Annotated in this window: 875 protein-coding genes, 40 tRNA genes, 5 rRNA genes, 4 other RNA genes, 12 pseudogenes, 3 riboswitches and 4 other annotated features; of the genes and pseudogenes, 251 read left to right on the top strand and 685 right to left on the bottom strand. The window is 29.2% G+C overall.

The genetic code is table 11. From position 1 onward, the window contains the following. Positions 1-42: 42 nt before the first annotated feature. From asnB to thiC, 7 genes are all read left to right on the top strand, one after another. Entirely contained in the window at positions 43-1905 is a 1863-nt protein-coding gene (gene asnB, locus BN3265_RS05340) for an asparagine synthase (glutamine-hydrolyzing) (RefSeq protein WP_058990520.1), read from the top strand. Between the two features lie 298 nt (positions 1906-2203). Beyond that, entirely contained in the window at positions 2204-3616 is a 1413-nt protein-coding gene (locus BN3265_RS05335; protein WP_058990519.1) for an alanine/glycine:cation symporter family protein, read from the top strand. 98 nt (positions 3617-3714) lie between these two features. Continuing rightward, positions 3715-3884, top strand: a riboswitch (Lysine riboswitch). An 87-nt stretch (positions 3885-3971) separates the two neighbouring features. Then, positions 3972-5564, top strand: coding sequence for a Na+/H+ antiporter NhaC family protein (locus BN3265_RS05330; protein ID WP_058990518.1), 1593 nt, complete (start codon positions 3972-3974; stop codon positions 5562-5564). 156 nt (positions 5565-5720) lie between these two features. Further along, positions 5721-7133: an alanine/glycine:cation symporter family protein gene (locus tag BN3265_RS05325; RefSeq protein WP_058990517.1), complete on the top strand. Its 1413-nt coding sequence runs from the start codon at positions 5721-5723 to the stop codon at positions 7131-7133. 115 nt (positions 7134-7248) lie between these two features. Then, on the top strand, positions 7249-8205 hold the full coding sequence (locus BN3265_RS05320; RefSeq protein WP_058990516.1) for an L-lactate dehydrogenase: 957 nt from the start codon (positions 7249-7251) through the stop codon (positions 8203-8205). Continuing rightward, positions 8198-8530: a hypothetical protein gene (locus tag BN3265_RS05315; RefSeq protein ID WP_058990515.1), complete on the top strand. Its 333-nt coding sequence runs from the start codon at positions 8198-8200 to the stop codon at positions 8528-8530. Before BN3265_RS05320 ends, BN3265_RS05315 begins: the two co-directional genes overlap by 8 nt. 222 nt (positions 8531-8752) lie before the next feature. After that, complete coding sequence (gene thiC, locus BN3265_RS05310; RefSeq protein ID WP_058990514.1) at positions 8753-10048, top strand: phosphomethylpyrimidine synthase ThiC; 1296 nt, start codon at positions 8753-8755, stop codon at positions 10046-10048. A 29-nt stretch (positions 10049-10077) separates the two neighbouring features. Here thiC and BN3265_RS05305 read toward each other — a convergent pair whose 3' ends face one another. The 4 genes from BN3265_RS05305 to BN3265_RS05290 form a co-directional block, all read right to left on the bottom strand. Further along, positions 10078-10749, bottom strand: coding sequence for a YjjG family noncanonical pyrimidine nucleotidase (locus BN3265_RS05305; RefSeq protein ID WP_058990513.1), 672 nt, complete (start codon positions 10747-10749; stop codon positions 10078-10080). Next, on the bottom strand, positions 10746-12083 hold the full coding sequence (locus BN3265_RS05300) for an MATE family efflux transporter (RefSeq protein ID WP_058990512.1): 1338 nt from the start codon (positions 12081-12083) through the stop codon (positions 10746-10748). Before BN3265_RS05300 ends, BN3265_RS05305 begins: the two co-directional genes overlap by 4 nt. A 127-nt stretch (positions 12084-12210) precedes the next feature. Then, complete coding sequence (locus BN3265_RS05295) at positions 12211-14094, bottom strand: heavy metal translocating P-type ATPase (RefSeq protein WP_058990511.1); 1884 nt, start codon at positions 14092-14094, stop codon at positions 12211-12213. A gap of 9 nt (positions 14095-14103) precedes the next feature. Continuing rightward, entirely contained in the window at positions 14104-14322 is a 219-nt protein-coding gene (locus BN3265_RS05290) for a hypothetical protein (protein WP_058990510.1), read from the bottom strand. Between the two features lie 147 nt (positions 14323-14469). Here BN3265_RS05290 and BN3265_RS05285 point away from each other — a divergent pair, with 147 nt between their 5' ends. After that, positions 14470-14805: an ArsR/SmtB family transcription factor gene (locus BN3265_RS05285; protein ID WP_058990509.1), complete on the top strand. Its 336-nt coding sequence runs from the start codon at positions 14470-14472 to the stop codon at positions 14803-14805. Between the two features lie 62 nt (positions 14806-14867). On the opposite strand, the gene ypfJ is transcribed toward BN3265_RS05285, so the two are convergent. Then, entirely contained in the window at positions 14868-15728 is an 861-nt protein-coding gene (gene ypfJ / locus BN3265_RS05280) for a KPN_02809 family neutral zinc metallopeptidase (protein WP_058990508.1), read from the bottom strand. 124 nt (positions 15729-15852) lie between these two features. On the opposite strand from ypfJ, the gene BN3265_RS05275 reads away from it, so the two are divergent. The 15 genes and pseudogenes from BN3265_RS05275 (at position 15853) to BN3265_RS05205 (ending at position 29333) form a co-directional block, all read left to right on the top strand. Continuing rightward, positions 15853-16680 (top strand): exodeoxyribonuclease III, encoded by an 828-nt coding sequence (locus tag BN3265_RS05275; RefSeq protein WP_058990507.1) that lies wholly within the window; start codon positions 15853-15855, stop codon positions 16678-16680. Between the two features lie 120 nt (positions 16681-16800). Next, the gene (locus tag BN3265_RS05270) at positions 16801-17700 is read left to right on the top strand and encodes a diacylglycerol/lipid kinase family protein (RefSeq protein WP_058990506.1); all 900 of its coding nucleotides are present in this window, start codon (positions 16801-16803) and stop codon (positions 17698-17700) included. A gap of 86 nt (positions 17701-17786) precedes the next feature. Further along, positions 17787-18994 (top strand): annotated as a pseudogene (locus tag BN3265_RS05265) (quaternary amine ABC transporter ATP-binding protein). After that, positions 18987-19829 (top strand): ABC transporter permease, encoded by an 843-nt coding sequence (locus BN3265_RS05260; protein WP_058990505.1) that lies wholly within the window; start codon positions 18987-18989, stop codon positions 19827-19829. Before BN3265_RS05265 ends, BN3265_RS05260 begins: the two are co-directional and overlap by 8 nt. Positions 19830-19843: 14 nt before the next feature. Beyond that, on the top strand, positions 19844-20725 hold the full coding sequence (locus BN3265_RS05255) for a glycine betaine ABC transporter substrate-binding protein (protein WP_058991292.1): 882 nt from the start codon (positions 19844-19846) through the stop codon (positions 20723-20725). A 59-nt stretch (positions 20726-20784) separates the two neighbouring features. Continuing rightward, positions 20785-21591 carry a C39 family peptidase gene (locus BN3265_RS05250; protein ID WP_058990504.1) on the top strand — a complete coding sequence of 269 codons (807 nt, stop codon included), beginning with the start codon at positions 20785-20787 and terminating at the stop codon, positions 21589-21591. 10 nt (positions 21592-21601) lie between these two features. After that, entirely contained in the window at positions 21602-22873 is a 1272-nt protein-coding gene (locus BN3265_RS05245) for a ClC family H(+)/Cl(-) exchange transporter (RefSeq protein WP_058990503.1), read from the top strand. Between the two features lie 182 nt (positions 22874-23055). After that, positions 23056-24420 carry a branched-chain amino acid transport system II carrier protein gene (gene brnQ, locus BN3265_RS05240; protein ID WP_058990502.1) on the top strand — a complete coding sequence of 455 codons (1365 nt, stop codon included), beginning with the start codon at positions 23056-23058 and terminating at the stop codon, positions 24418-24420. 65 nt (positions 24421-24485) lie between these two features. Continuing rightward, positions 24486-24827, top strand: a complete 342-nt coding sequence (locus tag BN3265_RS05235; RefSeq protein WP_058990501.1) for a histidine triad nucleotide-binding protein — start codon at positions 24486-24488, stop codon at positions 24825-24827. A gap of 39 nt (positions 24828-24866) precedes the next feature. Beyond that, positions 24867-25046: a 30S ribosomal protein S21 gene (gene rpsU / locus BN3265_RS05230; protein WP_004838985.1), complete on the top strand. Its 180-nt coding sequence runs from the start codon at positions 24867-24869 to the stop codon at positions 25044-25046. Positions 25047-25180: 134 nt separating this feature from the next. Then, positions 25181-25293, top strand: a riboswitch (FMN riboswitch). 74 nt (positions 25294-25367) lie between these two features. Next, positions 25368-26447, top strand: a complete 1080-nt coding sequence (gene ribD, locus BN3265_RS05225) for a bifunctional diaminohydroxyphosphoribosylaminopyrimidine deaminase/5-amino-6-(5-phosphoribosylamino)uracil reductase RibD (protein WP_058990500.1) — start codon at positions 25368-25370, stop codon at positions 26445-26447. Beyond that, positions 26428-27051, top strand: a complete 624-nt coding sequence (locus BN3265_RS05220) for a riboflavin synthase (protein ID WP_058990499.1) — start codon at positions 26428-26430, stop codon at positions 27049-27051. The genes ribD and BN3265_RS05220 overlap by 20 nt, the downstream gene beginning before the upstream one ends. Before the next feature lie 6 nt (positions 27052-27057). Continuing rightward, positions 27058-28272, top strand: coding sequence for a bifunctional 3,4-dihydroxy-2-butanone-4-phosphate synthase/GTP cyclohydrolase II (locus BN3265_RS05215; RefSeq protein ID WP_058990498.1), 1215 nt, complete (start codon positions 27058-27060; stop codon positions 28270-28272). Next, positions 28273-28731 carry a 6,7-dimethyl-8-ribityllumazine synthase gene (ribH, locus tag BN3265_RS05210; RefSeq protein WP_004838691.1) on the top strand — a complete coding sequence of 153 codons (459 nt, stop codon included), beginning with the start codon at positions 28273-28275 and terminating at the stop codon, positions 28729-28731. Then, the gene (locus tag BN3265_RS05205) at positions 28728-29333 is read left to right on the top strand and encodes an HAD family hydrolase (protein ID WP_058990497.1); all 606 of its coding nucleotides are present in this window, start codon (positions 28728-28730) and stop codon (positions 29331-29333) included. The genes ribH and BN3265_RS05205 overlap by 4 nt, the downstream gene beginning before the upstream one ends. A gap of 27 nt (positions 29334-29360) precedes the next feature. Here the strand turns inward: BN3265_RS05205 and BN3265_RS05200 are convergent, their stop codons facing one another. Beyond that, positions 29361-29906 carry a DUF3793 family protein gene (locus tag BN3265_RS05200; RefSeq protein WP_058990496.1) on the bottom strand — a complete coding sequence of 182 codons (546 nt, stop codon included), beginning with the start codon at positions 29904-29906 and terminating at the stop codon, positions 29361-29363. Positions 29907-29910: 4 nt separating this feature from the next. Beyond that, complete coding sequence (locus BN3265_RS05195; protein ID WP_058990495.1) at positions 29911-30345, bottom strand: flavodoxin; 435 nt, start codon at positions 30343-30345, stop codon at positions 29911-29913. Between the two features lie 269 nt (positions 30346-30614). Here BN3265_RS05195 and dhaK point away from each other — a divergent pair, with 269 nt between their 5' ends. From dhaK to dhaM, 3 genes are read left to right on the top strand one after another with little or no spacing between them, the layout of a single operon-like run. Further along, positions 30615-31601, top strand: a complete 987-nt coding sequence (gene dhaK / locus BN3265_RS05190; protein WP_058990494.1) for a dihydroxyacetone kinase subunit DhaK — start codon at positions 30615-30617, stop codon at positions 31599-31601. A gap of 1 nt (position 31602) precedes the next feature. Beyond that, positions 31603-32202: a dihydroxyacetone kinase subunit DhaL gene (gene dhaL, locus BN3265_RS05185; protein WP_058990493.1), complete on the top strand. Its 600-nt coding sequence runs from the start codon at positions 31603-31605 to the stop codon at positions 32200-32202. Beyond that, on the top strand, positions 32195-32593 hold the full coding sequence (gene dhaM / locus BN3265_RS05180) for a dihydroxyacetone kinase phosphoryl donor subunit DhaM (protein WP_058990492.1): 399 nt from the start codon (positions 32195-32197) through the stop codon (positions 32591-32593). Before dhaL ends, dhaM begins: the two co-directional genes overlap by 8 nt. Here dhaM and rsmI read toward each other — a convergent pair. Together rsmI and BN3265_RS05170 are read right to left on the bottom strand one after the other, a co-directional pair. Next, the gene (gene rsmI, locus BN3265_RS05175) at positions 32585-33403 is read right to left on the bottom strand and encodes a 16S rRNA (cytidine(1402)-2'-O)-methyltransferase (protein ID WP_058990491.1); all 819 of its coding nucleotides are present in this window, start codon (positions 33401-33403) and stop codon (positions 32585-32587) included. The genes dhaM and rsmI overlap by 9 nt on opposite strands. After that, positions 33393-34094: a tRNA1(Val) (adenine(37)-N6)-methyltransferase gene (locus BN3265_RS05170; protein ID WP_058991291.1), complete on the bottom strand. Its 702-nt coding sequence runs from the start codon at positions 34092-34094 to the stop codon at positions 33393-33395. The genes rsmI and BN3265_RS05170 overlap by 11 nt, the downstream gene beginning before the upstream one ends. Before the next feature lie 122 nt (positions 34095-34216). Here BN3265_RS05170 and glmM point away from each other — a divergent pair, with 122 nt between their 5' ends. The 10 genes from glmM to BN3265_RS05120 all read left to right on the top strand — a co-directional run bounded on the left by glmM (position 34217) and on the right by BN3265_RS05120 (position 39891). Then, on the top strand, positions 34217-35557 hold the full coding sequence (gene glmM / locus BN3265_RS05165) for a phosphoglucosamine mutase (RefSeq protein ID WP_058990490.1): 1341 nt from the start codon (positions 34217-34219) through the stop codon (positions 35555-35557). Beyond that, complete coding sequence (locus tag BN3265_RS05160) at positions 35557-35877, top strand: hypothetical protein (RefSeq protein ID WP_058990489.1); 321 nt, start codon at positions 35557-35559, stop codon at positions 35875-35877. Before glmM ends, BN3265_RS05160 begins: the two co-directional genes overlap by 1 nt. A gap of 79 nt (positions 35878-35956) precedes the next feature. Beyond that, positions 35957-36106 carry a 50S ribosomal protein L33 gene (rpmG, locus tag BN3265_RS05155; RefSeq protein WP_004816546.1) on the top strand — a complete coding sequence of 50 codons (150 nt, stop codon included), beginning with the start codon at positions 35957-35959 and terminating at the stop codon, positions 36104-36106. Between the two features lie 14 nt (positions 36107-36120). Beyond that, positions 36121-36303, top strand: a complete 183-nt coding sequence (gene secE / locus BN3265_RS05150; protein ID WP_004838712.1) for a preprotein translocase subunit SecE — start codon at positions 36121-36123, stop codon at positions 36301-36303. Between the two features lie 7 nt (positions 36304-36310). After that, positions 36311-36904: a transcription termination/antitermination protein NusG gene (gene nusG / locus BN3265_RS05145; protein WP_058990488.1), complete on the top strand. Its 594-nt coding sequence runs from the start codon at positions 36311-36313 to the stop codon at positions 36902-36904. A gap of 62 nt (positions 36905-36966) precedes the next feature. Beyond that, complete coding sequence (rplK, locus tag BN3265_RS05140) at positions 36967-37401, top strand: 50S ribosomal protein L11 (protein ID WP_058990487.1); 435 nt, start codon at positions 36967-36969, stop codon at positions 37399-37401. Positions 37402-37438: 37 nt separating this feature from the next. Further along, entirely contained in the window at positions 37439-38149 is a 711-nt protein-coding gene (gene rplA, locus BN3265_RS05135) for a 50S ribosomal protein L1 (protein ID WP_058990486.1), read from the top strand. A 200-nt stretch (positions 38150-38349) separates the two neighbouring features. Continuing rightward, the gene (gene rplJ / locus BN3265_RS05130) at positions 38350-38898 is read left to right on the top strand and encodes a 50S ribosomal protein L10 (RefSeq protein ID WP_058990485.1); all 549 of its coding nucleotides are present in this window, start codon (positions 38350-38352) and stop codon (positions 38896-38898) included. Between the two features lie 45 nt (positions 38899-38943). Continuing rightward, positions 38944-39327 carry a 50S ribosomal protein L7/L12 gene (rplL, locus tag BN3265_RS05125; protein WP_058990484.1) on the top strand — a complete coding sequence of 128 codons (384 nt, stop codon included), beginning with the start codon at positions 38944-38946 and terminating at the stop codon, positions 39325-39327. A 114-nt stretch (positions 39328-39441) separates the two neighbouring features. Next, entirely contained in the window at positions 39442-39891 is a 450-nt protein-coding gene (locus tag BN3265_RS05120; RefSeq protein ID WP_058990483.1) for a Fur family transcriptional regulator, read from the top strand. 57 nt (positions 39892-39948) lie between these two features. Here BN3265_RS05120 and BN3265_RS05115 read toward each other — a convergent pair whose 3' ends face one another. Next, positions 39949-40659 (bottom strand): heparan-alpha-glucosaminide N-acetyltransferase domain-containing protein, encoded by a 711-nt coding sequence (locus BN3265_RS05115; protein WP_058990482.1) that lies wholly within the window; start codon positions 40657-40659, stop codon positions 39949-39951. A gap of 84 nt (positions 40660-40743) precedes the next feature. On the opposite strand from BN3265_RS05115, the gene BN3265_RS05110 reads away from it, so the two are divergent. The 4 genes from BN3265_RS05110 to pepD (BN3265_RS05095) all read left to right on the top strand — a co-directional run bounded on the left by BN3265_RS05110 (position 40744) and on the right by pepD (BN3265_RS05095) (position 46443). Then, complete coding sequence (locus BN3265_RS05110; protein WP_058990481.1) at positions 40744-42033, top strand: bifunctional folylpolyglutamate synthase/dihydrofolate synthase; 1290 nt, start codon at positions 40744-40746, stop codon at positions 42031-42033. A gap of 258 nt (positions 42034-42291) precedes the next feature. Beyond that, complete coding sequence (locus tag BN3265_RS05105) at positions 42292-43821, top strand: YfcC family protein (RefSeq protein WP_058990480.1); 1530 nt, start codon at positions 42292-42294, stop codon at positions 43819-43821. A 10-nt stretch (positions 43822-43831) separates the two neighbouring features. Then, on the top strand, positions 43832-45043 hold the full coding sequence (pepT, locus tag BN3265_RS05100; RefSeq protein WP_058990479.1) for a peptidase T: 1212 nt from the start codon (positions 43832-43834) through the stop codon (positions 45041-45043). Beyond that, complete coding sequence (pepD, locus tag BN3265_RS05095; RefSeq protein ID WP_058990478.1) at positions 45043-46443, top strand: beta-Ala-His dipeptidase; 1401 nt, start codon at positions 45043-45045, stop codon at positions 46441-46443. The genes pepT (BN3265_RS05100) and pepD (BN3265_RS05095) overlap by 1 nt, the downstream gene beginning before the upstream one ends. A 182-nt stretch (positions 46444-46625) precedes the next feature. Here pepD (BN3265_RS05095) and ssrA read toward each other — a convergent pair. Further along, positions 46626-46980, bottom strand: a transfer-messenger RNA (tmRNA) gene (ssrA, locus tag BN3265_RS09315). A gap of 141 nt (positions 46981-47121) precedes the next feature. Between ssrA and BN3265_RS05090 the strand changes: the two genes are divergently transcribed. The 9 genes from BN3265_RS05090 to BN3265_RS05050 all read left to right on the top strand — a co-directional run bounded on the left by BN3265_RS05090 (position 47122) and on the right by BN3265_RS05050 (position 60046). After that, complete coding sequence (locus BN3265_RS05090) at positions 47122-48255, top strand: glucose-1-phosphate adenylyltransferase (protein WP_058990477.1); 1134 nt, start codon at positions 47122-47124, stop codon at positions 48253-48255. 1 nt (position 48256) lies between these two features. After that, positions 48257-49372, top strand: coding sequence for a glucose-1-phosphate adenylyltransferase subunit GlgD (glgD, locus tag BN3265_RS05085; protein ID WP_058990476.1), 1116 nt, complete (start codon positions 48257-48259; stop codon positions 49370-49372). A gap of 10 nt (positions 49373-49382) precedes the next feature. Next, entirely contained in the window at positions 49383-50813 is a 1431-nt protein-coding gene (glgA, locus tag BN3265_RS05080) for a glycogen synthase GlgA (protein ID WP_058990475.1), read from the top strand. Between the two features lies 1 nt (position 50814). Next, positions 50815-53061: a glycogen/starch/alpha-glucan phosphorylase gene (locus BN3265_RS05075; RefSeq protein ID WP_058990474.1), complete on the top strand. Its 2247-nt coding sequence runs from the start codon at positions 50815-50817 to the stop codon at positions 53059-53061. Between the two features lie 5 nt (positions 53062-53066). Beyond that, on the top strand, positions 53067-54962 hold the full coding sequence (gene pulA, locus BN3265_RS05070; protein WP_058990473.1) for a type I pullulanase: 1896 nt from the start codon (positions 53067-53069) through the stop codon (positions 54960-54962). Further along, a complete protein-coding gene (locus BN3265_RS05065; RefSeq protein WP_058990472.1) occupies positions 54952-56643 on the top strand; it encodes a phospho-sugar mutase in 1692 nt (563 codons plus the stop codon). The genes pulA and BN3265_RS05065 overlap by 11 nt, the downstream gene beginning before the upstream one ends. Positions 56644-56792: 149 nt before the next feature. Continuing rightward, positions 56793-57296: an FHA domain-containing protein gene (locus BN3265_RS05060; protein WP_058990471.1), complete on the top strand. Its 504-nt coding sequence runs from the start codon at positions 56793-56795 to the stop codon at positions 57294-57296. Next, positions 57283-58560, top strand: a complete 1278-nt coding sequence (locus BN3265_RS05055) for an FtsW/RodA/SpoVE family cell cycle protein (protein WP_425338900.1) — start codon at positions 57283-57285, stop codon at positions 58558-58560. Before BN3265_RS05060 ends, BN3265_RS05055 begins: the two co-directional genes overlap by 14 nt. Continuing rightward, positions 58541-60046: a peptidoglycan D,D-transpeptidase FtsI family protein gene (locus BN3265_RS05050; protein WP_058990469.1), complete on the top strand. Its 1506-nt coding sequence runs from the start codon at positions 58541-58543 to the stop codon at positions 60044-60046. The genes BN3265_RS05055 and BN3265_RS05050 overlap by 20 nt, the downstream gene beginning before the upstream one ends. A 45-nt stretch (positions 60047-60091) precedes the next feature. Here the strand turns inward: BN3265_RS05050 and BN3265_RS05045 are convergent, their stop codons facing one another. Beyond that, complete coding sequence (locus BN3265_RS05045; RefSeq protein WP_058990468.1) at positions 60092-60877, bottom strand: NAD(+)/NADH kinase; 786 nt, start codon at positions 60875-60877, stop codon at positions 60092-60094. Positions 60878-60938: 61 nt separating this feature from the next. Between BN3265_RS05045 and BN3265_RS05040 the strand changes: the two genes are divergently transcribed. The 33 genes from BN3265_RS05040 (at position 60939) to BN3265_RS04885 (ending at position 88206) form a co-directional block, all read left to right on the top strand. Then, the gene (locus BN3265_RS05040) at positions 60939-61796 is read left to right on the top strand and encodes an RluA family pseudouridine synthase (protein WP_058990467.1); all 858 of its coding nucleotides are present in this window, start codon (positions 60939-60941) and stop codon (positions 61794-61796) included. 36 nt (positions 61797-61832) lie between these two features. Further along, a non-coding RNA gene (gene ssrS / locus BN3265_RS09310) (6S RNA) lies at positions 61833-62001 on the top strand. Between the two features lie 73 nt (positions 62002-62074). Then, on the top strand, positions 62075-62650 hold the full coding sequence (locus BN3265_RS05035; protein ID WP_058990466.1) for a YtxH domain-containing protein: 576 nt from the start codon (positions 62075-62077) through the stop codon (positions 62648-62650). Positions 62651-62660: 10 nt separating this feature from the next. After that, positions 62661-63104, top strand: a complete 444-nt coding sequence (locus BN3265_RS05030) for a hypothetical protein (RefSeq protein WP_058990465.1) — start codon at positions 62661-62663, stop codon at positions 63102-63104. A gap of 45 nt (positions 63105-63149) precedes the next feature. Continuing rightward, positions 63150-64157: a LacI family DNA-binding transcriptional regulator gene (locus BN3265_RS05025; RefSeq protein WP_058990464.1), complete on the top strand. Its 1008-nt coding sequence runs from the start codon at positions 63150-63152 to the stop codon at positions 64155-64157. Positions 64158-64213: 56 nt separating this feature from the next. Continuing rightward, positions 64214-64474 (top strand): HPr family phosphocarrier protein, encoded by a 261-nt coding sequence (locus tag BN3265_RS05020; RefSeq protein ID WP_058990463.1) that lies wholly within the window; start codon positions 64214-64216, stop codon positions 64472-64474. Between the two features lie 58 nt (positions 64475-64532). Beyond that, a complete protein-coding gene (gene ptsP, locus BN3265_RS05015; RefSeq protein WP_058990462.1) occupies positions 64533-66242 on the top strand; it encodes a phosphoenolpyruvate--protein phosphotransferase in 1710 nt (569 codons plus the stop codon). Positions 66243-66253: 11 nt separating this feature from the next. Continuing rightward, complete coding sequence (locus BN3265_RS05010; RefSeq protein ID WP_245191094.1) at positions 66254-67159, top strand: kanamycin kinase; 906 nt, start codon at positions 66254-66256, stop codon at positions 67157-67159. 175 nt (positions 67160-67334) lie between these two features. Further along, positions 67335-68186 (top strand): YitT family protein, encoded by an 852-nt coding sequence (locus BN3265_RS05005; RefSeq protein WP_058990460.1) that lies wholly within the window; start codon positions 67335-67337, stop codon positions 68184-68186. Between the two features lie 12 nt (positions 68187-68198). Then, entirely contained in the window at positions 68199-69008 is an 810-nt protein-coding gene (locus BN3265_RS05000; protein ID WP_425338899.1) for a S1 RNA-binding domain-containing protein, read from the top strand. Between the two features lies 1 nt (position 69009). Beyond that, entirely contained in the window at positions 69010-69756 is a 747-nt protein-coding gene (locus tag BN3265_RS04995; protein ID WP_058990459.1) for a peptidylprolyl isomerase, read from the top strand. 9 nt (positions 69757-69765) lie between these two features. After that, entirely contained in the window at positions 69766-71169 is a 1404-nt protein-coding gene (locus BN3265_RS04990; RefSeq protein WP_058990458.1) for a zinc-binding metallopeptidase family protein, read from the top strand. After that, positions 71169-71525, top strand: coding sequence for a DUF1292 domain-containing protein (locus tag BN3265_RS04985; RefSeq protein WP_058990457.1), 357 nt, complete (start codon positions 71169-71171; stop codon positions 71523-71525). Before BN3265_RS04990 ends, BN3265_RS04985 begins: the two co-directional genes overlap by 1 nt. After that, on the top strand, positions 71518-72474 hold the full coding sequence (gene mnmL / locus BN3265_RS04980) for a tRNA modification radical SAM protein MnmL/YtqA (protein ID WP_058990456.1): 957 nt from the start codon (positions 71518-71520) through the stop codon (positions 72472-72474). Before BN3265_RS04985 ends, mnmL begins: the two co-directional genes overlap by 8 nt. After that, positions 72471-72899, top strand: coding sequence for an ATP-binding protein (locus BN3265_RS04975; RefSeq protein WP_058990455.1), 429 nt, complete (start codon positions 72471-72473; stop codon positions 72897-72899). The genes mnmL and BN3265_RS04975 overlap by 4 nt, the downstream gene beginning before the upstream one ends. A gap of 36 nt (positions 72900-72935) precedes the next feature. Further along, a complete protein-coding gene (locus BN3265_RS04970) occupies positions 72936-73475 on the top strand; it encodes a DUF6648 family protein (RefSeq protein WP_058990454.1) in 540 nt (179 codons plus the stop codon). 1 nt (position 73476) lies between these two features. Further along, positions 73477-74433 carry an RluA family pseudouridine synthase gene (locus BN3265_RS04965; protein ID WP_058990453.1) on the top strand — a complete coding sequence of 319 codons (957 nt, stop codon included), beginning with the start codon at positions 73477-73479 and terminating at the stop codon, positions 74431-74433. After that, positions 74417-76045: a nucleoside kinase gene (locus BN3265_RS04960; RefSeq protein WP_058990452.1), complete on the top strand. Its 1629-nt coding sequence runs from the start codon at positions 74417-74419 to the stop codon at positions 76043-76045. The genes BN3265_RS04965 and BN3265_RS04960 overlap by 17 nt, the downstream gene beginning before the upstream one ends. After that, entirely contained in the window at positions 76038-76937 is a 900-nt protein-coding gene (locus BN3265_RS04955; RefSeq protein ID WP_058990451.1) for an ROK family protein, read from the top strand. Before BN3265_RS04960 ends, BN3265_RS04955 begins: the two co-directional genes overlap by 8 nt. Next, complete coding sequence (locus tag BN3265_RS04950; protein ID WP_058990450.1) at positions 76930-77625, top strand: response regulator transcription factor; 696 nt, start codon at positions 76930-76932, stop codon at positions 77623-77625. The genes BN3265_RS04955 and BN3265_RS04950 overlap by 8 nt, the downstream gene beginning before the upstream one ends. A 68-nt stretch (positions 77626-77693) precedes the next feature. Further along, entirely contained in the window at positions 77694-79055 is a 1362-nt protein-coding gene (locus BN3265_RS04945; protein WP_245191092.1) for a HAMP domain-containing sensor histidine kinase, read from the top strand. Further along, the gene (locus BN3265_RS04940) at positions 79052-80527 is read left to right on the top strand and encodes a hypothetical protein (RefSeq protein WP_058990448.1); all 1476 of its coding nucleotides are present in this window, start codon (positions 79052-79054) and stop codon (positions 80525-80527) included. The genes BN3265_RS04945 and BN3265_RS04940 overlap by 4 nt, the downstream gene beginning before the upstream one ends. Before the next feature lie 54 nt (positions 80528-80581). Then, positions 80582-81166, top strand: coding sequence for an RdgB/HAM1 family non-canonical purine NTP pyrophosphatase (gene rdgB, locus BN3265_RS04935; RefSeq protein ID WP_058990447.1), 585 nt, complete (start codon positions 80582-80584; stop codon positions 81164-81166). Continuing rightward, entirely contained in the window at positions 81167-81649 is a 483-nt protein-coding gene (locus BN3265_RS04930; RefSeq protein WP_058990446.1) for a metallophosphoesterase family protein, read from the top strand. 2 nt (positions 81650-81651) lie between these two features. Next, positions 81652-81999: a hypothetical protein gene (locus BN3265_RS04925; RefSeq protein ID WP_058990445.1), complete on the top strand. Its 348-nt coding sequence runs from the start codon at positions 81652-81654 to the stop codon at positions 81997-81999. Next, complete coding sequence (locus tag BN3265_RS04920; RefSeq protein ID WP_058990444.1) at positions 81986-82729, top strand: HAD family hydrolase; 744 nt, start codon at positions 81986-81988, stop codon at positions 82727-82729. The genes BN3265_RS04925 and BN3265_RS04920 overlap by 14 nt, the downstream gene beginning before the upstream one ends. 197 nt (positions 82730-82926) lie before the next feature. Then, positions 82927-83634, top strand: coding sequence for a hypothetical protein (locus BN3265_RS04915; RefSeq protein ID WP_058990443.1), 708 nt, complete (start codon positions 82927-82929; stop codon positions 83632-83634). A gap of 51 nt (positions 83635-83685) precedes the next feature. Next, positions 83686-84180, top strand: coding sequence for a crossover junction endodeoxyribonuclease RuvC (ruvC, locus tag BN3265_RS04910; protein ID WP_058990442.1), 495 nt, complete (start codon positions 83686-83688; stop codon positions 84178-84180). After that, complete coding sequence (gene ruvA, locus BN3265_RS04905; protein ID WP_049691054.1) at positions 84180-84773, top strand: Holliday junction branch migration protein RuvA; 594 nt, start codon at positions 84180-84182, stop codon at positions 84771-84773. The genes ruvC and ruvA overlap by 1 nt, the downstream gene beginning before the upstream one ends. A 9-nt stretch (positions 84774-84782) precedes the next feature. Further along, positions 84783-85790 (top strand): Holliday junction branch migration DNA helicase RuvB, encoded by a 1008-nt coding sequence (ruvB, locus tag BN3265_RS04900; RefSeq protein ID WP_058990441.1) that lies wholly within the window; start codon positions 84783-84785, stop codon positions 85788-85790. 1 nt (position 85791) lies between these two features. Continuing rightward, entirely contained in the window at positions 85792-86814 is a 1023-nt protein-coding gene (gene queA / locus BN3265_RS04895; protein WP_058990440.1) for a tRNA preQ1(34) S-adenosylmethionine ribosyltransferase-isomerase QueA, read from the top strand. Positions 86815-86822: 8 nt separating this feature from the next. Further along, the gene (tgt, locus tag BN3265_RS04890) at positions 86823-87947 is read left to right on the top strand and encodes a tRNA guanosine(34) transglycosylase Tgt (RefSeq protein ID WP_058990439.1); all 1125 of its coding nucleotides are present in this window, start codon (positions 86823-86825) and stop codon (positions 87945-87947) included. Then, positions 87937-88206 (top strand): preprotein translocase subunit YajC, encoded by a 270-nt coding sequence (locus BN3265_RS04885; protein ID WP_245191091.1) that lies wholly within the window; start codon positions 87937-87939, stop codon positions 88204-88206. The genes tgt and BN3265_RS04885 overlap by 11 nt, the downstream gene beginning before the upstream one ends. Before the next feature lie 47 nt (positions 88207-88253). Here BN3265_RS04885 and BN3265_RS04880 read toward each other — a convergent pair whose 3' ends face one another. After that, positions 88254-89636, bottom strand: a complete 1383-nt coding sequence (locus BN3265_RS04880; protein ID WP_058990437.1) for an alanine/glycine:cation symporter family protein — start codon at positions 89634-89636, stop codon at positions 88254-88256. A 170-nt stretch (positions 89637-89806) separates the two neighbouring features. Here BN3265_RS04880 and recJ point away from each other — a divergent pair, with 170 nt between their 5' ends. The 14 genes from recJ (at position 89807) to BN3265_RS04810 (ending at position 103074) form a co-directional block, all read left to right on the top strand. Next, positions 89807-91537, top strand: a complete 1731-nt coding sequence (recJ, locus tag BN3265_RS04875) for a single-stranded-DNA-specific exonuclease RecJ (protein WP_058990436.1) — start codon at positions 89807-89809, stop codon at positions 91535-91537. Between the two features lie 8 nt (positions 91538-91545). Continuing rightward, the gene (locus BN3265_RS04870) at positions 91546-93723 is read left to right on the top strand and encodes a RelA/SpoT family protein (RefSeq protein ID WP_058990435.1); all 2178 of its coding nucleotides are present in this window, start codon (positions 91546-91548) and stop codon (positions 93721-93723) included. Beyond that, positions 93723-94172, top strand: coding sequence for a D-aminoacyl-tRNA deacylase (dtd, locus tag BN3265_RS04865; protein ID WP_058990434.1), 450 nt, complete (start codon positions 93723-93725; stop codon positions 94170-94172). Before BN3265_RS04870 ends, dtd begins: the two co-directional genes overlap by 1 nt. Next, on the top strand, positions 94172-94777 hold the full coding sequence (locus tag BN3265_RS04860; RefSeq protein WP_058990433.1) for an MBL fold metallo-hydrolase: 606 nt from the start codon (positions 94172-94174) through the stop codon (positions 94775-94777). The genes dtd and BN3265_RS04860 overlap by 1 nt, the downstream gene beginning before the upstream one ends. A gap of 9 nt (positions 94778-94786) precedes the next feature. After that, positions 94787-96544 carry an aspartate--tRNA ligase gene (gene aspS / locus BN3265_RS04855; RefSeq protein WP_058990432.1) on the top strand — a complete coding sequence of 586 codons (1758 nt, stop codon included), beginning with the start codon at positions 94787-94789 and terminating at the stop codon, positions 96542-96544. A gap of 10 nt (positions 96545-96554) precedes the next feature. Then, a complete protein-coding gene (locus BN3265_RS04850) occupies positions 96555-96968 on the top strand; it encodes a SoxR reducing system RseC family protein (RefSeq protein WP_058990431.1) in 414 nt (137 codons plus the stop codon). Between the two features lie 64 nt (positions 96969-97032). Beyond that, positions 97033-98349 carry a ribosome biogenesis GTPase Der gene (gene der, locus BN3265_RS04845; RefSeq protein WP_058990430.1) on the top strand — a complete coding sequence of 439 codons (1317 nt, stop codon included), beginning with the start codon at positions 97033-97035 and terminating at the stop codon, positions 98347-98349. Then, positions 98346-98924: a glycerol-3-phosphate 1-O-acyltransferase PlsY gene (gene plsY, locus BN3265_RS04840; RefSeq protein WP_058990429.1), complete on the top strand. Its 579-nt coding sequence runs from the start codon at positions 98346-98348 to the stop codon at positions 98922-98924. The genes der and plsY overlap by 4 nt, the downstream gene beginning before the upstream one ends. A gap of 9 nt (positions 98925-98933) precedes the next feature. Beyond that, the gene (locus BN3265_RS04835; RefSeq protein WP_058990428.1) at positions 98934-99914 is read left to right on the top strand and encodes an NAD(P)H-dependent glycerol-3-phosphate dehydrogenase; all 981 of its coding nucleotides are present in this window, start codon (positions 98934-98936) and stop codon (positions 99912-99914) included. 11 nt (positions 99915-99925) lie between these two features. Then, a complete protein-coding gene (locus BN3265_RS04830) occupies positions 99926-100600 on the top strand; it encodes a YggS family pyridoxal phosphate-dependent enzyme (RefSeq protein WP_058990427.1) in 675 nt (224 codons plus the stop codon). Then, positions 100590-101165 (top strand): cell division protein SepF, encoded by a 576-nt coding sequence (locus BN3265_RS04825; RefSeq protein ID WP_058990426.1) that lies wholly within the window; start codon positions 100590-100592, stop codon positions 101163-101165. The genes BN3265_RS04830 and BN3265_RS04825 overlap by 11 nt, the downstream gene beginning before the upstream one ends. A 16-nt stretch (positions 101166-101181) precedes the next feature. Next, positions 101182-101949, top strand: a complete 768-nt coding sequence (locus tag BN3265_RS04820) for a YlmH/Sll1252 family protein (RefSeq protein ID WP_058990425.1) — start codon at positions 101182-101184, stop codon at positions 101947-101949. Beyond that, positions 101946-102413: a signal peptidase II gene (gene lspA / locus BN3265_RS04815; RefSeq protein WP_058990424.1), complete on the top strand. Its 468-nt coding sequence runs from the start codon at positions 101946-101948 to the stop codon at positions 102411-102413. The genes BN3265_RS04820 and lspA overlap by 4 nt, the downstream gene beginning before the upstream one ends. Next, positions 102391-103074, top strand: coding sequence for a uracil-DNA glycosylase (locus BN3265_RS04810; protein ID WP_058990423.1), 684 nt, complete (start codon positions 102391-102393; stop codon positions 103072-103074). The genes lspA and BN3265_RS04810 overlap by 23 nt, the downstream gene beginning before the upstream one ends. On the opposite strand, the gene BN3265_RS04805 is transcribed toward BN3265_RS04810, so the two are convergent. Then, entirely contained in the window at positions 103069-103986 is a 918-nt protein-coding gene (locus tag BN3265_RS04805) for a ribonuclease H-like domain-containing protein (RefSeq protein WP_058990422.1), read from the bottom strand. The two genes, BN3265_RS04810 and BN3265_RS04805, sit on opposite strands and share 6 nt — an antisense overlap. A gap of 73 nt (positions 103987-104059) precedes the next feature. On the opposite strand from BN3265_RS04805, the gene BN3265_RS04800 reads away from it, so the two are divergent. The 21 genes from BN3265_RS04800 to BN3265_RS04700 all read left to right on the top strand — a co-directional run bounded on the left by BN3265_RS04800 (position 104060) and on the right by BN3265_RS04700 (position 119805). Further along, entirely contained in the window at positions 104060-105178 is a 1119-nt protein-coding gene (locus BN3265_RS04800) for a cysteine desulfurase family protein (protein ID WP_058990421.1), read from the top strand. Further along, positions 105178-106344: a tRNA uracil 4-sulfurtransferase ThiI gene (gene thiI / locus BN3265_RS04795; RefSeq protein WP_058990420.1), complete on the top strand. Its 1167-nt coding sequence runs from the start codon at positions 105178-105180 to the stop codon at positions 106342-106344. The genes BN3265_RS04800 and thiI overlap by 1 nt, the downstream gene beginning before the upstream one ends. Positions 106345-106443: 99 nt before the next feature. Continuing rightward, positions 106444-106755 (top strand): 50S ribosomal protein L21, encoded by a 312-nt coding sequence (gene rplU, locus BN3265_RS04790; RefSeq protein ID WP_058990419.1) that lies wholly within the window; start codon positions 106444-106446, stop codon positions 106753-106755. Beyond that, a complete protein-coding gene (locus BN3265_RS04785; protein WP_058990418.1) occupies positions 106755-107066 on the top strand; it encodes a ribosomal-processing cysteine protease Prp in 312 nt (103 codons plus the stop codon). The genes rplU and BN3265_RS04785 overlap by 1 nt, the downstream gene beginning before the upstream one ends. A gap of 1 nt (position 107067) precedes the next feature. Beyond that, on the top strand, positions 107068-107361 hold the full coding sequence (gene rpmA, locus BN3265_RS04780) for a 50S ribosomal protein L27 (RefSeq protein ID WP_058990417.1): 294 nt from the start codon (positions 107068-107070) through the stop codon (positions 107359-107361). Positions 107362-107414: 53 nt separating this feature from the next. Continuing rightward, on the top strand, positions 107415-108698 hold the full coding sequence (gene obgE, locus BN3265_RS04775; RefSeq protein ID WP_058990416.1) for a GTPase ObgE: 1284 nt from the start codon (positions 107415-107417) through the stop codon (positions 108696-108698). An 8-nt stretch (positions 108699-108706) separates the two neighbouring features. Further along, the gene (gene yhbY, locus BN3265_RS04770) at positions 108707-108994 is read left to right on the top strand and encodes a ribosome assembly RNA-binding protein YhbY (protein WP_049691028.1); all 288 of its coding nucleotides are present in this window, start codon (positions 108707-108709) and stop codon (positions 108992-108994) included. Next, the gene (nadD, locus tag BN3265_RS04765; protein ID WP_058990415.1) at positions 108994-109587 is read left to right on the top strand and encodes a nicotinate (nicotinamide) nucleotide adenylyltransferase; all 594 of its coding nucleotides are present in this window, start codon (positions 108994-108996) and stop codon (positions 109585-109587) included. Before yhbY ends, nadD begins: the two co-directional genes overlap by 1 nt. Beyond that, positions 109580-110140, top strand: a complete 561-nt coding sequence (yqeK, locus tag BN3265_RS04760; RefSeq protein WP_058990414.1) for a bis(5'-nucleosyl)-tetraphosphatase (symmetrical) YqeK — start codon at positions 109580-109582, stop codon at positions 110138-110140. Before nadD ends, yqeK begins: the two co-directional genes overlap by 8 nt. Next, complete coding sequence (gene rsfS / locus BN3265_RS04755; protein ID WP_058990413.1) at positions 110133-110444, top strand: ribosome silencing factor; 312 nt, start codon at positions 110133-110135, stop codon at positions 110442-110444. Before yqeK ends, rsfS begins: the two co-directional genes overlap by 8 nt. Before the next feature lie 23 nt (positions 110445-110467). After that, the gene (locus BN3265_RS04750; RefSeq protein WP_058990412.1) at positions 110468-111103 is read left to right on the top strand and encodes a helix-hairpin-helix domain-containing protein; all 636 of its coding nucleotides are present in this window, start codon (positions 110468-110470) and stop codon (positions 111101-111103) included. 9 nt (positions 111104-111112) lie between these two features. Further along, positions 111113-111517, top strand: a complete 405-nt coding sequence (locus tag BN3265_RS04745) for an RrF2 family transcriptional regulator (protein ID WP_058990411.1) — start codon at positions 111113-111115, stop codon at positions 111515-111517. Between the two features lie 13 nt (positions 111518-111530). Next, positions 111531-114143 (top strand): alanine--tRNA ligase, encoded by a 2613-nt coding sequence (gene alaS, locus BN3265_RS04740; protein WP_058990410.1) that lies wholly within the window; start codon positions 111531-111533, stop codon positions 114141-114143. A 9-nt stretch (positions 114144-114152) separates the two neighbouring features. Beyond that, positions 114153-114410, top strand: a complete 258-nt coding sequence (locus BN3265_RS04735) for an IreB family regulatory phosphoprotein (protein WP_058990409.1) — start codon at positions 114153-114155, stop codon at positions 114408-114410. Next, complete coding sequence (gene ruvX, locus BN3265_RS04730; RefSeq protein WP_058990408.1) at positions 114403-114822, top strand: Holliday junction resolvase RuvX; 420 nt, start codon at positions 114403-114405, stop codon at positions 114820-114822. Before BN3265_RS04735 ends, ruvX begins: the two co-directional genes overlap by 8 nt. Next, positions 114815-115045 (top strand): DUF1292 domain-containing protein, encoded by a 231-nt coding sequence (locus BN3265_RS04725; RefSeq protein ID WP_058990407.1) that lies wholly within the window; start codon positions 114815-114817, stop codon positions 115043-115045. Before ruvX ends, BN3265_RS04725 begins: the two co-directional genes overlap by 8 nt. 1 nt (position 115046) lies before the next feature. Beyond that, positions 115047-115505 (top strand): Fur family transcriptional regulator, encoded by a 459-nt coding sequence (locus tag BN3265_RS04720; protein WP_058990406.1) that lies wholly within the window; start codon positions 115047-115049, stop codon positions 115503-115505. Next, complete coding sequence (locus BN3265_RS04715) at positions 115489-117165, top strand: ribonuclease J (RefSeq protein WP_058990405.1); 1677 nt, start codon at positions 115489-115491, stop codon at positions 117163-117165. The genes BN3265_RS04720 and BN3265_RS04715 overlap by 17 nt, the downstream gene beginning before the upstream one ends. Continuing rightward, positions 117155-117790 (top strand): O-methyltransferase, encoded by a 636-nt coding sequence (locus BN3265_RS04710; protein WP_058990404.1) that lies wholly within the window; start codon positions 117155-117157, stop codon positions 117788-117790. The genes BN3265_RS04715 and BN3265_RS04710 overlap by 11 nt, the downstream gene beginning before the upstream one ends. Further along, the gene (locus BN3265_RS04705; protein ID WP_058990403.1) at positions 117780-119009 is read left to right on the top strand and encodes a peptidase U32 family protein; all 1230 of its coding nucleotides are present in this window, start codon (positions 117780-117782) and stop codon (positions 119007-119009) included. The genes BN3265_RS04710 and BN3265_RS04705 overlap by 11 nt, the downstream gene beginning before the upstream one ends. 175 nt (positions 119010-119184) lie before the next feature. Beyond that, entirely contained in the window at positions 119185-119805 is a 621-nt protein-coding gene (locus BN3265_RS04700; RefSeq protein ID WP_058990402.1) for a class I SAM-dependent DNA methyltransferase, read from the top strand. A 50-nt stretch (positions 119806-119855) separates the two neighbouring features. On the opposite strand, the gene BN3265_RS04695 is transcribed toward BN3265_RS04700, so the two are convergent. Both BN3265_RS04695 and pepT (BN3265_RS04690) read right to left on the bottom strand, forming a co-directional pair. Further along, positions 119856-120092, bottom strand: coding sequence for a hypothetical protein (locus BN3265_RS04695; protein ID WP_058990401.1), 237 nt, complete (start codon positions 120090-120092; stop codon positions 119856-119858). Between the two features lie 70 nt (positions 120093-120162). Further along, positions 120163-121380 carry a peptidase T gene (gene pepT, locus BN3265_RS04690; RefSeq protein ID WP_058990400.1) on the bottom strand — a complete coding sequence of 406 codons (1218 nt, stop codon included), beginning with the start codon at positions 121378-121380 and terminating at the stop codon, positions 120163-120165. A gap of 127 nt (positions 121381-121507) precedes the next feature. Between pepT (BN3265_RS04690) and dut the strand changes: the two genes are divergently transcribed. The 6 genes from dut (at position 121508) to BN3265_RS04660 (ending at position 129293) form a co-directional block, all read left to right on the top strand. Then, positions 121508-121942, top strand: coding sequence for a dUTP diphosphatase (dut, locus tag BN3265_RS04685; protein ID WP_058990399.1), 435 nt, complete (start codon positions 121508-121510; stop codon positions 121940-121942). Next, a complete protein-coding gene (locus BN3265_RS04680) occupies positions 121942-122484 on the top strand; it encodes a hypothetical protein (RefSeq protein ID WP_058991289.1) in 543 nt (180 codons plus the stop codon). Before dut ends, BN3265_RS04680 begins: the two co-directional genes overlap by 1 nt. Positions 122485-122650: 166 nt before the next feature. Beyond that, complete coding sequence (gene mutS / locus BN3265_RS04675; RefSeq protein ID WP_058990398.1) at positions 122651-125260, top strand: DNA mismatch repair protein MutS; 2610 nt, start codon at positions 122651-122653, stop codon at positions 125258-125260. After that, entirely contained in the window at positions 125257-127074 is a 1818-nt protein-coding gene (mutL, locus tag BN3265_RS04670) for a DNA mismatch repair endonuclease MutL (protein ID WP_058990397.1), read from the top strand. The genes mutS and mutL overlap by 4 nt, the downstream gene beginning before the upstream one ends. Further along, positions 127064-128017 carry a tRNA (adenosine(37)-N6)-dimethylallyltransferase MiaA gene (gene miaA / locus BN3265_RS04665; RefSeq protein ID WP_058991288.1) on the top strand — a complete coding sequence of 318 codons (954 nt, stop codon included), beginning with the start codon at positions 127064-127066 and terminating at the stop codon, positions 128015-128017. Before mutL ends, miaA begins: the two co-directional genes overlap by 11 nt. Then, complete coding sequence (locus tag BN3265_RS04660; protein WP_058990396.1) at positions 128007-129293, top strand: methionine gamma-lyase family protein; 1287 nt, start codon at positions 128007-128009, stop codon at positions 129291-129293. The genes miaA and BN3265_RS04660 overlap by 11 nt, the downstream gene beginning before the upstream one ends. Before the next feature lie 70 nt (positions 129294-129363). Here BN3265_RS04660 and BN3265_RS04655 read toward each other — a convergent pair whose 3' ends face one another. The 14 genes from BN3265_RS04655 to gmk form a co-directional block, all read right to left on the bottom strand. Then, positions 129364-130359 (bottom strand): tyrosine recombinase XerC, encoded by a 996-nt coding sequence (locus BN3265_RS04655; RefSeq protein WP_058990395.1) that lies wholly within the window; start codon positions 130357-130359, stop codon positions 129364-129366. A gap of 428 nt (positions 130360-130787) precedes the next feature. Continuing rightward, the gene (locus BN3265_RS04650) at positions 130788-132629 is read right to left on the bottom strand and encodes a glycoside hydrolase family 73 protein (RefSeq protein ID WP_058990394.1); all 1842 of its coding nucleotides are present in this window, start codon (positions 132627-132629) and stop codon (positions 130788-130790) included. Positions 132630-132757: 128 nt separating this feature from the next. Then, positions 132758-134296 (bottom strand): ribonuclease Y, encoded by a 1539-nt coding sequence (rny, locus tag BN3265_RS04645; protein ID WP_058990393.1) that lies wholly within the window; start codon positions 134294-134296, stop codon positions 132758-132760. An 84-nt stretch (positions 134297-134380) separates the two neighbouring features. Beyond that, positions 134381-136123 carry an ABC transporter ATP-binding protein gene (locus tag BN3265_RS04640; RefSeq protein ID WP_058990392.1) on the bottom strand — a complete coding sequence of 581 codons (1743 nt, stop codon included), beginning with the start codon at positions 136121-136123 and terminating at the stop codon, positions 134381-134383. After that, positions 136116-137849, bottom strand: coding sequence for an ABC transporter ATP-binding protein (locus BN3265_RS04635; protein WP_058990391.1), 1734 nt, complete (start codon positions 137847-137849; stop codon positions 136116-136118). The genes BN3265_RS04640 and BN3265_RS04635 overlap by 8 nt, the downstream gene beginning before the upstream one ends. A 66-nt stretch (positions 137850-137915) precedes the next feature. Beyond that, positions 137916-138443 carry a serine O-acetyltransferase EpsC gene (gene epsC / locus BN3265_RS04630; RefSeq protein ID WP_058990390.1) on the bottom strand — a complete coding sequence of 176 codons (528 nt, stop codon included), beginning with the start codon at positions 138441-138443 and terminating at the stop codon, positions 137916-137918. A 1-nt stretch (position 138444) separates the two neighbouring features. Beyond that, positions 138445-139356: a cysteine synthase A gene (gene cysK / locus BN3265_RS04625; protein WP_058990389.1), complete on the bottom strand. Its 912-nt coding sequence runs from the start codon at positions 139354-139356 to the stop codon at positions 138445-138447. Positions 139357-139505: 149 nt separating this feature from the next. Beyond that, positions 139506-140177 carry a translation elongation factor Ts gene (gene tsf, locus BN3265_RS04620; protein ID WP_187367061.1) on the bottom strand — a complete coding sequence of 224 codons (672 nt, stop codon included), beginning with the start codon at positions 140175-140177 and terminating at the stop codon, positions 139506-139508. 10 nt (positions 140178-140187) lie between these two features. Further along, on the bottom strand, positions 140188-140973 hold the full coding sequence (rpsB, locus tag BN3265_RS04615) for a 30S ribosomal protein S2 (RefSeq protein ID WP_058990387.1): 786 nt from the start codon (positions 140971-140973) through the stop codon (positions 140188-140190). Between the two features lie 134 nt (positions 140974-141107). After that, positions 141108-142235: a signal recognition particle-docking protein FtsY gene (gene ftsY, locus BN3265_RS04610; RefSeq protein WP_058990386.1), complete on the bottom strand. Its 1128-nt coding sequence runs from the start codon at positions 142233-142235 to the stop codon at positions 141108-141110. Positions 142236-142244: 9 nt separating this feature from the next. Beyond that, complete coding sequence (gene priA / locus BN3265_RS04605; protein ID WP_058990385.1) at positions 142245-144623, bottom strand: primosomal protein N'; 2379 nt, start codon at positions 144621-144623, stop codon at positions 142245-142247. A gap of 8 nt (positions 144624-144631) precedes the next feature. After that, on the bottom strand, positions 144632-145804 hold the full coding sequence (gene coaBC / locus BN3265_RS04600; protein ID WP_058990384.1) for a bifunctional phosphopantothenoylcysteine decarboxylase/phosphopantothenate--cysteine ligase CoaBC: 1173 nt from the start codon (positions 145802-145804) through the stop codon (positions 144632-144634). Then, positions 145797-145985, bottom strand: coding sequence for a DNA-directed RNA polymerase subunit omega (rpoZ, locus tag BN3265_RS04595; protein WP_058990383.1), 189 nt, complete (start codon positions 145983-145985; stop codon positions 145797-145799). The genes coaBC and rpoZ overlap by 8 nt, the downstream gene beginning before the upstream one ends. Before the next feature lie 2 nt (positions 145986-145987). After that, the gene (gmk, locus tag BN3265_RS04590) at positions 145988-146584 is read right to left on the bottom strand and encodes a guanylate kinase (RefSeq protein WP_058990382.1); all 597 of its coding nucleotides are present in this window, start codon (positions 146582-146584) and stop codon (positions 145988-145990) included. Between the two features lie 98 nt (positions 146585-146682). On the opposite strand from gmk, the gene BN3265_RS04585 reads away from it, so the two are divergent. Then, positions 146683-148431, top strand: coding sequence for an Rqc2 family fibronectin-binding protein (locus BN3265_RS04585; protein ID WP_058990381.1), 1749 nt, complete (start codon positions 146683-146685; stop codon positions 148429-148431). A 51-nt stretch (positions 148432-148482) separates the two neighbouring features. Here the strand turns inward: BN3265_RS04585 and BN3265_RS04580 are convergent, their stop codons facing one another. The 10 genes from BN3265_RS04580 to rpiB all read right to left on the bottom strand — a co-directional run bounded on the left by BN3265_RS04580 (position 148483) and on the right by rpiB (position 160469). Continuing rightward, the gene (locus BN3265_RS04580; protein ID WP_004813313.1) at positions 148483-148764 is read right to left on the bottom strand and encodes an HU family DNA-binding protein; all 282 of its coding nucleotides are present in this window, start codon (positions 148762-148764) and stop codon (positions 148483-148485) included. A gap of 88 nt (positions 148765-148852) precedes the next feature. Continuing rightward, entirely contained in the window at positions 148853-149755 is a 903-nt protein-coding gene (locus BN3265_RS04575; protein ID WP_058990380.1) for a SurA N-terminal domain-containing protein, read from the bottom strand. Further along, complete coding sequence (locus BN3265_RS04570) at positions 149718-150740, bottom strand: peptidylprolyl isomerase (RefSeq protein ID WP_058990379.1); 1023 nt, start codon at positions 150738-150740, stop codon at positions 149718-149720. Before BN3265_RS04570 ends, BN3265_RS04575 begins: the two co-directional genes overlap by 38 nt. After that, complete coding sequence (gene mfd, locus BN3265_RS04565; protein WP_058990378.1) at positions 150737-154231, bottom strand: transcription-repair coupling factor; 3495 nt, start codon at positions 154229-154231, stop codon at positions 150737-150739. Before mfd ends, BN3265_RS04570 begins: the two co-directional genes overlap by 4 nt. Beyond that, positions 154224-154808, bottom strand: coding sequence for an aminoacyl-tRNA hydrolase (gene pth, locus BN3265_RS04560; RefSeq protein ID WP_058990377.1), 585 nt, complete (start codon positions 154806-154808; stop codon positions 154224-154226). Before pth ends, mfd begins: the two co-directional genes overlap by 8 nt. A 2-nt stretch (positions 154809-154810) precedes the next feature. Continuing rightward, positions 154811-155797 carry a ribose-phosphate diphosphokinase gene (locus BN3265_RS04555; RefSeq protein WP_058990376.1) on the bottom strand — a complete coding sequence of 329 codons (987 nt, stop codon included), beginning with the start codon at positions 155795-155797 and terminating at the stop codon, positions 154811-154813. 2 nt (positions 155798-155799) lie between these two features. Continuing rightward, positions 155800-157191: a bifunctional UDP-N-acetylglucosamine diphosphorylase/glucosamine-1-phosphate N-acetyltransferase GlmU gene (glmU, locus tag BN3265_RS04550; RefSeq protein ID WP_058990375.1), complete on the bottom strand. Its 1392-nt coding sequence runs from the start codon at positions 157189-157191 to the stop codon at positions 155800-155802. A 9-nt stretch (positions 157192-157200) separates the two neighbouring features. Continuing rightward, positions 157201-157920, bottom strand: a complete 720-nt coding sequence (gene deoD, locus BN3265_RS04545; protein WP_058990374.1) for a purine-nucleoside phosphorylase — start codon at positions 157918-157920, stop codon at positions 157201-157203. Positions 157921-158031: 111 nt separating this feature from the next. Beyond that, positions 158032-160026, bottom strand: coding sequence for a transketolase (gene tkt, locus BN3265_RS04540; RefSeq protein ID WP_058990373.1), 1995 nt, complete (start codon positions 160024-160026; stop codon positions 158032-158034). Further along, a complete protein-coding gene (gene rpiB, locus BN3265_RS04535; protein ID WP_058990372.1) occupies positions 160026-160469 on the bottom strand; it encodes a ribose 5-phosphate isomerase B in 444 nt (147 codons plus the stop codon). Before rpiB ends, tkt begins: the two co-directional genes overlap by 1 nt. Before the next feature lie 158 nt (positions 160470-160627). On the opposite strand from rpiB, the gene murC reads away from it, so the two are divergent. Further along, positions 160628-162016, top strand: coding sequence for a UDP-N-acetylmuramate--L-alanine ligase (gene murC / locus BN3265_RS04530; RefSeq protein WP_058990371.1), 1389 nt, complete (start codon positions 160628-160630; stop codon positions 162014-162016). Between the two features lie 212 nt (positions 162017-162228). Continuing rightward, positions 162229-162699, top strand: a complete 471-nt coding sequence (gene tnpA, locus BN3265_RS04525; RefSeq protein ID WP_058990370.1) for an IS200/IS605 family transposase — start codon at positions 162229-162231, stop codon at positions 162697-162699. A 104-nt stretch (positions 162700-162803) separates the two neighbouring features. Here tnpA and BN3265_RS04520 read toward each other — a convergent pair whose 3' ends face one another. From BN3265_RS04520 to nth, 40 genes are all read right to left on the bottom strand, one after another. Beyond that, complete coding sequence (locus BN3265_RS04520) at positions 162804-163673, bottom strand: ComEC/Rec2 family competence protein (RefSeq protein ID WP_058990369.1); 870 nt, start codon at positions 163671-163673, stop codon at positions 162804-162806. Next, the gene (locus tag BN3265_RS04515) at positions 163673-164017 is read right to left on the bottom strand and encodes a type II toxin-antitoxin system PemK/MazF family toxin (protein WP_058990368.1); all 345 of its coding nucleotides are present in this window, start codon (positions 164015-164017) and stop codon (positions 163673-163675) included. The genes BN3265_RS04520 and BN3265_RS04515 overlap by 1 nt, the downstream gene beginning before the upstream one ends. Next, the gene (gene alr / locus BN3265_RS04510) at positions 164007-165104 is read right to left on the bottom strand and encodes an alanine racemase (protein ID WP_058990367.1); all 1098 of its coding nucleotides are present in this window, start codon (positions 165102-165104) and stop codon (positions 164007-164009) included. The genes BN3265_RS04515 and alr overlap by 11 nt, the downstream gene beginning before the upstream one ends. A 1-nt stretch (position 165105) precedes the next feature. Beyond that, a complete protein-coding gene (locus tag BN3265_RS04505) occupies positions 165106-166293 on the bottom strand; it encodes an NAD(P)H-hydrate dehydratase (protein ID WP_058990366.1) in 1188 nt (395 codons plus the stop codon). After that, on the bottom strand, positions 166293-167570 hold the full coding sequence (locus tag BN3265_RS04500; RefSeq protein ID WP_058990365.1) for an amidohydrolase: 1278 nt from the start codon (positions 167568-167570) through the stop codon (positions 166293-166295). The genes BN3265_RS04505 and BN3265_RS04500 overlap by 1 nt, the downstream gene beginning before the upstream one ends. Before the next feature lie 28 nt (positions 167571-167598). Next, positions 167599-169020 (bottom strand): Asp-tRNA(Asn)/Glu-tRNA(Gln) amidotransferase subunit GatB, encoded by a 1422-nt coding sequence (gene gatB / locus BN3265_RS04495; RefSeq protein WP_058990364.1) that lies wholly within the window; start codon positions 169018-169020, stop codon positions 167599-167601. After that, entirely contained in the window at positions 169010-170419 is a 1410-nt protein-coding gene (gene gatA, locus BN3265_RS04490; RefSeq protein ID WP_058990363.1) for an Asp-tRNA(Asn)/Glu-tRNA(Gln) amidotransferase subunit GatA, read from the bottom strand. Before gatA ends, gatB begins: the two co-directional genes overlap by 11 nt. 9 nt (positions 170420-170428) lie before the next feature. Next, the gene (gene gatC, locus BN3265_RS04485) at positions 170429-170707 is read right to left on the bottom strand and encodes an Asp-tRNA(Asn)/Glu-tRNA(Gln) amidotransferase subunit GatC (RefSeq protein ID WP_058990362.1); all 279 of its coding nucleotides are present in this window, start codon (positions 170705-170707) and stop codon (positions 170429-170431) included. Between the two features lie 2 nt (positions 170708-170709). Next, positions 170710-172713 carry an NAD-dependent DNA ligase LigA gene (gene ligA, locus BN3265_RS04480; RefSeq protein WP_058990361.1) on the bottom strand — a complete coding sequence of 668 codons (2004 nt, stop codon included), beginning with the start codon at positions 172711-172713 and terminating at the stop codon, positions 170710-170712. A 1-nt stretch (position 172714) separates the two neighbouring features. Beyond that, the gene (locus BN3265_RS04475; protein ID WP_058990360.1) at positions 172715-174904 is read right to left on the bottom strand and encodes an ATP-dependent helicase; all 2190 of its coding nucleotides are present in this window, start codon (positions 174902-174904) and stop codon (positions 172715-172717) included. Between the two features lie 154 nt (positions 174905-175058). Continuing rightward, the gene (locus BN3265_RS04470) at positions 175059-175379 is read right to left on the bottom strand and encodes a YerC/YecD family TrpR-related protein (protein ID WP_058990359.1); all 321 of its coding nucleotides are present in this window, start codon (positions 175377-175379) and stop codon (positions 175059-175061) included. 9 nt (positions 175380-175388) lie between these two features. Then, complete coding sequence (locus BN3265_RS04465) at positions 175389-177038, bottom strand: formate--tetrahydrofolate ligase (protein ID WP_058990358.1); 1650 nt, start codon at positions 177036-177038, stop codon at positions 175389-175391. Between the two features lie 102 nt (positions 177039-177140). After that, positions 177141-177791 carry a type 1 glutamine amidotransferase gene (locus BN3265_RS04460; RefSeq protein ID WP_058990357.1) on the bottom strand — a complete coding sequence of 217 codons (651 nt, stop codon included), beginning with the start codon at positions 177789-177791 and terminating at the stop codon, positions 177141-177143. Then, positions 177788-179119 carry a MurT ligase domain-containing protein gene (locus tag BN3265_RS04455; RefSeq protein WP_058990356.1) on the bottom strand — a complete coding sequence of 444 codons (1332 nt, stop codon included), beginning with the start codon at positions 179117-179119 and terminating at the stop codon, positions 177788-177790. The genes BN3265_RS04460 and BN3265_RS04455 overlap by 4 nt, the downstream gene beginning before the upstream one ends. 141 nt (positions 179120-179260) lie before the next feature. Further along, a complete protein-coding gene (locus tag BN3265_RS04450) occupies positions 179261-179965 on the bottom strand; it encodes a glucosaminidase domain-containing protein (RefSeq protein WP_058990355.1) in 705 nt (234 codons plus the stop codon). Between the two features lie 74 nt (positions 179966-180039). Then, positions 180040-180609 carry an orotate phosphoribosyltransferase gene (pyrE, locus tag BN3265_RS04445; RefSeq protein WP_058990354.1) on the bottom strand — a complete coding sequence of 190 codons (570 nt, stop codon included), beginning with the start codon at positions 180607-180609 and terminating at the stop codon, positions 180040-180042. A gap of 8 nt (positions 180610-180617) precedes the next feature. Beyond that, positions 180618-181517 carry a dihydroorotate dehydrogenase gene (locus tag BN3265_RS04440; protein WP_058990353.1) on the bottom strand — a complete coding sequence of 300 codons (900 nt, stop codon included), beginning with the start codon at positions 181515-181517 and terminating at the stop codon, positions 180618-180620. Further along, on the bottom strand, positions 181517-182233 hold the full coding sequence (locus tag BN3265_RS04435; RefSeq protein WP_058990352.1) for a dihydroorotate dehydrogenase electron transfer subunit: 717 nt from the start codon (positions 182231-182233) through the stop codon (positions 181517-181519). Before BN3265_RS04435 ends, BN3265_RS04440 begins: the two co-directional genes overlap by 1 nt. Further along, entirely contained in the window at positions 182220-183086 is an 867-nt protein-coding gene (gene pyrF, locus BN3265_RS04430) for an orotidine-5'-phosphate decarboxylase (RefSeq protein WP_058990351.1), read from the bottom strand. Before pyrF ends, BN3265_RS04435 begins: the two co-directional genes overlap by 14 nt. Beyond that, positions 183061-184257, bottom strand: a complete 1197-nt coding sequence (locus BN3265_RS04425) for a dihydroorotase (RefSeq protein WP_058990350.1) — start codon at positions 184255-184257, stop codon at positions 183061-183063. Before BN3265_RS04425 ends, pyrF begins: the two co-directional genes overlap by 26 nt. Continuing rightward, positions 184257-184685 (bottom strand): aspartate carbamoyltransferase regulatory subunit, encoded by a 429-nt coding sequence (locus tag BN3265_RS04420; RefSeq protein ID WP_058990349.1) that lies wholly within the window; start codon positions 184683-184685, stop codon positions 184257-184259. The genes BN3265_RS04425 and BN3265_RS04420 overlap by 1 nt, the downstream gene beginning before the upstream one ends. Next, complete coding sequence (pyrB, locus tag BN3265_RS04415) at positions 184678-185607, bottom strand: aspartate carbamoyltransferase (protein ID WP_058990348.1); 930 nt, start codon at positions 185605-185607, stop codon at positions 184678-184680. Before pyrB ends, BN3265_RS04420 begins: the two co-directional genes overlap by 8 nt. Positions 185608-185666: 59 nt before the next feature. Then, positions 185667-186200, bottom strand: coding sequence for a class IV adenylate cyclase (locus BN3265_RS04410; protein ID WP_058990347.1), 534 nt, complete (start codon positions 186198-186200; stop codon positions 185667-185669). Beyond that, on the bottom strand, positions 186200-186880 hold the full coding sequence (locus BN3265_RS04405; RefSeq protein WP_058990346.1) for a metallophosphoesterase: 681 nt from the start codon (positions 186878-186880) through the stop codon (positions 186200-186202). The genes BN3265_RS04410 and BN3265_RS04405 overlap by 1 nt, the downstream gene beginning before the upstream one ends. Next, a complete protein-coding gene (locus tag BN3265_RS04400; protein ID WP_058990345.1) occupies positions 186877-188784 on the bottom strand; it encodes an ATP-binding protein in 1908 nt (635 codons plus the stop codon). Before BN3265_RS04400 ends, BN3265_RS04405 begins: the two co-directional genes overlap by 4 nt. Beyond that, on the bottom strand, positions 188777-189808 hold the full coding sequence (locus BN3265_RS04395) for a metallophosphoesterase family protein (RefSeq protein ID WP_058990344.1): 1032 nt from the start codon (positions 189806-189808) through the stop codon (positions 188777-188779). Before BN3265_RS04395 ends, BN3265_RS04400 begins: the two co-directional genes overlap by 8 nt. Then, on the bottom strand, positions 189805-190374 hold the full coding sequence (locus BN3265_RS04390) for a histidine phosphatase family protein (RefSeq protein WP_058990343.1): 570 nt from the start codon (positions 190372-190374) through the stop codon (positions 189805-189807). The genes BN3265_RS04395 and BN3265_RS04390 overlap by 4 nt, the downstream gene beginning before the upstream one ends. Positions 190375-190424: 50 nt before the next feature. Continuing rightward, entirely contained in the window at positions 190425-193919 is a 3495-nt protein-coding gene (locus tag BN3265_RS04385) for an FtsX-like permease family protein (protein ID WP_058990342.1), read from the bottom strand. A gap of 1 nt (position 193920) precedes the next feature. Beyond that, complete coding sequence (locus tag BN3265_RS04380; protein WP_058990341.1) at positions 193921-194622, bottom strand: ABC transporter ATP-binding protein; 702 nt, start codon at positions 194620-194622, stop codon at positions 193921-193923. A 4-nt stretch (positions 194623-194626) separates the two neighbouring features. Beyond that, positions 194627-195070, bottom strand: coding sequence for an SsrA-binding protein SmpB (gene smpB / locus BN3265_RS04375; RefSeq protein WP_058990340.1), 444 nt, complete (start codon positions 195068-195070; stop codon positions 194627-194629). Beyond that, positions 195051-197174, bottom strand: coding sequence for a ribonuclease R (rnr, locus tag BN3265_RS04370; RefSeq protein ID WP_058990339.1), 2124 nt, complete (start codon positions 197172-197174; stop codon positions 195051-195053). Before rnr ends, smpB begins: the two co-directional genes overlap by 20 nt. A 77-nt stretch (positions 197175-197251) precedes the next feature. Continuing rightward, positions 197252-197479 (bottom strand): preprotein translocase subunit SecG, encoded by a 228-nt coding sequence (gene secG / locus BN3265_RS04365; protein WP_058990338.1) that lies wholly within the window; start codon positions 197477-197479, stop codon positions 197252-197254. A 107-nt stretch (positions 197480-197586) separates the two neighbouring features. Further along, a complete protein-coding gene (eno, locus tag BN3265_RS04360) occupies positions 197587-198882 on the bottom strand; it encodes a phosphopyruvate hydratase (protein ID WP_058990337.1) in 1296 nt (431 codons plus the stop codon). A gap of 17 nt (positions 198883-198899) precedes the next feature. Continuing rightward, entirely contained in the window at positions 198900-199652 is a 753-nt protein-coding gene (gene tpiA, locus BN3265_RS04355; protein ID WP_058990336.1) for a triose-phosphate isomerase, read from the bottom strand. A gap of 9 nt (positions 199653-199661) precedes the next feature. Next, on the bottom strand, positions 199662-200858 hold the full coding sequence (locus tag BN3265_RS04350; RefSeq protein WP_058990335.1) for a phosphoglycerate kinase: 1197 nt from the start codon (positions 200856-200858) through the stop codon (positions 199662-199664). Between the two features lie 48 nt (positions 200859-200906). After that, a complete protein-coding gene (gene gap, locus BN3265_RS04345) occupies positions 200907-201914 on the bottom strand; it encodes a type I glyceraldehyde-3-phosphate dehydrogenase (protein WP_058990334.1) in 1008 nt (335 codons plus the stop codon). Positions 201915-201989: 75 nt separating this feature from the next. After that, on the bottom strand, positions 201990-202916 hold the full coding sequence (gene trxB, locus BN3265_RS04340) for a thioredoxin-disulfide reductase (protein ID WP_058990333.1): 927 nt from the start codon (positions 202914-202916) through the stop codon (positions 201990-201992). Next, positions 202917-203387 (bottom strand): tRNA (cytidine(34)-2'-O)-methyltransferase, encoded by a 471-nt coding sequence (locus BN3265_RS04335; protein WP_058990332.1) that lies wholly within the window; start codon positions 203385-203387, stop codon positions 202917-202919. Next, the gene (locus BN3265_RS04330) at positions 203380-204213 is read right to left on the bottom strand and encodes a Cof-type HAD-IIB family hydrolase (protein WP_058990331.1); all 834 of its coding nucleotides are present in this window, start codon (positions 204211-204213) and stop codon (positions 203380-203382) included. Before BN3265_RS04330 ends, BN3265_RS04335 begins: the two co-directional genes overlap by 8 nt. After that, positions 204210-204800: an endonuclease III gene (gene nth / locus BN3265_RS04325; protein ID WP_058990330.1), complete on the bottom strand. Its 591-nt coding sequence runs from the start codon at positions 204798-204800 to the stop codon at positions 204210-204212. Before nth ends, BN3265_RS04330 begins: the two co-directional genes overlap by 4 nt. A gap of 150 nt (positions 204801-204950) precedes the next feature. On the opposite strand from nth, the gene rodA reads away from it, so the two are divergent. Continuing rightward, positions 204951-206126, top strand: coding sequence for a rod shape-determining protein RodA (gene rodA, locus BN3265_RS04320; protein ID WP_058990329.1), 1176 nt, complete (start codon positions 204951-204953; stop codon positions 206124-206126). Positions 206127-206161: 35 nt separating this feature from the next. On the opposite strand, the gene BN3265_RS04315 is transcribed toward rodA, so the two are convergent. The 27 genes from BN3265_RS04315 to efp all read right to left on the bottom strand — a co-directional run bounded on the left by BN3265_RS04315 (position 206162) and on the right by efp (position 229106). Next, complete coding sequence (locus tag BN3265_RS04315; RefSeq protein WP_058990328.1) at positions 206162-206698, bottom strand: TIGR01440 family protein; 537 nt, start codon at positions 206696-206698, stop codon at positions 206162-206164. Between the two features lie 67 nt (positions 206699-206765). Next, positions 206766-207389, bottom strand: a complete 624-nt coding sequence (locus tag BN3265_RS04310) for a V-type ATP synthase subunit D (RefSeq protein WP_058990327.1) — start codon at positions 207387-207389, stop codon at positions 206766-206768. Next, positions 207382-208755 carry a V-type ATP synthase subunit B gene (locus tag BN3265_RS04305; RefSeq protein WP_058990326.1) on the bottom strand — a complete coding sequence of 458 codons (1374 nt, stop codon included), beginning with the start codon at positions 208753-208755 and terminating at the stop codon, positions 207382-207384. The genes BN3265_RS04310 and BN3265_RS04305 overlap by 8 nt, the downstream gene beginning before the upstream one ends. Beyond that, on the bottom strand, positions 208752-210503 hold the full coding sequence (locus BN3265_RS04300) for a V-type ATP synthase subunit A (protein ID WP_058990325.1): 1752 nt from the start codon (positions 210501-210503) through the stop codon (positions 208752-208754). Before BN3265_RS04300 ends, BN3265_RS04305 begins: the two co-directional genes overlap by 4 nt. Then, positions 210487-211107 (bottom strand): hypothetical protein, encoded by a 621-nt coding sequence (locus BN3265_RS04295; protein WP_058990324.1) that lies wholly within the window; start codon positions 211105-211107, stop codon positions 210487-210489. The genes BN3265_RS04300 and BN3265_RS04295 overlap by 17 nt, the downstream gene beginning before the upstream one ends. A gap of 14 nt (positions 211108-211121) precedes the next feature. Then, positions 211122-211358 carry a V-type ATP synthase subunit F gene (locus BN3265_RS04290; RefSeq protein ID WP_058990323.1) on the bottom strand — a complete coding sequence of 79 codons (237 nt, stop codon included), beginning with the start codon at positions 211356-211358 and terminating at the stop codon, positions 211122-211124. A 1-nt stretch (position 211359) separates the two neighbouring features. Beyond that, a complete protein-coding gene (locus BN3265_RS04285) occupies positions 211360-211785 on the bottom strand; it encodes an ATP synthase subunit C (protein ID WP_058990322.1) in 426 nt (141 codons plus the stop codon). Between the two features lie 10 nt (positions 211786-211795). Next, positions 211796-213211 (bottom strand): V-type ATP synthase subunit I, encoded by a 1416-nt coding sequence (locus BN3265_RS04280; RefSeq protein WP_058990321.1) that lies wholly within the window; start codon positions 213209-213211, stop codon positions 211796-211798. Positions 213212-213226: 15 nt separating this feature from the next. Continuing rightward, complete coding sequence (locus BN3265_RS04275) at positions 213227-214099, bottom strand: V-type ATP synthase subunit I domain-containing protein (protein WP_058990320.1); 873 nt, start codon at positions 214097-214099, stop codon at positions 213227-213229. A 4-nt stretch (positions 214100-214103) separates the two neighbouring features. Continuing rightward, positions 214104-215081, bottom strand: a complete 978-nt coding sequence (locus BN3265_RS04270; RefSeq protein WP_058990319.1) for a V0D/AC39 family V-type ATPase subunit — start codon at positions 215079-215081, stop codon at positions 214104-214106. A 21-nt stretch (positions 215082-215102) separates the two neighbouring features. After that, the gene (gene miaB / locus BN3265_RS04265) at positions 215103-216455 is read right to left on the bottom strand and encodes a tRNA (N6-isopentenyl adenosine(37)-C2)-methylthiotransferase MiaB (protein WP_058990318.1); all 1353 of its coding nucleotides are present in this window, start codon (positions 216453-216455) and stop codon (positions 215103-215105) included. Positions 216456-216525: 70 nt separating this feature from the next. Next, positions 216526-218601, bottom strand: coding sequence for a bifunctional 4-hydroxy-3-methylbut-2-enyl diphosphate reductase/30S ribosomal protein S1 (locus BN3265_RS04260; RefSeq protein WP_058990317.1), 2076 nt, complete (start codon positions 218599-218601; stop codon positions 216526-216528). A gap of 1 nt (position 218602) precedes the next feature. Beyond that, the gene (locus tag BN3265_RS04255) at positions 218603-219193 is read right to left on the bottom strand and encodes a lysophospholipid acyltransferase family protein (RefSeq protein ID WP_058990316.1); all 591 of its coding nucleotides are present in this window, start codon (positions 219191-219193) and stop codon (positions 218603-218605) included. Continuing rightward, positions 219183-219833, bottom strand: a complete 651-nt coding sequence (cmk, locus tag BN3265_RS04250) for a (d)CMP kinase (protein ID WP_058990315.1) — start codon at positions 219831-219833, stop codon at positions 219183-219185. The genes BN3265_RS04255 and cmk overlap by 11 nt, the downstream gene beginning before the upstream one ends. Further along, complete coding sequence (locus tag BN3265_RS04245) at positions 219826-221046, bottom strand: BaiN/RdsA family NAD(P)/FAD-dependent oxidoreductase (RefSeq protein ID WP_058990314.1); 1221 nt, start codon at positions 221044-221046, stop codon at positions 219826-219828. The genes cmk and BN3265_RS04245 overlap by 8 nt, the downstream gene beginning before the upstream one ends. 3 nt (positions 221047-221049) lie before the next feature. Continuing rightward, the gene (locus BN3265_RS04240) at positions 221050-221745 is read right to left on the bottom strand and encodes a pseudouridine synthase (RefSeq protein ID WP_058990313.1); all 696 of its coding nucleotides are present in this window, start codon (positions 221743-221745) and stop codon (positions 221050-221052) included. Beyond that, a complete protein-coding gene (gene scpB, locus BN3265_RS04235; RefSeq protein ID WP_058990312.1) occupies positions 221735-222271 on the bottom strand; it encodes an SMC-Scp complex subunit ScpB in 537 nt (178 codons plus the stop codon). The genes BN3265_RS04240 and scpB overlap by 11 nt, the downstream gene beginning before the upstream one ends. Further along, positions 222264-222977, bottom strand: a complete 714-nt coding sequence (locus tag BN3265_RS04230) for a segregation and condensation protein A (RefSeq protein ID WP_058990311.1) — start codon at positions 222975-222977, stop codon at positions 222264-222266. The genes scpB and BN3265_RS04230 overlap by 8 nt, the downstream gene beginning before the upstream one ends. After that, positions 222967-223506, bottom strand: coding sequence for an NUDIX hydrolase (locus tag BN3265_RS04225; protein ID WP_058990310.1), 540 nt, complete (start codon positions 223504-223506; stop codon positions 222967-222969). The genes BN3265_RS04230 and BN3265_RS04225 overlap by 11 nt, the downstream gene beginning before the upstream one ends. 1 nt (position 223507) lies before the next feature. Continuing rightward, positions 223508-225196 (bottom strand): DNA repair protein RecN, encoded by a 1689-nt coding sequence (gene recN, locus BN3265_RS04220; RefSeq protein ID WP_058990309.1) that lies wholly within the window; start codon positions 225194-225196, stop codon positions 223508-223510. Continuing rightward, complete coding sequence (locus tag BN3265_RS04215) at positions 225197-225649, bottom strand: arginine repressor (RefSeq protein ID WP_058990308.1); 453 nt, start codon at positions 225647-225649, stop codon at positions 225197-225199. It abuts the gene before it with no gap. Beyond that, on the bottom strand, positions 225646-226479 hold the full coding sequence (locus tag BN3265_RS04210; protein WP_245191090.1) for a polyprenyl synthetase family protein: 834 nt from the start codon (positions 226477-226479) through the stop codon (positions 225646-225648). Before BN3265_RS04210 ends, BN3265_RS04215 begins: the two co-directional genes overlap by 4 nt. Further along, entirely contained in the window at positions 226472-226666 is a 195-nt protein-coding gene (gene xseB / locus BN3265_RS04205; RefSeq protein ID WP_058990306.1) for an exodeoxyribonuclease VII small subunit, read from the bottom strand. Before xseB ends, BN3265_RS04210 begins: the two co-directional genes overlap by 8 nt. After that, entirely contained in the window at positions 226656-227837 is a 1182-nt protein-coding gene (gene xseA, locus BN3265_RS04200; RefSeq protein ID WP_058990305.1) for an exodeoxyribonuclease VII large subunit, read from the bottom strand. Before xseA ends, xseB begins: the two co-directional genes overlap by 11 nt. Next, entirely contained in the window at positions 227838-228227 is a 390-nt protein-coding gene (gene nusB, locus BN3265_RS04195; protein ID WP_058990304.1) for a transcription antitermination factor NusB, read from the bottom strand. Then, complete coding sequence (locus BN3265_RS04190) at positions 228227-228538, bottom strand: Asp23/Gls24 family envelope stress response protein (protein WP_058990303.1); 312 nt, start codon at positions 228536-228538, stop codon at positions 228227-228229. Before BN3265_RS04190 ends, nusB begins: the two co-directional genes overlap by 1 nt. A 10-nt stretch (positions 228539-228548) precedes the next feature. After that, on the bottom strand, positions 228549-229106 hold the full coding sequence (gene efp / locus BN3265_RS04185; RefSeq protein ID WP_058990302.1) for an elongation factor P: 558 nt from the start codon (positions 229104-229106) through the stop codon (positions 228549-228551). A gap of 140 nt (positions 229107-229246) precedes the next feature. On the opposite strand from efp, the gene BN3265_RS04180 reads away from it, so the two are divergent. After that, positions 229247-230422 carry a nucleotidyltransferase family protein gene (locus BN3265_RS04180; protein WP_058990301.1) on the top strand — a complete coding sequence of 392 codons (1176 nt, stop codon included), beginning with the start codon at positions 229247-229249 and terminating at the stop codon, positions 230420-230422. Between the two features lie 9 nt (positions 230423-230431). On the opposite strand, the gene BN3265_RS04175 is transcribed toward BN3265_RS04180, so the two are convergent. From BN3265_RS04175 to BN3265_RS04130, 10 genes are all read right to left on the bottom strand, one after another. Beyond that, complete coding sequence (locus BN3265_RS04175; protein ID WP_049690913.1) at positions 230432-230914, bottom strand: ATPase; 483 nt, start codon at positions 230912-230914, stop codon at positions 230432-230434. A 12-nt stretch (positions 230915-230926) separates the two neighbouring features. Then, entirely contained in the window at positions 230927-231406 is a 480-nt protein-coding gene (gene coaD, locus BN3265_RS04170; RefSeq protein WP_058990300.1) for a pantetheine-phosphate adenylyltransferase, read from the bottom strand. Next, positions 231384-231944 carry a 16S rRNA (guanine(966)-N(2))-methyltransferase RsmD gene (gene rsmD / locus BN3265_RS04165; protein ID WP_058990299.1) on the bottom strand — a complete coding sequence of 187 codons (561 nt, stop codon included), beginning with the start codon at positions 231942-231944 and terminating at the stop codon, positions 231384-231386. Before rsmD ends, coaD begins: the two co-directional genes overlap by 23 nt. Beyond that, on the bottom strand, positions 231944-233923 hold the full coding sequence (locus BN3265_RS04160; protein ID WP_058990298.1) for an ATP-dependent DNA helicase RecG: 1980 nt from the start codon (positions 233921-233923) through the stop codon (positions 231944-231946). The genes rsmD and BN3265_RS04160 overlap by 1 nt, the downstream gene beginning before the upstream one ends. Before the next feature lie 5 nt (positions 233924-233928). Next, positions 233929-235500, bottom strand: a complete 1572-nt coding sequence (locus tag BN3265_RS04155) for a DAK2 domain-containing protein (protein WP_058990297.1) — start codon at positions 235498-235500, stop codon at positions 233929-233931. A gap of 7 nt (positions 235501-235507) precedes the next feature. Further along, positions 235508-235861, bottom strand: coding sequence for an Asp23/Gls24 family envelope stress response protein (locus BN3265_RS04150; protein WP_058990296.1), 354 nt, complete (start codon positions 235859-235861; stop codon positions 235508-235510). Positions 235862-236057: 196 nt separating this feature from the next. Next, entirely contained in the window at positions 236058-239588 is a 3531-nt protein-coding gene (gene nifJ / locus BN3265_RS04145; protein ID WP_058990295.1) for a pyruvate:ferredoxin (flavodoxin) oxidoreductase, read from the bottom strand. A gap of 103 nt (positions 239589-239691) precedes the next feature. Then, the gene (hprK, locus tag BN3265_RS04140; RefSeq protein ID WP_058990294.1) at positions 239692-240624 is read right to left on the bottom strand and encodes an HPr(Ser) kinase/phosphatase; all 933 of its coding nucleotides are present in this window, start codon (positions 240622-240624) and stop codon (positions 239692-239694) included. A gap of 10 nt (positions 240625-240634) precedes the next feature. Further along, the gene (gene uvrC / locus BN3265_RS04135; protein ID WP_058990293.1) at positions 240635-242482 is read right to left on the bottom strand and encodes an excinuclease ABC subunit UvrC; all 1848 of its coding nucleotides are present in this window, start codon (positions 242480-242482) and stop codon (positions 240635-240637) included. After that, a complete protein-coding gene (locus BN3265_RS04130; RefSeq protein WP_058990292.1) occupies positions 242482-244251 on the bottom strand; it encodes an aminopeptidase P family protein in 1770 nt (589 codons plus the stop codon). The genes uvrC and BN3265_RS04130 overlap by 1 nt, the downstream gene beginning before the upstream one ends. A 139-nt stretch (positions 244252-244390) precedes the next feature. Between BN3265_RS04130 and ychF the strand changes: the two genes are divergently transcribed. Both ychF and BN3265_RS04120 read left to right on the top strand, forming a co-directional pair. Continuing rightward, positions 244391-245488 (top strand): redox-regulated ATPase YchF, encoded by a 1098-nt coding sequence (ychF, locus tag BN3265_RS04125; protein WP_058990291.1) that lies wholly within the window; start codon positions 244391-244393, stop codon positions 245486-245488. Between the two features lie 7 nt (positions 245489-245495). Beyond that, positions 245496-246101 carry a thymidine kinase gene (locus BN3265_RS04120; protein ID WP_058990290.1) on the top strand — a complete coding sequence of 202 codons (606 nt, stop codon included), beginning with the start codon at positions 245496-245498 and terminating at the stop codon, positions 246099-246101. A 369-nt stretch (positions 246102-246470) separates the two neighbouring features. Here BN3265_RS04120 and BN3265_RS04115 read toward each other — a convergent pair whose 3' ends face one another. The 4 genes from BN3265_RS04115 to BN3265_RS04100 all read right to left on the bottom strand — a co-directional run bounded on the left by BN3265_RS04115 (position 246471) and on the right by BN3265_RS04100 (position 251052). Then, positions 246471-247652, bottom strand: coding sequence for an acetyl-CoA C-acetyltransferase (locus BN3265_RS04115; protein WP_058990289.1), 1182 nt, complete (start codon positions 247650-247652; stop codon positions 246471-246473). Positions 247653-247868: 216 nt separating this feature from the next. Continuing rightward, on the bottom strand, positions 247869-249179 hold the full coding sequence (gene brnQ / locus BN3265_RS04110; protein WP_058990288.1) for a branched-chain amino acid transport system II carrier protein: 1311 nt from the start codon (positions 249177-249179) through the stop codon (positions 247869-247871). Between the two features lie 256 nt (positions 249180-249435). Further along, positions 249436-250236 carry a type I methionyl aminopeptidase gene (gene map / locus BN3265_RS04105; protein WP_058990287.1) on the bottom strand — a complete coding sequence of 267 codons (801 nt, stop codon included), beginning with the start codon at positions 250234-250236 and terminating at the stop codon, positions 249436-249438. Between the two features lie 18 nt (positions 250237-250254). Beyond that, complete coding sequence (locus tag BN3265_RS04100) at positions 250255-251052, bottom strand: nitroreductase family protein (protein ID WP_058990286.1); 798 nt, start codon at positions 251050-251052, stop codon at positions 250255-250257. A 104-nt stretch (positions 251053-251156) separates the two neighbouring features. Here BN3265_RS04100 and BN3265_RS04095 point away from each other — a divergent pair, with 104 nt between their 5' ends. Continuing rightward, entirely contained in the window at positions 251157-252974 is a 1818-nt protein-coding gene (locus BN3265_RS04095) for an ATP-dependent helicase (protein WP_058990285.1), read from the top strand. 19 nt (positions 252975-252993) lie between these two features. On the opposite strand, the gene hydF is transcribed toward BN3265_RS04095, so the two are convergent. From hydF to dnaX, 4 genes are read right to left on the bottom strand one after another with little or no spacing between them, the layout of a single operon-like run. Then, positions 252994-254136, bottom strand: a complete 1143-nt coding sequence (gene hydF, locus BN3265_RS04090; protein WP_058990284.1) for a [FeFe] hydrogenase H-cluster maturation GTPase HydF — start codon at positions 254134-254136, stop codon at positions 252994-252996. A gap of 28 nt (positions 254137-254164) precedes the next feature. Beyond that, positions 254165-254764, bottom strand: coding sequence for a recombination mediator RecR (recR, locus tag BN3265_RS04085; RefSeq protein ID WP_058990283.1), 600 nt, complete (start codon positions 254762-254764; stop codon positions 254165-254167). After that, a complete protein-coding gene (locus BN3265_RS04080; RefSeq protein ID WP_058990282.1) occupies positions 254764-255096 on the bottom strand; it encodes a YbaB/EbfC family nucleoid-associated protein in 333 nt (110 codons plus the stop codon). Before BN3265_RS04080 ends, recR begins: the two co-directional genes overlap by 1 nt. An 11-nt stretch (positions 255097-255107) precedes the next feature. Then, positions 255108-256847, bottom strand: a complete 1740-nt coding sequence (gene dnaX / locus BN3265_RS04075) for a DNA polymerase III subunit gamma/tau (protein WP_058990281.1) — start codon at positions 256845-256847, stop codon at positions 255108-255110. Positions 256848-256953: 106 nt separating this feature from the next. Here dnaX and BN3265_RS04070 point away from each other — a divergent pair. The 3 genes from BN3265_RS04070 to cbpB all read left to right on the top strand — a co-directional run bounded on the left by BN3265_RS04070 (position 256954) and on the right by cbpB (position 257843). Then, positions 256954-257044: transfer RNA gene (locus tag BN3265_RS04070), tRNA-Ser, on the top strand. Continuing rightward, an RNA gene (gene ffs / locus BN3265_RS09305) (signal recognition particle sRNA large type) lies at positions 257044-257310 on the top strand. Before BN3265_RS04070 ends, ffs begins: the two co-directional genes overlap by 1 nt. 65 nt (positions 257311-257375) lie before the next feature. Then, positions 257376-257843, top strand: coding sequence for a cyclic-di-AMP-binding protein CbpB (gene cbpB, locus BN3265_RS04065; RefSeq protein WP_058990280.1), 468 nt, complete (start codon positions 257376-257378; stop codon positions 257841-257843). Between the two features lie 36 nt (positions 257844-257879). On the opposite strand, the gene BN3265_RS04060 is transcribed toward cbpB, so the two are convergent. Next, positions 257880-259466 carry a GlgB N-terminal domain-containing protein gene (locus BN3265_RS04060; RefSeq protein WP_058990279.1) on the bottom strand — a complete coding sequence of 529 codons (1587 nt, stop codon included), beginning with the start codon at positions 259464-259466 and terminating at the stop codon, positions 257880-257882. 151 nt (positions 259467-259617) lie between these two features. On the opposite strand from BN3265_RS04060, the gene BN3265_RS04055 reads away from it, so the two are divergent. Beyond that, positions 259618-260463, top strand: coding sequence for an AraC family transcriptional regulator (locus tag BN3265_RS04055; protein ID WP_058990278.1), 846 nt, complete (start codon positions 259618-259620; stop codon positions 260461-260463). Between the two features lie 63 nt (positions 260464-260526). Here BN3265_RS04055 and BN3265_RS04050 read toward each other — a convergent pair whose 3' ends face one another. The 3 genes from BN3265_RS04050 to tuf form a co-directional block, all read right to left on the bottom strand. Beyond that, positions 260527-261156 carry an HlyC/CorC family transporter associated domain-containing protein gene (locus tag BN3265_RS04050; protein WP_058990277.1) on the bottom strand — a complete coding sequence of 210 codons (630 nt, stop codon included), beginning with the start codon at positions 261154-261156 and terminating at the stop codon, positions 260527-260529. A gap of 15 nt (positions 261157-261171) precedes the next feature. Then, the gene (locus tag BN3265_RS04045; protein WP_058990276.1) at positions 261172-262443 is read right to left on the bottom strand and encodes a putative glycoside hydrolase; all 1272 of its coding nucleotides are present in this window, start codon (positions 262441-262443) and stop codon (positions 261172-261174) included. Between the two features lie 63 nt (positions 262444-262506). Continuing rightward, positions 262507-263703 (bottom strand): elongation factor Tu, encoded by a 1197-nt coding sequence (gene tuf, locus BN3265_RS04040; RefSeq protein ID WP_058990275.1) that lies wholly within the window; start codon positions 263701-263703, stop codon positions 262507-262509. 138 nt (positions 263704-263841) lie between these two features. Here tuf and BN3265_RS04035 point away from each other — a divergent pair. Further along, positions 263842-263917 (top strand) — tRNA-Thr (locus tag BN3265_RS04035). 138 nt (positions 263918-264055) lie between these two features. Here the strand turns inward: BN3265_RS04035 and uraA are convergent. The 7 genes from uraA to BN3265_RS04000 form a co-directional block, all read right to left on the bottom strand. Continuing rightward, the gene (gene uraA / locus BN3265_RS04030) at positions 264056-265321 is read right to left on the bottom strand and encodes a uracil permease (RefSeq protein ID WP_058990274.1); all 1266 of its coding nucleotides are present in this window, start codon (positions 265319-265321) and stop codon (positions 264056-264058) included. A 169-nt stretch (positions 265322-265490) separates the two neighbouring features. Next, the gene (locus BN3265_RS04025) at positions 265491-265667 is read right to left on the bottom strand and encodes a ferredoxin family protein (RefSeq protein ID WP_058990273.1); all 177 of its coding nucleotides are present in this window, start codon (positions 265665-265667) and stop codon (positions 265491-265493) included. Positions 265668-265752: 85 nt separating this feature from the next. Then, a complete protein-coding gene (locus BN3265_RS04020; protein ID WP_058990272.1) occupies positions 265753-266571 on the bottom strand; it encodes a PSP1 domain-containing protein in 819 nt (272 codons plus the stop codon). Beyond that, on the bottom strand, positions 266546-267376 hold the full coding sequence (locus tag BN3265_RS04015; protein WP_058990271.1) for a DNA polymerase III subunit delta': 831 nt from the start codon (positions 267374-267376) through the stop codon (positions 266546-266548). The genes BN3265_RS04020 and BN3265_RS04015 overlap by 26 nt, the downstream gene beginning before the upstream one ends. A 1-nt stretch (position 267377) precedes the next feature. Beyond that, positions 267378-267707, bottom strand: coding sequence for a cyclic-di-AMP receptor (locus BN3265_RS04010; protein ID WP_058990270.1), 330 nt, complete (start codon positions 267705-267707; stop codon positions 267378-267380). Next, positions 267704-268333, bottom strand: coding sequence for a dTMP kinase (gene tmk, locus BN3265_RS04005; protein ID WP_058990269.1), 630 nt, complete (start codon positions 268331-268333; stop codon positions 267704-267706). The genes BN3265_RS04010 and tmk overlap by 4 nt, the downstream gene beginning before the upstream one ends. A 95-nt stretch (positions 268334-268428) precedes the next feature. Further along, the gene (locus BN3265_RS04000; RefSeq protein WP_058990268.1) at positions 268429-269073 is read right to left on the bottom strand and encodes a 50S ribosomal protein L25; all 645 of its coding nucleotides are present in this window, start codon (positions 269071-269073) and stop codon (positions 268429-268431) included. A 154-nt stretch (positions 269074-269227) separates the two neighbouring features. Between BN3265_RS04000 and tpx the strand changes: the two genes are divergently transcribed. Then, the gene (gene tpx, locus BN3265_RS03995) at positions 269228-269740 is read left to right on the top strand and encodes a thiol peroxidase (RefSeq protein ID WP_058990267.1); all 513 of its coding nucleotides are present in this window, start codon (positions 269228-269230) and stop codon (positions 269738-269740) included. A gap of 119 nt (positions 269741-269859) precedes the next feature. Here the strand turns inward: tpx and BN3265_RS03990 are convergent, their stop codons facing one another. The 11 genes from BN3265_RS03990 to BN3265_RS03945 form a co-directional block, all read right to left on the bottom strand. Beyond that, positions 269860-271074, bottom strand: coding sequence for a carboxylate--amine ligase (locus tag BN3265_RS03990; RefSeq protein ID WP_058990266.1), 1215 nt, complete (start codon positions 271072-271074; stop codon positions 269860-269862). Between the two features lie 67 nt (positions 271075-271141). Next, the gene (locus BN3265_RS03985; RefSeq protein WP_058990265.1) at positions 271142-271939 is read right to left on the bottom strand and encodes a bifunctional 5,10-methylenetetrahydrofolate dehydrogenase/5,10-methenyltetrahydrofolate cyclohydrolase; all 798 of its coding nucleotides are present in this window, start codon (positions 271937-271939) and stop codon (positions 271142-271144) included. 47 nt (positions 271940-271986) lie between these two features. Further along, positions 271987-273729 carry a C40 family peptidase gene (locus BN3265_RS03980; RefSeq protein ID WP_058990264.1) on the bottom strand — a complete coding sequence of 581 codons (1743 nt, stop codon included), beginning with the start codon at positions 273727-273729 and terminating at the stop codon, positions 271987-271989. A gap of 268 nt (positions 273730-273997) precedes the next feature. Continuing rightward, an RNA gene (gene rnpB, locus BN3265_RS09215) (RNase P RNA component class A) lies at positions 273998-274333 on the bottom strand. Between the two features lie 38 nt (positions 274334-274371). After that, a complete protein-coding gene (locus BN3265_RS03975) occupies positions 274372-275139 on the bottom strand; it encodes a Nif3-like dinuclear metal center hexameric protein (RefSeq protein WP_058990263.1) in 768 nt (255 codons plus the stop codon). Then, complete coding sequence (locus BN3265_RS03970) at positions 275117-275812, bottom strand: tRNA (adenine(22)-N(1))-methyltransferase (protein WP_058990262.1); 696 nt, start codon at positions 275810-275812, stop codon at positions 275117-275119. The genes BN3265_RS03975 and BN3265_RS03970 overlap by 23 nt, the downstream gene beginning before the upstream one ends. Before the next feature lies 1 nt (position 275813). Beyond that, positions 275814-277664, bottom strand: coding sequence for an RNA polymerase sigma factor RpoD (gene rpoD, locus BN3265_RS03965; protein WP_082664095.1), 1851 nt, complete (start codon positions 277662-277664; stop codon positions 275814-275816). A 26-nt stretch (positions 277665-277690) separates the two neighbouring features. After that, entirely contained in the window at positions 277691-279361 is a 1671-nt protein-coding gene (gene dnaG / locus BN3265_RS03960; RefSeq protein ID WP_058990261.1) for a DNA primase, read from the bottom strand. A gap of 102 nt (positions 279362-279463) precedes the next feature. Further along, positions 279464-280837, bottom strand: coding sequence for an aldehyde dehydrogenase family protein (locus tag BN3265_RS03955; protein ID WP_058990260.1), 1374 nt, complete (start codon positions 280835-280837; stop codon positions 279464-279466). Positions 280838-280961: 124 nt separating this feature from the next. Further along, positions 280962-281876 carry a 1-phosphofructokinase gene (gene pfkB / locus BN3265_RS03950; RefSeq protein WP_058990259.1) on the bottom strand — a complete coding sequence of 305 codons (915 nt, stop codon included), beginning with the start codon at positions 281874-281876 and terminating at the stop codon, positions 280962-280964. Further along, entirely contained in the window at positions 281873-282562 is a 690-nt protein-coding gene (locus tag BN3265_RS03945) for a DeoR/GlpR family DNA-binding transcription regulator (RefSeq protein ID WP_058990258.1), read from the bottom strand. The genes pfkB and BN3265_RS03945 overlap by 4 nt, the downstream gene beginning before the upstream one ends. Before the next feature lie 118 nt (positions 282563-282680). Between BN3265_RS03945 and BN3265_RS09300 the strand changes: the two genes are divergently transcribed. Next, positions 282681-283022: a phage holin family protein gene (locus BN3265_RS09300; protein WP_082664094.1), complete on the top strand. Its 342-nt coding sequence runs from the start codon at positions 282681-282683 to the stop codon at positions 283020-283022. 102 nt (positions 283023-283124) lie between these two features. Here BN3265_RS09300 and BN3265_RS03935 read toward each other — a convergent pair whose 3' ends face one another. Continuing rightward, a complete protein-coding gene (locus tag BN3265_RS03935) occupies positions 283125-283391 on the bottom strand; it encodes an acylphosphatase (protein WP_058990256.1) in 267 nt (88 codons plus the stop codon). Between the two features lie 112 nt (positions 283392-283503). Here BN3265_RS03935 and BN3265_RS03930 point away from each other — a divergent pair, with 112 nt between their 5' ends. The 3 genes from BN3265_RS03930 (at position 283504) to BN3265_RS03920 (ending at position 286813) form a co-directional block, all read left to right on the top strand. Next, on the top strand, positions 283504-286041 hold the full coding sequence (locus tag BN3265_RS03930) for a heavy metal translocating P-type ATPase (protein WP_058990255.1): 2538 nt from the start codon (positions 283504-283506) through the stop codon (positions 286039-286041). 1 nt (position 286042) lies between these two features. Further along, positions 286043-286312: a metal-sensing transcriptional repressor gene (locus BN3265_RS03925; protein WP_058990254.1), complete on the top strand. Its 270-nt coding sequence runs from the start codon at positions 286043-286045 to the stop codon at positions 286310-286312. Between the two features lie 78 nt (positions 286313-286390). Continuing rightward, a complete protein-coding gene (locus BN3265_RS03920) occupies positions 286391-286813 on the top strand; it encodes an Asp23/Gls24 family envelope stress response protein (RefSeq protein WP_058990253.1) in 423 nt (140 codons plus the stop codon). A gap of 57 nt (positions 286814-286870) precedes the next feature. Here the strand turns inward: BN3265_RS03920 and BN3265_RS03915 are convergent, their stop codons facing one another. Next, complete coding sequence (locus BN3265_RS03915) at positions 286871-287371, bottom strand: QueT transporter family protein (protein WP_058990252.1); 501 nt, start codon at positions 287369-287371, stop codon at positions 286871-286873. 153 nt (positions 287372-287524) lie between these two features. On the opposite strand from BN3265_RS03915, the gene BN3265_RS03910 reads away from it, so the two are divergent. The 3 genes from BN3265_RS03910 to BN3265_RS03900 all read left to right on the top strand — a co-directional run bounded on the left by BN3265_RS03910 (position 287525) and on the right by BN3265_RS03900 (position 289465). Then, positions 287525-288421, top strand: a complete 897-nt coding sequence (locus tag BN3265_RS03910) for a C39 family peptidase (protein ID WP_058990251.1) — start codon at positions 287525-287527, stop codon at positions 288419-288421. Between the two features lie 59 nt (positions 288422-288480). Further along, a tRNA-Lys gene (locus tag BN3265_RS03905) sits at positions 288481-288556 on the top strand. A 165-nt stretch (positions 288557-288721) separates the two neighbouring features. After that, positions 288722-289465: an ECF transporter S component gene (locus BN3265_RS03900; protein WP_058990250.1), complete on the top strand. Its 744-nt coding sequence runs from the start codon at positions 288722-288724 to the stop codon at positions 289463-289465. A gap of 49 nt (positions 289466-289514) precedes the next feature. On the opposite strand, the gene BN3265_RS03895 is transcribed toward BN3265_RS03900, so the two are convergent. The 10 genes from BN3265_RS03895 to BN3265_RS03850 form a co-directional block, all read right to left on the bottom strand. Further along, the gene (locus BN3265_RS03895) at positions 289515-289820 is read right to left on the bottom strand and encodes a DUF4298 domain-containing protein (protein ID WP_058990249.1); all 306 of its coding nucleotides are present in this window, start codon (positions 289818-289820) and stop codon (positions 289515-289517) included. A gap of 66 nt (positions 289821-289886) precedes the next feature. Beyond that, positions 289887-290825: an L-lactate dehydrogenase gene (locus BN3265_RS03890; RefSeq protein ID WP_058990248.1), complete on the bottom strand. Its 939-nt coding sequence runs from the start codon at positions 290823-290825 to the stop codon at positions 289887-289889. 84 nt (positions 290826-290909) lie between these two features. Further along, positions 290910-291437 (bottom strand): NUDIX hydrolase, encoded by a 528-nt coding sequence (locus BN3265_RS03885; RefSeq protein ID WP_058990247.1) that lies wholly within the window; start codon positions 291435-291437, stop codon positions 290910-290912. A 72-nt stretch (positions 291438-291509) separates the two neighbouring features. Beyond that, complete coding sequence (locus BN3265_RS03880) at positions 291510-291791, bottom strand: DUF1294 domain-containing protein (protein WP_058990246.1); 282 nt, start codon at positions 291789-291791, stop codon at positions 291510-291512. Beyond that, a complete protein-coding gene (locus tag BN3265_RS03875) occupies positions 291781-292677 on the bottom strand; it encodes an alpha/beta fold hydrolase (RefSeq protein WP_058990245.1) in 897 nt (298 codons plus the stop codon). The genes BN3265_RS03880 and BN3265_RS03875 overlap by 11 nt, the downstream gene beginning before the upstream one ends. A gap of 52 nt (positions 292678-292729) precedes the next feature. Continuing rightward, positions 292730-293920, bottom strand: a complete 1191-nt coding sequence (locus BN3265_RS03870; protein ID WP_058990244.1) for a cation:proton antiporter — start codon at positions 293918-293920, stop codon at positions 292730-292732. Positions 293921-293965: 45 nt separating this feature from the next. Beyond that, positions 293966-294038: riboswitch (Fluoride riboswitch) on the bottom strand. A gap of 23 nt (positions 294039-294061) precedes the next feature. Further along, on the bottom strand, positions 294062-294748 hold the full coding sequence (gene gloB / locus BN3265_RS03865) for a hydroxyacylglutathione hydrolase (RefSeq protein ID WP_058990243.1): 687 nt from the start codon (positions 294746-294748) through the stop codon (positions 294062-294064). A gap of 280 nt (positions 294749-295028) precedes the next feature. Continuing rightward, on the bottom strand, positions 295029-295928 hold the full coding sequence (gene sdaAA / locus BN3265_RS03860) for an L-serine ammonia-lyase, iron-sulfur-dependent, subunit alpha (RefSeq protein WP_058990242.1): 900 nt from the start codon (positions 295926-295928) through the stop codon (positions 295029-295031). After that, positions 295928-296593 carry an L-serine ammonia-lyase, iron-sulfur-dependent subunit beta gene (gene sdaAB / locus BN3265_RS03855; RefSeq protein ID WP_058990241.1) on the bottom strand — a complete coding sequence of 222 codons (666 nt, stop codon included), beginning with the start codon at positions 296591-296593 and terminating at the stop codon, positions 295928-295930. The genes sdaAA and sdaAB overlap by 1 nt, the downstream gene beginning before the upstream one ends. A gap of 131 nt (positions 296594-296724) precedes the next feature. Continuing rightward, a complete protein-coding gene (locus tag BN3265_RS03850; RefSeq protein ID WP_058990240.1) occupies positions 296725-297462 on the bottom strand; it encodes a YwaF family protein in 738 nt (245 codons plus the stop codon). 131 nt (positions 297463-297593) lie between these two features. Here BN3265_RS03850 and BN3265_RS03845 point away from each other — a divergent pair, with 131 nt between their 5' ends. Further along, entirely contained in the window at positions 297594-298148 is a 555-nt protein-coding gene (locus BN3265_RS03845; RefSeq protein WP_058990239.1) for a hypothetical protein, read from the top strand. 52 nt (positions 298149-298200) lie between these two features. Here BN3265_RS03845 and BN3265_RS03840 read toward each other — a convergent pair whose 3' ends face one another. Then, the gene (locus tag BN3265_RS03840; protein WP_058990238.1) at positions 298201-299211 is read right to left on the bottom strand and encodes a serine hydrolase; all 1011 of its coding nucleotides are present in this window, start codon (positions 299209-299211) and stop codon (positions 298201-298203) included. 78 nt (positions 299212-299289) lie between these two features. Continuing rightward, positions 299290-300330 (bottom strand): serine hydrolase, encoded by a 1041-nt coding sequence (locus BN3265_RS03835; protein WP_058990237.1) that lies wholly within the window; start codon positions 300328-300330, stop codon positions 299290-299292. 162 nt (positions 300331-300492) lie between these two features. Between BN3265_RS03835 and BN3265_RS03830 the strand changes: the two genes are divergently transcribed. Further along, positions 300493-301500, top strand: coding sequence for a potassium channel family protein (locus BN3265_RS03830; protein WP_058990236.1), 1008 nt, complete (start codon positions 300493-300495; stop codon positions 301498-301500). 1013 nt (positions 301501-302513) lie between these two features. Here the strand turns inward: BN3265_RS03830 and BN3265_RS03825 are convergent. The 18 genes and pseudogenes from BN3265_RS03825 to BN3265_RS03740 all read right to left on the bottom strand — a co-directional run bounded on the left by BN3265_RS03825 (position 302514) and on the right by BN3265_RS03740 (position 328406). Further along, complete coding sequence (locus BN3265_RS03825) at positions 302514-303461, bottom strand: sensor histidine kinase (protein ID WP_058990235.1); 948 nt, start codon at positions 303459-303461, stop codon at positions 302514-302516. Beyond that, positions 303451-304134, bottom strand: a complete 684-nt coding sequence (locus BN3265_RS03820; protein WP_058990234.1) for a response regulator transcription factor — start codon at positions 304132-304134, stop codon at positions 303451-303453. Before BN3265_RS03820 ends, BN3265_RS03825 begins: the two co-directional genes overlap by 11 nt. 9 nt (positions 304135-304143) lie before the next feature. Beyond that, the gene (locus tag BN3265_RS03815) at positions 304144-306027 is read right to left on the bottom strand and encodes a serine hydrolase domain-containing protein (RefSeq protein WP_058990233.1); all 1884 of its coding nucleotides are present in this window, start codon (positions 306025-306027) and stop codon (positions 304144-304146) included. 1005 nt (positions 306028-307032) lie between these two features. After that, a pseudogene (locus BN3265_RS09770) lies at positions 307033-308059 on the bottom strand (S66 family peptidase). Between the two features lie 165 nt (positions 308060-308224). Next, a complete protein-coding gene (locus BN3265_RS03805; RefSeq protein ID WP_058990232.1) occupies positions 308225-308746 on the bottom strand; it encodes a flavodoxin domain-containing protein in 522 nt (173 codons plus the stop codon). Positions 308747-308804: 58 nt separating this feature from the next. Beyond that, positions 308805-310172 carry a 23S rRNA (uracil(1939)-C(5))-methyltransferase RlmD gene (rlmD, locus tag BN3265_RS03800; RefSeq protein WP_058990231.1) on the bottom strand — a complete coding sequence of 456 codons (1368 nt, stop codon included), beginning with the start codon at positions 310170-310172 and terminating at the stop codon, positions 308805-308807. Next, positions 310173-312503, bottom strand: a complete 2331-nt coding sequence (locus tag BN3265_RS03795) for an ATP-dependent DNA helicase (RefSeq protein ID WP_058990230.1) — start codon at positions 312501-312503, stop codon at positions 310173-310175. Between the two features lie 491 nt (positions 312504-312994). Then, positions 312995-314461: an albumin-binding GA domain-containing protein gene (locus BN3265_RS03790; RefSeq protein WP_058990229.1), complete on the bottom strand. Its 1467-nt coding sequence runs from the start codon at positions 314459-314461 to the stop codon at positions 312995-312997. Positions 314462-314738: 277 nt separating this feature from the next. Then, positions 314739-315545 (bottom strand): TPM domain-containing protein, encoded by an 807-nt coding sequence (locus tag BN3265_RS03785; RefSeq protein ID WP_058990228.1) that lies wholly within the window; start codon positions 315543-315545, stop codon positions 314739-314741. A gap of 7 nt (positions 315546-315552) precedes the next feature. Beyond that, entirely contained in the window at positions 315553-316140 is a 588-nt protein-coding gene (locus tag BN3265_RS03780; RefSeq protein WP_058990227.1) for a LemA family protein, read from the bottom strand. Positions 316141-316166: 26 nt separating this feature from the next. After that, a complete protein-coding gene (gene nrdG / locus BN3265_RS03775; protein ID WP_058990226.1) occupies positions 316167-316667 on the bottom strand; it encodes an anaerobic ribonucleoside-triphosphate reductase activating protein in 501 nt (166 codons plus the stop codon). Between the two features lie 881 nt (positions 316668-317548). Next, positions 317549-319669 (bottom strand): anaerobic ribonucleoside-triphosphate reductase, encoded by a 2121-nt coding sequence (nrdD, locus tag BN3265_RS03770; protein WP_058990225.1) that lies wholly within the window; start codon positions 319667-319669, stop codon positions 317549-317551. A 244-nt stretch (positions 319670-319913) separates the two neighbouring features. Further along, positions 319914-322493, bottom strand: coding sequence for an ATP-dependent chaperone ClpB (clpB, locus tag BN3265_RS03765; RefSeq protein WP_058990224.1), 2580 nt, complete (start codon positions 322491-322493; stop codon positions 319914-319916). A 9-nt stretch (positions 322494-322502) separates the two neighbouring features. Further along, positions 322503-323456 (bottom strand): DnaJ C-terminal domain-containing protein, encoded by a 954-nt coding sequence (locus tag BN3265_RS03760; protein WP_058990223.1) that lies wholly within the window; start codon positions 323454-323456, stop codon positions 322503-322505. A gap of 378 nt (positions 323457-323834) precedes the next feature. Beyond that, a complete protein-coding gene (locus BN3265_RS03755; protein ID WP_058990222.1) occupies positions 323835-324353 on the bottom strand; it encodes an adenine phosphoribosyltransferase in 519 nt (172 codons plus the stop codon). A gap of 10 nt (positions 324354-324363) precedes the next feature. Beyond that, positions 324364-325269, bottom strand: coding sequence for an LCP family protein (locus tag BN3265_RS03750; RefSeq protein WP_058990221.1), 906 nt, complete (start codon positions 325267-325269; stop codon positions 324364-324366). Between the two features lie 9 nt (positions 325270-325278). Then, entirely contained in the window at positions 325279-325752 is a 474-nt protein-coding gene (locus tag BN3265_RS03745; RefSeq protein ID WP_058990220.1) for a COG2426 family protein, read from the bottom strand. Positions 325753-325844: 92 nt separating this feature from the next. Beyond that, positions 325845-328406: a sulfatase-like hydrolase/transferase gene (locus BN3265_RS03740; RefSeq protein WP_058990219.1), complete on the bottom strand. Its 2562-nt coding sequence runs from the start codon at positions 328404-328406 to the stop codon at positions 325845-325847. A gap of 174 nt (positions 328407-328580) precedes the next feature. On the opposite strand from BN3265_RS03740, the gene BN3265_RS03735 reads away from it, so the two are divergent. The 3 genes from BN3265_RS03735 (at position 328581) to scfB (ending at position 331561) form a co-directional block, all read left to right on the top strand. Beyond that, positions 328581-329921 (top strand): aminotransferase class V-fold PLP-dependent enzyme, encoded by a 1341-nt coding sequence (locus tag BN3265_RS03735; RefSeq protein ID WP_058990218.1) that lies wholly within the window; start codon positions 328581-328583, stop codon positions 329919-329921. A 52-nt stretch (positions 329922-329973) separates the two neighbouring features. Continuing rightward, a complete protein-coding gene (scfA, locus tag BN3265_RS03730; protein WP_004817312.1) occupies positions 329974-330123 on the top strand; it encodes a six-cysteine ranthipeptide SCIFF in 150 nt (49 codons plus the stop codon). Between the two features lie 64 nt (positions 330124-330187). Then, positions 330188-331561 carry a thioether cross-link-forming SCIFF peptide maturase gene (gene scfB / locus BN3265_RS03725; protein WP_058990217.1) on the top strand — a complete coding sequence of 458 codons (1374 nt, stop codon included), beginning with the start codon at positions 330188-330190 and terminating at the stop codon, positions 331559-331561. A gap of 208 nt (positions 331562-331769) precedes the next feature. Here the strand turns inward: scfB and BN3265_RS03720 are convergent, their stop codons facing one another. The 17 genes from BN3265_RS03720 to BN3265_RS03640 all read right to left on the bottom strand — a co-directional run bounded on the left by BN3265_RS03720 (position 331770) and on the right by BN3265_RS03640 (position 349620). Then, positions 331770-332402, bottom strand: a complete 633-nt coding sequence (locus BN3265_RS03720) for a ComF family protein (RefSeq protein ID WP_058990216.1) — start codon at positions 332400-332402, stop codon at positions 331770-331772. Further along, positions 332399-334552 carry an SF1B family DNA helicase RecD2 gene (gene recD2 / locus BN3265_RS03715; protein WP_058990215.1) on the bottom strand — a complete coding sequence of 718 codons (2154 nt, stop codon included), beginning with the start codon at positions 334550-334552 and terminating at the stop codon, positions 332399-332401. Before recD2 ends, BN3265_RS03720 begins: the two co-directional genes overlap by 4 nt. Positions 334553-334554: 2 nt before the next feature. Further along, positions 334555-335832 (bottom strand): UDP-N-acetylglucosamine 1-carboxyvinyltransferase, encoded by a 1278-nt coding sequence (gene murA, locus BN3265_RS03710; RefSeq protein ID WP_058990214.1) that lies wholly within the window; start codon positions 335830-335832, stop codon positions 334555-334557. Between the two features lie 14 nt (positions 335833-335846). Continuing rightward, positions 335847-336476: a uracil phosphoribosyltransferase gene (gene upp / locus BN3265_RS03705; RefSeq protein ID WP_058990213.1), complete on the bottom strand. Its 630-nt coding sequence runs from the start codon at positions 336474-336476 to the stop codon at positions 335847-335849. A gap of 10 nt (positions 336477-336486) precedes the next feature. Further along, on the bottom strand, positions 336487-337524 hold the full coding sequence (locus BN3265_RS03700) for an L-threonylcarbamoyladenylate synthase (protein WP_058990212.1): 1038 nt from the start codon (positions 337522-337524) through the stop codon (positions 336487-336489). Then, positions 337496-338500: a cation diffusion facilitator family transporter gene (locus tag BN3265_RS03695; protein WP_058990211.1), complete on the bottom strand. Its 1005-nt coding sequence runs from the start codon at positions 338498-338500 to the stop codon at positions 337496-337498. The genes BN3265_RS03700 and BN3265_RS03695 overlap by 29 nt, the downstream gene beginning before the upstream one ends. After that, positions 338501-339574, bottom strand: coding sequence for a peptide chain release factor 1 (gene prfA, locus BN3265_RS03690; RefSeq protein ID WP_058990210.1), 1074 nt, complete (start codon positions 339572-339574; stop codon positions 338501-338503). Between the two features lie 9 nt (positions 339575-339583). Beyond that, entirely contained in the window at positions 339584-340375 is a 792-nt protein-coding gene (prmC, locus tag BN3265_RS03685; RefSeq protein WP_058990209.1) for a peptide chain release factor N(5)-glutamine methyltransferase, read from the bottom strand. A 35-nt stretch (positions 340376-340410) separates the two neighbouring features. Beyond that, on the bottom strand, positions 340411-340617 hold the full coding sequence (gene rpmE, locus BN3265_RS03680; protein WP_049690726.1) for a 50S ribosomal protein L31: 207 nt from the start codon (positions 340615-340617) through the stop codon (positions 340411-340413). A gap of 64 nt (positions 340618-340681) precedes the next feature. Next, positions 340682-341272 carry a TVP38/TMEM64 family protein gene (locus BN3265_RS03675; RefSeq protein WP_058990208.1) on the bottom strand — a complete coding sequence of 197 codons (591 nt, stop codon included), beginning with the start codon at positions 341270-341272 and terminating at the stop codon, positions 340682-340684. Between the two features lie 57 nt (positions 341273-341329). Continuing rightward, positions 341330-342679: a transcription termination factor Rho gene (rho, locus tag BN3265_RS03670; protein WP_058990207.1), complete on the bottom strand. Its 1350-nt coding sequence runs from the start codon at positions 342677-342679 to the stop codon at positions 341330-341332. A 54-nt stretch (positions 342680-342733) separates the two neighbouring features. Continuing rightward, positions 342734-343603, bottom strand: coding sequence for a class II fructose-1,6-bisphosphate aldolase (gene fba / locus BN3265_RS03665; protein ID WP_058990206.1), 870 nt, complete (start codon positions 343601-343603; stop codon positions 342734-342736). Positions 343604-343623: 20 nt separating this feature from the next. Then, a complete protein-coding gene (locus BN3265_RS03660) occupies positions 343624-343911 on the bottom strand; it encodes a thioredoxin domain-containing protein (protein WP_058990205.1) in 288 nt (95 codons plus the stop codon). Beyond that, the gene (locus BN3265_RS03655; protein WP_058990204.1) at positions 343902-345620 is read right to left on the bottom strand and encodes a proline--tRNA ligase; all 1719 of its coding nucleotides are present in this window, start codon (positions 345618-345620) and stop codon (positions 343902-343904) included. Before BN3265_RS03655 ends, BN3265_RS03660 begins: the two co-directional genes overlap by 10 nt. Positions 345621-345686: 66 nt before the next feature. After that, a complete protein-coding gene (locus BN3265_RS03650; RefSeq protein ID WP_058990203.1) occupies positions 345687-346178 on the bottom strand; it encodes a PTS sugar transporter subunit IIA in 492 nt (163 codons plus the stop codon). 2 nt (positions 346179-346180) lie between these two features. Next, positions 346181-348268: a Tex-like N-terminal domain-containing protein gene (locus BN3265_RS03645; protein ID WP_058990202.1), complete on the bottom strand. Its 2088-nt coding sequence runs from the start codon at positions 348266-348268 to the stop codon at positions 346181-346183. 185 nt (positions 348269-348453) lie between these two features. Next, complete coding sequence (locus BN3265_RS03640; protein ID WP_058990201.1) at positions 348454-349620, bottom strand: hypothetical protein; 1167 nt, start codon at positions 349618-349620, stop codon at positions 348454-348456. A 95-nt stretch (positions 349621-349715) separates the two neighbouring features. Between BN3265_RS03640 and BN3265_RS03635 the strand changes: the two genes are divergently transcribed. Next, positions 349716-349791: transfer RNA gene (locus tag BN3265_RS03635), tRNA-Thr, on the top strand. Positions 349792-349871: 80 nt separating this feature from the next. Here BN3265_RS03635 and mtaB read toward each other — a convergent pair. The 8 genes from mtaB to lepB form a co-directional block, all read right to left on the bottom strand. Next, on the bottom strand, positions 349872-351170 hold the full coding sequence (gene mtaB, locus BN3265_RS03630; RefSeq protein WP_058990200.1) for a tRNA (N(6)-L-threonylcarbamoyladenosine(37)-C(2))-methylthiotransferase MtaB: 1299 nt from the start codon (positions 351168-351170) through the stop codon (positions 349872-349874). Then, positions 351170-352282: a molecular chaperone DnaJ gene (gene dnaJ, locus BN3265_RS03625; protein ID WP_058990199.1), complete on the bottom strand. Its 1113-nt coding sequence runs from the start codon at positions 352280-352282 to the stop codon at positions 351170-351172. Before dnaJ ends, mtaB begins: the two co-directional genes overlap by 1 nt. A 382-nt stretch (positions 352283-352664) precedes the next feature. Continuing rightward, positions 352665-354485: a molecular chaperone DnaK gene (gene dnaK, locus BN3265_RS03620; protein WP_058990198.1), complete on the bottom strand. Its 1821-nt coding sequence runs from the start codon at positions 354483-354485 to the stop codon at positions 352665-352667. 12 nt (positions 354486-354497) lie between these two features. After that, complete coding sequence (gene grpE / locus BN3265_RS03615) at positions 354498-355043, bottom strand: nucleotide exchange factor GrpE (protein WP_058990197.1); 546 nt, start codon at positions 355041-355043, stop codon at positions 354498-354500. Positions 355044-355060: 17 nt separating this feature from the next. Then, positions 355061-356059: a heat-inducible transcriptional repressor HrcA gene (gene hrcA / locus BN3265_RS03610; protein WP_058990196.1), complete on the bottom strand. Its 999-nt coding sequence runs from the start codon at positions 356057-356059 to the stop codon at positions 355061-355063. A 74-nt stretch (positions 356060-356133) separates the two neighbouring features. Further along, positions 356134-357258 carry a radical SAM family heme chaperone HemW gene (gene hemW, locus BN3265_RS03605; RefSeq protein ID WP_058990195.1) on the bottom strand — a complete coding sequence of 375 codons (1125 nt, stop codon included), beginning with the start codon at positions 357256-357258 and terminating at the stop codon, positions 356134-356136. A gap of 378 nt (positions 357259-357636) precedes the next feature. Further along, entirely contained in the window at positions 357637-359442 is a 1806-nt protein-coding gene (gene lepA / locus BN3265_RS03600) for a translation elongation factor 4 (protein WP_058990194.1), read from the bottom strand. Then, positions 359442-359990: a signal peptidase I gene (gene lepB / locus BN3265_RS03595; RefSeq protein ID WP_058990193.1), complete on the bottom strand. Its 549-nt coding sequence runs from the start codon at positions 359988-359990 to the stop codon at positions 359442-359444. Before lepB ends, lepA begins: the two co-directional genes overlap by 1 nt. A gap of 140 nt (positions 359991-360130) precedes the next feature. Here lepB and rpsT point away from each other — a divergent pair, with 140 nt between their 5' ends. Next, positions 360131-360397, top strand: coding sequence for a 30S ribosomal protein S20 (gene rpsT / locus BN3265_RS03590; RefSeq protein WP_004839050.1), 267 nt, complete (start codon positions 360131-360133; stop codon positions 360395-360397). Positions 360398-360464: 67 nt separating this feature from the next. On the opposite strand, the gene holA is transcribed toward rpsT, so the two are convergent. Beyond that, on the bottom strand, positions 360465-361478 hold the full coding sequence (holA, locus tag BN3265_RS03585; RefSeq protein WP_058990192.1) for a DNA polymerase III subunit delta: 1014 nt from the start codon (positions 361476-361478) through the stop codon (positions 360465-360467). After that, entirely contained in the window at positions 361475-363649 is a 2175-nt protein-coding gene (locus BN3265_RS03580) for a DNA internalization-related competence protein ComEC/Rec2 (RefSeq protein ID WP_058990191.1), read from the bottom strand. The genes holA and BN3265_RS03580 overlap by 4 nt, the downstream gene beginning before the upstream one ends. 54 nt (positions 363650-363703) lie before the next feature. On the opposite strand from BN3265_RS03580, the gene BN3265_RS03575 reads away from it, so the two are divergent. Beyond that, positions 363704-364450, top strand: coding sequence for a hypothetical protein (locus tag BN3265_RS03575; protein ID WP_058990190.1), 747 nt, complete (start codon positions 363704-363706; stop codon positions 364448-364450). A gap of 34 nt (positions 364451-364484) precedes the next feature. Here the strand turns inward: BN3265_RS03575 and leuS are convergent, their stop codons facing one another. The 16 genes from leuS to hflX all read right to left on the bottom strand — a co-directional run bounded on the left by leuS (position 364485) and on the right by hflX (position 380740). Continuing rightward, positions 364485-366893, bottom strand: a complete 2409-nt coding sequence (gene leuS, locus BN3265_RS03570; protein WP_058990189.1) for a leucine--tRNA ligase — start codon at positions 366891-366893, stop codon at positions 364485-364487. A 9-nt stretch (positions 366894-366902) separates the two neighbouring features. Then, complete coding sequence (gene asnS / locus BN3265_RS03565) at positions 366903-368291, bottom strand: asparagine--tRNA ligase (protein ID WP_058990188.1); 1389 nt, start codon at positions 368289-368291, stop codon at positions 366903-366905. Continuing rightward, positions 368272-369603: a replication-associated recombination protein A gene (locus BN3265_RS03560; RefSeq protein WP_058990187.1), complete on the bottom strand. Its 1332-nt coding sequence runs from the start codon at positions 369601-369603 to the stop codon at positions 368272-368274. Before BN3265_RS03560 ends, asnS begins: the two co-directional genes overlap by 20 nt. A 133-nt stretch (positions 369604-369736) precedes the next feature. Continuing rightward, positions 369737-370192 (bottom strand): transcriptional regulator NrdR, encoded by a 456-nt coding sequence (gene nrdR / locus BN3265_RS03555; protein WP_058990186.1) that lies wholly within the window; start codon positions 370190-370192, stop codon positions 369737-369739. A 1-nt stretch (position 370193) separates the two neighbouring features. Beyond that, a complete protein-coding gene (ftsZ, locus tag BN3265_RS03550; RefSeq protein ID WP_058990185.1) occupies positions 370194-371276 on the bottom strand; it encodes a cell division protein FtsZ in 1083 nt (360 codons plus the stop codon). A 33-nt stretch (positions 371277-371309) separates the two neighbouring features. Beyond that, positions 371310-372089, bottom strand: a complete 780-nt coding sequence (locus tag BN3265_RS03545) for a cell division protein FtsQ/DivIB (RefSeq protein ID WP_058990184.1) — start codon at positions 372087-372089, stop codon at positions 371310-371312. Then, positions 372079-373176 carry an undecaprenyldiphospho-muramoylpentapeptide beta-N-acetylglucosaminyltransferase gene (gene murG, locus BN3265_RS03540; RefSeq protein WP_058990183.1) on the bottom strand — a complete coding sequence of 366 codons (1098 nt, stop codon included), beginning with the start codon at positions 373174-373176 and terminating at the stop codon, positions 372079-372081. The genes BN3265_RS03545 and murG overlap by 11 nt, the downstream gene beginning before the upstream one ends. Then, positions 373173-374492, bottom strand: coding sequence for a UDP-N-acetylmuramoyl-L-alanine--D-glutamate ligase (gene murD, locus BN3265_RS03535; RefSeq protein WP_058990182.1), 1320 nt, complete (start codon positions 374490-374492; stop codon positions 373173-373175). The genes murG and murD overlap by 4 nt, the downstream gene beginning before the upstream one ends. Then, a complete protein-coding gene (mraY, locus tag BN3265_RS03530; protein WP_058990181.1) occupies positions 374489-375439 on the bottom strand; it encodes a phospho-N-acetylmuramoyl-pentapeptide-transferase in 951 nt (316 codons plus the stop codon). The genes murD and mraY overlap by 4 nt, the downstream gene beginning before the upstream one ends. Positions 375440-375444: 5 nt before the next feature. Next, a complete protein-coding gene (locus BN3265_RS03525) occupies positions 375445-375843 on the bottom strand; it encodes a hypothetical protein (RefSeq protein WP_058990180.1) in 399 nt (132 codons plus the stop codon). 1 nt (position 375844) lies between these two features. After that, entirely contained in the window at positions 375845-376765 is a 921-nt protein-coding gene (gene rsmH, locus BN3265_RS03520; protein ID WP_058990179.1) for a 16S rRNA (cytosine(1402)-N(4))-methyltransferase RsmH, read from the bottom strand. Between the two features lies 1 nt (position 376766). Beyond that, positions 376767-377180 (bottom strand): division/cell wall cluster transcriptional repressor MraZ, encoded by a 414-nt coding sequence (gene mraZ / locus BN3265_RS03515; protein WP_049690694.1) that lies wholly within the window; start codon positions 377178-377180, stop codon positions 376767-376769. A gap of 187 nt (positions 377181-377367) precedes the next feature. After that, positions 377368-378129, bottom strand: coding sequence for a prolipoprotein diacylglyceryl transferase (gene lgt, locus BN3265_RS03510; protein WP_058990178.1), 762 nt, complete (start codon positions 378127-378129; stop codon positions 377368-377370). Between the two features lies 1 nt (position 378130). Then, positions 378131-378868: a YebC/PmpR family DNA-binding transcriptional regulator gene (locus BN3265_RS03505; protein WP_058990177.1), complete on the bottom strand. Its 738-nt coding sequence runs from the start codon at positions 378866-378868 to the stop codon at positions 378131-378133. 14 nt (positions 378869-378882) lie between these two features. Beyond that, positions 378883-379530, bottom strand: coding sequence for a YigZ family protein (locus BN3265_RS03500; protein WP_058990176.1), 648 nt, complete (start codon positions 379528-379530; stop codon positions 378883-378885). Then, positions 379505-380740: a GTPase HflX gene (gene hflX, locus BN3265_RS03495; RefSeq protein ID WP_058990175.1), complete on the bottom strand. Its 1236-nt coding sequence runs from the start codon at positions 380738-380740 to the stop codon at positions 379505-379507. Before hflX ends, BN3265_RS03500 begins: the two co-directional genes overlap by 26 nt. 181 nt (positions 380741-380921) lie before the next feature. Between hflX and BN3265_RS03490 the strand changes: the two genes are divergently transcribed. Next, positions 380922-383825, top strand: a complete 2904-nt coding sequence (locus BN3265_RS03490) for a transglycosylase domain-containing protein (protein WP_058990174.1) — start codon at positions 380922-380924, stop codon at positions 383823-383825. A gap of 43 nt (positions 383826-383868) precedes the next feature. Here the strand turns inward: BN3265_RS03490 and BN3265_RS03485 are convergent, their stop codons facing one another. The 3 genes from BN3265_RS03485 to BN3265_RS03475 form a co-directional block, all read right to left on the bottom strand. Further along, positions 383869-384375: an AAA family ATPase gene (locus tag BN3265_RS03485; protein WP_058990173.1), complete on the bottom strand. Its 507-nt coding sequence runs from the start codon at positions 384373-384375 to the stop codon at positions 383869-383871. A gap of 50 nt (positions 384376-384425) precedes the next feature. After that, positions 384426-385292 carry a thymidylate synthase gene (gene thyA / locus BN3265_RS03480; protein WP_058990172.1) on the bottom strand — a complete coding sequence of 289 codons (867 nt, stop codon included), beginning with the start codon at positions 385290-385292 and terminating at the stop codon, positions 384426-384428. Positions 385293-385357: 65 nt separating this feature from the next. Next, positions 385358-385603, bottom strand: a complete 246-nt coding sequence (locus tag BN3265_RS03475) for a GlsB/YeaQ/YmgE family stress response membrane protein (RefSeq protein ID WP_058990171.1) — start codon at positions 385601-385603, stop codon at positions 385358-385360. 163 nt (positions 385604-385766) lie between these two features. Here BN3265_RS03475 and BN3265_RS03470 point away from each other — a divergent pair, with 163 nt between their 5' ends. From BN3265_RS03470 to BN3265_RS03460, 3 genes are all read left to right on the top strand, one after another. Further along, the gene (locus BN3265_RS03470) at positions 385767-386480 is read left to right on the top strand and encodes a response regulator transcription factor (protein WP_058990170.1); all 714 of its coding nucleotides are present in this window, start codon (positions 385767-385769) and stop codon (positions 386478-386480) included. Next, positions 386461-387777 carry a sensor histidine kinase gene (locus tag BN3265_RS03465; RefSeq protein ID WP_058990169.1) on the top strand — a complete coding sequence of 439 codons (1317 nt, stop codon included), beginning with the start codon at positions 386461-386463 and terminating at the stop codon, positions 387775-387777. The genes BN3265_RS03470 and BN3265_RS03465 overlap by 20 nt, the downstream gene beginning before the upstream one ends. Before the next feature lie 69 nt (positions 387778-387846). Further along, a complete protein-coding gene (locus BN3265_RS03460; protein ID WP_058990168.1) occupies positions 387847-389241 on the top strand; it encodes a hypothetical protein in 1395 nt (464 codons plus the stop codon). A gap of 54 nt (positions 389242-389295) precedes the next feature. Here BN3265_RS03460 and BN3265_RS03455 read toward each other — a convergent pair whose 3' ends face one another. After that, a complete protein-coding gene (locus BN3265_RS03455; protein WP_058990167.1) occupies positions 389296-390366 on the bottom strand; it encodes a hypothetical protein in 1071 nt (356 codons plus the stop codon). A 172-nt stretch (positions 390367-390538) separates the two neighbouring features. Next, a complete protein-coding gene (locus tag BN3265_RS03450) occupies positions 390539-391474 on the bottom strand; it encodes a hypothetical protein (RefSeq protein WP_058990166.1) in 936 nt (311 codons plus the stop codon). A gap of 156 nt (positions 391475-391630) precedes the next feature. On the opposite strand from BN3265_RS03450, the gene wrbA reads away from it, so the two are divergent. Further along, on the top strand, positions 391631-392221 hold the full coding sequence (wrbA, locus tag BN3265_RS03445) for an NAD(P)H:quinone oxidoreductase (protein ID WP_058990165.1): 591 nt from the start codon (positions 391631-391633) through the stop codon (positions 392219-392221). Positions 392222-392447: 226 nt separating this feature from the next. Here wrbA and BN3265_RS09730 read toward each other — a convergent pair whose 3' ends face one another. Both BN3265_RS09730 and BN3265_RS03440 read right to left on the bottom strand, forming a co-directional pair. Then, on the bottom strand, positions 392448-392576 hold the full coding sequence (locus tag BN3265_RS09730) for an LDCC motif putative metal-binding protein (protein WP_280641732.1): 129 nt from the start codon (positions 392574-392576) through the stop codon (positions 392448-392450). 81 nt (positions 392577-392657) lie between these two features. Continuing rightward, a complete protein-coding gene (locus BN3265_RS03440; protein ID WP_058990164.1) occupies positions 392658-393149 on the bottom strand; it encodes a macro domain-containing protein in 492 nt (163 codons plus the stop codon). 182 nt (positions 393150-393331) lie between these two features. Here BN3265_RS03440 and BN3265_RS03435 point away from each other — a divergent pair, with 182 nt between their 5' ends. Further along, positions 393332-393604, top strand: coding sequence for a YkvA family protein (locus tag BN3265_RS03435; RefSeq protein ID WP_058990163.1), 273 nt, complete (start codon positions 393332-393334; stop codon positions 393602-393604). A 73-nt stretch (positions 393605-393677) separates the two neighbouring features. On the opposite strand, the gene BN3265_RS03430 is transcribed toward BN3265_RS03435, so the two are convergent. The 8 genes from BN3265_RS03430 to BN3265_RS03395 form a co-directional block, all read right to left on the bottom strand. Then, positions 393678-395309, bottom strand: coding sequence for a hypothetical protein (locus BN3265_RS03430; RefSeq protein WP_058990162.1), 1632 nt, complete (start codon positions 395307-395309; stop codon positions 393678-393680). Beyond that, a complete protein-coding gene (locus BN3265_RS03425; RefSeq protein WP_058990161.1) occupies positions 395302-396057 on the bottom strand; it encodes an ABC transporter ATP-binding protein in 756 nt (251 codons plus the stop codon). The genes BN3265_RS03430 and BN3265_RS03425 overlap by 8 nt, the downstream gene beginning before the upstream one ends. 112 nt (positions 396058-396169) lie before the next feature. After that, positions 396170-396811, bottom strand: coding sequence for a pyroglutamyl-peptidase I (pcp, locus tag BN3265_RS03420; RefSeq protein WP_058990160.1), 642 nt, complete (start codon positions 396809-396811; stop codon positions 396170-396172). After that, positions 396786-398093, bottom strand: coding sequence for an amidohydrolase (locus BN3265_RS03415; RefSeq protein WP_058990159.1), 1308 nt, complete (start codon positions 398091-398093; stop codon positions 396786-396788). The genes pcp and BN3265_RS03415 overlap by 26 nt, the downstream gene beginning before the upstream one ends. Positions 398094-398131: 38 nt before the next feature. Then, the gene (locus tag BN3265_RS03410; protein WP_058990158.1) at positions 398132-399139 is read right to left on the bottom strand and encodes an alpha/beta fold hydrolase; all 1008 of its coding nucleotides are present in this window, start codon (positions 399137-399139) and stop codon (positions 398132-398134) included. 1 nt (position 399140) lies between these two features. Beyond that, positions 399141-399341 carry a cold-shock protein gene (locus BN3265_RS03405; protein ID WP_058990157.1) on the bottom strand — a complete coding sequence of 67 codons (201 nt, stop codon included), beginning with the start codon at positions 399339-399341 and terminating at the stop codon, positions 399141-399143. 2 nt (positions 399342-399343) lie between these two features. Then, positions 399344-400072, bottom strand: coding sequence for a class I SAM-dependent DNA methyltransferase (locus BN3265_RS03400; protein ID WP_058990156.1), 729 nt, complete (start codon positions 400070-400072; stop codon positions 399344-399346). Next, complete coding sequence (locus BN3265_RS03395) at positions 400072-402699, bottom strand: valine--tRNA ligase (protein WP_058990155.1); 2628 nt, start codon at positions 402697-402699, stop codon at positions 400072-400074. Before BN3265_RS03395 ends, BN3265_RS03400 begins: the two co-directional genes overlap by 1 nt. Positions 402700-403145: 446 nt before the next feature. Between BN3265_RS03395 and BN3265_RS03390 the strand changes: the two genes are divergently transcribed. Beyond that, entirely contained in the window at positions 403146-403967 is an 822-nt protein-coding gene (locus BN3265_RS03390; RefSeq protein WP_058990154.1) for a pyruvate, water dikinase regulatory protein, read from the top strand. Beyond that, positions 403960-406590, top strand: coding sequence for a pyruvate, phosphate dikinase (gene ppdK, locus BN3265_RS03385; protein ID WP_058990153.1), 2631 nt, complete (start codon positions 403960-403962; stop codon positions 406588-406590). Before BN3265_RS03390 ends, ppdK begins: the two co-directional genes overlap by 8 nt. An 83-nt stretch (positions 406591-406673) precedes the next feature. Here ppdK and BN3265_RS03380 read toward each other — a convergent pair whose 3' ends face one another. Genes BN3265_RS03380 through BN3265_RS03370 form a run of 3 tightly spaced genes read right to left on the bottom strand, consistent with a single transcriptional unit; the run spans position 406674 to position 408643 of the window. Further along, a complete protein-coding gene (locus BN3265_RS03380; RefSeq protein ID WP_058990152.1) occupies positions 406674-407621 on the bottom strand; it encodes a TlpA family protein disulfide reductase in 948 nt (315 codons plus the stop codon). A gap of 10 nt (positions 407622-407631) precedes the next feature. Next, complete coding sequence (locus BN3265_RS03375; protein ID WP_058990151.1) at positions 407632-408534, bottom strand: 4Fe-4S binding protein; 903 nt, start codon at positions 408532-408534, stop codon at positions 407632-407634. Beyond that, entirely contained in the window at positions 408521-408643 is a 123-nt protein-coding gene (locus tag BN3265_RS03370; protein ID WP_280641763.1) for a CD1871A family CXXC motif-containing protein, read from the bottom strand. The genes BN3265_RS03375 and BN3265_RS03370 overlap by 14 nt, the downstream gene beginning before the upstream one ends. 138 nt (positions 408644-408781) lie before the next feature. Here BN3265_RS03370 and BN3265_RS03365 point away from each other — a divergent pair, with 138 nt between their 5' ends. Both BN3265_RS03365 and BN3265_RS03360 read left to right on the top strand, forming a co-directional pair. Continuing rightward, positions 408782-409456, top strand: coding sequence for a response regulator transcription factor (locus BN3265_RS03365; protein ID WP_058990149.1), 675 nt, complete (start codon positions 408782-408784; stop codon positions 409454-409456). Further along, positions 409453-410577 (top strand): HAMP domain-containing sensor histidine kinase, encoded by a 1125-nt coding sequence (locus BN3265_RS03360; protein ID WP_058990148.1) that lies wholly within the window; start codon positions 409453-409455, stop codon positions 410575-410577. Before BN3265_RS03365 ends, BN3265_RS03360 begins: the two co-directional genes overlap by 4 nt. A 49-nt stretch (positions 410578-410626) precedes the next feature. Here the strand turns inward: BN3265_RS03360 and BN3265_RS03355 are convergent, their stop codons facing one another. The 9 genes from BN3265_RS03355 to hpf form a co-directional block, all read right to left on the bottom strand. After that, positions 410627-411877: a dicarboxylate/amino acid:cation symporter gene (locus BN3265_RS03355; protein ID WP_058990147.1), complete on the bottom strand. Its 1251-nt coding sequence runs from the start codon at positions 411875-411877 to the stop codon at positions 410627-410629. A gap of 134 nt (positions 411878-412011) precedes the next feature. Beyond that, entirely contained in the window at positions 412012-413109 is a 1098-nt protein-coding gene (trpS, locus tag BN3265_RS03350) for a tryptophan--tRNA ligase (RefSeq protein WP_058990146.1), read from the bottom strand. Between the two features lie 36 nt (positions 413110-413145). Beyond that, on the bottom strand, positions 413146-414255 hold the full coding sequence (gene prfB, locus BN3265_RS03345) for a peptide chain release factor 2 (RefSeq protein WP_058990145.1): 1110 nt from the start codon (positions 414253-414255) through the stop codon (positions 413146-413148). Next, positions 414256-416970: a preprotein translocase subunit SecA gene (gene secA, locus BN3265_RS03340; RefSeq protein WP_058990144.1), complete on the bottom strand. Its 2715-nt coding sequence runs from the start codon at positions 416968-416970 to the stop codon at positions 414256-414258. A gap of 129 nt (positions 416971-417099) precedes the next feature. Continuing rightward, positions 417100-417528 carry a type II 3-dehydroquinate dehydratase gene (aroQ, locus tag BN3265_RS03335; protein ID WP_058990143.1) on the bottom strand — a complete coding sequence of 143 codons (429 nt, stop codon included), beginning with the start codon at positions 417526-417528 and terminating at the stop codon, positions 417100-417102. Next, the gene (locus BN3265_RS03330) at positions 417509-418996 is read right to left on the bottom strand and encodes a shikimate kinase (RefSeq protein WP_058990142.1); all 1488 of its coding nucleotides are present in this window, start codon (positions 418994-418996) and stop codon (positions 417509-417511) included. Before BN3265_RS03330 ends, aroQ begins: the two co-directional genes overlap by 20 nt. Further along, a complete protein-coding gene (gene aroA / locus BN3265_RS03325; RefSeq protein ID WP_058990141.1) occupies positions 418997-420226 on the bottom strand; it encodes a 3-phosphoshikimate 1-carboxyvinyltransferase in 1230 nt (409 codons plus the stop codon). Further along, on the bottom strand, positions 420213-421244 hold the full coding sequence (gene aroB, locus BN3265_RS03320; protein ID WP_058990140.1) for a 3-dehydroquinate synthase: 1032 nt from the start codon (positions 421242-421244) through the stop codon (positions 420213-420215). The genes aroA and aroB overlap by 14 nt, the downstream gene beginning before the upstream one ends. A 111-nt stretch (positions 421245-421355) precedes the next feature. Beyond that, a complete protein-coding gene (gene hpf / locus BN3265_RS03315) occupies positions 421356-421889 on the bottom strand; it encodes a ribosome hibernation-promoting factor, HPF/YfiA family (protein ID WP_058990139.1) in 534 nt (177 codons plus the stop codon). 113 nt (positions 421890-422002) lie between these two features. On the opposite strand from hpf, the gene BN3265_RS03310 reads away from it, so the two are divergent. Genes BN3265_RS03310 through BN3265_RS03295 form a run of 4 tightly spaced genes read left to right on the top strand, consistent with a single transcriptional unit; the run spans position 422003 to position 426013 of the window. Further along, positions 422003-423913: an alpha/beta hydrolase family protein gene (locus BN3265_RS03310; protein ID WP_058990138.1), complete on the top strand. Its 1911-nt coding sequence runs from the start codon at positions 422003-422005 to the stop codon at positions 423911-423913. Further along, positions 423910-424785, top strand: a complete 876-nt coding sequence (locus BN3265_RS03305; protein WP_058990137.1) for a YihY/virulence factor BrkB family protein — start codon at positions 423910-423912, stop codon at positions 424783-424785. The genes BN3265_RS03310 and BN3265_RS03305 overlap by 4 nt, the downstream gene beginning before the upstream one ends. After that, positions 424785-425477, top strand: coding sequence for a radical SAM protein (locus BN3265_RS03300; protein ID WP_058990136.1), 693 nt, complete (start codon positions 424785-424787; stop codon positions 425475-425477). Before BN3265_RS03305 ends, BN3265_RS03300 begins: the two co-directional genes overlap by 1 nt. Further along, positions 425477-426013 carry a 5-formyltetrahydrofolate cyclo-ligase gene (locus BN3265_RS03295; RefSeq protein ID WP_058990135.1) on the top strand — a complete coding sequence of 179 codons (537 nt, stop codon included), beginning with the start codon at positions 425477-425479 and terminating at the stop codon, positions 426011-426013. The genes BN3265_RS03300 and BN3265_RS03295 overlap by 1 nt, the downstream gene beginning before the upstream one ends. Positions 426014-426552: 539 nt before the next feature. Here BN3265_RS03295 and serS read toward each other — a convergent pair. The 12 genes from serS to BN3265_RS03230 all read right to left on the bottom strand — a co-directional run bounded on the left by serS (position 426553) and on the right by BN3265_RS03230 (position 438623). Next, positions 426553-427842 carry a serine--tRNA ligase gene (serS, locus tag BN3265_RS03285; RefSeq protein WP_058990133.1) on the bottom strand — a complete coding sequence of 430 codons (1290 nt, stop codon included), beginning with the start codon at positions 427840-427842 and terminating at the stop codon, positions 426553-426555. Positions 427843-427880: 38 nt separating this feature from the next. Beyond that, positions 427881-428047: a binding site (T-box leader), on the bottom strand. Between the two features lie 35 nt (positions 428048-428082). Continuing rightward, entirely contained in the window at positions 428083-428745 is a 663-nt protein-coding gene (locus BN3265_RS03280; protein WP_058990132.1) for an NAD(P)H-hydrate epimerase, read from the bottom strand. 8 nt (positions 428746-428753) lie between these two features. Continuing rightward, positions 428754-429713, bottom strand: coding sequence for an ATP-binding protein (locus BN3265_RS03275; RefSeq protein WP_058990131.1), 960 nt, complete (start codon positions 429711-429713; stop codon positions 428754-428756). Continuing rightward, positions 429710-430471 (bottom strand): DnaD domain-containing protein, encoded by a 762-nt coding sequence (locus BN3265_RS03270; RefSeq protein WP_058990130.1) that lies wholly within the window; start codon positions 430469-430471, stop codon positions 429710-429712. Before BN3265_RS03270 ends, BN3265_RS03275 begins: the two co-directional genes overlap by 4 nt. Further along, positions 430461-431024 (bottom strand): GNAT family N-acetyltransferase, encoded by a 564-nt coding sequence (locus BN3265_RS03265; protein WP_058990129.1) that lies wholly within the window; start codon positions 431022-431024, stop codon positions 430461-430463. The genes BN3265_RS03270 and BN3265_RS03265 overlap by 11 nt, the downstream gene beginning before the upstream one ends. A 1-nt stretch (position 431025) precedes the next feature. Then, a complete protein-coding gene (gene dnaB / locus BN3265_RS03260; protein WP_058990128.1) occupies positions 431026-432348 on the bottom strand; it encodes a replicative DNA helicase in 1323 nt (440 codons plus the stop codon). Beyond that, a complete protein-coding gene (gene rplI / locus BN3265_RS03255) occupies positions 432348-432788 on the bottom strand; it encodes a 50S ribosomal protein L9 (protein ID WP_058990127.1) in 441 nt (146 codons plus the stop codon). Before rplI ends, dnaB begins: the two co-directional genes overlap by 1 nt. Next, the gene (locus BN3265_RS03250; protein WP_058990126.1) at positions 432769-434772 is read right to left on the bottom strand and encodes a DHH family phosphoesterase; all 2004 of its coding nucleotides are present in this window, start codon (positions 434770-434772) and stop codon (positions 432769-432771) included. Before BN3265_RS03250 ends, rplI begins: the two co-directional genes overlap by 20 nt. Beyond that, entirely contained in the window at positions 434769-435656 is an 888-nt protein-coding gene (locus BN3265_RS03245; RefSeq protein WP_058990125.1) for a DUF2232 domain-containing protein, read from the bottom strand. The genes BN3265_RS03250 and BN3265_RS03245 overlap by 4 nt, the downstream gene beginning before the upstream one ends. 117 nt (positions 435657-435773) lie before the next feature. Beyond that, entirely contained in the window at positions 435774-436520 is a 747-nt protein-coding gene (locus BN3265_RS03240) for an ABC transporter ATP-binding protein (protein ID WP_058990124.1), read from the bottom strand. A 1-nt stretch (position 436521) separates the two neighbouring features. Beyond that, entirely contained in the window at positions 436522-437487 is a 966-nt protein-coding gene (locus BN3265_RS03235) for an ABC transporter permease (protein WP_058990123.1), read from the bottom strand. 20 nt (positions 437488-437507) lie between these two features. Then, positions 437508-438623 (bottom strand): ABC transporter substrate-binding protein, encoded by a 1116-nt coding sequence (locus tag BN3265_RS03230; RefSeq protein ID WP_058990122.1) that lies wholly within the window; start codon positions 438621-438623, stop codon positions 437508-437510. Between the two features lie 51 nt (positions 438624-438674). After that, positions 438675-438895, bottom strand: a binding site (T-box leader). Between the two features lie 173 nt (positions 438896-439068). Between BN3265_RS03230 and BN3265_RS03225 the strand changes: the two genes are divergently transcribed. Next, positions 439069-441189, top strand: coding sequence for a metallophosphoesterase family protein (locus tag BN3265_RS03225; protein ID WP_058990121.1), 2121 nt, complete (start codon positions 439069-439071; stop codon positions 441187-441189). A 49-nt stretch (positions 441190-441238) separates the two neighbouring features. Here the strand turns inward: BN3265_RS03225 and BN3265_RS03220 are convergent, their stop codons facing one another. From BN3265_RS03220 to BN3265_RS03185, 8 genes are all read right to left on the bottom strand, one after another. Beyond that, a complete protein-coding gene (locus tag BN3265_RS03220; RefSeq protein WP_058990120.1) occupies positions 441239-441829 on the bottom strand; it encodes a putative periplasmic lipoprotein in 591 nt (196 codons plus the stop codon). A gap of 50 nt (positions 441830-441879) precedes the next feature. After that, positions 441880-442656, bottom strand: coding sequence for an enoyl-CoA hydratase-related protein (locus tag BN3265_RS03215; RefSeq protein ID WP_058990119.1), 777 nt, complete (start codon positions 442654-442656; stop codon positions 441880-441882). A 154-nt stretch (positions 442657-442810) separates the two neighbouring features. Then, on the bottom strand, positions 442811-444289 hold the full coding sequence (locus BN3265_RS03210) for a DUF1846 domain-containing protein (RefSeq protein ID WP_058990118.1): 1479 nt from the start codon (positions 444287-444289) through the stop codon (positions 442811-442813). An 84-nt stretch (positions 444290-444373) separates the two neighbouring features. Beyond that, complete coding sequence (locus BN3265_RS03205) at positions 444374-445522, bottom strand: FAD:protein FMN transferase (protein WP_245191088.1); 1149 nt, start codon at positions 445520-445522, stop codon at positions 444374-444376. 2 nt (positions 445523-445524) lie between these two features. Further along, positions 445525-445995, bottom strand: a complete 471-nt coding sequence (locus tag BN3265_RS03200; RefSeq protein WP_058990117.1) for a hypothetical protein — start codon at positions 445993-445995, stop codon at positions 445525-445527. Next, entirely contained in the window at positions 445988-447793 is a 1806-nt protein-coding gene (gene glgB / locus BN3265_RS03195; RefSeq protein WP_058990116.1) for a 1,4-alpha-glucan branching protein GlgB, read from the bottom strand. Before glgB ends, BN3265_RS03200 begins: the two co-directional genes overlap by 8 nt. A gap of 1 nt (position 447794) precedes the next feature. After that, a complete protein-coding gene (udk, locus tag BN3265_RS03190; protein ID WP_058990115.1) occupies positions 447795-448409 on the bottom strand; it encodes a uridine kinase in 615 nt (204 codons plus the stop codon). 1 nt (position 448410) lies between these two features. Continuing rightward, positions 448411-449355 carry an NAD(P)-dependent oxidoreductase gene (locus BN3265_RS03185; protein ID WP_058990114.1) on the bottom strand — a complete coding sequence of 315 codons (945 nt, stop codon included), beginning with the start codon at positions 449353-449355 and terminating at the stop codon, positions 448411-448413. 89 nt (positions 449356-449444) lie between these two features. On the opposite strand from BN3265_RS03185, the gene BN3265_RS03180 reads away from it, so the two are divergent. Then, positions 449445-449843, top strand: a complete 399-nt coding sequence (locus BN3265_RS03180; protein WP_058990113.1) for a VOC family protein — start codon at positions 449445-449447, stop codon at positions 449841-449843. 32 nt (positions 449844-449875) lie between these two features. On the opposite strand, the gene BN3265_RS03175 is transcribed toward BN3265_RS03180, so the two are convergent. The 5 genes from BN3265_RS03175 to BN3265_RS03155 all read right to left on the bottom strand — a co-directional run bounded on the left by BN3265_RS03175 (position 449876) and on the right by BN3265_RS03155 (position 453424). Then, positions 449876-450358 (bottom strand): nucleoside deaminase, encoded by a 483-nt coding sequence (locus BN3265_RS03175; RefSeq protein ID WP_058990112.1) that lies wholly within the window; start codon positions 450356-450358, stop codon positions 449876-449878. A gap of 74 nt (positions 450359-450432) precedes the next feature. Continuing rightward, a tRNA-Arg gene (locus BN3265_RS03170) sits at positions 450433-450509 on the bottom strand. Between the two features lie 189 nt (positions 450510-450698). Next, positions 450699-451925, bottom strand: a complete 1227-nt coding sequence (locus tag BN3265_RS03165) for a D-alanyl-D-alanine carboxypeptidase family protein (RefSeq protein WP_058990111.1) — start codon at positions 451923-451925, stop codon at positions 450699-450701. An 8-nt stretch (positions 451926-451933) separates the two neighbouring features. Beyond that, entirely contained in the window at positions 451934-452767 is an 834-nt protein-coding gene (locus BN3265_RS03160; protein WP_058991285.1) for an aminoglycoside 6-adenylyltransferase, read from the bottom strand. 75 nt (positions 452768-452842) lie between these two features. After that, positions 452843-453424: an NUDIX hydrolase gene (locus BN3265_RS03155; RefSeq protein WP_058990110.1), complete on the bottom strand. Its 582-nt coding sequence runs from the start codon at positions 453422-453424 to the stop codon at positions 452843-452845. Positions 453425-453551: 127 nt separating this feature from the next. Here BN3265_RS03155 and mscL point away from each other — a divergent pair, with 127 nt between their 5' ends. Further along, on the top strand, positions 453552-453959 hold the full coding sequence (gene mscL, locus BN3265_RS03150) for a large conductance mechanosensitive channel protein MscL (protein WP_058990109.1): 408 nt from the start codon (positions 453552-453554) through the stop codon (positions 453957-453959). A gap of 325 nt (positions 453960-454284) precedes the next feature. Here the strand turns inward: mscL and topA are convergent, their stop codons facing one another. From topA to ylqF, 5 genes are read right to left on the bottom strand one after another with little or no spacing between them, the layout of a single operon-like run. Further along, entirely contained in the window at positions 454285-456342 is a 2058-nt protein-coding gene (topA, locus tag BN3265_RS03145) for a type I DNA topoisomerase (protein WP_058990108.1), read from the bottom strand. After that, positions 456343-457422, bottom strand: coding sequence for a DNA-processing protein DprA (gene dprA / locus BN3265_RS03140; protein WP_058990107.1), 1080 nt, complete (start codon positions 457420-457422; stop codon positions 456343-456345). Next, a complete protein-coding gene (locus tag BN3265_RS03135; protein WP_058990106.1) occupies positions 457423-457779 on the bottom strand; it encodes a YraN family protein in 357 nt (118 codons plus the stop codon). Further along, positions 457776-458408 (bottom strand): ribonuclease HII, encoded by a 633-nt coding sequence (locus BN3265_RS03130; protein ID WP_058990105.1) that lies wholly within the window; start codon positions 458406-458408, stop codon positions 457776-457778. Before BN3265_RS03130 ends, BN3265_RS03135 begins: the two co-directional genes overlap by 4 nt. Then, positions 458395-459231, bottom strand: a complete 837-nt coding sequence (gene ylqF / locus BN3265_RS03125) for a ribosome biogenesis GTPase YlqF (RefSeq protein ID WP_058990104.1) — start codon at positions 459229-459231, stop codon at positions 458395-458397. The genes BN3265_RS03130 and ylqF overlap by 14 nt, the downstream gene beginning before the upstream one ends. Before the next feature lie 244 nt (positions 459232-459475). Here ylqF and BN3265_RS03120 point away from each other — a divergent pair, with 244 nt between their 5' ends. From BN3265_RS03120 to BN3265_RS03100, 5 genes are all read left to right on the top strand, one after another. Continuing rightward, positions 459476-459643, top strand: a complete 168-nt coding sequence (locus BN3265_RS03120) for a helix-turn-helix domain-containing protein (protein WP_280641762.1) — start codon at positions 459476-459478, stop codon at positions 459641-459643. 65 nt (positions 459644-459708) lie between these two features. Then, entirely contained in the window at positions 459709-460362 is a 654-nt protein-coding gene (locus BN3265_RS03115) for a response regulator transcription factor (protein ID WP_058991284.1), read from the top strand. Further along, on the top strand, positions 460350-461222 hold the full coding sequence (locus BN3265_RS03110) for a sensor histidine kinase (RefSeq protein ID WP_058990102.1): 873 nt from the start codon (positions 460350-460352) through the stop codon (positions 461220-461222). The genes BN3265_RS03115 and BN3265_RS03110 overlap by 13 nt, the downstream gene beginning before the upstream one ends. An 88-nt stretch (positions 461223-461310) precedes the next feature. Next, positions 461311-461988: an ABC transporter ATP-binding protein gene (locus tag BN3265_RS03105; RefSeq protein WP_058990101.1), complete on the top strand. Its 678-nt coding sequence runs from the start codon at positions 461311-461313 to the stop codon at positions 461986-461988. After that, positions 461951-464452: an FtsX-like permease family protein gene (locus tag BN3265_RS03100; protein ID WP_058990100.1), complete on the top strand. Its 2502-nt coding sequence runs from the start codon at positions 461951-461953 to the stop codon at positions 464450-464452. The genes BN3265_RS03105 and BN3265_RS03100 overlap by 38 nt, the downstream gene beginning before the upstream one ends. Positions 464453-464585: 133 nt before the next feature. Here the strand turns inward: BN3265_RS03100 and rplS are convergent, their stop codons facing one another. The 16 genes from rplS to BN3265_RS03020 form a co-directional block, all read right to left on the bottom strand. Then, positions 464586-464933: a 50S ribosomal protein L19 gene (gene rplS, locus BN3265_RS03095; RefSeq protein WP_004816243.1), complete on the bottom strand. Its 348-nt coding sequence runs from the start codon at positions 464931-464933 to the stop codon at positions 464586-464588. Further along, positions 464905-465624, bottom strand: coding sequence for a tRNA (guanosine(37)-N1)-methyltransferase TrmD (trmD, locus tag BN3265_RS03090; RefSeq protein WP_019117403.1), 720 nt, complete (start codon positions 465622-465624; stop codon positions 464905-464907). The genes rplS and trmD overlap by 29 nt, the downstream gene beginning before the upstream one ends. Then, entirely contained in the window at positions 465617-466102 is a 486-nt protein-coding gene (gene rimM, locus BN3265_RS03085) for a ribosome maturation factor RimM (RefSeq protein WP_058990099.1), read from the bottom strand. The genes trmD and rimM overlap by 8 nt, the downstream gene beginning before the upstream one ends. Then, positions 466099-466323 (bottom strand): KH domain-containing protein, encoded by a 225-nt coding sequence (locus BN3265_RS03080; protein ID WP_058990098.1) that lies wholly within the window; start codon positions 466321-466323, stop codon positions 466099-466101. Before BN3265_RS03080 ends, rimM begins: the two co-directional genes overlap by 4 nt. Positions 466324-466327: 4 nt before the next feature. Continuing rightward, entirely contained in the window at positions 466328-466573 is a 246-nt protein-coding gene (gene rpsP, locus BN3265_RS03075; RefSeq protein WP_019117400.1) for a 30S ribosomal protein S16, read from the bottom strand. Between the two features lie 16 nt (positions 466574-466589). Then, positions 466590-467927, bottom strand: coding sequence for a signal recognition particle protein (ffh, locus tag BN3265_RS03070; protein WP_058990097.1), 1338 nt, complete (start codon positions 467925-467927; stop codon positions 466590-466592). 11 nt (positions 467928-467938) lie between these two features. After that, on the bottom strand, positions 467939-468262 hold the full coding sequence (gene ylxM, locus BN3265_RS03065; RefSeq protein WP_058990096.1) for a YlxM family DNA-binding protein: 324 nt from the start codon (positions 468260-468262) through the stop codon (positions 467939-467941). 247 nt (positions 468263-468509) lie between these two features. Beyond that, positions 468510-470987, bottom strand: a complete 2478-nt coding sequence (locus BN3265_RS03060) for an FtsX-like permease family protein (RefSeq protein WP_058990095.1) — start codon at positions 470985-470987, stop codon at positions 468510-468512. Then, entirely contained in the window at positions 470974-471663 is a 690-nt protein-coding gene (locus BN3265_RS03055) for an ABC transporter ATP-binding protein (protein ID WP_058990094.1), read from the bottom strand. Before BN3265_RS03055 ends, BN3265_RS03060 begins: the two co-directional genes overlap by 14 nt. 100 nt (positions 471664-471763) lie before the next feature. Further along, the gene (locus tag BN3265_RS03050) at positions 471764-472741 is read right to left on the bottom strand and encodes a sensor histidine kinase (protein ID WP_058990093.1); all 978 of its coding nucleotides are present in this window, start codon (positions 472739-472741) and stop codon (positions 471764-471766) included. Further along, on the bottom strand, positions 472734-473393 hold the full coding sequence (locus tag BN3265_RS03045) for a response regulator transcription factor (protein ID WP_058990092.1): 660 nt from the start codon (positions 473391-473393) through the stop codon (positions 472734-472736). Before BN3265_RS03045 ends, BN3265_RS03050 begins: the two co-directional genes overlap by 8 nt. 428 nt (positions 473394-473821) lie before the next feature. After that, a complete protein-coding gene (locus BN3265_RS03040; RefSeq protein ID WP_058990091.1) occupies positions 473822-475042 on the bottom strand; it encodes a S1C family serine protease in 1221 nt (406 codons plus the stop codon). 158 nt (positions 475043-475200) lie between these two features. Then, positions 475201-476706, bottom strand: coding sequence for a YfcC family protein (locus tag BN3265_RS03035; protein WP_058990090.1), 1506 nt, complete (start codon positions 476704-476706; stop codon positions 475201-475203). A gap of 9 nt (positions 476707-476715) precedes the next feature. Continuing rightward, positions 476716-477651: a carbamate kinase gene (gene arcC, locus BN3265_RS03030; protein WP_058990089.1), complete on the bottom strand. Its 936-nt coding sequence runs from the start codon at positions 477649-477651 to the stop codon at positions 476716-476718. A 26-nt stretch (positions 477652-477677) separates the two neighbouring features. Then, a complete protein-coding gene (gene argF / locus BN3265_RS03025) occupies positions 477678-478682 on the bottom strand; it encodes an ornithine carbamoyltransferase (RefSeq protein WP_058990088.1) in 1005 nt (334 codons plus the stop codon). A 66-nt stretch (positions 478683-478748) separates the two neighbouring features. Continuing rightward, the gene (locus tag BN3265_RS03020) at positions 478749-479975 is read right to left on the bottom strand and encodes an arginine deiminase (protein ID WP_058990087.1); all 1227 of its coding nucleotides are present in this window, start codon (positions 479973-479975) and stop codon (positions 478749-478751) included. A gap of 295 nt (positions 479976-480270) precedes the next feature. Here BN3265_RS03020 and BN3265_RS03015 point away from each other — a divergent pair, with 295 nt between their 5' ends. Beyond that, positions 480271-481533 carry a helix-turn-helix domain-containing protein gene (locus tag BN3265_RS03015; RefSeq protein WP_058990086.1) on the top strand — a complete coding sequence of 421 codons (1263 nt, stop codon included), beginning with the start codon at positions 480271-480273 and terminating at the stop codon, positions 481531-481533. Positions 481534-481544: 11 nt separating this feature from the next. Further along, the gene (locus BN3265_RS03010; RefSeq protein ID WP_058990085.1) at positions 481545-482249 is read left to right on the top strand and encodes a B3/B4 domain-containing protein; all 705 of its coding nucleotides are present in this window, start codon (positions 481545-481547) and stop codon (positions 482247-482249) included. 310 nt (positions 482250-482559) lie between these two features. Here the strand turns inward: BN3265_RS03010 and BN3265_RS03005 are convergent. From BN3265_RS03005 to BN3265_RS02845, 33 genes and pseudogenes are all read right to left on the bottom strand, one after another. Continuing rightward, positions 482560-482636: transfer RNA gene (locus tag BN3265_RS03005), tRNA-Arg, on the bottom strand. A gap of 20 nt (positions 482637-482656) precedes the next feature. Continuing rightward, positions 482657-482733, bottom strand: a tRNA-Arg gene (locus BN3265_RS03000). Positions 482734-482760: 27 nt separating this feature from the next. Continuing rightward, positions 482761-482837 (bottom strand) — tRNA-Arg (locus BN3265_RS02995). Positions 482838-482864: 27 nt separating this feature from the next. Beyond that, positions 482865-482941: transfer RNA gene (locus BN3265_RS02990), tRNA-Arg, on the bottom strand. Positions 482942-483030: 89 nt separating this feature from the next. Next, positions 483031-483104 (bottom strand) — tRNA-Gly (locus BN3265_RS02985). A gap of 7 nt (positions 483105-483111) precedes the next feature. Next, a tRNA-Gly gene (locus BN3265_RS02980) sits at positions 483112-483186 on the bottom strand. Between the two features lie 87 nt (positions 483187-483273). Further along, a tRNA-Thr gene (locus BN3265_RS02975) sits at positions 483274-483349 on the bottom strand. A gap of 50 nt (positions 483350-483399) precedes the next feature. Then, positions 483400-483476: transfer RNA gene (locus tag BN3265_RS02970), tRNA-Asp, on the bottom strand. A gap of 29 nt (positions 483477-483505) precedes the next feature. Next, a tRNA-Val gene (locus BN3265_RS02965) sits at positions 483506-483581 on the bottom strand. A 260-nt stretch (positions 483582-483841) separates the two neighbouring features. Continuing rightward, positions 483842-483916: transfer RNA gene (locus BN3265_RS02960), tRNA-Glu, on the bottom strand. Between the two features lie 286 nt (positions 483917-484202). Beyond that, positions 484203-484277, bottom strand: a tRNA-Glu gene (locus BN3265_RS02955). Between the two features lie 44 nt (positions 484278-484321). Continuing rightward, positions 484322-484398 (bottom strand) — tRNA-Met (locus tag BN3265_RS02950). A gap of 3 nt (positions 484399-484401) precedes the next feature. After that, positions 484402-484478, bottom strand: a tRNA-Met gene (locus BN3265_RS02945). A 65-nt stretch (positions 484479-484543) separates the two neighbouring features. Next, positions 484544-484618 (bottom strand) — tRNA-Asn (locus tag BN3265_RS02940). A gap of 80 nt (positions 484619-484698) precedes the next feature. Then, a 5S ribosomal RNA gene (gene rrf, locus BN3265_RS02935) occupies positions 484699-484815 on the bottom strand. A 269-nt stretch (positions 484816-485084) separates the two neighbouring features. Beyond that, positions 485085-488159, bottom strand: a 23S ribosomal RNA gene (locus BN3265_RS02930). 327 nt (positions 488160-488486) lie between these two features. Beyond that, a tRNA-Ala gene (locus tag BN3265_RS02925) sits at positions 488487-488562 on the bottom strand. A gap of 101 nt (positions 488563-488663) precedes the next feature. Further along, a 16S ribosomal RNA gene (locus tag BN3265_RS02920) occupies positions 488664-490190 on the bottom strand. 362 nt (positions 490191-490552) lie between these two features. Then, positions 490553-491008 carry a redoxin domain-containing protein gene (locus BN3265_RS02915; RefSeq protein ID WP_058990084.1) on the bottom strand — a complete coding sequence of 152 codons (456 nt, stop codon included), beginning with the start codon at positions 491006-491008 and terminating at the stop codon, positions 490553-490555. Positions 491009-491019: 11 nt separating this feature from the next. After that, entirely contained in the window at positions 491020-491394 is a 375-nt protein-coding gene (locus BN3265_RS02910; RefSeq protein WP_058990083.1) for a RidA family protein, read from the bottom strand. A 99-nt stretch (positions 491395-491493) separates the two neighbouring features. After that, positions 491494-492594, bottom strand: a complete 1101-nt coding sequence (locus BN3265_RS02905) for a tetratricopeptide repeat protein (RefSeq protein WP_058990082.1) — start codon at positions 492592-492594, stop codon at positions 491494-491496. Between the two features lies 1 nt (position 492595). After that, a complete protein-coding gene (locus BN3265_RS02900) occupies positions 492596-493297 on the bottom strand; it encodes a hypothetical protein (protein ID WP_058990081.1) in 702 nt (233 codons plus the stop codon). Continuing rightward, the gene (gene argS, locus BN3265_RS02895; RefSeq protein WP_058990080.1) at positions 493297-494997 is read right to left on the bottom strand and encodes an arginine--tRNA ligase; all 1701 of its coding nucleotides are present in this window, start codon (positions 494995-494997) and stop codon (positions 493297-493299) included. Before argS ends, BN3265_RS02900 begins: the two co-directional genes overlap by 1 nt. A gap of 13 nt (positions 494998-495010) precedes the next feature. Beyond that, positions 495011-497356, bottom strand: coding sequence for an endonuclease MutS2 (locus BN3265_RS02890; protein WP_058990079.1), 2346 nt, complete (start codon positions 497354-497356; stop codon positions 495011-495013). After that, positions 497356-499572, bottom strand: coding sequence for a peptidase U32 family protein (locus BN3265_RS02885; protein ID WP_058990078.1), 2217 nt, complete (start codon positions 499570-499572; stop codon positions 497356-497358). Before BN3265_RS02885 ends, BN3265_RS02890 begins: the two co-directional genes overlap by 1 nt. Further along, positions 499572-500096, bottom strand: coding sequence for a cell division protein ZapA (locus BN3265_RS02880; RefSeq protein WP_058990077.1), 525 nt, complete (start codon positions 500094-500096; stop codon positions 499572-499574). The genes BN3265_RS02885 and BN3265_RS02880 overlap by 1 nt, the downstream gene beginning before the upstream one ends. 8 nt (positions 500097-500104) lie before the next feature. After that, on the bottom strand, positions 500105-502483 hold the full coding sequence (gene pheT, locus BN3265_RS02875; protein WP_058990076.1) for a phenylalanine--tRNA ligase subunit beta: 2379 nt from the start codon (positions 502481-502483) through the stop codon (positions 500105-500107). An 8-nt stretch (positions 502484-502491) separates the two neighbouring features. Continuing rightward, complete coding sequence (pheS, locus tag BN3265_RS02870; RefSeq protein WP_058990075.1) at positions 502492-503514, bottom strand: phenylalanine--tRNA ligase subunit alpha; 1023 nt, start codon at positions 503512-503514, stop codon at positions 502492-502494. 217 nt (positions 503515-503731) lie between these two features. Next, positions 503732-504457, bottom strand: a complete 726-nt coding sequence (locus BN3265_RS02865) for a TrmH family RNA methyltransferase (RefSeq protein WP_058990074.1) — start codon at positions 504455-504457, stop codon at positions 503732-503734. Continuing rightward, complete coding sequence (rplT, locus tag BN3265_RS02860) at positions 504457-504810, bottom strand: 50S ribosomal protein L20 (protein ID WP_004815624.1); 354 nt, start codon at positions 504808-504810, stop codon at positions 504457-504459. The genes BN3265_RS02865 and rplT overlap by 1 nt, the downstream gene beginning before the upstream one ends. A 12-nt stretch (positions 504811-504822) precedes the next feature. Then, positions 504823-505023, bottom strand: a complete 201-nt coding sequence (gene rpmI / locus BN3265_RS02855) for a 50S ribosomal protein L35 (protein WP_004815623.1) — start codon at positions 505021-505023, stop codon at positions 504823-504825. 9 nt (positions 505024-505032) lie between these two features. After that, positions 505033-505586 (bottom strand): annotated as a pseudogene (infC, locus tag BN3265_RS02850) (translation initiation factor IF-3). Between the two features lie 163 nt (positions 505587-505749). Then, complete coding sequence (locus tag BN3265_RS02845; protein ID WP_058990072.1) at positions 505750-507126, bottom strand: NAD(P)/FAD-dependent oxidoreductase; 1377 nt, start codon at positions 507124-507126, stop codon at positions 505750-505752. 136 nt (positions 507127-507262) lie between these two features. Here BN3265_RS02845 and BN3265_RS02840 point away from each other — a divergent pair, with 136 nt between their 5' ends. Continuing rightward, on the top strand, positions 507263-507904 hold the full coding sequence (locus tag BN3265_RS02840; protein ID WP_058990071.1) for an SdpI family protein: 642 nt from the start codon (positions 507263-507265) through the stop codon (positions 507902-507904). A 358-nt stretch (positions 507905-508262) separates the two neighbouring features. Continuing rightward, positions 508263-510005, top strand: a complete 1743-nt coding sequence (locus tag BN3265_RS02835) for a hypothetical protein (protein WP_058990070.1) — start codon at positions 508263-508265, stop codon at positions 510003-510005. Between the two features lie 1010 nt (positions 510006-511015). On the opposite strand, the gene BN3265_RS02830 is transcribed toward BN3265_RS02835, so the two are convergent. The 19 genes and pseudogenes from BN3265_RS02830 to BN3265_RS02750 form a co-directional block, all read right to left on the bottom strand. Further along, the gene (locus BN3265_RS02830) at positions 511016-511561 is read right to left on the bottom strand and encodes a GNAT family N-acetyltransferase (RefSeq protein WP_058990069.1); all 546 of its coding nucleotides are present in this window, start codon (positions 511559-511561) and stop codon (positions 511016-511018) included. A 297-nt stretch (positions 511562-511858) separates the two neighbouring features. Beyond that, a pseudogene (locus BN3265_RS09725) lies at positions 511859-511987 on the bottom strand (helix-turn-helix domain-containing protein); the annotation flags it as partial. Between the two features lie 315 nt (positions 511988-512302). Further along, positions 512303-512587, bottom strand: a complete 285-nt coding sequence (locus tag BN3265_RS02825) for a hypothetical protein (RefSeq protein WP_245191086.1) — start codon at positions 512585-512587, stop codon at positions 512303-512305. A gap of 534 nt (positions 512588-513121) precedes the next feature. Then, positions 513122-513805 carry a Type 1 glutamine amidotransferase-like domain-containing protein gene (locus tag BN3265_RS02820; RefSeq protein ID WP_058990068.1) on the bottom strand — a complete coding sequence of 228 codons (684 nt, stop codon included), beginning with the start codon at positions 513803-513805 and terminating at the stop codon, positions 513122-513124. 272 nt (positions 513806-514077) lie between these two features. Beyond that, positions 514078-514929, bottom strand: coding sequence for a MerR family transcriptional regulator (locus BN3265_RS02815; RefSeq protein ID WP_058990067.1), 852 nt, complete (start codon positions 514927-514929; stop codon positions 514078-514080). A gap of 744 nt (positions 514930-515673) precedes the next feature. After that, positions 515674-516150 (bottom strand): ATP-binding cassette domain-containing protein, encoded by a 477-nt coding sequence (locus BN3265_RS09645; RefSeq protein ID WP_245191112.1) that lies wholly within the window; start codon positions 516148-516150, stop codon positions 515674-515676. Between the two features lie 191 nt (positions 516151-516341). Continuing rightward, positions 516342-517196 (bottom strand): ATP-binding cassette domain-containing protein, encoded by an 855-nt coding sequence (locus tag BN3265_RS09640; RefSeq protein WP_245191085.1) that lies wholly within the window; start codon positions 517194-517196, stop codon positions 516342-516344. Positions 517197-517434: 238 nt separating this feature from the next. Then, positions 517435-517689, bottom strand: a complete 255-nt coding sequence (locus tag BN3265_RS02805) for a hypothetical protein (protein ID WP_148363005.1) — start codon at positions 517687-517689, stop codon at positions 517435-517437. A 242-nt stretch (positions 517690-517931) separates the two neighbouring features. Next, a complete protein-coding gene (locus tag BN3265_RS02800) occupies positions 517932-518732 on the bottom strand; it encodes a class I SAM-dependent methyltransferase (protein ID WP_058990065.1) in 801 nt (266 codons plus the stop codon). A gap of 62 nt (positions 518733-518794) precedes the next feature. Further along, positions 518795-520732: a hypothetical protein gene (locus BN3265_RS02795; protein WP_058990064.1), complete on the bottom strand. Its 1938-nt coding sequence runs from the start codon at positions 520730-520732 to the stop codon at positions 518795-518797. Between the two features lie 560 nt (positions 520733-521292). Then, entirely contained in the window at positions 521293-522132 is an 840-nt protein-coding gene (locus BN3265_RS02785; protein ID WP_058990062.1) for a KilA-N domain-containing protein, read from the bottom strand. 255 nt (positions 522133-522387) lie between these two features. Continuing rightward, a complete protein-coding gene (locus tag BN3265_RS02780; protein WP_058990061.1) occupies positions 522388-523068 on the bottom strand; it encodes a hypothetical protein in 681 nt (226 codons plus the stop codon). Between the two features lie 307 nt (positions 523069-523375). Further along, positions 523376-523504: a winged helix-turn-helix transcriptional regulator gene (locus BN3265_RS09285; protein WP_082664091.1), complete on the bottom strand. Its 129-nt coding sequence runs from the start codon at positions 523502-523504 to the stop codon at positions 523376-523378. Positions 523505-524434: 930 nt separating this feature from the next. Further along, complete coding sequence (locus BN3265_RS02775; RefSeq protein ID WP_209436021.1) at positions 524435-524764, bottom strand: N-6 DNA methylase; 330 nt, start codon at positions 524762-524764, stop codon at positions 524435-524437. A 119-nt stretch (positions 524765-524883) separates the two neighbouring features. Then, entirely contained in the window at positions 524884-528480 is a 3597-nt protein-coding gene (locus BN3265_RS02770) for a hypothetical protein (RefSeq protein ID WP_058990059.1), read from the bottom strand. Positions 528481-528746: 266 nt separating this feature from the next. After that, a complete protein-coding gene (locus tag BN3265_RS09545; protein WP_058990058.1) occupies positions 528747-529274 on the bottom strand; it encodes an N-6 DNA methylase in 528 nt (175 codons plus the stop codon). 76 nt (positions 529275-529350) lie between these two features. After that, the gene (locus BN3265_RS09540) at positions 529351-529590 is read right to left on the bottom strand and encodes a hypothetical protein (protein ID WP_209436020.1); all 240 of its coding nucleotides are present in this window, start codon (positions 529588-529590) and stop codon (positions 529351-529353) included. Positions 529591-529682: 92 nt separating this feature from the next. Then, the gene (locus tag BN3265_RS02755; RefSeq protein WP_058990057.1) at positions 529683-529898 is read right to left on the bottom strand and encodes a helix-turn-helix domain-containing protein; all 216 of its coding nucleotides are present in this window, start codon (positions 529896-529898) and stop codon (positions 529683-529685) included. Between the two features lie 112 nt (positions 529899-530010). Then, positions 530011-530219 (bottom strand): annotated as a pseudogene (locus tag BN3265_RS02750) (plasmid mobilization relaxosome protein MobC); the annotation flags it as partial. Positions 530220-530748: 529 nt separating this feature from the next. Between BN3265_RS02750 and BN3265_RS09765 the strand changes: the two are divergent. The 5 genes and pseudogenes from BN3265_RS09765 to BN3265_RS09635 all read left to right on the top strand — a co-directional run. After that, a pseudogene (locus BN3265_RS09765) lies at positions 530749-531013 on the top strand (DNA-binding protein); the annotation flags it as partial. A 233-nt stretch (positions 531014-531246) separates the two neighbouring features. Beyond that, positions 531247-532002 (top strand): TraX family protein, encoded by a 756-nt coding sequence (locus BN3265_RS02745; protein WP_058990056.1) that lies wholly within the window; start codon positions 531247-531249, stop codon positions 532000-532002. Between the two features lie 142 nt (positions 532003-532144). Continuing rightward, positions 532145-532309, top strand: a complete 165-nt coding sequence (locus tag BN3265_RS09585; protein WP_187367053.1) for a hypothetical protein — start codon at positions 532145-532147, stop codon at positions 532307-532309. After that, positions 532310-532738 carry an ABC transporter permease family protein gene (locus BN3265_RS02740; protein ID WP_058990055.1) on the top strand — a complete coding sequence of 143 codons (429 nt, stop codon included), beginning with the start codon at positions 532310-532312 and terminating at the stop codon, positions 532736-532738. Between the two features lie 46 nt (positions 532739-532784). After that, a pseudogene (locus tag BN3265_RS09635) lies at positions 532785-533028 on the top strand (hypothetical protein). Positions 533029-533102: 74 nt separating this feature from the next. Here BN3265_RS09635 and BN3265_RS02735 read toward each other — a convergent pair. From BN3265_RS02735 to BN3265_RS02710, 6 genes are all read right to left on the bottom strand, one after another. Then, positions 533103-534434 (bottom strand): relaxase/mobilization nuclease domain-containing protein, encoded by a 1332-nt coding sequence (locus BN3265_RS02735; protein WP_058990054.1) that lies wholly within the window; start codon positions 534432-534434, stop codon positions 533103-533105. Position 534435: 1 nt separating this feature from the next. Beyond that, positions 534436-534792 carry a plasmid mobilization protein gene (locus BN3265_RS02730; RefSeq protein ID WP_058990053.1) on the bottom strand — a complete coding sequence of 119 codons (357 nt, stop codon included), beginning with the start codon at positions 534790-534792 and terminating at the stop codon, positions 534436-534438. Between the two features lie 336 nt (positions 534793-535128). Next, entirely contained in the window at positions 535129-536580 is a 1452-nt protein-coding gene (locus tag BN3265_RS02725; protein ID WP_058990052.1) for a VapE domain-containing protein, read from the bottom strand. 147 nt (positions 536581-536727) lie between these two features. Further along, on the bottom strand, positions 536728-537090 hold the full coding sequence (locus BN3265_RS02720) for a plasmid mobilization protein (RefSeq protein ID WP_058990051.1): 363 nt from the start codon (positions 537088-537090) through the stop codon (positions 536728-536730). Further along, positions 537083-538207 carry a site-specific integrase gene (locus BN3265_RS02715; RefSeq protein WP_058990050.1) on the bottom strand — a complete coding sequence of 375 codons (1125 nt, stop codon included), beginning with the start codon at positions 538205-538207 and terminating at the stop codon, positions 537083-537085. Before BN3265_RS02715 ends, BN3265_RS02720 begins: the two co-directional genes overlap by 8 nt. A 1-nt stretch (position 538208) precedes the next feature. Continuing rightward, positions 538209-538403 (bottom strand): hypothetical protein, encoded by a 195-nt coding sequence (locus BN3265_RS02710; protein ID WP_058990049.1) that lies wholly within the window; start codon positions 538401-538403, stop codon positions 538209-538211. Positions 538404-538663: 260 nt separating this feature from the next. Here BN3265_RS02710 and BN3265_RS02705 point away from each other — a divergent pair, with 260 nt between their 5' ends. After that, complete coding sequence (locus tag BN3265_RS02705; protein ID WP_058990048.1) at positions 538664-539113, top strand: helix-turn-helix domain-containing protein; 450 nt, start codon at positions 538664-538666, stop codon at positions 539111-539113. A 15-nt stretch (positions 539114-539128) separates the two neighbouring features. After that, positions 539129-539347, top strand: coding sequence for a hypothetical protein (locus BN3265_RS02700; RefSeq protein ID WP_058990047.1), 219 nt, complete (start codon positions 539129-539131; stop codon positions 539345-539347). Positions 539348-539540: 193 nt separating this feature from the next. On the opposite strand, the gene guaA is transcribed toward BN3265_RS02700, so the two are convergent. From guaA to BN3265_RS02615, 17 genes are all read right to left on the bottom strand, one after another. Then, the gene (gene guaA, locus BN3265_RS02695; protein WP_058990046.1) at positions 539541-541076 is read right to left on the bottom strand and encodes a glutamine-hydrolyzing GMP synthase; all 1536 of its coding nucleotides are present in this window, start codon (positions 541074-541076) and stop codon (positions 539541-539543) included. A 9-nt stretch (positions 541077-541085) separates the two neighbouring features. Beyond that, positions 541086-541601 (bottom strand): GNAT family N-acetyltransferase, encoded by a 516-nt coding sequence (locus tag BN3265_RS02690; RefSeq protein WP_058990045.1) that lies wholly within the window; start codon positions 541599-541601, stop codon positions 541086-541088. A 45-nt stretch (positions 541602-541646) separates the two neighbouring features. Next, a complete protein-coding gene (locus tag BN3265_RS02685; protein WP_058990044.1) occupies positions 541647-542459 on the bottom strand; it encodes a pyruvate, water dikinase regulatory protein in 813 nt (270 codons plus the stop codon). 8 nt (positions 542460-542467) lie between these two features. After that, positions 542468-544537 (bottom strand): glycine--tRNA ligase subunit beta, encoded by a 2070-nt coding sequence (gene glyS / locus BN3265_RS02680; protein ID WP_058990043.1) that lies wholly within the window; start codon positions 544535-544537, stop codon positions 542468-542470. Further along, positions 544537-545412, bottom strand: a complete 876-nt coding sequence (gene glyQ, locus BN3265_RS02675; RefSeq protein ID WP_058990042.1) for a glycine--tRNA ligase subunit alpha — start codon at positions 545410-545412, stop codon at positions 544537-544539. Before glyQ ends, glyS begins: the two co-directional genes overlap by 1 nt. A 12-nt stretch (positions 545413-545424) precedes the next feature. Further along, on the bottom strand, positions 545425-546183 hold the full coding sequence (gene recO, locus BN3265_RS02670) for a DNA repair protein RecO (RefSeq protein WP_058990041.1): 759 nt from the start codon (positions 546181-546183) through the stop codon (positions 545425-545427). Then, a complete protein-coding gene (era, locus tag BN3265_RS02665) occupies positions 546170-547051 on the bottom strand; it encodes a GTPase Era (protein WP_058990040.1) in 882 nt (293 codons plus the stop codon). The genes recO and era overlap by 14 nt, the downstream gene beginning before the upstream one ends. Next, the gene (gene cdd, locus BN3265_RS02660; RefSeq protein ID WP_058990039.1) at positions 547048-547452 is read right to left on the bottom strand and encodes a cytidine deaminase; all 405 of its coding nucleotides are present in this window, start codon (positions 547450-547452) and stop codon (positions 547048-547050) included. Before cdd ends, era begins: the two co-directional genes overlap by 4 nt. Continuing rightward, entirely contained in the window at positions 547449-548267 is an 819-nt protein-coding gene (locus BN3265_RS02655; RefSeq protein WP_058990038.1) for a diacylglycerol kinase, read from the bottom strand. The genes cdd and BN3265_RS02655 overlap by 4 nt, the downstream gene beginning before the upstream one ends. Further along, positions 548264-548728, bottom strand: coding sequence for an rRNA maturation RNase YbeY (ybeY, locus tag BN3265_RS02650; RefSeq protein ID WP_058990037.1), 465 nt, complete (start codon positions 548726-548728; stop codon positions 548264-548266). Before ybeY ends, BN3265_RS02655 begins: the two co-directional genes overlap by 4 nt. Next, positions 548709-549647 carry a PhoH family protein gene (locus tag BN3265_RS02645; protein ID WP_058990036.1) on the bottom strand — a complete coding sequence of 313 codons (939 nt, stop codon included), beginning with the start codon at positions 549645-549647 and terminating at the stop codon, positions 548709-548711. The genes ybeY and BN3265_RS02645 overlap by 20 nt, the downstream gene beginning before the upstream one ends. Before the next feature lie 100 nt (positions 549648-549747). Continuing rightward, the gene (locus BN3265_RS02640) at positions 549748-550185 is read right to left on the bottom strand and encodes a hypothetical protein (RefSeq protein ID WP_058990035.1); all 438 of its coding nucleotides are present in this window, start codon (positions 550183-550185) and stop codon (positions 549748-549750) included. Then, positions 550185-551126, bottom strand: a complete 942-nt coding sequence (gene floA / locus BN3265_RS02635) for a flotillin-like protein FloA (RefSeq protein WP_058990034.1) — start codon at positions 551124-551126, stop codon at positions 550185-550187. The genes BN3265_RS02640 and floA overlap by 1 nt, the downstream gene beginning before the upstream one ends. After that, positions 551117-551749 carry an NfeD family protein gene (locus BN3265_RS02630; protein WP_058990033.1) on the bottom strand — a complete coding sequence of 211 codons (633 nt, stop codon included), beginning with the start codon at positions 551747-551749 and terminating at the stop codon, positions 551117-551119. Before BN3265_RS02630 ends, floA begins: the two co-directional genes overlap by 10 nt. Before the next feature lie 112 nt (positions 551750-551861). Next, entirely contained in the window at positions 551862-554339 is a 2478-nt protein-coding gene (locus BN3265_RS02625; protein WP_058990032.1) for a S8 family serine peptidase, read from the bottom strand. 93 nt (positions 554340-554432) lie between these two features. Beyond that, a complete protein-coding gene (gene fni, locus BN3265_RS02620; protein ID WP_058990031.1) occupies positions 554433-555452 on the bottom strand; it encodes a type 2 isopentenyl-diphosphate Delta-isomerase in 1020 nt (339 codons plus the stop codon). A gap of 11 nt (positions 555453-555463) precedes the next feature. Then, on the bottom strand, positions 555464-556621 hold the full coding sequence (locus tag BN3265_RS02615) for an LCP family protein (protein ID WP_058990030.1): 1158 nt from the start codon (positions 556619-556621) through the stop codon (positions 555464-555466). A gap of 87 nt (positions 556622-556708) precedes the next feature. Between BN3265_RS02615 and BN3265_RS02610 the strand changes: the two genes are divergently transcribed. Further along, positions 556709-557533 (top strand): Cof-type HAD-IIB family hydrolase, encoded by an 825-nt coding sequence (locus tag BN3265_RS02610; protein WP_058990029.1) that lies wholly within the window; start codon positions 556709-556711, stop codon positions 557531-557533. Between the two features lie 221 nt (positions 557534-557754). Here the strand turns inward: BN3265_RS02610 and BN3265_RS02605 are convergent, their stop codons facing one another. The 8 genes from BN3265_RS02605 to pepD (BN3265_RS02570) all read right to left on the bottom strand — a co-directional run bounded on the left by BN3265_RS02605 (position 557755) and on the right by pepD (BN3265_RS02570) (position 565167). Next, positions 557755-557961: a hypothetical protein gene (locus tag BN3265_RS02605; RefSeq protein ID WP_058990028.1), complete on the bottom strand. Its 207-nt coding sequence runs from the start codon at positions 557959-557961 to the stop codon at positions 557755-557757. Next, complete coding sequence (sufU, locus tag BN3265_RS02600) at positions 557951-558385, bottom strand: Fe-S cluster assembly sulfur transfer protein SufU (protein WP_004839286.1); 435 nt, start codon at positions 558383-558385, stop codon at positions 557951-557953. Before sufU ends, BN3265_RS02605 begins: the two co-directional genes overlap by 11 nt. Next, a complete protein-coding gene (locus BN3265_RS02595) occupies positions 558385-559605 on the bottom strand; it encodes a cysteine desulfurase (RefSeq protein ID WP_058990027.1) in 1221 nt (406 codons plus the stop codon). Before BN3265_RS02595 ends, sufU begins: the two co-directional genes overlap by 1 nt. A gap of 1 nt (position 559606) precedes the next feature. After that, positions 559607-560653 carry a SufD family Fe-S cluster assembly protein gene (locus BN3265_RS02590; RefSeq protein WP_058990026.1) on the bottom strand — a complete coding sequence of 349 codons (1047 nt, stop codon included), beginning with the start codon at positions 560651-560653 and terminating at the stop codon, positions 559607-559609. Next, entirely contained in the window at positions 560653-562068 is a 1416-nt protein-coding gene (sufB, locus tag BN3265_RS02585) for a Fe-S cluster assembly protein SufB (protein ID WP_058991283.1), read from the bottom strand. The genes BN3265_RS02590 and sufB overlap by 1 nt, the downstream gene beginning before the upstream one ends. A 1-nt stretch (position 562069) precedes the next feature. After that, the gene (gene sufC / locus BN3265_RS02580) at positions 562070-562801 is read right to left on the bottom strand and encodes a Fe-S cluster assembly ATPase SufC (protein ID WP_058990025.1); all 732 of its coding nucleotides are present in this window, start codon (positions 562799-562801) and stop codon (positions 562070-562072) included. 424 nt (positions 562802-563225) lie between these two features. Further along, positions 563226-563492 (bottom strand): HPr family phosphocarrier protein, encoded by a 267-nt coding sequence (locus tag BN3265_RS02575; protein WP_058990024.1) that lies wholly within the window; start codon positions 563490-563492, stop codon positions 563226-563228. A gap of 256 nt (positions 563493-563748) precedes the next feature. Further along, positions 563749-565167 carry a beta-Ala-His dipeptidase gene (gene pepD / locus BN3265_RS02570; protein WP_058990023.1) on the bottom strand — a complete coding sequence of 473 codons (1419 nt, stop codon included), beginning with the start codon at positions 565165-565167 and terminating at the stop codon, positions 563749-563751. A 171-nt stretch (positions 565168-565338) separates the two neighbouring features. On the opposite strand from pepD (BN3265_RS02570), the gene BN3265_RS02565 reads away from it, so the two are divergent. The 11 genes from BN3265_RS02565 (at position 565339) to BN3265_RS09470 (ending at position 574113) form a co-directional block, all read left to right on the top strand. Beyond that, positions 565339-566385, top strand: coding sequence for a D-alanine--D-alanine ligase family protein (locus BN3265_RS02565; RefSeq protein WP_058990022.1), 1047 nt, complete (start codon positions 565339-565341; stop codon positions 566383-566385). Next, on the top strand, positions 566382-567761 hold the full coding sequence (locus tag BN3265_RS02560) for a UDP-N-acetylmuramoyl-tripeptide--D-alanyl-D-alanine ligase (RefSeq protein WP_058990021.1): 1380 nt from the start codon (positions 566382-566384) through the stop codon (positions 567759-567761). The genes BN3265_RS02565 and BN3265_RS02560 overlap by 4 nt, the downstream gene beginning before the upstream one ends. A 52-nt stretch (positions 567762-567813) precedes the next feature. After that, on the top strand, positions 567814-568746 hold the full coding sequence (locus BN3265_RS02555) for a 1-phosphofructokinase family hexose kinase (protein ID WP_058990020.1): 933 nt from the start codon (positions 567814-567816) through the stop codon (positions 568744-568746). Positions 568747-568829: 83 nt separating this feature from the next. Further along, complete coding sequence (locus BN3265_RS02550) at positions 568830-570074, top strand: YkvI family membrane protein (RefSeq protein ID WP_058990019.1); 1245 nt, start codon at positions 568830-568832, stop codon at positions 570072-570074. Positions 570075-571601: 1527 nt separating this feature from the next. Further along, positions 571602-571748: a hypothetical protein gene (locus tag BN3265_RS09475; RefSeq protein WP_157667247.1), complete on the top strand. Its 147-nt coding sequence runs from the start codon at positions 571602-571604 to the stop codon at positions 571746-571748. A 131-nt stretch (positions 571749-571879) separates the two neighbouring features. Beyond that, a complete protein-coding gene (locus BN3265_RS02545; protein ID WP_058990018.1) occupies positions 571880-572065 on the top strand; it encodes a hypothetical protein in 186 nt (61 codons plus the stop codon). Positions 572066-572125: 60 nt separating this feature from the next. Next, the gene (locus BN3265_RS02540) at positions 572126-572308 is read left to right on the top strand and encodes a hypothetical protein (protein ID WP_058990017.1); all 183 of its coding nucleotides are present in this window, start codon (positions 572126-572128) and stop codon (positions 572306-572308) included. Between the two features lie 346 nt (positions 572309-572654). Continuing rightward, positions 572655-572996, top strand: coding sequence for a hypothetical protein (locus tag BN3265_RS02535; RefSeq protein WP_058990016.1), 342 nt, complete (start codon positions 572655-572657; stop codon positions 572994-572996). Positions 572997-573022: 26 nt separating this feature from the next. After that, positions 573023-573424: a hypothetical protein gene (locus BN3265_RS02530; RefSeq protein WP_058990014.1), complete on the top strand. Its 402-nt coding sequence runs from the start codon at positions 573023-573025 to the stop codon at positions 573422-573424. A 68-nt stretch (positions 573425-573492) separates the two neighbouring features. Next, positions 573493-573933 carry a hypothetical protein gene (locus BN3265_RS02525; RefSeq protein ID WP_058990012.1) on the top strand — a complete coding sequence of 147 codons (441 nt, stop codon included), beginning with the start codon at positions 573493-573495 and terminating at the stop codon, positions 573931-573933. 15 nt (positions 573934-573948) lie between these two features. Further along, the gene (locus tag BN3265_RS09470) at positions 573949-574113 is read left to right on the top strand and encodes a hypothetical protein (RefSeq protein WP_157667246.1); all 165 of its coding nucleotides are present in this window, start codon (positions 573949-573951) and stop codon (positions 574111-574113) included. 964 nt (positions 574114-575077) lie between these two features. Here the strand turns inward: BN3265_RS09470 and BN3265_RS02520 are convergent. The 24 genes from BN3265_RS02520 to BN3265_RS02420 all read right to left on the bottom strand — a co-directional run bounded on the left by BN3265_RS02520 (position 575078) and on the right by BN3265_RS02420 (position 594918). Further along, positions 575078-575521 carry a hypothetical protein gene (locus BN3265_RS02520; RefSeq protein ID WP_058990010.1) on the bottom strand — a complete coding sequence of 148 codons (444 nt, stop codon included), beginning with the start codon at positions 575519-575521 and terminating at the stop codon, positions 575078-575080. An 88-nt stretch (positions 575522-575609) separates the two neighbouring features. Next, entirely contained in the window at positions 575610-575891 is a 282-nt protein-coding gene (locus BN3265_RS09630; protein ID WP_245191083.1) for a hypothetical protein, read from the bottom strand. 15 nt (positions 575892-575906) lie between these two features. Continuing rightward, positions 575907-576050, bottom strand: coding sequence for a hypothetical protein (locus tag BN3265_RS09625; RefSeq protein ID WP_245191082.1), 144 nt, complete (start codon positions 576048-576050; stop codon positions 575907-575909). A 319-nt stretch (positions 576051-576369) separates the two neighbouring features. Next, positions 576370-576537: a hypothetical protein gene (locus tag BN3265_RS09465; protein WP_157667245.1), complete on the bottom strand. Its 168-nt coding sequence runs from the start codon at positions 576535-576537 to the stop codon at positions 576370-576372. Positions 576538-576547: 10 nt separating this feature from the next. Further along, positions 576548-576919, bottom strand: a complete 372-nt coding sequence (locus tag BN3265_RS02510; protein ID WP_058990008.1) for a hypothetical protein — start codon at positions 576917-576919, stop codon at positions 576548-576550. A gap of 58 nt (positions 576920-576977) precedes the next feature. Beyond that, positions 576978-577325, bottom strand: a complete 348-nt coding sequence (locus BN3265_RS02505; RefSeq protein WP_058991282.1) for a toxin-antitoxin system HicB family antitoxin — start codon at positions 577323-577325, stop codon at positions 576978-576980. A gap of 42 nt (positions 577326-577367) precedes the next feature. Beyond that, entirely contained in the window at positions 577368-577604 is a 237-nt protein-coding gene (locus BN3265_RS02500; protein ID WP_058990006.1) for a type II toxin-antitoxin system HicA family toxin, read from the bottom strand. 161 nt (positions 577605-577765) lie between these two features. After that, positions 577766-578710: an N-acetylmuramoyl-L-alanine amidase gene (locus tag BN3265_RS02495; protein ID WP_058990004.1), complete on the bottom strand. Its 945-nt coding sequence runs from the start codon at positions 578708-578710 to the stop codon at positions 577766-577768. 111 nt (positions 578711-578821) lie between these two features. Further along, entirely contained in the window at positions 578822-579187 is a 366-nt protein-coding gene (locus tag BN3265_RS02490; protein WP_058990002.1) for a hypothetical protein, read from the bottom strand. 57 nt (positions 579188-579244) lie between these two features. Next, the gene (locus tag BN3265_RS09720; protein WP_280641729.1) at positions 579245-579376 is read right to left on the bottom strand and encodes a hypothetical protein; all 132 of its coding nucleotides are present in this window, start codon (positions 579374-579376) and stop codon (positions 579245-579247) included. Between the two features lie 14 nt (positions 579377-579390). Beyond that, positions 579391-579669, bottom strand: coding sequence for a hypothetical protein (locus tag BN3265_RS02485; protein WP_058989999.1), 279 nt, complete (start codon positions 579667-579669; stop codon positions 579391-579393). A 20-nt stretch (positions 579670-579689) separates the two neighbouring features. Continuing rightward, the gene (locus tag BN3265_RS02480; RefSeq protein WP_058989997.1) at positions 579690-581810 is read right to left on the bottom strand and encodes a collagen-like triple helix repeat-containing protein; all 2121 of its coding nucleotides are present in this window, start codon (positions 581808-581810) and stop codon (positions 579690-579692) included. Positions 581811-581822: 12 nt separating this feature from the next. After that, positions 581823-582065: a hypothetical protein gene (locus BN3265_RS02475; protein WP_058989994.1), complete on the bottom strand. Its 243-nt coding sequence runs from the start codon at positions 582063-582065 to the stop codon at positions 581823-581825. Between the two features lie 88 nt (positions 582066-582153). Further along, positions 582154-582411: a hypothetical protein gene (locus BN3265_RS02470; RefSeq protein WP_058989993.1), complete on the bottom strand. Its 258-nt coding sequence runs from the start codon at positions 582409-582411 to the stop codon at positions 582154-582156. Further along, the gene (locus BN3265_RS02465) at positions 582404-582730 is read right to left on the bottom strand and encodes a hypothetical protein (RefSeq protein ID WP_058989991.1); all 327 of its coding nucleotides are present in this window, start codon (positions 582728-582730) and stop codon (positions 582404-582406) included. The genes BN3265_RS02470 and BN3265_RS02465 overlap by 8 nt, the downstream gene beginning before the upstream one ends. Further along, positions 582715-585648 (bottom strand): phage tail spike protein, encoded by a 2934-nt coding sequence (locus BN3265_RS02460; protein WP_058989989.1) that lies wholly within the window; start codon positions 585646-585648, stop codon positions 582715-582717. The genes BN3265_RS02465 and BN3265_RS02460 overlap by 16 nt, the downstream gene beginning before the upstream one ends. 5 nt (positions 585649-585653) lie before the next feature. Continuing rightward, the gene (locus BN3265_RS02455) at positions 585654-586379 is read right to left on the bottom strand and encodes a distal tail protein Dit (protein ID WP_058989987.1); all 726 of its coding nucleotides are present in this window, start codon (positions 586377-586379) and stop codon (positions 585654-585656) included. After that, the gene (locus BN3265_RS02450) at positions 586372-587964 is read right to left on the bottom strand and encodes a phage tail tape measure protein (RefSeq protein ID WP_058989985.1); all 1593 of its coding nucleotides are present in this window, start codon (positions 587962-587964) and stop codon (positions 586372-586374) included. Before BN3265_RS02450 ends, BN3265_RS02455 begins: the two co-directional genes overlap by 8 nt. A gap of 127 nt (positions 587965-588091) precedes the next feature. Further along, positions 588092-589585 (bottom strand): recombinase family protein, encoded by a 1494-nt coding sequence (locus tag BN3265_RS02445; protein ID WP_058989983.1) that lies wholly within the window; start codon positions 589583-589585, stop codon positions 588092-588094. Then, positions 589578-591248, bottom strand: a complete 1671-nt coding sequence (locus tag BN3265_RS02440) for a recombinase family protein (RefSeq protein ID WP_058989981.1) — start codon at positions 591246-591248, stop codon at positions 589578-589580. The genes BN3265_RS02445 and BN3265_RS02440 overlap by 8 nt, the downstream gene beginning before the upstream one ends. Next, positions 591248-592918 (bottom strand): recombinase family protein, encoded by a 1671-nt coding sequence (locus tag BN3265_RS02435; protein ID WP_058989979.1) that lies wholly within the window; start codon positions 592916-592918, stop codon positions 591248-591250. The genes BN3265_RS02440 and BN3265_RS02435 overlap by 1 nt, the downstream gene beginning before the upstream one ends. 100 nt (positions 592919-593018) lie before the next feature. Continuing rightward, positions 593019-593240: a hypothetical protein gene (locus BN3265_RS09535; protein WP_000924587.1), complete on the bottom strand. Its 222-nt coding sequence runs from the start codon at positions 593238-593240 to the stop codon at positions 593019-593021. Positions 593241-593716: 476 nt separating this feature from the next. Continuing rightward, a complete protein-coding gene (locus BN3265_RS02425; RefSeq protein WP_058989976.1) occupies positions 593717-594127 on the bottom strand; it encodes an RNA polymerase sigma factor in 411 nt (136 codons plus the stop codon). A 269-nt stretch (positions 594128-594396) separates the two neighbouring features. Next, positions 594397-594918, bottom strand: a complete 522-nt coding sequence (locus BN3265_RS02420; protein ID WP_342411873.1) for a hypothetical protein — start codon at positions 594916-594918, stop codon at positions 594397-594399. A 188-nt stretch (positions 594919-595106) separates the two neighbouring features. Between BN3265_RS02420 and BN3265_RS02415 the strand changes: the two genes are divergently transcribed. Genes BN3265_RS02415 through BN3265_RS02400 form a run of 4 tightly spaced genes read left to right on the top strand, consistent with a single transcriptional unit; the run spans position 595107 to position 597631 of the window. Beyond that, on the top strand, positions 595107-595508 hold the full coding sequence (locus BN3265_RS02415; RefSeq protein WP_004026815.1) for a helix-turn-helix domain-containing protein: 402 nt from the start codon (positions 595107-595109) through the stop codon (positions 595506-595508). Between the two features lie 8 nt (positions 595509-595516). Then, positions 595517-596065, top strand: a complete 549-nt coding sequence (locus tag BN3265_RS02410; RefSeq protein ID WP_058989974.1) for an ImmA/IrrE family metallo-endopeptidase — start codon at positions 595517-595519, stop codon at positions 596063-596065. 8 nt (positions 596066-596073) lie between these two features. Further along, positions 596074-596556 (top strand): ligand-gated ion channel, encoded by a 483-nt coding sequence (locus BN3265_RS02405; protein ID WP_058989972.1) that lies wholly within the window; start codon positions 596074-596076, stop codon positions 596554-596556. Next, positions 596549-597631 (top strand): virulence RhuM family protein, encoded by a 1083-nt coding sequence (locus BN3265_RS02400; RefSeq protein ID WP_058989971.1) that lies wholly within the window; start codon positions 596549-596551, stop codon positions 597629-597631. Before BN3265_RS02405 ends, BN3265_RS02400 begins: the two co-directional genes overlap by 8 nt. A gap of 129 nt (positions 597632-597760) precedes the next feature. Here the strand turns inward: BN3265_RS02400 and BN3265_RS02395 are convergent. The 18 genes and pseudogenes from BN3265_RS02395 to BN3265_RS02310 all read right to left on the bottom strand — a co-directional run. Beyond that, a pseudogene (locus BN3265_RS02395) lies at positions 597761-597956 on the bottom strand (sigma-70 family RNA polymerase sigma factor); the annotation flags it as partial. Between the two features lie 28 nt (positions 597957-597984). Further along, positions 597985-599430: an ABC transporter ATP-binding protein gene (locus BN3265_RS02390; RefSeq protein ID WP_058989969.1), complete on the bottom strand. Its 1446-nt coding sequence runs from the start codon at positions 599428-599430 to the stop codon at positions 597985-597987. Positions 599431-599441: 11 nt separating this feature from the next. Continuing rightward, positions 599442-600167: an energy-coupling factor transporter transmembrane component T gene (locus BN3265_RS02385; RefSeq protein WP_058989967.1), complete on the bottom strand. Its 726-nt coding sequence runs from the start codon at positions 600165-600167 to the stop codon at positions 599442-599444. Beyond that, positions 600167-600748 (bottom strand): MptD family putative ECF transporter S component, encoded by a 582-nt coding sequence (locus tag BN3265_RS02380; RefSeq protein ID WP_058989966.1) that lies wholly within the window; start codon positions 600746-600748, stop codon positions 600167-600169. The genes BN3265_RS02385 and BN3265_RS02380 overlap by 1 nt, the downstream gene beginning before the upstream one ends. After that, complete coding sequence (locus BN3265_RS02375) at positions 600714-602498, bottom strand: ABC transporter ATP-binding protein (RefSeq protein WP_058989965.1); 1785 nt, start codon at positions 602496-602498, stop codon at positions 600714-600716. Before BN3265_RS02375 ends, BN3265_RS02380 begins: the two co-directional genes overlap by 35 nt. Beyond that, positions 602499-604217, bottom strand: a complete 1719-nt coding sequence (locus BN3265_RS02370; RefSeq protein ID WP_058991280.1) for an ABC transporter ATP-binding protein — start codon at positions 604215-604217, stop codon at positions 602499-602501. It lies immediately after the preceding gene. Positions 604218-604221: 4 nt separating this feature from the next. Continuing rightward, positions 604222-604836 carry a TetR/AcrR family transcriptional regulator gene (locus tag BN3265_RS02365; RefSeq protein WP_058989964.1) on the bottom strand — a complete coding sequence of 205 codons (615 nt, stop codon included), beginning with the start codon at positions 604834-604836 and terminating at the stop codon, positions 604222-604224. A 376-nt stretch (positions 604837-605212) separates the two neighbouring features. Then, positions 605213-610531 (bottom strand): condensation domain-containing protein, encoded by a 5319-nt coding sequence (locus BN3265_RS02360; RefSeq protein ID WP_058989963.1) that lies wholly within the window; start codon positions 610529-610531, stop codon positions 605213-605215. Between the two features lie 6 nt (positions 610532-610537). Then, on the bottom strand, positions 610538-611605 hold the full coding sequence (locus BN3265_RS02355) for a Gfo/Idh/MocA family oxidoreductase (protein ID WP_094777020.1): 1068 nt from the start codon (positions 611603-611605) through the stop codon (positions 610538-610540). Next, positions 611606-612676, bottom strand: a complete 1071-nt coding sequence (locus BN3265_RS02350) for a Rossmann-fold NAD(P)-binding domain-containing protein (protein WP_058989962.1) — start codon at positions 612674-612676, stop codon at positions 611606-611608. Continuing rightward, entirely contained in the window at positions 612673-614103 is a 1431-nt protein-coding gene (locus BN3265_RS02345; protein ID WP_058989961.1) for an acyl carrier protein, read from the bottom strand. The genes BN3265_RS02350 and BN3265_RS02345 overlap by 4 nt, the downstream gene beginning before the upstream one ends. Positions 614104-614116: 13 nt before the next feature. After that, the gene (locus BN3265_RS02340; protein ID WP_058989960.1) at positions 614117-615565 is read right to left on the bottom strand and encodes a condensation domain-containing protein; all 1449 of its coding nucleotides are present in this window, start codon (positions 615563-615565) and stop codon (positions 614117-614119) included. A 3-nt stretch (positions 615566-615568) separates the two neighbouring features. After that, positions 615569-616636: a Gfo/Idh/MocA family oxidoreductase gene (locus tag BN3265_RS02335; RefSeq protein WP_245191080.1), complete on the bottom strand. Its 1068-nt coding sequence runs from the start codon at positions 616634-616636 to the stop codon at positions 615569-615571. Beyond that, positions 616636-622776 (bottom strand): non-ribosomal peptide synthetase, encoded by a 6141-nt coding sequence (locus tag BN3265_RS02330; RefSeq protein WP_058991277.1) that lies wholly within the window; start codon positions 622774-622776, stop codon positions 616636-616638. The genes BN3265_RS02335 and BN3265_RS02330 overlap by 1 nt, the downstream gene beginning before the upstream one ends. Before the next feature lie 14 nt (positions 622777-622790). Then, entirely contained in the window at positions 622791-624392 is a 1602-nt protein-coding gene (locus BN3265_RS02325; protein ID WP_058989959.1) for an AMP-binding protein, read from the bottom strand. Continuing rightward, positions 624392-625084: a 4'-phosphopantetheinyl transferase family protein gene (locus BN3265_RS02320; protein ID WP_058989958.1), complete on the bottom strand. Its 693-nt coding sequence runs from the start codon at positions 625082-625084 to the stop codon at positions 624392-624394. The genes BN3265_RS02325 and BN3265_RS02320 overlap by 1 nt, the downstream gene beginning before the upstream one ends. Beyond that, positions 625074-625826, bottom strand: a complete 753-nt coding sequence (locus BN3265_RS02315; protein ID WP_058989957.1) for a thioesterase II family protein — start codon at positions 625824-625826, stop codon at positions 625074-625076. Before BN3265_RS02315 ends, BN3265_RS02320 begins: the two co-directional genes overlap by 11 nt. 161 nt (positions 625827-625987) lie before the next feature. After that, positions 625988-626359, bottom strand: coding sequence for a metal-dependent transcriptional regulator (locus BN3265_RS02310; protein WP_082664088.1), 372 nt, complete (start codon positions 626357-626359; stop codon positions 625988-625990). A gap of 374 nt (positions 626360-626733) precedes the next feature. On the opposite strand from BN3265_RS02310, the gene BN3265_RS02305 reads away from it, so the two are divergent. After that, complete coding sequence (locus tag BN3265_RS02305) at positions 626734-627090, top strand: plasmid mobilization protein (RefSeq protein ID WP_009432026.1); 357 nt, start codon at positions 626734-626736, stop codon at positions 627088-627090. Position 627091: 1 nt separating this feature from the next. After that, a complete protein-coding gene (locus tag BN3265_RS02300) occupies positions 627092-628423 on the top strand; it encodes a relaxase/mobilization nuclease domain-containing protein (protein ID WP_058989955.1) in 1332 nt (443 codons plus the stop codon). Positions 628424-628487: 64 nt separating this feature from the next. Here BN3265_RS02300 and BN3265_RS02295 read toward each other — a convergent pair whose 3' ends face one another. Genes BN3265_RS02295 through BN3265_RS02270 form a run of 6 tightly spaced genes read right to left on the bottom strand, consistent with a single transcriptional unit; the run spans position 628488 to position 633420 of the window. Continuing rightward, on the bottom strand, positions 628488-630080 hold the full coding sequence (locus BN3265_RS02295) for an ATP-binding cassette domain-containing protein (protein WP_058989954.1): 1593 nt from the start codon (positions 630078-630080) through the stop codon (positions 628488-628490). 22 nt (positions 630081-630102) lie between these two features. Then, on the bottom strand, positions 630103-630993 hold the full coding sequence (locus BN3265_RS02290) for an ABC transporter ATP-binding protein (RefSeq protein WP_058989953.1): 891 nt from the start codon (positions 630991-630993) through the stop codon (positions 630103-630105). Between the two features lie 8 nt (positions 630994-631001). Continuing rightward, positions 631002-631736 carry a hypothetical protein gene (locus tag BN3265_RS02285; protein ID WP_058989952.1) on the bottom strand — a complete coding sequence of 245 codons (735 nt, stop codon included), beginning with the start codon at positions 631734-631736 and terminating at the stop codon, positions 631002-631004. Between the two features lie 7 nt (positions 631737-631743). Beyond that, positions 631744-632529 carry a DUF4097 family beta strand repeat-containing protein gene (locus BN3265_RS02280; protein ID WP_058989951.1) on the bottom strand — a complete coding sequence of 262 codons (786 nt, stop codon included), beginning with the start codon at positions 632527-632529 and terminating at the stop codon, positions 631744-631746. A gap of 14 nt (positions 632530-632543) precedes the next feature. Then, positions 632544-633080, bottom strand: coding sequence for a DUF1700 domain-containing protein (locus BN3265_RS02275; RefSeq protein WP_058989950.1), 537 nt, complete (start codon positions 633078-633080; stop codon positions 632544-632546). After that, positions 633073-633420: a PadR family transcriptional regulator gene (locus tag BN3265_RS02270; protein WP_234411444.1), complete on the bottom strand. Its 348-nt coding sequence runs from the start codon at positions 633418-633420 to the stop codon at positions 633073-633075. Before BN3265_RS02270 ends, BN3265_RS02275 begins: the two co-directional genes overlap by 8 nt. Before the next feature lie 284 nt (positions 633421-633704). Here BN3265_RS02270 and lanKC point away from each other — a divergent pair, with 284 nt between their 5' ends. The 3 genes from lanKC (at position 633705) to BN3265_RS09580 (ending at position 636466) form a co-directional block, all read left to right on the top strand. Further along, the gene (gene lanKC, locus BN3265_RS02265; protein WP_058989949.1) at positions 633705-635804 is read left to right on the top strand and encodes a class III lanthionine synthetase LanKC; all 2100 of its coding nucleotides are present in this window, start codon (positions 633705-633707) and stop codon (positions 635802-635804) included. A gap of 59 nt (positions 635805-635863) precedes the next feature. After that, positions 635864-636256: a lanthionine synthetase LanC family protein gene (locus BN3265_RS02260; RefSeq protein WP_058989948.1), complete on the top strand. Its 393-nt coding sequence runs from the start codon at positions 635864-635866 to the stop codon at positions 636254-636256. Between the two features lie 87 nt (positions 636257-636343). Further along, on the top strand, positions 636344-636466 hold the full coding sequence (locus BN3265_RS09580; RefSeq protein WP_187367052.1) for a class III lanthipeptide: 123 nt from the start codon (positions 636344-636346) through the stop codon (positions 636464-636466). 240 nt (positions 636467-636706) lie between these two features. On the opposite strand, the gene BN3265_RS02255 is transcribed toward BN3265_RS09580, so the two are convergent. From BN3265_RS02255 to BN3265_RS01950, 69 genes and pseudogenes are all read right to left on the bottom strand, one after another. Further along, on the bottom strand, positions 636707-637363 hold the full coding sequence (locus BN3265_RS02255) for a hypothetical protein (protein ID WP_058989947.1): 657 nt from the start codon (positions 637361-637363) through the stop codon (positions 636707-636709). Between the two features lie 43 nt (positions 637364-637406). Beyond that, positions 637407-638735 carry a hypothetical protein gene (locus BN3265_RS02250; RefSeq protein ID WP_058989946.1) on the bottom strand — a complete coding sequence of 443 codons (1329 nt, stop codon included), beginning with the start codon at positions 638733-638735 and terminating at the stop codon, positions 637407-637409. Between the two features lie 133 nt (positions 638736-638868). Beyond that, on the bottom strand, positions 638869-640539 hold the full coding sequence (gene ltrA, locus BN3265_RS02245) for a group II intron reverse transcriptase/maturase (RefSeq protein WP_058989945.1): 1671 nt from the start codon (positions 640537-640539) through the stop codon (positions 638869-638871). Between the two features lie 69 nt (positions 640540-640608). After that, positions 640609-640746, bottom strand: a complete 138-nt coding sequence (locus tag BN3265_RS09575; protein ID WP_019034341.1) for a hypothetical protein — start codon at positions 640744-640746, stop codon at positions 640609-640611. A 369-nt stretch (positions 640747-641115) separates the two neighbouring features. Beyond that, positions 641116-645585: pseudogene (locus BN3265_RS02240) on the bottom strand (helicase-related protein); the annotation flags it as partial. A gap of 1792 nt (positions 645586-647377) precedes the next feature. Continuing rightward, positions 647378-648343 carry a DNA cytosine methyltransferase gene (locus BN3265_RS02235; RefSeq protein WP_058989943.1) on the bottom strand — a complete coding sequence of 322 codons (966 nt, stop codon included), beginning with the start codon at positions 648341-648343 and terminating at the stop codon, positions 647378-647380. Then, complete coding sequence (locus tag BN3265_RS02230) at positions 648336-650057, bottom strand: DNA topoisomerase 3 (protein ID WP_058989942.1); 1722 nt, start codon at positions 650055-650057, stop codon at positions 648336-648338. Before BN3265_RS02230 ends, BN3265_RS02235 begins: the two co-directional genes overlap by 8 nt. Positions 650058-650150: 93 nt before the next feature. After that, positions 650151-651134 carry a nucleotidyl transferase AbiEii/AbiGii toxin family protein gene (locus BN3265_RS02225; protein ID WP_058989941.1) on the bottom strand — a complete coding sequence of 328 codons (984 nt, stop codon included), beginning with the start codon at positions 651132-651134 and terminating at the stop codon, positions 650151-650153. Continuing rightward, positions 651127-651738: a DUF6088 family protein gene (locus BN3265_RS02220; RefSeq protein WP_058989940.1), complete on the bottom strand. Its 612-nt coding sequence runs from the start codon at positions 651736-651738 to the stop codon at positions 651127-651129. Before BN3265_RS02220 ends, BN3265_RS02225 begins: the two co-directional genes overlap by 8 nt. A 73-nt stretch (positions 651739-651811) precedes the next feature. Next, positions 651812-652672: a CD1107 family mobile element protein gene (locus BN3265_RS02215; protein ID WP_058989939.1), complete on the bottom strand. Its 861-nt coding sequence runs from the start codon at positions 652670-652672 to the stop codon at positions 651812-651814. 14 nt (positions 652673-652686) lie between these two features. After that, a complete protein-coding gene (locus tag BN3265_RS02210) occupies positions 652687-654270 on the bottom strand; it encodes a stalk domain-containing protein (protein ID WP_058989938.1) in 1584 nt (527 codons plus the stop codon). Then, positions 654257-654496, bottom strand: coding sequence for a hypothetical protein (locus tag BN3265_RS02205; protein ID WP_058989937.1), 240 nt, complete (start codon positions 654494-654496; stop codon positions 654257-654259). Before BN3265_RS02205 ends, BN3265_RS02210 begins: the two co-directional genes overlap by 14 nt. A gap of 14 nt (positions 654497-654510) precedes the next feature. Further along, entirely contained in the window at positions 654511-657090 is a 2580-nt protein-coding gene (locus tag BN3265_RS02200; protein WP_058989936.1) for a C40 family peptidase, read from the bottom strand. A gap of 7 nt (positions 657091-657097) precedes the next feature. Continuing rightward, positions 657098-659521, bottom strand: coding sequence for a VirB4-like conjugal transfer ATPase, CD1110 family (locus BN3265_RS02195; protein WP_082664087.1), 2424 nt, complete (start codon positions 659519-659521; stop codon positions 657098-657100). After that, the gene (locus tag BN3265_RS02190) at positions 659412-659822 is read right to left on the bottom strand and encodes a PrgI family protein (protein WP_011528974.1); all 411 of its coding nucleotides are present in this window, start codon (positions 659820-659822) and stop codon (positions 659412-659414) included. Before BN3265_RS02190 ends, BN3265_RS02195 begins: the two co-directional genes overlap by 110 nt. Position 659823: 1 nt before the next feature. Next, entirely contained in the window at positions 659824-660114 is a 291-nt protein-coding gene (locus BN3265_RS02185) for a hypothetical protein (protein WP_058989935.1), read from the bottom strand. Between the two features lie 9 nt (positions 660115-660123). After that, positions 660124-660987: a VirB6/TrbL-like conjugal transfer protein, CD1112 family gene (locus BN3265_RS02180; RefSeq protein ID WP_019138740.1), complete on the bottom strand. Its 864-nt coding sequence runs from the start codon at positions 660985-660987 to the stop codon at positions 660124-660126. 10 nt (positions 660988-660997) lie between these two features. After that, positions 660998-661213, bottom strand: a complete 216-nt coding sequence (locus BN3265_RS02175) for a Maff2 family mobile element protein (RefSeq protein WP_000394203.1) — start codon at positions 661211-661213, stop codon at positions 660998-661000. A 1-nt stretch (position 661214) separates the two neighbouring features. Continuing rightward, on the bottom strand, positions 661215-661526 hold the full coding sequence (locus BN3265_RS02170) for a hypothetical protein (RefSeq protein WP_058989934.1): 312 nt from the start codon (positions 661524-661526) through the stop codon (positions 661215-661217). Positions 661527-661716: 190 nt separating this feature from the next. Then, complete coding sequence (locus BN3265_RS02165; RefSeq protein ID WP_002839727.1) at positions 661717-661992, bottom strand: hypothetical protein; 276 nt, start codon at positions 661990-661992, stop codon at positions 661717-661719. An 18-nt stretch (positions 661993-662010) separates the two neighbouring features. Next, complete coding sequence (locus BN3265_RS02160; RefSeq protein ID WP_058989933.1) at positions 662011-663807, bottom strand: VirD4-like conjugal transfer protein, CD1115 family; 1797 nt, start codon at positions 663805-663807, stop codon at positions 662011-662013. Next, positions 663800-664534 carry a phage antirepressor Ant gene (locus BN3265_RS02155; protein WP_000625112.1) on the bottom strand — a complete coding sequence of 245 codons (735 nt, stop codon included), beginning with the start codon at positions 664532-664534 and terminating at the stop codon, positions 663800-663802. Before BN3265_RS02155 ends, BN3265_RS02160 begins: the two co-directional genes overlap by 8 nt. Continuing rightward, complete coding sequence (locus BN3265_RS02150) at positions 664531-665016, bottom strand: PcfB family protein (protein WP_000606597.1); 486 nt, start codon at positions 665014-665016, stop codon at positions 664531-664533. Before BN3265_RS02150 ends, BN3265_RS02155 begins: the two co-directional genes overlap by 4 nt. Further along, positions 665009-665836 (bottom strand): ATP-binding protein, encoded by an 828-nt coding sequence (locus BN3265_RS02145; RefSeq protein WP_000793094.1) that lies wholly within the window; start codon positions 665834-665836, stop codon positions 665009-665011. Before BN3265_RS02145 ends, BN3265_RS02150 begins: the two co-directional genes overlap by 8 nt. Further along, a complete protein-coding gene (locus BN3265_RS02140; RefSeq protein WP_001008418.1) occupies positions 665833-666606 on the bottom strand; it encodes a replication initiator protein A in 774 nt (257 codons plus the stop codon). The genes BN3265_RS02145 and BN3265_RS02140 overlap by 4 nt, the downstream gene beginning before the upstream one ends. 159 nt (positions 666607-666765) lie before the next feature. Then, the gene (locus BN3265_RS02135; protein ID WP_058989932.1) at positions 666766-669027 is read right to left on the bottom strand and encodes a phage tail tape measure protein; all 2262 of its coding nucleotides are present in this window, start codon (positions 669025-669027) and stop codon (positions 666766-666768) included. A 19-nt stretch (positions 669028-669046) separates the two neighbouring features. Further along, the gene (locus BN3265_RS09460; protein WP_157667244.1) at positions 669047-669205 is read right to left on the bottom strand and encodes a hypothetical protein; all 159 of its coding nucleotides are present in this window, start codon (positions 669203-669205) and stop codon (positions 669047-669049) included. 29 nt (positions 669206-669234) lie between these two features. After that, the gene (locus tag BN3265_RS02130; RefSeq protein WP_058989931.1) at positions 669235-669684 is read right to left on the bottom strand and encodes a hypothetical protein; all 450 of its coding nucleotides are present in this window, start codon (positions 669682-669684) and stop codon (positions 669235-669237) included. A gap of 3 nt (positions 669685-669687) precedes the next feature. After that, positions 669688-670272, bottom strand: a complete 585-nt coding sequence (locus tag BN3265_RS02125) for a major tail protein (protein WP_058989930.1) — start codon at positions 670270-670272, stop codon at positions 669688-669690. Between the two features lie 68 nt (positions 670273-670340). Continuing rightward, positions 670341-670643 carry a hypothetical protein gene (locus BN3265_RS02120; protein WP_058989929.1) on the bottom strand — a complete coding sequence of 101 codons (303 nt, stop codon included), beginning with the start codon at positions 670641-670643 and terminating at the stop codon, positions 670341-670343. Further along, positions 670640-671041 (bottom strand): hypothetical protein, encoded by a 402-nt coding sequence (locus BN3265_RS02115; RefSeq protein WP_058989928.1) that lies wholly within the window; start codon positions 671039-671041, stop codon positions 670640-670642. The genes BN3265_RS02120 and BN3265_RS02115 overlap by 4 nt, the downstream gene beginning before the upstream one ends. Then, the gene (locus BN3265_RS02110) at positions 671038-671511 is read right to left on the bottom strand and encodes a hypothetical protein (RefSeq protein ID WP_058989927.1); all 474 of its coding nucleotides are present in this window, start codon (positions 671509-671511) and stop codon (positions 671038-671040) included. The genes BN3265_RS02115 and BN3265_RS02110 overlap by 4 nt, the downstream gene beginning before the upstream one ends. Continuing rightward, positions 671512-671808 (bottom strand): hypothetical protein, encoded by a 297-nt coding sequence (locus BN3265_RS02105; RefSeq protein ID WP_058989926.1) that lies wholly within the window; start codon positions 671806-671808, stop codon positions 671512-671514. A gap of 10 nt (positions 671809-671818) precedes the next feature. Beyond that, positions 671819-673186: a phage major capsid protein gene (locus tag BN3265_RS02100; protein WP_058989925.1), complete on the bottom strand. Its 1368-nt coding sequence runs from the start codon at positions 673184-673186 to the stop codon at positions 671819-671821. Further along, complete coding sequence (locus BN3265_RS02095) at positions 673161-673736, bottom strand: HK97 family phage prohead protease (RefSeq protein ID WP_148363003.1); 576 nt, start codon at positions 673734-673736, stop codon at positions 673161-673163. Before BN3265_RS02095 ends, BN3265_RS02100 begins: the two co-directional genes overlap by 26 nt. After that, positions 673696-675030, bottom strand: a complete 1335-nt coding sequence (locus BN3265_RS02090) for a phage portal protein (protein WP_058989923.1) — start codon at positions 675028-675030, stop codon at positions 673696-673698. Before BN3265_RS02090 ends, BN3265_RS02095 begins: the two co-directional genes overlap by 41 nt. Further along, positions 675027-676268 carry a DNA cytosine methyltransferase gene (locus tag BN3265_RS02085; protein ID WP_058989922.1) on the bottom strand — a complete coding sequence of 414 codons (1242 nt, stop codon included), beginning with the start codon at positions 676266-676268 and terminating at the stop codon, positions 675027-675029. The genes BN3265_RS02090 and BN3265_RS02085 overlap by 4 nt, the downstream gene beginning before the upstream one ends. A gap of 1 nt (position 676269) precedes the next feature. Beyond that, entirely contained in the window at positions 676270-676530 is a 261-nt protein-coding gene (locus BN3265_RS02080; RefSeq protein ID WP_058989921.1) for a hypothetical protein, read from the bottom strand. Between the two features lie 10 nt (positions 676531-676540). Next, a complete protein-coding gene (locus BN3265_RS02075; RefSeq protein ID WP_209436019.1) occupies positions 676541-678262 on the bottom strand; it encodes a terminase large subunit in 1722 nt (573 codons plus the stop codon). Between the two features lie 5 nt (positions 678263-678267). Continuing rightward, positions 678268-678624 (bottom strand): P27 family phage terminase small subunit, encoded by a 357-nt coding sequence (locus BN3265_RS02070; protein ID WP_058989919.1) that lies wholly within the window; start codon positions 678622-678624, stop codon positions 678268-678270. Then, positions 678605-678946 (bottom strand): HNH endonuclease, encoded by a 342-nt coding sequence (locus BN3265_RS02065; protein ID WP_058989918.1) that lies wholly within the window; start codon positions 678944-678946, stop codon positions 678605-678607. Before BN3265_RS02065 ends, BN3265_RS02070 begins: the two co-directional genes overlap by 20 nt. Before the next feature lie 373 nt (positions 678947-679319). Beyond that, on the bottom strand, positions 679320-679757 hold the full coding sequence (locus BN3265_RS02060; RefSeq protein ID WP_058989917.1) for a hypothetical protein: 438 nt from the start codon (positions 679755-679757) through the stop codon (positions 679320-679322). 16 nt (positions 679758-679773) lie between these two features. After that, the gene (locus tag BN3265_RS02055) at positions 679774-679977 is read right to left on the bottom strand and encodes a DUF3310 domain-containing protein (RefSeq protein WP_058989916.1); all 204 of its coding nucleotides are present in this window, start codon (positions 679975-679977) and stop codon (positions 679774-679776) included. Continuing rightward, a complete protein-coding gene (locus BN3265_RS09455) occupies positions 679964-680104 on the bottom strand; it encodes a hypothetical protein (RefSeq protein ID WP_157667243.1) in 141 nt (46 codons plus the stop codon). Before BN3265_RS09455 ends, BN3265_RS02055 begins: the two co-directional genes overlap by 14 nt. 11 nt (positions 680105-680115) lie before the next feature. Next, positions 680116-680448 (bottom strand): hypothetical protein, encoded by a 333-nt coding sequence (locus tag BN3265_RS02050; RefSeq protein ID WP_058989915.1) that lies wholly within the window; start codon positions 680446-680448, stop codon positions 680116-680118. A 1-nt stretch (position 680449) separates the two neighbouring features. Further along, on the bottom strand, positions 680450-680617 hold the full coding sequence (locus BN3265_RS09450) for a hypothetical protein (protein WP_157667242.1): 168 nt from the start codon (positions 680615-680617) through the stop codon (positions 680450-680452). A 1-nt stretch (position 680618) separates the two neighbouring features. Beyond that, entirely contained in the window at positions 680619-681212 is a 594-nt protein-coding gene (gene thyX / locus BN3265_RS02045; protein ID WP_058989914.1) for an FAD-dependent thymidylate synthase, read from the bottom strand. Positions 681213-681214: 2 nt separating this feature from the next. Next, complete coding sequence (locus BN3265_RS02040; protein ID WP_058989913.1) at positions 681215-681763, bottom strand: hypothetical protein; 549 nt, start codon at positions 681761-681763, stop codon at positions 681215-681217. Between the two features lie 2 nt (positions 681764-681765). Then, positions 681766-682023 carry a hypothetical protein gene (locus BN3265_RS02035; RefSeq protein ID WP_058989912.1) on the bottom strand — a complete coding sequence of 86 codons (258 nt, stop codon included), beginning with the start codon at positions 682021-682023 and terminating at the stop codon, positions 681766-681768. 9 nt (positions 682024-682032) lie between these two features. Then, entirely contained in the window at positions 682033-682401 is a 369-nt protein-coding gene (locus tag BN3265_RS02030) for a hypothetical protein (RefSeq protein ID WP_058989911.1), read from the bottom strand. Continuing rightward, positions 682402-682746, bottom strand: coding sequence for a MazG-like family protein (locus tag BN3265_RS02025; protein ID WP_058989910.1), 345 nt, complete (start codon positions 682744-682746; stop codon positions 682402-682404). Then, positions 682739-682888, bottom strand: coding sequence for a hypothetical protein (locus BN3265_RS09445; protein WP_157667241.1), 150 nt, complete (start codon positions 682886-682888; stop codon positions 682739-682741). Before BN3265_RS09445 ends, BN3265_RS02025 begins: the two co-directional genes overlap by 8 nt. Continuing rightward, positions 682888-683058 (bottom strand): hypothetical protein, encoded by a 171-nt coding sequence (locus BN3265_RS09440; protein ID WP_157667240.1) that lies wholly within the window; start codon positions 683056-683058, stop codon positions 682888-682890. The genes BN3265_RS09445 and BN3265_RS09440 overlap by 1 nt, the downstream gene beginning before the upstream one ends. Beyond that, positions 683055-683504 (bottom strand): hypothetical protein, encoded by a 450-nt coding sequence (locus tag BN3265_RS02020; protein ID WP_058989909.1) that lies wholly within the window; start codon positions 683502-683504, stop codon positions 683055-683057. The genes BN3265_RS09440 and BN3265_RS02020 overlap by 4 nt, the downstream gene beginning before the upstream one ends. 14 nt (positions 683505-683518) lie before the next feature. Continuing rightward, positions 683519-683791 (bottom strand): hypothetical protein, encoded by a 273-nt coding sequence (locus BN3265_RS02015; protein ID WP_058989908.1) that lies wholly within the window; start codon positions 683789-683791, stop codon positions 683519-683521. 91 nt (positions 683792-683882) lie between these two features. Then, positions 683883-684038 carry a hypothetical protein gene (locus tag BN3265_RS09435; RefSeq protein WP_157667239.1) on the bottom strand — a complete coding sequence of 52 codons (156 nt, stop codon included), beginning with the start codon at positions 684036-684038 and terminating at the stop codon, positions 683883-683885. Continuing rightward, a complete protein-coding gene (locus BN3265_RS02010) occupies positions 684035-684250 on the bottom strand; it encodes a hypothetical protein (protein WP_058989907.1) in 216 nt (71 codons plus the stop codon). Before BN3265_RS02010 ends, BN3265_RS09435 begins: the two co-directional genes overlap by 4 nt. A gap of 2 nt (positions 684251-684252) precedes the next feature. Beyond that, entirely contained in the window at positions 684253-684462 is a 210-nt protein-coding gene (locus tag BN3265_RS02005; protein ID WP_058989906.1) for a hypothetical protein, read from the bottom strand. Positions 684463-684787: 325 nt separating this feature from the next. Beyond that, positions 684788-686602, bottom strand: coding sequence for a phage/plasmid primase, P4 family (locus BN3265_RS02000; RefSeq protein WP_058989905.1), 1815 nt, complete (start codon positions 686600-686602; stop codon positions 684788-684790). Positions 686603-686628: 26 nt separating this feature from the next. Beyond that, complete coding sequence (locus tag BN3265_RS01995) at positions 686629-688410, bottom strand: DNA polymerase domain-containing protein (RefSeq protein ID WP_058989904.1); 1782 nt, start codon at positions 688408-688410, stop codon at positions 686629-686631. A gap of 13 nt (positions 688411-688423) precedes the next feature. Beyond that, complete coding sequence (locus BN3265_RS01990; RefSeq protein ID WP_058989903.1) at positions 688424-689062, bottom strand: hypothetical protein; 639 nt, start codon at positions 689060-689062, stop codon at positions 688424-688426. Further along, positions 689062-689832: a DUF1351 domain-containing protein gene (locus BN3265_RS01985; protein ID WP_058989902.1), complete on the bottom strand. Its 771-nt coding sequence runs from the start codon at positions 689830-689832 to the stop codon at positions 689062-689064. Before BN3265_RS01985 ends, BN3265_RS01990 begins: the two co-directional genes overlap by 1 nt. Further along, on the bottom strand, positions 689822-690073 hold the full coding sequence (locus BN3265_RS01980; RefSeq protein ID WP_058989901.1) for a hypothetical protein: 252 nt from the start codon (positions 690071-690073) through the stop codon (positions 689822-689824). The genes BN3265_RS01985 and BN3265_RS01980 overlap by 11 nt, the downstream gene beginning before the upstream one ends. A gap of 9 nt (positions 690074-690082) precedes the next feature. Next, positions 690083-690637: an MBL fold metallo-hydrolase gene (locus BN3265_RS01975; protein ID WP_245191078.1), complete on the bottom strand. Its 555-nt coding sequence runs from the start codon at positions 690635-690637 to the stop codon at positions 690083-690085. A 65-nt stretch (positions 690638-690702) separates the two neighbouring features. Continuing rightward, positions 690703-690903 (bottom strand): hypothetical protein, encoded by a 201-nt coding sequence (locus BN3265_RS01970; protein WP_058989900.1) that lies wholly within the window; start codon positions 690901-690903, stop codon positions 690703-690705. A gap of 67 nt (positions 690904-690970) precedes the next feature. Further along, on the bottom strand, positions 690971-691186 hold the full coding sequence (locus BN3265_RS01965) for a hypothetical protein (RefSeq protein ID WP_058989899.1): 216 nt from the start codon (positions 691184-691186) through the stop codon (positions 690971-690973). 9 nt (positions 691187-691195) lie between these two features. Then, complete coding sequence (locus tag BN3265_RS01960) at positions 691196-691525, bottom strand: hypothetical protein (RefSeq protein WP_058989898.1); 330 nt, start codon at positions 691523-691525, stop codon at positions 691196-691198. Further along, positions 691515-691808 (bottom strand): hypothetical protein, encoded by a 294-nt coding sequence (locus tag BN3265_RS01955; protein ID WP_058989897.1) that lies wholly within the window; start codon positions 691806-691808, stop codon positions 691515-691517. Before BN3265_RS01955 ends, BN3265_RS01960 begins: the two co-directional genes overlap by 11 nt. A 27-nt stretch (positions 691809-691835) precedes the next feature. After that, positions 691836-692063 carry a helix-turn-helix domain-containing protein gene (locus tag BN3265_RS01950; protein ID WP_058989896.1) on the bottom strand — a complete coding sequence of 76 codons (228 nt, stop codon included), beginning with the start codon at positions 692061-692063 and terminating at the stop codon, positions 691836-691838. A 166-nt stretch (positions 692064-692229) separates the two neighbouring features. Between BN3265_RS01950 and BN3265_RS01945 the strand changes: the two genes are divergently transcribed. The 3 genes from BN3265_RS01945 (at position 692230) to BN3265_RS01935 (ending at position 695760) form a co-directional block, all read left to right on the top strand. Next, complete coding sequence (locus tag BN3265_RS01945) at positions 692230-692934, top strand: XRE family transcriptional regulator (RefSeq protein WP_058989895.1); 705 nt, start codon at positions 692230-692232, stop codon at positions 692932-692934. 22 nt (positions 692935-692956) lie between these two features. Further along, entirely contained in the window at positions 692957-694546 is a 1590-nt protein-coding gene (locus tag BN3265_RS01940; RefSeq protein ID WP_058989894.1) for an SNIPE associated domain-containing protein, read from the top strand. A 191-nt stretch (positions 694547-694737) separates the two neighbouring features. Further along, positions 694738-695760 carry a site-specific integrase gene (locus BN3265_RS01935; protein ID WP_058989893.1) on the top strand — a complete coding sequence of 341 codons (1023 nt, stop codon included), beginning with the start codon at positions 694738-694740 and terminating at the stop codon, positions 695758-695760. A gap of 71 nt (positions 695761-695831) precedes the next feature. Here the strand turns inward: BN3265_RS01935 and mgtE are convergent, their stop codons facing one another. From mgtE to uvrB, 6 genes are all read right to left on the bottom strand, one after another. Continuing rightward, on the bottom strand, positions 695832-697190 hold the full coding sequence (gene mgtE / locus BN3265_RS01930; RefSeq protein WP_058989892.1) for a magnesium transporter: 1359 nt from the start codon (positions 697188-697190) through the stop codon (positions 695832-695834). 4 nt (positions 697191-697194) lie between these two features. After that, positions 697195-698400, bottom strand: coding sequence for a S41 family peptidase (locus BN3265_RS01925; RefSeq protein ID WP_058989891.1), 1206 nt, complete (start codon positions 698398-698400; stop codon positions 697195-697197). Positions 698401-698562: 162 nt separating this feature from the next. Continuing rightward, on the bottom strand, positions 698563-699147 hold the full coding sequence (locus tag BN3265_RS01920) for a DJ-1 family glyoxalase III (RefSeq protein ID WP_058989890.1): 585 nt from the start codon (positions 699145-699147) through the stop codon (positions 698563-698565). 1165 nt (positions 699148-700312) lie between these two features. After that, positions 700313-705172 (bottom strand): Ig-like domain-containing protein, encoded by a 4860-nt coding sequence (locus tag BN3265_RS01915; protein ID WP_058989889.1) that lies wholly within the window; start codon positions 705170-705172, stop codon positions 700313-700315. A 634-nt stretch (positions 705173-705806) separates the two neighbouring features. Then, positions 705807-708620, bottom strand: coding sequence for an excinuclease ABC subunit UvrA (uvrA, locus tag BN3265_RS01910; protein WP_058989888.1), 2814 nt, complete (start codon positions 708618-708620; stop codon positions 705807-705809). A gap of 236 nt (positions 708621-708856) precedes the next feature. Further along, complete coding sequence (gene uvrB, locus BN3265_RS01905) at positions 708857-710836, bottom strand: excinuclease ABC subunit UvrB (protein ID WP_058989887.1); 1980 nt, start codon at positions 710834-710836, stop codon at positions 708857-708859. 397 nt (positions 710837-711233) lie between these two features. On the opposite strand from uvrB, the gene BN3265_RS01900 reads away from it, so the two are divergent. After that, positions 711234-713081, top strand: a complete 1848-nt coding sequence (locus tag BN3265_RS01900) for an HAD-IC family P-type ATPase (protein ID WP_058989886.1) — start codon at positions 711234-711236, stop codon at positions 713079-713081. A 30-nt stretch (positions 713082-713111) separates the two neighbouring features. Here the strand turns inward: BN3265_RS01900 and BN3265_RS01895 are convergent, their stop codons facing one another. Beyond that, complete coding sequence (locus tag BN3265_RS01895) at positions 713112-713876, bottom strand: hypothetical protein (protein ID WP_058989885.1); 765 nt, start codon at positions 713874-713876, stop codon at positions 713112-713114. 109 nt (positions 713877-713985) lie between these two features. On the opposite strand from BN3265_RS01895, the gene BN3265_RS01890 reads away from it, so the two are divergent. Then, a complete protein-coding gene (locus tag BN3265_RS01890; RefSeq protein WP_058989884.1) occupies positions 713986-714261 on the top strand; it encodes a GNAT family N-acetyltransferase in 276 nt (91 codons plus the stop codon). A gap of 41 nt (positions 714262-714302) precedes the next feature. On the opposite strand, the gene BN3265_RS01885 is transcribed toward BN3265_RS01890, so the two are convergent. Both BN3265_RS01885 and BN3265_RS01880 read right to left on the bottom strand, forming a co-directional pair. Beyond that, on the bottom strand, positions 714303-715433 hold the full coding sequence (locus BN3265_RS01885) for an MFS transporter (RefSeq protein ID WP_058989883.1): 1131 nt from the start codon (positions 715431-715433) through the stop codon (positions 714303-714305). Further along, positions 715430-716026: an HD domain-containing protein gene (locus tag BN3265_RS01880; protein WP_058989882.1), complete on the bottom strand. Its 597-nt coding sequence runs from the start codon at positions 716024-716026 to the stop codon at positions 715430-715432. Before BN3265_RS01880 ends, BN3265_RS01885 begins: the two co-directional genes overlap by 4 nt. An 80-nt stretch (positions 716027-716106) precedes the next feature. Here BN3265_RS01880 and glsA point away from each other — a divergent pair, with 80 nt between their 5' ends. After that, positions 716107-717036, top strand: a complete 930-nt coding sequence (gene glsA / locus BN3265_RS01875) for a glutaminase A (RefSeq protein ID WP_058989881.1) — start codon at positions 716107-716109, stop codon at positions 717034-717036. A gap of 870 nt (positions 717037-717906) precedes the next feature. Here glsA and BN3265_RS01870 read toward each other — a convergent pair. Beyond that, positions 717907-719970, bottom strand: coding sequence for a glutamine synthetase III domain-containing protein (locus BN3265_RS01870; RefSeq protein WP_058989880.1), 2064 nt, complete (start codon positions 719968-719970; stop codon positions 717907-717909). Between the two features lie 172 nt (positions 719971-720142). Between BN3265_RS01870 and BN3265_RS01865 the strand changes: the two genes are divergently transcribed. Then, positions 720143-721195: a C40 family peptidase gene (locus BN3265_RS01865; RefSeq protein WP_058989879.1), complete on the top strand. Its 1053-nt coding sequence runs from the start codon at positions 720143-720145 to the stop codon at positions 721193-721195. 111 nt (positions 721196-721306) lie between these two features. Then, positions 721307-722578 carry a Glu/Leu/Phe/Val family dehydrogenase gene (locus BN3265_RS01860; RefSeq protein WP_058989878.1) on the top strand — a complete coding sequence of 424 codons (1272 nt, stop codon included), beginning with the start codon at positions 721307-721309 and terminating at the stop codon, positions 722576-722578. Between the two features lie 189 nt (positions 722579-722767). Here the strand turns inward: BN3265_RS01860 and BN3265_RS01855 are convergent, their stop codons facing one another. Together BN3265_RS01855 and BN3265_RS01850 are read right to left on the bottom strand one after the other, a co-directional pair. Beyond that, positions 722768-723751, bottom strand: a complete 984-nt coding sequence (locus BN3265_RS01855; protein ID WP_058989877.1) for a DUF1002 domain-containing protein — start codon at positions 723749-723751, stop codon at positions 722768-722770. A 9-nt stretch (positions 723752-723760) separates the two neighbouring features. After that, the gene (locus BN3265_RS01850) at positions 723761-724549 is read right to left on the bottom strand and encodes an Mrp/NBP35 family ATP-binding protein (protein WP_058989876.1); all 789 of its coding nucleotides are present in this window, start codon (positions 724547-724549) and stop codon (positions 723761-723763) included. Positions 724550-724764: 215 nt separating this feature from the next. Beyond that, positions 724765-725032, top strand: a binding site (T-box leader). Positions 725033-725105: 73 nt separating this feature from the next. Here BN3265_RS01850 and BN3265_RS01845 point away from each other — a divergent pair. Both BN3265_RS01845 and BN3265_RS01840 read left to right on the top strand, forming a co-directional pair. Then, positions 725106-726668 (top strand): ABC transporter substrate-binding protein/permease, encoded by a 1563-nt coding sequence (locus BN3265_RS01845; RefSeq protein WP_058989875.1) that lies wholly within the window; start codon positions 725106-725108, stop codon positions 726666-726668. Then, positions 726661-727395 carry an amino acid ABC transporter ATP-binding protein gene (locus tag BN3265_RS01840; protein ID WP_058989874.1) on the top strand — a complete coding sequence of 245 codons (735 nt, stop codon included), beginning with the start codon at positions 726661-726663 and terminating at the stop codon, positions 727393-727395. The genes BN3265_RS01845 and BN3265_RS01840 overlap by 8 nt, the downstream gene beginning before the upstream one ends. Before the next feature lie 291 nt (positions 727396-727686). Here the strand turns inward: BN3265_RS01840 and hcp are convergent, their stop codons facing one another. Next, entirely contained in the window at positions 727687-729303 is a 1617-nt protein-coding gene (hcp, locus tag BN3265_RS01835; RefSeq protein ID WP_058989873.1) for a hydroxylamine reductase, read from the bottom strand. 92 nt (positions 729304-729395) lie between these two features. Continuing rightward, a complete protein-coding gene (locus BN3265_RS09270; protein WP_082664084.1) occupies positions 729396-730874 on the bottom strand; it encodes a hypothetical protein in 1479 nt (492 codons plus the stop codon). Between the two features lie 257 nt (positions 730875-731131). Here BN3265_RS09270 and BN3265_RS01825 point away from each other — a divergent pair, with 257 nt between their 5' ends. From BN3265_RS01825 to BN3265_RS01815, 3 genes are read left to right on the top strand one after another with little or no spacing between them, the layout of a single operon-like run. Then, complete coding sequence (locus tag BN3265_RS01825) at positions 731132-731962, top strand: PRD domain-containing protein (protein WP_058989872.1); 831 nt, start codon at positions 731132-731134, stop codon at positions 731960-731962. A gap of 24 nt (positions 731963-731986) precedes the next feature. Beyond that, positions 731987-733546, top strand: coding sequence for a PTS transporter subunit EIIC (locus tag BN3265_RS01820; protein WP_058989871.1), 1560 nt, complete (start codon positions 731987-731989; stop codon positions 733544-733546). Positions 733547-733558: 12 nt separating this feature from the next. Further along, complete coding sequence (locus tag BN3265_RS01815) at positions 733559-734893, top strand: 6-phospho-alpha-glucosidase (protein WP_058989870.1); 1335 nt, start codon at positions 733559-733561, stop codon at positions 734891-734893. 247 nt (positions 734894-735140) lie between these two features. On the opposite strand, the gene BN3265_RS01810 is transcribed toward BN3265_RS01815, so the two are convergent. The 5 genes from BN3265_RS01810 to BN3265_RS01790 form a co-directional block, all read right to left on the bottom strand. Next, positions 735141-735740 carry a hypothetical protein gene (locus BN3265_RS01810; protein WP_058989869.1) on the bottom strand — a complete coding sequence of 200 codons (600 nt, stop codon included), beginning with the start codon at positions 735738-735740 and terminating at the stop codon, positions 735141-735143. 83 nt (positions 735741-735823) lie between these two features. Beyond that, on the bottom strand, positions 735824-737098 hold the full coding sequence (locus BN3265_RS01805; protein WP_058989868.1) for a PTS sugar transporter subunit IIC: 1275 nt from the start codon (positions 737096-737098) through the stop codon (positions 735824-735826). A gap of 55 nt (positions 737099-737153) precedes the next feature. Then, on the bottom strand, positions 737154-737423 hold the full coding sequence (locus tag BN3265_RS01800) for a PTS sugar transporter subunit IIB (RefSeq protein WP_245191077.1): 270 nt from the start codon (positions 737421-737423) through the stop codon (positions 737154-737156). A gap of 22 nt (positions 737424-737445) precedes the next feature. Then, complete coding sequence (locus BN3265_RS01795; protein ID WP_058989866.1) at positions 737446-737790, bottom strand: PTS lactose/cellobiose transporter subunit IIA; 345 nt, start codon at positions 737788-737790, stop codon at positions 737446-737448. A gap of 2 nt (positions 737791-737792) precedes the next feature. Then, a complete protein-coding gene (locus tag BN3265_RS01790; RefSeq protein WP_058989865.1) occupies positions 737793-739676 on the bottom strand; it encodes a BglG family transcription antiterminator in 1884 nt (627 codons plus the stop codon). Between the two features lie 140 nt (positions 739677-739816). On the opposite strand from BN3265_RS01790, the gene BN3265_RS01785 reads away from it, so the two are divergent. Together BN3265_RS01785 and ald are read left to right on the top strand one after the other, a co-directional pair. Continuing rightward, positions 739817-740632: a Cof-type HAD-IIB family hydrolase gene (locus BN3265_RS01785; protein WP_058989864.1), complete on the top strand. Its 816-nt coding sequence runs from the start codon at positions 739817-739819 to the stop codon at positions 740630-740632. A 65-nt stretch (positions 740633-740697) separates the two neighbouring features. After that, a complete protein-coding gene (gene ald / locus BN3265_RS01780; protein ID WP_058989863.1) occupies positions 740698-741810 on the top strand; it encodes an alanine dehydrogenase in 1113 nt (370 codons plus the stop codon). 55 nt (positions 741811-741865) lie between these two features. On the opposite strand, the gene BN3265_RS01775 is transcribed toward ald, so the two are convergent. The 7 genes from BN3265_RS01775 to BN3265_RS01745 all read right to left on the bottom strand — a co-directional run bounded on the left by BN3265_RS01775 (position 741866) and on the right by BN3265_RS01745 (position 747964). Beyond that, the gene (locus BN3265_RS01775; RefSeq protein ID WP_058989862.1) at positions 741866-742195 is read right to left on the bottom strand and encodes an SdpI family protein; all 330 of its coding nucleotides are present in this window, start codon (positions 742193-742195) and stop codon (positions 741866-741868) included. A gap of 146 nt (positions 742196-742341) precedes the next feature. Next, complete coding sequence (locus BN3265_RS01770; protein ID WP_058989861.1) at positions 742342-742917, bottom strand: class II aldolase/adducin family protein; 576 nt, start codon at positions 742915-742917, stop codon at positions 742342-742344. Between the two features lie 2 nt (positions 742918-742919). Next, complete coding sequence (gene otnK, locus BN3265_RS01765) at positions 742920-744182, bottom strand: 3-oxo-tetronate kinase (protein WP_058989860.1); 1263 nt, start codon at positions 744180-744182, stop codon at positions 742920-742922. A 13-nt stretch (positions 744183-744195) separates the two neighbouring features. After that, entirely contained in the window at positions 744196-745455 is a 1260-nt protein-coding gene (locus BN3265_RS01760; RefSeq protein ID WP_058989859.1) for a TRAP transporter large permease, read from the bottom strand. After that, positions 745448-745921: a TRAP transporter small permease gene (locus tag BN3265_RS01755; protein ID WP_058989858.1), complete on the bottom strand. Its 474-nt coding sequence runs from the start codon at positions 745919-745921 to the stop codon at positions 745448-745450. Before BN3265_RS01755 ends, BN3265_RS01760 begins: the two co-directional genes overlap by 8 nt. 1 nt (position 745922) lies before the next feature. Continuing rightward, on the bottom strand, positions 745923-746912 hold the full coding sequence (locus BN3265_RS01750) for a TRAP transporter substrate-binding protein (protein WP_058989857.1): 990 nt from the start codon (positions 746910-746912) through the stop codon (positions 745923-745925). Between the two features lie 11 nt (positions 746913-746923). Continuing rightward, positions 746924-747964, bottom strand: a complete 1041-nt coding sequence (locus BN3265_RS01745; RefSeq protein ID WP_058989856.1) for a zinc-dependent alcohol dehydrogenase — start codon at positions 747962-747964, stop codon at positions 746924-746926. Between the two features lie 168 nt (positions 747965-748132). On the opposite strand from BN3265_RS01745, the gene BN3265_RS01740 reads away from it, so the two are divergent. Continuing rightward, on the top strand, positions 748133-748867 hold the full coding sequence (locus BN3265_RS01740; protein WP_058989855.1) for a GntR family transcriptional regulator: 735 nt from the start codon (positions 748133-748135) through the stop codon (positions 748865-748867). Between the two features lie 201 nt (positions 748868-749068). On the opposite strand, the gene BN3265_RS01735 is transcribed toward BN3265_RS01740, so the two are convergent. The 8 genes from BN3265_RS01735 to fsa form a co-directional block, all read right to left on the bottom strand. After that, positions 749069-749803 carry a GntR family transcriptional regulator gene (locus BN3265_RS01735; protein ID WP_058989854.1) on the bottom strand — a complete coding sequence of 245 codons (735 nt, stop codon included), beginning with the start codon at positions 749801-749803 and terminating at the stop codon, positions 749069-749071. After that, complete coding sequence (locus BN3265_RS01730; RefSeq protein WP_058989853.1) at positions 749787-750569, bottom strand: nucleoside phosphorylase; 783 nt, start codon at positions 750567-750569, stop codon at positions 749787-749789. Before BN3265_RS01730 ends, BN3265_RS01735 begins: the two co-directional genes overlap by 17 nt. Before the next feature lies 1 nt (position 750570). After that, positions 750571-751341: a nucleoside phosphorylase gene (locus tag BN3265_RS01725; RefSeq protein ID WP_058989852.1), complete on the bottom strand. Its 771-nt coding sequence runs from the start codon at positions 751339-751341 to the stop codon at positions 750571-750573. A gap of 1 nt (position 751342) precedes the next feature. Then, positions 751343-752218, bottom strand: coding sequence for an ABC transporter permease (locus tag BN3265_RS01720; protein ID WP_245191111.1), 876 nt, complete (start codon positions 752216-752218; stop codon positions 751343-751345). Between the two features lie 29 nt (positions 752219-752247). Beyond that, a complete protein-coding gene (locus tag BN3265_RS01715; RefSeq protein ID WP_058989850.1) occupies positions 752248-753303 on the bottom strand; it encodes an ABC transporter permease in 1056 nt (351 codons plus the stop codon). Continuing rightward, positions 753290-754789 carry an ABC transporter ATP-binding protein gene (locus tag BN3265_RS01710; protein ID WP_245191076.1) on the bottom strand — a complete coding sequence of 500 codons (1500 nt, stop codon included), beginning with the start codon at positions 754787-754789 and terminating at the stop codon, positions 753290-753292. Before BN3265_RS01710 ends, BN3265_RS01715 begins: the two co-directional genes overlap by 14 nt. A gap of 18 nt (positions 754790-754807) precedes the next feature. Then, positions 754808-755875: a BMP family lipoprotein gene (locus BN3265_RS01705; protein ID WP_058989848.1), complete on the bottom strand. Its 1068-nt coding sequence runs from the start codon at positions 755873-755875 to the stop codon at positions 754808-754810. Between the two features lie 355 nt (positions 755876-756230). Beyond that, positions 756231-756878: a fructose-6-phosphate aldolase gene (fsa, locus tag BN3265_RS01700; protein ID WP_058989847.1), complete on the bottom strand. Its 648-nt coding sequence runs from the start codon at positions 756876-756878 to the stop codon at positions 756231-756233. 115 nt (positions 756879-756993) lie between these two features. Here fsa and BN3265_RS01695 point away from each other — a divergent pair, with 115 nt between their 5' ends. Next, positions 756994-757482 carry a dihydrofolate reductase gene (locus BN3265_RS01695; protein ID WP_058989846.1) on the top strand — a complete coding sequence of 163 codons (489 nt, stop codon included), beginning with the start codon at positions 756994-756996 and terminating at the stop codon, positions 757480-757482. Further along, a complete protein-coding gene (locus tag BN3265_RS01690; protein WP_058989845.1) occupies positions 757479-757718 on the top strand; it encodes a hypothetical protein in 240 nt (79 codons plus the stop codon). Before BN3265_RS01695 ends, BN3265_RS01690 begins: the two co-directional genes overlap by 4 nt. 207 nt (positions 757719-757925) lie before the next feature. On the opposite strand, the gene BN3265_RS01685 is transcribed toward BN3265_RS01690, so the two are convergent. The 9 genes from BN3265_RS01685 to cls form a co-directional block, all read right to left on the bottom strand. Continuing rightward, positions 757926-759146 carry a diphosphate--fructose-6-phosphate 1-phosphotransferase gene (locus BN3265_RS01685; RefSeq protein ID WP_058989844.1) on the bottom strand — a complete coding sequence of 407 codons (1221 nt, stop codon included), beginning with the start codon at positions 759144-759146 and terminating at the stop codon, positions 757926-757928. A gap of 83 nt (positions 759147-759229) precedes the next feature. Then, positions 759230-759826, bottom strand: a complete 597-nt coding sequence (locus BN3265_RS01680; RefSeq protein WP_058989843.1) for a hypothetical protein — start codon at positions 759824-759826, stop codon at positions 759230-759232. After that, positions 759819-760517: an acyl-[acyl-carrier-protein] thioesterase gene (locus tag BN3265_RS01675; protein WP_058989842.1), complete on the bottom strand. Its 699-nt coding sequence runs from the start codon at positions 760515-760517 to the stop codon at positions 759819-759821. Before BN3265_RS01675 ends, BN3265_RS01680 begins: the two co-directional genes overlap by 8 nt. A gap of 1 nt (position 760518) precedes the next feature. After that, positions 760519-762153, bottom strand: coding sequence for an ABC1 kinase family protein (locus BN3265_RS01670; protein WP_058989841.1), 1635 nt, complete (start codon positions 762151-762153; stop codon positions 760519-760521). Positions 762154-762156: 3 nt separating this feature from the next. Further along, on the bottom strand, positions 762157-762597 hold the full coding sequence (locus BN3265_RS01665; RefSeq protein ID WP_058989840.1) for a deoxycytidylate deaminase: 441 nt from the start codon (positions 762595-762597) through the stop codon (positions 762157-762159). Positions 762598-762716: 119 nt separating this feature from the next. Next, positions 762717-763970, bottom strand: a complete 1254-nt coding sequence (locus BN3265_RS01660) for an ABC transporter permease (RefSeq protein ID WP_058989839.1) — start codon at positions 763968-763970, stop codon at positions 762717-762719. Then, positions 763970-764833, bottom strand: coding sequence for an ATP-binding cassette domain-containing protein (locus BN3265_RS01655; RefSeq protein WP_058989838.1), 864 nt, complete (start codon positions 764831-764833; stop codon positions 763970-763972). The genes BN3265_RS01660 and BN3265_RS01655 overlap by 1 nt, the downstream gene beginning before the upstream one ends. Continuing rightward, positions 764805-765197 carry a GntR family transcriptional regulator gene (locus BN3265_RS01650; protein ID WP_058989837.1) on the bottom strand — a complete coding sequence of 131 codons (393 nt, stop codon included), beginning with the start codon at positions 765195-765197 and terminating at the stop codon, positions 764805-764807. The genes BN3265_RS01655 and BN3265_RS01650 overlap by 29 nt, the downstream gene beginning before the upstream one ends. Positions 765198-765366: 169 nt before the next feature. Next, positions 765367-766968, bottom strand: coding sequence for a cardiolipin synthase (cls, locus tag BN3265_RS01645; RefSeq protein WP_058989836.1), 1602 nt, complete (start codon positions 766966-766968; stop codon positions 765367-765369). A 155-nt stretch (positions 766969-767123) separates the two neighbouring features. Here cls and BN3265_RS01640 point away from each other — a divergent pair, with 155 nt between their 5' ends. The 3 genes from BN3265_RS01640 to BN3265_RS01630 all read left to right on the top strand — a co-directional run bounded on the left by BN3265_RS01640 (position 767124) and on the right by BN3265_RS01630 (position 769630). Next, positions 767124-767912, top strand: a complete 789-nt coding sequence (locus BN3265_RS01640) for a bifunctional hydroxymethylpyrimidine kinase/phosphomethylpyrimidine kinase (RefSeq protein ID WP_058989835.1) — start codon at positions 767124-767126, stop codon at positions 767910-767912. A 16-nt stretch (positions 767913-767928) separates the two neighbouring features. Further along, positions 767929-769269 carry an MATE family efflux transporter gene (locus BN3265_RS01635; protein ID WP_058989834.1) on the top strand — a complete coding sequence of 447 codons (1341 nt, stop codon included), beginning with the start codon at positions 767929-767931 and terminating at the stop codon, positions 769267-769269. A 139-nt stretch (positions 769270-769408) separates the two neighbouring features. Next, a complete protein-coding gene (locus tag BN3265_RS01630) occupies positions 769409-769630 on the top strand; it encodes a hypothetical protein (RefSeq protein ID WP_058989833.1) in 222 nt (73 codons plus the stop codon). 160 nt (positions 769631-769790) lie between these two features. Here the strand turns inward: BN3265_RS01630 and BN3265_RS01625 are convergent, their stop codons facing one another. The 4 genes from BN3265_RS01625 to BN3265_RS01610 all read right to left on the bottom strand — a co-directional run bounded on the left by BN3265_RS01625 (position 769791) and on the right by BN3265_RS01610 (position 773755). After that, positions 769791-770030: a Veg family protein gene (locus BN3265_RS01625; RefSeq protein ID WP_058989832.1), complete on the bottom strand. Its 240-nt coding sequence runs from the start codon at positions 770028-770030 to the stop codon at positions 769791-769793. 92 nt (positions 770031-770122) lie between these two features. Then, complete coding sequence (locus BN3265_RS01620) at positions 770123-771508, bottom strand: aminopeptidase (RefSeq protein ID WP_187367051.1); 1386 nt, start codon at positions 771506-771508, stop codon at positions 770123-770125. Positions 771509-771516: 8 nt separating this feature from the next. Continuing rightward, the gene (gene htpG, locus BN3265_RS01615) at positions 771517-773361 is read right to left on the bottom strand and encodes a molecular chaperone HtpG (RefSeq protein WP_058989830.1); all 1845 of its coding nucleotides are present in this window, start codon (positions 773359-773361) and stop codon (positions 771517-771519) included. Between the two features lie 61 nt (positions 773362-773422). After that, positions 773423-773755 (bottom strand): hypothetical protein, encoded by a 333-nt coding sequence (locus BN3265_RS01610; RefSeq protein ID WP_058989829.1) that lies wholly within the window; start codon positions 773753-773755, stop codon positions 773423-773425. A gap of 98 nt (positions 773756-773853) precedes the next feature. Here BN3265_RS01610 and BN3265_RS01605 point away from each other — a divergent pair, with 98 nt between their 5' ends. After that, positions 773854-774069 (top strand): DUF1858 domain-containing protein, encoded by a 216-nt coding sequence (locus BN3265_RS01605; protein ID WP_058989828.1) that lies wholly within the window; start codon positions 773854-773856, stop codon positions 774067-774069. A 50-nt stretch (positions 774070-774119) separates the two neighbouring features. Here BN3265_RS01605 and BN3265_RS01600 read toward each other — a convergent pair whose 3' ends face one another. From BN3265_RS01600 to BN3265_RS01575, 6 genes are all read right to left on the bottom strand, one after another. Further along, the gene (locus BN3265_RS01600) at positions 774120-775529 is read right to left on the bottom strand and encodes an alanine/glycine:cation symporter family protein (protein WP_058989827.1); all 1410 of its coding nucleotides are present in this window, start codon (positions 775527-775529) and stop codon (positions 774120-774122) included. A 211-nt stretch (positions 775530-775740) separates the two neighbouring features. After that, on the bottom strand, positions 775741-776730 hold the full coding sequence (locus BN3265_RS01595) for a prephenate dehydratase (RefSeq protein ID WP_245191074.1): 990 nt from the start codon (positions 776728-776730) through the stop codon (positions 775741-775743). Between the two features lie 4 nt (positions 776731-776734). Next, the gene (gene aroC / locus BN3265_RS01590) at positions 776735-777811 is read right to left on the bottom strand and encodes a chorismate synthase (protein ID WP_058989825.1); all 1077 of its coding nucleotides are present in this window, start codon (positions 777809-777811) and stop codon (positions 776735-776737) included. A 1-nt stretch (position 777812) separates the two neighbouring features. After that, the gene (gene aroF, locus BN3265_RS01585; RefSeq protein ID WP_058989824.1) at positions 777813-778823 is read right to left on the bottom strand and encodes a 3-deoxy-7-phosphoheptulonate synthase; all 1011 of its coding nucleotides are present in this window, start codon (positions 778821-778823) and stop codon (positions 777813-777815) included. 238 nt (positions 778824-779061) lie between these two features. Next, positions 779062-780717 carry a putative manganese-dependent inorganic diphosphatase gene (locus BN3265_RS01580; RefSeq protein WP_058989823.1) on the bottom strand — a complete coding sequence of 552 codons (1656 nt, stop codon included), beginning with the start codon at positions 780715-780717 and terminating at the stop codon, positions 779062-779064. Positions 780718-780724: 7 nt separating this feature from the next. Beyond that, positions 780725-781978, bottom strand: a complete 1254-nt coding sequence (locus tag BN3265_RS01575; RefSeq protein WP_058989822.1) for a hemolysin family protein — start codon at positions 781976-781978, stop codon at positions 780725-780727. Positions 781979-782079: 101 nt separating this feature from the next. Between BN3265_RS01575 and BN3265_RS01570 the strand changes: the two genes are divergently transcribed. After that, positions 782080-783405 (top strand): NCS2 family permease, encoded by a 1326-nt coding sequence (locus BN3265_RS01570; RefSeq protein WP_058989821.1) that lies wholly within the window; start codon positions 782080-782082, stop codon positions 783403-783405. 68 nt (positions 783406-783473) lie between these two features. On the opposite strand, the gene BN3265_RS01565 is transcribed toward BN3265_RS01570, so the two are convergent. Continuing rightward, complete coding sequence (locus tag BN3265_RS01565) at positions 783474-783773, bottom strand: MTH1187 family thiamine-binding protein (protein WP_058989820.1); 300 nt, start codon at positions 783771-783773, stop codon at positions 783474-783476. A gap of 368 nt (positions 783774-784141) precedes the next feature. Here BN3265_RS01565 and BN3265_RS01560 point away from each other — a divergent pair, with 368 nt between their 5' ends. Next, positions 784142-784714 carry a xanthine phosphoribosyltransferase gene (locus BN3265_RS01560; protein ID WP_058989819.1) on the top strand — a complete coding sequence of 191 codons (573 nt, stop codon included), beginning with the start codon at positions 784142-784144 and terminating at the stop codon, positions 784712-784714. Positions 784715-784887: 173 nt separating this feature from the next. Here the strand turns inward: BN3265_RS01560 and BN3265_RS01555 are convergent, their stop codons facing one another. The 13 genes from BN3265_RS01555 to BN3265_RS01495 form a co-directional block, all read right to left on the bottom strand. Continuing rightward, positions 784888-786213, bottom strand: a complete 1326-nt coding sequence (locus BN3265_RS01555) for a Na+/H+ antiporter NhaC family protein (protein ID WP_058989818.1) — start codon at positions 786211-786213, stop codon at positions 784888-784890. Between the two features lie 157 nt (positions 786214-786370). Next, positions 786371-786958, bottom strand: a complete 588-nt coding sequence (gene yihA / locus BN3265_RS01550) for a ribosome biogenesis GTP-binding protein YihA/YsxC (protein ID WP_058989817.1) — start codon at positions 786956-786958, stop codon at positions 786371-786373. Then, positions 786955-789285, bottom strand: coding sequence for an endopeptidase La (lon, locus tag BN3265_RS01545; RefSeq protein ID WP_058989816.1), 2331 nt, complete (start codon positions 789283-789285; stop codon positions 786955-786957). Before lon ends, yihA begins: the two co-directional genes overlap by 4 nt. Before the next feature lie 44 nt (positions 789286-789329). Next, positions 789330-790538 (bottom strand): ATP-dependent Clp protease ATP-binding subunit ClpX, encoded by a 1209-nt coding sequence (gene clpX / locus BN3265_RS01540; RefSeq protein WP_058989815.1) that lies wholly within the window; start codon positions 790536-790538, stop codon positions 789330-789332. Between the two features lie 2 nt (positions 790539-790540). After that, positions 790541-791128 carry an ATP-dependent Clp endopeptidase proteolytic subunit ClpP gene (gene clpP / locus BN3265_RS01535; RefSeq protein ID WP_049690495.1) on the bottom strand — a complete coding sequence of 196 codons (588 nt, stop codon included), beginning with the start codon at positions 791126-791128 and terminating at the stop codon, positions 790541-790543. 33 nt (positions 791129-791161) lie between these two features. After that, entirely contained in the window at positions 791162-792499 is a 1338-nt protein-coding gene (gene tig / locus BN3265_RS01530; RefSeq protein WP_058989814.1) for a trigger factor, read from the bottom strand. A gap of 49 nt (positions 792500-792548) precedes the next feature. Continuing rightward, on the bottom strand, positions 792549-793877 hold the full coding sequence (locus BN3265_RS01525) for a CCA tRNA nucleotidyltransferase (RefSeq protein WP_058989813.1): 1329 nt from the start codon (positions 793875-793877) through the stop codon (positions 792549-792551). Then, entirely contained in the window at positions 793877-794809 is a 933-nt protein-coding gene (locus BN3265_RS01520) for a CdaR family protein (RefSeq protein WP_058989812.1), read from the bottom strand. Before BN3265_RS01520 ends, BN3265_RS01525 begins: the two co-directional genes overlap by 1 nt. Next, positions 794799-795617, bottom strand: coding sequence for a diadenylate cyclase CdaA (gene cdaA / locus BN3265_RS01515; protein ID WP_058989811.1), 819 nt, complete (start codon positions 795615-795617; stop codon positions 794799-794801). Before cdaA ends, BN3265_RS01520 begins: the two co-directional genes overlap by 11 nt. A gap of 324 nt (positions 795618-795941) precedes the next feature. Next, positions 795942-796736 carry a ZIP family metal transporter gene (locus tag BN3265_RS01510; RefSeq protein WP_058989810.1) on the bottom strand — a complete coding sequence of 265 codons (795 nt, stop codon included), beginning with the start codon at positions 796734-796736 and terminating at the stop codon, positions 795942-795944. A 16-nt stretch (positions 796737-796752) separates the two neighbouring features. After that, positions 796753-799116, bottom strand: a complete 2364-nt coding sequence (locus tag BN3265_RS01505) for a glycogen/starch/alpha-glucan phosphorylase (RefSeq protein ID WP_058989809.1) — start codon at positions 799114-799116, stop codon at positions 796753-796755. An 86-nt stretch (positions 799117-799202) separates the two neighbouring features. Further along, positions 799203-799817, bottom strand: coding sequence for a hypothetical protein (locus BN3265_RS01500; protein ID WP_058989808.1), 615 nt, complete (start codon positions 799815-799817; stop codon positions 799203-799205). Then, complete coding sequence (locus BN3265_RS01495; protein ID WP_058989807.1) at positions 799818-801014, bottom strand: AI-2E family transporter; 1197 nt, start codon at positions 801012-801014, stop codon at positions 799818-799820. A 99-nt stretch (positions 801015-801113) separates the two neighbouring features. Between BN3265_RS01495 and BN3265_RS01490 the strand changes: the two genes are divergently transcribed. Next, on the top strand, positions 801114-801737 hold the full coding sequence (locus BN3265_RS01490; RefSeq protein WP_058989806.1) for a thiamine diphosphokinase: 624 nt from the start codon (positions 801114-801116) through the stop codon (positions 801735-801737). Between the two features lie 16 nt (positions 801738-801753). Here the strand turns inward: BN3265_RS01490 and BN3265_RS01485 are convergent, their stop codons facing one another. From BN3265_RS01485 to BN3265_RS01445, 9 genes are all read right to left on the bottom strand, one after another. Beyond that, positions 801754-802107, bottom strand: a complete 354-nt coding sequence (locus tag BN3265_RS01485) for a Spx/MgsR family RNA polymerase-binding regulatory protein (protein WP_058989805.1) — start codon at positions 802105-802107, stop codon at positions 801754-801756. Positions 802108-802166: 59 nt separating this feature from the next. Continuing rightward, positions 802167-802610, bottom strand: a complete 444-nt coding sequence (locus tag BN3265_RS01480; RefSeq protein WP_058989804.1) for an Asp23/Gls24 family envelope stress response protein — start codon at positions 802608-802610, stop codon at positions 802167-802169. A gap of 20 nt (positions 802611-802630) precedes the next feature. Further along, the gene (locus BN3265_RS01475) at positions 802631-802951 is read right to left on the bottom strand and encodes a DUF2273 domain-containing protein (protein ID WP_058989803.1); all 321 of its coding nucleotides are present in this window, start codon (positions 802949-802951) and stop codon (positions 802631-802633) included. 8 nt (positions 802952-802959) lie between these two features. Continuing rightward, the gene (gene amaP, locus BN3265_RS01470; protein WP_058989802.1) at positions 802960-803499 is read right to left on the bottom strand and encodes an alkaline shock response membrane anchor protein AmaP; all 540 of its coding nucleotides are present in this window, start codon (positions 803497-803499) and stop codon (positions 802960-802962) included. Between the two features lie 54 nt (positions 803500-803553). Beyond that, positions 803554-805476: a ribosomal protection-like ABC-F family protein gene (gene abc-f / locus BN3265_RS01465; protein ID WP_058989801.1), complete on the bottom strand. Its 1923-nt coding sequence runs from the start codon at positions 805474-805476 to the stop codon at positions 803554-803556. Between the two features lie 7 nt (positions 805477-805483). Further along, positions 805484-806122, bottom strand: coding sequence for a redox-sensing transcriptional repressor Rex (locus BN3265_RS01460; RefSeq protein WP_058989800.1), 639 nt, complete (start codon positions 806120-806122; stop codon positions 805484-805486). A gap of 11 nt (positions 806123-806133) precedes the next feature. Then, positions 806134-806571, bottom strand: a complete 438-nt coding sequence (locus BN3265_RS01455; RefSeq protein WP_058989799.1) for a hypothetical protein — start codon at positions 806569-806571, stop codon at positions 806134-806136. Next, entirely contained in the window at positions 806568-808406 is a 1839-nt protein-coding gene (gene typA / locus BN3265_RS01450) for a translational GTPase TypA (RefSeq protein ID WP_058989798.1), read from the bottom strand. The genes BN3265_RS01455 and typA overlap by 4 nt, the downstream gene beginning before the upstream one ends. A 118-nt stretch (positions 808407-808524) precedes the next feature. Then, positions 808525-808923: an ATP-binding protein gene (locus BN3265_RS01445; RefSeq protein ID WP_058989797.1), complete on the bottom strand. Its 399-nt coding sequence runs from the start codon at positions 808921-808923 to the stop codon at positions 808525-808527. 156 nt (positions 808924-809079) lie between these two features. Here BN3265_RS01445 and rd point away from each other — a divergent pair, with 156 nt between their 5' ends. Then, positions 809080-809238 (top strand): rubredoxin, encoded by a 159-nt coding sequence (gene rd, locus BN3265_RS01440; RefSeq protein WP_049690477.1) that lies wholly within the window; start codon positions 809080-809082, stop codon positions 809236-809238. Between the two features lie 60 nt (positions 809239-809298). Further along, entirely contained in the window at positions 809299-809895 is a 597-nt protein-coding gene (locus BN3265_RS01435) for a VTT domain-containing protein (RefSeq protein WP_058989796.1), read from the top strand. A 55-nt stretch (positions 809896-809950) separates the two neighbouring features. Here BN3265_RS01435 and BN3265_RS01430 read toward each other — a convergent pair whose 3' ends face one another. The 12 genes from BN3265_RS01430 to BN3265_RS01380 all read right to left on the bottom strand — a co-directional run bounded on the left by BN3265_RS01430 (position 809951) and on the right by BN3265_RS01380 (position 817688). Then, complete coding sequence (locus BN3265_RS01430) at positions 809951-810781, bottom strand: glycosyltransferase family 8 protein (RefSeq protein WP_058989795.1); 831 nt, start codon at positions 810779-810781, stop codon at positions 809951-809953. 12 nt (positions 810782-810793) lie between these two features. Further along, entirely contained in the window at positions 810794-811768 is a 975-nt protein-coding gene (locus BN3265_RS01425) for a YitT family protein (protein ID WP_058989794.1), read from the bottom strand. A 55-nt stretch (positions 811769-811823) separates the two neighbouring features. Then, the gene (locus BN3265_RS01420; protein ID WP_058989793.1) at positions 811824-813005 is read right to left on the bottom strand and encodes a coenzyme F420-0:L-glutamate ligase; all 1182 of its coding nucleotides are present in this window, start codon (positions 813003-813005) and stop codon (positions 811824-811826) included. Between the two features lie 67 nt (positions 813006-813072). Further along, positions 813073-813447, bottom strand: a complete 375-nt coding sequence (locus BN3265_RS01415) for a hypothetical protein (protein WP_058989792.1) — start codon at positions 813445-813447, stop codon at positions 813073-813075. 2 nt (positions 813448-813449) lie between these two features. Beyond that, positions 813450-814187, bottom strand: coding sequence for an NAD-dependent protein deacylase (locus tag BN3265_RS01410; RefSeq protein ID WP_058989791.1), 738 nt, complete (start codon positions 814185-814187; stop codon positions 813450-813452). 25 nt (positions 814188-814212) lie between these two features. After that, the gene (locus BN3265_RS09525; protein ID WP_167338295.1) at positions 814213-814377 is read right to left on the bottom strand and encodes a hypothetical protein; all 165 of its coding nucleotides are present in this window, start codon (positions 814375-814377) and stop codon (positions 814213-814215) included. A 7-nt stretch (positions 814378-814384) separates the two neighbouring features. Further along, positions 814385-815119, bottom strand: coding sequence for an ABC transporter permease (locus tag BN3265_RS01405; RefSeq protein ID WP_058989790.1), 735 nt, complete (start codon positions 815117-815119; stop codon positions 814385-814387). Positions 815120-815128: 9 nt separating this feature from the next. Continuing rightward, positions 815129-815917, bottom strand: coding sequence for a hypothetical protein (locus BN3265_RS01400; RefSeq protein ID WP_058989789.1), 789 nt, complete (start codon positions 815915-815917; stop codon positions 815129-815131). After that, a complete protein-coding gene (locus BN3265_RS01395) occupies positions 815914-816612 on the bottom strand; it encodes an ABC transporter ATP-binding protein (RefSeq protein ID WP_058989788.1) in 699 nt (232 codons plus the stop codon). The genes BN3265_RS01400 and BN3265_RS01395 overlap by 4 nt, the downstream gene beginning before the upstream one ends. Beyond that, positions 816605-816955: a hypothetical protein gene (locus tag BN3265_RS01390; protein WP_058989787.1), complete on the bottom strand. Its 351-nt coding sequence runs from the start codon at positions 816953-816955 to the stop codon at positions 816605-816607. The genes BN3265_RS01395 and BN3265_RS01390 overlap by 8 nt, the downstream gene beginning before the upstream one ends. 10 nt (positions 816956-816965) lie before the next feature. Next, positions 816966-817238 carry a barstar family protein gene (locus tag BN3265_RS01385; RefSeq protein WP_058989786.1) on the bottom strand — a complete coding sequence of 91 codons (273 nt, stop codon included), beginning with the start codon at positions 817236-817238 and terminating at the stop codon, positions 816966-816968. Continuing rightward, on the bottom strand, positions 817239-817688 hold the full coding sequence (locus BN3265_RS01380; protein WP_058989785.1) for a ribonuclease domain-containing protein: 450 nt from the start codon (positions 817686-817688) through the stop codon (positions 817239-817241). 43 nt (positions 817689-817731) lie between these two features. Here BN3265_RS01380 and BN3265_RS01375 point away from each other — a divergent pair, with 43 nt between their 5' ends. Together BN3265_RS01375 and BN3265_RS01370 are read left to right on the top strand one after the other, a co-directional pair. Continuing rightward, positions 817732-818199, top strand: a complete 468-nt coding sequence (locus BN3265_RS01375) for a 2-thiouracil desulfurase family protein (RefSeq protein ID WP_082664083.1) — start codon at positions 817732-817734, stop codon at positions 818197-818199. Positions 818200-818267: 68 nt separating this feature from the next. Then, positions 818268-818344 (top strand) — tRNA-Pro (locus BN3265_RS01370). 467 nt (positions 818345-818811) lie between these two features. On the opposite strand, the gene BN3265_RS01365 is transcribed toward BN3265_RS01370, so the two are convergent. The 5 genes from BN3265_RS01365 to BN3265_RS01345 form a co-directional block, all read right to left on the bottom strand. After that, positions 818812-819747 carry an ABC transporter permease gene (locus BN3265_RS01365; RefSeq protein WP_058989783.1) on the bottom strand — a complete coding sequence of 312 codons (936 nt, stop codon included), beginning with the start codon at positions 819745-819747 and terminating at the stop codon, positions 818812-818814. After that, positions 819740-820852 carry an ABC transporter permease gene (locus BN3265_RS01360; protein WP_058989782.1) on the bottom strand — a complete coding sequence of 371 codons (1113 nt, stop codon included), beginning with the start codon at positions 820850-820852 and terminating at the stop codon, positions 819740-819742. The genes BN3265_RS01365 and BN3265_RS01360 overlap by 8 nt, the downstream gene beginning before the upstream one ends. Beyond that, positions 820845-822368: an ABC transporter ATP-binding protein gene (locus BN3265_RS01355; protein WP_058989781.1), complete on the bottom strand. Its 1524-nt coding sequence runs from the start codon at positions 822366-822368 to the stop codon at positions 820845-820847. The genes BN3265_RS01360 and BN3265_RS01355 overlap by 8 nt, the downstream gene beginning before the upstream one ends. Before the next feature lie 123 nt (positions 822369-822491). Next, on the bottom strand, positions 822492-823556 hold the full coding sequence (locus BN3265_RS01350; protein WP_058989780.1) for a BMP family lipoprotein: 1065 nt from the start codon (positions 823554-823556) through the stop codon (positions 822492-822494). A gap of 99 nt (positions 823557-823655) precedes the next feature. Next, the gene (locus BN3265_RS01345) at positions 823656-824687 is read right to left on the bottom strand and encodes a M42 family metallopeptidase (protein WP_058989779.1); all 1032 of its coding nucleotides are present in this window, start codon (positions 824685-824687) and stop codon (positions 823656-823658) included. A 219-nt stretch (positions 824688-824906) separates the two neighbouring features. Between BN3265_RS01345 and BN3265_RS01340 the strand changes: the two genes are divergently transcribed. From BN3265_RS01340 to BN3265_RS01325, 4 genes are all read left to right on the top strand, one after another. Then, a complete protein-coding gene (locus tag BN3265_RS01340; protein ID WP_058989778.1) occupies positions 824907-825623 on the top strand; it encodes an MIP/aquaporin family protein in 717 nt (238 codons plus the stop codon). Positions 825624-825656: 33 nt separating this feature from the next. Further along, on the top strand, positions 825657-827132 hold the full coding sequence (locus BN3265_RS01335; RefSeq protein WP_058989777.1) for an NAD(P)/FAD-dependent oxidoreductase: 1476 nt from the start codon (positions 825657-825659) through the stop codon (positions 827130-827132). 100 nt (positions 827133-827232) lie between these two features. Next, positions 827233-827709: a transposase gene (locus BN3265_RS01330; RefSeq protein ID WP_058989776.1), complete on the top strand. Its 477-nt coding sequence runs from the start codon at positions 827233-827235 to the stop codon at positions 827707-827709. Between the two features lie 292 nt (positions 827710-828001). Further along, positions 828002-828679 carry an IS3 family transposase gene (locus BN3265_RS01325; protein WP_082664082.1) on the top strand — a complete coding sequence of 226 codons (678 nt, stop codon included), beginning with the start codon at positions 828002-828004 and terminating at the stop codon, positions 828677-828679. Positions 828680-828837: 158 nt separating this feature from the next. Here the strand turns inward: BN3265_RS01325 and BN3265_RS01320 are convergent, their stop codons facing one another. Genes BN3265_RS01320 through BN3265_RS01300 form a run of 5 tightly spaced genes read right to left on the bottom strand, consistent with a single transcriptional unit; the run spans position 828838 to position 834442 of the window. Continuing rightward, the gene (locus BN3265_RS01320) at positions 828838-830496 is read right to left on the bottom strand and encodes a peptide ABC transporter substrate-binding protein (RefSeq protein ID WP_058989774.1); all 1659 of its coding nucleotides are present in this window, start codon (positions 830494-830496) and stop codon (positions 828838-828840) included. Then, positions 830480-831481 carry an ABC transporter ATP-binding protein gene (locus BN3265_RS01315; protein ID WP_058989773.1) on the bottom strand — a complete coding sequence of 334 codons (1002 nt, stop codon included), beginning with the start codon at positions 831479-831481 and terminating at the stop codon, positions 830480-830482. The genes BN3265_RS01320 and BN3265_RS01315 overlap by 17 nt, the downstream gene beginning before the upstream one ends. Further along, a complete protein-coding gene (locus BN3265_RS01310; RefSeq protein WP_058989772.1) occupies positions 831471-832478 on the bottom strand; it encodes an ABC transporter ATP-binding protein in 1008 nt (335 codons plus the stop codon). Before BN3265_RS01310 ends, BN3265_RS01315 begins: the two co-directional genes overlap by 11 nt. 7 nt (positions 832479-832485) lie before the next feature. After that, the gene (locus tag BN3265_RS01305) at positions 832486-833511 is read right to left on the bottom strand and encodes an ABC transporter permease (RefSeq protein ID WP_058989771.1); all 1026 of its coding nucleotides are present in this window, start codon (positions 833509-833511) and stop codon (positions 832486-832488) included. 1 nt (position 833512) lies between these two features. Continuing rightward, positions 833513-834442, bottom strand: a complete 930-nt coding sequence (locus BN3265_RS01300; RefSeq protein ID WP_058989770.1) for an ABC transporter permease — start codon at positions 834440-834442, stop codon at positions 833513-833515. 333 nt (positions 834443-834775) lie between these two features. Here BN3265_RS01300 and BN3265_RS01295 point away from each other — a divergent pair, with 333 nt between their 5' ends. Then, positions 834776-835216, top strand: a complete 441-nt coding sequence (locus tag BN3265_RS01295) for a LytTR family DNA-binding domain-containing protein (RefSeq protein WP_058989769.1) — start codon at positions 834776-834778, stop codon at positions 835214-835216. Between the two features lie 9 nt (positions 835217-835225). Next, positions 835226-835651 (top strand): DUF3021 family protein, encoded by a 426-nt coding sequence (locus BN3265_RS01290; protein WP_058989768.1) that lies wholly within the window; start codon positions 835226-835228, stop codon positions 835649-835651. A 126-nt stretch (positions 835652-835777) separates the two neighbouring features. On the opposite strand, the gene BN3265_RS01285 is transcribed toward BN3265_RS01290, so the two are convergent. The 11 genes from BN3265_RS01285 to BN3265_RS01230 form a co-directional block, all read right to left on the bottom strand. Further along, a complete protein-coding gene (locus tag BN3265_RS01285) occupies positions 835778-836611 on the bottom strand; it encodes an IS3 family transposase (RefSeq protein ID WP_082664081.1) in 834 nt (277 codons plus the stop codon). A 99-nt stretch (positions 836612-836710) separates the two neighbouring features. Next, the gene (locus BN3265_RS01280) at positions 836711-837232 is read right to left on the bottom strand and encodes a helix-turn-helix domain-containing protein (protein ID WP_058989767.1); all 522 of its coding nucleotides are present in this window, start codon (positions 837230-837232) and stop codon (positions 836711-836713) included. 98 nt (positions 837233-837330) lie between these two features. After that, a complete protein-coding gene (locus tag BN3265_RS01275) occupies positions 837331-837690 on the bottom strand; it encodes a DUF1667 domain-containing protein (protein WP_058989766.1) in 360 nt (119 codons plus the stop codon). Further along, entirely contained in the window at positions 837687-838946 is a 1260-nt protein-coding gene (locus BN3265_RS01270) for an NAD(P)/FAD-dependent oxidoreductase (protein ID WP_058989765.1), read from the bottom strand. The genes BN3265_RS01275 and BN3265_RS01270 overlap by 4 nt, the downstream gene beginning before the upstream one ends. 11 nt (positions 838947-838957) lie before the next feature. Next, complete coding sequence (locus BN3265_RS01265) at positions 838958-840379, bottom strand: NAD(P)/FAD-dependent oxidoreductase (RefSeq protein ID WP_058989764.1); 1422 nt, start codon at positions 840377-840379, stop codon at positions 838958-838960. Positions 840380-840508: 129 nt separating this feature from the next. Further along, entirely contained in the window at positions 840509-842014 is a 1506-nt protein-coding gene (glpK, locus tag BN3265_RS01260) for a glycerol kinase GlpK (RefSeq protein WP_058989763.1), read from the bottom strand. A gap of 10 nt (positions 842015-842024) precedes the next feature. Beyond that, on the bottom strand, positions 842025-842597 hold the full coding sequence (locus tag BN3265_RS01255) for a glycerol-3-phosphate responsive antiterminator (protein WP_058989762.1): 573 nt from the start codon (positions 842595-842597) through the stop codon (positions 842025-842027). A gap of 269 nt (positions 842598-842866) precedes the next feature. Continuing rightward, entirely contained in the window at positions 842867-843574 is a 708-nt protein-coding gene (locus BN3265_RS01245) for a pseudouridine synthase (RefSeq protein ID WP_058989760.1), read from the bottom strand. Then, the gene (locus tag BN3265_RS01240; protein WP_058989759.1) at positions 843555-843890 is read right to left on the bottom strand and encodes a PadR family transcriptional regulator; all 336 of its coding nucleotides are present in this window, start codon (positions 843888-843890) and stop codon (positions 843555-843557) included. Before BN3265_RS01240 ends, BN3265_RS01245 begins: the two co-directional genes overlap by 20 nt. Positions 843891-843930: 40 nt before the next feature. After that, positions 843931-846519, bottom strand: a complete 2589-nt coding sequence (locus BN3265_RS01235) for an ATP-dependent DNA helicase (RefSeq protein WP_058989758.1) — start codon at positions 846517-846519, stop codon at positions 843931-843933. Further along, positions 846513-847019 (bottom strand): GNAT family N-acetyltransferase, encoded by a 507-nt coding sequence (locus tag BN3265_RS01230; protein WP_245191073.1) that lies wholly within the window; start codon positions 847017-847019, stop codon positions 846513-846515. Before BN3265_RS01230 ends, BN3265_RS01235 begins: the two co-directional genes overlap by 7 nt. Before the next feature lie 347 nt (positions 847020-847366). Here BN3265_RS01230 and BN3265_RS09715 point away from each other — a divergent pair, with 347 nt between their 5' ends. Together BN3265_RS09715 and BN3265_RS01225 are read left to right on the top strand one after the other, a co-directional pair. Next, a complete protein-coding gene (locus BN3265_RS09715; protein ID WP_148362999.1) occupies positions 847367-847498 on the top strand; it encodes an IS110 family transposase in 132 nt (43 codons plus the stop codon). Positions 847499-847535: 37 nt separating this feature from the next. Continuing rightward, the gene (locus tag BN3265_RS01225) at positions 847536-848528 is read left to right on the top strand and encodes a transposase (protein ID WP_094777019.1); all 993 of its coding nucleotides are present in this window, start codon (positions 847536-847538) and stop codon (positions 848526-848528) included. Positions 848529-848702: 174 nt separating this feature from the next. On the opposite strand, the pseudogene BN3265_RS01220 reads toward BN3265_RS01225, so the two are convergent. The 31 genes and pseudogenes from BN3265_RS01220 to srtB all read right to left on the bottom strand — a co-directional run. Next, a pseudogene (locus tag BN3265_RS01220) lies at positions 848703-849512 on the bottom strand (IS256 family transposase); the annotation flags it as partial. A 124-nt stretch (positions 849513-849636) separates the two neighbouring features. Further along, positions 849637-850995 carry a dicarboxylate/amino acid:cation symporter gene (locus BN3265_RS01215; protein WP_058989756.1) on the bottom strand — a complete coding sequence of 453 codons (1359 nt, stop codon included), beginning with the start codon at positions 850993-850995 and terminating at the stop codon, positions 849637-849639. A 20-nt stretch (positions 850996-851015) separates the two neighbouring features. Next, positions 851016-851780 carry a DeoR/GlpR family DNA-binding transcription regulator gene (locus tag BN3265_RS01210; protein WP_058989755.1) on the bottom strand — a complete coding sequence of 255 codons (765 nt, stop codon included), beginning with the start codon at positions 851778-851780 and terminating at the stop codon, positions 851016-851018. A gap of 60 nt (positions 851781-851840) precedes the next feature. After that, positions 851841-852836: an aldo/keto reductase gene (locus BN3265_RS01205; protein WP_058989754.1), complete on the bottom strand. Its 996-nt coding sequence runs from the start codon at positions 852834-852836 to the stop codon at positions 851841-851843. A gap of 2 nt (positions 852837-852838) precedes the next feature. After that, a complete protein-coding gene (locus tag BN3265_RS01200) occupies positions 852839-853801 on the bottom strand; it encodes a carbohydrate kinase family protein (RefSeq protein ID WP_058989753.1) in 963 nt (320 codons plus the stop codon). A gap of 1 nt (position 853802) precedes the next feature. Beyond that, the gene (locus BN3265_RS01195; RefSeq protein WP_058989752.1) at positions 853803-854639 is read right to left on the bottom strand and encodes a class II fructose-bisphosphate aldolase; all 837 of its coding nucleotides are present in this window, start codon (positions 854637-854639) and stop codon (positions 853803-853805) included. 15 nt (positions 854640-854654) lie between these two features. Continuing rightward, a complete protein-coding gene (locus BN3265_RS01190) occupies positions 854655-855701 on the bottom strand; it encodes an NAD(P)-dependent alcohol dehydrogenase (RefSeq protein ID WP_058989751.1) in 1047 nt (348 codons plus the stop codon). A 19-nt stretch (positions 855702-855720) separates the two neighbouring features. Further along, positions 855721-857088 (bottom strand): MFS transporter, encoded by a 1368-nt coding sequence (locus tag BN3265_RS01185; RefSeq protein WP_058989750.1) that lies wholly within the window; start codon positions 857086-857088, stop codon positions 855721-855723. Positions 857089-857110: 22 nt separating this feature from the next. Then, positions 857111-857788 (bottom strand): beta/alpha barrel domain-containing protein, encoded by a 678-nt coding sequence (locus BN3265_RS01180; protein ID WP_058989749.1) that lies wholly within the window; start codon positions 857786-857788, stop codon positions 857111-857113. 11 nt (positions 857789-857799) lie between these two features. Beyond that, a complete protein-coding gene (locus BN3265_RS01175; RefSeq protein WP_058989748.1) occupies positions 857800-858903 on the bottom strand; it encodes a zinc-binding dehydrogenase in 1104 nt (367 codons plus the stop codon). A 375-nt stretch (positions 858904-859278) separates the two neighbouring features. Next, a complete protein-coding gene (locus BN3265_RS09760) occupies positions 859279-859434 on the bottom strand; it encodes a hypothetical protein (protein WP_342411785.1) in 156 nt (51 codons plus the stop codon). 140 nt (positions 859435-859574) lie between these two features. Next, entirely contained in the window at positions 859575-859832 is a 258-nt protein-coding gene (locus tag BN3265_RS09755; protein ID WP_342411784.1) for a hypothetical protein, read from the bottom strand. Between the two features lie 72 nt (positions 859833-859904). Beyond that, positions 859905-860087: a hypothetical protein gene (locus tag BN3265_RS09750; RefSeq protein WP_342411783.1), complete on the bottom strand. Its 183-nt coding sequence runs from the start codon at positions 860085-860087 to the stop codon at positions 859905-859907. A gap of 101 nt (positions 860088-860188) precedes the next feature. Further along, positions 860189-860767 (bottom strand): annotated as a pseudogene (locus tag BN3265_RS01165) (alpha/beta fold hydrolase); the annotation flags it as partial. Between the two features lie 469 nt (positions 860768-861236). After that, complete coding sequence (locus tag BN3265_RS09745; RefSeq protein WP_342411872.1) at positions 861237-861587, bottom strand: IS3 family transposase; 351 nt, start codon at positions 861585-861587, stop codon at positions 861237-861239. Positions 861588-861910: 323 nt separating this feature from the next. Then, complete coding sequence (locus tag BN3265_RS09740) at positions 861911-862009, bottom strand: IS3 family transposase (RefSeq protein ID WP_342411782.1); 99 nt, start codon at positions 862007-862009, stop codon at positions 861911-861913. A 142-nt stretch (positions 862010-862151) separates the two neighbouring features. Continuing rightward, positions 862152-862322 (bottom strand): hypothetical protein, encoded by a 171-nt coding sequence (locus BN3265_RS09515; RefSeq protein WP_167338298.1) that lies wholly within the window; start codon positions 862320-862322, stop codon positions 862152-862154. 693 nt (positions 862323-863015) lie between these two features. Beyond that, positions 863016-863870 (bottom strand): MetQ/NlpA family ABC transporter substrate-binding protein, encoded by an 855-nt coding sequence (locus BN3265_RS01155; protein WP_058989747.1) that lies wholly within the window; start codon positions 863868-863870, stop codon positions 863016-863018. 26 nt (positions 863871-863896) lie between these two features. After that, positions 863897-864769 carry a MetQ/NlpA family ABC transporter substrate-binding protein gene (locus BN3265_RS01150; protein ID WP_058989746.1) on the bottom strand — a complete coding sequence of 291 codons (873 nt, stop codon included), beginning with the start codon at positions 864767-864769 and terminating at the stop codon, positions 863897-863899. 18 nt (positions 864770-864787) lie between these two features. Continuing rightward, entirely contained in the window at positions 864788-865453 is a 666-nt protein-coding gene (locus tag BN3265_RS01145) for a methionine ABC transporter permease (protein ID WP_058989745.1), read from the bottom strand. Continuing rightward, positions 865440-866468 carry a methionine ABC transporter ATP-binding protein gene (locus BN3265_RS01140; RefSeq protein ID WP_058989744.1) on the bottom strand — a complete coding sequence of 343 codons (1029 nt, stop codon included), beginning with the start codon at positions 866466-866468 and terminating at the stop codon, positions 865440-865442. The genes BN3265_RS01145 and BN3265_RS01140 overlap by 14 nt, the downstream gene beginning before the upstream one ends. A 1-nt stretch (position 866469) precedes the next feature. After that, positions 866470-867678: a M20 metallopeptidase family protein gene (locus tag BN3265_RS01135; protein ID WP_082664079.1), complete on the bottom strand. Its 1209-nt coding sequence runs from the start codon at positions 867676-867678 to the stop codon at positions 866470-866472. A 61-nt stretch (positions 867679-867739) separates the two neighbouring features. Continuing rightward, positions 867740-867963: a binding site (T-box leader), on the bottom strand. 269 nt (positions 867964-868232) lie between these two features. Further along, on the bottom strand, positions 868233-870053 hold the full coding sequence (gene glmS / locus BN3265_RS01130; protein ID WP_058989743.1) for a glutamine--fructose-6-phosphate transaminase (isomerizing): 1821 nt from the start codon (positions 870051-870053) through the stop codon (positions 868233-868235). Positions 870054-870404: 351 nt separating this feature from the next. Then, the gene (gene nifJ, locus BN3265_RS01125) at positions 870405-873938 is read right to left on the bottom strand and encodes a pyruvate:ferredoxin (flavodoxin) oxidoreductase (protein WP_058989742.1); all 3534 of its coding nucleotides are present in this window, start codon (positions 873936-873938) and stop codon (positions 870405-870407) included. Positions 873939-874034: 96 nt separating this feature from the next. Next, the gene (locus BN3265_RS01120) at positions 874035-875258 is read right to left on the bottom strand and encodes a dicarboxylate/amino acid:cation symporter (RefSeq protein ID WP_058989741.1); all 1224 of its coding nucleotides are present in this window, start codon (positions 875256-875258) and stop codon (positions 874035-874037) included. A 255-nt stretch (positions 875259-875513) separates the two neighbouring features. Then, entirely contained in the window at positions 875514-877037 is a 1524-nt protein-coding gene (locus tag BN3265_RS09420; RefSeq protein WP_148362998.1) for an ATP-binding cassette domain-containing protein, read from the bottom strand. Positions 877038-877215: 178 nt separating this feature from the next. Next, positions 877216-883653 carry an SHIRT domain-containing protein gene (locus tag BN3265_RS09385; RefSeq protein WP_094777018.1) on the bottom strand — a complete coding sequence of 2146 codons (6438 nt, stop codon included), beginning with the start codon at positions 883651-883653 and terminating at the stop codon, positions 877216-877218. Positions 883654-884111: 458 nt separating this feature from the next. Then, complete coding sequence (groL, locus tag BN3265_RS01105; RefSeq protein ID WP_058989740.1) at positions 884112-885728, bottom strand: chaperonin GroEL; 1617 nt, start codon at positions 885726-885728, stop codon at positions 884112-884114. A 9-nt stretch (positions 885729-885737) separates the two neighbouring features. Next, positions 885738-886019 carry a co-chaperone GroES gene (locus tag BN3265_RS01100; protein WP_004816894.1) on the bottom strand — a complete coding sequence of 94 codons (282 nt, stop codon included), beginning with the start codon at positions 886017-886019 and terminating at the stop codon, positions 885738-885740. A gap of 83 nt (positions 886020-886102) precedes the next feature. Continuing rightward, a complete protein-coding gene (locus BN3265_RS01095; RefSeq protein WP_058989739.1) occupies positions 886103-887008 on the bottom strand; it encodes a DNA-3-methyladenine glycosylase family protein in 906 nt (301 codons plus the stop codon). Between the two features lie 8 nt (positions 887009-887016). Beyond that, positions 887017-887784, bottom strand: a complete 768-nt coding sequence (gene srtB / locus BN3265_RS01090; protein WP_058989738.1) for a class B sortase — start codon at positions 887782-887784, stop codon at positions 887017-887019. An 81-nt stretch (positions 887785-887865) separates the two neighbouring features. Here srtB and BN3265_RS01085 point away from each other — a divergent pair, with 81 nt between their 5' ends. Together BN3265_RS01085 and BN3265_RS01080 are read left to right on the top strand one after the other, a co-directional pair. Continuing rightward, positions 887866-888093: a glutaredoxin family protein gene (locus BN3265_RS01085; protein ID WP_058989737.1), complete on the top strand. Its 228-nt coding sequence runs from the start codon at positions 887866-887868 to the stop codon at positions 888091-888093. Between the two features lie 102 nt (positions 888094-888195). Further along, the gene (locus BN3265_RS01080) at positions 888196-889014 is read left to right on the top strand and encodes an HAD family hydrolase (protein WP_058989736.1); all 819 of its coding nucleotides are present in this window, start codon (positions 888196-888198) and stop codon (positions 889012-889014) included. Between the two features lie 109 nt (positions 889015-889123). Here the strand turns inward: BN3265_RS01080 and BN3265_RS01075 are convergent, their stop codons facing one another. The 11 genes from BN3265_RS01075 to BN3265_RS01025 are packed head-to-tail and all read right to left on the bottom strand — an operon-like array spanning position 889124 to position 898618. Beyond that, positions 889124-890656: an FGGY-family carbohydrate kinase gene (locus BN3265_RS01075; RefSeq protein WP_058989735.1), complete on the bottom strand. Its 1533-nt coding sequence runs from the start codon at positions 890654-890656 to the stop codon at positions 889124-889126. Between the two features lie 3 nt (positions 890657-890659). Next, positions 890660-891493 carry a BtpA/SgcQ family protein gene (locus BN3265_RS01070; protein WP_058989734.1) on the bottom strand — a complete coding sequence of 278 codons (834 nt, stop codon included), beginning with the start codon at positions 891491-891493 and terminating at the stop codon, positions 890660-890662. Positions 891494-891503: 10 nt separating this feature from the next. Next, positions 891504-892340, bottom strand: a complete 837-nt coding sequence (locus BN3265_RS01065) for a sugar phosphate isomerase/epimerase family protein (protein ID WP_058989733.1) — start codon at positions 892338-892340, stop codon at positions 891504-891506. 27 nt (positions 892341-892367) lie between these two features. After that, positions 892368-893126 carry a GntR family transcriptional regulator gene (locus BN3265_RS01060; RefSeq protein ID WP_058989732.1) on the bottom strand — a complete coding sequence of 253 codons (759 nt, stop codon included), beginning with the start codon at positions 893124-893126 and terminating at the stop codon, positions 892368-892370. Position 893127: 1 nt separating this feature from the next. Beyond that, complete coding sequence (frlD, locus tag BN3265_RS01055) at positions 893128-893922, bottom strand: fructoselysine 6-kinase (RefSeq protein ID WP_058989731.1); 795 nt, start codon at positions 893920-893922, stop codon at positions 893128-893130. Then, positions 893919-894674, bottom strand: a complete 756-nt coding sequence (locus tag BN3265_RS01050) for a GntR family transcriptional regulator (RefSeq protein WP_058989730.1) — start codon at positions 894672-894674, stop codon at positions 893919-893921. Before BN3265_RS01050 ends, frlD (BN3265_RS01055) begins: the two co-directional genes overlap by 4 nt. A 12-nt stretch (positions 894675-894686) precedes the next feature. Beyond that, on the bottom strand, positions 894687-895109 hold the full coding sequence (locus tag BN3265_RS01045) for a secondary thiamine-phosphate synthase enzyme YjbQ (RefSeq protein WP_058989729.1): 423 nt from the start codon (positions 895107-895109) through the stop codon (positions 894687-894689). Continuing rightward, complete coding sequence (locus BN3265_RS01040) at positions 895102-895956, bottom strand: amidohydrolase family protein (protein WP_058989728.1); 855 nt, start codon at positions 895954-895956, stop codon at positions 895102-895104. The genes BN3265_RS01045 and BN3265_RS01040 overlap by 8 nt, the downstream gene beginning before the upstream one ends. Further along, a complete protein-coding gene (gene frlC / locus BN3265_RS01035; RefSeq protein WP_058989727.1) occupies positions 895956-896768 on the bottom strand; it encodes a fructoselysine 3-epimerase in 813 nt (270 codons plus the stop codon). Before frlC ends, BN3265_RS01040 begins: the two co-directional genes overlap by 1 nt. A gap of 15 nt (positions 896769-896783) precedes the next feature. Further along, positions 896784-897608, bottom strand: a complete 825-nt coding sequence (gene frlD, locus BN3265_RS01030) for a fructoselysine 6-kinase (protein ID WP_058989726.1) — start codon at positions 897606-897608, stop codon at positions 896784-896786. 14 nt (positions 897609-897622) lie between these two features. Further along, a complete protein-coding gene (locus BN3265_RS01025; RefSeq protein ID WP_058989725.1) occupies positions 897623-898618 on the bottom strand; it encodes an SIS domain-containing protein in 996 nt (331 codons plus the stop codon). A 196-nt stretch (positions 898619-898814) separates the two neighbouring features. Here BN3265_RS01025 and BN3265_RS01020 point away from each other — a divergent pair, with 196 nt between their 5' ends. The 3 genes from BN3265_RS01020 to BN3265_RS01010 are packed head-to-tail and all read left to right on the top strand — an operon-like array spanning position 898815 to position 902477. Further along, entirely contained in the window at positions 898815-900323 is a 1509-nt protein-coding gene (locus tag BN3265_RS01020) for an amidohydrolase family protein (protein ID WP_058989724.1), read from the top strand. 13 nt (positions 900324-900336) lie between these two features. Further along, complete coding sequence (locus BN3265_RS01015) at positions 900337-901665, top strand: amino acid permease (RefSeq protein WP_058989723.1); 1329 nt, start codon at positions 900337-900339, stop codon at positions 901663-901665. A gap of 47 nt (positions 901666-901712) precedes the next feature. Next, complete coding sequence (locus BN3265_RS01010; RefSeq protein WP_058989722.1) at positions 901713-902477, top strand: alpha/beta hydrolase; 765 nt, start codon at positions 901713-901715, stop codon at positions 902475-902477. Between the two features lie 54 nt (positions 902478-902531). On the opposite strand, the gene BN3265_RS01005 is transcribed toward BN3265_RS01010, so the two are convergent. The 14 genes and pseudogenes from BN3265_RS01005 to BN3265_RS00950 form a co-directional block, all read right to left on the bottom strand. Further along, positions 902532-902762: a hypothetical protein gene (locus tag BN3265_RS01005; RefSeq protein WP_058989721.1), complete on the bottom strand. Its 231-nt coding sequence runs from the start codon at positions 902760-902762 to the stop codon at positions 902532-902534. 4 nt (positions 902763-902766) lie between these two features. Beyond that, positions 902767-902943, bottom strand: coding sequence for a hypothetical protein (locus tag BN3265_RS09510; RefSeq protein ID WP_167338294.1), 177 nt, complete (start codon positions 902941-902943; stop codon positions 902767-902769). A gap of 103 nt (positions 902944-903046) precedes the next feature. Further along, a complete protein-coding gene (locus tag BN3265_RS01000) occupies positions 903047-903748 on the bottom strand; it encodes an aldose epimerase family protein (protein WP_058989720.1) in 702 nt (233 codons plus the stop codon). Between the two features lie 53 nt (positions 903749-903801). Then, a complete protein-coding gene (locus BN3265_RS00995) occupies positions 903802-904287 on the bottom strand; it encodes a ferritin (protein WP_058989719.1) in 486 nt (161 codons plus the stop codon). Further along, positions 904280-904582, bottom strand: a complete 303-nt coding sequence (locus tag BN3265_RS00990; protein ID WP_058989718.1) for a hypothetical protein — start codon at positions 904580-904582, stop codon at positions 904280-904282. Before BN3265_RS00990 ends, BN3265_RS00995 begins: the two co-directional genes overlap by 8 nt. 49 nt (positions 904583-904631) lie before the next feature. Continuing rightward, positions 904632-905261, bottom strand: a complete 630-nt coding sequence (locus BN3265_RS00985) for an epoxyqueuosine reductase QueH (RefSeq protein ID WP_058989717.1) — start codon at positions 905259-905261, stop codon at positions 904632-904634. A 6-nt stretch (positions 905262-905267) separates the two neighbouring features. After that, positions 905268-905822, bottom strand: a complete 555-nt coding sequence (locus BN3265_RS00980; protein WP_058989716.1) for a chromate transporter — start codon at positions 905820-905822, stop codon at positions 905268-905270. Beyond that, positions 905812-906369, bottom strand: coding sequence for a chromate transporter (locus BN3265_RS00975; RefSeq protein WP_058989715.1), 558 nt, complete (start codon positions 906367-906369; stop codon positions 905812-905814). The genes BN3265_RS00980 and BN3265_RS00975 overlap by 11 nt, the downstream gene beginning before the upstream one ends. Positions 906370-906512: 143 nt before the next feature. Continuing rightward, positions 906513-906905, bottom strand: coding sequence for a 30S ribosomal protein S9 (gene rpsI, locus BN3265_RS00970; protein WP_058989714.1), 393 nt, complete (start codon positions 906903-906905; stop codon positions 906513-906515). Between the two features lie 11 nt (positions 906906-906916). Continuing rightward, positions 906917-907357 carry a 50S ribosomal protein L13 gene (rplM, locus tag BN3265_RS00965; protein WP_058989713.1) on the bottom strand — a complete coding sequence of 147 codons (441 nt, stop codon included), beginning with the start codon at positions 907355-907357 and terminating at the stop codon, positions 906917-906919. Positions 907358-907528: 171 nt separating this feature from the next. Then, entirely contained in the window at positions 907529-908272 is a 744-nt protein-coding gene (locus BN3265_RS00960) for a sirohydrochlorin cobaltochelatase (RefSeq protein WP_058989712.1), read from the bottom strand. Between the two features lies 1 nt (position 908273). Continuing rightward, positions 908274-908552: pseudogene (locus BN3265_RS09225) on the bottom strand (bifunctional hydroxymethylpyrimidine kinase/phosphomethylpyrimidine kinase); the annotation flags it as partial. A gap of 49 nt (positions 908553-908601) precedes the next feature. Next, positions 908602-908952 (bottom strand): hypothetical protein, encoded by a 351-nt coding sequence (locus BN3265_RS00955; RefSeq protein WP_058989711.1) that lies wholly within the window; start codon positions 908950-908952, stop codon positions 908602-908604. Positions 908953-908954: 2 nt separating this feature from the next. After that, positions 908955-909428, bottom strand: a complete 474-nt coding sequence (locus BN3265_RS00950; RefSeq protein ID WP_058989710.1) for a DUF6568 family protein — start codon at positions 909426-909428, stop codon at positions 908955-908957. A 249-nt stretch (positions 909429-909677) separates the two neighbouring features. Between BN3265_RS00950 and BN3265_RS00945 the strand changes: the two genes are divergently transcribed. Further along, positions 909678-910562 (top strand): helix-turn-helix domain-containing protein, encoded by an 885-nt coding sequence (locus BN3265_RS00945; protein ID WP_058989709.1) that lies wholly within the window; start codon positions 909678-909680, stop codon positions 910560-910562. A gap of 91 nt (positions 910563-910653) precedes the next feature. Here BN3265_RS00945 and thiD read toward each other — a convergent pair whose 3' ends face one another. Then, a complete protein-coding gene (thiD, locus tag BN3265_RS00940; protein ID WP_058989708.1) occupies positions 910654-911463 on the bottom strand; it encodes a bifunctional hydroxymethylpyrimidine kinase/phosphomethylpyrimidine kinase in 810 nt (269 codons plus the stop codon). A 248-nt stretch (positions 911464-911711) separates the two neighbouring features. On the opposite strand from thiD, the gene BN3265_RS00935 reads away from it, so the two are divergent. Together BN3265_RS00935 and BN3265_RS00930 are read left to right on the top strand one after the other, a co-directional pair. Next, a complete protein-coding gene (locus tag BN3265_RS00935) occupies positions 911712-912395 on the top strand; it encodes a DUF554 domain-containing protein (protein ID WP_058989707.1) in 684 nt (227 codons plus the stop codon). A gap of 8 nt (positions 912396-912403) precedes the next feature. After that, the gene (locus BN3265_RS00930) at positions 912404-913087 is read left to right on the top strand and encodes a DUF554 domain-containing protein (protein ID WP_058989706.1); all 684 of its coding nucleotides are present in this window, start codon (positions 912404-912406) and stop codon (positions 913085-913087) included. Positions 913088-913144: 57 nt separating this feature from the next. On the opposite strand, the gene BN3265_RS00925 is transcribed toward BN3265_RS00930, so the two are convergent. The 24 genes from BN3265_RS00925 to BN3265_RS00810 all read right to left on the bottom strand — a co-directional run. Continuing rightward, positions 913145-913870, bottom strand: a complete 726-nt coding sequence (locus BN3265_RS00925) for a helix-turn-helix domain-containing protein (RefSeq protein ID WP_058989705.1) — start codon at positions 913868-913870, stop codon at positions 913145-913147. 167 nt (positions 913871-914037) lie between these two features. Continuing rightward, complete coding sequence (locus BN3265_RS00920) at positions 914038-915498, bottom strand: TrkH family potassium uptake protein (protein WP_058989704.1); 1461 nt, start codon at positions 915496-915498, stop codon at positions 914038-914040. 2 nt (positions 915499-915500) lie between these two features. After that, positions 915501-916868, bottom strand: coding sequence for a Trk system potassium transporter TrkA (gene trkA / locus BN3265_RS00915; RefSeq protein WP_058989703.1), 1368 nt, complete (start codon positions 916866-916868; stop codon positions 915501-915503). Between the two features lie 294 nt (positions 916869-917162). After that, positions 917163-917239 (bottom strand) — tRNA-Ile (locus tag BN3265_RS00910). Positions 917240-917304: 65 nt separating this feature from the next. Further along, positions 917305-917381 (bottom strand) — tRNA-Ile (locus BN3265_RS00905). Positions 917382-917397: 16 nt separating this feature from the next. Next, a tRNA-Trp gene (locus tag BN3265_RS00900) sits at positions 917398-917473 on the bottom strand. A 35-nt stretch (positions 917474-917508) separates the two neighbouring features. Continuing rightward, positions 917509-917584 (bottom strand) — tRNA-Phe (locus tag BN3265_RS00895). A 3-nt stretch (positions 917585-917587) separates the two neighbouring features. Continuing rightward, positions 917588-917681: transfer RNA gene (locus BN3265_RS00890), tRNA-Ser, on the bottom strand. A gap of 32 nt (positions 917682-917713) precedes the next feature. Beyond that, a tRNA-Ser gene (locus BN3265_RS00885) sits at positions 917714-917804 on the bottom strand. Between the two features lie 6 nt (positions 917805-917810). Then, positions 917811-917886: transfer RNA gene (locus BN3265_RS00880), tRNA-Lys, on the bottom strand. Between the two features lie 85 nt (positions 917887-917971). Then, a tRNA-Lys gene (locus BN3265_RS00875) sits at positions 917972-918047 on the bottom strand. Positions 918048-918052: 5 nt separating this feature from the next. Beyond that, a tRNA-Gln gene (locus BN3265_RS00870) sits at positions 918053-918128 on the bottom strand. A 3-nt stretch (positions 918129-918131) separates the two neighbouring features. Beyond that, positions 918132-918208: transfer RNA gene (locus tag BN3265_RS00865), tRNA-Arg, on the bottom strand. Positions 918209-918212: 4 nt separating this feature from the next. After that, positions 918213-918286 (bottom strand) — tRNA-Gly (locus tag BN3265_RS00860). A 4-nt stretch (positions 918287-918290) separates the two neighbouring features. Continuing rightward, a tRNA-Tyr gene (locus tag BN3265_RS00855) sits at positions 918291-918376 on the bottom strand. Between the two features lie 71 nt (positions 918377-918447). Continuing rightward, positions 918448-918523 (bottom strand) — tRNA-Thr (locus tag BN3265_RS00850). A gap of 26 nt (positions 918524-918549) precedes the next feature. Continuing rightward, a tRNA-Asp gene (locus tag BN3265_RS00845) sits at positions 918550-918626 on the bottom strand. A gap of 29 nt (positions 918627-918655) precedes the next feature. Continuing rightward, positions 918656-918731 (bottom strand) — tRNA-Val (locus BN3265_RS00840). 170 nt (positions 918732-918901) lie between these two features. Then, positions 918902-918976 (bottom strand) — tRNA-Glu (locus BN3265_RS00835). Between the two features lie 200 nt (positions 918977-919176). Then, a tRNA-Met gene (locus BN3265_RS00830) sits at positions 919177-919253 on the bottom strand. Between the two features lie 4 nt (positions 919254-919257). Continuing rightward, a tRNA-Leu gene (locus BN3265_RS00825) sits at positions 919258-919346 on the bottom strand. A gap of 3 nt (positions 919347-919349) precedes the next feature. After that, a tRNA-Asn gene (locus tag BN3265_RS00820) sits at positions 919350-919424 on the bottom strand. Between the two features lie 91 nt (positions 919425-919515). Then, positions 919516-919632 (bottom strand): 5S ribosomal RNA (gene rrf, locus BN3265_RS00815). Between the two features lie 48 nt (positions 919633-919680). Next, positions 919681-922746 (bottom strand): 23S ribosomal RNA (locus BN3265_RS00810); the annotation flags it as partial.

Raw genomic sequence — 922746 nt, 5'->3', positions numbered from 1 at the left:
GACATAGTTAATATATATAAAAAATATAGAGAGGAGTAGAGTATGTGTGGATTTGTTGGATTTTACTCTAATAAAGAATATGATAAATCAGTTATAGAGAATATGAGTCAAAAAATTGAACATAGAGGGCCAGATAGTTCCGGATACTTTTTAGATGAAAAAGTAAAAATAGGTTTTAGAAGGCTTAGTTTTGTAGATGTAAAATGTGGAGAACAGCCAATTTCAAATGAAAATGATGATATTGTGATTGTTTTTAATGGTGAAATATATAATTATCTTAATCTAAGAAAAGATTTAATAGAGAAGGGTTATAAATTTAAAACTAAGACTGATACAGAAGTAATTTTACTTGGCTATCAAGAATATGGCATTGAAGGTATTCTTTCAAAATTAAGAGGAATGTTTGCTTTTACAATCTATGATAAGAGAGAAAATAAAATAATAGGTGCAAGAGATCACTTTGGAATTAAACCATATTATTACTGTAATTATCCAGATAATTCAACATTTTTATTTTCTTCTGAAATAAAATCTTTTTTAGCCTTTCCTGATTTTAAAAAAGAAGTCAACGATAGAGCTCTAAAAAATTATTTAGTATTTCAATACAATCCTCTTGAAGAAACTTTTTTCAAAAATGTTATGAAACTAAAAGCGGGTCATTATTTTATTTATGAAAATGGAAATTTAAATATAAACAGATTTTTCAAGCCGGAATTTGACTATATTGATGAGAGTGAATCAGAAGTTGTAAAAAGAATTGATGATGCCGTTCAAGAATCAGTAGCTGCTCATAAAACAGGAGAATTTGAAATTGGTAGCTTTCTTTCAGGTGGTGTTGATTCAAGCTATATTGTTGCATCAACAGTTCCAAATAAAACATTTAGTGTAGGATTTGATATGAAAGGGCTTGACAATCCAGATTTCAATGAAACTAATTTAGCTAAAAAATTATCTAGTATATTAAATATCGAAAATTTTTCAAAAACAATTTCAAAAGAAGAATTTTTTGAAGGAATAAATAAAGTACAATATTTTTCTGATGAACCACACGCAAACTTATCTTCCGTTCCTTTATATTTTCTATCAAAATTAGCAAGTGAACACGTAAAAGTAGTATATTCAGGTGAAGGTGCAGACGAATTGTTTGGTGGTTATTATGAATATTATGATAATCTATTATCACGTATTTATAAAAAATTACCTTTTTCACTAAGAAGATATATTTATGAAAAAACTAAAGATAAGCCACACTTTAAGGGTCAATACATTGTAAATAAGCATGGAAGAAAAGTTGAGGATAGATTTATAGGTCAAGCATTTATAATGGATGATGATACAGCAAATTCTTTATTAAAAGAAAAATATAAAAATAATACTAAAGCAACTGATTTAACAAAAAAATATTTTGATGATGTCAAAGATATGGATGATATAACAAAATATTTATATCTTGATATGAATATGTGGTTAGTAGAAGATATTTTATTAAAAGCTGACAAGATGACCATGGCAAATTCTTTGGAACTTAGAGTACCTTTTTTAGATATAAAAATGTGGGATGTTGCAAGAAGTATTCAACCAAAATATAAAGTGAAAAATGGAAAAACAAAATATGCATTCAGGAAAGCAAGTATGACTAAAATTCCTGAAGAGTGCTCAAAAAGGAAAAAAGTTGGATTTGTAGTGCCATTTTCAAAGTGGGTTAAAGAAGAAAAATATTACAATATGATTAAAGATACTTTTAATGAGCCTTTTGTTGATGAGTTTTTTGATAAGGATAAAATTTTAGAATTACTTGACAAACATTACAAAGGTATATCTAATGAAGGCAGAAAAATATACACTATATATACATTTTTGGTATGGTACAAAATTTATTTTTTAAATGATGGATTAGCAGCTTAGAATAAATATTTTTATTTTCATACAAAAACAATTTTATTATAAAAGTAAATTAAAAACTTCTGATTCGCTAAATTTAGCTAATTAGAAGTTTTTTTATCTTAGAAATAAATTTAATAAAAAAATCTTAGGAATAATTTATCTGTTAATTTTTAAATAGATGGGAAAGTTATTTAAGGATATTTTTAATATTATAATTTTTAATTTAAATTTACTCAAAATTTATTTTATGATATAATTTTACTAAATTATCAATACTTTAATGCAAGCTTGTATTATTGTGTTAAATTTAGGAGGGAATATGTTAGTAAAAATTAGTAAATTTATTGGACCTATTAATAGTGTTCTTTATTATCCAATTTTAATAATTTTGCTTCTTGCGATTGGAATTTATTTTACATTTAGAACTAAATTCTTGCAAGTTAGATTATTAAAAGAGGCTATAAACGTTGTAATGGAAAAACCGGAAGAAGAAGGTTCTGTTTCATCTTTTCAAGCTTTGATGGTTTCTACTGCATCTAGGGTTGGTTCTGGAAATATTGTAGGAATTTCTACGGCGATTTGTCTTGGTGGATACGGTGCTGTTTTTTGGATGTGGATTGTTGCAATAATTGGTGGAGCAAGTGCTTTTATTGAATCAACTCTTGCTCAAATTTATAAAAAAAGAGATGAAAATAATAAATCTTATGGTGGCCCTGCTTATTACATTGAACAAGGTTTAAAATCTAGAAAATTGGGAATTGTTTTTGCTATAAGTTTAATTTTAACTTATGCAATTGGCTTTAATATGCTTGCATCTTTTAATCTTCAAACATCTTTTATGACTTATGAATTTTATGATCCAAACAAAACACCTTTTATTATAGGATTAATTCTTGCAATTATTACAGGGATTTGTATATTTGGTGGTGGAGATAGGATAATTAAATTCACATCAACTCTTGTTCCTTTTATGGGAATTATTTATATTCTAGTTGCTCTTGTAATGATTGTTGTAAATATCTCATATTTACCAAGTGTTTTTTCACATATTTTTGAAGATGCTTTCAATTTTAAGGCGATTTTTGCAGGTCTTGCATCATCTTCTATGATGTATGGAATAAAAAGAGGACTTTACTCAAACGAAGCTGGTATTGGTTCTGCACCAAATGCAGCTGCAAGTGCAAATATTTCTCACCCTGTTAAACAAGGACTTGTTCAAATGCTATCAGTATTTATTGATACACTTTTGATCTGCTCAGCTACAGCTTTTATGTGTCTAAGTTCAGGAATTGAACCAAACGAAGCATTAAGTGGTGCGCCATATGTTCAAGAAAGTTTATCAACTTTATTAGGTGGATTTGGAAATTATTTTATTTCTTTCTCTCTTGCCTTGTTTACTTTTACAACTTTAATTGGAAATTTATTTTATGTAGATAGTAACCTTTCTTATATAAATAAAAAAACTCCATCAAAAACTTTTATGACAATTTTTAGAATATTTGCAATTGTTGTAATAATGTTGGGAGCAATGAGTGAGGTTAAACTTGCGTGGGATGTGTCAGATTTATTAATGGGTATTATGGCTTTAATAAATCTTCCTTCAATTTTATTATTATCTAAAAAAGCAATAAATTGTCTTAAAGATTATGAAAATCAAAAATCTAAAGGAAAAAATCCAGTATTTAAATCAAAAAATATTGGTATAAATGAGAAACTCGATTATTGGAATTAATTTCAAAAAAATAAATAATTTTTAATCACTAGCTTATTAAAGTTTGTTGCAATTTGACAAAAAATGCGAATAATGGTAGGATTTTTATTGCAATTGAAAAGCTTGATAGAGGAGCGGAAAACATTAGTAAAATATTTTTTATGGGAATTGGAAATATTTGAAAGGGTGATTCACCGAGGGATTTTAAGTTTGCCCAGAGCTTAAGGTTACCGGGACGATTGGAGAATATCTGTCGGACTGCCAATTTTTTTGGTGAGCTGTCGTGGTTTATAATTATTATATATTTATATTTTATATTTAAGTCATGGCATTTGTCATGACTTTTTTTGCAATTTAAATCGAGAGGAGTTTTAAAATGAACAAGAAAAGAAAATTACCACAGCTTTTGGTAATTTCTTTAGTACCCATTATAGTTTCAATATTTATTGTAGGAAGTGGTATTGAAACATATGCAAGTATTTGGGCTTTACTTCCGCCAGTTGTAGCTATAGTTATGGCTCTTATAACAAAGGAAGTATATTCTTCACTTTTTTTGGGGATAGTGATTGGAGCAATTTTAGGATCTAAAAAATCTATTGCTATATTTTTAGACAATGTAGTTGTAAAAGGCTTAACAGAATCAATTTCTCAAACTTCAGGAATTTTTATTTTCTTAATTGTTTTGGGAATATTGGTGGTTTTAATAAATCAATCAGGAGGCTCCAGAGCTTTTGGCCAGTGGGCCGATAAAAAAATAAAATCAAGAAAGGGCTCACAACTTGCAACATATTGCTTGTGTTTGATGCTTTTTATAGATGATTATTTTAATTGCCTTACTTCAGGATCTGTTATGAAACCAATCACAGATTCTCACAAGATTTCTAGGGCAAAGCTTGCCTATCTTATTGATGCTACGGCAGCACCAATTTGTATGATTGCCCCAATTTCATCATGGGCTGCGGCAGTATCGGGTTATGCTCAGGGAACAGGTCTTTCAGGAATAGAATTATTTATTAGGGCAATTCCTTATAATTTTTATTCACTTTTAACTTTGTGTTTTGTTATATCTTTAATATTGTTTGGAAATGACTATGGCCCAATGAAAGAATTTGAAGATAGGGCAATAAATGATGGAGATTTAGGTCACATAGTAGATTCAAATGTAAGTGCAGAAGATGGACATCCAAATGGAAAAGTTTTGGACTTAGTTTTTCCGATTTTAAGTCTAATTATTATTTCAGTTCTATGCTTAATTCACATTGGTGGATTTTTTGATAAATCTAGTGAATTTTATATGGATTTTGTAAATTCATTTGCAAATACTGATTCAACAGTTGCCCTACCAATGGGAGCAATTATTTCCTTAATTATAACTATTATTTATTTTCTTGTAAGAAAAGTAATAAGTTTTGAAAAATCAATGGATGCAATTCCAGAAGGATTTCAATCAATGGTTCCAGCAATTTTAATTTTAACTATGGCAACAAGCCTTAAAAACATTTCAAATGATTTATTAGGTTCTACAAAATTTGTTGGAAATCTTATGGAAAATGCAGCGAGCGATCTAAGTACATTTTTGCCAGCAGTAATTTTTGTTGTAGCAATTTTATTGGCTTTTGCAACTGGTACAAGTTGGGGAACTTTTGGAATTTTGATTCCAATTGTAGCATCAATGTTTGATCCGACTGATCCATTATTTTTCATTGGAATTTCTGCTTGCCTTTCAGGAGCAGTTTGTGGAGATCATATTTCTCCAATTTCAGATACAACTATAATGTCATCAGCTGGAGCAGGATGTCTTCATGTTGATCATGTAAGAACTCAGCTACCATATGGAATAACAGTTGCTAGCATTGCGACAATTTCATTTATAATTGCAGGCTTTACTCATTCAGCCTTGATTTCTTTAGCTTTTGGAGTAGTTGCAATAATTATATTTATGATATTTTTGAAAAATAAAAATAAATAGAAAAAATTAATAGATCTTATGCAAAATTTTTGTTTAATGATTTTGCGTAAGGTCTTTTTTAATGAATAAAACATTTACAAGTTGGATTAATCAAGTATAATTAGTTTTTAGCAAAAAAATAATAATATATAGACATTTGCAAGAAAGAGAGGATTTATGTTTATATTAGATAATATAATAGATATTGCTGATTTTTTATGGAGCAATATTATCGGCTATGTTTTGCTGGGAGTTGGGCTGTATTATACAATTAGATTAGGCTTTCCACAAATTAAATATGCTAAAGATATAAAAGATGTTTTGAAGAAAAATTTGAAAAGTGATGACAATGTTTCAGGATTTGGTGCCTTGGCAGCAGCTGTTGGTGGACAAGTTGGAACAGGATCATTAGTTGGAGTAGCATCAGCTCTTGTTGCTGGTGGACCAGGTGCAATTTTTTGGATGTGGGTTACTTCAATTTTAGGAATGGTAATTACTTTTGCAGAAACAGTTTTAGGTCAAGTTTATAGGGTGAAATTATCTGATGGAACCTATAGAGGGGGCCCTGCTTATTATATTAGAAATGGTTTAGGTAAAAAAGTTTTAGGAATTATTACTGCATTTTTGTACATAATTGGTGTAGGACTTTGTATAGCCTTTATGCAAACAAATTCTATTGCCAAGGGTTTTCAAGGTGTAATTGAATTTAACCCAATAATCGTAGGAGCAGTAGTTACTATTTTAGCTGGAATCATAACAATTGGTGGAGTAAAAAGACTTACTAAAGTTACAGGATTTTTGGTTCCAATTATGGCAGCTTTTTATGTTCTAGTTGTTTTTATAATTATAATAACAAATATTACAAAAATTCCTACAGTTTTTGCACTAATTTTCAAATCAGCTTTTAGTCCACAAGCTGCAGTTGGCGGAATAATTGGTCACAGTGTAATGGATGCTTTTAGAAATGGTGTTGCAAGAGGATTGTTCTCAAATGATGCTGGTAATGGTATTGCAGGTATTATGCATTCATCAGCAGATGTCGATCATCCTGCAGAACAAGGATTTTTGGGAATGTTTGGAACATTTGTTACAACTTGTATAATTTGTACTCTTACAGCTTTTGCAATTTTATTAACTGGAGTTTTGGGAAATGGATCTGATGGAATTAATCTTGTTCAAGATGCTTTCTCATATGAAATTGGTTATGTAGGAAGATGGGTTGTTGCACTAGCTATGGCATTTTTTGGATTTACAACTTTAATTGCCGATTTATTTTATGGTGAAGCAAATATAATCCATATTTTTAAAGACAAATACAAAATACCACTTTGGATTTATAGACTTTTTGCAGCAGTAATGTTTATAGTTTCTACAAAAATGTCTCTTGAAATTGTTTGGGGACTTATAGATGTATTTGTGGGAATTTTAGTATTTATTAACGTAATCACCTTAATATTTTTATTCAAATCTGTAAAGACAGTTTTGGATGACTACGAAGACCAAAAACAAAAAGGAAAAAAACCTGTTTGGAATAAGGAAGATAATGTTCTTTATTCAGATGAGGGTGAATATAAAAATTTTGAAATATAATTTAGTCCTAGTTTATCTAGGGCTTTTTTATTTGGAAAATCTTAAAATAATTTATTATTTTTATTTATCTACAATAAAAGTATAATAAGCTTAGAAATAATACATGGAGGTATTTATGAATAAGTTAGGTAGAAAAGTTGTTTTAATTGGAAGTGGATATGTAGGATCATCATATGCTTATGCTTTGGTAAATTCTGGTCTTGCTACAAGTCTTTCAATTATTGATATTGAAAAAGAAAAGGCTGTTGCAGATGTAAATGATTTAATGGATGCAAGTTGCAAAACAGAATCTCCAACTTTGGTTAAAGAAGGAGTTTATGAAGATTGCAAAGATGCTGATTTAGTAGTTTTATGCTATGGAAATAGCCAAAAAAATCTTACAAACAGACTTGATGATATAAAAATTGCAACTAGGATGGTTCTTGATACAATTCCAAAAGTTATTGAAAATGGTTATGATGGAGTAATTTTGCTTGCAACAAATCCGGTTGATGTTATTTCAAAAGTAGTACAAAAAGTTTCAGGCCTTCCTCATAATAAAATTGTTGGAAGTGGAACAAATCTTGATACTGCAAGGTTCATTCAATATTTGGCAAAAGAAGTAAATTGTAATCCAAAAGATGTTGAGGCATATGTAATAGGAGAACATGGAAATTCATCAGTTGCTTTGTGGTCAAATGCAAGGATTAAGGGAATTTCTATTGATAAATTTTTAGATAATATTGAAGATGAAGATAAATTTAAAGAAGAAGTTTCTGAAAATATTAGGGACAAGGCTTTTCAAATTATAAAAGGAAAAGGTGCTACTCATTTTGGGATAGCAAATTGCTTGGTTGATTTTACAAGGGCAATTTTACTTGATGAAAAAAGAATTATTATGACTTCAGCTTTTCTTGATGGGGAATATAATAATAAGGGTTTATACACAGGGGTTCCAGCAGTTATTGGAGCAAATGGATGTGAGAAAATTCTTGAGATGGAAATTTCTGACAAAGAACAAAAAATGTTTGATAAATCATGTAAGGACCTTGAAGAAAATTATAAATTAGCAAAAGAGGTTTTAGGTGAATAAACTATATTATAAATATTTTCTTTATGGAGTTTGTGATATAATTATTTGTTTTTTTCTTTACAAAACTATTAATATTTATGCTGGACTTTTTGGATTATTTTTATCTAATTTGTCCAAGGCATTTTATGAAAAATCTTTTTATAAAAATATAGATAAGTTTAAAAGCTTGGCAAAAAATTCTAATTTAAGTTTCAAAGAATTATCAGATATTTGCAAAATGGATGAATATGATATAAAAATTCTTCTTGGAAATGAAAATAAGGGATTTAAAGCAGAAAATATAAATAAAGCTATAAAAAATTTAGAAAATTATTTAAATAAATAAATAGGGTCATATTATTATGGCTCTATTTTTTTGTAAAAATTTAAGCTTTATTTTACTTAATTTGTTTTTTTTAATATAATGGTAATTGTAAATTAATGATCTATGGGAGCTATGTGCTGAGAGGAAGTTCGACTTCGACCATCAAACCGGACAGGATAATGCCTGCAAGGGATGAAGCATATTTATTCTCCTATAAGTAATTTTAGGAGGTTTTTTTAATTTATGAAGTATAAGACACAGATGGAAGCTGCAAAACATGGTTTTGTAACTGAAGAAATGAAAATTGTTGCCAAAAAAGAAAACGTTAGTGAAGAATTTCTTTTAGAAAAAATTGCCAAAGGTGAAATTGTAATTCCAAGAAATAAAAATCACAATTCCATTTCCCCAGAAGGAATTGGTACAGGATTAAAGACAAAAATAAATGTAAATTTGGGAATTTCAAAAGACTTAAATGACCTTGATCTTGAGATGCAAAAAGTTGATATGGCTCTTAAAATGGGAGCTGAATCAATTATGGATTTATCAAATTATGGTAAAACTCAAGAATTTAGAAAAAGATTGATTGAAAAATCTACTGCAATGATTGGGACTGTTCCTATGTATGATGCTGTTGGATTTTTGGATAAGGGTCTAAGTTTTATAAAAGCCCATGAATTTTTGGATGTAGTAAGAAATCACGCTGAAAACGGAGTTGATTTTGTTACAATTCATTGTGGAATTAATAATGCTAATGCAGAAATTTTTATGAGAAATAGAAGGATAAATGAAATTGTATCTCGTGGTGGATCACTTTTATTTGGTTGGATGAAAATGAATGATAGGGAAAATCCATTCTACGAATATTATGATGAACTTTTGGATATTTTAAGAGAATATGATGTTACCTTATCACTTGGAGATTCTTTAAGACCAGGTGGAATTCATGATGCAACAGATCCTGCTCAAATTGCAGAATTAATCACCTTAGGTGAGCTTACAAAAAGAGCTTGGGAGAAGGATGTTCAAGTTATTATTGAAGGACCAGGACACGTTCCAATTAATGATATTGAAATGAATATGAAGCTTGAAAAAAAATTGTGTCATAATGCACCATTTTATGTTTTGGGACCTTTGGTTTGTGATATTGCTCCAGGATATGACCATATTACAAGTGCAATAGGAGGAGCAATTGCGGCAAGTCACGGGGCAGATTTCCTTTGCTATGTAACTCCAGCAGAACATTTAAAACTTCCAGATGTGGATGATGTTAAAGAAGGAATTGTTGCAGCAAAAATTGCAGCTCATGCAGGCGATATTGCAAAATTAAAAGATGCAAGAAAATGGGATCTTGAAATGAGTAAGAAAAGACAAAAACTTGATTGGGAAGGAATGTTTGAACTTGCAATCGATCCTGAAAAATGTAGAGAGTACAGAGCATCTTCAAATCCAGAAGAAGAGGAAACATGTACTATGTGTGGGGCAATGTGCTCAGCTAGAAATATGAATTTAATTCTTGAAGGAAAAGATATAAAATTATAGAATTAAAAAGTGCGAGTTTGTCGCACTTTTTATAATATATTTTTAATTTCAGATAAATTTTTTACTTGGTAAGTGAAGCTTTTATCTGAAATTTTTTTGTTCTCTTTATTAAAATAAATAGATTTGATTTTTGAATTTTTTGCACCAATTATGTCAGATTTTATACTATCTCCAATCATTATTAAATCATCGTTTGAATATTTTGTAATGTCCATTATTTTTTTAAAAAATCTTTTATCTGGTTTTTCATAGCCAATTTTATCTGATACAAAAATATCTGTGAAATATTTATAAAGATTTGATTTTTTTATCCTATTTAACTGCATATCATAAAGGCCGTTACTTGCAGCATAAATTTGATATTTATTCGATAAATAATATAACAAATCTTCAATCCCATCTACCATCTCGACTTCATCATATAGAAATTCTACAAATAAATCGTTAAATATCTTTTTTTCTATATCAAGTTTAAAATATTTACTCATCATATTTGATCTGTGGGTAAAAACTTCCTCAATATTAATTTCTCCCAATTTTTGCTTACTCCACAAAATATCATTTACCTTATTAAAATAAGAAAAATCTTTTTCTTTATAGGATAAATCTAGTTTTTTTAAAGTTTTTTTAAAGGCATTTTTAGAACATTTTTCAAAATCAAAAATTGTATCATCAATATCTATTAAAACTGCTTTAATCATATTAATAACTTGAAATCCTTTCTTTTTATTAGTTGATAATAGGTAAAGGAAATAATAAAGTTTGAAAGCCATCCCAAAGGGACTGCATACCAAACCATAGCAATTCCATATTTTGGTGCCAATATTTTTGCAAGTACTACTCTAATAAATAAATTTATAATATTTGAACTTGTAAAAACTTTCACATCACCAATTCCTCTTAAAACCCCATCGACAGCCATTTTTAATCCGACAAATGAGAAGAAAAAAGCTATAAATTTTAGGTAAGCTTGACCAGTATCAACTGATAATTTTGAAGCATTTTTATTTAAAAACATTGAAATTATTTGGTGATAATTGAGTCTTAGGTATATACAAATAATAATAGATATAGTAATTACCATTAGCATAGATATCCTTAAGCCTTTTTTTATTCTTTCTAATTTTTTTGCTCCAAGATTTTGAGAGCTAAAAGCACTTGTAGCATTTCCTATTGCATTCATTGGAACTATACAAAGTGTTTCAACTCTTAATGCCGCTGAAAAACCTGCTAATATTTCTGTACCAAAAGAATTTACTACAGATTGGACTAAAACTTGTCCAATAGTGACTGTAGATTGTTGTATGATTGAAGGAATTGCAAGATGTGCCATATTACTTAATTCTTTAAAACTAAATATTCCTATAGATTTTATTTTGAAATTTTTGATTAATTTTAGAAAAACAATTAAAGAAAAAATAGAGGAAATACCTTGGGCAAGTAAGGTTGCGTAGGCTGCTCCTTTAATTCCAAAATTTAAATCTCTTACAAAATAAACATCCAAAAAAACATTTAAAGTCGATGAAAAAATCAAAAAATACAAGGGGATTTTTGATTCTCCCAATGAATTAAAAAGTGAGGATATTATATTGTACATAAATAAAAATGGAAGTCCATAAAAATATATGTCAAGATATATAATTGCAAGGTCTAGAACTTCTTCGGGAGTATTTAAAAGTAAGAGTATTTCTTTTGAAAATTTCAAGCCAAAAAGGGAAAGAAGGATTGAAAGTATTAAAAAAGAGATAATCGCAGTATATATAGCAAGTTTCATTCTAGGATAATATTTTTTGCCAAAATATCTAGAAATTGCAACACTTGCTCCAACACCGCCACCAATTGCTATACAAATAAAAATTGTAGTAAGAGCAAATGATGCACCAATTGATGCTAGGGCCTTTTCTCCAACAAATTTTCCCACAACAGCAGAATCTACTATTGTATATATTTGTTGAAAAAAACTAGCTATTATCATTGGTATAGAAAATTTTACTAGAGCTTTGCTCGGGGATTGATCAATCAAATAGTTATTCATAAATATCTTTTCCTTTGTGTAATCTAGTAAAGTATAAAGCTTAAAAAAAATTATGTCAAATTGGACAAAATAAAAGCACAAAGAAAAACTTTGCACTTTTATAAAAATTATTATTTAATTTATTAACTTATTTTAAATACATACATCTCATAGCATTTAAAACAGCTATAATAGTTACGCCAACATCAGCAAAAATTGCAGCCCACATTGATGTTAGTCCAAGTGCTCCGAGAATTAAAACTATAATTTTCACTCCAATAGAAAAATATATGTTTTCTTTTACAATTCTTAGGCATTTTTTTGAAATTTTTATTGCCGTTGGAATTTTTCCAGGATCATCGTCCATTAAAACAACATCAGCAGCCTCTATTGCTGCATCTGAGCCCATAGCTCCCATGGCAATTCCTATATCAGCTCGAGTTAGAGCAGGGGCATCATTTATTCCATCACCAACAAAGGCAATTTTTTTATTTTCATCATCTTTTTTATCCAAAATTTCATCAAGAATTTTTACCTTGTCTTGAGGAAGTAATTCGCTGTAAAATTCATCCAAAGATAAATTTTTTGCAACATTTTCTCCAACTTCTTTTGAATCCCCAGTAAGCATAATTGTTTTGCTTATATTATTTTTTTTCAAATCACAAATAGCTTTTTTTGAATTTTCTTTTATTGTATCTGATATTACAATGTGACCTTGGTAAACATTATTTATTGCAAGATGAATTATGGTTCCAATTTTTTCACAAGCTTTCCATTCTATATTAAATTTATCCATTAATTTTGAATTTCCAAGGTAGACCACATCACCATTTACTTTTGCACTTATTCCATAGCCTGAAATTTCTTTTATATCACTAACCTTACAATCATCCTTTTCATTTGGATAGGCTTTTCTCAAAGAATCTGCAATAGGGTGGGTTGAATATCTTTCAACGTGACTTGCTATATGAAGAAGTTCTTCTTTAGATAATTTTTCTGGATGAACAGCTGTTACTTCAAAAGTTCCCTTTGTCAAGGTTCCAGTTTTATCAAAAATAATTTGGTCAACATTTGATAAAACTTCCATGAAATTTGATCCCTTTACAAGAATTCCCTTTTTGCTTGCAGATCCAATTCCTGCAAAAAATGAAAGAGGAATTGAAATAACCAAGGCACATGGGCAAGATATAATTAAAAATATCAAAGCCCTATAAATCCAAGATGAAAAATTTGGACTATTTCCCATAAAAAATGAAAATATTCCTGGTAAAAATGCCAAAGCTAGGGCGAGATATACAACTACTGGTGTATAAATTCTTGCAAATTTTGTAATAAAATCCTCAGATTTTGATTTTCTTTCTGATGCATCTTCAATTAATTCTAAAACTTTTGTAACGGTAGATTCTCCAAATTCTTTTGTAGTTTTAATTTTTAATAAACCATTTAAATTAATTGATCCTGAATATATTTCAGATCCTTCTCTTACATCCTTTGGAACAGACTCACCTGTCAAGGCTTTTGTATCAAGTGAAGATTGTCCATCAATTACAATTCCATCTAAAGGAACTTTTTCTCCAGGCTTAATTACAATTGTTGATCCAATTTCAACATCGTCTGGATCAACTTCTTCTATATTTCCATTTTCATCTTCAATATTTGCAAAATCTGGAGCTATATCCATAAGATCTGCAATAGATTTTCTGCTTTTACCAACAGCATATGATTGGAAAAATTCTCCAATTTGATAAAAAAGCATAACAGCAACAGCTTCCACAAAATCCCCACTTTTTGTATAAAAAGCAAGAATTATTGCTCCAATTGTTGCAATAGACATCAAAAGAGATTCATCAAAAGCCTGTTTATTTTTAATTCCATTAAAAGCCTCAAGTAAAACGTCATATCCAACCAAAAGATAGGAAATTAAATACATTATACTTGTAAAAATATTATTAAAATTTAGAAAATGTAGGATAATTAAGATTAAGGCTGATAAGATTATCCTAGATAAATTTTTCTTTTGTTTTTTAGTCATGATTTTTCCTTAAAAATAAATCTCACAGTCTTTTTCAATTTTTCTGCAATTTGTTAAAACATTTTTCATGACTTCTTTTTCATCTACACCATCTTCAAATGTTACTTTCATTTTTAACATCATAAAATTAATGGTGCAGTCTTTGACTCCATTTGTATTTTTTGCTTCAATTTCCATTTTATTTGCACATGAAGGGCAATCCACTTCAATTTTGTATGATTTTTTCATAAATTTCTCCTTTAAAAATATTTACGATTAAACATTCATTTAATTGTATCTAAGTTCATAATACAAGAGTCCTTATAAAAAGTCAAGATTAAATAATTATTTAATTGTTTTTTGATTTTGTGGTAAAGTATTATTAAGGAGAGAAAAATGAAACTACCACACAAACATCATAAAAACGATGATAAAATTGATTTTTTATTAGAAGAAAATAAGGCTGATGATATTTCTAAAGCTTTTAAACAATTAGGAGATCCAAAAAGGCTTCAAATATTTTGGCTTTTGTGCCACAGAAAAGAATGTGTAATAAATATTGCTGCAATTATGAACATGTCATCTCCAGCAGTAAGCCATCATTTAAAAATTTTAAAAAATGCAGGACTTATTATTTCAAATAGAGAAGGAAAAGAAATGTTTTACAAGGCCAATGATAATAAACTTAGTGAATTTATGTATAATATTATTTTAAAAAGTAAAAATTTATAACAAAGGAGCCTTTAAAATTATGGTTTGATTTCATAATTTTAAAAGACTCCTTTGTTTTTTATTTAATTTATATTTATTTGAATTTTGTATTCTAAATTTTTGTAAAAATCCATAGAGTGTTCAATATCATGATATTTATATCCCATATCAAAAGCATTTTTTCTATCCTTACTTGAACCATGGGTAAATTTATCTGGATTTATATTTGATCCTGACATTTTTTGAATTTTATCATCACCAATTGATGAAGCTGCTCGCATCGCTTCTTCTATATCTCCTGCTTCCAAATATCCTTTTTCTTTTGAATAGTAAGCATATACTCCTGCAAAATAATCAGCTTGCAATTCTTGAGCAACTGAATATTTGTTGTATTCTCTTTCTGGCAATTCCTTTTGAAGTTGTTGAGTTTGATTTAAAATTCCCAATTCGTTTTGAACATGATGACCAACTTCGTGGGCAAGCACATAAGCAAAAGCAAAATCACCTCCAGCTCCAAAAGTATTTTTTAATTCATCATAAAAAGATACATCAATATAAACAGCCTGATCGAGAGGACAATAAAATGGTCCCATACCAGATTGCGCTATCCCACAAGCTGATTTTGTAGAACCAGTATAAAGAGTCATATTTGGTTCATTGTAAGTTAAATTATATTCTTGAAATTTTTCGTGCCACATATCTTCAGTATCTGCAAGAACAACTGATAAAAAATCTTCTAATTCTTTTTGTCCTTCAGAGATTTTTTCCTCGTACTGACTGTTTTGTCCTTGATCAACATTTTGATTATTTATAACAGATGGATCCGCACCTAAAAAATAAAGAACTAAGACTAAAATTAATCCCCCAATTCCTCCACCAAAAGCAATGGGTGCACTAGAACCTCTATTTACATTGGAACTTTTTCTTCTATTTTTCCATTTCATATTAACCTCCAAAATTATCTCTAATAAAATAATACCCTAAATGTAGTTTAATATTTTATAAATTGTAATATTTTAAAGTATTGGTAAAATATTTGTAATAATGAGTAAAAGAAAAGGAGAATAAATGAAGTTTATTTCATGGAATATAGATTCCCTAAACGCTGCTCTTACAAGCGATTCAAATAGGGCAAAAATGTCAAGAGAAGTTTTAAATACAATTGTAAAAGAAGATGCTGATATAATTTGTTTGCAAGAAACAAAATTACCAAGAACAGGTCCAAGCAAAAAACACAAGGAAATTTTAGAAAGTTATTTTCCAGAATATGATTACGCGTGGATAAGTTCTCAAGAACCTGCAAGAAAATCATATGCAGGCTGTATGACTCTTTACAAAAAAAATTACAAATCTCAAATCTCTTATCCAATTTTAGATGCACCAGATACAATGGATCAAGAAGCAAGGATAATTACTTTAGAATTTGAAGAATTTTATCTTACTCAAGTTTATACACCAAATGCAGGAAACGGATTAAATAGACTTTCTTTAAGAGAAATTTGGGATGAAAAATATGCAAATTATTTAGAAAATCTAGATAAAGAAAAGCCAGTAATAGCTTGTGGAGATTTTAATGTTGCCCACAAAGAAATTGACCTAAAACATCCAGAAAATAATCATGAATCAGCAGGATTTACTGATGAAGAAAGACAAGGATTTACAAATTTATTAAATAGAGGTTTTATTGATACTTTTAGGCATATACATGGAGATGTTGAAGGAAAATACACCTGGTGGGCTCAAAGAGTAAAAACAAGTAAAATTAATAATTCAGGCTGGAGAATAGATTATTTTATTGTATCAGATAGGATAAAGGAAAAAATAAAAGAATCTGATATGATAGATTCTGGAGATAGGCAAGACCATACTCCAATTTATTTAAAAATAGATATATAAAAATTTTTACAGAATATCTTTAAGACTATTTAAGAAGATATTCTGTTTTTTTATTTGATACAAAATTTGGGTATAAAATTTAAATAAGAAAAATTTTAATTACTTATTTAAGGAGAAATTATGAAAAAATGTATGATAATTGAAAATCCCAATTCTGGTGATGGTAATAATGATGAATTTATAGAAATTTTAAAGAAAAAATTAGAAGATGAATTTGACCAAGTAATAGATAAAAAAACTGAAAAAGAAAATGATGGGGAAAATTTTGCAAGAAAAGCTTGTGATGATAAATTCGATTCAATATTTGTTGTAGGTGGAGATGGTACATTCAATGAAGTTATAAATGGGGTCTCAAAAATGGAATATAGACCTAAAATAGGACTATTACCTGGAGGAACAAATAATACCTATATGCAATTAATTGGTGGATCAAATGATTTGAAAGAAGCAATAGATAATTTATCATTTGAAAAAACAAAAAAAGTCGATATAGGAAAATGCAATGACACATATTTTTCTTATTATGTATGTTTTGGAAAATTAATAGAAGCAACTACATCAACCAAATCTGAAGAAAAAGAAAAATTAGGTGGCTTTGCCTATGTTAAAAATATAATGAAAACTATTCCAAATGATGAAACTGTAAAAATAGAAATAGAATATGAAGATAAATTTTTTGAATGCGATGCATCTTTACTTTATGTAATGACAGTAAATAAAATTGGAAATTTAGAATTTTCTCAAGATGATGGAAGTTTAAGCGATGGTGAGTTAAATGTGTTCATAATGACTGAAGAGGGACTTCTATCAAAAGTAAATGCTGCAAAAGATATGTTATTTGGGAAAGTTGATGAAAATGAAAATGTAAAATCTTTCACTTGCAAAAAACTTTCTATTAAAAATCTAGAAGAAAAAGAAATTGATCTTGATATGGACGGAGAAGTAAAAGAAAAACTTCCATGTGATATTGAAATTTTAGAAAAACATATAGAAATCTATCTTCCAACCAACAATAATTAAATATAAAACATATTTAATTATTATTGAATATCTTGAAATAATTGATTATAAACAGTATAACGAATCATGACTTAAGTTTATAAAAAATGTTAGGAGGTATTTTGTCTGTAAAAATAAAAGTAAGAGAATTGACAAAAATTTTTGGAAATAATCCAAAAAAAGGGATAGATTTATTAAAAGAAGGAAAATCAAAAAAAGAAATTTTAGATCAAACCGGACTTACGGTTGGAGTAAATAGGTGCTCATTCGATGTTGAAGATGGAGAATTATTTGTAATAATGGGTCTATCTGGTTCAGGAAAATCAACTTTAATTAGATTGATAAATAGAATGATAGAACCTACATATGGAGATATTTTTATTGATGATGAAAATATTTCAGAATTGAACGAGGAAGATTTAAGAAATGCAAGACGAGAAAAAATGTCTATGGTTTTTCAAAATTTTGCACTTTTTCCTCATTACACTATTTTGAAAATGCAGCCTATGGACTTACAATAAAAAACGGAAAAAGTGAAAAAGCAAACAAAAAAGCAATGGAAGCTTTAAAGCTTGTTGGTCTTGAAGGATATGAAGATCAATATCCTGACCAATTATCTGGAGGTATGCAACAAAGAGTAGGACTTGCTCGTGCTCTTGCAACTGATACAGATATTTTAATTATGGATGAGGCTTTCTCAGCCTTAGATCCTTTAATTAGAAAAGAAATGCAAGATGAACTTGTTTACTTGCAAAGTGAAATGAAAAAAACTGTTTTATTTATAACTCATGATTTGAATGAAGCTTTAAAAATTGGAGATAAAATTGCAGTTATGAAAGACGGATCACTTCTTCAAGTTGACACTCCAGAAAGACTTTTATCTCACCCTAAAAATGATTTTATCAGAGAATTTGTCCAAGATGTTGATAGGTCAAAAGTTCTTACAGCAAGTAATGTAATGATTAGACCAGATACAATTAATATTAATAGGCACGGACCAAAGGCGGCCCTTTCAAAAATGCTTAGAAGTGGAAATTCTAGTATTTTTGTTGTAAATAACAAAAGAGAGCTTTTGGGTTATGTTCTTGCAGAAGACGCTTCAAATGCTTATGCAAAAGGACAAAAAAATCTAGATGGAATTTTAAAAGATGATATGTTAAAAATTGGCATGGATTATCCTTTGGAAGATATTGTTGTTGATATTCAAGATGCAAAAATTCCAATTTGTGTTATGGATGGAGATATTTTTAAGGGAATAATCATAAAAGGAACAGTTCTTGCAGCATTATCAAGAGATGAGGTGGAAAATGAATAATATACCAAGCATACCCTTAGTAGAATTTATTGATAAGTTAGTAGATTGGTTAAGAATTCATGCAGCCTTTATTTTTAATCCAATTAGAGATTTTATAAATTTCATGGTGGAATTTTTTATAAAAATATTTTCAATTTTTCCTCCATTAATTTTTATAATTTTAGTAACACTTTTAGCTTTTTATTTGACGAAAAAAATCAAAGGAATTACAATTTTTGCCCCAATTTCATTACTTTTGATTTGGAATTTAAAATATTGGGATGAGATGATTATAACTTTATCTATTGTTATAACTTCAGCTCTTATTGCTATAATTCTTGGAGTTCCTTTGGGAATTTGGACTTCAAAAAATAAAACTGCAGAAAAAATTATTATGCCTATTCTAGATTTTATGCAAACTATGCCGGCCTTTGTTTATTTGATTCCAGCAGTTTCATTTTTTGGAATAGGAATGGCACCAGGAGTTATTTCTTCTGTAATATTTGCTATGCCACCAGCAGTAAGGATGACAAATCTTGGAATAAAAGAAGTGCCAAATGATTTGGTAGAAGCGGCTGATTCTTTTGGATCAACTTCTAAACAAAAATTATTTGAGCTTGAACTTCCTATGGCAAAACCATCAATAATGGCAGGAGTTAACCAAACTTTGATGCTAACTTTATCAATGGTGGTTGTAGCTTCAATGATAGGAGCTCCTGGCCTTGGAAATGTAATTTATACATCAGTATCAAGAAATGATGTTGGAGTAGGTTTTGCATCAGGGATTGCCATAGTTATTCTTGCAGTTATTCTTGATAGGTTAACTCAAGCTTTCAGCAAGAAAAATTCTAGATGAAAGTAGGTGATAGAGTGATTAAGAAAAAAATAATTTCTATAATTACAATCCTTGCTTTAATACTTGTTGGATGTAATTCAAATGATGAAAATAATAAAGAAGTAAATTTTGATTATGCACCAAATGATTATGTCATTGGAATCGAGCCAGGATCTGGGACAATGCTTGCAGCAAACCAGGCTATGGAAGATTATGGACTAGATCAAAAATTAACTACAGGTTCATCTTCAGTTATGACTCAACTTCTTGGAGATGCAATAAGACAAAAAGCTCCAATTGTTGTAACGGGTTGGACTCCTCACTGGAAATTTGCAAAATATGATTTGAAATTTTTGAAAGATCCAAAGGGATCTTTTGGAAAGCCTGAAGAAATTCATACTCTAGCAAGAAAAGATCTAAAAAAAGATAAGCCGAATGCTTATAAATTGTTGGATAATTTTTATTGGACAGTGGATGATATGCAAGAAGTTTTAGTCGACTTAAACGATGGCATGGATATAAAAGATGCTTCTAGAAAATGGGTCGATAATAATCAAGATAGGGTTCAAAAAATGTATGAGGGAGTTGACAGATCAAATGGTGAAGTTATAAGTCTTGCTCATGCAACTTGGGATAGTGAGCTTTCTAGTGCCTACGTTTTAAAAAATATTTTGGAAGATTACGGATTTGAAGTAAGGATGATGGCAGTTGAAGTTGGTCCTTTGTTTGCAGCTATTGCATATGGCTCAGCCGATGTTACACCGTCAGCTTGGCTTCCTCAAACTCACAAAAATTATATAGAAAAATACGGAGATATGATTGATGATTTGGGTCCAAATTTAAAAAATGCAAAAATAGGATTTGTAGTTCCAGCTTATATGGAGATAGATTCAATAGATGAATTAAAAGATTATTAAGATTAGTCGTGATTATTCACGGCTTTTTTTATTTTTTAAATTTATGATATTATAAAGATATGAAAAAATTTTTTAAAACTATTTTTACTTTGATTTTTCTGTTTATAATTTTCCTTTCAGTAAAATCACTTTCAACTGGTGGAGGGGTTGATGATTTGCTTGGTCTTGTTTTTAGCCAGGATAAAACTGATGATATGGATAAATTATATAAAAATATAGAAAAACATAAAGATGATAACGATAAAACTAATTGGATATATGAAAATTTTGATAATCTTTCAGATAAAGAGATTTATCTTGTTGGCAATGATATAGATACTAGTGAATTTGTTTATAATTTAGAAAATAAGATTTGGGATTTCGAGTATTATCCTGGAGAAAGTGAAAATTTTAATAGAAAAACTCCATATTTTCTCCAATGGGATAACAGGTGGGCTTATAATATTTTGGGAAATTCAAATATAGGTTTTGCTGGATGTGGTCCTACTTCTATGGCCATGGTTTTAAAAAGATTAAATCCAGATTCTGATATATCTCCTATAAATATTGCCCAAGATGCAAATTCTTATATGGGACCAGATGGAATTGAATGGAAATTTTTTGAAGATGAAGCCCACAAATATGGTCATAATATTGAAAATATTTCTAATAATAAAAAAGATATAGTAGATGCTCTTGATAGGGGAAGTCTTATTGTTTCTGTAAATAAAGGAAATTTTACTTTATTTGGTCATATTTTGGTTATTGATTCTTATAAATTTGGAAGATTTGTTATAAATGATCCAAATTCTATAAAAAATTCAAAAAAAACTTGGTCGTACGGAACTTTAGAAGATCAAATAGCAAATATTTGGTTGGTTTATTAAAGAGGTTAGGATGAAAAAAAGAATATCTTATAAATTATTATTAATTTCAATTGTAATAGGCCTTTGTGCAGGACTTGTTGTAAGTTTGTTTAGGATTTTAATTCCTAAAATAATGGGACTTATTTTAAATTTGCTAGAATTTGGGCAAGAAAGTTTTATTAAATCTATTATTTTTGTTTGTGTTTTTATTTTTATTGGCTTTTTGGTTTCAATTTCTGTAGATAAGGAGCCAATGATTGGTGGAAGTGGAATTCCTCAAATTTCTGGAAAACTTTTAAATAAATTGGATTATAGTGCTATATCTTGTCTTATAAATAAAATTTTTGGAGGAATACTTGCTATAGGTTCTGGCCTAACTTTGGGAAGAGAAGGCCCTTCAGTTCAAATTGGAGGATCTTTGGGTGAGGTCATGGCTCATATTTTCAAATTAGATGAAGAGGATACGAAAATAATGATTATTGGATCATCTGCTTCTGGTATTACAAGTGCCTTTACAGCACCAATTTCTGCCATAGCCTTTGCCCTTGAAGAGTTGATGAAAAAAACTTCAAGAATAAATTTTATTTACATAACATCAACTATTATTTCATCAAGCATTGTTACAAGCCTTATTATTGGAAATAATCCAGTAATAAAAATAAATAATCATTTAAATTTACCAATGAGTTTTTGGATTCACCTAATTTTACTTGGAATTTTGGTTGGATTTTCTTCTCTTTTATTTAATAAGGGAATATTGTATGGGAAAAGAATCTATAAAAAATTACCAATTTCACAAAGAATAAAATCAATATTTCCATTTTTTATTACAAGTTTATTTTTACTTTTTGATTCTAGACTTTTGGGAAGTGGAGAAAATTTTATAGCTCTCGCCCAAGGAGAAAATGTTAGCTTATGGACTTTGATTTACTTTTATTTTATGAAATTGTTGCTTTTGCTAATAGCTTTTTGTTCTGGAATTCCAGGAGGTATATTTTTCCCCTTGTTAGCAATGGGATCTTTATTGGGAAATTTTTATGGATCAATTTTATTTGATTTAAATTTAATTGGACAAAATGAAATTATAATTTTTTCAATGCTTGCTATGGCAGCTCATTTTGCATCAATTGTAAGGGCGCCGCTTACTGGTATGTTTTTAATAATAGAAATGACAGGCGGAAGAATTGATTTTTTCCTACCTATAATAATAGTTTGCCTTGTAGCTTATCTTGTTACAGAAAATTTCCATAATGAACCAATATATGAATCTTTACTTGATATAATGGTGAAAAATAATTCTTAATAAAAATTTGAGACTGATTGAATTTTATTCTAATTTAATCAGTCTTTTTTATGAAATTTTGTAAAATTTTTCTAATATATATATTTTAAAATTTTATGGACTTGTGTTATAATTTTTTTAAATATATTTTGTATAAAATTAGGAATAATTATATAAATATAAATTTTATTTAGGGGAATGATATGAAAAAGAAACTTAATTTCAACCAGACTTTATTGGTTGGATCCTTATTATTTGGTCTATATTTTGGAGCAGGAAATTTAATTTTTCCAATCGAATTGGGACAAAATTCAGGATATAACTTATATAAAGTTGTTTTAGGCTTTATAATAAGTGGGGTAGGACTTCCGCTTTTGGGAGTTGTAGCAAGTGCTATTTCGAAAAATGACAGCTTATTTGAAATGGGAAAGACTGTGGGAAATAAATTTGCGTATTTTTTTACAACAGCCTTGTATTTGACAATTGGACCATTTTTTGCAATTCCAAGAACATCTACTGTAGCCTTTGAGGTAGGAATTGCATCAAATATTTCAGAAGAAAAAATAAAATTATTTTTATTTATTTTTTCATTGATATTCTTTCTTATAGTTTTAGCATTTGCTTTAAAGCCAGGAAAAATCATGGATAATATTGGAAAAATTTTGACTCCTACATTTTTGATTCTTTTATCAATTTTGGTTTTATTTTCAATTTTTAAACCAATGGGAGCTCTTGGTCAAAATGAACCGATAAAAATTTATCGAAATAATCCCTTGTTTAAAGGAATTCTTGATGGATATAACACTATGGATGCTCTAGCAAGTCTTGCTTTTGCAATAATTATAATTTCAAGTATTAGAAATCTTGGAGTAACAGATTCAAATCAAGTTGCCAAGGAAACTTTAAAAAGCGGACTTATTTGTCTAATAGCTATGAGTACGGTTTATGTTTCACTTGCCTTCATGTCTTCATCATCTGTAAATATTATGGATCTTGGTAATAATGGTGGAAGGATTTTATCCCATATTTCTTTTTATTATTTAGGGAATTTTGGTAAAATTTTGCTTGCAGCTATTGTAATAGTAGCATGTTTAAAAACAGCAATCGGTTTAATTATTGCTTGCTCTCAAATTTTTATGGAGATGTATCCAAATTCACTTTCATATAAAACATATGCAATAATTTTTACCTTTATTTCATTTTTAATAGCAAATCTAGGCCTTCAAAAAATAATCAGCCTATCAATACCAGTTTTGATGTACTTGTATCCACTTGCTATTGTTTTGATATTTTTGTCCTTGGCGTATCCATTAATTGGGAAAAATAAAAAAATATTTACTTTTACAATTTTATTTACAGCAATATTTTCTATATTTGATTTTTTAAAGGCTTTGCCAGAAAATATTTCAAAAACAGAATCTATAAGTAAAATTGTTGATTTTGCAAAAGATTATCTACCAGCTTTTGATTTAGGATTTGGTTGGTTTGTTCCAGCTTTAGTCGGATTAATTTTGGCTTTAATAATAATTTTTGTAAAAAAAGAAAAGTTAAAAGAAATAAATTTGTAAAAATAATAAAAAAATTTTACCTTTTTATTAAAATATGATATTATATTTATCAATGGGGGTGAAGTATGGACTGTGTATTTTGCAAGATTGCTGATGGAGAGATACCATCAGATGTAATCTATGAAGATCAAAAAGTAATTGCATTTAATGATCTAGATCCACAAGCACCTATCCATTTTCTTGTTATACCAAAAAAACACATAGAAAGTTTGGCTAAATTAGACGAAGAAGATAAAGATATAGTTTCTCATATCTTTATGGTTATTAAAAAAATAACTGAAGATCTAAATGTAGCAGAAGATGGCTACAGAATAGTCAACAACACAGGAGAGGACGGAGGACAAACTGTTAAGCACATGCATTTTCATGTTTTAGCAAAAAGGTCCTTACAATGGCCACCAGGTTGATTTCAAACTTAATTGTGTGATACGAGAGGGGGGATAGAGATGACAGAGATTAAAGTTGGAGAAAATGAATCAATTGACAGTGCAATTAAAAGATTCAAAAGACAATGCGCAAGATCCGGTGTTCTTACAGAATACAGAAAAAGAGAACACTACGAAAAGCCAAGCCTAAAGAGAAAAAAGAAATCTGAGGCAGCAAAGAGAAAAAAAAGAAGAAAATAGTAATTTAAGGCCCGTTCGGGTCTTTTTTTATTGGAAAATTTAAGTGATTTGAATGAGCTTTAAATAATTTTATTCTATGTAAACGATTGACAAAATTAAAATTTGTATTATAATAAAAGTGTAAATAAAATAACACAATTCTTCAGGGCGGGGTGTGATTCCCCACCGGCGGTAAAGTCCGCGAGCTTTTTGCTGAATAGGTGAAATTCCTATACCGACAGTATAGTCTGGATGAGAGAAGATTTATTAATTTTTCTTTTGAAATAATCAGGGTCCCTGGAAGGGATCTTTTCTTTTGCCTAGAATTGTGGAGGAGGCAAGATGAATGATAAATATTATATGAGAAAATGTTTTGAACTTGCAAAAAAAGCAAGTGGAAAAACTTTAAGAAATCCACTCGTTGGTGCAGTTCTTGTAAAAAATGAAAAAATTATATCAACAGGCTTTCACCCTGAATATGGGAAAGTCCATGCTGAGGTTGATTGTTTTAATAAGCTAAAAGAAAATGCAGATGGAGCTGTTTTATATGTAAATTTAGAGCCATGTTCTCACTATGGAAAGCAAGGTCCTTGTACTTTAGAAATTATAAAAAGAAATATTAAAAAAGTTATAATTTCGAATATTGATACAAATCCAAAAGTAGATGGCTTAAAAGTTTTAAGAGAAAATGGTATTGAAGTTCAAACAGGTTTACTTGAAGATGAGGGAAAAAAATTAAATGAAAAATTTTTCTTTAATATCAAATATAACAGACCATTAATCGCTCTTAAATATGCCCAAACATTGGATGGGAAAATTTCTTCAAGTACAAATGATTCAAAATGGATTTCAAATGAATTTTCTAGAGAATATGTTCACAAATTAAGAAATGATTATGATGCAATAATTGTAGGAAAAAATACCTTGATTCACGATAATCCTTCCTTAAATTCAAGGGTAGAAGGAGGAGTTGATCCAGTTAGAATAATTGTTGATACAAATCTTGAAATTGAAAAAAATTATAAGAATTACAAGATTTTTAGTTTGGATAGTGATAAAAAAACTTATATAGCTACATGCAAAGATAGTGATAATCCTGATTTAAATATAATTAAATGCAAAATGAAAAATAATCATGTTGACCTTGTGGATTTGGTAAATAAGCTTTATGAAATGAATATAGGATCAATTTTAGTTGAAGGTGGATCAAAGCTAAATTATGGATTTTTAGAAGAAGGTTTGGTTGATAAAATTTATGAATTTATTTCACCAAAAGTCATAGGAGGATTTGATTCAAAATCTCCTTTTTATGGAAAAGGAGTTGATAAAATTAAGGATGCCTATGAGTTTGAAATAGAAGATGTAAAAAGATTTGATGATAATATTATGATTGAGGCTAAAAATGTTCACTGGAATATCTGAAGAAATGGGAAAAATTTTATCTTTTAAAAAGATAAATGACCATGTTCAAATTGAGGTTGAAGCAAATATTGTTTTAGAAGGTACAAAACTTGGGGACTCAATAATGACTGATGGGGTTTGTCTTACTGTGACAGAAATTAATGATAAAACTTATAAGGCAGATCTTATGAATGAAAGTTTAAAAATGACCAAATTTAATAATTCTTATGTAAACAAAAAAGTAAATCTAGAAAGAGCCCTAAGACTTTCCGATAGACTTGACGGTCATATAGTCCAAGGTCATGTTGATGGAGTTGGTAAAATTAAAAATATTAGAGAAAATGTATTTACAATTTCAGCAAGTCCAGAAATTTGCTCTTTGATTGTAAAAAAAGGTTCTGTAGCTCTTGATGGAATTTCTCTTACCGTTTCAGATGATAAGAACACAAGTTTTCAGGTTGCTCTTATTCCTGAAACACTTGAAAGAACTAATTTTAAATATAAAAAAATTGGTGATGAAATAAATATTGAAACTGATATTATAAATAGATTTATCCAAAAATCTATGGCATATAAAAAAGAAGAAAGGTTGGATAGAAACTTTTTATTGGAAAATGGTTTTTAAAAAAATATGGAAGAGATTATAAAAGCATTACAAAATAACGAGATAATTATAGTAACAGATAATGAAGATAGGGAAAATGAAGCTGATATGATTTGTGCTGGTGAAAATGTAACTGGCGAGATGATAAATATCATGGCAAAATATGGCAGAGGTTTGATTTGTACTCCAATTGGAAAAAATATTGCCAAACAATTTGATCTTAATATGATGGTTGAAAATAACACTGATAACCACCAAACAGCCTTCACAGTTTCAATTGATCATGTTAATACAAAAACAGGAATTTCAGCTTTTGAAAGAGCAGAAACCATAAGAGCTCTTGCTGATGATAATACTAAAGCAAGTGATTTTAGAAGACCTGGTCATGTATTTCCTCTTGTTGCAAAAGATGGGGGAGTTTTGGAAAGAGATGGTCACACTGAAGCTACAATAGATTTGATGAAAATTTCGAATTTAAAAGAAATCGGCTTATGTTGTGAAATTATGGCTGATGATGGTCATATGTTAAGAGGAAAAGCTGTAGTTGAGCTTGCTGAAAAACTAGGAATGAAAATGACAAGCGTTGCAGAAATTAAAAAATATATCAAAGAAAATAAGATAGATTTTTCAAAAAATGAAGAAGATTTTTTAGAAAAAACAAATATAATCAACCTTCCAACAGACCATGGAAAATTTAAGGCTATAAGTTTTTATGACAAAATTGAAAATAAAGAACACCTTGCTTTGATAAAGGGAAAAGTTGATGGAGAAAATATTTTAACAAGAATTCATTCAGAATGTTTGACTGGTGATGTATTCGCATCAAATAGGTGTGATTGTGGAAATCAACTGCACAAGGCAATGGAGATGATTGATGATAATGGATCAGGAATAATTCTTTATCTAAGACAAGAAGGAAGAGGAATTGGTTTATTTAATAAAATAAAGGCTTATCATCTTCAAGAAGAAGGATACGATACTGTAGATGCAAATTTAAAACTAGGTTTTGCTCCAGATTTAAGAAATTATAAGATAGCTTGTTTGATGTTAAAGGAATTAGGAGTAAAATCAATTGATTTAATGACTAATAATCCTGATAAAATCGAACAAGTGGAAAAATACGATATAAAAGTAAATAAAAGAGTTCCAATAGAAATTCATTCAAACCATATAGATAGGGTTTATTTGAAAACAAAAGCTGACAGAATGGGTCATGATTTAAGAGAATTTAAGGAGAGATAAATGAAAGAATATAGTGCAAATTTAGTATCAAATGGAAAAAAATATGCAATTGTAGTTGCAAGATTTAATCATTTTATAACAGATAGGCTCGTGGAAGGTTGTCTTGATACACTAAAAAGACATGAAGTAAAAGATGAAGAAATAGAACTTGTAAGAGTTCCGGGTGCTTTTGAAATTCCTCTTGCAGCAAAAAAATTGGCACATAAGGATTATGATGCTGTAATTTGTTTGGGAGCAGTTATAAGAGGAGATACTTCTCATTATGATTATGTTTGTTCTGAAGTTTCAAAAGGAATTGCAAATGTATCTCTTGAAAGTGGAAAACCAATTATTTTTGGAGTTGTAACAACAGATACAATCGAGCAAGCTGTTCAAAGAGCGGGAACAAAAGCAGGAAACAAGGGAAGTGATGCAGCTATATCTGCAATTGAAATGGCAAATCTAATGGATCTTATATGAAAATAATTTTTGACTTTGATGGTACTATCCATAAAAGTGACGAAATTTATGAAAAAGCATTTTATGATTGCCTAAAAAAATATAAAATTAAAAAACCAAGTCTTGACCCAAAATCATATCTTGGCTATCCTCCAAGAAAAATTTGGGACGATTTTCTAGACGATTCCTATGATAAAGAAAAATTAATAGAAACAACAGGAAATTTCATGATAGAAAACATGAAAGATTTTGGTTCTTTATACGATGATACAGAAAAAGTATTAAATATCCTAAAAAATAAACACGAACTGATAATTTTATCATCTTGCTCTAAAAAATATATAGATAGTGCAAGAAAAATATACAATTTAGATTCTTATTTTGAAAAATATCTGGTAGGTGAAAACTACGATTATAAATCAAAAGCTGAAATTATAAAAATAGAAAAAATCGATAAATTTGTAATAGTAGGAGATAGGCTCTCCGATGTTAAAGCTGGAATTTTAAATAATAATATATCCATTTTTGCAAAATACGGCTACGGAAAAGAAAAAGAAGGAGAGCTTGCAGATATTAAAATAGAAAAAATAAGTGATCTTTTAAAAATAAAGGCCTTGAGTTAAAACTCAAAGCCTTTTTTATGTGAATTGTTAACTAAGGCAAAGTTTACTTATATCTTTGTAACGTTCGAACAGGATTTTATAAGATTTTTTTATGTTATTGTAATTATTAAAAATTTTCATTTTTTGATCTTCGTTGGCATAGACTTTCCAATATCCATTTATAAGAAATTTACTTCCCTTATTTTCAATAAAACCAATTACATCTTCTAATGGATATCCAAGAAAAATGCCGATTTCGTGTGGAAAATTTTCGATTTTATATCTTAATTTCAAATGATTTATGCATTGGTTTAGGTCATTTGTTTTGTAGCCAAATGACTCTAGGAGAGATTTTGTTTTTGTTTCATTTAATACGTATTTTAGCTTGTGAGGTCTGTATGCATAAATTTGAGCAGAAGATTTATTGTTATTAAGTATTTCCACGTAGACATTTTTTTCATTAAGTACTTGGTTCCACTCAAAAACCATTTTTTCTATATTTATATTTTTAGTATTTTTAAAAGTAAACAAACTGGCTAATTTTTTATTAGCTAAAGTTTGCGATGCATAATCAATTAACAATTCTTCGTTCATAATTTTAACCTAAGGCTTTAGATAAATCTATTGCTGCCTTTCTACATTCTTCCAAAGCTTCATCATTAGGATTATCATAGGCAATAAGACCGTCACGAACTAAATTTATACCATCATTTTTACATCTATCTTGCCAAATATCCATCCATTCGCCATCAGCCCATTGGTAAGATCCAAAAATCAAAACAGGTTTATTTGAAAGAAAATTTTCAACATTTTCAAACATTGGTTCAAATTCAGTTTCTTCTAATTCTTCACTACCCATAGCAGGGCAACCAAAAGCAAATCCATCATATTCTTCGATTAAATCTTTTGTGAAAGAATTTGGATCAAGCATTTCTACATCTAAATTATTTTTTTTAAGTTCTTCAAAAATTTCATTGGCCATAGCTTCAGTATTTCCAGTACCAGACCAATAAACAATAGCAACTTTCTTCATAAAATTAAATTTTCTCCTTTAAAATCAAAATATTTATTTGATATTGATAACCTATATCAATATCTAAGCAAATAATATATTATTTTTCTCATTGTGTCAAGCGATTTTTTATTTATTTTTATAATATTATAAAAAAATATTGAGATTGCATTGTTTTCCAAAAGATTTTTCTAGATTTATCTTTTAATTTTTTATTCTAATCTTATTGTAAAAACAAGAATTATAATTTTTTTATTTGGGTATATTCTTACTAAGAAAGGGTGGTATTTATGAAAAAAATAATTAATGATAAGGATCTGATTTTAAGTCAAATGTTAAAAGGACTTCAAAAAGCAAATGATGACAAGGTAAAAATAAACGAAGACTTAAAAATTGTTTACAGAAAAGATCTGCCAATTAAAGGAAAGGTAGGTTTAATTTCTGGAGGTGGAAGTGGCCACGAACCAGCTCACGCAGGCTATGTTGGTGATGGTATGCTAGATTGTGCAATTTGTGGAGAAATTTTTACATCTCCAACACCTGACCAAGTTTTAGAAGCGATAAAACTTGCTGATTCTGGGGAAGGTGTCTTTATGGTTGTAAAAAATTATACGGGCGATGTCATGAATTTTGAAATGGCAAAAGATATGGCAGAGATGGAAGGCATCAAAGTAGATTATATTATTGTAAATGATGATGTTGCAGTTGAAGATTCTACCTATACAACTGGAAGAAGAGGAATTGCGGGAACTGTTTTTGTTCACAAAGTTTTGGGCGCTATGGCAAGAGAAGGAAAAAGTTTAGATGAAATGAAAGCTATGGCAGAAAAAATTGTAAAAAATATAAAATCTATGGGTATGGCTATTAAACCTTGTATTAATCCAATTTCCGGAAAAGAAAGCTTTGAATTATCTGAAGAAGATATGGAAATTGGAATTGGAATTCACGGTGAACCTGGTATAAAACAAGAAAAAATTAAAAGTGCTGATGAAATTTCAAAAGAGCTTTTAGACTATATTTTAAAAGATTTTGAAAATCTTGATGGAGATTTTGTTTTGATGGTTAATGGCATGGGTCAAACAACCGAAATGGAACTATTTGTCGTAAATAATTTCTGTCATGATTATTTGAAAGAAAAAAATATAAATATTAAAAAAACATTCCTTGGTAATTTTATGACTAGTATGGATATGGCTGGATTTTCTTTGACCTTGTTTAAGGTTGATGAGGAAATTTTAAAATTATTAGAAGAAGATGTAGTTATTGTTAGGGGATAAGATGGATATAGAAAAAATAAAAAATAGGATAATAAATTTATCGGACACCATAATAGAAAACGAAGAATATCTTACAGATTTGGACAGGGCAATTGGTGATGGTGATCATGGTTATAATATGGCTAAAGGGTTTAGAAAAGTTAAAGTTGCTATGAATGAAGATTTTAGGGATTTAAAAACTCTCTTTAATAAAATTGCCATGACTTTAATTTCAAATGTTGGAGGGGCAAGTGGTCCTTTGTATGGAACTTTTTTTATGAAATTTGCTCAATCTTTGGATGGAGAAATAAGTTTGAATAAGGATACTTTTTCAAAAGCTTTTTCTGATGGAGTTGATGGGGTAATTATGAGAGGTAAGGCTCAAGTTGGAGATAAAACTATGGTTGATGTACTCTCACCAGTGTCAGAAGCTTTGAAAAATAATTTGAGTTTTGATGAAATTTTAAAACTTGCAGAAGAAAAAATGGAAGCAACCAAAGATATTAAGGCACGAAAAGGTAGGGCTGCATATCTTGGAGAAAGATCAATAGGACATATTGATCCGGGTGCTTATTCATCTTTTTTGTGTATAAAAAGTACAATAGGAGAAATAGATGGTTAATATTTTATTAGCAAGCCACAGCAAAAAATTAGCAGAAGGTCTAAGAGAAATTCTTCTTCAAATGGCACCAGGAGTAGAAATTATTACAAGTGGTGGCGATAATGATGGTAATATTGGATCTAATTTTGATGAAATAAATGAGCTTATAGGAAAATATGCTAAAGATGATGGACTTGTTGTATTTTTTGATTTGGGTTCATCTATGCTTAATTGTCAAATGGCTATAGATATGCTTGATGAAGAAAAAAAATCCAAAGTTTATCTTGCAGGCACACCTTTAATTGAAACAAGTGTTCAAACAGCAGTAAATGCATCAGCAGGACAAAGTTTGGATGAAATAGTTTCTTATTTAAAAACTTATCCGGTAAATAAATTGGATAATTTAGTCTAAACTTATGACAAAATCATAAATTTCATTTTTTGAAAAAGGGGTGGATTTTTTCAAGGATTTTACTATATCTTTGGTAGATTCACCTTCTTTTTTCATTTTTAAAATCTTATCTTTATAGGAAGTGATATCTAAATTCTCTTCCTTCTTATTTTTTTCTAAAATCAGAACAAATTCCCCCTTCAAGGTTAAATCTTCTATATTAATATCTTTAATTTTAAAAATCTGATATTGCTCAAATTTTTTGCTAAGCTCTCTTGTAATAGCAAGATTTCTTTGAGGAAATATTTTTTTAAAATCATTTATGGTATTTTCTAAATTATGGGGAGTATCAAATAAAATACAAGTCTTATTTTCTTTTTCTAACTCATTATATAATTTTTTCTTGTCAGAGTTTTTCTTCGGAATAAAACCATAAAAAGAAAATTTATCATTGTCAAAACTACTTGCAATTAAGGCTGTAAGGATAGAAGATGGACCAGGTAAAACTGTGTAAGAAATATTTTCCTTAATGCATTCTTTAATCAAAATATGGCCTGGATCAGAAATCCCAGGCATACCTTGGTCAGTAATAACAGCATAAGTCATGCCTTCTTTTACATTTTTTATAATTTCTTCAGATTTTTGTTTTTCATTAAATTTGTGGTAGGAAGTAAGCTTTTTATTTATATCAAAATAATTTAAAAGCTTTTTGCTTTCTCTTGTATCTTCGCAAGCAATAATATCTACATTTTTTAATACATTTATTGCCCTAATTGTCATATCTTCCAAATTTCCAATTGGGGTTGGAACAAAATAAATACTATAGTCCATTTATTTCATTGACCTCCTTAGTATAATTGCTATTTTCATCATAAATTACAAGGGGGTTTTCAAATTTTAACCCATCATTTGCATTTTTTACAAATTCCATAAGAACAAAAACAGGTTTCTCGAAAGCTTTTGATTGAACGAACTTTATTCTTTTTAATTTTAAATTTCCACTTTCTTTTATAATATCAACAAGTCTTTCAGGCTTATGAATCATAAATAATTTGCCCTTATCTTTCAAAACTTTATTTGAAAATTTAAAAATATCAGAAAGATTCATTTTTATTTCTTGTCTTGAAATTAAAAATTCTTCATCCTTGTTTTTAATATTTGCTCCCTTTTTATAATAGGGAGGGTTTGTAATAATATAGTCTGTAAAATTCTCCTTAAAATTAAGCTTATTTAAATCATCATTAATAACTTCAATCTTATCAATAGAATTTATTTTTAAATTTTCCTTTAAAAGTTTTGCTTTTTCTTTTTGAATTTCAATTGAATAAACCTTATCTAAATCATAATAATAAAAAGATGCGAGAGATAAAATTCCACTTCCAGCTCCAATATCAATTAATCTTCTATTTTTTTTCATTTTTGCAAAATTTGCAAGAAGAATTGAATCAATTCCAAAAGAGTAAGATTTATCCACATGTTTCATATATAAATTTGTTTTTGGTATATAATCTAACTTTTCCATATCTAAATTATATATTAATGAAAAAATTAAGCAAAAAAATTTAACTATTCTCATTTTATAATAAATTACTTGAATCAATGGGCTTAGTAATTTATAATTAAATGTGAAAATAGGAGGAAAGTATGAAATATTTTGGAACAGATGGATTTAGGGGAGAAGCAAACCAAGACTTAACTCTTTATCATGCAATTAGAATCGGAAGATTTTTAGGATATTATTTTAATAAAGAAAACAATGGAAATGGAAAAATAGTAATAGGAAAAGATACAAGAAGATCATCATATATGTTTGAAGATGCTTTATCAGCAGGGATAACTTCATCAGGATCAGATGCTTATTTACTTCATGTTACAACAACACCTTCAGTATCATATGTGGTTAGAAGTGAAGATTTTGATTGTGGTGTAATGATAACAGCAAGCCATAATCCTTATCATGATAATGGAATTAAAATTATAAATTCTGATGGGGAAAAAATGGATGATGAATTTTTGGAAAAATTAGAAGCTTATATAGATTCAGATATAAAAGATATTGATTTAAAAATCGGTGAAGAAATTGGAAGAACTCATGATTTTATAGGTGGAAGAAATAGATATATTGCTTTTCTTATTCAAACAGTAAGTAAATCATTTAAAGGAAAAAAAGTTGGACTTGATTGTGCAAATGGTGCCGCATCATCAATAGTAAAAAGTGTTTATGATGCACTTGGAGCTGAAACTTTTGTTATTAATAACAATCCAAATGGATTCAATATAAATGTAGATTGTGGGTCAACTCATATTGAAGTTTTACAAAAATATGTAAAAGATAACAAACTTGATTGTGGATTTGCCTATGATGGAGACGCTGATAGGTGTATAGCTGTTGATGAAAATGGAGAAGTAGTTGATGGAGATGCAATTCTTTATATATGTGGAAAACACATGAAAGAAGAAGGAAATCTCGAATCAAATACAATTGTAACAACAATCATGTCAAATATTGGACTATACAAGGCTTTGGATAAATTAGGAATAAATTATTCAAAAACCCAAGTTGGAGATAAGTATGTTCATATAGAAATGAGCGAAAATGGTTATGAGTTAGGTGGAGAACAATCTGGACACATTATTTTTTCAAAATATGCAAACACTGGCGATGGAATTCTAACTTCACTTAGATTAATGGAAGCTATGATTGACAATAAAGCTAGCTTATCAGAGTTAAAAAGAGAGTTGAAAATTTACCCACAAGTATTAAAAAATGTAAGAGTAAAAGATAAAAGTGCAGTTTTATCAGATGAGTCTATAAAAAATATTATAGAAAAAGAAAGCCAAGACTTAAAAGATTCTGGAAGAATTTTAGTTAGAGAAAGCGGAACAGAACCATTAATCCGTGTTATGGCAGAAGCTGAAACAAAAGAAATAGCAAACGAAAAAGTAGATAATATAGTAGAAGCTATAGAAAAAAGTGGACTATAATGAAAGATTATCTTACAGGTAGAGAAATAAATATAAAAGAAGCTGTACTTGTAGTAGGAAATAAAATCTATTCAAAAAATTCTTATATAAGCATGGATACCAGAAAATTAGAAGGCTATCCACCAAAAGTTTTTTACGATAAAAATCACAATTTTTTAGGAAAAATGTATGATCAAAATGTTTACGAATTAGAAGACATAGAAGAAATACTTCTTGAATATAGTGATACATGTTTTTCAAATCATGACTTAGATGATCTTAGAGAATTTTTAATAAATAAAAGAAAAAAACTTTACAAAAGCTTAGAAAAAAGTCAATAAAAAATATTGACATTAAATAAAATTGATGGTAACATATATGTTTGTATGGGACTATCCATATAAATTAGGAGGTGTTTTAATGGCAGATAAAGTAAAACTAGAATGCACAGTTTGCAAAAATAGAAATTACGATACTACAAAAAACAAAAAAAACACTCAAGAAAGACTTGAGCTTAAAAAGTATTGTCCTTTCTGTAAAAAACACACTGTTCATAAAGAAACAAAATAGTAAGGAGTTTTTAAATGGCTAAGAAAAAAGACGGATTTTTTAAATCTGTTAGTAGAGAATTCAAAAAAATCACATGGCCAACAAAAAATGAAACTTTAAATTACTCATTACTTGTTATTATTGTCAGTGTGATTACAGGACTTCTCATTTGGTTATTAGATATAGTCTTTGGAAACATGCTTGGATTTTTGATGTAGGTAAGATATGACAGATTTATCTAATAACAATAGTTCAAATGAACCAAACAATACTAAAGAAGAAATTGATTCTAAAGATTCAGAAAAACAACCAAAATGGTATGTAGTTCACACATATACCGGCTACGAAAATAGGGTTAAAGATAAAATCCAAATGATGATTGATAACGAACAAAATCCTGATATCATCGATGTAACAGTGCCGGAAGAAGAGTATGTTGAAGTAAAAAATGAATCAAAGAAACTTAAAACTAGAAAATTATTTCCAGGTTATGTAATGGTTAAGATGAATATTACAAATAGATCTTGGTATATAATAAGAAATACTCAAGGTGTTACAGGATTTGTCGGACCAGATTCTAAACCAGTTCCTCTTACAAAAAGAGAAGTTAGAAAATTTGGAATAAAAGAAGACAAACCAGTATTTAATATTGATTTAAATATTGGAGACAATGTAAATATAATTCAAGGACCATTCCAAGACCTAGTAGCAGAAATAAAAGAAATTGATCCTGAAAAACAAACAATTAAAGCTTTAATTGATATGTTTGGAAGAGATACGATAATAGATTTAAGTTTCGCAGATATTGAGACAATTTAAACTGGCTTACGTAATGTAAGTGGGAGGGGTAACCCGCCAAAAACCACAAAGGAGGATTTAATATGCCAGCAAAAGAAAAAGAAGTACAAGCAAAGGTTAAATTACAAGTACCAGCAGGAAAAGCTACACCAGCACCTCCAGTAGGTACAGCACTAGGACCACACGGAATTAACATTATGGAATTCGTGCAAGCATTTAACGCAAAAACAGCTGATCAAGCAGGAATGATAATACCGGTTGAAATGACAATTTATAAGGATAGATCTTTTGATTTTATCACAAAAACACCACCAGCACCAGTATTAATCAAAAAAGCAATTGGACTTGATAAAGCAAGTGGAGAACCAAACAAAAATAAAGTTGGTTCAATAAAACTTGATCAAATTAAAGAAATAGCTGAAACTAAAATGCAAGATTTAAATGCTGCAAGCCTAGAAGCTGCAATGAGCATGATAAAAGGTACATGCAGAAGCATGGGAATTACTGTAGAAGAATAAGTGGAAGAGGAAACTCGTTATACCACAAGGAGGCAACATGGCTAAAAAAGGTAAAAAATATATAGAATCAAAAAAGGCTTTTGATACTCAAAAAGAATATGATTTATCAGAAGCATTAGATATAGTTGAAAAAACTGCAAAAGCAAACTTTGATGAAACAGTAGAATTACACGTAAGATTAGGTGTAGATTCTAGACATGCTGACCAACAAGTAAGAGGTACAGTAGTACTTCCACACGGAACTGGTAGAGATGTTAAAGTACTTGCAATTGTTAAAGACGATAAAGTTGAAGAAGCTTTAAACGCAGGTGCAGACTACGCAGGTAGTGAAGAATATACAGACAAAATTCAAAAAGAAAACTGGTTGGATTTTGATGTAATTATTACAAGCCCTGATATGATGGGACAAGTAGGAAGACTTGGTAGAGTTTTAGGACCTCAAGGATTAATGCCAAACCCAAAATCAGGTACTGTAACAAATGATATTGCTAATGCAATTAAAGAAGTAAAAGCAGGTAAAGTAGAATACAGGACAGACAAAAATAACCTTGTTCACGTACCAACTGGAAAAGTATCATTCGGAAAAGAAAAATTGTCAGACAATTTAAAAGCTTTAATGACAGCAATTGTTAAAGCTAAACCAGCTTCAGCAAAAGGAAAATATTTAAGATCAATTACTATTGCATCTACAATGGGTCCTGGAGTAAAATTATCTCCAGCTAGAGCAATGGATATGGTTGAAAAATAAAAAAATATTTGACAAGATATTTTTATAGTGATATACTATCATAGTCAAATAAATAGGCTACCAAAGACTACGGAGACTTTTTAGTTTAATTATTCCGTATAGGTGGGAATAAGAAACTACATCCCCACCGATGTAGGCATATAAGTATGCCTAATTGTGGGGATTTTTATATACCTACCAAAAGCCATAGGAGGTGAAATATGTCTGAAAAAGCTATACAACAAAAACAAGTAATTGTTAATGAAATAGTTAAAAAAATTGAAAATGCTAAATCAGTAACTCTTGTTCAGTTTGATAAAATGGACGTAAAAGAAATTACTGATTTACGTAACAATTTTAGAGATGCAAATACAGAATACAAAGTATACAAAAATACTATGATGAGATTTGCATTCCAACAACTTGGATTTGATCAATTTACAGAAGAGCTAAAAGGTTCTAACGCACTTATTTTTTCAAACGAAGAAATGGTTGATGGACCAAAAGTAGCTAGAAAATATATTGATCAAGATGAAGCAAACCAAGAAAAACTTATAATCAAATCTGGTGTAGTAGATGGAAATTACCAAACTCCAGATGAAATGCTAGCAATAGCTAAATTACCAGGACAACAAGAACTTGCTTCTATGCTTGTTAATACACTTCAAGCACCAATTAGAAAACTTGCTGGTGATTTATCACAAATCAATGCTAAACTTGTTTATGCACTTGATGCAGTTAGAGAGAAAAAAGAAAACGAAGCAGCTTAATTGCTTAATATTAAAATAATTAATTAAAATATCGGAGGATTTAAAATGTCAGAAAAAGTAACAAATTTATTAGAAGAAATTAAAGAACTTACAGTATTAGAACTATCAGAATTAGTAAAAGCATTAGAAGAAGAATTTGATGTAACAGCTCAAGCAACAGTTGCAGCAGCTCCAGTAGCAGGTGCAGCAGGAGCAGCAGATGCTGGTGCAGCAGAAAAATCAGAATTTGATGTTGTATTAAAATCAGCAGGAGCTTCAAAAATCAACGTAATCAAATTAGTTAAAGAAGTTACAGGACTTGGACTTAAAGATGCAAAAGCTTTAGTTGACGGTGCTCCAAAAGCAGTTAAAGAAGGCGTAGCTAAAGACGAAGCTGAAGAATTAAAATCAAAATTAGAAGAAGCTGGTGCAGAAGTAGAATTAGCATAGTTTCTATATTTAAAAGGGCTCAGTTTGAGCCTTTTTTTGTGTCTAAAAATTGACAGACATTATTATATAATGTATATTAATATTGAAGGATTCTAATTTTGGAAAGAGGATAATATGAAAGAAATTATAGATTCTCTTGAAAATGTCGATCAAAACGAAAAATATGAAATTGAAAAACATATTTTAAAAAAACATGGTATTAGAGTTAGTCACCAAAGACTTATGATTTTAGATTATTTAGTAAATAATAGAAATCACCCAACAGCTGATGATATTTACAAATCTTTGAAATCAAAAGATCCTATTCTTTCTCAAGCTACTGTTTATAATACTTTAAACTTATTTGTTGCAAATAATATAGCTAGTGAATTAGATTTTAATCAAAGTAGAAAAAGATATGATTTTTATCAAAAACACCATTCTCACTTTATTTGTGAAAATTGTGGAAATATTATTGACTTGAACATTGATATCGACAATCTAAAATTAGAAGGATTAGAAAACTATAAAATAAATAGTGTGGATCTAACAATTAGGGGAGTTTGTCCAAATTGTGAGAAATAAGTAAAAGCAGTTGCAAATTATAATTTTAATTTTGCAACTGCTTTTTTATTTGAATTTTTATATAATTTCAAAAATAAAATAGACAAGTCCATATATTATTACTTGGTGAAGAATATATATTTTAAGAGAATTTTGTCCTATTTTTGCTAAAGTTGAATTTCTTCCATATTTATTGTAAAAATTATTTTCAATTAAAATTTTTCCGAAAATATATCCACTAATATAGGCAAAAAACCAAGGAATTATAGGAAAATAATCTGTGGAGTGAAATGTTTTTGATGGAAATCCTAGAATAAATAAATTTTTTTCATATAAAATTGAATTTATCGCTAGATATAATATTTTTTGGTTAGCTAAATTGTAAGTTAGGATGAATAATAGGACAAAAATAGGCAATAATTTATTAGATATTTTCAAATATTTTTGAACAAAGGATATTAATACCATTGATAGTCCAAGACCGTTTAAAACTCCAAATATTATCAGTTGATCTGGTATAAAAAAATATGTTATTAGGCTAATTAAAATTCCTAATAGAGAAATTATTATTCCTCTTTTTAAATTTTTTTTCCAATCTAGAAAATTTGAGCTTATTCCAGATATTATAAAAAATGATATGGCAATTGATAGTTGCCATATTTTGTTTATGTAAAAATTATTGTACCAAAGAAGGTCTTTGTATAAGCTTATATCATAAAAAAGGTGGAATAAAACCATAGATATAATTGTAAACCCTCTAAACTTATCTAAAATATAGTTTCTTTTCATTTTAAATCCTCAATCTATATGTTTATTATTATTTTACTTTATTTTTTAATATTATATAATATTTGTGTTAAGAAAGAGGTAAAGATGATTAAAGATAAAGATTATTATTTGGATTGGATATACGATAGAGGAAATTCTGCTGGAAAAAGAAGGGACTTATCAGCAATAAAGGCCTTATTAAATGAACTCAATAATCCTCAAGATAAATTAAGGGTTATTCATATTGCAGGAACAAATGGAAAGGGTTCAACTGCCAATTTTATAGCAAGTACTTTGGCTCAAAAAGTTAGGTGTGGACTTTTTACTTCTCCTTATATGGTTGAAATTAATGAAGAGGTCAAAATAAATGGAAAGTCTATTAGTGATCAAGATTTTTTCTATTATATAGAAATGATTAAGCCAATTTGTGAAAAGCTTGATAAAATAGAATTAAAAAATACTTATTTTGAAGTTATGACAGCTTTAATGTATAAGTATTTTTATGATAAAAAAGTGGATGTATGTGTAGTTGAAACTGGACTTGGTGGAAGATTGGATTCTACAAATATTGTAAAAAAACCTCTAGCAAGTCTTATTACAACAATTTCTATGGACCACACTAATATTTTGGGAAATACTCTCGAAGAGATAGCTCAAAACAAGGCGGGAATAATAAAAGAAAATGTACCTGTATTTGTTTATCCTCAAAAAAAACTGGCTTTAGATATTATTAGAAAAGAAGCTTGTGAAAAAAATGCAAGAATATATGATTTTAAATTTGATGAAATAAAGATAAAAAATGAAAATGAAAGTTTCAATGAATTTGATTTTAGGTCTTATAAAAATATAAAAACTTCTTTGATTGGAAAAGTTCAAATATATAATGCATGTAATGCTATAAATTTATTGGATTATTTTAAGGATGAATTTAATCTAGATGAAGAAACAATTAAAAGAGGAATTTATGAAAGTACCAATCCTGGACGTTTGCAAATAATTTCTAAAGATCCAAAAGTTTTGATTGATGGAAGTCACAACAAAGAATCAATTGATGCCCTAATAAATTCTTTGAAAAATTTTCATTATGACAAACTTATTGTTGGCTTTTCTGTTTTAAAAGATAAGAATTATAGGTATATTATTGATAAATTATCAAAACTTGCTGATGAAATTGTTATAACAAGTGTCGATAATCCTAGGGCTTTTGAAATTGATGAACTTGAAAAAATTGTAAAAGAAAATTTTTTAAATGTAAGAGCGTTTAAAGATATAAAAAAAGCATATGAATACACAAAATCAAAGGCAGGTTCTAATGATTTAGTGTTGTGGTGTGGGTCTTTGTATCTTGTTGGAGAAATTTTGAAGTTTGAAAATTTTTATAAAAATCTATATTAATTAATAAATACCAAATTTTTAAATTTGAATTTGGTATTTTTATTTTGTTAAAATATAAGATGTGAATATTTTAAGTATTTGTATTATTTTTATTAAAAACTATTAATAAAAATCGAAAATAGATAATATAATGTGATAAAATATTATATACAAAAATTACTTGCAAAAGTAGGTCAAACTTTTAGCGTGATTATAATAAATTACTAAATTATTGACAATCTTGCCGAAAAAATGTATGCTTATTCCTGGAGGTAGTATATGAATAATATATTTAATAAAAAAAAGAAGAAGAAAGTTAAATTTCCTTCAGCTTTTACTGTTTTGTTTATTGTATTGGTATTAGCTGCAATTTTAACTTATATAGTTCCTGCAGGTTCTTATGATAGGTTAGAATATAACAAGGAAGAAAATGTATTCCTAAAAACAGGAATTGATGGTAGTGAAGATAAGTTTCCAGCAAAACAAGAGACTTTGGATAAGTTAAAAGTAACTGTTCCACTAAAAAGTTTCGTTAATGAAGATATTAAAAAACCTGTAGCAATACCAGGTTCTTATCATAAACTAGACCAACACCCTCAAGGATTTTTGAAAGTTGCCAGGGCACCAATTGATGGTATAGCAGATTCTATTGGAATTATTGTTTTTGTTTTAATTCTTGGTGGTTGTATTGGTGTTTTAAATAAGACTGGAACTTTTGATGCAGGAATTGCTGCTTTATCTAAACTTACTGAGGGAAAAGAGTTTTTGATGGTAGCAATTTTATCTAGCATTGTTGCTCTCGGTGGAACAACATTTGGAATGGCAGAAGAAACTATAGCCTTTTATCCAATTTTATTGCCAATATTTTTAGCTTCTGGTTTTGATGCTATTGTAACGATTGCTGCAATTTATATGGGTTCATCAATTGGAACAATGTTTTCAACAACAAATGCTTTTTCAGTTGTTGTTGCATCAAATGCAGCGGGTATTTCTTTTAAAGAAGGCATGGGAATAAGAATTATAAGTTTAATTTTAGCCCAAGCCATCACACTTTGGTATATCTATAGATATTCAAAAAAAGTAAAGGAAGATCCATCCAAATCTATAGTGGCAGAAGACATGCCAAGAATTAAAGACCAATATTTAAAAGGATATGACCCTGAAAATGTAGCTCCATTTAATTTTAGAAGAATAGCCATGCTTGTAGTATTTATGCTAGCTTTTCCAATTATGATTTATGGAGTTATGAATCTTGATTGGTGGTTTGAAGAGATGTCAACCTTGTTTTTGGTTGTAGGAATTTTGCTAATAGTTTTATCTGGCTTATCAGAACAAGATGCAGTTGGATCATTTCTAGATGGTGCTGCTGATTTGGTTTCGGTTGCATTAATTATTGGAGTTGCTAGGGGAATAAATATAATACTAGACGATGGAATGATTTCTGATACAATGTTATATAATGCATCAAACATAATTAGTGGAATTAATGGAGTATTATTCTCATCAGTACAAATGATTCTATTTTCATTCCTTGGAATATTTATCCCATCATCTTCAGGACTTGCGACCTTATCAATGCCAATTATAGCTCCACTTGCAGATACCGTTTCACTAGGAAGAGATGTTGTAGTTTCAGCCTACAATTTCGGTCAAGGCTGGATGGCAATAATTGCACCAACAGGATTAATTTTGGCAACATTGGAGATGGTAGATGTTTCATATAACAAATGGGTTAAATTTATTGCACCATTGATGGGAATATTATTAGTTTTAGCTATAGTTATGTTAGGAATTCAAACTGTAATATAAGGGGAGAGTTATGTTAGATAAATTTTTAAAATATGTAAAATATGATACCCAAAGTGATGATAAAAACGAATCTTGTCCATCAACCCAAGGACAAATTGAACTTGCAAAAGTTATAGTTGAAGATTTGAAAAATCTTGGAATAGAAAATGCCCATGTAGATGAAAATGGATATGTTTATGCTTCAATAGAAGGAACAGTAAAAAATATTCCTACAATAGGTTTTATTTCTCACATGGACACTGCTCTTGAAATTACTGGAAAAAATGTAAATCCACAAATAATTGAATCATATGAAGGTGGAGACATAATTTTAAATGATAAATATAAATTGAGAGAAGATGAATATCCATTTTTGAAGGAATTAATAGGTCATAAATTAGTTACAACAGATGGAACAACCTTACTTGGAGCTGATGATAAAGCTGGAATTGCAATAATAATGGAAGTTGCAAAATTCTTTATGGAAAACAGAGACCTAAAATTCGGCGATATTAAAATAGGTTTTACACCAGATGAAGAAATTGGAAGAGGAGCAGACTTGTTTGATGTAGAAAAATTTGGAGCTGACTTTGCCTATACAATTGATGGTGGGCCTGTTGCTGAGTTAGAATATGAAAATTTCAATGCAGCAACAGCAAAAATCCATATAGAAGGAAAATCAGTTCATCCAGGTTCTGCAAAAAATGTCTTGATAAATGCACTTTTACTTGGACAAGAATTAAACTCAATGCTTCCAGTAAATGAAAGACCAGAATATTCAGAAGGATATGAAGGATTTTTCATGTTGGATGAAATAAATGGAACTTCTGCAGAAGTTGATATAGTTTATTTAATTAGAGATTTTTTCACAGATTCATTTAATGAAAAGAAAAAAATCCTACAAGATATAGTAGATTTTCTAAATAAAAAATACGGACAAAGAATAGATTTAGAAATTGAAGATTCTTATTATAATATGAAAGAAAAAATTAAGCCATGTATGGAAATAGTTGATCTTGCTAAAAAATCAATCAAAAAAGCAGGCATGGATCCAATTGTAAAACCTATTAGAGGTGGTACTGATGGAGCAAGTCTTTCTTATAAGGGACTTCCAACACCAAATTTATTTACAGGTGGATATAATTTCCATGGAAGATACGAACTTCTCTCAGTAGATATAATGGAAAAATCTTTTGAAGTTTTGAAAAATATTGTACAATTAAATGTAGAGGAGGGGAAATAATGGAAAAATTACAACCACAAAGAGTATTTTATTACTTTAAAAAATTAATGGACATCCCTAGACCAAGTTTTCACGAAAAAGAGGTTTCAGATTTTTTAGTAAAAACAGGAAAAGAATTAAATCTTGAAACCTACCAAGATGAAAATTTAAACGTAATATTAAAAAGAAAAGCATCAAAAGGCTATGAAAATGCACCAAAGGTAATTTTACAAGGACATATGGACATGGTTGCATCAAAAACTGATGATTCAGACCATGATTTCTTAAAAGATCCAATAAAACCTATACTTGATGGAAAATATTTAACAGCAGATAAAACCACACTTGGAGCAGATAACGGAATTGCAGTAGCAATGGGATTAAGCTTACTTGAAGATGAAAATTATGTAGGACCACAAATTGAATTATTGGTAACAACAGAAGAAGAAACTTCAATGGCAGGAGCTTTGAATTTAGCTGACGATGTTCTTGAAGGCGAATATTTAATAAACATTGACTCAGAAGAAGAAGGAGTCCTAACAGTTGGATCGGCTGGAGGAATTACATTTTTCATTTCTGAGAAAATCGGAAAAGAAGAAGATAAAGATGGATTTGAAATAAAAGTTTCAGGTCTACTTGGTGGTCACTCTGGTATGGATATCAACGATAACAGAGGAAATGCTATAAAAGTTTTTGCACATATTTTGGATAATTTAAATTCAGATATAACCATTGGAGAATTTACAAGTGGAAGCCTTGATAATATTATTCCATCATCAGGAAGCGTAAAAGTTTACGGAGCAAAACTAGAAGAAATAGAAGAAGCCAAGAAAAAAGCTTTAGATAAGTTTAAAGATGTAAAAGGCGAATTAAAAATTGACATTAATGAAGCAAGCGGAAAAAGCTATTCAAAAGAATTATCAGAAAAAATAGTTAAAATGATAGCAAATGTAGCTTGTGGAACAAATACAATGATGAAAGATGGAGTAACTGTAGAATCTTCAGATAACTTAGCCTTAATAAAAGAAGAAGATGGATTTGTAAAAAGTGAAATTTCCTTAAGATCATCAGAAAATCACGTTTTAGATGAATTATCAGATAGGATAAAGAAAACATTAGAAGATTTAAATATAAATTACACAATAGATTCAATTTATCCTGGTTGGGAATACAAAGAAGATTCAAAATTAAGACCACTAGCTCAAAAAGTTTATAAAGAATTTGAAGGAAAAGAATTCGACACAATAGTAATTCACGCTGGACTAGAATGCGGTGCATTTTACGAAAAATATCCAAATTTAGATATAATTTCAATAGGACCAAATATAAGTGGAGCCCATTCACCAGAAGAAAAAGTAGAAATAGAATCAGTACAAAGAGTTTATGATTATCTAAAAGAATTACTAAAAGAAATAAAATAGAAAATATTAAAATTATTTTTAAAATATAAGAATATTTAAAAAGGACACTAAAAACAAAAAATTGTTTTGAGTGTCTTTTTTAATAATAAAAATAAAATTATGAAAATCAATTTTTATTTTTTAGTATTAAAATGTTATCAGAAAAAAATAAAACCTTGAAAAATCAAGGCTTATAATATGTATGGTGGAGATGACGGGATTTGAACCCGTGTCCGCACAAGTTTTAATAAAAGCATCTACAAGTTTAGTAAGTATTTAATTTTCATCTAGCACTTATCTACTTACAAATAACTTACTAGACTAGCTTCATAATACTAAATACACTCAAAGCTTTGTGCATTAGTTGCCACATAAATTATGAAACAAATAACAACTACTGTGACCTAATCGTTATTTGCTGCTTGCCTAAATTAGGCAGCTAATGCGAATTGTCTTTCGCTATTATTGTTTGCTTTTATATTTAATTTTCAATTTTACGAATTGATAAACGACTTGCAACTTAAATCTTAACAAGCACGTCGAAACCAAAACATCCCCGTAAGTAATGATAATATTATACTAAATTTTAATTTTATGTCAAAATTTATGAAAAGCCTTTAAGTGAATTAAATTTTAATTTTTTGGGTATTATTATATCAAGTCATTCAGATTAAAAATCTTGGACAGATAGGAGGACTTATGAGAAATAATAATAAAATTGCAGCTATGCTTCTTGCTGGTGGTCAAGGATCTAGGTTGAAAGCCTTAACTAAGGAAATGGCAAAACCAGTTGTTCCATTTGGTGGAAAATATAAAATAATTGATTTTGCTTTATCAAATGCAACAAATTCTGAAATTAGGGATATTGGAGTACTTACTCAATATAAACCACAATTATTAAATAAGCACTTGGGAATCGGTGCAGCTTGGGATTATGATAGAAATTTTGGTGGTCTAAGAATTTTAACTCCATATTATACTGAAGAAGGTGGAAAATGGTTTGAAGGAACTGCCGGAGCAATTTTTGTAAATATTAATTATCTTGATAGTATTGACCCTGAATATGTTCTTATTCTTTCAGGTGATCATATTTATAAGATGGATTATACTAAACTTCTTGATGAACATATAGAAAAAGGTGCTGATGCAACTATTGCTGTTATGGAAGTTGATTGGGATGAGGCATCAAGATTTGGAATAATGAATACTGATGATGAGGGAAGGATTGTAGAATTTGAGGAAAAACCTGAAAATCCTAAATCAAATCTTGCTTCTATGGGAATTTATATTTTCAATTGGAAAGTATTGAGAGAAGCTTTGATTGAAGATCACAAAAATTCTGAATCTACAAATGATTTTGGTCATGATATTATTCCTTATTTATTAAATAATAGTAGGGATTTATTTGTCTATAAATTTGATGGATATTGGAAAGATGTTGGTACTGTTAAATCTTATTGGCAAGCAAATCTCGATTTGATTGATCCTGAAAATCCTCTTAATATACAAGATGATTCTTGGAAAATATATACAACTGCTCTTAACTTACCTCCTCATAGAGTTGGAAGTCATGGCGTTTTAAACGATGCCTTAATAAATGAAGGTTGTATTATTGATGGAGAGGTAAATAATTCTGTATTATTTTCTAATGTAAAAATTGAAGAAAATGCTTGTGTAAATAATTGCGTGATTTTATCTGGTGTTACTATAAAAGAGGGAGTAAAGGTATATAATTGTGTAATTACTGAAAATATGGAAATAAATGAAAATATTGGAGATAAAAACTCTACAACAGTTTATCTTGTAAGTAAAGATGGTATAGAGGAGGATTAGTATGCAAAATATACTTGCTTTGATTTATAGTTCAGAATTTGATGAGAAAAATTATGATACTCTTTGTAAATATAGACCTGATTATATGTTGCCTTTTGCTTGTAGGTACAGGGTTATAGATTTTACCTTATCAAATATTACTAATCACAATATTTCAAGTGTAATTTTATATGGTGGAGAGCCTTTAAGATCTACTCTTGATCATGTTGGAGATGGTAGGAATTGGGAATTAAACAGAAGAAGTGGTGGATTGATGATAAATCCCCCAGTTTATAATAGGTCAAGACTTGCTAATGAAATAGAGACTTATTATAATACCATGAAACATTTTATGCAAAATAAACGTGAATATGTTTATATTACTAATCCTATGTATATTTCTAAGGTTAATATTTCAGATGCCTATGAGCAAATGAAAGATGAAGATCTTGATGCTTTAATTTTTACTCAAAAAATAAAAGATGATTATGGATATTATTTAAATAGAAGAATTATCAATACTGATGAAAAGGAAATTCCAATTAGTGTAGGGACAAATCTTGGTCTTGAAGATGAAATCAACTTATTTACTGGCTCAATTTTGATTAAAAAAGATATATTCATAGATTTATTAAGATATTCAATTGAAAAAAATAATGCTACTAATATTTTGGATGCTTTATTTAAATATCCTAAGAAGAAAACTTTAGGTTTGTATAGGTCAAAAGAAAGATTGAGCGTAATAATGGATACTTTAACCTATTTTGAGGCAAGTTTTAATCTTTTGGATAGGGATTATTTTGATGAAGTTTTCTATGAACAAGGCATGGTTTATACAAAAAGCAAGGATGAACCTTCAACAGAATATTTAAAAGGATCAAAGGTTAGAAATTCTTTGGTTGCAAATGGTGCTTTAATTGAAGGAGAAATTGAAAATTCTATAATTTTTAGGGGTGTTACAGTTAAAAAAGGTGCAGTAATTAAAAATTCTATTATCTTCCAAAATTCTGAAATTGGTGAGGGAGCTATTTTAAACCATGTTATTACTGATAAAGACACAAAGGTACATGAAGATGTAAGATTGTTTGGAAATAGAACACATCCTTACTTGACAGATAAGGGAGAGCACATTAATTAAGGAGATTTGAATGAAAGTATTATTTTTAACAAGTGAAGCCGATCCCTTTATAAAAACTGGAGGACTTGCTGATGTAGCTGGTTCTCTTCCAAAGGAGCTTGTAAAAAAAGGTATAGATATTAGAGTTGTAATGCCTTTGTATACAAGTATTGATCAGATTTATAAAAATAAGATGGAAAAAATTAAAGAATTTTACGTTGACCTTGATTGGAAACACCAATATGCTGGGGTTTATAGTTTAAAATGGGATAATGTTACATTTTATTTTATAGACAATCTAGAATATTTTGATAGACCAAACGCTTATGGTTACGATGATGATGCTGAAAGATTTATATTTTTCTCAAAAGCTGCAACCCTGCTTGGTAAAGAAATAGATTTTAAACCAGATATAATTCATTCTAATGATTGGCATACTGCTTTAGTAAATATTTATGTAAATGATTTTAGAAAAGGTGATCATTATTTTGATGATATAAGAACCTTATTTACAATTCATAACCTAAAATACCAAGGGGTTTTTGATTCGGGCTATCTTACCCTAACTGGTCTTGATGGATATTATTTCAATGAACATGACCTAAAATATTTTGATGCTATTAATTTTATGAAAGGTGGAATTGTTCACTCAACTGCTTTTAATACAGTTAGTGGTAATTATGCACAAGAGATTAAATATCCATTTTATGGAGAAGGTCTTGATGGAATAGTTAGAGAGTATGAAAATAAACTTTCTGGAATTGTAAATGGAATTGATTACGAAGTTTGGAATCCAAAAACTGACAAGAATATTTATAAAAATTATGATTTAAAATCTATAAAAGATAAAGTAAAAAACAAAACGGAACTTCAAAAAGAATATGGGTTACCAGTAAATGAAAATGTCCCAATGATTGCAATTTGTTCAAGACTAACTTCTATGAAAGGATTTGATCTTGTAAGGTATATTTTAGATGAATTGTTACAAGAAGATATACAACTGGTTGTTCTTGGAACTGGGGATTATACTTACGAGGAGATGTTTAAATATTTTGAGTGGAAATATCCTGACAAGGTTGCTGCAAGAATTTATTATGATGGAAAAGAAAGTCACAAGTTGTATGCTGCAAGTGATTTATTTATGATGCCATCAATTTCTGAGCCTTGTGGAATTAGTCAATTGATAGCTATGAGATACGGATCTTTGCCAATTGTCAGAGAAGCAGGTGGATTAAAAGATACGGTAAATGCTTACAATAAATATACTGGTGAAGGGACAGGATTTTCTTTTGAAAATATAAATGCCCATGAATTACTTTTTGCTAGTAAAAATGCTATAGATTTATATAAAAATAATAAAAAAGCCTTCAACAAGCTTGTTGAAAATGCTATGAAAGAAAAAAATGACTGGGAAGAATCTTCAAAAAAATATATTAAATTATATGAAGATATAAAGGCATAAAATGAATAAAAATAATAATTTTATCTTAAAAAGAATACAAAATTTTTTGTATTCTTTTTATGCTAAAGAGATAGAAGATGCAAGACTTGGTGAAATTTATGATGGACTTGTGAAAGCCTTGATGCAAGATATAGGAAAAAATTGGTCTAAATCAAAAAAAACTTTTAAAAATAAAGAGGTTTACTTATTATCATTTGAATATAGTCCAGGAAAATTTATTGAAAATTCTATAGAATCTTTGGATTACAAAAAGGAAGTTAATGAGTGTTTAAAATTATTGAATATTTCTATGGAAGATTTGCTAAATTATGAAAAGGAAGCTAGTCTTGGAAATAGTGATATAGGAATAGGCTCTTGGTATTTAATGAATGAGTTGAGTAAAAATAAAATAAAATCCATGGCTTATGCTCTTAGATATGAAAGTGGAGGAATGAAGCAAGTTATTAAAGACGGAAGGCAATTTATAAATCCTAATGAATGGCTTTCTGTTGGAAATAAATGGGAGCACAAAAAAGCTTTTTCTTATATTCTAAATATTGAAGGAAAAAAAACAAAGGCAGTAGCTTACGATATGCCGATTTTTAATAATGAAAATAATTTTGTAAACACACTTAGATTGCGGAAAGCTGAATCAATTAATAAAATAGATTACTTAAATTTATCGAGCGGCGATTTTAAAAGTGCTTACGATGATTATATAAATAATAATTCATTGACTCAATTTTTGTATTTAGATAATTCTACTTACGAGGGAAAGCTTTTTAGGTTAAAACAGGAATATTTTTATTCGGTTTCAACTATTCAAGATATTTTTAGAAGATATTTTAAAAAAAATCATGATATAAAAGACATTAAAAACAAAATCAAAATAATTCTTGCTGATATTCATCCTAGCCTTGCAATAATTGAATTTATAAGGGCTTTAAACCAAGGGTATAATCTTGAAATTAATGAATGTATTGAAATAAGTAAAAAAGTATTTGTTCATATAGGATTCTTATTAACTTCTGATTCAAAAGAATCCTATGATCTTTCAATGATAAAATCAATAGATAGTTCTCTTTATGATATTATTTTAAAATTAGATGATTTTGTAAAAGAAAATCAAAATTTATCAATAATTGAATATGGGCAATTAAAATACGATAGAATTAATTATTGCTTTGTTGATAGCTACTACTATCTATCAAAAATTTTCATTGATAATTATAAGGAAGAAGGAGTAAAGTTTTCTTATTTAAATTTTGGTGTTGATAGGTATTTATATTCTGATTCAAATAATTTATTGTTTAAAAAAAGTTTAGAAAATTATGGTATAAATATTACTAATAAAGACAGTGTAAGAAAACTAGGAAATTTCAAAAATTATAAAGCCTTTTATGATGAAATGGAAGAGGTTAAATTTAAAAACAAGCTTAATTTAATTAAAGAATTTAAGTTAAATGAGTTTGATAGGGTAAATCCGTATTCTATTTTTGACATGCAACTTGCAATGTTTCACGAGGCAAAAAGACAATTGTTAAATGCTATATCTATAGCTAGCATCTATTATAAATTAAAAGACAATTCAAATATCTTAATATCTCCAACAACTTATATTTTTTCAGGTAAGGCAAATGATGGATATTTTATGGCTAAAGAAATTATAAAATTTATCCTAGCTTTAAAGCATATGATTGACAAAGATAAGTTAATTAAGGAGAAATTAAAGATAATTTTTATAGAAGATGCAAATGTAGAGAGGTTGAGAAAAATTTATCCTGCATGCGATATTTATAGCAATTTAAGTCTACCAATATTTGATAATCAAAGTTTTCATATGTTAAACTCAATTTTTAATTTATCAAATGTTCTTTCAAGTAAGGGGGGGATAATTTCAAATATTGATAAGGAAAATGAAATTTATACCTTTGGACAAGCTTATGAAGAAATTGAAAAAATAAAAAATGAAAATACTTATGATGCTCGTGAATTCTATTACAAAAATGATATAATCAAAAGGACGATTGATAATTTGATTAATGAAGATTATTCTAATTTGCCATATAACTTCAAAAATATTTATGACTATTTGATTTCTTATAATGATTCATTTTTTATATTTAAAGACCATGATTCTTTGCTAGATATGAGATTTGAAATTTCTAAGGATTATTTGGACAAGAAAAAATGGATTGATAAGGAAATTGATAATATACTTTGGGCAAATGAATTTAATCTTGATAAAAATTTGGAAAAGTTTAAATAGGAAATATGACATACACTTACGATGATATAAAGGATATAAAATTAGGAGCAAACTACACAAAAAATTACACTGAATTTAGGGTTTTTGCACCAAAAAGAAAAAAAATTGACTTATTAATTACAGATGATTATAGAAAAGTTAGAAAAGAAAAATTTTCTATGATCAAAAAAGAATTTGATATATTTTACTGTAAAATTGAAAGAGATTTGGATGGATTTTTTTATTCTTATTTAGTTGAAGATAAATATGAAGTTTATGAAGTTACAGATCCTTATTCTAAAGCTTCTTCAATTAATAGCCTAATTTCTTCTGTAGTTGATTTTGAAAAAACAAATCCTAAAAACTTTAAAAAGTTTTCGCCAAAAATTTGTGAGAACGAAGCAATAATTTATGAATTAAATGTTAAAGATTTTACAGCAAATAAAAATTCAAATGTAAAAAACAGGGGTAAATTTTTAGGACTTTCAGAAGAAGATACTGAACTTGATGGAAAAAAAACTGGCTTATCTCATTTAAAAGAATTAGGAGTTACACATGTTCAACTTTTGCCAGTCTATGATTTTATTTCAACCTTTGAAGAAAATGAAAAGTTTTTTGATGATGATAATTATAATTGGGGCTATGATCCAGAATTGTATTTTAATGTTGAAGGATCATATGCAACAAATCCATATAATCCCCAAAATAGAATTTTTGAATTTAAAAAAATGGTAAATAAAATCCATGAAGCTGGTATGCATGTGGTTATGGATGTTGTTTATAACCATACTTTTAAAACTATTGATTCAAATTTAGAAATTTTAGCCCCATCTTATTATCACAGGAAAAATTCTGATGGAAGTTTTTCAAATGGATCTGGCGTTGGCAATGAATTTAAAAGTGAAAATCCTTTTGCTAGAAAATTAATAATTGATTCATTAAAACACTGGGTTTTGGAATATGATATAGATGGATTTAGGTTTGATTTGATGGCTTTAATTGATATCGATACAATGAAAATTGCAATTAGTGAGCTTAAAAAAATTAAACCTTATCTAATAATTTATGGTGAGCCTTGGATGGGTGGAGATTCGGTTTTACCAAGGGAAAAACAAATTTTAACAGGAAGTCAAAGATCAAATGGATTTGCGGTTTTTAATGATAGGTTTAGAAATGCTATTAAAGGCGATAATGATGGATATGCCAAGGGCTTTATCCAAGGAAATTTTGCTTTAAAAAATCAAATAGAAATTGGTATAAGTGGAAGTATTGATTTTGATGAAAAAAGAATAGGATTTGTGGATAATGCCAGTGAGACAATTAATTATTTTGCCTGTCATGATAATCTAATTTATCTGGATAAATTAAAAATTTCTTTGACAGACCATGATGATTTAGAATATATTTCAAGATTGGGTTTTGCGATTTTGTTTTTATCTTTTGGAAAGCCATTTATCTACGAAGGAACGGAATTTAATAATTCAAAATCTAATAACAGTAACTCTTACAATTCGCCTTTATCAATAAACGGAATTGATTGGAAAGATAAAGTTGATAATTTTCAAACTTTTAATTTTGTTAAAGACTTAATTTCGCTTAGAAAAAAATTAGAGGTTTTTCAGCTTGTAAAAAAAGATGATATAAGAGAAGTTCTGACTTTTGTAGAAGATTTAGAGGATAATCTTATAGCTTACAAGATTTGTTTTAAAAATAAGAAAATATATGTAGTTTTTAATGGATTAAAAGATGATGTAGATCTTGATGATTTTAAAAGAAAGAAAATTTTTGGAGAAGAAGTTTCGCTTGTTAAAATATTTGATAAAAAGGGTAAAATTAATAAAAAGATAAAAGTTTCTGAATTAGATCATTTCAGCAAACATTCTGTAAATGTTTATATAAGAGGAGAAAATTATGGATTATAAAAAAGTTTACGAAACTTGGCTAAATAATGAATTTTTTGACCAAAAAACTAAAGATGAACTAAAAAAAATTGAAAATGATGAAAATGAAATTGAAGATAGATTTTACCAAGAATTAGCTTTTGGTACTGCAGGGTTAAGGGGAAAGCTAGGAGCTGGTACAAATAGGATGAACCAATACACAGTTGCCAAGGCTACTCAAGCTTTTGCGGATACAATCTCTGATATGGGAGAAGACGCAAAAGAAAGAGGGGTTGTAATTTGTTATGATGTTAGACATAAATCTGATGAATTTTCAAAAATAACTTCTGAAGTTTTTGCTGCTAACGGAATTAAAGTAAATATTTTCAAGGAAATTCAACCAACACCTGTTTGTTCATATGCAATTAGAAAATTAAAAACAATTGGTGGGGTAATGGTTACAGCTAGCCACAATCCAAGAGAATATAATGGCTACAAGGCTTACGGTTCAGACGGAAGTCAAATTCTTGAAGATATTGCAGTAAAAATTCAAAATTATATGAAAGAATATGAAGATTATTCTAAAATAAAAAGAATTGATTTTGATAAGGCAATTAATGAAGGACTAATTTCCTGGATAGATGATTCTTTGATTGAAGATTATGTAAAAGATGTTTTGGATTGTGCAATTAATGAAGATGTAGACAAAAAAGTTAAAATTGTATATACACCATTAAATGGATGTGGAAATAAATTGGTTAGAAGAATCCTTGATGAAAGAGGTTTTGAAAATATTTTTATAGTAAAAGAGCAAGAAAATCCAGATCCAGATTTTACAACTGTTGGTTACCCAAATCCAGAAGATCCAAAAGCATTTAAATTATCAGAAAAACTAGGAGAAGAAAAAAATGCTGAATTATTACTTGCAACAGATCCGGATTCTGATAGGTGTGCGGTTGAAGTTTTGGATAAAAATGGAAATTATCAATTTTTAACTGGAAATCAAATAGGATCTTTACTTACAAATTATATTTTGACAGCCCTAAAAGAAAATAATGAATTGCCTAATGATGGGGCGATTGTAAAAACAATAGTTTCAACAGACTTAGTAAAACCAATTGCAAAAAGTTTTGGCGTTGATGTTTATGAAGTTTTAACTGGGTTTAAAAATATTTATGAAGTTGCAAATAATTTTGAAAGAGTTGGAAAAGGCGAATTTATTTTTGGTTTTGAAGAGAGTATAGGTTATAATTATAAGACTTTTGTAAGAGATAAGGATGCTGTAAACTCAGCTATGCTTATTAGTGAAATGACAGCTTATTATAAAAATAAAGGAAAATCATTATTAGATGTTCTTGATGATATTTACCAAAAATTTGGCTTTTATTCAAATGAAGTTCAATCAATAGTTCTTGAAGGACTTGATGGAGCTCAAAAAATAAAAAGAATAATGGAATCTATTAGAACAAATCCACTTAAAGAAATTTCTGGACTAAAGGTTAAAAAGATTGTAGATTATTTAAATGACGAAACAGGACTTCCAAAATCTAATGTTTTGAAATATTATTTGGAAGATGATTCTTGGTTTGTATTAAGACCATCAGGAACAGAACCAAAAATAAAATTATACCTAAATGCAATAGATAAAAGCAAAAAAGAGTCTGATGAAAAAAGAGATAAAATTAAAAATGAAGTAAATAATATTATTAATCAAATAGATTAAAAATTTTTATACCTAGGAGCAAAATAAAGCTTCTAGGTATTTTTTATTTTAAATTATGCAGAACTTTTATATTAGATATTTTTAATAGGGATATTTTCAAGAATTAGAAATTTTTGATAAAATAAATAAATAAGAAGTAAGGAGGCATTATGGATCAATTTTTCAACTTTATAGATAAAGTATTTTCAATTCAAGTATTTGGAAATATGACTCTATATCAATTATTGTCTACAATTTTAAAATATGTATTTGTTGTTATAGTTTTATACTTTATCTATTCAATTATTAGAATAATTTATTATGATGTTAGATATGCAATAAAAAAAGAGCAAATATCTGATACATATTTACAATTCATAAACCAAAACCAAGAAAATAAATTTAAAATACAAGAATATTACTATATTGGGGAAAATAATACAATAGGAAGAAACGATAAGAATACTATTTGTATAAAAGACAAATTTTTATCAAGTTTTCATGCAAGAATTATTTTAGACCAAGGAATATATTTCTTAGAAGACTTAAATTCTTCAAATGGAACTTTTTTAAACGATGAAAGAATAAACGAAGCTATTGAATTAAAAAATAAAGATATAATAAAATTTGGAGAATTAAAATTTTTATTTATAAACGGTGATGAAGATGATTAAAAAAGAAAATATAAATATCATCAACCAAAAAAAATATAAAAATAACGCCTTGTTTCTTTTATTTGTGTTTGAATTTTTGACTTTAAGCTTGTCTATGATTTTCAATGCAGATAAATTACAAAGTGGGGATTTTTATGCTTATTTAACAATTCTTGTAACTACAATGCTATCTACTATTTTAGCTAATAAACTAACAAGAAGTGATAGCATTTTATTATTGATTGTAAATATGTTATTTTCAATAGGAGTTGCTATGATTTATAGGCTTGATCCATCTTTGGGCAAAAAACAACTTTTATTTTATTTAGTGGGTATAATAGTATATTTTTTAACTTATTTTATCTTACAAAAATATAAAAATTGGGATGAGCATATTATTTTTTATTTTGTAATCTCTATAGTACTATTTGTAGCAACTTTGGTATTTGGGTTTGCATCTGGCGGAGCAAAAAACTGGATAGTTATAGGTCCTTTTACCTTACAACCTTCAGAATTTATAAAAGTTCCTTTTATATTTTTTGTATCAAGTTTTTACGCCCATTACAATAAATTTAGAAAAAAAGTTTTTGGTAAATATTATTTAAGTCTAGGAATATATGCTTTTATTATGATGTTTTTTATTCAAAAAGAATTGGGAACAGCTTTGATATTTTTTGGGACAATGATACTTACACAATTTGTATATGAAAGAGATAGGAAATTAATTCTTTTAAATTTGATTTTTATAGTTTTAGGATCTATTCTTGCATATTTCTTATTTTCACACATTAGAGTAAGGGTAGAAACTTGGCTTGATCCCTGGTCTGTTATTGATGATAGGGGTTACCAAATAACTCAATCATTATTTGCTCTAGCTAGCGGTGGATTATTTGGAACAGGAATAGGACTTGGAAGACCTGACTATATACCTGTTGCAGAGAGTGATTTTATTTTTCCTGCAATTTGTGAAGAATATGGAATTTTTATGGGAATTGCTGTAGTTTTACTATTTTTAATTTTAGTATATAGGGCTATAAAAATTGCACTTCAACAAGAAGAGAAATTTTTTTCAATTCTTGCTTTTGGAATTGGAGGATTATTTGCTCTTCAAACCCTAATTATTTTGGGGGGAGTTTTAAAACTTATACCTTTGACTGGAGTTACTCTCCCATTTATTTCAGCAGGAGGATCCTCAATGGTTTCAGGATTTATATTACTTGCATGTCTACAATATTGCGGGCAAAAAATAGAAAATGGTGAAGAAGATGAAAAAAAAGAAAGATAAAGAAAAGCCATTTATCCAAAAAATCTTAGATATGGAAAAAAAACAAAGACTAAAAGAAGAAGATGAGAAGCATATATTAAAAAAATCTACAATGAATAAAAGATTGATTTATGTTTTGATGCTTTTTATTGCAATGTTTTTGTTTATAGTTTTATACTTGGTATATTTTCAATTGTTTAGAGCTCAAACTTTAGCTGATAATAATCATAACAAAAGAAATTGGGTCAATGAAAATGAAATAAAAAGAGGAAATATCTATGATAGAAATGGTAAAGTCTTGGTTTACAATGAAAAGGATGAAAATGGAAATAAAATAAGAGTTTATAATAAGGGGATTATAAATTCAGCCTTTACTGGTTATAATTCAGTTCAATACGGGAAAAGTGGATTGGAGAAAACCTATAATAATGAATTATTAAATGTATCGGATCAACCAACTTCAAAAATTAGGGATATGGTAGAAAAAACTGGAGTTGGGAATAATTTGAACTTAACAATTGATCAAACCATACAAGAAATTGCCTACAATAGTTTAGGAGATCATATTGGTTCAATTGTTGTAATGGATCCAAGAAATGGTGAAGTCTTAGCAATGGTTTCAAAACCATCATATGATCCAAATACTCTAGATCAAGATTGGAATACATTAATTCAAAACAATGATGCCCCTTTATTAAATAGGTCAAGCCAAGGAGGTTACAGACCAGGTTCAACTATGAAAATAGTAAGCTCAGATGTGATTTTAAGAAGCGGAATAAATACAAATTACTACGATAGTGGAACTGTAAAAATCCAAAATTATGATATAAAAAATTATGGAGATTATTCATATGGTAATGTGAATTTAAGAACAGCTTTAATTAATTCACTTAACACATATTTTGCAGCCAAAGTTGATGAAATCGGAAAAAAACCTTATAAAGAAGTTGCTGAAAAATATATGTTCAATAAAAACTATAAATTTGATATTGAAAAAATAAATGCAAAAATTCCATTTGATGATTTGAATCAAGTTGATATGGCAATGACAGGATTTGGTTATGGAAAAACAAGAGTTACTCCACTCCATATGGCAATGATTGCTTCAACCATTGCAAATGATGGAAAAATGATGCAACCAAGACTTGTAAGAAATGTAGTAAATAAAGATGGAAAAGTTGTAAAAGAAAGTAAAAGCGAAGTTCTATCCGATGTAACAAGTTCAGATATTGCAAATACTATAAGAGATTATATGGTTGATGTTGTAAATTATGGAACAGCAAACAAAGCATATCTGCAATCTGTCCAAATAGCAGGAAAATCTGGAACAGTAGACAAAAAAGGTGGAGGAGTTGATGTTTGGTTTGTAGGATTTGCTCCAGCCTATGATCCAAAACTTGCCTTTGCGATTGTAGTCGAGGACTCTGATGAAATAGCTGGTGGAGTTGCGGTACCAATCGGAGGAGAAATGATAAACAGCATCATAAACAATGTCAATTTAAACTAAAATTAAAATGGTTATTAGGTTTAAGACTAATAACCGTTTTTTAATTTATAAAAGTTTATTTTTAATATTTGACCAATAATGATTTTTATTTAATATTACTTTTTTTAGTTCTTTGTTTGAAATTTTTGTTGTGATTTTAAAATTATTAGACCTATATTCATTTCCATCAAATAAAAATACTGTGTGGTAATTATCTCTTTTACTTACATTTATTTCTATTTCTGCATTTTTAGGAAGGATTATTGGTGCTTTTAATGACCTGTTTAAGCTTGAAAAAACTGGAGCTATAGGAGTAAGTTGAAATCCTTCTAATGATTGGTGTAAAATTGCACCGTTTGATGATAAATTGTAGGCAGTAGATCCGTGAGGTGTTGAAATTATAAGACCATCTCCTGAAAAATTCTCAATAAAATTTCCATCTATAAAAAGCCTTAGCCTTACTATTTGATTTCTATTACTTTTTACTACAACTTCATTTACTGCATTAATTTGATTTTTGCCAATATTAGATTCAAGCATTGGAAGTTTTTCTATATAATATTTTTTTTCTGAAAATTTCCTTACAAAATCTTCTATATTATCAGGATTAACTTCTTGATAAAAACCTAAGTGTCCAGTATTTATTCCAATAAAAGGAATTGATGAAAATTTTGATAATTTCACAGCATTTAAAAAGGTTCCATCCCCACCAATAACAAGGTTTAAGCAAGCGTTTGGATTGAAGTTTAAAGAAACATCATAGCCAAAATCTTTAAGTATTGATTTGGTTTTATTATAAATATTTTTACTATACCTGGATTTGTTTTTAAAAATATTAATTGTTTTGTTCATTGTTACTTACCTTTCTTAAGATATAATTAATTATAACATAAAAACATAATTTGAGGGAAAGATGAGAAATATAGAATTTAAAGCAGATAGAAAAGTAAAACTGAAAGATTTTCTTTTAAGTAAGGGGATTTCTAATAGGGCATATAGAAAAATTATAAAGGATTATATTTTAGTAAATGAAAAAAAGGTTAGAAATAATGTTGATTTAAATTTTGATGATCTTGTAAGAATAATTATTGAAGATGAAAATTTAAATTATGAGCCAATTGACAAAAATATAAAAATTTTATATGAAGATGAAGATATATTGGCTGTAGAAAAACCTTCAAATTTAACTGTAAATTCAAAAGGACAAGAAAATTTATCTAATTATCTAGCAAATTATTTTAAAAATAATAATATAAAATCTCAAGTAAGACTTATAAATAGGCTTGATATGAACACATCAGGAATAATGTTAATAGCAAAAAATCCTTATGCTCAAGCTTATTATCAAAAATTAATAGAAAACAATGAGTTTAATAAGGAATACCTAGCGCTTGTTCAAGGAAATCTAAAAATAGATGAATATATCTATTTGAAAATAAAATATGATGAAAAAAATAAAATTATGAAAGTTTCACAAGAAGGTAATAATATAAAAACCTATTTTAAAACCTTAAAATCTTATGATGATTTTTCTTTAATTTATTGTAAAATTTTTACAGGAAAAACTCATCAAATAAGAATATCTTTAGCAAATTTAAATTATCCTATTTTAGGTGATAAACTTTATGGATCAAATTATGATATGAATAGATTTTTGCTTCATGCCTTTAAAGTTAAATTTAAAAGATTTAGAGATGGTGAAAAAATAACGATATTATCAAGACCTGATTTTGATAAATACCTAAATTCTAACAATCTAAGATACGATTAGATATTTGCAATTATGCTTTTCATGTTATATAATAAAATTATTCCAAGGAGCAAGGTCCAAATTTAAACCTACAACATTTATAAGGGATTGCGGAGTTTTGACTTTGATGGCAAGCCTCCTTTGAGTGGAAGTCAGAAATTTCAAACAGCAAACCCACCTTCACTTACGCGAAGGTATTAAATATAAGGGCCACCTTGGATTTTTTATTTTATGTTAATTTATCCGGCAGATGGGTATAAAGTATTAGAACCAATATTAAATAATAAGGAGAGTTAAATATGAGTATAGCAGATTATATTGAAAGTAAAGCACAAAGAAAACAAAGAGAAATTAAATATGAAATTTGGAAAGTGAAAAATCATGATAGCAGAATGAGAGCTCAAGGAGCTTTTGTTGGAGCTGTTGCAGGAGTAGCTGCTGGATTGTTACTTGCTCCAAAATCTGGCAAAAATTTAAGAAAAGATATTAAAGATTCAGTTGAAAATTCAGTAAACCAAGTGAAAAATACAACAAATGATTTTGTTGAAAATGCTAAAGATTCTTATGTAGATTTTAAAGATAGAGCTTACACTGAACTTCAACCAATAGAAGAAGGTTTTGAAGAAGGAAAAGAAGTTGTTAGAAAAACTGTTGATAAAACTAAAGAAAATTTAAAAGACAACGCAAAAGATGTAAAAAAAGAGGCTGATAAATTAAAAGATGATGCTAAGGACGTTAAAGATGCTGCAAAAGATGGAGCAAAAGAAGCAGCTAAAGACGTTAAAGAAGGAAAAGATGAAGTTAAAGATGTAGCTAATGATACTAAAAAGAAAGCTGGAGAAGTAAAAAGAGCTGAAGATAAAAAAAATAAGTAAGGGGTAGATAATGGTTACATTAAATTTAAGATTAATAGGTGATATTATCTTAGTTGTAGTAGGCATAATCGCTATTATATTTCTTGCTCTATTTTTGAAAAAAGCTTCTAGCTTAGTTCAATCAATTCAAAAAATAGTAGATAAAAATCAAGATAATTTAGATGATGTAATAACTAAATTACCAAGTTTAGTCGATCAAGCAAATATTTTAGTAGAAAATGTAAACGGGTTGGTTTCTGATCCAAATTTAAAGATGGCTATATCCAATGCAAATCTAGCCATTTCCAATGTAAGCGATATAACTGTAGATATAAAAGATACAGTAAATTATGTTGGAGAAGGCGTAGTCGATACAACTGATACATTTGGAGAAGGAATTGCTTCAATAAATGATTACGCATCATTAATTATGGATGTTTTTGACATAGTTAAAAATGTAATATCAGGAAGATAGGCCATCGAAAGATGGCCTTTATTATTGTTAAAGAAAGGAGATTATATGGCACAACCTACAATAAAAGATGTAGCAAAACTTGCGGGTGTTTCAATTTCGACTGTATCAAGAGTAATGAATGATTCAAAACCTGTTAGTCCAGAAGCTAGAAAAAAAGTATTAGATGCAATAAATAAACTAGATTTTAAACCAAACGAATTAGCAAGAAGTTTGGTTATGAGAAAATCAAACCTTATTGGAGTAATAGTTGAGGATATAGGAATAGAATATATGGCTCAACTTATAAGGGGCGTTGAAGAAATAGGCCACTTATACAAATATGATATAATTCTTTCAAGTACTTATGGAGATGATAATGCTCTAGAAAATGCCATTGACTTTTTGTCAACCAAACAAGTTGAAGGAATTGTAGTAATAAGTGAAGATATATCCGCAGAAATTTTAGTTAAATTAAGAGATAATAAAATACCATTTCTATTATTAGATAAGTTACATGATTTCAAAAAAATAAATACTGTTAAAATTGATTATGAAAAAGAAGAGTATGAATTAACTAAATACTTATATGAACAAGGTAACGAAAATATAGCCTATGTAACACTAAAAGATCATAACTATTTAACAGATATAAAGATTGCAGGATATGAGAAATTTATTAATGAAAATAATTTAAAATCTATTATTATAGAAGCTGATGGAAAAAATAGTGATGATGGGTATAATATTGGAGAAGAGGTTATATCTAAAGCTAAAAGTGAAAATGTAAGTGCTATAAGCTTTTACAATGATCAAACAGCCGTTGGCTTTATATCATATTGTTTAGATAATAATATAAAAATTCCTGACGATTATTCAGTAGTAGGATTTGGTAATTTTGAAATATCAAGAGTATACAGACCAAAACTAACTACTGTTTCTATACCAAATTACGATATAGGGGCGATAGGAATAAGAGCTTTGATCAAAAGAATAAGAGGCGAAGAAGATATACTTGAAAATGATTGGGTATTGGATGCACAATTAATTGAAAGAGATAGCACAAAAAAGCATTAGTTGAATGTAACTTATTTAAATGTTAAAATAATAATATAATAATTTAGGAGGCAATTATGGCAGAAAGAAAAATTGTTGTAACTAACGAAACAGGTCTTCACGCAAGACCAGCAGCATCCTTGGTTCAATTTGTAAAAAATTACCCAGGTGATGTAAAATTAGTTAAAGATGGAAAAGAAGCTAACGCAAAGAGCATATTTAATGTTATGAGTCTTGGAATTTCAAAAGGTACAGAAATTGGTATTATAGTTGAAGGTGAAGACGAAGAAGCATTTGCTGATAAATTAACTGATTTTATAGATAACTTAGCAGAATAATTAATTATGGGGTACTTTTTGTACCCCTATATTTTTATAATTGAAAGGAAATTTTAATATGACAGATAAATTAAAAGGTATTATAGCTTCAAGCGGGGTAGCTATAGGAAAACTTTTTCTATTTGATAAAGAAGAATTAGTTATTGATAAAATTAAAATCAGTGATGAAGAAGTAGATATACACACAAAAAAAGTAGAAGATGCTATAAAATCTTATTTTACTGACCTTGATAACAAAGAAAAAAACGAAAAAAATGAAGAAGTTTTAAATATAGTTAGGGCTCACAAAGAACTTTTACAAGATCCATATTTTTCAGATACAATCAAAGAAAAAATACAAAATGAAAATAAAAATGCAGAGCTTGCTACAAGCGAAACTGTAGAACAAATGGTTATGGTTATGTCAGCTCTTGAAGATGAATACCTAAAAGAAAGAGCAGATGATTATAAAGATATAGGATTTCAAGTTCTTTGTAAAATTAAAAATGTAGTTCCAAAGGATTTGTCAAAATTAGATGAAGAATGTATTGTTATTTCTAAAGAACTAACTCCATCTGATACATCTAATATGGATAAAGAAAAAGTTTTAGGATTTGCTACTGATTTAGGCGGAAAAACTTCTCACGTTTCAATAATTGCACAAAATATAGATATTCCAGCTCTTGTAGGTATGCAAGATGTTTCTACAAAAATTAATGGTGATGAACTTGCAATAATTGATGGAAATCAAGGTCTACTAATTGTTAATCCAAGTGAAGAAGAAATCAAATCATATAAAGAACTTATTGAAAAAGAGAAAGAAGAAAGACAAAGACTAGAAAAGGTTAAAAACCTAGAAGCTAAAACTTTGGATGGAAAAGTTTGTGAGGTTTCTGCAAATATTGGAAATATTGAAGATTTAAAAGTTGCAATAGAGCATGGATGTGACGGAGTAGGCTTATTTAGAACAGAATTTCTTTATATGGAAAATGATCATTTCCCAACAGAAGAAGAACAATACGAAGTTTACAAAGAAGCTACACAAATGCTTGGAGAAAAACCTTTGGTAGTAAGAACTTTAGATATAGGTGGAGACAAGGGACTTGATTATTATGATTTTCCTAAAGAAGAGAATCCATTTTTAGGCTATAGAGCTATAAGATTTTGCTTAGACCACCAAGATATATTTAAAGATCAATTAAGAGCGCTTTTAAGAGCATCTGCATATGGAAATTTAAAAATAATGCTTCCTTTTGTAATCTCAACCGATGAAATTAAACAAACTAGAGCAATTCTAGAAGAATTGAAAAAAGATCTTGATAAAGAAGGAATTGCTTACAATAAAGATATAGATCTTGGAATTATGGTTGAAACCTCAGCTTCAATTATTATGGCAGATAAATTAATAAAATATTCTGATTTCTTTTCAATAGGAACAAACGATCTTACCCAATACACTTTAGCTTGTGATAGGGGAAATGAAAATATTTCAGATATTTATGATAACTTTAACCCAGCTGTAATTAGATCTATAAAACATGTTATAGATGAAAGCCATAAGGCAGGGAAATGGACTGGTATGTGCGGTCAATTTGCTTCAGATACTAAAGCTACAAAATTATTATTAGGTCTTGGTTTAGATGAATTTTCAGGATCAGCTTCTAAGTTACCTAAAGTTAAAGATATAATTAGAAATTCTAACTTTAAAGATGAAGAAAAATTTGCTTCAACTATTTTAGATTTAGAAGATGTAAGAGAGGTAAAGGAGTCTGTAGAAAAGCACAATTAATGGATATAAATATGAATGACAAATCTCTTGATATTATTAAAAGAAGCAAATTTTTTGCAAATAAAATTAATCAGATATCCTTAATAGATGAAATAGCATCTAATAAATTAAGAATTATTATAAAAGACAAGTCCTATGTTTTGGGTTTATATGCAATTAATGAGTTTGATAAATTAAAAAAAGAAGAAATTATTAATAATTATCTTAAAAACATAGAATTGTTAGATACCTTGGATTTATATGAGATTGGTATTATGCCTGATATCAATAAATCATATAAGGTATTTGAATATAGAAACGAAATTTCTTTGGGAGAATATCTTGATAAAGTAAGCAAAGAAAAAAGATATGAAATTGGTTTTAAATTTGGAAAAATTTTGAAAAATATCCATGCTAAAAAAATTGAAGAAGATAAGGGATTTGATTGGTATAAAGATATAGATACAAAAGTCAATTTCTTACTTTATAGGCATGGTTTAAATAAAATTAATGATAGTGATTATATTTTAATTGATTATTTATCTTCAAATAAATATATATGTAAAAATACAGCATCAAATTCTCTGTATCAAAATATAAATGAAAAAAATATTAGGATATTTGATGAAAATGAAATTGATATTAGAGGTCTTAAGGAAATAAAAATAGGTGATGGTGTAAGTGATTTTGTAAATATTAACAAAATTGCCATAAAATATCCTGAATTCTCAAAAGGAGTTTTGGATTCATACCATGATAGTGATATAATTTCTAGAAAATTTTATAGACTTTTAAGTTTTTACCAAGCTTATTATATATTAGAATCTTTGGTAAATATAAGAGATAAGGAAAAATCATATTTAACAGAGGAAGAAATAGATGAAATTTTAAAAATGTATGATAATTTTTCTGAAATTATTCCTTCTTGGGCAAAATAAAATTTAATAAAGGTTGTTGCAATTAAGGCTTATGATTTTACATGATTTTATAAGCCTAGACTTCTTTTGCAATAACCTTTTTTTATTTCTAAAAACTCGTCTTGTATTGCTTTATTGTAGAAAATAAAAAAATATGATAAAATTTAAATAAATATTTACAAAAGGGAAAGACGTTATGGTTAAAAATTTCAAAAAAACTTTTAATATAGTTTTAAATTCTATATTATTAGCGTTCGGCTTATATTTTTTCTTAGTACAACATAAAATTGCACCTGGTGGAGTCACTGGCATTTCACTAATTATGGCAAATTTATTTACTATTTTAACAGTCGGACAGTGGTCTTTGCTATTAAATATTATCTTATTTATTCTAGCATTTTTTTTAATGGGAAAGGATTTTGGTAAAAAAACTGTATTGTCAGCAACTATAATATCCTTAACCATAATGTTTTTTGAAAAATATTTTCCAGATACAATTTTATCAAATGATATGATTATTAATATAATATTTGGGGCAGGTATTGAATCTTATGCTTTAAGTTGCATATTTTTTAATGATTCTTCATCTGGTGGTACTGATATTATTGCTGCTATTTTTAATAAATATTTTAAAATAAGTCTAGCAAAATCTTTGTTTGCCATAGATTTTCTAGTTGTTATGCTTTCTATAAAAGAATTTGGCATAGAAGTTGCCTTGTATGCAGTTTTGTGTGTTGTTATCCAATCGTTTGGTTTCAATTATTTCATTCAAGGCTTAGGTAGAAAAATTGCTATTACTGTTATAAGTGATTATAGTAATGAAATCAACCAAATGATTTTGGGTAAATATAAAAGGGGAGTTACCTTATATAAGGCTGAGGGTGGATATTCTCACAAGAAAAGAGATATAATACTCACGGTAGTTCCTTTTAGAAAGTACATCAGTATTAAAGATGATATATTAAAAATTGATAAAAACGCATTTGTTTTCACTCATTCAATTTCTGAAGTTTTGGGTGAAGGATTTACCTATGAGGTTTTTGAATAAAGAGGAGTGATTTTGATAAAAAAATTAAAAATAAAAAGAATTAGTAAGAATAAAGCATACATTCAAACCAAGTTTGGGGATGCTGTAATAGATAAAAATGATATTGGAAATTATAGACAAGGTGAAAATATAGAAGCTTATATCTATTATGATAAAAATAATACCTTAAGAGCAAGTAGAAATTTAGAATTAGAAAATGGAAAGATATATTCTCTTAAGTGTATAGATGTTAAAAGGAATGGCGCATATTTTATTTTCCAAGATAGAATAAAATTACTAATGCCAGCTAGTGAAAAATCTTATAGAATAATAAAGGATATGACATATCCAGTTGGAGTACTTTTTGACAATCAAAATATGCCAATTCTTACAAGTAAAATTAGAAATTTATTATCTACAAATCATAATTTAAAAGAAAATGATATTGTAGAAGGAAGAATTTATTCTATAAACAAGCATATAGGTGCTTTTATAGCTATAAATAATCAATATGATTCACTAATTAGAATAAATGAGTTAAAAGGAGTTCATATTGAAGGTGAACTTTTAAAGCTAAGAGTAAAAAAAGTAAGGGAAGATGGAAAGATTGAATTATCTAATAGAAGAAGGTCTTATCTTGAAATAGATGATGACTGCCAAAAAATATTAGATTATTTAGAAGAAAATGGCGGAAAATTGAATTTAGGAGATAAGTCTTCACCAGATAAAATTTTTAAAGTTTTTGGTTTTTCAAAATCTGCCTACAAAAGAGCAATAGGAAGACTATACAAAGATAAATATATAAGTATATATCCTAAAAAAATAGAATTATTGGAGAGGTAAAATGACAGAAAAAAATAAAGATATATTAGCTAAAGTAAATGGAAAAGAAATTAAACAAAGTGATGTAATTACTTTTATTTCACAAATGCAAGGTGGTCAACAATTTATGAACCCACAAGGAATTCATCAAATAGCAGATGAATTAATTAACCAAGAATTAATGTATATAGATGCAAAAGAAAATAATCTTGACCAAGATAAAGAATTTAAAGACCAACTTGAAATCACAAAAGAAAATATGTTAAAAAATTATGCTATGCACTTGTTATTTGATAGCATAAAAGTTAGTGATGAGGAAATAAAAGAATATTATGAAAATAATAAAGAAGTTGTAAAGAAACCAAAATCATATAAAGCAAGCCATATTTTAGTAGAAGATGAAAAAAGTGCGAATGATATTTTAGAGGAAATTGAAAATGGCCTAAGTTTTTCAGATGCAGCAGATAAATATTCTACAGATAAGGCTAGCAAAGGTGGAGATTTAGGAGAATTTCCAAAAGGAGCTATGGTAAAAGAATTTGAAGATGCACTTGATGAACTTAAAGAAGGTGAAATCTCAAAACCTGTAAAGACTCAATTTGGTTATCACATAATAAAACTTGATCATACCCATGATGAATATCTACCAGAATTAGATGAAATTAAAGATAGAATCCATGACACTCTTCTAATGATAAAAAGACAAGAAAAATATTTAGAAAAAACAAATCAAATAAGAGAGAAAGTAGAAGTCAAAAAATATTATTAAGGAATTTATATGGAAAGCTCAAATTATTCCAATAAGTTAAAAACAATAGCAAAAGATTTAGGTGAATATATCAAAGTAATTGATGATAAAAAATCGCTTATTAAATTTGTCTTGTCAAAAGCCAAAGAAAAGAGATTAACTATACTTTTAATAAATGATTGCTATTATATTAAAAATGAAAATCCAAAAGCTGTTTTACACTTAAATATTAGTTATAAAATTAACTCCTCTTCTTTCATAAATGTTAAGGAAGAGGAAGATTTTTCGTTTGAAACAAACTTAAACACAACTGAAATTAGTGGAATTTTAAATATATGTATGCTTTTAGAAGAAGGTTTAGGCAATTTTGATATATTATTAACAAATAATTACATAAGTGATTATAATAGAGATTTTTCAATTTTAAGATCTGTAATAAGGTCTAAAAATATTATTAATTTAAATTTAAATGAAACTGATTGTATTGCGGAAAGTTTTGCATCACATACTATAAGCACAGCAGAAATACCTATAAATAGAGTAGAAATAAACGAAGAAAATTTTTTACAAGAAAATTCTGTTTATAGGATAAGTTTAGATAATATTGTCGGAAATAATTATTCTAATGATTTTAATAATAATTTTAAAAATCCTGTCAAAATGTTAATTACATTCATTAGAAAAATTAAGTCAAAAGTAGACCTTGATATTGTGAATATCGAAGGTGGAGGCAAAAATGATAGGATGCCTTCATATTGTTTTGTTGACTTAGTATGCAAAAATGAATTTGAGAATGACCTATTAGATGTTTTTAATTTATTTGTAAGCGAGTATCTTTCTACAAATTTTAAATTTGAACCAAATTTAAAATTTGATATAAAAAAAATAGATTATTTGAAATTTTATCCTATGACCCAAGAATCTTATGAACATATATCGTCATTTGTAGAATTATCTTTAAATGGGACTTATTCAGTTGATAGCAACACAAAAACAACCATAGCCTCTTCTATTTTGACAAGAGTAAGGACTTCAAGTTATAAATTAAATTCAGTCATGATTTTTAGGTCCCTATCTGAAGATAGCCTAGAACAAATGCTTGATAAAACAAAACTTGCATCAGATATAAATGGTGGGGAATTTAGAAATAGATTATCCATACCTTCCTGGCAAAATAAAAATAATTCTTTAGCAATAGTTTTTAAAGATTCTTATGATCAACTCTTTAAAACCAATTTAAAGATAATAAAAACACAATATTCTTTAGACTGTAATGTAATTTTTTATAAATTTGATGTTAATATGATATCAATTGGGGTAAAATATAAACAAGTAGATGTAAAAACATTTGCTAGTGATTTTAAAGATATTTTAAAAACATTTTCTTTATTAAAGGATGTTTTGTTTAAACTAGATAAAAATATGGAGAAGTGATGTCAAAAAAATTAGAAATTCACAATCATGAAATTGAATTTGAAAAAAATGAAGGAAAAGCAATTATAGAATTGCAACTTGATGAAAATCCCAGACAATGTTATTTAATAGATATTTTTGCAGTAGATAATAATGATTATATAGCATTGGTTGATAGTGAAAATAGCGAATTGATAATTTTATTATACGAGCTTGTTGATGATCAAACTGGAGAAATAAAATTAAATTCATTAGAAGATGAAGAAAAACTTGATGAAATTTACCATTTATTTTCACATTATTGGGATTATGATACAATTGATGAAATTGTAAGTGAATATGAAAGTGATTTAGAAGATAGTGATTTAGATGAATAGGGACTTACCTTATTTTCCTATATCAAAATATTATAAATCCAAATATGGAGAAAAGGTATATAAACTGCCTATAAAATTATCTTTAACTTGTCCAAATAGGGACGGAGAAAAAAGTACAGAAGGTTGTATTTTTTGCTCTGAAAGTGGAGGAAGCTTTGAAAATTTACCTTCATTTATGACTGTAGATAAACAGTTAGAAATTAATAAAGAATACATAGGTAGTAGATATAAAGCAAAAAAGTTCATAGCTTACTTTCAAAACTTTTCAAATACCTATATGGAGTTTGATAAATTTAAAAATGTAATAAATGCTTGCAATAAAGATTATATAGTAGCTATATCAATATCTACAAGAAGTGATTGTATCACTTATAAAAAATTAGATTTTTTAAAAGAATTCTCAAATAAAACTGGGATAGATATAGTTATAGAGTTAGGTTTACAAACAGCAAATTATAAATCTTTAAAAATTTTAAATAGATGTGAGGATTTAGCTGATTTTATTAAAGCTTGTAATATGATTAATGAGTACGGATTTAGAATATGTACTCATGTAATTTTATCCCTGCCATGGGATGATGAAGAAGATATTATAGAAACTGCTAGAATTATTAATGTACTTGGAATTAAAGAGGTAAAAATTCATTCTTTATTTGTTATAAAAAATACAAAACTTGATAAAATGTATGAAAATAATGAATTTGTTATGCCAACAAAAAATGATTATCAAAAAAATGTAATCTTATTTCTAAGAAATATTAATAAGGATATAGCTATTCAAAGACTTGTAGGTAGAGCTCCAAAAGAGGATTCTGTTTTTTGTAACTGGAACTCATCTTGGTGGATGATTAGGGATGAAATTGTAAAATATATGAACGAAAATAATATTTTTCAAGGCGATTTGACTTGCCAAAAAGAATATAAAAAATTAAAGGGAGAGATGAAATGATTTATTTAGTATTAGGACCTTCAGGAAGTGGAAAAACAAAATGGCTAATTGACCAAGCTAATGATGAAAAAGGAAAAGGTAATACAAACATTGTATTTGTTGACAGTGACAATGATCAAATTTATTCACTAGATCATTCTGTAAGATTAATTGATGCCTCAAACTTTTTCATTGATTCAGTAGAATCTTTTAGAGGCTTTATAGCTGGAATATTAGCAAGAGATTATGATATTGGAAAAATATATATTGATGGTATCTATGATATAGTTGATATAAATAGTGAAAATATTGAGAAACTTTCAGATGACTTAACTAAACTTTCAAAAGAATGCAATGTGGACATCTACCTTGGCCTAGATTGTAAGTCAAGTGATATACCTGAATCTCTTGATGCAGAAATTCACGAAACAAAATTATTAGATTAAATTTAAGCCGTCTCCTTGAGACGGTTTTTTGATATTATGTTAGATGAAGAAAAAAAATTAGAAACTTTCAATAAATGGAGAAAGGAAAGCATTGATTTATTAACTGAGAAAAAAATCGGGAAGAATGAATTTTTAGAAATTAACTATAACTATTTGGTCAAATTAGATTTAAAACCATTTTCAAATATATCGACTGTGCTGCAAGCTGTTTATAACTATCAGTACTACAATATTATGGCAAAAAGATCTAACCAAATGGCCTTAAATTTGATTTCTAAAAAGAAAAAAAAATATCAACAAGAAATAAATAATAGGGAAAATTATTATTATTTAAAAGATATAGCAACAGAAAAATTATTAGACTTAATAGAATATAAGGATATAGAAGCCTATTATATAAAATTAAAATCTAAAAGACTAACAGGTGAGATTTTTGAAATATATCTTAAAGATTTTGATAAGTTGATATTACATTCAAAAAATAAAAATCTTTTAAAGAAACTTCAAGATAATAAATGTTTTTTAGAAGAAGCTAAAATTTCTATGATTGATTCTTATGTGAATAAATCTTATTAGTATGATAGAAGTTAAAATAAACGAAAATGATTCAAATCAAAGATTTGATAGATTTTTAAGAAAATATTTAAAAAATGCTCCCCTATCAATTATTCAAAAAAATATAAGAAAGAAAAACTTTAAAATAAATGATAAAAGAGCAAAAAAAGATGATTTTGTAAAATGTGGCGATATCATTAGAATGTATATTAAAGATGAAGACTACCAAAAATGGGTTAGAAAAGATGATTTTAAGGCAAGTGATTTTGATCTTGATATAATTTATGAAGATGATAATATTCTTATAATTGATAAAAAGTCAGGAGTCCTATCTCATGCTGCAAATTCAAGCGATTATGGTAAAAATTTGGTTGACCAAATGACTTCATATTTATATAAAACAAATAAAGTAAACAGTAGAGATTTAACATTTAGACCAAGTATTGTAAATAGGCTTGACAGAAACACAGCAGGTCTTATTATTGGAGCCAAAAATTCAAAGGCCTTAAGAAGTTTAAATGATGCAATTCATCATGGAAAAATAAATAAATTTTATTTAACCATAGTTGAAGGCAAGATAAGCAAAGATTTTAATATTGATACAAATATAAGTAAATATGAAAATAAAAATATGGTAAAAGAAAACAAAGATGGGAAGAGAATAATAACAAAATTTCATCCACTTGAAAGTAAAAATAATTTTACTCTTCTAGAGTGTGAACTTATTACAGGGAAAACTCACCAAATTAGATATTCTTTAAACAAAAACTCTACACCAATTATTGGTGATAGAAAATATAATAACTCAAATATCAATTATAAAAAGATAAATCTTAAAAATCAAGCCCTACTTGCTTACAAATTGGAATTTGGGAGAATTGAAAATTTAGAATATTTAGAAAACAAAATCTTTATCTCAAGGCAAGTTGAAAAAATTAATAAGCTAAAAGAGGAAGTTTTTAATGGAAGTTTTAATTAACGATAAAATTATAGAAACAAACAAAAAAATATTATATGAAATTATTCAAGAAATATATCCATCAAACTACAAAAACTATATTCTTGCAAATGTAAATGAAGAGATAAGAGACTTAAATTGTGAAGTTTTTCCTAATGATAAGATTGATTTAATAGATAAATTTAGTCATATAGCAAATCTTACTTATGAATCAAGTATAGCTCTAGTTTGTATATTGGCAATTAAAAAAATTTATAAGAATATTGAAGTAAAAGTTGAATATTCTGTAAATAATTGCCTATATTTATCTATAGATAACTTTAAAATTTTACATAAAGACTTGTCAAAAATTAAATATGAAATGGATAATATAATAAAAAAAGATATTTCTTTTTTTAGAAGATCTTATTCCAAAGATAAGGCTTTAAAAATTTTCAAAGACAATAATCAATTAGATAAAGTTGATTTATTAAAAAGTATAGATTGCCAAAATATTGGTATATATGAAATTAATGGTAGTTTTTTTACTTTCACTAATTTTTTGTGTCCAAAATCTTCATGGATTGAAGATTTTAATTTGGTTTATTATTATCCTGGCCTTTTAATTAATTACAAAAAAAATAATAATTCTGAATTATTAGATTTTAAAGAGCAAATAAACATACCAAAAATTTATGAAAGATCAAAAAGATGGACAAATTTATTGGGCATAAATTATGCAAGTGATTTAAATAATTTGGTAAAAAATAATAAAATCGAAAGTTTGATTAATGTAAATGAAACATATTATAATAATCAATTAAGTAAGTGTGCTAAGGATATCATAGATAATAATATGAATATAGTAATGCTTGCTGGTCCTTCATCTTCTGGTAAAACTACTACTGCAAAAAAACTTGCTATTCAACTTGCAGTTTTAGGAAAAGATGCTTTTGTTATTTCTACTGATGACTATTTTGTAGATAGGAATAAAACACCTCTTGATGAAAATGGAAATAAAGATTTTGAGAGTATAGATGCGATAGATTTAGATTCTTTAAATGAAGATTTATTAGATTTTTTAGAGGGAAAAGAAGTTGTTTTACCATCTTTTAATTTTATAAAAGGAATCAGAACCCTATCAAATAAAAAGATAAAAATGAAGGAAAATACTGTCTTGATTATTGAGGGGATTCATGCCCTAAATCCAAAACTTACAGATTATATTCCAGAAAAAAATAAATATAAGATTTATGTTTCAGTTTTGACTGGTATAAATATTGATTCTACAAATAGAATTTCATCAACTGAGACGAGACTTATTAGAAGAATAGTTAGAGATAACAAGTATAGAGGATACAACACTTTTGAAACATTAAAATCTTGGGACAAGGTTAAATATGGTGAGGAAAAGTATATATTCCCATTTCAAAATAGAGCAGATTTTTACGTTGATTCGTCTTTGATTTATGAATATAATGCTTTAAAAAAATATGCAATAGAATGTTTAAATCAAGTACCGAAAACTTCAAAATATTATTATATGGTTAATAGATTGCAAAATATTTTATCATGTTTTATTCAAATGGAAGATACAAAAATGATAGATGATCATTCAATACTTAGAGAATTTATAGGAGAAGATAATGACTAAAACAATAGGATTAGATATAGGTGGAACAAAAATACAAGGTGCAGTAATTGATGAAAATGGTGAGATTTTAAAAACTTATAGGCTAGAAACTTGCGCTAGAGAAGGAAAAGATAAGGTATTAGAAAATATTTCTAAGATCATAGATTTTTTAAAAACTGATGAAATTGAAGCTATTGGTGTTGGTACTCCAGGCTTTATCGATTCAGAAAATGGAATAGTAACTTTTGCTGGAAATATTGATGGTTGGACTGGACTTAATTTAAAAAAAGAAATTGAAAAAATATCTAATCTCCCAGTTTTTATTGAAAATGATGCAAATATTGCTTTAGTTTGTGAAAAGTGGCTTGGAGCAGGTAAAGGTTTCAAAGATATTGTAATGATTACAATTGGAACTGGACTTGGAGGAGCTGTATATAATGAAAAAATGGGATTGTTGTCAGGAAGCCATTTTCAAGGAGCCGAATTGGGTCATCTTATTCTACATCCGAATGGTGAATATTGTACTTGTGGACAAAGTGGTTGTGCTGAAAGTTATTGTTCTGGAACAGCTCTTGTAAGACACTACGAAGAATTGACAAGAAATAGATTAAGTGGTGCAGAAATATTTAAAATATCTGAAAAAGATGAGAATGCTAAAAAGGTAATTGATAGATTTACAAGTGATTTAGCATGGTTTTTAACAAGTTTAAGAAATGTTTTTGACCCTGAGCTTATAATAATTGGCGGAGGAGTTATAAATTCTAAAGATTATTGGTGGGATGAAGTTTTGAAAAATTTCAAAAATTATTGTCACTTATCTGAAGAAATTGAAATAAAACCTGCTAAGTTTTTAAATGATGCTGGAGTAATTGGTGCGGGAAGAATTGCAATGGAAAGGCTTGGAAATGAGTGATAAAATCTTAATTTGTGATGACGAAGAACACATTAGACAATTTATGAAAATAAATCTAGAATATGCTGGATTTGATATAGTTGAAGCTGGTACTGGTGAAGAAGCATTAAAATTAGCTGATGAAGAAGAACCTTCAGTTTTTATTTTAGACATAATGCTTCCAGGAATAAGTGGATATGAAGTATGCGATAGCATTAGAAAAAAATATCCTAAGGTTGGAATAATTATGGTTTCAGCTAAAAGTCAAGATATTGATAAAATATTAGGACTTGAAAGAGGTTGTGATGATTACATCATAAAACCATTTAATCCTCAAGAATTAATTTTAAGAGTTAAGTCTCTCATGAGAAGAGTTAAATTTAGTGATGAGGAAAAGGAAGAGAAAAATGAAAATGTTCTTGAAGATGGAGTGTTTAAATTAGACCTTTATTCTAGAAATTTCTACAAAAATAATATAGAGATTGATGTTACTCCAACAGAATTTATTATTTTAAAAAATTTCATTTTAAATAAGGGTAAGGCCATGAGCAGAATGGAAATAATGAAAGATACATGGGGAGATAATTATAGCACAGATACAAAAATTGTTGATGTAAATATAAGAAGAATAAGAGCAAAAATAGAAGAAAATCCAGCTAAACCTGAGTATATTGAAACAGTTTGGGGAACAGGTTACAGATGGAGATAAAAAAGAAAAAAAAATCATTATTTAAAATTAATTTTAATAGTATAACCTTTAGTATTATGAAGATAATAATGATTTTTGTAACAGTGGTGATTATAGGATTTGAATTTTTTTCATATAGGTCAATTACAAATTATTATGAATCTGCTCTAGTAGGAGCTATGCTAAATCAAGCTAAATATAACCAAGTTTTATACTCAAATTATTTGTCAAGGTATGACTTATCAGAAATTGTGATTGGTGATAAAAATTCTTTTTATAGAAACAATGTTAGCCAAGTTCAAATTTTAGATAATTCGTCTAATGTTTTATTTGATTCACTTGGTTCTACAAAAATAGGTAGTAAGATTAAAACATCCGATGTTTCAAATGCAAACAAAGGAGAGTATTCCTATCAAAAACTTTTTAATGATAAAACTGGAGAAGAAGTAATAGCCTTGTCATATCCCTTAAGTGATAATCAAAAACAAATAGGAACTATTAGGTTAATATCCTCGACAAAAAAGGTGAAAGAAAATGTAAATAATCAAATGCTTATATTTTTGTTTTTTGGATTAGTAATTTTTATTATAACTTTAATAGTTTCCTATTATGCGTCCAAAAGATGGATTGTTCCTATTAAAAATTTAACTAAGGTTGGTGAGAAACTAGCTCAAGGAGATTTTAAGGCTAAAGCTAATGAAAACGGTAAAAATGAAATTTCTGAACTTGGACAAACTCTCAATTACATGAGTGAGAGTATTGTAAAAAGAGAGGATATGAAAAATGAATTTATTTCTTCAGTTTCACATGAATTAAGAACACCGCTTACATCTATAAAGGGATGGGCAATAACTTTACAATCAAAAGACATTCAAAAAAATGAAGATATGCTAAATCAAGGTTTAACTATAATTGAAAATGAAGGTGAAAGATTATCCTTGATGGTAGAAGATTTATTAAATTTTTCAAGATTATCCTCTTCATCTTTCAAATATGAAAAAGAAGATTTGAATATTGTTGAGATAGTAAAAGAAGTTTATCACCAACTTTATCCAAGAAGCTTAAATGAAAAAATAAATTTTGAGTTTAAAACAGCCTATGAAGAAATTTTAGTTCGTTGCGATAAAAACAAAATGAAAGAAGTTTTTATAAACATTATAGATAATGCTATGAAATTTACATCAAAAGAAGGAAATATTGATGTTATAATAAGCAGGGACGAAGATTTTGTAAATATTGAAGTAAAAGATGATGGAGAAGGAATAAAAGAAGATGAAATTTCTTTTGTATCAAGTAAGTTTTTTAAAGGTTCTTCTTCAAAAAGTCAAACAGGCTTAGGCCTTTCAATTTGTGAAGAAATAGTAAAGGCTCATGATGGTAAATTGATTATTAAGAGTAAATATACTGTTGGGACATCTGTTTCTGTAGTTTTGCCGAGGGTTAAGATATGAAAAAATTTAAAAAAATAATTTTACTTCTATTTATTTTTATCTTGACATCTTGTAGTTTTGGCAGACCTGAAGATGTTACAGAATTGATTGAGCCACCTATAGTTGAAGATCCAATTTTAAAAGGAACTTGGAAGGTTAGTGAAATAAAAGAATCAACAGAAAATGATAATTCTATTAGCGTATCAGTTGGAGATGAATTATATATTGACAAAAATTTGGTAGCTTTGAATGATGATTATGCATATCCTCCAAAATTTTCATCAAAATTTGTAAATTTAAAATCATATCTAGAAAGTAGGTCAGTTGATTTTGATTTTTCGAAAAATTCCTATGTAAAAATTTTATCTGCAAGTCAAGGGCAATTGTATTCAAGAGATTTTATTATTTTAGAAAAGAATAAAATAGCCTACCTTCAAAATGATTGTGCAGTAATTTTGAAAAAGATAGATAAGTCTGTAAAAAGAAGTGTAATAAAAAAGTATGCAAAAAAAGCTTCAAAAGAAAGGACTACTTCAAAAACTGGAGAAAAAATTGAAGAAGATATAAGTGTATTAATTGGTGTAAGGGAAAGGATTGACACTAATAATTCTCATCCAAATTATTATTACTACACATATTGTATTAGAATTGAACCAAATAAAATGGCAAGGATTGAAAAAGCTGAACATATATTCTTCCCCTTAAAAGAGGAGTTTTGGAGACTTAAGTGTGAGACTAATAACAAAAGTAAAAATTACAATACTATAATGGCATATCCGGTAAAAATTGAAAATCAAATTAACGATAGTAAACACAAAGGAAAGTATAAATTTTTAAATGATGAAATTGATTTAAAAATTAATTATGTTGATGAGGATTATGTTTCCTTTGATTACACACTAGTTAGCGATAAACTTCCTATAAATAAGTACGCTGTCTTAAAAACTGATGAAATTGCTAAAGATTCTTTTTTAACTATTAATGAATTTACAGGAGATAGTACAAGTAAACAAACATTTAAAAATATCATTTATGATCAAATTAGTAAAAATATAGGCTCTGTAGATGAAAACAAAATTTCTTACGATTTTACAAATTTTGGTTTTATAAGAAATTTAGGTCTATGGCAATTACAATCATCTTATCAAATGGAAAAAGATGACAATTTGGAACAAAAATCTTTTCCAATAGACATGGCTTTGAAAGATGATTTTATAAATCAAGATAACAAAGACCTTACAATCGATAAGGTGAAAAATATAAATAATCAAGCAAAAGATTATTTTGAACTTGCAAACGGACAATATGTTGCTATTCAAAGTCCTGATGAAATTTTATTTTATTCAATAAAAAACGGACTAATTGATCCAAATCCAAAATTTTCTATCCAATTGTCAAATTCAACTGATATAGTTATGTTTGAACAAGGCCTAGGTTCTTACGCAGAAAAATGGGAAAAATCTTTTAATGATAACAATATAATTATTCACTAAAATAAAAATTGACTAGGATTTAAAATTTTTGATAAGATTATTTAAGAGGTGAAAATGAAAATAGTGCTTGCAACATCCAACAAGGATAAGGTTAGAGAAATTAAAGAAATTTTAGGAGAAAGTATAGATATTTATACTACAGATGATTTTGATTTGGGGAAATTTGAAGTTGAGGAAGACGGAGATACTTTAAAAGAGAATGCCTATAAAAAAGCAAAATATTTGTATAATATTTTAAAAATGCCAACTTTAGCTGATGATACAGGTTTATTTGTAAAATCATTAAATTTAAGGCCTGGCGTTTATTCTCATAGATATGCTGGAGAAAATCCAACTTACAAGGACAATAGAAATAAATTATTAAATGAATTGAAAGAATTTGATAATAGAGATGCTTATTTTAAAACAAGTGTTTGCTTTATTGATAAAGATGGAAAAGATTATTATTTTGATGGCAAAATTGATGGACAAATTTGCGAAAAAGAATATGGAGATAAAGATTTTGGCTATGATCAAATTTTTAGAGTCAAAGAAATTGGAAAAACATTTGGTCAAATGACTTATGAAGAAAAAAATTTATACAGTCACAGATATTTGGCTTTAGAAAAGTTTAAAAATTTTTTGTTGAAAGAAGATTAAATGAGGATATTGGTAACAAGTGATACTCACGGAGATTTTTATTCAGTTTTAGACTATATAGAAGAAAATTCTATAGATTTCATGATTCATGCTGGAGACTATACAGAAGATGCTGAAAGTATTTCAAGATACACAGGCATAAATTATTTTACAGTCAAAGGAAATAATGATTATGGGGATTATAAAAATTCTTTCGAACAAATAATCCCCTTAGGTGAAATAAATATTTTATTAGTTCATGGTCACAAAGAAGGAGTATATTTTTCAAAAAATCAACTTATTCAAAAGGCTATGGACTATGACTGTAACCTTGTAATATTTGGTCATACTCATATGTATTATTTTGAATATCTTGAGGATTTTGATATATATTTGCTTAATCCTGGATCTCCATCTCTTCCTAGAGATAATAAAGCAGGTTTTGTAATTTTAGAAATTGATGAAAAAATCAAAGTAAAAAAAGTAGATTTAACAAAGGAATAAATATGGCAGGTTTAATAAGCTTAGTAGCAGATAATATTTCAAAACTTATAGTTTTACCGATTTTATCTATAATTATAATAGGATTGACTTACTTTGTAAGTAGACATAATGATGAAAAAATTGTGAAATTTTATCCATCATTTATAGTTGGAATTGTAGGTCTAGCTATAGGAATAGTTGCATTTTTTAGTTTGACAAGTGCAATTGGACTTAACTTGGCTTGGATTAGTGTAATTTTACTTTCCAATGCATTAATAGGAATACTTTTTGCAGGAATTATTGGTCTTTTTGATGATGTAAAAGATTATTACAAAGAAAGTGAAAAGGTGAAAAGAAATGGGAAAAAATAAGGCTGCATTTTTTGATATTGATGGAACCTTATTTAGAAACTCACTATTAATAGAGCATTATTTTCTTATGACAGAAGATGGAATTCTCGATAAGGAAAATTGGATTAAAAATGTAAAGCCCCTATACCAAAAATACCAAGATAGGAAGGGTCCATATGAGGATTATTTAGATAAGGCTTCATTACTTTATCAAAAAAATCTTGTAGGAATTGACAAAGATACTATAAACTTATATGCAAAAAAAGTAATTGAAATTAATAAAAGTAAAATTTATAGGGTAACAAAAAATGCTTTGGAATTTCATAAAAATGAAGGATATAAAATATTTGTTATTTCTGGATCTCCAGATTTTTTGGTAAGAGACTTTGCTAAAATTTATGGGGCGGATGATACAATAGCAACAAAATATATTTTTGATGATACGAACAAATTTACAGGAAGAATCCTACCAATGTGGGATAGCAAAAATAAGAAAAAATCTATTAATTTTTTAACAAAAAAATATAATATAGACTTAGATAAATCCCATGCTTATGGAGATACAAATGGTGATTTTTCTATGTTTGAAAAAGTAGGAACTGCTCATGCTATAAATCCAAGTTTTGAGCTAATAAACAGACTTTTTGGTGATAAAAATTTAAGAGAAAAAACAAAAATTCACGTAGAAAGAAAAGATGTAAATTATAATTTTTTGTTAAGAGATTTGAAAGTGAATTTTCATCAATTTTAAATTTTTTTTTGATGAATAAAATTAAATCGAATTATTTTAAATAGCTAGATTGTAATTAATTTATACAAAATTTGGTAAATATTGTATAAATTATACATTTGTTTTAGCTATTTTTATTTTTCTATAAATAAATATAAATAAATTTATTCGATTTTATGTTAAAATTTATTTACAGACTATAAAGAGGGATAAGAAATATGACATCAAGTGCGGAAAAAAAACCAATAATTGAAAAACTTGAATATGATTATTTAATTAATGAGGATATATCCTCACTTAATACATTGATGTCACTTTATGATAATAAAAATTTTAGTAATTATAAGAAAAATAAATTTTTTATAAAACCTTATATATTAAAAAATTTGAAAAAGAATTTTTGGTATTTATCTGATATAGATCAAATAATAATAAGCTTAGATAAATCAATTGGTAAAGATTTAGATAGGTTTGAATTTCTATTAACTTTAAAAAGTGAGTATAAGGCATTCAAGGATAAAGAATTAATTGATGACTTAGAGTACCTCGCTATTAATTATTATGGGGTGTCTTTTTTATTTGAGGAAAATCAAATTTTTACTGAAGATAATTCTTATGTAAGAAATGCAAAAGAAAACTATCTTAAAAAAATATACAATAACAAAGAATTGATTTCAAAAATTAGAAAAAGTGTTAAAAATTATTCTGATACATATTTAAAGTTAAAAGTTTTAAATCTTGATGTAAATACCAATAAACAATTAGCTTTTGATATTGATATGATTTACACTGAGGATATAACATTAAAGCAGGCTTTAGAAATAAACGACAAACTAGTAAGTCTTCTTTATAACATAGCTATTGATGTGTATGCTGATTATTATTGGAAGGGACTTTGTATAGAAGTTGTAAATAGGTATCATTAAAATAAAAGGGCGACTAGCCCTTTTTTAATTGTAAGTTTAAGAAAGGTTAGTATGATTATTTTAGGAATTGATCCTGGTATTGCTATTATGGGCTACGGAGTTTTAGAAGTAAATGGAAATAGGTATAAAGTTTTAGAAAATGGTGTAATTACTACTTCTGCTAAAACAAAAACACCAAAAAGGCTTGAAATTTTATATAATAATTTAAATGATATAATAAAAGAATTTAAGCCAGATGAATTTGCTATTGAGGAATTATTTTTTAATCAAAACGTAAAAACTGCAATTACTGTAGGTCATGCTAGAGGAATTCAAGTTTTGTGTGCCCAAGTAAATGATTTACCAATTTACGAATACACTCCTCTTCAAATAAAGCAAGCCATAACAGGATTTGGTAGGGCAAATAAAAGACAAATGCAAGAAACAGTTACAACTTTACTAAATTTAAGTGAGATTCCAAAACCAGATGATGCTGCTGATGCCTTGGCAGTTTCTCTTACTCACGCCTTTAGTCAAAGATTTAAAGAACAATTTAGGATGAATTAATGATTAGTTATATAATAGGTGAAATTAAATATATCGGTGAAGATAGTTTTGTTATTGAAAATAATAATATTGGTTATTTGATTAATTCTTCATTTAATACTATAAAAACTTTGGAAATAAATAATGAGTTTAAAATTTTTACCAAGATGAATGTAAGGGAAGATGACATTTCTCTTTTTGGTTTTTCATCAAAAGATGAACTTGAAGTTTTTGAACTATTGACAAGTGTATCAACCATAGGTCCCAAAAATGCCATTGCAGTTTTATCAACTTTAAATGTAGATAAGATCAAACTTGCTATAGTAAATAATGATATTGATACCTTGACCAAGGCAAAGGGAATTGGCAAAAAAACTGCATCAAGAATTATTCTTGAGCTTGTTGATAAGGTTAAGAAAATGGCGATAAACGAAGATTTAACAATTTCAGATACAAAGATTACAGGATCTAATAATGAAATAGAAGTAGCAAGAGAAGCTTTAGTAAATCTTGGATATCAAAGAAATAGTATTGATAAAGTTTTATCTTCACTTAAAGATTCTGACCTAAGCCTTGAAGAGATAATAAAAGAAGCTTTAAAGCGAATGATTTAGGATGAGCTTATGTACGATCAAAATGAGAGAATAGTTGGCTCTAATGAGCAAATAAATGATAAATACAAGGAAATAACCATAAGACCTAAGTGGTTAAAAGATTATATAGGTCAAGACAAGGCTAAGGAAAAATTGAAAATTTTTATAGAATCTTCAAAAAAAAGACAAGAACCCCTTGATCATGTTTTATTACAAGGTCCTCCAGGACTTGGTAAAACAACTCTTTCTAATATTATTGCCAATGAATTGGGAGTAAATATTAGAATTACAAGTGGACCTGCTATAGAAAGACCATCAGACCTTGCAAGTATTCTTACAAATCTTGATAAGGGAGATGTGTTATTTATTGATGAAATTCACAGAATAAATAGGTCGGTTGAAGAAATTTTATATCCTGCTATGGAAGATTTTGCCCTTGATATTATTGTAGGAAAAGGACCAAATGCACAATCAATTAGGATTGATTTGGAAAAATTTACTTTAGTTGGAGCTACAACCAGGGCCGGTATGCTTTCAGCTCCTTTGAGAGATAGGTTTGGAGTTTTGTTATCTTTAAACTTATATGATACAAAAGATTTGACAAAAATTGTAAAAAGATCAGCAGATATTTTAAATATTCCAATAGAAGATAAGGGAGCCTTTGAAATTGCAAGAAGAAGTAGAGGAACTCCAAGAATTGCAAATAGACTTTTAAAAAGAGTAAGGGACTATGCAATTGTTAAAAAGGATGAAGTTATTGATTATGAAACTTCTTGCGAAGGTCTTGAACTTCTTGAAGTAGACCACATGGGCCTTGATAGTATGGATAAAAAAATAGTCCTTACTATGTATGAAAATTTTGATGGAGGTCCAGTTGGAATTGATACAATTGCTGCGTCAACTGGAATAGAAAATGTTACTATAGAAGATGTTTATGAGCCATATTTATTACAAATTGGATTTTTAACAAGAACTCCAAGGGGTAGAATTCTTACAAAAAAAGCTTATGAACATTATGGATTGAAATTTGAGGATTAAGATGAGAACAGAAGATTTTGATTATTATTTACCAGAAGAATTAATAGCCCAACACCCGGCTGATAAGAGAGATTTTTCTAGGTTAATGGTTGTAGACAGAAAAACGGGTCAAAGAGAAGATAAACATTTTTATGATATTATAGATTATTTAAATGAAGGAGATCTTCTTGTAATGAATGATACAAGAGTTATCCCTGCAAGACTTTTCGGACATAGAGAAGGAAAAGAAGAAGAAATCGAAGTATTTTTACTTGAAAATATCGAAAAAGATAAGTGGGAAGTTCTAGTTAGACCTGGAAAGAAGATGAAAATTGGAACGAAATGTATTTTTTCTGATGAATTAAGTCTTGAGGTTGTTGATATAAAAGAAGACGGCAATAGGATTGTAGAATTTTCTTATGATGGAATTTTTCAAGAAATTTTAGACAGGCTTGGAAATATGCCTTTGCCACCTTATATAAAAGAAAAATTAAAAGATAAGGAAAGATATCAAACAGTTTACTCTAAAAATCCAGGTTCAGTTGCAGCACCAACAGCTGGCCTTCATTTTACAAAAGAATTACTTAAAAAAATTGAGGAAAAGGGTGTAAAATTAGCCTATATAACTTTAAATGTAGGGCTTGGAACTTTTAGACCAGTAAAAGTTGACGATGTAAAAAATCACAAAATGCATTCTGAATTTTATCAAATAAGCAAAGAAACAGCGGATTTAATAAATGAAACTAAGAAAAATAATAAGAGAATTATTTCAACAGGTACTACAACAACAAGAACACTTGAATCTGTTTACAAAAAAAATGGGGAAATAAAAGAAGATTCTGGATGGACAGATATTTTCATTTATCCAGGATTTGAATTTAAGGTTATTGATTGCCAAATAACTAATTTTCATTTGCCAAAATCTACACTAATAATGCTGGTTTCAGCTCTTGCAAGTAAAGAAATAATTTTGGATGCCTATAAGAATGCTGTTGATAAAAAATATAGGTTCTTTAGCTTTGGCGATGCTATGTTTTTAAAATAGGAGATAAGATGCCGATAAAATATGAATTAATAAAAAAAGATAAATATTCCAATGCAAGGTGTGGAATAATTCACACAGACCATGGAGATATACCAACACCAATTTTTATGCCAGTTGGAACAAAGGCTACAGTAAAAACTATGAGTGTTGAAGAATTAAAAGAAATTGATGCAAAAATAATTTTGGGAAATACCTACCATTTATATTTAAGACCAGGTATGGACATTATGAAAAAAGCCGGTGGTCTTCATAAATTTATGAATTGGAATGGGCCAATACTTACAGATAGTGGTGGATTTCAAGTATTTTCTTTGTCAGATACAAGGGATATTTCTGAAAAAGGTGTAGTTTTTAGGTCTCATATTGATGGGTCAAAACATTTATTTACACCAGAAAAATCAATTGAAATTCAAAATGATATTCATTCAGACATTATGATGAGTTTTGATGAATGTATCCCTTATCCTGCAGATTATAAATATGTAGAAGAATCTGTAGAAAGAACAATAAGATGGGCAAAAAGAGGACTTGATTATCACAAAAAAAATTCCCACAAAGACCAATCCTTATTTGGAATTATCCAAGGTGGAATGTTTGAGGATTTAAGAAAAAGATCTGTTGAAGAAACTTGTGCTATGGATTTTGATGGTTATTCTCTTGGTGGTTTATCAGTGGGAGAACCAAAAGAGGAAATGATAAGACTTTTAAAATATACAACTCCTCTTTTACCAGAAGATAAACCAAGATATAACATGGGAGTAGGAAGTCCTGATTATTTATTTGAATCTTTCGAGGCTGGAATTGATATGGCTGATTGTGTGCTTCCAACAAGAATTGCAAGAAATGGAACTGCAATAACATCTGAGGGCAGACTTGTTGTAAGAAATGCAAAATACAAGGAAGATTTCACACCCCTTGACCATGATTGTGATTGCTATACTTGTAGAAATTACTCAAGAGCCTATATTAGACACCTAGTTAATGTGAATGAAATTTTGGGAGCAAGGCTTTTGACCTACCATAACTTATATTTCCTACTTAAATTGTGTGAAAATATAAGAAAATCTATAATGGAAGATAGGTTTTTAGAATTTAAAAAAGAATTTTATAAAAAGTATGGATATGAATCTTAAATTAGAATATATTATTTTAATAATTTTAGCCTTGATGTTTTATTTTTATTCTTTAAAAGATGATTTGGATAAGAAAAAGAATAAAAAATTTATCAAAAAAAATCTTAAAGTAGGTTCAAAAATTTTAACCGAAAGTAAAATTATTGGAGAGGTAATAGAACTTAACACAAGAGATTGCCTAATTATTAGCGGCAAAGATGAAAAATATTCTTATTTTTTAATTGAAACTGATAGTATAGAAAAAATATTAGAAATTTAAAAGCTTTTCTAGATTGTTTAAAAACAGTCTAGAAAAGCTTTATTTTTTTAATAATTTTTAAGTAAAAATTTATATTCCTCTGGACTTTTTCGTATTTTTTCAGGATCTTTGAAGAAGTCTTCACTTAATTTTACAACAATTGGAGCAAGATTTATTAGGGCAAATAGGTTAGGAAGTGCCATAAAACCATTTAATATATTTGCAATAATCCAAACTAAACCAAGATCCATATTCGCACCTAGAAAAACAAAAATAACATAAATAATCCTATAAGGAATAATAATTTTATCTCCAAATAAATATCTAAGAGCAGTTTCTCCATAATAAGCCCAGCCTAAAATTGTTGAAAAAGCAAATAGGCTTAATCCTATGCTTACAATTAAATTTCCAAAGCTAGATCCTGTGGCAAAAGCTCTTGCAACAAGACTTGCTGCATTTTTTGTATCAGTAATATCAACATTTGTAGAAAGAATTACGAGAGCTGTCATTGTACAAATTATAATTGTATCAACGAAAACTTCACTAATGCCCCAAAGACCCTGACGAACTGGATGATCAGTTGATGCACAAGCGTGAGCCATTGGAGATGAACCAAGGCCTGCTTCATTTGTAAAAACTCCTCTTGCAACTCCTGCAGAAACAACTGCTTTTACAGAAAGGCCTGCAAAAGATCCTCCAAGACTTTTTGGATTAAAAGCTCCAACAAAAATAGACTTAAATGCTGGTATAATATTTGCCTTATTTAAAAATAAAATCCACAAACAACCCATTATGTATAAAAATGACATAAATGGAACTAATTTTTCGGTAACTTTGCTTATGGAATTAATTCCACCAACTATCACAATTCCAGCCAAAATACATAAAACAAGACCAGTAATTACTGTATTTATACCAAAAGAATCGTGTAAGACTCCTGAAATTGCATTTGCTTGAGTAGAATCTCCAATACCAAATACGGCAATTCCAGCAAAAATTGCAAAAGTTTTTGCTAGTTTTTTGTTATTTAATCCTTTTTCTATATAATACATGGGTCCGCCAATATATTGACCATTTCTCTTTTCTCTATAGGCAAGAGCCAAGGTGACTTCAGAAAATTTTGTAGCCATTCCCAATAAAGCTGCAAGCCACATCCAAAAAATGGCACCAGGTCCACCTAAAATTATAGCAAGTGAAACTCCTACAATATTTCCAGTTCCAACAGTAGCTGCAAGGGCAGTTGCCAAGGCCCCAAAAGGACTTATGTCGCCTTTATGATCTTCATTTGGTTTTTCAAAAATTTTTCCAAGTGTATTTTTAAGTGCATAGGGTAACTTTCTAAATTGTATAGCCTTTGTTTTAATACTTATGTATATTCCAGTGCCAGCTATTCCAATTATTAAAGGAAAGCCCCACAATAAATTTTCAAAACTTTTTAATAACTCAATCATTTTTTTCTCCAAAAAATTATTTTTTATTATTTTATTTCTATTTTTATAAAATTCAAAATAATTTATAAATTATCAAAATTTTACATTTTTATAATAATTTTTTCATGATTTTATCTATATCTTTATATTGATTCTAAAAATGGTATAATTTATTCATAAGAGAGGGAATTATGACCAAATGGTATATATATAATAAGAAAAATAATTATTTAGCGAATTTAAAAAATAAAAATATTACCAAATTAGAAGCATTAATACTTGCAAATAGAGATATAGTGGAGGCTGATTTAGTTGAAAGTTTTATAAATCCAAGCCTTGATAAACTTCACGACCCATATTTATTAAAAGATATGAAAAAAGCCATTGATATAATTATTGAAACTATGGAAAACGGTGAATCTATTAGAATATTTGGAGATTATGATCAAGATGGAATAAGCTCAACTATGACACTTCTTGATGGTTTATTGTATTTTTATGATGATATAAGTTATGACATTCCAGATAGGATTATAGATGGATATGGAATTAGCGATAGGATGATTGATAGGGCAATTGAAGATAGGGTTAGCCTTGTAATTACCTGTGATAATGGAATCACTGCTATTGATCAAGTTAAAAAATTAAAAGAAAATAATATAAAAGTTATAGTAACTGACCACCACCAAGTTTCAAAAGTGGAAGATGGGGAATGGGTAAAGCAAATTTTACCCCAAGCTGATTGTGTTATAAATCCAAAAAGATTAGATAATACCTATCCATTTGATGATTTGTGTGGGGCTGGAGTTGCCTTTAAATTAATGCAAGCCTTATACCAAAGACTTGAGGGTGATTTGGATTATTTATATGGTCTTTTGGAATATGTTGCTATGGGAACAGTTTGTGATATTGTTTCTTTAACAGACGAAAACAGAATTTTTGTAATAGAGGGTTTAAAAAGAATTAATAATACGGAAAAATTAGCTATAAAAGCCTTGGTTGAGGAAAATTCTTGGAATAAAGAAATAAGTGCTTATACCTTAGGTTTTATTATAGGTCCTTGCATGAATGCAACTGGAAGACTCTCTACTGCAAAACTTGCAATAGATATGTTAATGGAAGACGATATAGAAAAAATCCACACCTATGCCAAAAAACTTGTGAGTTTAAACAACGAAAGAAAAGATTTAACTAATATTGGTCTTGAAAAAACTTTAGAAATTATAAAAAATAAAAAATATTATAACGACGACATTATTATTGTAGATGTAGATAACATTGAAGAAAGTGTTTGTGGAATTATTGCTGGAAGAATTAAAGAAAAATTCAATAAGCCAACTATAATTATGACCGAATCAAGTGATAAGGGAATATTAAAGGGCTCTGGAAGAAGTATTGAAGCCTATAATATTTACAAGGAAGTTTTTGAAATAAAGGATTTTCTTGAATCTTTTGGTGGTCACCCTATGGCATGTGGACTTTCAATAAAAAAATACATGGTAGATGAATTTAGGAAAAAACTTAACGAAAAATCTAAATTAAACAAGGAAGATTTTGAAAATATTATAAATATTGATGCTCAAATTCCAATTGAAAAACTTTCACTTGAATTTGCCCAAAGTTTAGAAAGATTAGAGCCTTTTGGTAAGGATAATCCAAAGGCAAAATTTGCAGACAAAAATCTTCTTATTAAAAATCTAAACATGATAGGAAAAAACAAGAATACTATGAAAATGACTCTTAATAAAAACGGTCGTGATATTGACGCTATAATGTTTAATGCAAAAAAAGAATATAAATTTTTAAATGATAAATTTAATTCAAATATTTTGGGAAATAAAATTGATGCTGTCTTTTATCCTGACATAAATGAATTTAGGGGTCAAAAAAATTTACAATTAAGGTTGATTGATATAAGGTAGGTGATATTATGGCAAAAGACTTTCAAAAAGAATTTTTAAATTTTAAGGAAATTATTTTAAAAAATAATGAAAATGCAGATCTTAATTTAATAAAAAAAGCATATGATTTTGCTGAATATCATCATAGGGGTCAAAAAAGAAACTCCGGAGAAGATTATTTTATTCATCCTATTGCAGTTGCAGAGACTTTATCAAACATGCAATTAGACGATCAAACAATTTGTGCAGGTTTAATGCATGATGTTTTGGAAGATACTCCAGTTACAGAAGATCAAATGAAAGATCTTTTTGGAGAAGAAATTACTTTTTTGGTAGATGGAGTAACAAAGCTTAAAAAGTTAAATTATAAAACAAGAGAAGAAAAACAAGCTGAAAACATAAGAAAAATGGTCTTGGCAATGAGTAATGATGTTAGGGTTATTTTGATAAAACTTGCTGATCGTTTGCACAATATGAGGACTTTGGAATATAAGACTGAAAAAAAACAAAAGCAAACTGCAAGCGAAACCTTGGAAATATATGTACCTCTTGCTCATAGACTTGGAATTTATACTATGAAATGGGAGCTTGAAGACTTATGTTTTAGGTATCAAAAACCTGAAGAATATTATGAGCTTGCTCAAATGGTCCACAACAAAAGAAGGGAAAGAGAAGCCTATATCAATGAAATAATTGATACTTTAAACAAGGCCCTTTCGACTTCAAAAATTAATTATGAAATTTCAGGTAGGCCAAAGGGCTTGTATTCAATTTATAAAAAAATGAGTAGAAATAAAATTGAATTTAACGAAATTTATGATATGACAGCTGTTAGAGTTCTGGTTGATACGGTTGCAGATTGTTATGAAGTTTTAGGAAAAGTTCATTCAATTTGGAGGCCAATACCAAATAGAATTAAGGATTATATTGGTCAACCAAAACCAAATGGATATAGGTCTTTGCATACAACAGTATTTGGTGAAGATTCAAAACCATTCGAAGTTCAAATAAGAACAAGACAAATGCATTATGAATGTGAATATGGTATTGCAGCTCACTGGAAATATAAAGAAAACAAGAGCAAGTCGACAGAATTTGATGAAAAACTCACCTTTATAAGGCAAATTATGGAATGGCAAAAAGAAGGTGGCAAAGATGTTGATAGCAAGGAATTTCTTGACACCTTAAAAGGAGATTTTTTCTCAAAAGAAATCTATATATATTCACCAAAAGGCGAAATATATTCCCTACCAGTAAATTCTTGTGCTATAGATTTTGCATATAGGGTTCATACAGAAGTTGGAAATAAATGCGTTGGAGCAAAGGTTAATGGAAAAATCGTACCATTTTCTCATAAATTAAACACAGGTGATGTAGTAGAAATTCTTACAAGCAAAAACTCCCAAGGACCATCTAGAGATTGGCTAAATATGGTCCAATCTAACCAGGCTAAAAATAAAATCAAACAATTTTTCAAAAGATACAGAAAAGAAGAAAACATTGAAATTGGAAAAGATTCTTTATTCAGAGAGCTTAGAAAAAATAAAGAAATTTATAAAAGAGATATCAAAGATGAGTGGCTTGAAGAAATTGCAAATGATTTAGGCTATCCAACAAAAGATGAAATGTTTGCATCAATTGGATTTGGAAAAACTAATACCGATCAAGTTGTTCAAAAATTAGTGAAAAAACACAAAGATGAATTGCCGAAACAAATTGAAGAAATTGATATCACAAGATCAAACAGCAAAAAATCTTTTTCAAATGAAGTAAGGGTAAGCGATCTTGATGATCAAGTAGATGTGAAATTTGCAAAATGTTGTAATCCAGTTCCAGGAGATCAAATTGTAGGATATATAACAAAGGGCAAGGGAATTAGTGTTCACGTTAGAAATTGTCCAAATATCACAAATTTAAAATCTCCAGAAAGATTGATTGATGTTTATTGGCAAAACAATTCTAATGATATATTCCCAGTTAGAATTCAAATTACTACAAAAGATAAGACAGGCATTATTTTTGAAATAACCAAATTAATATCAGCTGAAAATGTAAGTATAGAAGCTATGAATGTACGAAGCAATGAAAACCACGAAGGAATAATAGATCTTACAGTTTTGGTTCCAAATACAGAAAAATTAAATGAATTGATCATGAAATTAAAAACAATAAAAATGATAGAAAGTATTTATAGGGTGAAAAGTTAATGAGAGCAATTGTACAGAAAGTAAAAAAAGCAAGTGTAAAAGTTTCTGATGAGTTGATTTCAGAAATTGGACAGGGTTTATTGGTTTTTGTAGCAGTAACCGATTCTGATACTGAAAAAGATATTGATTATATTAAAAAGAAAATTGAAAAACTAAGAATATTTGAAGATGACCAAGGAAAAATGAACTTATCAGTAGAAGATGAGGGAGGAGAATTATTAATTGTAAGTCAATTTACCCTTTATGGGGATGCTAGAAAAGGAAATAGACCTTCTTTTATAAATTCATCTAGTGCCGAAAAGGCTGAAAAATATTATGAAATATTAATACAAAAATTAAAAGATGATGGATTTAATGTAAAAACTGGAAAATTCCAAACTCATATGGAAGTTTCATTGATAAATGATGGGCCAGTGACAATTCAGCTAGATAGTGAAAGGTTATATTAATGCATATAAGAAAAATAACAGAAGGACCGATGATGGCGAACTCTTATGTGGTTTATGATGATGAAAATAATGGATTTTTAATTGATCCAGTTTATCCAGGCGGAAAAATTGAAAATTATATAGATAAGAATAAAATTAATATAGGATTTATTTTGTTAACTCATACACATTTTGACCATGTATTGGGGCTTGAATATTTTAAAAATAAATTAAATGTAGAAGTTTATGCAAGCGAGGATAGTAAAGATATAGCGAATGACCCAGACTATAATTTATCAAGGGGATATTGTGATTTGGATTTAAAAATTGACTATTATTTAAAAGATGGAGAAGTTTTTTCTGATTATAAGATAAAGGCTATAAAAACTCCAGGTCATAGCTTAGATTCGATGTCATATAAAATAGATGATGATATTTTTTCTGGAGATACCTTATTTAATTTATCAATAGGAAGAAGCGATTTTCCAGGTGGGAATTTTAATACATTAATAAATTCAATAAAAAATAAAATTTTTATATATGATGACGATACAAAAATTCATCCAGGACATGGAGAATCTACAAGTATTGTTTTTGAAAAAGAAAATAATCCATTTTTAATTTAGGAGGTTAGTATGGAATTTAAAAGAAGCCACATGTGTGGTGAGCTTAGAGAAGAAAATATTGGAGAAGAAGTTGTACTTATGGGCTGGGTTGCCAAAAAAAGAAATCTTGGATCTTTGGTTTTCATAGATCTTAGAGATAAAACTGGTATAACTCAAATCGTAACACGTGAAGAAGATGAAAAAAATTATAAAACTGTAAAAGATGTAGCTGGTGAATATGTTCTTGAAGTAAAAGGTGAAGTTAGGGAAAGAGAATCAAAAAATCCTGACATCCCTACAGGAAATATTGAAATAGTAGCTGAAAAAATAAATGTTTTAGATAAGGCAAAAACACCTCCTATTTATATAAAAGAAAATGATGATGTAAGTGAAAATTTGAAATTAAAATACAGATATCTTGATATGAGAAAACAATCAGTTCAAAAAAATCTAAAATTGAGATCTGATATTGTTAGAAGTATGAGAGAGTATATGTATGATAATAAATTTACAGAAGTTGAAACACCATTTTTAACAAAACCAACTCCAGAAGGAGCAAGAGATTATCTAGTTCCATCAAGAGTTAACCAAGGTAAATTTTATGCCTTGCCACAATCTCCTCAATTAATGAAACAATTGTTGATGATTGGTTCTTTAGATAGGTATTTTCAAATTGTAAAATGTTTTAGAGATGAAGATTTAAGGGCAAACAGACAACCAGAATTTACCCAACTTGATATAGAAATGAGTTTTTCTGATCAAGATGATGTAATAAAAGTAAATGAAGGACTTTTAAAAACACTTTTTGATAAATTTACTGATTATGATTTAAAATTACCAATTCAAAGAATGGATTATTCAGAAGCTATGAATTCATATGGTTCTGATAAACCAGATTTAAGATATGGATATAAGATTAATGATATTTCAGAAATATTTAAAGATTCTGACTTTAAAGTTTTCACAGATAATATTAAAGAAGGTCATTCTGTAAGAGCAATCAATTTTAAAGGACAAGCATCAAATTATTCAAGAAAACAATTAGATAAACTAACGGATTTTGTAAAAGATTATGGACTTAAAGGCCTAAGTTTTATTAAATTTAATAATAAAGATGATATAAACTCATCAATAAAAAAATTCTTAACTGAAGAAATTGTAGAAAATTTGATAGAAAAATTAGATATTTCTGATAATGATTTAATTTTAATTGGAGCTGACAAGGATAAAACAGTTCTTGAAGGACTTGGAGCTTTAAGAAGAAAAGTTGCAAAAGATCAAAATCTTTACGAAAAAGAATATGCTTTTTGTTGGGTAGTAAATTTCCCTATGTTTGAATATAGCGAAGAAGAAGATAGGTATGTTTCTCAACACCATCCATTTACTATGCCAAATGAAGAAGATATTGATTTGTTATTAACAGAACCTGAAAAAGTAAGAACTCAAGCCTACGATATAGTTATCAACGGAGATGAAATGGGTGGAGGTTCTGTAAGAATTAATAATCAAGAGCTTCAAGAAAAAGTATTTAAGGCTTTAAAATTATCTGATGAAGATATAAAACAAAAATTCGGTTTCTTTATAGAAGCTTTACAATACGGAACACCTCCACACGCAGGTCTTGCATATGGACTTGATAGAATGGTAATGTTATTTGCAAAAACTGATAATATAAAAGATATAATAGCATTTCCAAAAACTCAATCAGCAACTTGCCCATTGACTCAAGCTCCAAGTATAGTTGATGAAAATAGCTTAAATGAATTAAGTATAGAGGTGAAAGAATAAGGGAGGATTCATGCAAACTATTAGTAAAAAAGGAATAGTTGTAGAAAATTTAAATGGTAATGTTAAAGTAATGATACAAAAAGAATCAGGATGTGGTTCTTGTTCTTCATGTGGTGGTTGTGAAATAAAACCATCATATTATACTACATTTACCAACGAGAATCTTAATCCTGGAGACTTTGTATATCTAGATTCTGATATAAAAACTGTAAATAAACTGTCTTATTTTACTTATTTGTTCCCAGTTTTTATGATGATTACAGGAGCTATTTTGGCAAATACTGTTTTTAAAGATAAGTTTCTAGATAATAACTTGCTTACTTTTTTATTTATATTTTTATTTTTGGCCCTATCTATATTTGTATTAAGAATAATGGATAAGGGATATGAAAATAAGGATATAATTACAATAAGAAAAGCTTAATATAGATAAGGTTAGCCTTGCTAACTTTATCTATTTATTTATCTTAAATTAAATGGAGAAAAAAATGAACGCACCAATTGTTACACTAGTTGGTAGAACAAATGTAGGAAAATCTACCTTGTTCAATCGACTAGTAGGAAAAAGAAAAGCTATAACTGAAGATATCAATGGAGTTACTAGAGATAGGGTTTATGACAAGGTTGAATGGTTAAATCATGAATTTATTTTAGCTGACACAGGTGGACTTGATATATCAAATAAAGATCTAATGAATGTTGAAATTAAATCACAAGTTGAAAAAGCCTTATTAGAAAGCGATTTGATTTTATTTGTGGTTGATGGAAGAGAAGGAATTAATCCTCACGATTATGAAATAGCTAATGAAATTAGAAAATATAATAAAAAAGTTATAATAGTTGCAAATAAAATTGATGGATCAATAATTCCAGATCATATTTATGATTTTTACCAATTTGGTTTTGACGATTTAATTTCGATTTCAGCAGAAGGATCAAAAAATCTTGGAGATTTATTGGATAAAATAGTTGACTCAATAGATTTTTCAAAATTTGATACAGATTTAGAGGCTACAAGGATTGCAATTATAGGAAAGCCAAACGCTGGAAAATCATCTTTGGTAAATCATTTATTAAATGAAGAAAGAATGATTGTTACAGATATTGCAGGCACTACAAGAGATGCTATAGATTCTTACTGGCAATACAATGGAAATAATTATGTTTTAATTGATACAGCAGGACTTAGAAGAAAAAATAAGGTTAATGATAATATTGAATATTATGCTAATCAAAGAACTTTTGATGCTGTAGATAGCTCTGAAATTTGTTTATTTTTAATAGATGCAAGTGTGGGAGTTACAGAACAAGATACAAAGATTGCAGGATATGCTCACAATAAGAAAAAAGCAATAATAATTGCCGTAAACAAGTGGGATAAGGTTGAAAAAGAAACAAATACTATGAGGAATATGGAAAAAGAAATTAGAAATAAATTATCTTTTGCCCTATATGCTCCAATAATTTTTATATCAGTTTTAAAAGGTCAAAGAATTACAGATCTTTTAAATTTAATTGAAATTGTAAATAGTAACTATCATACAAGAATAAAAACAGGTGTGTTAAATACAATCTTACAAGATGCAATAATGATGACAGCACCTCCTCAAGATAAGGGTAAAAGACTTAAAATTTATTATATTTCCCAAGTTCAAACAGCCCCACCTAAGTTTTTATTACATGTAAATGATAAAGAATTGATGCACTTTTCTTATCAAAGATATTTAGAAAATCAAATTAGACAAAATTATAGCCTTCAAGGCGTACCTTTTACTTTTGAAGTTAAAGAAAGGAAAGAAAAATGAAATTTGTTTTAGTTGCAATTTTTTCATATTTACTTGGATCTATACCTTTCTCTTATATAATAGCAAAAAAATTTTTTAAAAAAGATATAAGGAGTATGGGAAGTGGAAATCCAGGTACTACAAATGTTTTTAGAAATTTTGGAGCTCTTGCAGGATGCTTTTGTTTATTTTTAGACATGGCAAAAGGATTTGTTGCAGTATATTTTTCTACTTTTTTATTAGGTGAAAAATTTGGATTAATTGCTTTTGTTTCTGTAGTTTTGGGACATGTATTTTCAATATTTTTAAAATTCAAAGGTGGAAAAGGGGTGGCAACATCAGCTGGAGCTTTGATAGCTTACAATATTAGTATATTTTTGTGCTTACTTCTTGTATTTTTGATAATATTTTTATTAACAAGAACAGTTTCAAAAGCATCATTAACCGCAAGCTTACTAGCTCCCTTTATTTCTTATTATTTCCAAGGTTTTAGCCCTTTCACAATAATAATATCATTAGTTGCCCTTACTATTATAATTGAGCATAGGGCAAATATAGTTAGGATAATAAACCATCAAGAAAAGAAAATGTTTTAAAGGAGTAATATGAAAATTTCAATAATAGGTGCAGGAAGCTGGGCAAGTGCTATTGCAGATTTCCTGTCAAAAGATAATGAAGTTTTAATGTATGCTAGAAATATTGAAGATGTAAATAATATAAATAATTTACACATTAACAAAAAATATTTCGAGGATATAAAATTAAGTGAGAATATAAAAGCAACAAATAATTTAAATGAATTATTAGAAAATAAAATTATTATAAATGCTATTCCTACTCAAAATATTAGAGAAGTATTAAGTAAAATTAAAGATGGTCTTGATGGAAAAATATTAATTAATTTGTCAAAGGGAATAGAAATTTCAACTTTAAAAAGAGTTTCTGAGATAGTTTATGAACTTAATCAAAATTGCACTTATGCTATTTTAACTGGACCAAGCCATGCAGAAGAAGTTATTAGAAAAATGCCAACTGCTTTAGTTTGTGCTTGTAAGAATGAAAAAATTGCTATAAAAATTCAAGACTTATTTACAAAAGATTATTTGAGAGTATATACTTCAACTGATGTTGTTGGAGCTGAACTTGGGGGAGCTGTTAAAAATGTTCTAGCCTTTGGAATTGGTATGGTAACAGGTCTAGGATTTGGAGATAATACCAAGGCTGCAATAATGACTAGAGGAATTTATGAAATGAATAAATTTGCTATAAGCCAGGGAGCTGATAGGAAAACTATAAGTGGTCTTTGTGGAATAGGGGATTTGATTGTTACAGCAACAAGTATGCACTCAAGAAATAATAGGTGTGGAATATTGTTTGGTAAGGGATATTCTTTGGATGAGGCTTGTAGAGAAGTTAAAACTGTTGTAGAAGGAATACCAACTACAAAGGCTCTTTATAAATTATCAAAAAAAGAAAACATTGAACTACCTATTACAAATGAAATATATAAGGTTATTTTTGAAGACAAAAATCCTAGAGATTCTGTAGAAGTTTTGATGAATAGGGACAAAAAAAGTGAATATTGATTGGATGTGCTATGAATATAAAAGAAAATATAGATGATTTAAAAAAAGATTTAGAAAATTACGACGCTATGCTTTTGGCTGTTACAAAAACTCATGGAATAGATAAAATTATGGAAGTTTATGATTACGGCCTAAGAGATTTTGGAGAAAATAAGGTACAAGAATTAATAGAAAAAAAAGAAAGGATGCCAGATGATATAAATTGGCATTTAATCGGGCACTTACAAACTAACAAGGTAAATAAAATTGTTGGAGAAGTTTGTTTAATTCATTCTGTTGATTCATTAAAAATTTTAAATAAAATTAATAACAGAGCCAAATCTTTGTCAATTGTTCAAGATTGCTTGATTCAAATTAATGTATCAAAAGAAGAAAGTAAGTCAGGTTTTTATGTTGATGAAATCGATAATTTAATAAAAGAAGCTAGTAAATTGGAAAATATAAAAATTAAAGGGTTAATGACTATGGCACCTAATACAGAGGATGAAACTCTTATTAGAAATTGCTTTAGAGAGCTTAAAAAAATATTCGATAATTTATCCAATTTAAGTTATAATAATATTGAAATGAAATATCTTTCAATGGGGATGACTCATGATTATAAAATTGCCCTTGAAGAAGGAGCAAATATAATTAGAGTAGGATCAAAAATATTTGGTAAAAGGATGTACAAAAATGTTAGATAAATTTAAAGAATTTATAGGAATTGACGATGATTATGATGAATATGATGAAGAAATTGATGATGAAAAAGAAGTAGAAAAAGCTAGTGATATTACAGAGAAAACTTATAGTCCTAGTTCCACCTATGATTTTAATAGCTCAGTAAGTAAGGATGAAGAAAGATCAACCACTTACTCATCATTTTCAAATGATTATTCTTCTAATAACAAAAGTAGAAAAATTAGGGGAGGAGACAATATAGTAAGTATGAATTCAAATAATAGAAGTTTTGGTCAAAGCTCAGCTAGTTCTTTTAGAATTTCTATTCAAGAACCATTAAGCTATGATGAAGATGGCCCAAAAATTGTTGATGATATCTTAGATAAAAAAGTTGTAGTTTTAAATCTTGAAATGTTAGAAGTTGATAAGAAAAGACAAATTTTAGACTTCGTATCAGGCGCTGTTTATGCTCTAGAAGGAACAGTTGAGAAAGTATCAAAAGGTATTTTTGTAATTTGTCCTAAGGGAGTAGATATAGACAATTATGTAGAAGATCAAATTTCAAGTGGAAATTATAACCAATTGTAAATTTTAAAAATCTTTTATGAAATTAGAATATAATATAGATTTTGTTGAAGATAAGTCTGTAAAGGCAAATATAAAAAAAGCTATCTCTTTATTAGAAAAATCATTTTATACAAGAAAAGAAGTTTCAAGTTTTTTTCTAAACCCATTTGAACTTTCAGTATTAAATGATATAGCAAAAATTAATAATATAGAGATAGTTTTTTTGTCATGCAATAAAGAAAGTGAAAGAAATATATTCGTAGCAAATCCATATTCAAATGAAATTGATTCTAAAGACTATATTAGTGTTTTAGAATTTAAACAAAATAATATTACTCATCCTGATGTTCTTGGAGCTCTTTTAAATTTAGGACTTGAGAGAAATGATATAGGGGATATTTACATTGGGAATGGGCTTTGTGAATTTGTAGTTTTAAATAAAGATAAGGACTTTGTAAAATTTAATTTGACCAAAATTAAAAAAGAAAGAGTAAGTCTTGATTTTAAAAAAGATAATATTTTATCTAAAAATAAAATAGAATATATTGAAAAAAGAGGCTTTATTTCTTCTTTAAGACTTGATAATATAGTTAGTGAATTTGTAAATCTTTCAAGATCAAAAGCTAAAACTTTAATAAAAAGACGCTTAGTTAAGGTGAATTTTCAAATAATAGATAATCCATCAAAAATTATTGAAGAAAATTCACTCATATCTATTAGAAAAGAAGGAAGATTTATATTTGACAAAGTTATAGGAAAAAGCAAAAAAGATAATTACCATATAGAATATAGGAAGTATAAATGATTTACACAATTTTAATAATGGCTGGAATAATACTAGATAGACTTAGCAAAGCCTATGCAATTTCCCATTTTATAGAAAATCCTATTTTTACAAATTTTATAAATTTAATTTATGTAGAAAATAGGGGAGCTGCTTTTGGGATTTTACAAAATAAAAGAATATTTTTTCTTATTTTAACCATAGCCGTAGTTTTTTATTTGTTGTATTATTTCATTAGAAATTTAAAAAGCAACCCTAAACTATTAAATATAGCCTTATCACTCATAGTTTCTGGTGCATTGGGAAATTTCTATGACAGATTATTTCATGGATTTGTTGTAGATTTTATAGAATTTTCATTTTTTAATTTTCCAGTTTTTAATATAGCAGACATACTAGTTACTACCGGATCAATCTTATTAATTATTTTTATAGGATTTGGAAAAATGGATGGAGAAAAAAATGACAGTTCAAATAGGAAATGATTGGGATGAGATTTTAAAAGACGAATGGAAAAAAGATTATTATTTAAATTTAAGAAAAAATCTAATCCATGAATATAAAAATCATACAATTTATCCAAGCATGTATGATATTTTTAATGCACTAAAAAAAGTTCCTTATAAAGACGTGAAAGTTGTGATTTTGGGTCAAGATCCTTACCACGGTCAAGGTCAAGCTCATGGTTTTTCTTTTTCTGTTCAAAAAGGAGTAAAAACTCCTCCGTCCTTATTAAATATTTATAAAGAATTGCACGATGATTTAGGATTATATATTCCAAACAATGGAAATTTAATAAAATGGGCTGACCAAGGAGTTTTATTATTAAATTCAACTTTAACAGTTAGAGCCCATCAAGCAAATTCCCACAAGGATATTGGTTGGTCTATTTTAACTGACAATATTATTAAACTTTTAAATGATAGAGAAAAGCCTATAGTTTTTCTTCTTTGGGGGAAATTTGCCCAATCAAAAGAAATTTTGATTACAAATAAGAGACATTTAATAATTAAAAGTGCTCACCCATCACCATTTGCAGCTCACAGAGGATTTTTTGGTTCAAAACCATTTTCAAAAACTAATGATTTTTTAATAAAAAACAATATGAGTCCAATTGATTGGCAAATAGAAAACCTAGACTTATAAATCTAGGTTTTTTTCTATTAAAAATTTCATGATATTTAAAATATTTTCACAAGAATATATTCCATCTTCCATAATTGATATAAGATTTTTGTTTATTTTATATTTGCCCTTATTTTCAAGATTAAAATTATTTATAGTAACAAAACCTGAAGAATTTTTTGACAATTTCCCATATAAAACCATTATCTTAAGTTTGATAAGCTTATCTTTTATTAAAAAAGAATAATTTTCTCCTTGAAATAATGAACTTTTTAAATTCTTATTAGAAAAAAATTCAAAATGACCAATATCTTTATCGATATAAGCACTGTCTAAGTGAATTTTATAATCACTAATTTCAAATGAAAGTTTGTCGTTTATCAAGTCATCAAGATTTGAAATAGCCTCTGTCGCAATCAAATCATTTTTATTATGAATCAAAATAGGCCAGGGATTATTTCTATTTTTAAATTTTTCACTAAGCTTACTTATAACCTTGTATCTTGATGGATCGTTTCTTTCAATTCCAACAATTTTTTCAATATCACTAAGCTTCATTGATTCAAATTTAATTAATTTACTTTTAGATTTAATAAATTTATATAAGTCTATATTTTCTGGAAAAACTGGATCTAATTTATTTTCAATTAGCCTAATATTTAAAAATGGAAGATCGAAGATTTCTCCATTGTAGGTAATTAATTTTTTATCTTTTATTTTTTCTTTATAAATTTGTAGCAATCTATTTTCTTCTTCGTCGTTTTTTGAAAAATATTGGTCTATAAAGAATTTATTTTTTTCATAATTAAAATATATTAGTCCTAAAACTACAAGCTTATCTCTTTTTGGATCAAGTCCTGTAGTTTCAATATCTAAAATACATTCATCTTTTTTTAAATTTTTCCCATAAAAAGGGTATCTAACACATAACATAATTTTACTATACCTTATATTTGCTTTATTTTCCCTATAATAATATAATAAATAAGTTAAAGGATGTGATAAAATGATATACTTAGACAATGCAGCTACTACTAGAATGTATGATGAAGTTATAGACATAGAAAAAGATTTTGAAAAAAAATATTTTGCAAATCCATCAGCCCTACATAGTTTTGGAATGGATGTTGAAAATAAAGTAAAAGAAGCAAGAAAAATAATTGCAAATTATATAAACTCAAATGAAAATGAAACTTATTTTACAAAGGGAGCAACTGAATCAAATAATATAATAATAAACTCCCTTGCAAGTGAAAAAAATACTGCTATTACCACAAAATTGGAACATTCATCTGTAATTGATGCTTTTGATAATTCATCTTTCAAAGAAGTTAAATTAATTTCAAATGATAATCAAGGATTTATAGATTTTGATTCTTTAGAAAGCTTGATAGATAAAGATACTAGGCTTGTTTCAATTATTTATGTCCAAAATGAGATTGGAAGTATCCAAGATATAAGAAAAATTTCAGATATTATTAAAAGAAAAAATAAAGAAATTTTATTTCACATAGATGCGACTCAAGCTTTGGGGAAAATTTCTTGTGATGTGAAAAAATTAGGTGTAGATGCCATGAGTTTTTCATCTCACAAAGTTCATGGACCAAAAGGAATAGGTGGCTTATATATAAAAAATTCTTTTAAAAGTAAAATAAAGCCTGTATTATTTGGAGGAAGACAAGAAATTTTCTCATCTGGAACTACTAATGCTCCAGCAATTTATAGCTTTGCAAAGGCTCTAGAATTATCAAATAAAAAAGAAGATTTTTCCTATATAAAAGACTTAAATACTTATTTAAGAGAAAAAATTGAAAATACAATTTCAGATATTCATATAAATTCAGCCGATGAAAATTCTAGTCCCTATATTTTAAATATTGCTTTTAAAAATATAAAATCAGAGGTTTTGCTTCATATGCTAGAGTCAGATGATATTTTTGTAGCAAGTGGTTCAGCTTGTTCAAAAGGAAATAATAGTAGAATTTTATCTGCCATAAATTTGGATGAAAAATATATGGATGGAGCTATAAGATTTTCATTTTCACATGATATTAGTAAAAAAGATTTAGACCTTGTAGTAGAGAAATTAAACCAATACGTAGAAGAAATAAGAAAGGTGTTTTAATGGAAGATTTACTATCAGTAAGTTTTGGAGAGTTATTTTTAAAAGGAAAAAATAGAAATAAATTTTTCAAAGCAGCAATCGACAATATAAAAAGAAATATAGAAGATATTGGCTATGAAGATATGTATCTTGAAAGCTCAAAGTTATATATAAAAGCCAATAAAAATGACTTTGAAAATCTAATAAAAGAAATAAAAAAAGTTTTTGGCATAATTTATATTTCAGAAATTAAAAGATGTGAGAAAAATAAGGAATCCATAGAAAATGCTCTAAAAGAAATTTTAGATAATATGGACATTAAAAATAAAACTTTTAAAGTTATAACAAATAGGGTTGATAAGTCCTTTGAAGTAAAATCTCCAGAATTTTCACAAATGATGGGTGGATTTATTTTAAAAAACTATGCAAAGGATAATAATTTAAAAGTTGATGTTCACAATCCGGATTTTAAAGTATTTATCGATATCAAAAAATATGCCTATGTTTATGCAAATAGGCACGAAGGAATAGGTGGACTACCAATAGGATTAAGTGGAAACGGACTTTTATTGCTTTCAGGAGGAATTGATTCTCCGGTTGCAGGATTTATGATGGCAAAAAGAGGTATGAAAATTGATTGTCTACATTTTCACTCCTATCCATTTACTTCAAAAAGAGCCTTACAGAAAGCATTAGATTTAGGAAAAATCCTATCCCAATATACTGGAAAAATGAGGATTTATTCTGTCAATATGGCAGAAATTTATAAGGCTATAAATAAAAATTGTAGAAGAAATCAAACTACAATTTTATCTAGAAGATTTATGATGAGAATCGGTGAAAAAATTTCAGCTAAAAATAATTATAATGCTTTAATTACAGGAGAAAGTTTGGGACAAGTTGCAAGTCAAACTGTTGAGTCTATGACAGTAATTGAAGATGCAACAAATCTTCCTATATTTAAACCCCTACTTGCACTTGATAAAACAGAAATAATTGATAGGGCATTATTTATTGGATCATATGAAAAAAGCATAGAACCATTTGATGATTGTTGTTCAATTTTTGCTCCATCAAATCCAATTACAAAACCAAAACTAAAATATATAAAAGAAAGTGAAAGTAAATTGGATATAGAAGAGCTTGAAAATCATGCTATTGAAAATATGGAAATATTTGATATATAAGTTGACAAAACTTGTATTTATTGGTAATATATTAAGGTAAACCGCTCAGTATGGGTACTGATCACCTTGACTGGCGAGAATCTAAATAGGAGGTGTACTATGTACGCTATAATTAAGACAGGTGGAAAACAATATAAAGTATCAGAAGGCGATCTTGTTAGAGTAGAAAAACTTAATGCAGAAATAGGAGATAGTGTAAGCTTTGAAGATGTACTATTAGTTAAAAATGATAGTGATTTAAAAGTTGGAACTCCAACAGTTGAAAATGCAAAAGTTGAAGCAACTGTAAAAGATCAAGCTAAAGACAAAAAAATAGTTGTGTTTAAATATAGACCTAAAAAAGCATCAAAAACTAAAAAAGGTCATAGACAACCATATACTTTAGTTGAAATTAACAATATTTCTTGTTAATGATTGATGTTACTTTATTTATAAAAAACGAAGAAAGATTAGGGTTTGCAATACAAGGACATGCAAATTTTGATCAGCATGGATATGATATAGTTTGTGCTGCAGTATCAATTTTGTCATACACAGCAGTAAATACCTTAGATTATTATGAAGTAGAATTTGATTTTTTTGATGATGATAATGAAATGAAAATTTCACTTAAAAATCCTAATGAAAAATCAGAAATTATTTTAAATGATTTTGAAATAGGTATAAAAACTTTACTCACAAATTATAATGAATATGTTAATTTAAATTATAGGGAGGTTTAGGATGTTTTTAAACATAAACTTACAAAGATTTTCTAGTAAAAAAGGAGTATCTTCTTCAAAAAACGGTAGAGACTCTAATGCTAAAAGACTTGGCGTTAAAAGAGCCGATGGACAAACAGTAAATGCTGGTACCATTATCGTTAGACAAAGAGGAACAAAAATTCACCCAGGCGAGAATGTAAAAAAGGGTGGAGATGATACACTTTTTGCATCATGCAGTGGTGTAGTTAAATTTGAAAGAAAAGGAAAAAATAGAAAACAAGTTTCTGTATATCCAAAGCAAGACATTGCTTAATAGAAAACCAGCTTGCCCACGGGCAAGCTTTTTTTGTAAAAAGGAAATTTACAATGATAGATTATGCAAAAATTGAACTTCAAGCCGGAAAAGGTGGAGATGGTGCAGTAGCCTTTCGTAGAGAAAAATACGAACCTACAGGTGGACCTGCCGGTGGAGATGGTGGAGATGGAGCAAGCGTATATATAAAAGCAACAAATTCCCTATCAACCCTTGAAGAATATAAATATAAAACTAAATATAAAGCTCCTAACGGTGAAGATGGAATGGGTAAAAAAAGATTTGGAAAAAAGGGCGAAGACTTATATTTACTTGTCCCAGTTGGAACTGTTATTAGAGAAAATACAAGTGGAAAAATTATAAAAGATTTGAAAAAAAACGGTGAAGAGTTTCTAATAGCAAAAGGTGGAAAGGGTGGAAAAGGTAATGTTCATTACAAATCTTCCACAAGACAAGCGCCAAGATTTGCTCAAAAAGGAAAAGAAGGCCAAAAAATCGAAGTAAGTTTAGAACTTAAAATTTTGGCTGATGTAGGCTTAGTTGGTTTACCTAATGTAGGAAAATCCACATTGATATCTGTAATTTCAAAAGCAAAACCAAAAATTGCAAATTATCATTTTACAACCCTTGATCCAAATTTAGGTGTAGTAAAAATTGATAAGGAAAGATCATTTATAGTTGCAGATATACCAGGCTTAATTGAAGGTGCAAATGAAGGCTTAGGTCTAGGACATGACTTTTTAAAACATGTTCAAAGATGTAAAATTCTTGTTCATTTGGTAGATATTTCAGGATTTGAAGGAAGAGATCCTATAGAAGATTTCGAACTTATAAATAATGAATTAAAATTATTCGATGAGAATCTTTACAACAAATACCAAATTGTTGCCCTTAACAAGTCTGACCTTGATTATAATGAAAATTACAAAAAATTTGAAGAAAAATACTCAGATAAATATAAAATATTTAGAATTTCAGCAGCCACAACTAGTGGAATAAAAGAGTTGATTGATGAAGTTTCAAAAGTTTTATATAATTTTGAAGATGAAAAATACAATCTTGATGAAGAAGTTGATGAAGCTTATCTTGATGAGTTTTATGATATGTCTCTTGCAAGTGATGAACTAAACTTTGAAATAGAAGATGGAATTTATGTTTGCAGTGGCTATAGAATTGATAAGCTTTTAGAAAAAGTAAACTTAGATGATTACGATAGTCGTATGTATTTTGAAAGAAATCTTAGAGAAATGGGAGTTTTAGACAAATTTATTGAAATGGGAATCAAAGAAGGAGATTCTGTAGCTATTGGAGATATAGTCTTTGACTATTATGAATAGGAGAAAATATGATATCAGGAAAACAAAGATCTTATTTAAAATCTTTAGCTCATGATTTAAAACCTATTATAAACATAGGAAAAAATTCACTAACTGATGAAGTTATTGAAGCAATTGATGAAGCTTTAGAAAAAAGAGAATTGATAAAAATAAAAATATTAAATAATAACTTGGACGACAATGATGAAATTGTTGATGAGGTTATAGAAAAACTAAACTGTGAATTTGTTTCTCATTTGGGTAATATTTTTACCATATACAGAGAAAGCAAGAAAAATAAAAAGATAGACTTATAATGAGAATAGGTTTATTTGGTGGTACATTTGATCCAATCCATATAGGACATATGATCATTATGGAAAATGTGATGAATTTTATGAATTTGGATAAAATTTATATACTTCCAAATTCAAATCCACCCCATAAGTTAGAAAATAAAAAAACAAATATAAATTTAAGGTTAAAAATGATAGAAAAATCTATCAAAAATAATCCTAAATTAAGTATTAATGATTATGATTTTAAAGACAATAAAATTCATTATACCTATAAAACCATAAATCATTTTAAAATTACTTATCCTAACGACGAATTTTTCTTTATCATGGGTGAGGACTCATTTATGGATATAGAAAAATGGAAAAACTACCAAGAAATACTTGATAAAAATTTAATTATTTTTAAAAGAGAAAGTGGTAAAAATTCTTCACTCTTATCTAAAATTAATAAGATAAAAAAGTATAATAAAAATATATATTTGATTGATAATTTAGCTTTAGACATTTCATCAACATTAATAAGAAATTTGGTGAAAAATAACAAAAGTATCAGGTATCTTGTAGATGATGATGTTATAAAAATAATTGAAGAGGAGAATTTATATGTTTGATTTTTCAAAATATGAGGATAAGTTAAAAAAAGATATTGGTGAAAAAAGATTTAACCATGTTCTGAGAGTTAAAGACATGGCTCTTAAATTAAATACAAATATAGATATAGAAAAAATTAAAACTGCCGCATTACTTCATGATTGTGCAAAATATAATGAAAAATATTATTTAGAAAAATATAAAAAGTATTGCGAATTTTCAGATGAAGTCATTTATAATAAATCAATCTTACATTCATTTTTAGGACCAATTGTTGCTAAATACGAATATGGTGTAGATGATATTGAAGTTTTAAATGCAATTAAATATCACACAACTGGAAGAGAAAACATGACAGATTTTGAAAAAATAATTTTTCTTGCAGATGCTTGCGAAGAAAAAAGAGATTATGAAGGTGTAAATGAGTTAAGAAAACTTGCTTTTAAGGATTTAGATGCAGCAGTTTTATTTAGTTTAGATGCTACCATAAAGTCCTTAGTTGATCGAAAAATAATTATTTTTCCATTGACAATTAAGGCTAGAAATTATTTATTAAGGAAGAAAAATGGGTAAATTAGATATAATAGTAAAAACTTTAGAAGATAAACAAGCCTATGATATTAAAGTCATTGATCTTGAAAATAAATCATCCGTAGCCGATTATTTTGTACTTGCTACTGGAAATTCAATAAATCAAAACAAGGCTTTAATAGAATATGTTGAAGAAAATCTAGAAAAAGAAGGATTTGATGTTTTATCTGTAGAAGGTTTAAGAGAAGGTAAATGGATTTTGATGGACTGTGGTGATGTAATAGTTCATATATTTTCATCTAATCAAAGGGAATTTTATAATATAGAAGATTTATGGGAGTCATAAATTATCGTTAATTGAGGTATTTTATGGAAACTGATAGAAAAGATAAGCTTATTATAGCTTTGATAATTGGAATTGTTATTGTTTTATCTCATAATTTTGTAAGTAGTAAAAAAAGTGATGAACTTGTATTTGAAAATATAAGTTCATCACTTAATGATCAAAAACAAGCTAAACCTATAAATAATAATGATAACAAAGAAAAAACTGAAAAATCCACTATTAAAAAAGTACATATAAGTGGGCAGATAAATAAACCAGGAGTTTATGAAATAAATGATGATTATAGGTTAGAAGATTTAGTTAATGATGCAGGTGGTCTAACAGAAAATGCTGATTTAAATAAAATTAATTTAGCCTTAAAGCTTGAAGATCAGATGAGGATTATTATCCCTAATATAAATGATAAAGATAATATTGAAAATAATATGACAACTCAATTAATAAGTCCAATAAATGAAAATGATAATAAAAAAGTAAACATAAATACAGCTGACCAAAGTGAGCTTATGACCCTACCTAATATAGGTGAAAAAAGAGCGAACGCTATTATTGAATATAGACAAAAAAATAAATTTAACAAGATTGAAGATATAAAAAATGTATCTGGAATAGGTGATAAATATTTTGAAGCTATGAAAGATATGATTGTAGTAAATTGAGGAGTGGATATGAAATTATCAACTAGGGGTAGGTATGGCCTAAGGGCTATACATTATTTAGCAGAAAATGAAGATAATGGTTATATTTCAGTTTCTGATATTTCAAATGCCTTAAATTTGCCAGAAAATTACTTGGAACAATTAATTAGAATACTCAAAAGAAATAATTTGGTAATATCAGCAAGAGGAGCCAAGGGAGGATATAAACTTTCTAGAAAATCAAACGAAATTACAGTTGGAGATGTATTAAGAGTACTTGAAGGAGAAATGACTTCAAGTGAATGTGTTGCTGATAGAGAAAATTGCAATAACGAGGACTGCGAAGCATATTATGTTTTTGCAAAAATAGATGATGCAATCAATAAAGCAGTCAATTCAATAACTATTAAAGATATGGTTAATGAAAAACTATAAATAGGAGAAATTTATGAGAAAACTTGGAATGAACGAACTTAGAAAAGAATATTTAGACTTTTTTGGATCTAAAAAAAATCATACAGTATTAAAATCATTTTCATTAGTGCCTGAAGATGATGATTCATTACTTTTAATCAATGCTGGAATGGCACCTCTAAAAAAATATTTCACTGGTGAAAAGAAAATGAAAAATAATAGAGCTACATCTTCTCAAAGATGTATAAGAACCGGTGATATTGAAAGAGTTGGTATCACAGAAAGACATGGAACCTATTTTGAAATGCTTGGAAACTTTTCTTTTGGAGATTATTTTAAAAGAGAAGCAATACATTGGGCGTACGAATTTCTAACTGAAAATCTTGAAATTGATAAAGATCTTTTGTGGGTTTCAGTTTACAAAAAAGATGATGAAGCATTTAAAATATGGAATGAAGAAATAGGACTTTCCAAAGATAGAATTTTAAGATTTGGAAAAGAAGATAATTTCTGGGAACTTGAAGTTGGTCCTTGTGGTCCAGACTCAGAAATTTTTGTTGATAGGGGAATAGAAAAAGCAATTGACGAAAATGATAATAAACCTGGAAATGATGATTCAGATAGGTTTATGGAAGTTTGGAACTTAGTTTTTACTCAATTTAATAAAAATATTAATAAAGAATACACTCCTCTTGCTCATCCTAATATAGATACCGGAATGGGACTTGAAAGAATGGCAATGGTACTTCAAAATAAAGATAATATTTTTGAGATTGACGTAAATCAAAATATTATAAAAGAAATTGAAGATTTATCAAATAAAAAATATAAAAAAGATAAAAAAGATGATATTTCAATAAGAGTAATTGCAGATCATTCAAAGGCTATGACTTTTATGGTTTCTGATGGAATTAGACCATCAAATGAAAAAAGAGGTTATGTTCTAAGAAGATTAATAAGAAGAGCATATAGGCATGGTAAACTTTTAGGTATAAAGGGAGAATTTTTATCATCAGTTATTGAATATGTTATAGATTCTTATAAGGTTGAATATGACGAATTGGAAAAAAATAAAGAAAAAATTATTAGTGTTATAGAAAAAGAAGAAGAAAATTTCCAAAAAACAATTGATAGTGGATTGGACATTTTAAATGAATATATAAAAGATTTAAAAGATAAAAATAAAGATACTTTAAATGGAGAAGATGCTTTTAAATTGTATGACACTTATGGATTCCCATTAGACCTTACAAAAGAAATTCTTACAGAAAATAATTTAAAAGTTGATAGAGAAGAATTTGATAAACACATGGAAAATCAAAGGAATTTAGCGAGAAATGCTAGAAAAGCTGATGCTGGTTGGTCACTTGAATCAATAAATGTTGATGAATTTAATGAAACAGAATTTATTGGATATGATAATTTAGAAGTTAATGCAAATATAATTGGACTATTTGACAATAAAGAAAAAGTAAACTTTATAAAAGAAGGTCATAAGGGTATAATTATTAGTGATAAGACTTCTTTTTACGCTGAAGGCGGTGGACAAGTTGCTGATACTGGATATGTAATTACAGATTCAGCTAAAGCAAAAGTTTACAATGTTCAAAAGAAAAAAGATGTAATTATTCATTATGTAGAAGTTATCCAAGGTGAAATATCTAAAAGTTGTGCTTTATTTAAAGTAGACAAGGAAAGAAGATTAGATATAACCAGAAACCATACTGCAACTCATCTTTTAGACCAAGCTCTTAGAAATGTATTAAATAATGATGTTAAACAAGCAGGATCTTTAGTCGATGAAAATAGGCTAAGATTTGATTTTACTTATCCAAATGCATTGACAGATGAAGAAATTAAAAATATTGAAGATGAAATAAATGAAAAAATAAGAGAGCAATTATCAGTAAATAAGAAAATAATGTCTTATAAAGAATCTGAAAAAATTGGAGCTATAGGTTTATTTGAAGATAAATATAAAGATATGGTAAGAGTTGTTTCAATAGCTGATTATTCAAAAGAATTGTGTGGTGGTTGTCATGTCAACAATACATCTGAGGTTTTAATGTTTAAAATAATTCAAGAATCTTCAGCAGCTTCTGGAATAAGAAGAATTGAAGCAATAACAGGTAGAAAAGTTTATGAATATTTAAATAAAAATCTTGGATTAATCAACGTAATTTCAAAAGCTTTAAAAACAAATCCAAGCAATATTTTATCAAGAGCTGAGTCATTAAATGAAGAAATTAAAAATCTTAAATCTGATATTCAAAAATTAAAAGAATTTAATGAAAAAGATATTTACAAAGATATAGAAAACGAAGTAAAAGATGCTAATGGCATAAAAGTACTAGTTCATAAATTCGAAAATGAAGATCTTGATACATTAAGAAATTTTGAAGAAAGAATTAAAGATAAATATAAGGATTTGATAATTTTATTTGCAACTGTACAAAATAATAAAATTATTTTTACAGCTTCTGTTTCTGACTCATTAACTGATAGATATAGTGCAGGTAAAATAGTAAAAGAGGTAAGTAAAATAACTGGTGGAAATGGTGGAGGAAAGAAAAATTTTGCTCAAGCTGGAGGAAAAGATATTTCTAAGCTAGATGAAGCTTTAGAAAAAGTTTATGATTTAATATAAGGAGAAATTATGTCAGAGAAAAACTTCAACGAAACTATGCGTTTTGATCCTCAAGAGGAAAAAAAAGTTGATATAAGGGAAACTATTACTAAAGTTTATGAAGCTTTAGAAGAAAAAGGATACAAACCTACAAATCAAATTATAGGATATCTTATAAGTGGCGACCCTACTTATATTACAGGTCACAAAAACGCGAGAAAACTTATAAGACAGGTTGATAGAGACACAATTCTAGAAGAAATATTAAAATATTATATAAATGAGTAGAATTATGGGAATAGACTTGGGTGATAAAACAATTGGTGTTGCATTAAGCGATCCTTTTTTTATCACCGCCCAAGCCTATGTTACAATTAAAAGAAAAAAAACAAATTTAGACATAAAAAAACTTATAGAAATTATTGATGATAAAGAAGTAAATTTAATAGTTATTGGCCTTCCCAAAAACATGAATAACACCTTAGGTCCTCAAGCCATGAAGGTGATTTCTTTTGTCGATTTATTGAAAAAATCCACTGATATTGAAATTAAGTATCAAGATGAGAGAATGACAACAATTCAATCTGATCAAATCTTAAGTGATATGAACGTTGATAAAAAAAATAGAAAAAAATATATAGATAAGATTGCCGCCTCTTTTATTTTACAAACCTACCTAGATGGGAGAAATAATGGATAAGATAATTTTAACAGATGAAAATAATAAAGAAGTTGAATTTAACATAATAGACACATTCGGAGTAGACGATAAAGACTATGCTGTTTTGGAACCATTAAATGAAGATTTTTTATTAATTTATGAAATTATAAAAAATGATGATACTATAAATTTTAAAACAATAGATAATGATAGAGAATTGGACGAGATAATAAGAATATACGAAAATATGAAAGAAGATTAACATGAACATTGAACAATTAAAAAAAATATTTGAAAAAAATGGGCACAAATTTACAAAGCAAAGGCAAATAATATTCAATGCTCTTAAAAATTCTAATTCAAAACATTTGACACCAGAAGAGTTATTTTCTATGGTTCATCAAGAAAATAAACAAGTTGGTATAGCAACAGTTTATAGAACTCTTAACATTTTTGAAGACTTAGGAATTGTTAACAAGCAAGAATTTACAGATTCTGTTAATACTTATGAGCTTATTAGCCAAAACGATGCTCATCACGACCATTTAATTTGTACAAATTGTGGCAAAATTGTCGAAGAAAAAATACTTGATAATGATAAATTAGCAAAAAGCTTAAAAGAAAAATATAATTTTGAATTAGACTATTATTCTTTAAGAATATATGGTATTTGCTCCGAATGTGATAATGATTTAAGGAGTAAAAATGAGAATGCAAAATAAACTAAAAGTTATCCCATTGGGAGGACTTGGTGAAATAGGTAAGAACTGTACGGTTGTTGAATACAAAAATGAAATGATTATGATAGACTGTGGTCTAACATTTCCAGATGAAGATATGCTAGGTGTTGACATAGTAATACCAGACTTTACCTATATTGAGGAAAATAAAGAAAAATTAAAAGGTATTTTTATAACTCATGGTCATGAAGACCATATTGGAGCTATAGCTTATCTTTTAAAGACAATAGATACCAATGTTTATTGTTCAAAGCTAACTAAAGGGTTATTAGAAAATAAGTTTAAAGAACATGGTTTAAATCCAAATAGACTTAAGATGGTTAATGTTAATAATACTGTAAAAGTTGGAAATTTAAGTGCAGAATTTATAAGAGTAAGCCATTCTATTCCAGATTCATGTGCTATAGCTGTAAAATCTCCAATAGGTACAATACTATTTACAGGCGATTTTAAAATGGATTTTACACCAATCGATGGTGAACCTACAGATATACAAAAACTTGCTTCACTTGGTAGAAAGGGACTATTATGCCTGTTTTCTGACTCTACAAATGTAGAAATTGAAGGAAGCTCAATGAGTGAGATGAAAGTTGGAGAAACTTTCATAAATTTATTTGGACAAGCTCCTGGTAGAATTATAGTTGCAACTTTTGCATCAAATCTTCATAGGGTTCAACAAGTAATATATGCTGCTGAAAAATATAATAAAAAAGTTGTTTTATCTGGTAGATCTATGCTAAATAACGTAAAAATCGCAAGTAGCTTAGGTTATTTAAAAATTAGAAATAACACTTTAATTGATATGAAAAGCATAAAAGATTACTCTGATGATCAAATAGTAATCTTGTCAACAGGAACCCAAGGTGAACCACTTTCTGCTCTAACAAGAATGGCAAATAATGAGCATAAACAAGTGCATTTAAATTCTACAGATACCGTGATTTTATCATCTTCTGCTATACCTGGAAATGAAATGTCAATAAATAATACAATTAATAACCTAACTAAAATTGGTTGTAATATTATTTATAATTCTTTGGCAAAAGTTCATGCTTCAGGTCACGCTTGTCAAGAAGAAATTAAATTAATGCACCAATTAACCACACCAAAATATTTTATTCCAGCTCATGGCGAGCCTCGCCAACTAAAAAAACACAAAGAGATAGCAATGGATATGGGGATGAATAAAGAAAATATTTTAATAGGTCAAAATGGTGATGTATTTGAATTTACGAAAAAATCTGCAAGAATAAATGGAAAAGTTCAAGCAGGTAATGTCCTTGTGGACGGTTCAGGAATAGGAGATGTTGGAAATATTGTTCTTAAAGATAGGAAGCACTTGTCTGAAGATGGACTTTTAGTTGTAAGTTTAACTATTGAAAAACATAGTCAAAAAGTTTTATCAAATCCTGAGATTGTTTCTAGAGGATTTATCTATGTAAAAGAAAATCAAGACTTAATTGAAAACTCAAAAGATATTGTTTTAAGAACTATGAAGAAGTGTCAAAAAAATGATATCCACGCTATAAGTCAAATAAAATATCAAATAAGGGAAGCTTTAAAATCTTATATATACAATCAAACAGGAAGAGATCCTATGATTTTACCAGTTTTAATAGAAGTAGAGAGTAATGAATATTAATTATAATCATATCGTTGATTATCTAAATAATATTTATATTGATGAAGATTTTATTGAAATAAGAAATTATGGAATTGAAAATAATATTCCTATAATGAAAAAAGAAAGTAAAGAATTTTTAAAGACCATAATTTCTATGTCAAAACCAAAAAATATTTTAGAAATAGGAACAGCTATTGGTTATTCTTCTTTACTTTTTTCAAAATATTCTAATGCAAAAATAACAACTATAGAAAAAAGTAGAAAGATGGCTGATATAGCTAAATATAATTTTAAAAAATATAATAAAGAAATAAACTTAATAAATATGGATGCAAAAAAAGCCTTGACTAATTTGAATCAAGGCTTTGATTTTGTTTTTATAGATGCAAATAAATCTCAGTATGAATATTATTTTAATAAATCATTAGAATTATTAAATGAAAATGGTCTGATTGTTTGTGACAACATCCTTTTTAGAGGAGAAATTACAAATGATGATCTTATAAATAGAAGACATATTACTATGGTTAAAAATTTGAGAAAATTTTTGTCACATATTACAAATTTAGATGATTATGTTACAAGTATAATACCAATTGGAGATGGTATTAGTTTAAGTACAAGGAGAATTGATGAAAGATAAAGTAGAATTATTAGCACCAGCTGGTGATATGGAAAAATTAAAAGCTGCTATAAAATTTGGAGCAAATGCAGTTTATATGGCAGGAAATAATTTTGGCCTTAGAAAAAATTCTAAAAACTTTGATAAAAACGAGCTAAAACAGGCAGTTGATTATGCTCATGAACACGATGTAAGATGCCATATTACTATGAATATAGTCCCTCACGATAATGATCTTGATGGAATTGTTGAATATATTAAATACCTTGATGAAATTGGAGTTGATGCTCTTATAATTTCTGATCCTGGTATCTTTAATATAGCAAAAGAAAATTCTAATATAGACTTACACATTTCAACTCAAGCATCAGTTACAAATTCACACACAATTAATTTTTGGTATAATTTAGGTGCAAAAAGAGTAATTCTTGCAAGAGAATTATCTCTTGATGAAATAATTGAAATTAGAAAAAATGTTCCAAAAGATTTAGAAATAGAATGTTTTATTCACGGAGCTATGTGCATTTCATATTCTGGAAGATGCTTACTTAGTAATTATATGACAGGAAGAGATGCAAACAGGGGAGATTGTGCCCATGCTTGTAGGTGGAAATATGCCCTTCAAGAAGAAAAAAGACCTGGGGAATACTATCCAATAGGTGAAGATGAAAATGGAACCTTTATTATGAATTCTAAAGATTTATGCCTAATTGATGAAATTGATAAGTTAATTGAGGCTGGAGTGGATTCATTTAAAATTGAAGGTAGGATGAAAACTGTATTTTATGTTGCTACAGTTATCAGAAGCTATAGGCAAGCAATAGATGCTTATTATAATGGAACTTATAGTGAAGAAGTTTCAAAAAAATATATGGAAGAAATAAAAAAAGCTAGCCATAGGCACTTCACAAAAGGATTTTTCTACAATAAAGCAGATTCAAATTCTCAAATTTATGAAAATTCATCTTACATTAGAAATTATGATTTTATTGCTGTCGTTCTTGATTATGATAAAGAAAACAAAATTGCAAAACTTGAAGAAAGAAATAAATTTATAGTAGGAGATGAGGTTGAATTTTTTGGAAATACCCCAGATTTTATTAATTTCAAAATTAAAAGCATGAAAGATTCCAAAGGAAATGATATAGAAGTAGCCAACAAAGCAAAACAAATAGTTTATATAAAGATTGACCATGAACTTAAAAAAGGTGATATGGTAAGACGTAAAATTGAAGAATAATTTTTAATATTAAATATTTATTTTTGATTATTTAAAATATTTGTATATACCTTCTGATTATGATAAATAAAAACTAATCAGGAGGATTTTTTATGCCAAAATATGATATTAACTTTATCTTATTTATAAAAATCAGTATAATGATAAAAATAATTTAATTAATATGGAGGATAATTTGTTAAATAGTAAAGGCTTTGATTTGTGGGCTGATGAATATGATAAAAGTGTCGAACTATCTGATGATGAAAGCTCATATCCTTTTGCAGGATATAAAAAAATACTCAATGAAATATACAATAGTATATTAAATAAATCTTATAAAAATATCTTAGATATAGGATTTGGTACAGGAACTTTAATTTCAAAGTTATATGATCATGATTGTACAATATATGGGCAAGATTTTTCTAAAAAAATGATAGAAATTTCACAAGCTAAAATGCCTTATGCTAAACTTTATTATGGTGATATTTCTAATGGATTGGTAAATCCATTGCTAAATTATAAATATGATGCAATAATTGCTACATACTCACTTCATCATCTAAGTGATAAAAATAAAATTATATTTTTGAATAATTTACTAAAACAATTATATGATGGTGGATGCATATACATTGGTGATATAGCTTTTGAAAATCGTGCTCTACATAATAAGTGTATGAATGAATTTAGAAATGAATGGGATAAAGATGAAATTTATTTTGTAGTTGATGAGCTATCTTTTCATTTCCCTAAATTACATTTTAAAAAAATATCTGAATGCTCAGGATTAATTACAATTAAAGAGAAATGATTTATATCAAAACTAAAAAGAGGCTGTAATTTTTACAGCCTCTAACTTAATTATTTATCTTTTGAAGGATTTTCTGAGAAATCTGATCTAGTTCTTCTAGCTTCAACTCCAACGTTTGAGTTTTCATCAGCTTCATCACTTATACTTCTTAAATTCTCTTGATCTGCGTGTGCTTTTTTATCTAAAGATTCGCTTCCATCAGCTTTGTTAGCTTCTCTAGATTTTTTATCAAGTTCTTTATCTCCTCTGTATTGATTGTCATTGCTTATTTCGTTTTTATCAGTCATTATTTTCTCCTTTTAATATAAAATTAGAATCTTATTATTAGTATACCCGTTCGTTTATAATTTAACCAATTTATTTTCTATTTATTTCCTTAATTATTTCTACAATGACTTCAGATGACTTTTTCATATCTTCTATTGGTACGAGCTCATAGATACCATGGAAATTATAGCCACCTGTAAATAAGTTTGGGCAAGGTAGACCCATAAAAGATAATTTTGAACCATCTGTACCACCTCTAATAGGTTGTTCTATAACTTCTATATCTAAATTTTCCATAGCATTTTTAGCGTAGTCAACTATTTGCATGTGATCTTTTAAAATATCTCCCATATTATAATATGTATCAGACATATCAATTGAAATAATATTTCCATATTTTTTATTTAAAAAATCTACACAGTCTTTTAGGAAATTTTTCATATTTTCAAATTCTTTTCTATCAAAATCTCTTATTATATAAACTAAATTTGTATCTTCAATACTTCCTGCAATTGAAATCATATGATAAAAGCCCTCATATCCTTCTGTGTGCTCCGGCCTTTTATTTTGACCTAATAGGTCGTCTAATTCTTTTGCTACTGTTATAGAGTTAATCATGGTGTTTTTTGCTGTTCCAGGATGAACAGATTTACCTTTTATAGTAATTTTTGCCTCAGCTGCATTAAAGGATTCGTATTCCAATTCTCCAAGTTTTCCTCCATCTAGGGTGTAGGCGAAATCTGCATCAAAAAAATCTACATCAAAACTATCACATCCAGTTCCAATTTCCTCATCTGGTGTAAAGGCTATTTTAATATCACCATGTTCAATTTCTGGATTTTTGATTAAATATTCAACGGCATCCATTATAGCTGCAATTCCTGCCTTATCATCTGCACCTAATAGCATTTCACCATTTGTTGTTATTAGAGTTTTTCCTATTAAATCTTTTAAAAATGGAAAATCTTTTTCTTTTATATAAATATTTTCCTTTAATTTTATATCTCCACCTTCATATTTTCTAATTTGAGGATTCTTTATTCCTCCAGGCATTTCTGGTGAAGTATCCATATGAGCAATAAAGCCAACTTTTGGAAGTTTTTTATCTGTATTTGCTTTTAAAGATGAAAAAACAAATCCTTCATTATTAATATAAGCATCTAAGCCTAAATCATTTAATTCATTTTTTAAAATTTTTCCTAATTCAATTTGACCTTCACTTGTTGGTTTTATTATATTTTTTTTGGATTCATCACTTCTTGAATCAACTGCAATATATTTTAAAAATCTTTTAGTAATATTTTCCATTCTATCCTCCTACAAGACAATTATACTACTTAAAAAATTTTAAATATAGAAATTAAGAATTAGGATTTTAATTTAAATTCGAACAAATATATGATAAAATGTAAATGATAATTAGATAGGAGTTATTATGTCAAATAAAATTTTAAAAATAAAAACTGATAGTATATTACCTGAATATAAAACTGAGCATTCTGCTGGTATGGACATATATTCTGCAAATGAAAAAGATATTATTATTAAACCTGGAGAGGTTGGAAAAATTGAGACGGATTTAAAGGTAGAAATTCCTGAGGGATATTTTGCTGCAATTTATCCAAGATCTTCAACAGGCGTAAAAAGGAATTTAATGCTTGCTAATTCTACTGGAATTATTGATAGTGATTATAGGGGAGAAATAAAATTATTTTTCTATAATTTTGGTAATAAAGACCAAATAATCAAAAAAAATGAAAGATTAGCTCAAATGGTTATCCAAGCTTATGAAAAAGTTCAAATTAAAAAAGTTGACGATTTATGTGATAGTGAAAGAGGAGAGGGTGGATTCGGTTCAACCGGAAAATGATGAGAAACAGAAAAAATAATAATATTTCAAGACTTTTTAGTAAAAATAAATATAATTTTATCCTTTTTATAATTGTACTTATAATTTCTATATTTTTATTTTCAAAGCTTGCATCTTACATTTCAAATAGGTCTATTTTAGAATATGATACGGAAATTATTACGATTAAGAATAAAGATAGCGAGATTGATGCTTTGACCTTAAAAGATATAAGAAAAATGGGTCAAAGTGAAATGAAAATAGTAACAAACAAGGGTGAGGAATTTAAAGTAGCAGGTGTTTCTATTGAAAAAATCTTGACAAGAGAAAAAATTAATCCAAATTTAAATAATACAATTGAGTTTTCTGATGAATTTGGACACAAAACTAATATGAGTATGGAAACTGCCTTGGAAGTTAATAGGGTTTTACTGGTTTATAAGATTGATAATAAAGCTAATATGGACTACAAAAAAGATCTTGGAAGTTTTATTATAATTGATAAACAAGAAAAAGACTCTAGTAAGTGGATAAAAAATATTCAAGTAATAAATATTAAATGAGGCTTTTAAAATTTTTAATTTATTGTTTCAAATTAGAAGCATCCAATAATCTTAAAATTTTAAGATTATATAAGGATAGTTTTTATTGAGACAATAATTTTTTTTGCACTAGTCTTATTTTTTTTGAATTTTACCGTATGATATAATAGTCAAAGGATGTGATTAAATGAATTCAGATTTTAAATATGACAAACTAACACCAATGCTTAGACACTATGTTGATGTTAAAAATGATTTTAAAGATTCCCTTCTTTTATATAGGGTGGGGGATTTTTATGAAGCATTTTTTGATGATGCAATAACTATAAGTAAAAATCTCCAGCTTGCTCTTACGGGCAAAGAATGTGGCCACGATAAAAGAGCTCCTATGTGTGGAGTGCCTCACCATGTTATAGATACCTATATAAATAAATTAGTTCAAAATGGTTTTAAAGTTGCCTTGTGCGATCAAGTTGAAGATCCCAAAAAAGCTAAGGGACTTGTGAAAAGAGCAATTACCAGGGTTATAAGTCCTGGAACTATTGTTGATTTGGAATCACTAGATAAAAAAGAAAATAACTTTCTTCTTTCTATTTTTGAAAATAAATTTGGTCTTGGTGCTTGTTTTTCAGATATTTCTACTGGAAAATTGATGGCTTTTGAAATAAAAAATAACCCAAGTATAAGTGCAAATAAATTAATTGATGAAATAGAAAAAATTTCCCCATCAGAAATTATTATAAATTCAAACTTTTCAAATAAAAAAGTTTTAAATTACCTAAATTTAAACAAGGATATATTAATTAATAAAATTGAAGATAGCAAAGACTATGAAAAATTATCTCAAAATGTTTATACAAATTTAGGAATGAAAAACTTTAAAAAGGTAGAAAATTTAAGAATTTCTTTGATTGCTATATCTAATTTACTTGATTATATTTATAGCTATCACAAAGAAAAACTTGCCCATATAAATGATATAGAAATCCTTGATATATCTTCATACTTGCAATTAGATGCAAATACCAGAAGAAATTTGGAACTTCATACAAATATTGACAAAAAAGGAAAGGAAAATTCTTTATTTAAATTGATAGACAAGGCTGATACAGTTATGGGTTCAAGACTTTTAAATGAATGGCTTGAAAGACCCCTAATAGAAAAAGAAAAAATTGATAAGCGCCTAGATTTAGTTGAATTTTTCTTTTTAAATCCCGACCTATCAAGTAAAGTTTCGTATTTTTTGGATGATATCTTTGATCTTGAAAGAATAATAGGAAAAATTTCTTATCAAAGAGCAAATGCAAGAGATTTTATTTCCTTAAAAACTTCTATAAGAAATATTCCAGAATTTAAAAGATTTTTGCAAGGTCTTGATAATAAAGATATAGTATCTTTTTCAAAAAATATTCCTGATGTTTCAAATATTTATAACATACTCGATAAAGCTATTGTAAATGACCCACCAATATTAATTACTGAAGGTGGAATTATAAAAGAAGGATTTAATAATGACTTAGATAAGTTAAAAAAATCTTCTTTATCTGCAGAAAATGATTTGCTTTTATATGAAAATGAAGAAAAAGAAAAAACTGGCATAAATAAATTAAAAATAAATTATAACAAAAACAATGGATATTCCATTGAAATTACAAAATCAAACCTACACTTGGTTCCAGAAAACTATATTAGAAAACAAACCTTAAAAAATCAAGAAAGATATACAACCGAAAGACTAGAAGAACTTTCAAATCTAATTTTAGGTTCAAGCGATAAGATTAATAGCCTTGAGTATGAAATATTTGGAGAAATTAGGGATTTTATTTTAAGCCAAGCAAAAACCCTCCAATATTTGTCTAAACTTATTGCAATAATAGATTCCATAAATTCCCTATCAAAGCTTGCAAGAGAAAACAATTATACAAAACCAAAAATTACAAAAGATAATCTCATAAAAATTAAAGATGGAAGACACCCTGTAATTGAGAAAAAACTTAAGGAAAATGAGTTTATTTCAAACGATACAGATATTGGAGAAGATGATAATTTAATCCAAATAATTACAGGTCCAAATATGGCAGGAAAATCAACTTATATGAGGCAGATGGCCCTTATAATAATTCTTGCCCAAATGGGATCTTTTGTTCCTTGTACAGAAGCTAGCATTTCGATTTGTGATAAAGTTTTTACTAGAATTGGAGCAAGCGATAATATCTCAAAAGGCGAATCAACTTTTATGCTAGAGATGAATGAAGTTAGCAATATTTTAAAAAATTCTACAGACAAATCCTTTATAATTTTAGATGAAGTAGGTAGGGGGACAAGCTCAGATGATGGTTTATCTATTGCAATGAGCCTAGTTGATTATTTAAGTAAAAAGAAAAAGGCTAAAACTGTTTTTGCAACACATTTTCATGAACTTACAATACTTGAAAATAAGCTTGATAATGTTATTAATTTAAAAATTGATATACTTGAAGAAAATGATAATCTTGTATTTTTAAGAAAAATTTCAAGAGGCAAATCTGATAGGTCTTATGGAATTGAAGTTGCAAGAATGTCGGGCTTACCTGAAGAAATAATTGAAAATGCAAAAGTATTTATGAATAAACTTGATCAAAGTGATGAAATATTCAAAGATAGCCATAAAATTGTTAAATCTTCAATTGATGATATAAAAGATATTGAAATTGAAAAGATTAAAAACTTTAGCGATTCTATCAATATAAATGAATTAACCCCCTTAGAGGCTATAAATATTTTAAATAATTTGATAGGAAAAATTAAGGAGATATGATGAAAATCATAGAACTAGACAAGAAAACCATAGAAAAAATTGCAGCAGGAGAAGTAATTGAATCTCCTGTTTCTATAGTAAAAGAATTAGTTGAAAATTCAATAGATGCAGGAGCAAAAAATATAATTGTAGAAATTAAAAATGGGGGAAAATCTTATATTAGAGTAACTGATGATGGGATTGGAATAGAAAAAGATGATTTTAAAAAAGCCTTTAAAAGACATGCCACATCAAAAATAAAAAATTTTTCAGACCTCTACGATTTGTTTACCCTAGGATTTAGGGGCGAAGCTCTATCATCAATTCTTGCTTGTGCAAATGTAAAGGCAATTTCTAAAACAAAAGATCAAGAAATTGGAAAAGAAATAATTTTTCAAAATGGAAATATGGTATCTTTTAATTCTATAGCTACAAATATAGGAACTAGTATAGAAGTTTATGATTTATTTTTAAATCTTCCTGTTAGGCGAAAATTTTTAGGATCAGATATAAATGAGTCAAATAAAATTTCAAAAATAATCCAAGCCCTAGCCCTAGGTTATGATAAGGTATCTTTTAAATTTATAAAAGATAATAGGATTATTTTTCAAACCTTAATAAATGAAGACTTAGAAAATAAAATTTATAAGTTATTAGATGAAAATTTAAAGGATAATCTTATTGAAATAAATATTGAAAATTCCTTATATAAGGTAAAAGGCTATATTTCAAAAGCTAATTACTATAGGGGAAATAGGTCTATGGAGTATATTTTCGTAAATAATAGGCTTATTGAAAATGAAAGTATAAGTAGGGCTATTGAAGGTGAATACAAAACCTTAATACCAAGCCAAAGATTTCCAGGATTTTTTATTTTTATTGAAACAAATGCAAGTAATATTGATGTAAATATCCATCCAAATAAAAAAGAAATCAAATTTACCTATGAAAATGAATTAATTGATTTGTTAAAAGAAAATATAAGCGAAAAGTTATATGAAAATTCTAGTATAAAAGAGCTTAGAGTAAATGATATTAAGAAAAAAGAGTTAAATTTTTATGATGATTATAGTGAGATTTTAAATACCTATAATAAGGTTAACGAAGAAGAAAATTCTTATGATATATCTTACGAAATTGAAAATAAAGATACAGAAAATAAGGAAATTCAAAATAGGGAAAATAACTTTTTTAATGGATATGAACTTAATTTTATAGAAGATAAAATGCCACAAAATACTCTAGTTAAGGAAGAAACAAAATCTAATAAGGTTGATATTTCTAATTTATCTTATACTTGTTCGATTTTTAATAGGTATTCTTTATTTACTTATAATGATAAAATCTTAATACTTGATCATAGGAGGGCTGATCAAAGGATTAAGTTCGACCAATATATGAAAAATTTTAAGAGTGATTCCATTTCTTCCCAACAATTATTAGAACAAAAAATAATTAAAGTTAGCCTTGAAGAATACAACAAATACATGCAAAAAAAGGATTTATTTATAAAAATGGGCTTTGATATAGAAGAATTCTCCTTTGATAAACTGGTAATTAGGTCAGTTCCCCTTGTATTTGAAAATCCAGAAAATAATGATTTTTTCTACGATCTACTTGATATTGATTTAGAAGATGAAGAATATTTTAAAGAAAAAATAGGAAAACTTATAAATAAAAATATCTTTAGAAAAGGTGATACTATTAATAAGTCAGAAGCTCTTGCAAGTATTGAAAAATTAAATTCTTGCCATAATCCTTATAAAACCTATGATGGAAAAAATACCCTTATTATGATAGAAGAAAATGAATTGGAGAAATATTTTGACAGATAAAGTTTTAATTATTACAGGTCCAACAGCATCTGGTAAAAGTGATTTTGCCATAAAGCTTGCCAAAAAATTTGATGGTGAAATCATCTCCGCTGATAGCCAACAAATTTATAAAGACATGGATATCGGAACCAATAAAATTGCTGAATTTGAAATGGAAGGAATTTGTCATTATGGACTTGATATAAAATATCCAAACGAGGATTATTCCGTGCAAGAATTTAAAGATATGGCAAGATCTTTAATTAATAAAATAAATTCTAGAGGAAAACTTCCTATAATTGCAGGTGGAACTGGATTTTATATAGATTCTATTTTATTTGACTTAAATTATGGAACAAGTAAAAAGGATGAAAATCTAAGAAAAGAACTTACAAATTTGGCAAATATAAAAGGAAACGAATATATTTATCAAAAACTTATTGAAATTGATCCAATAGAGGCAAAAAAATATCATCAAAATGAAGTTCAAAGAATTATAAGAGCTATTGAAACTTTTAAATTAACTGGAGAAAAACCAAGTTATTTAAGAAGAGGTTTCAAAAAACTAAATGAGGATATAAGTCCAATTTTATTTTTTATAAACTATAAGGATAGGTCAAAACTTTACGATAAAATAAATTTAAGGGTTGATAAAATGTTTGAAGTGGGTTTAGAAGATGAATTTAAAAACCTACTTGATAAATATAAATTAGATTCAAAATCAAAATCCCTCCAAGCGATTGGTTATAAAGAGTTTTTTCCTTATATAGAAAATGAAATTTCATTTGATACTCTTGTTTCAGAAATCAAAAAAAATACCAGACGTTATGCCAAAAGACAAATAACTTGGATGAAAAAATACCTAGATTATGATTTTTCACATTTATTTTATAGGGATGAAAAATCAGATAAAGAAATTTTATCAGGTATGGATAAAATAATAAAGGAGATTTATGATTTATAATAAATTATATGGAATTGATAAAAATATAGAAAATTATATAGAAAAAATAGACCAAGATTTAGAAAATAGATTTAAAGAGCTTGATAAAATCAGTGAATATAATCAAATAAAAGTTTTAAAAGCCTTTAGTGATAACAATCTTTCAAGCATACATTTTAATTCAGCAACAGGTTATGGATACGCCGACATAGGAAGAGATGTAGTTGAAGATATTTTTTCTACAATTTTTAAGGCAGAGGATTCTCTAGTTAGGCCAAATATAGTATCAGGAACCCATGCAATTTCTTTGGTTTTATTTTCTCTTTTAAATTATGGAGATAAAATTTTGTCTATTAATGGAGATCCATATGATACCTTACAACAAGTTATAGGAATTGAAGGAAATAAAAAAGGAAATCTCATATCTAAGGGTATAAAATACGAAAAATTAGATTTAAAAAATGAGCAAGAAATCCAATATGATAAAATAAAAGATGTATTAGATGATAAAACAAAGCTTGTTATGATTCAAAGATCTACAGGCTATACCAATAGAAGGGCCTTTAGCATTGAAGAAATCGAAAAAGCAATCAAAGAAATTAGAAGAGTAAATGAAAATGCAATTATTTTTGTCGACAATTGTTACGGAGAATTTACAGAGACAAGAGAACCTATCGAAATAGGGGCAGATATTATGGCAGGATCTCTTATAAAAAATCTTGGTGGGGGAATAGCTATAACAGGCGGATATATTTCAGGAAAAAAAGATTTAGTAGAATACTGTTCAAATACCCTGACAGCTCCAGGGATTGGTAAAGATGAGGGCTTAAGTTTTGGAACTACGAGAAATGTTTTACAAGGCTTATATTTTTCAAGCAAAACTACTATAGAATCTATAAAAGTTGCTCTCTTATTTGCAAAAGTTTTTGATGATTTAAATTATGAAATAATACCAAAAATAGATGATCCAAGAAGCGATATTGTTCAAGCAATAAAATTACATTCTAGTGAAAAATTAAGATTATTTTGTAAGGCAGTCCAAGAATCTTGTAGTGTCGATGCAAATTTAACACCAATTGCAGATGATATGCCAGGATACGAAGATCCTGTTATAATGTCATCAGGAGGCTTTGTAGAAGGAGCAACATCAGAATTATCATGTGACGGACCTTTAAGAGAACCTTATACAGTTTATTTACAAGGAGGCCTAAATAAATACCACGGAAAACTTGCCTTAATGAAAGTTTTGGAAAAATTTATGGATAATAATTTTCTTGATATTAATTCAATAATCTAATTTTATAGCTTATCTTATTTTAAAATAAAAATAATAATTAAAAAATCTAATCTGACTAATTTAAGTTAGATTAGATTTTTAAATTTGATAAGGGATTTTTATTTACAGCATTTTTCAAATCTTCATTATCAAGATGAGTGTAAATTTGAGTAGTTGATACACTTTCATGTCCTAAAACATCTTTTAAGGCTCTTATGTCAACATTCCCATATTTATACATCAAAGTTGCTGCAGTATGCCTTAGTTTGTGGGTAGAGTAGACGCTAGTATCAAAACCTGCTTTTTTTAGATATTTTTCAACAGTAGATTGAACAGCTCTATTAGAAATCCTATTTTTTCTTGTAGATATAAAAAGGGCATCAATCTTTTTATCCTTCAAATAATTTTTCCTAATAATTATATAATTATCAAGTAAATCTATGCAATTTTTTGTCAAATATATAGTTCTTTCTTTATTACCTTTTCCAATAATAGAAAAGTGATCATCTTTAATATCGCTTAAATTTACACTAACAAGTTCTGATAGACGCATTCCAGTTGTAAGAAAGGTAAAAACAATAGCCATGTCACGATTTCTCAAAAATTCATTTTTTTCATCGGCTATAGTAGAAAGTAAAAGCTCGGTTTCGCTTAGGGTTAGATAAACCGGTTGACGTTTTTGAATTTTAGGATTACTTAGTTTTTCACTGATATTATTATCAATCATTTCAATTTCTTGGTGTAAATACTTATAAAAAGATCTTAAAGCAGAGATTTTTCTTGATCTTGTAGAAGTATTATCATTTAGCTCATTATCAAGATATGAGATGTAAGCATACATATCTTGAATATTAATATCATTTATAAAAGATTTAGTAAAAATTTTATTAGAATCTATAATTGATTTTTCTAAATCTTTATTAAATTTATCTAAATCATCAAAATAAACTTTCCTTAAAATTTGAAAAGAAATAAAATTAATAAGATCATAATTATATTCACTAATAGTTTTTTTTGAAAGTCCTCTAATAGATTTAAGATAAGATAAATAATCTTTTAAAATCAAAGGGGTTTGGATTTTTTTCATAAAATTCTCCTAATTTGTTTGAACTAGGGTTATTATAGCATAAATTAAAGAAAAATCCAAATTATTGCACAAAATTATTATTTTGTGCAATAATTTGGATTTCAAATACCCCTTCTCAACTATAATTACATAAGGCTTATTTTTTATAAAATCTTAAAATTTTATATTAAAACATTTAGTATTTTAAACATCTTTTTATCCAAAAATCTTCATTCTATCAATAAAAATATAATCCAAAAAATTTAAAGCTCTAATTTGCGATTTAAGCGATTTTATATTTTTACCAATACTATTCTATGGTTAAAATTTATATATTTTTTCAAATATACCAATAAAATTTTAAATCAATTACTTTTCTCTTTTTATTTAATCTATAGAACAAAAAATAAAAAAATCGGATAAAGTTTTACCCTTATCCGATAAATTAATTATTTTCTTTTTTTACTAGAAAATAAAGCCATACTTGAAGCAGATAAAGTCACTAGGACTGAACTTAAAGATCCAACTCCTGTTTGTACATTATCAGATTTAATATTTTTATATGAAGACTCAGTTTTAACTTTATTTTCTGTTACTTGTTGGTTTTTTCTATAATTTTTATTTTCAGATTTATCTATTTTATTTTTATCAACTAAATCATCAGACTTAGATTTCAATATAGTTTTAGTAGATTTTTCTGCATTTAAATTACTTGGTTTTTTACTATCAACTTTTTTTGAACCTTTGTCTATTAAAGGTTTTGTAACACTTAAAGAACTTCCTACTTTACTAATAGAAATAGGACTGGATATTTCAATTTTATTTTCAGATTCTTTTTTTACGTTTTCAATTGCTTTTAGTTTTTCAAGATTTTTCGCCTTATTTGTTCTTGTTGTAATAGTCTTTTTAATAGAAGTCTTCTTTGAAGAAGAAGCAGAAGAAATATTTTTAACTTCTTTTTTAACTATTACAGGGTTAGATCTTTTAAAAGCCTTACTTACACTGTTAGTTGTTTTAGATGCTTTTAAGTTTGTACTTGAGTCATTATTCTTAACTACTATAGTTTTTGTTTTTTCTATTGTTGAGCCTAAATATTTATTAGCAACATCAGATAAGCTTGAACCAGAAATTACATTAAGAACCTTATTAACATACCTACTATCAGTAGCATAGCCAGCATTTTTAATTCTTTGAATTTGTTCTTTATAATCTTTAGCTTTATTTACACCGAAACTACTATAATAATTACCAGTTAATAAATTTAAATATTGCCTAATACTTTGCTCATATGTATCAAACTTTCTAAATTCATCACTTATTCTTATTGTTTTTCCATCTATTTCTTCATAAGTTTTATATACTACGCCTTTTCCTTTTCCGCGTTCAGAATAAGGAACTTTTACACCAAATAAATTTTTATTATACTTAGCAAGTCCAGATTGTCCCCAGCCTGACTCAAGAATAGCTTGACCCATCATAACTTCTGGGAAAATATTATATTCTTTAGCAAGATTTGAGTGACTTGCTAACATTTCTAGAAATTCTTTCTTATTACTATAATCATTTATATATTTAGGTTTTTCAACATTAGCTTGGAAAGTGCTTACAGATATTTTTTTATCTTGTGAAGAACTTTGAACATTTTCTTTTTCGCTAACTTCAGATATTTCTAAAACATTATTATCAACGGACTTATTCTCTTCTAATAATATTGGTTCCTCTTTAGATTTAGATTCATCTTCTATTAAATCAGTAGAAGGTTCATTATTTTCTTCGTTTGAATTCTCCAAACTCACTTCTTCAATTTTTTTATCTTCGCTTGCTAAATTATTATCTTCTAAAGTATTATTTTGGTCAATATTTCCATCTACAATATTTTCTTCTTCATTTTTTTCTAAATTTAGACTTTCGCTTTCTTCTGAATCTTCTGAAGAGGAAACTTCTAGAGGCAAGGTATTCTCTATTTCTTTTTCCTCTATTTTTTTATCATTTTTCTTATCTAAATTATTAATTACATCTTGAACAGTTGACTTATCAATAGATTTTTCTTCATTATTTTCATCATTTTTTTCTACTTTTTCATCTGAATTTGCCTTTTCTTTTTCAGATAATTCTGTTTCATCTATGCTTTCATCTTCTAATTCATCTTTTTTTTCAACTATAACCTTTTCAATATTTTTTAAATTATTATCTTTAGCTGAAGAATTAGAAAATATTCCACCGCTTGCAAGCAGTAAAACTAAAGCACCACTTGTAATTTTTGTTATATTTCTGTTATTATTTTGTTTCATTTACAACTCCTTAAGCTCTTATTACTATAATGATATAATCTTTTGTAATAATTGTCAATTTAAATATATAGATATGTCTTTTTTGTAATATTTATTCGCAAAAAAAGAGAGGCTCAAGCCTCTCTAAATTACTTAGCATATTCAATTGCTTTTGATTCTCTTATTACATTAACTTTTATTTGACCAGGATATTCTAGTTCATTTTCAATTTTTTGTGCGATTTCTCTAGCAATCACAACCATTTGATCATCTGATATTTTTTCTGGTTTTATCATAACCCTTAATTCTCTTCCTGCTTGTACAGCAAAAGTTTTTTCGATTCCATCAAATGAATTTGCTATTTCTTCTAGATTTTCTAGTCTCTTAATATAATTTTCTAAGCTTTCTCTTCTTGCTCCTGGCCTTGCTGCTGATATGGCATCTGATGCTTGTACTAAAATTGCAGCTATACAATTAGCCTCTACATCTCCATGGTGAGATTCTATACAATTTATTACATTTTTATTTTCACCATATTTTCTTGCAGCTTCGACCCCGATAGAAATATGAGTTCCTTCTACTTCATGATCTATGGCTTTGCCCAAATCATGTAATAGGCCTCCTCTTTTGGCATCCTTATCATCAAGACCCAATTCCTGCGCTAGCATTCCAGCAATTTTTGCAACTTCTATTGAATGTTTTAAAACATTTTGTCCATAAGAAGTCCTAAATTTAAGCTTTCCTACAAGTCTTACAAGTTGTGGGTGAAGATTGTGTATGCCTACTTCTTCGATCGCCCATTGTCCATCTTCAATTATTCTTTGTTCAACTTCATCTTCTGCTTTCATTAGCATTTCTTCGATTCTTGAAGGATTTATTCTTCCATCAAGAATTAATCTTTCCAATGCTACTTTTGCAATTTCTCTTCTTATTGGTTCAAATGCAGAAATTACTACCGCTTCTGGTGTATCATCAATTATCATATCTGTTCCTGATAACTGTTCAAAAGCTCTTATATTTCTACCTTCTCTACCAATTATGCGCCCTTTCATTTCATCATTTGGCAATGAAACTACAGTAACTGTACTTTCAGCTACTTCATCAGCCGCATATCTTTGAATTGTTGTTGCTATAATTTCTGAAGCTAATTTTTTACTTTCATTTTTAGTTTTTTCTTCAAACTCTTTAATAATTTTAGCTTGCTCATGAACAACATCATTCTTTAAGCTTTGAAGTAAAATATCTTTGGCCTCATTTGTTGTAAGACCTGCAATATCTTGTAACTTCAACTCTTGCTCTTCGATAAGTTTCTCAATTCTGTCTTCTTTTTGTTTTAACTTTTTTTGGTCACTAGAGATTTCATCAGATTTCTTATCTAATAATAAGGATCTTTTGTCTAGACTCTCTTCTTTTTTTAAAAGATGAACTTCTTTTGTAGCAAGTTCATTACTCTTTTTGTTAATTTCTTGCTCGCTTTCCATTTTGCGTTTAGAAATCTCATCTTTAGCACTTATCAATGCATCTTTTTTCAGGGATTCAGCATCCCTGTTTGCTTCCTCAATAATTCTTGCAGAATAATCTTCTGCAGAAGAAATTTTTGATTCACCTACTTTTTTTCTACAAAGATAGCCTATAAAAAAAGCTAATATTATGAAGGCGACAGATAGAATAATTTGATTAAAATTCATTTTATCACCTCCTGTAATTAGGATTTACATCCTATAAATAATTATATCATAAATCTATATTTATACGAAAAAGTTTTTCTTAATTTATTTCTCTTTCATTTGTTTTAGATACATTTTCTTGTATTCTCCATTTAATCCCATCAAATAATCATGATTTCCACTTTCTAGAATTTTCCCATGAGATAAGACTATTATTTTGTCAACATTTTTAATAGTAGATAATCTGTGAGCAACTATAAATGTTGTTCTATCTTTTTTTAATTCATTAATCCCTTTTTGGATTATATTTTCAGTTTCTGTATCAATATTTGAAGTTGCTTCATCTAAAATCAAAATTTTGGGATCCCTGATATAGGCTCTAGCAAATGAAATTAATTGTTTTTCACCCTGACTTAAATTTGATCCATTTTCTAAAATATCACTATCAACCCCTCTATCTATAAGCTTTTGCCCTCCAACTTTTTTTAGAGAATCTATAACTTCTTTGTCTGAAAAATTTTGACCTAGGCTGATATTTTCCTTGATGCTTGCTTTAAACAAAAATGCATCTTGTAAAACTACAGCCATATCTTTTCTCAAATTATCTCTATTGATTTTATTTATATCTGTATTTCCTATTAAAATTTTTCCTTCTCTTGGAGAATAAAAATTTAAAAGTAAATTTATAAGTGTTGATTTTCCAGAACCTGTTTGACCAACAAAGGCTATTGATGATCCGTTTTTTACTTTAAAGCTAAGCCTTCTTATAACATCTTCATCTCCATCATAAGAGAAATATATATCTTTAAAATAAATGTCTTTATTAAGGTCTATTTCTTTATCTTCCAATTTATCCATAGATTTCATTTCCAACAATTCAAATATATGATTTGCTGAACTAAGAGCATCCTCTACATCACCAAATCTCATTATTATTGTATTCATATTATTAAAAATCTTGGTTGTATAATCAATTGCCATATACAAGGATCCAATACTTACAAGATAAATTTTTGTAATTGAACCAAGACCGAAATAAATTAACACTATAATTATTGCCAAAAATTGAATTATGTCCATAGCCCTGTATCCAGAATATGATCTTAATTTTGATAATTTAATATTTAAATCGTAAATTTTTTTATTTACATTTTCAAACTTTTTAAAAATAAAATTTTCCCTATTAAATACCTGAATAACTTCCATATTTTGAATATATTCATTTATCTTAGCATTAATATCAGCCGTGTAAATCTTTATATCTTTTGTATAAGCATATGTTTTATTTAGATAACTTCTAAAAATAATAAATACAAGGGGAATTAGTATTAAAAGCATAAGGGCTGCTATAGTATCTGTAAATAAAAGTGTAATATAAAGTCCAACTATTAATATAATTGCATTTATAATATCAGAAAATAAAAGTTGAAACATAATTTTTAATTTGTTTGTATCATTTGTTATTCTTGATGCAATTTTTCCTGATGGAAGAGTATCAAAATATGATATAGGAAAAGTTGAGACCTTATCATATACATCCTTTTGCACTCTTGCCGCAATTTTATTTGCAGAAATTTGAAAATAAACTCTGGACCTATTTAGTAAAATCCCCGATAAGACAAAAACTATAAAATACAAGGCTAACAATAAGGCAATTTTTTTAAAATTTTCCCTATCCATATCAGATTTTAATACATTGTTTATAATATATCCAATTATCATAGGTCCAATTATTTCCAGTACAGTTCTTAAAAAAGAAAAAATAAAACCAATTGATAAAAATTTCTTTTCACTAAGAGCATATATTTTTAATTTTCTATAATTTTCTTTATTTTTCGTCTTAATCATTTTTATCACCTAAAATTTGATTTTCATATTGACTTTTATACCACTTTCCATTTTTCATAAGCTCATAATGATTTCCCATTTCAACAATTTTTCCATTTTTTAATACAATTATATTATCACAATTTTGTACTTGACTGATTCTATGGGCTATTATTATTGTAGTTTTATTTTGTCTGTATTCTTTAAGTTTATTAAGTATGTTTTTTTCTGTATTGGCATCTACCGCACTCATAGCATCATCTAAAATTAAAATTTCAGGATTTTTTAAAACTGCCCTTGCTATTGATAGTCTCTGTTTTTGTCCACCAGATAAAGAAACCCCTTTTTCTCCTGTTATTGTGTCAAGACCTTTAGGAAATTCATCAATATCTTTTTTAAAGTCTGCTATGTCAATTGCTAAATTTAGATCTTTTTCACTTGCATCTTCTTTTGCAAATAAAATATTATTTTTCAAAGTATCTGAAAAAATCATATGTTGTTGAGGTACATAACCAATATTCTCTTTTAAACTTTTAAAAGAAATATCCGATGAAATATCTTCATTAAAATATATAGTCGATTTATCAACCTTATATAAGTCTAGTATTTGTTTTATAAGTGTAGTTTTTCCAGAAGAAGTTTTTCCTAATATTCCCAAAGAAGTAGAATTTTTGATTTTTAAGCTTATCTCATTTAATATATTTTCCTTTGAACTTGGATATTTAAAACTGTGATTATCAAATTCAATATCCAAAGGAAATTCTACATTTTTCTTATTTTCTGAATTTTTAATTTCTTCTTTATAATCAAGAGTTTCACTAATTCTATCCATAGCAGCACTTGCTTGTTGTTTTACATTTATAAAATCTCCCAAAGCATACATTGGCCAAACTAACATATTTAAATAATAAGTAAATGAAACTATTTGTCCAATAGAAATTTTTCCAATGCTCATTAGATAAGATCCAAAACCTATAGCAATAATAAATGTAAGGGAAGTAATTATTCTTTCAACAGGAGCAAGAAGAGCTTGATATTTTGCAAGAATAATATTATTATCGGCTAGTTTATCAGCATTATTGTAAAATATTCTTCTTCTATTCCCTACAATATTAAATACTCTAATAAGCCTAATCCCTTCAGCATCTTCTAGAACACTATCATTTAATTTATCAAATGATTGGTTTACCTTCTTAGATTTATCATAAATTTTATCCCCTATTTTAAAATATATAAAAGCTATAAAAGGTAGGGGTAAAATAGAAAGTAAAGTCAATTTAAAATCTATGGTAAAAATCATAACTAAAACAATACTTAAAGGAAGGATTGTAGCATCAATTAATGATAAAGTTCCATATCCCGCCATTATTGAAATTTGTGAAATATCATTAGTAGATTTTCCCATAAGAGACCCTGTAGAATTATTTTCAAAAAATTCTTGAGATTGGGATAAAAACTTCTTCATCAATTTATTTCTAGTTAAATATTCAATAGTCCCACTTGCCTTGAAAACATTGTAAGACCATCCCATGGCTAGCAAATACTTTAACAAAATAACAAAAATAGTAAATGAAATTATCTTAATAAAATTTTCTAGATCAATTGAATTATTGTAGATTAAATCTATTAATTTACCTATTATATATGGCAAAAATAAAGAAACTATATCACTTAATAATAAAAATATAATTCCAATTATATAGGATTTTTTATAGTATTTTATAAACCATTTAAATTTCTTATACATATTTACCTCTAAAATTAAAGAGCTGTTAATTTAAATAATCTTAAATTCAGAATTAACAGCTCTTTTTTAATTATGCCTATGTTTAATTATCTTTGCTGGAGCACCGACTGCAGTACAATCATCAGGTACATTTTCTAAAACTACAGAATTCGCTCCAATTTTACAGTCATTTCCAATTGTAATATTTCCTAATAAAATTGCTCCAGCGCCAATTAACACATTATTACCAACACTTGGATGTCTTTTAACTCTTTTATTTACTAAACCACCAAGAGTAACTCCATGATACATTAAAACATCATCACCGATTTCAGCAGTTTCTCCTATTACTACACCCATTCCGTGATCTATGTAGCATCTCCTACCAATTTTTGCTCCAGGATGAATTTCTATTCCAGTTTCTCTTCTAGCTTCTAGGCTAATTTCATTCGCCTTAGAAAATTCGCCCTCAAGATATAATTTATGAGCCTTGTAATGCGCTAACAAGGCCCTTATACCTGGAGAAAATCTAATTGCATCTCCAGCCTTAGTTAGGGCAGGATCTTTTTTTAAGGCTGCCCTAACTAATTCATCTTTATATTCTTCAAAAGTCATATTAATCTAAATTGTACAATTCTGTTGATAAATATCTTTCACCAGTATCTGGTAAAACAGTAACAACTACCTTTCCTTCACCAATTTTATCAGCTATTTCAATAGCACCAGCTACATTAGCTCCTGATGAAATTCCAACAGCTAAAGCTTCATTTTTTGCAAGTTCTCTAGACATTTTAATAGCATCATCGCCTTTTATATCGACAATTCCATCTACTATATCAAAATCTAGGTTTTTAGGAATGAAATTTCCACCAATCCCTTGGATTTTATGTCCTGAAGCTTTTCCACCAGAAAGTAAAGGACTTTCAGCAGGCTCAATTGCATAAATTTTTACATTTTCATTATTTTCTTTTAATCTCTTACCAACACCTGTTACAGTTCCACCTGTACCAACTCCAGCTATAAAAGCATCTGGAGATATTTCTTCCAAAATTTCAACACCTGTTGTTTCGTAGTGAGCTTTAATATTTGCAGGATTTGAAAATTGATCTGGCATAAAATATCCATCTTTTTTTGATAATTCAACTGCCTTATCAACCGATCCTTGTAAAGCATTTTCAGTAGTTCTTATAACTTCTGCACCGTAAGCTTCAGCAAGTTTTGATCTTTCTATGCTCATAGAACTTGGCATTGTCAAAATGCACTTGTATCCCTTTGCCGCAGCAAGAGCAGCCAAAGCTACACCAGTATTTCCACTTGTAGGTTCAACTATTGTGTCACCTTTTTTCAATTTTCCAGATTTTTCAGCTTCCTCAATCATATATAAAGCTATTCTATCTTTAATTGATCCAGCAAGGTTATTTTTCTCAACCTTAACATATATATCAGCTCTTCCCTCTTTTTTAAGAGAATTTAATTTTAAAAGAGGTGTATTTCCTATTAATTCTTGTGCGTTTTTATTTATTGTCATTTTAACTCCTTTTAAAAATTAAAAGTATTTTATCAGTTATCCTAAACATTATATTAGAAAAAAAATTTCTTTCAATTAATTCATAGTAAAAAGATATGAATTCTTTGTAAAAAAAAGAAAGCCAAGAGGCTTTCCTTTAAATTTTATTATTAAGCATTCATTTGGCTTTGAACTTCTTTAGCGAAATCTTCTTCTTTTTTCTCTAAACCTTCACCAACTTCAAATCTAGCAAATCTTCTAATTTTAATATTTTCTCCTACATTATTAGCAGTATCTCTTAAATATTGTTCAATTGTTAAATCTGGATTTTTAATATATTGTTGGTCTAACAAGCATACTTCTTTGAAATATTTTTTAAGTCTACCTTCAACTTTTTTGTGAGCTATCATTTCTTTTTTGTCTTCAGGCATATTTTCATTAGCTTCATTCATAGCTTGTTTGATTAATATTTCTTTTTGTTCTGCCACATCTTTTTCATCAGCATCTTCCTCTGAAATATAAAGTGGATTTAAAGCAGCTATATGCATAGCGATATTTCTAGCAAATTCTTTAACAGTATCAGTGTTTGCTGAGAAATCTGTTTCTGTATTAATTTCAACAATAACACCTATTTTATCATTATGAATGTATGAACCAATTACTCCTTCTGCAGCTATTCTATCAGCTTTTTTATCTAGAGTAGCTTGTCCTTTTTCCTTTAATAGTTTTATAGCATTATCTATATTACCATCGGTTTCAGTTAAAGCTTTTTTACAATCCATCATTCCAGCGCCAGTTTTTTCTCTTAATTCTTTTACTAATTTTGCACTTACTGCCATAATATCCTCCTAATTATTCCTCTATTGATTCTTCTTCATTTTCTTCAGATGATTGTTCAGATTCTTCTTCATCAGTCTCTGCTTCTTCGAAGTCTTCCTCACTTACAGCGAATTCGCTACCTTGGTTTCCTTCTATAACAGCATCTGCCATTAGTGAAGTTATAAGTTTTACAGCTCTTATAGCATCATCATTTCCTGGTATAGCTATATCTACAACATCTGGATCACAGTTTGTATCAACAATTGATATAACAGGAATTCCTAAAATTCTTGCTTCGTGAACTGCTATTTCTTCGTTTGATGGATCAACTACAAATAATACATCTGGTAGCTCTTCCATATCTTTGATACCACCAAGATTTTTTTCTAATTTATCCATTTCTTTATTTAATTGTAAAACTTCTTTTTTAGGTAGAAGATCAAATGTTCCATCTTCTTCCATTGTTTCATATTTTTTAAGTTTGTTTACAGAATTTCTGATTGTGTTAAAGTTTGTCAACATTCCACCTAACCATCTGTTAGATACATAATATTGACCACATCTTTTAGCTTCTTGTTCTATGGAATCTTGAGCTTGTTTTTTTGTTCCTACGAATAAAATATTTCCACCTTCGCTAGCAATATCTCTAATTGTTTCGTAAGCTTTTTCAATTTGACCTGCAGTTTTTGCTAAATCTATAATATAGATTCCATTTCTTTCTGTGAAGATGAATTTTTTCATTTTTGGGTTCCATCTTCTTGTTTGGTGACCGAAATGTACACCAGCTTCTAATAATTTTTTCATTGATACTATTGACATATATCTTACCTCCGTTTATTTTCTTCCATCTTTTTCACCTAGATTTTAAACCAATTTAAATTAGCAACGCAAACCTATCCAAAGATGTGCATAGTACTTATGTAATATACCATAAATTTTAATATATTACAAGTTTATTCAAACATTGCTTCCACAAATGATTTTGAATCAAATTTTTCTAAATTATTTATTCCTTCTCCTACTCCAATATACTTAACTGGTACTTCAAGTTCAACTTGAAGAGGGAAAATCACGCCACCTTTTGCAGTTCCATCAAGTTTTGTTAAGATTAATCCGCTTATATCACAAACATTTTTAAATTCTCTAAGTTGGCTTATAGCATTTTGTCCTGTCGTTGCATCTAACACCAATAAATTTTCTCTATTTGCATTATTAGCGTGAGTTGAAATTGTTCTATTTATTTTTTCAAGCTCATTCATAAGATTTTTTTTGTTATGAAGTCTTCCAGCTGTATCACAAATTAATACGTCTGAACCATTGGCTTTTGCTGCTTGTATAGCATCAAAAATTACGGCAGATGGATCTGACCCTTCTTTATGAGCAATCATTTGTGTATTTGATTGTTTTGCCCATAAGTCAAGTTGCTCTATTGCTGCTGCTCTAAAAGTATCAGCAGCTGCTAAGGTAACCTTGTGACCTTCTTTTTTTAGGTTATAAGCAAGTTTTCCGATAGTTGTAGTTTTTCCTACACCATTTACTCCAATAACCAAAATAACACTTAGCTTTTCTTTTGATACATTTAATTTATTTTCTAAATTTTTTTCATCTAATTTATTTTCCATTATTTCTTTTAATAAAGGAAAAATTTCTTCTGAATTTTTGATTGATCTTTCTTTTATTTCATCTTTTAATTGATCTACAATTTCGATTGTAGATTGCATTCCTATATCAGCAGATATTAAAATTTCTTCTAATTCATCATATAAATCATCGTCAATTTTTACATTGGCAGTAAATAAGTTTTTAAGATTTGATGAAAATTGTTCTCTAGTTTTTGATAAACCCTTAGATAATTTAGCAAAAAAACCTAAGTCCTCATCTTGATCTTTTTTTTCTTCAAAATTATTATTAGCTAATTGTTCATTTTCTATTAAATTTTCTTCTACATCATCTTTATTATATTCTTCATCTATGTTTTCTTTTAGTTGATCAGAAGTTTCTTCATTTTGAAAAGGCTCTTTTTCTAATTTTTCATTATCAACTTCTTCATCTTTATTTTTTTTCTTAAAAAATTCAAACATTTTATCTCCTTAATTTATATCGCTTGGATTTAATGCTACTAGTATACTTGTATCTTTACTTTTATTTATAAAATAATTTTTAAGTCTTACAAGAAAATCAGAAATTTCTTCTAATTTTTCATCTTTTAATTTTATAATTATATTGTATCTGTATTTGTTATTAATGCGAGATATTTTACATGGATTTGGTCCAATTATTTTTACTTCTCTATCTTTTTCGTATTCTAAATCGAGATAATATTTTATTTTTTTTGAAATATCCATACATTTTATTCTTGACTCATCTAATACTTTTATAGTTATCAAATTTACAAAAGGCGGATATTCAAATGCTTTTCTTGATTCAATTTCATAATTATAAAATCCTTGGTAATCATTTTTACTTGCAGCATTTATTACAAAATTATCAGGTCTATAAGTTTGTATTATAACTTCTCCTTTTTTATCTGCCCTACCAGCTCTTCCTGAAACTTGAGTTAAAAGCTCAAAACTTGTTTCATAAGCAGTATAGTCATCAATATTTAATGATAAGTCTGCACTGATTATTCCAACTAAAGTAACATTATCAAAATCAAGCCCTTTCGCAATCATTTGAGTTCCTATGAGTATATCTACTTTATTATCCTTCATATTTTTATACATCAAGTTATAAGTCGACTTATCTTTTGCAGTCATAGAATCCATTCTAATAACTTTAGCTTTTGGAAATAATTCTTTTATCTCCTCTTCCAATTTTTCAGTTCCTGCTCCAAATTCTTTGATTTTTTTTGATCCACATGCAGGACAAATTTGAGGTTGATTTTTAGTCCTTCCACAATAATGGCAAACTAGCTTTGATACATTTTTATGATAAGTCATCGAAACATCGCAAGCTTCACATTTAATAACATAGCCGCAGTGCCTGCAAAAAGTAAATGAATTGTGACCAATTTTATTTAAAAATAAAATAACTTGTTCATCTCTTTTTAATTTTTCATTTATTTTTTCATATAAAATCGAGCTTATCATAGAATAGTTTGAATTTTTCAATTCTTCTCTCATATCTACTATATGAACTTTTGGAAGCTTGCCATTTACCCTTTCTTTTAGTTCAAGTAAATTATATTCTCCATCCAAAGTTTTTGTCATAGTTTTTATCGATGGGGTTGCTGATGCAAAAATCAAAGTTGCCTTGTTATAATCTCTCCTAAACAAAGCTAATTCATCTGTGTGAAATTTTGGATCTTGGGAAGATATATAACTTTTATCATGTTCTTCATCAATTATTATGAGACCAAGATTTTTAAATGGTGCAAATATTGCACTTCTTGCCCCAACAACGATTTTAACTTCTCCATTTTTTATCATTCTCCATTGTTGAAATCTTTCTTTTTGACTAAGCCTTGAATGCATTATGGCAATTTTTTGCTTAAATCTTCCTTGAAATCTTTCTATAGTCTGAGGAGTTAAAGAAATTTCTGGAACAAGTATTATTGAATCTTTTCCTTTTTTCAAATTTTCTTCAACAACTTGTAGAAAAACCTCAGTTTTTCCACTTCCAGTAACTCCTTTTAATAAAAATGAAGAATCCGGATTTTTTATTATTTTTTTAAAAGCTGAATTTTGTTCGTCATTTAAGGTGAATTTATGATATTTTTCAATATTCTTTACCAAAGCCTTGTTGACTTCAATTTTTCTAATATTTAGGATATTTTTTTTAACTAAAGAATCAAAAGAGTTTTTACTAGATTTGGTTTTACTTAAAAGTTCTTTATATTCAACTTCTGTATTTTTTCTTAAATAATTTATAATATCTTTTTGTTTTATAGCGTTTTTTGATATTTTACTATCATCAAAATTTTCTTTTAAACTCACAAAAATATCATAATTTATTTTTTGGTTTGAACTTATATCAAAATATGAATTTATTAGCCCCTTATCCTTGTATTCATCTAAAATATCCTTATTTAAGTCATACTTATTTAAAAGCTCATCCAAGGATCTTTTGCTTTCAAAAACATTGTAAAATTTATCTTTTTTATCTAATTTTTTTGTTTTATAAAAATATTCTTTTATTTCTTTTATATTTCCAGCAGGTAGTACTTGTCTAATACAAGATCTTAGTGGTGAAAGATATCTTTTATTCATAAAAAAAGCTAGATTTATTAGCTCATTATCAACTAAGGCTTTTGAATCTATGATTTCTACTACATCTTTAGTTTCAAAATCATCATCAATATTTTCTACTATATCGTAAACAAAGGCAATAGTATTCTTATTGCCTTTGCCAAATGGGACAATAACCCTCATCCCTTTTTTTATTTTATTTTTAAATTTATCAGGTATATGATAAGTAAAAGACCTATCCAAAAATCTACTTTTACTATCAAGTATTACATAACAATACAATTTATCACCTAGACTAAAAGATCTAAAATTCTATTTGCCAGTTCTTTCTTTGTCATTATATCAAGTTTTTCAACCTTATCTTTTGAGAGAATTGATGCAATATTTGTATCAACATCAAATCCTGCTCCTTTCTTTTTAAGATCATTAGCTATAATATAATCAGCTTTTTTAGATTCTAATTTGATTTTCGCATTTTTAATAAGATCATCTGTTTCTGCAGCAAAACCAATTAAAATTTGCTTATCTTTTTTATTTCCAAAATATTTTAAAATATCTATATTTTCAATCAATTCCAAATTTAAATTGTCGCCATTTTTTTTGATTTTTTTATCGCTTACTTCTCTAACCTTATAGTCTGTTGGAGCTGCTGACATTATCAAAGCATCGCAATTATCAAAATCCATTTCGATTGCATCTTTTAAATCCTTATTTGTTCTAATATTAACTTTATCAATACCAGATGTATCCATAGGATTTACAGGTCCTGAAACTAATTTTACATCAGCTCCCCTTTTGAAAGCTTCGATGGCAATATTATATCCCATTTTCCCACTTGATTTATTTGTGATAAATCTTACATAATCTATTGGTTCCACTGTTGGGCCTGCAGAAACAATAATTTTCTTTCCCTTTAAATCTTTTTTTGTAAAATAATAATCAAGATATCTAACTATATTTTCAGGCTCTTCCATTCTTCCGTCTCCCCTAGTATCACATGCTAGAAGACCAGAATTAGGATTAATTATATGTACTCCTCTTTCTTTTATTATTTTTAAATTATTTTGGGTCGACTCATTGTTTAGCATATTTGTATTCATAGTTGGTGCAACTATAATATCTTTGTCACAAGCTAAAATAGATGCTGTAAGCATGTTATCTGCTATTCCATAGGTCATTTTTGCAAGTGTATTCGCACTTAAAGGCGCAAGTAAAAAAACATCCGCCCATTTTGGAAGTTCAATATGATAAACTTTGTCATGATGACCTTCAAACATGTCAGAATAAACAATACATTTGCCCATTGTTTCAAATGACAAAGGACTTACAAATTCACAAGCTGCCTTTGTCATTATTATTTTTAAATTTGCTCCTTCTTTTTTTAATCTAGAGCATAGTTCTAAAGTTTTATAGGCCGCTATTCCCCCACTTACACCAAGGAGAATATTTTTACCCTTAATCATTTTTCTTAACTTTTCCTTCCATTATTTCATGTAAAGCTTGAGTAACAGGTTTATCTTCATTATCTTTGGTCAATAAATCTGAACCATTTACAATTCTTCTTGCCCTTTTTGCTGCCATCATGCAAATTTCATATCTGCTTGAACTTATTTCTGATAATTCTTTAAAAGATGGATTATTCATATTTACTCCTTTTCAAAATCTATATCTTCTCTAAAAACCCTATGTTTTTCTGCATTTATTATTTCATTAACTAAATTTATAGCAGAATTCAAATGATCATTTACAACTAAATAATCATAATTTTTTATATAAGATAATTCTTTTCTCGCATTATTCATCCTTAAATTGATGTCACTTTCTGTTTCAGTTCCTCTGTTAACTATCCTATTTTTTAGTTCGCTAAGGCTAGGAGGCGCTAGAAAAATATAAACCCCATTATCAATATTTTTCTTAACATTTAATGCTCCTTGAACATCTATTTCTAAAATAACTATCTTACCTTCATTGATTTTTTCTTCAACAAAATCTTTTGGTGTACCATAATAATTATCATGAACTTTTGCGTACTCTAAAAATTTATCTTCTTCAATCATTTTTTCAAATTCTTCATGACTCTTAAAAAAATAGCTTACCCCTTCTATCTCACCAGGTCTACTTTTCCTAGTTGTAACAGAAACTGAATAAACTAAGTTTTTCTGTGTATTCATAAGATCATGCAACACTGTTCCTTTTCCAACACCTGAAGGTCCAGATATTACTAATAAAAATCCTTTTTTCATCGTGCCTCCTTATTAGTACTATTTTACTTTATGGAAAAATTTAGTTCAAGTTTATTATCTGATATAATTATAGATATAAAAAATAAAGAGGTGATTTAATGAGTTTTGATGGTTTAGTTACAAAATCCATAACTTATGAAATAAAAAAATTATTGCTGGGTGGTAAAATTCAAAAAATAAGCCAACCTTCAAAAAATGATATAATTTTTAATATATATTCTGTAGGAAAAAGTTACAAATTATTATTAAGTGCAAATAATAACGAGGCGAGGGTTCATATAACTGATAAAAAATATGAAAATCCAATAAGCCCCCCAAATTTTTGTATGGTCTTAAGAAAGCATTTAAATCAAAGTAAGATTGTTGATATTGACCAATATAAACTAGATAGGGTTATAATCTTTCACATTTCATCAGTTGATGAGATGGGATTTGATATTTCAAATAAATTAATTGTTGAAATTATGGGAAAATATTCTAACATAATTTTAACCGATGAAAATTACAAGATAATTGATTCTATAAAAAGAGTAAATTTAAAAATGTCTTCTGTTAGACAAATACTACCAGGACTTTCTTATAATTTTATTGAAAGTGAGAAAATAAATATTTTAGATTCTGATTTTTCTGATGATATATTAAAATTAGACAAAAATATACCAGATAATCAAAATCCACAAAAGTTTTTATACCAAACTTACCTAGGATTTTCTCCTACTATTGCTAAAGAGTTAATCTACAGATCCAATATTGATCCTAGAATTAATTGGGGTCTTGTAAGTGAAGATGAGAAACATTTGTTAAACCAAAATCTTTATAAGCTAAGAAATAATCTTATAGAAGATTCATATAATCCTGTTTTATATAAGGACAGTAGAAAGTACAAAGAATTCTACTTTACAGAATTAAAATCTCTAGGATTTGAAAAAGTAGACTACGAAAAAATGAGTTGTGCTATTGAAACTTTCTATGAAAGTAACAAGTCTAATGACAGATTAAGACAAATTAAAAATAATTTAATAAGAAAAATTAACAATCAAATTAAAACTGTAAATAAAAAAATAAGTATTTTAAATAAAAATTTGGCAAAAGAATCTAATATGGAATCTTATAGGATGAAAGGTGACCTATTAGCTGCAAATGTTAATAAACTAAAAAAAGGAGATAAAGAAATTATCCTTAATAATTTTTATGATGAAAATAAAAAAATAAAAATTAATCTTGATGATAGAAAAAATCCTTGGGAAAATGTTGATTCTTATTATAAAAGATATAAAAAAATTAAAAATTCTATAGATTTTGCAAAAATCGACCTTCCAAAAGAAGAAGATTTCCTAAGCTATTTAGAACAATTAAGAGATTTTGTTGAAAGAAGTGAAAGTATAAACGATTTGGATGAAATAAAAGAAGAATTAATAGAAAATAAGATAATAAAAAATACTAGTAGAAACAAGAAAAAAAATAAATCTAAATCAAAACCAATACAATTTAAAACTCTTGATGATAGCACAATCTTTGTTGGAAAAAATTCAAGACAAAATGATTATATAACCTTAAAACTTGCAGGTAAAAATGACTATTTCTTCCATGTGAGAAATGCACCAGGAAGTCATGTTATTTTGAAAACTAATTCGCTGACAGAAAATGATATAAAAATAGCTTCTTATCTTGCAGCAGAAAATTCATCACAAGCTAAATCAAATAAGGTTGATGTAGATTATACTGAAAAAAAGAATGTAAGAAAAGAAAAAGGCGCTAAACTTGGTATGGTCTATTATGAAAACTTCAATACAATTACAGTTGATATGACTAACAATCCAAGTAAGCTCTATAAAAAAATAAAATAAATACAGAAAAACCCAGAAATAAGATTCTGGGTTTTATATATAATCAAATTATTATTTATTATTTACTGCTTCTTTTAAAGTTTTACCTGCTTTGAAAACTGGTGCTTTTGAAGCTGGAATTTTAATAACTTCGTCAGGTTTTCTAGGATTTCTTCCTTCTCTTGCTTTTCTGTCTCTAGTTTCAAATGTACCGAATCCTACAAGTTGAACTTTTTCTTCTTTTTGAAGTGATTCTGTTACTGTTTCAATAAAAGCATTTAAAGCTCTTTCAGCTTCAACTTTTTTAAGTCCACTTTTTTCTGAGATATTAACTAATAATTCTGATTTATTCATATATCCTCCTTATAAATCAATCTTAATCTTATTCTGCTTAACTCTAAATTAGATTATACATAAATATTTTATTTATTTCAAGCATTTATCAAATAAAAAGCTTGATATTTGAATTTTTTATAAGTTTTTCCAAATATTTATTATATTCATTTTCTAAATAAATCTCTTTTGCATCAAGAAGTAAATTCTTTTTATTTTTGCTTTCCGAATTAATCATTAAAATAATATAAGAATCTTTAAATTTAAATACATTTCCAATAACATTTACTTTTGATAATGATGATTTTTTAAGCAAGGGATCATCTTCATATACAAAATCTGACCTATACACATCATAATTTTTAATTCTTAATTTCATTTTCTTCTTGAAATCCTCAGAATTTTTAATAGATTCCCTTACTTTTATAGCTTCATTTTTATCATCAAAAATCAAACAATCATACTTGTATTTTTTTTGGAGATTTTTATTCTCCTCAAAATATTTAAGTATTTCAGAATCTTTAATATTATTATTGTTTAAAAAATAATCATAATGCTTTTTTCTTATAGAATCTTGGTAGGTAATTTCATCAAATTCATCTTCACTAACACCAAATGTTTTTACATTTTCTAGTAAAGAATCCTTTGAAGAAATTTGTTCTATAAGTTTGTCGATTGTTTCTTTTGAATCATTTTTGGTAACTTTAACCTTGTTTTTCTTCAAATCATTTACCATTACCTGGTCAATAACAAGAGAATCTAGAAGATTAGATTCTAATTTTTTATAATTGGAATTCCCTTTTTTAGATTTTTCTTCTAAAAAATTGTCACCATACTTTTTTATATAATATTTTTGATAGTAGCTTAATTCTTTTTCAAATAACTCTTTAGATATACCTTCATTATCCACAACAGCTACATACTTATCCTTATCAAATTTTTTTGAACAGGAAGTTAAAAAAATACAAAAAACACTAATTATTAGAATTACTATTTTCTTTTTGTTCTTCATCTTTTTTAGAATTTTCAGTTGAGTTCTTGTCCTTTTCTGTTTCTTTCTTTTGAGGACCATCTTCTGTAACAACTTTTGCCTTGTTAAATAATTTAGTCAAATAATCAGCATATTTTTTATCATTTAATTTTTTAGAAATTTCTTCTTTTAATGCTTCAGGAGAATCTTTTTTATCTTCAACTTTTATAATATGAAATCCATAAGACGTCTTAACAGGACCAGAAATTTCACCTTTTTTCATAGCAAAAGCTTTATCTGCAAATTCTTTAACCATTTTATCTTTTGTAAAATATCCTAGATCTCCACCTTTGCTTGAATTTGCTGTATCTTTTGAATATTCTTTAGCAAGTTTTGCAAAATCCTCACCATTATCAAGTTTTTCTTTTACTTCTTTTGCAGTATTTTCATCAGCTAATAAGATATGACTAGCTTTAACTTGAGCTAAAGAGTCTTTATTTTCTTCATAATATTTTTTTAATTCTTTCTCATCAACAGGATTTTTTTCTTCAAACCAAGCTCTGTGTTTTTGATAAATTTCATCTTTTTTTATTGTTTCTTTAAATTTATCACTGCTCATATTGTAATCTTCAAGCATTTTATCAAATTTTTCTTGGCCACCAAATTGTTGAATGTATTGTAAAAATTTATCGTTGAGTTCCTTATCATCAACTTTTACCTTATTTTTTTTCATATCATCTGCGATAAGTTTATCTTGAACCAACATTTGTACAATAGAAGGTTTTAGTTGTTGTTGGCTTGCAAGCATAGCAGAGTAAAAACTCATTTCATCTTTATAAGCATCTTTTGTTATTTTTTCTCCACTAACTAAAGCGACTGCATCATCAGGTAATTTTTCACCTTTTGCACTTTCTGAAGTTTCGGTTTGATTAGAACCAGTATCTTTCTTGTCCTTATCTGCATTATTTCCACAAGCACTTAAAGCAAAACTAGTTGCTAAAACCAAGGCTATTAATTTTTTATTCATTTTTTCTCCTTAACATTTTTTATAACTTTTAATAATTCGTAACAGTCTAACAATTTTGTATTTTTATTTGGTAATTTAAAAGATGGATTTTGAGATAAGTCAAATGAAATCTCATTGTGATAATCTTCATTTATTTTGGACAATTCTTCAAAAGTAAATTTATTTCTATCTTCATAAGAAATTTTTATTTCATTTTTAACTTCCCTAATTTCATCAAAACCTAATTGATCAGCAAGTGATTTTATCAAAGATACATACATAAGATTATCAACCATCAAAGGTATATCTCCATACCTATCAATTAAATCTTCAACTAATAAACTATAATCTTCTAAATTTTCAATTCGTGAAATTCTAGTATAAATTTCAATTTTTTGACTAGAATCTTCAATATATGAATCCGGAATGTAAGCATCGACTTTTAAATCTATATATACATCATTATAATCTTTCCTATAGATTTCTTTTCCACTTGCCTTATTTACAGCTTGTTGCAAGAACTTAACGTACAAATCATATCCAATAGCTTCGACTTGACCACTTTGACTTTCGCCTAAAATATTTCCTGCTCCCCTAAGCTCTAAATCTCTCATGGCTATCTTATAACCACTACCAAAATCAGAAAAATCTTTTATAGATTTTAATCTTTTTTCACCTATTTCAGTTAATATTTTTCCTTTTGCATAAGTAAAATAAGCATAAGAAGACCTAGATGAACGACCAATCCTACCCTTTAACTGGTAAAGTTGGCTCAGTCCCATCATGTCAGAATCATAAACTATAATTGTGTTTACATTTTGTATATCCATTCCCGTTTCAATAATAGTCGTTGCTAGTAAAATATCAGTTTGACCACTTACAAAATCTTCCATAATTTTTTCTAAACTTTTTGCAGACATTTGACCATGTGCGATTTCTATATTAGCATCAGGTATTAATTCTTTTAAATGATTATATATTTTTTCAATATTGTAAACTCTGTTATATACAAAATAAACTTGTCCATCTCTATCAAGCTCTTTTTCAATTGCTCTTTTTATAATTGATTCATCATATTCTAATACATAGGTATTTACAGGAAGCCTTCTTTCAGGAGGTTCATCTAAAGTTGACATATCTCTAATTCCTGTAAGAGACATTTGTAAAGTTCTAGGAATTGGAGTTGCAGATAAGGTGAGGACATCTATATTTTCTTTTAGTTTTTTTAGTTTATCCTTATGTCTAACACCAAATCTTTGTTCTTCATCGATAATTAACAAACCTAATTTTTTAAATTTAATATCTTTTGATAAAAGTCTATGAGTTCCTACAATAATATCTACTTTTCCACTTTTTAGGTTCTTTATATTTTTATCTTGGTCTTTTTTGCTGACAAACCTAGATAAAAGAGCACACTCGACCGGAAAATCTTTGAATCTTTCTTTCATTGTTGAAAAATGTTGGCTTGCAAGAATTGTTGTTGGGACTAGAAAACAAACTTGATATCCATCCATTATAGCTTTAAAAGCTGCTCTTAGGGCAACTTCAGTTTTTCCATAACCAACATCTCCGCACAAAAGCCTATCCATAGGTTTTATATCTTCCATATCATTTTTTATTTCATCAATTGACCTATTTTGACTGTCAGTTTCTTCATAAACAAATGAATCTTCAAATTCTTTTTGCCAAGTTGTATCTTTACTAAAAGCATGACCTTTGGCTTTTGATCTTTTAGCATAAAGTTCTACCAAATCATCTGCTATCTCATCAACTGCCTTTTTTGCTCTTTGCTTAGCTTTTTTCCATTGATTGCTTCCAAGCGATGAAATTTTAGGCTTATCCCCCTTGTTACCAATGTATTTACTTACCAAATCCATTTGATCAACCGGAACAAATACCTTGTCATTTCCCTTATACTCAATTACAAAATAATCTTTTTTTGTATTATTTACCTCTATTTGGGAAATTCCCTTATAAATTCCTATTCCGTTATTTTCATGAACAACATAATCACCAATTTCAATATCGGAATAATTTATTATATCCTTAGCACTAACAGGCTTTTTAGTCTTTTTTCTATTTCTATGTTTTTCTTTTCCAAAAATATCCCTGTGGGAATATAAATTTATTTTAAAATCTATAAAAATATAGCCTCTTGATATTGAATTTTCGGCTAAAATAATATTGTTCTTATTTAAATCACTATCAAGACCTAGTGCATAGCTATTGATGTTATTTTCATTAAATATATCCTTAATATTTGTAAGTGATTTTTCATCAGATGCAAAAATAAGAACTTTTTCATTGTTTTTTATGATTGATTTTATATTTAAAACAAAATTTTCTATATTTTTATTGAAATTTTCTTGTTCAATAGATTTTAATTCTATGATTTTTCTTGCCTTAATCAGATTATTATTTTTTAAAAGAGATGAAGAATTTATTATTGGATAAAATTTTATATTTGTAAAAATTTCTTTGATATCTAATTTAATATTTTTAAAAGATGAAAAAACTTCTTCATTTTCCATCTGACTAGTTAAATCTAGATCTAATTTTTCCTTATAATCTTTGAAATTATCTATTGACCTATTTAAATCTTGAAAAATAAATAATGAATCCTTATCAATATAATTAAAAAAACTATCAAAATTGTTTTTTCTATAAGGAGTAATCAAATCCTCATTTGCTATATATAAGCTATCTTTAAGATAAGAAATAATTTGCCTATATTTATCTTTTAATTTTACAAGTTTCCCATCATCAGATATTGCAGATAAATCATTTTCAATTTCTTTAATTACATTATCATAATCATTCTTATCATAAATTAATTCTTTTGTAGGTCTTACTATGATTTCATCTATATTTTCTAATGATCTTTGTGTATCTTTATCAAAAAATCTAATAGAATCAATTTCTGTATCAAATAGCTCTATCCTAATTGGATTATCATATTCAATTGGCCAGAAATCTATGATTGATCCTCTAATTGAAAATTCTCCCTTAGACTCAACCAATTTTGAAAAATCATAATTTAATTCAATAAATGACTCTTTTATTTTCCTTAAATCAATTTCACTTTCTATATCAATTTTAAAAGATTTATTTTCAAATATTTTTTTTGGTGTTAATTTATTTCTAAGTCCATCTAAACTTGTAGTTATAATAAATTTCTCACCATTAATAAGTCTAATTAAAACTTCTAATCTTTTTATTTCATTGTTTTTTTCAAGATTTTTAATATTATAATAATTTATTTCAGTTGATGGAAAATACATGCATGTATCTTCTACAAAAGAATTAATATCATCACACATAAGCTTGGCTTTTTTTTCATTTTCACAAATTATAACCAAACTTTTTTTAGTATAATGAAAAATCGTCTCATATATATGAGATTTACTTTCATCAGTCAATCCATGTAAAAAAATAGGAGATAAATTTTTATAATTTTCTATAATTTCTTTTACTTGACCAATATTATAAATTTCATTAATAAGACTATTCATTATCTTCAACTAACCTTTTAGAATTATACATACTCATAGTTTTATCTATTCCTTCTTCTAAAATCATCTCAATTGATTCTCCTACAAGCATTATTTCTTCTTCTAGGATTTTTGCTTCGTTTTTTGAAAATCCACTCAAAACAAAATTAGCTAGATCCATATAAGATGGTTTTTTTCCAACTGCAACTTTTATTCTTGGAAAATCATCAAATTCTAAATTATAAATTATTGACTTCATTCCATTGTGAGTCCCAGCTGAGCCTTTTTTTCTAATTCTAATACTTCCAAAATCAATATCTATATCATCATAGATAACTATGAGCTTATCGTGTTCAAAATCAAAATATTTGTATATTTCTCTTATAGCTTCTCCTGAATTATTCATATAAGTTTGAGGTTTTACAAGCATAACTTTATGGCCAGAAATTACTCCCTGGCCAATCAAAGATTTAAATTTAATTTTTCTCACATCTATACTATATTTTCTAGCTAAATAATCTATACTTATAAAGCCAGCATTATGTCTTGTATTCTCATACTGTATCCCAGGATTACCCAAGCCTACAATATAATACATATCTATTTACCATCCTCAAATAAACCACTTATTGATTCATATGTGTTGATTCTATTGATGGCTTCTGCTAATAAAGGAGCTATTGATATTTGCTTTATTTTATCAATTTTCTTTTCTTCTGGTAATTTTATTGTATCTGTTATTATTACTTCTTTTACACAAGAATTTTCTAAGTTTTGACAAGCATTAGCACTCAATACACCATGAGTTGCTGCTATTGAAACTTCTTTTGCTCCGTGTTCTTTTAGATAATTCGCTGCATTACAAATTGTTCCGGCAGTGTCAATCATATCGTCAACAAGGATACAGTGTTTACCCTCAAAATCACCTATAACATTCATAACCTCAGATACATTTGGTTTTGGACGTCTTTTTTCAATAATCGCTATTGTTAATTTTAAATAATCAGCAAAGCTCCTTGCTCTTGTAACTCCACCCAAGTCAGGGCTTACAACTACATATTCATCTGGTTTATTATAAGCTTTTTCTTTAAAATAAGATGATAGTAATCTAATTGCAGTGAAATGATCAAGTGGTATGTCAAAATAACCTTGAATTTGTCCAGCATGAAGATCCATTGTAATAACCCTATCAGCACCTGAAACTGTTATTAAATTCGCTACAAGTTTTGCACTAATTGGCTCTCTTCCCCTTGTTTTTCTGTCTTGTCTTGCATATCCATAATATGGAACTACAACATTCACATATCTTGCAGAAGCCCTTTTGCAAGCATCTGTCATGATTAATAATTCCATCAAATTATCATTTGTAGGATAAGAAGTAGGTTGAATTATATAAACGTCTTTTCCTCTTACAGCTTCATTTATTTTTACATTTATTTCACTATCTGCAAATTTTTTAACTTCAACTTTTCCTAATTCTATCCCTAAAGATTTTGCTACAGCTTCAGCCAAATCTGGATTTGAATTTCCTGCAAATACTATCAACTCGCCTCTTGTAATATGTGATGAACTTGAACATTCACTCATTTTTATTTTTGCTCCTTTAACTTTTCTAAATCTCTTTTTTTCTTTTTCTCAACATAACCCGGTATATTTTTTTGATCAGCTCTTTCTATTGAGAGGACCCCCTCTTCAACATCTTTTGTAATCGTTGAACCTGCTGCAATATAGCCTTCTTTTTTAACATGAACTGGTGCTACAATATTTGAATTTGATCCTATAAATGCCCCATCTTCTACTTTTGATCTGTGTTTAAATTTACCATCGTAATTTACAAAAATTACTCCACAACCAACATTTATATCTTTTCCAAGATCACTATCTCCAATGTAAGCTAAATGTCCAGCTTTTGTATTGTCATCAACATTAGCATTTTTAACTTCTACAAAATTTCCTATATGAACATTTTTACCTAATTTGGCTTTTGGTCTTAGATGTGAAAATGGTCCTATATCAGTTTTTTCATCAACAAAAGATTTTTCGATTACAGAATTGTCAATTTTTACATTATTTTTTATAATAGAATCCTCAATCCTTGATGAACCTTCTATTATACAATTTTCTCCAATTTCTGTAGTTCCCAAAATTTTGCAAGGCCCAGAAATTATAGTATCTTTTCCAATTTTTACTCCCATTTCAATATCTACTATACTAGGATTTTCAATTATTACACCATTTAGCATATGATAATCATTTATTCTTTCTCTCAATAATTTAGCAGCATTAGCTAACTCTTTTTTATTATTAATTCCGTAAAATTGATCTGGATTATCAGCTCGATAAGCTTCTACTTTTTTCCCATCTTTAATTAAAATTTCTATGCAATCTGTTAGATAATATTCATTTGATTTGTTATTAGTATCTATTTTTTTCAAGGAATTTTTTAAATCTTCTCCTTTAAAAGCATAAATACCTACATTAATTTCATTTACCAATCTTTCATCTTCACTTGCATCTTTTTCTTCAACTATTTTTTGAAAATCATTATCTTGTCTAATTATTCTTCCATATCCTTTTGGATTATCAATATTAGTTGACATAACTGTTAGGTTATTATTATTTTCTTTATGAAAATTTATAAATTTTTCAAGTGAATTTTTTGTAATTAGTGGGATATCTCCATTTAAAATCAAACAATCATCAGTGTCATCAATTAAATCTATTGCCATGCTAACAGCATAAGCTGTTCCGTAAGGAAAATCATCTCCTATTTTTTGTTCCTTTATTTCAAGTTCAGGATATTTTTCCTTCAATAAATCTTTATTTTTTCCACCAATAATTATAGTTTTTGAATTTTTAAAATCACATGCGTCAACAATATATGAAATTAATTCTCTATTTAAAATTTTAGTCATTACTTTTGAAGTACTAGATTTCATTCTAGTTCCTTCGCCTGCTGCAAGTATAATATTTTTTAACATCAGCACTCCTTATTCTGGCGCAACTTCTAGGGCTAGTTTCATCATTTGAGTGTAAGCACTTTGTCTATTTTCTGCACTATCAGCTTCGTTTGAAACCAAAGAATCAGAGATAGTGAAAATTCCCAAAGCCTTTTTTCCGTATTTTCTTGCTAGAGTAAATAAGCCATAGGATTCCATTTCAACACACAAAACTCCATATCTTTGTAAATTATCAAAAACTTTTGGATCCATTTCACTATAAAATTGGTCTGATGAATGTACTTGACCGCAATGTGTTGTATATCCTAATTCTTGACTTTTTTGATATGCTTTTAGCAATAATTCAAAATCAGGCGTAGGAGAAAAATTAATATTTCCAAACAAATTATCATTAATTGATGACTCGCTACAAGCACTTGTTGCAAGAACTATATCGTGTAATTTTATATTTTCTTGCATACTTCCTGCACTACCAATTCTTATAATTGTTTTTACGTCATAAAAATTAAATAACTCATTAAAATAAATCATAGATGATGGAATTCCCATTCCACTTCCCATTACTGAAACTTTTTTTCCATTATAAAAACCAGTGTATCCTAACATTCCCCTTGTTTCTGTAAATTGTTTTACGTCTTCTAGGAAATTTTCAGCTATATACTTAGCTCTTAAGGGATCTCCTGGCATCAAAACTGTGTTTGCTATTTCGTCTTTACTTTTTGCTGAAATATGCGGTGTTGGTATTGTCATAGTCACTCCTTTTTAAATATTTCTAATAATATAATATCACTTTTTAAATTTTTTTTAAAATAAAACGGGCTGTTACAAATATGTTAAATAATTTTGTAACAGCCTCTTATGTTAATTAAATTTTTCTATATATTTTTTTGCAATCTCTTCTTTTGTAAATCCTAATTCTTTTTTAACACCTTTAAAGTTTCCGGATATTCCAAATCTGTCTATTGAAATATTTAAACCACCTTTTCCAGTAAATTCACTCCATCCAAAAGATGTTGCCATTTCGATTGAAGCTCTATTTTTAATATTTTCTGGCAAGATTTTTTCCTTGTAAGATTTATCTTGCTTTCTAAATAATTCCATTGATGGCATTGATACAACTCTAACATCAATATCGGATTTTCTTAATTCTTCTTTTGTTTCCAAAGCAAGTTCTACTTCACTACCTGTTGCTATTAAAATACCATCTGGAATTTCTTTATCAGAATCTTCAATTATATAAGCTCCTTTTGAAATATCTGATAGATTTTCTGTTCCCTTAAGATTTTTTACTCCTTGTCGAGTTAGAGCAATTACTACTGGTGAATCTTTGCTTTCTAAAGCTATTTTCCAAGAAAGTCTTACTTCATTTGCATCAGCAGGTCTAAGCATAATTGTATTTGGAATTGATCTTATCATTGCCAATTGTTCAATTGGTTGGTGAGTTGGCCCATCTTCTCCTACAGCTACTGAATCATGAGTAAACACATAGGTAAGTGGAATTTGTGAAAGAGCTGAGATTCTAAGTCCTGCTTTCAAATAGTCTGAAAATACAAAAAATGTTGAAACATGGTGGAAAGTTCCTCCGTGTGCTACAATTGCATTTGCAATTACACTCATTGCAAATTCTCTAACTCCATACCAGACATTTCTGCCTTGTGGGTTTTCGTCAGAAAATCTTTCGCTATTTTTTATATTGGTCTTGTTTGAAGAAAATAAATCTGCACTTCCTCCCCAGAAATTCTTAGTAATTTTTGCTATATCTTGGATTATTTCTCCACTTGATGCACGACTTGCTAGACTTTCATCATTTGAAGAATATTTTTTAACTTGGTCAATCCAATTTTCTGGTAATTTTCTTTCAAATCCATTCAAATATTCTTTGTAATCTTCTGGATATTTTTCCTTATATGAATTTAAAGTATTTTTCCATTTTTCATATGATTTTTGTCCATTTTTTATTATATTTTCATTAAATATATCATAAACATCATCAGAAATTTCAAAATCTTCATATTCCCAATTATAGGCTTTCTTTACTTCTGTGAAATCTTCATTTCCTATTGGAGCACCATGAACTTTATTTGTTCCTTGATTTTTTGAACCATATCCTATTACAGTTTTTACTTCGATAAAAGTTGGACCATTTTTGTTTTCTTTAGCTTTTATTATTGCTTCATAAATTTCTTCAAGATTATTTCCATCAGAAACTTTAATGTAATTCCAATTTTGTGATTTTACTCTTTGTTCAATATTTTCAGAAAAAGATGTGTTCAAATTTCCATCAAGGCAAATATCATTTGAATCGTGCAAAATTATTAATTTATTTAAATTTAAATGGCCAGCAAGTGACATAGATTCATAGGATATTCCTTCCATTAAATCTCCATCACCACAAATTGCATAAGTATAATGATCAACTATATTTAAATCGTCCTTATTATACATTGCTGCAAGATGTTTTTCTGCTATGGCAAATCCAACTGCATTTGCAATTCCTTGACCCAAAGGTCCTGTTGTTACTTCTACTCCATCTGTGTGTTTTCTTTCAGGATGACCTGGAGTTTTTGAACCGATTTGTCTGAAGTTTTTCAAATCTTCAATACTTAAATCATATCCTGATAAGTGCAATAAGGAATAAAGCATAGCAGATCCATGGCCTGCTGATAAAACAAATCTATCCCTGTTATGCCAATCACTTTTTTTAGGATTAACATTTAATATTTTATTCCATAAAACGTAAGCCATTGGACTTGCTCCCATTGGAAGGCCTGGATGACCACTATTTGCTTTTTCAATTTGTGCTACTGATAAACATCTTATGGCATTTACAGCCTTTAAATCTTTTTTATCAAACATTAATTATTCTCCTCAATTTCTTTAATTTTATTAATTCTATTAAGATGACGTCCACCTTCAAACTCAGTTTTCGAAAACACTTCTACAATCATTTTTGCAAGTTCAGAACCAATAACTCTTGATCCAATACATAAAACATTACTGTTATTATGAGCCCTGCACATTTTTGCAGAATATACATCTGATAGGCAAGCCGCTCTAATTCCTTTAAATTTATTTGCAGCAAGGCTCATTCCAATTCCAGTTCCACAAATTAAAATGGCAAAATCTGCTTCTTTATTTAAAACTTTTTCGCAAGCTATTTTTGCAAAATCAGAATAATCACAAGAATCTTTTGTAAAAGTTCCAACTTTTTCAACTTCATGTCCAAGTTCTAATAATTTTTCTTCAACACTATCAACTAAGTCTATTCCACCATGATCGTTTGCAATTATATATTTCATTAATAACCTCTCTAACTATTTACTTCTAAATAAAGATTATCATTTTATAAGTTTACTGTCAATTTAGTTATTATTTTGAAATATACTTAATAAATGGTTAAAGTCCAAATTTTATGGTATAATATATAGGCGAAAATTATAAAAACAAAGGAGCATCAATGTTCGAATTTAATATAAATGATTTTAAATATAAAAATATACATATGATAGGTATAGGTGGCATATCAATGAGTGGTATCGCCATTTTATTAAGCAATAATGGCTATAATGTTACAGGATCAGACCTTTCAATTTCTGAAACTAGCAAGCATTTAGATAAAAATGGAATTAAATATGTAATTGGACAAAAAAAAGAAAATATTAAAAACCCAGATTTAGTTATATATACAGATGCAATTTCTGATGATAATGAGGAACTAATTGCAGCAAGAGAATTAGGAGTACCTGTTGTTACTCGTGGAGTTTTCTTGGGAAGTTTGATGAAAAATTACAAAAATTCAATTGCAATTTCTGGTTCTCATGGAAAAAGTACTACTACAAGTATGATTTCTAAAATTCTTATGAATTCTACAAAAAATCCTACTATTTTACTGGGTGGAGACCTTGATGAAATTGAAGGAAATGTTCATGTTGGTGATAAGGATATATTAGTTACAGAAGCTTGTGAATACAAGGGGAATATCAGATATTATTACCCATCAATAGGAATTATTTTAAACATTGATGAAGATCATCTTGATTATTATAAAGACATAAATGATATAGTTGAAACTTTTAAATTTTACTTGAGAAATCAAAGCAAAGATTCAAAAACTATTTTAAATTTAAATGAAGAAAATAATAAATTAGTTATAGATGCAGTTCAAGGTGAATTGATTACTTATGGTCAAAATAACCCTGAAGCTGATTATAATGCAACAAATATAAGCTTTGACGAAGATGGAAAACCAAAATTTGATTTAATTATGAAAAATGGACAAACAGAACATTTTGAATTATCAATTTTGGGAAGACATAATATAAATAATGCTTGTGCATCTATAATTGCAACACTTGAAACAGGAGTTGATATCGAAACAATAAAAAAATGTATACAAGCTTATACTGGACTTGAAAGAAGAATGCAATTAATCGGAAATGTTAATGATTGTAATATTATTTTAGATTACGGTCACCATCCTTCCGAAATCAAAGTAAATTTAAATGCCTTGGCTGAGCATACTAAGGGAAGATTAGTTTGTGTATGGCAACCTCATACCTATACAAGAACAAAGAGATTATTCAATGAATTTGTAAAATGTTTTGACGATGCAGATGAAGTCATAATTACAGATATTTTTGCAGCTCGTGAAGCTTTTGACCCTAGTATTTCAAGTAAGGATGTTGTTGATGCTTTGGTTAAATCTGGGAAAAATGCAAAATATATTCCGACCTTTGAAAGTGTAAAAGAATATATATTAACAGATATCAAAAAAGACGATCAAGTTATAGTTACAGGAAGTGGAGATTCTGATAACTTGGCAAAAATGATTGCGGGAGTTATGTAAAAATAAAAAGCAAGTTTTAAAAATCGATATGATTTTCTAGACTTGCTTTTTTCTTTTTGTCCACTTAAGTGAGTTGAGCGAACGAAAGAGAGCGAAACAAAAAACCACCTGCTATGCAGGTGGAGGGATTTAGCTTTAGCTTCAAGCACCAAGAAAACCTCCTTAAAGTATAATTGTGATAGTCACATGCACAATTAAACAAGGAGGTAATCATGGATAAAAATACTTTATCGCATACAAGCTGGAGATGCAAATATCATATAGTTTTTGCACCGAAATATAGAAGACAAGTAATATATAGGCAACTACGAAAAGATATAGGAAGTATACTACGAGAACTATGTTCAAGAAAAGGAATAAATATAATTGAAGCAGAGCTATGTCCAGATCATGTTCATATGTTGGTAGAAATTCCACCGAAATACTCAATATCACAAATAATGGGATATTTAAAAGGAAAAAGTTCATTAATAATATTTGATAGACACGCCAACTTAAAATATAAATATGGAAACAGACACTTTTGGTGTAGAGGATATTATGTAGATACAGTGGGAAGAAATGAAAAGAAAATAAAAGAATATATACAAAGTCAATTAAAAGAAGACTATTACACTGACCAAATAAGTATAAAGGAATACTATGACCCGTTTACGGGAGAGTCAGTAAATAAAAACAAATAAAAAAACTGCTTAAGCAGTAGTTGGGAAAGTGGTGCATGTGAAGGAATACTCGACAGCCCCAATAGGGGCGTGCCGGTATTCGCGCCTTATAGGCGCTGTGCAAACTACCAGCTAAGCTGGTAGTTTTGATTTGTATTTATTTTTATTTTATTTCCATGACATTTTATTATTATATTTCCATCAAAATCAGTTCTTAAAATTTTTATATTTTTCTTATTTAATAAATTTAAAACTTCATTTGATGGGTGTCCGTACCTATTATTTTTTCCAACAGAAATAATTGCAAGTTTAGGATTAACTTCTTTTAAAAATTCTTTTGAACTTGAATATTTGCTACCATGGTGACCTAACATCAAAACATCACTTTTTAAATTATATCCTGAGTAAATCAATTGGTCTTCTACATTTTTACTTGCATCTGCAGGAAATAAAAAAGACATATTCCCATAGGAAATTTTTACTACTATAGAATTATCATTATCTACGCCATTTCTATAAACTTTTGGCCATAGAATCTCTATCTTTGCATCTCCTAAATAAAATTTATCACCCTGTTTAGGATTAATTACATTAGCATTTGATTTTGATAAACTTCTTGTAAAAGATTTATAAATTTTAGTTTCTTTTTTATAAGAAGGAGTAAGAACATTTATAACTTCATAATTTTCTAGGATAGAAATTAATCCAGCTATATGATCTTCATCATAGTGGCTTGCAATCATATAATCAATTTTTTTAAGATTTTTATTTTTTATGTAATTATAATAATACCTACTTTTTGACCTGTTACCACCATCAATTAATAGATTTTTATTTTTGCTTCTTACAAGAACGGCATTACCTTGACCTACATCTATATAATTAATTTCAAGCTCATCTAAATTTTTATATGTATTTTCTTTTATATTTATAAGCAAGAAAATCAAAACAACAGATAAGATTATTATTAAAAGATTTTTAAATTTTATTTTCATTAATCTATGCCAACAGAAATTGCAATTGCTGCATCAATTTTTAGCATAACTGATTTATCAAAAGATCCCAACTTATCCCTAAGTCTTCTTTTATCTATTGTTCTTAACTGTTCAAGAAGGGCAACACTATTTTTTGGTAGTCCAAATTCATTCGCACTCAATGAAACGTGGGTTGGAAGTTTTGATTTTTTTAATTGACTGGTAACAGGAACAACAATTATGGTTGGAGAGTATTTGTTTCCCATATCATTTTGTACTACAATAACAGGTCTAACTCCACCCTGCTCGCTTCCTACAACTGGAGAGAGGTCTGCATAAAACAAATCTCCTCTTTTAACCTTCATGATATTCTCCTAAAAGCTTAGATTTATATATTCTAGGAACTCTTTTTGAAATAGAAGTCATAAGTTCATAGGGAATTGTATTTATTTTTTTTGCTTCCTTATAAATATCAGGATAAAGAGTAATATAATCACCAATTTTACAATCAATATCACTTACATCAATCATCATTTGATCCATACAAACTCTTCCAACTACCTTAGTTAGCTTTCCATTTACCAAGACTTCCCCAATATTTGAAAATGATCTTTTAAATCCATCGGCATATCCTATAGCAACTGTAGCAACTTTCATATCTTTTTCAGCTACAAAAGTTCTTCCATATGAAATACTTGTTCCCTTTTTTACTTTTTTTACAAAAGAAATTTGCGCTTTGAATTCAAAGGCTTGCTCTAATTTTATTTTAGAAACTTCCTTTATATAATCAGATGGATAAATTCCATATAAAGAAATCCCAACTCTCAACAAATCTGATTTAAAATCATACTCCATTGATGCCGCAGAATTTGCTATATGAACCAATTTCAGATCAAAATCTTCTTTTATTTGATTTATTATATATGTAAATTTTTTATATTGTTCTTTAGTATAAGTCAAGTCTTTCTCATCAGCTGTTGCAAAATGAGAAATAGCTCCAATAAAATTAAGGTTTTCTAAGACTTTTAATTGTTTAATTTTTTCTATTTCAAAATCTCTAAAACCAATTCTTGTATGACCCGTATCAAGGCCGATATGGCAATTTATTTTCCCATTTAAACTATCATTAATTTTTTTTGCATAATCTAGGTCATAAATTACAACATCTATTCCAAGTTTTACACATTCTTTATACTTATCTAAAGGTAAATATCCCAAAATAAGAATTGGAGTTTTTATACCATTTTCCCTTAAATATTTGGCCTCTTTAAATTGGGCTACTGCTATATAATCTATGTAATTTTTTACGTAATTTGCTACTTCTAAAGATCCAAGTCCATAAGCATCTGCCTTTAAAACTGCACAGAATTTTGATTTTTGAGCTTTTTTCTTTATTGACTTTATATTATTTAATATTTTATCTAAATCCACTAGTAAATAATTTTCTTCCATATTAACTCCTCATTAATTTATAGACCTTGGGTAGGTTTTTAATTATATCACTTGCAATTAATGAATCCTCACAATTTTTCGATGCATAAATATCTCCAGCAAGTCCATGAATATAAACTGATAAGACAGCTGCATCAAAGGCTTCCATATTTGATAAATTAGAAAGTATTATTCCAGTTAAAACATCACCACTACCTGCAGTAGCCATACCACTATTTCCAGAATCATTTATGTAAAGTTTATAACCATCAGTAACGATGGTGTTTTTACCTTTTAAAACCAAAACAATACTATGTTTTTTTGCAAAATCTTTTGCTACTTTTTCTCTATTGTTTTTTATATAATCTAAAGGTAAATTTGAAATTCTAGAAAACTCCATCTCGTGTGGAGTAAGGACAAGATTATTTTTTTTATCAATTATATCAATATTTTCTTTTAATGCATTTATTCCATCTGCATCTATTACAATGTTTCTATCAAAATTCTTTATTATTATTTCAATTAATTTATCAAGATTTTCTCCCTTGCCCATGCCAGGACCAATAGCTAGAGCGCTCTTGTTTTTTATTAAAGATAAAATTTTTTCTGCAATTTCTTTTTCATAATAAAAATAATCGCAATCTACTTCTTCTATTATACATTCCGTAGACTTTATTTGTAAAATATTTGAAATAGATGATGGGCAGATTACATAAGATAGACCTGCACCTGATCTTAAAGATGCACTTGAAGATAAAAAAACAGAACCTGCCATTCCTTTTTTTCCACCAATTATTGCAACTTTTCCAAAATCTCCTTTGTGGGAATTGCTTGGCCTATTTTTTAATAATTTCTTGATATCCTTATTTATTTTAAAATTTACTCCATTTTTTTTACAAACTGCTATAGCATAATTTCCATCATGACTTATACTTAATTCTGCATTTGTTTTTTTTCCGTTTATAAAAACTATGGGTTTATTATCAATGTGTTTGATTTCAATTTTTTTTCTTAATATGTAGGCTAAATTAAAGTTATAAGCTTTAATTATAGCTTCTTTTCCTGCAAATATTCCAGCAAAAGTTTGTAAGGAATTTGCTTTTGAATTAGAATAATGAAATTCATTATCAGTAAATATTTTACTCGCAAAATCTTTTTTTTCTAATTTATTTTTAAATTTTTTTATATCTACTATATCGATTCCAATCATTATCTTTTCCTTAAATTTTTAAATGATTCTTCTGATTTTTTTATTATTTCATCTAAATCAAGATAAGTAAATTTTTTATTTTCATAAACAAGATCACCATTAATTATTACATAGGATACGTCTGTATCAAATGTTGAATAGCACAAGGAAGATATAAGATTATTTTGTGGAGTATGGTTAGGATTATTTAAATCAATTAGTATAATATCTGCTAATTTTCCTTCTTCCAAAGTCCCAATTTTATCATCAAGGCCTAGAGCCTTTGCCCCATTTATAGTTGCCATTTTTAATACATCATAAGCTTTTAAATTTTTTGGATCCTTATATTTTGAAACAAGGGAAGTTAGAGAAATTTCCTTTAACATTGATAGATTGTTATTGCTTGCTGATGAATCTGTTCCCATACAAAGGTTTATTCCCTTATTAATTATTCTTGTACAATCAAGAAAACCAGAAGATAATTTTAGGTTACTAGATGGATTATGAGCTATGCTAACGTCATATTTTGATAAAATTTCAAGATCTTTATCTGATATGTGAACTCCATGAGCAGCTATTGTTTTATTTTCAAAAATTCCACATTCTTCAAAAACTTCCGTAGGACTTTGATTAAATCTTTTCATACAATCGTCATTTTCAACTTTTGTCTCTGAAAGGTGAATATGAATTGGCATCTTATATTTTTTTGCGTATTTGTTTATTTCCTTTAAATAATTTTTATCTGTTGTATAAACTGCGTGAGGTCCTAAAGCTATATTTATTCTTCCATCTTGACTATTTTCATATTTTTTAAAAAGATCAATATTCTCTTTTATTTTTCCATAGTCTTTATCTTCAATGGTAAGTCCTCTTGAAATTTTTGCTCTCATTTTTGATTTTTCTAGGGCTTTTATAGTTTGATCTTCAAAATAATACATATCTGCAAAAGTTGTAGTTCCTGTCATAATCATTTCAGCTTGAGATAAGAGTGAGGCCCAATAAACATCTTCTGCAATTAATTTATCTTCCAAAGGCCAAATTTTTTCATTCAGCCAGGTCATTAATTCTACATCATCACTAAAATTTCTAAATAAACTCATACCTACATGAGTATGAGCATTTACAAAACCTGGCATAGCTAGATAATTTTTTCCTTCAATTTTTTTATCATAAGTAAAATCTAGTTTTTCTTTTGTAATTTTGCTTATCTTATCATTTTCAATATAAATATTTGCATTTTTAATTTCTTCACCATCTGCCATGGTTAGAATTTTTACATTTTCTATAAGTATATTCATAACAAATAAGAGCGGCCAAAGCCAGCTCTTACATCTCTCCTATTCTTTCTTTTAATAAGGCATTTAATTGTTGAGGATTAGCCTTACCCTTGGTTTTTTTCATACATTGACCAACCAAAAATCCAAAGGCCCTGTCTTTTCCGTTTTTAATATCTTGAACAGATTGGGCATTTTCACTTAATACTTCTTTTACAATATCTTCTAGGAAGTTTTCATCGTTAATTTGAAGAAGATTTCTTTCTTTAGCAAGTTTTTCTGGATTTTCATTTGATTCAAAAATTTCTCTTAAAAGTTTTTTACCAACATTGTTATTAATTTTATTAGATAAAACTAAATTTATTAATTTTGCAAAATTTTCTACAGACAAATTCATTTGGTCAGCTTCAATCTCACTTTCATTTAAACGTCTTGAAAGTTCTGTTAAAATCCAATTTGAAACTTCCTTAGGATTTTTTACTAAATCATTTGTTTTTTCAAATAGATTTGCAAGTTTTCTATCATTTGACAAAAGTCCTGCGTCATAATCTGAAAGTTTGTATTCATCCATATACCTTTTTGCTTTTGCTTCTGGAAGTTCTGGTAAATTTTCTTTTATTTCACTAATAAATTCTTTGCTTAATTCAATTCTTGGAATATCTGCTTCAATCGAAAATCTGTAATCATTGGCAGTTTCTTTTGTTCTCATTGAAATTGTAGTTTGAGAATCATCATCCCATCTTCTAGTTTCTTTTACAGATTCTTCTCCATTTTCAAGCATTTTTTTGTGTCTATCAGTTTCAAATAAGAGAGCATCTTCAATAGCCTTAATTGAATTTAGATTTTTAATTTCAGAAATTGCTGTCCTTTCACCATTTTCAAGATTTTCTAGATTTATATTTACGTCGCAACGCATTTGTCCTTCTGCCATAATACAATCAGAAACGTCTAAAAATCTTAAAGTTTGAGCTAATTTTTCAACAAATTCTCTTGCTTGTTTTGCAGATTTTAAATCTGGTTCTGTTACAATTTCAATTAGAGGAAGTCCTGCTCTATTGTAATCCATTAGGGTGTTGTTATTTTCATCATGATTTGATTTTGCAGTATCTTCTTCCATGTGTATAGAATTTAATCTTATTTCATCCCCATCACTTAAAATAATATGGCCACCTACTGCATATGGTTCATCTTGTTGAGTTATTTGATATCCCTTTACTAGATCTGGATAAAAATATTTTTTCCTATCCATTTTCATAGATTCTCTTATATCACAATCAAGAGCAAGACCTGCTTTTATTGCATATCTTACAGCTTCTTTGTTTATTAAAGGTAAAGTTCCTGGATGACCTAAACAGATTGGACAAGTATTTGTGTTTGGTACAGCTCCAAATTCATTTTTACAGGAACAAAACATTTTTGTTTTTGTAGATAATTCTACGTGAATTTCTAATCCTATAATAGTTCTAGTTTTCATTTCTTTTCCTTTCGAAAGCTTCACAAGCATTTATTATATCTTTATCTTTAAATCTATCTCCAATAATTTGAATACTTCCAGATATTCCTTTTCTAACTGGAATAGATATTCCACAAGATCCTGTTAAATTTACACACACATTAAAAATATCTGATGTAAAATCTTTTAGAGGATCATCGGTATATACTCCTAATTTTGATGGAAGATCTACAGTTGTTGGAGTAATTAATAAATCATAGTTTTTAAATATTTCTTTAAATTCTTCCACTATTAATGTTCTTAATTTTAGTCCTTGCTTGTAAATTCTTTGATCATCTTCACTTGATAAATACATAGTTCCAAGGGCAATTCTTCTTTGGACATTTTCTCCAAAACCTTCTGACCTATTTTTAATAAATAATTCTTCAACATTCTTGTATTCTTTAGTTTGGTGACCATACCTAATTCCATCAAACCTTGATAAATTGCTTGAAACTTCTGAACTCATTACAACATTATAAACTTCATTTGCATATTTAGAATATTTTAAATCTATTGGACAAATCTCTGCACCCATTTCTTTTAAAATTTCTATTGCTTTTTTATAATCGTCCTCAACTTCTTTTTCTAAATTATATACATTATTTTCATTTTTAATTACAGCAATTTTTTTGCCAGAAAAATCATAATTTTCTTTTTCATAATTATACTCTTTAAGAGTTGCTGTCATATCAAATTTATCTGGGCTTTGACTTGCTGATGCAAGAAATCTTAAATCACTTACATTTTTTGCAAATAAAGAAACTTGGTCAAGGCTATTTGCCATTGAAACAACCCCATACCTACTCATAAGAGAATAAGTTGGTTTGTAACCAATAATATTACAGTAGCTTGCAGGTTGTCTTACAGATCCACCGGTATCTGTTCCTAGAGAAACTAATACATCACCTTTTGCTACACTAACTGCAGAACCTGATGAAGATCCTCCTGGAATTAAATTTTGATCTAGGGGATTTTTTATTGGTCCAAAATATGAAGTTTCACCAGATCCTCCCATAGCAAATTCATCCATATTTGTTTTTACAATTATTATGGCATCTTCTTTTAGTAAATTTTCTATAACTGTGGCGTTATAAACAGGTTCAAAATCTTCAAGCATTTTTGATGCACAAGTTAATTTCATATTTTTATAAGAAATATTATCTTTTACACTTACAGGAATACCAAATAATTTTCCCAATTCTTCCCCGTTTTTTAATTTTTCATCTAAAAATTTTGCTCTTTCTAGACTATCCTCTTCATTAAAAGAAATATAAGCATTAAATTCATCATTTTTAATTTTATCTAAAACATTTTTTGTATTTTCGTAGACTGAAATTTCTTTATTTTTAAATTTATTAATAGTATTTTGAATATCCATATTTACTCCTTAAAGTTTCCAATCCAACCTAAAATAACCATATTCTGTATCTTTAGCATTTTTAAGAGCATCATCCCTGTCAAGAGACTTACCCACGATATCTTCTCTTAAAATTGCATCGTGATTATCTAACATTTCTGTCATTTGTACATTTTCACAATCCACATCAAATATGTGGTCTATAAAATCTAAAATTGTATTATATTTATCGGAAATTTTGTCTATATCTTGGTTGGATAAATCAAGATTTGCTAGTCGATAAATTCTTGTAACTTCACTTTTATCCATAATTACTCCTCTAATTTTTTTATAAATTCGTATAAATCATCATTTTCTAAAACTTTTATACCTAATTGATCTGCCTTCTCTTTTTTGCTTCCTGGTTTTTCTCCACACAAAACAAGGTCTGTGTTTTTTGAAACAGATGATGTAACATCTCCATTATGATCTAAAATCAATTTTTTTATATCATTTCTCTTATAATTTTCAATGCTTCCTGTAATAACTATCTTCATCCCATCTAAAGAATTACTCGTATTTTTTTCTTCAGTTTTTTTAATATTAATTCCCTTTTCTAAAAGTTTATCAATAGAAACTTTTATATTGGGATCGTGGAAAAATTCAACTATATCGTGGGAAGTTTTTTCACCAATATCTTCAACTTCAACTAATTCTTCTTCTGTTGCATTTCTCAAATTTTCCAGACTTTTAAATTTTTCCTGTAAATCTCTTGCGGTCTTAACACCAACATTTGGAATTCCGATTGCATATATAAAATGATTTAGTTCACAATTTTTGCTATTTTCAATTGCACTTAATAAATTGTTGGTTTTTTTATCTTTGAATGATTCCAAATTTATTAAATCTTCATATTTTAAATCATACAAATCATAAATCTCTTTAATACCAAGTTTATTAATAAATAATTCCGCAGTTTTTTCTGACAAACCTTCTATGTCCATTGCATCTCTTGATGCAAAATGAACCATCCTAGCCTTTAATTGAGGTGTACAAGATATTGAATTTGGACAATATATGTGAACATTTCCCTCAATTAATTCGCTGTGACAATAAGGACACTTCGTTGGTTTTTCAATTTCTACAGTATTTTCTTGGTTTTCATCTACAACACCAAGAATTTCAGGAATCACGTCATTTGACCTCCTTATAAATACTTTTGATCCTATTTTAACTTTTTTTCTTAAAATATCATCGTAATTATTTAAAGTTGCTCTTCTTACAGTTACTCCAGAAATATCTACCGGCTCAAGAATAGCTGATGGTGTAACTTTACCAGTTCTACCAACATTCCAGCTTACATCTAAAAGCTTTGTCGTGTATTCTTCTGCTTCATACTTATAAGCAATTGACCATCTAGGAAATTTATTTGTATAACCTAAAACTTCTTGAGTTTTTACATCATTTACTTTTATGACTACACCGTCTGTCAAAACATCTATATGGTGTCTTTCTTCTTTTATAAAATCTATTTCTTTTACTATATCGTCAAATTTTCTTATTACTTTTTTGTATGGATAGACTGGTAATTTTTGATCTTTTAAAAATTCCAACTTTTCTTCTTCTGTTTTAAAATTAAGGCTATTAGTTGAAATTTGATAAAAATAAGCCTTTAAATTTCTCTTTCTAGTCTGACTTGTATCAAGATTTCTGATTGCCCCTGCTGCAGCATTTCTTGCGTTTTTTAAAGGAATTTCATTTTCTTCATTGTATTTTTTTAAACTTGATAAAGGCATTACTGCTTCACCTTGGATTTCAATTAAAGATTTTTCCTTAATTTTTGTAGGGATTGTTGGAATTGTCAAAACTTGTTTAGTTACATCTTCTCCTACTATCCCATTTCCTCTTGTAGATGCAGTTTGTAATATTCCATTTTCATAGGTCAAATTAATAGTTAAACCATCAAACTTATATTCTGTAATAAATTCTAATTCATCAAGTTTTTCATCGTGTGTTTCGTTGTATTGGTCACGAAGTTTTTTTGTCCTTATAACCCAATCTTTAAGCTGGTCAATATTTTGAGACTTATCTTGAGAATATAATCTTGAAATATGGAAGTGTTTTTCAAACTTATCTAAAATTGTTCCGCCGACCCTTTGGGTTGGAGAAAATTTATTTATATATCCAGTTTTATTTTCAAGATTTCTAAGCTCATCGTATAACTTATCATATTCACCATCAGAAACTATAGGATCATCCAAAGTATAGTAATGATAATTTAAGTTATTGATTTTATCAATCAGCTCATCTATTTTAATCTTATCTTTCTTATTCATCTTAAATCCTTTTTATTGGGGCATAATCTTGATTTAGTTTTTTTAAACCCTTCTTATCAAAAGCTACTACAAGTTCATTTCCATCATCTGATTTTTTTATTTGAACTATCATTCCTTGACCCCATTTTGTATGAATAATTTTATCACCAATTTGAAATTCTTCATTTGATGATTCTTTTACAGTATTTTTCTTTAAGACACTCTCTCTTGCCTTATCTCTCATGTATGATTCATTGCTTTTCATTTTTACATAGGGAGAATAAGCAGGGGTTTTGTCTTGGTCTATTTTTTTAATAGAAGATTCAATTTCTTTTAAAAATCTTGAAGGTTTATAATAAACAGCTTGGCCAAATTGCCTTCTAATTTCTGCACTAGAAAGATACAATTTCTCCATAGCCCTTGTTATTGCAACATAGCAAAGTCTTCTTTCTTCTTCAATATTTCCTTCATCAATAGATCTTTTTGAGGGGAATAATCCATCATCCATACCAACAACAAAACATACCTTAAATTCAAGGCCCTTTGCAGAGTGAATAGTCATAAGTGAAATTGAATCATCACTATCTTCAGTTTTATCCAAATCTGATAAAAGTGATAAATTTTCCAAATAATCGTGGATATTATCTTCCGGATTATTTGATTGATATTCTGCGGCTGAGGAAATAAATTCATTTAAATTGTCTATCCTTGACCTGTTTTCTACAGAATAAGATTCTTCCAAAGCTTTTATGTATCCACTCTTATCAAGTATCTCTTCTATCAATTCCACAATGTCATAGTCCTTGTAATTATCAAAAATTTTTGCTAATGGATTATAAAATTTTTCACAAGCACTTTTTAATTTTGTAGGAAGAGTTGAAAATAAAGACGGATCACAAACAAGCTCTGTTAAAGAAAAACCTAATTTATTAGCTTCATTTTCTAATTTTTCTACAGTTTTATTACCAATTCCTTTTTTAGGTTCATTAATAATTCTTTTTAAACTTATATCATCTTTTGGATTTACTAAAACTTTTAGGTAGGAAACTAGGTCTTTTATTTCTTTTCTATCATAGAATTTAAGTCCACCAACTACCTTATAATCAAGTAAATTTTTCATAAGATATTCTTCAAAAACCCTTGATTGAGCATTCGTCCTATATAAAATTGCCATATCTTTTAATCTATAGCCATCATTTAATAAAGAATTTATTTCATCTATTACGAATTTTCCTTCTTCAGATTCAACTGATGACTTTTTATACAAAACTTCCGAACCATCATTTTTTGATGTCCAAAGATTTTTGTCTTTTCTTTCAGTATTGTTTTTGATTAATTTATTGGCAACATTAATAATATTAGAAGTTGACCTATAATTCTCTTCAAGTTTTATAGTTTTTGCGTCCTTAAAGTCTTTTTCAAAATCTAAAATATTATTAATATCTGCCCCCCTAAAACTATAAATTGATTGATCAGCATCCCCAACAACTCTAACGTTATTGTGAACTTTACCAATAAATTTAATTAATTCATACTGACTTTTGTTTGTATCTTGATATTCATCTACATATACATATTCAAATTTATTTTGATAGTATTTCAAAGTATCAGAATCTGTCGCAAACAAATCTAAGGTTTTTAATATTAAATCATCAAAATCTAGAGAATTATATTCAAATTTTTTCTTCTCATAATTTTTGTAAATATTATAATATTCCTCTTGCTTAGCATAAAATGTATTTATATTTAAAAAATCTTTAGTACTTATTGATTTGTTTTTACAAAAACTTATAACATTTAAGGCCTCTTTTGGACTAATATCATCTTTGTAATTCAAATCATTTATAATTTCTTTTACCAAAGTTTTTTGATCATTTGTATCATAAATAGTGAAATTATTATCATATCCAATTTTATTAATATTCATTCTTAAAATTCTTGCACAAATAGAGTGAAAAGTACCAATCCACAAGTGAGAAACATCTTCATCTAAAAGATCTGATATTCTTTCTTTCATTTCATTGGCAGCCTTATTTGTAAAAGTAATAGCCAAAATATTAACCGGATTTACATTTTTTTCCTTTATCAAATATGCAATACTTGTAGTTAATACTCTGGTTTTTCCACTTCCAGCTCCAGCTACAACAAGAAGGGGACCTTTGTCATGTAAAACCGCCTCTTTTTGTTTATCATTTAAATTAGATAAGTCCATTCTTCACATCCTTTCATCCTTATAATTATACCATAAGAGTTAGACTAATCTAAGATATGAAATGAATTTATATTTTTCTTTCAATGATATTTAAAAAATTTTAAAAAGAAAAACGAACCTATCTTAATAGATAAATTCGTTTAATTTTTAAAATTTATTTTTTATCTTTTTCTTCTTTTAAATTATTTGCAATTAATTTTTCAAGAACCAAATCATATCCATCACTTCCATAGTGTAAGGACCTATTTACTCTTGAAATTGTTGCTGTTGATGCTCCAGTTTGCTCTTCTATTTCGCTATATGTTTTTCTTATTTTTAATAATTTAGCAACTTGTAATCTTTGTGAAATTGATTGAAGCTCTCTTGCTGTACAAGCATCTTCAAAAAAATTGTAACACTCGTCTCTATCTTTTAACATCAAGATAGCATCAAAAAATTCATCTAATTCTTTACTTTGTAATTTTGAATCTGTCATTTTCTTCTCCTAAAATAATCCTATGATATTTCCATTTTCGTCAATATCTATGTCATATGCTGCAGGTCTTTTTGGAAGTCCTGGCATAGTTAAAATATTTTGAGTTAGGGCAACTATAAAGCCTGCTCCTTGATTTAGTTTAATATCATTAATTGTAATCTCATATTCACTATCCGGATTTAAATTTTTCGGATCATCTGATAGGGAATATTGAGTTTTTGCAATACATATTGGCAAATTATTTGAGTTTAAATCATTTATCCTTTTAATTTCATTTAAGGCCTTTTTAGAAAATTTTACTCCACTCGCCCTATAAATTTCTTTGGCAATTATTTCAATTTTTTCTTCTATAGCTAGATTTTCATCGTATAAAACTCTAAAATCATTATCTTCTTGGCTTTTTTCTATGATATATTTACAAATATCAAGACAGCCTTCTGATCCTTTGTGATATACATCACATTCAAAAGCTTTTAATGATAAGTCTTCTACAAGTTTTTCCAAAGTTTTTAATTCATTTTCTGTATCTTGGTCAAATTTATTGATTGCCACAACAATATTATTTGAAAACTTCTTTAAATTTTCTAAGTGGATTTTTAAATTTTCAAATCCTTTTTTAAGATTTTCGATATTTTCTTGGTCAATATTTTTTAAATCTTGACCTCCATGATATTTTAAGGCTCTTACAGTTGCTACAACTACAGTCATATTTGGTTTTATTCCTGCTTTTCTACATTTAATATCGTAGAATTTTTCAGCACCAAGATCTGCACCAAAGCCTGCTTCTGTTACAGCAAAATCTGATAATGAAAGGGCAGTTTTTGTAGCTATAATTGAGTTACAACCATGGGCTATATTTGCAAATGGTCCACCATGAATTATTGCAGGTGTGTTTTCTAAAGTTTGGCATAAATTTGGTTTTAATGCATCTTTCATCAAAACACAAACTGGTCCTGTTGCTTTAATATCATCAACAGTAACAGCCTTTCCTTCAAAATCGTAGGCAACAATCATTTTTGAAACTTTTTTCTTAAAATCAAATAAATCATTACTTAGACAAAATACTGCCATCATTTCTGTTGCAACAGTTATATCAAATCCATCTTGTCTTACAATTCCGTTTGTCTTTTTACCTAAACCTACAACAACTTCTCTTAAGGCCCTATCATTTAAATCCACACATCTTTTCCAAACTATATTGTTTAGATCTATGTTTTTTTCATTTCCTTGATAGATATGATTATCAATCATAGCAGCAACCAAATTAACTGCACTTGTTATTGCATGAAAATCACCAGTAAAATGAAGATTTATATCTTCCATTGGAATAACTTGGGAATAACCTGCTCCACAAGCTCCACCTTTAATACCAAAAGAAGGTCCTAATGAAGGCTCTCTTAAAACTGAAATAGATTTTTTTCCAAGCTTATTCAAACCCATTGACAAGGCAACGTTCATTGTAGTTTTTCCTTCACCAAATGGTGTAGGAGAAATTGCAGTTACTAAAACAAGTTTTGAATCCTTATTTTTGTCAAATACAGGATTAATCTTGGCCTTGTATTTACCATATTTTTCATAATCAGTAATATTTAGATAATTGGCAATTTCGTCAATATCTTTTATCTCAGCTTCTCTAGCAATCTCAATATCTTTTTTCATTTAAACTCCTATAATTACAATATGTTTTGCTTTTCAAATATATTATATCAACTTTTCACATTCAGTGCAATAGTTTATTAAAGTGAATTAAAATTTATTTATTCATCTTTTCCTATTTTCTATAATTTCTATGAAGGTATTTGCCAAATTTTCGTTACGAGCAAGCAAGGGACCATGTAAATATGATGCAAAAGCATTTTTGTATCTAAATCCTTCAGTAGAATCTTCACCATTGTTTCCGTTTCCAGAAATAACACTCGCAAATGCTTGGTTTTTATCTTTTAGATAAGTAACTCCCCCATGATTTTCAAACCCCTGATAAATCTCACCATTTGTCAAATCCTTTATTTCAATATTACCTACGAACCTATTTCCATCTTCCTGATTTTTTGTATAATAATCAAAAATTTTAAGGCCTTCTATTTTTTTATTGTAAGCATCATAATAATATTGACCCATAAGTTGAAAACCACCACAAATCGCAAGAAAAAGTCCATCATTTTCAATATATTTTTTAATATTTTCTTTTTTATTTTCCAAATCTTTTTCTACAATAGATTGTTCATAGTCTTGACCGCCACCAAAAAATACAAAATCATATTTATAAGGATCAAATTTATCATCTAAACTTATTACATCAAGATTTACTTGGTGGCCTTTTTTTTCGGCAAAATATTTTAGGGCCATTACATTTCCGACATCGCCGTAGGTATTTAACAAATTTCCATATAAATGGCATATGTTTATAATCATTTAAGTTTTAAAACCTCCCTTAGCCTCAACATGGCAGTATAGGTAGAAAGTATATAAATTTTTTCAGTTTCTTCATCTTTTATATTTTCCAAAATTTCATTTTCAAAATCAAATTCTTTTATCTTTCCTTCAAATATATCGGCAATTTCAAGTCTTCTTTTCATATCTTTTTTTCTTGTTCCTGAAACTTTCATACTTCTTATATTTAATTTTTTTAATCTTTCATAATAAGAATCATAAATCCAGGATACATCTGTACCATCAGCGTAATTATCATTTAATAAACAATATAAGCTAATTGGTTCATTTTCTAATAGCATAAGATTTATTATTTGATTTAAACCCGTTGGATTTTTGACTAGATTTATAATTAATTCTTTATTTTCAATATTAATTACTTCTTGCCTTCCAAAAACATGTTCTTGAAATTTTAAACCATCAAATATTTTTTCATATGGAATTTCTAATTCTTTTGCCAAAGCTATAGCACTTAGGGCATTGTAAATATTATAAAATCCTCCAATTTGAGTTTGGTATTTTTCACCATTTACCATAAATTTTGAAAAATTAGCATCCATGGATAAAATTTGGCTAATATTATAAGAAAGATCAGGTGAATGAAAATCACAATTTGGACATGAAAAATCACCTAATGAAGAATAATTTACCAATCTATATTTTAAAATTGAATTACATTTTGGACATAAAATTCCATCACTATTAAATTCAGCTTCCTTTTCGTACTTATCACTAACTTTATTATCTTCTCTAATTCCATAATAAATTGGTTTATATTCTTTTAAATCATCATAAGAAAAAATAGGTAAATCACCATTTGCGATGATTTTTACATTTTCACAATTTTTAAGTCCATCCATAATTTTTTTATAAACATTATAAATTTCCCCAAACCTATCCATTTGATCTCTAAAAATATTTGTCAAAATAACATAATCAGGCTTTAAAAATTTACTTATTTTAACTAGGTTAGCCTCGTCTACCTCCAAGACTGCAATTGTATCCTCATTTTTTGGAACGTCTAATAAAACTGTTATAATTCCTTGAATCATATTTGAACCAGAATCATTAGTAAAAACATGTTTATAATGTTTTCTTAAAATATTAGTAACAAAATGAGTTGTCATAGTCTTACCGTTTGTACCAGTTACAAAAATAAATTTCGTATTCTCGCTTAAAGCGCTCAAAATATCATTATCCAAGTTATAGGCAATTTTTCCTGGCAAACTTGTAGCCTTATGGTTTGTCAATTTAAGTAATATTTTACTAAATTTTGCAATTTTTATAATTAATTTATCTTTTATATTCATAAAAAAATTATAACAGATTAAAGGGTGAAAAGTCTATAATATTTTTATTCAAAATATTTTAAATAATTAGATTATATAATTTGATCTTTCAAATTAAATTATTAAAAAAATTCACAAAAAAATAGACTAAAAAAATTCAGCCTATTTCTCTTCAAGTATATTTGTACAAACTTCTTTCATCATATAGTCCACTTTTTCTGACCAAGCTGGGTCGCTTGCATATAATTTTCCTATAGATTTTGTAGATATACCATTATAAAATTTTCCATCTTCACTTAAGTAATTTTCTTTCAAAAATTTTGCAACGTGATTAATTGATTCACCCTTGCTTTTAAATTTGTTTGCTGCATTTATAGGATCTTGGTCTATAGCATTAAATCCAAAAAGATTATTTTTTGCCTTAGCAAGATATGAATGACCATTGCCAGTTTCATGTTTTGCCATAGCCATTAACAAAATGGCATTTACACCATATTTTTCCTCAGCTTTTTTAAATTCAACTCCTAGACCTTTTAAATTTGTATTTTTAAGTCCAAATTCAAGTTCATCAGCAGTTAAATTTGTTTTATTTGTCAAATAAAGCATTGAAGTTTTGCTAATTTTATCAGAACCATTATTTTTTAATTCTTCTAAATCTTTTTCTAATTTTTCAAATCTTTCTATTCTAGATTGTTTTAAAGAAAGGGTTTCGTTGCTAATTTCATTTACTCCAGTAATCAAACTATCTCTTTTATCTTTGTTTTTTGCAGCTAAAGATGATTTATCTAAACCTGTTGCAATAACTAGCACAAGAACAATAGCTAAAAAAGATAAAAATGATATTTTAAATCTCTTATTTCTTATCATTTAATCTCCTTATGTAAATAATTGTAACAAAACAGTTACAGCTATTATATCATTCTTTTGCTAGAATGCAAATACTATTTTCTAGAACCAGGTTTTACTGCTGGGTTATCTTTTAAGTCATCAGGTAAATTATCTGGATCGAATGTATCAATTTGAACTTCTGTAGCTGAAATTAATTCTAAACCATTGATTTCATCTTTTCCTGACCTATTTACAATTGATGTAAGAGCATTAACTTTTCCACCAAAGCTTTCTATTACATCAACAGTTTCGAATGAAGATTTTCCTGTTGTTACAACATCTTCAACAATAATAACATTCATTCCTTCTTTAATTTCAAATCCTCTTCTTAGAGTCATAATATTATCAACTCTTTCAGTAAATATTGCATTTACCCCTAAAGCCCTTGCAACTTCATAGGCAATTATAATTCCGCCCATAGCAGGTCCTACACACAAGTCAACCTTTATTCCAGCTTCTTTTATTTTTTCTGCAATAATTTTTGCAACTTCTTCACAATAAACTGGGTTTTCTATTAACTTTGCACATTGAATATATTTTCTTGAGTGTTTTCCACTTGATAATAAAAAGTGTCCTTCCAAAAGCGCATCTGATTTTTTTAATAATTCAATTGTTCTATCCATACCTTCTCCTAAATAATTTTTCTTATCTCATCTAATGAATCTAGATTTTCTCTTTGCATATATTTTTCTAAATCATCAACTATATTTATCATTGTATTAAAGTCTACAAAATTGCTAGTTCCAACTTGTACAGCACTTGCTCCTGCCATAATAAATTCCAAGCAGTCCCTGTAATTTGAAATTCCACCCATACCAATTATTGGTAAATTTGTAGCATTACTTGCTTCATAAACCATTCTTAAAGCAATTGGTTTTATACAAGGTCCTGATAAACCTGCAGTTTTATTTTCAAAAACAGCTTTTTTATTATCAACATCAATTGCAAGAGCATTAAAAGTATTCACCAAAGATATACAGTCAGCTCCTGAGTTTTCAGCAATTTTTACAAATTCTTTTATATCCCCTACATTTGGAGAAAGTTTTACCATTAAAACTTTTTTTGTAATTTTCCTAACTTTCTCTATAACTTCGCAAGCTTTTTTTGGATCTGTACCGAAAGCCATTCCACCTTCTTTTACATTTGGACATGAAATATTTAATTCAATTATTGGAACACTTGTTTTATCAAGTAATTGTGCTCCTTTAACATAATCATCTACGCTATGACCGCCTAGATTTGCTATGGTTACTGCATCTTTAGTTTCTAAAAATGGTAATTCTTTTTCTATAAAATATTCTATTCCAGGATTTTGAAGGCCAATAGAATTCATAATTCCAGCAGCAGTTTCATAAATTCTTATACCCTTATTTCCCAAATTTTTATGTAGGGTTAGTCCTTTTGAAGAAATTCCTCCAAGTTTATTTATATCAATATAATCCGCAAATTCTTTTCCAAAACCAAAAGTTCCACTTGCAGCTATCACTGGATTATTAAATTCAATTCCACAAATATTAACTTTTAAACTCATTAGAAAATCTCCTTTGAATCGAAAACTGGACCATCTTTGCAAACTCTAATAAAATCACCATGAAAATTTTCTACTGTGCAACCAAGGCAAGCACCAATACCACAAGCCATATGGGCTTCCATTGAAATTTGAATTTCAGAATTTTTATTTTTATTTGCCAAAGTTTTTAACATTTGATTGGGTCCACAAGCGTATATAACATCATATTTTTCTGTATCAATTTTATCGGTTATAAAAATTTTATCTTTTTTATCGATAGTTACAGTTGTAGAATTTACATAATCTTTAAAATAATCTGTAAAATATTCTTCATCGCTAAATCCTGCATAAAAATCAGCTTTCAAGTCAAGAGATTTTGCTAAATATAAAAGTGGAGCAATTCCAATTCCTCCAGCAACTATTGCAGCTTTTTTTCCATTTTTAATTTCAAATCCATTTCCCAAAGGACCGAGTAATTTCACTTTTGATCCTTCTTTTAAATCACTTAAAATTTTTGTTCCTACACCCTTTACTTGGTATAAAAAAGACATGGAATCTTCATCTTGATCACAAACACCAAAAGGCCTTGAAAGAAGTGGTGAATTTCTAAAGCTATCGCATCTAAGCATGAAAAATTGACCAGGCTTTGCATTTAATTTAGTTTTTAACTTACAAAAATAAATATCATCCTTTATTTTTTTATTAAAAATTACAGCAGCTTCTCTATAAGATTCCATTATCTTGGATTTCCTTTCTAGTTTCTATACATTTTTCCCTAGCATAAAAACCTACTTTGTCTTCTCCATCCTCAAAATTCAAATAATTTTTAAGAATTGCCCTAGAAGAATTTACAACTCCTCCATTTAATGAATTTAACAATTTATAAACATTTAAAGAATCAGCTTTTTGAGCTCCAAAGCCAGGAATCAAGAAAAACATATCCTCATATTTTTTTCTAATTTTTTCAACTTCTTCCTTGTGAGTTGCACCAACCACAAGACCAATTGGACCATAGCCTGAATTATCAACTAATTCATCATTTACTTCTTTTAATTTATCCCCAATTGTATAAAATAATTCGCTATCATCTTTTAATCTTAAGCATTCAAAATCATTTGCTCCTGGATTTGAAGTTCTTAAAAGAACAAACACTCCCTTGTCCTTATTTTTTATAAATTCAAGATATGGTGAAATTGAATCCATTCCCATATAAGGATTTAAAGTCATAAAATCAGCTTCAAAATCTCCAGAAAAATGAGCTTTGGCATATTGACTAGCACTTTGAGCTATATCTGATCTTTTTACATCGGCAATTGATAATAAATCATTATCTCTTAAATATTTTAAAGTATTTTTGTAAGCAAGCATTCCTTCTATGCCGTATGATTCATAGTAGGCAATTTGAAGTTTATAAATTGCACAAACATCTTTTGTATTATCGATAATTTCTTTATTAAAGTCAAACAAGCTTTCACTTATACTTTTATTTTCTTTCATTTTTTCTGGAATATAATCAAGTGATGTATCAAGTCCTACACAAACAAATCCATTTTCTTCAATTTTTTTATAAAGTCTTTCCATTAAGGTCATATTTTAAAATTCCTTTCTTATAAACTCTAACAATTTCACCTTGAAGTTTTTGATTTAAAAATAATGAATTTTTTGATTTTGACAATATATCTTCTTCTTTATATTCATATATTTTATCCAAATCTATAAGGGTAAAATCTGCCATATATCCTTCTTCTATTTTTCCTTTTTTAATTTCTAAAAGTTTTGAAGGATTGGTTGACATTAGCCTTACTAAATCATTTAATGAAATAATTCCAGTTTTTACAAGGCTCATGTATGAAGTTGAAAAGGCAGTTTCAAGTCCGATAAATCCAGGTTTTCCTTCTTCCTTTTCTTTTTTTGTATGAGGAGCATGGTCAGTTGCTATACAATCTACATATCCCTTTTTTATCATGTCCAATAAGGCTTTTTTATCTTTTTCTTTTCTTATTGGGGGATTTACTTTTAAATCATCCCTATCAGAAAAATAAATATGGTGTGGTGTTACTTCACAAGTAATATTTGCACCCAAATCTTTAAAATATCTTATAGCCTCGATTGCTCCTTTTGTTGAAACATGAGAAAAATGAACTGGAACATCCATTTTATAAGAAAGATATGCATCTCTTAAAGTCATCAAATCTTCTGCAATTTCATAATCATATTTTGAAATTTCTTTGCACTCTTCGTGAAGGGTAAATTTCAAATTATTTTCCTTTGCAATTTTTATTGCTTGATACATGGAAAAATCATCATCTACTCCCTTACCATCATTTGACAAAAATAAAAGACCTTCTGGCAAATCTTTTAAATGACTTAGATCATCACTTTTGAAATCTTTTGTTATCGAATAAACTTGCTTAATATCAATTAAATCTAATTCTTGTCCTCTTTTTATAATATCTTGGTAGACTTCTTTGTTTGATACTATTGGATTTGTGTTTGGCATCAAATTTACAGTTGTATATCCACCTTTAAGGGCAGTCATTGATCCAGTTTTTAAATCTTCCTTGTAGGTAAAGCCTGGATCTCTAAAATGTGTATGCATGTCCACAAAAGAAGGAACCAAGACAAGACCATTACAGTCTATAATCTCAGTTTCCTCATCCTTTTCAAATTCTTTTGTTATAAATCCGTCTTCTACAAAGATGTCCCTTCTTGATATATTTATATCATCAACAGCAACAAGATTTGTAAAAATTTTCTTCATTATTCCTCCACATCATAAATGTGATCGCAATATGCACATTTGTACATTTTTTCTTCTCTATCAATTAAGATAAATTTGCTTTCAATATTTCTTTCAGTTGTAGATACGCAAGTTGGATTTTGACATTTTAAAATTCCCTTGCTTACTTCTGGTAATTCTAATTGTTTTTTCTCAACAACTTTTTCATCTTCAATGAAATTAACAGTTGCATCAGGTGCTATAATTGCTACTGCATCAAGATTTATATCAAGATTATTTGCAATTTTAACTATATCTTTTCTTCCTTGAGAAGGAGAACTTGCATTTAAAATTAAGGCAACCTCATCTTCAATTTCATCTAAGTGTAAAAGATTAAAAATTTTAATTCCCAATCCTCTTTTTATATGATCTATTACAATTCCTTTTTTAAGTGAAGTAATCTCAAGCATTATTTGCCTCCAATAATTTTATAATTAGTGCCATTCTTGCATACATTCCGCATTTAACTTGTTGAAAATACAAAGCTCTTGGATCAGAATCCACATCTTTATCAATTTCATTTACTCTTGGAAGTGGATGTAGGATTGCAAGATCTTTTTTAGCATTTGCTAATTTATCTCTTGTCAATACGTAAGAATCTTTTAATCTTGTGTATTGGTTATCTGAGAAAAATCTTTCTTTTTGAATTCTTGTCATATATAAAATATCAAGATCATCAAGAGAATTATCTAAAGATCTTTTTTCAACATATTCTATATTGTTTTTTTCAAAAACACTTTTTTTGATGTAATTTGGTAATTTTAATTCTTCTGGAGAAATTAAAACATATTCGTTATTATCAAACATAGTCATTACTTTTAAAAGTGAATGAACAGTTCTACCGTATTTTAAATCTCCACAAATACCAATTTTAAGTCCTTCTAATCTCTTTTTATAAGTAGAAATTGTTAGGATATCTGTTAGAGTTTGTGTTGGGTGTTGGTGACCTCCATCACCTGCATTTATAATTGGACAGTCAGAAGTTTCTGATGATAATTTTGCAGCTCCTTCTTGAGGGTGGCGCATAGCAATTACATCAACATATTGACTTACAGTTCTAATTGTATCTTGTAAGCTTTCTCCCTTAGCTTGGCTTGATGCTTTAGGATTTGAAAATCCCTCAACGCTTCCTCCAAGTCTTAACATTGCTGATTCAAAAGAAAGTCTTGTTCTAGTAGAAGGCTCAAAAAAAAGAGTCCCTAATAGCTTTCCATTACAATAATTGGAAAACTTATCAGGACTCTTCATTATGTCTTCTGCTAAATCAATTATTTCAAGTAAATCATCTTTAAACAAATCTTCTGCACTTAATAAATTTTTAATCTTTAGCATTTAGACACTCCTTTTTTTGTTTTTTTAATTATACCAAATGAATTTATACTCGTCAATATTTATTTACGTTTTTCGATTAATTCATTAATCGATTCACTTGTAACATTTTTTCTATCAATTTCAAATTCATCTAAAATTTCTTCCAATAAATTTACATTTGTAAATTCAATTTCCATGTAAGGATCTGGATATACATCTTTTGACCAAATATCTATATCAAATCTTTGACCCTTATAAGAATAAGAAATTCTTTTTTTATCTCCAACATATCTTTCAACTAAACCTATTTCTTCCAAAATTTTAATCATATTTGAGGTTGAATTAATAGTTGTAGTATATTCATTATTTACTCTTATATTGTCTTTGTTATCTACAGATTCCTTAAAAGTAAGCTCTGTTGCTTCCCTTTTATCATTTATAGTTTTTTCTCTAATCCTTAAATATCCATTAGGAAATTCTTTAGAATTTTTTGGAGCAAAAGTATGATTTGTTTGGATTTCTACTCCCAAAAACTCTGCACCTTTGTTCTTTAATTTTTCTTCCATTTCTTCGATATCAATATTTAATACCTTAATTTCTAATTCTCTGTCCATTAACTTATCCTTTCTGGCATAAAATCTATATAATCTCCTGCCACACATTTTATTCCTATATCATCTGCTATACCCTCAAAAATTTGTTTATGTCCCGGGCCGTGCAAATGTCCATACAAAACACATTCTACTTGATAGTCCTTGCATATTCCAAAAAATTCATTTAATGACTTATCACTATTTAAGGGTGGATAATGTAAGATTACTATTTTTTTACTATTTTCCTTGTTAAAATCAAGTGAATTTTTAAGCCTTTGAAGCTCTCTTTTAAAAACTTTCTCGTCATGATCAGTAAATTCGCTGTTATCCCTACTTATCCATCCTCTCGTTCCACAAATATCGTATCCTTCTACAAAAAAAGAATTATTTTGAAGAAATTTTATACTTTTTAAATCCAAATCATTTAGTTTTTTTAAGGATGACCGCCAATAATCATGGTTTCCCTTCAATAGAATTTTTTCACCATTTAAATCATCTATTTTTTTAAGATCAATGTAAGCTTCATCTATATTCATAGCCCAAGAAATATCACCAACAATTAAAACTGTATCCTTATCTTTTACAATTTTGTTCCAATTATTAAATATTTTTTCTTGGTAATTTTCCCAAGCTTTGCCAAATACTTCCATGGACTTTTTTTCTGTATAGTCAAGATGTAAATCTCCTATTGCATATATCATATTTGCTCCATATTTATAAAATTTATTTCAATTCCCTCTCCATCAAAAGTATTTTTTTCTCTTTTGTGGCAGGTAAAATATATTATTTGAAATTTTCTAGATAAATCCAATAAATTCAATAAGGCCATTCTTAACCTATTATTATCGTAATTTATAAAAGCATCATCAAAAATCATAAATGAATTATCCAATAGATTATTAGAAAGGGCAAATCTTAATGAAAAATTCACTTGATCAAAAAAACCCACAGATAGCTTATCTATTCCAATTATTTCATTTTCTGACGTTACAATTATAGGTTCAAGCTCATCATCATAATCAATTTCTTTATATTTTCCTTTTGAAATTTGCCTAATAATTTGACTTATTAATATAGACATTTGATTTTTATTATAAGATAGTTTATCTTTATTAGAATTAATAATATCAATTGCCATATTAGATGCTTTAATTTCAATTTCTAAGTTAGATTTCTTTTTCTTTAAAATTTTTATATCATCAATTAGGTCAAGCTCGCTTGAAATAATATCTTCTACACTTGAAAGTTTCTTTTCTAATTTTAAATTTTCTTCTATTAGTTTATCATAAGCTGATTCATAAAATTTTATTTTATTTTCAATATCTACAATATCTAAATTACTAGCTTCTAAATCAATAGCTTTCTCATATTTTTCTTGGCTAGATAAAATATTTAAAATTTCTAAAGTTTTGTCTCTTTCAACTTTTAATTTTTCATACTCTTTATAATCATCTTTTGCCCTATCGTAGGATGTTTTAGAAGAGACAGAAATTTTAGAAAATTCATTTTTTATTTTTATATTTAAATCATTTATTTTTTCTTTTTCATTAATATCTTTATTTTTATTTATAAAATAAAAAAACAAAAAAAGAGGAAATATTAATAAAATTATATAATATCTTTTACTTAAAAATCCTAAAAAAAGAAATAAAATTGAAAAAATTATAGGTAAATAATAATTTTTCTTATAATTTTTTTGATAAAAACTTGCTTTTTCTTCTAGTAATTTATCAACTTTATCAAAATAAAAATCATTAATATCCTCAAAACTTTTGTACTTTTCTAATTTTTTTTCAATAATTTTTAAGGAATCTTTCCTAGATTTTTCTTCTATATAATTTGAATTTGCCCTATATTTTCTAAAATTATCCCTAGATTCTTTTAAACTTTCTAAATTCTTTTTTATTTCACTTATTTTTTTTCTTTGATCTTTTAATTTTATTATGTCTAAATCATAGGTTTTTCTTATCTCTTTTATTTTTTCTACTTCTTTCGTTTTTTCTTCAAGAAGTTTTATATTTTTTGCATAAGGTTTAGTATAGGCTCTTGGACTTCCGATTGTTTCAAGATTTTTTTCTATATTTGAAATAGCCTTAAGTTTTGAAAAAACCAAATCTTTTGAAGGATTTTTTAAAAAATCTATTATTACTTTTTTTGAATCTTTATCAAGTTTTTGAACTTGGTAGTTAGATAAGATATTTTTGTATAAGCTATAATTTAATTTTAAAAAATATTCTCCTGGATAATTCAAATTAGATTTTTTTGATGAGATTTCAGTATTTTTTTCTAAATTATAAATCTTATATGACCCATCATCAAAATTCCTATCTATCCTATAATCATCACCCTCAAAGGATAAAATCATACTCCCTGAATATTTAAATGATCCTATAGGTTTATATTTTTCTTTTTTGTAGGAAAATCTAATTTTTTTATCCCCCTCATCAAATCCATAAAAAATCCCCTCTATAAAATCAGATATAGTCGATTTACCACTTTCATTATCTCCATAAATTAGGTTGAAATTTTCCTTAAAGGATATAGATTTATTTTGAAATCTACCAAAAGATGTCATATTTAATTTTTTTATAAAAATATTATTCATCCTTACTCCTTAAAATAGCATCAAAACCAATCTCCAAAGCCCTTTTATTTACAGGATCATCCATATCTAAATTATCAAAATGCTTATAAAATTCTCCAAGTATAGTAGATTCATAAACTCTTGCTAGGTCTTTGTAATAATTTTTATTTTTTATACGATTAATTTTTAAATAAGACAAATTTAGCTTATCTTTTAAAATATTTTCATTTAAAGAAAATTTATCGTAATTTGATAAATTAATAGTCAAAAAATTATATTTTTTTCCTAATTTTTCTTCTAAATATTTTTCAAAATCTTCCTTAGTTTTAAAATCATTTAAGTCAAGGTCAAAGGTATTAAAAGACATTCGGGATGAATTTATGAATTTTACACCATTTTCATCAATAAGATTATAACCAAATTCTCCCTTATCTTTAAAACTCATAGGTTCAATACTTCCAACGTAAAAAATTTTATCAGAAAACTTTTCTTTTTTATGAATATGACCCAGGCCCACATAATCAAAACCCATGTTTGAAATTTTTTCCAAATCCAGATTCATATAGTTTGTATTATTTTGCTTAAAAACTCCATGACCTATAAAAATATTGAAATAATCATGATTTAAGCTTAGATTATAGTTAAATCTTTTATCAAATATCCTATCCTTATAAGAAATTCCATAAATCCTAACATTTTTATGCTGGAAAAATTCTATTCTTTCATTTGAAAAAATATGGAAATTTTTTGGCTTATCAGAAAAAAATATTTCATTTTTCCCATCTATATAGTCATGATTTCCACAAAGATAATAAACATCTTTTGAAAAATCTTTTATTATTTCAAACAATTTTTGGTAATCTTTTAAGGTAAAAAAATCTCTTTCAAAAAGATCTCCAGAAATCAGCAAAAAATCTTTATCCTTATTTTCCTTTAAATTTTTTTCAAAACTATCCCATTTTATTTTTCTAATAAGCTTACTATTAGATGAGTCAAAATCAAGCTTGTCTGATAAATGAACATCAGAAATATGAATAAATTTCATATCAAATTCACACACTCTATCATTTTTTTATTATCATTTATATTGAAAACTGTAAGAGAGCCATTATCTATCCAAAAGTTTTTAAAATTTCCTAGATCTTTTAAAATTGTAAAAAGTGATGACCTTATTGCAATTCCGTGACTTATACACAAAATATTTCCATCAAATGAAGATTTTTCTTCCATAAAATCATTAACTCTTTTTATCAAATCTTCTATACTTTCCCCATTTGGATATTTTGTTGAATAAGGATTTTTCTTTAATTTTTCATAAAATTCCTTATATTTTTCTCTAGTTTCTAAAACTTTTTGCCCTTTAAAATCTCCAAAATCTAATTCATTTAATCTTTCATCTTCAATAAATTCATTAAAGCCCAAATATTTTGCAGTTTCTTGGCTTCTTATAAGTTTTGATGTGTAAACTTTATCTATTTTATATTTTTCTAAATTTTTTTTACTTTTATCTAAATCAATGTAGGCATTTTTTGAAATTCTAGTTTGTGGAGTAGAAAATCTAAAATCCTTGTTTGATTCAGTTAATCCATGTCTTAAAAATATTATTTTCATATAATCACCTATTTTATTATAACATATAAAAAAGCAGGCTCGAATGCTTTTTATTCGCCTGCTTTCATTGCTTCTGCCATATTTATTTTTTTTAATTTAAAATGAACTACTATCATTATTAAAAATGATGTAAACAAGGTTATAAAGGCTGATATTATATATGGTGATAAATGAGTCTTGTGAGATATATAAATTCCTTCAGGTGCAACAACATTTAAAACGTATACTAACATAAGATAACCCAAAATATATCCAAGAATTATCCCAAGTATTGTCAAAATATAAGTTTCCCTATAAATATAAGCTGTAGTTTCTCTTGGGAAAAATCCCAAAACCTTTGTCGTTGCTAGTTCTTTTTTCCTTTCGCTTACATTTATATTTGTCAAATTATATAAAACAACAACAGCAAGAATCATTGATACAAGAGTAATTATTCCAATTACCAAATTTAAATTTGCCATCAAAACATCCATGGTTTCATAAAATTTATTTGGTTCTACAAGAGAAAGACTCGCCTTGTTATTTAAAATTTTATTCCTAGTTTTCTCATTTGCCCTAACAAGATCGGCATTTGCTATAAATTTTTTCGAGAAAATTTTTTCATAAGCTTTTTTTGACATATAAATATAATCATCTATATAATTTTCAGCAACACCACTTACACCAACTTTTATATTATCCTTGTCAGTTTCAAATTTTAAATCTTCATTTAAATTTATTTTATTAGACAAATTTTTACTAATTATTACACTTTTTTCATCAAGTTTAATTTTTTTCTTATTCTTATCCCTTATTTTAATAAAATCATCAACTTTAGAAGGATTATCAAAGACCATTAAATTTACTTTCATATTTCCATTTTCACTATCTACATCTGCCTTTTGGTAAAGAATTTTCATAGACTCTGAATTTTTTAGGATATTTTCGTAAGAATTTTTATCTTTCTCATCTGCATTTTTGTCAAAAATAGAAATAAAATCGTATTTGGTTATATCTTGTCTTTGAAGCTTTGATGTGTCTTTTACAGAATCAGTCATAGCAAAACCAAAAAATAAAAGTGCAGTGCATCCACCAATTCCAAAAATTGTCATAAGCATCCTAGACTTATACCTAAACAAATTTCTAAAGGTGATTTTTGTCATAAAAGATAGTCTCATCCAGATAAATTTGATTTTTTCAAGAAATATTCTTGATCCTTTTTTTGGAGCCTTGGCTCTTAATAAATCTGCAGTTTGCTCTTTTACTTCGCTTATGCTTGTAAAATAAACTGTCATTGAAATTAAAAAAACCGATAAGAAAATTGTAAATAAAACAATCAAGTTTGAATTAATATAAGAAAGTGATAAAACATCAAATCCCGAAGAGTAAGCTTTAAAAATAACCTTACAAATTATATATTTTCCTAAAATAGCTCCAGTAATTGATCCAAAAATTGTAGGAATCAAAGCATAAATGAAAAATTTTCTTCCTATATCAAAATTACTATAACCCAAAGCTTTTAAGGTTCCATTTTGAATCCTTTGCTCTTCAATATATCTTTTTATCGTAGTTATAGAAACTAAAAGGGCAATAAAATAGAAAAATGTAGGAAAAACTTTTGATAATTCATCCATATTTAAACTATTTTTATAGTAAGTATCTATGGATTTATTTAAAAATATTGTCTCGATTTCATAGCTTGGATCTACAAGTTTAACCAAATTTTGACGAGCCTTTTTGATTTTTTCATATCCGTCATCAATATCCTTTTTGGCATTACTTGAATTTTTTTCATATTCTATATTTGCCTTATCAAGATTTTTTTGATTTTCTAAAAGCTTATTGAAAGCCTGGTCAAGTTTTTCTCTTCCCCTTATTTTTTCTTCATTTAATTTTCTTTTTCCACTATTATAAGAAACAAGACCCTCATTTAATTTTTTTTCATTTTGATCAAGATCTTTTTTTGCTTGATTTAACTTATTTGATCCATTTAACTTTTCTTGATCAAATTTCCTTTTAGATTCTTTATAAAGTAAATTTTTTTCATCCAAACTTGCTTTTGCCTTGTTTAATTTTTCCAAATTTTCATTTATAGGGGCCATAGCTTGGTCATAGGCCTTATCAATCTTGTTTTTTGTAAAAAAATATTCTTGGTTTAAACTTTCAAGAGATTTTTCACTTTGGTTAATTTTTTCTTGTAAATAATTTTTTTCTTGATTTAGCTTTTCTAATTCTTTTTTTAAAGTTTGTATTTCATCTTTATTATTTGAACTTTGATTTGATAAGCTTTCTAATTTTATTTTTAAATTTTCAATTTTAGAATCAATTTCTTTTACTTTATTTTTATTGCTTGATAAGTTAGAATTTTCTTTACTAATTTTTTCTTCTAAATCTTCAACCATAGCTTTTTTGTCAGCAAAGGACTTATCAACTAAATCTTTGCTTGAATTAATTTTTTCATAATTTTTATTTATTTCATCATAAGCTTGGTCAAGTTTAATCTTAGAGTCTTTTAATTTTTCTTCATTTTCTTTTATTTTTTCATAAAAAGTAGATAAATTTCTATAATAAAGATTTTTCCCATCATTTAGCTTTTTAAATCCACTATCTATTTGACTTTTTGACTTAGCTAATTGATTTTCTCCATCTCTAATTTTAAAATTAAAATCGTCTTCTGCCTTATTATAATCTTCAAGTCCCTTATTTAATTTTTCATTTGCTTCAATAAGTTTATCTTTTCCTTCTTTTAATTTTTTTTCCCCATCTGATAATTTTTTTTCTTTTTCATCAAGTTTTGAATTTGCTTCATCTTTTGTTTTTTTCAAAACTTGGCTTGGACGATTTTTAAAATCTTTTCTTAAATTATCTCTTTTTTTCTTTACAAAAGACTTATAATCATCAGAAAATCTATCCATATTTTTTGTTTTTTTATAAGAAATATCAACTTGATTATAATTATCGGTTCTAAAATTTTCCTTGTCTAAGTAGGCAAAGGCAAAAACCATCTCCTTGCCCTTTATTGATACATCTCTTATATCATCCATCAAATATTCAGAAGAATTTGCAAATCCAACAACCTTATACTTTTTAATTTTTAATAAATCACCTATTTTTTCATCATCAATAGTCTCAAAACTAATGAAATCTCCAATTTTATAGTCTTTTTTTAAAAGTTCATCAAGGATTATTTCATTGGATTTTTTAATTTTTCTTCCCTTTTTTATGTTTAATTTTCTTAGATTTTCATCGTAGGATTTTACAGAAATTAACTTATCTTTGGCAAAAAGATCCAAATTTTTTTTATAGGATATTTTATCAATATCCTCATCTTTTTCAATTATTAACCTATCTTCATTTTTTATCCCATAACTTGCCCTAACAATAATATCAGGATGCCTATTTTTATTTAAAGTTTCATTTAGAGTTTTTCTCATAGATGGTCCTGACAAAAAAAGGGCAACAACAACCATTGAAGCGAGGCCAATCATAACAAAAATCGAAAATATCTTGCCTTTAGTATTTTTTATATCCCTAAAAATCGACTTATAATAATTATTTTTTTTCATTTTACCACTCTATATTTTCAACATTTTTTGGATTTTCATTTTTATAAGAATTTACAATCATTCCATCTTTTAATTCGAAAACCTTATCCGCAATATCTTTTATTGCACCATTGTGAGTTATTATAATTACAGTTGTATTTAGGTTTTTTGCAGTATCTTGAAGTAATTTTAAAATTGATTTTCCAGTTTTATAATCTAGAGCACCAGTTGGCTCATCGCATAATAAAAGTTTAGGATTTTTGGCTATAGCTCTAGCTATGGCAACTCTTTGTTGCTCTCCACCAGAAAGTTGAGATGGGAAAGAGTCCTTTCTATTTGAAAGACCAACTTCATCAAGAGCCACATTAGCATTCATATTATTTTTTGCAATTTCACTAGCTAATTCTACATTTTCAATACTAGTTAGATTTGGAATTAAATTATAAAATTGAAAAACAAAACCTACATCATCTCTCCTATACCTTGTGAGGTCTTTTTCCTTCATTTTTGATAGGTTCTTATTATCTACAATAATTTCCCCATCACTTAAAGTGTCCATTCCACCAATCAAATTTAGAAGGGTAGTTTTACCCGCACCACTTGCACCAACAATTATAACAAGCTCACCTTGGTCAATTGATAAATTTATGTCCTTGTTAGCTATAATTTTATTTTTACCAACTGTAAAATATTTATAAACATTTTTTAATTCTATATATGCCATAATATCAATAATTTTTAAGTGCTCTTTCTATTTTTCTTTTAGCATCATTTTTCTTTATTGTTTCTCTCTTATCATAGATTTTTTTACCCTTTGCAAGAGCAATTTCCGCCTTTATCAAGCCTTCTTTTAGGTAAATTTTATTTACTATCATAGTATAGCCTGCTTGAGAAACTTTTCCAATTAATTTATCAATTTCTTTTTTATGAAGTAAAAGTTTTCTAGTCCTGATTGGGTCAATATTTTTTTCGTAAGATTGTTTATATGGAGTTACATTCATGTTATAAATAAATAATTCTCCCTTATAATCTCCAACGTGAGATTCTTTTATTGAAACTTTACCTTCTCTAATACTTTTTACTTCATTTCCCTTTAATTCAATTCCAGCCTCATATTTTTCTTCCAAAAAATAATCATGCCTTGCTTTTTTATTATTTGCTAGTATTTTCAAATAATCCCTCCATCAAATCAAAATCTATATTTCTTTTCTCAAGATCAACATTTTTAACTTCTATTAAAACTTTTTGACCTATCTTATATCTTTTATTATTTTCAGTATTTACACAAGTCAGTTTATCTTCAATATACTCAAAATGATCTTCAGAAAATTTATACATAAAACATCCTTCAACAGTATTTTCAAGCTCTATAAATATGCCAAAATCTGTAATTGATGAAATTATCCCTTCAAATTTTTCGCCAATATATCTTTTCATATATTTACACTTATATAAATCTTCAACATCTCTTTCACATTCTTCGCTGTTTCTTTCTGTTATAGATAAGTGTTCTGCATTCTTTGATAATTTTTTCTCCAATGATGCTTGGTTAATATTCGAAAGTTTATTATCTACAAAATCTTTTACAAGTCTATGAACTATAAGGTCAGGATATCTTCTTATGGGAGCTGTAAAATGTGTATAAAATTTAGTCGCAAGTCCAAAATGCATATCCCTATAATTTACATATTTTGCCTTAGTCATAGTTCTTAACATTAGCATATTTACAAGGCTTTCATCATCTTTTCCTGAAACTTCTTTTAATATTTCTTGAAAATCTTTTGGGTGAAGTTCTTTTCCTTTTATATTATAACCTAATGTATTTAAAATATTTTTAAATGATTCAACCTTTTCATCTTTTGGTTTTTCATGAATCCTATAAAGAGAAGGAAAGTCCATAAAGGCAAATAAACTTGCTATAGTTTCATTTGATACCAGCATAAATTCCTCAATCATTTTGTTAGCAGGTCCTCTTTCAAGAATTGAAATATTTAAAACTTCACCATCATCACTAACATCAATTTGACTTTCTGTAAAATTAAAATCTATTGATCCTCTTTTTTCTCTTTTTTTCCTTAAAATTTTATATAATTCATCAAACAAGTTCAATTTTTCTAATAAAATTTCATCTTCATATGTTTTTTCTTTTCCTTCTAGATAATCATTTACATCATCATAAACTAGCCTATAATCTGATTTTATTATGGACTTATATATTTTATAATCAATTACCTTTCCAGTATCATTTATTCTCATTTTTAAACTAAGAGCAAGCCTATTTTCATTTGGATTTAAAGAGCATATTCCATTTGAAAGTTCTTCTGGAAGCATTGGCAAAACGAGATTATAAAGATAGGTAGAATTTCCTCTTTCATAGGCTTCCTTATCAATTGCACTTTTTTCTTTTACATAATGGCTTACATCAGCTATATGGACATATAAAATATAATCTTTATCGTCTTTTTCTATAGAAATTGCATCGTCATAGTCTTTGGAATCTCTACCATCAATTGTAACTGTAAATAAGTCCCTCAAATCTTTTCTATCTTTAACTTTTTCTAAATCCACTTCTTTTTCTATAAAAACTGCTTCTTTTTTTGTTTTTTTAGAAAAATTGTCTTTTAATCCATGAGATCTTATTATAGAATACAAATCCACATTCGAATCATCTTTGTTGCCCAAAACTTCAATAATTTTTCCCTCAGGCGACCCATTTTTAGGATATTTTATTATTTCTACAACTACCTTATCATTGGTTTTAGCTTTTTTAGAATATTTCTCATCCACATATATATCTGTTAAAATACTATCATTATCGCTAATTACAAAGCCAAATCCCTTGTTTTTTTGATACAAACCTACAATTTTATTTGCACTTCTTTCAATAATTTCTACAACTTTTCCTTCAGCATTTTTCCCATATTCCTTGTTTTTTATAATTTTAATCTTAACCCTATCTTTATTGTTTGCAGAATTAAGGTTTTTTTGAGAAATAAAAACATCTTTGTAGTCCTTATTATCTGAAATAAAAAATCCATAACCACCTTGGGCAAGAGAAATTTCTCCAATTAAAGATTTATCTTCAATATTTAAGGGATGAATTTTCTTTTTTGAACTAATCTTTATTTCATTATCTTTAGCCATATTTTTTATTATTTTTTTTACATCTTTTTTTATATACTTATCACAATCCAAATACTTTAGCATTTCTTTTATAGTCATTGGTTTATAATTTTCATCATTTACTATATTTAAAATTAAATCTTTAAAATTCATATTTTCTCCTATTAAAAAAGAGGCTAGTAAAAGCCTTTTTAATCTTTCTTACAAATTAAAAATCTTTACTAAACCCCTTAGCTTATTGCAAGTAGTATTATGCTTAATAAAAATAGGACAACTCCTGCAAAAATTACAACTTTATCTAACATTTCATTTTTTGATCTATGAGCGCTTCTACCAAACACGTTTGTTTCTTGGCCAGCAAGTGTTCCAAGTCCATCAGTTTTTGGTTCTTGTAAGGTTACAGCTATAACCAAAACTACAGAAGCTATCATCAATAATACTGATAATACTGTTGTCATCTGACACCTCCGTTTTCATACTATTTAATAATATCACAAAAAATTAAATATTACAATTAAAAAGAGGGGCTTTGTATTATTTTACCCCTCTAATTGTAATAATAATATTATTTTTTAATATTATAGAAAGCCTTTAGACCTTTAAATTGTGCTGTATCAAACAATTCATCTTCAATTCTTAGAAGTTGGTTGTATTTAGCTACCCTATCAGTTCTTGATGGGGCACCAGTTTTGATTTGTCCAGCATTTACAGCTACAACTAAATCTGAAATTGTTGTATCTTCTGTTTCACCAGATCTATGAGAAACTACTGCGGTATATCCTGCTTCTTTTGCCATTTCAATAGCATTTAAGGTTTCTGTTAATGAACCGATTTGATTTACCTTTATAAGAATTGAGTTAGCTACGCCTTCTTTGATTCCTTTTTCAAGTTTTTTAGTATTTGTTACGAATAAGTCATCACCTACTAATTGAACTTTTTTGCCAAGTCTTTGTGTAAGTTTTGCCCATCCTTCCCAGTCATTTTCATCAAGACCGTCTTCGATAGAAATAATTGGATATTTTTCTACTAATTCTTCTAACCAGTCGATCATTTCATCTTCTGTTTTAACTGTTCCTTCTCCATCTAAATGATATTTTCCATCTTCTTTGTTGTAAAATTCACTAGATGCACAGTCCATAGCTATATAAACATCTTTTCCTGGTTCATATCCAGCTTCTTTTATAGCTTCACAAATAATTTCTAGAGCTTCTTCATTTGATTTTAAGTTTGGAGCAAATCCACCTTCATCACCTACAGCTGTATTGTAGCCTTTGTTTGAAAGAACTTTTTTAAGGCTGTGGAATACTTCTGCACCCATTTGTAAAGCGTGTGAAAAACTTTCAGCTCCTAGTGGAAAAATCATAAATTCTTGGATATCTACTGAGTTATCAGCATGTTCTCCACCATTTAAGATATTCATCATTGGTGTTGGAAGAAGCTTTGCATTTGTTCCTCCAATATAATTATATAGTGAAACACCTTGTTCATCAGCTGCAGCTTTTGCTACTGCTAGAGAAACACCTAAAATTGCATTTGCACCTAATTTTGCTTTATTTTCTGTTCCATCAAGTTCAATCATTGCTCTATCAATACCAACTTGATCAGAAACATCGTAGGTAAATTCTAATTCTTCAGCTATAATTTCATTTACATTATCAACTGCTTTAAGAACAGATTTTCCTAAATAATAATCTTTATCTCCATCTCTTAATTCAACAGCTTCCCATTCACCTGTTGATGCTCCTGATGGTACACTTGCTCTACCAAAACCACCATCTTCTGTTACAACCTCAACTTCTACTGTTGGATTTCCTCTTGAATCTAAAATTTGTCTAGCATATACACTTGTTATTAAGCTCATAATATCTCCTTATATTTTTATTTTTTGTGATTAATTAATTGTTCAAAGTCACTTGCTTTAAGGCTTGCTCCACCTATTAGTCCACCATCAATATTTTCTTTTGCTAATAATTCTTTTACATTAGCTGGTTTCATTGATCCACCATATTGAATTCTAATTTTTTCTGCACAATTTTCACAGAAAGCTTCTTTTATATAATTTCTTATAAAAGCACACATATCATCAGCATCTTCTGCTGAAGCTGTTTTTCCTGTTCCTATAGCCCAGATTGGTTCATAGGCAATTATAACTTTTGTTATATCTGATCCTTCAATGCTTTTAAGGTCTTTTTCAAGTTGATCTTTTACTTTTTCTTCTTGTTTGTTAGCTTCCCTTTCTTCTAAAGTTTCACCAACACAAAGAATTGGAACTATATCGTGATCAAGAGCTGATAGAACTTTTTTGTTTATTAATTCATCATCTTCATTAAAGTATTCACGTCTTTCAGAATGACCCAAAATTACGTAATCAGCTTTTATGTCATTTAACATTTTTGGAGAAATTTCTCCAGTAAAAGCTCCGCTTTCTTCAAAGTACATGTTTTGAGCACCAAATTTAATATCTGAATCTTTTAAAATCTCACTTGCAAGCAAAAGATCTATTGCTGGTACACAAACACCTTTTTCTACACTTTCATCAAGGTCAAGTTCTACTAATTCTTCTAGCAAAGATTTTGCTTCGCTAGGAGTCATATTCATTTTCCAATTTCCTACTATTACAGGTGTACGCATATTTACTCCTTATTTTTCATCTATACAATCAATTCCTGGTAGAGTTTTTCCTTCTAAAAATTCAAGACTTGCTCCACCACCTGTTGATACGTGAGTTATTTTATCCTTATATCCTGCTTCTTCGATAGCAAGAGCACTATCTCCTCCACCAACAATTGTTGTAGCTGAAGATTCTGCTAAAGCTTTTGCAACTTCATTAGTTCCATTTGCAAATACTTTTATTTCAAATACTCCCATAGGTCCATTCCATACAACAGTTTTAGCATCTTTTATAATATCTGCATATTCTTTTGCTGTTTTTGGTCCTATATCTAGTGCTTCTTTATCTTCTGGAATATCATCGATATCTACTATTTCAGTTTCAGCATCTTCTTTAATATCATCAGCTATGACAACATCTTTTGGTAATAGAATTTTTACATTGTTAGCTTCAGCTTTTTTGATTAATTCTAAAGATAAATCCATCTTATCTTCTTCAAGTAGAGATTTTCCTATTTCTTTTCCTTGAGCTTTAAGGAAAGTATAAGCCATTCCTCCACCGATTAAAATATAATCAACTTTTGAAATTAAATTTTCAATTACACCAATTTTATCTGAAACTTTTGCTCCACCTAGGATTGAAACAAATGGTTTTTCTGGATTTTCTAGAGCCTTGCCCATAATTTTTATTTCTTTTTCAATTAAAAATCCTACGGCACTTTCAAGATTACTTGCTACACCAACGTTTGATGCGTGAGCTCTATGACTTGTTCCAAAAGCATCATTTACAAATAAATCAGCAAGTGATGATAATTCTTTTGCAAATTCTGGATCATTTTTTGTTTCGCCTTTTACATATCTTGTATTTTCAAGTAAGGCAAGATTTCCATTTTCAAGTTTTTCTACTTCTGCTTTTACTTTTTCATCAACTACTGTGTCTGATGGTAAAAAATGGAATTTTTCTCCATAATGATTTTCTAACCATTTCGCTACTGGTTTTAGTGAAAATTCTGGATTTGCTTCTCCTTTTGGTCTTCCCAAATGGCTCATCAAAATAACTTTTGCATTATTTTCTAATAGGTAGTCAATTGTTGGAAGGGCAGCTTTTATTCTTGTATCATCAGAAATTGTGTTATTTCCATCTTTTGATAAAGGAACATTAAAGTCTACTCTTACTAAAACTTTTTTTCCGTCTACATTTAAGTCTTTTACTGTTTTTTTATTCATAATTCTCCTCTAAAAAAAAGGCGAGAATATATCTCGCCTGTTCAATTCTTAAAGATTTGCTAAATAATCTAGTGTTCTTACTAGGTTAGATACATATCCCATTTCATTGTCATACCATGCAACAGTTTTAACAAGTTGTGTTCCGTTTGCTCCTTCAACTATTTTTGTAAGTTGTGAGTCAAATACTGAACCTGCTGGGTATCCAATTATATCGCTTGATACAACATCGTCTTCTGTATAAGCAAATGCATCTGATGAGTATTTTTTCATTGCTGCGTTAACTTCTTCTACAGTAACTTTCTTTTCAAGTACTGAATAAAGTTCTGTAATTGATCCTGTTATTGTTGGAACTCTTAATGCAGATCCATCAATTTTTCCTTCAACTTCTGGAAGTACTTTTCCTACTGCTTTTGCAGCTCCTGTTGATGCTGGGATTGTATTTTGTGCTGCAGCTCTTCCACCTCTTAAATCTTTTTTAGAAGCTGGTGTATCTTGAATAGCTTGTGTTGCTGTGTAAGCGTGGATTGTTGACATTTGTCCTGAAACAAATCCAAATTCATTTTTCAATACATTAACCATTGGTGCCAAGCAGTTTGTTGTACAGCTTGCTCCAGAAACTACTGTTTCTGATCCATCAAGGATTTCATGGTTTACGCCATATACGATTGTTTTTAAGTCACCTTTTCCTGGTGCAGAAATTAGAACTTTTTTAGCTCCAGCTTTGATGTGTGCTTCAGCTTTTTCTTTTTCTGTAAAGAATCCTGTACATTCAAGCACAATATCAACACCTAATTCTTTCCAAGGAAGATCTTCTGGATTTCTTTCAGCAAAAACTTTTATATCTTTACCATTAATTTTAAATCCATCATCTGTTAATTCAGCATCTCCGTTAAATCTTCCTTGAGCTGTATCATATTTAAATGCATATAATAAACCTTTTTTGTCAATAAGGTCATTGATTGCTACAACTTCAATATTTTCTTCAACTTCAGAAATTCTTCTTAGTGTTAGACGTCCTATTCTTCCAAATCCATTAATAGCTACTTTTGTTGTCATTATTTCCTCCTAAGTGCTTTTCATGTGTTTTACAATTATTATTTTACTGATTGTCGTTTTTTTGTCAAGTTAGTTCTACCACTTACCATCTTCAATGTATTTATTAGCTATTTCACTTGCAATACATCCATCACTTGCAGCTGTTACCATTTGTCTAATTTTTTTAACCCTAGTGTCACCTACTGCAAATACGCCCTTAACATTTGTTTTCATGTCTTCATCTGTTAGAATATATCCGTTTTCAAGTTTTATTTGGTCTTTAAATAAATCTGTTTGAGGAATATTTCCTATATATACAAATACCCCAATTGGACTATCATCAATATTTTTTATTGATTTTAATTCATTATTTTGGGTGTTTTTCAAGATTAATTCTTTTACTTCGCTATCGCCTTTAATTTCTTCAACTGTATAATTTAGTAAAAATGAAATTTTTTCATTTTCTTTACACCTATCAATTACAGTTTGACTTGCCCTAAGTCCTTCTCTTCTGTGGATTATAGTTACACTTTTTCCAAATTTTGTTAAAAATAAAGCCTCTTCGAGGGCAGCTTCTCCTCCACCAACTACATATATATCTAGACCTTGGTAAAATGGACCGTCGCAAGTTGAACAATATGAAACGCCAAGATTTGCAAATTCTTTTTCGCCTTTTACATTTAATTTTCTGTGACTTGCACCTGTTGATAAAATTACAACTTTTGCTTCATAAACTTCATCTTTTGTATAAACTTTTTTAATATCTCCCAAAAGTTCAACTTTTGTAACTTCTTGGTACTTTATATCACAGAATTCTTTAGCTTGCTCTTCCATCCTATCTGATAAGGCAAGTCCTCCAGCATCTTTCATTGATCCTGGATAATTTTCCACATGCTCAGTTGTAGCGATTTGTCCGCCTGCTATATCTTTTTCTAAAATTAATGTTTTTAACTTTGCTCTTCCTGCATAAAGTCCTGCTGTAAGTCCAGCTGGACCTGCACCTATTATAATTACATCTAACATTTAATCACCCCTATTTATTAAAAAATTATTTTGCCTAAGTCCTTCATATAAAACTATGGCAACAGAATTTGCTAAATTTAATGACCTATTTAATTTATTAGTCATTGGAATTGTATAAACCCTATCCTTAAACTTTTCCAAAATTTCTTTATCAATTCCTTCTTTTTCCCTACCAAAAATTATAAAATCTCCATCTTTGTATGAAATATCTGCATAATTTTTATCACTTCCAGTTTCAATTAGATAGATATTTTTATCCTTAACATATGTTAAAAATTCTTCCATAGAATCATGAACTACTAAATCAAGCTTATCCCAATAATCAATTCCTGCTTTTTTTAAACTTTTATCAGAAAAATCAAATTTAAAAGGTCTTATTAAATGAAGTCTTGATTCTGTAAGAACGCAAGTTCTAGAAATATTTCCTACATTTCCTGGATGTTCTGGCGAAATTAATACTACGTTAAACATTAGAATTTTTCTCCAAAACTATATTTATTGCCTCTACAAGGCCAAAATCATCATTAGTAGAAACTATATAATCAGATATTTCTTTTACTTCATCAATTGCATTTCCCACAGCAAAAGATAGGCCTACATTTTTAAGCATAGGTATATCATTGTCTTGATCACCAATAGCTGCCATTTCTTCATTACTTATACCCAAAAAATTACCAATTTCACTTAGAGCGTTAAATTTATTTACATTTTTTTGCATAATTTCTATCATTCCATATGATGATGTAGTTGGATATAAATCCATAAGATTAACTTTTTCCAAGATTTTTCTTTCTTCTTCTGGGTTTTTCATATTTGGAAATATTTGAAATTTAAAGGCTGAATTATTTCTTAATTCTAATTCTTTTAACGGGTCAGTTGAAAAAGAAAAATTTACTTGATAGTTCATTCCGTATGAAGAATTATTTTCTAAATGATCAAATCTTTCAGGCCAAATTCTGTTTGAATAGTATGTGTCTAGGTCATAAAACTGATAAAAAAGTTTATTTTCTTCACTAAATTTAATTAGCTCTTCAACTTCTTCATGTTTTAGAGGATTTTCATATATAATTTTTTCCTTATCTATATAGGCTAAGGCCCCATTATTTGTAACTAATGGATTATCAATTCCTGTTAAACCCATTAAATATCCAACAGATGGTCTAGCTCTTCCTGATGTAAAAACAAATTTTATTCCGTTTTCATCCAATTTTTTTAAGGCTTTAATTGTCTCATCTCTTAAAATTGAATTACTATCAAGACTTGTTCCATCCAAGTCCATGGCAAATAATTTAATCATCTTCTCTCCTTATAATCTTCGCACAAATCTTTTAAATCACATTCCTCACAAAGAGGATTTCTAGCCTTACAAATTTTTCTCCCATGAGCAATAATTTGATGGTGAAGCTTTGACCATTTTTCCTTTGGCAAATTTTTTCTCAAATCTTTTTCTGTGTTTAAAACGTCCTTGCTATTTGCAAGTCCAAGCCTATTTGAAACTCTTTGAACATGGGTGTCAACTGCAATTGCATCAATTCCAAAAGCATTGCTCATTACAACATTAGCAGTCTTTCTTCCAACTCCTGGAAGTTTTAATAAGTCTTCCATATTATTTGGAACTTTTCCATCAAATTCTCTTATTAACATTATTGATGCGTTTTTAATATTTTTCGCCTTATTTTTGTATAAACCGCAAGTTTTTATATACTCTTCAATTTCTTTTATATCCATTTTTGCAAAATCTTCTGGCGTATTTTTAAATTTGAACATATGACCTGTAACTTTATTTACCCTAACATCAGTGCATTGGGCGGATAAAATCGTCGCAACCAAAAGTTCAAATGGAGTTGTAAAATCCAAAAAACTTTTGTCCAAATTTGGATACATACAATCAAGCTTTCTTACAAGATCTTTTATTTGAATTTTATTTAAAATAATATCACCTCTTATCGTTTTATCATTATACCCTTAATCTAAAATATTAATTGAAGAAATTTTGCGTCTATTATATAATTGATTTTGAATTGGAGTGATTTAATGTTTAATATTAAGAAAAAAGATTTCAAAAAATTTGACTGGCTTTTGTTTATAAGCGTAACTTTTTTGAGCATATTTGGACTTTGTGTCCTTTATTCTGCCTTTTCAGGAGATTTTTTAGCAATTAGAAGTCAAATTTTTGCAAGCATTCTAGGTTTTTTATTTATAATTTTAATTTGTACAATGGACATGGATGTTTTAAAAAAAGCAGCCTATCCTATTTATGGAATTTCCCTACTCCTCTTAATTTTAACAATTTTTCTAGGACAAGGAGCTGAAAGATGGGGTTCAAATTCCTGGTTAATACTTGGACCTGTTCAAATACAGCCATCAGAAATTACAAAAGTTGGAATTATTTTTGCCCTAGCAGCTTATTTGGAAAAATACAAAAATGACATAAATGATCCGTCAAGATTATTAAAAACTTTAGCCTTTGCCTTTGCACCAATAATTTTTATTTTGTTGCAGCCAGATTTTGGTACAGCAATGGTTTATATTTTCTTTATTGCTGTAATGTTATTTTTGGCAGGTCTTTCTTGGAAGTGGATTATTGGACTTTTGTCAGTAGCTATAGTTGGAGCCTTGTTATTGTTTTTAAATTTAGAAGGATATAAGGCAGATAGAATTCATGACTTTTTAGACCCATCGAGAGATACATCTGGAAGTGGTTGGCAACAACAACAAGGACTTATAGCAATTGGTTCTGGAATGTTTACAGGAAGAGGTTTTATGAAAGGAACCCAAGCCCAATACGGATACATTCCTGAAAAAGAAAGTGATTTTATTTTTTCAGTTCTTGCAGAAGAATTAGGCTTTATTGGAGCCCTTTTTATGTTGATAGCCTTTGTAATTATGATTTATAGGCTTTTAATTATAAGCAAAAAATCTAAAAACACTTTCATTTCTCTAATGGTTTCTGGAATTTGTGCTATGTTTTTTGTCCATATCTTTGAAAATGTGGCAATGACCATAGGACTTATGCCTGTAACAGGAATTCCTCTACCATTTTTCTCATCAGGAGGAACATTTTTATTAATTTGTTTTATAAATATTGGACTTGCTTTATCAGCATCAATGCAAAAATCATCCTATGATATAGAAGACACTAGCGATTATGAAACAATAAAATTTAAAAATACAAAAAATAGAAAAATAAATTTATCTAGAAACAAATAAAAAAATCCTTGCAAAAATTAATTTGCAAGGTTTTTTTATTCATATCTTGCCCTTATTCCACCAATTAATTTGGGTCTTGACCTTAAAGCAGTCAAATGAGCAGATCCAATATTTTTTATTTCCAACCTAAGTGGAACTTGAACAAATTTAATATGCATACCAATATTAGCATCTCCAATATCCATACCAAAATCTCCACTTATATGTTCAATTACAAGAGGATCTTTAAAATTTTTATAAGCAGCCGTTGCAAAAGATCCGCCAGCATGAATTTGTGGTACAACAGAAACAATCTCATACCTATCTCTTAATGCAAGTTCTCTTTCAATGACAATGGCCCTGTTTATATGCTCACATCCTCCAACAGCTAGGAATATTTTTTTCTCATTTAAAATTTCAAGCAGAGTTTTTACAACTACCTCACCAATTTCTTCACTAGAATGTGAACCGATTTTATAGCCACAAATTTCAGAAGAAGATCCACCAAGAACAAAAACTTCCCCCTCTTTAGCATTAGATTTTTCTAAAATTTCTAAACAAGCTTTCTTAACTTCATTTTTTATATCTTCCATAATCCCTCCTAATCCTTATATTAGAAATATACCCATAAAAAAAGATAGATGACATAATCATCTACCTTTACTTATTAACTTTTTTATCTTTAATTATTTTTGTCTTAGAAAATTCTTCTCTTTCTCTTTCTTCAATTTGACCTGAAATTAATTTTATAATAGCTTCGTAATTTGGAATTTGAACTTTTTCTAAAGAATTTACTTTTTTAGAAGTCTTTTTTATCTCAGTGTCCAAATTTTTTATCGTAGTATCAAGTTCAGCTAATTTATAAACTTTCTCCTTCAAATCATTTAAAGAAAGTAAAGCTTCATCAAACAAAGAATTTGTTAGATTTAATGAATATGATAAGTCTAGTTTCTTTTCATCAAAATTTATCTCAAAAATCTTAGTTTGCATAAACTTTTTTTCTTTAAGAGTAATTGATTCATCTAAGGGAACAGATAAGGCAATAGATTTTAGCCTATCTTCCCCAGTTGTAACTATAGCTTTTTTTATATTTTTTTTAACGACTTTTATATAAGAATTTACTACTTTATTCAGTTCATTTCTTTGATTTATTTTGGCGTTATATTGACCAATCAAGGCTTTTCTTTTCTTATCAAGAATATCATAGCCTTCTTTGATAAGACTAAGTTGATTTTTTGCCTTCATCAAATTTGCCTTAGTTGGAGCAAATTTAGTTTCAGTCATTTTTAACTCCCAAGAATTTTTCTTTATTTTCTGGACTTACCCTATGAATTTCTTCAATAGGTAAAATTTTCAAAATATCCCATCCTAAATCCAAAGATTCTTCAAGACTTCTATTATCATAAGAATCTTGACTTAAAAATCTATTTTCAAAATCTTTTCCAAATTCCAAATATGACTTATCAACATCAGACAAATCATCTTCCCCAACAATTTGAGAAATACTTCTGATTTCTTGAACTTTTGAATAAGATTCATATAATTGGTTCATCAAATCTTCGTGATCTTGTCTAGTATATCCTTCACCAATTCCATCTTTCATAAGTCTTGAAAGAGAAGGAAGAATATTTATTGGTGGATAAATTCCTTTTTGATCTAAACTCCTATCAATTACAATTTGTCCTTCGGTTATATAACCAGTTAAATCTGGAATTGGATGAGTTATATCATCGTTTGGCATGGTTAAAATAGGAATCAAGGTAACTGATCCATTAACTCCTTCAATCATGCCAGCTCTTTCATATAAACTTGCAAGATCTGAATATAAATATCCAGGATATCCCTTACGAGAAGGAACTTCTTGTCTTATAGAAGAAACTTCACGAAGAGCTTCAGAATAAGAAGTTATGTCTGTAATTATTACCAAAACGTGTTTATTTTTTTCAAAAGCTAAATATTCAGCAGCTGTAAGTGCACATTTTGGAGTAATTAATCTTTCCATAATTGGATCATCTGCCAAATTTTCATACATTACTACCTTATCTTTTACACCTGCTTTGGTAAAAGCATCTTCAAAAAACATGGCTTCATCTTTTTTGATTCCCATAGCAGCAAAAACAAAGCAAAAATCCTCATCAGTTTTTAATTTTGCTTGTCTAACAATTTGTGCAGCAATTTCATTATGTGGCATTCCAGATCCAGAAAAAATAGGAAGTTTTTGTCCACGAATTAAAGTTGTCAAAATATCAATTGATGAAATTCCTGTTTGGATAAAGTTTCTAGGATACTCTCTTGCTACAGGATTTAGTGGATTACCTTCAACTGAATAAAATTTCTCAGAATAAATTTCTCCACCATCATCAATAGGTCGTCCTATTCCATTAAAAGTTCTACCCAAAATAGATTCATTTAAGGGAATTTCTAGAGGTTTTTCCTCAAATTCTACAACAATATCATTTAGAGAAAAATCTTGAGTATTACCATAAACTTCAACTGTTACAGTATCATCATCAATTTTTACAACTTGCCCTATAAAATCCTCTCCCAGAGTATGAACTTTTACAACTGCGTTGTAGGCAATATCTTCAACTTTTTCAATTTCAATTATTGACGCCTCTATTTTTTTAATTCTAGTATATTGCTTTCTCATTTTTCACCTTCTTCTAATGTTTGAAAATATGAGCGAATATAATTGTTTAATTCTACAAATTTTTCATTTTCATCATTTTTAATATCATATTTCATTGAGTTAATCTTAGAGATTAAAGATTTATTATAAAGATTTTTATAAGATATGCCCTTATCTATCGCTTCATTTGAAAATTTATAATAATTTTCTATAACTTTTAACATTTGTATTTGCTTATCCAATGGTACATATTTATCAATATCATTAAAAGCATTTTGTTGAAGATATGCTATTTTTAAAATACTGGCAACATCCAAAAGATTTTTTTGCTTATTTGATAAAGAATCTTTTCCAACAAGCATTACAATTGATTGAAGCTTATCTTCTTCCGTTAAAATTTCCATCATTTTATTTCTAAGTGAAACTATATCTTCGCCTGTAATATTTTCATAATAATCTGACATTTGATTTAGGTAGTTTGAATATGATGTTAGCCAATTTATAGCTGGGTAATGTCTAGAATAGGCAAGATTTTTATCAAGACCCAAAAATACATTTACACTTCTTCTAGTATTTTCTGTTACAGGTTCAGAAAAATCTCCACCTGTCGGAGAAACTGCACCAATCAAAGTAACAGATCCACGACTGCCATTTAAATTTTCAAAATCTCCTGCTCTTTCATAAAATTGTGAAAGTCTTGAACCAAGATAAGCAGGATATCCTTCTTCAGCTGGGATTTCTTCAAGTCTTGCAGAAATTTCTCTTAAGGCTTCTGCCCACCTTGAAGTAGAATCTGCCATCAAAGCAACATCATAACCCATATCTCTAAAATACTCAGCCATAGTAATTCCAGTATAAATACTTGCCTCTCTTGCAGCTACTGGCATATTTGAAGTGTTTGCAATAAGAATTGTTCTCTCCATCAGACCTCTTCCAGTATTTGGATCAATAAGATCAGGAAAATCTTCAAGAACTTGGGTCATTTCATTTCCACGTTCACCACATCCGATATAAATAATTATATCGGCGTTGGAATATTGAGCTAATTGGTGTTGAAGCATTGTTTTTCCAGTTCCAAAACCACCTGGAATCGCAACTGTTCCTCCCTTTGCAATAGGGAAAAATATATCCAAAACTCTTTGACCTGTAAGAAGAAGTTCCTTTAAAGATTTTGACCTTTTAATAGGTCTTTGGATTCTTACTGGCCAATATTGATATAGTTTTAAATTTTCAATCTTTTCATCAGTTTTGACTTTTACAACTACATCTTCAATTGTATATTTTCCATCAGCTGAAACTTCTACAACTTCACCGTCAAAATTTGACATAAGCCTATGCTCAATTATGGGACTTTCATCAATAGTTGCATAAATTTGGCCTTTTTTTATTTTATCACCAACTTTAACCTTTATTTTTACATCCCATTTTTTCTCTTCATCAAGATTTGAAAGGCCAAGTCCTGATGGAATAAAAGATCCGTGTTTTGCTGCAATTTTATCAAGAGGTCTTTGAATTCCATCGAACATATTTCCAATCATGCCAGGTCCAAGTCTTACTGATAAGGGCCTACCAGTTTTAATTATTTCATCATTTACCTTAAGACCAGATGTATCTTCATAAACTTGGATTGTTGCATAAGATCCATTAATGGATACAACCTCACCGATAAGTTTTAAATCACCAACGGTAACCATCTCTCTAATTTTTAAATCTGATGCATTTCTTGCTTCTATTACTGGACCATTTATTGTTTTAATTGTTGGAGTCATCACCATCCTCCATTTCTTTTTCAAACTCATCAGAAATTATTTTATAAAATTTACTTCCAATTTCGTATTTATAATTATCTAATTTTTTTTCTAAAGAATAATCATATTGGTAGGTAAAATCTTTATTTTTTATAACAAATCCACCAATTTTAGAATCATCCATCATATCTGTATTAAAATCAAACAAATTTTGGTCAGATTTTTTAACACATAAAATTAAATCTTTATTATCTTCTGATAAATTTTTATATACTTCATTTGCTTCTTTCACAAGTTTTCTCTTATATTCATCACTATTGCTGTAAGTTTTTAACTCTTCTTTTATCTCTTCAATTAATTGGTTTAATAGTGATTGTTTAAACTTGTAATAAGAAGTTTTTTTTATTTGAGAAGTATTTGCTATCTTTTCATTTTTTCTCGCTTTAGCAAATTCTTCTCTTTTTTCCATATATTTATTATAATTATTTTCTAAATTATTTTTTATTTCATTTAAAGTTTTTGAAGAATATTCAGTTGAGTCATACAATTGCTTTTCACTTTTTCTTTTTTCATTTGACCAAACCATTTTTCTAAAACTTGAAATTTTTGCACTTAAATCAAGCATTTAAGTCTCCTTTACTAATCCAAAACTACCACTAAAGGAGTAGCATTTTCAACCCTATAATTTTCAACTTCTTCTTTAATTTTTTCATAACAATCTTTCGAGAAAATAATTAAAGCCAAGTCTTTTTCTTTAGTAAATTTTTTGAAATTATAAGATATTTCTTCTTTATTTTCTACAATTTGACCATCTATCCCTCCCAGCCTAAAACCAAGAAGAAAAGACATATCATTTGTTATAATTTTTGCTTTCATTTTAAGCGAATAAAATCATTATAGAAATAATTACACCAAAGATTGCAATACCTTCAGCAAGTCCTACGAAAATTATTGTTCTACCAAGAATTGAAGCATCTTCTGATATTGCTCCAAGAGCAGCTGATCCTACTTGTCCTACTGCATATCCTGTACCTATTGTTGCAAGACCTGTTGATAAGGCTGCACCTATATATTTTAAACCATTACCAGCCTCGCTCGCATTTCCTGCTGCAGCTGCCCTTACACCGTTTGGTAAAACTAAAACCAAAATCATTACCATTATTGGTACAAATGTTGATAAATTAATTTTTAATGCTTTTCTAATTTTTTCTTTTGATGTGTCTTCGTTATTTTTTAATAAGTATAAACCTGAATAAATTGTTATTACTACGCATGCTAATGCTAATATTGAAATTAAAATCATTACTATCTCCTTATAATTTACTTATTGGACTAAACTTTTGTCCATCTCCCTTGTAATATTTACTAAACATTTCGTAAAATTCTAGCCTTAATCCTTGAATGAAAACTATCATTCCTTCAAGACCAATAATTAAAATATTTCCAAATATTAAAATTATTATTCCTATAAATCCACCACCGACAAGTTTGCTCATAACTTCAAATGCCATATATAAACCAACGTGATTTATTGCAAAAGCACCAACCCTTGTAAAGGAAACTAGATTTGAGAAAACTGAAAGCAAGGCTTCAATTATAGAAAATGAACTTTCAATATAATAATCAGAACTTGATTGATCATATATTGGATACATATCTAAAAGTCTTCTTGAAATTGGTTGCTTAAATATCATCAAAACTATTGATGAAATAAGTAAGATTATAGAAACAGGCATAGGTATAGGATTTACTTTTACTATATTTAGGATAATTAAAATAAATGAAATCATCATAATTAATCCTGCTATACCCTCTTTTCCAAAAACTCCTTCTTCCAAATCTTTTTGCTTGTGAAGTTTGTTATATATTCCTAAAATATAGGATATGAGAAGTAAAATAACTCCAAAAGCAACTGAAGCAACTAAGACTTTTAAAATATTATCAAATGGTTTTATTAATAATGTTGGTATTAAATCTTCAATTCCAAAAAAGGACCCATACATCAAACCAAAAAATGATGCTGAAAACCCTATTCTTCTTACTAATTGACCAAAGATTTTACTTTTCTTTTCTATTAAAAAGCTAGCTAGAACAAATATAAGACCTTGTCCCAAATCTCCAAACATCAATCCATACAAGAGCATGTAAGTTATTGCAAAAAATCCTGTCGGATCAAGTTCATTGTAATTTGGAGCACCATACATATTTACCAAAAATTCAAATGGCCTAGCTATCTTATTGTTTTTTAACTTAGTAGGTGGATTAGCTATTGTCTGGCTATTTTTTTTTTGGTCGACTAAGCTATCTTCATACTTGTCGACTGTATCCTTTACCACTTGTAATTTAGATTGTGGAACCCATCCTGATAAATAAAAATATTTTCTTCCCTTTAGCATTTTTTCCTTAAGTTTAGAAGATTTTTTATAGAAATCAATTGTCTTTGGAAGATTTTTCAAGTCTTCTATATTTTCTTCTTTAATTTTTTCAAGATTCTTGTCAATTTCTTTAAGCTTTTCTTGATTTTCTTTATATTCTTTTTTAATTTGCTCAAGACTTGACTTTTCTGGAATTTCTTTATCAATAAATCCAAGAGATGATATTGTTCTATTTACTTCATCTTCTACGCTTTTAGGATAAACTAAGAGGTAGTCTTCATTACCACTTTCAATTGATTGATTTAAATTATTATTATTTTTATCTTTAAAACCCAATCTCTCCAATAATTTCATAAAACCTCCTTTCTCCTAACTAATAATTTTTTCAAAAAATTCTTTAACTATGCTATCTTTCATAGAATCAAAAATTTTTCCACTTTCTAATTTTCTCTTATCATAGAATTTTTCTATTTCTTTATTTTTCAAATCAGCTTGTTTTAAAATGTCATCATAAATTTTACTCGAATCATCTTTAGTTTTCTTTTCATATTGTTTGCTCAAATCAACACTTACATTATTGACGTTATCTTTTTCATTTTTGATAATATTATCAGTATCACTTCTTAATTTACTTGTTTCATCATCAATACTATAGATACTCTTTAAAGCTTCCTTATTTATATTAATATCTGGATCATTTTTTTGTAAGTGAATAATTAATGACGGTATAGATTCGTAGTTATTTTTTAAAATAAACCTACCATCCTTACTAACTTCTCCAAGCCTGTAATTAAAATAATTTAGATTTCTTATCTTATTAATATTTATTTCTTCATTTTCCAAGGCTTGTAGGTTATTAATGTATTGTTCGAGCTTTTGGTTTCTTTCTTCTAATTCTTTTTTCTTTTCTATATTTTCTTCAAAAACTTTTAGTAAATCTCTAAGTTTTTCTTCATTAATTCTTTTGCCGTCAGATGAATCTTCAAGGTTTAAAAATTCTTCTATATCTTCAAGATCTTTTATAAAGGAAGAATCAACTTTTTCAAAACTTTCTAGATCATTAAAATCTTCAGTTTTATCAATATTTTCTTCGCTTGCCCTAATAGAAAATTCTCTGTTTTGTATTTGTCTAAAAGCATCAACTTGGTCAAATTCATCTATATCTATCAAATCTTCAAGAAAATCGTCTAGGTTTTCAAGTCTTGCCATAATATTAACCAAGTGCATTTTTTCGACAGCCATATTATCACCTCTTTATTATATAGTGCTTCTTTTCATCCTTATCAAAAGTTTCATCAAATTCTAAAATACTAGTTATATTTTTATTTGAAATTGTCATCATATCAACCATATAAATTAACTTTAATAAATCAAACTTTGAATTTCCCAATTTTTTGGAATTTTCACTTAGTAAATCTTCTTTTGCCTTATAAAAATTATAAGTCGATAAGAATAAATCTTTATATTGACTATTTAAAATCTCTTCTTTAAACTCATCCAATGATAAATTTGACATTTTCTTTAAATCGTCAGTTTTAAAATATTTACCACCTTCAATCAAATAATTGAATATTTCATAATCATTTAATACAAAGTAGTTTTTTAACCTAAATACCATTTCTATATTAAAAATATCAATCTTTTTTCCGATAAAATCTCTAAGCTCATTTTCAATTTTTTTTGGAAGTTTTTTACATTCATACAAAAGGTCCCTATAATAAAATTTGTTTAGAGCATTTGAAATTAAAAATATTATGGAATCCCTATCCATGTTTTCATTTAAAAACGGAAAGAGGGTTCTATAATATCTTGTTTGTTTAGATTTTTCTATGAAACTTTTAAAATCATCATCTTTTGATACATTTATATCATGAGAAAATTTTTCTCTTTTAATAATATCCAAACTGTCCGTTAAATGATCATTGATTATAGCTTGAACTATTAATTGCATAAGCTGAACTTCAAAACTTGAAATATATTTTAAAAAGAAATTTTTCTCTTCACCTTTTAAAAATTTCAAAAATGAATGTATATCATCGTATAATTTGTTTGAAAGATATATCTCTAAATCTTTTTTCGAATTAACGTTAGGTATTTCACTGTTATTATTTCGAATTATATCTATTTTTCTTTCAAAACTATCTTCATATAATAAATCTCTGCAAATTTCTTTACTAGGTAATTTGCCATATTTAGCCTTTGCTTTAACTACATAAGCTTTCATAAAGCCTTCTTTCTTAAATTCTTAAACTAAGTGACCTGATATTGTAAATGAAGTGTTATCTGTTATTTTTACCTTGACTATTTGCCCTATTAATTTCTTATCTGCTTTTACATGAACAAGTTTAAATGTATCTGTTCTACCAGTCAAAACATCTTTATTATTTTTACTTTCAGATTCTAATAAGACTTCAACAACTTTTCCAACATATTCCTTATTTTTTTCATTAAATATTGGATAAAGGGTATCCAGTAATCTATCAAACCTATCTTGAACAATTTTATCATCAATCGGATCAAGTTTTGCAGCTTTTGTCTTTGGTCTTGGAGAATATTTAAAGGTAAAGGCTGTATCAAAACCAACTTTTCTACAAACATCTAAAGTTTCTTGGAAGTCTTCTTCAGTTTCTGTAGGATAGCCCACAATAATATCTGTAGAAATTGCAATATCTGGAATTTCTTCTTTTAATTTCCTAGCTTTTTCTAAATATTGTTCCTTATTATACTTTCTATTCATATCTTTTAGAACTTTATCAGATCCTGATTGCATAGGTAGGTGAAAATAATTACATATATTGTCATTTTCTTTCATTACCCTTATTAAATCATCGGATAAATCTTTTGGATGGCTTGTTGTAAATCTTAATCTTTGAAGACCTTCAATTTCTGCACATCTTTCCAAAAGTTCAGGAAAAGTTACATTAAAATCAGACTTATTTCCATAAGAATTAACATTTTGTCCCAAAAGAGTCACTTCTTTATATCCATTTTTAACCAAATTTTCAATTTCTTCAATAATATGAGATGGCCTTCTGCTTTCTTCTCTTCCTCTTGATTGAGGAACTATACAATATGAACAGAAATTATCACATCCTGTCATAATATTTACATAAGCTTGAAAATTATTTTTACTGTTATAGTTTACATAATCATCTTTGACATTATCTTCAGATACATCTATTACTCTCTCTCCGGTTTCTAAATATTTAAATAAAAGATCTGGCAGAGAATTTATATTTTTTGTCCCAAAAATTATATCAACTTCTCTATGTTTTTTTTCTATAACTTCTCTAGCAACGCTTGTTTGCATCATGCAACCTGAAACTGCTATAATTTTTTCTGGATTTTCTTCTTTTAATTTTTTCAAACTAGAAACTTGACCATAAAGTTTTAATTCTGCATTTTCTCTAACAAGACATGTATTAAATAAAATAAAATCTGCCTGGTTCCTATTTTCTGTAAAAGTATATCCTAAATCTTCGAGGATATAAGATATTCTTTCAGAATCATGCTCATTCATCTGGCAACCGAAGGTTGTTATATTATATTTTTTCCCTTTAAAATAATTCTTATATTTTTCGTTATTTTTAAATTGCATATATCTCCTTAAAGCTAAAAAAGAGATGATTTAAACCATCTCTTTTTGTGTAATTGTAATTTATCAGCTATTATTCTTCAGTAGAATCTTCGTCTTCTATTTCTATACCTGATAATACTTCTTCTATAGCAAATCCAATGTTATTGTTTAAGTCGTTATCACCAAATTCATTATTTGATTCTTTCTTTTCAGCTTTTCTTTTAGCTTTAGCATTAGATCTGTTTTTGTTTTCTTCAAAATTTCTTCTTGGTTTTCTTTCACTTCTTTCTGGAGCTTCTTTTAAAGCTTTCATTGAAAGACCAATTTTTTCTTCTTCTGGGTCGATGCTTAAGATTTTTACTTCTACTTCATCACCAACATTTAATTCATCAGATGGTTTTTCAACGTGATCCCATGAAATTTCAGAAACGTGAATTAAACCTTCAACACCTTCGCTTACTTCTACAAAAGCACCAAAGTCAAGTAAGTTTACAACTTTACCTGTAATAACGTCGCCTACTTCATGTTCATTTGCAAATTCAGCAAATGGTTTTTCAAGAAGTTGTTTTCTTCCAAGTGAAATTCTATTTTTTTCTTTATTAAGTTTTAATATTTTAACTTCAATATCATCGCCAATGTTTAGTACATCTCTTGGGTGTTCAACTCTTGTCCAAGCTATATCAGATACGTGAAGTAATCCATCAAGGCTTCCTATTTCAATAAAAGCACCAAAATCAGTTAATCTTGCTACTTTTCCTGTTATAACTTGTCCTTCTTCTAATTCATCCCATTGTTCATCAAGTTTTTCTTCAACTATATCTTTTCTTGATAAAACTAGACGATTTTTTCTTTCATCAATTGAAATGATTTTAAGATCCCAATGTTCACCAACAAATTTTTTGAAGTTTTTAACAAAATATGGTGCAATTTGGCTTGCAGGAACAAATCCATTAATTCCCATAACTTTTGCAGTTAAACCACCTTTATTTGATCCTGTTATATCACCTTCAACAGTTTCTTCGTTTTCATAAGCTTCTCTAAGAGTTTTCCAGTTTTTCATTCCTTCTACTCTTCTTGTAGATAAAGCTACGTTTCCTTCACCATCATCAAGTTTTATAACGTAAACTTCAACTTCTTGACCTATTTCAAAGTGATCTTTTGGATTTTCTCTTTGTTCTTCACTCATTTCGTCAAGTTTTACAATACCATCTGCACGATATTGAATGTCTACAAAAACTTCATCATCTTTCACATCAATAATTGTTCCATCAATAACATCTCTTGGGTATATTTTTTTCATACTATCTTCAATGCTATTCATTAATTCTTCGTTTGTTAAATCATCCATCCTATTAACTACCTCCTCGATAACCTGATCTGGTGTGGACGCACCAGCGATTACCCCTATTATATTAAAATTTGAGAGCTTTTGCAAAGGTAGATCTTTAACAGTTTCTATTCTTTTAACATTTTTACAATACTTTTGTGCTATTTGATAAAGCTTGTTTGTATTTGAACTATTAAAACCACCAACAACAATCATACAATCAACTTCTTTTGAAAGGCTCTTACATGCTTCCTGCCTTAATCTTGTAGCATTGCAGATTGTATTTTCTATTACTACATCATCATTCGTCTTCTCTAACTCATGAGCAATATTCTCAAAAAAATCAATTCTGTTTGTTGTTTGACTAACAACATAAAGTTTTGACATATTTGTAATATTTTTTGCTTCAGTCTCATTCTTAATTATTATACCATTATTTACATAAGATGCCATAGCTTTTATTTCAGGATGGTCTTTATCCCCAATAATTATTATGGTATAACCTTCATTTTCTTTTTCTTTTATTTTTTTATAAATATTTAAAAGAACTGGACAAGTTGCATCTATTACTTCATTAGAGTTTTCTCTAAGATTTTCTTTTAATTTTTCACTTACCCCGTGACTTCTTATAATAATTTGTGAATTTTTTAAATTTAAAGCTTTTTTTTCATCAATTACACCAACGCCTTTTTCTTCAAGCATTTTTACTTGACTAGGATTATGAACCAAGGGTCCAAGTGTGTATGTTTTTATATTTTTTTCGCTTGCTTTGTTTGCAAGATCTACACTTCTTCTAACTCCATTGCAAAAGCCAGAATTTTTTGCTACTATTATTTTCATCTCAAACCTTTCTTAAAAATTTGTGATTTTCATACATTTTCTCATAAGTTTCATCCATTATTTTTTCCATAGCTTCTTTTGATTTTAAATTTTTAAAATCTTCGATTTTTACAAGATTTTTTATATATAAGTCTGTTTTGAAAAATGGCTTATAAGAAGATATGATTTCTATTGTTAATATATCAGTTTTTGATTTAAGTGCAATGTATCCTGCTCCATCTTTTATGTTTTCTCTTTTTATTTCTTTTACTCTTGTTCCTTCTGGAAATATTCCCAAAATTTTTCCAGATTTAATAAGTTTTATTGAATCTCTTAAAACTGATAAATCTTTTCCATCTCTTTGAGCTGGTATGGCTTTTAAAAATTTTAAAATATTTTTTAAAACTGGAACTTCAAATAACTCTTTTTTTGCAATAAAGTGAACTTGCCTATCTAAGGCAAGGGCTATAAAAACTGGATCAAGCAAAGACTTATGATTTGCACATACTATAAATTTTTCATTTTCAGGTATTTTTTCAATCCCATGAACCCTTATCCTAAACAAGGGAGTTGCTATTATCCTTAAAAAAGAATATATAAGTCTATAAAACATCTTCTTTATCCATTTTTTCTAAAATTTCATCTATTGTTTCATCTATTGTAAGGTTTGATGAATCAATTTCTATAGCGTCATCTGCTTTTTTTAGGGGAGAAATTTCTCTGTGAGAGTCTATATAGTCTCTTTTTTCTATATCTTTTTGAATTTCTTCTAAAGATTTATCAATTTCATTTTGTTCATAACGCCTTTTTGCCCTAATCTCACTTGAAGCTACTAGGAAAAATTTATATTTTGCATTTGGAAAAACTACTGTTCCTATATCTCGTCCATCAAGAATTATAGACTTATTTTCTGAAATTTTTCTTTGCAAATCTACCAAATATTTACGTACAAGGGGAATTGATGAAACCCAAGATACATTTTCAGTTACAATTTTATTTCTAATTTCTTCGCTTACATCTTTTCCATTTAAAAACACCCTATCTCCATTTATATCTATTTTTATATTTTTAAGAAGATTAAGGTCAATTTGGTCTTCATTTTCTATACCATTTTCTAAAAAATATAGGGTTAGGGCCCTGTACATTGAACCTGTATTTAGGTATGAAATTTTTAATTTTTTCGCCAAAATATTTGCTATTGTACTTTTTCCTGATCCGCTTGGACCATCCAAAGCTATAATAAAATTACTCATTAATCCTCCTTAAATCTTTTGCACAGGCAAATGCTTGTGAAAATGCTATTTGTAAATTATAACCACCAGTAAGACAATCTACATCAGTTACTTCTCCAACAAAATAAAGACCTGAAACTTTTTTAGATTCCATACTTTTTGGATCAAGCTCTTTGCAGTCTACTCCTCCTGAAGTTATAACTGCATTTTTAATTGGAGAAAGTCCTGCAAAATTCAAATTAAAGTGCTTGATTTCATCAATTAGCCTATGCCTTTCTTCTTTTGTAATTTGATTTGCTTTGGTGTGATAGTCTATTTGAGCTCTTTTTAAAATTACATAAACAAAGGCATTTAAAAGCAATTTTTTTAAAATATTTCCAATATCCTTGTTAGAATTATTTTCAAAATCTCTTATTAACCTATTATCGAGTTTTTCAAAATCAAGACTTGCTTTTAGGTCAATATAAATATTTTTCACCTTTTGCCTATTAATTAATGATGACATAGTTAAAACAATAGGTCCCGTAATGAAATTTTTCCCTATAAGCATCTCGCCAAATTCACTATAATTTTTCTTTTCACACTCTACATTTAAACTTACATTTTTTAAAGATATTCCATTTAATGAATCCAAATCATGGTCTGAAATTTTTATGGGACAAAGTCCTGGCTTTTGATCAATAATCTTATGGGAGAAAGCTTTAGCAAATTTATAGCCATCACCATTTGATCCTGTAAGTGGGTAAGAAAGTCCTCCTGTTGCAATTACTACTTTATCAAATTCATAAGTTTTCTTGTTTGTTTCTACAATAAATTTATTTGACTCTTTTTTAATTTTTTGAACATTTTCATTTAATTTTAAGTCTATTTTTTTATCATCTAATAATTTTTCAAATAATTTTATCACATCACTAGATTTTTCACTTTTTGGAAAAACTCTGTCTCCTCTTTGAACTGTAAGTTTTAAACCATGATTTTCAAGATAATCCATAAGAGCATAATTATCAAAATTTGTAAATGATGAATACATAAATTTCTTATTAGTCAAAATATTGTCTAAAAATTCATCAAAAAATTTAGCATTTGTAATATTACACCTGCCTTTTCCAGTTATAAATAATTTTTTTCCAATTTTTTCATTTTTTTCTATCAAGGTGATTCTATTTTTTTCATTTTTAACATTTATAGCAGTAAAAATCCCGCTAGCTCCTGCTCCAATTATTCCTATTTCCATAATTTATAAACTTTCTAAATATTCTAATTCTCTTTGATTAAGCTTTCTATATTCCCCATCTTTTAAATTTCCAAGTTCAATTTCTCCAATTTTTATTCTTTTTAAATCCAAAACTTTTGCCCCAAAATACCCAAACATTCTTCTAACCTGCCTATTATAACCTTGGTGAATTATAACCTTATATAAAATTTGATTTTTATTAATCAAGGATATTTTCGCCTTACTTGTTATCTCATTTTCGGATAATTTTATTGAATTTTTAAATTTTTCCTCTTGATCTTTTGATAAAAGCCTATCGACTTTTACCAGATATGTTTTATTAATTTCCTTACTTGGGTGGATTATTTTGTTGGTAATATTTCCATCATTTGTTATTAACATAAGGCCGTGGCTATCTTTGTCAAGTCTTCCTGCACAAAAAAATCTCCCATCAATTTTAATCAACTCATTTAAGTCTTTTTTATTGTGGGGATCGTAATTTGATGAAATATATCCTATGGGCTTATTTAATTTATAATAAAATTTTTCTTGTATTTTTAAAATTTCGCCATTTACCTTAACTTCATCATCATCTTTTACCTGGTAAGATAAGTCTTCAAGCTTTTTTCCATTTACAAAAACAAGGCCATTTTTTATATATTCTTCGCTTTTTCTTCTTGAAGCAAGACCTGTTTTTGCTATAAATTTATTAATCCTCATCTAATTCACCTGCTATTTCTTCATCAATTTTTGGCAATTGGTCAAGGCTTGAAATATTAAAATATTTCAAAAACAAATCTGTTGTTACATAAATTATTGGCTTTCCAATCTTATCAAGCCTACCATTTTCTTTTATTAATTTTTTATCCAAAAGAGAATCAATTGTTGATTGAGATTTAACTCCTCTTATTTTATCAATTTCAGCCCTAGTTATTGGTTGTTTGTAGGCTATTATTGAAAGGGTTTCGAGTGAAGAATTGGATAGATTTTTTTCAGATTTTTTTACTATATTTGAAATATATTTTTCATGATTTGCCCTTGTTGAAAATTGATATTTGTTTTCATAATTTTTAATAATAAGACCAGATGAATTTTCATTTCTTTCAACCATCATTTCATTTATTGCCTTTCTTATTTCAGATTTTTCAGCGTCATAAATGATTTTTGAAAGTTCATTAATATCAATTGGCTCACCCCAAATATATAAAATTTCTTCAATAATTCCTTTTAAATAAGTATCATTCATCATTTTCCCTTTTTAATATTAAAAACTCATTTGTATTTTCTTCTTCTAAGTAAATTTCTTTCAATCTTACAAGCTCCAATAAGGCCAAAAAGGTCCCAATACAAGCTGATTTTGATTTTATTTCATCAGTTATTTTATTTAACCTTATTGATTTTGTAAATTTCAAAGTATTTCGTATTTTTTTAATATAATCATTTACATCAAGTCTTTTTATTGATTTAATCAAATCAGGTTTTTCTATTTTTTCATTTTTATAGGCCTTGATTAATTTTGTAAATTCATTTTTTAAAATATTTACATCTTTTGCTATTATTTCATCTTCACTTTTATATTGTGATAGGTCTTCTTGGTATTTTGTAAAATATGATTTCGCCTCATTTTCTAAATTTTTCAAATCATCTTCTACACTTTTTATTTTTTTGTATTCTATAAGATAAGAAATAAAATCTTCCTCTATAGTATCATCCTCATCCTTTGGCATTAATTTGCTGGATTTTATATATAACAAAATAGAAGATATATAAATAAACTCGCTTAATTGACCAAGAGGAATATCCATTTCATTGATAGCCTCCATATAAGGGCTTGTTATATCTTCTATTTTTATGTCATAAATATCTACTTTTTGTTTTTCTATAAGTTTTAACAAAACATCAAAAGGTCCTGTGTAAACTTCTAAATCAATATTTAAACTATTATTTTTCATCAATTAATCTTTTTGCATACATTACAGCTATAATTGTTTTTGCATCTGTAATTTCACCATTTATAACCATGTTATAAATATCGTCTATTTTAAATGATTTTCTTTCCAAAAATTCATCTTCATCTTCTTCTAATTTTGATTCTTCTAAATTTTTTGCCAAAAAGAAAGATAATTTGTCATTTGTAAAACCTGGAGATGCATGCATATCAAATAAATATTCTATATCCAAAGGCTTATAACCAATTTCTTCTTGCAATTCTCTTTTTGCAGTGTCAATTGGTTTTTCATTGGCTTCAACAAGACCTGCTGGAATTTCTAGGGTAAATTCATCTATAGCTTTTCTGTATTGGCGAACCAAATAAATAGAATCTTCGCCATCAAAAGCAATAATTCCTACTCCCTTCATATGGTCAACTATTTCTCTTTTTGAATATTTTTTATCAGGCATTTCTACAGTTTCAACTCTTAGTGAAAGAATTTTACCTTCATAAATATTGTCCACTTTTATCGTTTTTTCATAATTATCCATATTATTTTCCTTTTCTTAAATCATTAGCCATTTCAATCATTTCTTTGGCAGATTCTATGGTTTTGTCAGTTATATCAACCCCTGCCAATAATCTTGCTATCTCTTTTGTCCTATCTTCTCCCTTAATATTTGTAGATTTAGATATGGTCAAATCTTTTTCATCATATTTTTCTATTAGGATATGATTTGTTGAAAGAGATGCGATTTGTGGAAGATGGCTTATGGCAAGAATTTGCCTTTCTTTTGATAAATCAAGAATTTTTTCTCCAACAATTTGTGCAGTTCTTCCACTTATTCCTTGATCAATTTCATCAAATATCATGGTATCAATTTTATCATAATCCGCAAATATTTTTTTAAAGGATAAAACTATACGAGAAACTTCTCCACCAGAGGCAGTTTTTGACAAGGATTTTAAATCTTCACCCTTGTTGGTTTTGATTAGAAAATCTATGTCATCAATTCCATTTGAATCTATATTTTTTTTCTTAAATAAAACCTTAAAATCTCCATTTACTATATTTAGTGATTGAATTTCGCTTTTAATTTCTTTTTCTAGATTTTTCGACTTATCTTTTCTTATTTTTGAAAGTTCTTTAGACTTTTCTTCTAATTTTTTATCAATTTCTCTAATATCTTTGTCGATATTTTTCTTAAAATCTGAAATTTTTTCTAATTCTTTAAGTCTTAAAGAAATTTTATCGTAATATTTTAAAATATCTTCTATATTATTACCATATTTTCTTTTCAAATCAAAAAGTTTTTGATTTATCATCTCAAGTTCATAAAGTCTTTCAGGATTTTGATCAAGATTTTCCTTATAAGAATCAAGCTCAGAATAAACTTCATTTGCCAAATCAATTAGAGTATAAATTTTATCATTAACTTCTTCTATACTCTTATCAATTCCAGAAAATTCTGATAGATTTGAGGAAAGATTCGCAAGAAGAGAGCTTATACTTACTTGGTCATAGTCAAATGAAGAAATTAATTCTTCACTTTTTTCTATACTTTCCCTAAGCTCAGTAATAGAATTTAATTTCTTATATTCTTGGTCTATTTCTTCTTCATTTATATTTAATAAATCAATTTGTTCAATATCATCAATTTGATAATTTATTAGCTCTTTTTCCCTTAAAACTTCTTCGTCACTCAAATTGAAATTTTCAAATTTTTTTAGTAAATTGTTTTTTTCCTTATATAATTTACTAATTTCATTTTTCAACTTAATATCATTGTCATTTTTTTTGTAGGCATCAATTATATCTAGGTAGTTATCCTTATCCATAAATATATTTGAATCACCTTGCTTATAAATATCTATAAGTAAAACTGAAATTTCCTTAACCAAAGAAAGATTTGTAACTCTTCCATTAATTCTAATGGATGATGATTGTTGGTCTATGGTTCTTGTAATTATTAGCTTATTATCATCAAAAGTTATATCTTTGCTTTCTAATTTTTTTATGGTTTCATTATCTAGGTCAAAAACTGCTTCAATAATTGTTTTATCATCAAATTTTCCAATTATATCCTTGTTAGCTCTTTTTCCCAAAACTATATTTATAGCTTCAAGTATCAAACTTTTACCAGAACCAGTTTCTCCAGACAAAACATTAAATCCGCTATCAAAAAACAAATGATCTCTTTTAATAATTACTAGGTTATTAATAAATAACTCAGCTAACACTTACTTCACCATACTTCTTAAAGTTTCAATTAAATCGTCAATTTCGTCAATATTTTTTGGTGTTATAAATATTGTATCAAGACCTGTTACAATTCCACCAATATTTTCAAGTTTTGCATTTGTAATAAATAGACCACAAACAGTTGCAGTATAAGAAATAGTTTTTATTACAACTAATTGGTAAGACCTTTCTACAGAAAGAACAGATTCCTTAAATATCTTTTCCATTCTTTCATTTAAAGAATCATAAACTGTATCAATTACAGTATATTTATAATCGTAATCATCAGTTTGTACTTTTGAAATTCTAAGCTCCTTTATATCTCTAGATATGGTAGCTTGGGTTGCATCTACTCCTTGAGCTTTTAATAAGTTTGAAAGTTGACTCTGTGTTTTTACTTCATTATTTTGAATAATATCTAAAATAAGTCTTTGTCTAGTATACTTTTTCATTTAATCCTCTCTGTTAAATAATCAATTAAATAAATATGAAAATCATTGTCCTTAAAGTCTTTAATATTTTCTTTTGCTTTTTTATTAAAGTCTAACAGTAATTTTTTTGCCTCATCCATAGAAATACAGGATAAAATATTTAATTCAATTTCATCATATTTGTCCAAAATATCATCTTGTAATTGAAAAGAAAGTCCCAAATAATAAGCATAGTCTTCAAGTTTTTTGATTTTCTCATCACTAGCTTTCGCATAAAGACCTGCCATTACCAAAGCTGCCATAAAAAGTCTAGCAGTTTTGTTTTTATATACGTCTAAAACGTAGGATAAATCTACATTTTTACAAGCTTTTATATCAAAAACTTGCCCCTTTATCATTCCTTCTTTACCACAAGCCTTTGCCAAATATTTTCCAGGCAAAAGAAAACGTTGGTCATATATACTCAAATCTAGGACATTTTCAAAAGCGAAAGTAAGTAGACTATCTCCTACTAAAACTGCTAAATCTTCTCCAAATTTTTTATGAACTGTAAGCTTTCCTCTCCTGTAATCATCATTATCCATACAAGGCATATCATCGTGAACCAAAGAATATGCATGTACCATTTCAAGTGATAGGGCAAGATCAATTATTTTTTCATCAATTGCCTCTTTTCCCAAAAGCATTTTTACAGTTTCTAAAAATACAATAGGTCTAATTCTTTTTCCTGAATCACTTGCATAAATCAAGGCTTCTTTTAAAGGATTATCATCCTCAAATTTTTTTGCCATTGCCTTGTCGATAAGATTTTTATCATTTATTAAAATTTCATCAAATATTTCTTTATTCATTTTCGTCATTATTAATTATTTCAACCTTCGCCTTATAATCATTGATTTTTTTATTTAGTTTATCATAAATTTCTTTGGCCTCTTTGTAAATTTCAAGGCTTTTATCAATATTATCCTTATTATCTTCTAAATCTTTGAGCAAAGATTCCATTTTTTTGTAATTTTCTTCAAAAGTATTATCCATCATAAATCTCAGCTTTCACTTCTCCATCTGCAAATATTATTTTTACCTTATCCTCATTTTTTAAAGAATATTTAGAATAAATAAATTTTTCATCCATGTCCTTAACAAAAATACTTTTTTTTCTAATATCCAAAATAGATTTCAAAGAATCAAGTTTTAAGCCCAATATCGAAAGATTTTTTTCTTTTTCTCCTATATTGTTTTCGATATTATTTTTTATTTTTTCAAAAATATTATCTAGACTTTTAGCCTTATAATCTAATAAATTATCAAGGCTATAGGAGTTAAGCTTTACTTTCATATTTTTAAGCTTTAATTCTTTAATTTCAATATTTCTATCTAGGGTCTTTTTTATATCTATAAAAATTTTATTTATTTGATCCCTAATTTTTTTGTAATTTCTAACCAAAAATGAGCCTGCCTCTGTCGGTGTTTGTAAAGATAAATCACTTACTAAGTCTGTCAAAGACAAGTCAATTTTGTGGCCTATGGCAGAAATTATTGGACTTTTGGCATGATAAATTTTTTCTACAAGATCTTTTTCATTAAAAACTTTCAAATCTTCCTTGCTCCCACCACCACGGGTTAGGACAATTGCATCCAGATTTTTTTTATCAAGAATATCTATGGCATTAATTATTTCATCTTTTGCACTTAATCCTTGAACTTTAACTGGATACAAAAATATGTTTATGTCAGATATTTCTTTGTTTATAACTGAAAGAAAATCAACTATGGCAGCTGATTTGTCTGATGTTATAAGTCCAATATTTTTAGGATAATCGCATATAACTTTCTTTATACTTTCATCAAAATAACCTTTTTTATAAAAGTCTTCCTTTAGCTTTAAAAATTTAATATAATCTTCTGACAGTCCCTTATTTTCTATATTTTTTACTGATATAGAAATCTTAGAAAAAAAGCTGTTGTATATAAGATTTCCATCAACAACAACTTCGTCTCCATTATTGTATTGGTCTAAATTTTTATCTTCATAATAATAAATTACACAATCAATAATTTCATTATCTTCTTTTAGTGAAAAATATATGTGATTGTGAGAAATTTTGTAATTGGCTATTTCACCTTTAATACTTATATTTTGAAATAAGGGATCGTGTTTAAAGGAAGTTTTTATATATTGATTAAGCTGTTTTACACTTAAAGATTTCAATTATTTTCTCTTTTCTGCAATTTTTCCTAATACACTGTTTATAAACTTATAACCATCGCTTGTAGAATATTCTTTTGCTATATTTACAGCTTCATTGATAGATACACTTACTGGAATTTCCAAATTTTCAAATTCATTTACACTCAAAAATAAAATTGCCCTATCAACTTTTGAAAGTCTTTTTAGTCCACTTGATCCTATTTGACCCGTAATTATTTTTTCTAGTTTTTCAAAATTTTCCACATAGGCTTTTAAAGATTCATATAAAAATGAATCTTTACCTAAATCTATTTCATGATTAATAAGGGCTTGGTCGATATCTTCAATATTTTTAATTTGGTCTTCAAAAATTAATTTGAATGCCCAATCTCTTTGCTTTTTTCTATTCATTATAATACTAAACTATTAACTTCGACATTGACTCTTTTTACTTTTAAGCCAGTCATAGTTTCAACTTGTCTTTTTACATTTTCTTGAACATTTTTAATAGTTTTTCTTACATTTACATCTGCATTAAGCACAAGATTTAAGTCAATAATTACAAAACCATCCATTACAGATATTTTTGTATTTTTAGCTTCTTTATTGGATTTTGTATTTGTTTCAATTACACCATTTATTTCAAGAGAAGCTTTGTTTGCTATAGCTTCAATTGTTTCATTTGCAATTTTAACACTTCCAAATTTAAAACTTCTTGTCATTCTTTCTCCTTTATACTCTGGATAAATATTCCCCTTTTCTTGTATCAATTTTTATAACATCTCCCTCATTTACAAAAACTGGTACATTTATAATTGCTCCTGTTTCAACTTCTGCAGGTTTTGTTACATTCGTTGCTGTATCACCCTTTATTGCTGGTTCAGTTTTAATAACTTCAAGCTCTACAAAATTTGGTGCTTCAATAGAAAATGGTTTGTTCTTATAAAATCTCATTGTAGCTGTATCATTTTCTTTTATATAAGGAATTGCTTCAGAAACTGCATCCTTATCTACAGGAATTTGTTCAAAAGTTTCTGGATCCATGAAATAATACAATTGTCCATCATTGTATAAGTATTGCATTTCTTTTGTAGAAATTATAGCTTGTTCAAACTTTTCATTTGGGTTAAAAGTTACATCCTTATTTCCACCTTGCATTACAGATTTTATTTTTGCCCTAACAAAAGCTGCACCCTTACCTGGTTTTACGTGTTGGAAATCAATTACTTGATAAACGTCCCCATCATATTCAAAAGTTATTCCTTTTCTTAAATCATTTGCTGAAATCATATATCCTCCTAATCGGTCTTTTTATAATATTATACCACTATTATTAGCTTTTTTAAATTTAAATGTAAAATTATGTAATAAATAGAAATATTTTTTCACTATATTTTTTTCTATTTGATATAATAAATAAAGGAGTTATTATGAAAAAATTAGCAATAATATCAGAATACAATCCGTTTCACAACGGCCACAATTTTATACAAAAAAAAGCAAGAGAAATTACAAATGCAAATTTAGTAATTTCTATAATGAGTGGAGACTTTGTTCAAAGAGGTGAAATCAGTCTTATTGATAAATATAAAAGGGCAAATTCAGCCATGATTTCAGCAGATCTTGTAATAGAAATGCCTTCATTCATTTCTTTACAGTCTGCAAATTTATTTGCCCAAAAAAATATAGAAATTTTAAACAAATTAAAAGTTGATTATCTTGGATTTGGAATTGAAAATATAAATGAGAAAGATTTTTTTAAAACTTGTGAAAATTTATTTGATAATAAAGATGAGATAAATAAGGATATAAAAAATTATCTAAAACAAGGAATGTCCTATGCAAAAGCCTCCTACCTTTCATCCATTAAATATGTCGAAAATAAAAATTTTTTTTCAGCTAATAATATTCTTGCCTTAGAATATTTTAGGGCAATTAAAAATTTAAATTCAAATATTAAGCCCCTTCCCATAAAAAGACAAAAATCTATGAACAAGGATAAAAGCTTGAAGGCTGATTTTTTTGCATCATCAAGCTCTATTAGAAATAATATAAATGATTTAAAAATAAAAGAGTACTTGCCAGAAATTTCCTACAAATTTATCAATGAATTTAAAAACCAATATTCTTTTTTTCCTAATAATAATTATTTGTATAATCTTTTTTCTTACAAAATTTTAATAGAAGAAAGAGATATGACAGATATTTTGTGTTTTGAGGAAGGAATGGATAATTATTTAATAAAAATGGTTAGAGAAAATAAATCTTATGAAGATTTCATTAAGAATTCTTCAAGTCAAAGATTTACAAGTTCAAGAATAAAAAGACTTATGATAAATTATTTACTAGACAATAAAATTTTTTTAAATGAAATTGATATTAATTTCATAAAAGTGCTTGCCTTTAACGAAAAAGCCTTAGCCTTATTTAAAGAAACTGACCTTGATATTATAATTCAAAAAAAAGATACAGAAAAATTAGATGAGGACAATAAAATAATTTATAAGCAAATTATCAAAGCCTCTAACCTATATTCACAAGTTTTAGGCAGAGACTTTGATTACGATTACAAGCAAAAAATTTCAATAAAAAAATCCTCAAGCTAGAGGATTTTTTTATTTTTGATTTAATATATGTTGTTTATTTTTTTCCAATGATTGAGCCAATTGGTTGAAGTTTTCACTTGATTTTGTAAATAATTGGTCAATGTATTGGTAAGATTGTTGTTTAATTTTATTAGCCTCTTGGTTTGCCTCTTCAAGAATTCTTTGAGCTTCTTGTCTTGCTTGGGCTGTTATTTGATGTTCTGAAATCATTCTTTGATATTGACTTTTTGCTTGTTCTTTGAAATTTTTAATTTCATTATTTGCATTTTCAACTTTAGATCTTGCTTCGTTATCTGCTTCTTGAAGAATTCTTTCTTTTTCATCGTTAATCCATTGAGCATTTTTAATTTCTGTTGGTAGAGAATCTCTCATGTCCCTAACTATTTCAAAAATTTCGTCTGGATCTACAGAAACTTTTCTTGAAAATGGTACTGAACTAGCATTGTCCATTATATCTTCAATTTCATCAATAAGTTCATTAATATTTGCCATTATTTTTTCCTCCTAGATTATTTTTTCATATATAGCTTTTTTTACATTTTTTGATACAAATTTAGATACATCTCCACCAAAACTAGCTAGCTCTCTTACTCCGCTTGAACTTATAAACGAGAATTTTGGGTCAGAAAGTAAAAATATAGTTTCAAGACCTGGGTAAAGATTAGTATTGAATTGAGCAATATTCATCTCATACTCATAATCTGCAATAGCCCTAATTCCCCTAACTATTATTTTTGAATTTTCTTTTTTCGCAAAATCGACCAATAAACCTTCAAATGTTTTTACTTTTACATTTTCTAATTTATATTCTTCAATATCTTTTTCTATTAATTGTTTTCTCTCTTTAATTGAGAAAAGAGAGTGCTTGGCTTCATTTATCAATATAGCAATGACTACCTCATCAAACATATCATTTAATCTTTTAATTATATCTAAATGTCCGATTGTAATAGGATCAAAGCTACCTGGATATATCACTTTCATAGCAATAAATTTTTATGATTTTCCTTCCATATTTTTTTTCTTTAATTAAATTCAAATTAGTCATATGAGAAAAATCAATATCCCTATCTGATTCGCTTATTATTATACCATTTTTATTCAACAAATGGTAGGCTAATATAGTTTCTAGACTAATTTTCAAATAATCTTCTTTGTAAGGAGGATCCAAATATATGTAGTCAAAAGTTTTATTATCATTTTTTAAAATTTCTAAAACTTTTCTAAAATCCCCTCTTATACATTTAGCATTTTCACTTTTTATCTTCTCAATATTTTCTTTGAGTATCCTATAATTAGAATTATTTAATTCACCAAAAACAACTTCCTTTGCCCCATGAGATAAAAATTCAAACCCCATTTGTCCAGTACATGAAAACAAATCAAGAACTGTAAAATCTTTTTTAAAAGGATAAAGCATAGCCATTACAGCTTCCTTGACCTTGTTATCTGTTGGTCTTGAATTATTTGATTTTGGTGACTTTAAATTAAATCCCTTATATTTTCCAGCTACTACTCTCATTAATTTAATACTATCCTCTTATCTATATTAAAATATTTTTCCAAGTAAGTAAAGTTTACTCCATCAAAATTGTTATTTTTTAAATAAGTAAAAATTTTAAAACAAAGATCAATTTCATCTTCTTTTAGATTTAAATAATTTAAATCATCAAGATTTTTCCCGTGTTGGATTGTAGATAAAATTTTACCTGCTCCCCTTAATTTTAAATCTTTTTTTGCAATTTCAAAACCATCATTTGAATTTTTAATAATATTTAGCTTAGATCTTTCATCAATTTTTTTGCTTATCAAATAACAATAGGATTTGTGTTCTCCCCTACCAATTCTTCCCCTAAGTTGGTGAAGAGATGATAAACCAAAATTATTAGCATTGTAAATTATCATACAATTTGCATTAGATACATCTATTCCAACTTCAATTACAGTCGTAGAAATTAAAATATCAATTTTACCATCTGAAAAATCCTTTAAAATTTTCTCTTTTTGATCAGCTTTGAGTTTTCCATGAAGTTTTTCAATACGAGCATTTTTAAAATTTTTCTTATAGCGTTTGTATAAGTTTTCTAGGCTATTTTCATCATCACTATCAATAGAATCACTCACGACATAAATTTGTCTGCCCTTTTCGATAAAATTATTGATTTTTAAAAATAAACTAGCTTCCATAGATAAAAGAACAAGCTCTGTTATAATTTCTCCTCTTCCTTTTGGAAGTTCTGTAATTTGAGATAAGTCTAAGAGCTTTTTCATCTTCAAAAAAAGTGTCCTTGGAATTGGAGTAGCTGTCATTGTTAGATAGTTTGCATCATTTCCCTTTTCATATAAGGCCTGTCTTTGTCTAACTCCAAATCTATGCTGCTCATCAGCAACTATTAGCTTCAAATTTTTAAATTCTAAATCTTCAACAATAAGGGCGTGGGTTCCAATAACTATATCAACTTCCCCTTTTTTAATTTTTTCTTTAATTTCAACCTTATTTTTTACAGATGAGGTCAAAAGACAAACTTTTAAACCAAAACTTTCAATAAGTTTTTTATTCTTTTCATATTGTTGAATAGCCAAAACTTCTGTAGGCACCATCATGCAAGTTTGATAGGAATTTATAGAAAAAATAATCATAGCAATCAAGGCTACTATTGTTTTTCCACTCCCTACATCTCCACACAAAAGCCTATTCATAATTGAATTGCTAGTAGAATCTTCTAAAATATCTATCAAAGCCTTATATTGACTAGGAGTCAATTTAAAATCAAGCCTATTTAAAATAATATCCAAATCAAAATCTAATTTTAAATCTTGGTAGGAATTTTCTTTTTGCATTATATATATAAAAATCAATTCCTTCAAAAAATCAATAATTTTTATTTGACTCTTAGCTTTTTTTAATTTTTCTATACTAGTTGGAAAATGAATTTCTCTAAGATTTGTAAGTTTATCAGAAAAACCAAATTGATCAAGAACTTTTTTATCTAGTAAAACTTCTTCTTGATTAAAACTATCTAAGGCCTGACCAATAAAATCTGATAAATTTTTATTATTTATTGACTTTGTTAAAGGATAAATTGGAACTATATTTCCAATTCTATTATCCTCAAGACTTGAAAACTCTGGATTATGACACTCAAATTCATAACCATTTTTTACGATCTTTGTATAAAATTTATATGTTTTTCCAATTTTTAAGGATCTTGGCGAAAATTTATCGTTAAAAAATACTATTTTTATCCTTTTATCATTTTCGCTAGCATAAAGATAAGAAATAGAAAATTTTTTACTATAATTTGTATAAACTTTTGATTCAATTTTCCATTCATAATAGTGTTTATTTCCATCAAGACCATGGGATAAGTCAAATTTTTTTGACCTATCCTCATACTCCCTAGGATAATAATTATATAAATCTTCAACCTTATAAATAGATAATTTAGATAAATATTCTTTTTTCTTTTTTCCTATACCCTTAAGATCCAAAAGATCCATCTATCCTACTCCAAGGTAATTGTATAATAATATAAAGGTTGTCCACCGTAAATTAATTCAACATCACAGTCTTTGAATTTCTTTTGAACAAATTTTTGAAGTTTTTTTGCCTCTTTATCTTCTATATCCTCACCATAATAAATAGTAATTAAAGATGTATCAGAATCTACAGCTTTTTCTAAAGCTTCCCTTGCGGTTTTTTCGATAGTTTTTTTGCTAGTTACAATATTGTTGTCAACTATACCTATAAATTCATCTTTTTTAATTTCTATATTATTAACATTAGTGTCTCTAACAGCTATAGTAACTTCACAAATTCTAACATCTTCAATAGCATCATTGAAATTTTCCATATTTTCATCTAATGACTCATCTTCATCAAAAGATAAGAGTGCAGAAAAGGACTCAGGAATAGACCTTGTTTCAACAACCCTACAAGTCTTATCAGATAAATCACAAGCTTGTTTAGCACTCATTATGATATTTTTGTTATTTGGAAAAATTATTACATTCTCACTATCAACTTTTTCAATAGCTTTATAAATATCTTCAGTTGAAGGGTTCATTGTTTGCCCACCAGCTATAATCTTATCAATATTTAAACTTTCAAATACTTTATCATAGCCTTCTCCCCTAGAAACAGCTATAAAACCATATTTTTTAGCAGGCTTTTTGTTGATTTTAATATCATTTAAAACATCAGGATTTGTATTTTCAACATTCATAGTTAAAACTTGTCCATATGAAGAAACTTTTTCTAATAAATCTTTAATACTATCACAATCAAAAGAAAGATTTAAAATTCCATTGTCAAAAGATTCAGACAAAGAAGTAGATAATTCATTTAATTTCTCAACCAATTCATCTTTTTCATCTTCTCCAATGCTAATAGATAAGTCAACATTATAATCCTTTGATGGCAAATCCTCAATTTCAATTTCTGATAGGTCAGTTTCAATATCAATATCACTATTTAAAGCTTTCAAAGCTCCTTCAAGCAAAAACATCAAACCTTGTCCACCAGAGTCAACAACCTTAGCTTCTTTTAATACTGGAAGTAAATTTGGAGTATTAAGAAGTGCTTTTTCACCTGCTCCTATAATTTTAAATAAGTATTTATCAATATCAATATTATTTTCAAAAGAATTCTCAGCCTCTTCAGCCATCAGTCTTGATACAGTCAAAATGGTACCTTCAGTAGGCTTCATTACAGCTTTATATGCGGTTTTATTTGCAGTATTAAAAATTTCTTTTATAATTTCTCCATCTATTGTATCATGTCCTTTCAAGGCTTTAGACATACCGCGACAAAGTTGGGATAAAATTACACCAGAGTTTCCCCTAGCTCCCATCAAAGTTCCTTGACTTAAAGCTTTAGCTATATCATAGCAAGATGATGATTCAATTTCCTTTACTCTTTCTACACCAGATTTCATTGTCATAGTCATGTTAGTACCTGTGTCACCATCAGGAACAGGGAATACATTTAAACTATCGACAACATCCCTTTTTTCATTAAGAAGTTCAAAAGCTTTAATTATTAAAGTTTTGAACTTGTTACTATCGATTTTCTTCATAATTCTCCTAACTTCTTATTCCTTGAACTAAAATATTTACATTTGATACACCAACATTAAGAGAATGTTCTACATTATATTTAACATTTTCAATAATATTTTGGCACACAACCGCTATTCTTACACCATAATTTAAAAATAATGATATATCTATTGTTACAGATCCATCTATATTCCTAACAACTTTTACGCCTCTGTTCATATTTTCTATGCCTAAAAGTTTATATAATCCATCTTTAGTGCTTCTGCTGGCAAGACCTACAACCCCGTAGGATTCCATTACAGAAGCTGCAGCAATATTTGCAATTACTGTTTCTGAAATACTAACTTTACCGTAATTGTTTTTATACTTAATTGCCATAAACTCCTCCATTTTAGTTTTAATATATAAAATATTATACCACAAATAAGAAATTATTATAATTTAGTAAAAATTTTCATTGAATTTTAAAATTTCCAAATAATAAATTTAAAACAAAAACCAATTTTTCATTTTAAATTTCCGCACAAAAAAAGGATGAGCTAAGTCATCCTTTTTGATTTTTATTTAATTTATCTTATTTACCAGCTAATCTCTTATATGTTTCATATCTATCTTTAGCAGCTTTTTCTGCTTCTTGATATAATTGGTCAGCTGTTTCAGGGAATGATCTCTTAAGTGAAGAGTATCTAACTTCTCCTTGGATAAATTCTTGGAATGATTCTTTAGGTTCTTTAGAATCTAATTGGAATGGATTCTTTCCTTCATCAGCAAGTCTTGGATCGAATCTCCATAAGTGCCAGTAACCTGCATCAACAGCTTGTTTTTCTCTAAATTGAGATTTACCCATACCAATTCTGATACCGTGGTTGATACATGGTGCGTAGCAGATGATTAGAGATGGTCCATCATAGCTTTCAGCTTCCTTCATAGCTTTGATTGTTTGGTTATGGTTTGCTCCCATAGCAACTTGTGCTACATAAACATATCCGTATGAAGTCATCATTAGACCAAGGTCTTTCTTTCTAACCTTTTTACCAGATGCAGCAAATTGTGCTACTGCTGATAGTGGTGTAGCTTTAGATGATTGTCCACCTGTATTTGAATAAACTTCTGTATCAAATACTAAGATATTGATGTTTTCTCCACTTGCAAGTACGTGGTCAACTCCACCAAATCCAATATCATAGCTCCATCCGTCTCCACCGAAGATCCAAACTGATTTTTTGATCATATAATCTTTTAGTGTATAAATTTTATGAAGTAAATCTTTAGCTTTTTCATCACTTACAGATTTAGCTTTATCTTCAAGGTTAAGGATTTTTGCTGTAGCTTCTTTAGATGCTTTAACATCTTCTTTTCCTTCTAACCATGCTTTAAATGCTTCGCTTAATTCAGAATCTGATTCAAGTTCGTTAAATTCATTCATGTAAGTTTCAAGAAGTAATTTGTTTGAATCAGCTGCAAGCTTCATACCATATCCGTATTCAGCTGCATCTTCAAATAATGAGTTACCCCAAGCTGGACCTTGTCCACAAGCATTTGTTGTATAAGGTGTTGCTGGTGCTGAAGCTCCCCAAATTGATGAACATCCTGTAGCGTTAGCTATATACATTCTGTCACCAAATAATTGAGTAACAAGTTTAGCATATGGTGTTTCTCCACAGCCTGCACAAGCTCCTGAGAACTCAAGTAATGGTTGTTTGAATTGAGATCCTTTTAATGTCATTGGATCCATAACGTCTTCTTTGTATCCAACTTTTTCGTGTGCGTATTCCCAATTGTCTTTTTCTTTTTCAACTTCTTCTTCGAAAGGTTTCATTAGAAGAGCTTTCTTTGGAGCTGGACATACATCAGCGCAGTTTCCACAACCTGTACAATCAAGTGGTGAAATTTGGATTCTAAAATCATATCCATCCATTCCCTTACCAATAGCTTTCTTTGTTTCAAATCCTTCTGGTGCATTAGCTTTTTCTTCTTCTGTTACTAAGAAAGGTCTAATTACAGCGTGTGGACAAACATATGAACATTGGTTACATTGGATACAATTGTCAATTTGCCATTCTGGTACGTTAAGAGCAATTCCTCTTTTTTCGTATTGAGTTGTACCTGGTTCAAAGTCTCCATTTGTTCTATCTTTAAATACTGAAACTGGAAGATCATCTTCTTTTTGTTCAATCATTGGTTTAACAATGTTTTTGATGAATTCTGGAAGTTCTTTTTCTTCTTTAACTTCATCTTTTGCATCTTTCCAAGATTCTGGAACATTTACTTTAACTACTGCGTCAATTCCTTTATCAACTGCTTTGTAGTTCATGTTTACTATATCATCACCTTTGTGACCATATGCTTTAACTATAGAATCTTTTAAGAATTTAACTGCTTGATCTATTGGAATTACATTTGCAAGGTTGAAGAATGCTGATTGCATAATCATATTTGTTCTTGAACCAAGTCCAATATTTTCAGCAATATGTGATGCATCAATTATATTGAAATCAATATTGTGTTCAGCAATATATTTTTTCATTTTTGCTGGTAAATGTTCTTCTAAATCTTCTTCTGACCATGGACAGTTTAATAAGAAAGTTCCACCATCTTTTAGTCCATCTAATAAATCATATTGATTAACATAAGCAGGTTTTGAACATGAAATGAAGTCAGCTTCATCTAATAGGTATGTTGATCTAATTGGGTTTTTTCCAAATCTTAAGTGAGATACTGTAAGTCCACCAGATTTTTTAGAATCGTAGTCAAAATATCCTTGAGCATACATGTCTGTATTGTCACCGATGATTTTGATTGCTTGTTTATTAGCTCCTACAGTTCCGTCAGATCCGAATCCCCAGAATTTACATCTACTTGTTCCTTCTTGTCTGATTCTTAAATCAGTTCTATCAAGAGATTTGTGTGTTAAATCATCAACTATAGAGATTGTAAAGTCATCTTTCATTTCTCCTTCAAGATTTTTAAATACTGCTTCAATATCTGCAGGTATTGTATCTTTTGATGAAAGACCATATCTACCACCAATTATTTGTGGTTTATCTTCAATATCATAGTAAGCTGATTTAACATCTAATAGTAATGGTTCTCCAATTGAACCTTTTTCTTTTGTTCTATCTAAAACAGCAATTTTCTTAACTGTTTTTGGTATAGCTTTTAGTAAGTGGTCTTTTGAGAATGGTCTGAATAAGTGAACTTCAACCATACCTACTTTTTTACCATCTTCTACTAATTTATCAATTGCTTCTTCAGCTGCTTGGCAAACTGAACCCATAGCTATTATGATTTCTTCTGCATCATCGGCACCATAGTAATTGAATAATCCGTAATTTGTACCGATTAATTCATTAATTTTGTTCATGTAGTTTTCTGTTATACCAACTATATTTGTATAAGCTGGGTTTGAAGCTTCCATTCTTTGGAAGAAAATATTCTTTTCAGCTGTACCAATAGTTTTTGGTCTTTCTGGGTTTAATGATTCATTTTTGAAAGCATCTACTGCTTCATAATCTACCAATGGAGCTAATGTATCATAATCCCAAACTTGAATTTTTTGAATTTCGTGACTTGTTCTAAATCCATCAAAGAAATGGCAGAATGGAATTCTTCCTTCAATAGCTGCTAAGTGAGCTACTGGTGCCAAGTCCATTACTTGTTGAACTGATCCTGAGCATAGCATAGCAAATCCTGTTTGTCTTGCTGCCATAACATCAGAATGGTCACCATAAATTGAAAGTGCGTGAGTTGCTAAAGTTCTAGCTGCAACATGGAAAACACCTGGTAATCTTTCTCCAGCAATCTTATACATATTAGGAATCATTAATAATAATCCTTGACTTGCTGTGTATGTAGTAGTAAGTGCTCCTGCTGCAAGTGCACCGTGAACTGCTCCTGCTGCACCAGCTTCTGATTGCATTTCTTTTACTTGAACTGGTCTACCAAATACGTTTTTTCTACCGTTTGCTGCCCAAACATCTACTGCTTCTGGCATTGGTGATGAAGGTGTAATAGGATAGATTGTTGCTACATCTGTAAACGCATAAGATACGTGAGCAGCTGCAGTATTACCATCCATAGTCTTCATAGCTCTATTAATTGTCATCTAAGACCTCCTAAAAATTATATGAATCAATTATCGTTAACACTATTTTAAGTATAATCATTATCTTGTCATTAGTCAAGTAAATATCAAATATTTTCACAAGCTAATTATCATTGCTAGAATCTTTAAATAAATTATCAGTCATAACTTTTGCTGCATTATAGCCCATTGATTTTTCTCTTTGATTCATTGCAGCAACTTCTATAATCATCGCTAAATTTCTTCCAGCCCTAACTGGAATTAGTATTTTTGGAATTTCTACATTTAGAATTTCTGTAAAATGATCATCAAGTCCAAGTCTATCATATTCGTAATCTTCTCTCCAATGTTCAAGTTCTATTACCAAATCAATTTCTGTTGAAACTTTTACAGATCCTGTTCCATATAATCTTCTTACATCAACAATTCCAAGTCCTCTGATCTCAGTATAGTGCCTAATGTTTTCTGGCGCTTGTCCTACAACTTTATTGTCATAAGCTGCCATTTCTACCACATCATCTGCAACTAGCCTGTGTCCTCTGTTTACAAGGTCTAGTGCTGTTTCACTTTTACCAACAGAACTTTCTCCAAGTATTAAAACTCCTACACCAAAAACTTCCAATAATTCGCCGTGAACTTGAGTCCTATCTGCAAAAATATATTCTAGTTCTTGAGAAATAATTGAAGTTAATTTTGTTGTTGGCAATTTTGATCTTAATATTGTTATATCGTAATAATCTGCTAAATCTAAGATATCTTTTGGAAGTTTTGCGTTGTATGAAAAAAGAATAGCTGGCATTTTGTAAGATAAAATCCCCCTAAATCTTTCATATTGCATTTTATTATCAAGACTTGTTAAGTAAGTGTATTCAACACTACCAATAATTTGAAGTCTTTTATATGGAAATTCTTCCAAATATCCCGTCAATTGAAGACCTGGTCTATTGATATCTGGACTTTGCAAAATGACTTCATCATAATCTGTCGATTTATGAACTATTTCAAGGCCCAAAATATCAACCACATCTTTTAATTTTACACTTGTTTGTTTTCCCATTTTTTCCTCTTTAATTATTTAATTTGAAATATTTTATTATTTCAAGAGCTTGATTTTCTCCAATCAAATCTACTTCCATCAATTCTTCAAGGCTTGCTTTTTTTATATTTTTTATACTTTTAAAATGCCTTAAAAGATTTTCTTTTTTTCTTTTTCCTATACCATTAATTTTGTCAAGCTCAGATTTTTTCATAGTTTGACTCATTAATTTTCTATGATAATTTATGGCAAATCTGTGAGCTTCTTCTTGAATTTCATAGATTAATTTGTAGACTGGATCTCGTTTTTTTATTGGTATTTCTTCATTTTCATAGATAATAGCTCTTGTTGTATGCTTATCGTCTTTAACAAGACCTGCAACTTCGATTGAAAAATTTAATTTTTCCAAGACTTTTTTTGCGGACTTTACTTGACCCTTGCCTCCGTCCATCAAAATTAAATCTGGGAGTTTTCCAAATCCTGTATAGGTGTTATTATTTTTAATTTCTTTTTTTGCCCTTTGAAATCTTCTTGTAAGAACCTCTTCAAGTGAATGATAATCATCCGGGCCTTCTATAGTTTTTATTTTAAATTTTCTATACTCTTTTCTTTCAGCTATTCCATTTTGAAATACAACCATTGATCCAACTGATTGGACTCCCGATGTATTTGAAATATCGTATGCTTCAATCCTATTTATAGCTTTTAAATTTAAAATCTCTTTTAAGCCATTTAGACCAGAATGTTTTTTTCTTTCTTTTTCTTCAAGCCTTTTTTCATATTTTTTCATCATGTCACTTGCATTTCTGTAAGCCATATCCACTAAGTCTTTTTTGTTTCCAAGTTTTGGGCAAGTTATGCTAACTTTTTTCCCTTTTTTATTTTCTATAAATGATTTTAAAAGCTTTTGATCTGATGGCATGGTTCTAACCAAAATTTCTTTTGGTACATACATTAGATTTAGGTAAAATTGTTTCATAAATGATGACATAATATCTGCATCATCTTCCCTATAATCATCTTTTATTATAAAGTGTTCCCTATCGACAATTTTCCCATCTCTCATAAAAAACACCTGCATGGTAACATAAAATATCCCCTTAGACATGGCAATAATATCCATATCATCTCCATTTGTAGTGGTAACTTTTTGTTTTTGAGAAATGGTTGACAAGGCCCTATGGTAATCTCTGTATTTTGCAGCATTTTCAAAATCCAAGCTAGCACTTGCCTTGTTCATTTTTTCTATTACTAAATTTGGTATATGGTCTGATTTATTTTCTAAAAAATCCTTTATTTTTTTTATATTCTCCATATACTCAACTTCATTTTCATTTCCAATACAGGGAGCCTTACACCTGTGGATGTAATAATTTAGGCAAGGTCTATCTAGCTTTTGACCCTTGTCAAAATTCAAATTGCAGGTTCTAAAGGGATAAAGACTGTGAAACAATTCTATTACATCATTTACTGCATAGGCATCAGGATAAGGGCCAAAGTAAAAGCCCTTATCTTTTTTTACATTTCTTACCTTTTGAATTCTTGGAAATTTCTCATTTGTTATTTTTATATATGGGTACTGCTTATCATCTCTTAAAACAATATTGTATCTCGGTCTGTTTTTCTTTATTAGATTTGATTCTAATACTAGAGCTTCGACCTCATTTTCTACAATTATATATTCAAAATGATCTATATGACTTACCATGGCAAGGACTTTTCTGCCCTTATTTTTGTTATTATCAAAATATTGACTTACACGTTTTTTTAAATTTATAGCCTTTCCAACATAGATTATTTCATCTTGGCTATTTCTCATTATATACACGCCTGGTAAGCCTGGTAACTCTTTTAGTTTTTCTTTTATTTGATTATTCATCAAATTTCTTTACAACTTTCTATTAAATATTCTAAATCTGATCCTTCAAGATATGGAGATAAAAGTTCTTGGCATTTTTTGTTATAGGAATTAATCCATTCTATCTCCCATTTATCAAGCATTTCTATATTTATTGGTCTAGTATCTATTGGAACATAGGTTAGGCATTCAAATTTCATAAATTTACCAAATTCATTTTCCAAATCTTTTTTAACATAAACTTCACTTTCAATTCTTACCCCGTGTTTGTTTGCTATATATAAACCGGGTTCTATTGAAGTAGTCATATTTTCTAATAATTCAATATCATTAAATTGGGAAATATTATTTGGACCTTCGTGAACTGTTAGACTAAATCCAACTCCATGGCCTGTTCCGTGGAAATAATCTTTTCCAGCTTTCCACAATGGATATTTTGCTATTGCATCTAGCCTTTGTCCCTTGGTTTTTTCTTTAAATCTTGCACTCATCAAGGCGATGTGAGATTTTAAAACTAGGGTATAATTTTCTTTTTCTTCTTCTGTAAGTTCTCCAAGGGCAATTGTCCTTGTTATATCTGTAGTTCCTTCTTTGTAATGGGCTCCAGAATCTACCAACAAGAGTGATTTTTCTTCTAAAGTTTTTGATGAAAGTGATGTTGGTTCATAATGAACAATAGCTCCATTTTCTTTGTAACCTGCAATTGTTTCAAAGGAGTCTTCTATATATGATTCGTTTTCTTTTCTTAAATCTTGCAATTTTTTGCTAGCTATAAGCTCAGTCAAAGATCCTGTACTTGTTCCAACTTCAACCCAATTGAAAAATTTAACAAGACTTACCCCATCAATAATATAGGCTTTTTTCTCATTTTCTATTTCTGTTTCGTTTTTTACAGCCTTCATTTGAGTTGATATATTTATTCCACTTGTTATTCTCACGTTTGAATTAATTGAATCAAAAATTGCAACATTTGTTCTTTCTGGATCTATATAAATCCTATTTTTGCCCTTAATATTTTTTAATAGAGTATAAATATAATCGTAGGAATGAACTTTAACCTTATTTTCTTTTAGATATACCAAAACTTCATCATCTAATTTGTCTTGGTCTATGCAAAGATGAATTTCATCCATTGAAACCAACAAATATGATAAAACTACTGGAGTATAGCCAATATCATTTCCCCTAATATTTAAAAGGTAACAAATATCTTCTGGAGAGCCTATAAAGTTATAATCACACTCTTTTTTCTTAAGTTCTTCTCTAAGTCTATTTATTTTTGATTCTAAACTTTCTCCAACATATTTTAAATCATAAATCCAAACTTTTTCTTTTGGAAGGCTTGGTCTATTTTCCCAAATTTGAGAAATATAGTCTATATCATAAACCAAGGCACGTGATCCCATATTTTCGCTTAAAGATTTGTAATCTTTAACAGAATAACAATTTCCATCAAAACCAATTTTTCCAAATTCTCCTACTTCTTCTAGTAAAAATTCTTCCATTGTAGGATCTTCTTCAAAACCTTGTTTATAAAATTCAAATTCAGAAAATTTCAATTCATTTTCAGCTTGTAAAAAATATCTAGAATCAGTCCAAAGCCTTGCCTTATCTTTTGTAACAACACAAACTCCTGCAGATCCTGTAAAACCCGAAATAAATTCGCGAGTTTTGTAATAATCACTGATATATTCTGATTGGTGAGGATCAGAAGTATTTATAATATATGCATCTATTTTTCTAGCAGCCATTAGCTCTCTGAGCTTTTCTAGTCTTTGATTAATATTCATAATTTCTCCTTTAATTTTTATCTTTTAAATATTATACCATTGTTAGAAAATTAAAGAAAAATATAGAATTGATTTTTTCAATCTCTTTCTATATAATTAATAATGCTAAATAAAGAATAAATAAAGAAAGAGTGATTAAATGAAATTAGGAATAGTTGGCCTACCAAATGTAGGCAAATCAACTTTATTTAATGCTATTACAAAAGCTGGAGCAGAAATCGCAAATTATCCTTTCTGCACAATAGATCCAAACGTAGGACTTGTAAATGTTCCAGATTATAGAGTTGATTATCTTGCAAAAATGCACAATTCAAAAAAAATTGTACCAGCAGCTATAGAATTTTATGATATAGCAGGACTTGTAAAAGGAGCAAGCAAGGGTGAAGGATTGGGAAATAAATTTTTATCAAATATTAGAGAAACTGATGCAATAGTAGAAGTTTTGCGTTGTTTTAATGATCCAAATGTAACCCATGTTGACGGAAATATTGACCCATTAAGAGATATTGAAACAATAAATTTTGAGCTTATTCTTTCAGACCTTGAACTTGTTGAAAAAGTTTTGGCAAAAAGAGAAAAAGTTGCAAAATCTGATAAATCAGCAAGAAGTGAAGTTGAATTATTAAAAAGAATAAAAGAAGTTTTGGAAGAAGGAAAATCTGCCAGAGTTTTAAATTTGCACGATGAAGAAAAGGCTCTTCTTAAAACCTACCAACTTCTTTCAACAAAACCAATAATTTATGTTTGCAATGTCGATGAAAGCGATGTTGCAAATAACGGTGATGATAATGAATTTGTTCAAAAAGTTAGAGAATTTGCAAAGGAAGAAAATGCCCAAGTTTCTGTAGTAAGTGCAAAAATTGAACAAGAAATATCTGAGCTTGAAAGTGATGAAGAAAAGAAAGAATTTTTGGAAATGATTGGTCTTAGCGAATCAGGTTGCGATCAAGTAATAAAAGATTCTTACAAAACTTTAAATTTGATTTCGTTTTTGACAACTGGAGAAGATGAAACTAGAGCTTGGACAATTACAAATGGAACAAAGGCAGTTGATGCTGCTGGAAAAATTCACACAGATATACAAAGAGGTTTTATCAAAGCAGAAATCGTAAGTTTTGATACCCTAAAAGAATATGGTAATATGGCAAAAGTAAAAGAACATGGTCAACTTCGTATGGAAGGAAAAGACTATGTGATGAAAGATGGAGATATTACCAACTTCAAATTCAATGTTTAGGTGAAATATGAAAAAACAAGCAAAACTTATAGTTCACACAGGATCAATGTTTTCTGGAAAAACCACTTCCTTATGGCGTGAATTGTATAGGATGAAAGTTGCAGGCTATAAAACCATCGCCTTTAAACCATCAGTCGATTCAAGGCACAAAGATGAAAAAATAATAAGCCACGATAATCTTGAACTTGATGCAATAAAAATAGAATCTATAAAAGAAATTTTAGAATATGCCCAAAACAATGAAATTGATGCAATAGGAATTGATGAAGTTCAATTTTTCCCAGACGAACCATCAAAAATAGTAGATTATTTTATAAAACTTATGCAAAATCACATTACAATTGTTGTATCAGGACTTGATATGGATTATAAGGCAAGACCTTTTGAAATTGTAAAAGAGTTAATGCCAATAGCTGACGAGTTAATAAAACACCATGCAATTTGTGCTTCATGCGGTGAAGATGCTTGGGTTTCATTTAGAAAATCTTACAATGAAGATAGGATTGAAATAGGAGCCCAAGACTCCTACGAACCCTTGTGTAGATCATGCTACAATAGAAAAATGAAAGATAGAGAAAAAAATAAAAATCAAATTTCACTAGATCAAATTTAACTACTCATTTTGACTAGTTCAGACTGTTGAAAAACTAAAAAATGTCCATTTCTACCGAACGTAGTGAGCAGAGAAATCTCATGAGATCTCTCCGTGCGTTCGCTTCAGTCACACTAAAACATGTTTGCTTTGCAAACTTTTTCGTGCTTTAGCACTTAGTTTTAGGAATAAATATGCCAAATCAAGTCATATTTATCTAGTCGAGATGGGTTTTAGCGTAATTTTGTTTTAAATTAATAATGAATTAATAAACTGACTTTGTCTACGCTCTGTACTACTCATTTTGAGTAGTTTTATTTTTGAAAAAATTTATATTTACAAACAAAAAAGGCTGCTTTTTATAGCAACCTTTTTTTATTTATAAAATTATTATCTTTCAACTACTAGAGCTGTTCCCATTCCTCCACCTATACAAAGTGTAGCGAGTCCTTTTTTAGAATCTCTTTTTTCCATTTCATATAATAGTGTTGTAAGAATTCTTGCTCCTGATCCTCCGATTGGGTGACCTATTGCAATTGCTCCACCATTTACATTTGTTTTTTCTGGATCAAATCCCATTTCATTTCTTACAGCGTATGATTGAGCTGCGAAAGCTTCGTTTGATTCAACTAAATCAAGATCTTCAACTTTCCAACCTGCTTTTTCAAGAGCTTTTTTACTTGATGGAATTGGACCTGTTCCCATAACTTTTGGATCAACTCCTGCAGATGCATAGCTTACGATTGTAGCTAGTGGCTTAACGCCTAATTCTTTAGCTTTTTCTTCACTCATAACTACAAGACAAGCTGCTCCATCGTTAATTCCTGATGCGTTAGCTGCTGTAACTGTACCATCTTTGATAAATGCTGGTCTTAATTTAGAAATTCCTTCTTGTGTAACACCGTCTCTAATATATTCGTCATCTTCAACAACTGTTACATTTCCTTTTCTATCTTTAATTTCTACTGGAGCGATTTCATCTTTAAATCTTCCTTCAGCACGAGCCTTGCTTGCTCTTTGTTGACTTACTGCTGCAAGATCATCTTGCATTTCTCTAGTAATTCCATATTTTTCAGCTACATTTTCAGCTGTAACTCCCATATGGTAGTCATTATAAACATCCCAAAGACCGTCAGTAATCATTTCGTCAACAAATTTTTTGTTGCCCATTCTTGCTCCCCATCTAGCTTCGTTTAATAAGAATGGAGCATTTGACATGCTTTCTGCACCACCTGCAAGAACTACATCAACATCTCCTGCTAAAATCATTTGAGCTGCTAATGAAACTGTTCTAAGACCAGATCCACAAACTTTGTTGATTGTCATAGCTGGAGTTGTTTGAGGGATTCCAGCACCAAGTGAAATTTGTCTAGCAACGTTTTGTCCAAGTCCTGCTTGTAAAACGCAACCTAAAACTGTTTCATCAATATCTTCTGGTTTGATTCCTGCTCTTTCGATAGCTGCTTTTGCTGCAACTATACCTAAATCTACAGCACTTTTTGTTTTTAATGCACCACCAAAGCTTCCAACTGGAGTTCTAGCTGCACTTGCAATTACTACTTTTCTTGTCATAATTTCCCCTTTCAATTTTATATCTGATAATTTGTTATCTTAACTTACAATATAATTATAACATGTAGTTAAAAATTTATCAAACATTTTTTGAAACTTTCTTTTGGATTTTGAAATCCTTTTTCTTATATTTCTACTTACAATAAAAATATACAGGATAAAAAAAATTTTGCAAAAAATTAAATAAAAAAACATCCAAAAATTTGGATGCAAAAATTATTTATTTTTATTTAATTTTAGATACAAGCTTGTAATTATTATAGTTACAAGTACTGGCACTACCCATGGGAAATCCACTATGTTTAAAGAAATTATTTTCACAAATCCTTTTAAGATTGATTCTAAAGCTTTTAATATTGAAATATTTACATTAAACATATCTGATAAAATTTCCATCAAACTAACAAAGGCATCTATAAAAGAAACTATTGCTACTACTATAAATGAATTTCTTATCACGATTTTATTTATATGATCTTTTTCAAATAAGTTAAATATAACCAAAATAACAGCCAACGGATAAACAAATTGTAAAAATGGTCCTGTTAATCTAATTATTGATTCTACTCCAAGAGCTGAAAGCAATAAGGAAACCAAAGCTATTATAATTGCAAAAAATTTATATGAAACTTTGTCTTTTGTAAACTCAGAAAATATATTTGATATTGATGAAATCAACCCAATAGAAGTTGTAAAACATGCCATAATAATTGCTACAATTAGAACAAACTTACCTTTATTTCCTAATACTTTTTCAGCTATATAATTTAACAAAGTAACTCTTGAATCTGTATTAATACTTGTTGAAACACTTGCTCCCAAAAATGTCAAAGAAATATAAACAAAAGCAAGTCCCAAAACAGCTATTAATGATGCTTGGATAGTTTTTTTCAAAAGTTCATTTTTGTAGCCTTTATTTATAACACTTTCAACAATAATCGGTGTAAAGGCTAAAGCTGCCAAAGCATCCATAGTATTGTATCCTTCAAGCATAGAATCTGAAAATATTTTTCCTACATTTAAATTAATTTCTTTTATTTGACCAATTGGACTTGATACACCAACTATTATCATTATTAATAATGAAATTAATAAAAGTGGTGTCAAAAATTTACCTATAGTGTCTACAACCGAATTTTTTGCCAAGGCCAAAAATAAGGATAGACCAAAAAATATCAAGGTAAACACAAAAATATTTATATTAAATCCTGCAGATTGGACCATTTCAAAACTTGTTGCAGCTGTCCTTGGTATTGCTCCAAGAGGTCCAATGCAAAGAGCAATAATTAAAATAATTGCTTTTGAAAGTTTATTTCCAGCAAGAGAAGTAAAAGTAAAAATATTTCCTTGTCTTTTTGCCATACTAACTACAGCTAATAAAGTTAGCCCAACTCCTACAATTGTGAAGGCAATTGATGCTAATAACCACTTATCTCCATAAGTATATCCCAACATTGGTGGAAATATTAAATTTCCCGCCCCAAAAAACATTGCAAATAATGCAAATCCTATAACTAATATATCCATAACTCCTCCTTAGTATATTTTATATTTTACCATTTTTTTGATTACTTATTAAGTCTTTTTTAAAGTTTTTTTCATTTTTTTTTATATTTTCTTGCAAATTATGAGATTTACTTATGGATATTTTTATTAATTATAAATTTGAAAACATTTTATTATGAATTTTTATTATTTATTTTCACTTATTTGCTTTAATTTGGTATAATTTACCTTTTTGAAAAAATTTATTTTTTTATAAAAAAAATAGGAGATTTCTCTCCTATTTATATGCTTCTATAAATTTTTTATCTTCATCTGTTAAAGAAAACTTATTTTGGTCAGTTATTATTTCCGCCCCATCTTTTCTTATAACGAGTTGGTGTTCAAATTGTGAACAAACTGAACCATCTTTAGTTCTTGCTGTCCATCCATTTGCATCCATTTTTGATTTCCAATCGCCTACTGCAATCATAGGTTCGATTGTAAATACCATATTTTCTTCTATCCTAGGACCAAATCCTTTTTTACCATAGTGTGGAACTTGTGGATCTTCGTGCATTTCTTTTCCTATACCATGACCAATAAAATCTCTTATAACTGAAAAACCATTTTCGCCTTCAACGTATTCTTGGATTGCATGGCCTATATCACCAATTCTATTTCCCGGTTTTGCAGCTTCTATTCCTTTGTAAAGAGCCTTTAAATTTACATCAACTAATTTTTTATTTTCTTCACTTAATTTTCCAATTTTATAGGTCCAACATGAATCTGCAAGTCCACCCTTGTAATCTATAACATTATCTATTGAGACTACATCTCCTTCTTTCAATTTGTAATCTGAAGGAAATCCGTGGCAAATTTCATCGTTTACAGATATGCAAAGTGTATATGGAAAACCTTGATAACCTAATTGAGCAGGTCTTGCCTTTTTATGCTTTATAAATTTATTTGCAAAATCATCAAGAAATTTTGTTGTAATTCCAGGTCTTATTATTTCTTTTATTGCAAGGTGTGTTTGGCAAAGAATTTCTGAAGCCCCATACATTTTTTCTATATCATTTTGTGTATAAAGTCTTATCATTAAGATTCCTTCTATATTTTATAATTCTTTTTGAGCAATGAATTGGAATTTATCTTGGTCTAATTTTACGTCTACGTCCCAATTTGAATTTATAGAAATATCTTTTGTTAATTGGTCAAAATAATACATTACAATTCCTGCATCTACTAAATTTGCTTCGTCTTTGTAATCTTCTAGGTATAATTTTACAAGATTATCAATCAAAACAAATCTCCAAGGTTGTGAATTGTATGATGATGGTGCAAATCTTAGGTATGAGAATAAATCATCAAGTCCTCTTTGAGATAATTCTTCAACGCTTGCTTTGTGATCAAGGCTATCAATAAATACAAATTCATTTATTCCTTTTCTATCATCATATCTGTGTTCTCTAACTTCTTCTTTTGAAGCTTCACCTATTGCAAGAATTGACATGATTTTTCCTTCAGCATTTACAAATGCTGATTTTAAAATATCATCGCTTACTCCACTTACTGTAACATAGCATGAGCCAAGTCCTTCTTCTTCTAATTTTGTAATTAATTCTTCAAGGCCATAAGCTCCTTTTACTAAGGCATTTTTGTTGTCGTTTTTAATTTCAAGTCCAACATATAATGGAGCCTTAATCATAACTCCCTTGTAACCTGCATTTCCTTTTAATTTGAAATAAACTTCTTCGCCTTTTTTGTTTACTTGGTAGTTAAGATCGCTTTCACCAAATCTATTTTGAATTTCAGTAATAATTTGGTAAATTTTTTTGATTTTTGTATCATCTACATTTTGACCTTTAAAATCTCTTGTAGAAGTTCTTGTTTTTAAAAAATTTGTAGTTAACATAATTCCTCCCGTTTTTAAATATTATACCTTAAATAGGTAATTATTAAATAAATTTATTAGCTAAGCTTAAGCAAATTCTTATACTTATATGATAAAATATAAATATGAAATTTACAAGCAAACAATTACAAGCAGCAAATCATTTGGATGGTCCCTTGTTAGTTTTAGCAATTCCTGGATCTGGAAAAACTACTATGCTTTTAGAAAGAATTAAGATTTTATCCAAAAATATTGATCCTTCAAAAATTTTAAGTTTAACTTTTTCTAAGATTCAAGCTAGGGATATGAAAAAAAGATTTGATGGCAAAAAATCAAATTTTATGACCATCCATGCTTTTTGCTATCTTATAATTAGAAATTATTTAAAAAAATACAATAGAAGTGTAAATCTTATTGAAGATGAAAAAATTTATAACAAGTACAATCTTGTTGGTGAAATTTATAAGAAGATTAATAATAAAAAAATTTCCAAAGAAGATTTGAATTTATTTTTTCAAAAAATATCTTTTATGAAAAACTCCCTCCTTGATCCTTCTTATCTTGACGAGGTGGAAATATCAAATATCAAAAAAATTTATTTTGAATATGAAAAAGTAAAAAAAGAAAAACACCTTTTAGATTTTGATGATATGCAAGTTTATGCCTTGAAATTATTGGAAGATAAGGCTTTACTCAAATCTATTAAAAATAAATACAAATACTTTCAACTTGATGAGGGGCAAGATACTTCCCTTTTGCAATTTAAAATTCTAGAAAAAATTGTTTGGCCTGAAAATAACCTTATGGTTGTTGCTGATGATGACCAATCTATTTATTCTTTTAGGGCTGCAGATCCAACTTATCTTTTAAATTTTAAAAATGTTTATAAGGATGCAAAAATTTTAAGCCTTGATACAAATCATAGGTCCTGTGAAAATATAATAAATTTAGGGGAAAATTTTATTGGACAAAATAAAAATAGGTACAAAAAAACTTTTAAAGTTTCTAGAAAAATCCCTGGACAAATAAAAACCAAAACTTTTTCTGATTTTTCTAAGGAATATGACTTTATCTTAGAAAATCTTAATAAAAAAGAAAACACTGGAATTTTATTTAGAAATAATATATCTGCGATTTCTTTAATTTCATATTTTTTAGAAAATAATATAGATTTTACAATTGGTTCTAACATAATGGATTTTTTTGACTCAAAAATTTTTGTTGATATGGTAAATATAATTAAATTTTCAAAAGATTTTTCAAATGTCGAAATTTTTTCCGATATTTACTATAAAATCTCAACTTATTTATCAAAAGAAGACATTGAAAGATTAAAGTACAAGGCTATTAATGAAAATATTTTTGATTTTTATGAAAATTCTCAAATTGAAGATTTCAAAAAAGATAGTCTTTTTAATATTGAAAAGAAATTGAAACATATAAGAAAACTTCCAATGGACAAAAAAATTTCTTTTATTTACAAGAGTCTATCCTATAATTCTTATATAAATATGATTAGTAGAAAACACAATGAGGAAACTATAAACAAGGACATTTACATAGAAAGTTTAATGTATTTTTCTAAATCTTGCAAAAATCTTGAAGAAATTTATGAAAAAATTGACCTTATAGAAAAAAAATCAAAGTCTTTAATAGAATCTAATATAAAGCTTTCAACTATCCATTCTTCCAAAGGTTTAGAATATGATAAAGTTTTTATAATTGACTTGGTTAAAAATGAATTTCCTATTATTTTGGATGAAGAAAATTATTTGGAAAGGCTTGAGGAAGAAAGAAGAATTTTTTATGTAGGTCTTACCAGGGCAAAAAATAGCCTTTACTTACTGAGCCTCAAAAAACGAAACAAAAAAAGTGTAAATCCATCTATTTTTTACAAAAATAGCCAAGAAATAATAAAAAATAGCCTTGGACCAAAGAAATAAATTCTTTGACCCAAGGCCTTTATTTATAAATTTTATCCAAAATTCCATTTAAATATGCCAAAACTATCCCATAATTTGTCATGGGAATATTTTTTTCTTTCGCCATTTTTATTCTTTCCATGACATATTTTTTATTAAACATACAAGCTCCACATTGGATTATAAGATCATATTTTTCAATATTTTCAAAATCCTCTCCCCTTGTAAAGTCAATTTCTACATCCTTATATTTTTTTTTCAAAAGTTTTGGAATTTTTACTGTTCCTATATCTTCAGTCATTGGTGGATGGGAGCAAGCTTCTGCAATTAGTATTTTTTTTGCTCCTTGATCAAGTTTTTTGACTGATTCTACATAATATTTTATATCCCCTTTGAATGCTGAAAATAAAACTGAAAATGAAGTCAGTTTTATATCCTTATCCAAAATATTATAAACTTCTTTAAAATATTGGGAATCAGTTATTACAAGGTCAGGTTTTTTCTTAAATGAATTTAAAGTATTTTCCAAATTTTCAAGATTTGTGGAAACCGCTGTAGCATTTTTGTCTATAATTTCTCTTATAGTCATAACCTGCGGCTTTACCAACCTAAATTTTGGTGCTTCAGCATCTTGGGGAATGACTAATAAAACCAAATCATTTGCCTTTACAAGATTTTTTGTTATAGTCTTATCTTCAATTTCAAATTTTGACCTAACTTTATCAAAAAATTTCTCCCTATCACCCTTTTCCTTCAAATTTATAAGCAAGGGATCAAGTCTTTCAAATTTTTTAAAAATTTCTTTACCAATTTCCAAATCCTGCTTACTCGCAATAAATAAAATATTTTTATGCTTATTTTTTAAATCCAAAAGATTATCAATTTCATCTTCTAGTGATAGAAAATATAAAATCACATCAGCTTTTTCGATTGTCTTTTTTGTTTTTGAAATTCTTTTTTCATATAAACTTGTCTGATCATCAAAACCCGCCGTATCAAAAAATAAAACCGGACCAAAATCGTGAATTTCCATAGCCTTTTTTATAGGATCTGTTGTTGTCCCCTTTTTGCTTGATACAATCGAAACATCTTGGTCACATATAAAATTTAAAAAGGAAGATTTTCCTGAATTAGTCTTTCCTAACAAAACAAGACTAAGTCTTTCTGAATTATAAGCTTTCATATTTTTCCTTAAATTTTTCTACAATAAATCAAATTTCTCTTCTATCTTCCAAGGCTCTTTCTAAAGTGAGCTGGTCAAAATATTCCAAATTTGAACCGACAGGAATTCCAGAAGCAATTTTTGAAACTTTGATATTTTTTCCTTCTAACAAATGAGCTAAAAACAAAGAAGTTGTTTCTCCCTCGATTGTAGAAGAAATCGCCAAAATAATTTCTTTAATATTTTCCTTATCAATCCTGTCTAATAATTTATCAATAGATAAATCTTCAGCCTTTACATTATCAGAAGGAGAAATTAGTCCTCCCAAAATATGATATTTTCCGTGAAAAACTGAAGATTTTTCAATGGCATATAAATTTTTTACATCTTCAATTACACAAATTATACTATCTTCTCTTGAAACATCCTTACAAATTCCACAAACTTCATCTTCTGTTAAATTTCCACAAATTTTACAAGGATGAATTTTGGATTTCACTTCAAGAAGAGCATTTGAAAATTCTTCTACACTATCCAAATCCTTTCCTACTATACTCATCGCAAGTCTTTCGGCACTTTTTTTACCAATTGTAGGAAGTTTTTGGAATTGTTCAATTAATTTAGTTAAACTTTCAGGATACAAGCTCATTACATTAGTCCAGGAATATTAATATTTCCTGTTAATTTTCCCATTTCTCTTTGTGTATATTCGTCAGCTTTTTTCAAAGCATCATTTACTGCTGCAACAACCAAATCTTCTAGCATTTCAGTATCTTCAGGATCAACTACATCCTCGTCAATGTTTATTTTAACTAATTCTTTTTTTCCATTTACAACAGCTTCGATAACCCCACCACCTGCGGTTGAAGAAAATTCTTTTTCTTCAATTTCTTGTTGGGCTTTTGCCATTTCTTTTTGCATTTTTTGTACTTTTTTCATCATATTATTCATATTTCCACCTGGAAATCCGCCTCTTGCCATAATATTCTCCTTTATTCTTCAATTATTAAATCATTATCAAAAACTTCTTTTAGTTTTTTTATTACATCGTCTTGTGGATCTTTTTTAGATCCTCCTATACTATTATTCTTGTTAGAAATTTTTTTGTCAATAGATGATACTTTTAGGTCAAATTCTTTTCCAGTAACCGCCTTTAAAATTTCTTTCATTCTTGGTTTTGATTCTTCTAAAAATTGGTAATACAAAACATTAGAATAATAAACTATGAATTTTTCATTTAAAATATCATAATTAAAACCTTCATCTTTAAACATAGCCCTTAAAATTGGTGAGGATGTTGATGAAAGTTCACTTACAAAAAGTTCTTCTTGATCTTTGTCTAGAACAAAACTTTCTTCACTCTTCTCCTCTAAATTTACATTTTCATCCTTTTCAATAAGATTTTCATGATTATTTTTTTCTTCTTCTATTATTTTTTTATCATCTGAAATCTTATTATTTTCAAAAGATTTTTCTAGACTTTCTTCATTATTTATTTTTTCTTTTTTAATAGGATTAGAATTTTCTTTTACTATAAATTTATCCGGATTAAAATTTTCAAATTTTTGATCAACCAATTTATTAATTATGTCGATTATATTTTCTTTTTTTTCTTCTTCTAATTTTTTTATTCTTGATAGAATATTTTCTTCATCTTTTAAATTTATCAGTCTTAAAATTGCCATTTCCATAAGAAGAGAAGAATTATCAGATAATTTCATCCTATTTGAATAATCATTTAAAATTTCAAGATATCCAACTAGCCTTTCTGATGAAATTTTTTCAATTTTTTCTTTTATTAGATCAAGATAATCTAAATTTTCTATATATTTTTCATTTTGGCTTGTCTTATAAACCATAATATCCCTAAAATATCCAACAAGCCCATCCAATATATCCTCATCATCCTTGTCATTTTCTCTTAAATAAAAAAGTAAATCCAAGGATTCTTTTTGATTATAAGAAATTATATTATCAACTAATTTATCCAAAGATTTAAAATCAACCAAACCCAAAATATTTTCTACATCTTTTAGGGAAAAATATTCTTTTTCTATTGATAAAACTTGGTCCAAAATAGAAAGCGCATCTCTCATAGCTCCCTTGGCTTTTTTTACAATAAGATCTTTTCCCTCTTCTTGCATAGAAATATTTCTGTCAGATAAAATTATATTAATTTGCTTAATTATATCTTCTCTGCCAATTTTATTAAATTCAAATTTTTGAACTCTTGATAAAATAGTTTTTGGAATTTTTTCAATTTCTGTTGTAGCAAGAATAAAAACCAAATGACTTGGTGGCTCTTCCATAATTTTTAATAAAGCGTTAAAAGCCTCTCTTGTAATCATGTGGGCCTCGTCAATAATATAGACCTTGTATTTCAAATTATTTGGTGGATAAACAACAGTTTCTTTCAAATTTCTAATATCATCAATTCTTCTGTTACTTGCAGCATCCATTTCTACAACATCCATTGTCGATTCTTCTTCTATGGATTTACAATTTTCGCACTCACCGCAAGGTGATGAGTCTTTAGGATTAAGACAATTAATTGCCTTGGCAAAAATTTTTGCACAAGTCGTCTTTCCACATCCTCTTTCTCCAGCAAATAAATATGCGTGAGATATTTGACCAGATTTAATCTGATTTTTCAAAACATTTACAACCCTATCCTGACCCAAAACATCAGAAAATTTTTGGGGTCTGTATTCTCTATATAAAGCTTTTGCCATAATCTTTCCTTTCCCTAAAGATTATACCATAGTGAAAATATTTTTTTAATTTAAAAATTTATTTGAATTTTTTTGAAAATAAAGTATAGTTTTTATCTGTAAGCATGGAGAGCTGTCCGAGCGGCTTAAGGAGCACGATTGGAAATCGTGTATACATTGATAGTGTATCAAGGGTTCAAATCCCTTGCTCTCCGCCATGCACTAGATGGGGAGTTAGCGGTGCCCTGTAACCTGCAATCCGCTATAGCAGGATTGAATTCCCAAGTTAGGATTTTAAAATATATAGTCTGCCTCAAATAAGCGGTGTTGATTGATGGGTCTTACGCAATAAGAAACTATGAACCATGTCAGGACGGGAACGTAGCAGCATTAAGTAGATCTTCTTATGTGCCGTAAGGTCACCTGTCATGAGCTGGCTGTTTGAGTAACGTATAAATTTTATTATACAAGCTTGGGTGTGCTTACATAATATACTCTAATAAGGCCTTTTGTTTTAACAAAAGGCTATTTTTTTAAGAAGGAGTAAAAATGATTGGTGAAAAATTAAAAAAATTATTTAATCAACCTACTGCAAATCTTATAACTCCAGCAAGTGAAGTTGCAGTTGTAAGAGAAGATGACACACTTTTACATGCCATAATTGTTCTTTCAAATAGGTCATATCAAACTATTCCTGTTCTTGATGATAAAGACAGGGTCAGAGGGTTAATTTCAATTTCAAAAATTGTAATTTCTTCAGAAGATGTTACATTTTTTAATGAAGAAATTCTAACTCAAACAAAGGTAAGTGAAGTTATGGATCAAATTGTCCCAATATTGTTTGACGACTCAGACCTTGAAGACATACTTAGACTTATTATAAATAATAATTTTATATGTATAACTCACAGAAACGGATATTTTGTTGGAATAATCACAAGAAAAACAATTTTGGAAAGATTTACAAATATTGCCCATAATTTAGAAAACGAATATAAATTAATTGAAAAAGAATAAAAAATACTCTTGCAAAAATTTTTGCAAGAGCTTTTTTTATTTTATCCTAAAAATCCCAGATCCATAGGCAGGTATAATATTTTTATTTTTTAAATTTTCATCAAAACTTGTCAAAACTGCCTTTGTTTTATTTAGGTAGCCTATCCTATATTCCAAGTCAGTCAGATTAATTATAATTAAATATTCAAAATTTTTTCCTTTCATTTTAAAAGCAAAAAGCGAATAACCTTCAATATCTAAAACTTTTGTCTGGCAATTTTTTTCATATAAATCCTTATTATCTTTGAAAAAATTGGAAATTTTCTTATAAAATTTATTAAAATCTTTTTCATTTTGATTTTTCACTTTAAAATCTATCTCTTTATCAAAACTATAAGTTTCCAAAGATCCAATTTCATCTTCCATAAATAGAATTTTTTTAGAATTCAAGGTATAAGTAAGCAAAAACAAGGTCTTTAATTGGTCATATTTTTTATTATCTGAGTGCATTTTCATAGCAAGACTTGCTCCCTCGCCCAAACTATCAAAATAATTAAAACCAAGTAGAAATTTCCTATAATCATTTTCAATCAAATTCTTTACTATATAAGAATAATCATGCCTTTGATAAGGATATTTTTGCATAATTTTTATAATTTTTGCCATAGTTTTATCATAGATATAGGAAAATCCTAAATCAAGACCAACATCATCTTTCCAAATTGAATTATAAAAACCAAGACTTAATTTATTTAAACTTTTTATATGAGAATTCATTATTTTAATAATTTCTATCCAACTATGGTTAAATCCTCTTGACTTATCCCCTTGCCAAAATATCAAATTTTCTAAATTAATAAGAGATAAGCCATCAATATTAAATTCATCAAATAAATAATCAATAAATGATAAAATAAATGATTTTACAATTTTTTTATCTGAATCTATATTTATTTTCCCATCATAATTATATAAAATATCATCATAATCATAATTATACATATTTGTTCCATCAAATCTAAGCAAAGATTTTTCATTAGGATAAAAAGAAGATATTTCTACATCCATGATTATTCCTATATTATTTTTATGGCACCTATCAATAAAGATTTTTAAATCTTCTAAATCAAGTAACTTTTTATTATAAGAAAAACTGTCAGTAAAAATTTCCATAATTTTAAAATGAGTAAAGTTATTTTCTTTTATATAATCAATAAATTTATCATTTGTAAAAAATTTCTTATCTATATTTCTAAAATTTATTTCATAAATATTTAAATTTTTATTTTCCTTGATTTTATAAGAATAATCAAAAGACTTATCGAAAACCATGGAATTTTCAAATTTTTCATCTGATATTTTAGAAAATGGATCTAATTTATAAGATTTTCTCCCGTTTTTATCCTCAATAATATATAAATACCTATCAAATTCTTTAACATTTTTTATAGTTTTTGAAAAAACTCCAGTTGAATATTTTCTAAGTTTTTCCTCTTTCCAACCATTAAAATCACCGACTATGTAAATATTTTTTGCATTTGGCCCAAGTGTCCTAAATATATAGGAATTTTCACTTTTTTTATGATTTCCAAAAAACTTATAGCCATCAAAAGATTCCCCATTCAAATATTTTCTAGTATCCATCTTTATTCCTTCCTATATTTAATATAAAATAATCATCTATTAATTCATTATTCATTATATCATATATGCTTCTTAGTCCAAGAAATCATCTTGTAGTAAAGTGATTTTTTATGTATAATATATATATGAAAAAAGAAAAGGAAAACATTTTATGGAAATTTTAGATAAACACGGAAACGATAAGTCAGACATGCAAAATATCTATCTGAAAGTGCTATATGCAAAAAAGTTTTCTACTTCCAATAATATAAATTCTAGGATTCATTTTCATCCATTTACAGAATTTTATTTTATTTTAGATGGAAAAGGAAAATTTTCAATTGAAGATAGGGTTATAGATACAAGTAAAGATGATTTTTTTATCATTAATTCAAATGTTGGCCACAGCATATATTCATCTAAAGAAGAAAATTTAGTTTATATATCTTTTGGGGTAGACAGTATTTTTGTAAAAAATCTTTTAAATGACAATAATATTGAAGAAGATAAGTACATATATAAAAACATAGAAGAAAATCAAGAATATTTTATAAAATCCTTTGATATTATTAATGAAGAATTCAATTCTAATGATATATTTGCTCAATCAATGGCAAATGCAAAGGCAAGCGAATTTGTTATATCTTTACTTAGAAAATTCAAAGACGAGATAATTATCACAAATGACATTAAAATCAACAAGCAAATTGATTACATTAAAAATTTCATTGATAATAATTACTCAGAAGATATTAAGCTCGAAAGTCTATCAAAAATGGCCTATATGAATAAATTTCATTTGATTGCAGAATTCAAACAATCATACAGGGTTACCCCTATCGATTATTTAATTTTAAAAAGAATAGAAGTCACAAAAAACCTACTCATTAGCACAAACCATTCAATGGAAGAAATATCATCTATAGTAGGCTTTAATTCCCAATCATATTTTAACCAAGTTTTTAGAAAAAAAGTAGGCTTAACCCCTTCCCAATTTAGGAAAAATCACAGAATATAAATTCAAAAAAATGACTGTTGCAAAACTATGAATAATCATAATTATGCAACAGTCCATTTTATATTATTTTAATTCTTCAATTCTAATTCTTTTAATAACCCCATCTTTCATGCTTATAATCTTAAATTTATAAGATCCATATATTAGCCTGGTATTTTCTTTTAATTCATTTATACCTTCAAGCTTAGCAATTTCATAAACCAAACCACCCAAAGTGTTTGACATATCCTGAGGTATATCTAATTTGTAATCTTGTTTTATCTTTTTTACTGTCATAGCAGCCGAATAAGTATTATCAATTTTTGCCATTAAGCTATCATCTTTAACAACAAATTTTATTATAACAAATATTAATCCTATTGATAAAGATCCAACTAAAATATCAAGCAAATCTACTGAATATAAAAGCATTTTCCTAGCTATTACAAATAAAATCAAGGTGAGGATAGCTTCGTGAGATCTGGTTAAAATCATCTCAATTAGCTCAATTCCCACAACCAATAAAAGTGCAAATTTCAAAAATTCATTTAACAAATCGTAATTTTGTTTAAAATCTGAAGCCTTAATTACAGAAATTGCATATTTAACAAGAATCGGTATTGACAAAATTAAAGAAAATAAAATACTTATACATATAACAATTTCAACGGCTTTAATAGCCACCTCAATTTTTTCCTTTATTTTTTTTTCCATAAAATCTACTTTCTTTTAATAATCAACGCCCTTTGTATATTTTGAACTTGCATTCCAAAGTAAAAATTCATTTTGACCAGAATCATAGATAGCATTTATTTGAGCTTCGACAGCTTCCTTATCATATTCCATATAATTTCCACTTCCAATCCAAGAAGCTGTAAAATCTTGAATCCAAGGTCTTGATTGAGGCTTATGTTCAATTTCAGAAAATTCTTTTTGTTCTTCTTTTAAATATCTTTTTACAAGCTCATAAGGTTCTAGATCCGGCTTTTCAATATCAAAAGAATAAAATCCCCAATGAGATGGATAAATCATAGAACTCATTACATCCGCTTGATTAGAAATTTCTTTAAAATCTTGACCGATTCCATCAGCTCTTCCAACCTGCATAGAATAGCCAAAAACATCAACCCCACATGGAGTATCATAGTCTTGAAGCATCTCTCTTGCCTCTTTTACAAAACTAGTGATGGCATCAACCCTCTTGTCACCATCTTTCATATTAATATTTTCCCATTTTCCTTTAGAATAATCTAAATCATCGCCCATATTCTCAAATCCTTCAGCAAATCTAACATAATCAAATTGAATTTCATCAAATCCGACTTGTGCTGCTAGTTCAGCAATTTTTAGATTATAATTTCTAACCTCATCCATATATGGATTAATAAAAGATTCTCCAAGTCCATTTACCAACAAAGATCCATTTTCTAATTTAAAGCCCCAATCAGGATGTTTTTCAGAAATTACAGAATCTTTGAAAGTTGTAATCCTAGCAATCACATATATACCTTTTGAGTGCATCTTTGAGATAAAATCTTCTGCATCAATAATTTTATCAGTAGCATACTTTATATCCTTATCATTAGATTTAAAATCACAAGTAATGTTGCCCCAGTCATCTTTGACATCAATAACAACTGTATTAAGTTTTGTACTAGTAATTAAATCAAGGATTTTTTTATAAGTTTTTGGATCGGCTGCCGAATAAGGATTTAAATATATACCTTTGACCCCATCTTTTGGATAATATTTAGATTTTTTTTCATTCAATGACTTTAACCTAGAAGTATCATAATCCATATTATAATCATCAGGTGCAACTCCAACAAGATAAGGTTCTCCTTTGGTTTTTTTCTCTTTTTTATTATTTATAGTTAAATTAGAATTTATATTAGAAAATGAATTACTATCATCTTGTTTTTTGTCATTTTTTAAAGAGCAAGATGAGAAAGTAATAGAAATTAAAAACAAAAATAATAAATATATTTTTTTATTTTTCATATAAACTCCTAGCCAAAATAAATTAAAAAAAGAGCAAGTCTAAAAGACTCGCTCTAAATAATATTATTGAATTACTTTAGAAACAACTCCTGAAGCAACTGTTCTTCCACCTTCTCTTACTGCGAATCTTAATCCTTCTTCAAGAGCGATTGGTTTTTGTAATTTGATTTTGAATGTTGCGTTGTCTCCTGGCATTACCATTTCTGTTCCTTCTTCTAGTTGGATATCTCCTGTTACGTCTGTTGTTCTGAAGAAGAATTGTGGTCTATAGCCTGAGAAGAATGGGGTATGTCTTCCTCCTTCTTCTTTTGTTAGTACGTATACTTGACCTTCGAATTCTGTGTGTGGGTGTACTGAGCCTGGTGCTGCTATTACTTGTCCTCTTTGGATTTCGTTTCTTTGTACTCCTCTTAGTAGTAATGCACAGTTATCTCCTGATTCTGTTACGTCTAGTGATTTGTGGAACATTTCGATTCCTGTTACTACTACTTCTCTTGTTTTGTCTGTTAATCCTACGATTTCTACTGTTGATCCTAGTTTTAGGGTTCCTCTTTCTACTCTTCCTGTTGCTACTGTTCCTCTTCCTGAGATTGTCATTACGTCTTCTACTGGCATTAGGAATGGTTGGTCGTTATCTCTTTCTGGTATGTCGAAGTATTCGTCTACTGCATCCATTAGAGCTAATATTTTGTCTGACCATTCGCCTTCTCCGCCTTCTTGTAATGATTTTAATGCAGATCCTACTATTACTGGTGCATCATCTCCGTCGAAGTCGTATTCTGATAGTAGATCTCTTACTTCCATTTCTACTAATTCGATTAGTTCTGGATCGTCTACTTGGTCTTCTTTGTTTAGGAATACTGCGATTTTTGGTACTCCTACTTGTCTTGCTAGTAGGATGTGTTCTCTTGTTTGTGGCATTGGACCGTCTGCAGCTGATACTACTAGGATTGCTCCGTCCATTTGGGCTGCTCCTGTGATCATGTTTTTAACGTAGTCAGCGTGGCCTGGTGCATCTATGTGTGCGTAGTGTCTGTTTTCTGTTTCGTATTCTACTACTGATGTGTTGATTGTGATTCCACGTTCTCTTTCTTCTGGTGCTTTATCGATGTGTTCGTAGTCTACGTATTCACCTGTTCCATATTTTTTGTTTAATGCTTGGGTGATTGCTGCTGTTGTTGTTGTTTTACCGTGGTCTACGTGTCCAATTGTACCAATATTAATATGTGGTTTACTTCTTTCAAATGTTTCTTTACTCATTATTTCCTCCTAAATATTATAAAAATACTATACCATAAATTTTATATTTTTACTACAATTACATTCATTATACCGTTTATTTTGCATATTTAAAAATAATTTGCAAAAATATTTTTTCTATGGTATATTATTTCCAGTGCCACTTTAGCTCAGTCGGTAGAGCGCATCCATGGTAAGGATGAGGTCCTCAGTTCGATCCTGGGAAGTGGCTCCATTTTTTTGCCCATTTTTAATTTAAAATCTTTAATTTTGAATTTTAAAATAGACTTTGTTTTTCTTACTATATTTATTAAATTAAAAGAGACCGTTAAAATATGAATTGATTTCATTTTTTATTGGTCTCTTTTAAATTCTATTGATTTATTAAATTTAATTTTCTTAGCAAGGTTAAAAATGCTGATAGTAAAACTGCCACTACTGAAGCTAGTACCATACCTTGTAATTGAATGGATCCAAATTTTATTGATAAGCCTGAAAGTCCTGCTATAAATATTGTTGAGGTTAGGATTAAATTTATTGATTTTGAATAGTCTACTTTTTGGTCTACTAATAATCTAATTCCGCTTGTTCCTATCATTCCGTATAACAAGAAGGTTACTCCTCCTATTACATCTCCAGGTATTGTTTGAATTAAGGCTGCAAGTGGTCCGACAAAGGCCATTAATATTGATATAACTGCTGCAGCTCCTATTACTTGAACTGAATATACTCCTGTTATTGCCATAACTCCTATATTTTCTCCATAAGTTGTTGTTGGAACTCCTCCGACTAATCCTGATAGGGCTGATGAGAAGTTATCTGCAAATATTGACCTGTGTAAGCCTGGATCTTCTAATAAATTTCTTCCTATAATATTACTTGTTACAACTTGGTGTGAGATATGTTCACTTGTTATTACGAGTATTACTGGTAGCATTGATAGAATTGCTTCTATTGAAAATTTTGGTGCTGAAAAGTTTGGTAGGGTAAATAGTTTTGCTTGTAAAACTGGTGTAAAATCTACCATTCCAAAAAATAATGAACAAATATATCCAACCACTATGGCAATTAGAATTGGTATGGTTGAAAAAAATCCTCTAAAGGAAACTGAACCGATAATTGCTGTAAATAGGGTAATTCCAAATATTATAAAATCTTTATAACTTGCTGTATCTGTCATTAGGTTTGCTCCGATTGAACCGCCTGTTACTGTGTTTCCTGCAAGCTCAAATCCTATTAGGGCAACAACAGATCCCATGGCTGCTGGTGGCAATACTACGTCAATCCATCCGATTCCAAATTTATATATTATATATGCCAAAAAGCATCCTAGAATTCCGACCACAATAAAAGCACCTTGAGCGTATTGAAATCCTTGACTTGCTATAATAGCTGTTCCTGGTGCTAAAAATGCAAATGATGATCCCAAATAAGCTGGTGCTTTCTTTTTGGTAAATAATATAAATAATAATGTTCCTATACCATTCATAAATAGTACAATTCCTGGATTTATTTTAAATAAAATAGGAACTAAGACACTTGCTCCAAACATTGCAAATGTATGTTGAATTGAAAGTGGTAACAACAATTTAAATGGTAACTTGTCTTCTACATGGTAAATTTTTTTAGAATTTTTCATAATACCTCCTTGTATACATCAAGAGTTATATTAGCAAAAATTGTATTAATTGTCAATATTTTTTGTAATTATTAATTTTTTAAATTTTATTTCAAAAAAATAAAATTTTATTTTTAGGCATAATAAAAGACCCAGCCGAAGCTGAGTCTAAATTTTTTATGTATATATCTTATTCTGCTGGTGAGATTGCTTCTACTGGGCAAACTGCTGCACAAGATCCACAGTCGATACAAGCATCTTCGTCTATAACGTAAGCTGCGTCTCCTTGTTCAATTGCTTGAACTGGACATTCACCTTCGCATGATCCACATGATATACATGTATTTTCATCTATTCTATAAGCCATAATTTTACCTCCTAATTTCTTATATCATTATTATAGTAGTTAATTTTATTAATGTCAAATGATAGTAAATCTCAATTTTTTATTTCTATTTATCCATTACTCTTCTTATATCTTTTGGACAGTAAGATTTTTCGATTTCTGTATCATCTTCTTCGATTCTAACCCTTATTTTACATTTTTCTTTAACATAATTATTTTCAACAACTACCCCTATTCCATCTTCTGTTTGTATTTTTTGTCCAACTTTTGGCATAGCTTTTTTGGCTATTTTATAATTTTCATTTTCGTAGGATAAACAACACATTAATCTTCCACAAAGACCTGAAATTTTATTTGGATCTAGGGTTATATCTTGCTCTTTTGCCATTTTTATTGATAATGGTTGAAAATCACTCAAAAATCTTGCACAGCAACATTTTTGTCCACAAATTCCAACACTTGAAACCAATTTTGCATGATCTCTTACTCCAATTTGTCTAAGTTCAATTCTGTTTCTATAAATTGATGCAAGTTCTTTTACTAATTTCCTAAAGTCCACCCTATTATTTGATGAAAAATAAATTAGCAATTTTTTTCTATCGAAGGTAAATTCTGCTTCTATAGCATGAAGGTTTAAGCCAAGCTTATCTGCCTTTTTTTGGCATATTTCTACAGCTTCTTTGGCATCTTCCTTGTTTTTTTCGTCGGTTAAAAGGTCATTTTTATTGGCTTTTCTTATTATTTCATTTAAATCATGGTCAAACTCATCTTCTTTTATTTCTTTTATGGAAGTTTTAATCATTCCCATCTCCATACAAGAATTAGAGTTTACTATAACCCTATCACCAATTTCTAAGTCAAAATCCAGTGGATTATAATAATATATTTTTCCAGTTTTTTTAAAGCTTATCCCTACTACCTTCAATACTTTTCCCCTCTCTATAAATAAAAATAAGGAAATTTTCAACTGACATGTCGAAATTTGCATTATTTTTTAATCCTTTTGTTATTTGCTCAATTTTTTTTATTATCCTATCAATAGAATCAAAAGGTAATTTTTCTATTTTTCTAAGATAAAAGAGTATTTTCTGATTTTCATTTAAATTATCTGTATAGTATTTTAATTTTATCAAATTATTAAAAAAATTTAAAATTTCTCCAAATAATTCTTCTTTATAGTCTTTCGCTTTGATAAAAAAATCCTTATTTTTATAATAAAAAGAAAAATTTCCAGAAATTATTTCACTTAATATATAGGATAGTTTTTCCCTATCTACATATTCATTTTCCACCTGACTTTTAAAATTAATTATTTGACATCTTGACCTTATAGTTTTGAGCAAGCTATGAGCATTATTTGCTGTAAAAATAAGGATAATATAAGATTTTGCCTCTTCAATACTTTTTAAAAGAGCATTTGAGCTTTCTATGCTCAAATTTTCACTATCCTTAATCACATAAATTTTAATTTTCCCATTTGTAGGTCTAAGATACATATCTTTAATTAAAAACCTTATGGTTTTTATACTTATATTTTTTTCTTTTTCATCTTTTTCAATTATTTCAAAATCAGGATTTTCTTCAAGCTTTGTATCAATACCATATTTGTTAAAGACACTCGTAGAAAATTCCAATGCCTTTTCTAGATTATAAGTGGAATTTCTAGATTCAAAAATATAGGCATTGGAAAGTTTGTCATTTTCTATTTGATTTTTTAAAATCTCTGTCATTTCAGATTCTTATATATTGGTCAACATCTAAAATAAATACTGTAGCTCCCCCAACATTTACATCTACTGGCGCACTTGTTGCCAAAAGTGGAGAATCTGCTGTTGGATTTATAACTGATGATTGGGTTGTTCTTTTTTTGCAATTATCTTCAATAATTTGTTTTACTTCTTCAAGATTTTCTTCTTCGATTCCTATAAGAAGAGTAGTATTTCCTTCTCTTAAAAATCCACCTGTTGTCGCAAGTTTTGTAACCCTATATCTTTTTTCTGTCAAAGAATCCATCAAAAAATTTGCGTCTGCATCTTGAACTATAGCTATTAAAAGTTTCATTTTTTCTCCTTTAAATAAGTCTTAATTACATCTAAACAATTATTAACAACTGTTTCTACATCTTTATTAGCATCTATTGGTATAATTTCATCCTTAAATTTTTTAGATAAATCAATATAACCATCATAAGTTTTTTTGTGAAAAGAATCATCCTCATTTTCCAAACGATCAGATACGAAATTTCTCCTTTTCCTATCAATGGCAGTTTTGTAGTCTATATTTAAAAACAAAGTTAAATCGGCTCTTATTTCTCCAATGGCAAAATCATTTATATTTTTAACCTCGTCAATACCAAGACCTCTTCCAATACCTTGGTATAAGATAGAACTCATTACAAACCTATCACAAAGAATAATTGATCCCTTTTCCAACAAAGGTCTTAGTTTTTCTTCAACCAATTGAGCCCTGCTTGCAGCATACAATAAGGCTTCACACCTTGCTGACATTTCTACATTTTCATTATCTAAAATAATTTCTCTTATTTTTTCTGAAATTTCCGTTCCGCCAGGTTCTCTAAACTTATATATATCATACCCATCTTGCAAAAGTTTATTATAAACTTTCTCCAAAACAGTAGTTTTGCCAGAACCATCCGGACCTTCAAATACAATTAATAAACCTTTCATAATATTATTATACAATAAATTGAAAAAAGATTAAAATTTGAAAAAAATTAAATTTTCGCAAAAAAAAAGACCATAAAGGCCTTTGTTTCTTAGACTTATTCTTCGTCTTCTTTTTCTTCAGTTTCATCAACAGTTGGTACGTCAGCTGCAGATTCACCTTCTTCATCTTCAACAATAACTTCTTCTTGAGGTTCTTGAAGTGAACAAACAACTTCATCATCTTCAAGTAGGATATTGATATTTTCATCTTTAGCAATATCAAGATCAGCAACTGTGAAAGCATCACCAATTTGCATTTCAGTTACAACAACTTCAGCATATTGTGGGATGTACATTGGTAAACATTCAACTTCAACAGTATCAATATTTTGAACAAGAACTGAAGGTTCAACCCTAATATCATCTCTTCCACTTAAGTAAACTGGAACTGTAACTCTGATTGCTTCTTTTGCGTTGATTGCTTGGAAATCTACATGGAAAAATTGAGATTTAAATGGGTGCATTTGATAATCTTTAATAAGTACTGGTACCTTTTCTCCATCAAGATCTAAGTCAATAATTGTAGATGTACCTGCTTGAGATAATACTTTTTCAAAATCTCTTGAAGTAAATTGTACATTTATATTTTCTTTATCTTTACCATATACAACACCTGGTACAATAGCTTGTTGTCTAAGTTTATTAACTTTATTTTTTCCGACAGCTTCTCTATTTTCTGCTTTTAAAACTATATCTGCCATTGTTTCCTCCTTATTTTATCTAACTTTCATACTGATTAATTATACCTTATTTAAAAGGATTTGACAATAATAATATTATTATTTAAATTTTTTTAAAAAAATCAAAAAATTGGGTATATAAATATAGAAACAATTATACATTTAGGAGGTATAAATGACAGAAAGAAAGAAAAAATTCGGTGAAGAAGAAATCACAGTAATCGGAGAAGAATTAAAGGTTGGAGATATTGCACCTGATTTTAAAGCAATAAATAACGACTTATCAGAATACAATTTTTACAAGGAAGAAGAAGGAAAAATAAAAATTCTTTCAGTAGTACCATCACTTGATACATCTGTTTGTGAAATTCAAACAACAAAATTCAACAAGGCTGCTGCAGAAATCAGTCCTGACGTATCAATTGTAACAATATCAAACGACCTACCATTTGCACAATCAAGATTTTGCTCAGCAAAAGGAATAGACCAAGTAAAAACAGTATCAGACTACAATTACCTAGATTTTGCTGAAAAATATGCAACCTTAATCAAGGAATTAAAACTACAAAACAGAGCAGTATTCGTTGTAGACAAAGATAACAAATTAGCTCACGTAGAATATCTAGAACAAAACACAGAACTACCAGACTATAAAGCTGCAATAGAAGCTGCAAAAAAATTAGTATAAAAAAATAAATCTTTAAAATCACAAAAATTCACAAAAAATAGCTAGAATAATCTAGCTATTTTTTTATAATAAAAAGCAAACCCAAATTGAGTTTGCCCTTAAATTTATTATAATAATTCTCACAAAGCTTGTTCATTAAAATATTTTTTATAATATTTGATAGTAGAAATTCTTCTTTTCATATAAGCTAAATATCTTTTAAAATTCTTATCATTTTCATACCAAGTTGTAAATACATATCCTTTACTTAGCATTTTATAAGCTAAATCCTTATCTTTTTTATTCACATATTTTTTTAAAACAGATGGATCAACATACAACCAAAGACCATTTTCATATTCGTAATAACAAGGTTCATCTTTTTTATAAACCAAATCATCAACAAGATATTTAACGAAATTATTATTAGTAGCATTCATATAAAAACTAGACCTTCCTTGCCTAATATTTATTTCAAATACCTTATATTTTCCATCCCTAACATCATATTTTAAATCAAAATTTGCAAATCCAGTATAAGAAATTTCTTCTAAAAACTTTTTATATTGTTGGTAAATTTTTTCATCTCCTATAGTAACAATTGCATTATAATTTCCAATATTAAGTGGCAAAACTTCATCTAGTAAACACTTACCAAGGCTCATCATTTTAACTTTTGAATTACTATCAACATAAGCATTCAAAACATACATATCTGAGCTATCTCCTGGTATAAAATCTTGAGCTATCATCTTACCAGTATAACCTGATTTATAAATTTGATTTAAAGTTTTAACCAGTTCAGAATTATCATGTATTTTATAAGCTTTTTTCTTTCCTTCAAAATGAGTATTATAATACTCAATTGAATCATTAGCTTTAAGAGCTATTGGATAAGACAATTTTGATTCGATTTTATTAACAGATTCATTTGTATTATCATTTGTGATAACTGTGTCAGGATAATCTAGCCCATATTTATCACATATATTATAAAAATCTATTTTATTTTCTAATTTTTCTTGGGTATATTTATCTACATAATTAATTAAATAATAATCCTTCAATTTTTCTTTATTATTAACGACCAATGAAGTATAACCATCAGAACAAGAAATCAGAATCAAATCATAATCTTGATACATTTTTTTTATTTTTAAAAGTTCTTCAACAAATATATCATCATTTTCAAAATTTTCATTTGTATATACATCACAAATTTTAGAATATCTCGTATCTCTTAGAGGTTTTATGCCCATACAAATTGATTTTATACCATAAAGCTTGTGTGCACTTCTTGCAACACCATAGGCATTCAAATCTGTTCCTAATATAACAAGTTTAAAATTTTTCATATACTACTACCTTTCAATTTTATTTAACATTAGTTGATTATGTCTATCATTATACCCTAAACTTTTCCTAATTTTTACTACACAATAAACTTTCTAATAAAGATAAAGTAGTAATAGATCCTACACCATTTCTACAAGTAACTACATCTAAATCTAAACCTTCTATACTAGTATAATCAATGTCACCAAACATTTTTCCATCAATAAAACTTACGCCAACATCTATCAATATTTGTCCATCCCTAAAATAATCTCTATTATAATAATTAGCCTTTCCTATAGCACTTATAAAAATATCACAATTTCTGATTTTCTCCCTTTGATTTTTAGTTTTAGAATTAAAAACAGTGACTGTGGCTTTTTTTGCATTTAAATAATTAAATAATGGCTTTCCAATAACATTATTTGAATTAGCTATAATAACATCTTTACCAGTAAGATCAACTTTTAAAAACTCTAAAAACCTTATACATGACTTAGCTGTCTGAGGTAAATTTGTAAAATCTTTATCCATAATTTTTCCCAAAGAACTATATGTAAATCCATCGAGATCAAAAAAAGGCATATTTTCCCTAAGAAATACAAAATCCGTTTTTTCAGATAAGGGCTGCAATATAATAAATCCATCAATATCATTTAAATTTTTACAATAATTTAAAATTGAATTGTGATCATCTCTATTTGAAAATTTTTTATCTACATATTTAACCTTAAATTCATCACACCTTTTTATAATAGAATTTTTATATTGCAAAACAGAAGAGTCATTACCTTGCGAAATAATAAGAAGCTTCTTGTCATGATTAAGCTTATTTATTTTTTCTATTAAATTATTTTTAATAATATCACTATTAATTATTCTCATTTTTTCCTCATAAAAAAACGCCCCTAAGGACGTTTTATCATTGTTTATTAGAATATTCTTCTAGCTCCTACTATTGATGATTTACACCATGGAGCATTTATATTTCCAGTTATAACACCTGTACTTGGTGTAGAAGCATGAACAAAATTTCCACTAGAATCAGTAACTATTGCTACGTGTTCTATAGATGCTCCGCCATTGTATGAGAATAATAAAATATCTCCTGCTTGTAAACTATTCAAGCTAACAGAGTATCCGTTACCTGCTTGAGCATAACTTGTTCTAGCCAAATTAACTCCTACTTGTTTGTAAGCATATTGTACCAATCCTGAACAATCAAATCCATTAGGACTTGTTCCTCCCCAAACATATGGTCTACCTAGCATAGATGATGCTATATTTGCTACAGCTTGTCCACTTGCTGATACTTGTGGAGCTTGTTGAGCAGATGCTTGTTGAGCTTGTACATTGCTAGCTTGTCTATTATTTTGCACTACTTGTTGTGGTTTTGATACTTCTGTATTTGATAATAAGTTTGCACTTATATATCCTGTTTGTCCGTTATAATTTACTTTTAACCAACCGTTAGCTAGCTGTCCACTAACTTTATCTCCCATAGTATAATTTCCAATAATATTATTTGAAGTTGATGCTCCTGCTCTAACGTTTAGTGCAGCTGTATTAACCCAACCAGTATATGCTTGAGATTGAACTTTATTTTCTTGTTTTGCAGGTGCTGGAGTTTGTTGATCATTTTGAGCCTTTGTTTCTTGTTTATTTTCAACTACAGGCTTTTTAACTTCTGTATTTGAAAGGTAATCAGATGCAATGTAAGCAACTTGACCGTTATGATTGATTTTTAACCATCCATTTTCAAGTGTTCCTGATACTTTTTCACCCTTAGTCAAAGCTCCAAGTATGTTAGAATCTGTATTCGCACCGCTTCTTAAGTTTAAAGCATAGGTATTTACCCATCCTGTAAAACTTGTTGGTTGAGATACTTGATTTTCAGCTTCTTTTTGAGCTTTTGCTGCTTCAGCTTTTTTAGCTTCTTCTTGAGCTTTTGCTTCTTGGGCTTTTCTTGCCTCTTCTTGAGCTTTTGCTTCTTCGGCTTTTTTAGCTTCTTCTTGGGCCTTTGCTTCTTCAGCTTTTCTTGCTTCTTCTTGGGCAATAATTTCTTCAGTGCTTGCTTGTACTACTTCAGTATTTGCTACAGCTTGATCAGATAAAAAGTCTAATTTTATGTATCCATTATCAGTTTTTAACCAACCATCTTCAACTATACCTTTAACTTTGGTATTCTTACTTAATACATCTATTACGTTATTTTCTTGATCTGATTTTGAAGACCTAAGATTTAAAGAGTCTACAGCTACAAATTTTTCGATTATAGGGCTTTCTTCTAAAACTTGGCCAACTGTATTTTCTTCCTTATTATCTTCAGCTTTATTTTCTTCTATTTTCTTATCTACAGCTTCAACTATAGCATCTTCACTAGATGATTCAAAAATAGAAGGATCTGCTAAATTTCTAACTTTTGATAGCTTAGCATCTTTATTATTTTCATTTTTTTCTGCAAATTTTGTATTTTTAACTTCATTAGAATAATCTTTTTTTACAGATTTAACTTTGGACGCATATTCTTTTTCAATGAAAGATACATTATTATCTAATACTTTCTTTGATTGATCTTCTTTATCTAAATTGTTAATCGTTGAAGCGTAAGCTGTTGCGCCAATTGTTACTGCAGCCAACACTCCTATAGTCGATCCAATATTTTTTTTACTCATTTGTTTCCTCCGTCAAAATATAATTTTTTACTCTGTTATGAAATCTAAACTAATGATATATCTTTTTAACAAAATAGTCAATAATAAGTTACAAAAAAATTACACTTTTCCCTATATTTTTTATATTAATTTGTGAAAACACTTGTATAAACCCAATTTATATAAATATTTTAAAAAATAAATTTATTTTCGTAACTTATTTTAAATTTTTTTATGAATTGTAACAATAAAAAAACTACCCATATAAAAATGGATAGTCAAATTAAAAATTAAGAGTAAATCTGTAAGCCGTGTTCTGTTAAAAATAATCATCTATCTAGGCTAATTGTCACCAATTAGCTCAAGCGAACTACCATACTGGACCGTTTCGAGTAGAAATCCTAATGTCCCTTTTGTTCTTGCACCGGATGGGGTTTACACAGCATAATTATCACTAATTATCTGGTGAGCTCTTACCTCACCGTTCCACCCTTACCAAAAAATTTTGGCGGTATACTTTCTTTTGCACTTGCCTGAAGGTCACCCTTACTAGACGTTATCTAGCATCCTTACTCTGTGGTGCACGGACTTTCCTCGTACTTGACGCGATTATTCAATTTACTCCATTAAATATTTTATCACTTTTTTTTATTTTGTAAAGATTTAGAAAAATTCTCTAAAAGAATCTTCTTGAGAATATGTGTAGATTCCAGTTGCAAAATTATTTTCTAATAAATTTTCAATCATATAAATAACATGGTTTTCACTTGCAAAATGTCCTGGATCTATAATATTTATATCTTTACAATTGTCCAAAGCATCGTGGTATTTAACATCGCTTGTAAGAATTAAATCACAGTTTTTATCAATTGCATCTTTAATAAATTCACTCCCAGCTCCTCCGCAAAGTGCAACTTTTTTAATTTTTTTATCTTTATTTCCATAAAGTATCAGGCCCTTGCACTTTAATTTTTCTTTTACATATTCTGCAAAATCAGCTGAAGATATTTCGTCAACAAAACCAAATCTAGCCATTGGTGTCTCATTTTCTGTATCAAGATTGGAAATTTTTTTAAGCTCTAATATTTTTGCTAAATTATCATTAACCCCACCAGCTCCAATGTCTAAATTTGTGTGCATGGCATATACACTTATATCATTTTTTATTAATTTTTCTATTTTTTTGTTGTAATTTTTTCTAAAATCAAGAGATTTTATTGGAGAAAAAATAAAAGGATGATGATTTATTATTAAATTACAAGATTTTTCTTTAGCTTTTTCAATTGTTTGATCATCAAGATCCAAGGAAATCATTATATTTTTAAGGTTGTTTTCTAAATTTCCAATTTGAAGACCTGAATTATCCCAATCTTCCTGTATGTCTAAAGGAAATTTTTCTTCCAAAAAATTAACTATATCTTTTATCTTCATAATTTTTCACCTCTTTAATTGCTTTTAGTCTTTCTTCAATTAAGTCGAGTCCTTCTTTATTTTCAGAAAATTTTTCTATGTTTTCTTTAAATTTTAAATTTTTTCTATAAATTTGCTCTAGTCTTTTCTTTAATAAAGGGTTCTCATCTTGATATATAAATTTCCCAAAATAAATTTCACCCAAGGATAGTTTCCTATCTTTTCCATTTTTAAATCTTATTATATCGTAGTGTTTCCTACCATCTTTAATAAGAAAATCTTTATCAATATAAAAATTATTTTCATTTAAAAATTTTCTGAGTTTTTCATTTCCTATATTTCCTTCACAAATTACATAATCAAGTTTTCTCACTTTTTCAATATTTTTATTTAAAATTTCAATTATTGTGACAGCGCCCATACCTGCGATTATTGCAATTTGATTTTCTTTTACTTCTACCTTGTCTAAACCATCACAAACTTTGGTTTTTATTATTTTTTTTAAATTTTCATCTAATTTATCTTCTAGCTTTTGAAGGCTTTTTTTTGAGATATCTGTTGCTAGTATATCTTTAGATATTTCATTTTTTGCTAAATATAAAGGGACCAATCCATGATCAGTCCCTATATCAATTACGCTTTTACCTTCTTCGACTAGATTTGCAATTTTTTCTAATCTTTTAGTAATTTTCATTTTATAAAAAGTCTTTCAATAATTCACTCTTATTAGGCGATTTTAATTTTCTTAGTGCCTTTGCTTCTATTTGTCTAATTCTTTCACGTGTTACGTCAAATTCTTTTCCAACTTCTTCAAGAGTTCTTGGAGTTCCATCAATTAATCCAAATCTTAATTGCAAAACTCTTTTCTCTCTTGCTCCAAGACAAGATAAAACGTCATTTAATTGGTCTCTTAACATTGAATAGTTTGCTGCATCATCTGGATTTATAGCTGTATCATCTTCAATAAAATCTCCCAAATGACTATCTTCTTCTTCACCTATTGGTGTTTCTAAGCTTACAGGTTCTTGGGCAATTTTTCTAATTTCTTGAACTTTCTCAACTTCAATTCCCATTTGCTCAGCAATTTCTTCATTTGAAGGATCTCTTCCTAAATCTTGAACTAATTGTCTTTGAATTCTAACTAATTTATTTATAGTTTCAACCATATGAACAGGAATTCTTATTGTTCTTGCTTGGTCGGCTATTGCTCTTGTTATAGCTTGTCTTATCCACCAAGTTGCATAGGTTGAAAATTTAAATCCTCTATTATAGTCGTATTTATCTACAGCCTTCATAAGACCCATATTTCCTTCTTGGATCAAATCTAAAAAGCTCATTCCACGGCCTACATATTTTTTTGCAATTGATACAACAAGCCTTAAGTTTGTTTCAGCCAATTTTTGTTTTGCCCTATTTGCATCAAAAATCGCCCTATTTAATACTTTTATATCTTCAGCATCAAAGCCATGGTCTTCAAAAATTTTATTGCAAAGATTTTTTGTTTTTGCAAATCTTTCCAAATCTCTTACACTAGATTCTGATAAAGGCTTATATTCATAAACTTGTTTAGCCTTATTAGAAAAATTAATTAAATCATTTATTAATAATTTGTCATTAGTTTTTAGAATTTCATTTTCCGCGCCCTTTTTATAAAGATCTGAAAAAGCCAAATAAATTAATGAAACAATATCATCGGATTCCTTAGTTGCAACCAGATTTCCAAAATTATCAAACAAATCGCACAAAATATTTGCTTCTTTTTCACTTAATTCTTTGTCTGCTATAGATTTTTGGGCTATATCACAAATTAAAATTTTGGACCTTATAGCTTCCAATTGGTCTTCTGTTAACTCTTGATTTAACATATTTTCAAATTGATGACCAATTTCTATTAAAGAAAGAAGATTTGTCTTTGTTTCCTCATCAAATTCTTTATTTTCTAAAATTAATTGATTTGCTCCAAGTATGGTTAGGGAAACATCACCATAAAAAATATCCAAGGCTAGTTTTATTTTATTTTGTTTGGTGAGTTTTTTGCCGCTTTTACTCCTGAAAGCAATATCTCCAAGCTCCATTTTTTTAGCCAAAAATATTTCTTCATGAGCATCCAAAAGCTTTACCTTACCAATTTCTTTCAAATACATTTTTACTGGATCGTCCAATTTAAGACCTGTAATGGTATCTTCTTGAATAATCTTTCTTTCTAACCTTTGCTTACTAGTCACTTTTTTCATGTGATCTTCAAGTTTTTCGTCAGAAAAATCCTCGTCCTCATCTTCTAAATCATCTATTATTTCTTCATCTTCCTCTATATCTTCGTCTTCGTCCAAGACAGTTCTTTGTTCTTCAACAATCTCTATTCCATTGGATATAATTTGGCCTATAACATATTTTTTGCTTTCATCTTCCATTTCTTTAAAACTCTCAAAAGTGTAAACTTGTTTGTATGTTACAACACCTTCTTGAGATTCACTTATAGATTTAAATTCATCTATAATTTCTCGTAGAAGATCATCCTCTAGCATTTTCTCGTTATCACTTGTCATAAGTCTCCCCTCCAGCTTTGAAGTGATTAGTCTTTATTTTTCAACTTTTCCAAAAGTTTTCTTCTATTTTCAAGATTAATTTTTTCTTTCAATTCATAAGCTAATATTTTATTCGACTTGTTTTTAATATAATCTATTATAAATTGATAATCATTTGAAAAATTTTCACTTATCCTATCAAAACCATTTTTATCAATATATGCTTTTACTTCTTTTAATCTATCATCAACCAATGCTTGATCGAAAAAATCTTCAAATTCCTTGTAATCATCTCTTTGATTAAGATATAATCTTAGGGTTTCAAGTTCATTAATTGGAATTTCATAATTTTTTCTTTCAACAATTATTTTTTGTTTTTGGTGAAAATTTTTAAAATTATTATCGTTTGAAAAATTATCTTTATTATTTTTATAAGTCTTTTTGTAGTTATCATTATACTTTAAGACGGATTCTTTTAAAGTAGCCTTATCTATATTAAAGAGTTTGCTAACATTATTTATAAAAATTTCTCTAGTAAGATCTGACTTAATAGATGCCAAAAATTCGATAAATAAATTTAATTTTTCAAATTTCTCATTATCCTTGCTTTTTGCATACAAGTCAAGAATTTTATTGTACTTGTAATTATAAACATCACTAGCCTCATCCATTTTTTTAATAAAGGCATCTTTGCCATATTTTTTTACAAAATCATCTGGATCAAGACCTTTTTCAAGGGAAATTATATTTGGTTTTATTCCTTCATCTAAAAGTATTTCGATTGCCCTATCAGTTGCTTTAATTCCAGCATTGTCCTCGTCATAGCAAATATAAACATTTTTGGCGTATCTTTTCAAAAGTTTTGCTTGATCATTTGTAAGACTTGTTCCAAGACTTGCCACAGCTTGATCGATTCCTTGGTTATTTAGACCAATTACATCCATATAACCTTCAACCAAAATAATATCCTTACTTGCCTGTTTTTTAAAAATATTTAAACCATAAAGGTTGTATCTTTTTTTAAAAACCTTACTTTCAGGTGAATTTAAATATTTTGGCATGGTAGAATCTATGCTCCTTCCACCAAAGCCAATCACTTTTCCATAGTGATTTATAATAGGAAAAATCAACCTATTTCTGTACTTATCATAATATTTTCCGTTTTGAGATTTTTTTATTAAACCCAAATTTTCAATATCATCCAGCAGATAATCTTTCTTTTTTACATAATTTAATAAGTCATCCCAAGAATTTTTGGCATAACCTAACATAAAAGTATTTACAATATTTGACCTAAAGCCCCTATTTTTTAAATAAATTTGTCCGGTCTTATCAGTCAATAAATTTTTGTAAAAATACATCATAATATCTTTGTTAATATCATAATACCTATTTAAAATTTTATTTTCCTTTGAAGATTTTGAATCATCAAGTTTTATGCCAGCCTTATTTGCCAAATACTTCATGGCATCTATATAGGAAAGTCCTTCTTTGTGCATAATAAAAGAAACAACATCACCGCCTTCGCCACAACCGAAGCAATGAAATAATTGTTTCTTGTCATCAACTGTAAAGGATGGTGTCTTTTCGTTGTGAAAAGGACACAAACCCTTATAAGAGTTACCAGATTTTTTTAAATCTACATAATCTCCAATAATTGCCACAATATCTGAATTTTCTAAAATTTGATTTTTTTTCTCATCAGATATAAACACCATTAAACCACCCCTTGATATAAACCCTATTATACTTTTGTAAAATTTTTCTTCAATAAATTAAAATAAAAAGCAAAAAATAAAAATCCTAAAAAATTAGGATTCTCATTTAAAAATTTTTTTGATTATTTTTTCTTGACCTTTTGAATATGGAGGATATTTTATTTTTATATCGATATTATTTGACCTAAGCATTATAGATTTCCTATTTGAAAAATTCATAAAGCCAAATTTCCCATGATATCCTCCCATTCCACTTTCTCCAACTCCTCCAAATTCTATATTAGGATTTGTTAAATGCATGATTGTATCATTAATACAAACTCCACCAGATGACAAATCATAGGTAAGTCTATCAATATGGTCTTGGTCTTCGCTAAAAATATACATAGAAAGTGGCTTGTCCATTTTTTGTAATTTTTTAATTATTTCAAAAATATCTTCATATTCAATAACAGGAAGAATTGGCCCAAAAATTTCCTCCTCCATAATTTTATTTGAAAAATCTACATTATTAATTATGGTTGGCTCAATTTTTAAAGTTTTAGAATTATAAAGTCCTCCCGTATAAATATCTTGTCCTTCCATCAAATAAACAAGCCTATCTAAAGCTTTTTTGTCAATTATTCTTGGATAATCAGGATTTTCTAAAGCCCTATCACCAAAAAATTCAAATATAGCTTGCTTCATTAGTCTTAGAAGTTCATTTTTCACATCCTTGTGGACCAATAAATAATCTGGAGCCACACAAGTTTGGCCGCTGTTTAAAAGTTTTCCCCAAATAATTCTTTTTGCAGCAAATTTCAAATTTGCAGTCTCATCAACTATACAAGGAGATTTGCCACCAAGTTCAAGAGTAACTTTGGTCAAATTTTCACTTGCTTTTTTCATTATAGTTCTTCCAACTTTCGAAGAACCTGTAAAAAATATATGGTCATACTTATAAGATAAAAGCTCGTCATGGCTTATTTTTTCATTGTCAACGCAATAAATAAAAGACCTATCAAAATTTTTATCCAAAATTTTTTTTAGAATTTTCGAAGTGTAAACTGCCTTTCTTGAAGTTTTCAAAATTACTGTATTTCCACTTGCTATTGCATTTATTATTGGGTTAATCGCCAACAAAAACGGATAATTCCAAGGAGAAATCACAAGAGTTATACCCAAAGGTTCATATCTTGTAAAGGATTTTCCAGGCATAGCTTCCATATTTGTAATCTCTCTTTTATCTTTCATCCATTCAGATAAATTTTTTAAAGCAAAATCTATTTCTGAGTGAGCACCTGCAATTTCAGAAAAATAAGCTTCTGTTGCTGATTTATTTAAATCCATTTTTAAAGCATGTAAAATTTCATTCTTATTTTTATTTATAGATTTTTTTAAATTTATCAAGGCTTTTTTTCTAAAATCTTCTGTATTGGTTAAGCCCGTATTAAAAAATATTTTTTGCTCTTCAATAACTTTTTCTAATGTTTTCATATTTACCTCTCTTTTTCTTCCTATACCCAATTTTTCCCAAATAAAAAACACCAACTTAAAATTAAGCTGGTGAATATTTTAAAATTAAGTTTATTGATTTATAATTTTCTTTTTAATAAATCTTTTATTTCCATTCTTCAACCTCAACTTTCTCGAGTATTTTATAAATCAATTCTTTTTCTGCAATATCTGGACTAAAGGCTGTTGCACTTCCACAAGCTACAGCAAGTTTATATGAATCAACTTTTGAAAGTCCCTTCATATATCCATAAATATATCCAGCAACCATGCTATCTCCGCTTCCTACAGAATTAATTAATTTTCCTTCAATTGGTTTTGCCTTATATGCAATATTGTTATCTACAAAAATTGACCCATCTTTTCCAAGAGAAACAATTACATTTTCTGCTCCTTGGTCAATTAATTTTCTTGCATACTTTACAATTTTTTCATCACTATCAATTTCATCCTCAAAAATTTCACCAAGCTCATCCCTGTTTGGCTTTACCAAAAATGGTTTGTAGGATGAAAGATTAAATAGTTTTTTGCCAGATGTATCAAGGGCAAATCTTACATTTTCCATTTCAAGTAAATTAACAATAACCCTATAAAAATCATCTCCCAAAGATTTTGGGATTGATCCTGAAATTATAACAAAATCATCTTCTTTAAGATTATCCAAATAATTTAAAAACTCTTCAATCTCTTCTTCTTTAATCTCAGGTCCTTGAGCATTAATTTCGGTTTCTTTATCATATTTTATTTTTACATTTATCCTAGAATCATCAGAAATTTTTGTAAATTCTTCATCAATCCCTAAATTTTCTAATTTATTTTTAATAAATTCTCCAGTAAAACCTCCCAAAAATCCAATATTTATTGATTTTTCTCCAAGATTTTTTAAGAGTTTGGAAACCATTATTCCCTTTCCACCTGGATATTTTTCTTCACTTTTACTTCTTATAGTTTGTCCATCTTCAAATTTTTCAATTCTTAGAACATAATCAATAGATGGATTTAAAGTAAGTGTATAAATCATAAATCCTCCGTAATTAAATCTACATCTTCTATATCACATATTTTAGAAAAATAAACTTTGCCAAATTTCGACTTATCAATTAAAATTATTGATCTTTTTGATTTTTTTATTGCAGTATTTTTAATTATTGCTTCATCTGGATCATGAGTTGTAAATTCCCCATCACAGTATCCATTTGCTCCGATAAAGCATAGGTCAAAACTATACTTTAATAAATTTTCCAAAGCTTGCTCACCGATTACTACATTTGTCTTGCTTTTTATATTTCCACCTAGAAAAATTGTTTTAATATTATTTTTTGCGAGTTTTTCCAAATGCATAATCCCATTTGTAACTACAATAATATCTTTTGATAGGTAATCTATAATTTGATGTACAGTAGTTCCTGCATCCAAATAAATATATTTACTATCAAAAATTTCCCTTGAGGCCTTTTTGGCAATTTTTATTTTACTTTCAATATTTGAAACAACATTTTTATCATAAGATTTTTCTTCAAATTCAATGTTTGCAAGAATCGCTCCACCATGAACTCTTTTGATATACCCCCTTTTTTCGAGATAATCTAAATCTCTTCTCAAAGTGGACTCACTAACATTAAGATTTGTTATTAAAAACTTATTAGAAATTTGCCTTTGTTTTTTTAAAATATTTAAAATAATTTCAATTCTTTTTTCAAATATCATTTGCTAATATTATAATAGTATTTCTATCAAAGTCAATCATTTTCTTTCATTTTCTTTCAAAAATTTGATTTTAATTACTTTTCTTGTAAAATTTATAAAAACAAAAGGAGGTGATAAAGTGGCAATTTTAGTTGAATGGATAGTAAATGCTATTAGTTTGTACGTACTTGATTTCTTATTTTCAGGAATTTCTTTTACTGAAACAAAGGCTCTATTGATTACTGCCTTATTATTGGTTTTTGTAAATGCAATAATTAAACCAATTTTAAAATTATTATCTCTTCCATTGACAATATTAACTTTGGGTTTATTTTCTTTTATTGTAAATGCTATAGTTTTAGAAATAACATTTAACCTTGCAAGTGGAGCAAGCATCAATTCATTTTGGACTGCTTTATTTGCATCAATAATTCTTGCAATAATAAATCCAGCAATAAGCAACTTTTTTGATAAAAAATAATGGACATTTGCAAAAATTTATTACTTTAATTTTACAAGCTCTCTAAAAATTTATAGAGAGCTTATAATTTTTAAAGAAAATAATTTTGCATATGTCCATTTTTTATGATAATTTAAATTCTTTTTCATCTTTTTCTATTTCTTTTTCTTTTATTTTTATATCATCAATTCTAATAAACCTATCGTGTGCCAACCTATCCAAAAAAATATCTATTTTTTCTTGATTTCCTTGAACATTTACTTCAACATCTCCATCATATAAATTATAAACATCTCCTGTAAGTCCAAGTTCGTTTGCAATCATATAAGATTTATACCTAAAACCTACCCCTTGAACTCTTCCTTTAAAAATCATATTATATCTTTTCATTTTTTTCTCCTTGATTATTTTCTACCCATAAATAATTTTTATCCTTTACAAAAATTAATTAAGCAATATAATAGAGATATATACCCCCACAGGGTGTTAGTAAGGAGGTAAAATGAAAGAACGCTTTGATGTTACTGGAATGACTTGTGCATCTTGCCAAGCAAACGTAGAAAAAGCTGTAAGAAAATTAGGTGTAGATGATGTAAATGTAAATCTTGTTTCAGAAACTATGAATGTTTCCTATGACAAGGAAAAAATTTCTGAAAATGATATTATAGAAGCTGTAGAAAAAATTGGCTATGGAGCAAGTCCAAAAAATAATAAAAAGGAAAAAAATAAAAATAAAAAAAATAATTTTAATGAAGAAATTGAAGTTAAAAATAGGTTAATTATTTCGTTTTTATTTATGATTCCTTTGATGTATGTTTCCATGGGCCACATGATTTCTCTTCCCCTTCCAAAATTTTTGACAGGAATTGAAGGTAGTGTGAATTTTGCCTTTGTGCAATTTTTGTTGGCCCTTCCTATTATTTTTGTAAATAGGATTTTTTATATTTCTGGTTTCAAGGGATTAGTTAATAAGGCTCCCAACATGGATACCTTGGTTGGTCTTGGATCTTTTGCAGGACTTATTTATGGGATTTTTGCCATAATGAGAATGGCGTACGGCCTTGGTTTTGGAGATCTTGAAATAGTTGAAAACTATAGGCATAATTTATATTTTGAATCTGCGGCTATGATTTTAACCTTGATTACTCTTGGAAAATATTTTGAAAAAAGATCTAAAGGTCAAACAAAAAAATCTTTGGAATCTTTGATGGATCTTGCTCCAAAAAAAGCAAGAGTTTTGAAAAATAATCAAGAAGTTGAAGTTTTGGTAGAAGATTTAAAAAAAGGAGATTTGATTTTAGTTCGTCCTGGTGAATCAATAGCAGTTGATGGGATTATAAAAGAAGGATCATCCCTTGTAGACGAAGCTGCAATAACAGGCGAATCAATGCCAGTAAATAAAAATGTTGGCGATGAAGTTATTTCTGCAACTATAAACAAACAAGGATCTTTTGTTTTTGAAGCTACAAAAGTTGGAGAAGATACAACCCTTTCTAAAATAATTGAGCTTGTAAATGATGCTAATGAAACAAAGGCCCCAATTGCAAAACTTGCCGATAAAATTTCTGCAGTTTTTGTGCCAGCTGTAATAATAATTTCAATACTCACATTTATAACTTGGATGTTTTTGGGATATGGATTTGAATTTTCTTTAAACCTTGCAATTTCTGTTTTGGTTATTTCTTGCCCTTGCGCTTTAGGACTTGCAACTCCAATGGCAATTATGGTTGCTACTGGAAAAAGTGCTCAGTTTGGACTTTTATTTAAAAATGCTGAAAGTCTAGAAAATCTTCACAAGGTTGATACAATTTTACTTGATAAAACTGGAACAATTACTGAAGGAAAACCAAAAGTTACAGACATTAAAACAGAAATAGATGAAAAAGAATTTATAAAAATTATAAGCTCAATTGAAAATAATAGCGAACATCCCCTATCAAATGCAATAAATGAATTTGCAAAGGAAAAAAATATAGGGGCAGAAAAAATTGAAGAATTCGAATCAATTTCCGGCAAGGGAATTAAGGCAAAATATAAAAATAAAATTTATTTTGGTGGAAATATTTCTTTAATGAGAGATAAAAATATTAACTTAAATTCTTATGAAAAAATTGCTGATAAATTTTCAAATGAAGGAAAAACTTCCATGTATTTTTCTGACGAAAAAAATGTAATAGGAATTGTAGCTGTCCAAGATAGGCCAAAAACTTTGTCAAAAATTGCAATAGATGAGATGAAAAAAATGGGCTATGAAGTTAGGATGATAACAGGAGATAATGAAAAAACCGCTGAAGCTATAAGAAAATCATTAAATATTGATGAAAAATATGCAGAAGTCTTGCCTCAAGATAAGGAAAAAGAAGTTAAAAAACTTCAAAATAAGGGTAAAAAAGTATTGATGGTTGGAGATGGAATTAATGATGCACCAGCCCTTGCAAGAAGTGATGTTTCCATGGCTATTGGAAATGGCACTGATGTTGCAATCGAATCAGCTGATGTAATCTTAATAAAAAATAATATCTTAGATATTGTTTCAGCCATAAAACTTTCAAAAGCAACCATAAAAACAATAAAAGAAAATCTATTTTGGGCCTTTTTCTATAATGTTATTGGAATTCCCCTTGCTGCTGGTTTATTGTATCCAACTTTTGGATTGAAACTTTCACCAATGTTTGGTGCCTTTGCCATGAGTTTATCATCAGTATTTGTTTGTTTGAATTCTTTAAGACTTAGAGGATTTAAGGCTGATTTTGAAAATGAAGAAAAAATAAAAGAAATTTTAGAAGAAGAAAAAAATAATAAGGAGAAAAAAATGAGTGAACTAAACAAAATGATAGTAAGAGTAAATAATATGAGCTGCAACCATTGCAAAAATCGTGTAGAAGAAGTTTTGAAAAATATTGCAGGAATTGAAAATGCAGAAGTAAATTTAGATGAAAAACTTGCAAATGTAGATTTTTTCGGATCAGTTGATGAAGAAGAAATAAAAGAAAAAATAAATGATGCAGGATATGAGTTTGTAGGTATAGAGTATAAATAAAATGCAGGCTGATAAAGATAAAACATTAAGAAAATTAAAAACTGTCAAAGGACAAATTGACGGGCTCATTAAAATGGTAGAAGATGATAGGTATTGTATAGATATCTCAAATCAATTAATGGCATCAATTTCAATTTTAAAAAATATAAATTCAGATGTCCTCTCCTCCCATCTCCAACACTGTGTCTACCATGCCCTAGATGAAAAAAACAAAGATGGAATAGAAAAAATTGAAGAGATTGAAAAAATTATAAAAAAATTATCCAAATAAGATGTTTGTTTAACAATTTTTGGGGTAACTATGTAAAGTAGGAAGTAGTTAATACTAAAAAATTTAAAGGAGAAAATTATGGATAAAATTGAAAACAAAGACATTCAAGCTGAATACGCTAATGAAGTAAGTGAATATACAATTAATGATAATGTAATTGCAAAAATCGCAAAAAAAGTTTTAGTAAAAACTGATGGTGTTTTGGAATTAAAGAAAAATGTATTTTCATCAATAGCTGATAACTTTACAGATGGAGAAAACACTTCAGGAATCTCAATTGATGTTGATGACGCTAAAAATGCAGTAGTTAATACAAAAATAATTCTTGAATATGGTAAAAAAGCTCAAGAAGTTTTCGCTTCATTAGATAGAAATATCAAAAAAGAAGTTTTCACACTTACAGGAATAAACGTACAAGCTGTAAAAGCAGAAATAGTTGACGTTTTAACAAAAGAAGAATTTGAAGAAAAAAATTCAAAAGATAAAGAAGAAGACAAATAGTAAAGTTAAAAAATATAAATTTAAAGAGTGCGAAATGCACTCTTTTTTTTTTATTTTTTAAAAACTTTTAATCATGTTCATTAAACCAGTATTTTTTTCTAGAATTTTAAAAATTAAAACACCAATTATAGATACAACAATAAATTCACTCATCATAAATTGTAAAAGCATTATAATAAATGCAGTTGATGAATCTAATAAAAAATAAGTTCCTATAGCTGGTATAAACATAAATAAAACTGGGAATAATGATGCTATAAATAAATTTTTTTGTCTAATAATTAGGGAAAATGCCAAAAATGAAGCAAAAGTTCCAAAAATCACATCAAATACTGCTATATCTGAAGCAAAATTAGCCAAAAAACATCCCAACAAAAGTCCTGGTATAAATCTTCTGTTATAAAATACCAATAAAACTAATATTTCACTAAACCTCAATTGAATTGGCCCATATGCTAGTGATGGGAACATTAAAGTAATTACAGCATAAAGGGCTGCGATTGCAGCTGACTTAACTAAAAAATTTGTATCCTTAAAATTATATCTTTGATTAGACATATATACCTCCTTGATATTTTTTTGGATGGGTCCCAAGTAAACATCCTTTAATCATTATAACAAAATTTTTTAAAAAATAAAGTTTCAATATTCTAAATACTTATAATTTTTTATTATTTTCTGATATAATTATTGATAAGAAAAGGTGAAAATATGAAAAAAATTATACTAATCTTATTAATAATTTTTCCACTAACATCTTGCTCAAAAAAAGAAAACAGTGGAATAAAAAACGAAAATTTTTCAAATACATTAAGAGATGTTGAATACATTACAAAAAAATATGTTAATTATGATAAAGATGCCAAGGCAAATATGCTTTCTATTATAGATAATGATGAATATTTCCAAGCAAGGATAAAAACTAACAAGGAAAAAGAATTAAAGTCATATATAAAAGAAAAATCTTCTGGAAATAATAAATTAAAATGGATTTATGATAATTTTGATAAATTAAATTATGGAGAAAAAGTTTTAGTTGGAAATGACGACGATGCTTGTGATTATGTTTATAATTGTCACAATAATAAAAAAGATTTTAATTTTTTTGATGGGCAAAGTCTTAATCTACATAGAAAAACCCCCTACTATCTCCAGTGGGATAATAGGTGGGCTTATGATAATTTAATAGGTGACGATAATATAGGAATTGCAGGTTGTGGTCCTACTTCAATGGCCATGGTTTTATCTAGACTTTTTGATGATGAAAAAATAAATCCAAAATTAATAGCCCAAGATGCAAAAAATCATATGACTGAAGATGGCGTATATTGGTCTTTTTTTGAATTTGAAGCTGATAAATATAAAGTCAAAATTGAAGATATTGAAAATACTGAAAAAGATTTAAAAAATGCTTTAAAAAAGGGTCCAATAGTTGTTTCTGTAAAACAGGGATATTTTACGACTGGTGGTCATATTATGGTAATTGATTCTATGAAGGATGATAAATTATTAATTAATGATCCAAATTCTATAAAAAATTCAAAAATCGAATGGCCATATAAAGATATACAAGATCAATTTGTAAAACTTTGGTTAATGTATAAATAATTTTTAATCTTGTTGACAAAATATTTTTAAAATGGTATTATTAATAAGTCAGCAAGTTAGTGCCATTAGCTCAGTTGGTAGAGCACCTGACTCTTAATCAGGGTGTCCAGGGTTCGAATCCCTGATGGCGCACCAATTTTAAAGTCTCCCCAAAATGATTTAATCATTTTGGGGAGACTTTTTTTATTTACAATTTTAGAATTTATAATTTCTTAGTTAATTTTTAGACATTTTCATTTTTTTCCTATATAATATTAATGGTAATGAACGATATCTACATGAATCGTATCAGGAGGTAATATGAATAATAAAGAAAAAACACGTAAGATGGTAACTGTGGCTATGCTCGGTGCAATCACTATAGTTTTAGGATTGACTCCAATGGGATATATTCCCCTAGGCCTAATAAGCATAACAACTATGCACATTCCAGTAATTATTGCAGCAATTTTGGAAGGACCAATTGTTGGAGGTCTTGTTGGCTTTATCTTTGGTCTATCTTCAATAGCAAATGCAATGCTTAGACCTGGTCCAATTTCATTTGTATTTTATAATCCAATAATTTCAGTCTTACCAAGAATTTTAATAGGAATTTTTGCAGGACTAACATTTTTGGCATTAAAAGACAAAAATAATGAAAAAATAAGAAAAGTTTCCTTAATTTTATGGACAATTTTAACAGGATTTTTGCTATATTTGGTTTTTTATAACATAGGACATCAAGCAAAAATTTATCAAATAGTTATTTCAATACTTATTACAATTATTGCAATTTGTATGCTTTATTTGACTTTTAAAAATAAGAATTCAAATCTTTCAGTTGCTATTGCATCTTTTGTTGGAACTATGACTAATACACTTTTTGTAATGGGCTTTATTTATTTGTTTTATGCAGAAAAATATGTAACAGCCTTGGGAATTTCAGTTGAAGCTGCAAGAAGCACAATTTTCGGAGCAATTATAACAAATGGACTCCCAGAAGCAATTATGTCAATAGTTTTGGTTTCTGCTATAGTAAAAGCTGTATCTGCAAGAAGAAAATAAAAAATATCCCTCGGCAAAAAAATTTGCTGAGGGATTTTAAATTTAAAAGTTAATTATTCTTAATTATATCTGTTGCAAGTTCAAGCATATCTACTGCCAAATAATAATTGTCACCAAGAAGATCATAAACCAAATCTTCTGAAAATATTCCTTGACTTATTTCAGGATCAATTTCTCCTTGGTTTGATTTCTCAAGATCATCCATATACTCTTTTGAAGAATAATAATCAGAAAGTTTCTTGTAATCTTTTTGACTTTCCTTAAATTTTTCAAGAGCTTGTCTAAATTCTTCTACAGCTTTGGAATTTTTGTTTAAAATTTCTTCCATTTCTTTGATTTTTTTAATATCTGTCATTTTTTCCATCCTTTATTAGATATTTTCACCTAAAATATCTACCCATTTTTTAGATTTTAAATTATTTTATATGTTGGATTTTTTAATTATTTCCTTTAAGGTTTTAGCACTTTCTTTCATTCTTTCATCTTCAGTATCTGTAAGTGGAACTTCCAAAACCCATTTCACTCCATCTTTTCCAATAACTGAAGGAACTCCAATATAAATATCATTTAAACCATATTCCCCATCAAGGTATGATGAAGTTGAAAATACAGAATTTTGATCATTTATTATGGCTTCAACTATCCTTGTAAGAGCCATTCCGATTCCATAAAATGTTGCACCTTTTTTGTCAATTATTTCATAAGCTGCATTTTTCACCTTATCAAAAGTATCCAATAATTCTTTTTCATCAGTATCACTGTGAGTTTTTACCCATTCGTACAAAGGCATTCCACCAACATTTGTGTGTGACCAAACTGCAAATTCGCTATCTCCATGCTCACCCATAATAAAAGCTTCAACACTTCTTGGATCAATTCCTATTAAATTTGCAATTTCTTTTTTAAATCTTGATGAATCAAGAGTTGTGCCGGTTCCTATAACCTTGTTTGCTGGAAATTTTGAATATTTCCAAGTTGCATATGTTAAAATATCAACAGGATTTGATGCTACTAAAAATATTCCATCAAAACCACTTGCAACAATTTTCCCAATCATATCTTTAAAAATTTTGAGATTTTTTTCTATTAAATCAAGCCTTGATTCCCCAGATTTTTGTGGAATTCCAGCTGTAATTACAACAACTTCAGCATCTTTGCAATCATTATAACTAGCCTTGTAAATTTGCTTTGGGTTTGTAAAAGAAAGCACATCGGAAAGATCCATTGCATCTCCCTCAGCTTTTTTTTCATTTATATCAATTATTCCCAATTCTCTTCCTACACCGAGAATTGTAGAGGCATAAGCAAAAGAACTTCCTACAGCTCCATCACCTACTAAAATTATTTTACTATCTTTCATTATTCCTCCTATATTTAATTCTTAGTTTTTTGCTATGAATTCTTTTTTATTATACTCTTTTAAGAAGGAAAATGATAATTATTCTTAATTATTTGTAAATAAATTTGAATTATCTCTCAAATAAAATAATAAATTAATGTAATCTTTTTGGTAAGGTACAAATTCATTCTCATCAATTATTTTCAACAATTCTTTCCTACTTACAAATTTTGCATCAGCTACTTCCTCTTCTTGTAATTTCAATTTTTTTAAATCAATATTTTTATTTTTTATTATATAAACATCATCTATCCTAAAACCCGTATTAATCGAAATATTGGGATAAGCATTTGAAAAATCATATTTAATACCAAGCTCCTCTGACAATTCTCTTGAAGCTGCAAGTTGAGAACTTTCTCCACTTGCAACTGCTCCAGAAACTGTTAAATCCCACAAATTTGGCCAAGATCTTTTAGATTTTGTTCTTTTTTGAATCAAAAGCCTTCCTTTTTTATCAAAAATTAAAACGTGAATAATAAGCCTATAAAGACCTCTTGGTACTATATCTCTTCTTTCTATTATATCTCCAGTTTTTTTCCTAAAATTATCATACAAATCTACATATTCTTTCATTATTCTCTCCTTCATTTCTTAAATATACTTACCCATTTTTAAAATTTAAAAGCGGCATCTTAATGCCGCAAATTAAAAACTAATTTTATTAAAAAAATAAAATCCAAGAAAAATATGTAATACTATAAAAATTGGAAGGGATATCATGAATTTTTTGTGACGAGTCTTATGATGAATTAATTTCATAAAAATATACATAAAAAATGCTCCCCCAATAAAGGCAAATAATAAAAGAATATTTTCTCTTATTCTTTTTCTTTTAAATTTTTTTGAAGCAATTTTATCATAAATTACAAGAAAAACTGAAATTATAGAAACACATACAAAATATAGTATTAAAAATTTAATTTTCATTTTTTATCAAATCTTCAAAAATTTCTATAAATTTTTCTTTTTCATCAACAAAAACAGCATGACCTGAATTTTCAAATTTTATAAAATTTACCTTGTTTGGAAAATATTCTATGCTTTTATAGGCATCATCAATTGGTACAACCATATCCTTGTCACCATGAATCCAAGTGACCTTTTTATTTATTTTTTCAATTAAGCCACTTCCATTTTCACTGGTATTATTATAGGTCACCATAGCAAGAAGAGACTCCAAAAAGCACCTTTGTTTCAAGAAATCTTCAGCCATTTTTCTTAAGTCATCAGGGTTTGGATCATTAACATTATAAATAGTTTGCCTAAATAAATCTTCGAAAAAATCAATATCATGATCCTTTATCCCATTTAAAATAGGAACTGTAAAAGAATGATCGTGTTTGATATTAAAATTTTTCAAAAAATTTGGAAGTTTTAATTTTTTATTCTCATCATTTACTTCCTTATCTTTCGGCATTACAAAGCCTTTGACCCCAACAGATGAAATCAAAATTAATTGTCTTATTTTTTCAGAAAAAAGTCCTGCAAAATCCATAGCAACCTGACCACCCAAAGACCATCCAACAAGAGAAAAATCTTCAATATTTAAAGCATCAATAAAATATTTCAAATCTTTCGCCCAGTCTTTCATTTCCTTGTGTTTATTTTCATAAGAACTTTCCCCATAACCAATTAAATCTGGTGCAAAAACTTCAATATTTTCACCAAGACTTTCCAATAAATCTTCAAAAAATTGGGAAGATGATTGAAATCCGTGAATTAAAACAAGTTTATTTTTTCCATACCCCACATGTCTATAAGCCATGGTTTCACCATTTTCTAATTTTATTTTTTTAAATTCTATTTTACTCATTTTTTTCCTCTATTAACCATAATATAATGATATTTTATCAAATTTATCCTCATCAATCTAATAATTTTTTATAGAAATTATCAATAAAAATCGCTCCGATTGGGGCAGTCAACAATATCCCCAAAACTGCCATTGATAAAATTATATCTCCACTAGAAAGTCCATTTGCAAGGGGAACTGCTCCAATGGCTGCTTGGACAGTTGCCTTTGGCATGTAAGAAAAAACTGTAAATAATTTTTCTTTTTTATTTAACTTTGACCCTGAAATTGAAATTAAAGTTCCACAAGATCTAATAATTAAAGCCAAAAACACCATTATTACCGATAAAAATCCTAATTTTGATATATAGGAAATATTTACTTCAGCTCCAACCAAAACAAATAACAGAATTTCAGCAAAAATCCATAATTTCCCAAATTTTTCAGAAAGTCTTGAAGAAACTTCATCATTTGCCTTAATTTTAAAGACACAACTCATAGCAATTACAGCCAAAAGTCCTGAAAAAGCAATTTTTTCCTTAATTAAATTTTCCATTGCAACAAGCAAAAAAGAAAGTGCAAGAATTATTATAACTTTTGTAGAGTTTCTAATCATATCGTCTTTTTTATAAAAATACTCAAAAACAAGGTATAAAATATATCCAATAATAGATCCAAACAAAATTCCCAAAATTATAGAAATCGGCACATTAAAAAGATTTATTAAACTTACATCTTCCCCCTTTGCCATTGACAAAAATGATGAAAATAAAACAAGAACAAATATATCATCACAAGATGAACCTGCAAGAATCATTTGGGGTATTGATTTATTTACTCCTCTTTTTTCTTCAATTAATTTTACCATCCTAGGGACTACAACTGCAGGCGAAACTGCTGCAAGAACTGATCCCATCAAAAGTGCATCGATTGGTCTAATTTTGAAAAAAATTCTTGCAAAAATAAAATAAGCTAATATTTCAAAACTTGCTGGCAAAAATGACAACAATATTGCAGATTTTCCTGCCTTTTTCAAGTCAGAAATATCCAAAGAAAGTCCCGCCTTAATTAAAATAATAATCAAAGCAATTTGCCTAAGCTCAGCAGAAATCGACAGAGTTTTAGGATCAATTAAATTTAAGACGTGAGGTCCCAAAATAATTCCTGTAAAAAGCATACCAATCAAAGCTGGTATTTTTAATTTTTGACATAAAAAGCCAAAGATAAGTCCAAAAATAATAATTAGACCAAGTGATATTAACATAAACCCTCCTTTTGGGACAAAAAAACTGATGAAATCTGTCCCCTAATAGTTACAGAAGTCATCAGCATAAACGCGGTTTTAGAAAAATCTAAGGGAGAACTTCATTCCCTTTAAGTATTATAAATTTTTTTATATTTTTAGTCAATTTTTAATTTTAATAAATTCCTTGAATTCATCTAAATCTTTTGCCATAAAAAATGGATTAATCAAAAATTCTTTTCCTACACTTGTTGGAAGACTAGGAAATCCCTTTGAAATTTTTTCTTTAGCCTCCATTATTGCATCATCCATTATTTTATCCTTAATAATTCTTTTTGATGATTCAATACAATCAATAGTATATTCGTGGGCTGGATAAATCAAAGTTTCCTTATTTAAATTTTTAATTTTTTGAACAGATTCAAAAGAACTTTGGTAATCACCTGTAAATACCCTGCCACAACCAGAAGAAAAAATTGTATCTCCACAAAATAAATTATTTTCAACCAAATATGAAATATGCTCTTCAGTATGGCCATTTGTTTTTAAAACTGTAATCTTATATCCAAAAATTTCAAACTCATCTTCATCTTTTAAAGTTTTATCATTTAAATTTTCAGTTTCACTTGGTCCATAAACTATTGCTTCTTTAAATTTTTCCTTCAATTCTTTTACTCCACCAACATGATCCATATGCTTGTGGGTCAAAAAAATAGCATATAAATTTTTATCTTCTAAATATTTAAAACAAGGGCCTGCCTCGCCTGGATCAACTAAAATTACATTTTTTCCTTTTTCAATTGTCCAAATATAGTTATCTTCAAAAGCTCTAATAAAATTAATATTCATAAAAACTCCTCTCAAAAGATTTATACCCAAAAATTAAAATAAAAAAAGTAGGCAAAAGCCTACTAGAGTCATAGAAAAATCAATTTAGTAATTCATCAAGAGTTTAAAAATAAAATTACGCATTAACTCATCTCGACCGACCAGAGTAAGTGGAGAAATTTCTTAGATTTCCCCACTCGTTTCACACTAAAATTGTGATAAACAACAGAAAATGACAGTTATTTATCTGGTCGAAATTCTTAAAATTTTACTTTGTCGTCATTTTACTAGACAAAACCTATTATTTATCTTCTTTTGTAGCATCATTTCCAAGAGCGAAAAATTTCTTTCTTATTTTTCTTCCAGTTTCTGTTCCTGCTATTCCACCAATTCCTGTTTCTCTTAAAGCTTCTGGTAAAGTTGCTCCAACTTCTCCAGCTGCCTTACAAACTTCATCAAATGGAACAATACTTGTGATTCCTGCCATAGCCATATCTGCAGATATAAAGGCATTTACAACTCCCGATGCATTTCTAAATGTACAAGGATATTCTACAAGTCCTGCAATTGGATCACAAACTAATCCTAAAACATGTAAGAAAGCAAAACTTGCTGCATGAAAACAAACTTCTGGGCTTTGATCATAAAGAAAACATGCTGCAGCAGCTCCCATAGCCGCTCCCGATCCAGTTTCGGCTTGACATCCACCCTCAGCGCCTGCAAAAGATCCATAATAACCAATTATTTTTCCAATTCCAATTGCAGTAAGCATGGCATCAACCATTTTTTCATCAGAAAATCCTTCACGTTTTTTCAAAGAATACAAAATTGCTGGCAAAATTCCAGAAGAGCCCGCTGTTGGACTTGCAACAATTTCTCCCATAGCTGCACTAATTTCAAGAGTTGAAAAGGCCATAGCCATAGCTTCTGTTACAAAATTTCCTGTAATAGATTTTCCTTCTTTCGAATAAGCATTCATTTTTTTGGCAAATCCATCAATCATTCCCATGGCAGTTTTTGTTTCATGATTTAAATTTCCTGTTGCAGATTCTTCCATTACCTTAAACATTTCAGTCAAATTAAATAAAATATCATCCTTATTAATTTGCGATGATTTTAATTCTTCTTCAAGAACTAAATCTTTTATGTGAAGACCTCTTCTTTCACATTCTTCTATAACTTCTCCTGCTTTTCTAAACATTATCTAACCCCTTCTATATAATTTGCATAATCGTATCTTTTATTATTAATAATTTCTTCAATTATACTTTTTTCAAGTTTTTCATTTAATTCTACAATTAAAGTAACCTCATCATCAGCCTTTACTGTTTTCATACTTTCAATATTATAATCATTGGTTGCCAAAAGTTTACTTACTTCATAAATTACACCCTTTTGTTCCCTATACCTTAAAATTATTGTTGGGAATTTTCCATTATAAGAAATTGATACGTCGTTAATTTCTATAATTTCTATATTTCCTCCACCGATTGATGATCCGGTAACTGATGAAGTGGTTCCATCAGGATAATAAAAAACAATTTTTGCAGTATTTGGATGTACAGGTCCCAAGTCATCTTTTATAAAATGATATTCAAGGCCTTCTTCATCTGCGATTTTAAAAGAATCCCTAAGTCTTTTATCATTTGGTTTAAATCCCAAAACTCCTGCAAGAAGCGCCTTATCAGTTCCGTGTCCCTTGTAAGTTTGGGCAAATGATCCGTGAAGATGAAAATCTACCCTAGTAAAACCATCTTTTACAATTGATATAGCAACTTGTCCAATTCTTGCAGCTCCCGCTGTGTGAGATGAGGATGGCCCTATCATAATTGGTCCAATTATATCAAAAACTCCATATTCTTTCATAATACCTCCATTAGTATAAAAAAACCTTTGCATAGTTAGTATAATTAATTTACTTCTTAATATTATCCTACTCTTTTTATAAAAAAAATAAAAGCCAAGAAAAATTATTTTGTAAATTTTACAAAATAAAATCACTTGACTTCAATCAAATTAAATTTTTTAAAAATATAATAATTTAAAATAATCGATAAATTATATAAGATTGCTGCCAAAACAAAATATAAATATCCTGGTAATTTTTTTAACAAACCAGTAAAAATCGGACTGTATGATAAGTAAGCGTAATTTAATCCAAATTTCAAATTAACAATCTCAGTAATTATCAAAAATATATTTACAAAAATAAATAAAAATTTCAGATTTTCCTTACTAAGCTTAAGCTCATCAACAAAAAGAAAAAATAAGGAAACCAAAAAAACTAAATAATGGGTCAAAAAGAAATTCACATACATTATGTGTGGCCAAGAATATGGACTTAAGTCTGGATAAAGCATTCCAATCAAACCACCAATCAAACCCCAAAAAATAGTTAAAATTTTTAAATTTCTATTATTAAGTAAGAAGGCAAAAAATCCACTATAAATACTTACCCTACAAGTATAAAGAGGAAGGGCCTCACTGATTGTGTCATGTCTTATAAATGATAGGAAAAATAAAAAACTCAGCTGTTGAAAAGCTAATAAAAATATAAAAGAATTTCTTATAATCTTATACAATTTTTTATTTTCTCTAATATTTTTTCTATGCCTATAGATCAAAATTCCCATAAATATCATGAAAATAAACAAGAAAAAATGTAATAATCCATATGAATTAAAGACAAAACCGTCTTCTTTTTTTCTAAAAAATACCTTTAAAAAATCCTTCATTAAAACTCCTTAATTTCCTTGTCATTATATAATAATTTTTTATTTACGTCTATGATTTGAATGTTTTAAAAAATTATATTTAGGTTAAATATAATATTAAAGAATTTTATTTATTTTAAGAGGAGAAGAAAATGAAAAATAGTAATCTAAAATTGAAAAATATAAGTATAATCTTATGTCTAATATTTAAATTTATAGTTTTGGGCTTATCGTTTATATTTTTAACCCGATTTTCAAGTTTGATTAGATCTTTTTCTGATTTAGGAAAAATAAATTTAAAAACTTTACCCAAAGACTTATCATCAATTGTAAATATATATTATTTAATTCTTCTTTTTTTAACTTTAAGCCTTGTTTTATTTGCTATAAGTTTGATAAATAAAAATATCAAAGGTTTTGATACAATCGAGATTGGAGCAAATATCTTCTCTCTAATTTTCTACATCATCTCCTTTGTTTTAATAAAACCTGCTCTTGGATTAATAAAAAATATAGTTAGAGGTTTTAAAGGTCTTGATACATTTGAATATTTTTCCTATATAAAAAAATTTCTTGGAAAAGCTAATTTTTTAATAGATAAAATTGACGGACCTATAAAAATATTTTTTACAATCTTCACAGTTTTGGCAATAATTATGATGGCTATTTCAATTATATTGATGTTAAAAAGACTATTAAGAAAATAATTTAAACGATAAAAATCCCTTAAATTATCAAAAATAAATTTAAGGGATTTTCTCAATTTTTATTATATTTTATAAAGAGCTCAGTAATTCTTTGACCAAGATTTTGCATGGCATCAAATTGTGGACCAGAACCATGACTTACAGGATTCGGATACTTACTTAAAAAAGAAATAGCAAAAACCTCATCTCCTACGCCGATAATTGCAATGTCATTTTCAACACCTTTATTTGGAATTTCACCAGATTTTGAAAGTCCTCTGGCACCTTGTGGCAATTTTCCTAATAATTTAAACTTTGATGTAGAATCATTTTCTGCCATAGCTTTCATAATTTTGTTGGAATGATCTCTATTTACAAATTTTCCAAAATAAATATCTCTAAGACCCATATTCAAATCATTGGCTCTAGCAAGATTTTCCTTACCTTCATGAAGCATTTTTCTATAAAGACCAGTTTCATTTTCTCCAGTAATTTTTTTGATAGTATCTCCAACATTTTTACTTGCTGAATCCATATCATTATTTCCAATCAAATCAATCAACCTATTTGTAGACTCGTTGTTAGAATCTCTTAACATCAAATAAATGTCATTTTCAACAATTTTTTCATCCAAAACACCCTCTTCAACTTGCCTATAAGCCTCAAGGGCGATAAAAATTTTTATAGTTGAAGCAGCAGGTAGACTCTCTTTTTTAGAATTAGAATTTTTAAAAATAGAAATTTTATAATTCCCCTTCAAAGAATCAACAGAAACCTGCCAATCCCCCTCCAAATTTTTACACTCTTCATCAATAATTTTTTCAATTTCCTTAGAAATTTCATCATTTTTTGAAGATTTTTCTTCTTTAGTTTTTTTAGTTTTATTTTTTACAATATTTTCATCAAGGTCCTTATCAGATTTATACAAATTTTCAATCTCATTTAAATATTTATCAGATTTAAACCCAACTACAGCCTTACTTTTATATAATTTATCAGACTTAGAAGATTTCAAAGTAAAAGCAAAAGTTGAAATAAAAACAGTTAAAAAAATACTTGTCATAATTTTTATGTTTTTTTTCATAATTTCCCCATTAATATTTTTATTAATATATGACAGTCTAAAATAATACAGAATTTAAATATAATAAAAACTTTTAAATTATTCATTATCTTTGTCAAAGTTCATATAAGCTTCAGATATTCTTTTTCCTAAATTTTGCATAGCTATAGCTTGTTCACCATATTTATGGCTAACAGGGCCAGGATGTTCACCCAAAAATGAAATAGCAAAAACACTATCCCCAACATCAATTATAGCTGCATCGTTTTCTACTCCACCATCAGGATATTCTCCAGATTTGTTTAATCCCTTTGCACCTTTGGGTAATTTCCCCAATAGTTTAAATTTAGAAGTTGTAGTATTATTTGCCATTGCCTTAATCATTTTTTTAGAATGCTCTTCGTTAACAATTTTCCCCTCATATATTGCAATCAAACCCTTATTTAAATCTTTAGCACTAGCAACATTATTCTTTCCTCTTTGGTTCATTCTAGTATAAAGACCAGTCCTATTTGCTCCAGTGATTTTATAAATAATTCTTCCAACATTTTTACTAGCCTTATCCATATTATTGTCACCAATTAAATCAATTAATCTATTAGTTGCTTCATTATCAGAATTTCTAAGCATCAAATAAAGATCTTCATCTACATCTTTTTCAGCTAAAATTCCCTCTTCAACTTGCCTATAAGTCTCTATACCTACAAAAATTTTTATAGTTGAAGCAGAAGATTGATTAATATTTTTAGGTGAAGACTTTCTTTCAATAGAAATATTAGATTTTCCCCTGATACTATCAACAGCAACTTGCCAATTACCATCTAAATTTTCAGTTTCCTCAGAAATTATTTTATTTATTTCCTTATAAAGATAATCATCTTCCTTGCTTGAATTTTCATTTTTTATATTATCTAATTTAGAATCCTTTTCTTGAACCTTAAAATTATTAGAATCATAAATCATCTCAATTTCATTTAAATATCTGTCTGATTTAAATCCAATCACACTATTTTTCCCAGAAAGTTTCCTAGACATATTTTTTTTACTCTCATCTGCCTTAGAAAAATTAAAGATTGAAGTAAAAATAAAAATAATTAAAATAAAGGTAAAACTAGATAAGATTTTCCTATTTTTATTCATAGTCCCCCCAAAATATGTATTACTAATTTAATGCTAGACTATAAACAAATATGTGTCAAATTTTATTAAAAATATATAACTAAATAGATTTAATTTATACCATGAATAAAGCACCCAATTTAGCCATCTAGTATTTTATAATCAAATCAATAAGGAAAGCTTATGGAAGAGAAAAGAAAACTTAAATTTATTTTATATGCCTTTATACTTTTGTTAGTTATTGGTGTGGTTGGTTATATGAAATTACTTGAAGTAGATTTTATTGATGCCTTATACATGACAGTCATAACTATATCAACTGTAGGTTTTACTGAAGTCGGTATAACTAGTGATCAATCCGAATTTTTTTCAGTATTTATGATATTTTTAGGCGTTGGTATAGTTGGATATGCATTTACAACAATTGTTGCTATGTTTGTTGAAGGTAAATTTGCAGATTTATGGAAGGGAAATAAAATGGAAAGAAAAATTTCTGCTCTAAGTGATCACTATATAATTTGTGGATCGGGAGAGCTTGCAGAAGTTATTATTCAAAAATTTATGAATGAAAATTTAAATTTTGTAGTTATTACAGATAAGCGTGAAGACCTTGACGATTATAGTCATCACAATATTTTGGTGGTTGAAGGTCATTCTACTGAAGAAGAAGTTTTAGAAAAAGCTGGAGTCACAAAAGCTAAGGGACTGATTTCAACTCTCGATTCCGAGGTAGATAATATAGTAACCGTCCTTACTGCAAGAAATCTTAATAAAAAAATATATATAATTGCAAATTCCATTACAAAATCTGGAAGCAAAAAATTATTAAAAGTTGGTGCAAATAAAACACTATCAGCTGTAGAAATAAGTGGAAAAAGAATGGCATCATTGATGATAAAACTAAATATAATCTCATTTTTAAATGTAGCAACAAGAATTGGAGATGTAGAGCTTGATCTTGAAGAAGTTATTGTAAAAAAAGACTCATACTTAGAAAACAAAAATTTACTTCAAGCACAAATCCCTAAAAAAACTGGACTTATTGTCCTAGCTATAAAAAAGATTGAAGACGAGACCATGATTTTCAATCCACCTGTTGATTATACATTTAAAATAGGAGATGTTCTTATAGTTCTCGGAAGAGAAGAACAAGTTGACAAATTAAGACATCTGGGTGATGAAATAAAATAAGACTATTAGTCAATAATGCCTCAGAGCGTAGACAAAGTATGAATGTAGATAATATTTTATTTTAAAATAAAATTTAAACTACGTACCATCTCGACTAGATGATTGTGCCTTGGCTTAGCACAATCATCCCTAAAACTAAGTGAGAAATCACGAAGAAGGCTTGTAAATCAAATGTGTTTTAGTGTGAGTGAAACGAAGTCATGGAGAAATCTAGTGAGATTTCTACCCACCACTAGATTAGGTCTAAATGAAATTTTTTTAGTATGTTAACAGTCTGAGACTATTAACCAAGTAGTAGCCTTTTTCATATTCTATAAAAACCATCTCTAATAATTTTGAAAACTCCTTAAATTTTACTCTATAAATATTATAACTTCCTTCAATTAAATAAATTTTTCCGTTTTTATTTTCATAAGAATTTTTACTTTTAATATATAGCAAATCCTACTCTTTTTTGAAAGAAAAAATATTTTTTAATATTTTAATATAGATAAATCTTTAAGCTTATTCCAATTTATTTTATAATTTAAACCTTGATGTTATTCTATTTGAAAATTTGTATATAAGATATAGCTAATCTATGATTTTATCTTATTATTATAATCATCATTAGTAGCTATAAAAAATTTCGATTTTCAATATATAATTTGTCAAGATTTATAAAATCATGATTTTTGAATTAAGGCAACTGCTTCTGTTTGGCTTGAGTGGTCAGTATGGATAAAATTTAATATTTTAAGGAAGTCTAGTATGTGAAAATATATTCATAAGTATATTTCTTATGTTTTAAATTATCTCTAAATCTAAATTTACTTATAATATATCATTACCACCTATACAAATAATTACAATAAATAACATGTTTATACTTTTTCTCAACTTCTACACCTCAAATCATAATCACAATTTTTACTACATAAATATAGTAGACAAGATTTATCGAAAATTATTTATTATTTTTTGTTTTGATATTACATAGTCTTTTGAAAAACGACTTTTTAAAATATCTTTGATTATATCTTCAATGTAAATTCTTTATTATATTTACCTATAGTATTCTTTAGCTCAATTGTTCCTCCATGTCTCTCTACAATTCTTTTACTAATAACAAGCCCCAGACCTGTACCTTTCCCACCTGTTCGATTTTTATTGGATGTAACAAATGCTTTAAAAATATCTTTATCTTTTGAGATTTCTTCTCCATTATCTCTTATAGAAATAAATGAATTTTTATCTTTGTTATATAAACTAACACATACTTTGCTTCCTTTTTTATTATGAGTATAAGAATTTATTATTAAATTTTCTATAGCCCTTTTTATCTCTTTTTTATCTGCTATAACTGGTATAGGATAATCTGGTATATTTACTTCGATATCAATGTTTTTATCTTCAAAATCTTCAAAATGATCTGCTATCAAATTTCTTAATAAAATTGTTAAATCAAATTCTTCTTTTTTTAATTCATAATCTATTGTTCCAAGTTTTGAATACTCAAACATTGTATTAAGTAGATCATTTGTATATTTAGTTTTATTATAGATTAAGTTGTATGTTGGCTTTAGATCTTTTTGAGGAATCTTCTCATCCATTAAAGCTCTAGAAAATCCCTGAATAGAAGTCATAGGGGTTTTCAAATCGTGTGCAATAGCTGCAAATATCATATTATATTCATTAAGTCTTTTTTTACTTTCATTTTCTAAAACTTTGTTAGTAAATTTATAAAACATATAGGCACTTACAAATAATGGAAATACAGATATTACAAGGTAGAAAGCTATTGTAATGTACATAAAAGTAGATTGACTTATATCTAAAAGCTTGCTTATGTTTTTTGAAGATTCGTCAACCCAATTCATCAATTCATCTGCTAAAGTTTCTAATAACCAAAGTATTGATATGTTTATTATAAAGCTTTTAATTATTTTATTTCTAACAAATTTATTTTCATCACTTTTCATATCTATAACCAAGCCCTCTTATTGTCACAATATGCTCATGTCCAATTTTAGATCTCAGTTTGCTGATAATAACCCTAATAGTGTTGTCGTCAACAACTGAAGTCTCTGACCAAGCATATTCGTAAATTTGTTCGTTTGTAAAAACTCTTCGTGGGTTTTTCATAAATAACTTTAGAACTTTAAACTCACTACCGGTTAAGTTAATAATATTACCATTTTTCTCAAGTGTACATTGGTGGATATTTAGACTAATCTCTCCTATAGTTATCTTTGGCTTGTCTTTATTTACTAAACTGTGTTCATTTCTTCTAAATTCTCCTTTTACCTTTGCCACTAACTCTAAAGGCTCAAAAGGCTTTGTAAGGTAATCATCAGCACCTAGTTCTAGTCCTAAAATCTTATCACTTAGATGAACTTTTGCCGAAATTACAATAATAGGAATATATTTTTCATACTTTTTATTTTTATCTCTAATGTGTTTTATGAGTTCATATCCGTTTATCTTTGGCATCATAATATCTATTATCGCAAGGTCGATATCTTTTTTTTCTAAAATCTCCTTTGCTTCATCTCCGTCATAAGCACAAAACAACTCATAATTATCTGATTCCAGGTATAGACTGACTAACTTTACAATTTCCACTTCATCATCAGCTATTAATATTTTTTTCATATTTTCTCCTTATAAATTCCAAAAATTATAAAACTTAAATAATATGACAAATATGGTGAAAACAAAAGAAATAAATCCTCCAAATAGTAAATATATTTTTTCTTTTCCTGATTTTCCATTAGAAGATATCATAAACAACTTAAGTCCATTAATTAATGATACAAGTCCCATTACTGCAATAACGATTCCGGTTATAACTGCATTTTTTGGCGTGAATACCTTGTCACTTGCTAAATAAAATAATATGCCAACCGTAATAATACCCCATAATACTTGTATTATGGCAATGTTCTTATTGAAGTTTACAGTTTTATTCTTTATATTTTTAAATATTAAAAAGATAAACTTTCCAACTAATAAAATTAGGCTTATTATTCCTAAGAATATTGCTATGCATAAGAATAAAAACATTGATTTATTCGATTTGTGGGCAACGTAGTCGGTAGACATCATCTCAAGCCTATTATCGTTCGCTTTGGTTTTTGATTTGTGCATAAACATTTCTAAACCATTTCCATTATCCATAAGATATGAATTTTTATCAATTTTAAAAATATTTGTATCGCCTATACTAAAGCCAAAAAGATTTAGTGAATACTTGTCTCTAGCTACTTTCTTTATAGGTAAGATTCCCCCTATGTACTGCTGAAATTTACCCATGCCCTCTGATATATTTCTCTTTTGAATATAAAAACCTGAAATATCATCAGATGAAACACCACTAGTATCTATTCCTTTCCTATCTTTAATACTTCCGTATAATACTTTAGGCAATCCATAATTAAATATGGTTTCACCAGGCTCATTGGTCATTATTACAATTCCAGTATTCGATTTTGGATTGAAAACTAGATTAGAAGAGCATCCCATAGTATTACCGGCATGCCCTAGAACTTGAACTCCATATTCTAAAGTCCACAGACCGTGGCAATTTTTACTTATATTGCTATCTGAATAATGTGAAGTCGGCTCAAACATTTCACGTCTAGTTTCTTCTTTTTTAAACAATGGATTTTCTTTTGAAACAAAGGCTTGTCCAAATTTTGCAAAATCATGTAAAGTACCTACACAGGCACCTGCAGGGTATAGCTGTACGTAAGAACGTGCTGTTCCTAAATCTTGATTATCTTCTATTTTTTCACCCCTATAATAACAATATAACTCATTTCTTCTATCCTTAACATAGTGATTGTCTAAAAATTTAGGGTCTATTGAGGTATGACTCATGTTTAGAGGTTTGAAAATATGATTATTCACATAGGATGTATAGCTTTCCTTGCTCACATTTTCTACAATCAATGCAGCAAGTGCTGTCCCCCAATTTGAATACGCTGTGTATTCACCGACATGGTATGCTTGGTATGGCTCACATGATTTGACGGCTTCTTCAAGATTACTATATAACTGATCTTCAGTTGCTAACTGGTTTTCATAGAAACTTTCTTGAAAACCTGCATTATGACTCATGAGGTTTTTAATGGTAATTTTCTCATCTTTATATCTTATCTTTTTTAAAAATTCATCTGGAAGATAAACTCTTATATCTTCGTCTAGATCAATCTTACCTTCTTCATACAACTGCATGACAGAGACCCAAACCAAAAGCTTGGAAGAGCTCCCCCAATCGTAGACGGTATCAAAGTCTGCTAAAGCTTTATTTTCTATGTTTTTATAGCCATAAGTTTTTTCAAGTGAGATTCTATCTCCATTAAAAACAGCTATCTGACAAGATACAAGACCATCCTTATATTTTTCTACATATTTGTCTATGTTTATTTCTATCTTTTTAATATCCTCATCTTTATTATATAACTCTTTTCCATAACTATTTTCAGAATTCAGTAAAACTACAAATAAAGTTATAATGATAAACACCCAAATATTCCTTTTCATTATGTTCTCCTCTTTAATATTAAATTGATTATAAAATTTAACCTTAAATTAATTATAAAAGATGGACATTAACAAAACTTAAACCAAGTATTAACTCAATATTAATTTTTTGATTCATGAACATTTGCTATTATTTAATGTAGGCTGAATTATAAAGTTATCAGAGTTGATGAATTTAAAGATTTTCGGACCACTTTTAGTTTATCATTTACAATAAAGTTAGAAGAAAAGAAAATCAAGAAAAGCAAAAAAAATCAGAAGTAAGTATAACATTGGAACTTCCATACGTAAAAGACCAAGTAAAATTAAAATGAAAATTCAAATGGATTGTTGAAGGAATATTATCCAAAAAAACTGATTTGACTAAATTTGAAATTGGAGAGTTAATTAAAAATATAAATGGAGTTTAATAATAGACTTGGAAAATGTATATATTATCAAACTCCATTTGATGTATTAATCACGAACTTAATTTGCTCCAATTGTTGCAATATCACTTTCAATTCAATACAAAAGACCTCTAAATTGAACTTTTAAGCTGATTTTAGGGGGCTCATTACATTATGTATCATATTAAGAAAAATAAAAATAGCCTTATAAAATGAACTGTTTACTAATCAATCTCAACATTATGTCCAGATTTAAATACTACTTTCATGTTTTCTTCATAAACTATAAACTTTTATGTTAATTTTATAACTAAATCTTCATCTTAAATCTCCTTGTAATTGTTTATATTTTTATTGATTATTTAATCTTTTTTACTAAAAATATTCAAAAAAAGACTTTTAGAGTTCATTAATTATCCTAAAAGTCTTATAAAATTCTATTTAATTTTTTCAAGAAAAGCAGCTGATTCTACATGGCTTGAGTGATTAGTATGGATAAAATTTAATTTTTTTCAAAAGCCTAGTATGTGGGAATATGCCAATCAATAAACATCTTATAATTTACTAAATCATTCTAAAGTAGGAAAAAACAGTTCATGGCTTAGCTCAATTTTGTTTAATAATTGAAGGATATAGTTTGTTTACTTACATTTACTTTTGCTTCTATCCCAAAAGGAATTATACATCTTGGAGTTGAGTGTCCAATATTTATATTATAAACAATAGGTAAATCTTTATTGGTAATTTCTTCTAATAAAATAGATTTATACTCCTCATAATAGATTTCATTTTGAGGTTTCCCTACTAGTATTCCTGATAATTTATGAAATATCCCGTAGTCTTTTAGAGCAAGTATCATTTTCCTATATAAATCTGGTTTTGTTTTTTCTTCGCTTGATTCTATAAGTAAAATCTTATTCTCCCATGCCTCAAGGCTTGGAAATAACTCATATTTGCTACAAATTTCTACTGTATCTTCAAATCTAGAATTATCGATCATATCATATATTGATTCTATGCATACGCCTAAAATTTTTCCACTAAATATAGGATTTCCTCTCAAAAGCTCAAAACCAGTATTACTATGGCTTTTCATTCCTTTTCCAATAGCTTTCTCGCTAAAATCTTCCCTTGCCTCATACCAAACTTCACTAGGATGTATCACATTTATTTTCCCTGTTTTTATAAGTTCTAAAAAGTATTTTTCTGTATAAGCTAACATATCAGCAGATAGTTCGCACACATCTGGCAAGAAAGCCTGACCATAAAATGTTTTTATGTAAGCTTATTTAGTATAAAGTGATTTATTGTTGAGTCAGAAAAGCCTAAAAAAAGTTTTTGTTTAACAATATTTTTTAATCTATCTCTTTCGAACAGATAAGGTGCTAATCTATAAGTATCTTCTCCACCAATAGCACATAAAATCATATCAATAGTGTCATCTTCAAAAGCAAATATCAAATCATCTGCCCTAGTTTCTGGATGATTTTTTAAAAAATCAATACCTTTCAAAGAATTAGGTAAAAACTCTATTTCTACTCCTAGCTTATTTAATCTGTCTAATCCTATTTTTATTTCATGCTCAATAAAACTTTCCCCAAAACACCATTAGATAAACTAACAATTCCTAATTTCTTAATCATTTTTCCTCCTTGTAGACACTTATTTTCTTGATAGCAACACAACAGCTTCGCAGTGGTTTGAGAATATAGTGTGGATAACATTTGAGTTTTTTAATCCTTGTATGCCAGCATAAGTCGACGTGTTGGAGCATAATAAATGCTCCTAATGGTATTTTTAATTATCTTTTAAAAACTATATTTTTTTACATATTCTATAATAGGCTCCAGTTCAGATAAGTCAACAAAATCAACTTTACTTCCATAAGTATTGATCATGGTTTTATTCTCATCGTTAGACTCCTCTTTCGGCATGTTCTTTATTTTCATGTACAGTAGTCTCATCATAACTTTGTGATGCAATTTTAAATGTTTATAATCGATGCCGCCACGTAAATGAAAAACTTTTGTTATGTCAAAATCAAGCTTCTCTTCGGATAATTTTATAGATTTCTTGATACTTTTTATGTTTTCAGATTTGTTTGGATCTGAAAGCCCTACTGTAACTAGAATAAAATTTTTAGGTAGTCCTTTTATTTTTTCTAGTCCCTTAACACCACCTGCATAAAGGCTCCCAAAGTATACAATGAAATCTTCACTTTTAAACCGATCGATGTTTTTGTAACTTATAGACTTTGTATTAAAACTATTTGCGAAACTTTCAGCGTATCTTTGTGCGTGTCCATACACAGAACCATAAACAACCTTCACTAAGATCCCCTCCTTGTTTTAATGAATTTTACATCTTACTTTTGTACAATCTTTCTCCTTATTTCCTTGACATCAATACTACTGTCTCAACATGTCTTGACCTAGGAAATTGGTCAAAGGCTTGGTAGTTTTTTATTTTGTAGCCGTTTTCTTTGAAAATTTCTAGGTCTCTTACTTGGGTTTTGGGATTACATGAGATGTAGATAAATTCTTCTGGGTCTATGTCCATTATTTTTTTGATTGCTTTTGGATTTATTCCTTCTCTTGGTGGATCTAGGACTACTATGTCGTATTTCCCTTTTACTTGCTCGATTTTTTCTAAAACGTCTCCTGCTATGAAGTCTATATTTTCGATTTGATTTTCTTTTGCGTTGTCAAAGGCTTTTTCTACTGCTTCTTCTACTATTTCTATTCCCACAGCCTTATTTGCGGCTTTTGCAAATAATTGGGTTATGGTTCCTGTTCCTGAATATAGGTCTAGGACGTTTTTGTTTTTATCTAGGCTCGATAATTCTATGGCTTTTTGGTAGATTTTTTCTGCTGTAAATACATTTGGTTGGAAGAATGAAAATGGGGAAATTTGAAATTTCAAATCGTTCATTTTTTCTTCTATGTATTTTTTCCCAAATAAAAGCTCCATTGAATCTACTTTTACTGCATCTGACAAGCTGTCATTAATCACATGATAAATCGAAACAATTCTTCCCTTGGTTTTGGCATTTAAAAGACTATTGGCAAATAAATCTCTTCTCATCGGATCAAAGGACTTATCTGAACTTGTCACAAGTATGACCATTATCTCTCCAGTGTGCATGGCTTTTCTTACTATTAAATTACGCAAAAGTCCTGTGTGAGCTTTTTTGTGGTAAAAGCTTGTATTTCTTTTTCTGAAATATTCTTGAACATATTTTCTAATTGTCTCAAAATCATTATCGACAATATTACACCCATCTGTATCGACAATTTCGTAAAATCTATTTTGCCTGTGAAGTCCCAAAACAAGTGGTCCGTCCTTGTAAGAATCTCCAAAAGTGTATTCCATTTTATTTCTGTATTCCTTGATTTTTGGGCTTCTAACAATGGATAAATCTGAAACATCTATGTGAGAATTTTTCAAAAGTTTTTTTATCATGTTATGCTTTAATAGAAGTTCTGTTTCATATCCCATTTTTTGGTAAGAACATCCTCCACATATTCCTGCATGAGGGCAAAATTCTTTGGAATTTTCAATTTTTGATTCTTCCAAAACTTCCATAAATTTTCCTTTTTTATTTTTTCCCCTGTTTTTGGTTATTTTCACCCTTACTTTTTGTCCCAAAACTCCGCCCTTAAATTGGACTGTTTTTTCTTCGTCAATTTTTCCTATAGAAATATTTGGATAAGACATATCAATTATTTCTACATCTTTTATCGCTTTTTCTCTCATCTATTCTCCTCTATTCCAAAATCTTTCAACCAAGATTTTTAATTCTTTTTTATTTTTTACTTCTCTTATATTTGACCAATGTCTTGGATATAGCCTTCTGTACTTATCCCACAAAAACCTATCATCCACCAAATAAATTATTCCCCTGTCCTTTTCTCCTCTTATTAGTCTTCCTGCTGCTTGGAAAATTTTATTTAAGCCTGGATAGGTGTAAGAATAATCAAAACCGTTGTGGGATATTTGGTCAAAATGATTTTTTATAAGATTTCTCTCATCACTAACTCCTGGCATTCCAACTGAAATCACCATTGAACCAATTAGCCTATCTCCTTTTAGGTCGACTCCTTCAGAAAATATTCCACCCAAAACCAAAAATGCAGTCTTTTCGCTTTCATAAGTAAAATTTTGCAAAAATTTGTGTCTTTCTATCGGGGACATGGACCTTTCTTGAACTAAAATATCATCATTATAATTTTCCTTGTAATATTCATAAACATCTGTTAGGTAAGAAAATGAAGGGAAAAATATAAAATAATTTCCCTTTTTTGCATTTATAAATTCGTGGATAAGATCGGCTATATCTATTAAATTATTATTCCTGTCCTTGTATCTAGTTGAAATCGGACTTGCAAAAAGAGCAAAGTTTTTTTTGTCAAAAGGTAAATCCAAGTGAACTTTCAAACTATCAGTAGCTCCAAGCATTTTTCTGTAAAAATTCATGGGAGAAAGGGTTGCTGAAAAAAATATACTTGATCTTGCAAGTTTATACTTTTCTTTTAAAACTTTCGAAGGATCAATACACTTAATTTCATAAATTTTCTCCATAGAATTTTCATCATAGGTCAAGGTTTGATAAAATCCCTCCATGAAATTATCAGAAATTTTTAAATGATGGTTTATTTCAAAAAACATATCTTCTATTTTATCATAATCATCTCTTTTTTTATCCTTTATCAAAATTTTTTCCAATTTTTTTGATAAAGTCATGAGTTTTTTGTCAAAATCATCATTATTATCAGTCGAATAATAAAATAATTTTTTCCCATAATTTTTATACATCTTTTCAAATTCATCCAAAATTGAGTCAATTGATTTAATAATTTTTAAGTCCTTTTTCAAATCCATGGAACTTCTTAATTCTTTAAAATTAGAATCAACAAAAGTGTGAGAAAACATACTTCTTGACCTTTCCAAAAGATTGTGAGCCTCATCAATTAAAAACAAATACTCATCAACATTTTCATCAAAAAATCTTCTCAAATAAACATTTGGATCAAAAACATAATTGTAATCGCAAATTATAAGGTCAGAATAAAGTGCTATATCAAGCTCAAATTCAAGAGGACAAAGTCGGTGTTTTTCTGAATAGGAAGTTATGATATCATAGTCCATTATATCTTCGTTTTCCAAAATATCTTTTAATCCATCATTTACCCTATCAAAATGCCCCCTTGCAAAGGGACAATCTTCAGGATTGCAGGAAATCTCATCATTTAAACAAATCTTCTCCTTGCTTGTAATTGAAATTGCCTTAATCGATAGATTTTTTTCTTTCAACAAATACAAGGACTTTAAAGCTTCTTTTGCAGTTGTATTTTTTGAAGTAAGGTAGAAAATTTTATCAGTCAAGCCTTCACCCAAAGATTTAACTGCAGGAAAAATTGTAGAAATAGTCTTTCCAGTTCCAGTCGGAGCATCAACGAATAAATTTTTCTTATCAAGAATCGCCCTATAAACAGCAACAGCCATCTTCCTTTGCCCTTTTCTGTACCCATCATAGGGAAAAGTCAAATTATTTGCACTGATGTTTCTTTTTTTAAGGTTTTTGGATAAAATTTTTGAGAAATTAATATATTCTTTTAATAAATTTATGTAAAATTCGTAAAGCTCGTCAAGACTTTTCTCTTTTTCAAAAGTTTTTGTCTTGTAATCATCTAATGAAACATAAGTAAGTCTTATAGTAATATTTTTCAAATCATTTTTTACACCATAAAAATACCCATAGCAAAAAGCTTGAGCCCAGTGTAGTTTATTTGAATCATCTAATTTATCGAGATTTCTTGTGGTAGATTTTATTTCATCAATAATTATTTTTCCATCTTTTTTCAAAAGACCATCCGCCCTACCCTCAACGTGAAATTCCATCTCGTCAATTTTAGTAATATTTTTAAGATAAAATTCAGCTTGGTAGTTTTTATCATAAGATTTTTGAATTTTTTGATGGGCTTTAATTCCTTCGACCATCCTATTATTGTCCCTAAAAGAATTATCAATATCCCCACTTCTCATAACAAATTCTATAAGTTTTCTAACAGAAGTTTTTATATGCATTTAATCACCTTAATTTATTATATCATTTTTAATATAATAATTTGAAATCAAAGGAAAATTTCAAAATAAAATTATTAATATTAGAAGATTTTATTATATTAACATAAAAATTCTTCGCCCTCATCTTGAGCGTAGTCGAGAGATCTCTTGAGATCTCCGTGCAGTCGCCTCGCTCCTACTAAAACACTTTTGCTTCGTAAACATCTCCGTGCTTATGAAAACTCATTTACTGCGTAAATTCTTCCGTGCTCTCGCACTAGTTTTCAGGATTTATAACCGAAATCAACGGTTATAAATCTGCACTAGTTTTAGGGATGATTGTGCCAAATCAAGGCACAATCATCTAGTCGATATGGTAGGTGGCGTAGTTTTATTTTGATATAGTATTATTTGATTTTTCATAATTTTTTTAATAAGAAATAAAAAAGCACAAAAAAATATCCCTCTCAGGATATTTTCTTGAGAGAGATATAATTTTTATTTAAAATAAATTATTTTCTTTTTGATTTGAAAAGAGCTGCTGATGCTGCTGCAAGAGTTGCTACAACACCTGTAAGTCCTGCTACACCTGTTTGAACGTTGTTAGCTTTTCTATTTTCTTTTTTAACTTCTTTTGATTCTTTTGTTTCTTTAACTTTTCCGTTTTCATCAACTTTTGAGAAATCAAATAGTTTTGCAAATTTATCTTGATCTTTTTCTAAAGCTGCTAAAAATTCTTTTGAAGATTTATCATCTTTAATAAGCTTAATAAATTCATCCCAGATGTCTTTGTTTTCAGGATCTTTTTCAGCTTCTTCTTTGATTTTACTAAAGTCAAATAAATCACTTATATCTTTATCATCATCTTTGTTAGCTAAATCTTTAATTTTTTCAATATCAAGTAAATCATCAAGTGATGGTTTTTTATCATCTTCAGGCTTTTTATCGTCTTCTGAGTTTTCAGGTTCTTCTGGATCAACTGGTTTTTCTGCGTGAGCTTTTAAAATTTCAGCTTTCAAAGCTTCTACGCCTTCAACTGTTTTAGCTTTGTTGATTTGGTCAAAATAGATTTGTCCTGTGATTCCTGCTGCTTTTAATTCTTCGATTGCTTCTTTTTTAGCATTTGCAAGATTCCATTCGTCTATTGTTACTTTTTTATCATCAGAAGGTTTTTCTTCTTTTTTCTTTTGTAATTCTAACCATTGATCAATAGTTAATCTTCTTGTTTTTGAAGCTTCTTTTTCATTCCAATCATCTATTGTTGTTAGGTTTTCTTTTGCCCATTCAAGACCTGCATCTTTAGCTTGTTCTACATCATAAACAGTTGTTGCTTCATTAACTCTTTTTACAAATTCATTTTTACTGTTACCAAGTCCAGCTTTTTGAAGTTCAGCTAATGCTGCTGCTTTTGCATCTGCCAAAGGTTTTTTTGCAGCTTCTTCTTTTGCTTTTGCTTCTGCTTCTTTTTTATTGTAATCATCTATGCTTATTAAACCGTTTGATTTTGCAGATTTAAGCGCAGCTTCTTTAGCTTGTTCTACAGAATATAAATCTGCAGCATTATCTATTTGACTATTATAAGCATCTAAATGAAGTCCAGCTGCTTTAAGTTCAGCTTTTGCTGCCAATTTTGCTTTTCCTAAAGGTGTTTTAGCTAATTCTTGATTTTTCTTATTTTGGTTAGCTAAAATTTCATTTGTTTTTTGTTCAATATTATAAACATTATTTGGATAAGCAAGAACATCTTTTTGATTTTCAAATGGTACGCCAGCATCATCTAATTGTTTTTTAGCTTTAGCTTGAGCTTCACTGATTTTTTGTGCATCTGTTTTTCCAGGCGCATCATTTGTTCCAACTGATTCAGTAGCTGGTTTTGCTGGTGCTGCTTCTTCAGCTTTTGTAAAGTTAGGTGCAAGAACACTAACTGATAGTGCTAGGGCTACAACTGAACCCAATACTAATTTTTTATTATTTTTCATAATTCACTCCTTAATATTATTTTTATATCACCATTATATATATATATATATATAAAGTCAAGTAAAAATATTTGAAATATAAATACTTCTTTTACTAAATTTAAAATTTTTACTCTAAAAAATATTTTTTCTACCGCCATTATATATTTCAAGGGAAAATATTGAAAATATTGGTATTTATATCGAAGTTAATATATATAATTTTTCAAAAATATTTTAATCAAAAAAAGAGAATTTTGTAAAATAATTTTAAAATTATTACAAAATCCTCTTAAATTTATATTCCTCTGCTAGCTCCGCCGCCTCCGGATGATCCTCCTCCACCGGAAAATCCTCCTCCAGAAAATCCGCCAGAGCCTCCGGAAAATCCTCCAAAAGATCCTCCTCCAAAGCCCCCGAATCCACCGCCGAAGCCTCCATATCCTCCGCTTCTAAAACCTCCTCTTCCTGAGAAAAGTCTTGAGAATATGATAAAAATTATAAATATTATTATTAATGTTCTTAAATCTATTTCGTCGTCTTCATCTTCTCTTAGCCTGTCAGCATATTCGTCATAATCACCAGTCAATTCTACTTGGTATTCTTCTAGAATTTGTGAAACGATGGCGTTGAAGCCTTCTGTTATTCCTTTGGAAAAATCACCCTCTCTCATATAATCTAGCATATATTCGTCGATAATTCTTCCAACCTTACCATCATTTAATCTTCCTTCTAATCCGTAGCCTGTGATAATTGAAATATCTTTTTTATCTTGGCCTTTTCTTTGGGAGATTAAAATCAAAACTCCATTATCTTTTTCCTTATCTCCAATTTTCCATTTATTTAAAAGATCTGTTCCAACTTGCATGGGTTGGTCTTCTACATCTTTTAAGGAAACATAAATCACTTGAGCTCCTGTTTTTTGTTCAAGTTCTTTGTTTACTTTTGTAAGATGGTCCTTGGTTTCTTGGTCAATCAAATTGAGTTCGTCGTAGTAGTAAGTGTTTGGTGATTCTGGCAAATCATCTGAAAAAGATGTGGAAGGTAGAAAAAGAAGAATAAAGGCAAATAAAATAGTTACTATTATATTCTTTCTTTTTCTCATAGTCTACCTAGCTACCGAAATTTACCTGTGGAGCATCTTGGGCTGATGCGTCAGCTTCAAAATATTCTGCCTTATCAAATCCCATCATTGATGCAAAAATACTTGTAGGAAATGATTTAACTTTTGTATTGTAAGCCTTAACCTCTGAGTTATAATTTTTTCTTTCTACTGAAATTCTATTTTCAGTTCCGGCAAGCTCATCCATAAGTTGGGTAAATTGTTTATCAGCCTTTAAATCTGGATAGGCTTCAGCTACTACATTGATATTTCTTATAGCTTGAGACATTTGTTCATTTGCCTCTGCCAATTCTTTTGGTCCTTTTGCATTTTTTATTCCTGCTCTTGCATTTGTTACTTCTGTTAAAGTGTCTTTTTCGTGTTTTGAATATCCTTTTACAGTATTTACAAGATTTGGAATTAAGTCCGCTCTTCTTTGAACAACATTTTGAACTTGTGCATAGGATTCGTCAAGTTGTTCTTTTTGTTTTACAAGTCCGTTATATGATGGAACCAAAATTATTATTGCTAGTGCAATTATTGCAACTATTGCAATAACAATTCCGCTTACACCTTTTCTTTTTTTATTTATTTCCATTTAATCCTCCTAAAATTATTTCTATTTTAATTATACCCATCTAGGAGGATTACTTTTCCTCTTTCTAAAGATTTTTTAATATCAATTGTTCTTTGATTTGATGAACCTTTGAATTTTAATCTTAAATCCTTTAATTCTTCTACAAAAAGTCCATCCACCAAAACATCACACATTGATAAAAGTTCTTTTGCATTTTCAATATTCACTAAAATTTCATACAAAAATCCAGAAAAAATCCAAATTGATTTGTCAGATTCTTTTTTGATTTTTTTTACGATTTGGATTAAATCTTCTGTAGATTCAAAAGGCTCTCCTCCCAAAATTGTAAGTCCTTCTATTTCATCTTTTTTTAAATATGAAATTATCTCTTGAGTTTGTTTTTCTGTCCACAAATTTCCAAAATTTGGATCCATATATTCTTCATTAAAACAATTTTTGCAATTTGCATGACAGCCTGTGACAAAAAACGAAGTCCTAATCCCTGGACCATTTGCCACATCATATTTTCTAATTTGCCCGTATCTCATAAATCCTCCATAAAAAAAGTCTACTAATGTAGACTCCGGCATAGACAAAATAAGTTTAAAAATTTATTGATAATATAATAATAAAATTATGCTACTACCCATCTCGAGCGTAGTCGAGAGATCTCATGAGATTTCTCGACTCACTACGTACGATAAATCAGGATGAACAAGAAAAACGTGTGGTTATTTATCTGATCGAAATGAGTGAAATTTAAGTTTGTCTACAGTTTGTAATATGTTATTATATATTTTTTGTTTATCACAAAGTTTTTCACTTTCTAAAATCAATTCTTCGTTATGTTAGGGCGGAGGAAATGGGGGAGTTTCGATTCTCCCCCTTTTTCCTCCCCCTAACAACCCCCACTTTTTTGCCCCCCTACAACCGACCATTGCATGGAGCTTTTCATGTAAGAAGCTTCGCTTCTTTCAAGTTTTTAAAATTATTTTCCAAATATAATAAACTTAAATTTATAAAATAAAAATCAATTCATTTTTTATACATTTATCATATTAATTAAGCGATCGGAGAAATTTCATGAGATCTCTCCATGCAGTCACTTTGCTCCTTTAGTCGAGATGGTAGGTAGCTTAATTTTTATTTTAAAATAAAATATTATCTACATTTACAATTTATATACAATCTAAGTCTACTTATGTAGACTCAGAATGTTGATAAAGTATACAAATCCTCATGCTAAGAATATCATACGGAAAAAATTGATTTGATTTCAAATTTTAAAATTCGTCAAAAATCGCATTGTTTGAGCGTTAGCGAGTTTGCGATTTTAGAATTTTAAAATTTAGAAATCAACAATTTTTGAAGTTAGATATACGTGCTTGAGGGTTTGTTTACGCTATGTGTTTATTAATGTAGACTTTTATTATATATGCAAAACTCTTGCTTTTATTTCTTTAGTTCTTCCTTCATTCCAGAAATTTTCTCCCAAATATCCGCAAGTTCTTCTTACTACTGTAAGTTTTGATCTTTCTTTATTTCCACATTGTGGACAATACCATTGGTTGTCGTCATTTAAAAGCATTTCTCCATCATAACCACATTCTGCGCAATAGTCAGATTTTGTATTAAATTCTGCATATTGGATATGGTCATAAATATATTCAACTATTGTTCCAAGAGCTTTTAAATTGTTTGCCATATTTGGAATTTCTACATAGGAAATACAACCACCTGATGACATATCTTGAAATTTTGATTCAAAATCAAATTTTTCAAAGGCAGAAATATTTTCTCTTACATCAACATGGAAAGAATTTGTATAATATCCCTTGTCAGTTACATCTTCAATCTCTCCAAATCTTTTTCTATCGATTGATGCGAACCTATTTGTAAGATTTTCTGCTGGTGTTCCATAAACTGCAAATTGAAGTCCGGTTTCTTTTATCCATTCTTCTTTTTTCTTATTTAAAAGATCCATTATTTTAAAGGCAAATTCTTTTCCTTCTTTACTTGTATGGCTTACTCCTTTTACAAGTTTACATGCTTCATAAATTCCAATATATCCAATTGTAACTGTTGCGTAGGCATTTTTTAAAAGTGGTTCTATTCTTTGGTGAGGTTTAAGTCTTGCTATTGCTCCGTGTTGAAAATGGATTGGTGATGAGTCGCTTGTTACATCTTTTAAGTGCTCATACCTTAATATCCCAACTCTTTTTACAAGATCCATTCTTTTATTTAAAATTTCAAAGAATTTTTCTTCATTATTTTTTGCAAGAATTCCAATTTGTGGGAGATTTATTGTACAAACCCCAATATTAAATCTGCCGTCAAATTTATAGTTTCCATTTTCATCCTTGTATGGTGGCAAAAATGCCCTGCATCCCATTGGAGAAAAAACATTTCCTTCGTAATTTTCTCTCATTTTTTTTGCTGAGATATAATCTGGGTACATTCTTTTTGCCGTACATTTTATAGATAATTCTGTAAGGTAATGATATTTGCTTCCCTTTTTTACATTATTTTCATCCAAAACATAGATTAATTTTGGGAAAGCTGGTGTAACATAAACCCCTGCTTCGTTTTTTATTCCTTGAAGTCTTTGTTTTAATATTTCTTCAATTATTCTTACAGTTTGGTCCAAGTATGGATCATTTTCATCAGTGTGCATAAACAAAGTAACAAAAGGTGCTTGCCCGTTTGATGTCATAAGAGTATTTATTTGGTATTGGATAGTTTGAATTCCAGATTCCAAATCTCTTTGGGTAAGTTTTTCAGCCATAGCCTTTATTTCTTCTTCACTTGATAAAATTTCTTTTGCCAATTTATAATTTTTCTTGTAAGAAACTTCTAAATATTTTGAAAGACATGAAATATTTATAGATTGACCTCCATATTGGTTTGAGGCAATTTGGGCAATAATTTGGGTCATAACATTACAAGCTACTTGGAAAGATTTTGGCGTTTCTATTGTCTTTCCATTTATAACTGTTCCCTTATCAAGCATATCTTTCATATTTACCAAACAGCAATTAAAAATTGGTTGGATTAAATAATCAAGATCGTGGATATGTATTGCTCCATTTTCGTGAGCTTCAACAAGGTCTGCGTCAATTAATTTTCTTTTTGCCAAATCTTTTGACACTTCTCCTGCTATCAAATCTCTTTGGGTTGAAGCAATCAATGGATTTTTGTTGGAATTTTCATCCATTACATCAATATTTGTTCTTTCAAGTAGGCCGATTATATCATCGTCTGTAGTATTTGCTGCTCTTTTGTAGGCTTGGACTGACCTATAAGCCTCGTATGATTTTGCTGTAGCGGGATTTTTCTTATCAATTAGTTTGTAATAAACTTGGTCTTCAATTTGATAAATTGAAATTTCTCTTTTATCTTTTGCCCTGTCTTCTATTTCATTTGCAATTTCTTCTGCCTGATTTTCTATGTAAACACCATTTGGTGAATTCATAGCTTTTTCTATAGCTATTTTTATTTTATCTTTGTCAAAATTTACTTTTTGACCATTTCTTTTAACAACTTTAACCATATAGCACTCCTTTTTTAATACTCTTCTAGTATACCATATATAGATATATCAAAACAAGAGGACACTATATATTGTGTTTTTTAGTTTTTTTGCATGTATATTTCTTTCCAATCTTTGGGATTTTTTACTGGTCTTTGTATAAATATAATTTGAAAAATAATTTTTAAAAATAAATTTTCCCAATTTAAAGGCAAAGAAAAAGAGAAAATCTCAAAAAGAAATTTTCTCTTTTTATATTTATTCTTTAATTTTTAACTTCATATACCAATTCATTATTTTTATCTAAATCTATAATGACATGATCGCCTTCCATAATATTTCCTTCGATAATTTTTCTTCCTAGATTTGTTTCAATATTTGCTTGTAAGAATCTTTTGATTGGTCTTGCACCATATTCTACGTCATAGGATTTCTCTAAGATATATTCGTGAGCAGGCTTGCTAAGTTCGATTGTAATATCACGATCTTCAAGTCTTCTTGAAATATCTGCAATTAATAGGTCAATAATTTTAAATATTTGATCACTTGTTAGTGGCTTAAACATAACTATGTCATCAATTCTGTTTAAAAATTCTGGCTTAAAATAATTTCTAAGTGATGAATCGACAAGTTTTCTGTTTTCTTCATCAATTGTTCCATCTTCTTTTAGTCCATCTATCAAATAAGTTGAACCAATATTTGAAGTCATAATTATAATTGTATTTTTGAAATTAACAGTTCTTCCTTGGCTATCTGTTAGTCTTCCGTCATCTAAAACTTGAAGCAAAATATTGAAAACATCTGGGTGAGCTTTTTCAATTTCGTCAAATAAAATTACTGAATAAGGATTACGTCTTACAGCCTCAGTCAATTGTCCGCCTTCTTCGTAACCAACATAACCTGGAGCTGCACCGATTAATCTTGATACAGAATATTTTTCCATATATTCTGACATATCAATTCTAATCATATTTTTTTCGCTATCAAACATGGCTTCTGCAAGTGATTTTGCAAGCTCTGTTTTACCAACTCCCGTTGGTCCAAGGAAAATGAATGAGCCAATTGGTTTATTTATATCTTTTAGTCCAGATCTTGCCCTTATTATTGCATCTGATACACTATCAACTGCTTCATCTTGACCAATAACTCTTTCGTGTAACTTGTCAGCAAGTCCCAAAATCTTACTTCTTTCACTTTCTACAAGTTTATTTACAGGAATGTTTGTCCAATTTGAAACTACATCTGCAATGTCCTCATCTGTTACTTCTTCTTTTATTGAAGAATTATTTTCTTGGTCTTTTTCTTTTTCTTTTAATTTATTTTCAAGTTCTGTAAGTTTTCCATATTTAAGCTCAGATAATTTTTCAAAATCGTAATTTCTTTCAGCTTTTTCGATTTCAACTTTTACCTTGTCAATTTCTTCTTTAATATCTTTTACAGAATTTATTGAATCTTTTTGACTTTTCCACTTATTAAAATCAGCCTTATATCTTTCATTGGCATCTGCCAATTCTTTTTCCAATGATTCTAGTCTTTTCTTGCTCTTTTCGTCATCTTCTTTTTTAAGAGCTGCAATTTCAATTTGGACTTGTAAAATTCTTCTTTTTTCCTCATCCAAATATTCTGGCATTGTATCAATTTCAGTTCTTACAGTTGCGCAAGCTTCATCCATCAAATCTATTGCCTTATCTGGCAAAAATCTGTCAGTTATATAGCGATTTGAAAGCTCTGCTGCAGCTATAACTGCTTGGTCTTGGATTCTAATTCCATGATAAATTTCATATTTATCCTTGATACCCCTTAAAATTGAAATTGTATCTTCAACACTTGGCTCATCTACCAAAACTTTTTGAAATCTTCTTTCAAGAGCTCCGTCTTTTTCTATATATTCTCTGTATTCATTTAAGGTTGTTGCACCAATTACTTTTATTTCTCCACGAGCAAGCATAGGTTTCATTATATTTGAAGCATCCATTGAACCTTCAGTCTTACCAGCCCCAACAATTGTGTGAAGCTCGTCGATAAACATAATTATTTGTCCTTCAGATTTTTTTACTTCATCAATAACCGACTTTAATCTTTCTTCAAATTGTCCCCTGTATTTTGCTCCTGCAACTAAGCTTGCCATATCAAGGGCGAAAATTGTCCTTCCTTGAAGTGGTTCAGGCACATCTTTATTTACAATTCTTTGAGCAAGTCCTTCTACAATTGCAGTTTTACCAACACCAGGTTTACCAATTAAAACCGGATTGTTTTTCTTTCTTCTAGAAAGAATTCTTTGGCAATTTCTAATTTCAGTATCACGTCCAATAACTGGGTCGATTTTTCCTTCTCTTGCTTCTTTAGTCAAATTTCTACCATATTTTTCCAAAGGATTATTTGTTTCTTCTGGATTATCACTTGTAACTTTTTGACCATTTCTGACCTTTTTGAGCTCATTTGAAAAATTTTTAGTATTTAAGCCGATTTCCTTAAAATAATCGCTTAATTCTGTATCTTCGTTTAAAATAGTTAAGAAGATGTGTTCAGTTGAGATGAATGAGTCACCCATTTTCTTTGCGCAATCTTCACTCTTTAATAAAATTCTTTGAAAAATTGTATTTGGATAAATATTTGCTGAACCAGATTGGCTTGGCAAACTTTCCATTTTTTCTTCCATTTTGTTAAGCACTTTTTTGTACAAGCCCATATTAGCTAAAACTTGGCTTACGAAAGAATTTGAATCTTCAACCAAGGCATAAGCTAGGTGGATAATGCCAACTTCTGGGTTGGCATTTTTGATAGCTAGTTGACTTGCTTCATTAATAGCTTCTGTAGATTTTTGAGTAAATTTGTTAAAATCCATAATATCCTCCTAATTTAATTCTTTTAATTTTTTATATAGGTCAATTTGATCTTCACTTAAATTTTTTGGATTATCAATAAGAATTTCTATATAAAGATCTCCAATTTTTCCTTTTAAATCCTTATATCCCTTACCTTTAATCCTAATTTTGTTTCCAGCTTCAATTTTTTCTGGAATATTTATTTTAAATTTTCCATTTGGACTATCGACAGTGATTTTTTCACCAAAGTAAGCATCCCAAGGAGAAATTCTTTCTCTTTTTATAATATCTAGTCCTTCTAGCCTGTAAGTCGAATCCCCCTCAATTTCTACTTTTACATAAATATCAGCATTCAAATTATATTTTGAACCATCAATTTTTAAATTTTTCCCACTTGTCATTCCACTTGGAATATTTATATTAATTTCTTTTATAGAATTTGTTTCTTTGTCTTTTATTTTTAGTGTCCTAGACACACCACTCATTGCTTCATCTAGTGATATATTAACCTTAGCTTTAATTTTTGACTTTTTTGCTTTTGTAAATCCATTTTTAAAACTTGATCCGAATCCTCCAAAATTTGTGGATGAAGAGCTTTGAGAAGATCTTCCTCCTCCAAACAAGGTTTCAAAAAAATCTGAAAATCCAGACGATCCCCCTGTACTACTTGTGTAGGTATAAGATCCATTTCCAGCTCCAAAATTTGAAAATATATCTGAAAAACCATATTGAGATGGGTCAAAATTTTGACCTTGGCTAAAGTTTCCACTTTGTCCAAACATATCATATTGTTTTCTCTTATTTTCATCAGATAAAACTTCATAAGCTTCATTTATTTTTGCAAATTTTTTGCTGGCCTTTTTATCATCAGGATGAAGGTCAGGGTGGTATTTTTTTGCAAGCTTTCTATAAGCTTTCTTAATTTCATCGGCATTTGCCTTTTTATCTACACCTAATATTTCATAATAATCTTGATATTTCATAAAACCTCCATCATTCTCTGACCATCTTTGACCTTAATCTTACTATACTAAGTTCCATTAACTTTGCAAGGAAATTATATTAATTTTTAAAAATATTTTAATAAAATTTTTAAAAAATTTTCAAAATAAAAAACCTTCAAATTAATGAAGGCTAAAGGTATTTACAAAGTAAACAAATCCTCATGCTAAGAATATCATACGGAAAAAATTGATTTGATTTCAAATTTTAAAATTCGTCAAAAATCGCACTGTTTGAGAGCGTAGCTCGAGTTTGCGATTTTAGAATTTTGAAATTTAGAAATCAACAATTTTTGGAGTCCGATATTCGTGCTTGAGGGTTTGTCAACATATATACTTCCAAATTAATGAAGGTTTATTTTAATGATCATATTCTATTATTGAAATTACATTATAGTCTTTTAATTCTTCACGAGCTTTAAGGCTTGTAAGTTCTATTAAAAATTCTAAGCAAACAACTTCTCCACCTAGAGATTCTACAAGGCTTGCGCAAGCTTTTGCGGAACCTCCTGTTGCAATCAAGTCATCTACTATTACAACTTTGTCGCCTTTTTCTAAAGAATCTTCATGAATTTCTATTGTGCTTTGACCATACTCAAGATCGTATGACAATGATTTTATTTCTCCTGGAAGTTTTCCTGGTTTTCTTACTGGGATAAATCCTACATTTAATCTATCAGCAAGGGCTGCTCCAAAAATAAATCCTCTTGATTCGATTCCAATAATATAATCAAATTCAAAATCTTTTAATTTTTCTTCCATGAGGTCTAAAGTTTCTTGGTAGGCCTCTTTGTTTTTTAGAAGGGTTGTTATGTCCTTAAATGAAATTCCTTCTTGTGGGTAGTCTTCAATTACTCTAATAGTTGATTTGATATCCATATTTTCTCCTTTATTCTCCTAATAAATAATTGTACAATATTTTGTTTCTAATATCTATAGTTTTTTCATTATCTGGTATATAATAAGATATTCCATCTATCATATCAGGATATCCTGGTATAGTTTGGGTATTTATTTCTGCATCATCAATATTTCTAAAGGCCCAAGCGAAAGATAAAATTGTTGACATTTTTATATTTGAATCCATATTATCATTAACCTTTGAAATTACTCCTGGAATTTTTATTATATTTTTGACTTTTGTCATATTTTTTATAAATTGTACGACAAAATCTTGTTGGCAAGAAATTCTTCCCAAATCTGCATTTGCATAACCTTTTCTAAACCTACAATAATCAAGAGCTTCTTTTCCATTGAAATGGTGAAGGCCAGGCTCAATTTCTTGTGCCTCAGCAATTTGTTCAGGAACGTCTATATCGACTCCTCCCAATTTATCTACTCCATCTTCTACTGCCTTAAAACTAATTTCTGCATAGTAGTCAAGATCTATATACAAAAAATCTCTTATAGTTCTAATTGTATCTCCCATTCCCCCGTAGGAATGAGCTGCATTAATTTTATCTAGATTTCCATCAACATAAACTCTTGTATCTCTAGGAATTGATATTATATCTATTGTTTTGCTATTTTTATTCATTAAAACAAGCATAAGTGTATCGGTTCTTGTATTTACTTTTTCACCTGTTGAATCAACTCCAGCAAAAAGAAATAACAATTCATCTTTGTTTTTTTGTTTAATTTTATTTTCATCTGAAAGATCATTTCCAGTAAATTTATTTTCATCATTTACAACTTGTGATGAAATAAATCCTTTGACTAGTGTAAAAGCAGCAAATACTGTAATTATCATCAGTAATATTAATAATGCTTTTAATAATATTTTTTTAATTTTCATCTATTCTCCTTAAAAGAAAAAACTTGAAAAAGTATAAATAATTAGACCAGCTATTAGGTTTCCCACAGCTATTGTAAGTAGAGATTTTTTCTTATTTAAACCAAGAATTGATGCAATCAAAGATCCCATCCAAACTCCAGTTCCTGGTAAAGGAATGGCTACAAATAAAAACAAACCTAAATATTCATATTTTTTTATATTTCCTTCTTTTTTTTTCGCTTTTTTTTCTGCCCATCCTGCTAATTTTTTTAGACTGTCTTTTGTTTTCATATAAGAAATAATTGGCATAATCCATAAAAGAATAAAAATTGCAGGAATTGTTGATCCTATAATTGAATATAAATAAGCATCTATTGGCTTAAACCCCATGGCAAGCCCTATTGGTATTGAACCTTTAAGTTCAATAAGTGGCAGCATACTTATAATTAATAAGGCTATCTCATTAGAAAAAGTCGATCTAATTAAATCTATTAGATTTTGCATTAATTCTCCTTCTTTTCTTTTTGTAATTATTATATCACATTATTTGACCAACAAAAAAACCGAAATCAAGATTTACTTGATTTCGGAAAATTTTATTTAGAAGCTTCATTGAAATATTTATCTGATTTTGTATCTTGCTTCATTTCATAATAAATTAATGAATTTAATTTATTATTTCTTTTTATAAACTCTTCATCTTTACTAACTTCAAGACCATCGTTATTAAATATTTGTTTAGTTGTAAGAATTGGATAATCCTTGTGCATATCTAACATATATTTTTCATAAGCTGATAATTTTATTCCACCAGCTTTTTCCAATAAATATGGAGTTAGATAATTTAAAGACATATTTACATCTTTTTCTTCAGCTATATCATAATTTGCCCAGATAGTAAATGGAGTATAGAACACATCTTTGTTTGTATAATTATCGCTTGATTTTATAAGTTTCATAAAGACATCGTAGTTTTGTGGTTGATGGTCACCAAAAATACAAAGAATTGTTGGTTCATCATATGATTTGAAAAATTCTACAAGATTTTTTAAATCCTCATCAGATTTTTTTAGTAAATTTACATAATGGCTAGTACCCTTGTCATCACCATTATTTTCATTTAATACTTTTATATCTCCAGGAACATTTGAAGTGTAGCCTCCATGGTTTTGCATGGTAACAAGATAAGCAAAAAGTGGTTTATCATCTGACTTATTTTCAAATTGTTCTTTGATTTTATCAAATGCAACTGAATCTTTCATAAAGTTATTTGTTGATTCAAAACTTTCTGGACTATTATCATAGTCTCCCAAAAATGCTATATTCTTAAATCCTAAATTTGGCCAAACTTCTTGTCTAGAATAATTTGTTGGCTTGTTTGGATGAGTTATAAATGTATTGTAACCTTGATTTTCCAAAACTCTTCCTACAGATGTGTGTCCTTCTTTTACATATTGTTGGAAAGGATAGGCTCCTAGTGGGAAGAATGTCAAAGGAACGGAAGTTAGGGCTTCATATTCTGAGTTTACTGTTCCTCCACCCAAAACTGAAACATAAGAATTTCCTTGGATTGCATTTTCATCTAGAGATCTTTGGAAAGCAATAGGATTTTCGCTTAATTTTAAATTTCCTTTTCCATAATAATCTGCTAGGGCTTCTGATTGAATCATTACAATATTTGGTTTTTTATTTTCTTTTGTTCCTATATCTTTGTTGTAATATTCTTCAAGAGTATCTTCAACTTCTTTTTCATCATAACCTTTTGGTGCTGTAAGAATTTGGTTTGCAAAAATTCTATAGAAACTATAAGGTGAACCTTCTACATAATAAGTTCTAGATGGTCTCCATAAGTTTACTCCTACACCGTTTTGTTTTATAAAATAATTTACACTAACAACAGTTATCAAGGCAAATATTGCAGAATATCCTGCCAATTGTTTTACATAAGATATTTTTGAAATTTTAATTTTTCCTTCATTTATTGAAGAAATTATCAATAACCACAAGCTTGCAAGTGAAAATGCCATTAATGAATGACCATTTAATTCTATAACTGTATCTTTTGCTACGTCAGCTGCAACACCAAGTGAACCCAAAAACGCAGGTATAAGTGGTGAATCTCTCAAAATATACAAGGCATCATTAGCTATACCAAATGCAATTGATAAAACTAAGATAAACATCATTGATAATCTTTTTTTTCTTATTACTATATATATTAATACTTGAATCAAAAATAGGATTAGAGCATTAATTAAAATATAAATAAGCTCCATTGATCCGAAATTTGGATTGTAGGCAGATTCTAATATATAAAATGACATAAATGGATTTAGGATAAATAAAATCCAATTTGTAATATCAAGAGCCTTAATATTTGATTTTCTCTTGTAAATACTTTTCATTCCAAGTGATGCCAAAAATACAATTGAAACAAATAAAATCAAATCTTGATATGTATAAGGGGCATGGAAGAATGTAAAAAATTCTTCTTCTGGAATGTGTGCTTTTAGTTTGCTAAGACCAAAAATAGATAAGCCCAAGATTATAAAATTCAAAACATAATCTTTGCCTATGCATAAAATTTCTTTTTTCTTATCAGAGGCCTCTTCTATTCTCCTAATTAAATTATATATAAAGAAAGAAAATAGAATTATTGATCCGATAAAAATCAATGTTTGTGTAAGAATTGATAAAAAGTCTGTATAATTTATATCTACATATGATCTGTTATCAGATGAGCTAGCATACATTGTCATTGTATGGTCTTTTAGATAAGTCATAACAGCTGTAGAATATTTTGGACTTGTTTCAAAGTTTACACTTAGTTTATTAAACATCAAGCTTGGACTTGGTTTAATAGATAATTTATTTCCCTTGCTATATCCATTTGTTTGGACTGGGTAACCCGTATCGGTTTTTGCCTTTGTCCATCCTTTCATTTCAACCTTATCAAGGTCTAATAGTTTATCACCAATATAAATTGAATTTATTTTGAAATTATCAGAATATTGGCTAACAGGTTCAGATTGGCTGATTTCTATGTTTTCATTTGTATAAACTTTGTAAGAAAAATCTTCAATAAAGCTTTGCATAAAAAGCATTATTACCAAAGATATAACAAATGAAGATATTTTTAATTTTTTATCTCTTTTCATTTTTTCCTCGCTTTTCTAATATTAATTTTGTATTTATAAGATGTTAAATTCATGTTAACTTTTTCGATACAATTATACATTATATCACAGATTATGTAAATATCATGTCATATTTTTAAAAAAAATTTATAAAAATTTTTGTAGTATAATATTTTTAATAGAAAGGATAAAAAAATGCTAAATGAAAAATTAGATTTATATATAAAAGAAGATTATTATCCCTTTGCCATGCCAGGGCATAAGAGGAATAAAAAAATCTTAAATAAAAAAATTTCCTACGATAGGGATATAACTGAAATTAGGGATTTTGATAATTTAAATAATCCAAAAAGTCTTTTTAAAAATATGGAAAAAAAGCTTGCTCAAATTTATAATGCTGATGATTTTATAATATCAACAAATGGTTCAACTTGTGGAATTCTTGCAAGCCTTAGGGCACTTACAAAAAATAATAAAAAAATCCTTGTCCAAAGAAATTCCCACAAGTCTGTTTTTAATGCTATTGAAGTTTTTGATCTTGATCCTGACTATATAAGGGTAAAAATAGATGAAAATGATATGGCCTACGATATTGATTATGAAGATTTAAAGGAAAAAATCGAAAAAAATTCTTATTCTTTGATTTTTATAACATCTCCAACTTATGAGGGCTATATGGTCAATTTGAAAAAAATCCAAAAAATTATTAAGGATAAAAATATTTTTTTACTTCTTGATATGGCTCATGGTTCTCATACAATTTTGTCAGAATATAAAAATAATTTTTCCTATGACCTTGCCATAACATCTTTTCACAAAAATTTGTCTGCCCTTACTCCTTCAAGTGGGATTATAATAAAGAATAAAAATATAGATAAAAAAGAAATCAGAAGAAATATGGCAATTTTCCAAACCTCTTCCCCATCCTATCTTATAAGTGGATCAATTGATGATATGGTTGAAAAATTTCCTAGATTTTTTGACCTTTGGGATGATTTAGTTAAAAATTTAAATTCTTTGTACCAAACAAAACTTAAAAATTTAAAATTTATAAATTCTAAAAATAAGGATATTTCAAAAATTCTTATTTCTTGTAAAAATACAAATATAAATGGAAATGACCTTGCTGATTTATTATATAAAGAAAAAATTGAAATCGAGATGGCAAGTGCGACTTATGTGATTCTAATTTCCAGTATTTTTGATACAAAAGAAGGTTTTGAAAGGCTAAAAAATGCCCTCATAAAAATTGATAAAAAAATAAAGTATAAAAAATCTGATTTTTCTTTTGAATTTGTAGAATGCCAGAAAAAATATTCCATTAGTGAAAGTTTTTCAAAAGAAAATCACCTTGAAAAAATAGAAAAATCTCAAGGAAAAATTTCAGCTTCATATGTTTACGCCTATCCCCCTGGAATTCCTCTTTTAATTCCCGGAGAGATAATAAATCAAAAAATAATTGACCAAATCAAATATCTTGATAACTTAGGTTTTGACCTATCTATAGATGATTCTTCGATTCCTCTTATAGATTGACAAAAAAAGTCTATTTTGATATTATTAATCTATAGAAAAAAAGGAGATACATATGAAAAGAATTATTACTTTGAATACAAGAAATCTTCACAAAAGCAAAAAAGACGGCGGCTGTGGCGAATGTCAAACATCTTGCCAATCAGCTTGCAAAACATCTTGTGGAGTTGCTAACCAAGAATGTGTTAACACAAAAAATAAATAAGGGCAAGCCCCTTATTTTTTTATTGTATAATTCTTACTATTTTACTATAAATTAAGGAGAAAAAATGATACACCAATATAAGGCAAAAGGCTATAATATTGTTTTGGATGTTTATTCTGGATCAGTTCACTTGGTTGATGAAATTTCCTATGATATTATTAGTCTTTTAAATAAAGATATAGAAAAAGAAAAAATTGAAGAAGAAATTATGGGTCTTCACAAAATAAATAAGGACCAATTTGATGAAGCCTATGAAGAAGTTAAAAATTTAGTTTCAGAAAAAGTTTTATTTTCAGAGGATGATTTCAAAGACTTGACCATTGATTTAGACAAAAGAAAAACTTACCTTAAGGCAATGTGCTTAAATGTAAGTCACACTTGCAATTTATCTTGTGAATATTGCTTTGCCAAAGAAGGCCGCTACCATGGACCTGAAGCAATCATGACAGATGAAGTTTCAAAAAAAGCCATAGATTTTCTTTTAGAAAATTCTGGATCTCACTATAATTTAGATATAGATTTTTTTGGTGGAGAACCGCTTTTGAATTGGGATTTGGTAAAAAATACCGTCGATTATGCAAGAAGTAAAGAAAAAGAATTTAATAAGCATTTTAATTTCACTTTGACCACAAATGGAATGCTTTTAGATGATGAAAAAATTGAATATCTTAATGAAAATATGAAAAATGTTGTGCTTTCTCTTGACGGAAGAAAGGAAAAACACGATGAGTTTAGGAAAACTTCTGATGGAAGAGGATCTTTCGATAAAATTGTTCCAAATTTTCAAAAATTAGTAAAATCTCGTGGGGACAAGGAATATTACATGAGAGGAACCTTTACTGCAAATAATTTAGATTTCACTGAAGATATAAAAACTTACCTAGATTTAGGTTTTAAAAGAACATCACTTGAGCCAGTTGTTGGAAATAATGAAGAAGATTATGCTTTAAAAGAAGCACACCTTCCAAGAATTTATCAAGAATATGAAAAACTTGCAGATATGATGATTGATGCAATTGATAAGGATGATAAATTTATTTTCTATCATTATATGATAGATTTAAACAATGGTCCTTGCGTTTACAAGAGAATTTCCGGATGTGGATCCGGATCAGAATATATGGCAGTAACTCCAACAGGAGACTTATTCCCTTGCCACCAATTTGTTGGAAATGATGATTTTAAAATAGGAAATGTATTTGAAGGAATAAAAAATGAAGAAATAATCAAAGATTTTAAGAAAAATAATTTATATAGCCAAGAAAAATGCAAAGACTGCTGGGCACAAATGTATTGTTCAGGAGGATGTGCAGCAAATAATTATAATGCAGGCGGCGATATAAATAAAATTTACGATTATGGTTGCAAAGTTTTCAAAAAAAGAATAGAAATGGCCCTAGCCGTAAAAATCCACGAATTTTTGAAAGAAAATGCATAAAAAATAAGGTGGCTTGCACCTTCAGAATGTTGACAAACTAAAAATTTTCCCATTTCGACCGAGTGTAACGAGCGGAGAAATCTCATGGGATCTCTCCATGCGTTCGTTTCACTCACTTAGTCGAGATGGGCAGTAGCGTAATTTTATTTTTAAATTAATAATAAATTACTAAACTAACTTTGTCTACGCTCTAAAGGTGCCCCGCACCTTATTTTTTTACCCTATGACTTGAAGCTATGGCTATAGCTTCAAGTTTTTTGGGATTTGATTTTTCTATTGTTCTTATAATTTCTTTTACCGTATTTGAACTTGTAATAATATCATCAAAAATCAAAACCTTTTTCCCAGTCAAATCTCCTTTAAATTCAAAGGAGTTTCTCAAATTTTTTGCCCTATCCTCAAGAGATAATTTGTGTTGAGCTTTTGTATTTTTGATTTTTTTAAAGCCTTTAAGATAGGTCATATCAGTATTTTTTATGAAATAATCACAGATTAATTTCACATGGTCAAATCCTCTTAAATTTAAAACGGAATTTGATGATGGACAAGTCAAAATATAATCAAAATCATCCATATTCTTCTCTTTTAAAAATTCATAAAGCATTTGACCAAAAACCTTATACAAAGAAGTATTCCTATTAAATTTATAATCAGAAATTAAGTGAGATATAAAAGAATTATAAAAATATAAGGACCTCGCCTTATAATTTAAAATTTCAAATTCATTGTCAACATAATCAAGCTTTGAAAGGCAATTTTCACACAAGAAAAATTTCTCTCTTTCTTCTTCCTTGCAAAAAAGGCACAAATTATCATCCAAAAATAAAAAATCCCCAATCATTTTAAGGCCTCTGACAATTCTTTTATCCAAAAACTCAAATTAGTCAATCTTTTTGACTCATTATTATTTCTTACCATTTGTTTTAAAATTCTTTTTTCACCAAGTAAAACCACCAATTTTTTCGCCCTTGTAATAGCTGTATACAATAAATTTCTATTTAAAAGCATATAAGCTGTGCTCATCATTGGAATTAAAACACAATCAAATTCAGATCCTTGAGATTTATGAATTGTAATTGCATAAGAAAGATCTAAATCTTTTATGTCTTCTTTCTTGTAAGATACAATATTTCCATCATAAAATTCAACTTTTAATTCTTCTCTTTCTTTATCAATATCAAAAATTCTTCCAATATCTCCATTGTAGACCCCATCTTCAAAATTTCCTGGATCTAGGCTTACAAGGTCATAATTATTTCTAACCTGCATTACCTTATCATTTAATTTGAAAATTTTATTATTAATTTTAATAGATTTTGGATTTTTATTTAACTCTTTTTGGCAAATATCATTAATGTTAACTACACCCCACAAAGATTTTTTACCTGGAGCAAGAATTTGAATATCATTAATTGGGTCAAGCTTATAATAATTTGGAAGCCTGAACTTAACTAAATCGAGCAAATCTTTTTCAAAATTTTTAGAATTTGAATCTATAAAGAAAAAATCTTTATTTTTTTGATTTAAAATTGGATACGAGCCATCATTTATCCTGTGTGCATTTACAACAATATTGCTCTCCTTGGCCTGCCTAAATATTTTTTTAAGCCTAACAGATTTTATGTCCGTATCCAAAATATCTTTTAAAACATTCCCAGGACCAACGCTAGGAAGTTGATTATGATCTCCAACCAAAATTAAGGCTGTATTTGTTGATAAGGCTTTCAATAATTTATCCATCAATTTTATATCAATCATTGACGCTTCATCAACAATTACATAATCACATTCCAAAGGATTATCTTCATTATATTCTGGAATTGGACTATCAGGTTTAATTCCAATAAGTCTATGGATTGTAAGAGCAGAATTTTCTGTTGATTCTTGCATTCTCTTTGCAGCTCTTCCTGTTGGAGCCGCAAGATTATATTTTAATCCATTTTCATCCAAAATATTACAAATTGCTTTTATAATTGTAGTTTTTCCAGTTCCTGGACCTCCAGTAATTACCAAAAGCATATTATTAAAAGCCTCTTTAATTGCAATTTCTTGCTCTTTCGAAAAAGCATCCAAGTCTTCATTAATTTCTATATCAAATATGTATTTTTCATTTTGAAGTCTTGAAAGATTAATTGCTGTAGATTTTTCAGCCTTATAAATATCCTTATCATAAACAAAGTCGTCATCAGCAATTTTCATTATTTGAATTTTTGATTTTAAAAGATCTTCATTAATTTGTTCATCTATTTTATTTTTATCAACTTTTATCAAGTCAAAAGTTTTATTTATCAAATCTTCTTTTTTAATAGCACAAGACCCGCTCATCTCTGCATCATTTTTTAAAATATAAGAAAGTGCTGCTGAAATTCTAAATTTAGAATCATTTTCCATTTGCATGTTTATGGCTATATTATCAGCCATTACAAAACCAACCCCTGAAATATCTTCAGATAATTTGTAAGGATTTGTTTTTACTATAGAAATTGTATTGTCACCGTAGGCCTTATAAATTTTATTTGCCAAATTAAATGAAATATTTAAACCTTGAAGATATAAGAGAGCTTCTCTGCTATCTTTAGCTTCAATTGTAGATTCTTTTATTTTTTCAAGTTTTTTCTTTCCAATTCCATGAATTGATAAAAGTTTATTAGGTTCATTAAAAACAATGTCAATTGCTTGGTCACCAAATTTTTCATAAATTAATTCGGCAGTTTTTTTTCCAATTGATTCAATATTTCCGCTAGAAAGATAGGAAATAATTGCTTTTTTACCAGAAGGTTTTTTTATCCTAGCACCTTCTACATTTATTTGCTCCCCATATTTATCATGATAAATTAATTCTCCCTCAACAAGAATTTGATCATTTTCATTAAAAAAAGGCATAATTCCAGTACAAGTTATAGGTGAGTCAGAAGTTTCCAAGGATAATACTGTGTATCCATTTTCTTCATTTCTATAAATTATACTTTTAATTATGCCTTCAAATTTCATTATTAATTTACCTGTTTTCTTTCAATAAGAGCTCCAAGTTTTGTAAACTTTTCGATTAGATAACTATATCCCCTATCTATATGGTAGATATCAGATATTTTTGTTTCTCCATCTGCAACAAGACCTGCAAGAATTAAAGCAGCCCCTGCTCTTAAATCTGTAGCTTTTACTTCAGCTCCATGAAGCTTATCAACTCCAACAATTACAGCCCTGTTTCCTTCGGTAATTATTGCAGCTCCCATTTTCTTAAGCTCATCAACGTGCATAAACCTATTTTCAAATACAGTTTCTACAACTGATGATTCACCTTTACAAACTGTCATTAAAGCCATAAACTGAGATTGAGCATCTGTAGGAAAACCTGGATAAGGGAGGGTTTTAATATTTGTGGATTTTAATTTTCCATCAGCCTTAACCCTAATCATATCTTCATCTTCAATTTCTTCAACTTGTGCACCCATTTCAATTAATTTTGCTATAATTGGCCTAATGTGAGAACCTAAGACATTTTTCACCAAGATATCTCCACCAGTAATAGCTGCTGCAAGCATATAAGTTGCAGCCTCAATCCTATCTGGAACTATGGTGTGTCTTGTTCCTCTTAATTTTTCTACACCTTTAATAGTGATATTAGATGTTCCTGCTCCAATTATACTTGCTCCCATTTTTGATAAAAATGAAGCAAGATCTACAATTTCTGGTTCTTTGGCTGCGTTTTCAATTACAGTTTCGCCTTCAGCCATAGTCGCTGCCATCATTATATTTTCTGTTGCTCCTACTGAAGGAAAATCTAAATAGATTACATTTCCTTTTAAACCATTTTTTGTTCTAGAAGATATTTCTTCATGACTCATTATAGTTTCAGCACCAAGAGCTTCAAAACCTTTTAAATGCAAGTCAATTGGTCTTTTTCCAATATTACATCCACCCGGAGCTTTTGTTATTGCATGACCAAATCTTGATAAAAGTGGACCCATTACTATAAAAGATGCTCTCATTTTATCCATTAAGTCAAAAGGAGTTTCATATTTATCAACCTTTGAAGAATCAATTCTAAGACTTGTTTCTGTAATATATTCAACCTTAGCATTTAAACTTCTTAAAATTTCAACCATTACTTCAATATCTTTAAGCTTTGGAACCTCATCTAAAATTACTTCCTCTGTTGCTAAAAGACTTGCAGCAAGGATTGGAAGAGCAGAATTTTTTGCTCCAGAAATATAAACTTCTCCCTTTAACGGCCCATTTTCTCTTACTACTAATATTTCTTCTTTACTCATATTATCCTATCCTCTTATTTGGTACCAAATAATCTGTCTCCAGCATCTCCAAGTCCTGGAACAATATAGCAATCATCATTTAATTTTTCATCTAATTGAGCTATAAAAATATCCACATCTGGGTGTTCTTCTTGAACTTTTTTGATCCCTTCAGGAGCTGCGATTATATTTAATAATTTTAAAGAAGTACATCCTTTTTCTTTTAATCTTTGGATAGCATCACAAGCTGAACCACCTGTTGCAAGCATTGGATCAATTACCAACATATCTCTTTTGTTAGAATCTTTAGGAATTTTTAAATAATATTCTATAGGTTTCATTGTCTTTTCATCCCTATACATTCCTATATGACCAACTCTTGCTGCTGGGAAAACTTCAATTAGTCCATCAACCATACCAAGACCTGCTCTAAGAATTGGAATTATTCCTAATTTTTTTCCTGAAAGTTGATAACCTTTTGTTTTACAAATTGGTGTTTCTATATCATATTCTTCTAAGGTAAAATCCTTACTTGCTTCATATGCTAGAAGAATTGTTATTTCTCTTATTATTGATCTAAATTCATTAGAACCTGTATTTTTATCTCTTAAAATTGAAATTTTATGTTTGATCACTGGATGATCTAAAACTGTTACTTTACCCATCATTTCTCCTTTACACATTAAAAATATTTCCAGATGCTGATTTTTTCATCCTATTCATTATACTCTTTCCAAGCCCAATGTCTTCAACTCCTTGGGCAAGAATAATATCTACATTTTTTCTATCCAAATCCCTAAGAGCTTCAAAAAGAACATGGCTCATCTCGATTAAATTATCCCTGTTTCCCAAAGAAAGTGTAGTATAGGAAGAAAATTTTTCAGTATACTTATCAAAAACTAATATTCCTACTTTTTTTCCTTCATTTTTATATTTTAAAGCTAAATCATTTATTTTTTCAATACTTTTATCTCCAACAAAAACTTGCATTTTTGCCTTAGGCGCATAATGTTTATATTTTTGACCAGGAGATCTTGGAACTTTTGAATCATCAACCAATGAATCATCCAAACATACATTTGGAATAAATTTTTTAATATATTCGTAAGTATAATAGCCTGGTCTTAAAATACAAGGATTTTCCAAACTCATATCTATTACTGTTGATTCAATCCCAATATCAGAACTTCCTCCATCAATTATCAGAGGAATTCTTTCATTCATATCAAAATAAACATCCTTGGCGTTTGTTGGAGAAGGTCTACCCGAAATATTTGCAGAAGGAGCTGCAATTGGTGTGTCACAAAATTTTATAAATTCTCTTGCAAGTTTATCTTTTGGTCTTCTAACAGCAACCGTACCTCCCCCTCCTGTAATTATATCAGGAATTATAGGGCTTTTTTTAAGTATTACTGTAAGAGGACCCGGCCAAAGATTTTTAATCAAAAATTTTGTCCTATAGTCAACCTTTTCAACTAATTCGTCAAGCTTATAATCTTCGTCAATATGAAGAATTAAAGGATTGTCTTCTGGCCTATTTTTTGCCTTAAAAATTTTCTTGGCTGCACTTGGATTTAATCCATCTGCTCCCAAGCCATAAACCGTCTCAGTTGGGAAAGCAACTAGCTCTCCTTTTTTTATAATATCAGCTGCATGGTTTAGGATATTTTCATCTATATTTTCTCTATCTACTTTCAATATCTCTGTTTGCATTTTTCACTGACTTTCTTAAATTTTCAATTATTTTTTTATTTTCATCGTTTTCAATTAAACAATAGGTTGGATCCATGTGGATTGTTATAGAAATATTTAGCTCTTTTAGAAGCCTCATTTCAACATTAGTAACTGCTTGATGCATAATTCCAACACTAATATTTGAAGGAACTTCCACATCACAACTTCCAACAAGTTTCCCTCTACCGTATTCGTGGATTTTTAAATCGTGATAGCCACGTATAAAATCCCCCGATAAAATTATATCTTCAATTTCTTTGTGAAGTTCCTTGCTGATTCCTTTTCCCAAAAGCTTATCAATAGTATCCAAAAATAAATCTAAACCTGGTTTAAATACTATAATTGAAAGAATTATTCCAAGTAAAGCATCTAGGTTAAAACTGATATATTTTTGCAAAATAACCGCAATTATTATTGATATTGTTGAAAGAATATCATTTCTTGCATCAATCATTACAGCAAAATTTAGTTTTGAATCTAATTTTTTATCTAAGTTCCTATTTAAAAAATAAATGTAGAATTTAAAGCCTAGGGAGAATATCAAAATTATTATACTTAATCTTGAAAGTTTTGGTAAATTTCCCTTATAAAAACTATCTATAGAATTTGTAAACAATAAAAATCCTACAAGCATAATAAGAATTGAAACAAGAAAACTAGCTATATATTCACTTCTTCCATGACCATATGGGTGGTTGGCATCTGCTGGCTTACTGCTTGCCTTTGCTCCTATTAAGGTGATTAGGCTTGTAAGGGCATCGCTCATATTATTAAAAGCATCTCCCAAAATTGCTGATGATGATGCTATTAATCCTATGCTTACTTTTATTATAAATAAAAATATATTTATTAAAATTCCTATAAGACCTGATAGCGAGATCAATTTTAATCTTACATTTTGATCTTCGATAGACTTGTAATTTTCTACAAATCTTTTTGCAAGAATTTCAAACAATTATTCCTCTCCCATTGTCTTTAATTTTCTAGTTTGGTCTTCTGTAATCAATGATTCTATCATTTCTTCAATATTTCCATCTAAAAAATCATCTAATTGATAAATAGTTTTATTTATCCTGTGATCTGTAATTCTTCCCTGTGGATAATTGTAAGTTCTAATTCTTTCAGACCTATCTCCAGTTCCAACTTGAGATTTTCTGTTATCTGAAATTTCTTTTTGTCTTTTTTGTTCTTCTATTTCATATAATCTTGCCCTTAAAACTCTCATTGCCTTATCTTTATTTTTTATTTGAGATTTTTCATCTTGGCAAGTTACCACAAGACCTGTTGGAATATGGGTTAGTCTTACAGCAGAATCTGTTGTGTTTACACTTTGTCCACCGTTTCCACTTGACCTATATACATCTGTTCTTATATCATTTGGATCAATTTTTATATCAACTTCATCTGCTTCTGGCAAAACAGCAACTGTAGCTGTTGAAGTGTGAATTCTTCCACCTGATTCTGTTTCTGGAACTCTTTGGACTCTGTGAACTCCAGATTCATATTTTAATTTTGAATAAGCTCCTTCACCTCTTACAATAAAAGTTGCTTCTTTCATTCCTCCGATTCCTTGGCTTGATACATCAATATCTTCAGTTTTGTAGCCTTGTTTATCAGCATACATATGATACATTCTGTAAAGATTTCCAGCAAAAAGACCAGCTTCTTCTCCACCAGCTCCTGCCCTGATTTCTACAATTACATCCTTGTGATCGTTAGGATCTGTTGGGATAAGTAAAATTTTTAAATCTTCATTGTATTTTTCAAGATTTTTTTTATTTTCATCAATTTCAGATTTTAAAAGATCAATCATTTCTTTATCTTCAGCTTCTTTTAAAAGCTCGGTATTTTCATTAATCATATCTTCTGCATCTGTTATTTCGTTGTATTTTTCAACAATTGGTTTTAGTTGATTGTATTCTCTTGAAACTTTTTTAAACCTATCTGTATCTGACAAAACTTCAGGATCAGCAAGTTTTTTTTCTAATTCTTTGAAATTTTCTCTCATATGTTCTAGATTTTCTAACATATATCCTCCTTAGATACAAGCCTTAATTATTCTATCAAAATCATTAAAATCCTTATAGGACTCAATATTCTTATATCCATATTCATTTAGTAAATTTATTATAGGTTCTTTTTGGTCATAACCTATCTCTAGATATATTTTACCATTTTTATTAAGAAAGTTTTTTGCATTTTTAATAATTTCTTTATAAAAGTCTAGCCCATCTTCTCCGCCGTACAAGGCATTTTGAGGTTCGTAGGATAATTTCTCATCCAAATTATCAAAATCTTTTTTATTAATATAAGGTGGGTTTGAGACAATAAGCTCAAATTTTTCCTTTATATTTGAAAATATATCACTTTTCTTAAAATCTACATTATTAATATTTAACTTAATTTTATTTTCATTTGCAAGATCTATGGCATCTTTTGATATATCTACCCCAAGAACTTTAGAATCTTTAATATTTTTTGAAAGAGCAAGAGAAATTGCTCCACTTCCTGTGCCTATATCAAGAATTTTTTTCTTATCATTTTCATCTTTTATTATAAGATCTACTAAAATTTCTGTTTCATACCTTGGTATTAGAGCCCTTTTATCAACCAATAAATCCAGACCATAAAAATTCCACTTGCCAATTGCATATTGGAGTGGATATCCTTTATTAATCTTATCTTGTATTTTCAAAATTTTTCTTTCAATATTTTTATCCAAAACTTTTTCTTGGTCTAAAAACAAAAGATTTTTCTTTGTATTTAATAAATATGTAAGGGCAATGATCAAGTCATCATTATCCTTTTCTAAAATATCTCTAATTTTCATAAATACATATAAAAAATAAGGTTAGATACCTAACCTTATTTATTTCTTCCATATTTTTTATTGAATTTTTCAACATTACCACCACGGTCAGAAAATCTTTGTTTTCCTGTATAGAATGGATGGCATTGTGAACATACTTCAACTTTTATTTCTTCTTCTGTTGATCCAACAGTAAATTCATTACCACATGATGTGCAAGTAACTTTTGCTTGGTGGTATGCTGGATGTAGTTCTTTTTTCATATAAACACCTCTTCTTGTCTCTTTCAATAAGCAATAATGATTATACCATATGAATATTTATCTTTCAAGCAAAACTTTTAAATATTGTTTTGATTCCTAAAACAAGTCCCATCGAATAAATAAATATTGAAGGAGGCTTACAAAAAATAATTATTTTTACAAAAGTTATTAATTTCATATCGGTAAGTCCTGAAAAATAGCACAAAAAATCATCAGGAGCTACTGGAAGTAAAATAGCCCATGCAAAAAATTTATCATATTTTTCGTGATTTAACCACTTATCATATTTTTTAAAATTTTCTTCGCCAAAAATAGCAAGGACAACTTCCTTACCAAAAAATCTTGAAATTAAAAATACTATAATAGATCCAATACAAATAGAAATATAATTATAAACAAAGCCCCACAAAGGACCAAACATAACTACGCCAAAGGCTGTAGTAATTCCACCAGGTATTACTGGAATTATAATTTGGATTATTTGCAAAAGCATAAAGATAAGTGGAGCCCAAATTCCATATTGTTGCAAAAATTTTTGAAGACTTGCAACGGATGTAAATATTCCCATCTTATAACCCTTGTAACCCAGATAAACGGAAATCAAAATTATAAGAATACTTGTAATATTTATAATAGTTTTTGCTTTAACTTTCATAAAAATTCCTAACTTAATTATTACATCTTCATTATAACTTATATAACAAATTTATGGTTAATTTTTGTAAGTTTTGTTGATTATTTCTATAAATTCTTCATTTGATTTGCATTTTTTCATTAAATTTATCAATTCACTTGTAAAATCAGCCTTATCTTTCATATCAGAATTTCTAAGTTTATATACTGCTTCAAGCTCTTTTTCATTTAATAGCAAATTATCTTTTCTAGTTGATGATTTTTCTATATCAATTGCAGGGAAAATTCTTCTTTGGGCAAGTTTTCTGTCAAGATGCAATTCCATATTTCCAGTTCCCTTAAATTCTTCATAAACCATATCATCCATTCTAGAACCTGTATCAACAAGAGCCGTAGCAATAATTGTAAGTGATCCACCATTTTCTATATTTCTTGCAGCACCAAAAAATTTCTTTGGTCCAACAAGGGCTAAAGGATCAAGACCTCCTGAAAGAGTTCTGCCTGATTGTGGTGTCATAATATTATAGGCTCTAGCAAGTCTTGTGATTGAATCTAGTAAAATCACAACGTCCTTATTGTCTTCCACAAGTCTTTTTGCTCTTTCTAGAACCATCTCTTGCATATAAATATGATTTTGTGGTGGCTTATCAAAAGTTGACGCAGCTACTTCTGTTCTTGTAAGCTCATTATCTTTATCCCTGTATTGGTTTACAAATCTTTTGAAATCTGTAACTTCTTCTGGTCTTTCATCAATTAATAAAACCAAAATTTTTAAGTCATCAAAATTTTTTTCAAGAGCATATTCAATATCTTTAATCAAAGTTGTCTTTCCGGCTTTTGGTTGAGATACAATAAGTCCTCTTTGTCCTCTACCGATTGGGGCAATTATATCAATAATTCTTTGGGAAATTTTATCATTACTTGTTTCAAGTTTTAATCTTTGGTTTGGGTAAATTGGTGTGAGTGATTCAAAATTAGACCTATTAAAAGCATCTGCTGCTCTTAGGCCATTAACATCTGAAACGAAAATTAGGGGTGAAAATTTATCTTTATCTTTTTTTACTCTTGCAATTCCTTTAATAAAATCGCCTGTTTTTAGTCTAAACATTTTTACTTGTTTAGGAGAAACATATATATCATCATTACTAGATTCATAAAGTTCAGTTCTTAAAAATCCAAAACCATCTTCATGAAGATCTAAAAGTCCTTCGCAATTAAATTTTTCGCCAAGATCAAAATTTTCATTTTCGTCATTCTCTTCCTTGATGGAATTTTTATCTTCTTCTAAATCTTCATGACTCTTGTATGTATCTTTTATTATTTCTATAAGATCACTTTTTCTATAGGATGAAAGAGATTTTATCGAAAGTTCCTTGCCGATTTCTCTTAATTCATCCAATTTCATTTTTTCTAAGTTCTTTATATCCATTTTTTTCCTTTGTATATAAAAATATACGGAGCCCTAAGGCTCCGATTTTATTTTTTATTTTTCTGCTGAATTTTCACATTCGAAAAATTCTATTTTTTCTCTTACCTTATCTTTGATTGCTTCATAACCTGGTTTTAAAACTTTTCTTGGGTCAAATCCCTTACCTACTTTGTCTTTTCCTTCTTCGAAATATTTTCTTGTTGCCTCTGTAAATACGATTTGGCATTCAGTGTTGATGTTGATTTTAGAAACTCCTCTTTCAATAGCTTTTTTAACTTGCTCTTCAGGAATTCCTGTACCACCGTGTAAAACTAGAGGAATTTTTCCAACTGCATTTTTGATTTCTTCAAGTCTTTCAAAGTTAAGTCCTTGCCAATCTTTTGGATATACTCCGTGAATATTTCCAATTCCTGCTGCTAAGAAATCAACTCCAAGTGAAGCAACTTGTTTACATTCTTCAGGATCTGCTAATTCTCCTGCAGAAACAACTCCATCTTCCTCTCCGCCGATTCCGCCAACTTCAGCTTCTATAGAAACATTTTTAGAGTGGCAAAGCTCTACTAATTCTTTTGTTTTTTCAATATTTTCATCTATTGGAAGACTTGATCCATCAAACATTATTGAAGTAAATCCAGCATCTAGTGCTTTTTTTGCACCTTCATATGTTCCGTGATCTAAGTGAAGAGCAACTGGAACTGTGATATTTAAATCTTTATCAAGTCCTTCAACCATTTTAGCAACTACATTAAATCCACCCATATATTTTGCAGCACCTTCAGATACTCCCAAAATAACTGCAGATTTTTTTTCTTCACAGGTTTCAAGAATTGCCTTTGTCCATTCAAGGTTATTTATATTGAATTGTCCAATTCCATAACCATTTTCGTAAGCTTTGTCTAACATTTCTTTCGCATTAACTAACATATTCACTCCTTAAATATTTCTTAATTATTTATCGTAAAATCATTTTTCCTTAGACTATTTTTAGTAATAGTTACTAAAGATGGTATTTGATTAATACCCAATTTTTTTACTAATTCCCCATTTTTATCAATATCTATTATGATTTTTTTTATATTATTATATGAGTCTTCTTCCTCTTTTAGAAATTCTTCTTTCATATTTTGAGAAAAATTTGACCAATTTGCATGAAATAGGGCAATTATTTTTTTATTATCTAGTAAAATATTTTCCAAAAATTCTTTTGAAATTTTATAATCAACTACTTGCATAAGTCTTCTTTTATTGAACTTATTATTTTTTCAATAGCTTCATCAGTTGACATTTTTAAATTTTCCATATCTGATCTTTTTGAAAATTCTACTATATCATCCTTGGCATCTTTTCCAACTGTAATCCTATAAGGAACTCCAACAAGGTCTCTGTCGTTAAATTTAACTCCAGCTCTTTCTTTTCTATCGTCAAGCATTACCTCTATGCCTTGATCTAATAATTTATTATAGATTTTTTCTGCTATTTCTTTTTGTTCTTCTTTATTTTTATTTACAAGAGTAATCCACGCTTCAAATGGTGCAACTTTTGTTGGCCAAATTATTCCATTATCATCATAGTGTTGCTCGATTATTGCTGAAATTGATCTTGTAATTCCAATTCCATATGATCCCATTATAAATGGTTTTTGTTTTCCATTTTCATCCAAGAAATAAGCTTCAAGGCTTTCTGAATATTTTGTTCCCAATTGGAAGATATTTCCAACTTCTATTCCACGAGCAATTTGAAGTTTTTCCTTTCCATCAAGTGAAAGGTCACCTTCTTTTGCTGTTAAAAGATCTTCAGCAACTTCCCCATCAAAATCTCTTTTGTAATTTGCATTTATATAATGGTGGTCGGTTTTATTTGCCCCAATTACTAGGTTTTTGTATCTTGTAATAGATTTATCAACAATTACTCTAACGTCTTCTTTTAAATCCTTTGGACCTGTAAAGCCAGGTTCTGCTCCAGTAATTTTTCTGATTGTTTCATCATCCATCATTTCGATTTCATGTTCTGGGACTTTTAGGTAAGAAATTAATTTTGCCATATTTAATTCCCTATCTCCAGGAACTATAACAAGAACTGGATTTCCTTGGACTAATAAATCAACAGCTTTTGCACATTTATTTTGATCTATTTTTAGAAAATTAGAAACTTCTTCGATTGTTTTTGCATCTTTAGTTTCTACTAATTCTAATTCTTTTTCACATTCATTTTCATCAATGTCTAAGAAAAATTTTGCAGATTCATCAGTTGCTGCATAATTTGAATTTTCTGTATAGAAAATTTCGCCTTCACCTGTTTCTGCAAGAGCCATAAATTCATGACTTGTATTTCCGCCCATTGCTCCTGAATCACCCTCTACGATTTTATAATCAAGATCTAGGGCATCAAAAACTTCTACATAAGCATCCCACATTTTTTTGTAGGATTTTTCTAAACCTTCATAATCCACATCAAAAGAATAGGCATCTTTCATTATAAAATCTCTTGACCTATTTATTCCAAATCTTGGTCTTTTTTCATCCCTAAATTTTGAAACTATTTGATATAAATTCAATGGAAGTTGTTTGTAAGAATTTATTTCATCTTTGATTAAAGTTGTAAATTGCTCTTCAGCTGTTGGTCCGAGGCAATATTCCCTGTCGTGTCTATCCTTTATTTTAAACATTTCAGGTCCAAAATTTTCCCATCGTCCAGATTTTTCCCAAATCTCTTTACTTTGTAAAACTGATGTTGAAACTTCTATAGAATCATATTTTTCCATAGATTTTCTTACAATATCTTCTATTTTATTTATTACTCTCATGCCAAGAGGTAAGTAGGAATAAACTCCTGATGAAGTTTTTCTTATAAAAGCTCCCCTTACCAAAAGCTTGTGACTTTGTGTTTCTGCATCTTGAGGATCATCTCTTAATGTAGGCATATAATAGTTCGATAATCTCATTTATCCTCCAACTTTTTGTATTTTTTTATCCTTAAAAATATTATCACAGTTAGTTTTTTTAATCAATTATTCTACAATTGTAACTGTTTGAACTTCTTCGCCACATTTTGCGTCAAAGTTTATTTCTGATAAAATATTTTTTTCAAGATTTGCAACTATGCAAGGTGTGATTATTGAAGGAACCCTGTCCTTTATTTTTTCTATATCTACCGATAAAACCTTATCGCCCTTATTTACCTTATCTCCAACTTTAACATGTGGAGTAAAGCCTTCGCCTTTTAATTCTACAGTTTCAAGTCCAAAATGAACCAAAACTTCTATTCCTTCATCTGTTTTTATTCCAATTGCATGGTATCCATCTGGTTGAAGAGTAACTTCTCCATCAACTGGAGCGTAAACTTCTCCATCTTCAGGCAAAACTGCAAAACCGTCACCAACCATTTTTTCTGCAAAAACTGGATCTGGAACTTCTTCTAATTTTACAACTTTTCCATTAACTGGACTTGCTATTGAAACTTTCTTTTCTACCTTTTTTTTCTTTTTAAAAAAATCAAACATTTTTACTCCTTTAAATCTTTCATTGATAAACCGATTCTCTCTCTTTTTTTATCAATTTCAATTACTCTTACTCTTATTATATCAGAATTTGTAACAATCTCATTAGGATCCTTTATAAATTTATCACTAATATTTGAAATATGAACAAGACCGTCAATTCCTACTCCAATATCTACAAAGCAACCAAATTCTGTAATATTTCTTACAGTTCCTTCTAAGATATCTCCCTCATTAAGATCATCGATTGATAAGACTTCACTTTTTGTAACAACTTCTGGAAGTTCATCCCTAGGATCTCGTCCTGGTTTTTTTAGCTCTTCTATTATATCCTTTAAAGTTAATACCCCAACTTCGAGATCTTTAGCACATTTTTCTAAATTTATTTCATCTAAATTATAGTCTACAAGTTTTTTTGCAATTTTATAACTTTCTGGATGGACTGCAGTGTTATCTAAAAAATTTGGTGAATCAGGAAATCTCAAAAACCCTGCTGCCATCTTGTAAGTTTTATCACCAAGTCCCTTAACTTTTTTTAAATCACGTCTTTCGATTATTTGTCCATTTTTAAAATCTTCTTCAATTCTTTTTGCAAGATTTAAATTTAAACCTGAGACATAGGATAATAATTTGTAAGATGCATTATTTATATTTACACCAACTTCATTTACACTATCTTCCACAACTTTTGAAAGCTCTTCGTCCAATTTTTTTTGATTTATATCGTGTTGGTATTGACCAACGCCCAAGTGTTTTGGATCAATTTTTACAAGCTCTGCCATAGGATCTTGGAGCCTTCTTGCCATAGAAACTGCACCTCTTATTGTTACATCAAGGTCAGGAAATTCTTCTTCACCAAGCTTTGATGCAGAATAAACTGAAGCCCCTGCTTCATTTACAATTGCATAAGAAACTCCATCAACTTCTTTTAATAAATTATTAACAACAATTTCAGTTTCCCTACTTGCAGTTGCATTTCCCAAGGCAATTATATCTACATCATATTTTTCAATTAATTTTTTTAATGTTTCAATTGCTTCTTTTTCTTTTGAATGAGGTTTTACAGGATAAATTACAGCTTGGTCCAAATATTTTCCATGCTTATCAATTACTGCAACCTTACAACCAGTTCTAAAACCTGGATCAAGACCGATTATATTTTTATCCTTTATTGGTCTTTGTAAGATATATGGTTTTAAATTTTTTGAAAAAACCTTTATTGATTCTTCTTCAGCCTTTTCAGTTAATTTATTTTTAATTTCTGTACTAATGCCTGGAAGCAAAAGTCTTTTATAAGAATCTTCAATGGCTTTTTTTATCAAATCTTCTGTATAATCGTTATTTGATTTATAAAGATTTTTAATTAAAGTTAGGTTGTAAGTATCTGTAAATTCTAATTTTACAGTCAAATCACCATTTTTTTCTGCCCTATTTAAGGCTAAAATTTGAAAAGGCTTGAGATTTTTGATTTTTTCATTAAAACCATAATAATTTTCATAAGTTAAATCTTCATCTTCCTTTTTTTCTGCCAAAATTCTTGCCCTAACAAGCCCATCTCTTCTTATAATATTTTTTGCCTCGATATTGTTTGCCACATCTTCTGCCAAAATGTCCAAGGACTTGTTTATAGCATCATTTTCATCTTCGATTCCTTCTTTTATGTATTTTTTTGCAAGGGAAAGTGCGTCTTCTTCATTTTGAGCCTTCATCAAAATTTCATCCAAAAGATCCATTAGACCAAGCTCTTTTGCCTTATCTGCTCTTGTTTTTCTTTTTTTCTTAAAAGGAGCATATATATCTTCAAGTTCAGTCAAAGTTTTGGCTTGATCAATTTTTTCTTTTAATTCATCATCAAGTTTTTCTTGATTTTCTAAAGAAGATAGAATTTCTTCTTTTCTTTTTTCAAAATTTCTAAGCCTTGTTAAACCACTTTCAATATCTCTAATTTCAGTATCTTTTAAGTCACCAGTTTTTTCTTTTCTATACCTTGCAATGAAAGCAACAGTAGAGCCTTCATCAAGCAATTTTATAACTTCATCAATCCTATTTTGATTGATATTTAATTCATTGGAAAGAATTTTAGAAATTTCCATTATTACCTCACTAACTTCATCTTAAATTACAAAAGGGACTCTTGAAAATTTATGACCATTCATAGTTTTTCAAAAGCACCTTTAAAAATTAAAATATTTATTTAAATATAAATATACTATACTCTTTTTTCAAAAAATAAAAAAGCTCTTACAAAATCCATAATTGATTTTGTAAAAGCTTTAGTTTAATTTTGTGTTATATAATTTATTTTATATTTTGGGAAATTCATAGAAATTGTTCTTCCTTGAAATTTATCTCCAAAATCCCTATCAAGTTCATATAGGTTTGATGGGTCATAAAAAACTACTCTTGAATTTTTTGATTTTTGTGGAACTAAATCCAGTTGGAATTTATATTTTGACCTGTTTTTTGAATAGTCCAAAAGTAAATCTATAAATCTTCCATAATCATAGTCATTGTAATTTTCAAATTCCAAATCAACCTTATACTCGCTGTCTTGTCTAATATCTGCAATACATTTATCAGACTTATATGATTTTTTAACCCCATCCGATAAATTTGTCAAAGAAATCATAGTAACAAGTTTGCTATTTTTATCATTAATCAAATTTATCAAATCAGTCTGATCCATTGTATCTCTAAAATCATCCAAATTTATAGGATCGAATGAATTCTTATTAAGCTCTTCTTTGATATCATCCAAGTTAAGTTTTCTAGTTTGAGTTTTATCAAAATCTTCCTCAACTTTTTCTTCCTTTTTCAAAACTTTCCTATCAGAATTTTTGCTTTTTTGAGGAGAATTTTTCTTAAAAGGTATGTTTAAATCATCAAATCTCATCCTACCCTTATTTTCTTTCAATGTGTCGATTCTTTTGTAAGTATTATACAAAGTTGTAAATACCATAAATAAAAAAGATAGGCTTGTAAGTAAATGTAGGATATTTTTATAAACTCCCTCGTCAGGATTAAATAAATTTAATACAAGCATCAACAAAAAAGGAAGAGATCCTGTATAAGAAAAGAATCTTTTTATAGGATTATTTCCAGATTTTTCTTTTTTTATTGGATTTTTATCTTTAAAAAGCTCTCTTTTTCTTTTTTCTTTCAAAATTCTTTTAATATTTTTATAGGCAAAAATAACAAATCCTAAAGCATAAAGTATATAAATTATAAGTTTAATGTTAGGATAATTTAAGTATATATCAAAAGGTAAAACCCTTAAAATCATATCGAAAATAAAGGTCATAGCTAATAAAAATATACCAGCCTTTAATAAAATTTTTGATATCAAAAATAAAATAACAAGACCAATAATGATTATTACAATTGCTAAAGGAAAGTTTATTCTATTTAAAATATCAAATATTCCATCATAATTTAAATTATTCATATTACCACCTTTGAGATAATTATACCAAATAAAAAAGAAATTTAAAATCTATACATATTGAATAAAAAGTAAATTTTCGTATAATAATTTCGTAGGCTGGAATAGCTCAATCGGTAGAGCAATTGTATCGTAAACAAAAGGTTGCGGGTTCAAGTCCTGTTTCCAGCTCCAAATAAATAAAGGCTCTTGCAAAATTAATCAATTTTCTTATTTTGCAACAGCCTTTTAAATTTCAAAATTCTTATAAATTTTTAATCTATAATATTTCCAATCAAATAATCATCAATTCTTTGAGTGATTTTTACATTTTTTATTTCATTTATTTCTACATTATCTTTAGTATGAACTCTTAAATAATTTGTAGAATATCCTGACCTATATCCATCAAGCTCTGTTTTTGTTTCAAATAAAACTGATAAAGTTTTTCCAATTTGCTTATCCAAAAATGCATGAGAAATTTCTTTTTCAATTATTGATAATTCCTTGGATCTTCTTTTTTTAATATTGCCATCAACTTGGTTTTTCATATCAGCAGCCTTGGTCCCATCCCTTTTTGAATATTTGAAAAGATGAGTTTTTGAAAATTTTATTTCTTTAACAAAATTTTTAGTTTCCTCATGATTTTTTTCGCTTTCATTTGGAAAACCTACGATTATATCAGTTGTAAGTCCTGCATTTGGGAAATATTCCCTAATCAAATCTACCTTTTCTTTAAAGATTTTTGTATCATATTTTCTATTCATAAGCTTTAAAACATCATCAGAACCTGATTGTAGGGATAAATGAAAATGATCACAAGCTTTTCTTGTATCTTTCATTCTTTGTAAAAATTCCCTATCAATATGTCTTGGCTCCATTGATGATAGTCTAATTCTTTCAATTCCCTCAATTTTTGCAATGTGTTCAATCACATCAATTAAAGAAATATCTAAATCAAAATCTTTTCCATAGCTTGCAACATGAATTCCTGTAAGGACAATTTCTTTGTATCCGTTATCCCTAAGTCTTTTTGCCTCATCAATAATTGAAACCAAATCTCTTGATGCAATATTTCCTCTTGCATAAGGAATCAAACAATATGAACAGTACATATTGCAACCATCTTGTATTTTTATATAGGCACGAGTCATATCACTTTGATTTGAAATTTCCAAATCTTCAATTACTTCTCCAATTGAAAATTCTTCTACATCTTCCATCTTTTCATTATTTTTAATAAAATTTTCGCAAAGATCAACAACTTCTTCCTTGTTACGAGATCCTAAAATTATATCTACGCCTTCAATTTTTTTAACTTCATCAGCTTTTACTTGTGAATAACAACCAATAACTGCAATTATGGCATCTTTATTTTCTTTTCTAGCTTTTGAAATAGTTTGTCTTGATTTTCTATCGCTCATATTTGTTACTGTGCAAGTATTTATAACGTAAATATCAGCGCTTTTTTCTTTTTTTTCAAAACCTCTTTTTTTAAATAATTCTTCAATAGCTTCAGATTCATATTGGTTAACCTTACAGCCTAGAGTTTTTATATTAAATGTTTTACTCATTAATCAAACAAATCCTTCAATTTTTCAAAAAAGTTCTTATCTTCTTTTACCTCATCACCAGATATTTCAGCAAAATCTTTTAATTTTTCTTTTTGTTCTTTAGTTAATTTTGTAGGAGTAATAACTTTTACATAGAAATAAAGATCTCCTTGCCTTTTAAGCCTGTCAGATTTTATACCTTCATTTTTAATTCTAAACTTAGTTCCAGTTTGAGTTCCTGCTGGGATGTGATATTCTTGGGTTGTTGTTAAAGTTGGGACATCAATGTTTCCACCTAAAGCTGCTGTTGCAAAAGAAATTGGCATCTCATAATAAATATCAAGTCCATCTCTTTTGAAAATATCGTGCTCTTCAACTTTTAAGATTATATATAAATCTCCATAAGATCCACCGTTTTCACCAACATTTCCTTTTCCAACTACTCTCATTACAGAATCATTTTCAACACCAGATGGAATATCAATTTTTATTTTTTCATTTTTGATTTTTTTACCTGTTCCTTCGCAATCTGGACATTTTTCTTCAATAATTTCTCCGGATCCGTGGCAGTTGTCACAAGTAGTTTGGCGAGAAACTGTTCCAAATGGGGTTTGGCTAATATTATTTATTACACCAGATCCATTACACTTAGGGCAAGTTTTGATTTTACTTTCATCCTTTGCGCCTTTTCCGTGACAAGTTTCACATTCAACTTCTCTTCTAACTTGGATTTCTTTAGAAATTCCAAAAGCTGATTCTTGGAAAGTTAATTTTACTACTTGTTGAATATCAGATCCTTTTCTCGGTCTTTTTCCATTTTGACTTCTTCCTTGGGAGAAAATATCTCCAAATATATCTCCAAATATATCTCCAAACCCACCAAAATCACCAGAAAATCCACCAGATCCACCGTTTTCAAATGCAGCTGATCCATAGGTATCGTATTGACGTTTTTTTTGAGGATCTGATAAAATTTCGTAGGCTTCTGAAATTTCTTTAAATTTTTCTTGGGCCTCTTCGTCATCTGGATTTAAATCTGGATGGTATTTTTTTGCAAGTTTCCTATATTTTCTTTTTAATTCATCTTCGCTGACATTTTTGTCAACTTCGAGTAATTCATATGGGTCTTTCATTTATCCTCCAATATAAAAAAAATAAATTATTGCTAATTTATTCAGACTGTCGACAAGCTAAATTTTCACGCATTTCGAACGAACGCAGTGAGTCAAGAAATCTCATGAGATCTCTCCATGCGTTCGTTTCACTCACTTAGTCGAGATGGGTTTTAGCATGATTTTATTTTTAAATTATTAATAAATTATTAAACTGACTTTGTCTACGCTCTGAATAAATTATTGCTAATTTATTTGTCCTATCTTAATTTATAATTTTATCTTTTTATACAAGCTCAACTATTATACCGCTTTGATAAAAAAATTAAATTATATTTTAAAATTTTAAGCAAAAATAAAGAATAAGAAGCAAGGCTTCCTATTCTTTAAATTTTATTTATTTTTATTCTTCGTCATCATCTACAACTTCATAATCAGCATCTACTACATCATCGTCAGCTTTTCCAGCATCTTGTCCTTCTTGACTTGCTTGAGCATTTTTATACATTGCTTCACTCATTGAGTAGATTTCTTGTTGTAGAGCTTCTGTTTTTGCTTTGATATCTTCTGTATTGTCAGCTTTAATACTTGCTTCTAGATCTTTGATTTTTTCTTCAATCTTATCTTTTTCGCCACCTTCAACTTTTGCTTCTTCAAGAGTTTTTCTTGCTTGGTAAACTAATGATTCAGCATTGTTTTTAACTTCAATACTTTCTTTTTTCTTTTTATCATCTTCAGCAAATTTTTCAGCTTCTTTTACTTTTTTATCTATTTCTTCATCAGTTAGGTTTGTTGATGATGTGATAGTAATTTTTTGTTCTTTTCCACTTCCTTGGTCTTTTGCAGATACATTTACAATACCATTTGCATCAATATCGAATGTAACTTCAATTTGTGGAACTCCACGTCTTGCTGCAGGAATTCCTGTAAGTTGGAATCTACCAAGTGTGGTGTTATCTGCTGCCATTTCTCTTTCACCTTGTACAACGTGAATATCTACATCAGTTTGTCCGTCTGCAGCTGTTGTAAAGATTTGAGATTTTTTAGTTGGAATTGTTGTATTTCTTTCGATTAATTTTGTAGCAACTCCACCAAGAGTTTCAATTCCTAATGAAAGTGGTGTTACATCAAGAAGTAATAAATCTTTAACTTCTCCTGTTAAAACTCCACCTTGAATTGCAGCACCAAGTGCAACACATTCGTCTGGGTTTATATCTCTTTGTGGTTCTTTTCCAATTATATTTTTAACTAGATCTTGAACTGCAGGTATTCTTGATGATCCACCTACAAGTAAAACTTTTTCGATATCGCTTGATGATAATGAAGCATCTTTTAGGGCATCTTCCACTGGTTTTCTTGTTGCTTCAACTAAATCGTGTGTCAATTCATCAAATTTTGCTCTTGTAACTGTCAAATCTAAGTGAACTGGTTGTCCATCTACTGCTGTAATAAATGGTAGATTTACATTTGTTGTTTTTGTTGATGATAATTCTTTTTTAGCTTTTTCTGCTGCATCTTTTAATCTTTGCATAGCTGTAAGATCTTTTGTTAAATCTACGCCAGTTTCTTTTTTAAATTCAGCTGCTAGATATTCAACTAATCTATTATCAAAGTCATCTCCACCTAATTTATTATTTCCTCTTGTAGATAAAACTTCAAATACTCCATCGCCTACTTCTAGAATTGATACGTCAAATGTACCACCACCAAGGTCATAAACCATAATTTTTGCTTGGTCAGTTTCTTTGTCCATTCCGTATGCAAGGGCTGCTGCTGTTGGTTCGTTTATAATTCTTTTTACATTTAAGCCTGCAATTTTTCCAGCGTCTTTTGTAGCTTGTCTTTGAGCATCTGTAAAGTAAGCAGGAACTGTTATTACTGCATCTGTTACTGTATCGTTTAAATAGCCTTCTGCATCTGATTTTAATTTTTGTAAAATCATTGCTGAAACTTCTTCTGGTGTATAAGAATTTCCATCAATTTCATTTGTTTTATAATCAGATCCCATTTCTCTTTTTATTGATGAGATTGTTCTATCTGGATTTGTTATTGCTTGTCTTTTTGCAGTTTCTCCAACAAGTCTTTCTCCATCTTTTGTAAATGCTACAACTGATGGTGTTGTTCTATTTCCCTCAGTATTTGGGATTATTGTTGAATCCCCACCTTCCATAACGGCAACTGCTGAGTTTGTTGTTCCTAAATCAATTCCTATAATTTTTGCCATATTAATTTCCTCCTATTTTGCAACTTTAACCATGCTTGGTCTTATAACTCTATCATTTAGTTTGTATCCTTTTTGATAGGTTTCTATAATATAATTTGATTTGAAATCTTCGTTTTCTTCTGTTTGAAAAGCGTGGTGGAAGTTTGGATCAAATTCTACTCCATCAGATTCGATTTCTTCCAAGCCTTCTTTTTCCAAAACTTTCCAAAAAGAATCTCTTATCATTACGATTCCTTTTACAAAAGAATCTTCTTCATCCTGATCTTTAAGTGCTCTATCAAAATTATCTAAAACTGGTAAAAGTTCTTCGATTAAATTTGATGAAGCAAACTTTTTAAAATCAGCTCTTGCTTTTTCTTCTCTTTTTTTGAAATTAGTAAAATCTGCTAATAGTCTTTGATATTTTTCTTTGTACTCATTATCATCGTCATTTGGCAATTCTTCTTCAACATTACCATCTTCATCAACTATTTCAGCATCAATTTCTTCTAATTCTTCTTCTATATTTTCATTTAAATCTTCTTTTACATTTTCATCATGCTTTTTTTCATTGTCCACCTTAAACACCTACCTTATTATTTGCTAAGTAAATCTGATATTAGTTTGATGTCAGAAATAACTTCCTTATAATCAATTCTTGTAAGTCCTATTATTCCAATTTGGCCTACAATGTCTTTGTCATAATTAAAATGTGAAGTTATGATTGTATTATCTTTCAATTCATTTATCTCATTTTCATCACCAATAGTAATTTGCAATTCATTGTTGGAATTTTCAATCAATTCCCAAATTCTTTCCTTACTATCAAATATCTTAATAAACTCTTTAGCCTTAATTGGATCTTCAAATTCTTTGAAATTAAAGATATTGCCTAGTCCTTTTATAATAACTTCTTTGGTCAAATCACTTAAAGAATCATTGTTGATTTTTTTCTCCAAAATATCCAACAAATTTTCATACTTCTTAAAGCCAGAATTTTTGATTTTTTCAAAAATTTCTGAAAGATTTTTTAAACTTTCTCCCTCAATATCTTGTTTTAAAGTTTTTGAAATTTCAAATAATTTCTCATCATCAATTTCTTCACTTATATAAATTCTATCGCTTATTAAACTTCCGTTATCATAAACTACAATAAACAAAAGCATGTTGGGGTCAATTTTTAAAAGCTCTAAATTAATTACCTTAGTAATATTGTTTCTTATGGTGTAAGAAACGGCTGTAAGATTTGTCATTTTGGACAGAAGTAGCGTCGCAGTCTCCACAATTTTTGAAACATTGCCATATCTTTTATCAAGAATTTTTTCTAAATTTTCATCTTCTTTCTCATTTAATGAATTTTCTAATAAATTATTTACATAAAGTCTGTAACCTTTATCGGATGGGTATCTTCCTCCAGATGTGTGAGCTTTTTCTAAAAGTCCCATCTTTTCAAGAGTGCTCATCTCATTTCTAATTGTTGCAGACGAAATATCTAGTGAATATTCATTAAGCAATGAATTTGAACCAATAGGCTCTCCAAGATTAACGTATGAGTTTATAATGGAAAAGAGTATCATCTTCTTTCTCTCGTTCATTATTTTCACCTCATTTAGCACTCCAATTATCTGACTGCTAATTATAATATACTAGGTAATTTCCTTTTTGCAAGTTATATTATTTCAATATAAAATTCATTTGATAAATCAAAACCCTTGTGGGTAAATCTTAAATTTTGATCAATTTCAAAAAATCCCTCATTATAAAATTTTTCAATGATTTCACTATACTTTTCTAAGATAGAATGCCCAAAAATATTTTCAAATTCTTTTAAGTTAATCCCTTCTACTTCTCTTAATTTAAAAATTATATATTCTTTTTCCCTTTCTTCATTTGAAATAAATTCCCTAAATTCTATTGGAAATTTTCCTTTATTAATTAATTTTTCATATTTTACAAAATTTTTTACATTATTATATCTAATATTTGACAAAAATCCTGATGCCCCAAGTCCAAAGGCAAGGTATCCCCCTTCTGACCAATATTTTTTATTGTGGTAGGATTCAAAGCCTTTTTTTGAAAAATTAGAAATTTCATACCTATTTAGGCCAATATCTTCTAAATAATTTTCAATATAAGAAAAAATATCTCTTTCCAAATCATCATCCATAAGTTTTAGCTTGTCTTTTTTATAAAGGCTATAAAAATGTGAGCCTTTTTCGAGAATTAAAGAATAATAAGATAAATGTTCTGGATTTATTTTTTTTATTATTTCTAAATCCTTTTTTATAGAATCAAAATTTCCACTTGGTAGATTTAAAATCATATCCAAAGAAAGATTATCAAAACCTGCTTTTCTAATATTTTCTATATCCTTTAGGACAATTTCCTTGTTGTGGTCTCTGCCAATTTTTTTTAAAACCTCATCATCAAAAGATTGAACGCCAAGAGAAATCCTATTTATACCTAAATTTTTGTAAGCTTTTAATTTATCCAAGGTCAAAGAATTTGGGTTTGCTTCAATCGTAAATTCTTTGACCTGACTTAAATCAAATTTTTTAAGTAAATCTACAAGCTCTTTAATATATTTAAAATCAACATAAGTTGGAGTTCCCCCACCAATATAAATTGAATCAATTTCTACATCCATATTTTTTTGGTATAATTTTATTTCTTTTTTTAAATTTTCAAAATAAGGCTTTATCCAAGATTCTAAATTCGGAAAAGCAGTAAAATCGCAATAAAAACATTTTTTCTTACAAAAAGGAATGTGAATATAGATTCCAATTTTTTCCATATTTTCTCCTTAAATTTTTCAAAAATAAAAAAGCCTTACTAACTTCACTTAATTAATTTAGAAAACCTTCATGCAAAGAATATCATACGGAAAAAATTTACTTGATTTCAAATTAAAAAATTCGTTAAAAATCAGACTCTAAAATTTAAAGCAATGATAATTCATTAAATAAATTAATTTCAATTATATTTTAATTATTCGCTTTATTTAGAGGGATAAATATTAAAATCGTGCCACTGGCACAATTTTAAGCTATTTATCTGTCATCGCGTTAGCGAGTTTACGGTTTTTAGAAGTTTTTGATTTAGAAATCAAAAATTTTTGTAGTCAGATATTCGTGCTTGAAGGTTTTTCTAAGTTTGAAGCTAGGTAAAAGCTTTATTCATCATCATATTTCAATACAGCAAGGAAGGCATCTTGTGGAATTTGTACGCTTCCTAATTGTCTCATTCTCTTCTTTCCTTCTTTTTGTTTTTCTAGAAGTTTTTTCTTTCTTGATATATCTCCACCGTAACATTTTGCAATTACATCTTTTCTCAAAGCTCTTACAGTTTCTCTTGCTATAACTTTTGAATCAATTGTAGCTTGAATTGGAATTGCAAATTGTTGTCTTGGAATTTGATCTTTTAATTTTTCAACAATTGACCTTCCCCTTTGATAGGCAAAATCCTTGTGAACAATTGTAGATAAAGCGTCAACCTTATCTTCATTGATTTTTATATCAAGTTTTATTAAATTACTTTCTTCATAATCTACAACTTCATAATCCAAAGAAGCATATCCTTTTGATCTTGATTTTAAAGAATCAAAAAAATTATAAATCACTTCATTTAAAGGAATTTTATATTTTATTATGACCCTATTTTCATCCATATAGGACATATCAATTAGCTCGCCCCTTCTTGATTGGGCAAGTTCCATTACTGGTCCTATATATTCTTTTGGTGTCATAATTTCAGAAATTGTTATTGGTTCTTTTACATAATCTATTTCTGATGGTGGTGGAAAATCATTAGGATTTTCTAATTTTTGCTCTTCGTGGCCTTTTGTTTTTACCCTATAAATTACTGAAGGAGCTGTAGCAATAATGTCCAAATCATATTCTCTTTCAAGTCTTTCAGTAATAATATCCATATGCAAAAGTCCCAAAAATCCACACCTTAGTCCAACGCCCAAGGCTTGAGAATTTTCTTGTTCAAATACTAAAGATGCATCGTTAACTTGAAGCTTTTCCAAAGAATCTTTTAATTTATTAAATGATTCGCCCTCAGCAGGATAAATTCCAGAATAAACCATAGGCAAAACTTCTTTGTAGCCAGATAGAGCTTTTTGTGTTGGATTATTTTTTAAGGTAATTGTATCACCAACTCTTGCATTTCTAATATCTTTAATGCTTGCTTCAATAAATCCTACATCTCCACTTTTTAATTCTTTCGTTTCAATCCTATTTTTCATAGTATAACCAACGCCAGTTACTTCGTAGGATTTTCCGCTTGCCATCATCAAAATTTCATCTCCAGCCTTTACACTTCCTTCAAAAATTCTAACATAGCAAATAACTCCCCTATAGGAATCATAATATGAATCAAAAATCAAAGCTTTTAAAGGCTTATCATCATGATCTTCTGGGGCTGGAACATTTTCTATAATATCTTCAAGAACATCTTCAATATTTAATCCAGTTTTGGCAGAAATTAATGGAATATTTTCTGTATCAAGGCCAATTTGATTTTCTATTTCTTCTTTTGTTTCTTCAACTCTTGCACTTGGAAGATCAATTTTATTTAAAACTGGCAAAATTTCCAAATCTTGTTCAAGTGCAAGATAAGTATTTGCCAAAGTTTGAGCTTCAACTCCTTGAGAAGCATCAACAACTAAAATCGCACCTTCGCAAGCTTTTAAAGATCTTGAAACTTCATAAGTAAAGTCAACATGGCCAGGGGTATCAATTAAATTTAAATCATAAATTTTTCCGTCTTTGGCCTTATATTTTAACTTTACAGATTTTAATTTTATGGTAATTCCTCTTTCTTGCTCAAGCTCCATACTATCGAGCATTTGATCATTTATTTCTCTTTTTGCAACAGACTGAGTTTTTTCTATTAGTCTATCTGCAAGAGTAGATTTTCCATGATCAATGTGGGCAATAATCGAAAAATTTCTTATATTTTCTTTTTTATTCATTATCTATTTTCCTTATCTACAAATCCTATATCATAAATTGGGAAAAACCTTAAAAAAGCGTGTCCAACTATTCTTTCTTCTGAAATTGGTCCAAAATTTCTAGAATCATTACTTGCGTTTGGAAGTCTATTATCTCCCATTACAAAATATTCCCCATCTTTAACTTCCCATGAAGAATTTTCATTTGTCGTTAAAGTTTCTTCGCTATTTATATAATTTTCCTCATAAATTTCACCATTAACATATACACTGCCATTTTTTACTTCAATATTATCTCCTGGCATACCTACAATTCTTTTTATATATAAAGTATCGGCTTGGTCGGGAGCTTCAATTATTACAATATCCGCCCTATTATAGCCCTTAAAATGTTTTGAAACCTTGTCAACAAATAGCATATCGCCACTATGTAAAGTATTTAACATAGAATTTCCTTCAACTTTTGTAGCATCCATTATAAAAATTTTAATAAAAAATGCAATGATTAATGCAAATAGTATAGTTTTTACCCAATCAAGAAATTCCAAATCTTTAGTTTTTTCTGTCATATCACACCTCTCTCATTTTATAATTATAAACGAATCTTACAAAAGTTCCAAATATTTTAAGATTTAATAATTATAAAGATTTGTAATAAATATAGTTTTATGGTAAAATAAATCAGTCGATATAAATTGGGGGTGAAAAAATGGCAAACATTAAATCAGCTATAAAAAGAATTGATGTAACAAGAAAACAAACTGCTAGAAATAAATCAGCAAAATCAGAAATAAAAACTTACGTTAAAAAATTTGAAGAAGCTATTGCAAATAATGATAGCGAAAAAGCTAATGAACTTTTCAAAACTGTTGATAAAAAAGTAAAACAAGCAGCAGCTAAAAACATAATTCACAAAAATCAAGCTAGTAGAACAACTTCAAGATTAGCTAAAAAATTAAATTCATTAAACGCTTAATTTTTAATCGGTTCATTCAAACTTGCGACTTAGATAAGTCGCCAAGATTAGAATGAGTCGATTTTTTTTATTTAGAAAATTTCTCAATAAAAATAAGCATATGTAAATTCATATCAAAATCTTCACTTTTTTGTTTCAAATCACAAGAATAAAGAAAATCTTGAAATTCAAATAATTCTTCCAAAGAAAAATTTCCAATAAAGCCCTTGTCTTTTCTAAGCTCAAAACTTGAAATACCTAAAGCTTTTTGTATAAAAGAATCATTATAAGAATCTTTTAATAAAATTTTTATGCCAAGTAAATTTCTAATATGCCTAACAAGCATGTAAAAAATTTTAAATATTTCATCCATATCCTTTGCCATATGTAAGTATGTATTCATGGCAGTTTTGGTATCCCTTTTTGATAATGAATCTGTAAGATTAAAAATATTTAAATCTAAAACTTGGTCTAATTGTTCATGAACATCAACAAGTAAAACCTCGCTTTTATCTGAATTTGCAATAATTTTATCAACAGTATTAATTACCTCATAAAGATCAATTTGAGAATTTTTATTTAAATATGAAAACCTATCAATAATTTCATTTATATAAGATTTCTTTATTTTTTTCCCATTTTTTACAAATCTTTTTCCAATAAAAGAAACTAACTCATTATTATTTAGCCTATCAATTTCAACAATCTCACCAGATTTTTTAATGGCCTTATAAAATTTTCCCTTAAAGACACTTTCTTCAGGAATTATTATGAAAGTCAAAAAATCTCCTATATTTTCCATATCTTTTATAATAAGATTACAAAGATCTTCATAATCTTTGATATTATTTTTTGAAAGATCAATATTTCTCCAAATAAGAACTTTTTTCTCCTCCATTATAGGATAGGTATCCATGGCAGTTTTTATGTCCTCAAGGCTCTTTTTTCCCTTAATTTCAATATAATTAAAATCAGGAAAAGATATTAAATCCTTTGCTTGGTCTATTATTGTTTCTTTTAAATATTCTTCTTTAGAATCAATCAAATAAATTCCCTTACTTTTTTTATTAAAAAGCTCAGTCATAAATTCCTTATAATTCATCTGAAAAATCCTCCTTTCACATATTTTTTTATTTTAAATGAATTTTTGTAAAAATCAATTTGGCAAAATCCATCAGTCTGAGTATTGTAAATCTTTGTATTTTTCAAATTTTCTAATACTTCTTTTGAAGGATGTCCGTATGTATTTTTCCTTCCAGCAGAAATTAGGGCGACTTTGGGACTTGTTATCTCTACAAATTTTTTTGAAGTTGAATTTTTAGATCCATGGTGGGAAACTTTTAAAATATCAATATCTCTTGCAATTTTTTCTTCCCTTTCCATAGGCAAATCCCCCATAGTTAAAATTTTAAAGCCATTTATTTCAATTAAAAGAGGAATAGAATTTGAATTTTCATCACCCGAGAAATTCTCCAAAGATTGGACTGTAAAATTTTTACCCCTATAAAGATTTCCCTCTTTCATTTCCAAAAATTTATAATTTTTTCCTAAGTTTTTATTATACTTATTTGAAATTATTACTCCAAGGTCAAATTCCTTACTTAATTTATCCAAAGCGCCCATATGGTCTCGGTCTTCATGAGAAATAAAAACTGCCTTTATTTTTTTAACTCCCTTTGCTTTTAAATAAGGGATGGCAATTTTTTCTGTAGAAGAATATTTTTTGTAAGAAACTTCCCCACAATCAAATAAATAAAAATCTCCCCCATCTTCCAAAACAAAAAAATCCCCCTGACCAATATCAAGCATTTGAAATGAAGTCGGCTTATTATTATTCCTAATTATTGAAAAGATCACAATAAAAATTGATAAGACCAAGAAATTTTTCGCCCTTAACTTTTTATTTTTAAATTTTACTATAATAAACAAAAGAATTAAAAAATAAAAACTAATTAGAATTGACTCTTTTGGAAAATCAATTAAAAAAATTTTAAAAGCATTCAAAAATATTCCTACATCTAAAATTGACTTTATCAAAAAGTCCAAAACCATAAAAAATATGGACAAAAATCCTCCTAAAATTGGATATAAAAAAATAAGGCCAAAAATTAGGTAAAGACTTACAGTAAAAACTGGAACAAGTATAAAGTTTGCAAAAAAACTTAGCAAATTTATATATCCATAATAATAAATTATATGAAAGGCCAAAGCTACTTGTAAAGTTCCAAGGAAAATCATGTATTTTTTCAAATAAGAATACTTTTTTCCTCTGACAAGTTTTGGATAAATTACATAAATTGCAAAGCCTGCCAAAAAAGATAAGATAAATCCGCTATTAAAAATCGCGAAGGGATTTATAAGTAAAATAATTAGCATGGCTAAAATTAAATTTTTCTCCACATCTTTTCCTTTTTTAAATAAAAAGGCCAAAAAAGATAGGATATACATTATTAAAACCCTCATAACCGAAAAGGGAAAAGATATCAAATACCCATAAAAAAGGCAAAGTCCAAGAGAGATTGGATAAGCGATTTTATATGAAATATTAGATTTGATTAACAAAAATAAAATAAGACCCATAAGAAGGTCTATGTGAAGACCTGAAATTGCCAAAATATGAACAAGGCCCAATTTAGAAAGTACTTCTTTCTTTTCATATTTTTCTGAAAGAATTACAGATTTTACAAACAAAAAAGACTCTTTGGATAAATTTCCCCCAAAAACTTTATCAATATAGGCCCTAAAATTTCTTTTAATTTTTAAAAATAGTGAAGAAGATTGACCCAGTTTTTCATATGATTTTATATCAAGTTTAGTTTTTATTTTTTTTGAAAGTAGGTATTTTCTATAAGAAAATAAATAAGGATTGGTGTTAGAATTAGGCCAAGAAATGTCACAATTTGCCCTTATCCTATCCCCGATTTGAAAATTTTTATCAGAAACAAAAGAAGACTTCTCTCCTATATTCTCATTTTTAGCCAAAACATAATATGTGTAAGAATCTTGATTTTTTATTTTATCAACAACTAGTAAATTTAAATCCTGATTCTCATACTTATCTAGTTTATAAGAAGAAAAAGAAAAAGATGCCAAAAAAATACCTAAGGAAAATCCTAAAAAAATAAAAGAAATGGAAGATTTTTTATAGAAAGAAAAAATTCCACATACAAATAAGCCTATAATCACAAACAAAAAATTATAAGCTTCAAAATATGTGAAAATTCCAATTCCTGAAATTAATGATATAAGTAAAAAAAATAGATTTTTTCTCATAAGATTCTCCTGAATTTATTATAACATATGATATAATGATTTAGAGGTAATTTTATGAAGGATTTGTTATATATTAGTCACCCACAAATAAATCAATTAAGTGCAAATATTGTAAAAAGAAAATATGAAGATGAGAATACGAAAATTATTTTAGATAGGAGTATTTTTATGCCAAAATCTTCCTATTTGTTGGACGAAAATCCAAAAATTTCTGAAAATGAACTTTTGGATGTTGAGTTTATAAATGGAAATTTGGTTCACACAATAAAAAATAAACCCAAAAAATCTTCTGTTAAGCTTTACATAGACAAGGAAAAAAGAGAAAAAAACTTAAGCTACAACACTACTTTTTATATTTTTAAGTCACTTTTTAGAAGATTTTATAATACAGACCAAGTAAGTTTAAAAATCAAAAAAACTCATGGTCAAATAAAAGTTTCAAATTTTTATGAAGATTTTGAATCTGATAATTTTTTAAAAATTTTTAATAAAATTATTGATTTGGGACTAAAAATAAATAAGGATAAAGATTTTATTTGGATAAATGGTTTAGATAAATTTGAAAATTCTGGAGTTTATTTTAATAATACAAAATATCTAGATGGAATTTTTATTTATTCAGTTGAACAAATCGATAAAAATCTCTTCATTGATTTTATTACAGGATCTGACTATAAAAATTTCACAAAAAATAATATAGAAATTATTGAAAAAATTGAAAAAATTTCATTTGAAGAAATATCTTCTTCAGAAAAAATTAGAAAAATAATTTCAATAATTCAAAAATCTAAGCATATTTAAAAGGCCCTTGCAACAATTTGCAAGAGCCTTCTTTTTATTTTACAAGTAAATTCAATATTTTTCCTGGTACGTATATTACCTTGAATATATCTTTACCATCTATATATTTTTGTATATTTTGATCATTTTCTGCATTTGTTACTGCATCTTCTTGATCAGCATCTTTTGAAATTTTTATTGTAGCCCTAACTTTTCCGTTTACTTGAACAGGAAGCTCGATTGAATCATATTCAAGTTTACTTTCATCATAACTTGGCCAGCTTGTCCCATTCAATTCACCTTCAAAACCAATTTCTTCCCATAATTCTTCAGTTAAGTGAGGAGCAACAGGATTTAACAAAATTAAATAAGTTTTGAAATCTTTTTTGGTAATTTTGCCGATATTTCTCATCTCATTTAATAAGGTCATAAGAGCTGCTATGGCTGTATTATATTTTAATGATTCATAATCTTCACTTACTTTTTTAATTGTTTGGTTAATTAAAATTTCGATTTCTTTTGTATAAGAATCCCCATCTTCAACTAAATCATAAAGATTAAATACTCTTTCCAAATATTTTCTACAACCTTTAACCCCTTCATCTGACCATGGAGCTGTTGATCTGAAATCTCCAATAAACATTTCATAACATCTTAAAGTATCTGCCCCATAATCTCTTACAATATCATCAGGATTTACAACATTTCCTCTGGATTTTGACATTTTTTGATGGTCTTCTCCCAAAATCATTCCGTGAGAAGTTCTTTTTAGATATGGTTCTTTTGTAGGAACTTTTCCTATATCATATAAAAATTTGTGCCAAAATCTTGAATATAATAAGTGAAGAGTTGTATGTTCCATTCCCCCATTGTACCAATCAACTGGTGTATAATAATCTAAACTTTCCTTACTTGCAAGATCTTCATTATTATTTGGATCTGTATATCTTAAATAATACCAAGAAGATCCAGCCCATTGTGGCATGGTGTCAGTTTCTCTTTTTGCAGGCTTTCCACAAATTGGACAAGTAGTATTTACAAATTCATCAATTTTTGAAAGTGGACTTTCACCATCATCTGTTACTTCATAAGAATCAACATCTGGTAATTTTATTGGAAGATTTTCTTCCTTTTCAGCAACCCATCCGTGCTCTTCACAATAAATCATTGGGATTGGTTCTCCCCAATATCTTTGTCTAGAAAATACCCAATCTCTTAATTTATAATTTACCTTAGCAGAACCAAGATTTTTTTCTTCAACAAATTCTATCATTTTCTTTTTAGCATCTTCTACAGTTAGCCCATTTAAGAAATCTGAATTTATCAAAAGTCCCTTATCGATTGAAGTTGTTGGCAAATCTTCATCGCCTGTATCAATTACAGGAATAATTGGCATCTCAAATTTTTGTGCAAATTCAAAATCTCTTTCATCATGAGCAGGAACTGCCATTATAGCTCCAGTTCCATATGAAATTAAAACATAATCTGAAATCCAAATTGGAATTTCTTTTCCATTTACAGGATTTATTGCAGAAATTCCATCAAGTTTTACACCAGTTTTTTCCTTTGTAAGCTCACTTCTTTCAAAATCAGATTTTTTCTTTGCAAAATCTTGATATTCTTTTACATCATTTAAATTTTTAATTTCATCTTTAAATTCTTCAAGCATTGGATGTTCTGGTGCAATTACCATATATGTTGCCCCAAAAATTGTATCAGGTCTTGTTGTGTAGACATTTAATTTATAATCTTTGTCTTTTAAAGAAAAGTTTATTTCTGCACCATGACTTCTTCCAATCCAATTTTTTTGTTGAGTTTTTATTTTTTCTTCATAATCAACTTCATCCAAATCATCAATAAGTCTATCGGCATATTCTGTGATTTTTAGCATCCATTGATTTTTAACTTTGTGAGTAACTTCAGATCCACATCTTTCACATTTTCCATCAACAACTTCTTCATTTGCAAGACCAACCTTACAAGATGGACACCAGTTTACTGGCATTTCTTTTTTATAAGCAAGTCCATTTTTATATAGTTGAATGAAAATCCATTGAGTCCATTTGTAATAATTTGGATCAGTTGTATTTACTTCTTTTGACCAATCAAATGAAAATCCAATTGATTTCATTTGAGCCTTGAAATTTTTAATATTATCCCTAGTTACAATTGCAGGATGTATATGATTTTTTATAGCATAATTTTCTGTAGGAAGCCCAAAAGCATCCCAGCCCATTGGATAAATTACATTCTCGCCTTGAAGTCTTCTCTTTCTCGCAACAATATCCAAAGCTGTGTATGGTCTTGGGTGACCCACGTGAAGTCCTTGGCCTGATGGGTAAGGAAATTCTACAAGTGGGTAGAATTTTTTCTTATTTTTATCAAGTTCTGATTTAAATGTCTCATTTTCATCCCATTTTTCTTGCCATTTTTTTTCAATGGCATTTGGATTATATTCTCTCATAAATTCTCCTTAGTTTTTTGCTGCAAAAGATTTTACTGTCCTTGGATAAGGGATTACGTCACGGATATTTTTCATTCCAGTTAAATACATTACTGCTCTTTCAAATCCAAGACCATAGCCTGAGTGAACAACTGTTCCGTATCTTCTTAAATCTAGATAATTTTGATAATCTTCAATCTTTAGACCATTATCTTCCATAGATTTTACAAGCTCATCGTATCTTTCTTCCCTTTGGCTTCCACCAATTAATTCACCAACAGCAGGAACCAACATATCAAAAGCTGCTACAGTTTTTCCATCTTCATTTCTTCTCATATAAAATGCCTTAATATCTTTTGGATAATCTGTTACAAAAACTGGACCATCAACGATTTTTTCTGACAAATATCTTTCATGTTCAGTTTGAAGATCCATTCCCCATTTTACAGGATATTCAAAATCAACATCAGCTTCTTGTAATTTTTCTATGGCTTCTGTGTATGTCATTCTTGCAAATTTAGCATCCTTAATTTTTGTAAGTCTTTCAATTAAAGTATCATCAATTCTTTTATTGAAAAATTCCATTTCATCTTTACAATTTTCAAGTACATAGCTTATCATATATCTCATCATCTCTTCTGCAACATCCATACAAACATTGTAATCTGCAAAGGCAATTTCAGGTTCAAGCATCCAAAATTCTGCAGCATGTCTTGGTGTGTTTGACTCTTCAGCCCTAAATGTTGGACCAAAAGTATAAATATTTGATAAGGCAAGGGCATAATCTTCGGCTTCAAGTTGGCCTGAAACTGTTAAATAAGATTTTTTACCAAAGAAATCTTTAGAATAATCAACTTTTCCATTTTCATCAAGATCTGGCTTATCCAAGTTTTGTATTGTTACTTGGAACATTTCTCCAGCACCTTCTGTATCAGATGCAGTAATTAGTGGAGCATTTAAGTAAATAAAGCCTTTTTCTTGGAAAAATTTATGAAGTGCGAAAGCAAGTTTTGATCTTAATCTAAAAACTGCCCTGTAAGTATTTGTTCTAACCCTAAGATGAGGAATAGTTCTCATATACTCAAGAGATTGCTTTTGTTTTTGAATAGGAAATTTCTCATCGCTGTGACCTAACACTTCTACAGATTTTGCTTGAAGTTCATAAGCTTGTTTTGCATTATTTGTTTTTACAAGAATTCCATTTATTTTTAATGATGCAGAAAGATGCTCTTTTTGTAAATCTTCAAAATTTTCTAAATCTTTTCCAACAACAACTTGTAAATTTTTAAAAATTGTTCCATCATTTAGTTCAATAAAACCTACATTTTTTGTAAATCTTGCTTGTCTTATCCAGCCTTCTACTGTAATTTCTTGATCGATGTATTTTTCAACATCTTTTTTAATCTCTGATAATTTCATCCTTATTTCCTCTCTTAATTTTTTCTAAATTTTCATTAAGTATTTTTTCATAACCTATATCTTTTGACTTATAAAACTTTTCATTTAAAAATCCATCTGGAAGATAATCTTGTTTTACATAACCATCATAATCATGTGGATACAAATAGGTATCCTTTACAAGATTTTTACTTGCCTTGTAGTGAGTATCTTTAAGTTTATTTGGCACTTCAAGATCTCTTTCATTTTTTACAAAATCCATGGCCTTATTTATGGCAAGATAAGTAGAATTATTTTTCTTTGCCAAAGACAAATAAATACAAGTCTCGGCCAAAATAATTCTAGCTTCTGGCATACCAACAGTATTTATTGCTGTAAAAGTATTTGTAGCAAGGCTTAAAGCGTATGGATCAGCAAGAGAAATATCTTCTGATGCAAAAATAATCATTCTTCTTGCTATAAATTTAATATCTTCACCGCTATTTAACATTTTTGCTAAATAGAAAACGGCAGCATCAGGATCTGAACCTCTCATAGATTTTATAAAGGCAGATATAGTGTCATAGTGTCTATCTCCATTTCTATCATAAATTGAAATCTTTTTTTGAATTGAATTTAAGATACTTTGACGATCAACTTCTATTATACCTTCTTTATCATCTTGTGAAAATATAGCAATTTCCATTGCATTTAACAAGGCCCTACAATCTCCATTTGAATATTTAACAAGAGTATTTTTTGCATCTTCATATATTTTTATATTTTTATTTTGCAAAATCCTATCCTTAGTAAGAGCCATATCAATTAGCTTGTATAAATCTTTATCAGTATGAGACTTTAATTCAAAAACATACATTCTTGATATAAGGGCCTTATTTACTTCAAAATATGGATTTTCGGTTGTTGCTCCAATTAAAATAATTGTAGAATCTTCTACAAAAGGCAGAAGGTAATCTTGTTGAGATTTATTAAACCTGTGAATCTCATCTATAAATAAAATTGTTTTTTTATTTTCAAATTTTAAATTATCTTTTGCTATTTCTATTTTTTTCTTTAAATCATTAATTCCACTTGCAACTGCTGAAACTTTTTCAAAGGCCATATTGGTAGAATTTGAAATGATTTTTGCAAGAGTTGTTTTTCCAACACCTGGAGGTCCATAAAAAATAGAAGAATAAATCCTATCAGATTTTATCATTCTTCTTATAATTTTACCTTCTCCTAATAAATGGTCTTGCCCCAAAAAATCTTCAATTTTTTCAGGTCGCATCCTATCAGCCAAGGGAGCAGATTTTTCTAATTGTCTTTGTCTATTTAATTCAAATAAATCCATTTTATCCAATCTTTCAAAAAAAGGACTAATGCTTATGATAAAATCAAAAGAAAATTTAAAGTTTTAATAAAATATTAAAGTTTTAATTTTCTATTTTTGATTCTATCAATTTTACGCAAAAGCCCTAAATTTCCTAATTTTTTTCTTTTAAATTTTTAATTTCTTTATAGAAACTCTCAACATCTTTAAATTCCCTATAAACTGATGCAAATCTCACATAAGCTACAGGATCTATTTTTTTTAGATGTTCCATGACAAATTTTCCAATGGTAGTAGATGATACTTCCTTTTTACCAATATGATTTATAGAAACTTCAACTTGATCAGCTATTTTTTCAATTTCTTCCATACTTACCGGTCTTTTCTCGCAAGATTTTACAATTCCACTAATTAGTTTTGACCTATCAAAAGATTCTCTGGTGTTATCTTTTTTTACAACCATCAAAGTTTGATCCTCATATCTTTCGTATGTTGAAAATCTTTTATTGCAAGTTTGGCAAAGTCTTCTTCTTCTGATAGCATGATTATCTTCTGTTGCTCTAGAATCTATAACTTTTGTATCATTTGAGTCGCAATATGGACACTTCATTTTATTTTAAGAAGTCTGGAAGATCTATATCGTCAAATGGATTTGAAGATTTTTGACTTCTTTGTGCTGGTCTTTGACTTGCACCTTGTGAAGGTCTTCTAGTTTCTATTGTTTCTCTTCTTTGATTATCTTGGTCAAATCCTGTAGCTATTACTGTAATTTTAATATCATCTCCTAATGATTCATCACTTCCTACACCAAATATAATGTTAGCATCTGAATCAATATGTTCTCTGATTAATTCTGCTGCTTCGTTAGCTTCCATTAGACCAACTTCTGCTGCTGTTACATTTAATAAAACAGCGTTAGCTCCTTCAATTGATGTTTCAAGAAGTGGAGAATTTACTGCAGCTTTTGCAGCATCAACAGCTCTGTTTTCACCGCTTGCTCTACCAATTCCCATGTGAGCTATTCCTTGATCAGACATAATTGATTTAACATCAGCAAAGTCAAGGTTAATAACATTTGGTATAGCTATAAGTTCAGAAATACCACTTACAGCATCCATAAGTACTTGGTCGGCCATCTTAAATGCGTCTACCATTGAAGTTCTTTTTTCTACAATTTGTAAAAGTCTATCGTTTGGAATTGTAATTAATGTATCAACGCTTTCTTTTAAAGCTTCTATTCCACCTTCTGCAGATGTTTGTCTTTTTCTTCCTTCAAATGTGAAAGGACGAGTTACAACACCTACTGTAAGTATGCCTTGTTCTTTTGCTTTTCTTGCTACAACAGGGGCTGCTCCAGTACCAGTTCCACCACCCATTCCGGCAGTGATAAATACCATGTCTGCTCCCTTGAGTGATTCATCAATTTCTGATTCACTTTCTTCAGCAGCTTTTTCACCAATTTCAGGATTAGCTCCGGCTCCAAGTCCTCTTGTAAGCTTTGCACCAATTTGTAATTTTATGTCAGCATTTGCTTCATTTAAAGTTTGAAGGTCTGTGTTTAGTGCTATAAATTCTACTCCAGAAAGGCCGCCCTCTCTCATCCTACTTATAGCATTATTTCCACCTCCACCAACTCCAATTACTTTTATTTTGGCTAAGGCGTTATTTTCTACTTCCATGTTAATATTTGCCATTTTCCTCCCCCGTTTCATTAAGAATAATATTTTTTAATTATTTTCATCTTTTTCGTCAAGACTTTTTTCTTCAACTTCAACTACTGGATTCTTGCCTTTATCAAAACTTATAGAATAAGCTTTTAATTTCTTATTTTCTAAATCTTTTAAAACTGAATCAAGCAGTTTAAGTTTATAATTATAATTTTTTAAATCTCCGAAATTAATCTGAATATCATTTATTATTATACCAATTTCATGATAGTTTTCCAAGTCTATTTCTTTTATGTCTTTGGCATATTTTAGCTTTTGTATTGATTCAATAAATTCGATTATATTTTTATCAGTGCTAAATTTTTTCCCTATTTGTGGTTTACTTTTTAAACCCTTTATTTTTAATAAAGAATTATTTTCAACTTTTGAAGTTTTATCCAATACTTTTCCAGTATTTGCAATCAAATAATTGTCTTTTTTGAAGCGTGCAATCATATATGGATATTCTTCTTTAACTGTTACAGTTATTTTATCAGGCCATTTTTTTTCTATTGAAACGCTTTTTATTAGCTCTTCTTTTTTAAGGTTTTCTATACCTTCTTTTTCGTCATATAAAATTATATTTGTTCCCATAGGATTATTTAACTTATCCAATATTCTCTCTTTTGTCAAAATAGCATTTCCCTTAATATAGACTTGAGAAATTTTATAATAATCGTGGTTAAATAAATTAAATACTAAAATTAAGCCAATAATAAATAATAAAAAAATTACATAAAAGGGTGTAAAAACTTTATTTTTTCTTTTTAATTTTTTTCTTTTCCTATTTTTATTTTTCATTATCTATTCCCATTAGTTTTTTTATCAAATTATAAATATCCTCACTCGCATTTGGATTTTGCAAAAGAGATGCTTTTTCTCCCATATCTTTTAATTTTTCTTTATCTTCCACTATATTTAAGATATTGTCGTAAAGAATTTTTCCATTTAATTCTTTTTCCAAAATCATAGAACAAGCACCTTTTTCAAGATATGATCTTGCATTATATTCTTGGTGGTTTTCTGTTGTGTAAGCTTTTGGTATTAAAATTGAAGCTTTTTTGAGATTTGAAATTTCACTTAAACTCATTGCCCCTGACGATGCTATTACTAGATCGCTTACTGCATAAAATAAATCTATATTGTCAATATAAGGAAATGCCTTTATATATTTATTTTCTTTGGTATTTTTTATAAAATCATCATAATTTTTAGAACCTGTTTGGTGTAGAAGATAAAATTTCCCATCCATAAAATCACTCATTTGACTTACAGCTTCATTTAAAATTTTAGATCCATTTGATCCACCAAAAGAAAATACTACTGGTCTATCTTTTTTTATGCCAAGTTTTTCTAAATCTTTTTGACTGAAGGAAGTATTAAAACTTGTTCTTACTGGATTTCCTGTAAGATATACATTGTCTTGATTTTTCAAATGTTTTTTCGCCTCTTCAAATGATATACATACAAGGTCAACTTTGTTTGATAAAAATCTTGTTGTAACTCCAGGGAAAGAATTTGATTCATGAATCAAAGTTTTTACATGTTTTTTACTTGCTTGGTAAAGAATCGGGGCACAAACATATCCTCCTGTTCCTATAACAAGGTCTGGTTTAAATTCTTTTATAATTTTTTTTGCTTCATTAAACCCCTTAAAATTTGTCAAAAGTGATTTAAAAAGCCTCTTGGATATTTTTCTTGGAAGGCCCATAGCATCAATAGCTTTAAATTTATATCCATATTTCTTTACTATTCTTTTTTCTGGTCCATCATTTAGGCCAACATATAAAATTTCCAAATTTTCTATTTCTTCTTCTAATTTTTGGCACATGGCTATAGCGGGATAAATGTGTCCACCTGTTCCACCACCAGATACTATAACTTTCATATATTTTCCTTTTCTAAAACTCTATTTTTAAAGTCATCTCCTCTTTGCATATAATTATCATACATGCCCCAGCTTGCACTTGCTGGTGATAATAAGACCGTATCGAAATCTTTCATGATTTCAAAAGATTTGTCTACTGCTTCTTTCATATCATGAACTTCATAATAATTTATTTTATATTTTTTACAAAGATCTTCTAGAATTCCTTTAGTTTGACCCAATAAAATCATTGCTTTAATCTTTCCTTTTGAATTTTCAAACAAAGGAGAATAATCAATTTTTTTATCATAGCCACCAGCTATCAAAATAATATTTTTATCAAAACTATTTATAGCTTTTATGGCACTATCTACATTTGTGGCCTTTGAATCATTAAAAAACAAAACATTTTTTATTTTTTTTACAAATTCAAGCCTATGACTAATTGCCTTAAAAGTTTTTGTGTGTTTGATAATTTCATCTAAATTAAGGCCAAACAAATATAGGCAAAGAATTGCACATGATGCGTTTAATAAATTGTGATCTCCTACAATATTTAAGTCTTCTCTATTTAATAAAAAAATTTCTTTTTCATCTTTTAAATAAAGACTATCATTTTTTAAGTAAATTCCTCTTTGAACTTCTTCCTTTATAGAAAATTCATAAATTTTACCCTTAAACTTATCCTTATTCTTATTCTTTCTTAAAATTTCATCATCATGATTAAGGACTAAATAGTCATTTTCATCTTGGTTTATGGCAAGTTTTAATTTATCTTCAATATAATTTTCAAATGAACCATGCCAATCTATGTGATCAGGTGTAATATTTAAAATTCCACCTATATGGGGCTTAAAATATTTAGTGTTATGAAGTTGAAATGATGAAATTTCTTCAACAAATACTCCTTTTTTATTTTGCATTTGCCAAAGAATTCCTTCTCCGATATTTCCAACACTTATAGCTTTTTTTCCACTTTCATTTAAAACATAAGTTATGAGAGAAGTGGTTGTAGTTTTTCCATTTGTTCCTGTAATTGCTATAGTTTTTTTATCAGAAAAAATTCTTTGTGATAATTCAATGTCTGTAATTATTTCATTATTTTTTTCTAATATTTTAATAATTTCATCATCCGGCCTTATTCCAGGGGATTTTACTACAAAATCATATTTGTTTTCAATTTTTATATCAGAAATAGGGCTATAATTATAGCCCTCTAATCTTTCGTCATTAATTTTATTTTTATCATAGGTATATACTTTAAAGCCTAATTTATCTAAGGTCTTTACTGTTGATATTCCTGTAATTCCTAATCCATATACTAATACTTTTTTCATAATACTGCGAGTAAAGTAATCAAAGATAAAATCACTGATACTATTGTGAAACCAGTAACTATTTTTGGTTCTTTGTATCCTTTCAATTCATAATGATGGTGGATTGGAGTCATTAAAAATATTCTCTTTTTATTTCTAAATTTATATGAAGCCACTTGAATTATTACACTCAATGATTCAGCCACATAAACCCCTCCAAGAATAATCAAAAATATAGGAATTCCCATATTTATTGCAAGTCCAACTACAGCTCCACCAATTGCCATTGAACCTGTATCTCCCATAAACACACTTGCAGGGTTCGAATTATAAAATAAAAATCCTAAAACTCCTCCAAGCATAATACTTGCGAATAGTTTATCTTCAATATTTTGGCTTAAAATAATTAAAGTCAAAAATACTGGTATAGAAACTTGACTAGAAAGTCCATCAAGACCATCTGTCAAATTTACCGCATTTGATGTCCCAATCATAATAAACATCATTATTGGAATTCCTAAAATTGAAACATTTAACCTAGTATCTGTAAAAGGAATCCATAATTTTGTAATTGTATCATTTTGGAAAACAAAACATAAAACTGCAATTATAAAAGATACTACAATTTGAAGTATTATTTTTTGTCTTGCAGTAAGGCCTAGAGATCTTTTTAAAACTAATTTTCTAAAATCATCAATAAAACCAATTGCTCCAAATCCAAATGTTGATAATAGTAATATAAAAGTTTTCATAGAAAAAGGAACAAATATCAATGTCAAAACAAGTGCTGATAATAAAAATATAATACCACCCATGGTTGGTGTACCTGCTTTTCCATAATGACTTTTTGGTCCTTCTTGTCTAATATTTTGTCCAATATGACTTGATCTTAAAATAGGAATTATAATTTTTCCCAAAATCAAAGTTAATACCAAACTTATTAAAATAATTAAAATTGTATTTTCCATTTCTCCTACCTATCAATATTAAGATATACAACATTATCTTTATTTTCATAAATCATTCCAAGATTTTCCATCGCATATCTTTGAATTTCTTTCAAATTAACAGAATCTTCAAGGTCTTTATTTAACCTATCCCTAGTTAATTGATAAGATGTATATTGACTTTGTAATTTATTATACTCGTTTCTTCTATTATTCAATTTTATATAATTATGTATAGTAATAAAAGCCATAAAAATAAAAGATAAAAATAATAAAGCTAAGACTCTAACCTTAAACTTCCTATCTTTTTTTTGAAGTTTATTACACCTAAACTTAATATCATAAGAAGTTTGATTATGCAAACTTAGCTTTAATCTTTTATTTAAATTTTTATTAACTTTTCTTTTTTTCAAAGCGCTTGCCATATCAAACCCTCTCACAAACTCTAAGCTTAGCACTATGTGACCTACTATTTACTTTAAGTTCTTCTTTTTTTGATAAAATAGGTTTTTTGCTAATTAATTTCACCTTTTTTTCGTGATTGCAGACACACACAGGAAAATCAGGTGGACAAATACATTTTTTACTCATCTCTTTAAATTTATTTTTAACGATCCTGTCTTCCAAAGAATGAAAAGTTATTACACATAATCTTCCATTTTTGTTAAGACGATCTACAATTTTTTCTAAAGTATTTTCCAAAACTTCAAGTTCTCTATTAACTTCGATTCTCAAAGCTTGGAATACTCTTTTTTCAGGATGAGCTTCGTTAGTATTTACAGATTTCATAACAATATTTCGGAGTTGTAAAGTTGTATTAATTTCGTGCATTTTTCTGTAATCTACTATTGCCTTTGCAATTGTTTTGGAATATCTTTCCTCGCCATATTTTGAGAAAATTTCCCAAAGCTCATCCAAAGAGTAATCATTGACAATTTGTTTTGCTGTTAACTCATTATCTTCGTTCATCCTCATATCCAAAGGACCGTCTTTCATATAAGAAAAACCTCTATCTCCATTGTCAATTTGGTAAGAACTTACGCCAATATCCATCAAAGCGCCATCTATCCTATTAAAACCAGCTTCATCAAGAACATTTTCAATATTTTCAAAATTCTCATTAAAATATAAGACATTAGAAAAATCTTTCAAATTTTCTCTCGCTGCTTTGATAGCATCCTTATCTTGATCTAAGCCAATTAAAAGACCCTTTGGTGATAATTTTTTTAAAATTTCTTTAGAATGGCCTCCCTTACCCAAAGTTAGGTCAGCATATATCCCATCTTCTTTTATATTTAAGTTTTCTATTGTTTCATTTAATAAAACTGATTTGTGAGAAAATTCCATATTACTGATCCATAATTTCTGATAAGTTCACTTCAACATCACCAATATAATCGTTCCAATTATCCAAATCCCAAATTTCTATGTTTGAATTATTGCCGATTATAATAGCCTCTTTGTTTAAATTAGCATAGTCGCGTAATTGCTTATTTAATAAAACTCGCCCTTGTTTATCCAAATAAGCCTTGATAGTGGAAGAAAAAAACAATCTTTTTATCGCCCTATTGTTTTTATTTTGGTAGGATAATTCTTCGTACTTTTTGGCACGTTTTTCAAATTCTTCAATAGTGTATAAAACTAATGAACGTTCTGGGCCCTTGGTTACATAAAATTCATTGCCAAGATCATCTCTAAATTCACTTGGCATCATTATTCTATTTTTAGAATCTAATTTATGAATGAATTCTCCTAGAAACATGACCCACCTTCTACCACTTATTTCCACTTCACATATATTTTATACTAAAATCTCTAAATTGTAAAGGATTATAAAATTATTTTTTTCTAATTTTTCTTAAAATTTTCTAATTTTTTTAAATATTTTTAAAAAAGTGGTATGAATTCCCAAAATAAAAAAATTTAAAGAAAAAAACAGCCGAAGCTGTTTAATTTTTTCTATATGGTTTTAAGTTTATATTTTTATATTTTACAAATAAATATATTCCTATGATTAAATAAATTATACTTGTAAGCTGAGCCATCCTGAATTGTCCTATCATTAATGAATCTGTTCTTAGTCCTTCCACAAAAAATCTCAATATTCCATAGGTCATAAAATAAATTCCTGTTTGAATTCCTTTTTTCGGATTTTTTTTCCTATAATTTATTAAAAATAAAAATATTAAAAAATCTCCAACTGATTCATATAAAAATGTAGGGTGAACTTTTACTCCATCGACTATTATTGCCCATGGTAAATTTGTTGGTGTCCCATGAGCTTCTCCATTTACAAAATTACCCCACCTTCCAATAGCTTGACCGAAGGCCAATGATGGTGCCAAAACGTCCAATAAATCTATGAGAGGGACTTCTTTTTTCTTTGCATAGAAATAAATACCGATTATCGCAAATAAAATTCCACCATGGATAGCAAGTCCTCCAGCTCTGAAATTTAAAATTTGAATTGGATCATTTTTGTACATATCCCATTCAAAAATTACATACCAGGCTCTTGCTCCTATTATTGCAAGTGGCAAAATTACAAAAAGTAAATCGTAAATAAAATCTTCTTCAAATCCTCTTTTTACAAATTCTTTTTGAGCAAATTTTGCTCCAATTAAAACTCCTGTAATTATTAATATTGCATACCAGTAAATATCAATTCCAAAAACTGAAAAAGCCACTCTGTCTATATCAAAATTTAACATACTATTCTTCTATATTATCAGGGACATTCCAATTTGTATAAACTTCTTGAACATCATCGTTATCTTCAAGTGCATCAATTAATTTCATTATTTGTTTATTATTTGATTCTTGTGCATCAATTAAATTATCAGCTAAATATGAAATATCTGCTTTAGCAAGTTTATAATTTTCTTCTTTTACTCCGTCAAGAACTGTTTGGAAATCTTCAACGCTTGTAATTATTTGGTAAACATCATCTTCGTCTGAAACATCTTCTGCTCCAAGTTCTATTACATTTAACATCAAATCATCAAAATCAATTCCTTCTTTTTCTATTTCAATTAATCCTTTTCTATTAAACATAAACATAACTGATCCATCAGTTCCAAGATTTCCACCGTTTTTATCAAAAATATGCCTAATATCCGGAGCTGTCCTATTTTTATTATCTGTAAGACAATCTACAATTACAGCTACTCCGTCTTTTGCATAGCCTTCGTAAATTATTCTTTCGAAATTTGCTCCATTTGTATCGCCGCTTGCTTTTTTTATTGCTCTTTCGATATTATCATTTGGCATATTTTCTGCTTTTGCTTTATCAATTGCAGCTTTTAAGGCTGGATTATAATCTGGATTATCTCCACCTTCTCTTACTGCAACTGAAATATTCCTACCTAATTTTGTAAAAATTTTTCCACGTCTTGCATCTTCACTACCTTTTTTATTTTTAATTTTGCTCCACTTATTATGTCCTGACATATTTCCTCCTATTTTTAATCTTCATATAACATTATTTCATCAATTTTTTCTATTTTTATATTTGATGAAGTCATATCAATAAGTTTTTTCTTAAAATTTTCAAAATCTTCCTTTTTAATATATAAATTTATTCTAACATTTTCAAGAAAGTCCTTTTCTATAATAATATATTTTTCTTCATTTAGGAAGTTCTCTATTATTCCTAGTAAATTATAATCGAAAATTATTTTACTTTCTACAAAAACTTTTCGACAAGTAATATTTCCATCAAGGCAATCTGAAACTCCCTTTGTATAGGCTCTTACTAGCCCCCCTTTACCCAATTTTTTCCCTCCAAAATATCTTGTAACTACTGCTACAAGATTAAAAAGTTTTTCTTTTTCTAAAACTGAAAGCATTGGAAGACCCGCTGATCCTTGAGGCTCTCCGTCATCTGAATATCTTTTTATTTCTGGCTTTTCATTTATTATATAAGAATGGCAATTGTGATTTGCATCCTTGTATTTTTCTTTAATTTTTTCAATAAATGAAAGAGCCTCATCTTCTGATTCTACATATTTTATATTTGTGATAAAGACAGATTTTTCTATCTCAAATTCATCTTTAATTTCACCTTCTATAGTTTTATAATTTTCACTAATTTTTCTCGATATATCTCTCATATTTATTGTAATCTTTCCTTGAAATATCAAATTCTAAAATCGAAGAATTTTCATCATAATCTTTTTTATCTATATCATAATTTGTCATTATATAGTCTAAAATTTTACCATCATGGTAGGGAATTTTCATTGAAACTTTTATATAATCATCTTTTATGACCTCAACAATTTTTTCCTTTAGTTTTTCTATATCATCATCGTTTTTTGCTGATATATAAATTTTTTCTTCCCTATTTTTATAACCCAATAGTAAAGTCTCATTTTCTATTTTATCTATTTTATTAAAAACATAAAGAATTTTTTTATCACCAATATCAATATCATCCAAGGCTTTATCTATTGTATTTAATTGGGTCTCAATATCATATGATGAATCAATCACAACTAAAAGCATGTCTGAAAATTTTATTTCTTCAAGAGTTGTAAGAAAAGAATCATTTAATTCTTTTGATAAATTATCAATAAAACCAACTGTATCAGTCAAAGTAACCTTGGTATTTGAAAAATCCAGTCTTCTTGTTGATGTATCCAATGTTGCAAATAATAAATCATCAGAATAAACATATTTTTCCTTGCCAAATATTTTTAGCATATTATTTAAAATTGTAGATTTTCCGGCATTGGTGTAGCCTAAAAGTGATATATTTAAAATTTTTTCTCTTGATTTTCTATTAACACTCTTCGTTTTTTCCAAATCTTTTAATTTAGCTTCAAGACTTCTTATATCACGGACTATTGCTCTTTTATCTGTTTCAAGCATGGTTTCACCTGGTCCCCTTGTACCAATCCCACCAGATTGACGAGAAAGATAGGCAAACCATTTGTTAATTCTTGGTAATTGATATTTTAATTGAGCAAGTTTTATTTTCAATTTTGCTTCTTTAGTATTTGCTCTTTGGGCAAAAATATCCAAAATTAAAGTAGTCCAATCAACTACATGAAGTTTCATTCTCTCTTCAAGATTTCTAAGTTGAGATGCAGAAAGTTCAACGTCAAAAACTACAGTTTTTACATCTAATTTTTTTGCTATATCTTCAATTTCAGAAACTTTCCCCGAGCCAATATAATAGGCTGGATTTACTTTTGAAATAACTTGGCTAATTTTTGCAACAGATTTTCCGCCTGCTGTATTAATTAAAGATTCTAGTTCAAATTCTTTATTTGGATTTTCATTTTTTTCAAAAACATTTACTTGTATAACTTCTTGCATAAACTTCCTTTCTACAATAGATTATACAATTATTTGATTTAAATAAAAGATTTGTAAAATAATAAGCAATAATTAATTTGAATTGATAGATTAAATTTATAAAAAATGATAAAATAAGAATAAGATTTAATTTATGATTAATTTTAAATAAAAAATAAAGACTTTAAGCAAGGAGGTCAAAATGAATAAAAAAATTTCCTCTATAGTTTTAAAAGTTTTACTTATAGCTTTATTTGCCTTTGGCATTTTGGCAACTGTATTTGCGGGATTAGTTGGCGGAGGAATTTTCGAGGTTATGAAAAAATCTCCAAAAGTTAATCCAGAAAATATAAAATACGAAATGAGTGAAAATTCGACTATAGTTGATAAAGATGGAAATGAAATTGATTCAATAAAAACAAATGAAAATAGGGATATTGTAGAAATAGACAAGGTTCCTGATAATTTAAAAAATGCATTTGTAGCAGTTGAGGACAGAAGATTTTATAAGCACGGAGGTATTGATCCAATATCAATACTTGGATCTGCTTTTGAAAATTTAAAAAGTGGGTCAATTGTTAGAGGTGGATCTACCCTAACCCAACAGCTTGCAAGAAATACTTATCTTTCAAACGATCAAACTTACGAAAGAAAAATAAAGGAAATTTATATTGCCCTAGAAATCGAAAAATCTTTAAGCAAGGATGAAATACTCGAAGCTTATATGAACAGAGTTTTTCTAGGACAAAATGTCTATGGTGTTCAGGCAGCAGCCCAAACATATTTTTCAAAAGATGTAAGTGAACTAACTCTTGCAGAATGTGCAGCTATAGCAGGAATTGTACAATCACCCACAGAATTTGCTTTATTTAAAACCGTCCCAACTTCCGAAGTAACTAACCAAAAAGTTTTTGGCGAGTTTTCTATTGATGGGCAAAAATATTCAGCAATTTATAACGAAAAACCATTTGAAAGACAAAAAGATGTTCTTTTAAAAATGAAAGAAGAAAATTACATTTCTGATAAAGAATATAAAGAAGCTTTAAGTGAAAATGTAGCAGAACATATTAAACCACCAAAAGATAAAAAACCATTAATGGCATCATATTTTAATACACTTTTGGAAAAACAAGTCGTAGAAAAGCTTGAAGATATTTATGATATTAGTGAAAAACAAGCTTATAATAAGCTTTATTATGGTGGTTTAAAAATAACAACAACAATTGATACAAAAATCCAAGACCAAGTTGAGAAAATTTATGATAATTTTTCAGAATATATTATGGGAAATACTCAAGGCTGGTATAATGCTCCTCTTCTTGACCTAAGATATGATAATTATTCAAATATAATTAATGAACAAGGCCAAGTTTTATATTTTGCAAAATCAAATTTATTAAATGATAATAATGATTTAACTTTAAGAAATGACGAAGCATATTTTGATGAAAATAATAATTTCATCATAAATTCAAACAAATTAAGCCTTGATCAAACAAATATAATTTTGAAAAACTTTTATACTTTAGACGATCAAAATTCAAATCTTAGAACTCATAAAACTGGTTTTATACAATTTAGCTCAAACGATAATATTAAAAAAGCAGAAGATGGCTCAATAATTATCACCGAAGCTTATCTTAAAAAACATAAGGATTTTATAATTACAAATGAATCGGGAACATACTCATTAAATAAATCTTACTATGATATTGATCTTGAAGGAGTAATTCAACCTCAATCTGCAGCTGTTGTAATGGATCATAAAAATGGTGAAATAAAAGCTGTTGTCGGCGGACGTAATCAACAAGGTTTAAAAATTTTAAACAGAGCAATTGACCAACCAAGGCAACCTGCATCAACTATGAAGCCACTTGCAACTTATACACCTGCAATTGATAAGGGATATAGTTTAGCAACTGGAATTGACGATGTTCCTTTTATGAGAAAAGAAAATGGCGAAATTTGGCCGGAAAATGTTTATAAGTCTTACAAAGGAATGGTTTCATTAAGAGATTCAATTGTATTTTCAATAAATACTAATGCTGTTCGTACCTTGAAAGATGTAGGAATTGATAATTCAAAAAAATATTTGAAAAATTTTGGCTTGATAAAAGAAAATGGTGATGATAATTTTGTCACAAAAGAAGAAAATCCAAAAAATAACGATGAAAATCTTGCAGCCATGGGTATTGGAGCTATGACAAATGGAATGACTTTAGTTGATATGACTGCAGCCTACGCAGCTTTAGCAAATGGCGGTGAGTACATTGAACCTCTATCATTTTCAAAAATTGAAGATAATAAGGGAAAAGTTATTTTTGATGAAAAAGACAAAAAGAAAAACAAAGTTACAAGCTCACAAACTGCTTATCAAATTACATCAGCTTTAAAATCAACTGCAGAATATTATCAAACAATTAGTCCTATCGGAATTGATTATGGAACAAAAACTGGTTCAAGTGATAATAATATTGACTTTTGGTCTATAGGTTATAGTCCTTACTATACTGTTGGAGTGTGGATGGGATCTGATGATCAAAATATTTATCAAAATGATTATTCAACAACAAGAGCTGAAGTTATTTGGAAAAATATAAATAATCAAATTTTAGATGGATATGAACAAGCTAAATTTGAAGAGCCTGATGGAATAATCCATGCAAAAGTTGATACAATAAGCGGAAAACTTCCAACTCAAGCGTCCTACTCAGATCCAAGAAATACTGTAAAAGATGAAATCTTTACAAAAGATAATCTACCAAAAAAAGAAGACGACATGCATGTTTGGATAACTGTAGATTCTAGAAATAATCTTCTTGCATCAAGTAAAACTCCAAAGCGTTTCCGAGCTGTTAGAGCTTTCGTAGATAGGAAGAATTCTTATGATCCAAATAAATGGGATGGAATTATTCCTGAAGATTGGAAATATAATATTCCATATAGATATTCTAATTTGGGCGAAGAAAAACCAAAATCTGATAAAAAATCTGGAAAAGATAAGGATGAAGATGATAACGAAAAAGATAAAAACAATAAAAATAGCCAAAATGAACAAAATAACCAAAACAATTTAAATAACCGATTCAATCAAAATAATAGGTAAAATTAAATTATAATATTAAAAAAAGAGCCCTGTGGCTCTTTTTTTATGCTATTGATTGTAAAAATAAATCTTTTTTATTATCGTTGTCTATTATCACAATCTTTTTTTCAAGTTTCAATTTATTTAATTTTTCTAAAATTTTATTTCTTTCTTTCTTATTAAAATTTAAAAGCCAAGTTATATAATCTTTGTTTAACTTCTCTGTCCTATCAAGGCTAGGGTCATCTTCGTTATTTTTTTCTGTTAAAGATCTTTTTACTGATCTTTTCAAATTTGTTACTGGTGGAAAATCTAAAAAAATAATTGTATCGCTGGCTTCTAATCTTAAATCCAAAGTATCGGGATAGTAGCCGTCAAAAATAAACGAATCATTTTCTTCTATTATATTTTTTTGAATAGATAAAAATTCTTCATCACTGATATGCTCATTATCATTTATCCACCAAATTTTATTTAAGTAAAAAACTTCTATGTCAAGCTTGTCTCCAAGTTCTTTGGCAAGAGTTGATTTTCCGGAACCTCCGGATCCAATTATAGTTATTTTTTCCATAATTCCTCCATACCGATTGACTATACTTAAAATTTATTACATTTCAACACCTAAAGCGCTATGTCAATATCATACTTTGTTTGGTCTGGATAATAATCTAATAATTTAAAATCATCAATTGTAAAATCCTCAAAATTTTTAATTTCCGGATTAATTTCAAGTCTTGGTTTGCTTTTTTCATTTACTTTTATTTCCATAATTTTTTCAACACTTGGTATATGTTTTTTATATATATGATAGTTTTGTATAAAATGAACAAATTCTCCTGCCTTGTATCCTGTGACTTGAGCTATCATTCTTAATAAAACGTAATATTGAAAAGCATTTATTCCACCAGGAGCTGCAGCTGCCAAAAAATCTCCACTTCTTTGAATCAAAGTCAGATTTAAATAATCGCCACTTACAGTCCACATTGTTAAAAATGCACATGGAATTAAAGTCATATCAGCCATGTCATCTACATCAATAAGATTCATTATTAGTCTTCTGTTCAAAGGATTATTTTTTATTTGATCGATAAGTCTATCAATTTGATTTGTCATCTTTCCAGTTTCTGGTGACTTAAATTTTTTATTTATTTGATATCCGTAAGCTGTTCCCAAATTTCCTTTTTCATTTTTCCAAGAATCCCAGTACTTAACCTTGTATTTTTCTTCCAATAAATTTACATCATTTGACCTATCTTGATAAATCCACAAAATTTCTTTAATTGCCGATTTCCAAGCAATTTTTCTTAAACTAATTAGAGGCACTTCTCCTTTCTCATAACTTACAACTTGTTGGGGCAAAAATTTTGTGTATGCACTTTCTCCATCTTCCCAAACAGGTCTTACCTCTTTGTTTAATTTTTCTTCATCGTACCCTTTTTCCAAAATTTCTTTTGCAATTTCTATATATTTTTTATCTACATTATTCATGAATTCATTATATCATGAAAAATTTAAAAGAAAAAAGGCTGGTCAAGCCAGCCTAAAATTTTCACCTATTTATTTTTCTTTGTAATTAAATTATAAACATAAATTAAAATTACAGATCCCAAAATTCCTGAAATTAAGCTTCCAATAAATCCTGATACGTTTATATTTACTATGCCAAGTATCCAAGAACCAATAGCTCCTCCAATAATTCCTACAACTATATTTGCTATAGCCCCCATTTGAGCATCTGTTTTCATAATCATACTTGCGATCCAACCGCAAAGTGCACCTATTATAATTGAACTAATCATATTTCTCTCCTTTAATTTAAAATTTGTATTTTCTTTTACTTTATTATAATACCCATTCTATTTGATTTCCATCATTTTTTTATTTTTACATAATATAAACTAAATAATAAGATATATTAAGCTTGAATAATTAATAAGGTATAATAGATTTGAGGTGAAATCAATGAATGATATAAATATACTGATTGTAGAAGATGAAAAAGGTATTTCAAAAATTATAAAATCTTATCTTGAAAAAGAAGGTTATAATGTTTTTCAAGCCTATGATGGAAAAGAGGGCTTAAATTATTTTGAAAATGAAGAAATCGACTTAATTTTACTTGATCTTATGATTCCAGAAATTTCTGGTGAAGAATTAATAAAAGAAATTAGAAATAAATCTAATGTTCCTGTAATTATGGTTACTGCAAAAGTTAATGAAGAAGATATAATTAATGGTCTAAAGCTTGGTGCTGATGATTATATGACAAAGCCTTTCTCTCCAAAGGAATTGGTTCAAAGAATAAAAACTGTTTTAAGAAGAATTGAAAAATATAATATTCCAAGGGCTGACATTATAAAAACAACTGACGGCAGACTTGAAATGGATCTTGAATACAATAGATTTTTTAAAGATGGGAAAGAAATTTCTCTTACAAAAAATGAATTTCAAATCGTTAAAACTTTATTTTCAAATCCAAACAAAATTTTTACAAGAGAAGAAATTATAGAAATTACTTTTGGTTTTGATTATGATGCCTACGACAGGGCAATTGACACTCATATTAAAAATATTAGACAAAAAATAGAAGATAATCCAAAAAAACCATCTTATATTAAAACAATTTATGGTATGGGATATAAATCTGGTGGTGTTGATGACGTCTCTACGAAATAAAATTGTTAGAAATTTTGTTGCGGGTATTTTCGCCTGTATTTTGGTATTTTCAATTGCAATTTCTTACTTGTTAAGTGTTTACACTAAAAATTTTATTGCAAGCACTGAAGATAATATGCCCATACAAATTAAAAAGCAATTTGAAAATCTTCTTGCTGACAAAGATTTATATACAATGAAAGAAAGACTTGGAAAATTTTCTAAGTCTTTAAACATTGATATAGAAATTTTAAATAAAGATAAGGAAGCTGTCATGAGTTTTAAGGGCAGAGATGATGATGAAACCGCTCTTACTACTACAAAAAGTTATGATATTATTAATCCTAACTTAAATGAATATAGGGGCCAGTTGATTATTACCTATGATACTGGAGAAATGGCTGCAAATGAACTTATAAATAATTTTAGAAATTCAATAATTATAGCTATTGTCATATCTTTATCTATTGGAATTGTAATAGCCTTAATTCTTTCAACAAATATAACAAATCCAATAAAACAAATATCTGATGCAACTTTGAAAATCAAAGATGGAGAATATGACATCAAATTAGAAGAAAGTAAAATCATAGAACTTGAAAATTTGCAAAATAATATAAGGTATCTTTCAAGAAATTTAAAAAATCAAAAATATGTAAGAAAACAATATGCCCAAGATATTTCTCATGAGCTAAGGACTCCAATCACTAATCTTCAACTTTATATTGAAGCAATTAAAGATGGAGTTATAGAGGTCGATGATCAAACCCTGTCCTCCCTTCTTGAAGAAATTCACAGGCTAGAAGGTCTTGTTGTAAATTTAAACAAGTCTTTTAATGATAATTCCGAATATTTTAAAATAAATAAAAAAGAATTCGACTTATCACAACATATAAAATTAATTCTTGAAACTATAAAACCAAGGCTTAATAAACTAGATATTTCCTTGATTGAAGAAATTAAAGATGGGATAATAATTAATTCTGATAAGGATAAAATTAGCCAAGTTGTTCAAAATTTAATTTCAAATGCAATAAAAGCAATAAAAGATGACGGTTTAATAAGGGTAAGCTTGCACGAAGATAAAAATAATATTTATATAGATGTGAAAGATAATGGTGTTGGAATTTCTGACGAGAAAAAAGAGATTATTTTTGAAAGATTTTATAGGATTGATGATGCCAGAAACACAAAAATAAACGGTCACGGTTTGGGGCTTTCAATTAGCAAAAATTTTGTGGAAAGTCTAGGTGGCAAAATAAAATTAAAATCAAAACCTGGTAAGGGCTCAACTTTTTCTGTGATTTTTCCTAAATAATTATGTATTCATTTAAGATTTATTTGTATATTTACATAATTATTTGATATATTATAATACAGGTGAATTATGAAAAGAAAAAGAGACAGATATAAAAAAAATCAATCCGCATCAAGAAATAAAAAAGAAAAAGTCAGAAAAAAAGATATAAAAATAAGATCTCAAAGTCCAAATATTAGAAAAAGATCAAAAAAAAGAATGAAAGACTTAAAAAGAAAATACATGAGAAGAAGAATAGGACTTGTTTTAGCCCTTATTTTTATAATTTTTTTATCTACAAAAACTCTTATGAGAAAAATTAATAAGTATGACAATTACACTTATCCAAAATTTAGACAAGAAGTTATGGATTCTATAACTAAGGAAATTTTTGTTGGAAATACTGAGGATAGGTCACTTACAAGTGCAGAAAAAATTTCTGATTTTAATAAACTTTCTTATTATATTTCAAGAAATTATGCTATTGATAAGGAAAATGAAAAAAATTATAAGATATTAATTGATCAAACTGAAACTTTTAAAAAAAAGGTTAAAAATTCTAAATCTGACCAAGAATTTTTTGATATTATTTCATCATATCTTTCAATTTTGGATGATAACAGGACACATCTTCTTGATGTAAAAACTTATAATAGTATTTTCCCTTACTATAAGGAGCACAGAAAATCTCCAAGAGGAAAAATTTTAGGAGATGCCCAAGTTGTAAATAGGTATAAAAGATTACTTGAAAAAAAAGACAAACTTTTAGGACTTGATGTTAAAGAAAATAATAAAATTTTAGAGTTAAATATGACTAACTTTAATTCAAATAATATAAAAGAAGACAAAGAAAAAATCAGACAAATCTTAAAAAATAATCAAAATATTTCTTATATTTTTATAAATTTAAGCCAGAATGAATCAATTGATGATAAATATGCAAATGAAATTCTTCCTTTATTAATTCATAAGGACTACAATTTTGAAAAAGTTGTTTTTTATAGGGGAAATCTCTTAAAACAAAGTCTTTCTTATATGAAAAATAACAAGGATAAGATTCCTACCTCTTCTTCATTTATAGAAAATCAAGCTATAAAATTCCCCGAAGATACAAAAGAAATTAATAAAGAAAACTATATGTATTACGACCAAATAAAAACTGAAATAAAAAAAGATCAAAATATGCCAAACAAAAAAATATATGTCCTAACAAATGACAATACAAAAAACGAACCTATAAGATTTGCAAATATTTTGAAAAATACATCCGATGCCACCATCGTAAAAAATGGTTTTGAAGGCGATAATACAAGAAATGATATAATTTATCATTTGAGATCTGATATAATTAAACTTGATCATTCAGGACTTTTAATTTCAATAAATTCTTCAAAGTCTTTAAATGAAGATGATAAATATTTAAAATACGATCAAATTATAAATGCAAAAGATCCTTACAAAAAAGTTTTATCAATGATTAAATAAAAAATTTCAAAGAAAAATCCTAAAGGAAATCTCCTCTAGGATTTTTTATTTGTCTTAAATATTATTTACGTAATTTTCACCCATTTTTGCTGTATAAACTTCAATTGCAAGTCCAACTATTAGGAATAAAAATACTAAAACAGCTCCTACTGAGGCTTTATTTGATGCAGATTCTGCTCCATCTTTTGCCTTTTCAACATTTTCATCTAAATCTTTTTTAGCATCTTTAATACCATCTTTTGCATTTTCAATTTGTTTGCTTGCTTCTTTTGAAGCCTTGTCCATTCCATCATAAATATTATTTACAGCTTCTTCGCTTTCTTTTGCAGAAAGGCTAGAATTTTTATAAACCTCTTCTTGTATTGTTTCTTTATCTACTGAATCAGTAATTGTTTTTGCTTTCTTTTCTAAAGAATTTGATAAATCATCTAGGATTTCATCAGAATTTTCTGGATTTGTTAAAAGTTCTTTTCCAGCTTTTGCAATTTCATCTTTTGATTCTTCAAGTTGAGATTTTAAATATCCAGGTTGAAGCTCTTTAACATCTGTTTCCTTTAAAGCATCTTCAATATTTTTTTCCAATTCCTTTGTATCAACATCAGAAATAGAATCTCCAACACTTGATAGAACATTTCCTGCTCCATCAGCAGCAGTACTTGCTACACTTCCTGCTATATCTCCACTTGTACTTGCTACAGTTTTTACAGCAGATCCTGCAAGGCCAAGTGCAGATGAAATCATGCTAGTTACTAATCCAAATAATAACATTATTGATAAAGCCCAACTCATAAATCCATGAAGTAAAGATTGTCCTTTTGAAAATGCCCCAGAAATAAAACCAGAAACTGCAAATGAAATTATTAAAATAATTATTGTAGCAATTCCCATTCCTATTCCCATAGATTGGAAAGGATTTTGATTATTTGGTGAAAATATTCCAAGTCCTAAGGCTCCAACAAGTAAACTTAGTACAGTAAATACAGATGCAAAAGAAATCGCACCGGCAATTATTGCTCCCCAAGAAATACTATTATCTTTAGAATAATCGTCCTTATATCTAACTCTTCTATTCTCTCTACGATCAGATATTCTGTCTTTTCTATTTTCTTTTAAGTTTTCAGTCATTTTTTCCTCCTCTTTTTGATTTTATAAAATCATTACTTTTTCATTATACTAGAAAAGTTTTAATAATCAATTTCATTTATATTGTTTTTTTCATTTTTTTAATATTAAAATAAATTTTTTTGATATTTACGATGATTTAATAAAATATTTTAAATTTTTTATTTAAATTATTTTAAAATCTCATTTTTTTATATTTATATTGGCTTTGAGCCTCTTCAATTTCTCTAATCATATCTCTGCCCTTTAACATTTTTTTAATATTTTTAACATCCAAAATCAAAACATCAGCTGCTATAAGCTCATTTTTTGATTCTTCTTTTAAAAATGAAGTGTTAATTACAAGGACAGGTCTTACTCTTTCATCTTTTAAATTTTTAAAATTGTGGGCAAGCTCTCTTGCAAAGCCCTTGTCGATATCTCTTTGAGACTTATAATCTCTAATTTCGATTGCATATCGCCTATCATTTTTCTTTGCATATAGGTCAAATTTATTACTTCTTTCAAAATCTTCTTGGTAGGGCTCAACCCAATATTTAGTATTTTTTAAAGCTTTTGAAATTAATTTTTGGTTGGTCAAATCTTCATTTAACATTCTTAGAGCTTTTAAAAGATTTTTTGGTTTTATTTTGAAAATTCCTGTGGTTTTTGTTTGATCTTTCCCAATAATTTTTTCATCAAAACCAACCATCAAATCATCAACAATATTAAAACATCCATGGGCAATGGCATTTCTAATATGTCTTAAAAGGGATTCCGTCTTTGTTTCCCCATCAGATTGGGTTAAAATTAATTTTTGAGAATTTGTACAAATTCGTTTTTTGTATTCATTTGCCAATTTTTCATCAATTTCTTCTGTAAAAAGACAGTCCTCATCTCTAAGATCCATATAAGTCATAATTTCGACGAAAGTATAATAATCATATTCCTTATTTGAAATCAATTCATTTGATTTTGATTGAATTGAGGAGATATCTGGAACATACCACAACAAATAAGCTATGGCCTCCCACATATCTCTTGACATTTTTATGGGAACTTCCTTATGTATTAATGAATATTCTTTTGGATTTTTGCACTTATCTTTTTCAAATTTTTCTGTTAATTCCATTTTTACTTCCTTTATTATTTTTCATTATAAATTTACCCATAAAATAAATTTTCAATTCATCAAATTAAATAAAATTAAAAATAATTGTTTAATTTTTTTATTTATGGTTATATTTATAAGGACCTAAATGAAAATAAAATTTAAAAGGAGTAAAGAATGAAACTTGCAATTATATATTATTCACAAACTGGCCACAATTTTCAAATGGCAAAATGGGCCAAGGAAGAAGCCGAAAAAAACGGAGCTGAAGTTAGGCTTTTAAAGGTTAAAGAATATCTTGATGAAAGTGGAGCTGAAGAAAATCCAGGATGGAAAAAATATTTGGAAGATTCTAAAGAAATACAAGAAGCTACATCCGATGATTTAATCTGGGCTGACGCAATAATTTTCTCATCACCAACAAGATTTGGAAATATTTCCTTCCAATTAAAGGCATTTTTGGATGCACAAGGAGGAGTTTGGGCTAAAGGCTTATTAACTAATAAAGTAATTTCTGCAATGACTTCTGCCCAAAATAATAACGGTGGACAAGAAGGAACAATAAAAGCAATTTATACAAGTGCTGCTCACTGGGGAGGAATAATTGTTCCAGTTGGATACACTGATGATTCAATTTATGCTCAAGGTGGAAATCCTTACGGAGCAAGCGGAACTACAACAAACGAAGGATTTGCAAATGAAATTGAAAAAGCTGTAAAGGCACAAGCGAGAAGAGTTGTAGAAGTTACAAAAAAACTTGTAGATTAAAAACATAAAAAAATGACCCACTGGGGTCATTCAGACTGTTGACAAACTGCATTTTCACCCATTTCGAGTGAACGTAGTGAGTCGAGAAATCTCATGAGATCTCTCCATGCGTTCGTTACACTCACTTAGTCGAGATGGGTTTTAGAGTAATTTTATTTTTAAATCATTAATGAATTATTAAACTGACTTTGTCTACGCTCTGAATGACCCGCCAAGGTCATTTTTTTTATTTATATTCTCTTTTGTTCATTGAACAACAATCTAATTTTTCATTTCCAAAAGATTTTTTATTTTCTTTTGCTAAATTTTTCAAAAATTTTTCCCATCTATTTTTTATTGAATCAAAAATTTTCATATTATCCCTCCTCGGCTAATAACTTTTAACTTTTCTACAATAATATTTATACCGGAAAAAATTATTTCTTTCAAATTTTACTTATCCCATAATTAAAGATAAGATATCTTTTCCAAAAGTAGAAAGATAAACTTCCATTTCATTATCTTTTAAAAATTCATCGATTGTTCTTTTAGCTACAAAAAACGCATCTTTTTCAGGAAATCCATAAATACCTGCAGAAATTAAAGGAAAGGCTATAGATTTTATTCCATTATCTTTTGCAAGTTTTAAAGAATTTCTATAAGCATCTGATAAAATTTTTTCGCAAGCTTCCTTATACATTTCATTATAAATTGGACCTACTGCATGGATTATATATTTTTGATAAAGATCAAATCCATCTGTAATTACAGCATCTCCCGGCTTAATTGGGGATAAGATTTGGCAAGCTTCTTTTAGCTTTTCTCTTCCAGCTTTTTCAAAAATTTGACCACAAATTCCCCCACCTTCAAGCAAATCTATATTTGCTGCATTTACAATTGCATCAACTTTTAATTTTAAAATATCAATATCAACTACTTGTAATGTCATAATAACTCCTTACTAATATTATAACTTGAAAATTAAAAAAATCATAATATACTAATCTTGTAGGATTAATTTAAAATGAAGTTTAATAAAATTAATTTACAATTACATTTTTTATAGTATAATTAAAATGAAAATAAAAAAACTTAATTTTATTTTATAAAAAAGAAAGTAAGGGATAAATAATGAAAAATAAATTTTCAAAAATAACAAATTTTATACCAGTATATTTTAGGGCTATGAAAGATAAAAATACTCCAAAAATCGCAAAACTTTTGGGACTTGGAGCAATTTTATATGCAGTAATGCCTGCTGATTTGATAAATGATATGATTCCGTTTTTGGGAATTTTGGATGATGCAATCGTCCTTCCATTTCTAATTTATATAACAAGCAAAATGATTCCTGATTCAGTAATGGAAAAAGAAAAAATTGAATATGTAGAAGAAAATAAATAAAAAAGACCTACTCTGAAGAGAACCCCAAAATCTGGAATACGGATTGAGGGGTTCACTTCACTCGGGTCCTTTTTTATTGTTTAATTTTAAAAGTTTTTGGAGCAAATTTATATATTAAAAAACTTGCAAGTCCTACAAATCCTATTATAAAAATTGAAATTATTAACATAAATTTAATCTCTCCAATTTTTGTTGCCAAAGCCGGAAGTCCAAATATAAATATATAATACAAAAACATATTCATTAAAACTAAAACTACAGATTTTTGTTTTCCTTCTTTATCAAAAGGTTGAATTATATAATATTGAAACAAGGGCAAAATTGTAAAAAATATTGCATTTAATAAGATATAAAAAATTGGCAGGGATAAATTATAATTAGTTGTTGTCAAATATTTTATAGCTATGCCAATATAAATTATAAACATAGCCCCCATAGGAATAGCCATGAGTTTAAAAATAGAAGTAAATCTTAGCCAAAACATTTTTAACAAATTTTTATCTTCCCTATAAAAATTGTAATACAAAAGCGATGAGTCACAATTTTTATAAAAAGCCATCAAAATTATATCTTGTTTAAATAAAATATATGAAATTATTGGTATTGCATATATTAAAATTTTATAAACTTCATAGCTCTTTATTGTTAGACTTGAAAAAATAAAAAACACTGCAATTCCAAGAGCAAAAAATATTCCGCTTTTTATTATTGTTGGTTTTAATAGATGTCTTTTGTGCCTTTTAAAAAACAGATTATTTAAATAGACAAAGCCTTCTCCCTTTATTTTTTCATTTTTATTTATATCCTTGTTTTTAATTTTTACAACATTATTTTGCACATCTTTCGAATCTTCTACCGCTAGTTTATATACCCTTATTGTTTTTTCAATTATTTTGTCATAGCTCTTGAAATTTTTAAAATAATTCACAACAAAAGGAAATAAAATTAAATTTATAAAGAAATATCCAAGACTTAAAACTTTAAAATCAAGTTTTATTATTAATACTAACAAACTTATCGCCAAATCCAAAATTAAAATGAAAATAATTTGTAAAAATGGTCTATCTTCAAAAAATGATTTTTCTCTTTTTTCATATATTTTTGTCCAAAATCCCGTAATATTTATATTATAAAAATAAATACCAAGACTAAATAAAAATGTGTAAATAGGATTTATATTTGCAAAAATTTTACCAAAAATCACAAATCCCAAAGTCCTTCCAATAAAAATCAAAAATGGCTCTAAATACAAAAATATATGTGCCAAGTCATTTGGAAAAAAATTGAAATTTTTACTTAAATCAGAAAAGACATTCCCATTATCTGTTAATAATGATGATGTTATCATATTTGTAATATAAAAACTAAAAGGAAAGCAAGTAAGTATAACTGATCCAAGACTTAAATCAAAATCACTCCTAAAAAATAAGGGAGATTTATCAGAAATTTCAAATAATAACTTTAACAGAGTCCTTGAAATAAAAATCGCAAAACCAAAGGTTAAAATTGATTTTATAAATTGCCAAATTATTGAAAAAATAGGAACAAATGTATTTATGATTTCTTTTAAATCGTAAAAATAATACTTATCTCCTAAGTGTTTTCCAATTAAAGGAATTTTTCTTATCCCATAAACTATCCCATTAAAAACTTTGGTGATTTTTATTCTTTCAATCAATAGAAATTTTGAAAAATATCTACTCATCTTCATCACCCAAATTTTCATCATCTATATTTATATCAATATTTTCAACATTTTTACTTGTCAAAAGCCTTATTATTTTATCTTCAAAATCCTTATCTTCTGAAACCATCTTATCAACTTTTTGCAATTTTTTATCATGTAGAAGGACAATATCATCGCAAATATCTTTTGCAAGTTGCAAAATATGGGTTGAAAAAATAATTATATGGTCCTTGTGAATATCTCTGATTATTTTTTTCATTTCAAGTTGAACAACTACATCAAGACTTGTAAGAGGCTCATCCATCAAAATAACCTTTGGTTTTAAAATCAAAAACATAAGCATTTGAAGTTTGTTTTTCATTCCGGTTGAATAATCTTGGATAAGCCTATCGGTATCTTCTATATCAAAATCCACAAGAGAAAAATATTCTTCTACCGATCTTTCATTTTTAATATTTTCTTTATTAGCCTCTACAAAAAATTTTATAAATTCTCGTCCCGTAAGAAATTTAGGAAGATCTGGCTCTGCAACCATAAAAAACACATCCCTAAAATCGAGCTCTTTCTTTCCATTTTCATCTATAAGATAAATATTTCCAGAATCTTTTTTGATTTGTTCACTAATTAAAGAAAAAAGTGTAGTTTTTCCTGCACCATTTCTTCCCAAAAGAGCATAAACAACCCCCTGGTCAAAAGTGTAATCTATATTTTTCAAAACTTCTTTTTTACCAAAAGTCTTGGAAAGATTTTTTATTTCAAGTTTCATAAAATCTCCTTTAATAAGATTATATTTGTTTTATTAATAATATTATTTTTTTAATAATTATCATTTTTATTATAACAAAAAAAGAAGCAAGCTCAAAACTTGCTTCCAAATTTTATGAAATTTTCCCACCAGAAATTTTTACATCTTCTCCATCATAATTAATTATTGTCTTTATGGCAATATTAATTGCTTTTAAAGAATTTTCCAAATCCATTGATGAAATATTGGTTTTATCTAAAACTTGTTCAGGTAAATATGGAATATGGATAAAGCCTGCTCTTATATTTTTATATTTTTTTGCCAAATACAAGGCCTCATACATCAAATGATTACAAACAAAAGTACCTGCTGAATTTGAAATTTCTGCAGGAATATTTTCTTTTTTTATCTCTTCAACTATTTTTTTAATTGGCAAATTTGAAAAATAAGCATTTTCACCATCATCTCTTATTTTTTCATCAATTGGTTTTTCTCCTGAATTGTCTGAAATTCTTGCATCATCAATATTAATTGCAATCCTTTCAACTGAAATTGAGCTTCTTCCACCAGCTTGTCCTATACACAAAATTACATCTGGCCTTATTTTTTTGATATTTTCTTCTAAAATTTCTCCAGATTTTTTGAAAACTGTTGGAATTTCTAATTTAAATATTTGACCTTTATCAATTTTTTCATCAACTTTTTTTACAAGTTCAATAGATGGGTTTATTTTTTCTTTATCAAAAGGATCAAATCCTGTAAGCAAAATTTTCATTTTTCATCCTTTCATAACCAATATGATCAATTTTTTCAATATATTTTACAAAATCAACCAATAGATTGACCCCTCTTAACATATCTTTTTCATTTATATCGAAATTTTCACTGTGGTGGCTGTCTTTTAAATTTGATCCCAAAATAAAATGAACAGTTTTCCCACCAGCTTTTCTTACTTCATTTAATAAATAAGCAATATCTTCAGATCCTTTTAATTGACCATCAACAAGTTTATAGGATTTTTCCTTATAATACTCTCTTAAATTTTTTATAAAATTTTTATCATAAGGCATAAGAGATGGAGCTTGGCCCTTTATTTCAATTTCGTAGGAGCAATCATAAGAAATTGCTGATCCCTTTATAATCCTATTTACTCCATTATACAAGTAAGAAATTATTTGATCATTTTCTCCCCTTATTTCCATTTCAATTTTTGCCCTATTTGCAATAATATTTCTTCCACTTCCTGCATTTAATTTTCCAACATTAATTCTAGCCTCTCCCATAGAATGTTGGGCAAGACTATTAAAATTTAAAACTGCACTTGATGCAGCAAGAAGAGCATTGTGTCCTTTTTCAGGACTTGCTCCAGCATGAGATGCCTTACCCTTAAAAATAATATCAATTTTTTTTGTAGCAAGAAAGCCATGACTTCCAACTCCAATTTGACCGCTTTTTACATCCATGCCAATATGGAGTCCTGCCATATAGTCAAAATTATCAATTATGGGATTATTCATCAAAGAATAAGCTCCCCTTACTCCTTCTTCTGCAGGTTGGAAAATAAAAATTATTTTCCCTCTTAGTTTTTCTTTCATTGATGAAAGAATTTTTGCAAGCTCAATTCCAATTGACATGTGAGCATCATGGCCACAAGCGTGCATGGCAAAAGAATTTTTTGATGAAAAATTTAAAATATTTGGAAGATGGCCCTTTGAATCTGTTTCCTCTAATTCATTTGCATCAATGTCAAATCTAAAGCCAATATTTGGTCCTGGTTTTTTTGTATCCAAAACTGCAATTAGTCCTGTATAAGAATCTAAAATTTCATCCTTTTTTTCTATATCAGAAATTTCAATAGAATTTTTATAAGAATCAATTTTTTCTTTTTCTGGAAGTCCCATTCTTTTATTAAAATAAATTTCTTTTCCATAAAAAAGTTTAAGGTCATACGGCTTTAATTCTTCAATTATTTTTGCAGTTGTCAAAAATTCCATCCATGCAGGTTCTGCATATTTGTGAAAGTGTCTTCTTAATCTTACAAGATCTTCTTCAATCATTATAAATCCTTTTTTTCATTAAAAAAATGAGTCTATACTCATTTTTTAAAAAACATATCTATATCTTCAAAAACTTCCATCCTGTTGTCTTCATTTAAAACTTCATGTTTCATATGGTCATAAGTTTTAAAATATAGATTTTTGTAACCAATAGATGATAAAATATTTTTTGTATTCATTAACCCCTTATCTCCTCCAGTTACATCATCATCAACTCCATTTAAGGAAGCTATTTGTAAATCTTTATTTTTAACTTTGTATTTATTATTTTTGTTTAAATTATTAACAAGAGTAAACAAACAAACATTACTTCTTGCCAAAAATCCACTTAAACGCATTGGATCATTATCTTTCATCCTAACATTTTCTTCATTGTAAGAAATCCAAGAAGAATCTTTTGAAGAAATTCCAGATAAGGCATCAAGAAGATGTGATTTTCTCTTCTCACCCAAATAAAATGTGACAATATTTCCAATAAAAATTCCAAGTTTTGCAATTGGAATATAAGCTACAGTTCCTGTCAAAACTAATTTATCAATAGTATAATCATATTTTTGCAAATAATTTCTGCAAATCAATGAACCCATAGAATGACCCAACATATAAACTTTTTTATCTTTGTAATACATTCTTATATATTTATTTATAACAAATTGATCATCAATTAGTTCATCTTTTTCCTTTATAAATCCAGAAGGATGGTCTTCAGAGATAGATTTTCCGTGTCCTCTGTTATCAGAAATCACAACCGCATAGCCTCTTTCATTTAAAAATTTAACAAAATGTAGATAATTAAGTGAATGTTCAAGCATACCATGGACAATTTGAACAACAGCTTTTGGATTTTCAACATCAAAACGGTTAGCATAAATATCAAAACCGTCTGAATTTGTAAGAATTACCTTGCACCTATTATCATTTATTAAACTTTCTTCTTTTATAAAAAATCTTGACCCATTTTTTAAATCAAGATAAGTTTTTTTCTTGTACAAATAATAAATTTGAGGAAGAAAAATCAAAAATAAAATCAAAATAAAATATTTCATCTTAGCCCCTTTTTTTCACATTAAAGGCAGTATCTCCCCTGCCCAAATCTTTCACATCAAATTCAACACTTGCCCCATTTTCAATAGTTTTATAATCCTTATCAGAAATTATTTCAGAATAATGAAAAAAATAGTCGCCACTTTCTGATTCTATAAAACCAAATCCCTTTTTTTCATCAAAAAATTTAACCTTTCCTTCCATTTTTACTCCTTTTTCGCCTTAAATAAAATCCTCAAAGTATCATCCTTAATTTTTCCCATATCATCTTCATCAAAAATTTCAATTTCAGAAAAATTATTTTCTTTTAAATTTTTTTCCATAAAATCTACAGAATATATTCTTTCAACCTGATTTTCAATTATTCTTTGGTATGTTCCATCCTCATTTTCAACAAAAAAGTTTAGTTCCATATCAATAATATCATCGGTTTTAATATTATCCCAAGTGTAAAAAATATCCTCATATTCATAAATATAAGATTTTGATCCAAAAACTTCTTCCATTTTATATTCTGAATTTATATCAAAAACCAAAAGTCCACCCTTTTTCAAATTTTTATAAGAATTTTCCATCAATTTTTTCAAATCTTTTTCATCCAAAATATAATTTATAGAATCAAGCAAGATTACAATTAAATCATAGGAATTTTCATTTTGAAAATTTACCATATCATAATTATACAAAGATACATTTTCTTCTTGATATTTTTTCGAAAAAACTTCGAGCATAGATTTTGATAAATCTAAAGCATCAATTTTTTCAAAAAAATCAAAAAAATGATTGGTTAGCATGCCCGTCCCGCACGCTAACTCCAACATTTTTTCTTTTTTAATCTTATTTTTATTGACCAAAGATTTTATGTTTTCTGCATATTTTCCATAATCTAGGTCAAAAGATAATTTATCATAAATATAAGCAAAATCTTTATACATTATTTATCTTCTATTTCCTTGTAAGATTCTTGAGTTTTTACAAGTAAGTCTTTATATTTTTCTAATTTTTCTCGTTCTTCATTTACAACAGCTTCTGGTGCTTTTGAAACAAAGCCTTGATTGTTAAGTTTACCTTCTGCCCTTTTAATTTCAGATTCAAGTTTTTTGATTTCATCTTTTAATCTCTTTCTTTCCTTGTCATAATCAATTAGATTTTCTAAAGGAATATAAATTTTAAAATCATTGAAAATCAAACTTACTGCATCTTCAACTTCTTTGTCCTCATCTATTATTGAAATTTCTCCAGATTTTGAAAGATTTACAAATTGACCCTTCAAAATTTCTAGGAAATTTCTTGTATTTTCATCAGATGAATAAATTATCAAATCTTGTCTTGTTTTTGATCCAAGATTTAAAGTTTGTCTTTGATTTCTGATAGCTTTTATAGCCTCAATTGCTCCATCAACAACTCTTGCCTCGCTGTCAAAATTAAAATCATCCCTAACTTGTGGCCAAGACTCAACTATAAGCATATCTTTTTTGTTTGGCAATTGCTTATAAATTTCTTCAGTAATAAATGGCATAAATGGATGAAGAAGTGAAATCATATCTTTTAAAACATAAAGTAGAACTTTTTTAACTGTTGATTTTTTATTTTCATCATCAGAATTTAATCTTTCCTTGGCAAATTCAATATACCAATCGCAAAATTCTTCCCAAATAAAATCTTCAATCCTGCTTGCAGCAAGTCCAATTTCATATTTGTCCAAATTATTAGAAACTTCCTCAACTACATTATTTAATCTTTTTAGAATCCACTTATCTTCAAGACTTAAATCTAAATTTTTAAATTCAAGATCATCAGATTCATCAATATTCATCAATACAAATCTTGTTGCATTCCATAATTTGTTTGCAAAATTTCTGCTTGCTACAATTCTTTTTTCGTCATAGCGCATATCATTTCCAGGAGAATTTCCTGTAATAATTGTAAATCTAAGGGCATCTGCTCCGTATTTATTTACAACATCAATTGGATCAACCCCATTTCCAAGAGACTTACTCATCTTTCTTCCTTGAGGATCTCTAATTAGGCCTGTGAAAAGTACATGGTCAAAAGGAGTTTTATTTGTATTATAAAGAGAAGAAAATACCATTCTTATAACCCAGAAAAATATAATATCATAACCTGTTACAAGGATATCTGTTGGGAAGAAATATTTATAATCTTCAGTTTCTTCTGGCCAACCCAAGGTTGCAAAAGGCCAAAGAGCTGATGAAAACCAAGTGTCAAGAGTGTCTTCTTCTTGAGTGACTTTTTTTCCATCCAAATATCCATTTTCATCTGGATCATCTTCTGAAACAATAATTTCTCCATCTTCAGTGTAGAAAACTGGAAGTCTGTGACCCCACCATAATTGTCTAGAAATACACCAATCTCTAATATTTTCTAGCCAATTCATGTAGGTTTTTCCTAAAGAATCTGGAATTAAATTCAAATCTCCATTTTTATAAACTTCGATTGCATCTTTTGCCAAATCTTCCATTTTAACAAACCATTGTTTTGAAATTAATGGTTCAATTACAACATTTGTTCTTTCACTGTATCCAACTGCGTGCTCAATTGTTTCAGTTTTTACCAAAAGATTTTCTTTTTCCAAATCTTCAATCATTAACTTACGAGCTTCATACCTATCAAGACCAGAATATTTTCCATACCCTTCTTTAATTTTTGCACCTTCATCAATAACTATACATTGACCAAGTTTATGTCTTTTTCCAACTTCAAAATCGTTAGGATCATGAGAAGGAGTGATTTTTACACAACCTGTACCAAATTCCATATCAACATAGGAATCTTCAATCAAAGGAATTTTACGTCCAACAAGTGGCAAAATTAAATTTTTCCCAATTTTTCCTTTAAACCTTTCGTCTTCTGGATTAACAGCAACAGCCAAATCTCCAAGCATGGTTTCAGGTCTTGTTGTAGCAATGGTTATGAAATCATCGCTATCTTCAAAGAAATATTTTATATACCATAAGTGACCTTCTTGGTCTTTGTGATAAACTTCTGCATCTGAAAGAGCAGTTTTTGCCTCAGGATCCCAATTTACAATCCTATTTCCCCTATAAATCAAGCCGTCATCATACATTTTTTTGAAAACTTTTCTTACAGCTCTTGTAAGATTTTTATCCATAGTAAAGGAATCACGATCCCAATCACAAGAAACTCCAACAGTTCTTAATTGTCTTTTTATTGTTCCACCGTATTCTTCTGTCCAGTCCCAACATTCTTCCAAAAATTTATCACGACCTAAATCATCTTTAGATTTACCTTCATTTTTGATTTTTTCTACAACTTTTGCTTCAGTAGAAATTGAGGCGTGATCTGTTCCTGGAATCCAACAAGCTTCATAGCCTTGCATTCTTTTATATCTAATAATAATATCTTGGATTGTATTATTTAGGGCATGGCCTAAGTGCAATTTTCCTGTTATATTTGGTGGTGGCATAACTATTGTAAATGGTTTTTTATTTTCATTTACTCTAGCTTTAAAATATCCACCATCTTCCCATCTTTTATAAATTTCTTTTTCAAATTTTTGTGGTTCGTATTTTGTTTGCATAAATTCTCCTTGATTTCAAATTAAAAATTAAAAATAAATAATAAAAAAAGTAACACAACTCTCAAGGACGAGATTATCGCGTTACCACCTATCTTCCTTTTTTTTAAAAAAAAGGCTCTTATTTGCATACATGCATGCTACATTAAACTATTTCAAAACAACCTTCATAGTTTCAATTTAAAGACTTTCACCATCCGTCTTCTCTCTAAAAAATTTCCCCTACTACTCCTTTTTGTCAAAGTTTTATATTCATTTCTTTTTTTTATTATATTTTAAAAAAAGTTTTTGTCAATTTTATCAGATTTTAAAGCTAGAAAAGAAATTTATTTATTTACAAATAATTAATAATTATTAGTTTTTTTGTTTGAAAAATGTTTTCAGCTCTTGGATTTTTATTTAAAAATGCTATAATATTAATAGAATCTTATATTTAAAGAGGTGATAGGATGAAGCTTAGTGTAAACATTATCTCTGACACAAGTGGTTACGCTACAGAAAAAATTGTGAAGGTATCCCTTAGTCAATTTGATGTTGAAACAATTACAAATATATATCCAGATGTAAGGGATATAAATTCCTTGAAGGATATATTAAATTTCATAATTGAAACTGGCGATAATGTTATAATCTATCACTCATTCCAAGATTCAAGGATGAACGTTTATATCAATGACTTTTGTGAACTAAATAATATTACTTATGTTGATATAACCGGCTATTCAATAAGGACTATTTCTAAAAAACTTGATTTAGAACCAAAATATGCTTTTTCTGATGAGTCCCTTTATGAAACTGACCGATTTAAAACATTAAATTCTTTAGATTTTGCCATAAAATATGATGATGGCAAAGATTTTAGATCGCTAAAAGCCTGTGATATAGCAATTATTGGTGTATCTCGTTCTTCTAAAACTCCCTTATCAATTTATATGGCAAGCAAGGGATACAAAGTTTGTAATATTCCAATACTTTTAAACACTAGCCTACCTGATGAACTTTTTGAAATCGATAAGAATAAAATATTCGGCTTAACTATCGATAAAAATATTTTAAAATCTTTTAGGGATGAAAGGCTAAAAAGTCTAAATTTATTTGGCAAAAGTCAGTATTCTGATTTGAGAAATATCCAAAAAGAATTAGACTATGCAAAAGAGATAATGGATGATTTGGATTGTATAATAATTGATGTTACAAATAGATCTATAGAAGAAACGGCTGATATTATAATCAATCATATTAACAGTAGGAAAGGGGAAAAAAATGACTGAAAAATATGTTTACAATTTTAACGAAGGAGACAAGGACATGCGCTCTTTGCTCGGTGGTAAAGGCGCAAATTTAGCAGAAATGACAAATATGGGAATAAATGTACCATATGGTTTCACAGTTACAACTGAAGCTTGTGCAAGATTTTATGAAGAAGATCAAAAAATCTGGGAAGATCTTAATGAAGAAATTTCAAAGCACATCAAAGACCTTGAAAATCACAACGAAAAAACTTTTGGATCAACTGAAGATCCTCTCCTTGTATCAGTAAGAAGTGGTGCTCCAATTTCTATGCCAGGTATGATGGATACAATCCTTAATCTTGGCTTAAATGATGACGCTGTTATTGGACTTAGCAAAAAAACAAATAATGAAAGATTTGCCTACGATTCATACAGAAGATTTATTCAAATGTTTGCTGACGTAGCAATGGGAATTAATAAAAATAATTTTGAAAAGGTTCTTAGTGCTAAAAAAGATGAAAAAGGCGTTAGTGAAGATACAGAACTTACTGCTGAAGATTTGAAAGATGTAGTAGAAAAATATAAAAAGGTTTATAAAGATATTGAGGGCGAAGATTTCCCACAAGAGCCAAGAGAACAATTAAACAAAGCTATAACTGCTGTATTTGCTTCTTGGAATAACGAACGTGCAATTTTATATAGAAGATTAAATGATATTGATGACTCTATGGGAACTGCTGTAAATGTTCAATCAATGGTATTTGGAAACATGGGAGATACTTCTGGAACTGGTGTTGCATTTTCAAGAAACCCAGCTACTGGTGAAAACAAACTATTTGGTGAATATTTAATGAATGCCCAAGGTGAAGACGTTGTTGCTGGAGTTAGAACACCAAAAGAAATTCAAACTTTAAAAGATTCTTTACCAGAAGTTTTTGATCAATTCCATGATACTGCTGAAAAACTTGAACAACATTACAAAGATATGCAAGATATGGAATTTACTATCCAAGAAGGTAAATTATTCCTACTTCAAACAAGAAATGGTAAAAGAACTGCAAAAGCTGCTGTAAAAGTTGCTGTTGATATGGTTCATGAAGGTCTTCTTGATGAAAAAGAAGCAATTTTAAGAATTGATCCAAAAGATCTTGATGGTCTTCTCCACCCAACTCTTTCTCAAAAATCTATAAAAGAAAATAAGGCTATTGCAAAAGGTCTTGCTGCAAGTCCAGGAGCTGCAGTTGGTTACATTGCCTTTACTGCAAAAGAAGCTAAAAAAAGAGCTGCAAAAGGTGTTGATGTAATCCTTGTTCGTGAAGAAACTTCTCCAGAAGATCTTGAAGGAATGGTTTCAGCAAGTGGTATTCTTACAGCTAGAGGTGGTATGACAAGCCATGCTGCAGTAGTTGCAAGAGGAATGGGAAAATGTTGTGTATCTGGAGCTCATGATATTTATGTTGACGAAGATGAAAGATTTGTAAGAATTGATGGAAAGAAATATTCTGACCAAGATGTTCTATCAATAGATGGTTCAACTGGAAATATTTATGCTGGAGCACTTGAAACTGAAAGTCCAAAACTTGAAGGAAACTTCGGCGAATTTATGGGATGGGTTGATAAATATCGTGACATGAAAGTTAGAACAAATGCTGATACTCCTCACGATGCTGAACAAGCTCTTCAATTTGGAGCTGAAGGAATTGGTTTGTGTAGAACTGAACACATGTTCTTTAAAGCTGACAGAATTTTCCAAGTTAGAAAAATGATTTTGGCTCACAATGCTGAAACTAGAAAAGAAGCTCTTGATAAAATTCTTCCAATGCAAGAAGATGATTTCTATCAAATTTATTCTATAATGGGAGAAAGACCTGTAACAGTAAGACTTCTTGATCCACCTCTTCACGAATTTTTACCAAGAGGACAAGAAGAAATTAGAACTCTTGCTGAAGATTTAAATATGGAAATTACTGAAGTTAAGAAAAGAATCCTTGACCTTGAAGAAGTAAACCCAATGCTTGGATTTAGAGGACTTAGACTTGGCGTTAGATATCCAGAAATTTCAAAAATGCAAGCTCGTGCAATAATTCAAGCTGCTATCCATTGCAATGAAGATGGAATAAAAGTTGTTCCTGAAATAATGATTCCACTTTCATCTGATGTAAAGGAACTTGCTTATGTTAAATCTCAAGTAAGAGAAGAAATTGAAAAAGTTTTCGAAGAAAAAGGAAAGAAAATTGACTACTTGTTAGGTACAATGATCGAAATTCCTAGAGCTGCAATAACAGCTGATGAAATCGGTGAAATCACTGACTTCTTCTCATTCGGTACAAACGACTTAACACAAATGACCTTTGGTCTTTCAAGGGATGATGCTGGTAAATTCTTAGATCTTTATTTAGACAAAGATATTTTTGCCAAAGATCCATTCCAAGTTTTAGATCAAAAAGGTGTTGGTTTCTTGGTTGAAACTGCTGTAGAACGTGGTAAAAAAGCAAATCCAAACCTACACTTAGGAATCTGTGGAGAACACGGTGGAGAATCTACAACTGTAAAATATTTGTACAATGTCGGTCTTGATTATGTATCTTGTTCACCATTTAGAGTTCCAATAGCAAAACTTGCTGCAGCTCAAGAAGCTATAGAAAATCCTAGAAATAAATAATTTTTAACATAAAAATACCAGAGTTTAAAACTCTGGTATTTTTATTGTTTTCAAGAAGGATAAATTAAATCTAAGTTTAAATCTTATATTTCGTCTTTTATAATTTTTTCCATCATATCTTTTACTTTGTTGTAGGTATCTTCTTTATCTATTGCTCCAACAATTGGATCTCCTACAATATTTCCTTCACTATCTACAAGTATTGATGTTGGATATGACATAATTGTTTCAGTGTATTTTTCAAGTTCGCTGTCTTTGTTTATTGTTATATTTCTATATTTTGCTCCTTGTTTTTTTAGGATTTTTTTGGCTTCTTTTATTGTATCTTCATCCCCTACTTTGGCTTCTGAATTTATTCCTATAACTTGTCCGCCCATTTTTTCTACTTCTTCATTTAATTGTTGTAATTTTGGAATTTCGCCTACGCATGGTGCACATCCATTAAACCAGAAATTTACAAGAGTTAATTTTTTGTCTTTAAAAATATCTTTTGTTACTTCTTTTCCATCAAAATCTTTTGATTTAAATTCTGGAAAGGCTTTTAATTCTTTGGTTGATGCTTCTTCTTTTTTATTGTAACCATTGTTAAATTGGCTATCTATGCCCTTTTTTTTGTTTATAATTTTCTCGATTTTTCCAATTTCCTCTACATCTTTTTTAAGTAGATCATAATCTTCTTTTGAGAGTTCATCTTTTGATTTTTCTACCAAATCTAGAAGGTACATATCGTAAGATACGCTAGCTTCCCCTGCTACTTGACTCTTATCAGCTTTTGAAAATGCAACTTGCCATTGCTTGTTATGACTTTCAATAATTTTATTTTGTTTTTCCATCAACTCCTCAACGGACTCATCTGTTGATGATGGATTTTCATTACTTGTTTTATTTGATTCTTTTTTATCTGTCATATTGCTTTCAATACTTTTATTGTTGCTTGACATTTCATTTTTATCTTCCTTTTTTGAACAAGCTGTAAAACTTAATGCCAAAGCTAAAGCTAAGGCTGATATTTTTAATTTATTATATTTCATTTTTTTCTCCTTAATTAATTTCTTTTTTTATTTTTTCTTTTTCTACTTCTTTTTTATCAAATCCATATTGATATTTTAAAGCACAAGTCGGACATGATTTTATACACATTCCACACCTTATACATTCTGTGTGATTTTGGTCTTTTCTAACATCTACATCCATTTTGCACGCTTTTTGACATTTTTTACAAGATATGCACTTATTATTATCAAAATTTATTTTAAATAGGGAAATTTTATTAAATAATGCATAAAATGCTCCCAATGGACAAATCCACTTGCAAAAGGGTCTAAAAAATATTATTGATAGGATTATACTTATTATTAAAATTGTAAGTTTTAGGTTAAATAATGATCCTAGGCTTGCCCTTATTGATGAATCTACAATAGAAAGTGGAATTGCTCCTTCCAAAACTCCTGCAGGGCAAATATACTTACAAAAATATGGATTACCCATGCCCAAATCATTTACTAAAAAAACTGGTAAAATTATAACTGTAAGTACAAGTATCAAATATTTTATGTATCTCAGTGGCTTTAATTTTTTTGTTGAAAACTTTTTTGATGGGATTTTATGTAAAATTTCTTGGATAAAACCAAAAGGACACAAAAATCCACAAACAAGTCTTCCAACCATGACTCCAACAAAAATCAAAAATCCACTCACATAATAGGAAAATTTGAACTTTGATGAACCTGCTACTGCCTGATAGGCTCCTATGGGACATGCTCCAGAAGCTGCAGGACATGAATAACAATTTAGACCCGGCACGCAAATCTTTTTAAAATCCCCTCTGTAGATTACCCCTTTAAAAAAGTTAGGTATGTGAATATTTGTGAGAAAGCTTGCTAATAATTGAATAAACCGCCTATATTTTGCTAAAATATTTAATTTTATTTTATCCAATACCAACACACTCCAAACATAGTTTTATGGCCTTACTTAAAACCGTATCAACTTCTCCACGAAAGGCACCGTAAGTAATAAAAACTATACTCAAAATCAAAAATCCTATTTGCATATTTTTCTTTTTTCTTATTTCTATAACAATCACCTCTTTACAAATTAATAATAACATAGGTCATATAAATTTTCTGTTAAGATTTTCTTAACAGATATTTTATTTTGATTTGATATAATACTTATAAAAGGAGAAAAAATGAAAATTTTAATTGTAGAAGATGAAAAAATATTAAATGAGACTATTAGTAAATCTTTGAAAAAAGCAGGATATGAGGTCGAATCAGCTTTTGATGGCTTTGATGCTATGGAGATGATAGAAATTGAATCCTACGACCTTGTAGTTTTGGATTTAAATCTTCCAAACATGGATGGGATGGAAATTTTGAAAAATTTAAGAAAAGGAGATGAGGAAACAAAAGTTTTAATTCTTTCTGCAAGAAGCCAAATCCAAGATAAGGTTGAAGGTCTTGATGCAGGAGCCAATGATTTTTTGCAAAAGCCCTTTCATTTGGACGAATTAAAGGCAAGAGTAAGGTCTTTAACTCGAAGAAATTTTATCCAAAATCAAACAAATCTTACCTTTGATAGGATAAAATTTGATAGCAAAAAAAGACTTACCTTTGTTGACGAAAAAGAATTAAGATTAACAAGAAAAGAATCTGGAATTTTAGAATATTTACTTTTAAACCAAGGCCGCCCTATAAGTCAAGAAGAATTGATTGACCATGTTTGGGATTCTAGCGTTGATTTGTTGAGCAATTCAATAAGAGTTCACATTTCAGCTCTTAGGAAAAAATTAAAAAATGGACTTGGCTATGATCCAATTGAAAATAGAATTGGTGTGGGATATCTTTTGAGGAAAATAAAATGAAAAAAATGTCATTAAGGCTTAGAATTGCCATTTTAACAAGTATTTTGATTGCTCTTACAAGTTTGACCATGAACTTTTTTATGAACAAAACCGCTTATTTTTATATAGATTCTCTGGGTGGCTATGTAGATAAGATAGAAGATAAAAAAGATTTATATATAAATATTGATGAAGACAAGATTGATGAATTTCAAAATACTTTTTCAGACCAAGTTACAAGTTCCAAAAACAATTTTTCCAAAAAAGCCTGGATTATTACAAGTTTGGTTACTATTTTTGGAGGAATTATTTCATATTTTTTAAGCGGAAAATTTTTAGAACCTTTGGATAAATTTTCCAGGCAAATCGAACAAATCCAACTTAAAAATATTACAGACTACGAAGTTAAAGAAAATCCAATAAAAGAATTTCAAAAATTAACCAAATCTTTTAATCAGATGCTTGAAAGATTAAACGAATCTTATAAAAACGAAAGGGAATTTACAGCAAGAGCCGCCCACGAACTAAGGACTCCCCTTACCATAATAAATTCCCAAATAGATTTATTTGAAGAAAAAAATATGGATGAAAAAGAAGTAAGTAATCTTATGACAATGATAAAAAACGAATCAGATAGGCTATCAAAACTTGTAACAAGTCTGTTGGATTTAAGCGAATTAAGGTCAGTTTCAAGAAACGAAAAAATTGAGCTTTCCTCTTTAATAGAAGAAGCAATTCAAGATTTATCATATATAGCCGATAAAAAAGATATAGATATAGAAAATAATTGCAAGGAAATTTATATAGAAGGAAGTGATATTTTAATTTATAGGGCTTTTTATAACCTAATTGAAAATTCCATAAAATACAACAAAAACCACGGTTATATAAAAATATATTCAAAAGTAAAAAAAGATTTTGTAGAAATTTTTGTAGAAGATAGTGGAGTTGGTATAGACTTAAAAGAAAAAGATAATATTTTTAAGGCCTTTTATAGGATAGAAGGAAATGAAGAAAAAGGATCAGGCCTTGGTCTATCCCTTGTAAAAGAAACAATAAAAATCCATGGAGGAGAAATAAAAGTTTTAAATAAAGAACAAGGCAGCTTAATAAAAGTTAGTCTTCCAATTTCAAATTTGTAAAATTTAATTTAAAAGACAAAAAAACTAGGCACAGGGCCTAGTTTTTTAATTAAATTTCTTTAGCATTTATAATTTCATCATCGAAACCATCTTTGTAGTCATTATTTTTAACTATATGTTTATTAAATATTTTATCTATACCAACTGAGATTGCTGTATCTCCTGATATATTTGCTGCGGTTCCAAATGAATCTTGGGTTAGGTAAAGTGTGATCAACAATGATGCAAGTTCACCTTCTGAAGGAATTCCTACAACTGGTAAAAATGGTAGAGCACTCATTACAGCTCCACCTGGTGCTCCTGGTGCTGCAACCATAGCTATTCCCAAAATTGCCATATATCTTAACATCAATAAATAAGAATGATCCATTCCATACATGGTTAAAATTGTAAATGTACAAGCTGTGATTGTAATCATTGATCCTGGCATGTGAACTGTAGCTCCAAGAGGGATAACAAAATCTCTTATTCCCTTGCTAACACTGTTTTGTTTAGCACACTCTAAGTTTACAGGAATTGTAGCAACAGATGATTGAGTTCCAACTGCTGTTAAATATCCCTTGATTTGGTTTTTTATTAAAACAAGAGGATTTTTCTTTGTATAAAGACCATTTATTATAAATAAAGCAGATATGTATAATAAGTGAAGGGCAATTACACATAAGAATATTTTCCAGAATATTGATAAAACTGCAAAAACAGATCCAGTGAAGGCCATTTTTGAGAAATTACCAAAAATAAAAAATGGTAATAATGGAACAATTGCTGTTGATAAAACTTTTGTAATTATATCATTAAATTCCCCTATTAAACCATAAGAATATTCACCCTTACCATGTTTTCTTAACCAAGAAATTGAAATTCCCATCATAAAGGCAAAAATAATTGCTGATGTAACATCAAAAAATGGTGTGATAGGTACTTCAAAAAATGGATTAACTTCAATTTTACTTGAAGCTTGAATTTTAGAAACCTGATCTTGACTAATAAAAGCTGGGAAAATATTAGAACTCATTAAATAAGATAAAGAACCACCAACTATAGTTGATGTATAAGCAATAAGAACTGTTACTGCAAGTAACCTTCCAGCTCCTTCTCCAAGATCAGCTATTCCTTTAGTAACAAAAGCGATAATCATAAGTGGAATAACAAAGTTTAAAAATGCACCGAAAATAGATGAGAATGTAACTGCAATTCTTACAAACCATTCAGGCAAATATAAACCTGCTAAAGTACCTAAGGCAATCGCTATCAATAATTTAGGTATTAAACCAAGTTTTTTCTTTTGAGATTTACTCATATAAATTTAAACACTCCTTTTTTTAGCTATATTTTTATGTACAATATATAGCTCGTTTCATGACTACCTTTTCATTATAAGTCAAAAAATAAAAAAGTGCAAATTAATTTGCACTTTTTTTAACAAATTTCTATTTAATTTTCGTATTCATGATCATATTTTATTTGAAGTTCAGAAATTAATTTTTTATCATCAAAGTAATTTATTCCCATAGCTTCTTTGACCTGGTCAAGTTTCATTTTTCCATAATCACTTGCTTCTTTTGAACCATTTTCCATAATTTCAAAAAGTTTAGAAATATCTTTTGCGTAATATGCTCTTCTTTGTCTAATTGGTTCTAGAAAATCTTCTAATACTTTATTTAAGAATTTTTTAATTTTTACATCACCAAGGCCACCTCTTCTGTAGTGGTCTTTTAATTCATCCAAATTTTTATATTCTGGCAAGAATTTTTCAAAATGATAATCTTCACAAAAAGCATCAAGATAGGTAAAGACAGTATTTCCTTCAACCTTTCCATGATCAGATACCTTTATATGACCTGGATCTGTAAACATGGCCATAACTTTTTTCTTTACTTCATTTTTTGAATCTGATAAGTAAATACAATTATTCAAGGACTTACTCATTTTGGCATTTCCATCAATTCCAGGAAGTCTTCTGCAAACTTTATTTTCTGGAATTACAGCCTTAGGTTCCCTAAAAATTTCTTTATAAGTGCTATTAAATGATCTAACTAATTCTCTTGCTTGCTCAAGCATCGGCTCTTGGTCTTCCCCAACTGGAACGATATTTGAGTCAAATAAAATTATGTCTGAAGTTTGGCTTACAGGATAAATTAAAAATCCTGTTGGAAGGCTTGTTTCAAAATTTTTAGATTTTATTTCGCTTTTAACTGTAGGATTTCTTTCAAGTCTTGATAGGGTAACTAAATTTAATAAATAAAAAGTTAACTCTGTAAGCTCTTTTACATATGATTGAACAAAAAATGTTACCTTATTTGGATCAAGTCCAACTGATAAGTAATCAAGCATAACTTCTGTAATATTTTCTCTGATTTTTTTTGGATTATCAAAATTATCTGTGAGGGCTTGGGCATCGGCAATCATTACGTACATTTTGTCATAATTTCCCTCATTTTGAATTTTAACCCTATTTCTCAAAGATCCAACATAATGACCCAAGTGGAGTTTTCCTGTTGGTCTGTCACCAGTTAATATTATATCTTTCATTTTTTCTCCTTGTTTTAATAAAAAATAAGGGAAAGATTATTCCCTTCCCTTATTAGCTAAATATTCATCTATAAATCCGTCAATATCTCCATCCATTACACTTTCTACATTTCCAACTTCAAAATTTGTTCTATGATCTTTAACCAAAGTGTATGGGTGAAATACGTAAGATCTTATTTGACTTCCCCAAGCTATTTGGGTGTAATTTCCTTGAATATCTTCAATTTTTTCCCTGTGTTCTTCTTCTTTTATTTGGGTAAGTTTTGCCAAAAGAAGTTTCATCGCAGTTTCTTTATTTTGAGTTTGACTTCTTTCAGCCTGACTTGATGCTATGACTCCTGTAGGAATATGGGTAATTCTAACAGCAGAATCAGTTTTATTTACGTGTTGACCACCAGCCCCACTTGACCTATAAGTGTCAATTCTTAAATCTTTTGGATCAATTTCAACACTCATATCGTCATTTAACTCTGGGAAAATATCAACTGAAGCAAAAGAAGTATGGCGTCGTTTTGATGAATCAAAAGGAGAAATTCTAACAAGTCTGTGGACTCCCTTTTCCCCTTTTAAGTATCCATAAGCAAAAGGACCTTTGACGTGAATTGTGGCAGATTTAATACCACCTGCTTCTTCATTATTTAAATCTGTAATATCAAATTTAAAATTACGTCTTTCAAAAAACCTGGTATACATTCTCATAAGCATCTCTGCCCAATCAGTCGCTTCAAGTCCACCAGCCCCTGCGTGAATTACAAGATAAGCGTTATTTTTATCATATTCTCCATCAAGCTCAGTTTTTATTTTAAAAGATCCAATTTCTTTTCTTAAAGAATTTAAGATTTCTTCTATTTCATCCAAACTTTCCAAATCTTCATTGCTTTCTTCAATTATATCCAAAAGATCAGACTGATCTTTTAAATCATCTTCAAATTTACTAAAAGTTTTGAAATTTTCTTTTTTATCGGAAAGGTCTGCCATTATTTCTTGGGCTTTTTGGCTATCATCCCAAAAGTCTTCTTTTAAAGTTTCTTTTTCGATTTCTTTAATTTCTGCATTTATCTTTTTAGGGTCAAGATGGGATCCAATCATCTCTAGATTTTTGTCAAGTTCTTTAATGATTTCTCTTAACTCATAAATTTCTGCCATCTAATTACCCTTAATATTTCCTTTTTTGGCTTCTCTTTTCAATCTTCTTCTTTCTGCTCTGTTGGTAGCCTCTTCTGGGTTTTCTGGATTTTCAAATCCTTCTTCTTCAGGTTTTAATACTTGTTTTCTTTCAATATTTTGTCTTATTTCAACACCCATCATAAGCCTTACAGTTTCTTCTTGGATGGCATTTGTCATCTCTTCGTACATATCAAATCCAGTATTTGTATAAGCTCTTACAGGATCATCATTTCCCATTGCTCTTACGCCAATTTCTTTTCTCATTTGATCCATTGAATCGATGTGTTCCATCCATTTTGTATCTATAACCCTTAATAAAACAACTCTTTCAACTTCTCTCATATTTTCTTCACCAAATTGTTTTTCTTTTTCTTCATATTTATTTAGAGTTGTTTGGTAAATATAATCTATGAGTTTTTCTTGAGTAAAATCATTTATATTTTCAAATCTTAAAAGTTCAACTGGAATTGCTATTGATTTTAAATGGTTAAGTAGGGCTACCATTTCCCAATTTTCAGGTTTTACTTGTGGGTTTGTAAATGAATAAACGGCTTGGGTGATTGAATCTTTAATCATTCCAAGAATTGAATCTCTCATGTTTTCCCCATAAAGAACTTGTTTTCTTTCATTGTAGATAATTGTTCTTTGTTTATTCATAACATCGTCGTATTGAAGAACTCTTTTTCTTGTTGCAAAGTTATTTGCTTCTACTCTTGTTTGAGCTTTTTCAATTGATCTTGTAACCATTTTTGAAACAATTGGTTCATCTTCTGGATAATTGTAGTTTTCTACAAATTTTGAAATTTGCTCTCCAACATTAAGTCTAATTAAATCATCTTTTAATGAAATGAAAAATCTTGATCTACCTGGATCTCCTTGTCTTCCTGAACGTCCTCTCAATTGGTTATCGATTCTTCTAGATTCGTGTCTTTCTGAACCAATTATATAAAGTCCACCAACTGCTCTTACTTTTTCAGCTTCTTCATCAATACCTGGTTTTACTAGAGATTTATAATGTTTATATTTTTTTCTAGCTTCTAAGATTTCTTGGTTATCTGTTTCTTGGAAGGAGTCAACTTGTTCTAATAATTCTTCAGAAATTCCTTCTCTTTTTAATCTTTGTTTTGCCATGTGATCGGCATTTCCACCAAGCATAATATCAGTACCACGTCCTGCCATGTTTGTAGCGATTGTTACTGAACCAAATCTACCAGCTTGAGCAACTATATCAGCTTCTCTTTCGTGGTTTTTAGCATTTAGCACAACGTGTTTAATTTTTTCTTTTTTAAGAGCTTTTGATAATTTTTCAGAATTTTCAATTGAAATTGTACCAACAAGGATTGGTTGACCTGTTGCATGAACTTTTTTAATTTCTTCAATTATTGCATTATATTTTCCGTTTTCGTTTATATAAACGTGATCAACATCATCAACTCTTTGGATTGGTCTATTTGTAGGAATTTCTACAACGTCAAGATTGTAAATTTCTGAAAACTCTTCTTCTTCTGTTTTTGCAGTACCAGTCATTCCTGACAATTTATCATACATCCTAAAATAATTTTGGAAGGTAATTGTTGCAAGAGTTTTTGATTCTGATTGAACTTCAACTCCTTCTTTTGCTTCAATTGCTTGGTGAAGACCATCTGAATATCTTCTTCCTTGCATGATACGACCTGTAAATTCATCTACAATCATTACCTCGCCATTATTAACAACATAGTCAATATCTCTTGTCATTGTTGTATTTGCTTTTAGGGCATTGTTAATATAGTGGGCAAGCTCTAAGTGTTCTGGGTCTGATAAGTTTTCAATTCCAAAGAATTTTTCAGCTTTTGCTGTACCTTGTTCTGTAAGGTTTGATGATTTTCTCTTTTCATCAACCAAAAAGTCTACTTTTTCTACAACAAATTCCCTATCAAAAGGATCTTGGTCCAAATCTTCGTTTGGATCTAAAATTCTTCCCTCAAGACCTTTAATAAACTCATCTGCTTTTTTATAAGTATCTGTAGATTCGTCTCCTTCTCCAGAAATAATAAGTGGAGTTCTCGCCTCATCTATCAAAATTGAATCGACCTCATCGACTATGGCATAATGAAGTCCTCTTTGAACCATGTTGTCTTTATAAATAACCATGTTATCTCTTAGGTAATCAAAACCAAATTGGTTGTTTGTTCCATAAGTTATATCACAATTATAATTTTTTTGTCTTTCAGAATTTGTAAGTCCATAAATAATGCAACCTACACTAAGACCTAAAAATGTATAAATTTTTCCCATCCACTCTTGGTCACGCTTTGCTAGGTAATCATTTACTGTTACTATATGGACTCCTTTTCCATCAAGTGCATTCAAATATGCAGGAAGAGTTTCTACTAAAGTTTTTCCTTCTCCTGTTTTCATTTCTGCAATTTGTCCATTATGTAGAACAATTCCTCCGAGTAATTGAACAGGATAGTGTTTCATTCCCAAAACTCTATCACTTGCTTCCCTTACTGTTGCAAATGCTTCTACCAAAATATCATCAAGACTTTCACCGTTTTTTAGTCTTTCTCTAAATTCATCTGTTTTTGCTTGTAACTGTTTATCTGTTAATTTTTGCATGTCTTCATCTAGTGCTAAAATTTTGTCAACTAATTTTTGGTTGTTGGCAATTTCTTTTTGACTAAATGATTTAAATATATTAAATAACGCCAAATCTTTCACCTCTAATTCACTCTATATCCTACCCTTTTTTTGTCCTTTTATCAACGAGTAAGATTAAACTATCACTTATATAATATTAAATGAAAATTTATCAAATGTAAAATAAATTATTCAATTTATTCAAAAATTTTCTTTAAAATATTTAATCGCATCAATATAGCCGTCAAATCCCTTGCCTTTTATGGTTTTTTTTGCAAAATAAGATACGTAGGATTTTTTTCTAAATTCTTCTCTGTTTTCAATATCAGTCAAATGCACTTCAACTGTTGGAATATTTACAGCCTTTAACGCATCCAAAATTGCAATTGATGTGTGGGTGTAAGCTGCAGGATTTATAATAATTCCATCGTATAAATTGTAAGCTTCTTGAATTTTATTTATAATTTGCCCTTCAGAATTTGAATGGTAAATTTCTATTTCTATATTATTTTCATTTGCAAAATCTTTTATATATTTTATCAAATCCTTGTAATTTTTATTTCCATAGAGATTTTTCTCTCTTATTCCAATCATATTTATGTTTGGCCCATTAATAACTAATATTCTCATAAAATTTCTCCTCGATTTTCTTTGCACAAGTTTCTAAATTATTATTTTCCACTTCAAAGTCCTTAAATTTATCATATAAATTTTTTCTTCTATTATAAATATCAATAATTTTATATTTTTTTGAAAGAGGCCTTCCATCAAGTGCTAATTTTTCTAAATCTCTTTTTACATTTACAATCAGAGAATTTTCTTTAAGCCTATAATAATTTTCTTCTTTTTCAACAATTCCACCGCCACAACTTATAACTAGGCCTGTTTTTTTTGAAAATTCTTTAAGTATTTGGCTTTCCTTATCTCTAAACTCATCTTCTCCATATTTTTTGAAAAATTCTTCTATATTTCCGTAATTTTTTTCAAATTCTAGGTCAAGGTCAACAAATTTTCTATTCATATTTTTAGCCAAAATTTTTCCAAGAGATGTTTTTCCTGATCCTGGCATTCCAATTATGGCGAGATTTGTTTGATCTTTCAATAAGGAATTTCTAATACTATTAATCATAGAATCATCTAATTTTTTATCCAAAAATAATTCACAAGCTTTTACAGCTTGGGCAATTAACATATCAATCCCACAAGCATATTTTATATTTTTTAATTTTCCATCAATTAAAATTTTTGTCATGTTTGGATTATAAATTAAATCCACAACAGCCTCTAAATTTTCAAAATTATAAAGCCTTATATCTTTTAAAAACTCTCCATTATTTGGATACATACCAACTGGAGTTGTATTTACAATTATTTCAAAATCCCTATAATCTTTTTCATCTTTAAACAATGGCTTAAATCTTCTTGATAAAAATACAATTTCTTTTGCGCCCATATCTTTCAAAACTTCTTCTACCGTTTTTGATGAGGCACCCTTTCCCAAAATTAGACATTTTTTTCCATTAACTTCAATTTTGTTTTTTTTAAGATTAAAGAAAAATCCGAAATAGTCAGTATTATAGCCGTAAAGTTTTCCGTTTTTATTTACTATTGTATTTACTGCTCCAATTTTTTTTGCCTTATCCGATATATAATCAAGGTATTTTATTACAGTTTTTTTGTAGGGAATGGTTACATTTATCCCCTTAAAATCTTTTTTTTCAAAAAATTCGTCCAAATCTTCTTCATTTTTTTCAAAATATTTGTAAGAATAAAGGCCGATTTTTTCATGAATTATTTTTGAATAAGAATGACCTAATTTTTTTCCCAAAAGTCCATAATTTTCATTTTCTTTTTGTAGGTTTTTGGATTGGTCCATTATTTCTTGGTAAATTTCTACAAAATATTTTCCGTATTTTGGATTATCTTCTTTGATTTTTTCTAATATTTCTTTTTCTCTAACTGGATCATAAATTTTTTTATTGTGAGAAATTTTATATTCCCTAACTTTTTTTGAAAGGTCGAATCTTTTTTCCAATAAATTTATAATTTCTTCATCAATTTTATTAATTTGATTTCTAATTTCTTTTAAATCTTCCATTTAAGCTCCTAAATACTCGATTTTTCCTCCTAATTTTTCAAAAGTTTTAAAAAATGAAGGATAAGATTTATTTACTGCCTTGTAATTTTTTATAATAATGTCATTTTTTGCCATTAAGGATCCTATACTTGCTGCCATAACGATTCTGTGATCGTTAAAGGAGTCGACTTCTCCTCCTATGATTTTTCCAGAAATTTCTAGTCCATCTCCAACAATTTCACACTTTGCACCCAAATCATTTAGCATTTTTGAAGTTGATTTTAACCTATCACTTTCTTTTAGCCTTAATCTTTTTCCATTTACTATAGAAGATTTATTATCAAGAAAAGTAAGTAAGACTGCTACTATAGGACAAAGATCTGGAATTTGGGAAATGTCTATGGTTAGTTTTTCATTTTCTCTTTTACATTTTTTTATTTTTTTGCAAATTTCTACAATTTCCCTATCTTTTTGCAAGGAATCTTCCTTTAAATTATTTATTTTTATCTTAGAATTTATAAGATTTGCCCCATAAAAAAAGGCCGAATTTGACCAATCGCCTTCTACATAATAATTTTTTGTAGATTTTATTTGTGGATTTTCTATAAAATAGGAATTATCTCCTTTTTTAACATCAACTCCAAAGTCCTTTAAAACTTTTCTTGTTATATCAATATAGCCAATTGATTCTGGTTTTTCTTTTAGTTTTATATAGGTTTTTCCAGCTAATTTGCTTGCAGCAAGCATGATTGAGCTTATGTATTGGCTAGATTTATTTTCCAAAAATTCAAATTTGCCCGATTTTAATTCTCCTTTTACTGAATATGGAATTTTGTCAGATGAAATTTCTAGACCGTTTTTTCTTAGATTATTTATTAATTCGAGATTCGGCCTTTGACCAAGTCTTTTTTCCCCGACGATTTTTGTACTTTTTGAAAAATGAGAGCAAACTCCAGTAAAAAATCTCAAAGAAGATCCTGATTCATACATGTCTATAATAGAATTTTCTCTTTTTTCTTTTGGGGGATTTATTTTTACAAAATTTTCATTTTTTTCGATTTCTACTCCCAAATTTTTTAAAGCCTCTATTGTAACATTTATATCTTTTGAAAATTCATTTATATAAACATTTGTTGGATCATCGCTAAGTCCTGCCAAAATCAAGGCTCTGTGAGCAAAAGATTTTGAAGAAATAGCATCAATTTCTCCTTCAAGCCTTGATGGGTGGATTAAAATATTATCTGTTCTCATAAATTTTCCTTAAATCCTTAAAATCTATATTTAAAATCTCGCAAGTTCCAAGTTTTTTTACAACAATAATGTTGATTTTATCTTTTCTTGATTTTTTATCTAATTTGCAAATTTTTATAATCTCGTCTGTATCAAAATCTATATTATAATCTAGGTCATATTTTTTTAAAACTTTTACAAAATCATCGTAAAATTCTTTGTAAAAATTTTTGACCATAATTTTCATACCAAGAGCAACCGCATGACCGTGACTAATTTTAAAATTTGAATTTATTTCAATTGCATGGGCAAAGGTGTGGCCATAATTTAAAATTTGCCTAATACCAAAATCTTTTTCATCTTCTTTAACCACATCTTTTTTTATATCCAAGCATTTTTTTATAATTGATGGGAGATTTTCATAAGTTTTACTTACATTTTCTTTTGAAATTTCATCAAAAATAGACTTATCCCTAATCATTCCATATTTAATTGCTTCAGCCAAACCGTCCTTAAAATAATAATCAGACAAAGTTTTTAAAAACTCTGTATCTATAAAAACTTTTTTGGGTTGGTAAAAGCTTCCACAAAGATTCTTACCTGCCTTTAAATTTACTGCAGTTTTTCCTCCAACCGATGAGTCAATTGAAGATAAAAATGTCGTAGGAACCATTATAAAATCAAGTCCTCTTAAATATAAAGAAGCTGAAAGAGCTGAAATATCTCCAACAACTCCACCACCAAAAGCAATAAACAAATCATTTCTTCTGTATTCATTTTCTGCTGCAAATTCTAAAATTTTTACCAAATTTTCAGTAGACTTTGATTCTTCTCCATTTTCTAAAATAAATTTTTTATAAGAAAATCCTTCTAGCTCTTTTTCAAGTTTTTCTCCATGAATTTTATATACCAAATCGTCGCTTATCACTAAAATTTTTGAATTTTTATAATTTTCTATTAAATACCTATTTAATTTTTCTATAATATTTGAACCTATTTCTATGTCGTAGGGATTTTCCAAATCTACACTTAATTTCATATTTTTCTCTTTCTTTTTTATAAAATATTTTCAAAATTTACTTAAATATATTATATCAAATTATAGGCAAAAAAATACTGCTGCAAATTAACTTGCAGCAGTTAAATTATTTTATTCAGGAATAATTAATCCGTAATGTCCATCTTTTCTTTTATATACAAGTCTAGTTTTCATTTCCTCATCGTCAAGGTATATAAAGAAATCATGATTTAAAAGTTCCATTTGCATACAAGCTTCCTCATCGCTCATAGGTCTTAGGACTATTTCTTTTTCTCTTTTGATTTTTGGAAGGTTTTCTTCCTTTTCTTCTTCATAACTTTCAAATGATTCAAATTTGATTGACTCGCCGTTTCTTCTATTTCTTTGAAGTTTTGTTTTTTGTTTTCTAATTTGACGAACCAAGGCATCAATTACCTTATCAATTCCAGTTGAGAAATTATCATTTACCTCTTCTGCCCTTAAAATTGTTCCGCCTTTTAGAAAAATGGTTGATTCAACTTTTTTTAAATTACCTTCGGTAGAAAATTTGAGGTCCATTTCTTCTTCCTTGTTGAAATATTTGTCAAGCCTATCAAATTTTTCTTGAGCTTCTTCTTTTAAGCTTTCATAAACATTTATGTTTTTGCCTTTAATATTAAGTTTCATATTGAACCTCCATCGTTTTGATATTATATATATACCCTTATAAAGTTTATGTAAACCTTTAGTTTTTTCTTTATTAAAATATATTGTATAATGAGATAAAATGAGGAGGAAATATGGAGAAAACAAAAATTAATGATATTTTGACTTACGATTTTTATTCAAATCTTGAAATATCAAATGATCAAAAATTTCTTGCATTTTTAAAAACAAATGCAAATTTTAATAAAAACAAATATAATTCCTATCTTTATCTTTTCGATATAGAAAAAAACAAAAAATATAAGATTTCTGAAAATAGTTCAATAAATCAATTTATTTTCGATGAAGATGATAATTTAATTTATAAGGAAAAATCAGACGATGAATTTGATTATTTTTATAAAAAAGACAGGTCTATGGCAGTAGGAGAACTTGATTTTAAAATAAATAAAAATGTATCCTACCTTAAAGACTTAAAAAATGGATATTATCTAATAAAAGCAAGTGAAAAAAAAGAAAAAAAACAAATAGAAGAAGAAAAGGAAAATTCTTTTTACAAAGAAATTACAAAGCTTCCTTTTTACTTTAATGGTTCTGGCTTTATAAAAAATGACCCAGTAAGTCTTTATTTATACAAAAAAGATGACAAAAGTTTAAAAAAATTAAGAGAATTTTCTAATGAAAATTTAAATGCCTTTGCCATTAATGAAAAGAAAAATAAACTTGCCCTTGTTGTTGGAAAAAATGACAATGAAGTTTCAAGGCTAAGAGAAGATTTAATAATTTTAGATTTAGAAAAAATGGAAGAAAAAACCATAATAGAAAATATTTTTTCCTATTATGATGTATTTTTTGATGAAAATGATAATTTGATTTTTGTTGGAACTGATATGAAAAAAGGCGGAATAAATGAAGATGCCTTTATTTATAAAAGTGACCTATCAGGAAATTTCGAAAAAATTTCCCCAGAAGATTTTGACAAATCCTTTGGAAATTCTATAGGAAGTGATGCAAGAGTTGAATCTTTTAAGACTTTCTCATACAAAAATCAAAAACTTTACTTTATAGTTACAGAAAAAGAAGAATCAAAACTTTATTCATTAGACAAAAATAAAAATTTAAAACTAGAAATTTCAGGTTGTGTTGAAGATTTTGTGGTTTCTGATGAAAATATTTATTATTTTGCCATGACAGAAGATAGACTTTCCCACCTAAAAGATAAAAAAAGTGGAGAAATTTTACTTGATAATAAAATTAATTCATCTATTGGACAAATAGAAGAATTCTACTATGAATCAAACGGAGATAAAATTAGAGGCTATGTCCTTCTTCCAGTAGATTTTGATGAAAACAAAAAATATCCAACACTTTTATCAATCCACGGTGGTCCAAAAACTGAACTTTCAAATATTTTCCACCACGAACACCAAGTTTTTGCAAATGATGGATATATAATTATTTATACAAACCCTCACGGTTCAAGCGGAAATGGTGTAAAATTTTCTGATATAAGAGGAAAATATGGTTCAATTGACTACCAAGATTTGATGAATTTTACAGATTTAGCAATAAAAAAATTCCCACAAATTGATAAAAATAAAATGGGAGTTTATGGAGGATCTTACGGTGGTTTTATGACAAATTGGATTATTTCTCACACAAACAGGTTTAAGGCTGCAAATTCTCAAAGATCTATTTCAAATTGGACTTCATTTTATGGAACTTCTGATATTGGATATTATTTTGGACCAGACCAAACAGGAGCAAATCCTTGGGATAATTTAGAAAAAATGTGGGATCAATCTCCAATAAAATATGCCAAAAATGTAAAAACTCCAACTATGTTTATTCACTCTGATGAAGATTATAGGTGTCCATTGGAACAAGGTCTTCAAATGTATACAAGAATAAAAGAAAACGGAGTCGAATCAAAAATGTATATTTTCCACGGAGAAAATCACGAATTATCGAGATCAGGAAAGCCAAAAGCAAGAATAAAAAGACTTGAAGCAATAAAAGAATGGTTTGATAGGTTTTTAAAATGAAAATAAATCAGAGAAATTTTAAAAAATTCATTGTGAATTTAATCGAAAGGATAAAAAATCATGACCTGATGACCCTTGCCTCTTCCCTTTCATATTATTTTTTGTCAGCTGCCATACCCATGCTTTTAGTTTTATCAAACTTGGTTACAAGATATATGAAAGGAAACGAGGATGTTGTAATTGATTATATAAAACTTTTACCAGATTCAATAAGAGGAGTAATAATGGCTATTGTAAAATCTATTATTGATTCCTCTTCAGTTTCTACAATTTCAACCATAACTTTAATATTCGCCCTCTGGTCAGCGTCAAAAGGAGTTTCAAAATTAATTCTTGCTATTAATGTAGCCTATGGTCTTGAGGACGATCATTCATTAATAAAAAATAAAATATTTGGATTTTTGTACACTTTCGTATTAATTTTTATCCTTATTTTTATTTTTTTATTAAGAATCTATTCTAAGGGAATATTTAATTTGATTGATGATGTTCTAAAACTTGTAAATTCCGACTTTTCTATAAAAGAATTTTCTTGGTTAGTAAATCTAATTTCTGGAATTGTTCCACCACTAATTTTAATATTTGGCCTAAGCCTTCTTTACAAATTTGCCCCCTACAATGACTCTGTAAAAATAAGTTTTAAAGATGCTTTGGTTGGATCAATTTCAACAGGAATTATGATTACAATAACAAGTTTTGCCTATTCATTTTTCTTAAATAATTTAAGCAATATGTCAGTAATTTATGGAGCTCTTGCTGGAATAATAGCCCTTTTGGTTTGGATGCTTTTATTTTCCCTTACTATAATTTTGGGAGCAGAAATTACAGCAGCTTATATGAAAACAAAAAACACTTTTAGGAAGTTAAAATAATGGAAAGATACGCAGAAATTGATAAAAAATATAAAAGAGAAATAGTACTTTTAAAAGCAAGACCTTGCAAGTGGGGAAAATGTAGGTTTTGCGATTATATAGAAGATAATGAGCTTGATAAAGAAAAAATTGACCAAATAAATAAAAAAATTTTGGAAAAAGTCACAGGAAAATACGGAGTTCTTGAAGTTATAGATTCAGCATCATTTTTTGAATTAACAGAAAATACAAAAAAAATGATAAAAGACCTTGTCGATTCAAAAAATATCCACACCCTATTTTTCGAATGTCATTGGATCTATAGGAAAAAAGTCCATGAAATTAGAGAATATTTTAAAAACCAAAAAATAATTCTTAAAACTGGAGTAGAAACTTTTGACAATGATTTTCGTGAAAATTATTTAAAAAAAGGAGCAAGCTTTAAAACTTACGAAGATGTTTTAAAATATTTTGATTCTCCTTGCATTATGGTTGGAATAAAAGGACAAACAAAAGAAATGATTGAAAATGATATGAATATAATTTTAAATCATTTCTCCCATGCAACTGTAAATGTTTTTAATGAAAATTCAACCGATGTAAAAAGAGATGATGAACTTTTGGCCTGGTTTTTAGAAAAATATCATGAAAAATTAAAGCAAAATCCAAAAATTGACTATCTTTATAATATAACAGATTTTGGAGTCGGCTGATGAAAAATGAGCTTAGACGTTATTTTATAAATAACAGAAAAAAAATCAGTAAAGATAATAAAAAAATTTGGGATAAAAAAATAAAAGAAAAGGTCATAGAAAGTGATTTTTATAAAAATGCCAAATCAATTTTTATTTATTATTCAACAGATGATGAAATTGATACAAAAGAAATAATAAAAAAAGCATTTTTGGATAAAAAGGAAGTTTATATACCAAAGATTATAGGAAAACATCAAATGAAGGCAGTTTTACTAAGATCATTTGATGATCTTGTTAATGGAAAATATAAAATTAAAACATCAAAATTAGAAATAACAAAGGAAAAAATCAACCTTACTATAGTTCCAGGCCTTTCATTTGATGAAAATAAATACAGACTTGGTTATGGCGGAGGATTTTATGATAATTATATAAAAAATCACAAGTCCTTTTACATCGGTTTATTTTACCAAATAAATAAATCTTACAAATTAAATTTTGATCATTTTGACCAAAAATTAGATTTAATAATTACAGATAAAAAAATATTCTAAGAAAAAACTCTAAAGTTTAATTAAAAGCTTTAGAGTTTTTCTGTATATTTTAAAAAATTATAGATATTATAGAAAAAATAGAAACACAAATTATAAGTAGATTCCAAAATAAAGACTTATTTTTATATACCAAAACAAAATTTACAAAAAATATAATATAAAAAATAAATGTGATTAATTTAGCTAAATTTTCAGGCACCTTATATCCAAAGTAAGAACTAACTATAAGAAAAATCATAGCTATAGCAAAAATCGCTCTTATAATTTTATAATATAAATTATCCTTTAGCATTTCAAAATTCATATTATTCCTCCCATAATGAAATATTTTTAATTTTGAGTTTTTATTATTGACTTATATTATAATTTTATTATAAAGAAAATTATAATCATTCTCAATACTTTTTGAGAAAATTTTTGCTAATAATTTATCATTACTTAACTGTATAAAATTCTTGTTTATCTAAATAAGACAGCAAAGTTAAGTTTTTCCTAACTTTGCTATCTTTTAATTTTTTATTTAAAGCTAAATAATACTATTATTTATTTTTTGGAACAAGTTTTTCCATTCCGCCCATATACATTTGTAGTGGTTTTGGAATTTTAACTGATCCGTCTTCTTGTAATAAGTTTTCTAAAAATGCAATTAACATTCTTGGAGGAGCTACTACTGTATTATTTAATGTGTGGGCAAAATAATTTCCTTTTTCTCCTCTTAATCTTATTTTAAGTCTTCTTGCTTGAGCATCTCCAAGATTTGAGCATGAACCAACTTCAAAATATTTTCCTTGTCTTGGGCTCCATGCTTCAACGTCACAAGATTTTACTTTTAAATCTGCCAAGTCTCCTGAACAACATTCGAGTGTTCTTACAGGAATTTCTAAAGATCTGAAAAATTCTACAGTATTTTGCCACAATTCATCATAAAATTTCTTTGAATCTTCTGGTTTACAAATTATAACCATTTCTTGTTTTTCAAATTGGTGAATTCTATAAACTCCACGTTCTTCAATTCCGTGAGCTCCAACTTCTTTTCTAAAACATGGTGAATATGAAGTCATTTTTAATGGCATATCATCTTCGTCTGTGATAGAATTTATAAATTTACCAATCATTGAGTGTTCACTTGTTCCGATTAAATATAAATCTTCTCCTTCGATTTTATACATCATATCTTCCATTTCAGAAAAGCTCATTACGCCTGTAACAACGTCAGATCTAATCATAAATGGAGGAATGTGGTATTCATATCCCTTATCAATCATAAAATCTCTTGCATAAGAAAGAATTGCTGAATGAAGTCTTGCTATATCTCCTTTTAAATAATAAAAACCAGCACCTGATGTATCCCTTGCAGAATCTAAATCAATTCCATTAAATGTTTCCATAATGTCAACATGGTAAGGAACTTCATAATCTGGAGTTACATTTTCACCAAATCTTTCTATTTCTACATTTTCTGTATCATCTTTTCCTATTGGAACTGAATCGTCAATCATTTGTGGAATGACTTGCATTTTTTCTTTTAATTGGTCTTGGAATTTTCTTGTGTCTTCTTCAATTTGAACAAGTTTTTCATTTATATCTGAAACCTCTTCTTTTACTTTTTCAGCCTCATCTTTTTTTCCTTGACCCATAAGAGCACCAATTTGCTTTGAAGTTTTATTTCTTTTTGCCCTTAAATTATCTCCCTCAGTTTTTACATCCCTTAATTTTTCATCAAGTTCAATAACCTCATCTACCAAAACTAATTTTTCATCTTGGAATTTTTTCTTAATATTTTCCTTAACTAGTTCTGGATTTTCTCTAACAAATTTTATGTCTAACATTTTTCCTCCTAAATTTTTTACAAAAAAATCCCGTCCCAAAAAGGGACGAGATTATCGCGGTACCACCCAATTTAATGAAATAAATTCATTCACTTTAAAATTTATAAGCTCAAAGACGGATTCATTAACTTTCACCAAAGATTTTCACCAACCATCTTCTCTCTAAAGGCTATTTTTAATTACTACTTCTCATCACAGCTTTATTCAATTAATTCTAATATACTTTTATTTTTGTTTTTTTCAAATATTTATAAATTTTTCGATTGCGATTTTTGGAAGGCCTATATCACAAACTACAGTTTTATCTCTAAAATAATTGTCTTCATAAAGACCCTTTTTTAAAATTTGCATGCAAACAATTAAATCACTATCAACATAAGATCCATAATTATTTTCACCATTTGCATCAAAACCTGAAGGAATATCTATGGAAATTGTGTAGATATTTTTTTCATTTATTAATTCAATAATATTTGCATAAATTCCAGAAACAGGTCTATTTAAACCAGTTCCAAAAATCCCATCAATAATTGTATTAACCTTATCAAGATTTTCCCTCAAAAAATTCATATCTTCAATAGTTTCAATTGGATAAATTTCTTTCGTAAGATTTTTACAAGCATTATAATTAATTATAAAATCCTTGCTCGCCTTATTTTTATTTCCAATAATATAAATATGGCAATTTTTTCCAAGTGCTAGCAAATTTCTTGCAAGAGCAAGTCCATCAGCACCATTATTTCCACAAGAAACAATAATTGCAAAAGAGTGCCTAATATCAAGATTAATATTTTCCATCACAGAAAGTGCTGCCCTTTCAACCAAACAAAGAGATGGAATTTTAATCTCGTTTATGGCATAGCTATCAATATTTTGCATGGTTTGTCTATCTACTACAAGCATAATATCTCCTAAAATAAAAGTCTTAAATCTTCTCCAAAAATTTCCATTACATCGCTTGAACCAATTATTCTTGAAAAAATCCTATCCCCATAAAACTCCATAAGCTCATCTTCAGAATAATTTGATGAAAAAATTATAGGTTTTTTGTTAATAATCCTATCATTAACAATTTCAAATAAATTTGATTCATTAGAATTTCTATCATTTTCACTTCCTAAATCATCAATTATCAAAAGATCAGACTCGAAAATTAAATCATACATTCCCTTTAATTCTTCTTTCCTTTCAGAAAAGGCATACATATAATCGTTCATAAAAGAAAATAATTTTGTGGCTGTAAGATAAAGGACTGAATAATTTTTATCCAAAATCTCCTTTGCTATAGAATTTATCAAAAAAGTTTTTCCCCTTCCAACATCTCCAAAAATATAAAGATTTCTGTAAGATTTTGGAAAATTATCAGCATAGGCCTTGGCCTCATTTGCAACTCTTTTTATATTTTCATAAGGACTTATTGGATAATTTTCGTATATATTTTTTGAATATAAATTTGGATTAAAAGTCCTAAAATTTTCTCTTTGAACAAGTCTACTTATATTTGATTGGGTATATTTTTTCTCAATTATAAGTTTTTTCCTACAAGAACAGGTTTTTGTATTTACAAAACCAGTGTCTTTGCAAATTTCACAATAATAGTGGATTTTTAAATAATCTTTTGGATAGGAATTTTTTACTAAAATTTCCTCTTTTTCCCTATCAAGATCCCTTAATTTTCTTTTAAATTCTTCTACATCCATTCCACCTTGGGCGATTTTTGCTCCTTGCTGACCAAGTGATGCAATAGTTTTATCAATCACCATAATTCTTGGAAATTTTTCGTAGATTTCTTTTTTTCTTTTTTCTTGATTTTTCAAACTATCAATTCTTCTTTTTTCAATTATTCTTGAAATATTATCATTGGGACTCATTTTCTATCCCCTCCTTCAAGAATTCTTCTAAATCTTTCTTCTCTTGCCTTTTCGGCAAAAGATTTTTCATTTGGATTTCTATTTTTTGACCTATAAACTTTCTTTGCACTCTTATATTTTCTTGGAGATTTTTCCCTCAATAATTTTGCTCTTTCTTCTTTTATTTTTAAATCATTTAAAGAAAAAACACTTTGGTCTCTCCAAGTTTTTAAAAATCCCATTACATATTTAACATCAACATTATTAACTTCTTTTGCCTGCCTAAAAGCTTCAGTAACAAGCTCAGGATCTTGCTTATATTCTTCCAAAGTTTCTTGGATTCTTCTAATATCTTGGGGAGTTAATTGTCTTTGGATAATTCTTTCAACCTGGTCAAACATAACAGATTTTCTTTTTGAAATATCAAGCATGGTTTCAGCTCCCACTTCATTAGAATTTCCAAAGTAAGCTTGTCTTAGAGAAATTATTTCAAAATAAAAACTCCCATCGCCCCTATCTTTTTTCCTAAACACACCCATATTTATCCAATATGAAATTATTTCATTCATTTTCTCATCATCGAAAAGGAGTTGTTTTTTTATTTTTTCTAAATCAACTTCTCCACTAGATTTTAAATCCTTATATATAAGCAAAAAAACTTTTAGGCTATCACCGTCTGCCATGGGAACATATGTATTTAAAAACATATTTTCAAATGAAGTTTCCCCCATATCCAAACTTAAATTTTGAATTTTAAATTCCAAATTATTACCTTCCATCTTTTCTTATTTTCATTTTTGTAATTAAACTATAAATTTTTCCATTTCTTGTAAAAAAATATTGGTCATCTGGAAAAACTTCCTGATTTTCAAAAATTTCTGTAGTATTTCCAATTTTTTTAAAACCCAATTTTTCGTACAAAGAAATTGCCCTTTTATTAAAATTATTTACATCAAGGTTTAGCTCGTAAAATTTTAAATCATTAAAATAATAATCAAGTAAAATTTTCATAGCCTTATAGCCAAAACCCTTCGATGTATATTTTGGATCAAAAACAATGCCCAATTCACTTTTTCTTAAAATTGGATTGTAATTTTTTAGACCAATAAAGGCAATAAATTCATCGTTATCAATTTTTCTTACTGCAAAATATCTTTTTCTATAAATATTTACATTCATAAACCAAACTTCGCAGTCAATTTGAGAAAAATTTCCATAATTATAGCCTTTTAGTCTTTCATCATCGTTCATTGACCATTTTCTTAAATCATAGGCATCATCTAAGTCTAATTTTTTTAAATATATGTCTTCGTCTTTTCCAATTATTTTCATTTTAATCTTCGTGTTTTAAATCTTTAAAAGTCGTACATTGTTTGTGGAAAAATAATTCCATAAGCCCTGTCGGTCCATTTCTATGCTTTGCCAGAATTACTTTTGCAACATTTGGATTATCGTCTTCATCATAATAATCTTCTCTAAACAAAAGCATAACAACATCAGCATCTTGCTCGATTGCTCCAGATTCACGAAGGTCTGATAAAATTGGCTTGTGGTCAGATCTTTTGTCGGCCTCACGAGATAATTGGGCAAGAGATAAAACCGGACAATTTATTTCTTTTGATAAAGATTTTAATCCTCTTGAAATTTGTGCAATTTCTTGTTGCCTATTATCAAATCTTCCCTCGCCTGTCATAAGTTGCAAATAATCAATTACAATTAAATCTAAACCTTCTTCAGCTTTTAACCTTTTGCACTTACTCCTAAGCTCTGATAAAGTTATGCCTGGAGTTTCATCAACATAAATTTCTTTTTCCTTAATTTTTGTAATTGCATTTATTATTTCAATCCACTCGTCAGCTTCCAAATTTCCTGTAATTATTTTTTCAAGATCAATCATTGAAACCATAGAAATTAATCTTTGATTTAATTGGTAGGTTGACATTTCTAGTGAAAAAAATGCAACCGATTTTCCAGCATTTGCCGCATTCCAACCCATAGTAAGTCCAAGGGCAGTTTTTCCCATGGCAGGTCTTGCTGCAAGTAAAATTAATTGTGCATTTTGAAGACCTGATAATTTGTTGTCTACACTTGAAATTCCTGTAGTAACTCCTGTGATTTTTCCATCATTTAAACTTAAAAGCTCCAATTGTTTGATTGTTTCATCCATAGTTTCAGAAACTCTTACAAGACCTTTTTCAAGATTTTTTTGGCTTATTTCAAAAATTTTTGATTCTGCCATCTCGATTACTTCTTTGGCATCCTTTTTTTGCTCGTAAGATTTTCCAACTATTTCATCGCAAGCTCCAATTAAAGCCCTAAGCAAGGCTTTTTCTTTGACATTTTCACAGTATTGGTCCATGTTTGGAGTATAAAATGAGGAGAGTGTTATCTCTAAAATAAACTTCTCTCCCCCAACTTCTTCCAAGATGTTTTCTGATTTTAATTTTGAAATAAGACTTACTTCATCTATTTTTATATCTTTTTGATACATATTAACTAAAGTCTTATAAATTCTTTGGCATCTTGAATCATAAAACTCATAGGGCTTTACCAATTGTATAGCCTGGTCTATGGTTTCACTTTTTTTAATTATACAACCAATTATGGCCATTTCTGAATTAATGTCACTAGGCATTTGCCTGAGAGACTCTTCCATTATTCAGCCTCTACATTCACTTTTAATTTTGCAGAAATTTGTTGGTAGAGTTTAATTACAACTTCATATCTTCCTAAGGAATCAATATCAGCCTTTTCAATTTTTTTCTTATCAACTTCTATATTTTTCTCATCAAGAGCTTTTTTGATATCCATATTTGTAATTGAACCAAATAATTTTCCATTTTCTCCAGCTTTTACCTTGATTGTTACTTCAGTATTTTCAATTTTTTCTTTATTTTCATTAGCTTCTTTAATATTTTTATCTTCTTCTTTTTGAAGCTCTTTTAAGTGTTCATTAAGTTTAGCTAAATTTTCTTTATTTGCTTCTACACCAAGATTATTTGGTAAAATATAATTTCTAAAGTAACCTTGTTTGACATTTACTACTTCACCTTTTTTACCAATTTTTTTAACATCTTCAGTTAATATTATCTTCATCTTGTAATTCCTCCTCTAAATATTCCTTAATTGCTTTTTTAAGCATAAGTTCTGCTTCTTCAATACTCATATCAAGTTGGGTTGCGGCTGAGGTCAAATGTCCTCCTCCTCCAATTCTTTCCAAAATTAATTGAACTGAAATATCTCCCAAGCTCCTTCCTGATATGTGAATTTTATCGTTTGATTTTGTCAAAACAAAACTTGCCTTAACACCTTTTATGTTTAATAAATCATCAGCTGCTTGACTTGCTATTAAAGTTGATCCATCCATTTCCCTATTAAAATGACCAATTGCTATAAAATCATAAACAACTGTCGAATCAGCTATAACTTCTGATTTATATTTAACTATTTCAAAATCATCTTTGAACATTCTTTTAATGATTATAGAATCTGCTCCCCATCTTTTTAAAATTGATGCGGCTTCAAAAGTTCTTACTCCAGTTTGGTAAACAAAATTTTTAGTATCAACAGTTAAACCTGCAAGAAGGGCTTCTGCAACTGGAACCCTGGCCTTAAATGATTCATCAAAATAATTTAAAATTTCTGTTACAAGCTCACTTGCACTTGATGCATAAGGTTCAATGTAAGAAATTGTAGCATTTCTTATATAATCATTTCCCCTTCTGTGATGATCAATTATTACAATTTGATCTGTTTTATCCAAAAGTGATGGAGCTTCTGTAGAATTTTTTCTATGATTATCGGTTACAATTACCAATGATCCTTGGTCCATTAACTCCAAAGCCTTAATTTCTGTAACTATATCTTCCCTAAAACCTTGTAAATCTTCAACTGTTCTATTATATATATTTTCAATTGGTTTGTTTACATCATTTAAAACGAAATAACAATCTTTTCCAATACTTTTTATTCCCTCATAAATTCCAAGAGCTGATCCAAAAGAATCCATGTCTGGATTGTTGTGGCCCATGACAAAAACTTTTGATGAATTTTCTACCATTCTTTTTAAAGCTTGAGAAATAACACGACTTCTTACTTTAGAAATTTTTTCTGTAGCTTTTGATTTTCCTCCAAAATATTCGTAATTATCTCCTTCTTTAATTACAACTTGATCTCCCCCACGGGATAGGGCAATATCTATTGAAATTCTGGATTCTTCGTAAATATCAAATGGTTTTGATCCTGATAAACCTACACCAACTGATAGGGTTGGTTGGATAGAATTTCCTTTTTTGACATCCCTTACCATATCCAAAATTTTAAATTTACTGTCATAAATCTTTTTATAATCTTCATAATGAATCATTACCATGTACCTATCATTTTCATATTTTCTGACCATGGCACCATATTTGTCAAAATAATTCATTATTAGCCTATCAATTTCTCCAGTAAGTGATGACCTGTCACTTGCCTTTGTTGATTGTCTTAAATCATCAAAATTATCAATATACATCGTTAAAACTACAAGTCTTCTGTCTTTAAATATTTTTTTAATATTTTCATCACTTGTATTGTCAATTCCATAGACAAAGGTAAGCTCATCATCAAATTTGTCTCTTTTTATTGTAGAATAGTAAAATTCATAAACCTTATCATAAATATCTACCCTAATAGGATCAGTTGATTTTTTTGTAAAATCAATTGAATTAAAGTCTGCTATAAAATTATTTACGCTTTTTCCTATTAAATTTTTGGCTTCGAATAATTCTTTAAAATTAGAATTGTGCCATTTAATTATTTTTCCGTCTTCCAAGATTACTATAGGAAATGGCATTTGAAATACTACGTTTTTAGTTATTTCATCAAAAGAATAATCCATCTCATCTATATAGGCTTGAAAATAATCTTCATTATGATCATCAATTTTTTTTATATAAAAATATAACAAAGCCACAAAAATTAGACCAATTGTTGCAAATATTTTTTCATAAAAAAATAAGACTAAAGAAATAATAAGAGGCACTATCAATATAAATATATAATTTTCTTTTGTAAAATACCTTAATTTATCTTTCATCTTATCCTCACTTTTTTTCTAAAATTAACAAATGTATCAATAAAACCAATAAGGGCGATTATTTCTCCTGCATAGGAAAATAATATAAACATTAAAAACCAGTTAAAGACTCTTGACAATCTGTTTTTCCTTAATGCTACAAAATAATCTATAAGTAAAATTCCATTCAAAGAAAATATTAATTTAAAAGTCATGATTGAATTTAAATATATAAATTCTTCTGAAAATCCTAAGACTTTACTTAAAAGTATTGCAAGAATCAAAGAAGCAAAAATAAGTTTTAAATCTTTAACTTCAATTCTTATCGTATTAATCCTTCTTAAATCCCTTATATTTTCATCTCTATAATTTAAGTAATTTCTGACCAATTTTAAAGAAATCATACTATAAATTAAAGAAAAGAAAACCATAAGCGATGGCATAGTTTTTAGACTTTTTCTTATTATTTCCTTATCAAATTTAAAATCTTGTTCAACAAATACTTGCTCTACGTTTTTTACTAAATCATTTATTTTAAAGTCTGTCTTAGTGTAAAGATACCCAATAATCGCCAAAGATAAAACTGAAAATATTAGTGTAAGAATTTTTATAGAATCCTTGTCAGTTTTATTTCTTTTAATTATGTAAAAAATTACAAGCCCAGAAATTAACATTGGAAGCATCAAAAAATAAGCTAATTTTCTATCAATTAAAGCCAAAATTAATCCGCTTACAAATAAAAATATTGGTTTATTTTTATCATCCAAGTCCCACAATTTTATCGCCGTAAAAATCGGCACACAAAATGCAAAAATCAAATAATATGTAGAAAGAAAAATAAGTCCTACATTTATAAGTCCAAAGATTATTGCACTCACCTTTTCATTTTTTTTAAAATCAACCATAAAAATCCTTTCTATTTTTTTAGGATGTTTATCACATAGATTATACGATTTTTAATAAAAAAAAGCTAACCTAAAAATAAGGTTAGCAATAATTTGAATTTTTATTTTAAAAATAAACTAATAATTTAAAATTTTTAAAATTTTATTTCTATATTCAATAAATTTTTCACTTGTCCTATCTCTTGGATAATCCAAATTTATATCTACTACTTCTTTAATCCTTCCAGGTCTTGGCTCCATTATTATAATTTTTGTAGACATATAAACAGCTTCTTCAACATCATGGGTCACCATAATCATAAGATTTTTAATTTCTTGCCACAAATTTAAAATTTCATCTTGCATATTCATTCTTGTAAAAGCATCAAGGCTTCCCAAAGGCTCATCAAGCAAAAATATTTCTGGTTTTGCAATCATAGTCCTAATTAATGAAACTCTTTGGGCCATTCCTCCTGATAATTCTTTTGGATAAGAATTTTTAAATTCAACAAGTCCTATTTTTTGTAGCATATGATCAATTTCTTTCTCGTCAATTTTCTCTTCATTTTTTAATGATCCAGAAAACCCTACATTTTCACCAACACTAAGCCAAGGAAAAAGTGTAGGTTTTTGAAATACCATTCCCTTTCTTGATGATGGTTTATCTATAATTTCCTTATCTAACAAAATTTCACCTTGACTTGGTTTTATTAGGCCTGAAATTAATCTTAACATGGTTGATTTTCCACAACCTGATGGTCCAACTATTGAAACAAATTCATTATTTTTTATTGATAAATTTATATTTTTTAGGGCGTGAGTTTTTTCATCTTCGTCGATTTTTTCAAAAACTTTTGATACGTTTTTTAATTCTAATTTTTCCATTCTACACTTCCTTTTGCCAACTTAAGGCCTTATTAGAAATCTTTTTTAAAATTACATTTACTATTATAAAGGTAAAGGCCAAAATAATTATTGCTCCATACATTGAAGAATAATCTGCCCATGAAGATTTCCAAGTTATATACCAACCAAGTCCAGATTCTACACCAAGCATTTCTGCAACGATTAGGGATGTACAAGCTGAGCTCATGGCTGAAATTAATCCTTGAAAAATATTTGGGCTTGCTGATGGAAGAGCAATTTTTCTTACCAATTCATTTTCACTTGCTCCCAAAGTTTTGGCAGCTTCATAATAGGATTTGTCTACATTTTTAATTCCTGTCATTGTTGCAAGAGTTGTTTGAAACCAAACTCCAAGTCCAATTATAAAAACAGCTCCCCCAAAAAGACTTGTTGCAAGAACCATAACTACAGGAATCCAAGTTGTTGTAGGAATTGGTCCAAACAATTTCAATAATGGATCAATCCAATAATCAACTTTTTTTGAATATCCTGCAAAAATTCCAGTAGTAATTCCTATAATTGATCCTATGAAATATCCTGTAAATAGTAATTTCAAACTTGCAAGAGTTGATTCAAGTAAAAATCCCTTATCAGCAATCATTGAATTCATAATCATATCAAGCCATGCAAAATATGGCAAAGGCAAAATCGCAAATTTCAAAGTTAAAAGATCAAAAATTATTAAAAGTGCAAAGACAAAGGCAAATAAGGGAGCCTTGTATGCCAAATTTTCGCTTAACTTTTCATTTTTAAATGAAATTATGAAAAATATCCCATAAAGGGCCAGTAAACTTATCAAAAAATATAAATATACTGGCGTAGCTAGCATTTCTTTGTCATAGTTTGGAAAATATAAATATTCTAAAATTGAAATAATCCCAAAAATTATTGGCAAAATTTTTCTAATAATTAGTTTTTTTCCATTATCATCTTTAATCTCTTCCATATTTTATCCTTTTTAAAATTTTATTTTTCATCATAGAAACTTCCCATTGGAAGCCAATATGATTTCATTAACTCATCGACACTTCTTTCGTCTTCAATTAGACCTATTTCTTTGTAATCTGTAAAAATTGATTTTAAAGTTTTTTCTGCAAGATCATTTTTTACAGAATAATCATAAGATTTTATAAGCTCAAGTCCTGCATCAAAGTCTCCACTTGCTAGGTTATTATCATATAATTTTTGAGTAGCTTCTTTCGGATTATTTTGCATATAAGAATTTGCTTCTTGGATAGAACTAGCAATCTTTTCAGCTATTAATGGATTTTCTTTTGCAAATTTTCCATTAAAGGCAAGGACACAGCAAACTTCTTTTCCAAAATCTTCATCGTGAGTCATAGATCTAATCGCTCTAATTTCTCCCTTATCAACAAATTTTTTAGCAAATTGATCATCCAAAACTGCAGAATCAATTTCTCCATCTTTCATTGCTTGGATAACTGCTGCATTATCAACTTGTTTGTAGCTAATCTTGTCAGGATCTACATTATCGTGGTTGAAAAATCTTAGAGCTGTATTGTGGTTTGAATTTCCGATTCCATTTGTAATTGCAAGATTTTTTCCTTCAAGCTCTTTTGTTTTTGTGATTTTGCTTTCATTTAAAACATAAAGTGACTTACATCCTGTGTGAGATGCTGAAGAAAATACTATATCAAGTCCTTTTGTAGCTGGAACAACCATAGCTGCAAATTCTCCAACCAAACCATCAAGTTTTCCACTTCCAAGAGCATCTTTTGGATTTTTTGTATTTACAAATTCAACTTCAATATCACGATCTTCAAAATATCCATTTAAATTTGCTATATTTGGTCCTCCCAAGCACAAGTCACCAGAATATCCTAATTTTATTTTGTCCTGGTATCTTGGTTCTTCTTTTATATCTTTTTTTGCATTTTCCTTTGCTATTTTTTGAACATCTTCAAATTTTTTATCTTTTTTACTTCTTTTATTTGAAAATGTGCTTTTGTTTTCGGATAAATTATTTGTTGAATTTTCTCCGGTATTTATTTGACTTTGGCATCCTGTAAATATAAGAGATCCAATTAATAACGCTCCAATAATTTTTGATTTGATTTTCATAAATCCTCCTAAATATTTTTATATAAAAAACAATAGAAAAAGCCCGTCCTAACAAAGGACGAGCTACCGTGATTCCACCTTTTTATTTTCACTAAATAATAAAAATCTCTCAGGGTCTATTAACCCTTATCTCTATAACGGGAGAAACCGCTGCAGCCTAATATCGGTGCAGAACTCAAAGATGCATTTCAATTTGTTTTAACTTGGTTAATCTCAGCAAATAACCTCTCTGTAAAGTATGACAAACCTACTCTTCTTTTCATTGCTTTTTTATACTACGAAACTATTATACAAATCCATAGTAATTTAGTCAAGATTGAATTTTAATTTTTTGAAAAATATTTTTAAAAATTCTACTTTTTATTTTAAAAATACACATTTAAAATATATTTTAATTCCTTATATAGGGTATATTTAAATTAAGAAGAAAAGGGAAGTGGAATTTATGAAAAATGAAAAAAATATAAAATTAAGCATTATCTCTGACACTCATATTTTGGCAAGGGAATTGATGGCTGATAATAAAGAATTTAATATGGCTATTAAATATGATAGAAAATTTTTAGTTGAAGGACAAGGACTTTTAAAAGAGGCTTTGAAACTTTCAAGTTTAAATGATAGCAAATATATAATAATTCCAGGCGATTTGACAAAAGATGGAGAAAAACTTTCTCATTTTGAAGCAAAAGAAATTTTACAAACTTGGATAGAAGAAGATCCTTCAAGAAGAATTTTTTTGATTCCAGGAAACCACGACATAAACAATAAGCAAGCTTTTGACTATAAAAATTTAAAAAATACAGATTGGATCGAGCCAAAAGAGTTTTTTGAAATTTATGATTTTTTATACAAGGATAAAGTTTTAGAATTTTATAAGGATGCAGAAATTTTTAAATCCTACATTGATTTTATTAATAAAAAATACAACAGAAATTTCAAAAATTCCTATTATGGACAAGGATATGGATCATATGTTGCAAGAATAAACACAAATTTAAAAGAAAAAAATTCCCTATCCTTAATCTTTCTTGATACTTCAATTTATTCTGCAGATTACGAACAAAATCACAAGGACGGCAAAAATAATGTTGTTGGTGCCCTTGATAAAAATTTAATAAAATGGGCAATAGAAAAAATAGATGAGGCCAAAAAAAGAGCTGACATGGTTTTTGTAATTTCTCACCATGCTTTTATACCAAATTTTAGAGACCAAAGACTGGTTTTGGGACCATTTATAATAAAAAATTGGAACGAAAAATATAAAGATAGTGATCCAAGAGTTAATGATAAACTTCCAATAGAAGTTTTGGCTGATATGGGAGTGAAATTTTTATTTACAGGTCACTTGCACGAAAATGGAACTGCAAAATATAAGTCAGCTTTGGGAAATGAAATATTTAATATTCAAACAGGTTCAACCGTGACCTATCCCCTCCCAATAAGACACCTAAATATTTTAGATGATGTAAAAGAATTCCAAGGCTTCTCTCTTGATTCAAAAACCCAACTAATAAAATCATTCACCTTTACAAATTTATCAGGTGAGACAATAAAAGTTGATAATTCAATAGCCTATGCCCTAAAAAATCAATTGTCCTTAAAGGATGTTTTGTTTAATTATGTTCATTCAATGGCAAAAAATCCGTTAATTGCTGAAATGGATATAAAAAATTTTGCACTTGAAAGGCTAAATTCAAATTTAAAAATAAGGCTTCCAGAAAATGGATATATAAATGAACTTTTAAAAATTTATAAAAATATCTTTCCTATTCACATAAAAAAATTAGGTTTTATAAATATTCTTGAAGCTGATGGGGAAGTTTTTATAAAAATTGATTCATACAAGTCTCATGCCTTAATTAAAGCAAAAAATTTGGAAGAATGTTTAGACGTCTTAATAAAACAATTTGAAGAAAAAATAATGACTACCGATAATATGATTTATTATTACGATAAAATCATGAAAAAAGGTCTTTCTATGAAAATTTCAAAAGATGGCCATACTATTTATGATTTTGCAAATTATATTTACCAATATAGGGCCCTTGATGAAAAAAGTACTCCTTCTTTTGTAGTAGAATTTATGGCAAAATTAAATAATCCACAATATTCAATCACAGATGAGTTTATAGATTATTGCCAAGAAGAAATAAATGAAATTTTTGAATTTTTAACAAAAAATATAAGATTTGAAATAGACGGATCAAAAGATGCCTTTTTTGACAAGCTAGTTTCCATAAAGGGATTATTTTTTAGAAGTCTAATAAGGTATTTAAAAAGAAAATCAAACACACTTTTTGATCTTTTGACCTTTATATCTAAATTTATTGTCAAAAAAAGAAGGGTTCAAGGAGTTGACCTTGCAAAATATATAGTAAATTATCATAAAGTGACAAGTATCAAACAAAATTTAGGTAAAAAAATGTTTGGCAGGGCAAACCTAAGATCATATATAATAGATTTGGTAAAATCAATCAATAATGAAGTTATAGAAACTTATGAAAATGAAGATTTAAACGAAAGAGATCACTATTTCTCTTATGTGGAATATGAAGATAAAAAATAAAAAGCTCTTGCAAAAAATTTTAACCATTAAATTTTTTGCAAGAGTTTTTTTAACTTGCTATTATAATTTCTTTTGCAAGAGAATCCTCAACATTTATAATAAATGCTAGCCCACTTCCCATGCATTTATTTACATAATCTAAAAATTCTTTTTGATTCATATACTCAGGTTCTGCAAGACCACTTCTTGCAAATAATTTTACATTCTCATCAAGTTTAAACTTGTATTCTCCTTGGTCAAAAACTGTATCTCCACTTCCTTCTTTCAAATTTTCATTATAATTTAAAACACCAGTGAAAACTAAGTATCCATCTTCAAATTTTACATCGTCAATATATCCAAATTTAGGATCTGCTTGAGACTTGTCAATTAAAACTGCTGAATAAGATCCAGTATCAGTTAAAATATTCAAATCATCTTTCTTATCTTCATTAGCCTTATTTTCAGTTTTTTCAGATGAAATTTTTTGAGTATTATTACTATCTAAAGAAGATTCATTAGCTGAAATATTTTCACTTGAAATATTTGAAATAATTGCTTCATTAGTATTTGAATCATTTTCTATAATTCTTGTAGATTTTTTTGAACATCCAGATAAAATAAGGGCCAAAAAAAGTAAATATATAAATTTATTTTTCATAATTTTTCCTTTTAAAAAAAGCCCAGATAAACTGGGCTAGTAAATTTCAATTAAAAATCAGATAAATCTGCTTTTCTTTTTTCTAGGAAGGCTGTCATTCCTTCTTTTTTGTCATGAGTTTCAAAAGTTGATGCGAAAGTATTTGCTTCTAATTGGATTCCTGTGTGAAGGTCAGATTCTAATCCAAGATTTATAACTTGTTTTGCAAGAGTTATAGCATATGATGCTTTTGAAATAATTTTTTCTGCCATTTTTGTACAATAATCAATTAATTCTTCTTTTTCAACAACATGATTAACAAGACCAATTCTGTAAGCTTCATCAGCTTTTATAGAATCTGTTGTAAAGATTAATTCTTTTGCAATTCCTTTTCCAACAAGTCTTGGGAGTCTTTGAGTTCCACCAAATCCTGGAATAATTCCAAGTCCAACTTCTGGTTGACCAAATAGAGCATTTTTAGAAGCTACTCTGATATCACAAGCCATAGAAATTTCACAACCACCACCAAGAGCAAAACCATTTACAGCTGCAATTGTAACTTGTGGCATTTCTTCAAGCATATTGAAAGTTTCATAAGCAAGCATGCTCATTGCTCTTCCTTCTTGAGGTGTAGCATTTACCATTTCAGAAATATCAGCACCAGCTACGAAAGATTTTTCTCCGCCACCTGTAAGAATTAAAACTTTTACATCTTTTCTTTGTCTTATATCTGAAAAAGTTTCATTCAATTCCTTCAAAGTTTCTGAATTTAAAGCATTTAAAGCTTTTGGTCTATCAATTGTTACATAAGCAATTTCATTTTTTACATCTACTTTTACGTTATTCATATTTTCTCCTTTAAGATTTTTTTAAAAACGCTTTCTATAAATTCATCTTATAACATTGATTAATTTTTGTCAAGCAAATATAGTAAATAAAATTATAAATTTATTTGAAATTTACAAAAATTTTGCAAATAAAAATCCCAATTTTGGGGATTTTTTAAATATTTAAATGCTCTTGTGATAAAACTGGGTCTTGAGTGAAATTAAAATGCATTTTTAATAGTGTTTTTTTGTCGCTTTCATCCAAAATTATTGTTGAGTGAGCGTCAAGTCCCTTTAATTTATTTAAATTTTCAAGAGCCAAGTGACTTACAGGATTTGTTGTTGCTGATATTGAAAGAGCAATCAATACATCATTTACAGATAAGGATTCGTCTCTTTCTTTTAATATATCTTCTTTTAGTTTTATTACAGGCTCTAGGATATGTGGAGATATTAATGGTATTTCATCATTTATTCCAGAAATTTCTTTCAAGGCATTTAAAATACATGCTGCAGGTGATGACATCAATTTTGATTTTTTTCCTGTAACAATTTTTCCTTTGCCAAGTTCGATTGCAAAAATTTCTGCATTTTTTTCTTTTTGTTTTTCTCTTGCTTTTTCTGCAACTTTCCTGTCGCTTTTTTCAAGATTTAAACCACTCATCAAAATTTCAATTTTTTCTACTGGCTTATAATCAGATTTTGCAAGTTTATAGTCAACAAGAGCGTTATAATATCTTCTTATTATTTCATTTTTACTAGCTTCTATAGTTTTTTCTTCGTCATCTATACAAAAACCAACCATATTTACTCCCATATCTGTTGGTGATTTGTAAGGGCAAGAGCCAGAAATTTTTTCAAACATTTGTTTTAAAATTGGAAAAGCTTCAACGTCCCTATTATAATTTACAGTTGTTTCTCCATAAGCTTCAAGATGATAAGGATCAATCATATTTACATCATTTAAATCTGCTGTTGCAGCTTCATAGGCAATATTTACCGGATGTTTTAAAGGAAGGTTCCAAACTGGAAAAGTTTCAAATTTTGCATAACCTGCGTTTACTCCTCTTTCATTTTCAAGATACATTTGTGAAAGACAAGTTGCAAGCTTTCCACTTCCTGGTCCCGGTCCAGTTAAAACTACTAAATCTCTTGTGGTTTCTATATAATCATTTTTCCCAAATCCATCCTTACTTATAATGTGAGGAATATTATTTGGATAGCCTTCAATATCATAGGTTCTATAATTTTTTATATTTAAGCTATCAAGATATTTTCCATATTTTATAGCTGATGGTTGGTTATCAAATTGAGTAATTACGACAGAATTTACAAAAAATCCCAAGTCCTCAAAAGAGTTTTTAAGTCTTATTACTTCGCTATCATAGCCTATATCAAGATCTGATCTTATTTTATTTGATTCAATATCATTTGCATTTATTACAATTACAATTTCTGTAATATCTTTTAATTTTTTTAACATTTGTAATTTAGAATCTGGCAAAAATCCTGGCAAAACTCTTGATGCGTGAGCATCATCAAATAATTTTCCACCAAATTCTAGGTACAATTTATCAAATTCTTTAATCCTCTCTTCAATTCTTTCCGATTGGATTTTTATATATTTATCGTTATTAAAAGCATTTTCTACCATTCTTACCTCCTAATATAGATAATATTATATACTAGTTGAAAAAAATTTTGAATATCTAAATAAAAAAAGATGCGATTTCGCATCTTAATTTTCTTCATCTATTTCATATTTGTCCCAATTGTCAGTTTTAAATGTATTGCCATCTTTATCAATCCAGTAAGCTTCTGCCTTAAATTTTTTAGCTAATTTTTTTCCTTCTTCTAAGTCTTTTATAAAAAGCGCTGTTGAAAGAGCATCTGCATCAGCAATATCATCGGTAATTACAGAAACTGATTTAAATTTTGTAGAAGGATAGTTTGTTGCAGGATCTATTATATGGTGATATCTTTTACCATTTAATTCAAAATATCTTTCATAGTCTCCGCTGGTTACAACTGAAGTATTTTTTACAGAAACTATAGAGGCGTATGGGTGATCTTCTGAAAGAGAAGGATCCTTTATTGCAATTTTAAAAAGTGCAGATTTTCTTGTTGGATTTTCTCCAATTATTGCAACATCTCCACCAACTGATAAAATTCCTGTTTTTAGGCCCTTTTCCATTAATTCTTTTTTGATAAGCTCTGTTGCATAGCCTTTTCCAATTCCACCAATATCAATTTGAACTTCCTTGTCATTGATGTAGGCTGTTTTGTTTTTTTCATCAATTTCTATGGCATCAATATTTTTATGCTTTGCAGCTTCTTCTAATTCCTTGTCGCTTGGAAGTTTTATTTTATCTTTGTCTTTTTCGTAAGCTTCTCTTAAATCTAGCCAGATTTTTAGAACCCTACCATAGGCTATATCAATATCCCCATCAGTTTTCTCGTACCATTTCTTTCCTTCTTTTAGTAGGTCTATTATTTTTTGATCAACCTTAACTTTTTCTTTTCCAGCATTTTCATTTATAGTGGTAAAATTATTTACATTTTCAAATTTATCATAATTATTGAAGAGTTTATGATATTCTGCCATTCTTTTATCAACTAAATCCTTGTACTTATTAAATTCTTCTTCGTTTTTACAATAAGCCGTAAAAGTTGTAATTGTGTCAAAATAATCATAAATTGTTACATCATATTTTTTTAGTCCCTCTTCATTTGAGATATTAGAACTATTAACATCTTCTTGGCTAAACTCACTTTTTATATTACTTTTTGCCTCAGGTTCTACTTTTTCAATTTTTTTATTACAAGATGAAAGTGCTAGACTTAATCCTAGCACTAAAACACTCAATTTTATTTTTTTATTTTTCAAAACTAATTCCTACTGTATAAATCTATTACTTCCATGTCTTTGTTTACTTTTATATTTTCTTCACTAGCCCAGTTTAAAAGGATAGCTCCAGCTATTTTTTCCCTAAATTCTTGAAGTTTATTTTCAAGTCCTAGCTCATAAATTAAATCCAAAAATTCTTCGTCAGCTGAGTATTCATTGTAATTTTCAAATAGCCTGTCCTTATCAACGCTATCCAAATAATCCATAAAAACTTCCCTAGCAAGTTTTTTATTTACAGCTTCACGACCAGGCATACAAACAAATTCATCCATATTATTTTCAATATCAATATAGGATTCCTCAATATCTTCATTGTCATTAATGTCATCATTAATTCTAACTAAATCTAAAGTGTCAAGATTTAGCCAAATATTTTTCAAATATGAATTATCCCAAATTGTCCATTTTTCTACCAACCAAGAAAGATTGATAGCTTCCTTATTCCTACTCATTTTTTATTATTTCAAAAACTACAGCCTCATATTCCCAAAGCTCCAGCTTAAGATCTTCCCCCTTACTAATTTTTATATTTTCTCTTTTATATTTATCTCCGCCATATTTTTCACCCAAATTATTTATTTTTTCAACAAAAATCAATTCTTCATCATAAAAAATAGGATAAGATTTTTTGTAAGTATTCGTCATATTTAATACTATCAAAAATCTTTGATCTTCTGCAAGTCTTTCATAGGCAAAAACAGAATTTTCATTATCATCAACTACCTTCCACAAAAATCCTTTTTCATCAAAATCATATTTATAAAAACTAGGATTTTCCTTGTAAAGATAATTTAAATCTCTTATAAAATTTCTGAAAGCTGAATGTATGGGAAATTTCAAAATATCCCAATTTAGAGATTTATTTTCATCCCATTCATCAAAAGTTGCAAATTCATTGCCCATAAAATTTAATTTCTTTCCAGGATGGGTCATTTGGTATGTGTTTAATAATTTCAACTGTTTAAACCTATCTTCATAAAAACCATTCATCTTGTTAATCATAGGTTTTTTTAAGTGAACTACCTCATCATGGCTTAATGGCAAGAGAAAATTTTCCCTATAAAAATAAAACATAGAAAAATTAATTTTTTCTTGGTACATATGCCTATTTATTGAATCAATTTCAAAATATTTGCAAGTATCATTCATCCAACCAAGATCCCACTTGTAATCAAAACCAAGACTATCTTTAGAATTTTTACAAGTTACAAATTCATAATCCGAAGAATCTTCAGCAATTTTCATAAAATTTGGATAATCTTTTGAAAGATCATGATTTAATTCTTTTAAAAATTTAATATTATTTTGATTTTCTCCCCTGTATTTATTTCCATCATAAAAAATCATATTAGAAACAGCATCAATTCTTATCCCATCAAAATGACATTTTTCAATCCAAAAATTGATTGCCGATTTCATAAAACTTCTCACATGACCCTTGGAATAATCAAAATTCAAACTGCCCCACTCTGAATATTGTAAATCTTTATAATCAGATTCATAAAGGCTGTGCCCATCAAAATATTTTAGGGCATAATAATCTTCTGCAAAATGAACTATTACAAAATCTAAAATCACTCCAATATCATTTTGGTGGCAAAGGTCTACAAATTTTTGCAAATCATTTATAGAGCCATACCTTGATGATAGAGCAAAAAATCCTGAAACTTGATAGCCCCAAGATGGATAATATGGGTGTTCTGTAATTGGCATAAGTTCAATATGGGTATAGCCCATATCCTTTACATAAGAAATTAATTTGTCAACTATATCCAAAAAATTTGGAGTAGAATTATACCTTAACCAGCTTCCAGGATGAATTTCATAAATATTTACAGGCTTATCCAAATTCTTTTCTCTTTTTTCCATCCATTTTTCATCCGAAAAATTATAGGAAGTATCGATGATTTTGGTAGCAAATTCTGGGGACTCATCAAAAAAATTTCCATAAGGATCAAACTTTTCAAACTTAATCCCATTTGATTCGATCACATATTTATAATAATCTCCAATTTTTGCTTTTATAAATTTATAAAAATATCCATATTTTTCATTTTTAAACATGGGAATATCTTTCCAATTTGAAAAATCTCCCTTTATATAAACCATATCAGCTCTTGGTGCGAAAAGCCTAAAAAGATAACCATCATCTTTTTTTATTGCCCCAAAAATTTTATGGCCTTCTTTGGAATTTCCATTTAAATAAGATTCAATTTCCTCATAATTTACATCAAATAATTTCACATCCATATCATTCCTCAATCAAATCTTCAATGTGTTTTATCAAAATTTCAATTCCTCTTGTGTTTTTTGCACCCCTTGGAATTATAATATCGGCGTATTTTTTGGTTGGTTCAACATATTTTTCATGCATAGGTTTAACTTGCTTTATATATTGGGTCAAAACAGATTCCAAACTTCTTGACCTTTCCTTGGTATCTCTTAAAATTCTTCTTTGAAGTCTTACATCGCTATCCGCATCAATAAATACACAAGTATCCAAAATATCCCTGATTCTTTTATCATACAAAACCAAAATCCCCTCAATTAAAATTATTTTTTTGGGAGATACATGGATAGTTTCTTTACTTCTGGTGTGAATATTATAATCATAAATTGGCATATCAATATCCTTACCAGATTTCAAATCCAAAAGATCTCTTATAAACATTTCATTATCAAAAGAATCCGGTCTATCATAATTTAATTTTTCCCTATCTTCAAATGGCAAATCATCATGAGCCTTATAATAATTATCGTGGCCGATAACATACAAATCCTTTGAAAAATAATTTTTGATATATTCAACTATTGTAGATTTTCCACTAGCAGATCCGCCTGCTATAGCTATAATTTTTGTATCCATTTTAATTAACTCTATTTACAATTTCACCATCAAGAAACTTATACAAGTTGTCAAAAACAATTTCACACCTTATATCCATAGCCTCTTTTGTAAAAAATCCAACATGATTTGTAAGAAGAACATTTTTTGCATTTCTTAAAGGATAGTCAGCATCAATCGGTGGTTCCATATCAAAAACATCAATTCCTGCCCTTAATTTATCCTCATTTAATAATTTTGCCAAATAATCATTGTCAACAATAGGACCCCTTGCACAATTTATTAAAATAGCCTTATCCTTCATAAAATCAAGCTCATTTTTGCCGATAAATCCAATAGTTTTTTCATTTTGAGGAAGGTGAATAGAAACAATATCAGAATTTTTCAAAAGCTCATCAAGGCTAACATATTTTGCCCCAAGATTTTTAACATTTTCCTTTTCATTTCGACTGTAAGCTAAAATATTTGCACCAAAAACCTTAAACAATTCAATAACTCTTGTACCAATTTTTCCAGTACCAATAATACCAACAGTTTTTCCCTTAATAATTTGACCAAGAAGATTAAAAGACTCATCTTCAAACATATTTTTTTTATTTTGATCAAATTTTCTCAAAAGAGAAATTGTAAGACCAATAACAAGCTCAGCCACAGAATCATCAGAATATCCACTGGCATTTTCAACTATAATATCTTTTTCATTACAAGCATCAATATCCACATGATTAAAACCAGTAAAAGCTACATCAATCAATTTTAAATTTGTATTATCTATAACTTTTTTTGAAAATTTATTATTAGTAATAATAGCAACATCACTGTTTTTTAATCTTTCAATTATTTCATCATCAGAAGCTGCACTTTTTTCAAAATACTCAAATTCATGGCCTAAAGCCTCAATTTTTTTCTTGTGATTTTCAATTATTTTATTATCAACAATTAAAGGATCAATCAAAGAAATTTTCATTTAAACCTCCAATTTTATTTTCTTTCATAATTTTTTATCTTGATATTATTATACTATTATGTTAAATTTAAATAAAGAAAGGAATTATTATGGCAGTTGGCATATCATTTAAAAATGGGAAATGTTTGGAAGCAATAAAATATTATTGCGATATTTTTGATCTTGATCCACCTGATAAATTAATCAAATATTCTGATTTTGAACAGTATAATTTTCCAGAAGAAGTAAGGGATAGGATTTACAATTCAAAATTAGAAATTTATGGAAATAATGTATATTTATTTGACACAACCGATGACAAGCATTGGATTAGTGGCAATAATGGAAGAATAGTAATAGAAACAAATAGCGAAAATTTATATAAGGCTTATTCAAAATTAGAAAAAGAATCAAAAGTTTTGATGCAACCTCAAAGAATTAATAAGAAATTATTTACAACTTTTATAGATAAGTACAATGTTTTTTGGCAAATTATTGCTACAGTTTAATTAAAAATTTATTTCAAAAAAAGATTCCTAACTTATAAGCTAAGAATCTTTTTTTCTTTCTTTTTTCTTTCTCTCAATTTTTTAAAAAAACTTTGTAAAATTTCTAGGCTTTCTTCTTCCATTAGTCCAAATTCTGCATCTAGGAAATGTAGTTGACTCCTATCTCCTGTAATATTTGTATTTGATCCGCATGCTCCTCTTTTTACATCGGCTAGGGCTATTACTAATCTTTTTATTCTAGAATTTATTATTGCTCCTGCGCACATGGAACATGGCTCCATTGTTACATACATAGTGCAATCTTCCAACCTAAAATCTCCTATATATTTACTAGCCTGATCTATTGCAAGAATTTCTGCATGTTTAAGAGCTGATTTTCCCTTGTAGGTATAGTTGTGGCTTCTGGCAATTATTTTTTCATCTTTTACTATCACACAGCCTATGGGAACTTCTTCTTCAAGCCTTGCAAGTTTTGCTTCGTTTATTGCTTCTCTCATATAAAAATAATCGTCCATATTTTCCTCTCATTTTTTATTTTAAAATATAAAAAAAGACTATTGCTAATTTATTTTGCAATAGCCTAATATTTTGGCGTCCTGAAGAGGATTCGAACCTCCGACACCCGCCTTAGGAGGGCGGTGCTCTATCCAGCTGAGCTACCAGGACCTACTCCAACATTATAGCAAAAATGACATAAAATGTAAAACTTTTTATAAGATTGTTGAAAAGTATTCAAATCTTCATGCGAAAAATATAATCGAAAAATAATTTGATCTGAAATTTAAAAATCAATAATTTTAAAATTTTGATATTTATGCTTGAAGATTTGTCTACCCTCCAAAAAAATAATAATTTCTATCTTGCTATTATACATTCTACCAAAAAATTGCAAGCATCTGTGATGGTTCTTTTTATTTTTGTAAAATTTGATGCTTTTTCTTGGTCTTTTTTGCTGATTAAATTTACTTGGTAAGATTTATCCTTATAACTTATGTAGGATTTTCCTAGAACATCGCCTTTTTTTATTGGTGCTTTTATATTTTTATTTATTTCTGTTTTTACACTTGGCATGTCCTTGTCTTTTGTTATAAATCCAACGTTTTTATCTGGATATAATTCTACATATCCCTCTTTTACTGAATTTACCTTTATTGAATCGCTTGGAAGATTTGTATCTGCTAATTTTTTGTAATTAAAATATCTTGATACATAATAAATTAAATCTACCATAGCTGAATCTCTAAATTCATTTTCTTCAGCACCCATTACAATTCCTATTGCTCTGAATTCATTTTTCGGATCAAATTTGTTCATGTCGATTGTTGTTGTAAGGCAATGACCTGCTTCTTCAGTTGTTCCTGTTTTTAATCCGTCCACACCCTTTACTTCATCTCTTAAAGGAATTGTTGATTTTTTGTGGATATTTTTTTCATTATTATCAATTCCATCAAGCTTTGTATATTCTAAAATATCCGGATATTTTTCAAGAATTATTCTTGTAAGTTCAAATAAGTCCTTGGCTGATGATGAATTTTGTGTGCCATCTTCTGTATTTATGCCTGATGCATTGTAATATTTTTGGCTTTTTAAATTTAATTCTTGGGCCTTTTTGTTCATTTCTTTTGCAAACTCATCTTCACTTCCTGAAATTTTACTTGCCAAAAGATTTGCACAATCATTACCACTTACAACCATAAGACCTGTTATTAATTCTTTTACTGTATAACTTTCTCCCTCTTTGATTCCCATTGAAGAATATTCGGGTCCAGTTAAACTTTCTGCCTCTTTTGTTCCCTTTACTTTTGTATCGTAGGAAATTTTTCCACTGTCAATAGCTTCTCTTGTAAGTAAGAAGGTCATAAGCTTACTCATGGAAGCAATTGGATAAGGCTTATCTGCATTTTTTTGATAAAAAATATCTCCACTTTCTTGATTTCCTATAAGATAGGCCTTAACATATTGGTCGGCTCCAACAATATTATCCCCTTCTTTTGCAACTGTATCATCTGCAAAAGATGTAAGAGGAGAAAATACAAATAAAAAAGCCAAGACAAATATGAAAAATCTACTATTTTTTTTCATCTATCCCCCTAAACTTGTAATGATTCCATTTTTTTGAAATTCTTTCTCAAAAGTTTCAATGTATATACATCGTCTTTTTTTGGATAAGAAAATTCAAATTTTTCAGCTAATTTCATACCAACTTTTCTAAATAATTGACAAGCTGCAAAAATCGAACTATAAAACTCCATAATATCACTAGACCTAAAAGTCAAAATCAATTCTTCCTTAAGATCAGCCTCCAAGGTATGGATAAAGTTTTTTCCACTTTCACCCGCATCCATTCCCTGGTTAAATTTATCAATTATATACCAATTAAGCGTTTTATAAAGCTCATCTCTCATAGCTTGCATCTTAAATCCAGCACTTATCATATCCCTTGACATTAAATTAAATGAAACATCCAAAGCCAGAGAGAAAAAGTTTTTTCCACATTCATCAAATTCAAATTCCCTAGGAAGTTTATAAACAAGATTAGCATTTTCTACTTCTTCTTTAAGATTTATCTCATCACAAACAAACTCAATATTTCCTGGGCAAAGTTTTATAAATTCACCCGCCCTATCTTCCACAAGAATATTTATGGAAATTTTTGTTGAATCATTGGTATAAATCTCAAATTTTGTAAATTGCTGATTTTTTTTATCAAATTCAAAAGAATCCTTTCTCTTGTTAATTATTGCATAATCATCAAAAACTTTTTCTAAGTCTTCTTTGATTTTTGAAATTATAATTTCAGAAAAAACAGCATAAACATTTGTAAAATATTCATTATTATTTTCTTCTTTTATGAAAAAAATCGCCTTGACCTTTTCATTTGATTTAGAATAATCTTTAAATTTTTCTATAATATAACTTTTCATAACCACATCTTTCTCTTAAACAAATATTAGTCTTATATACTAATTTTACCACAAATAGCAAATCTTTATAAGAAATTAATTCTCATAAGATTTCAAAAAGTCTTTCAAAACTTGTGCAGTCATTCCCCAAATTACTGGTTTAGTATCATAAAAATAAAAAGTGTGATACCTTTGCCAGAAATTATAATTTTTTCCATTTGGAATTTTTTCAAAAGGAAAATCATCTGGCAAATCCATATTTAGCTTGGCCCTATATTTTTCTGGAGGATTATTTTTTAAATAATCAATTGAAACTGTAAAAATAGAATCAACTTCCATATTATAAGAAATATTTTCAAAATCTTTGTTAATCCTTCCATAATATGCTTTTATAATCCTATTTGAAGAAGACAAAATCATAGAAGAATAACCCGAAAGTGAAATATCTTTTTCATCTAAATTCAACTCTTCCCTACATTCTCTTATAGCTGCCATTTCAAAATTTTCACCCTCATGAAGCCCTCCTCCAGGAAGAGAAACTTCCCCAGCTTGCGAAATCATTTTGCTTCTAACTTCAAACAAAATATGGTCTTTTCCATCAATATTTATTATAGGAATAAAAACTGCATATTTTGATAATTTTTTATAAAATTCATCATCAACTTGTAAATTTTTCATAAATATACTCCTGATATCTTTTCATATATACTCTATATAGTCATTATACTATTTTAAAAATATTTTCTATCATGGATATTTTCGGAATAGTTAGTATAATGAAAAAGAATAAAAAAAAGGAGTTATTATGTGGAAAGAATTTAAAGAATTTATATCAAAAGGAAATGTAATTGATCTTGCAATTGGTCTTATAATGGGGTCTGCTTTTACTGCAATTGTAAATGCAGTTGTAGATGGAATTTTAATGCCAATTATTTCAGGCCTTACAGCAGGAGTTGATTACGAAGATTTAGCAGTTAATTTTTTTGGAGCAAAATTACAAATAGGTAGCGTTATTAATGCAGTTATAACATTTTTAATTATTGCCCTATTCTTATTTTTAATTGTTAAAGCTTTAAATAAAGCAAAAAAAGAAGAAGTTGTAGAAGAAACAACAAAAATTTGTCCTCATTGCAAAAGTGAAATAGACATAGAAGCAACAAGATGTCCTCACTGTACATCAAAACTTGAAGGATTTTCTGAAGAAATTAAATAATTTTCAAAAAAATAAAGCAGGCCTAAAAGCCTGCTCAGAGCGTAGACAAAGTCAGTTTAATGACTCATTAATGATTTAAAAATAAAATTACGCTAAAACCCATCTCGACTAGATAAATATGCCTTGATTTGGCATATTTATCCCTAAAACTAAATGCGAAAGCACGAAAAAGTTTGTGTAACAAATAAGTTTTAGTGTGAGTGAAACGAACGCATGGAGAGATCTCATGAGATTTCTCGACTCACTACGTTCGCTCGAAATGGGTGAAAATTTAGTTTTTCTACAATCAGAGCAGGCTTAAAGCCTGCTTTTTCTATACAAAATTTTATCTTCTTTTTTCCTTTACATAATCACAAGAATTGCATTTTATTTCATCTGTCGACCTATTTTTTTTGTGAACTAAAAGGTCTCCGCATTCTGGACATTTTTCTCCTGTTGGTGGATCCCATGTTGCGTAATCACATTTTGGAAAATTTGAACAACCGTAAAATCTTTTGCCTCTTTTTGAAACTTTTTCTATAATTTCTCCATCTTCACATTCTGGACATTTTACCCCAGTTGTTTTTATTATTGATTTTGTAAAATCACAATCTGGGAAATTTGTACATCCAATAAATTTTCCATTTCTTCCGTGTTTTTCTGCAAGAGGATGGCCACATTTTGGACATTTTTCATCCAAAATTTTATCTTTTACCTTATAATCTGTTGTATCTTTTGAAACTTGTTTTAAATCTTTTTCAAATCCCTTATAAAAAGATTTTAAAACATCCTTCCAATAAACTTCATCTTGGGCGATTTTATCTAGCTCATCTTCCATTTTCGCTGTAAATTCTACATTTATTATATCGTCAAAACTTTCTTGTAAAAAATCATTTACTCTTATTCCAAGTTTTGTCGGAATAATTTTTCTTTGTTCTAATTCAACGTAGTTTCTTGAAATGATTGAAGCTATTGTTGATGAATAGGTTGATGGTCTTCCTATTCCATATTCTTCCAAAGTTTTTACAAGACTTGCTTCTGTATAATTTGCTGGTGGTTTTGTAAAATGTTGGTCTTTTTTGATATCAATAGCTTTTATAATATCTCCTTTTTTTAAATCTGGAAGTATATTTTCATTTTCTTTTGCATTTGAAACTTTCATAAATCCATCAAACAAGGTTATTTTTCCATTTGTTTTAAAAATCACCCCGTTTGTGTCAAAAGAAATGGATGTTGACAAATATTCATAATCTGTCATCTGACTTGCTACAACCCTTGTCCAAATTAATTTATAAAGTTTATATTGTTGGTCAGTTAAATATTCTTTTACGCTAATTGGATCATTATAAATTGATGTTGGTCTAATTGCTTCGTGGGCATCTTGGCTAGTTTTTGATTTTTTGGAATATGATTTTCCTTTTGAAGCGTATTTTTCTCCAAATTTTTCCTTTATATATGATAAACTTTCTCCAATAATTTCATTTGAAAGTCTTGTCGCATCAGTTCTCATATAGGTAATAAGACCTACTCTTCCCTTTTGACCAAGATCAATTCCTTCAAACAATTGTTGGGCAAGTGCCATGGTGTATTTGGTTGAAAATCCTAGTTTATTTGAAGCATCTTGTTGGAGGGTTGAAGTTGTGTAAGGCTTTTGAGCCTTTCTTTTCTTTTTTGTTTTTTGAATATCAATAACTTCAAACTTATCCTTATCAATCCTATTTAGGATTTTTTCTGCCCCATTTTCATTTGAAATTTTCATTTTTTTGGATTTTGATCCATAAAATTCTGATTCAAATTCAATTTTATTTTCCTTGTGTTTGGCAGTAATTGTCCAATATTCTTCAGGTACAAAAGAATCAATTTCTCTTTGCTTATCAACAATTAATTTTAAAGCAACTGATTGGACCCTTCCTGCAGAAAGTCCCGACTTTACTCTTTTCCACAAAATCGGTGAAATTTCATAACCTACAATCCTATCCATAACCCTTCTTGCTTGTTGGCTATCAACCAAATTTTGGTCAATTTTTCTTGGATTTTTGATAGCATTTTTCACATTATTTTTTGTTATTTCGTGAAATTCTACCCTGTTTAATTCATTTTCATCAAGACCCAAAAGATATTGCAAATGCCAACTTATAGCTTCACCTTCCCTATCAGGGTCTGTTGCAAGAAAAACTTTATCTACACTTTCAGCTTCTTTTTTTAAGGCATTTATAGTTTTTGCCTTTCCACGAACTTTTATATATTTTGGTTCAAAATTATTTTCTATATCCACTCCAAGTTTTGACTTTGGCAAATCCCTAAGATGACCATAGGTTGCTCTTACCTTATAATTTGATCCCAACATCCTAGTGATTGACTTAGCCTTGGTTGGAGATTCTACTATTACTAAATTTTTTGCCATTTAATCCCCTTTACACACATACTCATTGTTTCCCATATTTTCTATATAATCATTTAATTCCAAAAATATCAAAATATAATTTACATCCTCAATCGACATTGATAGATTTTGCGAAATCTCATCTGCATTTGAAGATGGCTTGTCGATTATATACTTTACTACATTTGCCGCATCTTTATCAAGTCCATCAAGATTAATTTTGTTTTTCTTATTATTTATATTTTTAAAATCTTCAATTTCATCTATTATATCACTTGCATCCATTACAAGTTTGGATCCTTCTTGAATTAGTTTATTGCATCCTTTTGAATAAATCGAATTTATATTTCCTGGAAGACAAAACACTTCCCTTCCCTGTTCAAGGGCAAAATTTGTTGTAATCATAGTTCCAGATTTTTCTTTTGCTTCAATAACACAAACTCCCTTGCTAAGTCCTGATATTATCCTATTTCTTCTTGGAAAATTGTAGGCATTTGGCGGAGTTTCTAAGGGAAATTCTGAAATAATTACTCCCTTTTCTTGGATTTTTTCATACAAATATTTATTTGCCTTGGGATAAATTATATCAAGACCTGAACCTATTACCCCAATTGTTTTTATATTATTTTCAAGGCTAACCTTATGGCTAATTGCATCAATTCCATAGGCAAGTCCTGAAACCGTCCTTATATTTGTATCCTTAAAACCTTCAACAATTTTTTTGCATGCCCATTTTCCATAGTCGGTGCATTTTCTTGCCCCCACAAAAGCTATGGCGTTTTTATCTTCTTTTTCCAAATTTCCCTTGTAATAAAAAAGAGATGGCCTATCTTCTATGTAGGATAAATTAATCGGATAATTTTCGTCATAAATTGTACAAATTTTATAAGAATCTTTAAAAACTTTTTCCCTATAGGTTTTAAAATTTTCTAAATTCTTAGAAGAAAATATCTTTTCCTTATTTATCTTAGATAAATTTTCAAAAATTTTCCTATCAAGGTCAAAAAAATTATCCAGATCAAGATTTTCACAAAAATCCAAAATTATTTTGTTGGATAAGTTTATAAAATTAAAATATAATAATAAGTCTTTTTTGTCCATCTAATCACCAAAAGCGTTTTTTATGTAATGAATTATCTTTTCTTCAAGATAAACTTCGCACACATCAAAAGAAATCAAAAAATCGCCCAAATCTTTTTCCATTATATAGGATTGGGCTGTTTTTTTAATTCTTTCTTGTTTATAATAATCAACATCCAAACTTGCAGGTTTAAATTCGTCATTTTTTCTTGTTTTAACTTCCACAAAGGTCAAAATATCATCCTTTATACAAATAATATCAATTTCTCCGTAAGATTTTAGGAAATTTCTCTCTAAAATTTGATAGCCTTTTTTCTCTAAATATCTTTTTGCTATATCCTCCCCAAAATCTCCTATTGATCTTCTTTTACTTTTCATAAAAAAGACAGCTGCCTTTCATGAAATTTTCTTAGAAAAGTTTTTCTATGAATTGGACATTCCCCAAATTTTTCAAGGCCTTCATAGTGTTTTTTTGTACCATATCCTGCATTTGTTTCAAAAGAATAATATGGATAAATTTTTGAAAAATTTTCCATAATTTTATCCCTCCTAACCTTAGCAAGAATTGATGCACAAGAAATTGCATATTCATATAAATCGCCTTTTACTATATTTAATTGCTTAATATTTGTATCAATTCTTTCAGCATCAATCAAAACAATTTGAGGTTTTTTTTCAAGGCCTTCAAGAGCATTTTTCATAGCAAGCCTTGTCGCCTCTTTTATATTTATTTTATCAATAAGGATATTATTTGCATAACCAAAAGAAAAAGAAATTGAATCATCTATGATTTTTTGGTAGAGTTCTTTCATTTTCTTTTTGGATAATTTTTTGGAATCTGTGACTCCTTCGATATGAGAATCTTTTTTCATAATAACTGCACAAGCAACAACAGGTCCTGCCAAAGGACCCCTTCCAACTTCATCTATTCCTGCAATTAAATCATATTTTTCGTGTATTTGATTTTTTATTTGGTCGTTAAATTCAGAATACCTAGGCTTTTTCAATTGTTATCCTTCCTAATTTCCCACTTCTAAAATCGTTAAAAATTAAATTTGCACACCTTGTATAATCAACTTCGCCTTTTCTAATAATTGCCCCTCTTTTTATTCCAATTTCTCCATAAATTTCAAGAGCAGACTTATCAGAGTCTATCTTATACCTTTCTTCTAAATTTTTTGGATAAGATTCTTTCATAAATTCAATAAATTTAAGGCATAATTCCTCAATATTTAAAATTTCATCTTTGATTGCATTGGTAAAAGATAGGTTAAGACCTGAATCTCCTTCAAGTTTTGGCCACAAAACACCAGGAGTGTCCAAAAGTAAAATATTTTCATTTGTTTTTATCCATTGTTTTTGTTGAGTAACTCCAGGCCTATTTCCAACCCTGGCACCCTTTCTTTTGGCAATATTATTAATAAAAGTAGACTTTCCAGAATTTGGAACACCAACAACCATCATCCTAATATTTTCATTTTCAATACTTTTTTCTTCGTTTTTCTTAAATTTGTCAGACAAAATTTCTTTTGCAATATTATAAATTTCTTTTGTATTAATTTTTTCTTTAGAATTCATTTTTATAGCTTTAACCCCATCAGCTGCAAATTTTTTTATCCATTTTTCATTTTCAACAGGGTCTGATAGGTCAGTTTTATTCATTATAATAATCCTATCTTTTTTTTCAGTAATTTCTGAAATCAAAGGATTTCTAGATGATTTTGGAATTCTTGCATCTATTACTTCTAAAACTATATCAACAAGTTTTAATGAATTTATAATTTCTTCTTTGGTCTTTTTCATATGACCCGGATACCAATTTATATTCATATATCCTCCTAATCTTTATTTTATATTTTATCACAAATATTTGTGAATTTATAAAATAAAACACCTTTTATATCTTAATTAAAATTTATTTCATTTATAAAAATTACGCAAAATCTCCAAAGCAAGATATTTATAAAGATTAAATCTTAAATATGATATAATGTTATAGAAAAACTGTTGAAAATATAAGAATAAATCTAGGTAAATTATATGATTTTCCTATGATAAATTATGAAAAAAATTAATAGATGAAAAGATGAATAAACTAGATTTACAAAAAGCTATAAACACAACTCCTCATACCATAGCTAAAATGGGACGAGATGAGAACGTGAGTATGGAAATACTTGGCAGGATATGTAGGTATTTTAAATGTGATATATCTGATGTATTGGAGTATAGAGATGAGTGAAAACTTACATAAGAATTCGATACTATATTCGTAATTATGGAATCTAATTAATGACGGTAGAAACTATGAAAAAGATATTAATAATTGAAGATGATAAAAATTTAAATAAAGGACTTTCCATAGCCTTGAATAAAGATTATGAAGTTTTTTCTGTAAACACAATTAGTGAAGCTAAAAATTTTATTGATGATGCGGATTTGATATTACTTGATATGAATTTGCCAGATGGAGACGGTCTTGAAATAATAAAATACACTAGAGAAACTTCATCAATTCCTATTATAGTTTTATCAGCCATAGATCTTGAAGCATATATCATTTCAGCCATAAATTTAGGTGCAGATGATTATTTAACCAAGCCTTTTTCTTTAGGAATCCTAGAAGCAAAGATAAAAAGAGCTTTTGAAAAAATAGTTTCTAGTGATTTAAATCTTTATAAGAAAGATGGTCTAGACTTTAATTTCAATGAAAATACTTTCTATGTAGACAATAAAAATATAGATCTCACAAGGACAGAGACAAAAATTTTATACTACCTGATAAAAAATAAGTCTCAAGTTATTACTAAGGAATTACTATTTGATTTTGTTTGGGGAATAGATGATGAATTTATTGATCAAAATACACTGAGTGTCAACATTTCTAGAATAAGAAATAAATTAAAGCCCTATGACCCAATAGAAACAGTCTTTGGAGTTGGATATAAATGGAATTTTTAATAGGTCTTTTAGTTCTTATAATTGGAATTATTTTATACAAATATATTGTCTTGAGAAATGAAATGCGTGAACTTTCAGACTATATTGATAAGGCTTTGGATGGGAATTTAGAAATTACAGAATTTGATGAAAAGGAATTGTCTAAAATAAAATCAAAACTCATCAAATTTTTATATGCAAGCCAAGTAAAAGAAGCTAAGATAAATACAGAAAAAAATAAAACAAAAGATTTAATAGCAGATATATCACACCAAACCAAGACACCCATTACCAACCTTTCTTTATACATTAGTCTTTTAGAAGATGATCCCAAAGAAGAGTATCTTGAAATTATAAAGTATGAGCTTAATAAACTAGAATTTTTAATACAAAACCTAGTAAAATCTTCTAGGCTCGAATCTGATATTATTTCCTTACAAAAACATCAAGCAAATTTAAAAGACATAGTAGAAGATGTTTTGAGAGAATTTAAAGTAATATTGGATGAAAAATGTATAATCATAAATTTAAAAGACGAAGACTTAATTTTCAATTTGGACGAAATATGGCTTAAAGAAGCTATCCACAATCTTTTAGATAATGCTATAAAATACTCTCCCAATGGTTCTACTATTAATATTTCAGTTTATAAATCTTACCTAAATTACAATTTAGACATAGAAAATGAGTGCAAAGACCTATCAGAAGAAACTCTGCCAAAGATATTTGAAAGATTTTATAGAGGTGCAAATTCCGTTTCAAAAGATGGTTTGGGTTTAGGCCTATTTATAGCCAGAGAAATTATAGAAAAACATAGTGGAAATATAAGAGCATCTTTGGAGGAAAATAGAATAAAATTTTCAGTAGACTTCCCCTTGTGAGAAGTCTTTTTTCTTACAAAACTGTAAGAAGTCTTGTAAGCACTTTGTAAGATGTGAATGTTATATTAAATATAAAGAGGTGATAGATATGTTAAAAGTAGAAAATTTAAAAAGATATTATAAAACAAATGATGTGGAAGTAAGAGCTCTTGACGGAGTATCGTTCGAAGTAAAAAAAGGAGAATTTATTTCTATAATTGGAGCAAGCGGATCCGGTAAATCAACTTTATTACATTTACTAGGCGGACTTGATTATCCTACAAACGGGAAAGTTTTGATTGATGATACTGACATTTATGCTTTAAAAGATGATGAGAGAACTATTTTTAGAAGAAGAAATATTGGTTTTGTCTTTCAAGCATATAATCTTTTACCTATGCTAAATGTATATGAGAATATAATTATTCCCTTTGGTCTAGATGGGGATGCGGTAGATAAAAAATATGTTGATTCTGTAATAGATATACTTGAGATAAGCGATCAAAAATATAAAATGCCAAATGAATTATCAGGTGGACAGCAACAAAGGGTTGCCATAGCAAGAGCCTTGGTTACCAAACCATCTTTAATTCTAGCTGACGAACCTACAGGAAATTTAGATTCAAAATCTTCTTCCCAAGTTGTTTACTTATTAAAAAAAATAAATAAAGAGCTTGGAAATACTATTCTTATGATTACTCACGATGATGCTGTCGCTCAAGCTGCAGAAAAAACTCTAAGAATAGAAGATGGAAGACTGGTGGAAAATAATGAAAGTCAAAAATAAAGCTTACATAAGGAGTTTAGCAAAAAATATTTTAAATGCGAATAAAAGCAGGAGAAATATTCTCTTATTAGCAATCGCTTTGACTTCTATACTTTTTACAAGTTTATTTTCCGTAGCCTTAGGCTTAGGGAAAAGTATGGAAAGCCAAACAATGAAAACTATTGGAACAATCAGCCATGGTTCTTTTAAAGATATTTGTGATGAAGATGTAGAAATATTAACCCAGGATAAGGATATAAAGGATTTTTCAGTAAGAGAGAAAGTTGGAATTCTTGATGATGAAAAAGTTATGGCAGAACTATCTTATATGGATAAAAAAGGATTTGAATGGTCTCTAATAGAAAAAGTTAAGGGGAAGTTTCCAGAAAAAGAAAATCAAGTATTTATAGATATAGCTACTGCTAAAAAATTAGGTTATAAGGGTGAAATAGGAGAAGAAATAGAAGTTCCTTTTAAAATAGAAAAAGCTTACACAGGAGAGATTATCGAAAAGAAAAGTGATAAATTTATTATATCGGGGACTTTTCAAAATCCTATTGACTCCAATGTTGGTGTAGGTCAAATCTATTTATCCAAAGCTTATGTAGATAAATTATCGGTTCCAAAAAATAATAGCGATTTGGGAGTAATGTTAAATAATTCTTTTAAGATAGGGGATAAGCTTTTAAAAATTGCAGAGAGAAATGGTTATAAAGTGGTGGATAATCCTGGAAATTTATCTGAAAAGGAAATAAGGATTGGTGTTAACTTCGCCTATCTTTTATCTGGTGATAGTAGTTTTGATTTTAATACATTTCTACCATACTTAGCTTTTTTGATTTTGGTAATAGTCGCAGGATACTTAATAATAAATAATATTTTTAAGATATCCGTAAATGAAGATATTAAACTTCTGGGACTTTTAAAAACAATTGGAATGACAAAACCACAAATCAAAAAACTTGTTCATCTTGAGTCTTTAGCAGTCGCACTTCCTTCAATAATAATTGGAGATATAATTGGAATTTCTATCGGAAAAATCATTTTAAACAAAATATTTGTAAGTAATGAGATGTTAACGGATGTAAAATTATCACCCGCAGTAATAATATTAATTATCTTATTTTCAACAGCCTTTACTTTGCTTACAGTATTTCTATCAGTTATGAGACCTGCTAGGTTCGCAGCAAAAGTTTCTCCAATAGATGCCAGCAGATACAACGAAATCCAGATAAAAAAGAAATATAAAAGCGAGGATATTTCTCTAGGAAAGCTTGCTAGAAGACAAGTATTTTCCAATAAATTTAGATTTATATCGATAATTCTTTCTATGAGTTTATCTGCTGTTATTTTGAACAGCGTTTTAACTTATACTGGTAATATTGATCTTGAAAAAGGGATTTCTGATATAATCGTAACGGATTATAATATAGCAAGTCCAAAATATTTCAGATATATGTACTCAGGAAGTGAGGACGGTATTAATGAAAAGTATATTGGTGAAATAGAAAACCATAAAGGATTTAAAAGTGGAGGTGCCTTATATTCATACGGTTATGAGTACACATATCCGGATATAAAAATAGAAGACAATAAAGTTGCTCCAATATTATTGGGAATAGATGATTATTTAATAAATAAACAAAAATTTATAGATGGAGAGTTTGATAAGGAAAAATGGAAAACAGGAAATTATGTTATTATAGGGGAAAAAATAAGAAATGATTCTGACTATAAAATCGGTGATAAGATAAGGATAAATGTAAATAATAAAATTAAAGAAGTCCAAGTTATGGGCAAAGTTGAATATAATTTTTCCAATGGACTTAGATATTTCCCTGTAGTTAAGGAAGATATAAATGACGAATCTAGTCTTACTTTAGGTTTGGAATATATTTATATGAATCCGAGTGAGTACAAAGAACTCACAGGCGATAATAGTATAATGTCCTATGGATTTGATGTAGAAGATAGTGAAAAGGAAAATTTTGATAAGTTATTAAAATCTTTTGAAAATAACCCAGACTTTTCCTATGACTCAAGGGATCTTCAAATAAAGTCTTTTAAAGATTTCAAAAATCTTATAGAATTTGTGGGTTATAGTTTATCTATAGTATTGTTTTTAATTTCTGTACTGAATTTTATAAATGTTATTGCTACTGAAATTTTGAGAAATATGGTTAACTTATCAATTCTTGAAGCAATTGGAATGACAAAGAAAAATATTAAAAAATATTTGGTGAAAAAGAATTTGATCTATTCTTTATGTGGCTTAGTATTTTCATTCATCATTATGCTTCTTGTAGATAAATTTATCTTGATGGATTTTATGAAACAAACTAAATGGACTTCCTATAAATTTGTGATCATGCCACTTATCATTGTAAATTTTGTAAATATAATCATTGGGATAATATTTACAGGTAGGTTCTATGAAAAGCATAGTCAAGACAGTCTTGTAGATAGAATAAGAAGTTTAGAATAACAATTTTTATGTTAACCAGAAATAAAAAAGGCTGTGAGTATTAAAACTCATAGCCTTTTATCTTGCCACCTAAAGACTCTCTAAATCAGTTTTTCTAAAATCCCTAATTCAACGAGCATTTCGGCCCTTATTATTAATAATTTGTTTTTTCTTTAACTTTAGCAGCCTTACCTTGACGTCCTCTTAGGTAATTTAGTTTTGCACGTCTTACCTTACCACGTCTAACGATTTTGAATGCTTCAAGTCTTGGTGAGTGATAAAGGAATGTTCTTTCTACTCCTACACCATAAGAAAGTCTTCTTAGTGTGAAAGTTTTTCCAAGATTTCCTTCATTTATTTTGATTACTACACCTTCAAAGTCTTGGAGTCTTGTTTTGTCTCCTTCTTTGATTCTGTAGCTTACTCTTACAGTATCTCCAACTCTAAAGTCTGGATTATCTTCACGTAGTTGTTCATTTTCTATTTTTTTGATTAATTCCATCGTGATCCTCCTTGATATATCTATCGTATAAATCTCTTCTTACTCTTTTGGTTTTTTGAAGAGATGATTTTTTTTGCCACTCTTCTACTAATTTATGATTTCCACTATAAAGTTCTTTTGGAACCATATATCCATTAAAATTTCTTGGTTTTGTGTACTCATCATATTGTAGTAGACCATTGTAGTGTGAATCTGTAACTAATGATTCTTTTTTCCCAACAACTCCCCCAATAAATCTTGAAAGAGAATCTATTAATACCATGGCAGGGATTTCGCCACCGGTTAAAACATAATCTCCAATTGAAACTTCATAATCAACATAGTGGTTGGTAATTCTTGCATCAATTCCTTCGTAGTGACCACAAATAATTACCAAGTCTTCAAAATCTGCAAATTTGATTGCTAATTTTTGGTTTAGGATTTCTCCTGCTGCAGACATGTAGACTACTTTTGATTTTGAACTTTTGTTAGCTATTAGGGCATCATAAATTGGCTGAGGTCTCATAAGCATTCCTGCTGCCCCTCCAAAGACTGTATCATCAACCCTGTTGTGTTTGTCCTTGCTATAATCTCTTATATCAACAAGATTAATTTCAATTAGTCCTTTTTCGATTGCCTTTCCTATGACTCCATAGCTTTTTAGAAATTCGAAAGATTCGGGAAAAAGTGTAAGTATAGTTATTTTATTCATAATCTTTGAAGTTTTCCACTTCTATTTTTTTATTTTCTAAGTCAACATTTTTTACTGTAGCATTTAAGGCTGGAAAATAAATTTCCTTTCCGTCTTTTTCTATGACATAGATATCATTTGGATATACTCCAGTGATAACATCCTTTATAAAACCAAGATTTTGATTTTTTTCATAGACTTTTAGGCCAATCAAATCAAATAAATAATATTCACCATCATTTAATTTTTCCAAGTCTTTATCCTCGATAGTAAGTTCGTGTCCAATAAACTTTTCTACCTCATTAATATCATCATAGTCCTTGAGTTTTATGATAATACTACCCTTGTGCTTGAAAGATGATTCAATTGTAACTTCTTTTCCATCAAGTAAAAGTTTTGATCCTTTTTCAAATCTTTTTTCATTGTCTGAATAAGATTTTATTTTTAGATTTCCTTTTATCCCATGTGTTGTAAGTATTTCTGCTACAGTTATTTTCATATTCTTATATTAACCTTAACATCTTCTTTAACTGCACAAGCACGAGCAATAGTTCTAATGGAATTAATAATATTTCCACCCTTTCCTATAACTCTTCCCTTGTCAGCTTCAGCTACGTTAATTTTTATGTTAACTTCTCCGTTGTCTTCTTCTAATATTATTCCTACAGCATCCTTGTTTTCAACAAGTTCTGTGACTATTAGTTTGACTAATTCTTTCATTTTATTAAGCTAAAACGTTGTTGTCGTTAAATAATTTTTCAACAATTGATGTTGGTTTTGCACCATTTTTGATCCATTGTTTAGCTTTTTCGTTGTCAATTTTGAATTCTTTTGGTTCAGATACTGGATTATATGTTCCAATTTCTTCGATGAATTTTCCATCTCTTGGACTTCTAGAATCTGCTACAACTACTCTGTAAAATGGTCTTTTCTTTTGTCCCATTCTTTTTAATCTAATTTTAACTGCCATCATAACCTCCGTTTTTTTAGAAGAAAGGCATATTGAATTTTCTTTTGCCTTTTCTTCCCTTTTTCATATTAGTAAATTGTTTCATCATTTTCTTTAGTTCTTTGAATTGCTTTAATAATTTATTTAATTCATTAATATCAACCCCAGATCCCTTGGAAATTCTTTCTTTACGACTTTTGCCAATAATCTCAGGTTTTTCTCTTTCTTCTTTTGTCATAGAAGATATTAAAGCTTCAATCCTTACAAATCCTTTTTCATCAACATTTACATTTTTAAGCATCTTGTTGTTTACTCCAGGAATCATAGCAAGTAAATCTTCAAGCGGTCCCATATTTCTTATTTGATTTATTTGTTCAACAAAATCATCAAGAGTATAGGATTGGTTTCGCATTTTTTCTTCAAGCTCTTTTGCATCTTTCAAAGAAACTTGCTTTTCTGCCTTTTCAATAAGAGATAAGACATCTCCCATACCAAGTATTCTTGATGCCATCCTATCTGGATGAAAGGCTTCAAGATCATCAAGCTTTTCGCCTGTACCAATAAATTTAATTGGTTTTCCTACAACTTGTCTAATTGAAAGGGCTGCTCCACCTCTTGCATCTCCATCAAGTTTGGTTAGTATAACACCAGTAATATCAAGATAATCATCAAATGTTTTTGCAACATTTACAGATTCTTGACCAACCATAGCATCAACTACCAAAAGTATCTCGTCAGGTTTTACAGCTTTTTTAATATTTTTAAGCTCATCCATCAAACCTTCATCGATTTGAAGGCGTCCGGCCGTATCCATAATAACAACATCATTGTTATTTCTTCTAGCATATTCCTTGGCTTCATTTGCTGTTTTTACTGGATCTTGCTTTCCTTTTTCAAAAACTTCAACCTCAGCTTTCTTACCTACAACTTTTAATTGCTCAATAGCTGCAGGCCTATAAACATCAAGGGCTACTAGGAGAGGATTTCTGCCTTCCTTTTTTAATTTCCTGACAAGTTTACCAGAGTGAGTTGTCTTACCTGAACCTTGCAAACCTACCATCAACACAACATGTGGAGTAGATCCCTTAAGCTCAAGCTTAGAATTTTCCTTACCCATAAGATTTGTAAGTTCTTCATTTACAATCTTAATAACAGTTTGACCTGGAGTAAGAGATTCCATAACATCTTGACCCATAGATCTTTCTTTGATTTTTTTGACAAATTCCTTAACCACCTTGTAGTTAACGTCAGCTTCAAGCAAAGAAAGCTTAATCTCTCTGGCTGCATTATTGATGTCTTTTTCGCTTAATTTTCCTTTTCCAGTAAGTTTACCTAAAGTATCTTGTAACTTCTCAGAAAGATTTGAAAAAATCATATTTTCACATCCTAAATATTATTTATCATTTCATCGATCATATCGATAGCTTCACTTTGATTTGAACTTTCGATCAACTCTCTTAACAAAGATAAGTCATCTCTAAGTTTATTCTTCTTCTTTATTAAAGAAAGCTCATTTTCAAACTCAAATAACTTGTCAACTGACCTTTGAATCATATCAGATATGGCCTGTTTAGATTTATTGTTATTTTGGGCTATCTCGTTTAATGATAAATCTTCATTGTAATAACAATTTATGACGTCTTTTTGTTTTTCATTCAAAAGCGATCCATAAGTGTCAAACAATCTTGCAACTTGTACTAATTTTTCCATATTCTCACCTGTCAAGTAATTTTCTTGACCTATAAAGTATACTAGAAAAATATATCAAAGTCAAGCTTTTTTGTTGACCCAATAAAATCTTGAAATCTCAATAAAAAATTCCCTTTAGTTAACAAAAAAAATCCAAAATACTCTTTGGATTAGTGATTTTAAAACTGATTTTATAGTCTTTATGTGAAAAGATTAAAGACTATGAATTTTCATAACTCATAGCCTTTTTATTATACACTATTGAAAATCAATCTGAATTTTCATTTACTGTTTTAAGTCCACTTTTTATAGCAAGTAATACACCTACAACCATAAAGATAAATACTATTATAAGAGGTATATAATTTATATTTACAAGCAGTCCTTTTATTCCAAATCCCAATTTATAATTACTCCTATAGGCTCTTAATACAACTCCTATAGCAAACATAAAGATGTAGGTTAAGAAAATATTTTTAAACAATATTTTTCCTTCTCCAAAGACCATCTTTTCCATTTGCTTTTCTGTCATACCTGTAGTTGATAGGAGTTTAAAATCATTGGCTCTCGCTCTTAGGTTTCCTTTGAAACTATTGTAGGCATTGGAAAGAGCAATTGTTATTAGAATGATTTGGATGGCTAGATTCAATAGCTTTTCATTTCTTATTAGTTCTTTATCCATGGCTGCTTTAATAATTTCTGTAGAAGTGCCATGGTCAGATTTTGGAACATAGGTTGAAATCACCTTTTCAGCATCATCAAAAACTTTTTCTTTATCTTTATCAGCCTTTATTTTTACAAAATAGTAATAAACTGGATTACCTTTATCTATTCCATATTCATCAATAAAATTTTTCATAGTACTTTCACTTGTAAAAATAGATATTTGATTGTCATTATAAGCTTCTATATTATAAGGCATTTCATTGATGCTTGAATCTATATTTATAGAAATGGGCTTACCATTTGCATTATATTTTAGAGTTACTTTTCCTGTATCCTTATCTGAAATTTTTATATATTCATTAAAAGAATAAGGACTTTTACTATCTTTTGGAATTTTATTTAGTAGTAAATACTTTGCATTCGAAATATTATTTTCATTTAAAAGTTTCTCAAAATCCTCATCTGTTAAGGCGTATATATTGGAATATAATTTATCTTCTGATATTTTATCACTATTTAAAGCTTCCTTTAAATTCTTAGAAATAAATTCCTTATTATCACCAAGGTAAAATTTTGTATCAACTCTTTGGTATACGTGCAATTGGTCTATGCCTTCAACTTTTTCTATATCATGAACAAAGTTTTTATCCAAAAAATCGTCTACATAAATACTAGATTCAAAATTGTAAGGACTTTGGTAGTTATTATATTTTTCCTCTAAACTTCTATATGCCTGACTTACTAAAACTGTCGACAATACAAAAGCTGATAGAGCTATTGATATCACAATAATTTTATAGGTTGATTGATAAGACCTGTAATAATCTTTTGCTAAAGTCCTTTCTATAGATCCATTTATTATTGATTTTCCTAATTTAATATTTTTTTCTGTAATCCCATTTAAGCCTTCGACAACATTTATCTTTGCACTTTTCTTTGCAGGAAGCAGCGCTGAAAAATAAACCATTAACAAGGATAACAAAATAATTATTAAAATAGATATAGGGCTTGGAAATATGAAATGGAAATCAAAAGATTTTACACTTTGACCTAAAATATTTGATATGTTTTGATAAGATTTTGTATTATTAAGCCACATCAAATATAAGAGTAAATTTGCAGAAGCCAAAGATAAGATTGTCCCCAAGGCTATTGGTAAAGTTGAAAGTTTAAAAGCTTTCTTTCGAATTAATTGCTTTACCTGCTTATCTGTCATGCCTGTGCTTTTTAATAGAGCAATTTCCTTTAAATCCCTATTATTCCACACATTAAAAGCCCCATAAATGATAAAAGCAAAGAGTAGACAAAGTAAGAAAGCTGCTCCATATTCTTCTAAAGCTGAATTAACAACACTTTTTGGTGGAATGATTCCTTTTGGATAGACCATTTTATATTCTAAGATATCTTTATTATAAAATACTCTACCAGTATCTAGGGCATGGTTCTCATCAATATTCATTTCTGACAATATTTCTCTAGTCTTTGTATAGGTATCTCTTATATTTTTATACCAAATCTGTGCTTCTATTCCATCATTTTTTTCAAACATGACTTTTTTATCATCACTTTCAGATAAACCTACAAACATAGCCTCTTCAAATGAATAACTAAAATCATCATAAGTACCAACTATTTTATAAGTTTTATCACGAACATTTATTTCAGAACCCAAATCATATTCTTTATTTTTTATTAAAAATCTCTCTGGTACTAAAAGTTCATTTGCTTTTTCTGGCTTTTTTCCTTTCTTAATATTATAACCTAAAAGACTTGCAGGATCTCCATTTTCATAGATAACTGCATTTAAGTCTGTTTTTATTAGTTTATTGAAAGAAATTTTTTCTATATCTTTATCGTTTTTTAATTTATCATAAAAACCTTCGTCAATTCCAGTTATCTTCACATGATAATCTCCAAAAGTTTCCTTTACATACTCATACTTATCAGTTTTTAACGAGTTGAAAATAAAAATAACAGTTCCTAGTAGCATGACTGCCAAAAGTATTGATATTTTAATAGCAAAACTGTCTTTCTTATTATTTTTTACAGCTCCATCAGATAGGTCATTAATAATTTTCATAAGTTCCATCTCCTAAGAAATTTAACCTACCATCTACCATTCTATAGACCTTATCACAAGAATTTGCTACTTTTTCATCATGAGTTATTATCATAATTGTAGAATTTAATCTCTTATTTACAAGTCTGAAAAGTCCTGTGATTTCTTCTGAGTTTTTCCTATCAAGATTTCCTGTAGGCTCATCTGCTAGAATGATGGCAGGTCTTGTAATCAAACTTCTGGCAATGGCAACCCTTTGTTGCTCTCCACCTGATAATTGCTTTGGATACCTATCGAGTTTTCCTTCTATTCCTAGTATTGACAAAATTTCCTTTAAATATTCTTCATCTACTTTTTTATTGTCTAATAAAAGAGGAAGTAGGATGTTTTTTCTCACATTAATATTTGGAATTAGGTTAAAAAATTGGTAGACAACTCCAATATTTCTTCTACGAAATACTGTCATTTCATCTTTGTTAAACTTGGTAATATTTTTATCTTGAATAAATATATCACCACTTGTTGGTGTATCTACTCCTGCAAGTAAATGAAGTAGCGTAGATTTGCCAGAGCCACTGTCTCCAATAATGGCAACAAGGTCTCCTTTTTCTAATTCAAAGTTTACATCCGAAAGGGCATTTACTTCTACTTCGCCCTTATATGTTTTTGTTAAATCAACTGTTTTTACTATATTCATATTGTATCCTCCTTAACTTGTCTATATAATATTAGACTTAAGTGACTAGAAAGTGACTAGAAAAAAGACCATGTCTTATTTTTAGACACAGTCTTAAAATTTAATTATAAAATCTCAGTTCAAAGGAATTTGATTTTTTACCTTTGTGATATAAAAGTTCTCCATTTTGTCTTTCCATTACAGATTTTGCCATAGGAAGTCCGATTCCATAGCCTTTTGAATTTGGATCCGCTTTATAAAAACGCCTAAAAACTTTTTCTAACATTTGTTTATCTAAGCCATTTGAGAAATCTTCCACAAAAATACTCTTATATAAATTCGTTTCTTTTAGATGAATTTCAATATGTCTATCTTCTGTTGCTTCTAGACCATTTTTCATCACATTAAATGCTGCTTCATAGGTCCATTTCTTATCGCATATAAGATCAAAATCTTCTCCATAAAGAGGAATTTCAATATTATCATTAATAAAATAATCTTTAAGATTTTGTATTGTATCTCTAATTAATCCTCGAGCTGAAATAGTATCTTTTGCCATTTCTATTGTACCAGAATCAAGGGCTGCAAGTTTTAATAAAATATCAGACAAATTGTGGAGTCTAAGTAAATTATCTCTAAGTCTTTCTGTATATTCTTCTGAAATGTTGTCATCTTCGTCTTCTAATAAGTCCAGTAATAATAAAGATCCAGTTAATGGTGTTTTAATTTGATGAGCAATGTCTTCAGTATATTCTCTTAAAGTTTCCTTATTTTTCTCTGCATTTTCAGCTATTCTCTTGTTTTCTATAATAATTTTAATAATCTCATCTCTGAGTTTTCCAAATTCATCGTCTATAATTTCGTAATTGTCTGAGTCTAGATCAAGTGAATGGAGAAGGTTAAATATATTATTAATCTTATCCTCAAGATTCTTTTCTTTTTTCTTTTCAATTTTTGAAATAGCTATAAACAGAATTATATTTATAAGTAAAAAACCTATAAGAGTTAGAATATCAAATCTTGGATTAAGATAAATTACAAGCAAAGACATTAGTAAATTTAAAATTAAAACAAGTAAAATGTCTTTGTTTTTATTCATTGTCCCACCTATATCCTATTCCTCTAAGAGTTTTTATATGTTTACCGTAATCTCCAAGTTTATATCTGAGTCTTTTTATGGTGACAGTTAGGGTATTATCATTAACTTCATAAAAATCATAACCCCAAACATAATCTAAAATTCGCTCTCTTAGTAGATTTATATTTTGGTTTTCTAAAAGCATTTCCAATACAGCAAACTCTTTCAAATTCAAATCTAAATCTTTTCCATCTATTGACGCTTGTTTTGAAATGAGATCTAAAGATAAATTTTCAAAAGTCAGTTCGTCAACCTTCTTTATTTTTCTGCTAAACACATTGTCTATTCTCGCCTTTAAAACAGGAAGAGAAAAAGGTTTTGCAATATAATCATCTGCTCCTTGGGAAAGACCTTTTATTACATACTCGTCTTCATTTTTTACAGTAAGCATTATTACAGGAAGGTCAGAAAATTCTCTCATCCACTTTAAAAAATCAAATCCAGAACCATCTGGAAGGTTAGCATCAAGAATAATTAAATCAAAATCATTAAAATTTATATCATATGCTTGAGAAAGAGCATTACAAACAATTGTTTCAATATTGTATTTATTTAAGTAAGTTTTAACAGCAAAAGCAATTGTGCTGTCATCTTCAATCATTAATATTTCCAATTTAAAACTCCAATACTTCCGATAAGTCGCATTTAAAATGCCTGCAAATCCAAATATTTCCATAATAACTTTCTCATCTCCAACCATTTTATATGTATGAGTAGGTTTTTTATAGCTTTTTGTAGGTCTAATTTATTTATCTTTTCATCAATTAATTTACCCATGATTTATTATAGAAAAATCCTATTTTACTTAACAGCATGTTTTTCTGTTATATTATACTGCTTTTTAAATCTTAATCTTTTCTAATTTCCTTTTGCTGATTTTATTTCTTATTTATAATCATTTTAATTTATTTTCTTAGGTTCATTATAATATTTTTTAGCCGTTTTAAAATTTTCTATTAAAAAATCAGCACAAAGCTTAAAAACTTCATGCTGATTAATTTTTTAAAAATTAAAATTTATTCAAATTTAAAAAAATAATTTTTATGGTCTTAGCCAATCTGGTAGTATTTGACTATTTTCTTCATCATCTTCCTTGTTTTCATTTTTTGGGTTTGCTTCTTTGAATTCTTCTATATTTGATGAATCAGTTGTAAATTTAAAATCAAATTCTTTTGTATCTCCTGCTCTTACTATTTCAATTTTGCATGTATCGCCTACATTATAATTTAGAAGAATTTTCTTTAAATTTGACATATCCTTTACTCTTTGTCCATCGATTTCTGTAATTATGTCACCTTTTCTGAAATAATTTTTTGCATCATCAGAAATAGATTGAACATAAACCCCATCTTCGCTTCCTACTGTTTTTGGATCAATATTATTGGATTGTAATAATAAATCCAAATTTATTCCTGTAATTCCAAGATAAACCGAATTAAATTTACCGTTTTTAGCAATTTCTTTTATTACTTTTTTTGCTAAATTTACAGGAATTGCAAAACCAATTCCATCTGAATTTCCTGCTTTAGCTGTATTTATTCCAACTAATTCTCCCCTTGAATTTAACAAGGCTCCTCCAGAATTTCCTGAATTTATTGCAGCATCGGTTTGCATTAGCCCGTCCATTCTTGCTCCATTTTGAAATGAAACAGTCCTACCAAGTCCTGAAATTATTCCACTTGTAACTGTTGATTGTAGTTCAAGACCTAATGGATTTCCGATTGCCACCGCCTTATCTCCAACATTTACCTTATCACTGTCTCCCAAATCTATTGGGCTTAAATTGTTTGCTTCAACTTTTATTACAGCAAGGTCAAGGGTTGTATCATTCCAAACAAGTTTCGCTTTTTTTGTTTTATCGTCTGAGAATAAAACATTAATTTCACTGGCATCACTGTTGCTTACAACGTGTGAATTTGTCAAAATATATCCGTCTTTTGTAACAATTGATCCTGAGCCAACTCCTTCAACATAACCAGTTTGTGGACCAAAAATAGTATTTTGAGTTGCTTTTGTTTTAGTTGTAATTCCAACTACAGAATCTATGCTTTTTTTAACAACAGCTCTTTCCATTGTTATATCATCAGTAGGATTGATATTTACAACACTTTTATTTTTAGATTCTTTCGGTATTTCATTTTTATTTTCATTTTTCAAAGAACTGCCTAAAAGTGAAAAAACTAAAAATCCACCCAAAACAGCTCCAATAAGTCCTGAAAGAAAATTCGAAAATCCACCAGAACCATTATTTCTTCTAGCCATAATTCCTCCTTTAAACTCTACTATATTATTATATAAAAAATTGTAAACAATATGTTATAATTTTAAATTATAAATTTCTATATATTTATTAAAAATTTTCAAAAATTTTGCACAAAAAAACAAACCCAGAAAAATCTGAGTTTGTTTTGAAATTTTTATTACATTACAGACATTGCAATTGATAAAATAATTATATTTGCAATCATCACTATAAAGAATGGTTTCTTTACCCATTTTAAATATGATGAATATTCTACTTTTGCTGCTGCAAGACCACCCATTACAACTCCTGATGTTGGTGTTACAAAGTTTACTAGTCCGCAGGCACCACAGAATATCATAATCATTATATTAGGATCATATCCTAATTGATGAGCAAGAGATCCCATAATTGGAATTGATAAAGCTGCAAGTCCTGATGTTGATGGTACTAAGAATGATAATACCATATAAATCAAGTAAGCAAGTGGAGCAAATACGAATGGTGATACTCCTCTTAATAATTTTGCTGAATTTTGTAGTATATAGAAATCTAAGTGGGTAGCACTCATTACTACTGTAATTCCTCTTGCTACTGCTATGATTAAACCTACCGATAATAAATCAGCAGCTCCAGCTATAAATCCATCTACAAATTCTTTTTCACCAACTTTAGCAACTATAGCAATAACTATACTTGATAAAGTAAATAGTGCTGCTAAATCTTTAAAGTACCAGTATCCTAAAGGTGATCCTGTTAAGAAATCTGACCAACCAAATACTTTTAAGTATGCATCTTCATCTCCGTGGAAGTTAATATCAACGTATGAGATAAGTGAAACTATCATTATTACAAATGTTATTGCAAATACAGTTAAAACTGCTTTATGAGTTCCAGTAAATTCTAACTCCTCTTCGTTATCTTTTGAGAAGTGTTCTTCCATTGCATGTTTTTCATCTAAACTTAATACTGAATTTTCTTTATTTTCTAATAATTTCTTAGCATAATTTAATACAAATTTTATAACAATTAAATCTGTTGATAACCAAAGGATAACACCTATTACCATTACTGTTGTGGCATTTGATTTTATTCCTACAGATTCTAGAGCTCCCATAGCTGCTGATGTTGCAAATGGGTTGATTGTTGAACCAAGTACTCCGGCTCCAGCTCCAAGAAGAACTGTACCAACTGCTACCATTGTATCAAGTCCTGCTGCAACCATTGCTGCTGTGATTAATGGATAAAAACCAATTGTTTCTTCTGCCATTCCGTAAGTAGATCCACCTACTGAGAATAGGAACATTAATACTGCAATTAGTCTTCCTTCTTTACCTTTATTTTTTCTTACCAATGAACGAATTCCAGCTTCCATAGCGCCAGTGCTCATAACTATACCAATAAATCCACCAATACATAAAATAAATATAATAAGATCAGCGGCATCCATAAATCCATTAGGAATAGCCATAACAAAGTCACTTAAGCTTGCACTTTGTACAGTAACTGTTTCTCCTGCCTTAACTGCATTAATAAGGTCCCCATATTTTCCTGGATCTAATGATTTAATTATATCTTTTTCAATAGGTTGACCACTTGCTACTAATGTAATTAGACATACAACAGCTAGAACTATCATTAAGATAGAAAACGCACTAAGTGATTTTTTCTTCTTCTTTTCCATAGAAAACTCCTATTTTTTGATTATAGTTCCTGTTTTTCCTTCTAATGCTTCAGCTGCTTTTTCTAAAGATGTAATTAGTGCTTGGCCTTGATCTGAATTTTCAACAAATTCTAAACAAGCTTCTACTTTTGGAAGCATTGAACCAGGTGCAAAGTGTCCTTCTTCAATGTATTGTTTAGCTTGATCAATTGTCATTTCTTTAATTTCTTCTTGATTTGGTTTGTTGAAGTTAATCATAACCCTGTCTACTGCTGTTAGAATTACTAACATATCAGCGTTTAATTCTTTTGCTAATAAAGCAGATGATCTATCTTTATCGATTACAGCTGGCACACCTTGTAACCCTTCCTCTGTGTTTATTACTGGTACACCACCTCCACCTACTGTTATTACAATATTTCCGTTTGAAACTAAATTTTCTACAACGTTTATTTCAACGATTTCTTTTGGTATTGGGCTTGCTACAACTCTTCTGTATCCTCTACCAGCATCTTCAACGTATTCATATCCGTTTTCTTTTTCTTTAGCTTCAGCCTCTTCTTTTGTTAAGAAACTTCCTATTGGTTTTGTAGGTTTGTTGAAAGCTTCATCGTCTTTATCAACTAAAACTTGTGTTACTACACATGCAATTTCAGAATCTTTTCCTCTTCTTTTAAGTTCATTTCTGATTGATTGTGATAAATGATATCCAATGTATCCTTGGCTCATTGCTCCACATTCAGGAAAAGGCATTTCAGGTGTATTTCCACCATTATTTGCTGAAAATTCCATAGCATTATTTATCATTCCTACTTGTGGACCATTTCCGTGTCCAACAGCAACGTCATAATTTTCTGATAAATCTACTATTGTTTTAGCTGTCTTTTTAACTAATTCTAATTGCTCTTCAGGGGTATTGCCTAAAGCATTACCCCCGAGAGCGATAACTAATCTTTTTTTTGTCATCTGTTATATATTATCCGTTTCTTTTTCTACTTTAATGTTGCATACATTATAGCTTTGATTGTATGCATTCTATTTTCTGCTTGATCAAATACTTTACTTTGTTTACCTAAGAATACTTCGTCTTTTACTTCCATTCCGTCAAGATCGTATTTGTCTCCGAATTTTTCGTTAACGTCAATTCCTGTAGTTGTTTCTAAATCGTGGAATGATGGTAGACAGTGTAGGAAGATTGCATCATCATCAGCAAGGTCCATAACTTTTTGGTTTACTTGGAATGGGTGAAGAATTTCAATTCTCTTTTCCCAAACTTCTTTTGGTTCTCCCATTGATACCCAAATATCTGTGTAAACTGCGTGAGCACCTTTTGCTGCTTCTTCTACGTTTTCTGTAAATTCAACTTTTGATCCGTGAACTTTTGCAAATTCTTTAGCTTCTGCAACTAATTTTTCATCTGCCCATAATTCTTTTGGACCACAACCTGTGTAGTTAATTCCAAGTTTAGCACATGCAACCATTAGTGAGTTACTTACGTTATTTCTGCAGTCACCCATGAATACAAAGTTTAATCCTTTAAGGTATCCAAAGTTTTCTTTGATTGTTAGCATATCTGCTATCATTTGTGTTGGGTGGAAATCATCTGTAAGACCATTCCATACTGGAACTCCAGAGTATTTAGCCAATTTTTCAACTAAGCTTTGATCAAATCCTCTGTATTCGATTCCGTCATAGAATCTTCCAAGTACTTTTGCTGTATCTTCTATTGATTCTTTGTGTCCCATTTGGCTTGAACCTGGATCAAGGTATGTTACTCCCATTCCAAGGTCCATTCCTGCAACTTCAAATGAACAACGTGTTCTTGTTGAAGTTTTTTCAAATAATAATACTATATTTTTTCCTTCTAGATATCTGTGAGGTGTTCTTGTTAGTTTTAATTTTTTAAATTGTTCACCTAAATCGATTAGGTATTTGATTTCATCTTCTGATAGGAATTTTAATCCTAGTATACTTTGTCCTTGTAAATTTACTGGCATTGTTTTTTTCTCCTTAAATGTTTTTCTTTATTAATTTTTTATTTAGTTACTAACTTACTTTTTTTCTTATAGTTCTCTTTCAAGAGGCATTGACATACATCTTGGACCACCACGACCTACTGTAAGGTTGGATGCGTCTAATTCTAGTACTTCAATTCCTTCTTTTCTTAGTACTTCATTTGTTACAATATTTCTCTTGTAAACTAAAACTTTTCCTGGAGCAAGTGTTAATGTGTTTGATCCATCATTCCATTGTTCTCTTTCAGCAGCTATTGGGTCTCCACCACCACATGGGATTAGACGAACTTTTTCAATTCCTAATGCTTTTGCTAGGATTTCATCTAATTTTCCTGATGCTGTTTCAATGTGTAATTCATTCTTTTCAGCATCTTTTGTTATGATTTTAACTTCCATTTCTTTGATTATAGCTGGATGGTATGTGAATGCATCATAATCAATTTGTGTAAATACTGTATCTAAGTGCATGAAAGCTCTGTTTTCATCAATCTTTAATGCATAGATTTTTTCGATTTTATTTTCTACATCACCAAAGAATAATTTTTCAGCTAATAATTTGATTGCTTCATATTGTGTTCTTTGTGAAATACCAATTAATAGTGTTGTTTCATTACCGTTGAATGTATCTCCACCTTCTATATGGTATTCATTTTTTCTACCATAAAGATCTGGAACTTCTTTATATTCTGGGTGGAATCTAAAGATATAATCACAGTAGATTGTTTCTCTATTTCTTGTTACAGAATACATTCTATTGATAACTGCACCGTTTCCTACTGATGCAAATGGATCTCTTGTAAAGTATAGGTTTGGCATTGGGTTAATTGCAAGATATGATTTTCCTACAACCATTTCATGAAGATCTTCTTCTGTGAAAAGTCCTAGTTCTTTTAATGTTAAACCAGCCATTGTTTTTTCAACAAATTCTTTTGTATCTTCAATTTTTTCTAAATATTCTTTAGCTTTTGCAAGGATTTCTTTATCTTCACATCCTGTTTCACTTAAATATTGTTCTAAGAAAGTTTCTCTTAATCCATCATTAGCATCTAGTGTTTCAGCCATTAAATCTTCAAGATAAACAACTTCTACACCGTTGTCTCTCATGATATCTGTAAATCTATCATGTTCTTCTTGAGCTAATTTTAAATCTGGAATATCATCGAATAATAATTCCTCAAGAGTTGATGGTGTTAAATTTAATAATTCTTCACCTGGTCTGTGTACCAAAACTTTTTTTAGTGGCTTAATCTCACTTGTTACTTGTATTTTTGTCATACTTCCTCCTAAAATATATATAAATAGAGTGAACTTTAAATTAAAAAAAGGCTACGCTTAAATACCTTTTTATAATAAATTATTCATCACTCATATCGTTTACATCAATAGTATACTCTTATCATTTTATTTTTCACGACAAATTTTTGATTCTTTATTGTAAAATATATTCAAATGAAAAGATTTTCATAAGGAATATTTTGAAAAATTATTAGTAAATGGCTAAAAATTAGTAAAATGAGTCAAAATATTATATAATATAGATAAATAAGAAATTAAGATAAAGAGGTTATTTATGGTTATAAGTAATATACAAACCAAAATTTCTGCAATTTCAGATTTATCTAAAATTTGTAGTTTCGAAGTAGAATTTCAAGATAAGTCTACTACCAGTTTAATTCATAGCACAGCTAGGCTTCTCTTATTTAAAAAAGGTAAGGGAAAATTTATGATAAATGGTATTGAATATTTTATAGAAGAAAATACTATGATTTCCATTTTACCATGGGATATTACTACAATTACAGATGTAAGTGAAGATTTAGAATTTTATAAAATAGTATATAATTTTCAAATAATCAATGACGATCTTAGAAATATTTGCAATTTCAGGAAAGATCAAATAAATTCTATCGAATTATTATCAAAAAATCCAATAAAAATTTTAGATGATAAGTCTTACGAAGATATAAAAAATTCTTTTATAGAAATAAAAAATGAAGTTGGCAACGACTCCTTCCAAGAAAAAGTCCAAGAAAAACCATATTCAGATGAATATCTTATATCCTCAATTATTAGGATTTTAATCAAGTTTTTAAGATTTGATAATAAGTGTGAACTAACTACAAATGAAAATTATGATCATCAAACTAAAATCAATCAAATTCTAAGATATATGTATTCACATATGGGCGAAAAACTTACTTTAGATAGGCTTGCATCAACATTTTTTATCAGCAAGTCGTCTCTGACAAAGTATTTAGAAGAAAACACCAGTTTTACTTTTTCTGAATTGCTAAATAGGATAAGATTTTCAAAAGCAATAGACTTGTTGATGTTTTCAGAAAAAAGCCTAAATGATATAGCAAAAAGCGTGGGATACACCGACTCATCACATTTTTCAAAAATTTTTGAAAATACAGAAGGGATTAATCCAGGAGAGTTCAAAAAATATTACAATATTAAGCAAGTAAGCTTAAAACAAAATGAATCTGAACTTTTAGACAAGGTTATTAAATACGAAATCAAAAATTTTACAAATTCAGATCTTACAATAGGAAAAGTTGCAAAGAAATTTGGAATATCAACATCAGAAGTAAACAGACTTATCTATTTTCAATTTGAAAAAAATTTCTATGAATTTTTAGATTCACTAAGAATTTCAAAATCCTGCGAACTATTAAAAACAACAGACTTAAAAATAATAGATATAGCTATGAAGGTCGGGTACAATTCTACAAGAACCTTCCAAAGAGCTTTTAGGAGAATTCTTGGCCTATCACCTAATGATTTTAGGACAACAATAAACTTCCAAGACTCTGAAGGAAATATAATATAAAGGAGAAAAATATGAAATTTATTGCAAGCGAATCTTTTTGGGAGCTTTTCCCAGAAGCTGAAATAGGGCTCATCCTATTTAAAGACATAAAAATGGAAGAAAAATCAAATAGAGAAATAAAAGATAAACTTGATGAAGCTCACGATAAGGCCCTAACTTATCTAACAAAACCAGTATTGAGCGAAAATCCAGTAATAAAAGTATGGAGAGATGCCTTCAAATTATTCAAAACAAAAAAAGGTGCACGTTCATCAATTGAAGCACTACTCAAAAGAGTTTCAAAAGATCAAGACGTTGGAAGCATCAATCCTCTAGTAGATATCTATAATACTACATCATTAAATTATGCACTACCATGCGGGGCTGAAGATATAGACAAATTTGTCGGAGATTTAAGGCTCGAAATCACCCAAGGCGGAGATGATTTTCAACCTATAGGAGATGATAAAAATTCACCAACCCTAGAAGGAGAATTATGCTATAAAGATGATGAAGGTGCCATTTGTAGATGCTTCAACTGGAGAGATGGTCAAAGAACCATGATCACAGAAGATACAAAAAATGCTATCCTTTTTATGGAAAATATTGATCCAGAAAGAAAAGAAGACCTAAAAGAGGCAATAAACTACCTAGCAGAAAATCTAGAAAATCACCTAGAAGGAAAAGTAGAAATTCACTTTTTAACAAAAGACAATGCAAGCGTAGAAATAAAATAAATTAAATAAAAAAACTGAAATAAAGCAGAATGAACTGACCTCAAAAAGTTAGACCTAAAAACTAATTTAAAGAGGTCAGTTTTTTATTTGAAAATTAGAAAATTTGATTATAAAAAAATATATAGGAAAATCAATCTAAAACAAATATTCACTATAAACTCAAAAAAATAAACGAAATTCTATAAAAATAATTACAACAAAATCTAAAATAAATTTATAATATCAAAAAATAAATAATAAGGTAATATAAAACGTAACAATAAAAAAAAGATAGCTTATAGACATTAAAAATAAGCTATCTTTTAAAATATGGCGCGGCATTGAGGATTCGAACCCCAGGCCTACTGGTCCGTAGCCAGTCGCTCTATCCAACTGAGCTAATACCGCTCAATATATAAATAAAATATTGGCGCGCCTGAGAGGAGTCGAACCTCTGACACACGGATTAGAAGTCCGTTGCTCTATCCAGCTGAGCTACAGGCGCAAGTTAAAAATAAAATATAAAAAAATTTGGCGCGCCTGAGAGGAGTCGAACCTCTGACACACGGATTAGAAGTCCGTTGCTCTATCCAGCTGAGCTACAGGCGCAGGTTCAAAATAAAATAAAAAGATATTTGGCGCGCCTGAGAGGAGTCGAACCTCTGACACACGGATTAGAAGTCCGTTGCTCTATCCAGCTGAGCTACAGGCGCAAGTTAAAAGTAAATATCTATTATCTAATCAATACTTTAATCTAGTACAATTATACCATAAATTTTTAAAAAATAAAAATATATTAAAATGGAGCGGGTGAAGGGAATCGGACCCTCGCAACCAGCTTGGAAGGCTGGGGCTCTACCACTGAGCTACACCCGCAAATTTTTGGAGCGGAAGACGGGATTCGAACCCGCGACCCTCGCCTTGGCAAGGCGATACTCTACCACTGAGCCACTTCCGCAAAAAATAAATTATGAAATTGATTTCATTTTTTTATAAAAAATTTTAACCAAGCTATATCTTTATCCAGTTTTATTCACAATAAAATTGGAGCTGATGATAGGACTTGAACCTACAACCTATTGATTACAAATCAATTGCTCTACCAATTGAGCTACATCAGCACATTGGATTTCTACTGAAATCCAAGTCCTGTATCAGCCGGACAAGCATTTGGCGACTTAGATGGGATTCGAACCCACGACCTCCGCCGTGACAGGGCGGCATTCTAACCAGCTGAACTACTAAGCCATAAAAGGTTAAAATAATAAAAAATGTATTGGTGGAAGTAACAGGGCTCGAACCTGTGACCCCCTGCTTGTAAGGCAGATGCTCTCCCAACTGAGCTATACTTCCATATGTGACCCTACTGGGATTTGAACCCTGTCCCCTGTGGGGTTTAAAATCTGAAAGATTTTAAATCTTCGAGATGAGCCCTTGGGCGAATCCGAAGAACAATACCGTCGTGACACGGTGGTTTCCCTCTAAAACGAAGGATAAAACTTTTTTTGTATAAAGTTTAAAAGTCGGCTTGTTGACAAAGTTTCAGGAAACTTTGAAACACTGCGACATCTGACCTTCATACCATTTGCTTTGCAAATGGTGATAGGTCATTATGGTGACCCTACCGGGATTTGAACCCGGGATACCGCCGTGAAAGGGCGATGTCTTAACCGCTTGACCATAGGGCCTCAATTAATATTATATTTAAAAACATACTTTTTTTAATCTTGCAGCAAGCTGCAAATGTCTTAGTCGCTTGTTGACAAAGTTGTTTACAACTTTGAAACACCGCGACATCTGACCTACCAACAATTTATTTCATAAATTGGGTTAGGATCATGAACCGCTTTCTAGACCTATCCCAATGAGCTTAAGCAAATTGTTGGAAGGTCTGATGCAACTCATTTCCCAGGAGGCTTTAGCCGACTGGCTAGAAATGATCTGCTGACCATAGGGCCTTATAAGAAAAAATAGTGGTGACTCCACCGGGATTTGAACCCGGGATACCAGCGTGAGAGGCTGGTGTCTTAACCACTTGACCATGGAGCCAAAAAGCTCCATGCTGGTTAATAAGCTAAGAGCTTATAAAAAAATGGTAGCGAAGAAGAGACTTGAACTCTTGACACTCCGGGTATGAACCGAATGCTCTAGCCAACTGAGCTACTTCGCCACATGGTTGCGGGAGTAGGATTTGAACCTACGACCTCCGGGTTATGAGCCCGACGAGCCACCAAGCTGCTCCATCCCGCGATATAACTTATAAAAAGTAAATGAATTGAGCTACTTGTTTACTCTAATAAATCAAAGAATAATATTGGCGCTCAGGGTGGGGCTCGAACCCACAACCTACCGGTTAACAGCCGGGTGCTCCACCATTGAGCTACCTAAGCACTACAACTAAAAAAATCTTATACAAATATCCTCTATTAATTATAATAGAAGATTAATTATAATAGAAGATATTTTATAAGTTTGGCAACTTCCTAGTCTCCCGGGAGGTCTCCCTCCGAGTACCATCGGCGTTAGAAGGCTTAACTTCTGTGTTCGGTATGGAAACAGGTGTATCCCTTCTGCTATTGTCACCATATTCTCTTGTAGAGTTTCAAATCACGTAGTGATTTGCAAATCTTCGAGATGAGCCCTTGGGCGAATCCGAAGAAATAAGCGAGTTACGCAGTTTCGAGCGCACTCTACTCCACTTGTTTTTAAGCTTATCGGCGTTTCAAAGTTGCTTGAAACTTTGTCAGCAAGCCGACGAACATTTTTTAACCTAATTTTTTTATTCTCGCTTCGCTGCGAGTGCTCCGCACGGGTCCTCTATGAGCCGGACGGGCTTAATAATAGCTATAAATATTTCCAGTCAAGATATAAAGTTTAGTATCCATTAGCTTAATACATTACTGCACTTACACCTTGGACCTATCTAAGGTATTTTCTTTACCTACTCTGAGAAATCTTATCTTGAGGCATGCTTCGTACTTAGATGCTTTCAGTACTTATCATTCCCGCACTTAGCTACCGAGCCATGCTAGTGGCCTAACAACTCGTACACCATTGGTGCGTCCATCCCGGTCCTCTCGTACTAAGGACAGCTCCTCTCAAATTTCTTACGCCCACGCTGGATAGGGCCCGCACTGTCTCACGACGTTCTGAACCCAGCTCGCGTGCCTCTTTAATGGGCGAACAGCCCAACCCTTGGGACCTACTCCAGCCCCAGGATGAGACGAGCCGACATCGAGGTGCCAAACCTCCCCGTCGATGTGGACTCTTGGGGGAGATAAGCCTGTTATCCCCGGGGTAGCTTTTATCCGTTGAGCGATGGCCCTTCCATGCGGTACCACCGGATCACTAAGTCCGTCTTTCGACTCTGCTTGAGTTGTAGCTCTCGCAGTTAAGCTCGCTTGTGCCTTTATACTCTACGAATGGTTTCCGTCCATTCTGAGCGAACCTTTGAACGCCTCCGTTACTTTTTAGGAGGCGACCGCCCCAGTCAAACTGCCCAACTGACAATGTCCCATGCCCTGATTCAAGGGCTATGGTTAGAACTTTGATATTAAAAGGTTGGTATCCCACCAGTGACTCCATCTAGATTGGCATCCAGATTTCCAAGTCTCCCAACTATCCTGTACATTTAATCTCAAAATCCAATATCAGCCTACAGTAAAGCTCCACGGGGTCTTTCCGTCCTAGCGTGGGTAAGTCGCATCTTCACGACTACTACAATTTCACCGGATCCTTTGTTGAGACAGTGCCCAAATCGTTACACCTTTCGTGCGGGTCGGAACTTACCCGACAAGGAATTTCGCTACCTTAGGACCGTTATAGTTACGGCCGCCGTTTACTGGGGCTTAAGTTCTAGCCTTCGATTGCTCTAAGCCTTCCCCTTAACCTTCCAGCACCGGGCAGGTGTCAGCTCCTATACTTCATCTTGCGATTTTGCAGAAACTTGTGTTTTTGGTAAACAGTCGCTTGGGCCTGGTTTCTGTGGCCTGATCGCTCAGGCTCCCCTTCTCCCGAAGTTACGGGGACATTTTGCCGAGTTCCTTAACAAAGGTTCTTCCGCGCGTCTTGGTATTCTCTACCTCCCTACCTGTGTCGGTTTTGGTACGGGCGCTTTGGTCTGGATAGTGACTTTTCTTGGCAACCTGGAATCATCAACTTCTCTACTTATGTTTTCGATACCTATGGGCTTTCAGAATTTTTGAAAAGCGGATTTGCCTACTTTTCTTCCTACGGCTTTAGACCATCATCCATCGGATGGCTTTGATTATCCTTTTGCGTCATCACGTCTCTCTTAACGACTTCAAGCGGTACAGGAATATAAACCTGTTATCCATCGCCTACGCCTTTCGGCCTTGGCTTAGGTCCCGACTTTCCCTGAGGGGACGAGCCTTGCTCAGGAGTCCTTAGGGTTTCGACGGGAGTGATTCTCACACTCCTTCTCGCTACTCATGCCAGCATTCTCTCTTGTATTAAATCCACTTTTGCTTGCGCCTTGGCTTCGTCTCTAATACAATGCTCCTCTACCACTAATAGAGGTATTAAGTTTAGCTATGAGTCCTAGTTCTTTTAATGTTAAACCAGCCATTGTTTTTTCAACAAATTCTTTTGCTAATACTTTGACTTTAGATTGGTTTTTTGATAATTTTTATTTAATTTTTTTTCTTAATCTTTCTTTATGTCTATTTCTGAAATTTCTTTTTCTTTAGCTTCAGCCTCTTCTTTTGTTAAGAAACTTCCTAGTCTCATTTGTAAACTTAATCCCTCTATTAATCCGAAGCTTCGGTATTGAATTTAGCCCCGTTCATTTTCGGCGCAAACCCACTTGACCAGTGAGCTATTACGCATTCTTTAAATGCATGGCTGCTTCTAAGCCAACGTCCTGGTTGTCTTAGTAGATTCACATCCTTTTCCACTTAATTCAAATTTTGGGACCTTAGCTGTCGGTCTGGGCTGTTTCCCTTTCGACTTAGAAGCTTATCCCCCTAAGTCTGACTCCCTGACTTGATTTTTTGGCATTCGGAGTTTGATAGGTTTTGGTACGGTAATCCGCCCTAGACCATTCAGTGCTCTACCTCCTAAAATCTTAGGTCAGAGGCTAGCCCTAAAGCTATTTCGAGGAGAACCAGCTATCTCCGGGTTCGTTTGGTTTTTCGCCCCTATCCACAGTTCATCCGATGCGTTTTAAACCGCACCCGGTTCGAGCCTCCATTGAATTTTACTTCAACTTCACTCTGACCATGGATAGATCACCCGGTTTCGGGTCTATTCTAACTTACTTTGGCCCTATTAAGACTCGCTTTCGCTACGGCTTCTGATCTTAAATCATTAACCTCGCAATTTAGAATAACTCGCTGGCCCATTCTACAAAAGGTACGACATCACGTTCGTTCACGCTCTGTCTGCTTGTAGGCACTAGGTTTCAGGTTCTATTTCACTCCCCTTTCGGGGTTCTTTTCACCTTTCCCTCACGGTACTTGTTCACTATCGGTCACATGTTAGTATTTAGCCTTAGGGGATGGGCCCCCTATCTTCACACCGGGTTACTCGTGCCCGGTGATACTTTCCCTCTCGTTTAGTAATGCTTTCGCCTACAAGACTTTCACTTTCTTTGGTTTATCTTTTCAGATAATTCGACTAACATTACCAAATCGCTAATGAGTTAGGCTCTTTTCCTTTCGCTCGCCGCTACTTAGAAAATCGATGTTTCTTTCTTTTCCTCCTGCTACTTAGATGTTTCAGTTCGCAGGGTGTCGCCTTACTAAGCTATGTATTCACTTAGTAATGATTGTGTCTTCCACAACCGGGTTGCCCCATTCGGAGACCTAGGGGTCAATGCTTTTTGTGAGCTTTCCCTAGTTTTCGTTCACTTACGTCCTTTTTCGCCTTCATGTGCCAAGGCATCCACCTTGTGCCCTTTCTTTCTTGACTGGAAATATTTATAGCTATTTAATTTTATTAGGTTCTAACGGAACTCTTCAGCGAATTTATGAGCTGATGATATTCCTTATGCAGGGATTTTTGGTTTTCCAAAAATCATCGCATTAATGCCCTGTTCGAGTTTTGTCTGGTTATTTACTGTAACCTAGCGTTATTTTTCTTATTTGCTTCGCAAATGTCGAAAAAATATGAAAGATTTTTCTTCGGTTTAATGTTTTTAAAAAACTTACCGTAACTTTTCGTAATTTTTCTCGTTTTCTTTGAAAACTTTGAAAAATTATGAAAGATTTTCAATCTTTCACCTCTCGATTATGGGCTTGGTGGAGATGAAGAGATTCGAACTCTTGACCCCCTGCGTGCAAGGCAGGTGCTCTCCCAACTGAGCTACACCCCCATGTAACCTTTAAATTTTACTACAAAGTTTACTTTGCCCAAACAAAGTTTTTTTATTCATTTTCTTTGGTAAAAGTCAGCGTACCGACTTTTTACTCTTAGAAAGGAGGTGATCCAGCCGCACCTTCCGATACGGCTACCTTGTTACGACTTCACCCCAGTTACTGACCCTACCTTCGACTGCTGCGTCCTAAAAGGTTCGCTCACAGGCTTCGGGTATTGCCAACTCCCATGGTGTGACGGGCGGTGTGTACAAGACCCGGGAACGCATTCACCGCGACATTCTGATTCGCGATTACTAGCAACTCCAACTTCATGTACTCGAGTTGCAGAGTACAATCCGAACTGGGACAGGTTTTGTGAGTTTCGCTCCAGATCGCTCTTTCGCTGCCCTGTGTACCTGCCATTGTAGCACGTGTGTAGCCCAAGTCATAAAGGGCATGATGATTTGACGTCGTCCCCACCTTCCTCCGGTTTATCACCGGCAGTATCGCTAGAGTCCCCAACTTAATGATGGTAACTAACGATAGGGGTTGCGCTCGTTATGGGACTTAACCCAACATCTCACGACACGAGCTGACGACAACCATGCACCACCTGTAATACAGCTCACCGAAGTGATAAGGAATTATCTCTAACTCCCTCCGTATTATGTCAAGACTTGGTAAGGTTCTTCGCGTTGCGTCGAATTAAACCACATGCTCCGCTGCTTGTGCGGGTCCCCGTCAATTCCTTTGAGTTTCACACTTGCGTGCGTACTCCCCAGGCGGAGTGTTTAATGCGTTAGCTGCGGCTCCCAGATTATTCCAAGAACCTAACACTCATCGTTTACAGCGTGGACTACCAGGGTATCTAATCCTGTTTGCTACCCACGCTTTCGTACCTCAGCGTCAGATGATGACCAGAAAGTCGCCTTCGCCACCGGTATTCTTCCTAATATCTGCGCATTTCACCGCTACACTAGGAATTCCACTTTCCCTTCCATCTCTCAAGCCTACCAGTTTTAAAAGCTTTATATAGTTGAGCTATATTATTTCACTTCTAACTTAATAGGCCGCCTACGTACCCTTTACGCCCAATGATTCCGGACAACGCTCGGTCCATACGTATTACCGCGGCTGCTGGCACGTATTTAGCCGGACCTTATTCTTACGGTACTGTCATTTTCATCCCGTAAAAAAGATTTTTACAACCCGAAGGCCTTCTAAATCACGCGGCGTCGCTGCATCAGGGTTTCCCCCATTGTGCAAAATTCCCCACTGCTGCCTCCCGTAGGAGTTTGGGCCGTGTCTCAGTCCCAATGTGGCCGTACACTCTCTCAAGCCGGCTACTGATCGTCGCCTTGGTGAGCTTTTATCTCACCAACTAGCTAATCAGACGCAAGTCCATCTTATACCGATAAATCTTTGGTCACTATATCATGCGATATTTTGACTTTATAGGGTATTATTCTTCGTTTCCAAAGGCTATCCCCTTGTGTAAGGCAGGTTACTCACGTGTTACTCACCCGTTCGCCACTAATCCACTTATTTTCATTCCGAAGAAATCAAACAAGTTTCATCGTTCGACTTGCATGTGTTATGCACGCCGCCAGCGTTTATCCTGAGCCAGGATCAAACTCTCAATTATAGTTTGATCTTGACTTTTGTCATTTTCGTTTGGTCTCAAAGTTATTAACTTTGTAGTAGTATTTATTTGTTTTTAAAGGTTCTTTGTCAGTTGTTGCTGACTATTTAAGTCTACCACCTTTTTTTTCGCTTGTCAAGTTTTTTTGTAAATATTTTTCTTTTTATTTACTTTTCTCGACTGCTTTTCTGGTGTCGACTTTTTTATTATATCTCGTTTATTTTTATTGTCAAGTTTTTTTGAAAAGTTTTTTGAATTTTTTTCTCAATCTTCTTTCTCTTTTGACTTAAACGAGTTAAAAAAAATATAGCTGTTTGAAACAGCTATATTAGTATATTATTATTTTTTTATTTTGTCAAATATTTTTATAGATTTTCTATTACTTCTTCTATATCTGGTAATTGTGCTTGTGGATATTCTTTTGACCACTTAACAATTCCCTCTTCATCTATAATTATATTTGCTCTTTTGCTTGCTGAATTTTCTTCATTGAATATTCCGTAAGCTTTTGCTACTTCTCCTAAAGGAAAAAAGTCTGATGCAAATTTTACGTTGTCTATATTTAATACTGCAGCCCATGCTTTTTTTGATGGTTGTGGATCTATTGATAGTCCTATTACTACAGTTTCTCCTTTTTCTTGAATTCTATCGAAATTTCTTTCTAAAGATCTCATTTGATCTGCGCATACTGATGTGAATGCTAGTGGGTGAGATGAAAGTATAACTTTTTTTCCTCTATATTTTTCTAAATTTACATCTTCTGCGTTTTGATCTTTTATATTAAATAATGGTGCTTTTTCACCTTTTTTTATTATTGACATTTATTCTCCGATTATAATTCTGCTATTGCTTCTATTTCTAGTAGTCCATTTTTTGGAAGTTTTCCTACTTCTACACAGCTTCTTGCTGGTTTGTGGTCTCCAAAAAATTCTGCATAAGCTTCATTTACTGCAGCAAAGTCATTTACGTCATCTAAGAAAATATTTACTTTTACGATTTTTTCTACTGATGAGCCCCCTGCTTCTACTATTGCTTTTACATTTTCTAATGATTGTCTTGTTGCTTTTTTAACGTCATCTGAAATTAATTCACCTGTTTCTGGAACCAATGGTAGTTGTCCTGATGAATATACAAAGCCGTTTGATACTATTCCTTGTGAATATGCTCCTACTGCTCCTGGTGCATTTTTTGTTTCAATTATTTTCATAATTTCCTCCTTAATAGTAAACGTTATTATATTATAAACATACTTTTTTTCTATTTTTATTCAACTGAAATAAAAAAAATCTCAAAATTTAATTTGAGATTAATTTATGTTGAATTGATTTTTTATTATTTGTAGATTTCTTGTAATTTCATCGCTTAAATCGTCGTAACTTTCTAGATTTTCTATATCTTCTTTTGCTTTGTTGATGTTATTTAATGATAAATTTATTTGTAATCTATTGTAAATCATTCTTGGATCTTCTGGATATTTTTTTAGACCTTGATTTATTATTCCTATTGCTTCAGTTGGTTTTTCTGATGCGTATAGGCTTATTGAATAATCATTATAAAGTTCTCTAAATTCTCCGCCTTTTTCTAGGGAATTTTCAAAGGCTAGGTTTGAATTTTCGTATTGTCCTATATTTTGATAGGCTACTCCTAAATAATAGTAGGCATCTGCTCTTTTTGTTTTTGATAAGAGCCTGGTTAGAATCTGTATTGCCTTGTCAAAGTTTCCTTTTCCGATATAGTAAAGTCCTTCTTCGATTTCTGCATTATCAAAAATCATTTTGATTTTATCTCTTATTTCATCTTGTGCTTCTATATCTTTTGTTCTTTGGAGGGCATTTTCATAATAGGATCTTGCTTTTATATATTCTCCAAGATTTGCGTATATATTTCCTAATTCATAATATGAAAGTGGAAAATCTTCGTCTTGGCTTATTATATCTTGTAAAATCCTAAGGGCTTCTTTAATAAATTCATCCTTATATTCTGTATCTTCATAGGCTTTTGGCCACAAAATTCTAGCATAATTATAGGCATTATACTTATCAAATGGATTTATGATATAGCCACCTCTTAAAAGAAGAAGGGCTTTTTCATTTTTTTTGTCCAAATTTTTTAGGGCTTTTTGGCTTGTGTAGGCTCCTATATTTTTTATATAATTTTCTATAATTTTTATATAAGTATCTTTGTACTTAAAATCCTTGTCTATGGCAAGATTTATTATTAATCCATCCAAAATTATATCTAGATTTATTTTGCTTTCAAATTCTCCACTTATTACGTTTTCTGATAAGTCTTCTGTATAAAGTGCTAGGGGAGTTTGGTTTAATAAATCATATGATGCTTCTTTTTTTAGGTCTATATATCCAAGTTTGTCTGTAAAATTCAAAAAATATTGGTCTATTTTTGCCATTTTATCCTCTCATGAATTTTCTTTGTCCGTAGGAATGTTTTGATAATATCTTATACAAGTGTCCTTTAAATAATAAGAATAGAGTCTCCCAAATTGCTAATAGCATTACATATATAAATTCATTTCCTAAAACCAAAGTATTTACTACAATTTTATTTATTAAAAATGTTTCTACTAAGGTATATATTAGGGCGTAAATCCCCCATATAAAAATATTATTTTTTACAAAATTAAATGAATCTATAAGTATGGTAAATCCATAAACGCTATCTATATAAACAAGTTCTATTACAGCTGATGTGAAAAATTTAAATAGGATTTTTAATGTATTTGATATTGTTGGATCAAATCCGCTCAACAAATTGTCAAATATCAGTTCAACTATATAAATTGAAAACATAGCAGCCATTATAAGATAGAAAAAATTCGATATGGAATTTTCTATGGATTTTTTTCCTGTATTATTGTAAAGAACTATTGATCTTAAAGCTTGAGCTACAAAACATAAAATCAAAATTTCTATTAGATAATTTATTAATGATGCTAGGTAAGAAGAGTTTAAAACTGATAAACCCTTCATGCCTTCAAATATAGACCTAACTATCAAAGATATGAAAAGAATATAGGATTTTTTTATTTTTTTTACACTTTCTGAAAATGCGTATTTAGAACATTCTAAAAAATCTATAATTCTTTCATTCATTACATTTGTTCCACTGTTTTTATTCCTAATATTCCCAAACCGTTTTTAATTACTATTGATGTAGCTTTAGTTAAGGCAAGTCTTTCTTCTTTTAATTTTTCATCATCTACTAATATTTGTGTAGAATTGTAAAATTTATTGAATTTTTGAGCAATTTCCATAACTTTTCTTGCTACTACTGATGGTTCTAGTCTGTCTTTAGCAAGGATTACTGCATCTTGGAAACTTTCTAAAGATTTAATCAAGCTATATTCTTCATCTGAATTTAGTTTTTCAAATGTCATTTGTCCAATTTCTTCTTTTCCAGCTTTTCTTAAAACTGATTTAGCTCTTGCGTATGTGTAGTGTACGTATGGACCTGTTTCACCTTCGAAGTTTAATAATTCATCCCAGTCAAAAACATAGTCTTTGATTCTTGAGTTGTATAATTCTTGGAATTTAACTGCACCAATTCCTACAATTTTTGCAGCTTCTTCTAAGTCTTCAATTTGGTTGTCTCTATCTTTCATGATTGAATATGTTTTTTCAATTGTTTTATTTAAAACATCTTCCAAGAAAACAACGTGTCCTCTTCTTGTTGAAAGAACTTGGTCTTTTAGTGAAACCATACCAAATTGTACGTGTAAAATTTCATCACTTACATCTTCGTGTCCCATTAGGTATAAAATTTTCTTTAATTGTTGGAAATGTAATTTTTGTTGGCTTCCTACAACGTAGATGTTTTTGTCTAGTCCGTAAGTTCTATGTCTATAAAGTGCTGTTGCAACGTCTCTTGTGATATAAGCTGAAGATCCGTTTGATTTTATTAGCATTGATGGTGGTAGATTGAATTCACTCAAATCTACTATATAAGCTCCATCAGATTCTACCAAAAGATTTTTTTCTTTTAATTCTTCAAGAGCAGCTGGCATCCATTGTGAATGGTAGCTTTCTCCGTGGTAGTTGTCATATTTTATATCAAGCATTCCATAAACTTTATCAAATTCTCTCAAAGATAAGTCTTTAAACCATTGCCATAGTCTCATAGCTTCTTCTTCGCCATCTTCAAGATTTTTGAATTCTTCTCTTGCTTTTTCTTGGTATTCTTCGTTATCTTCCGCTTCTTTTGTATATCTTACATATAAATTTAAAAGTTCGTTGATAGGGTCTTTATCGATTGCTTCCTTGTCTCCCCAAAGTTTGTAAGCTGCAATCATTACACCAAATTGGGTACCATAATCTCCAATGTAGTTTGAAGCTGTAACATTGTATCCAAGGTATTCGTAAATGTTTCTGATAACATCTCCAATAACAGTTGATCTAATGTGACCTATGTGGAAAGGCTTAGCAATATTTACAGATGAAAACTCAACAAGTTCATTGATTCCTTTTCCCATATCACTTTTTCCGTAGTCATCTTCTTTTTCTAAAACTTCGTTAATAACATCGTTAGATACTTTTTGTCTATCTAAAAAGAAGTTTACATAGGCATTTTCATTTTCTATTTTTTCTACACCTTCAATTTCTAAACCCTTTGCTATTTCTTCTGCAATAAGTTTAGGATTTTTTCTCATAGTTCTTGCTAGAGTAAAGCATGGAAATGCAAAATCTCCCATATTTTCTTGAGGTGGAATTTCAATTAAATCATAAATTTTTTCATAATCCAAGCCTAGGTCTTTTTCTTCTAGCTTTTTAGCTATTAATTCTTTAAAATTTTTCATATTTCCTCCAATATTATTTGAATTTTACAATTGTAACTCCATATCCACCTTCTTTTTCATTTCCAGGTCTATAGGAGTCGATCATTTTATTATTTTTTAAATAATCGTTTATGCCATTTCTCAAAGCACCAGTCCCCTTGCCGTGGATGATTTTTGCTTGGTCAAGGCCTGAGAGCATAGCATCATCTAGGTATTTATCAAAATTTCTCAAAGCCTCATCATATCTTTGGCCCCTCAAATCAAGAGTTGGTGAAATGTGCATGGCTTTTTTTGCTTTATAAATTCTGTTAGTATTTTCTTTAGTCTTATTTTCTGACTTAACTTTTGTAACATTTTTAATATTAGAATCCATTTTCAAAATACCCATTTGTACTTTTATATTACCCTTTTCGTCGGGATTTTCAATTACTTGAGCCTTTTCATTTAAGCCCGCAATTATAACTGTATCTCCAACTTTTAAATCCTCTGGTGCATTTTTACTTATTTCTTCTTTTATTATTCCATCTTCTTTATCAATTTTTGAAGATTTATATTTATTTCTTATATCATTTAAGGACCTATCTATATCTGAAATATTGGCATTTTTTGATTTTTTTGCAATTTTTAGCATTTCTTGGCTCGCCATATTTGCTTCTTCCAAAATTTTATTCGCCTTATCTTCTGCTTTTTCAATTATTTCTTTTTCTTCTTTTTTTATTTTTTCTGATAAAGCCAAAAGATCATTTCTTGCTCTTTTTATTTTTTTCTTATAGTCTTCTATCTCTTGATTTTTTATTTCCATTTCTTTTTTATTTTGGTCAAGCTCTTCAAGGATAGTATTAAAATTTTTATTATCTTCAGAAAGAATCAATTGAGCGTTTGCTAATATTTCCTTATTTAAACCAAGTCTTTTTGAAATTTCAAAAGCATTTGATTTCCCAGGAGTTCCTATAATTAATTTGTAAGTTGGTGATAGACTTTCAAGGTCAAATTCAACGCTTGCATTCATAACTCCTTCTTTTTCTAAGGCGTAATACTTTAATTCTGAATAATGGGTAGTTGCAAAGGTCATTACATTTTTATTTTTCAAAAATTCCAAAATAGAAATTGCAAGAGCAGCTCCTTCTGTTGGATCTGTACCACTTCCAACCTCATCTAATAAAACCAAAGAATTTTCGCTGACATTTTCGGTGATTTTTACAATATTTGTAAGTGATGCCGAAAAAGTTGAAAGGCTCATCTCTATTGATTGAGTATCGCCAATATCTAAAAATATATCGTCAAAAACATTTACCAAACTATCTTCATCACATGGAATATAAAATCCTGCTTGGGCCATCAGAGAAACAAGACCCACGGTTTTAAGTGATACGGTTTTTCCTCCTGTATTTGGTCCTGTAATTATTAAAGTCTTGTAGCCATCTCCAATTATCACATCAATTGGGACAACTTTTCCCTTTAAAAGCGGATGGCGAGCTGCCTTTAAATTTATAATTTTTTTGTCAGTAAGTTTTGGCATGGTGTATTCATGTGCCAAAAAATATTTTACCTTTGCTTGCAAGAAATCTATTCTTTGAATTAATTTTTGATTTTCTAAAATTTCTTGGTCAAAGCCTTCAACAAATCTTGAAAGCCTATCCAAAATTCTTCTAATTTCATCGCTTTCTTCTATTTGTAAATTTGAAAGGTCATTGTTTAATTCTACAATGGCATTTGGTTCAATAAAAAGGGTATTTCCAGATTGGGACCTATCGTGGATTATTCCATTTAAAACTGCTTTTTTATTAGTTTTTACTGGAAGAACATATCTTCCGTCCCTAATTGAAACAACCTTATCTTGGAGAGATTCGTCAAATTTTGGAGATGAAATATAAAAGGACAATTTATTTTTAATTTCAGCTTCTTTTTTTCCCATTTTTTTCCTGATTGACCTTAAATTTGAAGAAGCATTATCTGCTATTTCATCTTCTGATATAATTGACCTTTCGATTTCATCTTTTATAAAATCATTTACTGAAATCCTATCAAACAAGTCTTTTATGTAAGGATTTTCAATATTTTCCCCATATTCTTTCAAATAATTGCTAACCCTAAGTAAGTCCAAAACTTTTAAAAGCTCAAAGGGTTCTAATATTCCTTTTTTTCTTACATATCCAATAATTTCTTTTAAATCGAAAAGGCCAAAAATATCTATATTTCCATTTTCTACAATGACCTCTTCCATGGCCTTGGTTTTGTCGAGTTCATCTTTTATTTCTTTTATATTATTTTTAGGTTTTATTTTTGAGATTTCTTTTTTAACAAGTTCACTTCTTGCATAAGTTTGGAGTTTTTCAAGAATTTTTCCAAACTCTAAAACTTCTAAGGTTTTTTCCTGCATTAAATAACACCCCTGTCATATCCAAGATTGTTAATCTTATTTTTTCTTATATTTTTTAAATCTTTCTCATCTCTTACAAGATACAATAAAGATACTGATTTTTCAATTTTTTTAAGGTCAATGTTAGCACTTTCATTTGAATAAATTCGAGAAAGTCCATCCCTTCTTTTTATATCAAAAACATTGTCCTCTTCATCTTTTATTTTAGAATCAGAAAATTTACAGGACTCGCATCCCTTAAGTCCACATTTTTTTATGGCAGAAAATGGACAATGGCGCATATTCATAAGTTCAATTGGACCATATGCCAAAATTTCTGTAGGGTATCTTCTTGAATTTTTGTTTATATTTTCGAAAGAATTTTCAACCGAAGATGAGATCATTGAAGAAAAATCACTATAAAAATCAAAAGCATAGGAATTAAAAACATTTAAGTATCTACCAATCCTAATTTCAAATCCATTTTTTATAAGTTCATCTTTTAAGACAAAATCTTTGTAATTATTAAAAACTACTCCCTTAAAATTTTTCTCTTTCAAAAAAGAAATAAAATCAAGATCATATTTTTGATCAGCATCCATAATATAAAAAATATTTAGCCCATCAAATTTTTTGTCGTATTTTCTCAAATAAATATTATCAAAATCTTTTAATAAGGAAATATCAATGTCATTTGACAAAAGTTCAATGTTTTTTTCTCTTTTAAAATTCTTCTTATCTTTTAATTTTCTTTTTTTGATTTTTACAGGTTTATTTTTATAAAAGTCAAGTCTTCTTTCATTTAAAATTTCAACCGCTCTTCTTCTCATGGAATTTATATCTTTTTTTCTCAAAAATATATTTTGGTCGATATCAATTTCAACCTTACCAGCTTCATAAATTGTATTTCCAAGTTTTGTAAGATTTTCTTTTATATTCTCTTTTCCTAAAGAAATATTTTTTCCTTCTTCTACTAAATTTTCACCCTCACAGGAAATTTTTGTGTCTTTATATTTGAGGGTAATTTTTGGATTTTGTCCAATTTTTGCTTCAAATTTTATGTCCAAAGGCAAATTTTTGTAAGAATTTAGGCCTTGGTCTAGGCTTTCTTTTAGAATTTTTGAAGAAAGAAGATAAATTTTTGACCCAATTTTTGCATCTTTAAAATCTTTTAATTCCAATTCTTGATTTTTTTTCAAATCCTCTGTCAAGGTCAAAGGAAGTTTTCTATTTTTTTCGGTTGTAACTTGAAGAATTGATTCTTTTACCAAGTTTGAATTTGATTTAAAAAATCTCTTGCCCTTTTTTTCATAAACTTCGCCGATTTGTCTGTGTTTGTTTTCATTTTCAAGGGCAAGATAGGAGGATTTTTGACCAAAAATGAAGCCATTTGTGTAAGACCTATTTGAAATATCTCTTAATTGGTCCTTATAATAGAAGTTTTTCTCTAACTTTTGCCTATAATTTTTTACAGTATTATAAACGTACTCATCAGTTTTCATACGTCCTTCAATTTTTAAGGAATCAACGCCTGCCTTTATCAAATCATCAGTAAAATCTATGGTTGATAAATCTTTCATTGAAAGATAGTAATCTTCTCCCAAAACTTTCCCGTCATTTATAAGCTGATATTTTTTCCTACAAATTCCTGCACACCTGCCCCTGTTTGCAGATCTTTTTCCAAGATATGATGACATCAAACATTCTCCAGAAAAAGATACGCAAAGAGATCCATGAACAAAAACCTCTGTATCAATATCTAATTTGCAAATTTTTTCAATTTCAGAAATTTCGCTTTCTCTTGCAACAACTACCCTGTCAAAACCTAGTTTTTTTGCTGTAAGTGCCCCCTCATAATCTTTTATTGCCATCTGGGTTGAAGCGTGAAATTCTAATTTGTGATTAGCATTTTTATTTATATCTTTAATCAAAGAATATAGACCAATATCTTGGATCAAAATTGCATCTGCTCCGTATTCAAAAAGATTTTCAATATAAAAAATAGCCTTGTCAATTTCTTCATCTTTTATAAGGGTATTTATTGTTATAAAAACTTTCTTATCAAACAAATGCACATAATCAATTACTTCTTCTATGTTTTCTAAGGAAAAATTTTTGGCATAGGCCCTTGCCCCAAAATCGTCAAGTGCCAAATAAAAACTGCAAGCCCCTGCAGAAAGTCCAGCGTAAAGCATGGACATTTTCCCAACAGGAGCTAATATTTCAACATCTCTCATTATAAATCTCTTTTCAAATCTTCATTTTCTTTTTGAAGGTCTAAATTTTCTTCTTGTAAGGCCAAGAGATTTTCCCTTAATTTTTGAAGATTTTCATCTTTGGATTTATTTATTTTGTTTTTCTTATCAATTTCTGCATTAAGCCTATTTATTGTAGAGTTTAAGCCATCAATTTTTTTCATTGATTCCATAAAATCTTTTTTAGATTTTTCAAAATCATCTTTAATGTTTTGATTTTCTTCTTCTAAATTTTCATAAGCTTCTTTTATTTTTGGATAATTCTCAATTGGCTCCTCGGCTTCTTTTCTTAAATTTTTGTGCTTTATCAAAAGTTTATACATTTCATCAGCGATATTTAAAGATGCCAAAACCAATTGGTTTTCACGAGTTAGCTTGTCATTGTCGATTTCTCTTATTTTTTTGTCGACATAAGCTGCTATTTGTTCAATTTGATTTTTATCTTGGTCACTTATCAAAGTGTAGTCCATGCCAGCAATATTAACAACAATTTTATTATCTGCCACTTTAACTCCTAACTACGCAAGTTTATATTTTCCTTACTTAAATCTTCTAAAAATTCTTTTTCAATTTTTTCTACTTCTTCATCTTTTAATGTTCCATCATTTTTACCGTAGGAAACTTTGTAAGAAATTGATTTTTGTCCCTCATCGATTTGACTTCCAGTATAAATATCAAAAATTTCAATATTTCTTACCAAACCATTAGCTCTTGAAATAATTATATCTTCAATCATTTGACTTTCTACATTCCTGTCACAAGTAAATGAATAATCACGAAGGATTGATGGGAATTTTGAAAGAGCCTTATATTTTACTTGGTCAATTTTTTTATCCTTTATCATAGAAAGGTCAATTTCAAGAGCCAAGGCAGGATTTTTGATTTTAAATTCTTCCATAACTTCATAGGAAATTTGTCCCATAATACCAATTTTTTCTCCATCAAGATAAATATTTGCACATCTTCCTGGGTGGAAAGTTTTGATATTTTCTTCAGTTTCAAATCTAAATCCATAAAAACCAGTTTTATTCATAGCCTTGATAAAGAAATCTTTCAAATCATAGAAAGAATAATCACCATAAAGACCCATGGTCAAATATTGTTTTTCTTCTGGAAGTTCTTTCCCATCTTTAATGAAGGAAGTTCCTATTTCATAAAATCTCAAGTCATTTTGTTTTTTGGAAATATTTTTATAAAAAGTATCAAGCATATTTGAAAGAAGAGTCGTTCTCATTACTGAGTAATCTTCTCCCAAAGGATTTATAATTTTTATATAATCCCTTAATTTTGAATTTTCATAAACCAACAATTTGTCATAATCTCTTGGAGAAATAAAAGAATAAGTTGTAATTTCTGAGAATTTTTGTCCAAATAAATTATTTTTCAATTCATCTTTTAAAAGTCTCATTGAAGTCTTCTCTCCTCTTTGTAAAGATGAATAAAGTGGTTTTGACTCAACTTTTCCCATTCCATAAAGTCTTGCAACTTCTTCGATTAAATCAGCCTCAATTGAAATATCCATTCTGAAATTTGGAATATTTGCTTCAATTGTGTCATCATCAATTTCTTTAACATCAAATTCTAAAGCTTTTAAATAAGAAATAGCCTCATCTTTTGAAAAATCTCTTCCAATTAAGGAATTTAATCTAGAAATTCTAAGTTTTACCTTGTTTTCTGGACTTTCTTTTATTCCTTCATCAAAATGATCTTCTAAAACTTCCCCAATTCCAAGATCTGTTATTAGTTTCATAACTCTTTTTGATGCAAATTCTGCATTTTCTACAGAAATTTCTTTTTCAAATCTTGAAGAAGCCTCACTCCTTAAATTTAAAAATTTAGAAGATTTTCTAATATTATTAGAATCAAAATTAGCAGCTTCTAGAAGAATGGTTTTTGTGTTTTCTGTAATTTCACTATCCATAGATCCCATAATTCCTGCAAGACCAATTGCCTCTTTTCCATCAGAAATTACCAAAACTTCTTCATTTAATTTTCTTTCTTCTCCATCAAGAGTTTTAATTATCTCTCCATCTTTTGCATCTCTTACAATAATTTTTCTATCATGTAAAGTTTCAAGATCATAAGCGTGAAGGGGTTGACCTGTTTCAAGCATTACAAAATTTGTAATATCTACAACATTATTTACAGGTCTCATTCCAGCAAGCATCAAACAATTTTTTAGCCATTGAGGAGATTCGCCAATTTTTACATTTTTAATAATTCTTCCTGTAAATCTTTTACAATTTTTAGATTTAATTTCAATTCCATTAAAATAATTTTCTTTTTCATCAGAAACTGTTGGATATTCTAATGATGGATAGGTGATTTTTTTATCAAAAGATGCAGCAGATTCTCTTGCCATTCCAATAATTGAAAGACAATCTGGTCTATTTGGAGTAATTTCATATTCAATTACTGGAGTATTTGAAAATAAAACTTCAACTGCTGGAGTTCCTGGTTTAAATTCACCAGATAAAACTATAACTCCATCCTTTGATCTTTTTTCAATAACAGAATCATCATAGCCAACTTCCTTGTATGATGTAAGCATGCCTTGGCTTACAATTCCAAAAAATTCATGGTCATCAATTTTTTGTCCGTTAATTTCTGTTCCTGATTTTATTACTATAAGGTAGTCACCTTCTTTAGTATTTTTTGCAGAAGTTACTATAGTAATCTCTTCTCCAACATCAATTGTAAGGACAAATAATTTGTCGGCATTTGGATGTTTTTCTTGTTTTAAAACTTTTCCTACAACAAGTCCATCAAGTTTATCAGAAATAAAATTTACACTTTCTACGTGTGAGCCTGTTTCTGATAATCTGTCTGTAATTGTTTTTAAATCTTCGTCTAATTTTATATAATCATTTTGCCAAATTAAAGGTACTAACATAATCCCTCCTAGAATTGCTCAATAAATCTTTTGTCATTATCAAATAGTAATCTAATATCATCTAGTCCGTACTTAACCATGGCAATTCTATCAACTCCAAGACCAAAGGCAAAACCAGTATATTTTTCACTATCTATTCCACAATTTTCAAGTACATTTGGATGAACCATTCCTCCACCCAAAAGTTCCATTGACCAACCAGTATTTGAACAAGCAGGACAGCCCTTGCCTCCACAAATTGGACAAGTTACGTCAACTTCAAGAGATGGTTCTGTAAATGGGAAATGGTGAGGACGATAACGCATTTTCATTTCATCACCAAACATTTCTTTTATAAAAGTTTCAAGAGTTGCTTTTAAATTTGCAAGTGATACATTTTCATCAACAACCAAACATTCCAATTGGTGAAACATTGGTGAGTGAGTTGCATCAACTTCATCATTTCTAAAAACTCTTCCAGCTGAAACCATTTTTATTGGAAGTTTTCCTTCATTCATCACACGAATTTGCATACTTGATGTGTGAGGACGAAGAAGAGTATTTTCATTTATATAAAAAGTATCAGAAAGAGATCTTGACGGGTGATTTTTTGGCGAATTTAAATCGTCAAAAACATTTTTCACTGTATCAATTTCTGGTCCTTCTACAACGTCAAAGCCCATATTTTGGAAAATTTCTTCAAGCTCTGCCATAGTTTGATTTATAACTGAAAAATGTCCGCTAGAATATAGGTCAAAATTTGCAGTTACATCAATTTTTTCTTCTTTTATTTTTTTATCTAGAAGAATTTTTTTAATTTCTTCTTTTCTCTCTTCAAGTTTATTCTCAACTTCTTTTGAAGTTTGGTTTATAAGTTTTCCTGCCATTGGCTTTTCTTCGTTTGGTAATTTTGAAATATTTTTCTTTAATGAAGTTATTTCACCTTTTTTACCAAGATATTTAACTCTTAAATCGTCAAGAGATTTTAAATCTTCACTTTTTTCTATGGCCAATGTGGCTTCTTTTACCAAGGCCTCTAATTTTTCTTTCATTTTTTCTCCTTTAATTTTTGGTACAAAAAAACTGCCCTATAAAAGGACAGACTTATCTGCGGTACCACCTAATTTGATTGTAATAATCCACTCGAAAATTATAACGCATTACCGTATCAACTACTTTATTCGTATCAAAGCTAGGCGGTGAATTACTATACCGTTACAAGATGGCCTCTCATCATCTACCACTTGCTTTACTTGAATAGCATAGCTTTTATCCGCTTTGGCTAAAATTATTCATCAATATTGATGCAGCTATAGCTGCATTTAATGATTCGATTTTTCCATCCATTTTTATGGATACAAAATCATTTGATAAATCTTTTAAAGATTTGCTGATTCCATTAGCCTCGTTTCCTATAGCTAATATTATTTTATCACAAGATTTATAATAATCTACCGATTTTCCATTCATGTCAGCCAAAATTAATTTGTAATCTTTAAAATTTTTCAAATCATCTATATTTAATTCTAAAAAATTTAACCTAAAAATAGATCCCATGCTGGCTCTTATAGTTTTTTCATTGTATAAATCTACACAATTGTTTACTAAAATTATATCCTTAAAGGAAAAAGCTTCAGCACTTCTTATAATTGTGCCAAGATTTCCCGGATCTTGCATATGATCTAAAAGTAAAATTTTATCAGAAGAAATTTCTTTTTCTTTTTTTATTTTGAGTAAGGCTGAAACGCCTTCAGGATTTTCAAGCAAAGATAGCTTATCAAATAATTTATTTGAAAAAACTATCTTTTTGAAATCAGTCTCATAATCTTTCATATCCTCATTTACAAAAACAAATTCACATTCAAAATCATCTGGGATTTGTTCTACTATTTTTATTGATTCAACTATGAAAGAATTAAACTTTTTCCTGTATTTCTTCTTTTTTAATTTATTTAAATACTTATATTTTTCGTTAGATTCTGATTTTATAATCATTAAGCTGCTTGGTTAGCAATCTCTACTAATTTTGTAAATTCTTCTGGATTTGATACAGCAATTTCTGCAAGCATTTTTCTGTTTATATCAATGTTTGCTTTTTTAAGATTGCCCATTAATTTTGAGTAGCTTGTTCCGTTTGCTCTTGCTGCTGCATTTATTCTTGCAATCCACAATTTTCTGAAATCTCTTTTTCTTCTCTTTCTTCCAATGTATGCATATTGTAAAGATTTCATTACTGCTTGGTTTGCAGTTTTGAAAAGTAATGATTTAGAACCGTAGTAACCTTTAGCTTGTTTAAGAACTTTTTTATGTCTTTTTTTTGCGTTTAACGCTCTTTTAACTCTTGCCATTATTTCCTCCTATTAGATATTTAATAATCTTTTGATGTTTTTAGCATCACCTTTTGCAGCTATTGTTGATTTTCTTAATCTTCTTTTTCTTGCTGGTGTTTTCTTAGCTGTAAGGTGTCCCTTGTAAGCCTTATGTCTTTTTATTTTTCCACTGCCTGTAACTTTAAATCTTTTTGCAGCTGCTCTTTTTGTTTTAATTTTGTTTTTAGCCATATTTTCCTCCTAATTTTCTTCTGTATTTGGTGAGATAAATAATACAAGTGATCTTCCTTCCATAGCTGGTTTTTTATCAACTTGTGCACAATCTCCAACAAATTCCATGAATTTATCTAATAAATCATAGCCTAAATTTTTATGACCCAATTCTCTACCTTTAAATCTTACAGAAACTTTAACTTTGTCGCCATTGTTTAAAAATTTCTTTGTTTGATTAGCCTTAGTTGATAAATCATGATCTTCGATATTTAAGCTAAATCTTGTTTCTTTTGTTTGAGTTGTTTTTTGTTTTTTCTTATTTTCTTTAGCTTTTTTCTCTTGGTCGTATTTGAACTTTCCATAATCCATAATTCTTGCAACTGGTGGCTTAGCATTTGGTGACATCAATACTAGATCCAAATGTTTATCGAAAGCTCTATCCAACGCTTCGTTTTTTGATACAACTCCAATTTGTGATCCGTCTTCGTCTATAAGTCTAAGCTTATTGTCTCTAATTTCGTCATTAATTTTTAACTCTTTTATAACTTACCTCCAAAATATTCGCATAAAAAAATGGGCACTTAAAGTACCCATTAAAATACAAAATATAATTAGAAAATTTTTCTAACAAGAGATTGTAACCTGAAAACTTCAGTCGGCAGGTGAGTATTGGGTACTTCTTAACTCTCTTTTGTTATGATACATGAATTTCTAATTCTTGTCAAATTTTTATTTTGATTTTTTCTAATTTCTTTCATTTAATATTCTTGCCATCTCTACACCAGATGCTGATGCTTGAGATAGGGAATGTGTTACACCTGATCCGTCCCCAAGAACAAATAAATTTTCCTTGCTTGTTTCGAATTTATCATTAACTTCTACAACTGAGTTGTAAAATTTAACTTCAATTCCATATAAAAGTGTATCGTCGTTTGCCATTCCTGGGGCAATTTTATCAAGAGCATAAATCATTTCGATTATATCGTCTAGTTGTCTTTTTGGCATTACTAATGATAAATCTCCAGCTGTAGCATTTAGGGTTGGTCTTAAGAAAGATTTTTTCATTCTTCTTTCTGATGATCTTCTTCCCTTTACAAGATCTCCAAATCTTTGCATCAAAACTCCGCCACCGAGCATATTTGAAACTCTTGCAATTGATTCACCGTATTCATTTGAATCTTTGAATGGTTCTGTAAATTTATTTGTAACTAAAAGTGCAAAGTTTGTATTTTCTGTCTGTAATTCTGGGTTTGCGTATGAATGTCCGTTTACTGTCATAATTCCATTTGTATTTTCTGTTACAACTTCTCCGTATGGATTCATACAAAATGTTCTTACAAGGTCATTGTATTGTTTTGTTTGATAAACAATTTTTGCCTCATAAACTTTATCAGTTATGTGTTTAAAAACTTCTGCTGGAACTTCTACACGAACTCCTATATCCACCCTATTTTTTTTCATTTCTACATCAAATTCTTGGCAAGTTTCTGAAATCCATTTAGAACCAGATCTTCCTGCAGCAAGAACAAGATATTTACATTTTATTGTCTCATTCTTGTCAGTTTTTACAAAATAATATCCGTCTTCAAAATCTACACTTATAACTTTTGTCATAAATTCAAAATCTATGGTATCTTTTACATAATCGTAGATTTTTTGTAAAATTTCTCTATTTCTTTCTGTACCAAAATGACGAACTTTTGCTGTTAATAAGTGAAGATCATTTCTTAGACATTCTCTTTTTAGGCCAGTATTTTCTGTAGAATAAAGTTTAGCATCTCCCTTATCAAAACTCATCAAAACAGAATCTACATATTCCATTAATTCCAAAGCCTTCTTTTCGCCAATATAATTATGTAAATCTCCACCAAAATTTGTTGTAATATTATATTTTCCATCAGATAAGGTTCCTGCTCCACCAAATCCATACATTATATTACAAGGTTTACATCCAATACAAGAATCAACTTTTCCTTCTGAAATAGGACATTTTCTAGCTTGAACTTTTCTTCCTTCATCTATTACACAAACTTTTTTATCTGAATTTAATTTAGTAAATTCGTAGGCCATAAAAGATCCACTAGCGCCACTGCCTACTACTACAACATCATATTCTCTCATAACATTCCTTTCTTTATTTCACATACATAATTATTATAGCATTTATAATAATAAAAATGAAATAAAACTTATTTTGATATACTTTTAGCCCAAAATTTAATATAATAAAGCTAGAAAAATTAAAAAGGAGGTCAAAATGAAAGAAAATAAAAAAAATCTTCTTATTTCTGGAATTATTTTTGCCTTGTCAATTATAATTGCCATAATTTTTTATGACAGATTGCCAGAAAGAATTCCAATTTCTTATGATTTAAATTCAAACGCTAATTTATATGCCAACAAAACCAAGGCACTTTTGTTTGTTATTATTTTTATGATTTTAATTTATATAGCACTTTTTTTAATAATTAGCCTTGATCCTAAATCTGACAAGCACGATCAATCTTACAAGCACATATTTTTATTATTTATTCCCGTTTTAAATTTTTTGATTGTAACTTTAACAGTTTGGAAAACTTTTAATGATGATATTGATGTAGGAAGAATTTTGTTGGTATTATTTTCAATTTTAGTTACTGTTAGTGGAATATTTATGCCAAAGATAAAAAGAAACTACACTATGGGTTTTAGAACTTCTTGGGCTATGGAAGATGATTTTGTTTGGAAAAAAACTCAAAAATTTGCAGGAATTTTGTTTTTTCTTAGTGGGATTTTATCATTAGTATTTTTAACAATTTCTCTAGATTTTGGTTTTTATTCTTTTATTGGATCCTTGGTAATCTCTTGCTTACTAACTTTTATTTATTCATATATTATTTACAGAAAAAATTCCAAATAAATTTAAGGTTCCTTGAAAGAAATTCTAGTTTAGAATGATAAAATTAATTTGATTTTAAAATATTATTTAATTTGATTTCAATATTTTATTTTTGTAGTCATGTTGCAAGCTATCTTTAACATAAAAAGTTAAAGATATTAGACTAGTAAAACCATATATAATCAATCTTGAAACTCTTTCTTCTATTAGTCTTTTTTAAAATTAAATATACATTTATATAGCTTTTCGAAAAAATTTTCACCCTCAATAAATTGTAAATTTTATTCGAAAAGTTTTTTTCTTGTTTTTTACTTTAATTTGATATATAATTAGTAAAATTATAAATAAAAATGGAAAAGAATAAAGAAAGTGAGAAAAAATGAGTAAAGAATTTTCAATAACTGGCAACAAGGCTATCCTTAATTTGTCAGAGCAATTTTTTAATGATGTAAATGAGCTTTTAAATAGTGAATCTTTTCTTGATTTGACAAAATCATTTATAAATTATCACAAGAAAGATTCAACAAGGGTTTATGCTTATATAGAACAATTTTTTATAAACTCTTCAGTGGACTCCCTTGCAAGAGAACTTGTAGATATTCTAAAACTTCTTACAGTTATGAATATTGATGAGATTTCTTCGAAAATTAATAAATATCACAATTTAAATAAGGAAAAAGATGGTGTATTAAAAATTGTTGAAGAATTTTATAATTATTGGAGAAATTTGGAAAGATATTCAATCATCGAACAAAAAGAAGATTCTAGAGGGGTTGGAGTTGTAAATTTTGTTGAAATAAATGAAAAATTAAAAAATATGATTCTTCAAGCCTATAGAAGAATCGAGATGAGCGTTTTGGGAGAATGGCCAAAAGTTTACAGACAAGTACCAGCCGCTGCCGATGCCTCAATTATGATTAGAAAATTTGACAAAAAATATCCAGAAATTTACCAAAGTTTAAATGATATACCTTTTATAACCCAAGTTATGATCGAAACCCCATACATAACCTACACAAAATCAAACAAAAGAGATGGAGTTTTTGAGGAAGTTTATGAAAATCCAATTTTAGATTCTAACATAAATTCCCCTCACTTTTTTTGCTATCCTGCAAAAGTTGGAGATAATTTAATTTATATTTATTTTCACAGAGATTTACTAACCCACGGTGTTTCTGCATCAAACCTTTTTGAGCTAGCAGATGTAAAAGAAATCGAAAATAAAAAACCAGACGCTATATATATTTACGGCCCAAAAGATAAGGGCGAAAGAAAAAATTCTTTTTATTATGATAAAGAAAATAAATTATATGTAGGATACGTTGCATATTCTGATGAAGTTGATTATTTTGGATATTTGAAGAAAATGGTTCTTACTTTAAATAATGTTATAAATATTAGAAAAGAATATTTACCTATCCACGGTGCTGGACTTTCTGTAGTTTTACAAAATAATAAAACAGTAAATATAGTAATTCTTGGTGACAGTGGAGCAGGAAAAAGTGAATCGATAGAAGCTTTCAGAACTCTTGCCAAAGATTATATAAAAGAAATGACCATAGTCTTTGACGATATGGGCTCATTTAGAATAAAAAACGGAAAAGTTTACGCTTACGGAACAGAAATTGGTGCTTTTGTAAGGCTTGATGACCTTGATGCAGGATACGCATTTAAACAAATTGACAGGTCAATTTTTATGAATCCAGATAAAATAAATTCAAGATTAATCATGCCAGTTGCAACTTTTGATGAAATAAATTTAGGATACCAAGTAGATTTTTTCCTATACGCTGATAATTATTCAGCAGTTCTTGATGGCTGTGATTCAATTGAAATTTTTGATACAAAAGAAGAAGCCCTAAGAATTTTTAAAAGAGGTGCAAGACTTGCCAAAGGAACAACAACAGAAACAGGCCTTGTACAAACATATTTCGCAAATCCATTTGGCCCAGTTCAAAAAAGAAAAGAATGCGACAAACTTTTGGATAAATATTTTGACAACTTATTTGAAAATAATATAAAAGTAGGAACAATAAAAACCCAATTAGGCCTAAGCCACATGGAATTCGAAGGCCCAAGATCCGCAGCCATCGAGCTTTTTGAATTAATTAAAAATATGTAAAAAAGGACCTATAATAAAATCAAGACTAGCAGCTCAACTGACAGTTTACAAAGTGCCTCTAAATCTCAAATAGGAACATTCATATTGGTGTTATCGAATATTCTATCACACGCACCCCAAATACTTAAACTGCTTTTTAATTTACTAACTAACCAGTAAACAGATAACAGCATTCCTTTACACTTATTGACTTATGAATTAATCTTATTTTAATTGATTTAGCATACATTGCTTGTCTTCTATATTTGGGTGCAAACTTCACATGATATTTGCATTTTCACCTATTATACTATAGACTATTCTTATCCAATTTAACCTCCTTGTTTTAATTGTGCATGTGATTAACACAATTATATAACAAGGGGTTTTTTGGTGCTTGTAGCTAAAGCTTTTCATCCATCTGCATAGCAGGTGTTTTTTTGTTTTTCTCTCTTACGTTCGCTCAACTTCCTAAAGTGAAAACAAAAAAATGCAAGATGAATTATCAATCTTGCATTTAATATCCAAAATCCTGGAAGGGTTTTGGAAGGGAACTGGGTTAATTTCAATGATTTTTAATCATTTCACACCACGATAAATGTGTATTTTTAGGCATCTCCCTTTCAAGTAATCTTGTATCTTTATTCCCATTAGTAATAAAAAAATCAAAATGCTCCTTTTCGTCGCATTTTACTTTTTTAATTACAGAAGGGCCAGACCTAAAATTTTTGAAATTTCATTTCAAAAATTTGGTCATGACATAAAAATAGCTCTTCTATCTATTTTTATTCCCATTCTTCTTTTCCAAACGTCCGATATATCCCAACTATTCAAAATAAAAGATTCTATTTTTTCTAATACCACTAAATCCACCTAATTATAGGACGTTTTCAAGTTTTAAGTACAGTCCCAGCACAAGCACCACAATATAAATCCTATAGTATTATTAATGCTTTCAAACACTATTTTTTCTATCTATTGATCGTATTATTAATCGCTTTAACAGAAAAATTTATACTTTGGAAATTTATTTAGATACTTTTTACCATCGTTATATTATTGTAACGTGTTCCATCCCTCAAAATAAATGCTCCTGGAATTTCCCCCACTTTGACGAATCCTAGTTTCTCATAAAGAATCTGACCTCTTTTATTACCTGAGAAATAGTCCAGTTCAATTTGGGTAAGGCCCCATTCCTTAGCATAGTCTTCAAGACAAAGGAGCATCTTCTTTCCTATTCCTAAGTTCCAAAATTCTTTCAGCACTGTAACAGCGACATAACCTCGATGACGCATTTTTATTTTTTTTGATCTTGAAATCTGAGCACTTGCAATCAATCTTCCATCAAACTCTGCTATAATCATAAGAATGTCCTCAGATTCATTAAAACCTTTTATCATCTTCTCTTCCTGTTCAACAGTCAGAGCTATTTCTTCTGGATAAGAGGTTAAAAAGTTAGATTCTCCCATAACAGTCTTCAAATATTCAATAGTTTCTGCAGCATCTTTTACTTGAATTTCTCTAATTTGGCAAATCCTACCATCTTTCATTTCAAAACTTACTGGTATGTATTTCATATTTATCCCTCCCTTGTTTTTTATTGTAATATTTTTTCTAAATCATTTTATAAATTTACTGTAAAAATCATTCCATCCTTATTTTTATTTTTTATTTCTACTAATATAACTAATCTATCATTTTCAAATCTTATGTCTAAGTATTGATGGTTTGTAACTGTGTCTCCTTTTTGGTAATCTTTTATATTTTTTCAAACTGTTTTAAGTTCTTGAACATAACTAAATTCTCATGATTCAGTATTACCAATCTGATACATCTCACCTATTTTTTGAATAATTTCGTATCTATTCATTTTATTACCTAACATAAGCAATAATTTCTTCAACCTTACACTCAAGAACACAACAAATCTTTGCTATAGTTTTCAAATCAATTCTTTTAACTTTTTTATTGCAATAAGAATTAAGTTGCGTCCTTTGAAGATTTGCTTCTTTCGACTATCAACTATCAACCTTACTAATTAAAACATTTATTTATTTTCATTATAGCATAAGGAAGTTTTTTAAATCTCATAAGTTGCAAAAAAAAAAGGATAAGCTCATGCCTATCCTTTAGTAGAAATTTTATTAAACTTATTAAGTTTATATCTCCCATTCATTCTTTTAAAAATATTTTACAAAGAACAATATTATTGAGATTACAATTAGTATCTTTCCGATTATTCTTAATGACTCATATTATTTTAAAAAATTAAAATTCAAAAACATTAGCCTAAAGTAATAGAGTTTTAATAATTTTTGCTAATACCAAGCAACTATACATTCATCTCTGAAATCATTAGTTCCAAGAAATTCTTCAAGTTTAGATAAAGCTTTTTCTGCATATACATAACCACCATAATCTTTATCAGGATTACAAATGGGTAGTTCTTCCTCAGTATATGGCTCTTCGCCATTTTCAACTCGCATCTTATTAATACTATCCCTCATATCATTAAGCTCTGCTCCAAAGATTTCTCTATAGAAATCATTTTGTGAGCTTTGTTTAAGAAAAACTTTTCTTTCTTTCAAATCTGCGACAATCATACCTGGAAATTCAGTTTCCCCTTCCGGATAATATTCATAAATAACTTCCTCAAGTTAAAATGAAATCTTCTCTAAAATAACCATTGTACACCCATTTTTACATTATAAATAAAAGCTCTAGTCCCTAAGATTAGAGCTTTTATTTTTTTAACAGCTTGGAACTATTATTCAATTTATTCTTTTTTACTTCCAGTACCATTTTAGTACCAGTAGCCATTTTGTACTATCTACATAACTTGTAATTAAGGAATTTTAGAAATTTTTAACGCTGTCCTCTCGAAAACTCTTGTGAGTTTTCTCACTTAGTTTTTCGGACTCACTTCGTTCGCCTCGAAAATGACCGATGCTTTGGCATCGGTCACCCATAGATAGTGGGACTATTCCCATTCTTCTTTTCCAAACGTCCGATATATCCCAAACCATTCAAAATACTAGATTCTATTTTTTCTAATACAACTACATCCACCTAATTAAAGGACGTTTTCAAATTTTGAGTCCCGTCCCAGTTCCAGTCCCAGTACTGGAGAAAAAGTATTATAATAATACTTCTTTATTCAAACATGTATCACTCCAAGAAAGTTTATATGCGTTTTTATTATGGTTAGATTTAATAACGTTAATCTCATAATTCTCCCAAACAATTGCTACCTGATTTTCTATTGCTATAGCAGACGTTATCTGTCCAGAATAGAATTCATCAAAACCTACTCTTTCTGGCTCATCATAATGAGGACAATGTAAATAAGGAATAATGCCTAGACCTTTAACCCATTTATGTTTTGGGTTTTCAATATCTTCTATAAACTCACTATCACTATGACCTGCAATAAACCAACATATAGAACCAGCACTTAAACCAGAGAGTACCTTTCCGCTTTTATAAGCTCTAATTAGTGCCTTATCTACAGAATATCGTCTCCAAACTTGCATCATATAAGCAGTATTTCCACCACCAACATAGATGATGTCCGCATTTTCTATCTTTTGATTCATCTCTTCCTTGTTTACTTTTGCGTTAGATAAATACAAGGTATCAGTTTTACATCCTAAGCTCTCGTATAAATTATTGATGGTATCTACATAAGTCTCAGCATCTTTACTTGCTGTCGGAATGAATAGAAAATTTGGATTTTCTTTTTTTGATGACTGGACAATAAATTTATCTATCTCGTATGTTTCATTTTGGGATATTTCTCCGCCACCAATAGCTATTATCATAATTTATCTCCTCTTTGTAAAATTATTTCATTGATAGAAACACATTACTCTTCACGTTCTCTTAACTTTTTATCTCTGGCACTATTATATAACAAAATCCTAAAATGGTAGTTTCTATATACCCTCTCTTTACTAGTATAATTATAACAAAAAAGCCTATTTTGGGACAAAGATATAATAAAATAACATTGTGATATATTAAACTTTTAAAAATTCTTGCCTGTATTATGTTTGCTAGCTTTTGATTTTACCAAGTGAGTGCTTACCTATGATTATTGATTTTTATTATTTAGATACTCTTCATTTGCCTTTAGCAACTTCTTATAGTAATTGTCATAAGTCTTGCTAAATTTTCTAATAAGTGGAATTGCTATTTCATAATACTGATTTTCCTTCATAAAGTTTTGTAACTTATCCTGGATCTGTTTAATCATGCTATTTTGATACTCTTCACTATTTTTATAACTTTCATATTGAGAAATTACACCCTCATTATCTTTCATCCACTTTTCTGGATTCTCAATAGCATCGAGTTTAGCCTGGTTTATATCCTTTAAAGTTTTCATATCAAAGGGTGAGCTAATCTTCTCAATATATTTTTTCTCTTCTTCAGTTAATTCAAAGGCAGGAAGTCTATCAAGATAATCTATATATTTGTAAAACGAATCCTTACCGTCATTTTCTAATGGCTCATTCAAAAATGGTTGATAGGTAGCAAATAACATTTGTCCAAAATACCCTGGAAAAGCAATTTCTAGTTTTTCATAGATAGTTTCTTTCATCTCAAGTAGTGAAACTTTCTCATTGATTAGTTTATTGCTTTCACCCCTAACAATCATTTCTAGTATTACTTTTCTTTTTTCATCAAGGTCCAATTGATGCTGCTTTTTTCTTAAAACAGATGACAGAGTATCTCCACCTGATGATATACACTGATCAATATCTGAGACACTCATTCCCAATTTTCTAAATATAGATACCGTTTTCAGAATTTCTAAATCCTTTATACTATAGTCTCTATAACCATTCTCAGATTTCTGAGGATGGATCAATCCTTTTTCCTCATAATACTCTATTGCCTTCCTAGTTAGTCCCGTTTCTTTTTGAATTTCACTTCTTAACATGGTTTCTACCTCCTTTAGTTAAAAGATAACACGGTCCCCAGAGGTCAAGTCAAGCCCTATACATTATATAAAATCCCCACTTATATAAAACAAAACAGAGCCTCAACATTTTGCGAAGCGCTTATTTTCTTTTCTCTTAAGACTTATTAAACTGACGCTCAAACCGACATTTTATTGTCGCATTATTTATTTGTTTGCTAAGTTATATAAAATATATACACGCAAAAGACCGCAGCTTGAAGCTACAGTCTATTTTTTTCCCAAATGTAAAATGATTGGAACTATAATTAAGTTTATTCTTTTTTACAAATGTTCCCATTTTAATCCAAGTTACAGTTTTTTATCTTCTGTAACTATTGAATTTTGATGTAGTACTTTTGTATAGGTCTTTGACTATTCTGTTCTCTTAGAAGATTTTCAAGTTTCTTCCCTTAGTTTAATTTACTCATTGGATTCGTTCTAGTTGGACTTTAGGACTATTAAAAATCTCTTCGTGATTTCCAATCCCATTAAAGATATTTTCAGGACACTTGGTCCTTGATTTTATTTCTCAAAGAATACCTATAGTGGATTCTAAGTATTTCGAGAATCTGATTACCATCCTCCTTCATCTATATATTTAGGTATCTAGAAACATAGTTTGCTTGACGATTCTCTATTTTTCTAATATTATTCTACTTGCTATATTTGTTAGAGGTAGATTTGCTTAATCCTATTGTTGCTAAATGCAAATAATCAAAATGATTACTTGACTCTTTTTATCCCATAAGGACCTAGTTCATAGACCTTATCAAAAACTTCATCTATAAAATCCCTATCATGAGAAACGGCAATTATCGCTCCCTTATAATTTCTTAGAGCTTTGTTTATCTCAGGTTTAGAGAGCGGTGATAGGTTTCTAGTTGGTTCGTCTAGGACTAGAACTTCTGCCTTATCTAAATTCATTTTAGAGAAAAATAGTTTTGCTTTTTGCCCTCCAGATAGGTCTGATATATTTCTATACATTTCTTCTCTTTTAAAGTTTAGGCTAGCTAGAAGATTTGAGGCTTTGGTATGATTATCTTTTATAAATGAGTCAGATATATATTCTATAGCATTTATATCTTTTTTCTCATATTCAAAGTAAGATTGCGGCATATATCCTACTTTAAGATTTAAACTTTGGCATTGATCTTTTAATTTTTTCAAAAGTGTAGTCTTGCCAACTCCATTTTTTCCAATGATACATATCTTTTCAGGACCTTTTATTTTTAAATTTATATCCTTAGCTAAGACCTTATCCCCTGCCCTTAGACTATCTAATTTGTATTCTAGGATTTGCTTGCTATTAGCTATTTTTATACTATTATCAAAGAAAATATCTATAGGAGCTTCATAATCAGGTTTTTTTGTAAGCTTTGCTTCCTCTTTTTCTAGTCTTCTTCCAATAGATTTACAGTATGCATTTTCTCCTTTAGCAACCTACCTTCCACATCATTTTTTGTAGCTCTAATGTCATGCTGGACTGCATCGTGGACTCTCTTATATCTGTATATTTTTTTATCAAATTCTTCTCTTTCCTTGCAGGCTCTATTTGTTTCCGAATCTATAAAGTTTTGTCTTTTTCTTATATATTCATCGTAAGTATTATTAGATACTGTATGTTTGGCCTCACTCCTTCTTCTAACTTGTTCTAGGTGTATTATCCTATTTGATATATTTGAAAGTAAATTTGTATCATGTGATACAAAGATATAGGGAATTTCTAAATATTTCATAAAACTTTCAAGCCAAGATAACGATTCATAATCAAGGTCATTGCTAGGCTCATCAAATAGGAAAATAGTTGGATTTTTTAATAGTTCAACTACTAAAATAAACTTTATTTTCTCACCACCAGAAAGCTCTCTCATTTTTATATCATTTGATAAAATATCAGATGATAAATTAAAGTCTGCTAGGTATTTATAAAGTTTGTTATAGTCTATAAGCTCTACATCTACTTTACTAAAGAGATATTCATTAGCTGTCAAATCAAAATATTCTTCTTCCAAACTTTGCGGTAAATACCCCACTATTTCATTTCCCAGATATATTGTTCCACTAACATCACAGTAATTTTTTACATCATCTATATTAACAATTGATTTTAAGAGTATAGACTTCCCATTACCTTCTTCACCTATAAGACCTACCCTATCACCATCATTTAAGGTAAAATCAAAGTTCTTTAGAATCATCCTATCATCTTCTATTAATTTTATAGTTAAATCTCTTATCTCTAACATAAATCCTCCTTAAGGATGTATGCCATATCAAAAATAAAATACAAAAAAGGCCTACTCACATAAGTGAATAGACCTTCTCTTCGCGTAAACAAAGCAATCTTATTCACAACATGGCACACTAAAACTAGCCTAAATAGGCTAAAAATAGTATCAAAATTTCCATATTGCTTATAAAATCACTATAAATTTACCTCCGTATGTATTTGTTGATGATAATATACTGCTCTTATTTTATTGGTCAAATATTTGTTTTTAGCTTAGTTTTTCTTTCAATATTTTTTATAACAAAGTCTTTATCTTGTAAGTCACATATTTGACTATAAGTATTGCCATACGCCCTTATTGTCAATTCTAGGTCATTATTTTTACCTGACTTAATGTCAACACCCTTTACCTTATCAAAACTAACAAATTTTAAAATTGGACTTGATCCTAAGAAAATATTGAAGCCATCTTTTCTGATACCCGGAAAGAACATTACGGTATATATCAATAATACTGCTGTGATAGCAATTGCATATCATAAGACCGTATTATCAAGCCTATAGCACAAACCACTAGCAAGTAAAGCAAATATAGCTAATATAAATCCAAATATCGGCTTCTTTTTTGTATTTATTATATTATTTCTATGTATTATGAAATTATAGATTGTTGGGACTATAAACATTAGTAATACAATACTTTTTAACAATTTTATATCTCCTTTTTACAAAAAATTAAGCTATAAAACATTTATTTCCTGCATACAAATAAATAATGATTGCTAGCCCCTAGTAATTCTTCCTTGTCACAATGATTTAAGTGCCAATCTATGTATCTTTGATAAGATAAATCACTCATTTCATTGATTTGATCGCTTAAGATTTCAGAAAAACCACTTGATCCAATTTTCTTTATTATATTAAGATTTTCTTTCTCTATCATTTCAATACATTCTGATAGGGTAAAGAATACAAATGGCCTATTAATAAGCCTTTGTTTATCATTTATATATGTGTTACTTTCAAAAAAATTGCAATCAAACTTTGTTTCGGTCATAGGGATCATATCATGGTTAATAAAAGAGATTAGAATGTGACCATCATCTTTTAAAACTCGCATGGCTTGTTTTAAAGTTTCTACCCTATCTTTTTCATCTGACAAATAATACATAGGTCCAAAAAGCAATACTACATCAAAATATTTATAATTTAAATCATTCATCTCAAGCGAGCTTTTATTCTCAACAATAATATTTTTTAAATTCTTATCTTTAACTTTTGCAGCAATCTGCTTGTAATTATTGCTTGCAGGCTCAAAAGCAACTACTTCAGCAACTTCATCTGCCAATGGCACGCTATAAACACCTGTTCCAGCACCAATATCTAATATTTTTGACTCCTTATTTATTAATTTTGAGACTTCACGTAAGGTGGTAATCTTCTCAACCTGACCAGCTTTACTTTGTAGCCTTTTTTCTTCATCAAAAATATTATATAATTCTTCATTTCTTTTTAGATCATCATCTATTTCTAAAATTTTTTTAATATCCATAATTGAAATCTATCCCTGCTATTCTATTGAAATATTATTATATATTAAGACTAAGTATTCTTTTATTCTTCAGATTTGTTCCAAGTATCATTATTTCTACAAAATTCTTCATTTATTTTAATTATTATAAGTGCATAAATTTTTAAAAGTTTAAAATAATCAATTTCATTTTCTTTTTCATTTTCAGCGTAATAACTACCATGCAAATATTTATTTCTTAAAGATAATCCATTATCAAATGATCTATCATTTAATATATAATTAAGATAATCTACCTCACTCTTAGAGAAAAGTGTACCTTCAATATTTATTTTTTTATCTTCCATAATTTTTTTTAAAAACTTATTATTTTTGTAATAAGTTAAACAAATAACGTCGTTATAGTAATAATAATTTAATAAATTAAAAGCATTATTGTTAAATCTTAATATTCTATCTTCTAATATTATTATTTCTTCTTCGATTAGTAATTTTATATAGCCTTTTTGGTAGTTAGCGAAATCATCAATAGTAAAGCTTCCTAAATTTATTAGTTCTGCAAAACTATTATAATCTAACTTGATATCTTTATTATACGCAAGTGGAGATTGATTAGAAAATAGCAAATGTATAATAAATTTTAATTCACTATCCTTGATATATGCATACTTTTTATTATTAAAACTAGGAATATTCTCAAGTAGAGGTGTATTTCTTGTTATTCTTACTAAATCAGGATTTAGTTCTCCTTCATTTACAAAAATAGTGAATTGTTTCAAAATAGAATCGAGTTGCTCGCAAATTGTTTTTATTTTCTCAATATAACTTGATTTTTCAGTTGGTATATTTAGCTTAAATCCGGTAGCATTAAATTCTTCATTCAAGTAGTTTTCGAAGAACCATTTAAATACATCCTCCAATGAAACATTTAGATTTTTTAATTCATTGTAATATGCCATAATCTCTAAATCAGATTTACTTTCTTTAAACTCAAAATATAAACCTTTTTTATAATATCGCTCACCCTTAATAATTGAAAGATTTTCAAGAGGACTTATTTCATAATCTTTCGAAGGAAAACTAGATATAAAACAAGAATCTGTAAATTCAAATAGAAAAATAAAATTATTTAATATTGTAGGATAGTCTAAATTTTCTGTTATCCATTTTCGATCATAAATTAATTTAGGCTCAAAAGTATTACTGGTATCAATTAACATATAATCATCTATATCTGCAAATCCAACTGTAGCTCCAATTTTAATTCCAGATTTATTACTAATATGTATCGAAACTAGTTCCTCATACTTATTTTTTGCTTCTAACCTAATTTTGTCCGTTACTATTGAATTATCCCCAGATCTAGCACGGTATATTAAATCCAAGTAATTAGGATTGGCTTCTCTTGAATTAACATAATCTCTTATGATATTCCTTTCTTCACTTATTGATAACGAGACAGGCAGATATATTTTTATATAGCTAGAAGGTTTTGACTTTAAATGATAGGATATTAATAATTCAGCGCTTCCCTCATAACTTAAAATATAATCTTTTATTTTATCATCAAATTTTTTAACAATATTTTTATGTCTTAATATATATTCTAAGTTAACGCGCTTATTTCTCAAAAATTCTGCAAAACTATAACTATTAAATTTTTCATAAATTTTGAACTTGGATATTATTTCCCATAAATTATCTAAATATAAATAACTAATGTCATCATAAAAATTTGATATATCATCTAATTCAATATTGTTAAAATACTTCGCTACTACACGCATTATTCCATTTGATTTTATTTTTATATTATTATAATACTCATCAGACCAACTAGTTAATCTAACATCTGATTTAATCAATAAATGAACATTGTATAGCTCAAGTATATAGTTTATATTATTATCTGTTTTGTAAAAATCTATTGACTGTATAATTTCTTCAGATTTTTCTAAATTCCAACCCAAACTTAAATCATTGTCACTGTAATATTTTACACCAACGTATTCTGATCCCAATTATATCTCCTGCTATAAGTTTTATTTATATAAAAAATTTAGTGTTAATATTAAAATAATAGAGACTGAATATATATTAGTCCTCCCGAAAATCCCTTTAGGATTTTCTCGCTCAGTTCTCTGGATTCACTTGAAGCTTCGTCCTATTTTCGGGTAAAACTCCCCATCGGGAAGTTTTACTCCCATTCTCGACTCGAAATCGTTGATGCTCCTATTCGTCACATCAGCGATTTCTCGCCTAAGAAGGGCAGATCTTCCATTCTTGAAACTAAAGATTCAATAATGGGGTCCTGACATAAAATAGCTTTTCTTACCTGCAGAAGGGTTTTCGTCATTTCTACTGCGCGACTTTGTCGCTTGAGAAATGATGAAAAACGTAAAAACATCGCTTGCGATGTTTTTACTCCCATTCTTCTTTTCCAAATGTCCGATATATCCCAAACTGTTCAAAATACTAGATTATATTTTTTAGAGTATCACCAAATCCACCTAATTATAGGACATTTTCAGATTTTTAGTCCCGTCCCAGTCCCAGTACCAGAGAAAAATCTATAATAATTTTACTTAGAAAGTTTTTTAATATCTAATTGGTTTAATTTCTCTAAAGATATAAGTTGGGTCTTTGCAAGATTTCTAAGTTCAATCATTCTTTCTTTTTGCTCCATCCCTTTTTCTATTAATATTGCATTATAGGATTCCATATTAGCAAGTACTAATAGTTCATTAAGACTTGCATAATCTCTCATGTTTCCTTTTAAGTCAGGATTTTCTTCACGCCACTGTTTTGCTCTTTTATTAAAGAGTGCCACATTAAGCATATCTGCTTCACTTGCATATTTAAATGATAACTGCTCATCTGTAAGGTCTTTTAATAAATACTCTTTAATGGCATCTGTATGAATCTTATAATTGATTTTAGATATTTCTCTATGTAGATTCCAAGATAATGATAATTTTGAATTTTCATCTTCTTTAAGTCTTTGATAATCTTTAATTATATAGAGTTCAAATTCTGCAGATATCCATGAAGCAAATTTAAAAGCTATATCTTTATGAGCATATGTGCCACCATATCTACCTAACTTTACGAATAAACCAACTGCATTCGTGGTTTTCTGCCATTTTTGAGGTGATAAAGTAAAAGCGTTACTACCAGCCTCTTTTAAATACCCCTCGAATTCGAGGGGGTTAAAATCTGGATTATTTAACTGCTCCCAAATACCAAGATATTCTATTGTATTATAGTTTCGCATCCAATTTGAAACAACTACATTGGGTTCTTCCTTGTTTTTATATTTTGCTATATCAGTAAGACTTATATAGTCATTTTTAAAATCTTCTGTATATACTTCAATATCAAAGCCTTTAGCAGAAATTTTTTCTTTTTTAATTTTTGACAATACACTCCCTCCTTCTCCTAGCTTAATCTTTATTACTTGTATTATAACATAAAAAATGGACAGAGCACCGTATGAGTCCTGGCTTAATATCAATATATTTTTAGTATAGTAACGGAGACTAAATATAGAACTAGTTTCACATTATATTTGTTTCTTAAAATAATCTTTGAACTATGAAACTACTCCTATAAAGTATTAAATTTATCATTTTTTTCATTAAAAGGTAGTAGTAATTCGCCATTAATAAAAAATTATTCATTCTGATAATTCTAATGAATAATCAGACGTTTTGCAGATACCTTCATATCCTATGATCAAATTCCAATTATACTTAGAATTAGAATCATCTTGTTGGATATAAAAAGTAAATGTTACTAAACACGAAAAATTTAAAACCTCATTTGACCAATACATTTTTTTAGATAAACTATACATACTTTGTTTTCCTAGTTTTAACTCAGGAGTATCATAATCTGCTTTGTGTAATGGAATGATATAATTAAGTTTTCCTCTTTTATGAGGTCCTATATCTAAGCCATCACCTTCCAACTTTCCATCAAATTTTTCGAATGTTACAGAATTAGCGTATTTATCAGATGTGTTTTCTATTTCAAAATTACAATCAGCAGTTCCAACTGATAAAGCTTCTTTCATATCTTTACAAGCATCTCCATCGTTATTAAAATCGATACTAATAAGTTTTATTTTAAAACTTGACATTTTGTCTTTTATTGATAATTCTAATTCTTTTTTTGCTGTTTCCAAAGCTTCTTTGGCAATTTGATTGGAACGCTCTGCCTTGTCATTTGCCTCATCCGAAATACTATTAGCTTCCGACGCCTTATAGATTGAGATTATGGATAATAACAAAGCTATTATACCTACTAAAATACCTATCCAATCAGGATTTAAAATTTTATCAATTGTTATAGTCATACTTAATTCTCCATAAATTAAAATTTATATTTATTATACCTAATATTAGCAAATATTATAACACGCCTAAAATATCTAATATTTTACTTAACTAACTATTTTTTTCTCTATATCTTAATTATACCCAATAACAAGGGGTGTAAATTCCATATAAATCAGTTTCTATTGATTTGATACTAATACAATAATTTATTAAGTAAAAATACATAGAGTTGAATTATAATGCTTTAAATTAAAATTAACATTTTTATCCAACTACAATCCAATTTTCATCACGCTTTGATCCAATTCTTTCTACCATTTTCTTTTATTTTAAAGATTTAAATGCCCTTTCGATTGTCCTATTTGTTACACCAATTTTTTCTGAAAGTTCAATTGATGTTAAACTTGGATTTTCTATCAAAAATTCAGTCACTTTCTTCTCCGTCTTATTCAAATCGACATTTTATTGTCGCATAATTAATTTATTTGCTAAGTTACATAAAATATATACACGCAAAAAGACCGCAGTTTGAAGCTACGGTATAATTTTTTTGTCCAAATGTAACATAATTGGACCTATTATTTAGTTTATTCTTTTTTACAAATGTTCCCATTTTAATCCCAGTTACAGTTTTTAATCTTCTGTAACCATTGATTTTTGACGTCGTAATTTTATAGAAGTCATTAACTATAATATCCTCTCGAGGCCTTTGGCCTCTCGCTTAGTTTTTCGGACTCAGCTTTGCTTCGTCTCGAAAATGACCGATACTTTGGCATCGGTCACCCATAGATAGTGGGACTATTCCCATTAGCGAATCAGAAAAGCCAACGCTCCTATTCGTCGCGTCGGCTTTTCTTCCCTGCAGAAGGGTTTCCATCCATTTATACTGCGGTGCTTCGCACCTTGATAAATGGTGGAAAACGTAAAAACATCGCTTGCGATGTTTTTACTCCCATTCTTCTTTTCCAAACGTCCGATTTATCCCAAACCATTCAAAATACTAGATTCTATTTTTTAGAGTACCACTAAATCCACCTAATTATAGGATGTTTTCAAATTTTTAGTCCCGTCCCAGTCCCAGTACCGGGGAAAATTTGCATCCTTTTAATGCTTATTTGATTTTAAAATTCTAATTATAATTATCTAAGTAATTTATAATAGTATTCTAAAATTTTATATTGCTCTTTTATTTCTACAATTTGCATATTTTTTTTTATGTGATCAAAATCTAAGTTTCCTGAATCATCAATTGGTAACAGTATTTTTTGTCGTTTTATCCTTGATGAATTAAATTTATATCCATATGCATATTTTTCTTTTTGTTGAAGTATCGTTTGTTTTATCTGTCATTGTAGATTAAGGAACAATAACTGCCGCTCTACCTCATTCAACAAGAGAATCTAATAAATGCTCTGTAAAAGATATTTCGTAGAGATTTTGATTATCTTTAGAACCTTGAGAATATGGAGTATTCATCACCCTTACAGTGCAATCTTTTAGTTGAAGTTTGGCGGGATTTTGTTTTAAAAAATCTTCATTTTCTAGATTACTATTGCCGTCACCCCTTAATATCATATTTGTCGTTGCTATTGTAAACATATATGATTGCAGCTCAATTCCCATGAATTGATGCTCTCTAATTTGACTTTTTGTAAAATAATCATCCGTTTTTTGTAGCATATTGTGCATATCTGCTATTAAAAAACCTGCCATTCCACAAGAAAAAATATTAAGCTAATATCAAAATTAATATCGCCAATAATAACCTCATTTTAGTAGTTTATTAATCAGAAGTAATTATTATATGTATTGATACTTTAATAATTCTACTATTAGTCATATGTTTCATGCCGAGATTTTTTGATTCTATCTACCATTTCTGAATAAGAAACTATGGGAAAAGATACATTTTTATACCTAGAAAAAAATACTTTGTTCACACACATGAAGGGTTTTATTTTATATTCTTCAGGATTTGTATAGCCTAATTGTTTAAGAACAACCGATAAGTTTTTATTTAAGTAATCAATTCTTTTTTGAAATTTCTCATCTTCTTTTTGTTCATTAAAGAATCGATTTTGTTGAGTATACATATCAAAAAAAGTTGAAACTAACATAATAACTTTGCACTCAACAATCCAAACATTTTTATTTATTTCATCGATCGCAAAAACATCATAATCCCCTAATTCCTGTGGGTGAACTTTATCTAGTTTCTTAAGCTCAAAATTTGTTTTTATTAATTCAAAATTTTGATTACTAAATATATTTTTTAAATCATATACTATTTTATTTTCGTATTCTCTTTTCCAGTTAAATATTGTCTGAACAGTGTTTGGCAAATTTGATCTATAAGGTAGCATGAAATCAAATAATCCATTAATCCACTCTCTTTTGAGATTATCAAAAGTTATTGGTGAAAATATTATTTCTTCACCATAGCTAAATATTGGCCTTACATCAAATCTATTCTCTCTGTCATTTTTATTTCCTATAGGCAAATAGAAGTCAGCTTTGTCATTAATGGTTTTTAAGTTTTTTTCATCAATGATTAGATACTTAAGATACTTATCAGCGTCACTTAGTTCAATTGATAAATCAATAATATTTATAAAATCGTTTAGTAAAACATCTCTCGACGAAGAGTACACATTAGATCCAACTTTCTGTACTATTTGTTCGTCAAACCCTTTACTGAAATAGGATAATAGATCCAGAAAAATTTCAAAATCTAAACCAGTATCTTTTGCAAATGAAATTTTAATTTTTCCAAAATAATTGCTATCAATAACTTCATCCCTACTCAAACCAATATTGTTATTATAGATTCTCTTTATTAATTCATTATTTTCTTCTTCAGTGTTAAAAGGTATTGTATCTACCGTAAAATCTTCACTAACTTCAACATATGATTCATCTTGGGTAAAGTAGCACATATCAGCAACATCACTAAGCACAATGAGCCAATTCGCATAAGCAAGAGCAAACAAAATGCTATCATTTTCAGGCTCTATTTTGCTTTCATTATTTAGATATAAGTTTGTTTCTATTATATATAATACTTTTCTAGTTTCGTATTTGGATTTTTCACGTTGATTAATAATTCTTTCTCTAACCTCAATATCTTTTTTTAGATCTAGATTTTGATAAGACCCATAGCGCGCTCTATTTATATGAATACTATGAAGCAAAGATGAATAATAATCTAATAATATGCGATGCAGAGCAATTCCTGAAAATTTTGAAACTTCTTTTTCAAAATCCTCTATTAAATACTTTTGCATACTTCGTATAATTCTGTTCGCATCCTTACCTTTATAAACGCCTGGAGAAATATTATTAGAGTTACATAAAATTGCTATCCTTTTTCGAACTTCATGAAAGTGATGTGATTCAGGAGAATAAAGTTTATAATAATCATTCCAGATATAATCAATTCCTGTAGTAAACACACCAATCATTTTAGGACATTTTGATAAAGATAAAATTTTAGATTTAAATTTTGAACTAAGTTTTGGTCTACGCTCTAACATTGGCAAAAATATCTCTTCCAAAATTTTTAGCTCTACACTTCGATTAGTTGCTGATTCTAAATCAGCAAAAATCTTAACCTTGTCCTTAACTACAAATTTAATTAGCCACTTTCCGCCATAATAAAAAGCATCACTATAACAATAAACTCTATCCTCATTAAGAAAAGACGTAGGTTCTATATTTTTTGCATATTCAATAGGCATAAACATTAATTGTATGCGATTTTCTAAAAATATTTCTTTTAAAGAATTTACTCCTTCATCTATTATCTCATCTAACACTTGATGTATTTGCCTATAATCTTCTATGTTTTTTAAATCTTTGTAAAATTCAATATTATTTGATTGAAAAATATAGTTATCTTGATCTAAAGGAATCAATCTTCCTCCGAAACCTGTTCCATATTTCGAAAAAATTTCGAAACTATCAGATTCAAATTCTACTATTTTCCAAGCAAATGGCTCACAAAACTGATAATCATCTGAAATAAATGGGTATGCTTTCAATTCATTTTTAAAATATTCCACAACGCCAACATTTTCAGTATCATAACCAACATCAAGCATACTAAACTTAATAGCTCCTTTAGAAATGTAACGTTGTTGGTTTTTCCATGTGAAAAAGAATGCTGCATCACTTCCGAAACCTAAAACTTGTTCAAACTCATTTTCTGAACTATATGTAAGATATTCAAAAAGCTCATCGATATTATCCATAAAATTCAAATAATAGATTACATCCAGTGCTGTGCATTTTTTTCTGCTATTCTGTTCTTCCAAAATAACATTCATTTGATTAGGATTTGAGAAACTGTCATATAACAAAAACACAATTGGAAAATCATTTTTAATGGAAAAACCTCTTAATATTCCTGACTCAAAGCGATCATATATTTCACCAAATTCAAGTTGATTTGATTTGTGCAACTCATTTATCCTATCTATTTCTTTTGTCAGAGTTTTTTCGGTATACTCATCTTTATTAATTGCAATAACAACCCCATTATTTCCTTTTGCTACAAATGTATATACTGGCGTATCTTCACTTGGTTTTCCGTCAAAAAATAATTTTGCAGGTGCATACATTTCACAATTAACAGATCTATCTAATTCAAAAAGACTAAAGACTCTCTCAAAAATGCCGTTATTAACAACAACTATTTTCTCCTCATCTGTTAGTCTACTTTCCCATAAGTCATATAAATCTACTAATATAGAAGCATTAAAAACTGGATAAATATCGCTTTCTTTAATTATAAAATGCTTTTTTTCTATTAAATGATTTGCATCAAATATGCATGATAAATCGTGGATGTTATACTTAGAAACTTCTTCATTAAAAAAAATTTTTGTTTTGTCATACAACTCAGATGATGGAAGAACAAACCTAGGCTCATCAGCTCCATCATTTTTATTGACATCAATAAAATATTCGATAACATTTGATGAATACTCAAAAACTAAAGTTAATTCCTTTTCTTGATTAGTCATTCTTGCAACAGATGGCAAAAAATTAATACAAGCAAAAACGTTGTTATGGCCAGTTCCAACTATGACTCTATAGAATACATTTTTATAATTAATTCTCACATCACCAAAATCTTCTACAGTATAATCATCAAATATTGTAGGTTTACAGATGGCATAGATTTTTGAAAAAAACTCCGAAAATTCACTATAAGTCTTTATTTCCTTTGTTCCTTCATTTTTATGCTCGAAAAGACAAGCATTTAATGCAAGACAAGATTCTAACGTTGACCTATTATTTATACAAATATTAATGCAGAAAATAGCCTGAACTAAATCCTCGAATAAATACTTATCAGTAATTTTAATCAACTTGTTTATTCTATTATATATACTCGGAAAAGCTTCTGAAGTTGTTTTTTCTAACATATGTAATCCTCCTTTTAATTACTCATAATTTGGATTTAAAGTTTAGATTCATAACAAATATTAATAATCTCTTATAATCACTTTCTATGCAAAATCTATCTAATGCATATTGTGTTTCTCTACCACAATTTTAGTAAAATTTAGTATATTTCTTATATAAGATTCAATTGCTCTTCTAATTTCTATCATTTATATTATCCTTATTTTCTTGTTAATTTCTTCCTATACTGATGTGCTGTTTAGAACAATTATGTGCCATAATTACTCTAAACAGCACACCAATGATTTATTTTATTATTTAATAGAGAGCTTGAAAACCTTGATTCTTCGTGAATATTTGCCGTTTTCATAATTATGACACGAAACCCACAACAAGGATCCATTACTGTATCTGATGGCTTAAGATCTAACAAGTCACGAAAAAGTTCAGTTATATGTCTAGGGGTTATTATTCCCAAAGCCTGACCGTTACCGCCAGAATAAGACATAAACTCCCCATAAAATAGTCCTAAATAATCTTCACCATTTTTATGGTATCTAATTGATTGATATATACTTTTATATAAAAACTCAGTATAGTGCTTATTTGGAGTTTTCCCTAAATTGGATTCAATTTGATTTATTTTTGTAGTACCTTTTATAACAGAAAATTGATTCAATAATTGATCTCTTTTTACGTCAGGTGACACACGTGCTCTATTAAGATTATCTCTTATGGCATCATAAATTTTTTCGCCATCAGTCTTATTAGAATCCCCAGTAAGCATTTCAATGGAAAAATTCCCATATTCCATTTCTCTTAAAGCTAATAAAATACCTGATACAATTCTATGTTTCTTTTCATTTCCTGATACACCAATTGCTAATACTTTATGTATATGAGGTATTTTTTATAAGATGTTTCCCATAAAACAATGCACCACTAACTGCATAATCACAAATAGATAAAACATCTTCTGCTATAATTCTATCATCTGTCCTTTTTTCATGCATAGAAAAAGAATTTTTATATTCTATGACAATTATAAAATCTTTGACTATCCCAACATATTCTGGAAATCCAACTTTGCCGTTTCCTCTTTTGGACGCAATTTTAAGCGCATCATCCATTTCCTTTATTGTAGAGCCTTGTGAATCTAAATTTAATTATGCTTCTTTAAGTAAATCATAGACCCATAAATCTGTACTCTTTTCTTTTAATTTTATATTTCATACTCCATAATGTCTTCAACTTTACACTCAAGAACATAACAAATTTTTGCTAAGGTTTCTAAGTCAATTCTTTTAACCTTATTATTGCAATAAGAATTAAGTTGTGTCCTTTGAAGATTTGCTTCTTTTTCTAACTTGTTTTTGCTTATATTTTTCTCTTCTAAAACTTGGTCTATTTTAAAAATAATATTGCCAAAGTTTTGCATTAATCTCTCTCCCTTGTCATTTTAAAAATCGGCTTTTCATTTAAATATATTCTATCATATTTTAAAAACTTCTTACAGGTCTAAGATGCTTTTAAAAAGTGATTCTATTTATTTATTTCTTTCTTAATAACAAGGAGTGTATATCCCATATTTCTTTTGACAATTTTCCTATTTTTTCTCTCATATAACCAATATCTTTCTTATAAATAACACCCGTTATATTAGTTGCTTTTGCAATTTGGTTTATATTATTGTCGCATTTGATACTAACCATTGAAGATCTCTAAATGGCTCTAGGACTACAATGTAAATTTCTTTTTTTCATCTTTTAAATATATTTTTAGTAGATTTTTTAAATTTATTTTATACTAGATGTCGCTTTTAATTGTACAACCTATCAAATAAAAAAGACCATAACACTTAAGTTATGATCTAATTTTTTGTCCAAATGTAAACCACTTGGAACTATTATTCAATTTATTCTTTTTTACTTCCAGTACCATTTGAGTACCAGTATCCATTTTCCATTCTCTTTATAGCTTGTAATTAAGCCATTTTAGAAAATTTTACGATTACTCCCATTCTTCTTTTCCAAATGTACAGTATATCCCAAATCGTTCAAAATACTAGGTTCTATTTTTTCTATTATCACTAAATCCACCTAATTACAGGACGTTTTCAAATTTTTAGTCCCGTCCCAGTCCCAGTACCGGAGAAATATCGTTTTAATATAATATCTCTTAAGCTTGTTTATCAAGTTTTCAAATTAATGTCACTTCGAATTTAGTTCATTTTTACTTTTTGCTTAGAGGGTTTAAATCTAAATATATTACATGGTAATTATCCATTCTATGTATATAAGACAAAAGATCTACAGAACCTAAAGTAAGGAGATTTTGTTAAAATATTTGGTCAAGTAAAAACAAGAATTTATAACAAAGGGAAAGAACATAAGAATGTCCGTATTTTGTCTTCTAAGCCCTTAAAAGCAAAAGAACAAGGTAAAGAGTCAAGAGAAGGATAAAAAGTCAATATTAGGGCAAATAAAAAGCTTTAAGACAGATGACAAAACTAAGTCAACTAAGAAAGACCATAGCAAAGGTGCAGAAAGATAAATATCGGCAGTCTTCGGACTGCCTTTATTTTTTTGCTCAGTTTAACGCGGTAAATCATACGATTGAAAGGAATCTGTGTTATATGCTATAATTAGGTGGATAATCTATATATTTAAAAAGGTAAAATATAGAATTGGAGAAAGATATGGAAGAAAGTGAAATTTATCATCCTTCTTTCGATATAGATTTTTTGTATTCTTATGATTTTAAAACTATCAAGCTAGGGGGATATTATGAAAAGGTTTAATGGATTTCAATTGAAACTATTTATGGCAATGCTTATGGTTCTTGATCATTTAGATCATATTCCGGGACTTTTACCACCATGGTGGGCAGAAAGCTTTCATGTCATAACAAGATGTGTTGCACCATTTTTTGCTTACATGGCAGTTGAAGGCTTTCTTCATACCCGAAGCAGGTTGAAATATAATGGGCGTCTGTTTTTGTGGGCAGGCATTATGTTTGTGGGTAACTTTGGAGTGAACCATCTGTTAAATGTAGATTCCCTGACAATTGACAATAATATTTTCTTTACATTGGCGATGGGAGTGCTTGCATTAAACGTATGGTGCTATCCTGTAAAAAGTGACAAGATCAGTTCGAAAGTAATATTAGCATTGCGTATTCTGGTTGCAGTTCCGATTACTGTTTATGCATGCCTAGCATATGAAGGCAGCCAGGCTGTCGTTCCATTTATGCTCATTTGTTATTTTTTGCGTAATAAAGTAAACATTCGAAATATTGCTATTTGTGTGTTGTCTGTATTGCTGTTCATTCTAACTTTTGAGATTTATCCATCTATGGACACAACCATAAAGATGATGATGTTCAACAGTGACTGGTTGGTTTTCACAGCATTACCATTTATGTATTTATATAATGGAGAACAGGGACCAAAAACAAAATTCAGCAAATATTTCTTCTATATATTCTATCCAGCTCATTTGTGGATACTGGCCTTGATCGGGTACATTACCACTATTGTATAAGTAGGCAGAAAATTAAAACAATATTAAAAGTTTATCATATTGAAAAAATATTATGGAAATAAGGGAAATATCAGCAACACCGTTGATGATATAGCTTTGACGTAAATGAAGGAGAATACATTGGTATTATGTGTGCATCCTTATGGATGAGTCAAAAGATGAAGAACTTATTAATGCTCCGTATGTATTAAATATGAATGTAAAAGACTCGGAGATGAGAAATGTAAAGGATTATTTGGATAATAAGATAAGAGAATCGATAATGCCAAATGAAAAGTACGATATTAACACAAAAGCAGATATTTAAATGAATCGAAAAAGTGATCTAGAATCTTTAAAGAAAGTCGAATTTGCGATGGTTTTCATTATTTTTATTCTTAATGTGACAAATGGTTATTCATCCATTAATTTAAGTCTTATGAGTAGAAAGAAGGAAATTGGCAGCCTTTATTCATGCGGTATGGACGTAGATGAGTTAAAGAATATTTATCGAAAAGAGTTTATAGGAGAGCAAATAAAATCATTTATTGTTGCGGGAATAACCACATTAGGAGTCATGATTGTAATATCTCGTATAGCTCCTAATTTAAGTCTAAATATATTAATAAGATATTATGACTATAAATTATTTCTTGGATTTTCTATTGTGGTTTACGCAATCAACTTACTAATCTATAAATTTTCTTTAAAGAGAATTTTAGACAGACCAACAATCGATTTGATTAGAACAGAATAATTTCAAAGAAAGAGGAGTATTTATTAAATAGAAATTAAGCAAGAAGATATTTCTACTTGGACTTGTAATATTTGTTATTTCTTACCTACTTACAGTAGAAATATTTGAAAGCTATACAAGTCTTAGACAAACTAGACTCACTTTAATGTTTGTCTGCCCAATTATTGGACTAATAGGTTTAATATTTGGGATAAAGGAAAAGGATAAATTGTTTAATGGCTTTAAATGTCCTTTTGATCTTATTACTTCCTATAGCAATGTTTGCTAGTCATATAGTAGGATTTCTTTAAGTAAGATAATAAGTTTAGAGTAAAATTTTGTAAATAATCTTAAAAAAGCTATAGGCTTATTCGCTTATAGCTTTTTATCTCTCCACTTCCTTCCCATAATAATTTTCATAATTCTTCCTATACTGAACAAGGTCAAAAAATTGTTCTTTATTCAAAGAATACTCTTGCATAAGGGTGTTCTTTTTTTCTTGCAATTTATCGAGTTTGGTTAGTATTTCTTTTGTGTTTGGTAGTTTTTTATAGTTAACTAAAATTTCTTTAGCGGCTATTTTATAGACTGAAAGCTCACTATAATATTCTTCTGCAAATTGCTTATCTTCAGGATTTTTCTTGTAGTATTTATAGATTTCACGATACTTATTTATAGTATTTATATTTTCCATATCTTGGGATAAACTCTTCATTTCAGTTTCAATTTTCTTTATTTTATCTAACAAGTCTTGTCTATCATCGGCAGATTTTTTTATTAGATCATCGAGTTGAGTAATTGAATTAATTCCTTGTTCTCTCAGTTTGATTATTGAATCAGCCATTGTTTTGATATTATGTTTTCTTGCCCAAACTTCATAACCTTTAGAGGATTGAACTTTTTTATTAGTAGATATATCAATAATATTTCCTACACGTTTTTTAATAGGATTAGCTTTGTTTTTTATAGCTAAATCTATTCTTTCTTTGATATTTTCTTCGGTATAATCTTCTCCGATAGTCTTCGCTCTTGTAAATCTTTGCTTATCTTTATGACGAAAAGCAATGTGTTTACCAAACTTAATTTCATAATCAAGAGATTTCATATTTTCTAAAAATTCTTCCCACGATTTAGACTTATTAATCATTCTATCTATATCAAATTGCAGTTTAGACTTCCATGAGTTTCCTTTCTTGTTTTGGTCATATTCGTACCAAGACTTACCAGCAGTTTTATATTTTCTTTTGTAAGCTTCATAATATTCATCAATGACTGAAAGCTTATTTTCTTTACATAATTCATCACTTTGATACCTGATTTTATGGTAAGTTTTTTTGTTAGATTGGTAGCACTTACCAGTATTGTAATTAACATTATTAAAAATAATATGGTTATGGATATGCCCTCTATCTATATGAGTTGCTAGAACAAATTCATAATCTTCTTTTAAAATTTCATTACATAATTCCATCCCAATTTCGTGAGCTTTTATAGGATCAACCTCTCCTGGTAGAAAAGATTGAATTAAATGTCTAGCCAGAACTGTACCTTTAGTATCATTATCTTCTCGTGTTTTCATAAATTGAATATGGGCAGTAGCTGGATGACATTTGAATGAAGATACCAAGACTTTTTCATCAGTTTTTTCGCTCTTAGTAATGTAATCTATTGCCAAATTTAGAGTTGATTTTATAGGATGTATTTTTGTAATTGCCATATTAATCACCAGAACTTTCTTTTGATTTATTAAGGAGTAAGGAATGGATCTGCCATATTTCTCTTGATAATTTTTCTATCTGTCTATTCATTGATTCAATTTCATTCTTGTAAATAACACCAGTTGTATTAGTTGCTTTTGCAATCTGGTTTATATTATTTGTTGCATTTGAAAGTAACCATTGAAGATCTCTAAATGGTTCTAAATCTACTATATAAATTTCTTTTTCCAATACACATTTCCTAAGAAAGTGAGACATAGTTTTACAATTTGCAAGTTTCATTTTCTTTTCAAATATTTCTTTTTCTTCGTCTGTTAAATATATTTTTAGTTGATTTTTTCTTGTTCTATTATCCATATATTTCTCCTTTACTCATATTTTTTGGGGTCTTAGGGTTCTCCCTAACAAGGTAAAAATCGTAAAATTATATAGCCTTAAAGTCTATTGATTTTTTGATTTTTTCGTAAGTGGGTACTCACTTACTGTGCTTGCTATTATTAACAAGTCTAAAATTTATTTTTTAATATTTTTTCAAATAGGAATTAATAAGTGTAACTGTAACTTATAAAATAAAAACTTCCAAAATTAGGCGAGCTTGTTTTAAGAGTCTATGACAACTCCTTATTATCAAGCCATTAATTTATGTAATCCTAATTTAAGAAGATTTATAACGATTGGTTACAGGTTACAAAGTTACATTTGTATCTTTACTTGATTTGCAGTATCTATTTCTAATTGATTTTCTTTTTTCCATTCTTCTGGCAATAAATTCTTGTCAACTTCTATAAAGTCAGTTTCATTTTCTTTTTTCTTTTCATAGTATAGTTTTACTGGAATTGAGACTCCACTTGGTGATATTCTCTTGGTCTTTGATGACCTAACTGGAATCCACTCTTGAAAATAATTATCCATAATCTCTGAAAAAGATTTTGATTTTATTTGGTAGCCTTGCATGGTTAGTTCTTTGAAACAAGTTATATTTGGATCTGCACTTTTTGGCTTATATTCTTCTAAGAAATATCTAATGTCTTCCACATCTGGGTTTAGATATTTGAATTTTTCTTGTTCCTTATACAAGTCTTTTAAAAGATTTTTTGGTATAGTCCATGCGTGAGTCTTGTTTTTAAAGATTTCATACCCTAAGGCTAGAGCCTGATTAAAATCTTCTCTTATAAGAGATATATATTCTTTATCTGAAATTTTTTCTTTATTATTTTTATCTGGATATATAGTCCTTACTCTTTTATTTGGGTTGCATTCCACAGGCAAATATCTTCTTTCTCCAGTATGATCATTAAGAAAAGTTCTTTCGTTTAATGTCCCTATAAAGATGCAAGTTCTTGGCACGTCTGTTGCATATTTTTCGTAGGGTATCCTTATCCTATCGCTTAATTTTGATAAAAAAGATTTAGCTTCATTAGCCGATTTTGCATTTCTTAAAGCAACAAATTCTTCGATTTCAACAACAGTTTTACCCATAAGATTCATTATAGCATCCTTGCCTTGAATGTTTTCAATTGTGCAAAACCAATCATTTGTTATGGACAAGTATCTTGCAAAAGTCGATTTGCCTATACCTTGTCCACCAACTAAAACAATCATCTCATCAAACTTAGCTCCTGGATTGAAAATTCTTTTTATCATGCCCAATATCATATGTTCCATTATCCAATTGTTAAGCTCTGTATCATCCGCTCCTAAATACCTTGGTAAAAGTTTTCTAATGGCATTTTTATCTCCATTCCATTTTAGATTTTGAAGATATTGCTTTGGCGGACTCACTTCATATTGGTGAGCTACAAAACGAATAGCTTCCCACATTTTGTTTGAGTTATAATTTATTCCAAAATGTTTTTCTATCTCTAAGCCTAGTCTATTGTTTAAAGAATCATCCCAAAGTCGTATTTGATTTTCCTTTATATTTCTTTCTCCAATAATTTTCCCCTGGAATTTTATTTCATTGGTAAATTTATCAAAGAATATTTGTCCATCAATGATCTTTTGGTTTTGGCAATATTTTGGATTTAAAATAGCAGTTACAATATTCCCAGTAATTTGTCTAACCGTTCCCTTATCTGTCGTTTGTAAGTCTAATAAGGCGTAAGTCTGATCTATTTCTGGGAATTTTAATTTAATATCTGTCATAAAACTCACTCCTTTTCTTTTTACAAGTAACTAATCTCTTCAAATTTTTATATTTGTTTTTCATTTTATCCTCCTGTCTGGTATAAATAAGACTCCTGTGGTAAAATGAACTTGTCTAGAGAACACTTCTCACAGGAGTGTATGCCTTTACTCTTTGTAGTAGGGGCTTTTTTCTTTTTTGATTTCTTCATATATTTCTAAAACATAGATTAAAATATCAGCTTCATAGTCATTTAGTTTTCCAAACTTTTTAATGACTTTTGCTAGTTGAAATATTTCCTTGGCAATATTATCAGAAAGTCTGTAATCACTTACTAACTTAACTTCGTGATTTAATAGCATTTGTAGAAAATAATCTTGTTTTTTAAGTCCACTTATTGCAATTTTTTTGTTTATTAGATCATATTCTTCTTCAGATACTCTAAAATTTAAAATTCGATTTCTTTTTCTATTTTTCTCTTTATTTCGATTTTTTTGTGAAATGTCATCTAATGAATGTCTTCTAAACATCTTTATCGTCCTCTTCTAATAAATCTTTCCAATCATTTGCCTTATTACTTCTTACTTGCGTTAAAGACAGAGCCATCTCTTTTTGCTTGCTAGGGAAAAGGTGAGCATATCTATAGGTGATGTCAATCGATTCATGTCCAACCCTATCAGCTATTGCAGTTGCAGAAAATCCAAGTTCAATCAATAGTGAAACATGAGAATGCCTTAAATCATGTATTCTAATTCTTTTTACTTGAGATTTCTTAGATCCCCTATCCATTTCATGGTGGAGGTAGCTCTTAGAAAAATTAAATATTAAGTCTTTTGGTTTTATCTTATAAAAACTATCTATATATTCTTTGATCTCATCATTTAAAAATTCAGGCATAACTATTGTCCTAATGCTTTTTTTAGTCTTAGGGGCTGTTATTACATTTTTCCCATCAATCCTTTGTAAAGATTCATCAATTTTTAATGTATGCCTTTCAAAATCAAATTTCTCTTTTGTTAAGGCTAATAATTCTCCCATTCTAAGACCACACCAATACAAAAGTTCAAAAGCATAGAATGATTCAGGTTTATCTTTAATGGCTTCTATAAATCTTTCATATTCATCTTGAGTCCAAAATAGCATTTCATCAGCTTCTTTTTCTCCCATAGATCCAACATCACGAGCAACATTAGTTTTTAAATTGTAGTACCTACAGGCATGATTTAAGATACTAGATAACTGGGCATGAATAGTTCTCAAATAAGTAGGAGAGTAGTTTTTACCATTCTTATCCTTAATCTTCATAAGCTCATTTTGCCATTGAATTATGGTTACATTACTTATCTCATTAAGCATTAGATCACCTATATAGGGAAGTATTTTTTGATTTACAATTGCTTCTTTTGTCCTCCAAGTATTTTCTCTTATTCTTGGTTTTCTATCTCTCTTATAAAGTTCAAAAAACTCCCTAAAGCTCATTTCAATTGATTCAGAATGTTGATTTAAGAATTCTTGTTCCCATTTTAATGCTTCTTTTTTTGTTGAAAATCCACGTTTTTTCTTAGTTAATTTTTCTCCTTTCCAGTTGGTATAATAAAACCTGCAATACCAAGTCTTATTTTCACTTTCATCTCTGTATGCTGGCACTTTAAACCTCCTTTGTATTAGTTGGTTTATAGCAATACTTTTCCATAAAGTATTCTCTATTTACCTTTCCTCTTTGTATACGATAGCCTAATTTAAGTAAGTCTTGATTCATATCGTTTATTATCTGATATGCTGTTGTCCTACTTACATCAAGAAATTCTTGTACATCTTTTGCATTCATAAAAATACCTTTCATAATGTCCTCCTTTTATAGTTTGAAGGTTCTACATCCTCAAAAGGGCGAGCATTAATTTATATATCTTACAATTTCCGTTCAATATCGAACTGTATGTATATATAATAACAGTTCATATTTGTTCTGTCAAGTTTTTTCTATTTATTTTTTTCTAAAATATTCAAATGTTTGCAGATATTTGTAACAGAACAGTTTTGTTGAGCTTTTGTTCATTTTGTGATAAAATATTTATAGTTATTGTGAAATAAGGAGGATTTAGTTTGATTTCGGGAGAAAAATTAAAAAAGTTAAGACTTATGCGAAACTTAACTCAAAAAGAACTTGCCATTAAGTCTGGTTTGACAGATGCTGCTATAAGAAATTACGAGCTTGGAAATAGATCTCCAAGTAATGAACAATTACAAAAAATATCTGAAGCACTTGATTGTGATATATCAGCATTAATTAATCATGAACCTAATTCTATTTTTGAAATAATGCATATAATCTTTGATTATGAAAAAGATATGAAGTTTAGACCGTTGGCAGGTGATGGAGAAATTACTGGACTTTTATCAAATGATGTAGACTTCAATAATTTTCTTATAGAATGGAATGAGATGAGAAAAAAACATTACAACGATGAAATAACAGACGAGGAATTTGAAGATTGGAAGTTGTCTTTTCCTAAGAAATCAAGATTTTTGAAAAATAAAACAAAGCATGAGTAAAGAAAGGATTTTTATATGATTATATATACTACAAATGAATGGAAAGGGTATGGCAAACAAAATTATTATTGGAATGAATACAGGTTAGAATGCAATGAAGTTAGAAAATATAAATGCAATAGACATAAATTTTTTGATGGCAAAGAGAACAATTGGGAAGAAAGCGAAGAACTTATAGAGTCTTGGGCACTTTATGATCCTAATATGCCAGAATGGCTACATCAATATCTATAATATAATTCACTACATAGACGCAAAAAGACCGAAGCACTCACGCTACGGTCTAATTTTTTTGTATTCATTTGTAAAGCCACTTTGAGCTATTATTGGATTTATTCTTTTTGAAACCTTTACCCAATTTTGTCCCATTTGCTCATTCTAACAAGCTATAAACCTTGAAAACAAGCCGTTTTCAGTAAAATATATCCTATTCCCATTCAATTGTTCCTGGTGGTTTTGAGGTTATGTCGTAGACTATTCTTCCTACTCCTTTTACTTCGTTTATCATTCTATTTGATAGGGTTTGTTGGAGTTCGTATGGCATGTCGAAAGCTTCTACTGTCATTGCGTCTTTGCTTGATACTGCTCTTACTACTACTACGTAGTCGTAGGATCTTTCGTCGCCTTTTACTCCTACTGTTCTTAGTGGGGTAAATACTGTGAAATATTGCCAGATATCTCTGTTTAATCCTGCATTTTTTACTTCTTCTCTTAGAATTGCGTCGGTTTCTCTTACTATTTCTAATTTTTCTTCTGTTATATCTCCTATAACTCTTATTGCAAGTCCTGGTCCTGGGAATGGTTGTCTCCATACCATTTCTTCTGGAACGCCAATGCTTTCTCCAAGTGCTCTAACCTCGTCTTTGAAAAGTTCTCTTAGTGGTTCTACTACTCCTTCAAAAAGCATATCTTCTGGAAGTCCGCCTACATTGTGGTGGGATTTTATTACTGAACCTTTTCCTTTTCCACTTTCTATTACGTCTGGATATATTGTTCCTTGTACTAAATATTTTGCATCACCAAATTTTTTGGCTTCTCTTTCGAAAACTTCTATGAAGTGGTTTCCTATTATTTTTCTTTTTTCTTCTGGTTCTTCTACGCCTTTTAAAAGTTCAAGAAAATCTTTTGAAGCATCTACCATTTTTACGTTTAAGCCAATTTGTTTATATTGTTCCATGACTGATTTTGCTTCGTCTTTTCTTAATAAACCGTGATCTACGAAAATACATTGAAGATTATCTCCAATTGCCTTGTGAACAAGTGTTGCTGCTATTGTTGAGTCTACTCCACCAGATAGGCCGCAAATCATTTTTTCGCCAGCGTATTTTTCTTTTATATTTTCTATTGTTTCTTGGGCCAAGTCTTTCATTATCCAGGTTTTTTTTGCCTTACAAATATTTAAAACGAAATTTTCTAATATTTGAAATCCATATTCGGAATGGGCAACTTCTGGGTGAAATTGTACGGCATAAATATTTTTTTCTTCGTTTTCAAATCCTGCTATTGGGCAATTTAATGACCAGGCAGTTTTTTTGAAACCTTCGCCTATTTTTGTAACTTGGTCTCTGTGGTTCATCCAAATTATTGACTCTTGGGCTACATTTTCATATAATTTTGATCTTTGGTCAACAAATAAAGGAGTTTTTCCGTATTCTCCTTTTTCTGCCTCGCTTATTTCTCCATCAAAATGAAAAGCTAGAGCTTGCATTCCATAACAAATTCCAAGAATTGGTACGTTTAAATTTAAAATTTCTGGATTTAATTTTAGGCTGTCGTCACTGTGGATTGATTGTGGACCACCTGTCAATATTATTCCGTCTAAATTTTCAAGATCAAGAGTTTTTAAATCCACATCACAATCATGTAATGTTGCATAAACTCCCATCTCCCTTATTCTTCTTACAATAAGTTGGTTATATTGGCCACCAAAGTCCAATACCATAATTTCGGATTTTTTTTCCATCTATCCCTCCTATATTTCTCCAAATATTGCAAAATATTTCATATAATCAAGATTATCCATCTTGTAGTAGCTATACTTCGTATCTTCATCATACTTTTTAAAGTGTAAATTTTCTATAATAGATTTAAAAGCTCCATTATTTTTTTCTGCCTTTAAATAAATTTCTTTTTTCTCACCAAGGGTAAAGAAATAATCTATGACTGCTTCTAGAGCTTCTCTCGCATATCCCCTATTTCTTAGTGATTTATTTATAATTATAAAAAGACCTACTCCGTCGTTTTTATCAAAGGCTTTAACAACTCCTATTGAATCGTTCATTCCTTTTTTTACAATGTGCCAAAAATTATAATCTTCTTTTACTTTATAATATTTTGCAGTTTTTCCTATTAATTCTTCTTTTGTTTCTGTATTTGTAAAATAAAAAAATTTTGGATCTTCTATAAATTCTAAATTTTTTTCTAAATCTGCCTTTTCAAATTTTCTAATAATAAGTCGTCTTGATAGTATAAGTTTGGTGTTTTCCATAAGCCTCCCTCACATAAAAAATAAGCTGCAAAGGCAGCATATTTTTTAAGAAAAATTCTTTTTGTAATATTCTAGCACATCAGTTGCTGTTTGTTCAATTGTATTTAATGATACATCAAAAACTTTACAATCTAAATCTTCAAATACACCTTTTGCATATTCTAATTCTCTGTTGATCCTCTCCTTATCAAAATATTCGCTTTTTGATTTTAAGCCAAGACCTTTTGACCTGTCTTCTCTAATTTTTGATAATTTATCAGGATCTATGGTAAGGCCTATGATTCTTTTTGGATCAATTTCAAAAACTTCTTCTGGTAGTCTAATTTCTGGAACCAAAGGAAGATTAAACACCTTGTAGTCCTTAGTTGCAAGAAGCATAGTTACTGGGGTTTTTGATGTTCTTGAAACTCCAAGTAACAATATATCTGCCTCTTTTATTCCTCTTGGATCTTTTCCATCATCATATTTTACAGCAAATTCAATGGACTCGATCATAGAAAAGTAATCTTTTGATAATTTTCTTGTGAGTTTTTTCTCTCTTAGGGCCTTTTGTCCTGTAACTTGTTCAAAAAGTGAAAGTGCAGGTCCCAATATATCTATAACCTTGATATTTTCTTCTTGAGCTTTTTGTATCAAATATTCTTCGAGTTTTTTCTCGGCTATAGTTTGGATTATTATTGAATCTTTTGGAATTTTCTCAACAATTTTGTTGATTTTTTCTTCGCTATCTATATTAAATTTTCTCTTAACATCAAATTCTACATTTGGAAAATGAGTAACTACTGATTTTGCGAATGTTTCAGCTGTTGCTCCAGTAGAATCACTGATTATATAAACATTCAAAACATCACAAGCCATATTATCTCCTATTTAACTAAATCTTTTATATTAAATATTCTAGAAATATTTTTAGCTAGTTTATTTAATAAGGCCAACCTATTATTTTTAATTTCTTCATCTTCAACCATTATCATTGTGTTATCTAGATATTCATTACCAATTTGTCTTGTTGATGCAATTTCGTCAAGGGCCTTTTCATACAATTTTTGACTTAAATATTTTTCACAATCTAGCCCTTCTATCGCATCATAGTATTCTTTTTCTAGGCCTTGGTCTAATTTTTCTACATCAACATCTACACTTTCAAAATCTTTGGTGAAATTATTAATTCTTGTGAAATAATTTAGAATTTCTTCACTATTTTCTTTTTCAACAAATTCTTCCAAAGTTTTTACTTTTTCTATAACTGATAAGATGTTTGTTTCTCCAGTAGAAAGAACTGCATTTACTAAATCATATCTGTATCCCTTATCAATCATCATATTTTTAAGTCTATCTATGAAAAATTCTGTGATTTTTTCTAGAGTTTTATCATAATCAAAGGAAATTTCATTTTTTTCTGTGTAAACAAATAAGGAATCTTTGATCAAATCTTTTAAATCAACATTAATTTTATTATCTGCAAGAATATTTATAATACCAATTGCTGATCTTCTAAGTCCAAATGGATCTTGGCTTCCTGTTACATAATTTTCAATTATGTATAAACCTGTGATTGTATCGATTTTATCTGCTATTGAAAGAACTATTCCTGCTACTGATTTTGGCAAAGAATCCTCTGAGCTTCTTGGCTTATAAGCTTCTTCGATTGCATTTGCAACTTGACTGTTTTCTCCAGAATTTTTGGCATAAATTCTTCCCATAGTTCCTTGAAGTTCTGTAAATTCAATAACCATTTTTGTTACAAGGTCAGCTTTTGAAAGATAGGCTGCTCTTAATAAATTATCTGATACGTCTTCACCAAGTTTGAATTCCTCAAGATAATTTTTGGAAAGAGATATAAGTCTTTCAGTTTTTTGATAAACCGAACCAAGTCCTTCAAAAAATGTAAGTCTTTTTAGCTCTTCTACATATTCTTCTAGCTTTTTATTATTATCTATATCATAGAAAAATTTTGCATCTTCAAGTCTTGCTGTAAGAACTTTTTTATTTCCATTTATTACATTTTCTTTGGCATAATCGTCACCATTTCTTACCAACAAGAAATATGGCATAAGATTTTCATGATCATCTACAATTGGAAAATATCTTTGGTGATCTTTCATTGGAGTTATTATTACTTCTTTTGGTAATTTTAAATATTCGTGATCAAGCTCACCCAACAAAACTGTAGGATATTCTACTATATTTATAACTTCTTCAAGCAAGTCTTCATCTTTTAAGAATTGTCCGCCGATTTCTTTGGCATAGCGATTTAGGCCTCTTAAAATTATTTCTCTTCTTTCTTTATAGGATAAAATTACATAATTTTCTCTCAAAAGATCTAAGTAGGAATCAATTTTATCTACTATTATTTCACTTTTTCCTAAAACCCTGTGACCCTTTGTTGTATTTGAAACTTTTATTCCTTCAGCTTCAAATTCTAAAATTTCATCATCTAAAAGGGATAAGAAATATCTGATTGGTCTTGCAAATCTAATTGATTTTCCTCCCCATCTCATAGATCTTGGAAAATTTAATGATTTTACAAGTTCATATACGTTTTTTTGTAAAACTTCTTTTATTGATGGGCTCTCTTCTTTTTTTTCTACATAAATATATTCTTCGCCCTTAAAATCTTTGATTATTACATCAGATACTTCAGCTTTTTGTCCTCGCAAAAATCCTAAAAGTGCCTTTGATGGATTTCCTTCTTGGTCATAGGCGATTTTTTTGGAAGGTCCTTTTACGCTTATAAGCTCATCTGATATGTTTTCACTTAGTCCATCAAGTAAAATTGCAAATCTTCTTGGAGTTGATTCTACTTTTATTTCTTCTAAGCTTAACTTATTTTCTTCAATTAACTTTTTAAATTTTTCTTCAAGCTGGTTTTTTGTTGAATTTATATAAGCTGAAGGGAATTCTTCAACTCCTATTTCTAATAAATATTTGCTCATTACTTATCCTTTCTTAAAAGTGGATATCCTAGTTCTTCTCTTTTTTCTATATATGCTTTTGCAACCTTACTAGAAATATCTCTTACTCTTTTAATATAGTGACTTCTTTCTGATGCTGAAATTGCTCCCATGGCATCTAATGTGTTGAAAGTGTGGGATGATTTTAAAACATTATCGTAAGCTGGATAAACAAGTCCCTTGTCAATTAATCTATTTGCTTCCTTTTCATAAATTTCAAATAATTGTTCCAAAACTTCACTATCAGCATCTTCAAATGAATACTTTGAATTTTCATATTCTGGTAATTTGAAAACATCTGAATATTTCAAATCTTTTGACCACTCTATATCAAAAACATTATCTACATTTTGTAAATACATACAAACTCTTTCAAGACCCATGGTTATTTCTCCACTTTCAAGCTCGCAGTTTATTCCGCCAACTTGTTGGAAATAAGTAAATTGGGTTATTTCCATTCCATCAAGCCAAACTTCCCAGCCAAGTCCCCAAGCTCCAAGAGTTGGTGATTGCCAATTGTCTTCTACAAATCTTATGTCGTGTTCTTTTGGATTAATTCCAATTACCTCAAGACTTTTTAAATATAAATCTTGGATATTTTCTGGAGTTGGTTTTAGTAAAACTTGTAGTTGATGATGTTGGTATAATCTGTTAGGATTTTCTCCATACCTACCATCAGCTGGTCTTCTTGATGGTTCTACATAAACAACTTTCCAAGGCTCTTTTCCCAAAGATCTCAAAAAAGTATGAGGATTCATTGTTCCTGCTCCTTTTTCTGAGTCATAAGGAAGCATAATTGATGCACCTTGTTCTTCCCAATATTTTATTAATTTTAGCATTAAATCTTCAAAATACATTTTCTCTCCTAATTATTTGACTAAATTTATTACCCAATCAAGTGAGCTAAATCTTTTAATTTCTAAACATTCTAATACATAGCTTGTTACCAAATTTATCATCTTTTTCTTTTCAATTTTCAAATTAATTTTTGAAACCTGGTCGGTTGGAGTATAGATTAATTTTAAAATATACAAATACTCATCTCTTGTAAGATATACTATATCCTTTTTTATTTTCTTGCAAGATGAATCAACCATTCCCCCATCTTTTACAGAAAAATAAGCATCATTAGGATTAATTTTTAATCCGCACAAGGAACATTCTTTTAAATTTGGTTTAAAACCCGAAAAAGATATGTACTTTAATAAAAAGCAAAGGAAAATATTAAAATAATTTTCGCTTGCTTTTTCAAAGCTATCAAAAGTCTTGTCCATTAAATTATAGACAAAATCTTTTTGGTCAAAATCAATTGTTCTCAGCAATAAATCACAAATTGCCGATTTGTATACTATTATATCAAAATTTTTGTTTGATTTCGAATAAGATTTTAATAATGACGCATCTCTTATTCCAAAAAATTTTTCTCCAGACTTATAAAGATTGTATGATGCTTTGACAAATCTTTGGGTTGAAGAAAGATTAGGATTTTTTTTATTTAAAACTCCCTTGGCAATTATGGAAATTTTTCCCATATCTTTTGTAAAAACTTCTATGATTTTACTTGATTCTCTGTAAGAAAATTCCCTTAAAACGAAACCTTCTACATTTGAATTATCATTTGTAACCAAACCTGTTCACCAATTTTTGTTTTTTACGCCAGTCTTTTTCGACCTTAACCCACAATTTCAAATTTATTTTGCTATCCATAAAAACTTCGATTTCTTTTCTTGCTTCCATGCCGATTTTTTTGATTTTACTACCGTTTTTTCCTATTACAATTTCCTTGTGACTTGGCCTTTCCAAAATAAGACTTGCATATATATCGTATAAATTTTTGCCATCTCTTTTTTTGAATTCATCTATTCTTACAAAAATTCCATGGGGAATTTCATTTGATAAATTTTTCAAAGCTTTTTCCCTGATAATTTCTGATACGATAAATCTTTCGTTTTTGTCAGTTATCATATCTGATGGATAGTAAAGTGGCCCTTCTGGCAAAATTTCCTTTACTGTTTCAATATATTTTCCAATATTTTCATCGTTTAAAGCTGAAATTGGAATTATGTAATCAAAAGTATTCAAGCCTATGTAGGTTTTTTTTATTTGATCAATTTCTCCTTCTTCTAAAAGGTCGCATTTGTTTATAAGAAGAATTTTTGGAACCTTTACTTTTTCTAAAATTTCCAAAATCATCTTATCAAGCCTTCCTATTTTAAGGGAATTATCTACTATAAATGTCACCAAATCTGAATCTTTGAGGCTATCTTCTGAAACTTCCAAAAGATGTTCTTGAAGTTTATTTCTTGGTGTTTGGATACCTGGTGTGTCAAGAAAAATTATTTGTGAATTTTCGTCGTTATATATTATTTTTATTTCATCTCTTGTGGTTTGGGGCTTGTTTGAAATTATTGAAATTTTTTCTCCTAAAATTTTTTCCATCAATGTAGATTTTCCTACATTCGCCCTTCCTACTACCGATACAAATCCTGATTTCATTTCTCCTCCAAATCTTTTTTTGAAAAGTTATATGGAAGAATGTCATCAAGTCCATATATCTTGTAATTATTTACTGAATTTGCTATTACAATTTTTGATTCTGAATCTAAAAATTCTGCCATAAATTGTCTGCAAACTCCACAAGGATAGGTCATTGTGCTATCACCTGTAATTACTATTGTGTCAATTTCTCTATCTCCAGCACTTATTGCTGATGATAGGGCAGATCTTTCTGCACAAAGTGTTACAGAATAAGCTGCATTTTCAATATTTACTCCCTTGTAAATATTTCCTTTTTTTGTTAAAACCACGCTTGATACCCTAAAATTTGAATAAGGTGAATAGGAATTTTTTTTATTTTCTATGGCTAGTTTTATTAATTCTTTTAAATCTTTTTTCATGAAAAAACTCCAAATATTAAAAGTGCTACAGCTGTTCCCAAAATTGCTCCCCTAATAATTTCTGGGAGGGAATGTATATTTGCTTCGAAACGACTTTCTGCAACTATAACAGCAAGTCCATAAAATACAAAAATCAAAAAACCTTCATCTATTCTCATAGATCCAATTGTTGCAAGGCAAAATGCTATTGATGTGTGACCTGAAACAAATCCTCCATGAAAAGCTGTTCCGTGTCCCTTATAAAAAATCCCCTTTAAAAATATGGTTAAAATAATTACGATTGAAACTGTAATAAGGGCAAGGTGGGACGGTTTTCTGGAAATTCTTAAAACAACTGATGAGGAAAAATTTGCAACCTTATCAAAAAATACCAAATAAGCAATAAAAATTGTATTTAAGGCTGAAACAAAAGTTGCAGCTGCAGACAAGTCCTTGCTGGCTTTAGCTTCTTTTGATTTTTTGCCTCCTCCACCAAGATTTACCGCTTGTTCCAAGGAAGTATTTAAAAGTTCACAAGAAATTACAAAGGCAATCGAGAAAACCAAAAACATCATTTCAACTCTTGAAACATTTAAAAACAAAGAAACTAAAAGAACAAGAACAGAAGTTATTATATGAAATTTCATGTTTTTTTCATTATTTATTGCAAAAACCAAGCCCTCAAAAGCATAGTCAAAGCCTTTTACGAATTTTTCTCCAGGACTTTTTGCACTAGGAACATATTTTTGGGCTTGGTCTTCCCTTTCCTTTTCTTCTTTCAATTCTTTTTTTACTTGGTCTTTTATTTGATCAATTAATTGTTTTTCATCTTTCATTTGAATACTCCAAGATTTTTCATAACTTCTTTTTCCTTAGCTCTCATAATTTTTTTGTCATTTTCTTCAATATGATCATAACCCAAAAGATGAAGGATAGAATGGCAGGTCAAATACATTATTTCTCTTTCAAAAGAATGTCCCAAGTATTTTGCTTGTTTTCTTGCAACATCAAGGCAAATTACAACATCACCAAGCATAAGATATGGTTTTTCAAGTAAAGTTTTCCTATCTTCATTAAAAAAATCTTCAATTGGAAAAGATAAAACATCAGTCACCCTATCAATTGATCTGAAATCTTTATTTAATTGTCTTATTTTTTCTTCATCAACAAAAGAAAGAGAAATTTCACATTTTTTTTCATCAACATTTTCAAGTTTTAAAACTTCTAAAATAACTTTTTCAATATCTTTTTCAAGATTTAAATCTTTCTTTGTTTCATTATTTATTATCAGATTCATTTTTTTCTTTTTCCTTATCGGCCTTGTCGTAGGCTTCAATTATTCTTTGAACTAAAGGATGTCTTACTACATCAATTGCAGTAAATTCCATAAATTCTATTCCTCTTACATTTCTAAGAATTCTTGATGCAGATTTTAATCCTGAATTTTTTCCACGAGGAAGGTCAATTTGAGTTATATCTCCAGTTATAATCGCCTTTGAACCGTAGCCAAGTCTTGTCAAAAACATCTTCATTTGCTCAAAAGTTGTATTTTGTGCTTCATCCAAAATTACAAAAGAATTATCAAGAGTTCTTCCTCTCATGTAAGCAAGAGGTGCAACTTCGATTACTCCTTTTTCGACCAAATTTTGATAAGTTTCAAAACCAAAAATTTCAAAAAGTGCATCGTAGAGAGGTCTTAAATATGGATCTACCTTATCTTGCAAATCTCCTGGCAAAAATCCTAAACTTTCTCCCGCTTCAACGGCAGGCCTTGTAAGAATAATTCTATTTACCTCATTATTTTTGAAAGCTCTTATCGCCATGGCAACTGCCAAATATGTTTTTCCAGTTCCGGCAGGTCCAATCCCAAAAACTACATCATTATTTTCAATCATGCTCACATAAGATTTTTGGCCCAAGGTTTTTGGTTTGATTGGTTTTCCATTTGCAGTTGTAACTATGACTTGATCAAGTGTGGATTTTACTATTTCCTTATTTTCACGAACAAGTAAGTCAGAGAAATATTTCAATTTTTGAAAGTCAATACTTCCCTCTTTTTTTATAACTTCAATAATTTCATTTATAAGTTTTTTTGTTAGATGTAAATTTACTTCATCTCCCACCAAACTTATATTTCCATTTTCAGTTTTAATTTTTACATCAAATCTATTTTCTATATATTTTCTATTTTTATCAAAATTACCGAATAAACCCATAATTAATTCGGTATTATTTATTTCTAAAATTTCCTTAATTTTAATCACTCCTTTGAGATTATTATACCATCTTAATAGCAAAAGAAAAAAGATGAGAAACTCATCTTTTCGCTTTTGGCTTTCCTATTATTTCTGAATAAATTATTGCCTTTTTTAATTCATTTTTATTTAATTTTATTTTTTCATCATCTGAAAAATTATTTTCAATTTTTTTGGAAATTTTTTTTGAATTTTCCCTTAATTTTTCTTTTTTTAACTTATCATAGTAGGCAAGCTTTCTATCTTCTCTTTCTATACCCTTATAAGTTTTTTGGTAAGATTTTTTATGACTTTTTTTTGGGTCATCTGCAAGATATGACATAGCCTTTCCAAAAGCCATCTTGTTTTTTGGTTTTTTTAGATTATTATTTTCTTTTTTTTCTATATTTTTTAACCAAGTATCAAAATCAGGAGTTTCCTTTCCCTCTTCTTTATTACTTTCTTTGTCTAGTTTGTAAATAAATTTATAAAACTTGGTTCTGAAATTATCTTTTGCCATTAAAATTCATCTCTACTATCAGATTCTGATATTTTATTTCTCATTTGAGTATCGGCGTTGATATTTTTCATATTATAATAATCTAAAACTCCAAGATTTCCGCTTTCAAGTGCCTTGGCAATAGCAAGTGGTACTTTTGATTGGGCTTCGACAACTTTCGCCCTGTTTTCTTGTTCAAGGGCAATAGCTTGGGCACGTCTTTCTTCGGCCTTTGCTTGGGCAATATTTTTGTCAGCTTCTGCTTGATCTCTTTGTAATTCTGCCCCAACATTTCGTCCTACATCAACATCTGCAATATCAATTGATAAAATTTCAAAGGCTGTTCCTGAATCAAGTCCCTTTTCCAAAACTGTTTGGGAAATATTATCTGGATTTTCTAAAACTTCTGCATGAGTGTGAGATGAACCAACTGTTGTTACAATTCCTTCTCCAACTCTTGCTATAATTGTTTCTTCTCCTGCTCCTCCTACAAGTCTTTCTATATTTGCTCTTACAGTAACTTTTGCAATAACTTTAACTTCAATTCCGTTTTTTGCTACGGCTGCAATAGTTGGTGTATTTATTACTTTTGGATTTACAGAAACTTGAACAGCTTCAAAAACATTTCTTCCTGCAAGATTCATTGCAGCTGCTTGTTGGAAAGTTAAATCTATATTTGCCCTTTCAGCAGCTATCAAAGCATCTACAACTTGGTTTACATCTCCTCCTGAAAGGTAATGACTTTCCAAATCTGAACTTGAAATTTGAATGCCTGCTTGGTGAGATTTAATTAAAGCGTAAATAATATATCTAGGATTTACTCTCCTAAATCTCATTGCTACAAGAGATCCCATTGAAACTGGAACTCCTGATGATCTTGCTGTAATCCAAAGTCCTATTGGGACAAGGGACAAAAATACTATTACAAAAATTACTATTAAAGCTGGAATTATTATTGGCATTTTGTATCCTCCTTAACATAAATGTTTCCATCTTTTATTTCAACTACTTCAACTTCTACATCTTTTTTGATAAAATCACCATAAGTTTTACCATCGTAGATTTTTCCATCAATTATTATTCTTCCTGTCGGTCTTAAAATACTGAGAGTTTTTCCTTTTTTACCACATAGATAAGTGTAATCTTTTTTCGAATTAAATCCCCTTTCTTTTGTTTGCGTACTTGTCAAAATTGACTTATTAAATAAATCTGCTGAAAATCCTAATTTTATAAAAACAGTAACGCTAATAAAAACTGACGCCGCAGTAACTAATAAAACTATTATTCCAAACAAAGAATTATTTAAAGAATCCATTAGAGAATAAATTGTTAAAATTATTCCCAAGCTTCCCAAAATACCAAAACTTGGTGTAATTAGCTCTATAACAAGTAATAAAATACCAGAAATAAAAGCTATTATGGTAATAAGATCAGCCTCGCCCCTATCAAGGCCCGTTTTATAAAAATAAATAAAAAGACCAAGTGCTATAAGGCCAAATAATATTTTTTTATCTGTAAAAAATATAGCCACAATACAAATAAATGCAAGGCTAAAAGATAGGGCTAATAAAATATCACTTAACATAAAATCCCTTTCTTGATTAATTAAAATTATATTTCCCTTAATTTTATACCCAAAAATAAATAAAAAAAGAGAGAAAAAATTTCTCTCTAAAAATTTTATTTAATTTTTACAATTAATTTAATTTTGCAAAATTAGCTTCCAACAATTCATAAATATTATTATAATTTTCAGTTGAAATATTTATATAATCGACTCCCTCTTGACCAATATCGTGACCCTGTCTATTATATTTTATAATTTTATTTTTTGTATCAATCGAATAATTATTGTCAAAACCAAACCACCAATAAAGCCAATCTGCTTCAACAAATAATTTATTATCAATAATTTCTGCAGCGTAATTGTTATTTAGAAAACATACATTTTCTTCTTTCATATAATCTTTTTTTGCAAATGAGAAGACTCCATATTCTGGAAAATATTGGTAGGTATAGCCCGGATTATTTTCTGAACTGTCAATATTATCTGGGAATAAGCCAAAATAATATGTTCCATCTGAGTTTTCTTTTATATATTTTCCAGAATATTTGGAATCTATAAAATAAGATGAATCTTTCAAATAAATTTCATTTAATTTTCCTACATCAACAAAATAAACATCTCCCATATCCAAAATAGAAATTTCTCCTTGATCTTTTCCGTCTTGGATTATTTTATATGAATTTTCGTCAGAATTTTCATCTTCATTTTCATCAGAATTTTCATTTGAGGCATCTTCATTTTCAATTATCCTTAAATTTCCCTCTTTACTTTCATCAGATTTATTTTCTCGGATTATTTTTTTATCCTTGTTCTTTTTTTCTTCTTTTTTATCTGATATTTTTTTCTTTGCAAGTTCAGTTATTTTCTTTGCATCTACTAATTTTGAATTTTCTCCATTAAATTCATCAATAACATCAAAATTAGTTGAATTTATTATTAATTCTTTTGCAAGCTCTCCATTCATTTTTTCTGGATAAGCTCCATAAAGATTTGCTGCAAGACCTGAAATGAAGGCAGCTGATGCTGATGTTCCCTTCCATAATTTTAACTCACCATTTTTATAATATCCAGGAACTTTTTCACCGGGACCAACTACATCTACATTTCTTGTTGTTGTAAAATTTGCATAAGTTAATTTTTTATTATGTTTTAAATTTGGTGAAGCTGCGCCAACCATAATTACCCTATTTTTTAAATCCTTATCAATATCATTTAAAATGCATGTTTTATTTATTTTAACATTTGAAAATCTTTCTATTTCCCTTATCTCATTTCCTTGGTTTCCAGCTGATTTTACAAGGAGAAAATCTTTGTTATTTTCTTTTAATTTTTTTAAGGCTAAGTTTAACCTTTCAGCTGAATCTTTATGGGTTTTCTTTATATTTTTTGCATATTCTTCTACATTTTCGGAATTTATTTTTTCATTATTGTTTATAATTTTACTTAATTTTCCCTTTTTAAAATCTTTCTTAATATCTTTTTTATTAGCGTTAATATAATATAAACTTTCAGCATCATATCCCCAGCTTATATTAAAAATTTTAATTTTATTTTGAGATTGATCAATCCTATAAGAAATTAAATATCCTAGCAAACTTTGGTCAAATATGGTCGGAGAAACTTTTACATCCTTGCCAACTCCACTAAATCCAACATTGTTGTGTTTTGCAGCTAAAGTTGATGAAACAAGATAGGCATGAAGTTTTTTATTATCATCTGATTCTTCACTTTTATTATCATTTGAATTTTTACTTTTTTTATCTTCAAGATTTTCAGAACTTAAATCTTCAAAATCAATATCTTTTTTGAGATTTGAAGACGAATCTAAAATAGAATTATTGATTATTCCATTTTCAAATACTCCAACATTTGTCGCTTCTTTCGAATCTAGATTTTTCCACATATATGCTAAATTAGTAATTTTATAAGACCAATATGGATCATCATTTAAAAATTTTGAATCAGCATCCTTATCAATTTCAAAGCCTGAATCAATTTTATAGTCTTTCCACAAATTATTTCTATCAAATTTTTTACCCTTTATTTTGAAATTATCTTCAGGATAAGAAAATTCTTCGTTTTCAATTGGAATTAACCTATGAAGACCAGCAAGTAAAACTCCATTTTCTTTTTTTATTTTTTCTGAAATTTTTTCAAGTTCTTTGCTTGATTTATTTGGAATATTTATTTGATAACCACCCCAAGTGTCACATTTTCCTACAATTTTCGCTCCGTACTTATCAAATATTTTTTCATCAAACTTATTTAAATCAACATCAACAAAAATTTCCCCATCAACATATTCCCCGAAGTCATCTTCTTTAATATTTTCCCTTCCTGGAATAGTTACAAAATTTTTCTTATCAGAAAATTCAAGCTTTTGACTTTTTTCCGGATAATTTTCCTTCATGGATTTTCTTTTTTCGATATATTTGACCTTATCTTTGCTATTTGAATCTTCATTTGATGATAATTCTATATTATTAGAATCTTTATCAGTTTCATTAATGTTTTTCTTAGAATTAAACAGACCTCTCCCAAAATATATAAACACAAAACTAAATAGGACTAAAACAATCCCAATAATAAACTTTTTATAAGATTTCATTTTCTCCTCCCTGCTATTCTTTACTTAATTATAACAATAAAAATAATTTTTTTCATTTTTAATGAGCAAATAAAAAAAGGAGAATTTCTTCTCCTAATCTTCTACTAATTCTTTTAACCTTCCCGTAAGTTTATATGGGACATTTTTTAATTCATTTATATTTTTAACCCCAACAAGAGCCATGAATATTTTTATTTTTGTTTGAAGTTCTTTTAAATATTTTAAGGCATAATCATAATCGCCTCTTAAAAGAAAGGACAAAACTTCTCCAGAAATTGCACACATGTCTGCCCCAATTATTATAGACTTACAAACATCACTTGCATTTCTTATTCCCCCACTTGAAATCAAAAAGAAATCATCTGATAAGCTCCTTACATCAAGAATTGATTTTGCTGTAGGAATTCCCCATGAATAAAATTCTGAATAATCCTTATCAAATATTCTCATATCTTCAATTTCTATAAAATTTGTTCCGCCTTTTCCAGCAACATCAATATATTTTACTCCTAAATCCAAAAGTTTTTGACCAACTTCCTTGCTCATGCCAAAACCAACTTCTTTTACAATAAGTGGAACCGAAAGATTTTTACTGATATTTGCTAAATTTTTATAATTATTGGAAAAATCTCTCTCACCTTCGTCCATAACAAGTTCTTGAGCTATGTTGAGATGGGCTTGAACTGCTTTTGCTCCAATCAAATCTTTGGCAAATTCAAAATTTTCTAAATTATTTTCTAAACCTAGATTTCCAATTTTTATTATATCTTCCTTCTCTTTTAATAGGGAGAAAGATCCTCTTGCTTCCAAATCTTTTATAGCAATAGACTCACTGCCAACTGCCATTGGAATATTTAATTCTCTACAAATATTTGATAAATCTTCGTTTATATCCTCGCTAATTTCTGTTCCGCCAGTCATAGCATTTACCATAACCGGCATAGAAATTTTCTCACCTAAAAATTCTATAGAAGTATCAATTTCATCAAAATTAACATGGCTTAAGGCATTATGTTCAATATAAACATTATTTAGTAAAGTTTTTGACCTAAATTCACTTCTAAGATAATTTTCAATATGTTCGTCTTTTCTTTCTCTTCTTTTTTCATCCATTATTTCACCTATTAATTATCATCCGTAAAACTATTCAAATCATCGTCAAAATAATTTCTATCATCAATTATATCTGTCTCTTCTTCATTCAAATCATCTTCTTGGTAATCATCTTCATTTTCTCCAAAATCATTTTGATTTTCTAAATCTTGATTTTTTTGAATTTCTTGATGATTTTCATTTAAATTTTGATAATCTTCATTTGATAAGTTTTCATCATTAGAAAATCCAAAATTTTCATATTCTCTGTACCAGCTATCTTCCTTATTCCAATTTTTCAATTTATATTTTGAAAATACTTTATCAACTATATCCCAAGTTTTTTCATAATCCGGAATATAGTAACTTATACCATCAATCATACTTGGGATCCCTGGAACTGTATAGGTTGAAAATTTATCTGAAGAAAAATTAGAAATTTTACTAGCCATATCAAGTATTGTCGCCATCGGTAGATTTGTTTTCACATCTTTAAAATAAGATTCAACCAAAGAAGTCATGCTAATTGATTCTGATTTTTTTACCATTTCATTGACCATAGCTTTTAAAAATTGTTGTTGAGCATTAACCCTTCCAAGATCAGCATTTTCGTATATTTTTCTAGTTCTCAGATACCACAATACATCTTCACCATTCATTTTATTCATTCCTGGTTTTATATGAGTGTTATCTTCATCAATTTTAACACCTTTTGGAACATTGTAATTAACTCCACCCATACCATCAACTATATTTTTAACTGCATCAAAATTAACTTCAGCATAATAATCTATATCAAGACCCAAAAAATCTCTCAAAGTTTTTAAGGTAAGTTCAATTCCACCATAAGCATGAGCGTGATTTACTTTTGTAAACTCATCCCTAACTTTCACCCTAGAGTCTCTTGGAATTGACAAAAGATCAACTTTTCCAGTTTTAGAATTGATTTTACAAAGCATAATCGTATCAGTTCTAGTTGGCTCAGGGTTTTCTTTATTTTGGCTTGCATCAACGCCAACCAAAAGAACAAGTATCTCATCATCTACTTTTTTTCCTTTATTGCTAACAGCTGCTTCCGTTCCATAATCTTTTATATTTTTTTTATCTTGTAATCTATTTAAATAAGCATTAGAAGTAAAATAAACAAAAAATGCTAAAAAAACTGTAATCAAAAATCTTTTAAACTTCATAATATCTCCTTCTCATCTTGTAATTATAGCACAAAAAAAGCCTTAATAAAAATAAGAAAATGTAAAAATATATGATATAATCAAGTTATGATTAAACTAATAACAATTGATATAGACGGAACCTTGCTTACTAATACAAGGCGTCTTCCCAAAAAAAATAAAGAAATGATATTAAAGGCAAAAAAAATGGGTGCCCACATAGCCCTTGTTAGTGGAAGACCATTTTCTGGAATTCTTCCTTATGTCAAAGAACTCGACCTAGAACATGAAGGTCATTTTTCAATTTCCCAAAATGGATCATATATTTTTGACAACTACACTAAGGAAGTAATTACAGGAGTTTTCCAAAAACCAAAAGATTTAATAGAGCTTGATAAGTCTTTAAAAAATTTTAAAGTTCAAGTTTCAGCCATGGATGATGATAGTTTTTATACAAGACATAAAAATCCAAATATTTTGACAAGACTTGATTCTTTTATAACAAAATTAAAACTTCAAAAAATTCCCTATGAAAATTTTGATGAAGATAAAAATTTTGGTAGGTTTTTAGTTATGGGCTGGCCTTGGAATATTGAAAAAGTCATGGACAATATGCCAAAATTTGTAAATGAAAATTATTATTATGCAAAAACTGCCCCTGTTTTAATTGAAGTTATGAACAAAAATGCAAACAAGGGAAATGCCATAAAATTAATGAGCGAAAAACTCGGTTTTAAAATCGATGAAATTATGGCAATCGGAAACGAAATGAACGACATTCCTATGCTAGATATGGCAGGATTTTCTGTAGCAATGGAAAACGCCAACGATTACCTAAAACCCCACGCAGATTATATAACCTTATCAAATAATAAGGCAGGAGTTGGAGAAGTTATAGAAAAATTAATAGAAAATAATTTTGAAAAATTTTAAATAAAAAAGCATTCCTAGATTGACTAAGAATGCTCAGACTATTGACAAACTAAATTTTCAACCATTTCGAGCGAACGTAGTGAGTCGAGAAATCTCATGAGATCTCTCCATGCGTTCGTTTCACTCACTTAGTCGAGATGGTACTTAGCTTAATTTTTATTTCAAAATAAGATATTATCTAAATTCATACTTTGTCCACGCTCTGTGCATTCCTAGATTGACTAAGAATGCTTTTTGTTATCTTTAAATTTTTTGTATTTTACATAGGCATTTGCGCCCATTAATATTGATACCAATAAAATTATCCACCAATATTTTTTGTCACTTATATATTGAATTATAGTTAGGATTATCAAAAGCACAAAAGTTATTGCACTTGTTACAAATTCTAATAGCCTATAATTTTTGAAAATATTATTATTTGACATCTTTATCTATCACTTCGTCCAAAGTTTTCCAAGATAAAAGAGCACATTTTACTCTTTGTGGCATATTTGAAATATTTTGGAAAGCTGCAGCATCTCCAATTTTTTCCAAATCTTCATCGCTTATATCTTCTCTTTTTATCATTCCGATATAAATTTTTGCCATTTCCTTTGCTTCTTCAATTGTTTTTCCTACAATTTCATCGCACATTACAGAAGTTGCAGCTTGACTTATTGCACAGCCGTGTCCTGTAAAAGCTGCCTCTGTTATTACATTTCCGTCATGTTTTAATTCCAAAACAATTTCATCTCCACATGAAGGATTGTGTCCTGGCTCTTTTATGTCTGGATTTTCTAAATTTCTTTTATTTTTTTGATTTCTAGAATTTTCAAGAATTACTTGAGTATAAACATCATTTAAGTCCATTAAAGTCCCATCACCTTTCTTACATTTTTAAGCTCTTTTGCAAAATATTCTACTTCTTCTTTAGTATTATATATGGCAAATGACGCTCTGCAAGTTGAAGATACATCAAGGTAAGTGTGAAGTGGCATAGCACAATGGTGGCCGCTTCTTACAGCAATTCCTTTCATATCCAAAATTGTTGCAACATCGTGTGGATGAATATCATCAAAAGTAAAGGCTACAACTGATCCTGTATTTCTTTTTTCTGGGAAAAATACTTTTATATGATCAATGTCTTTAATCAAATCGTAGGCATATCTTGCAAGTTTATTTTCGTGTTCATAAATATTTTCTAGACCAATTTCATTTATAAAATCAATTGCAGCAGAAAGACCTACAACTCCACCTACATCTTGAGTTCCTGCTTCAAATTTTTGGGCAGGTTTTGCAAAAGTAGATTCTTGCTCATAAACATATTCAATCATATCTCCACCGAGATTGTATGGTTTTAAATCTTCAAGCAAGTCATATTTCCCATACAAAATTCCAATTCCCATTGGTCCATACATTTTGTGGGCAGAAAAAGCAAGAAAATCACAATCCAAATCTTTTACATCAATTTTTTTGTGAGGAGCAAGTTGGCAAGCATCAACAATTGAAATTGCTCCTGCTTGGTGGGCAAGTTTTGTAATTAATTTTTGATCAGTCATCTCTCCAGTCACATTTGATGAGGCCGTGATTGAAACAATTTTTGTTTTATCTGTGATTTTTTCTTTTAATTCATCATAATTTAAAGAATAATCATCATTTAAATAAACATATTTTAAAATCGCCCCAGTTTCTTTGCAAACTCTTTGCCAAGGAACTAAATTTGCGTGGTGTTCTAAAATTGAAATTACAATTTCATCACCTTTTTTCAAATTTTCTCTCGCATAAGAATAAGCAATAAGATTTAAAGATTCTGTCGCATTTCTTGTATAAATTATTTCTTCAGATCTTTGTGCATTTATAAAATCTCTAACTTTTTCCCTCGTATTTTCAAAAGCTTCTGTCGCCTTCCAAGATAAAAAGTGAGCTCCCCTGTGAGGATTTGCATTTGAATATTTGTAATAATCAGCTTGAGCATTTATAACTGAAATAGGATTTTGGCTAGTTGCCGCAGAATCTAGGTAAATAACTTTTTTTCCAGTATTTTTTTCGTCCAAAAATGGAAATTCTTTTCTTATTTTTTCTATATCCATCTTAATCCCTCGTATTCATTGCATGAACTTTATATCTTACTTTTTCTCTCAATTCTTCATGGTCAATTTTATCAATTGTTGGAGCAAAATTTGCCTCAAGCATCAAACTTTCTGCCTTTCTTTTGGAAAATCCTCTGCTCATTATATAAAATAACATGGACTTATCAAATCTTCCCACACTTGCAGCGTGCTCCCCTGCTACGTCTTTTTCTTCATTTAATAACACGGGAGCTGACCTATTGATGGCATCTGGACTTAGCATTACTGCATAATCCCCAATTTTTCCATCTGCGTGTTCGCAACCTCTTTTAAGATCAACAACACCCTTCCATCTTTTTTCAGCTTTTCCTTTAAGGGCACCATTAAACATACAATTTGATTTTGTAACTTTTGCCTTGTGGTCATTGAAGGCACCAATATCTAAAAAGTCATCATTTTGTTTGAAATAAACTCCATTTTCTTCAAGATTTGATTCTTCTCCATCAAGGAAGTTTCTAATATTTACATAAGACTTGTCTGCACCAAGTTCAATATAAGAAATATCAAAATTTGCCCTGTCACCTATAATTGATGAAATTTGTTGTAGATTAAGAGAATTTTCTAATAAATCAACAACTACAACCAATTTTACAAAAGAATCTTCTTCAAGATTTACCCTTATTAAAGAATTTAGGTAAGATGAATCTCCTTCACTTTGAGAAAAATTAATTAAAAATGAAGATTTTGATCCTTTTTTTGCATTTATATCAATTTTATTTACCAATTGATTTGAATTTTCGTCAAGATTTAAATTAATAAATTCTAAATCTTTTTCTCCATCAATATCCCTGTAAATATCTAAATTATTAAAATTTTTATTTTCTATTAAAAAATCTTTTGAAAGTCCGTAATTTTTTTCCCTAAAAATTTCATCTAAAGATTTGTTTTCTTTATTTGAGCTTTCAAAATTTTTGTATTCTTTTTTCTCGTTTAAACTTGGAGCTTTTTCGCTATAATTTAACTTGGTGTATGACCAAGTAGGCTCTCTCATTACATTTACTTTTTCCATCAGCCATTTGCTCCTTCCAATTCCATATCAATCAAATTATTCATCTCAACTGCATATTCCAAAGGCAATTCTTTTGCAACTGGCTCTGCAAATCCTCTTACTATCATAGATTTTGCTTCGTTTTCTGGAATTCCCCTGCTCATCAAATAAAATATTTGTTTTTGGTCAAGAGATCCAATTTTTGCCTCGTGTCCGCAATCAACCTCATCATTTCTAATATCAAGAGTTGGAATTGTATCTGACTTTGATTCGCGTGATAACATCAAGTTTTCACAATCAACAGTTGACTTTGATCCCTTGGCATTTTTGCCAATTTTTACATAAGATCTTGTCATAGATTTTCCATTTCCTTGAGTTATAGATTTTGTAAGAGCGGTTGAGTAAGTGTTTGGTGCGTTGTGAATCATTGAACAGCCATTGTCAATATATTGGCCGTTTGATGCGTAGGTTATTCCTGTATATTCTGCTCTTGCGCCTTCGCCATTTAAAATTGTTGTCGGATAAAGCATTGAAACTTTTGAACCAAAAGATCCAGAAATCCATTCAACTTGACCATTTTCTTCAACGATTGCTCTTTTTGTATTAAGATTGTACATATTTCTTGACCAGTTTTCTATTGTAGAAAATCTTACTTCAGCATCCTTGTGAACAAATATTTCTACACTTCCTGCGTGAAGATTTACAACATTATATCTTGGTGCAGAACAACCTTCTATAAAATGAACTTTGGCTCCTTCTTCTGCAATAATCATTGTGTGTTCAAATTGTCCAGCTCCTGGAGCATTCAACCTATAATAAGATTGGAGAGGAATATCTACATTTACTCCCTTTGGCACATAAATTAAAGAACCACCAGACCAAACTGCTCCATGAAGAGCTGCATATTTGTGTAGTGTTGGTGGAATTGCTCTTTGAAAATATTTGTGAACAATTTCTTCGTGTTCTCTTAAAGCTGTATCAAAATCTGTAAAAATTACTCCTTGATCTGATAAATGTTTTTGAATTGAATGGTAAACTTCCTCACTGTCATATTGAGCCCCAACTCCTGCAAGAGATTCTTGCTCAGCTTGAGGAATTCCTAGCCTATCAAAAGTATCTTTTATATCTTGAGGAAGAGCATCCCAATTGCTTTTTTTATCAGTTTTTGGCTTAACATAAGTTGTTATATCTGCCATATTTAATTCAGAAAGATCTGGTCCCCAAGATGGATTTTCTGTTTGTTCAAAAATTAAAAGAGATTGTAGTCTTCTTTTTAGCATCCATTCTGGTTCATTTTTCTTTTTTGATAATTCTTCTACTATTTCTTTATTCAAACCCTTGTCGGAAATGTCTGAGTATTCAAATTTGTCAATGACATCATAAATACCCCTATCAATATCCTTAAAGGATGATTCATCAAATTTCTTTTCTGTCATATTAAACCCACTCATATCCTTCTTTTTCAATTTTTTCCATTAGAGTCGCATCAGATGTTTTTTTGATTACACCGTCTTTTAAAACGTGAACATAATCAACATCAATATTTTCTAATAATTCATTGTGGTGAGTTACAACTATAACTGCATTGTCTTCGTTTAAATAATTTTTGATTCCTTCACTTACAATTCTAACTGCGTCAACGTCAAGTCCTGAATCAGTTTCATCAAGCATAGCAAGTTTTGGATTTAAAATTTTTAATTGCAAAATTTCAGATTTTTTTCTTTCTCCACCAGAAAATCCAACATTTACATATCTGTTTGCATATTCCTCAGATAATTTTAAATCATCCATTTCCTTTGTAAGTTCTTTATTAAAACCTAAAATTGATGGTTTTTTGCCTGTCACTTCTTCCTTTGCTTGCTTTAGAAAATCTCTAAGTTTTACACCATTAATTGCATCAGGTGATTGGAAAGACATAAAAATTCCTGCCTTTGCTCTTTTATCAGTTGTAAGATCTGTAATATCTTCACCTTCAAAAAATATTTTTCCTTCTGTTACATCATAAACTGGATTTGCCATTACGGCGTTCATTAATGTAGATTTTCCTGAACCATTTGATCCCATTATTACATGGACTTCTCCAGCATTAACTTTTAAATTTATACCTTTTAATATTTCAGTATCTCCAACTGAAACATGTAAATTTTCAACTTTTAATAATTCTTTCATCGCTTACCTCTTTTTTTATATTTTGAGAAAATAAATTTATATACATTAAAAGTATACTACTTTGGTACGGATTGTCAAAACTTGAAATATTAACATTCTAATATGAAAATTTTGACAATATTTTTTGCAATTTTTATATTTTATTTATTTTCATATTTTTAAATTTCTCCAAAGAAAAAGCACTTAAAAAAAGTGCTCTCCCATAAATATTAAATTATTTCTAAAAATTATTATGTAATTTTTAATAATCACTTTAGAATGTACCTAACTACAATTTTCCTATTTTGAAAAGATAGATAACCGCCAGTTTCACTTATTTATCCCGATTTAACACATCTAGTTATTAGAGATTGTAAAGCATAATTTAATTATAAAAATTATTCATTATTTATAATTAGACTTTTTTTACTCTCTAATGTAACTTTCAATAATTACTTAATTTATTTTCAACCAAATCAACAAGGCTTTTTACAGCTTCTTCTTCCCCATCGCCTTGGGCTTTAATTACTATTTCTTCACCCTTGCCAGCGCTCATAGATAAAACTGACATTATTGATTTGGCATTATAAACTCTTCCTTCTTTTTCTACATTTATATCGCACGCATGCTTTACAGCTTCTCTTATAAAGATAGAAGCAGGCCTTGCATGTAAACCGATTTCATTTACAAGTGTAACTTTTTCCTCGTACATATTCCCTCCGTAAATATTGATAAATAAAAATTTATAACTGTTATTTTTTTAACTATATTTCTTGAACTTAAATTTATTATACACGTTTTCCTAACAAAATACAATACTTGAATTTTTGAAAATAAAGTTTAAAAAAATATTAATTTTATAGAAAATGATTTCCTCATCTTTAAATATTATAGCATTTAATGAAATTTATACAAGGATATTTTATATTTCTTATAAGCAAAAATATAAAGAGGCCGAAGCCTCTTTTTTATTTTAATTCTTTTAAAATTTCTACCAAGAATTTATAATTATTTTCTGTTGATTTTATATTTACTCTTTCTTCTGGTGAATGAGCTCCTTGGATTTCTGGGCCGAATGAAACCATTTGAGTTTCTTTCATATCTTGTTTTAGAAGTCCACATTCAAGTCCACCGTGAGTTGTTAAAACTTGTGGTTTTTCTCCATTTAATTTTTCCCAAACATTTTTCATTATCTCCAAAAGTTCACTGTCTTCTCTTTCCCAACCAGGGTATTCGTTTATACTTTCAACTTTCGCTCCAAAGAGTTCCACTTGGTTTTTAATTACATCACGTCTAAATCTTTTAGCTGATGTAACTTCGCTTCTTGCAAGAATTGTGAAGGTGATTTTTTCTTCATCTTCTTCAACTAATCCAAGATTTGAACTTGTTACAAGATTTCCATCGTATTTTTTAACTGGACCATCTGCAACAATTAAATTTGCTTTTACAATTTTTTCTGACAAGTCTTTTGTTAAAACTTCTCCATCAAAGTGACATTCTTTTATTATAATCTCGCCTTTTGGGTCAGAATTTTTGTATTCGTGAAGAATTTCATCTTTTACTTTTGAAAGATTTTTTATAGCATCTTTTGCATTTTTTACTTCTATTATTGCAAATGCTTCTGATGGAATTGCATTTCTTTTTACTCCACCTGAAATTTTTCCGATTTTATATGAGTCTAATTCGTTTATAATTCTTACAAGACCCTTGATTGCGTTTAATCTGTACTTATCAATTTCCATTCCAGAATGGCCACCTTGGAAATTTTTAAGTTCTATGGAAATAAATTCTCCGTCTTTTTTTTCGTATTCTTTTTCAAATGAATATTTTATATCCATTCCACCGGCACAGCCAATGGTTAAAATTCCTTCTTCTTCGCTGTCAATATTTAATAAATATTTTGGATTTCCCAATTTTTTTGTATCTAGATTATTTACTCCAACCATGGAAGTTTCTTCTCCTGTTGTAATCAAAACAGAGATTGGTCCATGTGAAACTTCTTCATCATCCAAAATTGCAAGAGCATAGGCAACTGCAATTCCATCATCTGCCCCAAGAGTTGTCTTGTTTGCTGTAAGCCACTCTCCATCTACAACAAGTTCAATTGGATCTTTTGAAAAATCGTGTTCTGATCCGTTTTCTTTTACACAAACCATATCCATGTGTCCTTGGAGTAAAACTTCTGGATAATTTTCGTAGCCCTTACTTGCTTCTTTCTTTATATATACATTCAAAACATCATCTTGCCAATATTCTAAATTTCTTTTTTTTGCAAAATCTACCAAAAAATCTGAAATTTCTTTTTCATTTCCGCTTTCTCTTGGTATATTTGAAATTTCTTTAAACCAATGAAAAACTTCTTTTGGTTGTAAATCTTTATATTCCATAAATCCTCCTAATATTTTCTTTATCCATTATACTTTGAATTGCAAAAATAAAAATGAAAAAATTTAAAATAAAATAATAAATATTTATTTCAACCCAATAAATTCTCCTTTTATTTGCTCTAATTTCCAATATGTAGTAAAATTTTTATATAAAATTAGATGGAGAAAGAAATGATTAATACTTATTTATTATGCGGTGGACCTTCAAGTGAGCATGATATTGCCCTAAGAAGTGCCCTTAATATTTCAAAAAATTTAGACAAAGAAAAATATAATTTAAAAATTGTATATATTGACAAAAAAGGAAGATTTTCAAAAGCTTTTGATTTTATAGATACAAAAGACGAATTTGATCTTGTAAAAACTTGCAAGGAAAATATTCTCGAATCAATTTCTGATTTTCTTTTAGAATTAAAAGATAAGGACAAGGACAAAACAATAATTATTCCATGTGTTCACGGAACCTATGGAGAAGATGGAACAATCCAAGGATTTTTGGATGCAATTGATGTGGCATATATTGGAAATGGACTCTTATCTTCTTCTGTTTGTATGGATAAGGTTACTGCAAATGACATTTTTGAAAAAAATAAATTAAAACAAGCAAGATATCTTTATGCAAATGAAGAATCTTTTGATGAAGATTTTGCAAAAAAATGTGAGGAATATATAAAATTTCCAATGATAGTAAAACCTTCAGCAAATGGATCATCAGTTGGAGTAAATAAGGCAGAAAATATTGAGGATATTTTAAAATTTGGAAAAGAAGCTTTAAAATATGATGAAAAAATCCTAATTGAAGAGGCAATTATCGGTCAAGAAGTAGAAATTGCCATAATCGGCGACAACGAACTTAAAGCTTCAAAGCCAGGAGCTTATGTCACAGACCATATCTTCCTTGACTATGATGCAAAATATTTTGATAAGGGCACTAAAGAAATGCTTCCTTATCCAATGGATGAAAAACTTGAAAAAGATTTGCTAGAATTTGCAAAAAAATGCTACAAGGCTTGTGGCTGCCAAGGTTTTGCCAGAGTTGATGTATTTTTAAGAGATGATGAATTTTATATAAATGAAATAAATACCTTCCCAGGTTTTACCCCTACTTCATTTTTTGCAAGACTTTGTAAAATTAGCTTTGATATAGAATTTCAAAATATCCTAGATATGCTTATCGATGAAGGGTTCAAAACTTTTCAAAAAAGGAGATTTAAATGATTGAAAAAAGATTAGATGAAATTGCAAAAATGTTAGGTGGAGAAATTTCCGATGACAAGTTTAATGACACAAAAATCAAGGGAGTTTCTATAGATTCTCGTACAATCAAAAAAGATAATCTCTATATCCCTATTGTTGGGGAAAAATTTGATGGAAGAATATTTATTGAAGAATGCCAAAATGCTGGAGCTCCTGCATTTTTGATTGATGAAAATTATAAGATTCCAAAATCAGTTTCAATTCCCTTTGTAAAAGTTTCTGATACAAAAAAAGCCCTACAAGATTTGGCAAAAGCCTACAGGGATGAACTTGATATAAAAATTATTGCAATTACCGGATCAAATGGAAAAACAACTTCTAAAAACTTGATTCATTCAGTTTTATCAGAAAAATATAAGGTTCAAAAAACCCAAGGAAATCACAATAATAATATAGGCCTTCCCCTAACGCTTTTGGAGTTTTCAAAAGATACAGAAATAGCCGTAGTTGAAATGGGAACTGAAGATTTTGGAGAAATTTCAGAACTAACCCATATAGCAAGCCCTGATATGGCGATGATTACAAATATTGGCGATGCTCATCTTTTAAAATTAAAATCAAGAGAAGGAATCGCAAAAGCAAAACTCGAAATTCTTGAAGGCCTAAAAGACGATGGAATTTTTATTTATAATGGTGATGACGAAATGTTAAAAAAAGTTCTCCCATCTTATAAAATAAAACAAAAAACTATAAGTTTTGGAACAAGCGATGAAGTTGACTTTAAAGTTAGTCCAAAAGAATTTTCAAGCACCTATACAAAATTTACTTATGATAATGAAGATTATACAGTACCACTTTTAGGAACTCATCAAGTTTTAAACGGGGCCTTGGCAGTTTTGATTGGAAAATTATTTAACCTTTCCTACAAAGAAATTAATGGTGGTCTTTCTCTCGCATCTAACAATGCAAACAGGAACGAATTAATTGAAAGAAATGGCTTTGATATTCTTGATGATGCCTACAAATCAAATCCTCAATCTTTAAAACAAGGACTTGAGCTTGCAGGATATTTGGATGGATATGCAAATAAAATTGTAGTTTTGGGAGATATGTTAGAGCTTGGTGATGGAGAAAAAAATCTCCACTACAAGTCAGGACTTGATATAGATCCAAAAAAAATAAATTATTGCTTATTTTTTGGCCCACTTTGTAAAGAAATGTACAGGGCAAGCCTAGAAAATTTCCCAGAAGATAGGAGTTTTTATTTTGAAAATAAAAATGACCTAATTGATAAATTAAAACTTCTCATTACAAAATCAAGCCTTGTTTTTGTAAAGGGCTCAAGAGGAGTTCACATGGAAGAAGTTATAGAAGCAATTTATGATATAAGAGTGTAAAGTAATATTAGAAAAGATAGAAAAGATTAGAAAATAAAAATTTGGAGGAATTATGATTTACACAGTTACCTTAAACCCATCTGTAGATGTAATTTTAGAAGTGAAAAACCTAAATATCGGTGACAAAAACCATGTTTCAGATGAATTTACCCTTCCAGGTGGAAAGGCTCTTAACGTTTCAAGAGTTTTATCCCAATTAAAAATCCCAACAGTTGCGACAGGATTTATCGGAGGTCACCAAGGAAAATTTATCGAAGAATGGCTTGATAAAGAAAATATCATGACCGATTTTGTAAATATTGAAGAAGAAAGCAGAACAAATATAAAATTATTATTGGATAATGAAGAAACAACAATAAATTCCAAAGGACCAAACGTTAGCCACTACGAAGTTGATGAGCTTTTATATTATTTATCAAGAGTTGGCGAAGGAGATACCATAGTTATGGGAGGATCTGTCCCACCAATGGAAGAAAAAGTTGACGAAGATATTTATTCAAGAATGGTTTCAATAGCAAAGGCAAATGGATCCCAATTTATAGCAGATATTCCTGCAGAGTATTTACCAGCAGTAATAAAAGAAGGACCAATTCTTGTAAAACCAAACGTAGAAGATTTGATGGAAATTTTTGGAACAAAAATTGAAACAATAGAAGATATGGATAAGTACGGTAAAAAAATTATAGAAATGGGAGCCCAAAATGCCATAGTTTCCTATGGAAAAAAAGGATCTATGTTCTTTTCCCAAGACGGCCACTCATATATTTCTGAAGAAATTCACATAAATGAAGTGGTAAATTCTGTAGCTTGCCGTGATGCAATGATTGGTGGATTTATAGGAACTTTGGTAAGATCAAGCGATACAATCGAAGCCTACAAAGTTGCCGTAGCATCCGCAACAGCCACAGCAGAAGTTCTAGACCTTCCAACAAGAGAAGAAATAGAAAAAATAATACCAAAAGTTGTAATAAATCAATTTTCTTAAATAAAAAGGGACTCTTGCAAAACTATTAATAATAAGCAACTGTCCCTATATTTATTTTAAAAAATTTTACAAAAGGAGAAAAAATGAACAAAAAAACTATAAGCATAATGCTTGCCTATGTTGGCGTTTTAACAGGAGCCGGACTTGCAAGCGGACAAGAGCTTATGCAATATTTTATTTCCTTTGGAAAAGCTGGACTTTTTGGACTAGCAGCCATAGGAATCTTACACATCTTGGTCGGAGGAATAATCCTTCAACTTGGTTCTCACTATTTAGCAGAAAGTCACATAGACGTTCTCGAAGAAGTTTCAAATAAATATATGACAAAATTTATGGATTACGCCCTAATAATAAATTGTTTTTTGATGGGCTTTGTAATGATAGCAGGAGCAGGTTCAAACTTAAACCAACAATTTGGATTTAAGCCATGGGTTGGAGCTTTGGTCTGTACAATTATGATAATTATTATAGGAATGTTAGATTTTGATAAAGTTACAAGAGTAATCGGATCCTTTACCCCACTTATAATTATTTTCGCAATTATCGGAGGAATATTTACCTTTGTAACCATAAAACCAGATTGGCAAAGTCTAGACCAAATTGGACAAACAGTAAAATCTACACTCCCAAATATAACCCTTTCTACACTAAATTATTTTGGTTTGTGTATGATAAGTGCAATTTCCATGGCCTTTGTACTTGGAGGAAGTAAAACTGATTCAGCAGAAGCAGGACTTGGAGGTATACTTGGAGGACTTATGGTTGCGATTCTTACAAACCTTGTTGGATTTACCTTATTTTTTAATCTTCCCAAAATAAAAGATGCCGATATACCAATGCAAATTGTTTTAGAAAGAATACATCCTATTTTAGGTCTTATAATGTCTTTTATTATATTTGGAATGATTTTCAACACTGCAATATCCTTATTCTATTCCGCAGCAAGGAGATTTTCAGATACAGAAAATAAATTTAGAAGAAATTTAATAATATTTACCCTAATAGGCTTTGGACTTTCATTTTTAGGATTTAAAAAATTAATGTCAATTTTATACCCAATCCTTGGATATTTAGGATTAATCCTTACAATTACCCTTGTAATAGCTTGGTTTAGAGAAAGAGAAGAAATAAAACGAGAAATAAGAAGAAGATTTGCAATTTCAGTTCTAACAAGAAGAAAACTTGATGATGACCTAGAATTTGGAAAAATGGAAAAAGATAAACTAAACCGACTTGCAGAAAACTCAATTATAGATAACAAAGAAATAAAAGAAGCAGTTCATGAAGAAGTAAAAGAAGAACTAGAAGAAGAAGAAGAAGACGAATAATAATAAAAATACCAGATAATAAGCACAAAAAGCTTATAATCTGGTGTTTTTTTGACCTTAAACGATTTTTAATAAAATTTAAACTTTAGCTTAAAAATAAATACAGTATTCATCCATCTCGAGCCTGGTCGAGAGATCTCTTTAATTAACTTCATCTATAAATTTACAAAATCCATGAGATCTCTCCACTCCTTACAGTCGGTCGAGATGGGTTCTCTTCGTTTGTATTTTTTTATGATATAACAATTTTAAAAATATCTAAGATAATAATAATTAAAACTTTAGCATAAAATAAATGCAATAATAACCCATCTCGAGCCTGTCGAGAGATCTCCTAATTAACTTCATCCATAAATTAACCAAATCCATAAGATCCATCCACTCCGGTCGGGATGAAGATTTCTTCGTTTGAGTTTTAGATAAAAAAAGTTTTTAAAAATTTCTCAGATAATGATTTTAATTTGAACTTTAGCTCAAAAACAAATACAGCACTCACCCATCTCGAGCCTGTCGAGAGATCTCTTTTATTAATTTTATCTATAAGCCAACTAAATTCATGAGATCCCTCCACTTCGATCGGGATGGGATTTCTTTGTTATAGTTTGTACATAAAAACACTTTTCAAAATTTCACAGATAATAATTTAAACTTCAGCTCAAAAATGAAGAGAACCATTACCCATCTCGAGCCTTGTCGAGAGATCTCTTTGAATTAACTTTATCCATAAATTTACCAAATCCATGAGATCCCTCCACTTCGGTCGGGATGGAAATTTCTTCGTTTGAGTTTTTATTATAAAAATTATTCCTCAAAATTTCCCAAATAAAAAAGCCTACTAATTAAAGTAAGCTTTCTTTTATATTCCCATTATATATCGTTGTATTAACAAATTATCATATTCCATTGCAAGCATTGAATTTTAAAGCTTTAGTAAAAATCACTATTCACAAGATATGACAGAATACAGTAGTAAATTTGACGCTTATGTGACGGATTTTTGACGGTATAATTGATATTTAGAATTATCTTAACTCATAATTTACGATTTAAGACAAATTAAAACACAAGATAACCTAAAGTATGCTACAACCCTAATAACACTCATATAGCTTATTACACGAACTATATGAGTGTTTTTTGTTAAGGGTCGGAATCCCCTAACTTAAATTTAGACCTCAAACTTGGAAATAGTTGCCCCGAACCGTTCCTATAGACAATAAAACAGGAACCCGAGGTGGGGGGACTATTTTTTCCCACGATCTCCCCCGCTTTAATTTTTTTGAAATTTTATTTTTTTTTAATTTATTTTATTTTATTTTGTTTTAATTTAAATTATTTTATTATCTTTATTATTTATTAATACTTATATATTTATATTACTTATATACATATACTTATACTTATCTTTATACTTTATTATCTTTAATACTATTACTATTACTATTACTTAAATAATAATTAAATAAAAGTTTGACTTATGGTTACACATAAGTTATAATGATATTAAGAAAGGAGGATATAAAAAATATGGCAAGAGAAAGGAACGAATCAGAAGAGTTGACAAGACTTGAATTTTTAGGCTTTTTATTATCTCTAAAAGAATTGTTGGACAATAATAAAATAGAAGAAGTTAAAAAGCTAATAGATGAGCTAATAAAAGAAGCTAAAAGATGAGCACACAAAAAAAAAGACAGGGTGAACGCTAAATAAAACCCTATCTTAGTTAAGTTATTATTATACCTTGGTGGGTTCTTGCCCCCGCCTTGGTAGTATTAATATACCTTATATAAAAGAAAGGGCAAGAAATGAAAGATAAAAAGAAAATGGGACGACCAACAGACGACCCAAAAAAATACCAAACAAGAATAAGAATGACAGAAGAAGAAAAACAGATCCTTGAATTTTGTGCCAACAAATTAAACAAAACTAAAACCGATATTATTAATATGGGAGTTAAAAAAGTTTTTGAAGAAATAAATAAGATTACTTGACAAATGTATTACATCATGGTATTATATAATTAACAAAGATAAAGAAACCGAGGTGAGACAATGACAGAGAAAAGGAAAAGAAGAAAAAAGAACTTGCGCGATATAAGTGTGAGTATGAGGATAACCAAAGAAGAGAAGAAACAGCTTGACGACTTAGCTGATAGGTTAGAATTAACTTTAACCGAAACATTACTCGAAGGTATACAAGCACTTGATGAGAAATATAGACTTTTAAAAAAATAAAAAAAAGTTTTAAAATTACTTGACAAACGTATTACATTATGGTACTATATAATTAACAAAGGAAAGATAAACAAAAACAATAAATTGACTTAGGTTTTTGAAAAATTATCTCCTAGTAAAAGAAATAGAAACCATAATAAGAAAGTCGATAGACTGTAAAAAAGTAAATAAAAAAGATAGCCGATACTACCAATATCGACTATCTAATAAAAATAAAGTAGTTTGGTCGCCACTTTATAACATATAGACAGGACTTTTGAAGTACCTATAAACGCCTATACGCTTATAAAGATTATACGATAAAACTACTTTATAAGCAAACTAAAAATTATAAAGGAGTAAAACAATGACAACCTATAACGAATATTTAAAAAACTATTTAGAGAATTTAAGCAATTATGAACTTTTAGAAGTAAATAACCAATATAACGAATACGAGCAAATTTATTTTAATGATGAAGATTTTTTTGAAATGTTTTCTAATGGCTACGAGGTAGCTAAAGCTATATTTTACGGCGATTATAACTACCCTCACGCATTTGTAAAAATAAATGATTTTGGAGAACTTGAAAGTGCTGACTTTGTAGAGTTATTAATCGATATTGATGATCTAGCCTACATTTTAGAAGACGCTGATTATTTAAAAGACGAATATGAAGAACAAAAAGAACAAGAAGAAAACTTTTAAACAATATATAAGAAAGGAGCAGAACCATGAAAGAAATAATCTTAAACAAAAATGAAAATAATTGGAAAAAACTAGAAGAATTATTAAACATAAACCAAGAACGCTGCAGGACAAGAACCCTTAACCTAGAAGATATTAAAAAACTTATCGAAAAAATTGAAAAAAGATTAAATGATTTAGGTTTGCCAAAATGTTATAGAAATAATTTAAAAGTTCATTGTAATCCATTTAGAGAAGAATTTGCACAAGCTTATAAATATACCCCAAGCGGCACCAATATAGATCTTGTTTATAAAAATAATAATTGGAGAGTTTTGAACGCTTATAGAGCCGACTGCAAAGGAAACAACGGTAAAGCTTTAGAATTTATATTTACAGATAACCAAAAAGAAAGAATTTTAAACGGTATAAAATATATAGGATTTTAAGAAGAATATAAAAAAAGGTAGGATTGAACCCCTACCCTATTGTTAAGAAAACAAGATAGGAGAAAACAATGAAAACTTTGCAACTACAAAAAAATATAATAGATAGACTTTATAAAGAAGAAATAATTTTACAACAAGAAGACAATGAGAACATATATTTTTCCGATGCTTTTACAATTTGGATAATAAATAAAAATGAAAATTTTATTAATATAGAAAAGGTAAAATCCGTTGAAAATTTGACAAATTATGTAAATTATTTTAATAAAGAAAAAAGCCTTACGGTAGATAATTTAAGTTTGCTATTAGATAAAAAATACAATGGTAAAATAATAGCAGGAGAATGTGAAGAAAAAAAGTTTTATTTTAAAAAAGATAATTTGAAATACTTTGATAACAATTATACACTATGTAAAATGGATAATAATCCATTTAACCCTATTTATGTTTTGGAAAATGATGTTTTAAAAGGTTTATTCATGCCAATAAATATTGATAATATAAAATAAGGAGAAATAAAAACAATGCAGCCAATAAAACAAATAAAAAGAGATTTAAAAGATTGTACAAGCTTTAAAGATATAGATATATTAATACAAGATTATTTAATAAAAGATAAACCAAAGGACAAAAAAGAAACATATAATAAATATAAAGATATAATATATAAAATCTTAAAAGATAAATAACATAGACTTATATAAAAGCACCTTAAAAAGTGCTTTTTTTGTATATCATAAAAAACCAAGACCCTAATTTACGTTTTAAGACAAGTTAAAAATTAATTAATACTAATGTACCTTTAAAAATATAGGTGATATAAGTTAAAATAAAAAGAATGTAAATTTTTGTAATAAAATAATAAGACGATAAAAGAAAATAATAAAATAATAAAATAAATAGATCGAGATAAAAAAAATAAAATAGATGAGGATAAAAAAATTAATGGAAAAAATAAAACAAAAATATATAAAAAAAAAAAAAATAAAAATAATAATATTATATTAATAAAAATAATAATATTATATTAATATAGTTATAAAATTTAATAAAACAATAAAAAAATTTAACGATCTAATTTTTTAAAACTTTAGGAAAATAAAAAGAAAATAAAATAATTAAATAATGAAATAATAAAAGTAAAAGTAAAAATTAATAAAATAAAATAATAAAATAATAGAAATAATATTATAATCATCATGAAAAAACTTGACACAATTAAAAACAACTATTACAATTAAATCAATAAAACATACCTTTATTATTAACGTGAAACGTGTTGAAATACTAAAAATTAAAATGATTATTTGATTAGTAACGTAAGACGTATTGAAATGTTAAAAAAGAAAAATGTTTCATTGATTATTAACATTTGATGTATTGAAATGTTAAAAATTAAAACGTTTCATTGATTGCTAACATAAGATGTTACAAAACAAAAGGACTGTCAATTCAGTCCTCTTTTTTATTGTTATTATTTATAAGCCAATTTAGATCCTACATAAGCTAATCTCTACATAAGCCAAATCAACATCATTCATAAGCCAAAATGAGTTTTGTGATATTTGATAAGCCAAAATGAGTTTTCCTCATAAGCCAAATTGTGATAAGCCAAATATCATTAATTATATACAACGAATCACATAAGCCAAATTACTTTCTCAACCCCAATAAATAAAATCTTATATCATCACTTGTAACCTTACCCTCTTCAATCAAAGAGTTGGCAATCATAAAGACTTTAGCAGTGCGTTCACTTTTAATAAAGTGATTATATTTAAAAAACAAATTGTGATAATCACTACTTATTTTATTATAATCTCTCCCAAGAATTAAGTTGTGAGTGAAAGTCATATCTTCAGCCTTTATCTTTTTTCCATAAAGTTTTCTCATTATATTAATAAACCTACCCATGGAATAGAATATTTCCTCGTGGGAATATGATCTACCGTTTTCATTATCATAATCCTTTTCTAAATTATCAATAATATCTTCAATACTTCTTTGAGGAAATCTTTTTGATTTTCCATAATTATATTCTCCTTTTGTAAACTCCCTACAATTTACTCCTGTAAGCCTTGCAAATAAGCCAATCATTCATATTTTAACGTATAAGCCAATTAAATAATAAAGTATACCAATAGTATTCCTAACAAAATAACTTTCGTGTTATAATTTACCCTTATCACTCTAAATTACTTTCCAAAGCTTCTACTATTATATCTTTTCCTTTTTCCCCTTTTTCTCCTTTCAGTTCTTTCTTCTGACTTATTGTTAAATTTTCGAATAAATCAACAACTACAACCAATTTTACAAGAGAAGCTTCTTCAAGTTCAAATAGCTTTTCATTCTTAGCAGTTTCAAGAATTTCTCTAACTCTATTCTCACCTTCATCAATTGATATCGGTGTTATCTTGGAACTACCTGTCCAGTTATTATTTCCGGAAGGAACTGCATAACTTGACATTGGTCCACCAGAACCCTATAATAAAAATTTACCTGATTTATTTTTGTAACATTCTTCAATTTCGTATTCAAATTCTCCATACCTGTGTCCATTGGTCCATTCTCCTATAAGTTCAGCTTTTTCAGTATCATATCTTTTTCCATTAATAACTTTGTTCATTGTTTGCCCCCTTGTTTTTATTATTTTATTATCTTTATTATTTATTAATACTTATATATTTATATTATTAATATATACGACGTAAATATAATAAATAAGCCAATTTACCCTACATACAATAAAAATACCCACAAAAAAAGACACCCCAGGAGCATAGATAATTAATCTAGCTTAATTCCTTCCCAAGTGTCTTTCGTATTAGTCTGTCGTAACAAAACTAATTGATCATTAATATTATACTTTAAAATATAAAAAATCCCATCATAAAAGATGGGAAATTTTGAATATCTTTCGTGCAAACGGATACTATTATTATACCCTAAACAAAAAATTCTACCATATTTAAGGTAGGAAAACTTGCAGTCGGCTTTAGCACTATCAGTTCACAGTATCTGTCATAATTAACCACAAAAAAAAGACCACCAGCCAAAAGCCAGTGGTCATTGTAGAAATTTTTGGTAAAAACTACACATAGTCTACCTAACATTTATATTATACTATTTTCGTCTATCAACTTCATCTTCAATCCCGTTTGAGATATATTCATCTAAATCTCCCAAGGCTTCATTTAACAGTTGTTTTCCCTCATCTCCGAGAACTTTCAAAACCGTTTCAAATACTTCTTCTTTAATTTGTTTTCCAAAAGAAGCTGTAAAAGTTCCATCTTCTTTTGCATTATTAACTATAACTTGGTTTGCTGCTCCTACGGCTCTTTCTATAATCTTATTTAACCTATCTAAAACGTGATTTACTTTCTCATTTTTTATTTCTTTTGTATATTCTTTACTATAATTAAGAAATGTAATTATAGAATATGCAATCGCAACAGCTAGCATGCCAATTATAAACATTTTTAAGTTATTATCCATATTATCTCCTTTTTTATCCACTAAAAAAGCGACTACAAATGTAATCGCTTAAAGTCTTTTATTTACTTAATTTATATAAAATTAATTGATTTAATGATGTATTTTCTATTTCCGCTTGTTCTGACAAAAATTTGTGTAAACTTTTTGGAATCCTAGCTAAAATTCTACCTGAATACTTCTCTTCTATGGGTTCAGGAATATCTTCTCCATCTTTTAGCCTATCTTCGATTGACATCTCTAACACTTCATAGATGTTTTTGTACAATTCTTCAATAGTATTTCCTACTGTTTTTACATCATATAACTCTTCTACCCTACCCACATAATAATGTCCTGTTTCATCGTTTATTTCTTTTGTAACAATTGAATAAGGTAGTGATAAATAATAGTGCAAATTTTTCTTCATTGTTATTATATACAAATGGGGTGCTAATTTTGTAGATAAGTCCTAAGACTCATCTACAATTTTTAATATATCATCAACAAAATATCTTTTCATAGGATTTTCAGATAATACTAAAGTAAACCACATTCCATCACTTTTTCTTTTAAAGTGTTTATGTGAACCTTTAGTATTTCTGTGCTCAAAACCTAAGTATAATAATATTTTTTCGGCATCTTTTGGATTTATGCCGTTAGGTTGATTCCTCATTTTTTCAATGAGCTTAACATCTTTATTTCCCATTTGCACCTCCTTTACTATATGATACTATATATAATATCATAAGTCAAGTAAATAATAAAAAAAAAGAACAGCTTGAGCGTACTGTTCTTGTGCATATGGGAATGTGTCTGTTAAGTTATCTATATAATACTATATATAATACTATTAGTCAACTATTTTAATTAGAATCTTATCCAAGGTGTAGTATCTCCACTTAATCTCCTACAAGCAACATATCTTCTTTGTCCAGAACTTGCCCCAATGTATGAGATCCAACGATAACCATCACCTTCCCAAACTTGGTCATAGTGTATCTCCTTACCTACAGGATATTGTGCCACAATCTCGGCACTTGTACTTGGTGCTGACCTAACATTACAAACATCTAGAGTTACACCTGTCCAGTTCTCGTTCTTAATAAATACACCACCATTAGAGCTTGCATTTGCATTTTTAATAACAGGATAAACTTGTTTTCCATTATTATCAAACACCTTGTATCTGTTCTTTTTTGCCAAATCTATTGCACTATTAAGATTTTTGAAAGCTCCTTTTTGACTTTTACTATCTCCCCAAGATTTTCTTACTCTATAAAGATTAGATGAGCTTGTAGTTTTTTCTCCTCTTAATCTTTTGTTTACTTCTTGTGCAATATAGGAAAATTTGCTGCCTAAATATGGTCCCGGACAAGATGTTTGAGCATACCACTTGTGCATTTGTAAAACTCCGTCTTTGCCTCCAGTATAGGTACAATTTTTAATCTTGTTTCGTCTACATATATCAGTAACAAGGTCTATAAGAGTGTTCAAAACCCTATCCGATACAAGCCAATTGCCACCATATTGACAGTTAGATACTTCTATAGTAACGGCACGATTATCACACCATGCAGATGATGTAGTCCACGCTCTATTACATTCGTCCACGACTAAAACAATCTTATTATCTACACCAATTCCATAATTACAAGACGCTTGCCTAGATGTAGACTTAAACACATTACCAATACCAGCAGCAGTTAAAACTCCAGCTGTATGGTGGATAGCTATCTTGGTTATAGGATGAGTTCTTCTTCCACTATGATTAGGACTATAATCTGCAAAACTAACTAAACTACTATTACTCATAATTCCTCCTTGTGAAGTTCCTTGTGAAATTCAATTGTTGAAATTTCAACATTATTTCTATTTCGTGTTATTTAATGTGTACATAAAAAGGACTAGCATAATACTAGTCCCCTATCGTTTTAAACTTCTCACTTCTTCCTTTATTTCTTCTGCCATTGCTTTCGTTGCCAATTCCTTGGTGGTGGAATGTAATAGGTCGATTTTATCGTCTATTTTATCCACTCTCGCATTTAGATCATCAAAACTTTGTTTAGAATCACAAGAGTGCTTGTTCAAACTCGTTTCGTGTAAGTCCAGTCTTGATGTATTTTTTGCAATGATTTCCGTTAGCTTATCATTAATTTCGTTGCTTCTTTCAAACTGCTTATCTTGGTTTTTTTGCCAAACTCTTCTGTCTGAGATGTAAAAATACAAAAATAAACCTGCAATTACTATTAATATTCCATATTCGCTAATCGCTTTTGCTAATTCTAACACAATTCTCTCACTTCCTTTCGGTTTTTTATATAAAAAAGAGAATTTTCACTCCCTTAATTATTCAGCTAGAAAACCTAAACCAAGTTTTTCTAACTCTACTCTAACTTTTTCTTTTAAAGGTGCAGGTACATTTTTAAATTCAAGTAAACCCACAGTTATCCTATAAGCCAAAAATTCAACTATTTTCATTTTATCACCCCTTTCTATACCTCATACATTTTAAGTATTATTTCTTGTAACAAATCTTCAGTAGAGTTTTGAGCCTTTGTCATAAGTTCAAGCTCTTGTTGCTTTACTTCCAAATATTCATGTAAGGACATCTGTACTTCGTCATAAATATAAAGTTCAGAAATCTTTGCCTTATTTTCTTCATTTTTATCTTCATAAACTCTAACATTAGAGTGAATGTACACAGTATCTTTTCCTATAATAAGATTTTTGCTAGCTTCCTTTGAGCCAATTACATTTTTTAATTTTCTCATTAAAACCTCCTATAATATCTTTAAAGGAACATCAAACGACTAGAATTATGGTGATTAAATATATCATTTAACATTACTGTGCTAATAAAAAAAGCACCTACATTCTCATCTCCCCATGAACCGCCAACCACTAAACAATTGTCTATATTATCAATGGTTATAAGTGCAAGGTCACAATAATAGGTAGTTGAACTTCCTTCATCTAACTCTGGTATGAATCCCATTTCAGTATTACCTATAACGCTTTTGATATATGACATATTTATATTCTTAGCATTATAAGAGTTATATCCAAAAATAGTATTATCAAAATTATCAGTTCCAATCCATATTTTATTATTTTTAATTATAATCCCATCACAATATTGAGAATAATTACCAAAGAAATCTTCTATCCATTGAAATCTTATTTTTGTTTTATTGTCTATACTACCAAAATCTATACCCTTATCGTTAGTTTTACCAGTTAATCTATTAATTGGTATATCATCAGGATCATTAGGACTATCATTATTATAAATATAACCTGTGCCAATAGAGGATTGTGAATTTAAATTTCCATATTTAAGTACATACATAGCTTGCAAAAAAGTCCATTGATAGAAGGCTAATAGTTCATACCCTATACCATTTGCTTGTGCTAATGTTCTACTATCTTCTATATTTTTGTTTATTATAGGAGCTTTCCCTGTTATAGACCTTAGCTTCCCACTTTCTTCAAATCCTAAATAAGCACCAAGATAGAAATTATCTTTTCTTTCATTTCCTCTAGTGTGTGCATAGTATTTAAAATTAGGATCATCAGTCTTATTTGTCATTGACACATAAACCTTTTCTCCAACTTTTTTAATCCTTAAACCCTTTCGTGGAAATCTTACCATAACATCCCCATCTTCAGGCTTTAAATCATTAAGTTCGCTATCTTCAAGCCCCCTAACTTCCTTACCATCCTTAAACAAGACTAATTGACTTTGAAAAAACTCATCCCATTCAGGACTACCTTTTTCCATCATCTTCGCATCATCTTCATAGGTGATACAAGTTAGAGGATTTGAATTTGATTGGTCTATTACAGCTGTCATCACGCGGGGTGGATAAAGCTTATCATGTAATTTTTGTATATTGCTAGCAAGAACTCTCCCCTGTTCAGCCGATAAAGCCTTATTACTACCTCCACTAGTCAAGTCATCTACAATAGGTACTTTAAGCATATTAACTTGATCTTCCGTAAGATCCTCAAACTTAACAGTCCCATCTTGACCCTTCTTAACGATAGCAGTATTTCCATCACTAAAACTAATTTCAGTATTTCCATCATCAAGAATCCTATAAGATTCTACATTTACACTCTTTCCATCTTCAATCCTCATACTCTTACCGTCAGTAAACTTAACAGTAGTAGTAAAACCACTTTTTGTAATAGAAGAAGTTGTAGTAGAATCTCCTTTAAGTTCTTTCTTTTGAATTTCTGTTAGGTCATCAAAGGTTAAGTCTTTTCCTTTTTCCCCTTTTTCTCCTTTAAGTTCTTTCTTCTGACTTATTGTTAATTCTTCATATTTAAGTGGATCCCCTTTTTCTCCTTTAACACCTTGTATTCCCTGTGGACCCGTTTTACCTTGTATCCCTTGAGGACCAGTATTACCAGTTTTACCTCGATTAATTTGAACCCTACTATTATCATTAAATGTTATCAGAGTATTACCTTCATTATCGTATTCAGTTTTTATAATTTTACTAGCGTTACCAATCAATCCTTGTGAACCTTTTTCTCCTTTGTCTCCTTTTTCTCCTTTGTCTCCTTTTTCTCCTTTGTCTCCTTTGTCTCCTTTTTCTCCTTTGTCTCCTTTAATAGATAATCTTTCTTCTTGTGTTAAATTTTTAAAATCTATTCTACCTCTCGCATTTACTCCAGTAGATTGACCTCCTATAAGCCAAAATCCATTCTTATCTATTGTAGGTGTATCACCGTCTTTAACTTCAATCTTATTTCCATCAGAAAAAGTTATTTCACTAACACCATTTTCTCTTTTCACATTAGATATCTTTAGTTTCAATTCTTCAAGATTGTTAGCAAGCCTTCCGACTTCAACAGCCAAAGTATAATCATCATAAGAATTTACCAATATTTTATAATCACTCATCAAATCACCCCACTAATAAGTCACATCTTTATTTACAATAAGACTTCCTAATACTAAAGTTTTACAATTACCATTAGAATTTCCATCTGATAATTCAATATCAATAGCATAAGTTCCATAAAGATTTTTCATTTGACTAGAACTAAATTTAATCACATATTTTCCACTACCAGAAACAGAACAAGAAGAACTAATTTTATCACTTGCATCTTCGTTTCTTCTTATAGTTGAAATTAATGTTCTTGCATTATTCATTGGTATTTTGTCTATAAATATATATATAAATTGAAATCATCCCCTCTGGTTGTTTCAAAGATATATTTACTATCATTATTAATCATGATTATTCACCTTTACTAACAACACTATGCTCTTCCAATATCTCAAATTTCCATTTTTTTCCTATAGCTTTGCTCAAATTTTCTTGAGACAATTTAAAACCCTTAGCATCTTCGATAGTTTTAAATTTATAAACATTATTCATCTCACCTATCCAATAAATATTTCCAGAATATTCATCAATTTGTGCCAAATCTTCTCTACCTTCCTCATTTGTCCTACATATAAGATATTTCTTTTCATCACAAATAAATTTACTCATCTTTACCCTCCTCAAAATCAATAATAGCTTCCAAATAAAAAACGTCTTGCATGGACAACTTCAACTCTTCCAATTCAGACGCTTTTAATTTTTCAATATCTATTTCATTTTCTATTTTCATCACTTGGTCAATCTCTTCTTGATTTTCTTCTTTTCCCTTGAGTGCTTCTTGTATAATCGAAGCCTCATCTTCAAGTTTTTTCTTAATCTTAAAAAGCTTAAATGCAAGTTTAGCGTTCATTTCTTCGTTACATATTTTATTGAATATGCTATTTATCCAATATATTTGTTCGTTTTTTAATTTCATATTTTTTGCCAATACCCCACTTCTCGTGAAAAATTAATTACATATTTATTTCTCATACTACTATGTGATATAGAAAATGTATCTGATGACACATATATATTATAATAAATTCCCGGGTGTCCACTTTCTAAAGTAAAATAGTTACGAGCTGTAATTTGATTACAGCTTATTTTGTTAGAAGATATATTACCAACAACTTGTAAATTCTCTTTTAAATAAACATCTTCATATAAATTTATCGGTGCTTCCCAGTTAGGATACCCCCCCTTAGTAGCCTTTTTGTACTTATCAAATAAGATATAAGGTTTATAATTTAGAAAATGAGGATCTATATAAGAAATACTTATAGCCGAACTTATATCGTGTCTTAAATCAAGTCTATATGTTTTATTTCCATAATTTTGAATTATCCCTAAAGTACCTAACTTAGTGCTGCCGTTATAATTTTGAAAAAAATCTATTTCTTGATCGTGCATGTATATAGCTCTACCATATCCGTTATAAGTTGAAAAATCTCCTGTCAAACTCACATCCCCATCTAAATTAATCTTACTAGCCTTAATTTTAACACTTTCAGCCGATTGATTAATAGTCGATATTATACCATTCTTAGAAACCTTACTTTCAATCTTGTCAGCTTGAATCGACAAACTAGCTTGTAAGTTTTGTACCGCTATATCCCTGGCACTGTTTGATTGATTTATTATCGATAATCTATTATCAAAAACTGTTTTAACTTCTTTAACCTTAAAATCAATAGAACTTTCTGTTTGACTGATTTTTGTTTCAGCACTAGAAACCCTACTTTCTAAACTTGAAACAGACTTAGAAACATTAGAAACCTCACTTTCAATTAAATCCTTTGTTTGTGTTTTGGTAGAATAATTGTTTTGAACATATGATTTCATATTTGAATTATTACTATCAATCTTGTTGTTTACAACCTTAATCTGACTTGCAACACTACTTGTAATAGAGCTTTCAGTCTGACTTATTTGTGATTTCAAAGTTCCGATTGTTTTAAGATTGTTGCTATTATAAGTTTCAATTTTTCCATCAAGGTTAACCCTATTATTTTCAACAACATTGGAAAGTCCTTCCATTTTTGCATTAATAGTAGACTCAAACTTACCTTGACCAACCTTAAAATCTTGACTTACTATATCTATCTTCTTGTCAACAGTTTCAATTTTAACTCCTATATCATTAAAACCCTTGTCAGTCCTATCTGACAAGATGGAGTTTTTATTTTCAAGATCACTTATATTGTTATTAATATCACCTATACTACCATTTATATTATTAATATCTTTTGTAAAATCATCCTTCATTCCATTGATACTGTTATTAATATTTTGTACTTGATAGTTATTAGACAAATCAATATCAACATTTCTTAAATGTAGAGTCTTCCCATCCCAATACATAGAATAATTAGTCCTAGACTCCCCTATAAGAAAAGTTCCATCTTCAAGGTTAAAAAATACCTTACCACCTCTTAGAACACCTGCCCTAATTAAATTGGCAGTAAAACCATCACCATCACCAAAGGTCTCATAAGCAAAAGAACCATCAGCATTTTTGTGATTAGCTATAGCAATCTTCCCACCTTTAAGATTAATAGCTTGAGTTGGATTACCTTCTTTTGGGGCATTTAGAATTAGAAGTCCTTCCCCTTCTTCTGCATAAACCCAACCTCCAGTCTCATTTAATTCCCTATTAAACTTATCAAGGATTTTTTGTATATAAGACGATTTAACTCCATTGGCAAGCTTATCAAGTTCTTGATTAAATTTACTTCTTTCATTTTCAAAAACTGATTTTAACTTTTCATAACTGGCAAAATTGTCTGATAAATCCTTGATAAAATTACCAAGGACAATCTCACTATCTTCAATTTCTTCAATTGGATTATCCTTAATAGAAATAACCCTCGTTTGAACCCTTGTATCAATTTCCTTGTCAATCACATAAACAACATCACCAAGGTCAACACCTTCTCCAATATATCCTTCATACCTTGATACATCTTCAACATTTAATTCGTATGTGATTTTAGGTTTAGATACTTCTTTGAGTTTTTCTTTAGTTAGTCTTAATAACTCATGTTTATCTTCACAATCTGGAAAATTAGCTTGACCAAATATGTGTCTTCTTTCCTTACCAAGTCCATATTTAAGCCTTGCTTCATTATCTTCAACATAAGTTTTTCCACCATTTATTTCAGAAAAATCAATCTTTCTACCATAGTCAGCTCCACCTATTTTATTTTCATTTCTTGACGGTGTACCGTCTTCTTTTACAATTTCTTCACCCTTACCATAACCGTGAAGGGCAGTGGCTAAATCCTTAATAGATGTTGTTTTCTTTATACCTCCTGTATCTTTCTTATAAGTAAATCTCTTACCAACATCATGACCAATTTTATTTCTTAAATCAATATACCTATGTAAAATTCCAGTCTTATCAACTTCAATTCTTACATTAATTTCAGCTCCATATTGGTCAAGTATTTTCCATAAACAAGATTTTACACTTTCCCTATAAAGGTTGAAAGATTTTTTAGGAAAGTCATCAACATAACCAACTTCAAATCTTGTTCCTTCAAGTATTCTTCTTAAAACACTAGAACAAGTCGCATTTCTAGGTTTCAAATCGTCAATAAAATACCAATATAATTCACTTGTAGAATCTTCACAATAAACAGAATAAGTAACATCAGCATTTTCGTGATTTTTAAAATAATCAATGATTATATATTCATTCCATAACCCGTTCTTGTCTTTAAAGACTATTCTTTGTCCATACTCAACTTCTTTATCTGTTTCAAGTTCCAGAGTATTAAGTCCGTTAAGCTCTCTTTTTCTTTCAACATTGTTGTATTTTAAAGAAGCTATAAGTTTTTCATCTCTATCATATAACATTAACATTTACATCACCTATCATATAAATACTTCTCATAAAATTCCAAACTTATAGGATTAGTAGCCTTTATAGTATCTCCATTTCTTATTTCAAAAAAATCAGAATAAGGATTTAGTCTGTCCATTGCTCTATTTCCTTTAAAAGTGACAATTTCTTTTTCACAATCAATAATAAATTTTTGACTTGTGCCAGAAAGAATCTCAATAAATTCCCCACTTCTCATATTTGTAATCTTGTTAGAAGAACCAGTAAAAGTAAATACTCCCTTAATTGGTAAAACAGAATTTAAAGAAATTTCCTTACTTGTAAAATTCTTATAATAATCATTCTTAAATTGACTTCTCCCAAGTCCACTTGGAACTTTAAATTCTAAATCCATATAAGCACGTTCATTTCTAAACTTTTCATAAGAATTTACACCAACAAGAACAGCATCGTACCAAACTCTATTTCTTCTGTAATTCAAAGGACATAACTTTTTGCTATACATCATCTCCATTAAGTCAAAGATCATATCATCAATTTTTCGTCTTACATTATTGTAAAGCCTAATAGAAACAGTTATAGTTAAGGAATCAAATAAAGAGTCTTTATATAAGACTCCATCCCTACCGTTTATTTCTTTTTCAATTACACTCATTGGCGTTAAAAAAGGTCTGTCAATCTTTTCAATTACACCAAACTTACCAAATTCAACTCCATTAAAAATCAAACTATTTTCAAAAAGTCTAGCCAAGACCAACACCCCTTTTCTTACTTTCTATCAGTCTGTATAACTTTCTTGCAACTTTTTCAATATCTTCTTCATTTCTTACATTAAAAGTATTGCCTGTAATAGTAACACCACCGTTACCACCAGCCTTAACCATTGCATTAGCAACAATTCCATCAAGTTTTTCAATAGGTAAAACAGCTTCGGGACCAGCTTCCCCAACTCCATGAAAACCAGAACCAGTCGCAAATATAGTAGGTCTAGTGAAAATTGCACCTTTTTTGTGCCATGAAATTCCACTTGGAATAGAAAAATCCATACCTAGCACACTATGAGTTTCCCATTCAATTTCCGGTCTAGGTATTCTAGGCATAGGTAAAGTAAAATCAAACATTCCCTTAACTGTTTCAACTAAATTTTCAAAAACACTTGTAACAGCATTACTTATACCATCTTTAACCCAATTCCAACCACGATGAAAACCGTCTGATATCCTACCCGGCAATTCCGTAAAGGCTTTAACATAACTATCTATATTTTCTTTAGCATGCCTTCCTATTTTTTCAAAACCTTCTTTTTGATCTTCAATCCATCCGTCAAAATCTCTTTTAACAGCCGCAAAACCATCTTTAAAACTCTTTTTAAAATCTTTCCACCAGCCATCAATAGCTTTTCCAGTCTCATCAAAGAATATTTGCCATCCTGTTTTAATTTGACCAGTTTCCCAATCAACTTCTTTAACATGCTCGCCAGCTTGTAATTTTGCTTCTTCAACTATTTTGTTATGAGAATCTTCGGCGGCTTTTACAGTTTCATCTCTAGTATTTTTAGCATCTTCAATTATTTTATAGGCAGCTTCAGTACTTTCTTTAGTTCCATCAGCCTTTAATTGGTTAGCAATTCTTATACGCTCATCATATTCTTCCTCGGCTTTTTTAATGGTTTCATCTCTAGTGGTGATTGAATCTTGTACCAACTTAGAAGCTTGTTCAGCAGAAAGTTCTCCCGCTTGGTCTTTCATTCTCTGACGAATTATATTGTATTCTTGTTCACTTTCAGAAAGAATCCTAATTCCATCATCTTTCATAAGATTTTGAATAGTGGTTATTTCTTGTCTTTCACCTTCTGTTAGAGTTCTCTTTTCATTCTTAGCAGTTTCAAGAATTTCTCTAACCCTATTCTCACCTTCTTGAACTCTAGTCAATTGGTCATCATAACTTTGTTGAACCCTGTTTATAGTATCAATAACATCTTGGTCTTTGATTCTTCCCATTTCGGTATACATTTTAGTCAAAGAATCAAGAGCGGGTTGTTTGTTTTCTTCAATCTTTTTAGATATTTGACCACCCATATTCTCAAAATTACCAGCAATACTATCAACAGTTTCTTGACTTACAACCTCGCCTGTAGACTTTAGTCTAGTTAAAGACCTTTCAGCTTCATCACTTAGTTCAAGAAATCCACCGACAGCCTTTTTAGTTCCTTCACTAACTTTATCACCAAAGATATCACTTTGAATTGCACTTTCACTCATGTGGTCATTTAATTTTTTAAGTGCAAAAATAGCAGCAACTCCTATAACAGCAATTAATCCAGTAGTTGGATTCAATAATACTCCCGATAACTTAGAAAGCACACCTGCAAATAAACCAGCTCCACCCTCTCATGTCAAGCTTATGACAAAAAAGAGGTTATTGTTATGTAATTTAAAAGAGAGTGATTGCTCACTCCCTTTACTACTTCCATATTATGTTCAACACTTCGTTTCCTTCACAGAATACTGAGTCTATATATTTCTCCATCAATTCTCTGGTAAGTTTAGTGTTGTCTATTATTTCTTTTTCTTCTTTTGCTTTTTGTATTTTTTCTTTTATTGCTTGTATTTCTTCATCTATCAAATTTTTAGAGTCAATGAATTTTTGTCTATTCATCTTGCCTAATTTATACTTCTCAAAATTTTGCATTTTCTTAGCTTCAAGATCTTCGATAGATTTTTCCATAGGTTTAATTTTTATTTTTTCATCTTTGTTCGAATCTTCTAGACCATATTTTTCCTTTATTGCTTCAAATACTTGCTCTTCAAGGCTTCCTGCTCTTGAGTTCTTGTGTTTTACATTATTACACTTACATATCCTACAAGTAAAATATGTGTGTACTCTAAGACTTCCATCAGGTCTTTTGTGTTTAGATTGAATACAGCCTAGAATGTGCTTACAAGTTGGACATTTTGCAAAACCTTGCAGTGGAGATTTTTTCCTCCATTCATAATCGGTGTTTTTACCTTTCATAAATAGATTCTTCTCTTTAATCTTCTGAACTTTTTCAAAGTCTTCTTTAGATATAATAGCTTCATGGTTATTCTCAACTCTTCCCCACTCTTCTTTTGGTTTGAATTTAAAGGAAGATGGATTTAACACTGACTTATCTTGCATATTGAAAGTATAAGTTCCAGTGTAATTTTCATTTGCTAATACATCTATTACATTGCCATTAGTCCAAGTTGGTCTAGGTTTTTTCTCAGTTCTAATTATTGAATATTCGAAATCAAGATTTGTTAATTCGCTCTTTCTTTTTGATGGTGTTGGAATTTTTTCTTCATTTAATATCTTAGCTATATTTCTTGAAGATATACCATCAAGTGCAAGTTTAAAAATCTTCTTTACTATCCAAGCAGTTTCTTCGTCAACTATGATTTTATGTTTATCATTAGGATCTTTCATATATCCCAATGGTGGACTCCAAGCTAAAAACTTTCCTTGCTTTTTAAGTGTGGTCATAGATGACTTTACCTTCTCAGAAATATCTTTTGTATAGAAATCATATAATAGTCCTTTGAATTGAATATCTAAATCTGTTCCATTTCCCTTTTCTTTGTTGCTATCATAGCCATCATTTATGGCAATGAATCTTACTCCTAGGAATGGAAATATATTTTCAAGATAATCTCCAAGTGTTATATAATCTCTCATAAATCTGGACAAGTCTTTTACAATTATCGTCTGGATCTTATTTTTCTTTACATCTTCAAGCATTCTTTGAAAGGCTGGTCTATTTTCATTTGTTCCAGAATATCCGTCATCAACATATTCTTCTCTTGTGAAGTTTTTAAATTCTTCATTCTTATCGAGATAATCATTTAGATATGCTCTTTGATTTATGATACTTTCACTTTCATCAGTCTTTATCATATCTTCAACGGATAATCTGATATAAAGAGCAATCTTACTCATCGTCTGTTCCTCCTACTAAATTATCTATATTGAATTTAAAGACTATTTCAAATTCGTGTTTATCATAAACTATTATTTTTTCAATCAAGCTATGGATTAAATCTCCAGGTAGCTTTTCCAAATTCTTTGAAGCATATAAATCATTTATCCATTTTGTTGATTTTATTCTTTCTTTTTTAAGTTTTGATATATTAACTTCAATTGCTGAAATCTCGTTATCAAATGTAGCCATATGACTTTGAGCAATCTCTCTTCTTAATAGATACTCATCTCTATCAATCTTACCTAGACTGTAGTCTTCATAGGCTCTTTGAATGATATTTTCTTCATTTAGATTTTTTCTTTTAAGATTTTCTATGTCTGTATTAAAAGTATCTATTGCTTTATTAAATCTAGCTTTAATTCGGTTAACAAATTTTGTCTTGCTAGTTGTCTTAATAATAAACTCAGAAATCTTATCACTAATAGCCTGATCTAAATCTCTTTCCATAATGAATACTGATTTTTCAGGTTTTATACTTCCGCTAAATCTTTCGTTCTGAAATGAATAGTAAAGTCTATCTCTATTCTTACCATAGATACGAGTTCTTCTATTAAGTTCTTTGCCAGTATTATTATTGATTACAAGACCTTTAAATCTGTTCTCGTAGTCCCTGTTTTCAAAATTGTGCATTGGCGAACTGAAAACATGATTTTTCTTTCTCTCTCGTCTTTCTTGTAATATTCTTTCGTGAACTTCCTTAGAAATGATTGCTTCATGTGCATTCTCACAAATTATATACTGACTTTCATCTACAAAATGTTGTTTAATTCCTTTAGCTAGATTTTGTTGCTTAACTCCTTGTACTAAAGTCCCCGTATAAACTGGATTTGTTAGCATTTTAGAAATTGTCCCTTTATTCCATTCAGGATCATCATTTTCTCTGTAAATTCTCCCAGTTTTATAGTAAATCATTCCAGGAGCATATCCCTTTTCATTAAAATGCTTTGCGACTTCATATTGGCTTTTGCCTTGAAGAGTTAAATCAAACATCTCTTCAACAATAAATCTAACATTTTCATCAATTACAAGTTTTTGACCTTCTTTAGATTTTTTAATCTTGTATCCATAAGGTGGAACAGAACCAATAAAGTATCCGTTTCTTGCCCTATTGTGTTTTGAGGTTTTTATCTTAACTGAAATATCCTTAGCATACATATCGTTGATAATATTTTTAAGTGTAACCTCAAAAGATTTCTTTGAGTCTGTTTCTTTAACTGTGTCTAATTTATCATTAACTGAAATAAATCTAACACCTAGAAATGGAAACACTTTATCAATCAATCTTCCCATTTCGAGATATTCTCTTCCAAGTCTTGATAAATCTCTGATAATAATGCAATTGATTCTTCTATCCCTAATATCTTGCATCATATTCTGAAATGATGGTCTTTCAAAGTTTGTCCCACTATATTCATAGTCAGTGTAAACTTCTAATACATCTATATTTTCTTTTAATGCATATTCTTTACAAGATAGGATTTGAGTTTCTATTGAGTATGATTTTTCTCTCCACTCTTCTGTTCTTTCGTTAGATAGTCTTGTATAAATTCCGGCCTTAAATACTTTTCTTTCTGTCTTTTCGCTTTTCTTTTCAATATATCTTTTGGAAGTTCTTGCCATTATAAAACACCTCCAACTAATTGCATTGGAGTCTTATTTTCAAGAGAATTTCCAAATACCTTATTTATTGAATTCAAATTCTTCTTTACTTCGGACTTGCTTTCACTTTCTTCTTTTATAAGGGTCTTCAGTAAGTTAACTGTTTCCAAATTATTAAAGACAAAATTAATCTCATTGTTTTCTCCGATTTCAATTCTATCTATAAAAGATACAATTGTTAGTCTATTTAGACTGCTTAAATCAATGGGAACAATTTCGGAAACCAAACTGTCCTTGTTTTTCATCTTTTCTTGCAAGTTAGCAAGTATATTTTTCTTTGTAGCAATTTGTTTCTCTATTTCCCTGATCTTAATAAGATAATTTTTTCTGAACCTTTCAAACTCTTCAGAAGTTATAAGTTCATCTTCTAAGTCCATATATAAAGATTGTCTAAGTCTTTCATACTTTCTCTTTTCTGAGTTTAAGCTTTCAAAGTCAATATTAAATGTAACTTTTGATACATCTAACTTATTAACTTGACTTAGCAATTCATTATATTTTTTTAAATAATCTTTAAGTGCAAAAAGAGTTATATCCAGTAGATAGTCTTCTTTTATACTATGTCTTGTGCAATCTCCTTTGTTATTATAGTGAGAACAAATATAAAAAATATTATATCCATTCTTGGACTTAACCTTTCTTCTAACCATTGAAGATCCACAATCTTTGCAATAAAGCATTCCTGATAAAATATGTGGTATATCTGCCGATTGCTTTACATCTCGTAGCATCATCTTATTAGCCAAAGCATAAATGCTTTTTGAAATAATAGGCTTATGAGAGTCGTTTATTACAATCCAATCTTCTTCATTTACTTCTACTTCTCTCTTAGACTTGTAATTTAGTTTTCTAGTTTTTCCTTGTTCAAGCACTCCTATATAGACCTTGTTTGTAATAATCCTATTGACCATTTTTGCGTCCCATTTAGAGTCTTTAATAATAAAACCAGTAGTATGATTATCGCCAGAATTTTCTTTATGCTTAGATGGTGTTACACAACCTATGCTATTTAAAAAATCTGCAATAGCTTTAGACGAATAACCGTCTATCTTCATATTGAAGATTCTTTCAATTATGTGCGAAACTTCTGTATCAACGACTAACTTATGTTTGTTTTTGCAATCCTTCTTATAACCAAAAGGAGCAAATGCACCAATAAATTCACCATTCTTCCTTTTAATTTCTTTGGAAGATTTAACCTTCATAGAAATATCCCTACAATAAGAATCATTAATAAAGTTCCTTATTGGAAGAATTAGGTGTGTATCGCTTACATCTGCATTTTCACTGTCATAGTTATCGTTTACGGATATAAACCTTATACCTTTTTCTGGAAATATCTTTTGTAGATATTTTCCTGATTCGATATAATCTCTCCCAAAACGGGATAAGTCCTTCACAATAATTGTTTTAAACTTCTTCTCTTCAAGATCTTGAATCATCTTCTTAAATTTTGGTCTGTCATAATTAGATCCTGAAAAGCCATCGTCTACATATTCAGCAACAACTTTAAAATCATTGTCCCTTGCATATGATTTAATAATCTGTCTTTGATTTGAAATAGAATTACTTTCTGTGCTATCTCCATCCTCTCTCGATAAACGAAGATACATACAAGCAAATTTTTCCATCACAAAACCTCCTTAATTTGTATTTGGGCAAATAGTCATTAAGGAGTTCTTCTACCACTTATATTTTACCGCACCCAAGTTTTTAAGTCAGCACCCCAGCTTATAGTCTTATACAAGCTCTACATAAATAAAGTTCAACAATATCTAGTAAGTCTAGGGACTCTTTATCACTTTGAGTGTAAGTAATTTTTTTAGAATAATCTTCTTTTGATATTTGCTCTTTAGGTTTATATTTCTTCTTTTCTTTTGTATTCATAGGTTTTACCTCACAATATAAAATTAAAGTTTTTTGACATTGACAAGTGCCTTGGATTAGCAACATAGGAATCTCACCTCCGCCTCTATTCAGGATGAGCCGGCTTCAACCTTAGAAGTATCATTATCCTCATTTTCTTCGTAGCGAATAGGGTATCCCTCCCTATATTCAAACTCTTACTTATCGCTCCCTTTCTTCTTCCCTTGCTTTTAGCTTAGCAGTACTTGTTTTGCCGAATTATTCAGCAGAAAGATCTTGGCGGATAGGTTATCACGCTCCAAAAATGATTAATGTCTTGTCTTGGTCTATTCAGTTGTTAAGGTTCAAAATTTATTGAGAGTTATTAATCTTTTTAAAATTTGACCATCAGAAAATACTTATCTTGATGAAACAAAATTGTTTAAAATTACCCTCTTATACTTAACAGTGAAAAGAAGCCTTTCTTGCTAACCAATTTTCAAAAATAAATTTGGTTAAATGAAAAGGTCCAATTCCCACTGCATAAGTAACAGTGAAAATTAGACCCTCTTGGTAACTGTCATCTAAAAGTCTTCTAACATTTCCTTTAGTTTTTCTAAGACTTTATTACGCCTTTTAATAACGGCTGGATTAGAAATATTCAGTTTAGCGGCTACTTCTCTAATTGTTTCTTCTTTATAAAAAAGACTTTCTATCAAATCCCTTTCAACAGGATTGAGTTTAGAAATAGCTCTTCTTACTTCTTCAATCATTTCCTTTGTTTCGATAATTTTTTCAACATCAAATTCCAGATCTTCTAAATTTTCTTCAAAATTACCATCATGATCATAGGAACAAAAAAAGAAACAGTTATTTAACCTGTCTCTTCTCGTTTGATATTTCTCTTTGTTCAATTCACTATGATAAGCAAGATATACTTCCTTGCTAACAAATACTTTCTTTCCTTCTACAAATAAATAATATTCTTTGTCCATTAATTTTTCCTCCTTGTTGACATGAATTTCTTTTGTTTGAAAATGAAATTCACACAAGGAGGACTTCTAATTCTATGCATATATTCTCCTGGGCATAAAAAAAGACCGAAAGAAAATAAATTCTTTCAGTCAATAAATGCCAATATTAAATTTAGGTGCAAACCACCCATCATGGATATTATATATGCACTTAAGTACACATAAAATTCGTATATGGTACTTTTTTCATTCGGAAATAGTACGCAATAAGTACGTCATAAATTAATTTCTTAGATGTTCATTATTTCTTCAATGCTACGACCGTCTTTAAGTTGGCTAATAGCAGTCGGTAAAGTATATCCCCAAATTATTACACCTACCAATGCAATTGCTTCCTTCTTTCTTTGATAATAAACAGTTCTCTCTAAAGACACACTTCTCATACAAGCTTCATCAGTAATCTTTTTTTCAGAAATGTAGTAGTTATAAATAATCTTATGATAGATTTCTCCATACTCTGGATATACTTTTAGCCTGACACAAGCGTCATAAATTATTAAAAGCATAAGCTTGCTATCCATTACATTGGCTACTCTGTTATTAAACTTTTCTTCAACTCTTTCTGGAGCAAATGTAGAAAGATACAAGTAAGCAGATTCTGAAGTTGATCCATAGTTTTCTTTACTCTCAAACATCATAAAATTTGCCCTACTATCTACTGCCCAGGTAACTTGTCTATATAAACTTAAAATAAGTTTTGCAGCTGAACTAATCTCTTCATATTTCAAGTTACTATCTGCATACATGTCCATTATATTCTTTAAAGTTTTACTTATTCTCAATCTAATCACCCCAATACAACTTATTTACAAACTTGAATGTTTGTGCTATAATATGAATATAAGTTCAGTTTGTATTATATCTCAAATTGAAAAATAATTCAAGCACTATTGTTCGTATTAAAAGTTATAAATGCACATTAGTTCAGGAGGTTAAAGTTATGGCTTTTGCGGATAGATTAAAGGAATTTCGTGAAAAAGAAAAATTAAGTCAAGCAGATTTTGCAAAAATGATAGGAATAAGTACAAGAACTCTTGTACATTATGAAGACGGAGAAAGATACCCAAGAGATGTCGAGGTTTACAAAAAAATAGCTGAAGTTATGGACTGTGATTACAATTATCTTTTAGAAGAAAGTGACGAGTTTTTAAATAGAGTTTATAACATGGGTGGCAAAAGAGAATTAGAAAAAGCTAGAGCATTAACTGAAGGTCTAAGTTCTTTATTTGCAGGTGGAGAAATTTCTGACGAAGATAAAGATGCTGCTTTTGAAGCTATTACTCGTGCTTATTGGGAGGCTAAAAGAGAAAACAAGAAATACGGTCGCAAGAAAAAAGATTAGGTGATTTTATGAGCATGAATCGCTATATATATGATAAGGTTAATCGACTTATAAAAAAATATAAGACACGAGATCCTATCGAATTAATAGAAGCTTTGAATATTAACCTGGTATATCTACCTGAAACAAAAATACTTTTAGGAATGTACCATTATATTCAAAGGAACAGATTTATTTTTATCAGTAGCAACACAAATTTTAATAGAAAGACTATACTAGCACATGAATTAGGTCACGATCAACTTCACAGAGATTATTGTATGAGTGGCGGAGCTTTCCATGACCAAACAGTGCTAAACCCTACAAATAAATTTGAAACTGAAGCTAATATTTTTGCAGCTCATTTATTAATAAGTGATGAAGATATCCTAGATAATATCAATGATCAAGTTTGTGATTATGAAATCGCTGGACAGTTAGGCGTAGATATAAATTTACTAAATCTAAAAATTTCTGAGTTAGCAAAAATGGGCAAGTTTAATAAACCAGTTAATGTTAATATACCTCAGGGAGATTTTCTTAAAAATTATCGCCCTGAACATAATGATTATTATTAGGAGACTCTATGGGAATTTTTATTGCAGGATATTTTTTATTAATCCTTTCTGGAATAGTTTTCTACTATCTCATCTCTACCTACTCTGTAAAAATCTCAGCATTTTTGATTGATTTTATAGTTGTAGGTTTAGGGTTTTATATATCCATAAAAGATAAGTTAGATAACAAATTAGCTATTCCCCTTTCAATCACAGTAGTAATACTTTATGGAATATTGCTAGTTTTAATAAATCGAAAGCTACCAAAGGTTAGCAGGTTTTTAAACTATATAATTGCTTTTATAGGATCATCAGTTGCCCTATGGTTGGCACTTGATTTTATAACAAACACTCTAGCCGCTTTTAAAATAATAGGTCAAACTTACCATCAATTACCAATCACAAAAAGTATGATGATAAATTCCTTTATACATTATGTAATTGTATTCTTGATTAGTATTCCAGTGTTTAAAGGTAGAATGAAATTTATACTTGGAGGAAATTATGAGTAGAGAAATGGATAAAAACAAAGACGAAAATCAAGAAAAAAAAGAACTTCAAATTAGATCATCTGCTGCTGAATACTTGACTTTTATTGCAGCTAACGGTGATGATCAAGAAGCTATCGAAATTAGATATGAAGATGAAAATATTTGGCTAACTCAAAAGATGATGGCAGCTCTTTATGATGTCAGTACTGCAGCAATAAATCAGCACTTAAAAAAAATATTTGATGACAATGAATTACAAGAAGAAGCAACTATTAAGAATTTCTTAATAGTTCAAAAAGAAGGTTCTAGAAATGTTTCAAGAGAAACAAAACACTACAACCTACAAGCAATTATTGCAGTAGGGTTTAAAGTAAATAATGAACGTGCCGTCCAATTTAGAAAGTGGGCAAATCAAATTGTAAAAGATTTTACAATTAAAGGTTGGGCAATGGATGATGAAAGACTAAAAAATTCTGGCACAAGGCTTACCAAGGATTATTTCGAAAAATTACTTGTAAAAATTCGTGAGATTAGATTATCTGAGAGAAGATTCTATCAAAAAATCACAGATATTTATGCCACATCTTTAGACTATGATCCATCTGCAAAAGCAACAAAAAGGTTTTTTGCCGCTATTCAAAATAAATTGCACTATGCAATTCATGGAAAAACTGCAGCCGAATTAATTGTAGATAGAGCCAATCACAAAACTAAAAATATGGGGCTTACAACTTGGGAAGGATCCCCAGATTCAAAAATTCATAAATATGATGTAGTCGTTGCAAAAAATTATCTAAACGAAGAAGAATTAAATCAAATGCAAAGAATTGTTTCATCATATTTGGACATGGCAGAAATGCAAGCAGAAAGACATATCCCTATGACTATGGAAGATTGGGAAAAAAGATTAAATGGCTTTTTACAATTATGGGATAAAGAAATCTTAAATGATGCAGGAAAAGTCTCTGCAGCTCTTGCTAAAAAACACGCAGAGAGTGAATTTGAAAAATATAGAATAATACAAGATAGACTCTACAAAAGTGATTTTGATAAGTTCCTAGAACTCGAGGATAATACTAAAGATTTAGAAAAATAACTTAATATACGCTTAATGCTTATAAGGGGCTGTAAATAATTTTTTGTATCAACCTAAATCCTGATTAAAGGATAAGGGTTGATACATTTTTTATGCTTCAATCATCATTTGTGTACCTACAACCTTTTATACATCAACAATTTTATCTTCTATATTTTCTTCAAGATTTCCATCATGATTTAGGGACGAAAAAAGAGCAAGTGGTTTTTCTTGTCCACCTACTCTAAATATTTTTCGTGTTCTCTTTCTTGCCAGTAGATTTTGTATATCTGCTCGCTTACTTTGATTTTTTTCCACCGACATAAAGGTAATATTCTTTTGTCATTTATCTTTCCTACATTCTTTTTTTGTCTTTATGTTTTAAAGAAATCATTTAATTTGTGAATATTTTCTTCAGTATAGTTTCCTGACCATTCCACATGTCCGTTTTCCAAAAAAATAAAATAATCACAACACTCCTTTAGTAATTCAGGATCATGAGTGATGAGGAAAATAGTTTTATCTTTCATCTGCTTTAAACTTTGAGCCACATCTAACATATTATGATAATCCAGACCAGAGGTAGGTTCATCTAATATTAGTATGCGACTGTTTGAAGCAAGGGCACTAGCTAAAGCTACTCTTTGCTTTTGTCCTCCAGATAGCGACATGGGATGGAGCTCTTTTAATTCCAACAAATTTAATTGAGCTAAAATCTCATCTACTTGTCCACTTATTTCATCTGAACTAAGGCTAACTGAAATTTCCTCTTTGACACTCTCTGTAAAGAGTTGGTTATTCACATCTTGCATGACCATATAAGAAATCTCAAGCCTTTCTTTGCAATCGTAGCTTTTTCCTTCTAAGGTCATTATCCCTGTTGATTCTTCTGCAATACCACACAGACAATTGGCAAAGGTAGATTTTCCGGCACCATTTTTCCCAAGAATTCCTATTATATGTTTTCTAGGAAGATCTAGATGATTGATTTCTAATCCAACCACTTTATTGTAATATACACAAAAATTATCAAGTGCTATTTCATTGGTATACTCAATGTCTTTACTCTCAAACTTAGGAATATGAGAAGATCTTAATCCCATCTCGTGCAACTTCTTGTCTGAAATATCCTTAAATTCCTCAATGCTATAATCCTTGCTAATTCGACCATCTTTCATATAAATAACTCGGTCGACCAAGTCCATTAAATAATATAACCTATGTTCAGCTATAATAATTGTTTTGCCTTGTTGTTTCCAATATTTAAGTATATTTTTTAAATCATCAATGCTTTCAATGTCTAAATTTGATGAAGGCTCATCTAAAACTAAAATAGGGGCTTCCATCACAGCTGTAGATGCACAAGCAATTTTTTGCTTTTCACCACCTGATAAATTAAATAAATTCCTATCTAACAGTTCATGAATGTTTAATGCATAAGCTACTTTTCCTATCCTGTCAAGCATCTCCATTCTATCAACACCCATATTCTCAAGTCCAAAAGCTATTTCACTTGTAGAATCCACATTAAAAAATTGTGATTTTGGGTTTTGAAATACAGAGCCGACTACCTTTGAAAGTGATTGAATGCTAGTTTGTCCTACTTTTTCTCCATTGATCTCCACTTCACCTTGTAAATCTCCAGTATAATATTCAGAGGAAAGGCCATTAATTAGTCTCGTAAGAGTAGTTTTCCCACATCCAGACTCACCTGTTAGTAGCACAAATTCTCCTTCTTCAATGGATAAACTTATATTAAAAACGCCACCTTGTCTTTCTTTGCTCTTATAGGTAAAGCTAGCATTGTTAAATTTTATCATCTCTTTCCCCCTCATACTAAAGACCAAACTATCAATCCTATAATCAATAGAAAAATCAAAAAATCATATTTGCTAAATTTAACCTCAACAAGGCTCGTTCTGCCTTGAACATTATCTAATCCTCTTGTTAATGCTGAAGCAGAAAGTTCATCACCTATTTTGACAACAGAAAACAGGAGCGGGATAATTCTGTACTCTAAAAACAATGATGGATTGGCTTTTGTTTTTTTACTATTAAAACGTATCCCCCTCATTCGCATAGCATTTGATATTGCCTTATTTTCTTCCTTTAGAGTAGGTATGAAACGAAACACTACAGAAACAGGAATAATAAACGCAGTTGGAATTTTCCACTTTACCATAGCTGCTATAAATTCATTTGGTTTGGTGGAACTAATCGTATAGTATCCCATCATGAAAATAGGAAAAAGCCTTATGACTAATGAGTTGAGCAATACATTAATCATGTTTAATATGGATGGTAATTCATACATATTTTTAGTTTTGCTTGAAATAACAGCCAAAACAAATAAAATTCCATATATGGCTGCAGCTTTGTAATTTTTATTAGATACAAGCAAGAATATAGCGATAGAAACTATCGCTATATCTATACCTATATTGTCGTAGACAAAAAACATTATTGTGCTAATGAATATCATAAATAATATTTTTGTTCTCGGATCTAAATAAAAGCCTTTCTTTACTGGGGGAACATAAGTTTTGTAAGCCTCCATTAAGCAATTCCAGCTCTTTCAAAATGTTTTTTCAACATTTTCTTGCCTATATTAGCACCTATCACTGCTCCAACAAACATGATGCCAATTGCAGCAATTCCCATCCATGGTGGCATATATTTCGCTAAATCGGTAGCAAATTGTTCACCCATTTGTTGTTTTACTCCTTCCATATAGGTATCTGCCATAACCCACATTGGCATCTGACAGCCTAACTCAGCACATGAAAACAACCAAAATCCTATTGTATTAACTTTAAAACTTTTATACTTTTTAGTATTCATAACTACATCAGCAATAATTGCCATTGGAATATACACGGCTGGTGCTAACCAAGTGTAACCCATAAAATACCAAAATACTCCTAAAATGATTCCCATTAGAGATACCATTCCAAACTTTTCTACCTTGGTTAGAAATAGCATAAATGGAATACCTGTTAATATTGGGATTAATATAAATATGGTAGGATAAAGTATTGGCACAGCCCCTATCATTCCTGTTACGAAAAATATGACTAAGTAAATAGCCGTATAAATTCCTACGTTAATTAAATCCTTTGCTGTTAATCGATTTTTCATTGAAATCCTCCTTATTTTGTTTAATCTTCCAGCTTTCTGTTTCTTCTCTTGCTTCTATAAATTTCTTATAAGTGCCTTCTTTTCTAATTAAATCTTCATGTTTTCCCACCTCCTCAATTATCCCATCTCGCAAAACAATAATTTGATCCGCATTTCGAATCGTTTTTAATCGATGGGCAATCATAATCACGGTTTTGTCCTTCGTTAAACTTTCCATGGCGTTCTGAAGCTTATCCTCATTTTCAGGATCTACATTGGCCGTTGCTTCATCAAAAATAATTATGGGTGCATCTTTTATCATGGCTCTGGCAATAGATATTCTTTGTTTTTCTCCGCCTGAAAGAGAGGTGCCACCTTCGCCTATGATGGTTTGATAGCCTTCTGGCAAATTCATAATAAAGTCATGGCATTGAGCCTTTTTTGCCGCTTCTATGACTTCTTCCTTCTTAGCTTGCGGTTTGCCAAATTTTATATTTTTTTCAATGGTATCTTGGAAAAGATAAACATTTTGGAATACGGTGCTAATTAAATCCATTAAGGATTCAAGCGTGTAGTTTTTAATATTGATATCTCCAATCGATATGCTGCCTTGATCCACGTCCCAAAATCTAGAAATAAGCGAACACATGGTGCTCTTACCAGATCCACTTGGTCCAATAATGGCTGTCATAGCCTTTTCTGGAATATGAATGGAAACCTCCCTTAAAATAGGTATTTTATCATAAGAAAAGCTAACATTATTGAATTCAATATCTGTATGATGAGGTGTAATCTTCTTGCCCTCAATATCCATCTGAGGCATATTTTCTGTTGTTTCTACTTGTTCTATAGAACTTGTTGCAACTCTTAATGTCGCCATGGCGGATCCTGCGGATTGAATACTTGCAAACACTAGGAATGACATGATGATACACATAATTGCTTTCAATAAATCTATAGTGCCATTGATATAAAAATAAAGTGAAAAGACAATCATGGCTACACTGGAAATTCTTAAAACGAGCTCTTGCCCGATGGTATAGGGTGTAAATAATTTCTCCAAGGCTAGATTGGCTGAGCGACTTTCTTCTAGTGCCGAACGTACGGTTTGGTCTCCTTTTCCTGTTAAATTAAAGGATTTAATGACCGCCATTCCCTGGATATATTCCAAGATTGTTTCAACTAAAAGAGATTGTGCCTCTTGCCTTTTTGGAGCAAGTGTCCTCGACTTTTTTTCCATGACAGAAGTGATATATAGATATAAAACCGTTCCTGCTATAACAATAAGCCCATTTCTCCACTCGAAAAATAAAATCATCAGAGTGAACACAAATGAGTTAATGAAGCCACTCATCATGACAACTAAAACCATAGGAGCTGTATTCTCAACGTCATCTAGAACAGTTGTTAAAACACCAGTCACTTTTCCAATATTATTTTCATTAAAGAATCCCATTGGAACCATCTTCAGCATTTTTCCTATACTTATTCTTCGATTAGCTACCATAAAATACCCGGCATGCGTTTGATCTAATTGAGCAAAATAGTTGGCAGAAGACCTTCCGACAATACTGACCAACAGCATAAGAAAAACCTTCAGTGCTATAAAGGAATTAAAATCTTTTGTCACCAAGGCTTGAAGCACAAAGTAAATGGCTCCTATTTGTAACATATTGAAGATGGCATACACAAATTCAAAAATAACAGACTTGTTTAAATTTATTCGTTCCTTATCTGCAAATGCCCATATCTTTCGAAGTCCACTTAACATCTATGCCACCTCCTTTCCACAGATATGTGCTTCCCACATGGCTTGATAAAGTTTATTTTCTTTAAGAAGTTCTTCATGATTGCCACTTGCTACAAGTTTGCCATGATCGATGAGATAGATCTGATCTGCATTGGTTATTGTTGATAACCTATGAGCAATCATAATGATAGTTTTCCCCTGAATAAGCTTATTAATTGCTTTTTGTAAAACTTGCTCATTTTCAGGATCAATATAAGCCGTCGCTTCATCTAATATTATAATTGGAGCATCTTTTATCATGGCTCTAGCAATGGTGAGCCTCTGTTTTTCACCGCCTGATAAATGATTTCCTCCACTCCCTACTTTGGTCTGATATCCATGCTCTAAGGACATAATAAAATCATGACAACCGGAAGCTTTGGCAATTTCAATCACCTCTTCATCGCTAGCCGAAGGCTTGCCCATTCGAATATTTTCCATAATTGTATCGTTAAAAAGGAAAATATCCTGCGAAACAAAAGCAACTAAGTCATAGAGTTGTTCAAGTGGAATATTGAATAAATTAATTCCACCGATCGATATTTCTCCCTGTTCCACGTCCCAAAAACCAGCAATTAACTTGGCAATGGTTGACTTTCCTGAACCACTTGGTCCAACAAAGGCATTTAAACTTCGCTCTTGAATTTCCATATCGATTCCTTTAATAACTTCTTCTCCTGGTTCATAGGAGAAATGTAGATTCTTGATAGCAATATCATGATTTTTTAAATGAACTCTTTCTATACGATGGACTTGTTCTGTCCCATTTAAGATTTCATCAATTCGTCCAACGGTTGTCCCTGTTTGAGCTAAGGCATCGACAAAGTTAATAGCAGCTAGTAAGGGACCGGCTATACCAAGGGAAAGGATGATGGTCGTAATAAAGGTTGACATCTCTAAACTTCCATTAATAAACATGAGCCAACCAACAGGTAATACCGTAATCAAAGTTGTTGGTGAAATGTTCTTGGATAAGGACACCGGCATTTGACATTTTTTCATCCAATGATAATAAAACGAAGCATTAGCTATCACCTTTTCGGTGAATTTCCCATATGATTTTTCGCCTTGATTAAAAGTTTTAATCACTTCAATTCCGCCAACATACTCAACAATTGTTTTATTCATTTCGGTATTGGTCGCAACCGACTTACTATAATCTTCTGCATAATCTTTCATAATCAATGACATAAAAAACATACCTACCGGAATTGAAATGAGTGACAATAAAGCCATTCTCCAATCTAAAATTAATAGATAGATGAAGATGGATACAGGCCCTAAAATATTCGCCGTCATCTCAGGCAATAAGTGAGCCAAAGGTCGCTCCATTTTTTCTACTTGATCAACAATGGTTGTCTTTAAATCACCACTATGGGTATCAATAATCGTACCAAGAGGCATTTTAGGCAGCTTTTCCAAGAGCATGATTCGTACATTCCTTAGAACAGAGAAGGTTGCTTTATGGGACTCTGCCAAGGCCTTGGCATAAAAAATTGGTTTTAAGCAATAACCAATCAAGATTAGAAAACACCAAGGTAGGTAGGAGGAAAAATCTTTATTTCCAACAAACAAACCATAAACAATTTTGCTTACGCCAAAATAAGGCAACATACCTAAAAGGACCCCAATAACCGCCAAGAAAACGGAAAGCTTGAGACCTTTATGTTCTCCTTTTGCCAGCTTCCATAGGCGTTTCATATAATTATTTTTCAATGGAACCCCCCTTTCCTTTTTTCTCAATTTTTGCAAAATAACTTTCTAACATAAGAAGCAAATACTCTCTATTTTTAAGATAATTCTCTCTTGCATTTAAAATTTCACATCCCAATAAGCTTGAATTAATAATGTTCGTCAGAAAATCAAATTCTTCCTCCGTTGGTGGTATATAGTTGAACTTCCTTAAAAGTTGACTAAATTCTTGTATCGTCATTGCTTTTAATTTTTCATATAGCTTATTAAGTTTTGCATCATTTTTTATTTCGCACAAAAACATGACATATACAGGAATATATTTATTATATGCTAGCATTTTTTCTACCCATATCTCTGCCATAATCTGTGGATTAATTGTATTTCCAAAGCTTTCAACATCCTTTTGAATACTTTTCCCTCTTAAGAAAGTTCCATCTTTCATAAGGTCATATAGAATTTCATATGTGGAAGAATAATGATGATATAATCCGCCTGCCGATAAACCACTTGCTTCTCTAATTTCATCCATCGTTATGTTCTTAAAACCTTGCGATAAAAACAAATCTATGGCATAATTCTGAATCTGCTTTTTTCTTTCTTCCTTGTTCATCCTAACCCTAGACATGGTACTATCTCTCCTTCTTCACATGTATATACCGAGAGTTTTCTCTGTATATATTTTATTCTTACCCAACTATTTTGTCAATAACTATTATCACTATCAGTTGCTATTATAAACGCTTCCAAGAGATTACAACCTCTCACTTAAGTCAACTCTTATATGAAATTCATTCGCTATTAAAGTCGTTTAGTCTCATAACCGTTTATGAAGTTCCTATAAGTTATTTATAAAAATTGTTTTATACCAAACTTAGAAGCTGTTTGTTGATTGAAAACACTATATCTTTTGTTATTGTTATATATCTTCAATTTTTCATAAATTTTATTATTTTCAATTTGCTCATATTTTACTAAACTTTGCTTAAATTTTAGACTTATAATCACAAACACTTCTTGAAATTGGATTGAAGTGCCAAAGATAGTTTATTAATACATTCTTCATCTTTAATTATGGAAAAATGATTTCCATCAATGTAAAAAACATTAATAGTGCCTAAGATGATATTTTTTAAATTTTTTAGTAACAAATCCAAATGCTTATATTCTCCCAAATTATTTTTTGTAATGTAATAGTCTATATCTCCATAGTATAGGTCAGGAACATACTTTTGAGCTTCAAATGTATGTTTAAAAATTCTATATGAAAACATTAAGAATTCTTTTTCTATTAATTTACCTGTAGTTAGATATACTATATCCGAATACAGTTTGAATCGTTCTTGATATTTCATCTTTCTAAAATCCAAAAGCAATATATCTTTACAATTGAATCCTTCAAGTGTTGTAAGATTTTCAATCTTGAATATTTGCCCAATGGTTGTTTTTTTATTTATATTCTTCATTTGACTATTAATGCCTTCTGCATGTAACCCGTACGATTGCATAAAAATCATTTCCAAATAAATGTCATTATAGTCATTTTTAGGTATAATTCCGCTTTCTATCATGGATAGATTAACAACATCTATCCCTGATTCTAAGCAACGCTTAGCCAATTCTAAAGCAATCATTCCTCCAAAACTATGACCTATTATCTGTACTACACTAGGGTTGTATTTTGCAATTTCATCAAAATACAAATATGATAGCTTTTCTATCATTGTTTTATCAGTCATTTCCAAAAACTGTTCTTTATCTAGGATTTCTAATAATACAATATCTCCCAGACTTTGTTCAGCTAGCTTCGATGCTAGGATATCAAGATTTGTTCCAAAATCAGAAACCCCAGATACTATTATTCTCATAATGCCAGATGAATTTGCACATTTATATCTTTCGCTTTTTAAAAGAGGCTTCTTGTTTAAATGTGTTCTCTCATCGTTCCTAATCATTGGTCTTTTAAAAAGCTCGAGTTGTTTAGATATTTCATAGACTGTTGGATTTTTAATAATCTCCCTTAATAATTTTTCAAACGGAATAGAAGAATCTATGTGATTTATTATCTTCGTTGTAATCCTTGCAATCAAAAGAGAGTCTGCTCCTAAATCATAAAAATTACTATAGATGTCAATTTCTTTTCGATTTAAAACTTTAGAACAAATTTTAACTATTTCAGCTTGCATTGTATTAATATCTCTATTTTCTATGTTAACCAACAAATTTTCTTCCATTGGTTTTCTTGACTCAAAAGATTTTATTATTTTTTGTATATCTTGATTGCTTTGATTGTTTGATAAGTGTTCCAATTCAATCGGAACAATATTGTTTGGCATCATATGGCTCGGTAAGCTTCCTTTAAGATGTTTCTTTATCTCGTCTGTATTTACTTCTTGTTTATTCTTTTTAAATTGTTTTACAAAGAAATAGACGCCTGTATTGTTTTTTATAAGTTTAGTATTTGGGAAACTTAATGTTTGCGAATAATGATCTATATTGTCAAGCGCATATATCCATTTATCAGCACTCATGAAAAATACATATTTTCTTAAATCATCGTTTTGAGGTTGCTCCATCATGAATGCTTGAGAAGTTAAAATCCACGGTTCATTCTCAGCTGGTTCAGAGAATACTAAAAAACCTTTAGGAGATATGATTTTTCGCAAATTTATAAGAGTTTCTTTTATGTTTCTAGCATTTTCAATTACATAAGCACCTATTACCAGGTCAAAATAGTTTTCCTTTATCCCTTGCGCAATAGGGTCTTCGTCAATATCATATTTATATATATAAACATTCTCTTTTTTTCCAAACCTTTTTTTAGCATCTGGGAAAAAGTATTTTAAACTATCAGTGAAATGATACTCATATGACTCACCTTTTAAAACATCTAGTAGTTTTCTAGTTGTAGAGCCTGTTCCTGCTCCAATTTCTAATATTCTAATTTTGTCTTTGTTGAAGTTTTTCATATACCATCTCAACACATTGATAAAGTAATCGTTAATAAGTTTAGATGAAGAATTGAATCTATATAGTGCTTCAGTATACCTATTTGAGGCATCTGGATATAAAAGTTTAACAGGATCAATTTTCCCCTTCGCAATGTCTAAAATATTATCCGAATTAATTTTTATATATTTTAATAAATTTATGTTTCCATACTCATTCTTCCACATATCAAACAATTTTTCCCATTCTATTTCTAAATTATTCATCTTTAAATGTTCATTTATTATATAAGTATCGTCTATTTTTCGAATTAACCCAATATTTTCTAATTCAAAAAGCCAACGATCAATCATCCATACATATTTAGAATCTATGTTAGAATAGTTGGCATGGTTGACAAAAAAACTTCCTCTTTGGTCTTGTAATATATTTAATTTGATTAGCATGTTCAATATTTTATTCATTACTATAATGTCTCTTTTTTTGCACATCTTACTATAATTGTCATCATTAAAAACATGCTTATATTTTCTACTTGTTTCATCTAAAATATGAATTAAATCCATCTTTTTATTATTCTTGTTTTTATACTCATAATCTTCTTTTAGAGTAACGATAGCATTAAGATCGCTGGCATCTTTTTTCTTCGTTAAATGTAAATAAACGGAACCTATTCCATCCTCATTGATCAATTGTCTTCTCACTTCTTGAAGATTAAATGTCCTCCTTTTAATTTTCACTTTTTCATCTATACTTCCTTTTAATTTAATACGGTTGTTTTCGTCATAATATGCACAGTAATTTGAGTTATATATATAATTTGATAGCGTCTCATCTTGAGGATAATTCTCTTTTAATGCAGATAGTATTCCAAAAGAATAAGGCAAGCATAAATTTTGATTTCTGTCAAGTATAAAGACTTTATCTTTATCAAATGGATATATAGTACTATCTTTTATAAACATTTCATAATCAAAATATGCATAACCTATGCCATCTATTCTATCTTCAACAAAAATATTCACTATTTTAGCTTTAGGAAAAAATTGCTTTAATTGAGTCATTACATTAAAATCTACGTTCTCATCTGCTATGATTATTGTCCTTAAATCACTAAGTGAATTTATACCATTTTTAAATAAATAATTGATATACATTTTTGCTGATTCATTATCCAGTTCTAAGATATTAATCTTATGCTTTTTTACGACATCATGCATCTTTTCTCCAGACATTTCTGATTTGTCATCCAAAAATGTCATTGTACTTCCAGTACGAACAATTCCTATTAAATTAATAATAGTTTTATATAGCGAATTTCTTTTAAAATCAAGATATTGATCGTCTTCAGAGAATTCATAGACTTTACTATGATTTTTATTTTTTTCTATTAAGTCCTCAACGTTAATATATTTTTTAGATTTTAATATTTCGTTTTCTCTTAAAAATAAAATAATGTGATTTTTATCTGAATTCAGTTTATTACAATGAACTTCATCTATATATTTCTCTACCAAACAAGCTTCAATTCTTTCTCCATATACGCATTGTATATCTTTTTTCTCATCGACATTACATATATTTATCGATGTTTTTTCACTCTCTTTATCTGTTATATTGAATATTATAATCGAATTAATATTCAATAGTGTGCTTAATAAGGTTGAAATCATAGCCTCTATCTTACTATTTACTATGAATATGATAACTTTGTTCTCGGAATACTTTTCAAGTTTTAATTTGTTTCTTATTTTAAGATATATGTCATATACGCTTGAATAACTTAATACTTTTTCTTTGCTCTCTATTATCGCTTTATTTTTATAAATTTTTAAACTATTCAATATTTCTTCAATTGTAGTTTGTCTATCTAAGCAGTGTTTCCCAATATAATAGGTTTCATCAATGTTCGTATCATATAACAAATTAAAAACAGAATTTCCCCAAGTGTCTTTATTTGTAGCCAAATTATTTAAAATCTCCTCAAAACATTTAAACATTAATTTAATCATTTTTAGATTAAATACGTTTTCTCTTACATCCCAATTTATTTGCAAGCCTAAGTTAGTGTCCATAACTTGACAATCTATAAACACTTGAGGAGTTTGGGTTATGCCATACTGATACACTCCAATCAGCCTATCTTTTATCAACCCTATTGCACTTGTAAAAACATAAGGTAAAATAAAATTTCTAGCATCATCTAATTTTGAAATTTGCCTCAAAACTTCAACACCAGAAACAATTGAATTGTCAAGATTTTCAAATAATTGCTTATTTATACTTTTCGCAAACTCATAAAAACTTCTATCCGTTTCTTTAACTGATAGTATAGATGTACTTGTAAAATCGCCAATCAAGTGATCAAGTGATTCAGCAACCTCTTTTCTATCAAATATTGTTAAATTTAAGCTAAAGTCCTTAGAGTAGCTCCAATTTTGCAGAATAACAGCATATGCAGCTAAAACTACAGCTGTTGGAGTTAAACCATATTCTCTTGTCATTTTTCTTAAATTTTCCCATTTACTTGGTTCTATACAAAGACTAAATCTCTTAAAAGAAGGTTTTTCCCGATTGTAAGTAGTATTTATATATAATTCTGGTGGACCATCTATTTCAGTTATTTTCTCCTTCCAATATTGATATGATTTTTTATAGTTATCAGAATTTTTCTTTTCGTCTTCTTTTTTTCTATAATCCCTAAAAGAAATATTTGGCTTGAAATTTATGCCTTTCTCTATGTTTAAATCAAAGTATATGTTCTCAAATTCTTTCAGTAATTTCCAAATACTTGACCAATCAGCTATCATAAAATCCATCGAAAAATGTAGAATAGAGTTTTTTTCTTTTTCAGAAACTCCTATATCAAACATAGGCCATTGTTCAACCTCGTAAACTTTATTTTCTAACTTCCTTCTAATGCTTTCAGTAGATTCCTTCATCAATTTATAATGTGGAACACTGTCTTGTATTTTTTGAAAACCATCTTTGTAAATAATAGCTCTTAACATATCATGTTTTTCAATTAAAGCATTCCAGACTCGTTCTACTTTTTCAGTGTCTAAATTAGGATATAAAAACTCTTGATATATGTGACAAGATGTATTTCCATATTCATAGCCATCGCCTCTCCCTAGTAAATAAGCTGACTGTATATCGGATAGTGGGAATTTTTCATTTTTAATTCTTAAATCGACATTTTCCTCTTGTTTTAAATAATTAATTATATCTCTCTTATTTTCTTTCAATTCTTTTAATAAAGATTCCGGCAAATCTTTTTTTAAAGTTCTGTATTTTAGTTTAGTATCTTGAATGTATAGATCAACCCCCATTTTTTTACATTTTTCAATTAACTGTTTAGAATAATTGCTCATATTTAATTATCTCCTTCCATTATTGTATAAAGAATATATATTGCAGAATTGTTTAAATGTTTTTATATTTTCATCAGTAATCTTTGCATATCCTGCTGCGTCTTGTAAAGTTTTCCAGTTTTTTGATACAATTAGTTCCCTATTAACTCTACTGCTGTTCATACGTGCATTGATAATATAATTCTTTGCTTCTAAAATTTCTTTAGTAATGGCATCTATCCATATTTGACTATATATATCATTTATACTTAAGGGGTACCCTTCAAATAAATTTATATATGCTAGCTCATCCTTTAGATAATTATTATAATTGTTGAACTTAATATATGATCGCGGTCTCCATGAAACACACCCATATGTATCATTCAACGATAGAGTCCCATCAGTAAAATAAAAATCTATTTTATGCATAAGATGCATATTATAATCTGGATACTCAGGATTAAATCTGTTATTATATTCTATATTTATGGGAATATCCCCAAGTTTACCGTACAATATGTCAAATGGCTGGGTACAGGAATCACATTCGACTTTTTTAATATCTAGCTTGCCATATGCACCCGCCATTATTAATATATCAATGGCTGTATACGATACCTGCACAGAAAAAGAAGCATTTATATATAATAGTTTGGAAAGTTTTTTTATAGCTTTAGAATATTCAATAAAGCTTCGTATATTCTCAAAATGCGAGAATATGTTTGCAGTCATATAAACAACTCTATTGTCTATAGCTAATTCCAAGCATGTTCGTTGATGATTATAATATACTGGTTGCTCTTGAATAACATTGATTTTTTTATTCAAAAGTTTGTGACATATCTCCGTACTTTCTCCTCCAACCCCCTCTGATCTCAATATTACACAAGCTAAATCTATATCATCAGGTAAATCCTCTAAATTTGTATAAAGTGGTATGTTATATTTATCTGCCAAATTCTTAGACCTGACGCTTCCCTTTGCAAAAATGCCAGAAATTTTGAAATCTTTGCTATTTCTGTTTATTGCCTCTACATAATATGATCCAAAAGTAGAGCCACATACTATAACCTTTAATACATTGTTTTTCACTTATATTTCTCCCTCTGATACTCTAATTTCCGAAAGTGATGTATCGTCAATAACCTCATAGTATAGATGTTCATTTACACTCAATATTATATCTAATATTTTATTAGACTCTCCAAACGACAACATATCAAATATCCCACGCGTATTATTTTTATTAAGTAACAATATTGCAGTTGCAACAGCTACAGAAGATGTTATTTCTAAAGAGGAATCACCTTTCAAAATCATACATTTTTTTAATATGTGATTACTAAGTACTCCTTTTATATCAAGCAAAATGCAACAATTTGAGTCTATGTTTCTTGTATCTTTTTCAGACGCTTCAATGAGTTTTTTTATATCGTTTTCTGAAGCTGCCTTTCTAAATTTCCCACTCATCAAAAATCTATAAGTTTCTCCTTCAGGCATGCAGATACTAAAACTTGCATTTTTTAAACCTAATTTTCTACTAAGTTGTAATGTCCTGAAATCCATGTATGATATCATGTTTAAATTCATTGCAAACATATTGAATTTTGGGTAAATTTTTTGTTTATCTATAACTTGTAATTTTCTGTTTTTTATTTCAGTCATTGGATAGATGTTTTTGCCATTTATATAATTCAAGTATGATTTAGCTGATGAATATGAAAATTTATCACATACGACATAATATAAAGCTAAGTCAGTCACGTAATCAAATTTTTGAGAAATTATAACTGGAAGAGCTTCTGATAGACCGGGAGAAACTCCTACTCCGTGACATATTAACGATTTATTTATTTCTGGTAATTCAATATCTTCGTAATGTGTTAAATCAACAAGCTTTCCTCCATAATACTCCACTGCCTCTAATAGATTTTTTATACCTTTCTTATCAGAGTAGGAGCAATTTATAATAGAATCACAATTTTTTACAAACTTAAAGCAAGATTCTTTATCTGATAAATCTATATAGCAAGAATTCCTTAAACTATTGTTAAGTGGCTTATTATTTCTAAAGCCAACTTTAATGTTTTTAATGCCATAATTTGACAATAATTTATAGCATAAGTTTCCTACATCGCCGTTTGCACCGATTATGCCAATCATATTTCTCCCTCAATAACTTCATCATTGTTATATTCTTTTTCTTCAATTAAGGATAGCATATCCTTGAAGTTAGCATTAGAAAATATATCTGAAAGATTTAGGTCAAAACCAAATTCTTCTTTTATGCTCAAAATTAATTTTGTAGCAAGTAAACTATCCCCTCCTAATTTAAAATAATTTGAGTTTTCATCTATTTCTTTTTGAATTTCTAAGTTATCTTGCCATAATTTACTTAGTCTCTCTAATTTTCTATAATAATTATTTATTTTTTTATAGTTTACTTCTTGAAGTTCAATTTCTTTTCTGTGAGGATCTATATTTACTTTGTTTAAGTCAATGTCATCATTTAATATAACGACTATACTATCTCCCATAAGGTTGTTATTCTTTAAAAATTTTTGTATTCCGGACTTGAAATCACTTTTTGATTTTATAAATGCACAGAATGTATCATCTTTAATTGATATATTACTCTCATCAGCAGTGATATTCATGCTTTTAAAAATTGTTTCAAGATAATTCGTATTATAAAAAAATTCATTGCGTATTTTATTATTTATACATAAGTATTGCTCTTGAAAAAATATGGCTATCAGTACTGAAATCGGATCCATATTAATAAAATCCGTCAAATAAAGAATTCCATTTTCATTTAAAGTCAGACTCAATAAATTTATCGTTAATTCAATATCTTTAAACTGATGACCTACATTGACCATAAATAGATAGTCATATTTTCCAACTATTTCTCCAGAAATAGAATCGCCTAAAAACTTCCATTTTAAAAAATTAATGTTCTTATATTTTTCTTTTAAGTAAGAGTTAGTTAATGAAGTTCCACCTATTAAATCTACTTGCTCTACTTCGTTAAGGTTATTTAACAACCATTTTAAAAATACACCTTGACCAGGATTTACTATTCCGACTTTTCCTGCACTCTTTGCAATGGTTAAGTTGATTTCTTCAACAACTTCTTTATAGTATTCTTTTATGGTAGAATTATTAAAACTAATAACCTCAGGAGATATTTTTTTATCTAACAATAAGTAGTATTTATTATCATTATCTTCTAAAATATCTATAAATAGATTTACTTTATCAGTTAATGTTTTCGCTAAAGAATTGCTTTCTACTTTTTTATCTAATAATTCTGTCTCCTTGAATCCCATAATATATTTTTCCCAATAATTAATGATTCTGCTGTTTCTTTCATCTACGTTTATAGATTTTTCATTTATTTTGAAAAGTAAACTTTTTATAAATTTCTTAACAATATATGTTCTCTCTATTATATGCTTATCTTCAATTCCATTTATTGTTTCTAAATACAGACCGTTGTCATTTTGTTTCATCGTTAAAGGTCTAACATATATTAGATTATCTTTTTTCTCACAAGGCACACGTATAAAATTGACCTTTTCTTTCATATCAATTTCCTCCTTAAAAATCTCCCCCACAGACTTGAAATATGATTTGTTTATAATTTTCTATAATTTTATTTATGTAACTATAATCAAATAATTCCTTTATATAATCAAATGAAATTTTCATCTCGTTATCTATCATTCTTACATGATGATCCAATACAACTTGTGGTGTTTGACTCAAAGAATACTCTTCTTTAAATCCATTTAAAATTGAAGTGTAGTTCTCGCCAATCATACATGTCATAACAATCGGGAAAAACCTTTCTTTTCCTAACCCTGTTTTCCTTGCTTTATTTAAAATATTTACTCCATCATAAGCTCTGAATTCAAGTATTTTAAATATTTGATTCTGAGTGTTTTGTACCGCTTCTATGAAATTATCTTGCTTATCTTTGTATTCAATTAATCCAATGTTGGTAAATTCACCTAAAACATCATCAATATTATTGTTCAAAGGTAATTTCCCAAATATCGTAATATTTATAGATAATTCTTTTTGACGACTCATATCTGATAAAACTTTCATATATACAGTCATTACAGCAGATGTTAGTGTAACTTTATGAAGCCTAGAGTATCTTTCAAGTGCGGTTACTATATCTTTCCCAAAAGTATATTCTTGTCTAACAAATGTCGTTGAATCAAGATCTTGAAAATTTTTCTTATAAGCTAATTTCGGACCGTCACTAATATCCAAGATCCTATTTTCCCAATACTTTTCTGCTTTTTGAAGTATTTTTTGGTTTTTTATCATATAACTTTCAAGATCATGAATATAATCCTTATAGTCATATTTAGCCTTTTCCAATTTTTGCCCCGAATATATGCTAAAAAGATTATTAATTAATTTTCCGGCACACCAGGCATCCAATATGGAGCAATCAAAGCTAAAGTGTAAGATGTCATCAGAGTCATTGCTTTTGCCAACTATAATAGTAAACATAGGCCAGTAATCATAACCATATATTTTACGAGATAAATTTTCTCTTGCATTTAATTTATCCTCTTCCCTAGCTAGATTATATGTTTGAACTTTATATTTAGGCATTTTATTAAGTATTATTCCCTGGCCAGTTGATAATATTATCATTCTAAGAGCATCATTTTGTTGTATTAAGACATTTACAGCATTTTCTAATTTTACTACATCAATATTCTCTTTCGAAAATTCAATGTAATAATGTGCATTTACTTTATTTAAAATTTGATTTTTTGATTGCCCTGCCATATATGCCAATTGCATCGAACTTAAATCCACATAATTATCTTTTATATATAGTAGGAAATTAGAAATCTGTTCTTTATGGTTCCTTATCTCATTTAAAACGTCATGCGATATAACAGATTTTTTAATTTTATACTTAAGGTTTTTATCTTCCATGTAAAGATAAAGACCTTTTTCTTTTAAATTTTTTAAATAATTAAATACCTGCAAGTCATTAGGTTTTTTAATTTTTTCCATTCTTCACCTCAAAGAATTTAAGCCTTTTATGTGATTGATATACTTTACATCAAATTCAACTAATTTAGGAAATTTAATATCCTTGCTTAAATCGCCCCATTTTTCCGAAATTAATAACTCTCTTTGTAAATCTAATATATTCATCTTATGATTTATTATTTCTTCAATAAATTCATCTATCTCCCTTTTTATGGATTCCGGAAATGTTTTTTCCAATAGATAGGAATATCTTTCTACTTTTTCATCAGTTAAAATCAAGTTCATTTGCATCAATGTATCGGTTCGCTTATCTCCAATTTGATATGCCATAGCGTCTGAAATATTCATTCGACTTCTCCAAATAACAGACCCGAAAGTATCATTAAGTTCTAGCCTTCCTGAATTAAAGAAGTATACAATCCTATGCAACAAATGCATATGATTATTATGATCTTTATCGGAGACTTCATTATGAACCTGTATGAAAACATCTGATCTTCCATTTGAAATTCTGATATTATTAAATGGATATCTTTGAATGCTTTCAAGTTTTTCTACTGTATAGTTTCGAGGATTGTTAAGTGATTTAGTTAAGATGGATGAAAGACCATATAATCCTTGAGAAGACGATAAAACACTTCCATATAGAAATGTATCATTAACATTAAGGTAATGGCTTGCTTCGCAAAATTTTTTTATATTTTCTAAATATGGATATAAATTACCAACTTTATAAAAAACATTATTTATTCTAGCCATTTTATAACATTCGGAAATTTCATTATGGTTTATTGGATGCTCTTGCATTACATTGACTCCCTTTTTTAAAAAATATTTAGAGATCTCTGTTCCTTCTCCCCCAAGAACTCCTGATTTTATTACAACGAACGCAATATCAATATTATCAGGAATGGCATCAAAATCAGTAAACAAAGGCACATTATAAACTTTTGAACATTCTATGGATCGCATGCTACCTTTTGCATATATTCCTATAAGTTCGAGATTATCGCTCATACTTATTGCTCGCATGTATAATTGTCCAAAAGTAGACCCACAAACGATTGCTTTTAATCTCATATTTCCCTTCATTATTCTTTCTCCAAGTAATCACTAATTTTTAATACGATATTATATATTGTTGAATTTTCTAAAAATTCGCCAAAGTCAATCTGATAGTTATATCTTTCTAATATTTTATTTGAAAGTTGAATCATATTCAGGGAAGTTCCACCTAAGGAAAAAAAATTATCTTCAATCCCTATCTCATCTAATCCTAATACTTCTCTCCATAAAATTTTTACTTCCTTCTCCAGCTCGGTATTATAAATGCGTTTTTCGTTTGTTTTATCTATCTCTTTTTTCTCATCTAGGTCTCTTTCTATATAGCTAAGCTCAATATTTTTCTTATCCGCAACATTTTTGTCTTCATTATTTAAATTTAGATTTCTATTCAATTCGGCAAAATCTTTAATTCGCTTTGCTTCATTAAGGGAAAACTCTTTAATCATATTTACATAATTCTTAAAACAACCATTCACTTGTGCGCTATCAAATAGACCCTTAACATAGTCCCATACTAATAATAAGTTTCCATCAATTTCCAAAACTTGATGATCTAACCAAACTTGTGGAGTTTGACTTATTGAATATGAATTATTCCATAAAAAATCATTTGTTGAAATTTCGCCCATTCCTAAGCCACTTGTGAATACAATTGGAGCTACTTGTTCTACTTTCTTAATTTTCCTAATCTCCCTCATAAAATCTATTGAAGAATAAGACGAATGAGCCATATCATTTAATAACTGAGTTTGAATTTCTTTTGCATTTTCAATTATTGATTTTTCTTTATTTATATTTACTTCTAATAAGCAAAGTTCTGTGAAATCACCCATTATGTCATTGATTTGAGGATGGATATTTTCTCTTACAAATTGAGTTACATTTATTACAAATCTATCTGTATTAGAATACTTACTTATAATTATAGAAAATATTGTTAGCAATATAGATGTTGGAGTTAAATTATTATTCTTTCCTATTTCCTTTATTTCCAACCAATCTTTTTTATTTATTTTTTCTTTTATTCTAGAAAATTTTTGATTAGTATTAGATATATCCGTTCTAACTCTTAGAAAATTTGTATCAACTGGAAAAGAATCTAGTCTATCTATCCAGTATTTTCTATCTTCTTCTAATTTGACTTTTCTATTTTCTTTTTTATATAGAACGTAGTCTCTAAAGGAAATATCAATATTTTTCTCCACAAAATTCCCATCATATCTTAACTTAATTTCCTTTAAAAATTTAAACATACTCCAGCCATCTAATATTGTATTATCTATGCCAATATATAGCCTATATAAATTATCGCCGATTTTTACAACTTTGAAATCAAAGTTTGGAAATTTACTTAAATCAATTATTCTATGTGATAAATCATCTCTTATTTGTTTTAAAGTTCTATCTTTCAATTCATCATCTAGATAAGTCAAATCGTTAAAATTTATAAGAAATTCTGGATTATTTTCTAATATTTGTTGTTTACCAGAATCTAAAATAATTGTCCTAAGACTTTGATGAAATTTTATCATTTGATTTATAGCATTTTGTAATTTTATAAAATCCAAGTTTTCGATATCAAATTCAAAATAACAATGAGTAGACACATTTCCTAACTTATAAGCACCCTGCCTACCAATCCAATAAGCCATTTGTACATCTGTTAGAGGAAATGGTTCATATAAGCTATCTTTATCAGGAACTATTAATTGTTCATTTTCAACTTCTTTACACTTATTATTGTTTATAAATATAGCCAATTTATTAACAGTTGGATTTTCAAATATATCTCTAATAGATAGTTTTATTCCTAGCTTATTCCTTATTTTCCCAATTATAGAAGTCGCTATTAGAGAATCTCCACCAATAGAAAAATAATTATTGTCTACACCTATATTTTCGTTATTAAAAATATCCTTCCATATTTTTAGTATAGTAAGCTCCAATTCATTTTTAGGTTTTACATTATAACTAATTTCTAATTTTTCTTTTTTATTTTCATTCTTTAACTTATTTTTCAATTTCTTCCTATCAACTTTTCCATTTTTATTTAATGGAATGTCATCTACTTTATAGAAATTAGCAGGAATCATATAGCTTGGTATTTCATGTGATAAATAACTTCTTAATTTTTCAAAGGTAGACTTGTTTTCTTTTAAGTTAGCTATTATAAAAGTTATAAAATTAGAGCATTCTGTCCTTTTTTCACCGTTTATATAGAGGACTTCACAATCATTATTGTCAAAATCATCTGGTCTTACTTCGTTAAATGGCTGCTCATTTATTATATCTGCTGTAATAATAGGCAGTAGGTTATTATTTTTTAATTCATTACCAATAATAAGTCCATTAACTTTCAACACTTTTAGTACTCCTTCTATAAGAGTCTTTTTGGCATTACTTCTGTGAATCGAGTTTAAAGCTATAGCAATATCAAAATTATCTTCATCTAAAGAAGTTTCTAAGTTATCATTTATACAAACATATTTAAATTTACTATCATTCTCCAAATCAGATAGATTATTTCTAAAGTAGATAGAACTATCAGCATAAATATACTCACTAATAAACTCTTTAAGCTGTTTAAAAATAGTAGTAGTAAGTTCACTATTTCTAGTTCCATATTCTAAGATTTTTATATTTTTATTATTTAATCTTGCATAAGCCTTTATTGAATTTATAATGCTATTAATTGATTCTTCATAGCCTAAAAGTTCTTCTGTAAATTTTGACATATAGGATTTATTTGAATCTGAATAAAAGGCTTCTATAGGATCTTTTTCTCCCGACAAAATCTTTATAAGCTCCAATTCTAAATTCTTTAAATAATTGCCTATTTCATTATTGCAACTATCTTCATTTATAAAAATCTCATCTTCTCTAAATGAATATTTTTCATTCTTAAATTCTAAATATTTTAAAGATAAAAGTTTATTTATCCAATTTTCAATTATAAATCTATTCCTTTTTGAATCCTTAATTTTATTATAAATATCAACAATTGAGTAGCTATTATTTACTAAATCAAGTTCAAAGCTTTTAAAGACATTTATAATAGTTTTGGCAACCAGGCTATTTATTTTTTCATTTTGTACCCTTATATCCTCATAAGAGATTTCTTCTACTTCCTCAATAAAAGAAGTGTCTATTTTTTCTAAATATCTATTTGTACTAAAGTTATCAGAATCCTTGTCAACTTTTACAAAGGCTACTAAATTTTTGCTATTTGCTTTTTCTATAAAATCAACTACTACTTTTTCAACACCATCAAATTTACTTATAGCATCTTCAACTTCTCCAAGTTCAATTCTATGACCTTTAATTTTTACTTGAGTGTCTTTTCTTCCGAGAAATTCAATAGTACCATCATTCCAAAATCTTCCATTATCTCCAGTTCTATACCATCTAAGTCCATCTTCTTCAAAATATTTTCTATTAGTTAGGTCTTCATCTCCATGGTAGCATTTAGCAACACCAACTCCACCAATTAGAAGTTCTCCCTTAACATAATTAGGGCATATTCTACCTAATTCATCTACTACTCTATAGACTTGGTTTTTAAGTGGTTTTCCATATGGAATTGATATCCAGTCTTTTGGTATTTCCCTTGGTACGTTTAAATAATTTGACCATATAGATGCTTCTGTTGCTCCACCCATAGCAACAACTATAGAATTTTCTTTTTCGCTTATCTTATAAAATCTTCCTGGCAAGTCTTTTGCTATCCAATCTCCTGATAACATAACAATTCTAAGTGGTAAGTTTTTCTTTTCACCCTCTGCCATAGTTACAAGCATGTCAAAAAGTATAGGTACAGAGTCCCATATACTTACCTTATATTTTTCAATAATTTTAATCCATTCATCAGGATTACGATAATTATCTTCATTAGTTGTTATTAGAGTTCCACCTACACCAAGTATTCCAAAAATATCATATACTGATAAGTCAAAGTCTATTGCTGACACCATAAGTAACGTATCATTTGAATTAATAGAATATTTTTCATTTAAATCATTAATAGTATTAATGGCACTTGTGTGCATGATCTCAACACCCTTTGGCACTCCTGTAGTACCTGATGTCATTATTATATAGGCTGAGTCAAAAGGACTTACTTCTATAGGCTTATCAAGGCCTAAGAATTTGTCTATAGTCTTGTCTAAATCAATTAAAGAAACTTCTCCCGTATCTAGTTTGCAATCTTCTATTGTTTTATTATCACTGATTACAAACTTTATACCTATTTGTTCGTATATTTTACTTCGCCTTTCACTAGGTTGATTTATTCCAATAGCAACATATGCTGCTCCAGCAAAGAGTATTCCAAATATAGCATAAACTTGCTTGCTTGATCTCGGGAGAGTAATGCCTACATATTCTCCCTTTTTTATTCCATTTTCCTTTAAATATCCTGCTATATTTAAGGATTTTTCATATAAGTCCATATAGGATATTTCTTCTTTAGTTTCTGAATCTATAATTGCAATTTTTTCTGGATTTTCTTTTACATTTTTTATAAATCCATCATATAATCTCTCATCAGGAAAGTTTAATGGAAGAATTGATTGAAGCTCTTTTTCTCTTGCTAGTTTTTGATTTTCTGATAGCACATCAAATTTGCTTTCCCAATTTTCTTTTTCTGTTAGTATTAAAAGTTGTTCTTCTAAAGAATTTAACATGTCATCTAACATTTTTTCAGGGAAAAGTTCATCTACACTGTCCCAGCATAATACTAAATCTCCATCTTTTATATAAGATTGGAAATCTAACCATACTCCTGGAGTTTGTGAAACCATATATGTAATTTTGCCCAAAGCTTTCCTTGAAATTTCAGTCTCTAGTGGATAGTCTATGTTGCACGCAAAAACTAAAGGTGCAACATTAAGACTTGTACCCTGTGATTTTGATATATCTCTTTGAACTTGAACTCCACTATAAGATGAATGACTAGCATTGTCTATAAAGGTTTTGCTTATTCTATTCAAAGTTTCTAGGAAAGAAGTATCATTTTTTCTTTCATGCTCTACTAATAAGATATTTGTAAAGTCTGCCACCATATCTTTCAAGTTTTCGTTTGAAAGATCTCTATTGAATAATGGTAAGTTTATAAAAAACTTATCTTGGTTAGTCCATCTTTCTAAAATTAAAGCATACGCAGTTAATAAAACCATTGATGGAGTAGATTTATAGCTTGCTGCAAACTCTTTTATTTTGCTCCATTTATCTTTTTCAATAACTCGTTTTCTTCTAGTAAATCTTGTTTCTTTGATTTGTTCAGGAGCTTTCTTTAATGGTAAATCAGGTCTTTCTATCTCAAATGAGCTTATTTTTTCTTTCCAAAACTCTTGGTCTTTTTTATAAATTTCAAAGTCTACTTCAAGATTATTTATATAGTCTTTAAATGTATAATTGTTTAGATTATCTAATTCTTTTCCTGAATACAATTCTCCTAACTCTTTTAAAATAAGGCTCAAACTCATTACGTCAGCAACTAACAAATCTAAATCAAAGAAAATTTTGTTTCTATTTTGTGATAGATTTGCAAGTTTTAATCCTGCGACTTCTCCCATTTCTACCCTAAGTTTTCTGTGCGATAAATTTTCTCGTATTTCGTCTAGTCTAATTTTGGTTTCTTCTTCATCTAAACTAGATATGTCAAAAACTTCAATTTCTTTGCTAAAAGGTTTATCTAAAATTTCTTGCTTTCCATCTTCTGTGAATCTTGCTCTGAGCATTGGATGTCTATATTGAAGTTTATTCCATGCATCATTCAATCTTTTACAATCTATTTCTTCTCCGTCTATTTCAATATAGGCATGACAGCCTACTTCTTCTTGTCTTTCATTATCATGACCACCTACAAAATAAGCATACTGAGTATCAGTTAATTCAAATTGTTTGTTTCCTATGACTTTTTTATTAGAATTATTTAATTTGCGTGCATTTTTTATTGCCATTTCCCATTCAGCAAAACACGGCTTTTCCATTAATTTAGAAAATGACACATTAATATCGTGCCTTCTTAATTTGCTTATTATTCCCATAACATTTACTGAAGTTATCCCTAATTCTATTAAATTATCATATTTTTTTATATCATCATTATTTATATAACTTTTTACTTGAGCTTTAATTTCATTTAATAAATCGTATAAATCAGGCATTCTTTCTTCTCCTCTCAAATATTCTCATCTTCATAATTCTCTATTAGACTTTTTCTATCTATTTTTCCTGTAGCAGTTAGCGGCCAATTACCAACTATCTTCATACAATCTGGAATCTTAAATTCTGCTATACCAGTTTCTTTAAGTGTTTGAATGATTTCAGAAAACATCAAATTTTTGTCTTTTTCTAGTATATATACGCAAATTTTTTCTCCTAATGTTTCATCAGGAACTCCAACTACTTGAACTTCTGATATCTTTTTATTCTTTAGCAATAGGTTTTCTAATTCAGAAGGAATAATTTTTTCTCCGCCTTTAATTATCATTTCTTTAATCCTACCAGCTATTTGATAGTTTCCATTTGACAACTTTCTAGCTCTATCTCCAGTTCTAAAGTACAATTCTTTGTCTAATATAAAGTTATTAACATCATTCATTCCACCGTAATACCCATACATTGTATACGGCCCCCTTATTAATAATTCACCATAATCACCAGTATTTACTTCTTCTCCAAACTCATCTACTATTTTTACACTATCTCCAATAGATACAGGTTTGCCCTGAGTATTAAGTCTGGTGTCCATGTTATCATCAAATCTAGTACACATAACTAGTCCTTCAGTCATTCCATATAATTGTGAAATAATACACCCAAAACTCTTTTCGATTTCAAATGCTTTGTTATATTCTAAAACTGATCCACCTACTTGTATAATTTTTAAAGATGAAATATTAATTTTTTCGAACTCTAAAAAATCCATACATAAACTTGCTAAAGCTGGAACTAAAGCCATCGTACTAATATTATGCTCTTCTATATTGTAAATTATTTCGTCAGGACTTGGCGTCATAGATATTACACATTTAGCTCCATGATAAAATACTCCTATTATCCCTGGATAAGATAAAACAAATTTATGAGATAGAGATAATGCCATCAAGTATATTGTAGCATCTGAATAATTTAGGGCATTTCCTATTGCTATAGCCGAACAAATTAATTCGCAATGTTTCATTGGTATCATTTTAGGACTGCCCGTTGTTCCACTTGACAGCATAAGTAGAGCCATCTCTTTATAATCAATATCTATATATTGAGATAGATAATCTTTATCATCAATATTGTAAAAATTTTTATATCCTTGATTACCCCCAAGAATATAAACTTCAAAATCTATATTTAATTCTTCTTTTACTTCTCTTATCATATCAACATATGAAAAGCCAAGATATTTATCCTTAGCTATATATGCTTTTGCCTCTGATTTTTCTAATATTCCCTTTATTTCATTTTTCCTATGAGCTGGAAGTGATAATACTGGAATCACACCAATCTTAAACATGGCAAAAAGGATAATAACAAATTCGTGGCAATTAGGAAGTTGAAGAACTATTTTATCTCCCTTTTTAAATCCAGCCTTCAATAAACCATTGGCATATTTACAAGATTTTCTATTTAATTCTTGATATGAAAGTTCAACATCTCCATCTACTAATGCAATCTTATCCCTATATTTTTTAGCACAATCTTCAATAAATTCTCCTAAGGTCATATGCGGCCATACTTGTTCATCATAAAATTTTTCTAATTTTTCTTTTAATTCAATGTTCATTAATTTTCCTCCAAGCATATTGCCCCGACATATTTGTCGTCATAGTTTAATGACTTTACCCTACTTATTGTATTCCTTTTACTATCATTAATTTCTATAAATTCATTTTCAAAAGAAATTATTTCAATCTCTTTTAAATTCCTTATAAGACCAATCCCATCACACTTAAGATAAGCTTCTTTTACAGTCCAATATCTATAGAAACCGATTATGTTGTTATCTATATTTATGATTTCATCTTTAGTAAAACAGTTTTCTAATATATCCTTAAACTCAAATTTATAATTTATTTTTTCAACATCTATTCCTACTTCTATTTTAGAAAAAGCTAATAAGACTAAGCCTTCTGTATGGGATGTGTTAAACTTTAATCCTAGAGTGTTCTCTACATAAGGCTTATTGTTTTTATCCCTCTTGACTCTTAAATCATTAATTGATTTTTCGAGTAAACCTTTTAAGGTCAAATTAAGTATTGCCCTTGATACCAGATAATTAATTTTTGCTATTTCTGATTTATAATCCTTTGATTTTATTATCTCCTCTTTAGTTAAGTAAGGAAGTAATTTTTCTTCTAATAATTTATCTGTATAAGCCTTAATTAGTATTAAATTATTACTAGCTAACTTATCTTTTAAATCTTCTAAAGTAAGAAAATCATTAATTTTTCTTATTTCATATTCTTCAATTTTCATTTACTTTTATAAACTCTTTTATCTCTTTAATGACACTTTCAGGAGATGTGTTTACAAACATATGCTTGCCATCTATATATTTATAAGTGAATTCCTTTGTGGTATAATCTTGCCATTTTATAAGTTCATCTAAGGTCATTTCTTGATCTTTATCTCCCATAAAACCTAGTATAGGTGATTCTAATTTCTCAAACTTTGTGTCTTGATAGTCTTCATCTATTACAAAATCTGCCCTCAATGTTGGTAAGAAAATGGAAATTAAATCCTTATTATCTAGAATTTCTTTTGGTGTTCCTTCATATCTTCTCAAGCCTTCTATAAATCCGTCATCGTCAAGATGATAAATTGGATGAGGTTCTTTATATAATGGAGCACGCCCTCCTGATATAATTATTCCTCTTGGATTTATGTAATCCGAATTTTTAATTCTTAATGCTAATTCATAGACTATTTTTGTTCCCATACTGTGTCCAAATAAATAATAAGGTTTTCTAAAATCAAAATTTTCTTTCATATCTTCAAATAGATTATCTACTAAGATGTTAATATCACTTATAGCCTTTTCAGAAAACCTGTTTTCTCTTCCTGGATATTGGGCAACAAGTAATTTTATATCTTCAAATTCATCTTTCCATTTTCTAAAGGCAGACACCCCGCCACCTGCAAATGGGAATATAAAAAGATTAGCTATTATATTATTTTCATTAATTTCTTTATTTAGTATTTCAAAGTTTTTTGACATAAATTCACCTTTTTATTTGTTTTCTGTTAGTATCGGCTAACTCAAAATTATTATATAGCATTTGATAACTTTTATCAATAGCTTTGAGATGTTTTTAAAAATATAATTTTAAAGATAAAAATAGCATAGACATCTCATTATTGAGTCATCTATGCTATTTATTATAAATTATAATCGAAATGTTTTTTTAATTTTTCAAAAGTTTCATCAGAAATAACATGCTCTATAAGACAAGCTTCGTTTTCAGCGTTTTTTGCATCTATTCCAAGTCTTATAAATACATCCGTCAAATATTTATGCCTTGTATACATTTTTTCGCAAAATATTTTTGACTCCTCTGTTAAACGAATTATTTTATCTTCACCATAAATAATCAGTCCTTTATTTTCAAGTTTTTTTAACATTCTTGTAACAGTAGGTCTTTTATACTCTAAGTAATTAGCAAGATCCATGTTTCTTACTTCATCTTTTTCCAAAGATAAAATATATATAGCTTCTAAATAATTTTCCTCTGCAAATTCCCTGTGTAGAATGGATTACCCCTCCCTCAAAACAAAAATAATTACAATCAAATTTAGTAAATACGAAATTAAAGAACTTAGAATATGATTTCCTTAATATTTACACTATTTCATTATACTTATAAAAATCCTTATTTAAAAGTAAATTTTGCAATATTCCTCTAAATTTGTCATGTATTGTTTATTAACTTCATTAGATGCGGTATAATTAATAAAACTAAATATACGCTTAATGCTTATAACTTTAATAGCAAGCACAGTAAGTGAGTACCCACTTACGAAAAATTGATGAAGCAGAACCTTTATGGACTGCTTCTTTTTTTATCAATTTTACCTTGTTAGGGAGAACCCTAAGACCCCAATATTTTATGATAAGGAGATATACTATGGATAATAGAAAAAGAAATAATCAACTAAAAATATATTTAACAGATGAAGAAAAAGAAATCTTTGAAAAGAAAATGAAACTTGCTAATTGCAAAACTATGTCCCACTTTCTTAGGAAATGTGTATTAGAAAAAGAGATTTATGTTGTAGATTTAGAGCCATTTAGAAACCTACAATGGTTACTTTCGAATGCAACAAATAATATAAACCAGATTGCAAAAGCTACTAATACAACTGGTGTTATTTACAAAAATGAAATTGAATCTATGAATAATCAGATAGAAAAATTATCAAGGGAAATATGGCAGATTCATTCCCTACTTCTTAATAAATCAAAAGAAAGTTCTGGTGATTAGTATGGCAATTACAAAAATACATCCTATAAAATCAACTCTAAATTTGGCAATAGATTATATAACTAGGAGTGAAAAAACTGATGAAAAAATCTTGGTATCTTCATTTAAATGTCATCCATCTACTGCTCATATTCAGTTTATGAAAACACGAGAAGACAATGATACTAAAGGTACAGTTTTGGCTAGACATTTAATTCAATCTTTTCTACCTGGAGAGGTTGATCCTATAAAAGCTCACGAAATTGGAATGGAATTATGTAAGAAAATTTTAAAAGAAGATTATGAATTTGTTCTTGCAACTCATATAGATAGAGGGCATATCCATAACCATATTATTTTTAATAATGTTAATTACAAGACTGGTAAATGCTACCAGTCTAACAAAAAATCTTACCACAAAATCAGGTATCAAAGTGACGAATTATGTAAAGAAAATAAGCTTTCAGTCATTGATGAATATTATGAAGCTTACAAGAGAAAATATAAAACTGCTGGTAAATCTTGGTACGAATATGACCAAAACAAGAAAGGAAATTCTTGGAAGTCTAAACTGCAATTTGATATAGATAGAATGATTAATAAGTCTAAATCTTGGGAAGAATTTTTAGAAAATATGAAGTCTATTGATTATGAAATTAAGTTTGGTAAACACATTGCTTTTCGTCATAAAGATAAACAAAGATTTACAAGAGCTAAGACTATCGGAGAAGATTATACCGAAGAAAAAATCAAAGAAAGAATAGATTTAGCTATTAAAAACAAAGCTAATACTATTAAAAAACGTGTAGGAAATGTTATTGATATATCTACTAATAAAAAAGCTCAATCATCTAAAGGTTACGAAGTCTGGGCAAGAAAACACAATATCAAAACAATGGCTGATTCAATAATTAAATTAAGAGAGCAAGGAATTAATTCAATTACACAACTCGATGATCTTATCAAAAAATCTGCTGATGATAGACAAGACTTGTTAGATAAAATAAAGAAAATTGAAACTGAGATGAAGAGTTTATCCCAAGATATGGAAAATATAAATACTATAAACAAGTATCGTGAAATCTATAAATACCATAAGAAAAATCCTGAAGATAAGCAATTTTCAGATGAGTATTATAGCGAACTTTCTGTCTACAAAATAGCCGCTAAAGAAATATTAGAAAGATATAAAAAGCTTCCAAATACAAAAGAAATACTATACAAACTTGATGAATTGCAAGAAAAAAAGAACACCCTTATGCAAGAGTATTCTTTGAATAAAGAACAATTTTCTGACCTTGTTCGGTATAGGAAAAACTATGAAAATTATTATGGGAATGAAGTAGAAAGATAAAAAATTAGGGGAAGTCAATTCTTTATATAAACTATTACTCATAAAAGTTGACATTCCCATTTTTTTACAAAGTATATATGTTATCTGACAACATAGCTATATTATCATTTAGTCTATGAGTAATCATTACAACAGTTAAATTTGAATCTAAAAACAATTCTTTCTCTATATATTCTGAATTTTTAATATCCAAATTTGCTGTCCCTTCATCTATAAAAATCAAATCCCTTTCTGAGTATAATGCTCTTGCTAAACAAATTCTTTGAATTTGACCTGCTGAAAGGGTAAGATTGTTACTTTTCAGTTCTGTTTCCAAACCTCTAGGTAAATCTTTTATAAAATCTTCAATTTTTGTTCTTTTGATTACATTATAGAGTAGTTCAGCGTCATATTTTTTATCCAAAATGATATTATTTCTTATACTCATATTAAATATATAATCATCCGAACTTACACATGCTATTGAATTTTTTATCAATTGGGACGATATTTCTTTATAATTTTTACCATCCCAAAATATATTCCCTTCATACGATAATAAATTAGAGGAAATTATTTTCATTAACGTCGTTTTACCTGTTCCGCTCTCACCTATAACTATGTATTTTCCATTTTTTTTAATACATATGTCTGGAAAATTAATTTTCTCTTTATTATTGTAAGAATAAGATAGATTACTAGTTATAATTTTATCAGAAAATATCATCTCGCTTTTATCTACCTTTTTCACCTGTAAATCTAAGTCATATTTTCTTAATATAGCTTTTGATAAAATATATTTAGAATAAACTTCTCCAAATGATTGCAATGAATTAAATAATTGATTTGATAAATTCCCTACTGAAATTATTATCCCATAGCTTACAATTTTATTATAAGCCAGCCATCCTGATATAAAAATTAATAAAACTTGACTAAATGTATTCAAAAAATTTATCAAAATCCATAATTTAGATAAATTTTTTTCTAATGTTATTTTATCATTTCCTAAGGAGATTGAATGATTTTTTATTACTCCTAACATTAATTTCAATGAAGAATAATTATTTAGTATATGACTCCCATTTATCATATTAAAAGAATTTGATTGCAACTCTTTATATTTTTCTGATACATTGTTGATTTCATCAGATATTTTATCATCAAAAAATTTAGGTATCACCAAAATAATTAAGCCTAACAATATAGATGTTAACACAATAATATAATGAAAACTAAACAATGCTAAACTTGAAAAAATTACTCCACTAAGTATTGAAACCAACTCAAAAAAACAACCTATCCCATCACTAATTATTTCTATATCATTTGTACATAAATTTACATATTCATCATAATTTACGAACTTATCTTTTTTTGAATTACTTGAAAATTCTGAAACCAGCTTCTTAATAGCAGCACTTCTCAGATCAGTACAAATTTTTTGTGTTAGAGTCTCTTCTTTAATTCTACGAATATAATTTGAGAATAAACCTGATATCCAAGCAATAAAAGACAATAAAATATAGTATAAAAATTGATAAAAATTCTGTTTTAATAAAAAATCAATACTTTTAGCTATTAACAATGCACCTACCGTACTAGCTAAAACAAAAAAACTAGATAACAATGTAAGAATAATTGTTTCTTTAATATTTTTTTTTAATATTTTTATCATCTTTATACCCCTACTAAAATAATTAGCTTATATTTCTTAAATAAAATTCTTCCAATGTCTCTTCTTTTCTAAAAATTTCATAGACTTTAATGCCATTATTAACTAATAGACTAACAACCTCTGAACTGTCTTCTATATTTTCTTTAACTCGAATCCTGTCATTTTGAATATCAATTTTGGAGATTTCCTGTTCCTTTAATATTTCTACTGTTCTATCAATATCTGAAGTGCAGATTTCTATATAATCAAAATCTCTGTTATGCAAATCATCCAAGCTTAATTTATCTATCACTTGACCGTCATTAATAATCGCTATTTTATTTACCAAGTTTTCCAACTCTGGAAGCACATGACTAGAAATAATAATAGTCACTCCATTTTCCTTATTTAGTCTTTTTAATAAGCTTCTTATTTCTACTATACCTTTAGGATCTATTCCATTGATAGGTTCATCTAAAATTAGAAGTTCTGGTTTCCCTAAAAGACACACAGACAAAGCTAATCTCTGCTTCATACCAACTGAATAGTTTTTAACTACCTTACCATCATCGTAGTTTAATCCAACTAATTCTAAAGATTTCTTTATAGTATTCTCATTAGTAATGCCTTTTTGAATTGCAAAATATCTCAAATTATCCCTAGCTGTCAAATTACCAAACAAAGTTGGATTTTCCAAAATTGCTCCAATTTTCTTTCTTCCTTCTGAAATATTCTTTCCTCCAAACAATTCATAATCACCTTTAGTTTTCTCGGTAATTCCACAGATAATTTTCATCAGTGTTGATTTTCCAGCACCATTTTTACCAATTATACCATAGATATCTCCTCTATTCACTGTTAGCGAACAGTTATTTAAAGCGTATTTGTCATTATATTTTTTTGAAAGATTATCTGTTTTAACTATAGCATCCATAATCCACCTCAATTGATTTCTTTTCTACTAAATCTTACATATCCACTCATTAGATAAATTACAAAGACAAAAACAAAACTAATACCAGCTGTCTTCATAAAGCTATTTCCAATTTGCTCTGTAGCCAATCCTAAATCTAATAGCTTGAATGGTTGTATTAGAAGAAGGTTATTAAATACATCGTAGATTTTTCCTTCAGTCATATACATTCCTATTTGAAAAACTGATGGGATTATTACAAAGGAAGTTGCAATTCCAAGAGCCACATTGTTTAACAAATAAGTTAAACCCATAACACCATTGTTTACATTTATCATCAATATTATCATTCTAATCAAGAAATAGACAAATCCGATGCATGATCCTCCAGTGTAATCAGATCCCACTAGATTTTTTAATAAACTGAATAATAAAATCAATCCTCCCATTATTACTATAGAAAAAAGAGTAAAAATTTGTAAAGTAATAAGATCACATACAAATATGTGCTTTCTACTAAGCCCCATTGACAGTAGCTCTACTTTAATATCTTTTTTCTTAAAAATAGTTACACTGAAAAAAATTGAAATTATAATACTAACAATCTTTAAAAAGGTTTCCATAGATTCAAAATATTCTCCAGAATTAGAGTCTATAGATGAATAAATCATACTTCCTAATAATATCAATGTAGTAGCAGCGATAAATTTAAGATAATTTCTTGTATGAAAAATTCTAAAAATCTCAGCTTTAATATATTTCATGATCTTTTCACCTCTCATTGATAAACTCAAATCTATTTAGTTTACCTTCTAATTTTATTTTATTGGGCGTATTTTTATTAAATATCTCATCATAATTTTTTAAACCAAGTTCGCCTTCAACAATAGAGAAATTCAATATGTTGTCTCCTTTAAACTCATTTTTTTCTCCAAAGATTCGAGATTTATTTAAATTTAGTTTACTATCACTAATATTTGTAGAACTCATACTTAAATCTGATAATTCTAATTCAAGATTTAATTTGTTAATCGTTGAATCAGTAAAATCAACATCAATTGCATTACCCTTAATCCCTACATTCTTAAGCTTTACATCTTTAATACTTATTGAACCAACTCTATTATTTATAGAAATCTTATCTATGTTTTCGATAGGTCCCTCAATTACCAATTTCAATTTAGATGATTCTTCGTCTAGTATTCCTATTGGTTTTTGTTTTAATAGCTTGTTAGAGATACTAATTACACTATTTTTTTCTTCGACCTCTATAGGACTCACATACTCTGATTTTAAATTTTCAATCTCTACATTGTAATTTTCACTTGTATTGGATATTAACTCTATATTTGTAATATTTGTATCAATTTGTAATTCTTTGATTTTTTCAAATGTTTTTGTTTCTGAATAACTAGATGCCACTACAGGATCTAATCCCTTTTTGTCAATATAATATTCATCTTCAGATAATTTTAGATTTAGCTTTCCTCCCATGTTGCATCCGACAAGAGTTAAAACTATACCTAATGCCAAGGTAATCCATAATTTCTTTTTCATATTGAAACCCCTTTCTAACTATTGATATTTCTTTCCTTGATTCTTTTTATTATTAATTTCCCAATTAGGTTAATTATTTCAATCAATATCCCTGTTGCTGAAATAACTAAAAGTATTACTCCCAGTAGCAAACATAAACTTGCTATCGAAAATCCACCTAAAAAGAATTTTTTTACTGTTCCAATAACCAATAAGATTACCGTGAAATAAGTAGCAGCTATTAAAAAAATAGCTGTAAATAACAAAGCCAAGAATACTATTAATCCTACCAAAATTGTTGGTAGTGATAAAATACTTAAGGTAATTATTGGTATCCCTTTAAAAATTTTCTTAATAGAACTGTTTTCATCTTCCCAATTATCTATTTTCATAGATAAATTTAAATCCCTAGCAATTTTATTTACATCATATTGATTTGGTATTTGATCTTCATCCGCTAAATTCATTTCATCAAATAACTCTGAGTAAAATAGAATTGCCTCTTCTCTTTCTCTGTTATCAAATTTCTTTAATTTTTTATCCAAAGTTTGTAAAAAAGATTTCCTAATCATCTCTACCCTCCTTACTTTTCATAATAAAATCATCTACTGTATTTTTATACTTTGACCAGCTTTCTAATTGCTTCTCCAATTCTTTTTTTCCATCATCCGTTAAAGTGTAATATCGCCTATTTCTTCCATTTATGGATTTATTATATGTTGCAAGATAATTGGATTTTTGCAACCTTCTTAATACTGGATAAACGGTAGATTCTGAAATATTAAATTCATCTGATAACTCTTGGGTCAACTTGTACCCATAGGTATCTTCTTTATCGATTGCTATTAAAACACATAGCTCTAAAACTCGAGTATCTATTTCAAACATCTGTATTGCATCATATCCTTTCAAAACTATTCCGTTTCATTTATTACAAAACCATATTTGTTAATGCTTTAAAATTTATTTAATTTTAGTTCTTTCTTTTTATAAACTATGACCTAATTATAAGTTTATCAACTAATCAATATAATACTATACAACGTATAATATTGATATCTATATTATATGAGGTATAATAATAAATGTCAAGATGTATGCTCTTTAATTCTTGATATTAACATTTTTTTGAATATTGTTAATTACCATGTTATACTATAAATAGTAATACTAATATGTATTAAGGAGGTCGTTGTATGGATTTAAGATATTTTGAATATCTATTAGATGACGAAAAATACTATACAAAATTCACGGTAAACGATGTAGCTTTTACTCTACCCGAAATTTTTAAGAATAATTCAGATAAGTTTGATATTTATTATAGTGAAGATCTTCACTGGAAAGAAATTCGAATGAAATATCCCCATCTATTAACTCAGGGATGGAAAATACATATATCAGCGATATTATCAGAATCACAAGATATACTTAATATTGTATCAAAAATTTGCTTCAATTATAATGTCTCTTTTAAATTTGTAAGAACTCATGGTGAATTAAAGTTTAAGAATGTTAAATATGCTGATAGAAGTTCTTCTGGAAAGTTTATTACTATCTACCCTAACTCTGAAGAACAATTCATACTTTTGTTAGATATTCTACATAACTCTTTACTCGGATTTAAGAATGGTCCATATATCCTAACTGATAAAAGATGGAGAGACGGTAACGTGTATTTTCGCTATGGTGGATTCAAAACAATTAAGAAGGTAAATGATCAAAATAATTATTACATTTATACGCCTGAAGGCAATCTAATTGTAGATGATAGAGACCCTTATTATAAACTTCCTGATTTTATTAAAGAGCCATCTTTTATCCAAAAAATAGAAAATGAATATATTATTGACGATGAAGAATTATCTAATTTAAACAAGTATGAAATTATTGACGTTATACACTTTAGCAACGGTGGAGGTGTGTACTTAGCTAAAAGCATTAATACCCATAGTAAATGTATTATAAAAGAGGGCAGATTGTCAGCCGGGCTAGATGGAAAAAATATTGATGCATTTACAAGAATTAGTAGAGAGTTTAAATATCTCTCAAAATTATTTGATGTAAAAGGCGTAGTAGAGCCTATAGAGTTTTTCAAAGAATGGGAAAACAATTACCTTGTAGAAAAATATATTGATGGCTATGTTGTAGATGACTGGATAAGGCTTAATTTCCCTTTTATTGGTGATTCTACAACAAGAAATTCATACGCTAATAGAATAATCAATATTCTTAATAAACTTTTGGACATAATAAATGAGATACACTCAAAAAATGTTGCTATAGGTGATTTACAACCAAATAATATAATAATAAATGATGAAGATGAAGTCACTATTATAGATTTAGAAGTTGCATCTGATGCAAATGCTGATAACTCTCTAAATATAAGAACTCCAGGATTTATGGATAAAAGAGCAAAGACATCTGAAGAAAATGATATTATTGCTTTAATTAACATTGCTTGGTATTGCTTTTTACCTATTGGTCCAATATCCAGCATTAATAAAACAATTATAGCAAATCATTTTAATCATATTAAAAAAACTTTTAGTCCCTCTATTTCTAATAAATTCTATGAGTACATCTATAAATGTTCCAACTTATTATCTTTTGGAGATGACTATATCAAACTCCTTACAGAAAATAATAATATTTTAGAGATTAGTATAAATAAAATTATGGAGATAAAAAATTCATTATTGTATACACTTGAACAAGATGCAAATTATAATTCTATAAAATTATTTCATGGAGATATTAGACAATACGAAACCGAATTAGGTATGTACAATTTTTTATATGGATCTTTTGGAAATATTTATACATTGTATAAATATAATAAACTAAATGATTCATCACTAGATTGGATTGATAAATTCTGTGATTTTAAAAAATATAATGACCTTGGATTGTTTACTGGAAAATCAGGCATTGCCTCAATATTATATAATATTGATTTAAAAGAGAGTGCAAATAAATTATTTAAAGAAGTTACTGATGAACTAGATTTAAATAGTCATGATATCACCCTATTATCAGGACTTTCTGGAATAGGACTTTCATTGATTGAATATTATAGAGTAACTAACGACTTAAATATTTTATATTTAGTTGAAGAAATCGGAAGAAAAATGATTCAAAACTTAACAGATAAATATTTTGAAATAGAACCTATAGATGATTTTTCTCCAATCGGTTTGTTAACAGGATGGACAAGTATATCATACTTTTTAATCAATCTATATAAATTAACAAATAGAGACATATACATTAATTATGCTCATTTGCTATAAAAAAGGATCTTGCTAAATGTAAATTTGATGATGCCTTATACACAGAATATAATTCAATCTTGTCACCATACTTGTTAGGCGGTTCTACTGGTATAGCTATTTGTATAAAAGAATTTCAAAAAATAGGCATTCATGATTATGATAATCAATTTGAACAAATACTAATAAATATTAATACTACAAATTTCTATGGAGTCGGTTTATTTAGAGGCGTTGGTAGTATGGTATTGTTATCCACATACGCAACAGATAATAAAACAGCTTTAATAAATAAATCTTTATCTTTATTAGAATTGTTTTTATCCTATAATGATAATGAAATTTTAGTTCCTGGAGAATTTTCCTATAAATTCTCCAATGATGTTTTTTCTGGTACATCTGGTATTTTATTATTACTATATGACATCTTAAACAATACTACAGACACGTGGATTCCAACAATCAAACAATAATTACTTTGGTATAATACTTCATATGTCAGATAAATATTTATTTCTGATGTGTGATTTATTATAAATATTTTGAAAGGAGGATGCTTTATGTCAAAGAAGATTCTAGAGTTGCAAAAAATGCAATCAAAAAAAGCTGATAAAGTTGTATCTAGAAAATCTAGTACAAGTGGATCTTGTACACTTAAGAGCGCAATCAGCCTATTTTGCTAATTCTTTAAATAGCTGATTTATGAGTCTGTTTATTTATTTTTGAATAATTAAACAGAAAATACGAAACAGTTGCTATTATGTGTTGTAATTTAAGCACAAATATGGCAACTGTTTTGTTCTTTTGTTTGACACTCCTATAAATTATACGATAGCCATATTTTAAGTAATTACATTTACGATTGATAATATTATAATTGATTATTTGCAAAAAAATAAAGGCAGTCCGAAGACTGCCGATATTTATCTTTCTGTGCCTTTGCTATGATTTTTCTTATTAGATTTAGTTTTATCGTCTGTCTTAAAGCTTTTTATTTGCCCTATTATGGACTTTTTATCTTTATCTTGACTCTTTACTTGTTCTTTTGCTTTTAAGAGCTTAGAAGACAAAATACGAACATTTTTATGTTCCTTCCCGTTGTTATCAATACTTGTTTTTACTTGTCCGAAGATTTTAACAAAATCACCTTGCTTTAAGTTCTCTAAATCTTTTGTCTTATCTCCGTAGGCTGAACAATTGGTATAAATTTTATTCCCATCGTCATCTTTTGAAACAATTGAAAAATTACTTACTTTAAACTTTTCTCCATTAGCATTTTCTCTTTCAAGGTTTTCTACTTTGCCAGCTATATTACCCACGAGATTAATAAGATCATCTTTTTCTTCAAAATCACTTATATTTTCAACAATCTTACCTTGTTCTTTCATATCATCAATCATATAGTCAAAGTCATCATTTAATAGACCTGTTGTGTCTTTGATCATAAATAAAACATAGACTTCTTCAAGTGCCTTTTCATCATTAACACCTTTTTCTATGCTCACAAGTGCTTTTATAAAGTCCTTGTAATTATCATTCATCATTTCTTCTAAATTTTCTCTAATATCTTTGTATTCCATAATTTCCTCCTTGTATTAAATAAGGAGAGCCTTTCGCCCTCCTTTATCGTTCTTGTCCTTTTTCACTTTTTTCTTGATTTTTATCTTTTTCTTCTTCTGATTTGAATTTGAATATTTGTCCTAATATCGATGGTTTCTCTTCCCTTGCGTGAAGATTATCATCTACATCATAAGTTGATTCAAAGTAATCACTATCTTTAAAATCATTGTCATACCTGTCTGGTATTCCATCATTGTCGAGATCTTTTGCTAGTGGATCATAGAAGTTTCCATCATCATCTATTTCTAAGCCTAAAGCTTGTTTTAAATCTTCTTCATCTACTGATACCAGATCGTCAAAACTAGACATCTTTATAGCTTCGGTCATATCTTTGATAGCTTGTGAGTTAGATATATCTTCCTCTACAAAAGATTCTGTTCTAATAGCTACATTATCTACATACTGAGTCCATGTTTTTTCTTCCAAATTTACCTCATATTGAATCGAGTGCTTACCATCAGGTGTTTCTGTATAGGCAAGTCCTATATGGCTTAAATCGGGGTATAGTTTGTCAAAGTCTTCATAGCTATTAGATTCTGAAAACTCATAGTTAGAATAATCAACTATCGCCCTCTTTAAATCTTCTAATAACGGTGACTCATTTTCTAATTCTTCTACTTCTCCCATATCTAAAAGTTTATTAATCTCAGCCAGTCTTAGTGTCTTGTCTCTTAACTCATCTGCTTTTTCAAATGGTTTAGTTAGTTCTACTTTAGCATTTTCTAAAGATTCTTTATAGTTTTCAAGATTTTGATTTAACCTTTCAAGTCTTGAAGGCATTTTTTCAATGGCATTATCAAGCCTTGTTATATTACCATCAGTAGAGTTTGAAAACTCTCCAAAGTATTCTGCTTTTCCTAGTAGTTTAAAGATGTGAGTATTAGTCATAAAGTTATATGAAACTTGTAAGTCTAAATTTCTATATTTACCAATAACTTTGCTATCATTTATCTTTACCTTCTTTATTTCTTCTAATAGCTTCTCTCCAGCTTCTTTCTTATCTAAAATTATATTTGTCCCAAGACTGATTGAAGTGAATTTGCTATCTCCTTCTCCTAATTTCTCAACATTTGCAAGGTCTTCTTTAACTGCTTTTATTTCCATTTCAGTTTTTAAAATACTTTGAGGATAAATTTTATTTACCTTATCTTCAAGCTTATATTTATTAGATTTATAGTTTGCTTCCAGCATTTTTAGTTTTGTAACTTCGTTATCTAAATCCATTTTTTCTTTAATTAGAGGATTGCCAGTAGCTAAAGCCTTAATTTCTGAATAAGATAGACTTGCTTCATCAACATCTTCTGCAACTCTTACTGGAGTTTTTGAAGTCATAATTTGAGAAATGAATTTCTGCTTATTCTCTATTGTCTGGTCGAGTAGGTCGGGGATATTACTATCCCTTTCCCCTCTAAGAACCGTGCATGAGAGTTTCCCCTCACACGGCTCAAGTTTTTATAAGCCCTAATTAAAGAGCCAGCGTGTTTTCTTCATCATTTATATGCAATTTTCTATGACACCAAGGGTGTACTAAAGTTTTAAGGGTAATGTTATTTTGAATTATTTGATGTACTCTAAAGTCTGTATCAATAGTTATTTTCTCTCCACAAACAGGGCATATTCCATTTTGCGTTTTATACAGTCTATTTATAACTGTACGTCCTTTAAGTTCGTTTCGTATTTTTAACTCTTCTCTTTCTTCAAAGTATATTTGCCAATTTTCATCAAATGGATTTGCTTCAGCTTGTATCTTGGTAAATCTTTTAATATCAGTATCTGTAGCATATTTAAGACGAAGATAGTATTTCTCGCCATTTTCCATTTTCTCGCCAGTTGCTACACTGAAAGTCCAAGTTCTATTTCCAATGGTATGGAAGTATTTCTTAGCTATCCATTTTCTACCTTTCTTTGGGTGTCGACGAACGCACCATGTCCACAAGCTTTTATATATTTCGTAGTCAAGTTTTTCAAAGGCTTTAGATGAAACATTATATTTCTGATAGTTTACCCAACCTATAATGATTGGATTTAATTTTCTAATCAAAATTTCTTGTTTCATTGACGGATTATCCTTTATGATTCGTCTGATTTTATCGACAATAGCCTTGAAGTTCTTATCAGATGGTTTTGTAAGCAACTTATCTTTATACATCCTAATATTAACTCCAAGAAAATCAAAACCGTCATTTATGTGTGTTATGAGTGTCTTTTCCTCTGATAATTCTAAACCTCTTTCAGCCAAGAATTTTACAATGATTGGCTTAACACCATTTTCAAGCAATTCAGCACTTTCTCCTGTAACGATAAAATCATCTGCATATCTAACAAAGTTAACCTTTGGGAAATATGTTTTCTTATTTACTGTTCTTCTATGGTATTTCTCTTTGATTGCTTTTTCTAGACCATCTAATACCATATTGGAAATAATAGGTGATATTGGCGAGCCTTGGGGACTTCCTGTTTCTGTTGGAAATAGTTTTTGTTTTTCTATATATCCACACTCAAGCCAAAGTTTTAATAATTTCTTGTTCATTGGGATATTATTTAATATCCATTCATGACTTATATTATCAAAGCAACCTTTTATATCTCCCTCAAGTACCCATTTTGCAGATTTCTTTTTATTGAGTGATGTAAAACACTGCTCGATAGCATCTTGTGTACATCTTTTTGCCCTAAATCCATAAGAATTAGGATCAGCAGTAGTTTCTGCTATGGGTTCAAGTGCAAATTTATATAGGGTTTGCATTGCTCTATCTGTCATTGTAGGAATGCTGAGAGGTCTTTTCTTCCCATTTTTCTTTGGTATATACACTCTTTTAAGAGGCTTAGGTTTATATCCTCTTAAATTTAACTTTTCTATCGCCTTATACTTTGCCTGTGATGTTAGCCATAATTCACCATCAACACCACTTGTTTTCTTGCCTTGGTTTTCAGTTACCCTCTTAATTGCCAAGGCTTTTGCATAAAATGAAGTTGTGAGTAAATGCTGTAAGGATTTTACCTTTCCATATTTACTCATTTTCCACGCTTTCACAATACGCATTTGTAGTTTTTTAACATAGCTTTCTGCTAGAGAAAAATCTATACTTTCCCAGTTTTTAGCTCTGTTAGTAGTAGCACACATTTTACTGTTCATTTGCTTTCTCCTTTCAAAAATTCTACAAGTTCTCTTGTGATTAAAAACCAAATGGAAGTCTGCACTCTTTCAAGTTAGGGCAAATTTTGAACCCCTATCCATCTCATTACAAGATGGCATTCGCTTTTTCCATTCTCCTTTACCTGCACCATTATCAGCATTTCTTACGATTTGCCTTGCCTTATGGCAATAGTACAGGCTTACCATGTTTCACTTAATTAACATTGATAACTTAGGCTCTACCTCTCTGCCGGTAGTCTTTTTGTCCGTGTAATCCCACTGTGGAAAGGATTATCCGACTACACACCATTTTGGTTCAGGCTTATCAGCAACTTTAGCCTGCTCGCCTTAACGACATTTATCAGTAGTTCACATATGTTAGCCATATTATCAAGCCTCGCTTCCTAACCGCCTTGTTGCTGGCAGTTTCGGTATTCCCTCACGGTTTTACCTCAAGTAGGGCTACTTTAATATCAGCTTACCACACCTAAGTGCAGCCGATACTCGGCTCAACTAACGGAATAGTTGGTTTGGTCATTTTGCCAAACAGTTAAATTAAGCGACTTCATGTCGCACCCACAAATAGGCATCAAAGGTATTTTCTGTTACATATCTAAAGATATTTACCTTATCATTTTCATTACCTTGGCGAACAATCCTACCACTTCTTTGCTCTAGGTCAGACGGTCTCCAAGGGACGTCTAAATCATGTAAGGCTACTAATTTGTTCTGTACATTTGTACCTGCTCCCATTTTTTGAGTAGATCCTAATAATACTCTTACTTCTCCTCTTCTTACCTTAGAGAACAATTCATCTTTTTGTTTGTCTGTATCTGCTTCGTGGATAAAGGCTATTTCATCTTTTGGTATTCCCATATTCACTAGCTTGTTTCTAATATCATCATAGATATTAAATTCACCATCTCCTTTTGGTGTAGACATATCTGAAAACACTAATTGGGTTGATGAATTTTCTTTTGTCTTATCCCAGATACTAAAGACGTTTTTAACGCATACATTTACCTTTGAATTAGGATCATCGGGAAGTAGTGGATTTATTAATCTTTGGTCAAGGGCAAGTTTTTTACCATCATTTGTAATCTTTAGCATATTATCTTCTGTTGGTTCTACTTGGTTATTTCTAACTGCGTCCGCTCTTTCTGAAATAGCTTCTAATATTTCTTTTTGTTCCTCAGTAGGTTTTGTTTTAATAACTTCAAAATTTGCTTCTGGCACTGGCAAATTTAACATATCTGAAGTCTTTATATCTGCTACTTCTTTAAACATGCTCATCAACTCTGGCAAGTTATAAAACTTTGAAAATCTTGTCTTTTGCCTATATCCAGTGCCTTCTGGAGATAATTCAAAGGTGTTTTCTGTTTCTCCAAAAGTAGAAGCCCAAGCGTCAAAATGTTCTAATCCTCTTGCCTTTAAATCGTCATATTGAAGGTATCTTTGCATGGTATAAAGTTCTGTCATTGAATTTGATATTGGTGTACCAGTAGCAAATACAACTCCCTTGCCATCTGTCATTTCATCCATATACCTACATTTCATATACATATCCGAAGACTTAAAGGCTTCACTTTGACCGATACCCGCAACATTTCTCATCTTGGTATGCAAGAATAGGTTTTTGTAATTATGAGCTTCGTCTATAAATAATTTATCTACTCCTAGTTCTTCAAAGGTTATTACATCATCTTTTTTAAAGTCGTCATTTAGTTTTTCCAGTCTTACCAAGAGTTTCTTCTTTGTCTTTTCTAGTTGTTTTACTGTGAAGTTTTCTCCTCTATTTCTTTTGTTCTCATCAATAAAGGAAACTATATCATCTATTTGGTCTTGTATATGCCTAACCTGGTATTCCTTAGACATTGGTATTTTTTCGAATTGAGAGTGTCCTATAATGACTGCGTCATATTCTCCCGTTGCAATCCTACCAATAAATCTTTTCCTATTTTTAGGTTGGAAGTCTTTTTTATCGGCCACCATAATGTTTGCTGACGGATATAATTGCATAAACTCTCTACCAATTTGAGTGGTTAGATGGTTAGGAACTACAAATAATGACTTACTTGCAAGTCCTAACTTTTTAGATTCCATAGCAGAAGCTACCATTTCAAATGTCTTTCCTGCTCCTACAACATGGGCAAGCAGTGTATTTCCACCATAAAGAGTCCTTGCTATGGCGTTTTTCTGATGTTCTCGAAGTCTGATTTCAGTATTCATTCCATCAAAAGTTAAGTTTGAACCATCAAATTCTCTATTTCTAATTGAGTTAAATTTTTCATTATAAATCTTTTCTAGCCTATATCTTCTATCAGAATCTTCAAATATCCAATTCTTAAATTCTTCTTTAATCAGCTCTTGCTTTTGACTTGCAAGCATAGTTTCTTTTTTATTCAATACAGAAGTCTTAGAACCATCATCGTTTATTACTTGATCAAATACCTTTGTATCTTTTAGATTAAGAGCATTTTCAATTAACTTATAGGCATTCACTCTACTTGTACCATAAGTCATGTTAGCAAGGTCATTAGTTGAGTCAACACTTTTACCTTCAATGTTCCATTCACTTGTATGTGGTGAGAACCTAACATTTATATTCCACCTATCATAACCTGGTGTTTTTAAAAGGTTAAAAGTAAAGTCTTCTATATCTTTTTGAGGTATCCAAGTTGCTCCTAACCTTACATTTATATCAGAAGCAGTGAGTTCTTCAGGCATAACTTCTTGTAATTTTTCTCTCTGATATTTGAGTTTGCTTAACTCATTTAATAATGTGTCTTTCTTTTCAGAAGGTGCTAAATCTATTACATTTTCAATTTCTCCGATATATGAATTGAGATAGCCAATCTTTTCTCTAATATTGCCACTTAAATACTCGTCAGCTGATACATATGAAAAATGAAATGAATCGTCATTGTTAAAGTTTTCAAAGGGCATTCTGTTATTTATTAGGTCTGTATCCTTAATATCTAAAAATATCTCGCCCTCAAGCTCACCAATCAAGGTGTCCCTATCTTTATTTGTGATAGATTCCATATATTCAAAGTCTACATATCCTTTTTGTGAAACTGATAAAACCAAAGCTTCAAGGGAAGTATCTACATGGTCTACTACCCTTGCCTTTGTTATTGTTCTTTTTGAAAATATATCACTCTTAGCTTTGAAATTATCCTCATCATCAAGTATTTCTATTGATGAAACCAAAGGAAAGTTTGAGTCTTCCTTTAAGGCTCTGGTGTTTGATAAGGAGTTAATAAAGCCATGTTTCTTTGAAAAGTTATCATAGACTTCATTTAACTTTGCTTGTGATTCTTCTATTTCTTCGTCTGAAAAATCGTCCTTTTGTTTTTCTATTACATCTTTTAAAGCATTCATTACATCAAGATAATCTTTTATCTTTTCTTTATTTTTATCTGATATATTCTGCTTGATTAAGACTGAGTTTTCTCTTAGATAGACCTCTTCATCAATAATAGTGTAAGAAAAGTTTTTAACATCATCTGTTGCTGGAAGACTTAATTCCTCATCTTCCAATAGTTCGACCTCTTCATATTTTGAATTTGAAGATATTTCCTTACTTGCAAGATCCATTAAATCTTTTAGATTTTCTTCTTCTCTTTCATCACAAGTGATAGTATTTCCAAATCTTCCAGATACTTCTTTCATATCCCCTAATACCATTTGAGGATTATCTACAAAATATTTATTGTAGGTTAAACCCTTTTTATCAATTGCTAGATGAATCCAATCGTCATCTCTTTCTATAACTGAATCTCTCTTCTTTAAGAAAATAATATCTGAAGTAACTTCTGTACCAGCAAGTCCTTTAAATGTTGTATTAGGAAGCCTCATAGCTCCTAAAAACTCACATCTTGCATTAATATATTTTCTAACAGATTCATCTTTTTTATCCATAGTTCCAGATGATGTTATGAAGGCAATAATTCCTCCATTCCTAACCTTATCTATTGACTTTGCAAAAAAATAATCGTGAATCAGAAAGTTATTTCTGTTATATTCACGATCGTTAACTTTAAAATCTCCAAAGGGAACATTTCCTATTACCAAGTCAAAGAAATTATTTGAGAAATTTGTTTCTTCAAAGCCTTTAATCTGAATATTAGCTTCAGGATAAAGTTCTCTTGCTATTCTTCCGCTTAGGCTGTCTTTTTCTACTCCATAAACTTTAGACGCTTTCATTTCACTTGGCATATTACCAATGAAATTACCGACTCCTGCAGATGGTTCAAGGATATTTCCAGTCTTAAATCCCATATCTGTTAGAGTCTTATATATTCCATCCATTACCTCTCTAGGTGTATAAAACGATGTTAAGGTAGACTCTTTAGCATTCAAATACTCTTCATGTGTTAAATTTTCTTTTAAAATGTTTCTTGCTTCAAGCCATTGTCCTCCCTTTTCTTCATCAAATACATCGGCAAGACCTCCCCAACCTAGATAATCAGCAAGATAGGCTTGTTCATACTCTCTTGGACTCCTGTTTTCATTTTCAAGTCTTTTGAGCATTTTAATAGCTTTTATATTTTTATCTAACTTTTCTGATGGTGTTAGGTATTCTGAGTAAATATGATTTTTCAAGTCATAATTTCTAGCAAAACTTAGCCTTTCTTTATTAGGTTCATATTCTAGATTCTTTAAATCTTCTTTACCCCTCAATAAATTTTCAGCTGCTTCTCTAGGGACATTGTATCTATCCATCATTTGGTCAATTTCGGAATTGTGGTTATCAATAAAGCTTTCTTGATCTACTTCTGTTTCAATTTGTTTTTCATGCTCAGATAATTTGTATATCTCATAATTTCCACTATCTAAAAGGTCATCAATCTTCCTACTTTCTTCAAATGTTTCACCCTTATATAAAGGGATTTCTTCCCCATTAACTTCTACATAAGTTCCTGTTTCAATTAAGTTAATTCCATCAAAGGTATTCTCATCTTCTAAAATAAATTCTTTACCAACTTTTACTGCTAGTCTTTCTGATGTTTGACTTATATTTTCAAAGATTTCTTCAAGGTATAAATCGTTTCTATATGGAATTACTTCCGAACCCCTAATCATACCTCCCATATATTCCATATTATCTCTAATGGTTACAGTTTTAAGTCCTCCACTTAGTTCATCAAAGTCTGTAATGGTAAAGTCCTTATCTTTATATCTAACCTGATCGCCTATCTTAAATTTAGGCTCTATATTTTCCTTAACTTCTTCTTGTAATGATTTTTCCTCACTTAGTGCAACTTGTTCTTCTAAATATGAAAATTCACGCTCATTTACTTCTTCACCATCACCAAGGTCAATCCTATAATGTTCGACAACTTCGCCATCTACATAGTGGTCAAAATAAAATTTGAAATATCCGATATAATCATCAGTCATTTCTCCAAATTCATTTTCCCCAAGAGTTTGATTATGGTCTTTAACATCAATATCCTTTTGTCTTAGGACATTTATTAATTCTTTGGTCACTATCTGACCACTATAATCGGGAACTAATTCGTGGTTTTCATTAAATTCTACAATCCAATAATCTTTTCCGTTTTCAGTGTTTTTGCCATCAAAAAAAGAAGCTTCATCAGCTTCCTTTTCTTGGCTTATTTCATTTTCTAAGCTTCCACGTATTCCTTGATTGCTATTCTCTTCACTGTTGCCATCAAGTTGTTCATCTGTCCTTGGTATTCCTCTGGATTCTCTCTCATAATCTTCTCTGTCAATCCTTGTGCTTTCATCATCTTGACTTTCTCTCTCTTGATAAAGTCCACTGCCTGATTCTGAATTTCTTTCAGATGGTTCAAAAGTGTTTTCTCCTCGTACATTTCCTGAAGTTTCTTCCAGTTCTCCATGTCCTCGCTCCCTACTAGGTAAGACAGTCTTAGAACTGCGTATGTCGGATTCGGATATCTCTCCATAAATTCCAAATCCTTCTCCATCATGTCCAAGGTTTTCTCTTCGATCTTCATCGCTATTTCCTCTGTCGCTTCCATCTGTGAAAACTCGTCCATCTCTACTTCTTGACCTATCATCTCGTCTATATAAATCATTTTGACCTCCTCTATCTTCATTTGTATTTTCTATATCTCTATTATAGTCGGCAGCAGCCCTTTCTGTCAGCAGCCTAGCACGATCCATTTCCTTAGATTTTTCTATTGTTTTATCTATAATATCTTCGCTAACCCTTGATATTACAAGACCTATCTGTTCTAAAGAAATTGTATTTATCCTAGAAAAATTATTTTTTAAATTTTCCATATCCATAGGATAGACTGTATTAAACCTATTAGCTACTGCATAGGATATTGAGTCTCTCATAAACTTTTCAAAACTAAGTCTATCCTCTATATCTATCCTTAAATCAGCAAGAGCCAAGTTAATGTAATCATCTCCATAAATTCGACTTAAAGAAAATATATTTTCATTAAGTGAATCACTAGCTTCAAATGAAGAATCTCTTATTATTTCTTTTAAAGCCTCGTTATGATTTTCGTGGTCAAACTGCCATAAGCTAACCTCATTAATATTCCTATCCATTGATGTAGTCTGACTAATATCAAAAATGTATGAAACTTTTTTGTTTACATCGCTTCCAACCAAAATTGGAATACCCTTTTGACCTCTCATAACAACTCGACCAAAATATTTCTTCCACATATCAAAGGTTGCGCAAGCTCTAGCTTCGGGTTCTTTGTTGTATATACTTAGTTGGCTGGAAAAATCATATTTCTGATTATTGCCTATAACTTTTAAGAGTTTTAAATATTCATTTTCATCCTGCAAAACTTCATACTTTATTGCTTCTTGTATATTCTTAAAATCATTTACTTGCATTTCCTACCTCCATTCTATGAATTTCTTTTATAATCGCCATTAAAATATTAACCACAATAGAATTGCCGGCCTGCTTATATAGTTTACTTGAGGTGCAATTTTTTCTTCTTGGATGTACTTCTTCTAGTTTGTCTATATCTCTATCATCAAAACCCATGAGTCTTAGACATTCTCTTTCTGTTAAATACCTATATTTACCATTTCCAATATCTATTATTCCAGAATTTGGTACTCTCATTTGTTTTGTAGAAATAGTATAAGAAAAATCTTTAATCACTTTGAGTCGCCCTCTAAAACTATTATCTATGCCTTTGTTTAAAAATTTCAGCATATAAGGTTGGGTCATTGTATAAAGTTCACTTACATCCTTTTCTAAAAATTCACTTAGTGGTCTTGTTTCTTTCCTCTCCAATTTATTAAAAGAAAAGTTATTTGCTCCTAGACATGAAACAACAAATATCCTCTCCCTTTGTTGAGGTATCCCAAAGTCCATTGCATTTAAAATTTCATACTTACTTTCATATCCAAGGTCTTCTAACTCCTTTAGATAAATAAAAAAGGAGTCCCTCATATTTCTATCAAGGACTCCCTTTACATTTTCCCAAATTATCCATTTAGGTTTTTCTTTCATTTCTTTTATTATTCTAATTGTTTCAAATAGTAAGCTTGATCTAGTTCCTGAATTCTTTACTCCTCCCTGCTTTTTTCCTATTCTTGAAAAGTCTTGGCAAGGACTTCCATGCATAATTAAGTCTATCTTTTCATTAGGTGCTTTATATCCTACTACTGATTTTGCTTTATAATCTTCTCCATAAAGTGCGTTGTAAGATTTAACACAAGCCTTATCTATTTCTATATAATCAACTACTTCATAAGATATCTTTAAATTAATAAAAGCCTTTCTAATAGCACCTATGCCACCGAAAAGCTCTAATATCTTCATCTTATTCATTTAGATTATTCTTGTACCTATCTACAAGCTCCCTTATACTATCTTCTATTTCTCTTAAAAAGTCTTCTTTATCTACTTCACCAGAACTAATCTTTGCAAGTTTCATTTCCCATTCAGATGTTGTTTCTGCCGACTTAAACTTATTCTCTACAATCGATACAAGTCTATTGCCTTTTTCTGTTACAAGTAGATTTTTCTTATCTCTTCTTATAAGATCCTTATGGATAAGATTTTCAATAATTCCTGCTCTTGTTGCTGGCGTTCCTAAGCCTTTTCTTTCTACTTCTATTTCTTTATCCAAAGACTCTACTCCTGCATTCTCCATAGCCTTTAAAAGTGTATTTTCATTATAATGGCTTGGAGCTTTTGTAAATTTCTCAGATATATTTTTAAAAGTTAGCTTAATTTTATCTCCAGTCTTTATATCTGGTAATTCATTTTCTTGTCCTTCTTTTCCATAAGTCTTTAGATACTTTGTATAACCTTCATCTATTACAGTCTTGCCACTTGCATTAAAGTTAAACTTGTCATATTCATATCTGATTTTTCTGCTAGATTCCATTAAGTTATCCGAACATGAAGCAAGTAATTTATTCTTAATTAGATTATAGATTTTACTTTCTTTATCAGATAAATCTTTGGCTTTTCCAATACCTGATATAGTAGGAATAATCGCATAGTGGTCTGTAACTTTAGATGAATTAAAAATAGACTTAAAGTTTGATTCATTGATTTTAAAATCTTCTTCAAATCTTTCTAATAATTCTTTCATAGTAGTAACCATATCATCGGTTAAATACCTGCTATCCGTTCTTGGGTATGTGATTAACTTTTTTTCATACAAACCTTGTGCTAGATTTAAAGTATCATTTGCTGAATACCCAAAATATTTATTTGCTTCTCTTTGTAAGGTAGTGAGATCATAAGGCTTATCTGGTTTTGTGCTTATTTCTTTATCTTCTACCTCTGTAATAACTATTTCATCTTCTAGTAGATTTAATAGTTGTTCTGCAACTTCAATTTTATCAATCCTATCTGATACAAGTTTCAATCCCCCATAAGATAGGTCAACTGTATAATATTTTTGCTTCTTAAATAGGTTTATTTCACTATCCCTTTTAGCTATTAAATATAGAGTTGGTGTTTGTACTCTACCAACTGAATATGTTTCCTTGTAAATGCAAGAATAAAGCCTACTTAAATTCATTCCTACCAGCCAATCTGCAATTGCTCTTGCACTTGCTGATCTATATAAGTCTTCAAAGCTTTCTCCGTCTTTAAGATTTCTAAAGCCATCTTCAATAGCTTTGTTTTCCATTGAAGATATCCAAAGTCTTTGAATTTTCTTCTTACATTTAGCTTGATTATATACAAGCCTAAAAATAAGTTCTCCCTCTCTTCCAGCATCACAAGCATTTATAACTGTGTCGATGTTCTTATCGTTTAAAAGTTTCTTTAAAACTCCATATTGTTTCTTAGTGCTTTTAGATACTTCATAAATATATTCTTCTGGAATTATAGGAAGAGTGTCTATTGTCCATTTCTTCCATTTTTCGTCTATCTTATCTGGACTTGCCATTTGAATTAAATGACCGACACACCATGAAACAATGTATCCATTCCCCTCATAATATCCATTTTTTCTTGTTCTTGCTCCAATTACTTTTGCAATTGTAACTGCTACACTTGGCTTTTCTGCTATTACTAACTCCATTAATACCTCCATAAATTAAAAAAAGAGCGAAAGATTTCTCTCTCGCTCAAAGTATTTCTCCCGAATATCGTATTATTTTCGGGATAATTCTATTTACTTATTAATTTCTTTTTCCAGTTCTTGAAGAACTTTTATAATCTCTTCAAATTTTGGATAGTTTCCATATATCATTTCTGACATAGCCTTATAATCTTTTTCTATTTCAGAAAATCGGTACTCTCGTGGGACTAACCTTAATCTACCATTTAATGCATCTTCATACCTTGCCCACTTTCTAGGGTAGAATTTCATTTTAAATTCAGTCACTTGCTTTAGTAATTCTTTATCCTTTAAGGCTTTGTTTTTAAAATCTGAATTTGCTATTTTATATAGGTCATAAAAGTGTCTTGCATATCTGTGTGGCATAGGAGAAGACTCTGGTCTATTTGCTTCGTGATGCAAAATTGTTGCTTTTTCCCAAAAGGTTCTCTCTGCTGATACTGTTCTTATGCTTGTTTTTTCTTTAAATACATTTGGATAAGCTTCTCCAATTATCGGCAAGATTCCCACTTCAATTGCAGGTGTCCATGCTGCAAGACTTCCTATTTCAAGTCTTATATTTTGTGTCAAATAATTAGATTCAAAAATTTTAGGATATTTACATAGAATTGTTTGTGGGTCTACACTATCTATAGAAAATTCAAAGCCTAAGTTCTTTAAATCTTCTTCTAAAACTTTTATAAATTCATCCCTTAAAAAGATTTCAGTCTTTTCATTGACTTCTTTGTTGAATTTATCCTGTTTGGTATTTGATCTTTCTAACCAAGGTTCTTTTTCTTCATAACCTAATACTCGCCAGTCTAATATTAAATCTATATCTTCAGAAAATCTTTCTATAAGTCCAAAGCATTTTGAAAGTGATGTTCCTCCTTTAAAGGTAAAATATTCCCTCCATTTGTTTTCATTAAATAGGTAGTCTAAGATAAAAGTAACCCAATAGTCTTTTTCAATAACTGCCTCAGATATATTTTTCTTATCAGCAGTATTAACTATTAAAACTCTTAAATCATCTTTATTTTCTATATAAAACTTATTCATTTTGACCCTCACAAATTTCCCTTATTACTTCATATATCCATGCAGGAACTGATTTTGATTCGTTCATTAAGTCTGTTCTTTCTTTTTCACTTAAGTTTTCTCTTATCTTCTGTATGACTTGGTCATCAATATTTTCTTTACCTAAAGACTTAATTGCTTGAATAACAGTCGCTGTCTTTAAGGACATATTAGCAATTTCTCCCGGATTTACTTTTTTAAATTCTAAAATTGTATCTCCAATTTTATATTCTTTATATCTTCCACTAGATATATATTTATAATGTGTTGGTACTTGTGTTGAAAGTCCTAATAAGTTTAAGGCTGTGCTATTATATGGTGCAATATTCCAATTGTATTTTCTTGCTATAGCAAGTGCTAACTCGTGAATTGATACTGCTTCGTACTCTCCAATTAATTCACTGTATCTTGGATTGTAATAGAATCCATCAATAATACGCTTAATTTTTCTTTCATTAACCATTCTATTCAATGTCTTTCTAGCTGTATCATAAGATGTAATATCCAAGAAGTCATTGGCAAAAAATACTTTATGTGAGTCAAAATCATTTATTTTATCTGATATTTTTTCTGTATATGAACTCATTACAATCCTCCTTTGTCCCAAATATCATATCATATCTGGGACAAAAGTTCAATTGTACTTAAATTTAATATCCTTATAATAGTTCATCGTCATCATCTAGTGATTCTTCATTACTTTCTTCATTGTCAGATTCATCTTCTGACTCACTAATATAATCTTCATCATCTTCTTCAAAGTCTTCCAACATTTTATCTTCCTTAGCTTTGACTACCTTAAAATAGTATCCTGCTCCTATAACTCCTCCAATTACAAGTGCAACAATTAGAAATGAACCTATTCCACTTTTCTTTTCTTCTTTTACTGGAACAACAGTGGGCTCTTCTTTTTTCACTTCTTCTTTCTTAGGTTCCTCAACCTTTAAAGTGTTTTTATCTTCTGATTCAATCATATTAAGTAGGTCTTGCTCTCCTACTTCTGTCAATAGCCTTACATTATCTTGATTTGATGAGTGATCCACTATTAGGTGCATAGTTTTTCCACTTTTAGTTTGAAATGTTAAAAATTGTCTTACATCTACTGGATTTTCTTTATCTTTTTCTGTATCTCCACTTGGTGTAATATCTTTTCCATTCCTATCTACATTTTCAATTACTGAACCTCTTGCCTTATTTTCCTGTGTCGCAAGATTATTTACTGCCTTAGTATTACCACCTTTTACAAGTGGGGTTTTCTTTGGAGGATTATTTGAAGGCTTGTTTGCTTCACTTGTATTTCCTGGTATTCTTGGAACATCTTGATAAGGAATTTCTTCTTTTGATGGTGTAAAAACATCATCTTTCAACATTTTTTCAAATTCTTCTTTTTGTGGTTCATATATTGATTCACTTTGATTTTCTATTTGTCCTTCATTTGTCATCGCAAATGTAGTTGCTGGTACTGTAAATGTAAAAAGGAGTAACGCTATGGCTACTCCTCGTTTAATACTCTTATTCATTTTTCTATCCTTTCTTATTTTACATTTTTAAATACATAGACTGCTTTTCTAGCATTGTCCCATTCTATTGTTTGGTTTTTACCATCTTTAATATCTCCATGACTAGCTCCGAAAGCTTTGGCAATATTTGAAATTGAAGCATGAATTCTTCCATTTATAATCACTGGCTTAACATCTGAATTGTAGACTTTTCCATCTGAATCTTTCATAACACCAGTATCAATATTTAGTCTTAATGTCTTTTTAGCTAAGATATTATTCTCCTTATTTGAGAAAATAGCTTCACGAGTAGAGTTGTCATACTCAACATTAAAACCTAGAGTATATGCAATATATCTTACTGGAATCATAGTTCTTCCTTGATCTACATAAGTTTTTACATCCATATAGACTGTTGTCTTACCATCTTTATTGATAATGTTATAAAAGTTTTTGTCTACTTGGAAAACTGCAAATTCTTTTTCATCTTTAACTTGTTTTTTACCTTGTTGGTCTTCTTGCTCTTTCATCTTGTTAAGATCAAATTGATTTAAGATGTTCTTATCATCAGCTTTTAAAAGTTCGTCCCATTTTTTATCTTGAGATTTATCATCTTCTTTTTTCTCTTTGTTTTCTTTTTGAAGTTTTAAAAGTTCATCTAATTTTTTAGATAAGTCTTGGTTTGGATTTTTTCCTTTTTCATCTTTAGCTTGTTTTTCAAGTTCTTCTTTAGCTTTTTTATTTACTTCCTCGATTAACTTCTTAGCGTCTTCAATTTTCTTATCTAAATCTTCTTTTAGCTTTTTTATTTCTTCATCAGAAGCTTTTTGTTTTTCTTCTAGCCTTTTAATTTTCTCCTCTAATTCTTTTTTAGTATTTTCAGAAGATTCTTTTAAACTATCAATAGCCTTTTGAAGCTCTTCAATCTTCTTAAAGCATTCTGACTTAGAATTTTCTGTTTCTTTCTTTTTATTCTCTAATTCTTTTATCTTATTATCTTTTTCATCAAGAGCTTTTTCCAAACCCTTAATTTTATTATCTTTATCCTCAATTTCTTTAGTCTTCTTTGCAAGTTCCTCTTCGAAAGACTCAAGCTTTTCTTGCATTTCTTTGATTTTATTTTCGTTTTTATCTACCTTTTCTTTCTCAGCTTCTAACTCCCATTTTGTAGATGAATAATCTTCTTTTAGCTTTGCATTTTCATCTTGTAATCTTTTTAATTCATCTTTAAGCTGAGTAATTTCTGCTATTAGTTCATCATTATTAGAGTTTTTAAGATCCTCAATTTCTTTATTCAATTGAGCAATCTTATTGTCTTTATCTCTAATCTCTTCTTCCAGCTTAGCTTTTTCTTGTTTTAGTTTCTCTCCATTATCTTTGCAAGATTCTAACTTTTCCTTTAATTCATCTATCTTTGATTGGTCTTCTTGTTTCTTATCATTTAAGTCTTTGATTTGATTTTCTAAATCATTAATATTACTTATTGAACTCTCTATCACTTTTTTACTACCATCTGTATCATCAGCTTTAGCTAATACATTAGTAGTTGAAGTTGATGTTAAAACTAATAAAAGAGCCATAAAAAAGGCTCTTAGTCTGTTCGTATTAAATTTCTTCATTATGAATGTTCTCCTTTTCTTCTAATTTTTCTTCTCTTTTTCTATCATTGATTTTCTCCATTAATTCTTCCAAGCTAATATTGTTCCTCCTTAGAGTTACAATTATTTCTTCATTTTCAACTTGTATTTCTTCATCGCAAATTTCCTTGTATTTTGCATTTAAATCTTTTAATTTCTCTTCTATTTTTTTCTTCTTATTTCTAATACTCATAAGTTTTCTATTCACATAATATCTCCCTTCTATCTTGGTCTTCCAAAACCATAAAAGTGTGATTTCCAATATTTTGAATTTATTGATGTGTATTGAATTGGATCACCTGCGTGAATCATCATTCCGTTACCTGCGTATATTCCTACATGAGATATTGGAGTTCCACTGTTATATGTTGAGTGGAAAAATATGATATCTCCAGGTTGAGCTTCACTTGGACTTACTGGATTACAATAGTCTTTGTATATTCTCCATGCAGTTGTTCTTGGCATTCTCTTTACACCAGACTTTGTAAATGACCAACATACAAAACCTGAGCAGTCAAAGTTAGATGGTCCACTTGCTCCAAATACATATCTTTTCCCTATATGTTTTTCTGCTTCATTAAATAAGGCTTTAGCAGTAGCTGAATCAAAAGCAAGACCAGGATTTCCAAAGTTTGGATTGTCTACTATTTCTCCTAAGTCCCCATTACCTGATCCAAAAACATCTCCCATATTTCCCTTAGCTTCAAGAAGAGCTTCATAATGAACTACATTGTCTGGATAATCTTTAAATATTTCCCTAACAACTTCATCCATTTCTTTTTTCTTTAAAGTTACAATTAACTTTTTATATTCGTACTCTTCTTTTTCATAGCTAGTATAAGGATTACCACGACTATCATATCTTGTTCTTGCTACTGTTCTTGTTCTAATTTCAATTTCTTCCTTAAAATCAAGCTTATACATCTTATCGAAAAGCTCTTTTAAAATTCCTTTTACTTCAGGTGCTGATTTTACTTCTCCACATCTTGAAGTTATATAGGATAAAAGTTCATGGGTATTATGACCAATTTCTCCTTCTTTATTTATGATATATTCGTCATATCCAGGATGACTTGTTTTTACACTTTCGATTTGTGATTGTAGGTCATACTCCATTGATGAAAATTCTTGATTAACTTCACTTAGAACTGTATCTTGTGATAGGTATGTTGTTGTCATTACTGAGTTAACTGAATTGCTTAGTCCACTCATACCAACACTTCCACCACCAATCATGATTGATAGCATAAGACCTAGTCCTATTACTAGAAATAGAACCATCTTACTTTTTCTTACGATTAGCTCTTTAGAAGCCTTACCTAAACTTAAAACAGCTTTTTTAACTCTATCTACCAGTCTTGTTTCGTGCTTTTTAGCTATCATGCTCTTCATTTGTTTTCTTTGGTAAAACTTCTTAAATCTATTTTTCTTTATATAGGATTCTGACTTTTTTAATTCTTCCAAGCCACTTTTAAACTCCAACTTGCTTTTTCTCTTTCTTATTTTCTTATCAAGTTTAGATAGCTTTTTTAAGGACTTTTTCTTTTTGTCTAGCTTATACTTTCTTATTCCATGCTGAAGTTTAGAACTTACATTAGCGACCTTTTCTCCTGATTCTACACCAGTATTGTCAGATCCTGAACTTAAATAATCTCTCACTAACTCTGAGGACTTAGCTCCAGATAATAAAACTCCAGAAGATAGACTCCCTTTAGTTTTATTCTTTAAGATGTTGTCCTTTAGCTTGCTTTTAGACTTTTCAAGCTCTCCAATTTTTTTATCTGAGATAAAATCTTTAACATCTTGTGCTTTCTTAGAATCTTTCGCTATAACTTTCTTAGATTCATTTTTTAAGTCATCGATTTTCTTTCGAGTGAATTTATCACTTTCATAATTTTTTCTTTTGTAGTAAGTTTTCTTCTTGTTAACTTTCTTTTGTTCTGAAGGTTTAAGGCTCGTTTCCTTTTCATCTTTTATATATTCAAGATTATCGTCTTTAAGCTCAGAATTATCAAAAGTTTTATCTGTATCAACTTGGCTTAGCTTATTTTCTTTATCTATTTCATTAGAAAATTTTTCCTTATCTCTAAACTTCTTTTCTTGATAAATCTTCTGCTTTTGCTTTTTATCAATGATAGAATTACTCTCGTTCTTACTTACTTCATCTTTAACAAGCTTATCTTTTCTATATATTCTCTTACTTTTCTTTGCTTCGATAGGTTTATCTTCACTTGTATGGATTCGCTTAGACTCTTTCTCGTTGATTTTGTCTTGGAATTTATCCTTACTATGGATAAGTTTATCCTCATAATTTTTAAGAACTTGTCTTTTACTTGATGGTTTCTTATTGTTTATTGGTTGAGCCTTAGCTGAAATATCATCTGTTGTTAGTTTATTAGAATTAATATTTCTACTGTTTTCACTTTCAAAATTCACCTTTTTGGAGTCTACATCTAAGTCTTCATCAGGTTTAAAGTTTTCATCTGTCTTTATTTCAAGATTAGCTTGTTTTGTTTCTCCAGCCTTATCCTTATTATCTAAAACTTCTTTTCTAATTCTTTCCTTGTTTTTAGCCTTCTGAAAGTCTTTTAGTTTATCTTGTTTTTGATCCTTAGCTAATACATTCTCATGAATAAGTTTAGATTCTTTTTCTGAAATTTTATCTCCGAACCTATCCTTAGTTTTAATTATCTTATTGGTATAATCATCTGAATGAACAAGTTTACTATCTACATTCTTTTCAGGAGCGTCCCTATTTCGTATAATTTTCTTTTGAAAATCTTTTTTTAGTTTTTTATCCATATCACACCTACTTAGCTTCTTCTGGTTTTGTTGTCATTAGCTTATATAGCATGGTGTCTTTAGGGAATTTATCTATAAATGGAACAATAGTATTTCCGAAGAATAATAGTCCCTCACCTGCGTTTGAATTAGTAATATAGTTTAGCTGATAAGGCGATATTTTTAATTTCTTAGCAAGAATATCTCTATCTCCAGATGCTTGATTTAACATTAGAACAAAGTCTGTATTGTCAAAGATATTTTCAATTTCCTGACTTGTTAAAAGGTCTTTTACGTTTTGAGTTATACCTGTTGGAATACCTCCCCATTTTCTAAATCTTTTCCAGATTTCTACTGAATATGAAGCAGTTTGTGGGTCTTTTAATAAAAGGTGGAACTCATCTATATAGTATCTTGTAGACTTGTTTCCTCTATTTAAGGAAACCTTGTTCCAAACCTGGTCTTGAATTACAAGCATCCCTATTTTTTTAAGTTGTGTTCCTAGCTCTTTTATATCAAAACACAGCAGTTGTCTATTTAGATCAACATTTGACCTATTATTAAATACATTAAGACTTCCCTTAACATAAATTTCCATTTCTGTTGCTAGTTTTCTACCAACTCCCTCTTCTTGAGATAGGAGCATATCGTATAAATCTCCTAATATTGGCATATTTTCTGGTTTAGGGTCTTCAAAATATTTTTGGTATATCTTTGGTAAACACCTATCTATAACAGATTTTTCTGCAGCAGTAAGACCAGATCCTCCAACTACAAGTTCAAGCATAGACATTATGAAGTTTGCCTTATCTTTTAAAGGTGCGTCCCCATCTCCATAGTTCATATTAATATCTAATGGATTAAGGTAGTCCTTTGACTTTGCTGAAACTTTAATAACTTCTCCATTAAATTGTTTTACAAGGTTTGAATACTCTCCTTCAGGATCACAAATAATTACATCATCATCTGTGACAAGAATTGCATTTGCCATCTCTCTCTTTGCTGAGAAAGATTTACCAGAACCTGGTGTTCCTAATATTAATCCATTAGGGTTCTTTAGTTTCTTCCTATCTGCCATAATCAAGTTTTGGCTAAGGGCATTTAAGCCATAATACAAGGAATTTGCCGAATCAATAAATAGCTCTTCTGTTGTAAAAGGCATAAATACTGCCGTTGATGATGAAGTTAAAAATCTTTTTATTTCGACTTGGTTAACTCCTAGAGGTAAGGCAGAAACAAGTCCTTGTTCTTGTTGATGAGACAATCTTTTTACCTGACAATTATGTCTGTTAGCAATTGATGAAATTTGAGCAATAGTGTTTTCTAATTTTTGATTAGTCCTAGCAAAATTCATCATTACTATGGTAACTACAAAGAGCCTTTCATCTCTATTTTGTAAGTCAGATAACATGGACTTAACATCAGCCCCAAAAGTGTTTATATCTGAAGGAATAATATCCATATCATATCCTGCTCGAACTGCTTTCTTTTGTTCTTCAATTTTCATTCTATCCAGGTCTGTATTTTTTCTCTTAATGAGTTTAATGGCTTCTGCTTGTTCAACTACATCTATATGAAAAGCTACATAAATATTGTCATCAATATCTAAAAACTCGGATAACATTCTGTCTGATAACTCACTTGCAAGTATTTGAAAATGGCTTACTGCTCCAATGAATTTCCCAAATTTAAAATTATTTGCTGGTGCAAAATTAAATATATTAGGAGTTATATGTGATTTTGTAGACTCTTTTTTCTTCAAATCTTTATATGAAAAATCAAAGTTTTTGTCTGGATTTAACATATCGTGAACAAGTCTTAGTCTTTCTTCGCCATCAAGGCTTTCTGCTCTTACTCCCATAGATTTAAAGTTAGATAAAATATCCACTTCAAGTCTATTTAACTTTGCTCTTGCTTGCTCTAGGTTATCGGCTTCTGTTGTAAATGTTATATACTTCATCTTTTTAAGTCCGTTATTGCCCTTTGCAAGTTGAAGCTTTAACATCTCCCTGAACTCTTTTCTTACATCGTCATAGAAGTCTCCCTTATCAGCAATTTTAATTGCATCTTGTAGGTCTTTATTTCTTCCTAATTGATTTACATACGAAAGTTCAATGTGGACACTTGGATCAAAAGAATTTAAAAAGTTGGCAAATTGGTTAAAGATTAAATCTCTATCTTCTTCCAATGCCAACTGGTAATTTATATCTTGAAATGAAATTGTCTTCGAATAATTTTTTTCATCTAACTGGCAAATGCCCTCTGGTAACATTCTTATATATGGAATTGTATCCTCAACAGTAAATCTCTTTTTCTCTTTCTTTAAAATTACATTTAGAAGACTATTTGTTGGATCTTTCTTTGTTTTTAGCCTTCTTACTTCCTTTCGGTCTTTTTTTAATTGTTTTTCCCTTAGATTTAAGTCGCTGATTTGCTTTTTTCTTTGCTTCAAGGTATGCCTCCTTTCTTATTCTCTTAGTTGGTTGATAAAACTTATGAAGATAGAAAAATCTAAAATATTTTTCAAAGGTTAAGGTATCTTTTTCATATAAGGTTATAAAAAAGATTGGCAGGGTTACTATTAGCATTACAATAATAGAAACATCATTAGGCAGATATTTCTTCATAAATAAATAGGTTGGTATGCCAATTAGTCCTGCCACAGAAAAACCTATAAGTTGTCTTTTAGTTAAGTTAAAGGCAACCTTTGTTTTAATCTTGTCTAAATCTTTTGGTATTGGTACATATGCCATTTTAATCTCCCTCTACTTCTTCTTTGGAAAGTTCAAGTATATGGTCATAATTAGATGTTGTTTCCTCTTCTAGGTAGCTAATTCTTTCTTCTAATTCTTCTTGTTTTTCTTCATTTCTGTCATTGTATTCTCCTTGATAAATAACAAATTCATTGTGACATCTTCCGAGTCTATTTATTCTCCTCTTTAAGTTTCTAATCTCTTCATTTCTTTTCTTCTCTTTTAAGAATTCATAAGTTCCTCCCAATAAAATTCCAAGTCCCAATAAAACACAATTTTTCTTTTTTAACATTTATTCCTCCTAGTGCGTATTCATAATACTTTTTGCAACTGTTCCACTCTTAAACATCATAAGTCCAAGTAGTAGAGCATATCCTAATATACTAAACAAGCTTGCGTGAATATCTGTAACCTGTACCGTTCTAATTAAAACGGTGTAGATACCCAAACATATCATCAAAAACAAACCTTGTAGTCCCAAGGCAAAAAGTCCCTTGATATAATTTGTTCCAATCTGACCCCATTCTTTATTTCCCATAGTCGCAAATGGTATGGATGATACTGATGAGTAGACATATATTTCAAACATACGCCCATATACTATTAAGGTAATAGTTAAAGATATACATTGAATTGCAATCCTAACAAGGCTTGTTTCAACTAATATCATTATTAATGCACCAACATCTTTTTCTTTTAATGTATCAACCATTGCAACTATCTGATCTCCTGAAACAGTGGCAGAAGTAGTGATTACCCCTGCCGCTTTGTTTACAAGATTTTGTGCCACATCAAAGACTGCCATTGAAAATTCAAAGGCATGGCTTGCAAGGTAGACTGCTATAAACATCTTTATAATGTATTTGAAAAACTCAAAAGTATCTGTATCATGCATATTATTCTTCTGCATAACCATATTTATGAGTTCGATACATAAAACTGCTGTTATGATAAGACCTGCTATTGGAACGATCACATTATCATTAATGTTTTTTATGAAGTTATATACTTCTCCATTCCAACCCATTGGTGTCTTCCCAACATCAGTTGCAATAACTCCTACCTTGTCATTTATATCTAAGAACATGGACTCAAGATTTGCTTTGATACCTCCGAGTAGCATATCCTTAAAAAATTCAGTTAGCTTGTCAAAGATACCAAACATAGACTTTCTCCTATTTTAAAGCATTTGCAAGTAGTGGAATTAATTTGATACCGATTAGCACAATTCCTCCACCAGCCATAAGCTGCTTAATACCTTGAGATTTAGCACCAGGGTTATCATTACCATAACCTTCCATTAAGTTAATAACTCCCCATGCTCCTAAACCTGCACCAATTGCAGTTACAAGTGTCTTTAAAACTCCAACTCCAGCTGTAAAAAATTCCATATTATTCCTCCTCGTTTTCTTTCTTATTTTCTATTTTATTTAGTGATTTAACTATAAAATTCTTATAGACCTTATCTCCTTTTTTGTTTTCTTTGAAATATCCAAAGACATGGATCAGATCTCCTTTTTCAAATTCTTCTACAATTTCTACCTTTTCTCCATATACTGAGCAATTTGTATATTCTTTGCCCTTTCCATAATTTTTAACAAGAGCAAAATTTGCTACTTGAACACTTTCTCCATCTTTTTCAAATTCTGAAAATTCAGCTTCCTTAACTAAATTTGCATTAATATTTATCATTTCTCTATCCATTAATTTCTTCTCCTTAATCTATAAATTTCAATTAAAAAAGCGACTGAACCTATATTTCAATCGCTAAATGTCTTATATATTAAATTGTTTTAAGTGGGGCTTCTTATCCTTACCATTTTAGCCTCCTAATTTTGAATATAAAAAAAGACGATAGAGTTTTTAATTTCTATCGCCTGTTAATACCTTATTTCTAGTCTTCTAAAATTGATACTTCAAGGTCTATCGCTTTAAATGTAACAGTTATTCCTACTTCTTCTTTTACTGTTTTTTCAAATAGCTCAGCTATATCATATGGGGACATATCATATATATCTTCATACCATTCATTACTTTCATCGTACATTGTCTCACATATTGCTTCAATATAATTTTTCTTATCCATAGTGAGTTCTGTATCACTTTCTAAAATAAACTGCTCACCATTTATGTTTAATATAATTAAAGATGATTTTCTATTTTCACACATTTTACTTTCTCCATAAACTCAAATATTTAACCTATTTATCTTATAACTTGATTTTAACTTTACCTTATCTCTATTTGTTAAATACTCTTCCACATCAAACAAGTTTTTCTTATCATAGTCTTCCAATAACTTATAATTCTTATGCTTTGTAATATCGAATTTATCAGACAAGAAAGGTCTTACTCCTCTTAGTTGGTATATACACTTACCACCATCCATTACAGTTATTTCATCTTGGCTCATAAGTTCCTTCCCAGTCTTTTGATAATTTAGTCCAAAAGATTTTTGGTTAGATCTTGTTTCTGACGTGTTATATAAGTCTATGGTTTCTTTTCCTAAGGTTTCTGATAATTCTTTTACTGTTGTTTTTTCTTTTCCTCCTAGAAAAAGCGTTGAATCACAGTTACCAACTATCGTATCTGCATGGTCTTTGTAAATTGCTTTTAATTGAGATTGTGCTTGTAATATTATGCTTGCAGATATTTCTCTTGAACGAATTGTTGCTATTAGTTTCTCAAATTTTGGAATTAAGCCTATATTTGCAAACTCATCAAGTAGACACCTAACATGAACTGGAAGTCTACCACCATACACATCATCTGCCTTATCACATAGTAGATTAAATAGTTGAGAATACATTATTGAAACTACAAAATTAAATGTATCATCTGTATCTGATATTATTACGAACAAAGCTGTTTTCCTATCTCCAATTTTATCGAGTTCTAATTCATCTTCACTCATTAGCTCTCTAAGCTCTCTTATATCGAAAGGTGCAAGTCTTGCTCCACAAGATATTAGAATCGACTTTGCAGTTTTTCCTGCTGCAAGCTTATATTTCTTGTATTGCTTAACTGCAAAATGACTTGGATCTTTCTTTTCAAGAGCTTCAAAAAGCCTATCAATTGGGTTCATATAGGTTTCGTCATCTTCTCTAACCTCACTTGCGTCAATCATATCTAAGAGTGTTTTAAAATTCTTTTCTTCTTCAGGTGTTTCATAATAAATATACCCAATAAGAGCAGTGTAATATAACTTTTCAGCCTTTACCCAAAAATCTTCTCCTGCCTTTTCTCCATCTCCCTTGGTGTTAGCAATTATGGTTTGGACAAGCTTTAAAATATCTTTTTCACTTCTCAAGTATGCAAAGGGATTGTATTTCATAGATTTTTTAAAGTTTATTGTGTTTAATATCTTTATGTCGTAACCATTTTCATAAAGCATTTTTCCACATTCTAACACAAGTGTGCCTTTAGGGTCTGTTACTACATAGGAAGAATGCATTTGCATTAGATTTGGCTTTACATAAAATCTCGTTTTACCTGATCCAGAACCACCTATTACTAATACATTTTTATTTCTGGCATATTTAGGGTTTTTAGGTCTTGAGTTCATTGTTAGTCTTTCGGTATTAGTTATGAGAACATTGTTTTCAAACTTAGGGTCAATATATGGAGCAATATCCTTACTTTCTCCCCATCTTGCAGATCCATATTCCTTGCCTTGCCTATATTTCTTTTTGTTTTTACCTTTGCTGTAAACAATTAACTTAACAAGACCAGCAACTGAAATACCTACTAACAAGTCCCTTGGATTAAGGCTTGGTATATAAGATAAAGTTCCTATATCAGAAATTCCCACCATTATTTTATCAATAATATCTCCTCCTACATAAGAATTGATGTGCTTAGAAAAGATATTTCCAATGTAGAAGAATGATAGATAGGGAATGTTTGATAATATAAATTTCTTTGGGTTGTCTATTTTAATTAGGTTTTTAATATCAGAAAGAATGGCTTCTAATATCTTATTCATCGTAGAAACCTTCACTATCTAATAAAATTAGTAGGTAGTGTCTTCCCTTTGGTGTTATTAATGTTTGTATTCCTACAAGTGTACCTAGTGGATCAATCCATTCTTTTACTTCAAAATATCCCTTGTTCTTATCTGCATAAGGTAAGAGTTTCTTTTTCTTATCTCTGTAAATTAATCCCTTATCCATTAGAAAACTTATAAATTGATTTTGTGGTATTCCTAACTCTTTGGCAGTATTTCTAAAGTTTGTAAGTAGGTTATAATCTACTAATTTGTCATAATAATCTGCCTTTGGTCTTAATTCTTCAATTTCTTCTTCTCTTTCAGCAATAATTCTATTGGCTACAAGAATTGCATCTGCAAGTAGATCTTCATTAGTTTTCTTTTCTTGCCCTACTATATATCCTCCGTTTTTTCTAATACTTGGTAAGACTTCTCTAGTTACCCAAGCTTTGAATATTTTTGCTTGTGGTAGTTTTGATGAGAGGATAAGTGAATACAATCCTGATTCGTTAATTATTGAAATATTCTGTATTCCTCCAGGGGTGTTCCATTTCGTTACACCCTTATCTTCTTCGTCTACATGGTCATAAATAGCTTTTCTGGGATTGACATATCCTAGCATAGTTGCTACTTCATTTGCTATAAAGAAAAACTCACCATCTTTTTCAATAACAGTGAGTTTCCCAAAATTCTTATTTTCAAATGTTTTTAGATTACTTATCATAAGCTTTGCTCCTTATGTTTATTTTTAACTTTATCTTTACTAATGGTGTCCTTAGCCATATCTTTAAACTTATTTATAGTCTTCGTTATTGAATCTTTTCTATCGGCCTTTTTTTCAGAAGCCTTAACTGCTTTTTTAAAGGCGTGTTCCATTACTTTTATATCCTTAGATTGAAAAAACACAGAGTGGTTACCAGTTTCCTTATCTTTCATAACAGAAAACTTCACTCCGTGTTTGTTTAAAATTTTCTTTAATTCTTTTAACTCAGGATCTTTTAGATTAATTTCTTCTAACTGTCCCTTTTTAACCATATCCTTTAGTTTTACTTCTTCTCCATTATTTTTTATTACATTTTTCAAGCCTCCTTGATCTTCTATTTGCTTGTGAACTTTCTTTAAGGCATCAAGAATTGCTTTACTTGTTGCTTTTGCAAGCCTTACTTCAAGGTTAAGACTCGACCTAGATACTTCTTCATTAATCATCTATTCCACCTCCATATAAAAGTAACTCTTTGTATTTTCTTAACTTCTCTTGATGGATTTTTCTTCTAAAATCTTCTCCCGTAACTTTAACTGGTATTGTCATTTCAAGTATTCTTGAATATATCCTCTGATACTCAAGTTCAATATTAGGATTTTGAATAATTTCCAATGATAAGTTTGTAGTAAAAATTGTCGGCCTACCTTTTAAGTATCTTGAGTTTATAATGTTATATACTTGTTCTCTTGCATAAGATGTATCCCTTTCAATTCCAAGATCATCTAAAATTAACAACGGAATGTTTGATAGGTTATCTATAATTTCATTTGAATCTAGCTTAAATGCTGATTTTTGTATTTGATTTATAACCTGAGATAAATTCATAATCTTAACTTTAACTTGTTCTCTTTCAATTAATTCATTTGCAATAGAACAAGCAAGATAAGTCTTTCCACTGCCAACATCTCCATGAAATAAAAGTCCAACATTGTCTTCCTTCATTTGTTCAAAACTTTTAGCATAATTGTAAGCAACCTTGTAAGCTTGACCTTTTTCATTTAAGAATCTCTCAAAATTATATTGGTGTTGGAGTGGCGATGAGAAACAATCTCTTTTTAGCGATGATATTTTCATTAGTCTTTCTCTTTCTTCATTTTCCTTATCTCTTTTTATTTCACATTCACATTTAATTCTGGGAATAAACTTTGTAAAGCCAAGGTCAAGTAATTCTCCATCGACTCTTTTATCACATACCTTACAATAAATATGTCCATTTCTTTCAATATCATTTTCTCTTAATACAAAATCTTTTAAGTTCTTCATAAACTCTCTCCTATATCGTAATTCATTTTCCTTGTTGTATTATCATTAATGTTTTTTGCCTGATCATTAAGATACCAATTGATTATCGTTGCCTTGTAATCTTGATACACTCTGTTATTTGCTTTCATATATGACGACAACCTATCAATGTAGTCACTAATTCTACTTCCTAACTCATTTGTTAAGTCCTTGTATTCTTCATCAGTCAAAAATATGTTTTTATATATTCCATAAGGCTTTTGTCCCTTACTAAAATCATTCTTTCTTAACTCATTATTACTAATATTGTTATAGTTACCTTCCGATTTTCGGAAATCTTGAAGTCTGTTATTAGGAGTTCTTGAATTCCGATTATCGGAAGTCTGGACTTCTGCTTTTCGGAAATCTGGATTTCTATTATTTGAATCGGAGAAAACACTCATAAAATCTTTAACATATATCCTATTTGGTTTTCCAAGTCCTTGTCTTTTCTTTTCTATCAATCCAATTCCTGATTTTATATCAAGCTCATTTATAATCTTTAAGGCTTTATCATTAGCACAGTTAAATTGCTCTTTAATAGCATCCATTGTGTAGTAAATAAAGACTTTTCCATCTTCATCTATCCAGCCATTTTTATATGAAAGACCCATTCGATTAAGCATATATGAATACAAAACTTTAGCTTCAATAGAAATGCTCTCAAAAATCTCATCTTCCATTAATACCATAGGTAACCTAATGAAGTTATACATCTCAGATTGCCTATTATAAAAATAATCAAAATTCATTCCTACCTCCTCTCTTTAAAATAAAAAAAGACGACAGAATTATTGCTTTCTATCGTCTAAAATTTACATATTAAATTTTCATCACAAAATAAGACTCTTTAAAGAATCCTTAGTTTTATTGGTATGCTATTTACAATACCCATTGTTAAAATGGATACTCTAAGCAGCACACCAACTATTTATTTTTTGAGTTTTAAACTTTGGTAGAAGTCTTGAACTCCTTATATTTACATAACTATTTGCCTCTATCACTATTATGACACGAAACCCACTTGCCACATCAGCACCTGCTTTCACTCCTGCCAGAGCACCTGACATATTACTTAAAGCACCAGTTATATTACTTAGTCCAATAAAAAACCTACCTATCGTTCCAACAATTGGTCCTATAGCAGCAATACCTAATAAAGCTTTTACCCAACGTTCAATTTCTCCCGGTTTCATTTGTTCAGTTTTTTCAACTATGCCTTTTAACCAGTCGACTAAATCTTTTAAAACTGGAATAAGGATTTTTCCAATTTTAAGTCCCAAAGCTATGAAATCATTTTTAAGGATTTTTAATTGATTACCAGTAGTTTTGTTGAAAATATCAACCTCTTTTTGTAAAGCAACATTAGACTCATAAGCTTTAGTTGCATCATCAACAGCATTACCCAATAGCTTATTTGCACCAGCGACTCTTTGTAGAGTATCAACTTCACGAATACCGTTCATATCCAAGGCTTCAAAAACTTTTGTTAAATCCTCGTTTTTATCCTTCATTTTACCAAGACCTTCTATAAAAGCTTGAATAGCTTTCATAGGATTTTCTCTCCAAGCCTTAGCAAAACCTTCAGCACCAAGTCCTGAAACTTGACCTAAAACCTCTAACTTCTCACTTGAATTTTCAGACTCACTAGCAAGCTCTTTTAAATCATCACCGGTCATTCCAATAGCTTGACCGATTTCATCTAAAGCGGCTTTACCTTTTTTACCGCCTTGAGCCATTGCATTTTGCACATCTTCTATGGTATATCCAGTTCCTTCAAGAGCCTTGTTAAGCATACCCATTCTTTCTTGTGTAGAAAGAACAGCAGTATTCATTTTCATCATAACCCTTGAAAATGATGATCCACCTTGTTCTGACTTTAAACCTACAGCGGACAAAGCAGTAGCAATTCCCATAGTTTCAGCACTTGTAAGTCCAGCTATATCACCTTGGGCTGCAAGCCTTAAACTCATATCAAGAATTTCAGACTCACTTGTGGCATAGTTATTACCAAGTTCAACTATTGTAGAACCAAGATTAGATACCTTATCTTGAGTCTCACCTGTTATAGCAATAAACCTTGCCAAATCCTTAGCACCTTCTTCGGCGGTAAGGTTGGTAGCAATAGTTAAATCAGAAATAACCTTGGAAAATTCAGCAATATTTTCTTTCTTAATTCCAAGTTGTCCTGCCATCTCACCAATATTAGCAAGCTCTTTTGCAGTAACTGGCGTTGTCTTACTCATACTAACAAAGGTATCTTCCATTTGCTTTAATTCAGTATCAGTCATAGTAGTAGTCTTACGAACTCCAGCCATAGCATCTTCAAGATTAATAGCTTCTTTTGTTGCAAGAGTCATAGCACCTGTAATTGGTAAGGTGACTCTTTTAGTCATCCAATCTCCAGCACTTTTCAAACCATTTCCAACCTTTTCAAAAGATTCTGACATATTTTTAAGCTTAATGCTGGTTATATCACTTTCCTTGGCAAGCCTTTTTATCTCTTCTTTAGCATTTATTATTTCAGTTCTTAACTTAGCATATTTTTCTGTATATTCATCTTTTGAATAATTACCTTTATTAAACTCTTTGACTAACTCTTCTTGAGCTTGTCTACACAAATCAAGCTTCTTCTTAGTTTCATAAATTGAATTTGCTAACAAATCTTGTTGATTTTTAACAAGTCCAACATTTTTAGGATCAAGCTTCAAAGCCTTATTAACTTGGTCTAATAAATCCTTATTCTTTTTAAGACTCTCATCAACCTTAGATATCTTAGCTCTCAACTCCTCAAAGTGACTAGCTTTTTTCTTCATTTCATCAAGAGCTTTATTAAATTTTTTTAAATCATTTTCAGTAGCCTTGATATCTCTTTGTAAAGCAAACAAGGCTTCTTTGCCAATTTTTCCCTCATTAAACTCTTTTACAGCCACCGTATAAGCAGCTTTTAATTCTTTAAGTTTATTTTTAGAGTTTTCTATTTGCTTTTCTAATGTTTTAAAAGCTTGTGTATATAAACCTTGGTCACTTGGTCTAACCTTTAAAAGTCTATTAATATCTTTCATTTGTCTTTCAAGACTTCGACCCTTACTGTAGGCTTCATTCATAGCTTTTTCAAACTTGGTCATATCAGCACTAAATTCAATTGTTATACCTCTGACTTTTCTAGCCATAAATTACACCTCCAAACTTTTAAAAATTGTCAAAGTCAGCTTGTGTGGCAAGACGGACTTTAGGTTTTTTCTTGTCATTTCCATTCACTTTTCCTTGATATTCGTTATAGGATAAAATATAATCAACCAAATTACCCGGTGTCATTTGACTAATCATTTCAAAATCCATCTTGCACATAAGACCACTTTGAAACAATAAATCAGTATCTACTGTTGTTTCTCTGTTTTCTTTTGAATCTTCACTTCCGTATTCTTCTTCACTAATTTTTTTTTACTTCCAAGAGATTCCATAAGTGCTGGTATAAATTCTTTCATCACATCAATTATTGGAAATTCATCAAAACTTGAATACCAAGAAATAGGATCTCCAATCTCGTTATTTCCACACTTAGCGAAAGCCCAAATGAAGTTAAGAATATCAACCATTTCAAAACCAAAAGTGTTTTGTAAACTTTCTCCAATCATTTCATAGAAATCTTCGGTCTTAACTTTTTTCTTTTGTAATATACTAAAATCAAGACCCGACATAACTTCCCCAATCATAGGTACTATTTTGTTCATAGCGTCATAACCAAATTGATTTTTAAATATATAAAAAGCGGCAAGAGTGAATTTAAAATCCACTTTCTTGCCATTAATTTCTATTGTTTTTTGCAATTTTTACTCCCCGATCTTTGGTCCTCTTATTATTGTTCCTTCATAAACATTGTCATAAAATGTTTCATAACCAGTTTGACCTTCATAAAGTCTTGCCTTAATTCTTCCATCACTTGTTCTTGCAATAGCTTTTATTGATAAAGTATCTGTTTGAGGTTCTTTAGTTTCACCAATTGTTGAATGTTCAGCACTTGGTCTTGAAGCAGTAACTTTATATAAGATATTTCTTGTAGCCTTTGCATCACCTTGAAATTCAAAAGCCATAGCAAAAGGTTTTATTTTATCATTAATTGATTCAATTATTGCCCCATTTTCGTCTTTTTGTTGACCCAATATTCCAACAATAAATTCATCTGTAATCATTGCTATTTCCAAATCTCCAGAATATCCATTGTTTGAAAATGTACTATAATATGGTATATCATCAGCATAGAAAGTATTTTCATCTCCTTCTATTGATAATGATAAATTTACAGCTCCTGGTAACTTAATAACTTTTCCATAAGTTATTTTTGTATCACTTTCTTCTTCAATTGGGAATATGTGTACATTTCTTAAACCAAATTTTACTTTGTTTTCACTTGCCATTTTTATCTCCTTTAATTTTTGCATTAAAAAAGTGCCTTACTTTCGTAAAACACTAATTCTTATATTTATTAAATTGTGTAATAAATCACAAACATATTTTCTTCTTCAATAAACACATCTGACGACTTATCCCACATTATATTTTCTCTATCAAATCTTTCTTCGATAGCTCTTTCCATATCTTCATTCTTATAGATAAAATAATATTCAATAGTGTAGTCATACACCCTATAATAAATTTTATCTTCCGCACTAAAATTTGAACTACCTTTACCACGATAAACTAAAAATGGAGGTTCACTCTTTTTGATAGTTCCATGGTCAATATCAAGTTCAAAATTTTTAAATATTTCCATCGGATTTTTTATCATTTTTCTAATTTCCTAACAACATTTTGTTCAAAATAATCAGCAGTATCTTTTTCAGTCCTTTCTATATGAGGAATTGCTCTTGCTCTTCCATAAGTACCAAATTGATTTTTAACCACGTGACCATTTTCAAGTAGGTGAGTTAAAGTAGGTTCATTTACATTGTGTAAAGTATGTTTCATAATTAAACCACCCACATACTCTTTCTCATCTCTCCACCCACTAGCATAACGACCTTTACCAACCCTAGTGGATTTCCTATTGCCATCTCTTGGACTTCTTTTTTTAATAAGATTTAATCCAAATTCACTCGATTGGTCAGCCACTTCTTCAATCTTTTTTCTAGTTTCCAAAGTTTCGTCTTTTAATATTTCCTTTAATTGTTCCGATAAACTTTTCAATTTTCATCACTTCCAAGAATTTTTTTAACTTGTTCTCTAATTTCACTTCTTGGTGTTCCATATTGTTCTTCAAGGACTATCTCAATATCATCACGACCAGGTTTATAAGCACCTATAATTTTTTTCTCATTACGACCAAGCATAAGAGATGATGGAGAATAACTTCTTATAAGCTTAAATAATTTTATATTTTCATCATTTACAAAATCATTTAAATCCTTTTTCAAATCCATACTTTTACCAATAATCATGTATTGAGCACCTTCATATTGACTAATTTTCATAGTTATAACTTTGGAAGGTTTATATCTATTATTTTTACCAAGATAAAACTCCTCACGACCAATATCTCTTATGTGACAAAAGGCTTGACTTATGGAAATCTCATCAAAAATTAGATGAGTATTTCCATATTTGTCTTTTTCTTCTCTTGCTTTATTAAATAAAATTACAATATCATCATAGGTCACTTAATCACCCTCAATATCGTTTGACTTATTAATATAAAAATTTCTTAACCTATATTCAAGATGCTTAGGAAAACCCTCAATAGAATCACGATTGGAATATCTAAAACTTGCCATATCAACGACAAGCATGAATATATCCATATCATCAAGGTTAACACTTATTCCATGTTGTTTTTCAAGTTCATTGATCACACCTTTTACTATTGCATTAATGTATTCATCTTGAACAGTATTTAAAATTCCCTCCCTTTGTTTTACCAAAGTAGTGAGGGAATCTATTTTTTCACCGTTTTTCATTTTATATTAATTAAGCCCCAGTTGTAGGTGATGTTGTTGGAGCTGCAAATTTGCATCTTGCAAAAGCTTTAGGATTGATAACTTTACCGTCATATCTTCCTCTGATTTTATATCCGATATTTTCTTCAATCCATTGTAATCTATCGTTAGTATCAAAAGTCATATCTTTTCTAATTCCTAGAATATATTGGTTAAAATCCCCTACTACTATTTCATCATCAGGAATTACATTTGATGTTTCAATTCTAGTTCCATCTGGTAGAGTATTTCCCATACCATATACAAGTTTTCCATTAGAATCTTTTCCCCATGTTTCAGGATAAATCCATTTATAAAGTGTTTTTCTATTTCCAGCAACTGTGATAGTTCCTTGTGGAGCATTATGTTCATAGAATAAAACATCTATATCGCCTATAACACCCAAAAGTTCCAATATACTTGTAACTTTCTTTGTAGTTTTAACAACACTTGTAATTCCTTCAGGTTGTTTTTCAGTTGCACCCTTACCATTGTAGATTGCTTCGTCTAAAGCTTGTGCAATAGCCTTAGCAAATTCATTTATAATATAATCAGCAATTGTAATTGAGTGATGTTTATTTTCATTTACATCTTGTACAAAAGATTCACATAAGAATAGATATCCACCAAGCTTAAAGTTATCAAGTTCAACAGAATTTAATTCCCCAAGCGTTGTTTCTTTTAAAGGTTCACATTTTTCAGTCCAGTACATTTTTGGTGTACCAGCGTTCATAATAATTCTTGCTTTTCCGACTAAATTTAATTTTCTAACTAAATTATATAAAGAACCATAATCTCCTATTCTTTGGTTTATTTCATAATAAACATCATCAGGAATCATAAGTCCAGCAGTGTCTTTAGTCATTCCAGCAAGAGCCGCTTCTCTTTTAAAATATAAGTTAGTAAGATTTCTAAAAAATTCAACGTTCTCGTCTTTTTCAAGTATTCTTCCAACTCTTTGTCTTCTATCCATATTGTTAAAATTCAAATTAGCAAAGTTCATATAACCACCTCTTTTTTCAACTTGTTTCTTTTCAATTTTTCTTTCTTCGTTTGTTTCCTCTTTTTCTTCATCAACAGTATCTTCTTCGAGTTCAGACATTGATTTTTCAATTTCTTCAATCTCATCTTCAAGATTTTTCTTCTCTTCAAGTTTTTCTTTTTTCTCATTTTCGAGCTTGTCGATTTCTTCATTTACAACTTCGTATTCTTCATCAGTAGAGTTTTCGTCTAACTCATTGATTGTTTCTTCAAGTTCGTCTTCTCTTGTTTTAAATTCTTCAAGATTTTCATTTACTTTTTCTAATTTAGCTTTTCTTTCTTCAAGCTTTTTCTTAAGCATTAAGATTTTTAACTTCATTCAATTTCTCCTTTAATTTAGACTTCCTAAATTCTTCACGTTTCTTTTCAAAATCCTTTTTTCTAGCACTTATTGATGTGTTTTCATAGGCAGGAAAGGCAACAACACTCACTTCAATTAGGTCACATTTTTTAACAGTAAAAAGACTTCCGTTTGAACGTTCCGTACACTCTTCATCTGTTGGAATAAATCCAAAAGAGCACTTATCAACGTCACCTCTTTTTACTTTTTGATATAAAGAAAGGGCTTCTGGGTCATCTTTATTAATTAAGATTGAGCCCCACAAGCCCTTGTCGTCGCTTTTTAGCGTAAGTGTATTATTTTTTGTTCGACCTAAAACTTTCTCCATATCATGCCCTATCAAAGCTCTTATATCTTTTTCAAGTTCACCATCAAAAGCATTTCTATCAATTTTTTCATATACTCCATCCCAAAGCATAGTTTCGTCATCATAAACTACAAAATATCCTTCGATTCTTAAATCTTTATCGTCTTCCTTTTCACGAAAATTAATCTTGTTCGTTCTGTATTGAATTTTCTTCTCCGTCATCATTACCTCCTTTCTTATCATTAGAACTATTATCAGACTTACTATTAGAATCTTTGTTAGAACTATTATCAGAACCCTTTAACTTTTCTTGATCACCACTCTTATCCACAGGAATATAATTTTCCAAAATCAAAAGCTCATCTAATCCATCAAGTGGACTCATTCCCATAACATCACGAACTTCATTACCAGTAACTATTCCATGTTCAAATAAATCCATATATAAGCCACCTAAAGTATCAAGGTCATAAGAAAGCATGGATTTTCTATTAAAGACAAAATAATAACTGTTATCGATTAAAATCTTTCTAGTAAATTCTTGTTCAATAGCCTTACATATAACAGCAATTTTTGTCCTAATAAAATTGTTAAATTCGTCTTTATCAAATTCTCCAATACCTAACATAAACTCTGGTATTCCAAGAATTGCTGCAACTGATTTTTTATCAATATCAAATCTTTCGTTAATTCCAATATCATTTAAGGTAAGAGGTCTCATTTGTTCAACGCTCATCATAGAAGGTACTATCCAAGGTTGACCGTTTTTAGCTCTTTTTATAAATCTTTTTTCAATCTCATCACGACCTTTTGATGATTTTAAATCCGTTGGTAAAGAATCAACACTAATGATCACAGTAGGTAACATTTGATTTTCCAAAAAATCATGAACAGTTGACCTTGCTTGACCAAGTCCATCCATTAAATCTTTAAGTAAAATTTCTTGTCCCTCACCAATCCAAGGCTTTTTAAGATTAGGATTATATCTAAAATGCAAAACCTCATCAGGCTTATATATTTTGTTATCTTTGTTAAGTCTTATATAATAAGTCCTATTGTTTTTAAGATTTCTCTCATCATCAACAATGGAATATTCCCCGTAAGGAATTGTTTCAAATTCAACAAAAAGTCCATTTTTTGTATGAGGAATTATAAGAGCATTTCCATGTAGCATCATCTCTTGAACTATCCAAGAAATTAAAAGTTGCCTATTCATCTTCAAAGATGGTTCAATATCAATGAACCTTGAAAGTCCATTTTTAATTCTCACATCTCCATTTTTAGTATTTTTCATAAGTTGAATACTCATAGAAGATATGATTTCAGCAATCTTTTCAATCCCACCTTTAATTTCGGGACTGTCAACCATTGACCTATATCCATATGGTAAATACCTAACATATTCATCACAATCATAAGACCAAGCAATTAAAGCTTTCTCTTCTTCCTTTTTTCCATCAACATAAGGGTATTCTTTCTCCCTTTTAAAAAAATCTAAAAATCCAATATTAATCACCTACTTTCCTTAAACAATTCCATAAAAATAGCAGCTAACACATCTACCACGATTGCATTACCTGCTTGTTTATATAACTGACTATTACTATTTACTTTTTGTGCCTTATAAAAATCTTCGTCATTAATTCCCATAAGTCGCCAATATTCTAAAGGTGTGAGTTTTCTTATCCTTAAATCATCTGCAACAACATCTTTATTATCACTACAGGTTAAAGTTTGTATACTGTCTTTTTGAACCCTACCTCTTCGAGTTTTTCCATTTGGATTGATTAAATCTATACCATCTCCAGGATAGGCTTTTAAATAACCTTTCTTTGTAGAGTTTTTAATTGGTATACAAGGTTGTAGTCCACCACCTTGACAAGTCAGTAAAGTAGGACTTATCCCGTTTGAATCAAAAACCCTATATCTATCGGGATTACGTCTTTTATCACTTTTCAACTTATGAGTTTGAATTATTTTAGGTTCGACAACCACATTTCCAGATGATTGAAAATTTACAATACCTCGATCTCTTGCCGTTATACAATTAGCGATGTCTTTAGATTTTGGATTTTTAATACTTCCATCATAAACTGATTTTTCTTTTACATCATCATCTCTAATTATTTTTACAAGTTGCTTAACCCTATCATTAGATAAATAATATTTCTCATCTACATTTTCTTCCAACACATCTTTTAGTCTTGTTTTAAGAGTCTGTTTTTCAGGAAATTTATATTCTTCATCACCTAGTATAGATACACAAAACACTCTCTCTCTGTTTTGAGGGACTCCATAATCTTTTGCATTAAGAACTTTCCAATAATTTTTATATCCTATATCTTCTAAAGTTTTTAACCAGTTATTAAAACCTTCCATATTCTTTTTAAAAGTCAAAGCTTTTACATTTTCCATCAAAAGATATTTAGGCTTTTTATTTTTGATTATTCTTTCACATTCCCAAAGAAGAGAACTTCTTGTACCACTATCCTTATCAAATCCAGCTTGTTTTCCAGCCATTGATATATCTTGACAGGGAAATGAATATGTAAATAAATCAAAATCTGGTAACTCATCAGAGTCAATTTTACTTATATCACCATAGTTATTTATTTTTCCATGTATTTGTTCATAGCTTTTCAAAGCAAATTTATCAATTTCACTTATTCCAACTACTTCATAATCAACACCTATTCTTTTTAAAGCCATAGCTTGTGTTCCTACACCAGCAAAAGCTTCAAACACTTTTATCATTTCATCTCCTAACAACACCCTTGTTTACATTCCTATATCTTGGTTTTCTATTTAACTTTTTAAATTCCTCATCTGTAAGTATTCTTTTCATTGCTATAAAATACTTTTTATTTTTAGGATAAAGATTAGCGTCAATTAGTTTTCTACACTTATCAGCGTCTTTATAGCAATAAAAATGAGCATGCTGCTCATACAGTCCATGCTCTCTTTTAAGTAAATATGCTCTTTCCATTTGAGGATAATATTTTATACTTAGTTTCATATTTATATTTCTATTTCATCCAGTCTTCCCAAACCTCTTTATTAGATAAATCATTAATTAGCCTAACTTCGGCAAACACACTCGCATCAAATAAGTCTATTCTCAAATTAGGTAAGATTTTTTCATATTGAATCATATCGTCAGTTTTTTCAACTCCATGCACGTTATCTACACAATACTCATAAGCACTTGAATGTAGATAATACAACTCTCCACTTAATGCTTTACGTTCAATTCTTCTAAATCCTTTAGACTTATTTATATATAATTGAGGTTCGTCTACAATCTTAAACCCTTTATCTTTCATCATAAGATAAAATTCATCAGCAAACTTCCTGTCAAAACCAATTTGTTTTATCCTAAAACCACGACCTCTCATATCTACAAACCAATTAACTATATCAGCATAATTTACAACATCAGTATTGGTCATGGTTAAGTTTCCATCATCTAACCAACCAAAAAGAGGTATCTGGTCTTCATCAGCCTTTATATAAGCACGTGTGATAGGAAAAAAAGCATGAGTGATAATTATATCCACACCCTTATAAGTTCCAACAAGGGCAGCTGCTGTCAAATCGTGCATTTTTGATAAGTCAGCTCCACCATACCAATCTATATCAAGGTTAATCAATTCATCAATAGTCCAAGAATATTTACTATCACTTACCCTAAATGTTTCAAGATTGAAATATGATTTTAAACTTGATGTATAAACATTAAGGTCTTTTGCCAAAAACTCTTTTCTTGTTTGAGGATCATTTTGAGCTTTCATTGCATCAGACATAATATCTTCTGGTCTAATAGATACACCAAAATTAGGACTAGCCATCTCATGAATTTTAGGATTGGTAAAATCAACACTACCATCTTCTTCTTGGTCAGCCTTGGTTATAAATACAAATTGCTTATCATCTTCAATTTCATATTTACCAGTTTTTTCACTTTTATTAATAACTTTTTGACAATAAACTAATCTGTTATAACAAAATGAGTTCATATTATCACCAGCAGTTGTAATTCCTATTATTAATTTATTAGTGTAAGCACGAGTTGCCTTTTTCATCCTGTCATATTTGCTGGCGTTTTTATATTCATGTAACTCATCCATGATTATATAGTTAGCATTTAGTGAATCCCTATCAACAAGAGCTTCTATAGAAAGTGAACCTTTTTTAAATTCTCTTTTGATTGAGTGTTCATTATTATTGTCAAGTATTTTAAAATTATCTCTCTCACCCCAAGCTTTAATATTTGAAACAATAAAATTAAAGGCTTGAAGAGCTTGTTTTATTACAGCTCCCACAATATAAACTTGTGAATTATTCGCCATATCAAGTATTCCAAGTGCAAAAGCTAATGCTGCAGAAAAAGAAGTTTTTCCATTCTTTCTTGGTATCATAATGAAAGCTTCTTGGTATCTTCTGTTATCAGTTCCCTTCCAGTAAAATCCAAGAAGATTATATATTATAAATTTTTGCCAAGCTTCAAGTTTTAAATTATTTCCAGCTAATGGTTTACCATCAAGACTTTCACCTTGTATATGTTCAAAAAGATTTTCTATTATCCCTATTACAAAATTAGCTTCTTTTGTTTTAAAATCAAATTTAGGATTTTTAAGATCATCATTAAACCTACCTACTATCTGTTTTAATTCTTTACAAGCTACCTTTTTTCCACTTTGAATATCTTTTACATATTTTTTTACCTCTCTTAAATTTTCATTTTTCAACCTTATCACCCATTGCTTAACTTGAATAGAACTTCTTCAACTTTTGATATTTTTCCATCATCTTTATCAAAACTAGATTGTCTTAGTTTTTTAAGTCCCGATGGTGTGAGTCCTAATTCTTTTGAATAGGATAAAATATCCATTCTTAATTTTTCCATAGATTGATAGAGAGGATTTTTTACAATGTTGGTTTGACCATTTTTGTTTGTATGTTCAACAACCATTTGACAACCGTCTTTGACCCATTCATTTCTTGCCATTTCATAATCATTTAAAAGTCCGTCAAGAATGTTTATACTCAAAGAAAAAGACTCATCATAAGTTCCAACACCCTTCATACATTCAATTATTTCTTTTTCCAAATATCCTCACCTCAAATCTTTTTTGTAATTCTTTTCCCTCATTTGTCAGTTCATCACTTGTCCTATCGTGCATTTTATTATGTGCTTTGTTGGATAAACTTATTAAATTGTTGGGATCATAAAATAATTCAGGATATTCACTTGCAGGATATATATGATGGACTGTATTTGCATCAACACTTTTTCCATATCTTATGGAATCTTGACACATATACTTATCCCTCATAAGCACATATTCTCTTAGTTTTCTCCATCTTTTACTTTTATATTTTTTATATAAATTATTTTTCTTATATTTATCAAATTTGTTATCTTTTTTCATATACCTTTTCCGCCCACAAACTTTTTTTGATAGTATATAGTTCCCAGCATGCTTTAAGTGAAAGTATCGATAACTTTAAACTTACACACCTATAAATTCCAGCTTTAAAACTTTTAACACTTAAAAGCACCTATCCTTATGTAAAATTAGACAAAACAAAAACGACTATATTTCTATAGTCGTTTGCAAAAAGAAAAATAATGGAGGAAATGATTAGCATCTATATTTTTTAGTGGGTCTTAAATGACCATGAATCAAACTTTAGGAGAAATAAGTCTATTTCTTTAACCACTTCCACACTACCATCATACCACGTTTTTAACACCAAAGTTTCCACGATTTTTCCACACTTTTTATAATCAACAAAATATTCTTAATAATCACCAAAAAGCACCAAAGAAAAATGTTCCAGTGTTTTATTAGCAAGCTTATATATTTTGCTTGTTGAATAATGATATTTATTTTGAAGATAATCTAACTTGTCATATTTATAAGGTTTACCATATATTTCAAATATAATTTCCCACTCCATATCAGAAATTCCTTCCTTGCACATATCAACTTGTTTTATGATTTTTTCGTTTTCTTTTATGTTCGTTTTGTATAAATCAATTTCAGCCAATATATTTAAAAGTTTATCTTTATCCTTAACCCCACCATGAGGTGGTTTTTCCCCATATTGACCTATTATCTGTCCTTCCTTTCGACTTTCTAACTCTTCAACTCTCTTACTAGCATTTTCAATATATTCTTTCGAATAAACATATCTTCTTAACTTATCTTTTACTAATGCTACATATAAATCTTGCATTAAATCTCCTCGCCTATCAATTTGTCTTTTTAAAAATTTCTCTATTTATATAAAAACAAGCTTTATTTAAGTCTTTTTCCTTTTCTTCACCTTGTTTTTTACCAGCTCTTAAAACATATTTTATAACATTGCCAAGATTGAAATTCAAATCAAAAGCTTCAATTACATCAATTGTTTCAACCCCATTGGCTTTGTAATAATCAGGTCTAATTTCTTTCATCTGTATTTCCTTTCATTAAACTTGTCTTATCTTCCAAACACTTCAATATATATTCCAAAAATAAAACTATAGAATTTATACTTTTAACAAAAATTTTTATTAGAACTTCCCCTATTTTATAAAACATACATCCTATCCTTATTCAGCATAACCACCTAAATATTTTTCAACTGTTCTATTTAAAGGTATTTCATATACGTTATACATATAATTTCTATCATCAAAGTTGTCATAATCAAAGTCTTCATAATAGTCTTCAAATTCACAACCGTCGCAATTATCAAAGTGACAATCATGACAAGGATCTATATTATCAGTTTCATCTTCTACATCCTCATTTTTACATTCTAATTCCTTGACTTTATCATTTGCTTCTTTTTCATTTGTGTATATTCCGACTAGAGTAACATAGTCACCCCAACCTTCACTACCACCATCATCATTTTCGATAACCACATATACCTTATCCATTTTAAATCCTTTCAATTTTCACATTTTCTTTAATAAGTGATTTTAAAATATCCTTATAAACATCTTTCAATTCATTATTATCAACTCTTTCAATTTCCTTTATTAAATATTTCATTTCATCTGTTTCTTCAAAACTTATTTCATATTTAAGTTTTTTAATATCATTCATACTAATTTTCCTCAATTATATCCTTAACAAAAATAGGATATTTTTCAATCATTATCACCAATATTTCACTAGCGATTTCTCTAATACTAGCATGAGCATGAGAATCTAATCTCAATTTTAAAAAGTGTCTTATTTCTCTCAAATTCATTGTCATAGTTAAATTTGTTTCTGTACACAAAGGTAAAACACATCTAGCCTTATCTTTACTATCAAATTTATCATAAACCCCTTGTATTTCTTCACACAAGGTTTTTATATAGATTATTTCATCTTCAAGGTATGATTGGTCTAAAACTATATTAAAATCTCTCAAATCAACATATCGTGTCGATTCTTGACTGTATGATGCAAGTCTGTGTCTTACAATTTGATTTGCACAAGCCCTGTCAGTTCTAATTTTAAAAGTCAGACACTCGTGTTCAATTATAGATTCGTGTCCTATTTTCATAAGATTATATAAAAATTGTTCAGCTCCTTTTAAATTCTTACTCATCTTTGATTTATAACAAGATCTAGCTGCACTTTCTATTTTTCTTACCATTGTTTCATAATCTTTATCATCAATTAATTCAACCTTGTTTTTTAATACTTTCATTATTAATCTTCCTCACTATTATTTTTATTTATAATATTCACTTCAAAATCAACATACCGAGAGTTTTTGGGTTTATATTTTTTCCTATATCTAATAGTATTAATTCCAACCCCCATTTTTTCAGCCAATTTCCCCATAGAATAAGCTGATTTTATTACATCACCAAATTTAGTTTTGGAATAATACTTATATCGTGGGTATGTTCTTTTCTTTCTAGCCTTTTCATTCTTTCGTTTCTTCCAATTTTTCTTTCTTTCATTGACTTCATTTTCACATAAAGTGTATTCAGGTAAATAATAAACTTTTAAAAGTTCCTCACTACTGCGTTCTATTAATTCAAAGACATCAGGAAAATAATAAGATCCACTAAAATAAAGTCCATCTCTTTTTATTTCACCATCTCTCATCATTCCCCCACCATTTATACAGTAAAATATAGATTCATTATCTAAATCCTTATAAAAAGATTTTATCTTGCCTTCAAATACACATTTGTTTTCTATAAAACACTCTTCAAATTCATCAAATATATCTTTATCATGATATTCCATAATCACTCTCTTAGATAAGCATTTGTTTGTCTTATAACATCATGAGTTATAGCACTTGTAGAATCCATGTGAACGTTTATATTTAAATCTTTACACTGTTTATTTAGAAATTTTATATGATAAGATTCATTATCAAAATAAGAAACACTTTCAATCTCTCTACCGGTCAAATCTCCAACAAGTTCTTTTACAAAACCTATTTTGTCGATTCTCTCTTTTTTAGTTTTTGCTTTTAAAGCACCGTCAAAATATTCTCTCATACTAAATCCTCACTTTTTATCTTTTAACTCATCCATTTTTTCGAAAACATAATCAACTGTTGATTCGATTTCTTTTTTACTCATTTTACTAATATCTTCTATTTCATAATTTTTAGTCAAAGCTATAAAATACATTTCTTTTTTATTAGGTATTAAAATTGTTGAAATCACTATAATAATCCACAATATAGAAAAGATTAAAGTTGTATTTTTCAGTTTTTTCTCAAATCTTTTTCGCTCATCTCCTTTTAAAAAACATAAGTTATCAGAAGCATAAAGTATTACAAAACCTACAACCATTGGAATTAAAACAAGTAAAATAAAACTAACTGCCCTAATCCCACTTAAAACTGAAATCAAATAAATAATCTTTCCCATTTATAAATCCTCACTTTTCACAAAAGTCCCGTTTATAGTCTTTCCTTTTCTTTTACTAATCTTTTTATAAGCCATCTCCAAACAAACAACAGGATCAATTTCCAAGTCCTCGCATAAAATAATTAATGTTACAAAAATATCTCCCATTTCAAGCATCATATCCTCTCGAATATCAACTAAATCTCTATTTATAAAACCTATTGAACTATCAAACTCCGTTTTAAACTCAAAAACTTCCTCAATAAACTTCATAAACTGCTTATCAGCATTTTCTTCATGGAGCAAGTCTTTATCATTCGCCCATTCCAAAACTAACTCTTTTAATTCTCCAAAACTTTTATTCATCTTCTGCCTCTCTATATCCCCAGTCAAAGAAACTCATTACATACTCATACAATTCCTTTTCAACTTCTTCTTCGGTTAAATCATCATCTAATTCTAAAACATCTTCTGTAAAATCTAAATTTGCTGTAATTTTATATTTCATTATTTTAAATTCTTTAATTCTCTAATAATTTCTGCTAATTCATCAAAATTTTCATAAACATCATAAAGATAGTTATTGTAATAATTGTTTGCTTCCTCCAAAGCTTCTATAATAATTTCTAGTTGCTCTTCATCATATCGCAAGTTATAATAATTTTTCTTATCACTCATTCTTCCACCTCAATCATTTCAAAGTCTGACAAATCTGTATTATATTTTTCTTTAATTTCCCCAATCTCTTTAAGGGTAAATTGATTTTTTACCCACCTATATGTTATTTTAGAACATAAATCTAGCTTATATTCTACAAAATCCATTCCTAAATATTTGCTTGATCCATTATGAAATCTAAAATATCTATGCTTCAAATAGAACTTAATCTCTTTTTCTTCTCTATCTGGTATAGGTGTTTTTGCATATTCAACAATTAAATCAAAGAGTTTATCTTGATTTTTCCATTCCACATCTACAAAACAGAAAGATTTAATAACATACATTCGTTTAGTAGATACTGTAGCAACGGTAAGTCCTTGACTCATAATCTCTATTTGTGAATAAACTTTACGAACCTTATATCCTAATTCCTCAACTCTTTTAATAAATTCCTTAGTTTTCATACAAACTATTTCTCCTATAACTGTTCAATTTCCTTTATTGCTTTTTCTTTAATTTTTAAAATAGCTTCCTTTTCTCTTTCGTCATAATTTTTAAACCATTTTTCTTTAAATTCTTTTAAAGTTTTTCTATATCTTTCTTCTCCATAATCAGCCGACAACCACCATTCCAAATCATGAGTTAGTTCAGCAAAATCTTTGACAAATTCATTCATAACCTCATCACGCATTTCACCAACTAAATTATTTTCAATACTGTAACAAATATAACTTAAAGAACCTCCACTCATTTTTTATTCCTCCTATATATATCTATTATCAATATAATTGCATTACCTATTAAACTTCCTAAAACAACCCGAAATATCGTATATAATATATTCATTCTTCCACCCTCATTTCTTCATAGTGATAAAATCCACCTTTAAGTCTTTCTTCACTTACATATTTCTTAGCGGTAAGAAGTTTAGAAAATATCTTATCAACTTTTAAAACTCCATCGTCACTTAATTTGTAAACTATATAAACTTTTTTCATTCTATCCCCTCAATTTCTAACTGACCTTCAATCTGTTTCAAATCATCAATTATTTCTATACTTTCTATACAGTTCCAAAAATTCATCTGACTTGGATAAAGTATACGATTTTCCCAAATTATATATTTTTCTTCATAATCAGTTTCTTTGTAGTCTATTTCAAAAACTGACTCATCTACTTTTTGATTATTTAAACTTATAAAATAATACATTTTTACTCCTCGTACAGCATGTTTTCAATCCAATCACAATCTTCTATTATTCTGTCTATTTCATTACTTTCTTTGACAGAGATTGTTCCATTAGAAAGAATCACAAGATATTTCTCTTCAAGATTTTCATCACCTATTATTATTTGGTTTATAGCATCTGTATTAACATAGATAATTTCTCCATCCATATCTATAGCTTTTATTAAATTCATTGTTTTCTCCTTTTATTTATTCAAAATTATTTATATTTATAAATTTAATTCATTTTTCAAACGTAACCAAAGTAACTTCAACGTAACCCTCAACGTAACCGTTATGATGTTTATATTTCAATATTTATATTATATATTTCTTTAAAAGTTATAAGGTTACTTATAACTCCCAAAAGTTATTCGTAATTCTATATGTTTGTTTTTCTAAAGAAACAAACGTCCAATATATATAGAAAAACTTTTGAGAAATAAGACGTAACCATAACTTCTCCCTACAAACCTTGATATATCAACAAAGAAGAGAAAGGGTGAAACGTAACCTTTTCTATTCTTCTTCATTAAATTCAAAACACCTTGTAGCTTTCCCGTTAATTTTCACAACTTTCACTTTCATTCCAAAATTTTCTAGTATTGCATTCCTAATCATATTTTCTGAATATTTAACAGCGTTATCTTTACACCATTGTTCATAATCATCATAAACGTCTCTAACAGGCTTTCTCACAAAATCCTCACTTCTATAGTCCTCCAAATATATCAAAGCAGGATTGTTCTCTTCGTGATAAGAAACATTAAAATCTTCAACAATTTTACTTTCTGTAAATCCACCATTTTTATAAAGTCTCTTATATCCTTCAACAATCAAACTTATCCAATATTTAAGAGCTTTTTCACTTGTTAGATTTGTAATAAACTTGGGATCTTTCTTTTTAACCTTTGTATACATTGGCAGCCATAAAACACGTCTTTTATACGATTCACCTTTTTCCCAAGATTTAAGCATATGATTAGAGGTAAAAATCAAAGAACCCGTAAAATACATATCTTCAGCACTTTTGTACAACTCCCTTGTTGAGATATAATCGCAAGTAGATATATTCTTTAAAACTTTCATATTCCTATCATCAATAGCTTGGTCTTGTATATCATCTCCAAGGTTAGCTAATTTCCCTTTAAATGAGGGTAGGTAGCGTTCATCAGACAATTCTGATATAGACATACCACTAGCATTTTTAGAGCCTAAAATCGTCTTTATAATTTGCAGTAAAGTACCTTTACCATTTCCCCCGTCACCTATAAAGATAAAAAACTTTGCCAACAGTCTTTTAAATTCAGGGTCAACAATCAAAGTATGACCCAATATTTCAAGTAAAAGATTTCTGTAGTCCTTATCATGACCCGTTAAATGGTCAATGTAATTATCAACAACAGCAATCTTTTCTACCTTTTCCTCATAGTCAATATCAATCATATAAGGTGAAAAAGTATCAGTAACCAAATCAATAAACTCACCATCTTTGAGATATCCATTTCTAAACTTAATAGGAAATACAGTAGCTTGGTCAATCTTCTTGCACCTATACTCCATTTGCTTGATAACCTCATCAACATATCTTGATTTTTGCCTACCTACTTTTTCATAAACTTTCTTTTGTAGTAAGGATTCCTCAAAAGTATATTCACCATCAACTTTGAAGTAATATCTTTGACCATACTGAACAAAATTAAGTTCATTCATTAACCATGTGGCAACCTCATATTCTGTTATCTCTTCACTATCAAGACTCATTTCTCTTGTTAGCTCTTGCATTTCCCTATCAGGCAAGGGTTCTTCAAATATATTTTCATTTACAAAGTTAAGTATCTTTCTCCACTCTCTAATACCCGTTAGTTGAGTTCTTAACTTAAATAACTTATTATTCCTACCTTCACCCTCACTTAAACCTACAAGAGTATCAAATTGTTTATTAGAATTAAATATATAAGGAGCATCTTCCCTTATACCTTGGTTTTCAATTTCTCTTAATACACCATTTCTTTTGATAGTAACAGCCTTAGTATTTCCCTTATGTTTTATTTCATAAGGAAAGCCTAAAGGGGAAATTCTATTAGCACCCCTTTTGAAATCATCAGGCTTTTTAAAATAGAAATGTACTCCCCTATCAGTCCATACTGTTTGAGTTTTTATATCAAAAGCAATAATAATCTTTTTAATTAATTCCTTATCCAAACTGTCAATATCAATAACATAATCATTTTCTTCTAATATCCAACCAGCGTCTTTAAATGATTCGTGTCTATCATATACGTCAGCATCTTTGTTTGAATATTTTTGTCCTTGTTCAAATTCTACATACACATTTTATCCTCCTACTACCTACAACCCTAACACCATCTATTTAAATTCTTCATTGTTAAATCGTAGTACCATTGTTTATCTATAATCTCTTTAAAATTCTTCAAATTTTTCAAATCATCATTCCATAAATACATTTGATCAGGTGTATCGGCAAACTTAACAAGTCCACCATCTTGTCTTTTCTTTAGTATTTGTATTCCTCTATGTGTTGCAAAAACCCTATTTATCTTAGTTTTCAATAATTCATCAGGCTTATCACGATTAACAATACCTTTATAAGTGTTACCAGCCTTTAGGATATATTGAAAAAGTAAAGGATTATCAAGATTTTCAAATATAGTTTCTTCAACACTTTTTCCATAAACAAAATAGTCAACCAAAGCTATATGAGTTATCCTTATATCATTATTAGCAAAATAATTATTTTCATGATATTTATTAACATCATCACCTTTAACCTTTATCTTGTCTTTATCAGTCAAGGCTATATAGTTGTTAACGTCTTTCTGCCACCACTTTTTAAAATAATCTGTATCAAGTGATAAGTTAAATTCCTTTTCCCAATCAGAAGCTACTTTTTCATCATCATTTCCATCAAGTGTATAAGCTACACCGTCAGTATTGATGTTTATTATCTTTGCACCAATAGAAGCAAGTCTTTTTGCTAATACATATACAGCAACTTGCCCATGTATACATATAGAATAAGCAAGTTTAGGTTGATTTAGTTGGGAATATTTGTTATTTAAAAGCCCGTAAGTTGAATTTAAAATAAGCTTATAAGGAGCTTGTTCTTTCTTTTTTCCCTCATGTTTTAATTTAAGTCTATAGTCAAGAATTTCCTTATATAATTTTGTTTTATCAACAAGTCCGTTCAGGTTTATTAATAGATTTGGATACATTGATGCAACATCTTTTAACCTAACATCACTAGCCTTCACAAAGCCTTTAGGAGCACCATGAAGACCTCCCCAACCAAACTTTATTTCATTTCCAAACTCTTCTATAATAACTTTCTTTTTCTTAAATTTATGATCAATACTATTAGGTAGTTCACTCCACATTTCTCTCACATCTTCATTAACATGAGATAAAAGTTCGTCATTTGGTAAAATTCCAGTTGTAAATAAAGTTTGTTTACTTTTTAAAATCTGCCCTACTATAGAAGTCGTATTCCACTTATAAGCCTTATCTCTAATCTTTTTATCATCAATCATATCTACAATTGCTTGTTTAGATTCAAAATAGTCATTTCTCATTTTGAATATTTTGATAGTATTTAAAACGTCATATTCACAATATTTAAGAGTTTCTAAATTCTCATTTGGTAAAAGCTCTCTATCAATATTAAAATCAACACTAGATTCTATAATAGATACACCCAAATTCCCTTCAACCTTTTTTAAAGATGGTTTAGATATATCGATCTGTTGAAAACAATCAAGCGACTTATAAGGTAAATCATTGGTATATTTCAACCAACCTAATTTTTTACCACCTATAATATTGTCATTAGATTCCTTTAAAATCTTTTGTTTTTCATCTAAAGAAAGTCCGCCTTGTAGCATAACTTTCATTATCCTATCATCATAAAAATGGTTGTTATATCCAACCAATGTTTTTCCCTTTACAAAAGATTCAAGATTTTCATAACCTTGTTCGATAGAAATTCCTCTATCAAGATATTCACCTAATCCATTCAAGGATGATGAAAACACCTTTACAGTATTTCCATCAATATCCTTAAATACAACCATGGAATTATATTTGAAAACTTCTATATCAAAGAATAGATAATCTTCATACATTTATAGTTTTTCCTTATTTATTGTTGTCTGCCCATTGAGGTTTCTTTATATCTCCAAAAGGAAATTTACCAAAGGCAACCTTAACTTCTACCATTATTTCTTTTCCTAATATTTCGTCAGAGTTACTAACACTAACTCCAAACTTGTCTTCAAATTTTTCAAATTGTTTTACCTTCTTTTGAGGATTAGTGAACCATTGTTTCAAATCTTCCATATAATCAGCGTAGGTCATTTTTGTTTCATAAAGTTTTTCATCAATTAGGTATTTAATAGAAATTTTTGTTCCAGTATCTTCAACACTTTCGATTTTTGTATTAAAAATCATTCCCTTTTGATCTTTAGAAAATTTAATAATCTCTTCACTTTCCCACATTGAGTTGAATTTTTCATACCTATAAACATTAAATTTATCTCCAACCCTATCTGACAGTTTAGAAAAGTCTTTCTCAAAATATTCATCACACCACTTGTCAACTTTTTCAGCCTTTTCCTTATCATCTTTCCATTTTCCATTATCAAAAACTTGTTTGTTAAAATTGACTTCTAATATTTCTCCGTTTTCAATATCTAAAAATTTTAAAACTGCTTTTTTATCATTGTTTTCATAAACTACTTCTACCAATTCTAAATTTTCTCTTAAATTATCTGCCATTATATTTCCTCCAATTTATATTCGATATCATTTTCTTTAAGTAACATTTCTACAAAGTTTTTATCTTTCTTTCCAATAATTCTAAAGATATAAACTTCTTCTATATCCGTTTCTATTTCCTTTAAAACTTCTTTTTGTTTTTGTATTTCATCTTCTTTTTCTTTCAAAACTTGAAGAACAGTTCCTAAATCTTTAAATTCTTTGTATAAGCTTATCCCGTCTTTCTTATCATCTCTTTTTGATAAAATCTCCAGATCTCTTTCAAAACTTTCAAGCTTATCAACCATTTCTTCTTCAACACTTTTCATGCTTATTGATTTATTTAAGTGTTTGTTGTCAAGAAAATCATCAAAGTTCATTAGTTTAGCATACTGATATTGATCTATTCTTTTATTCCAAATTTCTTCAATCTGATTTTTCTTATTATCTCTTTCAATCTCTTCAAGCTTTCTAACTTCATTTCTTAATTTTGTATCAGCATCTTTAACTATCTTTTCAATATTTTTTATTTGAGAATTGAAAACTTCATAAGGTTCAAGAATTTCTTTTTTAATAGCTATTCTTCTATCGTTAAGTTCTTTAATAGCCTTATTTGCACTAGCAAGAACCTTTTTAACTTGTTTGATATTAGAATCGTCAAGTTCAATAGATTCAATAAATTCTGCAACTTCTTTTCCTTGATCTATTAATTTTTCATATTCAGGAAAAGATATTACAGGTTTTACAACCTTTATATTTTCATTTTTTAAATCAAGATAATTATTCTCCATCTTCTTCATCTCCCACCATCTTTATGTTTTTAAATTCCATTTTGTAGGATAATATGTTTTCTTTTTTATATATTTCTTTAAATAATTTATCTTCATAACCGAGTAGAGAAATAATCACATACTCATCTTGAAAATCAATATCTATTACGTTATAGTAAGTCTCATGCATTCCACAACTAAAATGAATTGTCAATGTTCTTTCATTCTTCTTATCAAATTTTATAACTTCTTTTTCTTCCATTGTTTTCTCCTAATAAAATCTCCTACTCTTATGAAGTTCAATCCATTCACTATCTTTGTTTCTTCTTCCTAAAAAATAAAACAATTGACTTTTTTGAGTGGATAAGTGTCTTTTAGCACCTTTATAAACGTTATATCCATACTTTTTATAAGCTTGATTTCTTGCAAGTTCTATCTTTTTTTCATCATGATTGGATTCAATAAAGAAATAATCGTATTTAATCCTTGGAGCATTTTCCAAAGAATAAGTGTCTGTTGCATAAATAAATGCGATACCTTTAATTTCTACAACATAACCACTACAAGGTACATCATGAATACACTTAAAAGCCCTAATATTTCTATCCTTAAATCCTAAAACCGTTTCATCTCCTACAGGATAATCAAGCTTTATCAAATCGCTCACATCATAATTTCCAATTATTTTAATTCTTGGAAAATCTTTTAATATTCTTTTTACAGTAGCTCTATTTACATGATCTGTATGTCTATGAGTTATAAATATATATTTGATATCGTAAAGATAATCTTTAATTTTCTTATAAGGTAAACCAATATCAAACATCATATCTTCAATGACAACACAATTTCCGTCTGACCCACTACCCAAAATTGCATAATTAAGTTTTTCTATCTTATCTCACCCACCATTCTTTCCATTTGTCTTTCACGTCTTTTAATTTCATTATTTAAAATCCTAAACTCATTGGAATTATTTGAGTTAAGACCTTTTGCTTTCATAAACCTTAACTTAAATTCAAGGCTTCTAATTCCTAAATTTTTAATACTTTCTACATATTCGTCTTCTATTCTTTTTAAATTTTCTTCCATATTCTTAAACTTTCTGCTATAATATAAATGTGTTTATGGGCTTCTTTTAGCCCTTTTTCTTTTGTTCTTATCTAGATATAGCACCAAGAATATTAATGAAAAATAAGAAAAGTGCCCCACTACATCTTTGAACATCATTTTTTCCCATTAATGTTAAAAGTAAAAACAAAACAGAGAGAAAAACCATCATCATACATTCTCTTTTTTTATCCTTTTCACTAATCATCAAATATCTTGGTAAACCAAAATCTTTAAAATTTCTATACTTTTCACTTCTTTTCATGATTTTCTCCTATAATTTTTCAATCAATAACCTAATTTCACGTCCAACCTTTAACCTATCTTCAAAAGTTGAAGCACTAATAAAATCATTCATATAAATATCAATCATATCCTCATACAAAACTTTCTTTTCATTTTGATTATTAGAAAAAGAATTAAGAATAATAAATTCACGTTTCCCATTCTCTTCCTTACAATCAATCATTCCAAGTTTTTTAAGTCTATGAACAGTAACCTTGACAAGATTTTCATTAAAACCCGTAAGCTTTTCAATTTCCTTGTTACTAATAGATGGATTTTTCAAAATCTCATCAAAGATTACTTCTTTACTACTCTTCATAACTTCCTCCATAAACTACCTTTGATAATTCAAACAAAGATTTCTTCAAATACTTATTTTCCTCATCTAATTTCTTATTCATATCCTTAAGATCTCTTACTGTTTTTAAAGTTGGACTTTCTTCTTCGGATAACTCAATTTCCCTAATTTGCTTAATAGGAAAACAAACTTTAGAAAGCTTGGTTCGGGTTAAAACACCTTGACCTTCAAGTTTGTAAATATATCCTTCAGTACAAGACCACCTCTTAGCAAGTTCTTTGATAGGAATAACAGTTTTCTCCATGTTTTTCTCCTTATTGCAAAGAAACAATTAATCCTCTTTTGTTTCTTGTAGCGTAACATTGTTGGCAAAAAAAATATCAGTAGGATTTTTAATTTCAAAAATATCAATAAGTTCAAATATTTCATCGGAATTAAATATTCCCTTTTTTAATTTAATACTCATTGTATTTTCTGAAATACCAAGCATCTTAGCAACATCTTTTTGATTTTTACCATTTTCTACGAAAATAGCTTTTAGTTTATTGACATTAATCAATTAATCACCTCCTTTACTCGTTTGTTTCTTATCACGTAACTATATAATAACACCGTCTTTGTATCGTGTCAAGTAATTTTTTGAAAGATTTTAATATTATTTGTAACACGTCAAGAAATATTGTATAATAGAGTCAAGTTAAATTATATGAGCTAGGAGAAATGATATGAATATAGGAGATAGAATTAAAAAAAGAAGAAGTCAACTGAATATGACTTTAGATGATGTTGGAAAATTAGTTGGAGTAACAAGAGCAACAATTCAAAGATATGAAAATGGAAATATTATAAACATTCCCTCTGATAAAATAGAGTTGATTGCTAAAGCATTACGAACTACACCTTCATATTTAATGGGGTGGGAAGAAGATAAAAAACAAACAAATAAACTCCTAACAAATGAAGAAAAAGAAATTCTTGAACCTTACAATCAATTGAATACTGAAGGTAAAAACAAATCAGTTGAATATACTTGGGATTTGGTTGCTTCAAATAAATATGAAAAAACAGAAACAGTAGAAATAATTGGTGGAGCAGCTGCTGGTAACGGATTTAGCTACATTGATGAAATAACAGCTAATAAAATAATACCTAAAAAACAAAGACCAGCCTATGATATGATCATTCCAGTAGAAGGAGATTCTATGGAACCAAAAATTCATGATGGTTCTTTAGCTTTTATAAGAGTGAGCACAGATTATGATAACGGGAAAATATATGTTGTAGATGCTGATGGAAAAGTTTATATAAAAAAAGTTTATTTTAATGACAGAGAAATTATTTTAAAATCTATTAATTCATCTTATAAAGATATTCACATAGAAGATTTAGATACATTTAGAGTAATAGGAGAAGTTGTAGATTGGGAATAGAATAAATTAAAAAGGAGTTTTTATGAATAATTTAAAAGAAATTTTGTTGAAAATTAGTATAGTTATAAGTTATTTTTTTATTATTATAGTCCTTATAATAGCTATTTTATCTAAAAGTATAACAATGGCTATCTTAATATTTACTCCACTATTTACCATAACTTATTTATTAATAGATAGGAGAAAGTTATATAAAGTAGAAAAAATTCAAGAAAAAATAATTAAGTTAGAAAATGATAAAAATAATTTAGCTTCTGATATTGTAGGTTTAGAAAAAAATAAAAATGAATTGAATACAGAGGTTAAAAATTTAAAATCAGAAATCAATAATTTAGACAAAGATAAAGAAGAAAATAAAAAGACACTCAATGAAGAGGTTATAGATATTGAAAATTCGATAAAAGATTTAGAAGCAAAAAAAGAATCTATTAAAGAGAATTTTAGAAAAGAAGCATTAGAAGGCTATTTAGAAAAATTAAAAATTGAATACTCCTCTGAATTAAAAAAAGATAATGAAGAATTAGAAAATAAAAGCATTACATTAAAAAATGAATACAAAAATTTACAAACAGATTATGAAAATTTAAAACAAGAATACGATGAATTAAATTCGCATAGTTATGGAATAGTGCCCACAGACTTTCAGTTTGAAAAATCAGAAACTTATAAAATGAAATTAGACAATATTCATTTAAAAGAAAAAGAAATGATTGCTAGATTAAATAAAAAAGTTAAAAATGGTAGAAAAATAAGCATCTTATATGACAACCTAGAACAACTATCATTTTTATATTTTAACATGGCTTGTGATTATAATTTATCTAAATTAAATTTTAATAATTATCCTACCAGAATCAAAGAAATTGAGAAACTACATTCAACAATTTTTAAAGTGACAGAATATAATGTTGATATTCCAACTCAATATAAGGAATTAAAATTAGAAGAATTAGAAACCGCTTATTCCTATTACAAATTAAAAGAAAGAGAAAAAGAGATATTAAGGGAACAAAGAGAACAAGAAAAAGATGATTTAAAAGCACAAAAAGAAATAAAAGAAAAACATGACAAAATAGATAAAGAAATAGAAACTTTATCATTGGTTAAAGAAAAGATTGAAGAAAAAATTAAACTTGCAGCTAATGAAGAAATTGAAGCTTTAAAGCTTGAATTAGAAAAATTAAGAGAAAAAATTTCTGAATTTGAAAATGAAAAATCAGACTTAGATTACAGATTAAAAAATACTGGAGCAGGATATGTTTATATAATCTCTAATATTGGATCATTTGGAGAAAATGTTTATAAAATAGGAGTAACAAGAAGATTAGATCCATACCAAAGAATCCAAGAACTATCATCCGCTTCTGTACCATTCAAATTTGACGTGCACGCAATGATATTCTCCTACCAAGCTTATCAATTAGAGAACGAATTGCACAAGTATTTTGACAAACAAAGGATAAATAAAGTAAACAATAGAAAAGAATTCTTTAAGATAGATATTGAACAAATAAAGAAAATTTTATCATCTCATAAAGAATTGACCTTTGATTTTATTGAAGAAGCGAGAGCTCATGAATATAAAGAAAGTTTGATGGTTGTAAATGAATAAACCGTTAGTGTAAAATAATAGAAAATTTTGCACTAAACAAATTTTATGTGCAATATACCGATAAATATTACACAAAAAAAAAGACTCCCACGCTAATCACCACAAAAAGCCAGAGTCTTTATTCTTATACACAGAACTCGTCTGCTATTTAATTATAGCATACTTTAGGTAAAAATATAAGGAGAAAAACAATGGAAACGTCTTATACAATAAGAAAAAGAAAAGACAGTAACAAGTGGCAAGCTATAATTAGACAAAAAGAAAACAACACTTGGAAACAAGTTGAGTCAAAAACATTTGAGAAAAAAATCCAGGCAACACAATGGTCAAACAAAAGGTCAGTCTATTGGCAAAGAAAGATAGAAAATGATTACGAGAAAATGACTATAAAAGAATTAAAAGTTCTATACTTAAATTATCAAAAATCCAGAGTAAAAGAAAACACATTTTTAACCATAAGAAGCAATATTAATAATGCCGACTGGTTTGACGATAAAAAACCATTAGAAATTAAACCACATGAAGTAGATGATATAATATCAACTGCTTATTATTCTCATATTGCTTACATGGGACTATTTTTTAATTATTTAAACAATCATTTGAAATTAAGAGTAGACAATTTTTTCAAAGCAAAACAACCTAAAAAATCATCCAAAACTTTTGTTTTAAACAAAAAAGATTTAGAAAAAATAAAATCTCTTATACCAAACGAAACAGTAAAATTTATATGTACGTTTTTATTTTATACAGGATTGAGAATATCAGAATTGGGAGGACTTACCAATGATTGTATAGAAAATGATAGAATCATTATTTCCAAACAATGGAGTAGTAAAATTAGAAAATTTACGACTCTGAAATCAGAAAATGGAAAAAGAATAATACCCTTAAACCCTATTTTAAAATCAGAAATAAAGAAATATAAAAAGTTAAATAAGATAATTAATATTGACAACAAATTAATTGACATTTCAAATTTAACTGGTTTCGTGAATTACAGATTTAGAATGTATTTAAAAAATACAGAATATGAAGGTTTGAGTTGTCACGATTTTAGGCACTCCTTTATAAGCAACCTCGTATCAAACAACGTTGATGTAAATACAGTTGCAAAATTAGCAGGAGATAATATTAATACAATACTTGATAATTACGTTCACTCCACAAAGAGAGCAAACGAATTATCAGTAAATGCTGTGAACTCCCTATAAAAAATTTGTGACAGTTATGTGACGGTGTAAACTTAAACACCTTGATTTTAACGAAAGCTATTAGTTTTCTTTTATATTCCCATTATTATTTTTGCAACTTCAAAATAACAAATAAGTCCTATTGAGTCTACTATGGTTGTAATTAATGGGCTTGCCATTATTGCTGGGTCAAATCCTAATTTTTTTGCTCCCATTGGAAGTAGGGCCCCTACAACTTTTGCTATAATTATTATTACAAAAATTGTAATTCCTACAATCCCTGCAACTTCCATTGCTACATGGTCAAATAATAAACATTTTAAAAACGCTAATAGGGACATGACAATTCCAACTATTACTCCAACTTCAAATTCTTTAAACACTACCTTGTACCAATCTTCAAGCTCAACATCTCCTGTTGCCATTCCACGGATTACAAGGGTTGATGATTGGCTTCCTGCGTTTCCACCTGAGTCGGTTAGCATTGGTATGAACATATTTAGGGCAATTATTGATTCTATTACCCTTTGACTTGATTTTAAAATTGTTGATGTAAATGATGCTGATACCATCAAAAACATTAGCCATGGCAATCTGTTTTTTGCAAGTTTTATGGCTGATGTGTTTGAATATTCTTCTTCATCTGGTGTTGTACCAGCCATTCTTTGGAAGTCTTCTGTTGTTTCAAGTTCCATTACATCCATGATGTCATCAACTGTAATTATTCCTATAAGTCTTCTTTCGCTATCAACAACCGGAAGAGCCGTAAAACCATATCTTCTAAATGTTCTTGCTACTTCTTCTTGGTCTTCAGTAGCTTCCACGCTAATTACATCTTCATACATTAAATTTTTTACTTTTGTTTCAGATGAGCTTGTTACAATTAGCCTTAGTGAAACATATCCCAATAATGATTTTGTATTATTTGTTACATAGCAAGTATAAATTGTCTCCTTTGTAGAACCCACTTTTTTTATCCTATCCAAGACTTCTTGGCAGGTCATTTCTGGATTTACTTCTACAAATTCTGTTGTCATCAAACTACCGGCAGAATCTTCTGGAAATTGTAAAAATTGATTTACTTTTTTTCTCATTTCCGCATCAGAATTTCTCAAAATTCTTTTAACAACAGTAGCCGGCATTTCTTCAAGAGTATCTATAACGTCGTCAAAATTTAGGGCCTTAACTATAGCATCGAGCTCAGGATCCGTAATCGATGTCAGAAGTCTGTGCTTTCCATCATGTTTTAATTCCGCAAAAACTTCTGCCGCATCGTCTTTTCTAAGTAGCCTATAGACTATCAAACTTTGCTCATTATCAAGCTCAGACATAAATTCTTCTATATCTACTGGGTTGGTTCTTCTCAAAGAATCTTTTAGAGCTGGAATATCTTTTTTTTCTAAAAGTTCATTTAGCTCTTCAATCCTAAGCTCGCTGTTGTAGCTATTCATAATATCACCCCTTAATTTCTTCTAACAATGTTTCAAGTGCCTTATTGAATTGGTCATCTTCATCAAGTTTTTCAATGTCCAAAGCCTTGTCTTCATTTTTATTTTCAACTTCTATATCTGGTTTTACACCAATTTTATGAATTTTTGTTTTATTTGGTGTAAAATATTCGCTAATAGTAATTTTTACCCCAGATCCATCATCAAGTGGGAAAAGTTTTTGAACAATCCCCTTACCAAAAGAAGTTTTTCCAACAATTTTTGCCCTACTCCTATCCTTAAAAGCTCCAGCCAAAATTTCAGAAGCTGAGGCAGAATTTTCATTAATAAGGACAGTCATAGGAGTTTTGTCCATTTCCTTATCACTTTTTTCAACTATTTTTTCACCTTTTTTGTCAACAGTTGAAACAATTACACCCTCATCCAAAAATGTATCGGCAATAGCAAGACAAACATCAAGATTACCACCAGGATTGTTTCTAAGATCCATAACAATACCATCAATACCTTTGTCTTTGATAGCTTTTAATTCCTTGGCAAATTCTTCCTTAGTAACATCTTCAAATTGTTTAATCTTTATATAAGCAATTTTTTTATCATCTTTTTCAACAATTTTACTTTCAACAGTATCAACCTTGACATCTGCTCTTTCAACTTCAATATCTTTTTCTTCAGCCTTGCCCTCATCATTTTTTCTAAGAACAGTAATCTTGACCTTCTCGCCAACATTACCCCTAATTTTTGATACAGCCTCTTCCAATTGCTCAGAAGAATAAGATACATCGTCAACCTTGGTTATAAAATCCCCAACCTTAATACCAGCTTTTTTTGCAGGAGATTCATCAAAAACAGAAATAGCCTTGATATAGCCTTCTTCACTAGCTTGAACAGCTACACCAATACCAGCATATTTCCCATTAACATCTTCCATAAGTTTGTCAAATTCATCTTTAGTATAATAAGCAGTATAAGGATCTCCCAAATTTTCAAACATTCCCTTCAAAGATCCGTCATACAATTGTTTATCATCATAATCAAAAAGGAAATTTTCATCAATTAATTCCTTCATAGCTTCCATTTGAGCCATGTGCTTTTGATTTTCTTTAGAAATTAGAGGACTGTCCTTAGACGAATTTTTACCAAGAGTAAAACCCGTAAAGCCAATACCAATAACTAACAAAAAGGCCAATAAAACCTTACCAATTTTTTTCATAATACCTCCAATTAAAATTTAAAAGCTCAAAAAAGCTTTTATCAAAATAAAATACTATCAGTATTCTTATATTTTAACATAGATAGACCTTTTTTGAAACAAAAGAAAACTACAAAAAAAGAATAAATCAATAAGAAAAACTTATTAATTTATTCCAAAAATTTAAAAATTAAAATCAAAATATTTCTCAACAAAATCTTGTTGAATACCAGCTTTCAATTTCTCTTTAAAATCAATTCCCTTAATCTTCTCAATCAATTTTAAAGCCAAATAAATACTAGCACCAGCTCCCCTTGAAGTCAAAATATTTTCATCACAAACAACAAGCTCATCATCTTTATATTCGCCAATATTAATAAGGTCATTTTTAACACTAGGATGAGATACGCACGCCTTTTGGGAAAGAAGATTCGCCTTATCAAGAACAATAGGCCCTGCACAAATAGCAGCAATAATTTTCTTATCCTCATCAAAATTTTTTAAAATTTCAATAACCCTATCATCATTCCTAAGATTTTCAGCTCCCTTAGTTCCACCAGGAATATAAAGAACACCATAATCATCCAAATTAATTTGATCAATAAGCTTATCAGCCTTAACAAGAATTTGATGAGAACCATTTACAAAAAGATCGTTTTTTATAGAAACAGTGTCAACAATAATATCAACACGTCTAAGATAATCAACAACAGTAAGAGCCTCAATCTCCTCAAAACCATCCGCCAAAAAAACTAAAACTTTATCCATAAATTCCTCCTAATAAAAATATACCCCATATGATTTGCAAATTTAAAAATAAAAAGCAAAAATAAAATAATATTTATAAAATTATAATAAGCCAAACTTTAGCCAAAAAATATAAAATCAATAATAACCCAACTCGAGCCTTTCGAGAGATCTCTTAAATTAACTTAATTCATAAATAAACCTAAACCATGAGATCCCTCCACTTCGGGCGGGATGGGAATTTCTTTGTTTGAGCTTATATATAATAATAGTTTTTAAAATTTCTCAGATAATTATTTTAATTTATCCTTTAGCTCAAATATATAGACAACCATTACCCATCTCGAACAGATAATTATGACTTGATTTGGCATAATTATCACTAAAAATTAGTGCGAGAGCACGGAAAAGTTTTCGAAGAAAACTGGTTTTAGTAGTCGAGAGATCTCTTTGATTAGCTTTATACATAAATTTACAAAGCCCATGAGATCTCTCCACTCCTTTCAGTCGGTCGAGATGGGTTTGAACTTTCTATTTGCCTGAATATTAAAATTTTATTCTAATCAATTAAACTAATTTTTTAATAATAATTTAAACTTTAGCTCAAAAATAATACAGCACTCACCCATCTCGAGCATAGCCGAGAGATCTCCTAATTAACTTCATCCATAAATTCACCAAACCCACGAGATCCCTCAATTTCAGTCGAGATTGGACTTCTTTGTTTGAGTTCATATATAATAATAATTTTAAAAATTTCTCAGATAATGGTATTGATTTATCCTTTAGCTTAAATATATAGAAAACTATAACCCATCTCGAGCCTGTCGAGAGATCTTCTAATTAACTTCATCCATAAATTTACCAAACCCATGAGATCCCTCCACTTCGGTCGGGATGGGGATTTCTCTGTTTGTATTTGTCGATAAAAAGAATTTTTAAAAATTTCTCAGATAATTATTTTTATTTGAACTTTAGCTCAAAAATAAATACAGCACTCACCCATCTCGAGCCTGTCGAGAGATCTCTTTATTTTCTCTGCTTACTTTATTCTATAAATCCCAATAGATTAATTCCTTTCAAATTTCTATACACAAAAACAAGCCCTCGAAAGGGCTTGTCCATTGTTGTATGAAATTTTTATTAACTTCTATAAATATGAAAGGCATTTAATAGTAATTAATAACTATTTATTTTTTCTTTTTTTGCTTACAAACAATCCACCAAGTGAAGCGGATAAAGTAGCAACTATTCCAGATACTGAACCTACACCTGTTTGAACATTATCTGATGATGGTTCCACATATTTTACCTTGTATAAATCATCATTATTTTCATCTACTTTTGTTTTTTCATTATTTACCTTTTCTCCAGTTTTCTTACTGTCAGAAGGTTTTTCTTGTTTTCTTGGTTTTTCTAACTCTGTCCATGGAGTTACTGTTTTTTCATAAACATAAGTTATTTCTTGTTTAACACCTGGTTTATAATTTCCACTAGTTTCATTTCCATCTTTATCATAAGTTGGATTTCCAACAAGATTTTCAATTCTTACAAGTTTAAACTTATCTTTGTCAACTTTTCCAGTTGTATAAGTCATATCTTTGTTTCCACCAGTAACTTTTCCATCTACTACTTCACGGCTAACTTCTTTTCCGTCTTTATCTTTTGTGATGTAGATATGATGTTCTTGGAACTTACCTGTTTCTTCAAGTGGTGTCCACTCTGTTTGTGTCTTAGTATAGATATAAGTTTTTTCTAGCACTTTTCCTGGAACATAGTTTGTGTAAGTCTTTTCAGAATCATCGTTTTGTAGCTTAATTTCTGTAGCTTCTTTGAATGTGTAGCCATCTTTATCTTTTTTATCTGTGCTTACATTTTCATTGCTGAAACCTTCGATTTTTTTACCATCTTTTTCTGTCACATCAACGGTATCATCTGTTGATACAACTTTTCCATCTTTATCTACTGTTTGATAAATGTGGTGCTCTACAAATCTTCCTGGTTGTTTTTCATAAGTGTAAGTTACTTTTAAATCTTTACCTTCTACGATATTTCCAGTTTCTGCTGTTCCATTTTCTGAATCAATTACAGCATCTGTATCATTTGCTTCTACTGATACAAGCTTAAAGCCTTCTTTTTCTTTTGCTTTTGTTGTATATTGAACATCTTTGTTTCCTTCTTTGTGTTCACCTTGTTCTGGGTCAGATGTTTCTACAACTTTTCCTTCAAAGTCTAATGTTTTGTAGATGTGTTCTTCTGTAAATGTTCCTGTTTGAACTACTGGTTCTTCTTTTGTTTTTGTATAGATATAAGTTTTTCCAATTGTCTTTCCTGGAACATAGTTTGCAAGATCTGAACTTACTTCTTCTGAATCTAATGTTGTCTTTGTTTCCTTTTCTTGATAAGTGTAACCATCTTTTTGTTTTGGTGCAGTGCTAATTGTTTCATTGCTATAGCCTTCAATTGGTTTACCATCTTTTTCTGTCACATCAACGGTATCATCTGTTGATATAACTTTTCCATTTTTATCTACTGTTTGGTAGATGTGGTGTTCTACAAATCTTCCTGGTTGTTTGACATATTCATAGGTTACAGCTAGTTCTTTGTCTTCAACGTAGTTTCCAGCTTCAACTTGTTTGCCATCTTCGCTGATTGTTACGTCATTTTCTGAACCTTCATCTGCTGTTACTTTTGTAAATTCGTATCCTGCTTTGTCAACTTTTGAAGATTCGTATGATTCATCTTTTGTACCTTTTGATGATTTTCCTGCTTCTGTTATTATCTTATCTTCAATAACATTTCCATCAAAATCTAATGTTTTATACACGTGAGTTTCTTTGAAGGAACCTTTTTTAGCTACTGGTTCTTCTTTTGTCTTAGTGTAGATATAAGTTTTTTCTAGTACTTTTCCTGGAACATAGTTTTCTGATGTTAACTCTGTTTCAGAATCATATTCGTAGCCTTCTTTAGGTTGTTGAGAAGTTTTAATCTTTTCATTGCTATAGCCTTCGATTGGTTTACCATCTTTTTTTGTCACATCAACTGTTTCATCTGTTGATATAACTTTTCCATTTTTATCTACTGTTTGGTAGATGTGGTGTTCTACAAATCTTCCTGGTTGTTTTACATATTCATAGGTTACAGCTAGTTCTTTATCTTCAACGTAGTTTCCAGCTTCAACTTGTTTGCCATCTTCGCTGATTGTTACGTCATTTTCTGAACCTTCATCTGCTGTTACTTTTGTAAATTCGTATCCTGCTTTGTCAACTTTTGAAGATTCGTATGATTCATCTTTTGTACCTTTTGATGATTTACCAGTTTCTGTAATTGTCTTATCTTCAAGAACATTTCCATCAAAATCTAGTGTTTTATACACGTGAGTTTCTTTGAAGGAACCTTTTTTAGCTACTGGTTCTTCTTGTGTTTTAGTGTAGATATAAGTTTTTTCTAGTACTTTTCCTGGAACATAGTTTGTGTAAGTCTTTTCAGAATCATCGTTTTGTAGCTTAATTTCTGTAGCTTCTTTGAATGTGTAGCCTTCTTTATCTTTTTTGTCTGTGCTTACATTTTCATTGCTGAAACCTTCGATTTTTTTACCATCTTTTTCTGTCACATCAACGGTATCATCTGTTGATATAACTTTTCCATTTTTATCTACTGTTTGGTAGATGTGGTGTTCTACAAATCTTCCTGGTTGTTTTACATATTCATATGTTACAGCTAGTTCTTTTTCTTCAACGTAGTTTCCAGCTTCAACTGATTTTCCATCTTTACTGATTGTTACTTCGTCTGAACCTTTATCTGCTGTTACTTTTGTGAATTCGTATCCGTCTTTATCAACTTTTGAAGATTCATATTTTTCATCTTTTGTACCTTCTGATGATTTACCAGCTTCTGTTATTGTCTTATCTTCAAGAACATTTCCTTCAAAGTCTTTAGTTATATATACATGAGTTTCTTTGAAGGAACCTTTTTTAGCTACTGGTTTTTGTTTTTGATAGATATATGTTACTTCAAGCTTTTCTCCGTTTACATAGTTACCAGAAGTAGCTGCACCTTGATTATCAAATTTTACTCCTAATTTAGCAGAATCTTCATTTGTAGCTTTTACTTCAACAAGTTTATAGCCATCTTTATCTTTTTCGTCTGTTACAACATTTCCATCTTTATCTTTTTTAGATGTTGAGTATTCATCTTCATCAATACCTGTTGTTTCTGTAACATCTTTTGTTACAGTTTCTTCAGCAATTACATTGCCATTTTCATCAAGTGTTTGATAAATGTGATGTTCTTGGAAAGATCCATGTTTGATATCTCTTTCATAGATATAAGTTACTTCTTTAGTCTTTCCTGGTTCGTACTTTCCACGAGCAATAGTACCATCTTCATTGTATACTGGGTTTTCTACTAAATTATCTGCATCAACTTTTACAAATTTGAAGTCATCTATTTCATTTTTGCTTGTAAAGTAATTGTCGTAGTCGTAACCTTCAGTTTTGTTTGAATGAAGAGTGAATGTCTTATCTTCTTGAAGAACTCCATCTACTTTTGTGTAGTAAACGTGATGTTCTTTGAAATAACCGATTTTATCGCCTTGTGCTTCAGTATCTCCCACTGTTGTCACGATATCATTATACATAGTATGTTGTCGAGCACCACCATAAAGAATACCCTTTGAAATTATATTATTTCCAGTTTGACTAGGCGCTGCTGTAGATTTAACTATAACTACATATGGATCTTCAATAAAATCACTTGGTAATTTATCATCATTATGATCTGCAAAAACCAGCTCTATACCATTATCTCTAAATTTATATCTGTATATTGGATCATCATAATTTACTGCAGGATTTTCAATAATTGCATCTGGCAATTTTTCACCTGACTTCAACTTGTGGATAGTTATTTTAGTGTTATCTTCGGTATATTTTACATCTGATTGACTTCCAGTTTCTGGATCAACACCATCGATAAAGACAGCTACCTTATTTGCACTCCAATCATCACTAGTAGATGTACCAATAATTTTTGAATCAGGATTTATATAAAATACTTGTGTATATTCACCAGTTTCAGGATTGAATTCAGTAAATTGGCTCATACCATTAAGGTTCTCGCCAGTGTAATATGGTTTTCCATATTGAACATTAATATTATGTTCATCTACTGTATCACCTACTTTAATAGATATTTTTTCTTCAGGTGAATTATTAGGAACTTTTGTCTTGTCAATATAAGCAAAACCCTTTACAGATACAACTACATTTCTTTCATCATTGATGTTTTCGTTAAAAGTATATTTGATAGTGCTTCTATCAACTCTTACACCATCAGCAACAACTTTTCCATCATTTTCTATTGGATATTCATTTTCGTGATCTGGTTCGATTCCCTTTAAAGAAAGATTATCTGAAAGGTCGATTGTAAAGTAATCTCCTGCAATTGTTCCCCTTGGAGATGTAAAGGATACTTCCCAACCTACTGCTTCACCATTATCTGGATTTATAGTTCCTTTTGTTTCGTGTCCTTCTTCTGTTAAGGCAACATATTTGCTTTGAACATCGTTAGATATGTCTTTTGGTTCTCTGTTTTCATCAGCAGGTGCTGCTACAGCTTCTGGTTTTACTTCTTCATTCATTTCAAGCTTAGGAGCATTTTCTTCTTTATCTTCTTCACTTGCTTCTTTTGAAGTGACTTCTTCTTTTACTTCTTTATTTGTTTCTTGTGGAGCTGTTTCTTCACTTGCTTTTTCTTCTATTGCTTGTTCATCACTTAATGTTTCTTCAACAGGTGTTTCTTTTTCTTCTACTACATTTTCTTCATTTGTAGCTTCTTCTTTAGTTTCCACTTCTTCAACAACTTCTGTTTGATTATTATCAAGTTCTGCAGCCTCTGCTGAAGATGGTGATACTAAAAGTGCATAACCAAGCATACAAGATACTAATCCTATTGATAGTTTTCTTGTTGCATATTTTGGTTTTCTCTTAGAACCATTTAACTTTTTTTGTTCAATGATTCTCTTTGCAATATTATTTTTGTCCATTGAATTTTCCTCCTTGATATATTTTATTAAAAATATATCTGATTATCTATTACATTCCTTTTTAAAATCAAGTTTTTACAAAGATTGATAAACTTTAGATAAAAATTATCAATTTGTATTTATATTCTATCATTTATATCATTTTTTTCAATATTAATTATCTAGATAATTACAATAATTTTATATATATGTTTGAAAACTTAAAAAATAATGAATATATCTAAAACTTTTCATCCTTATATTGATAAATATTAACAAATTTGTTTTATAACTAACTTAAATCATTTATTTTAATAATTAAAATACAAAATAATTACATAATTTAAAAATTAAAAACTTTATTTATATTTTTCAAAATCTTCAAATTTATTTAATAATTAATTATAATTATTTAAATAAATAAAAAATTATCCTAAAAACACAATGAACTTTGTAGAAATTTTATGTTCTAATTTTTCTTTTTATCTACCACAAAAAAAGACAAGCACATTTTAGCTTGTCTTTTTACATTAATAAAATCAATCGATTTATCTACTTGTTATTTTTTAGATGATTTTAAATTTAAATATTTAATTTTTCTAGAAATTTCTATTTTTCTTCCCGTGTTAAATATTTCTTATTTGATAAATAAAATTTAAAGCATTTTTTTAAGAAATTGTCCTGTGTAGGATTTTTTGCATTTTGCTATTTCTTCTGGACTTCCTGCTACTAGGAGTTCTCCTCCTCCGTCGCCTCCTTCTGGTCCTAGGTCTATTATGTGGTCGGCGACTTTTATTACGTCGAGATTGTGTTCAATTACTACAACCGTGTTGTTTTGATCTACTAGTCTGTTTAAAACTTCTATTAGTTTGTGGACGTCTGCCATGTGAAGGCCTGTTGTTGGTTCGTCCAAAATGTATAGGGTTTGGCCTGTGGATCTTTTTGCAAGCTCGCTTGCAAGTTTTACTCTTTGGGCTTCTCCTCCGGAAAGTTCTGTTGATGGTTGGCCAATTTTTATATAGCCAAGTCCAACGTCATAGAGTGTTTGTAATTTTCTTACTATTGATGGGTGGTTTTCGAAAAATTTTAGTGCTTCTTCCACTGTCATGTCCAAAACTTCTGAAATATTTTTTCCCTTGTATTTTACTTCTAGGGTTTCTCTGTTATATCTTTGTCCGTGGCAAACTTCACATGGAACATAGACATCTGGCAAGAACATCATGTCAACTTTTATTGTTCCGTCACCCTTACAAGCCTCGCACCTTCCTCCTTTAACATTGAAGGAAAATCTTCCCTTGTCAAAGCCTTTCATTTTGGCTTCGGTTGTCATGGCGAAAACGTCTCTGATATTGTCAAATAATTTTGTGTAGGTTGCTGGATTTGACCTTGGTGTTCTTCCTATCGGGGATTGGTCGATGGAAATTATTTTATCAATTTGTTCTACACCTTCGATTGAGTCGTGTTTTCCTGGGTGGGTTTTAGATTTATTTAATTTTTTGGTTACAGACTTGTACAAAATTTCATTTACCAAAGAAGATTTTCCTGATCCCGATACTCCTGTTACTGCTGTAAAGGTTGATAGTGGAAATTTTACATCTATTCCCTTCAAATTATTTTGTCTGGCGTTTTTTACTTCTATATATTTGTCCCATTTTCTTCTTTCTTTTGGAACTGGGATTTTTTCTTTTCCTGAAAGATAGGCGCCTGTAATTGATTTTTCACATTTTTTTATATCAGAAAGTGATCCCTTTGCTACAATTTCTCCTCCATGGACTCCTGCTTTTGGTCCAATATCTACAAGAAAATCTGCAGCTTTCATGGTATCTTCGTCGTGCTCTACTATTATTAAGGTATTTCCTATATCGGTTAAATTTCTTAATGATTTTATTAATTTGTCATTATCTCTTTGGTGAAGGCCGATTGATGGCTCGTCCAAAACATAGCAAACTCCAACAAGTCCTGAGCCGATTTGGGTTGCAAGTCTTATTCTTTGGCTTTCTCCTCCTGAAAGGGTTGAGGCTGCTCTTGAAAGGGAAAGATAACCTAGACCTACATCTTGCAAAAATTTGATTCTTGCCTTTATTTCTTTTATTATTAATTCGGCAATTTTTTCTTTCATTGGAGAAAGTTTTAAATTATCAAAAAATTCTATGCTTTTGTCAACTGACATATTCGCAATTTCTGAAATTGATTTGCCGTCAACTTTTATGGCAAGAATTTCATCTTTTAATCTTTGACCGTGACAAGTTTTACATTCTTCCTCACTCATAAATCCTCTCATTCTTTTCTTTTGAGCGTCGGAATTTGTTCTTTCGTACCTGTCGGATAAGTTTTTGATTGCTCCTTCAAAATGGCCCGTATAATTTTTTCTTCCCGAAAAATGACTATCGAAAGTAAAAGAAACTTCCTTTTTTGTTCCGTACAAAATTTCATCAATCATTTTTTTTGGAGCATTTTTTATCGGCTCATCAAGGGAAAATTTGTGATTTTTGGCAATGGCCTTAATCATTTCGTTATAATAGGTTCCCTTTCCGCTTGTGGCGTATGGGTCGATTGCTCCCTCGTTTATAGATAGGTTTTTGTCGGGAATTACAAGGTCGGGATCAATTTGCAAATGAAATCCTAGTCCATTACATTCTGGGCACATGCCTTGGGGAGCGTTGAAGGAGAACATATTAGGTGTAATTTCTGGAAGGGAAATGTGACCTTCTGGACAGGCAAGTTTTGATGAAAGGATAAAATCTTCCCCGTCCAAAACATTTATTTCTACAAGTCCATCTGTAAGTTCAAGGGCGGTTTCCAAAGAATCAGAAAGTCTTGAATTTATTCCTTCTTTTATTACAATTCTGTCTACAATTATTGAAATGTCGTGCTTTTTGGTCTTTGAAAGTTCGATTTCTTCTTCAAGATCATATCTTTTTCCGTCAATCATCACCCTAACATAACCCATTTTTTGGATATTTTCGAGTTTCTTTTTGTGTTGACCTTTTTGGGCCCTTACTACTGGGGCAAGGATTTGGATTCTTGTTTTATTTTCAAGTTTTAAAATCCTATCAACCATTTGGTCAATGGATTGGGCCTCGATTTTTCTGCCACAAACTGGGCAATAGGCATCTCCAATTCTTGCAAACAAAAGCCTATAATAATCGTAAATTTCTGTTACGGTTGCAACTGTTGATCTTGGGTTTCTGTTGGTTGTTTTTTGGTCGATTGAAATTGATGGGGAAAGTCCTTCGATTGTATCGACATCTGCCTTGTCCAAATTTCCCAAAAATTGTCTGGCATAGGACGATAAACTTTCTACATATCTTCTTTGACCTTCGGCATAAATTGTGTCAAAAGCCAAGGTGGACTTTCCCGATCCGGAAAGTCCAGTAAATACAATCATTTTATCTCGAGGAAGGGTCAGATCAATATTTTTTAAATTATTGGTCCTCGCCCCCTTTATCACTATTTTATTTTCACTCATTTATACCTCCGCAAATTGTCTTTTCATTTTCATCATTCTAATAATTTATATTAGCTTGGAATTTTTAAAATAAAGTATATTATAGAGATAAGTTTAACTCCAGAGATCTCTCCATGCGTTCGTTTCACTCACTTAGTCGAGATGGGTTAAAGCTTGTTGTTTCTATTATAAAAATATTACTTTATTTCTACTTTTTTTTATTTTGGAATAAAATACTTTTAAAATTTCTTTGAATTTTATACTCCCGAAAATTCTCTTTTCATTTTTGCTATTTGGTCACGAATTTCTGCTGCTCTTTCGAAATCTAGTTCTTCTGCAGCCTTATACATTTCGCTTTCTAAATTAATTATAATATTTTCAACTTGTTCGTGTGAGAATTCTTCTTTTATTTCTTCTATATTTTCTGTTGATTTTGTTACTTGGATAATTTCTGAAATATTTTTCTTTATTGTTGTTGGGGTTATGCCGTGTTTTTCGTTAAATTCTGTTTGAATTTTTCTTCTTCTTTCGGTTTCGTCAATGGCTTTTTTCATTGACCTTGTAATTTTATCTGCATACATTATTACACGACCTTGAGAATTTCTCGCTGCCCTTCCTATGGTTTGGATAAGGGAAGTTTCGCTTCTTAAAAATCCTTCCTTGTCTGCATCCAAAATTGCAATCAAAGAAACTTCTGGTAAATCGAGTCCCTCACGAAGGAGGTTTATTCCTACCAAAACATCGAATTTTCCAAGTCTTAAATCTCTGATTATTTCACTTCGCTCTATTGTTTTTATGTCTGAATGGAGATATTTTACCTTGATTCCATTTTCTGATAAATAATCGGTCAAATCTTCTGCCATTCTTTTTGTGAGTGTTGTAACAAGAACTCTTTCTTTTTTCTCAATAGTTTTGTGGATATTTCCTATCAAATCATCAATTTGATTTTCAACTGGTTTTACTTCAATTAATGGGTCCAAAAGTCCAGTTGGTCTTATAATTTGTTCAACAACTTTTCCACCAGTTTTCTCCATTTCATATGGGCCTGGAGTTGCTGAAACATAGATAGTTTGATTTATTAACTTTTCAAATTCCTTGAATTTTAAAGGCCTGTTGTCAAGGGCTGATGGAAGTCTAAAACCAAAATCTACAAGATTTTGCTTTCTTGACCTGTCGCCTTCGTACATTCCTCCAACTTGGGGAATTGAAACGTGAGATTCGTCTACAAAAAGTACAAAATCGTCTGGGAAATAATCTATTAATGTGTAAGGTCTTGAGCCTGGCTCTCTTTGGGATAAGTGTCTTGAATAATTTTCTATTCCAGAACAAAATCCTATTTCTTCAAGCATTTCTATATCATAATTTGTTCTTTGCTCAAGCCTTTGGGCTTCTACCAATTTATTTTCATTTTCAAGCTCGGCCAGCCTTTCCTTTAATTCTTCTTTTATGGTTGTAATGGCTGCGGCAGCTTTTTCGGCACTTGTTGCGTAGTGACTTGCAGGATAAATATAACCGTGGGAGATGTGGCTTATAACTTTTCCTGTTAATGAATCAAATTCTGAAATCCTATCAATTTCATCTCCAAAAAATTCTACCCTAATCGCTTTTTCTTCGTTTCCTGCTGGGAAAATATCCAAAACATCTCCCCTTTTTCTAAAAGTTCCACGAGAAAAATCAAAATCATTTCTTACAAATTGTCTTTCGATTAATTCCTTCATAACTTCTTCTGGGGAAATTTCTTGGCCTGGTCTTAATGATAAAACCAATTTTCTGTATTCTTCTGGATCTCCCAAGCCATAAATACAAGAAACACTTGCCACAATTATTACATCTCGTCTTTCAAACAAACTCATGGTCGCTGAGTGTCTTAATTTATCAATTTCATCATTGATTGAAGAATCTTTTGCAATATAAGTGTCGGTTGCCGCAACATAGGCTTCTGGTTGGTAATAATCGTAATATGAAACGAAGTATTCAACGGCATTGTCCGGGAAAAATTCTTTAAATTCTGTAAATAATTGGTAGGCTAGTGTTTTGTTGTGGGCAAGAACGAGGGTTGGTCTTTGGACATCTTGAATTATATTTGCCATGGTAAAAGTTTTTCCAGAACCTGTAACTCCTTGGAGGATTTGGTGGTGCTTTCCTTCTTTTATTCCCTCGGCAAGTTCTTTTATTGCCTCTGGTTGGTCTCCTTTTGGAGTGTAGTCTGATTTTAAAATAAATTTATTTTCTTTCATTAAACACTTCCTTTATGTAAATCTAAATTTATTAATATTCGCTTTTAAAAAATCTAATTTAAGTCTTTTCCAATATACACTTATAGGATTTAAATTCAACTTATTTAGTCGGGATTAAAAGCTTTAAATCTTGCCACAAATCCCCCTTTCTGCTATAATTTTTTGTGAATATAGATGCAAATTTAAATTAATTTTTAAAATATTCTTAATTTTTAAGAAAATTATAAATAAATGCATTTGAGAAAAATATACAACAAAAAGATATGGAGAGATTTCTACCCTCACTCGCTTCGCTATTTTGTCGAGATGGCTAATGGGTGTTTTCAATTAAAATTTTTTAATTGGAATTTAAAGGCTTAAAATATAAAATGATTTTAAATTTATGAAAGGTATATATATGGAAATTTTTAGAAATATGAAAAAAGAAAGAAAAAGAGATTTAATAAGTCTAATTTTTTATGCAATTTTACTTCTTATAATAACTTATTTTTACAAGAAAAATGGGAAGAATTTTTTTGTAGTCCTTTCCTATTTAATAATTTATCTTGTTATGGGAACAGAAATTTTTATAGGAGCTATTGAGGCTTTTGGGGAAAAAAGATTTGCTGATAAAAATTTCCTTATTACTTTATCAAGCTTTATTTCTTTTTTTATAGGATTTTTCCTTGAAGCAAATCTAATAATACTCTTATTTGATTTAGGTGATTTTTTTGAAAAACTTGCTTTTGAAAAGGCAAAAGAAAATTTCATAAATCTTTCAGATATAGTTCCAAAAAATGTAAATAAGCTTTTAAAAGATGGATCAATAGTAAAAATTTCCACAAGAAATATAAAAAAGGGCGACATTCTTCTTGCAAGGGAAGGTGAAAAAATCCCAGTTGAAGGAAAAGTAATCTCGGGTGAAGGGCTTTTGGATACTTCGATTTTAAACGGAGAAAATCGTCCTATTGAAGTAAAAGAAAAAAGCCAAGTCTTTTCTGCTTCTGTTTTAAAAACTGGGCAAATAAGATATGAAGCTCAAAAAAATTTTGAGGATTCTTTGACTTTTGAAATTTTAGATCTGATAAAAAAATCTAGAAAAACAAATTCTGAAAGTGAAAAAATAATAAGAAATTTTTCTAAGATTTTTACACCAATAGTTTTTGCCCTAGCAATTTTTCTTGCAGTAGTTCCTGCAGTTTTGGGAGCAAATATTGGGAAATTTTTGCAAAAATCAATTTCTTTTATGATTATAGCAAGTCCTACAAGTCTAATTTTAGGCACTAGTCTACCATATATATATGGCTTGATTCTTTCAAATAAAAATAAAATTCTTGTCAAAAATAAAAAAACTTTTGAAAAAATAATCGACAGCCAATATTTTTACACAAATATGACAAAAACCTTGACTGTTGGGGAGTTTGAAGTTAAAGATATAATTTATTATGGAAATTATAATAAAAATTTGATTTTGGATTATCTTTACAATTTGGAAAAATTATCATCAAGCCAAATTGGAAAATCTATTGTAAATAAGCTTAAAAGGAGAGACAATCCTTCATATTTTTTGGCAAGTGAGATTGTAAATGACCTCGATATTTGGGCAAAAACTTATGATAATGAGGAAATAAAAATTGGTAGAAAAGAATTTGTAAATGCCCATGATGATTCTTTTGATAAGGCAATTTATATGAGCTTGAATGATAATTTAGTTTGTAAAATTGTTTTGGAAGATTTCCTAAAAGATGATGTAAAAGAAAGTATAGACTATTTGAAAAATGAATTTTCTGATATAGCAATTCTTTCTTCAAACGATGAAATGGAAGTTAAAAATCTTGCAAAAGACCTTGAAATTTCCTATGCCTTTGACCTTTTTCCTGAAGATAAATTAAATCTTATTTTAAATGAAGAAAAAAATGGTCATAAAATTGTTTTTGTTGGAGATGATGAGATAGACAAAGATGCTTTTAAAGTATCAAATGTTGGAATTAGTTTGGCAAAAAAAGACTGTAGTTTTAATTTTAAAAATTTGGATGTAATAATTTTTGATAAGGCCTTTGGAAAGACAAAAGATTTGGTGAAAATTTCAAAAATTATTGATATAAAAGCAAAAAAAAATCTAGCAATAATTATGATTACAAAAATTCTTCTAATGATTTTAAGTATTATTGGATATGGACCAATTTGGCTTTCAATTGTTGGGGATGTTGGAATTTTGATCTTTACCATTATTTCATCAGCAAATATTTTAAAGAAAAAAATATAGCAGGAAAATTAAAACTTCCTGCTAATTTTTTTATACATTTCTAGTTATAGTAAAATCATCTTCATTTTCTATAATTTTATTTTCTCCTTCAATATCACCTGTTAAATCTAAATAATTATCTGCAAGTCTTGCTGCAATAATAGGAGAAATCAAAATAAAATATATACCCAAAATTCCACTTCCTGCTATAATAATTCCTAGACCCATTTGAGGACTATCCGCTCCTACGCTTATTCCAATAATTATCCCAAAAGCAAGAATAATAGGTAAAACTATATACAACAAATATAAAAGGATAGTTTTTCCAAATAATTTTCCACCAATTGAAAATACGCTTTTAAAAGCATTCGTAATTGATTGATCTTTATTTCTAGGATCTGAAACTATGTGATTTGCATAGGCTGTAAAAATTGCTAGAATTGCAGTAAGAATTGTTCCAAGTAAACCTGCTGATAAAATTCCTGCTGGATTATCTTTTACAGCAGCAAGTCCAGCTCCTCCACCAAAACCTACACTTAAAACAACCGTGATTGCTATAAGCAATAAATTTACAATAATTGCTTTTTTATCTAATTTTCCAATTTGATTTAAATAATCTCCAATGCTTCCCTTTCTATTATTTATCAAAGCTGAAGCAATAATAAATGATCCCAGCCAAGTTATAATAGAACTAAAAATAGAGTAAATTACACTTTCATTTGCCCTATCTCCAAAAGCTAAAAAAAGACCGAAAGATAGAGCTGCAATTATAATTTCAACTAGGATAATTGATCCGTAACTATATTCTCTTTTCATAATATTCCTTTCTATTTTTCATAAATTTCCATCTTCTACAAATATTTATACCCAAATGTTTTTCTATAAATAAAATAATTATGGGTATAAGCAAAAAAGAGGTGATAAAATGGAATACAAAATTAATGAAAAAGAAAATCAAGTACAAGTTTTTGATGGGGATAAAAAAATTGGTTTTATAAGTCTAGTAAATAAGGGAGATTTGATAGATGCTCCCCACACAGAAGTTGACAATGAATACGGTGGCCAAGGAATAGCAGGAAAATTGGTTGACAAATTGGTAGAATATGCAAGGGAAAATAATAAAAAAATAATTCCAACCTGCCCTTATATAAAAAATAAATTTGAAAAAGATGAAAAATATAAGGATGTATATTTTAAATAAAATATTTTAATCTAAAAATCTCTCGATTGACTTTCGAGAGATTATTTTTTTCTTCTTCTATAAAATATTCCTATAATAATCAAATAAATTATCACAAATCCAATAAAGCCTTTTGAAAGAGAATTTGTATTAAGGATTTTGTCTATGGTTTTCATAAAAATTGGAGCTATAAATACTCCTGTATTACAACCTATAAAAATTAAATTTGTGGCAATTCTTGAACTGTGCCCTTTCACATATTTGGGAACTTCTGCAAATATATAGGGCATGCACATGGATTGACCAAAAGTCAAAAGCAAAATGCAAAGTAAAAATCCTATTAGATTTTTGTCAAAATTAACTATCAAAAAATTTGCCAAAACAAAAAATCCAAGTCCAAAAAACATGGTCTTATTTTTTAATTTTCTATTAATTGGAGTAAATAAAAACGCTGAAACCATGCCAACAATTGGAACGAAATTTAAATAGAAACTTATATTTACATCCATACCACGACTTAAGCTTGCCACAAAAGGAAATCTCATTGTCATGGCACTTGCATTTAATAGAACAATCATTGCAAAAAATATAAAAAGAAAAATATTTGAGTTAAAATTAATTTTTGCCTCATCTTTCCTTATTTTCACATCTTCTACATTAAATTTAAAAAATACCAAAATCAAAAAGGCAGACGTATAAAGTAAAAATGTATAAATATAATTAATTTTTACAAGAATTCCTGCAAGAGAAAATAGTATTATTTGTCCAATAAATTCTGCAGCATTTCTTAGTCCGTGAAGTTTGGTTCTTTCTTTGTCATCGTGATAAAGTAAATTTATATAATTTGCCGAATGCCCATTAAACATACCAAGACCTGCACCTAGGATAAATCTTGAAATAATTATTCCAGGATAAGTTTTAAAAATTACAGGAATAAGCCCGCTAATTCCAACAAGGCCAAGGCCCAAAAGAATAGTTTTTTTAAGGCCTAGCCAAATAGCAATATATTCTGCCAAAAATATAAAAATCATTACAGTAAAACTTGAAAGGGTAATTATAAATTCAGCTTCATTTCTTGTAAGATTGAAAGCTTCTTGGATATAGACTAAACTTCCAGAAATTATGCTGTTACTTGTTAAAATCAAAGAAATTGATAAAATAGCAAGCTTCTGTCTTAAAGAATTTTCTTTCATTGGCGCTCCACATATTTATCAAATAAAACTTGGGAAAAATCGATTAAATCGTGAGAAAATTCATTTCTCAAATATTTTTCATCCAAATCTCCAAGCCTAACCCTATCAAGAGCATCAGCATCTTTGAAAAGTCCTGACAAATATTTTGCCCTTGAAATATTTTTTACAAAAAATTCATCTATGGTTTGATCCATAATCTTGTCAGGTCTTGAATGAACTGCCAAAACTGCTTGGAGAATATTTTTATCATTTTCCTTTATTTTTGCATAATCTATTGAATATAAAGCTGCCCTATAACCATGTTCAGTATCATAAGAATCATCAACTCTTTTTGTATCATGAAGAGCTGCAGCATATCTTAAAATATTTGTATCATCTTCATTTAATTTATAATTAAAAGCCAAAAGCATAGAAAGCAAAATCACCCTTTCAATATGACCTTGACCGTGGATGCGACTTTGGTAAAGAATTTTTGTATTCAAATTTTCATAAGTTTCTAGCAAAACTTCATAATAAGAAGAATTTTTAAAATTTTTAAAAAATTCATAATCATCTAGCCACTTATCTTCATTTAAAATTTCTAAAATAAGCATAAATTACTCCTTTTATTTCTACTTAATTATTATTATATCAAATTGGGTAAATATTTTATATAAATAAGTAGGTGATAAAAATGTTTATGAAAAGAGAAGATATAGAAAATAAAATAATAGAATGTATAGAAAAATCAAAAAAATACAAGGGAGTTGGAGAAGTTGCATCATACATACCAGAACTTGAAAATGTAGATAAAGATGTCTTTGCCCTATCGATTGTTACAACGAGTGGAGATGTTTATAATTTTGGAGAAAGTGAAAAAATATTTTCTGTTCAATCAATTTCAAAAATTTTTACCTTGATTATGGCATTAAAAGACAATACAATCGATGAAGTTTTTTCAAAAGTTGGAACAGAACCAACCAGATACGAATTTAATTCTCTAATTCCAATCGATCAAAGAGCTGCAAACCCCTTTATAAATGCAGGCGCAATAACAACGACCTCAATGATTTATGGAAAAAGCAAGGAAGAAAAATTTGAAAGAGTAATAGAATTAATAGACGAAATGAGCCAAGGTGGAAATTTTTCTTTTATGGAAGATATTTATAAATCAGAAATTTCCACCACAGACAGAAACAGGGCCATTGCCTATTATTTAAAAAGTAAAAATATTTTCAACCAAAACGCCGACGAAGTTTTGGATTTATACGTAAGAATTTGTGCAATAGGATCAAACGTAGAAACACTTGCAAGATTTGGGGCGGTCCTTGCAAACGAAGGCTTTGACATATACTCCTCAAATTTAATAGTTCCACAAAACATTGTACAAATGACAATCGCCCAAATGGCATCATGCGGAATGTACGAAACAAGTGGAGAATATTTAATGAAAGTAGGCATCCCATCAAAATCCGGAGTAGGCGGAGGAATTTTGGGAGTAGTACCAAATAAATGCGGCATATGCGTATATTCCCCAAGACTAGACAAGTCAGGAAACTCCGTTGTTGGAAAAAATTTATTAAAAATTTTATCAGCAGACTTAGGGCTTAATATATTTCTGTAGAAATTAATGAAAGACTTTTTTGAATAAAAAATTTAATAAAATAATAAATCATAATATTTTTTTAATTCTTCGTTACTAAGGGGACAAATTAGGGGACTTCCGATTGTCCCCACAATTTTTCCCCTTAAACCCCTTTCAACGAACCCCCTTAACCGGCCCTTGCAGGGAGCAAAATTAGAAAGAAACTTACGTTTCTTTCATTTTTTTGATCTTATTAGCCAAATTTAATTAGAATAAAAACCAAAAATAAATAAATTCAAAATTCATTAAAAGAGAAAAAATAACTCACTAACGTTCAAACAATTTTTTCTCTAATAATTCACTTGATTTTATTATTATTTTTAAACAGAAGTCAAATTTAAAAAAATCGAAAGAAGCGTAAGCTTCTTACAAGAAAAGCTCCATGCAATGGTCGGTTGTAGGGGGGCAAAAAAGTGGGGGTCGTTAGGGGGAGGAAAAAGGGGGAGAATCGAAACTCCCCCTTTTCCTCCCCCTAACATTGCGAAGAATTAATTTTATATAACAGTTCATCTTTATGAAGAAACAAAAAAATAAGCTTTTTCAAGCTACTTAGACTGTTGTAAAAATAATAGAATTATTTATCAACAGAAAATAAACAACTGGTGATTTCGGTAATTTATCCCGAATTATCGTGTGTAATGAGCCGATAAATTTCATGAGATCTCTCCATGCGTTCGTTTCACTCACTTAGTCGAGATGGGTTAAATCCTTCTTAATTTTTAATTACTAATAATTCATTAAATACATTTTTATTTAGTAAATAACAAAATTTTAAAAATAATTATTTTATTAATAATAGAAGTAAATTTATATAACAAAAAAAGAAGCTTTATTTCAAGCTTCTAAAAATTATAAAGATTTCAACATATCCACATATCTAGGCATTGAATAATTTTCTCTGGAAATTTCTTTTTCTAGCTTATCTGCAACTTCTCTTATTTCTTCTGTACTTTTTCTTGTTTTTTCTTGGATGTAGATTGTTTTTTCTTCTATTTCTTTTATATTTTCAAAGTATATTAAAATTTCTTTAATTTTATCCCCGTATTCCAAGAGTGTTTTTACATTTTCATTTATTCTTTTTGCCTTTTCTTCTAATTTTTCATTTTCTAAAAAGGCAAGGTAAGATTTTATTTCTTTTATTTCTTTCATAGCTGATGGAAGGATTTCTTGGTAGATTAAATTTGATAAAATTTCAAGCTCTTGTTGGCAAAATTTTATTATTTCTTCAAATTCTACATTTATTATTGAATCTATTTCTTTTTGGTTAAATATTTCTTCTTCCTTGTAAATATCGTAGGAAGAATTTTTTTTGGCGAAAAGTAAAGCATCTAGGAAGGTTTTGTGGTTTTGAAGTCCTCTTTTTTCTGCTTCTTTTATCCATTCTTTTGAATAGCCATCTCCTTGGAATAAAATTTTCCCATTTTCCTTGTAAGTTTCTTTTACAATTTTATAAACTTCAGTTTTTAGGTCTTCGTCAGACTTGCCTTCAAGCCTTTGTCCAAATTCTTTTAAAACTTTTGCCATGGCAAGATTTATAAGAGTATTTAAATCCGCAGCTGATTTTGATGAACCGAGCATCCTAAATTCAAATTTATTTCCTGTAAAGGCAATTGGTGAGGTCCTGTTTCTGTCTGATGAATCCGTTTCAATTTCACCAAGATGAGGAATTTTCACCTTGTTATTTATATCTTTGATTTTTTCATCATTTGCAATTGATTTTAAAATATTTTCTAAATCTTCCCCTATAAAAACTGAAATAATTGATGGAGGTGCCTCGTTTCCCCCAAGCCTATAATCGTTTGAAACTGAAGATGATGAAAGTCTAATTTGGTTTTGATAAAGATCACAAACTTTAATCATTGCAGATAAAAATAACAAAAATAAATGATTGTTTTTTGGATCATTTCCTGGTGAAAAACAATTTTTACCATAATTTGTTGCAAGGGAATAATTATTGTGTTTTCCACTTCCAGCCATATTTTTGAATGGTTTTTCTTTTAAAAGACAAGCTAAATTGTGTTTGATTGCAGTTTTTTCCAAAATATGCATCAATAATTGGTTGTTATCAACAGAAATATTGGAATTTTCAAACATAATTGCAATTTCAAATTGGTTTGGTCCAACTTCATTGTGCTCAGCTTCCATATAAATTCCCAAATCGTACAATTGTTCATTCACATCTTCAAAAAAATCATTAACTCTTTGAGGAATTGCTCCAAGATAGTGGGAAATTATTTCTTTTTCAACCATAGTATCACGCCCAACAAGACTCATCCCACAATATTCAAGATCAATTCTTTTATCATAAAATTCCCTATCAATTAAATAAAATTCTTGTTCAAGACCTACCTTGGACTTAACCCTATAAGTTTTTTGATCTTTTAAAAACATATTACAAATTGGACTTGCAGCCTTTGAAAGTCTATTCATAGATTCAATCAGGGGCAATTTTTTGTCGAGTTTTTCCCCATAAAATGAAACAAAAACTGAAGGAATATATAAAACCTTATCTTCAATAAAAGAATTTGCAGTCAAATCCCAATATGTATAACCACGCGCTTCAAAAGTTGATCTCATTCCTCCTGAAGGAAACGATGAAGCATCCGGCTCTCCTTTTATAAGTTCTTTCCCAGAAAATCTATTAATAGGATTGTGTTTGTCATCTCTATTTAAAAATGCTGTTTTTTTGTTGGCAGTTTTTCCATTTAAAGGTTGAAACCAATGAGTATAAGAAGTTGCTCCTTTTGAAAGTGCCCAAATTTTCATAGCGTGAGCAATTGAATCAGCAGTTTCCTTGTCAAGAATATCATTATTTCTTGCAGCTTCCTTCCATTTTAAATAAACAGGATAGGGAACATTTTCTTTCATTGTTTTTTTATCAAAAGCTAAATTTCCAAATTTTTTTAGATTCATATTTTTACCTTTCTTGGTTTAAAAAATTTTTCAAATTAATTATATCACAATTTTTTTAATTTAATTTCAAAAAATAAATTTTATTTACATATAAAATTTAATTAATTGACAGTCAATCAATATAATGATAAATTAATAGTAGTTGAAATTTAAATAATTTGAGGATGGGAAAATGAGAAAAAACAAAAAAATAATTTTACTATTATCTGGACTTATTTCTTTACAATTATTTACACCAACAAAGGTTTCAAAGGCAAAATCTTTGCTAATTAATTATGATCTTGCAGAAGGTGTCAATGTAAGAGAAAAAAAATCCTTTGCAGATGATTCTAAAATTCTAGGAGGAATCGATTATCCAGATTTTTATGAAATTAAAGATTCCGATAAAGATTGGTATAAAATTGATTTTAATGGAAAAGATGGATATGTATCAAAAGTTTGGTTTCATGAACTTGACGATATAAAAGCAATCAAAGACGGCAAAATCTACGAAAAAGCTGATGACAAGTCCAAAGAAATTTCTACTTTCAAAGAAAAAGAAAAAATAGACTTGGTGAATTTTGATTCAAATACAAATTTTGTAAAAGTAAAAAAAGGCGACAAAACTGGCTTTGCAAAAATTGATTCTTTTGATATTTCTAAAAAAGATCAAAAAGATTTGGATAAATTAAAAGATAAATACAAAAAAATCTACGATTCTGTAAAAAGATATATGGATTATTTGGATAGAAATAATTTGAGCTTGTACCCAGTCGATGAAAAAGAAATAGCTGAAGAAAATGATATTGTTAGAGAATATGTAGAAGATGAACCAGAAGAAAACACTGAAGAAATTGAATATGTTTATTATACAGTTTCTGGAGATGATATTGGTTCACAAGCCTACAATTTTGCAACAAATTTCATAGGAAATCCATATGTTTGGGGTGGAACAAGTCTTACAAATGGAGTTGATTGCTCAGGCTTTACCCAACAAGTTTACGGAAAATTTGGAATTGGCCTTCCTCACTTCGCCCAAAGCCAAGCAGATTATGGAAAAACTATAAGGCTTGGTGAGGAAAAAGCTGGCGATTTGGTATTTTTTGGAACAAGCCTTTCAAATATTACCCACGTGGCAATAGCAGACGGCCAAGGCGGAATAGTTCACGCAGCAAATCCAAGAGATGGAATAATAACATCAGGAATTGGTAATCCCATAATAATAAAAAGATTAATTGAAGAATAAAATACACCCTTTGCGGTGTATTTTTTTATTGTGCCATAAAAAAAATGGTGCTATAATAAGTTAAAAGATTAAATTTTATAGAAATAAATTAGTAAATATAAGGAGTTAGAAATGACAGATACATTAAATCCATTAGAATCTGCACAATTACAAATAAAAAAAGCTTGCGAGAAATTAAATTTAAATCCAGCAGTTTATGAAATTTTAAAAGAGCCTCAAAGAGTTATTGAAATTTCTATTCCAGTAAAAATGGATGATGGGTCTTTGAAAGTTTTTAAAGGATATAGGTCAGCCCACAATCATGCTCTTGGACCTTCAAAAGGCGGAGTAAGGTTTCACCAAAATGTAAATTTGGAAGAAGTTAAGGCTCTTTCAACTTGGATGAGTTTAAAAGCAGGACTTTTGGCTCTTCCCTATGGTGGAGGAAAAGGCGGAATAGCTGTTGATCCAAAAAAATTATCGGAAAGAGAAATAGAATCTTTATCTCGTGGATATATCAGAGGCCTTTATAAATATTTGGGAGAAAGAATTGATATCCCTGCTCCTGACGTAAATACAAATGGGCAAATAATGTCATATTTTGTCGATGAATATATAAAATTAAATGGCGACAAGGAAGATTTAGGAACTTTTACAGGAAAGCCATTAATTCTTGGAGGAAGTCTAGGACGAAATGAAGCCACTGGATATGGAGTTGTAATTTCTACAAAATATGTAGCAAAAAAACTTGGCATTGATTTGAAAAATGCAGAAATCGGTCTTCAAGGTTTTGGAAATGTTGGAAGTTTTACCTTAAAATATTTACAAGAAGAAGGTGCTAAAGTTAAATATCTTTCAATAAGGGATGAAAGTGAAGAATGTGGACGCTCTGCCCTATATTCTGAAAATGGATTTGATTATGAATCTTTGCAAAAATATAGGGATAAAAACAAAAGTCTTGTTGGCTATCCAAAGGCAAAAAAAATTTCTGACCAAGAATTTTGGACACATAAATTTGATATTTTAATTCCAGCAGCTCTTGAAAATATAATTACAGAAAAAATCGCCAAAAATTTAGATGTAAAATTAATAGCAGAAGGCGCAAATGGCCCAACAACCCCAGAAGCTGATGAAATTTTAAAAGAAAAAAATGTAGAAATAATTCCAGATATCTTGGCAAATTCAGGCGGAGTTTTGGTTTCATATTATGAATGGGTTCAAAACCAATATGGATCTTATTGGACAAAAGAAGAAGTCCAAGAAAAACAAGAAAAAGATATGACCAAGGCAATTGAAGGAATTTTTAAAATAAAATACCAATATAAAACAGATATAAGAGAAGCAGCCTATATGTTTGCTATAAAAAGAATAGCAGAAGCAATGAAGCTTCGTGGTTGGTATTAAAATATAATATATTTTCAATTAAAAAATTTAACATCTAATCTTTAGCTTAAATATAACTATAAAAATCAACCCATCTCGAGCCTTGTCGAGAGATCTCCTTACTTTATTTTATCTAAAAAATTCACTTATCATTTGAGATCTCCCCAATTGGTGAGATGGGGTTTTGTTTTTTATTTATAATTTTTTTATTTAATTATTTGAACTATCATTACTTGAATTTGATGTAAATGATGAGAATAAGTCTTTGAAAAATTGTACTATTTTATCCCAAAGACCTGATTCTTTTATATCATTTCCTACCTTGTCTATGTCTTCTTTATTGTCTTGGTAGAATTTTTTTCCTTTTTCTGTAGCTATTCCTGCGAATTTTTTTAGGTTTTCTTCTACATTTTTGCTGTCAATTGCTGGACTTTCTTGGTATTTTTCAAAATAATTTACTAGAATTTGTATATTATTATTTGATAATATATCTCCCATATTTACATTTTTTAATGCGTCTTGGATGAAAACTTGGATTTGTCCACTATCTGCTGTTTTGCCGTTTTTGTCTTTATAGTCTTTTAAATCTTGTTTTACTTCTGCAACTGCTTGGTCTAGTTTGTCCTTGTCAAATGATTCATTATTTTCATTTTCATCACTTATTTTTTTTAATGTTCCAAGTTCTTCTTGGGCCGTTTGAGTGCTTTCTGTATCAACTTTTTCTCCAGACATTTCTAAAGCCTTATAAACTCCAACAAGAGCAGATTCTCCTGTAACTTGAGTTGGACTTGCCACTTTTATTTCTGCATCTGAAATTCCTGATGTGATTGCTGCATTTGTATATTGGCTTTGAGTAATTGATGTAATATTTTCTGGTGTCAAAATTTCAACTTTGATTCCACTTCCTTTTGGAAGTTTTTTTACTGAAACTGATGAAATCATATTATAATCTTCTGCCCTATAACCTAAATATTTTTCGCAATCTGATCCGTTTACACTTTCCATGTTTATATCGTCAGATAGACCTAATTTGTTTTTTACATTTTCTATTTGATTTTGATTTAATCCTGCACCGTACATATATGACTCTTTGCTCGAATCAAAATTTCCTACTGCCTTTGAAACTGATGGAATAATCAAAACTAAAGCAAAAATTAAAATTTTTGATAATTTATTTTTAAATATCTTTTTCATAAAATCTCCTTATAATTTTTCAATTTTTTCTACTAATTTATCAAGGTCGTTTTCTTCAACTTCTTCAATTTTCCCTTGGTCAATTAAACTTGTAATTTCTGGATTTATTGCAAGTTTTGCTACTGTATCAATTTTAAATTTCTCAGCAATTTCGTCTGTTTTTCCTTCTCCAAATATTTTATAAATATTTCCAGTATCTGGAGCTTTAAAATATGACATATTTTCAACAATTCCAATAATCTCCTTGCCCATCATTTTTGCCATATTTAAGGATTTTTCTACAACCATTCCAACCAAATCTTGAGGAGTTGTAACTGCAATTACCCCATCGATATTTAGAGATTGGAAAACTGTTAGGGGAATATCGCTTGTTCCTGGTGGCATATCAACCAAAAGATAATCTATTTCTCCCCAATCAACATCTGTGTAAAATTGTTTTAAAACATTATTTACAATTGATGATCTCCAAACAACTGGAGCTGATTTATCTTCTAAAACCAGATTTATTGACATGATTTTTATTCCGCCCACACTTTCTGGTGCAAGCAAGGTTCCATCTTCAAGACTTCTTACGCTTTCTTTTATGCCAAAAGCTTGTGGGATTGATGGGCCTGTAATATCCGCATCCAAAATTGCAACTTTTTTTCCATTTTTAGAAAGTTTTGCTGCAAGCATACTTGTTACAGAAGATTTTCCAACTCCTCCCTTTCCTGACATAACTGCTATAGTTTTTTTAATTTGAGATCCCTCTCTAGTTTTTATTTTAAATTTATCAAAATTCATTTTATTTTCTGTCATTTCTAACTCCTTTATGTTTCTTGCAAATATATTATATGGTATTTTCTATAATTTTCTATTTATATTTTTCTAATAATTTTACTTTTCAATTTTACAAGAAAATTTTGTCAAAAAAAAGTTTAAATTTTTTCGAAAATTATAATTTTTCATTTAAAAATATAAATATTTATTTGACAAATGTAAATTGAGGATGTATTATTAGTTTAAGATTAAATATAAAAACTTTGAAAAGAAGAGTAGCTAATAAATTATAGGCACAGAGAATCTTTGTTTGGTGAAAAAAGATCTTATAATCTTAGTGAATAAAGACTTAGAGTTACATCGAGGATGTTTTGATTCGGTGTCGTGATTTGCACGTTATAGCAAAGGGGTATAATTTTGTACTTTCTTATTGGATCCTTTGAAAGTATATTTTGTACTTAATAAGGATATTTTTGTGAAAAAATATTAAATTTGGGTGGTAACACGGTCTTCGTCCCTTGAGGGATGAGGACCGTGTTTTATATTTAATTCTTAAATTAAATTACGAAAAAAATAAAAATATTTGGAGGAGAAAATGAAAAGAATAATTAAGTTCTTGGTAGCTTTTGTTTTTGCTTTCGTTTTTACAATGGAAGTTTCACACGCTGATGAGGACACATTTAAGGTTGGTATGGAAGTAAATTATGCTCCTTTTAACTTTGCACAAGTTAATGATGCTAATGGAGCTGTTGAAGTTAAAAATTCTAAGGGAGAATTTGCAAATGGATACGATGTTCAAATAGCTAAAAGAATTGCTGATCAATTGGGCAAAAAATTAGAAATTTATAAAATTGAATGGGACGGCCTTCCACCTGCCCTTACAAGTGGAAAAATCGATGCGATTATTGCTGGTATGAGTCCAACTGCTGAAAGAAAAAAAGAAATTGACTTTACCGATTCTTATTATGTTTCTGATTTGGTAATAGTTTTGAAAAAAGATTCTTCTTTTGTTAATGCAAAATCTTTAAACGATTTTAAGAAAGCAAAAGTTACTGGTCAATTAAATACCTTCCATTACACAGTATTAGATCAAATTGAAGGTCTTGATAAACAAGCTGCTATGGAATCTTTCCCATCAATGATTTCCGCAACAAAATCTGGAAATATTGACGGTTATGTTTCAGAAAAACCAGGAGCCATGTCAGCAGTTTCTGCAAATAATGACTTGACTTATGTCGAATTTGCAAAAGGCAAGGGATTTGAAACTTCATCAGAAGATACATCAATTGCCGTAGGTCTTAGGAAAAATTCTCAAATGAAAGATCAAATAAATGAAATTTTATCTCAAATGAATACCAAAGACCAAGATAAGATAATGAATGAAATGGTAAAGTTAGCTGAAAATGATGGAAGTGAAGTTTCATTTTTTGGTCAAATGAAGGCAATCTGGAATGAATATTCTTCCCTTTTTATAAACGGAATTTTTTCAACCCTATTCATTTCAATAATTTCAACTTTAATTGGATTTGTAATAGGTCTTGTAGTTGCAGTTATTAGAAAAATAAATGTTGATAAAAATAGAAATATTTTCGCCTACATTTTACACAAAATAATTAATTTTATTTTAGTTTGTTATATAGAAATATTTAGGGGAACTCCAATGATGGTTCAAGCAATCCTGATATTTTATGGGGCAAAACAATTCTTATCAATCGATATGTCAACCATGCTTGCAGCTTTTATAATTGTTTCAATTAATACTGGAGCATATTTATCAGAAGTTGTAAGAGGAGGAATAAATTCAGTTGACGAAGGACAATTTGAAGCTTGTAAGGCTTTAGGAATGACCCACTCTCAAACCATGTTTAATGTAGTAATTCCTCAAACAATCAAATCAATTTTGCCAGCAATTGCAAATGAATTTGTAGTAAACATAAAAGATACATCAGTATTAAACGTAATCAGTGTAACAGAATTATTCTTTGTATCAAAATCAATAGCAGGTTCAACCTATCAAATTTTCCAAACATATTTGATAACAGCTATAATTTATTTCATACTAACATTCTTAACAACAAGAATAATCTTATTAGTTGAAAGAAGATTTAATAACAAAGAATTCACACTCGGATCAGTAACAGGAGGAATCCATGCCTAGTATTATAAAAGTAAATAATTTAGAGAAAAAATTTGGACAAAATTTAGTTTTAAAAGATATAAATATGGAAGTTCAAAAAGGAGAAGTAGTAACAATAATTGGATCTTCAGGATCTGGAAAATCTACCCTTTTAAGATGTTTAAATTTATTAGAAGAGCCAACAAGCGGAGAAATTTTATATAAAAATGAGAATATTTTAGATAAAAAATTTGACCTTAGAGCCTACAGAACAAAAGTAGGTATGGTTTTTCAAAATTTCAATTTATTTGAAAACAAAACCGTTCTAGACAACTGCACCCTAAGCCAAGAAAAAGTTTTAAAAATTTCAAAAAAAGATGCAGAAGAAAAAGCAAAAAAATTCCTTCAACTTGTTGGCATGGACCAATATATAAAGGCAAAGCCATCACAAATTTCCGGTGGACAAAAACAAAGAGTAGCAATAGCAAGAGCCCTTTGCATGGATCCAGAAGTTTTACTTTTCGATGAACCAACAAGCGCCCTTGACCCAGAGATGGTCGGAGAAGTTTTGGAAGTTATGACAAAACTTGCAAAAGAAGGAATTACAATGATAGTGGTAACCCACGAAATGGATTTTGCAAGAGAAGTTTCAACGAGAGTTTTGTTTATGAATGAAGGAATAATTCTAGAAGAAGGCTCTCCAGAAGAAATTTTCACAAATCCAAAAAATCAAAGAACCAAAGATTTCTTAAAAAGATATATGGGATAAAATATGTTTTTTCAAAATAAGTTTATTTATCGTGAAATATAAGGTATAAATAAGAATTTCCGATAAAACTTTGTACAAATTTTCCCTTATTTTGAAAAAAATTTTAATGAAAAACCATAAAATATTTTAAAATTAAAAGGTGGTATTGCAGAAAATATAATTTAATCTGTAAGACCACCTTTTTCTATCTCAATTTATCCAAAGTCACTAAAGCTAAAAAAATCCCCAAAATTATTAATTTCAGGGATTGTATAAATTTATTTTCTTTTATTTTATTATTTTTTCTTTATATTATGCAGTCATCTCTTCTAAATCTTTTTCTACGCTTGAAATTGGTGAAATATTAAAATTTTCTACCAAGAAATTTACTACAGTTTCTGATAAGAAAGCTGGAAGTGTTGGTCCAAGATGGATATTTTTTACTCCTAAGCTTAAAAGAGCTAGTAAAACTATTACTGCTTTTTGCTCATACCAAGCTATATTAAATTCTAGTGGTAAATCATTTACTGATTCAAGGCCAAAGGCATCTTGTAATAATAAAGCAGTTTTTACTAAAGAATATGAATCGTTACATTGACCAGCATCCAAAACTCTTGGAATTCCATTAATATCACCAAGATTTAATTTGTTGTACCTATATTTTGCACAACCTGCTGTCAAAATAACATAATCTTTTGGCAATTTTTCTGCAAATTCTGTGTAATAAGATCTTCCCTTATGTCTTCCGTCACATCCTGCCATTACAACAAATTTTTTAATATTTCCAGCCTTAATTTCTTTTACAACATCTCCTGCAAGAGCTTCAACTTGGTTGTGGGCAAAACCTCCAACAATTTTTGTATTTTCTAAATTTTCCGGAGCCTTGCAAGTTTTTGCAAGTTCAATAATTTCTGAGAAATCTTTTTTGCCATTTTCATCTGGATCTATGTGTTTTGAACCAGGGTATCCTGCATTTCCTGTTGTAAATAGCCTATCAAGATAGTCATTATCTTTTTTAAGTGGAACTATACAGTTTGTTGTCATCAAAATTGGTCCATTGAATTTTTGGAATTCTTCATTTTGACTCCACCAAGAATTTCCATAATTTCCATGGAAATGGTCATATTTTTTGAATTTTGGATAATAATTTGCTGGAAGCATTTCTGAGTGGGTGTAAATATCTATTCCCAAATCTTTTGTTTGTTCTAGAAGCATTTCCATATCATTTAGGTCGTGACCAGAAATTAAAATTCCTGGATTATCTCCAGCAGAAAAATCAACTTCAGTGATTTCTGGATTTCCAAATTTTTCTGTATTTGCCTTATCCAAAGTTTCCATTGCCATTAAACCATGTTTTCCAGTTTCCATGGTTAAATCAATTAAATCATTGATATCTTTATCATCTTTTAAAGTTTTTTCCAAAGTTTTGGAGATAAATTTATCAACTTCTTCATTTCTGTAACCCAAAACATTAGCGTGATGGTTGTAAGCTGCCATTCCTTTTAAGCCATAAGTTACAAGTTCAACCAAAGATCTTTCATCTTCATTTACTATATTTAAAACCCCAACTTCAATAGCTTTTCTTTTTAGCTCATCCCTATCATCTGTTGTATATTTTGCAGCATCTGATAAATTTTCAAGTTTATTTTCCTTGATTAATTCATCCTTTGCCTTTATAGTTTCTTCTACCTTATCTAAAATATCTTCCTCATCAAAATTTGCATTTGTAATTGTTACAAACATATTATTTGAAATTAAATCATAATATTTTGAATCGACATTTTGAATTTTATTTAGAATTTCAGCAAGTCCCTTAGTAACATAAATTAACAAGTCTTGGCTGTTCGCAGTATTTTCATCTTTTCCACAAACTCCAACTTTTGTACAGCCCTTGTTGCCGGCTGTTTCTTGACATTGAAAACAAAACATAATAAAATCCTTTCTTTTTTGCTTTTTTTCTTACAATCCTATAATACTAGAAAATTTTTTAATAATCGGTAACCTATGTTACAAATTGAAAATTATTTTTTATCTTCAAGTTTTTTCAAATGAGCCTTGGCAGCTTTTATATATTCTTCCATAACTTTTATTCTTGCATATTTTTTTGAATTTCCCTCAACAATTATCCAAGGAGCATAGCTGGCATTGGTTCTTTCAAGCATTTCATTCATTGCCTCAATATAATCATCCCATTTGTCCCTGTTTCTCCAGTCCTCATCTGTAATTTTATATTGTTTATCAGGATCTCTCTGCCTATCCTTAAATCTTTTTAATTGCTCATCCTTATCAATTGTTACAAAAAATTTCAAAACCAAAGACCCATGATCATAAATTTGCTTTTCCATATCAAGCATTTCATCATAGGCCCTGTCCCATTCATTAGTTTTGGCAAAGCCTTCAACTCTTTCAACCATAACCCTTCCATACCAAGATCTTGAAAAAATTCCTACATAGCCGTCTTTAGGAAGTTTTGTAAAAAATCTCCACAAATAATTTCTTGATAATTCTTCTTTTGATGGGGCAGAAATTCCATGAACACTGTAGAGCCTTGGATCAACTTCTTTAATTAATCTTTCAATAGCTCCATCTTTTCCAGCAGCATCAACCCCCTCAAAAACCAAAACTTGGCTGATACCTTTTTCGTAATACTGATACATTAATTTTGCAACTTCATCTTGGAGTTTATCCTTTTTTTCCTTGTATTCCTTATCAGAAATAGATTTAGAAAGATCAATATTTTGTAAAATATTAGAAGAAGAAACATAATCTCTTTCTACATTTTCATTTTCTTCCCTTTGCCTAATAATTCTTTCCATACCTTGACTAATCCTATCAAGAGTAAGACCCAAAACTTCCTTGCTGGCAGCTTTTTTGTCATTTGAATCAACTATATCCCAACTTGCATAAGAAAAATCAGTAGCATCCAAGGTTTTTTTGAAATGTTTTTCATAATCCTTGTAATTTTTTTGTTGGTCCAAATCTAAACCGTCAATATAAAAATCTTCCTTAAAAGAATTTTCCAAGTTTTCAATTCTTTTTTCCTGTTCCTTTTTATCAATATTTAAGAAAAATTTCAAAATAATTGTTTGATCATCAAAAAGGGCCTTTTCAATAGATTTTATAGAATCTATTCTTTTTTTAATTTGTTTATCAGACAAATTTTTCTTTTCAAAAATTTTATAATAAAAAGACCTATCAAAAATTTTAATCCTACCCTTTTCAGGAACATTTATCCAGAACTTTCTAATAAAAGGATATTTATCATCATAAGATTCATCCTTGTCAAAAACTTCAACATCAAAATTTTTTGCTGCAAAATCACGGCATAAGTCTTTTATCACAAAGCCACGCCCAGAAGATTCCCATCCATCAACAATAATTAAAATCGGAATATCCAAATCATTACAAATCCTAGCAACTCTACCAAGCCTTTCAGCAAGCTCAGAACGCTTAAAATTTTGAAATTTCATTTCCCTATCAACACTAATAATATTTGCCATAAAATCACCTCTTTTGTAATTATTACCCTAAAATAATCTTAATTTGTAAAAATTAAAATTTTACAATTCCTCCTATTTTTTCGATAATTTTTTTCATAAATTTAAAAAAGTCTTGACAAAATTTAAAATGCCTTATATAATTTAACCAATGAAACGTTTTCAATGGATAGTTACTATTGAATTAGGCTAAACCAAACGAGGCTATCATGAGATAGCTTTGTTTGGTTTTTTTTATTAAAATTTGAGATGGTACCAGTATGAAAATATATAAGATTATTAACAACAACATAATTAGCGCTAAAGACGAAAACGAACTAGAAGTAATCCTTATGGGAAAAGGCTTAGGATTTAATAAAAAGAAAGGAGATTTAGTAGAAAAAGAAAAGATAGAAAAAACTTATCACTTAGATAATAAAACTCATCTAGAAAGACTTATTAATCTTTTATCCTCAATTCCGATTGAACACATTGACTTGTGTCTTGACATTGTTTCGCACATTCAAGATAAATTTGATTATAAGTTAAACGAAAATATTTACATAAGTCTTACTGATCACATTTCTTTTGCAATAAAAAGAAGAGAGAAAGGTTATAATTTTACCAACCCTCTCTTGCATGAGGTAAGAAATATTTACAAACAAGAATTTGAATTAGGCTTATATGCTGTAAATTATCTAAATAAAAATTTGAATATTAACTTTGATGAACACGAAGCAAGTTCAATTGCATTACACATTGTAGATGCTGAATATGATAGAAATCCTTCAGAAATTGTATCTCAAATCGAAGATATAAGAGAGATAATTAAAATTATATATGAAGGCCAAATGTCAGAAAATTTATATGGAAAAGATTACATCTTGTATGACTATATAAATAAATTTATTACAAGAATCAAAGAAGGAAAGCAAAAAAATATAAATGATAAAAAGCTATATTACTTTATAAGAAGTAATTATAAAAAAGATTTTATGACTACGCTTTCTATTGTAAGTTTTGTAGAAAATAAATATAAAACTATAGTCACAGATGAAGAAAAAACTATGCTAACTTTACTAATTAACAGAAAAAGAAATACTAATCAATAAAATATAAATGTCAAGGAGGGAAAAATGACTTTTAAAGACAAAATGAAAATGGGCGTGCAGGATTTTGCCCATGCTATGCTACAACCTGTGTTTTTCTTAGTTATACCAGGTTTATTAATTGCACTTTGTTCAATTTTACAACTTAATTTTATGCCAGAAGCAATAAGAAATGCGGGAAACTTTATTTTTACAACTTTCTTATTAGGAAACATTTCACAATTATCCGTTATTTTTTGTGTAGGACTTAGTGCAGGACTTGCAAAAAAGAACAAGGGACAAGCTGCCGTAGTTGGACTTTTAAGTTTTCTAATTTTTATTACAGCAAATAATTTATGGTTAAAAGGACACGACATGCTTGCAACAGCAGATCCAGAATTTGGACTTTCTGGAACTGGTCAAGCTTTGGTTTTAGGTGTTCAAAGTTTGGATATGGGAGTATTTTCAGGAATACTTTTAGGGTGTATAACAGGATATATTTTTAACAAATATTCAGAAGTAGAATTTCCAGTTTCATTAAGTATTTATGGCGGACCAAGGTTTGCATATTTAATTGTTGCTGCAGTTGATATTGTTCTTGCTATAATTCTTTCATATGTATGGCCTGTTATAAATAATGGAATTAATTCAATTACAGATATAATGTCAAACACAGGAGTGTTTGGTTTATATATCTACGGATTTTTGAATAGATTTTTAATCCCTACTGGTCTTCACCACTTAGTTTACATGCCATTTATGTACACAAGTATTGGTGGAACTGCAAAAATTGCTGGAGAAGTTATTCAAGGTGCTGATCCAATTTGGTTTGCTCAAATGGGAATCGCTCATAATTTAACAAGTATAAATGAAGCTGCAAGATATATGAACTGGGGTTTTTCAAAAATATTTGGTTGTATAGGAATAGCACTTGCCTTTATTAAAACTGCAAAACCAGAAAACAAGGCAAGAACAAAAGCGTTTATTATCCCTACATTATTAACAGCAGTTTTATCAGGAATCACAGAACCATTTGAATTTGCTTTCTTATTTATTTCACCATTATTATGGCTAATCCACTCCCTACTTGATGGATTATTTCAAATATTAATTTACTTATCAGGTGCGAGAGTTTGCTTTACAGGTGGAGTTATAGATTTAGTTACAAAAAATATTGTTATGCCAATAGGCCTTACAAAATTATGGATAGTTCCAATAATAGGACTAATAGGAACAGCTACTTGGTATTTCTTATTCGTTTATTTCATAAAAAAATTAGATTTAAAAACACCAGGAAGAGAAGATACTCCTGAATTAAAATCAGATGAAACAAACGCAGATTATGGTGCTATCGCCCAAGATGACAATGATCCAATGTATATAGTTGAGGGCTTAGGAGGTGAGGATAATATAGATTCATTAGATTCTTGCTTTACAAGATTAAGAATCAATGTAAAAGACCCTAGCTTAATTGATAAAGATATAATAAATAAATACCCTAACAGTGGAATTGTTCACAAAGAAGGACAACAACACATACAAGTAGTAATTGGAATGAATGTTGCAAAAGTTAAAGATCAAATTTTAAGTAGAGTTCACATAGACTAAAGGAGGAAAAAAATGAAAAAATATAATGTAGTAATAGTTGGTGGTGGAAGTAGATATACACCAGGAATTTTAAGAATGTTAGTTTCACAAAAAGAAAGATTTCCAATAGGAAGATTGGTTCTTTATGATATAGAAAAAGACAGACAAGAAAAAATTGGTCAATATGGAGATATTTTATTTAAAGAATACTATCCAGAACTTGATGAATTTATTTATACAACAGACAAAGAGGAAGCTTACAAAGATTTAGACTTTGCCTTTGTGCAAATTAGGGCTGGAAGATTAAAAATGAGAGAGCAAGACGAAAAAATTGCCCTAAGACATAATTGTATAGGTCAAGAAACTTGTGGACCAGGTGGATTTGCTTATGGAATGAGATCAGTTCCAGCTATGATTGAAATAATAAAAGATATTAGAAAATATTCAAAAGATGCTTGGATACTAAATTATTCAAACCCTGCAGCAATAGTAGCAGAAGCAACAAAAAGAGTATTTAAAGATGACAATAAAATTATAAATATTTGTGACATGCCAGTAGGAATTATGGCAAGTTATGCAAAAATTTTAGGACTTGATTATCATGACCTTGAACCAAGATATTTCGGTCTAAACCATTTTGGCTGGTTTACAAATGTTTTAAACAAAGAAACTGGAGAAGACTACCTACCAAAACTTAGAGAAATTCTAAAAACACCACATGATTTAGTTGAAGAAGGAAGCGACCAGTCATGGAAAGATACCTTCACTTTCATGAGCAAAATGATAAAAGATTCTGATGAATATTTACCAAACACTTACCTACAATATTACCTCTACCCTCAACATATTTTGAAAAATGAAAATCCAGAATATACAAGAGCAAATGAAGTAATGGATGGAAATGAAAAACAAGTTCACGAAATGTGTGATAAGGTAATTGAACTAGGAAAAATAAAAGGAACAGAATTTGAACCAGATCCAAATAGCATGGACGGCCACGCAGGATATATTGTAGATCTTGCCTATGCAATTTCACACAATACTGGCGAAATATTCTTGTGCATGCACGAAAATAATGGAACAATAGAAAACTTAAGCTCTGGAATGATGCTAGAATCTCCAGTAAGAGTTGGAATAAACGGAGTTGAACCAATAACAGTTGGACCAGTAAAAACTTTCTACAAGGGACTTCTTGAAAATCAATATGCTTACGAAAAACTAACAGTTGATGCAAACCTTGAGGGATCATACCAAAAAGCAGTTCAAGCTTTGACATTAAACAGAGTTGTTGATGATTTCGATAAGGCAAAAGAATTACTTGATGATTATATAAAAATAAACAAAGATTATTGGCCAGAATTAAATTAAAAATAGAATTTAAAAAAGCGTGGATAAAATTATTCACGCTTTTTTTGAACACATATTAAATTTGATTAATTACAATATTGATTCATTTTAAATATATTCTTAATTTTAAATTTTATGCAGGTCATTTATAATATAAGTTTAATTTTACCGTAAAAATTTCATACTAGTTTAAATTTTAATTATATTTTTTGCACAGTTATATATTATCTATCAAATTTAATATTTAATGTTATTTTACATTTTTTATTTAGTACTGTGTATTATTAAATGGAAATAAATTATCAGCATACTTTTCTTTATCGTATATTTTTAAAATTTCTCCATATCTTTCTCTATAATTATTGTCTACTTTCAATTGTGGTATAACTTTTGTTGCTTCTTCAAAGAAATGTAAAGAGCCTCTTCCCATTTCTTGTCCCTTCTTAGTATGCTTATCTAAGGCAACATCCATAATCTCTGGCAATTTTCCCATTGTAGCCTCTTTAATTATAATATTTTTTAAATAGTCACTTGAACGATCTTTTTCACTGCTACAAAGAACTCTTATAGCATGAATAAAGTAAATAGGCTGATCCCCATCATCATAAGGAAAATTTTTTCTCATTTCATTAAGAGAATTAATAATTACAGATGCATTCAAATTTCCAAAACCAATATCTTCAACAGAAATAGTTAAAAGTCTTCTCCATAATTTGTCTAAGAATATTGGACCTGATATATACAATTCATATGCATGCTGACATGCTTCTTCCACCATATTTCTTCTAATAGATTTTTGCACTGATGATATTATCTCATCTGAATTAAATCCGTTTTTTGTTTTTGTTTCTGACCAAATACTATACATTACTTCTCCTTTATTATTAATTTTATAAATTATTATCATTATTTTAAAATTTCTAATATCTATTTTACTAAATCGTTAAATTATTATGAATTTTTTTGTTGATTTTCTATTTTAAATTGATTTTTATCCATAGCTTTAAAAAACGGATAATAAATCAAAGCCATAACAACTAAATTTACAGCAACTAAGATTACTGACTTTATGTCTAGAGTCATTATAAATGCACCTACTCCTGGTGGAAGGAATCCTGGTGGCTCAGCAACTGGTTTGCCTACCAATCCTGTAGACATGCTAAAATAAGTTATAAATGTTATTATTAATGGTCCAAACACAAATGGTATAAACATAAATGGATTTAACAATATTGGGGTACCAAAAATTAATGGTTCGTTTATTCCAAACAAAGATGGAATTAAACTTACTTTACCAACTGATTTGTATGTTTCTGATTTTGCTTTTAACATCATCAAATTTAATCCTAAAGTTAAACCCGATCCTGTTACTGATAATATAGCGAAGTAAAAACCAAACGTAAAAATATGATTAACTTCTTGACCAGCTGCATATGCTGCCACATTAGCTGCTCCGTATTGAATTGCGAAAGGCGCCCAAACAGATGATGTAATAGATGGTCCATGAAGGCCAAAAAACCAAAAAAGCTGTGTTATAAAAATTATTATCAACATAGCAGGGAGTGAATCCATACTTGTAACAGCTGGTGCTAGCATTTTCATTAAGGCTTCAGGAACAATACTTCCAGTTAAATAAAAAGTTACTCTGCTTAATATAACAGCAACAACTGCAGTTATAAAAATTGGTATTAAAGAAGAAAAACTATCTCCTACCATTTGCGGTACACTATCTGGTAATTTAATATATAAATTTTTATTTACGCAAAATCTATATAACTCTACAGTGATAATTGAGGAAATAATAGCTGTGAATAATCCTTCTGAACCTAAATAAGCAATATCAAGCTTGCCATCTTTAATAACACTAGTTAAAATTAAGTGAGTTATTATAGAAGAAATTGCAACTTGATTTGACTTTAGTTTATAACTTTTAGCCAAACTATTAGCAATGAAATACGTAGCATACAGTGATAGCAACCCCATGGTAAAATCAACTCCGTAAGTTAATATAGCAATATTTTTCGAAATAAAATCGTAAAATACACCTCCACCTAACAGATTCATTATAGCCATAGGTAACAAAAAAATTGATCCTACAATTATAATTGGAGTTATTGCTATCATTCCATTTTTTATCGCCTGTATATGTTTTTGATTTTCAATTTTCTCTGCTACTGGCATTATTTTTTTAGACACTACATCTGTCACGGAATACTTATTTGACATAATACATCTCCTACTTTAAATATTTGTATAAATTTAATTGATTTTTTACTCATAATTACATGTTTGACGATAATATTAAATCCGCCATTTTTTTCACTCCATTTAATGTTGGTGAATATGCATCAACAGTTACTTGAGCTATTTTTTTTCCAGTTTCTACCGCTTTTGCCTTATATTCTTCATATAGCATTCTCACTTGTGGGCTTACTAAAATCATATCATAGTCTTTATTTTCAAATACTTCTTCAGAGTTTGCTGTTGTTGTAGCATCTACTTTTATGTCTGTCCCATTTGAAACAAAATACTCTGATACTTTTTTTGCCATTAAAGAACTACTCATTCCTGCATTACATAGCAATATTACTTTTTTCATTCTTCCCCTCCATTTTTTTATATAACTTAATAAATCTCTTTGCATTTTCCATCGCCAAAGTTGCCATCGTCAAATGGTCTTGAGCGTGAATAAACATAATATTTATCTCATTTTTTTGACCATTTGATTCACTAGTTAACATATCTGTTTGGATTTGATGGCACTTTAAAAACTCGTCATTTGCTTTTCCAAGTAGCTCTTCCGCTTCATCAAATTCATAATTTTCTGCCCTATCAATCGCTTCGCTTGATAATGATCTTGATTCTCCAGCATGTACTATTATTTGAAAAGCTATTTCATACATTTGTTGGTTATCCATACTTATTCTCCTTTGATAAAAATTTTCATAAATTCTGTAGCATTATTTACATTAATTGCCTTAGCAATTGCCTTATTATTTACTAGAAAATTACCTAATTTTTCATAATATAATGACATATCCCCTGGCTTTTTACCAACAAATAACGAATATATAAGCTGTACTTCTTCACCATTCCAAATAAAAGGTTTTTTTGCTATTAGTATTACTGAAAAACTCTCTGTATTTACTTGCTGAAGAATATGTGGTAAGGCAACATATTTTACTAATGCAGTTGAACCTAAAGTTTCTCTTTGCTTAAATTGAGAAATGATTTCACTTTTACAAAGTTCTGTTAATTTACGTGCTTCGTTAGAAATTATTTCAAATGCTTCATCCATATCTTTAACATTTACATCTCTCATAAACACAGAGTTATTAAATATTTTAACTATCTCTTCTGTTCCACCCCTTTTTAATTCCTTCTGAATATTAGAAATATCTTTTTGCTTAAAAAGTATATCTACATTTACAATTGGAGTTCTCGTTTTTTCATCTAGGTTTATTGATGAAACTATAAAGTCGTAAGAATCTAAATCATATTTATTTATTTTAGATACATCTGTTAAATCCAGTTTGTTTATCTGCTTAAAAAACCTTGATTCTAACTGACTTTTCATGATTTGAGCACTTGAGTTTCCAGAACCACATACAACTAATATGTCTTTTTTCTGATAAGAATTGTCTTTCATACCTGCCATAATATGTAAGGCTATATATCCTATTTCATCTTCTGATAGCTTTGTATTATAATGATTACTTATAACATTTGATGCTATAGTTGCTATAAAAAAAGCAACTTGATTTTCTTTTATATCACTAAGAACCGGATTTTTCATGTCAAATCCATATTTTATCCTATTTATTAAAGGTCCTAAATGCATAGCTAAAGAAAAATAGAAATCTAAATTTTCTCTGAAATCATATTTTGCTACTTTATAAATTTCATCTATTATTTCTTGTGATATTTCCAGTATTTCATTTGATAATTTTTCTTGATTCGATATTGTGTTTTTGGCTATTAAGTGCATTGCTATATAGGTCAATTCTTGATTTGGAATTTTTATCTTTAATTTTTCTTGTAGTTTATGCACTATATCATTTGCAATTTTAAATTCTTCTGATGATATGATTTTTTCTTCAAAATCCTTAGATGATATGATATATTTTTTCTGTTTTATTCTTAAGATTGATATATAGATATGTATAACAAGATTTTTGAAACTAACATATGGCATATAGTAGTCTTCTCCAAAGTCTATATCTTCTATAACTTTTTGAATCTCTATAAATAGATCTCTATTTTTATCATCTTCAAATAAAATAGGATCCTCGCCAATTTCATTTTTTATTGCTAGTCTAATATTTTTCTCATCACCTTCTATTTTCATTCCATAGTATGGCTTTGAGATCAAATTAATTCCATAGCTTTCAAGGATTTGCCTAATATATGGTATATCTTTATTAATTTGTGACTCACTTACATGAAATACTTCTGCCAATTCATATTGCTTGATATATGAGTTTGAGAATAAAAACAATCTTAGAATGTTTTCATATCGTAGATTTTTATCTCCATCTTCTTGCTGATAATAGGCGTATTTATACCAGTCATTTTTCAAAAATAATTTAAACTTGTCATCATCTTTTATTATAAAAATAAAACCTACACCTGGCTTTGACTCTATTATCGCCCCCTTATCTTTAATTACTGAGTTCAAGTGATTTATCTCTTTTCTTATAGTTTTTGAAGATAATTCCATTTCCTCGCCTATCTCTTTAGAGGTGTGATAATCATAGTCTAAAGTTAAGTAGTCGAATATTTGCTTAATTCTTGTTTCAATCATTTAACCACCTCGCAAATATATTATAATAATTAAAGAAAAAAACCTCCACACAATCATTTTCTTTATAGTTATGGAAGTTTGCTTTTGAATAAAAAATTTTATCTAATATAATTATAAAAGAATAGAAAAAAGGAGTTAATATGAAAAAAATTATTGCAGTTGATATTGATGGAACTTTGTTAAATTCTAAAAGAGAAATTACTGAAAAAACAAAAAATGCCTTGATCAAGGCTCAAGAGCTTGGCCATATTGTTGTTATTGCGTCAGGGCGTGATCCTCTTGGGGTTTTGCCTTTTGCTGATATTTTGGAATTTGAAAAATATGGTGGTCTTCTTTCTAATTTTAATGGCGGAAGAATTACAGATTATAAAACTAAAGAAGTGATTATTAATCATCCTATGGATATTAATCTTGCAAAAGAAATTTTGCAATTTGCTGAAAAAAATCTTAAAATGCACTACATTCTCTATACCGATGATTGCGTTGTTACAAGCTCAGAGGAAACTTATACTTTGAAAGAAATTTGTGATAAGGCCTTTACCCACTATGAAGTTATTGAAGACTTGGCTTATAGTTTGGATTTTGCTCCAAATAAAATTTTATTTTCCCAAGATCCAAAATTAATTGATGAAGATGCAAAAAAATTAAAGGATAAATTTTTTGAAAAAACTGCTCAAGTTAAGTCCACCCCATATTTTTATGAAATTATGCCTAAAGGAATCGACAAGGGCGAAAGTTTAAAAGAAATTGCAAAATATTTTGATATGGATATGAAAGATGTTATTGCTTTTGGTGATGAAGAAAACGACTTAACCATGATTGAAATGGCTGGTGTCGGTGTGGTTATGGGAAATGGAACTGATTTTATGAAAGAAAAAGCTGATTTTATTACTAAATCAAATGATGAGGACGGAATAGCTTATTATTTGGAAAAATTTGTTTTTTGTGAAGAATAATAATTTTTTTCATTTAATTTTGGGTATATTTTAATTGAGATGTTTTAAATATTTAAGGAGGAAATATGATAATAGGAGTTCCAAAAGAGATTAAAGACCAAGAATCTAGGGTTGCAACCGTTCCGGGAGCTGTTGCTGAACTTGTAAAAGCTGGTCATGAAGTTATTATTGAAAATAATGCTGGATTGAATTCTGGTATTACAAATAAAGATTATGAAACAGTAGGTGCAAAAATTGTAGATTCTGCAAAAGAAGTTTGGGAAAATGCTGATATAATTTACAAGGTAAAAGAACCATTGAAGGAAGAATATAAATATTTGAGAGAAGGCTTAATTTTATATACCTACCTTCACCTTGCAAGTAATGAAGAATTAGCAAAAGAATTGGTAGAAAAAAAAGTTACTGCAATAGGATATGAAACTGTAAAACTTGACAACAAATTGCCTCTTTTAACCCCAATGAGTGAGATTGCCGGAAGAATGGCTGTTCAAGAAGGTGCAAGATATTTGACAAAACCTGAAGGCGGAAGAGGAATTTTACTTCAAGGAGTTCCAGGAGTAAGGCCTGCTCACGTAGTAATTGTCGGTGCAGGAACTGTAGGAACTGGTGCTACAAAAATTGCCGTAGGTATGGGAGCAAGAGTTACAGTTTTGGATGTAAATATTGACGCTTTAAGTCATCTTCAAGATATACTTCCAGATAAAATTGAAACAGTTTATTCAAACCCAATCAATATTGAAGAATCTGTAAGAGATGCTGATTTGGTTATCTCAACTGTTTTAATTCCAGGAAGACGTGCTCCACAACTTATAAAAGAAGATATGGTGAAACAAATGAAAGAAGGATCAGTAATAGTCGACGTTGCAATTGACCAAGGTGGTTCAACAGATATTACAAAAGGACATGCAACAAGCCACTCAGATCCAATTTTTGTAAAACACGGAGTAATCCACTACGCAGTTGCAAATATCCCAGGAGCTGTAGCAATCACATCAACCTACGCCCTATCAAACGCAACAACAAGATATATCAAAACAATAGCAAATCTCGGACTAAAAAATGCCTGCGAAAAATCACCTGAATTAATTTCAGGAATAAACACCTACGACGGATACGTTACAAACGAAGGTGTTGCTGAAGATACAGGATTTGAATATAAAGAATTGAATATTAAATAATAAAAAATGGAGCTGTTGCAAAACTATGATTAATAATAATTCTGCAACAGTCCCATTATTTTTTTCTATACAATTTTATCTCAGTAATAACACTAATCATAACCAAAAAGAAAATTTCTATCCCAGTTAAAATCAAGACAATTTTGTCATTTAACTCATATTTGTAAATAACAAACAAGGTCATGACCATACTTATTATTCCAAAAATTAAAGAAAGCTTTCCAGCATAATTATTTGCAAATTTCCAATTTTTTTCACTTTCCATAGAAAGTCGAGTTCTAAAACCTGACCATCTTGACATTTTTTTATTTGCCTTATATTTTAGGAAAAAATACATAAAAAAGAAGGCAATTGGCATTATCAAACTTATAATTAATAAATACATAAATCCCCCACAAATTCTTGCAAAATCTTATAAGTTTTATACCCAAAATATTACATAAATTAAAAACAAAAAATTTAAAAGAATTATTTTTTTAAAAAAAGAAGTAGAATATTCTACTTCTATAAATCACTTTATTTATTATAAAATTATTTTAAACTTAGTAAAAAAGCATTTTTCGCTGATTCTTCAATTTCTTCAATCATATAAAAAGCTTCTTCAATACTTTCTCCTACTACAATCACTCCGTGGTTTTCCATAACATAAGCCTTAATGTTTTTATCAATACTTTTCTTTAGTTCGTCAAAAAGTTCTTGACTGCCTGGATCTTTATATTTTACCCAACCCAAATCTCCAACTTTAATTTTTAAATATGGAGTTTTACATTTTAAGTCAATGGTTTTATCTTCAGATTCTAGAATACAAGACCAATATGTTATAAAAGTACTGTGGGTGTGAATTACGCACTTATATTTATCGTCTATATCATATAATAATTTATGCATTGGGTATTCTTTGCTTGGTTTATTATCAGAAATAACCTTATCATTTTTTAAAACAGAAAAACTATCTTCATTCATATTTCCAAAGCATGAGCCTGTTTTTGACACATATATTAAATCTTTATCTTTAAAACTAATATTTGCTGTCGAACCTGATACTTTATTTCTATCAAACAAGGCCTTTGAAACCCAAATTAAATCTTTTAAATCTTTTTCTTTCATCTTTAACCTACTATCATCTCATAAGTTTTATTGAAAAAATCTTCCTTACCAAAGTTACCTGACTTCAAAACCAGTCTTACTTTATTATTATTTACTGGCATTAAAATTGGAACTCCAGCTGCAACACTTTCACCTATATAATAAGTTTTAAAACCTAAAGTAGAAGTTGCAACTCCACTAGTTTCTCCTCCGGCTATAATAAAGTTCTTAAAATCTTGGTCAAGTGCTTCTTTGGTTAATGATTCATAAACTTTTTCTAAGTTTTCAGTTATATTCTCTTGACCATATTTTTTTTGTAATTTTTCCAAAGTAAGAGCATCATCACTACTATAAAACATTACTTTGTCATCAACTTTTTCTAAGAGTTTTTCTATATATGCACTTGGTTCTTTCATTAAACTATCAATATCTATTTTAACCTTCTTAAATTTAAAATTATCAATTTGCTTTAGGGTCATTTTTGAGCAAGAACCTACTATATAAATTATTTTTCCTTTATTTTTGCTCTCTAAATCAAATTTATCTATGTCTTTTTCTCTTTTGATTTTTTTAGAAATCGCAGTGTTTAATCCACTTCCACCAGTTAGTAATTTCAAGTCACCAAAAGCATCTATGATAAGGTCATCATCACCTTCTTCATAGTAATCTGGAACAAGATAAAACTTCTCTTTTTCATCTTTTTGGGATTCAAATATTTTAGTTATTTCTTCTTTTCCTTTATTTAAAAGATCTCTAGAAATATTTATTGTTTTATACTTTCCTTGATCTTTCATAAGTTCACTAATTCTACTATCCCACATTGGATTTAAGGGATGGTCTTTCATATGACTTTTGTGAAGTTCTAGACCATCTACATACAACTTGCCCTCTTTTATTTCTCTTCCATTTACTGGTAAAGCTGGTTCTAGAATTGTATATTTTTGATTCATTTTTTCTAATAAAAAGTCTGTAATAGGTCCTATATTTCCTTTTGGTGTAGAATCAAATGTAGAACAATATTTATAAAATATTTTTTCTGTATTTTTTTTATACAGATACTCGTATGCCTTATCTACTTTTTCTAAGGCTAAATCTTTTTTCTCACTTCTGATTTTTAACGCTATTACAAGAACCGCATCTTTGCTTAGAATATTATTTAAATTTTCATCATTTTCATCAGGCACTCCATTACTTAAAACAGTCCTGATTTTATTTTCTGCAAAAAATGAGGCTGCATCACTAGCACCAGAAAAATCATCTGCTATTACACCTAATAATATACTCATCTAATCCTCCTTCTTAACTTAATGTTAGTATAGGGAATAAGGCTACAAAAATTGCAACAGCAATCATAGTAAACCAAAATGGCATTAATGATTTTGAAATTTTTTCTATTGATATTTTTGATATATTGCTTACAACATATAAAGCTGTTCCAACAGGGGGAGTTAGTAAGCCAACTGTTAGTAAAATTACCATAAAAACACCAAATTGCACAGGATTTATACCAATTGAACTAGCTATAGGATATAAAATTGGTGATAACATCATTATTGCTGGACTACTATCTATAAACATTCCAACTATTAATAATAAAATTGACATTAATAATATCAATGCTAATTTATTATCGGTTAATGATATTATATACATAGAAACTCTTTGAGGAATTTCATTTGATGCTAAAAACCATGTCAAAGCGCTTGTTGCACATATAATTAAAGTAATTGCTGCTGTAGATAAAGCTGCATCAAGACATATTGATTTTAAATCTTTTAATTTTATATCTTTATATACAAAAATACTAATTATTAGTGCATACATTGATACAATTGCTCCACCTTCTGTAGGAGTAAATATTCCTCCTCTGATTCCTACAATTATAATTATAGGCATGAATAGTGCAAAAATAGAATCTTTAAATTTTTTTATCTTTTCTTCTTTACTAATATTATTTTCTTTAGGATAATTGTTTTTGGTTGCTACAAAGTGGCAATATAAAAGGAAACATAAACCTATTAAAACACCTGGTATTAAACCTCCCATAAACAAATCACCAATTGAAGTTTGGGTGCTGACTCCGTATACAATTAGGGCAATACTTGGAGGAATTATCAAGCCAATACTTCCTGATGATGCAATTACTGCTGCAGAAAATCCTTGATCATAATTTCTATCTTTCATTTCAGGAAATAGTATTGAACCTAAAGCTGCAGTATCTGCTACTCCTGATCCTGAAATACCTCCCATAACTATTCCAGTTACAGTTACTACCTTCGCCAAAGCTCCTCTTGATTTATAAAAAATTACCAATGCAAAATCTATTAATCTTTTGGTAATAGTCCCTTTACTCATTATTGATCCTGCAAACATAAATAATGGTATGGCCATCAAAGAAAATGAGTCAATTGCTGTAAAAAATCTTTGAGAAATCAAAGCCAAAGGTTCTTGTTGAATAATTAAACCTGATAAAGTAGATAAAATTATTGCAAATCCAACTGGCAATCCTAAAAATAAGAATACCAGGAATATTAAAATCAGCAAAATATTATTAATCATAATCTAGCTTCCTTTCCTTTGTAAATATCTTCTCAATGGAAAATATACTGATTAGTACACCTGAAACTGGTATTACTAAATAAACTAAAAACATAGGAACTCCCAATGTGGCAGAGCTTTGATGAATTCCTAAGTTCATCAAAATAATTCCTCCATATGTTATTATTATTCCAATAATAAATACAAAGCAATTATTTAATTTTGAAATTATTATCTTTTTATCTTCACTCATTTTATCTGTTAAAACACTTAATGCTATGTGACTTTTTGTCCTAACTGCATCGGCTATTGCTAAAAATGAAATCCAAACAAATAAATATCTTGATAACTCTTCTGACCAAACAAGAGGACTATTAAATACATATCTTGATATTACTTGAAGAAAAATAATTAAAGTCATTGCAAATATAGCCACAGACAAGAAAATATTTATTATCTTTTGGATTAAGTCTAAAATTTTTTTCATACTAATTTCCTTTGCTTTTTAAAATCTTTTGATATAATTCTTTATCAATTGAATTCGCATATTTTTCTGCTATTGGCATAGCTTTACTTCTAAATGATTCCCTATCAGGCTCAGTAACTTTCATACCATCTTCTTGCATTTGTTTTAACATTTCATCTGTAACTTTTTTAACTTCTTCATTTTGATATTCTGTCGCTACTTTAGAAGCATCTTTTATTATTTTTCTCTCATCCTTATTTAAAGATTTCCAAGTTGATTCACTAAATGAAAATGTTACATATTCATATTTATGCGCTGTTAATGATATATTTGATTGAACTTCTTGCATCCTTCCACTAAACATAAATGGAATAGGGTTTTCTTCAGCTTCAATTACGTTTTGACTCAAAGCGGTATATACTTCACCCCAAGCCATTGTTGTTGGAGATGCTCCTAAGCCTTCCCAAACAACTTTCATAGCTTCAATTTCTGGAATTCTAATTTTTAATCCTTTAATATCGTCGACATTTTTTATTTCTTTGTTTGAACTAATATGTCTAGGACCCCTATCCCAAAAATCTAAAACTCTTATTCCTGATTTTTCTCTTAATCTATCGCACATTATTTGACCAACTTCACCATTTACTACATTTTTATAATGGGTTTCATCGTCAAAAATATAAGGTATTTCTAATAGATTGAAAGAATGTTCAAAGTTACTTAATACTCCAGCAATTAATCCTATATCAATAGATCCTATTTGCATTCCTTCAACTATATCCCTATCTCCACCCAAGGTTGAGTTTGGATAAATTTTTACTTCTATTTTGCCATCAGAATTTTTTTCAACTTCTTCTTTAAATTTCAAACTAGCTTTATGCCATAAATCAGATTCAGATTGAATATGGCATAGCTTTAATACTTTAACATCTTTTTCTTTATTTCCACAAGAAACAAAGAAAAGTGATAAAAATATTATTACTAAACTATAAAGAGCGTGTTTCTTTTTCATAATTAACCCCTTTATTTAAGGTTCATATCGATTAAAATTTTTACAGTATCTTCTGTTCTATCTCTTAATAATTCTAGCGCATCTTGACTTTCATCTATAGGATATTTTTTAGTTACAAAACTTTCCCAGTCTATGTCGTTATTGATTAGTTCAATTGCCTCTTCAAAATCTTTACTTGTATAGGTCATAGCTCCTATTAATTTTAGTTCTTTAAATACTAAATCATAACTATAATAAGGTATATCATCGGTTATCATTGCAACTAAAACTATTTGCCCTCTTTTCTTTGCAATTTTACCAGCTTCAGTTAATATTTTTGGATATCCTGTACTTAGCAAAATATTTTCGCAACCTTCATTATTGGTAATGCTTAAAACTTTTTCTACCATATTTTCTTTTGATGGATTAATAATATAATCAGCACCATTTTCTTTAGCTTCTTTTAAAGTAAATTCATCTAAATCAACACAGATTATATTTTTATAAAGATTTTGGCTTTTTGCTACTTTTAATGCCAACAAGCCAATGCTGCCCATACCAATTATAGTAAGAGTGTCCCCATGACTTTCAAATCTATTTAATGCATGAATTGAAACTGCTGCAGGTTCTGCTAAAACTGCACTTTCATAACTTGCATCATCTTTAACCTTGTGAACATACTTTTCAGGAGCATTAAAATATTCTACAAATGTGCCAGTCCAATCACCTGTTCCTGGTGCAGATTTATTTAAACATAAATTAACAAGACCTTTTTCACAGTATTCACAATGACCACATCCTTTATGAGGTTCAACAGTAACCTTGTCACCTAATTTAAATTTATTTACATTTTTACCAATCTCTACAACATTACCAACAACTTCATGACCTAAAACTACAGGAGGTTTTCTAAATGGATGTTTACCTTTGAATAAGTGTAAATCTGATCCACAAACTCCAGCGTATTTTACTTTTATTAAAACCTCATCATCTTTTATTTCAGGAATATCATTTTCCTTTATTTCAATTTTTCCTGTATCAACTAACACTGCTGCTTTCATTTTTTTTGACATATTTTCCTCCTTATATTATCATTTAACTATATTCTAAATAAAAAAATCGTTTTCATCAAAAAATAATCTTTACATCTTCTATCACTTATTTTTTGCATATTAAAATAATCTAGATTTACTTAAATAACCTTATTTGCTTATAAATAAAAACAATACTTAGGAGGAAATATGAAAGAAAAATTTGATAAATATATAAATAAAAATCCTTTTACTAACTATTCTGATCTGACTTATAAAATATTATCAGAACAAATTATAAAACTAAAAATAAAACCTGGAACAATTTTAAATGAATCTAATATATCTAATAATTTGAATATTTCAAGAACTCCAGTTAACGCAGCCATCAAAAAATTAATAAAGTCTGGTCTGGCTACAAAAGATGATAATGAAAAATTTACAAAAGTTTCCGAATTAAATATGTATCATTTAAACCAATACTATAACTCCAGAATGGCAATAGAACCATATTGTGCTATGATGGCAGCAAAAAATTTTGATGATAAACAAATTGAAAAACTCGAAATTTTAACTTCAAATATAAAAAAATCTTGTGATATTGATAATTTAAGCTCAGACTTGATAAATAAATATATTGAAAATGAAATAGAATTCCACAAATTTATTGTTATAGGAAATGAAAATAAGTACCTGAATCAAATGTTTAAAGTTACATTCGATATTGGTCTAAGATATAGGTACTATATGCTAAACTTTATAGCAAAAAACCAAAAAAATATAAATATTAAAGAATTTTTACAAGATAGCATAAAATTTCATGAATCAATCTTTTTCTCAATTAAACACCACCTATCAAAAATAGCTTATGATCAAATGAAAGAAGATATAAACAGGATGATACCGCTTATTCTTGATTCTAATTTTTATATTTTTGCTAAATAGAAATCTTAAGACAAGTCCATAATATTGTGTAAAATTTACTAGCACAACATTATGGACTTGACTTTTTAAAACATATTTGAAAAAAATGAATGCCACCTAGAATATAGGTAAGCATTCACTTGTAAATAATTATTTAATGTTTAAATCAGGTTTATGAATTCAAATCATGAACCAGTATTATTTTTTCTATTTTTATTATATTTAACTTCTAATTAATTTAAAATTAAAGTATTCTGGTATAAAGTAGCTTCTTCTATATAAAGACACTTTATTATTTTCTTTTTTCATAATTTCACTAAAATATAAGACATATTTACCAACATTTATGTTCATCTTGTTTGCTGTAGATTCTCTAGATTTAAATCCTTGAAACTCTAATTCACTATTAATAATTTTGTCAATTAATATTTTATCAATAAATTTCTTTAGATCATATTCAGATTTTAAATTCAAATCATATTCCTTAGCATCATCAAATTTTATAAAATACATTAGTAAGGCAGCAACCTTATCTTCAATATAATACTTAACATTTATAAGCATAATTATAAAGTTGCTGTCTTCTTCGAAAATTTCTTTCATTTTTTCGCTAGCAGGCTGAAATTCAACTTTAAAATCTACTTTACTATATTCAACTTTATTAAAATCAAAAATAGGCTCATTTATAGATTCTAAACCTTTATTTTCCAATTTTTTGGAATCTAATATTATATTTCCAAATCCTTGTTGTTTGTATATAAGACCATCTTCTTGCAAAAGCGCTATCGCTTGCCTCACAGTCCCTCTACTAACATTAAATAATTTTGATAAATCATTTTCCCCAGGTATTGTATCCCCTGCTTGTAAATTATTATTTTTGATTAATTCACGAATTTTATCGTAAGTTTCTACATATTTTAAAGATTTACTATTACTTTTCTCACTTAGTTTTTGCATTTCTATCTTCAAGTATAATTTTTCTTAAAGATTCAATTCCTACCCTAATTGCTCTTTCAATATAATTAGAAGGATATCCTTTTGAAGAAATATCATTTGAAACCTTGCCTACATAATCTGTTGCTGAAACTAGAACAGACGCTGCCCTGGCATTTAAAGAGCTCGCAACTAAGAATAGTGTCGCTTCTTCCATAGCTGTACAAATAGCTCCACCTTTTACATAAGAATTCCATCTATTAATTAATTCATAACCTACTGGTTTTGTTTCAGGCTCTATTTGGGTATAAAAAGAATCTTTTGTTATTGTTACTCCTACACTAGTATTATACCCCAAATCTAAGGATGATTCTTCAAGTTTTTTTGTAAAATTATAATCTGGAACAGCTGGAAATTCCATAGGTAAATAATGTAATCCCGTTCCTTCCATTCTTACTGCACCATTTATTACAATCACATCACCTTTTGATACTTTTGAGCTAGTTGACGCTCCTGTACCTATTCTTAAAAATGTATCAACTCCACATTTATACAGTTCTTCTATACATATAGCTGTAGATGGTCCTCCCATTCCTGTAGATGTTACAACTATTTTTTCTCCTTCCAAATATCCTACATAAGTTGTATGTTCTCTATTTTGCTGTATTTTTTTCGGATTATCAAGAAATTTAGCAATTATTTCACACCTTGCTGGATCTCCTGGAACAATTGCGTACTTGCCTACATCTTCTGAATTTAATTTTATGTGTAAAGTTTTTTCTATTTGCATTTTATTTCTCCTTTTTATCTATTTCTATTATTTTTTTCATTGCCTCAACTCCTACTAAACAAGCACTCATCTCACATTCAAAAGGATATCCATTTATGCTTGTATCTTCAGATGTTTCATCATTATAATTTGTTGCTGATACTAATACTGTTGCCATTCTTAGATTATATGCACTAGCTATCAAAAAAAGTGTTGCTGATTCCATAGATGTTGCTAACGCTCCTGCTTTTTCATAGGAATTCCACCTATTATAAAGTTCATATCCAATTGGCTTACTTAAGGGGCTTACTTCAGTAAAATATGAATCTTTAATTATACTAATTCCAACCTTAGTGTCGTATCCTAAACTTAATGAAGTTTCTTCCAAAATTTTTACAAATTCAAAATTTGCAATAGCAGGAAATTCTAGTGGTAAATAGTGACAACCTGTATTTTCCATCCTAACTACTGCATTCGGAATTACTATAGTTCCTCTTTTAACTTTGCTACTTGTTGAAGCAGAAGTTCCTACTCTAATAAATGTATCAACACCACACCTATATAACTCTTCCATACAAATAGCAGCAGATGGCCCTCCCATTCCTGTTGAACATACTACAACTTTTTCTCCATTTATATATCCTTCATAAGTAGTATGTTCTCTATTAGATTGAATCTTTTTTGGGTTTTCCAAAAGTTTAGCTATTTTTTCACACCTATCTGGGTTGCCAGGAATTATCGCATATTTTCCAACATCGTCATTATTTAATTTTAAGTGTAAAGTTCTGTCCATACTAATCCATCTTTCCTAATGCTTTTGGTGCTTGCTTTCTATTCGCTAAAAAAATTAGAGCGAAAATTGTAATCAAATAAGGTACCATTTGAACAAATTGGTCTGGTATACTAAGACCCACTAGTTTAAATCTTATAGCTTGAGCAATTGCGAATATAAAACTAGAAAGGACAGAACCTATTGGCGTCCAACCTCCAAATATATTTGCTGCTACTCCTAAAAATCCTCTGCCAGCTGTCATATTATTTACAAAAACATTGTTTTGAACGATTGATAAATATCCTCCACCTAAACCAGCTAGAAGCCCCGAAATTATCATCGTAACGTATCTGTATTTTTTCACATTTATTCCTACAGTATTAGCAGCAATAGGTTCATCACTTATTGCCTTTAGGTGTAGGCCAGTTTTAGTGTATTTAAGTACATACCAAATTAAAAATGATAAAAGTATTGTCAAGAAAAAAACTGGCGATTGATTATTAAAAATAAAACCAAGTATAGGAATATTTTTTAATAAAGGTATAGATATAAGTTTTAGCTGTTTTACCTTCTCACTAATTCCTTCTTGTCCCCAAATTATATAAGTTCCAACAGCGCTAAATCCTTGAGCAAATAAGTTCATACCAACCCCACATACTGTTTGGTTTGCTTTAAATTTTATACATAGTATAGAAAATAAATAAGCCAAAACCATACCAGATAGCATCGAACATATAATTCCTAAAACTGGATTATTAAAATAGTAGGATCCTACAACTCCACCAAATGCGCCTATAAGCATTAACCCTTCTGTTCCTAAACTTATTACTCCGCACAATTCAGATAGAGTACTTGATAATGATACCAATATAAGAGGTACAGCTAATCTTAATATCATTAAAAAAGTTTCAGCTGAGAAAAAGTAATTCATTTATTTTTCCTCCTTTTGATAAATATAAAATCAAATATACCTGGGGTAGCTATGAAAAATATAACTAATGCTTGTATAACTACAACCATATTCGCTGATAATCCTGCTCTAATATTCATCAATCTAGCTCCAGAATCTAAAATACCAAATAACAATCCCGATAAAATTATTACAATAGGATTATTCCCTGCTAATACTGAAACTGCAAGACCAGTAAAACCAACATTTCCAGAAAAACCATCATATAATTTTCCATAAGTACCTAAAAGCTCTGTAGCACCTATCAATCCTCCTACAGCTCCTGAAATCATCATCGTCTTTATTACAGTTTTATTTACTAAAATTCCACCTGCTTCGGCAGCTGACATATTATCTCCAACTGCTTTAACTTCATATCCAAATATAGTTTTATTAATAATAAAATAAACAAGAATAACTGATATCAAAGCTATAAATATACTAGTTGTAAATTGAGTTGATTTCATTAAGCTTGTAAACCTATATTTATCAAGAACTATTGATGTTTCAGGAAGTCTTTTTGGCGATACAAAAGGATAATTTATAAGATAAGATACTAATTCTATCGCAATATAATTTAACAATATTGCAATAATAACTTCATTTACTCTCAATCTAACTTTTAAAATTCCTATTAGAGATGCCCATAACATACCACCCAAAGCACTTGCTATAATTGCTAAAACAATTACCAAAAATCCTGGAGATCTTTTAGGCATAAAATAAGTAACCATAAAAGCGCATATTCCTCCTATATGTAGTTGTCCTTCGACTCCAATATTTAGCATTCCGCCTTTAAATGCTATTGCGCATGCTAAGCCTGCAATTATAAGTGGGACAGATTTGTTGAGCGTATTTGCAATAGCGATAGGAGAACCCAGAGCACCTTTAATCAATGAATCAAATGCTAATACTGGAGATTTTCCAACAGCAAATATAAGTATAGAAGAAATAATTATTGATAAAGCTATTGATAAAAATGAAATAATTATTGATTTTTTAGCTTTGTAAATTAAATTACTAAACTTTTTCATAATCTCTCCTTCCTGCCATTAATAAGCCAAGCCTTTCTTTTGTAAAATTCTCACGTTTATCAACAGCCATTATTTCACCTTTATATAGAACAGCTATCTTATCTGAAATTTTTAATATCTCATCTAAATCTGCTGAAATTAGTAAAATTGCTTTACCATTATTCCTCATTTGAATAAACTGTTCATGAATAAATTGAATTGCTCCTATATCTAAACCACGTGATGGCTGCGCAGCTAATAAAAAATCACTATTATTTTTCATTTCTCTAGAAACAACCAACTTTTGCTGATTACCACCTGACAAGCCTCCAACATTTTGTTCAATATTAGAAAATTTTACATTATACTTTTCTAACGAAACACTTGTAAATTCCTTTATACTATCGTATTTTAATAGACCATTATTAATAAATTCCTTATTATTTTGATTTCCCAAAAGCATATTTTCATATAAATTCATACCTGGTAAAATTGCTCTTTTAAATCTATCCGATGGTATGTATCCTATACCAAGCTCCTTTAACTCTATGGTTTTCATTGAAGATATTTCTTTATTATCATAGAAAATCTCCCCTTCTAAGTTATCTCTAAGCCCCATAATCATCTCTTCAAGCTCAATTTGACCATTACCATCAACTCCTGCTATTCCCAGTATTTCACCGCTATGAATTTCTAAGAAAATGTTTTTTGTGGAGTTTTCTAATAATTTTAGATTATCAATTTTAAATATAAGCTTATCTTTAGAAACATCTTTCAGCTGACTGGTCTCTGCAATTTCATGACCAACCATTTTTTCTGCCAAGATTTTTACATCAACGTCTTCTATACTTAATTTTTCTACCAATTCACCATTTCTTAATATAGTAGCAGTATCTGCAATCTCCATTGTTTCATTTAACTTATGAGTTATAAAAATAATAGTCATTCCATTTTTCTGTAATCCTATTAATACTTTCATTAACTGATTAGCTTCTTGAGGAGTAAGAACTGCGGTAGGTTCATCAAGAACCAAAATATCAGCACCTCTATATAAAGCTTTGATTATTTCAGTTCTTTGTTTTAAACCAACTGAAAGATTTGAAACTTTCTCGTCCAAGTTGATTTCTAATCCATATTTTTTAATAATTTCCTTCACCTTATTTTTGTTTTGACTATAATCAATTTTGTATTTTCCTATCTCTTGACCCAAAATTATATTTTGTAAAACAGTCATATTTTCCACCAACATAAAATGTTGGTGGACCATACCTAATCCATTATGAAAAGCATCTCTTGCATTCTTAATATCTACTTTATTTTCATATAGTTTTATTTCTCCAGCATCGCTATTATATATTCCAAATAGAACATTCATTAAAGTTGTTTTACCTGCTCCATTTTCTCCTAAGAGACAATGTATTTCACCTTTTTTCACTGAAAAATCAACATTATCTAGCGCAACTTTTCCATTGAAACTTTTGCTAATGCCTTTCATTTCAACTGCCATGCTCATAAATACATCCTATCATTTTAGAGATTTTTCAAACTCTTTTAATTCGTCCATATTAGCAGGAACTTTTACATCTCCGTTAATTATTTTCTCTTTGCTTTCATTAATTAATTTAACTACATCTTCTGGAAGATTTACTTCTGACCCATCTGTAACTAAATCTACACCATTTTCTTTCAATCCAAGTTTTATAATTTCTCCCTTGAACTTATTTTCTACAACTGATTTTATTGCATTATAAGCTTCAACATCTACATTTTTAATCATTGACCCTACTATTACATTAGGTTCTACTGAATTTTGGTTTATATTTACTCCAAATGCATAAGTTGAATTTTCTTTAGCCGCTTGGAATAATCCATTTCCGCTCATGCCAGAAGCATGAAATATTACATCCATTCCTTGTTGGTTCATAGATTTTGCAATTTCTTTGGCTGTAGTAACATCTGTAAATCCACCTACAAAATCAGCAGTTACTTCTATTTCTTTATCTATGCTCTTAGCACCTGCTGTATATCCAGAATAAAATGTTCTTATATTTGGAGCATCAACCCCTCCTATAAAACCTAACTTTTTATCTTGTGAAATATTAAAGTCATCATAGTGTGATTTCATACCAGCAGCAGCTACACCAACCAAATATGATGCCTCTTCATCTTTAGTCATATAACTTACAACGTTTTCTTCTTTTACAGAACTATCTATCAAAGCAAACTTTTGATCAGGAAATTCTTTAGCTACTTTTTCCATAGCTTGAATAGCTTCGTAAGTTAACCCTATAACTAAATCATAGTCACCTGTCGCCGCCATATCTCTCAAAGATAATTCTATATCTCCAACCGCTTTTATTTGTACCTTATCATATTCAATACCAAAATCTTTTTTTGCTTTTTCAACTCCTTTTAATGTTAAATCATTAAAAGCTCCATCCCCAAATCCACTACTTGACGATACCAATCCAACTTTTATTGGTTTATCATCTTTTTTTGATTCGTTTGATCCAGAATCATTTTTTCCTCCACATCCTGATATTAATCCAACGATTAACAGTAACATAAAAATCTTAGATAAAATCTTTTTCATTTTTAACCTCCTTGAAAACGATTCGATAATGTATATACAAGTTTTATGTTGTATGTTTATTTAATGTTATCATCTATACTATTAATTGTCAATTTTATTTTTAAATTAAGCCTTAATAGTATACAATTTCATTTATATATCGATTGTTTATAAGTTTTAATAATATCTTTCTTAAAAGTATTTATAATAATTACCTTATATTCGTGAATAATTTAACTCAATATAAAATATAAGACTTTAAATTAATAAAAAATTTTATACTAAAAAAAGGAATATCTTTTTAATTTTAATAGACATTCCTTTTTTACCATTTAATAAAATTTTTATATATATTTTCTTGACATGCTTACACTTTTTATCTTTTTAAAAAAGCTTCCCAATCTTTTTTGAAATTTTCTATTCCTTGGCTTGTTAGTGGATGGGTCCACAATTTTTCAAATAAATTTCCTGGGATTGTTGCTATATGGGCTCCTGCCAAGGCTGCATCTTCTAGATGTTTATTTGTTCTGATTGATGCTGCTATAATTTCAGTTTTTAATCCATAATTATCGAGAACTTGTTTTAAATTATAAATTAATTCTCCCCCATCTTCTCCCATATCATCTATTCTTCCAACAAATGGAGAAATGTATGTTGCCCCAGCTTTTGCTGCCATTAGTCCTTGGCTTACTGAAAAAATTAGGGTGCAATTTGTTTTTATTCCTTTTTTTGAAAGGGTATTGATAGCTTTTAATCCATCTTCTGTCATAGGAATTTTTACTACAATATTTTCTGACCATTTTGCAATTTCTAAAGCTTCTTTTACCATTTCTTCGTAATCATAGCTTGTTACTTCTGCAGAGATTGGTCCATCAACAATTGATGCAATTTCTGTCACGACTTCTTTAAAATCTCTTCCTTCTTTTTTTATAAGTGATGGATTTGTTGTAACTCCATCACAAAGTCCCAAATCATTTATTCTTTTTATTTGATCAACGTTTGCAGTATCTAGAAAAAATTTCATTTATTACTCCTTTTATTTTTATTCTTTTTTATCTTATACCCATTTATTTTTTAAATTTAATTTTTTCCTTAAACATGATAGAATTAAATATATAAGTAGCTTTCAAGGAGTTTTTATGAAAATAATTTTGGCGGTTGATAAGGAATTTGGAATTGGTAAGGATAACAAACTTCTTTTTCATATAAAAAAAGATTTGGCTCATTTTAAAAAATTAACCTTAAATAATATTGTTATTATGGGAAGAAAAACTTATGAATCCATGAATGGAGCTCTTCCTAACAGAGAAAATTTGGTTTTAACTAGAAATGAAAGTTTAAAGCTTGATGATGCCTTGGTTTTTAATAAGGTGGAAAATCTTTTGAAATATTTGGATGAAAATAAAAATGATAGGGAAGTTTTTGTGATTGGTGGAAATCAAATTGTTGATTTGCTTTTACCTTTCTGTGACCAAGCCATTTTAACAAAAATTGATAGGAAAAAAGATGCTGATACTTTTCTTCATAATTTTGATGAGGATGAGGATTTTGAAATTTTTGATGAGTCTGAAGATTTTTTTGAAAATGATACAAAATTTAAATATGTAAATTATAGGAGGAAAAAATGATTGAAATTTTTGTAAGCTCACTTTGTCCAGATTGCACAGAAATACTTGAAAATTACAAGGAAAATCCTGAGTATTTTAAAAATACAGAATTGATTGATATTACAAAATCAATGGCAAATCTAAAAAGATTTTTCTCATACAGAGACAAAAAGCCTGAGTTTAAAGAAAAAATTGAAAGTGGTCAAGTTGGGATTCCTGTAAAAATTATTGATGGGAAAGAAATTATTTTTATGTAAAAAGACCCGGTTTGGTCTCAGACTGCTGACAAACTAAATTTTCACCCATTTCGAGCGAACGTAGTGAGTCGAGAAATCTCATTAGATCTCTCCATGCGTTCGTTTCACTCACTTAGTCGAGATGGCACGTATCTTAATTTTTATTTTAAAATAGAATATTATATATAGCTATACTTTGTCTACGCTCTGAAACCCGGTCGGGTCTTTTTATTTTGTAAAATCTTCTAATTTTATATAATCAAAAATTCCGTCTGTAAATTCTTGACTAATTTCACCTTTTATTAATGGCAAGGTGTATTCGGTGATTTTTTCTTTTAAAATTTCTCTTGATTCTAGCCATTCTTCTGGAATTTTTTTCTCTTTGTTTGCTATATTTGATGGATTTGTTGTTGAATAAATTACCTTGTATTCTTCTCCATTTTCTCTTTTTAAAATTGGAACAATATTTGTCTTATCTTTTCCTTCTTTTATAGCAAGATATCCTAATTCATAAGCTTCTTCAGAATCAGTTTTTGAAATTAGAAAACTTGTTCTTTGGACAATATTTAATTCAACTGAACGAGTTTTTACCTTTAATTTATCGTGAATATAATCTGAAATTTTTAGGCCAATTCCTGCAATTATCGGATGGTTAAAGCCCTTGTCGAAGGATTTTTCACTTTCATTTTCAAGCTTTTTCTCCTTGTCCATAAATCCTTCTGAAACAGCAATCACCAAATTGTTATCTTCCTTGAATTTTTCTTCTATTTCTTTTTCTATATCATCCAAAGACTTTGAATCTTCTGGAAGATAAACTAGATTTACTATATCCTTTTTTCTTTTGTAATTTGCAAGATAAGAAGTTGAAGTCAACCAGCCAGCATTTCTTCCCATGATTTCTACAAAGGTGATTGATTTTATTGGATAGATATCGCAATCTAGCCTAATTTGTCTTAGGGCTGTATTTACAAATTTTGATGCAGATGCAAATCCTGGTGAATGGTCCATTTCACAAAGATCATTGTCTATTGTTTTTGGACAACCAACCACATTTACCCAATCAATTTTATTTTTTTCTATGTATGAATTGAGTTTCATAACTGTATCCATTGAATCATTTCCACCAATATAGACAAAAGTTGAAATTTCATATTTTTTCAAGTTTTCAAAGATTTTTTTATATTGATCATCTTCTAAGTCATCACTTAATTTAAAACGGCAAGAACCAAGAATTGAAGATGGTCTTTTTTTTAGCCTATCTTTTACTTTTTCTTTTTCAAATAAATCTTTGTCAACACACTTTATATTTTCATGTAAAAGTCCCTCAATTCCATTTAAAGAAACATATACATTTTCAAAATCAAAATCAATCCCAGCTTGAATAGCTCCAGCCAAAGATGAGTTAATAACTGCAGTAGGTCCACCTGACTGCCCAATAAGACAATTCATAAATCCTCCTAAATTTTTAATACCTATATATATTACCATTTTCTTAGATTTTTGAAAATTTTTGTGAATAAATTAATATTTTTTTACAAAAATTTATTTACATAATATCCTATAGGATTTTTTAATTTATTTTCAAAATATTTTTCGTATTCTTTTAATTTTTTTAATCTTTCATCTTCAAAAGGAATTTTTTCGTATTTTTCTTTTAAAATTTCTTGTTTTTTTTCAATTCCTAGGTAAATATCAGTTATGGAATTATCTAAAACTTGGATTAATTTGTCATAATCGGTATAAGAGTAAGACAAAAGTAAATTTTTTATTGTATTAATATCTTTTTCTTCCAAATTAATTTCTCCAAGATATGAATTTATATCTTTAACAATAAAAGAGTGGCTTATGGCAATTTTGGCTGGGAAAAAATATGTTTCATTTCTTAAAATATGAAAAGATTTAAAATTTTTTTCTAGTCCTTTTTTCTTTTCTTTTTTTCCTATATCAAAAAGTGAACCACAAGCAAAGGCTATGTCCTCATCAAGCCCTAATTCTTTTCCAATAATTTTTGCACTTTTTCCGATTATTTTTGACCTTGTAACCCAAGGACCCAAATTTTCATTATCTTCTATCAAATAAAAATTTATCTTGTCCTTATTTGGAATATTTCCATAATTTTCCTTATACATTTCTAAGTCCTAGCTTTCCATAAGTATAAATTTTTCCATCACCATCAACAAATCTGTATGAAATTTCATTTTTATCTTGAGATTTTTGTCCAAAAACATATTTTTTATTCCTAATCTCATTTTTATAAACTATATTTATAAATTCTATATCTTGGTCCTTTACATTTGAAATTTCTCCCAATAAATCCATATAGGAGGCGTTATTTACATGGTAATTTGAGTCAAGGTCTGTGTTTCTTATTTGAATTTTTTCCAAATCTCCAAAATTTTCCACGTATTTGTGGGATTTTTCGTTGTAAATAGGATTTTCTTTTTGGTAGGCTTTTGCAATTTCTTCTGGAATTTTTATTGGACGCATTTTTTTAAGGCCAAATAATAAAAATACGCAATAAGCTTTGGCAATAATTTCCCCATCTTTTTCAATAAAAAAGTTTCTGTAGGCATAAAATTTATTCATATTTATGGCAAAAGTTGTGATTTTTATTTTATCTTTTGCCCTAATTGGTTTTTTAATCTTTATATCCCAAGAATATACTACCCACCTTTTATCTTCCATTATTTTTTTATCTTCTACCTCTTCTGCTTGGTCAAAAGATACTTCAAACATTAAGGATAAAAGGTATTTATTTTTCAAATATCCCTCACTATTTGTGAGAAACCTTTCTACTTCAAACTCTTTACTTTTTCTCATTTTATTCCTTTCTGTATAAATTTTTCATTATGGCAAATACCATGGTAAATCCTAGACCTATACTTGCAATTAAAATCGCCTTTAAAATATTTTTATCAAAATCTAAAAGGGCAAGGCTTAAAAGTGAGAAGCCTATAATAATTGAAAGTCCAAGAAAAACTAGGGCCTGACTTTTTTGGTTTTCAATTTTTTCATAAGATTTTCTTTCTTCTTCGCTTTTTTGGTCTATAATCCTAAAATCTCCCCTGGCAAGTTGCCTTAAAATATTTAAACTTGTTTGGGGAAATTCTTTTATCAAAGAATAGGTATCGTAGATTTTTGGCCTTACCCTATCAAAAACCAAATCTGGACTAAAAATTTTAAAAACCATAGATTTTGCAATTGGAAGGGCAAGTTCTAGGAAAGACTCCTTGTAAACTAATTTTTCGATTAAGCCTTCCAAAATTAGGACAGTTTTTCCAAAATTTGTAAGCTCTGATGGAATTTTTATGGAATAATCTACTAAAAGCGTATAAAAATCCCTGATCAAATCTGCAAGTTTCATTTGATTTAGACTCATAACCATGTACTTATCCAAAAGTTTTTGAATTCTTTTTTCAAAATCTCCAATTTTTTTGGAATCAAATTCCAAAAGTCCCATGCCAATTATGGCGTCAGTTATAAGTTTAACCTCATTAAAACTTGCCCCCAAAAATATTTTCATTATTTGATAACGATAATTTTCCGATAAATTTCCGACAATACCAAAATCTAGAAGGTAGATATTTAAATTTTCATCGACAAAAATATTTCCAGGATGGGGATCGGCATGAAAATATCCATAAGTAAACATTTGATTTACATAGGCTCCTATGATTTTTTCTGCCAAATCTTTTCTAATATCTGACCTTTTTTCATAAACTGACCTGATGGACTCACCTTCTATATATTCCATGGTCAAAACTTTTTTGCTTGAATATGAATCGTAAACATCGGGACAAAATAGGTCCTTTTTTTGAATATTTAGTTTCCTATATTTTTTTATATTGTTTTTTTCTACTTCAAAGTCAATTTCTCTGTTTAAAGAAAGGGCAAATTCTTCAACAATTTCTCCAAGATTAAAAGATTTTATTCCTTCAAGCTTTATTTCGAGCTTTTTATAAAGGTCTTTCATTATTTTTAAATCTTCTTTTACATTTTTTTCCAAATCTTTTCTTTGAACTTTTACAACAACCTTTCTTTCAAGGGAACCGACCTTTATTGTTGCCAAATGAGTTTGAGCTATTGATCCAGAAGCCAGAGGTTTTTCTTCGAATTTATCAAAAATATCATAAATATCCTTGGAAAATTCCCCATAAAAAACTTCCTTGATGTTTTCAAAATCTTCTTCCTTGACATCATCTTGCAATTTTTCAAGCTCTAATATTATATTTTCCGAAAAAATATCCCTTCTTGTAGATAATAATTGACCAAATTTTACAAAAACCGGCCCCAAATCTTCAAACAAGCCCCTTAATTTTTGACCAAATTTACTTTCAAGCTCAAGTATTTCTTTGGAATTTTCTCCCCTGTTTTTTAAAAGTCTTCTTATATCAAAAATTAAGTCTGGGCTTAGAAATTTTTTTATTATCTCAAGCTTTCTTTTTTTATATCCCATTTTTTAATCTCTATTTTCTATTTTCTCAAATTTAATTTTATTTTTCTCCAAAAGTTCAATCGCATAAGGATCAACCCTGTAATCATTTGAATAATAAATTTCCTTGATTCCTGCTTGAATTAAAGATTTTGTACAATTTAGGCAAGGAAAATGAGTTACATAACAAATTGAATTTTTAACAGAAATTCCTTCCTTGGCACAATATAACAAAGCATTCATTTCTGCATGAATTGTCGCAATACAATGACCATCTCTCATAGTATGACCAACTTCATCGCAGTGAGGATTTCCCTTTATAGATCCGTTGTAGCCTGTAGAAATTATTCTATTTTCATTATTTACAAGAACACAACCAACATAAGCTCTATCGCAAGTTCCCCTAAGAGCAACCATGTGAGCAAGTTTTATAAAATATTCATTCCAAGTTAGCCTATCTTTTGCCATAAATTCACCCCTTAAATTTTTTCTTTCTTCTATTTTACCAAATTTAAAGATTTAATCACAGAAAAAGGCTGAAGATTACTCCAGCCTTTTTTTCTACTATGGTTTAGATAGTAGACTTATTAAACTTTTAATTTTAATTTGAACAAAATATTGAATATTTTTGTAAATACAAAAATCAATATTGCCAAAACAACAAAATTCATAATAGAAAATCCTTCAAAAATTGATGATTGGAAAATCATTGTTCCAATACTTGAAAAAAGCATGATTACCAAAATTTTTGCAAGACTTTCGATTGGCTTTAATAAAACCATCTTGCCAGAATTTTCTGTTTTTGTCTTTTCTATCAAAGAAAAAGATATAGAAAAAACTATTAAAGAAAATATTATTAGCCCTATCACCCCATATTTTGTACTATCAAAATTTGTTAAAGGTCTTAAAATAACTCTAAAAATTGTATTAATTAGACTTCCATTGTTTGGAATATTTTTCTCAATAAGACTTACAAAAGTTCTATTGTAATCTGAATATCCAAATAATATTTCACTCATATTCCCAATTATTCCATCCAAAATATCCAAAAATCCAAAGGTCATTACAGATAAACCAAAATGTCCCAAAATATTTCCAGCCATAAAACCTGCTGACAAAATCGCAAGATAGATTGCTGAAATCATTCCAAAACTCTTGATAGTTTCAGGAATTTGCCTTGTTCCAGTTTTTAAAATTTCAAAATTTGAAGTTTTTAAAATCATATAGTTTAAGGCTGAAGAAAGAAATACAAATCCCAAAATAATCATCAAACCAAAGCCTATTTTCATAAGAAAATCTTTTTTCTTTGTCCATGGGTAGGTTTTTGCAAATTCATAATAAGATGTAGCGTGTTCCATTGAGGAAAACAAAACTCCCAAAACTATTGCCACAACTATGCCCATAACCGAAATATAAGAAAAATAAAAATTATTAGATTTTCCCTTGGCTTCATGAGATAAATATTTGTATTGGTCCAAAGTTGAAATATATTCCCCATATTTTAATTGAAACTCTTCACGTTCATCAATTTCTTTTTGGCTTGCCTTTTCATAATCAAAATTAATATTTTCTTCATACTTATATTTTTTTGACATTTTTTCAAATATAACATCATTATCTTGGAAAAACTTTTTGTCTATTTTTGTATATTTATCATATTTTTTTCCAGTTTTTGCCATTTTATTTAGGGTATTTGTTGTTTGAATCAAAGATCTATAACTTTCATCCAAAGATTTTGTTTGAAAAAGTCCAGAAAACAGAAGACTTACTGCAAGAACAAGAATTATCCAAAATCCATTTCTTCTGCTAAGAATCTTAATTTCTTTTTTAAAGTCTCTCATTATTTGCTCCTTCCTTTTTCCCAATAGAAATTATCCTCAATTTTTGATTCCAAAACATCAAATTGTACAATAGATTCATTTCTTTTTATATCATCAAGAATATTTTCTCTATTATCAATCAGAATTGTATAAACTCTTCCCAAATGAAATCTCAAAACAGATTTTTCAAGAATTTTTGGATCTAATTCATCCTTTACAACCACTTGCAACTTCACAAATTTTTCCTTATTTTGATAAAGATTTATAAGATTTCCATCTTTAGAAAGATAAAGAGTTTCATCAGCAACTTTTGCCAATTCCTCAAGCTCGTGGCTTGAAGCAAGAACAGTTCTTCCTTCTTCTTTTAAATCCAAAATATAAGATAAAATAATCTCCTTATTCAAAACATCCATCCCATCAAGAATTTCATCCAAAAGAAGAACTTTTGCATTTGTAGAAATTGTTGCCAAAAGTCCGATTAAATTTTTATAGCCCTTAGAAAAATTTCTCAAATTTCTCTTAAAATCAATATTATTTTTTTCAAGTTCTTTTATAGCAAATTTTTTGTCGAAATTTGGATAAATAACTTCATAATATCCAAGCATTTTTTCAACCGATATATAATCAAAATAATCAAACCTATCAGGCAAATAAACAATATTTTCCAATATGTGCTTATCCTCCACACTAGATTTTCCAAAAACATTAACCTTGCCTAAATCTTTTTGAAAAATATCAGCCATTACTTTCAAAAGAGTAGTTTTGCCAGATCCATTTCTTCCAACCAAAGCATATATTTTTCCTTCCTCCAAAGAAAAATTTACATCTTCCAAAACCTTATTTTTCCCAAAAGATTTATAAAGGCTCATTACTTCCACAGCCATTAGAATCCTCCTTACTTTTTTCATAAATTTCTTTTATTTTTTCAAAATCAATTCCATAAAAAATACATTTCAAAAAAATATCATAGAGTCTTTTCTCAAGTCTTTCCTTTTTTACATCAATTTTTTCATCATCCAAACTTACAAAAGTCCCAAGACCTTTTTTTGTAAGCAAAATTCCATCTTCCTTCAATTTGTTGTAGGCTTTTTGAACGGTGGATTGATTTATTAATAAAGTTTTTGATAAATCTCTTACAGAAGGCATCATATCCCCGTCAAGCAAAATACCTTGAGCAATCATTAATTTCGTTTGCTCAACAATTTGTTCGTTCAAAGGAATTTGAGATAAACTATTCAAATCAAACATAAAAACTCCTTTCTTTATTTCTGTATGGTGTATGGTGTATCTCCATACACTTCTTAATTTAATTATATATAGATTTTTTTCTTTGTCAAATAATTTAAAAAAATTTTCTAATTTTTTTGAGAAATTTCTTAAAAATTTACAAAATAAAAAACCTAGCTTGTAACTAGGTTTACATTAAAGGAGCAAATGGTTTTACTATGAAAGCTATTATTTTTTTATGAAGTGGGTAAGATTTTACATCTCTCATTTTTATTTCTTTTCCTATATCAAAAGTTATTTCAAAATCTTTTAAAATATCTTTTATTACAGGATGTTTGTGTATATAAACCCCACATTCAAAATTTAAATAAAGCGCCCTATAATCTACATTTACAGATCCTACAACTGCCTTTTTATCATCAGAAACCCAAGTTTTTGCATGGATAAAACCTGGTAAATATTCGTAAATTTTTACTCCTGATTCTATTAATTTTTTGTAGTGAGATTTTGCTAGCATGTAGGGAATTTTTTTATCTGGAATTGCCGGAAGAATTATTCTTACATCAACTCCCCTTTTTGCTGCAAAAGTAAGCGATTTTACCATCTCATTATCTATAATTAAATAAGGAGTCATAATATAGGCATAATCTTTTGCAGTATCTAAAATATGCATATATATATTTTTGAAAAATCTTTCTTTTCTTATCGGATTATCTCCAACTCCGATTATATATCCGTCAGATTTTTGTGGGTGGATCTTTAAATATCTTTTTAAATCTTCTTTTTCTTCACTATCCCACAATTGCAAAAACATAATTGTAAATGATTGGACTGCTGGCCCTTTTATTCTTATAAATGTATCTTTCCAATGACCAAACCTTTCCTTTACATTTATATACTCATCCGCTAGATTGACACCACCGGTATAAACTTCCTTTCCATCAACAATCAAAATTTTTCTATGATCCCTGTTGTTGTGATAGGTTGAAATAATCGGATAAATCGGTGAGAAAACTTTGCATTTTATTCCAAGATTTTCCATTTCTTCCGGGAAATTTTTAGGAAGATTCAAAATGGCATTTGTTCCATCATACATTAATCTTACTTCAACACCCTCACTTGCTTTTTTGGTAAGCTCTTCAAGTAGTGTTCCCCAAAAATATCCTTGATGAATAATAAAAAATTCAACAAAGATAAAATCTTTAGCACTTCTTATTGATTCAATCAAATCATTAACACAATCATCTCCAACCCTATAATATTTTGCATCATTATCTTTGCTTACAGGATATGAACCGTAATCATTTAAATATTTTACTAAATTATAAAATTCCTTATCCTTATTTTTAAGCTCATTTACCAAATTTTCGTCAATTGTATGCAAATAATTTGTTTCATCTTCGCTATCCATAATTGAACTTTCTTCGATTTTTTTACCAATATCAATTCTTGATAGGAGAAAAAACATAATCCCAAAGGTCGGAATAGCTGCAATCAAGAAAAACCAAGAAAGTTTTTCATAAGGATTGACATCCATTGACAAAATTACCAAAAGAGAAATTATAGCAATAATAGCAGATGACCCAAAAATAATAGAGGGATCAAGGGATAAGTGCTTTAAGATTTGTAAAAAAATAAAAATTTGAGCAAGCACCAAAAGAAAATACAAGCCTGCCCTACCAAAAATTACTTTCAATACGGATGATCTTGTTTTTTCAACAAATCTGTTCTCATTTAATATTTTTTTGATTTTTTCATTATATTTTTTCATGTTATTATTTTTAGTTTTCATAGTTTAATTATATCTAATTTCTCACCATTTTAACAGAGTAAAATTTATTTAATATGAAATATTATTTTTCTAGACAAAATCTCCATATTTGCTTATTTTAGCTAATATATTTATAATAGTTCTATAAGAATAGTTAAAAAACAATAGGTGATTATATGAAATCTTTTAAAAAAAATAAAAAAATATTACTGATTAATGACTTTTTATCAAGTGGAAATATTGGGGGAAGTCTTTGTAGAGATGTTTTGAATTTTTATTCTTTTGACATTGATTTTATACCTACAGCCTTAATTTCTAATAAATTTTCTCAAAAACCTATAGAAATTTTTGATTCAACTAAATTTTTAAAAAATAGCCTAGATGTTTACAAAAAACAAGATCGAATTTATGACGCAGTTTTTGTAGGATTTGTCCTAAATTTTGACCAAGCCAAAATAATTTGTGATTTTGTAAAAGAAAATAATCTTTTTATGGTGCTTGATCCAATTATGGGAGATAATGGAAAAATTTATAAGGGTCTTGATAAAAATATTGTAGAAATTTATAAGTACATGGCAAAATTTTCTGATATTATTATTCCAAACCTTACAGAGGCAAGATTTTTGACAGATAATAAGTTTGATACAGCCCATGAAATTGTAGATTATTATGAAAATCTTGGTAAAAAAATGATTATCACAAGTATTAAAGAAAATGACAGGTATTTTATTTTATCAAAGGATAAATCATACATAGAAGAAGAGTATAAATATTTGGATAAAAGTTTTGGTGGTAGTGGGGACTTGTTTGACTCTATTTTTTTGGTAAACTTTTTGAAAAATCAAGATTTTAGACTTGCAATTAAAAGTACAAGGGATACGATAGCTAGTATTCTCAATATGCAAATAATCCTTGATGATAACGCAAATGAAATTAATATTAACGAAATTTTTAAAAAATTATAGAAAGTAAGGTGGTTTTTTGATAAAAAATAAATATCGGAAAAGGGCCCTACAAATAGCTTGGCCATCTGTCTTGGAATCATTTTTTATTTCCTTGGCAGGACTCATTGATACCTTCATGGTTTCATCAATCGGTGCATCAGCAGTTGCTGCAATTGGACTTACAACCCAGCCAAAATTTATCGCCCTTTCAATTTTTATTGCAATTGCAGTTTCAGTTTCTGCCCTAGTTGCAAGAAGAAAAGGTGAAGATGATAAAAAAACGGCAAATCAAACTATGGTTACAGCCATGATTGTAGCAGTGTCTTTGTGTATAATAGTTTCTGCAATTTTTGTAATTTTTACTCCACAAATAATGAGACTTTCAGGCTCAAGTCCAGATACTCATGATTTGGGAGTTTCATATTTTAAAATTATTATGGCAGGAATGATTTTTAATGTAATTTCAATGACTATTAATGCAGGTCAAAGAGGAAGTGGAAATACACAAATTGCCTTTACAACCAATCTAATTTCTACTATAGTAAATATTTTATTTAACTATTTACTAATCGGTGGTAATCTTGGTTTTCCAAAATTGGGAGTAACAGGAGCTGCCATAGCTACAGTTTTGGGGGCTTTTGTTGCGGCAATAATGAGTTTTTCTTCATTATTTAGAAGATCATCCTACATGTCCTTTAGGCTAATAAAAAAACATAAACTACATTTTTCAAGTCATATTTTCAAGGAAATTTTGGGACTTGGTTCAAATATTTTTATTGAAAATATAGCAGCAAGGATAGGATTTTTGGTTACAGCAATTACAGCAGCAAAACTTGGTACAGACCAATTTGCAGCCCACAATGTTGGTATGAATTTGCTTTCACTTTCATTTTCTTTTGGAGATGGTATGCAAGTTGCAGCAGTTGCCCTTACAGGAAATGCCCTTGGTGCAAGAAAAAAAGAAGAGGCAATAAAATACGGAAAAACTTGCCAAGAAATTGGCCTTTCAATATCAATAATAATATCACTAATTTTGGTATTATTTAGAAAAAATATTTTTAGAATGTTCTTTGATGATGAACATATTATTGCTATGGGATCAATAATAACTTTTTATTTGATTTTTATAGTAATTTTCCAAATATCTCAAATTATATTCGGCGGAGCCTTGAGAGCTGCAGGAGATGTAAAATATACACTTGCTGTAAGTTTAATTTCAATTACTTTTATAAGATCAGCTGCCACCCTATTTTTTGTAAATGTCCTAGATTTAGGGATCCAAGGAATTTGGCTTGGTATTATGGCTGACCAAATATCTAGATTTATTGGTTTGTGGACAAGATTTAGAAAAGGTGATTGGGTTAATATAGAAATTTAATTAAATAAATCTTTAATTATATATTATGAATGAAAAATATTTTTCACATAAATATTTGAATTTTTCTTTAAATCTGGTATATTATACTTACTATCGGTAATGATAGTAAGTATATTTTTTTAAACAGGGGGATTAAACAATGAAAATTAAAAAAGTATTACCAGTATTAGCACTATCACTTGCATTAGTAGGATGTGGAAATAAAGCTGAAACAACATCAAACGCTTCAAGCGAACCAGCTTCAACAACTACAACAGAAAAATCTGATTCAAACGCTAGTACAATGGATTCAAACGAAGCAAGCACACCATCATCAAATGATGCTAGTACACCTGCTTCAGACGCTGGATCAAATAACTAATTAAAATTTGAAAATAAAAAAAAGAGTAAGTTTTCTTGCTCTTTTTTTTGTGTAATTTTTTAGAATGAAAAATTTGAAACATAAGTAAATTTTTAAATAAATTTAAAATCAAAAAAAACATCCTCAAAATATTGGGATGATTTTTTGAATTAATCTATAATTAATTTTTTATTTGTAATCTTACTGTAGATGTTAGAACATCTGAATAGCTGTATGATACAGTTCTTTCTGTATCAAAATCATTATTTACCTTTATTGTAAATACACTTGGGAAAGCGTCTAAAATTACACCGCTTTTGGTAACAATTCTTTTTCTACCCTTATCAGCTTTTAAAGTAACTTCTTTTCCTACGTTTCTTTTAACTTCTGACCTTATTTCATTAACTGATTTAAATTCCATATATCCACCTTCCATGCATTTGTAATTATTATACTACAGGATTGTGGATAAGTCAAATTAGCATAATATTATACGCCAGATTAAATTTCTTGTCAAATATTTTTATAAAAAGCTCTATAAGCTGTAAATGTTGAGTAAAAATCAGCTTTTGAAATTAATTCTATTGGTGCATGCATAGAAATTACTGGTGTTCCACAATCAACTACATCCATTCCATATTCTGCAAGAATATAGGCAATTGTTCCTCCACCACCTTGGTCAACTTTTCCAAGCTCTCCTGTTTGGAAAATTACTCCGTCTTTATTAAAGGCAAGTCTAACTTCTGATAAATATTCTGCATCTGCATCGTTTGATCCGCCTTTTCCACCGGAACCTGTATATTTTGTAAGGGCAACTCCGTGAGAAATTTGAGCTGAGTTTTGACTTTCTGTTGCATCTTTAAAGTTTGGATCTTCTGCCAAGGTTACGTCAGCTGATAAAACTTTAGAATTCCTCAAAGCTCTTTTAAATTTAATTAAATCAAAATCTTCTTTTAAATTCATAATTTCTAAAAGTGAATTTTCGAAAAATTGGGAAGTCATTCCTGTTGCTCCAACTGAACCAATTTCTTCCTTGTCAACAAAAAGTCCTACCAAAGTTTTTCTTGTTTCTTTTATATCAAGTAGAGCTCTCAAAGCTGCGTATGAGCAAACCCTATCGTCATGGCCGTGTGATGCAATCATTGATTTGTCAAAACCAACTTCTCTTGATTTTCCTGCTGGAACTACTTCAAGTTCTGCTGTTATAAAATCTTCCTCTTCAATTCCGTATTTTTCATTTAAAATTTTCAAAATGTTTTTCTTTACCGGATTTTCTTTTTCATCTAAAAGTGGTCTATTTCCTACAATTATTGATAGTTGTTCACCTGTTACAACTTCTTCAGCAGGCTTGGTTAATAATTTTTTTGATAGGTGGATTAAAAGTTCTGATATAAAAAATACTGGCTCATCTTCCTTATCTCCAATTGAAATATCTACTTTTTCTCCATTTTTTGTAAAAACTACTCCGTGAAGGGCAAGGGGCATATTTGTCCAATTATATTTTTTCACTCCCCCATAATAATGAGTTTTTAAATAGGCAAGTCCGTTTTCTTCTGTAAGTGGAACTGGTTTTAAATCAAGTCTTGGTGAATCGATGTGACCTCCAACTATAGCAAGTCCTTCTGATAAATCTTCACTTCCTATGTGAAACATTGCTACGGCTTTATTTTTATTTACTGCGTAAATTTTATCGCCTGAATTAATTTTTCCAGCCTTGATTTTTTCTTCAAGGTCAACATAACCTGCTTTTTTTGCCAAATTTACAATTTCTTTTGCAGCAAGTCTTTCAGTTTTTCCCTTGTCCAAAAAATCCATATAATCTTTTGAAAGATTTTCTAATTCTTTTTCTTGTTCAGAGGATAAATTCTCCCAAACATTTTTTCTCTTGTACTCTGTCATTTTTTCTCCTAAATTAATTTCCATATATTTTTTGCATACTCAAGTGGATTTTCTATTTCTAGACCCTCTATGAGTTTTGCTTGGTCAAATAAGATATTTACTATCATTTTAAATTCATCAGAATTTTCTTTCAAATCTTTTTCTAATAATTCATAGGCCTTGGAATTTTTATTTATTTCCAAAACTTTTTGCGCCTTTATATCTGGAGCGTTTACTTGAGATTTTAAAGTTTTTTCCATCTCGATTGAAACATCTCCCCTTTGTTTTATCATTGAAATTACATCTTCTGATAAAGCATCTGAAATTTTTACATCTACTACTTCTTCTGGTAAAATTTCCTTGATTTTTTCAACCAAGTCTTTGTTCTCTTCACTTTCTTCTTCATCTTCATCAACTTGATTTATTGATTTAAATGGAATTTCCTTGTAAGAATTTAGCATCTTTATCAAAAATTCATCTAATTTTTCATCAAGTAAAAGAACATCCTTGTCCTCGTCTACTGATTTTAAGGCTGGGGAATTTTTGATTTTTTCTAAATTTTCTCCAACTGTATAAAGAATATTTTCATCTGTTGATTTCATAGCCTCTTTGTACTCATTCAATGAAATCATCTTATCTTTCCTATAGGAATTAAACAATAATAAATCTTCTAGCCTATCTTTTTTTGCTCCAAAAGATTCATAAATAGAAACTTTCAAATTATTTCCAAATTCCTTGAAAAATATTTGGTATTTTTCCCTATCGTTTTTCATCAAATCCATTAAGTGAGATCTTATTTTGTTGTTTATTTGTTTTGCAATAAATCTTAGTTCTCTTGTTTCTTGGAGGGTTTCTCTTGAAATATTTAGGGAAATATCATCACTTTCAACAACTCCCTTGGCAAAAGAAAATTCATCTTCAAGTAAGTCTTCGTGTCTGTCCTTTATTTTTACTCCTGATGAATAAAGTTGTAAGCCCTTTTGGTAATCTTTTGAATAAAAATCAAAAGGCGCTTTTCTTGGAATATAAATTATTGCCTTAAATTCAACAGTTCCCTCGATGTTTAAATGAATCCATGATAAGGGATCGTCAAAACCAAATCCTTGGTCCTTGTAGAAATTTATATAATCTTCATCGCTTAAATCTTTTTTAGATTTTTTCCAAATTGGAACTTCAGAATTTAAAACTTCTACTTCCTTATAGTCTTCATATTTTGGATCTTCATCTGTAGAATCTTCTGTTTTTCTTGACTTTGTTACTTCCATTTTTATTGGATATCTGATGTAATTTGAATATTTTCTTACAAGTTCTTTGATTTTATATTGGTCAAGATAAATATCAAAGTTTTCATCTTCTGTATTTTCTTTTAAAAATAAGGTAATATCTGTTCCATTTTCTTTTTTGTCGGATTTTTCAATTTCATAGCTTTCGGCGTTTTCACTTACCCATTTATAAGCTTGGTCATCTTTTTTTGTATTTACAATAATCTTTTCGCTTACCATAAAGGCTGAATAAAACCCAACTCCAAATTGTCCGATTAGATTATTTAAATCTTCATTTTCAATTTCTTTTTTGAAAATTTCTGTACCGGATTTTGCAATTGTTCCAAGATTTTCTTCCAAATCTTTTTCATCCATTCCAATTCCGGTATCCCTTATGGTTAAAGATCTCTCTTCCTTGTTTGGAATTATTTGGATATAATAATCGTTTTTGTCCACATTTTTATCTGATTTTAAATCTTTATAATATAATTTATCAATAGCATCTGAGCCGTTTGATATTAATTCCCTAAGAAAAATATCCTTGTTTGTATAGATTGAATTTATCATCAAATCCATAACTTTTTTGGCTTCTGCTTTAAATTCTTTTTTCATAAATCCTCCTTAGCACTTTAAGTCTTCGACTGCTAATACTATACTTAATATTCAGTTTTTTTCAATTTTCTTCCTCTTTTACAAGGGCAAAAATTTGGGCTTGGATTTTAATTTGTTTTTTTTTTATTTTTTCTATTTCTTTCTTTTGATTTTTTGAAATTAAAATTATTTGAATTAAATTTGCAAGAATAAAAACAAGAACAAATAGTAAAATTTTTGTAGAATTTTGAATTTTCATTATAGATCCAATTAATAAAAATATAAAAGATATTAAAAGAGATCTTGTGAAAAATTTAAAAAAAGAATTTTTATTTTTGATTTTTTCCAAACTTTTATCTAGCTCTTCTAATTCTTTTCTTAAATTTAAAATTTTTTCATAATTTTTTTCATTCATTTTATCACCAAAATAATTGTACCCCAATTCCTAGTGTTTTACTTTGATTTTTATCCTACTTATAGTAAAATAATTTTTAGACATAAAGGAGGGTTTTTATGGCTTTAGAAGATAGAAAAAAAGAAAAAGTAGAAATAACACATGATATGTTAATCGGTGATATAATTCAAGCAAAACCAGAATCAATCAATACTTTCCTTTCAATCGGAATGGGTTGTATTGCTTGTCCTTCATCTTTATATGAAACTTTAGATGAAGCTTGTATGGTCCACGGAATTGATCCTGATTTCTTGCTTGAAAAATTTAATAAATAAAAAAAAAGACTTTTGCATATTTTCTTGCAAAAGTCTTTTTTTGTATAAAATTATTTTTCAAAATATTTTCCCCATTTATTATCATAGGTCCAAGAATAATTTCCTCTTTTTTCCGAATTTTTGTACTTATCAAAATCATCCAAAATTTTCTTAAAGGTTTTACTCATCATTATAAGAGCAAGGATATTTGGAATAACCATAAAGGCATTGGCTGTATCTGCAAATGACCAAGCAAATTTTAAGCCTCCAATTGATCCTACATAGCAAAAAATAATATAAATATATTTGAAAATATTTGAAAGCTTACTTGATCCTGTCAAATATTTTACACATCTTTGCCCATAATAGCACCAAGAAACCGCCGTTGTAAAGGCAAATAAAACAAGGGCAAGAGAGACCACATATTTTCCCAAAAAAAATGATTTTGAAAAAGATGCTGCCGTTAAAGCTGCTCCTTCAAGTTTTTCAGTTTTATAAACTCCACTTGTAATAATTACAAGGGCAGTCATGGTACAAATAATCATAGAAGAAATAAAAACTTCAATCGCTCCCCACATTCCTTGTCTTATAGGATGGTCAGTGTGACTTGTTGCATGGGCCATGGGAGCCGTTCCAAGACCTGCTTCATTTGAAAAAATCCCCCTTGCAAGCCCCCATCTAATTGAAATTAAAATTCCAGAACCTGCCGTTCCACTTGCAAAAGATTTTGGGTTAAAAGCACAAATAATAATTTCTTTTAAAGCAGGAATCAAATTTTCAATTTGAAAAATAAGAATTAAAAGGCAACCAACTATATAAAAAACTGACATAATAGGAACAATTTTTGCTGCAAAAGCACCAATTCTTTTTATTCCACCAACAATAACCAAAAGCATGAAAATTACAATCAAAATTCCACCAAGATGAAGATTTAAACCAGTCATAGCATTTAAAGATTCAGAAATCGAATTTGATTGAACCAAAGCTCCTGTTCCAATAATTGCTATGAAGGCAAAAAACGAAAAAATTTTCGCCAAAATTTTTGACCCTGCACCCTTTTCAATATAATACATGGGTCCACCGATATATTTTCCATCATCATCCGAAACTCTGCTTGCAACGGCCATACTAACCTCAACCATTTTTGTAGTCATGCAAATAAAACTTGCAAGCCACATCCAAAAAATTGCACCAGGCCCACCAAAGCCAATTGCAGTTGCAACTCCAACAATATTTCCAGCCCCAATAGTTCCAGCAAGAGCAGTCGAAACAGCCTCAAAAGGAGAAATTGAATTTTTATCCGATTTTGAATCCTTAACAAGTCTTCCAAAAGTATTTTTAAAAATATAGGAAAAATTCTTAAAAACCCAAAAATCGGACCTATAAATTAAAACAAGACCTCCAAAAAGCAAAACGACTATCATAGGATATCCCCACAAAAAATCGCTAAGCTTAGAATTTAATTTTATAATTTTATCCATAGGACAAACCCTCTTTCTATTTAATATAAGCTCATTCTTAATATTATAAACTAATTTTTGAAAAATAAAATAATAATTTATAATTTTTTTATTAGAAAAAATATACAATTAAATTAATTTTTAAAAATCCCAAAGAAAAAACCATTTACTTCAAAAAAAGCAAATGGTTCGTATCACGTTTTTTAAATAAAATCAGCCTATTATTAATTTTTTAAAACATCTTATTAAAGTCAATGTATGCTCCCATAAAAGCAAAATCTCTTGCATTTTCCTTTAAAAAATCCAAAAGAATTCTAATTCTTTTTTCATTTAAAGATCCTTGGAAATCAAAATAAAAAACAAATTCAAAATCAGATCCTGGTATTGGGGATGATTCAAGTTTGGTCATATTTACACCCAAAATTTTAAATTTTTCTACAATATTTATAAGAGATCCTGGCTTATCCAGTGCCTTTAATCTTACAGAAATTTTATCAGCATCTTTATAAATTTTTAAGTCCTTGGCTACAATTATAAATCTCGTATAATTATTTGACTCATTTTGTATATTTTCATCTAAAATTTTTAGCTTATAAATTTCCCCTGCAAATTTTGACCCAATTGCCCCAAGACTCTTATCCTTATTTTCTTTAATATATTTTGCAGATAAAGCCGTATTATAATATTCTTTTGAAACAAATCCATTTCTTTCAATATATTTTCCACACTGACCCAAAGCTTGGGGATGAGAGTAAACTTTTTTAATATCGGATAAATTTGCATCCAAATTTCCAAGAAGATAATGGTTAATATCAAGCTTATAACTTCCAACAATATAAAAATTTCTTTCAAGCATCAAATTATAAACTTCCTTTACAGAACCAAATGAAGAATTTTCCAAAGGCAAAATCCCAAAATCACATTCATTCTCATCTATTGCATCTAAAATTTGGTCAAATCTTTTAAAATATTTCCTCTCGCCTTTAGGAAAAATAATATTTCCAACTTGATCAGCGTAAGATCCCTTGGCTCCTCCAAGTCCTATCTTTCCTCCTTTTGGAAAATTTTCATTTATAATTTTTTCTTGAATATTTTTTGAAAAATCACCATCATCAAGTTCCATCAAATAATTTTTGTATTTTTCTTTTAAAATTTTATCAATTTTTTCCAAATCTTCTCTGCTAAAATTTTCTTTTTCTAAATCTTTAATAATTTTTTTCATATTTTCATTCATTTAAAAAGTCCAATACTGTTAAAGCGAGGATTGATTCTCCAATTGGGAGAGTTCTTAGGCAAAAACAAGGATCATGACGGCCTTTTATTTGTAAAATTTTCTCTTTTTTCTCTTTTATAGAAAATGATTTTTGAGAAAGGGAAATTGATGGGGTCGGCTTAAAAATTAAGTCAAAAACAACAGGCATGCCATTTGTAATTCCTCCGACAACTCCACCGGCATTATTGGTAATAGTTCTAACTTTCCCATCTTTAATTTCAAATTGGTCGTTGTGATCTGATCCTCTCAAATTTATTGAAGAAAGTCCCTCGCCAAAAGAAATCGCCCTAAGTCCTGGAATTCCAAAAGAAAGATGGGAAATATTTGCCTCAAAAGAATCGAAAATCGGCTCTCCCAATCCTTGTGGAATATTTTCTCCAAAAACTTGGCAAATTCCACCAAGAGAATCTCCTTCTTTTTTCACCTCTTCCAAAAGCTTTCTTATCTCTTCTTCTTTTTTTTCATCCAAAAGAGGAATTTCTTTTTGAGAAATTTTTTCTAAATCATCCATGGGAGGATTTGCCAAATCAAGTTTTTTATCTTCAATTCCGCCAATATTTTTAATCCTAGATGAAATTTTTATCCCATCATCTTCCAAAATTTGCTTGGCAATCCCTCCTGCAAGGCAAAATGGCGCAGTCAATCTTCCAGAAAATGGACCAGAACCATTCATATCCATTTCGCTACCGTATTTTATAAAACTAGTGTAGTCTGCATGAGATGGCCTTGGAATATCATTTAAATTATCGTAATCTTTGGATTTGTAATCCTTGTTTTTTATTAGGGCAGTTATTGTTTTTGAAATTATTTTATTTTCACTTACTCCAGAAATAAAAATCGCTTGATCAGCTTCTTTTCTTTTTGTAGTAAATTTTGATTTTCCTGGAGCCCTTCTTTGCATAAACTCATCAAGTTTTTCCATATCAATTTCAAAACCAATTTTTACATTATCCATCACCACTCCCATATATTCCTGGTGGCTTGATCCAAATATAGTAACTTTTAAATTTTTTCCAAAGCTTTGGCTCATTTTAGATTTCCTTTCTTAAATCATGGATTTTTTTGCTTGCCTTTAAAATTTTATCAAAATCATCTGGAAGAACACATTGGGCCCCGTCTGAAAATGCCTTGGCAGGATTTTCGTGAACTTCAATCATAAGTCCATCTGCCCCAACAGCTGCCGCAGAAAGGGACAAATCTTTTACATATCTTGCAATACCAGCTGCGTGAGATGGGTCAATTATTACAGGAAGGTGAGTTTTTTCGTGTAAAAATGGAATAGCTGTAACGTCCAAAGTATTTCTTGTTGCAGTTTCAAAAGTTCTAATTCCCCTTTCGCAAAGAATTACCTTTGTATTTCCCCTACTCATAATATATTCTGCTGCCATCAATAATTCTTCATAAGTTGCAGCCAAGCCTCTTTTTAATAAAATTGGCTTATCAGTTTCACCAAGCGCCTTCAACAAATCAAAATTTTGCATATTTCTTGCTCCGACTTGTAAAATATCAACGTCGTCAAAATATTTTAATTGATTTATTTCCATAATTTCTGAAACAAGGGCAAGACCAGTTTCCTCTTTAGCCTTTACAAGATAATCAATGGCTTTTTTTCCATAACCTTGGAAAGAATATGGGCTTGTTCTTGGTTTAAAAGCTCCTCCTCTTAAAATTGTTGCTCCAGATTTTTTTATTTTTTGGGCAATTGATAAAATTTGTTCTTCACTTTCGACTGAACATGGTCCTGCCATAAAAACAAAAGATCCTCCCCCAATTTTTGTTCCATTTTCAAGAGTAATTATTGTATCTTCTGGATGAAATTTTCTGTTTGCTTTTTTGTAAGGTTCTTGGATTCTTATTACATCATCAACAACATTTTTTGATTTCATATCATCTTTTGAAACCTTGGATGTATCTCCCAAAAGTCCCAAAATAGTCGTTTTAAAACCAACTGCCTTACTTACTTTAAGGCCCATATCTTCAATTTCTTTTATAAGATCTTGAACTTCTTTTTCATTTGCATTATTTTTTAGTTTAATAATCATATTTTCCTCCTAATTTTTCTTTTCTAAATAATAAAAAAGCTTCCTGGCTATTACCAAGAAGCTAAAATTCAAAAAAACTTAAAGTGTTTAAAAATTTTGCACATGATAAATAGCCTTACTTTTGTCAAAAGTAAAGTTAAAAAAGTAAAAGCTATTTTGTGCAAAATTTAAGTTTTTCATTATTTTCTCCTGTTTTAAATTTTTTTATATTATAGCATAGATAAGTTTTTCAGTAAAGCTAATTATTGTGTGAATTCATAATAGCTTCAGTTAATTTTGGTATGACTTGTTTTTTTCTTGATAAAACTCCCGGAGCTGAAATTGTTCCATTTTTTACCTTATTTCCAAAAACATTTTCTATATCACTTAGATAATTTCCCACAACCAAAAGTTCAGATTTTTTATTAAAAATATCTGTAAGAACAAGAACAAAGGTATTTTCTCCCTTGGCATGAATTCTTTCTTCCATTAAATTTGTAAGCTTATCTTTTATTGGATCAAGTTCTTCTGGATTCATGGTCATAACTTGTCCAACCCTAATTTTATCATCTCCGATTGTAAAGGCCTTTACATCTCCATCAATCAAATCTTCTGGAGATTTGTTTTTCAAACTTGTTCCAGCCTTAAACATCTTCATGGCAAATTCTTCTGGATTTATGTCTGCAATTTTTGTAAGCCTATTTAAAACTCTTTTATCAGTTTCTGTCGTTGTAGGAGACCTAAATAAAAGGGTGTCGGAAATTATGGCAGCTGAAAGTATGCCTGCAATTTCTTTTGTTGGTCTTATCCCTGATTCAAAAAACATTTTTGCTATAATAGTTGAAGTTGATCCCACAGGTTCTGCCCTAAAAAATAGGGGTTGGTTTGTAACGACATTTGCAACTCTGTGGTGGTCAATTATTTCAATAATTTCTGCATAATCAATATCATCCACTGATTGGTTTCTTTCGTTGTGGTCAACCAAAATTAATTTTTTCTTCTCATCAGAAATCAAATGGTATCTTGAAATTGCCCCAAGAACCCTTCCCCTTGCATCAACAATTGGATAAGATCTAAACCTAGTTTTTCCCATTACCTCACGAACTGTATCAACCGTATCTTCTGGAGAAAAATAAACTAAATTTTCAGTACTCATTACATTTGCAATGGGAACTGCCATTGGCAAAAGTCTTGCCGTCATAAAAGTATCATATTCTGTCGAAATAATTGTAATATTATTTTTTTCGGCTTCTTTTATCAAATCTTCTTTCATCTCTGACCCATTAGTCAAAATTATTAGGGAAATATTTTTATTTATAAGATATTCTTGAGCTTCAAGCCTATTTCCAGTAATAACCAAATCTCCATCACCAACCAAGGAATTTTGAGGTGAGTCTTTTTCATTCATGGCATAAACCATCATTTTCCCTTTAAAAGCTCTCGGATTTTTTGGATTTACAACTATTTTTGCTGACAAAATATCTACTATATTTTCAAGTGGAGTGTGGGTTCTTCCAATAATCCTATCATCCCAAACTTCCATATAAGAATGGGTCAAATTTGAAAGAGAAGCTACTCCTATTAATTTTTCATTTTCATCAACTACAAAAAGAGAATTCAATTTATTTTCTTGAATTATTGACCAAGCATTTCTAATTGGTAGGGATTCGTCAACATTGTAGGAATTGTCATAGTCAATATCTTTTATTTGAAGTTTCATTGAGTCCTTGTGAAGAGGAGGCTTTACTCCAAAATAATCGAGAACAAATTGAGTTTCTTGGTTAACGTGACCAAGCCTAATTGGAATTGCTTCTGTATCACCGAGCCTATTTTTTAAATTTGCATAGGCAAGGGCTGAGCAAATAGAATCAGTATCTGGATTTTTGTGACCTGTAATATAAACTGTTTGTTTCATAATACCTCTAATTTTCACTGTTAAATTTTACTCTAAGTAAATTTATCTTGTAACGTTCAACTTTTTCACAAATTAAAGTAACATCATCAATCTTTACAACATCTCCAGTTATTGGCAGACGGTTAAGATAATCTATAACCAAACCTCCAACCGAATCGTTTTTAACTTCTTTTAAATTTCTGTCAAAATAATCATTAAAATCATTTATATGCATACTTGCATCAACTATAAATTCATTTTCAGAAACCTTGTAGACTTTTTCATCATCAGGATCATATTCATCATAAATATCTCCAACAAGCTCCTCAATTATATCTTCAATTGAAACAAGTCCTTCCGTTCCGCCGTATTCATCAACAACAATGGCAAGCGAAACATTCATTTTTTTCATCGATTTAAAAAGATCAATTATATTCATATTTTCGTAGGCATAATAAGTTTGCCTTACCATATCTTTTAAAATCGGATCACGTCCTTCAGCAACAAAGGTTACTATATCTTTCATGTGCAAAACGCCAACAATATTGTCTATGCTTTCCCCATAAACTGGAATTCTTGAATGTTTGCACTCAATTAAAAATTTATCCAATTCCTCTTTTGTAGAATCTATTGCTATTGCCTCCATATTTGTTCTTGGAGTCATAATATCCGATGCAAAAGATCCTCCAAAATCAAAAACATTATTTATAATTTCACTTTCTTCATTATTAATAACACCTTGCTCTTCACCAACATCAACTATGGTTTTTAAATCTTCTTCAGTTACCTTATCAGAATTTTCTGCCCCATCAGACATTTTTTTAGTAAGATATTTAGTAAAAATTCCAAGTAAAATTACCGTAGGTTTTAAAATTATAGAAATAATAAAAATCGCCCTAGAAAATTTAAGACCCATTTTCTCGCTATTTATTTGGGCTGCAAGTTTTGGAGTTATCTCACCAAAAATTAATACAGTAATTGTTACAACAATTGTGGAAATAGCTGCTCCTGCTCCTCCAAAAATATCTGTAAAAAAAAGTGTTGCTATAGTTGTTGTAAGAATATTTACTATATTATTTCCAACAAGAATTGTTGTAATGGTATTTTGGCTATCATCAACGAGTTTTCTAAGTAATGCTGCATTTTTTACACCCTTTTCTTCAAGTTGCCTTAATTTAAATTTATTTATAGAAGTAATGGCAGTTTCAGAAGATGAAAAAAATGCTGAAAATAAAATTCCAAAAATCATTACAATTAACTCAATAATATTTTTCGTCGTCAAAACTTCCTCCTTAAATACATTATATGAGATATTTATAAAAAAATAAAGTGATTAAATAAAGTAATTAAGGTATAATATGGTCGAAAAAAAAAGGAGGAATTATGGAAAAAAATTCGAACAAATCACTTGCCAATAAAATTTTCAGATTAAAAGAACACAAAACTGATGTAAAAACTGAAATTATGGCAGGAATAACAACCTTTATGACAATGTCTTATATTTTGGCAGTAAATCCACAAATTTTGGGAGATGCCGGAATGGATAAGGGAGCAGTTTTTACTGCAACAATAATTTCATCAATTATTGCAATTATAATTATGGCTTTTTATGCCAATCTTCCATTTGCACTTGCTCCAGGAATGGGACTAAACGCATTTTTCACCTATACGGTTGTAATGACTATGGGAAAAAGTTGGGAATTTGCACTAGCAGCTGTTTTTATTGAAGGAATTATTTTTATTTTATTAACATTTTTCAATGTTCGTGAAGCAATTTTTAATGCCATTCCAAGAAGTTTAAAAACTGCAGTTTCTGTAGGGATAGGATTATTTATTGCTCTAATAGGTTTACTAAATTCCACAGTAATTGTAAAAAATGATATAGGTCTTGGCCTTGGAAATTTAGTTAGCAAGGAAAGTTTTATATTTTTTATTGGACTTTTAATTATGGCAGTTTTAACTGCAAGAAAAACAAAGGGAGCCTTGTTAATAGGAATTGTAATTTCTACAATTATTGCTCTTTTTACAGGAGTAAGCAAGATTCCAGAAGGAGGACTTATACAACTTCCTCCATCACTTAGCCCAATATTTTTAAAACTTGATTTATCATCAGTATTTTCACTTGAAATGTTTTCTGTTGTCTTTGCATTTTTATTTGTAGATTTATTTGACACAGTAGGAACTTTAACAGGAGTTGCTACAAAGGCAGGAATGTTAAATGAAAATGGAGAATTGCCAAATGCTGGTCGTGCTCTTTTGGCTGATAGTATCGGAACAACCCTAGGATCAATTTTGGGAACATCAACTGTAACAACTTTTGTAGAAAGCGCAACGGGAGTTGCAGAAGGAGGAAGAACAGGACTAACTGCTCTTTCAACAGGATTTTGTTTCTTCCTATCAATATTTTTCTATCCATTAATTACAATAATTCCAGCCCAAGCTACAGCAGCTGCCCTAGTTATGGTAGGATTATTTATGATAGATTCAATCGTTGATATAAATTTTGGAGATTTCACAGAATCATTCCCAGCCTTTATGACAATAATAATGATGCCATTTGCTTATTCAATAGCAGAAGGAATTGCTTTTGGAATGATTTCATATGCAAGCGTAAAATTATTAACAGGAAAAGGCAAAGAAGTTTCACCACTTGTCTATGTACTTGCTCTAGTATTTTTACTAAGATATATGCTTCCATTATTTTCATAAATAATTAAAAAAATTCCCCAGTTTTTGGGGAATTTTTATTTGCCTATTTTAAATTTTTTATTTAATTTTTACATCTTATCTTCAACTGATTTTATTTTTTGGTCAAGGCTTGCTTCTTTGTCGCGTCTGTCGTCTATTTTTATTACTGAATAAACTCTATCAGCTCCATTTTTGAAAACTGATTCTTGGCAAGCTCTGATTGCTTCAAAGGCTCTGTCTATATCTCCATGGATAACTGTTCCCATTGGATTTAATCTTACTTCCAAATCTTCGTATTCTTTTAAAACTTTTTCGCAACCTGCTACATATTTTGAAACAGAAGTTTCTTTTGTTCCAATTGGTACTACTGTTAATTCTAAAACTGCCATAATATCTCCTTTATTTTTTATTGTAAAAATCTTCAACTATTCTTATAGCTTCTATATGATTATTTACTCCACCAAAATCTCTTATTGAGTGCATGCTAAAAATCTAACTATTCTTTCTAAATTTTTTATACAAACCACTAGAAGCTACTTTAATCCTATACCCATATTTATTATTATATTATTCATTTTATAAAAAACTTAAATAATTTGGAAAAATCGAGTAAAAAGTTCTGATAAAATCATTGATTATTTTATCCCTATTCATATAATATATATTACCCCTTAGGGTCTTTATTAAAAGTGAATTTTGACTTTTGATTAAACTTTGCATTATAATAGTAAAAAGGGTACGGAGGTAAGTATTTATAATGAAGAAATTAGAGGAAGTAATATTAAGCCACGGAACAGTTCTTGGCAAAGATATTTTAAAGGTTGATTCATTTCTAAATCATCAAATAAAACCAAAATTGATAAAGGAAATGGGTGAAGAATTTGCCGAACATTTTAAAGATAAAAATGTTAATAAAATTTTGACAGTAGAATCATCAGGAATTGCCCCAGCAGTTATAACAGGTCTAGTCCTTGATTGTGATGTAGTTTTTGCAAGAAAACAAAAATCTCTAACAACTGATGACAATACATATTCATCAACTTGCTATTCTTATACAAAAGAAGAAATGAAAAGACTAATAGTAAGCAAGGATTTCTTACACGAAGATGATAATATCTTATTAATAGATGACTTTTTAGCAAACGGTCAAGCTGCCAAAGCTATGGTTGCAATTTGTAAGCAAGCAGGAGCAAATGTCGCTGGAGTTGGAATAGTTATAGAAAAATCCTACCAAGACGGAAGAAAACTTCTAGATGATATGGGCCTTGATGTATATTCCCTAGCAAGAATTTCCCACATGGACGGAAAAGAAATAGATTTTATTGATTAATATAAATATATTTTCTACAAAAATCGCCAATTAATCTGCTAATAAACAGATTAATTGGCGATTTTTTTCTAAATTTTTAAATTAAAATAAATCTAATTATTTAAAATTTTTTTAGCCTATTTAATTTATTTCAAATAAATTTTAAGCTAAAGCTCTAACTTATTTTAGATATTTTATTTTGTTTCTTTTTCTTCTTTTGTCCTTAAAAGTCCAAATTGAATTGTAATAACTCCTGCTATTATTAAAGCAAAAATATAATATGAATATTTTAAAACTTCAATTGGCGATACATTTGCAAGGCTTGTTACAATCAACATTCCCCCATCGTGTGGCATTAAAGCCAAAAAGGCACAAGCAAATATATCAAGCAAAGAGGCAAGTCTTTTTGGAGCTATATTATATTTTTCTCCAATTTCTTTTGCCATTGGAGCTGAAATTATTATTCCTATTGTATTATTTATTAAGGCAGCTGAAATAATTCCAGTCATAAATGCAATCCCATATTCTGCAGTTTTTCTGCTTTTAATTTTTTTGCTTATTGTATAAACTAACCAATCTATACCACCGTAAAATCTTACAAGACCAATTATCCCAGAAACTAAGATTGCAACAATAGAAATTGAAAGCATTCCTTCCATTCCATTTCCAATTGCTTGTAAAAAAGTAAGTATAGTAAGATTTCCTTCTAAAAGACCAATTAATCCTGCAAGCCCTATACCAATAAATAAAACAAGTACAACATTTATACCCATAAGAGCAAAAATTATTACAGAAATATATGGAATTATTTGAATAATATTATAAGATCCCAACTCATTAATTTCACCACTGCCACCAAAAATTGCATACAAAGCGAAGGCAGCTATGGCTGCAGGAACTGAAATTAAAAAATTCATTTTAAATTTATCCTTCATTTCAGCGCCAACACCTTGGGTTGCTGATATGGTTGTATCTGAAATCATTGAAAGATTGTCCCCAAAATATGCTCCACCAATTATGGCAGCACAAGTAATTGGCATATTTAAATTTGCTCCATTTGCAACACTAACTGCAACAGGGGCGAGAGCTGCTATTGTTCCCATTGATGATCCAATTGCTGTTGAAATAATTGCTCCCATTAAAAATACCCCAGGAATTAATAAATTTTGTGGAATATGATTTAAGCATAAATTTACTATAGAATCCTTTGCTCCCATAGCTGAAGCAACTTCTTGGAAACCTCCTGCAAGTAAATAAATTAAAACAATGGTCATAACTCCAGAATTTCCCATATTTTCAGTAAATACATCCAATTTTTTTGAAATCGGAATTTTTCTTTGCATAAGAAAAGCCACCAAGGCACCTATTAATAAGGCTACATGACGAGGCACTTGTTTAAAAGGATCATCTGCCTTGATATTTGAAAAATAAATCCCAGAGCCTATGTAAATTGCCAAAAAAACAATAAGGGGCAAAAATGCCAAAAATCCTAAATTTGATTTTTTTTCAGTCTTATTCATTTTTTCTCCTTTCCATTTTTTTATAATTAATAATGAATATATATTTACATTCTACCAGAATAAAAATTTCTCGCTTTATAAATACAATAAATTTATAAACAAAATAATTTTTCCAACAAAAAAAGATCTCACAAAATATTGTGAAATCTTTTTTATTTTATGAATTTATTATTACTTCTACCTGTTCAAGCAAAACATTTTTATTGTGAGATGTGGTTGATGAGTAGGCAAATATCAAACCCTCATCATCAATATTTAATGTTTTTTTAATTTCATTTATGTGTTTTTTTAAATGTGTTTTAGGAATTTTATCGTATTTTGTTGCTATAACAAATCCTGTAAATCCAGAATCTATTATCCAATCATACATTTCTTTATCTTGTTTGGTTGGAGCATGTCTTATATCTACCAAAAGAAAAACTTCTTTTAAATTTTCCCTTTGGTACAAATATTGGTGGATTAAATTATTCCATTTTTCTTTTTCTTTTTTTGAAACTTTGGCATAGCCGTAGCCTGGAAGATCGACTAGCCTAAATTTATCGTTTATTTTATAAAAATTTATGGTTTTGGTCTTGCCCGGTTTTGATGAAGTTTTGGCAAGATTTTTTTTATCCAAAAATGAATTTATAAATGAAGATTTTCCAACATTAGATCTTCCTGCAAAGGCAATTTCTTCAAAATTATCATTTGGAAATTGGGATGGAAATCCTGCAACTTGATCTAAGTTTACTGATTTTATTTTCATAGCAAAGCTTCCTTTAAAACTTCTCCGACTTGTGACACTTTTATGAAGTTTAATTTTTCTCTAACTTCCTTGTCAATATCTTCAATATCTTTTTCATTTTCTTTTGGAATAATTACATTTTTAATATCATAAGCATAAGCTGCGAGAGCTTTTTCTTTAAGCCCTCCAATTGGCAAAACTTCTCCAGTAATTGTAACTTCTCCAGTCATTGCAAGGTCAGACCTAACTTTTTTTCCTGTAAGAGCTGAGGCAATGGCAGTTGTCATGGTGATTCCTGCAGATGGGCCGTCTTTTGGAGTTGCCCCTTCTGGAACGTGGACGTGGATATCTTTATTTTTATAAAAATCTGGATCGATTCCTAAATCTTTGGAATTTTTTCTCAAATATGAAATTGCAGCTTGAGCTGATTCTTTCATAACATCTCCCAAACTTCCTGTAAATAAATTTACCCCTTTTCCATCCATTACGTTAACTTCGATTGTTAAAATTGTTCCACCAACTTGGGTCCAAGCAAGTCCATTTGCAATTCCAACCTTATCTTCTTTAAGTCTTTGGTCTTCAAAAAATCTTTCCTTGCCAAGATATTTCTCATAATTTCTCATAGAAACATTGACCTTATCTTTTCCTTCAAGAATTTCCTTTACAGCGCGTCTGCAAATTTTTGCAATATTTCTTTCAAGTGACCTTACTCCTGCTTCCCTTGTGTAGGATTTTATAATTTTTTCTATAACCTTATCTGAAATATTTAAATCATCTTTTTCAAGACCGTTATTTTCCATTTCTTTTTTTATCAAATATCTTTTTGCAATTTCTTCCTTTTCCCTTTGGGTGTAGCCAGAAATTTCTATAATTTCAAGTCTATCAAAAAGAGCTGGAGGAATATTTGAAATGTCGTTTGCTGTTGTTATAAAAAATACTTCTGATAAATCAAATCCTATATCAAGATAACGGTCAATAAATTTATCATTTTGTTCCGGATCTAAAACTTCAAGCAAGGCTGATGAAGGATCTCCCCTAAAATCTGACCCCAATTTATCAATTTCATCTAGCAAAAATACTGGATTTTTTACTTTTATTCTTGATATATTTGATAAAACTCTTCCAGCCATAGCTCCAACATAGGTTCTTCTGTGACCTCTTATCTCTGATTCGTCAGTTACCCCACCAAGACGCATAGAAATAAATTTACGATTTAAAGCACGCGCAATTGATTTTGCAATAGAAGTTTTTCCAACTCCAGGAGGTCCAGCAAGGCAAATTACAGCAGCTTGGTTATCTCCTTTTTTCTTTCTTACAGCAATTGATTCTAAAATTCTTTCCTTGACTTCCATAAGTCCATAATGGTCTTCGTCCAAAACTTTTTTGGCATGAATTATATCCAAATTATCCTTTGATTTTTTGGACCAAGGAAGGGATAAAACAAAATCTAGATAGGAAGTTATAACTCCATAATCAGGACTCATTTCAGGAATCATTTCAAGTCTATCGACACTTTTAAGAAGAGTTTCCTTGTCTTCCTTATTAATTTTTAATTTTTTGATTTTTTTTCTAAATGCATCTGCCTCGTTTAAATCTTTTCCTGTAAGATCATTTAATTCATTTTTTACAGCATCAAGCTTTTCCCTAAGATAATATTCTTTTTGTCCCTTGTTAATATTTTCTTGAACCTTGGCGTCAATTTTTTTAGATAAATCTTTTAACTCAATTTCTTTTTGAATTAACTTGTGAAGATTTATTAATTTTTCTTCAATATCAAGCTCTTTTAATATGGAATAATTTTCCTTTGGACTTAAAGGTAGATAATAGGTTATAAGATTTGCAAGTTTATCAATATTTTCAATTTCTACCAAAGAAAAGGCAATTTCTGGTGGTATAGAATTATCAATTGAAACATAAGATCTAAAATCTTCAATTAGCATTTTTTTCAAGGCTTCTATATTTTCATTACTTTCAAAATTTTCTTCATCAAAAATATATTCTTTAATATTCGCCTTAAAAAATCCATCTTCAATTTTTACATCCAAAACTTCACCAACAGATTTTGCTTCAATCAAAACCCTAAGTTCGCCGTTTTGCAAATTAAAAGTTTGCTTTATACTTGCAACTGTTCCAAAATCATAAATATCTTCTTTTTTTGGATTATCTTCAAGTATGTCTTTTTGATTTACCAAAAAAATTTCAGATTCATTTAATAAAGCATCTTCTACAGCTTTTTTTGAAACTGCTCTTTGGCAATCAAAATGGACAACTGTATCAGGAAAAGCCCACAAGCCCCTGACCGGGACCATTGGATATTCTTTTGTATCTATTTTATAGATAAAGCTCATTTTATCTCCTTGTGTTATAAAAAGGGAGCACTAAGTCTCCCCTTTTATTTGTATATTAATTTTTTCTTATCTTTTATAGCACCTTTTGATACAATAACTTCTTTTATATGATCTTTTGAAGGAATCTCAAACATTACATCCAATAGCAAATCTTCTAAAATTGTCCTAAGTCCTCTCGCACCTGTTTCTTGCTTGTAGGCTTTTTCTGCAATTTCTTTGACTGCCTCATCTTCAAAAGTTAATTTTACTCCATCAAGTTCAAATAATTTTTGATATTGTTTTAATAGAGAATTTTTTGGCTCTTGTAAAATTCTTACAAGACTTTCCACATTCAAATCTTCGAGTGAAACAACTATTGGAACTCTTCCAATAAATTCTGGAATTAATCCATATTTCAAAAGATCTTCTGTAGTAACATCTGCCAAAGAAACTTCTTTATTTTCACTATCTTCTGAACCAAAACCGATTGATTTTTTGTTGGTTCTTTGTTTTATTATATCTTTAATTCCATCAAAGGCTCCGCCAACAATAAACAAAATATTTGTTGTATCAACTTGGATATATTCTTGGCTTGGATGTTTTCTTCCGCCTTGAGGAGGAACATTTGCAACAGTTCCTTCAATTAATTTTAAAAGTGCTTGTTGAACTCCTTCTCCACTAACATCACGAGTTATTGAAGGATTTTCACTTTTTCTAGTAATTTTATCTATTTCATCTATATAGATTATTCCTGTTTGGGCAAGCTCAATATCATAATCGGCAGCTTGAACTAATTTTAAAATAATATTTTCAACATCTTCCCCAACATAACCTGCCTCGGTCAAACTTGTAGCATCTGCAATTGCAAATGGAACATTTAATTTTTTGGCAAGAGTTTGGGCAAGAAGAGTTTTTCCAGAACCAGTTGGTCCTAGCATCAAAATATTTGATTTTTGTAGCTCAACTTCGCTGTCATTATCATAATTTGAATTTATTCTTTTGTAGTGGTTATAAACTGAAACTGATAAAGTTTTTTTCGCCATATCTTGTTGGATTACATATTGGTCCAAATATTCTTTAATCTCACTTGGTGTGGCAAGGTCAATATCCATGTGGCTGTGTTCAACCAATTCTTCTCTTTCAATAATTGATGCGCAAAGCTCGATACATTCATTACAAATGAAAGCATCTGGGCCTGCAATTAACCTATCAACTTCGTCAGCACTTTTTCCACAAAAGGAACATCTATTTTCTTCAAATTCCATTTTACCCATACTTATTCTATTACCTTGTCTATTAAGCCATATTCTTTTGCTTCATAAGCGTCCATGGCAAAATCTCTATCTGTATCTTTTTGAATTTTTTCGATACTTTGGCCAGTATTATCTGCCAAAATTTTATTTAATCTTTTTTTGATTTTTAAAATTTGTTCAGCTTGGATTTGAATATCGCTTGCTTGACCTTGGGCTCCACCAGATGGTTGGTGGATTAGGATATTGGAATTTGGAAGAGAAAATCTCTTTCCCTTTGCTCCAGATGAAAGTAAAACTGCTCCCATAGATGCAGCTTGTCCTATACAAATTGTAGATACATCTGGTTTTATATAATTCATTGTGTCATAGATAGCAAGACCTGCTGTAACTACTCCACCTGGTGAATTTATATAAAATTGAATATCCTTGTTTGGATCTTGGCTTTCCAAAAATAAGAGTTGAGCAATAATTATATCACTTACCCCATCTTCAACAGGACCTGTTAGAAAAATAATCCTATCTTTTAATAATCTTGAGTAAATATCATAAGCACGCTCGCCCCTATTTGTTTGCTCTATTACTGTAGGAACTAAAAAGTTTTTTGCGTTCATAAAATCTCCTTATCTTTTTGGAGTTTATGATTACTAATCTTCTTTTTCTTCTTCTTTAGCTTCTTCTGAATCTTTTTTAGCAGGAACTAATTTTACATTTTTTTCTAGAATTTCTACAGCTTTTCTTCTCTTGATATTTTCTATAACTGTATCTCTAGAAACATTATTTTCGAAGATTTCTTTGAATTTTTCGTAATCATCTACTCCATATTGCTTAGCAGCATCTTTTATTTCGTTTTCTATTTCTTCATCACTTACTTCAACATTTTCTTTTAAAGCAACTTCATCCATTACAAGATTTGCCTTAACTTTGTCTTCAGCAACTTGTCTGTATTGATCTCTGATAGCAGCCATGTCCATTTTTGTCATTTCAATATATTGTTGTAATGAAATTCCCATTTGACGTAATCTTTGGTCAAGATTTTGCATTTCAAGATCAATTTCTTGATTTACTAGTGGATCTGGAGCACTTACTTCAGATTTTTCTACTAGGGCTTTGATTGCTTCATTTTGAATTTGATTTTTTACAAATTTTTCTTTATCTTCTTTAAGATTTTTCTTTGTATCTTCTTTTAATTCTTCTAATGTCTCAAATTCAGAAATATCTTTTGCAAATTCATCATCAATTTCTGGAAGTTCTTTTCTTGAAATTGAATTGATTTCTACTTCAAATTTTGCATCTTTTCCTTGGAATTCTTTTGCTTGATAATCTTCAGGGAAAGTTACATTAACATCAAATTCATCTCCAACTTTGTGACCTTCAACTTGTTTTTCAAAATCTCCTACAAATGATTTTGATCCAAGAACTAAATCGTGATTTTCAGCTTTTCCGCCTTCAAATCTTTCTCCATCAAGAAAACCATCAAAATCTATATTTACTGTATCTCCATCTTGAGCTTCGCCGTCTTCAACTGGGATAATTCTTGCATTTTCTTCTTGTTGGTGTTTAAGTTCGTGTTCTACATCTTCATCTGTAACTTCTGTTGGGATTTCTGTAACTTCAAGTTCAGAATAATCTCCAAGTGTTGGATGTGGTTTTGTTTCAACTTCTACCTTAAATACAACGTCTTTTCCTTTTTCTATATCATCAAAATCAACTGAAGGTTGATCAATTACTTCAAGATTTAATTCTTCAATAGCCTTGTTATAAGGTTCTGGGAAAACTTCTTGGATTGCTTCGTCATAAAATACTTCAGCTCCATACATTTTTTCAATTATTCTTTTTGGAACTTTTCCTTTTCTAAATCCGTCTACCCTATATCTAGACTTATTTTTTTTGTAAACATTATCTACTGCTTTTTGGAAATCTTCAGCAGCTACTATTAGGTCAAATTTTGCTATATTATTTTCATGTGATTTTAATTCTGTCATCGTTTTGCCTCCTAAAACACTATATACTCATTAGTTTAATATACTACTTCTAATAATTTCTATCAAGATTATTGTATTTGTTTTTAATATATTTGCTAATTTCATCTTTTTTATTTGCTAATTTTTCATCCATAACCAAATTATAAACTTCATTTAAAATTATACCAAGCTCTTTGCCCTCTTTAAATCCCAAATTTATTAAATCATGGCCAGAAAAATCTATCTGATCTTTTTTTCTTGGCGTATTTGAATTTAAAATTTCTTCTAAAATTATTTTTGCATTTGAAATATTTTCTGTATTATCGTGAACTGTTGATAAAACATCTGCCCTTTGAAGGTCAAATAAATCGTAAATATTTTCATCTCCAACTTTTCTCAAAAGCTTTCTTACAGATTTTTTTGTGTAGGTATTGGTATTATCCATGTGCCTTTGGACTAGAAGAGAGGTGTTTTCTATAAATTTTTTTGAATATTTTAATTCTTTTAATCTTTTTTCAATAATTTCTTTTGATATATCTTGGTGGCCAAAAAATCTTCCCTCACCCTTTTCATCAAGAAAAAAACTTTGAACTTTTCCTGTATCGTGAAATAGAGCTGCCATCCTAGTTTTTAAATTTTTTGGACTTAAATCCAAAACCTTCATACTATGGTCAAATAAATCTAAATTGTGGTGGGAAGAATGTTGGTCAAATCCTTTCATTTTATTTACTTCTGGAAAAATATATGCCAAAAGATTTAATTCATCCAAAAGCCTAATCCCTCTTGAAGGCTTATCTGAAAGTAAAATCTTATCAATCTCATCTCTAATTCTTTCTTTTGAAATTTCTTCAATATGACCTGCCTTATTTTTAATGGCATCTTTTAATTTTTTTTCTATAGAAAAATCAAGAACAGCGGCAAACCTTACTGCCCTTAGGGCCCTTAGATAGTCTTCTTCTATTCTTTCGTAAGGATTGCCAACTGCTCTTATTATTTTTTGAGACAAATCATTTTTTCCAGAAAACAAGTCTATAATTTGACCCTTTCTTTCTGCCATAGCATTTATAGTGAAATCTCTTCTTTTTAAATCTTCTTCAATTGTATTTGAAAATGAAATTTCTCCCGGATGTCTTTTATCTTTATAAGATGACTCTGACCTAAAAGTTGTGATTTCATATTCTTTGGACTTATAAATTACCTTAATAGTTCCAAATTTTTTTCCAATATCAATTAGTTTTAAATCAGAAAAAATCCTCATAATATCACTAGGTCTTGCCCTTGTCGCTAGGTCAATATCATGGATTTTTCTTTCTAAAAGTTTATCTCTTAAGGCTCCTCCAACAAGGTAGGTTTCAAATCCCTCATCTTCTAGCCTTTTTACTAAATCTTCGTAGGACATTAATTTTTCTTTCCTAATTTTATATAAATATCTACAAAAGAATCAGCATCATTTAGCTCTACAGCTTCAGGAATATCTAGTTCTACGCTTTGTTCAAACTCATCGTTTTTTAAGCTGGATAAGTCAATTTTTTTGGTTTTTATAGTATCAATTTTATCTAAAATATTTTTCTCACCCTTAATAATTAACTTATCCGGTGAAATTTTACTTTCTTCTACTTGCATGTTTTTTGGAAGATTTCCATAGTCAATTTCTAATTTTACTTCCTTACTTTGCAAAACATCAAAGGCAATTGACACATCGTTTTTGGAAAGATCTACATTTTCTACGGTTTTACCATTTTTATCAACTGGTCGTACTCCAATATCATGAATTTTCCCATCAAGGTATTCCTCATTATTAATATTTATAATAAGTTTATCAACCTTATCAATATTGTTTCTAAGACCTGAAACTGTTATTTTTCTTGGATCTTGTTCACTTACATTTATTATCTTTGATTCTTTTAATCTATCAGAAATCTTTATTTCTATTGGCAAGTCTTTTTTTACAATTTTTTCTACTTTAAAATTAAGGTTTGAAGGAGTGGTTTTTTCAATTTTTATTCCCGCAGGTCCATCAACTTTTACATTTAAAGTTTTTATTCCCTCAGTTGGAACTCCCAAATCAACACTTGCTATTAAATCATCAGCAGTTAAAGATGCAAGATCCGATCTTGATCCTTCAACTCTTACATTTACGCTTGAAACTTGATCTCTTCCAACCAAGGCATACCCATCTTTTTGCAAATCCTCTTGATTTTTTATGGTCAATGGAACATTTCTAATAGTTTTTGAAAGGGAAGGATTTGTTGAAGTCATTACAAAAGCCCACATGATAACTGCAACAAGAATTGATAAAGCAACTAATTTTCTATCATTTTTATTGTTCATCTTCACCCCTCCTTTTAAGATTCAATTTATTTTCATTTTCTTTAAGTTCTTTTATAAGCCTATCCTTTAAAGATTCTTCATCAAAATACCTGTTAATGGTTCCATTACTTACAATTGAAATTGTTCCAGTTTCTTCACTTACAACAACCACAAGACAATCACTTTTTTCACTAATTCCAATAGCAGCCCTGTGACGAGTTCCAAGCTCTTTTGAAATAGTATTATTTGTAGTCAATGGCAAATAACAAGCCGCTGCCTCAATCAAATCATCACGAATTATTACCGCTCCATCATGAAGAGGCGTATTTGGAATAAAGATATTTATCAAAAGCTCACTGGAAATTTCAGATCTTAAAAGAGTTCCGCTTTCAATAATATCATTAAGGCCAACTTCTCTTTCAATAACGACCAAGGCACCAATTTTTTGCCTTGACAAAGAACTCATAGCTGAAACAATTTCATCGATAGATCTATCATTTTTATTGTAAGAATCATTTACAAAAAAACTTCTACCCCTACCAATTCTCTCCAAGGCAGACCTTAATTCTGGTTGAAAAACTACTATTATAAATACCAAAGAAACAGTAAAAAATTGATTCATAAGCCATGAAACAGTATTTAATTTAAAAATATCTGCAATTGATGCAAAAATCAAAACAAAAATAAAGCCTTTCATAACTTGCTCAGCCCTGGTGTTTTTAAGAAGTTTTAACAATTTATAAGCAATAAAGGCAATGAGCGTTATATCAATTATATCTGTAATCCTAATCAATGATAGATAGGATATAAAATTATCTAAATATGACATGTCTACCTCCTAAGTCTACATATATTATATACTTTATTATAAAATTTTGTAGAAAAGAAAGGCTTAAATGAAATTTAATTTTTTATAAGTTTTTATATTTAAAATTTTGGGAAGAATTTTTTTATAAAAAAATACCAAGTTTTTGGCTTGGTATTTTTGCTGATTTTTATTTTTTGTTTTTAATTTGAATTTGTTTTTTAGACCAACATACACTCCTTGGTTGCAGTAGACTTAATTTGATTTTTTATTATTTTAAAACTAAATTTTAATTCTTCGTACTTACTCCGCGGGATGTTGGTAGAAATTGTACCACTGGTACAATTTCTAGCCCAACATCACATCTAGAATCATCATTACTGAAAAGCCTACTGAAAACCAAATTACTCCTAGGTTTGAGTGGTCTTCTCCTTCGCCTGTTGCTTCTGGGATTAATTCTTCTACTACTACGTAAAACATTGCTCCTGCTGCAAAGCTTAGTAAATATGGCAAAATTGGAATCATTATTTGGGATAGGATTATTGTCAAAACTGCCGCTACTGGCTCTACTGCTCCTGATAAAACTCCCATAATAAATGATTTATTTTTTCCAATTCCTTGCCCTTTTAAGGGCATAGAAATTATTGCTCCTTCTGGGAAATTTTGAATTGCAATTCCTAAAGAAAGCGCCATAGCTCCTGCCATTGTTAGGTCTGTATTTCCTGATAAGACTCCTGCAAAGGTAACTCCAACTGCCATTCCTTCTGGAATATTGTGAATTACAACTGCAAGAACCATCATTGTTGTTTTTCTTAAGGAATCATTTTTTGGTCCCTCTGCAACATCGCTGTCAACGTGTTGGTGGGGAATAACATTATCTAAAAATAATAAAAATATTATTCCCACTGCAAATCCAACTACAGCCGGAATCCAAGAAACTTTCCCCATTTTTTCTTCTACCATTTCCATGGCTGGAATTAAAAGTGACCAAACACTTGCTGCAACCATTACACCTGCTGCAAATCCTGATAGGGATTTTTGTAATTTATTTGATAATTCATTTTTCATTAAATAAACCATAGCAGATCCTAGGCTTGTGCCTAGAAAGGGTATGATCAGTCCAATTATTAAATCTTTGTTCATTTTTATTTCTTTCTATCTACAATTTCCAAATATCTTTTGCATATTCAAGAATAGTTCTATCTGATGAGAAAAATCCTGCATTTGCTATATTTTTAAGACTCTTTCTTGCCCATGTAAGTCTATCGGAATATTCTTTATTTATTTTTTCATGAGTTTTTTTGTAATCTTCAAAATCTTTTAAAAGAAAATATGTGTCGGCTTTTTCTCCACCTTGTGGATTTATAAGAGAGTTATAAATATCTAAGAACATATAGGAATCATTGTCTTTTAATTCTCCTGAAACTAAGGCATCTACTGCATCTTTTATTGCTTCATTTGTGTGGTAGAATTCTTTTGGATTATATGAATCATAAATTTCATTTAATTCTTCAACTTTTGCTCCGAATAAATAATTATTTTCAACTCCTGCGTTTTCAAAAATTTCTATGTTTGCTCCATCATATGTTCCAAGGGTCAAGGCTCCGTTTAGCATAAATTTCATATTTCCTGTTCCAGATGCTTCTTTTCCTGCTGTTGAAATTTGCTCGGAAATATCTGCTGCTGGGAAGAGTTTTTCGCCGTAGCTTACCCTGTAATTGTTTACAAATACTACTTTTATCTTGTCATTTACTTCTTCATCGTTATTTATAACTCTTGCAATTTCGTTTGCAAGTTTTATTATTGCCTTTGCCCTAAAATATCCTGGTGCTGCTTTTCCTCCAAGTATAAAGGTTGTTGGATAAAAGTCCATGTCTGGATTAGCTTTTAATTTATGGTAAAGGCTAATTATATGAAGTAAATTTAAATGTTGTCTTTTGTATTCGTGAATTCTTTTTACTTGAATATCAAAAATTGAATTTGGATCTACGTTTATACCTTCATTTTCTAAAATATATTTTGCCAAATCTTTTTTATTTTCAAATTTTATTTGGTTTATTTCTTCTAGAGTTTTTTCATCATCGAGGTATTTTTCTAAGTCTTTTAATTTTGTAAGATCATATTTCCAATCATCATTTCCAAGTTTTTCTGTAATGAAGTTTGATAGTCTAATGTTTGAATATACAAGCCATCTTCTTGGTGTAATTCCATTGGTTTTATTGTTGAATTTTTCTGGCATTATTTTATACCAATCTTTAAAGGTATCGTCTTTTAGAATTTGTGAGTGAAGTTTTGCAACTCCGTTTACTGACTTACTCATAAGAATTGCAAGGTTTGCCATTCTTATTTGGTCAAATCTTATAATTCTATATGGGTCAATAGCTTCTTCTGAAAGACCTTTTTCTTTAAATTCTTTTACCAAATTTTCATTTAATTTTTTTATTATTTCAAAACATCTTGGACAAACTTCAAGCATTATATCTTTTGGCCAAGTTTCTAGTGCTTCTTGCAAAACTGTATGATTAGTAAAGGCGAATGTTTTTTTGGTTATTTCTACAGCCCTTTCAAATTCAATCGAATTTTCATCCACCAAAACTCTTATTAGCTCTGGAATTGCAATTATTGGATGGGTATCGTTTAATTGAATCACATGATATTTTGGGAAATCTTCAAATTTAAGGTCATGGTCGAAATATAGCTTATATTTTGAAACCATATCTTGAATTGAAGCTGAACAGAAGAAATATTGTTGTTTTAATCTTAAAACTCTTCCTTCTCTTTGCATATCATTTGGATATAAAACTCTGGTTATATCTTCCGCCCTATTTTTTTCTTCGACAGCCTTATCATATTGAAAATTATTAAAATATGAAAAATCAAATTCTTCAAATGGCTCTGCTTGCCAAAGTCTTAGGGTATTTACTTGCTCATTTTCAAAACCAAGCATTGGCATATCGTAAGGAACTGCCTTTACTGTTTGGTCCCTAAATTTTACAATTTTTGAATCGGATTCAACTCTTATTGACCATCCATCTCCGTCTTTTATCCAGTGATCGCCCTCTTCGACTTGAAAGCCATTTTCTATTTTTTGTTTGAAAAGTCCTTCCCTATATCTTACTCCATAACCATACATATCTAGTTTTTGAGTTGCTGCTGAATCCATAAAACAGGCAGCAAGTCTACCAAGACCACCATTTCCAAGAGCAGCATCATCTTCAAAATTTTCTATTGATTCAAAATCAATATCTATTTCATTTAAAATCTCCTTAACCTCATCATAAATTCCAAGATTTATTAGGTTATTTCCAAGAGATCTTCCTACCAAAAATTCTGCTGACAAATAGTAGGCTTTTCTAGATCTTCTTGTCCTATTTTTACAATTTCTCCATTCTTGATTTATAAGCTCCATTATTGTATCGCAAAGAGCAAAATATCTGTCCTTATCAGAAGTTTCATTGAAACTTTTAAGGGTTATTCTTTGCAGGTTCTCAATGTAGTTTTCCATAAATTTGTTTTTATTCATAGTTTTTCTCCTTTTTTACTATAAATCTTTTTCTTTTCTAATTTTGTTTCAATATCTTATTTATTTTCTTTATTACAATTAAATCATTATATATCATCTTTTTCAAAATAAATCAAGCCTGTGTAAGTTCTTTTCTGCCTCAAAAATTTTTTTAATGAAATTTTATATAATTTCCCCCAAGATGAAATTGTAAGTTTATAATCCTCATTATATTTTTCGATTTCTGTAATTGTTACTCCATGATGCTTCATAAGATCGACTGACTTACTCATCCAATTAAAAAATATTACAGGTAAATCTTTCTTCATTGCTTCTAAAATAAATTCGGCAACTTCATCCATGGATTTTCTTCTTAGGGGAAAATCTTCCAAAATATGAGATTTCAATTTCAAATGATAGGCAGATCTAATTTTATTTAATTTGAAATCCAAAACTCTTGCCGTTGGCACTCCGTAGATTTTTGGTCTTAAAATTTTAAAAAACCAATATTGGTAATCATTAAATTGATCTAGGCTAAATTGTTCAAAGGGTCTATAAAGATAAAGATAAGTATTGGTAAAGGCTGTAACAACACAAGCCCTATCCCTATAAAACTTACTTACCCCAACTTCTTTTAGGTCATTTTGATAGCCACCGTAATAAGTTTTTTTATATTTTATTACAGGAACAAATTCGCCCACTCTAGATCTTTTTAATTTCATCTATTTTTCATCCTTTTTGTAATGAACCTTTTCTGCTAGTTCTTTTATCTCTTGTTCAGAAATTTCTTTTTTTGCCAAAGTTTTATCCATTTTTTCATTCATTAGGGTATACAAAATTGAAGCTATTGGAATTGAAACAAGCATTCCAACAATTCCAAACAAACTTCCTCCAATGGCAATTGATACAATTACCCAAATTGATGGAAGACCTATTGTTTTTCCCGCAAGGGCAGGATAGATAATTGAGCCTTGGACTTGTTGGGCAATTAATAAAAATATTAAAAACACCAAAGATTGGAAAGGTGATTCTATAAAAATTAAAATCATCATAATAATCGTTGCAATCAATGGTCCAACATATGGAATAAAATCTGCAATTGCAACTAAAATTGCTGCCATAGCTGCAAAAGGAATTTTTAAAATTAACATTCCAATAAAAACCAAAAGTCCAAGAATCAAACTTGATAGGGCTTTTGAATTTATATAAGATGCAAATGATGAATATGAAAGGCTTGCAATCTTGTTTATTTCATCAGCATTTTCTTTTTTAAACAAAGAATAAATAATCCTATTTGAAAAAATCTTTATATCCTTTTTATTTATCAAAACAAATACAGAAAATATAGTAGCAGCAACAATTGTAACAAGTGTTGATGATACCGAATTTATAATTGAAGTTGTCTTGTCAAAAATATTTCCAGCCTCACCAAGGAAATAATCTTTAATTTGCTCCAAACTTTTGTTCCAATTCACACTATAAATATAATCTTGAACGTCATCTGCAAATCTTTTTGTTATTTTATTTTTGTTTAAAAGTCTTACCAAATCATTTAAAAATTCTGGAAACCTATCAACAAGAGTTGTAACGGCATTTGATATTCTTGGAATTAATACATTTAAAAATATGCTTATAGCTAGGATAAATAAAATCCAAGAAGATATAAGCGAAAATACCGGAACTAACTTTTTTGTCTTTTCTGTTTTAAAAATTTTAGAATACACTTTTCTTTCAAAGAAATTCATGGGCAAATTTATAATAAATGCCAACATAAACCCAATCAAAAAAGGTTGAATTACTGCTATAAATACAGATAAGCCATTTTTTACACTTTCAATATACCAAAAGGCAAAAAATACTAAAATAGATATAAGAATAACCTTTAATAATTGTGAATTCTTTTCATCTAATTTTTTCATTAAATTTTAATACTCCTTATTATTCATTTACCTATATTCTACCATAGAAATTTTTCATCTTCCATTTATATAAATGATATAATAAGCTTGAGGTGGATTATGAAAAAATGCTATATATTTGCTGGCGGAGAATTTGATGGATTTTTTGATCAAATAAAAAAAGAAGATTATATAATTGGAGCTGACAAGGGCTATACTTATATAAAAAAAATCGGTCTAAAAGCCAATGAAATAATCGGAGATTTTGACTCATCAAAAGAGCCAGATTTTAAAAACAAAACTAAGCTAAAGCCAGAAAAAGACGAAACAGACCTTTATGCAGCAATAAAAATCGCAATAAAAAAAGGATACAAAAAAATAATAATCTATGGAGGACTTGGAGGAAGAATTTCCCACACCATAGCAAATATAAAAATAATGGAAGAATTTAAGAAAAAAGGAATAGACATAGAATTAAAAAATAAAAATCAAAGACTATTTTTAATCGATAAAAATTTTGTAGAAAAAAAACAAATAAAAGATACCTATATTTCCCTTTTTGCCCTGACAGAAAAAATAGAAAATTTAAATCTAATAAATTTAAAATACGAATTAAAAAATTTCACCCTAAAAAATTATATGCATCTTGGCGTTTCAAACGAACCAGTTGGAAAAGAATTTAAAATTGAATTTGATAAGGGAATGATTCTAGTAATTTATGAAAACAAAAACACATATAAATAAGGCAGGATTTCCTGCCTTATTTTTCAAAATATTTTTCTATATTTAATCTGCCAACTACAACATCATCACCATAAACTAGTATTGGCCTTTTTAATAACATGCCATCTGATGCTAGTAATTCTAATTTTTCATCTTCATTCATATCTTTTAATTTATCTTTCAAATTTAACTTCCTATAAATTTGTCCAGACGTATTAAAAAATTTCTTTATATCCAAACCACTTTTATCATATAAATTTTTTATTTGATCTTTTTCTGGTTTTTCTTCTTTTACATCTTGAAATTTATATGAGATATTTTTTTCATTTAAAAACTTCTCAGTTTTTTTACAAGTTGAGCATGATTTATATCCAATTAGTAAGGCTTCCATAATTTCTCCTAAATTTTTCTAAAAAAAGAGATTGGCAAAGCCAATCCCTTCAAATTTTCTTATTTTCTATCGTCATTATCAGATTTTTTTGCTTTGTACTCTTCTCTTGTCATAACATCAACTACATCCACATTTACTGTTACAACATCAAGACCTGTCATTTGTTTTACATTTTCTTTTACAACTTTTTTGATATTTTCAAAAATTTGTGGAGCAGATTTTCCATATTCTAAAATAATTTGCATATTAACTTTTGCTTCTTTTTGTCCAACCTCTACATCAACTCCAGATGTATCTTGTTCGCTTGATGATTGGAAAACTGATGAAACTGAATCAAAAAAGCTTGCTTTCATATCCAAAATTCCATCAACTCTGTTTACTGCAATTCTTGAAATTTTTGCTACAACCTTATCAGCAATTGTAAGCTTTGAGACTTCTTGTTCAATTTCTTGATCTTGTTCGATTCCTTTTTCGTAATCTTTGTCAAATGTTTTTTCTGTCATAATTTTCCCCTATCTTTTTTTTATTGAAATTTTTTTAATAAGTTAATTACAAATCCCATTACTTTAGGATCTTTGTCAAACCATCCACCTAAACAATAGCAAAAACCTAAAACTATCCAAATTCCTAAAGTTCTAAAAAATCCATAATCAAATAAAGAACCAATTGTCACAATTCCCAAAATTAGGGCAATTATTTTGTGTTTATTTTTTTCTTTAAAGTCTTTGCATTCTTTTTCTTTCTTTTCTCTAATGTCTAGTTTTCTCATTTCTACATCATAGGCGGATACTTGTTTTTCTTGAGTTTTATTTTCAAGATCTAAATTTTCTTTATTTTTTTCCATAATTGTACCTACCTAATTTCTCTTTCTTGAGATTTTTCTGCCTTGTTTAGCTGAACATGAGCATTTACATTTTCAATGCCTGTAAGCATTTTTAGTCCCATTTCAACTTCCGCTTGGATTTTTCTTCCCAAGTCTTCAAAGTCTCTTTCTCCAAAAATATCGCATTTTATATTTGCTTCAACGGTTTCGCCTTTAATTATTTTAACTTTTGAATCTGTAAGCTCAGCCCCAGCAAATTTTTTTACTGAAGAATTGACAGCTGCATCTAAAGAATTTCTAGTTATAAAAATATCCCCATTATTATCTTCTACTAAATACTCACGCTTATCATTTTGATTTGCGATAATATCTATTAAAAGAATAATTGCAAAAATTAAAACAGCAATGGCAACGCCTAGAAGCACATATCTATAGTTTTGAATTTCTAAATATGATAATAAATCATGCCTAATTCCATCGTCAACAAGAGCGACAGTTCCTAAAATTGCGGCAATGATTATTAACACTATGGTCATAAGTGACCACAAAAATTTTTTAAATCCTCCCATAAGGCCTCCTTACTATTAGTTTACCCTTGCTTTTTTATTTGAAACAAATTTTTTTTAATTTTCTTCCAATTCCAAAGATAATTCTAACCACTTATCTTGATGTCTTTGCTTTTTATCTTCAAGATTTTTTATTCTAGCAAAAGTTTCAATAACTTTTTCTTGATTATCGTAAAAACCTTCTTTGAGGCTTTCTTCTGTGAGATGGTGGATTTTTGCATCGATAGAATTTACTTCTTTTTCTAATTTTTCTAATTTTTCTTTTATTTTTTTAATTTCAAGCCTTTTTAATTTTTTCTTTTTCTCTTCTTTTTTAATTTGGGTTTGAGTCATTTCTGGTTTCTTTTCATCTTCCATCAACTCTTCTTTTAATTTTTCTACATAATAATCATAATTACCCAAATATTCTTTCATATACTCCTTGTGCATATCAAGAATTTTTACTGCTATTTTATTTAGAAAATACCTGTCGTGGCTTATTACAAGAACTGTTCCCTCATAAGCTATTAGGGCATCTTCCAAGGCTTCTTTTGAATCTATATCAAGATGGTTTGTTGGTTCATCCATCAAAATAAAATTACAATCTGAAAGCATAAGTTTTAATAAAGAAATTCTTGCTCTTTGACCCCCGGACAATTCACTTATAGGCTTATCAACCTCATCTTGGTAAAACATGATTTTTGCAAGATAAGACCTTATTTCATAATTTGTAAGATCAGGATAAGCTTCTCTTATTTCTTCAAACAAGGTGTTTTCTGTATTAAGAGATTTTTGTTCTTGGTCAAAATATCCAACTTTTACGCTAGATCCTAATTTTATTTCTCCATCATCTTTTCTTTCTTGGTTTAAAATAATTTTAAATAAAGTAGTTTTTCCTACTCCATTTTCTCCAATTATCGCAACCCTATCATTTCTATAAATATTAAAAGAAATATCTTCAAAAATTTCCTTATCATAGGATTTTTTGAGTTTATCTACACTTAATACATCAACTCCCGAAACAATTCTTGGAGTAAATCTTATATTTATTGACTCATTAAGATTGTCAGGTTTTTCAACCCTTTCCATCTTATCCAAAAGTTTTTGTCTTGATCTTGATTGAGAAATTCCTCTTTTTCTTTTTGAGCCGCCAAGATTTTTTAACCTATCAATTATTTCTTCTTGCCTTTTAATTTCTTTTTGTTGGGTCTTGTAAAGGTGGTTTTGGACTTTTAAATCTTTTTTTCTTTGTTTCATAAAAGATGTATAATCGCCATCATAAATTTTTAATCCACCATTTTCTAAGAGAAATATTTTTGAAACTGTCGCATCCAAAAAATACCTATCGTGGCTTATAACAATAACCGATCCATTAAAATTTTTTACAAAATTTTCCAAAAAATTAATAGCCTTTATGTCCAAGTGGTTTGTCGGCTCATCTAACAAAATAAGGTCAGGTTTTTCCAATAAAAGACAGGCAAGTTCAACCCTTGCCTTTTGTCCTCCTGATAAAAGCGAAATTTCTTTTGAAAAATCTTCTTCACTAAATCCCATCCCAATCAAAACCCCTCTTATTTCTGATTTATAGGAGTAGCCGTTTTGTTTTTCAAATTCTTCGCTTTTTCTTGCATATTCTGCCATTATATCATCGAGCTTGTCAGGATTTTTTTCCTCGCTCATTTTTATTTCAAGATCTCTTAAATCTTTTTCAAGTCTTATTAGATCTTTAAAAACTTCCAAACAATAATCGTATATACTTTTGTTAGACATAAGTCCTAATTGTTGTTTCAAATAACCAAGGCTTACATCGTTTGGTATATGTATATTTCCAAAATCTTTTGAAATTTCTCCTGTCAATATATTAAATAATGTAGACTTTCCAGAACCATTATTTCCTATTAGGCCAATTTTATCTCCCTTATTTATAGTAAAAGATAAATTTGAAAATACGTCTTGGGTCGGATAGGATTTTGTTAAATTTGATACTGAAGCTACAATCATAATTTTTTTAGAAAATGAAATCTTCTGGTGTGTTGATAAAATATGTTAGGGTAAATAATGATTCATCTAGGTGAACATTTTCTATTACCACATTATTTTTTGTTTTTAAATCAACTGGTGCAAAATTCCAAATTCCTTTTATTCCTCCTTCACAAAGAATATCACAAACTTCTTGGGCTCCTTCTTTTGGTGTTGTGATAATTCCTATATCTATTTTATTTTTTTCCAAATATTCTTTTAATTCATCTACTGATAAAACTTTAATTTGATCTGTTGAAACTTCTTCGTTGTTTTTATCAAAAATTGCTTTTACATTGTAGTCTAAAGTTTTAAATCCTGTGTATTGGAAAAGAGCATGGCCTATATTTCCGTATCCGATTATTACCATAGAATATTCTTTGTTTACACCAATAATTTTTGCAAGCTCTTGCATCAATTCTTTTACATTATATCCATAGCCTTGTTGGCCAAAGCAACCATAATGGTTTAAATCTTGTCTAATTTGACTTGCAGTTAAACCTGTAATTTGTGAAAGTTCTTTTGATGAAACTCTTACAATGCCTTTTTCATTAATAGCTTCTAGGTACCTATAATATTTTGGTAACCTTTTTATAACTGATAAAGAAACGTTTGATCCTTTTTTCATAACAACCTCCCTTAGTCATTTTTTATTTCTTTAGACTTTAATCTATTTAAAAGTATTACATTTAATAAATGAGCAATATAAACGATTATTAGTCCACTATAAAATAGTTCTTGCCAATAACTTGATATTCTTTCATCTACTGCTATAAATTTTGGAATTAGTGGTATATAAGTACTTGCCACAAGTAGAGCGTGATAACTTAATACAGCAAATCCTATTATGCTAAGTATTGCTACAAAAATTGAATATCCTCTTGTTTGTTTTTCCATTAATATATAAAGAGGATATATCAACATTATAACCCAGGAAATGATAAAGGAAATATTCCAAATATCATTTACTATTTGTGGGTTAATTTTTGTAAGAATTAGCATTAAATTAGTTATAAAAACTACTAATACAGATAAAAGCAGAGAGGTTGAAAGAAATCTTTCAAATCTCTTTTTCATTTTTCCACCTTATTTGTTATTTTTTTAGATTTATATCTTAAATTATTATCTAAGATTCTTTTTCTAATTCTTAAATTATGTGGAGTGATTTCTATTAATTCATCTTCTTCCACAAATTCCATCATCTCTTCTACACTCATAATTTTTGCAGGAGAAAGTACAAGAGCTTCGTCGGCTGCTGATGCTCTGACGTTGGTTTGTTTTTTCTTTTTACAAACATTTACGTCAATGTCTATTCCCTTAGCATTTGATCCTATAACTTCACCTTCGTAAACTTCATCTTGTGGTTTTACAAAAAGTTGTCCTCTTGATTGGGCTGCATGAAGTCCATAAGTTGTAGCAACTCCTGTTTCAAAAGAAATAAGTGAACCTGCTTGTCTTTTTGCAATATCTCCCCTATATCTTTCATATGAATCAAATTCCGTATTTAAAACTCCTGTTCCTTTTGTATCTGTCAAAAATTCTTGCCTGTAACCTATAAGTCCTCTTGCAGGAATTTTAAAAACCATTCTTGTATAGCCTGATGAATTTGGAGCCATATCTATTAGCTCTCCCTTACGAAGACCCAATTTTTCAATTATTGCCCCTGTATATTCTTGGTCAACATCAATTGTTGCAAGCTCAATTGGTTCTAATTTTTTACCATTTTCATCCTTTTTAAACATAACTTCAGGTTTTGAAACTTGGAATTCGTAGCCTTCTCTTCTTAAATTTTCTATCAAAACTGAAAGATGAAGCTCTCCTCTTCCTGAAACCTTGAAAGATTCTGTTGAGTCAGTTGGTTCAACTCTTAAAGAAACGTCTGTTTCTTTTTCTTTAAATAACCTATCTCTAATATGTCTACTTGTTACATAATCTCCATCACGTCCTGCAAAGGGTGAATTATTTACTGAAAAGGTCATTGAAAGTGTTGGCTCAGAAATTTTTGTAAATTCTATTGGATCCATATCATCTTCTGTACAAATTGTATCTCCTATATTTATATCTTCCATTCCTGATAAGGCTACAATTGAACCAAAATCTGCTTTTTCTACTTCACTTCTTTGAAGACCCTCAAATTCATAAATTGTAACAATTTTTGATTTTACTTTTCTATCTTTATCATTGTAATTTACAATTATGCAAGAATCATTTTTATTTATTTGTCCACTTTCAACTTTTCCGATTGCAATTCTTCCAAGATAATTGTCATAATCTGTTGTTGAAACCAAAACTTTAAAGGGAGCCTTAGGGTCTGCTTCAAAAGCTGGAGTGTAATCAATTATTGTATCCAAAAGATCTGTCATATCTTTTTTTTCTTCACCAAATTCTAGACTTGCCCAGCCTTCTTTGGCTGAAGCAAAAACAAATGGTGAATCAAGATATGATTCGTCAGCTTCAAGAGAAATAAATAAATCTAGTACTTCATCCATTACCTCTTCAACTCTTTGGTCAGGTCTATCAACTTTATTTATACAAATAATTGCAGGTAAATTTAAATCAATTGCCTTTCTCAAAACAAATTTTGTTTGAGGCATTGGGCCTTCACGACTATCTACAACTAAAACTACAGCTTCAGCCATATTTAAAACTCTCTCAACCTCTCCACCAAAATCGGCGTGGCCTGGAGTGTCAATTATATTTATTTTTGTTCCTTTGTAATTAATTGCGGTATTTTTTGAAAGAATTGTAATTCCTCTTTCCTTTTCAATAGAATTTGAATCCATAACTCTTTCGTCAACTTGTTGGTTTTCTCTAAAAATTCCGCTAGTTTTTAAAAGTCCATCAACCAAGGTTGTTTTACCATGGTCAACATGGGCAATTATCGCTACATTTCTTATATCTTCACGTTTCATCAAATCACTTCTTTCTTAACTAAATTAAACTATTTATTCATCAATTTATTATATCATATGTGATAAGATTATCAATAAATAACAAAAAAAATACTTGATAAAATAAACTTACCAAGTATTATATATATAATTTTCTCTTGGAATCTCTTTTTAAAAAAGCAATTATGATATTATCTTTAATAATTAGCTCGTCTGCTAGGCTATAAACAAGTTTGATTCCCCTGCCATGATCGTGAAGTCCGTCATTTTCAAAAAGATAATCAATGCCATCTCCATCATCTTTAACTTTTATTAGGCAGAATTCATCATCCATCATAAAAGTTGTATCAATAATTTTATCATACTGACACCTATTTCCATGTTCGTAGGAATTTATTATAAGTTCATCCAAAATTAATCTTATTTTAAAAATTAAATTTTCGTCTATATTTTTATTTTTTAAATTTAAAACAAGTCCGTCCCTAAATTTTTTTATCATTTTTAGGTCAGTCGGCATTGTGTTTCTAATAAGCTCCATCTTATCCCTCTTCTCTTGATACTAAATATATACCCAAATAAGAATTAAGTATCTAGCAATTTTAAAAAATTTGTCAAATTTTGTACAATTTCTTAAATTATTGATTTTTTTTATTTTGTAGTATAATGTAAATATAACAAATGAAAGGAGAATATTATGAAATACGTATGTACAGCTTGTGGATATATCTATGATCCTGCAAAAGGAGATCCAGATAACGGAATCGACGCAGGAACAGAATTCAACGATCTTCCAGAAGATTGGGTTTGCCCAGTTTGTGGAGTAGGTAAAGATATGTTCGAAGAACAAGAATAAGATTTTTTAAAAGGGAGGCCTTGGCCTCTCTTTTTTCTAAGTCCGTATTAAAAACTAATTATGAAATATTTTTTTAAAAAATATAGTAAAGAAATTAAAATATTAATAAGCCTTGGACTTTCGATTTTATTTTTAAGTTTTCTTTATAAATTGTATAAACTTGGAATTCTCACAGATTCCGACAAATTATATGATTATATTGGAGCTTTCACATACCTTGCTCCTTTAATTTTTATAATAATGAAGGTAATGATCGGATTTGTTCCATTTATTCCAACAACTATTTTTATAATAATTGGTTTTGCCCTATTTGGACAAAAGTTTGGTTTGTTTTTAAATTATATTACTGGCCTTATGACAGCGGTAATAAATTATACTTTAACCAGAATTTATGGAAAAAGATTTTTAAATATTTTTATTCCAAAAAAGAATCTCAAAAAATTTGAAAGTGCAAAAAGACAAAGTAGTAAAAAATTTAAAAAAATTTTATTTATAACAAGTGCAACTCCATTTGCTCCTGATAATGCCTTATCCATGGTTGCAGGTTTTAGAAAAATCAAATTTAAAGAATACATTAAAATAATGGTAGTTGCAAAATTTATAGAAATATTAATAATAGCCTACTTGATGTACCATTTAAAATTATTTTTAACTTAAAAAAGGACTGTTGCATAATGAATAAATCATTCATAGTTTTGCAACAGCCCCTTTTTTATATATTCATTGCTTTTTCCCAAAAATATAGATAAAGCGATGTGAACACACCGAGATTATTTTCATCTAACCAAGGTTTTCTTTTTCCACAAAAATGCAAAAAGCAAGTGTTGGAAATTATATAGGATAAATTATACTTTTTATCTTTTAATTTATAAGCCAAATATCTTCTTGCATCATAATTATACTTTATCTCGTCAATTTTTATTATTTTATTTCTAAAAACAACATTCAAAAGGTCTTGATCTGGCATTATTAGCCCCAAAGATTTGGTGTTTTTTACATAATTTAAAACTTCTTTTTCATAAATTTTACTATTTCTTGCTAGCTTTAAGTTTATCATCAAAATTCCAGAATTAAAATAATTGTCTATATCTTTTAATCCACTTGAAATAGATAATCTGGCTACATTTGCAGATTGAACCGTTGGAATAGTATGGGTTGCTGCTGCAAAATAATTCTCTTTTAAATCCATATTATAAAGCTTTTCGCACGAATTCAAAACTAAGATATCAGGATCTAAATATAAAATTTTATCTAAATTTTCTGGCAAATATTTATATGCAAGAAGCCTATAATACATCTCTTCTGTATAATAGAAAGTTGTTTTTGCATTTGAAAAAAGATTTTTAACTTTTATCGGATTTAATTTTGCCTTATCCAAGCTTGCTTTTTTTACAAATTTTTTAATTTCTTCTATTTTTTCATCTCTTATATCCTTATAAATCAAATAAACTTCAAAATTTGTATCATTACTTTTGAATAATGAATATAGCATAGTTTTTAAAGGATTTATATAATTTTCATCACAAGAAACTAATATATTCATAGTTTTCCCTTTCTATTGAAGATCTGTTGTATAAAATCCCTTGCCTATTATTGATGAAGTGTCTAGAACTGTTATAAAGCAACGGGGATCTATTTCTTTTATATATTTTCTAAATAAAACCGCCTCGTAATCATTTGTTACACATAAAAATACTGATTGGTCTTTTTTGTAATATAGGCCTGTTCCTTCTAATACAGTTGCCGACCTATTTAATTTGTCCCTAATAAATACACTTATTTCTTCTTGCTTTGATGTTATTATTAAAAATAGTTTGGCAGTATTAAATGATTTTATAAATTCATTTACTACAAGTCCTTTCATCAAAAGCCCAAGACATGATAGGAGTCCTATTTCTACTCCAAAAATTTTTATTGACAATAGGGTCAAAATGGAATCTCCTATCAAAAGTGATTTTCCTATATTTAAATTTGTGTATTTATTTATAATCATGGCAATTATATCTGTGCCCCCGCTTGATGCGGATAAATTAAATAAAATTGAAGAGCCTACAGCTGGTATTAAAACTGCGCAAAATAATTCTAACAATTTATTATCTGTAAAGGGAGTTGTATGGGGAATTATTTTACTTAGTAAAAGGGCCGTCAAGGAATTTAGTATGGATACATAGCCTGTTTTTATTACAAATTTTTTTCCCAAAATAAAATATGCCACAACCAATAAAGTCACGTTTAAAATTAAAGTTATTAGGGCAGGAGAGAGAGGAAGGCTATTTGAAAGCAGTATGGATGCCCCCTCTACTCCACCTATTACAAAATGGTTGGGATATTTGAAAAAATGTGTACCATTTGCCATAAGTATTGCGGCAAAACTCATTAGAAAAATTTTCTTTCTATTACTTAAGGGCTCGTGGGCAAATTTGTCTTTTTGCCTATCTTTTCTTAGAATTTTTATTGCAGCATTTCTTTCAAGTATGTGTCTAATTTTTTCTTTTTCTGAAAGCTCATTAGGATCTATTTTTTCTTTCATATTAAATTATTTTTAATCCTCCAAGTTTATAAAAAAAAAGCCTCGCGGCTTTTTTTTAATCATTTGAATAATTATCAAAATACCCTTGAATAAGAACAACAGGAGTTCCTTTATCTCCAGAACCTGAAGTTAAATCGCAAAGTGATCCTAAAAGATCTGTAATTTGTCTAGGTGTTGTTCCTAGTGTTTCATTACTTCCTTTTAAGTCTTCTGATTTTTGAGAAATTCTTTCTCTCATTTTTGCGGTTCTTTCTTCAATTGATAAATCTTTTAATTCGGTATCAGCTATATATTTTATTTTTAATTCGTTTGGTGTTCCAGAAAGTCCCTTTGTATAAGCAGGGGAAACAACTGGATCTGCAAGCTCCCAAATTTTTCCTACTGGATCTTTGAATGCTCCATCACCGTAGATCATAACTTCAACTTCTTTATTATATTTTTCAATTAATTTTTTTTGAAGTTCGTCTACAAATTTTTGACCATCTCTTGGGAATAATTTTACTACATCTTCTGTAGAAAGATTTGATCCAAGTAAACCATAATCTTCATTATAGCCTGATCCATCAACTGATTGTGTCATTATTTCATCAAGTCCAAAGACTTCTTTTGCTCCAGATTTTTCTAGAAGTTTTTTTGTTAAATCTCTAGTATGAATTTGACAAACTAAAACACTTTTTGTAAATTTTAGTACATCTTTTGGATTGTTAAAGAAATGAACCTCACTGTTTTTTGCCATTTCTTTGTAAAGTGAAATGTAGTCAACTCCAGTAAATTGATGTTTGTAATCTCCTGCAAGTTTTCTAAATTCTTCTTCTGATAAAATATCTGAATAAGGATTTACATCACTTTCAAACAAATCCATTCTGTCCATAATGTAGTTTCCTACCTCATCTTGTGGATAAGATAAGCAAATGTGAAGTTTTTTTCCACTCAAAGCGAAAGCTTTTAGCATTATTGAAAATCTATTTCTACTTAAAATTGGGAATAAGATTGCTATTTCATCGCCTTTAAATTTATTGTTGATGTCTTTAGCAATTTGTTCACAAGTTGCGTAGTTTCCTTGAGCTCTTGCTACAAGGGATTCTGTAACGCAAACTACATCCTTATCGTTTATTTCGATATTTTTTGATTCAACAGCTTTGTTTACGCTATCAAATACAATATCTACTAAGTTATCTCCTGTCTCAATAATAGGTGTCCTAACACCCATTGATACTGTTCCTATTAATCTATCCATACATGCTCCTTCCTCACGTATTATACATTAATTTTTTTAAAAAATAAAGTTAAAATTTTATTTTTTTTTACGATTTTACTTTTTGTTTTGTCTTGCATTTTGGGCATTTTACAATTATTTTTCCTTTGCCTTTAGGAATACGTAATTCTTGTCCACAAGATTTACACCTAATATACTTATATTTTTTATCTCCAAATATTTTCCTTTTAATTTTTCCATATTTTTTTTGAATTGGATTTAAAAATTTTAATTTGAAAACATAATTTTCGCTGTTTCTTTTTATTTCATTTGTTGATATAGTCCTAAAAATCGCATAAAAAACTATAGCTAAGGGAAGTGCTTGCAAAAATTCAATTTTTGCAAAATAGTTTATTAGCATAAGTCCTATTGCAAACCAAACTAGACCTATAGATAACTCGTCAATTCCATGTCGTTTTTTCAAAATTAAACACCTTCTACTAATTCTTTCATTATTTTTGATATATCTCCTTTTAAAAGATAGTCTGCCTTATTATCTTTTGGGGTAGGATCTCTGTTTATTACGATAAGTTTTTTGCCCCTATAAAAATCTATTAATCCTGCTGCAGGATAGACAACCAAACTTGTTCCTCCAACTATTAAAACATCGGCTTCGCTTATTAATTTTACTGCATAGCTTATATTATCATTATTTAAACTTTCTCCGTATAAAACTATGTCTGGCCTTACAACCGATCCACAATCATCGCATTTTACCAAATTTTTAAATTTTTTTACATAAGAAAGGTCAAAATTTTTTCCACAAGATGTGCAATAATAATCTCTCAAATTTCCGTGAAGCTCAATTACATTTTTGCTCCCTGCTTCTTGGTGGAGAGAATCTATATTTTGGGTAACAATTCCTTTTAATTTTCCTTTTCTTTCAAGTTTTGTTAAAGCAAAGTGACAGTCATTTGGTTTTATTCCTTCTATCATCAAATTTTCTTTTGCATATTCCATAAATTCATCGGGATGATTTATGAAAAATTCGTGGCTTAACATATATTCTGGTGAGTATGATGAATTATTTTCTCTATTATAAAGTCCTGTCGCAGACCTAAAATCTGGAACTCCAGATGCGGTTGATACTCCTGCTCCTCCAAAAAATACAATATTATTTGACTCATTTATTATTTTTTTGACTTCATTAATTTTATTATCCATAATATCTCCTCACTATGACTATACCCTACTTCTGTTTTTTAAATTTATTGTCAATACTTGCCCCAAAAAATGCACCTATTACTGCACAAACTACTGCAACCATTTCTTTATTTGGAAAATTGTAGGCATTATTTAAAATTATTGATATAATTACTCCTCCAACAATTCCTATATACATATTTTTGTTCATATCTTCCTCATGATAAGTCTAAATCTTTTTTTAATATTTTTGCATTTATCCAAAATAATCCTACAAATATCAAAATATAATAAATAAATCCTGTAAGATTTACATAGGCTTCTCCCTTGTATTTTACATATGAATAAAGAAAAGCCATGTAATTATAATTTTTTAAAACAATTTTATTACTTAAAAGCAAGAAATTTTTATTTATAAAAAATCCCAAAACAAAAATCAATCCTGTAATTATAAAAATCACAAGGGCAGATGTTTTTCTTCTAAATATAAATCTATCCATTTGCATATAAAAAAATATTAACAAGGAAAAAATATTTACTAGATTCATTATAAAAACTAAGGACAAAAGGGTTTTTGTATTTAAGTATTTTCCTACTATATAAAATAAAAATACTGACAAAAACACCAAAAGCCAATAGAAAATATTTATTACTACAAGCTTTGCTCCTATAAACTCTTTTGCACTAATTGGAAGTGAAAAAGTAAGTATGGACCTATTTGTATAAAGGTCTTTGTAAAATGTATTTATAATAAAATAGGAGATGGTTAGGATAAATACAACAACTACAATAATTTCTATTGAATTTAGGGCTGAATTTATTTCAAGAGATCTTGAAAAGGCTCCTATAGTTTTAATTGATAAAAGTGATATTAGAAGAATTACGAAACTTGCAATAGTCGAGATAAAAAATTTCATATTTGATTTTACATCATATTTTAAATATTTTCTCATATCCTTCTCCTAAAAATCTATCTTCTCTTCTATCAAAAATACATTATAGAAAAATGTAACTGCTATTATTAAAACAGAAAAAACTAACATCCAAATATTAATCCCCAAAACTTTTCCATCAACTCCATTATAAAGCATGGATATATCGAGTCCGTTTATATTTATTATCCTTTGGATAGAAAAATCTTTAAACTTTAAAATCACAGGACTTATTGTGTAAATATTTCTTAAAAGCCAAACTATGATTGTAAATAAAACAATGGATAAAACCACTGAAACAAAGGAATAATACCTTCTAAAAATTTGTACTTTTGAAAGTGTAATTCCAAAAACCAAAAGTAGGTAGGCTATGGAATAATAAATTTCACAAACAAAAACATAAAGCATAAGCACTTTTAGGGAAATATTATTTAAAATCTCACTTATTCCCAAAAATTTTGTAGTCAAAATTAAAGATCCTACAAAAATTACAAGACTTAAAAATCCAAAAATCAAACTTGCCAAAAATTTTGCTAAAATTATCTTACTTACTGAAATATTTATGGTAAAAGTAATGTAGGATGACTTATCAAAAATATCTCTTTTATACCTTACGGTAAAAAATATCAAGGAAATTGATAAAATTATTAGGGCTAAAGATATAAGAAGAATAAAAAATGAAGTATTTTTATTTTCCATATCAAAGCTATTAAATTTGTAAAATATGCCAAGTAAGGCTTGGGAAATTATGGCGAAAATTGCCATAATAATAAAAAATCCCCTTGATCTTTTTAATTCATATTTCAAAAACTTAATCATATTACAAAAATTTCCTTATACAAATCTACCATTTGTTTTTTATACTTATCCCTCAAATCTTCAGCGTCTTCTTCCAAAAGAATTTGTCCTCTTTGGATAAAGGCTGCCCTGTCAAAAAGATTTTCCAAATCTCCAATTTGATGGGTTGTAATAATAATTGTCCTACCAATATCTACAGTTTTTATTATTGCAGATAAAATCATATCCTTTGCAATTGGATCAACTCCTTCAATCGGCTCATCCAAAATATAAAGTTTTGTATCACGAGAAAGGGTCAGTGCCAAAAGAAGTCTCTCCTTCATTCCCTTTGACAATTTATCAGAATAGCCTTCCTTTGGAATTTTCATAAACTCAAAAAGTTCCTTGCAAACTCTCATATTAAAATCGTCATAAAAATCCTTGTAAAGATTTACCGTATCTTCAATCGTCAAATTATCATAAAGATGGTAGGCATCTGGAAGGTAGGAGATTATTTTTTTAGTTTCAACTCCAACTTTTTTCCCATCAATTAAAATTTCTCCATCATTTGGCTTTATAAGACCCATGATACATTTTAAAAGAGTGGTTTTCCCTGACCCATTTGGACCCATAAGTCCCAAAATTTGTCCTCTTTCAAGTTTTAAATTTATACCATCAAGCACGTTTTTTTTGCCGTAAGTTTTTTTCAAATTTTTAATTTCTAATATATTATCCATTAGCACTCATCCTCAAAGCCACAAAATCATAAACACCCTCGTTGGAAATTCCAATTGAATTCATATTTTTCAAAAATTCATTCAAATATCCATTTGCAAATTCAACTATTAGGGCATTTCTTTTATTTTCATCAATTTTCATATAATAATAATCACTTTTTGCCTCAATCAAATCCTCATCCAAAAGCCTTTGGTAGGTTTTGTCTACATAAGAAGGATTTACCCTAAATTTATTTATAAGAAATTCCTTCTCATAAAATTTGTCCCCATTTTTTAGAAAATTATTAATAATATTTTTGGCAACAAAGTTTCTAATTTCATTATTTACTGACCTATCTTCCATATTCGCTCCTTTAATTTACTATATTAAGCTTAGATAAAAAATCAATTTCCAAAAGAAATTCAAGACTTGCCTTCATAAAACATGACAAAAATTTCTCCCCATAATGACCCAAATTGTTGTAAATTTCTTGGTAATTCTCAATAATTATTTTCTCATCAACCATAGAAAGAGCGTCAAAAAGACCGTCAAGATTATTTACTTTATATTCAAAGTCAATTTTTTCATTCAAATAAGAAAAGGCCTCATCCCTTGACTTAAATTTATTTCCATCCAAAAAAATCATTTATTTCTCCTCAGTAAAACTTTCATAGTGGTCAGCTGTATAAAAAATATTAAAATCTTCATCATAAATTAACCTTTCACCACCACGTCTTCCACCAAAATAATTTACATCACATTCTTTGTAATTGGCCTTTGGGAGTTTCTTTTCAAAATTTCCAAAATAATCACCACCAATTACCCCCTTATCAGTAACTTCCCACAAATTTCCCTTTTTAGGAATCCAACCAAGTTTTTTCGCCTCTTTTTTTGTCAAGAAATTTGGAGGAAGTTTTTTATAAGATTTAATATAATCAACTACATCATCTTTTTTATAATAAGCCTTATCTTCAAGAAGACTTGTGCATTCAACTTCTTCATTAGAATTAATATTTTCATGCTTCACACATCCAGTAAAGGCAAAAATAAGAAAAAAGCTTAAAATAAATTTATAAAAAAAGTTTTTAATTTTCATTTAAATTCTCCTTTGCTATAATTATATCAGAAAGGATAAAAATATGAATGTATTAATATCAAGATGTCTTTTGGGAATAAATTGCCGCTATGACGGAAAAAATAACGAAATAAAAAATTTAAAAGAAAAATTTCCCCAAGTAAATTTCATAGATGTATGTCCAGAAGTAGATTCTGGAATGAAAACACCAAGAAAGCCATGTGAGATAAAAAATTCTAGAGTAATAAATGTTGATGAGAAAGATTTTACAAAAAATTTCAAAAAAGGTGGAGAAATTGCCATAGATCTTTGTAAAAAAAATAATATAAAAATCGCCCTATTAAAAGCAAAATCTCCATCTTGCGGAAAAGATTTGATTTATGATGGAAATTTTAATAAAAATTTAATAAAAGGAGACGGAATCACTTGCCAAATCTTGAAGAAAAATGGTATAATTATTTTCAGTGAGAAAGAAATCGAAGATTTTTATGCTTACTTATCAGCTAAATTAAGCGAATCTTACAAAAATTAAAAAAAGTTTTAAAAAAGATTTGACAAATAATTTTAAAGCTGGTATATTATATATTGTCGTTAGGACATCGGGGTGTGGCGCAGCTTGGTAGCGCGCGTGGTTTGGGACCATGAGGCCGAAGGTTCGAATCCTTTCACCCCGACCATTTTTTTGCAAGCTAAAGCTTGCTTTTTTAGTTGTAATACGTAAATTTTCCCTTTTAAAATTGCACCGAGTGGTGCTTTTTTTATGCCCATTTTTAAAATATAAAAATTAAAAAACATTCCAGACTGTTGACAAAGTATACAAATCCTCATGCTAAGAATATCATACGGAAAAAATTGATTTGATTTCAAATTTAAAAATTCGTTAAAAATCGCACTGTATGAGCGTTAGCGAGTTTGCGATTTTAGAATTTTTAAATTTAGAAATCTACAATTTTTGGAGTCAGATATTCGTGCTTGAGGGTTTGTCTACGCTCTGACATTCTACTATTTCTTCAATAATTAATAAGAAAAAAATAACCCATCTCGACCTTTTGTAGAGATCTCATTTGTTGACTTTATCTTAATTTTCATCTATGAGTTCTCTTTAATTCTACAATCGATATGGGGTTTATTTTTCTATTTTTTCTTATATATCTTCTGTCAAATATGGCTTACCACTTGCCTTTGGTGCTCTTGATTTTTTATTAAATAATATCAAGAAAATCAAAATTGAAATGTATGGAATCATTGAAATAAATTCCATTGGAAGGCTTATGGTTGTTCCTGTAAGATAGGTTGCTATAGCTTGGGTTAGTCCAAAAAATAAAGATCCTATCAAAACTCCTTGTGGTCTCCAATTTCCAAATATTACACAAACAAGGGCGATATATCCTTGTCCTGCAATTAAAGTTGGAGAAAATACACTTACTACTGCAAGTGACATGCTTGCTCCTCCAAGTCCTCCCATAAATCCTGAAAACATAACTGCAAGATATCTAATTTTTTTCACAGAAATATCCAATGTTTCAGCTGCTTTTGGGTGTTCACCAACTGCAATAAGCCTTAGGCCCCATTTTGTTTTATATAAAAATATATAAATCAAAATTACAGAAATTAAAGCTATATAAACTGTTGCATATTGGGAGAAAATATTTTTTAATCCCTGATTTTTAATTAAGCCGTCAAATAATCTTGGGATTTTATTTTCCAAAGGAATTGATGGGGTTTGAGTTGCACCATCAAAAAATAATCTTGCCAAAAAAAGTGCCAAACCTGGTGCTAATGTATTTATTGCAATACCAGAAATAGTTTGATCTCCTGCAAAAGTTACTGAAACCAAAGCGTGAATCAAGCCAAAAAACATTCCTGCAAGGCCTCCTGCAAAAAATCCTAGCCAAGGATTTCCAAAATAATATCCCACAGTCGCAGCAACCAAGGCACCAATTGTCATCATTCCTTCAAGTCCAATGTTTACAACTCCAGATTTTTCACTCATCATTCCACCTAGGCCTGTCAATAATACCGGTGTAGCATTTGAAAGTGTATTTCCAATTATTAATCCTAAAACTGTCAAATTAAGCATTATTTCCCGCCTTTCTATTTTTCCTTTTGTTTGCTTTCGCTTTTATAATTCTAAATATCAAAGGAATAGCTGTAAATAAAATTATTGTACCAATTATTATAGAAATTAATTCGCTTGGAACTCCCATAGTTCTTTGTAAATTACTTCCTGCATATTTCAAAGATCCTAAGAATAAACCTGAGAAAATACAACCGATTGGATTATTTGATGCCAAAAGTGATACGGCAAGTCCGTCAAATCCAAAATTTTCCATAGCTGATAAAAGTGGAAGTGAATAAGTATATCCCATAACTTGTGTTACTCCTGCAAGGGCACACAAGGATCCAGATATTGCCATAGACTGGATTATTTTTTTGTTTGCATCGATTCCACCGTACTCACTTGCTTCTCTATTTAATCCTACGGCTTTTAATTTGTAGCCAAGAGTGGTTTTTTCAAGAATAAACCAAATGATAATTACGCTTAAAATAGCAAAAATTATTCCCAAATGAATTGGAGCCCTAAAAAATTTCCCAAAAAATCCATCAAATTTTTGGCTCGCATTTGTAACAAGGGTTACTTTTGCTGAATCATTTATGTCAAATGTTCCCATTGAATTTGGTTTTTGATAGCGATAAACTATAAAATTTTGAAAATAAAAGGCAACCCAGTTTAGCATTATGGTTGAAATTACTTCGTGAATGCCAAATTTTGCTTTTATAAATCCTGCAAGTCCTCCATACAAAAATCCTGCCAAAAGTGCAACGATTATTGTAACAATAACATGGATTATTGGAGGAAGTTTTAGCAAGTATCCTAACAAAAATCCTACAGTTGAACCTATTATAAATTGTCCCTCAGCTCCCATATTAAATAGACCTGTTTGAAAGGCAAAACAAACTCCAAGACCTGTAAGAATAATTGGAGTTGAATTTACAAGAGCCCAACCTATATTTCTTGGGGACTTAAAAATTCCTTCAATCAATTTTCCATAAGCTTCAATTGGGTTGTAACCTGTAAGGGATAAGACTAAAGCTCCAACCAAAAGACCCAAGATTATTGATACAAGAGTAAATAATAATTTTGAATTTGAAAAAGATTTTTTTGATTTTGTTTTATTATTCATGATCTCCTCCTGCCATTAATCTTCCTACTTCGTATTCATCAGTTTCTTTTGGATCAAGCTCTCCTACAATTTGTCCATCATAAATTACGCAAATTCTGTCAGATAAGTCCATGACTTCATCTAATTGGAAACTTATTAATAAAACTGCCTTTCCTTGATTTCTAAGTTCTACCAAATATTGGTGGATAAATTCAATTGCTCCAACGTCAAGTCCTCTTGTTGGTTGGGCAGCAATCAAAAGATCAGGATCGTTTGTAATCTCCCTTGCAATAATTACTTTTTGTTGGTTTCCACCAGAAAGGCTTCCCGCTTTTTCATTCATATCATTTGGCCTAATATCAAATTTTTCAATCAAATCATTGGCATTTTCTTCAATTTTTTTGAAATCTAAAATTCCATTTTTTGAAAAATCTTTGTCCAAATTTTCTAAAATCAAATTATCCTTGATTGAATATTCCAAAACAAGGCCTCTTTTTTGCCTATCTTCTGGAATTTGGTTCATGCCAAGGTCAATTATATTTCTTGGATTTTTATTGGTAATGTCCTCGCCTTTTAAGCTCACTTTTCCTTTTTCAGCTTTTCTCATTCCAGAAATTGCATCTATTAATTCTGTTTGGCCGTTTCCATCAACTCCTGCAATTCCCAAAATTTCACCTTTTCTTATAGAAAGGTTAAGCCCTTTTACCTTGTCAACTTTTCTATTATCCTTAACCCAAAGATTTTCAATTTTAAAAATTTCATCTCCAAGATCAATTTTTTCTTTTTTAACATTAAAGCTTACATCACGACCTACCATTTTTTCTGCAAGATCGGCTTCGCTTACATCTTTGACCTTAACTTTGTCAATATACTCACCCCTTCTTATTATGGTGCAAGTGTCTGCCATAGCTTTAATTTCTTTTAATTTGTGGGTTATAATTATAATTGATTTTCCAAGCTCAGTTAATTTTTCTACTATTTCTACAAATTCGTTAATTTCTTGGGGTGTCAAAACTGCTGTTGGCTCATCAAAAATTAAAATATCTGCTCCATGGTATAAAGCTTTTAAAATTTCTACTCTTTGTTGTTGACCAACTGAAATGTCTGAAACTTTACTATCTGGATCTATCAAAAGTCCATATTCTTGGCTTAATTTAAGAACTTCTTTTTTTGCCTTATCTCTATCAATGAAAGAATTTTTTCCTTCATAGCCTAAAATTATATTTTCTGTTACTGTAAAAGGTTCTATCAACATAAAATGTTGGTGAACCATTCCTATGCCCATACTAATTGCTTTTTTGGGTGAATTATTTATAATTTCTTCACCTTTAATGTAAATATCTCCTTCATTTTGTGGAAACATCCCATACAAAATATTCATAAGAGTAGTTTTTCCTGCTCCATTTTCTCCGAGCAAAGCATGAACTTCACATTTATGAAGATCAAAATCTACTCCCTTTAGGACTTTTTTATCTCCAAAACTTTTATGAATATTTTTCAATGAAACAATAGGGCTTTCATTTAAATACTTATCCATATTACCTCACTACTAATTTAGCTTTACCTAAACATTTATTTGTAAAAAAAGAGCTGTTGCAGAATGAACATCCTATTCATAGTTTTGCAACGGCTCATTTTAAAATTTCTAATGCATTTTTACTTATTTATCGTAACCCATTGATTTAAATTCTTTTTCGTTTTGTGGAACTTCGATTTTTCCATCAACTATTTGATTTCTTAAATCTTCTACTTTATCTTTTACTTTTTGGTCAACTAGGTCGTTGTCGCCGTAAGCTATATCCAAAGCATCTCCATCTTTAAGTGAGAATGATCTTGTTTCTCCACCTTTAAATTTCCCATCTTTGTAATCATCAATTGTTAATTGAACAGCTTTTCCAACTCCCTTGATTGTAGAAACCAAAATATTATCTGGAGCTTCATCTTTTTGGTCACGGTCAACACCAATTACATATTTATCATTTTCTTTTGCTGCTTCAAAAACTCCAATTCCTGTACCACCAGCTGCGTGGAAAATTACATCTGCACCTTTTTGATACATTTGGTTTGCTATATTTTTTCCTTTTGCTTGGTCAGCATAAGAGTTTGCATATTGAACTTGAACTTCTATGTCTTCGCCTTTTTCTTTTGCTGCTTCTTTAACTCCTGCCCTGTAACCATATTCAAATCTATCGATTACTGCTGATTCCATTCCACCAACAAATCCTACATTATTTGATTTTGTTGTCATACCTGCAATATATCCAACCAAAAATGAATTTTCGTGGTCTGCGAATGTAATTCCTAGAAGATTTTTAATTTTGTCAGGATTTGCATTATCTATTATTGCATAATTTTGATCAGGATTATCTTTTGCAGCCTTACTTGTTGCATCATAAAGAGCATATCCTACTGTAAAAATAATATCTGATTCACTATCAAGGGCTGATTCAAGATTTGGTTGATAATCAGAATCTTTGTGTGATTCAATATAATCAAATTTAACTTTTCCATCTTTTTCGTAAGCTTTTAATCCCTCATAAGATGATTGGTTAAATGATTTATCATTAATTCCACCTTGATCAGTTACCATAGTTGCTGAAACTTTTGCTTCTTTTCCGTTTGAAGATGTTGAAGCATTATCAGAATCTTTTTTTGATCCACAAGCTGTAATGCTTAGTGAAAGAGCTAGAGTTAAGGCTCCAGCCATAATTTTTTTAATTTTCATTTCTCCCCCTTAAAATTAAAAAATAGTTTACCTTTACAAATATATTTTATATGAATTTAATAATAATGTCTAGTTATTTGAGTTTTTCAAAACTTATTTTTAAAGTGAAATATAAGTTTTTAATAAAAGGAAAAGTTCCATCAAAGCATTTTCATGACATCTTTCATAACCATGAGATGCAGAAATTCCACATCCAACCAAGGCGTGCCTATAATCATAAACCGAACTCATGGCAGCTGATGCATCAGATCCATAAAATGGATAAATATCAATGGCAAAATCTATGCCGATTTTTTTTGCTGTATTTATCAAATCATTTGTTAAGTCAAAATTGTAAGGGCCTGATGAATCTTTGGCACAAATTGAAACTTTTCTATCATTTGTTTTTAAATCGTCATAAACCACTCCCATATCGACTGCAATCATATCTTTTATTCCAGATGGATGACCTGAACTTGCTCCGTGTCCTACTTCTTCATATGTTGTAAACATCATGTAGATATTTCTATCGAATTTCAAATTTTCTTCTTTAATTTCTTTGGCAATAGCAAGCAAAACTCCGCTTGAAGCCTTATCATCAAGGTGGCGTGATTTTATAAAACCATTTGAATACCTAAATCTTGGATCAAGAGCAATAAAATCTCCTGGATTTATACCAAGTTTTTCAACATCTTCATCACTTTCTACAATTTCATCAAGGACAACTTCCATATCATCAAAATTTCTTTTTGAAATTTTTGGCTCTTCCGATCCATGAACTGAAGGTTCATTTAGTCTAAAAACTCCTTCAAATTCCTTTCCATCTCTTGTAAAAATTTTTACATTTTCAAATTCTGCATAATTTAGTGGAAATCCTCCGAGTGTTGTAACTTGTAAGCCCCCTTCTTCTTTTATGCTTCTAACCATTAAACCCAAAGTATCAATGTGAGCTGATAATAAAATTCCATCATCTGAATTTTTTTCATCAAAAAAAATTGGAACGATTACATTTCCCTTGTTATTTTGGTAAGGTTCATATCCCAAATTTTTAAATTCATCCATCAAATATTTTTCACATTTTTTTGTAAATCCTGTTGGTGATGGTCTAGTGCATAAATCTTCTATATAAGAAATAATTGTTTTCTTGTCCATTTTTTCTCCTTTAATTTTTATATTTTTATTATAGGTTAAAATTTTTTCTTTGTAAATTTTTAAAAATTTAAAATATTTATTTGTAATCTAAAAATTATTATGCTATAATATGGGTGTAAACATTTTCACAACTAAATATAAAAGAGACCTTGCAGCAAAATTTTTTCCTAATATTTTTTGTTGCTTTTTTTATATTTAGTAATAAAATAGGAGGTTATTATGAGAGACATAATACTAGGTGAATTTTTTGGAACAATGTTACTTATTTTATTAGGAGACGGAGTAGTTGCAAACGTTCTTTTGAATAAGAGCGGACAAAAAGGTGCAGGTCCTGTTCAAATTACTTTTGCTTGGGGTCTTGCAGTTATGGTACCAGCTTGTATCTTTGGCGCTTTGACAGGTGCTCATTTTAATCCAGCCCTATCAATTGCCCTTGCATTTAATGGCGGAATAGAATGGAATACAGTTCCTTCCTACATAATTGGACAAATGCTTGGAGCTTTTGTTGGAGCTATTCTAGTTTATATTTTATTCAAAGATCATTATGATGCTACAAGCGATGATCCATTAACAGTTAGAGCAACTTTCTGTACAGCTCCAACAATCCCAAATACTTTTAGAAATCTTTTATCAGAAATAATTGGAACTTTCGTTTTAGTATTTGCTATTTTAGGATTCGGTAATGTTGAAGGTGCAGGATTAGGTGGAGTTGACAAACTATATGTATTTGGTCTTATCGTATCAATTGGTATGAGTTTAGGTGGACTAACAGGTTATGCAATTAACCCTGCAAGAGATTTGGGACCAAGAATTGCTTATGCAGTATTACCTTTCAAAAACAAAGCTGAACCTAACTGGGGATATTCTTGGATTCCTGTTGTTGGACCAATAATTGGTGGTATCTTAGCAGTTCCAGTATTTAACTTTATATTTTAATTATTTATAAATTTTAAGAAAGAGAAGAATAATATGTATGATGTAATAGTAATCGGCGCTGGTGTAACCGGAGCATCAATTGCAAGAAGACTTTCTAGGTATAAATTAAATATTTTAATTTTAGAAAAAGAAATTGATGTATCTATGGGAGCAAGCAAGGCCAATTCCGCTATAGTTCACGGTGGATATGCTGAAAGCCACGAAGAGCTAAGAGGAAGAATTTGCTACAAGGGAAGAGTGGAATTTAATAAGTTAAACCAAGAGCTAAACTTTGGATTTTTGGAAAATGGATCTTTAGTTTTAGCTTTTGATGAAGATGATAAAAAAGAACTTGAAAAACTCTACAAGATGGGCCTTGAAAATGATCTTAACGATATAAAAATAATTGATCAAGAAGAATTAAGAAAAATCGAACCAAATGTATCCGATGATGCAATCGCAGTCCTTTATTGTAAAGGGGCTGGCGTTTGCTCACCATACGAATACGTTATTGCCCTTGTAGAAAATGCCATAGAAAATGGCGCCGAATTAAAACTTCAAAGTGAAGTTGTTGATATTAAAAAAGAAAAAGATACTTTTAAAGTAAAAACTTCTGATGATAATATTTATGAAGGAAAGTTTGTAATTAATGCTTCTGGCCTAAATGGAGCAAAAATTTCAAGTATGATTACAGAAACTGATTTTACAATCCATCCAAGAAGTGGTGAATATCTACTTATGCAAAAAGGAACTGGTGAGAAAATAAAACAAGTTTTATTCCAAACACCATCTCCAAAATCAAAAGGAATTCTTGTAACAAGAACCTACCACAACAACCTTCTTCTAGGCCCTGATGCCATTGATGAAGAAGAAATTGATCTTGGAACTCACATTGAAAGGCTTGCAGAAATTTACAAGCTTGGATTAAAATCCGTAAAAGATGATGTAATAGATTTGAAAAAATTTATCCGTTCCTTCGCAGGACTTAGACCTGCATCATCAACAGGAGATTTTATAATAGAAAATACCAAAACTTCTGGTTTTATTAATGTTGTAGGCATACAATCACCAGGCATAACTTCTTCTCCAGAAATTGCCAAAATTGTTGAAGGAATTTTAAAAGATTTGAATTTAAAATTAGAAGAAGATCCTTCCTACAATCCTAATAGAAAACCTATTATTAAATACAAGGATCTCGAAGATTTTAACAAGGTTAAAGATAAGGTTGACCTTCCACTTGGAAATCCAGAAAGACTTGTTTGTAGGTGCGAACAAGTAAGTGAAAAAACAATAAGAGATGCAATGAATAGAGGCATACCTTGTTTGACATTCGACTCAATAAAAAGACGTACAAGATGTGGAATGGGCTTTTGCCAAGGAAATTTCTGTAGAGATAGGGTTATAGAAGTAATGGAAGATGAGTCAGGAGAAAAAATAAAATCAAACAAATTCGACTCAGAACACTCTGGAATTTCTAGAATAAATAAAAAAGATATCAATGAATTTATTAAAGAATTAGAAGAAAAATAAAAAATTATTAAAATTTTTAAAGAAAAAAATGTGATGTTGCAGAATGAACTGACCCCCAAAAGTTAGACCTAAAAACTAACTAAAGGAGGTCAGTTTTTTAATGGCAAAATATAGCACAGAATTTAAAATGAAAGTAGTAAAGGAATATTTAGAAACAAATATCTCATATAAATCTTTATCAGAAAAATATAAACTTTCTCATCAGGAAATAGTAAAAAGATGGGTAAATGCATACAAATCACAAGGTTATGAAGGGCTAAAAGTAAAGAGAGAAAATACAAAATACACTTTGGAATTTAAGTTAAATGTAGTAAACTTGTACTTAACAGGAGAAATGTCCTATCAAAGCCTAGCAAATCAATTAAAGATAAACAATCCATCAAAGAAAAAAAAAAGGGTAAACGACAGTAAAGAAAAAGGAAATGAAAGACAAAAAACGAAAAAGGGAGGAAAACTTTCAAAAATGCCAAATTCCCAAAATAAATCGAAAGACACTAAAATAGAATCAACAACAAACATAAGCAATTCAGAAAACCAATCATTAACAGAAGAAAAAAAAAAAGAAAAAAAAAAATAAAAAGAAAAAAACTATTGGCTTCAACTAGAAAATGATGCAATAAAAAAAAAGATAGAATTGTCTCAAATGACAGATGCAGAAATAAGACAATTGCTGAAACAATTGAAGTCTTAAGAAACAAATACAAACTAAAAGACTTGTTAAAATACTTTAATCTACCAAAATCAACATTTATGTATTGGCAAAAACATTTAAATATGCCAAATAAAGATGAAGAAATTGAAAATAAAATACTTAAAATTAGAAAAGAAAATCCAAACTACGGCTATAGAAGAATAACAGCTATGTAAAAATAACAGGACTAATAATAAACAAAAAGAAAGTACAAAGATTAGTTCAAAAGCTAAAACTACAAGTAAAAAGTTATTCAAGAAAATCTAGAAAATACTCATCCTACAAAGGACAGATAGGAAAGATATCAGACAATAAAATAAAAAGAAACTTTAAAGTAGAAAAACCATACATTCAAATAACAACAGACACAACAGAATTTAAGTATTTAGAAAAAGATAAAAAAGGCAACTATCAAATAAAGAAACTTTATCTAAACCCATACCTAGATATGTACAACAGTGAAATACTAAGCTATGAAATATCAAAACAACCAACGATAGAACCAATCCTAAAGGCTTTAGACAAGGCAATAAAGGTAACTAGCAAAACAAAAGAAAAAAGAATATTCCACTCAGATCAAGGCTGGGCATATCAAGTGAAACAATACACATCAAGGTTAGAAACAAACGGCATCACCCAATCCATGTCCAGAAAAGGAAACTGCCTAGACAACTCACCAATGGAAAACTTCTTTGGAATATTAAAACAAGAAATATATTATGGACACAAATTCTATTCATACGAGCACTTAAAACAAACAATAGAAGATTTCATAAAATATTACAATGAAGAAAGAATAAAAGAAAAATTAGGATACCTATCACCAGTAGAATATAGAAAGAAAAATGCAGCATAAAAATCTTCTACCCCTAGGGGTAGGAAAGGACAAAGAAATACCAGAGCTAGTTTAGTTCTAACTCTGGTATTAGGTCCAACTTTATGGGGTCACCTTAGAAATTATATTCTGTAACATCACATTTTTATTTTAAATTTCCCTACTTACTATAAATTTTTTTAGAATCCTGTTGCTGATTTGAAGAAGAAATATCCAAGTGGTGTATAGTACATTCCTTTGATATTTGGTTTCATCATGTATGGATTTACATAGAAGTAAATTGGAGCAACTACTGAATCATCTTTTATTAAGATATCTTCAGCCTTGTGCATGTTTTCCATTCTTTCGTTTTGATCTGATGTAGCTTTAGCTGCTTTTACATACTTATCATATTCTTCGTTTTTGTATTGAGCATCGTTATTTCCGCCGCCTGTTAACCACATATCAATAAAGCTCATTGGATCGTTGTAGTCAGCAATCCATCCGTGTCTTGCTATGTTGTAGTTTCCTTCTTTTCTTTCTTTCAAGAATACATTCCAGTCTTGGTTTTGAAGATTAACTTTTACACCAAGATTTTCTTGCCACATATTTTGTAAAGCTTCTGCTATAGCCTTGTGGTTGTCATCTGTATTGTATAGGTAATCAATTTGTGGGAAGCCTTCTCCGTCTTTAAATCCAGCTTCTTCCATAAGTTTTTTGGCTTCTTTTATATTTTTTTCATATTCGTCAGATTTTACTGAATAATAATCTCCACCAACTGTTCTAAAGTCATCGCCTTCAGCGCCTTTTGCATCATAAACTCCTGCTGGTACAAAACCGCTAGCAACTTTTTCTCCTCTTCCTGTAACTTGATCAACTATAAAGTTTCTATCAATTGCAAGTGAGAATGCCTTTCTAACTTTTGGATCGTCAAATGGTTTCTTTTCTGTATTAAAACATACAAAATATGTTCCTACATATGGTAGAGTTTTTAATTCTTTTGTGTCTAGAAGTTTTTTGATTTCTTCTTGTGGTGCTGAATTTACAAAGTCCAAATCTCCTGATCTATAAGCTGCATAGATTGCGTTTTGGTCATCTTGTAAGTGGAAGGCTAATTTTTCTGCCTTAACTGAATCAGCATCGTAATATTCTGGGTTTTTAACCATTGTTAATGTTTGGTTGTGATCCCACTTTTCAAGTTTGTAAGGTCCTGATGATACTAGAGTATCAGGAGAATTTGTCCAAGTTTTATTTTTTTCAACTATGTCTTTTCTTACTGGCATTACTGCTGGGAAAGCACAAATTTCTTCAAAATATGGACATTTAACACTTAAGTTTACTACAAATGTTTTTTCATCTGGTGCAGAAATATCAAGTTTTTTCTCGTCATATCCTTTTACCATATCAAGCATATATTCATAATCTGCTCCAGTTTTTGGATCAACAAGTCTGTTCCAAGCATATACAAAATCATCAGCAGTTATTGGTTTTCCATCTGACCATTTTGCATCTCTTAATTTGAATGTCCATTTTAATCCATCTTCAGAAACATCCCATTTTTCTGCAATACCTGGTTTTAAAACAGCATTTCCTTTTCCATCGTCATCCCATCTGATTAATGATTCAAACAAGTGAGAAATCATCAATCCACCGTCAGCTGATGTGTTCATTTGCGGATCTATTGTTTCTGGTTCTGAAGCAATATTTATATCCAAAACTCCATCTTTTTTACCTTCTTCTTGGTTTGTCGCAGCATTTGAATTACTGCTGTCGTTATTTTTGGCATTATTTCCTCCACATCCTGTAAATAACATGGACAAACTCAACAAGCCAACTAATAATTTAGCCTTCATTTTCATTTTTTATACCTCCTAAATTATGACAACTTACATAGTGTCCTTCTTCTACCTCTCTAAACTCCGGCTCTTCCTTCTTACAAATTTCTGTCGCATACGGACATCTTTCATGAAACCTACAACCTTTTGGCGGATTAATCGCCGATGGAACTTCTCCTTCTAACTTTATTCTTTTTAAAGATCTAGTAAGTTTGGGATCTGGAACTGGTATGGCTGTTAGTAGGGATTTGGTGTAAGGATGAAGGGGATTTTCATAAAGTCTTTCGGCATCAACAAGTTCTACCATTTTCCCCAAGTACATTACTCCAATCCTATCTGAAATATGTTTTACAACTGATAGGTCGTGAGCAATAAATAAATATGTAAGCCCCATTTCTTTTTGCATATCTTCAAGCATATTTACAATTTGAGCTTGAATTGAAACATCCAAGGCTGAAATCGGCTCGTCACAAACTATAAATTCTGGCTCAACTGCAAGGGCTCTTGCAATTCCTATCCTTTGTTGTTGTCCTCCTGAAAATTCGTGAGGGTATCTGTTTGAGTGTTCTTCGTTTAGACCTACTGTTCTTAAAAGTTCATTTATTCTCTCTTGCCTATTTTTTTTGTATAGACCGTGAATATCTAGTGCCTCTCCAACAATTTCTTGAACTGTCATTCTTGGATCAAGGGATGCTGATGGATCTTGGAAAATTATTTGCATCTTCCTTCTTAATTTATACATTTCTGGGCGAATATTTTTCTCGCTATCAAAAATAGTTTCTCCATCATAAATTATTTTTCCACTTGTTGGCTCGTGCAATCTTAAAATTGTTCTTCCAAGTGTAGTTTTTCCACAACCGGATTCTCCTACAATTCCAAGTGTTTCTCCTTTTCTTATAAAAAAGGATACATCGTCAACTGCATGAACTTCGCTTACTTTGTTAAAGGAAGATTGAACTGTAAAATGCTTTACTAAATTTTCACATATTAATAACTTATTATCTTCCATTTACTAGCTCCTTTACGTGTAGGAAACATTTTGACCTGTGTCCTTCACCCATTTCAACCATTGGTGGTTCTTTTTTCAAGCAAATATTCATGCAAGATTCACACCTAGTTGAAAATCCGCATCCTTCTGGTGGATTTAGCATATCCACTGGAGTTCCTTTTATACTTTCAAGTCTAACTTGCTCTTTGGAATCAATCCTTGGCATTGATTTTAAAAGTCCTTTTGTGTAAGGATGTTGTGGGTTATAAAAAATATCTTCTACACTTCCTTGTTCTACTATTCTTCCTGCATACATTACACTTACTGTATCGCAAATTTGTGCAACTACTGCAAGGTTATGAGTGATAAAAATTACACTCATTTTTGATTTATTTTGAAATTCTTTTATTAATTCAAGAATTTGCGCTTGAATTGTTACATCAAGGGCTGTTGTTGGCTCATCTGCTATCAAAATATCCGGTTCGCAAATAAGGCCCATTCCAATCATAACCCTTTGTCTCATTCCTCCCGATAATTCGTGAGGATATTGTTTCATACGTCTTTTTGGATTTGAAATTCCAACTTTATCAAGCATATCAACCGCTCTTTGGTAAGCCTCATCTTTTGAACATTTTTTATGAACCAATAAGGCTTCCATAAGCTGATTTCCTACTGTATAAACTGGATTTAGGCAAGTCATAGGATTTTGAAAAATCATAGAACATTTTGCCCCTCTAAAATCACTCATCTTATTTTTATCATAATCAAGAACATTTTCTCCCTTATAGAGAATTTTCCCTGATTTTACCTTGCCTGGTTCTTGTAAAAGTCCCATTATTCCATAACTTTCTACCGATTTTCCAGAGCCTGATTCTCCAACTATTCCCATAATTTCATTTTCATGTAGGGTATAATTTATTGAATCAACTGCCTTCACTTCTCCAACAGGTGTGTAAAATGATATGCTTAAATCTTCAATTTTTAAAACTTCTTTTTTATTTTCATTTATATTTTCCATAAGCCACCTATTTTTTTAACCTTGGATCTAAGGCATCTCTTAGTCCATCTGCAAATAAATTTAAAGATAAAATCATCAAACTTAATAATAAGGAAGGAATAATTAACCTATAAGCGTAGGAATAAATTCCTCCAAGAGCATCTGCTGCCAAGGCTCCAAGTGAAGTCATTGGTGCTGAAACTCCAATTCCCAAAAATGATAAGAATGATTCTAGAAATATTGCTGATGGAATTTGCATGGCAGTCATAACTATTACTTGTCCAATACAATTTGGAAACAAGTGCCTTCTAATTATTCTTTTTTTAGAACCGCCCAAAGCTTCAACCGCTGTTACAAATTCTTGTTTTTTTAGCATTAAAACTTGTCCTCTTATAATTCTTGCCATTCCTACCCAATAAAGTAGACCAAAGGCTATAAATATAGAAATAAGAGCAGGTCCCAAAACCGAAATTTTTTTGGCAAATTCTGAAGTTGACGAATTTACAAAGGATTTTAAGGGTTGGGATATACCAATTGATAATAAAATTACAACAAGTACATCAGGAATTGAATAAATCAAATCCAAAATCCTCATCATTATTGCATCAACCCTTCCCCCAAAATATCCAGAAACTGCTCCATAAATTGTCCCAATTACTAGAACAATTAATGATGCAAAAATTCCAACTATAAGAGAAACTCTGGTTCCATACATGGTACGAACCATAAGGTCACGTCCTAATTTATCAGTTCCAAAAGGATACCTAAGGCAAGGAAATAAATTTTCATCACCCCTATATTGGGTTGTATAATCTCCCTTTACCAAAAGTGGTCCGATAAAGGCAAATATACAAACAAGTATCAAAAATCCAAGTGAAACCATAGCAACCTTATTTTCTTTTAGCCTTCTTAAGGCATCTTGAAAATATGAAGTTGGAGGAGTTTTAGTCATGAAATTTTCTTTTGAACTTTCTGAAGCAAGTTCAAAATCGTCAGGTGAAAATTCATAATCTTCTAATTTTAATTTTGAATTTAAACTAAATAAATTTTCCATACTAATCTCCCTTTGTCAAATCAATTCTTGGATCTATAAATCTGTATAAAATATCAACAACCATGTTCATAACAATAACCATAAAGGCAAAGAAAAGTGTTGTTGCCATTATTATTGGATAATCCCTATTTAAAACTGAGTTGATAAAATATCTTCCAAGGCCTTGAACAGAAAAAACTGATTCGACAACCATAGATCCTGTAATAATTCCTGCAGTAAGTGGCCCAAGATAAGTTAAAACTGGAATAAAGGCATTTTTCAAAGCGTGTTTAAATAAAATTTTACTTTCAGGAACGCCCTTTGCCCTTGCAGTTCTAATATAATCTTGACCAATAGCATCAAGCATTGATGATCTTGACAACCTTGCTATGTAGCACATAGGATAAAATCCCAAGGAAAAACATGGCATAAAATAAGAACCTACAGTATTAAGTCCCATTGTTGGGAAAATTTTTAATTTTACACCAAAAAATAAAAGTAAGAGAGTCGCTACTACAAAGCCAGGAGCTGAAATTCCTATAGTTGTCAAAATCCTCAAAAATGAATCCACCTTCTTGCCCCTGTTGTAAGCTGCAAGAGCCCCCAAGGGAACTCCCACCAAAGTCGCCCACACCAAAGCAATCAGTCCAAGTTTTACACTTGTTGGAAGCATTTCCTTAATAATGTCAATAACTGGTCTATCTTTTTGCATTTTCAAAGATACTCCAAATTCTCCTTGAACAGCATTAACAATAAATCTTTTTAGTTGGACAGAATAAGGTTGGTCCAAACCGTATTTTTTATTTAAAGCCTCTAGCACCTCTGGTGATTGAGATTTTTCACTGGCAAAAGGTGAACCAGGCACGAGTTTCATGAGAAAAAAAGTTATACAAGTAACCAAAAGCAAAACTGCTATCGCTTGTAAAATTCTCTTAATTATGTACTTAATCATATTTCCTCCTTGTTGTATCTAATTATATACTTTATCAAACTAAATTGCAAGCGCAATAAAGCTTTAATGTGATATCGTTTTAAGTGCTTATTTATCAACTTTAATCCCTTTTTCTTGGAAAATAAAATAAAATATTTTTTCAAAAAAATCTATTTATTTTAAAATTATTCTTGTTAAAATCTGATATTAAAATAAAATTTTAATAAATATTTGTTTTAAATACAATTTCTTCAAAATTCAAAATAACCACTTAGGTAATTTAAACTACCGCTTGTCAAAATTTTGTAGTTTTAAAAATAATTTGTATGTATCATATAAATATAAGGAGGGTCTATGAAAGTTGAAATTATAATTGATGAAAATTTGGATGAAAGTCTTGTAAAAATTTATGCTCCTTCATATAACGAAGATGTTGAAAATATAAAAAGAAGTCTTGAATCTACAAATATTAATATGCTTGTAGCTTTTAAAGATGATGAAATTTATCTTTTGGAATATGAAGAAATCATAAGGTGTATAAGTAAGGACAAGGCTGTATTTATTGAAAGTAAAAACGGTGAGTATAAGTCAAGAATGAGATTATATGAGCTTTATGAAAGATTAAACAAAAATAAATTTATAAAAATTTCAAGATATGAAATTATAAATCTTGATTATGTAAAAAAATTAGATCTTTCTTTTAAAGGAACCATAGCAGTAGAATTTAAAAACGGAAGCATTTCCTATGTTTCTAGAAGAAATTTAAAAGAATTTAAAAAAGCCTTAGGATTTTAGGAGGAAATTATGAAAGATTTAAAAAAATTATTTAGGTCAATTTTAGTTGGAATCGGGATTGGAAACATCATAGAAATATTTATCTCCCTTGCTATAGGAAAGCTTACTTTGGGTGTGCCTGAATTTTTAAATGGGCAAGACTCTCTTTTAAAAGCAAGAATAATTGAGCTTATCTTATACGGCAGTTTTGGAATAATGTCTTTTATTGGAAGTAAAATAATAAAAGAAGATAATTTATTAAAGGGAAGTCTTTTACATTTTTTGCTTGTAGCCATATATTTTGTAATAGTAGGATTTTACCTAAGATGGCTACCCGACATAAAAACAGCCCTTCTATCTTTAATATTTTTTATTATAATATATTTAATTATTTGGTCATTAATATATTTTTCAACAAAAGCTGAGATTGAAAAATTAAATAAGAAATTTAAGTAAAAGAAAAGTGATGAGCTGAAAAATTTCTATAAGGTGACCCCATAAAGTTGGACCTAATACCAGAGTTAGAACTAAACTAGCTCTGGTATTTCTTTGTCCTTTCCTACCCCTAGGGGTAGAAGATTTTTATGCTGCATTTTTCTTTCTATATTCTACTGGTGATAGGTATCCTAATTTTTCTTTTATTCTTTCTTCATTGTAATATTTTATGAAATCTTCTATTGTTTGTTTTAAGTGCTCGTATGAATAGAATTTGTGTCCGTAATATATTTCTTGTTTTAATATTCCAAAGAAGTTTTCCATTGGTGAGTTGTCTAGGCAGTTTCCTTTTCTGGACATGGATTGGGTGATGCCGTTTGTTTCTAACCTTGATGTGTATTGTTTCACTTGATATGCCCAGCCTTGATCTGAGTGGAATATTCTTTTTTCTTTTGTTTTGCTAGTTACCTTTATTGCCTTGTCTAAAGCCTTTAGGATTGGTTCTATCGTTGGTTGTTTTGATATTTCATAGCTTAGTATTTCACTGTTGTACATATCTAGGTATGGGTTTAGATAAAGTTTCTTTATTTGATAGTTGCCTTTTTTATCTTTTTCTAAATACTTAAATTCTGTTGTGTCTGTTGTTATTTGAATGTATGGTTTTTCTACTTTAAAGTTTCTTTTTATTTTATTGTCTGATATCTTTCCTATCTGTCCTTTGTAGGATGAGTATTTTCTAGATTTTCTTGAATAACTTTTTACTTGTAGTTTTAGCTTTTGAACTAATCTTTGTACTTTCTTTTTGTTTATTATTAGTCCTGATCTTTTTAACATTGCAGTTATTCTTCTGTAGCCATAGTTTGGATTTTCTTTTCTAATTTTTAGTATTTTGTTTTCTATTTCCATATCTTTATTTGGTTTATTTAATCGTTTTTGCCAATACATGTATGTTGATTTGGCAATATTAAAGTATTTTAACAAGTCTTTTAGTTTGTATTTGTTTCTTAAGACTTCAATTGTTTCAGCAATTGTCTTATTTCTGCATCTGTCATTTGAGACAATTCTATCTTTTTAATTTTATTACTTCATTGTCGTTATTTGAAACCAATCTTTTTTTTCTTCTAATTTCTTTATTTTTTCTTTTAATTGTGCTTCTGTTAATGATTGGTTTTCTGAATTGCTTATGTTTGTTGTTGATTCTATTTTAGTGTCTTTCGATTTATTTTGGGAATTTGGCATTTTTGAAAGTCTTCCTCTCTTTTTAGGTTTTAGTCCTTCAATTCCTTTTTCTCTAAAGTCGTTTACCCATCTTGTTATCATTGATGGATTGTTTATCTTTAATTGATTTGCTAGGCTTTGATAGGACATTTCTCCTGTTAAGTACAAGTTTACTACATTTAACTTAAATTCCAAAGTGTATTTTGTATTTTCTCTCTTTACTTTTAGCCCTTCATAACCTTGTGATTTGTATGCATTTACCCATCTTTTTACTATTTCCTGATGAGAAAGTTTATATTTTTCTGATAAAGATTTATATGAGATATTTGTTTCTAAATATTCCTTTACTACTTTCATTTTAAATTCTGTGCTATATTTTGCCATTAAAAAACTGACCTCCTTTAGTTAGTTTTTAGGTCTAACTTTTGGGGGTCAGTTCACTATGCTCATCACTTTTTTAGTTAATGCAATTTTATTTGATTTTACTTTCTGTTAGCTGTAGCTATTAATGAGATTCCAGTGTCTGCTATATTTTCTATAACTACATCTCCAACATGAACTGGAGCTTTTATTTTCGCCTTATTTATTTCATCCATTGCTTCTCCCATTTTATTTTTTGGAATTGCATCGGCAGTTTTCACTGAAACTGAATATTCTTTTCCCCCATCAAGTTTTACTGTTGAAGTTACTACTCTTACCGGATTTTTCACTTCGTTTCTAGCGTAAACTTCTCCTCTTTTACAGGTATTTCCTGTAATGTCAGTAATATTTCCTTCTTCATCCATTGTTACTGTCACAAGGCAGCCTAGAGGACAATTTATACAAGTTAAATCCTTTTTCATATTTCCTCCAATTTTATTTCTATTTCTTTTGTATTTTCATTTATATCTTTTTTCTTTAAAATTAAGTTTTCCATCTCGCCTGGAGCGTAAACTAATTTTCTTTTCTTTGTTACTTCTTTGCCATCAACAAACATTTTTAAAATTCTATTTTGATAAACATTGTTTACCCTAAACCTAACTATCGCTTCATCTTGCATGGTATCTGGATTTATATATTGTGGAAGTGTATAAGAAATTCCATCTCCTGCCTTTAAATAAATTGGCTCTTTTTGAGATTTTTGGAAATTATCTTTAATATAATCTGCTGCGTTTTTAGCTGCAAGTTCACTTTCTTCTGTTACATAATCTACTAAATCGTGAACGTGAAGAACATTTCCTGCTGCAAATACTCCATCAACATTTGTCATTAGCCTATCTGAAACTACTGCACCCTTTGTTTTTGGATCAATTTCAATTTTTGCTTCTTTTGTAAGTTCATTTTCTGGTAAAAGTCCTACTGAAAGTAAAATTGTATCGCAGTCAAAATGTTTTTCTGTTCCAGGAATTACTTTCATGTTTTCATCTACTTGTGAAAGAGTACAACCTGTAACTCTTTCATCTCCCTCGATTGATGAGATTGTTGTATTAAAATAAAGTGGAATTCCAAAATCGTCTAGACATTGAACTATATTTCTTTTTAATCCTCCAGAAAATGGCATGATTTCAGCAACACATTGAACATCTGCTCCTTCTAGTGTCATTCTTCTTGCCATGATTAAGCCAATATCACCTGATCCCAAAATAACAACTTTTTTTCCTGGCATATAGCCTTCAAGATTTATCATTCTTTGGGCTGTTCCTGCTGAAAATACTCCTGCAGGTCTACTTCCTGGAATATTTAATGCTCCTCTTGGTCTTTCCCTACAACCCATTGCAAGGATAACTGCTTTTGGTTTTAAAGTAAACATTCCGTTTTCTTCATTCATCAAGGTTATAGTTTTATCATTTGCAAAATCTATTACGATTGTATTTAATAAAACGTCTATATCTCTTTTTTCAACTTCATCAATAAATCTTTGAGCATATTCTGGACCTGTAAGTTCTTCATTAAATCTGTGTAAACCAAAACCATTGTGGATACATTGATTTAAAATTCCTCCAAGCATTTCATCTCTTTCAACTATAAGTATATTTTCAATTCCTTCATCATAGGCACGAGCAGCAGCTCCAAGTCCTGCAGGACCTCCACCTATTATTACTAAATCATAATTTTTCATTTAAATGCTCCTTACTTTACATGTCCTTTTATGTAGTAAGAATCTTTTCCATTTTTTACTACATCGTCATAGTCTTCGCCCAATTCTCTTGCAAGTATTTCCATAACTCTTGGTAGACAGAATCCTCCTTGGCATCTTCCTGCTGTAGCTCTTACCCTTCTTTTGATTCCATCAACAGTTCTTGCTCCAAGAGGTCTATTAATTGCATCTACAATTTCACCTTCAGTTATAGATTCACACCTACAAATGATTTTTCCGTATCTCTTGTCTTTTTTAATTAATTCGTCGTGTTCTTCAAGACTTAATTCGCTAGTTTTTGGAGTTGGTTTTCTATCATAAGTAAAGTCTTTATTTTCTTCAAGATTTAATTTTTCACTTACAAGATTTGCCATGTATTCTCCAATAGCTGGAGCTGAAGTAAGACCAGGGGACTCAATTCCTACACAGTCAAAAAATCCATCAAGACTTTCTTTTAAAATAAAATCTCCACCTACTTCGTGAGCCCTGTTTCCAGAAAATGATGTAATAACCATTCTAACAGGAACATTTTTTACAGTGTGATTTGATTTTTCAATAACTTCTTCGATATGTTCTCTTGTTGAACGTCTATCGTGTTTATCATCAATAAAATCTGAAGTTGGTCCTACAAGAGTATTATTATCAATTGTTGGAGTAACTAAAATTCCCTTACCTTTTTCAGTAGGAAGATTAAACATAACGTGATTTACAAATCCTTTTGTATCCTTGTCCAAAAGTAAATATTCTCCACGTCTTGCCTTTATTTCAAATTTTTCATCTGAAACTTGATTGTGAATTTCATCTGAATAAATTCCAGCTGCATTTATAACTGCCTTGGTTTGGTATGTATTATTTTCAGTTGAAACTTCCCAGTATCCATCTTTCTTTTCAGTTTTTATAACTTTTTCGTAAAATTTATAAGAAACTCCATTAATATTTGAAACTTCTGCAAAAGCAATGTTCATCAAAAATGGATCAACAATTCCTGCTTCCTTTGAATACAAAGCTGCAACAACATCATCTGTTATATTTGGCTCCATTTTCAAAACTTCTTCTCTATTTAAAATTTCCATGCCAGAAACGCCGTTTTCAATTCCTTGATCATAAAGGGCTTGTAATTTTGGCATATCTTCTTCGCTGTGGCAAAGAACAAATGTTCCAATTTTTTTGTAAGGGAAAGATAATTTTTTGGCTTCTTCTTCCATCATATGATTTCCTTTTACATTCATTTTTGCCTTCATTGTACCAGGTTCTGCATCATAACCGCCGTGGCAGATTGCAGAATTTGCTTTTGACGTTTCTGTACAAACATCCTCGTTTTTTTCTAAAACAAGGAAATTTCCTTTTTTCTTTGATAGTTGGTAGGCTATAGAAGTACCTGTGACTCCTGCACCAATAATTATTGCATCAAACATATTTTTTCCTTTCAATATAAATTTAAATGAAAAAAAAGCAAGTTAAAGTAGGTCCTACTTTAACTCGCTTTCTCATCGCCTTATTTAACTGTTAATTTTATTATAATATAACTTTAACACTTTGTAAAATTATTCTTCGTAATGATTTGCCCAACCAAAGGCTCTTTGCATAGCTCTTTGCCAGTTTCTGTCTTTTTTATCTCTTTCTTCAATAGAAATTTCTGGATTAAATTCTCTATCTACAAGTCTGTTTTCTTTTATTTCTTCTAGGTCTTTATAGAATCCTACTGCAAGTCCTGCCAAGTAACAAGCTCCAAGAGCTGTTGTTTCAAGAGTTTCTGGTCTTTCAACTTTTGTTTGAATCATATCTGATTGGAATTGCATTAAGAAGTTGTTTGCACTTGCTCCACCGTCTACTTTTAATTCTTTAAGTGGTGCACCAGAATCTTTTGCCATAGCTGTTAATACATCATTTGTTAGATATGCAAGGGACTCAAGAGTTGCTCTTACTATATGATATTTGCTAGTTCCTCTTGTAATTCCTACGATTGCTCCTCTTGCATAAGCATCCCAATATGGAGCGCCAAGTCCTGTGAAGGCAGGAACTACATAACATCCATTTGTATCGTCAACTTTTGTAGCCATATATTCTGTATCATCAGCAGCATCAACTATTCTTAATTGGTCTCTTAGCCATTGGATAGCTGAACCTGCAACAAAGATTGAACCTTCAAGAGCATAATTTACTTTTCCTTCTTCAAGTCCCCAAGCTATTGTTGTTACAAGGCCATTATCAGATTTAACTGCATCTTCACCTGTATTCATAAGTAAGAATGCACCTGTTCCATAAGTATTTTTTGCATCACCTTTATTAAAGCATGTTTGTCCAAATAAAGCTGCTTGTTGGTCACCTGCCATTCCTGCTATTGGAATTTCGCCATCAAAATATCCAGCAAAAGTATTTCCATAAACACAACTTGAAGGTTTAACTTCTGGAAGCATACATTTTGGAATATTTAAAATTTCAAGAAGTTCATCATCCCATTCTAGTGTATGGATATTATAAAGCATAGTTCTTGATGCATTTGTATAATCTGTCACGTGAACTTTTCCACGAGTTAAATTATAAACTAACCAAGTATCAACTGTACCAAATAAAAGTTCTCCGTTTTCTGCTCTTTCTTGTCCATTTTCAATATGGTCTAAGATCCATCTTATTTTTGTAGCTGAAAAATATGGGTCAACTACAAGACCAGTTTTGTTTTGAATTGTTTCTCTATAACCATCTTTTACTAATTGATCTGCCATATCAGCAGTTCTTCTACATTGCCAAACGATTGCATTGTAAACTGGTTTTCCAGTTTCTTTTTCCCAAACTATTGTAGTTTCTCTTTGGTTTGTAATTCCTATAGCTTCGATATCTTTTGATTCAATTCCTAATTTTGCTATTGCTTCAGTACAAACTCCAAGTTGAGTTGACCAAATTTCTGTAGCATCATGTTCAACCCAGCCAGGGTGTGGGAAAAATTGAGTAAATTCTTTTTGAGCAACAGACATTATTTCACCTTTTTTATTAAATAAAATTGCTCTGTTACTTGTTGTTCCAGCATCCAACGCCATAATATACTTTGTCATACAAACTCCTTTACATTTTCCATACATTATAATTTGATGATGATACAGCGACAGCCTTTGAATTTAAAGCATCAAAAACATCTTTTTTGTCCCTAATAAGACCTCCAGCAATAATCGGAATTGATGTTCTTTTGTCAATATCATCTAGTATTTTTGGCATAATACCGGGAAGTATTTCAACAAGATCGCAATTTGCTTTTTTTAAAGTTTCCTTTACATTAGCATATGATAGGGAATCAAGTACAAAAAATCTTAATATAGATAAAAGTCCTATCCTTCTCGCATAAGCAGCATTTTGACTTCTTGTTGTAATAATTCCATCGGCATTTGTGTATTTTTTGATAAATGATGAAGATAAGGATGAAGATGAAAGTCCTTCAATAAGGTCTTCGTGAACAAAAACAATTTTGTCGTGATCTTTTAGTTTTTCAACTATATTGGGTATAGTTTCAATATTTCCGTAAAGAACAAAAACTATTTGATTGTTTTTGTAATCATCTTTTATACATTCTTTTAAATCCACATTATCTTTTATTGCCATAATACAAGGATTGTCAAAGAGCAAATCCATTATATCCATCATTTTCCTCCAAATACACAAAGCGAGCCCTATAAAAATAAGTGCTCGCTTCTCCAAATATATTTATTACACCCTTATTGTAGCACATAATATTTTTTATTGCAAACAATTTCATCTTATTTTTTTCTAAAATTTTATATTTTATAGTTTTTCTCACTAAATCAGTCTTTCTTTATTTTATTTGTTTTTATAATTTATTGAAATCATTTTTCATTTAAATGTTAAAATGAAAAATGTTGCAAAATTTAATTTTAATTTTGCAACACAAATTTCTATTCTTTTGTAAATAATTCTATTTCTTCTTCACTTAGTTCCCTATATTGACCTGGATTTAAACTTTGGTCTAATTTTAAATCTCCTATAGCAAGTCTTTTTAATTTTATTACTTCATTGTCGTTATTTGAAAACAATCTTTTTACTAAGTGAAATTTTCCTTCTGTTACATATACATAGGCCTTTTTTTCTTCTATTATTTCAAGCCTTGCACTTCTTGCATAATAATCGTCTTCTTTTATATATACGCCTTCTTTAAAAATTTCTACAAGGGATGAATCGATTTTTTTTGATGTTTCTACCTCATATTTTTTCCAAATATTTGAGTTTGGGCTTATTACCCTGTGGATAAATTTTCCATCTGTTGACATTAACAAAAGTCCTGTAGTATCTTTGTCAAGCCTTCCTGCTATTGCTAGGTCTAAATTTAAATAAAATTCATCAAGATCGCTCATTACAGTTCCATCAAGTTCGTTTGATTGGCAAATTAGGCCCTCTCTTTTGTTCATCATTATATAAATATTTTCAAAATAATCGACAAGCTCGCCCATATATATAACTTCATCTAAATTTGGGTCAACTTTTGCTGATGAATCTTTTATAATTTCTCCGTTTATTACAAGTCCGCCTTTTTTTGCATTTTTCTTTATATTTTTTCTAGTATCAAGATTGGCATTTCCAATCATTTTATCTACTCTCATTATCATTTTTAACTCCTAATATTTTTCTTACATTTTCATCTAATTCCAAAAAATCTTTGGTAAAATCTTTTAAATATTCTTCGCCCTTGGGCGTTATATAATAATATTTTCTTTTTGGTCCAACTTTTGATTTTTCTTTTGAAGAAAATATAAGAGCTTTTTTTGAAAGTCTTTGCAAAATAGGATAGACTGTGGATTCTGTCATATTATAAAAACCGTTTAGCCTCAAAGTTTCAACAATTTCATAGCCGTAGGTTTCTTTTTCTTTAATTATTTTAAGAATTACCCCTTCGATAAGTCCTTTTAGCATTTGAGATTTCATTTTATCACCTAAGAACATTGTATTGCATAGTAGATCTTAATCAAGTTCTCCCACAAAAATGTGCCATGGGACAGAATTTGCATTCTTTTTTGTCTTCTGTCCTTATTTCTATATTTTTTTCTACTATATTTTTTCCTATTTCATCGATGTATTTCATATTAAAATTTGAGTTTTTAACTTCTATTAGCTTATCTTCTTCTATAAAATATAAAAACATCCTTTCTACTTTTTTATTATTATAGACTAACAAATTGTAGTAAGTAAGTAGCTGGTTTTTATATGAAATAAGATTATTTTCATCTACTTTTCCAGTTTTTATGTCAATAATGCTTCCATTTTCAAGGATTATATCGATATTTCCTTGGAGAATATAAAAATTTCTGTCAAGCTTTATGTTCATCTCGGATTCTTTTATTGGGAAATTTCTATTTATAAAATTTGCTATAGGCTTTTGAAATTCTTTGTTTTCTTTGATAAATTCATTTATTGTATCATAAGAAATATTTTCTTTTTTTAGATTTGTAAGATATTCTGCAAGGCTGTGGACTTTTGAACCAAAATCCAAGGCCTTAGTTTTTTCTTTTCTAAATTCTAAGAGTCTTATAAATTTATATTTTAATGGACAAGACTTGTAGATAGAAATATCAGTTGTGTATGCCAAAATTTCCTTTTTTATTTCTTGGTCTTTAAATTTAAAATCAATAGTCTTTAAAATTGACGATGAATTTAGAGTCGATGTGAAAGATTTCATGTAAGAATTTTCTGAATTGTCCAAAATTACCAAAAGATTTTTCGCCCTGGTAAAGGCTGTGTAATATTTTCTGTAGAAATTTTTTAGAAAATCACTTTCTTTTTTGCCTTCAAGCTTTGGACTAAAGGCAGACCTATCTCTTCTTGGATTATCATACAGGCTTGAAACAAAGACAACATCATATTCAAGTCCCTTTGCTTGGTGGATAGTTGAAAAAATTACTGAATTTTTTGGACTATCAAAATTTTCAAATTCACTTATGGCAGAATTTTTAAAAAGATAAAAAATATAGCCATAAATTAAGTCAACAGACTTCTTATAAAAATTAATATCAAAACCACAAAGATTTGTAAAATCTGAAAGTATTGATGTGAATTTTCCTATATTTGAAAGCTCTCTTATAGAATTTTGATCTTCTAGACTTTTATCCAAAATCTCCCTAAAAATTTCAAGGCCAAAAGCCCTATATAAAATTTCGGTGTAGGACTTATTTTCACTTAGCTTTAATTTTTCTTCCTTTACATAGGTCTTTAATTCTTGGTTTTTTGTAAATTCCTCATCGTCAAAAATTCCCCCTATATATTTTTTGAAATTTGTCTCTTGAGTCCACTTGTACTTGTCTGGATTTGACCCTGTGAGTTTTTTGGGTTTTTTAGAAAAAATTGACAAAATTACAAAAAGGCAAAGTCTTATTTCTCTTCTTTTAAAAAACAATTTGGAAGATTTATTTAGGACATTTATCCCATGATTTTCAAAATAAGTTTGCAAGTTCTTTGGATAATCTCCATTTAATGATGGAAAAAGAAAGGCAATTTGGTTTAAATTTATTTTTTTATTTAAAAATTTTACTATATTTTCAATATTTTCATATTCATTCGCCCTCGCCCTTACAAGGGAATTTTCATTTTTTTCCCCATCATGAGACCTTAAATTTTTAATTTTTTCAAAGTCAAAAGCTCTTGAATTTACAAGAAAATCCTTGGACTTATCGATTATTTCTTGGTTTGACCTATAATTTATTTCAAGGTTATAAAAATTCGCCTCTTTTTTGAGATTTTTCTTACAAGCCTTGTCAAAATCCCTCAAATTTTGAGGACTTGCCCCCCTAAATGAATAAAGAGCCTGGTCATCATCCCCAAAAACCATGAGATTTTTTCCCTTACAAAGGCCAAAAGTAATTTCTTCTTGGATGGTGTTTGTATCTTGGTACTCATCAATTATTACAAAATCAATCCTATCCCTGATTTTTTCCCCATAAAGTGGATCATTTAATAGGTCGTAGAATTTTTTCAAAATCATTTGGTAATTTATAAGCTTATTTTGGTCAAGAAAATTTGCCCATTTCAAATAAATTTCAAGAGCAAAATTATCACGAGGATTATCTGAATCACGAAGGTCATTTAAATCGACCAAATTATTTGTAATACTTTCAAAAATCCCCTGAATTTGACCCACTTCATTATAAGAAATAAATTTTGAAAAATTTGGAATATCTTCAAAAATCCCCATATTTTTTTCAATCAAATATCCCTCAAGGTAAGAATCAATAACCAAAGGATCAAAAATATTTTGTCCAAAAGACTTGTATTCTTTCAAAAAAGAAAGGGCAAGGGAGTGAAAATTTCCAATTAGCATATTGGAAGTATCAGCCTTTATATTTTCTTTTTTAAGATTTGACTCAACCCTTTCAATTAGCTCATTTGCAGCCTTTTTGGTAAAGGTTGTAACAAGAATTTTATTGGGGCTAATCCCATCATTTTTTATCAAAGAAATAATTTTTTGAACAAGAGTAAAAGTTTTTCCAGTCCCAGGACCAGCCAAAACCGCCGCTGGAAGCCTCGCCTCATCAATTATTATTTTTTGTTTTTCATTTACCATAAAATCAACTCATAAACATATCTTTTTGATCTTTTTATTTTATCATCAACCGTACAAATTCCTACCTTTTTAAAAGAAAATTTCTCAATCAAGTTTTGCATTTTAAAATTATCTGGATTAGTGTCAATTCTTATAGCCTCCATTTTTAAATTTTTCCCATATCCTATAATTTCATCAAAAAATTTCTTGGCAACCCCCTTTTTCTTTGCACTTTCTCTTACACTTAGTCTGTGAATTGTAAGATGAGGTCCATGATTTTTAAAATCCTTTTCAATTTCCCTATAATCTTCTTCATAATCCTTTTTCAAATAAGCAAAAGATAAAATCTCCCCATTTTCCTCATAGACAAAACTTTCTCCTGTCAAAATATTTTCACAAATCCCCTTTCTATCAGGAAGCCCATTTTGCCATTGGTCAACTCCATCATTTTTCAAAGCTTTTTTCCCATCATTTATTATTATCATTATTTCATCTAAATCTTTAATTTCTGCTATTCTCATACATTTATTATACATTAAAATAGTTTTTATTTAAATTGGTAAAATTTCTTTTATTTTGAAAATAAAAAGACTATGAGCAAAACTCATAGCCCAGTCTGTTGACAAACTAAAAATCTCTCATTTAGTACTATAAAAGTGTAAGTAGAAAAAACTTTCTACCTACACTTTTTTTAATATAATGAAGGTAACAGACGCAGCCCATTTGGGATAATACACCCGTAGTCGAAACAGTCTGCTACCTTTCATTATCAAGAATTCGATTAAGCAGGTTGGGTTTATACACCCGTGTAACGAGCTAAACTGAGTGGATAATTGTGTAGGTAGGTAAAAATTTATTGGAGGTATTTATGATTTCAATAGGAATTGATGTATCAAAATCTAAAAGTACAGTCGCAGCCTTAGGATTTGGAAAAGAAGTCATCTTTAAACCATTTAATATTTATCATGTAAAAAATGATGTAAATAAATTAATTAATTAATAAAATCAAATCATTAGAATCAGATGTAAAAATAGTTATGGAAGCAACAGAAATTTATCATATTCCTATCTTAATTAGTTTAGTAAATGAAGGGTTTTTTGTAAGTGTAATAAATCCATTAAAAATGAAAAGATTTTGCCAAGCCTTAAGTTTTAGAAATGTAAAAACAGATAAAAAAGATGCCATACACATAGCTGAATATGGTTTAATGAACTGGAATGATCTAATAGAGTACAAAGAAGATAAAGAAGAATATGTAAGATTAAAACAATTAAACAGATCCTATCAACATTACCAAAAGATAAGAATAAATCACTTAAACTATCTAGACAAAGAAATAGAAAAAAGACATCCAGGACTAAAAAAACTAATCCCCCATGCAAATGGTAACTATCAAAAAGATAAACTAATAGACTTTGTAGAAAAATGGTCAAATAGTGAAAAGATATTAAAAAGAAGTCAAGAGCAATTTGTAAATGATTATGAAAAATGGGCAAAGAAAAAGGGATATCATCCAAATGCACAAAAAGCAATAACCATTTACCAAAATGCCTTAGAATCAATCCCAACAATCTCATCTAGTAACTCAAAAATAGATGCGAATGTCCTAGACTCAATTGAATTTCTAAGAGTAATAAACAAAACTCTCAATAATATTCTATCACAAATGAAAGAAATCGCCACAGAATTAGAAGAATACAAAATAGCAAAAGAATTTTCAGGCATAGGAGAAAAATTAGCACTACAAATAACATCAGAAATAGGAGATATAAGAAAATACAAAAACAAGAAAAGTCTAATATCATTTGCAGGGATAGATTCACCACCATATCAATCAGGAAACTTTAGTGCAAAACAAAGAAAAATATCCAAAAGAGGAAATCCAATATTAAGAAAAGTACTATATATGACAATTTTATGTATGAAAAAAGCAAGGAATAATTTCAAAAAGCTGCATAAAAAAATAAAAATAGAAAAAAGCCCAAACAAGAGGGCTTGTTTCCTATGGTCAAATTGGGTCTGTAAATAATTTTGTGTATCAACCTAAATCCTGATTAAAGGGTAAGGGTTGATACATTTTTTATGTATCAATGTTTGTCCATTCCTATAGGAATGGAACTTTTCTTTATTTTACTTGGGCTTAATAAACTGTCAAATTTTCATGAAAATTTGCAGCCGATTTCATATTAAATTTTTATCTTGATTAGAACCTCCCTTCAAAAAATATTGATAATTGGGATAGTATTTGATCCCAGCCTCGTATTCTATATGTCCAATTACTTGAGGCATCTACCATTGCTAGATACAAGCTTTTTTGTAGGGCATAGTCATTTGGAAATATGGTTTTATTTTTGGTTACTTTTCTTAGTTGCCTATTGAAGTTTTCCATTGCATTTGTTGTATAGATTAGTTTTCTTATTCCTTCTGGATATTTGAAATATGTTGATAATTCTGTCCAGTTGTTTTTCCAAGTGTTTACGCTCATTGGATATTTTTTACCCCATTTTTCTTCAAAGATTCCTAGATTTGTTAAGGCTAAGTCTTCTGTTGATGCCTTGTATACTGCTTTTAAGTCTTTCATTAATTCTTTTATGTCTTTGTAGAATACATACTTTGTGGAGTTTCTTATCTGATGTATTATGCATTTTTGTATTTCTGCTCTTGGATATACTGCTTCTATGGCTTGTGTGAATCCTGGGAGGGTATCTGTTGAGAAGATTAATACATCTTCTAATCCTCTTTCTTTTAGACCATTTAATACTAAAAGCCAGTATTTGCTTGATTCATTTTCTCCTACCCATAGTATGCCCTTTGGGTATATTCCTAGTATTTCTTTAAATCCTTCTAGGTTGTAGCCTAGGGCAATGTAGACTGCTTTTTTGACTACTATGTTGTTTTCTCTTACGTGGTAGTGTATAGCGTCTAAAAAGACCATTGGATAGATTTTTTCTAGTGGTCTATTTTGCCACTCTTCTATGGTTGGTAGTATTTTGTTGGTTATTTTACTTACCATTGTTTCTGGCCTTTTTCTTGGCATAAAAATTCCTCCTGATTAGTTTTTACTTACCTTAATCAGGAGGTTTCTATACACAAAATTTTACACAGTCTCACCTATTCTGCAACATCAACTTTGATTTTTAATATTTAGAATCAATTTTTTTGTTATAATATAAATCTTCATTCAATAAGCCTTCAGATTTATTTACAATTAAGTTTGTTGCTGCATCTCCTATTACATTAAGAGTTATAACTAGCATTCCTGGCAAGTAATTCATTGCAAGTACCAATGAGTATCCTATTAGCGCAAGCTCTGAAGTCCAACCCAAACCCATCATTACTACATAAACCATTGTGGTTCCTGCAACCGGAATTGCTGGCGTTCCTATAGCCATACATATTGACAAAAAGGCTGTAACAACAAGGGTAAGTGGTGTTATCTCCATTCCTGCAGCTGTTCCAATAAAAGTTATTGAAATAATGTGCATTAGGGTTGTTCCATTCATATTTATGGTCATACCCGTAGGCAATACAAAACTTGTTATCTCACTTTTACAACCTAATTCTTCATTACAAGTTTTTACATTAAGAGGTAAGGTTGCTGCAGAAGAATTGGTTGCTGCTGCAAACAAGCCAACCTTAAACGTTTTCTTTATAAATGGTATCGGATTTAATTTCGCAAATAATAGTATACCTATAGGATATATAGTGAAAACTAACAATAATGATGTCAATGATGTTGTTATCATCCATACCATTGTAGGTTTTATATATTCTATACCATAAACTGCAAGTGCTCTAGCTACCATACAAAATATTGCTAGTGGACTTAGATAATTAATTAAAAAATTTATATATTTTTGTATTAATGTATTGAAAGATTCGAATAATCGTATTATAGGTTCTCCTTCTTTTGCCATAAATATTAAGGCAACACCTATAATTATTCCAACAATTACTACAGATAATATTTGATTATTTGAAGATAAGACTTCAAAAATATTGCTTGGAACAGCATTAACTAAGACTGTTAATGGATTATATGCCTCCATTGTTACAAGCTCTGTTGCTTCATTTTTTGGCAAATCTACATTAAAGCCACCTGCTTGTCTTATTGTATAAGCTATAACCCCTGCTATTGCAGCTATCACTACATAAAATGATATGAAAGTAAGAAGAGTTTTTACTGCGATACCACCTATTTTTTTTGGTTCACCAAGTGAGTTTATAGCTAAGGGCAATGATGTGAGTACCAATGGTACTATTGCCAATTGCAAGCCTCTCATAAATAATTGACTTATTATATATAAAAGTCCAAGTCCATCGAAGCCCTTTGCTTTTGTAATATCCATAAGCAAAATCTTGTCAATCGTTTTCCAAATGTTGCTATTAATTCCATTTATTTCTCTTATATAGGTAAGGATACCGCCTATGACAAATCCCAAAAGTAAAGCAAGTATCATCTTTTCCATTATTGATGATTGCTTTTTTGTCTTCATTTTTTCCTCCTAATAAATGTTTAAAAAAGAAGTTTTATATGATTTTTATTGCAAAAATCTACCCATCTGGAACTTGGCTTTTTATCGGTTATAATATAGTCAATATCTTCCAAATCAGTTAATTTTATAAATGCAATTCTATCAAACTTTGAATTATCTACTAATAAAGCAACTTCTTTAGCTCTATCTATCATTTCTTTTTTTATTTCGAATTCATTATCATATGAATCTGTTGCCCCCGCATTTATATCTAAGCCTCTACTTCCTATTATTGCAAGCTCGGCATTATATTTTTTTATTGTATCTTTAGCAACGTTTCCTTGATATGAAAGAGAATTTTGATTAAAGATACCTCCTGTAGATATTAAATTGGGTTTATATATATTAATTTCTTTAAAGATTTCACAAGAGTTTGTTACTACTACAATTTCTGTTTCATCTTTTAATAATTTTAATGTTTCTATACATGTTGAACTGGAATCACAGAAAATAGTTCTTTTTGATTTTATTAAATCTTTAGCAATAAGAGCAATTTTTCTTTTTTCTTTTATATTCATAGCTTGTCTTTTATAGTAATCTATTTCACTTTTATTTATATCACTATCTTTAACCCAAATTGCTCCGCCATGAACTCTTTCTATAATTCCTTTATGAACTAGCTTGTCAAGATCTCTACGAACAGTTTCTTCCGTAATACCCCGCTTTTCGCTTATTTCAGATACACTTACTTCATTATTTATTTGTATAAATCTTTCTACTTCGTTTAATCTTACACTACTACTCATAAATACTCTCCTAATAATAAGTTCAATATGTATTAGTATAGCTTAATAAATATTATTTTTCTATTTATTATTTGCTAATTCATATATATCATCAGCTAATTTGCTGATATAATTGATATCTTCTTTTGAGATATCTAATTCTCCTGCAAGTACATTTTCTTTAACTTCTTCTGGAGTTGTTGCTCCCATAAGCAAGTTTATATTGTCATTTTGATTTATTATCCATTCTAAGGCAAGTGTAGGTATTGTACAATTGTATTTTTCAGTTAGAGGCTTCCATTTTTCAAGCATATCTACAACATAACCTATGTTTTCTTTTTGCCACCAATACTTATTTGCCCTTGCTCCTGTCGCCTTATAATCTTTTTCGAATAAACCTGTTAGTAACCCTTGTTCCAAAGGTGAATAAGCTTGTAGAGTAACTTTGTTTTCAAGACATAGAGGTAGGATATCTTTTTCTACACTTCTATCCAAAATATTATATTTTGCTTGTACTATATCTAGTTCTCCTGCATCAAGGTATTCTCTAACTTGATCAGCATTTACATTTGCAGCTCCTATCGCTTTTATTTTACCTTCTTTTTTCAATTTAGTTAATTCTTCAACAACTTCTGATATAGGTGTATAGTAAGGTTCTACAGCTTGCCAGTGGGTCATATATACATCTATATAATCTGTCTTTAATCTTTTTAAACTTGATTCGATTTCTAATCTTATTGATTCAGGTGTAAGAAGTTTGTATAATTGCCTATCTCCAACCTTGTTGAATAAAGCTCCTTTTCTTTCCCAAACTATACCACATTTAGTTATTAAGCATACTTTTTCTCTATTTACTTTTCCTAGAGCTTTGCCTACTATTTTTTCACTTTCTCCGAAGTTATATCCAGGTGCTGTGTCTATTAGATTAACCCCAGAATTTACAGCTTCTACAATTGTAGCTACTGATTTTTCAACATCAACTTCAGCATCCCAAGCAGATCCAGCTCCTATTGCCCAAGTTTCAAGACCTAGTTTTGAAATTTCAATATCAGTTTTTCCTAATTTTATATATTTCATTATTAATCATTAACCCTTCTTTGTTCGTTATATTTTTTTATAACATCATCAACTTGTTTTCTATTTTTCACACCTGTTGTAGCACCTACACTTTGAATAGATATAGCTGCCGTAACATTAGCTATTTTCCCACATTCTTCAAGAGATTTATCTTCCAATAATCCTGTTATAAAACCTGATGCAAAGTTATCTCCTGCACCTATCGTATCAATAGGGGTTATGCCCTTTAAAGCCGGTACTATTTTTTGATATCCATTCTTACTTTTTATATAAACTCCTTTGGATCCTATTTTTATTATTACGCAACCAACTCCATAAGAAAGTATTTCATCCGCAACATCTTCTATTTTATCTTTTCCAGTCATAAGGCTTGCTTCATCAAAGTTAGGAAAGAAATAGTCTACATAGGATAAAGATTCTTTTATATCCTCGAAAGTCTCGTTATTTCTTGGTTTTATCATATCAGCACTTATGATCATATTTTCTTTTTTTGCCTTTTTAAATAGCTTCACCAATTCTTTATCTTTTAGGAGAGGGTTGTTAAAAAAACTTCCATATGATAATAGTTTTGCATTTTTTACTAAAGATAAATCAATATCATCAATAGTTGTTTTCCATAAGCTTCCATTTCTGTTGGTTATAAATGTTCTTTCTCCATCTTCAGTGACTAAGCCTATATTAATCGATGTATCTACATCTTCTCTTTGTTTAATTCCAATTGTATCTATTTTATTTTTCATACAATGGTCAACTATATAATAGCCTGCTACGTCTTTTCCTACCATTGACAACAGGCTCACTTTATGTCCGAGTCTTGATATTATCGTTGATTCATTTAAAGCATCTCCACCTATTGCCATATTGATTTGTTGTAAAGGATAAGATTCACAATCAAAAACTTCTTTATTTACAGGTTGTAAAGGGATATCTAATACCGATGCACCTACACAAATAACATCTACCATATCAGTCTACCTTATTATTAGCACCAAATAATTTTATCTTATACATAGCCCTTTCTTTGATAGCCTTTCTTACCTTTTGCTCCAATTCTAAAAATGGAACTTCAGTATTATCTCTAATAGCATCCATTGCAGCTTGACATAATTCTGTATGAATATTAATTTTAGATATACCTAAAGAAATTGCTTTTTTAATATCTTCATCGCCTATTCCTGATGCTCCATGAAGTACTAAAGGAACACTTACTGAGTTTTTTATTTTTTCAATTATTTCAAAGTTTATTTGTGGTTCCGATGTATAAACACCATGTTGATTTCCTACAGCTACAGCCAAAGAATCACATCCTGTTTTTTCAACAAATTCAGCTGCTTGATCAGGGTTTGTATATTGGTATTCTGCCAAAGCTTCTTCATAAATTGTTTCATTTCCAACATGACCTAACTCAGCTTCTACAGCTATGCCTTGTGGATGGAAAAAATCTACTGCTTTTTTTATTTCTTTTATATTGTCTTCAAAACTTAAAGAAGATGCATCCCTCATTACTGAATTCATACCATGATTAAAGGCATTTTGAATTATTTCCATACTACGACCATGATCCCAATGTGTTATAACAGGAACACTTGCAGCTTTTGCCATTGAAACCATCATATGACTAAAATCTTCAAAACTTGTGTTTTGTACAAATCCTGTTCCAAATGAAATTATAATAGGAGCTCTTAGCTCTTCAGCTGCATCAATAACTCCCATTAACATTTCAGCATTCCACACATTAAAGTGTGGAATTGCATATTTATTATCTCTTGCATCATTTTCCCAATAACGAATATCTGCTAACATATTATTCTCCCTATATTAATCTATTACCTTTATGACACCTTTTATTATGTCTTGTTTCTTTTCCTTATCTATAGCTTCCATGAATGCTTCTTGAACATTTTCATAGTCATAAATATTTGAAACCATAGTTTTTACATTGATTTTTCCTGTTCTTATTGCTTCAATTGTCTCAGGAAAATCATTACAATATCTAAAGGATGTTTGAATAGTCACTTCTCTGTTTATTTTTAAGAAATCTATAGGAACAGGTTTTGATTGAGTTCCTACCATTATTATTTTTCCACCTCTTGCAACAGTTTGAACCGATTGATTCATTGTTACTTCTGCTCCTGCAGCTTCAAAAATTAATTCTATTCCTAAAGGATAATTTTCTTTTACATATTCAACAAAATCTCCCTTTAATGAATTAAATACCTTATTTGCTCCTAATTCTTCAGCTTTTTTAAGCCTTTTTTCTACAACGTCTACAATGGTAACATCTGTTGCTCCATTAGCTAAACAAGCTTGTAAAGTCATAAGGCCTATGCATCCAGCACCAAATATAACTATCGATTTTCCTGGACGTGCTCCACCAATTCTTGCCGCATGAACTCCTACTGCAGCAGGTTCAACCAAAGCACCTTCCATAGAATTCATGTTCTCTGGTAGTTTAAAAGACCAAGCTTCTGGATGTATCATATAGTTTGTTAATGCGCCCTTATAATTAGGTTGTGTTGCAAGAAAATCAACTGATGGGCAAATATTATACCTTCCTGTTTTTGAATAATCGGTTGTTAAGTCAGCTATTCCAGGTTCTATTATTGCCTTATCTCCAACTTTGAATTTAGTAACATCTTTGCCTATTTTAACTACTTCTCCACACACCTCATGACCAAGGCCTATTTTTTGATTTGGATCTTTTGGTGGTATAAATGGTCCAAATTCAAATCCATGAATATCAGAACCACACATACCTACATACTCAACCTTTATCATTATTTCCTTGTTACCAGGTTCTCCTATTTCTGTTTCTTGGATTTCAAAATGTTTTGGTTTTACTAAAATTGCTTCTGTATTTTTCATTTTATCTCCTTAATCAATATTATCTTTGTAAGCCTATTTCTTCTACAGATTCTCCTCTTGTTTCAACTCCCAAGAATATAATTCCTATAGCAATTATAGCTGCAACTACTGAAAGCAAAACAAATACTGCTGATGGACCAAAGTTTGTTAAAACTGAGTTTACTATGAAAGGAAATACTATTCCGCTTGCTCTTCCAACAGCGTTACAAAAACCTGAACCTCTTAATTTAGCATTTGTAGGCCAAATTTCAGGTACATATACTGCTGATGCAAAACAAACATACATATAAATAAATGTAAACAATATAAATCCTACTATAGAAATTGATGATAGAGATTCTAATTGACCATAGAATATTCCCAAAGCTCCTATTATTACTAAGAGACCTACTCCCATTACTTTTCTTGGTAGCTTATCCATAATTAATGATGTTATAAATATTCCAAAAGGTGCTCCGAATAAACCTACAGTATTTAAAAGTGTGGAATCCTTTGTATTAATTCCTTTTGCAGCAAAAATTGTAGGTAACCAATTCATTAATGTATATTGAATTACATTCATTCCAATTAATACAAGAGATCCTATTATAACTCTTTTTAGTAGTTCTCCCTTAAATAGTGCTGAATATGGTAAATTTTCAGCCTTAACAGCTAGATCTGGATTAACTTCAGGTAATTTTTTTCCTATTTGCTTTTCAACTCTAACTTCAATTTCACTTATTATTTTTTCAGCTTCTTCGTATCTTCCTTGTGATTCAAGCCATCTTGGTGATTCAGGGAATTTATTAAAAATAAGAACTGTTGCTAATAATGATAATATTGAAGGAATTGCAAATTGTAATCTCCAATCCAATTCAGGTGCTACACCCATACTTACAATTAAAGTTGCTATTGTTGAGCTTACAGGGTGTGCCCAGTTTCCTATAAATGATGTTCTACTTGACCATGTTCCCCTTGAAACTGCTGGCATATATTCAGTAAATCCTGCAAAAAGTACTACTAGTAAAGCTCCCAAGCCAAATCCTTGAACTGTTCTTATTATGTATAATAAGCTCATACTAGGACAAATAATTGCTCCTAACATAGAAACTATATGTATTGCTTCATACAAAAGTATGCTTCTTTTTCTACCTATTTTATCTCCAATAATTCCACCTATTAAAGCACCAAATAACATTCCTGCTGTATAAAGTGAAGAAAATGTAGCAAGTCCATCTTGGCTTATCCAGCCGATTTCTATTAGTCTTGCTCCTACAAGTCCTCCTATACCATTTGACCAACAAACTAACAAAGCAAATGCTGTTACCAGCCACATTTCAGTATGCCAGCTTGAAGTTGGCAATCTGTCTAATCTTGCTCCTACATTCGGATATCTCTTATCTTCCATTTTTTTACCTCATATTTTTTATTTAATTAATTTCTTCATCTATTTCACTAAGCATAATTTCCCATGCTTTTTCTATATCGTCTGCCTTATTCCAAAGTGCTGGTGGCCCTAGAACCACTGCATCTGCTCCCGCTTCTTTTAATTTTTTGTATATTCCCTTATTCATAGAGCCATCAGCTTCTATTAAAAAGTCAAGATTTTGCTCTTTTCTTATTCTTACCAAATCTTTAATTTTTTCATAAGTTATGGGTATAACTTCTTGTCCTGCATAGCCTGCATCAACCAGCATAACTGTTACCTTTGATAATTTATGCAAATAATTTTTAATATTTTCTATAGGAGTTGCAGGATTTATTGCAACTCCAGCTTTTGCTCCTAAAGAAATTATTTTATTAAATGTTACAAAGGCGTCACTTTCTATACAATCACTGTGAACAGTTACATAAGTTGCTCCTGCATCAATACAATCTTCTATAATATTTTGTGGATGTTTCACCATAAGATGTGCATCCATAGGTTTTTTCACTTTATCCTTTAAAGCTCTCATAAAGTCAGGGCCTATGCTGAATGTTTTTACATAATTTCCGTCTTTGATATCAATATGTAAAATATCAGCATGCTTATCTATATATTCAACTTCATGAGCAAAATCGAATAAATCACAACATCCCATAGACGGAGCGAGCAAAAATTTATTCATACAAGCTCCTTTTATTTTTCGCCGTAATCTTTAGTGTCTTTATCATCAAAGTCATATTCTAAGAAAACTTTAACCGCATCCTTATTAGCCATAGCTTGGAATCCTTTTTCCCATTCAGATAATCCAAAATGATGAGTTATCATTGGTTTTACTTGAATTTGTCCGTCTGATAGAAGACGAATAGCATTTCTCCATGTTGTTGAATCATAAGCCATATGACCGATAATGCTCTTATTCCATTCAGTTATTGTATTTATTGAGAAATCAAGTGGTTTGAATCCCATTCCTATTCTTACAACTTCTCCATTAGGGCGTAACATTTCTAAAGATTGTTTTAAAGCGATATTTGCTCCTGAACATTCCAATACTAATCCCAAGTTATCTCTTCCACATATTTCTAAACATCTTGCTACTACATCTTCATTGCTTCCGTTTACAGTATGTGTTGCTCCAACTTTCTTTCCAATTTCAAACCTTGTTTTTACATCATCTTCAAGGCCTACTAAAACTATATTTACAGCTCCCATTATTCTTGCCATTTGAACAGAGAATAATCCCAAAGGACCTGCTCCTATTACTACAACATCTTGACCTGGCAAGAAGCTTGATTGTTGAGCAATTGCTTTATAAGCATTACTTATTGGATCAAGAACAGCCGCTTCTTCATAGCTTATATTTTCAGGAATTTCCCAAATTGCGTGTTTATGTATCCTTAAAATTTCTCCAGGGATTTTTAAATATTTAGAAAATCCACCTCCCCATCTATTATTATCTAGTCCTATATTTGTTTTTTCTTCGCAGTCAAGGAAATCTCCTTTTTCGCAAGCAGGACAATGTCCACAAACATGACCGCTGTTATCAGAAACTATCCTTTGTCCTACATGCCAATCTTTAACATCTTCTCCAACTTTTACAATCTCTCCTGCAAATTCATGACCTCTTATAGAATTAAATTCATCGGAACCGTTATCAACTTTAAAATGTTTCATATCAGCACCACATATTGCTGCAGCCTTTACTCTTATAATAATGTCTTCCTTACCACATTTTGGTATATCTACATCTATAAGTCTGTAACCACCAAATTTCTTACCATATCTTGCTAACGCTTTCATAATACCTCCTAATTTTCTTTATTTATTATTATAATAACATATTATTTTTGAATGTCAATCGTTTTTCTTTGTTTTTTTGGTTTTTTTTGACTTTATTTTTTTGATTTTATTATATTTTTCTTTATTTTTCTTTTTTTTATTCGGTTTCTTCTTTATTTTTATTCTTTTTATTAAAAATTATCTCTATTTAAATAAAAAACTTGGAAATTACAACTTTTATTAGCTGTGAATTTCCAAGTTTTTTATTTTTGTTTTTATTTCCACAAATTTTCAAGGTATTCTTTGTTTGCTATTAATTCTTTGAAAGCATCTTGGGCGGGTTTTAAATCCTCTTTGTAGATTATACCTATCCATTTCTCTGGTGTTGGTATTAGTTTAACTTACGCTTTTTTTATCTTTTAAAAGTTCTGCCAGAAAATCCGGAAGGACGTATTCTGCTTCCATCAAGTTATTTTTATTTCTTTCAAGATATTTTATATAGTAATCATAGGCAATATCTATTATTTCAGGAAAAAATGCCAACATATTCATGGATACTGGGCTATTTATATTTAGAACATCCGAGCTTCTATTTTCTTTTGATGATAATTTCCCATTTTCTAAGAATATTTCATGAGTTTCTTTTATATCGAAAAGATGGTTTTGTTCATCTGTAAGACATATACCTCTTGTTACTTTGCCATTTTTTGATAGGTGTTTTTTAGTTTGTAGCCTGCAAGAGCAATTTTATTTTCCCCTTTGCTTTCTTTGTCTAAAAATTTATACATTTCGGCATAGGGTTCTTTTTCATAATAATCGTCTGCGTTTATTAATAAAAAGGGTTCTTTAACTATATTTTTACAAGAAATTAAGGCCAGAACTGTTCCACATGTTTTTTCTTTGTGATGATTTTTCAAAGTCTTCTGGCAAATCAATGCTTTGATAAGCATATGAAACTTCAATTTTTTCTGAAATTCTATCTCTTATAATTTCTTTGAAGTCCTTTTCTATATCTTTTCTTATTATGAATACAACTTTTTTTCAAAACCTGCTTTTATTGCATCATATATTGAGTAACCAATAATTATATAGTTGTTTTTGTCCATTTTTGCCAATTGCTTTATACCCGAACCATATCTTGAACCAATGCCTGCTGCAAGTATAACTAATATTTTTTCATAAAATCTCCTAACTTTACAGTTCATCTTTTGTTCATTATATAAATATTATCTTTTCTTGTCATTGGTTTAAATAGCTTGATTTTAAATGATTTTAAGATAAATTTTTTAAAAATTTTTCTAAGGCTTCAAAGTATTCTTCTTTTTGGTCGATAAAACTGTCTTGAGTATTGAAATAGGTGCCAGGTGGAGTTTTTTATTTTATCATTTAAAATTTTACCTATGTAGGGTGATGATAGATCCATTTGCCCTGACATTATTAGAGTTTTTGTCTTTATTTGACAAAGTTTGTCTGTATATTTGAAGTCGGATAAGCTTCCTTGCGGGATAAATTCATTTTCTCCCCAGCCTGTAAGGTAAGCAAGTTTTCCACCTATTTTTTCTCTTATTAGGTATTCAGTTGAATTAGGACCAGCTTTTGATGAGCAATATTTTTCCATGAATTTATCAAAGGCAACAATGTAGTTTTTATCTGTATAGTTTCCTTCTCTCCTTGCTTGGTAGATAGCCTCCCTATCTTTTTTATCCATGTAGGATATTCTCCTATATTGTTCTTCTTCCAACATTTTTGCTGATGAAAGAGTCGATGAAAGAATTACCGATTTTACACTTTTACTTTCCCTATCGCATAGGTAGTCTATTGCCATCATTCCGCCCCAAGATTGCCCTAAAATATGATAATTATCAAGTTTTAGATATTGTATAAGATTTTCAAGTTCATCTAGTCAAAAATCTTTGGTAAAGCAAGTAGTCGGAACATCTACTGCTGAAAAACCACATCCTATTTGGTCATACATTATTAATGGTCTATCAAGTTTTTTAGCAATTCATTAAAGATTTCAAAATAATTGTGGGCCGAGCCAGGACCACCATGTAAAAATATTAACGGTGCTTTTTCCCGTTAGAATTTACTATTCTTGTGTATGTTTTGTAGTTTCTAAAAGGTATATAGATTTCTTTTATTTGCATGTTTTTCTCCTTTTGTGTATTTTAATATACTTGGTTTGTTTTATAAAGTTTCAATTAAAAAAGGCTATTGCAAAAATCCTAAGATAGAAAAAAGACGATGAAACTAAAAATAAGGTGACCCCATTAAGTTGGACCTAATACCAGAGTTAGAACTAAACTAGCTCTGGTATTTCTTTGTCCTTTCCTACCCTTAGGGGTAGAAGATTTTTATGCTGCATTTTTCTTTCTATATTCTACTGGTGATAGGTATCCTAATTTTTCTCTTATTCTTTCTTCGTTATAATATTTTATGAAATCTTTAATTGTTTGTTTTAAGTGCTCGTATGAATAGAATTTGTGTCCATAGTATATTTCTTGTTTTAATATTCCAAAGAAGTTTTCCATTGGTGAGTTGTCTAAGCAGTTGCCTTTTCTGGACATGGATTGGATGATGCTGTTTGCTTCTAACCTTGATGTGTATTGATTTTTTTGATATGCCCATCCTTGGTCTGAGTGGAATATTCTTTTTTCTTTTGTTTTGTTAGTTACTTTTATTGCTTTATCTAAGGCTTTTAGGATTGGTTCTATTGTTGGTTATTTTGATATTTCATAGCTTAGTATCTCACTGTTATACATATCTAAGTATGGATTTAGATAGAGTTTCTTTATTTGATAGGTTCCTGTTTTATCTTTTTCTAAATACTTAAATTCTGTTGTATCTGTTGTTATTTGAATATATGGTTTTTCTACTTTAAAGTTTCTTTTTATTTTATTGTCTGATATCTTTCCTATCTGTCCTTTGTAGAATGAGTATTTTCTAAATTTTCTTGAATAACTTTTTACTTGTAGTTTTAGCTTTTGAACTAATCTTTGTACTTTCTTTTTGTTTATTATTAGTCCTGTTATTTTAACATAGCTGTTATTCTTCTATAGCCGTAGTTTGGATTTTCTTTTCTAATTTTAAGTATTTTATTTTCAATTTCTTCATCTTTATTTGGCATATTTAAATGTTTTTGCCAATACATAAATGTTGATTTTGGTAGATTAAAGTATATTAACAAGTCTTTCAATTTGTATTTGTTTCTTAAGACCCTGATTGTTTCAGCAATTGTCTTATTTCTGCATCTGTCATTTGAGACAATTCTATCTTTTTTTTATTGCATCATTTTCTAGTTTAAGCCAGTAGTTTTTTTCTTCTAATTTCTTTATTTTTTCTTTTAGTTGTGCTTGTGTTAATGAATTATTTTCTGAATTAGTTAAGTTTACTGATGAGTCTATTTTGATATCTGTTGATTTCTTCGGTAATTTTGGCATTTTTGAAGGTCTTCCCCTCTTTTTAGATTTCAGTCCTTCTATGCTTTTTCTCTAAAGTCTATTACCCACCTTGTTATTATTGACGGATTGTTTATTTTTAATTCATTTGCTAGGCTTTGATAGGACATTTCTCCTGTTAAATACAAGTTTACTACATTTAACTTATATTCCAATGTATATTGTGCATTTTTCCTTTTTACTTTTAGCCCTTCATAACCTTGTGACTTGTACGCATTTACCCATCTTCTAATTACGCATTCATTTGGGATGCCGTATTTATTTGATAAAGATATATATCAGATTGCTGGATTCTAAATATTCTTTTACCACTTTCATTTTGAATTCTGTGCTATATTTTGCCATAAAAAAACTGACCTCCTTTAGTTAGTTTTTTAGGTCTAACTTTTGGGGGGTCAGTTCAAAGAGGGCTTATTTCCTATGGTCAAATTTAGTTATAAATTTATTTAATTTTTTTAAAAAAACACTTGATTTTTCCTAACAGGTTTCGAGCGAACGTAGTGAGTCGAGAAATCTCATGAGATCTCTCCGTGCATTCGTTGCACTCACTTAGTCGAGATGGTATGTAGCTCAATTTTTATTTTAAAATAAAATATTATCTACATTCATAATTTGTCTACACTCTGAGCTATGAGCAAAACTCATAGCCTTTATATTTTAGGGGGTATTAAATTTTTACCAAGCTGGGATCCATGCTCCTCCTGTGAATTTTTCGTAGTCTTTTTTGGTGTCATCTGTTTGATAATAATTTTTCACAAAATCATTTAAAACTTCGTCATCTTTTCTATCTTTTTTGGCTGCAAATACATTCACATATGGGTTTGTGTCGTCTGCTTTTGATTCTTCAAATTTTAAAGCTGGATATTCAGTTGCAATTTTTGAATCTAGGGCGAAGGTATCATTTACAATTGCAAGGGCAGCTGAATCGAGATTTCTTGCTGTTTGAGCAGCGTCAACTTCTGTAATTTTTAGATTTTTTGAATTTTCTTCTATATCGTTTACTGTTACGGAAGCTCCCTTTTCTCCTTTTACTTTTATAAGTCCTGCATCTTGTAATAGGAATAGGGCTCTTGCTCCGTTTGATGCATCGTTTGGAATTACTACTTCATCATTTTCCTTTACTTCGTCCAATGATTTATATTTTTTTGAATAAATTCCAAGTGGTGCAAGCATTGTGTTTCCTACTGAAACAAGGTCTGTTTTGTGATCTTTGTTATATTCTTCTAGGAATTTTTTGTGTTGGTAGGCGTTTAAATCAATATCTCCAGATTCTAGTGCCTCGTTTGGTTGGTTGTAATCTGAAAATACTACAAGCTCAACCTCATTTCCTGTTTTTTCCTTATATCTTTTTATAACTTCATTTAATACGTCGTTATATTCCCCAACAACTCCGATTTTTATACTTTGTTTTTCTTTTGGATTTTCTGTTGAATTTGAATTTGATGTAACTTTACTTTCTTCCTTGTTTCCACATGAGCTAAGTCCCACAAGTAGGGCAAGTCCCAAGGCAATTTTTCCTAATTTTTTCATTTTTTATCTCCTTAATTTTTTAGATTTTATTTCCAAGCTGGAATTTCTGATCCTTTTGTTTCTTTTTCTACTAATTTTTTTGTTTCATCTGTTTGGTAATAATTTTTTATAAAATTTTCTACAGTTTTTGAATCCTTATCTTCTTTTCTTGCTGCAATTATATTTACATAGATTGCTTTTGCTGGATCGTCTTTATCTTCAAGATAAACTGCATCCTCAGTTGGAACAAATCCTGCATCTACTGCTACTCCAGAATTTATAACTGATGCTGCAACTTCTGTAAGATTTCTTGCTGTTTGGCTTGCATCAAGTTCAATTATTTCTAGATTTTTTGGATTTTTCTTGATATTATCAAGAGTTATTGCATCTCCTTCTTTTCCTTCAAGCTCAATTAAACCTGCTGATTGAAGTAAGAAAAGGGCTCTTGCTCCATTTGTTGGGTCGTTTGGAATTGCAATTTTGTCTCCATCTTTTATTTCTTTTACATCTTTAATTTTGTCAGAATATATTCCCATTGGAGCAAGTAGGGTATCTCCAACTGCTACTATATCTGTTTTGTGAGATTTGTTATAATCTTCCAAGAATTTTTTGTGTTGGAAGGCATTTAAGTCGATATCTCCAGATTTTAAAGCCTCGTTTGGTTGGTTGTAATCTGAAAATGGTACAATTTCCATTTTCTTTCCTGTATCTTTTTCAAATCTTTTTGCAATATCTTCTAAAACTTCATTTTTTTCTCCACAAACTCCAATTTTAATTACTTTAGCATCAGCAAATCTGTCTACAGTTTTTGCTTGATTTGATGGGGAAGAATTTGAATTTGTATCATCCTTCTTATTTCCGCATCCTGTTAAAGTTAGTACGAGTGACAATCCTAGGGCAATTTTCTTTAAGTTTTTCATCATTTTCCTCCTATATTTTTAATGTGATGTTTTTTTTATGATTAAATTGGCGATGCCTTGGATGGCATAGACAATGATCAAAATAACTATTACCGATATAATAACTACATCGTTTTTGTATCTGTTGTATCCGACTGCTATAGCAAGATTTCCTATTCCTCCTGCTCCGATTGTTCCAGCCATTGCTGTAAGTCCCAAAAGTGAAATTAGGGTTATGGCTGAGGCTCTTACAAGTGATGGTAAGCCTTCTCTTAAATAAACTGCTGTTATAATTTCAAATGGTGAATTTCCCATAGCTTCCGCAGCTTCTATTACTCCTGGATCAACTTCTGCAAGAGCTTGTTCAACTTGCTTTGCAAAAAATGGCACGCAAGAAAAAACTAAAGGTACGATTGCAGCTGTTGGTCCAATTCTTGTTCCTACAATTAAATTTGTCAAAGGACTAATTACTGCAAGTAAGATTATGAAAGGAACCGCACGGAAAAGATTTGTTATCTTATCCAAAATGCTATAAACTTTTTTGTTTTCCAAAATTCCTCCATCGTTTGTAACAACGAGTATTACTCCTATTATTAGTCCAAAAATTCCTGAAAATATCGCTGATAAAAATAGCATATAAAATGTAAGACCTATATCTTCAAAAATCCTATCTTTTATTGAAAGTGCATAATTAAAGTATTCCATTACTATCTCCTAAAATTTGTACATTAGTTCCACCAGCTATCAAATATTCAATAGCCTTGTCAATATTTTCTCCTTCGTCTTTGAAGGTTACTATAAGATTTCCAACTGGAACATTTGTAATAAATTCAATATTTCCTGCCAAAACATTGGTCTTAACATTAAATTTCTCAAAAATTTCATTTATTACAGGTTCTGTTGTCGCCTCTCCAACATAGGAAAGTTTTACTAAAAATTCACCTTTTTTCAAAACTCCCAGATTGTTTTTAACTTCCTCTAGAGTTTGGTTTACATTTGTTGAAGTTTCTACGAAATCTTTTGTAAGTTTGTGTCTTGGATTTGAAAATATTTCAAGGGTTGATCCTTCTTCAATCACTTTTCCATCTTGCATTACAGCAACCTTATTGCAAAGATCCTTTACAACTTCCATTTGGTGGGTGATTATTACAATTGTTATTCCAATTTTTTCTTTAATCTCTCCCAAAAGTTTTAAAATTTGCTTGGTTGTTTTTGGATCAAGAGCGCTTGTTGCCTCATCACAAAGTAAAATTTCTGGATCTGAAGCAAGGGCTCTTGCTATGGCACATCTTTGTTTTTGACCACCAGATAATTCTCTCGGATATGAGTCAGCCTTATCTCCAATTCCAACCAAGTCCAAAAGCTTTTGAGCCTTTTTTATTTTTTCTTCTTTTGAAAGATTTTCCTTTCTTATAGGAAAAATTACATTATCAATTACTGAAAGGTTGTTCAAAAGATTAAAGTGTTGGAAAATCATGCCGATTTTTTTACGTCTTTTCCTCAAATCTTTTTGAGACAAGTCCAAAAGATTTTCTCCTTTTATTAAAACCTCTCCCTCTGATGGTTTTTGCAAAAGATTTATACATCTTACAAGAGTTGATTTTCCAGCTCCGGAAAATCCAACTATACCAAAGGCATCTGCCTTTTCAATTTTAAGATTAACTCTATCAACTGCCTTGAAACCATCAAAGTCTACGCTAATATTTTTTAATTCAATCATCTTATCTTCCTTTTCTATCAAAATTTATCAAAAAATTTAAAGCACAAGCTAGTCCATAATAAAGACCGTCGTTGTCAACATCAAATTTTTCAGTATGAGCTCCAGCTCCACATCCTTTTTCTTCGTTTTTTACACCAATTCTTACAAAAACACTTGGAGCAATTTTTCCATATCCATAAAATGATTCAGATCCAAAAGAAACTTCTTTATCAACTCTTGAATTTGGTAAAATTTCTTCCAAAGAAGATCTTACAAATTCTGAAAGATTTTCATCATTTGAAACGGGATAGGCAACAACTCTTGTATAATCGTTAAATTTAACCTTGCAACCATAAATACTTGCAGTTTTTTCTGCTATATCTTTTAATTTTTCCAAGGCTTTTTCTCCAACCTCATCTTCAAAAAATCTCAAAGTAGCCTTTAAATTCGCCTTATCAGGAATAACATTTGAAGCAAAGCCTGCATTTATTGACCCAATTCCCAAAGTTACGATTTCATTTGGATCAAGTCCGCTCGCCCAAGTTTGGTTAAGATTATTTATAATAGCTACTAGGGCATTTATTGGAGAAGTTGATAAATCAGGTCTTGAACCGTGACCGCCTTTTCCGATTACATCAAAATCAACTCCTGCACAACCTGCGTTAACTTTACCTTTGGAAATTGCAATTTTTCCTGTTGGGATTTGATTATCAACATGGTTTCCATAAATTGCATCAAATTTTATATTTTTTAAATGATTAACCATTGCATGGATTCCAGCTCCTGTTTCTTCGCCTTCTTCAAAAATAAAATAAAATTTTCCATTTAACTTATCTTTAAGTTCGCTTAGAATTTTTGCACTTGTAAGAGCAAGAGCCATGTGAAAATCATGACCACAAGCATGCATTACGCCAGGATTTTTTGATATAACTTCCTTTTTTCCTTTTAGATTTTCTTCATTTTCTAAAATTGGAAGAGCATCTATATCAGTTCTTAGTCCCAAGATTTTACCTTGTTTTTTTGTATCAAGAATTGCCACAAAACCTGTAGAATTTTCAACTTCTTCTATTTCTAAGCCAAGTTTTTTGCACTCATCTATTAAAAATTTGCGAGTTTCAAATTCCTTACTTGAAAGCTCTGGATATTCATGTAGGTAATTTTTTATTTTTTTGGCAAAATCCAAATTTTCCTTTACCAAATTTTTTATCTCTTCTGTACTTATATTTATCATTTCAAAAACCTTTCTTTCCTAAATTGAGCAAATAAAAAAGTCCTTACTGTAGATAAACTACAATAAGGACGAAAATTTTCCGCGTTACCACCTTTTTTGCACTAAAAAATGCCACTTCAGATACTATCATATCCTAACTCTGTAACGGGAGTTCCCGTATAAATCTAAATATCGACTTATCCCATCTGAGACCATCTTCATCATACTTTTTATTTACCCCTCTCAGCTTAACAGGGCTCTCTGTAAAATAATCCATACGACTACTCTTCTCTTTATCTGGTTTTTTTTAATCTCTTTGATAAATCAATAATACTATCATTTAAAAATCCTGTCAAGTATTTTTTTAATTTTTATTAATTAATTTAGTATATTATAAATAAAATCCCGTATATTTCAAGCTTTTACTAATAAATATTAAAAATAATTTATTGGGAAATTTATAGAAAAATCGAAATAAAAAATATTTTAAAATAAAAAAAGAAGCCCTAAGGCTTCTCATGGTTTTGGTAAAATAAATTCATTTATAATATACTATATTTAATTATTTGTGCAAGTTATTCTACCGTTACTGATTTCGCTAAATTTCTAGGCTTATCAACATCAAGTCCCTTGGCACATGAAACATAATATGCCAAAATTTGTTGAGGAATGACAGATAAAACTGGATAAAGTGGATCAATTGTTTGTGGAAGTTCGAAATTAAAGTTGGAAATTTCTTTCAAATGATCATCTTTTTTTGAAATTGCAAAGATATTTGCCCCCCTTGAAATAATTTCTTTTACATTTGATATGGTTTTTTCCATTATATTTTTTTGACTTGCAACTACAACAACCGGTGTTCCTTTTTCAATTAAGGCGATGGTTCCGTGTTTTAATTCTCCTGCCGCCAAGGCTTCTGAATGAATGTATGAAACTTCTTTTAGTTTCAAAGATCCTTCGATTACAGATTTATAATCAAGACCACGACCTATATAAAACATAGAATCAAAATCTTTTATCTCTTTTGCGTAAGTTTTTATTTTCTCGCTCTCACCCAAAATTTCCTTGATTTTTTCAGGAATTTTTTTCATTTCTGAAATTATTTCCTTATATTTTTTTTCATCAACTGTTCCAAGTTTTAAAGAAAAATCAAGGGCAAGCATGTAAAGAGAAATAATTTGTGTTGTGTAAGCCTTAGTTGATGCAACTGCAATTTCTGGTCCTGCATAACAATAAATTGTTTTGTCAGCCTCCCTATCAAGAGATGAAGCTACAACATTTGTCAAAACCAAAGTCTTTGCACCATTAATCTTACCAAGTCTTAAAGCTGCAAGAGTATCAGCAGTTTCTCCTGATTGGCTTACCAAAATTATCAAGGTATTTTCATCAATAAAAGGATCATTGTACCTAAATTCACTTGCTATGTCGCAAATTACAGGAATTTTCGCAAATTTTTCCAAGGCGTATGCCCCAACAAGACCAGCATGATAGGCAGTTCCGCAAGCAACTATATAAATTTTCTTGAAATTTTTAATCTCATCAAGAGAAAATGAATTTTCTTTAAAATCAACCCTATCGCCAGTCATTTTAAATCTGATTGTATCTGCAATTGCCTTTGGTTGGTCAAAAATTTCTTTAATCATAAAATGATCAAAGCCTTCCTTGGTTGAATCTTCAAAAGAGAAATCAACTTTTGAAATTTTCCTTTGAATTTTTTGGAAATTTCTGTCATAAATTGTAAAAGATTCGCCCTTAATATCAACCAAATCTCCATTTTCAAGATAAATTACATCTTTTGTATATTTTATGATTGAAGGAAGGTCGCTTGCTGCAAGGATTCCCTCATCAGTTATTCCCAAAACAAGAGGACTTTCCTCTCTTAAAACTATAAGTCTATCACTTTCGTCTTGGCATAAAATTCCAAGAGCAAAAGATCCCCTCAAATCATTTTTTGCTTTTTTTACAGCCTCTAAAATATCTCCTTGGTAATATTTTTCAATCAAAACTGCAATAACTTCTGTGTCAGTATCAGACTTAAAGCTGTATCCTTCCTTTTTGAGATTTTCTTTTAGTTCATTATAATTTTCAATAATTCCATTGTGAACTACAGAAATTTTCCCATTATTTGAAAGATGGGGGTGAGAATTTATATCTGAAGGACCTCCGTGAGTTGCCCATCTAATATGGCCAATCCCTATATTTCCCTCTATAGGATTTTTTGAAAGCTCATCTTTTAAAACTTTAACCTTACCGCTTTTTTTGACAGTTTTAATTAAACCCTGATCAATAAGGGAGATTCCCGCCGAATCATATCCCCTATATTCAAGCCTTTCAAGACCATCCATAATAACTTCTCTGGCATTAAGCCTTCCCTTATAACATACTATTCCGCACATAGTATCCTCCTAATATTAAATTTTAGAGGTATCACTTTATTTACTTTGTCATAAGAATTGCTTCTTATTTTTGTTAAATACTGAGCCTGTGAAAGCTATGGAGCACCCGCCGAATTTTCGATAACTCCATTCCTCGTCATCCCAATGGGATCTGGCGCTTACTATACTTTTACCTCGTTTTTTAATTATACATTAAAAATATGAAATAAAAAAGTATAGAAAATATTAAATTTTGGCATAAATTTTTAAAATTTTTTCAAAAAATTATTTTAAAAATAAAAAACCAGACTTATATAAGCCTGGTTTTATAAAACACTTAGTGATTCATATGCTATTTTTAGGATTTAATTTTTATTTATTTTCCATTTTTTTGTAAGATTCTAATCTTTCTTTTGCAGCTTCTTCAGCTTCTGCATATAATCTATCTGCATCTTCTGGGAAGGCTTTTTTGAGGGAAGCGTATCTTACTTCACCTTGTAGGAATTCTTGGAAAGATTCTGTAGGATCTTTACTATCTAATGTAAATGGATTTTTACCTTCTTCTTTAAGAAGTGGGTTAAATCTCCATAAGTGCCAATATCCACTTGCTACAGCTTCTTTTTCTCTTCTTTGAGTTTTACCCATTCCTGCTTTTAGTCCGTGGTTTATACATGGAGCGTAAGCAATTATTAGTGATGGACCATGATAGCTTTCCGCTTCTTTTATTGCTTTTAATGTTTGAGCTTGGTTTGCTCCCATTGCAACTTGTGCAACATAAACATAACCATAAGTTGTCATCATTAAACCAAGGTCTTTCTTTCTAACTTTTTTACCACTTGCTGCAAATTTTGCTACAGCTGCAAGAGGAGTTGCCTTTGAGCTTTGTCCACCTGTATTTGAGTAAACTTCTGTATCAAATACGATTATATTAATGTCATCGCCACTTGCAAGAACATGGTCTACTCCAGAAAATCCTATATCATAAGCCCAACCGTCTCCACCGTAGATCCAAACAGATTTTTTAACTAAATAATCTTTTAGATTTTTAATTCTTTCGATAATCTTGTTAGCTTCTTCATTGTCAGTTTCATTTGCTATTAATGATTCAATTTTTATAGCAGCTTTTTTGCTTTCTTCAAAATCATCATTATTTTCTAACCATTCGTTGAATGCATCGTTTAGTGGTGTAGAAACTTTTAATTCTAAGAATTTTTTCATAAGAGTTTCTAGTAAGAATTTATTTGATTTTGTTGCAAGAAGCATACCATAACCATATTCTGCTGCATCTTCAAATAAGGATGATGCCCAAGCTGGACCTTCTCCGTTTTTATTTGTACAGTATGGCATTGATGGAACTGATGATCCCCAAATTGATGAACATCCAGTTGCGTTTGAAATAATTTGATGGTCACCATAAAGTTGGGTGATTAATTTTGCATATGGAGTTTCTCCACAGCCTGCACATGCACCTGAGAACTCAAGTAATGGTTGGCTAAATTGTGAATTTTTAACATTTGTTGGAGCTATTTCGTCATCTCTGTATCCAACTTCGCCGTGAGCAAATTCCCAATTATCTGCTTGTTTTTCAATTTGTTCATCTATTGGTTTCATAGCTAAGGCTTTCTTTGGAGCTGGACATACGTCAACACAGTTTCCACATCCCATACAATCATATGGTGAAACTTGGATTCTAAATTCGTATCCTTCAAGTCCCTTGCCTATAGCTTTTTTAGTTTCAAATCCTTCTGGTGCTTTAGCTTTTTGTTCTTCATCTAATAAGAATGGTCTAATTGTAGCGTGTGGACAAATGTATGAACATTGGTTACATTGGATACAATTATCTATATTCCATTCTGGAACAAATAAAGCTATACCACGTTTTTCATATCTAGAAGTTCCTGACATGTATTGACCATCATCATATGGTAGATATGTTGAAACTGGTAGGTCATCTTCATGTAAGTTTATAATTGGTCTAACCATGTTTTGGATAAAATCTGGTTCATTTTCATCTGCACCTTTTCTATCATCTTCTAGGTTTTTCCATTCTTCTTTAACTTTTATTTCTTGTAATTCTTCACTTGCGCGGTCAACTGCTTTGTTGTTCATATCAACAATATCTTGACCTTTCATTCCGTAAGATTTTTCTATTGAATCTTTTAGGTATTTAATTGCATCATCTATTGGTAAAACTTCTGATAGGATGAAGAAAGCAGTTTGGATAACCATGTTTGTTCTATGTCCAAGGCCTACTTCTTGAGCTATTTTTGAAGCATTTACTGTGTAGAATTTAATATTTTTATCTGCAATTTCTTTTAATAAATAATTTGGAATGTGATCTTCTAATTCATCTTCTGACCAAATTGTATTTAATAAGAAAATTCCGCCTTCTTTTAAGTTTTTAACAAGGTCATATTGTCTTACATATGCTTGTGGTGAACATGATACAAAGTCAGCTTCATCTATAAAGTAAGCAGCATGGATTGGATTTGGTGAAAATCTTAAGTGAGACATTGTTAGACCGTTAGATTTTTTAGCATCATAGTCAAAATATCCTTGAGCAAACATATCAGTATTATCACCAATAATTTTGATAGCAGATTTATTTGCACCAACTGTACCGTCTCCACCATTTCCCCAGAAAATGCAACGAGTTGTTTTTCCATCAGAGATTACGAAACTTTCATCAACATCAAGTGATGTGTGAGTTACGTCATCATTAATTCCAACTGTAAAGTGATTTTTAGGATCTTCCTTTGCTAGGTTATCAAATACTGATTTTATATGAGCAGGTCTTGTATCTTTTTGTCCAAGTCCATATCTTCCTGCAATTATTTTTGGATTTCTATCAGAATCTGCGAACGCTTCCAATACGTCTAAGTATAGAGGTTCTCCAGCTGAGCCTTTTTCTTTTGTTCTATCTAGTACTGCAATTCTTTCAACTGTTTCTGGAATCGCTTCTAGTAGGTGTTTAGTTGAGAATGGTCTATAAAGATGTACTTTAACAAGTCCAACTTTTCTTCCCTCTTTGTTCAACTCTTCTACTGTTTGTTGAATTGTATCAGTACCTGAACCCATGGCTACAATTATATCAGTTGCATCTTCTGCACCTTCATAATTAAATAATGAATAATTTGTTCCAATTTTTTCATTGATTTTATTCATATAATCAATAACTATTTCAGGAAGTCCATTGTAAGCTTTATTTTGAGCTTCAGTTCTTTGGAAATATCCACTCTTTTCAAATACACCACGCATAGTTGGTCTGTGTGGATTTAATGAATCCTTTTTAAAATCGTCAATTGCTTTCCAATCAACCATATCTTCAAATTGGTCATAATCCCAAACATCAATTTTTTGGATTTCGTGACTTGTTCTAAATCCATCAAAGAAATTCATAAATGGAACTCTTGCTTTTATAGCTGAAAGGTGAGCTACTGGAGAAAGATCCATAATTTCTTGAACTGAACCTGATGCAAGCATAGCAAATCCTGTTGCTCTTGCTGCCATTACGTCTTGATGATCGCCATACATGTTGATTGAACATGTTGATAGGGAACGTGCTGCTACGTGGAAAACTGCTGGAAGTCTTTCTCCTGCGATTTTGTACATATCTGGAATCATTAGTAATAGTCCTTGGCTTGCTGTATATGTAGATGTCAATGCTCCAGCTGCAAGGGATCCGTGAACTGCTCCTGCTGCTCCTGCTTCGTGTTGCATTTCTGTAACTGATACAGGATTTCCAAATAGATTCAATCTTTCATTTGCTGCCCATTTATCAATAAATTCTGGCATTGGTGAAGATGGAGTTATTGGATAAATAGCTGAAACTTCACTAAAAGCATAAGAAACATGAGCTGCTGCTGTGTTACCGTCCATGGTAACTTTTCTTCTCTTTATTGTCATAAAAATTACTCCTTTTTAATAAATTTTCATATTCTTTCTCTTAAGATCATAAGCTCAAAAATAGAACTCAAAAGAGTTCTATTTTTTATTGCTTTTTTATTGCTTAACTAATTCGTCAATATATTCTGCATTTGCTGCTGGATCTAGTTTAAATCCTGAGATTTTATTAACTATACAAGCTATAGCAGCATCACCAGTGATGTTACATGCTGTACCAAATGAATCTTGAGCAACATATAATGCGATGATTAAAGCTGTCATAGGTTCTGTAAATCCAAGCATAGATTGAAGAATACCTAATGCTGCCATTACTGCTCCTCCTGGAACTCCAGGTGCTGCTACCATTGTAACACCTAGCATAAGGATGAATGGGAACATGTGTTGGAATCCTACATCTGATCCATTAAGCATAAGAATTGATAATGAACATGATGTAAGAGTTATTGTTGAACCTGATAAGTGGATTGTTGCGCAAAGAGGAATTACAAAGTCTGCTATACCTTTGTTTACACCTAGTTTATAAGTTTGGTTAAGTGTAACTGGTATTGTTGCTGCAGATGATTGTGTTCCTATAGCTGTCATGTAAGCTGGAATCATAGTCTTGATTTTTGAGAATGGACTTCCACCTGACATTGAACTTGCTATTGTAAATTGTGCAGTTATTGTTAGCCAGTGAAGAATCAATACCATGATAAATACTCTAGCAAATACTGATAATACAACTGCTACAGTTCCTTCATAAGCCATGTTTGCAAAAATACCACAAATATGGAATGGCAATAATGGAATTACAACTTTTGAAATCAATCTTGTAATTATGTCAGAAAATTCGTGAACTGCTTTTTTTAGCACTTCAGCTTTAGCTGCTGCTATACCAACACCCAAAATAAATGAAATTATAAGAGCTGTTGTTACAGAAAATACTGGATCCATTGGTGATTCAAATATTTTTTCTAGAGCTTTTCCTGAGTTCTTCTCTGGGTCAAATGAAATTGCTCCCTTTTTAATAAAAGTAGGAAGAACTGCACTACCTACAAAATATGTAATGCTTCCAAAGATAATGGTTGACAAATATGCAATACCTGCTGTTATTGCGAGTGTCTTTCCTGCTGAATCTCCTAGATCTGCTATACCTGGAATTACAAATCCCATAATAATTAGTGGAATAACAAATCCTAAGAAGTTGCCAAATAGACCATTAAAAGTAATTAGTATTCTAACTAAGATCTTTAAAACGTCAACTTTTTGACCTGCAAGTCCAATTAGAATACCTAGAATGATTGCAATAATTAGTCTTGGCAATAAACCTAGTTTCTTCATTTCTATTTTTCCTCCTTGAAATGAATTATATTGATCTTAAGATCATCTAAATAATATCAGTTTTTTTATTCTGTGTCAACATTTTCATAGTTTATTTTAATTTTCTTTTCATATTATTTTAATCAGGTTAATATTTTGTTAAATCCCCTTAAATCAAATATTCTAATTGATAATAAAAATCTATTATTTTGATTTTTTTACGCCCATTTTTAAAGATTTATTTGGTATTGTTTTCCTAATTTTTAAAAAAATTTTCTAGATATCTATAATTTTATCAAATTTATTCAATATTTCCTCATCAATTTTATGACTTATTATAATAACAGTTTGGTCTAGTGATAGAAGTTTTTCCAAAACTTCTTTTGAATTTTTTCCATCAAGGGCAGCTGTTGGTTCATCGTAAATCATTATTGCCCTAGTTTCGATAAGAGATCTTAATAGACTTATTCTCATCATCTCTCCACCAGATAATCCCTCGTTTTTACTTATCTTATCGCTCAATTTTTTATCTATATTAAAAACAGATAAATCAATTTTTTTGTCCCTTTTCTTTCTATAAAAATTTATATTATCTTCCAAACTCCCGTCTATTATATTTGGTTTTTGGTCAACATATAGAATATAATCCCTATAATCAAAATCTTTAATATTCTCACCATTTAGAAATATTTCTCCCTTATTAGGAGAAATTTCTCCACATAAAATTTTTGCCAGGGTTGATTTTCCCTTGCCAGATTCTCCCCTAATTAAATACTTATTTCCATAAGAAAAATCAAAATTAAAATCATCAATTATTTTTTTATTTTCGTATGAAAAAGAAATATTTTTGGCAGAAAGATTTATTGGGTAAGATAAGTCCAAAGATTTTTTCTTCATTTCTTTTTGATTTAAGATATTTTTAATATTTTCATAGATAGGTTTTGATTCATTATACATAGAAATAAATGAAGATAAGCCTATAACCGGATCAACTATATAATTCATAAGTTGCACTACAGAAATTATAGAACCAACTTCAATTTCTCCCCTAAAAGCAAGAAGACCACCAAAAATAAAAATCAAAAAATATGAAAGAGAACCAAGACTTTGGGAGGATATATTAGAAAATGTATTGATATTTTTTAAATCTTTTCTGTTTTTTTCATGGTCAAATTCAATCCTGCTTTTTTCATCAATCAGCTTATCTTCAACCTTATATCTCAAATATTCATTTTTTTGTTCTAATTTTCCCCCTATATATTTTTGATAAAAATCATAAAATTCGTTAAATTTTCTGGATTTCTCTTGAATATTTTTTCCTAGAAGTAAAGGCATCAATATAGGTAAGCTTGCTCCAATTATTGCGACAGGTAGGAGTTTGAAATTAATATAAATAATAGAAATTACAGCAAAAAACATGGTCAAAGCTAGATTTATGGCATTTATTTTTACCATAAATCGATTGGCATATAAATTTTCAATGTTGGTTGTATAATTTGCAATATTTATTTCCTTATTATTTTTCAAATCCTTTTTAAAAAGTTCATTTTTTAAACCAATAAATTTTTCCATCCCCAGCATATAATTAAGTCTAAAGGCTAAATTTGATGAAATAAAATTTATCAAAACTAAAAATCCTAATTTTATAAGGTTACATTTAAATTCTCCCATATTCAAATTTGAAATTGAAGTTACAACTTTCCCCATAAAAATCCCAATTAAAGAAAGACTTGATGATGTGAAAATTAACATCAATATTATAAGCAAATAAGTTAAAAAAGATTTTGATTTGTTTTCCATAAATTTTTCCTATTATTAAATGTAAATATTTCTATTATTCTACCCATAAATTTTTAACTTTATAAAATATTTTCAATACAATAAATTGAAAAAGACGAGAAAACAAATTTCCTCGTCTTTTTTTATCTTGGGAATTTATAAAATTCCTTTTTTCTTATTAAAACTTATTAGCAATGTTTTATTGTTTATTCTTTCTGTTTTTGTATAAAGCAAAAGCAGAACCCATTAATACAAGTATTACATTTGTAGAACCTGCCACACCCGTACTAACATTTGATTTGCTAATAGCACGGTTTACTTTGCTTCCAATTGAAGTGCTTGTACCAGATTTTGTATTTGGTACAAATTTCCATTTTCCTGTAAAACTTATATCACCGTTTTCGATTGTACCACTTTCCTTATCATATCCTTCAAATACCCAAGTACCATCTTTTACTTTAACTTCTAATTTAGAAGGTTTTGTTGGTGTTACTTTACTACCATTTTCCATTCCATCTAAATCTTTAGGAAGAAGATCTAAAACTTCTTTTGGAAGAGTTTTACCTGGTGTAGTTGATTCGAATTTATGAGTTACTTTGTATTTATTTTCTGTAGATGAAGATTTCTTCTTGTAGATATGAACAGTATTGCCGTCTTTATCTGTTTCGGTTTTTACAAACTCATAGCCTTTTATATCTTTATTAGGTTTTTTACCATCTTCACTTTCTGCGATAGTATTACCTTTTTCGTCTACGAACTTAGTAACTACTTTTGAAGTATTTTCTTTCTTCTTGTAGATATGAACAGTATTGCCGTCTTTATCTGTTTCAGTTTTTACAAACTCATAGCCTTTTATATCCTTATTAGGTTTTTTACCATCTTCACTTTCTGCGATAGTATTACCTTTTTCGTCTACAAATTTAGTAACTGCTTTTGAAATATTTTCTTTCTTCTTGTAGATATGAACAGTATTGCCATTTTTGTCTGTTTCAGTTTTTACAAACTCATAGCCTTTTATATCTTTATTAGGTTTTTTACCATCTTCACTTTCTGCGATAGTATTACCTTTTTCGTCTACGAACTTAGTAACTACTTTTGTTGGATTAGGTTTCTTTCTATAAACATAAATTATATTTCCCTTATCATCAGTTTTTGTAGTTATTATTTCATATCCTTCGATATTTTGGCTTGGATTTTTTCCTTTTTGAGTTTGAGCAATTTCATTTCCATTTTCATCAACAAACTTAGTCACAACATCTTCGATAGGTTTAATTACTTTCTTGTAAATATGAATTGTATTACCATTATTATCTTTATTTGTACTTACATAAACGTAACCTTCAATATTTACTTGATTTTGTGTTCCTTCTTTTGGAGGAAGTAGTTGATTTCCATTTTCATCAATATATCTAGTTTCAACTTTTACTGTAGGAGCAGTTTTTTGATAAATATGGTTAATGTTACCTTTATCATCTTTTTCGGTTCTTACAAATTGATAACCTTCTATAGTTGATGCAGGATTTTCTCCAGCTTTATCAGCTAGAATTTGATTTCCTTCAGTATCAAAATATCTTGTTTCTACACCTTCAAAAGGTGTTTTGCTGTAAGTGTGAATGGTGTTACCATTATTATCTTTACTTGTTCTTATATAGTTGTAACCATCTATAGCTACTGAACCTTGTTCTCCTTGTTTAGGAGGAAGTAGTTGATTTCCATTTACATCAACATATCTAGTTTCAACTTTTGGAACAGGTGCAAGTTTTTGATAAATATGAACTGTATTACCTTTTTCATCTTTTTCGGTTCTTACAAATTGATAACCTTCAATAGATGATGCAGGATTTTCTCCAGTTTTATCTGCGAGAATTTGATTTCCTTCAGTATCAAAATATCTTGTTTCTACACTTGGACTAGGTGTTTGTTTAAATCTATAAACATGAACTACATTACCATCTTTATCATTTATAGTTTTAACAAATTCATAAGCAGGAATATCTTTTTTAACTTGCTTTCCATCTTCATCCTTAGCAAGAGGATTTCCATTTTCATCTACGAATTTAGTAACTATAGATGGACTAGGGGTAGTTTTCTTCTTGTAGATATGTTTTGTATTGCCTTTTTCATCTTTTTCGGTTTTTACAAATTCATATCCATCAATCTCTTTCTTAGGTTGTTTACCATCTTCCTTAGGAGCAATAGTCTTACCATCTTCATCGACATATTCAGTAACTACAGCTGGTGTAGGAGTAGTTTTCTTCTTGTAGATATGTTTTGTATTACCTTTTTCATCTTTTTCGGTTTTTACAAATTCATATCCATCAATCTCTTTCTTAGGTTGTTTACCATCTTCCTTAGGAGCAATAGTCTTACCATCTTCATCGACATATTCAGTAACTACAGCTGGTGTAGGAGTAGTTTTCTTCTTGTAGATATGTTTTGTATTACCTTTTTCATCAGTTTTTGTTTCTACAAATTCATATCCTTCGATATCTTTTTTGTCTTTTGTTCCATTTTCTTTTGGAGCTATAGTCTTACCATCTTCATCAACGTATTCTGTAACTACTTCTGGAGTTGGTTTTACTTTCTTATAGATATGTTTTGTATTACCTTTTTCATCAGTTTTTGTTTCTACAAATTCATATCCTTCGATATCTTTTTTGTCTTTTGTTCCATTTTCTTTTGGAGCTATAGTCTTACCATCTTCATCAACGTATTCTGTTACTACTTCTGGAGTTGGTTTTACTTTCTTGTAGATATGTTTTGTATTACCTTTTTCATCAGTTTTTGTTTCTACAAATTCATATCCTTCGATATCTTTTTTGTCTTTTGTTCCATTTTCTTTTGGAGCTATAGTCTTACCATCTTCATCAACGTATTCTGTTACTACTTCTGGATCTGGGTTAAATTCCCATGTTCCTATTACTTTTTCGTCTTGGTTAGAAATTGTTACTGAATCTTTGTCGTATGATTTGAATTTCCATGTTCCTTTGTTTGCTTCATCTCTAAATGTAGCGTCATCGCCTGTTGGAACTGGGGATGTTACTGTATCGCCTTTTACTTTGCCTGTTGCGTCTTTTGGTGCTTTTGCTTTTAATGCTTCTGGTAAATCTACACCTTTTGTTCCACTTACGTATTCGTATGTTACTTTGTGTTCCTTTGGTGTGAATTTCCATGCGCCTTCGAATGTTACATCTTTTCCATTTACTTTTGCATCTACTGCTTCTGTATCTGGATTTTGATCTTTGTAGCCTTCGAATGTCCATGTTCCATCATTTTCTTTATCTTCTACTTTTGTTTTTTCTGGCTCAGTTGGTGTTACAGTTTCTCCATCTTTAGCTGTTTTATCAGCTGGAAGTTGGGCATCAACTGCTGTTTTAACTTCAGCAGGCATTTCTTTTACTGGAGAATCTTTTGCAACTTTAAATTCGTGTGTTACTTTAAATTCATCTTTTACAAAATTAGCTGTAAATGTAAGTGGTTCTGTGATTACTGCTTGTTTTAATTGGTCTTCAGTAATTTTTTCTCCAGCTTTTATTTCTGTTCCATCTGATAATTTAATAGGCTTATCAGCTGTCCAGTGGCTAAATTTATATCCATCATTTGCTTTTGTTTCGGTTCCTTTTGGATTTGATTTAAGTTCGACTTCTTCTTTTGTTTTATCTACAAAGTTTTCGCCTTCCTTAACTTGTCCATTTCCATCAGTTGTGTAATTGATGATAGGAGCCCAGATAGCATAGATATAATTATTTTTATCTTCTTCTAGTTTGTTGACATTGACCTCTTCGCCTGCTTGGAATTCAGCTTTTGTTGCAGCTTTATCTCTACTCCAACCTTTAAAGGCATATCCTTCACGGCTGTATTTAAGATTATCATCTTTATCATTGTCTAGGACTTTATGGAAGTCTTCTACAACTATTTCATTAACTGTATATTGACTACCTTTACCACCGTTTGGATCATATGTTACCTTTGTAAGTGATGAATCTTTTATTTCTTTCCATTGAGCGTAAAGAGTTTTATTTTTATCCATTAGGACAGTTTCGCTTGGTTTAATTAGTCCGCTTGAACCATCTTTTGTTTCACTCCAACCTACGAAAACTTTTTTGCCACCATTTACTTTTACATTTCCAATATCTTGAACTTGTGCTTTGGCATCAGTGATATAAGAGCTTGAATCTGTTGGAGCAGTTCCTTCAACTTTGTCAGTCTCAGGCAAGTTCAAATCGTATGTTAATTTTAAATAATCATATTTCCACTTAGCATATAAGTGAGTATCATTATTTTTAATTTGTTTGTGAAGATTTGCTTTTACAAATCTACCATTTTTATTTTTCTCATACCAACCTAAAAATTCTGTTGCGTCTTTTGGTTGAATTGGTTTAGGGAAATTCTCTTCGCTGACTTTTTCATCTTTATATTTTCCATCGTAAAGACTGTCATCTTCAGGAATTTCACTTATTTTTTCTATATCTTTTTTATAGTCATCTTGGTTGGTGTGGAAGGTTACTTCATATTTACGAGAATCCCATTTTGCGTAGACTGTAATGTTATGAGCAGGCATTTTTGCTCCAGCTTCATGTTTGTGTTCTACGTTAAATTCTGAGTCATCATACCAACCTTGGAATACTTGACCTTTAGAATTTGTAGTTTCTCCTTTTACATAATCAAGTCCAAAATCGCTTGTATCAGCTTCATATTTGTATGGTTTTGAATCTAATTTTTTACTTCCAGAGTAATAATTTATTTTATAAGTTTTGCGTTCGTAGAATAAGAAACCTACATAAGAGCCATCTTCTATATATGGTGTTCCTGTGTAGTTTTGATAATTTCCTACATCTTTTCCTGCAGCAAACATATAATCTCTAAAGGCTGGATTGTTTACATTTATTGATTGCAAGCCATCACTAGACATATCTCCAGTTTTAGGCTCAAATCCTTCTATGTCATCTACATGGTCAGTTTCATCTACCCAAGAAAATGTTGGATTTAGTTGCCTCATTCCTTTGTATGGCTCATGGACTCTAGACTTGCCTCCGTTATAATGATAGTACCACTCAGAGTTTTGGAAGCTTACTCTTTTACCAATTTCTTTCATGGTTCCAAGAGTAGATTGCAAGGTTGCAAGACTTGATTTATTTATTTGTGCATTAAATTTACTTGGATCCCATTCAACAAAGCGTAGTTGGTATTTTGTACCCTCAGCATAAACTCTATACATGTAGATGTCTTTATCACCCATTGCTGGTGCTCTAGTATAGAAAGAACCTATACTTTTATCCATATAGTAAACATATTTGTCATCGAGATTTTCAAACCATTTTTCAGAACTTTGACCGTAACGCAAATCTACTTGAATATTTCCATTATCATCTTTGGCATTGACCCAATTAGGTTGATAATAATCAATTTTATTTTCATTTTTAAGGACCGATATAGTATGAACATTTCTATCCATATAGACAGGTACAACTGTGCTGCCATCAGCTTTTATTGTTTCAAAAGCTTGTTTTGTTTTTTCTTCGTTTAAATGGAAACCTAAATAATCTAGGGTTTGAGGATTAGTATATGTGTGATCCATTTGTCCGTTTTTGTCTTTACTATTGTAGCCATCGCTAAAGCGGCCATCTTTTTTTGATAGCTTACTAATATCTTCAACTATTGGACCAGTTGGGGCTACCTTAGGATCTGGATTTTCACTTCCTTTAAATGGTAGGCTTGTTTTTTCTCCATTAAGTCCTCTTGCTGATATTATTCCAAGGAAGGTGTAGCCGTCATCGTCAATATTTTGGGTCATAACCTTAAATTTATAGTCAACTACAACTGGTTTCCATACAGCATACACAGTAATGTCTTCGTTTAATTCTAAAGTATTAAGGTCAACAGGATCTCCATCTTTTTTCAAAGACCAATGGCTAAATTCATAGCCTTCTCTTGTAGGATTTTCTGGCAATTTCTCAAGCTTGCCATCATCTTTTGCAAATATTTGGTCTTGGTAGCTTGCGCCGTCTCCTGTTATAAATGTTGCCTTGTTTTTAGACTCTGTAATTGCATAGAGTTTAATGTCAGTTTTTCCTGCTGCAATATCTTTTTTCAATGACTCCTCATCATAAACACCAGATTTTCCATCTTTTGATGTTGACCAATTTACGAAGTATTTATTAGCATCATAAATTGTAGGATCTTCTGGTAGTTTATAAGAATAAGCATCACTGATGGTGTCAGTCATATAAACTCTATCATTTTTATCGCCAACTATATAGTAGGTTATTACTACTTGATCTTTGAAAACTGGGTAAACATTAATTATTTTTTTGTCGTCACCTTTAATCTCTATTGGCGTATCAAATTTAATTTCATTTCCATCTTCATCTTGCCATTTTAAAAAGACTTTATCTTTGTCTTTAAATACATGACCAGGATCAGAAATTTCTTTTCCATCAAGAATTATTTGTTTTTGTATCTCTTTTGCTGAATCTTTTTTTTCTATTGTGTCATTATAAAAATGATACTCATTGATTCCTTGTTTTGGTGATAATATATTGGCATAGCCTAATTTAATACCAGCTAAAACTACAAAAGCAATAGCAATTAATACAGAAAACAAAATCTTTCTTGGATTTTTATTCTCCCTACTCATAATTCTCCTCTTTTTAATTAGCAGAAATCACAAATATAAGTCAAATTTGTGTTTCAGCTAGATTTGTAAACGTTTTTTAAAAAACATTTAACGTGCAACACTCTTACAAATTTAAAATGAACTGATATTTACCTCCTCCCGTATAAATCTACTTGTTTTTGAATATTTTTCACAAGAAATTTTTTTAAAATTTTATTAGCTTGTAAAAAATTATTATATTTTGTTCATTTTCTAAATTATACCATATTTTGAAATTTTTTTATACTAGATAATTAGCTTATTAAATTATTTTTTTTACTTATTATAGTATTGTTAATAAATATAAATCAATTGTAAATTATAAGCTTTAAATTTCAAAAAACATTTTTATTTTAATGCTTAAAAAATTATAATTTTAATTTTAAAAATAAAAAAACTCTTGCAAAACAATATTATTGTCTTGCAAGAGCATATTTATATTAATATCCCATTGGCATTTGTGGTGGCATTTCTGGTTTTTCTTCTTTTATATCTGCCACTGCTGCTTCTGTTGTTAGAATCATGCTTGCTATGCTTACTGCATTTTCTAGGGCTGATCTTGTTACTTTTGTTGGTTCTACGATTCCTTTTTCAAACATATTTACATATTCATCATCGTAGGCATCGTAACCATTGTTTTTGTCTGATTTTTTTACATTTTCAAGTACAACTGATCCGTCCATTCCTGCATTTTCTACGATTTGTCTTAGTGGTGCTTCTAGAGCTTTTTCTATTATTTTTGCTCCTGTTTTTTCGTCATTTTCTAATTTTTCTTCTAAAGCTTCTACTTTTTTGATTGCTTCTATTAGAACTGTTCCACCACCTGCAACTATTCCTTCTTCTACTGCAGCTCTGGTTGCTGAAAGAGCATCTTCGATTCTGTATTTTTTATCTTGCATTTCTGTTTCTGTTGCAGCTCCTACGTTTATTACTGCAACTCCGCCTGCAAGTTTTGCTACTCTTTCTTGGTATTTTTCTTTGTCGTATTCTGAATCGCTTGCTTCGATTTGACCTTTGATTTTTTCTACTCTTTCAGTTAAGGCTTCTTTGTCGCCTTTTCCTTCTACAATTACTGTGTGATCTTTGTCAACTTTAACTTTTTTAGCTGATCCAAGATCTTCTATTGTAGTTTCTTTTAATTCCATTGATAGGTCTTCTGAAATTACTTTTGAACCTGTAAGAATTGCTATATCTTGAAGCATTTCTTTTCTTCTGTCGCCATATCCTGGTGCTTTTACTGCAACTACGTTGAAGGTTCCTCTTAATTTATTTAGAACAAGTGTTGTTAGAGCTTCTCCGTCTACATCATCTGCAATTATTAATAGTGGTTTTGATGATTGAACAATTTCTTCAAGTAGTGGTAGGATTTCTTGAATACTTGAGATTTTTTTGTCTGTTACAAGTATATATGGATCATCAAGATCTGCTACCATTTTCTCATTGTCGGTTGCCATGTATGGGGATAAATATCCCTTGTCAAATTGCATTCCTTCTACTACGTCAAGGTAGGTGTCTGTTGTTTTGGATTCTTCTACTGTGATTACTCCATCATTTCCTACTTTTTCCATAGCATCTGCAATAAATTTACCAATTTCTGGATCTGCTGATGAGATTGTTCCTACTTGTTCGATTGCTTTTTTATCTTCTACTTCTTTTGAAGATTCTTTGATGTAGGAAACAACTTCACTGCTTGCTTTTTTTAGACCCTTATTTAAAACTACTGGATTTGCTCCTGCAGCTAGATTTTTAAGTCCTTCTTTTATAATTGCTTGGGCAAGAACTGTTGCTGTTGTTGTTCCATCTCCTGCTACGTCATTTGTTTTTGTAGCAACTTCTTTTACAAGTTGGGCTCCCATATTTTCAAATCTGTCTTCAAGTTCGATTTCTTGGGCGATTGTTACACCATCGTTTGTTATAGTTGGTGCTCCGTATGATTTATCTAAAACTACATTTCTTCCCTTTGGTCCAAGTGTAACTTTTACAGCATTTGCTAATTTATCAATTCCTCTTTCAAGACCATCTCTTGCATCTTTTCCATAATTTATATCTTTTGCCATAATTTTCTCCTATTCTACTACTGCTAATACGTCTTTGTATGCTAAAACTACGTAATTTTCACCGTCAATTTTTACATCAGTTCCTGCATATTGGGAATAAATAACCTTGTCTCCTTCTTTTAAGGAATCTTTTTTATCTTGGTCATTTAAAATATCATTGCTTATTGCAACAACTTCTGCATATTGTGGTTTTTCTTGAGCAGATTCTGGTAAAACTATGCCAGATTGGGTTTTCTTTTCTGCTTCTAATTTTTTTATAACTACTCTTTCACCGATTGGTTTTAAGTTCATTTTATTTCCTCCTTTTAGCACTCATTAACTTTGACTGCTAACATCTAATATAAATATACGAGTAATTAAAAATAATGCAAGTTTTATTTACCAATGGCGTTTTCTCTGCCATAATAGAATAAATATTGTTGGACGTAGCCTGCATTTTCTCCAAAATATTTGTCAGCGTAGGCTGCAATTTGTTTTTTTGGAACTTCTTCTTTTATAAATAAAAATTCCATTACTCTTTTTATCCAAACATCAACCGGGAAGGTTTCTCTTTTGTGAAAGGCAAAAAGCAAAATGCAATCAGCAACTTTTGGCCCTACTCCTGGAAGCTCTTGGAGTTTTTTTCTCAAATCTTCTGTTGGCATTTTAATATCTTTTTCAAAATCAAAAAATCCATCATTGATTATCTTTGCAGTTTGAACTATTCTTTTATCACGAAAACCAACTCTTGCTTTTTCTCTTAAATCTTCTGGCCTTGCCTTGGATAAATTTTCTGGACTTGGGAAAGAATAATATTTTCTTCCTTTATATTCTCCAATATAATCTCCATACATTTCAGAAATTATTCTTACAGCTTTTTTAATTCTTGGGATTTGGTTGTTGGCTGAAATTATAAATGAGATTAGGGTTTCAAAAAATTCTTGATTTAAAATCCTAATTCCTGCCCCATATTCTGTTGCCTCTTTTAAGGTTTGATCTACAGAAATTTTTTCTTTTATAGCTTCATAATTTACTCCAAGGTCAAAATAATCGTAGAAAATATCATAAAATTCTTCTTCACTTACATTGTCTATAATTATTTTTTCCCCTTCTTTTTTGAGATTTATAATTTTTCCCAAAAAAACTGCAGTAAATGATCCATCTTCTTCCTCAAAAAAATTGAAACATTGGCCGCAGGTAAAAATATCTTTTGGGTCAAAAGATTCATGGTAAAAAATCAATTGACCCTTTTCATTTGTTAAATTTAATTTATTTTTATTTTCTTCTATATATCTATTCATTTTTATCCTTATCTAATTCTTAGGGCATGGACTGCAAGTCTTTCATCATCATAATCATATTGACATGTTGATAATGTAATAATGGTATCATCATCCTTAAATTCGCGATTTTCAAGACTTACATCACTCTTATCTCTAAGCTTTTTAAAATATTCTAATTTTTGACCCATATCCTCAAAATCCAAGGTCCTATAATCATATTCAGATGGGGTTGTGAAAACTGAGAAAATTTCATATTCCCTAAGCCCCTCATTTGTTGTTATATAAATTTTTCTGTTTTTTGTAGCAAAATCTTGGTCCCTAAATTTTTTTAAAGCTGAAAACATAGTTTCCATTCCTTGAACATAATGACCATAAATTACAGAATTCGCATCATTAAATTTGCTATCATTCATATAATCCATAAAAATAGACCCAGCTATATCATATTTTAAATCCAAAGATTGTCTCAAATAATAATTATTGTCTTTTGCTTGTAAAATTGGATAAGCAATATTTGTTTCAGGAATTTCAATAAAGCCGATTACATCTTGGTTTTCCTTTTGAAATTTTTTCAAAATCTCCATAAATTTCTTTTCCTTATCAGCAAAAGTTTCTATCTTAATTTTTTTACCACTTTTATCATTTGCCTTAACTTCTTTCATAACAGATGCAATATGTTGGTTATTTTTATAGTTTTTGTAATAATCATATCCTCTTCTGCCAAGAATGCCCAGGCACACTGCTATAACAATCACAAGAATAACTCTTATGAGCTTTAAAAATTTATCTTTCATTTTTTCACCTTTAAAACTTCCTTTCTATTAGTATAATAATATAAATTGTAAAATTTATGAAATTTATTTTAAGGAGTATATATGTCAGATTATAAATTATTTGTAGGAACAGCTTGCCCTCACTGTAGAAAAGTTGAAAATTTCCTAGAAGAAAACAATATCGAATTAGAAATTGTAAATATAAACGAAAATAGAGATGCCATGATGGAATTAATCCAAAATGGTGGCAAAAGACAAGTACCATGCCTCTTCCACGATGGAGAATATTTGTACGAGTCAAATGATATAATCGAATTTTTAAAAAAATAAATAAATTTTTAAGCGTGTGTTTTTAATGCACGTTTTTTTATATATACATATTTTATATATATATAAGAAAATACTTGGGTATAAAATAAAAAAGGAGAATTTATGATAAAACTAATAGCAACAGATTGCGATGAAACATTATTGTCGACAGACAAGACCATTCATCCAAGAAATCTTAAAGCCATAAAAAAAGCCCAGGAAATGGGAATAATAGTTTCCATAGCAACAGGCCGCGGCCCCTACCAACTTTTTGATATTCTTGATCAAATAGATAACGTAAAGAAAGATAGGTTTTCTATACTTTGTAACGGTGGAATAATAATGGACAATGTAACAAAAAAAGTTGTAGAAGCATCCCCAATTGATTACAAAAAAGCAGTGGAAGTTTCAGATTATTGCAATGAAAAAAATGTACACTTTGAAATCTATACCGATAAACACTGCTATGTATTTCCAAACGGAAACGAAGTAAAAGGGAATTATGATAAAAATATCTACAAGTTTGTAAAAAAAGCAAAAGATATAAAAAATCTTGATAAGGAAATAATAATAAAAGTTATAATAAAAAATTCCGACCTAAACTATCTAATGAGTCTTGAAGAAGACGTAGCAAGAATTTGCAATTGGGATGTTTCAATTTCCTATTCATCAGATACCTTCATGGAAATAAACAGAAAAAATGTAAATAAGGCCAAGGCCCTAGAAAAGTTGTGCGAGCACTATGGATTTGGCATGGAAAACGTCCTAACAGTTGGCGACAATTACAACGACAAAGAAATGCTAGAAGAAGCAGGCTATTCCGCCGCTGTTCAAAACGCCCACCTTTTACTAAAAGACGTATCAAAATACACAACCAAAGCCACAAACGACCAAGGTGCAGTCGGTGAGGCTATAGAAAAATTTGTTTTTAATGAAATTTAAAAATATAAAAAATTTTGATATTTATCAGTTCTAACATTTTAAAAATTTATTAAAAATGAGCTGTTGTAAAATAATAAAAAATTATATTTTACAGCAGCTCTTAATTTAACTATTTATTAATTTCATCCAACTCATGCATTAAGTTTTTGTTTATATTGTATAAACAGTTATACACTTCATAAAATTTCAAATATTTTTCAGTATTTTCTTTCACAGGCTTATAAGTCTCTCCAATCTTTATTAGCTTACTAGCCTCTTCAAAACCTTCTATATTTCCCGTTCCAATCATAGCCATCAAAGCATCACCATAGCTCGCTCCAATGGTAATAGCTGGAGTTTTTATTTCCAATCCTAAAATATCTGACAACATTTGTATCCATAGAGGATTTTTTGTTCCCCCACCAGTAACCATTATATTTTTAATTGGAACTTCTAATTCTTCAAAAATATCAAAATGTTGTTTAATTGAGTAACAAACAGCTTCATACGCTGATCTTGCAATATTTCCTCTATCATGAGCAAGATCCAAACCAATTACAAGACCTTTCGCCTTTGAATCATTTATTGGAGTTCTTTCTCCTGCAAAATATGGTAAGGTCACAATCCCCCCACTTCCAATTGGAATATCTTTAATATCATTAATTATGGCTTGATATGCATTTTCTCCACCATTTTTTTCTTCTTCAACTTTATCTTTATAATAAACATCTCTGATCCATTTTGTTAAGGCACCAGATGTATTTGTACCAGCAGAAATGTCAAAAGTATTAGGAATAATAAATGCTTCTCTCCATAGTCTGTCATCATTATATAATTTTTCTGTACATAAAATCATATAAACAGTTGATCCCATTTGAATTAACATATCTCCTGGAGTCATAACTCCACTACTAATGGCTTCTGCGCCCGAATCATCTCCACCAGCTATAACTGGTGTACCAACCGCAAGACCTGTATCTTTTGATGCTTTCTCAGTAACATAGCCACTTATATCAGTTGTCCACATTACATCTGCTAATTGGTCTGGTTTACAAATACCCTCACAATAGAATTCATTAGGACTTCCATCATTATTATAAAGCGGATTAAAACTAGCTAAGCCTAAGAATCTATCCACAGTGTAGTTTCCTGTTAGTTTGTAAGCAAGATAACTAGATGCTGTTAAAAATTTATATGTTTTTTCAAATACCTCAGGCTCATTTCTTTTAATCCATAAAATTTTGGGAGCTATATCGCTAGAGCCTAATGGTCTTCCAAATAATTCTATAACTTTCTCTTCTCCCCATTTTTCAGTTAATATCTTGCATTCTTCCATTGCTCTTGCATCTATACCATAAAGAATAGCTTTTCTTAGAGGTTTTCCATCTTTATCTACCGGAAGACAATCAGAACTTAAAGCTGAACAACCTACTCCTTTTATTTCTTTAGGATTAATTCCAGTTTCTTTCAATAATTTGTTTGAAATTATACAAAGATCTTTGTACCAAATTTCATCGGCATCATGTTCAAAATAATTAGGTTTTGGATTTTCTACCCCATGACTTGTAAATGTTGAGGCTATAACATCTCCGTTTTTATCAATAATTACACCCTTGCTCTCATTTGTTCCAATATCAACACCCAAAAAATATTTTTCAGCCATTTTTTACTCCAAATCTTTTCTTATTTTATAAACAACATCCATCAATTTCTTAACCCTATTAGAATCAATTCTTACATTTTTACCATTTTCATCTTGTAACTTACCATCTTCTTTAAAATATGTCCCTACTACTGCTGCATCAGCAAATTTTAATTTTTCTTTAATTGTGCTAGGTTTACAACCAGTATTAGCTAAAACTAAAGTTTCTGGAACAGATTCTTTTACTAATTTAAGTAAATTATCATCTACATCCTCACCAGCAGCATTTGCAGAAACACATAATCCATCAGCTCCTGCTTTAAAAACTGTAGATTTTGCAATTTCTGATAAACTTCTAGTATCCAAATTTCTATCGGATTCTGGATTAATAAAGTATAGCATTTTTAATTTATCTAAATGAAGTTCAGTCTTTCTTCTTAATAATTTTGAAAAATCGTTATTATATAATCCGCCATCACCAACATAAACTCCTGAAAAAGTTCCTCTGCAAAAATCTGCATCAACAGCACACGCTAACTCTAAAGTAGCAGCCCCATCAGATATTGCATCAACTCCAAAGGGTATACTTATATCACTTTTTATTTCTCCAATTATTCTAGCCATAGATCCAACGGTTATAAAATCCATTTTTCTTTGATAAGGAAAGCTAAATTCATTTGAAATTAATACACCATCCACTCCACCTTCAATCAAAGCTAATAAATCTTTTCTTGCTAATTTTACCAATTCATCTAAATTATTTTCATATTTATATCTAGGATCTCCTGGAAGAGCACCTAAGTGTAACATTCCAATAATAGGTTTTTCTACTTTAAATAATTCTTTTGCCCAATTCATTCTACCACCTCTATTTCATATAATTATTGTCTTTTAACCAACTTATTGATTCTCTAAGAGATTTCTCTGGGTCATTCCAATATATAGAATCATTAATTTCTAAAGATATATATTTATCAAAATTTATTGATTCTAAGTATTCTAAATACTTATCTATTTGGAAATTCCCATCACCTAAAATTTCATGATTAGAATCAGCAAGGTGAATATGAGCTATATCATCTCCAAAAGTATTAAAATAATCCTCAATTTTTTCATTAGCTACTTCCATAGCTACAAGATCTAAGCAAATTTTTAGGTTATCATATCCAACATCATTTTTCATTCTTATGCAATCTTGTAAATTAATGACCAAATTGCTTTCATAAGGTTGAAGTTGTTCAAGTACAATATTTATCCCAAGATCCTTTGCATATTCGCAAATTTTTTTAAAACTATCTACACAATTTTTCCAAGAATCTTCAACAGGTATATCTCTTAAACCACACCCAGAATTTATAAAAACTTGATTACACCCTAAATCCAATGCATCATCACATGCTTTTTTCATATATTCAACAGTCCTATTTCTAATTTCTTCATTAGGATGAGAATAAGAATATGGATACGCAAGAGTTTCTGGAGTAAACATCACAATTTTCATATTATTTTCTTTTAATTTGTTTTTTATTTTCTCTAATTGATTATTATATAAATCAGTATTTTTATCTAAATAAATATCGTAATGAGGAAGTGCCGCCCATAGTTCTATATTATCAATTTTCAATCTACCAAAACTTTTTATCAAATAATCTAGCGAATATTGAATATAAGATACAGTCATTGCTGAAAATTTTAATTTTGTCATAAAATTCCTTTCTAAATTAAATCAAATTTATATTCTATGATCTTTCGCTATGAAATTTTTATCAAATTCTGATCTAAACCTACTAATCTCTCCATTAACATATGATAAAGAGAATTCAATAGGCTTGTTATCGTTTCCATAAGTTACACATTTTAACAAAAACACAGGAGTTTGTTCATTAATATTAAGAAGTCTAGCCTCATTTTTATCTAATTTTGTAACTTCCAAAACTTGCTCAGCATAGCTTACTTCAATACCATAATAATCATATATATCATACATTGAAAAATCATTGGTATTAATTTGCATCAAATTAGGCAAGATTTCAGTTGGTACATATATTTCTTCTAAAACAGTAGGAATTTTATCTACACTACTGATTCGTTTTATATAATGAATTTCATCTTCTTCATTTATTTTAAAAATATCAGCAAAAAATGGTCCAGCTTTTCTAATAAAAGAATTAACCAAACTGTTTTTTGGATTCTTATCTAATTCTTTTATTGACCTAGTAAATCCAGTTAGTCTATCAAGATTTCTATTTACAGGATCTCCCAATACGAAGACTCCCTTGCCTTGAATTGATTGCAAGATAGCTTCACGTTGTAAATCTAATAATGCAGACCTAATTGTAACCCTGCTTACTCCATATATTTCAGCTAATTCGTATTCTGAAGGAATTGCCTCACCTGGCAAAAATTCTTTATTATTTATTTTTTCTAGGATAAGATCTCTAACTTGTTTGTAAGCAGGTTGGTAATATTGTATCTTTTTATCATTTATCATTTTACCAGGCGCCTTCGTAGGATATTGTTTTTGAACTTCTATTTGCACCAGTTTCCATAGCTTCTTCTATAGATTTACCATCTACTATAGAAAATAAAAAACCTGCAATATAACTATCCCCTGCTCCTAAGGTATCTATTACCTTACAAGGAATAATTCCATGCTCATAAAATTTTTTTCCATCATAAACTACACTGCCTTTTTCTCCTCTAGTGACAATAACCATCTTTGGTCCTTTTTTATAAAGGTCTTTCATAAATTTTTTTAATCCTTCGTAATCTTCTGAAAGTTCATCATCTGAGAAAAAAGCATAGTCAACATATGGTAGAGTTTCATTTGTTAAATCACTTTTTATGTTGGTTGCAAAATCGAATGCTGTTGCAATTTTATTTTCTTTAAAATATTTAAACTCTTTTTCTGTATTTCCCCAATAACCGCTTACAACCAAATCATGTTCTAGAATAAATTTTCTATTTTCTTCTGTTAATTTAAAATTTTTCATTACGCCTTCATCATAATCGCCCAATATTCTTTCATTTCCAGAAATTTTAACTTGAGTTACGGCAGTTTTTCCAGGATTTATTTGTACATTAGAAACGTCGACTCCTTCATTTCTTATTCCATCAATCATAAGTTTTCCAAAATCATCTGTTCCTACCGCACCTACATAGGAGCTTTCACCTCCTAGCTGTTTGATATAAACAGAAACATTAACAGGATTTCCTCCTAATTTTGCCATATCTATTTCTTCATAATAATCTATGCAATTATCTCCAACACAACAAATTTTTTTCATTCACTTTCTCCCTTCTCAACAAATTTCATGTAAGATGTAAAAATAAACATATCAGGGTCTGCTATCGACTTAAATACTTCCATAGGTATTTTTTCATCGCTACTATCATATGTTTTTCCTTCCATATAAATAAAATTGTCACCTTCGGATTTATCAAATATTATGGCCTCATCACTTCTTAATTCTGTCAAAGATATTTCTTGAAATCCCTTATTAGGTATTAAGTTATATTTTAATTCCAAGGCTAAGTAATAAGGTATGTTTGAAAAATCAACTTTCTCAAGACCCTTACATTTTTTTAAATCTGTATAGTTATATTCTAAAAGTGCAGGTTTATCATCTATATATCTTATTCTTACTAGCTCCAAAATAGGATTTTCTTCATCAACTTTAAATATTTTACATAATTTTTTGTCAGGATATATTACATCTTGACTTAAAACTTTCGTTTTTAATTTTCTATCTTGTTCTTTAAGGACTACTTGAAGAGATTTTAAATCTTGTAAATTTCTATTTACTTTCCTTTTTTTTACAAAATATCCCTTTCCCTGAATCGCTTCCAAGTATCCTTCTTCAACAAGTCTTCTTAAAGCTGACCTTAGGGTAGATCTATTAACATTCCACAATTGACATATCTGCCTTTCTGAAATTATTTTATCCCCAACTTCTAAATCACTATTTTTCAAATATGTAAGAAGTCTTTCAAGCAATTCTGCTTTTGTCATATAATTTTTTTTTACTTTTTTATTCAAATCTACCTCTAATTAATTTATAAATATATGATATTTTCTCTGTGATGGTCCATCAAATTCACAAAAATACAATCTTTGTGCATCACCTTTTTTTATTTTTCCATCAACTACTAAAAAATGAGCATGATTCCCGCAAATTAAAGATTTCAAGTGCCCAGTCGGATTTCCTGCAGTTGATCCATAACTCTGTAACATTCTAGCATGATAATATTTTCCATCTTCTGGAGCAAGTTTTTTTAAAAAATCTTCTATATCTTTTTCTAAACACTCTAAACCTTCATTTACAAAAATTCCACAAGTTGTATGAGGAGAGATAACTGTTAGCATACAATTTTTCAATTTTTTTTCTTCTACAATCTCCTCAATTTCTTTTGTTATATCAAAAAATTGATTATATTCTGATGTTTGTATTTTTTTTATTATAATCTCAGACATCACTAACTCCTAGGAAATCTCTTGCATTTTCTCCCATAATTAATTTTAAAGTATTATCGTGTAATCCTAATTGATACATTGCTTTTGCCATTCTAATTTGTTCAAATCTAGGATTTTCACTTGCAAATATTATTTGATGGTTTAAACTTCTATCAACCCAACTTAGTCTTAGTTCGTTATTAAATATATCCTTATAAAATTCTAATGCACTATCAAAATACAAAGCACCTGTATCCATGTAGGCGTTTTTATATTTCATCATCAGCATTGCTGCTTCTTTTACATAAGGCCAAGCAAACCTAGTAAAACAAAATTTTATTTTAGGATATTTTATCAATAAATCTTCGTACAAGGCTGGATTTGCATATTTTGCACTATAGCCTCTATCATAGGATATTCCACACTCAAATATTATATTTTTTTTGTATTTATTAGATAAATCAAAAATTTTTTCAAGTCTATTATCTAAGGGATTTATATTTAATCTAGATAAATTTAATCTTAAAGCTTTTAGCTTTAAGTTATTGTAGGAATTTTCTAATTCAATTATATGATTTTCATCATTTGGATCAACACTTGCTACCCCATAAAATAAATCAGGATAAGTATTTACTAATTTTGATATTTCTTCATTAGTAACTGTAGGATACCCATCTATTGAAGATTCATTTTGAGCATGTAAAACTAATCTATCCAAATTTGCTAAACGCATTTGATTTTTTATGTGGCTGATTGTAGCTATAGAATTTTTATGAATATTTAATACCTCTTGTCTTTTTGAAAAATTTTTTTCATAATCACATATATCTTCATAAAAATGGGCATATACTCTAAAGTCTATGTTCATTATATATATTCCTTTAAATTATTTATTGCCATTTTTGAATAAATACTAGGCTCATTTAAATAATTTGTAACCAATTCTATGGTTATATTTCCATCATATCCATAATCTTTTAACTCAGCCATTAGTTCTTTTAAAGGTAGGACTCCCAAGCCCGGACAAACATGACTTTCTGACACACCATCACTGTCAACTATGTGCATATGTACCATCTTGTCTCCTAACTTATCCAAATAATTCATTATATTTTCACCTTGAATATAAGGAACTATTATATCGTTCATCCCAAACAAATTAGGATCATCAATTTCATTTATTATGTCAGCCATCTCATTGGCAGTATTTGTTACATTTGATTCGAAAGTTGTAAGGGCTTCATAAATTATTTTATGGTCTATTTTTTTCGCATAGGCTAATATTTTTTCAAGACTATCTTTTAATCTTTCTTTAATTTGCTTATCTGTTGCATTATATCCAGAATGTCCAGCTGATATTAGAGTGTATTCAGCTCCAATAGCTTTGGCAAAATCCATAGCTTTATATAATAACTCAATCGAATCTTGCCTCATTTTTTCATTTTCCCACATTATGTTGTAAGGATAAGCATTAATTTCTGGAGTATAAACCTTTACTGGCATATCATATTTTTTTATTAATCTATTAATCCTATCAACACAAATATCAAAATCTAATGGGTAAGCATGTGGTCTTGCTCCCCAAAGTTCTATATAATCATAAGAAAATTTTTTCGCGTCAATAAAAGCTTTCTCTAAATCAAATCTTTGATATCCTGATGTAAACAAACCAAATTTCATATTATTCTCCTTTTACTAAATAATTTTAAAAACTTCTTCATTCAAAATTGGTCCAAATTGTCTTACAATTTTACTTGCTAATTTTGAGCCTTCGTCTAGACATTCTTTCATATCTTTATCTAAAAGATATGATGATAAAAATCCAGCTATAAATGAATCTCCTGCTCCTACAGTATTATTTAAATCTTCTACCTTATAAGCTTTTTGTTCATAAAATTCTTTTCCATCATATGCCAAAGAACCCTTTTCGCCAAAAGTAGTAACACCTATTTTCAGTCCTTTTGAAATGCGATCTTTTAAAAATTTTTTTGCCTCATTTAATGAATCTGACCAAGAGAAAAATCCAATATCTACTATTCCATCAAGTCTATCAACTTTTGGATCATTCACCCTATCTGCATAATCAAAAGAAATAATTTTTTTATCATTAATTTTTTTTATTTCAATCAGAATTTCTTCTGCTTTACCCCAAAATGCACTAAAAATTAAATCGTAATTTAGTGCATATTTTATATCACTTTCGGAAAACTTCATATTTTCAAGGACTCCCTCAAAATAATCTCCATGTATTCTCTCTCCATCTTCCAAAGTCATAATAGTGTAAGCAGTTTTCCCATCAATTACTTTAATTCTTTCACAATTGACACCATATTTTTTATACATTTTTAGCATTTCATCGCCATAAGTATCTTTAGCTATATTTGTAATTATTCCTACTTGACTGCCTAATATAGCCATATTTATTCCAGTATCAACTACATTCCCTGTAAGATATCCGCAGCCTAAATTTTTGTAAATATCTATACAATTATCTCCAATCATTAAAGCTTTCTTTTTCATGACTTATTCCTTTATTAATAATCCAAAGCCCTATAATATCTTCTAATATCCATTGGATGGCAATTAAGTTTTTCAATATAAACATCTATTCTAGAGCAAATTTGTCTCATAACTAAGTGTGAAATATATTGTCTATACTCTTCTTTAATACCAGTAAGTTTGTAATCTTTAGTATCAATGATTGTATAATTTGCACAAACTTTAGGAATAAATTTTGCAACTCTTTCACTTAAAGGCCTTTGGCTATCTTCTCCCACAAATACTGTTATATTAGTATCCCTATCAACTATTTCAAACATACCATGGAAAAACTCTTCTGATCTAATTGATTTTGTTCTAATCCAATGTTGTTCTTCCCAATAACACATAGCATAAGAATAAGTTGCACCGTATTGGTTTCCTGCTCCAACAAAATAATGTAGATAATCATCATGATGTTTTTGAGCAAATTCTTTTCCAAATTCATCCGCTTCAAATGTTGCTTCGATTAGTGCATTAGAAAGATTTTTGTCAAAATTATCATACATGTCTTCATATTGATCAAATTCACCCTTATTAAACATAAACCTATCAGCTACCATGAAAAATTTTAACTGTTCATTAAGTGGATAAGAAATTGACCAATCAACCATCTCGGACAGTGGAGATTCTTTTTTATCAATAAAGCCTAACACTCTTGCCCCATGTTTTTTTGCTATTTTTAATGCTTCAATCATTTCTGAAGTTGTTCCTGAAACTGAAGATATAACAATTATAGTTCCTTCACAAATTTTTTTATTTCCAGTAACAATATACTCAGCAGCATTTTCAACAAAAAAATCAATTTCAGATTTTTCTTTCATATGGACTTCAACCTGTAAAGCTGACGCCCAAGTTCCACCTATACCCAACCAACAAATATCCTTGTAACCTTCATCGCAAATTTTATCAACAATTTCATTAATTTGCTCTCTTAACTTCAAAGCTCCATTTAAATTGTCTGAAAATTTTTTTTCATCAAAGTTGTACATGCGTTTCTCCTTTTTAATTTTCTATGACTAATCTAAAAATTTGATTTATTTTCAAAAATTTTATGAAAAGGTATTGCAAATTTTTTTTGATTAGTCTATAATCAATTTAACAGTGGTATGAAATTTTCTTATCTTGTTATTAATATAATACAGCTATTTATTAAAAATGTCTAATTAATTTTTTTAGGAGGTGAATATGATTGAAAATTACATAGTTGTATCTAAAAATATTTTTTCTGAAGGAAAATTTTTTGATGGTTATTTTATGGTAAAAGATGGAGTAATTCAAAAAGTTTATAAAAAACCTTATAAAAAATCTGATGATTCCTACAAAGTTTTTGACTTCGGAGAAAACATTATCATGCCTGCCATGATAGATTGTCACTCTTTTTTTACAGGTTACTATGTTAGAAAATTTGGCGAAGATATTAGTTCTTGTAATTCTATAGAGGATTTAATCAAAAAAATTAAAGGTAAAGATATTGATGGAGTCATAATCGCGAAAGGTCTACAGAAAAATTTGAAACTTGATGAAAATGCATTTTCAAAAGATTTTTCAGACCATATATCTATACTTTTATTCAACTGGGATGAAGAATTTGCTTTTGTAAATAAAAAAGCAAAAGAAAAATTCCTTTTTGATGGTAAAGATTTTTCATCTGAAGGAATGTGGAAAGTTTTAAAATTTGTTTTAGAGCAAAAAAATATTTGTAAAGAAATCTTCATTGATTATCAAAAATTATTATTAAGTAAGGGCGTTAGTTTTTGTAAAGATATGGTTTTTGATGATTCTTATGGACTTGTTACAACTTTAAAAGAAATCGAAAATAATAATGAATTAATTTTAAAAATGTATTTTATGTCTCAACCTGTAGGCTATGATTTTTCTATTAAAAACGCTAAAAAAATAGAAAATATCTTATCTAATTCAAAAAAATTAAAATTTGATGGTTATAATCAAATGGTCGATGGATCAGTAAGTGTTAAAGAGGCTGATGTAGTAGATGGATATGAAGATGGTGATTTCTGCAAAATGGAAATCGATTATGAAAAATTAGAAAATGATGCAATCCTAGCAGATTCTAATGATTACAGATTTTCTTTACATGGTCAAGGAGATGGTGCTGTAAGCAAAATAATAGATATTTTTAATAAATGCAAGAAAAAAGAAGATAGGAAATTGGTTAATCGCCATGCAATAACGGATTTAGAATTCGCTAATCCAAATTCCTATAAAAAAATGGCTGATTTAGGAATATTCGCTGAAATATATCCTCAAATTCTTTCAATTTATGATGATTCAAATGAAAAAATTAATTTAACTTATGAAAGGGTTGGTGATCGTTACAAAAATTATTGGAACAGAAGAAAAATGATAGATGAAGGAGTTATTGTTTCCAACGCCACTGATTTACCACTTGTTATTGATGATCTGGGTGACTCCATTTATAGTGGTTGTTATCATAAATTTAATGATGGTATTAGTTTTGTAAGTGAAAATGCAATAAGTTTGGAAGAAATGTTAACTTGTTGGACAATAAACGGCGCCAAAAATTTAGGTATTGATAAATATTATGGAAAAATTGAAGATAATTATTTTGCAGATTTTTTAGTTTTAAATATGAGCCCTGGTTCTATTAAAGAAAATACAGCAAAAAATTTAAAGGTTGATAAAACCTTTATCGATGGTAATCTTATAAATTAATAAGGAGAAATTCATGGAAAATAAAGAACTTAAAAGAAAATTAGGTTTATGGGCGGCAGTTGCTATATCAATGGGTACCACCATTGGTTCTGGTATTTTTTCATCTATAGGTGACGTTGCTGGTGCATCTGGATCAGCCATTATAGTTATTTTGGCTTTCTTCATAGGTGGTTTAATTAATATTCCAGCAAACTTAGTTTACGCAGAATTGGCCACAGCTTATCCAGAAAATGGAGGCCAATATGTCTACTTTAGAGAAGCTGGCTCAAAACCATTAGCATTTTGGTGTGGTTGGATTAGTTTTTGGGCTACTGATCCTCCTTCTATTTCAATAATGGCCCTTGCAATAGTAAATTATATGGCTTATTTCGTGCCAATGGGCGATTTAGCATTAAGAATTTTAGCAGTAATTTTAGTAATTATATTCATGTTTATCCACATGAGAAGTGTTGAAGGTGGAGGAAAATTCCAAACATTTATAACAATTTTCAAAGTTTTACCTTTTGTTTTATTAATTGGTTTAGGTATTTTTTATTTAAAACCTGAGCTTTATTCTGCACCTCCATTAGCTGAATCAAAAACTGGATTAGTTGCATTATTTGCTGGTATTTCTGCTACTACATGGTCATTTGACGGTATGGGAGCTGTTTGTTATATGACAGGAGAAATAAAAGATCCTAAAAAAACAATGCCAAAAGCTTTGCTAATATCTGTACTAGGTGTTACAGCACTTTACGTACTACTTTCTACAGTAGTAACTGGATTATTGCCAATGGATGATATAATTAATCACTCAGCTCCTATAGCTGAAGCAGCTTCTCGTATTCCATTTATAGGAAAAATGGGTGGAAATATTGTTTCTATAATGGCAATAATAGTAATAATTGGATCCTTGTCAAGTTGTATAATGTTCCAACCTAGAATTGAATACGCTATGGCAAAAGATGGTTTATGGTTCCCTAAATTTGCAGAAGTTCATAAAGAATGGGAAACACCAGCATTTTCAATTTTAGTTCAATGTATCGTTGCTATAATATTAATATTCGCAACAAATCTTACAGAATTATTAGGATATTTTACTCTAGTTGCTCTTATGAAAAACTTATTAACTTTTGGTACTATATTTGTATTAAGAAAAAAACCAGGCTACAATCCTCTTTGGAAAATGCCTGCAGGTTATTTTATGACAGGTGTAGCTATGTTAGTTACTTGTATTCTAATTTGGTCAACATTTACTTGGGCTCCAACTCAAGGTCTAGTAGCTGGTGTTTTATCAGTTGTAACAGCAATTCCTGCTTATATATTCTTTAAAAAGAAATATATGGATAAAATGGTTAAATAGAAAACACAAAAAGGAGCATTATTCGCTCCTTTTTTATAGGAGTTTATATGTCAGAAATTATATGGAATTTTTATTCCAAGTCTTTAGGAAGAGAAACAACCCTTAGAGTTTATCCTCCAGATTCCATTGAGGAATCTACGCCTTTAGATTGTTTGGATGATTACGAGATAGTTATAGCTCTTCACGGACTAGGAGGAAGCAGCAGGCAAATCTCTTCTTATACCAATATAGAATATCTAGCAAGTAAATTTAAATGCTGGGTAATTCTACCAGAAGCTAATAGATCTTTTTTTCTCAATGCAAAAGAAAATTTTAAGGATTATATTCTTAATGAAATCCCCCAAAAAATAAATTCTTATTTTAATTTAAAAAACATCTCTGATAAAAAATGGAATATTATTGGTATAAGTATGGGCGGATTTGGAGCATTAAATTTAGCAAACCAAAGTAATATTTTTTCTAAATCATGTGGTATTTCTTCAGCTTTAGATTATACTTTATTGAGAAATGGCATTGATGGAGAAAATTTTATTCTTGAAAATGAAAAATCTATTATATGGCCTTGGGATGAAAATCATGAAATCTTTACTAGGAATATAAATAAAAATGTTGAATTTTGTTTACTTTGTGGAAAACAAGATCCATTCTTAAGTAGTAATAAATATTTTCTAGATACGTTAAAAGAAAACAAAGGCAAATATAAATATTTTTTTGAAGATGGAGATCATTCTTGGATCTATTGGAACAAAGCTATTATTAGGGCTTTTAAATTCATTAGAGAATTAGATATAGAAAATATTGATATTGATTAAATTAAAAAATCCTAGACTAAATCAAATTTCGGATTAGTCTAGGTTTTTTATTTTTTACCAAACAGATTTTTCTTTTAAGAAAAATTTGTAGATAAAGTATCCCATTGATGCCAATATTGCTAGGGGGATAATTAAAAATAGGATTGGTATTAGGATTAAGCCTCCTCCTATAAATATTGGAAAAAGTAGGGCAAATATTAATGATATTGTAAGTTTTAAAATTTTAAATCCTACTATAATGCCAAGTATGGCTAGGATTATTTTAATTATTTTATTTTCTTTCATTTTTTCACCTTATAAATATATCTTCTTTTTTTATCACAACTTTGTATAGGAAATATATAACAAATAAGGGTATTACTACTGATACGATTATTTTTATTGCTATACCCAAAAGTTTTAAAACTATTGTTGCTATGATTGCTAGTAAAAAAACTCTCAGAACTTTTTTTGCTTCTTCGTTCATAATTTCCTCCTATCTTAATTTTATTATACCTCATTTTAAGATAGTTCAAGTTTTGTTTTAATATATTTTATATTTCAGGCTTTTATTTTTAATTTTATCGTTTTTATTTTTCTTTTATTGAAATTTTGATTTTTTCTTCGAAATCTTGTCCTTTTTTTAATATATAGGGATTATTTATTTTTTTTGTAAAACTTGGTCCATTTAGGCATGGTTCTAGGCACAAGTATTCTCCCTTATAATCTGTCCATATGGCAAATTCTTTGAAATTTTCATTTTCAATCATAATATTAAAATATTTGCTTTCAAGATAGGCTTTCTTTTCTTTTAAAAAATATGTGTCTTCTAGGTTTATTTTTTCAAGATTTACATCTTTAATACTTAAATCTTTGTCCACATAAAAGTACGGATGAAAGCCTGGAGCAATTGGCAAATCTTTGCCGGATTTATTTTCGATTTTTAAATATACTTTTAAGGATGAATTTTCAATTTTGTATTCTATATAATAACTTGTGTTTTCGTATTCGTCCTTTCCTTCTAGTTTAAATTTTATAGAATTTGCGGATTTTTCTTCTATATCCCAAAAGGAAATTCTACCAAAGCCATGTTGGGCGAGATTTTTTATTTCACTTTTCCCAAAATTTGGAAGGCATGGATGCATACCTCCTCTCGTTTTTAGTTCATCTTTTATTTTTACTAAAAGTTTTGGGAAAAATATTGGTTTTTTATTTTTGGTAAATTTTTCTATGTAAGCTCCATAGGAATTTACTGTCATTTCTAGATCTTTTTCTTTTAATTTTATTTTCATAAGATTATTTTTAGGTAAGAAAAAAGACCAAGCAAAACTTGGCCTTTGATTTTTTATCCTCTGTGTGCAAGTTGGCCATCAAGAATGTAAAGGCCACCGTAATTTCCGTTAATTCTTTCAAGTCTTGTAACAAGTTTGCCAAAAGTATCTTCTTCTTCAACTTGTTCATCAACATACCATTGGATAAATGAAATTACTCTTTCATCTCCTTCTTCTCTTGCAGCTTTTGCTATTTCATGGATTCTTCTTGTAACTTCTTTTTCATGGTCTAAAGCTTTTTTTGTTACGTCTAATAAATCAGCAAAGTCTGTATTTGGAGCTTCCATTGTTTTATAAACTGGTTTATATCCTACTTCTTGTAAGAATTTAGTCATTTTTTCTGCATGTTCAATTTCTTCTCTAACTTGATGTCCAAACCAATGAGCAAATCCTTCAAATTCTTCATCATCAGCATAAATTTGCATAGCCTTGTATTCATATGCTGATTGTAATTCAAAGTTCATTTGTTCATTAATCATTTCTAGTAATTTTTCACTCATTATATTTTCCTCCTAAATAATTGTCATACAATATATATACCCCATATATCATAAAATCATTTTTTATTAATTCTTTTATCACTTCTGTAATATTTGAAGAGATAAGCTCTAGGGTGATTGAAGATTTTTTTATTCCCAGCCTGTTATTTTCAACTAATTTCTTATCTTTCAATAAATCAAATATGTTTACAAGCTTGTCTTTGTCGCTTACATTAGTGTCAAAAGTAACAGGTATAAGACATTTACTATTTAATTGGTCTTTGTTTAAATTTTTTATTAGTAATACGTCTGCCATAATTATCTCTCCCTATATAAAATTACCCAAAGAAAGATAAAAATAACATTTATTTTATTTTTTTCTTCTCTTCCATCTCCCTATAAGAAAAGATACAACCGCAATAATCCTGCCTATACAAATTGTATTTTTTGGACAAGTCTATAGAATCTTTGTAGCCGTTTTTCTTTTTAAAATCCGAATACAAATATTTTACCCCAAATTCATCTTCCAAATTTTTTCCAATTTCATTTAGCCAAGCTGAATTTTTGTAGGGAGAAATTGAAAGAGTTGTTGTAAAATAATCGAAAGATTTTTCTTTTGCATATTGGCAAGCTTTTTTAAGCCTTAATTCATAACATTTATAGCAAGATTCTCCCCCCTCATGGTCTTCACTTCTTTTATCCACATAAGAATAGAAATCTTTTGGATCATTTTCAGGAAAAATAACTTTAGAATCAAGACCCATTTCATCCACTAAACTTTTTACAATTTCAACCCTTTTGTTAAGCTCACTTGCAGGATAAATATTTGGGTTGTAATAGTAAATATCTATATCAAAATATTCTCTCAAGCGAGTTAAAACACTTGAAGAACAAGGAGCACAACAGACTTGAAGCAAAAGCCTAGGTCTTTTTCCTTCCTTTTGAATATTTTTTATTATCTCTTCCATTTTTAAATTATAATTAATTTTTTCCATAAAACCTCACAAAATTAAATGCACAAACATATAAATAAAACCTGAAATTATCATCAAAAATATAGGATCAATTTTTGTTTTCCTAATTGCTACAAGAATAAAAACAAAAAGAAGAACCATGCTGATATCAAGATTTTCAAAAGACATTTTTTTTACATCAAAAAAAGCCGTTTTTAAAATATCAATTCCAGCAGCCAAAATCATCGAAACCACAGCAGGCCTTAAAAATCCCAAAACACTTTGCATAGTATCAAGCTTTCTGTATTTGTTGTAAAAATAAGAAATTGTTCCAACAATAATAAAAGAAGGCATAACGCAGCCAAGGCTTGCAACAATCGCTCCGCTTAATCCACAAACCCTAGTCCCAACAAAGGATGCAGAATTAATAGCAATAGGACCTGGAGTCATTTGGCTAATTGTAATAAGATTATTAAATTCAGAAATTCCAAGCCAGGCATTTTTATTTACAACTTCTTCTTGGATAAGAGGAAGGGCTGCATATCCGCCTCCAAATGAAAATAATCCCACCTTAAAAAAACTTATAAATAAATTAAGAAGCATGATTTCCTCCTACAAATGAATAAACAATTCCAAAAACAATTAGACCAAGGATTATATAAATAATATTTACGTGGAAAAATACATTAAGGACAAAAGATATGATAAAAATTCCATAAATCAAAAATCCCTTTCCAAGAATAACTTCATGGGTCATATCTATTACAACATTTATAATCAAAGCACCAACTCCAGCCTGCATTCCTTTTAAAACTAAAGCAATATATTTATTAGATATAAAAGCATCATAAAAATAAGAAATTACAGAAATAATTACAAGAGGAGGAATCACTGTTCCTAAAGTTGCAACCAAAGCACCTACAAATCCAAATAATTTATAGCCAACAGAAATTGAAGCATTAATAGCAACAGCTCCTGGAGAAGATTGGGCAATAGCTGTCATATCAAGCATTTCTTCCTTATTAATCCATCCCAATTTTTTTACAAAAGTAGATTCCATCAAAGATAAAATCACATAACCCCCACCAAAAGTAAAGGCAGACAAATATAGGGTGTGTAAAAATAATTTAAATAATTTTTTAAAATCCATGCGAAAATCCTTTCTCCTTACATTTTACTATAGATTCTTTGTAGTAAAAATTTTTGAAAATAAATCTATAATTTTTTCATAAAAATAATAATTTTTCCCACAAAAAAACAAGGAATAAAAATTCCTTGTTTGTAAAATACTTCTTATCTTTTTGAGAATTGTGAAGATTTTCTTGCTTTCTTTTGACCGTATTTGTATCTTTCTTTTTTTCTTGGGTCTCTTGTAAGAAAACCTGCTCTTTTTAGAGCTTGTCTATAATCAGGATTTACTTCAAGTAAAGCTCTAGCTATAGCGTGTCTAATAGCTCCAGCTTGTCCGTTAAATCCTCCACCTTTTACATTAACTTTGATATCATAAGTTGATTCATTTTCTGTTAATTTTAATGGTGATTTTGCAATAATTTTTAATGTATCATATGAAAAATAATCATCAAGATCTCTTCCATTAACTTTTAATTCTCCGCTACCTGGTCTCATTGTAACTCTTGCTACTGAAGTTTTTCTTCTTCCTGTAGCTTGATATATAATATCTGCCATCTAAGTCCTCCTTACTTTAAGTCCAAAACTTCTGGATTTTGTGCTTCGTGATTGTGATTTTCACCTACATAAACCCTAAGTTTTTTGGCCATTTGTCTACCTAATTTGTTGTGTGGAAGCATACCTATTACAGCGTGTTCTACAATTCTTTCTGGATGTTTTTCCATCATATCTTTGTAAGTTGTAGTTTTTAATCCACCTGCATATCCTGAATATCTTTTGTATTCTTTTTGGTATTCTTTGTTTCCAGTAAGAACGACTTTTTCAGCATTTACTACTATTACATAGTCACCTGTGTCCATGTTTGGAGTAAATGTTGGTTTGTGTTTTCCTCTAATAATTGCTGCAACTTGGCTAGCTAGTCTTCCCAAAACCATGTCTGTTGCATCAACTACATACCATTTTGGTTCAATTGTTGACTTTGTTGGTACATATGTCTTTTGATTTTTCATCAAGTTCCTCCTTAAATATTTTTGCCTATCTATTTTGACACCGCTCGGATAGGTGGCGGCTTTACTCGTCCTGACATTTTTTAATCGCCCTCAGGATTTGCGATTATGTCAAAAGTATTTGGAACTTTTTTCATACTAATTAATGATACACTGAAAATATGCTTTTGTCAACTATTTTTCAAGCTTTTCTACAAAAATTTCAGCAATTTCATCATACAAAATCAATGATTTTTTTACTATACTTATTTCTATATTATTTTTTTCAAAAACTTTCTTATATGAGTTATCTTTTTCGCCTTCAATATCTTTAGAAACATGGTTTCCTGCTATGATTAAAAAAGGAATTACTTTTATTTTTCCTATATTTTTTTCTTTAAATTCATCAATTAAATCATCCAATTTCCTATCTTCAAAACTTGAAAAATATAAGTTTTTGTCAGAATTTTTTATTTTTTCTACAAATTTTTCAAATTCTTCTAGGTTTTTTTTAGGACTTCCATGAAAAATTACAAGGCTTGGTTCATTTTCTCCAAGCTCTTCTAGAAAATTTAAAATTTCATCATTATTTTTTTCTTCAAGAAGGGCCTTGGTAAAGGTAAAATTAAAAAATCCATCTTCGTTTAATTGACCCGCTTTTTTCATAACTTTTTCATATTCTATGCCCCTTAGGACATAGGCCATCAAAAATCTAACATCTTTTATATTTTTCTTCCTAAACTCACTTAAAATATCTTCCAAATCTTGGCAAAGGTCTTCATTTTCTACTTTTTTTCTAATTTTATGACTTGCCATGTAAGATTTTACAAGTGAGCCCTTAAATCTTTCCTCTACTTTTTTGCTTAAAAATCCAATAGCTTCCTTCTGATTTTCTACCCTACTTGTTCCGTGATTTACTATTATTGTTGCAAATGTCATTTTAATCTCCCACCGTTTTATATTTTTCTTTTATATCAAAGGCATGATTCATCGGTCCTGATCCTTTTCCCAAATCTAGCATATCCAAAAGGGCTCCTGATAGAAATTTTTTTGCCATTTTTATTGAATTTTCCATGTCATAGCCCTTGGCAAGATTGGCTGCAATGGCTGATGAAAGAGTGTATCCTGTGCCATGAGTGTTTGGGTTTTCAATTCTTTCTCCATTAAACCGAATTCCTTTTCCATTTTCAAATAAATAATCATTTGCATCATTTAGGGCACGAGTCTGTCAAAGATTAATATATTATTTCTGGGTTATTTCAATTTATTTATGGTAGGCAAGATATTATAGCAAAACCATAATTCATCAACGCATTCAAAGCTGTAAGTTTTTTCAAAGTATTCCTTGTAGCTACTCCTAAATTAGCTATACATTTTATCTCTCTATTAGTCATTTTTCTTTTATATTTGTCTCTATTTTCAGGGCAATATTGCTTGAAACCTGCAGCACAAAGATCTCTAAGAGTTCCTCTGTCTCCTACAGCCGCTGGTGGTGTTGTATCAGATATTTCCAAACCTGAATTATCGTTATAATTTTCATCTACATCTATTGCATAAGCTTTAGAAAAGTTAGACATAATAAATATTATTGCACATATAAAAGCAAAAGTTTTTCTCATTTTTATTTCTCCTTGTTTTCTTTGTTTTTGATTAACCAATCTTTAAATAATTCGCCTTTATCAATATTTTTTTTGTCAAAAGTTTCAAAACTACCATCTTTTTTTACCAATACCATATAAGGTACTTGATCTATTTGATATTTTTCTAATATTTCATCATAATATTTTGAGTTCCTATATTTATCTGTATCAAAATATTTTATATTTATTTCTTTTTCAAAAGTAATTTCGTTGATAACCTTTACAAATAATCGACATGATGAGCAAGTTTTTCTTCCTATAAATACAAAACCTTCTAGAGTTTTATCATTATTTAGGAATTGCAAGTCTGTTATTTCTTCATATTTAGAAACACTAGACTCATAATTTTTTATTTCTCTTTCTTTTTCAGCTTTCTCTTTGGCTTTCTGACTAAAAATCCCTATAAGTATGAATACTATTAAAGATAAAATAATAATCAAATTCCTTCTTTTCATTTTTTTCTCCCAGCATTAATTTAAATATTATAATTGTACTTATAATTTTTTATCTTTATAATTATTTTATTGTTGTTTTCTACAACTTTTACTTCTTGTTTTTTTGGAAACACGATAGTTGCATTAAAATTAGAAATACAATCAAGACTTTTCTTTTCATTTTTTCCTCCTTTGGATTTGATTAACTTAATTATATTATCTATAATAAAATCAAAACAACGGCATATATGGTACATTTTGGAGGAAATTTTGGAAAAGGATAAGTTAATACTATTAGCTAAAAAAATCAAAGAAGTCAGAAAAAATAGAAAAATTAGTCAACTAGATTTATCTATTGAAGCTGGTATAGATAGAAAAACTATAAGTCGTATAGAAAACGGTATTAATGAGCCTTCTTTTTCTACTCTTTATAAAATATCATATATCTTAAATCACGATTTTATAAAAGACTATTTGCACTCTAGTTTAAAAGATTACTTAATTTTTAATGAAACTTTTGAAAAAATAATTGACAAAGTAGAAAATAAATTGCCTATTGATGATGAAGAAAAAATAATTGTTTACATTAAAGAATTTACTGATATTGAATATATCAAAACTTCATGTAAGCAAGTTATTTTATTTCTTAAATCTTTAAATGATGATTTAAATGAATCAGAGGAAAGAGAATTTCTTATAAAAGCCTTAAATTCTTTTACTAATAAATATGATAATTTCAAAATACAATCTTTTTCTTTATTTGAATTGAGAATTTTAATGGATATAGGCATGACTTATGCAAATATTGATAACAAAAAATATCTTGAGTTACTTAATTTTGTATATGATAATACCAACAAAGACTCATCATTATATCCTATTATCAGCTTAAATTTAGCAAGCGCATATATAATTGTTGAAGATTATGAAAAATGTCCAGAAATAATAAATGATGCTATTTCTTATTATTTAATTAGAAACAAAATTCCTAATCCTATTTTATATTTCACGAGAGCTTTGTACAAAAGACTTAAAAATATGGATTATAAAGAAGACTATGACAAGGCGGTTTTAATAGCAAGCCTTGCCAAAAATTATAATTTAATAAATAAATTTGAAGAAGCCAAGAGCTATTATGAAAAATATAATACTTGATAAAAAAAGTTTTACCTTTTTTATTTTTAACTTTAATTTCACAATAAAAAAGGTAAAACTTTTTAACAAGAAGACAAAATCAAATCTACTTTTACTTTTCAAATAATTTTTTGTAAGAATCTTTTATATCAAAGGCATGATTCATCGGCCCTGAGCCTTTTCCCAAATCTAGCATATCTAAAAGTGCATTTGAGAGAAATTCTTTTGCCATTTTTATTGAATTTTCCATATGGTATCCTTTGGCAAGATTTGCTGCAATTGCTGATGAAAGAGTGCATCCTGTGCCGTGAGTGTTTGGATTTTCTATTCTTTTTCCCTTAAACCAAGTGCCTCTTCCTTCTTCAAATAAATAATCATTGGCATCATTTACCTTGTGTCCGCCTTTTAGTAAACAAGCACAATTGTATTTTTCGGAAATAATTTTTGCAGCTTTTTTCATATCTTCTTCATTTTTTATTTTCATTTCTGATAAAATTTCTGCTTCTGGAATATTTGGAGTCAGAAGGTCTGCTAGGGGCAAAAGTTCGTTTTTTAAAGTCTCTATCGCCTCATCTTTTAAAAGTTTCGCTCCACTTGTAGCAACCATGACAGGATCTACTACTATATTTTTTGCCTTTCTTTTTTTTAATTCATTTGCTATTACCAAAATTAAATCAGAATTTGAAACCATACCAATTTTTATTGCATCTGGATAAATATCATCAAAAATCATATCTAGTTGATCTTTTAAAAATTCTTTACTTGAATCCATTACTGACAAAACTCCCGTGGTATTTTGGGCTGTCAAAGCAGTTATGGCACTTTCGGCATAAACTCCGTTTAAAGTCATAGTTTTTATGTCAGCTTGAATTCCTGCTCCTCCTGATGAGTCGCTTCCTGCAATCGTTAATCCTACTCTCATAATTTTTTCCTTTCTTTAAAATATTTTTCAAAAAATTTTTTTATATAGAAATTTATAAAATAAATTTAATACTTTTTCTTTTTTCTATCTTTTACCAATAATTTTTAGATAATATTTCTTATATTTCTATTTTTAATAATAGGATAAAGGGATTATATTGTCAATATTCTTTATCCCTTTTATGGCATTTTTGCAAATCTTTAAGTGCTTTGATATAATTTAACAAAATAATATTAAAGAAGGTTTTTATGGTTGGTGTTTTTGTAAATGCTATTTCAGTTTTAATTTTAGGTTTTTTGGGATCAAAGGTTGGAAAATATTTTTCTGATAGACTTAAAAATGACGTGATGAAATTTCTCGCCCTATTAATATTGGTTGCAGGAATAAAATCTGCAAGCAAGGGACAAAGTTTGGTTGTAATTGTTTCTATTGTTTTGGGAGTTATTGTTGGATATCATTTTGATTTGGACGGAAAATTAAATAAGTTTGCATATTTTTTAAGTGATATTTTTATAAAAAACAAAAGATCTAATTTCCCAAAAGCTTTTATCAATGCTACTTTAATTATATGTGTTGGAAGTATGGGAATTATTGGCTCTATTGAGGCAGGTATTAATTCAAATAATGAAATTCTACTCTTAAAATCTATGATTGATGGCTTAACTGTTTTTTTTATGGCACAAAGTTTGGGCATTGGTGTAGCTTTTGCATCTATACCAATAATAATTTATCAAGGATTAATCGTAATTATTTCAGGTCTAATCTCTCCTGTTCTTACCAAGGAAGTTTTGGATAATATTTCTGGAGTAGGTGGCCTAAGCATCATGGCAATTGGTTTTTCAATGCTTGATCTGACAGATATAAAAATAGTAAATTCAGTACCTTCTATTTTATTTCCTATTATTTATGGCCTTGTTTTAAGTTTCTTATAGGAGGATTTATGTTAGCAGTTCTTGTTAATTTTATTTTGGTTGGTGTTTTGGGTTTTCTCGGATCAAAAATTGGTGATAAATTTTCTGAAAGCCTTAGAAATTCGATTATGAATTTTTTGGCAGCTGCCATTATAGTTATTGGTATTAGATCTTCAATGAAAGGAGATATTTTAGTAATAATTATATCTGTGGTTCTTGGTTTAATTATTGGTGAATTTTTGGGACTTGATAAGAAATTAGACAAATTATCGGAAAATATTGAGAAAAAATATATAAAAGACACAAATTCAAATTTTTCAGAAAGTTTTTTAAATGCCAGCATTCTTTTTTGCTTTGGCGCTATGGGGATAATTGGCTGCATTGAAGCAGGAGTTACAGGAGATGACCAAGTTTTGATGGGAAAGGCCTTAATTGATGGAGTTGTGGCATTTTTTATGGCCCAAAGCATGGGAATCGGCGTTTCTTTCTCTTCCTTTTCAATTTTAATCTTCCAAGCTCTTTTGGTTTTACTTGCAGGATTTTTGAGCCCACTTTTGGGAGAAGAAGTTATAAATAATATTTCAGGAACGGGAGGACTTACAATTATAGTAATTGGACTTTCCCAACTAAAATTAGTAGACTCAAAAATCGCAAATATCCTACCAGCTCTTGCAATTCCAGTAATATATGGCTTAATTTCAGGCTTACTATAAATTAAAAAATGGACCCTATGCAAAATATAAATAATCATTTTGCACAAGTTCCTTTTTTCATTCATAATATTTCCCAATCCCATATAAGGGTATAAATAAACTTGAAAAAAATATAATCGATGACCAAATTATACTTCTTGTATTTTTAAAATTAGATATAATCGGAAAAATAACCATACTTCCTATAATCCAAAATCTCAAAAATTTTAATATGGGCTTCCAATTTTTATTTGAAAAATTTACCCCAACTACATTAATCCTGAAAAATCCCTTGCTAACAAAGGAAATCTTATTTTCATCATAATAACTTGGCAGTCTTTCATCAATAAGCAAATACAGATATATAGAAAAAATCACTCCCAAAATTCCTACCGTAAGGAATTTATCAATTTCATAGTTAAATTTCCTATAAAGAAAATAATATTCTATTCCTATAAATAAAAATGCAAAAGCCAAAAACACAGCCCTTTTAAATTTTTCTTTTCCCTTATTTATTTCATCTTCTTTGTTAATTTCTACAATTTTTTCCAATAAATTTTCAACCTTTTGACTATCCTCCGTTTTTTCCTCCCTTGCTTCAAGCAAATTTACAAGTTCAACATCTAACAATTTTGCCAAGGGCATCAGAAGAGAAATATCTGGCAAAGATTGCCCTCTTTCCCACTTACTTACAGCTTGAACACTTACATACAATTTTTCAGCTATATCCTTTTGGGTCATGTTTTTTTCTTTTCTTTTTTTACTAACAAATTCACCAAAATCTTTTTTATTAATTTGTTTCATAGCTTCCTCCTTTAGAGAAATTTTAGCCTAGATAAATTTATAGTCAAGAAACTATTAGTTTAAAATGCTTCAACTATTGGTTTAATTGCTCATATTTCAATATCCTTACAAAAAAAGACTGTTACAAAAATATAAATAATCATCATTTTGCAACAGTCCTAATAAATTTATTTGTTTCTCAAATTTCTATAAGTAGAAGGATATAAAAGTAAAAGCATAGGAAATATTTCTAGTCTTCCCAAAAGCATGGCAATGGTTAGGACAAATTTTGAAAGTTTTGACATTTCAGCAAAGGTTGTAATTGGACCAAAGGCACCAAGACCTGGCCCTACATTATTAAAAGTTGTTGAAACTGCCGCAAAAGCCGTTTCAAAATCATCCATATCAATTGAAACAATCAAAAACAAAACAATAAAAATCATTATATAAATTACCAAATATTTTAAAACTGATTTTTCTGTTTCACTATCAACTTTTTTTCTATCAAGTCTATTTATAGTAATTTTTTTTGGATTCATTGACTCTTTTATTTGATTAATTCCACCTTTGACCAAAATTACAAACCTTGAAACCTTTAGTCCTCCTGCAGTTGATCCTGCACATCCACCAATAAACATAAGCATTATTATCACAGACTTGGAAAATAAGGGCCAAGTTCCAAAATCTGCTGATACATATCCAGTAGTTGTAATTATTGAAGATACTGTAAAAATAGAATTTACCAATGAATAAAATACATCCTTATAAATTGTCACAATATTTGCAAAAATAAGTCCCGCTGCAATAATAATTACAGCCAAATACCATTTTAATTCTTCACTTTTTACAGCTTCCCTAGCATTTTTGGTTACCGCATAAAAATAAATATTAAAATTCACACCAAAAACAGCCATCATTATTGCAAGAACAATTTCAATGTACCTAGAATCATAAGCACCAATTGAAATCCCCTTATTAGAAAATCCACCAGTTCCCGCAGCACCAAAGGCGTGAATTACAGATTCAAATAAATTCATTCCTCCAAAAAGAAGAAGAATAACAGTAATAATAGTCAAAACAATATACATTCCATATAAATTTCTTGCTGTATCAGATAATTTTGGAGTGATTTTTCCAAAAGTAGGTCCTGGAACCTCGCTTTGCATCAAAAGAGAAGACTCTTTGTTAGAATTTGGCAATATAGCAAGAGTAAAAACCAAAATTCCCATTCCACCAACAAAGTGAGACAAGGACCTCCAAAAAATTATAGAATGAGGCAAAATCTCAACATCAAGTGCAACAGATGCACCAGAAGTTGTAAAACCTGAAACCATTTCAAAAAACGCATCAATATAGCCGTTATAATTTGATTTAGTCAAAAACAAAGGAATAGCCCCAATCAAAGAAAACAAAACCCAGGTAAAGGCTGTAATAAACATCGCTTCCTTTGTATAAAGATGAGACGACCCATCCCCTCTTTTACTCAAAATAAATCCCAAAGCCAAAGAAAAAACAATGGGAATTACAAAATTAATCTTATCCGCAAAACTTTCCCCATAAATAAAGGCAATTGCCAAAGGCAAGGACAAAAGTCCAGCAAGAACAATTAGAAGTTTTCCAAGAGAATATTTTACAATTTTTAAATTCATGCCTACTCCAATATATCGTCGATTTCTTTAAAATCCTTGTGCTTAGTAACAACCATAACCCTATCACCAAGTTCAATCGTACTATCACCATTTGCAACCTCAATTTTATTACCCAAGCTATCTCTTGAAATTCCAACAATCAAAGTGTTAGTTTTAACATTTAAATCCTTAAGTTTTTTGCCAGTAACCTTAGAATTTTCAATTACAGTAAAATCAATCGCCTCAACCCTATCATCAGATAACCTATATAAGTTTGAAATAGATTCACCCCTAGAATTTTCCTTAGACCTCAAAAGCCTAGAGACAAAAAAAGAAGCAGATTTTTTTGGAGTTATAGTAGTATCAACATCCAAAATTCCAGTGATTTTTAAAAGTTGAGTCCTATTAACCTTGGCAATTATCTTATCAATTCCCCTCTTTTTAGCAAGAAGAGAAATTAAAATATTTTCCTCATCAATTCCAGTAAGAGCTACGACAGCATCATAATTTTCAATCCTAACCTCATCGAGAATTTCAGGATCAGTACCATCAGCGTTGATAACATCACATTCAGGTAGCCTTTCAGAAAAATCAACAGCTCTTTCTTTATTATTTTCAACAACAGTAACATTGAAATTTCTCTTAATTAAAAGCTCAGAAAGATAAAGAGCAATAGACCCACCACCAATAATCAAAACATCTTTGATATTTTTTTTATCATCAACCTGTTTTTTATAAAACTTATCAATATCCTCCTTAGGACCTGCAACATAAATTTTCTCACCAGGCTCAAGAATGTGGTTACCATTAGGAATAACAACCTGACCGTCCTTTTCACCAATAACTATAATAGTATTACCCAAAAATCCCTCAGCATTTAATTCCATCAAGGACTTATGTGCAAGCTTAGAATTTTCATCAATTTCAAGCTCAATCAAAATAACCTTAGAATCCAAAAAATTTTCAACATTAACCGCATAAGTATATTTTAGAGTTCTTTGAATTTCCTTTGCCGCAAAATATTCAGGATTAACAAGTCTATCGACTCCCATAGTCTTTCTCATAAACTCATCATCTTTTATGTATCTAGGATCACGAAGCCTTACAATAGTAGATTTCGCCCCCATTTTCTTAGCCATCATAGATGAAATCAAATTAACATCATCGTTAAAAGTCATGGCAATAAAAGCGTCACATTCATTAACATTCGCCTCATCCAAAACCTCGATATCACGACCATCACCCAAAATGCCCATAACATCATTAGAAGCCAGTAACCTTTCCAAAACATCCTTATTTTTCTCTATAACTAAAATATTGTGGCCTTCATCAGAAAGCTTACTAGTAAGATAAGAACCAACCTTACCAGCCCCTACAATAATAACATTCATAATTCCTCCTAAAGACAGAAATATCTAATAACATTGTATAATAAACACAAGAAAAAAACAAAGCACATTCGGGGTCGTTCAGTATTGACACACTTATGAATTGAATTTTTTAATTTTTTTTATAAATTTAATTTAAAATTACGAAATTTTATTTTAAATAAAATAAAGAAATTAAAAATCTATTAAATTAGGAAAAAAATTATTGAATTAACTTTTAAAATTTAAAAGGAAAAAATTTCAAAGAAAAATTAATTTAAGCAAAAGAAAAGCACCAACAAAAGTTGGTGCTAAATCTGGTGGGCCTCCAGGGACTCGAACCCTGGACCTACCGGTTATGAGCCGGGCGCTCTAACCGACTGAGCTAGAGGCCCAAACAAAACCCTATAATTTTTAATAAAAAAATTTTATGAAATAAATTCATAATTCGGTTTGTTTTTGGTGGACCTGAGTAGACTCGAACTACCGACCTCACGCTTATCAGGCGTGCGCTCTAACCTGCTGAGCTACAGGTCCATATATAAAATTTAAATGGCAGGGGTTACAGGACTTGAACCCGTGACATCCGGTTTTGGAGACCGACGTTCTACCAACTGAACTAAACCCCTACTCAAATCTCAAACAAATTAAGAAAGAGATTTATTGGTGCCCAGAGGCGGAATCGAACCACCGACACGGGGATTTTCAGTCCCCTGCTCTACCGACTGAGCTATCTGGGCATATGGCGGAGAAGGAGGGATTTGAACCCTCGCATCCCTTTTGAAAGGATCTACTCCCTTAGCAGGGGAGCCTCTTCAGCCACTTGAGTACTTCTCCAAGAAGTCAATAGATATTGACTCTTTTTTATTTGGCGGAGAGGAAGGGATTCGAACCCTTGTGAGCCGTAAGACTCTAACGGTTTTCAAGACCGCCCCGTTATGACCGCTTCGGTACCTCTCCATATTGTGGTGACCCATCGGAGATTCGAACTCCGGACACCTTGATTAAAAGTCAAGTGCTCTACCGACTGAGCTAATGGATCAATCTAGAAATACAGTGGCTAAAAATGCCTTTCTTGCCTATTTAGCTTGCCAGTATAACCACTAAATAAATTGTTAAAATATTAATGGTGACCCATCGGAGATTCGAACTCCGGACACCTTGATTAAAAGTCAAGTGCTCTACCGACTGAGCTAATGGATCAAATTTGGCTGGGATAGCAGGACTCGAACCTACGCATACCAGAGTCAAAGTCTGGTGCCTTACCGACTTGGCTATATCCCAATATGGCGCGCCTGAGAGGAGTCGAACCTCTGACACACGGATTAGAAGTCCGTTGCTCTATCCAGCTGAGCTACAGGCGCTTAATGGAGCGGGTGAAGGGAATCGGACCCTCGCAACCAGCTTGGAAGGCTGGGGCTCTACCACTGAGCTACACCCGCAAATTGGTGGGGAAGAGCGGATTCGAACCACTGAAAGCTAAGCTAACGGATTTACAGTCCGTCCCATTTGGCCAACTCTGGAACTTCCCCAAATTTGTATTTCACAAGTATATATTATAGCATAAACTATAATTTTATTCAATTTTATTTCACAATAAAATTGGAGCTGATGATAGGACTTGAACCTACAACCTATTGATTACAAATCAATTGCTCTACCAATTGAGCTACATCAGCACATTGGATCTCTACTGAAATCCAAATGGCGACTTAGATGGGATTCGAACCCACGACCTCCGCCGTGACAGGGCGGCATTCTAACCAGCTGAACTACTAAGCCATAAAAGGTTAAAATAATAAAAAATGTATTGGTGGAAGTAACAGGGCTCGAACCTGTGACCCCCTGCTTGTAAGGCAGATGCTCTCCCAACTGAGCTATACTTCCATATGGTGACCCTACAGGGTTTGAACCCTGTCCCCTGTGGGGTTTAAAATCTGAAAGATTTTAAATCTTCAAGATGAGCCCTTGGGCGAATCTGAAGAACAATACCGCCGTGACACGGTGGTTTCCCTCTAAAACGAAGGATAAATCTTTTTTTGATTTTAAAATTAAAATGGTGACCCTACCGGGATTTGAACCCGGGATACCGCCGTGAAAGGGCGATGTCTTAACCGCTTGACCATAGGGCCTCAATTAATATTATATTTAAAAAACATACTTTTTTAATCTTGCAGCAAGCTGCAAATGTCTTAGTCGCTTGTTGACAAAGTTGTTTACAACTTTGAAACACCGCGACATCTGACCTATCAACAATTTATTTCATAAATTGGGTTAGGATCATGAACCGCTTGACCATAGGGCCATATATTATTTTGTTATTTAAAAAATATGGTTGCGGGAGTAGGATTTGAACCTACGACCTCCGGGTTATGAGCCCGACGAGCCACCAAGCTGCTCCATCCCGCGATAATGGTGCCGAGAATCGGAATCGAACCGATACGGTGTTTGACCACCGCAGGATTTTAAGTCCTGTGCGTCTGCCAGTTCCGCCACCCCGGCATATGGCGCTCAGGGTGGGGCTCGAACCCACAACCTACCGGTTAACAGCCGGGTGCTCCACCATTGAGCTACCTAAGCACATACAATATGTATAATTATAAAATATTAAATTTACTTTGTCAAAATTTCTTACAAATTTTGTGAAGAAATAATCTTCACAAAAAAGTAAGTTTGGCAACTTCCTAGTCTCCCGGGAGGTCTCCCTCCGAGTACCATCGGCGTTAGAAGGCTTAACTTCTGTGTTCGGTATGGAAACAGGTGTATCCCTTCTGCCATTGTCACCACGTAATTATTATACTTTTTTAACCTTTTTAATTAATAGCTATAAATATTTCCAGTCAAGATATAAAGTTTAGTATCCATTAGCTTAATACATTACTGCACTTACACCTTGGACCTATCTAAGGTATTTTCTTTACCTACTCTGAGAAATCTTATCTTGAGGCATGCTTCGTACTTAGATGCTTTCAGTACTTATCATTCCCGCACTTAGCTACCGAGCCATGCTAGTGGCCTAACAACTCGTACACCATTGGTGCGTCCATCCCGGTCCTCTCGTACTAAGGACAGCTCCTCTCAAATTTCTTACGCCCACGCTGGATAGGGACCGAACTGTCTCACGACGTTCTGAACCCAGCTCGCGTGCCTCTTTAATGGGCGAACAGCCCAACCCTTGGGACCTACTCCAGCCCCAGGATGAGACGAGCCGACATCGAGGTGCCAAACCTCCCCGTCGATGTGGACTCTTGGGGGAGATAAGCCTGTTATCCCCGGGGTAGCTTTTATCCGTTGAGCGATGGCCCTTCCATGCGGTACCACCGGATCACTAAGTCCGTCTTTCGACTCTGCTTGAGTTGTAGCTCTCGCAGTTAAGCTCGCTTGTGCCTTTATACTCTACGAATGGTTTCCGTCCATTCTGAGCGAACCTTTGAACGCCTCCGTTACTTTTTAGGAGGCGACCGCCCCAGTCAAACTGCCCAACTGACAATGTCCCATGCCCTGATTCAAGGGCTATGGTTAGAACTTTGATATTAAAAGGTTGGTATCCCACCAGTGACTCCATCTAGATTGGCATCCAGATTTCCAAGTCTCCCAACTATCCTGTACATTTAATCTCAAAATCCAATATCAGCCTACAGTAAAGCTCCACGGGGTCTTTCCGTCCTAGCGTGGGTAAGTCGCATCTTCACGACTACTACAATTTCACCGGATCCTTTGTTGAGACAGTGCCCAAATCGTTACACCTTTCGTGCGGGTCGGAACTTACCCGACAAGGAATTTCGCTACCTTAGGACCGTTATAGTTACGGCCGCCGTTTACTGGGGCTTAAGTTCTAGCCTTCGATTGCTCTAAGCCTTCCCCTTAACCTTCCAGCACCGGGCAGGTGTCAGCTCCTATACTTCATCTTGCGATTTTGCAGAAACTTGTGTTTTTGGTAAACAGTCGCTTGGGCCTGGTTTCTGTGGCCTGATCGCTCAGGCTCCCCTTCTCCCGAAGTTACGGGGACATTTTGCCGAGTTCCTTAACAAAGGTTCTTCCGCGCGTCTTGGTATTCTCTACCTCCCTACCTGTGTCGGTTTTGGTACGGGCGCTTTGGTCTGGATAGTGACTTTTCTTGGCAACCTGGAATCATCAACTTCTCTACTTATGTTTTCGATACCTATGGGCTTTCAGAATTTTTGAAAAGCGGATTTGCCTACTTTTCTTCCTACGGCTTTAGACCATCATCCATCGGATGGCTTTGATTATCCTTTTGCGTCATCACGTCTCTCTTAACGACTTCAAGCGGTACAGGAATATAAACCTGTTATCCATCGCCTACGCCTTTCGGCCTTGGCTTAGGTCCCGACTTTCCCTGAGGGGACGAGCCTTGCTCAGGAGTCCTTAGGGTTTCGACGGGAGTGATTCTCACACTCCTTCTCGCTACTCATGCCAGCATTCTCTCTTGTATTAAATCCACTTTTGCTTGCGCCTTGGCTTCGTCTCTAATACAATGCTCCTCTACCACTAATAGAGGTATTAAGTTTAGCTATGAGTCCTAGTTTTTCTATCTTTTACCAATAATTTTTAGTTAATATTTCTTATGATACCTACTTTGACTTTAGACTTGTGTTTTTTGAATATTCTTCTTTAATTTCTTATCTTAATATCCTATCTTTATGTCTGCGTCTGAAATTTGTATTTCTTTTTTAATCTCTTCTGTTTTTGTTAAATATTTCCTAGTCTCATTTGTAAACTTAATCCCTCTATTAATCCGAAGCTTCGGTATTGAATTTAGCCCCGTTCATTTTCGGCGCAAACCCACTTGACCAGTGAGCTATTACGCATTCTTTAAATGCATGGCTGCTTCTAAGCCAACGTCCTGGTTGTCTTAGTAGATTCACATCCTTTTCCACTTAATTCAAATTTTGGGACCTTAGCTGTCGGTCTGGGCTGTTTCCCTTTCGACTTAGAAGCTTATCCCCCTAAGTCTGACTCCCTGACTTGATTTTTTGGCATTCGGAGTTTGATAGGTTTTGGTACGGTAATCCGCCCTAGACCATTCAGTGCTCTACCTCCTAAAATCTTAGGTCAGAGGCTAGCCCTAAAGCTATTTCGAGGAGAACCAGCTATCTCCGGGTTCGTTTGGTTTTTCGCCCCTATCCACAGTTCATCCGATGCGTTTTAAACCGCACCCGGTTCGAGCCTCCATTGAATTTTACTTCAACTTCACTCTGACCATGGATAGATCACCCGGTTTCGGGTCTATTCTAACTTACTTTGGCCCTATTAAGACTCGCTTTCGCTACGGCTTCTGATCTTAAATCATTAACCTCGCAATTTAGAATAACTCGCTGGCCCATTCTACAAAAGGTACGACATCACGTTCGTTCACGCTCTGTCTGCTTGTAGGCACTAGGTTTCAGGTTCTATTTCACTCCCCTTTCGGGGTTCTTTTCACCTTTCCCTCACGGTACTTGTTCACTATCGGTCACATGTTAGTATTTAGCCTTAGGGGATGGGCCCCCTATCTTCACACCGGGTTACTCGTGCCCGGTGATACTTTCCCTCTCGTTTAGTAATGCTTTCGCCTACAAGACTTTCACTTTCTTTGGTTTATCTTTTCAGATAATTCGACTAACATTACCAAATCGCTAATGAGTTAGGCTCTTTTCCTTTCGCTCGCCGCTACTTAGAAAATCGATGTTTCTTTCTTTTCCTCCTGCTACTTAGATGTTTCAGTTCGCAGGGTGTCGCCTTACTAAGCTATGTATTCACTTAGTAATGATTGTGTCTTCCACAACCGGGTTGCCCCATTCGGAGACCTAGGGGTCAATGCTTTTTGTGAGCTTTCCCTAGTTTTCGTTCACTTACGTCCTTTTTCGCCTTCATGTGCCAAGGCATCCACCTTGTGCCCTTT

Source organism: Anaerococcus rubeinfantis (genome assembly GCF_001487145.1).
In the GTDB taxonomy this organism is placed as follows: domain Bacteria; phylum Bacillota; class Clostridia; order Tissierellales; family Peptoniphilaceae; genus Anaerococcus; species Anaerococcus rubeinfantis.
This window is presented reverse-complemented; position numbering and strand designations above follow the sequence as displayed.

Bases quoted from the DNA above. Each gene is read 5' to 3' on its own strand.
- asnB (WP_058990520.1), top strand. From the start codon at position 43: ATGTGTGGATTTGTTGGATTTTACTCTAATAAAGAATATGATAAATCA.
- BN3265_RS05335 (WP_058990519.1), top strand. From the start codon at position 2,204: ATGTTAGTAAAAATTAGTAAATTTATTGGACCTATTAATAGTGTTCTT.
- BN3265_RS05330 (WP_058990518.1), top strand. From the start codon at position 3,972: ATGAACAAGAAAAGAAAATTACCACAGCTTTTGGTAATTTCTTTAGTA.
- BN3265_RS05325 (WP_058990517.1), top strand. From the start codon at position 5,721: ATGTTTATATTAGATAATATAATAGATATTGCTGATTTTTTATGGAGC.
- BN3265_RS05320 (WP_058990516.1), top strand. From the start codon at position 7,249: ATGAATAAGTTAGGTAGAAAAGTTGTTTTAATTGGAAGTGGATATGTA.
- thiC (WP_058990514.1), top strand. From the start codon at position 8,753: ATGAAGTATAAGACACAGATGGAAGCTGCAAAACATGGTTTTGTAACT.
- BN3265_RS05305 (WP_058990513.1), bottom strand. From the start codon at position 10,749: ATGATTAAAGCAGTTTTAATAGATATTGATGATACAATTTTTGATTTT.
- BN3265_RS05300 (WP_058990512.1), bottom strand. From the start codon at position 12,083: ATGAATAACTATTTGATTGATCAATCCCCGAGCAAAGCTCTAGTAAAA.
- BN3265_RS05295 (WP_058990511.1), bottom strand. From the start codon at position 14,094: ATGACTAAAAAACAAAAGAAAAATTTATCTAGGATAATCTTATCAGCC.
- BN3265_RS05290 (WP_058990510.1), bottom strand. From the start codon at position 14,322: ATGAAAAAATCATACAAAATTGAAGTGGATTGCCCTTCATGTGCAAAT.
- BN3265_RS05285 (WP_058990509.1), top strand. From the start codon at position 14,470: ATGAAACTACCACACAAACATCATAAAAACGATGATAAAATTGATTTT.
- ypfJ (WP_058990508.1), bottom strand. From the start codon at position 15,728: ATGAAATGGAAAAATAGAAGAAAAAGTTCCAATGTAAATAGAGGTTCT.
- BN3265_RS05275 (WP_058990507.1), top strand. From the start codon at position 15,853: ATGAAGTTTATTTCATGGAATATAGATTCCCTAAACGCTGCTCTTACA.
- BN3265_RS05270 (WP_058990506.1), top strand. From the start codon at position 16,801: ATGAAAAAATGTATGATAATTGAAAATCCCAATTCTGGTGATGGTAAT.
- BN3265_RS05260 (WP_058990505.1), top strand. From the start codon at position 18,987: ATGAATAATATACCAAGCATACCCTTAGTAGAATTTATTGATAAGTTA.
- BN3265_RS05250 (WP_058990504.1), top strand. From the start codon at position 20,785: ATGAAAAAATTTTTTAAAACTATTTTTACTTTGATTTTTCTGTTTATA.
- BN3265_RS05245 (WP_058990503.1), top strand. From the start codon at position 21,602: ATGAAAAAAAGAATATCTTATAAATTATTATTAATTTCAATTGTAATA.
- brnQ (WP_058990502.1), top strand. From the start codon at position 23,056: ATGAAAAAGAAACTTAATTTCAACCAGACTTTATTGGTTGGATCCTTA.
- BN3265_RS05235 (WP_058990501.1), top strand. From the start codon at position 24,486: ATGGACTGTGTATTTTGCAAGATTGCTGATGGAGAGATACCATCAGAT.
- rpsU (WP_004838985.1), top strand. From the start codon at position 24,867: ATGACAGAGATTAAAGTTGGAGAAAATGAATCAATTGACAGTGCAATT.
- ribD (WP_058990500.1), top strand. From the start codon at position 25,368: ATGAATGATAAATATTATATGAGAAAATGTTTTGAACTTGCAAAAAAA.
- BN3265_RS05220 (WP_058990499.1), top strand. From the start codon at position 26,428: ATGTTCACTGGAATATCTGAAGAAATGGGAAAAATTTTATCTTTTAAA.
- BN3265_RS05215 (WP_058990498.1), top strand. From the start codon at position 27,058: ATGGAAGAGATTATAAAAGCATTACAAAATAACGAGATAATTATAGTA.
- ribH (WP_004838691.1), top strand. From the start codon at position 28,273: ATGAAAGAATATAGTGCAAATTTAGTATCAAATGGAAAAAAATATGCA.
- BN3265_RS05205 (WP_058990497.1), top strand. From the start codon at position 28,728: ATGAAAATAATTTTTGACTTTGATGGTACTATCCATAAAAGTGACGAA.
- BN3265_RS05200 (WP_058990496.1), bottom strand. From the start codon at position 29,906: ATGAACGAAGAATTGTTAATTGATTATGCATCGCAAACTTTAGCTAAT.
- BN3265_RS05195 (WP_058990495.1), bottom strand. From the start codon at position 30,345: ATGAAGAAAGTTGCTATTGTTTATTGGTCTGGTACTGGAAATACTGAA.
- dhaK (WP_058990494.1), top strand. From the start codon at position 30,615: ATGAAAAAAATAATTAATGATAAGGATCTGATTTTAAGTCAAATGTTA.
- dhaL (WP_058990493.1), top strand. From the start codon at position 31,603: ATGGATATAGAAAAAATAAAAAATAGGATAATAAATTTATCGGACACC.
- dhaM (WP_058990492.1), top strand. From the start codon at position 32,195: ATGGTTAATATTTTATTAGCAAGCCACAGCAAAAAATTAGCAGAAGGT.
- rsmI (WP_058990491.1), bottom strand. From the start codon at position 33,403: ATGGACTATAGTATTTATTTTGTTCCAACCCCAATTGGAAATTTGGAA.
- BN3265_RS05170 (WP_058991291.1), bottom strand. From the start codon at position 34,094: ATGGAAAAGTTAGATTATATACCAAAAACAAATTTATATATGAAACAT.
- glmM (WP_058990490.1), top strand. From the start codon at position 34,217: ATGAAATATTTTGGAACAGATGGATTTAGGGGAGAAGCAAACCAAGAC.
- BN3265_RS05160 (WP_058990489.1), top strand. From the start codon at position 35,557: ATGAAAGATTATCTTACAGGTAGAGAAATAAATATAAAAGAAGCTGTA.
- rpmG (WP_004816546.1), top strand. From the start codon at position 35,957: ATGGCAGATAAAGTAAAACTAGAATGCACAGTTTGCAAAAATAGAAAT.
- secE (WP_004838712.1), top strand. From the start codon at position 36,121: ATGGCTAAGAAAAAAGACGGATTTTTTAAATCTGTTAGTAGAGAATTC.
- nusG (WP_058990488.1), top strand. From the start codon at position 36,311: ATGACAGATTTATCTAATAACAATAGTTCAAATGAACCAAACAATACT.
- rplK (WP_058990487.1), top strand. From the start codon at position 36,967: ATGCCAGCAAAAGAAAAAGAAGTACAAGCAAAGGTTAAATTACAAGTA.
- rplA (WP_058990486.1), top strand. From the start codon at position 37,439: ATGGCTAAAAAAGGTAAAAAATATATAGAATCAAAAAAGGCTTTTGAT.
- rplJ (WP_058990485.1), top strand. From the start codon at position 38,350: ATGTCTGAAAAAGCTATACAACAAAAACAAGTAATTGTTAATGAAATA.
- rplL (WP_058990484.1), top strand. From the start codon at position 38,944: ATGTCAGAAAAAGTAACAAATTTATTAGAAGAAATTAAAGAACTTACA.
- BN3265_RS05120 (WP_058990483.1), top strand. From the start codon at position 39,442: ATGAAAGAAATTATAGATTCTCTTGAAAATGTCGATCAAAACGAAAAA.
- BN3265_RS05115 (WP_058990482.1), bottom strand. From the start codon at position 40,659: ATGAAAAGAAACTATATTTTAGATAAGTTTAGAGGGTTTACAATTATA.
- BN3265_RS05110 (WP_058990481.1), top strand. From the start codon at position 40,744: ATGATTAAAGATAAAGATTATTATTTGGATTGGATATACGATAGAGGA.
- BN3265_RS05105 (WP_058990480.1), top strand. From the start codon at position 42,292: ATGAATAATATATTTAATAAAAAAAAGAAGAAGAAAGTTAAATTTCCT.
- pepT (WP_058990479.1), top strand. From the start codon at position 43,832: ATGTTAGATAAATTTTTAAAATATGTAAAATATGATACCCAAAGTGAT.
- pepD (WP_058990478.1), top strand. From the start codon at position 45,043: ATGGAAAAATTACAACCACAAAGAGTATTTTATTACTTTAAAAAATTA.
- BN3265_RS05090 (WP_058990477.1), top strand. From the start codon at position 47,122: ATGAGAAATAATAATAAAATTGCAGCTATGCTTCTTGCTGGTGGTCAA.
- glgD (WP_058990476.1), top strand. From the start codon at position 48,257: ATGCAAAATATACTTGCTTTGATTTATAGTTCAGAATTTGATGAGAAA.
- glgA (WP_058990475.1), top strand. From the start codon at position 49,383: ATGAAAGTATTATTTTTAACAAGTGAAGCCGATCCCTTTATAAAAACT.
- BN3265_RS05075 (WP_058990474.1), top strand. From the start codon at position 50,815: ATGAATAAAAATAATAATTTTATCTTAAAAAGAATACAAAATTTTTTG.
- pulA (WP_058990473.1), top strand. From the start codon at position 53,067: ATGACATACACTTACGATGATATAAAGGATATAAAATTAGGAGCAAAC.
- BN3265_RS05065 (WP_058990472.1), top strand. From the start codon at position 54,952: ATGGATTATAAAAAAGTTTACGAAACTTGGCTAAATAATGAATTTTTT.
- BN3265_RS05060 (WP_058990471.1), top strand. From the start codon at position 56,793: ATGGATCAATTTTTCAACTTTATAGATAAAGTATTTTCAATTCAAGTA.
- BN3265_RS05055 (WP_425338900.1), top strand. From the start codon at position 57,283: ATGAAGATGATTAAAAAAGAAAATATAAATATCATCAACCAAAAAAAA.
- BN3265_RS05050 (WP_058990469.1), top strand. From the start codon at position 58,541: ATGAAAAAAAAGAAAGATAAAGAAAAGCCATTTATCCAAAAAATCTTA.
- BN3265_RS05045 (WP_058990468.1), bottom strand. From the start codon at position 60,877: ATGAACAAAACAATTAATATTTTTAAAAACAAATCCAGGTATAGTAAA.
- BN3265_RS05040 (WP_058990467.1), top strand. From the start codon at position 60,939: ATGAGAAATATAGAATTTAAAGCAGATAGAAAAGTAAAACTGAAAGAT.
- BN3265_RS05035 (WP_058990466.1), top strand. From the start codon at position 62,075: ATGAGTATAGCAGATTATATTGAAAGTAAAGCACAAAGAAAACAAAGA.
- BN3265_RS05030 (WP_058990465.1), top strand. From the start codon at position 62,661: ATGGTTACATTAAATTTAAGATTAATAGGTGATATTATCTTAGTTGTA.
- BN3265_RS05025 (WP_058990464.1), top strand. From the start codon at position 63,150: ATGGCACAACCTACAATAAAAGATGTAGCAAAACTTGCGGGTGTTTCA.
- BN3265_RS05020 (WP_058990463.1), top strand. From the start codon at position 64,214: ATGGCAGAAAGAAAAATTGTTGTAACTAACGAAACAGGTCTTCACGCA.
- ptsP (WP_058990462.1), top strand. From the start codon at position 64,533: ATGACAGATAAATTAAAAGGTATTATAGCTTCAAGCGGGGTAGCTATA.
- BN3265_RS05010 (WP_245191094.1), top strand. From the start codon at position 66,254: ATGAATGACAAATCTCTTGATATTATTAAAAGAAGCAAATTTTTTGCA.
- BN3265_RS05005 (WP_058990460.1), top strand. From the start codon at position 67,335: ATGGTTAAAAATTTCAAAAAAACTTTTAATATAGTTTTAAATTCTATA.
- BN3265_RS04995 (WP_058990459.1), top strand. From the start codon at position 69,010: ATGACAGAAAAAAATAAAGATATATTAGCTAAAGTAAATGGAAAAGAA.
- BN3265_RS04990 (WP_058990458.1), top strand. From the start codon at position 69,766: ATGGAAAGCTCAAATTATTCCAATAAGTTAAAAACAATAGCAAAAGAT.
- BN3265_RS04985 (WP_058990457.1), top strand. From the start codon at position 71,169: ATGTCAAAAAAATTAGAAATTCACAATCATGAAATTGAATTTGAAAAA.
- mnmL (WP_058990456.1), top strand. From the start codon at position 71,518: ATGAATAGGGACTTACCTTATTTTCCTATATCAAAATATTATAAATCC.
- BN3265_RS04975 (WP_058990455.1), top strand. From the start codon at position 72,471: ATGATTTATTTAGTATTAGGACCTTCAGGAAGTGGAAAAACAAAATGG.
- BN3265_RS04970 (WP_058990454.1), top strand. From the start codon at position 72,936: ATGTTAGATGAAGAAAAAAAATTAGAAACTTTCAATAAATGGAGAAAG.
- BN3265_RS04965 (WP_058990453.1), top strand. From the start codon at position 73,477: ATGATAGAAGTTAAAATAAACGAAAATGATTCAAATCAAAGATTTGAT.
- BN3265_RS04960 (WP_058990452.1), top strand. From the start codon at position 74,417: ATGGAAGTTTTAATTAACGATAAAATTATAGAAACAAACAAAAAAATA.
- BN3265_RS04955 (WP_058990451.1), top strand. From the start codon at position 76,038: ATGACTAAAACAATAGGATTAGATATAGGTGGAACAAAAATACAAGGT.
- BN3265_RS04950 (WP_058990450.1), top strand. From the start codon at position 76,930: ATGAGTGATAAAATCTTAATTTGTGATGACGAAGAACACATTAGACAA.
- BN3265_RS04945 (WP_245191092.1), top strand. From the start codon at position 77,694: ATGATTTTTGTAACAGTGGTGATTATAGGATTTGAATTTTTTTCATAT.
- BN3265_RS04940 (WP_058990448.1), top strand. From the start codon at position 79,052: ATGAAAAAATTTAAAAAAATAATTTTACTTCTATTTATTTTTATCTTG.
- rdgB (WP_058990447.1), top strand. From the start codon at position 80,582: ATGAAAATAGTGCTTGCAACATCCAACAAGGATAAGGTTAGAGAAATT.
- BN3265_RS04930 (WP_058990446.1), top strand. From the start codon at position 81,167: ATGAGGATATTGGTAACAAGTGATACTCACGGAGATTTTTATTCAGTT.
- BN3265_RS04925 (WP_058990445.1), top strand. From the start codon at position 81,652: ATGGCAGGTTTAATAAGCTTAGTAGCAGATAATATTTCAAAACTTATA.
- BN3265_RS04920 (WP_058990444.1), top strand. From the start codon at position 81,986: ATGGGAAAAAATAAGGCTGCATTTTTTGATATTGATGGAACCTTATTT.
- BN3265_RS04915 (WP_058990443.1), top strand. From the start codon at position 82,927: ATGACATCAAGTGCGGAAAAAAAACCAATAATTGAAAAACTTGAATAT.
- ruvC (WP_058990442.1), top strand. From the start codon at position 83,686: ATGATTATTTTAGGAATTGATCCTGGTATTGCTATTATGGGCTACGGA.
- ruvA (WP_049691054.1), top strand. From the start codon at position 84,180: ATGATTAGTTATATAATAGGTGAAATTAAATATATCGGTGAAGATAGT.
- ruvB (WP_058990441.1), top strand. From the start codon at position 84,783: ATGTACGATCAAAATGAGAGAATAGTTGGCTCTAATGAGCAAATAAAT.
- queA (WP_058990440.1), top strand. From the start codon at position 85,792: ATGAGAACAGAAGATTTTGATTATTATTTACCAGAAGAATTAATAGCC.
- tgt (WP_058990439.1), top strand. From the start codon at position 86,823: ATGCCGATAAAATATGAATTAATAAAAAAAGATAAATATTCCAATGCA.
- BN3265_RS04885 (WP_245191091.1), top strand. From the start codon at position 87,937: ATGAATCTTAAATTAGAATATATTATTTTAATAATTTTAGCCTTGATG.
- BN3265_RS04880 (WP_058990437.1), bottom strand. From the start codon at position 89,636: ATGATTGAGTTATTAAAAAGTTTTGAAAATTTATTGTGGGGCTTTCCT.
- recJ (WP_058990436.1), top strand. From the start codon at position 89,807: ATGACCAAATGGTATATATATAATAAGAAAAATAATTATTTAGCGAAT.
- BN3265_RS04870 (WP_058990435.1), top strand. From the start codon at position 91,546: ATGGCAAAAGACTTTCAAAAAGAATTTTTAAATTTTAAGGAAATTATT.
- dtd (WP_058990434.1), top strand. From the start codon at position 93,723: ATGAGAGCAATTGTACAGAAAGTAAAAAAAGCAAGTGTAAAAGTTTCT.
- BN3265_RS04860 (WP_058990433.1), top strand. From the start codon at position 94,172: ATGCATATAAGAAAAATAACAGAAGGACCGATGATGGCGAACTCTTAT.
- aspS (WP_058990432.1), top strand. From the start codon at position 94,787: ATGGAATTTAAAAGAAGCCACATGTGTGGTGAGCTTAGAGAAGAAAAT.
- BN3265_RS04850 (WP_058990431.1), top strand. From the start codon at position 96,555: ATGCAAACTATTAGTAAAAAAGGAATAGTTGTAGAAAATTTAAATGGT.
- der (WP_058990430.1), top strand. From the start codon at position 97,033: ATGAACGCACCAATTGTTACACTAGTTGGTAGAACAAATGTAGGAAAA.
- plsY (WP_058990429.1), top strand. From the start codon at position 98,346: ATGAAATTTGTTTTAGTTGCAATTTTTTCATATTTACTTGGATCTATA.
- BN3265_RS04835 (WP_058990428.1), top strand. From the start codon at position 98,934: ATGAAAATTTCAATAATAGGTGCAGGAAGCTGGGCAAGTGCTATTGCA.
- BN3265_RS04830 (WP_058990427.1), top strand. From the start codon at position 99,926: ATGAATATAAAAGAAAATATAGATGATTTAAAAAAAGATTTAGAAAAT.
- BN3265_RS04825 (WP_058990426.1), top strand. From the start codon at position 100,590: ATGTTAGATAAATTTAAAGAATTTATAGGAATTGACGATGATTATGAT.
- BN3265_RS04820 (WP_058990425.1), top strand. From the start codon at position 101,182: ATGAAATTAGAATATAATATAGATTTTGTTGAAGATAAGTCTGTAAAG.
- lspA (WP_058990424.1), top strand. From the start codon at position 101,946: ATGATTTACACAATTTTAATAATGGCTGGAATAATACTAGATAGACTT.
- BN3265_RS04810 (WP_058990423.1), top strand. From the start codon at position 102,391: ATGACAGTTCAAATAGGAAATGATTGGGATGAGATTTTAAAAGACGAA.
- BN3265_RS04805 (WP_058990422.1), bottom strand. From the start codon at position 103,986: ATGTTATGTGTTAGATACCCTTTTTATGGGAAAAATTTAAAAAAAGAT.
- BN3265_RS04800 (WP_058990421.1), top strand. From the start codon at position 104,060: ATGATATACTTAGACAATGCAGCTACTACTAGAATGTATGATGAAGTT.
- thiI (WP_058990420.1), top strand. From the start codon at position 105,178: ATGGAAGATTTACTATCAGTAAGTTTTGGAGAGTTATTTTTAAAAGGA.
- rplU (WP_058990419.1), top strand. From the start codon at position 106,444: ATGTACGCTATAATTAAGACAGGTGGAAAACAATATAAAGTATCAGAA.
- BN3265_RS04785 (WP_058990418.1), top strand. From the start codon at position 106,755: ATGATTGATGTTACTTTATTTATAAAAAACGAAGAAAGATTAGGGTTT.
- rpmA (WP_058990417.1), top strand. From the start codon at position 107,068: ATGTTTTTAAACATAAACTTACAAAGATTTTCTAGTAAAAAAGGAGTA.
- obgE (WP_058990416.1), top strand. From the start codon at position 107,415: ATGATAGATTATGCAAAAATTGAACTTCAAGCCGGAAAAGGTGGAGAT.
- yhbY (WP_049691028.1), top strand. From the start codon at position 108,707: ATGATATCAGGAAAACAAAGATCTTATTTAAAATCTTTAGCTCATGAT.
- nadD (WP_058990415.1), top strand. From the start codon at position 108,994: ATGAGAATAGGTTTATTTGGTGGTACATTTGATCCAATCCATATAGGA.
- yqeK (WP_058990414.1), top strand. From the start codon at position 109,580: ATGTTTGATTTTTCAAAATATGAGGATAAGTTAAAAAAAGATATTGGT.
- rsfS (WP_058990413.1), top strand. From the start codon at position 110,133: ATGGGTAAATTAGATATAATAGTAAAAACTTTAGAAGATAAACAAGCC.
- BN3265_RS04750 (WP_058990412.1), top strand. From the start codon at position 110,468: ATGGAAACTGATAGAAAAGATAAGCTTATTATAGCTTTGATAATTGGA.
- BN3265_RS04745 (WP_058990411.1), top strand. From the start codon at position 111,113: ATGAAATTATCAACTAGGGGTAGGTATGGCCTAAGGGCTATACATTAT.
- alaS (WP_058990410.1), top strand. From the start codon at position 111,531: ATGAGAAAACTTGGAATGAACGAACTTAGAAAAGAATATTTAGACTTT.
- BN3265_RS04735 (WP_058990409.1), top strand. From the start codon at position 114,153: ATGTCAGAGAAAAACTTCAACGAAACTATGCGTTTTGATCCTCAAGAG.
- ruvX (WP_058990408.1), top strand. From the start codon at position 114,403: ATGAGTAGAATTATGGGAATAGACTTGGGTGATAAAACAATTGGTGTT.
- BN3265_RS04725 (WP_058990407.1), top strand. From the start codon at position 114,815: ATGGATAAGATAATTTTAACAGATGAAAATAATAAAGAAGTTGAATTT.
- BN3265_RS04720 (WP_058990406.1), top strand. From the start codon at position 115,047: ATGAACATTGAACAATTAAAAAAAATATTTGAAAAAAATGGGCACAAA.
- BN3265_RS04715 (WP_058990405.1), top strand. From the start codon at position 115,489: ATGAGAATGCAAAATAAACTAAAAGTTATCCCATTGGGAGGACTTGGT.
- BN3265_RS04710 (WP_058990404.1), top strand. From the start codon at position 117,155: ATGAATATTAATTATAATCATATCGTTGATTATCTAAATAATATTTAT.
- BN3265_RS04705 (WP_058990403.1), top strand. From the start codon at position 117,780: ATGAAAGATAAAGTAGAATTATTAGCACCAGCTGGTGATATGGAAAAA.
- BN3265_RS04695 (WP_058990401.1), bottom strand. From the start codon at position 120,092: ATGACTGATAAAAACGAAATAAGCAATGACAATCAATACAGAGGAGAT.
- pepT (WP_058990400.1), bottom strand. From the start codon at position 121,380: ATGGAAAATATTACTAAAAGATTTTTAAAATATATTGCAGTTGATTCA.
- dut (WP_058990399.1), top strand. From the start codon at position 121,508: ATGTCAAATAAAATTTTAAAAATAAAAACTGATAGTATATTACCTGAA.
- BN3265_RS04680 (WP_058991289.1), top strand. From the start codon at position 121,942: ATGAGAAACAGAAAAAATAATAATATTTCAAGACTTTTTAGTAAAAAT.
- mutS (WP_058990398.1), top strand. From the start codon at position 122,651: ATGAATTCAGATTTTAAATATGACAAACTAACACCAATGCTTAGACAC.
- mutL (WP_058990397.1), top strand. From the start codon at position 125,257: ATGATGAAAATCATAGAACTAGACAAGAAAACCATAGAAAAAATTGCA.
- BN3265_RS04660 (WP_058990396.1), top strand. From the start codon at position 128,007: ATGATTTATAATAAATTATATGGAATTGATAAAAATATAGAAAATTAT.
- BN3265_RS04655 (WP_058990395.1), bottom strand. From the start codon at position 130,359: ATGAAAAAAATCCAAACCCCTTTGATTTTAAAAGATTATTTATCTTAT.
- BN3265_RS04650 (WP_058990394.1), bottom strand. From the start codon at position 132,629: ATGAAACAAAATAATAACAGAAATATAACAAAAATTACAAGTGGTGCT.
- rny (WP_058990393.1), bottom strand. From the start codon at position 134,296: ATGAATTTTAATCAAATTATTCTATCTGTCGCCTTCATAATATTAGCT.
- BN3265_RS04640 (WP_058990392.1), bottom strand. From the start codon at position 136,123: ATGATTAAGACGAAAAATAAAGAAAATTATAGAAAATTAAAAATATAT.
- BN3265_RS04635 (WP_058990391.1), bottom strand. From the start codon at position 137,849: ATGTATAAGAAATTTAAATGGTTTATAAAATACTATAAAAAATCCTAT.
- epsC (WP_058990390.1), bottom strand. From the start codon at position 138,443: ATGACTTTTGAAGAATATAAAGATGAATTAGTTAGGGCAGCCTTAAAA.
- cysK (WP_058990389.1), bottom strand. From the start codon at position 139,356: ATGACAATAAATAAAAACGCACAAGAATTAATAGGAAATACACCTCTT.
- rpsB (WP_058990387.1), bottom strand. From the start codon at position 140,973: ATGTCAATAGTATCAATGAAAAAATTATTAGAAGCTGGTGTACATTTC.
- ftsY (WP_058990386.1), bottom strand. From the start codon at position 142,235: ATGTTTGAATTTTTTAAGAAAAAAAATAAAGATGAAGAAGTTGATAAT.
- coaBC (WP_058990384.1), bottom strand. From the start codon at position 145,804: ATGATTAAGGGTAAAAATATTCTCCTTGGTGTAAGTGGGGGAATAGCG.
- rpoZ (WP_058990383.1), bottom strand. From the start codon at position 145,985: ATGAATAATCCATCTTTTAAAGAATTATCAGAAATAAGTTCAAGCAGA.
- gmk (WP_058990382.1), bottom strand. From the start codon at position 146,584: ATGAAAAAAGGATTTTTATTAGTAATATCTGGACCTTCAGGTGTTGGA.
- BN3265_RS04585 (WP_058990381.1), top strand. From the start codon at position 146,683: ATGAGTTTTGATGGTTTAGTTACAAAATCCATAACTTATGAAATAAAA.
- BN3265_RS04580 (WP_004813313.1), bottom strand. From the start codon at position 148,764: ATGAATAAATCAGAATTATTAGTTAATATCTCAGAAAAAAGTGGACTT.
- BN3265_RS04575 (WP_058990380.1), bottom strand. From the start codon at position 149,755: ATGAAGAACAAAAAGAAAATAGTAATTCTAATAATTAGTGTTTTTTGT.
- BN3265_RS04570 (WP_058990379.1), bottom strand. From the start codon at position 150,740: ATGAATAAAAAATTAATAGCCTTGGTTTTAGCAACTAGTTTTGCTTTA.
- mfd (WP_058990378.1), bottom strand. From the start codon at position 154,231: ATGAATAGTCTTATTAATGAAATTTATAATATTGGTCAAGTAAAAGAA.
- pth (WP_058990377.1), bottom strand. From the start codon at position 154,808: ATGTATTATATTGTAGGCTTGGGTAATCCTGGGATACAGTATGAGAAT.
- BN3265_RS04555 (WP_058990376.1), bottom strand. From the start codon at position 155,797: ATGAGTGAATGTTCAAGTTCATCACATATTACAAGAGGCGAGTTGATA.
- glmU (WP_058990375.1), bottom strand. From the start codon at position 157,191: ATGTTAAAAAATATTATACTTGCAGCAGGCGAAGGAACTAGAATGAAA.
- deoD (WP_058990374.1), bottom strand. From the start codon at position 157,920: ATGACAATACCAACACCGCATATTTCAGCAAAAAGTAAAGACGAAATA.
- tkt (WP_058990373.1), bottom strand. From the start codon at position 160,026: ATGTTTGATAAAAAAGATTTAAAGGCTGTAAATGCCATAAGATGTTTA.
- rpiB (WP_058990372.1), bottom strand. From the start codon at position 160,469: ATGAAATATATAATTGCAAACGATCATGGTGGAATAGACTTAGTTGAT.
- murC (WP_058990371.1), top strand. From the start codon at position 160,628: ATGTTCGAATTTAATATAAATGATTTTAAATATAAAAATATACATATG.
- tnpA (WP_058990370.1), top strand. From the start codon at position 162,229: ATGGATAAAAATACTTTATCGCATACAAGCTGGAGATGCAAATATCAT.
- BN3265_RS04520 (WP_058990369.1), bottom strand. From the start codon at position 163,673: ATGAAAATAAAATTTAAAAATCTTTTAATAATAATCTTATCTGTTGTT.
- BN3265_RS04515 (WP_058990368.1), bottom strand. From the start codon at position 164,017: ATGAAGGTTAAAAGAGGAGATTTGTTTTATGCAGACCTCTCTCCAGTT.
- alr (WP_058990367.1), bottom strand. From the start codon at position 165,104: ATGGAAGAAAATTATTTACTAGTGGATTTAGATAAAATATTAAATAAT.
- BN3265_RS04505 (WP_058990366.1), bottom strand. From the start codon at position 166,293: ATGATTGGAATCGATATAGTAGATATAAAAAAATTTAAAAATAAATTA.
- BN3265_RS04500 (WP_058990365.1), bottom strand. From the start codon at position 167,570: ATGAATATACTTATAGAAAATGTAAAAATTCTAACCATGGCAGATGGT.
- gatB (WP_058990364.1), bottom strand. From the start codon at position 169,020: ATGAAAACTAGAACTATTATAGGATTAGAAATTCACGTAGAATTATCT.
- gatA (WP_058990363.1), bottom strand. From the start codon at position 170,419: ATGGATATTCAAAATACTATTAATAAATTTAAAAATAAAGAAATTTCA.
- gatC (WP_058990362.1), bottom strand. From the start codon at position 170,707: ATGGATAAAAGTGAAGTTACAAGAATTTATCGACTAGCAAATCTTGAT.
- ligA (WP_058990361.1), bottom strand. From the start codon at position 172,713: ATGAATAAGAAAGATAAGATTAAAATAGATGAGCTGATTGATAAAATC.
- BN3265_RS04475 (WP_058990360.1), bottom strand. From the start codon at position 174,904: ATGGACTTATCTAATTTAAATGATAAACAAAAAGAGGCGGTTTTACAT.
- BN3265_RS04470 (WP_058990359.1), bottom strand. From the start codon at position 175,379: ATGACAGATTCAAAATTACAAAGTAAAGAATTAGATGAATTTTTTGAT.
- BN3265_RS04465 (WP_058990358.1), bottom strand. From the start codon at position 177,038: ATGAAAAAAGATATTGAGATTGCTAGAGAAGCTGAGATAAAAGATATT.
- BN3265_RS04460 (WP_058990357.1), bottom strand. From the start codon at position 177,791: ATGATTATAAACATATGCCATTTATATGGAAATTTGTTAAATACCTAC.
- BN3265_RS04455 (WP_058990356.1), bottom strand. From the start codon at position 179,119: ATGAATATAAAAGATAAATTAATTATAAAAATTGCAAAATTTAGTAAA.
- BN3265_RS04450 (WP_058990355.1), bottom strand. From the start codon at position 179,965: ATGATAAGAAATAAGAGATTTAAAATATCATTTTTATCTTTTTTAGCT.
- pyrE (WP_058990354.1), bottom strand. From the start codon at position 180,609: ATGGATAGAACAATTGAATTATTAAAAAAATCAGATGCGCTTTTGGAA.
- BN3265_RS04440 (WP_058990353.1), bottom strand. From the start codon at position 181,517: ATGAGTTTAAAAGTTAATATTTGTGGAATTGAATTTAATAATCCAGTG.
- BN3265_RS04435 (WP_058990352.1), bottom strand. From the start codon at position 182,233: ATGGAATCTTATAGAGAAGCTGCTGTAATTTTTAATAAAAAAATAAAG.
- pyrF (WP_058990351.1), bottom strand. From the start codon at position 183,086: ATGACCTTAATGGAAAGACTTTATAAAAAAATTGAAGAAAATGGATTT.
- BN3265_RS04425 (WP_058990350.1), bottom strand. From the start codon at position 184,257: ATGAAGAAAATTTTTACAAATCTTGTTGCTGTTGATGATATAAATATA.
- BN3265_RS04420 (WP_058990349.1), bottom strand. From the start codon at position 184,685: ATGCTTGAGATTACTTCACTTAAAAAAGGAATTGTAATAGATCATATA.
- pyrB (WP_058990348.1), bottom strand. From the start codon at position 185,607: ATGCTAAAGATTAAAAATTTATTAAGTGCAGAAGATTTGTTTAAAGAT.
- BN3265_RS04410 (WP_058990347.1), bottom strand. From the start codon at position 186,200: ATGGACAGAGAATTAGAAATTAAGGTATTAAATATTGATATCGAAGAA.
- BN3265_RS04405 (WP_058990346.1), bottom strand. From the start codon at position 186,880: ATGATATATGCAATAGGAGATTTACATCTTGACTATACAGAAAAAAAG.
- BN3265_RS04400 (WP_058990345.1), bottom strand. From the start codon at position 188,784: ATGAATAATATTTTTATAAAAAAATTAAATATGACATCTTTTGGTAGA.
- BN3265_RS04395 (WP_058990344.1), bottom strand. From the start codon at position 189,808: ATGAAATTTATTCATATTTCTGATGTTCATTTATCAGACAAGCTTGAT.
- BN3265_RS04390 (WP_058990343.1), bottom strand. From the start codon at position 190,374: ATGAAAATAATATTTTTAAGACATGGATTAACTGAATCAAACAAGGAT.
- BN3265_RS04385 (WP_058990342.1), bottom strand. From the start codon at position 193,919: ATGAAAAAAAATAATTATTATAAGTCGATTTTTAGGGATATAAAAAAT.
- BN3265_RS04380 (WP_058990341.1), bottom strand. From the start codon at position 194,622: ATGGCATATATAGAATTAAAAAATGTTTATAAATATTTTACAGTTGGT.
- rnr (WP_058990339.1), bottom strand. From the start codon at position 197,174: ATGAATTTTAAAGATTTAATTTTAAATATAGTAAATGATGAAAATTAT.
- secG (WP_058990338.1), bottom strand. From the start codon at position 197,479: ATGACAACAGTATTATCAGTATTATTGATGATAGCTTCTGTAGTTTTG.
- eno (WP_058990337.1), bottom strand. From the start codon at position 198,882: ATGAGCTTAATAACAAGTGTATATGCTAGACAAATTTTAGATTCAAGA.
- tpiA (WP_058990336.1), bottom strand. From the start codon at position 199,652: ATGCGTACACCTGTAATAGTAGGAAATTGGAAAATGAATATGACTCCT.
- BN3265_RS04350 (WP_058990335.1), bottom strand. From the start codon at position 200,858: ATGAATAAAAAAACAGTAAAAGACTTAAATGTAGACGGAAAAAAAGTT.
- gap (WP_058990334.1), bottom strand. From the start codon at position 201,914: ATGACAACAAAAGTAGCTATTAATGGATTTGGAAGAATAGGACGTCTA.
- trxB (WP_058990333.1), bottom strand. From the start codon at position 202,916: ATGTTAGATGTAATTATAATAGGTGCAGGTCCAGCTGGACTTACAGCA.
- BN3265_RS04335 (WP_058990332.1), bottom strand. From the start codon at position 203,387: ATGTTTAACGTAGTATTAATTTCGCCAGAACATCCAGGAAATGTAGGA.
- BN3265_RS04330 (WP_058990331.1), bottom strand. From the start codon at position 204,213: ATGATTAAATTATTTGCCATGGACTTGGATGGAACAAGTCTTGATAGT.
- nth (WP_058990330.1), bottom strand. From the start codon at position 204,800: ATGTATCCAAATTTGGACAAAAGTTTTTTGGATTTTACAACTCCATTT.
- rodA (WP_058990329.1), top strand. From the start codon at position 204,951: ATGTTTAATATTAAGAAAAAAGATTTCAAAAAATTTGACTGGCTTTTG.
- BN3265_RS04315 (WP_058990328.1), bottom strand. From the start codon at position 206,698: ATGGAAGATATAAAAAATGAAGTTAAGAAAGCTTGTTTAGAAATTTTA.
- BN3265_RS04310 (WP_058990327.1), bottom strand. From the start codon at position 207,389: ATGACTGAAACTAAATTTGCTCCAACTAAGGCAAATTTGATGAAGGCA.
- BN3265_RS04305 (WP_058990326.1), bottom strand. From the start codon at position 208,755: ATGAGAAAGCAATATACTAGAATTAAAAAAATAGAGGCGTCAATAATT.
- BN3265_RS04300 (WP_058990325.1), bottom strand. From the start codon at position 210,503: ATGACTCCAACAATTAAAACAATAAATGGTCCAGTAATAGAAGCAAGA.
- BN3265_RS04295 (WP_058990324.1), bottom strand. From the start codon at position 211,107: ATGCTTGATTTAAGTGCAAAAATTTCAAGTTTTAGAAAAATGGTTTGG.
- BN3265_RS04290 (WP_058990323.1), bottom strand. From the start codon at position 211,358: ATGAAAGCAAAAATTATAACAAATGATATGTCTTTTCTTCTTGGTTTT.
- BN3265_RS04285 (WP_058990322.1), bottom strand. From the start codon at position 211,785: ATGATTTTAATTTCAATATTAGCATTAGCATGCGTAGTAATAACAATT.
- BN3265_RS04280 (WP_058990321.1), bottom strand. From the start codon at position 213,211: ATGAAATTATTGGAGAGATTGGGTTTTAAAGATAAAAATAATAATAAT.
- BN3265_RS04275 (WP_058990320.1), bottom strand. From the start codon at position 214,099: ATGGCTGTCGAAAAAATGCACTTGGTTAATATTATGGCAAGACTTGAA.
- BN3265_RS04270 (WP_058990319.1), bottom strand. From the start codon at position 215,081: ATGAAAGCTTATGTAGTTAAAGCAAAGGCTAAATATGGCAAATTACCT.
- miaB (WP_058990318.1), bottom strand. From the start codon at position 216,455: ATGCAATTTAAAAATAACGAAAAATATAAGAATTATTTTAAAGGGAAA.
- BN3265_RS04260 (WP_058990317.1), bottom strand. From the start codon at position 218,601: ATGAAAATAATAGTAGCAAAAAATTCTGGCTTTTGCAATGGAGTTAGA.
- BN3265_RS04255 (WP_058990316.1), bottom strand. From the start codon at position 219,193: ATGTTTTATAGACTTATATATTCTTTTTTAAGGATAATAGCAACTCCC.
- cmk (WP_058990315.1), bottom strand. From the start codon at position 219,833: ATGAGTAATTTTATTATAGCTTTGGATGGTCCAAGCGGATCAGGAAAA.
- BN3265_RS04245 (WP_058990314.1), bottom strand. From the start codon at position 221,046: ATGGAAATAGGAATAATTGGAGCAGGAGCTAGCGGGATTTTTACTGCT.
- BN3265_RS04240 (WP_058990313.1), bottom strand. From the start codon at position 221,745: ATGAGGATTAATAAATTTATAGCAAAAACAGGTCTTGCTTCAAGAAGA.
- scpB (WP_058990312.1), bottom strand. From the start codon at position 222,271: ATGAATGATACTTATTTAAAAGGAATTATTGAAGAAATTTTATATATT.
- BN3265_RS04230 (WP_058990311.1), bottom strand. From the start codon at position 222,977: ATGAAAAATAATAGTTTAAATATTGATTTAGAAGTTTACACAGGACCT.
- BN3265_RS04225 (WP_058990310.1), bottom strand. From the start codon at position 223,506: ATGGATAATTATGAAAAAACGATAAAAGTGGACAATATTTATGAAGGT.
- BN3265_RS04215 (WP_058990308.1), bottom strand. From the start codon at position 225,649: ATGAAAAAGTATACTAGACAAAGACTTATTTTAGATATTATTCAAAAT.
- BN3265_RS04210 (WP_245191090.1), bottom strand. From the start codon at position 226,479: ATGAATAAAGAAATATTTGATGAAATTTTAATAAATGATAAAAATCTT.
- xseB (WP_058990306.1), bottom strand. From the start codon at position 226,666: ATGATGGATAATACTTTTGAAGAAAATTACAAAAAAATGGAATCTTTG.
- nusB (WP_058990304.1), bottom strand. From the start codon at position 228,227: ATGAATAGAAAAAAGCAAAGAGATTGGGCATTCAAATTAATTTTTGAA.
- BN3265_RS04190 (WP_058990303.1), bottom strand. From the start codon at position 228,538: ATGACAAGAAGTTTTAAATTTGGAAGTGTTAAAATTGCAAATGAAACA.
- efp (WP_058990302.1), bottom strand. From the start codon at position 229,106: ATGATTTCAGCAAATGATTTAAGAAAAGGAATAACTTTTGAATATGAT.
- BN3265_RS04180 (WP_058990301.1), top strand. From the start codon at position 229,247: ATGAAAAAATTAGCAATAATATCAGAATACAATCCGTTTCACAACGGC.
- BN3265_RS04175 (WP_049690913.1), bottom strand. From the start codon at position 230,914: ATGGCAAATATTAATGAACTTATTGATGAAATTGAAGATATAATGGAC.
- coaD (WP_058990300.1), bottom strand. From the start codon at position 231,406: ATGAAAGTGATATATCCAGGTAGCTTTGATCCTATTACAATCGGACAT.
- rsmD (WP_058990299.1), bottom strand. From the start codon at position 231,944: ATGAGAGTAGTAGCTGGAAAATATAAGGGATTTAATTTAAAGTCACCA.
- BN3265_RS04160 (WP_058990298.1), bottom strand. From the start codon at position 233,923: ATGGATCTTTTGGATCTTAAGGGTATAGGAAAAAAGAAAAAAGAATAT.
- BN3265_RS04155 (WP_058990297.1), bottom strand. From the start codon at position 235,500: ATGAAGAAAATCGATAGTAACAAGTTCAAAACTTTAATAATTAAAGCT.
- BN3265_RS04150 (WP_058990296.1), bottom strand. From the start codon at position 235,861: ATGGCAATTAAGTATAAAAACAATTACGGTAAAGTTAGTATTTCAGAA.
- nifJ (WP_058990295.1), bottom strand. From the start codon at position 239,588: ATGACAATTAATAGAGCTATGAAGACTATGGATGGTAATACTGCAGCT.
- hprK (WP_058990294.1), bottom strand. From the start codon at position 240,624: ATGGGAAAACAAACAAGTGTAAAATTAAAAGATGTGGTTGATATTTTG.
- uvrC (WP_058990293.1), bottom strand. From the start codon at position 242,482: ATGAATAATCAAATAAAAGAAAAACTAAAAGAGTTACCAGGCTTACCA.
- BN3265_RS04130 (WP_058990292.1), bottom strand. From the start codon at position 244,251: ATGAATATTAATCAAAGACTAGAAAAGCTCAGAGAGCTAATGGCTGCT.
- ychF (WP_058990291.1), top strand. From the start codon at position 244,391: ATGAAATTAGGAATAGTTGGCCTACCAAATGTAGGCAAATCAACTTTA.
- BN3265_RS04120 (WP_058990290.1), top strand. From the start codon at position 245,496: ATGAAAAAACAAGCAAAACTTATAGTTCACACAGGATCAATGTTTTCT.
- BN3265_RS04115 (WP_058990289.1), bottom strand. From the start codon at position 247,652: ATGACAAGAAAAGTAGTAATTGCAAGTGCAGCTAGAACTCCAGTTGGA.
- brnQ (WP_058990288.1), bottom strand. From the start codon at position 249,179: ATGGATATATTAGTTATAGGATTTGCATTATTTGCAATGTTTTTTGGG.
- map (WP_058990287.1), bottom strand. From the start codon at position 250,236: ATGATAAGACTTTATACACAAAATGATATAGAAAAAATGTATGGGGCT.
- BN3265_RS04100 (WP_058990286.1), bottom strand. From the start codon at position 251,052: ATGTTAACTACAAATTTTTTAAAAACAAGAACTTCTACAAGAGATTTT.
- BN3265_RS04095 (WP_058990285.1), top strand. From the start codon at position 251,157: ATGAAATTTACAAGCAAACAATTACAAGCAGCAAATCATTTGGATGGT.
- hydF (WP_058990284.1), bottom strand. From the start codon at position 254,136: ATGAAAGCTTATAATTCAGAAAGACTTAGTCTTGTTTTGTTAGGAAAG.
- recR (WP_058990283.1), bottom strand. From the start codon at position 254,764: ATGAGCTTGTATCCTGAAAGTTTAACTAAATTAATTGAACAATTCCAA.
- BN3265_RS04080 (WP_058990282.1), bottom strand. From the start codon at position 255,096: ATGGCAAGAGGCGGATTTCCAGGTGGAAATATGAATAATATGATGAAA.
- dnaX (WP_058990281.1), bottom strand. From the start codon at position 256,847: ATGGCAAAAGCTTTATATAGAGAATACAGACCCCAAAAATTTTCTGAT.
- cbpB (WP_058990280.1), top strand. From the start codon at position 257,376: ATGATTGGTGAAAAATTAAAAAAATTATTTAATCAACCTACTGCAAAT.
- BN3265_RS04060 (WP_058990279.1), bottom strand. From the start codon at position 259,466: ATGGATACTAGAAAATATTTGAATGGGGAATCTTTTGATGGCTATAAG.
- BN3265_RS04055 (WP_058990278.1), top strand. From the start codon at position 259,618: ATGGAAATTTTAGATAAACACGGAAACGATAAGTCAGACATGCAAAAT.
- BN3265_RS04050 (WP_058990277.1), bottom strand. From the start codon at position 261,156: ATGGAAAAAAAAATAAAGGAAAAAATTGAGGTGGCTATTAAAGCCGTT.
- BN3265_RS04045 (WP_058990276.1), bottom strand. From the start codon at position 262,443: ATGAAAAATAAAAAAATATATTTATTATTTTTGTTTTTAATTTCTATT.
- tuf (WP_058990275.1), bottom strand. From the start codon at position 263,703: ATGAGTAAAGAAACATTTGAAAGAAGTAAACCACATATTAATATTGGT.
- uraA (WP_058990274.1), bottom strand. From the start codon at position 265,321: ATGAAAAATTCTAAAAAAATTTACCATGTAGAAGACAAGTTACCATTT.
- BN3265_RS04025 (WP_058990273.1), bottom strand. From the start codon at position 265,667: ATGGCTTATAGAATAGATGAAAATACATGTATATCATGTGGATCATGC.
- BN3265_RS04015 (WP_058990271.1), bottom strand. From the start codon at position 267,376: ATGACAGAGATTTTAAAAAATCAAATAGAAAATGACAAACTTTCCAAT.
- BN3265_RS04010 (WP_058990270.1), bottom strand. From the start codon at position 267,707: ATGAAACTTTTAATAGCTATAGTTCAAGATGCAGACGCAAATTTTTTG.
- tmk (WP_058990269.1), bottom strand. From the start codon at position 268,333: ATGAAAGGTTTATTAATTGTATTTGAAGGTCCGGATGGTTCTGGCAAA.
- BN3265_RS04000 (WP_058990268.1), bottom strand. From the start codon at position 269,073: ATGGCAGATATAGTTTTAAAAGCAGAAAATAGAGAAGCTGTCGGAAAA.
- tpx (WP_058990267.1), top strand. From the start codon at position 269,228: ATGACAGAAAGAAAGAAAAAATTCGGTGAAGAAGAAATCACAGTAATC.
- BN3265_RS03990 (WP_058990266.1), bottom strand. From the start codon at position 271,074: ATGAAAAATTTTAAACTTGTTATATTAGGAACAGATTTGAATGCCTAT.
- BN3265_RS03985 (WP_058990265.1), bottom strand. From the start codon at position 271,939: ATGAGAATAATTAATAGTGATATTATTAAAAATAATTTAATAGAAAAA.
- BN3265_RS03980 (WP_058990264.1), bottom strand. From the start codon at position 273,729: ATGAGTAAAAAAAATATTGGATCGACTATAGGAGTGTTGGCTGCAGTA.
- BN3265_RS03975 (WP_058990263.1), bottom strand. From the start codon at position 275,139: ATGAAGATAAAAGATATAGTTAATTTTTTGGAAGAAAAATTTCCTTTA.
- BN3265_RS03970 (WP_058990262.1), bottom strand. From the start codon at position 275,812: ATGAAAATTACTAAAAGATTAGAAAAAATTGCAAATCTAGTCGAAGAA.
- rpoD (WP_082664095.1), bottom strand. From the start codon at position 277,664: ATGACAAGTGATAACGAGAAAATGCTAGAGGATGATCTTCTACGAGAA.
- dnaG (WP_058990261.1), bottom strand. From the start codon at position 279,361: ATGGTGTTTATATCTGATGAGAAAAAAAATCAAATTTTAGAAAATTCA.
- BN3265_RS03955 (WP_058990260.1), bottom strand. From the start codon at position 280,837: ATGAAAACATTAGAAAAAGTTATTGAAGAGCAAAAAATATTTTTTAAT.
- pfkB (WP_058990259.1), bottom strand. From the start codon at position 281,876: ATGATTTATACACTTACTTTAAATCCATCTATTGATTATGTTCTAAGA.
- BN3265_RS03945 (WP_058990258.1), bottom strand. From the start codon at position 282,562: ATGATATTTGAAAAAAGAATTGAAATTATTTTAAATATTTTAAAAAAA.
- BN3265_RS03935 (WP_058990256.1), bottom strand. From the start codon at position 283,391: ATGAAAAGATATAATATGATTTTTAAAGGAAGAGTTCAAGGGGTAGGT.
- BN3265_RS03930 (WP_058990255.1), top strand. From the start codon at position 283,504: ATGAAAGAACGCTTTGATGTTACTGGAATGACTTGTGCATCTTGCCAA.
- BN3265_RS03925 (WP_058990254.1), top strand. From the start codon at position 286,043: ATGCAGGCTGATAAAGATAAAACATTAAGAAAATTAAAAACTGTCAAA.
- BN3265_RS03920 (WP_058990253.1), top strand. From the start codon at position 286,391: ATGGATAAAATTGAAAACAAAGACATTCAAGCTGAATACGCTAATGAA.
- BN3265_RS03915 (WP_058990252.1), bottom strand. From the start codon at position 287,371: ATGTCTAATCAAAGATATAATTTTAAGGATACAAATTTTTTAGTTAAG.
- BN3265_RS03910 (WP_058990251.1), top strand. From the start codon at position 287,525: ATGAAAAAAATTATACTAATCTTATTAATAATTTTTCCACTAACATCT.
- BN3265_RS03900 (WP_058990250.1), top strand. From the start codon at position 288,722: ATGAATAATAAAGAAAAAACACGTAAGATGGTAACTGTGGCTATGCTC.
- BN3265_RS03895 (WP_058990249.1), bottom strand. From the start codon at position 289,820: ATGACAGATATTAAAAAAATCAAAGAAATGGAAGAAATTTTAAACAAA.
- BN3265_RS03890 (WP_058990248.1), bottom strand. From the start codon at position 290,825: ATGAAAGATAGTAAAATAATTTTAGTAGGTGATGGAGCTGTAGGAAGT.
- BN3265_RS03885 (WP_058990247.1), bottom strand. From the start codon at position 291,437: ATGAAAGAATATGTAGATTTGTATGATAATTTTAGGAAAAAAACTGGA.
- BN3265_RS03880 (WP_058990246.1), bottom strand. From the start codon at position 291,791: ATGAAAATTAAATTTTTAATACTATATTTTGTATGTGTTTCTATAATT.
- BN3265_RS03875 (WP_058990245.1), bottom strand. From the start codon at position 292,677: ATGAGTAAAATAGAATTTAAAAAAATAAAATTAGAAAATGGTGAAACC.
- BN3265_RS03870 (WP_058990244.1), bottom strand. From the start codon at position 293,920: ATGTTAATATCACTTGGTCTAATTATTATTTTTGGACTTATCTTTGGC.
- gloB (WP_058990243.1), bottom strand. From the start codon at position 294,748: ATGAATATTAATTTTATTAGAGCTTTTGAAGATAACTATATTTGGACA.
- sdaAA (WP_058990242.1), bottom strand. From the start codon at position 295,928: ATGTTTAGAAAAGCAGGAGAAGTTATAGAAGAATGTGAAAGAAGAGGT.
- sdaAB (WP_058990241.1), bottom strand. From the start codon at position 296,593: ATGAAAGAATATGGAGTTTTTGATATAATTGGACCAATTATGATAGGG.
- BN3265_RS03850 (WP_058990240.1), bottom strand. From the start codon at position 297,462: ATGAAGGATTTTTTAAAGGTATTTTTTAGAAAAAAAGAAGACGGTTTT.
- BN3265_RS03845 (WP_058990239.1), top strand. From the start codon at position 297,594: ATGAAAAATAGTAATCTAAAATTGAAAAATATAAGTATAATCTTATGT.
- BN3265_RS03840 (WP_058990238.1), bottom strand. From the start codon at position 299,211: ATGAAAAAAAACATAAAAATTATGACAAGTATTTTTTTAACTGTTTTT.
- BN3265_RS03835 (WP_058990237.1), bottom strand. From the start codon at position 300,330: ATGAATAAAAATAGGAAAATCTTATCTAGTTTTACCTTTATTTTAATT.
- BN3265_RS03830 (WP_058990236.1), top strand. From the start codon at position 300,493: ATGGAAGAGAAAAGAAAACTTAAATTTATTTTATATGCCTTTATACTT.
- BN3265_RS03825 (WP_058990235.1), bottom strand. From the start codon at position 303,461: ATGAAAAGTGATGAAAATAAATTTGTTAGAAATAAAATAATTAAAAGC.
- BN3265_RS03820 (WP_058990234.1), bottom strand. From the start codon at position 304,134: ATGAAAAAAATATTAATAGCTGATGATGAAGTGGAAATTGTAAAGTTA.
- BN3265_RS03815 (WP_058990233.1), bottom strand. From the start codon at position 306,027: ATGAAAAGGAATATTTGGGTGTTTATCATTATAACTTTATTTGTAGTT.
- rlmD (WP_058990231.1), bottom strand. From the start codon at position 310,172: ATGAGAGAAAAAGCGATAAAAGATGTAGAAATAATTGATATGTCTTAT.
- BN3265_RS03795 (WP_058990230.1), bottom strand. From the start codon at position 312,503: ATGCATATAAAAACTTCTGTTAGAAAACTTATAGAATTTGTTATGAGA.
- BN3265_RS03790 (WP_058990229.1), bottom strand. From the start codon at position 314,461: ATGAAAAATAATAAAAAATTAGTATTGGGTTCAGTTGTAGCCCTAGCA.
- BN3265_RS03785 (WP_058990228.1), bottom strand. From the start codon at position 315,545: ATGAGAAAAAGAAAGAATATAATAGTAACTATTTTATTTGCCTTTATT.
- BN3265_RS03780 (WP_058990227.1), bottom strand. From the start codon at position 316,140: ATGGAAATAAATAAAAAAAGAAAAGGTGTAAGCGGAATTGTTATTGCA.
- nrdG (WP_058990226.1), bottom strand. From the start codon at position 316,667: ATGAGATACGGGCAAATTAGAAAATATGATGTGGCAAATGGTCCAGGG.
- nrdD (WP_058990225.1), bottom strand. From the start codon at position 319,669: ATGGTTAAAGTTGTTAAAAGAAATGGTCAAAAAGTAAATTTTGACAAA.
- clpB (WP_058990224.1), bottom strand. From the start codon at position 322,493: ATGGATTTTAACAAATTTACTCAAAAATCTACAGAAGCTATTAATGAA.
- BN3265_RS03760 (WP_058990223.1), bottom strand. From the start codon at position 323,456: ATGAAATATCAAGATTATTATGAAATATTAGGTGTAGATAAAAAGGCA.
- BN3265_RS03755 (WP_058990222.1), bottom strand. From the start codon at position 324,353: ATGGATATCAAATCAACTATTAGAGTAATTGAAGACTACCCACAAGAA.
- BN3265_RS03750 (WP_058990221.1), bottom strand. From the start codon at position 325,269: ATGAAAATTAAAAAAATATTATTAAAAGCATTATTAATATTACTGATG.
- BN3265_RS03745 (WP_058990220.1), bottom strand. From the start codon at position 325,752: ATGCAAAATCTAATAGATTTAATTAGATCGACTTTTTCTAATGAGATA.
- BN3265_RS03740 (WP_058990219.1), bottom strand. From the start codon at position 328,406: ATGAAAAGAGATAAAAAATTAAAAATATCTTCATTTGTTATATCTTTG.
- BN3265_RS03735 (WP_058990218.1), top strand. From the start codon at position 328,581: ATGCTAAATGAAAAATTAGATTTATATATAAAAGAAGATTATTATCCC.
- scfA (WP_004817312.1), top strand. From the start codon at position 329,974: ATGAAAAGAATTATTACTTTGAATACAAGAAATCTTCACAAAAGCAAA.
- scfB (WP_058990217.1), top strand. From the start codon at position 330,188: ATGATACACCAATATAAGGCAAAAGGCTATAATATTGTTTTGGATGTT.
- BN3265_RS03720 (WP_058990216.1), bottom strand. From the start codon at position 332,402: ATGATTGGGGATTTTTTATTTTTGGATGATAATTTGTGCCTTTTTTGC.
- recD2 (WP_058990215.1), bottom strand. From the start codon at position 334,552: ATGAAATTTGAAGGCATAATTAAAAGTATAATTTATAGAAATGAAGAA.
- murA (WP_058990214.1), bottom strand. From the start codon at position 335,832: ATGAGTAAAGAAGAAATATTAGTAGTAAGAGAAAATGGGCCGTTAAAG.
- upp (WP_058990213.1), bottom strand. From the start codon at position 336,476: ATGGGTAAAGTAACAGTTTTAGATCATCCAGTGATCAAACATAAAATT.
- BN3265_RS03700 (WP_058990212.1), bottom strand. From the start codon at position 337,524: ATGCAAACAGAGATATTGAAAGTAGATAGAGAAAATATAGATGAAAAT.
- prfA (WP_058990210.1), bottom strand. From the start codon at position 339,574: ATGTTAGAAAATCTAGAACATATGAGAGAAAATTTCAAAGAATTAGAA.
- prmC (WP_058990209.1), bottom strand. From the start codon at position 340,375: ATGAAAATTAGAGATATTTTAGAAAAGGATAATGATGACTTGATCATT.
- rpmE (WP_049690726.1), bottom strand. From the start codon at position 340,617: ATGAAAAAAGAACTACATCCAGCATACCACCAAGCAAAAGTTACTTGC.
- BN3265_RS03675 (WP_058990208.1), bottom strand. From the start codon at position 341,272: ATGAAAGTTAAAGCAAAAACTATTATAAATATTACAAGTATTCTTATA.
- rho (WP_058990207.1), bottom strand. From the start codon at position 342,679: ATGGATATAAAGAACTTAGAAAAAATGAAATTGGATGAATTAAGAGAA.
- fba (WP_058990206.1), bottom strand. From the start codon at position 343,603: ATGTTAGTTAATGCGAAAGAAATGTTAGACAAAGCTTACGAAAATGGT.
- BN3265_RS03660 (WP_058990205.1), bottom strand. From the start codon at position 343,911: ATGCAAGTAGTTGATTATAAAATTTCAAAAGAATTTTTGGAAAATATT.
- BN3265_RS03655 (WP_058990204.1), bottom strand. From the start codon at position 345,620: ATGAGATTATCGAACTATTATATGCCTACATTAAGAGATGATCCTCAA.
- BN3265_RS03650 (WP_058990203.1), bottom strand. From the start codon at position 346,178: ATGTTTGATTTTTTTAAAAAGAAAAAAAAGGTAGAAAAGAAAGTTTCA.
- BN3265_RS03645 (WP_058990202.1), bottom strand. From the start codon at position 348,268: ATGGAAATTTCTAAAATTCTTTCCAATGAATTAAATATCAATCAAAAT.
- BN3265_RS03640 (WP_058990201.1), bottom strand. From the start codon at position 349,620: ATGAATAATTTAAATTATGATGGAATATTTGATATTTTAAATAGAATA.
- mtaB (WP_058990200.1), bottom strand. From the start codon at position 351,170: ATGAGTAAAACATTTAATATAAAAACTCTAGGCTGTAAGGTTAACCAA.
- dnaJ (WP_058990199.1), bottom strand. From the start codon at position 352,282: ATGAAAGACCCATATGAATTACTCGAAGTTGACAAAAATGTCAGCGAA.
- dnaK (WP_058990198.1), bottom strand. From the start codon at position 354,485: ATGGCAAAAATTATAGGAATTGATTTAGGAACAACAAACTCAGCAGTT.
- hrcA (WP_058990196.1), bottom strand. From the start codon at position 356,059: ATGAACGAGAGAAAGAAGATGATACTCTTTTCCATTATAAACTCATAC.
- hemW (WP_058990195.1), bottom strand. From the start codon at position 357,258: ATGGAAAAAATTGGAATCTATATTCACATTCCTTTTTGTAAGAAAAAA.
- lepA (WP_058990194.1), bottom strand. From the start codon at position 359,442: ATGAATAAAAAAGAAAATATAAGAAATTTTTCGATTATTGCCCACATT.
- lepB (WP_058990193.1), bottom strand. From the start codon at position 359,990: ATGACAGAAAAAACTAAAGATTTGGAATTTCTTGATTGGGTAAAAACT.
- rpsT (WP_004839050.1), top strand. From the start codon at position 360,131: ATGGCAAACATTAAATCAGCTATAAAAAGAATTGATGTAACAAGAAAA.
- holA (WP_058990192.1), bottom strand. From the start codon at position 361,478: ATGAATTATAAGGAATTTATGACTGAGCTTTTTAATAAAAAAAGTAAG.
- BN3265_RS03580 (WP_058990191.1), bottom strand. From the start codon at position 363,649: ATGAGAAAAAATCTATTTTTTTTACTTATATCATTAATTTCAGGAATT.
- BN3265_RS03575 (WP_058990190.1), top strand. From the start codon at position 363,704: ATGAAGGATTTGTTATATATTAGTCACCCACAAATAAATCAATTAAGT.
- leuS (WP_058990189.1), bottom strand. From the start codon at position 366,893: ATGAGAGAATATAATCCAAATGCCATTGAAAAAAAATGGCAAGAAAAA.
- asnS (WP_058990188.1), bottom strand. From the start codon at position 368,291: ATGAAATTATCAGAGATTAAAAAAGATGTTGAAAAATACATCGATCAA.
- BN3265_RS03560 (WP_058990187.1), bottom strand. From the start codon at position 369,603: ATGGATTTATTTGAATTAAATAGACAAAGACAATTAGAAAAATCTGCT.
- nrdR (WP_058990186.1), bottom strand. From the start codon at position 370,192: ATGAAGTGTCCATATTGCGACTCAAATGATACAAAAGTTATAGATTCT.
- ftsZ (WP_058990185.1), bottom strand. From the start codon at position 371,276: ATGGCAAATATTAACATGGAAGTAGAAAATAACGCCTTAGCCAAAATA.
- BN3265_RS03545 (WP_058990184.1), bottom strand. From the start codon at position 372,089: ATGAAAAATAAAAATAGGAAAAGAAAAAAATTAAAAAGAAAAAATAAA.
- murG (WP_058990183.1), bottom strand. From the start codon at position 373,176: ATGAAAGTTATAGTATCTGGTGGTGGAACAGGTGGACACATTTATCCC.
- murD (WP_058990182.1), bottom strand. From the start codon at position 374,492: ATGAAAAAAGTATTAGTATATGGATTAGGAATTACAGGAATATCAACA.
- mraY (WP_058990181.1), bottom strand. From the start codon at position 375,439: ATGGAAAATACAATTTTAATTATTTTAATAAGTTTGGTATTAACTTTG.
- BN3265_RS03525 (WP_058990180.1), bottom strand. From the start codon at position 375,843: ATGGCAAGCGCTTTGAAAAAAAGAAAAGTTAATAAAAATTTAAATAAA.
- rsmH (WP_058990179.1), bottom strand. From the start codon at position 376,765: ATGGAATTTTCTCACAAATCAGTTTTATTAAATGAAACAATAGAAAAC.
- mraZ (WP_049690694.1), bottom strand. From the start codon at position 377,180: ATGTTTCTAGGAGAATTCATTCATAAATTAGATTCTAAAAATAGAATA.
- lgt (WP_058990178.1), bottom strand. From the start codon at position 378,129: ATGTTAAATTTTGATATAGACAGAGTGGCTTTTTCAGTTTTTGGAATT.
- BN3265_RS03505 (WP_058990177.1), bottom strand. From the start codon at position 378,868: ATGTCAGGACATAATAAGTGGAGCAAAATTAAAAATAAAAAAGGTAGT.
- BN3265_RS03500 (WP_058990176.1), bottom strand. From the start codon at position 379,530: ATGAGAGATATATCGAGAAAAATTAGTGAAAATTATAAAACTATAGAA.
- hflX (WP_058990175.1), bottom strand. From the start codon at position 380,740: ATGCAAGAAGTTATACAAGTAAATGTTTTTGAAAAAAATGAAAATCCA.
- BN3265_RS03490 (WP_058990174.1), top strand. From the start codon at position 380,922: ATGAATAAAAAAATTTCCTCTATAGTTTTAAAAGTTTTACTTATAGCT.
- BN3265_RS03485 (WP_058990173.1), bottom strand. From the start codon at position 384,375: ATGGAAAAAATAACTATAATTGGATCCGGAGGTTCCGGAAAATCAACT.
- thyA (WP_058990172.1), bottom strand. From the start codon at position 385,292: ATGAATAATGTAGATAAAAAATATATAGAAATTGCAAAAGAAATTTTG.
- BN3265_RS03475 (WP_058990171.1), bottom strand. From the start codon at position 385,603: ATGATTAGTTCAATTATAATAGGTGCACTTTGCGGTTGGATCGCAAGT.
- BN3265_RS03470 (WP_058990170.1), top strand. From the start codon at position 385,767: ATGAATGATATAAATATACTGATTGTAGAAGATGAAAAAGGTATTTCA.
- BN3265_RS03465 (WP_058990169.1), top strand. From the start codon at position 386,461: ATGACGTCTCTACGAAATAAAATTGTTAGAAATTTTGTTGCGGGTATT.
- BN3265_RS03460 (WP_058990168.1), top strand. From the start codon at position 387,847: ATGAAAAGAAAAAGAGACAGATATAAAAAAAATCAATCCGCATCAAGA.
- BN3265_RS03455 (WP_058990167.1), bottom strand. From the start codon at position 390,366: ATGACTGAAAACTTAAAAGAAAATAGAAAAGACAGAATATCTGATCGT.
- BN3265_RS03450 (WP_058990166.1), bottom strand. From the start codon at position 391,474: ATGGAATTAACAGAAAAATTTGAAAAAGATAAGTGCAAAAATCCAAAA.
- wrbA (WP_058990165.1), top strand. From the start codon at position 391,631: ATGAAACTTGCAATTATATATTATTCACAAACTGGCCACAATTTTCAA.
- BN3265_RS09730 (WP_280641732.1), bottom strand. From the start codon at position 392,576: ATGAAAATTTTTGATTCAATAAAAAATAGATGGGAAAAATTTTTGAAA.
- BN3265_RS03440 (WP_058990164.1), bottom strand. From the start codon at position 393,149: ATGACATTACAAGTAGTTGATATTGATATTTTAAAATTAAAAGTTGAT.
- BN3265_RS03435 (WP_058990163.1), top strand. From the start codon at position 393,332: ATGAAAAATAAATTTTCAAAAATAACAAATTTTATACCAGTATATTTT.
- BN3265_RS03430 (WP_058990162.1), bottom strand. From the start codon at position 395,309: ATGAGTAGATATTTTTCAAAATTTCTATTGATTGAAAGAATAAAAATC.
- BN3265_RS03425 (WP_058990161.1), bottom strand. From the start codon at position 396,057: ATGAAACTTGAAATAAAAAATCTTTCCAAGACTTTTGGTAAAAAAGAA.
- pcp (WP_058990160.1), bottom strand. From the start codon at position 396,811: ATGAAAATTTTGCTTACAGGATTTGATCCTTTTGATAAAGAAAAAATA.
- BN3265_RS03415 (WP_058990159.1), bottom strand. From the start codon at position 398,093: ATGATTGAAGAAGATCTTGTAAGATTAAGAAGACACTTTCACAAATAT.
- BN3265_RS03410 (WP_058990158.1), bottom strand. From the start codon at position 399,139: ATGAAATATTTTATTTTGATTTTATTTTTGATTTTTCTTCCTCAAATT.
- BN3265_RS03405 (WP_058990157.1), bottom strand. From the start codon at position 399,341: ATGGAAGGAAAGGTTAAATTTTTTGATGAAAAAAAGGGATTTGGTTTT.
- BN3265_RS03400 (WP_058990156.1), bottom strand. From the start codon at position 400,072: ATGTATAAAGATTTTGCTTATATTTATGATAAATTATCTTTTGACCTA.
- BN3265_RS03395 (WP_058990155.1), bottom strand. From the start codon at position 402,699: ATGCAAACAAAATACGAACCACAAAAATTTGAAAAAGAAATTTATAAA.
- BN3265_RS03390 (WP_058990154.1), top strand. From the start codon at position 403,146: ATGAAGCTTAGTGTAAACATTATCTCTGACACAAGTGGTTACGCTACA.
- ppdK (WP_058990153.1), top strand. From the start codon at position 403,960: ATGACTGAAAAATATGTTTACAATTTTAACGAAGGAGACAAGGACATG.
- BN3265_RS03380 (WP_058990152.1), bottom strand. From the start codon at position 407,621: ATGAAATATAATAAATTAAAAATATCAGCCTTAGCTTTAGCTTTGGCA.
- BN3265_RS03370 (WP_280641763.1), bottom strand. From the start codon at position 408,643: ATGCAAATAGGATTTTTGATTTTGAGTATAGTTTTTATTACTTACGGT.
- BN3265_RS03365 (WP_058990149.1), top strand. From the start codon at position 408,782: ATGAAAATTTTAATTGTAGAAGATGAAAAAATATTAAATGAGACTATT.
- BN3265_RS03360 (WP_058990148.1), top strand. From the start codon at position 409,453: ATGAAAAAAATGTCATTAAGGCTTAGAATTGCCATTTTAACAAGTATT.
- BN3265_RS03355 (WP_058990147.1), bottom strand. From the start codon at position 411,877: ATGAGTAAATCTCAAAAGAAAAAACTTGGTTTAATACCTAAATTATTG.
- trpS (WP_058990146.1), bottom strand. From the start codon at position 413,109: ATGAAAGATATAATATTAACTGGTGACAGACCAACAGGAAAACTCCAC.
- prfB (WP_058990145.1), bottom strand. From the start codon at position 414,255: ATGGCAGAAATTTATGAGTTAAGAGAAATCATTAAAGAACTTGACAAA.
- aroQ (WP_058990143.1), bottom strand. From the start codon at position 417,528: ATGAGAATATTAGTTATTAATGGGCCAAACATAAATATGATTGGAATA.
- BN3265_RS03330 (WP_058990142.1), bottom strand. From the start codon at position 418,996: ATGGAAGATTTAAAAGAAATTAGAAATCAAATTAATAAAATTGATGAA.
- aroA (WP_058990141.1), bottom strand. From the start codon at position 420,226: ATGAGAACAGATAATATTTTAATCCACCCATCAAGGCTTGAAGGAGAA.
- aroB (WP_058990140.1), bottom strand. From the start codon at position 421,244: ATGAAATTAAGTGTAGATTTGGAAAATCCCTACGACATAGAAATAGGT.
- hpf (WP_058990139.1), bottom strand. From the start codon at position 421,889: ATGAAACTTAATATTAAAGGCAAAAACATAAATGTTTATGAAAGCTTA.
- BN3265_RS03310 (WP_058990138.1), top strand. From the start codon at position 422,003: ATGGAGAAAACAAAAATTAATGATATTTTGACTTACGATTTTTATTCA.
- BN3265_RS03305 (WP_058990137.1), top strand. From the start codon at position 423,910: ATGAAAATAAATCAGAGAAATTTTAAAAAATTCATTGTGAATTTAATC.
- BN3265_RS03300 (WP_058990136.1), top strand. From the start codon at position 424,785: ATGGAAAGATACGCAGAAATTGATAAAAAATATAAAAGAGAAATAGTA.
- BN3265_RS03295 (WP_058990135.1), top strand. From the start codon at position 425,477: ATGAAAAATGAGCTTAGACGTTATTTTATAAATAACAGAAAAAAAATC.
- serS (WP_058990133.1), bottom strand. From the start codon at position 427,842: ATGTTAGACATAAAATTTGTTAGAGAAAATCCAGAACTAGTTAAGGAA.
- BN3265_RS03280 (WP_058990132.1), bottom strand. From the start codon at position 428,745: ATGCTTGTAGTAGATAGACAAACCATGCAAAATATTGATAGCTATGCC.
- BN3265_RS03275 (WP_058990131.1), bottom strand. From the start codon at position 429,713: ATGAGTCCCAATGATAATATTTCAAGAATAATTGAAAAAAGAAGAATT.
- BN3265_RS03270 (WP_058990130.1), bottom strand. From the start codon at position 430,471: ATGGAAGGTAATAATTTGGAATTTAAAATTCAAAATTTAAGTTTGGAT.
- BN3265_RS03265 (WP_058990129.1), bottom strand. From the start codon at position 431,024: ATGAAAATAATTGGAAAAGACGAAGACATATATTTAAAAAAATTAGAC.
- dnaB (WP_058990128.1), bottom strand. From the start codon at position 432,348: ATGGAAGAGTCTCTCAGGCAAATGCCTAGTGACATTAATTCAGAAATG.
- rplI (WP_058990127.1), bottom strand. From the start codon at position 432,788: ATGAAGATAATATTAACTGAAGATGTTAAAAAAATTGGTAAAAAAGGT.
- BN3265_RS03250 (WP_058990126.1), bottom strand. From the start codon at position 434,772: ATGAAAGATAAATTAAGGTATTTTACAAAAGAAAATTATATATTTATA.
- BN3265_RS03245 (WP_058990125.1), bottom strand. From the start codon at position 435,656: ATGGTTGATTTTAAAAAAAATGAAAAGGTGAGTGCAATAATCTTTGGA.
- BN3265_RS03240 (WP_058990124.1), bottom strand. From the start codon at position 436,520: ATGGAAAAATTAGAATTAAAAAACGTATCAAAAGTTTTTGAAAAAATC.
- BN3265_RS03235 (WP_058990123.1), bottom strand. From the start codon at position 437,487: ATGGAAGAGATTAAAGATGATAATGGAAAAAAACTAATTATTAGAAAA.
- BN3265_RS03230 (WP_058990122.1), bottom strand. From the start codon at position 438,623: ATGAAAATCAAATCAAAAATTATTGGAGCGTTATTAATTGGATCTCTT.
- BN3265_RS03225 (WP_058990121.1), top strand. From the start codon at position 439,069: ATGAAAAATGAAAAAAATATAAAATTAAGCATTATCTCTGACACTCAT.
- BN3265_RS03220 (WP_058990120.1), bottom strand. From the start codon at position 441,829: ATGAAAAATAAATTTATATATTTACTTTTTTTGGCCCTTATTTTATCT.
- BN3265_RS03215 (WP_058990119.1), bottom strand. From the start codon at position 442,656: ATGAATAACGTAAAAGTAGATGTAAAAAATGAAATTGCTTATGTAACA.
- BN3265_RS03210 (WP_058990118.1), bottom strand. From the start codon at position 444,289: ATGGTAGAAAATGCTTTTAATAACGATAAATATATAAAAATCCAATCG.
- BN3265_RS03200 (WP_058990117.1), bottom strand. From the start codon at position 445,995: ATGAGTAGGAATAAGGAAGCTATCAATCTTTCTTGGTTGGTAGAAAAA.
- glgB (WP_058990116.1), bottom strand. From the start codon at position 447,793: ATGGATGTGAAATTATTTGATGTAAATTATGAGGAAATTGAATCTTAT.
- udk (WP_058990115.1), bottom strand. From the start codon at position 448,409: ATGGATACAAAAATTATAGCTATAGCAGGCGGATCTGCTAGTGGAAAA.
- BN3265_RS03185 (WP_058990114.1), bottom strand. From the start codon at position 449,355: ATGAAAATTTCTTTGATTGATCCTTTAATTGTTGATAATAAAATAATT.
- BN3265_RS03180 (WP_058990113.1), top strand. From the start codon at position 449,445: ATGGCAGTTGGCATATCATTTAAAAATGGGAAATGTTTGGAAGCAATA.
- BN3265_RS03175 (WP_058990112.1), bottom strand. From the start codon at position 450,358: ATGGACGATTATTTTTATATGAGAGAAGCAATAAACGAAGCAAAACTT.
- BN3265_RS03165 (WP_058990111.1), bottom strand. From the start codon at position 451,925: ATGAAAAAAAATAGTAGATTTTTCATATTTGTCTTGGCTTTTTTATTT.
- BN3265_RS03160 (WP_058991285.1), bottom strand. From the start codon at position 452,767: ATGAAAAGTTATATTATAGAAAAATTTAAAGATTATTCTAAATCAAAT.
- BN3265_RS03155 (WP_058990110.1), bottom strand. From the start codon at position 453,424: ATGAAAAATTTACAAGTTGATGATGAATTTTATAAAAAATTATCAAAA.
- mscL (WP_058990109.1), top strand. From the start codon at position 453,552: ATGTGGAAAGAATTTAAAGAATTTATATCAAAAGGAAATGTAATTGAT.
- topA (WP_058990108.1), bottom strand. From the start codon at position 456,342: ATGGCAAAAAATTTAGTAATAGTAGAATCTCCAACCAAGGCTAAGTCA.
- dprA (WP_058990107.1), bottom strand. From the start codon at position 457,422: ATGGACAAAAAAGACTTATTATTATATTTTAATTTTATAAACTTATCC.
- BN3265_RS03135 (WP_058990106.1), bottom strand. From the start codon at position 457,779: ATGAAAAGTAAAAGAAGATCAATAGGAGATTTTGGGGAGGATATAGCA.
- ylqF (WP_058990104.1), bottom strand. From the start codon at position 459,231: ATGAATATAAATTGGTATCCGGGTCATATGAAAAAGACCAAAGAAGAA.
- BN3265_RS03115 (WP_058991284.1), top strand. From the start codon at position 459,709: ATGAAAAAGATATTAATAATTGAAGATGATAAAAATTTAAATAAAGGA.
- BN3265_RS03110 (WP_058990102.1), top strand. From the start codon at position 460,350: ATGGAATTTTTAATAGGTCTTTTAGTTCTTATAATTGGAATTATTTTA.
- BN3265_RS03105 (WP_058990101.1), top strand. From the start codon at position 461,311: ATGTTAAAAGTAGAAAATTTAAAAAGATATTATAAAACAAATGATGTG.
- BN3265_RS03100 (WP_058990100.1), top strand. From the start codon at position 461,951: ATGGAAGACTGGTGGAAAATAATGAAAGTCAAAAATAAAGCTTACATA.
- rplS (WP_004816243.1), bottom strand. From the start codon at position 464,933: ATGGAATTAATCAAAAAAATAGAAAATGAACAACTACGTGAAGATAAT.
- trmD (WP_019117403.1), bottom strand. From the start codon at position 465,624: ATGAATAAAATAACTATACTTACACTTTTTCCCGAATCTTTCGAATTT.
- rimM (WP_058990099.1), bottom strand. From the start codon at position 466,102: ATGAAAATAACTGTAGCAGAAATACTTACAACACATGGGATAAAAGGA.
- BN3265_RS03080 (WP_058990098.1), bottom strand. From the start codon at position 466,323: ATGAAAGAATTAGTCAAACTAATAGTCACAGAACTTGTTGAAAACAAG.
- rpsP (WP_019117400.1), bottom strand. From the start codon at position 466,573: ATGGCAGTTAAAATTAGATTAAAAAGAATGGGACAAAAGAAAAGACCA.
- ffh (WP_058990097.1), bottom strand. From the start codon at position 467,927: ATGATTTTTTCAAATCTTTCTGAGAAGTTACAAGATACTTTAGGTAAA.
- ylxM (WP_058990096.1), bottom strand. From the start codon at position 468,262: ATGGAAAAATTAGTACAAGTTGCAAGATTGTTTGACACTTATGGATCG.
- BN3265_RS03060 (WP_058990095.1), bottom strand. From the start codon at position 470,987: ATGAAAATTATTAATGACCTATCTGATGGAGCTGTAAAAAATAATAAG.
- BN3265_RS03055 (WP_058990094.1), bottom strand. From the start codon at position 471,663: ATGAATATAGTAAAAACAGTTGATTTAACAAAAACATATAAGGGCGAA.
- BN3265_RS03050 (WP_058990093.1), bottom strand. From the start codon at position 472,741: ATGAATAAAAACAAAGACATTTTACTTGTTTTAATTTTAAATTTACTA.
- BN3265_RS03040 (WP_058990091.1), bottom strand. From the start codon at position 475,042: ATGGCTAGAAGAAATAATGGTTCTGGTGGATTTTCGAATTTTCTTTCA.
- BN3265_RS03035 (WP_058990090.1), bottom strand. From the start codon at position 476,706: ATGGAAAAGAAGAAGAAAAAATCACTTAGTGCGTTTTCTATCTTAATG.
- arcC (WP_058990089.1), bottom strand. From the start codon at position 477,651: ATGACAAAAAAAAGATTAGTTATCGCTCTCGGGGGTAATGCTTTAGGC.
- argF (WP_058990088.1), bottom strand. From the start codon at position 478,682: ATGCCAGTAAATTTACAAGGACAAAGTATACTAGGATTAAAATTCCTA.
- BN3265_RS03020 (WP_058990087.1), bottom strand. From the start codon at position 479,975: ATGACAAAAATACAAGTAACAAGTGAGATTAAGCCACTAAAAAAAGTT.
- BN3265_RS03015 (WP_058990086.1), top strand. From the start codon at position 480,271: ATGGTTATAAGTAATATACAAACCAAAATTTCTGCAATTTCAGATTTA.
- BN3265_RS03010 (WP_058990085.1), top strand. From the start codon at position 481,545: ATGAAATTTATTGCAAGCGAATCTTTTTGGGAGCTTTTCCCAGAAGCT.
- BN3265_RS02915 (WP_058990084.1), bottom strand. From the start codon at position 491,008: ATGTCAATAATAAAAAAAGGTGAAAAAGCACCATTATTTAATATAAAA.
- BN3265_RS02910 (WP_058990083.1), bottom strand. From the start codon at position 491,394: ATGAAAATAATTGAAACAAAAAATGCACCAGGAGCAGTAGGAGCATAT.
- BN3265_RS02905 (WP_058990082.1), bottom strand. From the start codon at position 492,594: ATGGCAAAAATAGACCAATATTTTTTGAATTTTACAGACAAACTTGGA.
- BN3265_RS02900 (WP_058990081.1), bottom strand. From the start codon at position 493,297: ATGAATGAAAGAATTATAGATTTTTTAGAATGTTCTAAATACGCATTT.
- argS (WP_058990080.1), bottom strand. From the start codon at position 494,997: ATGAAAAATTTTAAAGAATTAATAGCTAAAAAGCTAGAAGAAAAAGAC.
- BN3265_RS02890 (WP_058990079.1), bottom strand. From the start codon at position 497,356: ATGCAGGAAAAAACCTTAGAAGTTTTAGAGTTTGGAAAAATTCTTGAA.
- BN3265_RS02885 (WP_058990078.1), bottom strand. From the start codon at position 499,572: ATGAGAGATGTTGAAATATTAGCTCCTGTTGGGAAAATGTCCATGCTT.
- pheT (WP_058990076.1), bottom strand. From the start codon at position 502,483: ATGTTAGTACCTTTAATTTGGCAAAATGATTATATAAAATTAGACGAA.
- pheS (WP_058990075.1), bottom strand. From the start codon at position 503,514: ATGAAAGAAAAATTAGAGGCCTTGGTAAAAGAAGCCACATTGGCCATA.
- BN3265_RS02865 (WP_058990074.1), bottom strand. From the start codon at position 504,457: ATGATTATAAAATCAGAATCTAACGAAAAATATAAGTATTTAAATAAA.
- rplT (WP_004815624.1), bottom strand. From the start codon at position 504,810: ATGGCAAGAGTTAAAAGAGCGTTAAACGCAAAAAAAAGACATAAAAAA.
- rpmI (WP_004815623.1), bottom strand. From the start codon at position 505,023: ATGGCTAAAAACAAAATTAAAACAAAAAGAGCAGCTGCAAAAAGATTT.
- BN3265_RS02845 (WP_058990072.1), bottom strand. From the start codon at position 507,126: ATGAGAGAATATGATGTTGTAGTAGTAGGCAGTGGCGCTAGTGGATCT.
- BN3265_RS02840 (WP_058990071.1), top strand. From the start codon at position 507,263: ATGAAAGAAAATAAAAAAAATCTTCTTATTTCTGGAATTATTTTTGCC.
- BN3265_RS02835 (WP_058990070.1), top strand. From the start codon at position 508,263: ATGAGTAAAGAATTTTCAATAACTGGCAACAAGGCTATCCTTAATTTG.
- BN3265_RS02830 (WP_058990069.1), bottom strand. From the start codon at position 511,561: ATGAAATACATACCAGTAAGTTTTGAAATGAAAGATGGTAGGATTTGC.
- BN3265_RS02825 (WP_245191086.1), bottom strand. From the start codon at position 512,587: ATGATTGTCGCAGATTTGAAAGAAAGAAAAGTTTTTCTTAAACAAAGC.
- BN3265_RS02820 (WP_058990068.1), bottom strand. From the start codon at position 513,805: ATGATAATAGCTATTGGTGGCGGAGAAATATCCCAAAATGAAACATAC.
- BN3265_RS02815 (WP_058990067.1), bottom strand. From the start codon at position 514,929: ATGTTAAGAAGTGAAATTCAAAAAGAAACGGGACTAACTAGGAAGGCA.
- BN3265_RS09640 (WP_245191085.1), bottom strand. From the start codon at position 517,196: ATGTTAGAGATAAGAGATTTAACTATAAAATTAATAGAAGATGATAGG.
- BN3265_RS02800 (WP_058990065.1), bottom strand. From the start codon at position 518,732: ATGGATATTAAAAAAATTTTAGAAATAGATGATGATCTAAAAAGAAAT.
- BN3265_RS02780 (WP_058990061.1), bottom strand. From the start codon at position 523,068: ATGACTATAACAATTGATAAAATTTTAAATCCTGATTGGATAGGTATT.
- BN3265_RS02775 (WP_209436021.1), bottom strand. From the start codon at position 524,764: ATGGCAGGTTTTTTAATAGCAGATATGCACAATATGCTACAAAAAACG.
- BN3265_RS02770 (WP_058990059.1), bottom strand. From the start codon at position 528,480: ATGTTAGAAAAAACAACTTCAGAAGCTTTTCCGAGTATATATAATAGA.
- BN3265_RS09545 (WP_058990058.1), bottom strand. From the start codon at position 529,274: ATGGAATATGGGAATTTTTCCATTGAAATGCTTACTGGGGATTCTAAT.
- BN3265_RS09540 (WP_209436020.1), bottom strand. From the start codon at position 529,590: ATGGATGATGCGCTTAAAATTGCGTCCAAAAGAGGAAACGGCAAAGTT.
- BN3265_RS02755 (WP_058990057.1), bottom strand. From the start codon at position 529,898: ATGCAAAACTTTGGCAATATTATTTTTAAAATAGACCAAGTTTTAGAA.
- BN3265_RS02745 (WP_058990056.1), top strand. From the start codon at position 531,247: ATGAAAAGGTTTAATGGATTTCAATTGAAACTATTTATGGCAATGCTT.
- BN3265_RS09585 (WP_187367053.1), top strand. From the start codon at position 532,145: ATGGATGAGTCAAAAGATGAAGAACTTATTAATGCTCCGTATGTATTA.
- BN3265_RS02740 (WP_058990055.1), top strand. From the start codon at position 532,310: ATGAATCGAAAAAGTGATCTAGAATCTTTAAAGAAAGTCGAATTTGCG.
- BN3265_RS02735 (WP_058990054.1), bottom strand. From the start codon at position 534,434: ATGGCAATTACAAAAATACATCCTATAAAATCAACTCTAAATTTGGCA.
- BN3265_RS02730 (WP_058990053.1), bottom strand. From the start codon at position 534,792: ATGGATAATAGAACAAGAAAAAATCAACTAAAAATATATTTAACAGAC.
- BN3265_RS02725 (WP_058990052.1), bottom strand. From the start codon at position 536,580: ATGACAGATATTAAATTAAAATTCCCAGAAATAGATCAGACTTACGCC.
- BN3265_RS02720 (WP_058990051.1), bottom strand. From the start codon at position 537,090: ATGTTTAGAAGACATTCATTAGATGACATTTCACAAAAAAATCGAAAT.
- BN3265_RS02710 (WP_058990049.1), bottom strand. From the start codon at position 538,403: ATGAAAGGTATTTTTATGAATGCAAAAGATGTACAAGAATTTCTTGAT.
- BN3265_RS02700 (WP_058990047.1), top strand. From the start codon at position 539,129: ATGATTATATATACTACAAATGAATGGAAAGGGTATGGCAAACAAAAT.
- guaA (WP_058990046.1), bottom strand. From the start codon at position 541,076: ATGGAAAAAAAATCCGAAATTATGGTATTGGACTTTGGTGGCCAATAT.
- BN3265_RS02690 (WP_058990045.1), bottom strand. From the start codon at position 541,601: ATGGAAAACACCAAACTTATACTATCAAGACGACTTATTATTAGAAAA.
- BN3265_RS02685 (WP_058990044.1), bottom strand. From the start codon at position 542,459: ATGGCTTGTGATGTTTTGAATGTTTATATAATCAGTGATTCTACTGGA.
- glyS (WP_058990043.1), bottom strand. From the start codon at position 544,537: ATGAGCAAATATTTATTAGAAATAGGAGTTGAAGAATTCCCTTCAGCT.
- glyQ (WP_058990042.1), bottom strand. From the start codon at position 545,412: ATGTATTTTGAAGATTTAATGCTAAAATTAATAAAATATTGGGAAGAA.
- era (WP_058990040.1), bottom strand. From the start codon at position 547,051: ATGAAATCAGGATTTGTATCGGTAGTAGGAAGGGCGAATGTAGGAAAA.
- cdd (WP_058990039.1), bottom strand. From the start codon at position 547,452: ATGAAAAAAGATTTAAAAGAATTAATAAAACTAGCCATAGAAAATAAA.
- BN3265_RS02655 (WP_058990038.1), bottom strand. From the start codon at position 548,267: ATGAAAGATGAAAAACAATTAATTGATCAAATAAAAGACCAAGTAAAA.
- ybeY (WP_058990037.1), bottom strand. From the start codon at position 548,728: ATGAATCTGATAATAAATAATGAAACAAAGAAAGATTTAAATCTTGAA.
- BN3265_RS02645 (WP_058990036.1), bottom strand. From the start codon at position 549,647: ATGGGTTTATTCGGTAATTTTGATAAAAATAGAAAATATATAGAAAAT.
- BN3265_RS02640 (WP_058990035.1), bottom strand. From the start codon at position 550,185: ATGGCAAAAGATAATTTCAGAACCAAGTTTTATAAATTTATTTACAAA.
- floA (WP_058990034.1), bottom strand. From the start codon at position 551,126: ATGCCAATAATAATTCCAGCTTTAATAGTAATTTTTGTAATAGTATTT.
- BN3265_RS02630 (WP_058990033.1), bottom strand. From the start codon at position 551,749: ATGTTAAGTGATATTTTATTAGCCCTATCTTTTAGCCTTGCATTTATT.
- BN3265_RS02625 (WP_058990032.1), bottom strand. From the start codon at position 554,339: ATGAAATCTTATAAAAAGTTTATTATTGGGATTGTTTTAGTCCTATTT.
- fni (WP_058990031.1), bottom strand. From the start codon at position 555,452: ATGGATGAAAAAAGAAGAGAAAGAAAAGACGAACATATTGAAAATTAT.
- BN3265_RS02615 (WP_058990030.1), bottom strand. From the start codon at position 556,621: ATGAAGTTTAAAAGATTTTTGATTACAGTTTTTTTAGCATTTTTTGTT.
- BN3265_RS02610 (WP_058990029.1), top strand. From the start codon at position 556,709: ATGATTAAACTAATAACAATTGATATAGACGGAACCTTGCTTACTAAT.
- BN3265_RS02605 (WP_058990028.1), bottom strand. From the start codon at position 557,961: ATGTCAAATAATAATATTTTCAAAAATTATAGGCTATTAGAATTTGTA.
- sufU (WP_004839286.1), bottom strand. From the start codon at position 558,385: ATGGACTTAAATGATGTTTATACTCAAGTAATTCTTGAAAATTCTAGA.
- BN3265_RS02595 (WP_058990027.1), bottom strand. From the start codon at position 559,605: ATGGATATAGAAAAAATAAGAAAAGAATTTCCATTTTTGGACGAAAAA.
- BN3265_RS02590 (WP_058990026.1), bottom strand. From the start codon at position 560,653: ATGGAAAAAGTAAATGTAATGAGAGAGCCTACTTGGTCATACACCAAG.
- sufB (WP_058991283.1), bottom strand. From the start codon at position 562,068: ATGACAGAAAAGAAATTTGATGAATCATCCTTTAAGGATATTGATAGG.
- sufC (WP_058990025.1), bottom strand. From the start codon at position 562,801: ATGAAAGAATTATTAAAAGTTGAAAATTTACATGTTTCAGTTGGAGAT.
- BN3265_RS02575 (WP_058990024.1), bottom strand. From the start codon at position 563,492: ATGTACGAGGAAAAAGTTACACTTGTAAATGAAATCGGTTTACATGCA.
- pepD (WP_058990023.1), bottom strand. From the start codon at position 565,167: ATGGAATATAAAGATTTACAACCAAAAGAAGTTTTTCATTGGTTTAAA.
- BN3265_RS02565 (WP_058990022.1), top strand. From the start codon at position 565,339: ATGATTAATACTTATTTATTATGCGGTGGACCTTCAAGTGAGCATGAT.
- BN3265_RS02560 (WP_058990021.1), top strand. From the start codon at position 566,382: ATGATTGAAAAAAGATTAGATGAAATTGCAAAAATGTTAGGTGGAGAA.
- BN3265_RS02555 (WP_058990020.1), top strand. From the start codon at position 567,814: ATGATTTACACAGTTACCTTAAACCCATCTGTAGATGTAATTTTAGAA.
- BN3265_RS02550 (WP_058990019.1), top strand. From the start codon at position 568,830: ATGAACAAAAAAACTATAAGCATAATGCTTGCCTATGTTGGCGTTTTA.
- BN3265_RS09475 (WP_157667247.1), top strand. From the start codon at position 571,602: ATGGCAAGAGAAAGGAACGAATCAGAAGAGTTGACAAGACTTGAATTT.
- BN3265_RS02545 (WP_058990018.1), top strand. From the start codon at position 571,880: ATGAAAGATAAAAAGAAAATGGGACGACCAACAGACGACCCAAAAAAA.
- BN3265_RS02540 (WP_058990017.1), top strand. From the start codon at position 572,126: ATGACAGAGAAAAGGAAAAGAAGAAAAAAGAACTTGCGCGATATAAGT.
- BN3265_RS02535 (WP_058990016.1), top strand. From the start codon at position 572,655: ATGACAACCTATAACGAATATTTAAAAAACTATTTAGAGAATTTAAGC.
- BN3265_RS02530 (WP_058990014.1), top strand. From the start codon at position 573,023: ATGAAAGAAATAATCTTAAACAAAAATGAAAATAATTGGAAAAAACTA.
- BN3265_RS02525 (WP_058990012.1), top strand. From the start codon at position 573,493: ATGAAAACTTTGCAACTACAAAAAAATATAATAGATAGACTTTATAAA.
- BN3265_RS09470 (WP_157667246.1), top strand. From the start codon at position 573,949: ATGCAGCCAATAAAACAAATAAAAAGAGATTTAAAAGATTGTACAAGC.
- BN3265_RS02520 (WP_058990010.1), bottom strand. From the start codon at position 575,521: ATGATTGGCTTATTTGCAAGGCTTACAGGAGTAAATTGTAGGGAGTTT.
- BN3265_RS09630 (WP_245191083.1), bottom strand. From the start codon at position 575,891: ATGTCAAGTTATGCAGTTCCTTCCGGAAATAATAACTGGACAGGTAGT.
- BN3265_RS09625 (WP_245191082.1), bottom strand. From the start codon at position 576,050: ATGAACAAAGTTATTAATGGAAAAAGATATGATACTGAAAAAGCTGAA.
- BN3265_RS09465 (WP_157667245.1), bottom strand. From the start codon at position 576,537: ATGTTAGGTAGACTATGTGTAGTTTTTACCAAAAATTTCTACAATGAC.
- BN3265_RS02510 (WP_058990008.1), bottom strand. From the start codon at position 576,919: ATGGATAATAACTTAAAAATGTTTATAATTGGCATGCTAGCTGTTGCG.
- BN3265_RS02505 (WP_058991282.1), bottom strand. From the start codon at position 577,325: ATGAAGAAAAATTTGCACTATTATTTATCACTACCTTATTCAATTGTT.
- BN3265_RS02500 (WP_058990006.1), bottom strand. From the start codon at position 577,604: ATGGGAAATAAAGATGTTAAGCTCATTGAAAAAATGAGGAATCAACCT.
- BN3265_RS02495 (WP_058990004.1), bottom strand. From the start codon at position 578,710: ATGAGTAATAGTAGTTTAGTTAGTTTTGCAGATTATAGTCCTAATCAT.
- BN3265_RS09720 (WP_280641729.1), bottom strand. From the start codon at position 579,376: ATGAAAATAGTTGAATTTTTGGCTTATAGGATAACTGTGGGTTTACTT.
- BN3265_RS02485 (WP_058989999.1), bottom strand. From the start codon at position 579,669: ATGAGAAAATTAAAAAATGTAATTGGCTCAAAGGAAGCTAGCAAAAAT.
- BN3265_RS02480 (WP_058989997.1), bottom strand. From the start codon at position 581,810: ATGAGTGATTATAAAATATTGGTAAATTCTTATGATGATTATACTTTG.
- BN3265_RS02475 (WP_058989994.1), bottom strand. From the start codon at position 582,065: ATGAATAATGCAAGAACATTAATTTCAACTATAAGAAGAAACGAAGAT.
- BN3265_RS02470 (WP_058989993.1), bottom strand. From the start codon at position 582,411: ATGAGTAAATTTATTTGTGATGAAAAGAAATATCTTATATGTAGGACA.
- BN3265_RS02460 (WP_058989989.1), bottom strand. From the start codon at position 585,648: ATGTTAATGTTATATGATAGAGATGAAAAACTTATAGCTTCTTTAAAA.
- BN3265_RS02445 (WP_058989983.1), bottom strand. From the start codon at position 589,585: ATGAGTAAGATTGCTCTTTATATCAGATTATCCGTTGAAGATATGATA.
- BN3265_RS02440 (WP_058989981.1), bottom strand. From the start codon at position 591,248: ATGGCAAGAACTTCCAAAAGATATATTGAAAAGAAAAGCGAAAAGACA.
- BN3265_RS02435 (WP_058989979.1), bottom strand. From the start codon at position 592,918: ATGGAAAAATTTGCTTGTATGTATCTTCGTTTATCGAGAGAGGATGGA.
- BN3265_RS09535 (WP_000924587.1), bottom strand. From the start codon at position 593,240: ATGTTGCTAATCCAAGGCACTTGTCAATGTCAAAAAACTTTAATTTTA.
- BN3265_RS02425 (WP_058989976.1), bottom strand. From the start codon at position 594,127: ATGGACAAAGAATATTATTTATTTGTAGAAGGAAAGAAAGTATTTGTT.
- BN3265_RS02420 (WP_342411873.1), bottom strand. From the start codon at position 594,918: ATGGACATGTATGCAGATAGTAACTTGAAATATGAAGAGATTAGTTCA.
- BN3265_RS02415 (WP_004026815.1), top strand. From the start codon at position 595,107: ATGGCTTTTGCGGATAGATTAAAGGAATTTCGTGAAAAAGAAAAATTA.
- BN3265_RS02410 (WP_058989974.1), top strand. From the start codon at position 595,517: ATGAGCATGAATCGCTATATATATGATAAGGTTAATCGACTTATAAAA.
- BN3265_RS02405 (WP_058989972.1), top strand. From the start codon at position 596,074: ATGGGAATTTTTATTGCAGGATATTTTTTATTAATCCTTTCTGGAATA.
- BN3265_RS02400 (WP_058989971.1), top strand. From the start codon at position 596,549: ATGAGTAGAGAAATGGATAAAAACAAAGACGAAAATCAAGAAAAAAAA.
- BN3265_RS02390 (WP_058989969.1), bottom strand. From the start codon at position 599,430: ATGATAAAATTTAACAATGCTAGCTTTACCTATAAGAGCAAAGAAAGA.
- BN3265_RS02385 (WP_058989967.1), bottom strand. From the start codon at position 600,167: ATGGAGGCTTACAAAACTTATGTTCCCCCAGTAAAGAAAGGCTTTTAT.
- BN3265_RS02380 (WP_058989966.1), bottom strand. From the start codon at position 600,748: ATGAAAAATCGATTAACAGCAAAGGATTTAATTAACGTAGGAATTTAT.
- BN3265_RS02375 (WP_058989965.1), bottom strand. From the start codon at position 602,498: ATGTTAAGTGGACTTCGAAAGATATGGGCATTTGCAGATAAGGAACGA.
- BN3265_RS02370 (WP_058991280.1), bottom strand. From the start codon at position 604,217: ATGAAACGCCTATGGAAGCTGGCAAAAGGAGAACATAAAGGTCTCAAG.
- BN3265_RS02365 (WP_058989964.1), bottom strand. From the start codon at position 604,836: ATGTCTAGGGTTAGGATGAACAAGGAAGAAAGAAAAAAGCAGATTCAG.
- BN3265_RS02360 (WP_058989963.1), bottom strand. From the start codon at position 610,531: ATGAGCAATTATTCTAAACAGTTAATTGAAAAATGTAAAAAAATGGGG.
- BN3265_RS02350 (WP_058989962.1), bottom strand. From the start codon at position 612,676: ATGATTGGCATAATCGGTGCAAACGGCGATGTAGGAAACTTATGCTAT.
- BN3265_RS02345 (WP_058989961.1), bottom strand. From the start codon at position 614,103: ATGAAAGAAAAGGTCAATTTTATACGTGTGCCTTGTGAGAAAAAAGAT.
- BN3265_RS02340 (WP_058989960.1), bottom strand. From the start codon at position 615,565: ATGGAAAAAATTAAAAAACCTAATGACTTGCAGGTATTTAATTATTTA.
- BN3265_RS02335 (WP_245191080.1), bottom strand. From the start codon at position 616,636: ATGAAGGGAAATATGAGATTAAAAGCAATCGTTTGTGGGTCTACTTTT.
- BN3265_RS02330 (WP_058991277.1), bottom strand. From the start codon at position 622,776: ATGCCTGATTTATACGATTTATTAAATGAAATTAAAGCTCAAGTAAAA.
- BN3265_RS02325 (WP_058989959.1), bottom strand. From the start codon at position 624,392: ATGAACATTGAATTAAAAGAAAAATTAGAAAAATTTTATGATGAACAA.
- BN3265_RS02320 (WP_058989958.1), bottom strand. From the start codon at position 625,084: ATGAAAATTGAAGAATATGAAATAAGAAAAATTAATGATTTTCTTACT.
- BN3265_RS02315 (WP_058989957.1), bottom strand. From the start codon at position 625,826: ATGTCAAAAAACTTTGAAATACTAAATAAAGAAATTAATGAAAATAAT.
- BN3265_RS02305 (WP_009432026.1), top strand. From the start codon at position 626,734: ATGGATAATAGAAAAAGAAATAATCAACTAAAAATATATTTAACAGAT.
- BN3265_RS02300 (WP_058989955.1), top strand. From the start codon at position 627,092: ATGGCAATTACAAAAATACATCCTATAAAATCAACTCTAAATTTGGCA.
- BN3265_RS02295 (WP_058989954.1), bottom strand. From the start codon at position 630,080: ATGATAAAAATATTAAAAAAAAATATTAAAGAAACAATTATTCTTACA.
- BN3265_RS02290 (WP_058989953.1), bottom strand. From the start codon at position 630,993: ATGGATGCTATAGTTAAAACAGATAATCTTTCAAAAAAATATAATGAC.
- BN3265_RS02285 (WP_058989952.1), bottom strand. From the start codon at position 631,736: ATGAAATATATTAAAGCTGAGATTTTTAGAATTTTTCATACAAGAAAT.
- BN3265_RS02280 (WP_058989951.1), bottom strand. From the start codon at position 632,529: ATGAAAAAGAAATTATGGATTACCTTGGCATTAGGTATAGTTTTAACT.
- BN3265_RS02275 (WP_058989950.1), bottom strand. From the start codon at position 633,080: ATGATTAGGAAATCTTTTTTACAAACTTTGGATAAAAAATTAAAGAAA.
- lanKC (WP_058989949.1), top strand. From the start codon at position 633,705: ATGGATTTAAGATATTTTGAATATCTATTAGATGACGAAAAATACTAT.
- BN3265_RS09580 (WP_187367052.1), top strand. From the start codon at position 636,344: ATGTCAAAGAAGATTCTAGAGTTGCAAAAAATGCAATCAAAAAAAGCT.
- BN3265_RS02255 (WP_058989947.1), bottom strand. From the start codon at position 637,363: ATGGAATACAAAGATATTAGAGAAAATTTAGAAGAAATGATGAATGAT.
- BN3265_RS02250 (WP_058989946.1), bottom strand. From the start codon at position 638,735: ATGACTTCAAAAACTCCAGTAAGAGTTGCAGAAGATGTTGATGAAGCA.
- ltrA (WP_058989945.1), bottom strand. From the start codon at position 640,539: ATGAACAGTAAAATGTGTGCTACTACTAACAGAGCTAAAAACTGGGAA.
- BN3265_RS09575 (WP_019034341.1), bottom strand. From the start codon at position 640,746: ATGGTAAGCCTGTACTATTGCCATAAGGCAAGGCAAATCGTAAGAAAT.
- BN3265_RS02235 (WP_058989943.1), bottom strand. From the start codon at position 648,343: ATGAATAAGATGAAGATATTAGAGCTTTTCGGTGGCATAGGTGCTATT.
- BN3265_RS02230 (WP_058989942.1), bottom strand. From the start codon at position 650,057: ATGGAGTTAGTAATAGCAGAAAAGCCAAGTGTAGCAGTTACAATTGCA.
- BN3265_RS02225 (WP_058989941.1), bottom strand. From the start codon at position 651,134: ATGAATAAGTTTTATATAGAAAATAAAGATGATTTAAGAGTTTTAATA.
- BN3265_RS02220 (WP_058989940.1), bottom strand. From the start codon at position 651,738: ATGAGTTCATATACAGAAAAAATATCAGATAAAATAAATGATTTTGAC.
- BN3265_RS02215 (WP_058989939.1), bottom strand. From the start codon at position 652,672: ATGAATAAGAGTATTAAACGAGGAGTAGCCATAGCGTTACTCCTTTTT.
- BN3265_RS02210 (WP_058989938.1), bottom strand. From the start codon at position 654,270: ATGAAGAAATTTAATACGAACAGACTAAGAGCCTTTTTTATGGCTCTT.
- BN3265_RS02200 (WP_058989936.1), bottom strand. From the start codon at position 657,090: ATGGATAAAAAACTAAAAAAAGATTTTCAAAAGAAAATTATACGAAAT.
- BN3265_RS02190 (WP_011528974.1), bottom strand. From the start codon at position 659,822: ATGGCATATGTACCAATACCAAAAGATTTAGACAAGATTAAAACAAAG.
- BN3265_RS02185 (WP_058989935.1), bottom strand. From the start codon at position 660,114: ATGTTAAAAAAGAAAAATTGTGTTTTATTGGGACTTGGAATTTTATTG.
- BN3265_RS02180 (WP_019138740.1), bottom strand. From the start codon at position 660,987: ATGTTTGGTATCTTTGACAAGCTAACTGAATTTTTTAAGGATATGCTA.
- BN3265_RS02175 (WP_000394203.1), bottom strand. From the start codon at position 661,213: ATGGAATTTTTTACAGCTGGAGTTGGAGTTTTAAAGACACTTGTAACT.
- BN3265_RS02170 (WP_058989934.1), bottom strand. From the start codon at position 661,526: ATGGATAGAGAAATGATAAATATTAATGCAAATTTAGTTAAGGAAGCT.
- BN3265_RS02165 (WP_002839727.1), bottom strand. From the start codon at position 661,992: ATGTGTGAAAATAGAAAATCATCTTTAATTATATTAAACATAAATGGT.
- BN3265_RS02160 (WP_058989933.1), bottom strand. From the start codon at position 663,807: ATGAATAAGATATTAGAAGCCATTCTTTCTGATATTAAAAACCTAATT.
- BN3265_RS02155 (WP_000625112.1), bottom strand. From the start codon at position 664,534: ATGATAAGTAATCTAAAAACATTTGAAAATAAGAATTTTGGGAAACTC.
- BN3265_RS02150 (WP_000606597.1), bottom strand. From the start codon at position 665,016: ATGATTAATGAAGAAGTATCTAGGTCGAGTCTTAACCTTGAAGTAAGG.
- BN3265_RS02145 (WP_000793094.1), bottom strand. From the start codon at position 665,836: ATGAAGAACTTAAAAGATTTTGTATTAAGAGAAAATGATATTGAAAGA.
- BN3265_RS02140 (WP_001008418.1), bottom strand. From the start codon at position 666,606: ATGAATTTTGATTATTTTTATAATAGGCAATCTGAGATGTATAACTTC.
- BN3265_RS02135 (WP_058989932.1), bottom strand. From the start codon at position 669,027: ATGGCTAGAAAAGTCAGAGGTATAACAATTGAATTTAGTGCTGATATG.
- BN3265_RS09460 (WP_157667244.1), bottom strand. From the start codon at position 669,205: ATGTGCAAGATGGATTTTGAAATGATTAGTCAAATGACACCGGGTAAT.
- BN3265_RS02125 (WP_058989930.1), bottom strand. From the start codon at position 670,272: ATGGCAAGTGAAAACAAAGTAAAATTTGGTTTAAGAAATGTACACATA.
- BN3265_RS02120 (WP_058989929.1), bottom strand. From the start codon at position 670,643: ATGATAAAAAATCCGATGGAAATATTTAAAAATTTTGAACTTGATATT.
- BN3265_RS02105 (WP_058989926.1), bottom strand. From the start codon at position 671,808: ATGAAAAACGGTGAAAAAATAGATTCCCTCACTACTTTGGTAAAACAA.
- BN3265_RS02100 (WP_058989925.1), bottom strand. From the start codon at position 673,186: ATGAAGTTAAAAATCTTAATGCTTAAGAAAAAGCTTGAAGAAAGAAAA.
- BN3265_RS02095 (WP_148363003.1), bottom strand. From the start codon at position 673,736: ATGACGGAGAAGAAAATTCAATACAGAACGAACAAGATTAATTTTCGT.
- BN3265_RS02085 (WP_058989922.1), bottom strand. From the start codon at position 676,268: ATGATAAAAGTGTTTGAAGCTTTTGCTGGTGTAGGAACACAAGCTATG.
- BN3265_RS02080 (WP_058989921.1), bottom strand. From the start codon at position 676,530: ATGAAACTAAGTATAAAATATTATCCTCAAATGGAAAGAGCATATTTA.
- BN3265_RS02065 (WP_058989918.1), bottom strand. From the start codon at position 678,946: ATGAAAAAAGATAACAAATTTGATAAATATAAGAAAAATAATTTATAT.
- BN3265_RS02060 (WP_058989917.1), bottom strand. From the start codon at position 679,757: ATGCAAGATTTATATGTAGCATTAGTAAAAGATAAGTTAAGAAGATAT.
- BN3265_RS02055 (WP_058989916.1), bottom strand. From the start codon at position 679,977: ATGAAAGAAATTAGACCTGATTATTACAAAGCCAATGGGGTTGAAACA.
- BN3265_RS09455 (WP_157667243.1), bottom strand. From the start codon at position 680,104: ATGTTTTATAAAATAGGGGAAGTTCTAATAAAAATTTTTGTTAAAAGT.
- BN3265_RS02050 (WP_058989915.1), bottom strand. From the start codon at position 680,448: ATGGATAAGGTATATGTGGTTATCGAAAATGATGATGGTGGTAGTGAA.
- BN3265_RS09450 (WP_157667242.1), bottom strand. From the start codon at position 680,617: ATGAATGATATTAAAAAACTTAAATATGAAATAAGTTTTGAAGAAACA.
- thyX (WP_058989914.1), bottom strand. From the start codon at position 681,212: ATGAAAGTATTAAAAAACAAGGTTGAATTAATTGATGATAAAGATTAT.
- BN3265_RS02040 (WP_058989913.1), bottom strand. From the start codon at position 681,763: ATGGAATATCATGATAAAGATATATTTGATGAATTTGAAGAGTGTTTT.
- BN3265_RS02035 (WP_058989912.1), bottom strand. From the start codon at position 682,023: ATGAGAGAATATTTTGACGGTGCTTTAAAAGCAAAAACTAAAAAAGAG.
- BN3265_RS02030 (WP_058989911.1), bottom strand. From the start codon at position 682,401: ATGGGAAAGATTATTTATTTGATTTCAGTTTTAAGTGGGATTAGGGCA.
- BN3265_RS02025 (WP_058989910.1), bottom strand. From the start codon at position 682,746: ATGAATAAAAGTTTTGGAGAATTAAAAGAGTTAGTTTTGGAATGGGCG.
- BN3265_RS09445 (WP_157667241.1), bottom strand. From the start codon at position 682,888: ATGAAATATAAAATTACAGCAAATTTAGATTTTACAGAAGATGTTTTA.
- BN3265_RS09440 (WP_157667240.1), bottom strand. From the start codon at position 683,058: ATGAGTGATAAGAAAAATTATTATAACTTGCGATATGATGAAGAGCAA.
- BN3265_RS02020 (WP_058989909.1), bottom strand. From the start codon at position 683,504: ATGAAAACTAAGGAATTTATTAAAAGAGTTGAGGAATTAGGATATAAG.
- BN3265_RS02015 (WP_058989908.1), bottom strand. From the start codon at position 683,791: ATGAGTGGAGGTTCTTTAAGTTATATTTGTTACAGTATTGAAAATAAT.
- BN3265_RS09435 (WP_157667239.1), bottom strand. From the start codon at position 684,038: ATGAAAAAAGTTTATATAGTTTACAAATTAAGTGACGATGGAGTTTTA.
- BN3265_RS02010 (WP_058989907.1), bottom strand. From the start codon at position 684,250: ATGTATTATTTTATAAGTTTAAATAATCAAAAAGTAGATGAGTCAGTT.
- BN3265_RS02005 (WP_058989906.1), bottom strand. From the start codon at position 684,462: ATGAATTTAATAAAAGCTATAGATATGGATGGAGAAATTATCTATGTT.
- BN3265_RS01995 (WP_058989904.1), bottom strand. From the start codon at position 688,410: ATGTATGAAGATTATCTATTCTTTGATATAGAAGTTTTCAAATATAAT.
- BN3265_RS01990 (WP_058989903.1), bottom strand. From the start codon at position 689,062: ATGGCAGATAATTTAAGAGAAAATTTAGAATTGGTAGAAGTAGTTTAT.
- BN3265_RS01985 (WP_058989902.1), bottom strand. From the start codon at position 689,832: ATGGAGAATAATTATCTTGATTTAAAAAATGAAAATATAAAGGTTGTA.
- BN3265_RS01980 (WP_058989901.1), bottom strand. From the start codon at position 690,073: ATGGAAGAAAAAGAAGTTATAAAATTTGATAAGAAGAATGAAAGAACA.
- BN3265_RS01975 (WP_245191078.1), bottom strand. From the start codon at position 690,637: ATGTTTGATATTGGTTTACCTTATAAGAAAATTAAAGATTATCTTTAC.
- BN3265_RS01970 (WP_058989900.1), bottom strand. From the start codon at position 690,903: ATGGAAGAAAATTTAAAAAGAATAGAAGACGAATATGTAGAAAGTATT.
- BN3265_RS01965 (WP_058989899.1), bottom strand. From the start codon at position 691,186: ATGAAAAGAAGTGAAAAGTATAGAAATTTTAAAGATTTTGGTTTACCA.
- BN3265_RS01960 (WP_058989898.1), bottom strand. From the start codon at position 691,525: ATGAAGAGTAGTAAAGAAGTAATCTTTGATGAGATTTTGAAAAATCCA.
- BN3265_RS01955 (WP_058989897.1), bottom strand. From the start codon at position 691,808: ATGGAGAAAACTGTTATTCCTATCAAAGAACTTGCTAAGAGGTGGTCT.
- BN3265_RS01945 (WP_058989895.1), top strand. From the start codon at position 692,230: ATGAATATAGGAGATAGAATTAAAAAAAGAAGAAGTCAACTGAATATG.
- BN3265_RS01940 (WP_058989894.1), top strand. From the start codon at position 692,957: ATGAATAATTTAAAAGAAATTTTGTTGAAAATTAGTATAGTTATAAGT.
- BN3265_RS01935 (WP_058989893.1), top strand. From the start codon at position 694,738: ATGGAAACGTCTTATACAATAAGAAAAAGAAAAGACAGTAACAAGTGG.
- mgtE (WP_058989892.1), bottom strand. From the start codon at position 697,190: ATGAATAGCTACAACAGCGAGCTTAGGATTGAAGAGCTAAATGAACTT.
- BN3265_RS01925 (WP_058989891.1), bottom strand. From the start codon at position 698,400: ATGAAAAAAATTGGTAAGGTTTTATTGGCCTTTTTGTTAGTTATTGGT.
- BN3265_RS01920 (WP_058989890.1), bottom strand. From the start codon at position 699,147: ATGGATAAAGTTTTAGTTTTTTTGGCGGATGGTTTTGAGGAGATTGAG.
- BN3265_RS01915 (WP_058989889.1), bottom strand. From the start codon at position 705,172: ATGGACAAAAATAATATTGCAAAGAGAATCATTGAACAAAAAAAGTTA.
- uvrA (WP_058989888.1), bottom strand. From the start codon at position 708,620: ATGAGTGAAAATAAAATAGTGATAAAGGGGGCGAGGACCAATAATTTA.
- uvrB (WP_058989887.1), bottom strand. From the start codon at position 710,836: ATGAAAGAAAATAAATTTATTTTAAAATCAGACTACACTCCAAAAGGA.
- BN3265_RS01900 (WP_058989886.1), top strand. From the start codon at position 711,234: ATGGAAATTTTTAGAAATATGAAAAAAGAAAGAAAAAGAGATTTAATA.
- BN3265_RS01895 (WP_058989885.1), bottom strand. From the start codon at position 713,876: ATGAAAAGAGAATATAGTTACGGATCAATTATCCTAGTTGAAATTATA.
- BN3265_RS01890 (WP_058989884.1), top strand. From the start codon at position 713,986: ATGGAATACAAAATTAATGAAAAAGAAAATCAAGTACAAGTTTTTGAT.
- BN3265_RS01885 (WP_058989883.1), bottom strand. From the start codon at position 715,433: ATGAAAGAAAATTCTTTAAGACAGAAGCTTGCTATTTTATCAATTTCT.
- BN3265_RS01880 (WP_058989882.1), bottom strand. From the start codon at position 716,026: ATGCTTATTTTAGAAATTTTAAATGAAGATAAGTGGCTAGATGATTAT.
- glsA (WP_058989881.1), top strand. From the start codon at position 716,107: ATGTTTATGAAAAGAGAAGATATAGAAAATAAAATAATAGAATGTATA.
- BN3265_RS01870 (WP_058989880.1), bottom strand. From the start codon at position 719,970: ATGAATCTAAAAAAATTTGGAAATTTAGCTTTTGATAAAAAAACAATG.
- BN3265_RS01865 (WP_058989879.1), top strand. From the start codon at position 720,143: ATGAGAAAAAACAAAAAAATAATTTTACTATTATCTGGACTTATTTCT.
- BN3265_RS01860 (WP_058989878.1), top strand. From the start codon at position 721,307: ATGACAGATACATTAAATCCATTAGAATCTGCACAATTACAAATAAAA.
- BN3265_RS01855 (WP_058989877.1), bottom strand. From the start codon at position 723,751: ATGAAAAAGATATTTAAAAATAAATTATCAAAAATTTTAATTTTTGCT.
- BN3265_RS01850 (WP_058989876.1), bottom strand. From the start codon at position 724,549: ATGACAGAAAATAAAATGAATTTTGATAAATTTAAAATAAAAACTAGA.
- BN3265_RS01845 (WP_058989875.1), top strand. From the start codon at position 725,106: ATGAAAAGAATAATTAAGTTCTTGGTAGCTTTTGTTTTTGCTTTCGTT.
- BN3265_RS01840 (WP_058989874.1), top strand. From the start codon at position 726,661: ATGCCTAGTATTATAAAAGTAAATAATTTAGAGAAAAAATTTGGACAA.
- hcp (WP_058989873.1), bottom strand. From the start codon at position 729,303: ATGTTTTGTTTTCAATGTCAAGAAACAGCCGGCAACAAGGGCTGTACA.
- BN3265_RS09270 (WP_082664084.1), bottom strand. From the start codon at position 730,874: ATGGCAAATATTATTAGTGTTGATAGGGAAATGAAATTTCAAAATTTT.
- BN3265_RS01825 (WP_058989872.1), top strand. From the start codon at position 731,132: ATGAAAATATATAAGATTATTAACAACAACATAATTAGCGCTAAAGAC.
- BN3265_RS01820 (WP_058989871.1), top strand. From the start codon at position 731,987: ATGACTTTTAAAGACAAAATGAAAATGGGCGTGCAGGATTTTGCCCAT.
- BN3265_RS01815 (WP_058989870.1), top strand. From the start codon at position 733,559: ATGAAAAAATATAATGTAGTAATAGTTGGTGGTGGAAGTAGATATACA.
- BN3265_RS01810 (WP_058989869.1), bottom strand. From the start codon at position 735,740: ATGTATAGTATTTGGTCAGAAACAAAAACAAAAAACGGATTTAATTCA.
- BN3265_RS01805 (WP_058989868.1), bottom strand. From the start codon at position 737,098: ATGTCAAATAAGTATTCCGTGACAGATGTAGTGTCTAAAAAAATAATG.
- BN3265_RS01800 (WP_245191077.1), bottom strand. From the start codon at position 737,423: ATGGCAAAAAAAGTATCAGAGTATTTTGTTTCAAATGGGACAGACATA.
- BN3265_RS01795 (WP_058989866.1), bottom strand. From the start codon at position 737,790: ATGGATAACCAACAAATGTATGAAATAGCTTTTCAAATAATAGTACAT.
- BN3265_RS01790 (WP_058989865.1), bottom strand. From the start codon at position 739,676: ATGATTGAAACAAGAATTAAGCAAATATTCGACTACTTAACTTTAGAC.
- BN3265_RS01785 (WP_058989864.1), top strand. From the start codon at position 739,817: ATGAAAAAAATTATTGCAGTTGATATTGATGGAACTTTGTTAAATTCT.
- ald (WP_058989863.1), top strand. From the start codon at position 740,698: ATGATAATAGGAGTTCCAAAAGAGATTAAAGACCAAGAATCTAGGGTT.
- BN3265_RS01775 (WP_058989862.1), bottom strand. From the start codon at position 742,195: ATGTATTTATTAATTATAAGTTTGATAATGCCAATTGCCTTCTTTTTT.
- BN3265_RS01770 (WP_058989861.1), bottom strand. From the start codon at position 742,917: ATGAAAGAAAAAGATTTAAAAGATTTAATTTGGGTTTCAAAGGCCTTG.
- otnK (WP_058989860.1), bottom strand. From the start codon at position 744,182: ATGAGTATATTATTAGGTGTAATAGCAGATGATTTTTCTGGTGCTAGT.
- BN3265_RS01760 (WP_058989859.1), bottom strand. From the start codon at position 745,455: ATGATTAATAATATTTTGCTGATTTTAATATTCCTGGTATTCTTATTT.
- BN3265_RS01755 (WP_058989858.1), bottom strand. From the start codon at position 745,921: ATGAAAAAAATTTTAGACTTAATCCAAAAGATAATAAATATTTTCTTG.
- BN3265_RS01750 (WP_058989857.1), bottom strand. From the start codon at position 746,912: ATGAAAAAGAAACACGCTCTTTATAGTTTAGTAATAATATTTTTATCA.
- BN3265_RS01745 (WP_058989856.1), bottom strand. From the start codon at position 747,964: ATGTCAAAAAAAATGAAAGCAGCAGTGTTAGTTGATACAGGAAAAATT.
- BN3265_RS01740 (WP_058989855.1), top strand. From the start codon at position 748,133: ATGAAAGAAAAATTTGATAAATATATAAATAAAAATCCTTTTACTAAC.
- BN3265_RS01735 (WP_058989854.1), bottom strand. From the start codon at position 749,803: ATGCAAAAACTAAGTGAGAAAAGTAATAGTAAATCTTTAAAATATGTA.
- BN3265_RS01730 (WP_058989853.1), bottom strand. From the start codon at position 750,569: ATGCAAATAGAAAAAACTTTACACATAAAATTAAATTCAGAAGATGTA.
- BN3265_RS01725 (WP_058989852.1), bottom strand. From the start codon at position 751,341: ATGGACAGAACTTTACACTTAAAATTAAATAATGACGATGTTGGAAAA.
- BN3265_RS01720 (WP_245191111.1), bottom strand. From the start codon at position 752,218: ATGATATTAAGATTAGCTGTACCTCTTATATTGGTATCATTATCAAGT.
- BN3265_RS01715 (WP_058989850.1), bottom strand. From the start codon at position 753,303: ATGAAAAAGTTTAGTAATTTAATTTACAAAGCTAAAAAATCAATAATT.
- BN3265_RS01710 (WP_245191076.1), bottom strand. From the start codon at position 754,789: ATGGCAGTTGAAATGAAAGGCATTAGCAAAAGTTTCAATGGAAAAGTT.
- BN3265_RS01705 (WP_058989848.1), bottom strand. From the start codon at position 755,875: ATGAAAAAGATTTTATCTAAGATTTTTATGTTACTGTTAATCGTTGGA.
- fsa (WP_058989847.1), bottom strand. From the start codon at position 756,878: ATGAAATTTTTTCTAGATACTGCAAACGTTGATCAAATAAAAAGAATA.
- BN3265_RS01695 (WP_058989846.1), top strand. From the start codon at position 756,994: ATGAAAATAATTTTGGCGGTTGATAAGGAATTTGGAATTGGTAAGGAT.
- BN3265_RS01690 (WP_058989845.1), top strand. From the start codon at position 757,479: ATGATTGAAATTTTTGTAAGCTCACTTTGTCCAGATTGCACAGAAATA.
- BN3265_RS01685 (WP_058989844.1), bottom strand. From the start codon at position 759,146: ATGAATTGTCTTATTGGGCAGTCAGGTGGACCTACTGCAGTTATTAAC.
- BN3265_RS01680 (WP_058989843.1), bottom strand. From the start codon at position 759,826: ATGTATAAGGAAAATTATGGAAATATTCCAAATAAGGACAAGATAAAT.
- BN3265_RS01675 (WP_058989842.1), bottom strand. From the start codon at position 760,517: ATGAGAAAAAGTAAAGAGTTTGAAGTAGAAAGGTTTCTCACAAATAGT.
- BN3265_RS01670 (WP_058989841.1), bottom strand. From the start codon at position 762,153: ATGGGATATAAAAAAAGAAAGCTTGAGATAATAAAAAAATTTCTAAGC.
- BN3265_RS01665 (WP_058989840.1), bottom strand. From the start codon at position 762,597: ATGGCAAAAGATAGGCTAACTTGGAATGAATATTTTATAAAACTTGCT.
- BN3265_RS01660 (WP_058989839.1), bottom strand. From the start codon at position 763,970: ATGAGAGACTTTAAAAAAGAAATTAAGATTCTTAGCAGAAGAAATGGA.
- BN3265_RS01655 (WP_058989838.1), bottom strand. From the start codon at position 764,833: ATGGCTGTGGAAGTAATGAGCCTTTATAAATCTTTTGGGAAAAATAAG.
- BN3265_RS01650 (WP_058989837.1), bottom strand. From the start codon at position 765,197: ATGTTTGATTTGAATAGTTTATCTCAAATTCCTTTGAACGAACAAATT.
- cls (WP_058989836.1), bottom strand. From the start codon at position 766,968: ATGAAAACTAAAAATAATAACATGAAAAAATATAATGAAAAAATCAAA.
- BN3265_RS01640 (WP_058989835.1), top strand. From the start codon at position 767,124: ATGAAATCTTTTAAAAAAAATAAAAAAATATTACTGATTAATGACTTT.
- BN3265_RS01630 (WP_058989833.1), top strand. From the start codon at position 769,409: ATGAAAATTAAAAAAGTATTACCAGTATTAGCACTATCACTTGCATTA.
- BN3265_RS01625 (WP_058989832.1), bottom strand. From the start codon at position 770,030: ATGGAATTTAAATCAGTTAATGAAATAAGGTCAGAAGTTAAAAGAAAC.
- BN3265_RS01620 (WP_187367051.1), bottom strand. From the start codon at position 771,508: ATGACAGAGTACAAGAGAAAAAATGTTTGGGAGAATTTATCCTCTGAA.
- htpG (WP_058989830.1), bottom strand. From the start codon at position 773,361: ATGAAAAAAGAATTTAAAGCAGAAGCCAAAAAAGTTATGGATTTGATG.
- BN3265_RS01610 (WP_058989829.1), bottom strand. From the start codon at position 773,755: ATGAATGAAAAAAATTATGAAAAAATTTTAAATTTAAGAAAAGAATTA.
- BN3265_RS01605 (WP_058989828.1), top strand. From the start codon at position 773,854: ATGGCTTTAGAAGATAGAAAAAAAGAAAAAGTAGAAATAACACATGAT.
- BN3265_RS01600 (WP_058989827.1), bottom strand. From the start codon at position 775,529: ATGGATAAAATTATAAAATTAAATTCTAAGCTTAGCGATTTTTTGTGG.
- BN3265_RS01595 (WP_245191074.1), bottom strand. From the start codon at position 776,730: ATGAAAAAAATTATTAAAGATTTAGAAAAAGAAAATTTTAGCAGAGAA.
- aroC (WP_058989825.1), bottom strand. From the start codon at position 777,811: ATGAGCCAAAGCTTTGGAAAAAATTTAAAAGTTACTATATTTGGATCA.
- aroF (WP_058989824.1), bottom strand. From the start codon at position 778,823: ATGATTATTAAACTAAAAAATAATGCAAATGAAAAAGAAGTTCAAGAT.
- BN3265_RS01580 (WP_058989823.1), bottom strand. From the start codon at position 780,717: ATGAAACAAACAGTTTATATTACAGGTCACAAAAATCCAGATACTGAT.
- BN3265_RS01570 (WP_058989821.1), top strand. From the start codon at position 782,080: ATGGAAAAAAATTCGAACAAATCACTTGCCAATAAAATTTTCAGATTA.
- BN3265_RS01565 (WP_058989820.1), bottom strand. From the start codon at position 783,773: ATGGCAGTTTTAGAATTAACAGTAGTACCAATTGGAACAAAAGAAACT.
- BN3265_RS01560 (WP_058989819.1), top strand. From the start codon at position 784,142: ATGAAGAAATTAGAGGAAGTAATATTAAGCCACGGAACAGTTCTTGGC.
- BN3265_RS01555 (WP_058989818.1), bottom strand. From the start codon at position 786,213: ATGAATAAGACTGAAAAAAAATCAAATTTAGGATTTTTGGCATTTTTG.
- yihA (WP_058989817.1), bottom strand. From the start codon at position 786,958: ATGAAAATAAAATCAGTAAACTTAGATCAAGTTGCAGGATTTCCATCC.
- lon (WP_058989816.1), bottom strand. From the start codon at position 789,285: ATGAGCTTTATCTATAAAATAGATACAAAAGAATATCCAATGGTCCCG.
- clpX (WP_058989815.1), bottom strand. From the start codon at position 790,538: ATGGGTAAAATGGAATTTGAAGAAAATAGATGTTCCTTTTGTGGAAAA.
- clpP (WP_049690495.1), bottom strand. From the start codon at position 791,128: ATGAACGCAAAAAACTTTTTAGTTCCTACAGTAATAGAGCAAACAAAT.
- tig (WP_058989814.1), bottom strand. From the start codon at position 792,499: ATGACAGAATTAAAATCACATGAAAATAATATAGCAAAATTTGACCTA.
- BN3265_RS01525 (WP_058989813.1), bottom strand. From the start codon at position 793,877: ATGTCCTACGAAGATTTAGTAAAAAGGCTAGAAGATGAGGGATTTGAA.
- BN3265_RS01520 (WP_058989812.1), bottom strand. From the start codon at position 794,809: ATGAACAATAAAAATGATAGAAAATTAGTTGCTTTATCAATTCTTGTT.
- cdaA (WP_058989811.1), bottom strand. From the start codon at position 795,617: ATGTCATATTTAGATAATTTTATATCCTATCTATCATTGATTAGGATT.
- BN3265_RS01510 (WP_058989810.1), bottom strand. From the start codon at position 796,736: ATGAACAAAGATTTAATAATTGGACTGATCATACCCTTTCTAGGCACA.
- BN3265_RS01505 (WP_058989809.1), bottom strand. From the start codon at position 799,116: ATGAATAAAAACAAATTTATGGAAAACTACATTGAGAACCTGCAAAGA.
- BN3265_RS01500 (WP_058989808.1), bottom strand. From the start codon at position 799,817: ATGAAATTAAAAAGATCTAGAGTGGGCGAATTTGTTCCTGTAATAAAA.
- BN3265_RS01495 (WP_058989807.1), bottom strand. From the start codon at position 801,014: ATGAAAAAATTAGATGAAAAGAATTCACAATTATTAAAGGTTATTCTT.
- BN3265_RS01490 (WP_058989806.1), top strand. From the start codon at position 801,114: ATGAAAAAATGCTATATATTTGCTGGCGGAGAATTTGATGGATTTTTT.
- BN3265_RS01485 (WP_058989805.1), bottom strand. From the start codon at position 802,107: ATGGAAGCCTTACTAATTGGATATAAATCATGCTCAACTTGTAAAAAA.
- BN3265_RS01480 (WP_058989804.1), bottom strand. From the start codon at position 802,610: ATGACAGAAAAAACATTTGACAAAGATTACGAAAAAGGAATCGAACAA.
- BN3265_RS01475 (WP_058989803.1), bottom strand. From the start codon at position 802,951: ATGGAAAAAAATAAAGAAAATTTAGATCTTGAAAATAAAACTCAAGAA.
- amaP (WP_058989802.1), bottom strand. From the start codon at position 803,499: ATGGGAGGATTTAAAAAATTTTTGTGGTCACTTATGACCATAGTGTTA.
- abc-f (WP_058989801.1), bottom strand. From the start codon at position 805,476: ATGATTGTAGCTTCAGTATCAAATTTAACAAAATCCTATCCGACCCAA.
- BN3265_RS01460 (WP_058989800.1), bottom strand. From the start codon at position 806,122: ATGAAAAAAGGATCAAACGTTTCTTTATCAGTTATAAAAAGGTTACCA.
- BN3265_RS01455 (WP_058989799.1), bottom strand. From the start codon at position 806,571: ATGAAAAAGAGATTTGAAAGATTTCTTTCAACCTCTCTGCTTTTATCT.
- typA (WP_058989798.1), bottom strand. From the start codon at position 808,406: ATGAAACGTGAAGATATAAGAAATGTAGCGATAATTGCCCATGTTGAC.
- BN3265_RS01445 (WP_058989797.1), bottom strand. From the start codon at position 808,923: ATGGAGCTTATTAGAAACACAATGCCGACTGACCTAAAAATGATAAAA.
- rd (WP_049690477.1), top strand. From the start codon at position 809,080: ATGAAATACGTATGTACAGCTTGTGGATATATCTATGATCCTGCAAAA.
- BN3265_RS01435 (WP_058989796.1), top strand. From the start codon at position 809,299: ATGAAATATTTTTTTAAAAAATATAGTAAAGAAATTAAAATATTAATA.
- BN3265_RS01430 (WP_058989795.1), bottom strand. From the start codon at position 810,781: ATGAATATATTAGTTTCTTGTGATGAAAATTATATAAATCCTTTAAAA.
- BN3265_RS01425 (WP_058989794.1), bottom strand. From the start codon at position 811,768: ATGAAAGAAAAAATAGATCCTAATGAGCTTTCAGAAAAAGAAAAAATT.
- BN3265_RS01420 (WP_058989793.1), bottom strand. From the start codon at position 813,005: ATGGATAGATTAATAGGAACAGTATCAATGGGTGTTAGGACACCTATT.
- BN3265_RS01410 (WP_058989791.1), bottom strand. From the start codon at position 814,187: ATGGATAATAAAATTAATGAAGTCAAAAAAATAATAAATGAGTCAAAT.
- BN3265_RS09525 (WP_167338295.1), bottom strand. From the start codon at position 814,377: ATGAACAAAAATATGTATATAGGAATTGTTGGAGGAGTAATTATATCA.
- BN3265_RS01405 (WP_058989790.1), bottom strand. From the start codon at position 815,119: ATGAGAAAATATTTAAAATATGATGTAAAATCAAATATGAAATTTTTT.
- BN3265_RS01400 (WP_058989789.1), bottom strand. From the start codon at position 815,917: ATGATTAAGTTTTTGAAATATGAATTAAAAAGATCAAGGGGATTTTTT.
- BN3265_RS01395 (WP_058989788.1), bottom strand. From the start codon at position 816,612: ATGGATAATATATTAGAAATTAAAAATTTGAAAAAAACTTACGGCAAA.
- BN3265_RS01390 (WP_058989787.1), bottom strand. From the start codon at position 816,955: ATGGAAGATAGGTCAGTAAATAATGAAATTAGAAACTTTGTTGCCAAA.
- BN3265_RS01385 (WP_058989786.1), bottom strand. From the start codon at position 817,238: ATGATTTTTTTGGATGGAAATAAATTTAAGTCAAGGGATGAGGCCTTT.
- BN3265_RS01380 (WP_058989785.1), bottom strand. From the start codon at position 817,688: ATGAAAATTAAAAACTTTTTTTATAAATTTATTTTAAGCTTTTTTCTT.
- BN3265_RS01375 (WP_082664083.1), top strand. From the start codon at position 817,732: ATGAATGTATTAATATCAAGATGTCTTTTGGGAATAAATTGCCGCTAT.
- BN3265_RS01365 (WP_058989783.1), bottom strand. From the start codon at position 819,747: ATGCTTAATTTGACAGTTTTAGGATTAATAATTGGAAATACACTTTCA.
- BN3265_RS01360 (WP_058989782.1), bottom strand. From the start codon at position 820,852: ATGAATAATAAAACAAAATCAAAAAAATCTTTTTCAAATTCAAAATTA.
- BN3265_RS01355 (WP_058989781.1), bottom strand. From the start codon at position 822,368: ATGGATAAGTATTTAAATGAAAGCCCTATTGTTTCATTGAAAAATATT.
- BN3265_RS01350 (WP_058989780.1), bottom strand. From the start codon at position 823,556: ATGAAAATTAAAAAAATTATGGCTGGAGCCTTAACTCTAGCTCTTTCA.
- BN3265_RS01345 (WP_058989779.1), bottom strand. From the start codon at position 824,687: ATGGACAAGAAAACAATTATTTCTTATATAGAAGATTTATGCACTAGA.
- BN3265_RS01340 (WP_058989778.1), top strand. From the start codon at position 824,907: ATGAGAGACATAATACTAGGTGAATTTTTTGGAACAATGTTACTTATT.
- BN3265_RS01335 (WP_058989777.1), top strand. From the start codon at position 825,657: ATGTATGATGTAATAGTAATCGGCGCTGGTGTAACCGGAGCATCAATT.
- BN3265_RS01330 (WP_058989776.1), top strand. From the start codon at position 827,233: ATGGCAAAATATAGCACAGAATTTAAAATGAAAGTAGTAAAGGAATAT.
- BN3265_RS01320 (WP_058989774.1), bottom strand. From the start codon at position 830,496: ATGAAAATGAAGGCTAAATTATTAGTTGGCTTGTTGAGTTTGTCCATG.
- BN3265_RS01315 (WP_058989773.1), bottom strand. From the start codon at position 831,481: ATGGAAGATAATAAGTTATTAATATGTGAAAATTTAGTAAAGCATTTT.
- BN3265_RS01310 (WP_058989772.1), bottom strand. From the start codon at position 832,478: ATGGAAAATATAAATGAAAATAAAAAAGAAGTTTTAAAAATTGAAGAT.
- BN3265_RS01305 (WP_058989771.1), bottom strand. From the start codon at position 833,511: ATGGAAAATTTATTTAGTTTAAATTCAAAATTAAAATTAGAAGATTAT.
- BN3265_RS01300 (WP_058989770.1), bottom strand. From the start codon at position 834,442: ATGATTAAGTACATAATTAAGAGAATTTTACAAGCGATAGCAGTTTTG.
- BN3265_RS01295 (WP_058989769.1), top strand. From the start codon at position 834,776: ATGAAAGTTGAAATTATAATTGATGAAAATTTGGATGAAAGTCTTGTA.
- BN3265_RS01290 (WP_058989768.1), top strand. From the start codon at position 835,226: ATGAAAGATTTAAAAAAATTATTTAGGTCAATTTTAGTTGGAATCGGG.
- BN3265_RS01280 (WP_058989767.1), bottom strand. From the start codon at position 837,232: ATGGCAAAATATAGCACAGAATTTAAAATGAAAGTAGTAAAGGAATAT.
- BN3265_RS01275 (WP_058989766.1), bottom strand. From the start codon at position 837,690: ATGAAAAAGGATTTAACTTGTATAAATTGTCCTCTAGGCTGCCTTGTG.
- BN3265_RS01270 (WP_058989765.1), bottom strand. From the start codon at position 838,946: ATGAAAAATTATGATTTAGTAATAATAGGTGGAGGTCCTGCAGGACTT.
- BN3265_RS01265 (WP_058989764.1), bottom strand. From the start codon at position 840,379: ATGTTTGATGCAATAATTATTGGTGCAGGAGTCACAGGTACTTCTATA.
- glpK (WP_058989763.1), bottom strand. From the start codon at position 842,014: ATGACAAAGTATATTATGGCGTTGGATGCTGGAACAACAAGTAACAGA.
- BN3265_RS01255 (WP_058989762.1), bottom strand. From the start codon at position 842,597: ATGATGGATATAATGGATTTGCTCTTTGACAATCCTTGTATTATGGCA.
- BN3265_RS01245 (WP_058989760.1), bottom strand. From the start codon at position 843,574: ATGATAATGAGAGTAGATAAAATGATTGGAAATGCCAATCTTGATACT.
- BN3265_RS01240 (WP_058989759.1), bottom strand. From the start codon at position 843,890: ATGAAATCTCAAATGCTAAAAGGACTTATCGAAGGGGTAATTCTTAAA.
- BN3265_RS01235 (WP_058989758.1), bottom strand. From the start codon at position 846,519: ATGGTAAATGAAAAACAAAAAATAATAATTGATGAGGCGAGGCTTCCA.
- BN3265_RS01230 (WP_245191073.1), bottom strand. From the start codon at position 847,019: ATGAGAATAGCAGAAATTAAAGATTTAGATGAAATAATGATAATAATA.
- BN3265_RS09715 (WP_148362999.1), top strand. From the start codon at position 847,367: ATGATTTCAATAGGAATTGATGTATCAAAATCTAAAAGTACAGTCGCA.
- BN3265_RS01225 (WP_094777019.1), top strand. From the start codon at position 847,536: ATGGAAGCAACAGAAATTTATCATATTCCTATCTTAATTAGTTTAGTA.
- BN3265_RS01215 (WP_058989756.1), bottom strand. From the start codon at position 850,995: ATGAAGACAAAAAAGCAATCATCAATAATGGAAAAGATGATACTTGCT.
- BN3265_RS01210 (WP_058989755.1), bottom strand. From the start codon at position 851,780: ATGAGTAGTAGTGTAAGATTAAACGAAGTAGAAAGATTTATACAAATA.
- BN3265_RS01205 (WP_058989754.1), bottom strand. From the start codon at position 852,836: ATGAAATATATAAAATTAGGAAAAACTGATATTGAAATTTCAAAACTA.
- BN3265_RS01200 (WP_058989753.1), bottom strand. From the start codon at position 853,801: ATGGTAGATGTTATTTGTGTAGGTGCATCGGTATTAGATATCCCTTTA.
- BN3265_RS01195 (WP_058989752.1), bottom strand. From the start codon at position 854,639: ATGTTAGCAGATATTCGTTATTGGGAAAATGATGCAAGAGATAATAAA.
- BN3265_RS01190 (WP_058989751.1), bottom strand. From the start codon at position 855,701: ATGAAAAATACAGAAGCAATTTTAGTAAAACCAAAACATTTTGAAATC.
- BN3265_RS01185 (WP_058989750.1), bottom strand. From the start codon at position 857,088: ATGGAAGATAAGAGATATCCGAATGTAGGAGCAAGATTAGACAGATTG.
- BN3265_RS01180 (WP_058989749.1), bottom strand. From the start codon at position 857,788: ATGAATAAATTTTTGCTCGCTCCGTCTATGGGATGTTGTGATTTATTC.
- BN3265_RS01175 (WP_058989748.1), bottom strand. From the start codon at position 858,903: ATGAAAGCGTTAGCAAGATATGGTAAGAAATTTGGTGGTTACAGACTT.
- BN3265_RS09760 (WP_342411785.1), bottom strand. From the start codon at position 859,434: ATGAATATGTTGGCATTTTTTCCTGAAATAATAGATATTGCCTATGAT.
- BN3265_RS09755 (WP_342411784.1), bottom strand. From the start codon at position 859,832: ATGCTTATCAAAGCATTGATTTGCCAGAAGACTTTGAAAAATCATCAC.
- BN3265_RS09750 (WP_342411783.1), bottom strand. From the start codon at position 860,087: ATGAACTGTAAAGTTAGGAGATTTTATGAAAAAATATTAGTTATACTT.
- BN3265_RS09740 (WP_342411782.1), bottom strand. From the start codon at position 862,009: ATGCCAAATAAAGATGAAGAAATTGAAAATAAAATACTTAAAATTAGA.
- BN3265_RS09515 (WP_167338298.1), bottom strand. From the start codon at position 862,322: ATGCCAAAATTACCGAAGAAATCAACAGATATCAAAATAGACTCATCA.
- BN3265_RS01155 (WP_058989747.1), bottom strand. From the start codon at position 863,870: ATGAAAAAATTAGGAAAAATTGCCTTGGGACTTGCCCTACTTGTGGGA.
- BN3265_RS01150 (WP_058989746.1), bottom strand. From the start codon at position 864,769: ATGAAAAACTTAAAGAAAATTGCCCTAGGATTGTCACTCGTACTAACT.
- BN3265_RS01145 (WP_058989745.1), bottom strand. From the start codon at position 865,453: ATGGAATACTTTAATTATGCACTTTCAATAAAAGATAGGATTTTTGAA.
- BN3265_RS01140 (WP_058989744.1), bottom strand. From the start codon at position 866,468: ATGATTGAATTAAAAAATATTAGCGTAGACTTTGATGGTTTCAAGGCA.
- BN3265_RS01135 (WP_082664079.1), bottom strand. From the start codon at position 867,678: ATGATAAATATAAGTACAGAAGAGATAAAAAATTTGGTAAAGGAAAAT.
- glmS (WP_058989743.1), bottom strand. From the start codon at position 870,053: ATGTGCGGAATAGTATGTTATAAGGGAAGGCTTAATGCCAGAGAAGTT.
- nifJ (WP_058989742.1), bottom strand. From the start codon at position 873,938: ATGACAATAAAGAGAAGAAAAGTTACCATGGACGGTAACACAGCAGCA.
- BN3265_RS01120 (WP_058989741.1), bottom strand. From the start codon at position 875,258: ATGAAGAAACTAGGTTTATTGCCAAGACTAATTATTGCAATCATTCTA.
- BN3265_RS09420 (WP_148362998.1), bottom strand. From the start codon at position 877,037: ATGGAAAACAAATCAAAATCTTTTTTAACTTATTTGCTTATAATATTG.
- BN3265_RS09385 (WP_094777018.1), bottom strand. From the start codon at position 883,653: ATGAGTAGGGAGAATAAAAATCCAAGAAAGATTTTGTTTTCTGTATTA.
- groL (WP_058989740.1), bottom strand. From the start codon at position 885,728: ATGGCAAAAGATATAAATTATGGAAAAGATGCAAGAGATGGTCTTGAA.
- BN3265_RS01100 (WP_004816894.1), bottom strand. From the start codon at position 886,019: ATGAACTTAAAACCAATCGGTGAAAGAGTAGTTATAAAAAAATTAGAA.
- BN3265_RS01095 (WP_058989739.1), bottom strand. From the start codon at position 887,008: ATGAATAGATATATAGAAGAAAATAAAAATAAATTAAATTTAACAAAT.
- srtB (WP_058989738.1), bottom strand. From the start codon at position 887,784: ATGAAAGATAAATTTTTAAAGCTCATAAGAGTTATTCTTGTGATTGTT.
- BN3265_RS01085 (WP_058989737.1), top strand. From the start codon at position 887,866: ATGTCAGATTATAAATTATTTGTAGGAACAGCTTGCCCTCACTGTAGA.
- BN3265_RS01080 (WP_058989736.1), top strand. From the start codon at position 888,196: ATGATAAAACTAATAGCAACAGATTGCGATGAAACATTATTGTCGACA.
- BN3265_RS01075 (WP_058989735.1), bottom strand. From the start codon at position 890,656: ATGGCTGAAAAATATTTTTTGGGTGTTGATATTGGAACAAATGAGAGC.
- BN3265_RS01070 (WP_058989734.1), bottom strand. From the start codon at position 891,493: ATGAATTGGGCAAAAGAATTATTTAAAGTAGAAAAACCTATTATTGGA.
- BN3265_RS01065 (WP_058989733.1), bottom strand. From the start codon at position 892,340: ATGACAAAATTAAAATTTTCAGCAATGACTGTATCTTATATTCAATAT.
- BN3265_RS01060 (WP_058989732.1), bottom strand. From the start codon at position 893,126: ATGATAAATGATAAAAAGATACAATATTACCAACCTGCTTACAAACAA.
- frlD (WP_058989731.1), bottom strand. From the start codon at position 893,922: ATGAAAAAAATTTGTTGTGTTGGAGATAATTGCATAGATTATTATGAA.
- BN3265_RS01045 (WP_058989729.1), bottom strand. From the start codon at position 895,109: ATGTCTGAGATTATAATAAAAAAAATACAAACATCAGAATATAATCAA.
- BN3265_RS01040 (WP_058989728.1), bottom strand. From the start codon at position 895,956: ATGAACATAGACTTTAGAGTATATGCCCATTTTTATGAAGATATATGT.
- frlC (WP_058989727.1), bottom strand. From the start codon at position 896,768: ATGAAATTTGGTTTGTTTACATCAGGATATCAAAGATTTGATTTAGAG.
- frlD (WP_058989726.1), bottom strand. From the start codon at position 897,608: ATGAAAAAGAAAGCTTTAATGATTGGAGATAATTGTATAGATATTTAC.
- BN3265_RS01025 (WP_058989725.1), bottom strand. From the start codon at position 898,618: ATGTACAACTTTGATGAAAAAAAATTTTCAGACAATTTAAATGGAGCT.
- BN3265_RS01020 (WP_058989724.1), top strand. From the start codon at position 898,815: ATGATTGAAAATTACATAGTTGTATCTAAAAATATTTTTTCTGAAGGA.
- BN3265_RS01015 (WP_058989723.1), top strand. From the start codon at position 900,337: ATGGAAAATAAAGAACTTAAAAGAAAATTAGGTTTATGGGCGGCAGTT.
- BN3265_RS01010 (WP_058989722.1), top strand. From the start codon at position 901,713: ATGTCAGAAATTATATGGAATTTTTATTCCAAGTCTTTAGGAAGAGAA.
- BN3265_RS01005 (WP_058989721.1), bottom strand. From the start codon at position 902,762: ATGAAAGAAAATAAAATAATTAAAATAATCCTAGCCATACTTGGCATT.
- BN3265_RS09510 (WP_167338294.1), bottom strand. From the start codon at position 902,943: ATGAACGAAGAAGCAAAAAAAGTTCTGAGAGTTTTTTTACTAGCAATC.
- BN3265_RS01000 (WP_058989720.1), bottom strand. From the start codon at position 903,748: ATGAAAATAAAATTAAAAGAAAAAGATCTAGAAATGACAGTAAATTCC.
- BN3265_RS00995 (WP_058989719.1), bottom strand. From the start codon at position 904,287: ATGAGTGAAAAATTACTAGAAATGATTAATGAACAAATGAACTTTGAA.
- BN3265_RS00990 (WP_058989718.1), bottom strand. From the start codon at position 904,582: ATGGCAGACGTATTACTAATAAAAAATTTAAACAAAGACCAATTAAAT.
- BN3265_RS00985 (WP_058989717.1), bottom strand. From the start codon at position 905,261: ATGGAAAAAATTAATTATAATTTAAAAATGGAAGAGATAATAAAAAAT.
- BN3265_RS00980 (WP_058989716.1), bottom strand. From the start codon at position 905,822: ATGCTTCTTAATTTATTTATAAGTTTTTTTAAGGTGGGATTATTTTCA.
- BN3265_RS00975 (WP_058989715.1), bottom strand. From the start codon at position 906,369: ATGGATTTTAAAAAATTATTTAAATTATTTTTACACACCCTATATTTG.
- rpsI (WP_058989714.1), bottom strand. From the start codon at position 906,905: ATGGCAGATATTATATATCAAGCTACAGGAAGAAGAAAAACTTCAGTA.
- rplM (WP_058989713.1), bottom strand. From the start codon at position 907,357: ATGAAAAATCAAAAGACATATGTACCAACAAAGTCAACAATTGAACCA.
- BN3265_RS00960 (WP_058989712.1), bottom strand. From the start codon at position 908,272: ATGACATTTGCAACAATAATAGTAAATCACGGAACAAGTAGGGTAGAA.
- BN3265_RS00955 (WP_058989711.1), bottom strand. From the start codon at position 908,952: ATGAGAAAAACTTTTGCTTTTATATGTGCAATAATATTTATTATGTCT.
- BN3265_RS00950 (WP_058989710.1), bottom strand. From the start codon at position 909,428: ATGAAAAGAAGGAATTTGATTATTATTTTATCTTTAATAGTATTCATA.
- thiD (WP_058989708.1), bottom strand. From the start codon at position 911,463: ATGAGAGTAGGATTAACGATTGCAGGAAGCGACTCATCAGGAGGAGCA.
- BN3265_RS00935 (WP_058989707.1), top strand. From the start codon at position 911,712: ATGGTTGGTGTTTTTGTAAATGCTATTTCAGTTTTAATTTTAGGTTTT.
- BN3265_RS00930 (WP_058989706.1), top strand. From the start codon at position 912,404: ATGTTAGCAGTTCTTGTTAATTTTATTTTGGTTGGTGTTTTGGGTTTT.
- BN3265_RS00925 (WP_058989705.1), bottom strand. From the start codon at position 913,870: ATGAAACAAATTAATAAAAAAGATTTTGGTGAATTTGTTAGTAAAAAA.
- BN3265_RS00920 (WP_058989704.1), bottom strand. From the start codon at position 915,498: ATGAATTTAAAAATTGTAAAATATTCTCTTGGAAAACTTCTAATTGTT.
- trkA (WP_058989703.1), bottom strand. From the start codon at position 916,868: ATGAATGTTATTATTGTAGGGGCTGGTAAGGTTGGTTCTTATCTTACT.